Genomic DNA, 905,051 nt, shown 5'->3' with positions numbered 1-905,051 from the left:
AGACCTTCGTTGAGAAGCTGTCGGGCGTGAAGTCGATCGAAAAGGCCATCGAGCTTCAGACCGAATACGCGAAGACCTCGTACGAAACGTTCGTTGCTGAGTCGCAGAAGATCGGCGAACTCTACACCGATCTCGCCAAGCAGGCGTTCAAGCCTTTCGAAGGCATCGTCGCGAAGGTTTCGGCGACCACTCACTAATTTTACGGTTCTCTACCAAGAGAAAAAGCCCGGCTTTGCAGCCGGGCTTTTTTGTTGCCTTGATCTGTTTTGGTTACTTCGCGATGCGCAGTTTCGACAGCGCGGTACCGATCGAACTGAACGCCGTATTGATGCCGCTGGCGCTGGTCGTCGAGAAGTAGTTGCTGCTGCTGCTGGCGCAGTACGACATCACGCTCGAATTGGCAGAGCCGTCGGTGTTCACCTGGATCGTGTAGATCTGGATGCCGGCCGCTTTCGCGTTATCGCACAGGAGCCTCTGCCGCGCATCGATCGACGACTGACTCGAACTGAAGCGGTTCTGGGTGTTGTCACCGTCCGAGAGCAGAATGACGGCCTTCGTATACTTGAAGTTGGGATCTTCAGCAGGCGCGTTCAGCGGCGCCTGTTGGAGCAGCGAAATCCAGCCCCATGCCATGCCGATGGCCTGGTTGGTGTTGCCCTGCGGCTGCATCGCATCGACCTTGTTCTTCAGAGCGGTCCAGTCATAAGTCAGAGGAAGTATCTCGGTCGGGCAATTCGGATAATTCTCCGCCGGGAACTGGGTGGCGCGATCGGTCAGGTTGTTTGCGGTCGCGGTCGTATTATATGGCGCGGTGCTCAGCGTGTCATAATTCTGATCGCGATCGGAGACGCAGCCAGTCCAGTTGTTGGACTTCGTCGACGTCCAGTTGCCGCTGGCGTTGTTACAGTCGCTCTGCGTCATGAATCCGATGGTGCTTCCCCACCAGTTGGTGCACTGGCCAACGTCCCACCGCAGCCAATTCGCATTCTTGTTGCCCGTTCCGACGTTGACGTCTTTCGCGAACGGAATGATGGAAATGTAAACGTCGCCATCGGTCTTAGCGGCGGTCTTCAAGGTGTCGATCAGGCTCTTGGCGGATGTTTTCAGGGCATCCATCTTGCCCGAGCTCGCCATCGATCCGGTGTTGTCCAGCGCCAGCGCCACGCGCAGTTTGGTGGTGCCCCAAACCGTGGTCGAACTCGCGCCGAAGTCGAGCTTGGGAAGGCCGACCATCTTCATAAAATCGGTGTCCATCGACCCCGAGCCGGTGAGGACCACCTGCGAGCCCTGGGACGTGCTGTTGGTGTAGACCGCGTTCACGGTGACGTTCTGCGCTTCGGGATGGTTGAAAAGCGCGTTGAAGTAAGCCTGCGCCTTCTGGTTGATTTGAGAGGCGGTCAGGCCGGTCACGTCCTTTGAAATCATCAAGGCTGCTGTATCGAGCGCCGACTGCATGGCGGTACGGGCATTGTTGACGCGGGCATAGTCGACGGCTGCGCCGACGAAACCCAGGAGCGGGACGATCGCAATGGCGAACAGCACGGCAACATTGCCGCCTTCCGCACGGCGGAAGCGGGAGAGCGATCCGCGGACCCGATTGAAAATCGATGCATCGTTCATGGCGTCACCAGAAGAGTAAGGTTCTGGGATGCGGGATAGGCCGGAGGCGTGAAGAGGTAGTAAAATGCTGCGGTGAATAACGGGTACACCTGAGGACAAGGCGGCCGGCGGCGCCTGCGTCGCAGTTTCATGGTGAAGGCCGGGTTGCGCACCTGGTTCGAATTTTATCGATTCGCCGGCCGGGTAGGCCGCATCTGAGGCAAGGGAACGCTTGAAAATGGATGCAATGTTCATGGCGGTCACCAAAAATGGGTCCTGCCATGTCGTAGAAGCCGGCGATGAAGGGGCGGTAAAAGTTGACGCCAATCTACGTAAAATGCCCCATAAAGCGGCCTGTTCCGGCCTTTAATCCCGATACATCCTCAACATCGTCTCAATGCGATGCGGCGAAATTGACGTGAATTCCGGGCACTTGCATTAACCACAGGCGGTGGTTGCGCCGATGCGACGCCATCTGTCCGGCACGGTTTCAGCCGGTAACGGTATGCTTGCGGGAGGGCGCGCGGCGACCCATATTGTTAATGTGATCAAAGGGCGCTTTGCCTCGGGCAGGGTTGCCGTTCTGTGGGGATTTTGAACTTTCAGGCCATGTTGCACGTGTCTTCATACCCGGTACCAGTCCCGGCACCCGAGGTGCCCGGCGAACGAACCTCCTGCTTTGGCCTGCGCATGAGCAAGGACGAGAACGACGGCAGCGGGCGGGGCAGTGGTCCGGGCACGTCTGTCATCACCAAAGTGAAGCCGAAGACCAAGCGGCCGAACCTCTATCGCGTCCTGATCCTGAACGACGACTACACCCCGATGGAGTTCGTTGTTCATGTTCTAGAGAAGTTCTTCAACAAGGACGTTGAAGCCGCGACCACAATCATGTTGCATGTGCATCATCATGGCATCGGCGAATGTGGCGTTTTTACCTACGAGATCGCCGAAACCAAAGTGACGCAGGTGATGGACTTTGCCCGGAAACACCAACATCCTTTGCAATGCGTGATGGAAAAGAAGTAGCATTTGAGTCTCGTTCGTTTTGTGGGAACCGGATGAGATTTCGAGAGTACGTACAAACAGGTTGCAGGAACTGATCAAGCCCGGACCCGACGACAAACGATCAAACGAAATGGCGGGGGCCATTAAGGGACGCGAATGCCGACTTTTTCTCAGAGCCTTGAACAATCCCTGCACCGTGCGCTTGCCATAGCAAACGAGCGGCATCATCAGTATGCGACGCTCGAACATCTGCTGCTTTCGCTGATCGATGACTCGGATGCCGCCGCCGTGATGCGCGCATGCAGTGTTGACCTCGACAAGCTGCGCGGCAGTCTGGTCAACTATCTCGAAACCGAATTTGAAAACCTGGTCGCGGAAGGTTCCGACGACGCCAAGCCGACCGCCGGATTCCAGCGCGTTGTGCAGCGCGCGGTCATCCATGTGCAGTCCTCGGGCCGCGAGGAAGTCACCGGCGCCAACGTGCTGATCGCGATCTTCGCGGAGCGCGAAAGCCATGCCGCGTATTTCCTGCAAGAGCAGGACATGACGCGCTATGACGCGGTGAACTACATCAGCCACGGCATTGCCAAGCGTCCCGGTGTGTCCGAGGCGCGGCCGGTGCGCGGCGTCGATGAGGAAGCCGACACCAAGGGCAACGACGACTCCAAGAAGAAAGGCGAGGCGCTCGAGACCTATTGCGTCAACCTGAACAAGAAGGCGCGCGACGGCAAGATCGATCCGGTGATCGGCCGCCACGCCGAAATCAACCGCGCCATTCAGGTGCTGTGCCGCCGCCAGAAGAACAATCCGCTGTTCGTCGGCGAAGCGGGTGTCGGCAAGACCGCGATCGCGGAGGGCCTGGCCAAGCGCATTGTCGACAGCGAAGTGCCGGAAGTGCTGGCAGCGTCCACGGTCTTTTCGCTCGACATGGGCACGCTGCTTGCGGGCACGCGCTATCGCGGCGATTTCGAAGAGCGCCTCAAGCAGGTGATCAAGGAACTGGAAGCGCATCCCAATGCGATCCTGTTCATCGACGAAATCCACACCGTGATCGGCGCGGGCGCGACCTCTGGCGGCGCGATGGACGCGTCCAACCTGCTGAAGCCGGCGCTGGCTTCCGGCACGATCCGTTGCATGGGTTCGACCACATACAAGGAATATCGCCAGCACTTCGAGAAGGACCGCGCACTGGTGCGCCGGTTCCAGAAGATCGACGTCAACGAGCCGACGGTCGAAGACGCGATCGGCATCCTCAAGGGTCTCAAGCCTTACTTCGAGGACTACCACAAGCTAAAGTACACCAACGATGCCATCGAGGCGGCGGTGAACCTCTCGGCGCGTTACATCCATGACCGCAAGCTGCCGGACAAGGCGATCGACGTGATCGACGAGTCGGGTGCTGCGCAGATGCTGGTGCCGGAGAACAGGCGCAAGAAGACCATCGGCATCAAGGAAATCGAGGTGACCATCGCGACGATGGCGCGAATTCCGCCGAAGTCGGTGTCGAAGGATGACGCCGAGGTGCTCAAGCATCTCGAGACGACCCTGAAGCGCACGGTATTCGGTCAGGACAAGGCGATCGAGGCGTTGGCCGCGTCGATCAAGCTTGCCCGCGCGGGCCTGCGCGAGCCGGAGAAGCCGATCGGCTCGTACCTGTTCTCGGGTCCGACCGGCGTCGGCAAGACCGAAGTCGCCAAGCAACTGGCGGCGTCGCTCGGTGTCGAACTGATCCGCTTCGACATGTCGGAGTACATGGAGCGCCATACCGTGTCGCGTCTGATCGGCGCGCCTCCGGGCTATGTCGGCTTCGATCAGGGCGGCCTGCTGACCGATGGCGTGGACCAGCATCCGCACTGCGTGGTGCTGCTCGACGAAATCGAGAAGGCCCATCCGGATCTCTACAACGTGCTGTTGCAGATCATGGACCACGGCAAGCTGACCGACCACAACGGCAAGCAGGTCAACTTCCGCAACGTCATTCTCATCATGACGACGAATGCCGGTGCGGCCGATCTTGCCCGTCAGGCGTTCGGCTTCACGCGCAACAAGCGCGAAGGCGACGATCAGGAAGCGATCAACCGGCAGTTCGCGCCGGAATTCCGCAACCGTCTCGATGCCATCGTGTCGTTCGCGCATCTCAACACCGATGTCATCGGCATGGTGGTCGAGAAGTTCGTGCTTCAGCTCGAAGCGCAGCTTGCGGACCGCGACGTGACTATCGAACTGTCGGAGCCGGCCAAGGCCTGGCTGATCGAACACGGCTATGACGAGCAGATGGGCGCTCGGCCGATGGCGCGTATCATTCAGGAGCACGTCAAGAAGCCGCTGGCGGACGAGGTGCTGTTCGGCAAGCTGAAGGGCGGCGGACATGTCCGCGTCGTGCTGGTGAAGGACGAGCAGGACGTCGACAAGATCGGCTTCGAGTTTGTCGAAGGTCCGGTCACGCCGAAGCCCGAGAAGCTGCCAGGATCGCGCAAGCGTTCCGCGCCGCGCAAGCCAAAGGGCGGCGATGGTCCAAAGGGCCCGACCAAGCCCTTAATGAAGGTCTGATCAGGCTAAAGAGAACAACAAACCCGGCGGTCCAGCGATCGCCGGGTTTTTGCTACTTTGATCTGCTTTTCGACATTCTCGGCGGCGAGACTGTTGCGATGAAGTGGCGGCACCCGGGGAAGTGGCTTGCGGTTGGCGTGATCGTGACGCTAACGGCGACGCTTGCGCGTGCAGATGAACCCGACGATCCGCCTGCGCCTCCAGCACCTGCTGCTGCCACGGCGAAGGATGGCAACACGCGCGAGGCGATGTGCCTGATGATCGAATCCGCGGCGTCCGCGCACGGTCTGCCTCTGGAATTCTTTGCGCGCGTCATCTGGCAGGAAAGCCGGTTTCAGCCGGACGCAGTGGGACCGATGACACGGAGCGGCCAGCGCGCGCAGGGCGTGGCGCAGTTCATGCCTGGGACTGCCAGCGAGCGGCGGCTGCTCGATCCGTTCGATCCCGTGCAGGCGCTGCCGAAATCGGCCGAGTTCCTGCAAGAGCTGCGCGAACAGTTCGGCAATCTCGGGCTTGCAGCGGCCGCTTACAATGCGGGGCCGCGGCGGGTGCAGGAATGGCTTGCCGGCACCGGTTATATGCCGTCCGAAACCCGCAACTACGTTTATGCGATCACCGGTACGTCGGTCGACGACTGGGCGGCCGCGGGCAAGAGCGGCGCGATCAAGGACCGTACGCCACCCGCCGGCTGCCGCGAACTGATGGCGCTGTTGCAGCGTGCACCCAACCCCTTTGTCGCGGAGCTTGCCCAGCGCGTGAAACTCGGCGCGGCGATGCCATGGGGTGTGCAGCTTGCCGCCGGGTTCTCGCGTGACAAGGCGCTGGCGATGTATGCCCGCTCCATGACGCGATTGAGTGCGATCATCGGCGATCGCGATCCGAGCCTTCTCAGCTCGATCTTCCGCAGCCGCGGCACACGCCCGTTCTATCAGGTGCGGGTCGGGGCGGACACGCGGGCCGCCGCCAATGAGTTGTGCGATCGCATCAGACGGGCGGGGCAGGCGTGCATCGTGCTGAAGAACGCGGAGCAGCATGGTTAACCACCGCCAGCGCTGAACGCGGCCGAAAATTCCAGGAATCTCTTGTGACGGTTAACGTCGCGACCAGATCGCAAGCGTAAGAAACTCAATATTTGCAGGCATAATTTCAATTCATGCGCTGAACTTTATGCTCAACGAAATGCTAACGCGATGCTGACGATTTTCGCTTAAGTTTTGCGAAACCGTTTTCCAATCATCTGATCGGGGGCAGCGAAAGCGTTTCGCCGCAGTCTGTGAGGAGGCCGTCGTGCTGACGTTCGGGATTATCGGAATAGCATTTGCAACCTTGTGTGTTCTCGGTTCGCTGTCGTCATCCGCGCGCGAGCCTTCGATCTGATTTTGGATCTGATTTTGACGCCGCTGTTTGCGTTGAATGTTCTCGGCGCGCACCGATAGCGATGCGCGCCCCCGCAAGCTGTGCAATTGAGCGGTACGGCTCCGCGAAATTAGCGCCCCCGGTCCCTTGACGGCGGGGCGTTTCAACCGCGTGATGAATCCAACGATTCACCCGGTATTCCGCCCCTTGGCACTTCCCGCCCTCGATTCCCCGAAATGGCTAAGCACGCCCATCGCATTCGCGCTCGGGGTCAAATCCGCGCTGTCCTCGATTCTGGCGCTCGTGCTGTTCGGGACCTTCATCGGGGTCGGCGCATTCGCCCATGATACCGGCTTTACGCTGGGCTGGGCGCTGGCCAGCACAGTGCTGGTCTGGGCCGGACCTGCGCAAATCATCCTGATGTCCACATCCCATGGCGGGGCGACGCTGCTGGAGTCGGCGCTGGCGGTGACCATCAGCGCGATCCGCCTGCTGCCGATGGTGGTTTCGGTGCTGCCGATGTTGCGGACGCCGCAGACCAAGATGCGCCAGCTTGCGCTGCCGGCACACCTCGTGGCGGTGACGGTCTGGGTCGAGAGCTTTCGCCTGCTGCCGCATGTCCCGCGCGAGCGGCGGATCGCATTCCTGAACGGACTTGGCTTCGCGCTGGTGTTCCTGAGCAGTGTGGCCACGCTGATCGGCTACGGACTTGCCGCGAGCTTGCCGCCGCTGCTCGCCGCCGGAATCCTCGCGCTCACGCCGCTGACATTCCTGCTGTCCACGGCGCGCAACGCGCACAAGCTGGTGGACAAGCTGGCGCTGGCACTCGGGCTTGCGCTCTATCCGCTGGTGCAACTGCTGCAAACCGGCGTCGACATCATGATCTGCGGTCTGACCGCCGGCACGATTGCCTATGGCGTTCATCGGATCCGGAGGCGCGCATGAGGGGACTGTTCGGCGATGGACAGGCGATTGCGCTGCTGCTGTTCGCGGGCTTCCTCTCGAACGAGGTCTGGCGCGTGCTCGGTCTCGTGATCGGCGGCGGGATCGATGAGAGTTCCGAGTTCCTGGTCTGGGTGAGGGCAGTCGCCGCTGCAATTCTTGCAGGCGTCATCGCGCAGATTCTGATTTCACCACCCGGCGCGCTCGCGACCGTACCGGACGTGGTGCGCTATGGCGCTGTTGCCGTCGGCTTTGCGGTCTTCATTGTTACGCGCAGATCGGTGTTCGCCGGCGTAATCGCCGGTGAGGTCGTCGTGCTCGCGGGCAAGTGGTGGCTCGGCTGAACCGCTCTGCGGTTCAGCCGTTCAGCGCTGCGATCAGCCGCGTGGCGTGATCTTCCAGCACCTTGACGTCTTCCTTGCGGCTAGCCGGCGGCAACAGCGCGACGCCCTCAACCCGTGGCATGACATGGACGTGCAGGTGATAGACGACCTGGCCCGCTGCCGGCTCGCTGAACTGTTGCAAGGTGATCCCGGCAGCATTGAAGGCTTTCATGCCGGCGACCGCAATTTTCTTCGCCGTGCGGGCGACATGCGCGAAGCTATCGGGCGAGATGTCGAGAATGTTCCGGGCCGGAGCCTTTGGGATCACCAGCGTATGTCCGGGGCATCGCGGCATGATGTCCAGGAAGGCGAAGGTGTGTTCGTCTTCATAGACCTTGTGACAGGGAATTTCGCCGCGCAGGATTTTCGCGAAAATATTGTTGGTGTCGTAAGCGGTCATGGTTCATCCCGGAAAAGAGGCGCGTCACATTCGCCGCCCAGCGCCGCGCGGTCAAGCGGGGTTGCCTCAAGGATGGCATGTCAGGAATTCGCCGTGGGCTCCGGTATTCCAGTGGCAATCTCGTCGATCCTGTCGGCGAGATCGGCCAGATCGCGATGAAGACCGTCCAGCGTGTAGGCGAGGCCGAAAGTACGCCCGACCGCATTGAAATCCAGCGCGCGCATGACACCGGACTGCCGCAGGCCGCTGAACGTTTCCGTGAAAGCAAAATGCGCGGCGGACAGGTCTTCGCGTGAAACCACGGTGACGGCGTTGAGGGCGATCGCGCATCGCTGCGTCAATTCGGCTTCGGCGCGCAGCAGGTTTGCGGCTGCAGGCGCCAGCGTTGAGGCGATCGTGGCTGGAAGGGGTTCGCGGAGCACGTTGCCGATAGCGACGAGATCGTTGCGCACGCGCCAGAGCGTTCGCGGGATCGCGGAGGGAATGCGATGATCGGCAAGACGAGAGGCGCGCTCCCTGTCGGCATCTTTCAGCGCCTGCTCGACGGTGGTCAGCGCCTGCCTCAGGGCCGCGTGTTCGAGCGAGGGAGCCAGCGCCTCGCCGCGATCGAGCGCCTCCGCTTCCGCGAGCAGGAGCTTTCGCATGCGTGCCAGCACGGTGACCGAGCGGGCCACGACGACGGTATGGGAGCGAGCGGGAAATATCAGAACCATTGCCAGCACGCCGATCACGCCGCCCAATCCGATCTCGACAATGCGATCGAGAACGAACTGCTCGACCGGCGCGCCGGCCGGTTCGGTTAGCAGCATGATGGCGGCGGTGACCGGCGCCACCCGCAACTGAGGGCGGACCGCTGCGCCCCATACAGTGATGCACGTGACAAGGACGAGGGCGACGCCAATGCCGAGCGATGTGTTCGAATGAAATGCCGCTGCCAGTCCGCCGAAGACTGCTCCTGCCAGGGTGCCGATCATGCGCTCCGTGGCCGCGCCGAGCGTCCCGCCGATCGACCCTTGCATGACAATGATGACGGTGAACACCGCCCAGTACCCCTGCGGCAGGCCGAGAGTCTTGTAGGCCGCATAAGCCGCACCCACGGCAATGGTGACACGAACGGTCTGGCGCAGCTCGGAGGCGCGGCGCGTCAGGAATTCGCGGGTCCGGTCAGCGATTGAACTCAAGGCATTTCCCGCAGCGGTGTTGTGGTCGGCAAGTGAGGCTCAGGTTAAGCGGCTTGCGCGGCGGCCACAACGCCGGCGCTCAGTCGTCACCGTTGGCCTTGCGGAACGGACCGGCCTCGGTGAGTTCGCGCACGGCCTGCTGCACGTAGCTTCGCTCGTGCTTGAGATAGTCGCGGATCGCCCGGCGCAGCGCGGGATCGGCGATGTAGTGCGCGGAGTAGGTGGTCTGGGGCAGGTAGCCGCGGGCGATCTTGTGCTCACCCTGTGCGCCGGCCTCGACGCGCTTCAGGCCGCGCCGGATCGCGAAGTCGATGGCTTGATAATAGCAGACCTCGAAATGCAGAAAGGGATGGTGCTCGACCGCGCCCCAGTGGCGGCCGAACAGCGTGTCGGAGCCGATGAAGTTGATCGCACCGGCGATCCATTTGCCGTCGCGCTTTGCCATCACCAGAAGCACGTCTTTCGCCATGGTCTCGCCGATCATGGTGTAGAACGCGCGGGTGAGATAGGGCCGTCCCCACTTGCGCGAGCCGGTCTCCATGTAAAATTCGAAGAATGCGTCCCAGACGTCGGGCGTGATGCCGTCGCCGGTCAGGGCATGAATGGTGATGCCGTTGGCGAGCGCGCCGCGTCGCTCGCGGCGGATCGCCTTGCGGTGACGCGACGCCAGCGTGGCGAGGAAATCCTCGAACGTGCCGTAGCCTTCATTGCGCCAATGGAATTGCTGGTCGGTGCGTTGCAGGAAGCCATGTTCGGCGAGGAGCGTCCATTCGTCTTCGCGGGCGAAGGTGACATGCACCGATGAGGCGTGCGTGGCGCCGCACAGGGCGATCAGGCCGCTGGCCAGCGTCTCGCGGATACGCGCGGCATCCGGGCCGTTGCCCACGAGCAGGCGAGGGCCAGTTGCCGGGGTGAACGGAACGGTGGCCTGCAATTTCGGATAGTAGCTTCCGCCCGCGCGCGCATAGGCATCAGCCCAGCCGTGGTCGAACACGTATTCGCCTTGCGAGTGATTTTTCAGATAACCGGGCACGATGCCGACGGCTTGCCCATTCATCCTCGCCACCAGATGGCGCGCGGCCCAGCCGGTGCGCGCGATGGCAGAGCCTGACTCTTCCAAAGCAGCAAAAAAGGCGTGCGTCACAAACGGATTGTAGCTGCCATCTGCATTGGCACACGCATTCCACTCGTCGGCCGTGACCTGGCCGACTGAGGAGACCGCTTCAAGGGTGATCTCGCAGGGATCCGTCAAAGGGAAGGGGTACCGTGGCCGTGAGAAAACCGAAACCGTTCAGCATTATAGATCGGTTCTTGCGCGGATGACTTCAAGTATCTGGCATCGGATGGCTGGTATCGCGCTTTAGGCTTACTCCGGGATGAAACCCTCGAAAGTCATCTGATCGGCATATCGGGCGCTGCGTGCGCGCTGTTCCTGGGTCCGCACAGTCCATGTGATCAGCGCGCAGCCAAAGATGTTGCGTGCGATCCAGGGCGCAGGCGACGGCAAATCGTCGACCCGGTAGCTGACGAAATGCGGCTGCGTGCGGAACGCGTGGCGCAAGCCTGTCATCTCACGGGTTTTCTCAGGCGGCAGCCGCGTCCACTCGCCCTCGGTGTAGTGCCATTCGGCCACGATGCCGCGCGGCAGACCGGGCATCAGGTCGCGCAGCGCCATCACCTGATCGGGATCGAACGACATCGCGGCGACCGGTCCGCTGTACGACGTCAGCACTTCGGCCATTCGCCTCACCAGCGTCCGGCTGCCGTCGAAACGGCTTTTCACCTCGAGCACCAGCGGGACGCGTCCGGCGACGCGCGCGCAGAGATCGCCCAGCGTCATCATCCGTTCTGCGGTGTGTTTGAAGCCGACCTGCTTGAGCTGCGCCGCGGTCAGCGACAGCAGTTCGCCGGTGCCTTGGGTGAGCCGGCCCAGCGCGTAATCATGGTGGACCATCGCCTCATTGTCGGCGGTGGGTTGAAGATCAACCTCGATCGCAAAGTTGGCGGCGATCGCTGCGTCGATCGCCGACGGCATGTTCTCGACGATGCCGCGCGCGCGGTCATGCAGCCCGCGATGGGCGATTGGCCGTGCCGTGAGCCAGCCGGGCGCGCGCGCAGCCATCAGTTTGATTTCTTGAGCATGATCTTGTCCGAAAACCGGTTCCCACTTTTCGGGATCATGCTCAGGCGACCTCGAAGATGCCTTCGACTTCGACCGCGGCGTCCGAGGGCAGGGCGGCCACGCCGACCGTGGTGCGCGCATGGCGGCCCTTGTCGCCGAATATTGCCACCATCAGATCCGACGCGCCGTTGAGCACCTTCGGCCCTTCGAGGAAATCCGGTGTCGCGTTGACGAAACCGCTAAGGCGCACAACACGGGCAACCTTGTCGAGATCGCCGAGCGCCATCTTGACCTGCGCCAGCAGGTTGATCGCACAGCCGCGTGCGGCGGCGGCGCCTTGCTCGGTGGTCACGCCGGCGCCGAGTTTGCCTTTGGCGATCAGCTTGCCTTCCGGGGTGTTGCAGACCTGGCCCGATACGAACAGCAGATTCCCGGTGCGAACAAAGCCGACATAATTCGCGATGGGAGGGTTGGGCTGATGCAGCACGATACCCAACTCGTTCAACTTCTGCTCGACCGTTCCCGCCATGTCAGTCCCCGATGTTTTATCTGAGTATTTGCCCGGAGTGAGGTCCGGCGTTCATGCCGATGTGTCGGGCGCGCCATATTTCGCCCATCGTGCAGTCACATGCAAGCGCGCAAGGCTTGCGATTTTTGCCGGATATTCGGGGCAATTTTGCGTTTTTGCCCCGGTTGCGGCGCAATGCTGCGGCTATTATTCTTCGATTCTCATTACCTTAAGGAGACGCCATGCGTCGCGCGCGCCGGATTTCGGGTTGTGGATTGGTTGCCCTGTCTGCTGTGTTTCTGGCATCGGCTGCGGGCGGAGCACGAGCCGCCCCCAGCGTTGCGTTTCTCGCGCATCAGGCGGTCTACGACCTGAGCCTGAAAACATCGCGCGGCAATGCCAGTGTCAGCAACGCGCGCGGCCGCATCCTGTACAACTTCGCCGGCAGTGCCTGCGAAGGCTACACCACTGAATTCCGGCAGGTGTCGCAGCTCGATACCGGTGAGAACAAAACCACCGTGAGCGATCTGCGCTCGACGAGCTGGGAAGACGGCGAGGGCAAGAGCTACCGCTTCAAGATCGAGACCCGCATGAACGATGCCGATACGACATCGATCGACGGTATGGCGGAGCGCGACGGCAAGACAATCAAGGTCAAGCTGAAGAAGCCCAAGGCGAAGACGTTCACCATTGAGGGCGCGGTGTTTCCGACGGAGCAGGTCAGGCTGATCATCGAGGCCGCGCGCGAAGGCAAGTCGCTGCTCGAACTCGTGGTCTATGACGGATCGGACGACGGCGAGAAGGTTTACAACACGCTTACCGTCATCGGGCAGCCGATTCCCGGGACGAAGGCGCCGGTAAAGCCGGATGCCGCCAGCACCAACGAGAAGTTCAAATCCCAGACCCGGTGGCCGGTCACCGTGAGCTACTACGACCGTGCAACGAAATCGAATTCCGGTGAGCAGACGCCGGCCTATGCGATGTCGTTCGAGCTCTACGAAGACGGCGTGTCGCGGGCGCTCTCGCTCGATTACAACGATTTCGTCATTGCGGGCGCCATGGACAAGATCGACATCAAGGAAACCAAGCCCTGTAAATAGGGCGGGCCGTCATTCGGCTTTCGCCGGTCCATCATAGGCAATGCCGCGGATCAGGGCGGCGTTGCCGAATTTTTTTCGGACATTGTCCATCGCGCGCTCCGCATGAGCGGATCGCCGGTCCAGCAAATCCTGACCGTCGGCTTCCGCGCCCGGCTTCAGGGCGCTGACGCCGGCGCCGATCAGCCGGAATGCGGTGCCGTCGATCTCGCGGCTGAGCATTTCGCGCACCGTCGCGAAAATTCTGGTGGCAAGCTGTGTCGGCACCTGAAGCGATTGGGAGCGGGTGCGCTGCCGGAAGTCGGCGGTTTTCAGTTTCAGGGTGATGGTCGAGCCGGAGAGGTCGCCGCTCTTGAGGCGTGACGACACCTTTTCGCACAGCCGCCACAGGATCTTTTCCAGCGTCGCGAAGTCCCGCACGTCGGTTTCCAGCGTCGTCTCGTTGGAAATCGTCTTGGCGCCGCGATCCGCGACGACCTTGCGCTCATCTATGCCGCGCGCCAGCCGCCACAGCCGCCGTCCCTCAGGACCGAACTGCTTCATCAGATCGGTTTCGTCTGCGCGCTGCAAATCCTTGATGAGACGGAACCCGCGCTGAGAGAGTTTTTCCTGCGAGGCGGGACCGACGCCATAGATAAAGCCGACAGGCCGGTCGGCCAGCATCTCGCGCGCTTCCTCCTGATCCAGTGCAGCGAAGCCGCGCGGCTTGTCGAGATCGGATGCGATCTTGGCCAGAAACTTGTTCACCGACAGGCCGACCGACACGGTGATGCCGATGTCCCGCTCGACCTGAGTGGCAAACCGCGCAAGCACCTTGGCGGGAATCATGCCGTGCACGAGTTCCGTGCCGCTGAGATCGAGGAAGGCCTCATCGATGGAGAGCGGCTCGACCAGCGGCGTCAGCGCCGTCATCGCGTGGCGAACCTCGCGGCCGACGCGGACATACTTCGCCATGTCGGGACGCACGACAACCGCCGAGGGACAGAGATCAAGCGCCTTGAACATCGGCATCGCCGAGCGCACGCCATAAGTGCGCGCGATATAACAGGCGGCGGACACGACGCCGCGCTTGCCGCCGCCGATGATGACGGGTTTGTCGGCGATGTCCGGATTGTCGCGTTTCTCGACGGTTGCATAGAACGCATCACAATCGATATGCGCGAGGGTCAGCGTCCTGAGGGCACGATGCCGGACCATGCGGGGCGAGCCGCATTCAGCGCAGCGCATCGCCTTTGCCGCCGCGTCCGACAGGCAGTCGCGGCAGAAACCCGGCGAATCGGCTGGCGGACGGCCGCTCACTGAATCATTCCCAACGTGGTTCCAGCACCTCGCGCGCATTGGCGACGGCCTGCGGTGTCAGTTGCGAGGCGTCGGCGAAGGCCTTCACGGTCGCGTCATCGCGCACGATGAAATCGAGCACGCCCGCGAGGAACTTCGGGTCTGCGGCGGCCGTCCGGAGGGTTTGAGGGCCGATACCGCTCTCGGTCAGGAACAACCCTAGCCGTTCGGGATCGGACGCCAGGAAGGAGAGCGCCTGAATCGCAACGAATTCAGCGACTTCCTGAGGGTTTTTAGGGCCCTTTGTCATTGATCGTGTTTGCCTTTCCGTAACTTATCGTCTCTATTTTGAACCCATCATGCCCGAGTCATCACGGCGTGGCGAATTCAACGGTTTCAGCACGTACGGGCATTTTACGGGAATTGGAGGGCCAGGATGGCCAAAACCGTCCTGATCGTGGAAGACAACGAGCTCAATATGAAGCTCTTTCGCGATCTGCTTGAGGCCCATGGGTATCAGACAGTCGGCACGCGTAACGGGGTTGAAGCACTCGATCTCGCTCGCACATACCGGCCCGATCTCATCCTCATGGATATTCAGCTACCCGAAGTTTCCGGTCTCGACGTGACGCGCTGGATCAAGGCGGATGTCGACTTGCGTGCCATCCCCGTGGTCGCGGTAACGGCTTTTGCCATGAAAGGCGATGAAGAACGTATTCGCGAAGGCGGGTGCGAAGCGTATTTGTCCAAACCGATCTCGGTTGGGAAGTTTATTGAGACGGTTCGACGGTTTGTCGGCTAGGAAAGTTTGGAGAATTCGATGTCCGCGCGCGTTCTGGTCGTTGACGACGTTCTCGCCAACGTAAAGCTGCTCGAGGCGCGTCTGTCCGCGGAATATTTCGACGTGGTGACGGCGAATTGCGGGACACAGGCGCTTGAGATCTGCGAGCGCGCGGAATGCGACATCGTGCTGCTCGATGTCATGATGCCGGACATCGACGGTTTCGAGGTCTGCCGCCGCCTGAAATCGAATCCGAAGACCCATTTCATCCCGGTCATCATGGTGACCGCACTCGACAGTCCATCCGACCGCGTGCGCGGGCTCGATGCCGGCGCCGACGATTTCCTCACCAAGCCGGTGTCCGATGTCGTGATGATCGCCCGCGTGCGGTCACTGACCCGGCTGAAGATGATGACCGACGAACTGCGCATGCGCGCGATCACGTCGCTCGAGATTGGCGTCAATGCGCCGGAGCGCGACGCGGTTGCCGATACAGGTAAGGGCGGGCGCATTCTGCTGGTGGACGACCGGCCGTCGTCTTACGAGCGGCTGGCTCCGGTGCTGGCCACCGAGCACAGCGTCGACGTCGAACCGAATCCCGCCGAAGCGGTGTTTCATGCCGCCGATGGCAATTACGATCTGCTGATCGTGTCGCTCGGGCTTGAGAATTTCGATGGCCTGCGGCTTTGCAGCCAGGCGCGGTCGCTGGAGCGCACGCGCAGCGTACCGATCCTCGCCATTGCCGATGCCGACAACAACGCGCGGTTGCTGCGGGGGCTGGAGATCGGCGTCAACGATTACCTGCTGCGCCCGGTGGACAAGAACGAACTGTTGGCGCGGGCGCGCACCCAGATTCGCAAGCGCCGCTATACCGATCACCTGCGCGACAACGTGCAGAACTCGATCGAAATGGCGATCACCGATCCGCTGACCGGGCTGCATAACCGCCGCTATATGGAAAGCCATCTCGCCACATTGGCGGAGCAGGCGGCGATGCGGGCCAAGCCGTTGGCGCTGATGATGCTCGACATCGATTACTTCAAGTCGATCAACGACACTTACGGCCACGATGCCGGCGACGACGTGCTGCGCGAATTCGCGGTGCGTATCCGCAAGTCGATCCGCGGGATCGATCTGGCCTGCCGTTACGGCGGTGAGGAATTCGTGATCGTGATGCCGGAAACCGACCTGCATGTGGCAGGAATGGTTGCCGAGCGCCTTCGCCGCTCCATCGCTGGCGAGCCCTTTACGATCGAGAAGGGCGTCAAGCGCATCGAGGTGACCATTTCGATCGGCATCTCGACGCTCGAAACCAAGGGCGAGGCGATCAGCGCCGTCCTCAAACGCGCCGATCAGGCGCTGTACCGCGCCAAGCACGACGGCCGGAACCGCGTAGTGGCTGCGGCGGCTTAACTCGCTTTCGTTCTTTCTTCTTTCGGCTCGAAATATGCGCCGGATAAGGGGTCAACCCAGCACAGGTGATCGTGCACCTGCTTGACGCCCGCGACATTCTCGGCGGCTACGATGATGGCTTGCCGCGTGCGCTCGTCCGTGATGACGCCGCAGATGTCGACCACACCGTTGCGGACAAACACCTCCAGCCCGGATGGGCCCCAGTCATGACGCCCGATCTCTTTGAGAATGCGGGTGTGGATGTGTGAATCGTCCGCAGTGGGGTCGGGGACATCGCGAGCGAGGCCTGCGACAGCCCGGACGAAGTTCTGGCGGCTGATGATTCCAGTGAGCTTGTTGTTGCTGTTCATCACGGGAACGCGCTTGATGCGATACCTTTCCATGATGGCTACGACATCGGAGAGCGGAGTGTCTTCAGTCACGGTTTGCACGTCGCGCGTCATGATCTCATCAACGCGGCGTCCGGCGGTCTGGACATAGTCCGCGGCCTGACGTCCCGGACCAAGGATAAAATCAAGCCAGCGTGGCCGGCTGCGCTGCGTACCGATTTCACGCCGGCGCAACAGGTCGCGCTCGGTGACAATACCGACCAGTGCGCCCTTCAGGTCAACGACAGGAAGGCCGCTCAGATGGTTGTCGAGCATAAGCCGAGCGGCATCAGTGATCGAGTCACCCGGGGCAACCTTGATGACTTTACGGGTCATGATGTGATGGGCTTTCATGAAATCACCTTTGCACGCGGGAATGGGCGTTCACTCGTTAAGTGTTATCGCTTCTCCTTCAATCACCTTGATGCACATCAAATGGCGGAGGTTCTCCCGCTGCTTTGAGCCATATCAAGCCAGAAGGTTCCGGCTCCGGCTAAGTTGAGCCCCAAGGAGATTGCCATGGCCACCAGGGACTTCTTGCTTCCGCTTGTCAGCTATCCGAAGCCGACGACAAAGGCTGCAATCGAGACGGTGTTTCAACTGAGCGAAAGTCTTTTATCGGCAGGAGCCCGCAACGGGAATCATTCGACCATCTCGCAACGCGTTTCTGCGGTGGTGTACGAGATCGAAATCGAGACGGGCCTTTACTTCGAAGGCGCCCATATGGGGGAGTTTCTCGAACGGGAGGCAAGAAAGAGCGCAGCGAATGCACAGCAGCTCGTCCATAGTTTCGAGGAGGTCGCCGCGCATCACAATGTGATGCACCGCTGTCGCCTTGAGCGCAGGGCGCCCTATGACATGACACGGAATCTGGTGGAGTTGGCGCGGCTGCACCACGTGACTGTTCAGCCGCTCAGGAAGGATACCGAAGACCAGTTTGATCTCGCCGAGCAGCTCATCTTCGAATCAGGCCGTCCGGTTCTGATCTTTCCGGAAGAGCCGCTGCGGCCGCTGGCGACCGCTATCCAGACTGTTGCCGTGGCGTGGGATGGCAGCCGTCAGGCTGCACGAGCCGTCGGCGATGCGTTGCCGTTTCTCCGGCGCGCACGAACGGTGAGGGCATTCACTGCGACTGACGACAAGCCACTGTCGTCTGCTCAAGGGCAGCAATTCGTCGAGTACCTGGCAGGATTCGGAATTGAAGCGGTCCATGAGGACGTCAAGAAAACCGATCAGCATTCAATCGGCAGTTTCCTGGAAGCCTATGTCGCCTCCCGTGGTGTCGATCTTCTGGTGATGGGCGCTTACGGCCACTCGAGGTTGCGCGAGTTCATTCTGGGCGGAGCCACGCGCTCAATTCTGGCCAACCCGCCGTGCTGGGTCCTGCTGTCCCACTGACCGGTAGCGACCGACGGGAGGGGATAAAACGCAAAACGGGGCCGCGAGGCCCCGTTTTCGTACATAAGCAATTGAAATAATTACTTGATCTTGGCTTCGCGGAACTCGACGTGCTTCTTCGCGACCGGATCGTACTTTTTCTTCACGAGCTTGTCGGTCATCGTGCGCGAGTTCTTCTTGGCGACGTAGTAAAAGCCGGTGTCCGCGCTGGAAACGAGCTTGACCTTGATGGTGACCGCTTTGGCCATGTTTCAGAACCTCGAATGTCAGGAATCACGAGCAGACCCGACAGATCGAGCTGCATTTGGGGCGCAACCTAGCTTCGAACGCCCCAAAGTCAAGGTTTTAGGCCGTATTATTCCGAAAAGCGGATACCCCGGATTTCGCCCGCGAAGGCCCCCGGTTCGATGGGCCTGAGAGGCTATTCAGCCGCTTTCACAGCCCCGGCAGGCTCGAAAAACCGGTTTTTGGGCCGCGGCAAGCCGAGATTTTCGCGCAGCGTACGGCCCTCGTAGTCCTTTCGGAAGATGCCCCGCCGCTGAAGTTCCGGAACCACCTTGTCGACGAAGTCGTCCAGCCCCTGCGGCAGGAACGGGAACATGATGTTGAAACCGTCGGAGGCGTTGGTCACCAGCCATTCTTCCATCTGATCGGCAATGGTGGCGGGCGTCCCGACAAACGACAGGCCGCCATAGCCGCCGACGCGCTGCGCGAGCTGCCGAACTGTCACGTTGTTCGTGGCCGCATACTCGACCAGCCGGTCGCGGCCGCTCTTGCTGGCGTTGGTGTCCGGGATCGGCGGAAGAGGGCCCTCGGGATCGAATTTCGATGCATCGGTGCCGAGGATGACGGAAAGCCCCGCGATAGCGCTGTCATAGTGGACGAGGCTGTCGAGCAGGTCGCGCTTCTTTTGCGCTTCCTCGAGGGTGTCGCCAACGACAACGAATGCGCCCGGCAAAATCTTCAGGTGGTCGCGGTCGCGTCCCAACGTGTCCATGCGGCTCTTGATATCTTCGTAGAGCGCCTGGGCCTGGGCAAGCGTGCCGCCGCCGGTGAACACCGCTTCGGCGGTTTCTGCCGCAAGCTGCTTGCCGGGTTCGGACGCGCCGGCCTGAACGATCACCGGCCAGCCTTGCACCGGCCGGCCAATGTTGAGCGGACCCTTGACCGAGAGAAACTGGCCCTTGTGATTCAGCGTGTGCATTTTCGCGGGATCGAAATAGATGCCGCTCTCGGCATCGCGCACGAAGGCGTCATCGGCGAAGGAATCCCACAGGCCTGTGACGACATCGAAGAATTCACGCGCACGCCTGTAGCGTTCACCGTGTTCGACATGCTCTTCAAGACCGAAATTCAGAGCGGTTTCCGGGTTGCCGGTGGTGACGACGTTCCAGCCGGCGCGGCCGCCGCTGATATGATCGAGCGAGGCGAAGCGGCGCGCGACATGATAGGGCTCGTCGTAAGTGGTCGAGGCGGTCGCAACCAGCCCGATGCGCTCTGTCACGCCGGCCAGCGCCGCCAGCAATGTGAACGGCTCGAACGATGTGACGGTGTGGCTGCGCTTGAGCGCGTTGATCGGCATATTCATCACCGCGAGATGATCGGCCATGAAGAAGGCGTCGAATTTGCCGTGTTCAAGCTTTTGAATGAAACGCTTCAGATGCGAGAGATTGAAGTTGGCGTCGGGGAAACTGCCGGGATAGCGCCATGCGGCCGTATGAATGCTGACCGGGCGCATGAAAGCGCCGAGGCGCAACTGGCGTGGGCTCATCGGACTCTTCCCCTGACGATTTTGAGGCGGCACTTAAAAAGTGTCGCTTGGCGATACAAAAGGATCAGAGATTGTATGGGGTGGCGCGATGCGTCTCGCCACGGAAGATTATTGTTTTTTGAGTTAAGCGCGAGGGCGTTTCTTCTCGGTGGGCTGGGGTTACCCGCCCTTGAAGTCTTTCGGCGAGAAGCGGAGATCCAGCATGCGCCACTGGTCGTAGCGATCTGCCGGAAGCATGGCGTAGGGCTGACACCTGTCCAGTGCATCCATTGCGCTGCGCATCAGGGCCGGGCCTTTTTCAGATGCGCTGGCTTCGATCAGCAGCGGCTCCGCTGCGAGTCGTCCGTCGCGCTGAAATGCAACGCGCAAAATGATCGAGACGTTGTCGGCCGGGGATATCGATCGCGGCAGGACGGAGCATGATTTCAGATGCGCGCGCAGTGCCGCGGCGTCCTCGCTGGAGATGTTCGCCTTTGCCGTCGCCTTGGCATCGAAGTCGCCGGCTGCGCCGGCGTCCGGAAGAGTGAACATCATGCCGAACTTGCTGGTGATATCCGGGGCGGCGGTCGGCACTTCCTGCTGCTGCGCCGGAGGCGGCGTTTGAGGCTGCGCCTGTTGTTGAGACTGAGGCTGCTCCGCGGGTTTGGGCGGTTCGGCAGGCTGCTGCTGCTGCTGGAGCGCGGCCTGCCGCGAATCCTGTTTCGCATTTGAAGCGGGAGTGGGGGCCGTTTTGGAGGGCTGTTCCGGGGCGGGTTGCGAAGAGTCCCGTTCAGCCTGCTTTTCCGCAGCCTGCTCATTGGATTTTTCGTCAAACTTGGGAAAATCGTAATCGGGCTCTTTGGGAAGCGGCGGCGCCTCCTCGGGCGTGACGATATCGACGGTGATGGCCTCCGCAGTCGTCGGCTCGAACGGATGCACGCCCGCCAGCAAAAGCCAGGCTGTCAGGGCCGCAACATGTGCGGCGACCGATATGGCGGCGCCGGTACGCATACAACGGTGGTTCGCTTATCCCCCGGCGGGCGTTCCGCCGTCAGACGCCAACATATCAGCTCGCACGCGGGCATGAAACCACCACCCGTAGGTCAGGTTTCGCTCAGCACGTGAAGCAGAACGGGGCGTCCGCGAAGGCCAGACAATGTGAGCGGGGTGTCGGAGTTGAGCCACTCCGAGACCGACAGTTCCGGCGCAACGGCGGTTGTCATGATAGCCTCAGGCCTCCGCGCGCTGCGGAGAACCCGCGCGCGATCAAATGACGTCCCGCTGCATCTTTCCGCCGTAGAAGTGGAAGAACGGCACCTCGGCGGCATGGGAGAGCGGCCCCAGTGCAAGGCGCTTGTCCAGTTCGCGCAGCACCATCTTCGTCATCTGGTGAAGATCCGCGAGGGACAGTGATCCGAGTTCGACCCACACCAGTTCGACAAGTTCGGCATCGGCATGGACGACGCCTTCAACCCGGTGCGCGATCGACGATGCATCGGCGGTGAAAAATCGGGTGTCGAACCGCCGGACGCGGCCGGGCGGAGTGATCGCGCGGGCGATGAGGAACAGTCCTGACGGATCGGGCAGCAAGCCGGCCTCGGCGAACGGTTTCCATTCGCCGGTCAGTTTCGCCGCCGCGCCATTCATGCGCGCCACTTTACGTCCCAGACAAAGACCGGTTTCTTCACAGGCCTCGCGAATGGCGGCCACCGCCAGCGCGCGGGCGCGGGCAGGGGCGATCTTCGGACTGCCGCCGATGAGTTTCTTCTCAAGTCCCTTGGGGATTTCCGCGGCCACCGGAATCTTGTTGTCGGTGGCATCGACCCGGCCGCCGGGAAACACGAATTTTCCCGGCATGAAAATGACTTTGTCATGCCGCTTGCCGACGAGGACCTTGGGCACGCTTCCGCTGCGGTCGACGAGGATCAGTGTCGCGGCATCTTTCGGGCGGCGGTAAGGATGACTGTCGTCTTCCTTATCTTCCTTCTCGGGCTCGCTCATTTCACCACGGTTAGCTTGGCAATCGTACCTTCTTCGACGTCCGCGGGGCGGCTCTCATCGAAGCCGTGCATGCGGAACGCCCATTGCAATCCGACCACAGCGCCCTTCACGGGTTGCAGCAACACGAGCGACATGATGAGAGTGACCGGCAGATAGACCGAAAGCTGAAGGGCGATGGATGGTGCATAGTCGGTCTCGATCCACAGCGCGATCGGCACAATGATATGGCCGACGATCACGATGACGAGGTAAGCCGGAAGATCGTCGGCGCGGTGTCCGCTGAAATCCTGTCCGCACACCGAGCAGTTGTCGGCGACTTTCAGGAAGGCGCGGAAGACCTTGCCTTCGCCGCAGTTCGGGCAGCGGCAGCGCAGCCCGCGCGCCATCGCCTGCCAAACATCGCGCTTCGGCAGCGGCTGCGAGGCTGACGTCCACGTCTCGGCGGGCATAGTTCGGCTTTCCATGTTCAGCTCCTTTGAAAGGCGTGAGTGGTCCGATCTAGCATTCGTATCCACTAGCCTTCTTTCTTCGACTTGCGCGTTTTGCGGGAAGGTTTGCGCAATTTCTTTCCGTTCTTGCTGTTGCGCCCTGGCCGTGCCTTGCCGCCGGTATTGGGCGGTCTGGCGCGGTTGTCGCGCATACGGCCGCCACGGGGAGCGGTTCGTCCTTCGGACAACAGTTCGAACCGCAGCGCGCCAGCCACAGGCGCAGCTTCTACCAGACGAACCTGCACCACGTCACCCAATCGATGCATGGCACCGCTGCGCGATCCGATCAGGGCATGGCGGGTCTCGTCATAGTTGTAATACTCGCTTCCCAGGGTGCGCACGGGAATCAGGCCGTCCGCGCCGGTATCGGCCAGTTTGACGAACAGTCCTGCGCGGGTGACGCCCGAGATTCGCCCCTCGAATGTCGCGCCGATGCGGTCGGCGAGGAAATGCGCGATCAGCCGGTCGGCGGTTTCGCGTTCGGCCTTCATCGCCCGGCGCTCGGTGAGCGAAATGGCCGCAGCGACTTCGCTAAGCGTTTCAAACGTCTCGGTTTCGGGAAGGGCGCCTTCGCCGAGCCCGAGCGCGCGGATCAGCGCGCGATGCACGATCAGATCGGCGTATCGGCGTATCGGCGATGTGAAATGAGCGTAACGCCGCAGATTGAGGCCGAAGTGGCCGTAATTGTCCGCTGAGTACTCCGCTTGCGCCTGCGAGCGCAGGACCACCTCATTCACCAGCGGCTCCGCGTCGCGTCCCTTCACCTGCGCAAGAATGCGGTTGAAGACGGCGGGGCGCAGCGCGCCGGTGGCAGAGAACGGCATTTCCAGCGTCTTGAGAAACTCACGGAGGTTGTGGACCTTCTCGACCGTCGGTTCGTCGTGCACGCGGTAGATCAGCGGCAGCGTTTTCTTTTCAAGCGTTTCCGCAGCGGCGACGTTGGCGAGGATCATGAACTCCTCGATCAGCCGGTGCGCATCGAGCCGTTCCGGCGTTGCCACGCGGTCGACCGTGCCGTCGGCTTTCAGCAGAATCTTGCGCTCGGGAAGGTCGAGGTCGAGCGGATCGCGCTCGTCGCGGGCGCGCTTCACCAGCGCATAGGCCGTCCAGAGCGGCTTGAGGATCGGATCGAGCAGGGGACCGGTGGTGTCGTCGGGGCGACCGTCGATGGCAGCCTGCGCCTGCGCGTAGTTCAGTTTTGCCGCCGAGCGCATCAGCACGCGATGGAAAGTGTGCGAGCGCTTGCGGCCATCCTTGTCGATCACCATGCGGACGGCGAGCGCGCCGCGCGGCTCGCCTGGCTTCAACGAGCACAGATCATTGGAGATGCGCTCGGGGAGCATCGGCACGACGCGGTCCGGGAAGTAGACCGAGTTGCCGCGCTTGAGCGCCTCGCGGTCGAGCGGCGATTGCGGCCGCACATAGAACGCGACATCGGCGATGGCGACATTGACGATGTAGCCGCCCTTGTTGTTCGGATCGGCGTCCGGTTCGGCATGAACCGCGTCGTCGTGGTCCTTCGCGTCCGGCGGATCGATTGTAACAAGCGGAACATCGCGCCAGTCCTCACGGCCCGCGAGCGTCGCAGGTTTCGCGGCCTCGGATTCGCGGACGACGTCGGCAGGAAATTCCTGCGGGATGTCATGCGCGTGGATCGCAATCAGACTTACCGCTTTTTCGGTCTTGAGCGAGCCGAGGCGTTCCTTCACCCGGCCGGACGGCAGTCCGTAGCCGCGCGAGCGCATCAGTTCGACGCTGATCAGGTCGCCATCCTCCGCGCCGCCGGAATCCTTGGCGGCGATGGCGAGATCGCGTCCGGCCTGTTTCTTGTCGACCGGGATCATCCGGCCGTCGCCGTTCGGCATCTCGCGGTAAATTCCGAGGACGCGGTGCTGCGTTTTGTCGAGGAGCTTGATGACGCGGCCGCTGTAGGTCTCATGCTTGTTGCGCGGTTTTTCCACGCGCAGCAGCACGCGGTCGCCGACACCCGCGACGGTGCCAGGTTTCGGCTTTCGCGGAACATGGATCGTAATGGCCGGTGCCGGACCATCGACCTCGGCAAACCATTCGGCGGGGGCAGCGAGCAGCTCGCCGTCGCTGTCGCGGCCTGTGATATCGGCGACGAGGGTGGGTGGGAGTGATTTGGGTTCACGGACCTTTCGGCCCTCTGTCGCGATCGCGCCTTCCTCGGCGAGATCGCGCAATGCGCGCCGCAACTCGGCGCGCGATTCATTCTTCAATCCAAAATGCCTTGCTATGTCGCGCGTCCGGGCCTCGCCCGGATGCGCCTTGACGAACGCGACGATGCTCTCTCTGTCGGGAAAGGCAGTCGTCGCGTCGCTTTTCTTTTTCATTATCCGCGTGCTTTACCGGCGCTCTTCTTTTCAGCGACCTTCGTGACCTTAGCTGCGGCGACCTTCGATGCCTTCGCCTTGGCCGCCTCTGTCAGCGACACAGGCTCCGCTGCTTCCTTCTTCGGCGTAGCCTTTTTCGCTGCGGCTTTCTTGGTCGCGGGTTTCTTCGCAGGTGCCTCGGATTCGGCTGCGCCATTCGCGGCGGCGGCCTTTGCGGGCTTCTTCTTCGCGGCCTTCTTGGCGGCGCGCTTCGGCTTGCCGCCGGTCTTTGCCGCACGTTCCTCGATCAGCGCGATGGCTTCCTCGATGGTCAGCTTCTCCGGCTCGATGCTGTCGGGGATAGTCGCATTGATGCCGTCGATAGTGACGTAGGCGCCGTAGCGGCCCTTCTTGAGCATGATCTTGCCGCCGCGCGCGGGGTAGTCGCCGATCTCCTTGCCGGGATCAGCGCCAAACCGGCGGCTCGGACCCTTGGCGATCTTTTCGGCGATCAGCGTCACCGCACGGTTGAGGCCGACGGTATACACCTCGTCGCCAGCTTCGAGGCTTGCGTAGGTTTTGCCATGGCGCACGAACGGACCAAAGCGCCCGATGCCGGCTGTGATGATTTCGCCATCTTCCGGATGCGGTCCGATATCGCGCGGCAGCGAGAGCAGCTTCAGCGCAAGCTCGAGTTCGACATCGGCAGGCGACATGTTCTTCGGAATGCCCGCACGCTTCGGCTTCTCGTCCTCGCCATAGTCCTTGGGCTCGCCGAGCTGGATGTAGGGGCCAAAGCGCCCAGCCTTGACTGCAACTTCGAGGCCCGACACCGGATCCTTACCGAGCGGGCGATCGCTCGATCCGCTCGATGCGGCGAGGGGGCGCGTGTAACGACACTCGGGATAATTCGAGCAACCGACAAAGGCGCCGAACTTGCCGGCCTTGAGATTGAGTTTGCCGGTGCCGCAGCTCGGGCACTGGCGCGGGTCGCCGCCGTCGGCGCGCGGCTCGTAGATGTGTTCGCCGAGCATGGCGTCGAGCACGTCGAGCACTTCGGTGACTCGGACGTCCTTGATCTCGTTGACCGCGCCGATGAAGTCCTTCCAGAAATCCGTCAGCACCTGCTTCCAGGAAATCTCGTTGTTCGAGATCAGGTCGAGTTTTTCCTCGAGGTCGGCGGTGAAATCGAACTCGACGTAGCGCGCGAAATAGTTCTCGAGGAACGCCACCACGACGCGGCCCTTATCCTCGCCGTGCAGACGCTTCTTCTCGAGCTTCACATAGCCGCGATCCTTCAGCACCTGAATGATCGAGGCATAGGTGGAAGGACGGCCGATGCCGAGTTCTTCCATGCGCTTCACGAGCGAGGCTTCCGAGAAGCGCGGCGGCGGTTCGGTGAAGTGCTGGCTGACGTTGAGCCCCTCACGCTTGAGCGCTTCGCCCTCATTGATGACGGGCAGGCGCTTTGAGTCCTCGTCTTCCGGATCGTCGTCGCGGCCTTCCTGATACACAGCGAGGAAGCCGTCGAACTTGACGACCTGACCGGTGGCGCGCAATTCGAGCACGCGCGCACCGACCTTGCCGGTGATGTCCACCGTGGTGCGTTCCATCTCGGCGGATTCCATCTGGCTTGCGACGGTGCGCATCCAGATCAGCTCATAGAGCCGGGCCTGATCGTTATCGAGTCTGGATTTCAGCGATGAAGGACGGCGCGACAGATCGGTCGGGCGGATGGCTTCGTGGGCTTCCTGCGCGTTCTTCGCCTTTGAGGTGTACTGGCGCGGCGAGTCCGGCACATAGGCTTTGCCGTAGTCTTCACCGATCACCTTGCGTGCCTGCGTGATCGCTGAAGGGTCGATCTGCACGCCGTCGGTACGCATATAAGTAATGAGACCGGTGGTCTCGCCGCCGATATCGATACCTTCATAAAGGCGCTGCGCGATGCGCATGGTGTGCGCGGGCGCGAAGCCGAGCTTGCGGCTGGCTTCCTGCTGCAGGGTCGATGTCGTAAACGGGGACTGCGGATTGCGCCGTGCGGGCTTGGCCTCGACCGTTGTGACGTTGAAGTTCGCAGCTTCAAGCGCTTTCTTGAAATCTTCGGCTTCCGCGCCGCTGCCAATGTCGAGGCGCTGAATCTTCTTGCCGTCGGCGCCGACAAGGCGCGCCTCGAAGGATTCGCCACGCGGGGTCGCCAATGTCGCAAGCAGCGACCAGTACTCGCGCGGGACGAACTTCTCGATTTCGAGTTCGCGGTCGCAGACCAGCCGCAACGCGACGGACTGCACGCGGCCGGCGGAGCGTGCGCCGGGCAGCTTGCGCCAGAGAACGGGGGAGAGGGTAAAGCCGACGAGATAATCGAGCGCGCGGCGCGCCAGATACGCATCGACCAGTGCGCCGTCGATCTGGCGCGGATTCTTCATGGCCTCGGTGACGGCCTGTTTGGTGATTGCGTTGAAGACGACGCGCTCGATCTTCTGATCCTTGAGCGCGCGCTTCTGCTTCATGATCTCCAGGACGTGCCAGGAGATCGCTTCGCCCTCGCGATCAGGGTCGGTTGCGAGGATCAGCTTGTGGGCACCCTTGAGCGCCTTGGCGATATCGTTGAGACGGCCGGCGGCTTTGGGGTCGGTTTCCCAGATCATCTGGAAGTCGGCCTCCGGATCGACCGATCCATTCTTGGCCGGAAGGTCGCGGACGTGACCGTACGAGGCCAAAACCTCGTAGGAGGGGCCCAAATACTTGTTGATCGTCTTGGCCTTGGCAGGCGACTCGACAATGACGAGATTCATTTGATTCCAATAACTTAACGGGGGTACGCGGGCCGGAATCGCAAGATTCCATCAGGCTAGCTTGGCCGATACATGGGTAAAAGGGGGTCCGCTGTCAAATGGGGATCCGGTGATGGGGCCGGAACCGGAGCCGAATTTCGCGCATAAGTTGTAGTTTATGGGTACTTGTGATTGTGCATCTTATGCGTGTATTGTTATAGAATACTCTTAAATTGATCGATTCTCGCGTTGGAAGGGGTCGGTGCGGATGGCCGCTCGCGACAGTCGCAGCGATTTCGTGCAGGCCGATTCCGTCGCCAGAGATGGCGGTCCGGCCGAGGCGGCGAGCTTCATTTCAGGGGCGGTCGCGGAGTTGGTCCAGCTCTCGCGCCGGCACCGCCTCGATATGCTGGCGCACCTGCTCGACATGGCGCAACTCGAAGCGGATGACATTGTCCGCCGGCAACTGACCGGCGGTAAATTCTAGGTGGCCGCGGGAGCAATGACCTTGGTGTCCGCCTGATCGATCGGGCGGCCGTCATGGGCCAGGATCTGAAGCTTGCTGAGCGGCAATCCGTCCTGCTTGTCGACCATTGAGCTGCAACTTTCGCCCGGTTTAACGGCATATTCCTCACCCCACTGGCGCATTGCGACCAGCACCGGAAACAGCGCACGGGCCTTCGTCGTCGGCACATAGTCCTGATACGCGCTGCCGTCAGAAGCGGGCTTCACCTCAAGAATGCCCTGCGCCACGAGCGTCCTCAGCCGCACCGCCAGAATGTTCTTCGCCACACCGAGATTCTTCTGAAACTGGCTGAAGCGCCGTGCTCCCATCAGCGCGTCACGAACGATCAGCAGCGACCACCAGTCGCCGATGGCGTCGAGCGTCCGCGCGATAGGGCATACATCGCCCTCAAGACTCTTTCGTTTCACAGCTTGACCTCCGATCACGCAATTGTGGTTGCATTATAGAACCAGAAGCGCTAGTCAGCAAGAGTAGTTTTATTATGAAACCAGAAACCAAGCTGATCAAAACAGGAGCGTTCCATGAGGCTTAAGGGAAAAACGGCATTTATCACGGGCGGCAACAGCGGAATCGGTCTGGCGACCGCAAAGCTGTTCGTGGCCGAAGGGGCGCGTGTGGTGATCACCGGCCGCGATCAGGCCAGACTCGATGCTGCGGTGAAGGAACTCGGGCCAAACGGGTTCGGCGTTAAAGCCGATGCCACGGATGTTGCACAACTCGAAGGCGCGGTCGCGCAGGCGGTGAAGAAATTCGGCAAGCTGGACATCGTGTTTGCCAATGCGGGCATCGCGGGCAACACGCCGGTTGGCGGCACCACGCTCGCGGCGTTTGAGAATGTCATCAAGACCAATCTCACGGCCGTGTTCTTCACGGTGCAGGCGGCCGTGGCACACCTGAACGACAACGGCTCGATTATTCTCAACGGTTCGGTCATCTCGGTTCTCGGCAATCCGGGCTATTCGGCCTATGCCGCGACCAAGGCCGGCGTACGCGCGATGGCGCGCGTGATGGCGTCCGAACTTTCGCCCCGCGGCATCCGTGTCAACGTGGTTTCGCCAGGTGCCACGCGCACGCCGATCTGGGGGCCTGGCATCGCGACGCCTGAAGCCGAGAAGATGCTCGAAAAGCGTATCTCCGCCAGCACGCCGCTCGGACGGATGGGCGAGGTCGACCACATCTCGAAGACCGTTCTGTTCCTCGCGTCCGACGACGCCGCGCATGTACAGGGCCAGGAAATCTTCATCGACGGCGGTTCGACCGCATCGCCCGCCGGCGCGCCGATCTATCGCGGGTAATCATAAAAGCGAGACCATTCCGCCGCCGTGGCGTTCCAGCTTTCCTGCCAGCTCAAGCTCGAGCAGGATGGTTCGGACCACGGCGGGGGAAACATCGCTCATGCGGATAAGATCGTCGATACCGATGGGCGAGGGACCGAGCAGGTTGAGAATCCGCGCGCGGTCACTGGCGGCGGGCTCGTCATCCACCGGTCGGCCGTCTTCCGGCTCGCTCATCGGCAATTCGACCGGACGCCCCATGATCGGCTGAACCGCGTTGATCACGTCGGCAGCTTCCGTCACCAGCGTCGCGCCCTGTTTGATCAGATCGTTGGTTCCTGCCGCGCGCGGATCAAGCGGTGAGCCCGGCACGGCGAACACCTCGCGGCCCTGTTCATTGGCGAAGCGCGCGGTGATCAGCGAGCCCGAGCGATGCGCAGCCTCCACAATAATGACTCCAAGCGAGACACCCGAGATTAGCCGGTTGCGGCGGGGGAAATCGCGCGCGCGTGGCCCATGGCCGAGCGGCATTTCGGAAATCGCGCCGCTGCCTGACGCGATAATTGCCGCCAGCAAATCTTCGTGCTCCGCCGGATAGATCTTGTCATGTCCGCCGGCCAGCACCGCGACTGTGCCGGTATCGAGCGTGACGCGATGCGCGGCCTGATCGATGCCGCGTGCCAGACCGGAGGCGATCGCAAAGCCGGCATTGCCGAGATCTCGCGCGATGGTTTGCGCGAACTTCAGTCCCGCGCCGGACGCGTTGCGCGAGCCGACGATGCCGATCATCGGCTGGGTCTGGACATTCAAAACGCCGCGTACGCCGAGCAGGGGCGGGGAGTCGTCGATCAGGGCGAGGCGCGGCGGGTAGCCGTACTCCCCTGGAGCGAGCAAGGTCACGCCGATCCGACGGCTGTTTTCGATCTCGCGCTCGGCCTCAGCCTGCGTGCAGATGCGGCCCGCCTTGGCGGCGCCGCCGCGCTGGGCCAGATCGGGCAGGCGATCGAGCGCGGCGCGTGCACTGCCGAAATGATTGACGAGCGAGCGAAATGTGCGTGGTCCGACATTGTCGGAACGGATCAGCCGCAGCCAGTCGATGCGCTGCGCGTCGGTCAGTCTGGTCGTGGCTGAAGTCCTGATGTCCACGCGGCCCCCCCGTGGACCGGAGTGTCGCGCAACTTGGCTGGCCGGACAATCCCGACTTGCGTGTTCGAGCGGATCAACCGCGACAAACGGGCAATCTTTTGAGGATTGCGGCCAGATCGCATAAGCCTTACCGATGCTTTGTGAACGGTTGTCCTGGCTGCCTTTTATTTCGGTGAAGCCGAATTATTCGGTTGGAATGCTGAGAATTGCTTATGAGCGTATCCAATACTGCGCCCGAGTATTTTCCTGATCCCAATCACCCAACTCGCAAACTATCAGGCATCGGCCAGATTTCTGCCGGTTTCGTCAAGGTATGGATATGCGTGATCGGCAGTGTTCTGTTCTGCCTGGCGACAGCGACGTATCTTCTTTATGAATCAAACCAGAACACAAAGTTTCTGCATGGCATGGCCAGGGCCTTTCCAGAACGGCTTGGCGCAGACTGGACCGCGGGGACTGTCGACGGGCTTCCCGTCTTTTCAGGTCTTGTTTTTTTAGTCGCTCGTTTTGGTCACCCGATCCTGTTCTATGTCGTTGAGCTTGGATTGCTGACCTGCCTCTTTTGGTCGTGCTTCTCTCTGGCGCTCCGCCTCGCGGGACAAGCTGGTCAGTCCGCTTCCTTCCAGCTGTTGCTCACTGGAGCACTTGTTCTCCTCGCGCACGCCGGCGCGCCAGTTCTTTTTGGATATGGCGTCGCTGATCAGTATCTCATCGGAGGATATCTTCAGCCCTCGGAATTCGGCGTGCTTTTTCTTGCGTCATTCGCCCTTGCGTTTGCCGGATTTAGAAACTTTGCGCTTGTTGCAGCCGCTGTCCCTGCCGCGATCCACGGAGGGTATGCGATGCTTTCGCTCATCGTCGCCGGAAGCATGATGCTGTCAGATGGTGCGTCGCGACTCAACCTGAGTACGAAACTCGTGGCCATCGCGTTAATCATCGTCCCGCAGGTTGATCTGGCCTTACGGTTTGTGCCCACCGATTACGCGACCTTCCGGGAGGCTGCGGGCATTCTCGCGTTTGAGCGTATACCGCAGCATTCCGATCCTGCCCGCTGGTTGAGAGGCGAGGCTTACGCGAAGCTTGGTCTGGTGATCGTCGGCATATGGCTGGCACCGCGCGGTTTGCTCCGAAACACCCTTGCTGCACTTCTTGTCTGGGCAGTAGCTGGAACTCTCGTTGTTATCTCAACCGGCGCGGCTGGTCTCGCGCTTGTCGCGCCTTGGCGCGCGTCGATCATTCTTGTCCCTGTCTCGACGCTTGTAATATTGGCGCGGCTTGGAGAACTGTCGTTTGGATCGTCACCATTTCGGCGAGGTATGGCAGTGGCGGGTGCCGTGGTTATCCTGCTCGCGCTATTTGTTGCAGGAAAGGAAGCGGTGGCGAAGTTTAAAAGCTACCGTGATCAAGGAGTGCCTGAATACGTTGAGTTCCTGCAGCGCAACTATAGGCCGGGTGATGTCTATCTGACCGATCCTTTCAATCAAAAATTTCGGCTCGATGCGCTGAGCGCGCAATTCGTGTCGTGGAAAACCCACCCGTATCTTGATCGCGAGGTGCTGGAGTGGCGTCGGCGCGTCCTGCTGGCGCGCGAAGTCTTCGGTGATCAGGGCGGAAAAGAGCCGTTGAATTGTGCTGCGCTTGGAAGATTGGTGCGGTTGTATCCCGTCACGCACGTGCTGCTGGAAAACAGAGACATTCCGGCCGGTGAAACATGCCCGCCGCTTGAAATGGTGTTCTCCGCCGGGCAGGCCAAAATCTTCAGGCTTGATCGGATGTCGCTGTAGTGTGTCGGGGTTGAAAGGCTCCGTTATTTGCTGCCGATCTTGCCCTCGGTGCCGTTCATCAGCCGCTGGATGTTGGCGCGGTGCATGATCCAGAGCGCGGCGGTCATGAGTGCGAAAACGGCGGCGAGGGCTGTGTGCTGAGCCCAGAACAGCATCACCGGCACAACCACGCTTGCGACCAGCGCGGCCAGCGACGAGTAACGGAAGATCAGCGCGACCGCGATCCAGATTGCACAGAAAGCGAGTGCGGCGGGCCAGAACAATCCAAGCAGCACGCCGATATAGGTCGCGACGCCTTTGCCGCCCTTGAACTTCAGCCACACCGGAAAAAGATGCCCAATGAAGGCGCCGATGCCTGCGGCAATCGCGGCGTTAGGTCCGCCGAAATGTCCGGCGACAATGACGGCGATCGTGCCTTTCAGCATATCGCCGAGCAGCGTCGCGGCGGCGAGGCCCTTGTTGCCGGTGCGCAACACATTGGTCGCGCCGATATTGCCTGAGCCGATCGAGCGCAGGTCCTGCGTGCCGGCGAGTTTCGTCAGGATCAACCCGAATGGAATCGATCCGCACAAATAGCCGAACAGGAAGGCCAGCACGAAACTGAGCACGAAGGCCGTCAGAAAGCCGCTCATGATGCCTCACATATCGTAATCAAGCGCTGGTGCGGGCCGAACTTACACATGCTCATAGACGGTGCGTCCATCGACGATGGTGCGCGCGACGCGGCCGGTGAAACGCGCCTCATCGAACGGTGTGTTCTTGCATTGTGATTTCAGGTCGGCCGGATCGAGCACCCACGGCGTATCGAGATCGATCACGATCATGTCCGCAGGAGAACCGGGACGCAGCGAGCCGCCGGGCAGGCCAAGCAGTTCGGCAGGGCGGGTGGACATGGCGCGAATGAGCGTCTTGAGCTCGATGTCGCCGGAGTGAACCAGGCGCAATCCTGCGGATAGCATGGTCTCCAGACCGATAGCGCCGGCGGCCGCCTCGGCGAAGGGCAGGCGCTTGACCTCGACGTCCTGCGGATTGTGGTCCGACATGATGACGTCGATCAGCCCCGACGCGACGGCGGCGACGAGCGCGGTGCGATCCTGTTCGGTGCGCAGCGGCGGCGACACCTTGAGGAACGTGCGGTAAGGGCCAATGTCGTTTTCGTTCAGGGTCAGGTGATTGATCGAGGCCGATGCGCTGACGTTCAGGCCGGCCTCGCGTGCGCGCCTGAGAATATCGAGCGAGTCGGTGCAGGTCAGCGAAGCTGCGTGATATCGCCCGCCGGTCAGCGCGACGAGACGCATGTCGCGTTCGAGCACGACAGCCTCGGACGCATTCGGGATTCCGAACAGGCCGAGCCGTGACGCGAGCTCCCCTTCGTTCATGACGCCTTCCCCGACGAGGTCCGGGTCTTCGGTGTGCTGCACGATCAGCGCATCGAAATCGCGGGCGTAGGTCAGCGCGCGGCGCATCACCAGCGCATTCATCACACTCTTGTCGCCATCGGTGAAAGCAACCGCGCCGGCCGCCTTGAGCAGGCCGATTTCGGTCATTTCGCCGCCCTTCATGCCCTTGGTCAGTGCGGCCATGGGATGAATGTTGACGATCGCGGTATCGCGGGCGCGGCGGAGGATGAAATCCACGGTCGCGGAGTTGTCGATCACCGGATTGGTGTCGGGCTGGCAGACGATGGTGGTGATGCCGCCTGCGGCAGCCGCGAGGCTCGCCGAGGCAAAGGTCTCGCGATGGCCAGCGCCGGGCTCCCCGACGAAGGCGCGCATGTCGATCAGGCCCGGGGCGACCACCTTGCCCGCGCAATTAATAATGTCTGTGCCCTCGGGAACGCCCGCTGCGCCGATGCCGCGGCGCGCGTCACGGATGGTTCCGTCGGCAATCAGCACGTCACCGGGGCCGTCGAGATCCCGCGAGGGGTCGATCAGGCGGGCGTTGGCGAGCAGGATGGGGCGTCTGTCGGTTCTCATCTCGTGTCCCGGTTCTGGCGTTCGTATCCCTTTTCAGCGGCTGCTCTTACGAACGCCAGAACCAAAGGGACACGAGTATCTATAATTCTGGTGCGCCTTTGAATGCGAAGTTCCTGGAAGAGCTCGCCGCACTGGCGGCAGGAACTTCGCATTCGGCGCACCAGCTACGCGTTGGGCAGGTTGCGGGCCAGTGCTTCGAGCACTGCCATGCGCACCGCCACACCCATTTCGACCTGTTCGCGGATCAGCGACTGCGCGCCGTCCGCCACAATGGAGTCGATCTCGACTCCGCGGTTCATCGGCCCCGGATGCATCACCAGCGCGTCCGGCTTGGCATAGGCGAGCTTCTTCTGGTCGAGGCCGTAATAATGGAAGTATTCCTGACTCGAAGGAATGAACGAGCCGTTCATGCGCTCGCGCTGCAATCGCAGCATCATCACGATATCCGCGCCTTCGAGGCCTTCGCGCATGTCGCGGGCGACCTCGACACCCATGCGCTCGATGCCGGGCGGCAGCAGCGTGGAGGGCGCGACCACGCGGACGCGCGCGCCCACGGCGTTCAGCAGGATGATGTTGGAGCGCGCGACCCGCGAATGCAGCACGTCGCCGCAGATGGCGACCAGCAGACCTTCGAGCCGGCCCTTGTTGCGGCGGATGGTGAGCGCGTCGAGCAGCGCCTGGGTCGGATGTTCATGCGCGCCGTCGCCGGCGTTGATGACCGAACCGTCGACTTTCTGGGCAAGCAGTTCCACTGCGCCGGACGCATGATGGCGCACCACCAGAATGTCCGGATGCATGGCGTTGAGTGTCACCGCCGTGTCCATCAGCGTCTCGCCCTTGCGGATCGAGGACGACGACACCGACATGTTCATCACGTCCGCGCCGAGGCGTTTGCCCGCGATTTCGAACGAGGACTGGGTGCGGGTGGAGGCTTCGAAGAACAGATTGACCTGGGTTCGGCCGCGCAAATTGGTGCGCTTCTTGTCGACCTGCCGGTTCAGTTCAACGAACTCTTCGGAAAGGTCCAAAAGGCCGCTGATATCGGCCGCGGAAAGGCCCTCGATGCCCAGCAAATGCCGGTGTCCGAGGACGAAAGTCGATTTCGATGCAGTTGTCATTAAAGCAAGAGCTATAGGCAGAGTTGCCCGGGGGAGCAAGGCGGATTCGGCCTCTGGAGAGTTTTCCCCCGCTGATGTCCGGGCAGGGTAAATGGCTCGAAAGCATGCCGCGGAGCATTGCTTCTATCGTATTTTCGCCGTCATGGCCGGGCTCGACCCGGCGGCACAACAACGAATCGGGTCATGAGACTTACAACTGCGATCCTGCTGGGTGGCCTTGGGGTGTCTGCGGCGGCGGCGCAGCCGTTGCCTGCGGATTTTGTCTATCTGCGCGATGTCGATTCGACCATCGTGCAGGACATGCGCTACGCCACAGCGAACAATTTCGTCGGACGCGCGCTGAACGGCTACGAGGCCGGCGAGTGCATTGTCACCCGCAGCATCGGCGCCGCGCTGAAACGTGTGCAGCAGGATCTGAAGCCGCGCGGGCTGTCGCTCAAGGTGTACGACTGCTATCGCCCGCAGCGCGCGGTGGACGACATGTATGCGTGGGCGCAGGACGGCCAGGAGACACCGGCGCAGCGCCGCTACAATCCGAAGATGCGCAAAGACGATCTGTTTCGCTTAGGCTATATCGCCAGACATTCCGGCCATTCGACCGGCAAGGCGGTGGATCTCACGCTGGTGCAATTGCCCGTGTCAAAGGCCGCGCCGTTCGATCCGAGGGCCGACTATGCCGATTGCACCGGATCGCAAAACCGCCGCGCACCTGACAACAGCGTCGATATGGGCACTGGCTACGACTGCTCGGACGAGATCGCGCATACGGGCTCAAAGGCAATCACTGCGCAGCAGCGCAAGTGGCGCGGGACGCTGGTGAACGCGATGGCCAGGCATGGCTTCGTCAACTACAGGCTCGAATGGTGGCACTTTTCTTTGCTTGGACCTGGGAATACGGCTTTCGATTTCCCGGTCACGCGCCGGCCGTAAAGGTCGGCGCGTTTGAGCGTCGTTACTTGATCGACGCGTTGATGTTGGTGAACTTGGTATTGAGCTTCGTGCCCAGGCCGTTCACGGCAGCAATAATTGCCAATGCAATGCCGGCAGCGATCAGCCCATATTCTATGGCGGTGGCGCCGGATTCGTCTTTGATGAAACGCTGAATGGTTTTCATACCGGGCAGTGTCTCTCGGGAACCCTGAATTTGCGGTAAAAGCCTGTGCGGAAACGCGGTTCTATTGCGCGCGAATTGTCGCAGTCGATGGAACCCGAGCGGCAGAAATTGCCGACCGCGATCGGCGCGAAGTTCGACGCGATGCCATCACCGACGCGAAAGCACGAAGTTCAAGACGTTTGATGATCATCCCTTCGGGCTTGAATTTCCACTCCTCCAGCATAGCTTTGATGAAGACGCACGACCCGTGTGCCGAATGCAGAAAGGCCTCGCCATGAGCAGGGGCGCGATTGCAGTCACGACAGTTCTTCTGGCTATCCTGGCGGCCACGATATGGTGGGCGTGGCAAGGCTGGGTTGCACACTCCGATGTGCAGATGTCGATCCATGGCTACATCGCCATGGGACTGGGGATTTTCTTCTCGCTTGTGATCGGTTTCGGCCTGATGGCGCTGACGTTCTATTCAAGCCGTCGCGGTTATGACGATCTTCCGCAGGCGAAAGAGCCCTCCAGCAAAGAACCGGCTCCGCACAATATTCCGTAACAGGATGGCGTGAAACGCGCCGCGTTCCGGTGTAACCTGTTGTTCTCAACTGCGAGAACGACACATGACGCAATCGATCCTGTCCGCCAAGACCGAAGTTTTCAACCAGTCGCCGCCGTTCGAGGACGTCGATCTGTATTCGCTCGATCGCCCGCTCACGGAAGCGGTTGCGGCGAATGGCGGTGAGGGTGCAGCGGCGGAGCTTGCCGATTTCGGCAAGCACTGGGGCTCGGCGGCGATGGCGCAGCGTGGCCGCATCGCCAACGAAAACACACCGAAGCTGAAGACCTTCGATGCGCGCGGCTTCCGCCGAGACGAGGTCGAGTTTCATCCAGCCTATCATGAACTGATGGCGCACAGCGCCCACGCCGGCATTCACAACTCGACCTGGAACGCGAATGGCGAGACCGCGGGCGGAGCGTCCGAGGTTGTGCGCGGCGCAAAGTTCTTCATCGCCTCGCAGGTCGAGACCGGGCACCTATGCCCGATCACCATGACGCGCGCCGCTGTCGGCGCGCTGGCGGTCGATCCGGCGCTACGCGCAAAGGTGATGCCGGTGCTCGGCACCCGCAGCTACGATCCCTCATTCGCCCCGTGGTGGACCAAGCGCGGCATGACCATGGGTATGGGCATGACCGAGAAGCAGGGCGGCACAGATGTGCGCGCGAACATCACGCGGGCGGTGCGTGACGGCGACGCCTATCGCATCACCGGGCACAAGTGGTTCATGTCGGCGCCGATGTGCGATGCATTCCTCGTGCTGGCGCAGACGGAAGGCGGGCTGACCTGTTTCTTCATGCCGCGTTTTGCGCCGGACGGTTCGGTCAACGGCATTCACTTCCAGCGCCTGAAGGACAAGCTCGGCAACCGCTCCAATGCCTCGTCAGAGGTGGTGTTCGAGAACGCCTACGCGTTGCGCCTCGGTGAAGAGGGCCGTGGTGTGCCCACAATCATTCAAATGGTCTCGCTGACCCGGCAGGATTGTTCGCTGGCGTCTGCCGGGCTGATGCGCTCCGGTCTGGCGCATGCGCTGCATCACGCCCGCCATCGCAGCGTGTTCCAGAAACATCTCGCCGACCAGCCGCTGATGCGCAGCGTGCTCGCCGACATGGCGCTGCATGTGGAAGCTTCCACCGCGCTGGTGATGCGGCTGTGCCGGTCGTTCGACCGCGCGCCCACCGACAAGGCAGAAGCTGCCTACATGCGGCTGCTGACGCCGGTGGTGAAATACTGGACCTGCAAGAGCGCGCCGGGATTTCTCTACGAGGCAATGGAATGCCTCGGCGGCAACGGCTATGTCGAGGAGGGCATCCTGGCGCGGCATTATCGGGAGTCGCCGGTCAACGCTATCTGGGAAGGTTCGGGCAACGTGATGTGCCTCGATGTGTTGCGTGCGCTGTCACGTGAAGCGGACGCAGCGGCGGATGTGCTGCGCGGTCTTGTCGAGCAGACCAAGGGGCTACCCGGTGTGGTCGGGGCGGTCGGCTTCATCGCGAAGTCGTTTCGTCAGCCCGACGCGGAGCGCGTTGCGCGGCTTGCCGTGGAAACGCTTGCGCTGGTCGCGGCAACCGCTGCGCTCAATGAGGTCTCGCCGAAGCATGCCGAACTGTTCGCGGCGACGCGGCTCGATGCTAACCACGGCAATCTCTACGGTGCGGTCGATCTCGCCAGCGATGACATTCGCGGGCTGCTCGATCGCGCCTTGCCAGCATGATTGTTCCGCAATCACAGAATGGATCATTAATCACTGCTCGTCAGAATCGGTTCCGAGGCGATCAATAAACCGGAGATTTGACGATGACTGCTGCTGAAAGCCCTGCCGACGCCGCTCCCGTGTCGCCGCCAGGCAAAAGCCGCGAGCCTCGGGTCTGGAAATTCATCGGCACCAGCCTGTGGGGTGTGGCGCTGTTCGGTGCGATGTTCGCCGGGCAGGTCGCGGTGGTCGCTTATTTTCTCGTCACCAGCGGCGAACCGATGGACACCAGCGCCATGACGGCGTTGCTGACGAACGGGCGGATCATTTCGCTCTCGGTCATCATGGGATTGCCGGCCATATTAGCCATGCTGTGGCTTGCGACGCGACTGTCGCGGACGTCGTTCGCGGACTATCTGGCGTTGCGCTGGCCATCGTGGCGCATGCTCGCGACCGGTGTGGTGAGCATGGTGCTGCTGATGGTGGCGTGGGAGGTGATCAGCCGCGTAGCCGGCCGCGAGTCGTCACCCGGCTTCATGACGGATGTCCTGAAAACGGCGCGGGCTGACGGCGCGCTGTGGCTTCTGGTTTTCGCATTCTGTGTGGCGGCGCCGATTGTCGAAGAGTTCTTCGCCCGCGGGTTTCTTTATCGCGGCTGGTCGGAATCGTTTCTGCGCCCGGCAGGCGCAATCCTGCTGTCATCGGCCGTGTGGACGCTGATGCACCTGCAATACAACTGGTTCTTTCTGGCGCAGGTGTTTTCAATCGGATTGCTGCTCGGTTATCTGCGCTACCGAAGCAACTCGACATGGCTGACGGTGATCCTGCACGGACTCAACAATCTTGCCGCAACGATCCAGACCATCTGGCTGGCGAACAATTCCTGAGCGTCACGTCACCAGCGCAATCGCGATGGGCATCGTGATGACGGCGAGCGCCGTCTGCAAGGTCAGGATTTCCGCAACCAGCGGGGCATCGCCGCCCATTTGCCGCGCGAGCAGATAGGCGCTTGATGCGGTCGGCACCGAGGCGCAGCAGGCGACAATCGCGAGGTTCGTTCCCGACAGTCCGAAAGCCAGCCCGAGCGAGATTGCGAAAATCGGCATCAGGACAAGCTTCAGCGCACATGACAGCAGCGCCGGCGCGTCGGGCCGCAGCACGCCCTTGAGTTGCAGTCCCGCGCCGACAACGAGAAGGCCGATGGCGAGCGAGGAGCGGCCGAGCGCATCGATGAATTCATCGATCCATGTTGGAAGCTTGAGGCCAATCAGGTTGGCGGCCAGCCCGAGCGCGCAGGCCCAGATGAAGGGATTTTGCGCAATCGTGAGCAGAATGCGCCTCCATGACAGCCGCGTCGGCGCGGCGTAATGCGCCAGCACCCAGACCGACAGCACGTTCAGGATGGGAATCATCGCCACCATCGCCACGGAGGCGAGGGTGAGCCCGATATCGCCATAGAGATTTCCGGCGACGGCCAGTGCGACATAGGTCTGCCACCGGCAGGAGCACTGAAAGATCGAGGTGAACGATGGGCCGCTGACCCCAAGCCGCTTCATCAGGACCGGCCGCAATGCCAGACAGAGCGTTGCCATCAGCAGCACCGCGATCAGCAGCGCGCCCCCGACACCGAACAGCGGAACCTCGGAAAGTTTCGCGCGGCTCAGCGTCCGAAACAGCAGCGCGGGGAACAGGACGTAGTAGACGAGCTGCTCGGTGCCGACCCAGTGGGATTCTTCCTTCACGAGAACGCGGCGGAGAACGAAACCCATCACGATCAGCAGGAAGATCGGCACGATAGCCGTAACAATCGTTAGCATCGATCAAAGGTCTCCGGCCGCCTTGCGCAATGTCGCGAGCCGGTCCAGCGCGCCTTGCAGAATGAAGATTGCCGCGTGTTCGTCGATCACCTTGGCGCGCTTGGCGCGGCTCATGTCCATGTCGATCAGTTCGCGTTCGACGGCGACAGTGGACAGCCGTTCGTCCCACAGGCCGATGGCAAGATCCGTGAGCTTCGCGAAATTCCGGGCAAAGGCGCGTGTCGATTGCGCGCGCGGGCCCTCGCTGCCGTCCATGTTGATCGGCAGACCCAGGATGAATCCCACGACATTGCGCTCGGCGGACAGGCTGAGCAGCCGTTTGGCGTCCGCGGTGAAGGTCTTGCGCTGAATGGTCTCGATGCCGGTCGCCAGTTTGCGATCCGGGTCGGACACCGCAACGCCGATGGTTTTGGTGCCGAGGTCGAGCCCGATCAGGGCTCCTCGTGCAGGCCAGAGCGCGGCGGCCTCGATCAGCGGGTGAATGGATGCAGGCATTGCTTCGCTTATCACGCGAGGTGCTTGCGTTGCAAAGCCTCAGGCAGGCGTCCGGGTCAGCCGGCTTAGGCGTTCTGCTTAACGCGTCGCTTCGGGGCTGTGCCGACCGAGGCCATGAGCGTACGCAGCGCCAGCACGGGCGGCGAGACTTCATCTTTCCGCCAGATCAGCGGCGTGACGATATCGCTTTGGGCGCGGGGGATGGGGTTACGGCGCACGCGTGTCAGCGGCATGGCGTCGAGCACGGCCTCCGGCATCAGGGCAATCCCTGCGCCTGCCGCGACGCAGGCGACGATCGCGTGATACGAACTTAAGTCCAGCACTCGTGAGGTGGTCAGGCTGTCGCGCCTGAGCCAGCGCTGCAGGACGCGGCGATAGGCGCAGCCGTCGGGGAAGGCGATCAGGCTCTGTCCTTCGGCATCGCGCGCGTTTCTGATCGGCTCGTGGTCAAGACTTGAGATCACCATCAATCGCTCGCGAAACACCGGCAGATGGGAAAGCGTCCGCGACGACGGAGGTTCGGCGATGAACGCGGCATCAAGCCGCCGTTCGGTCACCGCATTGACCAGGGCATCGTTGGTGCCGGTTGTGAGTTCGAGGCGCACATCGGGATAGCGGCGGTGAAACTCGGCGAGCACAGCGGGGAGGCGGCTGGCGGTTGTGCTTTCCAGCGATCCCAGTTTCAGCAAGCCTTGCGGCGCGGTACCGGAGACAACATGGCGCGCCTCTTCGGAAAGATCGATCAGCCGCGCGGCATAACCCAGCAGCAATTCACCGCTCGGCGACAGGTGCAGGCGCTGCCGGTTGCGGTGGAACAGCGGGATGCCCACCGCGCTCTCTAGGTGTTTGATACGCGTGGTGATGTTGGAAGGAACGCGGTGCAGCTTCTGCGCCGCCTTGACGATCCCGCCTTCCTCGACAACCGTCTTGAAGATCTGCAAATCGGCGAAGTTCATCGTTCTGTTCTCCGGTGCGACCGTCGATATTTCCAAATCGAGAACAAGGTGTTCTCAATTATTCATTATTCAGGAATTGAAAATCAGCGTACTCTTCTGGGGAATAGATTCAAGCTGCGGCTCCTGGAACATCAGCCGCGTAATGTTGCCAATCAGGTCCGCCATGTCGTCTACCGCCGCACCCGCTGCTTTTTCCACGCCACCCACAGCCGTCACCGCTGTATGGACCGGGCTGATCGGCCTCGCCGTTGCGATGGGGATTGGCCGCTTCGCCTTCACACCTTTGCTGCCACTGATGCAGCAGGATGCTGGCTTGACCCTGGTGCAAGGAGGCTGGCTCGCGACCGCGAACTACGTGGGTTATCTGGTCGGAGCGGTGATCTGCATTTCCGCACCGCCCGCGCCGGCGCGCGCGATTCAATGGGGCCTGACGTCGATTGCAGTGTTTACGCTCGGCATGGCGGCGACGAACGATTTCTGGCTGTGGCTCGTGCTGCGTTTTCTTGCGGGCGCGGCGAGCGCCTTCGTTCTGGTCGGTGTATCCGCTTGGGCGATGCCCATTCTGGTGCATCTAGGCAAGGCGGCATGGTCGGGGCGGGTGTTCTCCGGCGTTGGCGTGGGGATCTGCTTCGCCGGTTTGATCAGCCTTGTCGCGGGCGTGACCGCGTGGGGATCGCGCGCGACGTGGATCGTTCTTGGCGCAACGTCTGCGGTTTTCGCATTCACGTTATGGCGCCGGCTTGCGAATGATGGCGCGCACGCTCCAGCGGCGGTCGGGGCGGGGCATACGCCGCTGTCCGCTCAGGCATGGCTCGCGGCGCTCTGTTATGGGGCTTTCGGTTTCGGCTACATCATTCCTGCGACCTTCCTGCCGGCGCTGGCACGCGAGGTGATCACGAATCCTGCCGTGTTCAGTTGGGTGTGGCCGGTGTTCGGGGCTGCGGCTGCGATATCGACCGCTCTTGCCGCACGCTTTTTTCCGGGACACTCGCCGCGGCGGCTTTGGGCCTACGGGCAATGGGTCTTGGCCATCGGCGTGATCGCGCCGGTGCTGGCGGTCAATCTCTACGTCCTGCTGTTTTCGGCGTTGTGCGTCGGCGGCACGTTCATGGTCATCACCATGGCCGGCGTTCAGGAGGCGCGGCGTCTGGGCGGCACGCAGGCACCGCGGCTGATCGCTGTCTACACCGCCGCGTTCGCCCTCGGGCAAATCATTGGACCTCTCACCGTGAATCTGTTCCACGGTGGTCTCACATGGCCCAGCCTGATCGCAGCGTTTGCGCTGGCGGCAAGCAGTTTTACACTTGGCCTGAGCGCACGTGCCTCGGGCGACGCAGGTTGAAATTCGCAGGAGAGATCGATGCACCAACATCCCGACCGCATGCCGCCCCTCAAGCTGGAGGACATGGACGCCGTTCAGAAGACGGCCGCGGAAGCTTTGATCGCGGGGCCGCGCAAGGCGGTCAAAGGTCCGTTCATTGCCCTGTTGCGCAGCCCGCTATTGATGGACCGGTTGCAGCGTGTGGGTGAGTACATCCGTTTCGACAGCAGCCTGTCACCGAGGATTTCCGAATTCACGATGTGCGTGGTGTCGCGCGCCTGCACCCAGCAGTTCGAATGGTTCACGCATGTCCCTCTGGCCATGAAGGAAGGCACCAGCGCGGAGACCATCGAGGCATTGCGCTGCGGGCGCAGGCCAAACAACATGCATGCCGACGAAGCCCTGGTTTATGACTTCACGCAGGAACTCATGGCCCATCACGGTGTCTGCGATGCCACGTATGCCGCCGCGGTGGAGCGATTCGGGGAACGGGGAGTGATCGATCTCACCGGCCTGATCGGCTATTTCATCACCGTTTCGCTGGTGCTGAATGTCGCGCACACACCGCCGGAAGTGAAGGATGGTGTGGCCGCCTTGCCGGCACTGCCTCTATAGGTCCGTGGCATCCGGCAAGCCGCTCGTTTTATTGGCGTATTTCGGCCCCTAAACCGGATTCCACTTTGCCGGAAAATGCTCTATACGGCAGCCTGAATTGGGCCGCCGTCCCTGGAGTCTCCGGAATATGTCAGTCGATGCCGCCACCGTCCGCCGGATTGCGCATCTTGCGCGCATCGCGGTGAAGGAAGACGAAGTTTCCCATCTGCAGGGGGAGCTCAACGCGATGTTGGCCTTCGTCGAGCAATTGTCCGAGGTGAACATCGACGGCGTCGACCCGATGACCTCTGTCACGCCGATGGAGATGAAGAAGCGCGCGGACGTCGTCAGCGACGGCGAGATACCGGACAAGGTCCTCGCCAATGCGCCCGCCACCGAAGATCACTTCTTCCTGGTGCCCAAAGTCGTCGAATAGAACCCGAGGCAAACGCCATGTGCCTGTTGTGCAGCGACGAGAAGGCTTATGCGGCCTACATGACCTATCTCGACGAGATGGAGCGGCAGGGAAAGAATGTCGATCCGGACAAGGCCATCGACGCGGTGATCGACATGCTCGAAGCCGAGGCGGCGCAATCCAAGAAAAACAAGTCTCCCTTTATTTGCGATCCGATTGAAGAATAAATGACCGACCTGACTTCACTGACGCTCGCCGACGCCCGCGAGGGGCTAACGCAGAAATCCTTCACGGCACTGGAACTGACCGACGCGCATCTCGCCGCGATGGAAAAGGCGCGTGTGCTTAACGCTTATGTGCTGGAGACACCGGAGCAGGCGCGCGAACAGGCGCGCGCGGCGGACGCGACGATCGCGAAAGGCGAGGCGGGCCCGCTCGCGGGCATTCCACTCGGGATCAAGGATCTGTTTGCCACTAATGGGGTGCGGGCCACGGCGTGCTCGAAGATTCTCGGCAATTTCATTCCCCAGTACGAATCCACCGTGACCTCTCAGCTCTGGCGCGACGGCGCGGTGATGCTGGGCAAGCTCAACTGCGATGAATTCGCGATGGGTTCGTCCAACGAGACCTCGGCGTTCGGACCGGTGGTCAATCCGTGGCGGCGCGAAGGCTCGGATGCCAGCCTCGTTCCTGGCGGTTCATCGGGCGGCTCTGCGTCGGCGGTGGCGGCCAATCTCTGTCTAGGCGCAACCGGCACTGACACCGGCGGCTCAATCCGCCAGCCGGCGGCGTTTACCGGCATCGTCGGCATCAAGCCGACCTATGGCCGCTGCTCGCGCTGGGGCATCGTGGCGTTCGCGTCGTCGCTCGATCAGGCCGGGCCGTTCGCGCGCACGGTGCGCGACACCGCGATCCTGATGCGCTCGATGGCGGGTCACGATCCGAAAGATACGACCTCGGTTGATCGGCCCGTGCCGGATTACGAAGCTGCCATCGGCAAGTCGGTGAAGGGCATGAGAATCGGGATTCCAAAGGAATACCGTCTCGACGGGATGTCCGGCGAAATCGACAAACTTTGGGCGCAGGGCGCCGACTGGCTGAAGGCCGCGGGCGCCGAGCTGGTCGAGGTCTCGCTGCCGCACACGAAGTATGCGCTGCCGGCTTACTACGTCGTCGCGCCCGCTGAAGCCTCATCCAATCTCGCGCGGTACGATGGCGTGCGCTACGGCGCGCGAGTCAACGGCAAGAACATTGTCGAGATGTACGAGAACACTCGCGCAGAAGGGTTCGGCGCGGAGGTTCGCCGCCGTGTCATGATCGGTACTTACGTGCTCTCGGCGGGGTATTATGACGCGTACTATCTGCGCGCGCAGAAGGTCCGCACCCTGATCAAGAAGGACTTCGAGGACGTGTTCGCAAAAGGCGTCCACGCTATCCTGACGCCGGCGACACCATCGGCGGCATTCGGTATCGGCGAGAAGGGCAAGGCCGATCCGATCGAGATGTATCTCAACGACATCTTCACGGTGACCGTGAACATGGCGGGTCTGCCCGGCATCGCAGTACCTGCGGGCACCGACGGGCAGGGGCTGCCGCTCGGCCTGCAACTGATCGGCCGGCCGTTCGATGAAGAGACGCTGTTCTCGCTCGGCGAGGTGATCGAGCAGTCGGCAGGCCACTTCACCGCCAGGAAATGGTGGGCGTGACGCTTTGCGGGTACGGCGGTATGCCGTGCCGCTGCCTTGAATTCACCGTTCTGGTGGCCAATGCCTGATCCGCGGCGGTATGTGTTCATTAACTGCCAGCGGCGATAACGGCCGGTGGGATCGGTGATTATGCGTTGGGTGCGTCCTCTCGCCAATGTTGCGTTCGTGTCCGGCTTGCTGCTGGGCTGCGCGTCGATTCAGAACGCGCCGGTCAATCTCCCGGGATCTGATAATCTCACTGACCGAGGCAATATCGGCTTCGGCGAGACGACGAGTTACGACGACACGGTCGTTGGACTGTCTTTTTCAGGTGGCGGAACCCGCGCCGCCGCGTTTTCCTTCGGCGTGTTGCAGGAGATGGAGCGCATTCCGGTCCGCGGCGCGCAGGGACCGATGATCGACCGGGTCGAGTTCGTCTCTGGCGTCTCGGGAGGCTCCGTTACGGCGGCTTATTACGGTTTGCGGAAGCGGGCTGCTCTTGCCGATTTTCGCGAACGGTTTCTCCTGCGCAACGCTGAGGAGGGACTTCAGACAAATCTCACTCTGGCGACTCTCTCCCGCGCGGTCGCTGGCGGCATCAACGACTCGACCGGATTTCCACGTTGGCTCGACGCCAATCTGTTTCAGGGGGCGACATTTCGCGATCTGGGCCTGACCAGCCGACCGCAGGTCTGGATCAATGCCTCCGATATTTATAACAGGACACCTTTCGTGTTCGGTGCGGTGGCATTCGGCGCCATGTGCAGCAACCTGTCCGAATATCCGCTCGCAAACGCCGTCGCCGCTTCGGCGGCGGTGCCCGTGGCGTTCGCGCCGGTCGTGGTCCAGACGTTCCCCGGAAAGTGCAACGAACGTCTGCCGCCGTGGATCGTGCGCGCGCGAGACAATGCCAACGCGCCTCCGATGTTGAACTCATTCGCAAAGGCGATCAGCCGCTACCACGATGGCTCGATGCCTTACATCAAGCTGCTCGATGGCGGCCTTGTCGATAACTACGGCCTGGCAGGCATGACCATCGCGCGGTTGTCGTCGGATACGCCGTATGGCCCGCTGAGCCCGCGACAGGCGGTGAAGCTGCGGCGCGCTCTGATTTTGGTGGTCGACGCCAAGACCGGCCTGTCGGGAAACTGGATCAATACCGTTGAGGGGCCGTCCGGGGCGGACCTCGTCAAGGCTGCCGCCGATACAGCTATCGATGCCAGCGTCGCCGGCAGCTTCACCGCATTCACCGCGACCATGACTGATTGGCAGGGCTCGCTGGTGAGGTGGCGCTGCGGATTGTCGGCCGCGGATCGCGCGAAGTACGGCGTAGGTGCGAACTGGAATTGCCGTGATCTCAAATTCTATGTCGGCCGGATCGGGTTCGATCAGCTCGATCAGGCGCGCGCGGCGGATCTTGAACGGGTCCCCACGCGCTTCCATCTGCCGCCCGAGCAGGTCGATAGTGTCATCGAGGCGGGGCGCGACGCGCTGCGGGCGAGCCCGGTTTTCCGCAGTTTCGCAGCGAACCTGTGATCTGATTCGGGGTTTTCTCGCCCGCGCCATCAAGGTAAAAGGCGGCCCATGAACGCACCCGTCAAATCGTCAAAACTCATCAAGGGCGCCACCGGTGACTGGGAAATGGTCATCGGTCTGGAAGTCCATGCCCAGGTGACCTCCAACTCGAAGTTGTTCTCCGGCGCTTCGACCGAATTCGGCGGCGCACCGAACGATCACGTCTCGCTGGTGGACGCGGCGATGCCCGGCATGCTGCCCGTCATCAATGAGGAGTGCGTTGCGCAGGCGGTGCGTACGGGGCTTGGCCTCAAGGCGCAGATCAACCTGAAATCGACCTTCGACCGGAAGAACTACTTCTACCCGGACTTGCCGCAGGGCTACCAGATCAGCCAGTACAAGTCGCCGATCGTCGGCGAGGGTGCGGTGGTCGTCGATCTTCCCGGCGGCGAGAGCGTGACGGTTGGCATCGAGCGGCTGCATCTGGAGCAGGACGCTGGTAAATTGCTGCACGACCAGCATCCGTCCATGTCCTTTGTCGATCTCAACCGTTCAGGCGTTGCCCTGATGGAGATCGTCTCAAAGCCCGACATCCGCTCGGCCGAGGAGGCGCAGGGTTACGTCGCCAAGCTGCGCTCGATCCTGCGCTATCTCGGCACCTGTGACGGCGACATGGAGAAGGGCAACCTGCGCGCGGACGTCAACGTCTCGGTGCGGCGTCCCGGCGAGGGCCTCGGCACCCGCTGCGAGATCAAGAACATGAACTCGATCCGCTTCATCGGGCAGGCGATCCATTACGAAGCCCGCCGCCAGATCGGAATTCTGGAGGACGGCGGCACCATCGACCAAGAGACCCGGCTGTACGATCCGAACAAGGGCGAGACCCGATCGATGCGCTCCAAGGAAGAGGCGCATGACTATCGCTACTTCCCGGACCCCGATCTGCTGCCGCTGGAGTTCACTGCGGACTACGTCGAGGCTTTGAAATCCAAGCTGCCCGAACTGCCGGATGAGAAGCGCGAGCGCTTCATCGCCGAAGTCGGCCTGACACCGTACGATGCCGGCGTTCTGGTCGCCGAGCGCGAGAGTGCGGACTTCTATGAGGCGGTGCTGGCGAGGCTTGCCGACAAGGCGCGCGACGGCAAGCTGGCTGCCAACTGGGTCATCAACGAATTGTTCGGCCGCCTCAACAAGGAAGGGCAGGATATCGCCTCGTCGCCGGTGTCGGCGGAGCAAATGGCCGCGATCATCGCTCTGATCGGAGAAGGAACCATCTCCGGAAAGATAGCGAAGGACCTGTTCGAGATCGTCTGGACCAAGGGCGGCGATCCGAAAGCGCTGGTCGACAGCCTCGGCATGAAGCAGGTGACCGATCTCGGCGCCATCGAGAAGGTGGTGGACGACATCATCGCCGCCAATCCCGACAAGGTGGAGCAGGCGCGCGCCAAACCTCAGCTCATGGGCTGGTTCGTCGGTCAGGTGATGAAGTCATCGGGCGGCAAGGCGAACCCGCAGGCAGTCAACGACCTGCTGAAGGCCAAGCTCGGCATCTGAACATCGTTAATGCGAGTGACATCGTGCGCGCGGCGTCGCTCCCGCGCGCCGTTCCGACGTCTCGTTTTCCGTTTTCGATGTCACGACGAACCCTCGCAACGGTGCCGCAAGACGACGTGAGCGCCTCTCGACGCGGAATCAATTTGCGAATCAGATTCGCAAAAAGGTCGGGAAAAGTTCTCCGGCGCGAGCGATGATCGCGCCAAAACCAAATTTTCCAGAAAATATTTTTGTTGCCAAAATTTACGACTCAGAGTCCGCGAAAGGCGTTTTTCGCGCGCTGCGAAGTTACATGCGGTTTTATTGACGTTATGATGCGTGCTGCTTTGTGATGAAAGAAGCCGCTGCGGCACAGGCATTTCTTTGATGCGCGATGTTTCTTCGCTCGATCGTTTCTTGCCCGCGATGGCGTGCCGTGCGGATGCGTCGCAACGCTTCCGTTTCGTGTTTGCAGCGCGCGCGACGCCTTGTGCGTAAACACTTCCTTAAGCGGGACACTGTTTTTTTGAACGCGTTGGTGTAATCCAGATGAAGTGCATTTCGATTCCCGAGTGCACACAGCGATTAAGCCATCTCACGAACTTAGGAGGGCAACATGGCCAAGAAAGCGAAGAAGGCGAAGAAGGCGAAGTCGGCAGTGAAGAAGACTGCCAAGAAGACCCGCAAGGTCGCCAAGAAGAAGAAGTAAGGCTACGCCTTATGGAATTGCCGGCACATGATGCCGGCACCGTCACAAGAGCCGCCAGACAATCCAGTTCGCGAAAGCGGATTTGAACCGGCGGCTCCGGTCGACGAAAGAGGGTGTCGGCGAGACATCAGGCGAGACGGCCCGGCCAACCGGTCAGGCAGAAGAGTTCAAGAGCTCTTCGTTCGTTGCGGGGGATGACCCCGCAGTTTCCCGGCAAGACTATGCCGGTGAGATCTCAGTCCTGGCGTGTTCACCGACGCCCTCGTTTTTTTTGACCCTGCGTATCTGCCGGTTCGGCGCACGCGGTCGCGGTCATCGAAGTTCTCCGAAACAAATTCTGATTTGAAGCTTCGGCCGGTGAATGTTCGCATTCGCAAGCGGCGGCCCTGACGCGGCGTCTTCGTGGCCAGAGCCCTGCGATCGCCGATTCACGATGGGTGAGGGAGCGCTCGCGGGAGGACAGCTCGTGCAATGGTTATCGCTTCGCCAAATACGAAGGTGAATCGATCTTCACGAATGCCGATAAACCCCTGCAAATAGCCCGTTTCTCGCAATTCGCCGTGCAGCGCCCCGCCGCATCGTTCACGTTCGATTCATCGCGATGCTTAAACTGCGATTCAAATTTTACGGATCATATGGTCCCAACAAGCCGGCAAACGGCGAACGCGTATTCCGCAGAATTGGCAAACCGGTTTTGCGGAATACGCGCCAACAAAAGCAACAGTCGCATCGAACAGAATACTGACAGGAGCCGCGCTCGCCGCGGCGAGGAATCGGGAGAGCCACATGTTTCAGGGAACGATTGATACCGGCAGCGCACTGCCGATCGAAGCCACGGCGAACGGCGACATCCTGTTCGACCTCGGCATGATCTATTCGACCGGCCGCAGCGGCCTCATCGACCTGGTCGCCGCGCACAAATGGTTCAATCTCGCCGCGCTCAAGGGCAGGGTGGATGCCATTTCCCTGCGCCAGGAAATCGCGGGCTTGATGTCGGATGTCGAGATCGCAACTGCCCAGCGTGAAGCTCGGGCATGGATCGCGACGCACTGAGGTGACTCGCTAAGAAGTCCCCCATTTATCGACATTTTCGCGCACGCGTTGCTGTGATTTGTCGCTACGCTCTTGCGATAAGTGATCTGTCACTCGCGCACAGACGTCGCCTTAGAGCCGCGGCTTCGAGGTGTTCCGAAAATTCCGTCGACCCGGCGCGATGTATCTCGCCATTGATGCGGGTTCGCCGGCGGCTCATCTGGTGACGTCGATGATTTGAATGTGGGTGGCGGAGACGGAGGGATTCGAACCCTCGATACCCTTTTCAAGGTATGCTCATTTAGCAAACGAGTGCCTTCAGCCGCTCGGCCACGTCTCCACAGGCTCGATATGCCTTACGCGGTCACGCGCCGCAAGTCGCTGAGGAATTTTCCCCGGTTTGGCCCCAATCAGATCCGTTCGGGCCGCTCCTTTCTCTCACTCTATAATGTCTTCGGTTTTCTCAACGCGGTTCCGAGCCGGCCGAAGGCCGCCAAATACGCTGTGGCAGCCTAAAATGTGAGGGAACACGGATCTCACGGCCGCCCATTTTGCTGGATTTCGCGGGCGACAGAGGCGGGCAGGGCTGACTGTTTTTGTGTCAGCGATTCGACGAGTTCACAGCCTCAAGGGGCGCTAGCGCCGTTTGCGCTGCCACATCCGCGTTCCAGCGGAACATTTTGGGGCAACCGCAAAAATACAACGTTTCCAGCCGCTTACAGATGTTCCATGGGGGATTTTGCGTGCTATTTGTGCAACACCTCCCTAAAAACGGCCGGAACAGCACCGTTTCAAGGCGGTCCTTTGTTGCGTGATTACGACTGTTGGGCAATGGTCATTGAAGCGACGGAGGGGGGCATCCCGAGGTCGTCCCGTTTGGGAGTTTCGCTTAAGTCGCTCGCGTTCAGCGGGAGTGTCCGAAAGCGCGAGGCGACCGGGCGGTTAGCGGGGATCAAGGGAACCTACCATGTGGTGTGACTTACACCACCGGCCTGGAACCTTCCCTAGAGAGCAAAACTTGGAGGTTTTATGAGCACCATTAAGAGCCTTATCCTCGGATCGGCTGCGGTTATCGCAGCATCCGCTGGAGCACAGGCAGCCGATCTTCCCGTCAAGGCGAAAGCCGTTCAGTACGTGAAGATCTGCTCCCTTTACGGCGCCGGTTTCTACTACATCCCCGGCACCGACACCTGCATCAAGCTGGGCGGCTACGTCCAGGCTGACGCCAACATCAACGCCGGCAACTACAACAAGCCAGCGTGGGATGAAACCGCAGGCACCGCTGGTGCTGGCGTGTTCGGTACGGGCAGCCGTAACTCGGACTACTTCACCACCCGTTCGCGCGTTCAGCTGAACATCGACACCCGCACCGCCACCGAATACGGCGTTGTTCGTACCTACTGGTCGAGCAACTTCGAGCATTCGACCGGCTTCGGCCCGTCGTCGGGCAACCTGACGATGGACTACGGCTTCATCCAGTTCGCCGGCTTCACCTTCGGTAAGGCCGCTTCGACCTTCCAGACCCCTTGGGCTTCGGTTGGTGCGAACAACAACACCTCGTTCCTCCTCGGCGGTTCGGACAACCTGACCGGCATCACCAAGGCTGCCTACACCTGGCAGTTCGGTAATGGCCTGTCGGCTGAAGTCTCGGTCGAAGACAACAAGGTCATCACCCGCGCTCCGGTGCTGAACGCAAGCGGCACTCTCGGTGCAGCTCAGGGTGCTGCTGCTATGGCCTATCTTGGCAACGGCACGCTCGCCGCGACCCAGAACGGCACCGGCGGTCAGCACGCTCCTGACTTCGTCGGTAACATCCGCCTCGACCAGGCGGCGTTCACCGCTCAGTTGTCGGGTGCTGTGCACAACGTCTCGGCTAACTACTACTCCACCGCAGGTGGCGCTCTCGGCAACGAGCAGCTCGGTCATCCGGGCGATGCCTGGGGCTGGGCCATCGCTGGCGGTCTGCAGTTGAAGCAGCTTCCGACGGGTCCTGGCGACAAGATCTCGTTGGACTTCACCTACTCGGACGGCGCTCCGAAGTACGTGATCGGCGGCGTTACCGCCAACACCTTCGACAAGTTCAGCGGCGACACCAACTTCGCTGGCAGCTACCAGTCGTTCGCAGCTGTTAACCTGTACGATGGTGTTTACGCCAACGGCGGCGGCATCGAGAAGACCAAGGTTTGGGGCTTCCGCGGTGGTTACGTGCACAACTGGACCCCGAACTGGGAAACCAGCGTGTTCGGCAGCTACACCAAGGTTGACTACAACACCAACGCCTCGGTTGCGATCTGCAACGCTCGCACGGCCGCAGCGGGTGCAGTCAATCAGATCAACGGTTACACCTGTAACCCTGACTTCGCGATCTGGCAGGTTGGCACTCGTACCGCCTGGACTCCTGTCCAGAACCTGACGTTCTCGGGCGAATTCATGTACACCATGATCGACCAGAGCAACACGGGATCGGTCAACGTGACCACCGCGAACACCATCGGCGGCTTCAAGCCAGCCGGCGTGTACGACTACAAGGACCAGGGCATCTACTCCGGCAGCCTCCGCGTTCGCCGCACCTGGTAATAGCAACCGCCTAACGGCGATTGTTACCTGAACTAAAAGAACCCCCGGCAGGAAACTGCCGGGGGTTTTTTGTCGTGCAATCTTCTTTCCCGAACGAGAGGCGATGACTGAGTGCTTGCCAGAACTACCTGTGTCATCCCCGCGAAAGCGGGGACCCATAACCACCCGACGCCGTGAAGGCGGCAGGATCGCTCCAGCATCTCCCACAACCAAGAACTCAGCGCGTATGGGTCCCGGCCTTCGCCGGGCCGGCGCGAGGGTTATGAAAGACTTCTGTTGTGAAGGCGCGGGCCGTTATGCCCCATCACATCGGGCGCAGAACGCGATGATGCGATCCATCGTTGGCTTATCCGCCAGCAGGGGGGCATGACCCTGGTCGGCCACCTTGACCAGATCGATGTCCGGCCGCCGGGTGATCATATCCTGCACCCCCTGAGGTGAAAGCAGGTCCGACAGTTCACCATGGATCAGCATCAGTGGAATGCCGGCGAGTTTGTCGAACAGCTCCCAAACCTGCGGCAACGGACTTGCCGGGTCGAGACCATCCAGCGTGCGCGCGATGTTGAGATCGTAGGTGCGCTCCAGTCCGCCGCCGGCTTTCTCCCGGAACGCGCGGCGCGCCCACGCCATCCAGTCGGCGTCGGTGAGCGAGGGAAACACGCCGCCGAACAGGTCTCTCATGCCGCGCGCGCCTTCATCCCAAGTCGTTACGGGAGGTGGAGAGGCGAGGTACCCCTTGATCTTCATCAGACCGCGGATATCGAGCTCCGGGCCGATATCGTTCAGAATCACGCCGGCCAGCAATTGGGGCTGTGCCGCCGCCAGCGCCATGGAGATCAGGCCGCCACGGGATGTGCCGAGCATGATCGTGCGCGATATCCCCAGCGAGGTCGCCATGGTCAGCACGTCACCCAGTTCGACAGGGACCGAGTACTTGGCGGGGTCCGGATCGTAGTCCGACAGGCCCCGTCCGCGCAGATCGATGGCCACCACCTTGCGTGGTGTCCCGGGATTGGTGGCCAGAGCGATCGCGATCTCATTGAAGTCGTCGGTGGTGCGTGTCAGGCCCGGCACGCAAAACACAGGCAATGCCGCGCTGTTATCGGGGCCGATGACCTTGGCATGGAGTTTCAGCCCGTCGGCTGACTGGCAAAAGACGTCGCGAAATTGTGCGGACATAATGTTCCTTACGAACAGGCGTGATGCAGCCAAGCCACCGGAGGCTGGCGGTCTATTGGGCCGAAAGTTTTCTTGAGATGGGTCACCGGGTCAAGCCCGGTGATGAATCCGGCAGAGAACTGCGGGCAATTACGCCTCAATCATTCCGGCCCCGCGCCGCGGCGCAGGTCCGCCTCGATCAGCAGCTTGCTGCCGCCGCCAAACCGTGCGCGGTAAACCTGCAGGTTCTCCATGATGCGCTGAACGTAATTGCGGGTTTCGGAGAACGGAATCTGCTCGACCCAATCCACTGCGTCCACCTTGGGATCGCGGGGATCGCCGTAACGCTCGATCCATTTGCGCACGCTGCCACGCCCGGCATTGTAGCCGGCGAAGGTCATGATGTAGGAGCCGCGATAATCTTCGATCAAGCCGCCGAGTTCGGCGGCGCCAAACGCCGCATTGTAGGCGGAATCGGTTTTCAGCCTGGCGAGATCGAATGTCGCGCCGTGCCGTTTGGCGACGTATTTGCCGGCTGCCGGCGTGACCTGCATCAGGCCATAAGCCTGCGCTGGTGACACCACAGAGGGATTGAACGCGCTTTCCTGCCGGGCGATGGCGTAAACGATCGCCTTCTCAACCTCAGGCCCGAAATCCTTGTAGGGCGGGATTCCGATCACCGGATAGGCGTAATGGTCAAACGGCATGCCGCGGTTCAACGCAGCCTTGCCGACGAGTAGCATGCCTCGCGCGTCGTTGTGACGCTGGGTCAGTTCGCAAAGCGCGAGCAGGCCGTCCATGTCGGCGCGCTCGCCCATATCGGCGAGGATGGGGATGGCGATCTCGCGCTCATCCAGGGCGTAAAGAAGCTCGACGGCACGAACGACCTCCAGCCGCTCTCCGCCACGCGAACGGCCGGGCACGCCGTTCAGAGCGATCTGCGGCAGCCCAAGCTTCGCGCGGGCGAGCTGGCCGTAATAGCTGGTCGATTGCGCCGCGGCTGATTCATAGGCGTTGCGCGCCTCCTGCGGGCGCCCGGCGGCTTCCGCCGCGCGGCCCTGCCAGTAACCGGCGCGGGCCAGCGCCGTCGGATTGACGCTGCCGACCCCGATGCGCGCAAAATGCTGGGCTGCGAGATTCGGATCGTTGAGGAACCTCAGTGCGATCCAGCCGGCGGTGAATTCCGATTCCGTTTTGTAAATATCGCGCGCGGGCAGCGATGCATCGCGTGCGACAGCATAGGCGAGGCGAGGCTCATTGGTGTCGAGCAGTTTGCGCGCCAGCAGACGCCGTTCGATCCACCACTCGTCTGCATTCACCAGCCGTGCCGGATCGCGGGGCGCTGCCTGCATGGCACGTGCGGCTTCCTGGAATTTGTCCTCGCGCCGCAGCCATTGTGCCTTGCTGAAAAGATACAGCGGGTCGTTGTGCAGGTCGCTTGGTACCGCATCGAGCAGGGCCTTCGCATTCGAGGCCTTTTTGTTGAGGGCGATACGCGCCTTTGCCAGCGCAATATGGCCGCTGCCGAGCCGTCTGGCGGAGCGCAACGCGGCTTCCGCGTTGTCGCCGCTATACAGCAGCATATCCATCCGGATCTTGATGTCGCCGGGAGTCAGCAGCGTGCCGAACCGCTCAAACGCGGTGTCTTCGGTGTCAGACGAGAATGGATCGCCGCGCCACGCTTCGCGCACCAGCCGTTCGGCACTTGCGCGATCGCCGCGGGCCAGCAGCGCGCGGGCGAGCATGAACCGGCCCTTGGCGGAGATCGGCTGTTCGCCATTGAAGAACGCCAGGACGGTGGAATCGTCGCGCTTGTCGTCCCACAAGGCTGCTTCGCCGCGGCGGCGCAGGAACGTCACGCTGGGCCAGCTCGGATTTTCCGCAATGAAGTCGCGATAACGTTCGACAGGCGCACCATTGTCGTCGCTGCGCAGGATCAGCCATTCGGAAAGCTTGCGCGCAACAGGATCGGAGAGCGAAGCCTGAAGCTGCGTGGCATCGGCCGGCTTCCGTTTACGTACGAGTTCAATGATCTGCTCGAGCGTATCCATGTCGGCCTTTGACGTGGACGATGTGCTCGACAGCGCCAGCGCCACCGACGGCTTTCGGGCCGGGGCAGGGCGCGCGGCCAGAGCTTTCGGCGCAGGCGCGGCCGGCGTGGCTGTTGCGGAAGCCGGGGCCTTTTGCTGATCCGGTTTTGCCGGTGCGGTCTGCGGCGCCTGGCGGGAGATCGGCCGGGGCTTCGGCAGCGGAACGGCGGACGCGGCATATGAAACCAGCGCAATCGCGCCAGCGCCGAGGAGTGCAGCACTCCAGCGCAACGGCCGGGCTGATCCCGCAGATGAAGGAGCAAATGGCATCACGGGCGGCCTATGCGGCGAATCATTCAAGACCTTCGCCTTCAGGTGTAGTTCATTGAATATGTGGACAAAACACCAAATGTGTTAGAACAGGCACAATGCCGCAACACCGCGGCAAAATAGCGGCTGATACGGGGCGTTCCTGGCTCCGGGGCGGTCCGTATTGTCCGGGACTTTCATCGCGTTCCCGGACTCGGTATCAATCATTAATCGCAGCGTGCGAAGCGTTCGGAGACAGAGCAATGGCAACCAAGACGAATTTCAGGGGGTCCCTTACCGCCTTGGTTACGCCGTTCAAAAACGGTGCATTGGACGAGGGCGGGCTGCGCGCGCTCGTGAACTGGCAGATCGAGCAGGGATCGCACGGTCTGGTTCCGGTTGGAACCACCGGTGAAAGCCCGACCCTGAGCCACGAAGAGCACAACAAGGTCACCGAGTGGTGCGTCGCGGAGGCGAAGGGGCGCGTTCCGGTTATCGCCGGCGCCGGCTCGAACTCGACGCGGGAAGCTGTGGCTCTGGCGAAGCACGCCGAGAAGGCGGGCGCCGATGCCGTGCTGGTGGTGACGCCCTACTACAACAAGCCGACGCAGGAGGGGATGTATCATCACTTCAAGGCGGTGAACGACGCGATCGGAATTCCGATTATCATCTACAACATTCCGCCGCGTTCGGTCGTCGATCTGTCGGTCGAGACCATGACAAGGCTGTTTGAACTGAAGAACATCGCCGGCGTGAAGGATGCCACCGCCAATCTCGCACGCGTGTCGCAGCAGCGCCACGCCATGGGGCCGGACTTCATCCAGCTCTCGGGTGAGGACATGACCGCGCTCGCCTATATGGCGGCGGGCGGGCACGGCTGCATTTCCGTCGTCGCCAACGTGGCGCCCAAACAGTGCGCCGACCTGATGGTCGCCGTGTTGAAGGGAGACTATGCGGCCGCGCTCAAGATCCAGGACCGGCTGACACCGCTGCACGACGCAATCTTCAAGGAGCCGGGTCTTGCGGGCGCCAAGCATGGCCTCAAGCTGCTGGGCCGCGTGCAGGAAGAGGTGCGCCTGCCGCTGGTGCCGGTGACGCCGCCGACCGGCAAGGTCATTCACGACGCGATGGTGTATGCCGGATTGCTCAACTGACGATCTTGGAAAGGGAATGAGCCGATGCTTGAGGAGTTCAAGAAATTTGCCCTGAAAGGCAATGTCGTCGATCTCGCGGTCGGCGTCATCATCGGCGCGGCGTTCGGAGCCATCGTTAACTCTCTGGTGGCGGACATCATCATGCCGATCATCGGCGCGGTGACCGGCGGGCTCGATTTCTCGAATTACTTCACTGGCCTGTCCAAGTCGGTCACGGCAACCAACCTGGCTGACGCCAAGAAACAGGGCGCGGTGCTGGCATGGGGCAGTTTCCTCACGTTGACGCTGAACTTCATTATCGTCGCATTCGTCCTGTTTCTGGTAATCCGTCTGATGAACCAGTTGAAGGCGAAGCAGGAAGCGGCGCCCGAACCTGCGGCCATGAGCAAGGACCAGCAGCTGCTCACCGAAATCCGCGATCTTCTGAAAGCGAAATAGATCACTATTTGTCACCAGCAGACATTCTGACGGGGCAAGCTCTCAGCGCCGTCAGCCGTACTGAAGGATTGCGTGTTCACGCGAGCCGTATTTTTCGCGTGTATGCGCACCGAGGCACCTGATGGCCGAGAAAAAAGAACCCACGATCAAGGTCATCGCCGAGAACCGCAAGGCGCGGTTCAATTACGCCATCGAGGACACCGTCGAGGCGGGCATCGTGCTGACCGGCACCGAGGTCAAGTCGACGCGTAACGGCAAGACCACGATTGCGGAGTCCTATGCGGATTCCAAGGACGGCGAAATCTGGCTCGTCAACGCCAACATCCCGGAATATCTGCAAGCCAACCGCTTCAACCATGAACCGAAGCGGGACCGCAAGCTGCTGCTGCACAAGAAGCAGATCAACAAGCTGATCGGTGCGATCGAGCGCGAGGGAATGACGCTCATTCCGCTGAAGATGTATTTCAACGAGCACGGCAAGGTGAAGCTTCAACTGGCTCTCGCGAAGGGCAAGAAGCTGCACGATAAACGCGACACCGAGAAGAAGCGTGACTGGGCGCGCGAGAAGGGCCGCTTGCTGAGAGCACGGGGTTAACGCCGAAAGGGCTAATGTTCTCGGATAGCTCAGCTTCCAGGATGCAAAGGATACTGCGATGAATCAGCCGAACTTGATGGATGTGGACTGGAGCAAGATCCCGGCGCCTGTCGACGACGGCGCGGCGAAGCACCTGATCGGCATGAAAATGCCGCCCATTGTGTTGCCGGCCACCGATGGATCATCGGTCAAGCTGGCATCGCTGCCGGGGCGGGTGGTGCTGTTCGCCTATCCGCGCACGGGAGAGCCCGGCAAGATCAGCCTCGTCGATGACTGGGACATGATCCCCGGCGCGCGCGGCTGCACGCCGCAGACGTGTGCCTTCCGCGATCTGTTCAAGGATCTGAAAGATGCGGGCGCCCAGCACGTGTTCGGGGTTTCCACGCAGGACAGTGCCTATCAGCGCGACATGGTCGAGCGGCTGCATGTGCCGTTTCAGGTTCTGTCGGATAGCGATCTTGAGTTGACCCGCGCGCTCAAGCTGCCGTCGATGGACGTCGCCGGACTGACGCTGATCAAGCGGCTTGCGATGATCGTCGACGACGCGACGATCACTCACGTGTTCTATCCGGTGTTTCCGCCGGACCGGAATGCGGGTGATGTGCTGGCCTGGCTGCAGGCCAATCCGCGCTAGCCCAGATAGTTCTGCACGCTGGCAAACACCGCCCTGAACATCTGGGGCGTGAGAACGCCTGTGTTCGTGTTGTAGCGGGAGCAGTGGTAGCTGTCGAACAGCCGAAGAGAGCCAGTCTGATGCTGCGCGCCGTGGGCGAAGGGCGCATCCGCTGCGCGAACGCCGAGCGTCTTCAACGTCGTATCATGTGCCACACGGCCCAGCATGACGACCGCACGCAGGCGCGGCATCTCGTCCAGCGTTGCATTGAAGAATGGGCGGCAGGTCTTGATTTCAGCAGGCAGGGGTTTGTTCTGCGGCGGCACGCAGCGCACCGCATTGGTGATGCGGCAATCCATGAGCGTCAGCCCATCGTCGGGGCGCGCCTCATATGAACCCTGCGCAAAACCGGTATCGAGCAGCGTCGCGTAAAGAAGGTCGCCAGCAAAATCCCCTGTAAAGGGCCGTCCCGTGCGGTTGGCACCCTGAAGACCGGGCGCGAGCCCTACGATCAGAAGCTGTGCGTCGATTGGTCCAAAAGAGTAAACGGGTGCGTTAAACCAATGCGGGTGCTGCGCGCGGTTGGCTTCACGATAGTCTTTCAGGCGGGGGCAGAGCGGGCAATCCGGGCCGGGTTCGTTCGACTGCCCTGAAACAGAAGAGGAAGGGCCGGCGCTGCTGCGCCGGCTCTCCTTGGTTTTCTGCTCAATCGTCGAATTCGTCATCGCCCCTTGGCGCCATTGAGCTGGTCGTCGCCCGCTGCAGGAATTGCGGCGTGTGCTGACGAGGTTCGCGCGGTTCGCGAGGAGCAGGGCGCTCGCTCGGGTCGCGGCCAAGCTTTGCTTGTAGCTGGACCAGATCAGTAAAGACATCCGCCTGGCGGCGCAATTCGTCTGCGATCATCGGGGGCTGGCTGGCGATTGTGGAAACGACCGTCACGCGAACGCCGCGGCGCTGCACGGCCTCGACCAGCGAGCGGAAATCGCCGTCGCCAGAGAACAGCACCATCTGGTCGATGTTTTCAGCGAGCTCCATGGCATCGACGGCAAGTTCGATGTCCATGTTGCCCTTGACCTTGCGGCGTCCGGAGGCGTCGATGAATTCCTTCGTTGCCTTGGTCACGACCGTATAGCCATTATAATCGAGCCAATCGATCAGCGGACGGATCGACGAGTATTCCTGATCCTCGATGATGGCCGTGTAGTAGAATGCCCGAACGAGAGTGCCACGACTCTGAAATTCAAGGAGCAGCCGCTTATAATCTATGTCGAAACCAAGGGTCTTCGCTGTTGCGTAAAGGTTTGCACCGTCAATAAACAGCGCGATCTTGTTCGTGGCAGAAGGCATCAGTTTTTACTCGCATCGTTGTTATCGCATGTATTCTTGGCGCGTATCCATCACCGCGCATTCCCATTCAATTCAGTTGTTATTCGCTAGAAGGTTTAGAGAGGATAAAGGACGCAAATATTCCGCGCGGCTGAAGCAGCGGCGCAGATCGCCGTACACCGTGATGAAGCAATGAAGCGATTTCTTGTCCATGGGACTATTTGACCCTCAGCTATGCTCTGGCGGGGCCCTTCCGGCAACGGCGATTTACGGACCAATCCGAAAAACATGCTTGCGAAAAGGCGCTGGTCGCTATACCTAGCGCGCATAGCGACATATTCTTAGATCCAGACCCGGAGCGGCAGCCGATGGCGCGCGTCACTGTTGAAGATTGTATCGATAAGGTCGACAACCGGTTCGACCTCGTATTGCTGGCCGCACACCGTGCGCGGATGATTTCCTCAGGGTCGCCCCTGACCATCGACCGGGATAATGACAAGAATCCAGTGGTTTCGCTACGTGAAATCGCTGATACGACCATTTCTCCCGAGGATTTGCGGGAAGAACTGGTCCATTCCCTGCAGAAATTCGTCGAAGTGGACGAGCCGGAACCCGATACTGTGCCGCTGATCGGCTCCGCCGGCGCCTCCGTTGACGCCGACGACACCGAAGTGGCCGTCGAGCGCATGACGGAAGAAGAGCTTTTGAAGGGTCTGGAAGGCCTTGCTCCGCCTGAGGAGCAGCCCGAGGAAGACGAATAAGGTCGTCCATCGGACCGGCTTTCCAGCGTTCTTCACTGTTTTTCCCAAAGGCCCGGGCAGATTGTCCGGGCCTTTGCATTTATTGATATTTTTAGTGTCTTCCTTGCGATTATCGGCGAGCGGGCGATATTGTGAATGGCGGTTCCTTTTCGAGGGCCGCCAATAAGGCAGGCAAGCAGAATGGCGATCTGGCGGCGAAATCAGCCCCAAATGCAAGCGGCGACCGAAGCGGCGGCGACGGCCCCGGCTGAGCCCCCGCCGCTGCCGGCCAAAAAGCCCGTCCGGACCAAAATGATGCGCCAGTACGACCTGGTGGACCGGGTCCGCGCCTATAATCCGAACACCGACGAAGACCTGCTCAACCGGGCCTATGTCTACGCCATGATGGCTCATGGCGAGCAGAAGCGCGCCTCGGGCGACCCGTACTTTTCGCATCCTCTTGAGGTCGCCGCGATCCTCACCAACCTGAAGCTGGACGACGCCACAATTGTCGCGGCGCTGCTTCACGACACCATCGAAGATACCGAATCGACCCGCGCCGAGATCGACCAGATGTTCGGCTCCGAAATCGGTGCGCTGGTGGATGGGCTGACCAAGCTGAAGCGGCTCGAACTGGTGTCGCGCGAAGCGAAGCAGGCCGAGAACCTGCGTAAGCTGCTGCTGGCGATCGCCGACGACGTGCGCGTGTTGCTCATCAAGCTCGCTGACCGCTTGCACAACATGCGCACGCTGGAATTCGTGCCGCCGGCGTCGCGGCACAGGATTGCGGAAGAGACCCTCGACATCTATGCGCCGCTCGCCGGCCGCATGGGTATGCAGGAAATGCGCGAGGAGCTGGAAGACCTCGCGTTCAAGGTGATCGATCCCGAGGCGCACGCCGTCGTGGTGCAGCGCCTGGATGCGCTTGAAGAGCGCGACCGCAATCTGATCGGCGAAATTGAAGCCCAGCTTTCCGCCAAGCTCGCCAAGAACGGCGTGAATGCGCACGTGAAGGGGCGGCGCAAGCAGCCGTTCTCGATCTGGATGAAGATGGAGCGCAAATCCGTCGGCTTCGAACAGTTGTCCGACATCTTCGGATTCCGCATCATCGTCAACAGCATCGCGGAAGTCTATCGCACCGTCGGCATCGTGCATACGACGTGGCCGGTGGTGCCCGGACGGTTCAAGGATTACATCTCGACGCCCAAGCAGAATGATTATCGTTCGATCCACACCACGGTGATCGGTCCCGGCAAACAGCGCGTCGAACTGCAAATCCGCACCGAGGAGATGAATCGGGTCAACGAGTACGGTATCGCGGCTCACGCCATCTACAAGGATGGCGTCGGCTCTCCCACCGAGCGGCTCAAGCTGGAGTCGAACGCGTTCGCGTGGCTGCGCCACACCGTCGAGGTTCTGTCGGAAAGCGCCAACCCGGAAGAATTCCTTGAACACACCAAGATGGAGCTATTCCACGATCAGGTGTTCTGCTTCACGCCGAAGGGAAAGCTGATCGCGCTGCCGCGTCATGCCAATGTGATCGACTTCGCCTACGCAGTGCACACCGATGTCGGCAACAGCGCCGTCGGCTGCAAGATCAACGGCAAGTTCGCGCCGCTGTCGTCGGAATTGCAGAACGGCGACGAAGTGGAAGTCCTCACGTCGCAGGCGCAGTCGGCGCCGCCGACGGCATGGGAATCTCTCGCGGTCACCGGCAAAGCCAAGGCCGCGATCCGCCGCGCCACCCGCACCGCCGTGCGCGATCAGTATGCGGGTCTCGGCCGGCGTATTGTCGAGCGCCTGTTTATGCGAGCCAAGATCGTCTACGCCGACGACAAGCTGAAGGGCGCGCTTCCGCGCCTTGCGCGGTCATCCATCGACGACGTGATGGCGGCGGTGGGACGCGGTGAGATGAAGGCGTCGGACGTCGCGCGCGCGATGTATCCTGACTACAAGGAAGAGGCGCGCCTCAGCGGCAAGAAAACCGCGGGCGCCAAGCCCAAACCGTCAGGCGACGCAAAGGCGTCGAATGCAATTCCGATCCGCGGCATCAATAGCGATCTGCCGGTGAAGTTCGCGCCGAACGGCGGCGCCGTGCCGGGCGACCGGATCGTCGGCATCGTGACGCCGGGTGAGGGCATTACGATCTATCCGATCCAGTCGCCCGCACTGAAGGATTTCGAGGAGGAGCCGGAACGATGGCTCGACGTCCGGTGGGACACCGACGAAGCAACGCCGCGGCGCTTTCCGGCGCGGCTGCACGTGCAGAACGTCAACGAGCCGGGCAGTCTTGCGCAAGTCGCGTCGGTGATTGCGGAACATGACGGCAACATCGACAACATCAGCATGAGCCGCCGCTCTCCTGATTTCACAGAGCTCACCATCGATCTTGAGGTCTATGACCTGAAGCATTTGAACGGTATTATCGCTCAGCTTCGCGCCAAGGCGGTCGTCGCCAGCGTCGACCGCATCAACGGCTAACCGCATCACTTCAGGTTTTCCATGCCCGCAATTCCGCCGCTTCGTCTCGGGGTCAATGTCGATCACGTCGCGACCCTGCGCAACGCGCGCGGCGGACGCACGCCGGATCCGGTACGCGCTGCGCTACTCGCGATCGAGGCGGGCGCGGACGGCATCACCGCGCATCTGCGCGAGGATCGCCGCCATATCCGCGATGACGACATGGCGCGGCTGAAGGCCGAAATCTCCAAGCCGCTGAACTTTGAAATGGCTGCAACGGCCGAGATGCTGCAAATCGCGCTCGCGACAAAGCCGCATGCGGCGTGCCTCGTGCCGGAACGGCGCACGGAAGTGACGACTGAGGGCGGGCTGGATGTGGTGGGCCAGCGCGATGCGCTTGGTCCTTTCATCGCGCGGCTGACCGACGCCGGTATTCGCGTGTCCCTGTTCATTGCTGCCGATCCGGCCCAGATCGAAATGGCCGCCAAACTGAAGTCGCCCGTAATCGAGATTCACGTCGGCGCGTGGTGCGACGCCGTGGCCGAGGGGCAAAAACAAAAAGCCGAAGCCGAATGGCAGCGCATCGTCACCGGGGCCAGGCTTGCGCAGTCTGCGGGGCTTGAAGTCCATGCCGGGCATGGCCTCGATTACGTCACGGCGGAAACCATTTCCGCGCTGCCGGAGATCGTCGAACTCAACATCGGGCATTTCATGATGGGGGAGGCGATGTTCGTCGGCCTGCCGCAAACCGTTCGCGATATGCGCGCGGCGATGGACCGCGGGAGAAAGTCGCTCCGGGGTCATGTGAGATCATGATCATCGGCATCGGGTCGGACATCATCGACATCACGCGCATCGAGAAGGTGATCGGACGTCACGGCGACCGGTTTATCGACCGAATTTTCACAGAGGCTGAGCGGGCCAAGGCGGAGCGGCGCTCCAAGATGCCCAAACTGATCTGGGCGACCTACGCCAAGCGGTTCGCTGCCAAGGAGGCCTGCTCGAAAGCGCTGGGCACCGGCATCCGGCGCGGGGTGTGGTGGCGGGACATGGGGGTGGTCAACCTGCCGGGCGGCCGTCCGACCATGAAACTGACCGGCGGAGCCCTGGCGCGGCTCGAATCCCTGCTTCCCCCGGGGCATGAGGCGCGGATTGACCTCACAATTACCGATGACTGGCCGCTCGCGCAGGCGTTTGTCATCATTTCGGCCGTCCCGGCCGCCAAGGTCTGAGCCTCCTGGGGGCACGGTTCCGAATTGCTCAAAAATCTAAAATTCATTGAACTGTCAGATGATTAGCAAGTTTTCATGAGCCCGTTGATTGCACCCCTTGCGACAACGGTCTAAAACCCGCGCGGGTGATTTGGGCGGCGTCTTCGCCTCTGATGGGCACAAAGGTCCAGTTCCGAGGCATGAAAAACCAGGATTCGAAAGAGCAGATGAGCGTGACAACACCGGCCAAATCCGAAGGCGGCGTCGGCGAGACCGTCCGCGTCGTCATTCACGCGCTCATTATTGCGCTGGTGATCCGGACCTTCCTGTTTCAGCCTTTCAATATTCCCTCGGGATCGATGAAGGCGACGCTGCTGGTCGGCGACTACCTGTTCGTCTCGAAGTACTCATACGGCTACAGCCACTATTCGATCCCGCTGTCGCCACGGCTCTTCTCCGGCCGCATTTTCGGCTCCGATCCCGCCCGCGGCGACATCGTCGTGTTCCGTCTGCCGAAGGACGACACCACCGACTACATCAAGCGCGTCATCGGATTGCCGGGCGACCGCATCCAGATGAAGGAAGGGCTTCTCTACATCAACGACAAGCCGGTGGAGCGTGAACGGCTTCCGGACTTTGTTGGCGAAGATCCGTGCGGCTCGGATGCCACGGCGCGCGTCAAGCAGTGGAAGGAAACGCTGCCGAACGGCGTTAGCTACAAGTCGCTCGATTGCGTTGATAACGGTTTCTACGACAACACCAACGTCTACACGGTGCCGCCCGGACACTTCTTCATGATGGGCGACAACCGTGACAACTCCACCGACAGCCGTGTCCTGTCAGCGGTGGGTTATGTGCCGGCGGAAAATCTGATCGGCCGGGCGCAGATGATCTTCTTCTCCATTGCCGAGGGCGAACAGGCCTGGCAGTTCTGGCGCTGGCCGGTTTCGGTGCGCTGGAATCGCATTTTCTCCATTGTGCGATGAGCGGCGACCCCGCAGTCGCCAAAACTCCCCCGAATACAGACGACGCCGCGAGCGCTGGCGCCGTGGAGATCAAGTCTGCGAAGAAAAAAGCACGCAGGCCGAGCGCAAAGGCCGCCGCCAAGATTATCGAAGAGCGGATCGGGCACACGTTCGCCGATCCCGCGCTGCTGGCGACCGCTTTCACCCATGTCTCGGCACTGAAGTCCGCTCGCCGCGGCGACAGCTATCAGCGGCTGGAGTTTCTCGGCGATCACGTTTTGGGCCTGATCGTTTCGGACATGCTCTATCGGGCGTTCCCGAAGGCGGACGAAGGCGAATTGTCGAAGCGTCTCGCCGATCTGGTGCGCCGCGAAGCCTGCGCCGATGTCGCCAAGTCGCTTGGGCTGGATGAAGCCATCAAGCTCGGATCGGTGGGCGCTGGCGCCGGGGCACGGTTGCGGAATTCGGTGCTGGGGGATATCTGCGAAGCTGTGATCGGCGCCGTGTTCCTCGACGGCGGCTATGCGGCGGCGGCGCAATTCGTCGAGCGCAACTGGACCGAGCGGATGCGCAAGCCCGTTCGCCCACTGCGTGATCCGAAAACGATTTTGCAGGAATGGGCGCAGGGCAAGGGATTGCCGACGCCGGTTTATCGTGAGGTCGAACGGACCGGCCCGCACCACGATCCGCAGTTTCGCGTCGCGGTGGAATTGCCGGGACTGACTCCGGCGGAAGGTATTGGCGGCAGCAAGCGTGCCGCGGAGAAGCTTGCGGCGACAGCGCTGCTGAAACGGGAAGGCGTAACGGGCGGCAATGATGCCTGACGAACTGCAAGAGAATTCACCCCGCGAGACGCGCTGCGGCTTCGTCGCGCTGATCGGCGCGCCGAATGTCGGCAAGTCGACGCTGGTCAATGCGCTGGTCGGATCGAAGGTCACGATTGTCTCGAAGAAGGTGCAGACCACGCGCGCGCTGATCCGCGGTATTGTGATCGAAGACAATGCGCAGATCATTCTTGTCGATACGCCGGGCATCTTCGCCCCCAAGCGCCGCCTCGATCGCGCGATGGTGTCCACCGCATGGAGCGGCGCGCATGACGCCGACCTGGTTTGCGCGCTGATCGATGCGCGTGCCGGCATTGATGACGAAGCTGACGCGATCCTGAGCAAGCTCGAATCCGTCAATCATCCGAAAGTTCTGGTGCTGAACAAGATCGATCTGGTGCCACGCGAAAAGCTGCTGGCGCTGGCCCAGAAGGCCAATGAGCGATTGAAATTCACGCAGACCTTCATGGTTTCGGCGCTATCAAGCGACGGCGTTGACGATCTGCGCCGCGCTCTGGCCAGAGACGTGCCCCCGGGCCCGTTCCACTATCCCGAAGACCAGATGTCGGACGCGCCGATGCGGCATCTCGCGGCGGAAATCACGCGCGAAAAGATCTACCGTCATCTGCATCAGGAACTGCCGTATCAATCGACTGTGGAGACGGATTCCTGGCAGGATCGTAAGGACGGATCGGTGCGGATCGAGCAGACGATTTTTGTTGAGCGCGATAGCCAGCGCAAGATCGTGCTCGGCAAGGGCGGCGCGACGATCAAGGCAATCGGCGCAGATTCCCGCAAGGAGATCGCGGAGATCGTTGGCCAGCCGGTACATCTGTTTCTGTTTGTGAAGGTGCGCGACGGCTGGGGCGATGACCCGGAGCGCTATCGCGAGATGGGGCTGGAGTTTCCCAAGGAATGATGACCGGACCCGACGTCAAGGTGCCGACCAACATCTTCTATTTCGAGGTGCTGCTGTATCTGTCGCTGCTGATCGACGTGCTGTCTGCTGCCTTTCTGGATCGCATGCCGGATGACGTCACCGAGTCTACGAAGCTGGCGGTCAATTTCATCGCAGTCATGATGACGCTCGGATTTGTCCAGCTCGTCTGGCTCACAGCGCACCGGCGCAAAAGCTGGGCGCGGATGATCCTGGTCGTGGCGCTGATGCTGTCTGTGGCGTCGATCGTCACGACGATGGGCGAAACCGGACTGCAATTCAGCACGTTCGTTGACATCGTTTCGACAGCGCTGACGGCGCTCGGTCTGTCGTTCTCATTCACCGGCGATGCCAAGGATTGGTTCCGGCAGCCGGAATAGGCGGCGCTTTCCGCAGCCATGCTGCTGCGGATGAGCCCAGAATCCTGTAAGCTTCAGCTATGGAATGGACTGACGAAGGCATCGTTCTGGGCGTGCGGCGGCATGGCGAATCCAGCGCCATCGTCGAACTGCTGACGCGCAGCCATGGCCGTCATCTGGGACTTGTACGCGGCGGGGCAGGTTCACGGATGAGCCCACTGCTTCAGCCAGGAAATACGGTGAGTGCGGTCTGGCGTGCGCGGCTCGACGAGCATCTCGGATACTACGCCGTCGAGGGCACGCGGTTGCGCGCGGCCACGATGTTCGGATCGCCGCATGCGGTCTACGGGGTGACGCATATGGCGTCGCTGGTGCGGCTGCTGCCCGAGCGGGACCCGCACGAAGATATCTACGAGATGCTGGAAGCCATCCTCAACGATTTCGACGATGCGGGCATGGCGGGCGTGCAACTGGTGAAGTTCGAGCTGGCGATGCTGACAGAGCTTGGCTTCGGCCTTGACCTGTCGTCCTGCGCCGCGAGCGGCACGGTGAACGATCTGATTTATGTCTCGCCGAAGTCGGGCGCGGCGGTCTCCCGGCAGGCGGGCGAGCCGTGGCGCGACAGGCTGTTGCGGTTGCCGCCGTTCCTGCGCGAGAGCGATGACGGGGCCAACGGCTGGTCCGGTCAGGACATCGAGGACGGCTTCCGGCTGACCGGGTTGTTCCTGCTGCGCAATGTGCTGGAGCCGCGGGGGCAGGGCCATTCGGACGCGCGGGACGGCTTCATTGCGGCGGTGATCCGGCCGCGCGTGAGGGCTGTTGCCGAATAAACGAAACGGGCCGGATTGCTCCGGCCCGTTTGCGCTTATCGACAGATCGAAAATCAATAATAGCGATAGTAACGCGCACGCGGGCGATAATATCCGCCGTAGCCATAACCGTAATAGGGGCGCGGCGCGTAATAGCGCGGGGCGGTCCGATAGCAGGTGCGCACCCAGGCATAGCCGTTCCACACCGGGTTGCAGACCACCGCGACGGTTTCAGCCTGCCCGGTAGCAACTCCGGCCAGACCGCCGGCAAGCGGCATGGCCTCGGCCCGGCTTCCGGCAAACAAACCGGCGCCGATGAGCGCCAACGCGGCCACAGCCGCCAAAACAAAACGACGCATTCCAGTTCCCTCCGGGGTCTGTTGCCGGCTCGCCTGTTCGGCTGACCGGCTGATCAGGATGGCCCGGGCCGACCCATACCCAGACCTATCCGCATGATGTAGCAGGGCAAATTATGGCGGAACAATTACGAACAGGTGATGTCCGCCTAATTCATTTGTTGTTCAATTTGCCCGGGGACGTTAACCCCTTGCCATGGGCAAAAGACTGATTCCACCGGAGCCAATGGATGTTCAGGAGGTCGCACTCCGCGAGGCGCTCGAAGAGCGCTATCTCGCCTATGCGCTCTCGACCATCATGCATCGTGCGCTGCCGGACGCACGCGACGGCCTGAAGCCGGTCCATCGCCGTATCCTCTACGGCATGCGCCTGCTACGGCTCGACCCCGGCACGCCGTTCAAGAAGTCCGCCAAGATCGTCGGCGATGTGATGGGCTCGTTCCATCCGCACGGCGACCAGTCGATCTACGACGCGCTGGTGCGCCTCGCGCAGGATTTCTCGTCGCGTTATCCGCTGGTCGACGGGCAGGGTAACTTCGGCAACATCGACGGCGATAATCCGGCCGCCTATCGCTACACCGAAGCGCGCATGACGGAAGTCGCGCGGCTGCTGCTCGAGGGCATTGATGAGGACGCGGTCGAATTCCGCCCCAACTACGACGGTCAGTCGAAAGAGCCGTTCGTGCTGCCGGGTGCATTCCCGAACCTGCTCGCCAACGGCGCTCAGGGCATCGCGGTCGGCATGGCGACCTCGATCCCGCCGCACAACGCAGCGGAACTCTGTGACGCTGCGCTGCATCTGATTGACAAGCCGAACACCAAATCGCGCGGCCTTCTGAAATATGTGAAGGGCCCGGATCTCCCGACCGGCGGCATCGTGGTCGATTCCCACGAAAGCATCGCCGAAGCCTATACGACCGGGCGCGGTTCGTTCCGCGTGCGCGCGAAGTGGGCCCAGGAAGAGGGCGCGCGCGGCACCTGGAACATCGTCGTTACCGAAATTCCGTGGCTGGTGCAGAAGTCGCGGCTGATCGAACGTATCGCCGAACTGCTGAACGAAAAGAAACTGCTGCTGGTCGGCGACATTCGCGACGAGTCGGCGGAAGACGTGCGCATCGTCATCGAGCCGAAGTCGCGTAACGTCGATCCTGAAGTGCTGATGGAAACGCTGTTCAAGCAGACCGAGCTTGAAAGCAAGATTCCGCTGAACCTCAACGTGCTGGTGAAGGGTCGCGTTCCCAAGGTGCTCGGCCTCGGCGAATGCCTGCGCGAATGGCTCGACCATCTGCGCGATGTGCTGATCCGGCGCTCCAATTATCGCAAGAACCAGATCGAACATCGCCTCGAGGTGCTGGGCGGCTACCTGATCGCCTACCTGAACCTCGACAAGGTGATCAAGATCATCCGCACCGAGGATGAGCCAAAGCCGGTGCTGATCAAGACCTTCAAGCTCACCGATCTTCAGGCCGACTCCATCCTCAACATGCGCCTGCGCAACTTGCGCAAGCTGGAGGAAATGGAAATTCGCGGCGAGGACAAGGACCTTCGCAACGAGTTGAAGGGCATCAAGGGCGTTCTGGCGTCCGAAGAAGAGCAGTGGAAGAAGGTCGCCGAAGGCGTCAAGAAGGTGCGCGACACCTTCGGCCCCAAAACCCCGCTCGGCAAGCGGCGCACGCAATTCGCCGACGCGCCGGAGCATGATCTCGCCGCCATCGAGGAAGCGCTGATCGAGCGCGAGCCGATCACCGTGGTTGTTTCCGAGAAGGGCTGGGTGCGCACGCTGAAAGGTCACGTCGAGGATCTTTCAAATCTCGCCTTCAAGACCGACGACCGTCTCGACTTTGCATTCTTTGCCGAGAGCACCTCGAAGCTGACGCTGTTCGCCAGCAACGGACGTTTCTACACGCTCGATGCGCAGAAGTTGCCGGGCGGGCGTGGTCACGGCGATCCGATCCGCATGACCATCGATATGGAGGGCGATGCCAATATCGTTTCCATGTTTGTCCAGAAGGGCGGCCGGAAATTCCTCGTGGCCAGCGGCGACGGGCAGGGCTTTGTCGTCAACGAAGACGATTGCGTGGCCAATACCCGCAAGGGCAAGCAGGTTCTCAATGTGACAGCGCCGAACGAGGCGGTGGCGCTTGCGACAGTGAGCGGCGATACCGTTGCGGTGATCGGCACCAACCACAAGATGGTGATTTTCCCACTTGAGCAGGTGCCTGAAATGGCGCGCGGGCGCGGCGTGCGGTTGCAGAAGTACAGCGGCGGCAAGCTGTCCGACGTCATGACCTTCACCGCCAAGGACGGCATGACCTGGAAGGACTCGGCGGGGCGCGACCAGAGTTCGACGTCGAAAGAACTCGCCGATTGGCGGGGTAATCGCGCCGATGCGGGCCGTCTGGCGCACGGGTTCCCGAAGTCGAACAAGTTCGGCAAGGTGATCGAATAAGATGAGAGCGCCGGAGCAACAGGCCGGCGCTCTCGCTAACCTCGCTTGCTCCCCTCCGTAGCAGAGCTACATTACCGGCCACGTCCAAGAAGCCGGTGAGCAAAATGGTCCGCTATAACGAAATCCGCGACGGCGAGGTCGCTGTGAATCCGCCGCCGCCGACTGACGCGGGGCTTGTGTTCATCGGCCAAATCCGGACGCCATGGACCGACAGGCTGATGACGCCGCGTCAGGGCAAACACGACGGTCCGATCTGCAAGATCGAGGTTTTCGATCCATGGGTGCCGGCGCTGAAGGGTCTCGACAGGTTTACACAGGTCGAAGTGATCTACTGGCTGCACGAGTCGCGCCGCGACCTCGTTCTGCAAAGTCCGGCGAGTGACACCAATACGCACGGCACATTTTCCTTGCGATCGCCGGTGCGTCCCAATCCGCTTGGGACGTCAGTGACGAAACTTGTCGGCATCGAAGGCAACACCGTTCTGGTGCGCGGGCTCGATTGTCTCGACGGCACGCCGCTTGTCGACCTCAAGCCGGACCGCTGCCAGTTCACGCCGATCGCTCCGCCGCAGCCGGGCGATTTCGAGACGACCTGAACCGGGCAACCTAAGGTCTCAGCCGGTGACGGCGATGGCCTCGATCTCGATCAACCATTCCGGAGCGGCGAGAGCCGGCACGCCGACGAGTGTGCTGGCAGGTGGCGGCATGTTCGCGAAAAACGGCGTTCGCGCCTTTGCGATGATTGCGCGGTGTTCGGGCCGGTAGTTGACTACATAGGTCGTGATTTTCGCCACATCCGAGAACGTCGCATTGGCCGCGGCCAAAGCCAGGCCGATGTTCTTCATCACCTGCGTTGTCTGCGCCGAAAGATCGCCGGCGCCGACAATCGCACCCTTCTCGTCCAGCGCGACTTGCCCGGAGATGTAAATCGTGCGCGTTCCCGACGCCGCGACGACATGGGAATAGGCCGGGTTCTGGAAAAGTCCTGTCGGGTGCGGGTGTTCGAGTTTTGCCATCGGTCGCTGCCTCCATTTTCTTGAACACCTTCTTACAGGAGGGGATTGATCCCCGGATGTCATTTCGCGCTGGGTCAAGATTTGCTGTTGCAAATCACTTGCAACTGGGGATGCCGCTGTGCATATTGGCGGTATGGATGCACGATCTCCGTCAATGCCGCCTGACCAGGCTGCCGCCCCGCCTGCGCCGGGAGGATGGCGTGCGGCCCGTGGCGAGCCCTCCCTGGCGGATATGTTCGGCTCTGTCCGGGTGGCCAAGGGCGGCTCGTTCTGGCGCAAGCTGGTGGCGTTCCTCGGGCCGGGTTATCTCGTCGCCGTCGGCTACATGGATCCCGGCAACTGGGCGACCTCGCTCGCGGGTGGTTCCAAATTCGGTTATGCGCTGCTCGCCGTCGCGCTGATCTCCAACATCATGGCCATCGTGCTTCAGGCGCTGTGCGCGCGGCTTGGCGTCGGCTCGGGCCGCGATCTCGCGCAGGCCTGCCGCGACGCTTACCCGAAGTGGGTATCCTGGCCGCTGTGGCTGCTGGCCGAAATCGCCATCAGTGCGACCGACCTTGCGGAGATCATCGGCACTGCGATTGGTCTCAATCTGCTGTTCGGGATTCCGCTCGAAATCGGTGTGCTGATCACGGCGGCCGACGTGTTCCTTATTCTTGCGTTGCAGGCGATTGGCTTTCGCTGGATCGAAGCCTTCGTGGTCGCATTGCTCGGCGTGATCGCGGCGTGCTTCGCCGTGCAGATCGCGATGGCCGATCCTGACTGGGGCCAGGTGATCCGCGGCTTCGCGCCGACCGTCGATATCGTGGCCAACCGCGACATGCTTTATCTCGCACTCGGCATTCTCGGCGCGACGGTGATGCCGCATAATCTTTATTTGCATTCCGGTCTGGTGCAGACGCGCGGCTATGGCGACTCTGTCCCGGAGAAGAAGGAAGCGATCACTCTTGCCACCATCGACTCCACCATCGCGCTGTGTCTTGCGCTGCTGATCAATGCGTCGATCCTCATTCTGGCTGCCGCGACCTTCCACAAGGCGGGCAAGACCGACGTCGCCGAACTCGATCAGGCCCATACGCTGCTGTCGCCGATGCTCGGATCGTCGATCGCGCCGACGCTGTTCGGCATCGCGCTGTTGTGCTGCGGGTTGAACTCGACCGTTACGGCCACGCTGTCCGGCCAGATCGTGATGGAAGGGTTCATCAACATCAAGATCGCGCCGTGGCTCCGGAGGCTGGTGACGCGCATGATCGCCATCGTGCCGGCGGCGATCGTGACCATCTGGTACGGCGAGAAGGGCACCGCACAGTTGCTCATTCTCAGTCAGGTGGTGCTGAGCCTGCAATTGCCTTTCGCCATCGTGCCGCTGGTGCTGTTCACGGCGAGCAAGGCCAAGATGGGGACGTTCGTCGCTCCGCGCTGGCTCTCGTTCATTGCTGCGATCATCGCGGCAGTGGTGATCGCGCTCAACGTGAAGCTGCTGATCGATTTCGTGACGGGCTGACGATCACCCCCGCTTCATTCCCGATTCAATTTTCAAACAGCCACCTTCATTCACGCACGCATCATCGTTCTCGCGCCTCGCGCGAGGTGAGCTGTCGTTTTGCCCCGTCATACTGGGGGGCATGGAGCGCCGTAAGGCGCATGGGATAGAGTTTCGCTTCCGGCATCGCGTGCGAAGCGATGATGTTGTCCGAAAGCGCGTCGCCTCACGGCGCTCCATTGGCGGCGATTTTGGGCGAGGGGAGCGTTCTTCCGGGACAGGACGGACGCTTTCACGCCCCGATCCGGCGGCTTTCGCCGCGTTCGTGCCTGTCCGCGTCCAGCCATTGAAGGCAGAGCCACGTAGTTGGCCCGGACACTGACCCCAGCCTCCCGGGCGACGTGTGTGCGAGACACGCGCGCAGGCGCCGCATCCTGCTCCGCTCTCAAGACGCCTCTAGAAAGCGCCCCTCGTGAACAGGACAAAGCGGACTATATTCCTATATTGGGAAGTTGTCAAGAGACGTTGTCCCGGGCGCGATGCAGCGCGAGAGCGTTGCTTCGCAGAACCGGGACCGCAACAAGAACCCGTCTTCGCAACGGCCCCGGCTCAGCGGCGCACCGTTTCACGCTGCGCCGCGTCCGGGGCACGGCTTTATGCATGATGATGCACGCATCTCGGGATAACGGGCCGAAATATTGAGAGGCGGGGATACAACAACCGTCATTCCGGGGCGCTCGCACACTTGCGAGCGAACCCGGAATCCATTGTTACACCAGATTTTCCGCATTTATGGATTCCGGGCCTGCGCCTTCAGCGCATCCCGGAATGACGCAAGGAAAGATCGCAGTTTTGCGTTGGATCGTAGTTCGGATGTAGCACAGCGAAACCCGGGACCGGGCGATGTTTGTCCTGCATTTCGCTGCGCGCAATCTCTCCGCTCGTCCCCGCTTTCGCGGGGATGATGGCGATCCGCAAACGTGATGGTTCTGAGTTTCCGCTGTCGCCGGGAGGCTAGTCCTGCGGCTCAGGCGCCATAGACCCGGTGGCTTCGACGCGGAGCCAGCCGCTGGGTGCCAAGCGTTGCTGCGGCAGGAAGCGGGCCTTGTAGTCCATCTTCCGCGAGCCTTCGATCCAGTAGCCGAGATAGACGTAAGGAAGACCGAGCCGCCGCGCGCGGGCGATGTGATCGAGGATCATGAACGTGCCCATCGAGCGGCTTTCCTCGCCGGGCTCGAAGAACGAATAGACCATCGACAATCCGTCGCTGAGGATATCGGTCAGCGCCACGGCAATCAGGTCGCCGCCTTTGCCGGTGATGCCGCTGTCGGCGGTTCGCCGGCGGTATTCGATAATGCGGGTTGAGACATGGCTGTCCTCGACCATCATGGCGTAGTCGAGCACGGTCATGTCCGCCATGCCGCCGTCGCGGTGGCGCGCGTCGAGATAGGCGCGGAACACTGAGTACTGTTCCGAGGTCGGCACCGCCGTGCGCAGTTCACTGACGATGTCGGCGTTGCGTGCCTGAATTTTGCGGAAATTGCGCGACGGACGGAATTCGTTGGCGATGACGCGCACCGAAACGCACGCGCGGCACTGGTCGCAGGCGGGGCGATAGGCGATGGACTGACTGCGGCGGAACCCGCCATGGGTGAGAAGATCGTTCAGCTCGCCGGCTTTGTCGCCGACAAGATGCGTAAACACTTTGCGTTCCTGCTTCCCCTCGAGGTAGGGGCAGGGCGAGGGCGCCGTCAGGTAAAATTGCGGCGTATTGCGCGAGTGTTGTGTCACGTGTGGCCGTATGTCTCCGGTCTGCGCGATTCCCCTCCACAGCATCGCGCCGGGGAGGCCCGGGGGTCAACAGATTTGAACGCGCCACGGCAGGTATGACGCGGCTTTCAGACCGCATTATGCACAACACGGGCAGACCACACGGATGTGATCTGCCCGCATTGGAAGCCGTCTAGACGCGGGTGGTCTGAACCGTTGAAGGCTGGACATTGCTGTTGATGAAGACCGTGCCGAGCACGACGTCGTGCAGCAGCCGGCGACGGCCGTTGAACAGACCCACCAGCAGCACCAGCGGACTGAGGAACGAGACCGACACCCAGTACAGAACCGCGTGAACCGCACCGAGGATGAAGTAAGGCCGCTCGCCGCTCCAGGTTCGCATCTCGATGTCCATCATGCGCATGCCCACGGTCGCGCCGTTCGGACCGCCCAGCGTCATGCCGTAATAGAGCAGCGCCCAGATCACCGAGAACGGCGAAATTAGCCAGAACAGGAACCAGCCCAGCCCCAGCGTGACGATACCAAACAGGGTGACGAAGAGGACCGCGAGGATGATCGGAATCGACAGGATCACGAGGTCGATCAGAAACGCGAAGGACCGCTTGGTCAGCACGCCGCGAAACAGTTCGGGCTGCAGCCAGGGGTCATAGGCGGCGCTGGCCGATGGATTGTTGCGCCAGGTCGCACCTGATGTCGTGCCGCCGGTGTTTCTCGTGTCAGACATGGAAACCCTCCTCAGCGGCCATTTGCCCGGGCCGCTCGCTGCGCACATGGCCCCGCCATATGGCGGGCGCAAGGCGGCTTAGGCTCACATGGAGAAAAAGTTATCCGGCGGGTTGCGGAACGGTATCAACGCCCGGCCTTCAGCTTTTCCGCCGCCTGCGGCGCGAAGTAGGTCAGGACGCCGTCGGCGCCGGCGCGCTTGAACGCAACCAGGCTTTCCATGATCGTCCGGTCGCGGTCGAGCCAGCCGTTGTTAATGGCGCCGGCAATCATCGCGTACTCGCCGGAGACCTGATAGGCGAAGGTCGGCATCGCGAAGGTGTCCTTCACGCGCCGCACGATGTCGAGATAGGGCAGGCCGGGCTTGACCATCACCATGTCGGCGCCTTCGGCAATGTCGAGTTCGACTTCGCGCAGCGCTTCATCCGAATTCGCCGAGTCCATCTGATAGGTGCGCTTGTCGCCGGTGAGTGTTTTCGCCGAGCCGATGGCGTCGCGGAACGGACCGTAGAATGCGGAAGCGTATTTCGCCGCATAGGCCATGATCTGCACGTCGCCGAACCCGCCGCGGTCAAGGCCGGCGCGAATTGCAGCCACGCGGCCATCCATCATGTCGCTCGGGGCGATGATGTCGCAGCCAGCTTCGGCCTGCACCAGCGCCTGCTGCACCAGAATGGCCACGGTCTCGTCGTTCAGGATCCGGCCGTCCTGTAACAAGCCGTCGTGACCATGACTGGTGAACGGATCGAGCGCCACGTCGCAGAGAATGCCGAGATCAGGGAACTCCCGCTTGATCGCGCGCACCGACTGACAGACCAGATTGTTGGCGTTCAGCGCTTCGGAGCCTGTCTCGTCGCGCAGCGACGGCTCGGTGTAGGGAAACAGCGCGATGCAGGGAATGTCGAGTTTCATGGCGCGCTCGGCGTCCCGAACGCACTGATCGACGCTGAGGCGATCGACGCCCGGCATCGAAGCGATCGGCGCGCGCAGGTTGCTGCCGTCCACCACGAACAGCGGCCAAATCAGGTCGTCGGTGGTGAGCACATTCTCGCGCACCAGCCGCCGTGCCCATTCGGACTTGCGGTTGCGGCGCATGCGTGTGGTCAGATCGAGGGAAGGGGCGGCGACCGTGTCCCGGTGCGGTGTATCCCGCAATTCGATCGGACGCCCGAATTTGATCGCCATCTTGATGCCACTCCCGCGCAGAAAAGATGTCCTACATGTAGCATCTGCCGGGCCGTCCGTCACCGCACGGGGACGTCATCGGCGGATTGATTTTACCGGCATAAAGCGCCAAACACACGGCATGAACAAAGACACCCGGCAATCGATGGCCGCGCGCATGGGCCGAGGCGCGAATGACGACGTGCCGCGCGATCAGGTCAACCTGGTCACTGCGATGACGTCGCCGGACGCCGAGACAGGCGAGAGCACATGGACCACACGGCTCGTGTTGTTCCTGCGCGTCATGGCCGTGCTGTCGATGATCAAGGGCCTTTATCACTGGGCGCAGATCACCGGCTTCATCGGCGGCGAGGAGAGCGCGTTCGAGGCGCAGACCACGCAGTGGCAGACCGCCACGGTTTATTTCGCGGTGATCGAACTGGTCGCGGCGGTGGGACTGTGGCTCGCGACGCCGTGGGGCGCCGTGGTGTGGCTCACGACCATTGTTTCGACTGCCGTGATCGAGCTGATGTTTCCCACGATCTATGGTGGCAACCTGTTCGCGGTTCTCGTTTCCCTGATTTTGCTCGCGGCCTACCTCGTCCTGGCGTGGTTTTCGGCCCGGGAACGGCCGCCGTAGTGCAACGCGGCAGGGCGACTTCGCCTTGATGCTTGACGGAATCTTTCAAATTCGAACGAACATGTTCTGGAATGCGACAGGCCCTGTGACGAAGCGTGAACATCGGGCTGTTTGGGTGAATCAAAACTAACAAAAAGCCCTTATTTTATCGATGTAACATACGATTCACCGTTTCAAATAAACCATCTCTTTATGCTGTTATTTAAGCTGATCTTCAAACGCCTCCCTTAGTTTGAACCTATCAGGCGAGACAAAAGTTTCGTCGAATAAGTCGTAAAAACGACAACAGGGGAAGTGTCATGATCAAAACAGCCGCTACGGCCATTGAGCCCGCACGCGACAACTCCGCTGCACCGGTGCAGCCGCTCTATCTCGAAGCCCTTACGCTTGTCGAGCGTCTGCATCGCCGTCTGCTCGACGTGATCAAGGACGAATTCGATCGCCGTGGCCGCGCCGACATCAATTCGGTGCAGGCTCTGCTGCTCTATAACATCGGCGACAAGGAATTGACCGCCGGCGAGTTGCGCACACGCGGCTATTACCTCGGCTCCAACGTCTCGTACAATCTCAAGAAGCTTGTCGAGATGGGCTTCCTCGATCATCAGCGTTCGCGCGTCGATCGCCGCTCGGTCCGCATCCGCCTGACCGCGCAGGGACAGGAAATCCGCCACATCGTCGACGCGCTGTATCAGAAGCACGTCAAGACGGTGGAGCAGGTGGGCGGCATCTCGAACGCCGAGTTCGCGACGCTGAACAAGTCGCTGCATCGCCTCGAGCGCTTCTGGACCGACCAGATCCTGTATCGGCTCTGAGCCCTTCAAAAATTCGGGCCAGCCGGCAGATTTAAAAAGACCGGCGGCCTATCGTTCTTCCTTGCAGTTTTACGCCGGTGCCCTCCGGCTGTTACCGAAGTGCGCACAAGACGCACGCGGAAGAATTCCGCACGAGTTTCCCCTGGTGTGGGATATGCGACTAGGCGCCTTCGGGCGCCTTTTCGCGTTCGGGTTTCAGAGAATCGACTCGTAAACGAGTCCTGAATCCTCTCCCGCGGAAGGCAAAAATATCGTCCGAGACTCTTGCGCGGACTCTTTCCATCATCCTCACATCATGAGGCCGATTCTCAAATTCGCCGGCGACCGCCTGCAGGTCGCGCTGATGCTCGTGCTGCTGGCCGCGTGCTCGCTGAACGTGATGTTCCTCTGCGCGCGCCTGTAGGCCGGTGCGCTTTCAAGAAGCCGGTTTGAGCCGTTGGCGCTCCCTGGGCAGGTAATCTTGCCCAACCCTGGCGATCGGGAACCCGGAATGTGGGCAAAAAGGGCGGTTGCGGAGGGCCCGACCGGGCTGAACCCGCCAAAACCGCCGTTTCGAAGCCTTCGGGACGGGCCGGTGGCATGCAGCCCACAGCGCCAGCGCAGAACAGGGCTGCCCGGCATAAATTGCGGCCCACGGGCTTGGAACTTGGCCGCCCCCGCCAGATATGGTATCTCGCGCCTGCCGCCCTTAGATGACACCGGAGCAGTTTCAGGGAAGCCCGAAACCGGGTTTCGTCCGAAAATGCTCCCAATCAGGCCGCCCGTAGCCGATCTTGAAAGCTGCGGCGGTGGAGACATTCCGCAATGAGCTCATCTGCCAAGACTGCTTCCGCTCCCGATTCGTTTTTCACGGCCTCGCTCGCGCAGGCCGATCCCGAGATCGCGAATGCGATCAAGGGTGAACTCGGTCGTCAGCAGCATGAGATCGAGCTGATCGCCTCGGAGAACATCGTCAGCCGCGCCGTTCTCGAAGCGCAGGGCTCGGTGATGACCAACAAGTATGCAGAAGGCTATCCGGGCGCTCGCTATTACGGCGGTTGCGAGTTCGTCGACGTTGCTGAAACGCTGGCCATCGAGCGCGCCAAGAAACTGTTCGGCGCGAACTTCGCCAACGTGCAGCCCAACTCCGGCAGCCAGATGAATCAGGCCGTGTTCCTGGCGCTGTTGCAGCCGGGCGATACCTTCATGGGCCTCGACCTCGCTGCGGGCGGACATCTCACCCACGGCGCGCCGGTCAACATGTCCGGCAAGTGGTTCAAGCCGATGCACTACACCGTGCGCCGCGAAGACCAGATCATCGACATGGACGCGGTGGCGAAGCAGGCGGAAGAGATCAAGCCGAAGCTGATCATTGCCGGTGGCTCGGCTTACTCGCGTGCCTGGGATTTCAAGCGCTTCCGCGAGATCGCCGACAGCGTCGGCGCGTATCTGCTGGTCGACATGGCGCACTTCGCGGGTCTCGTCGCGGGCGGCGTTCATGCCAATCCGGTGCCGTATGCGCATGTCACCACCACGACCACGCACAAGTCGCTGCGCGGACCGCGCGGCGGCCTGATCCTCAGCAATGATGAGGCGATTGCCAAGAAACTGAACTCGGCGATCTTCCCCGGTCTGCAGGGCGGCCCGCTGATGCATGTGATTGCGGCGAAGGCCGTCGCGTTCAAGGAAGCGTTGCAGCCGGACTTCAAGATCTACGCCAAGAACGTGGTCGAGAACGCCAAGGCGCTCGCAGAAACGCTGCGCTCCAACGGGTTCGAGATCGTCTCCGGCGGCACCGACAACCATCTGATGCTGGTCGATCTGCGGCCGAAGGGCCTCAAAGGCAACGTCTCCGAGAAGGCGCTGGTTCGCGCCGGTCTGACCTGCAACAAGAACGGCATTCCGTTCGATCCCGAAAAGCCGTTCGTCACCTCCGGCCTGCGTCTCGGCACCCCGGCGGCGACCACGCGCGGGTTCGGTGTTGCCGAATTCAAGCAGGTGGGTGCGCTGATTTCGGAAGTGCTCAACGCCGTTGCCCAGTCGGGCGAAGGTTCGGCGCCTCTGGTCGAGGCGGCGGTCAAGGAGAAGGTGAAGGAACTCACCAGCCGCTTCCCGATCTATCAGTAAGGGGTACGCGGAATGCGCTGCCCGAGCTGCAACAGTCTCGATACGCAGGTAAAGGATTCGCGGCCGACGGAAGATTCGGCCGTGATCCGGCGGCGGCGCGTCTGCATGGCGTGCAACTTCCGCTTCACCACCTTCGAGCGAGTGCAGCTTCGCGAACTCACCGTCATCAAGCGCAACAGCCGCCGGGTTCCGTTTGACCGCGACAAGCTGGTGCGCTCGCTCCAGATCAGCCTGCGCAAGCGTCCGGTCGATCCCGAGCGCGTTGAGAAGATGGTCTCGGCCATCGTGCGCGAGCTTGAAAGCGGCGGCGAGGCGGAGATTTCCTCGGAGGTCATCGGCGAGACCGTGATGGAGCATCTGCGCCAGCTCGACGACGTGGCCTATGTCCGCTTCGCCTCGGTCTACCGTAACTTCCGTGAGGCCAAGGACTTCGAGGCTGTGCTCGGCGAACTGTCCGGTGAGGATGAGCCGCCGCGTCCGGTGGCCGTGCGCAAGTGATTTTCCCGCAGCGCGCGTTGTTCTCTGGTGTCCCGGGCGCAATGCAGCGCGAAGCGGTGCGTTGCTGAACCGGGACCGCTGGAGAACGTGTAAGACCCTGTCGCGGTCCCGGCTCTGCGATGCACCGTTGCACGCTGCATCGCGTCCGGGACAAGGTGCCTTCATTCCGTGGCGGGCATACCTGAAAGCAGTGGATGCAATTCCGGCCAGACCCTGACGACCTTCGTTACATGCAGCTCGCGCTGGCGCTCGGCCGGCGCGGGCAGGGCCGCACCTGGCCGAATCCCGCTGTCGGCGCCGTCATCGTCAAGGACGGCGTCATTGTGGGGCGCGGCTGGACCCAGCCCGGTGGCCGGCCTCATGCCGAACCGGAGGCGCTGAAGCGCGCGGGCGATGCGGCGCGCGGCGCGACGCTCTATGTGACGCTGGAGCCTTGCTCGCATTTCGGCAAATCGCCGCCCTGCGCGGATGCGATCATTGCCGCGGGTATTGCGCGGGTCGTTTCCGCCATCGAAGATCCAAATCCTGAAGTCGGCGGGCAGGGTCATGCGCGGCTGCGGGCTGCGGGGATCGAGGTCGAAATCGGCCTGTGCCGGGAGGAAGCGGCGCGTGATCATGCCGGGCACTTCCTGCGCGTTGGTGCGAGGCGCCCGTTCGTCATTTTGAAGCTTGCTGTCTCCGCTGACGACAAGATCGCGGCCGCGGGCCATCGGCCCGTCGCGATCACCGGCGAAGCGGCGAAAGCCCGCGTGCATCTGCTGCGCGCGCAAAGCGACGCGATCCTCGTTGGCATCGGCACGGTGCTTGCTGACGATCCGCTGCTCACTGTGCGGTTGCCGGGGCTGGAAGCACAATCGCCGGTGCGCGTGGTGCTGGATCGCGCGCTACGCCTGCCGGGCGACAGCAAGCTCGTTCATTCGGCGCGGCAGACACCGCTGTGGGTCATGACGTCCGGTCTGTCGGAAGCGCCTGCTGCGATGAAGCTTGGCGCGGCCGGTGCGCAGGTCATCCGCGTGCCAGTGGCGAATGAATCAACGCCGGGCCTCGATCTCAGTGCCGTCTCGAACGCGCTGGCTGAGCGCGGAATTACAAGGCTGATGGTGGAGGGCGGCGCACGCGTGGCGTCGTCATTCCTGAGCGCGGGGCTAGTCGACGAGGTCTGGCTGCTGCGCGGGCAGGGCGCTATCGGCATGGATGGTATTCCGGCGCTCGATACGCAGCCGTTGTCGGTGGTCACCCAGTCGCCTCGCTGGCGCGCGCGTGCTACCGAGACCTTGGATAAAGACACGCTTACGGTTTACGAACGATCATGATCCGGAAAAGTGGAAACCGGTTTTCCGATCAGATCATGATCAATTGAAAAGAGATCTAGATGTTCACCGGCATCATCACGGACCTTGGCGAAATCACCAGCATCACGCCGACGGCGCAAGGGCAGTTGCACCGGCTGCGCATCGCGTGCCGCTACGACCAGACGACCATCGCAGACGGTGCGTCGATCGCCTGCAACGGCGTATGCCTCACGGTGGTGCAGTCGGGCGTCGATCAGGGCAAGACGTGGTTCGATGTCGATGCCGCTGCCGAGACGCTGCGGCTGACAACCGCGAAGGGCTGGGGCAAGGGAACGCGCCTCAACCTCGAGCGTGCGCTCAAGATCGGCGACGAACTCGGCGGGCACATCGTTGCCGGGCATGTCGACGGGATAGCCACGATCATCTCGCGCGAAGACCTGCCCGACATGGCCCGGTTCGAGTTGCGTGCGCCGCGCGATCTTGCAAAGTTCATTGCGGCGAAGGGATCGGTGGTGCTCGACGGCGCGTCGCTGACGGTCAATACTGCCGTTGACGATACGTTTTCCGTTCTCATCATCCCGCACACGTTGCAGGTCACGACGCTGAGCGACTGGCATGCGGGGTCGGAAGTCAATCTCGAAATCGATCTGATGGCGCGCTATGCCGCGCGATTGATCGAGATGAAATAGAATCTGCCTGAGCGCCAGATGGCGCAGGCAGGCGACGCACAGCGGCGGGATTGGCATGCGCAAGCAACTCACCGATCAGCAGGTCGAGGTCTTCCGGGAGCGGTTGCTGCGCGCCGCCGAAAAGCTGTTTGCCAAGCATGGCGTCGCCGGCGTCTCGATGCGCCAGATCGCCCAGGCATTGGGTTACAGCCAGACGGCCGCGTATCGTTACTTTGCCAACAAGGACGAAATCCTGCTTGCGATGCGTGCGGCTGCACTTGATCGCTTCTGCGGACATCTGGAAGCGGCGTTCGATCCGGCGCGCGATGCGCGCAAGAATGCCCGCGCGGTGGGGCAGGCCTTTCTCGACTTCGCGTTGAAACATCCCGACACTTATCGGCTGATTTTCTTCACCGAAAATCTCGAACAGGCGATTGCTCCGCAGTATTCCGCGATCATGACGCGCTTTCGCGCCACCATGACCACCTATGTGCAGGCGCTTCTCGACGCCGGATATATCGAAGGCGATGTCGAGACGCTGGCCGAAGCGTTCTTCTCCGCCGCGCATGGCATTGTCATGATGCACATGAGCGGTCTTCTGAAAACGGTCCGGGCGCGAGATGACCTGCACCGCGCATCCATGCGCCTCATCGCAAGGGGGGCGGGCATGTCCGATGTCCCGCAAGCGGCTGCGAAAAAGCCGATCAGGATCGCCGCAACCGGGCGCGCAACCCGCAAAACTTGACGGTGTTAAATTAATTAAATAGCGTGCCGCCCAAAAACGGACCGCGTTTCGCCGCGGCCGGATGAGAACAGTTCAAAAGGGGAAACACATGCCGCTTTTCAGCGAATATCCGGTTGCAACGCTCCAGGATGTCGTCCGGTTCGAAACCGAGAAAACGCTGGAGCAGCGTTATGACGCGCGCAGCGTCTACGATATTTTTACGAAGAGCGCGTCACGCCACCCTGATCGCACTGCGCTGACTATGCTGATGACCGGTGCGGATGACGAGATGGCGCGTGTTGTCACGTACAAGCAGATGCTCGATGGCGTAACCCGTGCGGCGAATTTCTTCGCAAGCCTCGGCGGACCGGGTGCGGGAGTTGCCTACATCCTGCCCAGCCTTGTCGAGACGCATTTCACGCTCTGGGGCGCGGAAGCGCAGGGCTATGCCGTGCCGATCAACTTCCTGCTCCAGGCGCAGAACATCGCCGATCTGGTCCGCGCGGCCGATGCAAAGATTCTCGTCGCGCTCGGCCCGCATCCGCAACTCGACATTTGGCAGAAGGCCATCGAGGTCAAGAAGCTGCTGCCCGACATCAAGCTGGTACAGGTCTCGCTGTCGGATGCGCCGTTACCTGAAGGCGTATTCGGCTTCGGACCCGGTCTGAAGGCGCAGGACGGCAATGCGCTGGTATTCGGACAGGCGCGGGGCGGCGATGACGTTGCGGCCTATTTTCACACCGGCGGCACCACAGGTTCGCCGAAGCTCGTCACCCATACCCATCGCATGCAGATCGCCGCGGGGTTCGGCGGAACGGTGTTGCAGGACTTGAGCGAGACCGATGTCATCACCAACGGTCTGCCGCTTTTTCATGTGGCCGCGACGATTTCGTGTGGGCTGTCGTTCTTCATCGCGGGTGCGAATGTCATCGTTCTTTCGCCGGCGGGAATGCGCAATCCGGTCATCATCAAGAATTTCTGGAAGATTATTGAGCGCTATCGCGCGACCGTGATCGGCGGCGTGCCGACGGCGCTGGCCGCGTTGCTCAATGTGCCGGTCGATGCCGACATTTCGTCGGCGCGCTACAGCATCTCTGGTGCGTCGCTGCTGCCGCGCGCAGTGGCCGTGCAGTATCAAAAGATGACCGGAACGAAGATTCACGAAATTCTCGGCATGACCGAGACCGGCGGACTTGTCTCGATCGATCCCGCGCCGGCGGAGCCGGTGCTGGGCTCTGTCGGCGTCCGGCTGCCGTATACGCAGGTCGTGGTGCGCAGGCTGTCGGCGGACGGTTCGCTGGGCGAGGCCTGCGCGCCGCACGAGGTCGGCGTGATGACCGTATCCGGCCCCAATGTTACACCGGGGTACAAGGATCAGAGCCAGAACGGCAGCGCGCTGCGTGACGGCTATCTCGACAGCGGCGATCTGGCCTATACCGACGAGGAGGGACGCCTGTTCATTGCGGGCCGCTCGAAGGATCTTATCATCCGAAGTGGCCACAACATCGATCCGGTTCTGATCGAGGACGCCCTGCAATCACACCCCGCAGTTGCATTGGCGGCGGCCGTGGGCCAGCCGGACAAGTATGCCGGTGAACTGCCGGTCTGTTATGTCGCGCTCAAGCCCGGCGCGCAGGCAACGCCCGATGAGTTGAAAGCGTTCGCCGAGCCGCTGATCGCGGAACGCCCGGCCTGGCCGAAGCAGGTGATCGTCATCGACGCCATTCCGATGACCAGCGTGGGCAAAATCTTCAAGCCGCAGTTGCGCACCGACGCCGTGCAGCGGCTGGTGGAGCAGGTGGTGGCGGATGCCGTTGGGTCCGACAGCGCGAGGATTGATGTCGCAGCCGGCGGCAAGCGGGGCATTGATGTCACCGTAACGCTGGCTGCGGCGCAATCTGGTCAGCAAGGCGTGGTCGAGAAGGCGCTGGAGGGCTATTTGTTCGACTACAAGGTCGCACAGGCCGTTTGAGCCGGGTTCAAAGCGGCATCCCTGCCTTGAAAGGGGCCCGTTGTGCTTGGCTTTGTAGCGCTCAGCGACTACAAACGCGCAAACACGGAACCCTTTGACTGGATGGAATGATGGCTGAACCGCGGCGCGCAGAGCTCAAGGACCAAACCGATATCAGCGGCGCGACCGTCGTCATCATCGAAGCCCGCTTTTACGACGATATTCAGGAAGCGCTGCTTCAGGGTGCGATCAAGGAACTGGAGGCCGCGGGCGTCGGCTATGACGTCATCAGCGTGCCGGGTGCTCTCGAAATTCCGGCCGCGATCGCCATTGCCATGGATGCATCGAAGAAGAACGGTCGGCAGTATGATGGCGCGATTGCACTCGGCTGTGTTGTGCGCGGCGACACCATTCATTTCGAGATCGTGTCGATGGAATCCTCGCGCGCGCTGATGGACCTTGCTGTGGCGCGCAGCCTGCCGCTCGGCAACGGCATCATTACCGTCAACACCACGGAGCAGGCGTGGGAACGCGCCCGCAGTGACAAGCTGAACAAGGGTGGCGACGCGGCCCGCGCGGCGCTCACCATGATGCGGATCAAGAAGCGCCTGGCGAAACCACTATGAGCGCCGCTAAGAAAGCCAGCGACAAAGGACCGGGCGACCGCAAGGCCAATCGCCGCGGGGCGGCACGGCTCGCCGCCGTGCAGGCGCTGTATCAGATGGACATCGCAGGCGCGGGTATCGGCGACATCTTTGCCGAGTTCGAGAGCCATTGGCTCGGGAACGAAGTGGAGGGTGACACCTACCTTCCCGCGGAAGCGGCTTTCTTCAAGGATGTCGTGTCTGGCGTGGTGCGCGACCAGGGCAAGCTTGATCCTCTGATCGACAAGGCGCTCGAAAGCGGCTGGCCGCTCAAGCGTATCGACGCGATCCTGCGCGCGACATTGCGGGCAGGCGCGTATGAGCTCGAACATCGCAAAGATATTCCGGCGCGCGTCGTGGTGTCGGAATATGTCGATGTCGCGCATGCCTTCGTCGACAAGGATGAAACCGGCATGGTGAATGCTGTGCTCGACCAGATCGCACGGCAGTTCCGCGCAAGCGAATTTACGCGGGCGGGTCACTAGTTATGACGGCGCCGGGTGCCGGAGCATCGGGCGAGGACGATTTGATCGCGCGCTATTTCCGCCCGCTCGCGACCGATCCGGGTGCTTTCAGTCTCGTTGATGATGCGGCTCTGCTGAATCACTCCGGCGATGATCTTGTCGTAACCACGGACGCTATCGTCGAAGGCGTTCATTTCCTTGCCGATGATCCACCCGACACCATCGCGCGCAAGGCGCTGCGGGTGAATCTGTCGGACTTGGCAGCCAAGGGCGCTTCGCCTGCGGGGTTTGTGCTGACGCTTGCGCTACGGGACGCGGCGGACAAATGGCTGGCACTGTTCGCCTGCGCACTCGGCGAGGACGCGGCGGACTTCGGATGTCCGGTGCTCGGTGGCGATACGGTCTCGACGCCGGGACCGCTGATGATTTCGATCACGGCGTTCGGCCGTGTGCCGCCGGGCAAGATGGTTCGCCGGACCGGTGCGAAGCCGGGCGACCGGATCGCGGTCACCGGCACCATCGGCGATGCGGCGCTGGGCTTGCGCGTTCTCAAGGGCAAGATCACGGGCGGGGGGCTCGATACGTCCACGCGCGACTTCCTCATTCGGCGTTATCGCGTGCCTCAGCCGCGCAATGCGCTTGGTCTTGCGATCCGCGAACATGCCAATGCTGCGATGGATGTATCGGACGGATTGGCCGGCGATCTCACAAAGCTCTGTGTCGCATCTGGCGTGTCAGCCGCGATCGGCCTCGCGGCTGTTCCGCTCTCCGCTCCCACACGCGCCTTGCTCGCTAAGGGGAGTGCGGACATCGAAGCCGCAGTGTCCGGCGGGGATGATTACGAGGTGCTGTGCACCGTTCCGGAGAATCGGTGGGACTCGTTCGTCGCCGCTGCACGCAAGGCCGATGTGCCGGTATCGGCCATCGGCAGGATCGAGGCGGGCGCGGCAGCGCCCCGGTTCCTCGATGCAGCAGGCCAGCCGGTCGTGCTGAAACGCCTGTCCTACAGCCATTTCTGATACTTTTCGCGCTGCACCAAAACTCCCTGTGCAGCGTTCGTTGAATCATCCAAAAACCAGCCCCCCGAACACCGGTGGCGTTGCGTCAAGGGTACGATTTTGGCATTGTCCGCGCCGAATTGAGGCAGCTTTTCGCCTTCGAAAACGCATGACTTCTTTTTTGCGCGCCCGGTCGCCCTGTTACGACCCGTGGAGCGTTTCTGGGGAAACAGCAGGGGACTGAGGCAACATCAATGACAGCATTATGGTTGATCGTGCTCGCGGGAGCGCTTTCTATCGTCTACGCCGCGTGGGCAACTTCGTCGGTGCTTGGGGCTGATGCGGGCAATGCCCGTATGCAGGAAATCGCAGCAGCGGTGCGCGAAGGCGCGCAGGCCTATCTCAAGCGCCAGTACATGACGATCGGTATCGTCGGCATCGTGATCTTCGCGCTGCTGGCCTACTTCCTCGGCATTCTCGTGGCGGTCGGCTTCCTGATCGGCGCGGTGCTCTCGGGCGCTGCCGGCTTCATCGGCATGAACGTCTCGGTGCGCGCCAACGTCCGCACCGCGCAGGCGGCGACCAAGTCGCTGGCCGGCGGTCTTGAACTCGCGTTCAAGGCGGGCGCGATCACGGGCCTTCTGGTCGCAGGTCTCGCGCTGCTCGGCGTGACGCTGTACTTCATGTACCTCACCAAGGGCGCAGGTTTTGCCCCCAACAGCCGCACTGTTGTCGACGCACTGGTGGCGCTCGGCTTTGGCGCTTCGCTGATCTCGATCTTTGCGCGTCTCGGCGGCGGCATCTTCACCAAGGGTGCGGACGTCGGCGGCGATCTCGTCGGCAAGGTCGAAGCCGGCATTCCGGAAGATGATCCGCGCAACCCGGCCACCATCGCCGACAACGTCGGTGACAACGTCGGGGACTGCGCCGGCATGGCGGCCGACTTGTTCGAGACCTATGCCGTGACCGCGGTCGCGACCATGGTGCTCGCGGCGATCTTCTTCGCCACGTCGCCGCTGCTCGTGAACATGATGACGCTGCCGCTCGCCATTGGCGGTATCTGCATTCTGACCTCGATCGCTGGCACCTTCTTCGTGAAGCTCGGCGCCAGCCAGTCGATCATGGGAGCGCTGTACAAGGGGCTGATCGCCACCGGCGTTCTGTCGTTGATCGGTGTGGCCATTGTCATTCACCAATTGATCGGCTTCGGTCCGCTTGCTGGCGTGAAGTACACCGGCCTCGCCCTGTTCGAGTGCGGCGTCGTTGGTCTGGTGGTGACCGGTCTCATCATCTGGATCACCGAATACTATACCGGCACCGATTTCCGCCCGGTGAAGTCGATCGCGCAGTCGTCGGTGACTGGTCACGGCACCAACGTGATCCAGGGTCTCGCCATCTCGATGGAATCGACGGCGGCTCCGGCCATCGTCATCATCGCGGGCATCCTCGTGACCTATAGCCTCGCAGGCCTGTTCGGCATCGCGATTGCAACCACGACGATGCTGGCGCTGGCCGGCATGATCGTCGCGCTCGACGCTTTCGGACCCGTCACCGACAATGCCGGTGGCATTGCCGAAATGGCTGGCCTTCCGAAAGAAGTGCGCAAGGCCACCGACGCGCTCGACGCAGTCGGCAACACCACCAAGGCCGTCACCAAGGGCTATGCCATCGGTTCGGCCGGTCTGGGTGCACTGGTGCTGTTCGCTGCTTACAATGAAGATCTCAAGTTCTTCATCGCCAACGCTGCGAAGTATCCGTACTTCCAGGGGGTCATTCCTGACTTCTCGCTGAACAACCCTTACGTCGTTGTCGGTCTGCTGTTCGGCGGCCTGCTGCCTTACCTGTTCGGCGCGATGGGCATGACGGCCGTGGGCCGTGCTGCCGGCGCGATCGTCGAAGAGGTTCGTCGCCAGTTCCGCGAAAAGCCGGGCATCATGAAGGGCACCGACAAGCCGGATTACGGCAAGGCCGTTGACCTTCTGACCAAGGCCGCGATCAAGGAAATGATCATTCCGTCGCTGCTGCCGGTGCTGTCGCCGATCTTCGTCTACTTCGTGATCTATGTGATCGCGGGCGGTGGCGCAGCCGGCAAGTCGGCTGCGTTCTCGGCAGTCGGCGCGATGCTGCTCGGCGTGATCGTGACCGGTCTGTTCGTCGCGATCTCGATGACCTCGGGTGGCGGCGCATGGGACAACGCCAAGAAGTACATCGAGGATGGCCACTTCGGCGGCAAGGGTTCGGATGCTCACAAGGCAGCCGTGACCGGCGACACCGTCGGCGATCCCTACAAGGATACGGCAGGTCCTGCCGTGAACCCGATGATCAAGATCACCAACATCGTGGCATTGTTGTTGCTCGCGATCCTGGCGCACTAATCGTCGCAATCTAGAACTGGAAAGCCCCGCGGCTTGCGCTGCGGGGTTTTTCTTTGCGCGGTTGCCGCAGACGATTGTTGCGATTTGATGACAGGTTGAATCTTTGTCCCCGCTGAAAATTTTCGGTAGGTCGGGAAACCAACACATCCTTGGGCGTTGTTACTCATTCCACCACGGGAGGCGAACGCATGGCAGCCGACGATGGAGATCCGTTCGAGCAGGGGAAGCTCGCACGATTCAACAATGAGCCGCACGACAATCCCTATCCGGAAAACACCGAACAGCACGAGCGCTGGGAGGCGGGCTACAGGTTTGTAGAGCAGGGTTTGATGTCAGTCTGACCCTTTGCGTCGAAACGAAAAACGGCCGCCTTTGAGGGGCGGCCGTTTTGCTTGAGGCGTTGTCCGACGTCAGTTGACGTCCATCTTGAGGCCTTCCTTGTTGATGATGCCCGCGAACTTCTTGATCTCGGCTTCGACGAAGGCGGTGTATTGTTCCGGCGTTCCGTAATCGGGCACGGCACCCATCGCCGCGATGTTTCTCTTGATATCGTCGCGTTCCAGCATCTTTTTGATCTCGGCATTGTAGGCGTCGACGATCGGGCGCGGCGTTCCGGCTTGCATAAACATTCCGAACCAGGACGAGACGTCGAAGTTGGCAAGTTCCGGCGCACTCTCGCGCATTGTCGGGACGTTGGGCGCCTTGAAACTGCGCTCCGGCGTCGTCACGGCCAGTGCGACGAGCTTGCCATCTTCGGTCTGCGGCAGTGACGGATAAAGATTGTCGAACAGGATCGCCACGTCGCCGCCGAGCGCGCCGGTCAAGGCGGGGCCCGCGCCGCGGAACGGGATGTGCGTCATCTTCACACCGGTCAACTGCATGAACCAGACGGCGGTGAGGTGCGGGCTTTGTCCGACGCCTGACGTGCCGTAGTTCAGCTTGTCCGGATTGGCCTTGAGGTAGGTGATCAGTTCCTTGATCGACTTGATGCCGCTGGAAGGATGCGCGGAGATGATGTTCGGAATGCGGATGGCATTGCTGACCGGCTGCAACTGATCCGCCTTGTAGGGCAGGGAGCGAAAGATGCTGTAGGCCACGGCATTGGGCCCGGGGTTGCCCACCAGAATGCTGTTGCCGTCCGGCTTTTGCTGGACGTAGTAGGCGGTGCCGATGGTGCCGCCGCCGCCGGATTTGTTCTCGACTACGGCAGTGACGCCCCATGACTGCTGCAGGTGCTGCGCAAGGTAGCGGCCGATCACGTCGGTGCTGCCGCCGGGGGCCGCGGGCACGATGATGCGAACCGTTTCATTCGGACGCCAGTCGGCAGACTTCGCCGGGCGCGGCCAGAGCGGACTTGTCGAAAGAGCCGCGGCGCCCGACAGGACGGCGCGGCGAGAGAGTGAACGTGTCATCGGTAGTCCTCCCAACTGCATCTCGTTTTCGAGATATTGTTGGAGGAAAGCGTATCGGTCGGGTTTGGGGGCGGCAAGCGCCGCGGCTACGCACGACGGACGAGAGTTTCGCGCAGCAAAATACCGGCGGTTTGCCCGCCGGTATGATTCAGGGATCAGCGCGGGCTGAGGAGCTTGAAGATCGGCGTGAGGTAGCTCATTTCCTGACCGCTGGTCGGCGTCGTGCGGCTGATGAAATCGAAAATCTTGCCGTCCTGAAGTCCGTAATTCGCGATACGCTGGACCGTCCGGTTCTTGTCGAAATAGATCGCGATTACGCGCTGGTCGACGACCTGCTGCTGCATAAAGGCGACTTTGCGCTCCGAGCGCTGCGAGATGTAGTAGAACACTTCGCCGCTCAGGGTCGCGACGGTGGACGGCGTGCCCATCACGATGAGGACCTGATCCTGACTGGCGCCGATCGGAATTTGCTCGAGTGCGCCCGGGGGCAGGATGTAGCCCTTTTGGAACTGCTCACCGGTGCAGGCCGCCAGCATGGTGCCGACAAGCAGGGCAGCAGCCGCCACCCGGAGACTGGCAGCGAATCCCCGCATCCCAGCGGACTGTCTGAAAGCAGTCATCTTCCTCTTGCCTCTTGCATCAGCTTGAGCGTTGACGTACCGGGCAGAGCCTCGGATTTCAACACACCGGGAGCCATCAGCGCGATCAGGAATCGCCGCTGGCTCCGACGTGGAACCCAAAAATGCTTTGGCCATTCAATCGCTTCAGGAACCCCACCGTCCCGCGCGGCACCATTGAAGCCATCTATGGCATGATCGTGGCGCAAGCGCGAGAACCGGTGTTTTACACGGACCTCGGTGTCCGGGACACGGTTAATGGCCGATTCGACATGCTGATCCTGCACCTCTGGCTGGTGCTGCGCCGGTTACAGCCGATCGAGGGTGGAAGCGTCCTGTCACAGGCGCTTTTCGACCATTTCTGCGCGGACATGGACGATAACCTGCGCGAAATGGGGGTGGGAGACCTGACCGTCCCGAAGCGCATGCAGGCGTTCGGCGAGGCGTTCTACGGACGCTCGACGGCTTATGATTTGGCCTTAGAAGCGGGCGAGGCGGAATTGGCGCAGGCGTTGTCCAAGAATGTCTTCAACGGAGAGGCCCTGGAGAGAGCGAAGGCGCTCGCGGGATATGTCCGCGATGTCAGCGCCCGTCTGGCGGTTCTGGACGATGCGGCCGTTCGCACGGGGGCCTGGACCTTTCCAAAGGTTGAAACTGATCAACTGCGAGCAACGCCATGAGCAAGGGTCATACGACTGGCAGCGACCTTCCCTGGAGCTTTCCGGTGATGGTTTCCCAGTTGCCTGAAGCGGGATTGCATCAGGCTCTGGAAGCCAGCGCGGCTCAGCGCGATCTGATCGCCAAGGCCGCCGGTGTGAATGCGGTGCTGCGCGCCACTGCGTCATTCGATGTTGTGGCTGAAACCGAAGGCCGGGTGAGCGTCACCGGAAAGGTCACGGCCCGGGTCGAACAGACGTGCGTGGTTTCGCTCGATCCCGTCGAGAATGATATCGACGAAGATATTGCGGTTGTTTTCGCACCACCCGCGCAGATCCCGGCGGGCGCCAAATCGGTTCAGAAGGACGAAGGGGATGACGCGGAGATTCCCGATCTGCCTGAACCCATCGTCCATGGCGCGATCGACCTTGGCCAATTGGCCACAGAATTTCTCGTTCTGGGAATAGATCCCTATCCGCGCAAGCCGGGGGTCTCGTTCGTTCCGCCCGAAACCCCTGAAGACCCTGATGAGCACCCCTTTGCAGCCCTCAAGGCGCTCAAGGCCACGCCGGGCGGCTCTCAGGGCAAAAAACCCACGGGAAAATGACGCGGCTGCGGGAAGCGCTTGACCGAACCTGCGGCCGGGGTCAAGCCGTTGTATCGCACCACAAAAACGCTATTGTCGCTGCCCGGCTGGGGCTGCGCTGTTTTTGGCGAAGACTTCCGCCTACCGCTGTCACAACGATGGCATCCAGCTCGCGGCCAGTTGCTTCGAGGCCGCAACGATCAGGTTTCCGGGACGCTTATGCCGCAAAAGGTTCGAATCGCGCTTGACGCCATGGGCGGCGATTTCGGTGCATCGGTGGTGGTCCCGGGGGCGGCACTCGCCTTGATGCGGCACACCGACGTCGAATTTCTGCTGTTCGGCAACAGCGCGTTGATTGACGAGCAGCTTGAGTCTCATCCAGCACTGAAAGCCGTCTCAAAGGTCTTTCATGCCGAGATCGCCATCAGCATGGATGAGAAGCCCAGTCAGGCCCTGCGCCGCGGCCGCAAGTCATCCTCGATGTGGCTGGCGATCGACGCCGTCAAAAAGGGCGAGGCCGACGTCGCGGTCTCAGCCGGCAACACCGGCGCGCTTATGGCGATGTCGCGGCTGAACCTGCACATGATGCCTGGCATCGACCGACCGGCCATCGCGGCCGTGTGGCCGACCGTGCGCGGCGAGTCGGTCGTGCTCGATGTCGGCGCCTCGATCGGCGGGGATGCCCGCCATCTCGCGTCGCTGGCGATCATGGGAAGCGCCATGGCACGCGTTCTGTTCGATCTCGAACGGCCGACCGTGGGTCTGCTCAACATCGGCGTCGAGGAAGTGAAGGGCGTCGAGGCCGTCCGGGGAGCTGCCGAACTGCTCCGGGCGATGAACCTGCCGCAGCTCGATTTCATCGGCTTCGTCGAAGGCGACGGCATCGGCAAGGGTGCTGCAGACGTCATCGTGACCGAAGGCTTCAGCGGCAACATCGCCCTCAAGACCGCCGAGGGAACGGCCAGGCAGATTGCGGAATATCTCCGCAGCGCCATGAGCCGGACCTGGCGTTCCAAGCTCGGCTATATTTTCGCGCGCGGTGCCTTCAATGCGCTGCGCGACAAGATGGACCCTCGCAAGGTCAATGGCGGGGTCTTCCTTGGACTGAATGGCGTGGTCATCAAGAGTCATGGCGGCACCGATGCCGAAGGCTTTGCGTCGGCAGTTGACGTTGGCTATGACATGGTTCGCTACGATCTCCTGCCCAAGATCAATCAAACACTCAACCGCGACGGCCATGCTCTTTCGATCGTGCCGAACGCGCAGGAGGCTGTCTCGTGACTGTGATGCGTTCGGTTGTGCTCGGCTACGGCTCTTATTTGCCGGAGCGCATTTTGACCAACGCCGAACTGGCGAAGATGGTCGACACCTCGGATGAGTGGATCATCCAGCGCACAGGCATCAAGCAGCGCCATATCGCGGCGGAGGGAGAGTTCACCTCGCATCTCGGTCTCAAGGCCGCACAGGCGGCGATCGCCAACGCCGGGATCGACACGCAGTCGATCGATCTGATCGTGCTGGCGACCTCGACACCCGACAACACATTCCCGGCGACTGCGGTTGCGATCCAGAACGGTCTGGGAATCAATCACGGCGCCGCGTTCGATCTGCAGGCGGTCTGCTCCGGCTTCATTTTCGCGCTGGCGACCGCCGACAATTTTCTGAAGACCGGTGCGTTCAAGCGGGCGCTGGTGATCGGGGCGGAAACCTTCTCGCGTATCCTGGACTGGAACGACCGTGGAACCTGCGTGCTTTTCGGTGACGGCGCCGGCGCGGTGGTCCTTGAGGCTCAATCGCAGGCCGGAACTTCTGCGGACCGCGGCATCCTGACCACACATCTGCGTTCTGACGGCCGTCACAAGGACAAGCTGTTTGTCGATGGCGGCCCCTCGAGCACCCAGACCGTCGGCCACCTGAGGATGGAAGGCCGTGAAGTGTTCAAGCACGCCGTCGGCATGATCACCGACGTCATCGTCGACGCATTTGATGCGACGGGGACGACGGCTGACGACATCGACTGGCTGGTTCCGCATCAGGCCAACAAGCGCATCATCGATGCATCTGCGAAGAAGCTTCATATTGCGCCGCAGAAAGTGGTGCTCACGGTCGACCGTCACGGAAACACCTCGGCAGCGTCGATCCCCCTCGCGCTCGCGGCTGCGGCCGACGACGGACGTATCAAGAAGAACGATCTTTTGATGCTGGAAGCGATGGGAGGCGGCTTCACCTGGGGATCGGCGCTATTGCGCTGGTGAGTCTTTTGCTAAAGTCTGTCGATAATTGAAAACAATTTCATGCTGTTGCATCGATGAGCAAGGTTGACCCTCGGTCGCTAAGCTCATAATTTCAGAACATAAATTTGTTCGCCGTGAGCGGGGCAGGCGATGACCGGAACCGGGAAGACAGTCACACGCGTTGATCTGTGCGAAGCCGTCTACCAAAAGGTAGGGCTGTCGCGCACGGAGTCGTCTGCGTTCGTTGAACTGGTGTTGAAAGAGATCACCGACTGCCTCGAGAAGGGCGAGACGGTGAAACTGTCGTCATTCGGTTCCTTCATGGTGCGCAAAAAGGGCCAGCGTATCGGCCGTAATCCAAAGACCGGAACAGAAGTGCCGATTTCTCCGCGGCGGGTTATGGTGTTCAAGCCGTCAGCGATTCTCAAGCAGCGTATCAACGGCAACGGCAGTGGCGGCGGTACCGCCGATAGCGCCGACGACTGACTGACTTAGGACAAAGACGAACCTAGGACGGCGGCTTTCAACGGGGAGCCAGCATTTTGGACAAAGCGCCGGATGCGTTTCGGACAATCAGCGAGGTCGCTGAGGACCTTGATGTGCCGCAGCACGTCCTGAGGTTCTGGGAAACGCGCTTCAACCAGATCAAGCCGATGAAGCGGAGCGGGGGCCGCCGCTACTATCGCCCCGATGATGTCAGCCTGTTGCGTGGCATCCGCCGGCTGCTTTACGGCGAGGGCTACACCATCCGCGGTGTGCAGCGCATTCTGCGCGAGCATGGCGTGAAATCGGTCCAGAGCCTCACCGACGGGTCAGCCGATCATGCTACCGCGCTGTTCGATGGACCCTCGTTCGGGCCGGAAAAGGGCGAACACGCCCCACACCTGGCAGCCGACGAAGTGGAGATCGACACCGAGGACGAACTCGCCGCCGCCGACGAACCTGATGCCCACCAAGATGAGTATCCCTCGACGCTGTCGCTGCGCGATCTCGGGCCGCCGCTGACGGAGATCTCAGCGCCGAAAGCTGTGGTGCAGAAGCCGGTGCAGCCGGCTCCGCTGAACGGCCTGTCCGGCGCCGAGGCCTATGCCCCGCCGAATATCCGGAAAAGCGCGAGGCCGATGGATCGCGGCAAGCTTCAGGCGGCGCTGGACGATCTGATCGGCGCGAGAGCGCTGATCGATCAGGTCCTGAAGGAAGGCTAAGCCGTTTTGGCCGCAGGGCGCTGGTCCTGCGGGGTTTGCCAGTCGACCTGAAGCTTGGAAATCAGGGCATTCCCCCCGGGGGAAGCCCCTTCTTGCACCATGGCGCGAACGGGGCTACAGGATCGGGGCCTCACGGCACGGTTCGGAGCGTAGCGCAGCCCGGTTAGCGCACTAGTCTGGGGGACTAGGGGTCGGAGGTTCGAATCCTCTCGCTCCGACCATTTTACCAAACGAAATCAATATCAAGTTTCGGTCTCTGGCTCCCGCCGCAGTGGCGGTTGCCATTTAGTTGCCAATTTTGTTCGTCGGCCGTTCCTGTTTATCGCGGAAGTCTTCAAGCTTCGCGATAGCGTTCGCAGCCAATACGCCGCGACGCGCGAGGTAGGTGTCGATAACGCGTTGGGCCTTATCCACCGTCCACGTCAAGGCCTCGGCTATCTCCGGCGCGGTTGCCCCGGCCTCCGCAAGCAAGGTCGCTGCGGTCCCACGGTTGTCATGGAAATTCAAGTCGCCCGCATTCACCAGGTCGGCGTCTTCCCGCCAATGCTGATTGAAATAGCGGCGGGTGTAAGCTCGGCCTGTAGGCGTCGGCATAACCAAGGCGCCTACGCGCTCGAGGCTATCGAGATGAGCCTTTAATTCGCGGGTGGCCGGTATCCAGAGCAACTTTCCTGTTTTGCTGGATCTGATTTGAACCTGGTGACCGTTGTATCTATTCCAAGGGAATTTCCGAATATCGCTCGCTCGCATGGCGGTATTCCGGACCATGATCATGGCCGTCTTCATTGCCAGCCGGGCAGCGGAGATGAATTCCTGTTGCAGTTCTGGAGACCAGACCTTGTCCGCGCGGTTGCTTCTGTAAAGGCGCTCAAACGACGGAAGAGGGTGGTATTTGATCTGCCTCTTCTCCTTCGCGAAACTAAGCACGCGGCAGAGCGCGGACATCAAGTTGTCGGCCGATCGATGAGAAGTCTTGCCGAGTTCCTGGTGCCAAGCCAGCGCATCGGCGGCGAACGCCTCGGCGTCATCAACGCTGTTGAAGGTATCCTGCGGAACGGTGCCCCATTTCTTTTCGATGCGCTTAAACTTCCACGGATATTGCGTGCGAGATTCCTCGCTCAATTGATTGAACGTTTCTGATGTATCGAAGAACCTAATGAGGTCCGCGAGCGTCCTTTGCCCGCTGCGGCGGACCTTCTTTTGCGCGGCGGCGTAGCTTTCCGCCAGATTGTCCGGGTCGAGGGGGAGCCCCGTCGCGCGATGATAAAGGAAGATTTTGATTGAGCCATCAGCCAGTTTTTTGGCCGTGCGCTTAATGCCGCGGAGTTTAAGCGGTTTCCGTTTGAGGCGCATTCTCAGCCTTCCAGCGCTGGTAGGGGGATAACTCGGACGAGTCTGTCACAAGTCCCGAGGCTCGGTCCAGCGCCCTGTCCAGGGCTTTTCTGTCCCATCGGTTTGTCCCTGGTATGGGATCGGGCACAATTCCTTTCTTTCGCCAAGCATCAAATGCCGCATGCGTTTTGCAGCCGCAGTACTCCGCAGCCTCATCTTTGGTCATGCAGCGATTTGGCCGAGTATCGTTCACGGTTTAGCCACCCTATGTGTTGATGCCGCAATATCAACGCGGATGGACGTCGGCTCGCATATGCAATCGAATTGTTTGAAGCGTGGCGCCCCACTTGCATCGAGTCCGACCCGAGATAATCTTTGAGGTGGCTCGGGGGACTTGCAATGAGTTGGGGATTTGAGATCGGTCGCGTCTATAACCGGCGCGTCGACATTCACGCAAAATTGGGAGGGCAACAACAGGGTGGGATCATCACGCCGGCGAAGCATTCCGTTGTGATAATCATCACTGGCGAGGAGGGGCTTCAGCACGGTTATAAAGACCGGCTTCGGGACGATGGTGTCTTTGAGTATTTTGGTGAGGGTCAGCTTGGGGGCATGACCCTGACGAAGGGCAACAAAGCGATCGCGGATCATTCTGCGAATGGGAAAAGCCTCTTGCTCTTCAAAAAGACAAAAACGGGCCTTCGGTACGAAGGTGAAATGGTTTGCGAGACTATTCAAATGAAACGCGCGCCCGATCGCACCGGCGCCGATCGCGATGTCTTGGTTTTTGAGCTTAGAACGTTGGAGTCTGTCTCCGAAATTGTCGAAGGGCAATCGGCTGGTTCGCCGATGGATATCCACGCGCTGTTTAAACGCGCTCTTGAGGCAGCCAGTACGGGCAAAAAGTCTTCCGCCGCGGGAAATAGGACCGTCTATCAGAGAAGTGCAGACGTTAGGAACTACGTGCTGGCTAGAGCAAATGGCTCTTGTGAAGGTTGCGAAAATGCGGCGCCGTTTAAGCGGAAGGATGGAACGCCTTATTTGGAGCCTCACCACATCCGGCGCGTGAGCGACGGTGGACCGGACCATCCCGAGCACGTCATCGCATTGTGCCCGACCTGTCATCGCAGGGTTCACGCCGGTCACGACGGTGAGAGCTACAACACAACGCTTCGGCAACGGATGGCCAAGATTCAGCCTCGCTCTTGATCGCAGGTCCACCGAATTTAGTGAGTGCGTCTGGCTCATGTCCGGACGTCACGCGAACAACTTTTGTCGAAACCGCGCGACTGGCTCACCGGGTTAGATTTGAGAGGACGGCCCTTGGGGACTTTCTTCCGGCGATCGGCAGGCTTCCGAGGCTTGATCTTCTTCGGTTTCCGCGGCGCCTTGGTTTGGGATGCCCGTTCTTCGCCCCCGGATTCGCGCCAGAGCGACAGGGCGATCGCGAACGGGTCGCGCCCGACGCGCTTCCAGAATTCGACTTCGCCCACGTTGTGCTGAGCTAGCAGCCCGGTCCGGTGGCAATACGCGCACAGCGGCAACGTCCACATGTCTGACGGCTTCTCGCCCTTGCCGGTGTATTCCTTGCCGCGCGCAGGGCAGGCCATCCGGATGTGGGCCGCCTCGGACGGCCCTGGTCGTTTGCACGCGCAGCACGGACGCGTCCGAACGAATGCGAGATGGGCGGCGTCGTGAAGCCGGGGCGCGCGCTGGCGTAGTTCGGTCATAGCGGATTGCCCCCGTATTCCGTCGGGTCGGCATCCATCGCGGCGTCGCTGACGATCGCCCATGTAACGAGAGAACCACCTACGGCGCCGAGAATGAACATGAGGAGGAGCAACGCCATCATCGCAAACCCTCCGCTGCGGCCGCGATCGTTTCGCGGGCGAGGTGCACGGCGGCGTCCATGTGTGACGTGATGACAGCGGCCCGATACTGTTCAGGCGTGTGGCATTTCAGGTAGCAGATGACGTCGCGCTCGCTGTCGAGATCGAGCGGGCCCGTTGCGCCCGCGACCAGGTGCGCAGCCATGTCGCGGATTGTCTGCTCGCGTTCCTTGGCGGCGACCAAATCAGCCGGGGAGAAGTGGAGCCCGTTCACGCGCGCTACATGCATGCTCATGCTCCGAAGCTTTCGTATGCGCCGCCAATGACGCCGGCGGGGATCGAAACGCGTTTGGCGCCGCGGAACGTGTTCCGGTTGATCTCGCCCGCCATGTGAAGAAGGGAAGCCCAGTCGGCTTTGAGTTCGTCGCTGTAATGTTCGGCGAGGGAAGGGCGGTACATCGCGCCCGCGAGTTCACACTTCTTGAACAGCCAGTCGCAGGCTTTCACGACGATCAGCTCGGGGCGCGGTCCAGCGAACTCTTCGACCGGACGGCGAGGAAGCCACTTCGCGTTTCCCCGGATGCCGTCGAACGAGACGAGAAGCGCTCTTGGCGTCTCGTAGTGTTTGTAGAGCGGGACGGCCCGCAGGCTGTTCAGGTATTGCTGCGCTGTTTGCCGAGCCATCCCGCCGCTCCCGTATGGATAGAACCAACGGAGGCAAGGTAGGTGATGCCTACCTACATGTCAATCGTAAAAGTAGGTATCGGCTACTTGTTGATAGCGCGGAGCTCATATGTTCTTGATTTGTTCCTAAGTTGGAGTCAGCCTAGGGCTGGCAACGTAAGAGTGCAGGGAGCGTATCAATGGCCTACAAAGAAATGTTCTTCATTCAAGTCTTTGGAATTTCTTCCAAAAACCGGTTGTCGCTGCTGGCGACGTACCACGCCAACAACGCCGAACACGCCGTCAGCCGTGCGGCAGCCTACGCCGATCGCGGCGCGCCCGGCGCCATCGCGTTCAGCCAAATGATCGACGACAGGGCCGAGGATGCGCTTGAGCCCGTCCTGCTCGCATCTTTCGGCCAGGTGCCGCCCGAGGCGAGGGCGGTAGCATGACGCGTTAAATCTAATCCTCGACGACTCCAAAAATGCGCGGAAAGGCCCCATATTAGGGGCCTTCATCGCATGTGGAGTATCGCGATGGCCTACCGTCACCCGAGAGACTTGGCCGATGCCATGGCCCCCCGCCGCAAAACCGCGGAGCCCGATGACGGGTTTGTACGGGAGAGCTTCACCCTGAACCGGGAAGAGGCGAGGCGGACGGCGAGGGCGTTCCTCGATCGGTGGCCGGCGGCGGCATACATGTCCGCCGTCGATAACTGGCGGCAACTCCCCGGCGACCGGATCGAGTTCACGATGAGGCGTTTGAGGTCGGCGGATTAGGGTAGTGTCTCAGTTTGAAAATAATCCGGCTTGACGCCCGGTCGCACTCCCACCGCAAAATGGGGTGCTTAGCGATAAGCAGGAGGAACACCGTGGTCGATTTCAACGCCGTGTCGCGTGCCGTCAGCGGCAAGCTTTACGAGTGCGAGCATAAAGCCCAAGACGACGCCCAGCGGTCCCGCTTGGGCGCAGAGGCCATTACCATCGCGGTTCTCGGCGTTCTCAAAGAGTTGCAAGAAATTCACGAAACCCTGAGGGGAAGCCACGATGCCCCGAGGCCCTAAAGGCGAGAAGCGCCCCGCTGACGTGATCGGAGCCGCCGTCATGATCGGTCGCGACCGGCGAGATTGAGGAGAAGCCACCCGCCAGCACCAAGAATGCCGCCGCCGTCGAACTCGGCAGCAAGGGCGGGAAGGCGCGGGCTGCGGGCCTGACGGCCAAGAAGCGGTCCGAAATCGCGAAAAAGGCCGCTTAAAAAAGATGGTCCAGCGACTTGTAGCCCACTTTACACGAGATGGCTTTTCCTGTAATCCACTTGCACAGGGGATTCGGACGATTAGGAGCCATTATGGACGACGAATACCAGCGACGACTTGAAGCCGCTTTCCCCACGGCTACGGACGGGGAAACCATCCGTGGTGTCACTGAGGGCATCCTTCTTGCCGATGACCTCGTTGAGAATACGCCGATCTTGAGGAACGCAGTTGGTCGCGACCTGCGCGGCCACATCCGCCGATCCGGCATCATCTTTCGTCTCCATGACCTGTGCGGTCGTGGTGACTTGCCGTTCGCCGCAGACATTCTGCCGATGCCGTATGGCAGTTGGCACTGGCTCGAAATTCGCTCGAATAACTTCAAAGCTCATATTTGCCGCAGCGACGGCGCTTATGATTTTCCGGAGGAGACGCAGAGCCGACAGGACGCGCGTCTTGTGAATCAGAGCGACCTCTTCGCCGAGAAGGTGGTTCCGATAAGCCGCATAATGGATGAAGTCCCCGCGCTTTACGCTTGGTTGACCTTCTCTGCCGAAAAGACGGGATCACTCAAACATCTTTGCTGGGCAATGCCGCCAGCCGATAGCGGGACGTGGTTGGGCCACATCAACATTTTGAATCGCGCAAAAGAAGCGATGGAATCCCCTGTCGCCGAAAAGCCTGCTGAACAGCCGACGAAAGTAATCAAGCTCCGTTTCCGGGAGCACATTGAAGAATCGCTCGCCCAGCAAGATAAGATCGAAAAAGAAACAAAGTAAGTTTGGGGATCGAATATGGGTGTGATCAACGGGGGCTCCAAGAAGCCCCTGCCAAAACCGATTCCGGAGAGAATTAGAGAGGCGCGGGAAGCGCGCGGACTTACGCCTGAACGGTTCGCTGAATTGTTGGACGTTAGTCGGCAGGCCGTGGCCCAATTCGAAACCGGCCAAGCGGCCCCTTCTGCCGACGTGATGGCAAAGATCATTGGTGAAACAGCGCAGCCGCCGCTGTTCTTTGTTACCCCGCGAGAGCGCGCCAGACAGGGTGCGCCATTTTGGCGGAGCCTCAAGCGCATGGAACAACATCATCGCCGCAAAATTACGAGGCGATTGGAATGGGCGCGTGACATTGCTGCTTACGTAGATCGCTTCGTTGAATTACCGGCTGTGAACCTGCCGAAAATAGAGTTCGACGTAAAATTCGCTACCGATGAAGAAATCGAGCTCGCGGCGGAGGCTGTGCGAGACCACTGGAAATTAGGTCGAGTAAGAATCCGAAATCTAGCCTCCGTTTTGGAGGAGAATGGAATAATTCTGGTTCACGAACCCGTCGAATGCGCGGATATGGATGCCGTTTCTTGCTGGCAAGGTGGGCGTCCTTTTGTGCTTTCATCTGCAGAAGTTAGCAGCGGCCCACGATCCACCTATAATTTGGCGCACGAGTTAGGACACATCGTCCTGCATGCGGGCGTTGAAGTTTCTTCGGAAAATCTGGCGCAAATTGAAAAGCAGGCTAACCGTTTCGCGGGGGCATTCCTCTTGCCGCGCGAGACGTTCAGTCAGGAGGTGCTTGGCACTTCGGTCAGTTATTTTAAATCCCTTAAGCAGCGGTGGGGCGTTGCCATAGCGGCGATGGCATATCGCTGCAAGGATCTGAAAATCTTCAATGAGAACCAGTTCTCATACTTGATGCGACAAATGAACGCTCAACGCATTCGAAAAGTGGAGCCGCTTGATGAGGCGTTCCCGGTAGAGAAGCCGTCCCTATTGGCAGAATCGATCAAAATGATTCTAGACAGGGGCGTGCAAACTCGGGAGGAACTGGAAGCCGCTTTGACCCTTAATCTCTCGGATATCGAGAGCCTTTGCGGGGTTGGAAAAGGCTTTCTGGACCTGCGGGTGGTGGCATTTACGCCTAGGCAAAGATAACTGAACTTTATGCTTGACGCTAAACCCCGGCTACGGCGGGGTTTTTCTATTAAGAGCGGGCGCCATCAAGCTCCGGGAACGGTTCGTACACCGCGGACGCGCATGTGATGTTGGCGGTCTCTTGATCCACAACGGTTATGACGCCGTCTCGGAAAACGAACTGAGCGGCGCGATGGCCGGTGTAAGCACCAAATTTGTTCTTTGCGTTCGCCTTAACGCAAATCGTCGAGGTCGTGCCCATTAGGGATGTGCCGGGAATCGGCTGGGAAATAAGCGGGTCGCGTATGCTATAGGGGTCCAGATAGACCGTTTTAGCGCGCTCTGCGACGACAGACTTGTAGTTGGCAGGCAATGCACTGGTTGACGATACCGACATCGACGATTCGCGCGAGGTGTTGCAGCCCGCGACAACTAGGGCGGCTATCAATATTAGAACCCTCATCGTCTCGCCCTTGTCTTTAGTGCTGCCGGCTGCTTTGCGGTCGTCGTGCGCTTCGGAGGAGGGAACCAGAACTGGTCACCGCGAACGCCAATCGTCTCGGCTAGCGCCACCACCTGCGAAAGGTTGAAATTGATCGGATAGGCCTCATGGGCCTCATACTCGTCTTCATCTAAGCCAGCGGCGCGGGCGGCGATGACGACCTTCACACCCATGAACTCCCGCCATTCCTTGACGTAGAACTTGAAGCCTCGGTTGCGGATGAATTTCGCAACTGGTGCGGCGGCCGCGCGTGAAGAGGCCTTCGCGTCGGTTGGCGGATCACCGCTACCGTCCATGAGCCAAGCGAGGGGAACGTCGAACAGCGTGGCTAGGTCCACGAACTTGGCTTGATCTGGTCTGCTAGAACCAACTTCCCACTGGGTAACAGACGGCCGAGCCATCTGAAAATGGTCTGCGACCTGCTGCTGCGTCAGGCGAGCCCGCTGTCGGGCCACCCTAAGTCGTTCTGATAACTCCATTTCCCAAAGGTAGGCTGATCCTACCAAGGCGTCACCTACCAAAGACTTGACAAGGTAGGTAGGCATCACCTACGTTGTCAAAATGCTGGATATCGTCACCAAAGCGGCCGAGAGCGTAGGCGGGATCGTAAAGCTGGCCGAGAAGATCGGCATCAAGCATCAGTCCTTCTATTCGTGGGATCGGGTGCCCGCTGAGCGGGTCATCGAATTTGAACAGATTACCGGTCGACCTCGGCACGAGATTCGCCCTGACATTTATCCGGCGCCTACCGCCCCCGAACCAGAGAGGGCGGCATGAGAGCGTCAGGGGCGATACAATCGATCCACTTCGAGGGCGGTGAAAATCCAGGCTCAGCTAAGAACTTTGATCGCCACCACGACCAAAAGAACAGCAGCAGCGAGGTATCCGTAAGCAATAAGCCGCCGATTGATCTGCATGGCTTATCGCAACACGACGAGAGTGGCCGCAACTGCAAGAAGTGCGACTCCGCAATAGGAGGCGCCGAGGAAGCAATTACAGACGCGATTAAGCTGGATCGAGGACATCGCGCACCGGTTTCGTTGAACAAGCGCAATGATGCTCCTGAATTAATTAAAAATTTCGGAATCGTCCGAGTTCCACCTCGACCCTCCAGCGCTCCTGCCGCGGCGCGCGCGGCCGCTGCATGTGCATCCCCAGGTGCAGCGGCCGTTTTTTCTTCAGCGCCGGGCATGGCGCTTACGCAAAACTCGGTCGACGAAATTCCCTCCTTTCTTTTTGCCCCGCCCGAGAAATCGGGGGAGGCGGCTGCCGCTAGCGCGCGGGTGTCGTCGTCTCCGCAATTACGCGCGCCAGTAGAACCGGCTGCTGTGAAGGTTGGCTGCGGCCAAGCCCCGGAAGCAAATTCTGACGGCCTCGACATTCCAGACTTTCTCCGCCGCGCCCGACCAGCGCATGGCGGGATAGAGCCTGAAGGGTCAGGCGGCGTCATTCCAATTGCGCGCGCGAACAATGTAGCAACCGGAGAACTTGAATGCTGAGCGACGCACAGCTTGCATTGAAGGCCGCAACGCGCCGCGCCGTGAAACTGGCGGGCGGTTCGGTTGCCGCTTCGAAAGACCTTCGCGTCGATCAAGGGCGCCTGTCGAATTACGGCAACCCCGAGGCCGCGCTGTATGCGCCGGTAGATGTTGCATTCGATCTCGACCGGCTTGCTGGCGATCACGTCATCTTGCGCGCGTGGGCCGATCTGTGCGGCTTCGACCTCACGGCCCGCAACACTGACAGCCAGGTATCGCATGATCTCACGGTCGCGGCCGGACAGGTTGCGCGAGAGTCCGGCGAACTGATTTCAGCAACCATCGAAGCTGCTGCTGACGGCAAGGTCACACCGACCGAGGCGCGTGCGATCGATGAGGCCGCTGCCGATCTTCAAGACAAGGTTATCGACATTCGAGAGGCTGCGCGCCGCTCGATGAAAACGGCCTGACGCCGCGCATCACTCGACCGGCGGCTCGCAGAAGGGAGCAGGGAAATGTCAGTTTGGACCGAGGCCATGGATGCCGAGCTTCGCCGCCTGTACGGTGCGGGAGTTCCATTCAGTCAATGCGCGCCGCAGATCAGCGCCCTCGGTGCCGTGACCGTTTCCCGAAACGCCGTGATCGGTCGGGCTCATAGGCTCGGCCTCCGCCGCGGCCCTGACTACAAGCAGCAGACGAGATCGCCTCGCGCGCGCCGCGCTCCGTCTCCGCCGAAACCGAGGCCGCCGGCACCAGCGCGCATTGAGCCCGAGATCTTCGCCGAACCGATCGCTCTTCGTTGCGTCGAAGTTGTTTCGCTCAAAATCGGAATTGAGGATCTGAATAACCAGGTCTGTCACTACCCGGAGGGCGACGGGCCGTTCACCTTCTGCGGCAACCCGTCGAAGGCTGGCAGCCCTTATTGCGGCCCGCATCACGTCATTTGCCACACCTCCGCCCCAGCGCGCACTCGTGCGGATAGCGCGCGGCGGGGAAGCCGGGTTTCGCCGATCACCGGCGTTTTTGGTTTCGAGGCCGCGTGATGTCAGATGTGGGAATTTTACCTCCGAAAAGCCGAGGCGCGACGGGCGCTTTAGGCGGGGGTGCGCGCAAGAAGAACCTTTCAGATCAGCACGTTCGGTCCGCCGACACGCGGTGGCGTGGGAAACTTCCTGTCCCTCAGCATACGCACCCTTGTGTGAAATCTCTTTTCGAAGAGGCCAATATTCAAAAGACGATGCTGTCCGAGATATCGGACCGCGCCGGTTTGCGTCGAGGGACCGTCAGCGCGTGGCGCTACCACGCCATGCCGCGGATCGACCTTCTTGACGCCGCTCTCAACGTTCTTGGTCTCGAACTCTGCGTTCGCAAACGGAAGGACTCGTGATGGTTGATCGAGTTTGGAACGACGAACTGGTCGACCGGCTCCGCCGTCTCGCCGCGAAGGGCCTCGCTTGTTCGGAGATCGGCGAGATCATGGGTATGCCGGGCAGGGCGATACGCCGCAAGTGTGTCAAGGAAGGCATCCCGAATGTTAAGTGCACGGCCGCTGAAGCCGAAGAACTTGCGCGCCTCAAGGAAGCCGCAGAGGAACGCCGCCGGCAGCGCAAGAGAGCCGCGCGCAGGGCAGCGAAACCGGCGCGGCCGGAATTCAAACCTCAGGGCATCAGCCCGACGTCGGCGCTTTATCGTCGCACATACTTCCCGCCGATTCCCGAAATGTCGAAGGCGCAGGCGCGCGCGATGCTCGCCGAGGCCATCCGCAACACAGCAGCGATGCCGGTGGAGTAGGGGCGCATGGACCTTTTCGACTTCGCAGCAACGCAACGCGATCGCGGAATGACCGAGGCGGCGTTTGCCGAAACCCTCGTCAATCGGGACTTTGGAGAAACGGCTTATGCCGCGATCTGCCATGTCGCGCGGCGTCAGTGCGAGGTCCACGTCGACGACGTTCTGCGGCTCTGCAAGGTCAAGCCGTCTCATCCTAACGCCTGGGGCGCCGTGTGGATGCGCGCGCTGCGCGACGGAACGCTCATCAAGCCGGAAGTGATGACCGTGCGGCCGTGCCTCTCTGATCCGACGAAGCACAAGCACAATTATCCGGTCTACGAGTCCGGCCTGTTCTACGGGAGGAAGTCGGCATAATGGGCGAGAACAGCAAAATCGAATGGACCGACCACACCTTTAACCCGTGGATTGGGTGCCAAAAGGTCTCAGCAGGTTGCGATCACTGCTACGCGGAAACGCAGAATAACTTCCGGAAATGGAACGGCGGGACGTGGGGGCCGCACGCGCCACGCAAGCGGACGTCGCCGGCCTACTGGAAGCAGCCCTTGCTGTGGGCGCTTCAGGCCCGCCAGAGCGGTGTCCGCCCTCGGGTCTTCTGTGCGTCTCTTGCGGACGTGTTTGACAATCAGGCCCCAGACGGCGCGCGCGATGACCTCTGGGAGCTAATTAGGTCGACACCCGAACTTGATTGGCTGTTGCTTACGAAGCGCCCGGAGAATGTCGCGAAGATGCTCCCTGCTGATTGGGGTGTCGGCTACACAAATGTCTGGCTGGGTGCGACTGTTGAAGATCAGGCCAACGCGAACCGTCGCGTTCCATTGCTGCTTTCGATCCCGGCGAAGGTTCGGTTCCTTTCGTGCGAGCCATTGCTCGGACACGTAGCGCTGCACGCGCTCAATCTTCACACCGATCGACCATCCGACGCATTGAGGGGCGTTCAATGCGTGCCGGACGATAGTTCCGATGGCTTTCACAGCGAACCCATGCCCAAAATCGATTGGGTGATCGTTGGGGGTGAGAGCGGCGGCGATGCGCGTCCGATGAGCATTGAATGGGCGCGGTCTCTTCGCGATTGGTGCGCATCCTCTGAAACGCCGTTCATGTTCAAGCAGTGGGGCGCGTTCGTCCCTGAAATCAACGGCCGTTACCGCAAGGTCAGCAAGAAGGTCGCTGGGCGCATTCTTGACGGCGTCGAACACAACGGCTTCCCGGTGTCGGCATGACCGCTGAAACCTTCCTCAATGGCAAGGTGACGATGCTGCTCGGTGATGTGCGGGCAATGCTCAAGACGTTGCCGGACGATCATTTCGATTGCGTGGTGACGTCTCCGCCATATTGGGGGCTGCGGGATTACGGTGTGGTCGGACAGATCGGGCTCGAGCCCACGCTCGGCGAACACCTGGCCGTCATGGTTGATGTTTTTGAGGAAGTGAAGCGCGTCCTAAAGCCGACGGGAACGCTCTGGCTGAATTACGGTGATTGTTATGCGACGTCGGCCAACGGCCGGTCTGCGGCGGATACTAAGGCTGCAGGCAACGACGACCGCACGTTCCGCGACAAGCCTTTCTCGACGATTGGGGGAGTTCTGAAGCCGAAAGACCTCTGCATGATTCCGAACCGCCTCGCCATCGCCCTGCAGGAGGCCGGCTGGTGGGTTCGTTCGGAAATCGTGTGGGGAAAGCCAAACCCGATGCCGGACAGTTCCGGCAAGTATCGACCGAGCGCCGCGCATGAGAAGGTTTTCATGTTGGCGAAGTCGGCTAAGTGCTTTTACGACGCTGAGGCCGTGGCTCTGCCGGTATCGGCCGCGACCAACGCTCGAGTCTCGCAGGCCGTCGAGAAACAAATCGGCAGCACCCGCGCCAACGGCGGGGCAAAAACTAACGGCAACATGAAGGCTGTTGTCCGCAAGCAGGACGGTCACGGCCGCCGCCACGACGGTTTTAATGAGCGGTACTTCGGCGGGAAGGTTGCTGAGGCTGGCAGTGGCATCAAGAATAATCATAGCTTCATCGAGGCGGTGTGTTTGCAGCAAGACACTCGATACTTGCGAAACTATGAGCCCGCCGTTCTCGAAAGCTGGCACATCGGCAGCAGCCCTTTCAGCGAGGCCCATTTCGCCACCTTTCCGCCTGAGCTCGCGGAACGCTGCATCAAGGCCGGGTGTCCGCAGGGCGGTTCGGTGCTGGATCCGTTCGGAGGCGCGGGCACGACGGGGCTTGTTGCAGCAACGCTCGGTCGTACAGCGACGCTGATCGAACTCAACCCGGAGTACGCCAGACTTGCCCGCGCACGCATCGAAGCCGCGTTCATGGGTAAGGACGAGGGCGCCCGTCACATGGTCAAGCAACTCGGCAAAACGCCAAAGGCGTTTGAACCAGGCTCTCTCTTTGCAGGAATAGAGGCGGCGGAATGAAAGCCCAAGCAATCGCATCTGCTGCCGCGGATCTGGTCGGAGGTGACCGCAAGACCGCCTATGGCGACGTGGTGTCCGGCCTCACGCGCATCGCGATCCTCTGGAACGCGCATCTGCACATGATCGGCAACGCGCCGCCCAAGCCGATCGGGCCTGCCGATGTCGCATGGATGATGTCTGAACTGAAACACGCCCGCGCGCACACCGGGCCGTTCCGGATCGACAATTATGTGGATGCCTGCGGCTGGGCTGCGATCGCCGGCGAGGCTGCAACGCCAGATCAGGAGGCGTCATGACCGAACAAACCCGATACCCGGTGCTGCAAGTACATGAGGACGAACTTCCAGCTTGGTACGATATCGGCTGGAGCTACGTCGAGGCTGCTGAAATTCCCGGCTTCGTCATCATCAAATGGGAAAGCGACCGGCCAGTGGTCGCGCCGTTCCGTAGCGACGCTTCGTTGGAGGCGGTGGCGTGATGTTAGTCCGACCATCGAATATACAGACGGTCAACAAGAAGCGCGTTTTTCAGGGCGTCGCGAGCATTATCTATAAGTGCTTCGGTCTCGTCTGCGTTAGATGCTGCGGCAATGGCGGCTTGCCAATGCGGGCGGGCCTGTGTTGCTGCGGGCAAACTACGTGCAAAGGCCAACGCCTCAAGAGGGCACGTTATTTTGACCCTGTCACCGCTCGTATGCGCAATGAATTTGCCAAATCCCATAACCCTAGATTGCCCCGAGGCCCGCTTGTTGTCGAGAGGAACCGAGCATGACCCCCGACCAACTCCAGCAATACAGGGAAGCCCTCGCCGCCGGGAATTCGATCCCGATCGACGGGCCGAACAATACGAATTCCAGCGCGGGTGGAATGCCTGCATCGAATTCGCCGAACAGAAGCTCAAGCAAGTCACAGGGGACACGCCATGACGCCACACACTGAAGCAGCAACATCGGCGTCGGCCGTTTCGGAGTCGTCCCACAGCTTCGCGAAGGGGCAGTTGAAGGCCATCATCGAGCGCATCGAGCGTCTCGAGGAAGAGAAGAAGACCATCAGCGACGACATCAAGGACATCTACGGCGAAGCGAAAGGCAACGGTTTCGACGTCAAGGCGCTGCGGACCATCATCCGCATGCGCAAGCAGGATGCCGACGAGCGTCAGGAACAAGAGACCATCCTGGAAACCTACATGCAGGCATTGGGGATGATCTAAATGGCGCGCATCCGCAGCATCCATCCAGGCATCTTCACCGACGAGGGCTTTGCGTCGCTTTCCATGGCTGCGCGCGTGCTGCTGCTCGGCATTTGGACTGAAGCGGATGACCACGGCGTCTTCGAATGGAAGCCCGTCACGCTCAAGATGCGCGTGATGCCTGTCGACAACGTCAGCATTCCGGAACTTCTCGCCGAGTGCGAGCGCGCCGACGTCCTGAAAAAGTTCTCATCTGGCAAGACTTACGGACTGGTTCGTAACTTCTGCCGCTTTCAGCGGCCCAAGAAGCCGAAATACACCCACCCCATGCCGCAGGAGTTGTTCCTGTACGCCGGTTTAGCCGTCGACGGTTCGTTACCGGTTCTCCACCAGTCCCGTACCGGTACGGAAAACCCTCCGCAGAGGGAGGAGGGAGGAGACTGTTTGGAGGATGAAAAGGGACTTGGAGGGGGAGCGAAGCCCGCGCCCGCGAAGGTTCAAAATTCTGGGGTAGGGAAAGAAAACACTCCGGGTAGCAGCATCTCGCTCGACTTCGTGCCTTCAGCCGAATGCCGAAAGGCCATCGCTGAGATGGGCTTTGCTGATGCTCAGTACAACAGCGAATTCAGTAAGTTCGTGGCCTACTACATGGCCCGGGGCTACGCGCGCGCCGACTGGAATGCAGCGCTAATCTCGTGGTTTCAGCGAACGTCCCCGGATACCAAGCCGGCAATTCCAGAACTAGCCATCGCGAACAAGGTTTTCGTCGTTCAGGGAACGCTCGAATGGACCTGCTGGCAGGAATATCTGCGCGAGCAGGGCAAGCGATCGAGCCCGTGCGTCGACAGCAAGCAGCCCGACGGCCGGTCGCAGCCCGGCTGGTACTTCGTCTCACAGTTTCCGCCTGGCTTCAACGATTTCGGGGAACGTATCCCCCCGGCTAATTCAGAGGAGAATGCGGCGTGAGCGACAGTTTTCAAGACCGGGTGAAGCCATGGATGTTGGCCTGTTTCGGGCCTGTGATTCCGTTCGATAAACGGGAACGAAATCATCGGTTCCTTGAAGAGGCGTTAGAATTGGTTCAGTCGCTCGACTGCACCCGAAGTGAGGCGCATCAGCTTGTTGACTACGTTTTTGGACGCGAGCGCGGCGACCCGCCTCAGGAATCCGGCGGCGTTTCGGTGACACATGCTGCGCTGTGCATCGCCAATGGATTGGACATGAGCGAATGCGCTGAAATCGAACTGCGCCGCATATGGACGAAGGTCGAGCAGATCAGGGCCAAGCAAGCCGCAAAGCCTGCACACTCACCGCTACCGCAGTAACCGCCGCGTAATCCGAAATCGAAACTAAAGAGGCAGAGACGTGGCAAGCGAACAGCAATCCGACTGGTACATCGTGCTCACCCAGCCGCAGCAGGAGATCACCACGGTATGGCGGCTGCACGAGCTCGGTCTCGAGCTTTACACGCCGATCATCCGGGAGCGCCGGCCGACGCAGAAACGGGACAAGAGCGGGCAGAAGATATGCGTTTTGCGGCCGAAGCCGATGTTTCCTGGCTATGGGTTTGTGCGTGTGACAGGTGCCAGCATCGCATCTGTCGAAGCCATCCGAGGCGTCAACAAGGTGTTTCGCGACCCGATCACCGGTGCGCCGTACACGCTGCCACACGCCGCCGTCATGGCGGTTTTTGCAAGGCAGCACGCCGAGCATCAGGAATTCATGCGGAAAAAAGGTGGCCGCGTCTCACACTTCAAGCCAGGCGACATGGTCCGCATCGACGAGGGGAGCGTCTACAGCGGCCTCATCGCGCAAATCGAGAAGGTGGACGCCAAAGGCCGCTACCAGATCCTACTTGGCATGATCCGGCACACGTTGCCGGCAGACATGGTTGTTGCGGCCTGATATCTTTTCGCGGCAGCAGCGGGGTGGAAGATGGTCACGAGCAAGACGAAGGTTGATTTAGTCGTAAAGCGCGGCCCTGAAAGTTGGAATTTTATCTACATTTTTCTGGGGTTCGCGCTGTCGATAGAAGGCACTGTCATCCAGATGGCATTACCAGCGTTTCCGGCGAACGTGATTGCTTTTGCGGTCGCAGGTGGGTTCACTTTTTGGCTATTTCTGTTTAACGGCCATTTCCAGAACAAGCTCATCGGCTGGAAGGTTGACTACGAGAATCGCGGCTGGCGGGCGTAGGCCTGTGAACAACCGCTAGATATTGTTGCAGGGTTGCCGCAAATCACTTACGGCTGAATCGTTCGGTCTCGTGGGGCATCATGAGATCAGAAACCGATGGGCACGGACGGGTTCAATTCCGCCAGTAACAGTCATCCCATCGAGGCCGGTTCGCCGGAGACAGACCAGCCGTTTGTGCTGGTTCTTTGCATTTTCCGAAAACATCTCAGGTGCTGCATGGGTGACATCCTGTCATTCCCCCGACCCGTGCCTAAGGATGGCGGCAAGGCCCGCATCAAAGCAAGGCGTGAACTGATCGGGCTGGCAAAGCAGGGCGGCCCGATCGTGCAGCCAGACAGTCTGGTGATGCTGCGGCCCGATCCTGAACTGCCGTGTGATTGTGCCTAAGCCTGAACATAGGCGTGCACGTAACAGGGAGCACGACGCCAAGCGCAGGCAAGAGAAGCCGTGGCGCTCGTTCTACAATACCCAGCAATGGAGGGCGCTACGGCTCGGGCAGTTGATGCGCGAGCCACTGTGCGCACGGTGTGCCACTCGGGGTGTAGTGCGAGCAGCAACAGTGGCTCACCACAAGGTAGCGCATAAAGGTGATCGTGATCTGTTCTTTGATGCAACCAACCTCGCATCATCATGCACTGACTGCCACGACATTGACGAGCAGCGCATCGAGCGCGGCGGTCGAGCAAGGCAAGCGGTCGGGCCTGATGGTTGGCCGATCGATTTGAAATGAAAATTTTGTTTCGACCTGACCCACGGGGGGCGGTCGGAAAGTCTGGGGCTTTTGACAGCCAGACCGGCGCCCAAGTTTTTCGTCAAATTCCGCAAGTTTTGAGGTGGGGGTCTTTTTGGGTAAGCGAGGGCCAAAGCCAAAGCTGGCAGCGCTCAGCAAGCTCGAGGGAAATCCCAGCAAGCGGGTGATCGAGGAGTCCGGAATTGAGGCTCTTGGAGAGCCCTTCATCCCCGAACACCTGTCCGATGATGCGCGCGGATGCATTGAGGTTATCAAGCAGTCGATGCCGGCTAGTGTCTATTCCGCGCTGGATAGCTTCATTCTTTCGGCGTTCGCGACGGCCTGGGCGCTTCACAAGCTGGCCGCTCACAAGATCAACGATCCCGATTTTGAACACGTTATCGCGGTCGGCGACGGTGGCGCGGAAATGCAAAGCCCATGGCTCGCAATCCTAAACAAGCAGGCGGCGCTGATGGCGACGCTGGGCGACCGTCTCGGGCTCGATCCAAAAAGCAGGGCCGCGCTCAAACTGCCCGGCGCCAAGCAAAAGAAAAGCAAATTCGCCGGACTGCTCGGGCAGACCGGATCATCGCCTTCATTGAAGAACTGACGGTACCGTCCGGCGAAGGTCAGGGCGGCAAGTTTAAGCTGCGGGAATGGCAGAAGCGTTTCATCCGCGACATTTACGAGCCTCACGGCAAGAACGGGCTTCGGACGGTACGCCGCGCGATCCTCTCGATCGCTCGCAAGAACGGCAAGACCGCGCTGATCGCCGCGCTGGTGCTCGTGCACCTGGTCGGGCCGGAGGCAGTTCAGAACGGGGAAATCTACTCGGCCGCGAATGACCGCGAGCAGGCCGCCCAGGTGTTCAAGGTTGCTGCGCAGATCGTGCGCGCTGACCCGGAACTTAGTGGTTTACTGAAGGTAGTCGACTCGACCAAGCATATCGCGTGCTTCGCGAACGGATCATTCTACAAGGCGATGTCGGCGGAGGCCGGTACCAAGCACGGGCTCAACCCGACATTCGTCATCTTCGACGAGTTGGCTCAAGCGAAGAACCGCGAGCTTTACGATGTCCTCGATACGTCGATGGGCGCGCGCGCCGAGCCCCTTTTCGTTGTCATCTCGACACAATCGAACGATCCTGAACATATTCTTTCGAAGCTTATTGATGATGGCATTAATGCTCGCGATCCGACGATCGTTTGCCACCTCTACGAAGTCCCGGAAGACACCAAAGACATCTTCGATCCACGTATCTGGAAGAAGGCCAACCCGGCCCTTGGGGATTTCCGCTCGCTCGCCGACCTGAAAGCTATCGCTGACAAGGCGCAGCGCATGCCGGCGGAGGAACCGAAGTTTCGGAACCTCTATCTCAACCAGCGTGTGGCGCCGATCGCCTCGCTGATCTCGCGGAAGGAATGGACGGCCTGCGCCGGTCCCGCAGAGTTCGAGGAAAAGGAAGAAGTCTACCTCGCGCTGGATATGTCCGCGATCGTCGACTTGACGGCGCTGGTGATGGGGAGCGCAGGGGATAAGACCAAGGTCAAGCCGTTCATCTGGAAGCCGGAGGAACTGCTTCGCGATCACAGCGACCGCGACTTCGGATCTGGAAATAACCGGTACGGCCAGTGGCACAAGGAAGGGCACCTTCTCGTATCGCCCGGCCGCTCGATCGACCCCGCGGTGGTCGCGCTCAAGATTGCCGAGTTGGTCGGCGCCTACAACGTATTGGGGTTGGCTTACGATCGCTGGCGCATTGCCGATCTGCTGCGCGAGTTTGACCGCATCGGTCTGGCGGCGTGGGAAGACAAGGGCGGCGAGAGCAAGGGGTCGGGCCTGCGGCTTATTCCTTGGGGTCAGGGCTTCAAGGATATGGCGCCGGCGATTGACGCGCTTGAGCTCGAGGTCATCGAACGGAATCTTGAGCATCCGTCCAATCCGGTTCTGACGTGGGCGATGGCAAATGCGGTGGCGACGATGGATCCCGCAGGCAATCGGAAGCTCGACAAGGACAAGGCGCGGTTTCGTATCGACCCTGCCGTTGCGCTGACGATGGTATGCGGGCTGAAATCGCGAGACCGGAAGGTCGTGACGAAGTCGTTCTGGGAAATCGCGGCAGGATAATCAAAGCATGAGCATCCAGTCGCGCCTGAGCGCAGCATGGCGCGGCCTGTCGGGGAAGGATGAGCGATCCGTCAATTCTTCGCTCGAGCTTTTCCGCGAGGTTTACGGTGCGCGGCTTTCCGCGGCTGGTGTACCGGTCAATTGGTGGACAGCTCTGCAGGTGACGACCGTCGCGGCCTGCGCGCGGGTCCGCGCCGAGGGGCTCTCGGTCCCGTTCCGTTTGTATCAGGAGACAGAAAGCGGCCGGAAAATTGCAAGCGACCATCCGCTGCACATGCTCATCAGCCGCCGGCCGAACGGTTGGCAGACGAGCCTGGAGTTTCTGGAGACGATAAGTTTCCATCTCGATCTGACCTTTAATGCGTTCGTTTTCATGAACAAGGTCGGACGTGCTCGCGAGATTCGGGAGCTTATTCCGATTGAGCCGGGCCGGGTTCGGGTGGAGCAACTTACCGACTACTCGCTGAAATACTGGGTGCGCGGCAAGGACGGGCGCGAGCAGGAATTTAGTTCTGATGCCATCTGGCATCTGCGGGGCCCTTCGTGGAATTCATGGGCTGGGCTCGATGCCATTGCCATGACGCGGAACGCAATTGGGCTTTCGTCCGCGATTGAGACCTCGCAGAGCGAGGCACAGAAGAACAGCCCGCAGACGTCGGGCGTTTTCGCCGTCAAGGAAAACCTTTCTCCGGAAAAGTTCACCTTTCTTGCGGCGTGGATGGACAAGCACCTGCCGGGCGGCGAACGCGCCGGCAAGCCGATGATCCTAGACATGGAGGCGAAGTTTGCGCGCCTCGCCATGTCCGCGGTGGATCAGCAACTGTTGGAGACCCGAAAGTTTCAGATCGAGGAAATCTGCCGCGGTATGCGGGTTTGGCCGATCATGGTCGGGCACGCGGGCGACCAGTCGCCCACCTTCGCGAGTGCGTCGGAGTTCTTCCAGGCACACAAAACTTACACGCTTGATCCAATGTATCGGCGCATCTCGCAGAGCGCCAACGTCAACTTGCTCAGCGAGGAAGAGCTTCGCCAGGGCTACTACACCAAGTTCATCGCGAACGCACTGATGAACGCGGCGCCGAAGGACAAGGCGGAGTACTACGCAAAGGCCCTTGGGTCCGGCGGCATCAAGGGCTGGCTCACTCAGAACGAAGTCCGCGACTTCGAAGATATGGACAAATCGGACGAGCCTGAAGCGGACAAGCTTCCGCAGCCGACCACCAAGCAGCCAACAGAACCGGCGAAGCCCGATAGCTCGGCTGCACCCACAAACAAGGATACATGACCGTGGATCGCTCTCGCTTCGACATGGAAGTGAAGTTCGCCTCCGACAAGGCGGGCGTGTTCTCCGGTTACGGAGCCATTTTCGGTAACGTCGACTCGTATGGAGACGTGATCGAGAAGGGTGCCTTCAAGACCACGCTTCGCGAGTGGGAAGACAAGGGCAAGCTCCCTCCGATGCTTTTGCAACACGGCGGCGGTATGTTCGGCGGCGGCGCTGACGACCTCCTCCCTATCGGCAAGTGGACCTCGATGGAGGAGAACTCCAAGGGCCTGAAAGTCGAGGGTGAGTTGTTTGCCCTGAACACCGAGCGCGGCCAGTACATTTACGAGGGCCTGAAGGCTGGCTCTCTGGACGGAATGTCGATCGGCTACAAGACGATCAAGTTCCGGAACGGCGCGAAGGCAGGCGAGCCGCGCCGCTATCTTGAACAGCTCAAGCTGATGGAACTGTCCATCGTCACGTTCCCGGCGAATGACAAGGCGCTGGTTGGCGCGGTCAAGTCGGCAGACATCAAAACGATTCGTCAATTCGAGGACTTCCTACGGGATGTAGGCGGTTACTCGCAGGCCCAGGCAAAGCGCATCGCGGCGTCTGGTTTTAAGTCTATCGATGCCACGCGGGACGCTGGCGATGGGCAGGAAGTGGGCGCGTCGTTTGACCGCCTGATCAGCACCCTCACCAACAGGAAAATATCATGAAGCACCACCGTTACTTTGCGGTCGGCCTGCTTTCGCTTTGCGCGATTGCCGCCGTTGCCGTCCTCGGGTTCGATATGAGCCCCATCTCGCACGGCCATGCCGCGCAGTATGTTGCTATCGCTTTCGGCGCCGGTATTGCCGACACTGAACTGAAGAATGCCTTCGACAAGATCGGCGAAGCGTTCGAAGCCTTCAAAGGCTCGCACGACGAGCAGTTGAAGGAGATCAAGACGAAGGGCGGCGCCAACGATCCGGTGCTCATCGAGCGTCTTGGCAAAATTGAAAAGTCGCTCGACACAGCCATAGAGGCGAAGACCGCGATCGAGAGCGCGGTTAAGGCCGAGAAGGCTGAGCGCGAAGCGCTTGAGCTTAAGCTCAATCGTTTGGACCTCAAGAACGACGACAATGGCAAACTCCAGCTCGAGCTGAAGGAGTTTAATCTCGTCCTGAACGGCGTCGCCATCGATCGCCGTCGCGCATTTACCCCTCTCGACGTGAAGGGGTACGAGGAATACAAGTCCGCCTTCGACAGCTTCGCTCGCGGTGGCCGCGAGATGCTGACTGCTGAGGAAGTGAAAACCCTCTCGGTCGGCTCGGATCCTGATGGTGGTGTGTGGGTAACCCCGGACACCACAGGCGGCATCGTCAAGAAGGTCTATGAGACCAGCCCCGTTCGCCAGTATGCGAGCGTCAGGACGATCTCGACCGACGCCCTTGAGGGCATCGAAGACCTAGGCGAGGCCGGCGTCGGCTACGCCGGAGAGCATTCCACATCGGGAGACACTACCACGCCGCAGGTTGGCGAGTGGAAAATCCCGGTGTTCAATCTCGATACCGAGCCGAAGGCAACCCAGAACCTTCTGGATGACGCCTCAGTCGATATCGAGGGTTGGCTCATGGACAAGGTCGGCAACAAGTTCGGCCGCTTCGAAAACTCGGAGTTCATCACCGGTGCTGCCAACAAGATCCGCGGCTTCGTGAACGGTTACTCTGTGGCGGCAGATAGCGGCTCCGGAGTTGCTTGGGGTTCGATCGGGTATCTTGCAACCGGCGTGTCCGCGGACTTCGCTGCGTCCGCCAAGGGTGACAAGCTGTACGACCTGATGGGGCTGCTCAAGAATGAGTACCTGATCAACGCCGCATGGTTCACACGCCGATCGGTCATCACGGCTATCCGCAAGTTCAAGGACGGGCAGAACAACTACCTCTGGCAGCCCTCGTTCATTGCCGGTCAGCCCGAAACGATCATGGGCTATCCGGTCGTCCGGATGGAAGACATGCCGGCGCTCGGCGCGGACAGTCTGTCGCTCGCGTTCGGTGACCTCAAACAGGCCTACCAGATCGTCGATCGCCAGGGCATCCGCGTGTTGCGCGATAACCTGACCTCGAAGCCCTATACGAAATTCTACACCACCAAGCGCACCGGTGGCGGCGTTGTGAACTTCGAGGCAATCAAGCTGATGAAGTTCGGCACTTCGTAATCTGACGCATTGACCGGCGGCTAAACCCGCCGGTCGCCTTCCTGCTTCCCCATCAATCCAATCGAAAGGAACGCTTCAATGCGTGACATCATGAATGGGCTGGACCTTAAGCGAGCGATTTCGCCGCAGGCTGCCCGCACCGACAATACCGCCGTTGTTTCCTCGACCGCGGACCTCAAGGGCTACGATGGCTGCATGCTGGCCATCAACATCGGCGCCAATACCGACGCCAATGCCACATTTGCAGTGCTGATCGAGGATTCGGACAACGACTCCACCTACGCAGCGGTTGCGGACGAGTACCTCAACGGTACGGAAGTCTTGGCCGGGTTCCAGTTCGACGACGACAACGAGCTGCGCAAGATCGGCTACACGGGCATCAAGCGCTATGTCCGCGCAACGATCACTCCGAGCGGCAACGACTCCGGCAATATCTTCCTGGCTGCCGAGTGGGTTCTTCGCCCGCTTCGTTCGCCTGCGGCCAATCCTCCGGCCTGATGAACTGACGGCGGGCTACGGCCCGCCGCCCCTCGCGCGGCAATGGTGTCCCGATGTACCGTCCTGTCCTTGTCACGGCGCCCGCCATCAAGCCCGTCACCCTCGCCGAGGTGAAGGCACATTGCCGGACTGTTGATTTCACGGACGATGACGTGGTCCTGACGGGCCTTCTGGCTGCCGCAACTTCATATTTGGATGGATGGACGGGGATACTCGGGCGCGCGCTCTGCGCGCAGACTTGGCGCCAGGACTTCGATTGCTTCGCTCCGTGCCTGCGGTTGCCGTTGTTCCCGGTTATCTCGGTTTCCAGCGTGGAATACGTCGACGCAAACGGGGCCGAGCAGACCGTGACGGCCGAAAATTACTCGGTGTTGAACGATGATCTGGGGGCCTATGTCAAGTTCGTCTACAATTATGCCTCACCGCCGTTGAAGCAATTTCTTCCTGCCGCGGTGCGGGTCGAGTATGTGGCCGGCTACGCGAACGCCGGTATCGATCCAAACTTCACCAGCACCGTTCCGGACTCCATCAAGCACGCAATCTTGTTGTTGGTGAGCCACTGGTATCAGAACCGCGATGCCGTAGTGATCGGCCAGCAACCCACCGAGCTCCCAATGGCTGTCGCGGCGCTGATTGCTCCGTACCGCCGCATGAAATTCTAACTTAGAGGACAGACCATGGCTGACCTCTCCATTACTGCCGCCAATGTGATCGCGGCCGCTACAGCAAAAACCTCCATCGGGAAAGCCGGTGAAACTGTCGCCGCTGGCAAGGCAGTTTATTTCGATCAGGCCAGCGGCACGTATAAGCTGGCAGATTCCAACGCTGTCGACACGACGTTGCGCAAGGCTGTCGGTATTGCGCTCAACGGTGCCTCCGCAGGTCAGCCGCTTGGCGTTCTCACAAGCGGCGACATCACGATCGGTGCAACTCTGGTCGCTGGATCGGCTTACTACCTCTCTGAAACGCCGGGAGGCATTCAGCCTGCGGCTGACCTCGCTTCCGGCGAATCCGTCTGCCTGCTGGGGCTGGCAAAGTCGACCACGGTTCTCGCTGTCGATATCCAGTATCCCGGCGTCACGCTCTGATGGTGTCGGCCGGCGAACTGCGCCACCGCATTGCCTTCGAGGTTCGACTTCCGAAGGATGACGGATACGGCAACGCTGAAGGCGAATTCACCGAACAGTTCGCTATGGCCGCCGCGGTGCAGGCCAAGTTCGGTGGGGAGAGTGTGACAGCGGCGCGGTTAACCGGCGAGCAGCCAGTTACGATCACAATCCGAAATTGTACGCAGGGGCGAAGGGTCACGACCGACTGGCGCGCGCGCGATGTGCGGACAGGCGAGATTTACAACATCCGATCGGGCGGGGTTGACCCCGACGATCGCGGGCAGTGGATCGAGTTCCTCTGCCAGTCAGGCGTCGCAACTTGAAGTACGTCAGAATGCTGCGGTCGTTTGACTATCGGCCAACAAAGCATCGGATGACGCACTTCGCCGCAGGGGTGACCTACCCGAGAGTCCTGGAAGCGGCCGCAGCCGCAATCGTCGCGGCCGGTGCCGGAGTGATCGTCGATGGCTCGAAACCTTTCAGTCGACCAATTCAAGGATCTGATGGAGAGGATTCCAAAGGCGGTGGCCGACGAACTTGATGCCGGGGTACGTGAGGCGGCCGAAAAATTGGCCGATACACAGCGCAGCGTCGTCCGTGTTGGGAAGACCGGGAAGCTCAAGGCTTCCATCCGTGTCGAGCACGGAAGGCGGCCTTTGCAATATCTGGTCAAGGCCGGCGGTAAGCTCACGACTAAAGAGGTCCGGGCAGGCAGCGGGAAGCCATACGACTATTCGCTCGGTACAGAGTTTGGGAACGAGCAGGTCGGCGCGCGGCCGTTCTTCTGGCCATCGTACCGGCTGACCAAGAAGAAGCTCAAAAGCTTGATCGCTCGTAAGGTAAAGCCGGCGATTGGCAAAGTGGTGAAGGTGACGTGAGCGGTTCCGATTCCAGTCTCGCCTTGCAGAAGGCGGTTATCGACGCGCTGAAGGCGGATGCCGCCGTGAAGGCGCTTGTTGTCGATCGCGTCTGGGATACGCCGCCAGCAAAGCCCACGATGCCTTACATCAGCCTTGGCCCAATGCAGCTGCTGGCCGACGTTGCCGACGGCTATGAAGGGTCCGAGGTCGCGCTCCAAGTCGACGGATGGGCTGAGGGACCGGCACAGAAGGCGATCCGCCAGCTGGGGGCCGCTATCCGTGCCGCGCTCAGCGGTGCCGATTTGTCGCTCATCGACGATCAGCGGCTCGTCAACCTGGAGCCTGAGCAAACCAACTATCTCGTCGAGCCCGACGGCATCACTCAACATGCGGCCGTGAGTTTTACGGCCCGCACCGAACCGACCGCGTAACCACCTTTCACATCGCAATCGGCCCCAACGGGCCTGCTAACGGAGGCCGAAATGGCGAAGCCGAAGACATTGTCGTGGACCAAGCTGAGCGTTTGGCCGGGCGACGGGGGCAGCCCTGAAGATTTCACGTCTGCCGTTTGCGGCATGACGACCAAGAGTTTCACGCTCTCGGCGGACACGTCCGATATCACCGTCCCGGACTGCGACGACCCGGACCAGCCCGCCTGGGTCGAGCGCGTGGTTCGCTCGCTTTCCGGCGGCTTCAGCGGTTCGGGCCTCATGGCAGAGGACATCTATGCGACGTGGCGCGACTGGATGCTTTCTGGATTGGCCAAGAACGTCCGGATCGTGGTCGACGGCACCACAATCGACGGCTACTTCGAGGGCAGCTTTCTTCTCACCAGCTTCGAGACCAACGGCAATCAGGGCGACGGAAAAATGCAGATTTCCGTCCAGCTTCAGTCTGACGGGCCCGTGGCCTGGGCGAACGGTGCGCCATAATGCCGAACGGGGACATTGATCTCGACTTCGGCGACGACACATACCGGTTCAACATCGCGAAGATTGGTCAAGTTCTTGAACTTGAACAGAAGTGCGACGCCGGCGTGTCGGAAATTCTGGACCGGGTGCGGGGCGGGAAGTGGCGCATCCAGGATATCCGGGAAACGATACGTCTCGGTCTGATCGGCGGGGGACAGACCCCGATCAATGCCATGCAGATTGTCAGGACATATGTCGACGAGCGGCCATGGGCCGAAAGCGTGCCGATCGCGATGACCGTACTTCTCGCTGCGATGATCGGAGTGCCGGGCGAAAAAGTGGGAAAACGTCGGGCGCGGCGGACCAAGAAAAAGGCGGAAGCCGCCTCGTCCGATCCGCGCTCTACGGGTCAGGAGCCGCAATCGGGTTCACGGCCCGACAGGTTGACGAAATCACCGTCTTTGAACTCGCCGCCGCCATCGACGGCTTCAACAAAGCAAACGGCGCCGACGATCACCCACCCGACGGCGGCCTGACCTCCGCTGAGGTCGATGACATGATCGCGCGCCATGCCGCGGTCGTAAGTAAGGCAATCCATTAATGCCCTCTACCGACGCTCAACTTGTCGTCTCGCTTGAAGCGAGGCTGAACAAGTTCGAAAAACAGCTCAAGGACGCTGGCGTGATCGCCGACCGTCAGGTCAAGGCGATTGAGGATCGCTTTGCGCGCTCGAACCCGGCCTTCAGCGGTTCGTTCCTTGGCAGCTTCCTTGGCAACCTCAGCACGAAGGCGCTCGACAAGGCGCTTGCTACGGTCGACGAGCTTCTCCACCGGTTCACGGACCTCGACAAGACCGCGCGCCTTGTTGGAGATTCGATGAACAATATCTTCGGCATCCAGGAGGCAGCCGGAAAGTTCGGTGCCTCGGTAGCCGATGTGAACCAGAGCGTCCGCGGCCTTGCCACGTTGCTCGACCAGATGCAGCGCGGCGAGGAAAATTCCCTCTCCAAGCTATTCGACGTTAATCCGCAGGCTTTGAAAGGAGTAAACCGGGACGCTCTCGACTTGCAGGGCGCTTTTCGCATTGTTGCCGATCTTGTTCAGAATGCTCGGACCGAGATTCAAAAGATCGATTTAGCCAAGGCCGCGGGCCAAGCGGAATCGATGGTACCGTTCCTAGAGAAGGGCGGCGCAGCGGTAGGGGAATTGCAGAAGAATGCGGCTGCGGCCGCACCGGATTTGCAAAAGCTCGCCGATTCCGCAAAGGCGTTCGATGAAGCATGGCAAAAGGCGGTAACGAACGTAAAGGCCTATCTGGCCGACAACTTCCGCGATGCAATCAAGCAGGATCTGCAGGATCTTTCAGCGCTTCTCGATCTCGCCGGACGTTTTCTCGATCTATTCAAGGGCGGGTTGATCGAAAAGCAGGCGGCAGGCGCCGCCGCCTCAATCCGGGAACTGAAGTCATCGGTTGATGCAATTGCAGCCAGGCCGGAGGCGCCGGCGCGCGTCACCGTCGATACGACGAACTTGGATCGGCAGGGCGGCACCGGTACGCGCGATCGCGCGCGCGCGCTATCAAACGTGCCGCTAACCGCCAAGGACGCTGGTTCGGATAGGTTCAATACTGTTGCTGACAATATCGAGAAGCGCGTCGCCAGCCTGAAGGCTGAAGCCGAGGCGATGAACCTCGGAACCGAGGCGCGAGAGCGGGCCCGCATCACGGCGGAGCTTGAAACCATTGCCAAGCAACAGAACGGGAAGGTTACCGACGAGCAGCGCCAGAGGATTGAGGAACTTGCCGCTGCGTATGGAAAAGCTGCCGAAAAAATCGAGCAGGCGCGCTCTCCGCTTGCAACATTCGCTCGTGAGTCCGCTGACCTGAATAAGCAACTCAACCAGTTCGCCGCAACTTCACTAGATAATCTAACCGGGTCGCTTGCCGATGTGATCAGCGGAACGCAGACGGCGGCGGAAGCCTTCAAGAACTTCGCAAACCAAGTAATCAACGATCTTTTGCGGATTGCCATTCGCGCGTCGATCACCGGGCCGCTCGCAGCGCTTCTGTTCGGTGGCGGCACCGGCGCGGGTTCGCTCCTTTCGTTGTTCGGCGGCGCGCGCGCGGAAGGCGGCCCGGTGTCCGCCGACACGCCATATCTCGTCGGCGAGCGAGGCCCTGAGCTTATTGTGCCGAAGGCTGCCGGAACGGTTGTCCCGAATTCTGTCCTGTCAAAGGCATCGGCTGGTGGGGTGAGCGTCGTAATCCAACAAACCAATTCCTACGCGGCGGGCATGCAGCCGGGCGATATCGCAATGGTCGATGCATTGGTCAAAAGGAACAATCCGGTGGTCATCGCCGCGACGGTTGAGGCCGTGCGCAAAGGCAACAAAAACGATTCACGGTTTCTCGGATGACGATCTGGGATTGGCCGAAGCAATGGCGTGCGTCGACGACCAGCCAGTTCTATCTGGCTCCGTCGAGCCTGTCGTCTCGTTCGCCGTACACCGGCCAGATGACACCTTACGGGCCGCAGGTTCAGGCGTGGACTGCGAAACTTACGTTCCCAACGATGCGGGCGGATTCCGACCGCATGTCATGGCGCGAGGTGCAGGCGTTCGTCTCGCGCCTCAAGGGCGTCAGCGGGATGCTGCGGATCGTCGACTATCACCGCATGAAAACGGCTTACGACCAGTACGCGGTCGACCCTGCAGAACAGAACTGGAGCGACGGCACGCCATTCTCCGATGGCCACGGGTGGGTGGACGGGTTTTTGCCGCCATTCATCGAAGCTGACGAGGCGGCGGAGGAGGGCGCGACCAGCCTGGTCGTGCGGGGGCTTCCGGACAGTTTGGACAAGCCGCTGCGGATGGGCGACCTGTTCGAAGTTCGCCCGAATGGAATCCCCGCGACCCACGGCCACCTCTATGAGTGCGTTGCGAATGTGAAAACCGACGCGAACGGCAAGACGCGGCTCTATTTTGAGCCACCTCTGCGCAAGGGCGTCGCGGCCGGCGATATGATCGTTATCCGCTACCCGACAGGCGTGTTTCGCTTGTCCTCCGATCAGGAGGGCATCGTCTCGCGTGGGGCGGTCAATCTCGGCGATATGGGTTTTGCGCTCTCAGAGGTATTGCCGTGGCAGTGACCGATGTCCGCTTTCGGCAGCATATCCGGAAGGGCGGAGAGGTTGCGCTTCTCTGTTACATCGACCATCCGGATGGTGAAGTTTACCTATGGTCTCGGGTTGGCACGCTGAAATGGAATGGGCAGGACTGGCGCGGCATCGGCGCGCTCGGCCGTGTCACCGGCATTTCCAAGACTACTACGCTTGAACTCAAGCAGGTCACCTTCGAGCTTGCTGGCGTACCGCTGGATGGCATCGGCAACCTTCTCCAGGGCGACGTCCGCAACCGTTCGATCAAGCTTTGGCTGGCGGGCGTTCATCGAAACAAGGTGGTCGGCGGGCCATATCTGATCGTCGACGACCTGATGGACTATCAGACGTTGAGCGTTTCGGATGACGGGTCAGCAACGCTGAAAATCACTGTGAACGTAGGCTTCTGGACGATCGAGCGCGCGATCAACGAGTCATACACGCATGAATCCCAGATCGCCGAATATCCCGGCGACTCCGGCCTCAGCCTCCTCACCAGCTTGGCGAACAAGCAAACGAATTGGCGTCTCACTCCATGAAGAAGCGCGAAGCGCTGGAAGCGGCGATCCGCGCGTCTGTTCCGACATGGGTGCGCGAGCAATTCCAGTGGGGCCGGGCAGACTGCCTGCTATCGCTGGCGGACATTATCTTGGCTGCGCGCGGCTATGACCCGGCCGCGCAATTTCGCGGTCGATACCAGACGCGCCGCGGCGCCTATCGCGTCACGCGGGAGTTCGGCGGGCCAGCGGGCGCGCTGGCGGCAATGGCATTCGAGTGCGGTTGGAATGAGATTGATCCGGCGCGCGCGAAAATCGGCGACGTCGGCACATATATGAACGGCCATGCCAGTGGCGGTGTGATCCGGGACTCGTTCGTCTGGATCGGCCGAACGGAAACGGGCTTCGCGGGCGTCCCGGCGACGCAGGTCGATCGGGCTTGGCGGGTGACATGACACACGGCCCAGTCGCAAACCGCAATTTCCTGCGCCCCTGGCTTCCGCCGACGCCGCATGAGAACCAAGAGGTCATCAGCACCATCATCGCTCTGGCCCAGTTCGCCGGCGGCTTTGGCAGCCTGACGCTCGGCGGAATAGGGCTTGGCACCATCGGTCTCGGGATCGCTGTGGGCGCATCGTTCGCCATTCAGGCGCTCAATGCGCCGAAGGCCGGGTCCGGTATCGGTGCAGCGACAGCGATCAATGCCCCGGAAGCGCGCGGCAACGTCCAACAGTCGGCGCCGGTCAGGAAGTGGATTTATGGCCGCGTGCGCACCGGCGGCGCGGTGTTCTTCCTCGATGATAGCAAGCCGCCGTATCTCTATCTTGGGCTTCTGCTTTCCGCCCGGCAAATCAGCGGCATTCGCGGCTTGCATATCAGCACGAACGACATTCAGCTTTCGTCGTTCGCGTTCGATACGGAAGTTTTTCCACTTCCTGTCGACGGGCAGATTTACCAGAAGTCGGGCGTCAACCGGTTGTCCATGGCGTTCGGTGCCGGAACGCCAAGCCAATTGATCGACCCGATACTCGATAACGATTTTCCCAATCTCGACAGCAGCTTCCGCCAGCGCGGCATCGCGCGCGCGGTGTTCAAGTTCAAGTTCGGTGACGATGCAGCCGACTTCGAGAAGATGTGGGGGCAGGGCGTCTCGGTCCCAAACCCGCTGATCGACATCGACGGCGCTCCAATTTACGACCCGCGCGACCCGACCCAGTTCTATCCTTCAGATTGGCGTGATGCCGCTGAGGTCGCTGCTGCCATGGCGACATGGAAGTATCGGGTCAACGGCAAAGAAGTCGGTCGGACATCATCGCTCGTCCAGGCGGACTGGCTGGGTCACCCGAGTGGCGTAAACTATCCGCCTGGGCGCATCCGCTGGGACGAGATCGCCAGAAGCGCGGACTTCGACGAAGAGCCGGTCGCGAACAAGGATGGCACCAGCAGGCCGCGCGGGACGATTGACGGCGTTGTGACCCTCGACCAAAGCCCGCGCACCGTCCTCGAGGCGATGTTGACCACCAATCAGGGTTTCGTCGTCCAGGATCGCGGTCGTGGCTGGGTGCAGCCGTCCATGCCGCGCACGCCGGTGCTGACCATCGACGACGACATGATGCAGGGTGGGTTCGACTTCCAGTGCAATCGGGCCAAGACCGATCTGGTCAACGAGGTGACGGCGAAGTTTCCGGCTGCGGATCGTGAATATCAGGACACCGACGGTCCGTCGCTCTCCCGTGACGACCTGATCGAGTCCGATGGCGAAGTTCTCTCTCGTAACATCCGACTCCCATACACCTCAGACCATCGCGCGGTGCAGCAGATCGAGAAGCAGTATCTCGAGACCGCGCGCCTTCCGCGCTCATGGAGCGGGCCGGTCAAGGTTCGTGCAATTGTCGACGACTTAAAGGCCGGAGCGTGCGTTCGTATCTGGTCGAATCTTTATCCCGATATGAACGGACTTTATGACGTCGTTCAAACCGGGTTCCTCGATGACTTCTCCGGCCTGCCGCTCTCGCTGAAGGAATGCGATCCAAACATCCCGATCGCGTGGGACCCCGCGACTGACGAGCAGGACTTCACGCTGCCGCCGCTGAACGTGAGCTGACGAATGGACAGTGATTTCAAAACGGCGCTCGATCAGGCGACGAAGGACTATGACCCGGACCTTCTGCGCCCGGCTCTTGTTCGGCGGACGATGTACACCTTTTCTTTGGCGGAGAACCCAGAGACGTTCGTCGCTCTGGTCAACGGTGCGATTCCGAACGCCATCGCTTGGAACAACACGATCTTCTGGCTGGACGAGGCCGATACTACGACGCCGCACGATGGCGTCACCGTTATCCGCACCTTCGACGATTATTGCTACAAGGTCGAAGACATCGACATGCGGACCCGTTCCGTGCTGTCGGCATCGACTACCGCGCCGCCTGCCTCGCCGGCGGACGGAGACGCTTATGTGGTGCCAGCCGGCGCGACCGGCGCCTGGTCGAGCCATCAGGATGACATTGCCATCCGCACGCCTCGCGGATGGGTCTTTGAAGTTCCGGTCTTGGGCCGTCAGGTTCAGGTCGAAGACACCAACGGTATGCTCCGCTACTCGGCCACGGGCTGGGTCTACGGTTACGGAACGCAGGCCTTCGACGATGACAGCATTCCATATTCAGCGTCACTCGGCTGGGGCGACCGCCTCATCGTCGAAAACCAAAACACAACTGTCCCACCAACTGCAACCAAGGGGCTTCGGTACGTTGTCGGCGCCGCAGCCACTGGCGCGTGGGCCGGGCAGGGCAAGAAAATCGCTATCTGCCAGGTCGCCGGGACGTGGACGTTTTATTCGGCTGAAGATGGTCTAGTCGTCTTTGATAAAGCGTTGCAGTCTGACTTCCGGTGGAGTTCTGCCACATCGACATGGATATCGGCTGCTGGATCTTGGGTTGCTCGACAGTCTGTAGCGACGGCCTCTGGTTCGACGACTGCTGCCACAGGATCTTCAGGATACAGCTATTCGAGCGGAACGGCCCCGACTACGTCGCAGAGACGTATGATCGATACGGCTACGATATCTCACACCGCGAAGAAGACGGGCGCCGTTCTTCGATTTGAATATTCTGCCGCGGCCGTCTTTGGCAAACCAGGCGCTACGTTCACCGCTGCCACCGGGCCGCTGACGATCGCGCTTTATCGCGACGCCGTGGGCAACGCCCTGGACTGGCGGCCGCTGGCGTTCGTGCGTGAGATCGTGGATTTGGGGTCGACGCCACCGAACGGTGGCGTCGCCGTCGTTTTCGAATTCGCAGCCCCGGACACCTCCGCGCACACCTATCGCATCGCAATTCACTCCGCCGGCGGGACGAACGATCCCATCGATTGCACGGCCCTAACCCGTCGCCTCTTTACCGTTCAGGAGGCGGCATAGTGGCCGACCGTGAAACGCTGCTGACATGGGCGGCAACCGCCCGCCGCGAGCGCGAAGCGTCCGGGGTTGATCTGAACGGTGTCAGGCTGGAGACAGATGAAAAATCCCGGTCGGTGCTGACCGCGGCCTACGTCCGGGCGCGGGAAAATCCGGACTACACAATAGCGAACTGGAAAGTCGCTGACGGAGTTTACGTCACGCTCGACGCCACGACGATCTTGGCTGCCGGTACGGCGGTCAGCAATCACATTCAATCCTGCTTCGACAAAAACCGGGCAATCGACGACATGATCCTTTCGGGCGAAATCACCACGCGCGAGCAGATCATCGCTGTGTTTGAGGAATTGGCATGACCGCAAACCCAGTTGATCTGGTCTATGTCGACGGCGTTCCTGTCGCCAAAGGTAACGTTCGTGGCGATGACAAGTCCGGACATCGGCGAAACATCGCGGACGTCAGCACGGTTCGAAGCACGAGCCTGTCTGGGCAATACGCGGGAATCTACATTCGCTCGCTTCAAGGCAATTTTGACCTTGATACCGGCGATACGACCACTCCGGACAATGGTGCGACTTGTATCATCGACCATGATGGTAATCGTTTCAAACTTGTCACGACTGGAGGGGCGACCGCAGTCGCTCTTAACGTTAGAGACTTCGGCGCCGTCGGTAACGGCTCCACTGATGACACGTCCGCCATCCAGGCGGCCGAGAATGCACGGTCTCTAATTGGTGGCGCGCTATTTTTCCCCGCGGGACACTATAAGACCTCGGGGATCACAATTGATCGTGAACTGGGCGGCGGTTGGTGCGGGTTCGGGGCGACGTTGGTTGCAGCTGCTAACTCGACCATCATCACCGACCTTTCTGGAGCGGTGTATAGCGATAGTTCCTACCAGATTTTCCGCTTTCAGTATCTCGCGTTTGACGGCGGTGGATTCTCCAGTGTCGTTGGCATCCGCGAGACGTCGCCCTATGGGACTGATATCGATCATTGCTTCTTCAGGCAGATGCAATACTCGGCGATTTTCTTCCGCGGCCGGGGGATCAACATCTCGAATATTCAGCAGTGGGGGGCTGGTACCTGGCTGTTCTCGGGGGTCGGCACATCGACGCCAGATAGAATCTTTGAAGTCAATATCTCAAATTTCAATCACCAGAGCGACGGTGGGGCCTCTTGGGCTGCGTCGCCTTACCTCTTCTATTGCTACCGAGCGATAGCGGTCAATCTTGATAATGTCCTCACCGCATCGCTTGATGGCTCCGCTGTCGGTGTCAGGCTGGAGGGTGCCTGCGAAGGCATCTTTATCGACAAAACCATAATCGTCTGGCCGACGACTGGAATTCAGGCGGTCATCGGAGCGGACGGGGTCTATCCTGCATATGTCTATATAACCAATACGGGGGTCGATCAGCCGACGGTTTCTGGAATCGATTTCTATGGCTTCGTTGCGCGGTTTACGAACGTGAATTGCACCTTTGGGGACGTGCGAACGAACACCGGCGCAGGATTTGTTGTCCGCTCAACCGCCTACGATGTAGATCTGCACGGCCTCCGCGTTTCAAATATGTACAACTCTGGCCTCGTAATCGAGGCCGGCGCCAAGGTCCGGGCTTCGGGCCTCGAACTCGCGAACAACGTCAACGGCGGCACCGGCTACAGCGTTGATATCGGCGCGAGCACGGCGATGAACGTCCAGTTCTACGGAAAGAACGCGCTCGGCACAGTCAATGCGACCGCTCAGGCGATTTCAAACGGCCGCAGTCCCGTCGAAGACGCCGTGTTTGGCGGGAGCACCAGCGGCTCAACCATTCTAAAGGCGTCCGCCGCAGCGGGATCAACAACGGTAACGCTTCCAGCCGCTACAGACACGCTCGTCGGCAAGGCTACAACAGACACGCTTACGAACAAATCTCTTACTAGCCCGGTTATCTCGGGCGGTACGATTGATAACGCATCGATCGGAGCTACAACTGCTGCATCGTTGCGCGCGACCACGATTAACGGAACCGACACCACCGACGCAACGTCGGCGTCCGCGGCCGCCATGAAGACTGCCGGCGGTCTCGCAGTCGCAAAGAAGCTTTACACGGGTGGGGGAATGTTCCCCGGGGCAGGCAGCTTTGCAGCTGGCATCGCGCAAATTTATTTGTCCATTGGAGGCGGTGGGACTGGCTTCACGATGACCGCCCCGACAAATGTGGGTGGCTCTACTGATTTTGGATTCTTTAGCGCGGTAGGATCTGAGCTTTTCGTAAATCCATCCAGCACCAACAATGTAAGATTTGGTGGCGGTGGGGGCAGCACGACCGTGGCATCAGTCTTCGCGACAATGAAGGGCACGGTCGCTCTCGCGAACGGCTTGAACTCGAACATCACAATGCCCGCGGCTTCCTATGTGCGCCTGACCGGGCCGACAGGCGCATTTAGCCTCGGGGGCTTCTCCGGCGGGATCGATGGGTACCGTCTCACGGTTTACAATACGACGGCGCAGACGATGACCATCGTTAATGAAGACGCCAGTTCGACCGCCGGCAATCGTATTAAGACACTAACCGGCGCGAACGTCGTTCTCCGCGCAAGTGCCACCTCGTCTGCAACATTTGTCTGTGACTCGACGGATAGCCGTTGGGTCCTTGTAGCGATCAACTGAGGGAAAATTTGTTATGCCGATCACTAAGCAGGCCGGACCGCGCGTCGTTCACATCAGCATTAACGCGGCTGGCGAAGTCACACACGCGTGGCAGGAGACGACGTACTCGATCATGGAAGATGGCGTTGAGATTACGTCACAGAGCAGCGGCGCGGAAAACGTAGAGCCGGAATCCCTCGCATCGGTCATCCCGAGTCAGGCGAATCTCCTTCGCCAGATAACCGATCTGAACGTCATCATTCAATCCAACGCAGAGAGTGCAGCAAAGGAAATCCAGGCGCTACGCGGCCAACTTTCTGAGGCTAGTCCTTTGGCGCAAGCCGAACCCTCAACCTCGGATTGATGTCCCTTTCTTCAGCAAGGAGAAATTCTTGCATGTTCTTAATTATATGCTCTGCACCAGCCTCGCTCACCAACAAGACCACCGGGCCTTGATCAGTCTCAAGTTCCAGCCATCCAATGTTCGGGTCCGTCGAAATCGGGAATAGGTGACACCTCAAGAAGCGGTTAGGTTCCAGATTGTTAATTTGAACAATGTCGCCGGACGAATCGGGCTTGCTCATGTGAGCCTCACTTGATGAAGCAGAAAACCTGCCGCAAGTCGGAAAAATATGCGTTCTCGGCGCCGACAGGAAGTACATCGGTTAAGAACGCGTCGAAAAGTTCAAGGGTTTCCGAGTCGGCGCCCCGAATTTCGAGTTCGTACTTCAGGTTGCCCTTGGTGTTACGGTTGTCCTTTTGAACGTGAAGGCGGGCGCCAATCGCGTCGGCGAGATTGAAGAGGTCGTAGGCGGAGTAGAGGTATTTATCGCCGGTCCCGAACTGCGACAGGAATTGCTTGTCGTCACGGTGCTTGCCGCTGCGTTGCTCGACGTATTCGAACAGCCAGCCAACCTGTTGGGCGAGCGTATCGGGCAAGGTTGTCGTTCGAGCGAACATCCGAATCATCGTGCAGAGGAACATGTAGCTCTCAAGGCACGGCTCGGTGAAGATGAGAACGCCCGGCTTGGCGAGTTTATCGAAGATGGCTTTCACCGCAGCCTTGTAGTCGAGGACGTGGTGCAAGACCGAATGGGATTGGATGACGCTGAAGGCCCCGTCCTTGATGAAGAGTGATCGCTGCGGGTCACACAACGCCGCATCAACGGAGGTGCGGTTAGCCCACTTTGGTAGGTTCTGCTTTAGAGACTTGACCAGCGTTGGGAAAACGTCCGTCGCGATATAGGCGGAAGGTTGGATTGTCTTCAGCGTCCCGTAAGCAAGCTGTCCGAGACCTGCGCCAAGCTCAAGAATGTTCGCTTTTTCCAGATCGATCCCAGCCATCTTCATCATAGGCAAGTGGAACTGCTGAAAAAACTGAATGTTGTGGTCGCGCTCGGCGTCGGAAATCTGGTTCTCGAAGTCTGGCTCACCCGCCACGTCGATTTCAGAAATAGCGTTGTGACCTTTGACAGAAGCTAAGCGAGTGCAAAGGTCAGTCAGAATCGTCGGTTCGCGTCGCTTCAGAAAATGGAGCATCTGCGTCAACCTATGTGGCCCCTAGGCATGCCAACCGCTCTGCGGAACAGCCTTCGCATCCTCGGTAGTCCACCAAGGGCCGCTCGGATCGGGGCGCCGGCACGCCAATAGGTCGATGATTTGATTGCAGCGAGTTCTTCCGACATCCCCGGTTCGATGGCTGTGTCGGACGTGCTTCCATGTGCAAGCGTCCGAAGCAGGTCGAATGAAGCTTCGTCGTATCCTGTGAATTTGCTGTGGGCGGAAAGCAGAGCCTCCTCCATCGCGGCAAGCGCTCGTTCACTGCTGAACTTTGTTCTTGCCGTCATCCGACCTTGCGTAATTAACGAGGTTTGGAAGTCAGGGCTGCTGACCAGTATACGGATCTTTTTTGCTAGGTCGTCGCTGTTCGACGTCTCGAAATGAATGCCAGAGACGTAGTGTTCAACGATCTCTGGAAGCCCGCCTGTCGCAGACACGATTACGGGAGTTCCGGCGGCCATTGCTTCCAGAGCAACCAGACCAAACGGCTCGATCTTCGATGGGACCACAACTGCCAGAGCCTTGGCGTAGCAGCTTGTTGGGTCTTCTATCCGGCCGTGAAGAGTAACTAGATTAGAGACCTTCAGTTTGCGGACGAGATCCTCGAGATAGGGCCTTAATGGTCCATCGCCATAGATATCCAAGCCAACGTCTAGGTCGTTTTGCTTCAACTTCGCAACTGCGCGGATAACGGTTTCGGTGTCTTTATGTGGTTCCAGGGTGGTGACAACGCAAAGGCGGTCCCCTCGCTTGGCCGATGAGGGTGCGGGAGTTGGTACCCAATTATGGATGGTCTGAATATTGTTGACCCCGAGACTTCGAAAGTAGCGCTCTGTCCATTGCGAGCAGCATGCAATAGAGGAGGCGTTGTCAAGAATTAGCCGATCCATCGTCGCCTTGAATTGATCAATGATCTTGACGTGAACCGTGTCGATAACGCCATGAACCCATAGGAAATAAGGTATTCCAGAAAGGTGCGCGCCGAGTGCAGATTCTATGTTCACGAGTGTATTAACGATGACGATGTCCGCGTTCGTCCGCCAATACAGCTCGGCATATTCCTCCGCGGTTTTTAGGACCTGTCGGGCATAGCTCTGCTGCGTGGCCGGTGTTTCATAGAGATACCAGCGGAGCGTGGGGGAGGCGCGCCAAGGGACCGATCTCGAATCGAGAGATTTGCGAAGCGATCCGGCATTGGCATTCGGAACCAGAACGGTCGGCGTAAACTTGCTGCTCTCAAGTAATTCCGACGCGAGATTCACCAGCATGTTCTCCGCACCCGAAATATAAGGCGAGTGAGAAGCGAGGGTTACGTTCAACATTATCTGTCTCCCGCCGACGTGGTCGCGAGCAATTTAGCGAATTCAGGGGCTACGACAGGAACCGAGTAATGCTCTGCGACATTCGCGCGGGCCGCTGCGTGCATTTGCTTCAGGCGCTGCTTATCCAGCAGGCCGCTAATAGCTGAAACCCAAGATGCTTCATCTTCGGAGTCGATAACAAAAGCTCCGTTGATGCCTTCGTTTATGAACCAGGTGTAAGGCTCAAGCTTCGAATAAACGCCGACCGCACCGGCCGCGGTGATTTCGAGATACTTGTTAGGGCATTTGGAGCGAGAAGTGCGGGAATCGTCCATGGGCGCCAAGAGAATGTCAGGCCCTGCGGCACGGATTAGTTCTGCGTATCGGCTGTAAGAAGTATGTGGCAGCCGGGTGACGCTGCATCCGTCAAGTTCCCTCTCGTGTTCGGGTCGCAGAATGCCGAACAGCAAAACGTCAACATCCGGGTTGCTACGTGCCACACGAGCGAGTGCACGAAACGGCGCGCTCGAATATCGCGGCGAGCCACTGTAACCGATAAGAAATCGGCTGGATTGTTTGCGGTCAGTCTTTTCGAAGGCGGAAAGGTCAACGCTATTCGGAAGCGTAACGATCTTGCGAGCGAATGGCGCGATATCTTCCTTCAACAGGTTGTTGTAGGTGAGGACATAGTCGGAGTTTCGCGCGCCGAACATGAAGTTGTCGTAGAACGGAGTGCCGGGGCTGAAGATTGCCTTGTAAGGATCGGGCCAGTCCTTCGCGACTGTTAGCCAGTTATCGTCGATCATGTAGATTGAAGGGACTTTAAGATCGTTGCACCAGTCGAGGATTTGCCGAACCTCGTCCACCTTGCATCTCGAAAGGATAACGACGTCGCTATCTTCGACGTCCGATCGCGTCACCAAATGGTCGAACATGTTTTTGTGAGTGGCGATCCCGCTTCCCTCAAGGTGGCGAAGATAGCTCAAGAAGCAAAGCCAGTTGTGGTGATGCTCCCAGAAGCTCCCGGTGATCGTGATCCGCAGCGGTTTTTGCACTTGCTGGTGGCTTCGCGGCATCTATCGTCGGAATGCGCCGCTTTAAGAAGATCCTCTCTTTTTCGGGAAGATCGGCCAGGAAGTTCGCCTCTCGCACTTCCAGGTGTGGCGCTCTGGCAACGTAGCGCCGCCGCAAATCCGCGCTCACCGGAAGCGCGCGGGGGAAATTAGTGGAGAGGTCTGACAGGTGCTCGTTCTCAACTGTACCAATGATACGAACCAGCGCCTTTTCCGTTACGCGAATTAGAAGGTCCCAGCCCGAATCTTGTTGGAGAATCGGAGTTTCATCGAAGCCTCCGATGTCGTGGAATGCGGTTGCGGGAATACACACGTTCGATAAGTCGAAAACCGGACAGCTCGTCAGCCATCCGTGGGCAAGTACCTCCGTCGGCTGATGAGGCAAACGAAACTTCTTGATGATGGTTTGGTCGGCAACGGCAATGAGATCATTGGACCGTTCAGCGGTTTTGCATGCGGTGGAGAGCGTGGAGATTTGTTGTCGGCTGCACGGCAGATCAGGGCTCAGAAACATCAGCCTCCGACCCTTCGCGAGCTTGGCTCCGGCGTTGTAAAGCTGCGAGGGTAGTGCGTCGTGGGAGAGGTAGATCGTCGAGACGCTGCTGAAGTGATGCGGCAAGGCCTGCACCGTCGGCAATGAGGACCACTTATCGCCGGCGAAGACAAAGATCATCTCTACATCGTGATCGTCGATGTCGCGGAGATGGCGCTCTACTTTGCCTAGGTAAAGTTGGTTGAATGAGAACCGCCCGAACAGGGCGACGATGACCGAAAGCGAAATCGTCGATTTATCAAGCATTTCCAATCTTACCGGTGCCACATCCTACACGGGTACATTCCCGTCGCGACTATAAGCACGGGTACCAGGTTCGCAAGACGAACTGGCCCGCTAAACCTCTCAAAACCACACCGGAACATAGCGCTAACTCGCCCGCCCTCACGGGCCGCGAACCTATGGAGAATCCGAAATGACGTGGCGCGTGGCCAAGAGCCTGCTGCATCTGCGTGAACAGGTGAACGCCCGTTGGCCCAGCCGGCGGAAGGATTCTGACGGATCGATCGGCAATGCCGAGCACGCCTCTCGGTCGTCGGACCATAATCCATGGGTTAAGGACGGCTCCATGGGTGTCGTGACGGCGATCGACATCACCCACGATCCTGCCTCGGGCTGCGATTCCTACGCGCTCGCAGAAACCCTCCGGACGAACCGCGACCCTCGGATCAAATACGTCATCTCAAATCGTCGCATCGCGTCCGGTTCGGACGGCCCAGCGGCGTGGACGTGGCGGAAGTACACCGGCGCAAACCCTCACGATCATCACTGCCATATCTCGGTGAAGTCTCAGAAGGTGCTGTACGACGCCGAGGGCGATTGGAAATTGGCTGGCATGGCCGCGCCGGTCGAGACCCCAGCCTATGTGCCACCACCCCCGACGCTTCGTTTTGGCGACAAGGGGCCGAATGTCCAGACCTTGCAGGGCAGACTGAACGCCAATGGCGCTGTCCTGAAGGTGGACGGAGATTTCGGCGCGGCCACGCGAGATGCCGTCAAGGTTTCGCAGAAAAGGGCAAAGCTTCACGTCGATGGCATCTGCGGCCCGATGACCTGGGCTGCATTGAAGTAAACCGCGCACGGGCGGCCTCCCGCGCAAATCCTCACATCATTGGAGACGTTACATGAAATGGGACACCGTTTGGCAGATCGCGCGCTACATCCTGATCGCGGTCGGCAGCTTCGCAACCGGAAAGGGTTGGGTCACCGCTGACCAAGTCACGGCGATCGTCGGCGCCATCGGCACGATCGGCGCTGTCGTCTGGGGCTTGTTCGTCAAGTCCGGCACGACCGCAGTTCCGGATTCCACCGCCGCGCGCGCTGACGTTCCGACCGTGAGCGGCGCGACCGGCGCAGTCTCGACCGGTCCCGGTCTGTGACCTACGCGCAGATTGCCCTGCTCGTTCTGCAGATCGCGAAGTGGTTCCTCGACCGCGCTCACGATCAAAAGCAGTTCGACGCAGGGCAGGAACACCAGATTGCTGAGCAGGCGAAAGCCGTGCTCGGCATGACGGCTGAGGGCAAGCGGCTACTGGAGAAAATCAATGCGATGTCTGATGGCGATGTTGACGATCTTGCTGACGCTGTCGGCCGCGCAGGCTGATGAAGTCCAGTTCTGCTTCCTGTTCTGTTCAGTGAAGCGCGCGGCTCCGGTCGACAGTTTTTGCCAGTCCTACCAGCGCGTCAATCAAAGCGCGGCGGATTCCGCCGAAATCAAAAAGCTGTCGCGCGGGCCGAAGGTACGCCTGAACGCGAATGATGTTCTCTACCTTTGCAAATGCAGGGGTTGGGACAATCCGATTTGCTCCAAGTAATGGGAATGCTGGAATGGATACTTCGACTTGGGCAATTCTGATCGCAGCGGGAGCGCTGGCATTGAACTTCATAGACAAGATTTTCGGTGGCGGTTGGAATCTGTCGAAGAACCTCGGCGCGGTCGAGGGCAGGGTGACGGCCGCCGTCGGCACGGCCGTTGCTGGCCTAGAAGAAAAGCATAAAGAGGCGACCCACGATTTTGGAGAAACCGTCTCGGCACTTAAAGAGCACGTTCGGCAAGTCGAGTTTCACATTCGGGACAACTACATCCGCAAGGACGATTTCATCGTTCATATGAAACAGCACGACGATCTGCTGCGACTGAATTTCGCCAACATCAATTCCCGTCTCGATCGGATCGAAAAACAACTCGACCACAAGACTGCGTAATCGGCCCGGCCGCCCGGGGCATTTCCGGATACTTCCGAACGACCGGGCCTTAGCCGCCCTATGAGCGAAGACGGCGGAGAACCAAGGCCGTCCCGCTGTTCCAAGTCCCATCATCCGAAAGGACTATCCATGATCCGTTACATCGTAACGGGCGCGCTGCTTGGCGTGCTCGCGTTTGTGCTTTCCGTCGCCTCGTCGGTCATCGCACCCGCAGAGGCGAGGGGCCTGCACCCCCGGTGCAATATCGATTTTCCATGCGCTGTGCCCACGAAACCCGTGGCCGGAATCCCGACCACGAAACGCGAAGACCGCATCGCCCGCGCTGACCGTTTCCGCAATGTCGAATTCGGCTCCCCGATGTATCCGCCGGAGACGCAGCGGTCGTTCCTGCGTGAGGGGACGGGCATCGGGCCGTCTCGCTTCATTCGAGGTCGCCTTGTCTGCGCCGTGAACGTCGGGCTTGCGCTGGCCGAGCGCGGCATCAAGGGCACCGGTTCGGCGCTTGCGAAGTCCTATCTATCTTGGGGGCGCGCTTCCGGGCCGCAGCCCGGCGCCGTTGCAGTGTTCAACCGCGGCCGGCGAGGCGGCCACGTCGCCATCGTCGACAGCGTCCGGCCGGACGGTACCGTGATCTATCTCAACCCTTCGTCTCGGCGTCAGGCCTGGCAGGTCGGGCCGTACAGCCGGAGGCCGATCGCGTTTCGGGTGGCATCGTGATCATCTTCTTTGGGCTGGTCGCCGCATTCGGCGCGTTTATGACGCTCGCGGATTTCGCCGCAAAATCGAACAGCGTCGCTCCAAGCATGTACCGGTCTGATGGCACCTATCCGCTAATCGCTGTCGTCGGGCTCATCGGCATGCTCTGCGCCAAGTTCGGCCCATGACCATCCTCTGGCTGATCGGTGGCTTGCTCGCCTTCGACTTGATCGGGGCGCTGGCTCTGCACCTCATATCCGAGGCGTTCTCGTGATCAACCGCCGCGGCTTCATCGTCGTGGCCGTCTTCGGCATCTGCGCGGTCACCGTGGGCGTGATGCTCGGCCAGCCATGTGCCTTGGACAATTATGCAGCCAGACGTGTGAAATCATTTTTCCACGTCTACTGCGACTGAACCCCAGCCCGGGACCGGTTCATCCCTGGCTGCGGTAGCGTCCCCCAAAGACGCGAACCTCCCTAAACTCAAGCCGCGTCATCCTTCGGGGTGGCGCGGCTTTTTGCTTTTGGGTTCGGTTCTGGGTCTTCGGGCGGTTGGAGAAAGGGACACCTTAAGAGCGCTCCCACGGCTGCCGACGCGATCGGATCGTCCCCGCATTCCGCGCAGACGAGCGAGGTTTTAAGTTCTGCCCCACATTTTGAGCAATGCGCTTTCTGACCCATGACCCCGGCCTCCGGGGTTATTGTGCCAATGCTGTTTTACGCCTTCAAGTTGGAACCTCTAGAAATCTTCTATCCGAAGATCAGCCAAGCGCCGATGCCAATGATAGGCAAGAGGGCGACCGCGCCGATCAATATCGGAGAAGGTTCATGTCCATTGGGTGGGAACTGTTTCATCTCAATCTCGCGGGCTGCGGTTCGTCGGGGCGAGTGAGAGACCTTCCGCTTTCACCTTGTCCCGGATCGCGTCCTCCGTCCGGCCCAGCTTCATCGCGATCAGTCGGGTGGGCGTGTTCTCGGTGATCAACGTCTTCAGCGTCTGAAGATCATCGGCGCTCCAGGGCTTGCCATCGTTCTCATTTGCCATTCGAGGTATCATTCCTCTCCTCAATTCGTTTGCGCTGCGCCTCGTAGTAAACTCGCTCTGCCTGCTTGGTTCCCGAACCGCGCGTCCCGATGTTCCGGGCGAGACGTTTGTGGGCCTGGATCAGATCATGATCGTCCAGGATCACCATCAGTTCGCTGAGGGCCCACTTTTCGTCACGCGGTCCCGGCTCGATGTAAGCCGCCAGCACGTCCTGCGCGCGCGCGATGGCCTGTAAAACTTTCTCTTCATCTGTCACGGCGTTCGCTTTCGCTTAATCCAGGGACGATCGGGCTTCATGCGGCCGAGACTTTTCGGTGGACCGTTCACAATGTGCGCGACGGCGACTTGGGCGACGAACTCGCAGACCTGCTTGTCGGCCGCGAGCATCAAGGCTTTCACGCCCGCCACGACGTGTGGCTTCGCTTGCTCGGCCTTGGACAGGGTCAGGACGTAGGCCCGGGCGTCGGACAAGGTCGCTATCGGCTTGCCCTTCGGCGGCGTGATCGGTCGTACGAGCCGCATGTCCCACGACATCAGACCAGCCTCAGCGCGAACTGGCGGGCGTGGCTTGTGTAGGAATCGACGAAGTTTTGTAGGTGAGCAGGGATCGGCTCCCCGATAATGTCGTGACGACGTTGGATCTCACGCGCGATGTCTTCGGAAACGTCAGCCGACCAGCGTTCCGCGGTGTTGAAGCTCACCACGCGCATCGGGTCGTTGAACTGGCCGCTGATGAGGTCCTGGATTGTGGTTTCAAGGTCCGCCTTCTCGACGTCCGTCTCGCGGTAGGCCCGTCCGATCCGGCCAAAATCGTCCTCGACGATATAGACCGTGACGTCGCCGGGATCGGGCACAAGGGATGGGGTCCATCCTGAACGCATAACGCAACCTCAACGCAACAGAACAACTTGATTCAAGTGCGCTGATCCGAAGAGGTTCCTTCGCCCTGAAGTAAGCCGGTGACAAGACCTGCGCGGAGAGTGTGTCTTTCGTCTGCTCTTTCTGACGCACGCCACGCCGCCGGCATAACGCGAGCACCACAGGCAGGTGCTCGCTAGGGAAGGAAGCCTTCGCGCTCCGCTTCCCGCACGCGCTCCCGAGTCTCGCGAACGGTTTGAATTTTGATGCCAAGGAGTCTGGCGTGGCAGCGAATGGCCATCGCAGTCTTGTTTAAAGCTCCGCACATCCGAGCAATGGAAGCGCCAGCCGCGGCCATCTCTCTGAGCCGAGCTTCCTGCGCATCTGTCCAGGTTCTGCGGGTAATTCTCGCCATTGGCTGATCTATGATTCTGAGCATCGCCGGCTTTCAATATTTACCCCGGCGCTCGGCGACGGTAAGCGCCGGGGTTATAGAAGGGGTACATCCGCCCTTTGCATCCGAAACGCCGCTCCTCCACTCCGGTTCCTACCCAATTCGAATCGACCGGTAGGGCATTTCCGGTTACGTTAGCTGAGCTGAAGGGGTTCCTTGGCTCTGAGGCTAAGTCGGCGAAGTGGCAGGTCTGGGATGCTTTAAAAAATCTTTAGAATTGCGAAACAATTAGGGGTCATTGATCTCCCTGAAGCGGGGTTTTGATGGCTTTCGTAGCCGGGGCCCCCCGCGGCTCGTCCTTGGCGTCGCCGACGGTGACGGGCAGATATCAGGCCCTGAGGAAACAAGAGGTGTCGTGATGCCCGAGCTCCACTTCGCCAGACGTTTCCTCGGAGTGTTCTGCGCACGTTGCGGGGAACCTAACGGAATATTTGCATGTGGCCCCTCGACGTTCGATGTGCCTGATATCGCCGCAGAAGGCACCTTCAGGCTAACCTGCTCGCACTGCCAAAATTCCGATGATTATGATGCGAAGAGCATTCGCTACCTTGAGGTAGCTCCCGCGCTGTGATGTTGCCTCGGCGTAAAAAAACCGCGTCGGAACCGGGGACGGAGCCGACGCGGAAGTCTCGTCCTACCGGACAATCGTAAAACCGCAGCTTACCTGATTGTTCCCCCTTCAGCCGTTGGCTGAGGTGGAGCGCTGTAAGTATTTTCCGAAAAGTTCCTAGTTCAGGCAAAAGATAGGACTCGCTTCTGACCGCCGGGAGGCGGATACTGTCTGCATCACAGCCCGACCCGTGGCTTTTATCTGTGATGAGAACGCCAATATGCGCTCCCGCCTTCCTCTCATGGAAAGGAGCGCGCCATGATCATTCGGCGTCGTTCGAGACAGTCATCCAAAGAGCGTTTTCTGGCGGAGGCTCAAATTCTGCGCGACGAGGCAAAACTTCTCCCCTACGGACCACTCCGCGACGCTGTCCTGAAAAAGGCGCGACACGCTGAAGCGATGGCCCACATGGAGGATTGGGTTAAGTCTCCTGGCCTCCGCCCCCTTAAAAAAGACGACACTCCAGGCCCGCGCTAGTGCGCATTAAAGTCCGGCAGCGGTCCCTCCCGCCCAAACCTTGGAAGTGGGAAATCTATGTCGGGAAGCGCCTCATAACGTCATCTCACGAGTGCTATGCCTCGCAACACGAAGCCCACGCTTACGGGAGGGCGGAGCTTGATCGGATCGTTCTAGATTTTGCAACACGTCCGAAAGGACCGCGATAAGGTGAGCCATGCGTCGGGGCAGGGTGCCAGCGGCGTCGTTGCTCGCGGGCTTTCCCCAGCCACTGCCCAATCGCTTCGCCCAGGCGGCTGAACTTCTCCTAAAAACGGAATTATGTCCTCCGAGAGGAGGGAGAATGCCGCGGTATTTTTTCAACATTTTCCATGATCGCACTCATATCGACTTCGTGGGCGAGGAGTTGCCGGACAAGCATGCGGCTTGAGCAGAAGCAACGCGTGCGGCCGGCGCGATCATCGAGGACATCGACGGCAAATTAAGGCCTGGCCATGACTGGCGCATGGAAGTGACGGACGAGTTCCAAAATCCGCTATGGGAAATTCCCGTCAAAGCTGAAAAGAAGTGAGAAGGCCGCTGGGGCGAGCTAAGACGACGTATGGGCGGCCCGGATGTGATCCATCACGCCCGATATCGTGATCCTCGCGCCGCAAAAACAATGCGACCAGCCATCCGGAGATTGCGTCGGCATCCGGCACCCGGCGTCCCACATCGCATATTTCCAAGCTGTATGGGCCTCCTGGAATCGGAAAGCGTCACGATCAGTCTCCGTGATCGTCGGCGCAACCCTGTCCCACGCTCTCTGGAATTCAGCCCGAGCCTCCTCGAACGTATCGGCGCTTCCTGTTTCGCGGCCCCAGCATCCCCATTGCCAGGTCATGGAGCCTTCGGTGGCGTTCACATGCCGCATGACCCCGACACGCACGTCACCGTCCCAGATGCTCCACTGCTCAAGGTGCTCAGTAGCGTCCCGTCGGCGGGTGAGGGTCATTCCGGGGCTCCCCGTGGGGACAAGATTAAGGCTTCCGCTTCAGATCCCGCTCAAGCTTCGCCCAGACCTCAGCGTCGGCCTTCCTGGTCTCGTCCATCGCAAGGTCGAACGCGGACGGCTTCACCGTCTCCAGCACGCGCGTGAAGTCATCCACGGCCTTGTCATCGGCATAGCGGGATTTGGTCCGCCGCCGGAAGAACGACAGGATGCTCATGGCTTCACCGGCCGCAGTTTCGAGCCGTGCTCAGCGACGAAGCCGAGGCGTTTACCGGTCACGATCTTGTCTAGGGGCGAGGGCATGGAGCCGATTTAAGCGCATGAACGGAAAGAGAACAAGGCCCCGAAGATTGGTTGCCATCAGAGATGAAAATCGTAATGAATTCAATCCGGGTATTTTGCACCGGTTGTCAAAATTCGCGAGCTATTTCAATCCATGCCCCTCATCTGGGGGACTAGGGGTCGGAGGTTCGAATCCTCTCGCTCCGACCATTCAGGCTCCTGACAAGCGGATGAGCTATTCTCTGCTCGATTCGCCGGGAGCTTCCATGAACGAGACCTTGATTTCCGCCTGCCAGATGTTCCTCATCCCGGCGACAATCCTGTTTGCGGCTGTCGGCGTGGCCAACAGCCCTGGCCTGAAGCTGCTTGTCTGCTTGCTCGGCGTCGCGACTGCGGGGCTCTGGATTTACCGCGTCTGGTACTGGGCGGGCTTGTCGCTGATGGACCGAAGGACGGCCCTGGGGCTGGCCGGCCTCTATGCGCTCGCTTGGGTGTTCACGTTCCTGGTTCAGCTCAAGAACATGTTCTCGCGCGGTTACAGCGGACGCTGATCTGGCTTCAGGCGGGACGCGGAAAAGCTTTCGCCGCGTTCACAGCGCGTTCCAGCAGATCGATGTCGACTGTCGAGACGATCGGACTGCTGGCGCCTTTGGCTGCTGCCTCCACGGTATGAGATTGGCAGAAGACCAGAAGGTAGTTGAGCTGAAAAAACGTCGTCAGATTGAGCGCCCAGCGCTCCGGTGCAAAGTTCCGCCGCGACCAGTAATTGATGTACGTCGTGGGCATCAGGTCGATCAATGTTGACCTGGGTCTGGAGAACGGAAGGTTTCCGAACGCGGAGCCGTGCGCAGCGACAACAATATCCGCACCGTGAAACAAGCTTACTTGCTCCTCAAATGCGAGATTCCCGGGCTCGATAATCGCAAAGCCCATTTTCATGAGTGCGCGAACAACCTCGTCTTCGTTGGAAATTGTCCGATCCGAGTAGGTGACCTGATTCCGTCGCGTCAGATAAATCATCTTCCTCGACGACGGGCGGACGGTTTCTGGAAGCCTGGTCAGCGATTGGCAAATTTCTCGAACCGGGCGGAAACAGTTCCGCGAGTCGATGGCTGTCGATAAGATTACCTCACGGCAGACCGCAACATCCTTTGTAATAAATTTCACATGCGATGCGATGTCGAATCCCGCCGCGCCGAGAATGCGTGGACCCCATGCCGGGAAGAATGACGGAATCAGAATTTTTGCGCGCCCTGACAGGATCACGTCCCGTAACAACAGGATGGGCGCGAGACAGTCGAAAATGAAATGACCATATGCCGGGCTGGCGCGGTGAAAGCAGTGGATGACCGGCTCATCGACCATTTGCCTCGACGACTGTGGTGAGAGCGCCCGTGTATTCGCGAGGCCAGGATCGATAGCTTCGGCTATCGACGCGGTTTCGTGCAAGACGCGGCCGGCCCTGTCGATGCAGACCCCTAGTTGATCGTCGATTGTTATGTCGCTTATTCGAGCGAACTTCACGTCCGCAGACGTGAAGTCCCTGTCGCCGAATATCGTCGATATCTCGGATGGGGAGGGGGCGCTGGTACGCTGGAAAATCTCGAAAGGAGTCGAGCGCTGAATCAGACGAGACGGAAACGAGCAGTGCCCAAGTTTCGATGTCCAGAAGACCTCATCCCGGGTCAGCGGCTGACCGGCCCACTCATCGGCCGCGATAGTTGAATAGTTCATCGAAACGGTTTCATGAGGGCGCGATAGACCGACCGCGCCACGGCAAATGTTGTTGGATATCCGCGCAAACTGCGGTGCGCCCACAACCTGAGATTTTCAATGCGGTCAGCACGCTTTTTTCGGTTCTTGAGGCGGGTGTTGCTTGTGAAGCCGTCGCTCAGTCTCGAGCGCCCGCGCTTTGATCGGTAAGTGGCGTCCAGGAAGCCGTTGCCGTACTTGATGTCTGCCTCGAGGTGGCAACCCTCGGCCCATTCGTTCCATGCATTGATAAAAATGAGACGATCGTTCGGGTCTCGTTCAGCGATCGTCTTTTCGCTGGCCTCGTTCAGCCAGCGTTCGTAGTTGTCGGGGTTCCCGTCCAGAACGATCAGCGGATTGGTCTTCCTTCGTGCGGTGTTATCCCACGATGGGAAGAGGCCGCGATAAACACGCCGCTTGCGATAGTCGTGGCTGAGATACTGGGTCGCAACGTCATTGAACTTCAGCGCGACGGCCTCCGTCGTGCTTCCGATACCGGGGAGATCGCTGGCGTAGTTCTTGACCAGACAGTTGTGCGGTGGAAACTCAACGCCGGCGTCGAAGCCGAAATGTTCAAAGCTGGTGTTGCCGTGGGTCAGAGCCGCAACCAGATGGATCTCGCCGATTCCGTTTCCCCGGCAGAATTCGCGCCAGCGCCGGACCGTCGCGGCGGGCTCGGGAATCTGCTGCGGCCGGTAAACCACCAGCAGGGGTTTTCCATCGACCCGCAGATAGCGCCGATCCCGGAAGAAGGGCAGCAGGCTTTCGATGAAGTCGATGTCGTTTTTGGGAGAATAGGTCTGTTCGATCAGGATCTCGCGCTCGGATGCGTCCCATGCCCGTGTCCAGTTTTCATTCGCCCAGCAAAGGCAGAACTCGATATCTGCTTTCTTGTCGGAGAGAAATTCATCGACAGGGCGTTCGAGCAGACGGCGGCCGCCGAACCAGTAGTAGTGGAAACAGAACGCATCTATGCCGTGGGCCTTGGCCTCCCGAATTTGCTGATGCTGAACGTGCCGGTCTCGTAGATCGTAAAATCCGTTGCTGGGCAGGTGAGGCTGATAGTGTCCGTCAAATAGAGGCCGGGCCTTGGTGGCATTGGTCCACTCGGTAAACCCCTTGCCCCACCACGCGTCGTTCTCAGGAATGGGATGGAATTGCGGAAGATAGAAAGCAATGTATTTCAGCTTGTTCGCCTGCCCGACCGTTTGCTCGGTCAAGTCGATGCCTTTCTGACCCGGGTTTCGATCAATCGGTTCGGCGCGCACGACGACTTGATACACATGTGCGTATTGGGTCGACTCGAATGCGTCACGTTTCGATTGCGATGTCTGTTCCCATCGCTCTGAAAATTCCGATTCTTCGGGCGGGACAACCACAAAAGCGGCTTCGGTAATCTTGAGCCGTGCCCGCGCAAACAAGTCCTGTATGTTCTTGATGCCGAAAAACCGGATATGGGTGCGGTCGAGAAGACCCCAGTCACGATACTCAAAGTCGTTATCGGCGAGGCATGCCATAACCGCCGCGTGGCCCACGTGAGGTATGGAAACGACGAGGCTGCCACTCGCGCTGAGAAGATCGCCGGCCAGCCTGAGCGTTGTCCATGGATCGTAAAGATGCTCGAGAACATCCGCGATGACGACAGCGTCAAATTTCTTCCCGTTGAGGGCGCTTGGCCAGTCAGGCTCATTCAGATCCGCATGAAACACTTCTTTGCAGAAAGTGCGAAGGAGTTCGACGCATTTCGGGTCGCGCTCGATGGCGGTAACCTCACATCCGTTGCTGCCAGCCATCACACGCGAGATTGAGCCCGGGCCTGCGCCGATTTCCAGTACCGTCTTGTTGTTGCCCACAAAACGCAACACGTTCGCCGGTGCGGTATTACTGCTTTTGTCGATCTCGTAAGAATAAATGTCCGCCGCCGATTTCATAAATCTCTTCTTTCAAACAGTTCCGCGTTGAAGCCGCGTCAGGGCGGTTTCAGCGCATTGCGCAAAATGAGACATGGCTGACTTCGGATGCCATGTGATTTGGTCAAAACAAAAAGATCGTTCAATTTGCTCGTAGTGTGATCGGAATACCGGAAGAACTCCACGAAAAAGATGCAGTATAAATGGGTCTAGCGGGCGAATTATACTTAATGTGAATTCGCTCAACTATAGATACACCCCACGCGATATATATGGATGGTATGATCTGCTAGCTTTTCCGCATAATCCATCTGACTAGCTTGTAATACTGCCGTTTCTTTTAAGAATATTTAGTTATGTCGATTGCGTCGAAACACGTTTGCATTCTGATGGGTATCAAGAACGGGGAGAGCTATCTCGGTGAGCAGCTCCAGTCCATTCAAGCGCAAACCCACCGGAATTGGTCTTTGGTCGCTTCCGATGACGGTTCGTCGGACCGATCCGTCGATGTCGTAAGACAATTCGTTAATAGCTGCGGGTCGCCGGTGGCTATTCGCTCGGGACCGAGGGCAGGGTTCTCGGCCAACTTCATGTCGCTCGCGCGAAGTAAGGATTGGCACGCTGATTATTTCGCGTTCAGCGACCAGGACGATATTTGGTATGCCGACAAACTGGATCGTGCCGTTCGCCGGCTCGAATCGATCTCTCAGGACATTCCTGCGATTTATTGCTCGCGCACGGAACTGGTGGATGGAGACGGGCGCCATATTGGGTTCTCGCCTTTGTTCAGAAAACCCCCTTCCTTCCAGCATGCCCTGGTGCAAAACATCGCGAGCGGAAACACCATGGTGTTTAACCGCAATGCCAAGCGCCTGTTCGAGATAACTCCTGATCTTGAAGTGAATTCGCATGACTGGTGGGGATATCAGCTCGTGAGCGGCGCGGGCGGCATCGTGTTTTATGATTCGGAGCCAACAATGAAATATCGCCAGCATGGCCGAAATGCTGTCGGACTGGAAACGACACTTTGGTCTCGGTGGGGGCGTGTCAGGGCGATATTCGCCGGGGGTCTCAGCGCGATGATGGATTTGAACGTTCAAGCGTTGCAGGCATCGAGAGCGCATCTCACGAATAAAAGTCAGATGGTTCTTGATGATTTTGCGGCCGCGCGAGACGCACAGTTCGCTACCCGTCTCTACAAGCTTTGGAAGTCTGGTGTGTACCGTCAAACGTTGCCGGCGACCTACACGCTTTGGCTCGCGGCGATTACGCGAAAACTCTAACTGGCGCGGTCAGTATTGATTTCTCTCACGGACGCGTTCTTTAGCGGGGCAGTGATGAGGCCTTCGATAACTGCCAACACTCTGTCTTTACCGGCCGTGTGAGAAAACTGGCTGGCGAATGCGGCGTGCCCGTTTGATGACAGCTTTTGCCACAGGACAGGATCGCTGCAAGCCGCCAGAATCTGGTCGGCCATATCGATAGGGGAATCGGCAATGAGAATGTTCTCATTGTGCACGAGTTGCATCCCTTCCGCAGCGATCTTGGTTGCAACAACAGGAACGCCATAACTCAGGCTTGTCACGATCTTTCCCTTGATTCCGCCGCCGAACCGGAGCGGAGCGATGCTCAGCCGGCAACCCGCAAATAGCGGCTGGAGATCCTTGACATAGCCGCGCACGTCGATGCTGTCGCTGGCCAGATCCGATATCTCGCTTGGGATTTTCGAGCCGACGATCACGAGGCGTTCTCTAAATCCTTTCGCGAGCAGGTACGGCCAGACCTCGCGCGCGAACCACAACACAGCGTCGGCATTCGGTGTATGACCAAAGCCGCCGATGAAAAGAATATCCCGTCGATCATCGAAGCCTGCGATCGAGGAAGCCGATTGCGGTTTCTTGCCGCGCAGTTTTGCCCATTGATTTCCGAACCATCCGATGCCGCTCACTGCGGACCCCACAGAAGGCGTTTCGCGGAGAATTGGAATCTGATGAACCGGAGCGCCGGGCGCGAGTGTTTTCAGCAGCTCCCTTTCGTAAGTGCTCACGACAATTGTCGCGTCTGCCCGCTGGATGAGATCAAGTTCGGTGACCCGCATCTCGCCGGCGGAACGTATCTGGGAGGGATCGTTGCTGAGCGCAGCTTCCCGCTCCATCCGCAAAAAATGCAGATCGACGGGATGGAAGAGGATTTTCGTGTTTGGCGCGGCGTTGCGGGCGAGATCGAACAAATGGACCGCAACGTGGGCGCGATAAAACAGGATGATATCGTGACGCGGGCCAAGGGTTTCGATGATGTCGTAGATCGAGGGCCATTTTGGTGATGATAACGCCTCAATGCCCAATTGCTGGAGCGCTCGGGTGTAGCGTCCGGCTTTCTGAAGGTCGAACGGCGCGAACGTGACCTCGTAACCGGATCGGGCAAGAATTTGGAGATACGAGAATGTACTCGCCGATCCGCTGTCCTGATCAGGCTTCGGCGTTGAATGATCGACGATCAGAATGCGCCCGCGCACTTTGCTAAAGCCGATTAATTTTGAACATCGGGATGGAGCTGTTCAGCATCTTCATTGCGCCGGGTTGGCTTTTTCCGATCACGGCGAGATCCCAGGTGTCATTTGAGCGAATGTGAGGCAAGGTGACCTCCGCCAGCCATGGCGCAAGCCGGAATTTTCCATTGTTTTCGATCAGGTCGGAATCGTAAACGGCCAGATCATAACCGTCACTCAGAAGTCGTTGCGCCAGATCTACCAAGGGGCTTTGTCTGATATCATCTGTATTCGGCTTGAAGCTCAAGCCGACAAGCAGGATGCGTGAGCGGGGCGGAGCGCGTCGCTTGATCTCTGAGATCAGGAAATCGGTGTGAGCCTGATTGCTCGGAACAATATGATCAATGACCGGAGCGCTTATCCCTGAACTTCGCATGCATTGGGTGAGTGCGAGAATATCCTTTGTCAGGCAAGGTCCTCCGAAAGCTCCGCCCGGCTGAAGGTATGCAGCCGAGAGGTTCAGCTTTGAGTCCATACAGAAGATCTGGAAAAGCTCTGACGGACTGATGCCGAAGCCAAGTGCAAGACGGCCTATTTCATTCGCGAAGCTGACCTTCAAGGCGTGGAAACCGTTATCAGCAAACTTGATGAGTTCAGCGGTTTCAAGAGAAGTCGTGACGATTGGCGCGTCGATGCACGCATAAAGCTCTTTGAGCTTTTCCGCGTTCCCTGGATTTTGCTCTCCAATGACAATTCTTGCAGGCGCAAAATAGTCGGCAAGGGCGCATCCCTCACGCATGAATTCGGGGTGATAGGCGACGCTGTAGTGTTGATCCAGCGCTTCGCCGGCCGCGGCGATAAGTGTTGGGATGACCGCCTTGCGCATTGAGCCGGGAATCATCGTGCTTCGGAAGACCAGCAAAATTGGCGGCAATTCCGGTGGCCTCAACCGGATGGATTCTCCCAAGGTTTGCGATGCTGCCCGAAGGTCCGAAAGATCGAGGCTGCCGTCAGGCAAGCCGCGAGTGCCGACACAGACGAAGGCGACATCAGCTTCTGCGATTTCATTCAAACCGGTTGCTATTGACAGGCGCCCCTGTGAGTGGCTCGCCGCTATGATCTCGCCAACCTGCGGCTCTCGAAATGGTATGAGCCCGCGCCCCAGGAGATCGCAGATCTCAGCATCGCTATCCATTCCAATAACAGTATGCCCGTCCCGCAGGAGACCAGCGGCGGTCACGATCCCGACATGCCCAAGACCACAAATAACAACACGCATTAGATGCCTTCGTACGAACTATTCGTTGGGAAGTTTCTTGAGTATCGCCGGCGTCTGCTGCCGGTTCAGAGAAATTATGTTTGTATTCTAGATGTTCAGTGGTTTGAGCGCTGCCCAAATAATCGCTTCCGGAATGGACTGGCGCCGCACAGATGCCGATGGATCGAAAGAGGCCCTTTTGAACACCGTCGACCATGAGGTGAGAAGCAGCGTTATCGTAACTTGCCTCGCGCTGCCACGGGAAGGATGCCCACGATTTCATCACCGCGAACCATCACGACTTCATCGGCCATGTTGACCACTACGCAGACGTGGTTGGGCACGATGCGCACCACATCTCCCACGGCTGGCCGGGTGTTGCTTTTTGTCAGGTCGAGAAAGCCATGCTCTTCTGCGAAGCGCGCGATCCGGGCTTCAGGATGCTCCAGGATCAGGCCGTAGCCGTCGAGGCCGCCGCTATCGGCGGTCAGGGTTTTTGAACCTGCGTCGAGAATGCCGCGACCCGGCGCAGCGCGGCTAACCACGGTGGAGTAGACGTGCAGGGCGCAGTCATCCCACGTTGCCACACCGGCGGCGACCTGCATGCGATCATTGTAGATATAGGTCCCCGGCCGGTGTTCGGTGGCGCCCTTGAGTTTTCCGACGTTCTTAAGGTTCGGTGATCCGCCGGTCGATACAATCGCGGGATCGAGGCCTAGCTCGCGCAGGCCGGCCAGGGCCTCGTCGTAGAAGCGCTGGGCCTCGCTCCAGCCTGTCTCGGTTGGATACATCAGAAGCCCTGCGAACGAGAGCCCCGGGGTGCTCACAATCTGGCCAGCGAGGGCGATGGCTTCGGCTGGTGTCTCGACACCAGCGCGCTTGCGGCCGGTATCGCACTCGATCACGACCGGCAGAGCGCGGCCGGCGGCCGCAGCGGCGACCTGTAGTCCGGTGATGACGACCGGATTGTCCGCGGCCACTGTGACGCTCGTTCTTGCCAGCAGGGCACCAAGGCGCGCCATCTTTTCATCGCCGATCAGGTTATAGCTGATGAGGATGTCGTTGATCCCGCCGTCGGCCATCACTTCTGCTTCCCCCAGCTTCTGGCAGGTGATGCCTTTCGCTCCGGCTTCGATCTGGAGCCGGGCAAGGAGAGGGCTTTTATGAGTTTTGATATGGGGCCTGTTGGCGACGCCTGCGTCGTCGCAGATCTTCTGAACGCGCGCGATGTTGCGCTCCACGCGGTCCATATCGACGACGAGAGCCGGTGTTCCGTATTCGCGGGCGATCTTTAAGGCGAGCGGGCTGGTCAAGATTGCTTCCTTCTCTTCAGCAAGCCACGGTATTGCGGAAAAGCTTAGCCCAGAAATTCAGGACGATGTAACGCCGGCTGTCAAAGTCGCCGCAGTTTTCGGACGATGCGGCGCATGACCAGTGGTACGCCGCCTTCATGATAAACAATGGACAAATTAAGTCTCGCCCGGTCCAGGCGCCGTCGCAGCCTTCGTAGCCGCGAAATTTGGCCGCCGAGTGGCCGGGCCGTGAGCGGGAGCTGTCCGGCAAGATTTATAAAAAACTCAGCCCAAACCGTCGACACATGCAAAATATCGTACCGCGCCTTGACGTCATCGAATGCATTTTGTGCGAGCGCGGCTCGCCTTGCCGGATGCGCCAGCAGATCTGTCACCGCCTCCAGCCAGGCCGATCGAGTGTTTTCTACCAGCAGACCTGTCACTGAATTCCGGACAACATCGCGGTACGGAGAAATGTCGGAGTAAATGCCGACGCATCCGCATGCACCGTATTCACGATACTTGTTGTCGGTTTTATTGCGGTTCGCTTCGTGATCTTTGAGCGGCGCAAGGCCAATCGCCCAATTTCGCGCGGCCTGAAATCGAATGTAGCTGTTGTAGTCCTGAGTATGCGGGAAAAACACAATCCGCTCACTCGGTTTGATGCCCTTGGGCAGAGTGCCGGCGAATTCGAAGATCGCTTGCGGAAAGGCCTTGAGAACTGGCTCGATCAGCGATGATACCAGTTCGAGATCGTCAACCCGCGAGGGGCTCCCGGCAAATCCTATCCTCACCCTTTCGTCTGATAGCGGCGTCACATTTTCGATCAGCGAAAAATCGAAGAAAGTCGGAAGAACGGAAATGCGCTTGTTGAACCGCGAAAGAAATTTTGAGAGTTCGCTGGAGTTCGTGATAACGGCATTCGCGTTGGATACGATAAACTCAAGCGACCGTCTGATGATGGGGTGTCGATAATACTGCGCGAGAGATGAATCTCCAAGTATTCGCCAAAAGTTGTCATCGATATAGAACAGGTAAGGACGATCTGCATCCACCAATGCCTGCGCCCAGGTGAAGGCGCGCGGATCGCCGCATCGGACAAACAGGGGAAGGGTATTCGAGTCGAAGTCGCTGCTCTGAAGCTTATCCAGAAATTGCACGGTGTAACTAATGCCGTGCGGTTTACAGGCCTTCAATACCTGTTCGATCAGATGCGTTGTGGCAATCTCGGCTTCGATGACAACCAGTATGCTAACGCTCGGCATGTCCAGCGCCGCTACGAAGCCGGTTGATTAATGCGGGAGTAGCTGTCGAGAACCTCGTCGGTGTCGCCATCCATGCGGATAGAACCAGATTCCAGCCAAATCGATCGTTTGCAGAATGACCGCAGCAGGTCAGGTGCATGACTCGCGAACACAAGGATCTTGCCTTGTTCCATGAACTCGAACATTCGCCGCTTGGCCTTGTCGGCAAATTTGATATCACCGGCGCCCATGACTTCGTCAATGAGAAGTATTTCAGGATTGACGCTGGTGGAAACAGCGAAAGCAAGGCGAACGAACATGCCGGTCGAATAGGTCCGGACCGGATAGTCCAGAAATTCCCCTAGCTCGGTAAATGCTGCGATCTCGGGGAGCTTCTCCTCGATTTCGGCAGGCGACATGCCAAGAAGCAATCCCCGAATGCGGATATTGTCGCGGCCCGACTGATTCATTTCGAAACCGGTCGCAAATTCGAACATCGGGCAGACATGCCCGCGGATCGTCGCGACACCCGATGTTGGAGGATAGATTTTCGCCATGACCTTAAGCAGGGTGCTCTTGCCCGCGCCATTCAGACCAATCAGGCCAACGCGCTCGCCGTGACCGATGCTGAGATCGAGATTTCGGAGGGCTTCGACACTATATCGGGCGTCTTTCGATTTCGCCCCAGTAATGTGGCCGACAAGCCACTCCTTGATGCCGCCACCATCGCGCTGGCCTTCAAAGCGGATACCGACGTTGTCGAGGTGAATACCAAGATCGGTCATAGCAGGAAAACCAGACGGTTATCGAGTTTGCGCGCAACGACAATAGCGACGGCCCAGGCTGCGGCGATGTAAAGCAGCGTGAAAACGTAGTTCTCGGGTGGAGCGAAGGTGCCCGTCAAAATGGGGTGGCGCACAATGTCGATCAGATAATAAAGCGGGTTGTATCTGTAGACGAAATCCAAATGCTTTTCCTGAAGCATCTTGATTGGAAACATGATCGGCGTAACGAAAAAGATCACCTGGAGGATTCCGGTGAGGGCATAAGGCCAGTCGCGAAATCGCGTTCCGAGATAAGCCGAGATGACGATATGCGCGAGCGCGGCGACGATCAACAATGTCAGGCCGGGGATGGCCATGAGCCAGCCCAGCGCACTGAAGCGCCCGAAGACAATCTGCATCGGAATGATCGCGCAGAAACCCACCAGCAGAATGATGCTGTAGGTCACCAGCGCGCGGAGCAGATAAATCTGTTTCGGGTAGGAGAATTGCTTGATGTAGCCTTCGGCGCCGACAAAGGCTCCCCCGGCTTCTGTAAATGACGAAAGCAGAAAACCCCAGATTACGAAGCCCGTAATCAGAAATGGCAGAAACTCGCTCATTGGCTGACCGAACATGACGCCGTAAACGAAACCGGCGGCGCCCACGAATATTCCGAGGTTAAGCAGAATCCACAACGGTCCGATGAATGAGCGCCGAAAGCGCGTTTTGATGTCCTGAACCCCCAGAAAGGTCCAGACGCGCCAGAGCTTGCACGAGGTTACAGCGTCGGCGAGCAGTTGCTGACCTGAGGTCATTTTGCGGCGCCTCGCTTCAAGCCCATGCGCACCAAGCCTTCCGAGCGGCTTTCTTCCCTGAAGCCGCATCGCTTGTAGATTCTGGCGGCCTTGTCATTCCGTTCCATGACTTCGAGAAAAAGGTAGGACAGATCCAGCATCGTCATGCCGAAGCGAACAAGTTGTTCGCAGCTCCGGGTAATATATCCGTGCCCCGCCTTTTCCGGCGCCACAAGAAAACGGCCTATTTCGGCCGATCCTGCGCCGCGGTCAATATCGTAGATGGCGCATTGGCCGACGGGCTGCCCGCCAACTTCGATTAGAAAGAAGAAGTCGTCGTTCTTGGCGAGGTAACGCTCGTACCAGCTCTTGTGGCTGCTGAATGACAGCTTTTCGGACGTCTTGAACCAGACGCGGGCTTCGTCCCGATTGCGCCAGTCCAGGATCGTTTTCAGATCGCGCTCTTCGACGAGACGCAACGTAACAACGCCATCCCCGAATGGTTCGACTGGCTGCTTCATCGCGCGTAATTGATGACCAGTTCAGAAATCAGATCCACGTCGGATTTTGTCATACGCAAATGCATGGGCAGTGAGATGATTTCCTGACTTGCCGCTGCTGCGTTCGGGCAGGTGCCCTGCGCGAAGGCGTACATTCGATAATCGGTGTTATCGCGGTAGTGAACGCCTGGGAAGATGGCATGCTCGTTGAGCGCGAGCATCACGGCATCACGGTCGCGCACGCGAATCTGCAGAAGATGCTGGGCCGATTCGCATCCGTTCGCCGTCTGCACGACGGTTACGTTGTTTCTATTCTTCAGATTTCCGTTGTACCAGACCGCAAGCTGGCGGCGGTAAGCATTATCTATGTCGAGATACTTCAACTGAACAAGCGCGATGGCCGCCATGATCGAGTTGCCGTGATACTTGTATCCGACCTCTTCGACATCATACATCCACTTGTATGCTCCCTGGGAGGCTGTGCGCGCATAGGTGTCTTTGTTGATGCCAAGCCATGTCAGCTTGCGGACGCGCTCGTCGTCCTCTGCTTCCTTGAAGCAGATCATTCCGGAATCGGCCGTGGGCAGATTCTTTACCGCCTGAAAGCTGAACACTGTCACGTCGGCATCCGCGCCGATGTGCTTGCCGTCGATCCGCGTTCCCGCCATGTGAGCCGCGTCGAGAATAAGCTTGATGCTGCGCGCGCGGCAGATTTCAAGAATTTTCTCGTATTGGCCGGAGTTTCCGCCGATGCCTACGAATATGAGCGCTTTCGTTTTCGGAGTGATGCGCTTGAGAACGCTTTCGGGATCCAGGCACAGGTAATCATCAACGTCCGCGAACACCGGCTTGAGGCCAGCATACAAAATGGCGTGGTTTGTCGAGACAAAGGTGAGCGGAGTCGTGATGACTTCGTCGTCGTCTTTCCAGCCGAATTTTGACTTGAAGAGTTCGAAGGCCAGGTGGAGACCGACAGTGTTGGAGCTCAGGAAATGAGCGTGCGCAAGTTGCGTATACTCTTTCCACGCAGCTTCAATTGCGACGGTCTTGAATCCGAGTCCAGTCCAGCCCTTTTCAAGGCACTCGCGTATCTCTGCGAGACATTCCTCAACACGGAAATTCGGAACGAAGAGTTGTACCGCCATAACGATCCTGCGATTTAGAGAAGCTCGAGCGCATTTAACGCCGCGCCCTGCCGGTCCTTGTCAGACAGGGTAGGGGCCGTTGATGTTCCAGAATGCGACTGAATAGCGGGCCATTCGATTGCGATGTCTGGATCGTCAAAACGGAGGCAGCGCTCATGTTCCGGATACCAGTAGTCGGTCACCTTATACTGAAAATCAGCGGTTTCAGAGAGAACGAGAAAACCATGCGCGAAGCCGCTCGGTATCCAAAGAGCCTTCCCGTTTTCCGCTGACAGAATTTCACCAATCCATTTGCCGAAGGTTGGAGAGTTTCGCCTTATATCGACCGCGACATCGAAGACTTCCCCTGACGTCACGCGGACAAATTTTCCCTGCGGGCGAACGACCTGATAGTGCATGCCGCGCAGGACGCCTTTGGCCGAGCGGGAGAAATTATCTTGCACGAACGTGGCGGATATGCCCGTCGCCTCGGAGAAAGCGCGTGCATTGAAGCTTTCGAAGAAGAGGCCGCGGTTGTCGCGGAAGATCTTCGGCTCGAATGCAATTACGTCCGGAATGGCAAGTGTGGAGGCGATCATCAAAAAGTTCCATGGTTCAGCAAGCTATACAAGTAGCGCCCGTAACCATTGTTCTTCATCGCGGCAGCAAGTTCTTCGAGCTCGGCGTCGCTGATCCACCCGTTGCGCCACGCGATCTCCTCAGGGCAGGAGACTTTCAGTCCCTGTCGTCTCTCCAGTGTTGCGATGAACTGACTCGCTTCGAGGAGTGTTTCGTGAGTTCCGGTGTCGAGCCATGCATGACCTCGTCCCAGAATCTCGACCGAGAGCTGTCCTTTTCCAAGATAGAGTTGATTGAGGTCCGTAATCTCAAGTTCTCCGCGGCGGGATGGTTTGAGTGTCTTTGCCAGCGAAACCACCTGGTTGTCGTAAAAATACAGGCCGGTTACAGCATAGTTCGATTTCGGTTGTGCCGGCTTCTCCTCCAGCCGCAAAGCCCTCCCGGACGAATCGAACTCGACGACCCCATAACGTTCGGGATCCTGCACATGATACGCAAACACCGTTGCACCCTTGGCGCGCTGTGAGGCGCCCGACAGAAGATGCGAGAAATCGTGGCCATAGAAAACGTTGTCGCCCAGCACGAGCGCGCTGGGTGCGTTTCCGATGAATTTTTCTCCAAGCAGGAAAGCCTGAGCAAGCCCGTCCGGTGACGGCTGCACGGCGTATTCGATACTCAAGCCCCATTTGCCTCCGGTGCCCAACAACTGCTCGAAGCGGGGAACGTCCTGCGGCGTCGAAATGATGAGGATGTCTCGTATATCCGCCAACATAAGCGTTGAAAGCGGATAGTAGATCATGGGTTTGTCGAAGACAGGCAAAAGTTGCTTGGAGATCGATAATGTGGCTGGATGCAGACGGGTTCCCGAGCCCCCGGCCAAAACGATGCCTTTACGTTTCATAGCAATCTCGATCTCGCAACTTCTTCAATGAAGCGTCTCGCGTGGACTTGCCAGTCTGGTAGATGGACGCGAAACCGGTCGCGTAGCAGCGAGGTTTCCAGCCTAGAGTTCTTTGGGCGAGTGGCCGCCGCGGCATAACTTGCGCTTGTTATCGGGAAAACGCGCTTCGGATTTGCCTGGATCGGGAGGCCCCGATTGTGAGCTAGCCCCAGAAGGAATTGTGCAAAATCATACCAGCTTGTCTCGCCGGAGGCCGTCAGATGATAGATGCCAGATAGTTCTTCGGACCGGGAGAGGCCGTTCAGCCGATCAAGCATTGCGGCGGTGGTGTCCGCAACGAGATGGGCGGTAGTCGGCGCTCCGAAGCTGTCAGCGACAACCTCGATCTGATCCCGTTCGATTGCTCGCCGCAGGATTGTCCGCGGGAAATTGGAACCGTGCGCGGAGTAGAGCCAGCTAGTGCGGATAATCAAATGTTTGCAGCCGACATCGCGAATTGCGCGTTCTCCGGCTGCTTTGCTTTGCCCGTAAACGTTGAGAGGGCAGGGCTGGTCATCTACTGCGTAGGGAGATGCTTTTTCACCGTCGAAAACATAGTCAGTTGAATAATGCACGAGCCATGCGCCAAGGTGAGATGCTTCCTCTGCGAGGATGCGCACGGCGATTTCGTTGATCTGGTGCGCCTTTGCCCTCTCGGTCTCAGCTTTGTCGACCGCGGTGTACGCGGCTGAGTTGACGATAACCGCCGGTTGATGGTGCCGGATCTGGAAACGAAGTTCGTCAGCGTTCTCAAAATTCGCGGTCTGCCTGTCACAGGCCACGAGCGGGCCAATGGTGCTGAGCGCACGCTGAAGTTCCCAGCCGAGCTGACTGTCTTTGCCAAGGAGCAGGATTTTTGGCGCGGTGGCTGTCATCTTGAGGAGTAGTTCCGGCCGAGCCAATCGCGATAGCTTCCGGCAACCACATTGTCGGTCCATGCCGTGTTGTCGAGATACCAACGCACCGTTTTGCGAAGTCCGGACTCGAAAGTCTCGCGGGGCTGCCAGCCGAGCGTCTGGCGAATCTTCTCGGCGTTGATGGCATAACGGCGATCGTGTCCCGGCCGGTCGGGCACGAACGTGACGTGCCGTCTGTATGAACCGTTTCGCGATGGCCTTTCCTTGTCAAGAGCATCGCAGATCGCATGCACTACATCGAGATTGCTTTTCTCGCTGTCGCCGCCGATCGCATATGTATGGCCGGGCTGCCCGTTACGGAGGACGGTGCGGATGGCGGAGCAATGGTCGCTCACATAGAGCCAATCGCGAATTTGCTGACCGTCTCCATAAACCGGCAAGGGCTTCTCCGCCAGCGCATGGTGAATCATCAGCGGAATAAGCTTCTCGGGAAACTGATAGGGGCCGTAATTGTTCGAACAGTTGGTGATGATGACAGGCAGGCCGTAAGTATGATGCCACGCGCGCACGAGGTGATCTGATGCTGCTTTTGACGCGGAATAGGGGCTGTTTGGTGAATAGGGGCTCGCCTCATGAAATGGGCCTGCTTCAGGCGTCAGCGATCCGTAAACTTCGTCGGTCGAGACATGAAGAAAGCGGAACGCTTCCTTCTCCCGGGGCGGCAATCCAGTCCAATACTCACGGGCTGTTTCGAGAAGGCGGAAGGTCCCGACAACGTTGGTCGTGATGAAGTCTTCCGGACCGAGTATTGAACGATCAACGTGAGACTCGGCGGCAAAGTTGACGATCGCGCGTGGTCTTACCCTGGACAAAAGCGACCGGACAAAATCCACGTCACCTATGTCGCCCTGGACAAACGAGTGTCGCTCGTCACCTTGCAGATCGGCTAAATTATGGAGATTTCCTGCATAGGTAAGCTTATCGAGCGTAACGATCGGGGCGTCCTCACTTGCGCGCCAATCGAGCACGAAATTCGCGCCGATAAAGCCGGCGCCACCCGTGACGAGAATGGGATGCGATCCGTCTGTCCGCAGGGCAGTAACGACAGTCATCCCAACAGGTTCCCGGAGATGCGCAGTAGAGCGTCTCAGCTACCGTAATTGCTCTTCAGCGCGGGGTTGGATTGAGGAGCGCTCGTGATCGGGTTCGACGCTGGGTTGTAGTCGGCGAGGCCAATCAGGTCAATAATCGGGAGTGCCTTCGGGGGCAATCCGAGTAGGCCGCTGACGGCTAAACTGACGGGTCAGGCGACGGTCTCTGCGAACCGGTTTGGTTTAGAGCGCTTCTGACAAGATGCAACAGAGGACCGTCACCCGAGACGATTTCCGCGCCATGCTCGCCGTCGGCGCGAACAAGAACCACCGTGTCATCCGGCCGATGGCCGACGTCGGACGCTCTCGCGATGGAGAATTCGCCGAGTGTTTGGCCCTGGTCCCTTGCAATTGCATATAAGCGGCTGCGGCTGCATGCCTCGTCAGCGACGAAGGTGACATGAACGTTGTCCCGCAGGGCGCTTGCGACCTCGACGATGCTGCACCATGCGGGATTACGGCTGACCAGGCCAGGACCTCGCAGGAACAGGTTTGGATACTCGTTGGACGCACTGTGTTGCGCAACCCAGTTTATGCTCTCGAAATGCGGAGGCGTTGCAGTGCCAAAGACTCGCTCCGCGATGAAGTTTCCCCACCTCTCGACAAATTTGCGATGATTGCGATGAATAATGGTTGCGCGGCGCGGGTTGCTCCAGATTGTTTTCGTAGTCGCGCTTTCCTCATGGATCACGGCAGTGCCGGCGCAGCAGTAAGTGAACAGTCCCATAGCGCGAAGGCGCAACATTAAATCAACATCTTCGAAGTATCCCGGATCGAATAACGGATCGAACCCACCCGCCGCCAGAAAGACGTCGCGGCGCATCAGCAGGCACGCGGCGGAGCAGTAGTCGACGATGTGCAGCCCTGCTTGGGATAGAATATTGGCGGGCAGGCGAGCCAGACCATGACGTATCGTCCAGCCATCAGGGCGAACGTATCCGCCGGCTTCCTGTAATCGGCCATTCGGATATCTCAGTTCCGCTCCCACAGCTCCCGCACGGTGGGCAGTCTTCAACGCGTGCAGGAGGGGGGCGATGTACCCGGGCGTCACCAAGACATCGTTGTTGAGAAGCAGAACAGCGTCGCCGCGTGCGGCCTCGGCGCCGATGTTGTTGGCTTCTCCAAAATAGAGATTTTGATTGAGTTCGATCAACCGGGCGTCATGAAGGCCACAGGCATCGCGAACAATCGATTTTTCATGAGGCCTGCTGCCGTTATCGACAACGATGATCTCATACGCGACGTTTGATGTGTGGGCCCGGATGCTCGCAAGGCATTCCTGCGTCATCCGCCCCATATTCCAGTTCAATACAATGATCGAAAGATCGGGAATCTTCTCCATCACAAATCTATATGTGATCTTCGCCGCGGGACCGGCGCCACCTCCATTTATCGGCAAGCTGCCGATATCGATACACAATTCGCCAGGTTGGCGATGACATCGAATCGTGCAGGAGCGCGGTGACCAGATTCATTCTTGCCTCCAGCTCTGCGTTGCGGTCTTTGAGGGCCGCAAGCTCGTCGCAATTATCCATTCGAATCGTTGCCTCCGGAGGAAATGCGAACCCGTCAACCAGTGCTAGACAACTTGATTTTTCAGGTCTAGGCCCAAAAATCAATATACTGGATGTTCTCAGCAGCGTGCGCTGCGTGGTAGTTTGAGAAGCGATAGGCAGCAATCGCACCGCAAGGTACCGGGTCGCATGAAAGTCAGAGATCTGGTCAGGGATACCGAGTGGATTCCCGGCTCGGACTATGTTGATGGGCATAAGCCTGCAATTTCGGTCCTGTTGCCGACATTCCGGCGCGGCGCCAGCGGTCTGTTTCGGAAAGCCGTGAAGTCCGTTCTTGGCCAGACACTGCACGATCTCGAGCTGATTATCGTCGACGACGCGAGCACTGACGGCACCGCCGATCAAATTGCGGAATTCATGCGCGAGGACGGCCGTGTGAGCTGCCTGCGTCATCCCAACAATATCGGCCTGCCTGCTGTTTCCGAATTTGAAGCTCTTATGAAAGCGCGCGCCGATTACATCGCGTTCGCATTCGATGATGATACATTCTACCCTGATGCCTTCGCGCAGTTGCTTCAGCATAGTTTGCAGAATCCGGACCGGGTATATTTTGGTTACGTGACCATGTTTGCAAGACACGATTATTCGTCGAATGTAGAATCTATACGGCTCGGGTGTCCGTTAGCTGATCACAATTTACAAGGCCGGAATCTGATCTCAAATTCCGCAGTCCTGCTCCCCCGTTCTGTAATTGATGCTGTTGGGTTTTATGATCCACACATCATTATGGCTCGACTTTGCGATTGGGATCTGTGGCGCAGAGTATCCGAGCGATACTTATTGCAATACGTCGATGTTAGTGTTGGGGAAGTGACGGGGCCCGCAACGGAGGACTCGCTTGGAAAAACGTATCCCTTAGTGATGAGCGCGACGGAGGAGTGGATGCGTGCCGGCGCCAGGAAGCTTACGTCTCAAGATTACTTCGATATTGACGTGTTTTCATCTCGACCGGAGATATCCACGCGTACGGCAGGCGTAATTGACGATCTCGTTATGGCTCACGTGGCCAACCGGCCATGGCTCAGAAAGCATTTTGAAGAAAGCAATGACTCGAAAACTATTGTTGTTCTTACGTCATCTTACGACGCGTCCACATCGCTATACTTTGACAATCTTCCATCGTCGGTTCGCGGACGAATTAGAATCGTGCTGTCAGAGAGGCATCTCGAACTTACAGAGCTGGCATCTGCTTCCTGCGTAATAGTTGTGCGGCATTTTGATATTCACGAGGAGTGGCTAGATGCAGCAAAGCGAATGAGGGTTCCTTTATACTATTTCCTTGATGACAATTTTGTTGAGTTGGCGTCGGTGGAATCTTATCAAAGTTCGGAGGATTTTTCTCTGAATGGGTTGCGGACAAAGCTGGAGCGGTTCGCGGGGGTGCTTCTAAGCAGCAAAGAACTGCTTGAGTATTTTGAGGCGAACCTTATTCACCCTAATCTGTCGTTTTTTCCCGTGAGTTATGCGCGGTCTCCGAAGAGTGCTCGCTTTACGATATCTAATTCGTTTGATCTAACAGTTGCGTCAATTGGCGGCAAACATCGACAACGAGGTCTACAGGAGTGCGTTCTGCCGGCGTTGCAGCGATTGGCGAGCGACGCATGCAGAATTCATTTCGTTATCGGCGGTTGCGATCCAGAAGATTCTGAATTGCTGAGCAAAATCGCAGCTAGCGAGAATCTGAAGTTGACGCTCATACCGTTCAACGTCGAATGGAACCGCGCGATATTGCAATTGGCCGAGCATCGCCCCGACGTCCTCATCCACGCACCCAGCAAAACCATCAACAATAAGTATAAAACTTTGAATGTTGCGCTATGCGCTTACATTCTTGATTGTGTGCTTATTGTCCCCGATGATCCGCCCTATGATCTCACGGAATTTGATGGCGCAGCTATTCGCGTCAAGCCTTCAAATGAATCGCGTGCTTGGTTGCAGGCGGTGCGAAACGTTCTTTCTACCCGAGAAACCTGGGACGGCTACAAGAAAACCAACGCAGCGTTCTGTCGAACCCAGTTTTCGGGCGAGCAGAATCTGATTGTTCTGAACGAGATCCTTCAATCGTCACCTGCGATTAGCTCGACCTTGGTGGAGACGAGACTCAAGGAGCTATATTTCTCCAAGTCTGTGACTGCCCGGAACAATCTAGCCGATCCAGAGCCGCTCCGGGCAAGCTTGCTGCAGCTTTCGCAGTTCCGCGCCCAAACGCGGCGCAATCACCGTTATCGGCCGCACCGGCGGCGCGAAGATATCTGGCCTCGGGTTTCGCCAGCGTTTGAAGATATCCGGCAGCATGTTCTCGGGAATAAAATACGCTCGAGCTCCAGCTATCTGGAACTATCCCACTCGCTTCACGATGTCGCGTATGCTGAGTACCCTGTTTACCTCAAGAAGGGACAGCTCAAGAGTATAACATGCGCCTTATCATCAGAGGGAATTCATAGTGGGCTCGTAGGTGTTGAATTGGTTGCGCCGAACGACACGATTGCAGTTCAATCATCGAGAGATCTCGCGCCGCTGAATCTGCATCTTCCTGTTACGTTCGACCTGAAGAATACCGTCGTTCAGGAGGGGAAATGGAAGTTTCGCTTCTTCGCCCGGTCGGAATGGCCGCTTTATGTTCTTGAGTTTGCGGAGTATTCCCGCTTCGGCTGGAGCCGGCGCGTGATCGCTCCATTCGTGAAGATAGAGTATGCCGGTCAGGCTGAAACAGGGGCGCGTTCCACGATGTAGGCGCGTCCGCCGGATCGGAGGCTTTCAGTCTCGATCTGTTTGATGCCCGATGGCGCGGCGGACAGAATGCACTGCCGTATGTAGGAGTCGGGATATTTCCTGTGCAGGAATTTCGCCCCCTCGATCTCCTCGTAGTCCTCTGTGATTTCATCGGTTTCACTCGGCCAAACCGTGAAAATGCAGATCTTCCCCGTTACGCGAAGCAATTCATGCAGCAGGCGCTGGACGTGGGGGACATGACCTGCCACCTCAAAGCATAGCACGCAGTCGATCTCGGCATCCCGGAAGACAAGGTTGAAACCGTCGCCGTAAAGAAATAGCGCTTCAGGAAAATTCTGACGCGCGGTCCGGAGCATCTGCAAGGAAACATCGACCCCCGTGTAGTCAATGGCACCGTTTGATGCAGCCCGAAGCCGCTCGTAAACCAATCCGGTCCCGCACCCGACGTCCAGAAACGTACCTTTCAGTCCGGGGACATGTCGAGATACCAGCTCGGTCAGTTGCTCACGATGTTGAATCTCACCGGGCTCCTCGTTCCAGATTGCCTGGACTCGTTCGGCGACCTTCGGAGCATCCCAGTTCTGCCAATCCCGGCTCATCGCTGATCTCACGATACGGTTCTACAAGCTTGCATATGCCGGTTGCATCCGGCTTCACAAGCGGTTGATTTTTACCCCAGCTCCGTGCCGATCAAAATTGATCCTTATTTGTGGCGGACTATTGGAACCCTCTCGCTTCTACGAGGTTAGCGATCCGGATTTCTGCGCCGCATTGCGCGGATTTGTCACTGTGTGAGGTACAATGTTTTTGTTTGAATCAATCAGCCGTCGGCTGGCCGTGGTTGCGGTCTTGGGATTGCCGTTTTTCTCTTCGGCGTCGATGGCCCAGTCGGCGCAGCCGTTCGCTGGCATGTCCGGTGTGTGGTCGGGGAAGGGCTCTATCTCCCTCGAAGGCGGGGCAAAGGAGAACATCCGGTGCCGGGCAACCTACGCGGTCAGAAACGATGGCAATGCTCTCCAGCAGACACTGCGTTGCGCAAGCGACAGCTACAAGATCGAGCTCACCAGCAATGTCGTCTCCGATGGCGGCAAGCTGACCGGGACCTGGAGTGAGGCCACCCGCAACGTCAGCGGCGATGTGCAGGGGACGACATCCGGGGGACGCTTTCAGGTCGTTGTGAGTGCCGGTGCGTTCTCTGCGGATCTCCTCTTGACCACGCGCGGCAACTCTCAGTCCGTCGTCATTCGCTCGACCGGAGGGGAATTCAAGGGCGCCAACATTACGCTGACGCGCACTTAAATCGATCATGAACGATTCGGGCCGAGAACAGCAGCTCACTGTTGAGGGGCTGCTGTTCTCGTTATCGTTCCCGCCGCAATCCCGACGGCAAGGACATAGAGCCAGCCCTGATAAAAATCGCTCAGATGCGAATTGAAGAGCGAGCTCAGGATGTTCTGCACAACGGCCACCAAGCCGATCCATGCGACGACGCCTTCGCCGCGAAACGTCAGCAGATGAACTCCCCACATTGCATAAAGCGCCAATACGCCAAGCAGTCCCCACTGAATCGCAAACAGCAGCGTTTGATTGTGAGGGTTGCCGCTCGTATTCGCGGGTGAGTCGGCCTGCTTTGGAATGTCGCGGGTCAACAGGGGTTTGGCGGATCCGGTCCCGTGGCCGATCACGGGGGCCGTCTTGAAGAGTTCGATCGACTTATTCCATAGCTCCAGCCGCTGCCCCACAGACGTTGTTCCTGCCTCCTTTTGAGCCGCGCGATATTCGCTGAATGCTGCGGAAACTTTGTGCTGCAGGTTCGAAGAAATTGTCCAGAGGCCGGCAATCGTAACAACGAGGGCCATGCATGCGATCCAGAAATGTCTGCGACCAAGGTAGCGGTAGGCAAAAAACACCGCGAGGACGGGACAATACACCAGCGCGGTCCGCGAGACGTTGACGAAAGCAAGATTCGCCAGCAACGCGGCAGCGATTATCGCAGCCGAAATTGCGAGTGCCCGCCGATGTCGCCGCAAGCCATCAACGGCCATAGCAGCGAGCGCAAACGCGCAAAACGCGAAGCCCTGGCTCTGGTCGATATAGTTTTTCACGGGGATGCCGGGCTGGTCGGACTTGTAGTGGATGGAAAGACCCGGCCAGTACAGAACAACCCAGGAGTACATCATTAAAATGACGCAGGAAGCGACAAACGCATAGAGGACGTAGCGGCCACGATCGGATTGACTGAAGTAATAGATCAGGATCGGAATTCCCAAGAGTTTCGCCATGGGCGTCAGCCCGCGAAACCTCTCAGCCCAGGAAATGCCGTCCGCCCAAAAAACGCCAAGCACGGCAATAAGGCACAGGGCCAATGCCGCCGAGCTCGCGGGGTGTTTCAATGACTGAACGAATGCACCAGGTCTTACGGTGCTGAGAAAGCCCAGCAGAAAGGCCAGCCCGCAGGACGATGCAAGGGATGTCGACCAGGGCAATCCGGCGGCTGCAATAATTGCGAAGTTTTCCGTGCCTTTTTGCCGTGCAGCCTGTGCGGCTGAACGATTGGGGCCGGTCCAAACGAAGAAGCCGAGCCAGACATCGGCCAATTCTCGCTTTATTGCAGCGTACATTAGCCCTCGGCGGCGCTGTTTTTAGATGCGGACAGCGGAAAATATGCGATATAGGTCAAGATGATAACCCCATCGAGCGGCTGCGGCCGCTTTCGAATCGGACTGTACCCGGAAGCTGGATGAGCGCAATCGACGGCTATATCGTGCGAACGACGTTGGTGGCGTTCCTGTTGATTCTCGTCTCGTTGACGGGGGTCATCTGGATCACGCAGGCGTTGCGCGGCATCGATTTAATGACGGGGCAGGGCCAGTCGATATTGGTCTTTCTCGGTGTCACGGGGTTGGCCATTCCGCTGCTGGCGATGATCATCGCGCCGATCGCTTTGCTGATCGCGGTGATGCACACACTCAACAGGCTCGCGACTGATTCCGAAATCATCGTGATGAACGCGGCCGGGCTCTCGCCAGGCAGGTTTCTCCGCCCGTTTATGTATGCGACCTGTGTGGTCAGTCTGCTCGTCGCCTTTCTCTCGATTTATTTTGCGCCGGAGTGCTTGCGCGCTCTGCGGCGATGGCAGACCGAAATCGGCGCTGACGTGCTCACCAACATTCTGCGTCCCGGTGAATTTCAGAAACTCGGCCCGCTGACAATCCGAATTCAGGGCCGGCAACCGGGAGGACTCCTCGTCGGGATATTTATCGACGATCAGCGCAATCCTGCAGAGCGCATCGATATTCTTGCGGATCGCGGCACGGTTCAGAAGAACGAGCGTGGCTCGTTCCTGATCCTTCAGGACGGAAACCTCCAGCGCTTCGAAACCGGCAAGAAGGATCCGGCGCTGGTTGCATTCAATAGCTATGCTTTCGATCTGTCGCAGTTCTCGAATGTCGTTCAGAGCGTCACCTACGGTCCGCGCGAGAGGTCGATCGGAGATCTGATGTCGCCGCCGCCTGACGATCCGATCTTTAAGCGCGTCCCCGGTGAATTCCGGGCCGAATTGCACGACCGTATTTTTGCGCCGATCTATCCCTTTGTCTTCATTTTGATGGCATTCGCCATCCTTGGTGCACCACGTACCACGCGTCAAAATCGTAACTTCGCTATCGCGGTTCTTATTGTTGGCATACTCGTCGTGCGTATCGCTGGGTTCGGTCTTTCGACGGCATCTACGTCCAAACCGTTCGCGATTCCCGCTCAATACCTGTTGCTGGCGATCGTAAGCGCAGGAAGTTTATGGATGATCATGCGGGGTGTGATTATCGATGCGCCGGCGAACCTGTTGCGACGTATTGATAATTTGTTCAGCCGTGGAGTGTCACTCAAGCCGCAGTAACATTACGGAAGCCAAATCCGGATGATTTAACCGCGGATGATGTTACAAGTGACGCTTTGGCGAAAATGAAGGTCTGCAAACTAGATGAAAAAAACTGCGCTTATTACAGGGATCACCGGCCAGGACGGCGCATACCTGGCGGAGCTACTGTTATCCAAAGGATATTCTGTCCACGGGATCAAACGGCGGACATCGCTTTTCAACACCGATCGCATTGACCATCTTTATCACGATCCGCATGACAAGGGTTATGACCTCACGCTTCATCACGGCGATCTGACGGATTCGTCGAGCCTCATCCGGATCGTGCAGGAAGTCCAGCCGGATGAGATCTACAATCTCGCCGCACAGAGCCATGTTGCGGTCTCGTTCGAGGAGCCTGAATACACGGCTAACTCGGATGCGCTCGGTCCGCTGCGAATTCTCGAAGCGATCCGCATTCTCGGACTCGAGAAGAAGACGCGATTTTATCAGGCCTCAACTTCCGAACTGTACGGACTCGTTCAGGAAGTACCTCAAAAGGAAACGACGCCCTTTTATCCCCGGTCGCCTTACGCGGTTGCGAAGTTGTACGCGTACTGGATTACCGTGAACTATCGGGAGGCATATGGCCTGTTTGCTTGCAACGGGATTCTCTTCAATCATGAATCGCCAATTCGCGGAGAAACCTTCGTCACGCGAAAAATCACGCGTGCATTGGCCCGCATCAAGCTCGGTCTTCAGGAGAAGGTTTATCTCGGCAACCTGAATGCCCGGCGCGATTGGGGGCACGCGCGTGATTATGTTGAGATGCAATGGCGGATGCTGCAACAGGATGTCGCTGAAGATTATGTCATTGCGACCGGGGAGCAGCATTCGGTTCGCGAATTTCTGGAAGTCGCCGCAAGGGAAGTCGACATCGCCATTCGCTGGGAAGGTGAGGGTGTTGACGAAAAAGGGTACGATGTTTCCACGGGACGATGTATCGTCGAAGTCGATCCGCGCTACTTCCGTCCCACAGAAGTAGAGACGCTTTTGGGCGACCCGACAAAGGCATACGAGAAGCTAGGCTGGTCACCGACGACATCGTTCGTTGAACTGGTCACGGAGATGATGAGAGAGGATATGCAGACTGCACAACGAGACGAACTCGTGAAGCAGCATGGTTTTAAGCATTTCAATTATAACGAATGATTTCAAGAATTTGAGCGCCGCTGAACTGCGGTGGACCGCGGTTCGTTGATAGTTTTATTAGCTGATTGCGGCGGCGCGGCTATAATTGATTGGAATCGAGGCTGGTATTGAAGCTTAAGGTTTTAATTACTGGGGCGTCTGGGCAGGACGGCTATTACCTCATCAACCTGCTACGCCAGCATGGGTGTGTTGTGCACGCTCAGTCGCGCCGCGAGATGCATTCAAATGCGCACCTGGATGGCGCGCAATGGCATGCTGGCGACCTCACGAACCGCGAATTTCTCGGCGGCTTGATCTCCAACATACTGCCGGACGAAATTTATAATCTCGCCGCTATTTCACGCCCTATACAGAGCTGGGATGCGCCCGGGGTGACAGCCGATCTCAATGCTCTGGTCCCGCAGGATATTTGCGAGCTCCTGCTCAAGCACAAGCCGGACTGCCGCCTGTTCCAGGCGTCGTCGTCGGAAATTTTTGGCGACGCCCCCGGTCATGCTCAGAACGAGCAAGCATTGTGCGTTCCAAAATCGCCTTACGGCGCCGCGAAGCTCTATGCCCATCGCATCATAGGTGCGTATCGGGCGAAATACGGCCTGCATGTTTCGTGCGGCATTCTTTTCAATCATGAAAGCCCAAGGCGTCCGCTTTCCTTTGTGTCACAAAAAATCGCTTTTGCTGCGGCCGCTGTATCGCTCGGATTGAACGAAACGTCAGAAGCCGATGAGCGGGGGCTGCCGATCCTGCAGCATGGAAAGATAGCCCTCGGCGATCTGAGCGTGCGGAGAGACTTCGGTTTTGCTGGTGACTATGTGGAAGCCATGCGGTTGATCGTTCGGCATTCCGTCGCGGATGATTATGTCATTGGCACGGGCGAAGATCATTCGATAGAAGATTTTTGCAATCAGGCCTTCAGGCTGGTCGGCCGGAAATGGACCGACCACGTCGTTTTCGATGCCGGGTTGATGCGAAAGATCGATAGCCGCTATACGCGCGCCGACGCGACGAAGATCCAGACCGTATTGAACTGGCGGCCAAAGGTCGACTTTAAATCACTCGTTTCGATGATGGTGAACGCGCAAATTGCTTTCATCAAGAATAGCATGTCGTTGAATCGGAATCCGGGCAGTGACTACTACAGCGCTGAATGCTGATGCGAATTCTTCACGCTTACAAAGTTTATTTGCCCAGTGTCTACGGCGGCATTCCGTCGGTCATAGCAATGCTGGCGGCGCTTCCGAAGGGCTTCGAGACCAGGATCCTTGTCGCCTGTGAGCGCGGCATTGGATGCAACTACGAATTCCAGGGCGTGAACGTCGAGGCGGTTTCGTCGGTCGGAATGATTATGTCGACGCCGCTGGCGCCGACTTATCCGTTCAAGTTCCTCGAACGGGTAAAATCCTCGGACATCGTCGTTCACCACGCGCCCTTTCCGCTGACGGATCTGGCGGTTCTTCTGATGCCGAAGGATTCAATCCTGATTGTGCATTGGCATGCGGAGGTCGTCGGCCGGCCATGGCTGATGAGGGTTTTAGCGCCATTCATCCGGAATTCGCTTAAACGAGCTGACAAGATTATTGTGTCAAATCGCGTCATCATCGAAAATTCTCCGTTTCTCAAGGAATTTGAGGCGAAATGCGCTGTCGTACCTTATGGGTGTGACGACGCCTATTGGGGCGAGCTGGATCAGGCAGAGCAACTCGCTGCTGACGGCATTCAAAAAAAACATCCGAGACTCGTGCTCGCTGTCGGCCGGCTTGTGAGTTACAAAGGCCACGAGATTTTTCTTCGCGCCATGCAGAACGTTGATGCTGACGCCGTCATTATCGGCGAGGGAGCGCTCAAGGCCGATCTTATCAGATTGGCTGAAGAGCTTGGTGTTGCTGGTCGTGTGAAGTTTCTGGGGGCGCTGCAGCCGCACGAGGTCAAACAGTACATCCACGCGGCCAAGGTGCTTGCATTTCCTTCTGTCACGGAAGCCGAAGCTTTTGGGCTCGTGCAACTGGAGGCGATGTCCGCAGGCAAGCCGATCGTCAATACGGCTCTTGCAACGGCTGTCCCGTATGTCGCGCGCGACGGCAAGGAGGGGCTTACCGTTCCACCAAGTGAGCCGGTTGCGTTGGCTGAGGCCCTATGTCGCTTGCTGGACCAACCTGACTTTGCTGCCAAATTGGGGCAGGCGGCGAAAGAACGCGTTCGAAGTGAATTCAGCCAGACCCTGTTCCTCTCGCGCATGCAGGAGGTCTATAAGGACGTCTATCAACGCCGCCGTTCAGCCCGGTGAGGAATGGCGGACTATACCGAGCGGGTGGGTGAGTGTTGACGGCACGGCCAGGGCAGAGGCGGGGTCCGGCGGAGATGGCATTGCAGGATGCCGTCGATGGCCTCTCTTTGTGGGCGCTTTGGGGAAAGCTCGGCTGGAACGATATTCTGCAGCGTTACCGGCGTTCGTTGCTTGGTCCGCTTTGGCTGACGGCAAGTATGGCCGTCATGGTGGTCTCACTCGGTCTGGTTTATTCAAAGATTTTCAAGGCTGAGCTGCGCGACTTTATGCCCTTTCTCTGTGTTGGGCTGCTGGTCTGGGGATACATCAGCGCGATTTTGTCGGAATCCGGCGCGCTTTTCACAGGTGCTGAATCCTACATCAAGCAAATTCGCCTGCCATACTCTGTCTACGTGCTGCGCTTCATGTGGAGTAAGGTCATTGTCTTCGCGCACAATTTTGTAATCTACTTCGGCATCCTTGTTTACTTCCAGATATGGCCGGGCATTGCCGCGCTTTATGCCATTCCCGGCTTTCTGCTGGTGACGGTGAACGGCGCACTGACGAGCATGTATCTCGGCATGATGTCCGCACGTTTCCGCGATATCCCGCAGATCGTCGCGAGCTTCATTCAAATTGTATTTTTCATTACGCCGATCATGTGGAAGCCTGAGTTGCTTGGCGGACATGAAGACCTGATCAGGTTCAATCCATTTTTTCATCTTGTTGAAATCGTGCGTGCGCCACTGCTGGGGCAATTACCATCCGCGGGAAATTATTTGGCGGTTGCCTTGATCACGACGCTGAATGCCATTTTTGCGATTTTGTTCTTTGTCCGGTTTCGCGCTCGCATTTCATATTGGGTATAGACGGATGGTGCAGTCACATAGCGTCGACGCAGAGCAATCGGTTCTTCGGCTTGATAATGTGAGCGTGTCGTTTCCAGTTTATCATGGCGGCTCCCGCTCCCTGAAGAAGGCGATCCTTTCGCGGAGCTCGGCCGGCCGTATTGCCCGCGATGCCAACGATCGCATCACGATCGACGCATTGCGCGATATTTCATTTTCGCTCGATCGGGGGGACCGGCTCGCTCTGATCGGAGCGAACGGCGCAGGAAAAACAACCCTCTTGAGGGTGATGGCGGGGATCTACGAGCCTGTTGCAGGGACCGTGCAGATCCGTGGCCGAATTTCACCGATGTTTGATATCGGCCTTGGCATCGACAGCGATTTGAGCGGCTACGACAACATTCGGATGCGCGGTTTGTTGCTCGGCCTTTCGTCAAGGGAAATCGAGCGTCTGTTACCCTTGATTCTGGATTTTACCGAGCTTGGCGATTACCTCGACATGCCGGTGCGGACTTATTCTTCCGGAATGACTCTGCGGTTGACGTTCGCGGTCGCGACCTGTTTTGAGCCGGAAGTCCTGCTGATGGATGAGTGGATTCTCGCTGGAGATGCTCATTTCATGACGAAGGCGCGGGCGCGCATTGATTCTTTCATTCAAAAGGCGAGCGTTTTGGTGCTGGCGTCCCACAATCTGGAAGTGTGCCGCCGCTGGTGCAACAAGGGGCTTTGGATGGATCGCGGAAGCCTTAAGGCTTTCGGGTCGGTGGAAGATGTCATCGCCGCGTATTTGGCCGCCAGGCAATAAGAGATCAAGCTCGCTAGCTCCTGACCAGTCTCGATTCCAACTCGTGGATCCGATCCTGAAGGCTTTTGAAAGATGCAGTTACGTAGGCATCAAGGACATTGGCAGGCGTCGACAAATCGAGTCTCAGGGCCGGTTCTTCTGCGCGATAGTAGTACCGGTTTAGACCGTCAAACAGCGCGAAGCAGTAGCCGGCGTCGAACAGCAATCCCTCCCAATTGAACCATGATGGTTCATTTGTAAGAGGCTTTATAGATTCGACGATTACCACGCGTGGACGGAAAGCACGCCATTCGGCGCTCTCAATAACGCCACGCTCGCCCCCCTCAACATCGATTTTGAGAAAATCAACGGTTGGCGCGGCGTATCGGCTTGTAATTTCCGAGAGCGGCATGACTTCGACTTCGATCTGCTTCGTATCGAAATCTGAAATGGCATTGAATGAAGCCAGTCTTTCAGTGGTATCGACGAGACCGGAAAGTCCCGAGTCCCCATGCTGCAGGAATTGAGCTCTTCCACCTGTGGGCCCAACTGCAACCTTCAGGTTGATGTCCGCAGGGCGCCTTTCCATCAAGCGTGCATGATATAGATCCGTTGGTTCGATATTTATCCCTCGCCAGCCGTTCAGATAGAAATGCTTCGTCACGGAATCGAAGTCCGGATCCCATGCGCCGACATCGATGTAGAATCCAGTCCGCTGCCTGGAAAACGCCCGGTTGAGGATCACATCCTCGGCATTCTGGGCGTAAGAGATCATCGGTTCGGGCATCGCGCATCCTCGCTGCCGGCGTGGTTGGAGAGGTGGCCTGCTGACGCAGCCCGGCGTGACTAAGGCGGGACTGGTCGCTAGGCCTCGTTGGACGTTATGAATGGCCCTATGCTATCATTTGGCATTGAATTTTCCAGAAATGTTTGAGTTCGTTCGATGACCCTTTGGATTGACGTGACGGATCTCTATCATTGGGGTCTGGGTCATTTGACTGGAATTCAGCGCACATCTGCCAGCGTATTATCGGAATTGATGGCGGTGCGGGGAGATGTTCAGCTCTTCGCGTACGATCCGGCCGCGAAAGTCCTTCGTAAAATAGACGCTCACGCGCTTCCAGCCGTTGTTCGTCGCTATATTGGCGCCCGAACCGAGGCTGGCAGGGTATCTGGCAATCTGGCGGAGCCTGCGGCCCCTGCAGCCATACCCTCGCTTAGCATGCGCGGAGGTCTTGCTCGGGTGAAGCAGTATCTGAAACCCAGGCTTTGGTTTCTGAGGCCGGCTGTGCGACGCCTGAGGTCAGGCATCCAGCGTCAGAAAGGCCGATGGGCCGGTCCCGAAGCAGTTGAGATTGTCAAAGACTTCCGGCGGAGCACCCGAAGACTTTTAGATCTGATTTGGAGAAATGTTCTCGGCAGGGAGCGATCAACGGCATCGATGGTGCCGGCTGCGCTAGGAGAGGTTCCCCCGAAAACGATCCTGTTTCAGCCGGGCGATGTTTGCCTCTCGCTGTCAGCTACATGGGGATTCCCGCACTATGGCGACGTCATAGCGGCGAATAGTCGTGCGAGCGGGGCAAAGTGTATCAACATGCTTTACGATCTGATCCCGACACTTTTCCCGCAGTGGGTGTTGCCGGGCCATTCTCAAATGATAACGCTTTGGGTTCGTCAGCAGATTCAGAATGCGGACGTGGTCCTCACCATATCGAAGTTTCAAAAGGAGGAAATTTCCAAATTCATCGCGGCCGATAAACTTCCCGTTCGGCCTGTTGAAGTCATTCATCTTGGAGATAATCCGAAGTTCGTAACACCAGCTACGGCGAGTGCCTCCTTGCCCCTGCCGCGCTACGTTCCAGAGCGGAAGTTCGTGATTTGCGTCGCGACCATAGATGTAAGAAAAAACCATAGTTTGCTGTATCAAGTCTGGCGTCGCCTGACTGAAGAGCTTGGACCGGATTGTCCTCAACTTGTGCTGGTCGGCACAATCCATCTGCATGTGTCCGACTTCTTGCATCAGATCCGTAACGATCGGCTAGTCAACAGACTCATCGTCCATCTACACGACGTCGCCGATGAAGAACTTGCGTGGTACTATCGGCATTGCGCCTTCACTATCTACCCTTCTATCTATGAGGGCTGGGGGCTTCCTATTTCGGAAAGCCTGTCTCTCGGACGATATTGCATTGCCGGCAACAGAACGTCGCTGCCGGAGGCGGGTGGAGATCTTGTCGACTACTTTGATCCCCTCGATTTTGCCGGCTGTTACAAGCTCGTTTACAGGGCCGTGACAGATCCGGACTACGTCAGGCAGTGCGAGGAACGGATACGGACGAACTACGTGCCTCATACATGGGCCATGACGGCGGCGCATATTTCTGAGATTGTGGATCGGATCGGTGGCTTGGATCGGCAGGCGGCCGTCGGATAGTGTCTCGCCATGTATCAGAGTTCGACGGGTTTGTTGCCACTAGACATTCGTCGTCTGAGTAGATGCTCAGTCATCAAGAAAGTTCTGTCGCGCAGATGCTTGTAGGATTCGAATCCAGTATTCTGAATCGCTCGATGACGGGCGTCGCGAACTACACATTCAACATCGTTCGTAGCGTACTTGAGCTCGAGCCGAACCTGCGTTTTGCGGGATTTCGAGATTTGGACTGGCGCAGATTTGACCTTGCTGAAGCGGAAAAAATAGCGTTCTCCGAACGCAAGCGCGATGATGCCGAGACATCAAGCGCAAGTTCACTGACCCGTGTGAGGAGGCGTCTGCTTGACGACGTCGCGGGATTGCCAGGTTCACGCAAAGCTGCCGCAGTTTATCGCGAAATACGCAAGGGCAGATTTGCCTGGTCGGTGCAAAAGCAATCCCTTGACTTGTTTCATGCGTTCAACTTTCGCCCGCTGACCGATCCGGGGGTGCCGATACTTCCCGTGATCTATGACCTCTCGACGTTTCGGCATCCGGAATTTCATCCGGCCGATCGTGTCAAATGGCTTGAACCGCTGCGGCAGACGATCGAACGCGCGCCCCTGGTGCAAACCATCTCGAACTTCAGCAGGCGGGAAATTGCTGAGCTGTTCGCCTATCCCCTCGCGCAGATACTCGTTGCGCCGCCGGCCGCGGCGCCGCTATTTGCACCGCTCGGTGAAGAGAGAACGCAGCCGGGGCTCGACTTGCTCGGTCTGACATACGGGGAGTTCTTCCTCGTCGTGGGGACTCATGAGCCGCGTAAAAACATTCGAACTGTGATCCAGGCCTATTCGCAATTGACGTCGCGCGAGCGGGCGCGATGCCCGCTCGTGCTGGCGGGTGGAAGAGGCTGGGGCAAACTCGATCTGCCCGAGCCGACAGAGGCAATGGTCAGGAATGGATCGGTTCGATTTGTTCATGACATGACCGATCCGCAACTGCGAAATCTCTACGAGGGTGCGCGGTTGCTGTTGGCGCCATCGCTCTATGAGGGGTTCGGAATGCCGGTTGTCGAGGGACTGGCATGTGGGACGCCCGTGGCGCATAGCGCGGATACGGCGATGGATGAAATTTCCGGAAGCATAGGTCAGCGAGTTGGAGCCCTCGATGTGGACGGCTGGACTGACTTGCTCAAGGCTTCGATCAACACGACCGATCATACAGATCCCACGGGCCGGGCCGCACGGATCGCTCGCGCACACGAGTTTGACTGGCGGCGGAGCGCCAGCTTGGTCATCGATGCCTATCGGCGTATTGTGAACTGATGCTACTCGATCAGCGCGAACAGCCCTGGGGTGGAATGAAGCGGTATGAAAACACGAACTGCTTTCCAGTCCATGTTCGTTTGAGCGGAATCGAGACTTTGCTCTCGGCCGAGTAGGCCTTTCCAGGCAGGAATCTTGCCATTCGCTCTTTGAACTCGGGATCGGTATCCATCACGACGGCGCCGCCCCGGCGGAGCTTGTCGTCATTGTACCAGGTCGCTCCGGCGATTTCCCGATAGGCGAGGCTGGTCACGTCGCGCCCGGCCTCGATCCCGACGCCGTAAGTGGCTTGCCGGCCGCCAATGAAGTAGGCGGGTCCGCAGCTATATTTACTATCCCAATCCCTGAGGATCAGCCGCGCTGCTTCTGCGGTGGGCTCCTGCATCGCGCTATGGCTTGCGAATGCCGTAAAGACTATGGCAACGCCGATGCCGGCGACGAGATAGAGTCCTGCTATGGAAGGCACCACTGTGTGCTCCACCCAGCTTTTGCAACATTCGCTCCAGTTCATAAAAGGTGCGACGGCGAGGAAGGCCAGCATGATGTAGGGCGCAGCAAATCGCGCCAGAAAGTTGAGTCCGGCGATCATCACCAGCACCATGAGGGCGATGTGTGCAGACGCAGCCGTAAGGAGCAGAAAGCGGGACACCGGTAGCGGGTCAGACGCCGGAACGCGGATTTTCAGGAAACCCTTCCAGAGGCTGATAGCAAAGATTACATAACCCGGAAGTGCGAAGGTCAGATAACCCGCCAGAAGCTCGGCGACGCCGGCCAGGCGTTGCGAGAGCGGATTCTGAAAGTCGAAATGGTCGAGGCCATATTCGAAAGCCGCGCTATGTCTCAGAACGGCTACGACGTGAGGAAGGATCAGCGCCATACCTGTGGCGATCGCGACGTAGAAACCGGGACGTTTCAGCACCTGACGGCAGGATGGCAAAAGAAGAATCGCGCTTGCCATTCCGAAGAACAGCACCACCGCATTGTACTTTGTCAGCAAGGCCACGGCCGACCAGAAGCCGAACGCGATCCAGTCACGCATGCGATCGGATTGGACCGCGCGAAGAAAATGAAAGATGACCGCAGGCCAGGATGTGAGCTGGAGGATATCGGCGTTGAGCGCAAAGGAGAGAGGCGCGAAGATCGTGTACGACGATGTACCGTACAGAAAGGTAAAGAGCAGGGCGTTGTCGCGAGTCGTGGCCAGCAGAAGCGTGCGATAGAAGTAAACCAATCCGATCGCGATCAGCAGTTGTCCGGTCAGGATAGTGACCGCGGCGGATGTTCCGAACAGGCTGTCGACGATCCCGCCGATCCAGACCATCATCGGGGGATGGAATGGGGTGACGATTGGAAACTCCCGGCCCCAGGCGATCAACTCACGGGTATCGTACATCGCGGTCGGAAAGACGACGACGGCGAGCAGCACCGGCAACAGAAGCGCAAGCCCAAGAACGGCAAGCGCAGGACCGCGCCTCAGGCCTGAACGATGCTCACTGGGCATGACGTTGATGTGCCTCGATGCCTTGTAGATTCGCGTGTCTTCGCAGAGATAAATATAGCAATCGAGGTCGCGTGTCGGGCCCCGCGAGCGCGGGGGCGGGCGCGGGAGTCCTGCGCGTATTGACCCTCACGGGGATCGTCCGATACGCCTAGGGATCGCGGCTGAACGCCGCCGCAGCAGGTGAGATGACGCCGCGATGGCCTCGTTTCTCGATACGTGGCTCGAGGGTGTGGAGGAAGGCTGGGGGATTCCGGCTCTCCTCGCGCTGTTTGTACTTTTATGGACGGCGTTTCTGGGCATTGCCTACCTGAACGCCGATCTGCATCCGGACGTGATCGAAGCCTGGGTCATCGGGCGGACGCTGGATTGGGGCGGCGCCAAGCATCCGCCCTTGATGGGCTGGGTGACCCACGCATGGACGGTGGTTTTTCCGGTTCGTGACTGGTCGTTTCACCTTCTGGCGATGACCAATTCGGCCGTGGCGCTCTGGATCATCGACCTTACGACCCGCCGCTTCGCGAAAGGCGACAAGCGCGCGGTTGTTCTGCTGCTGCTCATGCTGCTGCCGATCTATCAATTTCAGGCCCAGCGCTTCAACGCGAACTCGGTGTTGTTCGCGGTCTGGCCGCTTGCGATCTATTGCTTCCTGCGGTCGTTCGAGACCCGGCAGGTGAGGTGGGCCGTGGCCGCCGGGCTGGCCGGTGCTCTTGCGATCCTCGGAAAGTACTATTCTGCGTTCCTGGTCTTCGGGTTCGTCTTCGCCGCCATCTGTCATCCGGCACGCCGGGCCTATTTTACGTCGCTGGCCCCGTGGACCTCCGCGGGCGCGGGCCTGCTGCTGCTTGCCCCTCACGTCCACTGGATGTTCACTTCCGGGATCAGTCCTTTTGGCTACGCGCTGGCGACCCATGGCGGCCTCCCGGCAGGCCGCGCCTTCCTGTCCGGCCTGAGCTTTCTGTTGGGGCTCGCTGCCACCCTGGCCCTGCCGGGGCTGGTCTGGGCCGCCATGATCCGCACACGCGCGGGGAAGTATCTCCGGGAGTTCAAGCCGCTGGATTCAGGCCTGCTGTTACTGGTTTTGGTGGCAATCGGCGCGATCATTTCCCCGCCTGCGGTAAGCCTGGTCCTCGGAAGCTCGCTCAGCCCGGTCTGGGCCTCGCCGGGGCTGTTTGTATTCGTTCTCGTCGCGGTCTGTGCTGCGCGATTTCCCATCGATCGGGCCGAGACGCGGCGGCTGGCCTTGGGCGTCCTTGCGCTGACCGTGATCGCGGTTCTGCTGGCGCCTGCGCATGCCTATTACCGCAACCTGCACCCGTTCAGCGAGGGGCGAAACTACTACAGCCTCGCGGCGGCCGAGGTGATGAAGCGCTGGCGCGAGATCTCGTCCAGTCCGCTGAAGACCGTCAGCGGCGACAAACTGGCGATGGCGCTGGCCTTTTACTCTCCGGACCATCCAGCCTTCACAATTCCTTTCAACCAGCAGTATGTCTGGCAAACGCCGTCCGAGGCGGCGCTGCGGGAGGGCTGGGCGACGATATGCCTTCCTGACGAGGAAACCTGTCAGGTCTGGTTGAAGCATCAGGTCGCGCCGGCCGCGCCAGGGGCCATCAGCTTCGATTTCGTGGTTCAGCCGCAGTGGTGGGGCTCGGCGGGCGTCCCGGCGCGGATTACCGGCCTCATTGTTCCGCCCCGCACGGTCCGCTGAGATGCAAACCGTCGCCGCCCAACTCCGCTCGCTGATGACAAGGCGAGGAGCTGTCCCGCTTTTGATTATTTGCCTATGGGCGATTGCTGCATTTCCGAACCTGTCGGTGCGATCGTTCATTTGGGAGGAAGGGACGAATGCCGAGATCGCGCGGGACATCCTGTCGAACGGCAACCTGCTTCAGCCCGAGGTCTATGGAGTCCGTTGGAACGAGAAGCCGTCGCTGCTGCCATGGCTAATCGCCGGAGTTGCGAAAATCACAGGCGAAATCAACGAATTTTCCGCGCGGTTGCCTGCGATGATCGCGGTGGTGCTGACGGCGCTGCTGGTTCAGTCACTGACGCGTCGCTACGCGAGCCTGAACGCATCGCTGCTTGCGGCGGTGCTGCTCATGTTTTCTCCGATGCTGTTGCAGAAGCTCGCGATCGCCGAGCCGGATACTCTTGTGACTCTGTTTTCGTTCGCCGCATTCATCGTCTGGTGGAATGGCGTTGAGGCCGGTCGCGTCGGCTGGGAGCGCTGGATCGGATGCGGGTTGTTACTCGCGGTCCTTGCCATGGCGAAAGGACCGCAGCCGGTGGGTTATTTTGCGCTCGGTGTTTCGGCCTATCTCGTCCTAACGCGTCGATGGCGAGATGTTCCCGGGCTGTTGGTTTGTTTGCTGATCCCGGCCGCTGTGACGATTGCTTGGGCCGCAGCGGTGTACCGGCCCGGCGATGAAGCGACATGGATCAGCTACGCGCGGCTGCGTTCAGCCCCAAGTTTCTCCGACTATATCTTTCGAAATACGGACGTCTTCCTGAGACTCGTTGTGGAATCGATGCCGGCGATCCTGTTAGCGCCCTTGCTCTGGCGTGCAAGGGTCACTGAGTGGAGTATCCCGCCCGTGGCGCTTCCACTCGCGCTCTATGCCGGCCTTTGCACCATCGCGGTGGTGTTCTGGCCGGGCTCTAACAGCCGCTACGCCATGCCATGCGTGCCCGCGATTGCGGTGCTTGCCGGATTTGCGTGGGATGCAATTGCAGGCACAAAGCATGCGTGGCTGCGGCGTATCACTTTGGCGATCGCATGCGGTTTGACCTCTATTCAGATTGTCCTCGCGAATCTGGTCATGCCCCTGTTCGCCGACAGGTTTGGTGGTTCGAGGATCGCTGGTCAGAGTATCGAACGCGCGATCCGCGCCAATCCAGCTCCCGCGTTTTGCACGGACCTCGCGACGAACCAGCTCTTCTACATGAGCGCAGGGCCGATCCGCTGCGTCGACCCAGCGGACTTGGGTTCGATTGTTGCACCTGCGTGGCTGATCGTGCCTCGCGAACAAGTGCCGCTGTTGGTGCAATTGAATCCTGACCGCAGCACGCGCGTCGCTGTGGAAACCGACTCCGGCTCCCGGTTGTCAGCCGTAAGGCTCGACAAACGGTGAGGCGGCAGGCGCCCGCCGAGCCACTTTGATCTTAAAGTTCAAAAATTGAATTGTGTGGGCGGGTTGGCTTGCCAGCCCGTGCCCGGACGCCTCTAACCTGATCCAGCAATTCAAATTGCCGATATTCAGAGTAATTCTTATCGCGCACTTCTTTTCCGCACCGCACGCGACGGTGCTTGACTAGTTCTAAAAAAGAACTGTAACATCTTACTCAATAATAGCGACCGAAAACGGCAGCACTTGAAACGAGCCTGCCCCGGCCGAGCGGGGAAGCGCAGGCGTTTTTCACACGGGAGGAGAAACGATGATCAAGAGATTGAAACTCGCGTCAGCCTTGTTACTGGCATTGTCTGCGTCTGCTTCCGCCAGCGAAATGCCCGGTGTTACGGCGACCGAAATCAAGGTCGGTGGTGTGTTCCCATTTAGCGGGCCGGCATCGTCGATCGGTCTTGTCGGCAGGGGCGTGCTTGCTTACGTGCAGTCGATCAACGATCGCGGCGGCATCAACGGCCGGAAAATCAATTACATCGCTTATGATGACGCTTATAGCCCTCCGAAGGCGGTCGAACATGTCCGCAAGCTGGTTGAGAGCGATGAAGTCGCCTTCATGTTTGGCCAGCTTGGCACGCCTGGCAACACGGCAACGGCAAAGTATCTAACTGGCAAGAAAGTTCCCGCGCTCGGCATTGTGAGCGGCTCGAACAAGTTCACGAACGTGACGGATTTTCCGATCACCACGACGAGTCTTGTCAGCTTCGATACCGAAGGAAAAATCTACGCGAAGTATTTGAACAAAACCCTGCCGGGCAAGAAATACGCGATCCTCTATCAGAACGATGATCTTGGAAAGGACTACGTCAATGCCTTCAAGGCGTTGATGAAGGACGAGTTCGACAAGCGCGTTGTCACCGCTGCCTATGAGATCGCCGATCCGACCGTGGATTCGCAGATCGTCAATCTGAAGAGTTCAGGCGCGGAAGCCCTGCTTGTTGCGGGGACGCCCAAGTTTGCCGCGCAAGCCATCCGCAAGGCTTCGGAAATAGGATGGAAGCCGACCTTGCTGCTGAATTATCCGTCGAGTTCGGTCGGCGCCACGCTCAAGCCCGCGGGCCTCGACAAGTCGATCGGCGTGATCGCCGGAACGATGACCAAGGATCCGACGGATTCGAAGTGGGACAACGACAAGGGGATGAAGGACTATCGCGCGTTCGTCGACAAGTACATGCCCGGTGTCGATATCTCCGATACGAACTACATTTTCGGCTACACCCAGGGAATGATCCTCGAGCAGATCATCAAGCAGTGCGGAAACGATTTGTCTCGCGAGAACATCCTTAAACAAGCGAAAAGCCTGAAGGATGTTGCTCTTCCAACGGCATTGCCGGGTGTTCTGATCAACACCAGCGCCACAGTCAATCAGGACTTCACCCAGATGCGTTTGCAGCGCTGGACGGGCGAGAACTGGGACCAGTTCAGCGACGTGCTCGACGCGAAGTCAGAATAATCTGAGAGAGAAGGCGGAGGCCGGCACTCTTCGGGGGAGGTGCCGGCCTCTTCGCTGACATGCTGCGTGAAATTCAAGGAGAGTGGCCGTGAAGGGCTTAATGCAAAATCAGCCGTTGCTGTTATCGTCGCTGTTGCGGCATGCGGACCGCTTTCATGCCAACACGGAAATCGTGTCGCGGACGGTCGAGGGGCCCATTCACCGCTACACCTATCGCGATGCCGCGCGGCGCACGCGTCAGCTTGCCAGCGCATTGCAGCGCTGGGGCGTTCAATACAGCGACCGGGTCGCCACCATGGCCTGGAACAACTACCGCCATTTCGAGCTCGAGCACGGCGTGACCGGCATGGGCGCGGTGTGGCATGCGATCAATCCAAGACTGATCCCGGCGCAGATCATCTACATTGCCAATCACGCCGAAGATAAAGTGCTGTTCTTCGAGAGTTCGTTCCTGCCGCTGGTGGAAAAGCTCGCACCTGAGCTGAAGACCGTCAGGCTGTTTGTCCTGATGGTGGATCGGGCGTCGATGCCCGCAGCGACGACAATTCCAAACCTGCAATGCTACGAGGATTTCATCAAAACCGGCGACGAGAATTTTGTCTGGCCGGAGTTCGACGAGCTATCGGCATCGTCGCTGTTCTATACCTCGGGAACCACGGGTAACCCCAAGGGCGTGCTTTACTCCCATCGGTCTGATCTGTTGCATGTTATCACGGAATGCGGAGCACACAGCTTCGGCTTCACAACGCAAGACACCATTTTGCCGATGACGCCGATGTTTCACGCCAACGGTGCGTGGGGCTTCACCTATGCACCACCGATGGTGGGCGCCAAGCTGGTATTGCCGGGACCGAAGCTCGATGCCGCAAGCGTCGCTGAATTGATCGAGACCGAAGGCGTTACGCTGACCGCCGGTGTCCCGACGCTTTACACCAAACTTCTCCAGCATTTTACGGAGCGGGGGCGTGGCGCCGGAACATTGAAGCGGATCGCGGTTGCGGGGTCCGCTCCGGCACCCAGCATGATGGAGGGCTTTGAGCGTCTCGGCGTTTCGGTCAATCACATCTGGGGAATGACGGAAACAAGCCCAACCGGCACCACCCCGCAGCCGTCGCGGAAGGTCGCAAAATTGTCCGCGCAGGAGCAGCTTCACCGCAAAACCATGCAGGGCCGGCCGCTTTTCGGCGTCGATGTGAAAATCGCCGACGAAAACGGAAACGAGATGCCGCGAGACGGCAAATCGAGCGGCCGCCTGATGGTTCGCGGTCCCTGGGTTCTCAGCGGTTACTACCGCGAAGAAAAGCCGTTGCTGGAAGACGGATGGTTCAATACCGGCGACCTCGCCGTAATGGACGATGACAATTACATTCAGCTCACCGATCGTGCCAAGGACGTCATCAAATCCGGCGGCGAGTGGATCAGCTCGATCGATGTCGAAAATCTGGCGATCGGCTGTCCCGGCGTGGCCGAAGCGGCTGTTATCGGTATTCCTCATCCGCAATGGGAGGAGCGTCCCCTGCTCATCGTGGTGCCGGCTGCCTCCGAACCGGCGACCGCAAAGTCGATCATCGCATTTCTGGAAGGGAAGATCGCCAAGTGGTGGATGCCGGACGATGTCATTTTCGTCGATGCGCTGACCTACGGCGCGACAGGCAAGGTGCAGAAGATGGAACTGCGCCAGCGCTTCGCTGGCCACTACACCTCAAAAAGGAGTGCTTAACGGCAAAGGCGCCAGAAAATATCTGGCGCCTTTGTTTCTATGGGTGGACGTGACTGTCTGTCAGATGGCGAGGTTCAAGCCGCACGAGCCTTTGCGCGTGATGCTTTTGCCTTGGCTACCTTCGCCGGCTTCGGCGGAATGATCTTCGGTCGCGCGCCCGGTCCGGGGTGGACGTGAACTTCCTTCGCCAGCAACGGCTCGTGGCATTCCGAGCAGATCATGACGGGGTTGAACTGGTGGCCGCACTTCTGATGTTCGTGAAGCAGCGGGCGGCCGCGCTCGTCGACCATGTGGATATCGCCCCAATGAACGATCGCCATCATGATCGGGTAGAGGTCGAGACCCTTCTGGGTCAGAATGTATTCGTGCCGCTTGGGCGATTCCTGATAGGCGACGCGCCGCAGGACGCCGAGACGGACCAGCTTCTTGAGGCGCTCGGCGAGGAGATGCCGGGTGATCCCGAGGGCGGACTGGAAAGCCTCGAACCGGCGGGTCCGCAGGAAGCATTCCCGCAGAATCAGGAGGCTCCAGCGGTCGCCGATCACCCCGATGGTGCGGGCCATGGAACACGGCTCTTCTTCAAGTTCATCCCATCTCATAGTCGTCTCCGGTTCGTACGCAGTGCTGATCGTTTATACCCTGCATGCGCACCATTCTAAATAGGCACTGAGTTGGACAAAAGTCCTATTTTGGACTGGCCCGGGTGTAAAATATGCACGGGAGGCCTGATCGAAATTGACAGTTCAATTTTAGAACTCTATGAATGGGTCGACGCTCCGGGCAAGGGCGAATGCAGAGAAAAAGCCACGTCGGTCGACGTGTGACAGAGGAGGAGAAGCGCTGTGGCCAGTCCCTTGAAGGTCGAGTTTCAGTTCGATTTCGGTAGCCCCAATGCCTATCTGGCAGAATACGCGATTCCGGGCATCGAGAAGCGCACCGGCGTCAAATTTGAATACGTCCCGGTGCTTCTGGGGGGTATCTACAAGGCGACCAACAACATGTCGCCGTCAGACTCGCTTCGCGGCATCAGGAACAAGCCGGAATACCAGGCGCTGGAAACGCAGCGTTTCCTCAAAAAGTACGGCATCACGAAGTTCAAGCAGAATCCGTTTTTTCCGGTCAATACATTGACGCTGATGCGGGTCGGCACTGCGGCGCAGTTCGAAAACATGTTCGAACCCTATTTCCGCGCTGCCTATCATCACATGTGGGAAGAGCCGAAGAAAATGGACGATCCGGAAGTGTTCCGGAACGCATTTCTGTCTTCCGGTATCGATATCGACCGGCTCTATGCACGCGCGCAGCAGGACGACGTGAAGAAGAGGCTGATCGAGGTCACGACCGATGCAGTGAACCGCGGCGCGTTCGGCTCACCGACCTTCTTCGTCGGCAAGGAAATGTTCTTCGGCAAGGACCAGCTTCGGGATGTCGAAGAGTCCATAGTCGAGCAACTCGGCGGGGCGAAGGCCAAATCCGCCTGATCGCGGCTGAAGGTCTCAAATAACTGTTCAGATCCAGCGGTAAGGCCGGCAGGCTGTCGCGCCAACGAAATCAGGGAAGAAGCAGATGCCTGGTCCTTTGAGTGGAGTTCGCGTTCTGGATTTGACGGCGGTGGTGTCGGGTCCTTACGCGACGATGTTCCTGGCGGATCAGGGCGCGGACGTGCTGAAGATCGAGCCGATCGGCGGCGATGGCACGCGGCGCAGCCGCACCCTGATCGATGCGGCCGGAGAGTTCTCCGCGCTGTTTGTGTCGTGCAACCGCGGCAAGCGTTCGCTGTCGATCGATATGAAGAGCGACGCGGGACGCGAGGTGCTGGCCAAGCTGGCATCGCAGGCGGACGTGCTGGTGCAGAACTTCCGCCCCGGCACGATGGAACGCCTCGGCCTCGGGCAGAAGGAACTGCGCGAGAAGTACCCGCGCCTGATCTACGTTTCCATCAGCGGGGTCGGCGACAGCGGGCCTTATGTCAAGAAGCGGGTCTATGATCCGATTGTCCAGGCCTTGTCCGGCTTTGCCGACATCCAGTCGCAGCCGGTGACCAACCGGCCGCAGATGATCCGCACCATCGTCTGCGACAAGACCACGTCGGTGTTCACCGCGCAGGCGGTGTCGTCGGCGCTGTATGCACGCGAGAAGACCGGCAAGGGCGACCACATCCAGGTCGCGATGCTCGACACCATGATCTCGTATCTATGGCCGGAAGGCATGATGCAGTACACCGTGGTCGGCTCCGAGGCGGCCGCGGCTGACCCCAACGACCGGCCGGACCTCGTGTTCCAGACGCTCGATGGTTACATCACCGCCGGCACCATCTCCGATTCCGAATGGCAGGGCTTCTGCAAGGCCTCGGGCGATCCGGAGCTTGCGAAGGACGAGCGGTTCGCGACGCCGAGCGCACGCTTCATCAATGCCACGGCGCGCATCAACAAGATGCAGGAGTACATCAGCCAGCGCACCACGGCCGAATGGCTGGAGCGTCTGGATGCCGCCGATGTGCCGTGTGCGCCGATCCTGCGGCGCAATGAGATCATCGGCAACGATCAGGTGGTGGCGCGCGGTCTGATCGAGGAGTTCGACCAGCCGACGGTGGGCCGGGTGCGGCAGCCGAAGCCCGCAGCGATCTTCGAGGTCAACAAGGCTGAGATCGGCGGTCCGGCGCCGCGTGTCGGCGAGCACTCCCGCGCCGTGCTGCGGGAACTCGGCTACAGCGACAGCGCCATCGACACAATGATCGCCGGCAAGGCCGTCAGGGCCGTCGGCTGAACAAATAAGGCCGACGGGATGTCGGCCTTATGATTCATGTGAGATCAAGCTGGTCGTTTGACCGGTTCGCCGGGAGCGGGCGGAACATTCGCGGCGTTGCCGCGCTGGTAGCCCGGCCGTTGCTGGATGCGCGCGAGATAGGGATGGGCATTGTCGCAGATGCCGACGCCGTAAGCGATCGCCCATTCGAGGCAGGTCGTCAGCAGAATGTCTGCGCTGGTGAACTGCTCACCCATCAAGAACGTCCGTCCGTCGTCGAGCGCGACTTCGACATGACGCAACTGTTCGCGAAAGTACTCTCCGGCCTTGGCGACGACGTCGGGGGCGACCCCGTAAATCGGCCCCAGTGCATTCGCGCTGTGACGTCGCATCACATACAGGCTGGTGGAATCCAGCTCGGTGACGATGAAGAAGCACCATTCCAGCCATTTGGCATAGGCCTGCTTGTCGTCGGGAATTAACGCCTTGTCCGGACTGCCATAGGTTCTTGAAAGATAAGCGACGATGGCAGCGCTTTCGCCGATTGAGAAATCGCCGTCCTGGAGCAGGGGGATTTTCTGGCGCGGGTTGAGTTTTGTGTATTCCGCCGTCTTGGTTTCGCCGGTGCGGGGACCGATGGCGTAGGTCTCGTACTTCAGCCCCAGTTCTGCCAGCGCCCAGTGCGGCCGAACGGTTCGGCTGGTTCCGACGCCCCACAGGGTGAGGTTCGGAGCGATCACCATGTCACCATGTCTCCACAGAGGGGCGCAGATCGAGTTCGTGGGTCCAGCCGTCGCGCGTCTGATGATGCGTGAACCAGTACGCGTCGGCAATGGAATCCGTTTTGGTCAGGCTGTCAGCGGGAATATCGCTCGCTTCGATGCCCTTTGCCGCCTTCATGCGCAGATGGATCGCCTCGCTGTCCACTGCGGCGTCGATCAGCAGATGAACGACATGGATGTTCTTGGGCCCAAGTTCGCGCGCCATTGCCTGGGCCACGGCACGGAGGCCAAATTTGGCTGACGAGAAGGCAGCGAAACCTTTTCCGCCGCGCACGCTCGCCGTCGCGCCGGTGAACAGAATGGTGCCGCGGCCGCGGGGCAGCATGTATTTGGCGGCTTCGCGGCCGACAAGAAAGCCGCCGTAACACGCCAGTTCCCATGCCTTGAAGAACAGCTTTTCGGTTGTTTCCAGAAGCGGCTTGTTGACGTTGGAGCCGGCGTTGTAGAGGCAAACCTCAATCGGCCCGATTTCCTTTTCGATGCGCGCAAACATGGCCTGCACCTCGGCTTCCTGACGGGCGTCCACGCTGATGGCGTGGACTTCGCATCCTTCAGCCTTCAACTCGTCGACAAGTGCTTGAGATTTCGAGGCTTCGCGGCGCGCCACGCAGACCTTGTATCCGCCCTTGGCGAATCGCCGTGCGACCGCCGCGCCGATGGCGTCACCCGCGCCGACCAGCAAAACCACGCCGTTGCCCTGAGCCAAGTCGTCTCTCCCATATAGTTCTTATTTGGTACTTTCTTTCATAGCGGCCATGCCGGCTGTTGTAAATGATTATCATCGCAATCCGTCGCAACCTATGGCCTATGGGCAGTCGCTCGCCAAACCGTGGCCTTCTGGCGCTGCATCAATTCAGATTGACTAGTTCTAAAAAAGAACGCTAACGTGCATCCACGTCAAGACCGCCGCCGAAGCGGTCGAAGAATATTGCCGGAGGATAAATTGGCTAGCGCTCAACCCGAATTCGATGTTTCCGACATTCTGGATGGATTGCCAGAGCGGCTACACGACACGATGGCACGCGCCGTCGCGGAAACCCCGGATCATCCAGCGCTGATCGAGGATGGCCGAGCCTGGTCCTATCGGCAACTGGCCGGCAATGTTGACCAAACCGCTGCATCGCTGACCGCATTGGGCATTCGTCCGGGCGACCGGATGATGATCGTCAGCGAGAATAGCATCGCGCTGGTGGCGCTTCTGCTGGCTGCCAGCAAGATCAACGCTTGGGCCATTGTTGTGAATCCGCGGCTATCGCCACGCGAGTTGGATCAGATTCGCGATCATAGCGGCTCGCGCCGCATGTTCTTCACGGCTGATATCTCCGGCGAGGCTGCGAGCCATGCGCAGCGCGTGGGCGCGGAGATCGCGAAGGTCGGTCCGCTCGACAATATCGGCGTCAGTGCGTTGAACGAGGCGACGACGCCGGAGCCTGTGGAAACCAGTCCGGCCAAGCAAGTGGCTGTCCTGATCTATACGTCCGGGACCACGGGGACGCCAAAAGGCGTCATGCTGACTCACGAGAATCTGCTGTTTAGCGCCAGGACCACGGCGCTGCTCAGGCAAATGGACAATCGGGACAAGCTCTACGTCGTTCTTCCCATCTCTCATATCGTCGGTGTTTCGCTGACTTTGATGACGCTGATGACAGGCGGCACCGTCCGGCTGGTCAGCAAGTACGATCCCGCAGCGCTTGCAAAGGCCATTGCGGAAGAAGGGATCACCATCCTCAATGGTGTGCCGGCGACCTATCAGCGCCTACTTGAGTACAAAAGGCTTTCCGGTGTCCCGAAGCTGAACAAGGGTTCGCTGCGATATATTGGCGTTGCTGGCGCGCCGCTCGATCCAGATTTGAAGTCCCGTGTCGAGGCAGAGCTTGGTCTGCCTCTGCTGAACGGATACGGCATCACCGAATGCGCGCCCGGGATTTCCGGCGTTCGGATCGAAGCGCCGCGCCCTGACAGTGCGGTCGGCCAGATTGTGCCGGGCGTGGAAGGGCGCATCATCGATCGCGACGGCAAGCTGGCCGCGAACGGAGCGGTGGGTGAACTTCATGTTCGCGGCAAGAACGTGATGCTCGGATACTACCGCGCGCCTGATTTGACAGAGAAGGTCATCGATCGCGATGGATGGTTCAATACCGGCGATCTGGCGTACCTCGACGGCGACTGCATGTTCATCGTCGGGCGCACCAAGGAAATGATCATTCGTTCGGGATTCAATGTTTATCCAGCCGAGGTGGAAGCGGTGCTTAGTTCGCACGATGCTGTTGTGCAGTCCGCAGTGGTGGGCCGCGCTGCCGATGGCAACGAAGAAGTTGTTGCGTTCGTTCAACTGCTGAAGGGGTCGAACGTGACGCCTTCCGAACTGATGGCCTTCGCAAGCAAGCAACTGACATCCTACAAGCGTCCGTCGCAGATCATTGTGCTTGATGCGCTGCCGGCGACATCTACTGGAAAGATATTGAAACACAAGCTAGCCGAGTCCTTGCGGGGAACGTGACGTTCGACATTCGGCGCAGCTCGAAACTTAAATCTCACTCGGACTTTTAGGAGAATGATCTTGCAGAAGCGAAACGCGACCGTGGCCGTCGTTGGCGCCGGTGATTTCATCGGCGGCGAGATCGCCAAGAAATTCGCCGCCGAAGGTTTCACGGTCTTTGTGGGACGGCGTCAGGGCGAGAAGCTTGAGCCGCTGATGAAGGAAATCCGGGACGCCGGCGGCACGGTGTTTGGCCGCTCGCTCGATGCGCGCAAGGAGGAGGAAATGGTTTCGTTCATTTCCGACGCCGACAAGCATGCGCCGCTGGAAGTTTGCATCTTCAACATTGGTGCCAACGTCAATTTTCCAATCGTCGAGACCACCGAACGTGTCTTCCGCAAGGTTTGGGAAATGGCCTGCTATTCAGGCTTCCTGGCCGGACGTGAAGCCGCTCGTGTGATGTTGCCGCGTGGCAAGGGAGCCATCTTCTTTACCGGCGCGACCGCAAGCTTGCGCGGTGGGTCGGGTTTTGCGGCCTTCGCCAGCGCCAAGTTCGGCCTTCGAGCCGTCGCTCAGGCGATAGCGCGCGAATTGGGGCCCAAGAACATCCATGTCGCCCACCTCATCATCGATTCGAGTGTCGACACCGAATGGGTACGGCAGCTGATCGCCAATCGCGAAGGCAAGGAAGCGATCGAGAATCTCGATCCGAACCGCCTGATGCGTCCGGCTGCGGTCGCAGAGACCTATTGGCAGCTTTATCAGCAGCCGCGCGATGCCTGGACGTTCGAGACCGAAATCCGCCCGTTCGGCGAGAAGTGGTAACGGAGCTTTCCGATGGAGCTGAAGCTTTCAAGTGAAGACGCGGCGTTCCGGGATGAAGTAAGAGCTTTCATCGCGGAGAACTATCCGCAGGAAATGCGTGTGCCTAATCCGGAAACGGATCTGACCAAGGAGCAGTCGATGCTCTGGCACAAGATCCTGCATAAGAAGGGATGGATCGCCCCGCTGTGGCCGAAGGAATACGGCGGACCCGGCTGGTCGATCACGCAGCGCTTCATTTGGGAGCAGGAAACCTCGCGCGCCGGGACGCTGCCGCCGCTGGCGTTCAGCGTGACGATGGTGGGGCCGGTTATCTATACGTACGGCAACGACGCGCAAAAGAAGAAGTTTTTGCCGCGGATTCTGTCGGGCGAGGACTGGTGGTGCCAGGGCTACTCGGAGCCCGGTTCGGGATCGGATCTGGCGACTGTCCGCACCAGGGCCGTGCGTGACGGTGACCATTATATCGTCAACGGTCACAAGACCTGGACCACGCTTGCTCAGCATGCGGACTGGATCTTCTGTCTGGTGCGGACCGACCCGGCAGCCAAGCCGCAATCTGGCATTTCATTTCTGCTGATCGACATGAAATCGCCGGGCGTGACGGTGCGGCCGATCATCACTATCGACGGCTCGCATGAAATCAACGATGTGTTCCTCGAGAACGTTCGCGTTCCGGTCGAGAACCTCGTCGGCGAGGAAAACAAAGGCTGGACCTACGCCAAGTTTCTGCTCGGCAACGAGCGTACGAGCATGGCCGGCATCGGCCGTTCCACGCGTTACATCGAGCGCCTCAAGAAGATCGTGAAGGCAGAGATCGCCGAAGACGATCCGGTATCTGGCGAATTTGCCAAGGATATCGCGCGTGTGGAACTCGATCTGCTTGCCCTCGAAGCCACCGAATTGCGTGTCGTGGCGCAGATGTCGCGCGGTATTGATCCGGGACCAGCAGCTTCGCTGTTCAAGATCCGGGGAACTGAAATATTGCAGCGAATTACCGATCTGACGCATCGCGCCATCGGTAATTATGGTCTTGCGCTTCGGGAAATTCCAGCGAGTGAAAACATCTTCGTACCCGGACCGGACTACATGCACACGGTCTCCGAGAAATATCTGAATATGCGCAAGCTCAGCATTTTCGGTGGATCAAACGAAATTCAGCGCAACATCATCGCGAAAGCGGTGCTCGGTCTTTAATCGCGTCCCACGAGGCATCCGGTGGATATTCAGTTTACGGAAGAACAGGAACTCCTGCGCAGCAGCGTTCAGCGTCTGTTACGCGATCAGTACGATTTCGAGACGCGCCGCAAGATCGTTGCGACGGAAGAGGGCTGGAGCAGAAAGCACTGGAGTGCTTTCGCGGAGATGGGACTGCTCGCGGCCCCGTTCTCGGAAGCGTCCGGCGGACTCGGCGGCGGGCCGCTTTCCACTATGATCGTCATGCATGAATTCGGCCGTCATCTCGTGGTCGAGCCGTTCTTCGAGACGGTTGTTCTTGCCGGTGGTCTGATTGAAAGCGTCGGCACCGACGCGCAGCGTGAAGAATTGCTGCCCGCCATAATGGGAGGCGAAGCGATTTGGGCGCTGGCCTGGACGGAAAGCAAGTCGCGATACGATCTCAACAATGTCGCGACGACCGCGAAGCGGACTGGTGATGCTTATGTTCTGAACGGCGCAAAGGCCGCGGTGATCGGAGCGCCATGGGCCGACAAGTTGATTGTATCGGCGCGAACCTTGGGCGGGCCGCGTGATAATGCCGGTGTCAGCCTGTTCATTGTGGACCGTCAGTCGGCCGGGCTTCATCTGCAAAGCTTCAAGACGATCGACGGCCGGCGCGCCGCTGAAATCACGCTCAAGGATGTCACCGTTCCCGCCGGCAGCTTGCTCGGCGCCGAAGGCAAGGGTGTTGCTGCTCTCGAGGCGTGCCGGGATCGCGCCATCGCGGCCCTCTGTGCTGAAGCAACCGGGGCGATGGATGTCCTGAATAGTGCGACGCTGGAATACACCAAGACGCGCAAGCAGTTTGGCGTGGCGCTGGGCACGTTCCAGGTGCTGCAGCACCGGATGGTGGACATGTTCATTGCGCTCCAGGAGGCGACGTCGCTCTCGCAGCATTTGAGCCTGACCGTGGCTGAGGGCGATCAGCATGTGTCGAAACTTGCCTCGGGTGCGAAGTCCAAGATTGGTGAAGCTGCGCGCTTTGTCGGCGAGCAGGCGATTCAGCTTCATGGCGGCATGGGAATGAGCGACGAACTCAACATCGGTCATTATTTCAAACGCATTCTGTCGATCAACATTCAGTTCGGCGACCCGACGTACCACCTGCTGCGCTACGCCCGCGCAGCCTGACCACGGCATCCCGACGGCCCAGCATGGCAGCCCTGCTGAGCGGTCGCGACGCTTCTTATTGAATGATGATTGTCATATAACGCCGTATTCAAACCCGAGTCCGTCTGATTGATCGGACTCACGTTCCGGAGGTCATCGGATGGTAGATGCAGTTATCGTTTCCACAGCCCGTACCGGCATCGGCAAGGCCTATCGCGGTGCGCTCAACAACACCGAAGGCCCGACGATGGCGGGTCATGTCATGGCCGAGGCGGTGAAGCGCGCCGGGATCGAGCCGGGAGAGGTCGAGGATGTGGTGATGGGCTGCGCGATGCAGCAGGGCACCATGGTGATGAACGTCGCGCGCAAGGGTGCGATCCGAGCCGGACTCCCGATCACGGTTGCCGGCACGACTATCGATCGCCAGTGTGCATCCGGTTTGCAGGCAATTGCTGTCGCCGCTCGTTCGGTGATGCTCGATGGCGTGGAGGTCGCGATCGGCGGCGGTATTGAATCGATCAGCCTCGTGCAGAACGACCACATGAACAAGTTTCATGCCGTCGATCCTGAACTGATGGCAATGAAGTCCGAAATGTACATGTCGATGCTGGAGACCGCCGAAGTGGTCGCAGCGCGTTACAACATTCCGCGCGACAAGCAGGATGAGTACGGTCTGGAATCTCAGCGTCGCACCGGCGCAGCCATTCAGGGCGGGCGCTTCAACGACGAGATCGTTCCGATCACCACCAAGATGGCGGTTGTGGACAAGGAAACCAAGCAAGTTTCTTATAAGGAAGTGACGCTGACGAAGGACGAGGGCCCTCGTCCGGACTCGACCCTCGAAGGTATTGCCAGCATCAAGCCGGTCTTTGAAGGCAAGACCATCAGCGCCGGCAATGCCAGCCAGCTCTCCGATGGCGCGTCGGCCTCGGTGATCATGAGCGACAAGCTCGCCGCCAAGAAGGGCTTGAAGCCGCTCGGCATTTTCCGTGGCTTCGTCGCCGCGGGCGTCGAGCCGGATGAAATGGGTGTCGGCCCCGTGGTCGCTATCCCACGTCTGTTGAAGCGTCATGGCCTCAAGATCGATGACATCGACCTCTGGGAGCTGAATGAAGCCTATGCCGTCCAAGTCATCTATTGCCGCGACAAGCTGGGGATCGACCCGAACAAACTCAATGTCAACGGTGGCTCGATCGCCGTCGGCCATCCGTATGGCATGACCGGTGCGCGTCTGACCGGCCACATCCTGATTGAAGGCCGCCGCCGCAAGGCCAAGTACGGCGTTGTGACCATGTGCATCGGTGGCGGCATGGGCGCGGCGGGACTTTTCGAAATCCTGCACTGAACACACTACGGCGTTGGTCTCCCTGACTTGCGTCTTAAACTGGCCCGGCTTCCGAAAGGTCGCCGGGCCTCTTTTTTCGAGAGCTGTCCAACGACCAAATATTTTGCGTTCAACCCGAACAAAACTCCGCTTGATGCGTTGCAAGGTGTCGATCAATATTTGGCATCGATCCCGAACAATTGGGTGCGGACGTGTTGCGACGCAAGAGCATTGCTTTATCGCTGATCTCGCTCACCATGGTTTCCGGCGGACTCGTTTTGGGTCAAACCACGCAAGCGACGACGCCCAGCCCACAAACAACCCAAACCGACAAGCCGCAGGACGCAGCCACCCCGGCGACAGGCGCGATTCCCGCGCAATCGGAGCCCGTTACCGTCCCGCCGGCCCAGCCGGCGGAGGTAACGCCCGCTCCGGCACCGGCTCCGTTGTCGCCGGCAGAACAAAAAGCCGCCGACAACAAGGCCGCTCTCGATGCGCTGCTTGCCGAGGCGACTGCGCTGAAGACAAGCTATGAAAACTCCAGGCGCGGCAGGACCAGGGCGCCGGTATCGCTGTCCGCATTCCGCAGCATGGAGTTGCGTCTTCAGATGGCCGCCGCGGCAGACCCGGCAAATGCCTCGGCGCTGGATATGGCCAATGCCATGCGCATGATCCAATACGGAATTCTTCAGCCGTCAGTTCAGATCGCGGCCGTCGCCAACCGTGAACTTTATGCCCATGAGATGGGACAGCGGATGCGGGACGACGGAATGAAGGTCGAGGCATCAGGGCGCGGGAACAGCACGGTCCGGTTTGTGTCGCCGCAGATGACACGGCAGATGGCGATGCAACTGGTCGAGACGGCGAAAATTCCAGAGCAGGCGAGAGCCTTGCAGTTCAGGCGGGTGGTCTTCAGCAGTGGCCGCCGCTCCTGGACATATGACGTGGAACGAGGGCGGCTTCGCTAAATCGTTCTCAATCTGCAAGCAGAAAGAGGCCGGTCGATCGGACCGGCCTCTGATCGTTTTGGTGGTGGTCAGCTTATGCTTCGAGCACTGCGACAATTTCGAGCGTGCGCGGGTTCACGACCACGATCTCGCCATTGACGAGGAAGAACTCATATCCACGCCAATCGGGGTAAATCGTGACGACTTCCGCCGGAAGCGGGTGGAAGCTCACCGTTCGCGGAACACGCGTGCCGACGGAGATCGAGAAGTTCACGTTCGTCACAGGCTTGATGTTCTGTTTAGTGATGGAAGTGCGGATCGTCGTGCGCTGCTCGGTTGTAAGCTTTGCGCTGGCGCCAGCCTGACCGGTTGTTGCCCCGGTCTTCTGATCGCCCTTCATGCCATCCCTTTCGGCGGCATTCTTCTGATCGCCCTTCATTCCGTCCTTCTCGGCGGCGTTCTTCCGATCGGCCTTCATGCCGTCTTTCGACCTGTCCATATTCGTTTCGGACGCAGCCTTGCCGCTCTTCGTATCCGGGGCGGTTTCAGCGCCCTTCGACTTCATTCCATCCTTGGTGCTGTCCTGAGCACGCTGGGCATTCCCGCCCTCGCGAGGCATCTGGGCCTGGCCGCCCTTCATCTCACCGGATGGCGCGGCCTTGTCAGCAGGCGCGCCCGCAGATGGCGCTGTCTGCGACGCGGCAGGTGCGTTTGGAGCATTGCCCGGAGCCTGCGCCGAAACCAGTCCCGCACTGCCGATCAGGGCGGCCGTCGCGACCGTCATCAAAAGCTTGGTCTTCATATTATCCTCCTCGTTGTCTGCCCAATCCTCAACGAGAAGCCCTCGGCTCGGTTCCGTGTAAAGATGTTATGTTTCGTGAATGGTCATTCATCCGGAACATTGGTCCGGAACGCCTGCGGAATATTTTCAGTTTACGAAACGGTGTTGGACTGGGCGCGGTAGCCATAGGCATGGGCCGCCGCAAACATCGCCCACATCGCGCCCAGCATCATCCAGAAATGACGCCAGTGATCGACGTCGATGATGAAGGCTTCGCAGACCGTTCCAAAGAACGCGGAAAAAACCGCAAGATACATCCGCTGCCACGGCACGCGCACGAAAATCAGCTTGAATCCCATGATGACAGTGATGAACACCAGCGCCGGGAAGCAAACCCCGGCGATCCAGCCGCCCGACATGAAGGCATTCAGGAATGAGTTGTGGGTGTCTTCAGGAAAGAACTTTGTGAACTGAAGCGGGCCTATACCGAAAGGGAGTTCAAGGGCCATCTGGAAGCCGAGCGCGTGCCGTCCGAAGCGGCCGAAGCGGCCGCTGTCGTAGGTTTGGTTCAGGCTCGCCCGTTCCTTGAAGAGATCGCCGATGGAATCAATCGAGAGCAGCGCGATCAGGAGCAATGCCGAACAGATCGCCGCCGAGATCGCCACGGTTATGATGCGCGTGCGCTGCGCCTGTGACGGCGTCGTCACGTACATCAGTATCAACATTAAGGCCGAGCAGCCGACCAATTGACCCCAGGACGCGCGGGAGAACGCAAGCAACACAGCAAGGCTGACGATCCCCAGTGCAATTATGCTGCGGAAGGACTTCCCGAACGATTGGGTCACGACAGTCTGTAGCAGGAACAACGCGGGCAGGATCAGATAGGCGCCAAGCACGTTCGGGTCCTTGAACGTCCCGCGTGCGCGGCTGTACAGCGTGAAAGTGTCGTAGCCCACGAGATTGAAGTAGCCGGCGATGCCGGCAATGGACGCAATCAGCGCCCCGAAGATCAAACCACGCCGGAGAAATTCAAGCCGCGTGGCCGTATCTTCAGCCAGTACCATCGCGAAGAACAGGCACGTGATGGCCATGTACCATGAGGTCAGGATCCAGTTCAGGATCTCGGATTTGTCGATCAGGTAGATCGAGCAGATGGTGTAGCCGATATTCAGCAGGAAGAGCAGGATCAGCAGCGGGATAAACACCGGACGCATGCGCAGGCCGGTCGCGAAGAAGAAGACCACCGACGCCAGCGTCATCAGCTCATAGGGGCTCGGCTCGATAAAGACGATCGCGCCGCCTGCGCCGACGGCCCACATCAACGCCCGCTGGATCGCCGCGATGCCGGGCGGCGTCGCAGTCGCGGGAAGGGCGTAGTCTGCGGCTGCGAGTGAAGCCATGCGAACCGAAATCCTCTCCGCGCGTGCTGCGCGTCAGCTCAGTAGGCGTTCTCACCCTTGATCAGCGCGAACGGTGTTTTGAAGAGGATGTAGAGATCGAACAGGACCGACCAGTTCTCGATGTAGTACAGGTCGAATTCGACGCGCTTCTGAATTTTCTCGTCGGTATCGACTTCACCGCGCCAGCCGTTGATTTGCGCCCATCCCGTGATGCCGGGTTTGACGCGATGGCGCGCAAAGTATCCGTCGACGGCTTCGTCAAACAGGCGGCTTTGCAGCTTGCCCTGCACCGCATGGGGACGAGGGCCGACCAGCGAGAGATTGCCCTTGAAAACGACATTGAAGAGCTGCGGCAGTTCGTCGAGGCTGCTCTTGCGAATGAAACGGCCGACGCGGGTGACGCGCTTGTCACCCTTGGTCACAACTTTGGAGGCCAGCGGGTCGGCCTGATCGTGAAACAGCGAGCGGAACTTGAAGACGTCGATCCGCTCATTGTTGAAGCCATAGCGCTTTTGCAGGAACAGCACCGGGCCGGGGCTGTCGAGCTTGATGGCGAGGGCGACGATAGCCATCACGGGCGCAAGCAGGATGAGGATGATCGCGCCGACGATGCGGTCGAACGCCGACTTCAGCACCATGTCCCAGTCGGTGATCGGCTGCTCGAACACATCCAGTGTCGGAACCTTGCCGAGATACGAGTAGGAGCGGGGACGGAAGCGAAGCTTGTTGGTGTGTGCCGATAACCGGATATCGACCGGCAGCACCCACAGTTTTTTCAGCATATCGAGAATGCGCGTCTCCGCGGAGATCGGCAGCGCAAACAGCACCAGATCGATCCGGGTGCGGCGGGCAAATTCAACGATGTCGTCGATCTTTCCGAGCTTCGGCTGGCCGGCACAGGTGTCCAGTGCGCGGGAGTCGTTGCGGTCGTCGAACACGCCGAGAATCTGAATATCGGAGTCATCCTGCGCTTTGAGTGCCCGGATCAGGTTTTCGCCGTTCTGGTCGGAGCCAACGATGATCGTGCGGCGGTCAAGACGGCCTTCGCGCGCCCAGCGGCGGACCAGCGCGCGCAGAACAACTCGCTCAGCAAACAACGAGGCCAGTCCGACGAAGAAAAATGCCGAAAGCCAGACGCGGGAGATCGTATCGCCGAGCTTGGCGAAGAAGGATGCGCCGATAAACAGCAGAAAAACGAAAGCCCATGACGAGGCCATGCGCGTCATCTGGCGAAGCTGACCACGGAAGATTTGCACATCATAGATTTCAGCGGCCTGAAAACTGACGACCGCGCAAGCGGCCACACCGATAATCGCCGCGGCGTACTGCCAGGAGAAACCGCTCGTGCCCGGCAGCACATACGCAAGATAGAGCGCAAGCCCGACTGCGGTCAGAAGCAGGAAATCCACGATGCGGACAACGCCGCTGATAACGACTGTCGAGTAGGCCTTTCGGACTTTCTCATTTGCGACTGCAAGCGCGGCAGGAGTCAGACGCTTGCGGCGTTCCACCCGCGGAGCGCCGTCAACGGCGCCCATGGCGGCTGATCCCGCCGCAGCGGCATTCATTATCGTTCTGACGTCGATCGGTTCCACGGCCAAAATTTCCGTTGTTGTACCGTCATGTGGCGATAGGCCAAGGGGAACCAAAGTCCCCCAGCCTCATGCCTAGACAACAAATCGGAAGAATTAGTTATCGTCGATAAAGGTAGGTTAACGTTCGTTAAATGCGTCGCGATACCCGCTGATGACGCCGTCGACCATCGCCTTCTGGGAGAAGTGAACGAAGATGCGCTCGCGGAGATTCCGGGCGCGCTCGCGGGTTGCATCCATGTCGGCAAGTGCCATTTCGATCGCATCCGCCATGGCGCCGACGCTGTTTGCAACAAAAAGTCCGCTGGTGTGCGGGCCGAGGATTTCGGGAATGCCACCGACGCTGGCTGCGACCATCGGGATACCTGCAGCGGCGGCCTCGATAACAACGTAGGGCATCGAGTCGCCGCGTGAAGGGACGACGAGCAGCCTGCCTTTCGAAAAGCCAAACCGGGCCCTCACATGACCGATGAACCGCACAGCGTCGCCGAGGTTCAGGCGGCTGACGAGGGCCTTCAGGGCCTCGGTCTCTTCACCGTCGCCGGCGAGGGTCAGCGTGACCGGTTTGCCGTCGGCCCGCAGCCGCGCCACCGCCTGGATCAGCAGATCCGCGCCTTTGATCTCACGAAACTCGCCGACATAAACGACGTCGGTCGCGTCTTCGGCCGCGGGTACGGGATCGAACTCGGATGCGGTAACGCCGTTGAAAACGCAGCGAACCAGACCGGCAGGCTTGCCGACCACGCGCAAATAGGTATCGCGTGCGAACGCGCTCTCGAACAGAAACAGGTCGGTGCGATTCATCAGGGTGCGTTCCATCCGCGCATAAGCGCCGCCTTTCAGCGTGCCCGGTGGATAGTGCAGGGAACCGCCATGCGGGGTGTAGACCCGGATCGATTTCTTCGATTTGCCTTTCAGGCGAACGAAGGCGCCGGCCTTCGCGCCGTGTCCGTGCAGAACGTCAGGCTTCAGCGATCGCGCCAGACGCAAGAAATGCAGGGCCGTCAAGCTATCGACGGGATGGGGCTCCCGGCGAATGGCGAGGCGATAAACCCCGAGCTTGAGCTTCGGGGCGATCTCCTTGAGCGCCGTTTCCGCCCGCTCGCCGCCGGTCAGGCTGTCCGCAAGAATGCCGACCTCATGCCCGCGTTCGGCCTGTCCTACTGCAAGATCGAGAATATGACGGAAAATCCCGCCGACCGGCGCACGAACAGCGTGGAGAATTCGCAGCGGAGAAGTCGAAGTCTCGGGCATCGTCAGAACCAGCGTTCGGCGACTACGACGGTGTCCCCGGGTTTCAGAAGCGTACCAGGCGGCACGACAGCCTGAACGGTGCCAGCTTCGCCCATTCGGGTTAATTTGATGCTGCTTCGCTGCGCGCGAGGGGTGAAGCCGCCGGCAATAGCAACGGCGCTCTCCGCCGTCATGTTCGGCACATAGGGATATTGGCCAGGAGCGGTCACTTCGCCGAGGATGAAGAAGGGCCGGTAGGTTTCGACCTCCGCCGCAACATAGGGCTCGCGAAGATAGCCGTTCTTCAGCCGGGCCGTGACAGCCGCAGCCAATCCTGCTGGCGTCAAACCTCGCGCGCGCACCGCGCCGATCAGCGGCATGGTGATCGAGCCGCTCGCGTCCACCATGTAAGTGTTGGTGAGGCCTTCCTGGCCGTAGACGACAATGCGCAGCCGGTCGCCGGCATTCAGGCGATAAGGCTCATCGTGCGCGCTATCGCCGGGAGGGACGGGGGTTGTCGCGACGCTGACGGCGCGCACGGGCTGAACCGGACCGTAGGCGATCGCATCGAGGCTGCCGTTGTCTATGACCGCCACCGGTGCAGCCGTCCGCATGCAGCCCGACACCGCGAGCGCGAGGATGAGGCAGGTGAGACGCGCGCGGCTGCGCTGCATGGGAGAATCCAAATAAGTATCGATTCTGATTAAGAACTTTCATGGTTAATAAAATATGACCTCAGGTGGTTGGCTTGCCGCCAAACGGCGCGCGCACCCTCCGATTAACCCCGCAGCAACCTTAATGGACTGTAATCGGCGCGTAGGAGATCTGGATTCGCGCCAGTGCAGTAGCGTCCGGGTGGAGAGTATTCGATGCGTTTTTCGTTCTGGCGTGACTGGATGGACAAGTTGCCGTTCCGGGCAAAAGTTGATGCGGTTCCGATAGCCGCAGCCCATGCGCCGGCGGTGCCTGTCGCATCTCCAGAGCTTGGCGACGTCGATCTTCGTGCGATCTGGGACACGCTGGTTCGCAAGCGGATGTGGGTCATTGGGCCAACAGTGCTGGCGTTCGTGCTCTCACTCCTCGTCGTCAATATCATTACGCCGCGATATAAATCCGAAGCCCGCATCCTGATCGATGGCCGGGAGAACATCTTCTTGCGTCCGAACGGGGATCGCGCCGAGGAGCGTGGCAGTCTCGATGCGGAAGCGGTGACCAGTCAGGTCCAACTGCTGCTGTCACGCGAGCTTGCTCGCGACGTCATCAAGGCGAACAAACTCTCCGAGTTGCCAGAGTTTGACCCGGTTCTGCGTGGCGTATCGCCGCTGCGAACGCTGCTGGCCCTGTTCGGGATTGTCCGGGATCCCTTCAAGATGACCCCGGAGGAGCGCGTCCTCGAGGCTTATTATGAGCGGCTGACGGCCTACGCGGTCGACAAGTCGCGCGTCATGGTGATCGAATTCCAGTCGCAGAATCCGGAACTGGCGGCGCGTGTCACCAATTCGATCGCCGATGGCTATCTGGTGCTTCAACAGGCTGCGCGGCAAAATCAGGCGAAATCGGCCTCGCAATGGCTGCTCGTGGAGATCGAGAGCCTGCGCAAGAAGGTCGCGGATGCCGAGGCTAAGGTCGAGGAGTTTCGCTCGAAGTCAAATCTCTTCGTCGGCACCAACAATACCACGCTGTCCAATCAGCAGCTTGGCGAGTTGAACACGCAACTCAACAACGCGCGGGCACTGAAGTCCGATGCGGAATCGAAGTCGCGGCTGATCCGCGAAATGCTTCAGAGCGGCAAGCCGATCGAGGCGTCGGAAGTGCTGAATTCCGAGCTTGTTCGCCGCCTGTCCGAGCAACGCGTCACGCTTCGTGCGCAGCTTGCCGAGCAATCGTCAACGCTGCTCGGCGGGCATCCGCGCATCAAGGAGCTGAAGGCGCAGATACTGGATATCGATCGCCAGATCCGCGAGGAGGCGAGCAAGATATCCCGCTCGCTTGAAAACGACGCCCGTATCGCGAGCGCCCGAGCTGACGGGCTCAACGGCAGTCTCGATCAATTGAAGCGTCAGGCGTCCTCCACCAATGGCCAGGATGTCCAGTTACGTGCATTGGAGCGCGAGGCGAAGGCGCAGCGCGACCTGCTGGAATCTTATCTCGCCAAGTATCGCGAGGCGACCACCCGCGAGAATATCGATACTGCTCCCGCGGACGGCAGGATCATTTCCCGCGCGATCGTGTCGAACACGCCGGCGTTCCCGAAGAAACTCCCGACGGTGTTGATCGCCACCCTGGCGATGCTGATGCTGAGCGCCGGCTACATTACGACGGGTGAATTGCTGCGCATGACCGCGCCGCGTCCCGGAGTGACTGTGCGCGCTCCGGTTGCTGCTCCACGCGACACGCCTCCGCAAGTGCCTACCGGGATCGTGGAAATCGAACGGCTTGTAGCAATGCTGCGCGGGGGCGCGGCTCGCAAGATCACCGTTATTGGTGCCCATCAGGATGAAAGTGTCACGCTGGTCGCGCTGACGCTTGCCCGGCTTCTGTCGCGAAACTCCAAGGTTGTCCTTGTCGATCTCGCGATGGCGTCTCCGACACTGGCGGCGGTCTCGACGGACCCGGCATCGCCGGGGCTGACAGAACTGATGCAGGGCTCGGCGTCATTCAGCGACATCATCACCAAGGATCGCTTGTCGGCGGTTCATATCGTCGGGGCGGGGCGAGACGCTGCGCAGCGGCAGTTGCTGCAACTGCCGCGGATCAATCTGGCGATCGATGCTCTGTCGCGGGCCTATGACTACGTCGTGCTCGATGCGGGAACCGCGTCGGATCTGCCGGCAACCGTCATCGCCGCGCAGGCGCATGCGGTTATCATTCCCGATCCCGCGATCACCGCGGCTGCACGCGAGATGATGAAGACCCAGCTTCTTGAATCGGGCTTCGCCGGCGTGACCATTCTGACCACATCACTGAACCCAATGGATCTCGGCGCACCCGGTCAGCGGGTCGCGGCGGCCTGAACCGTTCGCAATATCTTGCTTAGCGAGAGATGGCGTTGCGCAGCAGTTGCGCCATGTGCATCAGCGCCGGGTTATGTTTGACCAGCCGCTTGGCATGAGTCAGCGACGACATGCCCAGCGCCGCGAATTTTCCCCGCGCGGTCAAGGGAATAAAGGCATCCAGCAGAGGCTCGTCTTCCTTGCAGAAGGTCAGCTTGTATTCGTCCGATCCCACGCCGAAATCCACCGAGCGATAGCCGCGATCGCCGAAGTGATCGATCATATAGCGCAGCAGGATCAGGCCCGGGCTGTAACGCGCGTTATCTGAAATCGTGTAGGTGTTGAACATGGTGGAGAAACGCTCGCCGTCAGCGACGCAGGAAAAGACCGAGATCAGTTCGCTGTCGCACTCGAGCGTGTGAAGCTCGATGGCGCGGTCGCCGTTTGGCAGCTTTGCCAGGCAGGCATCGCGGACAAAGGCCTTGGTCGCGTCGTCGGAAAAGATGTCCGGCAATTTCGAGAGCGCCATGCGCTGCGGTTTGATGATGAAAAATGCATCCAGGACGCGGTTGATATCGGCGTCGGTCGCCGCCACTGAATAGCGATAGCTGGGGAGAGACTGTAGCTTGCGCTCCTTGTTGCGCAGTCGCCGCCGCGTCGATGTGCTGATGCGGTCTTCCGGCTTGCAACCGGGAGTCATCGTCATCATGGGGCAGGCATTGGTTGAGGGCTGTCCAGCGAGCAGCGCCAGCGGATTGAGGATGTTTTGCCAGCGTTGCGGCTGTTGTGCGAAGGCGAGGACATCGACGCCATCGGGTTGGCCGCGGATCGCAGAGACCAGAGCATCGAGTTCCGCCCGTGTCACAGTCTCCGCGAAATCACGACGCCATAGCGCCATATTGAACGTCGGGTGCTTGCCGCCCATGAAGCGCGCGACCTTCGCGCCATTCTCGCGGCAGATCACTAGTGGCAGCAACAGCAGCGGCTGATTATGAGCGTTGCTGGCAATCACGATAAACGGTGATACGCCTTCATGCTTGCCGAGGGTCTGTTGCCACGCGTCCAGCAGTTCAAAGCGCTGATAAGGCGTTGAGAGGTAATCGGGCCCCTCGAAGGCCCGCCAGCGAGGCTCTGACTCTGACATGGTGCGAACGACATCGACGCGCGCGATGCGGTTTGAAGCCGGGTGCGCTGGCGTGTTTGTGTCGGAGCCGTGAAGTGCTGCAGCCATGGTCATCGGACGACCTGAATTCCTGGGCATTTTGAGATTTCGGCTTGAGCGACCTTATTCAAAGAAATGTCAACAAAGAGTAATGAGAATGGGCGCGGGGCAGGCGTCGTGTGATGGTTCGCAAGTCCGCGCTTCATCGCCGCGCGTTCCTTTGCGGATTTGCAAACCAAAGCCACACGAGAATCTATAAATTGCTAGTGTCCTTTTGAATCCGAAGTTGGCGCCGGAAGGTGCTGTAAGATAAAGCGAACTTCGGATTCAGGATATTAGCGCACGGAGGGGTGACTAAGTGCGGTTTCGGAAGAGCATGCTGGCGGATGTGGGGCTGGAGCTCGGCTATTTCAGCGGCATGGCGCGCGCTCTCGAACGGCGAACCGGCGGCTCGGGAGCCATTCTCAAGTTCGAACACGTCCGGCCGCGGCGTGACGATCCGTTCCAGCCGCTGCGATCGCATGACATCACCCCCGAATTCCTCGACAAGGCGATTTCCGCCCTGAAGCAGTGGGACTTTGATTTTCTCTCCATCGGCGAGGTTGCAGAACGCGCGCAACAGGCGGCCCTCGCGCGCCGGTTTGTCTGCCTGACGTTCGACGGCGGCCATCGCGATTTCATGACGTATGCGTACCCGGTGTTGTCGCGCCATCGTGTACCGTTCGCCCTGTACATTCCGACGGGCTTTGTCGACGGCATCGGCAAGGCGTGGTGGCTTGCGCTTGAACAGGTTATCGCGCGCCATGCTCGCATTGGCCTCGTGATGAACCGCACTGAAAGGCATTTCTTTGCAGCCAGTTTTGCGGACAAGTATCAGCTTTATGACGTCTTGCACGCGTGGATGATGACCTTATCGCCAGACGACCTTGCGATCGCGATCGGCGACCTGTGCGGCCGTTACGGCGTCGATATCAACGAGGTCTCGCGTCACATCGCAATGAACTGGCAAGACCTCGCCAAACTGGCGCGCGATCCGCAGGCGACGATTGGAAGCGCTACTGTCAATTATCCCAACCTGGCGCGCACAAAGGGCACGAGCGCTTCACGGGAAATGTCGATGGGACGAAGGGTGTTGGAAACCGCGCTAGGCGGCCCATGCCTGCATTTTGCCTACCCGTTTGGTGGGCAGGATTGTTTTGGCCCCCGGGAGATAATGCTGGCGCGGGAGGCGGGGTTTACCACTGCGGCGTCCGCCGGGCCCGGGGTCATCAGATCCGACGGCCGGTCGGACCTGATGGCGTTGCCACGGATCGCGTGGGACGGGCGGCGGAATTCGCTCCGCGCGCTACGCGTGATTTTGTCGGGTATCACCATACGAAAGGCGAAGGCACATTCGCCGGAACCGGCCACCAACTACGGCTGAGGATCCGGCCGCGACATCCATGCGATCAGCGGCATTGCGGGCAGGACCCAGCCGAGGCCGGCCACCACGTAGAAGATCGCCTGAGCAAGCTTCGATGCCGCAAGCCAAGGGGTTTGGGCAATCGCCATGCCGGCCAGCGACCACACAACCACGAGCCCCAAAAGGCCGAAGGTTCCGATCAGTTTTCGCGTGCGAATCGTCATGACATAATTGTGCTGGTGGCTGCAAACACGCGTCTTGCGTGAAAAAGTGCGGCGACTATAAGGACCGCGCGAATTCGTTCAAGGCTGCATTTCGGATCATGACCGTTCCCATCCCAATCGTTCGACAGGCAGGGACCGCTGGTATGCGCGGCGTCCGCGCGTGGCTCATTGTTGTGGCCGCCCTTGTTGTCTGCACGCTGATGGTCGGCGGCGCGACGCGGTTGACAGAATCTGGCCTCTCCATTGTCGAGTGGAAGCCGGTCACCGGCACCATTCCGCCGCTGACGGACGCCGAATGGAGCCGGCAGTTCGAAGCCTACAAGACCATTCCGCAGTATCGCGAAATGAATCGCGGTATGAGCCTGTCCGAATTCAAGACCATCTTCTGGTGGGAATGGGGACATCGTCTGCTGGGACGGCTGATCGGCGCGGTATTTCTGCTGCCGTTCCTCTGGTTCCTGTGGCGCGGTTTTCTGTCGCCCGGGCTTCAGCGCAGACTGTGGATCATCTTCGTGCTTGGCGGCCTGCAGGGCGCGGTCGGATGGTGGATGGTGAGTTCGGGCCTCACTGAACGGGTCTCCGTTTCGCAGTACAGGCTCGCCACTCACTTCATGCTGGCGCTTTTCATTTTCTCGGCAGTCGTCTGGCTGCTGCGGCGTCATATTCAAGGCGGCGTTCCATCGGTTGCCCCGCTGCGCGTGAAGATCGTGGGCAGAATTCTGCTGGTGCTGGTGTTTCTCCAACTCTATTTCGGTGCGCTGGTCGCGGGCCTTCGGGCCGGCCGGGTGTTCAACACCTGGCCGCTGATCGATGGCGCATTCATCCCGTCATCCGCGCGGCTGTTTTTCGAACAGCCTTGGTGGCGAAATTTCTTCGACAATACGCTGACCGTTCAGTTCAGCCATCGCATGATCGCTTATACGCTTCTGGTCGTTGCCGTCGCTCATGCGATCGACGCGGCGCGCTCCCGGACAAGTCCCGCTATCGTGTCCGGCGCACTCTGGATCGTGGCGGCGATGCTTGTTCAGGTGGCCATCGGCATCCTGACGCTGCTTAACCAGGTGCCGATCGATCTCGGTTTGGCTCATCAGGCTGTCGCGATCGTCATTCTCACGATGACGCTGTTTCACGTCGAGCGGCTGGGCCGAGCGCTGCCCGACCGAACGCCCGCCAAACTTCGTCTCGTGGTCGGCGAGGGTGGTTGAAATCGAACTATTCTAAAGTGGCGGAAATTCCGGAAGTCGCTGAGTCTCAGGGATTTCTTCAATTTCGGACCCGGGTCACGATTTGGTGCGGCCCATACCCGCTTTAACTTCGATTTGCACCGCGATAGAACGAAATCCTCAAAACGCGGATTTTGTTACAAGGCCCTCCATGTCCAACGCATTCGTCCAGGCAGCCGTCATTCTGTTGCGTGAGGGCCTCGAGGCCATGCTCGTAATCGCAGCACTTGCGGGGTATCTCCGCAAGGTCGGCGGCGGCCACCGCGTCACGGCGCTCTATGGAGGCGCGCTCGCCGCAGTCGGTTGCAGCATCGTTACGGCGTGGTTGTTCGCGGTCCTTAATTCCGGTCAGCATAACGATGTTTTCGAAGCAATCGTGATCCTCTTTGCCGCCGCGCTGATGCTCTACGTCAGCGGCTGGCTGATGGTGAAGCAGGACCCGCGCGGCTGGCAGGATTATCTTGCCCACAAAGCGGATAGTGCGCTTGCGCAGGAGACGGCTTGGGCAGTTGGCGCGCTTGCGTTTTTCGCGGTGTTCCGTGAAGGCGCCGAAACCGTGCTTTTCATCAATGCGCTCGCCGTCACTGAAGGCGGCTGGAGCCTCGGACTGTTCGCCGGTCTCGCCGCCGCGACGGCCGGTCTCGTCGTGTTGTTCTACTTCATCAATCTGATTGCGCGGAAAATCCCGCTGCGCCCCCTGTTCATCATTACGTCGGCATTCCTGTTCGCGATGGGCATCAAGTTTATCGGCGAAGCGATTCAGGAATTCCAGGAGCAGAGCCTGTTGCCTGTCACCGAATTGAAGAGCTTTGGCTGGCTCCAGTCACTCGGGCTGAATGCAACGCTTGAAGCTTTATCGGCTCAGCTTCTCGTCATTCTGTTCGCTCTTGCGACATTTTCAATCGTCCAGCGCAACGCACGCCTGAGCCGCGAGGACAAGGCCAAAGCGTCTGGAGCCGTGAAGACCTGAATTTCTGAAAGCACTTTTGCTCTCTGCATATTGAAAAACGCGGCGCCATGCCCGGCGCCGCGTTCTTGCATTTCAGAAGCCGCCTTAAGATTTAGGCCTTCAGCGCCTGATCGAGATCGGCGATCAGGTCTTCCTTGTCCTCGAGGCCGACCGAAAGCCGCACCACATCGACGCCTGCGCCGGCCTGCGCCTTTTGTGCATCGCTGAGCTGGCTGTGGGTGGTCGAAGCCGGGTGGATGATCAGCGACCGCGTATCGCCGACATTGGCCAGGTGGGAGAACAGTTTGACGTTCGACACCAGATTGATGCCTGCGTCATAGCCGCCCTTGAGACCGAAGGTAAACACCGCGCCTGCGCCTTTCGGCGAATATTTCCGGGCGAGGTTATGATAGCGGTCGCCGGGAAGGCCCGCATAGTTCACCCACGCCACCGCGGGATGCGCAGACAGCCATTCCGCGACAGCCTTGGCGTTATCGCAATGCCGCTGGACGCGCAGGCTCAGCGTTTCGATGCCGGTCAGAAGCAGGAACGCATTGAACGGAGACAATGCAGGGCCGAGATCGCGCAAGCCGATCACGCGCGCGGCGATTGCAAACGCGAAGTTACCGAAAGTCTCCTGCAGCTTGATGCCGTGATATTCCGGGCGCGGCTCGCTCAATACAGGGTAGCGGCCATCGCGCGACCAGTCGAACGTGCCCGCGTCCACGATGATGCCGCCAATGGAATTGCCATGGCCGCCGAGGAATTTCGTCGCCGAATGCAGGACGATGTCTGCGCCGTGATCGATCGGCTTGATGAGGTAGGGCGACGCGAGTGTGTTGTCGACGATCAGCGGCACGCCAGCCTTGCGTGCGATGGCGGCGATGGCTTCGATGTCAGTCACCGTGCCGCCGGGGTTGGCAATCGACTCGATGAAGATCGCCTTGGTCTTCGGCGTCAGCGCCTTCTCGAAGGTCGAGACATCGTCGGTGTCCGCCCAAACGACGTTCCAGCCGAAGGCCTTGAATGAATGATTGAACTGATTGATCGAGCCGCCGTAGAGGCGCCGCGCTGCGATGAATTCATCGCCGGGCTGCAACAGCGCGTGAAACGTCACCAGTTGTGCCGCATGTCCCGATGCAACAGCCAGCGCAGCCGTGCCGCCTTCCAGCGCGGCAACGCGCTCTTCGAGCACGGCATTCGTCGGATTGCCGATGCGGGTGTAGATGTTGCCGAACGCCTGCAAGCCGAACAGCGAGGCGGCGTGGTCGGCGTCGTTAAATACGAACGATGTGGTCTGATAGATCGGCGTCGCGCGTGCGCCCGTGGTGGGGTCCGGCTGCGCGCCTGCGTGAATGGAGAGCGTGGAGAAGCCCGGCAATCTTTCTGTCATAGGGTGTCCTTCTAAGCGCCGCGAACGGGCATGGAGAAGATTATGCTGCGGGCGGATGCGTCCGCCGTCAAGCCATCAGCATTGATCAGAGGTAACTGACAATGAACCTGACGCATTGTGCCACGGGACTGTAACGATATTCTGCGCCGCGCCGGATTTAGGGCAGGTCGTTCTTGTCCTTTGCGGCGCGATCTGCGGCCATGGTCGCTCCGCCACTGACACTGCTTCGGTTGAGTGACAGGCGCATGTTGCTGGTTGGAATCGGGGCGCGCTTCGAGCTGATGGTGCGCGAGTTGACGCCCACCCACTGGATTTCCGACGTCAGCCGGGCGTATTCGATCTTCGGACAGCGATTCATCACCACCTTGACGCCCGCGGCTTCAGCTCTCCTGGCGGCTGCGTCGTTGCGAACGCCGAGTTGCATCCAGATCACTTTCGGCAAGACCGGCAGCGCCAGCGCATCATCGACCACCGCCGCGGCGGCATCCGAATTGCGGAAGATATCGACCATATCGACGGGACGATCGATATCCTTCAGCGACGCGACGAAGGGCTTGCCGACGAGCGTCTTGCCGACCTGACCCGGATTGATCGGGATCATGTCATAGCCGCGCTCGACGAGATATTTGAAGGCGAAATAGCTCGGCCGCACATTGACCGGTGAGGCGCCGACCATGGCAATCGATTTCACGCCCGTGAGAATGGCGCGGATATAATTATCGTCGTAAGCGTCGTGGTTCACTTTAACTTCCATCTATTTTCGTCATTGCGAGGAGCGGAGCGACGAAGCAATCCATCTCTCGATCGCAAAGGTAGATTGCGCTCTTCGCTCGCAATGATGAGCAATATGGATCAGCGGTCTTCCCACTTGGGGTCGCGCTTTTCGATGAATGCGCCGATGCCTTCCTGCGCGTCGCGCGCCATCATATTTTCGGCCATTACCTGCGCTGCATATGTATACGCGTCCGCGAGGTTCATCTCGGCTTGCCGGTAAAACGCTTCCTTGCCCACTTTCAGTGTATAGGCGGATTTCACAGCGATCCTGTTCGCGAGATCGATTGCGGCATCGCGTTCCGTTCCAGCCGGGACCACGCTGTTCACCAGCCCAAGCTCATACGCACGCTGTGCGGAGACGTGCTCGCCGGTGAGCAGCATGTGCATGGCGTGTTTGTGCGGCACATTGCGGGACAGGGCGACCATCGGGGTCGAACAGAACAGGCCGATATCGATTCCGGGCGTGCCAAACGTGGCCTGCTCGGACGCGACCGCCAGATCGCAGGTGGCCACCAGTTGGCAACCCGCCGCTGTCGCAACGCCCTGTACAGCGGCGACGACAGGCTTGGGCAGACGAACGATGGCCTGCATCATGTCGCTGCATGATTTCATCATATGCGAAAAGTAGGCCTTGCCCTTGTCCGCGTCGCTGCGGCGGGCGGTGAGTTCCTTGAGATCGTGACCGGACGAATACGCAGGACCCTGCGCGGCAATGACGACCGCGCGGACGCTTTTGTCGTCGCGGATGGAATCGATCGCTTCGTGGAGAGCGGCGATCATCCCTTCCGACAACGCGTTGCGTGTTTTGGGTGAATCGAGCGTGAGCACGGCGATGCTGCCGATCTGTTCGCGCAGAAGGGGCGAGGGGGCCTGCAATGGAGCACGTGATGTTTGCGCGGTCATAGTCTTTAGGCTCAGATCCGAGGTTCGCTTTTGGGTTCCGTCAGGCTCGCTATCGTGCTCACCCTAAGATACAAAACCGTCACATACGAGAGCAGGGCAGGACATACGTTCCATGAGCAAGGCGAAAATGACGGTGGCAGAACTCGAGGCGTTTCTCCACAGGGAGTTTCCGCAGGCCTTCGCCAGCGGCGAAATCCTGATCGAGAGCGCCGATGGTGCAACGAGCCTGCTGCGGCAGCCCTACAGCGAGCGGATGCTGCGCCCCGGCGGCACGGTCTCCGGTCCGACGCTGATGGCGCTGGCTGACTTTGCAATGTACGTGGTGCTGCTGTCCGCCATCGGTCCCGTTGGCCTCGCCGTTACGACCAGCCTCAACATCAATTTCTTGCGGAAAGGTCAGCCCGGCCAGGATGTGCTGGCTGCCGCGAAGCTGATGAAGCTCGGAAAGCGCCTCGCCGTCGGAGAAGTGAGCCTGTTATCAGGGACTTCGCCAGATCCGATCGCTCATGTCACCTCGACCTACTCCATTCCGAATATTTAATGATTTTAGGGGTAATATAGCACCATATTTTTAGTTCATTGTTTTTACTGAGTTATTTCTGATAAAATGGCATTGACGGTTGAGGGCGGGTTATCTAGAACCGCGTCCAGTCCGGCGATTGCGCCGGACGTTCCATTTCACGGACAACTCACATGAAGACGTTTTCGGCAAAGCCAGCCGAGGTCAACAAGAAGTGGGTGCTGATCGACGCCAAGGGTCTGGTCGTCGGTCGCCTCGCGACTTTGGTTGCCATGCGCCTGCGCGGCAAGCACCTCCCGACTTACACCCCCCACGTCGATTGCGGTGACAACGTCATCATCATCAACGCGGCTCACGTCGTCCTCACCGGGCGCAAGCGTGACAACAAGGTTTACTACAACCACACCGGCTTCATCGGCGGCATCAAAGAGCGTACCGCGAAGTCGATCCTCGAAGGTCGCTTCCCTGAGCGCGTCGTCGAGAAGGCCATTGAGCGCATGATCCCGCGCGGTCCGCTCGGCCGTGTGCAGCTCGGCAACCTCCGCGTTTATGCCGGCGCAGAACATCCCCACGAAGCACAGCAGCCTGAGGTCGTGGATATCGCATCGATGAATCGCAAGAACATGAGGGCCGCATAATGTCCGATACCATGCAGTCCCTCGATCAGCTCTCGGCGCTGAAAACCGCAGCGCCAGAAGCTCCGAAGTACGAGAAGAAGGTCGACAAGCAGGGCCGCGCTTATGCGACCGGCAAGCGCAAGGACGCCGTTGCGCGCGTCTGGATCAAGCCAGGCAACGGCAAGATCGTCGTCAACACCCGTGAGGTCGAGGTTTACTTTGCTCGTCCGGTGCTGCGCATGATGATCCAGCAGCCGATCGTCGCCGCTGCCCGTCAGGGCCAGTACGACGTAGTCTGCACCGTCGCCGGTGGTGGTCTGTCGGGCCAGGCTGGCGCTGTGCGTCACGGCATTTCGAAGGCTCTCACTCACTTCGAGCCGGATCTGCGCACCGTCCTCAAGAAGGGCGGCTTCCTGACCCGCGACTCGCGTGTCGTTGAACGTAAGAAGTACGGCAAGGCGAAGGCCCGCCGGTCCTTCCAGTTCTCGAAGCGCTAATCGTTTCGTTCAAATTTTCCGCAATCCCCGGAATCTACAAGATTCAAAAGGCGCCTTCGGGCGCCTTTTTCTGTTCCAGATGCCGCCGAATTGCAGCGATTTTTCCCGAAAATTTTGTGACCGCCGCAAACGGAGTGCCAAGACACGGTTGCTAGCCTCAACGATGGCTGAGGGGCTATTCCAGCTCCATCTGTTGTTAAAAAGCGCTGCATAGAACATGCCGGCTGGCACACATTTGTCTTTGGACATTTCGACGCTGTATCTCGTCGCGACGCTGGCGGCTGCATTGCTCGGCGCGATGCTGCTGTTCTTCTGGCGTCAGGAAAAGATCGCGGCCCTTGGCTGGTGGGGCGCGGCCTATATCCTCGGTGCGGCATCGGTCGCGCTGTGGACGGTCGGCGGGAATGATCTGGGCTGGGAACTGTCGCTCGCTGTAAACGCAGTGGGCTTTGTCGCCTGTGGCCTCGTATGGGATGCGGCCCGAGCCTTTCATGGCCGCCCGGCTAACTGGATCGGCGTGATCGCGGGGCCTGCGCTCTGGGTCGCGGCAGTCGTGGTGCTCGATCCCATCGATCCCGAAACCCGGATGCTGCTCGGCGCCGGCGTTGTTGCAATCTATGCCGCGCTGACCGCCGGCGAGTTGTGGCGCGAGCGGCGCAAGAGCCTGCGCGCGCGCTGGCCCGCGATCTTCGTGCCGCTGCTGCACGGCGTTGTCCTGATGCTGCCGATTCTTCTTGGCGACCTGTACCGGTCCGCCGACACAAAGATCATGGCGCAGGTCTGGGTCGCGGCCTTTGCTGCCGAGGTTGTGATCTACGCGGTCGGTACGGTGTTCATCATCGTCATGCTGGTGTCGGAGCGGACGGTCAGCGCACACAAGACCGCAGCCTCCATTGATCCGCTGACAGGTCTCCTGAACCGGCGCGGCTTTGGTGAGGCAACATCGCGCATGATCGAGCGGGAAGCCAAAGCAGGCCGCCCTGTGACCGTGATGATTTTCGACATCGACCATTTCAAGTCGGTCAACGATCGCTTCGGCCATGCCGCGGGCGACGAAGTCCTCAAGGTCTTTTCCAATATCGTCGTTGCTTCGCTTCGCATGAGCGATCTCGTCGGCCGGGTCGGTGGTGAGGAGTTCGCCGCGCTCCTGCCGTGTTCGATCGATGAAGCGCTACTCGCCGCGGAGCGCGTGCGCGAAGCGTTTGAGGCGTCCGGTGTGGCCATCGATGACGCGCCGCTGGAAACCACGGTCAGCATCGGTGTCGCAGGTGGCCCGGCCAATACCGAGCTTGAAGTGTTGATGGCCTCCGCCGACACCGCGCTCTATCAGGCCAAGCGCACCGGGCGTAATCGCGTCGAGGCCGCGGTGGAGCAGCCGCTGTCGCTCGAGAACGCTCGCCGCAATCAGATCCGCAGCGGCGCGCCGCAGCCGGACAAACCGGAAATGATCGGCGCGCCGGCGGAAGCTCACGCCTGACGAAACTGCGACGCTAACCGTCTGTTTACCATGCGCGCCGTACCATACGGCATGACCATTGTACGCAGCCACGATTCACAAGCCGACATCAACGCACTCGAAGCGACAGTTGCCTCCGCGCGGGCCGGCTTTGCCTGCATATTTTCGACATCCGATGAATATGAGAATGCCCTGATCACCGCGCGCCGGGCCGAGGGGCGCTATCGATCGGTGTTCGACTGGCAGCCGGTGATTCTGGGAGGCTGCGCGCTGGCGCTGCTGGGAGCGCTCGTGACCTTCATGTGAGGCTGTTAGCGCAGCAGTATGGTTTCAACAGGGCGCTCACCGCGCCCTTTGTCTTTTCCGGTTGGCCGTTTTGCGCTATTGCCCCCTTATAACCAGAAAGGGCGGACAACCATGATTACCGAAATCGCACAGATCGAAGTCAAGCCGGGCAGCGAGAAGGACTTCGAGGCGGCGGTCGCCAAGGCGGAATCGATCTTCAAACGCTGCAAAGGCTGGAAGAGCTTCGAACTGCACCGGTCGATCGAAAAGCCGTCGCGCTATCGGCTGCATATCAAGTGGGAAACCCTCGAAAACCACACGGTCGACTTCCGCGAGTCTTCAAACTTTCAGGAGTGGCGCGCGCTGGTCGGCCCGCATTTCGCGTCGCCGCCGGAAGTCGAGCACACCAACACGGTGGCGAGCTTCTGATAATTTCGGATCGTCATTGCGAGCGAAGCGAAGCAATCCATACTTGAGCGACAAGAACTGGATTGCTTCGTCGCTTACGCTCCTCGCAATGACGAAGATAGCATTATTAGGCCATCTTGAATTCCGGTTCGCGCACCTCGTCGTCTTCGCGCAAATAGGTGATGATCACCTTCACGATCGCCATCAGCGGCAGCGCCAGCGCCAGTCCCCACAGCCCGAACACAACGCCGAGCAGGATCTGGAACGCGAACAGCGTTGCCGGCGGGATGTCGAGCGCCTGACGCTGGATGATGGGCGTCAGGATGTAGCTTTCCAGCGCGTGCACGCCGAGAAACAGCACGAAGGCGCTGGCGGCGGCGACCCATCCCGAGGCAAGACTCGCCAGCACGATGATCAGCCCGCCGATCAGTGCGCCGACCGTCGGGATGAACGCCAGCAGTCCGGCCTGAATGCCGAGGATGAAGGAGCTGTCGATTCCGATGATCGTGAGGCCAATCCATGTCACCAGGAACACGGCGGCCATGGTGATCATCTGCGCAATCAGCCAGCGCTCGAGCGTGTCGCTGATGCGGTCGACCACGGTGGTGACGCTGTGGCGATGCTTCTTTGGCGCCAGCGCCAGCAGGCCTTTGCGGTACACGCCCGGCTGTGCCGCGAACGACAATCCCAAAAAAAGCACGATGAAGAAGTTGCCCACGGCGCTGACGGTGCCGAGCAGCAGCTTGAGGGTCTGGCTGACGATGGCGCCGCCGCCGGAGGCGAGGGCGCCGGCGCTGGGCAGGCCTTTCGGCAGGCCGGGCGAGGGGGCCGGAGCTGTTGCCGCAGGCGTGTCGGTGGTGCTCGCCGGGGTTGCTGTCACGCTGCCGAGTTCGAGATAGCTGGTGTCGACGCCGTGCTGTTCAAGGAACGTCTTCACGGTGACGAGCTGCGACTTGAGGGTGTTGCTCAGGACGGTAGCCTGCCGTGCGATGGTCGCGCCGCCGAGAAAGACGACACCGGACAGGAAGCCCGCCAGCACCACACAGACCAGCGCGAGGCGCAGCGCATGGGGCCCACCCATGACCTTCTGCAGGAGATGCGTCATGGCGGTCAGGGCGACGCCGAGCAGGATGCCCGCGAACACCAGAAACAGCGTGGCCGCATAATACCAGGCGAACAGCAGGAAGGCCGTGAAGGCGACGACGCCGATACCCCCCACTGCGATCGACCACGCAAGGTCACTGCGGGTCTGCACTCGGGGCTCGATTGGGGCTGACACGTGCTTTCCTCTTCCGTTATTGCGGGTTCAGTCTTTCCTGAAAGGCCGGGCCGGATCAAGAGAAGATGGCGTGACAGCCAAGCGCCATCGTTCCCGCGCATCGCGCGAGATGAGCTTTTCGTTCCCCCTCAAAGCGCACGAGGCCTGCCTCGTTCGCGCCCTCAATATGAGGGGCATGGAGCGCCGCGAGGCGCACCTTGTCTTTGTTTCGCTTCCGGCATCGCGTGCGAGGCGATGATCTTCCGAAAGCGCATCGCCTCACGGCGCTCCATTCGCGGCGATTTGTGAGCCGGGGACCGTACTTCCGGGTGAGGACGGGGGAGAAACTCAACCCCTGATCCGGCAGGCTTTCGCCTGCCTTCATCCAGCACCGCGTCCAGCCGGCGAACGGCAGAGCCACGTAGTTGGCCCGGACGGTCAACCCCGGCCTTCCGGACGCAACGGGTGCGAACCGTGCGCGCAGACGCCGCATCCTGCTCCGCCTTGAAGACGCCTCTAGAAAGCGCCCCTCGTGAACAGGATAATAGGAATATAATCTTAACAACAGATTTGGTCAATGGACATCGCAGCTATGTTTAGGAACCAAAAATCGCACGCGGATGGAGCGGAACAGCCCAACCGCGAAAGCGGAGCGGAACGAGTGGTCCATTTAAGTTTTTTGTATATACGAAATACTTGCCGGCCGGTGACTGCGCATATATAGATATGTCATGCAAATCGTATGGGATGAACCAAAGCGCCGCGCAAACTTCGCTAAGCATGGCTTGGACTTTGGTGCGCTGACAGAAGATTTTTTCAGCAACGCTCTGACCCGCCCCGCTAAGTCTGGTCGGTTTCAGGCGATCGGCAAGGATCGCAACGGTATCATTTCCGTTGTTTTCGCCGTGCTCGGCGTGGAGGGGATTTCCGTTGTCTCCATGCGTTCCGCGTCGAAGGAAGAAAGGAAGGCCTACAATGACTTCACGAAAAAGTAGCCGAAAGGGCTTCACGAAGGCGGACCTTGAAACTGTGTCCGACAACCCTGAATGGACCGCTGCTGACATCGCGAAGGCAAAGCCGTTCTCAGAGGCTTTTCCAGAGTTGGCAAAGACGCTCAAGGGGCGCGGTCCGCAAAAGGAGCCGACCAAGGTTCCGGTTTCGATCCGCTTGAGTCCTGCTGTGGTCGACCACTTCAAAGCAACAGGCCCGGGTTGGCAGTCGCGCATTGATGCAGTTTTGCTGACGGCGGTTGAAACGAAGGCCGTTCGGAATCCTAAAAACAGCCGGTACGATGTTGTCAAAATCGGCGGTGGGAAAAACCGGCGGACGATCACAAGAAGCAAGAAGCGCGCGTAGCGTCTCGGATCTGGTTTTGCTCATCGACACCGTGCGCGGTGTCTGGACTCGAAAGAGATAACTGAAAAAAGCCGCCCCGAAAGGAGCGGCTTTTATATTTTGCGGGAAGCGATCGCGGTGAAGCGGCGGCTTACTGCGAGTAGTACATTTCGAATTCGACCGGATGCGGGGTCATCTCAAACCGCGCGACTTCGGTCATCTTCAGTTCGATGAAGCTGTCGATGAAGTCGTCGTCGAACACGCCGCCGGCCTTCAGGAACGCACGGTCCTTGTCGAGGTTCTCAAGCGCCTCGCGGAGCGAACCGCACACCGTCGGAATGGTCTTCAGTTCTTCCTTCGGCAGATCGTACAGGTCCTTGTCCATCGCCGGGCCCGGATCGATCTTGTTCTTGATGCCGTCGAGGCCGGCCATCAGCATCGCCGCGAAGGCGAGGTACGGGTTCGCCATCGGATCGGGGAAACGCACCTCGACGCGCTTCGCCTTCGGCGAGGTCGTGTAGGGGATGCGGCAGGAGGCCGAACGGTTGCGCGCCGAGTAGGCGAGCAGCACCGGCGCTTCATAGCCCGGGACCAGACGCTTGTAGGAGTTGGTCGACGGATTGGTGAAGGCGTTGATGGCCTTGGCGTGCTTGATGATGCCGCCGATGTAGTGAAGGCAGGTCTCGGAGAGGTCGGCGTATTTGTTGCCGGCGAAGGTCGGCTTGCCGTCCTTCCAGATCGACTGGTGCACGTGCATGCCCGAGCCGTTGTCGCCGTAAACCGGCTTCGGCATGAAGGTGGCGGTCTTGCCGTAGATATGCGCGACCTGATGGATGCAGTACTTGTAGATCTGCATCTGGTCGGCCATGTGGGTCAGCGTGTCGAACTTCATGCCGAGTTCGTGCTGGGCGGAAGCGACTTCGTGATGATGCTTCTCGACCTTGACGCCCATCTTGGCCATCGAGCCGAGCATTTCCGAGCGCATGTCCTGCACCGAGTCCTGCGGCGGGACGGGGAAGTAGCCGGCCTTGGTGCGGATGCGGTGGCCGAGGTTGCCGCCCTCGTACTCGGTGTCCGAGTTGATCGGCAGTTCGGAGGAGTCCAGCTTGAAGCCGGTGTTGTAAGGCGTGGTCTGGAAGCGCACGTCGTCGAACACGAAGAACTCGGCTTCCGGGCCGACGAACACGGTGTCGCCGACGCCGAGCGCCTTGACCTGGGCCTCCGCTTTCTTGGCGATGCCGCGCGGGTCGCGGTTGTAGGGCTCGCCGGTCGACGGCTCGAGAATGTCGCAGACGATGACCATGGTGGTCTCCGCGAAGAACGGATCGATCGTCGCCGTCGCCGGATCGGGCATCAGGGTCATGTCGGACTCGTTGATGGCCTTCCAGCCGGCGATCGAGGAGCCGTCGAACATCGTGCCTTCGGCGAAGATGTCCTCGTCGATCATCGAGACGTCGAAGGTTACGTGCTGCCACTTGCCGCGCGGATCGGTGAAACGCAGGTCGACGTATTTTACGTCGTTGTCCTTGATCGACTTGAGGACGTCTTTGGCGGTCTTCATGAATACCCCTTATGTCTGCTTTGGCTTTGGCGTTCGTCGTGGAATGGTCTGGATACGGCGGGAACCTCGGCCAGCAGGAGGCTGCCGGCGAGGTGAGGGCGGATGAGGCTGGTCAGCTTCAAATGGCGTCGAGGCCGGACTCTCCCGTTCTGATGCGGATGGCTTCCTCAACGTTGGATACGAATATCTTACCGTCGCCGATACGGCCAGTCTGCGCGGCGCGCCTGATGGCGTCTATGGCTTTCTCGACAAGATCGTCGCCGATCACAATCTCAATCTTCACCTTGGGCAGGAAGTCCACGATATATTCGGCGCCGCGGTAAAGTTCGGCATGACCCTTCTGGCGGCCGAAGCCCTTGGCCTCGGTGACGGTAATGCCCTGAATTCCAACTTCCTGAAGGGCCTCTTTCACCTCGTCGAGCTTGAAGGGCTTGATGATGGCCTCGATCTTTTTCACTGAACGTCTCCCCGGCACTTCTACTGGCCTGTCTGTACTTCCATATCGCGCGATGGACGCGCTCGTCACGTCGGTTCGTCGTCACATCGTGGCCGCGGGAAGGTGAACAACCCGGAAAACGATAGCTGGCCCGCCTGGCTTCTGCCGGTGAGCGAGACAATCCGAAAGCCTCCCCTTAAAAGCAGGGTCTGTGCCAATTTATTAAGACGTGGAATTGGGCAACAAGATCATTCTGTTAGTGGGTGCTGTGCCTGTTTGTGCGGCTAATGCCGCAAGAGTGGAAGGCTATGAATTAGGCAATTGCATAAAAATTAGACTGACACTTTCCACCTCTCTCCTATCAGAGTGCCTCTGGATGAGGCGAACCGAACAGGCGAACAGCAAATGGAGCTCCTGACAGTCGCCGAGATGGCAAGCGCCGACCAGGCCGCGATCGCGGCCGGCACCAGCGGATTTGCCCTGATGCGAAACGCCGGACAGGCGGTCGCGCTGGCGGCCGAGGCGATGGCGGAGCGGGGGCGGATTCTCGTCGTCGCGGGCCGTGGCAACAACGGCGGCGACGGGTTCATTGCGGCAGCCGAACTGGCGGCGCGCGGGCGGGACGTCTCGGTCATTCTGCTGTGCGACCGCGCCTCCCTGAAGGGCGACGCTGCGTTCGCCGCCGAAGAGTGGAACGGCGCTGTCCTGCCGTGCGATCCGCAGGCGATCGGCAAACCCAACCTCATTATCGATGCGCTGTTCGGCGCGGGTCTCAATCGTCCGGTGAAGGGCGACCCTCATGCGATGATCGCGGCGATGAACGCCAGCGGCGTTCCGATCCTGAGCGTCGATCTGCCGAGCGGCATCAATGGCGACACCGGCGAAGTGATGGGCATCGCGGTGGAGGCGTCCGCCACCGTCACGTTTTTCCGCCGCAAGCCGGGCCATCTGCTGCTGCCGGGGCGCGTCCACTGCGGCGAAGTCGATGTGGCCGACATCGGCATCGACGCGGACGTGCTCGACAGGATCGCACCAAAGACATTCGAGAACGTTCCGGACCTGTGGGCCGATGTGTTTCCGTTTCCGCAGGCCGACGGCCACAAATATGCGCGCGGCCACGCGGTGGTCGTCTCCGGCGATGTTGTCTCGACAGGCGCGGCGCGACTCGCTGCGCGGGCCGCGCTGCGCGCCGGTGCAGGGCTGGTCACGGTGGCGTCGCCGCGCGATGCGCTCGCGGTCAATGCCGCCGCGCTGACGGCGGTGATGGTTCGCGAGACCGAGACGCCGAAGCAGTTCGGTGAGCTGCTTGCCGATAAACGGCTCAAGGCCTGTGTGATCGGGCCGGGGGCGGGGATCGGCGAGCGCACGCGCGAGATCGTGCATGCGGCGCTGTCCGCGCATCGCGGCGTGGTGCTTGATGCCGATGCGCTGACGAGTTTCGCCGGTTCTCCCGAAACGCTGTTTGCCGCGATCAAAAAACAAAACGATCCACAGGTTATCCTCACCCCGCATGATGGCGAATTCGGACGCCTGTTCAGTGCCTTGCGATCTGATAATCCACATGGGTCGAAGCTTGAACATGCGCGGCTAGCCGCGGTTCAATCGGGCGCTGTGGTGCTGCTGAAAGGCGCTGACACGGTTGTCGCCGCGCCGGACGGGCGCGCGGCCATCACCGCGAATGCGCCGCCTTGGCTTGCGACGGCGGGATCGGGTGATGTGCTGGCCGGGATCATCGGCGGCTTGCTGGCGCAGGGCGTACCGGCTTTTGAAGCTGCCTGTATCGGCGTATGGATCCATGGCGAGGCGGGGCAGGAGTTCGGTCCGGGCCTTATCGCCGAGGATCTTCCGGAGATGCTGCCGGCGGTGCTGCGCAATCTCTACGACGAAATCGGCATCGCTTACTGATCAGAGCGTGATGCGAGTTCTTTTCACCTCTCCCCAAGGGAGAGGGGGTTCTATCTCGCTCGCGTCTGGGGCAAGCGTTTTCAAGTCGCCTGGATCAGATGGGTCACTCCACCGCATAACTGCGGACGAGTTTCGGTGCGGCCCAGTTGATTGCGGTCGCTTCCATCAGCCAGCGTCCCGGATATTCGGCCAGGAACGCAATGCGCTGGGTCTGGCCCTTGTCGAGCATCACTGTGTCGAGCCAGAACGGTTTCCAGCCGTCGTCGAGGCGGTCGAGCAGGCGGAAGTGATGACCGTGCAGGCGGAAGGCGATGGGAGTCGCGGTGGGATTGCTGATGGCCATCACGACGGTCCGTCCGCGCTTCACGGCATAGGCCGCTGGCGTCGCCGCCGAGAAACCAGCGGGTGTGACCCACTGCGCTTTCGGGTCGAGCGAGAGATCACTGCGCAGCGCGCCTTGAAGATTCAGCCTCGCGGGCAGATTGCCGGGTGGCAACGCGTCTGCCGGCGGCAACGGCGCGGCGCGGACCGGCGCGTCGTTCGACATCGTGATCTGCGCGATCGTGCGCGGGCCGGTGCCGTCATGCAGGATGATCTTTGAGATTGTTCCCGGTGCGCGGGTCGCATCGATGAACGCGTCGATGCGAGAACCGGGCGCAAGCACGAGTTGTCCGTCACGGGCTGCGAACGGTTCGGCGGGTGCGCCGTCGATCGCCATCACGCGCACATCGTGATTTTCGATTCGCAGGCCGATAGGCGAGCGTGCGCCGCCGTTGATGAAACGCAGCCGCAGCCGCTCGTTGACCCTGGCGGTGATATCGAGGCTCGGCTTTCCGTTGACGGTGTACGCGGGGGTGGTGCCGTCCGGGCTGGTTCCCGGAAGAATAGCGCTGCCGTCCGGCTTCACGCGCCATTCCTCGATCAGCAGGACGTCGTCGCGGTCCACTGGGACCGGCGGATTGTCCTCAACGATCAGCGCGCGGGCGGCCGTGGGCAGCCCTGACGTTTCGCCAAGCTGCGTGTTGACCAGACACGTTCCCGACTGACGCAGGGACACGGTGAACGTGGCCCGCCCGCCCGGCAGGACGGGGGCTTGTCCGGTCAGCGGGGATGCCGCCTGCGCGCCGTCGATTCCGAGCCAGTTCAGCACGATAGGAGCGGAGAGTTCATTTGAAAGCGTAACGGCGAGGTCGCCCTTCGGGAATCGCAGGGGGCCTGACGCGCCGGTCTCCAGCGCCCAGATCTGGCTTTTGGGCAGGCCTGCGCCCAGCATCGCCGCCGCAGGCCGGGCCCGCAGGGCCACGGCGGCCCCGGTCTGCGCCGATGCCTTTCCCTGAGCAAAAGCCGGCAGCCGCAGCGCGGAGGCAACGGCGGCTCCGCCCAGTCCGGCCAGCAAAACCCGTCTGGAAGGCGAAAAAACCTGATTTGTCATGGTCGTTTTCATGGCCCATGCGGACCATTTTCCGCACCCCGTGTCCAGCGCGCGCTTGGCCGCGGCGGCGGACCTGCCTGCGCGCCCTAAGGCCGCGTTGCGAAAGCCATTTTTTTGGCTCGCGCAGCGGGTACACCATGTTATAAGCCCGCCGCTCGCGGCTGTGCCGGGACAGACAACCACTGCGCGCTCGTGGCGGAATTGGTAGACGCGCTGGGTTTAGGTTCCAGTGTCGAAAGATGTGGGGGTTCGAGTCCCTCCGAGCGCACCAGGCGCGATTTTTCGTTTGCGCGAAATTCTGGAGGAGATGTTCCTCGCGGGAACGTGTCCGCCGCACCACCGATGCATCCGAACGGCCCAGCGGCCGAATGGTTTGTGTCCAACAGATTGACAACGACCCGGCGACGCCGGGTCAAGCCGGAAGAAGATTGACGCCATGCAGGTTACCGAGACCCTCGCCGAGGGATTGAAGCACGAGTTCAAGGTCAGCGTTCCCGCGTCGGATATCGATGCCAAGGTTGATGCCCGTCTTGTCGACATGAAGGACAAGGTCCGGCTGAACGGTTTCCGTCCCGGCAAGGTGCCTGTCGCTCACCTCAAGAAGGTCTACGGCCGCTCCGTCGCCGCCGAAACCGTCGAGCAGTTGATCCGTGACACCAACGCAGGGATCTTCACCGAGCGCGGTTTCCGTCTTGCGACCGAACCCAAGGTCACGATGCCGACCGAGGAAAAGGAAATCGAAGACATTCTCGCGGGCAAGTCCGACCTGAACTATTCGGTCGCGATCGAAGTGGTGCCGGCGATCGAACTGGCTGACTTCAAGACCTTCAATGTCGAGAAGCCGGTGGCGGAAGTAACCGACGCCGACATCGACGAAGCGCTGAAGCGTATCGCTGACCAGAGCCGCCCCTATGAGGCAAAGGCGGAAGGCGCGAAGGCCGAGAAGGGCGATCGCGTCACCGTTGCCTTCAAGGGTACCATCGACGGGGTGGCGTTCGACGGCGGCACCGGCGAGAACATCCAGGTCGTGATCGGCTCGAACACCTTCATTCCGGGCTTCGAAGACCAACTCATCGGCATCGCGTCGGGCGAAACCCGCAACGTGAAGGCCTCGTTCCCGAAGAACTATGCCGCGCCGAATCTCGCCGGCAAGGACGCGGAATTCGAGACCACCGCGAGCCTGATCGAAGCTCCGCAGGAGTCGAAGGTCGATGACGAGTTCGCCAAGAACCTCGGCATGGAATCGCTCGACAAGCTGAAGGAAGCCATGCGCGAGCGCCTCGTGCAGGAATTCTCCGGCGCCTCGCGCCAGCGCGTGAAGCGCATGCTGCTCGACAAGCTCGACGAGACCCACAAGTTCGGTCCGCCGCCGTCGCTGGTGGAGGAAGAATTCAACCTGATGTGGAACTCGATCAAGGCCGAGATGGAATCGACCGGCAAGACCTTTGCCGACGAAGACACCACCGAAGAGAAGGCGAAGGAAGAGTACCGGAAGATCGCGGACCGCCGCGTTCGCCTCGGCCTCGTCCTCTCCGAGATCGGCGAGAAGAACAAGATCACCGTGACCGACGATGAGGTTAGCCGTGCGCTGATCGACCGCGCGCGCCAGTCGCCGGGCCGCGAGAAGGAAGTCTGGGATTTCTATCGCAACAATCCGAACGCGCTGGCCCAGCTCCGCGCGCCGATCTACGAGGACAAGGTCGTCGATTTCATTCTTGAGCTTGCCAACGTGACCGAGAAAAAGGTCTCGCGCGACGATCTGCTCAAGGAAGAAGAAGACAAGACCGCGGCCTGAGCTCCGGCTCCAGCAACAGGACCGATCATCGCCGGTTATGGCCGGGGGTGATCGGGCCGCGAATGGATCACGGCATCCAGAACGACCGACAGAACCGTATCGGTTCCGTCGGTGATCTGGCTCCGGACCGTGACCACGGCATTTTTCTTTTCAGGCCGAAGCGCGATCGCCGCGATCTCGGCTTGCCCCGTGAGCGTCATGCCGGGGCGCACAGGTCTCTGAAACCTGGATTCGATGCGGGTGCCCGCGACGCCGGCGACCTGCCTCCACATCGCCTCGACAATCAGCCGCTGATAGATCGCCGTGGTGTGCAATCCGCTGGCGATGAGGCCGCCGAATGGGCCGTTTGCCGCGGCGACCGGATCGATGTGGATGAAGAGGGGATCGAAACGCTCCGCAAATTCGATGATTTCGGCTTGTTCGATCGGGTAGGTGCGAAACGGAAAACGTTGTCCGACCGTGAGATCTTCGGCGTAAAGCATGCGGGTCCGGTTCCTGGCTGCGCGGAGCGGCCGACGATAGCAGGCCGGTTGCGCTTGGCCATTACCTCCCGGATAGGCGGGAAACGGCGAAAACCATTAACGATACACGCCAGAATAGCGTGTCCGGTTGGAGCGCGTCGCTTTTCGCCTCCGGCCGAATCGGCTTCAACTGACCTTTTCCCGCTCTTGTGGCAGGGCTCTCCTGCTATATCTGTAGGGTCCGACCCTTCTGCATCACGAGGCGATTCGTCTGCCGGAACCCATCAAGCCCTCGGTCGTCCGGCTGTGCCTCAACTAACCTTCAGGTGATAAATGCGCGATCCCGTTGAAACCTACATGAACCTCGTGCCGATGGTGGTCGAGCAGACCAACCGTGGCGAGAGGGCGTACGACATTTTCTCGCGCCTCCTGAAAGAGCGCATCATTTTCGTGACCGGTCCGGTTGAGGACGGCATGTCGGTGCTGGTCGTCGCGCAGCTCCTGTTCCTCGAAGCCGAGAATCCGAAGAAGGAAATCTCGATGTACATCAACTCGCCGGGCGGCGTGGTGACATCGGGTCTGGCGATCTACGACACCATGCAGTTCATTCGCCCGCCGGTCTCCACGCTCTGCACGGGGCAGGCCGCGTCGATGGGCTCGCTGTTGCTCGCAGCAGGCCACAAGGACATGCGGTTCTCGCTGCCGAACTCGCGGATCATGGTCCATCAGCCCTCGGGCGGCTTCCAGGGCCAGGCCACCGACATTATGCTCCACGCTCAGGAAATCCTGAACCTGAAGAAGCGGCTGAACGAAATCTACGTCAAGCACACCGGCCAGCCCTACAAGGCGATCGAGGACGCGCTGGAACGCGACAAGTTCCTGACAGCCGAAATGGCGAAGGACTTCGGCCTGGTCGACAAGGTGATCGACAAGCGCGCCGAGGAAACGACGCCGAAGGCGCCGTAACTCAGGTTCCCGGCCTATCGTGACAGTCAATGCGGACGCCTTCGGGCGTCCGTTTTCGTTTGGAGGGCACTAGCCAATTGGATAGGTGGTTTTTGCGGTTTCATCCGCGGGCCGTACTTGACCGCAATCTGTTATTGGCCGCTAATTATCCCAATTGATCCGGGACTTTTGGCCCGTCTTATTTCGATCTGTATTTTTTGGACGGTCTCCAATTGCACTCCGGACACACCGCATTTTCGGTGGCTATGACAATGTCCGGGAGCAGGCCATGACGATTGTCGCCAAGGGCAGCCTAGCGCGCAGCGCTGCGGTGTTCGCTTTTCTTCTGCCGTTCGTTGTCAGCTCGGGAGCGGTCGCTTTCAACAAGGAAGCCGCCCTCGAGCAATGCCGCGCCTCCGTGGGCAGGCCGACCTATCAGGCGTGCAGACGGGGCGGGGGCGATCATGAGGGTTGCTTTGCCAAGGCGCGTGCTGTCGTGCAGCCGTGCGTCAAGGCGAAAATGCCGACCGCAGCGCTGTTCGACGCGGCCAAGGTGTCGGCACCGCAGAAAGAGGACCTTGCCGCGGGTGCCGCCGCGCTCGCGAAAGGCAATGCACCGCTGGTCGCTCCGCCGCGCACGGTTTCCGACATCACGGCCATTCTCGACCAGCAGAAACCTGATCCCGCCAAGATCGCGGAACTGACCGCGACCGCCGATGCTCCGGTGCCGGCTGGTCTGAAAGGGAGCGAACTCGCCGCGTTTCACTACAAGCGCGGACAGGCGCGGGTGCTGATCGGGCGCAGCAACGATGCGCTGGCCGATGCCGAGGTCGCGGTCAACAACAGCAAGAACGACGACTACAAGCTCGTGGCCAGCCGTCATGAGGATTTTCTGATCCGCCGCCTGCGCGAGAAGGGCGAGCACAAGCGCGCCATGGCGATGTACAACAAACAGGTCGCCACGTTCTCGGCGCCGGGAGGCAAGGGACGTCTGTTCGGGCTTCACAATGCGCTGGCGATTCTGGCGTTGCAGGCGGGGGATGTGAACCTCGCGGAGTCCTATGTCGCGCGAAACCGCAACCTGTTGAACGAGGCGCGCAAGTGGCCGGTGTTCCCGACCTACGGAATGGTGTGGCAAGCCACGCTGGAAGATGGCATCGGGCGCGTCGCCGAGGCACGCGGGCGCTACGCCGATGCCGAGGCCGCCTATCACAAGTCGGCGGTGTTCTATGCCAACGCGATCCCGACCATGTCGCAATGGGAAAGCAAGCCGCCGGAAGGCGAGATGGAGCGGTATGTCGATTGGGCGACGGCGTTCGAGGGGCGCACGAAGGTCAAGCAAGGGCGTGTCGGCGAAGGCGAAGCCGATGTCCGCCGCGCACTGCTGAGCCGCCTCAGCAAGTCCGGGAAATACCATGCCGATACCGCAGGCATCCTGGCGGTGTTCGTTTATGTGATTCAGGAGCAGGGCCGTTACGAAGAAGCCGAAAAGCTTCAGCGCGAAGTGGTCAACATCTACAAGGGCCTCGGCTACGGCGACGACACCAACCAGGTGGTCAATGCCAATGTTTTCCTCGCGCAGATATTGAACCTCGGGCGCAAATACGACGAGGCAGCGAAGCTCTACGATCAGGTCGATGCATGGACGGCGAAATGGGAGCCGTCACAGCGCGAACGCGTGGACGGCGGCCTCGCCCGCGTCTCCATCATGCTGGCGCAGGGCAATTACGACAACGCGCTCGAAATCGCGCAGCGCTCGTATGAGCGCGAGAAAGGGCGCTCCGGCGACAAGAGCTTCAATACGGCAGTCGCGCGCGGTTACTATGCGATGGCGCTGGCGCGCAAGGGCAGGACCAACGAGGCGCTGCAGGCGTTCAAGGAGTCGATTCCGGTCTTGCAGACGCCATCCGGCGGCAGCGACGACGATTCAGGATCGACCGCCGCCGCGCGCGAGGCGCGAATCCGGTTTGTGGTCGAGGCTTATCTGCGCACGCTGGCGCTCAATCCGGCGTCGGCCCCGCCGAACGTCGCCGAGGAAACCTTTGCCTTCGGAGACTTGATGCGCGGACAGGCGGTGCAGCGTGCGCTGCAGGCGTCATCTGCCCGTGCGTCCACGAGCAATCCCGAACTTGCCAAATTGATGCGTACTTCGCAGGACACCGAAAAGCGGATCGGGGCCGCGATCGCGACACTCAACAATCTGCTGACGCTGCCGCCTGCCGAGCGCGAGGAGAAGGCGGTCAAGACCACGCAGGCTGAAATTGCAGCGCTGCAGGCGTCGCGCACCCAGACCATGAGCGAGATCGCAAAGAAGTTTCCGGACTACGGCAATCTGGTGAACCCGCCACCGCCGAATGCCGGCGACCTGCAAAAGCAACTCACTGACGACGAAGCCCTGCTGTCATTTTACTTCGGTCGCTTTGACAGCTTCGCCTGGGTGGTGCGGAAGGGGTCGCCGGCTCAGTTTACCCGCATCAAGATGACGCTTGGCGATCTGAATGCGACCGTCACCAAGCTGCGCGAGGCGCTGGAGCCGAAGGCGGCAATGATCTCGGACATTCCCGCATTCGACGTGAAGCTGGCGGCGCAGCTTTACGACGATTTGCTGAGGCCGCTGGAAAGCGGGTGGAAGCCGGCGAAGAGCCTGATCGTGGTAACGAACGGCGCGCTCGGCCTGCTGCCGTTGTCATTGCTGCCGACCGCGGCGGCCGAGGTGAAGACCGACGACGATCCGCTGTTCAGCAGTTATCGGAACGTGCCCTGGCTGGCGCGGACTCATGCGGTCACGCTGGTGCCATCGGCAGCGGCACTGCAGACCTTGCGCAAGCTGCCGCCCGGCAAGAGTTCGCGGCAGGATCTGATCGCATTCGGCGATCCTTACTTCAGCCAGGAGCAGGCTGACGAGGCGGCCAAAACCGATAAACCCGTGCAGGTCGCCGATGCATCGACAGCGACGCGCGGCGTCCCGCTCAAGCGGCGCAACAGTCCGCAGCTTGAGGGCGTCGACAGCGCACAGCTGGGACAATTGCCGCGCCTGCCCGACACATCCGATGAGCTGACCTCCATCGCGCTGGCGCTGCAGGCCGATCCCGCCAAGGTCCTCAACCTCGGCAAGGATGCAAACGAGAAGAAAGTGAAATCGATGGACCTCTCCGGGTTCAAGATTGTCGCCTTCGCAACTCACGGACTGGTGCCCGGCGAACTGGACGGCTTGACACAACCGGCGCTGGCGCTGTCTGCGCCCGCTGTGTCAGATTCTGACGGTGACGGGCTGCTGACCATGGAAGAAATCCTGTCGCTGAAGCTCGATGCCGACTGGGTGGTGCTGTCGGCCTGTAATACTGCGGCGGGAGCAGGGGCGGGGGCGGAAGCGGCTTCGGGTCTTGGCCGTGCCTTCTTCTATGCGGGGACACGCGCGCTGCTGGTGACCAACTGGTCTGTGCATTCTCAATCCGCGCGCGAACTCGTCACGGATCTGTTCAGGCGGCAGGCCGCCGATCCGAAGCTGACGCGCGGCGAGGCGTTGCGGCAGGCGATGATGGCGCTTGCGGATGGCCCCGGTTATGTCGGCGCCGACGGCAAGACCGAATTCGCCTACGCGCATCCGCTGTTCTGGGCGCCGTACTCGATCATCGGAGACGGCGGCGGGCGCTGAGAGATGCGATAGCGGACTTTCGCGTCTATCTGATAGACGACGCCAGTTGTGCCGCGACCTTGCGATGCCCCTCGGCCGTCATGTGAATATGATCAGGCTGAAGCATGCTGGGCTGGCGCGTAATGCCATGGATGATTGGAAGCACGTTAATGACGCGAATTCCGCGTTCGGTCAGTAGCTTCTTCATTTCTCTTTTATTCGCCAGCGCGTCTTCCTGGCTGACGCCGCGTTTCGTGTCGTTCTGCGTGCCTTGCGCCATCAGGACGATCTTCGTCCCGGGTGGCAACGCGCTCAGTCCGGAGAGTGCCTGGCCAGTGGTTTGACCGTTAAGTGCAGCGTTTGTGATTTGGGTGCTTGAGCCCTTTGCTGCCAGCATGCTCTGTAACTGAGCGGGCCATGCTTCCGACGCGCTAACGCCTTTACCTTGACTGTTGCTTGCTCCGATCACGACCACTTGCGCTTGGGCAAAGCTCATCGTCAAAAAGGCTGAACTGGCGAACACCAAGGCGAACATCCACGTTTCCCTGAATCTCATTTTGCTTTCCCCTGGCGCTTGATGAACTTTGATACACCGGACAATTCAATATCGCGCAATCGCAATGCGTTACTGATAATTCATCGCCGTCCGGCAGGGATAGTCTTTACTCTTGCTCACGCGAGACAATAACGATTTTGTGAACAGATCATAATGGCTTGGTGCAACCGGCGTGGTCAGTCTTTAATGACGATACGTTCTTGTACGACAGTAGGTTCTTTCAAGCGGCCCCGGATTAATCATCTGCATGGCAAGACGAGCATTCATATTCGCGGCATTTATTACACTCGCGGTGGCGCTAGGGACTTTCTCGGGGAGAGCGGAACGGGCTCCGTTCGTGGCGCCTCCGCGCTCGATCACCGACATCACCGCTATTCTGGATGCTGAAAAACCCGATCCTCAACTCATCGCAAAATTGACGGGCGCGGCAGATGCAATGCCGCCGAAAGACACCGATCGCCTGACGCTTGCGAAATTCTACTACGAGCGCGGCAACGCGCGAAAGCAACTCGGTCGCATGCGAGAGGCGCTTGATGACGGACAAAAGGCCGTCGAAGCGGCGCGGGGCGTTGCTGACAGCAATCAGCTTGGCCGGATGATGCAGTTTCTCGCCATTCAATATAAACGGGTCGGTGAACCCACGCAGGCGCTTGTGACGTTTGAGCAAATGATCCGCGACGTCGATCGGCCGGGATCTTGGGGGTTTCTATTCAATATCTATCGGCAAATCGGCAGCATATTGCTGCCGATGGGCGGCATTGCAAAAGCGGATGAGTATCTGCGCCGCAGTCAGCTTTTGCTGGACGAGGCGCGTAGCAGTACGAAGCCGGAGGTGCGCCGCGCTTTGGCGGCGAGGGAAGCAACCTGGGACTCGGATATCGAAGGTTTGCGTGCCATGATTTTCGAGGCGCGCGGTCAATTCGACGAAGCCCGGCAGTCCTATGAGCGCGCAGAAGAGCGCAAACGTGCTTCGCTCAAGGATGTTCTTGCCGGCGCGAATCCACCTCCTGCAGACCAGATCGTACAAAGCGCGGATGTCTATTTGACATCGCAAGCCCGCATGAAGGTACGGCTCGGCCGGCTTGCTGAAGCTGAATCAGACGCGCGGAGAGCGCTTTTGTCGCGCCTCCAGTACGGCGGCAAGTACAATCCTGACACATCGCTCTACCTCACGACGCTGTCCAACATCCTGATCGAGGAAGGGCGTTTTGCCGATTCCGAAAAGCTTACGCGCACGGCCATTGAGATCAACCGCGTATTGGGGCTTCCCGAAAATGCTCCGGCAACTGCCCAGCTCCTTTCCCAGCTCGGCTCCATATTGAGTCTGGAGCGCCAGCCGAAAGATGCTGCCGAGATCTACGCCCGTCTTGATAAGGCAATCGCGGCCTGGGAGCCGGAGCAGCGCTCGCAGATCGAGCTGAACAGCTCCCGCATCGCGTCCCTGTTTGCATCCGGACAGACAGAAGCAGGACTCGCGGCGGCGAACGCGCTGCTAAAGCAGGAAATTCGCCGTGTCGGCGAAAAGCATTTCGACACCGCCGTGGCGCGCGGGACGCTCGCGCTGGGATTGGTGCAGTCCGGACGAGAGGCGGGCGCTCTTCGTGAATTCCGCGCGGCCGTGCCAATTCTGATTTCCGGATCGCGCGAGTCTGCGGATGATGAAGATCCGACAATTGCAGCCGCGCGCAACATCCGGCTTCAGACGATCATCGAGGCCTATATAGGTTTGTTGTCGCGAGTTCAGCGCGGCAGTCAGGACGCCGCGATCGAGACGTTCGTACTGGCGGATTCCATTCGCAGCCACGCGGTGCAGGCTGCGCTGGTGGCGTCCAGCACTCGCATGGTCGCGCAGGATGCATCGCTGGGCGAACTGGTCAGAGGTGAACAGGATCTTGCCAAGCAAATCAGCGCCCAGCTCGGTGTGCTGAATAGCTTGCTGTCTCTGCCATCGCGCGAGCGCGATGAAAAGAGTGTCGCGGCGATCAATGCCTCCATCGTGAAACTTCGTAGCGAGCGCGAGAAAGCCCGCGCCGATATCAACAAGCGATTCCCTTCTTATGCCGATCTCATCGATCCACCGTCGCCTTCGGTCGATCAGATCAAGGCGGTGTTGCGTCCTGGTGAGGCGATGCTGTCGTTCTATTTCGGTCAGGACAGCAGCTTCGTCTGGGCCGTGCCGAAGGAGGGGCCGGTTTCCTTTGCCGAAGTCAAGGCGACGTCCAGTGCGTTGGAGGGTAAGGTCCGCAAGCTGCGCGAGGCGCTAGAGCCCAAGGCGGCGATGATCTCCGATATTCCGACGTTCGATCTCGCGCTCGGATACGAACTTTATTCCATACTCCTGAAGCCGGTCGAGGGCGGCTGGAAGCCCGCGAAGAATCTCGTGGTGGTGACCAACGGTGCGCTCGGCCTGCTGCCGTTGTCATTGCTGCCGACAGCCGCTGCCGAAGTGAAGACGGACGACGATCCGCTGTTCGCCAGCTATCGCAATGTACCTTGGCTGGCGCGGACCCATGCGGTCACGCTTGTTCCGTCGGCAGCCGCGCTGCAGACCTTGCGCAAGCTGCCGCCGGGCAAGGCTTCACGGCAGGATCTGGTGGCGTTCGGCGATCCTTACTTCAGCCAGGAGCAGGCTGACGAGGCGGCCAAAACCGATAAACCCGTGCAGGTCGCCGATGCATCGACAGCGACGCGCGGCGTGCCGCTGAAGCGGCGCAACAGCCCGCAGCTTGAAGGTGTCGACAGCGCGCAACTCGGCCAGTTGCCGCGTCTGCCCGACACATCCGATGAGCTGACCTCCATCGCGCTGGCGCTGCAAGCCGATCCCGCCAAGGTCCTCAACCTCGGCAAGGACGCGAACGAGAAGAAGGTGAAGTCGATGGACCTCTCCGGGTTCAAGATTGTCGCCTTCGCCACCCACGGGCTGGTGCCCGGCGAACTGGACGGCCTGACGCAGCCGGCGCTGGCGCTGTCTGCGCCCGCTGTGTCAGATTCTGACGGTGACGGGCTGCTGACGATGGAGGAAATTCTTTCATTGAAACTGGATGCCGATTGGGTCGTGCTGTCCGCCTGCAACACGGCGGCCGGAGCAGGGGCGGGCGCAGAAGCGGCGTCCGGTCTTGGCCGGGCATTCTTCTATGCGGGAACCCGCGCGCTCCTGGTGACCAACTGGTCGGTGCATTCTCAGTCCGCGCGCGAACTCGTCACCGATCTGTTCAGGCGGCAGGCGGCCGATCCGAAGCTGACGCGCGGCGAGGCGTTGCGGCAGGCGATGATGGCGCTGGCTGACGGACCGGGTTACCTTGGCGCGGACGGCAAGACGGAGTTTGCCTATGCTCATCCGCTGTTCTGGGCGCCGTACTCGATCATCGGAGACGGCGGCGGACGTTAAGGAAGGACAGGCAAAGTGTCTTTCGAAGGAAGGCGCCGTGCTGTAGACTTGCGGCATTGCGGTTGAGGAGATTTAAGATGCGACGCTCGTTGTTGCAGGTTGCGGTCCTCGCTAGCGGTTTTGCCTGGGCGGCTGCGATGCCGGCGAGCGCCGGCACGGTCCTTATTTCCGCCGATGAGGCCAAGCTTCCTCCGCCCGCAGGCGCGGTCGCTGTTGCCACCCGCGGCATCACACGTGGACCCAAGATTGCCTATGTCGCGACTGCCGATCCGGCGAAATCGCCGATGCGCCTGCAGCTGAAGTTCGAGTCCTTCGGTGGCTCCAAGATCGATACCGATTCACTCAAGGTGACTTATATCAAGAATCCGGCGATTGATCTGACGCCGCGGCTGAAGCCATTCGTGAAGCCGGACGGGATCGACATGCCCGATGCTGAATTGCCGGCCGGCGATCACCTCATTCGCGTGGATGTGAAGGATTCGGAAGGCCGCACCGCGAGCACCAGCTTCACCCTCAAAGTCGCTCCCTGAGCCGCATGCCGGCGCATTGCCCTTTTTGCGCACAGCCCACCGCAGCCGAGGCGCTGGTGTGCAGCTCGTGTTCGCGTGACATCACGATTCCGGAATCGCTGATCGCTGAGCGCGACGACCTGCTGCGCAAGCGCGCGCTGGCCAGCGAAGAGCTTGTGCAGGCGAAGGCGGAGCTCGAGGCGCTCCGGCTCCGCCAGCGCCTCACACTGCGGCGGAACTGACATGTCCGGGCCCAAACCTCACGCAACGGCATTCTGATGGAATGCCCTTTCTGCGCCGAGAAGGTGAAAGACGAAGCGCTGGTCTGCAAGCACTGCTCGCGCGATCTGCGGGTGGTCCGTCCGGTGCTTCGCGAGATCGAAGGCATCGTGGCGGATATCGAGACGATCAGGCGCGAATTCGATAACGTCAGCGCGCGGCTCTACCGGCGGCGTCATCCTGTCAGATCGTTCGCGGTTCACAGCATCGGCTACATTCTGGTCCCGGCGATCCTGCTGGTCGCGGCGCATGTCATCGTGACCATCTTGCTGAATGTATCGCCGCTGTATCTGCGCATCGCCTCGGTGATCATTCCGTTGCCGTTCGGCTTTGCCATCTACGCGATCCAGAAGATCGGATATCGCGGTGCCGCGCTCGTCGGCATCCTCACGGCGCTGCTCAGCGTGTTCTGCATGCTGACCGTGACGGGCCTGAACGATCATGTTCCCATTCTGCCGAGGGGGTGGGTGGAATGGCGCGAGGTGCTCGAATACTCGGCGAGCATCGCGCTGGCGTTCCTCACCGGAAACATCCTGGGAATTCTGATACTTCAACTTCTGGCCAGCTCGCTCTCCCAGGTCGACCGGCCGAATATCGCGGCCTACCGTATCGCGCGTCTCCTGGGGCCGTATGTCGGGGAGGATCAGCTCCGGCGCCGGGCGCGGATTATTCAGGAATTGATGCGCACGGCAGGTCCGCTGCTTGGCATCTTGTCCACAGCGGCCGGGTCGATATATGCGGGCCTCAAAGGTATCCTGGGTACATAACTGCCCATTGGCGGCCGCCGGCGGAGTTCCATCGGGCAAAAGCCCGTGTCATTCCCGCAACGCTGCAATGAATTCGACAGGCCAAGCTCCTGAAAACGCGCAAAATTGCGCCAAGATCACGGAGTTGAGTAGTTGGGCGGTTAGCGAATTCTTGATAGTCGGGTGTCACCATGGTTGGCTAGGCACCGTAGGATCAGGATTCGATTGAGCCGTGATTCGTGCGGTAACTGAGGTGACGGGTCTTTTTTGGTACGGTTTTTGCTCCTATCTACACATCATCACGGTGTGTGCCGGGATGGGGCGAGCCCCTAAAACAAGATCGAGCGGCGGACGGAGATAGGAATGAGCAAGGTCGGTACGAGCGATTCAAAGAACACTCTCTATTGCTCGTTCTGCGGGAAGAGCCAGCATGAAGTCCGCAAACTCATTGCGGGCCCGACGGTATTCATCTGCGATGAATGCGTCGAACTGTGCATGGACATCATCCGCGAGGAGAACAAGTCGTCGCTGGTGAAGTCGCGCGACGGCATTCCGACGCCAAAGGAAATCTGCAAGGTTCTGGACGACTACGTGATCGGTCAGCAGCACGCCAAGAAGGTGCTCTCGGTCGCGGTTCACAACCACTACAAGCGTCTGAACCATCAGACCAAGCACAACGATGTTGAGCTGGCGAAGTCGAACATCCTGCTGATCGGCCCCACCGGCTCGGGCAAGACGCTGCTTGCGCAGACGCTCGCCCGCATCCTCGATGTGCCGTTCACGATGGCCGACGCCACGACCCTCACTGAGGCCGGTTACGTCGGTGAGGACGTCGAGAACATCATCCTGAAGCTGCTCCAGGCTGCCGATTACAATGTCGAGCGGGCGCAGCGCGGCATCGTCTACATCGACGAAATCGACAAGATTTCGCGTAAGTCCGACAACCCGTCGATCACCCGCGACGTGTCGGGTGAGGGCGTGCAGCAGGCTCTGCTGAAGATCATGGAAGGCACCGTGGCTTCCGTGCCGCCGCAGGGTGGCCGCAAGCATCCGCAGCAGGAGTTCCTGCAGGTGGACACGACCAACATCCTCTTCATTTGCGGTGGCGCTTTCTCGGGCCTTGAGAAGATCATCTCCTCGCGCGGCCGGACCACCTCGATCGGCTTCGCCGCTCAGGTTCTGGCGCCGGAAGACCGCCGCACCGGTGAAATCTTCCGCGAGGTCGAGCCGGAGGATCTGCTGAAGTACGGCCTGATCCCGGAATTCGTCGGACGTCTGCCGGTGGTGGCGACGCTCGAGGATCTGGATGAGGCTTCGCTCAAGAAGATCCTGACCGATCCGAAGAACGCGCTGGTGAAGCAGTACCAGCGGCTGTTCGAGATGGAGAACATCGAACTGACCTTCGCCGACGAGGCGCTTGGCGCGGTGGCCCGCAAGGCCATCGAGCGCAAGACCGGCGCGCGCGGGTTGCGGTCGATCCTCGAAAGCATTCTGCTCGAGACCATGTTCGATCTTCCGGGCCTCGAAGGTGTGGAAGAAGTCGTTATCTCGCGCGAAGTGGTCGAGGCGACGGCGCGTCCGCTGTACATTTACGCAGATCGTTCCGATCTCAAGGCGGAAAGCAGCGCAAGCGCCTAACGGGCCGACGGAACCATTCAGGTTTTCAACAGAAACCGGCTGCCGACCCCTCGGCAGCCGGTTTCTTGTCTTCTGCGACATTAGAACAATCCAAGAAAAACCCAAGACTGGCGGGGGTTTCCGCTCTCTTGACACCCCCATATGCGATAGCCACCTAATGATGTGCTGCCGCAACGTCAGTCGACCGAGTCGCAGCAAAAGCTACCCGGGCAGGGAGAGGCCGCACCACGGCCACTGGCTCAAAAGAGCTCTTTCTTTATCCGGCACACAAGGCACCTTGTGGCGGTCGCGTTCAGCGGACTGCGTGCAAGGGGGCGCAACAAAAGGAATATGGGCATGACAACTGCCTCAAAGCCTCGTCCAGTCATCGTTCACGGCGAAAGCCACTCTTATCCGGTGCTGCCGCTTCGCGACATCGTCGTCTTCCCGCACATGATCGTGCCGCTGTTCGTCGGCCGCGAGAAGTCGATCAAGGCGCTCGAAGAGGTGATGAAGAACGATGCGCTGATCTTCCTCGCGACGCAGAAGAACGCGTCCGATGATGATCCGGCTCCGGACTCCATTTACGAGATCGGCACGCTCGCCAGCGTGCTGCAGCTCCTGAAGCTTCCCGACGGTACCGTGAAGGTGCTGGTGGAAGGTCTTGAGCGCGGTAAGGCCGGCAAGTACGCCGACCGTACCGATTTCTATGAAGCCAGCGTCACCGCGCTTGCCGATCTCGATGCGAAGAGCGTCGAGGCGGAAGCCTTGTCGCGTTCGGTCGTCTCCGACTTCGAGAGCTATGTGAAGCTGAACAAGAAGATTTCCGCCGAAGTGGTGGGCGTCGTTCAGCAGATCACGGATTTCGCGAAGCTCGCGGACACCGTGGCGTCGCACCTCGCCGTCAAAATCTCCGACCGCCAGACCATCCTGGAAACGTTGTCCGTCTCCCAGCGCCTTGAGAAGGTGATGGGCCTGATGGAGAGCGAGATCTCGGTGCTGCAGGTCGAGAAGAAGATCCGCTCGCGCGTCAAGCGCCAGATGGAGAAGACCCAGCGCGAGTACTACCTCAACGAGCAGATGAAGGCGATCCAGAAGGAGCTCGGCGACGACGAAGGCCGCGACGAACTTGCTGATCTCGAAGAGAAGATCAACAAGACCAAGCTCTCGAAGGAAGCCCGCGAGAAGGCGGCGCATGAACTGAAGAAGCTGCGGCAGATGTCTCCGATGTCCGCCGAGGCGACGGTCGTGCGCAACTATCTCGACTGGCTGCTGTCGATTCCATGGGGCAAGAAGTCCAAGGTCAAGAAGGACCTCGTTGCCGCGCAGGAAGTGCTCGACTCGGATCACTACGGGCTTGAGAAGGTCAAGGACCGCATCGTCGAGTATCTCGCCGTGCAGTCCCGCGCCAACAAGCTGACCGGACCGATCCTGTGCCTCGTCGGCCCTCCGGGCGTCGGCAAGACCTCGCTTGGCAAGTCGATCGCGAAGGCGACCGGACGTGAGTTCGTGCGCGTGTCGCTGGGCGGCGTGCGGGATGAAGCGGAAATCCGCGGACACCGCCGCACCTACATCGGCTCGATGCCCGGCAAGATCATCCAGTCGATGCGCAAGGCGAAGACCTCGAACCCGCTGTTCCTGCTGGACGAGATCGACAAGATGGGCGCCGACTTCCGCGGCGATCCGTCGTCGGCTTTGCTTGAGGTCCTCGACCCCGAGCAGAACGGCACGTTCAACGATCACTACCTCGAGGTGGATTACGACCTCTCCAACGTGATGTTCATCACGACCGCGAATACGCTCAATATTCCCGGACCTCTGATGGACCGCATGGAGATCATCCGCATCGCCGGCTACACCGAGAACGAGAAGGTCGAGATCGCCCGCAAGCATCTCATCCCGAACGCGATCGCCAAGCACGGTCTGAACTCGAAGGAATGGTCGATCGACGACGAAGCGCTGTTGTTCCTGATCCGCCGCTACACCCGCGAAGCGGGCGTGCGTAACCTCGAGCGTGAGATTTCGACACTGGCCCGCAAGGGTGTGAAGGAACTCATGATCTCGAAGAAGAAGTCGGTGAAGGTGACCGCGGCCGTGGTCGAGGAGTTCCTCGGTGTGCCGAAGTATCGCTACGGCGAGATCGACAGCGAGGACCAGGTCGGTGTTGTGACTGGTCTGGCGTGGACCGAGGTGGGCGGCGAGCTGCTGACCATCGAAAGCGTCATGATGCCCGGCAAGGGCCGCATGACGGTGACGGGCAACCTGCGCGACGTGATGAAGGAGTCGATTTCGGCTGCTGCGTCCTACGTCCGCTCGCGAGCGATCAACTACGGCATCGAGCCGCCGCTGTTCGACCGCCGCGACATCCACGTGCACGTGCCGGAAGGTGCGACGCCGAAGGATGGTCCGTCTGCCGGTGTCGCGATGACGACGTCCATCGTCTCGGTGCTGACCGGCATTCCGATCCGGCACGATGTCGCCATGACCGGCGAGATCACGCTGCGGGGCCGGGTGCTGCCGATCGGCGGTCTGAAGGAGAAGCTGCTTGCGGCCGCGCGTGGCGGCATCAAGACGGTCTTCATTCCTGAGGACAACGCCAAGGACCTCACGGAGATTTCCGACGCCATCAAGGGCGGCATGGAAATCATCCCGGTCGCGCGGATGGACGAAGTGCTGGCCAAGGCGCTGGTGCGGGTTCCGACCCCGATCGTCTGGGAAGAGGACGTCAAGGCGCTGGCAACGCCTGAGGCCGATGAGACCACAGGCGGCCTGACCACTGCGCACTGAGCGATACGCGGAATTGATGATAAAACGGCGCCTTCGGGCGCCGTTTTTTATGTCCGATGCCCTCAAATGACGGCGATGCCGGGTTGCGCCGAAGGTGTCCGCCCGGCTAAAACACGCGGGCATCGTCGCTCGTTCGGCGAACATTGAGGGCGGCTAGCTCAGCTGGTTAGAGCATCTCGTTTACACCGAGAGGGTCGGCGGTTCGAATCCGTCGCCGCCTACCATATTTTGTTTTTCCAACACCCGTTCCCACGCAAGTTATTCGCGGCTTTCCCGAATGAAGCAGCCACTTTTTATAGCGGCAGGCCCAGCTATGGCGGCAAGCACGGCGGAGGAACGAAATGCCGGGCTGGACGGCCTTCGCGGTTATGCTGCGATCGTTGTCGTCGTCTTTCACTCGGTTCTTGGGCTGGACGCGACACAGATCGAGAGAATCCTGCGCGGCCACTGGTCGAATTTTGATCCCTACGAAGGATTAACAAAAATCTTTCTGAAGATTTTCGACGGCGAGGTAGCCGTCATGCTGTTCTTCGTCTTGAGCGGTGCGGTTCTGTTTCGGAGCCTGATGCGCGAGGAGGACGGGATCGGCGGTGTTGCCGTGAAGTTTTACGTTCGCCGCGTCTTCCGGATTTATCCGGCGCTGTTTGTCTGCCTTGTCGCCTGCTCGCTGGCTTTCGCGGCCGGCGGGCGCGGGATCACACTCGACGATTTTATCAGCAACGCGCTGCTTTATGATTTCAAGGTGAATGGCGCGACCTGGACGCTGAACGCCGAGATGATTGCGCCGTTGTTTCTGCTCCTGTCCTATCTGGGATATCGGGCAGGCAAAGAATGGGGACTGGCGTTTGTCGCTTTCGGCCTGATGTATCTGCTCGAATTACCTCAGCTTGACGGTTATCTCACGTATTTCAGGGGCTCCTGGTATTGTTTCGCGCTGGGGGCTCTCATTCCGACAAGAGCTGGCAGGGCGGTCGCGTCAGCGCTCCCGACATGGTCATGGATCGGCGCAATCGCCTGCGCGATCGTTCTTCGCTGGCCGCTGCGGGAGGCTTCGATCGCCGTGCTTGTTGCGCTGGTTTACTATCGCCGCACACCTGCGATCGAGGCGTTTCTGTCCGGCAGCATCTCGCAATTCCTCGGCAGGATCAGCTTCAGCTTCTACCTTTTCAACGTGCTGTTCCTGGAGTTGATTTGCGACCGGGTGCGTCAATATCCATGGGCGGCGGCGCATCCTCTGGAGGCGGGTATCGGTGTCGCTGCCGTCGTCATCGCGTGCACCATTCCCGTGGCCTGGATCTCTTGGACCTGTATCGAAATGCCCTTTAATCGCCTTGGACACCGTTTGACTGGCCGGTCGCGCATCACGTCCGCCGCTCAGCCGGCAGTGCCATGATGGATCGCGTCACGAAGCGGAGTCATGGCGCCGCCATCTTGACGGCCTAGACATTCTTTCAAGCGGACTATTCCTCGTTTCTTTCCACTGCGGAGTTTCAGATGAAGTACTTCCTTTGCCGCTTCGTTCCTCCGGGGCCGGACTTCCTCAAGACCATGACCCCCGAGCAAAAGGTGCTGATGAAATCGCACGGCGAGTTCTTGCAGGCCTTGCTGGAGCAGGGCGGCGTTCTCGCGCACGGGCCGGTGGCCGATCCGGCGGGCGGCTGGGGCATGTCGTTGTTCGAAATGGCCGACGACGAGAGTGCCGACGATGTCCGCGCCATCGTTGCGGAGGACCCGATGGTCAAGGCCAACATCGGCGCACGCTATGAGGTGCTGCCGATGCTTCAGTTGCGGATGCGGGGCTAGGGCACTTCGAATCAACGGATGTATGGTTCTGTCCCACCTCTCCCGTGGGGAGAGGTCGACGCGCGAAGTGCGGCGGGTGAGGGCGTAGAATCTCTCGATAGACCTAGAGCCCCTCACCCCAACCCTCTCCCCACTGGGGAGAGGGAGCACATCTGATGTCGAACTATGCTTGCGCTAGCGCCTCGTCAGCGTGAACTGCGATTGCGTCAGCCGGCACGGCTTGCCGTCCGCGCAATCGGCAAGCGCGATCAGCTTCGCGCTGCGGACGAGACGCTCCTTTGTGTCCTCGGAGCGGTGCGGCGTCAGCACGCTCATCGCGGTGCGCAGCGAATCCGCGATCTCGTCGTTCGCCTTGGCGTCGGTTCTGTCGGTGAGGACAGCGATATCGATGATGTCGTGGTTGCGTGCATCGATGTCGACAAAGACCAGGCCGATCGGCAGCGGTGCGAGCGCCACATTGTCAAACCTGCAGGTCCATGCGTTCTGACATTGCGACAGCAGGCGGCGGCCTTGCGGCTTCCACAGGCATTCCGGTTTCGCATTCGCGCGCACGAGGCAGACCGCGATGTCAGGTGCGGCGTTGAGATTGAGCTTTGAATTGCCAAGCCGCGGCACGCCGTCCCATGGGCTGCCGTTGGCCTTGGTAGCATCGGCCGTGACCGTCATGTCGAAGCGCGGCTCCTGCGCCTGTGCGCTGAGCGGCACAAGGAGAGCGAACGCGAGCAGCGCGGCGAGGCGGTTCACAATCCGGATCATGCCTTTTCCTCCCAAATCGCGGCGAGATGTACGATGGTCCGCACCGCCGCTTCCATGTCCTGAACGCTGACCCATTCGAGGCGTGAGTGGAAGGCATGTTCGCCGGCGAAGACGTTGGGACAGGGCAGTCCCATGAAGGACAGCCGCGAGCCATCGGTGCCGCCGCGAATGCTGCTGAGGACCGGCTGAAGCCCCGCGCGATCGATCGCTTCCAGTGCGTACTCGACCACTTGCGGATGGCGGTCGAGAACTTCCTTCATGTTGCGGTACTGTTCCTTGACCTCAAAGGTATAGGACGAGTGCGGGAAGTCCTTCATGACGCCGCGCACGATGTCCTCCAGCAGCGCCTCCTTTTCTTTCAGGCCCTGCACGGTGAAGTCACGCACGATCAGCGACAGCGCGGCGCTGTCGAGGCCGCCCTGAAGCCCGACCGGATGCAGGAAGCCTTCACGGCCCTCGGTGGTTTCCGGGGCAAGGTCCTTCGGCAGCCGGTCGACGATGCGGGAGGCGATCTTGAGCGCGTGCTCCATCTTCCCCTTGGCGAAGCCCGGATGGATGCTGACGCCCTGGATGGCGATGGTGACACCATCCGCCGAGAACGTCTCGTCCTCGAGGTGGCCCGCGCTTTCGCCGTCAATGGTGTAACCAAAGGCGGCGCCGAGCTTCTTCAGATCGACCTTGTCCGCTCCGCGGCCTATTTCCTCGTCCGGCGTGAAAAGAATTTTGATCGCGCCGTGTTTTATCTGTGGATTGGCGATCAGGACCTGAACCGCATCCATGATTTCGGCGACGCCGGCCTTGTTGTCGGCCCCGAGCAGCGTGGTGCCGTCGGTGGTGACGATGTCGCTGCCGATCTGGTCTTTGAGCGCCGGATTGTCCGCCGCGCGAATAACCTGCGACGGATCGGCGGGCAGAACGATGTCGCCGCCCTGGTAGTTGCGCACGATCTGCGGCTTCACATCCTTGCCGGTGCAGTCCGGCGAGGTATCCATGTGCGAGCAGAAGCAGATCACAGGTACGCTCTTGCCGGTGTTGGCGGGCAGCGTCGCATAGACGTAGCCATGCTCGTCCATGTGCGCGTCGGTGAGGCCGAGATCGCGCAACTCCTGCGCGAGCAGGCGGCCGAGGTCTTTCTGCTTCTCGGTGGACGGGCAGGTGGGTGACGACGCGTCCGATTGGGTGTCGATGCGCACGTAGCGCAGGAAGCGGTCGAGAACGGTGTGGGAGAAATTGATCGCCAAAATTTGCTCCGTCATCCTGAGGTGCGAGCCGCGTTTGCTGCGAGCCTCGAAGGATGCGCGGCATGGGCGCCGCGCCGTCGCCCTTCGAGGCCTTCGCTCCGCTACGGCACCTCAGGGTGACGGCGAGCGATACGCAATGCTGTTGTGTTTACTTAACCCACAGATGTAAAAGCGCCACCCAAAAGAAAACGCCATCCCGGCGGAGCCGGAATGGCGTCAGGGCCTTTAAAGTCTGGATGCCGGTCTTAGACGGCTTCCTTCAATTCCTTGGCAGCGCGGAAGGCAACCTTCTTGCTCGCCTTGATGTGGATCGCTTCGCCGGTTGCCGGGTTGCGGCCCATGCGGGCGGCGCGCTTGCGGACCTGGAGGATGCCGAGGCCGACGATGCGGATACGCTCGCCCTTCTTGAGGTGCTTGGTGATCTTGGTGACAAGGTCGCCGAGGATGGTTTCAGCGGTCTTCTTCGACAACTCGTGCTCTTCGGCGAGAGCGGCGGCAAGGTGCTTCAAAGTGACGGTCGCTGGGGTAGCTGCTTTCTTTGCCATATTTGGCCCTCCTCGTGGATACTAGGCTTCACAAAACTAACGGTACATCAGGGCTTATTTGATTCGGGAGCGTCCTGACTACGAGTTTTGCCCGTAAATAGCGCCTTATTTAAATCGGCGGTGGAAAAGAGCCTGACACACAAGGGGAAATGCAACAACACCCTCGCAAATGTGGCCTCGGAACGGGCGTGGCGTGTCGGCCCGATCCCGGACGGACGGCGTAGTCCGGCGTGACCGTGCGAAGTAGGAACTGATTGTTTTTATGAGATAATTTGGCGCGAGAGACGGGGCTCGAACCCGCGACCTCCGGCGTGACAGGCCGGCGCTCTAACCAACTGAGCTACTCCCGCAAGGCCGCATCAGCGGACCGCAGGGTCCCGGACTTAAAGGTGCCGCCCTGCCAAGTCAAGCACTGCAGACTTTTTACACGATCAGTCTGTGACCGCGCTGAGTACGGAGCGAAATTGCGCCGCAAACCTCGCGCCGTGCTTCTGTTCGAAGCTGTCGTGGGCGTTCCGCCAGAGCGGATAAGCCTTGTCGAGGAGGGAGCGGCCTTTTCGCGTGAGCAGGATGTCGCGGCTGCGACGGTCTTCCTTTGAAACCCTGACGTCGACGAGGCCATCGCGTTCGAGGGGGCGGAGGTTCTTTCCCATCGTGGTGCGATTCATCACCATCAGCTCGGCCAGTCGGTTCACCGACAGGCCGCCTTCCTTGTTCAGCGCCATCAGGAGCATGAACTGCGTCACCCGCACGCCTGAGGGCGCAAGCGCGGCGTCGTAGATCTGTGTCATGCGGCGCGCCGCCTTGCGCACGGCGAAGCAGTTGCACGTGTCCAGTTCCGGTTGCGCCATGACCTGTCCGCTTCCTGTTTCAAGAGTTCCGGCCGTCGCGGCCGGGGATCAAAAAATAGGTGAACATTCTCCTGTTTTTGTCAAGCCATTGCCAAAGATCGGCTTGGATAATAAGAGCATATGCTCCTAATATCTGGAGGAGATGAAAATGAGCGATTTGATGCTGGTGACGGGCGCGACGGGGTCGACAGGGAAGGCCGCCGTTCGCGAATTGAGACAAGCGGGCGCCAGGGTACGGGCGTTCGTTCACAGGGATGACGCGCGGGCCGATGCGTTGCGGGACCTCGGTGCAGAGGTGATGGTCGGCGATCTGCTGGACCTCGCTGCCGTGCGGGCCGCAACCAGGGGCGTGACGGCAGCTTATTTTGTCTATCCGATCCGGAGTGGACTGGTCGATGCGACGGCGTATTTCGCGCAGGCGGCTTCAGAAGCGGGTGTGAAGTTCATCGTGAACATGTCGCAGATTTCGGCGCGTTCGGATGCCAAGAGCAACGCGGCTCGCCAGCACTGGGTCTGTGAACGAATGCTGGATCGGTCCGGCATTCCGGTCGTGCATCTGCGCCCGACCTTCTTCGCCCAGTGGCTTCTGTATTTCGGCCGCGGCAGCAGGATAGCTTCGACGGGCCAGATCGTGCTGCCGTTCGGGGAGGGGCGTCACGCGCCGATCGCGGGAGAAGATCAGGGGCGGTTGATCGCTGCGATTTTGAGGGACCCGGCACCTCACGCCGGAAAGACCTATCCTCTCTACGGTTCCACCGAAATGAACCACCATGAGATCGCTGCACAGGTCAGCACGGTGCTCGGCAAGAAGATCAGCTACACCGCGCAGTCTATTCCGGACTTCAAGGCGCAGCTTGAAAGCCTGAATGCGCCGCAGCACCTGGTTCAACACCTGTGCGAGGTGGCGCAGGACTATCAGGACGGCATCTTCGCCGGCACCAACGATATCATCGAGCGTGTCACAGGCCGTCCGCCTCTGACGGTTCCTGAGTTCGTCGAACTCCATCGGGCGGAATTTTCCGCCTGACTTCGGCCGGTCCCGGACGGCGCGTGCCGCACGGGGCCGGACCGACCGCTCATACGGCCGCGCCACGGGCATCCCCACCCAGCACGATTGTCATTTCAGCCGGGACGTTATCTCCTGTATTGCTGCCCGGCGACGCAGGATCGACCGCGCTCAAAACCATGTGGGGAAACATTTAATGCCGACCACCAGCACCGGGACCAACAGGAAGTACAGACTGGCCGTAATTCCCGGCGACGGCATCGGCAAGGAAGTCGTCCCCGAGGGGCTGCGGGTGCTGGAAGCGGCAGCCAAGAAGTTCAACTTTGAACTGACCCTCGACAGCTTCGACTTTGCCTCCTGCGACTACTACCAGAAGCACGGCAAGATGATGCCGGACGACTGGAAGGCCCAGATCGGCAGCCACGATGCGATCTTCTTCGGCGCGGTCGGCATGCCGTCGATCCTGCCGGACCACATTTCGCTGTGGGGATCGCTGATCCAGTTTCGCCGGGAGTTCGACCAGTATGTGAACCTTCGGCCTGTTCGCCTGATGCCCGGCGTGAAGTCGCCGCTGGCCGGCAGAAAGCCCGGCGATATCGACTTTTTCGTCGTACGCGAGAACACCGAGGGCGAGTATTCGTCCATCGGCGGCCGCATGTTTCCGGGGACCGACCGCGAGGTGGTGATCCAGGAAAGCGTCATGTCACGCACAGGCGTCGACCGGATTCTGAGGTTCGCCTTTGAGCTTGCGCAAAGCCGCCCGAAAAAGCACCTGACGTCCGCGACGAAATCAAACGGCATCTCGATCACCATGCCGTACTGGGACGAGCGGGTGGAGGAGATGGCCAAGGCCTATCCGGGCGTGAAGTGGGACAAGTATCATATTGATATTCTGGCCGCGAACTTCGTCCTGCATCCCGACTGGTTCGATGTCGTGGTCGGCTCCAACCTGTTTGGGGACATCCTGTCGGACCTCGGTCCGGCCTGTACCGGCACCATCGGGATCGCCCCGTCCGGCAGTCTCAATCCGGAACGCAAGTTTCCCTCGCTGTTCGAGCCGGTTCACGGGTCAGCGCCGGATATCGCCGGGAAGGGGATTGCCAATCCGGTCGGGCAGATATGGTCGGCGGCAATGATGCTGGATCACCTCGGCGAGCCGGAAGCGGGCAAGGCGATTGTGACGGCGATCGAGACCGTTCTGGCAGACGAGAAGCTGCGGACGCGGGACCTCGGCGGACAGGCCGACACGGTTGCATGCGGCAAGGAAATCGCGCGCATCCTGTCATAAACGGCGCCCGGGATCAGGGACTACGCCGAAGGTCGCATATCCCGTTGTTCCCTGCGTCGTTTCCCCGTCTCGCTTTGCTGCCAATAAGCCCCGCGCATGGGTCAATCGATGGAGCTTATTGGTGGCGGGAGGTGCCGGCGCAGGCGGGTTTCCGATCGGCAATAACAGCGGATCAGGCCTCAAAACAGCTTGTCTTGCCCTCCCTGTTGCGCTGCGCTATCCCTTTCGAACCATTCCAATGTTTCGCGAATCTGCGGGACAAAATCGGGCAGCATGAGGTCGCCGATGGGCGGAATTCTGCAGAATTACCTGCCACTTGTGGTGTTTATCGGGGTCGCGACCGTGATCGGTCTTGCGCTTCTGATCGCACCGTTCATCGTCGCCTATCAGCAGCCGGATCCGGAAAAGCTTTCTGCCTATGAATGCGGCTTCAATGCATTCGACGATGCGCGCATGAAATTCGATGTGCGGTTCTATCTGGTTGCCATCCTTTTCATCATCTTCGATCTGGAAGTCGCCTTCCTGTTTCCGTGGGCGGTGGCGTTCGGAAAGCTCGGCCTCGCCGGGTTCTGGTCGATGATGGTGTTCCTCGCCGTGCTGACTGTCGGCTTTGCGTATGAGTGGAAGAAGGGAGCCCTGGAATGGGATTGAGCCCGAACCCGGCGCCTTCGATCATGCAGCCCGCTGTCTCTCAGGCCGCGACCGGGATTATCGATCCGCGCACCGGCCAGCCGGTCGGCGCGGACGACAAGTATTTCCTCGAGATCAACAGCGAACTGTCCGACAAGGGCTTCTTCGTTGCCGCGACCGACGACCTGATCACCTGGGCGCGGACCGGCTCGCTGATGTGGATGACCTTCGGCCTCGCATGCTGCGCGGTCGAGATGATGCAGGTGTCGATGCCGCGCTACGACGTCGAGCGCTTCGGCTTCGCGCCGCGCGCGTCGCCGCGCCAGTCCGACGTGATGATCGTCGCGGGCACGCTGACCAACAAGATGGCGCCTGCGCTCCGCAAGGTCTACGACCAGATGCCGGAGCCGCGTTACGTCATCTCGATGGGCTCGTGCGCCAACGGCGGCGGCTATTATCACTATTCCTATTCGGTGGTGCGCGGCTGCGATCGCATCGTGCCCGTCGACATTTATGTTCCGGGCTGTCCGCCGACGGCGGAGGCGCTGCTTTACGGCGTGCTGCTGTTGCAGAAGAAGATCCGGCGCACCGGAACGATTGAACGGTAATCGCACATGGATGATGCGAAACTAGACGCTCTTGGCCAGACGATCGTGGCCGCGCTTCCAGGCGCGGCGCTCGGGCATTCGGTTGCGTTCAACCAGCTCTCGATCTCGGTCGATCTTGCGAAGATCGTGGACATCGTTCGTGTGCTGAAGACCGATCCGCGCTTCCGCTTCGTCAACTTCACCGACGCGACAGCCGTGGACTATCCGGGCCGCGAGAACCGTTTCGATGTGATCTATCACCTCATGTCGCCGGTCCTGAACGCGCGCGTCCGCCTGCACGGCGAAGCCAACGAGACGACGCAGGTGCCGTCGATCATCTCGGTGTTTCCGGGCGCTGACTGGTTCGAGCGCGAGACTTACGATCTGTATGGTGTGATCTTCGTCGGCCATCCGGACATGCGCCGCCTGCTGACCGACTACGGCTTCGACGGCCATCCGCTGCGCAAGGATTTCCCGCTGACCGGCTTTGTCGAGGTCCGGTACGACGACGCGGAAAAGCGCGTGGTGTACGAGCCGGTGCGGCTCAATCAGGAATTCCGCAAGTTCGATTTCCTCTCGCCGTGGGAAGGCGCAGACTACACGCTGCCGGGTGATGAGAAGGCTGCTGCGCCCGCACCGGCGCCGGCACCAAAGGCAGGTGGCTGATGAGCGAGGTTCTCAACGCCGAACAGACCGGCATGCGCAACTTCACGATCAACTTCGGACCGCAGCATCCTGCGGCGCACGGCGTGCTACGCCTTGTGCTCGAGCTTGACGGCGAAGTGGTCGAGCGCGTCGATCCGCATATCGGCCTGCTTCATCGCGGCACCGAAAAGCTGATCGAACAGAAGACCTATCTGCAGGCGATCCCTTATTTCGACCGGCTCGATTACGTCGCGCCGATGAATCAGGAGCATGCGTTCTGTCTCGCGGCGGAAAAGCTGCTCGGCATCACCGTGCCGCGCCGCGGCCAGTTGATCCGCGTGCTTTATTGCGAAATCGGCCGCATCCTGTCGCATCTGCTGAATGTGACCACGCAGGCGATGGACGTCGGCGCGCTGACGCCGCCGCTCTGGGGCTTCGAAGAGCGCGAAAAGCTGATGGTGTTCTATGAGCGCGCCTCCGGCTCGCGCATGCACGCGGCGTTCTTCCGCGTCGGCGGTGTGCATCAGGATCTGCCGCCGAAGCTGATCGACGACATCGAGGCCTGGTGCGATCCGTTCCTCAAGGTCGTGGACGATCTCGAAACGCTTCTCACCGACAACCGCATCTTCAAGCAGCGCAACGTCGATATCGGCGTGGTGACGCTCGATCAGGCGTGGGAGTGGGGCTTCTCCGGCGTGATGGTGCGCGGCTCGGGCGCGGCGTGGGATCTGCGCAAGTCGCAGCCTTACGAATGCTACGCCGAGATGGACTTCGATATTCCGATCGGCAAGAACGGCGACTGCTACGACCGCTACTGCATCCGCATGGAAGAGATGCGCCAGTCGGTGCGCATCATGAAGCAGTGCATCGAGAAGCTGCGCGCGCCTGAAGGGCAGGGGCCGGTCGTTGTCGAGGACAACAAGATCGCTCCCCCGCGCCGTGGCGAGATGAAGCGCTCGATGGAGGCGCTGATCCATCACTTCAAGCTCTACACCGAAGGCGTTCACGTGCCCGCCGGCGAAGTCTATGCCGCGGTCGAAGCGCCGAAAGGCGAGTTCGGCGTGTTCCTGGTCGCCGACGGCACCAACAAGCCGTACAAGTGCAAGATCCGCGCGCCGGGCTTCGCTCACCTTCAGGCGATGGACTTCATCTGCAAGGGCCATCTGCTCGCCGACGTGTCGGCCATCCTCGGTTCGCTCGATATCGTGTTCGGTGAGGTGGATCGCTGATGACCCAGCCGCCGATCCAGTTCGACCGCACGACCGGTGACATGCGCGGGGCAACGCCCTGGGAGCGCACCATCGGCTTCGCGCTGCTCGCTGGATCCAAGGTCGGGGCGTACATCTCGCATCGCGGTTACAACAGCGCAGCCAATCTCCTGAAGACGCTGTTTCTGTCCGAGCGCGACATCAACGTCATGCTCAACCCGGACGCTGCATTCTCATTCCCTTACGGCGACGGTTACTGGAGCAAGCTCCTCAACCGCACGTTCAAGTACGAAGACGAACTTGAGTTGTTTCTGCTCGACTCCAAGGATGTGAATTACACGCTGATCGATTGCGGCGCGAACTACGGCTACTGGTCTGTGATGGTGTCCAGCCAGCGTTTCGGCTCGCGTCCGTCTATTGCGATGGAGCCGTCATCGCGGAATTTCCCGCGTCTCGCTCACAATGCGAAGATCAACGGCGGCCGGTTCGAAGCGATTAATGCCGCCATCGGCTCCGCGCGTGGCACGGCGCGCCTGTCGGGCAACCGCCACGAGGCGTTCAGCATCGCAGGCGGTGCGGATGCGGGCGGCGAAGAGGTGCAGGTGCTTGCACTCGATAACCTGATCGAGGACGGCAAGATCCCGGCACAGGGCAAGTACATCATCAAGCTGGACGTCGAAGGCGTCGAGATCGACGCCATGAAGGGCGGCAAACGGCTTCTGGAGACGGATACGGTCGTGGTCTGCGAGGAGCACGGCAACGATCCGACCCACAGCGTGTCGCGCTACATCCTCGAACAGACGCCGATGAAGGCAATCATCCACGATCCGGCAACGGATCGTTTCGAAGCGCTGACCCAGCTCTCCACGCTCGACCGCATCAAGGTCGCCTCGCACGTCGGCTACAACGTGTTCGCGACCTCGAGCGTGTTCTGGGAACAGCGTATCTACAGCATGAATTCAGGTAACGCGCGCCGCGCCATGACGCAGTGAAACTTAACGCAGTAAGACTTGACGCAATAGAATTGGCGCAATGAAAGATCGAAAGACTTAAACGATGGCCGTCCGCCGTTTGGCTCCGAAAGAGGTACAGCCCGCAAGCTTCGCGTTCAGCGCGGAGAATCTGGCGTGGGCGAAAGCCCAGATCGAGAAATACCCGCCGGGCCGTCAGCAGTCCGCGGTGATCCCGATCCTGTGGCGCGTGCAGGAACAGCACGACGGCTGGGTGTCGGAGGTTGCGATCCGTGCCGTCGCGGACCTGCTCGAGATGCCCTACATCCGCGTGCTGGAAATCGCGACGTTCTACACGATGTTCCAGCTCGAGCCGGTCGGCAAGAAGGCGCATGTGCAGGTTTGCGGCACGACGCCGTGCATGCTGCGCGGCGCGAAAGACCTGATCGAGGTCTGCAAGCATCGCATCCATCACGATCCGTTCCACGTATCGGCCGACGGCAACTTCTCGTGGGAAGAGGTCGAGTGCCTCGGCGCCTGCGTGAATGCGCCGATGGTGATGATCTGGAAGGACACCTATGAGGATCTGACGCCCGAGAGCCTGAACAGGGTGCTCGACGGCTTCGAGACCGGCAATCCGCCCAAGCCCGGCCCGCAGATCGATCGCCACTTCGCGGCACCGGTCACCGGTCTGACCTCGCTGAAGGGCCAAGCGGCGAGTTCTCCGAAGGGGGACAAGTCATGACGGGAACGACGCTTCGCTACATCGCGCTTCACGCGGTTGTCGCCGCTGTCTTCATCTTCTTTTTGAACTTCTACATTCTGAAGACCGAACTTCAGTCAGCCGTGTTCTGGGCCATTGGCTTCGGCGCGATGGCGGCCGGGCTCGCCTATCAGCAATCCAAGCGTTCAGGGTCTTAAGGTAGCGACTATGCTCGACGACAAGGACCGCATCTTCCGCAATCTCTATGGCCAGGACGACTGGGGCCTGGAGGGCGCGCGCCGCCGTGGCGCGTGGGACGGCACCAAGGCGATCATCGACCGGGGCCGCGACTGGATCGTCGCCGAAATGAAGGCGTCCGGCCTGCGCGGGCGCGGCGGGGCGGGCTTCCCGACCGGCATGAAATGGTCGTTCATGCCGAAGGACAACGCCGACGGGCGTCCGAGCTATCTTGTGGTCAACGCCGACGAGTCCGAGCCGGGCACCTGCAAGGATCGCGAGATCATGCGGCACGATCCGCATCTGCTGGTCGAAGGCTGCCTGATTGCCAGCGCCGCCATGGGCGCGCATGTCGCCTACATCTATGTGCGCGGCGAGTTCATCCGCGAGCGCGAGCATCTTCAGGCCGCGGTTGATCAGGCCTATGAGGCGAAGCTGATCGGCAAGGACAACGTTCACGGTTATCCGTTCGATCTCTACGTTCACCACGGCGCCGGCGCATATATCTGCGGCGAAGAGACCGCGTTGCTCGAAAGCCTCGAAGGCAAGAAGGGGCAGCCGCGCCTGAAGCCGCCGTTCCCGGCCAACGTCGGTCTTTATGGCTGCCCGACCACCGTCAACAATGTCGAGTCGATCGCGGTCGCGCCGGACATCCTGCGCCGGGGCGCGGCATGGTTCGCCGCCATCGGCCGTCCGAACAACGTCGGCACCAAGCTTTACGGCATCTCCGGTCACGTCAACACGCCGTGCGTCGTCGAAGACGCGATGAGCATTCCGTTCAGGGAACTGATCGAGAAGCATGGCGGCGGCATTCGCGGCGGCTGGGATAATCTGCTGGCGATCATTCCCGGCGGCGCATCGTGCCCGCTGATCCCGGCGGCGGATTGCCAGGATCTGATCATGGATTTCGACGGCACCCGCGCGGTGAAGTCGAGCTTCGGCACCGCCGGCGTCATCGTGATGGACAAGTCCACCGATGTGGTCGCGGCCATCGCGCGCATCTCCTATTTCTTCAAGCACGAGAGTTGCGGTCAGTGCACGCCGTGCCGTGAGGGCACCGGCTGGATGTGGCGCGTGCTGTCGCGCATGGTCGAAGGCCGCGCCCACAAGCGCGAGATCGACATGCTGCTGGAAGTCACCAAGCAGGTCGAAGGTCACACCATCTGCGCGCTCGGCGACGCGGCGGCCTGGCCGATCCAGGGTCTGATCCGCGCCTTCCGTCCGGAGATCGAGCGGCGCATCGACGATTTCACACGCAAGTCGACCATCGATGATGTCGGTGTTCTCGATCCCGTCAACATGGTCGCGGCGGAGTAAATGGCATGACCAAGATTCTCGTCGACGGAAAAGAGATTGACGTTCCTGCCGAGTACACGCTGCTTCAGGCGTGCGAGGCGGCTGGCGCCGAAATTCCGCGCTTCTGCTACCACGAGCGGCTGTCGATCGCCGGCAACTGCCGCATGTGCCTCGTTGAGGTCGCGGGCTCGCCGAAGCCTGTCGCGAGCTGCGCCTGGGCCGTGCGCGATTGCCGCCCGGGTCCGAACGGCGAACTGCCGGCGGTCAAGACCAAATCGCCGATGGTGAAGAAGGCACGCGAAGGCGTGATGGAATTCCTGCTGATCAACCATCCGCTCGACTGCCCGATCTGCGATCAGGGCGGCGAGTGCGATCTTCAGGATCAGGCGATGGGTTACGGCGTCGACACCAGCCGTTTCATGGAGAACAAGCGCGCGGTCGAGGACAAGTACATCGGCGCGCTGGTGAAGACTTCGATGAACCGCTGCATCCAGTGCACGCGCTGCGTCCGCTTCACCACCGAGGTTTGCGGCGTGCCGGAACTGGGCCTGACCGGCCGCGGCGAGGACGTCGAGATCACGACCTATCTGCAAAGTGCGCTGACGTCCGAGTTGCAGGGCAATCTCGTCGACATCTGCCCGGTCGGCGCGCTGACCTCGAAGCCATACGCATTTGCCGCGCGTCCATGGGAACTGGGCAAAACCCAGTCCATCGATGTGATGGATGCGGTCGGCTCCGCGATCCGCGTGGATACGCGCGGCCGCGAAGTGATGCGCATTCTGCCGCGCGTCAATGAGAACGTGAACGAAGAGTGGATTTCGGACAAGACGCGCCACATCGTCGACGGTCTGCGCACGCAGCGTCTGGATCGGCCGTACATCCGCGAAAACGGCAAGCTGCGCGCGGCCACATGGACCGAAGCTTTCGCGGCAATCGCCAAGGCGGTTGCCCGCTCGGACGGCCGGCGCACCGGCGCCATCGCCGGCGATCTCGCCGCGGTGGAGGAAATGTTCGCGCTCAAGGAATTGCTCACCTCGTTCGGGTCGGCGAATTTCGCCACTCAGGACGGCGCCGGGTTCGATCCGAAGGCGGGCCGCGCGTCGTACATCTTCAATCCGACCATCGCGGGCATCGAACAGGCCGACGCGCTGCTGATCGTCGGCTCCAATCCGCGCAAGGAAGCTGCCGTTCTCAACGCGCGCATCCGCAAGCGCTGGCGCACGGGGGCGCTCAAGATCGGTGTGATCGGCGACAAGGCCGATCTGACCTACGATTATGAGCATCTCGGCGCAGGTACCGATACGCTGGGCGATCTCGCCGCCGGCAAGCACTCGTTCGCCGACGTGCTGAAGGGCGCAAAGCACCCGATCGTGCTGGTTGGCGCGGGCGTTGCCGCCCGTCACGACGGCGCGGCGGTGCTGTCGCAGGCTGCCAAGCTCGCCGTGGATCTCGGCGCGCTCAAGGACGGCTGGAATGGATTTGCGGTGCTCCACAACGCCGCCTCGCGTGTCGGTGCGCTCGATATCGGCTTCACGCCGGGGGCGGGCGGCCTGAACGTCGCGCAGATGACAACGTTCGGCACGCTCGATGTGCTGTTCTCGCTGGGCGCGGACGATGTCAGCCCGGCCGACGGCACGTTCGTGGTTTACATCGGCACCCACGGCGACAAGGGCGCGCACCGCGCCGACGTGATCCTGCCGGGCGCCGCCTATACCGAGAAGGCCGGTCTCTACGTCAACACCGAAGGCCGTGTGCAGATGGCCAACCGCGCCGCGTTCCCGCCGGGAGATGCGCGCGAGGACTGGGCGATCATCCGCGCGCTGTCGGACGTTCTCGGCAAGAAGCTGCCGTTCGACTCGCTCGGGCAACTGCGCCAGGCGATCTTCAAGGCCGCGCCGCATCTGATACGGATCGACCAGATCGAAGGCAACGATGCGGCGGGCGTGAAAGCGCTCGCGGCGCGCGGCGGCTCGGTCGAGAAGGGCGCCTTCAAGAGCCCGGTCGAGGACTTCTACCTGACCAATCCCATCGCGCGGGCGTCCGCGGTGATGGCCGAATGTTCCAAGCTCGCCTCCGGGCAACTTCTGACGGCGGCGGAGTGAGCGTGATCCGATGACCGAATTCTTCGCAAGCGAGTTATGGACGGGCTATCTCTGGCCGATCATCATCATGGTCGCGCAGAGCGTGCTGCTGCTCGTGGTGCTGCTGATCGCCATCGCCTACATCCTGCTGGCCGACCGCAAGATCTGGGCGGCGGTGCAGATCCGGCGCGGTCCCAACGTGGTTGGGCCATGGGGCCTGCTGCAATCCTTCGCGGACTTGCTGAAGTTCGTGCTGAAAGAGCCGACCATTCCGGACGGCGCGAACAAGGGCGTGTTCCTTCTGGCGCCGCTGGTCTCGTGCGTGCTGGCGCTGGCAGCGTGGGCGGTGATCCCGGTCAACCTCAACTGGGTGATCGCGGACATCAATGTCGGCGTTCTCTACATCTTCGCGATCTCGTCGCTGTCGGTCTACGGCATCATCATGGCTGGGTGGTCGTCGAACTCGAAGTATCCGTTCCTCGCAGCGCTTCGCTCCGCCGCGCAGATGGTGTCCTACGAAGTCTCGATCGGCTTCGTCATCATCACCGTGCTGCTGTGCGTCGGTTCGCTCAACCTGACCGCTGTGGTCGCGGCGCAGGACACCAAACTCGGCATTCTCGGCTGGTACTGGCTGCCGCTGTTCCCGATGTTCGTGATTTTCTACGTCTCGACGCTGGCGGAAACCAATCGCCCGCCGTTCGATCTGGTGGAAGCGGAATCCGAACTGGTCGCCGGCTTCATGACCGAATACGGCTCGACGCCGTATCTGCTGTTCATGCTCGGCGAGTATGTCGCCATCACCACCATGTGCGCGCTGGCGACGATCCTGTTCCTCGGCGGCTGGCTGTCGCCGATCCCGTTCGCGCCGTTCACCTGGGTGCCCGGTGTGATCTGGTTCGTGCTGAAACTGTTCTTCATGTTCTTCCTGATCGCGATGGCGAAGGCGATCGTGCCGCGCTACCGCTACGACCAGCTCATGCGGCTGGGCTGGAAGGTGTTTCTGCCGTTGTCGCTGGCGATGGTCGTCATCGTCGCCGGTGTGCTGCAATTCGCGGGGCTTGCACCGAAATGAGGTTTTCGTCATGGGCATAGCAAGCACAGCCAATCAGCTTCTGCTGAAAGAGTTCGTCTCGGCGTTCATTCTCGCCATGCGATACTTCTTCAAACCGAAGCCCACGCTGAACTATCCCTTTGAGAAGGGACCGATCTCGCCGCGTTTCCGCGGTGAGCATGCGCTGCGCCGTTATCCGAACGGCGAGGAACGCTGCATCGCCTGCAAGCTGTGCGAAGCGATCTGTCCGGCGCAGGCCATCACCATCGAAGCCGGCCCGCGCCGCAACGACGGCACGCGCCGTACCGTGCGCTACGACATCGACATGGTGAAGTGCATCTATTGCGGGCTGTGCCAGGAAGCCTGCCCGGTCGACGCTATCGTCGAAGGTCCGAACTTCGAATTCGCGACGGAAACGCGCGAGGAGCTTTATTATGACAAGGCGAGACTGCTCGCCAACGGTGACCGCTGGGAGCGCGAGATTGCGAAAAGCATCGAACTCGACGCGCCGTACCGGTGAGGTGAAAGCATGATCGGTCCCGCGCTCTTCTTTTATCTCTTCGCCGGTGTCTGCGTGGCGTCCGCGATCATGGTCGTGACGTCCCGCAACCCTGTGCACTCCGTGCTGTTCCTCATCCTCGCGTTCGTGAACGCGGCGGGACTGTTCATGCTGCTCGGCGCGGAATTCCTCGCGATGATCCTCGTCGTGGTTTACGTCGGCGCCGTCGCGGTACTGTTCCTGTTTGTCATCATGATGCTGGACGTCGACTTCGCCGAGTTGCGCCAGGGCTTCATCGAGTATCTGCCGGTCGGTTTGCTGATCGGAGCGGTGTTCCTTGCCGAGCTGCTGCTGGTGGCTGGCGGCTGGATCATGAATCCTGCGATCTCGAAGGCGATCACGTCGCCGATCCCGGGCGGGGTCAGCAACACCGAAGCGCTCGGCCTCGTGCTGTATACGAAGTATCTGCCGTACTTCCAGTTGGCGGGTCTGGTGCTGCTGGTCGCCATGATCGGCGCTATCGTGCTGACGCTGCGGCACAAGCCGAGCGTCAAGCGGCAGGACATCAATGTGCAGAACGCGCGCACCAAGGCAGCGGCGATGGATGTGCGCAAGGTCGCGTCGGGGCAGGGCCTTCAGGACGCGGATTCAGGGGAGTGGGTGCGATGACGATCGGTCTCGGTCACTATCTCGCAGTCGCCGCCATCCTGTTCACGATCGGGATTCTCGGCATCTTCCTCAACCGGAAGAACGTCATCGTCATCCTGATGTCGATCGAACTCATTCTGCTCGCAGTGAACATCAACCTCGTGGCGTTCTCGGCGTTCCTCGGTGACATCGTGGGGCAGGTGTTCGCGCTATTGGTTCTGACGGTCGCCGCGGCTGAAGCGGCGATCGGACTTGCCGTGCTGGTGGTGTTCTTCCGAAACCGCGGTTCGATCGCGGTCGAGGACATCAATCTGATGAAGGGTTAACGCATGATCCCGAAAAGCATGCCCTTGGGCAACGACCCGGCGGGTGGACACCGGTTTTCGGACCAGATCGTGCGTCTTGAGAGAATCACGCCATGATTCAGGCCATCGTTTTCCTGCCGCTGATCGGCGCGCTCATTGCGGGCGCGGTGGCGCTGTTTGGCGCGCATGCGCGCAATCCGAGCGGCGACGAGATGGATCACACCCACGGTCATGACGACCATGGGCACGGGGTAACTCACGCTCATGCGGCGCATGACGATCATGCCCACGGCGATCACGGGCATGACGATCACGGTCCGGTCGAGCCGGCTGCTGCGGGCTCACGCACCGCCGAAATCGTCACCACCGCGCTGCTGCTGATTTCCGCCGCGCTGTCATGGATGGCGCTGGTCGATGTCGGCTTCCTGCATCACGACACGCGCGCTCAGCTTTTCACCTGGATCGGCTCGGGTGATCTCGTCGTCAACTGGGCGCTGCGCGTCGATACGCTGACCGCCGTGATGCTGGTGGTGGTCACCTCGGTGTCGTCGCTCGTGCACCTGTATTCGATCGGCTACATGAACGAGGACCCGAACCGTCCGCGGTTCATGGCCTATCTGTCGCTGTTCACCTTCATGATGCTCATGCTGGTAACCGCCGACAACCTCGTGCAGATGTTCTTCGGCTGGGAGGGCGTGGGCCTCGCGAGCTACCTGCTGATCGGTTTCTGGTTCCAGAAGCCGTCGGCCAATGCCGCCGCCATCAAGGCGTTCGTCGTCAACCGCGTCGGCGACTTCGGATTCCTGCTCGGCATCTTCGCGATCTTCATGATGGTCGGCTCGGTCGATTTCGACACGATCTTCGCCGCGGCTCCCGGCCTGACCGGCAAGACCATCCACTTCTTCGCCTGGAACATCGATGCGCTGACCCTGATCTGCCTGTTCCTGTTCATGGGCGCGATGGGCAAGTCCGCGCAGTTCCTGCTGCACACCTGGTTGCCGGACGCCATGGAAGGCCCGACGCCGGTGTCGGCGCTGATCCACGCCGCGACCATGGTCACCGCCGGCGTGTTCATGGTGGCGCGCCTGTCGCCGCTGTTCGAACTGGCTCCGAACGCGCAGGCCGCCGTGATGCTGATCGGCGCGACCACCGCGCTGTTCGCCGCCACCATCGGTCTCGTGCAGAACGACATCAAGCGCATCGTCGCTTATTCGACCTGTTCGCAGCTCGGCTACATGTTCGTGGCGATGGGAGCAGGGGCCTATTCGGTCGGCATGTTTCACCTGTTCACCCACGCCTTCTTCAAGGCGCTGCTGTTCCTGGGCTCCGGCTCGGTGATCGTCGCGATGCATCACGAGCAGGACATCCGCAACATGGGTGGCCTGAAGGACAAGATCCCGTTTACCTACATCACCATGGTGATCGGTACGCTCGCGCTGACCGGCTTCCCGCTGACGGCCGGCTATTTCTCGAAAGACGCGATCATCGAGTCCGCGTTCGTGGCAAACAATCCGTTCGCGCTCTACGGCTTCCTCTGCACCGTGCTCGCCGCGGGCCTGACCTCGTTCTATTCATGGCGCCTGATCTTCAAGACGTTCCATGGCGAGCCGCACGACCAGAAGCACTACGAGGCCGCGCACGAGAGCCCGTACACCATGCTGATTCCGCTCGCGGTGCTGTCGGTGGGCTCGATCCTCGCAGGCTTCCCGTTCAAGGAGCTGTTCGCGGGCCACGGCATTCACGAGTTCTTCCGCGAGTCGCTGAAGATGAACCCGAAGATCATCGACGAGATGCATCATATTCCGGCGGCGATTGCCTACCTGCCGACGGTGATGATGGTGGTCGGCTTCTTCTTTTCGTGGCTGTTCTACATCCGCAAGCCGTATCTGCCGGTCGAACTCGCGAACCAGCATCCGGGCCTGTACCGCTTCCTGCTCAACAAGTGGTATTTCGACGAGCTCTATGACTTCCTGTTCGTGCGGCCGGCCAAGTGGCTCGGGCGCTTCCTGTGGAAGAAGGGCGACGGCTTCATCATCGACGGGTTCGGTCCTGACGGCGTCTCGGCGCGCGTGCTCGATGTCACGCGCAACGTCGTGCGGCTCCAGACCGGCTATCTCTATCACTACGCATTCGCGATGCTGATCGGCGTGGCCGGTCTCATCACGTGGTTTATCTTCGGTCTCGGGGGCCAATGATGACAACCTGGCCCATCCTTTCCGTCGTCACGTTCCTGCCGGTCGTCGGCGCGATCCTGATTTATCTCAGCCGCGGTGATGACGAGGCCGCGCGCGGCAATGCGCGCTGGATCGCGCTGTGGACCACGATCATCACCTTCGCGGTGTCGGTCATTCTGGTGCTGCGGTTCGATCCGGCCCAGCCGGGCTTCCAGTTCGTCGAGAAGACGGCCTGGCTCGCCAACGGCATCGGCTACCACATGGGTGTGGACGGAATTTCGCTGCCGTTCGTAATCCTGACCACGGCACTGATGCCGTTCTGCATTCTCGCAAGCTGGAAGTCGGTCACGCTGCGCGTGCGCGAGTACATGATGGCGTTTCTTTTCCTTGAAACGCTGATGATCGGCACATTCTCGGCGCTCGATCTCGTGCTGTTCTACCTGTTCTTCGAAGGCGGCCTGATTCCGATGTTCCTGATCATCGGCGTCTGGGGCGGCCCGCGCCGCGTCTATGCCAGCTTCAAGTTCTTCCTCTACACGCTGCTCGGCTCGGTCTTGATGCTGCTCGCTATCATGGCGCTGTATCTGAACGCCGGGACAACCGATATCCCGACGCTCATGAACACGGCTGTGCCGCGCAATCTCCAGACATGGGCGTGGCTGGCGTTCTTCGCTTCGTTTGCGGTGAAAATGCCGATGTGGCCGGTTCATACCTGGCTGCCGGACGCGCACGTCGAGGCGCCGACCGCAGGCTCTGTCGTGCTGGCTGCGATCCTGCTGAAGATGGGCGGCTACGGCTTCCTGCGCTTCTCGCTGCCGATGTTCCCGCTGGCGTCGCATGATTTCGCGCCGCTGGTCTTCACGCTCTCAACGATTGCGATCGTCTACACGTCGCTGGTCGCCTTGATGCAGGAAGACATCAAGAAGCTGATCGCTTACTCGTCCGTCGCCCACATGGGCTTCGTGACCATGGGCATTTTCGCTGGCACCATGCAGGGCGTCGCCGGCGGCGTGTTCCAGATGGTGTCGCACGGCATCGTGTCCGGAGCGCTGTTCCTTTGCGTCGGCGTGGTCTACGACCGGCTGCATACCCGCGAGATCGCCGCCTATGGCGGCCTCGTGAACCGCATGCCGCTTTATGCCTTCATGTTCATGGTGTTCACCATGGCCAACGTCGGCTTGCCGGGCACCTCGGGATTCGTCGGCGAGTTCATGACCCTGATCGGCACCTTCAAGGTCAGCATTCCGACCGCGACGATTGCCACACTTGGCGTGATCCTGTCGGCGGCCTATGCGCTGTGGCTCTACCGCAAGGTGGTGTTCGGCGTGCTCGACAAGCCGTCGCTGGCGAGCATCAAGGATCTGACGCTGCGGGAAGGGATCATTCTCGCGCCGCTGGTCATTCTCACCATTCTCTTCGGCGTGTATCCGAAGCCGATCCTCGACATGTCGGCGGCGTCGGTGCAGCAACTCGTCACGAACTACAACACCGCCATCACCGCCGTGAAAGCGGCGGCGCTGGTTCAGTAACAACGGGGCAGGACCGGGTTTATGACTTTCGCAGGATATTCGCTGCTTCCCGTGCTGCCGGAACTGGTGCTGGCTGCTGGCGCCATGGCGCTCCTGATGCTCGGCGCGTTTCGCGGACAGCAGACGACGTCGCTGGTGACCGGCATCGCTGTGGTTTTGCTCGTTGTGACGGGCGGTCTCGAACTGTGGCTGCCGGCTGGCAAGCTGACCACCTTCGGCGGCAGCTTCATCGTCGATGACTATGCGCGGTTTCTGAAAATCCTGGCGTTGATCGGCTCCGGCGTCACGCTGATCCTGTCGCGCGCGTACCTCGCCGAGCAGGCGAAGATTTTCGAGTATGCGATCCTGGTGATGCTCTCCACCACCGGCATGATGGTGCTGATCTCGGCCGGCGACCTCATCATGCTCTATCTCGGCCTCGAACTGATGAGCCTTGCGCTCTACGTCGTGGCGGCGAGCCATCGTGACGACACCAGGTCGACCGAAGCCGGGCTGAAGTACTTCGTGCTCGGCGCGCTGTCGTCCGGCATGCTGCTTTACGGCGCGTCGCTGATTTACGGCTTCACCGGCACCGTGAGCTTCGCCGGCATCGCCGCTGAGGCGAAGAGCGCCAACGTCGGCCTGCTGTTCGGGCTGGTGTTCCTGCTGGCCGGTCTCTGCTTCAAGGTCTCCGCGGTGCCGTTCCACATGTGGACGCCCGACGTCTACCAAGGCGCACCGACACCGGTCACCGCGTTCTTCGCGTCCGCGCCGAAGGTCGCCGCACTCGCCGTGTTCACGCGCGTGGCGCTGACCGCATTCCCGGGCATCGTGCCCCAGTGGCAGCAGATCGTGGTGTTCGTCTCCATCGCCTCGATGGCTCTGGGATCGTTCGCGGCCATCGGCCAGAAGAACATCAAGCGCCTGATGGCGTATTCGTCCATCGGCCACATGGGCTTTGCGCTGGTCGGTCTCGCTGCCGGAACGCAGCAGGGCGCGCAGGGCGTGCTGGTCTATATCGCGATCTACGTCGCCATGACGCTCGGCACCTTCGCCATCATCCTGGCCATGAAGCGCAACGGCCGGGCTGTCGAGACCATCAGCGACTTCGCCGGACTGTCGCGCACCAATCCGCTGCTGGCGTTCTTCTTCGCGATGTTCCTGTTCTCGCTCGCAGGCATTCCGCCGCTCGCCGGATTCTTCGCGAAGTTCTATGTGTTCCTTGCCGCGATCAAGGCGGGGCTGTTTACCCTCGCGGTGATCGGCGTGGTGACCAGCGTGGTGGGCGCGTTCTACTACCTCACCATCGTCAAGGTCATGTACTTCGACGAGCCGAAGGAAGCGATGGAGCCGATGCGTGTCGAGCTTCGGGTGGTGCTGGCTGTCGCCGGCATCTTCAATCTGCTGTTTTTCGTCTATCCCGCACCGCTGGTGAATGCTGCCACGGTGGCCGCGAAGTCGCTGTTTTAATGGCGTTCGCGCTCGGTCCACGGGCCAGAGCCCAGAACTATCGCGTTGAGGCGTTCGACAGCATCGGTTCGACCAATGCCGAAGCCCTGGTGAGGGCGCGGGCCGGTGAACGCGGACCGCTCTGGCTGGTGACGGATCTGCAAACAGCAGGACGCGGCCGCCGCCAGCGTGAATGGATTTCCCCGCGCGGCAATCTTGCCGCCACCATTGTCGAGACGCTGGACGTTGCGCCTCCCGTCGCGGCGACGCTCGGGTTTGCCGCAGGTCTGTCGCTCGAAGCCGCCTTGCAGGCGGTGAGCGTGGAGCAGCGGATGCGATCCGGCGGATCGGCCAGCACCAGTTTCCTCCTGAAATGGCCGAACGATGTGCTGGCCGACGGCAAGAAGCTGTCGGGCATCCTGCTCGAGGCCGAAACCATCGGCGGTGATCTCGCCGTCGCCGTTGGTATGGGAACCAATGTGATCTCCGCGCCGGAAGGGACGCCGTATCCGGCGACCTCGCTGGCCGCGCTCGGCATCACGGCCGGTGCCGGTGACCTGTTCATGGCGCTGTCGGATGCGTGGGCGGAATTCCGCGGCATCTGGGACAACGGCAGAGGCTTCGGCGAAATCCGCAGCCGTTGGCTGGAGCGCGCCGCCGGGCTCGGCGAAACCGTTTCGATCCACTCGAACGGAGCGACTGTTGAAGGTATCTTCGAAACCATCGACGATACAGGCTGCCTGATCATTGCCGGCCATGACGGCAAGCGCACGCCCATCGCCGCCGGCGATGTCCATTTCGGTTCAGCCAAATCGTCCGGAGCAATTTAGATGTCGCGACCTGACGAACTCACATTCGCTCCGCTCGGAGGCATCGGCGAGATCGGCATGAACCTGTCGATCTACGGCCTCGGCAAGGGCCAGCAGCGAAGCTGGCTTGCCATCGACCTCGGCGTGTCGTTCGGCAATGAGGAGCATCTGCCGGGCATCGACGTGGTGATGCCGGACATTCGCTTCCTGGTGAAGGAGCGGAAGAACCTGGTCGGGCTGGTTCTAACCCACGCCCACGAGGATCATTTCGGCGCGATCATCGATCTGTGGCCGCAACTGAAATGCCCGATCTATGCGACCCAGTTTAGCGCGGCGCTTTTCGAGGCCAAATGCGCCAGCGAGCGCAATCCGCCGAAGATTCCTGTCACCGTGATTCCGTCGGGTGGCACTGTCCAGATCGGCCCATTCAGCGTCGAGTTCATTCCGGTGGCGCATTCGATTCCGGAGTCACACGCGCTGGCGATCCGCACGTCCGCCGGAACCGTGCTGCACACCGGCGACTGGAAGATCGATCCGACGCCGATCATTGGCAAACCGACCGACGAGAAGCGGCTGCGCGAGCTTGGTGATGAGGGCGTCATGGCGCTGGTCGGCGACTCGACCAACGCGGTGCGCGAAGGCCGCTCGCCGTCGGAGCGGGAAGTCGCGAAGAACATCACCGAACTGGTGAAGGCAGCGAAGGGGCGCGTCGCGGTGACGACGTTCGCGTCCAACGTGGCGCGGCTGCGGGCCGTCGCGGACGCGGCAAAGGCGGCCGACCGCGAGGTCGTCGTGGTCGGGCGCGCGATGGAGCGGGTGGTGCAGGTCGCACGCGAGACCGGCTATCTCGACGGCGTGCAGGCGTTTCGCAGCGCCGACTACTATGGAAACTTTCCGCCGGACAAGGTGCTTGCGCTGTGCACCGGCAGCCAGGGCGAGCCGCGCGCCGCGCTGGCCCGCATCGCCAACGACGATCATCCGCAGGTGACGCTGAACAAGGGCGATACCGTGATCTTTTCGTCGCGGACCATTCCCGGCAACGAGAAGGCCGTCGGTGCGATCATCAATGGTCTGATCATGCAGGGCGTCGAGGTCATCACCGACCGGACTCACATGGTGCACGTCTCCGGTCATCCGCGCCGCGACGAGTTGCGCGATATGATCTCGTGGGTTCGGCCGCAACTGCTGATCCCCGCGCATGGCGAGGCGCTGCATCTGTCCGAGCATGCCAAGCTCGCGCGCGAGTGCGGCGTACCGAAGGTGCTGATCTGCAAGAACGGCGATCTGGTGCGGCTCGGCCCCGGCGATCCCGCGATCATCGAGGAACTGCCACACGGGCGAATCTACAAGGACGGCAATATCCTCGAGCCCGACAAGGCCCGCGCTGTGGTCGAGCGGCGGCGGCTGGCGTTTGCGGGCTGCGCGTTCGTCGCCATCGCGGTTACCGATAAGGGCGATCTGGCCGACGATCCCGAGGTTGATCTCGTCGGCATTCCGGAAAAGAATAAGGCAGGCGAGGTCATCGCGGACGAGGTGTTCGATCTCGTTGTCTCCACGGTGGAAAACCTGCCGCGGGCGCGCAAGCGCGATCCCGATGCGATCGCCGAATCCGTGCGGCGCGCGGTGCGCGCCGAGATCAACGACCAGTGGGGCAAGAAGCCGCTTTGCGTCGTTCATGTGCTGATGGTTTGATTCCCGTCGATAGTCTGAAGGAGCGAAATATGCTGGGCCGGCTCAATCATGTGGCGATCGCGGTGAAGGACGCCGAGAAGGCCGCTCAGATCTATGGCAAGGCCTTCGGCGCGGAAATTTCCGGCGCGGTGCCGCTGCCCGAGCATGGCGTCATCACCGTGTTCGCGACGCTGCCGAACACCAAGATCGAATTCATCCAGCCGCTCGGCGAGGATTCGCCGATCGCGAAGTTCGTTGAGCGTAATCCGGATGGCGGTATTCACCACATCTGTTATGAGGTGCCTGAGATCATCGCCGCGCGCGATACGCTGATCGCGGAGGGCGCCCGCGTGCTGGGCGACGGCAATCCGAAGATCGGCGCGCACGGCAAGCCGGTGCTGTTCCTGCACCCGAAGGACTTCTCCGGCGCGCTCGTCGAAATCGAACAGTCTTGAGAATTTAGATGGTCTATTCGATCTCAACCGCGTTCGCGATCTACTTCGTGCTCTGGTGGGTGGTGCTGTTCGCAGTGCTGCCGTTCGGCGTGCGCAGCCAGATGGAGAACGGTGAAGAGATCGCCGGCACCGATCCCGGCGCACCCAGCGTGGCGCGGATGGGACGCAAGCTGCTGTGGACCACGGCGATCTCGGCAGTGATTTTCGCGATCGGGATGTGGGCCTTCAGGGCCGGTTACCTGAATATCGAGCGCCTGACGCAGCTCATGGGCATTCCGCTCTAGTATTGGCGGTTCGCGAAGCGAACGCCGCAACATCGGTCACGCGCACCGGCGATATATTTCATCCTGACTGCGCGGCGTTTGCGTTCGATATGATCGCGCGCGCAAATTCAAACATGCCGAAAGAAAAAAGAGCAGGGCCAAAGCCCTGCTCTAAAAATTGTGTCGACCCTGTTTTCCCCGAAAACGTTGGATTTATCCTTGATTAGACGGGGCGACGCTGCTTGTGCGCGTCAGGGGCTCCTCCCGAGACTTGGACCACCAGACGATGCGACGAATAGCCGTATCGCGCTGACGCGTTTTTGTAGCGGAAGGATTCTGAGTTGTCACGTTTTTCAGCACTAAATGTCTACTTTTGCGGCGGTGCACAATTTATCAAAAACAACCGGATAATGGCTGTTTTTGACGTATTTTGAAGCGCACAGATTTGCGCGCTCCAAAAATGGTGCGGAACTACCATCTCACTTTCATTCCTGCGTAGATCGCGCGTCCGGTGCCGGGCTCGAACAGCGGCATGGTTGCGTTTGCCTGATTGATGATGCTCGCGCTCGCGATGTATGCGGTGTTGGCGATGTTCCGCGCTTCGAGATACATCGAATACTTGCCGTCATCGACGCCAGCCTTGAGGCCCCAGATTGCGTAAGCCTGTGTGGTTAGCGTGTTCGCGCTATCGACGTAGTAGGCCTGCGGCACCCATTCGATATTCGGACCGATGTAGAACCCGTTGGCGTGCTTGTAGAGCACCTCCGCACGCAGGAAGTGACGTGGCGCGCCAGGGAGCTGGTTGTTGCGGAATACCGGATCGTTGTCGAAGCGGAAATCGTTGAAGGTGTACGCCATATTCAGCCAGATCTTGTCTGCGTCAGGCGTGAAGATGTTTCTGAACATGGCAATGCCAAGTCCGGCCTCGATACCCTGATGCACCGTGTGATCGGCGTTGGTGACGTTGCAGTTTCCAAAGTTGCTGTAGAAGCACAGCAGTTCGTTCTTGATGTTGGCGCGATAGCCGGTCAATTCCCACGTCAGATCAGGCCGCCTCCCGCGTGTTCCGATCTCGTAGGTCGTGGCGGTCTGCGGCTTGATGTCATAGAAGGGAATCGTCGGATAACCGGGGTTCTGGAAGCTCGGGGCGACACTTTCGCCGAAGCTCGGCACCTCGGCGCTGCGCGAAACATTGGCGAAGGCCTGCCAGGTCGGGTCGATATCCCAGAGTAGTCCGCCCTTCGGGCTAAAGAGGCTGAACCAACTGCGGCCGTTCTTGTCGCCATTGAGCGAGAAGTTCACCTGCTGGTCTCTCACTGCAAACAGATATTGAGCTCCCGCAATCGCCGCGACATTCGGCAGGAAATAGAACGAGTTCTCCGCAAAGCCGGAATAGTTCTCCGGCTTCTGCGTCAGGGACGACTGGAGCGCGCCTTTGTATCCGCCAGTGTTGACGTATTGCTGGGCATCGATGGTGCCGTTTAAAATGTTGACGCCAGCGACAAAACGGTTGCGGAAGCCGCCGATGATCCGGTCGTCGGTTGCCTTCACGAAGCCGCCGTAGTCCTTGTAGCTGTAATCGAGCCACTGGAAGATCGGATGCATCAAGTGGCGATCCACCGCGAAGGCTCCGAACTCAACCGTGGTGGCACCGAACCGGACCGTCGTCTTGTTAGCCAGACGCACGGTATCGATATTGCGCTGCCAATCGTTGGCCACGTTCACAGCCGCTGCGGTTTCCGGTGAGGTGAGTGCGGATGCTCTCGTCACCGAGCCCGGGATGCGCTGCCGCACATCGTTGGCATCAATGTAGAAGCGCGTCTCGAAATCCGGCGAGAACTGATAGCCGATATTGCCGCTCGCGCGCGTACTGTGGCCGTAGCTGTGATCGCGGAATCCTTCGGCGCTCTGGTTCGATGCGGTGAAGAACGCGTCCCACGGACCGTTGGCGCCGCCGACACTGCCCTGGAAGCGGCGATAGCCGAATGAACCCATGTCGATGCCGGCGCTGTTGACGCCAAAATCGCGACCGGTCGGCGTCACGAAGTTGATCGCGCCGCCCAGCGAGTTTGCACCGAACTGCAGTGCGTTCGCGCCCTTGTAGACCTCGACATACTTGTAGGCGGTCGGATCGATTTCCTGGAAATCGCCGTAGCCGTCGGACGTGTTGATCGGAATGCCGTCCATGTAGAGCTGGACGCCGCGCAGATGGAAATTGCGCGACAGGCCCGAGCCGCGAATGGAGAGACGGGTGTCGTCGCCCCATTTCGGCTGCGCGAACACGCCGGGCACGTAGCCGAGGATGTCCTTGATGGTGCTGGCGACAGAGTTGTTCTTGTACTCTTCCGCCGCAACGACGGCGACGCCGCCGGGTGTCTGCTGGATTCCCTGACGCGCCTGATCCGCAGTCTTCACGCCGAGCGGTGCGGGTGTAGCGGTGGGCGCGGTTGAGGTTGAGCTGGACTGGACGGGTGCCGGCGTTGCGACCCGGTTCCTAACCGGACGCGGCTGTCGTTCGGTTTGTACCACAACAGGCGGAAGTTCCTGAGGCGCGGTTTGAGCGTGCGCGAGCGGGATCGTGGAGACGGTCGCGGCGGACGCCAGCAGGATGCTGCGCGCCCGTATGGAAACGGAAAACATGGGTTGAGGTCCCACCAATGATGTTGACGATTGAACGGATGCGCGAAAGCGCGAGGTCGTCAGCTCAGGTGGGGAGGGCCGCGGGGCTGGTGATCGCTCTCCGCAAAGCGGACAGTGACATGGTCGTTGGGCGCGGGTTCGAACAGGACGCGCAGCGCAATGCGGATGGCCAGCGCCGGGGTCTGCGGCGGCTGGTCAGCCGTCGCCACGGCGCTCGACAGGCACAGCGGGCAGCGGACGATCGGCTTGGCGGAATCGCTGTTGCCGTCGGCGTCGGGAATCGCTGAACTGCCGTTGAGGCAGAGTTCGTGGAGGGCGTTGAACTTGAGCGGCGAGATCGACGCCAGCAGGGCGCTGGTCAGCATCACGTTGAAGACAAGCGCGTAGACCGCGACAAACGCAGCCCATCGTCCTATCGATCTGATCCGTGTTGCAGCCATTTGAAACCCCATCAGGCTGTTACCATGGGGGGCGGGAACCGCAAATCCCCCAAAAGCCACACCCATGCTTCCTCTTGTGTTTTGCCATTTGATCCGCTTTCACTGAAAAGGTTCCCAAGCTTTCCCTCCGATTCCCGGATCAATCCCGAAACTCCGAGTGTTCCCATGCGATTGTCGCGTTTTTTTCTGCCAATTCTCAAAGAAACGCCCAAGGAGGCGGAGATCGTGTCGCATCGCCTGATGCTGCGCGCGGGGATGATGCGGCAGGAGGCGGCGGGCATTTATGCGTGGCTGCCGCTCGGCTTCCGGGTGTTGAAGAAGATCGAGCAGATCGTGCGGGAGGAGCAGAACCGCGCCGGCGCCATCGAACTCCTGATGCCGACCTTGCAGCTTGCGGATCTGTGGCGCGAGAGCGGGCGCTATGACGCCTATGGGCCGGAGATGCTGCGCATCCAGGACCGCCACAAGCGCGAGTTGCTCTATGGTCCGACCAACGAGGAAATGATCACAGAAATCTTCCGGTCCTACGTGAAGTCCTACCGGAGCCTTCCGCTCAATCTCTATCACATCCAATGGAAATTCCGCGACGAGCAGCGTCCGCGTTTCGGCGTGATGCGCGGCCGCGAATTCCTGATGAAGGATGCATACTCGTTCGACATCGACGAAGCCGCGGCGCGGCTGTCCTACAACCGCATGTTCGTGGCTTACCTGCGCACCTTCGCGCGCATGGGCCTGAAGGCGATCCCGATGCGGGCCGAGACCGGACCGATCGGCGGCGATCTGTCCCACGAGTTCATCGTTCTGGCAGAAACCGGCGAGTCCGGTGTGTTCTGCAACAAGGACGTTCTCGATCTGCCGGTGCCCGGAGCCGATGTGGACTACAACGGCGACCTGACCCCGATCATCAAACAGTGGACAGACCTCTACGCCGCCACCGAGGATGTTCACGACGCGGCGCGCTATGAGAGTGAAGTGCCCGCCGACAAGCGGGTGCAGACCCGCGGCATTGAGGTCGGGCAGATTTTCTACTTCGGCACCAAGTATTCCGACACGATGAAGGCTCTGGTGTCCGGCCCGGACGGCGCGGAGAAGCCGATCCATGGCGGCTCCTACGGCGTCGGGGTCTCGCGTCTTGTCGGCGCGATCATCGAGGCCTGCCATGACGAGAACGGCATCAAGTGGCCGGAGGAAGTCGCGCCGTTCCGCGTCGCGGTCCTCAATCTCAAGCAGGACAGCCCGGAGACCGGGGCGGCCTGCGAGAAGTTTTATGCGGCGCTCAATGCCAAGGGCGTCGACGTACTTTACGACGACACCGACCAGCGGCCGGGCGGCAAGTTCGCCACTGCCGATCTGATCGGTATCCCCTGGCAGGTATTGATCGGCCCGAAGGGGCTCGCCGAGGGCAAGGTGGAAATCAAGCGCCGCAGCGATGGATCGCGCGAGTTCATGAGCCTGGATGAGGCGATCAACCGCTTCACCCAGTCCTGATCCATCCACTGAATAATCTTCGGTAAGGTCGCGATCGCTGCGGGCCGCGACTAGAATTAGCCCGATTCGTGTGAAAATCCGGACTATGGAACCAACATGAGCGAGCCAGTTCGGACCCCACCTTTCGCGCCATTCGAATGGATGCTGTCGACCCGCTATCTGCGGGCGCGCCGCAAAGAGGGCTTTATTTCAGTCATCGCCGGTTTTTCGTTTCTCGGCATCATGCTCGGGGTGGCGACGCTCATCATCGTGATGGCGGTGATGAACGGCTTCCGCAAGGAACTGCTCGACAAGATTCTCGGTTTGAACGGCCATATCGTTGTCCAGCCGCTTGAATCGCCGCTGACCGACTGGAAGGACGTGGCCGAGCGCATCAGCAAGGCCGACGGCATCCGCCTCGCGGCGCCGGTGGTCGACGGACAGGGCCTCGGCTCGTCGCCGTTCAATGCCGCGGGCGTCTTTATCCGGGGCATCCGTGCACAGGATCTCAACGCCGTCACGTCGATCGCCAAGAACATCAAGCAGGGCACGCTCGAAGGGTTCGACGAAGGTCAGGGCGTCGCCATTGGCCGCCGGCTGGCCGACCAGTTGTCGCTGCGCGCCGGGGACAGCATCACGCTCGTATCGCCGCGCGGCGCAGTCACGCCGATGGGGACGACGCCGCGCATCAAACCTTACAAGGTGGCGGCGGTGTTCGAGATCGGCATGTCGGAATACGACGCCTCGTTCGTGTTCATGCCGCTGACCGAGGCGCAGGCCTATTTCAACCGCGCCAACGACGTCACCGCCATCGAGGTCTTCACAACCAACCCCGACAGGATCGACGTCTTTCGCAAGGCGGTGACGGAGGCGGCGCAGCGGCCGATCTTCCTGGTCGACTGGCGGCAGCGAAATTCCACGTTCTTCAATGCGCTACAGGTCGAACGCAACGTGATGTTCCTGATCCTGACGCTGATCGTGCTGGTGGCGGCGCTGAATATCGTCTCAGGCCTCATCATGCTGGTGAAGGACAAAGGCCAGGACATTGCGATCCTGCGCACCATGGGCGCGTCGCAAGGGTCGGTGATGCGGGTGTTTCTGATTACCGGCGCTGCCATCGGCGTGGTGGGCACGCTTGTGGGCTTCCTGCTGGGCCTCGTGATCTGTCTCAACATCGAGACTATCCGGCAGTTCATCTCCTGGATGACCAACACCGAACTGTTCTCGCCCGAGCTTTACTTCCTCTCCAAGCTTCCGGCTGAAGTCGATGTCGGAGAGACCGCCGCGGTGGTGATCATGGCATTGACGCTGTCGTTCCTGGCGACGCTGTACCCGTCATGGCGGGCGGCGCGTCTCGATCCTATCGAAGCGCTCAGGTACGAATGAGCGCACAGATGGAGCAGGGGGAAAATGGCGTACCGGTCGTTTATCTGCACGACGTCCGCAGGCGCTACAAACAGGGCGAAGCCACGCTGACGATTCTCGACGGCGCCAGTCTGGCGCTGTGGGAAGGGCAGTCGGTCGCGCTGGTCGCGCCGTCGGGCACCGGCAAATCGACGCTGCTGCATATCGCCGGTCTGCTCGAGCAGGCCGACGAGGGCGAAGTCTACGTCGGGGGCACTGCGACCTCGGGGCTGTCCGACGTCGAGCGCACTCAAATCCGCCGCACCGATATCGGCTTCGTCTACCAGTCCCATCGCCTGCTGCCGGAATTCTCGGCGCTTGAGAACGTGATGTTGCCGCAGATGATCCGCGGCCTGCCGAAAAAGGAAACCGTCAAGCGGTCGAAGGAAATCCTGGCCTATCTCGGATTGGCGGAACGAGTGACCCACCGGCCAGCGGAGCTATCGGGCGGTGAGCAGCAGCGCGTGGCAATTGCGCGCGCGGTGGCTAACGCGCCCCGGGTCCTGCTCGCGGACGAGCCGACCGGAAATCTCGATCCGCATACCGCGGATCACGTTTTCAAAGCTTTGACCCAGTTGGTGCGGGCGACCCGCGTCGCGATGCTGATCGCGACGCACAACATGGACCTGGCTGCGCGGATGGACCGCCGCGTCTCGCTCCAGGACGGTCACGTCATCGAACTGGACTGACGCGGCGCTTTAGCCGGATCAGTAGGCCGAGCGCCGGGTGCGGCGGCGCGGCTGATCGTAGGGGTCTTCGCTGTAGGCGAAATACGGATTGGCGTAGCAGCTGTTGTACGTGCCTGAAGCCGTCGCCTGACACTGCTGATAGGTCGAATATCGGCAGTCACCGAGACCACCGGCCGTGTCCCGTCCCTGGAGGCAGAACGGATAATCCCGGGCTTGCGCCGGAGCGGACTGGATAGCGACGCCGGCGCCGAGTACGGCGAGGGCCAAAAGGGTGCTGCGCATGATGTTCTCCTGCCGGGTCGATCCCCGGGATTCCTGATGTGGTGAAGCCAGACCGTTTCCAACAGTTTTCGTCAACTCACGTTCCCGCGTAGCTGTTGATGGATTTGCGAAAGTCACGGGCCGTTTACGTTTCATTAGCATTGGCCAGAACATCGGCCCTGGCCGGATTTCCGGCGCTTGACTCTAAGAACAAAAAAGGAACAATGTTCTTATTACGTTCTCATAGAGTCGTATCGGATAGTCGATAGAGCGTCGATAGGGAGTTCGGTCATGTTGAAGACATTCGTTGAAGAAGCTGCTGCGCTGACTTCGGTTGTGCTTTTCGTCGGAATGATCGCGATCTGGGCGCAGGTCATTCCGCAGATGTAGTGACTCGCCCAGCCTCGGAACCGCCCGAGGCTGGGGAAAACGATGATGGACCCGGCCTCAACAGACGGGTCCCCGTCTTCTGCGTGGACACCCATAGTACAAGGCACCACCATCGACGCTTATGAGTCGTTCTTTTATCGCAGTTGGTTCATCGGTTCGATGAACGGCGCTTGCGAAGGTTGCCAGGGTCAGCATGTCCAAAACTGTTTCGCCGAAGTCGGCCGCGTCGGATCCCGGATTCGTTCATCTGCACGTGCATTCGGCCTATTCGCTGCTGCAAGGGTCGATGACCATCAGCAAACTGCTGGAACTCGCCAAGGCTGACCATCAGCCTGCACTGGCGCTGACCGACAATGACAACATGTTCGGCGCGCTGGAATTTTCCGACAAACTTGCCGGTTACGGCATCCAGCCGATTACCGGCTGCGCGATGACGACCGATTTCGGCGATCAGGATGCCAGCGCACGCAATGCGCTCCAGCCGGCGCGGCTTGTCCTGCTTGCCACCAGCGAGGACGGCTACCGCAGCCTGATGAAGCTCAACTCCCGTGCGTTCCTGGAAACGCCGGTCAATCAGCCGCCTCACATCAAGATCGAGTGGCTGGAAGGCGAGACCGCCGGGCTGATCGCGCTGACCGGCGGGCCGGAAGGGCCGATCGGGCAGGCCATCAACGCGGACCAGCCCGCATTGGCGCAGGCGCGCTGCGACATTCTCGCGAAACTGTTCGGCGACCGGCTTTATATCGAATTGCAGCGCCACGGACTCGAGAACGAGCGCCGCGTCGAGCCCGCGCTGATCGACATGGCCTATGCCATGGGTCTGCCGCTAGTCGCGACCAACCAGCCGTATTTCGCCACCGCCGACGACTACGAGGCGCACGACGCATTGCTCTGCATCGCGGGCGGGCGGCTGGTGTCGGAGACCGATCGCGATCAGTTGACGCCGGACCATCGCTTCAAGACACGCGCCGAAATGGCGGTGCTGTTCGCCGATCTGCCCGAAGCGCTGACGTCCACCGTCGAGATTGCGAAGCGCTGCTCCTACCGGCCCAAGACACGCAAGCCGATCCTGCCGCGCTTTACAGTGGGCGGCGACAATGCCGCCGACGGCGAAAATGCCGAGGCGGAGGAGCTGCGCCGTCAGGCCGAGGAAGGCCTCGCCTGGCGTCTGCAAAAGTACGGTCTTGCTCCGGGCACAACGGAAGAAGACTACGCAAAGCGTCTGGCGTTCGAGATCGACGTCATCACGCGCATGAAATATCCCGGCTACTTCCTGATCGTGTCGGACTTCATCAAGTGGGCGAAGTCGCATGGCATTCCGGTGGGACCGGGCCGCGGTTCGGGCGCAGGCTCGCTGGTTGCCTACGCGCTGACCATCACCGATCTCGATCCGATCCGATTTGGTCTGCTGTTCGAGCGCTTCCTCAACCCCGAACGCGTCTCGATGCCGGACTTCGACATCGACTTCTGTCAGGACCGCCGCGGCGAGGTGATCCGTTATGTGCAAGAGCGCTACGGCCGCGAGCAGGTCGGGCAGATCATCACCTTCGGCACCTTGCAGGCGCGCGGTGTGCTTCGTGACGTCGGCCGTGTGTTGCAGATGCCTTACGGGCAGGTGGACCGGCTGACCAAACTGGTGCCGCAGAATCCGGCCGCGCCCGTAACGCTGGCGGCGGCCATCGCCAGCGAACCCAAGTTGCAGGCATTCCGCGACGAAGACCCGGTGGTCGCGCGGGCGTTCGACATCGCGCAGCGCCTTGAAGGTCTCACGCGCCACGCCTCGACCCACGCCGCGGGCATCGTGATCGGCGACCGGCCTCTCTCCGAACTGGTGCCGATGTACCGCGATCCGAAATCGGACATGCCGGTCACCCAGTTCAACATGAAATGGGTTGAGCCCGCAGGACTGGTGAAGTTCGACTTCCTCGGCCTCAAGACGCTGACGGTGCTCGACGTCGCGGTGAAGCTGCTGAAGCAGCGCGGCGTTGACGTCGATCTCGCGCATTTGCCGTTCGACGACAAGCCCAGCTACGAGATGCTGGCACGCGGCGAAGTGGTCGGCGTGTTCCAGGTTGAAAGTCAGGGCATGCGGCGCGCGCTGGTCGACATGCGGCCGGACCGGCTGGAAGACCTGATCGCGCTGGTGGCGCTCTATCGCCCGGGTCCGATGGCGAACATCCCGACCTACTGCGCGCGCAAGCACGGCGACGAAGAGTCGGATTACATGCATCCGATGCTCGAACCGATCCTGAAGGAGACCTTCGGCGTCATCATCTATCAGGAACAGGTGATGCAGATCGCGCAGGTCATGGCCGGCTATTCGCTCGGCGACGCCGACCTGCTGCGCCGCGCGATGGGCAAGAAGATCCGCGCGGAAATGGACAAGCAGCGCGAAATCTTCGTCGCCGGCGCGACCAAGAACAACGTGCCGAAAGGGCAGGCGCAGACGATCTTCGAACTGCTCGCCAAGTTCGCGGACTACGGCTTCAACAAGAGCCACGCCGCCGCTTACGCGCTCGTGTCGTTCCAGACCGCCTACATGAAGGCGCATTATCCGGTGGAGTTCATCGCGGCGTCGATGACGCTGGACATGAACAATACCGACAAGCTGTCCGAATTCCGCGCCGAGGCGCAGCGGCTTGGCATCAAGGTCGAGCCGCCGTCGATCAACCGTTCCGGCACGACATTCGAGGTCAGCGACAACACGATCTATTACGCGCTGGCCGCGCTCAAGGGCGTCGGCCAGCAGGCGGTCGAGATGATCGTGGAAGCGCGGGGCGACCGGCCGTTTACCTCGCTTGCCGATTTCGCCGCCCGCGTCAGTCCGCGTGCGATCAACAAGCGCGTGGTCGAAAGCCTCGCGGCTGCCGGCGCATTCGACACCATCGATGCCAACCGCGCGCGTGTCTTCGCCGGTGCCGACGCCATCGTCGCCGCCTGCCAGCGCAGTCACGAAGCCGCCACCAGCGGACAGAACGACATGTTCGGCGGCATGGCCGATGCGCCGAGCATCGTTCTTCCGAATCTCGAACCGTGGCTCCCGGCGGATCGTCTGCGGCGCGAATACGACGCCATCGGCTTCTTCCTGTCGGGCCATCCGCTGGACGATTATTCGACCGCGCTGAAGCGTTTGCGCGTGCAGTCGTGGACCGAGTTCTCGCGTGCGGTGAAGACCGGCGCGACGGCGGGACGCGTTGCCGCGACGGTGGTGTCGCGGATGGAGCGGCGCACCAAGACCGGCAACAAGATGGGTATTATCGGGTTGTCCGATCCGACCGGACATTTCGAGGCCGTGCTGTTCTCCGAAGGCCTCGCGCAATACCGCGACGTGCTTGAGCCGGGTTCGGCAGTCCTGATGCAGATCGGCGCGGAACTACAGGGCGAGGACGTGCGCGCGCGTATTCTGCATGCCGAGCCGCTCGACGATGCCGCCGCCAAAACCCAGAAGGGCCTGCGCATCTTCGTGCGCGACGACAAGCCGCTGGAGTCGATCGCCAAGCGGCTCGAAGGTCATCAGGCCGCGACCGGTGGCAACAGGCTTCAGCCGCCAAGGCCGTCTTCGGGCCCGCCCGCAGGTGACGGCGAGGTCACGCTGATCATGATGCTCGATCTTCAGACCGAGGTCGAAATGAAGCTTCCTGGCCGTTTCAAGGTGTCGCCGCAGATCGCCGGCGCGCTCAAGGCGGTCTCCGGCGTGGTGGATGTGCAGACAATCTGACGGTTGCCCTTTTGGGCTGCCGCCTTATTCCGACTATCTTTCGTTCAACCACTGTTCATGCGGCGCGGGGTTGACTGCACCGTTGGACTGAACGGGAAGGGTGTCATGCGCGGAATCAGCAGGTTCTTCGGCGTCGCGGTGGTGCTGGCCTTCGCGGCCATGGCGTTACCCCTTCACGCGCAAACCCCGCCGCCCACCCAGGGCCAGCAAAGCCGCATCGCGCTCGTGATCGGCAACGGCAACTACCAGAAGGCGCCGCTGGCGACCGCCGCCAATGACGCCGGCCTGATCGCCCAGACATTGCAGGCGGCCGGCTTCGATGTGGTCGGCGCGCGGGATCTCGACGGCGAGACGTTGCGTCAGACCTTCGGCGACTTCATCAGGAAGGCGCAGGCAGCCGGACCGGATACGGTCGCTTTTGTCTATCTTGCAGGTTACGGTCTTCAGCTCGCGGGCGAAAATTACTTTGCGCCCGTCGATGCCAACATGGTGCGCGATACCGACGTTCCGGTCGAAGGCCTGCGCGTCGGCGATTACATCCGCCAGTTGTCGTCACTGCCGCTGAAGGGCACCGTTGTCGTGCTCGATGCGGCGTACAACCATCCGTTTGCGAAGGAAGGCCAGCCGCTCGCGGGTGGCCTTGCGCTCATTGAACCCGATCCCAAAAGTCTCATCGCGTTCAACGCCGCGCCGGGCACGGTAGCGCCGAACCCCACGGGCAACTACGGCCCTTATGCGCAGGCGCTCGCTGAGATGATGCGCACCGGCGGCATTTCGCTTCCCGAGGTTTTCAACCGCGTGCGGCTGCGCGTGAATGACGTCACCAAGGGCGCGCAGGTGCCGTGGGACGCGCAGAAGTTTGAAGGCGACTTCGTGTTCTTCGAGCGCGCGCCGGACGCTCCGCCGCTCCAGGCCAATCAGGACGCTGCCGCGCGCTCGAAACCGATTCGTGATTTCAGCGCACAGGAGGCCTACACGGCGGCGCTCGAGCGCGACACGATTGCCGACTACGAGGCGTTTCTCGCGGCCTATCCCGACGATCCGATGGCCAAGCGGGTGAGGGCGATCATCGCCGCACGCCGCGAGGCCATCACCTGGCGGCAGACCTATCGCGCGAACACGCAGCAGGCGTACTGGTCCTATCTGAAGCGTTATCCGAGGGGACCGCATGCGGCCGACGCGCGCCGCAGGCTTGCCAATATTGCCGCTGCGCTGGAGCCGCCGCCGGCCTTTGATGCCTATGCCTACGATGTGCCGCCGCCGCCGGAATACGAATACGAGTATGTCGACCGGCCATATCTGATGTTCGACGATCCGGTATTCGGATTCGCGCCGCCACCGCCGCCGCCGATCTTCTTCCTGCCGCCGCCGCCGGAAGATTTCGTCGTGCTCGATCCGCCGTACTATTACGACGATGCCTACTACCTGCCGCAGCCGGTGTTCGTGCCTATTCCGATCTTCATCCGGCCGCCGATTTATGTGCGTCCGCCGATCAACCGTTTCCTGTTCACGAATATTCACAACACAAACGTGATCAACACCATTATCAACCGGCGTCCGTCGCCCGGAGTGATCGGAACGGGAAGACCCGGCGGCCAGTTCGGGCCGGGCGGTCAGTTCAGGCCGGGACGGCCTGGTGGACCCGGCGGCGCGGCGACAACCCGTCCCGCATTTGCACCGGCGCTGCCGCCGTCGGCGACTCGGCGCGCAAACCTGATTCGACAGGGCAAGGTCGCGGCACCTCCGGGCGTTCTGCCGGGCGCCGGCCGTCCGGGTGGTTCGGGACAGGTCCAGCCGGGCCAAGTCCAACCGGGTGTTGTCAGGCCGGGTCTTCAGCCGGGCAACGTGCTGCCGGGACAGGGTCCGGGAGCAGGGCCGGGTGGTGGCCGACCGGGAGTACGGCCTTTGCCCAGCACCTTGCCGGCGCCGGGCGCGACAGGTCCGCAGCCTGGACAGGATGGCCGTCCGGGCCGTCCAGACGGGGGGCCCGGTGGTCGCCCCGGCCTTGCGCGGCCTTCGGTTCAGCCGGGAACTGCCGCTCCGTCAGGACCGGCGGGAACCCCGCAGGTTCGTCCCGAGCGGCCCCGTCCGCAATTCCAGCGGCCCGAGCCGCGGCCTCAGGTGGCTCCGCGACCGCAGATTCAACGGCCGCAGCCCCAGTTCCAGCGGCCCCCGCAGGCGGCTCCACGACCGCAGCCGCAGATAGCTCCGCGTCCACAGCCGCAGTTCCAGCGGCCGGCGGCTCCACCTCCGCGGCCTCAGATGGCGCCTCGGCCACAAATGGCTCCGCGCCCCGCAGCACCGCCGCCCCGGGCAGCTCCTCCGCCCAGACCGGCTCCTGCTGCGGTCAAGCGATGCCCGCCGAATGTTCCAAAGTGCTGAACAGGTGGCCGGTCGGACCATGCTCCGGCCGGCGTTTCTCAGGACCTTGGCGGCCAAGAAAAACGGCCATAAATCCTTGCTTCGACGCGATGCGGCAGTTATAAGCCGCGCATCTCACACGGAAGCATGGCTCTAAAAAGCCGTCCGGTGGCAACCGGGACGCAAGTCATTTTTGTTTGCGGCTCGTTGCTCACACGCTTCCGGAGGAACCAACCGGAGAATTGACTATGGCGTTACCTGAATTTTCTATGCGTCAGCTATTGGAAGCTGGCGTGCACTTTGGTCACCAGTCCCACCGATGGAATCCGAAGATGGCGGATTACATCTTCGGTGCCCGCAACAACATTCACATCATCGATCTCGCTCAGACCGTGCCGCTGCTTCATCGCGCGCTGCAGGCTGTCAGCGACACCGTCGCCAAGGGCGGCCGTATCCTGTTCGTCGGCACGAAGCGCCAGGCGCAGGACGGCGTGGCGGAAGCCGCCAAGCGTTCCGCGCAGTACTTCGTCAACTCCCGTTGGCTCGGCGGCACGCTGACCAACTGGAAGACCGTGTCCGGCTCGATCAAGCGTCTGCGTCAGCTCGACGAGATGCTCGCCTCGGGTGAAGGCGCGCAGTACACCAAGAAGGAGCGTCTGACGCTTCAGCGCGAGCGCGACAAGCTCGACCGCTCGCTCGGCGGCATCAAGGACATGGGCGGTCTGCCCGACCTGATCTTCGTGATCGACACCAACAAGGAAGACATCGCGATCCAGGAGGCCCAGCGCCTCAACATTCCGGTGGCCGCGATCGTCGACACCAACTGCGATCCGAAGGGCATCTCGTACGTGGTTCCCGGCAACGACGACGCCGGCCGTGCGATCTCTCTGTATTGCGACCTCGTCGCCCGTGCGGCGATCGACGGTATTTCGCGCGCGCAGGGCGGCGCGGGCATCGACATCGGCGCTCTGGCCAACCCAACGCCGGAAGCGGTTGAACCTGCCAAGTCGGAAGGCTTCCAGGGTCTTGCGGGTCCGCGCGGCGTTGCCGACGATCTCAAGAAGCTGAGCGGCGTGTCCGGCGCGATCGAGAAGAAGCTCAACGATCTCGGCGTCTTCCACTACTGGCAGATCGCAGAGCTCGACCACGATACCGCTCACAAGATCGGCGAAGAAGTCGGCTTACCGGCGCGTGCCGATGGCTGGGTCGCCCAGTCCAAGGCGCTGACCGCGGACGCGGAATAAGCCTTAAACCTATTCGCGGCCGGTTCATCCGGCCGCGACATTCCCCGACTAGAAAAATCCTGCGCGTCGAATCCGGCTAGCCAGCAATCGCTGCGCCGCGCGGCCCGCACAGGCAAAGGACATCCGGCAATGGCAACAATCACAGCGGCAATGGTCAAGGATCTGCGCGAGAAAACCGGCGCGGGCATGATGGATTGCAAACAGGCCCTGACCGAAACCAACGGCGACATCGACGCGGCGGTTGACTGGCTGCGCAAGAAGGGCCTCTCCAAGGCTGCGAAGAAGTCGGGCCGCGTTGCGGCTGAAGGCCTGATCGCAGCCGTGACCGACGGCACCAAGGGTGTTCTCGTCGAAGTCAATTCCGAGACCGACTTCGTTGCACGCAACGAGCAGTTCCAGGGCCTGGTCAAGATGATCGGCCAGGTTGCGCTCAAGGCCGGCGCCGACGTCGAGAAGATCAAGGCTGCTAAGGTTGGCGAGTACAACGTTGATCGCGCCATAGCGGACGCGATTGCGACCATCGGCGAGAACATGACGCTGCGCCGCGCGGCCGAACTTTCGGTCAGCGATGGCGTTGTCGGCAGCTACGTCCATGGCGCCGTGATCGATGGTCTCGGCAAGATGGGCGTGATCGTCGCGCTGGAATCCACCGGCAAGAAGGATGAGCTTGCAGCGCTGGCTCGCCAGATCGCGATGCATGTTGCCGCATCCAACCCTCAGGCGCTCGACGCCGCAGGTCTCGACCCTGTGGTGGTGAACCGCGAGAAGGACGTCATGGCGGACAAGTACCGCCAGCAGGGCAAGCCGGATGCGATGATCGCCAAGATCGTCGAATCGGGTCTCAAGACCTACTACAAGGAAGTGACCCTGCTGGAGCAGGCGTTTATCCACGACAGCGCTAAGACCGTGGCGCAGGCCGTGAAGGAAGCTGAGGGCAAGGTCGGCGCGCCTATCAAGGTTGCCGGGTTTGTGCGCTATGCTCTGGGCGAGGGAATCGAGAAGCAGGAATCCGATTTCGCCGCTGAAGTCGCTGCCGCTGCCGGTCAGGGGTAACGAGACGACGCGCGCCGATCGGGATTCTGGGCGCATTCGGCAAGACACCCTGTTTTGCTTTGGAATGCGCTCAATTCGAATGAGTGAGCGATCGTATGGCTGAACCTGCTTACCGGCGTGTCGTGGTCAAGGTTTCCGGCGAATATCTCGCCGGGGACCAATCCTTCGGTATTCACCAGCCCACTATCGACCGCATCGCCAGCGACCTGATCAGGGCGCGGGAACTTGGCGTCGAGATCGCCGTCGTCGTCGGCGGCGGCAACATCTTTCGCGGTGTCGAAGTTTCTTCCCGCGGCGTGTCCCGCACCACCGGCGACACGATGGGCATGCTCGCCACCGTGATGAACTGCCTGGCGCTCGAATCGGCACTTGAGCGCAAGGGCCAGTCGGCCCGCACGCTGTGCGCGTTCGTGATGCCGCAGATCAGCGAACTTTTCACCCGCGCGGCGGCCCACCGGTATCTTGCCGAGGGCCGCATCGTGCTGCTCGCAGGCGGGACCGGCAACCCGTACTTCACGACCGACACCACGGCGGTGCTGCGCGCATCCGAAATCGGCGCGCAGGCGGTCCTCAAGGCCACCAATGTCGATGGCGTGTACAGCGCCGATCCCAAGAAAGACCCATCCGCCAAGCGATTTGAACGGTTGAGCCATTCGCAGGCGGTGGAAGGCGGCTATAAGGTGATGGACGCGACGGCCTTCGCGCTTGCCCGCGAAACGTCCTTGCCTATCATTGTGTTCTCGATCGCCGAGGCAGGCTCGATCGGCGCCATCCTGAGCGGCAAGGGCAAGGGCACGATCGTTTCCGGCTAGGGCGGAGGCGGCGGCGCGGAACTGAAAGTCGCGCCAGAACAATAAGATACGCGATGCGGCCGATCATTTGAGCCGCATCAGACTGGAAGGAGTAGCATCGCATGGCGGCCGGGAATTTCGATATCAACGACCTCAAGCGCCGGATGGAAGGCGCGATCAGTTCGCTCAAGCACGAACTGGGCGGATTGCGCACCGGCCGTGCCGCGATCTCGATGGTTGAGCCGGTGCAGGTCGAGGCCTACGGCAGCCATATGCCGCTCAACCAGGTCGCTACCGTCAGTGTGCCGGAGCCGCGTCTGCTGTCGGTTCAGGTCTGGGACAAGTCGATGGTGAAGGCAGTCGAGACTGCGATCGTGAACTCCAACCTCGGCCTCAGCCCGGCGACCGAAGGCCAGGTTATCCGCTTGCGGATTCCCGAACTCAACGAAGAGCGCCGCAAGGAACTGGTGAAAGTCGCGCACAAATATTCCGAGGCTGCGCGCGTTGCGGTTCGTCACGTGCGCCGCGACGGTCTCGACATGCTGAAGAAGCTCGAGAAGGATCATCAGATTTCCGAGGACGATGAAAAGCGCCTTTCGAACGAGGTTCAGAAGGTGACTGATGCCGCCATCGCCGACGTCGATAAGGCGCTTGCGGCCAAGGAAAAAGAAATTCTCACCGTTTAAGAGATCGCGAATGTCGAACGGCGCCATGCCAAAGCCAGGAGAATCGGATCGTGCCGATGCGCCGCGGCACGTCGCGATCATCATGGACGGCAATGGACGCTGGGCGGCGGCGCGGGGATTGCCGCGGGCCGAGGGACACCGCCGCGGGGTCGACGCGCTGCGCAAGGTGGTGCGAGCCTCGCACGAACTCGGAATCTCCTATCTCACGATCTTCTCGTTCAGTTCCGAGAACTGGTCGCGGCCCGCGAGCGAGATCGGCGATCTGTTCGGCCTGCTGCGCCGCTTCATCCGCAACGATCTTGCGACGCTGCATGCCGATGGTGTGCGGGTTCGCGTCATTGGCGAACGCGACGGACTTGAGTCCGACATCTGCGCGCTGCTCAACGAAGCCGAGGAACTGACGCGGAACAACACGCGTCTCACGCTTGTCGTGGCCTTCAATTACGGATCGCGGCAGGAGATCGCCAACGCGGCGCAGCGGCTTGCGCGCGAAGTCGCCGAGGGCAAGCGCGATCCGGCGACGATCACCACCGATACGCTCGGCAGCTACCTCGATGCGCCGGACATTCCGGACCCCGATCTGATCATCCGCACCAGCGGCGAACAGCGTCTCTCGAATTTCCTGATGTGGCAGGCGGCCTACAGCGAGCTGGTGTTTGTCCCGATTCATTGGCCGGACTTCGATAAGGCTGCGCTCGAAAGCGCGATTGCCGAATACGCGACCCGCGAACGCCGCTTCGGCGGGCTGGTCGCCAAAACCGGATCGTGAGCCGCGTGGCCCCGGAGATTCCAGCGACACCCGATACCGCGAAAGGGTCGAGCAATCTCTACATGCGCGTCGTCGCGGCGCTGGTGCTTGCGCCGCTAACCATCGCTGTAGCGTGGATCGGCGGCTGGCCATGGGCCTGCATCGTGATCGCGGCTGCTGCGCTGCTGTATTTCGAGTGGCTGATGATCGTCGGCCTCTCCGGCAATCGTGTCGCTGCGGCAGCGGGAATAGCTGCGCTCGCTGTCGCCGGCGTTTGCCTGATGATGCGACGGACGGACCTCGCGTTCGGGATCGTGGCTGTCGGAATTGTGCTGGCCGCGGCACTCGTGCGCGAACGGCGCGGATGGGTTGCAAGCGGACTGGTCTATGCCGCCGCGGCTCTGATTGCCGCGATCATCGTCCGGCGCGATGCCGATATTGGGTTTGTCGCGCTGATGTTCGTTCTTCTCGTCGTGTGGGTGACCGATATCGGCGGTTACTTCGCAGGGCGCGGCATCGGCGGGCCAAAACTCTGGCCGCGCGTCAGCCCAAAGAAGACATGGGCCGGCGCGATTGGCGGCTTGGTCCTCAGCCTCGTGATCGCTGCGGGATTCGCGCTGCTCGGTTTCGGCAAGATGCTTCCGCTGCTCTTGCTCGGCACCGTTCTGTCGATTGTTTCGCAGTTCGGTGACCTGTTCGAATCCGCCGTCAAACGCCGCTTCGACGTCAAGGATTCGAGCCACATCATTCCCGGTCACGGCGGGTTGCTGGATCGGCTCGATGGTTTCGTTGCGGCGATTGTTTTCGCCGCCCTTATTGGCTTTATGCGCGGCGGCCTTGATGGCGTCGGCCGCGGTTTCATGGTTTGGTGATGTGATGAACGCTGTTCCGTTGCGTAACAACAAGGCCGCGGCATCCGCCGTGCGGACCATTACCGTGCTCGGCGCCACGGGTTCGATTGGCGACAGCACGATGGATCTGCTGCGCGCGTCTCCCGAGCGCTATCAGGTCGAGGCGCTGACCGCGAACGGCAATGTCGAAGGACTGGCGAAACTCGCGAAAGAATTCAATGCGCGGTTTGTCGCCGTCGCCGATGCCTCGAAGCTTGGTGAATTGCGCGAAGCTCTGGCCGGAACCAACATTGCGTACGGCGCGGGCGACAGCGCCATCATCGAAGCGGCGGAACGTCCTGCCGATTGGGTGATGGCTGCGGTCAGCGGCGCGGCGGGACTGAAGCCTGCGCTTGCGGCTGCCGATCGCGGCGCCACGATTGCGCTCGCCAACAAGGAGTGCCTCGTTTGCGCCGGCGATTTCTTCATGGATCGCGCCGCCAAAGCGGGCGCGTGCATCCTGCCGGCGGATTCCGAACACAACGCGCTGTTTCAGGCGCTAGCCTCCGGCAATCGCGAGGAACTGGTTCGCGTCATCATCACGGCGTCGGGCGGGCCGTTCCGCACCTGGAAGGCCGCCGACATCGCGCAGGCCACGCTTGCTCAAGCCCTGAAGCATCCGAACTGGAGCATGGGCCAGAAAATCACCATCGATTCCGCATCGATGATGAACAAGGGGCTGGAGGTCATCGAAGCCTCATACCTGTTCGCGCTATCACCGGACGAGATCGACGTGCTGGTGCATCCGCAGTCCATCGTCCACGGCATGGTCGAGTTTTCCGACCGTTCCGTCATGGCGCAGCTCGGAACGCCCGACATGCGCACGCCGATTGCGCATTGCCTCGGCTGGCCGGACCGCATCACAGGGCGCGCCGCGTCGCTGGATCTCGCCAAAATCGGCTCGCTGACCTTCGAGGCGCCGGACTACGACCGGTTCCCGGGATTGAAACTCGCCTATGATGCGCTGCGCACCGGTAACGGGGCGACCACCGTCTACAATGCCGCGAACGAAGTCGCCGTGGCCGCTTTCGTTGCGCAGAGAATCCGGTTTGGCGGCATCGCGCAGCTTGTCGAAGCCACTCTGAATAACTGGGTGAGGGCAGGGAATCTTGCGCCGTTGACGTCGGCCGATGACGCGATTTCTGTTGACCATGATGCGCGAAATAATGCTGCCGCCCTCTTGCCTCAAATTGCCTTAAAGGCATCCTAGATCGTTGGGACCGGGCCCGGCGGCCCGCTGGTGAGGGATTGAGTTGTGGATTTTTTCCTGAATGGTTTCAATACGTTGAGTCATGGCCTGATCGGCTACATCATCCCCTTCCTGTTCGTCCTGACCATCGTTGTCTTCTTCCATGAGCTCGGCCATTTCCTCGTCGCCCGCTGGGCCGGGGTGAAGGTCTTAACGTTCTCGCTCGGCTTCGGGCCGGAACTGTTCGGTTTCAACGACCGTCACGGCACGCGCTGGAAGGTGTCGGCGATTCCGCTCGGCGGGTACGTTAAGTTTTTCGGCGACGATTCCGAGGCCAGCACACCGTCCGCCGATGCACTCCAGACCATGACCGCTGAAGAGCGCAGCGTAAGTTTTCACCACAAGAAGGTTGGGCCGCGTGCTGCCATTGTGGCTGCGGGTCCGATTGCGAATTTCCTGCTCGCGATCGTTATTTTCGCGGCTCTCTTTACGTTCTTCGGCAAGCCGAGCCAGACCGCGCGCGTCGATTCCATTCAGGAAAACAGCGCCGCCGCTGCCGCCGGGTTCAAGCCGGGCGACATCGTGACCGCAATCAACGGCGACGCGATCGAGAGTTTCACCGACATGCAGCGGCTAGTGAGCACCAAGGCGGGCACGCCGCTGGTCTTCACCGTGAAACGCGGCGACGAGGTCGTGAAACTGACCGGAACGCCTCAGCTTCGCGAAATCAAGGATACCTTCGGCAACGTCCATCGGGTCGGAATCCTCGGAATCACCCGCGCAACGGGCCCAGGCGACACCGTCACCAAACCAGTGAATCCGGCGACCGCTGTTTGGCTGGGCGTCAAGGAGACCTGGTTCGTCGTTGACCGGACCGTTGCCTATATCGGCGGAATCTTCACCGGCCGGGAAAATGCGGATCAGGTCGGCGGACCGATTCGGATCGCCCAGATCTCCGGTCAGGTCGCCACCATCGGCCTCGCGGCACTGATTCACCTCGCCGCAGTCCTGTCGGTCTCGATCGGGCTTCTCAACCTGTTTCCGGTCCCGCTTCTCGATGGCGGGCACCTTTTGTTCTATGCAGTCGAAGCGGTGCGGGGGAAGCCGTTGTCGGAGCGGTCGCAGGAGCTGGGTTTCCGGGTCGGACTGGCGCTCGTGCTGATGTTGATGATCTTCGCGACCTACAACGACATTCTGCATCTGGCCGCGTCCTGATTGCGGCTTTTTTACAGGCGTGGCCGATCAGCAACGTCTTGTTGGGAAATTGGAATTGCGCTGCGAAAGGACATTTGCCCGTTAGGCAAAATTGGCTACAAGCAGTGCAATATTTGGGGAATCTCCCGGCCCGGAAACGGGCCGGCTTTGGAATGACAAGGGCGCCTGGCGCATGATGGTTGGATTGCGAGTGCTACGGGGCGGTTTGACCGCTGCCCTGATCATGTTTGCTTTGCCGGTCGCCGCTGTGGCGACGGCCTCGCTCGTATCGTCGCAGGCTGTTGCCCAGACCGCGGCTTCCATTGGCGTGGAAGGCAACCGCCGGATCGAGGCCGATACCATCCGTTCCTATTTCAAGCCGGGTCCGAGCGGGCGTCTCGACAGCGCACGCATCGACGACGGCCTGAAGGCCCTGATCGAGACCGGCCTGTTCCAGGACGTGAAGATCAACCAGGCCGGCGGCCGGCTGGTCGTTGTGGTCGTTGAAAACCCCGTCATTGGCCGGGTCGCCTTCGAAGGCAACAAGAAGGTCAAGGACGACCAGCTCTCGGCCGAAGTGCAGTCCAAAGCCCGCGGAACCCTGTCGCGGGCGATGGTTCAGTCCGACACCGCGCGTATTACCGAAATCTATCGCCGCAACGGCCGCTACGACGTCAAGGTCGAGCCCAAGATCATCGAGCAGCCGAACAACCGCGTCGATCTTGTCTTCGAAATCACAGAAGGCGCTAAGACGGGCGTTAAGTCGATCGAGTTCATCGGCAACCAGGCTTATTCGGGTTACCGCCTGCGGGACGTGATCAAGACCCGCGAAAGCAATTTCCTCAGCTTCCTCGGCGGCAACGACGTCTACGATCCGGACCGCATCGAGGCCGATCGCGACATCCTGCGCAGGTTCTACCTCAAGAACGGTTACGCCGACGTCCAGATCGTCGCTGCGCTGACGGAGTACGATCCCGAGCGCAAGGGCTTCCTCGTGACCTTCAAGATCGAGGAAGGCCAGCAGTACCGCGTCGGTTCTGTCGAATTCCAGTCCAGCATCGCCACGCTCGACGGCAACTCGTTCCGCAGCCTTTCTCGCGTCAACGTGGGCTCGATCTACAACGCCGAAGCCGTTGAAAAGTCGGTCGAGGAAATGTCGATCGAAGCATCGCGGCGCGGTTACGCTTTCGCGACGGTGAAGCCGCGTGGCGACCGCAATTTCGAGGCGCACACCGTTTCGATCGTGTTTGCGATCGAAGAGGGTCCGCGCGTCTACATCGAGCGAATCAACGTTCGCGGAAATACGCGAACCCGCGATTACGTTATCCGCCGCGAGTTCGATATCTCGGAAGGTGATGCGTACAACCGCGCGCTGGTCGATCGCGCCGAGCGACGCCTGAAGAACCTCGACTACTTCAAGACCGTCAAGGTCAACTCCGAGCCGGGTTCGTCGTCCGATCGCGTGGTTCTGAACGTCGACCTCGAAGAGAAGTCGACCGGCGACTTCTCGGTGTCCGGCGGCTATTCGACCGCGGACGGTTTCCTCGGCGAAGTCAGCATCTCGGAGCGCAACCTGCTGGGCCGCGGCCTTTATGCGAAGGCGTCCGTGCAGTACGGCCAGCGTACGCAGGGCTACACGCTGTCGTTCGTCGAGCCGTATCTGCTCGGCTACCGCGTCGCGCTCGGTCTCGACTTCTATCAGCGCAAGCAGCTCGCTTCGAACTACGTGTCGTATGACTCGAAGACGATCGGCTTCAGCCCGCGTCTAGGCTTCCAGCTGCGTGAAGACCTGAACCTGCAGCTGCGTTACTCGATTTCGCGGCAGGAAATCACGCTGCCGTACTACTTGCAGAATTGTAATAACTTTGGCGCGGGTGCACCGGGCAGCACTTACTTCCCGACTCCTGGCTATCTGAACGCAGGTGGCGAAGTAGGGCCATACCCTGGAGCCACTTATCCTGGTCCATTCAGCGGGGCGCTTGGTGGAAACAACTGTCTGGCCGATGGCGAAGCTTCGGTCGCTGTGAAGCAGGGACTTGCCAATGGGCCGGTCATTACGTCTGCTGTCGGCTATACGCTCGCCTACAACACGCTCGACAACAACAAGGATCCAACCAGCGGTATCCTCGCGACCCTCAACCAGGACTTCGCGGGCGTTGGCGGAGACGTGAGCTACCTGAAGACGACGGGCGACGTGAAGCTCTACACGCCGGTCGTGGCTGACATCGTCGGCGTGCTGCGCCTGCAGGGCGGTGTGCTCACCGATACCGGCAAGGGCATCCGCATGCTGGATCACTTCCAGATGGGACCGAACCTTGTCCGCGGCTTCGCGCCGGTGGGTATTGGTCCGCGCGACATCAGCAATTTCAATACGCTGGGCTACGGCGACGCGCTGGGTGGCACCAAGTACTGGGGCGCTTCGGCTGAGTTGCAGATGCCGTTCTGGTTCCTGCCCAAGGAAGTTGGTCTGAAGGGCGCGATCTATGCCGACGCCGGTTCGGTGTTTGGTTACGAGGGTGTGACGTCGCTTGTCGGGGGGTGTAACAACGCGTTGGCTATCGACAATGCTAGAAATCAGTGTCTGACCGTCGGTGCGGACAATGGCTTGATCCGAACGTCGGTGGGTGTGGGCTTGATCTGGCAGTCGCCTTTCGGACCGCTGCGCTTCGATTACGCGATCCCGCTGTCCAAGAGTCAGTACGACCGGACGCAGGAATTCCGGTTCGGTGGCGGTACGTCATTCTGAGCTCATAAAAGAGCTCGCACTTCAAATAGCGGGTTCCAGCCATCCGGTTGGAACCCGCTCGGTTATTTTGTTGCAGGCATTTTCCTTATGCGGTCCGGGATTCGAGTCGCGGGAAAGTGCATTTCCCTGACCGCGGCGGATGGAATGACGCAGAGGACATTCTTTAAACGTCCTTCACCGGTGACGCTGGCAGACCTTGCCGCGCTGACCGGAGCCCAGCTCGCCGATGAAGCGCGTGCCGACAGGCTCATTGCCGGTGCAGCGTCGCTCGATCGGGCCGGGCCCGCCCACCTGACATTTTGCGAAAACAAGAAGTACGCCGCCCAGCTCGAGCAGACCCACGCCGGCGCTTGCCTGGTGAACGAGAAACTTGCGGGCAGCGTTCCTCCCCATGTCGCGGTTCTGCGCGTCGCGGAGCCCTACAAGGCCTTTGTCGCGGCGATGCGTGCCCTGTATCCCGACACGTTGCGGCCGACCTCGTGGTTCGACAACGGCGGCGTCGCGGCCGCGGCCGTTGTGCATCCGTCGGCGTATCTTGAGGACGACGTCATCGTCGATCCGCTGGCCGTGATCGGACCGGACGTCGAAATCGGGGCCGGAACCGTGATCGGGTCGGGTGCGGTGATCGGGGCGGGTGTCCGGATCGGCCGGGATTGCAATATCGGCGCGAACGCCTCGGTTCTCTGTGCGCTGATCGGCAACGAGGTCATCATCCATCCGGGCTGCCGGATCGGCCAGGACGGGTTTGGCTACCTGATGGGTGCGAGGGGGCATGTGAAGGTGCCCCAGGCCGGACGGGTCATCATCCAGAACGGGGTCGAGATTGGCGCGGGCTGCACCATCGACCGCGGGGCGCTCAACGACACTGTCATCGGCGAGGGCAGCAAGATCGACAACCTTGTCCAGATCGGCCACAACGTCGTCATCGGCCGCAACTGTGTGGTGGTCAGCCAGAGCGGGATCGCCGGCAGTTCGACGCTGGGTGACGGGGTGGTCCTTGCCGCGCGCATTGGCGTGAGCGATCACGCCACCATCGGCGACGGGGCACAGATCGCGGCACGAAGCAGCGTCGTCGGCGAGGTGCCGGCCGGCGCGCGCTGGGGTGGCTCTCCGGCCAAGCCGATCAAGCAGTTCTTCCGCGAACTGTTCGAGGTGGAGCGTCTGGGCCGGGAAGGCATTGCGAAATTGAAATCGAAGCCGTCGGGCGACGGGGAACAGACATAATGGAAGAGCAGGCACCAATCACCATCGAGGCCGTGGACATCGGGCAGATCCTGAAGACTCTGCCCCATCGCTATCCCATGCTGCTGATCGACCGGGTGATCGATATCCGCAAGGACTTCAGCGGCATCGGCATCAAGAACGTGTCGGTCAACGAACCGGTATTTCAGGGGCATTTCCCGAACCGCCCGATTTTTCCTGGCGTACTGATGATCGAGGGCATGGCGCAGACGGCTGGCGTGATCGGCATGCTGTCGACGGAGACGAACCGGCCGACGGCGGTGTATTTCCTGACCATCGACAAGTGCAAGTTTCGCAAGCCGACGGGCCCCGGCGACATCATTCATTATCACATGAAGCTGGTCACGCGGCGGCGGGACATGTGGTGGTTTCACGGTGACGCCAAGGTCAACGGCGAGATCGTCGCGCAGGCCGATGTCGGTGCGATGCTGGCCGACTGACGTGCTCTGTCATCATGCGTAACAATTCATGACCACGAACGCGCCATCTTTGATCCGGGATGGCGGATCGGGTTCGTTATAAAAGTGTCGTATCGTCTGCGCGGTCCGGTTTTCGGCTGAGCGAAAGGTATGGTGACAAGAGGGGCTGATGAGCAAGATCGATCCAACGGCGCGAATTGAGGATGGAGCCGTTATCGGCGACGGTGTCTCGATCGGTCCTTACTGCATCGTGGGATCGAACGTGACGATCGGCCCGGACTGCAAGCTGCACGCTCATGTCAACATCGGCGGCCACACCACACTCGGCGCCGGCTGCGCGGTGTTTCCATTTGCGTCACTCGGAATGGCGCCGCAGGATCTCGGCTATCGCGACGAACCGACCACGCTCGACATCGGCGAGGGCTGCATCATCCGCGAAAGCGTGACTATGAATGTCGGCACCGTTAAAGGCGGCGGCAAGACGCGCGTCGGCAAGCGCGGTTTCTTCATGGCGTATTCCCATATCGGTCACGACTGCCTCGTCGGAGACAATGTGATCTTCGCCAACAGCGCGACGCTCGGCGGTCATTGCGAGATCGGCGATTTCGTTTATTTCGGCGGTCTGTCAGCGGCCCATCAGTTCGTCCGGATCGGGCATCAGGCCATGATCGGCGGTGTCTCCGGTCTGCGTCACGATGTCATTCCATATGGACTTGCGAGCGGCCAGTTCGCGCATCTCGAAGGCATGAATGTTGTCGGCATGCGCCGCCGTGGCTTTACGCATTCGCGCCTCAAAGTAGTACGCGACTTCTACCAGCAGCTGTTTCATGGCGGCGGTATCTTCGCCGAACGGCTTGAAGCGCTGCGGCCAATGGGAAGCGCCGATCCGGCGATCGCCGAGATACTGACCTTCATCGACAACGGCATCAAACGGCCGCTCTGCATGGCGCACAACAACCCCAACAAGCCCTCAGAGCGCGCTCACCTCGAACAGCGATGATGACAGCTCCCGCATTGTCCTCGACAGTCGGCATCGTTGCGGGAAGCGGAGTGCTGCCGTTTTCGGTCGCCGACCTGCTGCGGGCCCGGGGCGTCGCGCCGTTTCTGTTCGCGATCCGGGGCTTCTGCGATCCGGTGCGGGTCGCGCAATATCCTCATCACTGGGTCGCACTCGGACAGGTCAGCCGGTTGACGCGGCTGATGCGAACCGAAGGCTGCCGCGACATCGTTTTCATCGGCGGCCTGGTGCGACCGGCCTTGTCGGAAATCCGTCTCGACTGGGGCACGCTGCGCGCCATTCCCGCGATCGCGGCAGCACTGCGCGGCGGCGACGATCATCTGCTGACAGGCGTCAGCCGCATCTTCGAACGCCATGGAATTCGCGTCGTCGGCATCCAGGATGTCGCGCCCGAACTGCTGATGCCGGAGGGCAGCCTCACACGCCGCGTGCCCGATGCCGAGGCCGTCGCCGATATCGCCAAGGCGCGTGAACTGATGCAGGCGATCAGTCCTTTCGACGTCGGTCAGGGCGTTGTCGTGATCGACGGCCATGTGGTGGCTGTTGAAGATATCGAGGGCACTGACGGACTTCTGGCGCGGGTGACGCGGTTGCGGGCGGAGAAAAGAATTCGCGCCAAGCCCGGACGCGGCGTGCTGGTGAAAATGCCCAAGGCACAGCAGGATTTGCGCTTCGATCTTCCGACACTCGGTCCCAGGACCGTTGATGGCGTCATTGCCGCCGGGCTGGCCGGCATCGGGATTGTTGCCGGGCGTACACTGGTCGCCGAAGCAGATGTGATGACCGCGAAGGCGGATCAGGCCGGGCTGTTTGTCACGGGATTGCCGCTGTGAGCGCGGGCGAGAGCGATGCGCGCAAATCCCCGACGATATTTCTGATCGCGGCCGAGGAATCCGGCGACCGGCTCGGCGCAGGCCTGATCAAGGCCTTGCGTGCGCGGCTCGGGCCGGCGTTGAAAATTGTCGGGGTCGGCGGTCGTCACATGGCAGAGCAGGGCGTGCCGTCACTGTTTCCCACCGACGAGCTGTCGATCATCGGTCTGGCGGCGATTCCGAAACGATTGCCGATGATCCTGCGCAGGATTCGCGAGACGACCGACGCTGTTCTGATGGCGCGGCCTGACGTTCTGGTCATCATCGACAGCCCGGATTTCACGCATCGGGTGGCGCGGCGTGTCCGCGCGCGCGATCCGTCGATCCCGATTGTCGACTACGTCTCGCCCACGGTGTGGGTCTGGCGGCCGGGACGGGCGCGGAAAATGCGTGCATATGTCGACCGGCTGCTGGCCGTTCTGCCATTCGAGCCCGAGGTTCATCGCAGGTTGAGCGGCCCGCCGTGCACCTATGTCGGTCATCCGCTGCTGGATGAACTGGGTACATTGCGGCCGGATAAGCAGGAACTTGCGCGCCGGTCGGCCGCGCCGCCGCTGCTTCTGGTGCTGCCCGGAAGCCGCCGCAGCGAGATCAAACGCAACATGGCAATCTTCGGCGACACGCTGCGCCTGTTGCGTGCGCAAGGTGTTGCGTTCGAGCCGGTGCTGCCGACAGTGCCCGGATTGCTCGACAGCGTGCGTGCCGCCGCTGCGGACTGGCCGGTGCAGCCGCGCATTGTGGTCAGCGACGAGGACAAGAAGGCCGCTTTCAGGACGGCACGCGCGGCGCTCGCAAAATCCGGAACGGTGACGCTCGAACTGGCGCTCGCCGGCGTGCCGATGGTGACCGCCTATCGCGTTACCGAGATCGAGGCCTTCATCGCGCGGCGGGTGATTCAGACCTCGTCGATCATTCTGGCGAACCTCATTCTCGGCGAGAATGTGATCCCGGAATTCCTGCAACAGGATTTCACGGCGGAAAACCTCGCGCCTGCCTTGCGCGATATTCTTGAAGATACCCCGGCGCGGCAACGTCAGGTGGATGCGTTTGACCGGCTGGAAGAGATCATGTCCACGGGCGGTAAGCGGCCCAGCGAGCTTGCGGCGGACAACGTCATCGCGATGCTGCGCTAGGGGCGTCATGAGGCTCAACGAAAAAGGCCGGTGCGCTGCACCGGCCCTTTTGCTGAGAATGACGTAGCGCTTACTTGCGCTTGTCGATCCCGACATAATCGCGGGACGTCGCGCCGGAGTAGAGCTGGCGCGGACGGCCGATCTTCTGCTGCGGATCCTGGATCATCTCGCTCCACTGGCTGATCCAGCCAACGGTGCGGGCGACCGCGAACAGCACGGTGAACATCGAGGTCGGGAAGCCCATCGCCTTCAGGGTGATGCCCGAATAGAAGTCAACATTCGGATAGAGCTTGCGCTGGATGAAGTATTCGTCGCTCAGCGCGATCTTCTCCAGCTCCATCGCAACCTGAAGCAGCGGGTCGTTCTGGTGCCCGGTCTCCTTGAGCACCTTGTGACACATCTGCTGCATGATCTTCGCGCGCGGATCGTAGTTCTTGTAGACGCGATGACCGAAGCCCATCAGGCGGACATTGGAGTTCTTGTCCTTCACCTTGGCGATGAACTCAGGAATCTTGTCGACGGTGCCGATCTCGGCCAGCATTTGCAGAGCGGCTTCGTTCGCGCCGCCGTGAGCCGGGCCCCACAGGCAGGCGATGCCGGCGGCGATACAGGCGAACGGGTTGGCACCGGACGAGCCGGCGATGCGCACGGTCGAGGTCGATGCGTTCTGTTCGTGGTCGGCGTGGAGAATGAAGATCTTGTCCAGCGCTTCCGCCATCACCGGATTCACCTTGTACTCTTCACAAGGCACGCTGAAGCACATCTGCAGGAAGTTCGAGGCGTAATCGAGCGAGTTCTTCGGATAAACGAAGGGCTGGCCGACGTTGTACTTGTAAGCCATCGCCGCGAGCGTCGGAATCTTCGCGATCATGCGCATCGAGGCAATCATGCGCTGCGTCGGATCGGAGATGTCGGTGGAGTCATTGTAGAACGCGGCGAGGGCGCCGACCGAGGCGACCATCACGGCCATCGGGTGCGCGTCGCGGCGGAAGCCCTGGAAGAAGCGGGCCATCTGCTCGTGCACCATCGTGTGACGGGTCACGCGATTATCGAAATCTTCCTTCTGGGCCTTGGTCGGCAGTTCGCCGTACAGCAGCAGGTAGCAGGTTTCGAGGAAGTCGCCCTTTTCGGCGAGCTGTTCGATCGGATAGCCGCGGTACAGCAGGATGCCTTCGTCGCCATCGATGTAGGTGATCTTGGATTCACAGCTGCCCGTCGACGTGAAGCCCGGGTCATATGTGAACATCCCGGTCTGGGCGTAGAGCTTGCTGATGTCGATGACATCAGGTCCGACAGTGCCGGACAAAACCGGGAGATCGACGGTCTTCCCTTCAACCGTCAGCGTTGCTTTTTTGGTGTTGGTCTTTGCATCCATCGTGAAGTCCCCGGTGAGTGTTGCTCAGGGCGAGTGACGCTTAAGGCCATATAGGGGCCTAAGCGCTTTATTCCAGAAGAGTGGCTGGAATGGGTAGCTTATTGCTGTGTGCGCTGCAAGATAGGTGGGCTGCACCTAAAGTTTGGGCAGCTCTGCGTTGGTGTTTGTTATTCCAGGGCTATCCCGAGGCCTGATCCTGCAGGCGTTCGAGGCAGGTTTGCCGCCCCAGCACCGCCAGAACGTCGAAAATCCCGGGTGACGTTGTCCGCCCGGTCAAGGCGACACGTAACGGTTGCGCGATCGCCCCTAGCTTGAGGTTGTTCTGCTCGGCAAACTGGCGCATGGCCGTCTCGGCGGTCTCCGCAGTCCAGGGATCGACCTTTTTCAGCGCCGAACGAAGTTCCCCGATCAGCTTGCGGGTGTCAGGTGTGAGCACCGCCGCCGCCTTGGGCTCCATCTGGAGCGGGCGGTCGGCAAAGATAAAATTGGAGCTGTCGACCAGTTCGAGGAGCGTTTTGGCACGCTCCTTCAGGCCCGGCATCGCAGCCAGCAACTGGGCACGGGTCGTGTCATTCAGCTTGGCCTGGATGGCTGCGCCTTCGGGAATGAACTGGAGCACATCCTCGAAGCTCGCCAGCAGCGCCTTGTCGTCGGCGTTGCGGATGTAGTGGCCATTGAGATTTTCGAGCTTGGCGAAATCGAACCGCGCCGCGGATCGACCGATCGCCGGAAGATCGAATTCCCGGATCATCTCCTCGGTCGAGAAAATCTCCTGATCGCCGTGGCTCCATCCGAGCCGCACTAGATAGTTCCGCAGCGCCTCCGGCAGATACCCCTTGGCGCGGTAGGCATCGACACCAAGCGCGCCATGGCGTTTGGAGAGCTTCGAGCCGTCGGGACCGTGGATCAACGGAATGTGAGCCATCACCGGAACGGTCCAGCCGAGGGCATCGTAGATGTGCTTCTGACGAGCAGCGTTGATCAGATGGTCATCGCCGCGAATGACATGGGTGACGCCCATATCGTGATCGTCCACGACCACGGCGAGCATGTAGGTCGGATTGCCGTCCGAACGCAGCAGCACGAGATCGTCGAGATTTTCATTCTGCCAGACCACGCGGCCCTGGACCTGATCCTCGATCACGGTTTCGCCGGTCTGGGGCGCGCGAAGCCGGATGACAGGCTTGAGGCCGGCAGGCGCTTCCGACGGGTCGCGGTCCCGCCAGCGGCCGTCGTAACGGATGGCGCGGCCCTCGGCCTTGGCGGCCTCGCGCATCTGCGCCAGTTCCTCAGCCGTCGCGTAGCAGCGATAGGCCTTGCCGTCGGCGAGCAACTGCTCGGCGACTTCACGGTGCCGCGCGGCGCGGGTGAACTGATAGACCGTCTCGTCGTCCCACTCGATGCCGAGCCATTTCAGTCCATCGAGAATGGCCTCGATGGCCGCATCGGTGGAACGCTCGCGATCGGTATCCTCGATCCGCAGCAGCATCTTGCCGCCGCGCTTGCGCGCATAAAGCCAGTTGAACAGCGCGGTGCGTGCGCCGCCGATATGGAGGAAGCCGGTCGGGGACGGCGCGAAGCGGGTAACGACAGTTTCGGTCATTTCAGGCGGTTCGATCGATCTCGGAGAGGGGTATCGGCGGGCGTTTATCACAACAACGGCAGACTGTCTCAGCACGAATTGCCGGGGATTTAAAACGCGCCCAAAGCCCGGATGCGGGCTTCGCCAGCGAAAAAGCCCGGTCTGGCCAGCATCGGGCAGCACTTGGCGGGGCCTCCCGGATTTGGCACATAGGGCCCAACTGAAAGGGTACCAATGACCGACGAATCGCCTTCGACCGCAGGCCGCGACTTCATCCGCGATATTGTTGCCGAGGACCTGGCTTCGGGCCGTGCAAAGGGCGTGGTGACCCGCTTTCCGCCTGAGCCCAACGGGTATCTGCATCTTGGCCACGCCAAATCGATCTGCCTGAACTTCGGGATCGCCGAGGAGTTCGGTGGGCGCTGCCATCTTCGCTTCGACGACACCAATCCGACCAAGGAAGAACAGGAATACATCGACGCGATCGAGCGCGATGTGCGCTGGCTGGGCTTCGACTGGGGCGAGCATCTCCATTTTGCGTCCGACTATTTCGAACAGCTTTATGCCTGGGCGCAGCACCTGATCCGCGCCGGCAAGGCCTATGTCGACGATCAGACGCAGGAAGAGATTCGGCTGACCCGCGGCACCCTGACCGAGCCCGGACAGAACAGCCCTTTCCGCGACCGGTCGGTTGAGGAAAATCTCGACCTGTTCGGCCGGATGCGCGCGGGTGAATTTCCGAACGGCGCGCGCGTGCTGCGCGCCAAAATCGACATGACGTCGGGCAACATCAATCTGCGCGATCCGGTGCTCTATCGTATCCTGCACGCGCATCATCCGCGCACGGGCGACGCGTGGAAGATCTATCCGAGCTACGATTTTGCGCACGGCCAGTCGGATGCGATCGAGCACATCACGCATTCGATCTGCACGCTCGAGTTCGAAGATCACCGTCCGCTTTATGACTGGTGCCTTGAAAACCTGCCGGTCCCGTCGCGGCCGCATCAGTATGAATTCGCCCGGCTCAACGTGACCTACACGCTGCTGTCCAAGCGCGTGCTCACAGAACTGGTGCGCGGCGGCCATGTGTCCGGCTGGGACGATCCGCGCATGCCGACGCTTGCGGGCTTGCAGCGTCGCGGCATTCCGGCGGAAGCGCTGCGCGAATTCGTCAAGCGCATCGGCGTTGCCAAGGCGAACAGCACCGTCGACCTCGGCATGTTCGATTTCGTGGTGCGCGAGGTCCTGAACAAGACCGCGCCGCGCCGCATGGCCGTGCTCAATCCACTCAAGGTGGTGATCGAGAATTATCCGGAAGGGCAGAGCGAAACGCTCGAAGCCGTGAATCATCCCGACGATCCGTCGCAGGGCACGCGGCAGATTCCGTTCGGCCGCGAGCTTTACATCGAGCGCGACGACTTCATGGAAGACCCGCCGAAGAAATTCTTCCGCATGGCGCCGGGCCGCGAAGTGCGCCTGCGCTACGGCTATTTCATCACCTGCCGCGAGGTCATCAAGAATGCGGCGGGCGAGGTGGTCGAACTGCGGTGTACCTACGATCCTGCGACCAAGGGCGGCAACGCGCCTGACGGACGCAAGGTGAAGGCCACGATCCACTGGGTGAGCGCGGCGGATGCCGTGCCGGCGGAGGTGCGGCTCTACAACCTGCTGTTCACGACACCGCAGCCGGAGGCCGCGAACTTCGCCGCGCAGATCAATCCGCAGTCTCTGGAAACCGTGACCGGGATGCTGGAGCCCGCGCTGGCCAGCGACAATTTCGACGGAGCCTTTCAGTTCGAGCGCCAGGGTTATTTCGTTCGCGATAAGGATTCTGCGCCCGGCAAGCCGGTGTTCAACCGCACCGTCGGCCTGCGCGACAGCTACGCCAAGGCTGCGGGCTGATCGAAGCTCGCATTCCGCATCCGTTCCGCTGTTCATCACCGGATCGCTTCCGCTACCATTGCGGGAGCGATAACGAAGCGGCACGGCAGGTTGCAGATGGATCGTCTCGAAGCAATGAAGGTGTTTGTCACGGCGCTGGATGAGGGAAGCCTCGCCGGAGCAGGACGACGGCTCGGGCGGTCACCGGCAGCGGTCAGCCGGGCCATTGCCTTTCTTGAGCAGCATGTCGGCGCTGAACTGCTTCATCGCACCACGCGTACGATCAAGCTGAGCGAAGCCGGTGAGCGTTATGCCGTGGCGTGCCGGCGCGTTCTCGTCGAGCTTGAAGAGGCGGATCTGTCCGCGGCGGGTGAGCGTGCCGCTCCGCGAGGCGTGCTGACGATCACGGCGCCGCCGATCAGCGGCGAAGAAATCCTGCGCCCAATCATCACCGCCTATCTCGACGCGTTCCCGGGTGTCTCGGTGAATCTGCTGCTGCTCGACCGCCATGCCAACCTTGTGGAAGAAGGTATCGACATCGCGCTTCGTGTTGCCGAACTTCCGGACTCCGCAATGGTCGCGGTACGGGTGGGGGGAGACGTCAAGCGGGTGGTCGCCGCGTCGCCGCGTTATCTCGCCGCCCATCCTCGTATCGTCGAGCCCGCGGATCTGACCAAACACAGCATTGTCACCACAACACACATGGGGCAGGACACCTGGGTCTTTCCGCCAGCTCCAGGCAGTTCGATCGCGCGATCTGTCCACTTCAAACCCCGGTTTCTCGTGAACAGCGTACGGGCAGCGCTTGGCGCTGCGGTGGATGGCCATGGTGTGACGCGTCTCTACACCTATCACGTTGCCGAACGCGTCCAGGATGGATCGTTGAAGCTCCTGCTGCGCGATGCCGAACCCGCAGTCCTGCCGGTCAATCTCGTGATGCCGCAGGGGCGGCTGACGGTGCCAAAGGTGCGCACATTCGTTGATTTTGCAGCGCCCCGCCTGAAAGCCGAATTTGCCAGGCTGTCTGCGGAAGCCGGAACGATGAATTCCTGAACCCTCGCCATTCTTTCGGCCGGCGGAAGGATGTCTGCCGAACATCGGCAATTCTGCCGCCTCATGGGACGCCATAGAACGATGAGCAACGGCCCGCGGGCCCGCCAGCAGCAATATCGCCGTTGGGTACATCATCGAGGCAAACCATGAGCAACGCACAGAAGGTCGCAATTATCACCGGCGCATCGCAGGGTATCGGCGCCAGCCTGGTCAAGGCCTACCGGGATCGCAACTATCGGGTCGTCGCGACATCCCGCTCAATCAAGCAGGGCAGCGATCCCGACGTTGTGGCCGTCGCCGGCGATATCGGCGATCGCGCCACAGCCGAGCGCGTCGTCAAGGAAGCCATCACGCGCTTTGGACGGGTCGACACGCTGGTCAACAATGCCGGCATCTTCATCTCCAAGCCGTTCACCGAATACACGGCCGAGGACTTCAATTCGAAGATCGCGACCAATCTCGCCGGCTTCTTTCACATCACGCAGCAAGCCGCGGCAGAAATGCTGAAGCAGGGCTCTGGTCATATCGTCAGCATCACCACGAGCCTGACCGACAACGCGACCGCCATCGTGCCCACGGTGCTCGCCAACCTCACCAAGGGTGGCATCAATTCGGCCACCAAGGCGCTGGCGATCGAATATGCGACCAAGGGCATTCGTGTGAACGCCGTGTCGCCCGGCATCATCAAGTCTCCGATGCACGCCCCGGAGACCCACGAGTTTCTTGCCGCCCTTCATCCGGTGAAACGCATGGGCGAGATGCGCGATATCGTGGACGCGGTTCTCTACCTTGAATCCGCTGGCTTCGTGACCGGAGAAATCCTGCACGTCGACGGTGGCCAGAGCGCCGGTCACTAACGGAGGCTGTCATGCCGATTGTCACGATCCAGGTTACGCGCGAGGGATCCGGCCCCGGCCGGACCTCCGTCACGGCGGAAGAGAAGGCGCGTCTGATTGCCGGCGCCAGCCAGCTTCTGCTCGACGTCCTCCACAAGCCGCTTGAATCCACCTTCGTCGTTATCGAGGAGGTCGACACGGACAACTGGGGATGGGGCGGCCTGCCCGCGCTCGAATACCGCAAGCAGCGCGCCGCCAGCGGCAAATAACCGGGACGGAGGCCGCCATCACTTGGCGGCCTCTGTTCTCCGGCGGTTAAAATCGAACAGCGCATTCTGCATCCGTTCCGCTATCCAGCCTGATGGCTTCCGCTAGCATTGTCTCGGCGATGCCGGAGCAACGCGATGGCGGGCGGGGGCGGCGAAGACCGGGAGCGATCCCAAGAGAGATCCCAAGGCCGGGCGGGGCGCGCCATCGGCCGAGCTGTTTCTTGGCCGCCGCGCAGTGCCGTGCCTGCCGCCCCCGGCTTCACGGAAAGCGCATCGTCATTCCTTATCGGAAAAGCGCGAAGCTGGATCGCGGCGGAAGCCGGACCGGGCCGGTTGCTGCCATGGGTGCCGGTCGCGTTCGGCGCGGGCATTGCGATCTACTTCGCTGCTGACCGTGAACCCGTGGCGTCGGTTGCTGGCGCGACGGCTGTTGTGTTTTGTGCGGCGGCATTCCTCGCGCGGCGAAGCCGCATCTTTCCTTTGGCGGTGATGCTGGCCGCACTGGCGGCGGGTTTCGCCGCAGCCACGCTGAAGACTGCGCGCGTCGCCCATGGCGTGCTGGCGCGACCGATGTTTTCGGTGACAGTGAAGGGATTTGTCGAAACCCGTGACGAGCGCGAGCGCACCGATCGTTTCGTGCTGCGTGTGGAAGAGATGGAATCGGCGCGCGGTACGCAGAAACTGGAGCGTGTCCGGCTTTCGGTGAAGAAGGGGACAGCGCCCGCCGTCGGCAGCTTTGTCGAACTGAAGGCGCGATTGCTGCCACCGCTCTCGCCGCTGCGTCCGGGGAGTTACGACTTCGGCCGCGACATGTACTTTCAGGGCATCGGCGCGTCGGGCTTCGTCATGGGCGCGATCAAGACGGTTGATGCCCCACGCAGCGGCGGCGCATATCTGCGCTATGCCGCCACGATGCAGGGGATGCGCGACGCCATCGACGCGCGCATTCGCAGTGTCGTCTCCGGCGATAACCGCGCCATCGCCACGGCACTGCTCACCGGCCGGCGCGATGCGATTTCCGCACCGGTCAACGACGCGATGTTCATTTCAGGGCTCGGCCATGTGCTGTCGATCTCGGGCTATCACATGGCGGTGGTGGCGGGCGTGGTGTTCTTTGCCGTGCGCGCGCTGCTCGCGCTGTTTCCCGCGCTCACCGTGACATTTCCGATCAAGAAATGGTCCGCCGCCGCGGCGCTGATCGCCGCCGCTTTCTATCTGCTGCTGTCTGGGGCTGAGGTCGCCACGCAGCGTTCGTTCTTCATGACGGCGGTGGTGCTGATCGCGGTGATGGTCGACCGGCGCGCAATCACGTTCCGCACGCTGGCGGTGGCGGCGATGATCGTGCTCGCGATCGCGCCGGAAGCGCTGGTCCACCCAAGTTTTCAGATGTCGTTCGCGGCGACGCTTGGCCTCGTGGCGCTGATCCAGATCGGCATGCCGAACCTGTTTGCCTCGCCCGACAATTCGCAGGTGGCACGCGCGGCGCTCTGGGGTGGACGCGAAATCACCATGCTGGCGCTGGCGTCGCTGGTGGCCGGGTTCGCGACCATGCCCTACGCGGCGTTTCATTTTCATCGCGTGACGCATTACGGCGTGCTGGCCAATCTCGCGGCGATGCCGGTGGTCTCGATACTGGTGATGCCCGCAGGGCTGCTCGGGTTGCTTGCGATGCCGTTCGGTTTCGACGGCGTGTTCTGGCGGCTGATGGATGTCGGCATCGGATGGATGGTGGCGGTGTCGCAATGGGTGGCGGCGCTTCCCGGCGCGATCGGCCAGATCGCGTCATTCGGCGCCGGGCCGCTGGCGCTGATGAGCGCAGGCATTATCGCGCTCGGTTTGTTGCGGACGCCATTGCGATGGACGGGAGCAGGGCTCATTGCATTCGCAACGGTCTGGGCGCTGACCACGCCGCAGCCGGACATCCTTGTTGCGGGAGACGGCACCTCGGTCGCGGTGCGCGGGAAGGACGGCAGGCTGCGCCTGATGCGCACTGGAAAGGATGCTTTCCTGTCACGCGAATGGCTCGCAGCCGACGCCGACATGCGCAAGGCAACCGACGCGTCGCTGACCGACGGTGTCTCGTGCGACCCATCTGGATGCGTGGTGCAGGCTGCGGACGGCTCGACCGTAGCGCTGACGCTGAAGCCCGCCGCGTTCGCGGATGATTGCGCGCGGGCCGCGGTGATCGTGACACTGCGTCAGCCGCCCGCCGATTGTGCGGCCATGGTGCTGGATCAGGAAATGCTGCGCAGGCGCGGCACACTCGCCCTGCGCAAAACCGCAGACGGTTACGCGATCACGGCCAATAAGCCGCGCGGCGTCGACCGTCCGTGGTCACCGGCAAATGCCGATGATGACATCGAAACACCCGCTGCCCGGTCAAACCGTCCCGCACAGCCTGTCGATGCGACGCCGGCGGAGAGCGATCTCCAGCCGGACGATTGATCCAGCCGTCATTACGGACGGCCCAGCAAATTTAACGGGCAAGTTTCTGGATCCGGGTTCGCTCGCAAAAGCTCGCGCCCTGGAATGACAGGGAAACCGAAAGTCTCAGTACTTGCGGACGAGACCGATCAGTTTGCCCTGAATCCGCACGCGGTTGGGCGGCAGGATGCGGACTTCATAAGCCGCATTGGCCGGCTCCAGCGCGATGGACGCGCCGCGGCGGCGGAAGCGCTTCAGGGTGGCTTCTTCCTCGTCGATCAGCGCCACCACGATGTCGCCGGTGTCGGCGGTCTCGTTGCGCTGGATCAGCACGGTGTCGCCGTCGAGAATGCCGGCTTCCATCATGGAATCGCCGCGCACTTCGAGCGCGTAGTGTTCGCCGGAGCCGAGCATGTCGGGCGGCACGCTGATGGTGTGGCTGCGGGTCTGCAATGCCTCGATCGGCGTACCTGCTGCGATCCGACCCATGACCGGCACGACAACCGGGAAGCTGGCATCCTCATCAGGACCGACGGACGGAGCCGACCGGACCTTGCCGAGGTTGCCTTCGATGACGCTTGGCGTGAAGCCGCGGCGGGCGCCGCCGGGGCTGGCACTCGTTTCGGGAAGCTTGATGACCTCGATGGCGCGGGCCCGGTTGGCGAGCCTGCGGATGAAGCCGCGCTCCTCAAGGGCGGTAATGAGCCGGTGGATGCCGGACTTGGACCGCAGGTCCAGCGCGTCCTTCATTTCGTCGAAGGAGGGCGGAACACCAGCTTCCTTGAGCCGCTCGTTGATGAAGCGCAGAAGCTCGTATTGTTTGCGTGTCAGCATCTGAATTGGTCCCCGATCCCAAGGATCTCAAGAATTCCCGCGTTCTGATCCGAAGCCGCGCCTCTCTGGATCCCCACTGAGAACAAATGGAAAGGGACACTCAGGAGTAGCGAGTCACTCGAAACAAATCATGAACGAACACTATCTGTTCCATATGTGTTCCGCAACCCCTTAATTTCACGTCAACGACGGGGCCCGTGTGATCGGGATTGTCAGTCCGGCAGCCGCAGGATCGTGCAGGGCGAGCCGGCGGGGGCCGCGGGCGCGAATGGCGGACGGATGATCAGCGCATTCGCTTCGACCAGTTTTGCCACCAGCGAACTGTCTTGCGCGCCCACCGACGTAGCGACGGGCACACCGTCGCTGCCGGCTGTGACGCGCGCCCGCAGGTAGTCTTGCCGCTTGTCGTTGGCGGGCAGCTCGCGCCCAAGCCTGGCTTGCTCGAGTGGATGATCGATCGTGGTTCGCCCGGAGAGCGAACGGATCAGCGGTACCAGAAACAGGAAGGCGCAGACGTAGGACGACACGGGGTTCCCGGGCAGGCCGAGCACGCGCATTGCTCCGAGCCTTCCGTTCATCATCGGCTTGCCGGGCCGCAGCGCGATCTTCCAGAAGGCCATGTCGAAGCCTTCGGTTGTCAGCGCGGCCTGAACCAGATCGTGATCGCCGACCGATGCGCCGCCGGTGGTGACAAGAACGTCTGCTCCGAGATCGCGCGCGCGCCGGATGCCGCCGGAGGTCTCTTCGAGTGTGTCGCGCGCGATGCCGAGTTCGATCACGTCCGCGCCTTCGCTGCGCGCGAGTGCAGCCAGCGCGAAGACATTGCTGTAGACGATCTGACCGGGGCCGGGTGTCGTGCCGGGAGGCACCAGTTCGTCGCCGGTCGCGAGGATCGCCACCTTGGGACGGCGGTGCACCGGCAACCGCGGATGGTTCATGCCGGCCGCCAGCGCGAGGGCGCGGTCGTTGAGCAGAGAGCCGCGCGGCAGCAGCACGTCGCCCTCGTGGAAATCGATACCGGCGGGACGGATGTTTTTTCCTGCGGTAATAGCTTCGTTGACGACGACAAACTCACCGTCACGCGCGGCGTCTTCCTGAATGACCACCGCGTCCACGCCGCCGGGAACAACGCCGCCGGTAAAGATGCGCGCAGCCTGTCCGGCGCCGATGCTCTGATTAAAGGGCCGTCCGGCCGCGACTTCGCCGATCACCTTCAGCCGTGCGCCCGGCAGGGCATCTGCGGCGCGCACCGCGTATCCGTCCATCGCCGACAGCGCGACGGGAGGCTGGGTGCGGAGCGCTGCGACGTCGCGGGACAGCGTGCGATGAAACGCATCTTGGAGCGCAACCGTCTCTTCGGGCAACGCAGCGGCGTCCTTGAGAACGGCGGCATAGGCCTCGGCGACCGGCATCAGCGCCATGGTGCGATCCTCAATAGTCCGCCAGATAGTGGCCGGACTTGCCGCCCTTTTTCTCGACCAGACGGATGGCTTCGATCTGGATGCCGCGCTCCACGGCCTTCACCATGTCGTAGATGGTGAGGCAGGCCACCGACACGGCGGTCAGCGCTTCCATCTCGACGCCGGTCGGGCCTTTCACTTTCACCGTGGCACGCACGCGGCAACCCGGCAGCTTGGTGTCGGGCGTAATGTCGAGCGTGACCTTTGAGAGAGCCAGCGGATGACAGAGCGGAATGAGGTCGGAGGTCCGCTTCGCCGCCATGATGCCCGCGACGCGCGCGGTGCCCAGCACGTCGCCCTTGGCGGCGTTGCCCTTCACAATCAGATCAAGCGTCTTGCGGGTCATGATGACCCGGCCTTCGGCCACCGCGACACGCTCGGTATCCGGCTTGGCCGAGACGTCGACCATGCGTGCTTCACCCTTGGCGTCGATATGGGTGAGGGCGGCGCCTGCTTTCGTCTTTGATGTCTTTTTGGCCACGGTTCAGCGCGTCCCGGTGGCGCGTTGCGCATCGCTGCGGGCGAGCAGGGTGCGCGTTGCAGCCGTCACATCGGCCTGACGCATCAGGCTCTCGCCGACGAGAAAGGTGTTCATGCCCACGCGCGCAAGACGGGAGAGATCCTCCGGCGCGAAGATGCCGCTTTCGCCGACACTGATGCGATCCTTCGGAATCAGCGGAGCGAGTTCTTCACTGGTGGCAAGCGTCGTCTCGAAGGTGCGCAGGTTGCGATTGTTGACGCCAAGTAGCGGCGACTTCAGTTTCAATGCGCGGTCGAGTTCCTCGCGGTTATGGACTTCGAGCAGCACGTCCATGCCATGCGCGAATGCGGCATCCTCGATATCTTTCGCCGCAGCATCGTCAAGCGCGGCCATGATAATCAGGATGCAGTCCGCGCCATGTGCCCGCGCTTCCGCCACCTGATAGGTGTCGTACATGAAATCCTTGCGCAACACCGGCAGCGAGACGGCCGCACGTGCCGCAACCATGAAAGCGAGCGATCCCTGGAACGATGGCGTATCGGTCAGCACCGAGAGGCAAGCCGCGCCGCCCGCCTCGTAAGCCTTGGCGAGAGCAGGCGGATCGAAGTCGGCGCGAATGAGTCCCTTCGACGGCGAGGCCTTCTTGATCTCGGCGATCAGTGCGTAGTCGCCGTTGGCGTGCTTCGCGCGAATGGCTTTGGCAAAGCCGCGCGGCGCGGATGCGGCCTTGGCGCGCGCCTCGACCTCGGCGAGCGGAAGCGCGCGCTTGGCAGCGGCGATTTCCTCGCGCTTGTAGGTTTCGATTTTATCGAGGATGTCCGACAAGGGTATTGGCTCCTCAAGCATTGGAGACGGCGACAAGGCGCTTGAGCCTGTCCGCCGCCGCACCAGTGTCCAGCGCCTTGGTGCCGAGCGCAACGCCTTCCTTGAGGTCCCTGGCCTTGCCGGCGACCACGAGGGCAGCGGCGGCATTCAACAGCGCGACGTTGCGATAGGCGTTCTGTTTGCCTTCCAGAACATCGCGAAGCGCCCTGGCGTTGGCCTCGGCACCGCCGCCCTTCAGGTCCGCGCTGGTGGCGCGTGGCAGCCCGCCGTCGTCCGGCGTGACTTCAAATGTGCGGATGTTGCCCTTTTCGAGAGCCGCGACGAAGGTCGGGCCGGTGAGGGTGATCTCGTCGAGGCCGTCGGAGCCATGCACGACCCACACCGATTCCGCGCCGAGATTCTTCAGCACCTGCGCCAGCGGCTCGACCCAGTGCTTCGAAAACACACCGACCATCTGCCGCTTGACGCCCGCGGGATTGGACAGCGGTCCGAGCAGATTGAAGATGGTGCGGGTGGCGAGTTCGACGCGGGTAGGGCCGACGTTCTTCATCGCCGGGTGATGCGTTGGCGCGAACATGAATCCGATGCCTGCCTCGGCGATACAGCGGCTTACGCCTTCCGGCGCAATGTTGATGTTGACGCCGAGCGCCGCGAGCGCATCGGCAGCGCCGGACTTTGACGACAGCGCGCGGTTGCCGTGCTTGGCGACGGGGACGCCCGCGCCGGCAAGAATGAACGATGCGCAGGTCGAGACATTGACCGATCCCGAGCCATCGCCGCCGGTGCCGACGATATCGACCGCATCGGCGGGCGCTTTCACGGTCAGCATCTTGGAGCGCATCGCGGAGACCGCGCCGGTGATTTCGTCGACGGTCTCGCCGCGCACGCGCAGGCCCATCAGGAGGGCGCCCATCTGCGAGGGCGTCGCTTCGCCGGACATCATGCGGTCGAACGCCGATGCCGCTTCGTCACGCGACAGCGCTGCGCCGGTGGCGACTTTTCCGATAATGGCTTTCAGATCGTCCATGTGACTTCCGCTCAAATGAGCTTTTATTCCAACATCACTGAGCGGCTGTGGCTCCCGTCGCCACGGCAAACGCGTTCTGGTTGATCGTCACGCCAATCTCGGTTTCGAGCTTCGCGATATAGGCGGTGAGTTGCTCTTCCATTTCCGCGCGGCGGAGGCTTTCGGTCAGCTTCTTCACATCCTCGGACGCAAGATCGACCGGCGGCACGACGACGTCGGTCACCTTGAACACAATCCACTCGCTGCCGCCGCCGCCTTCGGTCTGGCCGACGCCGTCCTTTGGCGTGCGGAACGCAGCCGTCACCAGCCGCTCGGGAATATCCTTGGCGTCGGTGTCGCGCTTGAACAGCTTGGCGGTCTCGACCTTGAGTCCAGCAGCCGCGGCTTCGGCGTCGAAGGCTGCGCCCTTTTCCAGCTTTCCGACAATCTCGGTGGCCTTGGCGCGCAGGCGGGCCGAGATTTGCTCATCGCGCCAGCGCGCTTCGACCTGATCCTTCACCTCATCGAGCGAACGGTCGCGCGACGGCGTCACGCCGAGGACATCGAACCAAAGCTCGCCGCCGTTGTACTGCACCGGCTCGTTCTCCACGCCGATGTTGCTGGCGAATGCGGGCGAGACGAGATCGATGCCTTGCGGCAAACCGGCCACCAGCTTGCCGTCCGGGCCGCGGCCAGAGCGATCGATGGCTTCGATCGTGGTTGCCTTAAACCCGAGCTTCTGGGCAGCTTCGGCAATGTTCGATCCGCCGCCGCGCTCGTCCTCGATCTTGTTGTGCAGATCCTGCATCTGGGCCCGCGCACGCTCCAGCGCAATCTCGCGCTTGATCGTCGGTGCAACGGCCTCATAGGTCGGGTTGGTGCCGGGTTCTACCTTGGTGACTTTGAGCAGCGCCGTGATGAGGGTGCCCTTGACCGGCTCGCTCACGGTGTTCGGCGCGAGCGCGAATGCGGCGTCGGCGATGGCGGAGTCTCCGATCGAAGCCTTCGCCACGTTGCCGAGGTCGATATCGGCCGTGGTCAGCTTGCGCTCCTTGGCGATGTCCTCGAACGATGTTCCGGCCTTGATGCGATCGCTTGCCGCCTTGGCTTCATCGGCGTTCGGGAACGGGATCTGGAACACCTGACGCTTCTCGGGAGTCGCGTAGCGCTCGCGGCGCTGTTCGAAGACCTTCTTCGCGTCTTCGTCAGATACGGTGATCGACTTGGCGAGTTCGTCGGGCGTCAGAGCGAGCACCGCAATCTTGCGATATTCCGGCGCCCTGAACAGTTGCTTGCGCTCGTCGAAATACGCCGCCAGCGCTTCGGGTGAGGGCGGCGCGATGGTTCCCGCCTGAGCGGCTGCCAGTTTGACGTAGCTGGCCGAGCGCTGCTCGTTCTGGAAACGGACCAGGGCCTCGACCTGGGTCTTCGGCGGCTCGAGGCCCGCAAGGATCGTGCCGGTGAGCTGGCGGCGCATTGCGATGCGGCGCTGCTCGGCAATGAAGCGCTGTTCGGTGTAACCGGCCTGGCGGATCGTCTGCAGGAACCGGTCATGATCGAATTTGCCGTCGAGCCCCTTGAAGGTCGGGTCGCTCGAGATGGCGCGCACGATATCGGCATCCGACTGGCCGAGCCCCATGCGGCGCGCGGTCTCGTCCAGCGCGGCGTCGGAGATGACCTCCTGAAGCACCTGACGGTCGAGGCCGAACTGGCGTGCCTGCTCCATGGTCAGCGGCCGGCCGAACCGGCGCCCGATCTGCTGAACCTTGTCGGTGAACAAATTCCGGAACTGTTCGGTGGTGATTTCGGTGCTGCCGATCTTGGCGAGCGACGACTGTCCGAATCCCTTGAAGATGTCGGCGATGCCCCAGACACCGAAACTGATGATCAGCACGCCGAACAGGACGGACATCACCGTCTTGCCGAGCCAATTCGATGAGGCTTTGCGCATTCCTCGGAGCATGGGTCCAACTTGATGTTCGGGGGGTGGAGCGGCCGGCCGCAGAGGCATTACCGCGTTGTTTCGCCAACATATAAAGGGGTGCTGGTTCCCTAGCAACCATGGTGAAGGCGACGCTTCGGCGCGGTTAATGGCGCGGTTAGGGAAAAACCGGAACCGCCGTGTGGAAATAAGGCCTCGGAACTGGCATCTCCGATAACGCTCTGCTAGCGCAGATCGGCCGCACTGCCCGATAATCCCGATAAATATGATGCGAGATCAAATATGACCGACAAGCGCCGTCCGCTGATCGCGGGGAACTGGAAGATGAACGGCCTCAAGGCCTCGGCGAACGAACTCGCCGCCATCGGACAGGGTGCTGAAAAGGTGTCGCGCAAGGCCGATCTTCTGATCTGTCCTCCCGCGACATTGCTCTTCACGGCCGCGGCAGTGGTCACCGGATCGAAAGTCGCAATTGGTGCACAGGATTGTCATCCGGCGCCGTCCGGCGCGCATACCGGCGATATTTCGGCAGAGATGCTGGCGGATGCCGGCGCAACCGCCATTATCGTTGGCCACTCCGAACGCCGCACGGATCACCATGAGAGCGATGCGCTTGTTCGCGAGAAGGCAGAGGCGGCGTGGCGTGCGGGCGTTGTCGCCATCGTCTGTGTCGGCGAAACACAGGCCGAGCGTGACGCCGGACAGGCGCTCGATGTGGTCGGGCGTCAGTTGGCCGGATCGCTACCGGACGGGACTACCTCAGCCAATCTGGTGGTCGCCTATGAGCCTGTGTGGGCCATTGGAACCGGCCGGACCCCGACAGCGAAAGATGTCGAGGAAGTCCATGGGTTTATCCGGGGCAAGCTGAAGGACCGGTTCAAGGGCGAGGGCGATTCCGTCCGGATTCTCTACGGAGGCTCGGTAAAGCCGTCGAACGCCGCCGAATTGATGGCTGTCGCCAATGTCGACGGGGCGCTGGTCGGCGGAGCCAGCCTGAAAGCTGCTGATTTCCTTGCGATTGCTGCTGCGTGCCCCTAAATCCCATGGTCTCGAAGCGGTCCATCGGGGGTGACAATGCCCCCTGCAATCGTGTACAGACCGCGCAACTTCAACCCCCGCAAGCACCGACGCGACCGGCTCCCGGCGCTGGAGGCTTGTGACGGAAGGTAACGATGCAGACTGTCATTATCGTCATTCATCTTATGCTCGTGCTGGGCCTGATCGGCGTCGTACTGTTGCAGCGATCCGAAGGTGGCGGCCTTGGTGTCGGCGGCGGGGGCGGCGGCGGATTCATGTCGAGCCGCGGAACGACCAACCTGCTCACACGCACCACTGCCATCCTGGCGGCAGGCTTCTTCGTGACAAGCCTGGTTCTGTCGTGGCTCGCGAGCTACGACCGCAAACCTGCCTCGATCCTCAACACCAGCCCTGCGCCGATCTCGCAGCCTGGTGCTCCGGCTGCGCCTGCTGGCGGTCTGCTGGACTCTCTCAAGAAGCCTGAAGCGCCGTCCGCTCCGCAGGCCCCGCAGTCGAAGTAGTGCTGTTGCAACGACAAGACTTGCAGCCATGCGTAAGCTGCTTGCCTGCAAGTCTTAGAGTTGCCTTCCAAGTACCTGACTGAACTCACATATCGAAGTCACCCACAGCGTCGCGATTTATCGGCGTGCGCGTGGGTTTAGTTTTGCGAATCACACCGGCGGAGATAAAGGTAGAGTCCCATGACGCGGTATATTTTCATCACCGGCGGCGTGGTCTCCTCGCTCGGCAAGGGTCTGGCTTCAGCAGCGCTCGGCGCTGTTCTGCAGTCACGAGGCTACAAGGTCCGCCTTCGCAAGCTTGATCCCTATCTCAATCTCGATCCCGGAACGATGTCGCCGTATCAGCATGGCGAAGTGTTCGTGACCGATGACGGCGCCGAGACCGATCTCGATCTCGGTCACTACGAGCGCTTCACCGGCCGTCCTGCGACCAAGCAGGACAACATCACCACGGGGCGCATTTATCAGGACATCCTGAACAAGGAACGCCGCGGCGACTATCTCGGCGCGACCGTGCAGGTGATTCCGCATGTCACCAACGCCATCAAGGAATTCATCCTCGGCGGCAACGAAGGCTACGACTTCGTGCTGTGTGAAGTCGGCGGCACTGTGGGCGACATCGAAGGCCTGCCGTTCTTCGAGGCGATCCGTCAGGTCAAGAACGATCTGCCGCGCGGCGAGGTGATCTACATTCACCTGACGCTTTTGCCCTACATTCCAAGTGCGGGCGAACTGAAGACCAAGCCGACCCAGCACTCGGTCAAGGAACTGCGCTCCATCGGCATCCAGCCCGATATCCTGCTGTGCCGCACCGACCGCGAGATTCCGAAGGAAGAGCGCCGCAAGCTGGCGCTGTTCTGCAATGTCCGCGAATCCGCCGTCATCGAGGCGCGCGACGTCGACAACATCTACGCGGTGCCCGAGGCCTATCACGCCGCCGGCCTCGACGACGAAGTGCTCGCCGCATTCGGCATCGTCGATATCAAGCCGCCCAAGCTGGAAAGCTGGCACACCATCAACGAGCGTGTCCGCAATCCCGAAGGCCAGGTGACCATTGCCATCGTCGGCAAGTACACCGGCATGAAGGACGCCTACAAGTCGCTAATCGAGGCGTTGTCGCACGGGGGCATCGCCAACAAGGTGAAGGTCAATCTCGACTGGATCGAGTCCGAGGTTTTCGAGAACGAAGATCCCGCGCCGTTCCTCGAACACGTCAACGGCATTCTGGTGCCGGGCGGCTTCGGCCAGCGCGGTGCGGAAGGCAAGATCAAGGCGGCGCGGTTCGCGCGCGAGCGCGATGTGCCGTATTTCGGCATCTGCTTCGGCATGCAGATGGCGGTGATCGAGGCCGCACGCAATCTGGTCGGCATCGAGGATGCCAATTCGACAGAGTTCGGCGCGACGAAGGAGCCCCTGGTCGGCTTGATGACCGAATGGCTGCGCGGCAATGAACTCGAAAAGCGCTCGAAGGCTGGCGATCTCGGCGGCACCATGCGGCTCGGCGCTTATCCCGCCTCGCTCAAGAAGGGCAGCCGCGTCTCGGAAGTTTATGGCGGGGTGCTGGAAATTTCCGAGCGGCATCGTCACCGCTACGAGGTCAACACCGCCTACAAGGACCGCCTCGAACAGCACGGCCTGCACTTCTCGGGCATGTCGCCTGACGGCGTGCTGCCGGAAATCGTCGAGTACGAGGACCATCCGTGGTTCATCGGGGTGCAGTACCACCCCGAACTGAAGTCGCGTCCGTTCGAGCCGCATCCGCTGTTCGCCTCGTTCGTGCAGGCGGCGATGGTTCAGAGCCGGCTGGTTTAGTCCAGTCAGGCGCTCGGCGTGTCGCGTCAGGCCGCGTGGGAGCGGTTCTCCTGAGCCGTTTGAACAACGGCAAAACTGGCGAGATCGAAGCGGCATGATTCCGAAGATCAAACCTCCAGGGCTTGAAGGCGAACAAACCGCGCGGCCGTGGGGCAAGCCTGCGGGCGATGCGCCGCTGCCGCAGGAAAACCAGTCCGTCCCGCGCAGCCGAAGATCGCTGTGGTCTGTTCTGTTCGTGGTGCTGCTGATCGCAACCTACGGCGTGAGTGCGTATCAGGATCTGTCGTCGCCGGCGTCGTGGTCGTACTGGAAGGACTATTTCGGTTCGCCGAGCATGACGGCAACGGCTGTCACCATGGCAGATGGCCGCAAGGGACTCGCAATTCAGGGGCAGATCGGGCCTGCCGCCGCAGGCTGGTTTCGCGAACAGCTCGATGCGGCCAAGCTGAGCAGCGGCGATGTTGTGTTTCTGTCGTCGCCGGGGGGCTCACTCGATCAGGGTTTGATCATGGGTGCAGTGGTGCGGTCGCGCGGACTGACGACGGTGGTGGGGAGGGTCGATTCCAGCGGACGCCCGCAACCTGCGCGTTGCGCCAGCGCGTGCGTCTTCGTTTTCGCGGGAGGCAAGATCCGGGAGGCCATGCCGCGGTCGATGGTCGGCGTGCATCAGTTCAGCAGCACCGGAGCGAAAGGCGAAGAGTCCGCGGGAGATATCGTGTCGCGCACCCAGCGCACCACCGGCATCATTCTCGATTACATGACGGAGATGGGCGTTTCGCCTTCCATCATGCAGGCGATGACTGCGAGCAAGGACATCCGCTGGCTCACGGAGAAAGAGGCCTTTGATCTCAATCTGGTCACGGCTCGTTACGCCGGAAACTGATCGTGACAGCCGCAGGCTTGCCGTTGAAGGTCACGCCGTTCGCGCCGCCGGTGACCACGCTGGGCGTTCCGGGTGACTGGGCTCGGGCAAAACCCGAAGTTATCAAACCGGATGCGACGACGGCCAGTGTCAAACGACGCATAGTCTTTTGCATGACAATTCTCGCATTGGTCCCATCGGCCGGAAGCGCTTGATAACGGATCGCGCAGGCGACTATATGCCGGTTCTGGAGAGCCTGCATAATCACAGCCGGCGCGGTTCGATTCCGCTAGGGAGCGCCATCAATCAACAAGAGGGCCCATGAGCAAGATCTATGAAATGCGCGTTTATCGCTGTGTCCCGGGGCGGCTTCCGGATCTGGTGAAGCGCTTCGAGAATCACACGCTGAAGATCTGGGAAAAGCACGGCATCCGTCAGGCCGGCTTTTTCACAACGGTGGTCGGCCAGTCCAGTCAGGAACTGACGTACTTCCTTGCGTGGGATTCACTGGCGGAGCGCGAGCAGAAATGGGGCGCGTTTCAAACCGACCCGGTCTGGATATCCACGCGCGCCGAAACCGAGAAGAACGGTCAGATCGTCGAGAACATCACCAGCCAGTTCCTGGCGCCGACGGCCTTCTCCGCGGTGAAGTGAGGGCGCGTCTCGCGCACCGGTCATGCCTCGCGGTCTCGATCATATCGTCCATGCCGTCCGCGATCTCGATGCGGCGGCGGACTTCTATCGCCGTGCCGGCTTCACGGTCGGCGCGCGCAACAGGCATCCGTGGGGCACACATAATCATGTCGTGCAGTTTCCCGGCTTCTTCATCGAGGTTCTGACGGTCGCCGAACCCGAGAAGCTCGGAGACGACGGCCTGTCGCTGCATTTCGGCGCTCCGAACCGCGAGGCGATCGCGCGCGACGACGGCTTCTCGATGCTGGTGCTTGAAAGCACCGACAGCGAGGCCGATGTCGCGGACTTCGCGCGACATGGCATTGGTGCCTCGAAGTCACTGCCGTTTTCGCGCGAGGCAAAACGACCGGATGGAAGCTCCACGACTGTCGGTTTTTCGCTCGCCTTCGCGCGGGATGCACTGTCGCCCCACACGACGTTCTTCACCTGCAAGCAGCACAATCCGGCCGCGTTCTGGAATGCGGACTATCAGCAGCACGCCAATCGCGCGAGCGGTGTGCTCGGCGCGGTCCTCGTCGCCGACAATCCGACCGATCATCATATTTTCCTCGGTGCACTGACCGGGGTGCGCGATCTCCATTCGAGTTCGATCGGCGTCACCGCAAACACGCCGCGCGGCGATGTCGAGATCATCGAGGCGGTGTCGTTCCGCGACCAGTTTGGAACCTTGCCGAAACTGGACGGCGAGGGCGCTTCGATCAAAGGCCTGCGCCTTGCGGTGCCGGACATCGACGCTACCGAGCGGGTCCTCAAAAGTGGCGGGGTGGCCTCGCATCGCCATATCGGCCGGCTGGTGGTGCCGTCCGGGGCAGCTTTTGGCGCAACCCTGATATTCGAGGCCCCGTCGAAGATTTGACGGGCCGGACTTGATCGGGCACTCCCTCACCGGCATGGTCCAACCGATTTTCTGAAAAGGGACACCCTTTGAACGCCAAGATTTCCGCGGCCCCGGTGGTTTCCGCAGGCAACGTCAAATTCGGCAACGCATTGCCATTGGCGGTGATCGCCGGGCCATGCCAGTTGGAGAGCCGCGCGCATGGGCTGGAAGTCGCGTCCGCGCTGAAGGAGATCGCCGCTCGTCTCAAGATCGGGCTCGTCTACAAGACCTCGTTCGACAAGGCCAACCGCACCAGCGCGTCCGGCGCGCGCGGCATGGGGCTTGAGAAAGCGCTGCCGATCTTCGCGGAGATTCGCGAAACCCTCGGTCTGCCCGTGCTGACCGATGTGCATGAGATCGAGCAATGCGCGCAGGTCGCCGAAGTGGTCGACGTGTTGCAGATACCCGCGTTTCTCTGCCGGCAGACGGACCTGCTGCTGGCCGCGGCCGCAACCGGCAAGGTGGTCAACGTCAAGAAGGGCCAGTTTCTGGCGCCGTGGGACATGGCCAATGTTGTTGGCAAGATCACTGGCGGGGGCAATCCCAACGTCATGGTGACCGAACGCGGCGCATCGTTCGGCTACAACACGCTGGTGTCCGACATGCGGGCGCTGCCGATCCTCGCGCGTACCACCGGTGCGCCGGTGATCTTCGATGCGACCCATTCTGTACAGCAACCGGGCGGCAAGGGGACCTCATCCGGCGGCGAACGCGAATTCGTGCCTGTGCTGGCGCGAGCCGCCGTCGCGGTCGGTGTGGCGGGTGTTTTCATCGAGACGCATCCCGATCCGGACAACGCGCCGTCGGATGGTCCGAACATGGTCCCATTGAAGGATTTCGAGGCTCTGGTGAAGAACCTGATGGCCTTCGACGCGCTCGCCAAGAGCGAAACACGCTGATGCAACCTCGTCGCGCAGCATCCGAGGGACAATTGAATCCCTGATGCTGCCTATCCTCAACATCATCGCCGCCACGACGTTCGCCGCTGCCTTGTCATCGCGCGCGATGGAGCCGGTGCTGCCGCTGGTGGCCGATAGTTTCGGCGTGACGGTCGCGACCGCCGCAAGCCTGTCCGCCGTGGTCGCTTTCACATTTGCCATTGTGCAGCCCATTCTCGGCGCGGCCGCCGACATGTTCGGCAAGGCGCGGCTGATGATCGCGTGTCTGATCCTGCTGGGTGCGGCGAATATCGTCGGCGCGATGGCGACATCGTTCGAGATGCTGTTTCTGTCGCGCGTCCTGTGCGGCATGGCTGCCGGGGGCACATTTCCCATCGCGTTCGGACTGACCAGCGATCTCGTGCCGACGGCGCAAAGGCAGGTGGCGCTGGGCCGGGTGCTCGCCGGTGCGATGACCGGAAACCTGCTGGGCGCGACGGCCGCAGGCGTGATTGGCGATTTTCTGGGATGGCGCGGCGTTCTGGCCGTCCTCGGCGCGGTCATGGTGATTGCATCGGTGGCAGTCTTCATTGGCTTCCGCCGCGGCGGCGTCACCAGCCCGCGAAGCGGCGTGAGCTTGAAATCGCTCAAGGACGGCTATCGCACCATCCTGCAAAATCCAAATGCGCGCGTTGTTTTCATTGCCGTGTTTGTCGAGGGAATTTGCGTCCTCGGGCTGCTTCCGTTCGTCGCCGCGTTTCTGTTCGAACTCGGCGAGACGCGCGCCTCGATCCCCGGTGTGGTGATCGCCGCGTTCGCTGTCGGCGGTCTTCTCTACACCGCGAGCGTGTCCCGGATGCTGCCGCGTTTTGGCGTCAACGGGCTGATGGTCGGCGGCGCTATTGTGGTGGCACTTCAGTTTCTCGTCGTTGCTATTGGGCCGCGTTGGGAAATTCAGGCCATCTGTTTTCTTCTGATGGGCTGGGGCTTCTACTCGCTGCACGGGTCGTTGCAGGTGTTCTCGAGCGATCTAGCGCCCGAAGCGCGCGCCTCGGCGTTGTCGCTCCATGCGTTCTGCTTCTTCATGGGGCAGGCGGTCGGGCCGATCCTGTACGGCTTCGCACTGTCACACGCCGGCAAAATCCCCACGCTGATAATCAGCGCAGTCGCCATCCTTGTGCTCGGGATCGTTGCGGCGCGGCTGCTTCACCAGAAGCCGGCGGAAATGACGGATATCTAACCCCGCCCGCGATAGGGCGGGACGCCCTGATCCGGTACCCACACAGTCGCCGGCAGCTTGCCGGCCTGCCAGAACACATCGATCGGCATGCCGCCGCGCGGATAGAAATATCCGCCGATCCGCAGCCAGCGCGGCGCCAATAGTTTCGTCAGCCGCTTGCCGATGGACACGGTGCAGTCCTCGTGGAACGAGCCGACATTCCGGAAGCTGTTGAGATAGAGTTTCAGCGACTTCGACTCCACGAGCCATTTGTTCGGCACGTAATCGATGACGAGAATGGCGAAATCCGGCTGGCCGGTGACCGGGCAGATCGAGGTGAATTCCGGCATCGTGAAACGTGCGACATAATTCGTGTCGGTATGCGGATTCGGCACCCGGTCGAGCTTGGCCGTATCGGGCGAAGCCGGCGCTTCGACCTGCTGGCCGAGTTGCAGCGATGTTCCGGCGGCCTTGGCCGCGCGAGGCTTTCTGGACATAGGTATCTCCGTTTGCCGTCTGATAGCCGGTCCTGATCAAAACGTCACGGGATCAAAGGCTTCGGATGGTCTTTTCCGGCGCGGCGCGTTCCTGTAGAAGCTGCCCCAAACCTCAGAACCTGATCCTGAAAGGGCGCACATGACCGCAATCGTCGACATCATCGGCCGCGAAATTCTTGACAGCCGCGGCAACCCGACCGTCGAAGTCGATGTGGTGCTGGAAGACGGCTCGCTGGGCCGCGCCGCCGTCCCCTCGGGCGCTTCCACGGGCGCGCATGAGGCCGTCGAACTGCGCGACGGCGACAAGGGCCGTTATCTCGGCAAGGGCGTGCAGAAGGCCGTCGATGCGGTCAACGGCGAGATCTTCGATGCCATCGGCGGCATGGAGGCCGAGCAGCAGGTCCAGATCGACCAGACCATGATCGATCTGGATGGAACACCGAACAAGAGCCGGCTGGGCGCCAACGCCATCCTTGGCGTGTCGCTGGCTATCGCCAAGGCCGCCGCGGAATCGCTCGGCATGCCGCTGTATCGTTATGTCGGCGGCACCTCGGCGCGCACCCTTCCGGTGCCGATGATGAACATCGTCAACGGCGGCGTGCACGCGGACAATCCGATCGACTTCCAGGAAATCATGGTGATGCCGGTCGGCGCAAAGAACTTCGCGGAAGGACTGCGTTGCGGCGCCGAGATTTTCCACACGCTGAAATCTGAGCTGAAGAAGGCCGGCCACAACACCAACGTCGGCGACGAGGGCGGCTTCGCGCCGAACCTGCCGTCGGCGGACGCAGCGCTCGATTTCGTCATGAGTGCGATCGGCAAGGCCGGATACAAGGCCGGCGGCGACGTCATGCTGGCGCTGGATTGCGCCTCGACCGAATTCTTCAAGAACGGCTCGTACGTCTATGAAGGCGAGAAGAAGACCCGCTCGCGTTCGGAGCAGGCCAAGTATCTCGCGGACCTCGTGTCGCGTTATCCGATCGTCTCCATCGAGGACGGCATGGCCGAAGACGACATGGATGGCTGGAAGGAACTGACCGACCTGATCGGCAGCAAGTGCCAGCTTGTCGGTGACGACCTGTTCGTGACCAACGTCACGCGCCTTGCGGATGGCATCAAGAAGGGCCTCGGCAATTCCATTCTGGTGAAGGTCAACCAGATCGGCTCGCTCACCGAGACGCTCGCCGCCGTCGAGATGGCGCACAAGGCGGCCTACACCGCCGTGATGTCGCACCGCTCCGGTGAGACCGAAGACTCGACCATCGCCGATCTCGCCGTCGCCACCAACTGTGGTCAGATCAAGACCGGATCGCTGGCGCGCGCGGATCGCACCGCGAAGTACAACCAGTTGCTGCGCATCGAGCAGGAACTCGGCAACCAGGCGATCTATGCGGGCCGGTCGGCGCTCAAGGCGCTGGCGTAAACCACGGTTCGTCGGAAGTCTTGCCGACGCAACGCTGGGTTTCGTTTTCATATCGCGGTTGCGGCTTGCCTTGGCAGGCCGCACTCGCTTGAGTGGCGTCCGCTAACAAGTTGCGGGAGAACGACGCCATGAATGGTCCGCTTGCCGGAATCAAAGTCATCGAGATTGGGCAGGCGCTCGCGGGTCCGCTGGCCGGTGCAATCATGGCCGACATGGGCGCGGACGTCATCAAGATCGAGAAGCCCGACGGCGGCGACGATGCGCGCAGTTGGGGACCTCCCTTCATCGAAGAGGCATCGATCATGTTCCATGTCACCAACCGCAACAAGCGGTCGGTGACGCTCGACATGAAGAATGCGGACGACATCGAAAAGCTGAAGACGCTCGTGCGCGATGCGGACATCCTGATCCAGAATCTGCGCTCGGGCGTGGTCAACGAGCTCGGCATCGGTCCCGAGCACATGCGCGCCATCAATCCGCGGCTGATCTACTGCTCGATCTGGGCGTTCGGGCCGAAAGGACCGCTGTCGAAGGCACCGGGATTCGATCCGCTGCTTCAGGCGTTTGGCGGCGTGATGATGCAGACCGGCCGTCATGAAGATCCGCCAACGTTCTGCGCACCGGCGATCAACGACAAGGCGACCGCGCAGTGGTGCGTGATCGGCGCGCTGGGCGCGCTTCAGCAACGGCATGTCACCGGCAAAGGCTGCGTGATCGACACGTCTTTGCTCGACAGTGCGGCGTCGTGGGTGGATTCATCGCTGGCGACGTATCACATCACGCAGGAGCTGTCGCCGCGCACCGGCGCGGCGACACCGACCATCGTGCCGTATCAGGTGTTCGACACTGCCGATCGTCCGCTGGTGATCGCCGCCGGTTATGACCGGCTGTTTCACAAGCTCGCGGTTGTCCTCGGATTTCCGGAGTGGTGCACCGATCCAAGGTTCGCGCGGGGCAGGGACCGGTTTGTCCATCGCGAGGTTCTGATCGGACTGTTGAAGCCGGTGTTGCTGACAAGGAAGCGCTCCGATTGGCTTGCCGCTTTTGAGAAAGCTGGTGTGCCGTCCAGTCCGGTCAACACCATCGCCGAGTTGCAGCAGACCGAACAGTTCAAGGCGTCCGATCTGATGCGCACGTTGCCCGGCAGCGAGTTGCCGGTGGTGGGCCTGCCGATTTCATTCGACGGCCAGCGTCCGCATCCGCATTCCGGCGCGCCGCGGCTGGGTCAGCACAACGACGAGCTTTTGGGCTAGTCCCGCAGGACACGATTCCGCGATGCAAATTTAATGCACTTGCATCCTTTCGGAGGCGAGGCTAAGCCCGCTCTACCGAGTTTGTTTGCCTTGAAAGGATGTTCTCATGGCCCATACCGTTGCAGTGATTGTCGGCAGCCTCCGCAAGGAGTCGTTTTCGCTCAAGATCGCAAATGCGCTCGCCAGGCTCGCGCCGCCGTCGTTGAAGCTGGAAATCATCACGCTGCACGGTCTGTCGTTCTTCAACCAGGACCTTGAGCCGAACCCGCCGGCGGACTGGGTCGCGTTCCGTGAGAAAATCCAGGCATCCGACGCCGTGCTGTTCGTGACGCCCGAATACAACAGGTCGACCTCGGGCGTGTTGAAGAATGCGATCGATGTCGCTTCGCGCCCGTACGGAAAGAGTTCATTCCTTGGCAAGCCGACGGGCATCGTCGCCAATTCACCGGGCCCGCTTGGCGGCGTTGCCGCAGCCATGCACCTGAAATCCATTCTTCCGGGTATTACCGGACCCATTCTGCAGCAGCCCGAAATCTACCTGAACGGCGTGGGCGACGCCTTCGACGACAAGGGCAACCTGACCAAGGAAGCGCTGGAGAAGGTTCTGAAGGCGTATATCGATGCGTTCGCTGCATGGGTCGAACGTCTCAAGAAATGACTTTTCCGCGACGTGAAGGTTTCAAGACGGCCCGGTTGTTAGTGATAGGTTAACCGGGCTGTCGCATCGTGCGGATATGGTTTCACGCACGCGACTCAAAGCCATCATGACCGGCCTCGCGCTGTACGCGATCGCGGCGGCGCTGATCGCCTATTTCGGCGTCAATGCCTATACCGGCAAGTACGGTCTGAACGCGCGCCAGGAACTCGATCAAGAAATCGTGCTGCTGACCGCTGAGCTTGCCCGGCTCAAAGCCGAGCGTACTGCGGCGGAACAGCGCGTTTCGTTGCTTCGTTCGGACCGCGTCGATCCCGATATGCTCGACGAACGCGCACGTTACCAGCTCGACTATGTGCATCCGCGCGATCTCGTGCGGATGACCGGTCAGAACTAGTATCCTAAAGCCCAACGCGCCTGATTTCGCCGCGCGCTCCCTTGCGAACCGCCCACCAGGTTTCAAATTTCAAAAATCGTTCGCTTTCGAGTCTAAAATTGCTGTCGCTGCATTGCGTCATAGATGCGTGAAGCGTTTGCGCACGCGATCCTTTTCATTGCGATGTGAGTTGGGGTAGAGAGGTTGATACCCGCCTCTCTTATCCGGACAAGTTATGGCAACAGCGAAGAAAACGGCCACACCGGACGCCGGCAACGGCTCCCGCCCGCAGACCAATCTCACGTTCACGAAGGAGCAGGAGCTTCACGCGTTTCGCGAGATGATGCTGATCCGCCGTTTTGAAGAGAAGGCTGGTCAGCTCTACGGTATGGGTGCGATCGGCGGCTTCTGCCATTTGTACATCGGACAGGAAGCGGTCGTGGTGGGCATGCAGATGGCCCTCGAGCAGGGCGACCAGATCATCACCAGCTACCGCGATCACGGTCACATGCTGGCCTGCGGCATGGACCCCAAGGGCGTGATGGCCGAGCTGACGGGACGCGAGGCCGGCTACTCCAAGGGCAAGGGTGGCTCCATGCACATGTTCAGCAAGGAGAAGAACTTCTACGGCGGTCATGGCATCGTCGGCGCGCAGGTTCCGCTCGGCACCGGTCTGGCTTTCGCCAATCGCTATCGCGGCAACAAGAATGTCAGCATTGCCTATTTCGGCGATGGCGCGGCGAACCAGGGTCAGGTCTACGAAAGCTTCAACATGGCGGAGCTTTGGAAGCTTCCCGTGATCTTCGTTATCGAAAACAACCGTTACGCCATGGGCACATCGGTCTCCCGCTCATCGGCGCAGACCGATTTCTCCAAGCGCGGCGCGTCGTTCAACATTCCGGGCGAGCAGGTCGATGGCATGGACGTTCGTGCGGTGAAGGCCGCGGGCGACAAGGCCGTGCAGTGGTGCCGCGAGGGCAACGGGCCTTACATCCTTGAGATGCAGACTTACCGTTACCGCGGCCATTCGATGTCCGATCCGGCGAAGTACCGGACCCGCGAGGAAGTGGACAAGGTTCGCCACGACAGCGATCCGATCGAGCAGGTGAGGCAGCGTTTGCTTGAGCTCAAGGTGAGCGAGCAGGAATTGAAGTCGGTCGACGCGGAAGTGCGCGAGATCGTCAATGCGGCGGCGGATTTCGCGCAGCACGCGCCGGAGCCGGATGCCTCCGAGCTTTACACCGACATCTACCGATAAGTGCGGAGTCACCATGCCGATTCAAGTTCTGATGCCCGCTCTTTCGCCCACCATGGAGAAGGGTAACCTCTCCAAATGGCTGAAAAAAGAGGGTGAAGCCATCAAGTCCGGCGACGTCATCGCGGAAATCGAAACCGACAAAGCCACGATGGAAGTCGAGGCCACCGACGAGGGAACGCTTGGCAAGATCCTCGTCGCCGAAGGCACCAACGATGTTGCCGTCAATACCCCGATTGCGACCATCCTGAGCGACGGCGAAAGCGCCGCCGATCTGGGCAACGCTCCGGCCGTTGCAGCGGCGGCAAAAACCCCGGTTGAAGTTAAGCAGGAAGTTGAAGAGTCCCGCTCACCCGTCGGGGAAGGCAAGCCGCAAATCAGCGCGCCGCCTGCCGTCGCAGCCCCTGCGGCCCCAGTGGAGCCGGACCCCGAAGTGCCGCCCGGCACCGAGATGGTCAAGATGACGGTGCGCGAAGCGCTCCGCGATGCCATGGCCGAGGAAATGCGCCGCGACGAAGACGTCTTCGTGATGGGCGAAGAGGTCGCGGAATATCAGGGCGCCTACAAGATTACGCAGGGCCTGTTGCAGGAATTCGGCGCGCGCCGCGTGATCGATACACCGATCACCGAACACGGTTTCGCCGGCGTGGGTGTCGGCGCGGCGATGGCCGGACTGAAGCCCATTGTTGAGTTCATGACCTTCAACTTCGCGATGCAGGCGATCGACCAGATCATCAATTCCGCCGCGAAGACGCTCTACATGTCCGGCGGCCAGATGGGCTGCTCGATCGTGTTCCGCGGTCCGAACGGCGCAGCGGCACGCGTTGCTGCCCAGCACAGCCAGGATTACTCGGCGTGGTACTCGCAGATTCCGGGCCTCAAGGTTGTCTCGCCATACTCGGCGGCGGACGCGAAGGGCCTGCTCAAGGCCGCGATCCGCGATCCGAATCCGGTGATCTTCCTCGAGAACGAAATTCTGTACGGTCACACCGGCGACGTGCCGAAGCTCGACGACTATGTCGTTCCGATCGGCAAGGCGCGCATCGTGCGCGCGGGCAAGGATGTTACGCTGATCGCCTGGTCGAACGGCATGACCTATGCGCTGGGTGCCGCCGATGAACTCGCCAAGGAAGGCATCGACGCGGAGGTCATCGATCTGCGCACGTTGCGTCCGATGGACACCGAGACGATCATCGACTCGGTGAAGAAGACCTCGCGCGCAGTGGTGGTCGAGGAAGGCTGGCAGCAGTCCGGCGTCGGCGCGGAGATCGCGGCCCGCATCATGGAGCAGGCGTTCGATTATCTCGACGCGCCGGTCGCGCGCGTGTCGGGCAAGGACGTGCCGATGCCATACGCGGCCAATCTGGAAAAGCTTGCGCTGCCGACGGTGGCGGAAGTCGTCGCCGCCGCCAAATCCGTGATGTATCGCTGAGAGAGCGGGAACAAGATCATGCCGATCAACATTCTGATGCCCGCGCTGTCGCCCACCATGGAGAAGGGCAACCTTGCCAAGTGGCTCAAGAAGGAAGGCGACAAGGTCAAGTCCGGCGATGTGATCGCCGAGATCGAGACCGACAAGGCGACGATGGAAGTCGAAGCTGTCGATGAAGGCACCATCGCGAAGATCCTCGTGCCGGAAGGCACCCAGGACGTTCCGGTCAACAATGTTATCGCGGTTCTCGCCGGTGACGGCGAAGACGTGAAGGCCGCGGGAGCGGGAGCCGCATCGGCTGCGCCTGCTGCAAAATCCGAAGCGCCGAAATCCGAAGCGCCGAAAGCCGCTGCGCCTGCCGCAGCACCAGCACCGGCTGCTGCACCCGCGCCCGCAAAACCTGCCGCTGCAGCGGCCGCGTCTGCTGCTCCCGCACCAAGCAACGGCGCGCGTGTGTTCTCATCGCCACTGGCGCGGCGTCTTGCCAAGGAAGCCGGGATCGATCTGTCCCGCGTCACCGGTTCGGGGCCGCATGGCCGTGTGGTTGCGCGCGACATCGATCAGGCGAAATCCGGCAAGGGCCTCAAGCCTGCAGCCAGCGCAGGCGCTCCCGCCGCGGCCACCGGTGCCGTCAGTGCACCTGCGATGTCGGACCAGCAGATACTCGCGCTGTATGAGGAGGGCGGTTACGAGAGCATACCGCACGACTCGATGCGCCGGACCATCGCGCAGCGTCTCACCGCTGCGACCAATTCGATGCCGACGTTCTATCTCACGGTGGACTGCGATCTGGGCAAGCTCAACGCGGCGCGCGAAGAGATCAACGCCGCGGCGGGCAAGAATGCAGACGGCAAGCCGCTCTACAAGCTGTCGGTCAACGACTTCGTCATCAAGGCGATGGGAATAGCGCTGCAGAAAATCCCCGAGGCGAACGTGTCATGGACCGAAGCTGCGATGCTTCGCCACAAGCATTCGGACATCGGCGTCGCAGTGGCGCTGCCATTCGGCCTGATTACCCCGATCATTCGCCAGGCCGAAATCAAGACCCTGTCGGCGATTTCCAACGAGATGAAGGATCTCGCCGCGCGCGCAAAGGCGAAGAAGCTCAAGCCGAACGAATATCAGGGCGGCACATCTTCGGTGTCGAACCTCGGCATGTACGGCATCAAGGACTTCACGGCAGTGATCAATCCGCCGCAGTCGTCGATCCTTGCGGTCGGAACGGGCGAGGAGCGTGCGGTTGTGCGCAACGGTCAGATCGTCGCAGCGTCGATGATGAGCGTGACGCTGTCGTGCGATCACCGCGCCATCGACGGCGCGCTCGGCGCCGAGTTGATCACTGCGTTCAAGAAGCTGATCGAAAATCCGGTGATGATGGTGGTGTAATTTCTTTTCCCTCTCCCCTCGTGGGAGAGGGTGGCAGCCGGAGGCTGCCGGGTGAGGGGGCATGCGCCAACGCGTAACGCAGTCGAAGCGAATATTCGCAAAGACGCTTCGTGTTAATGCGACTGACGCTGAAATTGCATTGTGGCGATTGCTGCGAGCCCGCAGACTGGCGGATATGAAATTCAGACGGCAGGCGCCGATCGGCGAATGGATTGCAGATTTCGTGTCGTTCGACAGGCATCTTTTTGTCGAAGCCGATGGAAGCCAGCACGCCGATAGCGCGCGAGATGCGGCTCGCGATCACGATCTGGAGGCTCGGGGCTTTCGTGTATTGAGATTCTGGAACAACGAGATTCTTCAAAATCCAAGCGGCGTCGCTGAGGTCATTTTGGCTGCGGCGTCAAATTCCCCCTCACCCGGCGAGTTGCGCTCGCCACCCTCTCCCACAGGGGGAGAGGGAAGCAAGAAAAGCATTTAGCTATGGCTGATAATTCCTTCGACGTTGTCGTGATCGGATCGGGGCCGGGCGGTTACGTCACGGCTATTCGCGCGGCGCAGCTTGGTTTCAAGACCGCCATTGTCGAGAAGGCCTATCTGGGCGGCATCTGTAACAACTGGGGCTGCATCCCGACCAAGGCGCTGCTGCGCTCGGCGGAAATCTATCACTACATGAAGCACGCCAAGGACTACGGCCTGTCGGCGGACAACGTCTCGTTCGATCCAAAGGCGGTGATCGCGCGCTCGCGCGGCGTGGTGAAGCGCCTCAATGGCGGCGTCGAATTCCTGATGAAGAAGAACAAGATTTCGATCATTTGGGGCGAGGCGACGCTCGATGCGCCGGGCAAGTTCACGGTGAAGAAGTCGGCGGCCGAAGCGCCGAAGGGATCGCTGGGCGAGGGCAGCTACACCGCCAAACATATCATCGTCGCCACCGGCGCGCGCCCGCGCGTGCTGCCGGGCCTGGAGCCGGACAAGAAGCTGGTCTGGACCTATTTCGAGGCGATGAACCCGGACAAGATGCCGAAATCTTTGCTGGTGGTGGGCTCAGGCGCCATCGGCATCGAATTCGCATCGTTCTATCGCACCATGGGTGCGGACGTAACGGTGGTCGAAGTGCTGCCGCAGATATTGCCGGTGGAAGACGCCGAGATCGCAGGTTTCGCGCGCAAGCAGTTCGAGAAGCAGGGCATCAAGGTGATGTCCAACACCAAGGTCACCAAGCTCGACAAGAAGGCCGACAGCGTCGTCGCCACCATCGATGACGGCAAGAAGCCGGTGCAGATCGAGGTGGATCGCGTGATCTCGGCGGTCGGCGTGGTCGGCAACATCGAAGGCTTCGGGCTCGAGAAGCTCGGTGTGAAAACCGACCGCGGCTGCATCGTCATCGACGGATACGGCAAGACCAATGTGCCCGGCATCTATGCTATCGGCGATGTCGCCGGTCCGCCGATGCTCGCGCACAAGGCCGAGCACGAAGGCATCATCTGCGTCGAGGCCATCAAGGGCCTGCATCCGCATCCGATGGACAAGCTGCTGATCCCGGGCTGCACGTATTGCCATCCGCAGATCGCATCGGTCGGTCTCACAGAGGCGAAGGCGAAAGAGGCGGGCAAGGACATCCGCGTTGGCCGCTTCCCGTTCGTCGGCAACGGCAAGGCCATCGCGCAGGGCGAAGATCAGGGCATGGTCAAGGTGGTGTTCGACAAGAAGACCGGGCAGTTGCTCGGGGCCCACATGGTCGGGTCGGAAGTCACCGAACTGATCCAGGGCTTCGTGGTGGCCATGAACCTCGAGACCACCGAGGAAGAACTGTTCCACACCATCTTCCCGCATCCGACCATTTCGGAAACGATGAAGGAAGCGGTGCTCGACGCCTATGGCCGCGTGCTGAACATGTGAGCTACGCTCTGGGGGCTGAAAAGCGCCTTGTCATCTCCTACCGTTTGCACGCGTTGAGACGCGGGTTCCAGGTCGTTCTGCACGCCGAACCAGACGGCGACGTATGTCTCGCGGCTTGGTGTCAGTCAGTCGTTCTGACATCCGTCGCGAGCGCGGCGTTCAGGGCGGGGTGTTAAGTCGCCATTCAGGGACGAATCCGGCATAATCCGGATGCGCCTTCGCGCGAACTTCAGGAGAAGAGCATGAACGAAGCTCAGGCCTTTTTCAGCCAGCCGGGTGTCGGCTTCTTCACCATGCTTCTGATCGGCGCCATCGCCGGCTGGATCGCCGAGCGGGTGACGTCGTCCAACCACGGCATCTTTACCAACATCCTGGTCGGCATCGCCGGGTCGTTCGTCGGCGCCAAGCTTGCCGAAATCGCGGAAGTGCCAGTCTTCGGCTTCTGGCGGACGCTCGTTTCCGCAGCGATCGGCGCGGTGCTTCTGCTGTTTGCGTGGCGCATGATCCGCGGCCGCTAAGCGCGGGCATCTGCCGGAGAGTCCAAAAGGGACAGGCCGCTTCTGCCAATCGGCTGATGCCAGGTGGAAGATTGGTGTCGGGCCACGCGTTTCACGCGCGCCGTACGATGTCCGTCGGAGGATTGCGGCTACTGGGCCTTTACCTCGATGCGGTAGGTCTGATGGCAGGCGACGCAGTTGCGCATGATATCGGCAAGAGACTTGTTGATCGTCGCCGCCGGTGCATTGGCGCGGGCTTGATCGGCGAGCGCATCGAAGCCATTCCTCACCGACAGAAACATCAACTTCCAGGCCTCGCTTTCCTTGGCCGCCAACGAGGGCGGCCGCGCCAGCGTCAGGTTGGCCTTCCGGCCCCGCGCGGCGGCTTCGCGCGCGACCAGGCCCATATCACCGGTCCCGAGCCCGTCCTCGATTTCAGTGATCGAATTCAGAAGCAGCCGCATCTGATCAAGGATGAAGGCCTTTTCGGCCTCCGTCCTGAAAACCTGCTCACGCGCATCGACCATGTCATCCGCGCGGCCGGACCACACCGGCGCACCGAGGAAGAGGCATGGAATGGCGAATGCCAAAGCAACAGCGCGGCGCATCGTATCGTCTCCGGCTAGGGGCAAGCGGTCGGTTCTGGAGTTCTCTTGCGCTGCTTATTTGCGCTCGATCAAAAGACCGTGGCAATCCGCATCCGTCACATTTTCGGCTGCATGCGACGCAGTGATCGGACCGGTGTGGGCCTCGCCGGCCTTGACCTTGATCTCGCGCGTCGTGCCGTCGACGTTATGGACCTTCACCTTACAGTCATCGAGCGCGTAAGTGACAAAGGCAACCGGGTGGGAATGCTGCTTGTCGGTCACGCCCTTCTTCCAAGTCGCTGAAATCACTCGGAAGTTCTGATCTTCGAAAATGACCTTGTAGACAGTTGGGTCAGCCTCATAGGAGGGCGGGGCACTTTGTGCTGCCGCTGCGCCGATCGACAGAATGAACGCGCTCACGCCAGCCGATAGATATCGAACCATAGTCAAACTCCCCAGCAGAATGAATGTCCATAAATGCAAAAGCGTCCTGCGATGGCCGACAAGCTATTCGCAGATGTGTTCGCCCGGTCGGAAAACATTGCGCAGATCGGACGGCGCAGATAGCGTTTCGGCGGGGAATGATGCCTTGGGGCAGACCGTGGAAAGCGAGGAACTTGAGCGACTCGTCGGCGGCCGGTTGCGGCATAGCTTCGAGGAAATCTTGAACCATGCGCTCCTCCCGCAGGCCCGGCGAGCGTATCTGCAGAGCTTTCTCGAAGTCTACGAGGGCGATCCCTTTTTGATCCGCCTCCTTTTGCAGGCTGGACGTTTCCTCGTGTTTCACTGCGCCATGGTCCTGGAATCCTCGCATGACCTCGCGCGACGCGAGACCTGGTTCACGCTCGCGGCGTTGAAGCAGCAATTGGCGATGTTCGGCTATGTCAGTGCAAGACAGGTGGATCATCTGCTGGCGCGGCTGCAGGAGGTCGGCTTCATCGAACAGCGCCGTGCGCCCGGCGACGGACGCGTGCGCCTGCTCGCCACCACGGACAAGCTTCGCTCGCATCATGCCGATTGGCTGGCGGCGCATTATGTTCCGCTCGCGACGCTCTTTCCCGCGCATGATTATGCTCCGGTGCTAACGCGCGACCGCACTTTCCATGCGCTCCATTGTCGTGCCTGCCTGCCGTTTACGCCCGTAAGCGCGCGGATAATGATGACGCTGCCCGACACGATGCTGTTCTTCAGCCACGCCGCCGGGCCATTGATCCAGAATGCGGTGCTCAAGGCAGCGATGGATGCCGGCGATCCAGCCGCGGCGGTGCCGTATTTCGACGCGGCCGATCGCTTCGGCGTCTCGCGAACGCATGTCCGCAACCTGATGGAGACGGCGCAAGCGGCGGGGCTGGTGAAAATCGTCGGCCGCGGCGGCCGCGGCATCGAGATCCTGCCGCGTTTCTGGTCGAGCTACGACCGCGGGCTTGCCGTAGGCATGTATCTCCACGACGCCGTCAACTGCGTCGTCATGGCGGAGTGGACAAAGCAGAACGCCAGGGATGCGTCCCGCGAATTAATCGACGGCTGACCTCGGACTGCGCCGACTTGAATTCTGAAAATGTAAAGAACCAGCACCAACGGCTGGCCTGTCTCCATGACCCGGCTTCCAAGCGCGGTAAGCACCGGGACACCCCATCCGAAGTAAGTCCTGAGCGGCGGAGAAGTTCTAAGGCTTGTCAGGCGCTGGTCGTTGGAGTTGCCGCGCAGCAACGAATGTTGCGTGTCTACAACACTTCGTGAACATTTAACCGTGGCCCCAGCAAGCACTTGCGCGCGCCGCTATTTAGCCACACGCCTCCATGAGATCATTATTCCGTAGGCGAAACGCCACGGCATTCGCGATGGCATTGGAAGAACCTCCCATTTTTAGAGGTTTTTTGGCTCTCGGGACGGCTGCGGGACAAGGTTCACGATGGACGCGAAGAGCAACATCAAGTCGCGACTCCCAAGCCGTCATGTGACGGAGGGTCCCGCACGCGCTCCCCATCGCTCCTACCTCTATGCCATGGGCCTCACCACCGAGCAGATCCACCAGCCGTTCGTCGGCGTGGCGTCCTGCTGGAATGAGGCGGCCCCCTGCAATATTTCCCTGATGCGTCAGGCCCAGGCCGCCAAAAAGGGCGTCGCCTCGGCGGGCGGCACCCCGCGCGAATTCTGCACCATCACCGTCACCGACGGCATCGCCATGGGCCACGAGGGGATGCGCTCGTCGCTTCCGTCGCGCGAAACCATTGCGGATTCTGTCGAATTGACCGTCCGCGGCCATGCCTATGACGCCCTGATCGGCCTCGCCGGCTGCGACAAGTCCTTGCCCGGCATGATGATGGCGATGCTGCGGCTCAACGTACCGTCGATCTTCATCTACGGCGGCTCGATCCTGCCCGGCAACTTCCGGGGCCAGCAGGTCACCGTCCAGGACATGTTCGAGGCGGTCGGCAAGCACTCGGTCGGCGAAATGTCCGACGAGGATCTGGACGAAATCGAGCGGGTGGCGTGCCCGTCGGCGGGCGCCTGCGGCGCGCAGTTCACCGCCAACACCATGGCGACCGTCTCCGAGGCGATCGGCCTTGCCTTGCCTTACTCGGCCGGTGCGCCGGCTCCTTACGAAATCCGCGACAGCTTCTGCATGGCGGCGGGCGAAAAGATCATGGAATTGATCGCGCAGAATATCCGTCCGCGCGACATCGTCACCCGTAAGTCCTTGGAAAACGCGGCAGCCGTCGTGGCGGCATCGGGCGGCTCGACCAATGCTGCGCTGCATCTGCCTGCGATGGCACACGAATGCGGCATCGAGTTCGATCTTTTTGACGTTGCCGAAATCTTCAAAAAGACACCGTATATCGCGGATTTGAAGCCGGGTGGCCGTTATGTGGCCAAAGATATGTTCGAGGCTGGTGGAATACCGCTTCTGATGAAGACGCTCTTGGACAACGGTTACTTGCACGGCGACTGCATGACAGTCACCGGTCGTACGATCGCCGAAAACCTCAAGAGCGTGAAATGGAATCCTCACCAGGACGTGGTGTATCCAGCCGATAAGCCGATCACCGTGACCGGTGGCGTTGTCGGCATGAAGGGTAATCTCGCGCCCGACGGCGCGATCGTGAAAGTCGCTGGAATGTCGGTGTTGAAGTTCACAGGGCCCGCGCGTTGCTTCGATTGCGAAGAAGATGCGTTCGAGTCCGTGAACAACAAGACCTACAAGGAAGGCGACGTCATCGTGATCCGCTACGAGGGCCCCAAGGGTGGTCCCGGCATGCGCGAAATGCTCCAGACAACCGCGGCTCTGACCGGCCAGGGCATGGGCGGGAAGGTGGCTCTCATCACCGACGGGCGTTTCTCGGGAGCCACCCGCGGCTTCTGCGTCGGCCATGTCGGGCCTGAAGCGGCCGTCGGCGGCCCGATCGGCCTGATCCGCGACGGTGACATCATCGAGCTCGATGCGGTCAACGGCACGCTCAATGTCAAACTGACCGATGCCGAACTGGCCGAGCGCAGGAAGGCGTGGAAGCCGCGTGAAACCTCGGTCGGTTCCGGCGTGCTTTGGAAATATGCCCAGCAGGTGGGACCGGCGGTCAAGGGCGCAGTGACCCATCCCGGCGGGGCGGCTGAGAAAGTGTGTTATGCGGACATCTGAGCGCATCGGTATTGTTGCTGCCCTGACTGTCGCGTTTTTCGCGGCAGGTCCGGCCGTTGCCTTTGAGGGCACGTCGCCGGGCAATCAGGACGGCACGCTGCCGGTTGTTGCCGCTCCCACCGGCGTTGCCGTGATCAAGAAGCCGGTTCCACCGGCCGACATTCCCCAGCCTCCTGCGACGTTGTCGGCGCTGCAATACGCCGCCGAGGGCGGTCATCCGGTGGCGCAGTGGAAGCTCGGGCGCATGTACGCCAAGGGCGACGGCGTCGCGCAGGACGATCTGCGCGCCTACGACTATTTCAGCAAGATCGCGAACGCCCACGCCGAGGATAGCCCGTCGGCGCCGCAGGCGACGATCGTTGCCAACGCTTTCGTGGCGCTCGGCCGGTATTACGTCTCCGGAATTCCGAACACCCGCGTAAAGGCTGATCCGGAGCGGGCGCGGGAAATGTTCTCCTACGCCGCGTCGTATTTCGGCAACGCCGAGGCGCAGTACAATCTGGCGCGGATGTATCTCGATGGCGTCGGTATGCCGCGCGACACCAGATACGGCATTCGCTGGCTCGGGCTGGCGGCGCGCAAGGGCCAGCATCAGGCGCAGGCGCTGCTCGGCCAGATGCTGTTCAACGGCACCGGCTCTCAGCGTCAGGCGGCCCGCGGCCTGATGTGGCTGACCTTGGCGCAGGACAGTGCGGGGCCGGACGAGATCTGGATCAAGGACAGCTACAAGACCGCGCTCTCCAAGGCGTCCGAGGACGACCGGGCGATGGCGCTGCAGATGCTCGAGCGCTGGGTGCAGGGTCGCCGGGACTGATCTGTTCGCGTCGCGAACGTGTTTAGTTGAGATCCAGATCGATCCACACCGGAACGTGATCTGACGCCTTTTCCCATCCCCTGACGTAGCGATCGATGCCGGCATCGAGCAGCCGGTCGCTGGCTTGCGGCGACAGCAGCAGGTGATCGATCCGGATGCCGTTGTTCTTCGGCCATGCGCCGGCCTGATAATCCCAGAACGTGTACTGACCGGGCTGGTCCGAAACCGCACGGATCGCGTCGGTCAGGCCGAGGTTCAGCAGGGCGCGGAAGCGCTCGCGCGTCTTTGGCAGGAACAGGGCGTCGTTCGCCCAGGCGGCAGGATTGTAGACGTCGCCATTGGCGGGAATGACGTTGAAATCGCCCGCCAGCACCAGCGGCTGCTCGCCTTTCATGCGCTCCTTCGAGTACTGAAGAAGCCTATCCATCCATTTGATTTTGTATGGATATTTCTCGGTTTCCGGTGGGTTGCCGTTCGGCAGGTACAGGCACGCGATCCGCAGCGAGCCGTTTGCATGCGAGACCACGCCTTCAAGGAAACGGGCGTGCAGGTCGTCCGCGTCGCCGCCCAGACGCGGCGTGGTTTCGTCGAACCGGTACTTCGAGAGCAGCGCCACGCCGTTGAATGTCTTCTGGCCGTGGGTCACCACGTTGTAGCCGAGCGCCTCGATCGGCTCGCGCGGAAACGCCTCGTCCACGCACTTGATCTCCTGAAGGCAGACGATGTCCGGGGACCGTTCCTTGAGCCACGTCAGCAGGTGATCGAGCCGCTGACGGATAGAGTTAACGTTCCAGGTGGCGATCCGCATGTCCGATCCCGTTAGTTACGTGGGGCATTATTCCAAAGAATCCCCGGTATCCCGTACCACGGGCGGTGTGGCTGTGATAAGCCGAATACAAATTAACGCTGGAAAACCAGCACTATGGGGTTTGGAAACGGCGGCTGTCTGGCGTGCTCGCGCAGCCTGAATCCTGAACCTGAGAGACGGCATGAACGGAAATTTTTTCAAACGGCGTACTTTGCTCATTGCGGGCATTCTTATTGCGGCCGTCGCGCTCTATGCGACCCGGTCGATGTGGACGAGCGGCGCGACCACCGCGCAAGCTCCGCCGCGGCAAGCAGTCTCCGTCGAAGTCGCGAAGGCTGAAAAGAAGCCGGTGCCGCTCGATGTGGATTCCATCGGCGCAGTCACCCCGATTTCGAGCGTTGCGCTGAAATCCCGCGTCGAGACCACCATCGTCGGGGTTCATTTCGAGGACGGCGCCCGCGTCAAGGAAGGCGATTTGCTGTTCACGCTGGATTCGCGCCAGATCGATGCGCAGATCGCGCAGGCGGAAGGCAATCTTGCACGGTCGCAATCGCAGCTCGTCGCCGCCGAGCGCGACATGAGGCGTTTCAACGAACTGATCGGCAAGGGCGCGACCACGCAGGTCAATGTCGACAATGCGAAGACCGCGGCGGACACCGCGACCGCGACCATTCAGGCCGATCAGGCCATTCTGGATAATCTGAAGGTTCAGAAAAGCTACACCAAGATTACGGCCCCCATCAGCGGCCGGATCAGCGCGGCGACCGTCAAGGTCGGAAACTTCGTCCGGCCGGCGGATACGTCGCCCCTTGCGACCATCAACCAGATGGCGCCGGTTTACGTCACCTTCGCAATTCCCCAGCGCGTGCTGAGCGATCTGCGCGATGCCATGAAGGACGGCAAGTCGTCGGTCACGGCGACGATCCCCGGCAACGGCAAGTCGGAGACCGGCACCATCGCCATGGTGGAGAACACCGTCGATCCGACCACCGGCATGGTGACGGTGCGCGGCATGATGGGCAACGAGAGCGAACTGCTGTGGCCGGGTATTCTGGTCAACACCACGCTCACCGTGCGGACCGAAGAGGCGGTCATTGTGCCATCGGTCGGCGTCCAGCGCAGCCAGACAGGGAACTTCGTGTTCGTGGTCCGGGACGGCAAGGCGCAGGTTCAGCCCGTTACCATCAGCCGCACGTTCCAGGGTTTTTCCGTGGTCGACAGTGGTCTGGAAGGCGGAGAGGATATCGTTGTTGATGGTCAATTGCTGCTGTCCAACGGCACGCCCGTCGCGCCTCGCAGCCGCAAGGCCGGAGCTTAATAGATGAACCTGTCGGAACTCTGTATCCGCAGACCGGTGATGACGACGCTGATGACGGCGTCGATTATTGCATTCGGCGTGTTCGGGTTCCGGCTGCTGCCGGTCTCCGCGCTGCCCAAGGTTGATTTCCCGACCATTCAGGTCACGGCGACCTTGCCCGGCGCGAGCGCCGACACAATGGCGGCCTCGGTTGCAGGTCCGATCGAGCGCCAGCTCTCGACGGTTGCCGGCATTTCGTCGATGTCGTCGAGCTCCTCGCAGGGCACGACCTCGATCACCATCCAGTTCGACCTCAACCGCAACATCGATGGCGCAGCACTGGACGTGCAGACCGCGCTGACGATTGCGCAGCGCCGCCTGCCGGTCGAGATGCTCGTCCCGCCGAGCTTCCGCAAGGTGAACCCGGCCGACTTCCCCGTGCTGTTCGTGTCGCTGAGTTCGGAGACGCTGCCGCTGTCGACCGTCAATGAATACGGCGACATCACCATCGGCCAGACGCTCTCGCAGATTCCCGGCGTCGCGCAGGTTCTGATCTACGGTCCGCAGAAGTTTGCGATCCGCGTGCAGGCCGATCCTGAGGCGGCAGCCGCGCGCGGATTGTCGCTCGAGGACATCCGCGCGGCAGTTTCGCGCGCCAATTCCTCGACGCCGGTCGGCACCCTGAACGGTCCGAAGCAGGACATCGCCATCCAGGCGTCCGGGCAGCTCAACAAGGCTGCCGATTACCGGCAGGTGGTTGTGGCATGGCGTAACGGCTCGCCGGTCAAGCTCGACGAAGTCGCGCGGATCTACGACAGCGTCGAAAACGACAAGGCCGCAACCTGGTTCAACGGCACGCGCTCCATCGTGCTGGCGATCCAGAAGCAGCCAGACGCCAACACCGTGGCGGTGGTCGACGCGGTGCGGGCCAAGCTGCCGTCGCTGCGGGCTCAGGTTCCGCCGTCCATCACTATGGACGTGACCCTCGACCGCTCGGTCTCCATCCGCGAGTCCGTCACCGACGTCGAAGAGACGCTGCTGATCGCGGTGGGTCTTGTGATCGTCGTGATCTTCCTGTTCCTGCGCTCGGCCTCCGCGACCTTCATTCCGGCGCTTGCGGTTCCGATCTCGGTGCTGGGCACCTGCGCGGTGATGTACGCGCTCGACTATTCGATCAACAACATGACGCTGCTGGCGCTGACGCTGTCGGTGGGCTTCGTGGTGGACGACGCTATCGTCATGCTCGAAAACATCATGCGTCACATCGAGGAGGGCATGAAGCCCTACGAGGCGGCGCTGAAAGGCGCGCGCGAAATCGGCTTCACCATTCTGTCAATTACGTTCTCGCTGATCGCGGTCTTCATTCCCGTGCTGCTGATGGGCGGCATCGTTGGCCGCGTGTTCCGCGAGTTCGCGGTAACCATCTCTGTAGCCATCCTTGTGTCCGGCTTCGTGTCGCTGACCCTGACGCCCATGCTCTGCGCGCGCGTGCTCAAGGCGCACGATCCGCATCACCGGCCCAACTTCGTGCTGCGCTGGTTCGAGGCCATGTTCGAGGCCTGGCTGCGCGCCTATGAATGGACGCTCGACCGCGTGCTCGCCTACAAGTCGGTGATGCTGGTGGTGACGCTGGCTACGCTCGGCCTCACGATCTGGCTGTACATGATCGTGCCGAAAGGGTTCTTCCCGCAGGAGGACACCGGCTTCCTCAGCGGCACGACGGAGGCCGCGACCGACACGTCATTCGAGGCGATGAGCGCGCGGCAAAAACTTCTTGCCGATATTCTGCGGGCCGATCCCGCGGTTGAATTCGTCAACAGCACGGTCGGGTCCGGCGGGCCCAATCCGACGGCGAACTACGGCCGCTTGTTCATTGGCCTGAAGCCGAAGGAGGAGCGTCAGCCCGCGCCCGTGGTGATGGCGCGGCTCCGGCAGAAGGCGTTGCAGGTGCCGGGTCTTCAGGCGTTCTTCCAGGGCATCCAGAACCTGAACATCGGCGGACGTCCGTCGAAGAGCCAGTATCAGTACACGTTGCAGAGCGGCGATACGGACTCGCTCTACAACGCAGCTCCGGCGATGCGCGACCGCATCGCCAAGGTCGATGGATTGCAGGACGTCACCACCGATCTCTACATCAAGAATCCGCAGCTCACGGTCGAGATCGACCGCGAGAAAGCCGCGGTCTATGGCGTGACCGCCGACCAGATCCGCAACCAGCTTTTCAACGCTTACGGCGCGCGGCAGGTGGGCACGATCTACATGCCCTCGAACGACTACCAGATCATTCTGGAAGTGCAGCCGAAGTTTCGCGTCGATCCGACCGATCTGTCCAAGCTGTATGTGAAGACGACGAACAACCAGACCATTCCGCTCGATGCGGTGGCGAAGATGGTGCCGACGGTCGGGCCTTTGCAGATCAATCACCAAGGCCAGCAGCCGGCGGTGACGATCTCGTTCAACCTGCGGCCCGGCACCTCGCTTGGCTATGCGGTCGATCAGATCACGAAGATCGAGCAGGATTCGAACCTGCCGGCGACCATTGCGACCGGCTTCTCAGGCACGGCGCAGGTGTTCCAGGATTCGCTGCGCGGGCAGGGTGTTCTTATTCTCGCCGCCGTGTTCGCCGCCTTCGTCATTCTTGGAATCCTCTACGAGAGCTTCATCCATCCGATCACGATCATCTCGGGTCTGCCGTCCGCAGGTATCGGCGCGATCCTGACTCTGATGCTGTTCAAGATGGAGTTGTCGGTGATCGCCATGATCGGCATCGTCATGCTGGTCGGCATCGTCAAGAAGAACGCGATCATGATGGTCGACTTCGCCATCGAACGCCGCTCCGCGGGTCTGAGTGCCGAGCATGCCATTCGCGAGGCGGCGCTGATGCGGTTCCGTCCGATTATGATGACGACGTTCGCGGCGATCTTCGGCACGCTGCCGATCGCGCTCGGCGCGGGCGCGGGCGCCGAACTGCGTCAGCCACTCGGCGTGTCCGTGGTCGGCGGTCTTCTGGTGTCGCAATTGCTCACGCTCTACATCACACCGGTGATCTACATCTATCTTGACCGGATCGACCGCCGTCTCAAGCGGCGCCTCGACCCGACGCTGCAGGACACGCCGGATGTCGAGCCGCCGCGCGTCGCGGCGGCCGAGTAGAGTTTCGAATGTCGATCATATCCGCACGAACAGGCTGGCGTTTCCTCATCGCCGCCGCCGTGCTGCTTTCCGCTGTGCCTGCACGGGCCATTGAAGAGCCGATCGAGATTTTCGACGCGCACCTGCATTACAACTGGGAGCCGACGCCGTATTTTCAGGTCGATGAGGTGCTCGCGCTGTTCAGGAAGCACCGCGTCACCGGCATTCTCGCCACCAGCCGTCCCAACACCGGCACGCACGCGCTGATGGACGCGAAGGCGGATGGATTATGGGTCGTTCCGTTCATCAGGCCGTATCGCGTTCGTCCCGACATCCAGACCTGGTTCACCGACCCGACGATCTTCGATCTGGTGCAGGACGAGTACAAGCGCGGCTATTACCGCGGTATCGGAGAGTTTCATCTGTCGGGGAAGGCCGCAGATACCGAGTGGGTCAAGAAGGCCGTGGACTTCGCAGTCGCCAACGATCTCTACCTTCATGCCCACGCCGACGATGAAGCCGTCGAGATCCTGATGCGTCACAACGCGCGCGCAAAGATCATCTGGGCACACACCGGCTTCAGCCTCGCGCCGAGCCGGGTCGCGGCGATGCTGGCAACTTATCCGCAGTTGTGGGGCGAACTGTCTTACCGCAGCGGCATTACCGGCGCGGGCGGGGCGCTAACGCCGGAATGGCGCGCGATGTTCGAGAAATATCCGGACCGCTTCCTGCTGGGATCGGATACCTGGATCAGCGAGCGCTGGGCGAGCTACGGTTCGATCATGGCCGAGTATCGCGGCTGGCTGAAGCAGTTGCCGCCGGGGATCGCGAAACAGATCGCGCATGGCAACGCGAAGCGGCTGTTCGCGGAGAACGCGGGGAATAAGTAGCGGCGCTTTTTGGCGTCATTCTGAGGTGCGAGCCGTTTCCGGCGACACTCAAAGCATGAGAGTTTGCTTTACCTCTCCCATGGGGCGAGGTCGGCGCGTAGCGCCGGGTGAGGGGGTACGCTCTCTCGATAGATTCTACGCCCTCACCCCAACCCTCTCCCCACGGGAGAGGGAGTTGGACTGCGCTCGCGTCGGAGCAGGTGTCTAATTCAATGTAACTAAATCGAAAAACTCGTGCCGCAGCCGCAGGACGCGGTCGCGTTCGGATTGACCACGCGGAACGACGCGCCGATCAGATCATCGACAAAGTCGACTTCCGAGCCGGCCAGGAAAGGCACGGATGAGGGGTCCACCAGCACCACGGCACTGTCACGTTCGATCACTAGATCGTCGTCTGCCTTGGCACGCTCGACATCGAATTTGTACTGGAAGCCGGAGCAGCCGCCGCCTTCGACGCTGATGCGCAGCATCGCGCCGTCGCCTTCCGACTTGAGGATGGCGCCGATTCGCTTCGCTGCCCGTTCGGAAATGGTCACACCGGCGGCTGAGGCGAGTTCGGTGGCAGTCATAATAGGTCTCCGAAACCGGGGTATTTGAATGTCCCCGTATGGCATAGTTAAGTGCGCTGAACGCCAGAATCAAACACCGAAAGTAGAATAATTCGATGTCGGTCGGAATGGCAGCACCCCGCGTAGCCTATGGCTGCGACCCCAGCCAGAGCCGCGGCAGGCGCTTCAATGAGCCGCCGAGCCTGCGGCGCAGTGCGTTCCGCCGCGACTGTGACCGCGTCATTCATTCCAATGCCTTCCGCCGCCTGAAGCATAAAACACAGGTATTCGTGTTCCATGAAGGCGATCACTATCGCACCCGCCTGACCCATACGCTGGAGGTCGCCCAGATCGCCCGCGCGCTGGCGCGGCAACTCGGCCTCGACGAGGACCTCACCGAGACGCTGGCGCTGGCCCACGATCTCGGCCATCCGCCGTTCGGCCATGCCGGAGAGCGGGCGCTGGACGAATGCCTGAAGGATCATGGCGGGTTCGATCACAACGCGCAGAGCCTGCGCGTTGTCACGCTGCTGGAGCGGCGCTATCCGCAGTTCGACGGCCTCAATCTGACGTGGGAGTCGCTTGAGGGGATCGTCAAGCACAACGGCCCGTTGATCGACAGCAATGGCGAGCCTGTCGGCCGCTACCGCGAGCACGGCGTGCCGGTCGGCATCTTGGAATATGTCGCGTATCACGATCTCGAGTTGTGGAGCTACGCCTCGCTGGAAGCGCAGGTCGCTGCGGTGGCCGATGACATCGCCTATGACGCGCACGACATCGACGACGGATTGCGGGCAGGGCTGTTCACTGTTGACGATCTCGGCGCCATTCCGCTGATCGCCGACATCAACGCAGTCATCACCGCGCGCTATCCGGTTCTCGATGAAACCCGGCGCGGTGCCGAACTGGTGCGTGAACTGATCTCCTATCTGATCGAGGACGTGTTCTCGGAAACGCGCCGGCGGCTTGGTGCCGCGCGCCTAAGCAGCGCGGTCGATGTACGTAATCACAACGCAACGCTGGTCGGCTTCTCGGCCGAAGCCGAGAAAACGGAAGCGGCGATCAAGCGCTTTCTCAAGACGCGGATGTATCGCCACGAGCGGGTCATGAGCGTGATGCGGGACGCGGAGGCGGTGGTCCGCGATCTGTTCGCGCGCTATCAGGCCGAACCGGGCGATCTGCCCGCCGAATGGCTGCCCGACGAGGGCGAGCATGACGAGGCTGGCCGGGCCCGCCGGATCGGCGATTTCATTGCGGGAATGACCGACCGGTACGCCATTGTCGAGCATCAGCGGCTTTTTGACTCGACCCCGGATTTGCGTTAGGCGGCGGCATCCGGCCTTGGCAGCAAGCCCAAGGGCTTACTCCGTCATTGCGAGGAGCGCTTGCGACGAAGCAATCCATTCCTTTGGTCTCAAAGATGGATTGCTTCGCTCCGCTCGCAATGACGATCTGAACTGTCTATTTTGTACACGACACAGGACTTCCTAATGACTTCGCCCGCCCAGTCCCAGCATTTGTTCGCCGACGTGCTTTCGCGCGTGCATGCCGTGTGCGCGGCGCTCGGCGGCGAGGGTGTTCTTCCCGCAGGTCTCGATCTGTCGCGCGTTGTGGTCGAGCCGCCGCGCGACGCTACCCATGGCGACATGGCGACCAACGCGGCGATGGTTCTGGCCAAGGACGCGAAAGCAAAGCCGCGCGAGCTTGCCGACAAGATCGCGGACAAATTGCGCGCCGATCCGATTGTCGAGCGCGTTGACGTCGCCGGACCCGGTTTCATTAATCTGACCCTGAAGACATCCGCCTGGTTCGGCGCATTGCGGTCCGTCCTTGAGCAGGGCAATAGTTATGGCCGCAGCACCATCGGAGCGGCCGAGAAAGTCAACGTCGAGTACGTCTCCGCCAATCCGACCGGACCGATGCATGTCGGTCATTGCCGTGGGGCCGTGTTCGGTGACGCGCTTGCGAGCCTGTTGTCGTTCGCGGGCTACGACGTCACCAAGGAATACTACATCAACGACGCCGGCGCGCAGGTCGACGTGCTCGCGCGTTCCGCTTTCCTGCGTTATCGCGAAGCGCTTGGCGAAACCATCGGCGAGATTCCCGAAGGGCTTTATCCGGGTGACTATCTTGTGCCGGTCGGGAAGGCGCTTGCCAGCGAATACGGCGACAAGCTGACCAAGCAATCTGAGGCTGAGTGGCTGCCGGTGGTACGAGCGAAAGCCATTTTCATGATGATGGAGATGATCAAGGGTGATCTCGCCGCGCTCAACATCAGGCACGATGTATTTTTCTCGGAGCGCTCGCTCAACGAAAACGGCAATGACCGCGTCGGGGCGACGATTGCGGAGTTGCGCGCCAAGGGCGATGTGTATGAAGGCCGCCTTCCGCCGCCGAAAGGCGCGCCGGTTGAAGATTACGAGGATCGCGAGCAGACGCTGTTCCGCGCGACCGCGTTCGGCGACGACGTCGATCGTCCGCTGAAGAAATCGGACGGCTCGTACACTTACTTCGCGTCCGACATCGCCTATCACAAGACCAAGTTCGACCGCGGCTTCCTCAACATGGTCGACGTGTGGGGCGCGGATCATGGCGGCTACATCAAACGGGTGCAGGCGGCGATCAAGGCCGTCACCAATGACAAGGCGACGCTGGATGTGAAGATCGTCCAGCTTGTGAAACTGCTGCGCAACGGCGAGCCGGTGAAGATGTCGAAACGCTCCGGCGATTTCGTCACGCTGCGCGAAGTCGTGGACGAGGTCGGTTCCGACGCCGCGCGTTTCATGATGCTGTTCCGCAAGAACGATGCGGTGCTGGACTTCGACCTTGCCAAGGTGATCGAGCAGTCCAAGGACAACGCGGTGTTCTATGTGCAGTACGGACACGCGCGCGGGCATTCGATTTTCAAGAATGCACGCGAGACGGTTCCGTCGCTGCCCGAGGATGCAACGGAGCGTGTCGCGTTCCTGCGCGGCGCGAAGATCGAGCGGCTCAGCGACCCGGTCGAACTGAGCCTGATCCGGCAGATCGCGATTTATCCGCGGATCGTCGAGGCGGCGGCGGTCGCACATGAACCGCACCGAATCGCGTTTTACCTGTATGATCTCGCGAGTGAATTTCACGCGCTTTGGACCAAGGGGCGCGATATGCCTCATTTACGCTTCATTATCCAGAATGATGCAGAAGTAACAATCGCGCGACTTGCCCTGGTTCAGGGCGTTGTCTCGGTTCTGGCTTCCGGTCTCGCCGTGCTCGGCGTCCATGCTCCGGACGAGATGCGATAATTGGGGATTTGACCGCCACGGGGACGGGTGGCGGTGTGTGAGAAGCGGCGTTCGTTTGAATGACGGGCGAGGCGCTTTCCCGAAGGGGATGCAATATCGCAATGGCGAACCAGTATCGCGACAGACCGTTTCCGGCAGACGATGACTACGGCCGGGATCAATCCCGCATGGCCCAGCCGCAAGGCGAGAGCGATCCGCTGGCGGAACTGGCGCGACTGATCGGGCAGGCCGATCCATTCTCGAATTTTGGACGCGAGCAGCAGGCGCAGCCGGCCCGGCATGAGCCGCGCGATCAGTACGCCGCCCATGAGCCCGCCGCCGAGGAAGAAGACGTGCCCGCCGTTCGGCCGTCCTGGTTGCAGAATTTGGCTGCCGCGCGTCAGGCGCCGCAGGAGCCGGCTTATCGCGAGGACTCTTATCGTGAAGAGCCTTATCGCGAGCCAGAGCGTTACGATCCGCCTTATGCGGACGAACGGCATCATCAGAGCCAGGATCATATTTACGGCCAGCATGCCCCGCAGTTCGATCACAGCGGTTACGATCCCGTGCTGACCGGGCAGGGCCGAGGTCAGCAGGCTGCCAGCGACCGTTACGATGACGTGCTGTACGGGCGGCCCGATCATGATCCCGGCCGCGATGACTTTACCGCTCAGGGCGGACATTACGACGAGGGCGGTTACGACCGGCCGCCCTATGGCGAAGATTTCGAGCAGGAAGCCCCGAAGGCCCGGCGTGGCGGCATGATGACAGTTGTCGTCGTTCTGCTGCTCGCGGTTGTCGGCACCGGCGCGGCCTTCGCCTACAGAACGTTCGTCGGTTCTCCGCGCAGCGGCGAGCCACCGGTCATCCGGGCGGACGCAGGCCCGAACAAGATTATTCCTCCCGGCGCTGGCGATGGTTCAAGCAAGCAGATCACTGATCGCGTCGGCGACAAGTCACCCGAGCGCGTGGTGTCCCGCGAGGAACAACCCGTCGACGTCAATGCCAGGACCGGTCCGCGCGTGGTGTTTCCGCCCTTGACCCAGAATGCCAACCCGCCATCGGTCGCCAGCGCGTCCACTAGCGCCCGCCCGACCGGCGCGGGCGTCGGCAACGGCACATTGACCGGCGGCGAGGAGCCGCGAAAAATCCGCACCCTGAGCATCCGGCCGGATCAGCCGGATTCGGCGGCTGCCGCGCCGGCAGCGCCAGCGCGTGCGCAGCCTCCGGCACAGCGGACGTCGACGACGGCACCGGCGAGCACCGCTTCGACAGGGGCACCGTCCGCCAACGCACCCGTTTCACTCGCGCCGCAGGCACAGCCTCCGGCGGCTCCTGCCGATCGGCAGAAGGTTGCAGCAATCAGTCCTGCGGCTGTCACGGGCGGCGGCGCCTATGTGCAGGTATCGTCGCAGAAGTCGGAAGCCGATGCGAAGGCGTCGTTCAAATCGATTCAGGGCAAATATGCCTCGATCCTGGGCTCACGCACGGCGACGATCCACAAGGCCGAGATCGCCGGCAAGGGCACGTTCTACCGTGCCATGGTCGGGCCGTTCGGGACCAATGAGGAAGCCGCGGCGTTCTGCGGCAACCTGAAAACGGCCGGCGGGCAGTGCGTGGTGCAGCGCCGCTAGGCCTCGGCCCTTGTGATCGTCGAGGCGACTACGCCGGCAGCAGACCTGCCGCGCGGTAGCTTTCGATCAATGCATCATAGACAGAGATATCAGAACGGCTTCGCGCAACCAGTTGAGCTCCGGCTATCGCAGCGAAGATGGCGCGCGCTCGCTGTTCGCAGTCGGGGGCGCCAACCACGCCCGCAGCGGACAGAACTTTGCTCAGCCACGCCACGTTGACATCGGCGAAGGCTTGAACTTCGTTCCGCACTGCCTCCGGCAGGTCGTCATGCTCGGCAGCCATGAAGCTGCAGAGGCACATGCGGTTACCGTTCTCGAGCGCTTTGCGAAATGTGTCGGGATACTGCCGCAGGCAACTGAGAGGATCCGGTGACGCCGCCAGCAGTGCATCGAGAGCCGCCGCCGAGTCCTGCCAGTAACGCTTCGCGACCGCCGCAGCGAGATCAGCCTTGCTCGGGAAGTGATGGTAGATGCTCGCCGCCTTGATGCCGACCTCGTCCGCAAGCTCGCGGAAATTCAGGCCGCCATATCCATGCGCCTGTGCGGTCTGTTTGGCCGCTGCCAGAATGGCTTCCCTGGAATTTGAACTCATCTGACGCCCTTACCCTCAAAACATCTACCAAGTGGTAGATAGACGTTGACGGTGCGGATATAAATGGTAGTTTTAGCCTACCAAGTGATAGGTAGGTTCATGGTAAAGGAAGTCGCGATGAAGATTTACGATTGGCATACCGGCCCGTACCCGGCGCGCGTCCGTATCGCGTTGGCGGAAAGGAACCTGCAATCGCGGGTCCAGTTCGTGTCAGTCAATCTGTGGAAAGGCGAGCACAAGAAGCCCGAGTTTCTTGCCAAGAACTACTCAGGCACGCTGCCGGTGCTCGAACTCGAAGACGGAACTCTCATTGCCGAGTGCACGGCCATCACCGAATACCTCGACAACCTTGACGGCGCTCCGACGCTCACCGGCGGGACTGCTCGCGAAAAGGGTGTGATCCACATGATGAGCAAGCGAGCCGAGCTGGAATTGCTCGACGCCATCAGCGTTTATTTCCATCACGCCACGCCGGGGCTCGGCCCGGATGTCGAGATTTACCAGAACGCCGAATGGGGATTTCGTCAACGCGACAAGGCGGTGAGAGGGATGCACTATTTCGACGCCGTTCTGAAAAGGCAGCCGTTCGTCGCGGGCGAGGTCTTCTCCATGGCCGATATCACGGTGATCGGCGGTCTGATCTTTGCGGAGCTCGTCGAAGTGGAGATACCGGCAGAGTGCACGGCTCTCCAAGCCTGGTACGCGCGGATGCAGGAACGTTCCAGCGTCAGGAACCGGATCACCATGTCGGAGCCCGCGCTGGTGTCCGCGTGACACCGGCATCGCGAAAGCTGTTCGGAGCTTCGCCAAATCATTGGAACGATTGCGTTTGCGATTGTGGATGACGCCCACAATCACGTGTGATTTTACCCGGTTTCCTTGACCCTGGAGCCAAGCGCGGGCTAATCGCCGATCTATGGCCGTGCGCGCATTCATTACCGGCGTTTCCGGGACCGCTCTGACCGACGATGAGCGCGCGTTTTTGCGCGACCAGCGGCCGTGGGGCTTTATCCTTTTCAAGCGGAATATCGAAACCCCTGACCAAGTCATTCGGCTGGTTGAGGAAATGCGGTCCGCTGTGAACCAGCCCGATGCCCCCGTCCTGATCGACCAGGAAGGCGGGCGGGTTCAGCGGCTGCAGCCGCCGCAGTGGCCGGCCTATCCGCCCGGAGCGGTCTTCAGCGCGCTGTACGAGGTTGACCGGGCGACCGGGCTTGAGGCTGCGCGCCTGTCGTCCCGGCTGATTGCGGCCGATCTGGCCGATCTCGGGATCACCGTGGACTGCCTGCCGCTGGCTGACGTCCCGGTCCCCGGTGCGGACTCGGTGATCGGCGATCGGGCCTATGGCACGACCCCGGCGAAGGTGGCCGAGATCGCCCGGGCCGTGACCGATGGACTGGCGCAGGGCGGCGTCTTGCCCGTCCTCAAGCATATTCCCGGCCATGGAAGGGCCACAGCGGACAGCCACTTTCGGCTGCCGACGGTCGATACCCCCGCGGCGGAACTCGCCAAAACCGACTTTGCGGCGTTCAAACCGCTTGCCGATCTGCCCATGGCCATGACGGCACATGTTGTGTTTAGCGCCCTCGACCCCGCCCAACCGGCGACGACATCTGCGACAATCATCGAACAGGTGATTCGCGGGACGATCGGATTCCAGGGTCTGTTAATGAGTGATGACGTGTCCATGAATGCCTTGCAGGGAACGATTGCGGAGCGGACACGCGCCAGCCTCAAAGCCGGCTGCGATGTCGTCCTGCATTGCAATGGCAAGCTCGACGAAATGAGCCAGGTTGCGGGTGAAGCCCCTGAACTCGCCGGCGTGGCTCTGGCCCGTGCGGAGCGTGCCTTGGCGTCGCGCAGAACACCGCAGCCCTTCGATCGCGGAGCGGCGCGGGCCGAACTCGAGCGCCTGATCGGCGAGACAGGGAGTCTCACCTCATGAGCGCGGAAATCCTTTCCTTCGAGACAGGTTTGCCGGCGGAGCACGCCGAGGACGAACCGGCACTCGTTGTCGACGTCGAGGGATATGAAGGCCCGCTCGATCTGCTTCTCGCGCTTGCGCGTCAGCAAAAGGTCGACCTCGCCAAGATTTCCATTCTGGCGCTGGCGGATCAGTACCTCGTGTTCATCGAGGCTGCGCGCAAGCTGCGGCTCGAACTGGCGGCCGACTATCTGGTGATGGCGGCCTGGCTGGCCTATCTCAAGTCGCGCCTGCTGTTGCCGGAGCCTCCCGAAGCAGAAGGGCCGAGCGCCGAGGATCTTGCGACCGCGCTGGCCAACAGGCTGCGCCGGCTCGAGCAGATCCGCGAGGCGTCGAACCGGCTGATGACGCGGCCGCAACTGCGGCGCGATATTTTCCCGCGCGGCCAGCCGGAACAGATTGCGCAGGTCAAGCACTCCCGCTGGACCGCGACGCTGTACGACCTGCTGACCGCTTACGCGACCCAGCGTCAGTCGCGCGTGCTCGCGACCGTGCATCTGGCCAAGCGCACTGTGTGGTCGCTGTCGGAGGCGCGCGCTTCGCTGGAACGGCTGGTGGGCGCGGCGGAAACCGAGGACTGGGCGAGCCTCGATGAGCATCTGATGCGCTATGTCGTCGATCCGACGCAGCGCGCGACCGTGTTCGCGTCGAGCTTTGCTGCGGCGCTGGAACTGGTGCGCGAAGGCACGCTCGACCTGCATCAGAAAGAAGCTTTCGCACCTTTGTATTTTCGTAAGCACGTGGCGCATTTGCCGCCCGACGCTCAGGCAGCGCCGGAAGTGCCGGTAGAGTAAGTGGAAGAAGGAGACAGGGCCATGGCAAGTCCGGCGAGAACGACTGCCCACATCGCTCCGGTAGAGGATTCCGTGGAGGAGTCTGTTGTGGAGACCTCTGTTGTGGAGTCCGAGCAGGAATCGTCCAGCGAGGCGGCTGCGCGTCCCGAAGAACTCCGTCTTCTCGAAGCCTTGCTGTTCGCCTCGACTGAACCGCTCGAAGAATCTGCGCTCGCCAAACGCATGCCCGAAGGCGTCGATGTGAAAGTCGCACTCGCGCAGTTGCAGGCCGACTACGCGATGCGCGGCGTGAATCTCGTTCGCGTCGCCAACAAATGGACCTTCCGCACCGCGGGCGATCTTGCCTGGCTGATGACGCGTGAAAGCGTCGAGACGCGCCGCCTGTCGCGGGCCGCGATCGAGATGCTGGCGATTATCGCCTATCACCAGCCGGTGACACGCGCCGAGATCGAGGAAATCCGCGGCGTGGTCACCTCGAAGGGCACCCTCGACGTGCTGCTGGAAACCGGCTGGATCCGCCCGCGCGGCCGCCGCAAGACACCGGGCCGTCCGCTGACTTTCGGAACCACCGAGGCCTTCCTGTCGCAGTTCAGCCTGGAAGCGCTGGGCGATCTGCCCGGACTCGACGAGCTGAAAGGTGCAGGCCTTCTGGATACGCGGCTGCCTGGCGGGTTCGCTGTTCCATCGCCGTCGGACGATCCGGCGCTGCGCGAGGACGAAGATCCGCTGGAGCCCGGCGATCTCGAACTGGCGCTGGCGCCTGCCGTGGAGCCGGAAAAGAGCGGCGAAAGTTGATTTTTCGCGTGCGGCGCGGACAGCCGCGCCCGGGTCCGAGTGAACATTAACTCTCATGTCAATGCGCCGCTTTGCGCAATCCTGGCGCGGGGTTAATCCTTGTTTTTGACACCTCCGGGGCCTACTTTCCGGTCAGATTTGGCCGGAAATCCCGGCCCCGTGTTTTGGAGGATGGCAGTATGGGTTCGTTGAGTATCTGGCACTGGATCGTCGTGATCGCCGTTGTTCTGCTGCTGTTCGGCCGCGGCAAGATTTCGGACCTGATGGGCGACGTCGCGCAGGGCATCAAGGCCTTCAAGAAGGGCATGGCCGATGATGACAAGCCGGCCGAGAAGCCCGAGCCGGTCAAGACCATCGACAGCGCGCCTTCTGCATCCACATCGCAGCGGACCGACGTCGGCAGCAAGGCGGTCTGATTTCAGACCGCGCTTTCTTGATTGAGGTGCGGGGCAATTGAGCCCCCGCAAACGGAATCTTCCATGTTCGATATCGGGTGGAGTGAACTGGTCGTCATCGGCGTCGTGGCGCTGATCGCCATCGGCCCGAAAGAATTGCCCGGCGTGCTGCGCATGGTCGGGCAGTGGATGGGCAAGGCGCGCCGCATGGCCGCCGAATTCCAGGGCCAGTTCAACGAAGCGATGCGCGAAGCCGAGATGGCGGACATCAAGAAGACGTTCGATGACGCCTCATCCGCTGCCAAGGATCTGTCGCCGACCAATCTGCTGACGTCCCTCAACAAGGACGTCGAGGATGCCATGAAGATCGACCAGCCGGTGATGACGCCGACCACACCCGAGCCGCCGACTCCGGCGACGTTCGCCGAAGCCGAGGCACATGCGCCGGCGGTTGAGACCCCGAAGCCTGCCGTACCGGACGCCAAAGCGTCATGAGTCAAGAGGACATCGAAGCCACCAAGGCGCCGTTGATGGATCACCTGATCGAGCTGCGCTCGCGGCTGATCAAGGCGCTGCTCGCGTTCGCGCTGGCCTTCATCTTCTGCTTCTTCTTCGCCAAGCAGATCTACAACGTGCTGGTGTGGCCGTTCGTCTGGGTCGCGGGGCCGGAAAATTCCAAGTTCATCTACACCGCGCTGCTGGAATATTTCCTGACGCAGTTGAAGCTCGCGATGTTCGGCGCGGGATTCATTTCGTTTCCGGTGATCGCGGCGCAGATCTACATGTTCGTCGCGCCCGGTCTCTACAAGCACGAGCGCGGCGCGTTCCTGCCATATCTGATCGCGACGCCGATCTTCTTCGCGCTCGGCTCGCTGCTGGTTTATTTCCTCGTGCTGCCGATGCTGATCCGCTTTTCGCTCGGCATGCAGCAGGTGGGCGGCGCGGAAACCGCGCAGATCGCGCTGCTCCCCAAGGTCGGCGAATATCTCTCGCTGATGATGTCGCTGATCTTCGCGTTCGGCATCGCGTTCCAGTTGCCGGTGATCCTGACGCTGCTGGGGCGGATCGGAATCCTGACCTCGAAGCAGCTCAAGGAAAAGCGGCGCTATTTCATCGTGGTGGCATTCATCATCGCCGCAGTGCTGACCCCGCCGGATGTCATCAGCCAGATGTCGCTCGCGGTCCCGCTGCTGATCCTCTACGAGGGCTCGATCATTGCCGTTGCGATGGTAGAGAAAAAGGCCGCCAAACAGGCCACCGGCACGACCCCGCCCGCGGATGTGCCGCCGACACCGCCTGCCACGACGCCTGCGGAGTAGGACAGAGACAGCCAGGCTTCCCTCGTCATTGCGAGGAGCGAAGCGACGAAGCAATCCAGCTTTCTTAAGAGTGGGTTGCTTCGCTTTGCTCGGAATGACGGTCTTTCGGTCGTTTCGGTCTGGTACGCGGGATGACCGCCTGTGCCAGTTGTTCAGCTATCATTGCTGCAATGCCCTTCGATTCGCGGTTTCCGGGCTTGACCCGGCACTGCGTGGCTTGTTCTAACCCACCCAGATTTTGACGCAGATGGCCGGAAAAGCGGCTATGACCGGAAGCTGCCCATGCACGACATCAAGTGGATACGCGATAACCCCGAAGCGTTTGACGCAGCCCTGAAGCGGCGCGGGCTCGAGCCATTGTCGTCGTCGTTGATCGCGCTGGACGAGAAGCGCCGTACTGCGATCCTCGCGTCGGAGCAGGCGCAGGCGCGCCGTAATGCAGCATCCAAGGAGATTGGCGAGGCGAAGAAGGCCAAGGACAACGCGCGTGCCGACGCGCTGATGGCCGAGGTCGGCGAACTCAAGACCAGACTTCCCGAGCTTGAAGCGACGGTGAAGCAGGTCGAGGAGGAGTTGCGCAAGGAACTCGCGCAGATTCCCAACCTGCCGCTTGATGAAGTGCCGGACGGCGCCGACGAGCACGGCAATGTCGAGCATCATCACTACGGCGCGAAGCGCACTTACGCGTTCAAGCCGAAGGAGCATGTCGAGCTTGGCGAAGGTCTCAAGTTCATGGACTTCGAGACGGCGGCGAAGCTATCCGGCGCTCGTTTCGTCGTTTTAAAGAAAGGCCTCGCGCGGCTGGAGCGCGCCATCGGCCAGTTCATGCTCGATCTGCATACTGGCGAACACGGCTACACCGAGGTCAATCCGCCGCTCCTGGTGCGCGACGATGCGATGTTTGGCACCGCGCAGCTTCCAAAGTTTCGTGACGATCAGTTTGCGGCCGGTTCGCTTGACGCTGAAGGACAGGGCTATTGGCTCATCCCCACCGCCGAAGTGCCGCTGACCAATCTCGTTCGCGAATCCATCCTCGACGAAAAAGAACTGCCGATGCGCCTGACCGCATTGACGCCGTGTTTCCGCGCGGAAGCGGGCGCTGCGGGACGCGACACGCGCGGCATGATCCGCCAGCATCAGTTCACCAAGGTTGAGTTGGTCTCGATCACGACGCCGGAAGAGTCGAGGAACGAACACGAGCGCATGCTGTCGTGTGCCGAAGAGGTTCTGAAGAAACTCGATCTGCATTATCGCGTGATGACGCTGTGCACCGGCGACATGGGATTCGCGTCGCAGAAAACCTACGACATCGAAGTCTGGATGCCGGGGCAGGGCGAGGGCGGCATGTACCGGGAAATCTCCTCATGTTCGGTGTGCGGCGACTTCCAGGCGCGGCGTATGGATGCGCGCTCGCGGGGGCCGGACGGCAAGCCGCGCTTCGTGCACACGCTCAACGGCTCGGGCACGGCGGTCGGCCGCGCTCTGATCGCCGTGATGGAAACCTATCAGCAGGAGGACGGCTCGATTGCCGTGCCGGATGCGTTGCAGCCGTATATGCGCGGCCTCAAAGTGATCGCTAGGGAAGAAAAATAACATGCGAATTCTCTGCACCAACGACGACGGCATTCACGCGCCGGGACTGAAAGTCATCGAGGAAATCGCAAGGCAGATTTCCGATGACGTCTGGGTGGTTGCGCCCGAACTCGACCAGTCCGGCGTCTCGCATTCGCTGTCGCTGAACGATCCACTGCGCCTGCGCGAAGTCGGGCCGCGCCACTTCGCTGTGCGCGGCACGCCGACCGACTGCATCATCATGGGCGCGCGGCATATCCTCAAGGACAAGCAGCCGGACATCGTGCTGTCCGGCGTCAACAAGGGCCGCAACGTCGCCGAAGACGTTGTCTATTCGGGCACCATCGCCGGCGCACTCGAAGGCACCATCCTTGGTTTGCCCTCGTTCGCACTGTCTCAGGAATTCTCCATGGAGACGCGCACCAAGCCGCTGTGGGATACGGCGCTGAAGTTCGGCCCCGATGTGATCCGCAACGTGATGAAACTCGGCGTGCCGCGCAACACCGTCATCAACGTCAACTTTCCGTCCTGCATGCCCGACGAGGTCAAGGGCATCGCGGTCACGCGGCAGGGCAAGCGCAATCTGGGCTTTCTCAAGATCGACAGCCGCCAGGATGGGCGCGGCAATCCGTATTACTGGATCGGCTTCGAGCGCTCGGCGATGCTGGAAGTGCCGGCGGAGGGGACCGATCTCGCGGCCCTCGCTGCTAAACTCGTCTCGGTCACGCCGCTGCGGCTCGATCGCACCGATGAGGCGTTTTCGGAAAAGCTGAAAGGCGTTCTGAAGTAATTCTCTGCGTCGTCCCGGCGAAGGCCGGGACCCATCACCCCTCTATGCAGATAGAGCGAAGGAAGAAGCTGTCGGGCTTTTTCCTAATTGGTTTGGCTCAGGGATTATGGGTCCCCGCCTTGGCCGGGACGACCGAGGAGATTGCTCCTCGCTCCTCACGTTGAGGTTGTCGGGGCGACCGCGCTCTATGCCGCGATGCCCTTCAGCACGGTCTCGATGGTGCGCGCGAGCGTTTCGATCTGGAAGGGCTTTTGCAGTGTCGGGCGGTCGCGGAATTTTTCCGGCAGGCCCTGTGCGCCATAGCCGGTTGCGAACACGAACGGCTTGCCGCTCATCTGAACGGCTTCGGCAACAGGCGTAATCACCTTGCCGTTGACGTTCACGTCGAGAATAGCGATGTCAAAATCGGTGGCTTGAACGAGTCTGACGCCTTCGTCGATGTCGCCCGCTTCAGCGGCAATCGTATAGCCAAGCTCCTCCAACATGTCGGCAACCATCATGCGGATCATGACTTCGTCCTCGACGAGCAAAACCGACGTGCGCGATCCTGGTTTGAAATTGCCCGGCATTCGTTCCCCAAACGACAAATCTGGACTGCTTTGCTAGTGGAACCATATAACTATTGAGCGCACAAGTTCACAGCCAAGGGGGCAAAGTTCCACGGGGAGGAACTTGATCCGGCAGGCAAAAGAGCCGTTTTCATGCGGGCAACGGGAAAAACCGGCCCCGTCCGGTCGCCAGCACGACCCCGGTGCTGAGGTTTTCCAACCGGCCTTCGACATCCACATAGCGGCCGTGGTCGGCAACCAGCGACCCGCGCCCGACGATCGGCGTCTCGGTCGGCACCGGCTTCATGTAACGAATGGTCAATTCGCCGGTCACGCCCAGCCGCCCCGCGAACCGGAGAACCGTGGCTGCCAGCACCTCGTCGAGATAGGCGGCGACAATGCCGCCGTGAGCGGCCCCCGGAGGCCCTTCGTATTGTCGCGAAATGAGAATCGGCGAGGCAACGCCTTCGTCTGTCCTGAAAGTGCGGACATGCAGGCCCGTGGGATGCGATGGCCCGCAGCCGAAACATTGATGAAAGCTGTTGTCCGACCCGGCGGAGAGGATCTGCTCCTCCAATCCGGCAAAGGAGGCGTGAAATGGTTCGGGAAGGGGGAGCGTCATGAGGGTCTCGGCACGCTTGGGCTGTAGGCGGTTATTGCGCAAAACGTATCTGGATTGCTAACACGAAGGTGGTGCATGCCGCGACTCCTGTCAGAGCATGCGTCGTATACAGCCCGTTCCCGTTTTCAACGTTGATCACGCATGCCGTCGTCCCAGCCCACGCCGCACGACAAGATGATGTTTCAGTTGAACTTGCGGCAGCGCGGTATCAGCAATCAGGCCGTGCTGAAAGCGATGGAGGATGTCCCGCGCGAACTGTTCGTGACGGCGATGGACCGCGCCTACGCGTACCGCGACACCGCTCTCGGCATCGCCTGCGGGCAGACCATCAGCCAGCCGTTCGTCGTGGCCTACATGACCGAACAGCTCGATCTGAGGCCGGAAAACCGCGTCCTGGAGATAGGGACGGGCTCGGGCTATCAGGCCGCGATCCTCTCGAAGTTGTGCCGTGACGTGGTGTCGCTGGAGCGGTTTCGCACGCTGGCGGATCGCGCGAAGCTGGTCCTGACCGAACTCGGTTGCCGCAACGTCGATGTGAAGCTCGGCGACGGATTCGACCTGCCGGAAACGCTCGGCACGTTCGACCGGATCATCGTGACCGCGGCGATGGAGGAAATTCCCGACGCGCTGCTCGGGCGGCTGGAGCCGGGCGGCATTCTGATCGCTCCTGTTGGGCCAGTGGACGACCGGCAGGTGCTGATCCGCATGGTCCGGAACGGCGACAGCTTCGATCAGGAGGAGCTTGTCGCGGTGCGTTTCGTGCCGGCGCTGCCCGGCATTGCGCGCGAGTTATGAGCGGCGTTACGCGTTAGGAAGTAAGGCGGAATTCGAGCCTTAAAGAGTTATTTACTCGGACTGTGTTTACTCAAATTTGTGTTAGTTGCGTACGAGTGAGTAACCATGTCCCGCTTTGTCGAGTTGATCAACTCGCGTCACGCGCCGCATTTCGTGGTTCTGGCGCTCGTCTCTGTCGGATTTGGCGGATGTAGCGCCGATACCTCGACACGGTTCTCCGATACATCGTTCTCCAACCCGTTTGCGTCGCGCAGTGCGGACGCGACCGGCTCGGTCCCGAGCAATTATCGCGGCGCGCCGTATCAGGCTCACCCGCAGCAGGAATCCTATCAGCAGCAGCCCCGCGAGCTTCCGCAATACGCGCGCCCGCATTCTGCTCCGGTCATCTCCGCGCCGTTGTCTGCACCGGCCGCTGTCGGTACGTCAGGCGGTGGCAGGGGCATGGCGTCCTACGCGCCTCCGTCGTCTTCGCCGATCGAAACCACCGCATCGGTTGCGCCACGCTCCGTTGCCGCGACCTCAGGATGGAGCCGCGAAGGCGGCACCACGATCATCGTCGGCACCGCCGACACGCTCGATGTCATCTCGAAGCGCTACAATGTTCCGTCATCCGAAATCCTGAAAGCGAACGGCTACGGCGGACCTCGCGTCCTTCAGCCGGGGCAGCAGCTCGTCATTCCGCGCCGCATGGCGCAGGCCGCTCCGCCGGCGCTGTCGACCGCGCCGGGCACGAAGGTTGCTGCTGCGCTTCCCGCAAGCGTTCATGTCGTCAAGTCAGGCGACACGCTGATGAACCTCTCGCGCCGTCACAACATCGCACCCGCGCAGCTTGCCGCGGCCAACAACATTCCGGTTACGACCCAGCTCAAGATCGGCTCCAAGATCAACATTCCCGGCGGCAAGGCCGTCGCGGCAGCACCGGCGCCGCAGGTTGTCGCGGAAGCACCGAAACCTGCGGTTGCCGCGCCTGCGCCTGCTGCAAAGCCGGTGACTGTTGCATCCGCCGAGCCTCAGCAGAAGGCGCGCGTCGCCGCTGAAGCCCCTGCGGCCGACCTGCCTGAAGCGTCGCCTGTAAAGGCCGCTGATGCGACCAATGCCTTGCCGACATTCCGCTGGCCGGTGCGTGGACGCGTCATCGCCGCTTACGGCGCGAAGAACAACGGTAAACAGAACGACGGCATCAATGTCGCCGTTCCCGAAGGCACGCCGGTCAAGGCCGCGGAAGACGGCGTGGTTGCTTACTCGGGCAACGAACTCAAGGGTTATGGCAATCTGATCCTGGTGCGGCACTCCAACGGTTATGTCACCGCGTATGCCCACGCGAGTGAACTGATGGTGAAGCGCGGAGATACGATCAAGCGCGGCCAGATCATTGCCAAATCGGGTCAGACGGGAGAGGTGGGGTCGCCGCAGCTTCACTTCGAGATCCGCAAGGGATCTTCAGCCGTCGACCCGCTTCAATTCCTGAACGGCGCGTGATCGCCGCCGTCAGAATCCAAAACGAAACCCCGGCTGCGAGGCCGGGGTTTTTCTTTGCGGGGATGTTGCGAGACGCTATTTCGCCGCCAGCTTCACGCCCATCCGTCCGGCGATTTCCTGCGTGAACTGCCAGGCGACGCGGCCCGAGCGCGATCCGCGTGTGGTCGACCATTCCAGGGCTTCGCGCGTGAGCTGATCGTCAGCCATCCTGACGCCGAAGTGCTTGCAGTAGCCGCGGACCATCTCGAGATATTCGTCCTGGCTGCACTTGTGGAAGCCGAGCCACAGGCCGAAACGGTCCGATAGCGAGACCTTTTCCTCGACGGCCTCGCTCGGATTGATAGCGGTCGAGCGCTCGTTCTCGATCATGTCGCGCGCCAGCAGGTGGCGGCGGTTCGAGGTCGCATAGAGGATGACATTCTCGGGCCGGCCTTCGATGCCGCCCTCTAACACCGCCTTGAGCGACTTGTAGGACGCGTCGTTGCCGTCGAACGACAGGTCGTCGCAGAACACGATGAAATGGAAATCCGACTCGCGCAGCAGCGACATCAGAAGCGGCAGGCTCTCGATGTCCTCGCGGTGAATTTCGATCAGCTTCAGCCGGCCGTTCACTTCGGGCATGGCGTTCACGCTGGCATGTGCCGCCTTCACGAGCGACGACTTGCCCATGCCGCGCGCGCCCCAGAGCAGGGCGTTATTGGCAGGAAGGCCCTTGGCGAAGCGCTCGGTGTTCTCGATCAGGATGTCGCGCATCCGGTCGATTCCCCGCAGCAGGCCGAGATCGACGCGGTTCACTTTCGGAACCGGTACCAGTCGGCCGTTGGGCTGCCAGACGAACGCAGCGGCGCTTTTGAGGGAATCAGCGCTCGACGGCTTGGCCGCGGATGCGTTCAGGCTCGCGGCGATGCTCTCGAGCGCCCGCGCGATGCGTCCGGTCTCGGTTTCGGCTGCTGCGGCAGGGCGTTTTGTCGCGGTTTTGATCGCCTTGCCGGGACGTGCCTTCGCGGCGGCCCGAGAGGCCTTTTTACTGGGTTTTTTGGACATGATTCAGCCCCCTTGGGAGGCACCCTTAGCGAGGCGCGCCAATACCCGCAAGCGCCACAAATGCATGGCAAAATCGTCACCTCCGGTCCCGTTGCAATTGGGACGCTGGCCGCTATAGTCCGCGCAAATTCGGCCAAAACGGCCACAACACGACGCGTTTCGCCCGATGGCGGGCGCCTTCCCGAGGACTTTTCGTATGTTCATTACTCCTGCCTTTGCTCAGGCTGCCGGTGCCGCTGACACCAACAGCATGCTGATGTCGTTGCTGCCGTTCGCGCTGATCTTCGTCATCATGTACTTCCTGATCCTCAAGCCGCAGCAGAAGAAGCTGAAGGACCATCAGGAGCTGGTGAAGAACATCCGTCGCGGCGATACCGTCGTCACCAATGGCGGCCTTGTCGGCAAGGTGACCAAGGTGGTCGATGACGACCAGATCGAAGTCGAAATCGCCGACGGCGTGCGCATTCGTCAGATGCGTGGGATGATCTCGGGCGTTCGCACCAAAGGCGAGCCCGCCAAGGATTCCAAGGAAGAGACAGCCGCGAGCTGACGCGCTGATCGCCGCGGTTTCATCAATCTGACGGACTTACATCGATGTTGTATTTCACGCGGTGGAAGGCACTGGCGGTCATCCTGACCGCCTTGATCGTTTGCCTTTGCGCGGTTCCGAACTTCTTCCCCGAAGCGACCGTCAAGAGCTGGCCGAAGTGGGCCCAGCGTCATGTCGTACTCGGTCTCGACTTGCAGGGTGGTTCGCACATCCTGCTCGAAGTCGATTCCAACTCGGTCAAGAAGGACAAGCTCGATCAGGTTCGCGATGACGTGCGGCGCACGCTGCGCGACGCCAAGATCGGCTACACGGGCCTTGCGGTTCGCGGCGAAAGCGTCGAGGTCCGCGTCAAGGATACAGATCTGACCGCTGCGCTCGCCAAGCTGCGCGAACTCTCGCAGCCGCTCGGCGGATTGCTCGGCTCGAGCGGCCAGCGCAGCGTCGAAGTCAGCGATGCCGGCGGGGGATTGATCCGCCTGACCGTTCCTCCGGCCGCGATCACGGAACGCATCCGCCAGTCGGTCGAGCAGTCGATCCAGATCGTCGAACGCCGCATCAATGAACTGGGAACCGTCGAGCCGCTGATCCAGCGTCAGGGCGTCGACCGCATTCTGGTGCAGGTGCCTGGCCTGCAGGACCCGACCCGCCTCAAGGAACTGCTCGGCAAGACCGCGAAGCTCGACTTCCGCATGGTCGATACGACGGTGCCGGCGGATCAGGCGCAGCAGGGGCGGGTCCCTCCGGACTCTGAAGTCCTGATGAGCGCATCCTCGCCGAAGGTGCCTTATGTCATCAAGAAGCAGGTGCTGGTCTCGGGCGGCGACCTGACCGACGCGCAGCCCGGCTTCGACCAGCGCTCCGGCGAGCCGATCGTCAGCTTCCGCTTCAATACATCGGGTGCGCGCAAGTTCGCGCAGGCCACGCTTGAGAACGTCGGACAGCCGTTCGCCATCGTTCTCGACAACGAAGTGATTTCCGCGCCCGTCATCCGTGAGCCGATCACCGGCGGCTCCGGCCAGATTTCCGGCAGCTTCACGGTGCAGGGCGCCAACGATCTGGCGATCCTGCTGCGCGCGGGTGCACTGCCTGCGCCGCTGACCATCATTGAAGAGCGCACGGTCGGGCCGGGACTCGGACAGGACTCGATCGCCGCCGGCGAACTCGCGTCCTATGTCGGCTCGGTGCTGGTCATCGTATTCATGCTGCTGACCTACCGGCTGTTCGGCTTCTTCGCCAACGTCGCGGTCGCGATCAACGTCGCCATGATCTTCGGCATCCTGTCGCTGCTCAACGCCACGCTGACGCTGCCCGGCATCGCCGGCATCGTGCTGACGGTCGGCATTGCGGTCGACTCGAACGTGCTGATCTATGAGCGCATCCGCGAGGAATTGCGCGCCGGGCGAACCGCGATCTCCGCCATCGATGCGGGCTTCACGCGCGCGCTCGCGACCATTCTGGACTCCAACATCACAACGTTCATCGCGGCGGCAGTGCTGTTCTACATCGGCACCGGACCGGTGCGCGGCTTCGCCGTGACCCTCGGCATCGGCATTCTGACCACCGTGTTCACGGCTTTCACCGTGACCCGGCTGATTGTTGCGATGTGGGTGGCGTGGAAGCGGCCCAAGACCGTGCCGATTTGAGGATTGTATAAGCCGTGACTCATACCATCATCGTCGCACTCGCCATCTTCATTGTCGTTCTGACAGGCCTCAGCATCTATGGCGTGATCCCCGCGCTTCGCATCGTCCCGGACGATACGAAGTTCGACTTCATGCGCTTCCGCCGCATCAGCTTTCCGATTTCCGCGTTGCTGTCGCTGCTGGCCATCGGCCTGTATTTCGTCCACGGGCTGAATTTCGGCATCGACTTCAAGGGCGGTACGCTGCTTGAAATCCAGACCAAGTCCGGCCCCGCCGACATCGCGGCATTGCGCGCGCAGCTCACGACGCTGAATTTCGGCGACGTCCAGCTTCAGCAGTTTGGCGGTCCCTCCGACGTTCTGATCCGTATCGCCGAGCAGCCGGGCGGCGATCAGGCGCAGCAGGCTGCGGTGCAGAAGGTTCGTCAGCTCTTCGGTGACAGCGTCGAGTATCGCCGTGTCGAAGTCGTTGGTCCGCGCGTTTCGAGCGAACTGCTCGCCTACGGCACGGTCGGCCTGATGCTCGCGATCGCGGGCATCTTCATCTATCTCTGGTTCCGGTTCGAGTGGCAGTTCTCGCTGGGCGCGATGATCGCCAACGTCCACGACATCGTGCTGACGCTCGGCTTCATGTCGATCACCCAGATCGAATTCGACCTGACCAGCATCGCGGCGCTGCTTACCATTCTCGGCTATTCGCTGAACGACACGGTCGTCATCTATGACCGCATTCGCGAAATGCTGCGGCGGTACAAAAAAATGCCGATGCCGGAACTGCTCAACACGTCGATCAACTCGACGCTGTCGCGCTCGATCATTACCCACGTCACGGTCACGCTGGCATTGCTTGCGCTGCTGCTGTTCGGCGGCAAGGCGATCCACAGCTTCGCGGCGACGATGACGTTCGGCGTGGTTCTGGTCGGCACCTATACGTCGATCTTCATCGCAGCGCCGATCCTGATCTATCTCGGCGTCGGCGAAAACCGGGGCGGCGAGGACAAGCCGTCGAAGCCGTAATCGTCATTGCGAGGAGCCCTTGCGACGAAGCAATCCACTCTTGTTATGGTCAAGATGGATTGCTTCGCTTCGCTCGCAATGACGAAGGTAGGGCCACCTTATTGCAGGCGGTGGTGAGATGGATCACGAACTTCAGAAATCGAGTAATCACGCGCCCGAAGGACTGCACCTTCCGCGGTCAGCGCCGATCGAAGCCTACGGCAACGGCGGTTTTCGGTTCGCCGACATGTCGCATCGTGGCTCGCTGCTGTGCCTGCCGGATGCGATCTGGGCGTGGCCGGTCACGGACCCCAAGGACATCGACCGGTATTCGCTGGAACGCGTGTTCGAGCATGCCAATGACATCGATACGCTGCTGATCGGGACGGGAAGCGGTGTCTGGATCGCCCCCGCGCCGCTGCGCAATGCGCTGCGGCAGGTCCATATCGTACTGGACACCATGCAGACGGGGCCCGCGATCCGCACCTACAACGTCATGATGGGCGAACGGCGGCGCGTCGCGGCGGCGCTGATTGCCGTGCCATGAGCAACGCACCCAGCAATGACGCCGCAGCGTTTTGCGCCGATCTGGTGCGCGCGCGGGATTTCAGAACCTATGCCGCAAGCCTGTTCGTATCGCCGGAAGCGCGGCGGGCCTGGCTTGCGCTGGCGGCGTTCAATGCCGAAGTCGCTCATGTCCGCGATCACGTCAGCCAGCCATTGCCCGGTGAAATCCGGCTGCAATGGTGGCGCGATGTTCTGACTGGTGGGGGGGAGGGGTCTCGCGGGGAGGCTGAGGCCAATCCTGTCGCGGCGGAATTGTTGCGGGCGATTACGCACCACAATCTGCCGATCGAGGCCTTCGTGCGCCTGATCGACGCCCATGTGTTCGATGTCTATGACGATCCCATGCCTGACATGGCCGCGCTGGAGGCACATTGCCGGGATACATCGGCGGCGCTCTACGGCTTGCGTGCAAAGGTGCTGGGCCTGAATTCACCGGAGGCCGTACGCATCGCCGAACATGCCGGCATTGCGGAAGGATTGGTCGATGTCATGCTGGCGATGCCGCGCCACGCCGCGCGCCGTCAGCTTTATCTGCCAGGCGATCTGATGAACCTTCACGGCGTGATCGCCGAAGAGTTCTTTCTGCGGCAGGCCAGCCAGCCGCTCAAGGAGGCGCTGGCGCATCTGCGCCGCGAGGCCGCCTCCCAACTGCAGCAGGCGATAGCGATGCTTGCCAGCGCGCCGCTTTCCGCGCGTGCTGCATTTCTTCCGCTTGCGGTCATCGGAAAAAATCTGACGCGGCTTGAATCATCCGAGCCGTTCGCGCCGCCGTTGCTATCGCGGCTGGGCATCCTCTGGACGACCTGGCGCGCGGCCAGTGCGAAGCCGTTCAAGGCGTGAGAACCCGAGAACGGAATTACCTCACCGCGAAGTGGGCGTCTTATAGACTCTTTGAGGTTCCAGGCAGCCGATCTTGTTTGACGAACAACTCAACAAAACGCGTTGCAAAGGTTTTAAGAATTAGTTTCTGGTGATCTTCGCCGGCGCAGGACTTGCAGCTTTCGAACTGGTTCTTGTCGCGCCTGATATCTCTGCGCCGGGACTTTACCGCTTGACCGTTGATCAATTGCTCCGACGTAAATGACGATATATGGCCCATGAACAGGTCGCTTCGCACGTTCGTGCAGCAAGGCTGAAGACAGCCGTCCGAATTGAAATAAAGTCCCGCATACATGGACGAGCATCGGCCCGGTGCGATCACGCCGGGGTCGTTGCGAATGTCGATCTGCTTGTTCTTGAAATATACATTCTCGGTCGATCCGACCACGGTCTTTACGAAATCGACAAATCGCTGTTTCCGCAACTCCATTTCTGGATCGTTCGGTGTCACAAGGTACTGTGGATAAATCTTGCACTTGCCCTTCGCGAGGATCGCCAGGTTTTTACGAACTACATCGAAGCGGCCACCCCAACGATACTCGGCGTAGCTTTCGGTGTCCCACCCATCGAGCGAGCAGATGATGTTAAGAAGAGGGAATTCCGTCAGCATCTCAGCCAGCCGCGGGCTGTAATTTAGATTTGACGAAAACCAGATGCGCTTTCCCGCCGATGAAACATACTCGAGAATCTCGCGAAATTCTTTGTGAAGAAGCGGCTCCCCCCACATGTTGAGGCAGTAACTTTCAGTCATGTCTCGCGTGAGATCGACAATGCGCCGAACGTCTTCAAGCTTAATCTGCTTGTTTGCCCGCTCGATAATGTTCTCTGAGCGCCGCGCTGGACAAATCGGGCAGTCGAGATTGCACGTTGATGTCGTTTCGATCATCACCGTTTGATAGGTCACGGAGATCGAGCCATCGTTGCGGGAAATATCACGTAGAAGCTTCAAGCGCTTAACGGCCTGAGTAAACTGACTCATGCGGGATCTCCAATAGGCCCCACTAGCACGTTCGGCGCGCACACGCACGAAAAATAACAATCGTTTTGTAGCCGATCCCCCACGTTTTGGACGCGAATCTGTTGAGGTACGTACGTCCGGCTTTCTCAGCAATGCCTCGGGCAATTCCGACAACGCCATGAACACGCTCGGATCGCCAACTGCGTTGCCGCCAGGCTAGTCGTGTATCATCGGCAGATGGTTGCGTTAAGACTCTGCGCCAGGGCTCGCTCCGATTCTTGACTGGGCCAGCGGCAAGGCGCGGGTCACGTGGCTTGATGGTGGCCAGAGCACATGCAACCCGTGTGAGGCTCAGGCTCATCATGGCTTCGCCGGTCAGGATGGTCAGGTGGTGTCTGCCGTCACCGGCTTCGCCGCGCGATAGCATATCGAGGGTCGCGTTGTCGCGCCGAACCGTTCATCTAGCATGTTTAAAGGTCGTTCGAAGAATACGTGTCAAGAGAATTCCGGCGTCATCCGCGCGCTGAATCCTGATCCAGTTGCTCGCCGTCATTTCGTCGCCACTTCGCCCTTTTGCAGCGAAGTTCGTCACCGATTTGCCATTTGACCGGTGAGGCCAGGGATTCAGTGGGACATGAACAAAATTTACGCCGCGTCAGCTACATGGAGCATATCTGCGATCCAGCGATCAAGATCCGACAGCGCGCGCGCGCTGATCGCCTGCTTCTTCGCGATTGTCTTTTCATTACCGCGCAGCCGCGTGCCGTCCGGCTTCTTGGTCGGCGGCGACGCCAGCGGCGGAAACAGTCCGAAGTTGATGTTCATCGGCTGGAATGAGCGCGGCCCGGCGTCGATGGTTTCAATATGGCCGCCGGTGATGTGGCCGAGCAGTGCGCCGAGGGCGGTTGTTGGCGGGGGTGGCGCGATGCTGCTGCGCTTGATGTCCGCCGCTGCGAACAGCCCTGCGAGCAGACCGATACCTGCGGATTCGACGTAGCCTTCGCAGCCCGTCATCTGTCCCGCGAACCGCAGACGTGGCTGGGCGTGCAGTCTCAATTGCGGATCGAGGAGTTTCGGCGAGTTCAGGAACGTGTTGCGATGCAGGCCGCCGAGCCGCGCGAATTCCGCGTTCTCAAGGCCTGGAATGGCGCGGAGTACGTGGGTCTGCGCGCCGTGTTTCAGTTTGGTCTGGAAGCCGACAATATTGTAGAGCGTGCCGAGCTTGTTATCCTGTCGAAGCTGGACGATCGCATATGGCTTGACCGTGGGATCGCGCGGGTTGGTCAGTCCGACCGGCTTCATCGGCCCATGGCGAAGCGTTTCCCGGCCGCGCGCGGCCATCACTTCGATCGGCAGACAACCGTCGAAGTAAGGCGTGTTGTTTTCCCATTCCTTGAAGTCGGTTTTCTCGCCCGCTATGAGCGCGTCGACAAAAGCGTCATATTGCTCGCGTGTCATCGGACAGTTGAGATAGTCGGCGCCGGTGCCGCCGGGGCCCACCTTGTCGTAGCGCGACTGAAACCACGCGACGTCCATGTTGATGCTGTCGCGATGAACAATGGGCGCAATCGCATCGAAGAAGGCGAGAGCATCTTCGCCGGACAGTCCCCGGATCGCGTCGGCGAGCGCAGGGGATGTCAGCGGGCCGGTCGCGACGATCACGTTCTGCCATTCGGCGGGTGGCAATCCGGCGATTTCCTCGCGGCGAATTTCGATTTTCGGATGTGCGGTGAGCGCTGCGCTGACGGCTGCCGAAAAGCTGTCGCGGTCCACCGCAAGCGCGCCGCCTGCGGGCACCTGATTGGCGTCGGCGCTGCGCATGATGAGGGAGTTCAGCTTGCGCAGCTCCGCGTGCAGCAGGCCCACGGCGTTATTGGCCGCGTCATCGGAGCGGAACGAATTGGAACAGACGAGTTCGGCAAGGCTGTCGGTGCGATGGGCATCGGTCGTGCGGACCGGGCGCATCTCGTGCAGCACGACGTTGACGCCGGCATTGGCGATCTGCCACGCGGCTTCCGAGCCGGCCAGTCCGCCGCCGATCACGTGGACGGCGTCTTTTTCATGATTGGTGTGAGCTGTCATGGCTCACAACTAAAGCTCACAGGACCCCGACGCAACGCTTGATGCCGGGGCGGCCGTCTGTGTCGTGCGCCAGATACGACAACGCCCGCAAGATGCGGGCGTAATCCGTTCGTGATGCAGTTCGCGGCGTTTAGCCGTTGTAGGCGCCCGCTGCGACCCGCTGGATGTCGGACCGATCGAGTCCGATATCGGCCAGTTCCCGATCGCTCAACTGGGACAGCTCAGCGACATTGCGCTGATAGTCACGGAACGCCTGGATAGCGCGGATAAATGAGAGCAGCATAGTTAGTCTCCTTCGTAATCCCGATTCAGCTCTTGGAGTAGCATCATCGTTGAAACTGAATATAGGGGACGATTCTGCGCTGCAACACCGCAAATGTTGCGATGCAGCTAATCGTACAGCGCATATCTAGAGTAAGGAGTGATTAATCTTTCAGCTAAGATTGTTCAGACTTAATCGGCCTGTCTTCGTGCAGAAGCCGATTTTAGCTCTGTATTTCATTGAGTTGACGCAAAGGAGACATAAATTCTGGTCCGCCCGGCACGACGGTATTGGAATAAGTAGCTACGCTAAGCCATGTGTTGGATAAATGGCACCGAAAGCTTCGTACGGCTACTCACGTATAGTTCCGAGTATCTACTAATAGCGAACAATAATTCATTTTATCATGCCGATCCCGACCGATGTATCCCGGGACCCAAGGTGCGGTACGCCGAATTGTGGACGTCCAACCGACGGCGTGGCATAGCCGCTGGATGCGAGATCGCTATTCAGTTTGCCGGTTGCTCCTGACCCTTGCGCTGTCGCAGGCGATGGTGATTCAGGCTCTCCTGGTGGTCTGGAGCGGCGCGCAGGCCGCGGCCGGGGTAGCGGGCGGCGTCAGCGCCATTTGCTCTGGCAAGATAACTCCGGGCGGGACTGAGCCAGGCCAGCCGAGCGCGCCTCACGATTGCTTTAGCGCCTGCCTGGCGGGTCAGATCGTTGCACCACCCGATCGCATGGTGCTCCGGACGCACGCCACAGCCTATGTGCGAATGTCAGCTTCCCGGCAGTTGGCGCTGCCGGAAATTGAACGGCAACTGGCTTTTTCGGCAAGGGCTCCGCCGAAGCTGACTTGAGACCTTCGTTCAGAACTCTCTTTCAGCATCATTCGAGGACAACATGATTATCAACTTCCGCGGCCTTCAGCGGCTGCTGACCGGCGCTGGCCTGACGGCAGCCGCTGTCATCGCTTCGCAACAATCTGCATCCGCCCATGTGACGCTCGCGACCGGAGAGGCGCGCGCCAACACGTACTACAAGGCAGTGTTCCAGGTACCTCACGGCTGCGATGGCGCGGCCACGCAGACCGTCCGTGTCCAGATTCCGGAAGGTGTCATCGGCGTAAAGCCGATGCCGAAGGCCGGATGGACCCTCAGCATTACCCGTGGCGCCTACGCCAAGTCATACCAGAGCCATGGCAAGACCGTTGCCGAAGGTCCAAAGGAGATCGTCTGGTCGGGCGGATCGCTGGCGGACGACAACTACGACGAGTTCGTGTTCACCAGCTTCATCACGGATTTTCCATCGGGGCAGGCGATTGCATTCCCCACGGTCCAGCAATGCGCCAAGGGTGAGGTTCGCTGGGATCAGATCGCGTCAGAAGGGCAGAATCCACACAGCCTGAAATCACCGGCTCCCGTGCTGCGGATCGTTGCCGATACGGCGACAGTTGCGCAGGCGCAAATGGATCACAGTCAGATGGACCATGGGAAGATGGCAGCGCCCAAGTCAGGCAGTGACACCTTCAAGGCCGGTGATTTGGTCGTCGCCGCGCCATGGACTCGCGCGACGCCGGGCGGCGCCAAGATTGCCGGCGGCTATCTCAAGATCACCAACAACGGCAAGTCTGCCGACCGTCTTGTCAGCGCGATCTCGGCTGGTGCCGACCGCGTGGAGATTCACGAGATGTCGATGACCGACGGGGTGATGAAGATGCGGCCGCTGACTGACGGCTTGACCATCAAGCCCGGCGAGACCGTCGAACTTAAGCCCGGCGGCTTCCACATGATGTTCATGGACATTAAGCAGCCGCTGAAGCAGGGCGACAAGCTGAAGGCCACGCTGACGTTCGAAAAGGCGGGCAAGCTCGACGTCAGTTTCGACGTCAATGCGATGGGAGCAACCAGCGAGCCTGCTCATAAGCACTGACAACCAGGGTGTGGTGATGCGGCAGTAACTTTGCTGCCGCATCATCGGTCAGGGAGCGCGATCAAGCTGGTTCGCGAAATAGGCGATTGTCTTCGAGTAGACTTCGCTTTTGTTCCACTGCTGGATCACCGCAAAATTCTCGCTGCCCGGATCCCAGGGCTGACCGCGCTTCCAGCCGTGACTGGCAAGGAAGTTTGCGGTTGAGGCCAGCACATCGGGTGCGCTTCGCAGCAGATCGCGCCGTCCGTTGCCGTCGAAGTCGACGGCAAATTTGATGTAGGACGAGGGCATAAACTGCGTTTGCCCGATTTCGCCGGCCCAGGCACCGCGCATGTCTGTGGGTGACAGATCGCCCTGATCGACAATGCGCAGGGCATCCTTCAACTCCGCGCGAAACATTTCGGAGCGCCGGCAATCGTAAGCAAGCGTTGCGACGGAGCGAATGGTCGGAAATTTTCCGATATTGACGCCGTAATCTGTCTCGAGCCCCCAGATCGCGACAAGAACGGAGCCGGGAACGCCATAGCGCTGCTCGATGCGGGACAACACCGACCCGAACTGCTTCATCTTGTTGGCGCCCACGGCCAATCGCGGCGGCACCATCCGGCCGGAAAACTCCTCGAAGCTTTGGCGGAAGACATGCTGCGACCGATCGCGCGAGAGGACGGTGTTGTCGAGGGTGACGCCGTTCAACCCCTGGGAGATTGCCTGCTGGGAGATTCCTTCCGCCGCGGCTTCCTTTTTAAAGTTATCGAGCCAGCTCTCGAAACTGCCGGTGCCGCATGTCGCAGCGGATGCCCATGAAGCCGGCACAAGGACGATAAAGGCGGCGAAGGCCGCGCGTGGGAGAAAGCCAACGGTCATCTGAACGCCTGCTGCGAACATGAGCCTACCGCGAATCTCGCGCGCAACCGCGGCTAAAACGTGTCGCTTTCCGGGTCAGACCGGATTCATCGATTGAGCGAGGAGGCAAAAGCGTCGCCGTCCTTAAGGCCGAGTTCGTAGGCATCCCGGATGCCGTCCGGGTTTCGGATGTCGAATTGCCCGACGCCGATCTTTTGCGAGGGCTGCACGTAGATGCGTCCGTTCACCTGTGGGATTGTCTGGTAGACACGGGTGAGCAGCACCAGCGAGCGGCCTCCGGCGGCCTCAATCGGCGCCAGCGGCTCAACCGGAACGTTATCGACGAGCCCGCCATCGAAGGCCGGCCGCCCCGCGACATTGGTGACCGGCATGAATGGCGGAACGCCGCTGCTGGCCATTAGTGCCTCGCGAAGCTGTTGCGGGTCGTTCATGGAGCCTGCCGCGACGAACTCTGGCCTGAAACCAAGCGCGCGCCCGAACCGCGGGTGCACCGGATGAAAAAGCTGCTTCTCCAACTGATACACGCCGATACCAATGGCCGCGCCGATCGGTGGGGACAGCCCGCGCGGTAACCGCGAGACTGCGATCCGAAAGTCGGTCATGTTCTGAAGCCGACTGAAGGCTTTCGCGTCAATGGTCTGTTCTAGGAGTTCGCGGAACATCGGACCGACAGGGCAAAGTGGTTTGCCCGCGCGCCACGCGGCGAAATCGAAATTTTTCAGTTTCGGGTCGCAGGCACCTATCACGCGCGCGCGGGTAGCCGGTCCGGCTTCGAGCAACGAATAGGCTGCCGCAAATGCACCAGCGCTTGCCCCGACCACGAGTTTCGGTGACAGGCCAAGACGTGCAGCCGCAGCCTCATAGAAGCCGCCTTGCCAGTAACAGCGGTTGCCACCGCCTGCAAAAACCACTGCGTCGAACATGAACCGTCTTCTGATGCACGCCTTGAGGCGTGCATCCATGCCAAACCGCGGCGCGGCAGGCAACCATGCCTGACGGACTGAGCATGCAGTGCTGGTCAAAGTTCATCTGCGGAAACATCACGATCGCCTGCAATGTATAAGCGAGCAGATGGAGCAAGGTTCTGCAAGGGAACGAGACGGATTCTCGTTTTGCAAACAATCAGTGTCGTCACATCCGAGTCATTGTGGCGTCTTTTTGACAGCTTTAATTCAAATCGCCGCGGCGCAATGTTGAGCTGCTGCATTGGCAAGCCCTGACCAGCCGTCTACACTCTTGCGTGATACCGGTGCGGTGCTGCCGGAGCGGGGAAGCGCCAATCAGATCCACCAGTCAATCGACGGGCTATCGGGAGTTTTACATATGAGCATTTTTGGAAAGATCATGGGCGCGATTTTCGGCACAAAGGCCGAAGCTGCTGAGCCCGCCGGCGGTGCTGGATCGGCTGCAGGCGGTGGCGGCAGCGTCCCCATGGTGGATGTCGCGCCAATTCTCGACAAGGCCGTTGCTGCCAAGGGTGAAAAGCTCGAATGGCGCACGTCGATCGTGGATTTGATGAAGGCCCTCGACATCGATTCAAGCCTGTCCGCTCGCAAGGAGCTTGCGAAGGAACTGAAGTATGATGGCGACACCAACGACTCGGCCAAGATGAACATCTGGCTGCACAAGCAGGTCATGACCAAGCTTGCTGCGAACGGCGGCAAGCTGCCGGACGATCTCAAGCACTAATCCAGCGACCTTGTGCCGGATTTGGAAAGGCCCGCCATTGGCGGGCCTTTTTCGTTGCGCCGCACACTTGCGTTTGCGCACGAGGCCTCTGTTCAAATCGTCGTCGTCGGCATACAAAATACCAGCGCTTCCGAACCGTTGTTCGCTGCCGCGAGTTCACGAGCGGCAAGTGCGCCAAAGCCAACAAAGCAAACGGGAAACGACCATGACCAAACTCAACCGCAGACACATCCTGGCTGGCGGAGCGGCAGCCCTTGCCGGCACGGCAGCACTTAGCGAGACGGCAAGCGCCGAAATCGGCCTGAAGGCAGTTTTTCCCGTCGCACAGGCGACGATCCCTATTGTAGGTCTGAAAGAGGTTTTTCCCGTTCGCCGCATCTATTGCATCGGCCGCAACTACGCGGCGCATGCGCGCGAGATGGGATCCGATCCGACTCGTGAGCCGCCGTTCTTTTTTCAGAAGCCGACCGACGCGATCCAGAACGTCGCGATCGGAACGGTTGCAGACCATCCGTATCCGCCGCTGACCAAGAACTATCACTATGAAGTCGAACTGGTCGCCGCGCTGAAATCAGGCGGCTCCAATATTTCGCCGGAGAAGGCACTCGAGTGCGTTTACGGTTACGCGCTCGGTCTCGATATGACGCGCCGCGATCTTCAGCGCGCGATGGGTGACCAGAAGAAACCGTGGGAGATCGGCAAGAGCTTCGATAATTCCGCCGTGATTGGCCCGATTCACCCCGTGACCAAGACCGGCCATTTTGCCAAAGGCGCGATCTCGCTCGCCGTGAACGGAACGGTGAAGCAGAGCTCCGACCTCAGCAACATGATCTGGAGTGTGGCCGAACAAATCTCGAAGTTGTCCGAGGCCTGCGAGCTGAAGGCCGGCGACATCATCTATTCCGGCACGCCGGAGAATGTCGGACCGGTTGTGAAAGGTGACGTCATCCTTTGCAAACTGGAGGGCCTGCCGGATATGTCGATCAAGATCGTCTGACGCTGTTCGAGCGGCACGGTTCGCTGTCGAGCAAATAAAAAGCCCGCCGTCCGGCGGGCTTTTTTTTCGATCGACGAGTGGACTAAGCCACAACGTCCGCGAACTCTGGATGCTTCTCCAGATAGTCCACGACGAAACCGCATCCCGCCACAACCTTCAGGCCGTCGGCGCGGATTTGCTCCAGCGTGCCTTGCACCAGCTTTGAGGCGATGCCGCGGCCACGCAACGGGCGAGGCGTTTCGGTGTGGGTGATGATCACCTTTCCCGGCGCCAGCCGATAGTCAGCAAATGCGGTCGCGCCGTCTGCATCGAGTTCGTAGCGGTTGAGGGATTTGTTGTTGCGGACGATGCCTTGATCCATGGCGCCTGCGTTCTGCTGTTGACTGTGTGGTGCGAACTTACTTCAGGAGATCGGCGTATTCCTGATGCTTGCCGATGTACGCCTTCACGAAAGGGCATTGCGCGATGACTTTCAGCCCGGAGGCGCGCACCTGATCGAGCGTTTCCTTGATGAGTTTCGAACCGATGCCTCGGCCTCCGAGCGCCTCCGGTACTTCGGTGTGGACAAACGTGATTACGCCATCAGACAGTTCGTAATAGGTCGCCGCGATATGACCTTCGACGTCGAGTTCGTAGCGCTTCTTGGCAGGGTTGTTCCGTACATCGGTCATTGTCGGCGTCCGCTTCGGGGTGTCAGATTCGGCGAGTCTATCAACATTCCATGGGGCAAGGCGAGCCGTCCGCCGCACCGCACCTCATACGCCGGTGAAGCAACAAATTCCGTCCTTGGGACCTTGCAGGAACCCCGGGGTTTCATACGTTTAGAGATGGACATACTCCGATGCGGCCGAATGGTCGTCTTCAAGTCGGAATGTGACGACACCAGGCCCGCCGACGTATGCCTCTTTCAATGGAGGTCTTACATGTCTGGTTTTCGGTTTTTCGACACTCATCGCAAATGGGAAGATTGGTTCGGCATGCTGTTGGGCCTGCTGATCGTGCTGTCGCCCTGGCTTACGGGACAGCCAAATTACGGGTTTGGTACGCTGTCGGAGCCGGGATTCGCGATCCTGTGCACGGTTCTTGCGGGCGTTTTCGTATTTGGCCTTGCCCAGATGGAGTACATCGCGCTCCAGCGCTGGGAGGAGGCAGGTGAGATGGCGCTCGGTCTCTGGCTGATCGCGGCGCCGTACCTGCTGGGCTATTCGGGCAGCGGCATCCTCAGGTTCTGGCACACCGGCATCGGTGGCGTTGTATTCCTGCTGGCGGTTCTGAAGTTGTGGCAGGACTGGAATCTGACAGACCAGGAGCTTGCCAACCACGGGCAATGATGTCTTTCGCCTGACGCTTCTCGCTTTCGCGTCAGGATGATGTGGTCAACCCGCAGAACGAACGGCGCGCGGTGTGATCCGTGCGCCGTTTTTACTTAATCGGATCCCTGCGGGACCATGCTATGATCGCGCCCCAACGCGAAGGTGGCCTGACGATTGTAATCAGGCGAGCCATTTTCTTCGCTCATCGAAACGCATCATATTGGAAAACGTCATGGCGAATGAGAAGGGCCCGAACATCAAGAAGAAGCAGAAGTGCAAAAACTGCGAAGGCAAGGGCCTGCTTAAGAAAGGCGACAAGGTCGTTACCTGTCAGCGATGCAAGGGCACCGGGGTAAGGTAACGGCTCCTTCCGGGCAGCGAGAGACCGCTTTACTCCGCGGCCTCGCCGGTGTCGTGAATTTTTCCGGCGCGGCCCTTCTTCAGAACCGGCGCGAGGAATTTCCCGGTGTAACTGCGCGGCGCTTTGACGATGTCCTCCGGCGGTCCCCAAGCGACGATTTCTCCGCCGCCGTCACCACCTTCCGGGCCGAGATCGATCACCCAGTCCGCGGTCTTGATAACCTCGAGATTGTGCTCGATGACGACCACCGTATTGCCTTGAGCGACCAGCTCATGCAGCACTTCCAGCAGTTTCGCGACATCATGGAAATGCAAGCCTGTTGTGGGCTCGTCGAGAATGTAGAGCGTCCGCCCGGTTGCACGCTTGCTGAGTTCCTTGGCGAGCTTGACGCGTTGCGCTTCGCCGCCGGAGAGCGTGGTCGCTTGCTGGCCGACATGAATGTAGTCGAGCCCGACGCGATGGAGCGTCTTGAAGGTCTCGCGCACGCGCGGCACCGCCTTGAAGAACTCGGCGGCTTCTTCCACCGTCATGTCCAGCACGTCGGCGATCGACTTGCCCTTGAACAGCACCTCGAGGGTTTCGCGGTTGTAGCGCTTGCCCTTGCAGGTGTCGCAGGTGACGTAAACGTCGGGCAGGAAGTGCATCTCGATCTTGATGACCCCGTCGCCCTGACAGGCCTCGCAGCGCCCGCCCTTCACGTTGAACGAGAAGCGGCCCGGCTCATAACCGCGCGCCTTGGATTCCGGCAAACCGGCGAACCATTCTCGGATCGGCGTGAAGGCGCCGGTGTAGGTTGCGGGATTTGAGCGCGGCGTCCGCCCGATGGGCGACTGGTCGATGTCGATGATCTTGTCGATATGCTCGAGCCCCTCGATGCGATCATGCGGAGCGGGACCTTCCGAGGCATTGTTGAGCTTGCGCGCAATGGATTTGTACAGCGTATCGATCAGCAGCGTGGATTTGCCGCCGCCCGAGACGCCGGTGACGCAGGTGAAAAGCCCGAGCGGGATTTCCGCCGACACGTTCTTGAGGTTGTTGCCGCGCGCGTTGACGACCTTGATGGTCCGGCGGTGATTAGGCGGCCGGCGCTCGGGAATCGGCACGTACATTTCACCGGTGAGATACTTTCCGGTCATCGATTTCGGATTGCTCTTCACCTGTTGCGGTGTGCCCTGGGCGACGATGTTGCCGCCATGCATGCCGGCACCTGGGCCGACGTCCACCACATAGTCCGCGGTTTCGATGGCATCCTCGTCGTGCTCAACGACAATGACCGTGTTGCCGAGATCGCGCAGCCGCCGCAACGTGTCGAGCAAGCGTGCGTTATCGCGCTGGTGCAGCCCGATTGAAGGTTCGTCCAGCACGTAGAGCACGCCGGTCAGGCCGGAGCCGATCTGCGAGGCGAGGCGGATACGCTGGCTTTCGCCGCCCGACAAGGTCCCGGATGATCGCGACAGCGTGAGGTAGTTCAGGCCGACGTCCAGCAGGAACGACAGCCGCTCGCGAATTTCCTTGAGCACGCGCGTCGCGATCTCGTTCTGCTGCTTGTTCAACTGCTTGGGAACGTTCTCGAACCATTCCCCGGCGCGCAGAACCGAAAGCTCGGCGACTTCGCCAATATGCTTGCCGCCGATCTTGACGGAAAGCGCTTCCGGCTTCAGGCGATAACCGTGGCACGCTTCGCACGGAACGTCGCTGAAGTATTTGCCGAGTTCTTCCCGCGCCCACTCGCTTTCGGTTTCGCGGAAGCGTCGCTCGATATTGGTGACCACGCCCTCGAACGGCTTCTTGGTGTCGTAGGACCGAACGCCATCCTCATAGGAAAACTTGATTTCGTCATCGCCGGAGCCGAACAGAATTGCGTCCTTCGTCTTCTTCGGCAGATCCTTCCACTTGGTGTCGAGTGTGAACTTGTAGAACTTCCCCAGCGCTTGCAGGGTCTGCACGTAGTAAGGCGATGACGATTTTGCCCACGGCGCGATCGCGCCCTTGCGCAGGGTTAGTTCCTTGTCCGGGATCACCAGTTCGGCATCGATATGCTGTTCGACGCCGAGGCCGCCGCATTTCGGGCAGGCACCGTAAGGGTTGTTGAACGAAAACAGGCGCGGCTCGATTTCCGGGATCGTGAATCCGGAGACCGGACAGGCGAATTTCTCCGAGAACAGAATCCGCTCCGGTCCGCTCTTGTCGTGGATCTTTGCGGTCTTCTTTTCCGCTTTCTTCTCCGACGCAGGGTCGCTTGCGGGTGCATCGGCGAATTCGACGACGGCCAGGCCTTCGGCGAGTTTCAGAGCGGTCTCGAACGATTCGGCAAGCCGCTGCGCCATATCGGGACGCACGACGATACGATCGACCACGACGTCGATGTCGTGGGGGAATTTCTTATCCAGTGTCGGCGCGTCCGCCAGTTCGTAGAACTTGCCGTCGACCTTGATCCGCTGGAATCCCTTCTTGAGATACTCGGCAAATTCCTTGCGGTACTCGCCCTTACGGCCCTGAACGACCGGCGCCAGCAGGTAGAGGCGGGTGCCTTCGGGCAGCGCGAGCACGCGATCCACCATTTGCGACACGGTCTGGCTTTCGATGGGGAGCCCCGTCGCCGGTGAATAGGGAATGCCGACGCGCGCCCAGAGCAGGCGCATGTAGTCGTAGATCTCTGTGACCGTACCCACGGTTGATCGGGGATTCTTGGAGGTCGTTTTCTGTTCGATGGAAATGGCTGGCGACAGGCCGTCGATCTGATCGACGTCCGGCTTCTGCATCATTTCCAGAAACTGACGGGCGTAAGCCGATAGCGATTCGACGTAGCGGCGCTGGCCTTCCGCGTAGATGGTGTCGAAGGCGAGGGAGGATTTCCCGGAACCTGACAGGCCGGTGAAGACGACCAGTTTGTCGCGCGGAATGGCGAGGTCGATATTCTTGAGATTGTGCTCGCGCGCGCCGCGAATCGTAATGGCCCGCGAGTTCGATCCGGCTGACGGTTTGCGGTTTGCCTTGATCACTTCATCCATAAGGGAGTTCCGGTAGCGCGTGGTGCGCAGCTAGAGCGCTGTTCCGGAAAACGCGATGACCGTTCGCCGGCTCTCATTCTCGATCAGATTCTTGTCCGCAGAACATAGTGAGAACGCGGCTGAATTTCCAGCCCTGTTCGCGATCCATCAACTGCTTGGTGTCTCGTGGGACTTGAGAGATATAGGGTCGTGACCACCAAACAAAAAGGCCGGCTCAAGAGCCGGCCTTTCCGTGTTCCCGAGAGACTCAGGTGAAGCGAAGCTTAGTACTTCGCGACGACCGGGCCACCCCAGTTGAAGCGGTAGTTCACGCCAACCTTCACAGTGTGGAGGTCGTCCTTGTAGGACAGAGCGCCAGCGCCAGCGTTGGTCGAAATGTTGGTCGTGTCGAAGTTGTAGTACTGGTACTCAACCTTCGCCGACCAGGCCGGAGCGAACATGTATTCGAGACCGCCACCGACGGTGTAGCCGGTCGAGTTGCGATTGGTCACAGCCGGCAGGAAGCCAGCGGTCGCTGCGAGGCCGTTGTCGTCACGGAACGCGACACCGCCCTTGGCGTAGATCAGGCCCGGACCCCAGGTGTAGCCGAGGCGACCGGTGACCGAAGCGAGCCAGTCGGAACGGTCACGGATCGAGTTCACGCCCGTGGTGAAGGTGCGGTCGCTGTTCGAGAGGCCGGAGATCTGGCCTTCGATACCAACCAGCCAGTTCGGAGCGAACTGGTAGTCAGCGCCGACCTGGCCACCGCCGAGGAACGCTGCGTCGCGGTTCGAGCCGGTCAGGCCGACGATGTTGGTTGCGAACCCATCATCACCACCGAAAGCGGCGCCGATGTGCCCGCCGACGTAGAAGCCGGTCCAGTTGTAGATCGGAGCGGCATAAACCGGCGCCTTGGTGTAGGTGCGGGCCGGCAGATCAGCGGCGACCGCCGAAGCAGTACCGAGGGCAACGAGTGCCACGGTGCCGAGCAAGAACTTCTTCATTTCATCTTCTCCAGTTTTAAGTCCGCCCCGATTTTTCGAAGCAGTTATCCAAGGCGCGAACGCAGTGGGATTCTCGATCTCATGGCCGGGAATATACCGGCTTCCGCCGAAAAAGCCGTCTCCGAAATGCAACACTCGGATGGGAAGTGAATGCTCCTAACGTAAGGAATTGTTTGGGATATTCGGCCTGCCGGTTCCACGATTTGATCACGTTTTCGTCACATTCAGTGGAACACGCGCAGATAATGTTTTGTCCTACAAAGGGTTGCTTTTGCGGGAACACTTGCGCGGGAACAAAAAGAGTACGTATTATGTCTGTGCGACAATGCCGGTTGCGTGTGGATAACCGGCGCGGCGGCCTCATCCCGGGAGCCGGAAAGTATAGGGTCATTTGCAGGGCGGACGTCTCCCAGGGTGGGATTGTCGTTCCGCGTACATAAATCCTGACAGATTCGGCGCGCCGTATCGGTGCGCCAAAGTGGAGAACGGTAATGGCGGGAAGCGTCAATAAAGTCATTCTGGTTGGAAACCTCGGCGCCGACCCTGAAATCAAGCGCACGCAGGACGGCCGCCCGATCGCGAATCTGAGCATCGCGACCTCGGATACCTGGCGCGACAAGAATTCCGGCGAGCGGAAAGAAAAGACGGAATGGCATCGTGTCGTGATCTTCAGCGAAGGTCTTTGCAAGATTGCCGAGCAGTATCTGAAGAAGGGCTCCAAGGTTTACATCGAGGGCCAGCTCCAGACTCGCAAATGGCAGGACAAGGACGGCAAGGATCGCTATTCGACCGAAGTCGTTCTGCAGAACTTCAATTCGACGCTGACGATGCTCGACGGCAAGAGCAGTGGCGGCTCGTTTGGAGCGGATGAGGGCGGTGATTTCGGATCGCGCTCTGCACCTCCGCGCCGGGTGGCCGCCGGCGGTGGCCGCAACGACGACATGAACGACGACATTCCCTTCTAAGCCGGAATGCTGTCAGGCTTGCGGAGGCGGTGTTGAATTCACCGTCTCCGTGATTGCCGCGCTGATCTGACCTGGATCGCGCACGGACAACGCGCGGGACACGACCGCGTAATCAATCAATCGATCAACAGGAGAGCGAACAGTCTGCGCTTTTTGCGCGAATGACGGGTACGACATTGCCTTGGTCGCATGTTAATGATATTAACATGCATTCGGATGGTCGCAGCTTTGATCGCGTCTTAAGCCTGTACCGTGGGAATACGAATGAGCTTCGCGCCGCTGCTCAATGCACCGTCGATCATTCAACTGCATGCGTTCGCCGCGATGGGCGCGCTTGCACTAGGCCTCGTTCAGTTCTCGCTGCCAAAAGGCACTCTTCCTCACCGCACCATGGGCTGGACCTGGGTCGCGCTGATGGCGACTGTCGCGGTCAGTTCGTTCTGGATACATGGCCGCCAGATCAAGCTTGGCGAGCCATGGAGCCCCATTCATCTGTTGTCGATCTTCAGCCTCATCATGCTTCCGCTCGGCATTTGGTACGCGCACAGCCATCGTGTGAGAGGTCACCGGATCACGATGATCTCGATTTTCACAGGCGGTTTGGTCATCGCTGGCCTGTTCACTTTCGTCCCTGGCCGGATCATGCATGCGGTCGCTTTTGGACAGTGATTGGCGGTTCTGGAATCAGAGTTTTCCGCCTCCCGGAATCACTGGTTGAAATCGATTTTTCTCTCAACGTAAGCCATTGTAATAGCGGGTGAATTTGCGTCGATTTTGACGCTAAATGCGGTTGGCGTTGCGGTGTGAATTCGCCTATATAAAACGAGCATTTCGCACCCAGGATTCGCACGTTGTCCGACCAAGAAAATCCGCCGTCCGGCCCACCCGAGGCGGCTGATATCCGTCCCGTATCGATTACGGATGAGATGAAGCGCTCTTACCTCGATTACGCGATGAGCGTGATCGTGGCACGTGCACTGCCGGATGCGCGCGACGGTTTGAAGCCGGTTCATCGGCGCATTCTCTATGCGATGTATGAAAACGGCTTTGAGTGGAACAAACCGTACCGCAAATCGGCACGCACCGTCGGTGACGTGATCGGTAAATACCATCCGCACGGCGATCAGTCGGTCTACGACGCGATGGTGCGCATGGCGCAGGTTTTTTCCATGCGCGTGCCGCTGATCGACGGGCAGGGCAACTTCGGCTCGGTCGACGGCGATATGGCGGCTGCGATGCGTTACACCGAAGCGCGCCTGCAAAAGGTCGCGCATTCGCTGCTCGACGACATCGACAAGGACACGGTCGACTACCAGCCGAACTACGACAGCTCGGAGCGCGAGCCGAAGGTTCTGCCCGCGAAGTTTCCCAATCTTCTCGTCAACGGCGCCGGCGGCATCGCAGTCGGCATGGCGACCAACATTCCGCCGCACAATCTCGGCGAAGTGATCGACGCATGTATCGCGCTGATCAACGATCCGGCGCTCGGCATCGACGACATCATCAACATCATTCCCGGACCGGATTTTCCGACCGGCGGCATCATTCTCGGCCGTCAGGGCATTCGCGCGGCTTACCACCTCGGACGCGGTTCGATCGTGATGCGCGGCAAGGTCGAGATCGAAGACATCCGCAAGGACCGTCAGGCGATCGTGGTCTCGGAAATCCCGTATCAGGTGAACAAGGCGGGCATGGTGGAGCGCATCGCCGAACTGGTGCGCGAGAAGAAGATCGAAGGCATCGCGGATCTGCGCGACGAATCCGACCGCGACGGTTATCGCGTGGTCGTCGAGCTGAAGCGTGACGCGGTGCCGGAGGTGGTCCTGAACCAGCTCTATAAATTCACACCGCTACAGACCAATTTCGGGGCCAACATGGTGGCGCTCGATGGCGGCCGCCCGCAGGTGATGAACCTGAAGGATCTGTTGACCGTGTTCATCGCGTTCCGCGAGAGCGTGGTTTCACGGCGCACCAAATTTCTGCTTGGCAAGGCACGCGACCGAGCTCACATCCTGGTCGGCTTGGCCATCGCCGTTGCCAATATCGATGAAGTCATTCGTGTAATCCGGACGTCGCCTGATCCGAACACCGCACGCGAAACCCTGATGGCGCGCGACTGGCCCGCCAGGGACATGGCGACGATGATCACGCTGATCGACGATCCGCGCCATCGTATCGCCGAGGACGGAACCGCGCGCCTGTCGCTGGAGCAGGCGAAAGCGATCCTCGATTTGCGCCTGCAGCGCCTGACCGCGCTTGGCCGCGAGGAAATCTCCGAAGAGTTGAACAAGCTCGCCACGGAGATCGCGGATTATCTCGACATCCTGCGTTCGCGCGCCCGGATTCAATCCATCATCAAGGACGAACTCACGGCCGTGAAGGACGAGTTCGCCACGCCGCGCCGGACCCAGATCATCGATCAGGAAGGCGAGGTCGAAGACGAGGACCTGATCCAGCGCGAAGATATGGTCGTGACCGTCTCGCACGCGGGCTACGTCAAGCGCGTGCCGCTCTCGACCTATCGCGCACAGAAGCGCGGCGGCAAAGGCCGCTCGGGCATGCAGACGCGCGACGAGGATTTCGTCAGCCGGCTGTTCATCGCCTCGACCCATACGCCGGTGCTGTTCTTCTCGTCTCGCGGCCAGGTCTATAAGGAGAAGGTCTGGCGTCTGCCGATGGCCGCTCCGAATTCACGCGGCAAGGCGCTGATCAACATTCTGCCGCTGGAGCAGGGTGAGCGCATCACCACCATTATGCCGCTGCCGGAAGATGAATCGTCGTGGAGCAATCTCGACGTGATGTTCGCCACCACAGGCGGCAACGTCCGGCGCAACAAGCTCTCGGATTTCGTCGATGTTCGCCGCTCGGGAATCATCGCGATGAAGCTCGACGAGGGTGAGGCCATCGTCGACGTACAGATCGCCACTGAAAACGACGACGTGCTGCTGACCGCCGCCGGCGGGCAGTGCATCCGCTTCCCCGTAACAGATGTGCGCGTGTTCAGCGGCCGCACCTCGATGGGCGTGCGCGGCATCGCGCTTGGCGATGGCGACAAGCTGATCTCTCTCACGATCCTCCGCCATCTTGAGGCGTCATCAGACGAGCGCGCTGCGTACCTGAAAATGCGCCGTGCGGTTGCCGGTGAGGCGGCTGCCGAGGAGAGCGGCGATTCGGATGCCGAAGAGACATCGGCGACAGTGCAACTCAGTCAGGAGCGCTATGCGCAAATGTCCGCTGCCGAACAGTTCGTGCTGACCATCAGCGAGAACGGCTACGGCAAGCGCAGTTCGTCGTTCGAGTATCGCACCACGGGCCGCGGCGGAAAGGGCATCGTCGCAATGTCCGTCAACAATCGCAACGGCAAGCTTGTGGCGTCGTTCCCGGTCGAGGACAGCGATCAGATCATGCTGGTCACCGACAAGGGGCAGCTCATTCGCTGCCCTGTGGAAGGAATTCGCGTCGCAGGCCGCTCAACCCAGGGCGTCATCGTGTTCGATACGGCCGAAGACGAGCACGTGGTGTCGGTCGAGCACATCTCGGAAGACGAGTCGGAGAACGGCAACGGCGGTTAAGAGCGCCGCGCTAAATCTCGATTTCGGTTCCGAACTCGACGACCTGCTTGGTCGGCACGCCGAAGAAGGCGGCTGTCCGTTCCGCATTTCGTTGCAGGAAGGCGAACACCGTCTCGCGCCATACCCACATGCCCGCGATTTTCTCGCTGGGGATGATCGTCTCGCGGCCGATGTAATAGGTGATGTTGTTGAGGTCGATGCCCGGCAGCTTGCCCTGCGCGCAGGCAAGCTGGAGTCCTTCTAGGATGACCGGGTACTGCATGAAACCGAAGTGCAGGATCACCCGCGTGATGCCCTCGATAACCTCGATCACTTCAGCCCGGTCCTCGTCGGGAATGCGCGGCGCTTCCGCAATCAGGACGGTCACGAGAAGAACGCGTTGATGCAGCACATGGTTGTGTTTGACGAACTGTGTGAGTGCGAGAGGGACCCCGTTGGCTGCGGAGGCGAGAAATACTGCGGTCCCCGGAAGCCGCGCATGGCACCTGCTCACTGCGGTTTCGATCAGGTCTTCTTCCGGCTGACGTAGTGCACCTCGCGCGGCTTCGACGAGTTTCACTCCGCTGCGCCATGTCAGCATCAGGAATGCGATGACTGCTGCGATCAGCAGCGGAAACCAGCCGCCCTCGAACAGTTTGGCGAAATTTGCTGCGAAGAAAATACAATCGATCACGAAGAAGAACCCGTTGACCGCAATGACAACGACCGGCGGATAACCCCATTGGAGAGCGACGAGCGCAGCCAGCAGCGTTGTAATCGCCATCAGCAGCGATACGGCGATACCGTAGGCTCCAGCGAGTGCATCCGACGTGCCGAAGCCGATGACGGCGCCGAGAGTGGCTGCAGCCAGCAGCCAGTTGATCAGCGGGACGTAGATCTGGCCCTTCTCGTCACTCGCCGTGTGCTGGATATGCATGCGGGGGAGGAACCCCAGTTGAATGGCCTGCTGTGTGAGGGAAAAGACACCGGTAATGATTGCCTGAGATGCAATCACCGTGGCGAGGGTGGCAAAGGCAACAAGCGGATAGTGCGCCCAATCGGGGGCGAGCTGGTAGAACGGGTTTTCCAGAGCTCCGCGATCGGTGAGTAGCAATGCCGCCTGGCCGAAGTAGTTGAGAACCAGCGCCGGCAACGCAATGGTAAACCACGCGAGCCGGATCGGCGTGCGGCCGAAGTGACCCATATCCGCATACATGGCTTCGCCGCCTGTCACAGCGAGAAAAGCCGCACCCAGGATCGCAAACGAGATGTGGAAATTCTGGCTGAGGAGAAACGTCACCGCATGGGTAGGACTGAGGGCCCAGAGAACATCCGGATTTTTCGCGATGCCGTGAATGCCGAGCAGCGCGAGAACGAGGAACCAGATCAGCATACAGGGACCGAATATCCCGCCGATGAAACCCGTGCCCTTGCGTTGCATCAGGAAGACACCAATCAGGATGACGACTGTGATGGGCACCACGGCAGGCGCCAGCGAAGGTGCGTCTACCTTCAATCCTTCCACCGCGCTGAGAACCGAGATCGCGGGTGTGATGGCGCCGTCACCGTATAACAGCGCGGCACCGATCAGTCCGATGATCAGCAATTTCGCGCGCCATGTTCCGGGTTGCGCATTGCGGGCATGGAGAAGCGCCAGGAGCGAAACGATTCCGCCTTCGCCGCGGTTGTCAGCCCTCATGATTAACAAGGCGTACTTAAAGGAGATAATAAGGATCAGCGCCCAGAAGATCAGGGAAACCACGCCAAGAATGGCTTCGTTGGTAAGGGCGCCGCTGCCGTGATGGGTTGCCGCCTTGGCAGCTTCTTTCAAGGCATAGAGTGGACTGGTCCCGATATCGCCATAGACGACACCAAGCGCTCCTATCGTTGCCGTCATCGGAAGTGTGAGGGATCGGCCGGAAGCCTCAGTATGTATGGCAGTCACTTGCTACCCCCATCGCCCTGGGAAACGTCGCAGACAGCTTGCCGTAGTCTGCTACCGGTGGCGAGAAATTGCCATGGCCGCGGGATTGATTTTATTGATGGCGCGAGGTGACGCTCCGCCGGTCCTGCCGATGCGAACGGGGGTGCACTGGGATGGGCTTACTTGCGGTCTGTGGTCACGACCCGGACCGGCTGAATTCCGGTCTTCCAGTTGCTGCGGTGCAGACAGGCCGCATCCATGGTCGGCCAGTGCTGGGCCGAGCAGGGCACGCTAACCGTCCGGATGGGCAACCGGTCGGCTTTCGCAAGTGCGTGCGGCACGCTTGCCTCTACCGGAGGCGCAAAACTGAGCAAAATTGTCATCGCTGCTGCAACGAAAGCCGCGATCGTCACTGCCGAGAGTGCCTTGATCATGGTCCGTCCCCTGTGATGCCAGCCTTTGCGGGCCGCTTGGAGGGATGACTCTCAGCGGCACGTAAAGGTTCACGAGATCTTAAAATTTTTAGCCGCCCGACCCTCATACCTGAGTGGAACCGGGCCAGCTTGCGGCGCTCGCCGGGCCGGGTTAGGAGGGGACATGTCCCGTATTGCGCTTTACCCGGGGTCGTTTGACCCCGTCACCAATGGTCATTTGGATGTGGTTCGGCAGGCTTGCAGCCTGGTCGACCGGCTGGTCGTGGCGATCGGCATTCATCCCGGCAAGGCTCCCCTGTTTCCGGTCGAGGAACGGCAAGACATGATCCGTGAGGTGTTCGCTCCGATCGCGGCGAGTGCCAAATGCGAGATCGATTGTGTGACGTTCAGCGATTTGACCGTGACCGCCGCTCACCGGGCGGGCGCGACGATCCTGATCCGCGGCCTGCGTGACGGCACCGATCTCGACTACGAGATGCAGATTGCCGGCATGAATCAGACGCTTATGCCTGAAATTCGCACCGTGTTCCTGCCAGCCTCAGCTACCGTCCGCCCGATCACCGCCACACTGGTGCGTCAGATCGCTGGTATGGGTGGAGACGTTTCGCATTTCGTGCCCAAGGCGGTCGCCGCGCGCCTGAAGACAAAGTTTGCCGGCAAATAACTTCCTCGCTCCGGAGTTCTCATGATCCGCATATTTGCCGTTCTCGCGGCCATCGTTTTTGCAACGCCTGCCTTTTCCCAGGCGCTTCCGGCCGGGCTCGACAAGGCCAACGCGATTGTCATCGACACCACGAAGGGGCGCGTCATCGTTAAGCTGCGCACCGATCTGGCTCCGCAACATGCCGAGCGCATCAAGCAGCTCGCCCGCGACGGCTACTACAACAACGTGCCGTTCCACCGCGTCATCGAGGGCTTCATGGCGCAGACCGGCGACGGCCAGCGCTTCAATGGCACCGGTGGGTCGAAGTATCCGAACCTTCCGGCGGAATTCTCCAATGTGCCGTTCAAGCGCGGCATTGTGGGTATGGCGCGTTCCAGCGAACCAAATTCGGCGAACTCGCAGTTTTTCATCACCTATGCCGACGCATCGTTCCTGAACGGCAAGTACACCGTTGTCGGAGAAGTGGTGTCCGGCATGGACGTCGTGGACAAGATCAAGCGCGGCGAGCCGGTTCAGGACCCTGACAAGATGGTGAAGGTGCAGGTCGCTTCAGACATCAAGTAACCAACCTCAGGCGATCCGCGGCCGTCCCGGCCACAGCGGGTTTCCCAATCTGCAAAGGAAACATCATGGCAGACAAAGAAAACACATTGATCCTGGAAACGACGCAGGGACCGGTCACGATTGAGATGCGTCCAGACCTCGCGCCGGGTCATGTCGAGCATATCAAGAAGCTCGTCCGCGAAGGCTTCTACGATGGCATCGTCTTTCACCGGGTGATCGAGGGCTTCATGGCGCAAACCGGCTGTCCGCAGGGCACCGGCACCGGTGGATCGAAGTATCCGAACCTCAAGGCCGAATTCAATGCGGAGCCGCATGTGCGTGGCACGGCATCCATGGCACGCGCGGCCAATCCCGATTCGGCTAACTCGCAGTTTTTCATCTGCTTCGACGATGCACGTTTCCTCGACAAGCAGTACACAGTGTGGGGCAAGGTGACGTCAGGCATGGAAAACGTCGACAAGATCAAGCGCGGCGAGCCGGTGCAAAATCCTGACAAGATCGTCAAGGCTCACATCGCGGCTGACGCCGCCTGATTGACGCTATGGTCTGGCTTTGCGAATGGATGGCCGGGCATGTCCCGGCCATCGACATTTGAGCATCATGCGTACTGATCTTTTCGACTTCGAACTCCCGGAAGGCAATATCGCGCTGCGGCCTGTCAGCCCGCGCGATGCGGCGCGCATGCTCGTGGTGAAGCCGGGTCAGCCGCTGACGGATTCCACTGTTTCCGATTTGCCGTTGTTTCTTCAGCCCGGCGATCAACTCGTGGTCAACGACACCAAGGTCATCCCGGCGCAACTGACCGGCCGCCGCATCGGTCGTGAAACTGAGCCGAAGATCGAAGCGACGCTCATCAAGCGGCTCGACGGATCACGCTGGCAGGCACTGGTGAAACCGGCAAAGAAACTTACCGCGGGCGACGCTATCCGCTTCGGCAACGAGGGCCGTGTTTGTCTGCTCGGAAATCTCGACGCCGAAGTTGAGAGCAAGGGCGAGAACGGCGAGGTGACGCTGGCATTCTCGTTTCACGGGCCGATCCTGGATCAGGCCATTGCCGACGTCGGCGCGCCGCCGTTGCCGCCCTATATCGCCTCGCGCCGGACGCCAGACGAACGCGATGCAGCGGACTATCAGACCATGTTTGCCGTCAGCGAGGGCGCGGTTGCCGCGCCCACCGCTGGACTGCACTTTACACCGGCGCTTGAGGCGGCTTTGCGGGATCGCGGCATCGGACTGAATCGTGTGACACTGCATGTCGGGGCAGGAACGTTCCTTCCGGTTAAGGCAGACGACACGGCTGGCCACAAGATGCATTCCGAATGGGGCACGGTGTCCAGTGAGACCGCCACCGCACTTAACCAGGCCCGCGCCAGGGGTGGCCGTATCGTCGCCGTCGGGACGACATCGTTGCGGCTGCTGGAAAGCGCTGCTGCGGATGACGGCACTATCCAGCCGTTCTCCGATGACACCGCGATTTTCATCACGCCCGGCTATCGCTTCAAGGCCGTGGACATTCTGATGACCAACTTTCACCTGCCGCGGTCGACGCTATTCATGCTTGTTTCGGCCTTCAGCGGGCTGGAGACCATGCAGAAAGCCTATGCTCATGCCATAGAGACCGGCTATCGCTTCTATTCATATGGCGATGCGTCCCTGTTGTTTCGCAAATCAACCTGACCGATAAACTCGCTCATGAGCGTTCCCAATCATTTCAAGCTTCTCGGCCGCGATGGCGAGGCGCGGACCGGCGAACTCACCACCCCGCATGGGGTTGTGCGCACGCCTGCATTCATGCCTGTCGGCACGGCCGGTGCCATGAAGGGCATCCACTGGCGTGACATTCGCGAAACTGGGGCCGATATCGTCCTTGGCAACACCTATCATCTGATGCTGCGGCCGGGTGCGGAGCGCATCGCCGCGCTTGGCGGGTTGCAGGCATTCACCACATGGAATGGCCCGATGCTCACCGACTCCGGTGGCTTCCAGGTCATGTCGCTCGCCAAGATTCGCAAAGTTACCGAGCATGCCGTGACGTTCAGTTCGCACATCGACGGTACCAAGGTGGAGCTGTCGCCAGAGCGCGCGATCGAAGTGCAGCGGCTGCTGGGTTCCGACATTGCGATGCAACTCGATGAATGCGTCAGGCTTCCGGCAGAACGCACCGAAATCGAACGTGCGATGCAATTGTCGATCCGCTGGGCAGAGCGCAGCAAGCGGGCGTTCGAAACTGCACCTCCCGGCTACATGTTGTTCGGTATCGCGCAAGGCGGAGACGTTCCGGAATTGCGTCGTGAAAGCACCCTCGCACTGATCGACATCGGCTTCCATGGCTACGCCGTCGGCGGTCTCGCCGTGGGAGAGCCGCAGGAGGTCATGCTGGCGATGATCGAGGAGGTCGCGCCACTCCTGCCGCAGGAGCGTCCGCGCTACCTGATGGGCGTCGGGACACCGGACGATATGCTGGAGGCGGTCGCCCGTGGCATCGACATGTTCGACTGCGTAATGCCGACGCGGAACGGCCGTCACGGCCACGTCTTCACGCGCCATGGCGTTATCAACCTGCGAAACGCCCGCCACGCCGACGATCCCCGTCCGCTGGACGAGGAAAGCGGCTGGCGTTCGACGAGTGGTTATTCACGGGCTTACTTGCACCATCTCGTGAAGTCCGAGGAGGCGCTGGGCGCGATGCTGTTGTCCGAGATCAACGTCGCCTACTATCAAAGCCTGATGAACGGCGCCCGCGCCGCAATTGCTGCCGGGACGTTCGACGATTACCGCGCATCGGTTCGTGCAGGATGGGCGCGGGGCGATATCGCGCCGCGCTAAGCCAAGCAGGTCTGCGACTTAGTTGCAGACGATTTTCGTTGAGTGCGTTGAGTGCTTCGTGACGAAGCCGTACCCGCAATTGTCGCAAGTCCAGAGGTAGCTGATGACGTTATCAGCCAGGAACGCGGATGCTTCTGCGGCAACCATCGAGTCCGCGCAGATCGTGCAAATGGGCCGGTCTGTGCTCCGAGGGGGTAGGCGTGACGGTTTGGTCGACAGAAGTTCAGCAAGTGCTGGCATCGTGACCTCCCTTCCGGGTTCGAGCTCGCGCAGAATATACTCATGCAAGTTTGAAGTTGTCGCAACACAAATACGTTCTTTTTGCGAAATACCGTTTTTGCAACGCAATGCATGCCGGCAGACGATTGCTCTTGCACGCGCGGTCGCGACCGCCATTAATGGCGGAAGCCTTTCGTTTTGCGCAGCTTTCTCGCATGGTGCGCACGGATCGATTCAGGAGGACCGGGCATGGATACCAAGTCAAACCCAACTGCTTCACAGGCACGTCAGCCCGGGCGCGGACGAATCTACGACAGCATCGTTGATGCATTCGGCGATACGCCGATCGTTCGGCTTCACCGTCTGCCGGAACAGAACGGAGTAAAGGCGAAAATTCTCGCCAAACTTGAATATTTCAATCCCGCCGCGAGCGTGAAGGACCGTATTGGTGCGGCGATGATCATCGCGATGGAAAACGCCGGCGTCATCAATCCGGACACCGTACTGATCGAGCCGACATCCGGCAATACGGGCATCGCGCTTGCGTTCGTCGCCGCGTCGCGCGGCTACAGGCTGAAGCTCGTGATGCCGGAATCTATGTCGATCGAGCGGCGCAAAATGCTGGCGTTTCTGGGCGCCGAAATTGTCCTGACGCCGGCGGCACAAGGTATGAAAGGTGCGATTGCAACTGCGGAAGATCTGGTCCGCAACACGCCCAACTCGGTGATGCCGCAGCAATTCAAGAACCTGGCCAATCCCGAAGTTCACCGCCGCACCACGGCCGAAGAAATCTGGAACGACACCAACGGAGATATTGACGTATTCGTGGCCGGCGTTGGCACGGGCGGCACGATCACCGGCGTCGGGCAGGTTCTGAAGCCGCGCAAACCATCCCTGCGCATTGTTGCCGTCGAGCCCGTGGAAAGTCCGGTGCTGTCGGGCGGCCAGCATTCGCCGCACAAGATTCAGGGCATTGGCGCAGGCTTTGTGCCGGATATTCTCGATCGGTCCGTGATCGACGAGATCGTCAAGATCGATAGCGCGACAGCGATTGCGACTTCGCGCGCACTCGCACGTGTGGAAGGCATTCCGGGCGGCATCTCGTCGGGGGCAGCTATTGCGGCAGCGCTCGAACTCGGCAAGCGGCCGGAAAATGCCGGCAAGACTATTCTCGCGGTTATCCCGTCATTCTCGGAGCGCTATTTGTCCACGGCGTTGTTTGAAGGAATTTGAAATGGCATCTCCTCCGCGGCGGCCCCGCACGCTCAGTGACGCAAAAACCGAAGCCGAGGCGGCGTTCAAATCCGTCACTGCCAAGGTGCCGGAAGCCGTTCCAAAGAAAGCTGCCATCCCCGGTGTGAAGGAGCTTGTCTCGATCAGGATCGATCAGGACGTCCTTGAGCATTTCCAGGAGGGCGGTCCCGGCTGGCAGGACCGCATCAATGCCGCGTTGAGGAAGGCGGCAGGGATGTCCGACTGATCACGCCACGCGATTGACGCGCGCGGCTTCTTTCTGCGCATCGAAATCGCGTCGCCGCCGGGCAAGCTCTTCCGGCGACATCCGCTCGACATTGTTGTAGTCGAGCTTCCACGAAGCATCTGTCCTCCAGCGCAGCGGTGACTGAACCGTCGTCTGCGGACCTGGTGCGCTTTCAAGCACCTTCAGCGCCAGTTCCAGCGTAAATGCCTGAGACGGCACATCGTGCGGCTTGCCGGCGGAATTGCCGAGCGGAAAATCGCTGAACAGGAACCGCGGTACGGCTGCGTGCTCGACGATGTCCTTGGCGCAGCCCATCACCACGGTTGCAATTCCATTGGCCTCGAGGTGCCGAGCCACCAGCGCCGTGGTCTGGTGACACACGGGACAATTGGGGACCAGCACGACGGCATCGACGTCGTCGGCCTTGCACCGCGCCAGGATTTCCGGGGCGTCGGTCTCGATCGTCACCCGGTGGCTGCGATTGGTCGGCGCGCCGAAGAAGCGGGGGGCGATCGCGCCAATCCGGCCTTCGCGGGCAAGCCGATGCATCTGTGCCAGCGGAAACCATGAGTTCATGTCGGTCGCGGACGTGTGTGCGCGGTCGTAGGCGATGTGAGAGATCCGCAGGTCGTGCTGCTTCGCGCTGTCGCCATCGTAGACCTGATAGAATTTCGCGCTGCCGTTGTAGGCCGCGCCCGGTCCCTGATCGCCTTTCGTGGGGTCGAAGGGGGCCGCCGTGGTGACGATGGCCACCCGCGACTGTGCCAGCGGTTTTGTCAGCGGCTGAAAGGGGGCGGCGAGATTGTGCGCCCAGCGATAGGGCGTGTCGTACCCGATGGCGAGGTAGTAGTCGCGCGTCCGCTGCATGTACGGCACGGGCACATCGAACTCCTGGACGACGTCCTCGGGGGCCGCAGGCGAATCCGTCATGGCGCATGTCCTCGAAATGTGACGAAGTAGGCGTAGCAGATGCGACTCGCCTCAGCCATATTCAAGGGAACCATGCCGGTCATACCGGCAATGCGGGTAAGGAAACCAGCGATGGCCGGAAAGCAGAAAAAGGGCGATGCCGCCGATGCGGGCAAGGTGAAAAAACGCCCGGACCCCACCAAGAATGCGCCGTTCAAGGTCGATCCCGAAAGCGACGACTTCGCGACGCCGAGGATTGATCTCAGCGAGGACGAACTGAAAGAGCAGGAAGACCGCAGATCCTGACGGATACGGGCTGAAAGCGTAGGGCCCGGGTTACAGGCTGCTCAGATCCGTCGGGACGTTGCCAAAGGTCTTCAGCACCATGGCATCCTTGAAATCACCCGTCATCGGATCGCCCGAGCGGGTGAAGGCGACTGCGCCGATAATGCCGGAGGTGCGAGACAACGTTTCGGCGCGCCGAATCGCTGTGGATGGGCTCTGGAATTCCTCGGCGGTTCCCGTCACGACGGAGCCTTCATCGTCTTCACTGAACGGAAGGGCAACATAGTAGGAGATATCGGCCATCGGATTTTCCGGCTGTGATGGGTGGAGACTATGTTCTCTATTTGTTCTACTGTCAATAGCTGTCCTCGGGCTGGAATCTCGAACCCAAGGTCGGCGAATTCCACAGCCTGAACAAGGATGCTGGGGCGCACTTGACCCACATCCACCCGCCACCTACACACCGCGACACGTGAGCGCGTAGCTCAGGCGGTAGAGCACGTGACTTTTAATCATGGGGTCGAGGGTTCGAGTCCCTCCGCGCTCACCATGACATCCATGGCAAACCGCATCCCTGCGGTTACAATCCGCGAAGATTCGCATTGTTGCGGGTCGCGAACCTTTTGGGTCGCGGGCAGCGAAAAGGGGCAAACGAGAATGTATGTCGTCGCCGGTATCCTGGTTGCCCTTTCCGGGCTCTTCTACGCAGCCGATCAGGGTCAGATCGGTAGCCTCGGAAAAACCATGTGCAACTACGGGGAAACGTTTTGCCGGCATCCCGTCTACGTTTTGGTCGGGGCGGGAATAGCCGCGGCATGGGGCACATTCGTCAGCATCAAGTAAGCCGACGCCATCTGTTTCTGTTGCCCTCGGTCGCCCGCCTGAAGCCAACGAACCCCGTGCCAGCGATCACTTGATATCCGAGCGGACGTCCGATGTGACCGGCTGTTGAACCGTCATGTTCGTCGGCGTTGTTTCCCGGCGAAGACCGATCAGCTCGGCGGCGCGCACCGTTGACGAACTCCAGAATCCAAAGGCGTTGATCCGCGAGTTCTCAAGGATCGCGATCGCGACAGCCGACAGGAACGGCAGGCTCTGGAGCACAAGCACGCCGGCGAAGATGTTGATCTCGCGAACTTCCTTCTGGTTGAACGCAACCAGCACGATAGCGCCGATGATGAGGAGGATGCCGATCACGGCCTCCCAGAAGGCCTGGAATTCCACCGACATCCGCGACAGGCCGCCCTTCGAGGTGCGGGCGAAGGGGAGATGGTCGGTTATCAGGCCGTTGGCGACGGCGCGCGACACGGTCCATTGCACCGACATCGCCGCCACCATTGCACCGAGCATCTGGCCGACCTTTACGGGTACGCGCAGCCTGTAGAGCGTCAGGAAGTGGGCTAGCGACACGATGAACGCTGCAATGATGGGCAGGGTCAGGATCTTGTCGGGAATGGCGATGTCGGCGAACGAAACGATCGGTACCCAGATCAAATTGAGGATCGCAACGACCACGCCGAGACTTTCCGCGCCGAGCCAGTTCAGCCAGCCGAGTGCGAACTCGCGCTTCTGATCGGGTGAAAGCCGGCTCGCATTGGGAAGAAACCGGCGCCAGTGCTTTTTGACGATCTGGAAGCCGCCATAGGCCCAGCGGTGGCGTTGTTTCTTGAAGGCCTCGTAGGTGTCCGGCAGCAGGCCGTATCCATACCGCCTGTTGGTGTAGTGGGTGATCCAGCCGTGTTCGATCACGGCGAGGCCCAGATCGGTATCCTCGCAGATCGTATCGCCGGCCCAACCGCCCGCCATGTCCATCGCCGCGCGGCGGATCAGACACATCGTGCCATGGACGATGATGGCGTTGGCTTCATTCCGCTGCACCATGCCAATGTCGAAGAAACCGGCGTATTCGCCATTCATGATGTAGTGCATCAGCGAGCGGTCGCCGTCGCGATGGTCCTGCGGGGCCTGCACGAGGCCCACGCGCGGGTCGGCGAAAGCCGGAACGAGATCCTTGAGCCAATCCGGCGTGACCACATAGTCGGCGTCGATGATGCCGATGATTTCGGCGTCGGCGGCGGTGCGCGCCATCGCGATCTTCAGCGCGCCGGCCTTGAAGCCCTCGACCTTCTCGGCGTTGATAAAGATGAATCGTTCGCCGAGTGCGCGGCAATGGTCCTGGATCGGCTGCCAGAAGGCCGGGTCAGGCGTGTTGTTGATGATCACCACGCATTCGAAATTCGGGTAATCGAGGCGGGAGACCGCATCGAGCGTCAGCTTCAGCATCTCCGGCGGCTCGAAATACGCCGGGATGTGAATGGAGACCTTTGGCGCGTAGCCTTCAGATGGCGAGGGTACGGCTTCAGAGATAAGGCGCACTGGCTTGCGTCCGAACGCGATGGTCGCAATCTCCTCGATCCGGGCCATCGCGATCAGAACCAGCGGCACCAGCAGAATGAGACCCAGCGTCAGCGCAAAGGCCGACCCGAAGACGAAGTAGTGCGTGTTCCAGTAGGCGAACACGGTTGCGAACCACGCGCCGACGCCATTGGCCGCAGCGGCCAGCATGATGGATTGCATCACCGTCGGATGTGCTAGACGCAGAATCGGCAGTGACAGCAGCACGCCGATCAGCAGGGCAATGCCTGCTATTTTCCAGTAGTCCGGATCGACGATGGGACCGGTCCAGGCGAACTTCGGTTCGCGTGAAGCATTAAGAACGCCCCAGTAGGGTCCAACGCCGCCTTCGAAAAACTTCCACGGCTGGTCGATCGCTTCGACGATGTTGTAGTCCATGCCGATCGCATCGGCGCGGGTGACGAAGTTCCGCAGCACGGATGCCTGTTCAAATGGGCCAGGGTTGGCATTCTTGAGGTTGTAGCCGGCGCTCGGCCAGCCGAATTCGGCGATCACGATACGCTTGCCAGGGAAGGTATCCCGCAGCAGGCCATAGATATACATGGCCTGATCAACAGCCTGCCTGTCGGTGAAATTTTCCCAGTACGGCAGGATATGTGCGGCGATGAAATCGACGGACGACGCGAGCGACGGGCGGCCCTCTTGGGCTGCCAGTTCGAGATCGTCTCGCCAGATGTTCCAGATTTCACCAGTCGTAACTGGAACATTAGTCTGTCTCTTAACGCGCTGGATTAGCTCGATCAGGTCAGCGGCCTTTTGTTCGCCGCGGTAGATCGTTTCGTTGCCGACAACAATGCCGATGACGTTGCTGTTTCGTTTGGCGAGATCCAGGGCGGCTGCGATTTCGCGTTCGTTTCGCTCCGCGTTCTTGTCGATCCAGGCGCCGACCGTGACCTTGAGGCCGAATTCGGCGGCAATCGGGGGAACCAGCTCAACGCCGCCCGTCGACGAGTACAGGCGGATGGCCTTGGTCATCGTCGCGAGTTTCTTGAGGTCTGCGCGGATTTTTTCCTTGTTCGGAATGTTGTCGACGTCTGGGTGCCCAGCGCCTTCGAACGGGGCGTAGGACAAGCTAGGCAACATTCCGTTGAAATCGGGTGCCTTCTGCTCATCCCTCAGGAGGCCCCAGATGGCCGCGTGGACAGCAGTAACGCAGAGGAGGACAGCAACGATGGCGCGCATCAAGGAAAACCATACGGGGCCAAACGTGGCAGGATCGCGAACCTGTCCCCTCGGTTCGTCAGCGTTAATGGCAGCTTATCTATGCTGCGCGGCTTAACAACTCATACGGCGACATGGCCTTTTGAGGGCGTAGCCGAGACCGAATGAATACCCAATGAATGCGGGATCGGTTCGTTCCTGTTCCGCCAGCGCTTTGGCACTTACTTGGCAGGTGTTGCAGGTGTCGGCGCCGCCGGAGCGGGTACTGGCGGTGTCGCTGCCGCAGGGGCCGGTGGCGGCGGTGGCGCGGCTGCTGCTTGCGGCTGGGAAGCCGGATTGATCCAGCAGGCGTGCACGCGGCCGTTGAGGGTCTCGGCCACCTTGGGATCGATCGTGGCGCCGAACCGCACGACACAGCGGAAAGTCGCCTGGATATGCCCGCCGGGGCAGCCGAAGCGTTCGTACAGGTCAAGATGGCGGAAGGCCGTATCGAGATCGTCGCGCCACATCAGCCCGACCACCCGCCGTCCCAGCCAGACGCATTCGGGATTGCCGGCGGGGCCGTTGATTGCCTGGGCCGCCTCGACGAACTCGTCGGCCTTGCGCTTGCTTTCCTTGGCTGCGTCAGCGGGAGCCGCCTGTTTAGGGGCCGTGTCCTGAGCCCGGAGGTCGCCGCTTTGAGCGATTGCGGCTCCGATACCGACAAACAAAGCGAGGGCCGGAACGGCCACTCGCTGAAAAACCGCAACTCGAAACCCGGTACGAACCCGAAGCATGAAATCCCCGATTGATGGCGTGCCAGCCGGCCGCGCGCCGCGCCTGCACAGGTGCCCTGCTAATGCGGCAGAAGATTGCCTCTACCGCAACTGCCTGATTCACATGAAGGACATTTACGTTTTTGTCCAGCAAGGCGGAAGTTTGATGGCCTTGTGGTAAAGGCGTGCGACGAGAAGACCGGGGGTAGCCGCGCGCTGGGGTCTTGGCAGACCGGCGCGGACCGGTTATCGACGTGCCTCCTGGAGGACGGAACCCATTTCGCTTCGTACGCCCCTGGCCCTTCTGGTCATATCCCTGAGCGCTATTTCTGCAATTTGGTGGTGGTTGGCCACGCCAATCGTTTTGGCGCGCGCGCCGATCGACCCTGCTGCCAAGCTGGAATGCGTCTCCTATGCACCATTCCGGGATGGTCAGAATCCTTTGCAGCCGGGATTGGTGATCTCGCCGGAGCAGATGACGCAGGACCTCGCGCAACTGGCCAAGGTTACCGATTGCGTCCGCACCTATTCGGTCGGCAACGGCCTCGACAGGGTCCCGGAGCTCGCCGAAAAGGCCGGGCTCAAGGTGATGCTCGGGATCTGGATCGGCACCAACCGAATCGACAATCGCGCGCAGATGGAAACAGCCATCGCGCTCGCCAAGAAATATCCAGGCGTGATCAGCGCGGTCATTGTCGGTAACGAGGTGCTCCTGCGCGGCGAAATGACCGCTGCCGACCTGACAGCGAATATCCGCTACGTAAAATCGAAAGTCGGCGCGATCCAGGTCACCTATGCCGACGTCTGGGAGTTCTGGCTCAAGAATCGCGACGTCTATGACGCCGTCGATTTCGTCACGATTCACATCCTGCCGTACTGGGAGGACTTCCCGATTCGCGCGCGTCATGCGGCGAACCACGTGGACGTAATCCGCAAGCGGATGGCGGTCGCGTTTCCGAACAAGGAAATCCTGATCGGCGAAACTGGCTGGCCAAGCGCGGGCCGCATGCGCGAAGGCGCGCTGCCGTCGCGGGCCAATCAAGCCCGGGTGGTCTCTGAAATCCTCCAGCTTGCTCGCCAGGAAAAGTTCCGGGTCAACCTGATCGAGGCCTATGACCAGCCTTGGAAGCGGATGTGGGAGGGCACTGTCGGAGGTCACTGGGGTCTGTTCGACGCTACCGGCAGCCGAGATCTGAAATATCCAGCGGGCGAGCCGATCACCAACTTCCCGCGGGCAAAGATCTATGCCGGCGCAGGCATGATTTTCTCGGCGCTCGTGTTTGGCGTGGCGCTGCTGACGCTGCGCCGCCGGCCCTGGTCACCGCATTTGAGTTCGTGGGTCACGGTGGCGATCTGTGCCACTGCGGGCGGTGCGCTCCTAGGCGTGGCGTACGACAAGTTGATCGTCGAAAGCCTCGGTGTCGGCGGATGGACCGTCGGCATCCTGCTGTTCGGCGCCGCGGTGTTGTCGCCGCTGGTCGTCGCCAATACTGTGATGTACGGGCGCAGCCTTCCGACATTCATGGAGCTTGTCGGGCCGCGGGAATACCGCACCGGTTCACGCATGCAGACCATTCTCGGAATCGTGCTGCTGATCACGACGGTGCTCGCCACTCAGACCGCGCTCGGATTCGTGTTCGACCCGCGCTATCGCGATTTTCAGTTTGCGGCACTGACCATGGCCGTTGTGCCGTTTGTGCTGCTGACGGCGCTTAACAGGCCGGCAAAGGGCACGCGCCCGATTACCGAGTCTGTTTTTGCGGGCGCGCTGGCGCTCTCGGCGGTCTACATCGGGTTCAACGAAGGACCGGCGAACTGGCAGTCGCTATGGACCTGCGGATTGTATCTGCTTCTGGCGCTTACGCTGTCGCGGGCGCGGGTCGCGCAAATCCAAGAATAAGCAGCGCGATCGCGACGCCCGACAAACCGATATTGTAGAGCACGATGCCGAAACACGCGGCGATCAGCCCGGCGGTAAGGGTGACGATCGACGGCCGGATGAAGTGCAAGGTGGCGATCACCAGCGCGGCTATTCCGAACACATAGTTCTTGAACAGATAGGTCATCGTCAGTCGGGTCTTGCACAACATGGTCTGCAGACCGGCCTCGCATTCGAGCCGAACCTGCGCAAACTCGATGGCCATGTAACGCAGATAGAGTGCGTATCCGATGGTGAGAAATCCCACGATCAGGATCCATTGCACCTGGTAGGGGGTCAGTCTGAACGGCTCTTTTTTCATGCGCCGAATATGGTTCGGAACGGATTGCGACACAACCCGAATGGCACAAAAGTTGATCGGTTATTTGTTACCGAAGAAGGAGCTGAAGGCCGACGTCTTGGGCCGTTCTTCAACAACGGGCTCGCTGCGCTGCCTGCTTCGCCGCTTCGAACGATAACCTTGGCCTTCAGGCTTCTTTGCCTCCGGCTGCTTTTCGCTGAACATGCTGAGGCGTTGACCTTCGTACACCGTGGTCTCGCAGGCACGGTTGCTCTCGGTGAGCACGCCCGCACAGACTTTCGCAGCTTCCGCGGCATCTGACAGCGGTCCGGCAACAAGCCGCAGTTGCATTCCCAAACCGTCGTGGCGTTCTTTCACCACGATGATCGGTTGCAGCGATGCGAGCTGTTGCAGATTGCCCTTGATCACACCGCGCCAAAGAGCGCGCAGACCTTCGATCGAATTCGCGCCGCCGAGGTCTACGCCAAACTCCGTCTTCCGCACGATAGCTGCTGGTGGCGTTTCAACCGCCGCCGGGTTCTGCGGGGCGATAGCCGCCGTCACGGTCGGAGCGGGAGATTGATCGGCCGTGGACGTTTCGGCTTTCTGCTCAACCGGTTTGGCGGGCGGAGAGGTTGCTGCCGGGGCGGTGGCGACCGGCGCGATCTTGGGAAGCTGGGCGGCGGATTCGGCTTTCGCCTCCGTTGGTTTGACCGGCCCGATGGGATCAGCCTCGGTCGCCTGTGGGAGGGACGTCTGTGCGGGAGCTGAGGCCGCAGGTGATGCCGGTTGCGTTGCAGGTGGTAAGGAAGCCGCTGGCCGTGCCAGCGCGCCAGTCACCGAGTCCAGACCCTGTTCGAGCATCGTCAAGCGCGCATACAGGCGATCCCGATCGCCGTTGAGCGTATCGACCGCCGCTGCAAGTTCGCGCGCCTTGTTCTGGCTTTCCTTTGCGATCCACTGAACCTGCTGGGATTGCCGGGCGAGTTCGGCGGATGCCAATTGATCGCGGTTCATCGCTGCCGGTGACCGCGTCGCGAGGATCGCAACGATCAGCGCTCCGACCGTGCCGACGCCCCAGGACGCCAGACGCCACATCGAAGGTCCGCCGAATTCGTCCTCTTCCGCGAGAAAGCGATTGATCCAGCCGGCACCGTCATCGTCCGTCAGATCATCGCGGAATTGGTTGCGATCCTTGGCCATGGGACTGTCGGGCCCTCCCGCGGCCCTGCGAATCATTGTGTAAAGATTAACAGAAGCTAGGGTTTGTGCGCGCGGTGGGCGTGTCCAAAACACTTTTGTCCCTCGGCGCTCTCGGGTAAGACGACGCCGGCGCGACTTCGCGTGCGGTACAGGAAAAGCGCATGTCCGGCAGAACAACCCTTACGATCGTACTTGCAGCCGGCGAGGGCACGCGAATGCGTTCCAGCCTGCCGAAGGTGCTGCATCCGATCGCGGGACAGCCGCTGATCGCGCATGTGCTTGCGGCCGCGCGGGGCGGCAAGAACGATACGATTGCGGTCGTGGTCGGCCCTGACCACCAGGCGGTGGTCGATGAGATCAAGCGTTCACGCCCCGAGGCCAAAACCTTTGTGCAGCGGGAGCGGCTCGGTACCGCCCACGCGGTGCTCGCGGCGCGGGAAGCCATTGCATATGGAGCGGACGACATTCTGATCGCTTTCGGCGACACACCGCTGATCGATGCAGTGACATTCGAGCGCTTGCGGACCGCGTTGAAGGACGGCGCGGCGCTGGCGGTACTCGGCTTTCGTGCCGCCGATCCGACTGGTTATGGACGATTGCTGGTAGAGGGGGGACAACTGGTTGCGATCCGCGAGCAGGCCGATGCCAGCGAAGCCGAACGCGCCGTCACCCTTTGTAACGCAGGCGTTATGGCTTTTGCGGGCAGCACTGCACTGAAGATTCTGGATCGCATCGGCAATGGCAATAGCAAGGGCGAGTATTATCTGACCGATGCGGTGACGATCGTGCGGGAGCTCGGTCTGCGCGCCGCCGTGATCGAAACCGGTGAGGACGAAGTGCGCGGAATCAACACCAAGGCCCAGCTTGCCGAAGCGGAACAGGTGATGCAGCAGCGGCTGCGGCGGGCGGCACTGGATGCCGGCGTTACCCTCATCGCACCTGAGACGGTGTTCCTGTCGGCGGATACAACGTTCGGCAAGGATGTCATCATCGAACCGTTCGTTGTCATTGGCCCCGGCGTTGCGATCGACGACGGCGCGGTCATCCATTCGTTCTCGAACATCGTGGGCGCGCGCATCGGCAAGGGCGCATCTGTCGGTCCTTATGCGCGGCTGCGGCCAGGCACAGTGCTGGGCGAAGGTGTTCGCGTCGGCAACTTCGTCGAGACCAAGGCCGCGGATCTTGAGGCCGGGGTGAAGGTTAATCACCTGACCTATATCGGCGATACCCATATCGGCCAGAATGCTAACATCGGCGCGGGCACGATCACCTGCAACTACGACGGGTTCGACAAGCACCGCACCGAGATCGGCGCGGGGGCTTTTGTCGGCTCAAACTCGTCGCTGGTGGCGCCGGTGAAGATCGGCGCGGGCGCCTTTATCGGATCGGGTTCGGTCATCACCAAGGATGTGCCGGACGATTCGCTGGCCATCGAACGCAGCGATCAGACCGTTCGTGAAGGCTGGGCTAAGCGCTTCCGGGACATGAAAATGCTCAATCGGAAGCCGAAAAGCCCGAAGTAGGGCGATTCCGTTTACCGGACTGATTTCGTTAACGGTTTACCCTGTCTCAATCCGCAACAATTGTTGAGGCAGAACCGTGTTATTCCTCGGTACATAAGGCCGCATTGGGGCGGCTGGAGATCACAAACCGCATGTGCGGAATTGTCGGAATTCTTGGACGTGGGCCGGTTGCGGAGCAACTGGTCGATTCCCTCAAGCGGCTTGAATATCGCGGATACGACTCCGCGGGCGTCGCGACGCTGGAAGGCATCCAGCTCGATCGCCGCCGTGCGAAGGGCAAGCTGAAGAATCTGGAAGCGGTGCTGAAGACCTCGCCACTGGCGGGGCACATCGGCATCGGACATACGCGCTGGGCCACGCACGGCAAGCCGACCGAGAATAACGCGCATCCGCATGCAACCGACAACGTCGCCGTGGTTCACAACGGCATCATCGAGAATTTCCGCGACCTGCGCACGCAACTCGAAGCGCAGGGTGCGAAGTTTTCAAGCGAGACCGATACCGAGGTCGTCGCGCATCTGGTCAATTCGTATCTCGCCAAGGGTTTCTCTCCGGTGGATGCCGTGAAGGCGACGCTTCCGCAGTTGCACGGCGCATTCGCGCTGGCCTTCATCTTCAAGGGCGAAGAGAACCTGATGATCGGCGCGCGTAAGGGCTCGCCGCTCGCGGTTGGCTACGGCGACGGCGAGATGTACCTTGGCTCGGACGCCATCGCGCTCGGACCGTTCACCGACACCATCAGCTATCTCGATGACGGCGACTGGGTCGTTCTCTCCCGCGCCGATGCGACCGTGTATGACGACAAGAACGCCGTGGTCGAACGCGAGATCGTCAAGCACAACACTGCATCTGCGCTGGTGGACAAGGCGAACTACCGCCACTTCATGGCGAAGGAAATTCACGAGCAGCCCGAAGTCGTCGGCCACACGTTGGCGCACTATGTCGACATGGCCACCGAGAAGGTGTCGATGCCGGTCAAGCTGCCGTTCGATTTCAAGGACATTCAGCGGGTGTCGATCACGGCCTGCGGCACGGCAAGCTATGCGGGCTTCGTTGCCAAGTACTGGTTCGAGCGCCTCGCGCGGCTGCCGGTCGAACTCGATGTCGCTTCCGAGTTTCGTTACCGCGAAGCGCCGCTGCGCAAGGGCGATCTTGCGATCTTCATTTCGCAGTCCGGCGAAACCGCCGACACGCTGGCTGCGCTGCGTTACGCCAAGTCGCAAGGCCTTCACACCATCTCGATCGTCAACGTGCCGACATCGACCATCGCGCGCGAAAGCGAGACCGCGCTGCCGACGCTGGCCGGACCTGAAATCGGTGTCGCCTCCACCAAAGCCTTTACGTGTCAGCTTGCCGCGCTTGCGGCGCTGGTGATTGCTGCGGGCAAGGCTCGCGGCGAACTCTCCGAGACCGATGAAACCAAACTCGTCCACGCGCTGATTGAAGTGCCGCGCCTGATGACGCAGGCGCTCGCCCTCGAGCCGCAGATCGAAAAGCTCGCCCGCGACATCGCCAAGAGCCAGGACGTGCTCTATCTCGGCCGCGGCACCAACTACCCGCTGGCGCTGGAAGGCGCGCTCAAGCTCAAGGAAATCTCCTACATTCACGCCGAAGGCTACGCCGCCGGCGAACTCAAGCACGGCCCGATCGCCCTGATCGACGAGAAGATGCCCGTGGTCGTGATCGCGCCTTATGACCGGGTGTTCGAGAAGACGGTCTCGAACATGCAGGAAGTCGCGGCGCGGGGCGGCCGGATCATCCTGATGACCGACGCGCGGGGGGCCAGGGAGGCCACCGTCGATTCACTGGTGACCATCATCCTGCCTGACATGCCGGCTACGGTGACGCCGATGGTGTACGCCGTCCCGGTCCAGTTGCTGGCCTATCATACGGCCGTTGTGATGGGCACCGACGTCGACCAGCCGCGGAACCTCGCCAAATCTGTGACCGTAGAGTAAGACGCGGGCAGACAAACGGTCGCAGCGCGGGCGGTTTTGGCCCGGAAAAGTCTGATACAGTGGTGTCGCAATGATTTGCGATGGTGTTCCCGCGCGTGTTCCGCAAAGTGGACACCGGTTTTGCGATCAGAATACGCACAAGTGTTTCGCTTGAGGATGATTTGGCTCGCCAATGAATGAGACTAGCCCCAACATGATTCCGGGAGGCCTGCCGCCCGTACCGCCGGCCGGCGCGCCGCGCGGTGCGATGGCGCGGCTCCGCAACTATTTCCTCACCGGCCTGATCATTGCCGGTCCCATCGCGATAACGATCTATCTGGTCTGGTGGTTCGTCACCTGGGTCGATGGAATCGTTCGGCCGTTCGTGCCGGTCGCCTATCGTCCCGAGACCTATCTGCCGTTCGGTCTGCCGGGGTCGGGTCTGATCGTCGCCGTGTTCGCGCTGACGTTCCTCGGCTTCCTCGCGGCCAACCTGATCGGGCGAACGCTGGTCGAATTCGGCGAAGGGCTGCTCGGCCGTATGCCGGTCGTACGGGCAATCTATCGCGGCCTCAAGCAGGTGTTCGAGACGCTGTTCTCGGGCAACGGATCGAGCTTCCGCAAGGTCGGTCTGGTAGAGTTCCCATCGCCGGGCATGTGGTCGATCGTGCTGATCTCCCAGCCGCCGAGCACTGAGATCGCCACGAAGCTTCCGCAAAACGACGAGTTCATCTCGGTGTTTCTGCCGTGTGCGCCGAACCCGACCACCGGCTTCTTCTTCTACGTTCCGAAGTCCAAACTTATCGAAGTCGATATGAGCACCGACGCCGCAGCGACCTTGATCATGTCGGCGGGCGTGGTCCAGCCGGGCAGCGACGCCCAGAAGAAAGTCAACGCGCTGGCGGAGATGGCCAATGCCGCGCGCGTGGCAACGGCATCGCAAACACCGGACCCGGCGAAGGTCGACTAACCCGCGCCGATCAACGGCAATGCTTCGTCGCGTTCATAGAGGTACAGCAGGCATCGCAGCGCTTCACCGCGCTCGCCCTTGAGCTTCGGATTATCCTGCATGATCCGTACCGCCTCGTCGCGCGCCTGTGCGATCAATTGCGCGTGGACTTCGGGCCGCGCGATGCGATAGCCGGGCAGGCCGCTCTGGCGCGTGCCGAGCACTTCGCCTTCGCCGCGCAGGCGCAGATCTTCCTCGGCGATGCGAAAGCCGTCCGTGGTTTCGCGGATCACCTTGAGCCGGGCGCCGGACATTTCCGTCAGCGGTTCATGATAGAGCAGGATGCAGGTCGAGGCTTCCGAGCCGCGCCCGATGCGCCCGCGCAACTGATGCAGTTGCGCCAGCCCGAAGCGCTCGGCGTTCTCGATCACCATGATGGTTGCCTGCGGGACATCGACGCCGACTTCGACCACCGTTGTCGCCACCAGAAGCTGGATTTCACCGGCTGCGAACTGCGCCATGACGCGATCCTTCTCGGCGCCTTTCATCTGGCCGTGCACCAGCCCGGCGCGATCGCCGAACCGCTTTTGCAAACTCTCGAACCTTTGCGTTGCGTTGGTGAGGTGATCGTGGCCTTCCGCGTCGGATTCCTCGACCAGCGGACAGATCCAGTAGGCGCGTTTGCCCGACTCCAGGGCGCGGTCGAGGCCATCGACGACTTCGCGAATGCGGCTCTTGGCGACCGCGCGGGTGTCGATCGGCTGGCGGCCTGCGGGCTTCTCGCGGAGTTCCGAAATATCCATATCGCCGAAGTAGGTGAGCACCAGCGTGCGCGGGATCGGCGTGGCGCTCAGCACCAGCACGTCGACGGCATCGCCTTTCTCGGTCAGCGCCAGACGCTCGCGCACACCGAAACGATGCTGTTCATCGACCACGGCGAGCGCCAGATCCTTGAATATCACGTCGTCCTGGATCAGCGCATGGGTGCCGACCAGCAGATCGATCTCGCCGTCCGCAAGTCCGGCGATGATCTCGCGCCGTTCCTTGCCTTTCTCGCGCCCCGTGAGAATGGCGACGCGTAGTCCGGCCCGCTCCGCCAACGGAGCAATGGTCTTGATGTGTTGCCGCGCAAGGATTTCCGTCGGCGCCATCAGCGCCGCCTGCTTGCCGGTCTCTGCAACGGCAGCCGCGGCCAGCAGCGCCACGACGGTTTTGCCGGAGCCGACATCGCCTTGCAGCAAACGCAACATGCGGACCGGCTGGTTGAGATCGCTGGCAATGGCTTTCGCCGCTTCCTGCTGCGAACTGGTCAGCGCGTAGGGCAGGGCATCGATGATTTTGTGGCGCAGGTGTCCGTCGCCGGCATTGCGCACGCCTGCAGGACGGCGAAGCTGCGCACGAACCAGCGCCAGCGCGAGTTGTCCCGCGAGCAGTTCATCGAACGCGAGCCGCGACCAGTACGGATTCTGCGGCAGGATGTCGGTAAGTTCTACAGGCTCGTGAACACGGTGCAGCGCTTCTGCGATCGGCGGAAACTTGCAGCGGCGGAGCACTTCGGGACTGATCCACTCCGGCAGGTCGGGCAGTTTTTGCAGCGCCTGCGCCATGGCGCGGCGGATCGAGCCGATGGCGAGGCCTTCGGTCAGCGGATACACCGTGTCGATCTGCGGCAGTTTGGCGAGGCCTTCCTCGTCCACCACCCGGTCGGGATGCACGATCTGCAAGGTGCCGTCGAACATCTGCGCGGTGCCGGACACGAAACGCTTCTCGCCCTTCGGCAGCAGCTTCTCGATGTATTCAGGCTTTGCGCGGAAGTAGGTCAGCACCACGTCGCCGGTCTCGTCGCTGGCGTAGACCAGATGCGGCGCGCGCGAGCGGCCGGGCGGCGCGGGGCGGTGACGATCGATGGTAACTTCCAGCGTCACCACGGTTCCAGGAACAGCCTCGGCGATGGTCGGCCGCGTGCGGCGGTCGATCACATTGGTCGGCAGATGCAGCAGCAGATCCACCAGCCGCGGTGTCTCGCTGCGGTCAAGCAGATAGCGAAACAGCTTGTCCTGCTTCGGCCCCACGCCTGTAAGGCTCGTGACCGGCGCGAACAGGGGATTGAGCAGGGACGGGCGCATTAAAGAACCTAAAGCGGAATTTCAGTCCGAATCGCCGCCCCACGTCATTGCGAGCGAAGCGAAGCAATCCAGATTCCCTTGTATCATACATGAAGAACTGGATTGCTTCGTCGCAAGAGCTCCTCGCAATGACGGCCACAAGGGCTCGCCACCCCGCTATGACGTCCAAGCGCAACACGCACGCGCAGGAAATTACTGACAGCATCAATTCTGACAGCTATATCAGCCTCCCCGGCACCGTCCGGGCTTTTTGCGTTGGAGAAAGTGACGGACATGACGGGAACGACACGATCGAGCGATGGCCTCGATGATCGGCGCAAGCGGCTGCTGTTTCGCTGCTGGCATCGCGGCACGCGCGAGATGGATATGATCCTCGGCGGCTTCGCCGATGCCCGGATTGCCGATCTGAGCGACGGGGACATTGCCGATCTCGAACGTCTGATCGAACTGCCCGATCCCGATCTGTATGCGGCGTTCAGCGGCAGCCAGTCGCTGCCGGGGGACTATGCCAACGGCATCTTCGTGCGCATCAAGCAGTTCCTCGACGCAGGCCAGCGCTCATGAAATCACCGACGCGATCGCCCGCGCAACTGCTTCGCGCCGGCCACGCGCTGACGCTGTCGAACGTTGCCGAGGGCGCGGAAGGTCTGGTCGTCTCGGATATGGCGCGCGCGGTCGCGGCCAAGCCGAATCCGCCCGCGATCAGCCTTGCAGTGGTTTGCCGCGACGGCCCGCGCATGGCGCAACTGGCGCGCGCGCTGGAGTTTTTCGCGCCCGACCTGTCGGTGATGCAGTTTCCGGCATGGGATTGCCAGCCCTACGACCGCGTCTCGCCCCACGGCGGCATTCTGGCGCAGCGGCTGACCACGCTGGCCAAACTTTCACGCCTTCAGGGCAGCGAGAAGCCGCTGATCGTGCTGACCACGGTCAACGCCATCGTTCAGCGCGTGCCGGCGCGGGAGGTGGTCGCAGCACAGGCGCTATCGGTCGCGCCGGGGCATCGGGTCCCGATGGACAACATCGCAGGTTGGCTCGAGCACAATGGCTACAACCGCACGTCGACGGTGCGCGAGCCGGGTGAATACGCCGTGCGTGGCGGTATCCTCGATCTGTTTCCGGCTGGGCTCGACCAGCCGGTGCGGTTCGACTTCTTCGGCGACACGCTGGAATCGATCCGCACCTTTGACGCGGAATCCCAGCGCACGCTGCTCGACATGCGCGGACTGGATCTGGTGCCGGTTTCGGAATTCCAGTTGGTCACGGAAACCATCAAGCGTTTCCGCATGGGCTATGTCGCGCAGTTCGGCGCGCCGGACCGCGACGACATGCTTTATGAGGCGGTGAGCGAAGGCCGCAAGCATCCCGGCATGGAGCACTGGCTGCCGCTTTTTCAGGAGCGGATGGACACGCTGTTCGACTATCTCGGCGCGGCGCCCATCGTGATGGAGCCGCTGGCCGAGGATGCCGCGCGCGAACGCTTCACCCAGATCAATGACTATTACGAAGCGCGGCGCGAGGCGATGGACACGCCGGGTGGCGGCGCGATCTACAACCCGCTGCCGCCGGACCGGCTCTATCTCACTGAACCCGAATGGACTTCGCTGCTTGCTGATAGCGCGCTGGCGCGGCTGACACCGTTCGCGCTGCCCGAGGGTGAGGGCGTGATCGACGTCGGCGCGCGGCAGGGACGCGACTTCGCGCCGGAGCGCGGGGACAGCAAGGTCAACGTGTTCGAAGGCGTGGTGGCGCATATCAACGGCCTGCAGGCTGCGCGCAAGAAAGTCGTCGTCGCGCTGTGGTCGGAGGGCTCGCGCGACCGCATGGCGAGCATGCTCAAGGACCACAAGCTGCTCAACACCACCAGCGTCAACTCATGGCGCGCGGTGCAGGCGACGCCACGCAACGAGACCATGCTGGCGGTGATCGGCCTCGAATCCGGCTTCGAGACCGAGAACATCGCGCTCATCACCGAGCAGGACATTCTCGGCGACAGGCTGGTGCGTCCGCGCAAGGCGAGCCGCAAACTCGACAACTTCATTTCCGAAGTGACGTCGCTGGCGACCGACGACATCGTCGTTCACGTCGAGCACGGCATCGGACGGTTCGTCGGCTTGCAGACGCTGCAGGTGGGCGGTGCACCGCATGACTGCCTCGAACTCCACTACGCCAACGAGACCAAGCTGTTTCTCCCGGTCGAGAACATCGAACTGCTGTCGCGCTACGGCTCCGACCAGACAAATGTCGAACTGGACAAGCTCGGCGGCGGCGGATGGCAGGCGCGCAAGGCCAAGCTCAAGAACCGCATCCGCGAAATCGCGGGCGAACTCATCAAGATCGCGGCCGAGCGGCATGTCCACGAGGCGCCGAAATTCCCGGTGCATCAGGGCACCTACGACGAATTCTGTGCGCGGTTCCCCTACGAGGAAACCGAGGACCAGCTTGGCGCGATCAATTCCGCGCTGCATGACCTCGATCTCGGACGTCCGATGGACCGCCTGATTTGCGGCGATGTCGGCTTCGGCAAGACGGAAGTGGCGCTGCGTGCGGCGTTCGCCGTGGCGCTGGACGGCAAGCAGGTCGCCGTCGTGGTGCCGACCACGCTGCTGGCGCGGCAGCACACCAAGACCTTCACCGAGCGCTTCAAGGGGTTCCCCGTGAATGTAGCGCAGGCCTCGCGACTGGTTGCGCCAAAGCAGATGACGCAGGTCAAGAAGGACCTCGCCGAGGGCAAGATCGACATCATCGTCGGCACCCATGCGCTGCTCGGCAAGAGCATCAAGTTCAAGGACCTCGGCCTCCTGATCGTCGACGAGGAGCAGCATTTCGGCGTGTCGCACAAGGAACGGCTGAAGCAGCTCCGCGCCGAGGTTCACGTGCTGACGCTTTCCGCAACGCCGATCCCGCGCACGCTGCAACTGGCGCTGACCGGTGTCCGCGAATTGTCGATCATCGCGTCCCCGCCGGTTGATCGCCTTGCGGTGCGCACCTTCGTCGCGCCGCACGATCCGCTGATGATACGCGAGGCCTTGCTCCGTGAGCGGTATCGCGGCGGTCAGGCGTTCTATGTCGTCCCGCGCATCGAATACCTCGCCGAGGTGAAGGACTTCCTCGACAAGCATGTGCCGGAAATGAAGGTCGCGGTTGCGCATGGCCAGATGCCGCCCACCGTGATCGAGGACATCATGTCCGCGTTCTACGACGGCAAGTACGACGTGCTGCTCTCGACCACGATCGTCGAGTCCGGCCTCGACATTCCATCCGCGAATACGCTGATCGTGCATCGTGCCGACATGTTCGGCCTGGCCCAGCTCTATCAGTTGCGCGGACGCGTCGGCCGCTCGAAGCTGCGCGCCTACGCCTTGTTCACGCTACCCTCCACGCACAAGATCACCGCGCAGGCCGAACGCCGCCTCAAGGTGCTTCAGTCGCTGGACAACCTCGGCGCGGGCTTCCAGCTTGCGTCGCACGATCTCGACATTCGCGGCGCAGGCAATCTCCTCGGCGAAGAACAGTCGGGTCACATCAAGGAAGTCGGCTTCGAACTGTATCAATCGATGCTGGAGGAGGCGATCCTGTCGCTCAAGGCCGGCATCTCCGAGCCGGTGGCGGATCGCTGGTCGCCGCAGATCACGCTCGGTATGCCGGTGCTCATTCCTGAGGACTACGTTGCGGATCTGTCAATCCGGCTGTCGCTGTATCGCCGCCTTGCGGATCTGGACACAGACGACGCGATCGAGAATTTCGGCGCGGAACTGCGCGACCGCTTTGGTCCGCTGCCGGACGAGGTGCGCTGGCTGTTCAAGATTGCAGCGATCAAGGCCTATTGCCGCCGCGCCAATATCGAGAAGGTCGATGCCGGGCCGAAGGGCGCGGTCATTACGTTCCGCGACAACTCATTCGCGCATCCCGACCGGCTCATGTTCTTCATCAGCCGCCACGGCAAGGCCGCCAAGGTCCGCCCGGACATGAAGGTGGTGTTCTTCCAGGAATGGGAGACGGCGGAAGAGCGCGTCGAAGGCACGACCACGATCCTGCGCGATCTCGCCAATCTGGCCGAGGGCAAGAAGGCGGCCTAGGTGGCAAAAGACAGCGCGATTTGAACGACAGCGTCATACCGTCATTGCGAGCGAAGCGAAGCAATCCATCTTTGCATAACAAAGGAATGGATTGCTTCGTCGCTGCGCTCCTCGCAATGACGGGGCGGGCTGATCCTTACTTCGGATACTTGAACTCAGGCGCGGCCTTCAGCGCCTCCTTGGTGGTGTTCATCTTCGCAGTCCAGGTGTCCTTGTCCTTGTTGTAGCTCACACGCACGGACGAGGGCGACACGGCGACGTAATGCTCGCCGACGCCGAGGAACCCGCCGACGGACAGGATCATGGCCTGAATCTGCTCGCCCTTGCCGATGGCAAGATCGGTGATTTCGCCGACCTTTTCATCCTTCTGGTTGTAGACGTTCAGACCCTTGAGCTTCGAGCTGAACATCTCGTCCTTCGCGACGGTCGAGAATTTGGCTTCAGCGGGAGCAGTTCCGCTGGTCTGGGCGAGTGCCGGACCGGCGAGAACGGCCAGCGACGCGGCGACGAGTGCAATCTTCTTCATGGTATCCTCCAAAGGGAATAGAGGCTCACCAATGCAAAGCCGGTGCGATTGTTCCTGACGATATCGAAAGTAAAATTCTTTAGGACGCGACCCGGTGTGCCTCGGCCCGAAGCCTGCGGAGAATCGCGGCCGCCGTGTCACCGGGCATCAGCGTCGCCAGCGTCACCTGCGGATCGAGCCGCTGGTCGCGTTTGGTGCTGTACATGGTGTGCTTCAGAACGCTGGTCAGCCGCCGCGCGATGGCGTGTGCGTTGCGCAGGTCGGTTTCGGCGAAGACGACAACGATTGCGCCTTCTTCGTCCAGCGTCGCGAAATCCATCCGCCGCATCAGCCGGCTGAGTATCCGCGCGGCGTCGAGGCGCATGCGTTCGGAGATCGAACCGTGCGCGAAGGTGATGCGGGCGACGGACAATCCTGCGCCGCGCGTCTGGGTGTCGGTCACGGCAGTCTCGAAATCGCGGGTGAAGGCGTCTTCGTTGAGCAATCCGGTGCGCGGATCGAGCAGGCCGCCGACATCGATCGATTTCAGCGCGCGCCCGATGCGGGACTCGAACGCCTGTTGCCGGATCAGCGGAACGGCGTGGGCCGCGACCGTTTGCGGATCGCCGTGGGAGATTTCAAGATTGGGCAGGTCGTAGCCCGTGGTCAGCCCCGATCCGCTTCCGACCAGAACCGGAAGATTCCGGAACCGGGAATCTTCCGACAGCACAGTCAGAAAGGCGTCGAGCACGCGCAGCGTGAAACCGTCACCGATGATGATGCCGTCGAGCTCGCGTGCATTGAGATGCTTGGCGGCAGCCTCGATGCTGAGCGCGCCGACGACCCCCATCTGCTCACCGAGCGCGACCGACAGGGCGGGATACCCCGCGCCGCGTCCGATCAGCAGGACCGTTGCATCGTTGATCGGATCGCTCGTCGGCATACGGGTGGACGTGGAACGGTCGTTGGCCATGCGGCGCAGCAGCGTGACGTGCAGGGCGCGCACGCGCAACGCAGCGTTGAGACGGCTGACCAGCCGCTCGGCGTTGTGGCCGGTTTGCGTGAACGGGAGAACATTCTGCGGCAACACGTTGCCGGGATCGACGGCGATGACCGGTACGTAGGGATCAGCCTGCGCCGCCTGTTTTGCCAGATGCGCCAATGCGGCCTCGTGACCGCCGGTATCCGCGGCAAGCACGGCCGCCGGCCGCAGCCTTGCGACGGCGTCGGCTGCGTCAGCCCAGGAGACATCCACCAGCGGAAACGTCTTCACCTGCGCGATCGCGTCGGCGAGGGTCCGGCCTTCCCGATTTGAGACAGTGACGATCGGGCCTTGCTGTGACATAGCGTAGTGACTCACAGAAACCGTGGAACAGCGCCGCAAAACTGAGCGGACTCGCGAACCGTCACCCTAGGCCGCGGCTGTTAATGGCAGGTCAATACGACCGATGAAACGGCGGACTCAGGTTCCGCTGGACCGGTCGCGAAACGCATCGACCATGAGCGGATTAAGTCCAAGCTGGCCAAGCGCTTCGCGCGCGCGGCGGTTGTCGCCGGCGCGTCCGGCGAGGCGAAAGCCGTTGAGTTGATCAGGCAATGCGGTCAGCATCGCGCCAGCCGCGAGCCGCTTCGCCCATGACTCAAGATCCTGCGCGAGAAAGCGATAGCCGCCGACGCCGACGAGACCGACAGGCGGTGCGGTGATGCCGATAGCGCCTGTCGTGCGATCAAGATGCGCAGCGTATCCTGTATCGACGTAGTCGGGAGCGGCAGTCTCCACAAGAGACTCTCCCGGCGCTGGACGATAGGCTGCGACCGGCACCATCGTTCCGCGCAGCGCGAGCGTCGCCTTCGGCGTGACGATGATCTCGCCGATGGCTTTCGAACTTGCCGCACCAAGTGGTGCGCTGAACGATCCGGGCTTGATGGGCACCGGCGAACCATCGCTGAGACGGCGCGCGGCGAACAATCCGGCCTCGCCGAACAGGTAGACGTCTGTGAGCGTCGTGCCGGTGTCTTGCCAGTCCTCGCTCGCCATCACGCGGTCCGGCGTGCGCCACAGGCCGACGACATTCCTGATCGCAACCTGGGGCCGCGCGAGCGTGCCGCTCTCCGCCAGACGGATCGCAAGCAGGGCAGGCGCGATCAGGGTGTCATGATGCTCGTCGACGATCTGTTGTTCGAGAACCTGCAAATCAGCCGGGTGATGCAGCGCGAGCGATCCACCGCTCAGGAGCCAGGTCACCACGGACGAGACGCAACCGGCGAACGAGGCCGGCGCAATGGCGGACAACAGTCGCGCGCCCTGCGGTAGGCCCGCTTCGAGGAAAATCGCAAGACCGCCGGAAATCAACTGCAAATGGTTGCGCGGGATCGCGCGAAGTCCCTCCGCCGTGACGTCGAACGTAATGATCGCCGGTCTGCGCGCATCCGGCGCCGCGGGCGGCAGCCAGCCGTTCATGCCGCTCGTTGTGATTTCAAGCGGCGACATGCCTTCGGGCAGATCGTTGCCGAAGCCGAACACATGGCGGATCGAAAAGGCTTCAACGGCTGCGTTCAATGCCAGTTCGGCATGATCGACGATCTCGATACGGCTGACGCCGACAATGGCACGCGCACCGATCCGGTTCAGCGCCCCGGTCAGTTCCGATTGCCGCCAGAGCTGCGGCAGCAGCGCCGCCACCAGACCGGCACGAAGCGCCGCCAGTACCGTCAGCGCGAACTCTATGGTGTTCGGCATCTGCAAGGCGATGATCGAGCCCGGCGGCAACCCCGCCTCGACAAAACGTGCGGCGATGGCTGAGACCGCCTGATCAGCCTGCGCAAAGGTCAATTTCTGCGGCTGGGTGCCGGTGACGCGATGCTTGTTCGGCGGATCGATCAGCGCAATGGCATCGGGCTGACGCAGCACCGTGCGCCGGAACAGATCGTCGAGCGTCAGCGGCGCGCCGGATGAGGTCGCTGCTGAGGTCGGTGCGGTCTGCAAGGTCTCGCTCACTGCGTTACTGCATCAATCTTGGGCTTACGGCGCTTTCATGCCCGGTTTGGACCACCACGTCTCCGGCAGAAAGCCTGAGACCGCGGTCACCCTTGGCCGTTCTATCCGATTCCACCGTGCGAGCCATTGCTGCTGAACGTTATAAAGCGGGATAGCGTAGAAGCCCGAGATCAGCGCCCTGTCGAGGGCGCGGACGGCGGACACGAAGGCGGTTTGCTCGCGCTCCTCGAGCAGCGCGGCGATCATGGCGTCGACGGCTGGGGATTTCGCGCCCATGTAGTTGCGGGTGCCCTGATTGTCGGCAGCGGCGCTGCCCCAGTAGAAAGCCTGTTCGTTGCCCGGCGAGAGCGACTGGTCCCAGCGGTTCTGGATCATGTCGAAATCGAAAGCGAGCCGGCGCTGGTCGAACTGCACGCCGTCCACCGCGCGCACCGACACATCGATACCGGCGCGCTTAAGATCGCGGGAATAGGCCAGCGCGATGCGCTCCTGATCGCGGGTGGTGACCAGGATCTCGAATGTCAGCGGCTTGCGGCTGGCTTTCTGCCGCAGCACTGTTCCATCGAGCTGGTATCCGGCTTGCGCCAGCAATGTGAGTGCCGCGCGCAGCAATACCCGGTCGCGGCCGGACGCATCGGTGACCGGCAGGCGATAGCTGCCGTCCATGATGTCGGGGCGGATGCTGGCGGCGTAAGGCGCAAGCAGTGTCTTTTCGCGTGCGTCCGCCGGACGGGTATAGGCGGAGAGTTCGGACCCTGCGAAGAAGCCCGCAGAGCGCCCGTACAGGTCGAAGAAGTAGTTGCGGTTGATCCACTCAAAGTCGAACAGCAGTGTAAGCGCCTGCCGCACGCGGATGTCCGCGAACACGGGGCGGCGCGTGTTGAAGATCAGATACTCCGACGGCTGCGGTGTGCCGGGCTTGACCGTATCCCGCACCACTTCGCCGTTGCGGGCCGCGGCGAAATCGTAACCCTCGTGCCAGCGCAGCGGCTCGTTCTCGATCCGGAAATCGTAGAGGCCGCGCTTGAACGCTTCAAACGCGCCGTTGGCCTCGCGGTAATAGTCCAGACGGACCTCGTCGAAATTCCACACACCGCGGTTGATCGGCAGGTCGCGGCCCCAATAGTCCGGGTTGCGCGTCAACGTTACGCTCTGACCGGCGCGGACGCCGGTGACCCGGTAGGGCCCCGAGCCGATCAGACCGGTGAGGGACGTCTCCTCGAAGGTCGCGGTATCGATGGCATGCTTGGGGAAGACCGGCATCAGACCGAGGATCAGCGGCAATTCGCGGTCTTTCGCGCCGCCGAAATCGAACCGCACGGTGCGCTCATCCAGCGCTTCGGCCTTTTCGACCTTTGCGTAGTACAGCCGGTGATTGGGGCGGCCCTTGTCGCGCATCAATTGCCACGAGAACAGCACGTCAGCCGCCAGCACCGGCTTGCCGTCCGAGAACCGCGCCAGCGGATTGAGCCGGAACGTGACGTAGGTTCGGTCGTTGTCGGTCTCGACTGTCTGTGCGAGCAGGCCGTACAGCGTGAACGGCTCGTCGTGGCCGCGCGCCAACAGGCTTTCGGTCACGTAGCCGCGGACTTGCTGAACCGCGATCCCTTTCACGATAAATGGATTGAGGCTGTCGAACGCGCCGAGCAGGCCGAAGATGATCCGGCCGCCTTTAGGGGCGTCGGGATTGACGTACGGCATCTGCGCGAAGTTCGCAGGCAGGGCGGGGGTCCCGTGCATGGCGATACCGTGGAGCGGAACCGGCGCTTGGCGTTCCGGTTGAGCACTTGGCTGAGCCTGGACCTGCGTTGCCGTCAGTCCCGTCCAGACCAAGGCCACGCAGCGGAGTTTCCGCGCCCAGCTTTGACCGCTGCGGCGCACCGCGGATGGCACCCGGTTTGATTCGGCTGACTTCACGCGAAAATTTACCACGTCTGGCCACGATAATGCGGGTTGCAACCCGCAAATATCACTGTTGGCATTGATCTTTTCGTCCGCCGTTGTATTGAAGGCGGGCTATTCGAGGGAGGCTGCGGGCACTGTCACGTATCCGCCTCAATTGGCTCCGAGACAGCCGCCGAACAAACAGGCGTCCGGGCCCCGAGCGGGAGCGGGCGTTAAGGTTCAGAAAGGGTTTTCCACAATGAATTTCCGTATCTTGGCCGCGCAGGCCTCGCCGCGCGGCCGGGTGTTCGCCGCTTTGACCGCCGGCGCCTTTTTGGCTGCTGCTACCATTACCGGCACCCAGGCTCAGACACCCGCGCCAGCGCCCGGCGCTCCGGCTCCGAAGGCCGCTGCGCCCAAGGCTGCTCCGAAGGCTGCGCCGAAAGCCCCCGCTCCCGCTGCCCAGCAGCAGGCTCCCGCCGCCAACGGTGCTCCGCAGCAGCCTCCTGCCGACCAGCAGGTCCAGTTGATCTATCAGCCCTGGACCAAGTTCTGCATGAAGGGCCAGGACGCCAACGCCAAGCAGGTGTGTTTCACCGGCAAGGACGGCCGCATCGAGTCCGGCCAGCCTGTCGTCGCCGCCGTGATCATCGAGCCGGAAGGCGAGCCGAAGAAGCTGCTTCGCGTCACCCTGCCGCTCGGCATGCAGCTCGTGCACGGCACCCGCATCATCGTCGACGCCAATGCGCCGCTGCAGAGCCCGTACGTGATCTGCTTCGCCAACGGCTGTATGTCGGACTACGAAGTGACCCCGGATCTTCTCGGCCAGATGAAGAAGGGCCAGAACCTCGTCGTGCAGGCGATCAATGCCAACGGCGCGCCGCTGACGCTGGCGCTTCCGCTTGCCGAATTCCCCAAGGCTTACGACGGTCCGCCGACCGATCCGAAGGTCTTCGAAGAGACCCAGAAGAAGTTGCAGGAAGAGCTTCAGAAGCGCGCGGCGGAAGCCCGCCAGAAGCTGGAAAACGCGGCTCCGCCCGCCAATCCCGCCGCGAAGTAACGCGGTCTTTCGCAGACGAACAAAGGGCGCGCAGCAATGCGCGCCTTTTTTGTTGGCTACGGAACGGGCATAGTTCGCTGCGCGTTGCAGAATGAGCGATGCATTGAGCACCGCCACAGGAGAACTTCATGTCCGACTACAGTGCACTCTCGCTTTCCGAACTCGAAGACCGCATCGCCATCGTGCGGGACAATATCCGGCAACTGATCGAGCAGGCGGCAGCGGTGTCCGGCGGTCAGAACGAGGAGCGCAATGCCGATCGCATCGCGCAGCAGACCGAGGAGCTTGAAGCGCTGGTGAAGGAGAGGGATGGGCGGAAGCGGGGCTAGGCCGAAGCCAACCGTCAGTTCAGTGACGGATTGCGCGGACGATAGCTGCCAGACTTGTCCTTCACGAAGATCTCGGCGACCTGCGAATGCCGGATCGGCTCACCCGACTCGTCAGGCAGCAGGTTCTGTTCCGACACGTACGCGACGTACTCGGATTCCGAATTCTCGGCCAGCAAGTGGTAGAACGGCTGGTCCTTGTGGGGCCGCATCTCTTCCGGAATCGACAGCCACCACTCTTCCGTGTTGTTGAATTCCGGATCGATATCGTAAATCACGCCCCGGAACGAAAAAATCCGGTGGCGGACGATCTGGCCGATCTGAAACTTGGCGGTGCGTGCTTTAATCATCCTCCGTCGAATAGACCATGATTGTGGCCGATGCTAGGGGTTTACGCCTGAATCGGGCGGGTGAGGGTCTCCTCTGCGCCGCAGTCGGTTCTCTGGTGCCGCGCGGCATAATAAGCGTATCCCAATGATCGATATTCTGAATCTCGCCCTTCCGTATTTCGGGCTGATCTTCATCGGCTACGCCTGCGGGAAGTACAAACGCCTGCCGGAAGCCGGTCTGGAGTGGATGAATTTTTTCCTGCTCTACGTGTCGCTGCCGGCGCTGTTCTTTAGAACGCTTGCAAGGACCCCGTTCGAGCAACTGAACAATCCGCCGTTCGTGATCGCCACCACGCTGGCGACCGCGAGCGCTTTCTTCCTGTCGATGTTCGGCACGAAATTCATCGCAAAGCTGTCGACGCGCGAGTCTGCGATGGCGGGCCTCGGCGGCGGCTATGGCAACATCGGCTATATGGGCCCGGGACTGGCGCTCGCGACGCTGGGCGCAAAGGCCGCAGCACCCGTGGCGCTGATCTTCTGCTTCGACACCATTTTTCTGTTCACCACGGTGCCGCTCCTGATGGTGCTGACCGACGGCGAGCGCCGGCCCGTACTGCCGACCATCGCTCTCGTGGTCAAACAAATCCTGCTGCATCCGCTCATTATTGCATCCTATTTCGGCGTGCTGGTTGCGGCATTCCATGTCCCGGTGCCCGTGGCGCTGGATAACACGTTTCAGTTTCTGCAAAGCGCCGCGGCGCCCGTCGCGCTGTTCGCGCTTGGCGTAACCGTGGCGCTGCGGCCGTTCGAGCGGGTGCCATGGGAAGTGCCGGGTGTCATCGCGGTCAAGCTGATCCTGCACCCGCTGATCGTGCTCGGGCTTCTGCTGCTGCTCGGTCCGTTCCCGATGGAGTGGGCGGCGACCGCGCTGTTGCTGGCCTCATTGCCGCCGGCGCTCAACGTGTTCGTGATCGCGCGCCAGTACGACACCTGGATCGAACCGGCCTCGACGCTGGTCCTGATCGGCACGTTCGTGTCCGTGGTGACACTCACCAGCGTGATGTGGATGATCAAGAACGGCGTGATATTTCCGTGAACGTCACGCTCGAAAGATCGTGAAACCGAGTATCAGCAGGATCAGGAAGATCACGCCGAAGATGTAGAACAGCACGCGTGCGATGTCGGCCGACGCGGCTGAAATGCCGGTGAAACCGAAGACACCGGCGACGACGGAGATCAGGAAGAAGATCAAAGCCCATTTCAGAATTGACATGACGAGGTCCTTGAAGCGTTACGTTCCGACAACCGGCAACGAAACTTCAGGTTCCATGATTGCGGAACATCTTTGCGATCCGCCGATTGACTGCTGGGTTCAGACATCGGAGGTCGTAATGAGATTGATCGCAATCGTATTGGTGCTGGCGCAAATAGGCGGCGCGACCGTTGTTCTCGCGCAAGCATCAGGCGGCGCTGGCGGTAGTTCCGGCGGATCAACGGGTGCATCGTCCCCCGGCGCAGCAAGCGGCGGATCGCTCGGCACCAGCGCAGGTTCGCCCGGCACAAACTCGCTGGGCACCGCGGCGCCGTCAGGATCTGGCACGACAGGTTCGGCCGCGACGGGCACCGGCGATCCTCGGGTCGACAAGAAAGACAGGGACGTCGACAAGAAGGTGAAAAGCATCTGCAAGGGATGTTGAGGCCAGGTTGCGCAGGCGATTTCCGCCCCGGGCATACCGCCTATGTGCCACCTCCTGCGTCTTGCTTGACGGCTGCTGAACCGCAAGTAATGAAGTTCCTTCAATCATCACCAGGGAATTTCAGGCCAATGCAGTTCGATGACGTTATCCTCGGCAGGCGGAGCATTCGCGGCTACAAACCGGATCCTGTGCCGAGAAAACTGATTGAGGAAATCATCAATCTGGCGATGCGCGCTCCGTCGTCGATGAATACCCAGCCCTGGAATTTCTACGTCGTTACCGGCGAGCCGCTCAATCGAATCAGGGCCGGAAATACCGAGAGAATGCTGGCGGGCGTACCGCAGTCGCGCGAATTCCGGACAGGTCAAGCATTCTCAGGCGCGCACCGCGACCGGCAGGTTGGCGTCGCCAAGCAATTGTTCTCCGCAATGGGGATCGCACGCGATGACAAGGATATGCGCCAGGACTGGGTTCTGCGCGGATTCCGTCAGTTCGACGCGCCTGTCTGCATCATCGTGACTTACGATCGCGTGCTGGACGGCAGCGACGATACGCCATTCGATTGCGGCGCGGTGGCGACCGCCCTGGTCAATGCCGCCTGGTCTCGCGGACTAGGGGCTGTGATCAACAGCCAGGGCATCATGCAGTCACCGGTGGTCCGTGAGCATGCCGGAATCGCCGACGATCAAATCATCATGAAAAGCATCGCATTGGGGTGGCCGGATGAAACCTTCCCGGCAAATGCGGTGGTGTCCGAGCGAAAGTCAGTCGAAGAAGCCACGGTGTTCGTGGGCTTCGACAGCTAACCCCTGACGCTCCCGCCATGACGGCGATAGTCCGTCGCGAAGGGTACGGCTGAAGACATCGGCGCTCCGTAACCGCCGCGGCTGTGATATGCTGCGGCGGAACGCAGGAGCGCTCCAATGACGATTAATCATCCCAATGCCAAAAGCATCCGGACGACGATTGAAATCGACAAGGACGGTGTGGAGACGGTGCTGGTTGTCGAAACCGATCTCGAACTGAATGCTGCGGCTCCGGCTTTTGATGTTGCCAAGGTCGATGCGTTGATCGAAGCCGCGATGAAGAGTTTCGCCGCCAGTGGCGGAACGATCGATCGCGTTCATCTGGTGCCGGTCCGGTAAGGCCGATACCTCGCGGCAACTATCGTCCGCGCCACGACGGCGATAAGCCCTCGCGCATTGCGAGCCGGCGGAGCGGGCCGACCGAATTCAGCATATGCATGCCGGCGGCGCGAAGCGATTGCGCCGGCAGGAAATCGCTGAGCAGCGTGCGGTTCGCCATGTCCACCGCGAAGGTCCGGCTGAAGACATCGGCGCGCCGTGCGCGGGCGTAGCGTTGCAGCACCGCGTCATCGCCGGGATCGGTACCCGTCAGGAGTGCATCCCGCACAATCTCCGCCAGATCGGCAGCATCGCGCAGTCCCATATTGAGACCCTGTGCGCCGATCGGCGGCAGCACATGCGCGGCTTCGCCGACCAGCGCGATGCGTTTCGCTGCGAGATGATCGGGGTTCTCGATCGCCAGGGGAAACACATGACGGCCCGGCGCGACGGTGAGTTTTCCAAGGATCGAATGCGATTGCTTCTCCGCGGCGATCGCGAGCGCCTGGTCATCGAGGCTCTTCAGCCGCTCGGCCTCGTCCGGCTTCAGCACCCAGACGATACTGGATCTCTCACCGGGCAGGGGGACGAAAACGCACGGGCCGGACTCGGTATGAAATTCAGTCGAGCAGTTTCCGTGCGGGCGTGTGTGGGTCACGTTCAGGGTCAGCGCCGACTGGCCAAGGTCGCGGCGCTTGACGCCGATGCCCGCGGCCTCCCGGCAGAGCGAATGCCGGCCGTCTGCACCGGCCACCAGAGCCGCGGTGAGCGTCTGGCCTTGTTTCGTCGTGATCGCGATTGACGATACGCCCGTGGCGATGGTTTCTGCTTCGTCATCGATACGAACGAGGTTCGGCAATTCGGCCGCGCGCGCTTCCATCGCGACCATGAGCAAACGGTTCTCGATGTTGTAGCCGAACGCCTCCATGCCGATCTCATCCGACGAGAACTTCACCTCCGGCGAGCGGATCAGGCGTCGCGTGTCGTCAACCAGACGCATGGTGCGCAGCGCGGCCGCGTCATCGCAGCAGCGCCGCCAGACGTCCAGCGATTGCAGGAAATCCACCGAGCCGCCGAGCAGGGCGGTCGTTCGGTTGTCGGCATAGGGCGAGCGCCGCGCGATCAGGGCTGTGTCGACGCCGGCCTGGGCCAGCGCGATGGCTGCGGCCAGCCCGGCAGGTCCGCCGCCCACAACGGCGGTGTGATAGTTTTGCGATGCAGTTCGGTTTTCGGTCATCGGGTATCTATCGCCGGAATTTTCCGGCGTCACAATGGATTTCGGGTCGTCATCCTGAGGGGCATTTTAGGCAAATCCGGTTCGCGCTTTGTCACAAAGTAAGGAGGCAACAGCGGATATGCAAAATGCCGGGAATCCTGTTAGTCACGTGAGCACATGAGCGCGCCCAGCCCGCAGGACCAGCCCCCGTTTCCCGCCAGAATGCGCATGCGCGCGTTCGGGGTTCATATATTCACCGCGCTGGGCGGCGCGGTCGCGCTGATCGCCATGCTGGAGGCGGTGAGGGAACACTGGGCCGGGATGTTCGGCTGGCTGGGGCTGGCGCTGCTGATCGACGGTCTCGACGGGCCGCTGGCGCGGCGGCTCAATGTCGGCGACGTGCTGCCAAATTGGTCCGGTGACACGCTCGATCTGGTCGTGGATTTTCTGACCTACGTGTTCGTTCCGGCCTATGCGATCACCGCCAGCGGCTTGCTGATACCGCTGGCGACATATGTGCTTGGCGCGGCCATCGTCATTTCCGGTGCGCTGTATTTTTCCGACCGGCGGATGAAGACCGACGACAATCACTTCCGCGGTTTCCCGGCGCTGTGGAATGCAGCAGCGTTTTATCTGTTCCTGCTCAAGCCTCCGGCGGCAGTCGGCAGCATCGCGCTCGCCATTCTGGTCGCGCTGACCTTCGTGCCGTTCAATGTGATGCATCCGCTGCGGACCACCCGGTTCCGCGAGCTAAACATCGCGCTGCTGGTCATCTGGGCGGTACTGGCAGTGATCGCGATTGCCGCAAATTTCGAGGTGTCGTGGTGGGTCACAGCCGGGCTGTGCGCCATTGGCGCATACATTCTTCTGAGTGACGTGTTGATCAGACTGTTTGGTGGAAACCGCACATGATGGAATTATTGACGAGCCCCGAAGCCTGGGCCGCGCTGCTGACACTCACTGCGCTTGAAATCGTGCTCGGCATCGACAACGTGATCTTCCTGTCAGTGATCGTGTCGCGCATTCCGCCCGAACAGGCAGAGCGCGCCCGCAAGATCGGTCTCGCGCTGGCGCTGATCTTCCGGATCGCGCTGCTGAGCATCCTGGTCTGGCTGATCGGTCTTACCCAGCCGGTCATCACTGTTGGCAAGTTTTCACTGTCGTGGCGCGACATTATCCTCATCGTCGGCGGCCTGTTCCTGATCGCCAAGGCGACCCATGAAATTCATGCCGAGGTTGAAGCCAAGGAGGTCGAGGAAACCGCCAAGGCCACACCCAGCGCGTTTTTCTGGGTCATCATCCAGATCATCATTATCGATCTGGTGTTCTCGATCGATTCCATCATCACCGCGATCGGCATGGTGGACGATATCAAGATCATGGTCGCCGCCGTCATCATCGCCGTCGGCGTGATGTACGTCTCGTCCGGGCCTGTTGCCGCGTTCGTGAAGGAGCACCCGACGACAAAGATGCTGGCGCTTGCGTTCCTCGTGCTGATCGGCGTTGCACTGGTCGCGGACGGATTCCACTTCCACATTCCGCGCGCGTTCATCTATGTGGCAATCTGTTTCTCGGCGGCAGTCGAGTTCTTCAACATTCTCGCCAAGCGCAACCGCAAGAAGCGGACGAGCCTGCAAAAGGGCTGATCGGACGCGGCTTTGGTCCGCGTTGACAATTTGCTGCCGATGGACTTGGCTCCCGGTTGAGATTGCTTGAGAAAAGGCCGGGAGAAACCATGACCAAGGCTGTGCGCGTCCACCAGGTGGGCGGTCCGGAAGTGATGATCTACGAGGACGTCGAGGTGCCTCCGCCCGGTCCTGGCGAGGTCCGCATCCGCCAGCACGCCATCGGCCTGAACTTCATCGACACGTATTACCGTACCGGTCTCTATAAAGCGCCGGGCCTGCCGTTCGTTGTCGGCAACGAGGCCTCCGGCGAAGTGATTTCCGCAGGGCCGGGCGTGACCAATTTTCACCCCGGCGACCGCGTGGCGTACTACTTCAATCTCGGCGGCTACGCGACCGAGCGCAACATTCCCGCCGACAAGCTGGTGAAGCTGCCGGATCACATCTCGCACGAGCAGGCGGCGGTGCTGATGCTCAAGGGGCTGACGGTCTGGTACCTGCTGCACAAAACCTTTAAGGTCGAGCCCGGCCATCGCGTGCTGATCCACGCCGCAGCCGGCGGCATCGGTCTGCTCGCATGCCAGTGGGCCAAGGCGCTGGGCGCGAATGTCATCGGCACTGTCGGCACCGAGGAGAAGGCGAAGCTCGCGCTGTCCAATGGTTGCGACCACGTCATTCTCTATAAGCAGGAAGATTTTGCGGAGCGCGTGAAGCAGATCAGCCGCGGCGAATTGTGCGACGTGGTCTACGACGGCGTCGGCAAGGACACGTTTGCCGGATCGCTGAAGTCACTCAGGAAGCGCGGCCTGTTCGTGTCGTTCGGCAATGCCTCGGGGCCGGTTCCGCCGTTCTCCATTGCAGAGTTGAACAATCACGGATCGCTGTTTGCGACACGGCCGAAGCTCAACGATTATGTCGGGACGCGCAAGGAACTGATGGAGGGGGCGGATACGCTGTTTGCGGCCGTCATCAGCGGCACGCTGCATGTGCCGATCAATCATGCTTACGCACTGAAGGATGCGCAGAAGGCGCATCGCGATCTCGAGAGCCGCGTGACGACGGGATCGGGGATTTTGAAGCCGTAAATTATCGCGGTCATTCCGGGGCGCGCTCTTCGCGCGAACCCGGAATCCCGAAGAGTTCATCGGAAAATAACTGCTGGATTCCGGGTTCGCTCGCAAAAGCTCGCGCCCCGGAATGACAGAGAAATCAGAACCCCGCCACGGTCCCGTGCAGGTCGTATTGATCCGCGCGGTCGATCTTCGCGGTGACGATCTCGCCGACCTTCGGCGGGCGGCGGCTTGAGACGTAAACCGCGCCGTCGATCTGAGGCGCGTCGGCCTTCGAGCGTCCCTTCGACACGGTCGGTCCGACTTCATCGATGATGACCTGCTGGCGGGTGCCGACCTTGCGCTTGAGGCGCTGCGCGGAAATCCTCTGCTGCCGCGCCATCAGCGCATTCCAGCGCGCGGTCTTGATCTCTTCCGGAACCGGGTTCTCGATGGTGTTCGAGGTTGCGCCCGCGACCGGCTCGTACTTGAAGCAGCCGACGCGATCGATCTGCGCTTCATCAAGCCAGTCGAGCAGATACTGGAAATCGGAATCGGTCTCGCCGGGGAAGCCGACGATGAAGGTCGAGCGCAGCGTGAGATCCGGACATTCCTCACGCCACTTCTTGATGCGGCCGAGTGTCTTGTCCTGCGACGCCGGGCGGCGCATCTGCTTCAGCACTTCAGGTGAGGCGTGCTGGAAGGGGATGTCGAGATAGGGCAGTACCTTGCCCTCGGTCATCAGGCTGATGACTTCGTCGACATGCGGGTAGGGGTAGACGTATTGCAGCCGCACCCACGCGCCGAGTTCGCCAAGCTCACGCGACAGGTCGAAGAACTTCGCGCGGACCTCGCGGTCCTTCCACATGCTGGTCGCATACTTGATGTCGACACCGTAGGCCGAGGTGTCCTGCGACACCACCAGCAATTCCTTGACGCCGGCCGCGACGAGCTTCTCGGCTTCGAGCAGAACCTCCCTGGCGGGGCGTGAGACCAGATCGCCGCGCAGCTTAGGAATGATGCAGAAGGTGCAGCGGTTGTTGCAGCCTTCTGAAATTTTCAGATATGCGTAATGGCGCGGCGTCAGCTTGATGCCCTGCGGCGGCACCAGATCGATGTGCGGATTGTGCAGCGGCGGCAGCGCGCGGTGCACGGCGTCGAGCACGCTTTCATACTGCTGCGGCCCTGTGATCGATAGCACGTTCGGATAGGCTTTCTCGATCTGCTCGGGTTCGGCCCCCATGCAACCGGTGACGATCACCTTGCCGTTCTCGGCCATGGCCTCGCCGATGGCGCCCAGCGATTCCTGCTTTGCGCTGTCGAGGAAGCCACAGGTGTTGACGATGACCAGATCGGCGCCGTCATGCTTGCGCGCCAGTTCATAGCCCTCGGCGCGCAGCCGCGTGATGATGCGCTCGGAATCCACCAAAGCCTTGGGGCATCCAAGCGACACAAAACTGACTTTTGGGGCGACGCCCTGTTCCATACGACCACACCTGTTGGGAGAATGCAGGAGCTATCCCTGATCAGCCCCAATTACAAGGCTTTAAGCAGCGCTGGCGGTTATGCTAGGACTGATTTGCCGGAATGCGAGTACTGAATGGCTGCGGATTCGTCGTTCAAGATAGTCATCGTCGACGAAAGCCCGATCAGAGCGGCAATCCTCAAGGAGGGACTGCGCGACGCGGGTTTTACCAGCGTTGAGCACATTACGGAGATGCACAATCTCCTCGCGCGCATTTACCGTATCGATCCCGACGTCATCCTGATCGACCTTGAGAACCCCAGCCGCGACATTCTGGAGCAGATGTTCCAGGTCAGCCGCGCGGTAAGGCGGCCGATCGCCATGTTCGTGGATCAGAGCGATGCTGCCTCGATCCAGCAATCGGTCGAGGCCGGGGTCTCAGCCTACATCGTCGATGGCCTGAAGAAGGAACGGATCAAGCCGATCCTCGACCTGTGCATTTCGCGGTTCAACGCCTTCTCCAAACTGCAGGACGAACTGGACCGCACCAAGTCGGCGCTGGAAGACCGCAAGATCCTCGATCGCGCCAAGGGCCTGCTGATGAAGGCAAAGGGGCTGACAGAAGAAGAGGCCTATGTGCTGATCCGATCCACCGCGATGCGCGAGAAGAAGAAGATCGGCGAAATCGCCCAATCGGTCATTACTGCGGCGGAGTTGTTGAAATGACAGGTACACCGCTCAGGATCGGATTTATTCCGCTGGTGGACGCGGCCGCGCTGCTCGTCGCCGTAGACAAGGGCTTCACCGCCGCTGAAGGGCTGGATGTGACACTTGTGCGCGAGGTGTCGTGGTCGAACGTTCGCGACAAGCTCAATATCGGCCTGTTCGATGCCGCACATCTGCTGGCGCCGGTCGCCATCGCATCGACACTCGGCTTGTCGCAGGTCAAGGTGCCGATCATCGCGCCTTTTAATCTCGGGCTGAATGGCAACGCGATCACGGTCTCGCCCGCTCTGTACGCGGCAATCACAGGAGAGGCTGACGGCGATCCGGCCAATCCGATGGTGACGGCGAAGGCGCTGGCGCGGGTCGTGGCGGCGAGGCGCAAGAGCGGCAGCGAACCGCTGACCTTCGGCATGACGTTTCCGTTCTCGACCCACAACTATCAGCTCCGGTTCTGGATGGCCGCCGGCGGCGTCGATCCCGACGAGGACGTGCGGCTTGTGGTGCTGCCGCCGCCCTACATGGTGGACAGTCTCGCCAACGGCCATGTCGATGCCTTCTGCGTCGGTGCGCCGTGGAACTCGGTCGCGGTCGATCTCGGCGTCGGACACATTCTGCATTACGTCTCGGACATTCTCGAGCGCGCGGCTGAAAAGGTGCTCGCGGTGCGCGAGACGTGGGCGCTGAAGAATTCGGAAGTCCTTGCCCGGCTGACGCGCGCGCATGGCCACGCGGCAGACTTTATCGAGAACCCGGACAATCGGACCGAAGTGTCCCGCATCCTGGGGGCCCCGGAACGGATCGGGGTCGATCCGGAGGTGATCCGGCGAACCCTCGACGGCCGCCTGAAAATCTCTCCTGGCGGGACAATCCGCGAAAGCGGGCGCTATCTGCTGATCGGCCGGGAAGGTGCCGCGCGGCCCGATCCCGTGCAGGCGGCCTGGCTTTACGCCCAGATGGTTCGCTGGGGGCAGGCGGCTTATTCACAGGAGGCGCTGGAGACCGCCAGGAAGGTCTTCCGGCCCGATCTCTATGACGCCGCGCTCGGCGCACCGAAGACGCCCGTAGGGGCGATTCAGGACAGCGTGGGCGCCTTTGACGGCCCCTTGTTCAATCCTAATGACATCCCGGCGCATCTTGCTTCCGTGACCATCAAGCGGCGTCAGCTCTAACAGCGATTCCCGGTTCATTTTGACGTCCGCCTAATTCTTGTGCGCCGCGCAAGAAGTGTGCATTTGCCGTTTGGAGAGGCCGCGACTGCAGCCTGCTTCATATCAAGGCACCTCTCCAACTCCCTGAAAAATATGAACTTGCTGCGTCGCACGCGGCTGGCACGATCCTTGAATAGCTAGGGCAGGCCGAACGAAGGCCTGCCGGGTCCACCGATGGCCCAAACAGCAATGCCGCTGTCTCGAGAGCCTCAGAGGTAGGTCTCGAGCTGGCGGCTTTTTTGTTTTTGGGCAGCAGGAAACCTGTGCGTAGGGCGATTGAACGGCAGTCAAACAGCGACACGGTCGAAAGGACGACAGACACGATGACCAAGACCACCAAACAGGGACTGGCGGGCCGCAAGATGAGCCGCCGCGCGCTGCTCAAGGCCGGTGCGGGAACGGCGGCGCTGCTGGCTGCGGCGCGACTGAATTTTCCCGGCGGCGCATTCGCGCAGACCGCCGGACCGGAAGTGACCAAGGCGATATTCGGCTACATCGCGCTGATGGACGCGTCGCCGCTGGTGATCGCCAAGGAAAAAGGAATTTTCGCGAAGCACGGCGTGCCGGACGTTGAAGTCACCAAGCAGGCGTCCTGGGGCGCGACGCGCGACAACCTCGTCCTCGGCGGCGAGAAGAACGGCATCGATGGCGCACATATCCTGACGCCGATGCCGTATCTGATTTCGGCGGGCAAGGTGACGCAGAACAACGTGCCGACGCCGATGTACATCCTGTCGCGCCTCAATCTCGATGCGCAGGCGATCTCGGTCTCCAACGACTACAAGGATCTCAAGGTCACCGCGGACGCATCCGCGCTGAAGGAAGCCTTTGCCAAGAAGAAGGCCGAAGGCAAGGAAGTGAAGATCGCCATGACCTTCCCCGGCGGCACCCATGACCTGTGGATCCGCTACTGGCTCGCCGCCGGCGGCATCGATCCCGACAAGGACGTTTCGACCATCGTCGTTCCGCCGCCGCAGATGGTGGCGAACATGAAGGTCGGCAACATGGACGCGTTCTGCGTCGGCGAGCCGTGGGGCGAACAGCTCGTCAACCAGGGCATCGGTTACACCGCCTGCTCGACCGGTGAAATCTGGTCGAAGCACCCGGAAAAGGCGCTCGGCCTGCGCGCCGACTACGTGGACAAATATCCGAAGGCGACGCAGGCCATCCTGATGGCCGTGATGGAAGCGCAGCAGTGGTGCGACAAGCCCGCGAACCGCGCCGAAATGTCCGAGATCGTCGGCCGCCGCCAGTGGTTCAACGTTCCCGTCGCCGACATCATCGGCCGCGCCAACGGTGACATCAATTACGGCAACGGCAGGATTGAGAAGGGCACCAGGCAGTTCATGAAGTTCTGGCAGGACCACGCGTCCTACCCGTTCAAGAGTCATGACGCCTGGTTCGTTACCGAAGACATCCGCTGGGGCAAGTTCGAGCCGACGACGGACGTCAAGGCGTTGGTCGACAAGGTCAACCGCGAAGACCTTTGGAAGTCGGCAGCCAAGGCGCTCGGCGTCGCCGCGGCCGACATTCCGGCCAGCACGTCGCGCGGCAAGGAAACCTTCTTCGACGGCAAGATCTTCGATCCTGAAAATCCGTCGGCGTACCTCAAGAGTTTGTCGATCAAGCGTATCGATGCCTGAGACCCTGCGGGCCGCCCCACGCAGGGGCGGCCCCGCACCTAACACAACCGAGGCAATCTCATGAACATGCCGCTCGCCAAAACGACCAGCACTCTCCCGGCACCGGCGCCGTCGCCGGCTGCGACCGCAGCGGTCGTCGCGCTGCCGAAGTCATCACGCAGTTTTCTGACGGACAAGCTGTTTCCGAATTTACGTGCGCTGGCGGCCCGTGTGGTCCCGCCGTTCATCATGCTCGTCCTGATCTTCGGCGTCTGGCAGATCCTCTGCATGAAGCCGGGCGCGACGCTGCCGTCCCCGTCCCGCATCTGGGCCGATGCCAAGGACCTCATCCTCGATCCGTTCTTTGTCACCGGACCGCAGGACATCGGGCTCGGCCTGCGCGTCCTCACATCACTTCAGCGCGTCGCTGTCGGCTTCGGTCTTGCGAGCGTGGTTGGAGTGCTGGTCGGCGCAATCATCGGCCAATCAGTTTGGGCGATGCGCGGCCTCGATCCGATCTTCCAGGTGATGCGCACGGTTCCGCCGCTGGCGTGGTTGCCGATTTCGCTCGCGGCCTTCCGTGACAGCAATCCATCGGCGATCTTCGTGATCTTCATCACCTCGATCTGGCCGATCATCATCAACACCGCAGTCGGCATCCGCAACATTCCGCAGGACTACCGCAACGTCGCCGCTGTGGTCCGGCTGAATCCGCTCGAGTTCTTCTGGAAGATCATGATCCCGTCGGCGGCGCCTTACATCTTCACCGGTCTGCGCATCGGCATCGGCCTGTCATGGCTCGCGATCGTCGCGGCTGAAATGCTCACCGGCGGCGTCGGCATCGGCTTCTTCATCTGGGACGCGTGGAATTCATCACGGCTGTCCGACATCTTCGTGGCGCTTGCCTACATCGGCATCGTCGGATTTGTGCTCGATCGCATGGTTGCCTTCGTCGGCAACATCGCGACGCGCGGCGTTCAGGCAAGCTGAGGGAGAATGACAATGGCTTATCTCAAGCTCGATCATGTCGATAAGGTCTTCACCCGCGGTTCTACTCAAAGCGAGGTGTTGAAAGACATCAATCTTACTGTGGAGCAGGGCGATTACGTCTCGATTATCGGTCACTCCGGTTGCGGCAAGTCCACACTGCTCAACATCGTCGCCGGGCTGACCAATGCGACCCAGGGCGGCGTTCTGCTCGAAGGCCGCGAAGTGAATTCGCCGGGCCCGGATCGCGCCGTGGTGTTTCAGAACCACAGCCTGCTGCCCTGGCTGACGGTCTATGACAACGTGCGTCTTGGCGTCGACAAGGTGTTCGGATCGACCAAAACCCGCGCCGAGCGCGATGAATGGGTGCTGCACAACCTCAACCTCGTGCAGATGACCCACGCCAAGGACAAGCGCCCGTCCGAAATTTCCGGCGGCATGAAGCAGCGCGTCGGCATCGCCCGCGCGCTGGCGATGGAGCCGAAGGTGCTGCTGCTCGACGAGCCGTTCGGCGCACTCGACGCACTGACCCGCGCCCATCTCCAGGACTCGGTGATGGCGCTGCACCAGAAGCTCAACAACACGGTGATGATGATCACGCACGACGTCGATGAGGCTGTGCTGCTCTCCAATCGCATCGTGATGATGACCAATGGCCCCAGCGCACGGATCGGCGAAGTGCTGGAGGTGCCATTGCCGCACCCGCGCAAGCGGCTCGAACTGGCGTCCAACCCGATTTACCTCAAGTGCCGGCAGCGCGTGCTTGAGTTCCTCTACGAGCGTCATCGTTTCGTCGAGGCTGCTTGATCGAGGCATTGGTGAGGACGTGACGTGAGCGAACCTCTTGTCATCATCGGCAACGGAATGGCCGCCGCTCGCTTCGTCGAGGAGTTGGCGAAGCGCGCACTCGGCCGTTACGCCATCGCCGTGATCGGTGACGAGCCGCGGCTTGCCTACAACCGCGTGCTGTTGTCTTCGGTCCTGGCCGGTGAAACTACCTCACAGGACATCGAGCTGCGGTCGGCGTCGTGGTGGCGCGACCGCGGCGTAACGCTGACCTACGGCTGTGCCGCCAATTCGATCGACCTCAACGGCCGTACGATCCATCTCGCGAACGGCACTGCCGTTCCATTCTCGAAAGCCGTTATTGCGACAGGCTCGACAGCGATCCGGCTGAATGTACCCGGCGCGAACCTGCCGGGTGTCCACACGTTTCGCGACAGCCGCGATGTGGACCTGCTGCTGAAACTCGCCCGCGAGAAAAAACGTGTCGTTGTGGTCGGCGGGGGATTGCTGGGTCTCGAAGCCGCTTACGGCCTCGCCAAGGCGGGATCGAAGGTGACGCTGCTGCATCTGATGGACCGCCTGATGGAGCGGCAGCTCGATGCACCGGCAGCGTCGCTGTTGAAGCGGCTGGTCGAGAGCAAAGGCATTGAGGTTTTGCTGGGCGCCAATACCAAACAGATTCTCGGCGAAGACACGCCACAGGGTATCGAACTGTCGGATGGGCGGGTGATCGCCGCCGATGCCGTGGTCTTCGCCGCAGGTATCCGGCCGAATGTCGCGCTGGCGAAGGATGCCGGCGTGCCGGTCAATCGCGGCATCGTCGTTGATGATCAATTGCGGACGGGCAGCGCCGATGTGTTTGCGCTCGGCGAATGCGCCGAACATCGTGGCACGTGCTACGGGCTCGTCGAGCCCGCCTATGAGCAGGCCCGGGTGCTGGCGGATCATCTCGCAGGGCGTCCGGCGCTTTACGACGGCAGTGTCGTTTCCACCAATCTCAAGGTCTCGGGCGTCAGCGTGTTTTCGGCTGGCGATTTTCTCGGTGAAACCGACACCGACACGCTTGTGTTCAATGATGAACGGCGTGGCACTTACAAGAAGCTTGTGGTGGCCGACGGCCGCCTCAAGGGAGCGGTCCTGGTCGGCGATACGCAGGATGCGCTCTGGTACCTCGAACTGATCAGGACAACGGCGTCCATCGAAGCGATCCGCGGCGACATGATGTTCGGCCGCGCTCTCGCACAACCGAAGGCCGCATGAGACATGTCCAGCGATTTTTCTCCGGACCAGAAGCGATATCTCGAAGGATTCGTGTCGGGGCTTTCGGCCTCGCGTGTCGCACGCACCAACGCGCCGGCGAAGTCGGAGCCCATTGGACCTGATGCCATTCACCTGAAAGCGCAGGATCGAACGGTTGCTGCGGGCGGCAAGCTCAACGATCAGGAGAAGTTCAAGCGCGACGAGCATCCGTTCGATGCCTATCCGCGGCTGGTCAAGCAGGCGGAGAACAACGAAGCGCCGAAGCCGCCGGACAATTTCCGCTGGCGCTATTACGGCATTTTTTACGTGGCACCGACGCAGACGTCCTATATGTGCCGCCTGCGGATTCCGAACGGCATCCTCAAGCACTGGCAGTTCGCAGGCGTCGCTGACCTCGCGGAGAATTTCGGCGGTCCCTACGCCCACGTGACGACGCGTGCCAATCTTCAGCTTCGCGAGATCGAGCCGAAGAACGCCATCAACGTCATCGAGGGCCTTCAGGATCTCGGACTGTGTTCGCGCGGGTCCGGCGCGGACAACATCCGCAACGTCACCGGCACATCGACCGCGGGCATCGATCCGCAGGAAATTCTGGATACGCGGCGATATGCCCGCGAGTGGCACTTCCATATTCTCAACGACCGCTCGCTCTACGGGCTGCCGAGGAAGTTCAATGTCGCGTTCGATGGGGCAGGGCGCATCGCCACACTCGAGGAAACCAACGACATCGCCTTTCAGGCTGTCGATGTCCTTGAGGGGCACGGCGTCGAGCCGGGAATTTACTTTCGGCTGGCGCTGGGCGGCATCACCGGCCACAAGGACTTCGCGCGCGATACCGGCGTCATTCTCAAGCCTCAGGAAGCGACCGAAGTCGCCGACAGGATTATCCGTGTCTTCATCGAGAATGGCGACCGGACCAACCGCAACAAGGCGCGGCTCAAGTATGTGCTCGACTCCTGGGGCTTCGACAAGTTTCTCGCCGCCGTCGAGGAGAAGCTTGGCCGCAAGCTGGTGCGCGTGCCGGCTGAAGCCATTGCGCCACGTCCGGTCTATGACCGTTTTGCCCATATCGGCGTGCATCCGCAGAAGCAGGCCGGCCTGAACTGGATCGGCGTCGCGCTCAAGCTGGGCCGGTTGTCGCTTGAGCAGATCCGTGGACTTGCGAAGCTCGCGGCAGATTTCGGCGATGGAGATATCCGTCTCACGGTCTGGCAAAACCTGCTGATCTCCGGCGTGGCCGATGCCAACGTCGCGACCGTCACCGCCGCCATCGAGGCGCTGGGACTTTCAACGACAACTTCAGCGCTCCGCGCCGGCCTGATCGCATGCACAGGCGCAACCGGCTGCCGCTTCGCCGCGGCTCACACCAAGGAGAATGCCGATGAGATCGCTGCCTGGTGCGAGGAGCGTGTGCCGCTTGAGACACCGGTGAACATTCATCTCACCGGATGCCATCATTCCTGCGCCCAGCATTACATCGGCGACATCGGCCTCATCGGCGCGCGCGTTCCGATCAACGAGGATGGCGACACCGTCGATGGCTACCATCTGCTGGTCGGCGGCGGTTTCGGCACCGAAGCGACCATGGGGCGCGAACTGTTCCAGAACGTGAAGGCTGAGGATGCGCCGCGCATCGTCGAGCGCGTCCTGAAGGCCTATGTCAATCATCGCTCATCGGAGGATGAGACCTTCATCGCTTTCGCCAAGCGAACCGAGATCGATGCCCTCAAGCGCATGACCGAAATGGAGTCTGTGTGATGAACCAGAGAACTCCGCCCGGACAGATTGAGATCATCCCGGAAACCGCGCCGTTCTCGCAGGAGCAGCGCTCGTGGCTCAACGGCTTCTTCGCCGGCCTCGTCTCGCTCGACAATGCCGTGACGCCGTTGTCGCCAGAGCAGGGCGCTGCGGTGATGAAAGGCGCTGCCGGCGACGGGGATGACGGCGAAGCGCCGTGGCATGACCAGACCATGCCGATCGCGGAACGCATGAAACTGGCCGAAGGCCGCCCGATCCGCCGCAAGATGATGGCGGCGATGGCGCAGCAGGACTGCGGCCAGTGCGGCTACAACTGCCACGACTATTCCGAGGCGATTGCCAACAAGTCTGAGGCGCGGCTCAATCTCTGCGTTCCGGGCGGCAAGGAAACCGCACGGATGCTGAAGGCTCTTTATGAGGACCTTGAAAGAGCACCTGCTGCTGTCTCATCACCCGCCATCGCGCCGACCGCGCCTGTTGCTGCGGCTCCGGCAACAGAGCCCGGCCGCTCGCGCGACAATCCCGCGAAAGCCTTGTTCCTCTCGCGCCGTCAGGTCACCAAGCCCGGCTCGGAGAAGGAGACCTGGCATATCGAGTTCAATCTGGAGCAGGCTGGTCTCGATTACGTCGTCGGCGATTCATTCGGGGTGTTTGCCGCCAACGATCTCGGCCTTGTCGATCAGATCATCGCCATGCTCGGCGCGTCGCACACGACCGCAGTCAACGGAAAGACGCTGCGTGAAGTGCTGCTCAACGATGTTTCTCTGTCGCCCGCGCCGGACACGCTGTTTGAACTGATCTCGTTCGTCACTGGCGGCGCGCAGCGCGAGAAAGCACGGGCCTTGGCGTCCGGCGACGATCCGGATGGCGATGCCGCCAACCTAGACGTGCTGGCGGCGCTGCAGAAGTTCTCCGGCGTGCGCCCGCATCCGGAAGCTTTCATCGAGGCGCTTGAACCATTGCAGCCGCGCCTGTATTCGATTTCATCTTCGCACAACGCCACGCCGGGCAAGCTGTCGCTCACCGTCGATGCGGTGCGCTACGTGATCGGCAAGCGCAAGCGGCTCGGTCTTGCGTCGACTTTTCTCGCGGAACGGATCAAACCCGGCGAACAGCTCTCCGTCTATGTGCAGAAGGCGCACGGCTTTGGGCTGCCGCAGGATCCGAACACGCCGATCATCATGATCGGCCCGGGCACCGGCATCGCGCCGTTCCGAGCGTTTCTGCACGACCGCCAGGCCACCAAGGCGCCGGGCCGCAACTGGCTGTTCTTCGGTCATCAGCGCAGCGCGTATGACTTCTTCTATTCAGACGAACTGAACGCGATGAAGGCATCCGGTCTGCTGACGCGTTTGTCGCTGGCATGGTCACGCGACGGCACGGAGAAGTTCTACGTGCAGGACCGCATGCGCGAAGTCGGCCGCGAGTTGTGGAACTGGCTCGCCGACGGCGCGCACGTCTATGTCTGCGGCGATGCCAAGCGGATGGCGAAGGATGTCGAGCGTGCGCTCGTGGATATTACCGCCCAGTTCGGCGCGCGGTCGACGGATGAGGCGATCGCGTTCGTAGCCGATCTGAAGAAGAAGGGCCGCTACCAGCAGGACGTCTATTGATGCGGGAAGGGCGCAAATCGCCGGTTTCGCTGGAGGCTGTTCGTTCTCCGCAGGTGTCCCGGGGAGGATATTTCTCTCCCCCGGTGCGGACGGGAGCAACTTTATCGTCTTTTTCCGGGGCGCCTTGTAAGTCACTGACGAAGCACTTCAATATCCCATCACGTGATCGATTGGAGATCGGCGATGAGCGATATTGTGTCAGAAGCCCATGCCCGGGTGACTTCCGCCCAAGCGGAAGATCGCATTCACACGCTCGCCGTTTACGGCGCCTTCGCGCTGATCGCCGCCATCGTGTTCGGCACGCTCTCCTACCATCCGTTCTGATCTCTGATCCGTTCGTCGTGCGGGGGACCGCATGACGAACGTCGATCCATCCGTCGCTCCCACAAAGACCACCTGCCCCTATTGCGGCGTCGGCTGCGGCGTCATCGCGACGCCGGACGGCAAGGGCGGCGCGACCATCGCGGGCGATCCCGAGCATCCGGCCAATTTCGGGCGACTGTGCTCGAAGGGGTCGGCGCTCGGCGAGACGCTGGGTCTGGACGAACGATTGTTGCATCCCATGATCCGCTGCTCGAACGGCAAGTTCGAACAGGTCGCGTGGACCGATGCGCTCGATCACGTTGCCAACCGGCTTCAACACATTATTGCAAAGTATGGACCCAATTCAGTCGGCTTCTATCTTTCGGGGCAATTGCTCACCGAGGACTACTATGTCGCCAACAAGCTGATGAAGGGCTTCATCGGCACGGCGAATGTCGACACCAACTCGCGGCTCTGCATGTCGTCGTCGGTCGCGGGGCATCGCCGCGCTTTCGGCTCCGACACGGTGCCGGGCTGCTATGAGGATCTCGATCAGGCCGACCTGCTGGTGCTGGTCGGATCGAACGCGGCATGGTGTCATCCGGTCCTGTTCCAGCGGATGATAGCCAACAAGCAGAAGCGCGGCGCACGCATCGTCGTGATCGATCCGCGACAGACCGAGACATCGGGCGACGCCGATCTATTTCTCGGCCTTAAACCCGGAACCGATACGGCGCTGTTCAGCGGGCTGTTGACCTACCTCGCAGACAGCGGTGCGCTCGATCACTCCTATATCGATGAACATACCAGCGGCTTCGCCGAAGGTTTGGCGAAAGCGCGCAGCATTGCGGGCAGCGTTGCCGCGACGGCGCTCGCCACAGGTCTTGCGGAAACGGATGTTGCGACGTTCTTCCAGATGTTCGCGAAAACGCCGCGCGTGGTGACGCTCTATTCGCAGGGCGTCAACCAGTCTGCGCAGGGCACCGACAAGGTCAACGCGATCATCAACTGTCATCTCGCGACCGGTCGCATCGGCAAGCCGGGGGCTTCGCCGTTCTCTCTCACCGGTCAGCCGAATGCGATGGGCGGACGCGAGGTCGGCGGCCTGGCCAACCAGCTTGCGGCGCATATGAGCTTCACACCGCCGGACATCGACCGCGTTCGCCGGTTCTGGAAGGCGCCGCACATCGCCACCCATGAGGGCCTCAAGGCCGTTCAGATGTTCCAGGCGATCGGCCGCGGCGAGATCAAGGCCCTGTGGGTGATGGGCACCAATCCCGCCGTGTCTCTGCCGAACGCGGATGCCGTGCGCGCCGCAATGCGCAAGCTTGATCTGCTGGTGATCTCGGAAAATGTGCAGTCGAATGACAGCATCAATTCAGGCGCGCACGTGCTGCTGCCTGCGCACGCGTGGGGCGAGAAGTCCGGTACCGTGACCAATTCCGAGCGGCGCATCTCCCGGCAGCGTGCATTCCTGACGCCACCCGGTCAGGCGAAGCCGGATTGGTGGATTATGAGCGAAGTCGCCGAGCGCCTCGGCTACGGCGCGGCATTCGCCTATCATTCTGCCGCCGACATCTTCCGCGAGCATGCCGAACTGTCTGCGTTCGAGAACGGCGGCAGCCGGGATTTTGATATCGGCGCGATGGCGTCTGTCGCCGACGACGAATTCGATTCAATGCCGCCGTTCATGTGGCCGATGCCGAGCGGCGAACGCGAAGCGGCGCAGCGTTTCTTCGCCGAGGGCCGCTACTATACATCTGACCGCAAGGGCCATTTCGTTGCGCCTGACGTTCCGATGCTGCGCGGCGCAATTTCGGAGGCACGTCCGCTGCGGCTCAATACCGGGCGCATCCGCGATCAGTGGCACACCATGACACGCACCGGTCTCAGCCCGCGCCTCGGCCAGCATCTGCCTGAACCTTATGTGGAGATTCATCCGGCCGACGCCGCCCAAGCGGACGTTGTCGATGGCGGTTATGCGCGGCTTGCGACCGATCTCGGCCAGTGCATTCTCAAAGTTGTCGTCAGCGAGCGCCAGCAGCGCGGCATGCTGTTCGCGCCGATTCACTGGAGCCAGGAAAACTCGGCATCGGGGCGGGTAGGAGCGCTGGTCGCGCCATTCACCGATCCGTTCTCCGGGCAGCCGGAAAACAAGGCCACGCCTGTTGCCATTGAGGCGGTTACGTTCGCGCAGCGTGGTTTCGTTCTCTCGCGCAGGCCGATGTCGTTTCCGAAAGATGTGGGGTGGTCGCGCGTCGCTGTTACGGGCGGCTATGGCTATCTCATCGCCAGCAATCTGGACGTTGCGGCCTGGAGAACCTTCCTGTCGCCGCAAGGAGAAGCAGGACACATCGCAGAGTACGAAGACGCCGCCCACGGCGTGTATCGCGCAGCGCAGTTCTCCGGCGACAGGCTCGAAGCCTGCGTGTTCATCGGGCCGGCGAAGGACACACCCAGCTGGGACGCGGTGAAGACGGCGTTCGCAGCAGAGACGATCAGCGACGAGCAGCGCCGGCTGTTGCTGTCGGGGAAGTCCGCCGATGGCGTAGCGAACGACGGCCCCGTGGTCTGCGCGTGCTTCGGCGTCGGACGCAACGCGATCTGCGGCACGATTGCGGAAGGGTCGCGAACCGCTGCCGAGATCGGCGCGAAGCTCAAGGCCGGCACCAACTGCGGCTCCTGCATTCCGGAGTTGAAGCGGCTGATCGCGCAGACCGGCGTCGCGCAACCGATGGAAGCTAGCGCCGCGAGCTGAACGGCGCGACGGCTATCCCGCTGCTCTCAAGCCCCGCCCGCACCTTGCGCGCGATCTCGACCGCGCCGGGCGTGTCGCCGTGAATACAGACAGTGTCGATCTTCACCGGGATGACCTTCCCGGAAGCGGCAGTGATAGCGTTGTCCTGAACCATACGGACCACACGCTGCGCGATCTGGTCGCCGTCATGAAGCACCGACCCGGGTTTGCTGCGTGCCACCAGTTGCGCATCATCCTCGTAGGCTCGGTCGGCGAACACCTCATGGATCAGTTTCAACCCGGCGGCTTCACCGGCACGCACCAGCGCCGTGTTCGGCAGCACCACGAAATACAGATTGGGATCGACGGCTTTGATCGCGGCAGCGATGGCGCGAGCGGTCATGTCGTCGGCACATGCAACATTTGAAAGCGCGCCGTGCGCCTTGACGTGGGTCACCTTGTGACCGGCCAAAGACGCGACCGCCTGCAACGCTCCGATCTGGTAGGCGACCATGGTCTCGATCTCGGATGATTTCAGTCCGGGGACCGGCCGCCGTCCGAACCCGTGCAGATCGCGATAGCCGGGATGCGCACCGATGCTGACACCGCGCTCTTTCGCGAGCCTCGCGGTCTTCAGCATGATGTCGGAATCGCCCGCATGAAAGCCGCACGCGACGTTGACGCTGCTGGCGAGTCCGAGCATCGCGTCGTCGTTGCCCATGTCCCACGCACCGAAACCTTCGCCGAGATCACTGTTGAGATCGATGGTCATGGATGCGCCTCGTGAAGATTCAGGGGTCGTCGATGGCGTTTACCGCGACGCCCGCGACATTGGCCTTTTGCAATTCGACGAGATTGAGGCTCGAGCCGCCCGCGATGTGAATGCGGCCCGGCAGCGCCTGAATGAATTGGGCCAGCTTGCGCGCCTCGTTCTGGGCTTCTTCGACGGTGACTGCCTTGAAGCGGACTATCGCACCTGATTGCATCTGCGCGAACCGTCCCAGATCGGCGCTGATGACGGTCGCAATCTTCGGATAGCCGCCGGTCGTGCCATGATCCGCCATCAGCACGATAGGCTGGCCGTTGCCCGGCACCTGAATGCTGCCGTGGACCGCGCCGTCAGAAACAATGTTATGGCCGCCGGGGTGAACAACCTTCGGGCCTTCCAGCCGATAGCCCATCCGGTCGCTGGTCGCCGAGATGCGCCACTCGCTGGTAAGGAATACATCGCAGGCCGCGCCGAACTCGTCGTCCTGCGGTCCCATGACGACGCGGATCGGGGACTGCGGCTGATCGAAGGTGTCCAGCGCGCGCTCATGCGAAGTGACTTGTGCGGTTTCCACGTCGAGTACATCGCCGGCTTGCAGCGGCCGGGGGAAGGGACTGCCGAGATCGGCGCGCGCGTTGACCGACAGGCTTCCGAACACGGCTTCTCCCGCGATGCCGCCTTCGATGGCGAGATAACTGAACACGCCGCTGCGGGCCGCACCGAGCCTCAGCGTTTCGCCGTCCGCAATCAACGCCGTTTCATTCATCAGCAGCGGCGAGCCTGCAACATCCGCAACACGTGCGGCGCCCGACAGGGCAACGCGCACGGCCCCGTTGCGGGCCGTAAACGCGGTCGCGAATGGCCCGATTTCAATCGCGGCGGCGAGCGGAGAATTGCCCGCAAGGGTGTTAGCCATCGCCAGCGACGTGCGATCCATCGCACCACTGGTGGTGAGACCATAGCGTTGCGCGCCGAACCGGCCGGCATCCTGAATTGATGTCGCGGGCCCGCTTGTGACGACAACAAGCTTGCTCATGACGCGATCAACTCTGCGACAGCTTCGCCGCGTTCAGCGGCGCGATCAAGCGAAGCAAACTCGCTGGCCGCAATGGCATGGAAGGTGACGGCATCGCCGGGTTCCATCAGAAACACGGGATCGCGATGCGGATGGAAGGTGCGGACTGGCGTTCGCCCGAGCAGATGCCAGCCGCTCGGCGCGGCAAGACACTGCACGCACGCCTGCACACCACCTATCGAAATGGTGCCGGCCGGTGTTTCGGTTCGCGGGTTCTCGCGCCGCGGCGTGGCGATGGCGGGATCGAGGCCGCTCAGATAAGCGAAGCCGGGTGTGAAGCCAATCATCGCGACGCGATACTCGCTGCCGGTGTGCTTTGCGATGACATCAGCCGTCGAGATACTGTGCGCGCGCGCCACGTCGTCGAGGTCGATGCCGTATTCGCCGCCATAGACCACCGGCACGCGCCAGCGCCGGATGTTGGTTTGTGCTGGAACAGGCCGCTCCGCGAGCGCCAGCAGCTTTTGCGACAATGTCGCGAAGTCGATCAGCAAGGGATCGTAGTGAACCAGCAGCGAGCGATAGGTCGGAACGGTTTCCAGTATTCCCGCAATGGCTGCGCTCGCGACTTCGCGATCGAGCGCCAGGACCTGCCGGTTGACCGCCGGATCAATGCTGCGGCCGAATTCGACCGCCAGGGCAGTGTCTCCGGACGGGAGGATGCGGGGCGGGGTGGTCATCGGCAGGCCGGAGATCTCAGGATGGACCCTCCCTTTGTCCGACACTCCCGCTAAAATGGCAAATAAGTTGGTGTTATCGCAACGCATAAGCGGACATTACCGGTCACGCGATTGCCGCCTTGACGCGATCCCGCGCTTTCGCAAAAAGGCTGGCACACCACACCCGGAGTTTTCCCTTATGTCGCTCTCGCCCGAAGCCATCGCAACGTTCAAAAAGATCACGACCGCCACCATCACGACCATCCTTCTCAAGAAGGGGCTTCGCAACGTCTGGCTGCGCGGGTCACGCCCGTTGCGTCCGGGGCAGGAGCGTCTTGTCGGTCCGGCGTTCACCCTGCGCTTCGTTCCCGCACGGGAAGATCTTGCGACGCCGGAATCGTGGTCGAAGCCGATTTCGACGCGTACTGCTATCGAGGCGATGCCGGCAGGCTGTATTGCCGTGGTCGATGCGATGGGCATCACCGACGCAGGTATCTTCGGCGACATTCTGTGCGCGCGCATGGCAAAGCGCGGCGTCACCGCGCTGGTGACGGATGGCGTGGTGCGTGATCTCGAGGGCGTGCTCGGCACCGGACTTCCGGTGTGGTGCAACGGCGCGGCTGCCCCTCCGTCAGTCGCCGGGCTGACGTTCGTCAATTGGGGCGAGCCGATTGGCTGCGGCGGCGTTGCCGTGTTTCCCGATGACGTGATCGTAGCCGATCAGGACGGCGCGGTGCTGATCCCGCAGGCATTCCTTGAACTGATCCTGACTGAAGGTCCGGAGCAGGAGGCAATGGAGGGCTGGATCGTCAACGAGGTCAACAACGGCGCGGAACTGCCCGGCCTCTATCCGATGAATGCCGAGACCAAGGCACGTTACGCCGCATCCAAGACGAAGAAGTAAGCACCAACTCTGTCAGGCATGATCTGATCCGGAGACCGGTTTGCGCTTTATGCAAATGCGGCTCTTCGGATCAGGATCGTGCTTCTCTGGGCCGCCGCCAGCCGACCACCATTGCTTCAACGAGACTTCCGGATTCGCTGTTGCGCCATTCACCGTTGACCCGGCGGCATGCAAAGGGAAGCTGATAGGTCCCGCTCTTGTCCTCGCATAAAACCTGAACCGCCTCATCGGGGGACGGTTCGCCATTGCCGTCAAATTCTGCAAGTCTTTGGAGACGTGTTGCCATCGGCAAAAATCCTTCCGCGATAAAAATGTTCCGGCTGCAACGCGTGTTCAGCGGTTCCATCCGGACGCGACGGATAACAATCAAATTAAGACGCTCGCGCGTGTCCATTTTAAGACATTCGCAAATTCACATTTCACGTTTGAATCGGTTGCTTGCAATGATCGTTCGTCGACGCGGGTTCTCGCTCACCCGATTGTGAGAGGATGCGTCGGCAACAAGAACAATCATAGGGGGAAAGCATGCAGGACCTCGCCGGCAAGACGGCATTTGTGACGGGCGAAGGTGATGCTCGCCGACATCGAGAAAGACGCATGAGCGGCCGGTATCAAAAGCCTTCATAACGTCGGCCCGGATGTGCGCGGCATCGATTGCGACGTCACCGACGCTGCCAGCGGCGAGCGTGCTGAGGAGCGGTTTGCTGCCATCGGGGCGGTCATGGACAAGGCGACGGCCCATGGATGTGGGGTGATTTTCGCACGAAGCACCCGGGTTTCAGCAATCGGGACAAGCATTGATTCACTCCTTCGCGCCGAACATCGGCAGTGGAAAGGAGTGGACCCATGCGTCAGCTTATTCTCGCAATCACGGGCGCGGGCGGGATCTTCCTGCTCGCCGGCGCCACCCGGAACCACGGCTGGTCCCTGGCCGATGAAGTATGCCGCCAGGGAACGGTGCTGTGCGACAACCCCGGCTGGGTGCTCGTTACGATCGCGGCTTTGTTATTCGTCGCGACCATTCAAACCATCGCCAAGATCTGAGCGGTGGATACAGATCAGTTCGTCGGACCGTGAACCAATCCGGCCGAACCTTGTCAGATGTCGGTTACATCGCGAGGGTCTGACAGAACTCGTCGAACGCAGAACTGTCCATGCCCAACGTGGCCGCCGATGTTCCGGCGCCGGCGACGGCCTCACGCGGAGTGATCTCGGCAGGGCGGGCCTGTGTGATCTGCGCGGTGTTCGCGAACATCGGCTGTTCAAAGCGTTTCGCGCCTTCCGCATCGATCGCGAAGAGGGGGCGGTACTTGTCGAACCCGTTGTCCTCGAGCATCAGGAAGGTGCGGTTATCGAGCACCCGCCAATGACCCTCGAACCGGGCTGCGACCACGGCGTGGTCATCTCCGGTCGCGGTTTCGCGAATGATCAGGAGGCGAAGATCGGCTGGCGCAACGCCGGCGGCGCGCAGCGCAACGAGCTTGGCAATCGCATAATCTTCACAGTCGCCGGCGCCTGCCGCCAGCGTGGCCAGAGGTGACGACCAGTAATCTTCGACACCGTATTGCGCACGGTCGCTGACCGGCCGTATGGCAAGATTGAAAGCGCGGTTGATTTCGCCGAATCGGGCAAGGCCCTCGCGGGCGGAGGCCGTCTTCACGATTTCCAGGAAACGCTGGGCTGGTTGGGACGTGCAATGTCCGGGATCGCTGGCGCAGGCGGCGATGATCTCGGATTCGGCCGTAATGGCGCGCTCGACGGTCTGCCATTTGGCGCGAAGAGGGCCGTCGGCCAGCATCGAGGTCGCAAGCCCGAACGGCTCGGAAGCCGGACTTTGCGGGACCTCGGTTGCCCCGATGGCTGGATCGCCCGGCGAGTGAGCTGCCCCATGAGCCGCTCCGGCCAAGGCATTGATAGTGAATATAAATGACACTGCGCCTGCGCGCAGAACGCTGAAAGCCGACATCTGACGCCCCTTGTCCGGACATCGGCTCGCAACGTATGCAGGCTCGTGACCAGATCATCTGGCCACAAGGATTAGGCGCGTCCCCTTTTTGACCGCTTAAAGCGGGGGCTAATCAGCCATTTGGATTCAAATATGCGGAACTGGCGCTGACCGCATTGTCTAAAATTGTAGATAGGGCTAACGCGCAGGCGCTGATGTATAAAATGTTAAAATTTAAGTATTCGGTGAAACCAGGTGATGGATCATCAAGTCTAGTTGGATGAATAGACTGTACAGATTGGTTATTGATCGATTTCGAATGCGCCCTTTCGGCGGCTTTTAGGCTCAATTCGCTTCCGTTAATCGGTCGATCATTTTGCGGAGCAGCACGGATTATCGATTTTTTCCCATAGTCTTAGGAAGCAGTAGCGGAATAACCAAGTCATCACCGTCCAATTGTACTTAACGAGGGCATGTAAAACCACGCTGTGTGGTTCAATTCACTATGGGCCCACGGTCTTTGATGCTATGAATTGCGAATTCTGAATTTCTTAATAATAACTTTTGACGGGCGGGCAGGGGTTTGAATTTTTCCGGACCATTTGATGCCGGGCTGATGCACGACTCCCCAGTTTCACTGGGTGGGGAGCGTTTCTCTTTCGATTCAAAGCCGAGTTTCGTCCAACATCATGTGTCGGACAACCAAGTCGTCGTACCTGACGCGCATCTGCTGTTTTCCGGCGACTACATGCGGATCGGCAGCGACCTGATCATTTCGGGTAATGGCCAGAAATTTGTGATCGGCAATTACTTCAAGGGCGAAGCAAGGCCAGTCCTTACCACCAAGGACGGGGCAACCCTTTCCGGTCACATCGTGGATGCGCTGACCGGTCACGTCCACTACGCGCAGGCTACCGCGCCGGCACAGGCCGGAGAAGTGATCGGACACGTCCTGAAGATGTCCGGAAGCGCCTCCGTGATCCGGAACGGAGTGTCGGTTGAGCTGAATATCGGCGATCCCGTGCAAAAGGGCGACGTGGTCCAGACCGGATCGAACTCGTCGGTCGGCATGACGTTCATCGACGGCAGCGCGTTCGGCATGAGCGCGAATGCGCGCATGGTGCTCAACGAAATGATCTTCGATCCGAACGGATCGTCGAATTCATCACTGATCAGCCTGGTTCAGGGCACCATTACATTCGTTGCAGGACAGACCGCCAAGAACGGCAACATGCGCGTCGAGACGCCGGTTGCCACGATGGGTATTCGCGGCACTGCCGTACTGGTGGAAATCGGCGCGAACGACGGACCAACCAAGTTCTCGGTGCTGGTCGAGCCGGACGGGCATACCGGCTCATACAATCTCTACGACAAGACAACCGGCCAGTTGATCGGAACGGTATCGCAGGCCGGGCAGGTGACCTACGTGTCGGTCAGCGGCGTTGGCCAGCCTCCGACAGCGATCGAACAGCTCAAGACGCTTGCGGATCAGGAATCCGCGAAGACACTGATTCAGGAAGTCTTCAAGCTTTACTTCCCGAACTACAATCCGGACAACGCCAATCCGAAGTCGCAGAAAAACGGATTTGGCTCTCCCGGCGACAACTTAAATCCCTTCGCATTCTACAAGCCGCTACAGGACCTCGGGCCGCCCAAGGTCATTACAATCCCGGGTGTCGGCTACGATCCCGTTACCGGGCAGCCAAATCCTCCGAGGACTTTCTACAATACCAAGGCGCAGTTTTCGGCACTCCCTGTCTTCGCGGATCAGGCGTTCTCCCCGACGATCAAAATTTTCAGCTTCAAGGACGTCGTCAAGATCGACGATCCGGATATCGGCAATGCGCCGTTCTACGATATCGGCATTCCGTTCGTCGCCGGCAGCGCGATCATTACGAGCGCGGTCAGCACGATTCCATATCTCACCGAAGGCTTTCTGAAGCCGCTGATTCACATCAATCAGACGACGGGCGCGGTCTCCTTTGACCGCGAGCAGTTCAATTTCCTGGACGACGGCCAGACCGTTACCTTCAAGATCCAAGTGACCGCGACATCGGGGCCGGATACCGGTGTTGTCGAAATCCCGATCACGATTACGGGCGCCAACGACGCGCCGACGATCGTGGTGGGTGCAGCGACGATCGTTACCGGTGCAGTGAAGGAAGATGTGGCCGTTACTACATCAGGCCACATCGAGACGAACGGAACGATCACGTTCAAGGACGTCGATCTGACCGATGCACACACGGCGACCGTCGAATTGACATCGACGTCCTCAACTCTGCCAGGTTTTGTCAGCGGCGCCGGAAATGCCCCGACAACGACCAAGATCGGAACATTCACCATTGATCCGGTGTCGGAGAGCACCACCGACACCAACAATCAGGGCTCGGTTGGCTGGCACTTCTCGCTGGACGACAACGATCCCACGCTGCAATCGCTGGCCGAAGGTCAGACGATCACGCAGATCTATACGATCACGATCAAGGACGACAACGGCGTCCCGGTGACACAAACCGTCACCATCACGATCACCGGCACCAACGATGCGCCGGTGCTGACGGCCGATGCCGCGATTCATCAGGCCGACGAAGTTCCGGACACAACGGGCGCGCCGAATTCGGTTGTCGATATTGCGACCGGAACGCTGGCGTTCGCCGATGTGGATCTCTCCGACACCCATACGGCAAGCGCGGCGCTTCATCCGGGCGCCTCATCGGTGGTGTGGTCGGGCGGCGACTACAACGACATTCCGCAGGCAACCCGCGATGCCCTCAATGGAGCGGTGACAGCCTCGGTATCGGAGAGCAACACCGATACCAACAATCAGGGTTCGGTCGGCTGGGAATTCAAGCTGCCGGACCATCTGTTCGATTTTCTGGCGAAGGGGCAGACCCTGACGCTGATCTACGATGTCACGGTTACGGACAACAACGGCCTGTCGTCAACAAAGCAGATCACCGTTCAGATCGGCGCGGCGAACGACCAGCCCGTTATTTCCGTCATCGACAACGGCGCAGCGGTCAAGGAAGACGTCGACCCTGTCGGTGGTATTCTGAAAGACCACGGCTCGGTCACGTTCACCGACGCCGATCTGACGGATACGCATACAGCGCACGTCACCTACAACAACGATGCGGCGGGGAGTGCCGGGGTATCTCCTGCATTGGCCCTGGCGCTCGCAACCGCACTGACGGTTCCTTCGTCGGCCTTGGCTGCAGGCGATCACGACTTCAACTGGGATTTCGCGCTGGATACCAATCTGATCCAGTACCTCGCGGAAGGCGAGACCATAACGGCGACCTATACGATCACCGTCAAAGACAATAGCAACAACAGCAACGATACATCTGTTGCGAAGACCGTCACGGTTACGATCACCGGCACTAACGATCTTCCAACGATATCCATCACCAATCCTGCAACCGACACCGAGGGCAACACCGGCACACCAGACGTCGCCGTGGTCACGGTCGCAGATCACGTCTCGGTCTCGGACGTCGACGCGAGTGACGTGAAGACGCCGTACGCAGGCGGGCTGACCTTCGATGCCGTCAACTCCAGCGGTCCTGCACCGGCTGGCGGGTCTCTGAGCGACCTGTTCACGATTGATCCCGTCACCGGGAAGATCAGCTACGACAGGGCCGCGTTCGATTATCTCGCTGGCGGCGAGCATGTCACAGCGGTGTTCACCTTCAATGTGTCGTCCGGGCCGGACACAATTCAGAAGTCGATTACGGTCACAATCGACGGCGCAAATGACGCGCCGGTGATAGCCGTGACCGATCCGGCACACGACACCGAGGGCAACACGGGCACTCCGGACCTCGCCGTGGTCACGGTTGCGGATCATGTTTCGGTCTCGGACGTCGACGCGAGTGACGTGAAGACGCCGTACGCGGGGGCATTGTCGTTCGACGCCGCCAATTCAAACGGTCCAGCGCCTGCCGGTGGCTCGCTGGCAGACCTGTTCACTGTCAATCCCGTCACCGGCGAGATCAGCTACGACAAAGCCGCGTTCGACTATCTCGCAGGCGGCGAGCATGTCACAGCGGTGTTCACCTTCAATGTGTCTTCCGGGCCGGACACGATTCAGAAGGCGATCACGCTAACCATCGATGGCGCAAATGACGCGCCGGTGATAGCCGTGACCGATCCGGCACACGACACCGAGGGCAACACCGGCACATCGGATCTCGCCGTGGTCACGGTTGCGGATCATGTTTCGGTCTCGGACGTCGATGCGAGTGACGTGAAGGCACCGTACGCAGGCGCGCTGACCTTCGATGCTGTCAACTCCAGCGGTCCTGCACCGGCTGGCGGGTCTCTGAGCGACCTGTTCACGATTGATCCTGTCACCGGCAAGATCAGCTACGACAAAGCCGCGTTCGACTATCTCGCCGGCGGCGAGCATGTCACAGCGGTGTTCACCTTCAATGTGTCGTCCGGCCCGGATACGGTTCAGAAATCCATTACGGTGACGATTGATGGCGCCAACGACGCGCCGGTGATAGCGGTGACCGATCCGGCCGCCGACACCGAGGGCAACACCGGCACTCCAGACGTCGCCGTGGTCACGGTCGCGGACCACGTTTCGATTACGGATGTCGATGCAAGCGACGTGCATATTCGCTATGTGGCCGATACGCTGGCCTTCGACGCCGCCAATTCAAACGGTCCAGCGCCTGCCGGTGGCTCGCTGGCAGACCTGTTCACAGTCGATCCTGTCACCGGGAAGATCAGCTACGACAGGGCTGCGTTCGATTATCTCGCGGCTGGCGAGCATGTCACCGCAACATTCACATTCGATGCTTCATCGGGGCCGGATACGGTTCAGAAATCCATTACCGTCACGATCGACGGCGAAAACGATGCTCCCACTGTTGCCGCACCGCTGACCATCACCACGCAGGAAGGCAATGCGCCGGTCGTGCGGGACCTTCTTGCCGGTGCGTCCGACGTAGATAATAGCGATGCTCTTTCCGTCACCAACATCCGCTATTCTATCGATGGCGGACTGGAAACGGCCACAACTCCGCACGGCATTATTTTCCCTGACGCACACACGATCAACATCGACGCTGCGGCAATCCAGCATATCCCGGCCGGTGTGATCGAGACCATCGAGGTGCGCTACGATATCATGGACGGTCACGGCGGAACTGTTGCGCAGACCGAGACGATCACCATCACCGGTGTCAACGACCGGCCTGTCCTCGCTGCCGGCACCAATTTCTCGACGATCACCGAAGATCAGACGACGAACTCCGGCCAGCTGGTCAGTTCGTTCGCCACGGGCATTTCAGATCCCGACGACGGCGCGCTGAAGGGCGTCGCGATCACAGGCTATTCGAACCAGAACGGCCACTGGGAGTATTCGATCGACGGTGGATCGAGCTGGACGCAATTCGGGACATACTCCTCCGGCTCCGGTCTGCTTCTTGCGAGCGATGACAAGGTTCGTTTCGTTCCGAACGGAGAGAACGGCGGCACTGACACGCTGACCTATGTGGCTTGGGACCAGAGCTCCGGCTCGCATGGCCAGGCCGTTAACACCATGGTTCCGGGGCATACGGCTCCGTTCTCGGAAGACAGCCAGACCGCGTCGCTCACCGTAACGAGCATTAATGACGCCCCGGTCTTGAACGGGGACAACGTGTCGACCCTCGAACTGGGCGGCGGAGTCACAAAGGTGACGGGTATCGCCTTGTCCGATGTCGATGCAGGTGCTGATACGTTTACCGTGACAGCGACCGCCGATCACGGGACGGTCGCGACCGCAACCGGAAGCCAGCCGCTCGCAGGGGCGGGTGTCAGCGGGTCGTTCGCGGCCATCAGCAACATTTTCAACGACGGCGCTGTGTACACACCAGATAACGCCTCGCCGACGGACAAAGTGACGTTAACAGTTACAGACGGCCAGGGGGGAAGCGACACCCTCAACTTCGTTTTCAAACAGTACGCCCCCGGCGGCGTTACCCTGACGGGTACGACCGGAAAAGACATTATCTTTTCGAGCACCGGCGACGACACGATGACGGGCCTGGCCGGTAAGGACAACTTCGTGTTCGCACAGGTTTCCGGCCACGATACGATCATGGATTTCACGTCCGGAACCGACAAGATCGATTTCAGGGCTCTTTCAGGCATGGATGCGAATGCGCTGACGACCCTGCTGGCCAACGCCGATCACACCGGCGGCGATACGCTGCTTCACATCAACGGCACGACGGATACGTTGCTCTTGAAGGGCGTGGCAGCCCTGAATGCCAGCGATTTCATTCTCCATGCGTGATTTGAGAATGAGCCGGAAACATTAACTTCGATCATGTTTCCGGCTGCAATACATGCCCGTGTCGTGGCATGATAGGCCGGTCGCAGCGCCACATTTCATGAATTCCAGTTTGGCTCCTGACAGCAGCCACGGCCAGGTATAGATGCAGCCCGCGAAGACATCACATCAGGGGCATTCGCCCCGTTCCGAACTGGGGACGGCGCTTCGCGCCTGCCGCAGCGCGTTTGTCGGTGTCGGCGTCATGAGCTTGGTCATCAACATTTTGTATCTCACCGGCTCGTTCTTCATGCTGGAGATTTACGACCGCGTACTGCCGAGCCGCAGCATCCCGACGCTGGTCGGACTGATCGTGCTGGCAGGAGGTCTCTACCTCGTTCAGGGTATCCTCGATCTGATCCGCGGTCGCATTCTGATCCGCATCGGATCGGCGCTGGACGAGATGCTGAGCCGCCGGGTCTACGACATCGTGGTGCGGATGCCGCTCGTTATCGGCAACCGCAGCGAGGGACTTCAGCCGCTGCGCGATCTCGACAACGTCCGCTCCTTCCTGTCCGGAATGGGCCCGGGCGCGCTGTTCGATCTGCCATGGTTGCCGCTTTATCTCGCCATCTGCTTTGCCTTTCATCCGTTGATCGGCATCACCGCTCTGGCCGGCGCCATCATTCTGATCGCGCTGACCATCCTGACCGAATACCTGACCCACGAGCCCATGAAGCGCTCGACGGGGCTGGCGATGCGGCGACAGGATATTGCCCTCGCCAGCCGCCGGAATGCCGAGGTGCTCACCGCGATGGGCATGGCCGGACGCGTCGGCAAGCGATGGGATGAATCCAACCGCGACTATCTTGCGAGCAACCAGCGGGCGAGCGACGTCGCCGGCGGTCTTGGTGCCATCGCCAAGGTGATGCGCATGATGCTGCAATCGGCGGTGCTGGGCGTCGGAGCGTATCTCGTCATCAACCAGCAGGCGACGGCGGGCATCATCATTGCGGGGTCGATCCTGAGCGCCCGTGCACTGGCGCCTGTCGATCTTGCCATCGCGCATTGGAAGGGGTTCGTGGCGGCACGCCAAAGCTGGCACCGGCTCAACCGTCTGCTCGGCATGTTGCCCGAACAGGCAGCGCCGACCCTGCTGGAGGCGCCGACATCCAGGCTCGCGGTTGAAACGCTCACCATCAGCCCGCCCGGCGAGCAGAAGGTCGTCGCACAGGACGTTACCTTCGCGATCGAGGCCGGACAGGGCGTGGGAATTATCGGTCCCAGCGGGTCTGGTAAATCATCGCTGGTCCGCGCGCTGGTCGGCGTCTGGCAGCCCCTGCGCGGCAAGGTGCGGCTCGACGGTGCCGCGCTCGACCAATGGTCGCCCGAGATCCTTGGCCGCCATATCGGCTATCTGCCGCAGGACGTCGAACTTTTCGCCGGAACGATAGCCCAGAATATTTCCCGCTTCGAAGACAAGGCCTCGTCCGACGATATCATCGCGGCGGCGCGGGAAGCACGCGTCCACGATCTCATCATCAGCATGAAGGACGGCTACGATACCCAGATCGGCGATCAGGGCAACGTGCTGTCGGCCGGGCAGGCGCAACGGATCGCGCTGGCTCGCGCGCTTTATGGCAATCCGTTTCTCGTGGTGCTGGACGAGCCGAATTCCAACCTCGACAGCGAAGGCGATGTGGCGCTGAACAAGGCCATCCTCGGAGTCCGCGCGCGTGGCGGCGTCGTGGTTGTGGTCGCCCATCGTCCGATCGGAATTGAGAGCGTCGATCTTGTTCTGGTCATGAAGGACGGGCGGGTTCAGGCATTCGGGCCAAAAGACACCGTTCTCGGCCAGGTGCTGCAACGCCCGGCGACGCCACCACCCGCCATCAAGATCGTCTCCGACAAGGGAGGAGCTCAATCATGAAAGGGCCGACCCTTGCTGGAACCGAAAGCAAAGTCCGTGGCGTTCTGAACGCGCTGTTCTCGCCGCTGGACCGGCTCTCGATCTTCAAGAGCCTCGATAAACCCGGATCGCGCGGCTCGATCCGGTTTCATCTGATCGTCGGACTCGTTGTCGTCACGCTGCTGACCTGCGGTATCGGCGGTTGGGCCTCCACCGCGCAAATCTCCGGCGCGCTGATCGCGCCGGGGTCGATCGTGGTCGATTCCAACGTCAAGAAAGTTCAACACCCGACCGGCGGTGTCGTCGGCGAGGTGAGGGCGCGCGATGGTGACCGCGTCAAGGCCGGCGATGTCTTGGTGCGCCTCGACGACACTGTGACCAAGGCAAGCCTTGCGATTGTCACCAAGGGCCTCGACGGATTGCTGGCGCGCCGGGCGCGGTTGCTGGCGGAGCAGGATGGCGCAGAGCGCATTACATTTCCACCGGAACTGATGGAGTCGTTCGCCAATCCCGATGTCCGGGCGTTGATCGGAAACGAGATCAAGCTGTTTCAGGTCCGCTCATCAGGCCGCATTGGTCAGAAGGCCCAGCTCAAGGAGCGCATCGCACAGCTCAAGGAGGAAATCGGCGGGCTGGAAGCGCAGGAAAACGCCAAGTCTCGCGAGATCGAACTCATTCAGAAAGAGCTGGTGGGCGTCCGCGATCTGTTCGCCAAGAACCTTGTGCAGATTTCACGGTTGACGGTGCTTGAGCGTGACGCGGCGCGGCTTGATGGCGACCGTGCGCAGTTTATCGCCCAGAAAGCGCAGGCGAAGGGCAAGATCACTGAAATCGAATTGCAGATCATCCAGATCGACAAGGACCTTTCCAGCGAAGTCTCCAAGGAGATGCGCGAGATCAACGACAAGATCGGCGAGTTTGTCGAGCGCAAGGTCACCGCCGAAGACCAGCTCCGCCGCATCGACATTCGCGCGCCGCAGGACGGTATGGTGCTTCAGTCGACAGTCCACACCGTAGGCGGCGTCATCACCGCCGGCGACACCATCATGCTGATCGTCCCTGAGTCCGATAACCTGTCGGTCGAGGCCAAGGTGAACCCGCAGGACATCGATCAACTGAGGATCGGGCAAAAGACGCTGCTGCGGCTCTCGGCCTTCAACCAGCGCACCACACCGGAGTTGAACGGGACGGTCAGCCGGATCTCTCCCGACACCACCACGGACCAGCGCACCGGCCAGAGCTATTACACCATTCGCGTATCGATGCCGCCGGAAGAAGTGGCGAAGCTCGGGGATGTCAAATTGATCCCGGGCATGCCGGTCGAGGCCTTTGTGCAGACCGGCGAACGCACCATGATATCCTATCTCGCGAAGCCGCTGAGCGACCAGCTCATGCGCGCATTCCGCGAGAAGTGACGGTACCGGTTTTAGCGGCATGATGCGAGCGGCATTGAAATCGTCAGTCCGGTTGATTGCGCGTATCCGTTTGTACGCCAGGCAGTTCGGCTACGGCCGGCTGCTGGCCTTTCTGCTGCTGATAGCGTTTCTTGGCGTTCGGGTCGCCGATCCGATTCCGCTTGAAGAGCTGCGCGTCCGCGTCTTCGATGGATATCAAATCCTCAAGCCGCGGGAGACCACGCAACGTCCTGTCGTGATCATCGACATCGACGAAAAGAGCCTTGCAAAATACGGGCAATGGCCGTGGCCACGGACCCGTGTGGCCGATCTTGTTCAGCGGTTGACCGATCTCGGCGCGGCAGCCATTGCCTTCGATATCGTGTTCGCCGAAGCGGATCGGCTGTCGCCGGGACTGGCTGCGGATGCGTTTCGTGATCTGGACGAACAGAGCCGGATGAAATTGCGGGCGTTGCCCAGCAACGATCAGGTGCTTGCGGATGTCCTGCGCAAATCACCCGCCGTTCTCGGCGAATCCGGCCTGCCAAAGTTCGTGCCCCAGCCGGAACTGAACCTGCCTTTGACAGGGTTAGCGACGTTGGGCGAGGATCCGCGTCCGTTCCTTCTCCAATTTCCTGGACTGCTCCGGAACATCCCGGTTCTCGAAGAGGCGGCCCCCGGGCGCGGACTGTTCACCATCCGCACCGAGCGCGACGGCATCGTCCGCCGGGTCCCGATGATAATGTTGGCGCAGGGCGAATTGATGCCCTCGCTGACGTTCGAGATGCTGCGCATTGTCACCAAAGCCGACACCATTCTTGTCAAGTCGGACGAGGCGGGCGTGAAGAGCGTCGCGGTCCCCGGCTTTGAACTTCCCACCGATCGCAACGGCCAGCTCTGGGTGCATTTCGCCAAGCACGATCCGGCGCGTTATGTGTCCGCGGCCGATGTACTGGAGGGCAAGGCCGGTGCCGACCTGATCTCGCGCAAGCTCATCCTGATCGGCACCTCTGCCGTCGGACTGCTGGATGTGAAGACCACTCCACTCGATCCGGTCATGCCGGGTGTGGAGGTCCATGCCCAGGTGCTTGAAAGCGCGCTGACCCGGACGGTGCTGTCGCAGCCGAACTACGCAATCGGCGCCGAGCTGCTGGCCGCGATCCTGTTCGGACTGGCTATCATCTGGCTTGCGCCCATTCTCAGCGCCATCATGCTCGTCATCTTCGGTGGCGTGATCGTCGCCATCATGGTCGCGACGTCTTGGTATTTTTTCGTCGAACACCGATTGCTGTTCGACTTCACATTCCCGCTGATTGCAAGCACGTCGATTTATCTCGTGCTGGTGTTTAGCAGCTATTTCCGCGAGCAGGCCCAGCGCCGCCGCATCCGCTCGGCCTTCGGTCAGTACCTGTCGCCGGCGCTTGTCGAGCAACTGGCGCAGTCGCCGGAAAAGTTGGTGCTCGGCGGCGAGGAGCGGGACATGACCATCATGTTCAGCGACGTGCGCGGTTTCACCACTATCTCGGAGTCGTTCAAGAGCGACCCCCAGGGCCTGACGTCGCTGATGAACAGGTTTCTGACGCCGCTGACCAACGCAATCCTCGATCGCAAGGGCACCATCGACAAGTACATGGGTGATGCCATCATGGCGTTCTGGAATGCGCCGTTGAGCGATCAGCAGCATCAGATCAACGCCTGCAATGCGGCGCTCGACATGATCGATCGCATCGAAGTGCTGAATGTCGAACGCGAACGCGAAGCGAATGAAGCCGGCAAGCCGTTTATCCCGATGAAAGTCGGTATCGGCTTGAACACGGGCACCTGCGTCGTCGGAAACATGGGATCGAATTTGCGTTTCGATTATTCGGTGCTGGGTGACAGCGTGAACCTTGCCTCGCGGCTCGAGGGACAGTCGAAGTCCTACGGCGTGCCTATCATCGCGGGCTCCGCGACGGCGCTGGCGGCCAAGGACAAGTTCGCAATTCTCGAACTCGACTTCATCACCGTGAAGGGCAAGAAGGAGCCCGAGGTGATTTATGCGATCGTGGGGCGGGAGGAGGTCGCAAATTCCGGACAGTTTCAACGGCTTCGCAATCTCTCCATCGAGATGCTGGCGTGTTATCGCAGCCGCGACTGGGAGGGGGCGCTTGCTGCGATTGCGAAAGCGCGTATTGCCGACGAAGCAAAGACCTTCACCACGCTGTACGACCTCTATTTCGAGCGTATCAAGGCGTTCCAGGAAACCCCGCCACCGGATGACTGGAACGGCGTCTTCGCCCTGACAACCAAATGATGGGTGAGGCAAAACGCCGCCGCGCTACCCATCGCGGTCCGGCATGGCAAGCCATTTTTTTGGTGAACAGTACGCGGTATCGTGTTGGTGAAGATGACAGCGGCATGCAATTCTCCCGAAGGGTTCATTGAGTTTTTTTATGCCGACCACAATGTCCGTGCGTTTCTGGGGTGTTCGTGGGAGCATTCCGTGTCCAGGCCCCAATACCGTGCGGTATGGCGGCAATACGTCATGCGTCGAAGTTCGCTGCGGTGACCATCGTTTGGTCTTCGATGCAGGATCGGGACTGCGCATGCTCGGTCTCGAACTGGCGGAAGAAGCAGAGCCGACCGACATCGATTTGTTTTTGAGTCACTGCCATATCGATCATTTGATTGGCCTTCCATTCTTCGTGCCGGCCTTCATGACCGGAAACCGGTTGCGTCTCTGGGCTGGTAATCTGAAGGCCGCAGGCGGTGTGCAGGAAACCGTCCGGAAGCTGATGAGCTATCCATTGTTTCCAATCGAACTGGAAGCCGCCCATGGCAAGGTCGAATTCACCGACTTCGAACCGGGTGACATTCTGACACCGCGGCCGGGCATCAAAGTGATGACTGCGGCGCTCAATCATCCCGGCGGTGCAACTGGATACCGCGTCGAGTTTGGCGGTCGCGCCATGGCCTACATCACAGACACCGAACTCAGTGCCGATGAAATCGATCCGGGGCTGGTCGAACTCGCACGGGACGCGTCGATTGTCATCATCGACACGACATACACCGACGAGGAGTTGCCCGAGCATGTCGGCTGGGGGCACTCAAGCTGGCAGCAGGCCGTCCGCCTGGCCAATGAAGCGGGGGTTGGCAAGCTCTATCTGTTTCACCACGATCCCGAACACGACGATGACGAGATGGACCGTATTGCCGCTGCCGCCGCGAAGGCGCGGCCGGGGACCGTGGTAGCAAGGGAAGGGCTGTCAATTGAGATTTGAGCGGAGCGCATGTTTTGGCAGCGCGCTCAGCACGGATTTTGGCACAAGACTTGGGTCCGATTAACACATCGGCCGATCCGTGTCCCAAATCCGGCGTTCGCTTCGTTTTACAGCACGTTCGTTACGAACGTCGAATTTTAAGGGACACCGGAAGAATATATGATTTTGGTGTGGTTTTGGTTCGCAGGTCCGCTGTCGGGGCGCGCCGGATACCATGCGGACTTGCGAACCACCACGCCGGAACCGTTGTCGCATAAGGCGCGGCGCGGCATAATTGATACCAGATTTCCTTTAGCATCAGGTTGATTCCGATGGACATGTCAGGACTCGTTTCCGGCGCCGGCGGCTTTATCGCGTCCGCGTTTGTGGTGGCCGGATACACCATGCGGACGATGATCCCGCTTCGCATCTTCGGCATTCTCACCAACGTTCTGCTCATCGGATTTTCAGTGGTTCATCATCACTATCCGGTGATGGTGCTGCACATGATCCTGCTGCCGCTTAACGTCTACCGGCTGCGGGAAATGCTGCTGCTGGTCCGCGAAGTAAAGAAGTCGGTCAACAGCGATCTGTCCATGGCGTGGCTGAAGCCGTTCATGACCGAGCGCAAATGCAAGGCCGGCGAGATACTTTTCTACAAGTACGAGAAGGCCGAGGAGATGTTCTACATCGTCAGCGGACGTTTCCGGCTTGTGGAGTCGGGGATCGAACTGCCGAAGGGCGCCATCGTCGGCGAACTCGGCATGCTCTCGCCGTCCAACAAGCGGACTCAAACGCTGGAATGCCTTGAGGGCGGGATCATCCTTAGCGTGACCTATCAAAAGGTCGAGGAACTCTACGTGCAAAATCCCGCATTCGGCTTTTACTTCCTGAGGCTGGTCAGCGCGCGGCTATTCCAGAATCTCGGAAAGCTGGAGGCGCAGCTTGCCGAAACCGGCGCACAGGCGACGTCGTGAAGATTCGAGTCAAAGTTCCGCCGTCGCCGTTCCGTTTGCTGAAGGAACGATATTTCGGCGAAGAGACACGAAATCCGCGAGTCGCCCGCGCGGCGCTGGCGCGGCTGTTGCCCCAGTTGCCTGCGGACGTGGCTCCCATTGTCAGCGAAGCCGTCCATTCGCTGATCGATTATCAGGACCCGGATTATGCGCTGGCCTATCTTGAGCGGATCGAACGGTATGTCGGTCCAGCCGCGCACCATGTGCCTAACCTGGCGGAACTGGCGCAGTTGTTGTCAGATCGGATGCATTTCGAGGATCCGATCCGCATCGCAGAATTGAAACTGGCGGAAGCGGGCGGCGCGACTGCCGAACCCAACCCGCTGTCCGTCGACCGGGTTGAAAAATTCCGCTGGGATGAGGTCATCCCGATGCTTCCGCCGAAGGCGGCAGCGCCGGCTCTCGATCTGTTTCAGCGCCTGCGTCTTGCAAAGCTCGCACGCAGAAGTGTCACATTGCGGTTTAGTTCGAGAACCAGGTTCAAGCTTCAACGATTGAAATGGCTGGCCGCGGCACGGATCACACGCCCGTTTTCCGAGCGCTTCAAGCTGGAGCGCGTGTGGGTGGAGCGATGGCTGCACATGGTCGATCGCAGTCTGGTGAAGCAGCCGGAAGCGACCGTCGCGATTGTGAGAACCGCCAACCTCATTAAGGGACACGGCGATACCTATCAGAACGGGTTGGCCGAATGGAATGTCATCATCGACCGTCTGGTGAAACCGACATGCGACGGGGATCTCCCGCTCCCGAGGCTCGGCGACGCCATTCAGGAGGCGCGCGAAGCGGCCATCGGCGAACAAGGGCAAAGCCGCCTGTTGAATGTTGTTGAACAGTTAAGGGCGCAGGCACTGGCACATGGGTGAGCCCGGATCCGCCGATGGCCTACCGCCAAAAACTACATTAGAGTTACGCCGGACGTGCGGTGCCCGGCATGATTTTCGCCGCAGCACGCACGGATAATAGGGGTCAATCGATGAAGAAATTTCGTGGATTCTTTCTTGGAGTTATGCCGGCTCTGGCGCTGACTGTCTCCGCGGGTCTTTCCGGAGCGCGCGCGGCAGACGACATCAAGCTCAGCAGCAACCAGCGGATATCCTGCGGCCGCGGACTGAACGCCGGCAAGCTTCAAAACATTTCCTGCAAATCATTTGCTTACATTTTTAATACAAAGACATCCGAATTCTATCGCTGTCAGGTCAGCGTCGGCGTCACCCGCGACAACAAGGAAGTTCTCAAGGTCGATACCGACGGCGATTGTAAATTGAAGGCGCGTATCTTCCCCAGCGATTCCAGCTACCAGTTCGATGCGACTGAAACCGAACCACCCAATACGAATTCATTCTTTGGGTCCGGTGGGACCGCGATCTGGGTCAGCGACAGCACCAAGCTTAGCGCCAAGGGCTGCATTCTGCTAAGCGTCGGCGTCGGACCGGATGTCCTTAAATGTGTGGACATGACGTTCAACAAATAGGACGTCGAAAGTCTACCTCTTCAAAAAGATCGCCAGAACGATCAGGCCAATAACAACGGCAACGCCGATCGCCCAGGTCGAGAGCCGGATGTCACTCTTCAGCTCGCGCTTGGCTTCGTTCTCGGCGATTTTTTGATTACGCTTTCGATTATCCTGTTCCGGATCGCTCACGGCTTCTCCTGATCTTCGCTAGGCGCTGAGGCATGATCTGGTCCCCGAAAAGGCGACCTCATAAGCAGTGTAATCGGCATAACGAGGAATCCGCAAAGAACAAAACGAAGGTGACATCATTCGGTGACGGATACATGCTGCTCTTCCTTCGGCGACACCCATCCGGCTGATGGCATCGAACCGCAACACGCATACGTGATTTCGGGCCGATGCCAAGATGTCCAGAAACCGGCCTAAGATAGAGCCAATTCTCCGACCTGCGATCAGGCGAACCGCGTTGGCTTGAGCCGGGACCCGCGCTGGTGTCTCATGCGGCCAACACGAATCGAGGACAACATGCGTTACCTTTATCTGGCGCCACTGGCGCTCACCGGTTTCTTTTTTCTCGGTCAGGCTCCGGCCCATGCGACAGAATACCCCTATTGCATGACCTATGCGTCGGGCTGGAGCGGTGCAATCGAGCAATGCGATTACTCCACGATGGCCCAATGTCAGGCGAGCACTGGTGGCCTGAACGGGTCTTGCGCTCCGAACTGGCGCTTGGCGTTTCGCCGTGGCGCCGCCGCTTATCCCGTTGAGGTGGAGCCGGCCACCACGAGCAGCAAACGCAACCGTCGCTGAGGTTTACCTGGGCATCCAAGGACAATGGCGGAGAGGGGAAGGATTCGAACCTCCGACACGGTTGCCCGTGTACCACGCGGTGCCTTAAGCCACTCAGCCACCTCTCCGTTAGTAGAAACTGGCACCGGGGCACATCAGGTACGTCCCCTAAACTCGACGCCAATGATCTTGTCCTTCCGCCAGATCAAGCGGCAGTGCGTCACCTTTCGCACGTCACCCGTCAGCGCCAGGCTGAGGTTGTTTCCGATCGGCACGGTATCGATGAGCTTGATGCGCGCACCACCCGACGACAGATCCAGGATAGTGCAATTGCGTTTCGCAAATCCCCCGTCAAGCAGCATCCACGCGTCGTGCCGCGTGGTGTGGCGGGGCTTGCGGGATTCTTTTCTGAAAACAGCCATTGGCTTCGCTCCGTGATCGAAGCGTATTCCTACCGGGCGAAAGTTTCGGAAAATTTGAATCAAAGCACGAATGCCGGGGAGCGCCTTTAATCCTTGATTAACCAGAGCCAATTGAGAGAGAAGCCCGGAAAGCAACGGCTTGCCTGACGTCAGCGGCGGGCGGTCCGGCTTGGAACCGCCTCCGTATCCGGTGCGTTGGGTTGCAGGAGGAGCCCTCCGGTGACCGGCAGTCATATTGGTGGAACGACCAAGGCTGAGCGACACGAGCGGTCGCGCGTGGTCCGCGGCGCGATCATTTTCATGACCATTGGTGTCGGCCTGGTGGCTCTGGTTTTTATTGCGTTGCAATCGTTCGGAATCAAGCAAGAACAGCCCGAAGCTTCGCTTGCATGTGCAACAAAACTCTACAGCCCTTATGATCCCAAGAACCTCGAGCAATGCATGGCCGTCTGTCAGGCCTGTAGTGCAGGGGTGAAGACGACATGCTCCACGTCATGCACCCTCAAGGGCGCGCGGTAAGGGCTGCCGGCCGCTCGGGCATCACGTTATGGCATGGGGCGCAAGACCTGCCGCTCCGGCCTATGGCCGCGACGAACCGGTCCGGAGCTTAGCCACTTGCGCGGATTCTTTTCTCGTTTTCTTATGAGCGGAATTGCCCGCAACAATCTGAATGCGTGAAGGCCGGGCAGGGTGAGGGACGGAATGAAACGATACATCATCTTCGCAGCCATAGGACCGTTGGTGGCAGGCTTTTTCCTTCTCGTTCTCGGAACACCGGAAGGTTACTGGGACGGAGCCGATGTTGTGAAGAAACTGTTCAAGGTCCTGCTGATGACAATCCCCTACAACTACCTGTTCGGGATCATCCCGGCGCTGATGATCGGCGCTGTTGACGACATTCTCTTCCATGTCAGGAGAATTGGTACGGTCCCTCGGATGTTCCTCACCGGTCTCGTCGCATTTTGCGCAACGGCAGTTCTTTACGGCACGCTAGGGAGCGAGACGGGGCTCAAGCACTATCTGCTCTACGGACTTGTCGGATTTGTCCCGGCGACGATCTCGTCCTGGCTGGCGCACAGGTTCGACAAGCAACCCGGCGTGCCACTGCCAGCGTGAGACCGTCGCCTTTGCTGGCGGCGGCACGAGAACGGTTTTGCTCAGCGGTTTTCCCAGCCATGCACCATACGACATCACGCATCTGGGCTCCGAGGGGCTGCAACTCACGTACAACGACACCACGATCGATCTGCTGAACGCAGACTGCCGATGCAACGCTGGTGTATGCGAATGTGTTCGGGTGGCCCCATCGATATCAAGCTTCACGGTGTCCATTCGCTGACGGCCGGCGACTTTATCGTTGCTTGATGAACCAGAGTTAGGCGCGGCCCGGGACGGGTTGCCCGACAAGGCGCCAACATCCAATGGTCAATCAAGGAGCGCCCTTTCAGGGCAATCACCTCTTTCGCTGCCTCTTCCGCTTTGCTAAGTGCTGGTGTTCAGAGCGCAGGAAGGGTGGCCGAGTGGTTTAAGGCACCGGTCTTGAAAACCGGCGTGCCTGCAAGGGCACCGTGGGTTCGAATCCCACCCCTTCCGCCATCATTCCGCGTAAGCGATATCTCACACGGTCCGCGCCGGGCATTGTTGCGGTGTCTGCCAGACCTTGCACCCGTCAAAACCAAAACCCGGCGCAAGGCCGGGTTTAAGTTTTCAACGCGGGAGGAGAGGAGGCTTACGCTATCAGTACTTGGCGACGACCGGGCCGCCCCAATTGAAGTGTGTCACGCACCGGCAACAGGGGCGGCAAAAGCGTGGCTGCCGAACGCCGCCCTCAAGCGGTCAGGTTCGGCCATGCGGCGACCACAGGTTGTCTGGACGTCCCACAAAATCAATCTCCGGTTTACCACCTCGCGCTTCAGGGCGTTTTCGGCATGGAAGCAATGAGTTAAGGTAAGCGGCGTATGAGTGCCATCATCCGGCCTCGCGGTGCCCGGTAGGCAAGCGGCCGCGAAAAATGCTATTTGGGGTTCTATGGGGATTTGGGTCACGGAATCGGGCGGGGCGGCCGCGCGTATCGCGGCAGCGGGAGCCTTGTGCCTGCTGGTCGCTAATTGCGCCTCGTCGAACAAGCTCTCCAGCCGTGTCGACCCCAAGTACGGCGTCTCCAGCAGTCCTCGCGTGGTCGATTTCGGCGAAGCTGTCCCACGGGGCGGCGGCACTTATCGCGTCGGCAAGCCTTATGTCGTCGCCGGCCGGACCTACGTTCCCGAAGAAAACCCGAACTATCGCGCCGAAGGAATGGCTTCCTGGTACGGCGATGCCTTCCACGGCCGCCTGACCGCCAATGGCGAGGTGTTCGACATGACGTCGCTCACCGCCGCCCATCCGACCATGCCGCTGCCGAGCTACGCGCGCGTCACCAATCTGGCCAACGGCAAATCGGTCGTCGTCCGCGTCAACGATCGCGGGCCGTATCATGGCAACCGGCTCATCGACGTCTCCAACACCGCCGCCAAGCTGCTCGAATTCCGCGAAAACGGCGTTGGCCGGGTCCGGGTCGAGTATGTCGGCCGCGCGCCGCTGGAAGGATCGGACGACCGCCAGTTGATGGCGACGCTGCGGACCGGCGAACCTGCGCCCGCACCATCGACCGTGCGCGTCGCCTCGGCCCGCGCCTTCATCCCGGACATGACGCCTTCACCCTCCCGCGGGGTGACCCGGGGTGACGTTCCGCTGCCCACCGGGCGGCCCTATACACTCGGCAATACACAGGAAGACCTGGCTGCGGCAGGGGCATCCGAGGTCTCGGCGTCGCGCGCCGCGCGGCCTGGCGGACGCCGCTTCCAACGCAGTGCTCCGGCTGAGGTCGAGGAGGCTGCCGAGGAAGCTCCCGCGACGACAAGGCCGGTTGCGGCCTATGCGCCAGCATCTCGCGACAACAGCCTCTACCTGATGTCCGGCCGCGGGCTCTACTGAGCCCAACGCGCCCGGCGATCAGCCCCGCACACCCTTCAGGAATTCGACCAGAGCCGCGTTCACCTCGTCGGGGCGCTCCTGCTGAATCCAGTGGCCTGCACCTTCGATGATCAGCTTGCGCTTCAGGTTTGGCAGCACGCGGTCCATTTCGGTCACGCGCTTTCCGCCGAGAATGCCGGTGACGACGGAATCGTTGGCACCGGCGATGAAGATCGACGGCTGATGGATTTTCGCGCCCTGCCAAGGGGCCGTCAGTTCCCAGTTCCGATCGATGTTACGATACCAGTTCAGGCCGCCGCGAAACCCCGTCCGACGGTACGTTTCGACGACATGCGCGTGGTCCTGCTCGCTGACCCATGCGGGCAGGGGGCGCGGGATTGTCGTGTCGCCCAGAAAGCCGTGCCCGTCCTTCAGGAATAGCGAGGCATCGACGCCGAAGGTTACCGCGCGCATGGTGTAATCGACATCGCGCTCGAACTCGGCTTCGGCGACGCCCGGCTTCTGGAAATACTGCCAGTAAAAGTTGGTGACGCCGCTTTTGGCCAGCGCATCCAGCGGCCGCTCGCGCCCCCTGAATGGCGGCGCAACGCTCAGCCCGCCGACGGCCGTGAAGATATCCGGCCTGAACAGGGCGGCGTGCCACGCGACAGGCGCGCCCCAATCGTGGCCAATAATGATCGCTTTGGTTTCGCCCAGCGCCGCCACCAGCGCGACCATGTCGCCGACCATATCGAAGATCGAGTAGGCATCGATACTTTCGGGAGCGGATGTCCGCCCGAAACCACGCATGTCGGGTGCGACGACATGGAAACCGGCAGCCGCGATGGCCGGCAGCTGATGCCTCCATGAATGGGAGAGTTCGGGCCATCCATGACACAGCAGTACCAGCGGGCCGGAACCCTGTTCGGTCACAAAAAACTCAATGCCGTTGGCTGAGATCGTTCGCGAGGACGACATCGATTTTCTGCCTCTTTTCAAAATATTGAAGGCCGAGAGCACACCGAAGCGGCTAGCTGTCCGTTGTTTGGTATCAGCCCAACTGTTACAAGGCGATCCTCAGGAAACTCAACATGGCAGCCATTCTCAGAACATCCCGGAGTAGCGGGCGTCCGTATGGGCGGTTCTGGCCGCTTGCCGCGGTCCTCGTGATGGCTGGTCTGGCGCTTGGTGGCGGGGTCCATGCAGCCAACAACAGCGTGCAGGGTGCCAAAAAGGACGAGGGCTACGAGATCGATGCCCCGACCGCGATCCTGATCGAGGCAAAGTCCGGCAGTATTCTTTTCGAGAAGAACTCCGACGAACTCCGCGCACCGTCCAGCATGATGAAGCTGATGACCGCTGAGGTTGTTTTCAACGCGCTGAAGAAGGGCGACATCAAGCTGACCGACGAGTACCGGATCAGCGAATACGCCTGGCGAAAGGGTGGGGCGCCGTCCGGCGGCTCGACCATGTTCGCCGCGATCAACAGCAAGGTCAGCGTCGACGATCTTTTGCACGGCGCGCTGATCCAGAGCGGCAACGACTCCTGCATCGCGCTGGCGGAAGGCATCGCGGGCAGCGAACGCGACTTCGTTGCGCTGATGACCAAACGCGCGCGTGAACTCGGCCTGACAAAATCGACGTTCGGAAATTCCAACGGTCTGCCGGACCCGGTCAACAAGATGACCGTGCGCGAACTGGGCATGCTCGCGCGGCACATCATCCTGACCTATCCCGATAACTACAAGCTGTTCGGCGAGCGCGAATTCACCTGGAACAAAATCCGCCAGCAGAACCGTAATCCGCTGCTGACCATGCTCGAAGGCGCGGACGGACTGAAGACCGGCTACACCAAGGAGGGCGGCTACGGCATGGTAGGCTCTGCCGTACAAAATGGCATGCGGCTGATCGTGGTGGTCAACGGACTTGAAGATGCCGATGATCGTGCCGCCGAGGCGAAGAAGCTGCTCGAATGGGGTTTCCGCAATTTCGAGGCACGGACGCTGTTCGACAAGGATCAGACTATCGGTTACGCCAAGGTGTTCGGCGGTGATTCACGCTCCGTCAAACTGGCGAGCCCGGAGCCGATCAAGGTGATGGTGCAACGGAACGGCACCGACAAACTGATCGCCCGCATTGTCTATACGGGGCCGGTGCGCGCGCCGATCCAGCCGGGTCAGCGGATAGGCACGCTCAAGGTCTGGCGCGGCAGCAACATCGCACTGGAATCTCCGCTGGTCGCAGCGGAAACGATCGAGACAGGCTCGACCACCCGCCGCGCCATCGACGGCGCCAGCGAGCTCGTCATCGGGCTGTTCCGCGCCGGCGCGGAGAAGCTTTGACATGACCGACGCTGTCAAACCGCGACAGCCGCCGCGCGGCCGCTTCATCACCTTTGAAGGCGGCGAGGGTTCCGGCAAGTCGACGCAGATCCAATTGCTGGCGGATCGTCTCAACGCGGCCAAGCTGCGGACGATCACAACCCGCGAACCGGGCGGCTCGGCCGGTGCGGAAATCGTGCGGCATCTGCTGCTCTCGGGAATGGCCAAGGCATTCGGTCCCGAGACGGAGTCGCTGCTGTTCGCCGCCGCGCGCGACGATCATGTCAGTCAGGTGATCGAACCGGCGCTCGTGCAGGGGCTCTGGGTGCTGTGCGATCGCTTCACGGATTCCACCCGCGTCTATCAGGGCGAACTGGGCAAGGTCGATCCGACACTGATCCGGGCGATGGAGCGTGTGACTATCGGCAATCTCAAGCCAGATCTCACGGTGATCCTCGACGTTCCGGTTTCAGTCGGAATGGAGCGCGCGCTCAAGCGGCGAGGGACTGCGGTTCCTGACCGTTTCGAAGGTGAGGGCGTGAGCTTTCACGAGAAGCTGCGCGAAGCTTATCGCAAGATCGCCGAGAGCGATCCGCAGCGCTGCGCGCTGGTTGATGCCGATGCCGATGCCAGGACGGTTGCGGAACGTGTCTGGAAGGCGCTGCGCGATCACCTGTTCTCTGTGGCCTCCGTCCGCGAGACCACCAAGGCATGAGCGCTCGCACGGCCGAACCTGAGACATCTATCCGCGCTCCGCGTGAAACGACGGCCCTTTTCGGTCATCGGGATGCCGAGCGGACATTGCTGACGGCCTATCGCAGTGGTCGCATTCCGCATGCATGGCTGATCGGCGGCGCGCAGGGCATCGGCAAGGCGACACTGGCCTATCGCATGGCGCGGTTCGTGCTTGCGCATTCCGACCCCTCCGCACGATCTGTACAGGATGCCGATAGTCTGTACGTCGATCAGGATGATCCCGTCGCGCGCCAGGTCGCAAACGGCAGCCACGGCGGATTGCTGACGCTGGAGCGCACCGCCAACGAAAAGGGCACGATGCGGACCGTCATTACGGTGGACGAGTCGCGCGAAACCATCGGCTTTTTCGGTTCGACCGCAGCTTCTGTCGGTGGCTGGCGTGTCTGTGTGGTCGACACCGTCGATGAACTCAACGCCAACGCCTCCAACGCGCTGCTCAAAATTCTCGAAGAGCCGCCGGCGCGGTCACTGTTTCTGCTCATCAGTCACGCTCCTGCGCGTGTGCTCGCCACCATTCAGTCCCGTTGCCGGAAACTCCCACTGCGGCCTCTGGCGACGGAGGATGTGATCCAGGCAGCCGCGGAAGCAGCCGGATTGAACCGCAGCGATCATGCGCTGGGGGAGGCGGCAGACGCGGCGGAGGGGAGCGTGGCCCGCGCACTCACCTTGCTTGGCGGGCAATCGCTCGGGCTCCACCAGCGTACGCTCGAACTGCTGAATCGCTTGCCGCAGCTCGATCAGCGGGCGCTCCACGCCCTTGGTGACGCGCTGCCGCTCAACGACCGTGTCGGACTGAAGGCTTTCGTTGACACCATTGACCGCTGGCTGACGGGGCACCTCCATGCGCCGGACGCGGGCTCAAACCTGCCGCGCCTTGCACGGCTTGCCGAGGTATGGGAAAAGATCAACAGTGCCGCACGCGACACGGAAAGCTTCAATCTGGAGCGAAAACCTCTGGTTTTCTCGGTATTTGGCATGCTGGCCGAGGCCACGCGTTAACCGCCCGTCGGTCGGATTTCCGCGCAAGTAATGGCACAATCGACGTTTACGGAAAGGGCCTTCGCAGACCTTGCGATTGCAGAAGTCACATATGTCCCGTCAGACCTTCTACATCACAACCGCCATCGCTTATCCGAACGGCGTCCCGCATATCGGCCACGCTTATGAGGCGATTTCGACGGACGCGCTCGCGCGCTTCCAGCGTCTCGACGGCAAGGACGTGTTCTTTCTGACCGGCACCGACGAGCACGGCCAGAAGATGATCCAGACGGCGCAGAAGGAAAACATGACGCCGATGGACCTAGCGACGCGCAACGCGGCGCAGTTCAAGGAGATGGATCAGCGCCTGAACATTTCGTTCGATCGCTTCATCCGCACCTCCGAAAAGCAGCACCACGAGTCGACGCAGGAAATCTGGAAGCGGATGGCCGCGAACGGCGACATCTATCTCGACAGCTATGCCGGCTGGTATTCGGTGCGCGACGAAGCTTATTACTCCGAAGACGAGACCGTCGTCGGCGAGGACAAGGTGCGGCGGGGGCCGCAGGGCACGCCGGTCGAATGGGTCGAGGAGAAGAGCTACTTTTTCAAGCTCTCAGCCTATCAGGACAAGCTGCTGGCGCTTTACGAGAACAAGCCGGATTTCATCGGGCCTGACTCGCGCAAGAATGAAGTGATCAGCTTTGTCAAAAGCGGGCTGAAGGATCTCTCGATCTCGCGCACCACGTTCGACTGGGGCGTGAAAGTGCCAGGCGACGAAGAGCACGTGATGTACGTGTGGGTCGATGCGCTGACCAACTACATCACCGGCGTCGGTTTCCCGGACGAGGGCGACAAGAACTGGCGCTACTGGCCCGCGGATGTTCATATTATCGGCAAGGATATCATCCGTTTTCATGCCGTGTACTGGCCGGCGTTCCTGATGTCGGCGGGTATTCCAGTGCAGAAGCGCGTCTTCGCGCACGGCTTCCTGTTCAACCGCGGCGAAAAAATGTCGAAGTCGGTCGGCAATGTCGTCGATCCGTTCAATCTGGCGGATCAATACGGCGTCGATCAACTGCGCTATTTCTTCCTGCGCGAGGTGCCGTTCGGCCAGGACGGCAACTACAACCACGAGGCCATTGTCGCGCGCACCAATGCAGACCTCGCCAACGACCTCGGCAATCTCGCGCAGCGTTCGCTGTCGATGATCGGCAAGCAGTACGGGGGCTTGCTGCCGGAGCCGGGCGCATTCAGCGACAACGACAAGGCCATTCTCGCGATGGCTGACGGCATGCTCGAGCAGGCCCGCACGGCCATGGCCACGCAGCAGATCCATCACGCGCTGAATGCGATCTGGGCTGTGGTGGCCGAAGCCAACCGCTATTTCGCGGGAGAGGCGCCGTGGGCGCTCGCCAAGACCGATCCGGCACGTCAGAAGACCGTGCTGTATGTCACCGCCGAAGTCGTCCGGCAGATCGCGATTCTTGCGCAGCCGGCGATGCCCGATGCGTGCGCGAAGCTGCTCGACATCCTTGGCGTCTCGCCGGACGCGCGCGACTTCGCAGCCCTCGCCACCCGGATCAAGGGCGGAACCCAATTGCCAGCGCCAGCGCCCGTCTTTCCGCGTTACATCGATCCCCCGGAAGCCGGAGCGGCCAAAGCCTGATGCTTGTCGACAGCCACTGCCATCTCGATTTTCCCGACTTCGCCGAAGACCTCGACGCCATTGTCGCGCGCGCCGAGGCCGCCGGTGTTGGCCGGATCGTCACCATCTCCACGCGGGTGCGCAAGATCAACGGATTGCTGGAGATCGCCGCACGATTCCCGAATGTCTACTGCTCTGTGGGCACCCATCCTCACAATGCGGATGAGGAAGACGGTATCACCGCAAACGAGCTGATCACGCTCACGAAGCATCCGAAGGTCGTGGCGCTGGGAGAGGCGGGGCTGGACAATTTCTACAAGGACGGGTCGCCGGAAGCACAGGAGCGGGGCTTCCGTGCTCATATCGCAGCAGCCCGTGCGACCGGATTGCCGCTTGTAATCCACACCCGCGAAGCGGATGAAGCCTGCGGCCGCATTCTTGAAGACGAAATCGCGAAGGGACCATTCAAGGCTGTGCTGCATTGCTACACAGGCGGGCGCGAGCTTGCGATGAAGGCCATTGGACTTGGTCTCTCGATTTCCTTCACCGGTATCCTGACGTTCAAGAATTCGCAGGCCATCCGGGACATCGCCGCTGAACTCCCTGCGGACCGGATCATGGTGGAAACCGACGCGCCGTATCTCGCGCCGGGCAAATTCCGAGGCAAACGAAACGAGCCGTCTTTCGTGGTCGAGACCGCAAGAGTGCTGGCAGAAACGCGCGGCGTTACGCTCGACGAAATCGCGCGGCAAACCACGGAGAACTTCTTCCGGCTGTTCAACAAGGTCCCGCGCCCGGACGCAAAAGCTGCATGACGTTGATCCTGACAATCCTCGGCTCCGGATCGTCCGCCGGCGTGCCGCGCCCCGCGCTTGGCTGGGGCGCGTGCGATCCGAACAATCCGAAAAACCGCCGCCGGCGCTGTTCGCTGCTGGCCGAGAAGGGCGGCGCCAACGGTCTGACGCGCGTCCTGATCGATACCTCGCCGGACCTGCGCGAGCAGTTGATCGACGCCAACGTGGATCACCTTGAGGCGACCTTTCTGACGCACGAGCACGCCGACCAGACCCATGGCATCGACGATCTGCGTTCCGTGGTGCTGCATCAGCGCAAGCGGATTCCGGTCTATCTGAACAAGTCTACGGGCAAGGATATCCTGCTGCGTTTCTCGTATTGCTTCGAGCAAGCGCCAGGCAGCGACTATCCTGCGATCCTGGAAAAGCGATCAATCGAAGCGGGTGAAACCAAGAGCATTGAGGGGAAGGGCGGCTCCCTCGCCCTGACCGCTTTCCTGGTTCAGCACGGCAATATTCCGGCGCTGGGCTATCGCATCGGCAACGCCGCCTACACGCCGGATCTTCATGACATTCCACCTGAGAGTTTCCATGCGCTGGAGAACCTCGATCTGTGGATCATCGATGCGCTGCGCTATGCGCCGCATCCGAGCCACTTCAGTCTCGACGATGCACTGTCGTGGATTGCCAAGTTCAAGCCGCGACGTGCGGTTTTGACCAACCTGCACTCGGACCTCGACTACGATGTGCTGCAAGCCAAATTGCCGCCGGGCGTCGAGGCGGGCTACGACGGCATGCGGCTGGCGATCGAGGCCTGAGAGGTTCAGGCGGAAATCGCCTTCGCAGAATTGGCCTGATCGCGCAGCGCGAATTTCTGGATCTTGCCGGTCGACGTCTTCGGGATCGCGCCGAACACGACGGACTTCGGCGATTTAAATCCCGGCAGCACGCTTTTGCAGTAGCTCAGGATTTCCGCTTCGGTCGCGGTCGCGCCGTCCTTCAGTTCGACGAAGGCGCAGGGCACCTCGCCCCATTTCGGGTCCGGCTTGGCAACCACGGCTGCGAACAGCACCGCCGGATGCTTGTACAGAACGTCTTCGACCTCGACCGACGAGATGTTTTCGCCGCCCGAGATGATGATGTCCTTGGAGCGATCCTTGATGATGACATAGCCGTCCTTGTCGAGCACGCCGAGATCGCCGGTGTGAAACCAGCCCCCCTCGAAGGCTTCCCTGGTGGCCTTCTCGTTCTTCAGATAGCCCTTCATGACGATGTTGCCGCGGAACATGACCTCGCCGATGGTTTCACCATCGCGCGGCACCTCACGCATCGTCTCCGGATCAAGCACCGTCACGGCTTCCTGAAGCGGATAGGGCACGCCCTGCCGGCGCTTGAGCTGGGCGCGCTGATCTGCCGGCAGTTCGTCCCAGCCGGGGCTGTTCGGCGCAAACGGATGCGGGGCCATAGACCTCGGTGAGGCCGTAGACGTGGGTCAGCTTGATGCCGATGCCCTCCGCGCCCTCGAGCACCGCCACCGGCGGCGCCGCGCCCGCGATCAGTCCCACGACTGGCTTCGCAGACTTGCCCTTGGGAGCATCAGGTGCATTGATCAGCGTGTTGTAGACGATCGGCGCGCCGCACATGTGAGTCACGCCGTGGACCTTGATCAACTCGAAAATCTTGGCCGGGTCGACCTTGCGCAGGCAGACATTGACACCGGCCGACGCTGCGATGGTCCACGGGAAGCACCAGCCGTTGCAGTGAAACATCGGGAGCGTCCAGAGATAGATCGGATGCGTGCCGAGATTGCCCGCCAGAATATTGCTGACGGCGTTGAGATAGGCGCCTCGGTAATGCGTGACGACGCCCTTGGGATTGCCCGTGGTGCCGGACGTATAGCCGAGCGCAATGGCGTCCCATTCGTCGTCCGGCGTCAGCCACGCGAACTCCGGGTCACCGGACGCGACTGCAGTCTCATATTCGAGTTCGCCAATGCGCTTGCCACCGGCAAACGCAGCGTCGTCGACATCAATCACCAGCGGCCTCGGGCCTTTCATCAGGCTCAGTGCATCCGAGATCACGCCGCCGAACTCAGGGTCGACCAAAATGATCCTGGCGCCGCCGTGATCGAGCTGGAATGCGATTGATGCCGCATCGAGCCGAATATTGAGCGCGTTGAGAACGCCGCCGGCCATCGGCACGGCAAAATGCGCCTCGTTCATCGCCGGGATATTCGGCAGCATAGCTGCCACGGTATCGCCACGCTGAATGCCGCGCTTGGCAAGAAACGACGCAAACCGCTTGCAGCGCTCATAGGTCTGCGCCCAAGAGAACCTGCGGCCTTCGTAAACGGCGCTGGTGTGGTCCGGATAGACGCTGGCGCTGCGAGCCAGAAAGCTCAGCGGCGAGAGCGGCACGTAGTTGGCAGCGTTCTTGTCCAGACCGGTGCTGTATTGGCCCTGATTGCTGCTCATATCCTGACTCCATGATTTGTCCGACGCAGTGGACGCCAACGGTGTCCGGTCAGGCATTTATCTCGTTCTACAATGACCATCCTTGCGGTCAATCATCGGGCCGGTCTGCAAACGCGGCCATCGATACAACCTTGCCTGCATGCCCAGCGTAGAGATGCCTGCGCGCCAATTACACGAAGCAAGCAGCGTTCAGTTGCAGAGGTATTTTCAGATATAACCCAATATATATCGATCATTTTATCTGCTATTGAATAGATCATATTGAAATCGCTGAGGTATATTATATTCCATAATATACCTTATGCGAATCTCTGGTATGGCCCAGCCAGGCTCCGATGGCGATCCGGCGGTCATCCACCCGGCAGTTCAAGACCCGTCTGCGCCCTAGATGCCGCCCTTCGTCGTCTTGCCTTGCGTGATGAGACGAGCGCTTCGCTGGCCGCTGATATAAATCCACAGCCAGTTCATCGCGACGGCCAGGCGATTGCGTAGCCCGATCAAAAAGAAAATGTGCGCGACGCCCCACATCCACCAAGCCAACCGGCCTTTGAGCTTGATCCAACCGAAGTCGACAATGGCGGCGCGCTTGCCGATCGTGGCGAGATTGCCCGCGTTCTTGTATGCGAACCGCTCGCCTGGATTACGGCCCCTCAGGCGCTCCATGATCCTCCGGGCAACATATTGCCCTTCCTGCTTGGCTGCAGGCGCTACGCCAGGCACCAGCTTTCCATCCGCCGATTCAACATGCGCGGCATCGCCGATGACAAAGATGTCCGGATGACCCGGCGCCGTCAGGTCGGGCTCCACAAGAACGCGCCCTGCGCGATCGGCTGGTACATGCAGCCACTCGGCCGCCGGCGAGGCCGCGACCCCCGCGGCCCAGATGATGGTTTTTGCCGGAAGGAAGTCGCCGCCCAGTTCGACCCCGCCTTCTCCGCACTTTGAAACAGCATGTCCCAATTTGACCTCGACACCGAGACGCGTCAGCGCCCGTTGCGCGTAATCCGATAGATCCTCGCTAAAGCTCGAAAGGATGCGAGGTCCGGCTTCGATAAGGACGACCCGCGCGCTTCGTGTATCAAAATTGCGAAATTCATCGCGCAACGTATCCCGCGCAAGCTCGGCGATCGTGCCGGCCAGTTCCACGCCGGTAGGCCCCGCTCCTATAATCACAAATGTGAGGAATTTGGCGCGCTCCGCCGGATCGGTCTCCCATTCCGCCTGCTCAAACGCGGCGAGAATCCGCCGCCTGATCTTGGTGGCATCCTCAAGCGTTTTCAGCCCGGGTGCATATGGCTCCCATTCGTCGTGACCGAAGTAAGCGTGGCGGGCTCCCGTCGCCAGGATCAGGGTATCGAAAGCGATCGGCTCCTCGCCGTCCAACAGAACCTGCTTCGCCTGGGTGTTCACGCCGACGACACTTCCGAGCAGCGTCGTGACGTTCTTCTGTCTGCGGACGAGATGGCGGACGGGCCAGGCGATTTCCGAGGTCGCGAGTGTCGCGGTGGCGACCTGATAGAGCAGCGGTTGAAACAGGTGATGGTTGCGCTGATCGACAATCGTGATGCGCACGGGAGCGTCGGCAAGACCGCGCGCGGCTTCGAGACCGCCGAAACCGGCTCCGACGATCACAACATGAGGCACGGAAGCTTCAACGGTCTTATCGTCGGCCACGCATCGACATCCTCATCCACGCAATCATTTTCTTGGAGTCACAAGCGCAACTGCCGCCTCGGCGGTCAATTGCCGGAACGTGAAGGTTTCCTGCAGATACAGTTCAACGACAGAACTGGAATGGCTCAGGTAGCCGATCGAGAAATCCTGACCGATATCCAGTTCGAAATCGCCGCCCCGCGTGGTGAGTACAAACCCGCCTTCAATCGCCGGCGCCCAGATAATTCCGCCGTCCACCACACGCTCGATATGGTGGAACACTGGATATCCATCGTCGCTGCCACCGCTTGCTGCCGTGTAGGCGTTCCCGCCGAGAACAAGGGCATAGGGACCTTCACATCCAGCACGCCGTAACTCACTCACCGCCTGCGCCACAGCATCCGGGTAGCCCTTCACACTGGCCGGAAGCGTCACGGCGGCGTTGCTACTGCCTTCCCGGATACCCTGGATCGCGGCCGCGGCATATCCTTCGAAAACCGCACGATCTTCGGCGAAGGCAATCTTCCGCGCCGCGTCCTTGACAGGCGACCAGTCAGAATCGGTTGCGCCGCGCTCCACGTCGTCAATCGCCTGACGCGTGAGTTCGAACGGAACGCGCAGTTCGACGAGGGCCTTCACGTCGCGCTGCGCGGCCTGGATCCCGTCGCCCGGCCCTGAAATCTGCTTGAGGTGCCCTGTCCCCACAGCCGAGAAATCGACGCCCTTCGGGCCGACAACGTCCACAACACGGCGCGCTGCCAGGTGACGCTTGAGTGTGCGAGAGGCTTCCTGCTCGATCTGTTCCCACGCTCCCGCCGAGATGGGCGCGAGGTGCCGATGGAGATTATTCATGTCCTGCCTCTTTCTTCAGGGATCCAATCCCGAGTGAGCCATCGCTGCTACGCGCGTTCGGCTGAGGCGCCACAGGCGCCCGCGCCTTCTTCGCGTCGGTGTCGGCAACCGGTTGTGCCTCTGGGTTGACATCATCCAGGAACGTCACCGTCGGCACGAAGAACAGGCATCCGGTCAATGTGTGGCTGAAATCGAGCAGATGGTCGTAGGTACCCGGCGGATTGCCGATGAACATGTTCTCCAGCATCTTCTCGATTCGATACGGTGACCGCGCGTAACCGATGAAATACGTGCCGAATTCACCCTTGCCCACCTCGCCGAACGGCATGTTGTCGCGCAGGATCTGAAGCTGCTCGCCGTTCTCTTCAATCGACGTCAGAACGTTGTGCGCGTACGGTTTCTTCACGGAGTCAGGCTGTTCGATGTCGGACAGTTTGTGCCGGCCGATAATGTTCTCCTGCTCCTCGACAGGCACTTTATTCCATCGCGCGACGTCGTGCAGATACTTCTGCACGATCACATAGCTGCCGCCAGCAAAGGCCGAATCTTCATCCCCGACAAGGGTGGCCGCTTCGGCAGCCTGCCCCACCGGATTTTCTGTACCGTCCACAAAGCCAATGAGATCGCGGTCATCGAAAAACTTGAAGCCGTGCACCTCGTCGACGGTCGAGACGGCACCGTTGAGCCGCGACATGATATGCGTCGCCAGCTCAAAACACAGATCCATGGTCGCAGCACGGATGTGAAACAGGATGTCCCCGGGCGTCGAAACGGCGGTATGCACACCACGAATTTCGCGAAACGGATGGAGGTCCTTCGGCCGCGGCGGTCCGAACAGGCGGTCCCAGGCCTCTGAGCCAAATCCCATTACGCAGGTCAGTTGGCCATCGAGATCGCGAAACCCCACGCCCCGCAGCAGGCTCGAAAGATCCGCGCATAAGCCGCGAACCGTTTCCTCGGACGTCGTTCCAGGATTGATTGTCACAACCAGAAATATCGCCGCCCGCGTAAGCTTGGCAGCGACGGACTGGGACACGGGGTGTGGCAGGCTTGAGACCATGCTCGATCCGTTTAATACCTTTGGTTCAATCGCGATCCGGCCCGCAGCAGGGCAAGCCCTACGGCACATCGGTGATGTTCTTGAGTTGCTATGTTGAGGTCAGTCCATGTTTCGAAACGCATGGCCGTCCGCGGCGACACCTTGCACCACGCCCGGAGGCAACAGATCCTGCGCAGCAGTGCCATCGAAGACCCAATCCGATTTATCGGCGAGGTCGGGGAGACCCGCACCCTTGCGTACGTAGAGGCCGATGGCTGGCTTTTTCGCGTTGATGTAGAGATCGTATTCTTGCATCACGGCCCTCCTGCTGCACTGGCGTCCAAGCTTGGTGTTCAATAAGTCCAAAACCCGTATGAGAACCCAACCATACAACCTCGCGCGCAGCACTCCCATGGGAATGTTCGCGGCTTGTTTAGCCCTCTCCGCTACTGGCAGTTCAGCCGGTCAGTTTTTGACGGTCTGAACCGCACATCACAGCTTGACGGGCCGGCCTGACGGTTCTTCTTCCAACGTCACGGCAATATCAGCGTTCGCCGAGAGGCGAACCTTGTTGCCTTCAACGCCAGCCACGAAGCCGGTTTCGATGTAGTGATGGTGTCCGGCGTGGGCTCCGAAGCTGTCGCTCTTTTTGAGCTTGATGCGATCACCTTCGATGCGATCCACTGTGCCGACATGAACGCCGTCGGCCCCGATGACCTCCATGTTTTCCTTGATCTGATTCTTCATCGCAACTGCCTCCTTCTTTGAGTTCGTGCGTGTTGAAAACGGTCATTCGCCAAGAAACACAGGCACCAGATCCTCCTCAACAACGATCCGCGCGGCCTGGGGTGTCTGGTCGCTCCCGACAAGGTCGAGATGAGTTGCGGCTTCAAACAACAGCGCGCGTACCTCGTCTGATGAAAGAACATTTTTAGAGACAAGCTTGCGCACCAGCGCTTGCAGGATAAGGGAGTCGATTTCACCGTGTCCAAGAGCCGTGAATCTTCCGACCATTTCGATCTCCAAGGTTAGCCTGCGGCTCCGATCTCGGCGTTTGGTGCGGTAGTGCGCCTAAAGCGAACGCTCCTGAATATCCTTTTGCAATTGCGCGAGCGCGTGGCGCAGCCCATGGATCTGGTCCATGAGATGAAGGATGACGTCGATCCCCTCATCATTAGCACCCAGATCGCTCTTTAGATCATGAATGAGACGGGCCCGTGCAACATCGATGTCAGAGAACTGAATTCCGACGGAGGTTTCCTCTGGAATCAGCCATCGCTGCTCGAGCCAGAGGTCCAGTGTCTGCACCTGAAGACCCGAATAAGTCAGAAATTCCTGCTTGTTCATGATCAAGATGTCCTGTCCGCGCGCGGATTGAATTCTTTGCCCTTCTCCCAATTCGAGACGAAGGCTTCGAGTTCCGGATCTGGAGATTTAGGCAAAACCACCTTCAATTTGACGAACTGATCGCCCTGCCCGCCGCCGCGGCGGGGCGCGCCCTTCCCCCTGAGGCGCAGGGTGGTGCCGGTGTTCGATCCCTTTGGCACCGCCAACTGCACATCTCCCGTCGGCGTCGGAACGCGGATCTTCCCTCCCAATACGGCTTCGGTAAGAGAGACCGGCAACTCGATAGATATATCGTCGCCGTCGCGGGTGAAGCGGCGATCGGGCAGGACCTCCACCTCGATCAGGGCATCTCCAGGGCCGCCCTTACCGGCGCCGGGCGCTCCCTTGCCCTTGAGACGGATAACCTGACCGTCCACCAGACCGGGTGGAATTTTCACGTCAAGCGAACTACCGTCAGGCAGTGTCAGACGTTTGTCCGCGCCCTTGATCGACTCCACAAAATCGATCGGCACGGTGTAGTGCAGATCCGGTCCACGCCGGTTCGCACGTGCTCTCTGACCGCGGCGCAGGAGTTCTGCAAACGCATCGTCCGTATCCATGTAGTCGGCGAAGCCCGAGCTGTTCGCATAATGATGCCCTTCGTCCGAGGTGGCAAAATCCCGGTAATAGTGATGCTGCGGCCGCTCTGCACCGGTCGCGTCGATCTCACCATTGTCGAAACGCTTCCGCTTCTCGGCGTCGCTCAGCAAGTCGTAGGCGCCGGCGACTTCCTTGAATTTCTCTTCAGCCGACCTGTCGCCGGGATTCAAGTCCGGGTGCAATTTCTTTGCCAGCTTCCGATACGCCTTCTGGATGTCGGCGGCAGAGGCAGTCGGGGCAACGTCAAGAATCTCGTATGGATTTCTCACGACTTACTCCGGACGCACAATGTTTGTCTAAAATCACGAGTACGGCACGTAAGATTGGCAAATGCTACAACAACCCCGCCTCACATACCAACCCGCCAACGGCGCGATGCCGCATCTGCTAAGAATGCCGCTTTTAAAGGCGCTGGCCCGCTTCTTCGTTCAGCTTGAGGGCTCAATAACGATCCCTTCAGCGCCGCGCAGACTGAGTAGACCGTCAATCACCTCAGCCTGCCGATCCATAAACGTCGACAACAAGACATGCCCACGGACCTCCAGCGAAACGGTCGCCATGCCAAGGTTCAGCGCAACGAGTGACCGCTGGTCCTGATGCTCACGCGCATAAACCAGGAGATCATCAGCAACGCTCACGAGCCTGTAACCACCGAGTGCAAGCTCTGGGCGGGCACGGCGCAGTGAGACCAGCGCCTGGTACAGGCTGAGCATGGACGCTGTGTCCTGACGCTCGGTGGCGACGTTCACCAAGGCGATATCCTTGCTGAGTGGCAGCCATGGCTCGCGAACGCTGAATCCTGCATATGCTGTTTCATCCCATTGCATCGGCGTGCGGCAGCCGTCGCGGCCAACGCCCATGCCCGGGACATTCTTCTCCCACGGGTCCCTCACCCGATCCGGCGCGATCGCAACCTGCGGCATCCCGATCTCGTCGCCGTAATACAGCGTTGGCGTTCCCCGGAGCGTCAGCAGTAGCATGGCCGCGACGCGCGCCTGATCGGTACCTAGACGGCTGGCGATGCGCTGGCGGTCATGATTGCCGAGCACCCAGTTCGGCCATGCGCCGGCCGGCAACGCGGCTTCATAGTCGTCGACAAGCTTTGCGATGGCACGCGCATTCCACGGCGTCGAGATCAGGGCGAAGTTGAACGGCAGGTGAGCGCCAGCGAGATTGCGGCCATAATAGGCTACGAGCTTAGCTGGCGGTAGATAGATTTCACCGATCAGTACACGATCGTCGAATTCGTCGATCACCTGCCGCAACTCGGCGACGACGTCGTGGACTTCAGGCCTGTCGGTCGAATAAAGCGGGATTAGTTGCTCATAAGGCTGCTGTCCCGGCACGAAATCGGGATTCGGCGGGTTGTCCCGCAGCACATCGTCCTTGATCAGATGCCACATCACATCGACACGAAATCCATCGACACCGCGCCGCAGCCAGAAGCGCATCACGTCATGCATGGCACCGCGCACTTCGGGATTGCGCCAGTTCAGATCGGGCTGGCTGCGCAGGAACGCGTGATAGTAATACTGCCCGGTGTGGGCATCGAATTCCCAGGTGCTGCCGCCGAATTCGGAAAGCCAGTTGTTCGGAGGACCGCCCTCTCCCTTTGGATCGCGCCAGATATACCAGTCGCGTTTCGCACTATCTCGCGAACCGCGGCTTTCGATGAACCATGGATGCTGATCGGACGTATGGTTGGGGACAAGGTCGAGGACGATCTTCAGTCCAAAATCGTGAGCAGCCGCCACCAGCGCATCGAAATCGGCCAGCGTGCCGAACAGCGGATCGATACCCGTGTAGTCGGAGATGTCGTAGCCAAAATCTTCCATCGGCGATGGAAAAATCGGCGACAGCCACAGCGCATCGACGCCAAGTTCACGCAGGTAAGGCAGCCGCTCGATGACGCCGCGAAGGTCCCCTACGCCATCGCCATCGGAGTCCTGAAAGGAGCGCGGATATATCTGATAGAGAATACCCGATTTCCACCAGGGAACATTCTCACGCATGGCACACGCCAACCCTGTGACAGTAAAGACAATCGAGAACCTGCACATAGGCGGAAGAAAAAGTCGCTGGCAACACCCGCTTGAACCCGCCTCGTCCAAAGCAGATAATTCAGTTGATGAATCGCGTTGCGCGGCCGCGTGACATAAAACTCTCACATTGCAGCGCGGACTTGAGCATGAGTTTCCGGGTGTCACAGCGCCAACAATCTCGTAGACCGACGCGGTTCAACCCGGACACTCGCCGCTGGACGGTCATGGTGATCGTGCTGATCGGATCGCTCGGTGTCTATGCCGTCGAACGCTGGATGCGGAAGCCGGACGCGCCGGTCTCGGGAAATGCGTTTGTGGCCGATGGCGACACACTGACAATCTCCGGCACGCGAATTCGCCTTATCGACATCGATGCGCCCGAACTTGACCAGACCTGCACTGATGCACAAGGTCGCGACTGGCCTTGCGGACGGCAGGCTTCCGCGCAACTCCGAAGCCGTGTCCGCGGACACGATCTCACATGCCAGCCGAAATCGATCGATAAGTACGGGCGTACGCTGGCGACCTGCACCCTTCCCGATGGCACCGACGTCAATGGCTGGATGGTCCAGCAAGGCTGGGCCGTAACATCAGGATTTGCGAACGGTTACGGCGCCCAACAGGATGATGCGAAATCCGCGAGGCGCGGATTGTGGGCCGGGACATTTACACCGCCGCGCGAATGGCGGCACCAGCATCCGCGCACGGATGATCACCGCAAGGATTAGCTGCGTCCCTGCGTCTCAGCTCGCTTTCGCAAGGCACGGCTGCTCCCGCAGGTGCCGCTCGGTCGATGCCGGATATTTCCGCAACATCGCCGCTGGCCTGATCGGGCGCGGCACAAAATTGCCCGCGCAGTTGGGGCATGCGCCTTTAAAAACGGTATCTGCGCAAGTTGCGCAGAACGTGCACTCGAAGGTGCAGATCACAGCCTCGCGGCTCTCGGGCGGCAAATCCTTGTCGCAGCATTCGCAATTCGGCTTGAGCTTTATCATCGCGCTTCTCCCGTGTGCGGCTTGCCGAGCCTATGCGGCTGGCCAGGGCGGTGCAAGGCTGTCCAGCAGCGTCCAATGCTTGCGTCCGGGCGGCTTTTGATCTTTCCTGCGTCCAGAACGACTGAGGAAATTGCAATGTCAAAACCGCAAAGCATCCAGGAATCACGTGCGGCTGAATCGGAGGTGCTTTATGCGGTCGATGGTAACATCGCCACCATCACACTCAATCGTCCTGAGCGGTTGAACACGATCTCGCGGCCGATGCTGGCGCAACTCGGTCAACTGCTTCTGCAAGCGGACGCGGATCCTGCGGTACGCGTCGTCATTCTCACCGCAACTGGACGCGCTTTCTGCGCGGGTCTCGATGTGTCCAGTGCGTCCAGCGGCACCGGCATCGGCTCGCAGAACGACGCCGATGGCGCGCGGACGACGCTTGATCTCAAGACCGCTCCTCCGACGATACTCTTCAACATGGAGAAACCGACGATCTGTGCGCTCAACGGCGCAGCAGCCGGCTACGGCATGGACACGGCGCTCGGCTGCGACATTCGCATTATGGCCGAGAGTGCGAAGTTTGCTGCCGCATTCGTCAAGCGCGGTATCGTGCCTGAGTCAGGCGGTACCTGGTTTCTGCCGCGCATGTTGGGTTGGGCCAAGGCAGCCGAAATCATCTTCACCGGCCGCACGCTTTCGGCAAAGGAAAGCCTCGAGATGGGTCTGACCAATCATGTGGTCCCCGATGCCGAGCTGATGCCGCGCGCCCGGGCCCTTGCCTCTGAGATCGCCGCCAATGCGCCGTTGGCTGTCCAGTCGGCCAAACGCATGATGCGCGTCGGCCTTTCCGAGAATTTCAACGATCATGTCCACCACGTTTTCCTGCAACTGCTGCCGTTGATGCGCACGCAGGATTTTCGTGAAGGCCTGGCATCGTTCCTCGAAAAGCGGCCGGCGGACTTTAAGGGACGCTAATCTACGCAGCGCCCAACCGCTCGTCTCTGTTGCGCAGCCAGCGGATCGCCGGCAGCGTCAGGAGCACCATGATCGCTTTGCCTACGATCTGGCCTGCCAGAAACTCAAGGCTGCCAAACGCGAGCCACAGGAACAGCAGCGAGTCCGCCACCAGTCCCACAAGGCTGCTCGCTGCCACGGCGAGCACAAGCCCGCGTTTTTGCAACGGCGTGTAGACAGCGAAATCGGCCAGTTCCGACAGCAGGAACGCAACCGCCGACGCAACGACCAGCGGCGCAGGGGCCAGTGCTGCTGAGAACACCGTCCCCGCCCCGATCGCAGCCAATCCGTAGGTAACGCCAAGCCGCCGCTGCACGAGGTCGCGCAGCACAAGCGCAAGCCCGGCCATCAGCACGCCACTCGGCGCCATCAGACCCGGCGCAACTGGTATCAGGCATGGGCCGTCCGGTGGACAAACGGTGCCGATGTGCTGGATCAGCCAGTTCGCGACCGGAATGCAGGCGATATAGGCGGCCAGAAATACAAAGCCTTCCGTGCGAAGCCGGTGCGCGAGGGTCATTGCTTTTCGGTCTTCGCTTTCGCGCTGTAAGCCGCCCAACCTTTAGCGCGCAGGCTGCATGCCGGGCACTCGCCGCAGCCGTAACCCCAGTCGTGCCGCGCGCCGCGCTCACCGAGGTAACAGGTGTGGGAGTGTTCAACGATCAGATCGACCAGCCCCTTGCCGCCGAGTTCTTCCGCCAGCGCCCATGTGTCACCCTTGTCGCGCCACATCAGCGGCGTGTGTAACTCGAACGGACGTGCCATCCCGAGGTTAAGCGCGATATTGAGCGCCTTGATCGTGTCATCGCGGCAATCGGGATAACCGGAGAAATCCGTCTCGCACATACCGCCGACGATGTGCGTAATGCCCCGCCGATAGGCCAGCGCAGCGGCAAAGGTGAGGAACACCAGATTGCGGCCGGGCACGAAGGTGTTGGGCAAACCACCCTCGCCCATCTCGATGGCCGTGTCGCGCGTCAGCGCGGTCTCGGAAATATCGCCCAGGGTCGGGATGTCCAGCGTGTGGCTTTCGCCGAGTCTCGCCGCCCATTCCGGGTGTAGAGCCTTCATGCCGCCGATCAATGTCGCCCGGCTTTCCAGTTCGACGGCATGCCGCTGGCCATATGAGAAGCCGATGGTCTCCACGCGTTCAAAACGAGCCAAAGCCCACGCGAGGCAGGTGGCGGAATCCTGCCCGCCGGAGAAAAGCACAAGAGCTGCGTTGTTTTGGCTTAATTCCTTCATGGCATTGCACTTAGCATCCGAACACCGCGCCGCCAATTGTCTCGGGACCATCGTTACGGCATAGAGGGCAGAACCTGTTCAGCCCACGGTGCGCCATGCCTGCTTCCCATGACATCTCCAAACTGCTTGAGATAATGGCTGCTTTGCGCACGCCGAAAACCGGATGCCCATGGGATCTGGAGCAGACGTTTGCGACCATTGCGCCCTATACCATTGAGGAAGCCTATGAGGTCGCCGAGGCGATCGCGCGGGACGATCTCGACGATCTGAAGGAAGAACTCGGTGACTTACTCCTTCAGGTCGTGTTCCATTCACGGATGGCCGAGGAGAAAGGCGCCTTCGCGTTTGGCGACGTCGTCAACGCCATCACCACAAAGATGATCCGGCGTCATCCGCATGTGTTCGGCGACAGGGCCGGCCGGATGACACCCGATGAAGTAAAAGGCCTGTGGCACAGCATCAAGGCGGAAGAGAAAGCCGAGCGAGCGGCGTTGCGCGGGGAGGTTCCTGATGCAAATCCCGGTCTCTTGGAAAGCGTCAAGAAGAGCCAGCCGGCGCTGGCGCGCGCGATGGACTTGCAGCGGACTGCTTCGACCGTCGGCTTCGACTGGAACGACCCGCGGGCGGTGCTCGCCAAAATCCGCGAGGAGGCCGACGAAATCGAGGCGGCGCTGGACAGCGGCGATCAATCGCACATCGCCGAAGAAACCGGCGATCTTCTGTTTGCCGTCGTCAATCTGGCGCGCCATGCCAAGGCCGATCCCGAGATGGCGTTACGTGCAACCAACGCGAAGTTCGAGCGGCGGTTCGCCTATATCGAACGCACTCTCGCCGCGCGCGGTTCATCGCTGGAAGCAGCGACGCTGGCCGAGATGGACGCGCTATGGAACGAAGCGAAGACTGCGACATAGTTTTCGCGGCAAGCGCAATCAATGTGTGCTTGGGACAGCGCCGAACTTGGCAATCGTGATGTCGCGCTTGGTCTCATCCACGCGCACGGTCATGGCAAACCGACCATTCTCCATATGTTTGTCCAGCACTTCCGCATTCCGGTGCAGCCAACTGATGCCGGCGCCGTCCGACGCATCGATAGAGAGATCCAGCGTCACGCGGGTCGCGGCCAGACGGTCTTCGATCGCCGCAAGCAGGGCATCAATGCCCTCTCCGGTCACAGCCGACACCGGAAAGCACGGCCGTTCTGGCGAGCGCCGCGCGGCGATATTCATGAGATTGGCACGACCCTCTTCGTCGAAGCGGTCGATCTTGTTCCAGACTTCCAGAATGCGTTGACCGCTATCCGGATCAATGCCGAGCTGACGCAATACGCCCTCAACGTCATGCTGCTGGGCGTCGGCATCCTCGTGCGAGATATCGCGCACATGCAGAATGACGTCAGCCTCGATGACTTCCTCGAGCGTGGCGCGGAACGCCGCCACCAGCATGGTCGGCAAGTCCGAGATGAACCCGACGGTATCCGACAGCATGGCCTTGCCGCCGTGCGGTAGCGTCAGCGCGCGCAAGGTCGGGTCGAGCGTTGCGAACAGCATGTCGGCGGCTTGCACGTCCGCGCGGGTTAACCTGTTAAACAGCGTGGATTTACCCGCATTGGTGTAACCGACCAGCGCGACAACACGGTAAGGCACGCGTTGACGCCCTGCCCGGTGCAACCGCCGCGTTGCCTGCACCTTCTTGAGTTCAGACTCGATCTTGGAGATACGATCGCCGATCAAGCGACGGTCGGCCTCGATCTGGGTTTCGCCGGGGCCGCCCATGAATCCGAAGCCGCCGCGCTGGCGTTCAAGATGGGTCCATGACCGAACGAGACGACTGCGCTGATAATTCAGATGCGCTAGCTCAACCTGCAACGTACCTTCGCGGGTTTTGGCGCGGCGGCCGAAGATTTCCAGAATGAGACCGGTGCGGTCGAGCACCTTGGCATTCCATTCCTTTTCGAGATTGCGCTGCTGAACCGGCGAAAGCGCGCAATCCATCACCACCAGATCGACTTGATTGGCCTTGATCAGGCCGATCATCTCCTCGACTTTGCCTTTGCCGAGATAGGTCGCTGGCCGGATTTCGCTCAACGGCGCCAGGACCGCCTCCGCGACAGTGAGATCGATGGCACGCGCCAAACCCGCAGCTTCTTCAAGCCGCGCTTCAGGATTGCGTACTCCATGAGCTACCGTCGTCGCGTCGGGATCGCCCCGCCGCACGCGCTTGTAAGGACCGATGACCAGCACCCGTCCTGTGTCGCCCCGCGCCGACTTTGGCCGGTCGGCGCCCCCGTCGAAGTTGCGGGGTTCCAAATTAATTCAATCTCAAGCTGGCGCGTCCTCGCCGCCTTCGAACAGCTGGATGGGAGCGCCCGGCATGATCGTCGAGATCGCATGCTTGTAGACAAGCTGCGAATGACCATCGCGCCGAAGCAGCAGACAGAAATTGTCGAACCAGGTGACAATGCCCTGCAGCTTCACTCCATTGACCAGAAAGATCGTCAGTGGCGTTTTGGTTTTGCGAACGTGATTGAGGAAAGTATCCTGTAGGTTTTGTGCGCGGTCTGCCGCCATTTTCTTATCCCGCATTATTGTTTTTGGGCCCGACCTGCCCTCTGCGTGGCGTGGTCCGGCTGCCGGCGTCCCTGAGATCCCCCTCCGGGTGCTGCAACGCGATTAAAAGGCACGCCCGGTTGTTAGGCAAGGCCGCGGTACCCGGCTAAGCCGCCAAAGGGCGGAAAAACTTACGAAAATGCTGAAAATCGGTGGAATTCTTCCCGCAATCGCATGGAAATGGAGCCGGGTTTACCATCTCCGATGCTGCGACCGTCGATCTTGACCACAGGCATGACGATCTGGCTGGACGCAGTGACAAACGCCTCGGCCGCTTCATAAGCCTCGGCCGGGGTAAAAGGACGCTCCTCGAACTTGATCTGGAGCGCTGCCATCACCTCGGTCAGCACCGCTCGCGTGATGCCGGCAAGGATGCCGCTCTCGGCCGATCGAGTTACGACGCTGCCGTCCCGGGTCACGATCCAGGCGTTGCTCGATGACCCTTCGGTGACGTGGCCGTTGCTATCGACGTACCACGCCTCGTACGCGTCGTTCTCGCGCGCCTGCTGCTTCGCCAGCACGTTAGGCAGCAGCGATACGGATTTGATATCCACCCGCGGCCAGCGATTTTCGGGAACAGTGATGACCCCGATTCCCTTCGCCGCCGTTTCCTGATTTTTCTGAAAGTTGAGAGCGCGCGCTGTGACCACAACGGCTGGTTTGACGGGCTTGACCGGAAATGCGTGATCGCGCCGGGCTACGCCGCGTGTCACCTGCAGGTACACGATACCGTAGCTCACGCGATTGCGCCGCACGGTTTCGTGGATCACGACTTCCAGTGCGGCAAGCGGCATCGGCATATCGATGCGCAATTCGCGCAGCGAGCGCTGCAGCCGCGTCAGGTGGCGCGGCATATCCACCACCTTGCCGCCCCTGATTTCGCAGACCTCGTAGACGCCATCTGAAAACTGATAGCCGCGGTCTTCGATGTTCACACTGGCATCCCGCATGTCGCGGTACTGGCCGTTCACATAGGCAATGCGGGACATGCGGTCGTGTCTCGATTCCGAAGTTCGTAAGACTTTGCTGCGCTCCCTGATACGAACTTCGGAATCAAAGAGACGCGAGCAACCAATATTCTAGTACGGCTTTGGTTCACAAGTTCGCAAACACGTCTTGCTGCGAACATATTGCGGCCTTGTGAACCGCCGCACTAACCTACACCCAGCGCTTTGAGCTTCCGATGTAGCGCAGAACGTTCCATGCCCACGAACTCTGCCGTGCGCGAAATGTTGCCCGAGAAGCGGCTGATCTGCGCAATCAAGTAGTCGCGCTCGAACACCTCGCGGGCCTCGCGCAGAGGCAGGCCCATGATGTGCTCGCCGTTGTTACCTGTGGGCATGGCCGGGATCATCGAGCCGACATCCTGCGGCAGCATGTCGGCGGTGATCGCAGCATCAGGGTCACCACCCGCCAGGATCATTACGCGCTCGACGTTGTTCCGTAATTGCCGGACGTTGCCCGGCCAGACATGCGATTGCAGAACAGCCATCGCATCCTCCCCGATCCGCCGTTTCGGCAGACCGGTCGCGGACGAAATCTGGTCCATGAAGTACTCGACAAGGTCGGGAATATCCTCACGGCGCTCCGAGAGCGGCGGTACTCGGATCGGAACGACCGACAGGCGATGGTAAAGATCTTCGCGGAATTTTCCCTCGGCGATCTCTGCTTCGAGGTTGCGCGCCGTCGACGACACGATACGAACGTCAACGCTGACCTTGGTGGTGCCGCCTGCCCGCTGGAACGTTTGATCGACCAGCACGCGCAAAATCCTGTTCTGGGTTTCGCGCGGCATATCGGCGATCTCGTCGATGAACAACGTGCCGCCGTGAGCCTCCTCGAGCGCACCGGGCTTGCGGCCGGTTTCACCGTCGGACAATTCAACCCCGAACAATTCGACTTCCATCCGCTCCGGCGTGATCGCGGCAGCATTGATGACAACGAAAGGCCCATCCGCGCGGCTGGACATCGCGTGCAACGTACGCGCAGCAAGCTCCTTGCCGCCCCCCGACGGGCCGACGATCATGATGCGGCTGTTGGCCTTGGCCGCGCGTTCAATGGTCTGACGTAACTGGTTCATGCAGGGAGAGCGGCCGATCAGCGTTCCCGACGATGGCGCGTGCTGCTTGAGTTCGCGGACTTCGCGCTTGAGGCGTGACGTTTCCAGCGCGCGGTTGGCGACCAAAATCAACCGATCAGCCTTGAAGGGCTTTTCGATGAAATCGTATGCGCCGCGCTTGATCGCCGCGACCGCCGTTTCGATGTTGCCGTGCCCCGAAATCATCACCACCGGAACTTCAGGATGGTTCAGCTTGATCTGCTCGAGCAATTGCAGACCATCCAGCTTGCTGCCTTGAAGCCAGATGTCGAGGAAAATCAGGTTCGGCCGGCGGCTCGAAATTTCCGCCAGAGCAGTATCGCTGTCACGCGCGGTGCGCGTCTTGAAACCCTCGTCGTCGAGAATGCCCGCGACGAGATCCCGAATATCTGCTTCGTCATCGACGATCAAAATGTCATTCGCCATGAATCACGCCCGCTCTATCAATCGCCGGTTACGGCTTCTGTTTTTGTTTCATGTGGTTCTCCGGCACCGGGGTCTTTCGCCTGGCCGGAGATAGAAAATCTCATTCGCACCCACGCGCCCCGCGCACCAGGGCGAAGCGCAGATGCGTCGTTTAGTTCGATACGTCCGCCGTGATCTTCGAGAACACGGCCCACAATCGCGAGACCGAGACCGGTGCCTTTCTCGCGAGTGGTGACATATGGCTCAAGCAGCCGCGCGCGGCTTTCTTTAGGCAGCCCGATTCCGTTGTCGAGAATATCAATCACGATATCGTCGTTTTCGCGCGCCGCGATGACATCGATGTGTCCACGCTGGATCTCTCCAGGAGGAACCGCAGCAATGGCTTCGGTCGCGTTCTTGATAATATTGGTCAGCCCTTGCGAAATCAGCCGCCGGTCGAACTTCGCATGCATCGGCTCCTGCTTGATATCGACGTCGATATCGATATCGGGATAACCGACACGCATCAGGAAGACCGTCTGACGGACAGTGTCCGCAACATCCTCGCCCTCAATGACGGGCTTTGGCATACGCGCGAACTTCGAGAACTCATCCACCATTCTGCGAATATCATCGACCTGACGGATGATGGTGTCGGTGCACTGATCGAAAATAGGCCGGTCTTCCGTGATGACCTTGCCGAACTTGCGGCGAATGCGTTCGGCGGACAGTTGAATCGGGGTCAGTGGATTTTTGATCTCGTGCGCGATGCGGCGGGCGACGTCCGCCCACGCCGAGGTCCGCTGCGCCGTCACCAGCTCGGTAATGTCGTCAAGCGTGATGATATAGCTTTCGTTCGACTGCCCGGTTTGTTCGGAACTGACGCGCACGGAAAGGTTTCGCTCGACACTGTCGCGGCTGATTTCGATCTGCCCCTGCAACAGCCGTTGTGCACTGCTGCGCGCCGTCGACATCAGTTCGTCAAGTTCCGGCACGATCTCGGACAATGGCTTACCCATCACCTCCGATTCCGAGTGTCCGATCAGTTTTTCCGCCGAACGGTTGAGAACGGCGATCTTGCCAGCGCCATCGACGCCGATGATGCCCGCGCTCGCCGATGAAAGAACCGCTTCGATAAACCGTCGGCGACTGTCGATAAGACCACTGGCATTCACGAGGTCATCACGCTGGGTGCGCAACTCCTGCGTCATCTTGTTGAAGGTTTCGCCAAGGTTGGCGAGGTCGCCCTCGGATTTGATGACCGGGACCTGAACATGGAGATCGCCGGTAGAGACGAGATTGGCCGCGCTCATCAGCCGGCGGATCGGCGCAACCAGCCAGTTGGCGAAATTCAGGCCGATCAGTACTGATGACATCAGAACCGTCAGCGCGATCACGGTGAACATCAGCGCGAAGGCGACCTGAATTCCGAGACGCCGCGATTCGAGCTCGGCGTATTCCTTCACACTCGCTTGGGTCTGCTGCAACTGCGCAACGACGCGCGGATCGAGAATGCGTGCCACGTAAAGAAAGCTGTCCTGAAACGCGCGCAGGCGAATGACCGCGGCGACGTAGTTCTGTTCGATAAAGACGGCGATCTGAGGCTCATCCTCGGTGACGTTCTTCAGAAAATCCGCGGCGGGGGTCTGGAAATCCTGCCGGATACCGGTCGCTGCCGTTTCAAGGATGTTGCGATCCTTGTCGATGATCATGGCGCCGGGCAGATTGCGGGAGGTCGCGCTCGACGTCAGTACGCTGCGGAAAGTCTGACGATCCTGATCGTAAAGGGGCCGCGCGCGTGCGATATCGTTCGACATGCCGATGATATCGCCGCGAATGAGCTGCGCGTGCTCGTAGACGTAGGCGTTGGCGACGATCAGCGAGTTCTCGATCACCGCACGGGTGCGCACCGAGAACAGCCGGTCGAGGCCGCGGTCGATGGTGACATTGGCCACGATCGAAACCAGCACTGCAGGCAAAACTGCGATCACCGAAAACAGACTGACGATCTGGACATGCAGGCGCGCAGCGGCGCGGCCACGGCGGCGAGCCTGAACGACCTGCCAGACCTCGCGGGCGATGATCGCCAGCAGCAGCAGGATCGTGGCGCCATTAATCAGGAGGAAGGTGACGACGATTTCGTGGGTCGGTGCGATCGGGGTCAGTCCGGTCAGCACCACGAAGGTCAGGAATGCCGAGAGGAGCGCCAGGCCGACGGCGAACGGAGCCAATAGCCGGTGCCATGGCCGGCTGTGAGGCTCGGCGACGGATGGGTCGAGGGTTTGGGCCGACGCCTCTGCTGCTGTCATGCGGGGATCGTGTCAGGCCAATTTTGCCGGTACGAGGCGGGGTGCCCCGACCAGTGATGCAATCATATCACAATGTTGCTGAATTGCGACATTTCCTAGGCGCAGGTCCGTGACGAATTGCGCCTTCAATTGCTTCTAAGCTGGACGGTACGCTTCCGCCTGTCCCTCCGTCACCGGAATGCCACTCGGTGGCAAACCGGGATCGGAACGGACGCGCTGTCAAAACGGGCCCGGCGAAGCCACAAACGGGTCCTAGCCGCCGCTGCGGTAGACCTGAATATCGAGGTCCCGAATCTTCTTGCGGAGGGTATTCCGGTTCAATCCAAGGAGGTCCGCCGCCCTGATCTGGTTTCCCCGATTCGCCGCCAGCGCGGCCGTGAGCAACGGGACTTCGATTTCCTTCAGGATCCGATGGTAGAGCCCCGGCGGCGGCAGCCCGTTCGGGAAGCCGGCGAAGTGCGACGCAAGGTACATCTCCACCGCGCCTCCGAGGTTGTCCACGCTCTGCGGCATGCTGCCGCCTGACACCACGGCAGGGGGGGCCAGTTCGCCCTCGATCACCGAGCCCGTAATGACATCCTGCGGATAGAGCGCGGCAAGGCGGCGTGCGAGGTTTTCAAGCTCGCGCACGTTGCCCGGCCAGCGATGCTGCTTCAGCCGCTCCAGCGCCTGCGCATCGAGCTTCTTGGGCGGCAAGCCATCCTTTTCCGCCAGCGCAAAGAAGTGCCGGATCAGATCGGGCAGATCCTCAATCCGCTCGCGCAGCGGCGGCAGCCGCAGCGGAACGACGTTGAGGCGGAAGAACAGATCTTCGCGGAACAGGCCCTGCTGAATGAGAATGCGCAGGTCCTTGTTGCTGGCGGCGACGATCCGCACATCGGTCTTGATCGGCGTGCGCCCGCCAACCGTCGTGTATTCGCCCTGCTGCAGCACACGCAGCAAGCGGGTCTGTGCTTCCATCGGCATATCGCCGATTTCGTCGAGGAACAGCGTCCCGCCTTCGGCCTGCTCGAACCGGCCGGTCGCGCGGGCATTCGCCCCGGTGAATGCGCCGCGCTCGTGTCCGAACAATTCGGACTCGATCAGATCGCGCGGAATGGCGGCCATGTTCACGGCAACGAACGGGCCGTTGCGGCGCTTGCCGTAATCATGCAGCGCGCGTGCGACCAGTTCCTTGCCGGTGCCGGACTCACCGGAGATCATCACCGTCAAATCGGTCTGCATCAGACGCGCGAGGACACGGTAGATTTCCTGCATCGCCGGCGAGCGTCCGACAAGCGGAATCGAATCGAACTCGCCCTCGTCCTTCACAGCCGCCGGGCGCTCCTTCGGCTCCGACAGCGCGCGGCCAACGATCGCAATCAGTTCCTTGAGATCGAACGGCTTCGGCAGATATTCGTAGGCGCCGCGCTCCGAGGCCCTGATTGCTGTCATGAAAGTGTTCTGCGCACTCATGACAATGACCGGGAGGTTCGGGCGCATCTTCTTGATCCGCGGCAGCAGATCGAACGCATTCTCATCGGGCATCACGACGTCGGTGATGACCAGATCGCCCTCACCCTGGCTCACCCAACGCCAAAGCGTGGCGGCATTGCCTGTCAGCCGCACCTCATATCCGGCGCGGGACAGCGCCTGATTGAGAACGGTACGGATGGCGGTGTCGTCGTCAGCGACAAGTATGCTACCTGCGGGCATTGTTATTTATTCCTCATCTGCGGTCTGTGAGGCATGCGAGAGCGTTCCCGGGCGCCCGTCGCTATTGCTGTGGTTGGGATTGTTGTTTTTGGTTGGATTGAACATCGGCAGCAGCACGCGAAAAACCGTTTTTCGCGGCTGGGATTCACATTCGATAATGCCGCCATGATCGTTGACGATCTTGGCGACGAGCGCGAGGCCGAGACCGCTGCCGGTCGGCTTGGTGGTCACGAACGGATCGAACAGATTTGGCAACAGATCGTCCGGCACGCCGGGTCCATTATCTTTCACGCAAAATTCCAGCGGCAACGACACACGTGACTTCTTGCCAGGCACCGAGAGACGCACACCCGGCCGGAATGCCGTGGTCAACTGAATTTCACCATCGGTCCCGAGATCAGCGACGGCCTCGGCCGCATTCTTCACGAGATTCAGGAATACCTGAATCAGTTGATCCTGATTGGCCAGCACAGGCGGCAATGACGGATCATACTCCTCGACGAACTTGATATTGCGCGCGAAGCCGGACTGGGCGAGCCGCTTCACATGATCGAATACCGAATGGATGTTCACCGGACCGCGCGCCACGGGGCGCTCATCGCCGAACACCTCCATGCGATCGACAAGCGTCACAATGCGATCCGCCTCGTCACAGATCAGGCGTGTCAGCGTACGGTCTTCCGGCGAAGCTGCCTGTTCGAGCAATTGCGCGGCACCGCGAATGCCCGACAGCGGGTTTTTGATTTCATGCGCCAGCATCGCGGCCAGCGCGATCACCGAGCGGGCGGCGCTGCGATGAGTCAACTGCCGGTCCATCTTGTCGGCGATGGTGCGTTCCTGAAGCATCACCACGATATGGCCGGGGTGCTCGCTGAGCGGTGCGACATGGAGATCGACCTGACGATCGCCGCCGATGCGAGGCGTGCCAAGATCGACTTTGTATTCGTTTACAGCCGAGCCGGTACGGCGCACCTGATCGATCAGCGCGAGCAGCGGGCTGCCGAATGGCACCAGTTCGCGCAACATCTGACGCTGCAAATGCGGGATCGACGTTTCAAAGAACGATTCCGCTGCAATATTCGCATCCAGTATCTTGCCGTCCGGCGCGACAAGCATCACCGGATTCGGGAGCGCGTTCAGAATCGCATCGCTGTTAGCGAGTTGCGGAACGCGTCGTTCAGCGGCGTTGCTCATGCAGCAGCGCTCCAGGAAAACTCGCCAAAGGCATCCTGAAGGGAGCGGCGAACGTGAGCTGGATCGGTAGCTGTCAGGATGGTCTGGCGCCAACGCTTGAGCACGTCCGCGGATGCGGCGCTGCCCTTCGCAGCAACATCGAGTGCCCAGCCCAGATGCTTACGCGCATGACGCGAACCGATGCGCGATCCGTAATGATCAACGACTTGATCGTAGAGTTTGCAGACGTGATCCAGTTGCTCGCGGAGGTGCGGTACCGATTCTGCTGCGCCGCCATCGAGACGGCGTGCGATCTGTCCCGGCAACCATGGCTGACCCTGCGCTCCCCGCCCGATCATCACGGCGTCTGCGCCGGACGCTTCGAGCGCGATCGCAGCCTGCTCAAACGAGGTGATGTCGCCATTGACGACCACAGGCACTGTGACCGCGTCCTTGACCGGCCGCACGGCGGTCCAGTCGGCGCTTCCCTTGTAGAACTGACAGCGGGTGCGCCCGTGCACGGTAATCATCTTGACGCCCGCCGCTTCGGCGCGGCGCGCCAGCTCCGGAGCATTGAGCGACTTGTCATCCCAGCCCAGCCGCATCTTCAACGTCACCGGGACGCTGACAGCGGATACCGTGGCGTCGATGAGACGAAGCGCGTGATCAAGATCGCGCATCAGCGCTGAGCCGGACTGGCCGCCCGTGACATGCCGCGCGGGACAGCCCATGTTGATATCGATGATGTCTGCACCGGCGGCTTCCGCGATCTTCGCGCCTTCGGTCATCCAGTGGGTTTCACAGCCGGCGAGCTGAACGACGTGCGGGCCGATACCGGCCGCCTCGCAACGAAGAACCGACATTGGGCGGCCTCGCGCGAGATCGTCGCTGGCAGTCATTTCCGAGACGACAAGACCGGCCCCAAGCTCGGCAGCGATGCGCCGGAAGGGAGCATCGGTGATGCCGGACATCGGTGCGAGAAGGACGCGATTTGCGACCTCGATATCGCCAATGGTCAGTGTTGGCTGACGTACCGGACCCATACCGATCACTGTTCTTTTCGTTTTTTGCCGAACCCCGCCTCGTTGCGGAGATCACACAGCTTAATTTCTAAGCATACTGAAAGCATGCCTACACTTTAGCCAATTCCGGCAGGCTTGCAAGTGCGGCGCAACAATTCTTCCAAATTCTTCACAGGGTTGCGGAATCATGCTGTTCCCCGCCCGAATATGGTAAGTGCAGCACCCAAAGCTGCCAACAACGGGCTCAGCCACCCTGCTCTGACGGTCGTCAAATATTCATGCCAAACCAAAAACGGACTGCCGCCATTATCGTCGCTGCCGGCCGCGGACTTCGCGCCGGGACCGGAGGCCCCAAGCAATACCGATCAATCGGCGGCAAAACCGTCCTTTCGAGGGCGATGGAGCCATTTTGTACCCATCCGGACGTTTTTGCCGTTCAGCCGGTCCGCAATCCGGATGACGCCGATATTTTCGATCAGGCGGTTAGCCATCTCAAATATCAGACGCCGGTGAATGGCGGCGCGACGCGGCAAGCGTCCGTTCGTGCCGGACTCGAGGCGCTCGCAAGCGAGGCGCCGGATATCGTTCTCATTCACGACGCCGCGCGCGCCTTCGTCACCGACAAGGTGATCTCGCGCGCGATCGATGCGGCGCTGATCACGGGTGCAGCGATTCCCGTCGTCCCGGTGACCGATACCATCAAGGTCGTCGATGCAACCGGCGCCATCCAGGCGACACCGGATCGTGCGAATTTGCGAATCGCGCAAACACCGCAGGCGTTTCGATTCGACACCATTCTCGATGCCCATCGGCGCGCCGCGCGCGAGGGGCGCGACGATTTCACCGACGACGCGGCGATCGCTGAATGGGCGGGATTGACCGTCGCAACATTTGAAGGTGATGCTGCCAACATGAAGCTGACCACACCGGAAGACTTCGCACGCGAGGAAGCGCGCCTTGGCGCCATGCTGGGCGATATCCGCACCGGCACTGGCTACGACGTCCATGCGCTCACCGACGGCGACCATCTGATGCTGTGCGGCGTTCCCGTGCCGTTCAATCGCGGCTTTCTCGCCCATTCCGACGGCGACGTCGGACTGCATGCGATTGTCGACGCGATCCTCGGCGCACTGGCCGACGGCGACATCGGTTCGCACTTCCCGCCAAGCGATCCGAAATGGAAGGGTGCGGCCTCAGACCAGTTCCTTAAACATGCGGTCGGCCTCGTGCATCAGCGCGGCGGAAGGATCGCACATCTCGAAGTGACGATGATTTGCGAAGCGCCAAAGATCGGCCCGCTGCGCGATGCGATGCGTGCGAAGATCGCCGAGATCACCGGGCTTCCACAGTCACGCGTGGCCGTGAAGGCAACGACAAGCGAGCGGCTCGGTTTCACCGGCCGCCAGGAGGGCATCGCCGCAACGGCGGCCGCAACGATCCGCCTTCCGTGGGATGAAAGCGGGAGCAACTGACATGAGCGGCAGCACCATCCGCGCCCTCTCCCGCTCGCTGCTGGATCTGTGCCGGATGCGCAAGCTGACCATTGCGACCGCAGAGTCCTGCACAGGCGGTCTCGTCGCTGCGGCACTCACCGAAATTCCCGGCTCTTCCGACGTCGTCGATCGCGGTTTCATCACCTATTCCAACGAAGCCAAGCACGCGATGCTCGGCGTCGAGACCTCGACGCTGGAAACATTCGGCGCCGTCAGCAAGGAAACCGCGACCGCCATGGCATTTGGCGCACTTGAACATGCCGATGTCGATCTGGCGGTTTCGATCACAGGCATCGCGGGCCCCGGCGGCGCAACGCCTGGAAAACCCGTCGGGCTGGTGTATCTGGCGGTCGCGGCACGCGATGGCCGTATTGCCCACAAGGAATGCCGCTTCGGCGCGGTCGGCCGCAGCAATGTCCGCGAGCAGTCAGTGGTCGAAGCGCTGAAAATGCTGACTGAGATGGCCCGCGGACCACAGCCTCCGATCAAGAAGCGGCCACGCGCGGCGGCCCATAGACCGCATCCGCGCGTTTCTCGAACGCCGCGGCGAAGCGCTGGAAAGCGGCGTCGAACATCGCGCCCATCAGCACCGCGAGCATCCGACTCTTGAATTCATAGGCGATAAAGAAGCCGACATCGCAGGCATTTTCGGACTTCGCCTCGAAGGTCCAGCGGTTCTCAAGCTTGCTGAACGGACCCTGCAAGTACTCGACAAGGATTTTCAGGTTCGGCTTGTCCAGCGTCACGCGGCTGGTGAAGGTCTCACGGACCACCTGAAACGACACCGTCATATCGGCCACAATGACTTCGGTTCCGTCCGGCTTTTGCGTGCGCTGGCGGACCTTCAGCGCCTGACACATCGGCACGAATTCGGGATAGCGTTCGACGTCCGCGACGAGATCGAACATCTTCTCCGCGCTATGGCGAACGCGGCGCTTGTTGGAAAACTGCGGCATCGAAAACCAACGGTGGCGGTCTAAGGTTGTTGACGGTTGTGTACCGTCATTGCGAGGAGCGTAAGCGACGAAGCAATCCATATCTTTTGTGGTAAAGGATGGATGGCTTCGCTCGCAATGACGATTGAATCTTAGCGGTTGGCCGCGTCGCGCGCCGCCTGCAGTTTGGCGAAATCCTCGCCGGCGTGATGTGACGAACGCGTCAGCGGACTCGCCGACACCATCAGGAAGCCCTTGGTGTAGGCGACCTTCTCATAGCCGCCGAATTCATCCGGCGTCACGTAACGCATCACCGCATGATGCTTGAGGCTCGGTTGCAGATATTGCCCGATGGTGAGGAAATCGACATCCGCCGAGCGCAGGTCGTCCATCACCTGCAGCACTTCGTGCCTCTCCTCGCCAAGACCGACCATAATGCCGGACTTGGTGAAGATGGTCGGGTCCATTTCCTTGACCCGCTGCAACAGCCGGATCGAATGGAAGTAACGCGCGCCGGGACGCACGGTCAGATAGCGCGACGGCACGGTTTCCAGATTGTGGTTGAACACGTCGGGCTTGGCGGCGACCACCTGCTCCAGCGCGCCCTCTTTGCGGAGAAAGTCCGGCGTCAGGATTTCGATGGTCGTGGTCGGACAGCTCGCGCGAATGGCGCGGATGGTTTTCGCAAAGTGATCTGCGCCGCCGTCGGCGAGATCGTCGCGGTCCACCGAGGTGATAACGACATGGTTCAGGCCGAGTTTCGATACGGCCAGCGCCACATGCTCCGGCTCTGACGCGTCGAGCGCGCCGGGCATTCCCGTCTTGACGTTGCAGAAGGCACAGGCGCGGGTGCAGGTGTCACCCATGATCATGAAGGTGGCGTGCTTCTTGTCCCAGCACTCGCCGATGTTCGGGCAGCCCGCCTCCTCGCACACCGTGACGAGGCCGTTTTCCTTGACGATGTTGCGGGTGTTGGCATAGCCGCGCGAATTCGGCGCGCGCACGCGAATCCAGTCGGGCTTGGCCGGCGACTTGGCGTCGGGCCGGTTGACCTTCTCCGGATGACGTGGGCGCACCTGATTTGGCGACACCGTATCGATCAAAGTGACCATGAAAAGCCCGCGATTTCCTTAGACTTACCTAAGCCCGCCAATGTCTTGGCGCAAGCCGCCCGCATCGTGCTACCTTGGAATGACTATCACGTTTCCAACCGGTCCTGCATGGCCCTGCGCGCCTATCCCCTGCCCATAAATGGCTGACCTACAGTCCCAAGCCCCTGTCGGACGGCTGCTGACGCGTAAATTCTTCGCGCGCAGCGTCCATGACGTGGCATCCGACCTGATCGGCGCAACGCTGCTGGTGGACGGCGTCGGCGGAATTATTGTCGAGGTCGAGGCCTATCACCACACCGAGCCTGCGGCGCACTCCTTCAATGGGCCGACGCCGCGCAACATGGTGATGTTCGGCCCTCCGGGTTTTCTCTACGTCTACCGCTCCTACGGCATCCACTGGTGCATGAATTTCGTCTGCGAGAAGGAAGGCTCCGCCAGCGCGGTGCTGGTCCGCGCGATCGAGCCGACCCATGGCATCCCGGCGATGCGGCGGCGGCGCGGATTGCACGACGAACGAATGCTGTCTTCGGGCCCCGGCAAACTCTGTGAGGCGATGGCGGTGACCGGCAAGCACAACGGCCTCGCCCTCGATACGCCCCCGATTGCGATTTACGCACGCACGCGCAAGCCGGAGATCGTCAGCGGCATCCGCATCGGCATCACCAAGGCGGTGGAACTGCCGTGGCGCTATGGCCTGAAGGGCTCGAAATTCATGAGCCAGCCGTTTCCGGCATAAGGCGAAATGGTGACGAACTTCGCCGCAAATGGCGGAATGGTGACGTAGCGGCGGCGCTTGGAGATTTTGGCTATTTGCCTCGCGGCAACATCGCGATCGGACAGCTCGTGCACTTGTTATGCGTCGCCTGCATAACCAAAAAAGCGCGACAGCCTCACCAAAGAGCATCCATCAAAACGCAGGCAGCCGAGCCATGCGCTCCTGGCTGGACTCAAATCCACCAGCAGCCGTTCAGGCCCGGCGTGTCGAGAAGTCTGTTCTCAGCGTGAAGAAAATGAGCGGCAACATCCACACCGCGATCGGGACAAACGCAAACGCAGCATTGCCGGTGATATCCCACACGACGCCGCCGAGAACCGAGATCGTCATCGCAAGGCCATAGCCCATCGTGAAGATCCCCGCCGACATTCGCGGCACATCGTCCGGTGCAACCAGCAGTGCGGGCAATGCGAGCACGAGAGTGAGTGTGATGGCGCAGGCAAAGCCGATCATCGCCGCCGATCCGATCAGACTCCACGCGTGTCCGGACACCAGAATGCCGGCGATACCTGCAATCCCGAGCGCAGCCGCAGAGAGCAAGGGCCATTTCCTGCGCTCCCATCGGCTCGCCATGACCAGCAGAAGAAATGACGCGGGCAACTGGCCGACATTCAGCGCTGTGAGCGCCGGGCCGATCAGGTCGGTGCGATCCGTGTGCAGCAGGTAACCGGGAAGAAAAGCATTGGTGCAGAAGTAGAGCTGGTTGGGCGCGCTCATGATGAGGCCCAGCTTCCAGAGCAACGGATCGCGCCAGTCCGGCATCCAGAGACGATGGCGCGAGACTGGCGCATCCTTTCCGCCCGGCTGAAACAGGAAAATGATGAGCGCAATCGCGACCAGCGGAATCGACCAGAGCACCAGACTCGCGCGCCAGCTTCCGGCGAGAAGCGGTACGATGAAAGCCGCGAGCATGACCGGGAAGATTTCGCCGCACAGAAGGCCATTGGTATAGACCGCCGTTGCGAAGCCGATCCGGTCCGGCACCCACTGACGCACGATCGGCGGAAGTGACGGCTGCATCACCGCGATCCCCGCCGCCATGATGATCGTCGTGATGTAGAGCAACCATGGATCGGATGCGAAACCGCGCAGCGCCGAACCCGCTGCCGCGATCAGAAGTCCGATGATCAGCGCAGGCACGGCGCCGACGCGCGCGATCAGCAGCGAGCCCGGCACGGCGACCACCGCGAACAGGAAAACCGGAATCGCATTCAGGATTCCGACTTCCGTGCCGGACAGCTTCAGATCCAGAATGATGAGCGCCAGCACCGGCGGCACGGCAAGGATCGTCAGCCGCAGGCCGTTTCCCGCGAGCCAGAGGAGAAGCAGCGCGTTGAACGAGGATGACCGCTGCAAGGTCATTCCGCGCCCTTGAGCCGCTCCAGCGCTTCGAGGATTTTCGTCTTGCGGCTTTCCGCTTCCTCGCGCTTCTCGCGCTGTTCGTCGATGACTTCTTCCGGCGCGTTGGCGACGAACTTCTCGTTGCCGAGCTTGGCGTCGACGCGCTGGATGTCAGCGTTGGCTTTCGCAAGTTCCTTGTCGAGACGAACCTTCTCGGCGCCAAGATCGATCACGCCCTTCAGCGGAATCGCAGCCACCTCGCCGCGCACCAGCAACTGCACGGAGCCGTCCGGCGCACGATCCGCAAACGAAATATCGCCGAGCCGCGCAAGGCGCTTCATCACATCGCTCCAGCGCTCCGCACGCGCCTTGATGTCGGCGGATGCGCCGACCAGCACCAGCGGGAACAGCGTTGCCGGCGGAATATTCATTTCCGCGCGCATCGAGCGGATCGCCGAGATCAATTCGATCAGCCAGCCGATTTCGGCTTCGGCGGCGGGATCGCTGAAGGGTGCAGCTTCCGGTGCAGGCATGACCACGACCGGCATCGCCAGCGGATCGGCGGAGATCGCAGGTTCAATGATCGTTTCCGCCGACGCCTTGAGCGGCCATTCGGCGAGCGCCAACAGCCCATCACGCTGCGCCGTCACGCCCCAAAGCTCCTCGGTGAGGAACGGCATGAACGGATGCAGCAGCTTGAGGATTTCGTCGCGCGCCCAGGCGATGCTGGCCTGTGTCTCGGCTTTCGCCGGCGAGTCCGCGCCCATCAGCACGGGCTTGGCGAGTTCAAGATACCAGTCGCAGTAAATGTTCCAGACGAAGCGGTACATGATGCCCGCCGCGTCGTTGAACCGATAGGCCTGAATGGCTTCGGTGACTTCGCGCGTGGCGCGCGCGGTCTCGTGCGCGATCCAGCGGTTGAGCGTTTCCTTCGTCTTCGCCGGATCGAAGCCGTCAGCCAGCGCGCAGCCGTTCATCTCGGCAAAGCGCGACGCGTTCCAGAGCTTGGTCGCGAAGTTGCGATAGCCTTCGACGCGCTGGGTCGAGAGCTTGATGTCGCGGCCCTGCGCCGCCATCGCCGCCAGCGTGAAACGCAGCGCGTCGGCGCCGTAATCGTCGATCAGATGCAGCGGATCGATGACGTTGCCTTTCGACTTCGACATCTTGGCGCCCTTCTCGTCGCGGACGAGGGCGTGGATGTAGACGGTCGGGAATGGCACGTCCTTCATGAAGTGCATGCCCATCATCATCATCCGGGCGACCCAGAAGAAAATGATGTCGAAACCCGTGACGAGAACGTTGGTCGGGTAGTAGCGCTTCACATCGACGTCGGTGTCGGGCCAGCCGAGCGTCGAGAATGGCCACAACGCCGATGAGAACCAGGTGTCCAGCACATCTTCGTCGCGCGTGATGAAGCCCTCACGCTTGGCCGGATCGAGCGCCATGTCATGGCCCTGCTCCGCGGTGATGACCTCCTGCTCGACGTAATAGCCAAGCGCCTTGCCGACCGCTTCGTCCTCGGTCTCGGCGACGAACACCTTGCCGTCCGGGCCGTACCACGCGGGAATCTGATGACCCCACCAGAGCTGGCGCGAGATGCACCACGGCTGGATGTTCTCCATCCACTCGAAGTAGGTCTTCTCCCAGTTCTTCGGCACGAACGCGGTCTCGCCGCTGCGCACCGCTGCAATCGCAGGCGCTGCCAGCGTCTTGGCGTCGACGTACCACTGGTCGGTGAGATACGGCTCGATGACAACGCCGGAGCGGTCGCCGTGCGGCACCATGTGGGTGTTCGGTTCGATCTTCTCCAGGAAGCCCGCCTCTTCCAGCTTCGCGACAATCAGCTTGCGCGCGGCGAAGCGATCCTTGCCGTCGAGTTCTTCGGCAAAGATCAGCGCGGCTTCGGGAAGACCGCGCAGGTAATCCTCGTTGCCCGAGAGCGACATGCGCGCTTCCTGATCGAGCACGCTGATCGACGGAAGGTTGTGACGGCGGCCGACCTCGAAGTCGTTGAAGTCGTGCGCCGGGGTGATCTTCACCGCGCCCGATCCCTTCTCGGGATCGGAGTAATCGTCGGCGACGATCGGAATGAGACGGCCGACCAGTGGCAGCACGGCGTGCTTGCCGACCAGATGCCTGTAGCGCTCGTCATCGGGATTCACGGCGACAGCCGTGTCGCCAAGCATGGTTTCAGGCCGCGTGGTCGCGACCACGATGAACGTGGACGCGTCCTCGGGATTGAACTCCTTGCCTTCCAGCGGATAGCGCAGATGCCAGAGGCTGCCCTTGACCTCTATCTGCTGCACTTCGAGATCGGAGATCGCGGTCAGCAGCTTCGGGTCCCAGTTGACCAGACGCTTGTCCTTGTAGATCAGGCCCTGCGCGTAGAGTTCGACGAACACCTTGGCGACCGCGCGTGACAGGCCCTCGTCCATGGTGAAGCGTTCGCGCGACCAGTCGCACGATGCACCGAGGCGCTTGAGTTGGTTAACGATGGTGCCGCCGGATTCCGCCTTCCACTGCCACACGCGCTCGAGGAATTTCGCACGGCCCATGTCGCGGCGGCCCGGCTCCTGCCGCTCCATCAGTTGGCGTTCCACCACCATCTGCGTGGCGATGCCCGCGTGGTCCGTTCCCGGCTGCCACAGCACGTCGCGGCCGCGCATCCGCTCGAACCGGCACAGGATGTCCTGCAGCGTGTTGTTGAGCGCGTGGCCCATATGCAGCGAGCCGGTGACGTTCGGCGGCGGAATGACGATCGTGAACGGCTCGGCGTCGCGCCGCTCCGGCCGCCCGGCCTTGAACGCGCCGGCGTCTTCCCACGCCTTCGCGATGCGGTTTTCGATTTCGGCGGGCTGGTAGTTTTTCTCGATCATCACACTGCAATCAAAAAGGTTGTAACGCACGCGAAGGCGACAGCCCGGAGCGACATTATCGTAACGGCGGGACCGTCATCCTGAGGTGCGAGTTCTTGCGAGCCTCGAAGGATGACGGCGCATACCAATGCCGCCCTTCGAGGCCTCCGCTTCGCTGCGGCACCTCAGGGTGACGGCGCGCCACGAGCCGATGCTAGCCATCGCGCCCTAGAAAGCCCCCGGCGCGGCTCAAGTCAACCACTCGGAATATGGAGGATTTAGGCCTGAATCGCCGAAATCACCGGCCGCGGGAGACCCGCTCGATCTCGGCCTTGACGATCCGCTCCACCAGATTGGGCAGATTGTCGTCCAGCCAGGATTTCAGCATCGGACGGAGCATCTCCTTAACGAGATCCTCGAGGGTCCGGGCATTGTTGCTGAGAACGGTATTCGCCAGCGCGTTGAACGCGGACTCGACCGCCGAGACCGTCGATCCCGACAGAATCTGCTGCGTCGGCATCTCACGCTGCGGCTGCGCCCGTTCGGTGAATGAAGGCGCTTCCATGACAGGCGAGCGTTGTTGGGGTGCTTGAACCATCGGCGACTCGGTGAACTCCAGATCGTCCTCGGGCTCGATCTTGTTGAATGAAGGTGGCGGTTCGGGCACGGCCATCTGTTCGGTCAATTCGAACACATCGGCGTCCTCTTCGGGCTCCGGCTCGGCGGCTTTCGCCGGGGCAGCGGGCGCATCGAAGCTTGCCATCATCGCATCGATTTCGGCCTGGCTGTTCTTTGCCACCGGCGCCGGTGCGGGCGCAGGAGCAGCCGCGGGCTTGGGCGCGATCCTGGATGGCGGAATGCCGGTCATCACGGGACGCGCCGGCGCGGGCCGCGACATCTCCGCTTTGGGAACCTCCGTTTTCTGAGGCGCAGCAGGCGCGGCTGCGGGAGCAGCGGCAGCCGGAGCAGCTCCCGCTGCCGGCTTGGCCTCGTCATCGGAGATGATGCGCCTGATCGACGCGAGAATCTCCTCCATTGAGGGCTCCTGCGCCTTTGCCGGTTGCGACATCTCGGACTCCACCCCATCGGCTGCAAGGTTCACCCGAGGGACCTGCAATAGCCGCACACCAACGTCACGAATCGCTTTGCGATCCTTCAGAACGGTATGTCATGGCAACAATTGATTGCAAGCAACGGGCGACGAACTCGGCCGGTTGATCACAGCGCTGATGAGAGACGGTTAACCGGCGTCGCGGCGAAACTGAGTCAGGCATCCGCGCCCGTCCCGTACATGGGATCGCGACGCGAATGCCGATTCAAGCTAGCGCAAGTTAGCGGCCGTCAGGTGTCCGGACGCCGAACCAGCTATCGCGAACCTGATGATAGTGGACGCCTGCATCGTAGACGTTGGTGGCGAGTTTCAGAACGGTCGGCGACAAACGTCCGATAGAGTTCAGCACGCTGTAGGACGCGACGACGCGATCGTGCTGCGCCGTGACGAGCGCGACACGCGCGTTGACCAGCGCCTGCTGCGCGTTGAGGACGTCGAGTGTCGTGCGCTGCCCGACCCTCGCCTCTTCGCGAACGCCGTTCAGGGCGATTTCAGATGCCGTCACCTGCGCCTGCGCTGACTGCACCTGCGCCTTGCCGGCAACGAGCTGGCCCCATGCCTGCGCCACGGTGGCACGGGTCTGGTCGCGAACCTGTTCGAGGTTGAGGCGCTGCTGCGCCAGCGTTTCTTTCGACTGGCGGATCAGTGAGTATTCGGCGCCGCCCTGATAGACCGGCACGGTCAACTGGGCGACGGCGGATGCACCGAACGCCTTATAGGTCGACATCGTGCTCTCGTAGGACTGCTGCACGCTGCCTTGAAGAGTGACGACCGGGAACAGCGCACCTTCGCTGACCTTCACCTGAAGGAAGCTCACGTCGATGCCGTACATCGCGGCGGTGACGTTCGGATTTTCGAGAAGGCTGAGATCGACCGCACCCGCCAGCGTGGGCGGCAGGAAACGATCGACGGGCGATCCAGCCGCAAGGTTGGAAGGCTCGTTGCCGATGATGCGGCGGAAGTTCGCGCGCGTCGTCGTCAGATTCGATTCTGCCGTCAGAAGCTGCGTGCGGCCTGCGGCGAGCTGGGCTTCGGACTGCGCGACGTCGGTGCGTGTGACTTCGCCGACATTGAAGCGATCGCGAGTCTGTTTGAGCGTCTGTTCGAGCACACGGACGTTGCTCTTCTGCACCTCGACGATCGCCGAATCGCGAAGGTAATCCATGTAGACGGTCGCCGCCGAGAACAGCACGGTCTGTTCGAGCACGCGCAAGCCTTCGCGCGCAGCCGAGACCTGACTTTCAGCGGCGCGGGTGCGGTTGCCGGTCTGGCCGCCGTTATACAGCGTCTGGCTGAGGGTCGCACCGACCGAGCGCGGCGCATTCACGCCGCGAAGCCCGATTTCGCTGAGCCGGCCGCCGATCTGCGTGTTGGTCTGCGTTTCGGTGTACTGCGTTCCCGCGCTGGCGGTCACCGCGACACGCGGGCGATAACCCGACAGGGCCTGCGGCACGCTTTCGTCCGTCGCCCGGACCGATGCGCGCTGCGCGTTCAATTGTGGATTGTTCTGATAGGCACGAACCAGCGCGGCCTCGATCGTGTCAGCCATGACCGGGACCGTCATGACCGGGCACAGTAGAAGCGTCGCCAGGGCGACACCCGCACTGAGTTTCTTCCGATATTTAGCTTGCATCACTTCTATCCCCAAACCGGCTCTACACTCGCCATCAGGGCGCGCGAAAACCGGGTAGCTGAGTCGCCTGTGCCCGTACCGCGTCAGTCTATGCATCGGTTCATCTTGGTGAAACCCCGGCGCAGGCACTCACTGCCGAAACAGTGAGGATGGGACATTGCTGCCACACTGTCTCAGTCCTAGGAAAACAACCCTAGAAGACGCGCGCCGAAAGCTAGAATGTGAAGGCTGGACGACGTTCCAGGCCGGTCAAAACCGGCGCGGTTGCGTCAAAAAGGACCCGGCTGCCGAAATCGGCCGGAGACCGGGCGATCAATGTGGCACGCGGGGGCTGGCTGGTCGCGAACACGCCCACCAGCCGCCCACCCATCTTCAACTGCTCGTACAGCTTGTGAGGTTCCACTTCCGTGGCGCCGTCCAAGACGATGACATCGTAGGGCGCGTGGGCCCTGTCGCCCTCGGCCGGCTCTGCCGTGCTGACGGTCACATTGGCGAGGCCCAGATCGGCAAGATTTCTCGCCGCTGCATTGGCGAGCGCCGGATCGGGCTCGGTGGCAAAGACCTGTGCCGCGAGGTGCGCCACGACCGCCGCCGAATAGCCGGTGGCGCAGCCGACCACCAGGACGCGGTCGGTTTCGGAGATCGTCGCCGCCTGGAGCATTTTAGCGAGAACTGCCGGCTTGATGAGGCAGCGCTTCGGCTGACCGTCCGCCGCGACATCAATATCGAGATCCAGATAGGCGGTCAGGCGCTTGCTCTGCGGCACGAAATTCTCTCGCGGCACGGCAAGCATCGCATCGATGATCCGCAGATCGGTCACATCGCTCGGCCGCACCTGACAGTCGACCATATACTGCCGAGAGGTCGTGAAATCAGACATGGGATAGCCTCAAGACAGGAACATCGAATGGATCATCGGCCAGCGGGTGTGGCCAGCGCGGCACATATTTGCTGCAAGGCCGCATGCGATGCAAGCCTGCAGGTCCGGTTCAAGTCTTGTTATGATATGCGATCGCCGTGGTAACGGCACCTGAACGGCTGAAGCGGGGCACATGACAGGCAGCGCAACGAGACACCCTCTCCGCACCCGGCTTTGCGGCCTCCCGCTGGCTGTATTGTTAATCGGCGCAGGTATCGCGCCGGCGGCGGCACAGACCCCGGCGCCCGCAGCGGTTGCGGCCTCCGATCAGCCCGCGCCGAAGCGCAAGAAAGTGGTCGAGCGCGCCGCCGCCATCATGAAGGCGCTGAGCGATTATTCGGCCAGGCGCACACAGAAACTTCCCGCCCTGGCCGATTACTACGCTGCCAAAGCCGATCTCGGAAAAATCGATGATTCCGCACCGGAGGCTCCGCGCGCGAAGAAACTCCTGGCGGCGATGCAGAAGAATGAGCGTGAATACGTCCGCAAACATGGCGCGACCAACATCAGCGCCCGGCTCGATTCGCTCGCCGAGAACGTCGAGGGCCGCAAGCAGTTCGCGGTCACGACCAGCAAGCAGATGTTGCGCAGAGGACTTGCGATGGACATCGGCACGTCCGGCGATCACGAGACGGTGCTGAACTACAAGTATTTCAAGATGGATCGGCCGACGGTCCTTAACCTTGCCCGGTCCGGGAATATCTTCAACAAGGCACGCGATCTCGGATTTCGCTCGGTGGTTTTCACCAATGGACGCTTGACCTGGACCTACGACGTGGCGGCGAACACATTCAAATGAAGCGCGACCAGACACCATCTGCGGGCAAACCCGCGCCGGGCTCCGAACAGGGAGACCTCTCTGCGAGCAGACTGTCGACGATGCGGCGGCAGATGGACGAGTTCGACGATCTGCCGTCCGAAGTCCGCGCGGCCCTGATGTCGGCGAACGAACCGAGCGACCAGATGATCGACGTTCTGTGCACGATGAACCGGAGCGGCTTTCCCGTCGCGGACCTCATGAAGGTGATCGCGGCCAGCAACGCCAAGAGCGGATCGTAGAGAGCGAATCTTGGAGAGCGGATCGTAAAGGACCGCTACTATCGCCGAATTCACCATCAGAAGCGGATTTGGGTGCCAAATGGCTGCAATGGACCCGTTCCACCACGGGACGATTGCATAAGCGCCTGCGCCCTTGTAACTAGTCCGGCCTGTGAGGCCACGTGGCGGAGTGGTTACGCAACGGTCTGCAAAACCGTGTACACCAGTTCAATTCTGGTCGTGGCCTCCAATATTTCAACGACTTACCAGACAATTCTCTTTCTGATTGTTACCCCTCAGGCATGACGCCGGGGCGGTGACTTATTCATCGGAATCTTCCGCCAGGGCATCTCCCGCGAAGGATTACGGTCGAACGATCCCCGCCGAAGTCGTGCGGAGGAACGACGCCGCATCGAAGATGATGCCTGCGAAGCCCGGCCCGGGATTTCCATTGGGCGGCACCCAAACTTGCCTCGGCATTGTGCTTAACGCGTCACAGACGCCGCCAGCCCGAACCGCTATCGTCGGTATTATTTTATTCAGATTTTTATCAAGGATATTGCAAATGAAGACGCTGGCTTTCGCTATCGGCCTTTCAATTTTGAGCACCGGCGCTTCATTAGCAGCCGATTTGCCCGTGAAAGCCGTGAAGGCAGACCCCGTCCCCGTATACACTTGGAGCGGCATCTATGGCGGCGTCAACGCCGGCTACGAGTGGACCCAACTCGATTGGGCCTACTACAACCTGCCGGGACAAACGCTCGCCCGTAAACCTGAAGGCGGCCAGGTTGGCGCCCACGTCGGCGCTCAGTATCAGTGGAGGCAGTTCGTCTTTGGCGTCGAGGCGCAGTGGCAAACGCAGCCGATGACAGGTGTCGGTCCGGATGCTCCCGTTTTTGCACCGGCCTTCGATGCTTACATGTCACTTTCTCAGCTGTTCATGGTCGGCCCCCGCGTGGGCTGGGTTTTCAGCCCCCAGTGGCTGGCTTACGGTACCGGCGGCTATGCACGAGGTACTGTTAGCACCGCCTTCTATGCGAGAGGTTTTCCCAACATCCCTGCATTGATCGAGAAGCGTCCTGACGGCTGGTTTGCCGGCGGCGGGATCGACTATCTGATCACAAACTGGCTCTACGCAGGCGTCGAATATCGTCACATTGAATTCGACACCGACCTGTACAAGACGACCAACATTCCGGCCGTCGGTTCGGCGCGCTACGTTTCGGCCAAGGCGGATCTTGTTCAGTTCCGGCTTGGCTTCAAGTTCTCGGGGCTTGAACCCGGAAAGTACTGATAGAAAAGCCATAAGGCTCCAACCGCCGAGATTTTTCGGCGATTGGCGCTTTGCGAGACTTTATGCTTTGCAAGACTCGGGGCCTTTGTTATATGCGGCCCCATTGCTGCTTCAGCAGTATTCCTCGGTAGCTCAGCGGTAGAGCATTCGACTGTTAATCGAATGGTCGCTGGTTCGAATCCAGCCCGGGGAGCCAATCAAATCAATCACTTATCAGCCTGCCTCCGTCCCGCAACTTGCGCGGGATCGCCTGCGTATATAGCTCAGTCCTGTGACGGGCTGCGGGGCGCTCCCGGAATGGAACAGGCAGGTTGAACGTGAGCGCAGAAGCAAGGGCCGAACTCGACCGTCATTTCGACTGGATCGCAGCACGGCTTCCCGAAAAAGGCGCCCGCTTCGTCCGCTGGCTGCGCGAACCGGGCTCGGGATGGGTCCGCATTCCGCTCGCCCTGCTGCTGGTCGTCGGCGGCATCTTCAGCTTCCTTCCCATTCTGGGTCTCTGGATGCTGCCGCTTGGCCTGTTGCTGATCGCCCAGGATGTGCCGTTCCTTCAACTGCCGCTCGCCAACGCGCTCGGCTGGATCGAGCGGAAATGGATGGGCCGGAAAGCCTGAGCGCCGCGCGTCGTGGAAAGCCGCGAATGAGCACACCCCTCGACATTATCGTTCCGGTTCTGATGGGCGCAGCGCTGCTGTGGTGGATCGGCCGCGGCATGGGCGGACGGTCGATGCTGATCGCGACCGCAGTGACCTTGGCAGTGATCGTGGGCGTGCTGCTGATCCAGAACGCGGGATGGCGCTGAGCCGCCCGCGTGCGATATGACAAAAATGTCGCAACTGCCCGGCCATGTAATCCGTACGGGTTCCCGGTGCTTGCCCCTGAAACCTTCGTTGGTAACAATCCTCAAATGTTACCGCTGGGGGCCGAGTCGATGGGAATCTCTGGTAAGGCCGGACAATCCGGAAAAACCGCATCCGTCATCGGAGCGTTTTTCCTCGGCGCCGCGGCCAGCCTCGCAACGGTGGCGGGCGCATCGGCAGCCGACCTGCCGGTCAAGGCCAAGCCCGTCCAGTATGTGAAGATCTGCTCGCTCTATGGCGCGGGCTATTACTACATCCCCGGCACCGACACCTGCATCAAGCTCAGTGGCTACATGCGGGCCGACTGGAGCATCAACGGCGGCAACTACAACAGGCCCGGCTGGGATCAGACGAACGCCGAAGGCACCAAGTCGCGCGACCGCGACTACTTCGTGACCCGTACGCGCACCGAATTTCAGATCGATACCCGCACCCAGACCGAATACGGCGTGGTGCGCACCTACATGAATCCGCGCTTCCAGTTCGATTCCGGCGCGCTGCCGGAAACCGGCGTGCTGACGCTGGACTACGGCTTCATTCAGTTCGCCGGCTTCACCTTTGGCAAGGCCGTGTCGATTTTCCAGACACCGTGGGGCGCGACCGGCGCCAACACGCTGACGTCGTTCATGCTCGGCGGCTACGACAACGTTAATGGCATCACGCAGGTGGCCTACACCTGGCAGTTCGGCAACGGCGTGTCGGCCTCGGTCGCGGTCGAAGACAACCGCGTCATCAATCGCGCGCAACTGCTCAATGCCAGCCTGACGCAGCCGGCGACCAGCGCATTCAACGGCGCCTTCACCAATTCCTACGGCGGGAATGTCACGCCTGATTTCGTCGGCAACATCCGGGTCGACCAGACCGCTTTCACCGCGCAGCTCTCGGGCGGCGTGCATAACATCCGCGCCAACTACTATGCCGGCCCCGGAGGGATCACGCCGGTCGAACCGAACGGACATCCAAGCGATGCATGGGGCTTTGCCGTGCTCGGCGGCCTGCAACTGAAGAACCTGCCGACTGGCCCCGGCGACAAGTTTTCGATCGATGCATCCTATGTGAATGGGGCCTCCAAGTATCTGATCGGCGGCGTGACCGGAACCGCCTTCGATGCGTTTGGCGGCGGCACGCCCAACTTCGCGGGCAGCTATCAGACCATGGCGGTGCTCTCGTTGACGGACGGCGTCTACACCACCGGCAGCAAGATCGAGAAGACTTCGGGGTGGGGAGTCCGGGCCGCTTTCGTGCACAACTGGTCGCCAACATGGGAGACCGGAATCGTCGGCACCTATTCCCGCATCGAATACAATACGAACGGCGCGGCGGCATTCTGTGCCGCCTTCACGGCCCTGTCGCCGAAGCTGAACGGTTATTCCTGTAATCCCAACTTCAGCATCTGGCAGGTCGGCCAGCGCACGGCATGGACTCCGGTCAAAAACCTGACCTTCTCGGCCGAGGTGCTCTACTCCTACCTCGATCAGTCGCATACCGGCTCGCAGGCCTTGACCAATCCCGGCCAATTGACCGGCACCTTCAAGCCGACGGGTGTCTATGACTTCAAGGATCAGGGTGTCTGGTCCGGTCTGCTCGGCGTCCGCCGCACGTTCTGACCGGTGGCCGCATTTAAAAAACGCCGCCGCTTACGGCGGCGTTTTTTATGACTGCAGCGATTTCTTGCCGCGACGGTTTTCCGGGCGCCGGAAGTCACGCTTCTTCGGCTTCGGTGCGAGCTCCGGCATGGTCGCTTGCACCGCGCGATACTGCGTCAGCATCCGCTGGAACGTCGCATTGAGTTCGGTTTCGATCTCGGCGCGTCCTTCCAGCCTGCTAAGAACCATTCCCGCGGCCTCGATGGTCGACAGGCCGTCGCGCCGCGGCTCCTTGCGCAGCTTGCCATAGAGCGACGGTTGCGCCGGCCCGAGAATGATGCGCCGGCATTTCAGCATCCAGGCATTGCGCCACCACAGCGCCTTGGCCTGACTCCATGTGCCGTCGAGCAGCACCACGCCCTCGATGTCTTTCAGAATCTGGCGCTGATGGTCCTCGATCTCGCCCTTGCGGTCGATCGCAACGACATCCCGATCGGTTGCAAGGTCTGCGACCTTCGCCGACCCGAGATAGAGGATGGCCCAGTCCTGCGGATCGACGGAGCGGCCCAACGCCTTCGACAGGCTCGGCCAGGACAATCCGATCTTGTGGGTCACCTTCTCGAAATGTTGCGCGGTCAGCCGCGCGGTGCCAAGCGCCCTGTCCTGCTCCTGCGGATGCTGCAGGATCAGCAGTTCGATCCGGTTGCGGATCGGAGTGACGCTGTCGCAGATGCACAGCGGCAACGGTTTGCCGCAGCGGGTGCACTCTTCGATCTCTTCGGACGCATCGGCGCCCGGCTTGGCTTTGGCGGCTTTTGACATGGGTCCGGCTATACGCTGCGCACCCCGTCACGGCAACCTGTCAGCATCGTCCGAGGACAATTCCGTCAGGCCGCCTTGCCCGGCTTCGGGGGCCGGCGGTGCCGAAGCCATCCGCCCAGCAAACGCCGCTTGTCACCTCGCGGGATCAGTTCGATGTCGCTGACGAGCTTCGCGCCTCCCTTGCGGCGCTCCAGCGTGATCTTGCGGCTGTGAAACTCCTCCAGTTCCGTGCGATGGGCGACGCTGATGATGGTCGCGTCTTTCAATTCCTCGTGCAGCAACTTCATGAGATTGTCCTGCCCGGTGTCGTCGAGCGCGGAGGTCGCTTCGTCGAGAACGATGATATCAGGCCGGTGCAGAAGCAGTCGCGCGAAGGCCAGCCGCTGCTTTTCGCCGCCCGACAGGGTCTGATCCCACGGCGCGTCCTCTTCGACCTTCTCCTTCAGGTGCGCGAGCCCGACCTTCTCAAGCGTCTCCGCCATCTGCTCGACCGTCCAGTCCTCGGCGGCGCCGGGATAGGCGATCGCGCGCCGCAACGTGCCGGTCGGGACATACGGCTTCTGCGGCAGCATGAAAATCCGGCGATCGCGATGGAAGTCGACGCTGCCGCTGCCCCACGGCCACAGACCGGCAATGGCGCGCACCAATGTGCTCTTTCCGCTGCCGGATTCGCCGGCAACAAGGACACGTTCGCCGGGCTCGATAACCACCTCAGACTCGCCGACCACGGCGGTGCCGTCGTTCAGCGTGACGGATAGTTCGTTCAGGCGCACCATGGCGTCGCCTTCGGTCTCTCCACGCTCGATGCGGTTGATCCCCTCGCCGGTTTCGGCGCGCTCCAGACCATCGAGCGACATCATCAGGGACGCAATGCGCCGCGCACCGGCGTTCCATTCCGCAAGGCGCGGATAATTGTCCACCAGCCAGCCGAACGCCGCCTGCACGATCGTGAAAGCCGATGCCGCCTGCATGACCTGTCCCAGCGACATGCTTCCTTCCAGAAACTTCGGAGCGCAGAGCAGGATCGGAATGACCGGCGCGATCAGGCTCGAGCCCTGCGACACAACGGTGGTGCGCATGTGCTGCCCGCACAACCGCGCCCATTGCCGCAGGACGTTCCCGAACGACTTGTCGATTCCCGAACGCTCCTCCTCCTCGCCGCCGAGCAGCGCGATGCTTTCGCCGTTCTCGCGCACGCGGGTCAGCGCATAGCGGTATTCGGCCTCCGCCTGATTCTTGCTCTCGGAAACCGACACGAAGTTCCGGCCGATGATCATCATCGAGCCGCTGGCGATCGCCGCATACACGACGGCGGCGATGACGAGGAAGCCCGGAATGGTGACGGTGCTGCCCCCGACGGACAATGTCAGCGCGCCGCCGATGGTCCACAGCACGACGATGAAGGTGGCCGCCGAGAGAAATGCCTGCGTCACGCCTGCGGCGAAATCCACCGGTGCGTCGGTGGCAACCCGTAGATCCTCCGCGATCCGGTATTCCGGGTTCTTGTGATCGCCGTCGACCAGATTGAGCTGATAGTAGCGGCCGTTGGCCAGCCACCGCGACACCACGGAGTTGGTCAGCCACGCGCGCCAGCGCCGCTGGATGCTCATGCGGGCAAAGACCTGCACGACACCGATGACAACGCTGCCGATCGCAAGCGGAAAGAATATTCCCGTCAGATAGAAAACCTTGGCGGCATCCTTCTTCTCGATGGCGTCGAAGATCGACCTGTTCCAGACGTTGATGCCGTACTGAAACGTGATTTGCAGAACGATCAGCGCGAGCAGGCCGAAGCTCAACGTCCACGCCAGGCGGCCTCCGCCGCGGCCCCAAAAGCCGCGCGCGCTGATCCAGAACCGGGTCAGCAGATAGTCGCGTTTGAGCTGTTCGAGTTCCTCAGGAGAGAGCCCGGGTTCGGGCTCAACCATTTCGGGCGGGGGCGCTTCAACCGGCTCTCCGGTTTCAGCGAGAACTTCTTGAATCGGCGGTCTATTCATACCGGCCCAACGCCAGTGGAACCACAAAGTTCCCGCCCAAAGTGCGCTGCCGCAAATCGGCTATTCGGCAGGTGTGGCCTGCGGCAGCGGCCTCCGTGTGTCCCGTCCGCGCAGCCGGTCGATCAACAGGTAAATCACCGGCGTCGTGTAGAGCGTCAGGATCTGGGAGACGATCAGCCCGCCGATGATGGTGATGCCGAGCGGCCTGCGCAGCTCCGTCCCCGGCCCGGTCGCGATCACCAGCGGCACCGCGGCAAGAAGCGCCGCCATCGTGGTCATGATGATCGGCCGGAAACGCGCCAGGCTGGCCTCGAAGATCGCATCCTCCGACGACAGGCCGCGCTGCCGTTCGCCCTCAAGGGCGAAGTCGACAATCATGATGCCGTTCTTCTTCACGATGCCGATCAGCAGGATGATTCCGATAAACGCGATCACCGTCAGCGGCGTGTTGGTGACCTGCAGAGCCAGCAGCGCGCCAAGTCCGGCCGGCGGCAAAGTCGAGATGATCGTCAGCGGATGGGCAAGGCTCTCGTAAAGGACGCCGAGCACAATGTAGACCGCGATCAGCGCGCCGAGAATGAGCAGCGGCTGGCGGTTCGCGGTTTTCTGACTGTCGGCGGCGTTGCCGGCGAATTCGCCGCGAATGCCTTCAGGCATGTGCAACTCCTCGACCGCACGCTGGATGTTATCGGTCGCGGTCTGCAGCGGAACGCCGTCGGGTACGTTGAAGGAGATCGTGTTCGAGGGGAACGACGCCTGATGATAGACCGACAGCGGCGACAGGCCGCGCTCCATCCGCACCACTGCCGACAGCGGCACCTGCGCATCGCCTGCGCCCGCAACGTATATCTTTTCGAGCGCCGTCGGATCGCCCTGCAACCGCGGATCGACCTCCAGAATGATCTTGTACTGGTTCCGCTGGGTGTAGATGGTCGATATCTGCCGCTGTGAGAACGCATTGTTCAGGGCGTTGTCGATGTCCTGAACCTGCACGCCGAGGCTGGCGGCGGTCTTGCGGTCGATGGACAGGTTCAGCGCGAGGCCAGCAGCGTCGCGGTCGCTGGAAACATCCGTGATGCCTTCCACGCTCTCGAATTTCTTCGCTACGATCGGCGCCCACTTCGACAGCAAATCCAGATCTGAACTGATCAGCGTGTACTGGTAGTTGGAGTCGCTCTGGCGTCCGCCCGCGCGCAAATCCTGTGCGGCAAACATGAACAGCCGGATGCCGGGCACCGTGCCGAGATTGCGCCGGAGCCGATCGATCACCTGCGTGGTGGTCAGGCCGCCGCGCTGGTCGAGGTCCTTCAGACTGATGAACATGGTGCCGCGGTTGGCCCCGCCTCCGCCCGGCCCGCCGCTGCCGCCGAGGCTCGAACCGACACCCGCGACGGCGGGATCAGCCATCACGATGTCCGCAATCCGCTGCTGGAGACCGAGCATGGCCTGGAACGAGACGTCAGGCGATGCCCGCGTCGCGCCGATCACGAGGCCGCTGTCGTCGGTCGGAAAATAGCCTTTCGGCGTCTTGATGTAGAGCGTGACCGTCAATGCGATGGTCGCGACAAACACCAGCATGGTCAAAATCGGAAAGCGCAGCACGACATGCAGCGTCCGCTCATAGAACCGCACGATGCGCGACAGGCTGCCTTCGACCAGCCGGTCGAACCAGGTGGCGTCCGGCGAAACGGTGGTCTTGATGTAGTGAGCGCAGATCATCGGCGTCACGGTCAGCGACACCACCATCGACACCAGAATGGCAAAGGTCAGGGTCAGCGAGAATTCGCGGAACAGCCGCCCGATAATGCCTTCCATGAAGATCAGCGGCGTAAACGCCGCCACCAGCGAAATGCTGATCGACAGCACCGTAAAGCCGATCTGCTTCGCGCCAAGCAGCGCCGCCTGATACGGCTTCATGCCCTCTTCGAGATTGCGGTACATGTTCTCGATCATGACGATGGCATCGTCGACCACGAAGCCGACCGAGACCGCGAGCGCCATCAGCGACAGGTTGTTGATCGAAAACCCCGCGACCCACATCAGGGCGCAGGTCCCCGCCAGCGCCAGCGGCACGGAAATGCCCGCCGCAATGGTTGGCGTCATCCGGCGCACGAACACGAACACCACGAGCATGACCAGCACGGCAGTCGCGCCCAGCGTCCATTCCATGTCCTCGACGTTGGCGCGGATGGTGCCGGTGCGATCCGAGAGAATGGAAATCTCCACACCGCCCGGAATCCATTGCTTCAACTCGGGCAGCAACGCCTTGACCCGGTCGACGGTGTCGATGACGTTGGCGTCCTGCTGCTTGGTGATCAGGATCAGAACGGCAGGCTGCTTGTTGAACCACGCGATGGAGCGGCTATTGCGCGTCGCATCGAGCACGGTGGCAATGTCGGACAATTTCACGAAATTGCCGTTGGCCGCCTTGATCACGATATCGCGGAACTGGGCCGCCGTGCGCATCTGCGGATTGGCCGCGAGCGTCTCGCCGAGAACCGGACCGTTGAAGGCTCCGACCGGTCCAATCGCGTTGGCGTTGACGATGGCGTTGCGGACATCGTCGCTGGCGATACCTGCGGTTGCCAGCGCTCCTGGATTGAGCTGGACGCGGATGGCCGGCTGATCCGCACCGCTCACGGTCGCCTCGCCCACGCCGGGCACCTGTGAAATGCGCTGGGCGATCACGGTATCTGCGACGTCATAGATCGCGCTCGGCAGCATGGTCTTCGATGTCAGCGCGACGATCAGCACCGGAGCCGCGGCGGGATTGGCCTTGCGGAAATTAGGCAGCGTCGGCAGGTCGGTCGGCAAATCCGCAAGCGAGGCATTGATCGCAGCCTGCACGTCGCGCGCCGCGCGGTCGATGTTGCGGCCGATGGCGAACTGCAGCGAGATGCTGGTGGTGCCGAGCGAACTGGTCGACGTGATCTGGTCGATGCCGGCGATTTCACCGAGCCGCCGTTCCAGCGGCGCGGCGACGGTCGACGACATGATGGTCGGATCGGCGCCGGGGCGCGAGGCGCTGACGCGGATCGACGGGAAATCGACCGAAGGAATGCTCGCGACGGGAAGGAAGTTGTAGGCAACCGCTCCGACCAGAAACAGGCCGATCGCCAGCAGCGTGGTGCCGACGGGCCTGCGGATGAATGGTTCGGACAGCGACGCCATGTTATTGAACGCCCTCCGTGGCTCCCGCGATCGGAGGCGACGGCTTGCCGGAATCATCCGGCGGCACCGCGGCTTCGATCCGGCGATTGATCCGGTCGAGCGCAAGGTAGATGACCGGCGTCGTATAGAGAGTCAGGATTTGCGAGACGATCAATCCGCCGATGATCGACACGCCGAGCGGAAAACGCAGTTCAGATCCGGTGCCGCTTTCGAGCGCCAGCGGCAACGCGCCGAACAGCGCCGCCAGCGTCGTCATCATGATCGGGCGGAAACGCAGCAGACACGCTTTGACGATGGCGTCGTAGGCCGACAGGCCCTGATGCCGCTCCGCTTCCAGCGCAAAGTCGATCATCATGATCGCGTTCTTCTTCACGATCCCCATCAGCAGGATGATGCCGATCAGGCCGATCACCGACAGGTCCTGCCCGCAGAGGATCAGCGCCAGGATCGCGCCGACGCCGGCGGATGGAAGTGTCGAGAGGATGGTGATCGGATGGATGTAGCTCTCGTACAGCACTCCCAACACGATGTAGATCGTCACCAGCGCCGCGAGGATCAGCCAGGGCTGGCCCGACAGCGACTTGGAGAACTCGGCGGCGTCGCCCGAATAGAGGCCGGCGATGTTTCCCGGCATGCCGATGTTCTTCTCGATCTCCGCAACCCGTTCGACCGCGTTGCCGAGCGCTTCGCCCGGCGCGAGATTGAACGACAGCGAGACCGACGGGAACTGCGATTGATGCGAGATTGACAGCGGCGCGGTCGTTCGCACGATGGTGGCCACCGCGTCGATCGGCACCTGCGCGGTGGGTGCGCCTGACGCACCGGCAGCGCCCGGAACATAAAGCTTCGACAGCACCGACGGATCGCGCTGATATTCCGGCAGCGCCTCAAGCACGACGCGGTACTGGTTGGCCTGACCGAAGATCGTTGAGATCTGGCGCTGGGCGAAAGCGTCGTTCAGCGTATCGTTGACCGCCTGCACCGAGACGCCAAGCTGGCCAGCGCGCTGGCGATCGACATTGACCAGGGCGCGCAGACCGCCCTCCTGCCCGTCGGACGAGACGTCGCGGAACATCGGATCGCGCCGCATCTGCTGAACGAGCTTGTTCGCCCATTCGATAACGGACGGCGCGTCGGTGGCGGTCAGCGTGTACTGATACTGCGAACGGCTCGACCGCGTGCTGATCTGAACGTCCTGCACCGCCTGGAAGTAGACCGTCATGCCGGGAACGGCGGCGACGCGCTGCTTCAGCCGGTCGACAACCACGGCGATGTCGGTCTTGCGCTCGCCACGCGGCTTCAGCGTCAAAACGAGACGCCCGACATTCGTGGTAGGGTTCACCGAGCCCGCGCCGATCACCGAGACGACGCCGACGATGTCGGGATCGGCCTTGATGGCATCGGCGATCTGGCTCTGCCGCAACTGCATGTCCGAGAAGGACACCTCGGTGCCGGCTTCGGTCACCGCGGTGATCGAGGCCGTATCCTGCAACGGCAGGAAACCCTTCGGCGCGACGACATAGAGCGCGAGTGTCGCAACAATGGTCAGTAGCGTGACCACCAGCGTCGCGCGCTGATGCCGCAGCACCCAGAGCAGCGTGCGCTCATAGAACGCCACCATCCTGTCGATCCAGCCGCTGATCGTGGCAAGGCCGGGAACCTTGAGTTCTTCGTCATGCCGTTTCAGCAGCCGCGAGCACATCATCGGCGTCAGGGTCAGGGACACTACGGCGGATGTCACGACCGCAATCGTCAGCGTCAGCGCGAACTCCCGGAACATGCGCCCGACGAGGCCCGACATGAACAGCAGCGGGATGAACACCGCGATCAGCGACACCGTCAGCGAGATCACCGTGAACCCGATTTCACTGGCGCCGCGCAGCGCGGCGTCCATCACGCCCTCACCGTCCTCCATGTGCCGGACGATGTTCTCGATCATCACGATGGCGTCGTCGACCACGAAACCGGTGCCGATGGTCAGCGCCATCAGCGACAGGTTGTCGAGACTGAAGCCGGCGAAGTACATCACCCCGAAACTGGTAATCAGCGACAGCGGCAGCGCGACGCCCGCAATCAGCGTGGCCCGCAATGAGCGCAGGAAGATCAAGACCACCAGCGTCACCAGCACGACGCTGAGCACCAGTGTGAACTGCACGTCGCGAACGGACGCCTTGATGGTGACGGTGCGGTCGCTGACCACGGTCAGGTCCACGCCCGCAGGAACCGCCTTCTGGAGCTTCGGGATCTCTTCGCGGATTTGCCGCACCACCTCGATGACGTTGGCGCCGGGCTGGCGCTGGATCTCGATGACCACCGCGGGCTTGCCCTGATACCACGCGCCGGTCTTCTCGTTCTCCAGTCCATCGACGATCCGGGCAACATCTCCGATGGTAACGGGCGAGCCGTTGCGATAGGCGATGATGATCGGCTTGTAGGCGTCGGCGGTGGCGATCTGGTCGTTGGCCGAGATGGTGTAGGCCTGCTGTGCGCCATCGAGCGATCCCTTGGGACCGGAGACGTTTGCGCCTGCGATCGCGGTGCGAAGGTCTTCCATCGAGATGCCATAGGCGGCAAGCCTGGCAAGATCGGCCTGCACGCGAACGGCGGGTTTCAGTCCGCCGAGAATGGATACGCGGCCGACGCCGGAAATCTGCGCCAGCCGCTGCGCCATCATGGTGTCGGCGAGATCGCTCATCGCCCGCAGCGGCGACGTCTCCGACGTCATCGCCAGGGTCAGCACCGGAGCATCGGCCGGGTTCACCTTCGCATAGGTCGGAGGATACGGCAGGTTCTTCGGCAGCACGCCCGCCGCGGCATTGATCGCGGCCTGCACGTCCTGCGTCGCGCCGTCGATGTCGCGGTTGAGATCGAACTGAAGCGAAATCTGGCTGACGCCGAACGAACTTGTCGAGGTCATGGAGACCAGCGACGGAATTTGCCCGAGCTGCCGCTCAAGCGGCGCTGTGATCAGCGAGGCGGCGACATCGGGACTGGCGCCCGGCAACTGGGTCGTGACCTGCACCGTCGGAAAGTCGACTTGCGGCAAAGCCGACACCGGCAGCGCCCAGTATCCGAGCGCACCGCCGATCAGCAGCGCCACGCCCAGCAGCGAGGTCGCGATCGGACGATGGATGAATGGCTCAGAGACGCTCATCGATGCGTGCTCACCGGGTTGGACTCTAGAACATCATCAAGTCGTGGATTTTCCATCGTCATTGCGAGCGAAGCGAAGCAATCCATCTTTTGGATATGGGAAGCTGGATTGCTTCGTCGCTTTGCTCCTCGCAATGACGGTGAGAAATCCTGTTTCGATCGCAGGCTCACTGCGGCGCTTTCGTGTCGCCGCCTGTTTGTGGTTGTCCGCCTTGCGGTGCAGTTCCCTGCTCCCTCGCGCCGCGCCGTTCGCCCTTCTCGCCGCGCTGGCCCTGTCCCTTTTCGCCGCCGCCCGGTCGCTGCTGTTTGCGCGGCGCAAGGTCCGGCGTCGGAGCCTGATAGTCCTTGCTGATGGTCACCTTCGCGCCTTCGGACAGATTGGCGAAGCCCGTGGTCACAACCTGATCGTCGACCGTGATGCCCGACGCGATGACGGCGAGGGTTTCGTTCTGCAATGTCACCGTGACGGGGCGCGCGGCGACGGTATTGTCCTGACCGATCACGTAGACGAACGTGCCCGCCGGCCCGCGCTGAACCGCCGCTGTCGGAACCACGATGGCCTTGTCGAGGGTGTTCACCTTGAGGCGCACATTGACGAACTGTCCCGGCCACAACTGAAAATTCGCGTTGGGAAATTCCGCCTTCACCTTCACCGTGCCGGTGGTCTGATCGACCTGATTGTCGACGCCCGTCACCCTTCCGGTATCGGCCACCGTCTTGCCGTCGTTGCCGAACACATCGACCGCGAGCGGCCCCTTTGCCAGCGCCGTGTTGACACGGAAGATCTGTTGCTGCGGCAGACTGAACTGAACGGAGATGGGCTGGAGTTGCGTGATGACCACAACGCCCGTCGCGTCCGAGGTCTGGACGATGTTGCCCTGATCGACCTGACGCAGTCCGGCGCGGCCAGACAACGGCGCGATGATCTTGGTGTAGCCGAGCGTGGCCTGCGCGTTGTCGATCGCCGCCTGATCGGATTTCACCAGCGCCTCTAGCTGCGCAACCAGCGCCTTCTGCGTGTCGGCCTGCTGCGCGGAACCTGCCTTGGATGCTGCCAACTGCTGATAGCGGACCAGATCCATGCGCGCGTTGGCGAGGGTGGCTTCGTCCTGCGCCTTCTTGGCGACAGCCTGATCGTACTGCGCCTGATAGATCACCGGATCGATCTCTGCCAGCACGTCACCTTTCTTGACGTCCTGGCCTTCCTTGAAATTGACCGACAGCAGCTTGCCGTTGACCTGCGCGCGCACCGTTACGTTGTTCAGCGCGCGGACGGTGCCGACGCCGTCCAGATAGACCGGAACGTCTTCGATGCGCGGCGTCGTGGCCAGCACGGGAATGGCCAAATCGGTCCGCGAGCGGGTCGCGGTCTCGGTCTTCTTGAAATAGGTCCAGCCGAGATAGCCAAGACCGCCGATGATGAGGAGCCACACGGCAATCGAGACGGTTCTCCGCCGCGCGCCGGACGCTACCCGCGCGACTCCTTCGCCAGCCGCTTTGGCCTTTTCATTCAGATCGGGCTTAAAGAGCATTCGCCGGCCCTTCCGTCCTTGGCGACCAACCACCGCCCAATGCCTGATAGAGAGATACGACCGCCAGCAGCCGGGCGAGTTGGAACTGCGCCAGCGAATCTTCAGCCTGAAATAGCGTCAATTGCGTGTTTAGCACAGTTACGATGTCGGCCGTGCCGGCGCGAAGCTGCCGCTCGGACAACTCGAACGCCCGCCGGGAGGCCGACACCACGATGCGCTGGAGCCGCAGCCGCTCGTTGGCCTGTTTGAGGGTCGAGAGCGCCGTGTCCACATCGGCAAAGGCCGAGACAACGGTCTTGCGATAGGTTTGCAACAACTCGTCCTGCCGTGCCTGCTGCAGGTCGAAGTTGGCCTGAATCCGTCCGGCGTCGAAGATCGGCTGCGTCAGTCCGGCCGCCATATTGAAGAACGCCGACTGCGGGGTGAACAACATCGCCAGTTGCGCGCTCTGGTAGCCGCCCTGCCCGGTGAGCTGAATGCTCGGGAAGAACTGTGCCCGCGCGCTGCCGACATTCGCGGTCGCCGACGCGAGCTGGTTTTCCTGACGCCGGATGTCGGGCCGCTGCGTCAGCAGGTCGGAGGGAATACCCGGGGTGACGCGCGGAATGGCGATGCTGCCGAGCGATCCGCCGGTCAGTCTTACCCGCTCCGGCGGGCGCGCGACCAGCGTTGCGAGAATGTTGGCATTCTGATCCAGCGCCTGCCGCAACGGCGGCACCGCCGCCTTCTGGTTCGCAAGCAGACTTTCCTGTTGCGCAAGATCGAGATCGGAGCCCGTCCCCGAATCGACGCGCGCCTTGATGGCGTCGTAGATGCGCTGCGCGCTGGCGATGTTGCGGGTCGCGATGTTGATGCGCTCCTGCGCCGCGACCACGTTGAAATAGGCGTTGGCGACGCTCGCCAATGTCGTCAGCGCAACCACATCGCGATCGAAGCGATTGGCGTTGGCGGTTTCTTCCGCGGCCAGCAGCGCGTCGCGGTTCTTGCCCCAGAAATCGATCTCGTAGCTCGCGCTGAGGGAGGCAACATGATTCGTCACCTCGCCACGGCCGCCGATCGAGCTGCCGGACGTCACCACGCCGGTATTGCTCGACGAGCGCGACCGCGAGCCAGAGAAAGTGCCGGTGACACTCGGCAGCAGCGCAGCGCCTGCGGTCTGGGCCTGCGCGTCCGCCTGCCGGATGCGGGCAACCGCGGCGGCGATATCCAGATTGACGGTCTGGGCCTCCTCCATGAGGACGGTCAGTTCCCTTGAGCGGAAGCCACGCCACCAGTCCAGCGCCGGCGGTTTGCTCTCCGCGTCACCTGACGCCGCCTTGTAGGCGCCGGGCACGTCCAGAGCGGGGTCCGGCAGATCGGACGTGAGGATGCAGCCGCCCGACATGGCCGCCATGGCCAGCGCCGCGCAGAGCGCGAACGACGGCCGCGGAAATGCTCCACGTCTCGACTTGCAAGGCAGCTCAAACACCGGCGCTAACACTCTCCGAAATGGGCCAGAATCTCATTCTACAGGGCCGTTCTGGCCACGGACAGGCATGTCCTGCCGCCGTCCTCAAGACAAGCGCGACCTGTGCCTCCCGGGTGTCAGGTCCGGAATTCGATTTATCCCCATAAACAAAGGGTTTCCTGCGTTCATCGATCTGAACGGCGGCAAGCCTTACAAAGATTTCATCCGGAGCCGGCGTCAGAGGCTGCAGGCCGGACGTGGCCTTCACACCATGATACCCGGCCTTGCGTCTTTGGCTAAAGGGCGCAAGAATTGTGGCAAGACCAACAGCGAAGGACAGTTCGGCGGAAAGCGGCCGGCGCGCGAGCAGAAGAGTTGGACACAGAGCCACGTCATACTGATGGAATTGCGCGATGTCTGACCCGATCATCCTGACCCCCGACAATGTCGAGGCGGTTTTGCCGGATGTTCCCCGACTGGTCCGGTTTGCATTCAAGTTCGCTTCGAGGCTCCGGCGCGGCACCCTCGACGTCACCCTGCCGAATGGCCGGACGGTGCGCTGCGGCGGTCTCGAGCCCGGCCCCGCCGCGCAAATGACGATCTACAGCTACGGATTTGCATGGCGGCTGGCGCGAGGCGGCGACATCGGCATTGCCGAGGCCTATCTGCGCCGCGAGTGGGACACGCCCAACCTGACGCAGTTCCTTTACATCTTTTGCGTCAATCACGATCTGATCCAGACCATGCTCGGCGGCAAGCCCTTCGCGCGGTTCGTGCAGTCGCTGCGCCACTGGTTCAACCGCAACACCAGGCGGCAGGCACGCCGCAACATCTACGCGCACTACGACATCGGCAATTCGTTCTACTCGGCGTGGCTCGACCCGAGCATGACCTATTCGTCGGCGCTGTTCGAGGACGGTACCAACGACCTCACCGCCGCGCAGCACAACAAGTACCGGCGTCTCGCCGAGGCGATCAACCTTCAGCCCGGACAGAAAGTGCTGGAGATCGGCTGCGGCTGGGGCGGCTTTGCGGAGTACGTCGCCAAGAACTACGACGTCCGGGTTGTCGGGCTGACCATCAGCACCGAGCAGCGCGATTTCGCGCTGAAGCGGATGCAGGCCGCAGGCCTCAGCGAGAAGGTCGAGATCAGGTTTCAGGACTACCGCGACGAGCGCGGACAATATGACCGGATCGCCTCCATCGAAATGATCGAGGCCGTCGGCGAGGAGTTCTGGCCGCAGTATTTCAGCCAGCTTCGGGACCGCCTTGCCCCCGGCGGCCTCGCCGGAATTCAGGCGATTACCATTCAGGACAAGTTCTTCAACGCCTACCGGCGCGAGGTCGATTTCATCCAGCGCTACGTGTTTCCCGGCGGCATGCTGCCGTCGCCGCAGGTGCTGAAATCGCTGGGCGAGAAGTTCGGCGTCCCCGTCATCCGTGAGCGCATTTTTGGAGAAGATTATGCCAAGACGCTTGCGACATGGAGAGACAACTTCCGCGCCGCATGGCCGAACCTGATGCCGCTCGGATTCGACGAGCGCTTCCGGCGGCTGTGGGAATACTACCTTGCCTACTGCGAAGCCGGATTCCTGTCCGGCAATATCGATGTGCGTCAGGTCGTATTCGCCAAATCAGGTTAATTGACCGGTTCAACTTCCTCAAAAAGCGGGCAGATCACGCCTGCGCGCGCTGCCCTTGTCGGAACGGCGGGCCGCCTCTAGGTTGATCCCTCAAACAGCAGCCCTTCCCTTTGCTCCTGATACATCCGGTCCCAGGTCCTTCCATATCATGCACATTCGCAAAGACGTCATCGACGCCATCGGCAACACCCCGCTCATCAAGCTGAAGCGCGCATCCGAAGAGACCGGATGCACCATTCTCGGCAAGGCCGAGTTCATGAATCCCGGGCAGTCGGTTAAGGACCGCGCCGGCAAACAGATGATCCTTGAGGCGGAAAAGCGCGGCGACCTGCGGCCCGGCGGTCTGGTCGTCGAGAGTACCGCGGGCAACACCGGAATCGGCCTCGCGCTCGTCGCGGCGGCGCGGGGCTATCGCACCATCATCGTGATTCCGGAAACGCAAAGCCAGGAAAAGAAAGACGTGCTGCGTCTGCTCGGCGCGGAACTGGTCGAAGTGCCGGCGCTGCCCTTCAGCAACCCGAACAACTATCAGCATGTCGGCCGGCGTCTTGCAGACGAGTTGCGCAAGACCGAAAAGAACGGCGTCATCTTCGCCGACCAGTGGAACAACCTCGACAACCGCAAGGCGCATTACGTCTCGACCGGTCCCGAAATCTGGGACCAGACCGACGGCAAGGTCGACGGCTTCATCTGCTCGATCGGCAGCGGCGGCACGCTCGCGGGCACGGCGACGTTCCTGCGCGAGAAGAAGAAAGACATCAAGATCGGCGTCGCCGATCCGCGCGGCGCGGCGATGTACAACTACTTCGATCATGGCGAGGTCAAATCGACCGAGGGCGGATCGATCACCGAAGGCATCGGCCTTGGCCGCGTCACCCCGATCATCGAGGACATCAAGGTCGACAAGGCCTATCTCATCGAGGACTCGGAAGCCGTGCCGATCGTGTTCGACCTGCTTGAGAAGGAAGGCATCTGCGTCGGCGGATCGTCGGGCGTGAATATCGCGGGCGCCATCCGTCTGGCGAAGGATCTCGGGCCCGGCCACACCATCGTGACCATCCTGTGCGACTACGGCACGCGCTATCAGTCGAAGCTGTTCAACCCCGAGTTCCTGCGCTCGAAGAACCTGCCGGTGCCCGCATGGCTGGAGCGCAAGAGCAAGATCAAGCCGCCGTTCGTGTGAGAGGCAGGCAACTTACTCAACGTCATTCCGGGGCGCGAGCATTTGGGAGCGAACCCGGAATCCAGATGTTACTTCCGATGAACTCTTCTGGATTCCGGATCAGCCCGCTGAAGGACACTCACCTCAATATCTGACTCAAAAACAGCTTGGTCCGCGCGTGCTGCGGGTTCGAGAAGAACTTCTCCGGCGTATTCGCTTCGACGATCTGCCCTGCGTCCATGAACACCACGCGGTCGGCGACTTCGCGGGCAAAGCCCATCTCGTGGGTCACCACCAGCATGGTCATGCCCTCTTTCGCCAGATCGACCATGGTGTCGAGCACTTCCTTGACCATCTCTGGATCGAGCGCGGAGGTGGGCTCGTCGAACAGCATCACTTTCGGATTCATGGTGAGCGCGCGCGCAATCGCCACGCGCTGCTGCTGGCCGCCTGAAATCTGGCCGGGATACTTGTTCGCCTTGTCGGGAATCCGCACACGCTCGAGATATTTCATCGCCGCGGCTTCGGCGTCTTTCTTAGGGATGTTGCGCACCCATATCGGCGCCAGCGTGCAGTTCTCCAGCACGGTCAGATGCGGAAACAAATTGAAGCTCTGGAACACCATGCCAACCTCGCGGCGCACCGCATCGATGTGGCGCAGGTTCGGCCCGAGCTCGATATTGTCGACAACGATGCGGCCTTCCTGAAATTCCTCCAGCGCATTGATGCAGCGGATCAGCGTCGATTTGCCGGAGCCGGACGGCCCGCAGACCACGATGCGCTCCCCGCGGCCAACCGCCATGTCGATGTCGCGCAGCACATGGAAGTCGCCGAACCACTTGTTGAGGCCCGAGATGTTGACGATTGCGTCTGCGGTCATGGTTTCATCTCAGACATTCTTGTGAACATTCAGGCGCCGTTCCACGAACAGCGAATAGCGCGACATTCCAAAGCAGAACACGAAGTAGATCATTCCGGTGAAGGCAAAGCCGGTGAACAGCGTCGTCGGCGTCGCCCAGTTCGGATCGGCGAACGACGCCCGCAACTGCCCGAGCAGATCGAAGATCGCCACGATCAGCACCAGCGTGGTGTCCTTGAACAGTGCAATGAAGCTGTTCACCAGCGCCGGAATGACATTCCGCAGCGCCTGCGGCATCACGATCAGACCGGTGGTCTTCCAGTAGGACAGGCCGAGCGCACTGGCGGCTTCCGCCTGTCCGCGCGGCACGGCCTGCAAGCCGCCGCGAATGACCTCGGCATTGTAGGCACCGGCGAACAGCGCGATGCCGATCAGCACGCGCACCAGACCATCGACTGTGAAGTTCCCCGGCAGAAACAGCGGCAGCATGTAGGTTGCGAAGAACAGCACCGTAATCAGCGGCACACCGCGCCAGAATTCGATGAAGGCAATCGAAAACACCCGGATCAGCGGAATGGTCGAGCGTCGCCCGAGCGCCAGGATCATTCCGACCGGCATCGACGCGACAATGCCGGTGACCGAGACGACCAGCGTCACCAGCAGCCCGCCCCATGAACGGGTATCGACGATGGGCAGGCCCCCCTTGTCGAGGCCCATCACCACGATCACGGCGGCAATTCCGGCGAAGATTGCAATGCTCTTGAACAGCGCCCGCCAGCCGTTGCGGAATCCGCCGGTCAGGAAAAACATCAGCAACGAAACGATGATCGCGGTCGCGGCAAGATCGGTCCACAGCGGAGACTGGAAACGCTCAATGTAGTCACGCAGCCACTCAACCGGCCAGATCAGGATGGCCAGTCCGTCGCCGATCCATCCGACCAGCCTGCCGACAAACGACAGCCCCTGTCCCAAGGGTCCCACGATTGCCGTGGAGGCCAATCGTGTGCCTGCGTCCTGGAAGCTGGAAGCCAGTCCGGACCCGAGATCGGCCAGCCAGTGAATGGCAAAGCCCTTCAGTCCGCCGCCGCGCAGCAGGAAGAAGCCGATGACGGGATAGGCGGCGAAGAACAGCCCGGAGTTGAGCGCCTTCGCGGGCGCGCGCGGGATCAGCAGCGGCAGGAGCAGAAGTGCGCCGAGCGCGAAGGTCAGATTGACCCGCCAGCGCTGGTCCTCCGGATAGAAGCCGTAGATGAACTGATCGAATTTCGCCTGCACGAACGGCCAGCACGCACCGACCACCCGCCCGGCATTCGCCTCAAGACAGGCATTGCGATCACTGCCCTGCCACACGGCATCGACGAACAGGAATTTCACGGCGGGAACGAGGATCAGCCACAGCAGCGCAGCGCCGATCAGCGTGATCATGATGTTGAGCGGCGAATTGAACAGCCGCTCGCGCGCAAAGCCGATGACACCCGTGGTCCTGACCGGAGCGCGGCGCGGTTCGGCAATCTGCTGCCGGACGAATGACGCGGTCTGCTCCGTCATGTGGCAAGGCTCCGGTTCAGACGCCAGCCGTAGAAACTCATGATCGCGCTCGTGACCAGCGAGATCAGCAGATAAACGCCCATGGTGAGCGCGATGATCTCGACCGCCTGTCCGGTCTGGCTCAGCGTCGTTCCGGCGAACACCGAGAATAGATCGGGATAGCCGATGGCGACCGCGAGCGACGAGTTCTTGGTGAGGTTGAGATACTGATTGGTCAGCGGCGGCAGGATCACCCGCATGGCCTGCGGAATCACCACCAGCCGCAGCGTCTCGCCGCGCGACAACCCCAGGGATGCGCCCGCTTCCATCTGGCCCTTCGGCACGGACTGGATACCGGCACGCACGATCTCGGCGATGAACGCTGCGGTGTAGGTCGAGAGCGCGATGGTGAGCGCGGCAAACTCCGGCAGCACCTTGGCGCCGCCGGCGAAGTTGAAACCTTTCAACTGCGGCATGTCGAATGCGAACGGCGCGCCGAAAATCAGGATGGCCAGCGCGGGAAGACCGACCAGCATCGCCAGCACGAACGGCCAGATCGTCACCTTCACACCGGCGGCAAACAATTGCCTGCGGGCATGGAAGTGCATCAGCAGCGACGCCGCGACAGCGATCACGATGGCGGCCCCGAACACGCCGAATCCCTGCTGCGGTACTGGATCGGGAACGATCAATCCGCGGTTGCTCAGGAAGACGGTCCCGAACAGCGAGATGCTCTGGCGCGGGCTTGGCAGTGTCGCCAGCACGGCGAGATACCAGAACAGGATCTGGAACAGCAGCGGCAGATTGCGGATCAGCTCGACATAGCCGCCGGAAATCCGCGCCAGTAGCCAGTTCGGCGACAGCCGCCCCAGCGCCACGAGCACGCCGATGATGGTCGCGATGATGATACCGACGATAGAAACCAACAGGGTATTCAGCAGGCCGACGAAAAACACCCGCGCATAGGTGTCGGTCTCCGAATATGGAATCAGCGCCTGGCTGACAGCGAAGCCCGCAGTGTTCGACAGGAAGCCGAAGCCGGACGCGATCCGCTGGGCCTGAAGGTTGGCCCGCGCGTTCTCGACAATCTCATATCCAATCCAGACAACGGCCGCGACGAACAGGATCTGAACGATCACACCGCCCCACCCCGCCTGCCCGCCAAGTACGCGGCGAAGCCGTGCAACCAGTTGCAGCGGAGGCTTGCGGGGCTCGGTTGCCATTGCCGTATCCGGCAATGCCGTCAACGGATCGGCGGCGCGTATTGAAGACCGCCCTGATTCCAGAGCTTGTTCAGTCCACGGGCGATGCCGAGCTTGGAGCCTGCGCCGACGTTGCGATCAAACGATTCGCCGTAGTTGCCGGTTGCCTTGATGATGCGTGTGACCCAGTCCTTGGTAAGACCGAGCTGTTCGCCGAGATTGCCGTCGGTGCCGAAAATCCGCTTGAGTTCGGGCTTGCTGGACTTCGCCATCTCGTCGACGTTCTTCTGGGTGATCGCATATTCCTCGGCATTGATCATCGCGAACAGCGTCCAGCGCACGATGTCGAACCACTGGTCGTCGCCGTGACGGACCACTGGGCCGAGCGGCTCCTTCGAGATCACTTCCGGCAGAACCGCATGATCGTTCGGTGCGGCGAGCTTGAGGCGCTCGGCGTAAAGCTGCGAAACGTCCGAGGTGAACACGTCGCAGCGGCCTGACTCGTAGGCCTTGACCGTCTCATCCGCGGTGCCGAACGCGATCAGCTCGTACTTCATGTTGTTACCCTTGAAGTAGTCCGAGACGTTCTGCTCGTTGGTGGTGCCGGTCTGCACGCAGATCGACGCGCTGTTCAGCTCCAGCGCCGAATTGACCTTGAGCGACTTGCGGATCATGAAGCCCTGGCCGTCGTAGTAGGAAATGCCGGTGTAGTTCAGGCCGAGCGAGGTATCGCGCGACAGCGTCCAGGTCGAGTTGCGCGACAGTACATCGATCTCGCCGGACTGCAGCGCCGTGAAGCGGTCCTTCGCGGACAGCGGCACGAACTTCACCTTGGTCGGATCGTTGAAGATCGCTGCTGCAAGGGCGCGGCAGACGTCGACGTCGAGACCGGCCCAGTTGCCCTTGTCGTCGGGGGCCGAGAATCCGGGCAGACCCTGGCTGACGCCACAGGACAGGCTTCCGCGATCCTTGATGCTCTGAAGCGTGCCCCGGTCCTTCGGTTTGTCCTGCGACTGTGCCTGGGCTGCCTGAATGGCGAATGCTGCGAGAATAAGAGCGAGCGATACCCGTTTCATAGAACGACCTTTCCCGGCAATTCCGCGTCGGCGACGAACAACGTCGCACGGAGCGAAATGATCCTGCTGAAGCAACACAAATCCCAGCTAAATATCTGGTCTGCATAACAGAACGCCGAACGCGACGGGTCAAGGGGTTGACGTCCGCCATTGCGGTCAGCTTACTGACCCATAAGGCAGCACATTGCCTTTTGTCGAGCAGTCCCCTCCGCGGCTGCGGCAAGATGTCTTGCACAAGTGATCGTCACATGACTTCCCCAAAAGACAGCCGTTTCTCGAAACCGCTTGATCCGCAGACCGAACTGGTCACGTCCGGACGCGACACCGTTGCGCAAAAGGGCTTCATCAACCCGCCGATCGTGCGCGGTTCGACAGTGCTTTATCCGACCGCCGAAGACCTCCATGCCCACCGCGGCGAGTTTCAGTACGGGCGGCACGGCACGCCGACCACCAAGGCGCTCCAGCAGGCGCTGATGGCGCTGGAAGGACCGAACTGTGCCGGCGTGGGACTGGCACCGTCCGGCGTGGCTGCGATTTCCACAGCGCTGCTGGCGATTCTCAAGGCCGGCGATCACTTACTCGTCATCGACAGTGTGTATCGCCCGACACGAAACTTTTGCGACAGCGTGCTCAAGCGGTATGGCGTCGAGACCACCTATTTCGATCCACTGATCGGAGCAGGCGTCGAGAAGCTGTTCAAGCCGAACACCAGGGCCGTCCTCGTCGAAGCACCGGGATCGCAGTCATTCGAGATGCCGGATATTCCGGCCATCGCGGCCGTCGCGCATGCCAGGGGCGCGCTGGTTGTGGACGACAACACCTGGGCGACGCCGCTGTTTCATCGCTCGCTCGATCAGGGCGTCGACATCAGCATTCAGGCCGGAACAAAATATATCGGCGGCCACTCGGACATCATGTTCGGGACGATCTCGGCGAACGCAAAGACGTGGCCTTTGATCACCGAAGCGATTCGGCTGCTCGGCGTCTGCGCCGGTCCCGACGATGTCTTTCTCGCGCTGCGCGGACTCCGGACGCTGTCCGTGCGCCTCGCCCATCACCAGCAGGCGGGTCTTGAGATGGCGCGCTGGTTCGCATCGCGTCCGGAAGTTTTGCGGGTCATTCATCCGGCGCTGGAGACCGATCCGGGACACGCGATCTGGAAGCGCGACTTCACCGGCGCCACGGGCCTGTTCAGCATCGTGCTGAAACCGGCGTCGAAGCAAGCGGTCGATGCGTTCCTCGACACGGTCACGCTGTTCGGCATGGGCTATTCGTGGGGCGGCTTCGAGAGCCTCGTGATTCCGTTCGACTGCTCAACCTATCGCACGGCTACAGAATGGAAACCGGGCGGGCCGACGCTGCGTTTCCACATCGGGCTGGAAAATCTCGATGACCTGAAGGCCGATCTTGAGCGAGGGTTCGCGGCGCTGAAGGCGGCGGCGTAATCTCACTTTTCGTCATTGCGAGCGAAGCGAAGCAATCCAGTCATAACATCAGATGGATTGCTTCGTCGCTTGCGCTCCTCGCAATGACGGGTGCTGACTTTTCAGCTCTTCTCGACCTTCGATCCCGACCCGCGGTTCTTCAGGATCAGCATGATGTTGCGGATATAGATGATCGTCGCCAGACCCTGCCCCAGAATAATCACCGGCTCGCGCTTGGCGATGCCGTAGATCAGGGTCATGAACCCGCCGCCCATCGAAAAGAACCAGAATGCCATCGGCACAACGCTCTGGCCGGCGCGCTCGCTCGAAATCCACTGCACGAGGAACCGCGCCGTGAACAGCAACTGCGCGATCAGGCCGAACGCGAGCCAGAAATCGAACTTCGCGACGAACACATCGTAGAGATAATTGCCAAGATCCTGACCGAACTGAATCAGCATCAGGTCACCTCCGTTGCGACCGGCGTGGATTTCTTGCGGCGGATCAGCCACCACACGCCCGCAAGATCCATGATCCCGATCCAGAGCCGGTCGAAGAACCCGTAGTTCGACACGCCGGAATGCCGAGGACGGTCGATCACATCGACATAGACGATGTCGTAACCCTCCCGCCGCACCAGCGCCGGAAGAAAACGATGCAGACCATCGAAATATGGCAAAGCAAGGAACACATCGCGGCGCAGCGCCTTCAATCCGCAGCCGGTGTCGCGGGTGCCGTCATGCAGGATCGCGTTGCGCACGCCGTTGGCCGCGCGCGACTGAAACCGCTTGAAGCCGGTGTCCTTGCGGCCGACGCGCTGTCCCGCCGCGAGGCCGACCTTGTCGCCGCCCTTCTCGATCGCCTCGATCAGGGCCGGAAGAAACGCCGGATTGTTCTGCCCGTCGCCATCGAGCGTCGCGACGATCTTTCCCCGCGCCGCGCGAACGCCGGTCCGCACCGCGGCCGACTGGCCGCTGGAAGCGGCGTGCCGGATCTGGCGCACATTACCGCGCGCCTTCATCTCGGCGGCGAGCCGCTCGCCGGTTGCATCCGTCGATCCGTCGTTGACGTAGATGATCTCGTAGGCCCAGCGGCCATCGAGCGCCGCCGCGATCTCGGCGATCAGCGGCGCGACGTTGTCCTGTTCGTTGCGGACGGGAACCACAATCGATACGTCGGGGGCCGGCAGGCCGGGGATGCTGGATTGATCGTTCATATCTCGATGGGTCCGAAAACCCGAAAACGCGGTCAAAACCGTACCGGGCGACCGCTTCTTATGGTGCGAACGCCCCGCGGGCAACCCTTTTCAGGGCGGACCAGGACGGTCCTGCGAGGGTTTCAATGGCCCCGCCGCTCACGATTTTGAACCCGAGGCGGCGGGCCACGAACCAGTACTGGACGATCATCGCGCCGATGATGCCGGTCAGCGCCCCCGCGACCACGTCGCTCGGGTGATGGGCCAGCAGAACCACCCGGCTGACGCAGATCAGCACCGCATAGACGAACATGAAAAGCGTCATCCGCCGCCACACGGCGGAGACCGCGAAGGCCAGCGCAAACGCCGTGGTCGCGTGACCGGACGGCAGGCTCTCGAAGGCCGGATTGCCCGCAAAATGCTGGTAGAAAAACGCGTTGGCATCGCCGCCGACAAAGGGTCGGCTCCGGCCGATGATGTATTTCAGAAGTTCGCCGCACAGAACCGCGAACAGCACCGCGAAGAACAGATACTGAATGCGCACGCCAAACGCGATCAGCATCGATCGCAAGACGTCGCTGAGCAACGGCTGGACCAGCAGAATGACGAAGAGCAGTCCCGCCAGCGTCCACAGCACATAAGTCGACTTGCCGAAATCGGTGAGGATCCGCAGCCACCACAGGCTGGCAGTGCCCCGCGCGGGCATCTGCTTGATGGCCGCGACATCGACTGCGAACATCAGAATGCCGATGGCGATCGCCGTCAGTGCGGCGACCCCGATCCATCTCCGCGCCAGAGCGCGGCGCGCCTCGGCACGCCGCGAGTGCGACGGCGCACGCACCAGCCGCGCCACCGACTGCCACGCAACCTGCCCGACCAGCGTCACATAATTTGCCGGTCGCGCGCCGGGTCCAGTCGCCATTTACTCCGTACCTTCGGAGCGGAAGATGGCGACCGAAATCGCGCGGCCTTGCGAGAAATTATAACCATCGATGCGCGTGCCGGCGTTGTAGCGCAGCCCGATTGCTTCTGCGCGCTGCGCGAACGCGCGCTCCTCGCGCCATTCCACCAGCGCAAACCGGCAGCTTCCCTGCAACAGGAAGTCCGCCGCGCCCGAGCCGTTGGTCAGGACGGTCGACGTACCCACCATGAAGACGAGGCTTGGCTCCTGGAAACCTGCGGCCGCGGCTGCCGGTCCGACGCATTCGACGCTGCGCAGCGCACGCGCGATCTGGACGCTCGGGAACAACGGCGCAAGCGACGGCACCACGACGCCGTAAATACACGCCGCCATGAACCACGATGCGCCGATCGCATTCAGCAGAGAACGCTCGGCGTGAGTGTCGTCATACATCCACCAGGCGAAGAGTCCGAAGATCAGCGCACCGGCCGCGAACGGCCAGGCCAGAAACTCCGGCTGCCGCAGCAGCGCGATCGCTCCGATGATGGATGCGACGGTGATGATCAGCGGCAACACGAACCACCATGCCGACCCGCGCACAATCCATGCGGAACGCGACAGCACTTTTCGCTCGAGCGCGCCAACGATCAGGATGGCGATGGCCGGATAAAGCGGCAGCACATAGTGCGGCAGCTTGGTGATGACGAGTTCGAAGACGATCCAGGCCGGCAACAGCCACGCCAGCAGGAACTGCGCACCGGGTTCGCGGCGCGCGCGCCAGATCGCCGGGGTCGCCATGCCGGCCATTGCAGCGCCGGGCCAGAACGTCACCCAGAACAGGACAAAATAGAGTCCCGGCGGCGCGCCATGCGACTCCTGCGGACTGGCGACCTTGCTCAGCATGTCGGCGCCGAGCGAATTTGCGAAGAAGGTATCGCCGGCCTTGAGGAAGATCGCGATGAACCACGGCAGCACCAGCACCAGCGTCCACATCAATCCCCAGACCGGACGCAGACGCCACAGCCACGCCGACGAACGATCGAGAACCGCGAGGGTCACGACGGTCGTCGCAACGAACATCAGGATCAGCGGGCCCTTCAGCAGAATGCCGCCCGCAATGGCGGTCCAGAACACAAACGCAAGTGTCCACGACGGATGTGGATTGTCGTCGCCGCGCTGCCACGACAGATAGGCTCGCGCCATCGCGCCCATCACGGCCGTGGTGGTCAGCAGCAGCATCGCATCGGTCTTGGCGAGGCGCGCTTCGACACCGAGCAGAATCGAGCTGCACATGATCAGACCGGCGATCAGCGCGCCGCGCCGGGTCACGAAGGCCAGCGCCGTCCAGTACGTGAGCAGCACGGCGCCGATCGCGCCGATCATGGAGGGAATGCGGTAAAGCCAGATGCGAACCTGCGCGCGCGGCAGTCCCAGCTTGGATGCGGTCTCCACGACGGCGGCCTGCAGCCAATAGATGCCGACGGGCTTCTTGTAGCGCACCTCGTCCTGGAAACGGATGTCGACGAAATCGCCGCTCTCGACCATCTGCTTCGTCGCCTGCGCGAAGCGGGCTTCGTCACGGTCGACCGGCGGAATGTTGAAGAAGCCGGGCAGGAAAAACAGCAGGCCGACCAGCACAAGCAGGGTGACGGCGCGGGCATGGCTCCCGACCGCGACGTCAACGACGCGCGCGAGTCCGCTGCCCGGGTTTTTCTGTTCCACGGGCTCGCGCGGCGCGCCAAATCGGGGTCTTGGGTAGCTCTCAGCCATCGGTTCCGCATACGCTGAAACCGATAGCCGGACAACAGGTTGAGCCGGTTCTACTGAATTCTCACGACGACTGTGTCCGCCGCGCCAGTGGCATCCATCACCGTCAGCCGGACGAAGCCCGGCCCCGGCGGATCGACCAGTTTCTGGCGCCGGCTGTCGATATTTCCGACCGCGACGCCGTTAACCATCATGGTCATGGGCAGCACCCCGCCCGCAACCTTGACCGGCATGGCCGACTGGCCCGTCTCGCCGCCGCCATAGGCGTCGATCCGCGAGCCGTTCAGGGGGAACTGAATGCGCAGTGCCTGTTCGCTGCCGGTCCGGACGAAGTCGCCAGACGGACGGAAACGCCGGAGCGGCAGCGGCAGCTTGGCGTTGCTCGCCATCAGCGTTCCTTTCGGGGCTTTCGGCAGCGCCATGGGCAACTTCCCGGTGCGTGCAAAGGCATCGAACAGGATCGGCGCCGCCGCCGTCCGGCCGGTCAGGCCCGGAACCGGGGCACCGTCAGGACGGCCGACCCAAATGCCGATGGTCATCCGGCCGTCGAAACCGACCGACCAGGCGTCGCGATAGCCGTAGCTGGTGCCCGTTTTAAACGCGAGCCGGTTATGCGGCGCATTGTCCGGCGGCGGCGTGCCCATCAGCACATTGCCGACCAGCCATGCGGCCGATGGATCGAGCAGACGCCGCGTCTCGGGCTCGGCTGCGTCGTCCGGCCGCACGATTTCCCGCAGCGCTGTCGTCTCGCCAAGCCGGGGGAAACCCGAATAGAGCCGGACGAGATCATTCAGTGTGACGCCGACGCCGCCGAGACCCATGGCGAGACCGGGCGTTTCATCCTTGGGCAGGATCAGGTTCGCGCCCGCCTGCTTGATCCGCGCGGTGAGCCGGTTGGAGCCGATGCGGTCGAGCAGCGCGATGGCCGGCACGTTCAGCGACATCTGCAAGGCTTTACGCACAGTGACGGTGCCCTGAAACGTCATGTCGAAGTTTTCCGGCGCGTAAGAGCCGTACCGAATGGGCCGGTCCTCGATCAGGCTTTCGGGATGCACGAAGCCGTCCTCGAATGCGAGGCCGTAGATGAAGGGCTTGAGCGTCGAGCCGGGCGAGCGCACCGCGCGGGTCATGTCCACCTGCCCTGCGCGCCGCGTGTCGAAGTAATCGGACGATCCGACATGCGCCAGCACATCGCCGCTTTCGTTGTCGACCGCGAGAATGCCGACCGAGACGTCAGGCCCGAGTGCAATCGCGCGATCCCGTGCCAGCGACTCCAGCGCTTTCTGGATCGTTGAATCCAGCGTGAGCTGAATCACCGGCGTATCTTTCATGATCGCGAGCGACTGATCGGTCGCATGCGGCGCGAGCAGCGGCATCGGTTTGCGCAGGCGCGGCACGATCTCGCGTTTGGCGTGCGCCGCATCGTCGGCGGAGACGCGGCCGTCTTCCACCATGCGCGCGAGCACGCGATCCCGCGCGGCCTGCGCCACCTCGGGATGACGATCGAGCCGCCGCGTTTCCGGCGATTGCGGCAGCGCCACCAGCAGCGCGGATTCCGCCAGCGACAATCGCTTCGGCTCCTTGCCGAAGTACGCAAACGACGCCGCGCGGACGCCCTCGAGGTTTCCACCGAACGGCGCGAGCGTCAGGTAGAGATCGAGAATCTCGTCCTTGCTCAGTGTGCGCTCAAGCTCCACCGCGCGCACCATCTGGCGCAGCTTGGCCGAAACCGAGCGCTCCTGCCGCGGCTCCATCAGCCGCGCCACCTGCATGGTGATGGTCGAACCACCGGAGACGATGTGTCCGCGCGTGACGAGCTGGATCGCGGCGCGTCCCATCGCCAGCGGATCGACACCGATGTGCGAGCGGAAGCGCTTGTCCTCGTAGCACAGCAGCAGATTGAGATAGCCGGGATCGACGTCCTTTGCATGAGCAGGCAGCCGCCAGCGGCCGTCCGCCATGGCGAAGGCGCGCAGCAGCTTGCCGTTGCGGTCGAGGATGGTGGTCGACACCTTCTTTGCGTCGGTGAATGGCAGCGGCGGGAGTGAGGCGATCCAGATTGCGGCGGTGACCAGGAAAGCAAACACAGCCATGGTCGATAGTGCGAAGCTGCGAAGTATGTCTCTCCGCGGTGCCGACCTTGCAGCGAGCGAAATCGGCCCCCTCTCCCCGGTGGGGAGAGGGTTGGGGTGAGGGGCTCTCGATCCATCGATAGATTCTACGCCCTCACCCGGATCGCTTCGCGATCCGACCTCTCCCCACGGGAGAGGTGAAGCAAGAGCATGCATCCGCTGCGCCGGGACGACCGCAGAAGTTTCGCCGGTGACCTGAGAAGTATGGTCGGCCTTCTCGCTCATTTTGCCTTCGTTACCTCGACCGTACCCGTGCCCGTACGCCCGTAGCGCGAGGGATTGTACATGTCCTCGACATAGGCCTGCGGCAGCACGTACTTGCCGGGCGAGACCGCGCGCACGATGTAGGCGACGGTGAACACGGCTTCGTCCTTGGCTTCGCGCTCGATGGCCGCGCTGAAGCGGTCATCGCGGAACTCGGTGTTCTCCGGCTCCTCGCCGTCCTCGATCCAGTCGAGCGTTCCCGAGTCGCCGGACGACACCAGCTTCGGATTGTCGATCTCCAGGCCTGCCGGGAGATAATCGACCACCATGATGCGGCCGAACTCCGGCTTGGCTTCGGTGACCTTCAGCACGACGGCGAAGCGGTCGTTCTGCTTCGCTTTCGACACATCGGCGGGCTTGCCGTCGAGCGTGAAGAAGTTGCGCTCGATCTTGAAGCCGTTCGACGCCGCAGGCTCCGGCGTGACCGGTGCGCCGGTGACCGACACCACCGCCTGCACCGGCGTGTCGCCGGTGTTGGTGATGGTGATCGGCTTCGCCGCGACGTCCGCGCTGCGGTAGTTGCGGTAAACCGCGTTTTTCGCTGTCTCGCCGTTGACCGTTACCGCAAGACCATTCGCCTCCTTCGCCAGCGCCCGCGAGGCCAGAACCAGCCACGCGTTTTCCTGCGTCGAGGTGTAGGGCGTCAGACCGCGTGCGGCCTCGACGCGCTCGACCGCAAGACTGATCGTGGCCTTCGGCGCGTTGCCTTCGCTGGACAGCGAGACCAACGCCGCTGCATCGCGCAGTGATGAGCCGTAGTCGCTGCGGCCGAATTCAAGCGCAGGCTTCGGCGCGAGGCTGTTCACCGCCGCCGCATAGACGCGCTCAGCGCGGCCACGATCACCGACCAGCGCCAGCGCCGCCGCCAACTGTGCCTTGGCAATGGGCGTGGCGATGTTGTTCAGCTTGGTGTCGGCGAGATAGCGCAGGTCGCCGATCGGCGCGGTGCCGTTCTTCGCCAGCACGTAGAGGCCATAGGCGAGATCGCGGCCGCCGTCCTTCTCCGGCTCCTCGGCATTGACCACCGAGTTGCGGATGCGGTCCAGCGCCGTCTTGAACAGCACGTCCGGTACGGCAAAGCCCTTCTCGCGCGCCCGTGTCAGGAAGTCGGTGACATAGGCGTCGAGCCAGGCATCGTCGCCGCCCGCCGACCACAGGCCGAACGAGCCATTGGAGCCTTGCCGCGCGAGCAATCGATCGATCGCATCCTTGATGCGCTGATCGACGCCGGTATCCAGCGCAAGATGGTTCTCCGCCGCAAGATCGTTGACATAGAGCAGCGGCATCGCGCGGCTGGTGATCTGCTCGGAGCAGCCGAACGGATAACGGTCCAGCGCTTTCAGGATCGTGGCGGCATCGAGCGCGGTAGACAGGCCGACCGACAGTTGCACCCCGCCGGTGCCCTGCACGAGATCGGAGAACATGTCCGACGTCAGTGTCAGGCTCTCGCCCTTCGCCAGCGTGCGGACCGAGCGGCGCGCGAGGATCTGCGTCGCCGGTTTGACGTTGAGGTCATAGTGCCGCGCGAGCGTCAGCCCGTTCGGCCCCTTGATGTCGACATCAAGCGCGGCGGCCCCTGCTCCGCCTGTCGCGTCGATGGCGAGCGCAACGGTGCTGCGCTGCTTGGGAGCCAGCCGCATCGTGGTCGCCGGATTGCCGGTGAGTTTCACCGGGCCCGACGGCTTGACGGTGATGATGTAATCGCCCGTAGCGCCTTCCACGTTGTCGAGATCGAGGTTCATGGTGCCGCGATCGCCGCTGAGCAGGAAGCGCGGCAACGTCGCCGTCAGCACCACAGGATCGCGCACCGTGACATCGGTGTTGGCGCGGCCCACTTTCGTGGCGGTCCAGGCCACGGCCATGACGCGCGCGGTGCCGGCAAACTCCGGAATGTCGAACGACACTGTCGCGGTGCCGTCTGCGCCAACTGTCACGATGCCGGAATAAAGCGCGAGCGGCTTCTGTGTCGGAGGGCTGCCCTGCAACTCCGCAGCAGCGCCGTCGCCGCCGGTGCGAATCTGGCCGCGCGTGCCTTGCATACCGTCGATCAGTTGTCCGTAGAGGTCGCGGATTTCGGACGTCATCCGGCGCTGGCCAAGATAATAGTCATCCGGCGCAGGCGGCTTGTAGTTGGTGAGATTCAGAATGCCGACGTCGACGGCAGCCACCACGATCTTGGCGTCCTCGCCGCGGCTCAGACCTTCGATCTTCACCGGCAGCTTGAGCGCCGTGCCCGGACGCACCAGCGCGGGCGGCGTCAGCGAGACCTTGAGCGTGCGCTCGGCCTTGTCGATGCCGAACCACTTCAGGCCAATGGCCCGCCCCGGCATGCGCTGGGCAGCGGCATCGAGCGGACGGCGCAGCGTGGCGACCACATAGGCACCCGTGCCCCAGTCCTTGCCGACTGCAATGTTGATCTTGTTCTGACCTTCCTTGATGTCAGCGGACTGGGTGGTCAGCAGGCGGTCGCCCAGCACATTGATGGTGAGCTTGCCCGCCGTGCGCGCATTCACGGACACGACCATGGTGTCACCGGACCTGTATTCCGGCTTGTCGATGGACGTTTCCAGCAAGTCCGGCGTATCGGCGCTGCCGTCGGAATACCAGCCGACATCGAACTGGACCGAGGTGATCGGGCCATCGTTGTCGCCGGTCTTCACGTCGAGGCGATAGCGCCCGGGCTGGGGCGCGACCTGGATACGCGCCGGCTTGTCCGCCGTCAGGGCGATGGCGCCGTCCGCCACGCGCTTGGTGGATTTCACCGGCTCGTAATCCCAGGACGAGCCCTGCCGGTACCATTGATAACGCGATTCAAGCTTAAGCAGTTCGTAGCGCAGGTCGCTGCGGGCAAGCGCCTTGCCATCGGGCGCAGCGAAGACAACATCGAAGTTGGCAGGATCGCCTTCGGCGACATTCTTGTCAGCGAACAGCGGCTTCACGCCGATCATCGCGTCATTGGGCGCGACCGGAATCGTCAGCTTGCGCTCGACGGCACGGCCGCCGGTCTCCACCATGCGGACGAAAATCTGCGCTTCCTGCGGACGCGTCGAGGACGGCGGTTTCAGCAGGCTGACCTTGAAGGTCGCCTTGCCGTTGGCATCTGCCTCCGGCAGGTTTTCCAGCGGCGTGCGCTCGTTGCTCGCCGTCTCCTCGTCGGCGACGCCGAACTTGTAGCCGGCATAGCCCGGACGGTCCGTCGCGGTCGTCACCAGCATGTCGCCCTCAAGCGCCAGACCCGAGGCGGGTGCGCCGTAGAGGAAGCGGCCATCGACCTCAAGTTCTGCTGGAAGTTCAGCCGCGATGTGCTTCGCCTTGGAAGTTAGAGTGAATTCGATCCGGTCAGCGACATAATCCTCGACCATGAAGGTGGTTTCGCCCACCGACGGCGCCTTCGGATCGGTGAAGGCGCGGACCCGCCAGGTGCCGGTCGGGACCGCCGAATTGAGCGGCAGCGTCAGGCTTCGCCCGCCCGCGCCCTGATCGGGCACAACCGTGCGGCGGAATTCGACGCCGTCGGGCCGCTCGACCACCAGCGTCATCGGCGTGCCGGTGACGCCGTTGCCCTTGCCGTCGCGCAGCAGCGCGGTGACGTAGACGGTCTCGCCGGAGCGATAGACGCCGCGCTCGGTGTAGACGAACGCATCGGGACCCGCCGGCACTGTGCGGCCCGAAACACCGCGATCGGTCAGATCGAACGCATTCGATTTCAGACTGAGGAAGGCGTAGTCGCCCTTGTCGCCGGAGACCGACAACAACGCGGGAGAAAGGCCGCCCTCGCCCCGTGCCAGCCCCGCCTCGAACAGGACGTGACCCGCGCTGTCGGTCTTGCGTGTCGCGAGCACTTCGTTGCTGCGCGACACCAGACGAACCTCGGCATTCGCCGTCGGCTCCGTTGAGGCGAGCGAGTTGACGAACACATGGACGCCGTCATTGCCCGAGTACGCGGTCAGGCCCAGATCCGAGACGATGAACCACTGCGTCGCCAGCGAACTTGAATCGTCGTCGCCGCCGGAGCCTGGCCCCTTGGCGGCGGCCGTCATCACATAGACGCCCGGCTGCATCTCGCCGACAGCCTGATCGACCGGGAACGCGGTGACCACGTCGGCGTTGAGTGTGGTGGCGGTCGCGACCTCTCCGGTCCAGACCTTGACGCCCTTCTCGTTGCCGAGGTCGGACAGTTCATAGCTCGACAGGCTGCGCTGGAAGTCGCTGCCCAGCACCGAGTTGATCAGGTTGCGGTCGCCGATACGGAAAATGTTCACCGACACCGACGGTGTGTTGACACTGACCAGAGGAATGCCCTTCTGGCCGGTACGCGGCAGCACATAGGCGCGGCCAGTGAAGCGCACGAACGGCTTGCGGTCGCGCACATAGATATTGAACTCCGCCGATTTCGGCAGCGTCTCTTTCACGGTCGACGGCAGGCCGGCACGCAGGTTGATGGTGTAGCGCTCGCCGTGCTTGAGGCCCTCGACGCAGAGTTGCTTCTCTTCCGAGGTCAGCGCCGGGCTGTCGGAGCCCGCGAGCGCGACGAACGGATTGAAGTCGGCCCGCTTGGCGAGGTCTTCCGAGAACTGGAAGCAGGCGCGGGGCGAGGCCGAGTCCGAATCCACGCTGTAATCCAGCAGCCGGAAGCCCTTTTCATCGCGCAGTTTTTCATACTGGCCGCGAACGTCGGCGACTTCCTTCTGGTCGAGCGACAGGCGCAGCGCATCGAGCGCCGGACGCCAGAGCTTGCGCTCCGCCAGCGCGCTGCCGAGCACCGCCAGCGCATCGGCTTCCTCGGCTGCATTCGCGGCACGCTGATAGGCGATGTAGGCCGCCGTTGACGCACGCTCGTGGAAGAAGGTCCGCTCGCGGTTATCCGACGGGCGGATCTGGAACACGGTCTTCGCCAGCCTCAGCCAGTTGCCGCTGTCCTCCGGGGCCACGGCGGCCGTCTGTCCCAGCAGAACCAGCGCGCCGCGCAGATCACTGCGCTTGAAGGCGGCATCGGTATCCGACTTCAGCGTCGCGACGGTCTTGTTGATGATCCCGGCCTCGGTCTTGATCTGGGCCTCGAGCCGGATCGCCGAGTCCGCCAGGTCATCCCGCTTGAACGCCTTGTCGGCAGCATGGGCTGAAACCAGACCAAGCGCGAGCGTGGCGCAAACCGACATGGCGCGAACCAGACCAATCATGATGAAAACTCCTTGCGAGCGACGCTGAGCGAGGTCGCTTGAAATATAGACAATGCGCGAATCGTGACAGACTCATGGTCTTACCGATATCGGGCCAAAAGATTCCGCGCGACCGCCGCACATGTGCGGCACAAGGCAGCGCTCCCAGCCATTGACCCGGCTAAAACACGACTGTAGGTCGGGAGACCCCAAAGGCAATGCAGGCCCTCGGGTATGCCCCACCGGTTTGTCGGCTGAGCCCTCGGACAGGTTCAGAAATTTCACGGCCGGGTGGCGGTTTTTTCACGATCGCGGTGGTATGAAGGCCCCAACGGTCCCATAGCTCAACTGGATAGAGTAACGGATTTCTACTCCGTGGGTTGCAGGTTCGAATCCTGCTGGGATCGCCAACTCGTGCCAGATCCATCCCGAGAATATCGAGCTCAGCTCAGCGCCGCCGCCCGATTGCAATGCCGAGCACGAAGGCCGCGAGCAGCGACCCAAGCGGGGCTTCGCGCGCAATATTGCTCAGGATGCTGAGTGGCATGCCGGGCTTCTTGGCGCTCTCCACAAGATCACTGAGAGATTTTACTGCGGCCGACAGCTTGCCGATGCCGAAGCGATCCTCGTCTTCGACGGGGTCCAGCCCTTCGTAGATGAATGGCTGCGGGGGAATTTGGTCTGTCATGGCCGGGCTCCTGGATGCGCCGTTGTTTAAGAGATCAATGGGGAATCCGTTCCCGGCGATCGCGGGAAGTGCCGTGCAGGCGCAGACTGTTGAACCAGCGGTTGTGGTCTGCCGGAAGCATCCAAGACTAAAGGATGACGGGGATTCGGAGCGAAACGCCCTATGTATGCTGCAACGCATCATAAGGAATTTGCCCGATGACGGACGCCGCGAAAATCCCGCCAAGTGCAAAGCCGCAGCCTCCCCAGCCACAACCCGTACCCGCTTCGCGCGAGGATGGCCTGGAAAGTCCGCGAAGCGTTCATTGCTAAAAACCCGCCGGGATGAACCGGCGGGCCTTTATGCATTCAGGCAGTCGTCGTTCAGACCGCGTCTTTTGCAGCCTTGACCGGGCGGGCCCGGACGATCTTGCGTGCCGGCTTGGCCTTGAAGGTCATCGGCTCGCCGGTGAAGGGGTTGGTGCCCTTGCGCGCCTTGGTGGCCGGCTTCTTGATCACAACGAACTTCGCGAAACCGGGCAGCAGGAACACGCCCGACTTCTTCAGTTCCTTGTAGCCAATGCTGGCGAGGGTCTCGAGGACGCCCTTGACGTCCTTCTTTGCGATTTCGTTCTCCGTAGCGATCTTCTCGATCAGCTGCGACTTCGTCAGTTGCGTTGCCATGTTGGCTCCCAGTGATTCGTGCCTGCAGACTTTACGTGGTTTGCGGTCTGCAAAGCTGGAATTAGCGCGATACCAAGCCAAAAATGCACTGAATTCGCATGAAGTCCCCAGTTTTTCAGCTCCGGGGGCTGTGATTCAGGGCTTTAGTGTATGCACAGATCGGAAAATCAGCGCCAACCCCGGCGCCTTGCCGCCAACTTTCCAGTCGGTTAAATGGCGCCTCGCTCGGCGGCGGCGACCACGATTTCTCCCACCGCATAACAATAAAGAAGAAGGACCGGCGGCCATCCTGGCCGCACAGTTCGCGCGAATGCGATGAATCCGGCGATATCGACATATCTGGATGCGCTGCGCGTTATCGCTGCGGGCACCGTGCTGTTCGGCCACGCGCTGGGCTGGCGCACCCTGCCCCATGACGCGGTGATCCTGTTCTTCGTGCTGTCGGGCTATCTGATCTCATACACAGCCGCCGAGCGAGACCTGACCGGCAGCCAATACGCGATCAACAGAATTGCGCGAATAGCCACAGTCGCCGTTCCGGCCATTATTCTCGGCATCCTCGTGGACATCTATGTGCGTCCGCTCTGGCCGCGCGGCTGGCCGGACTTCGCGCCTCTCGACCAGATGGCGAAGACAATCGCTATCTGCGTGACGATGACAAGTTACGTCTGGGATAACAGCTATCCGTGCTTTTCAAATGCCCCTTACTGGTCGCTCACCTATGAGGTCTGGTACTACGCGCTGTTTGGCGTTGTCTTCTATCCGAAATCCCGCAGGACAAAACTTCTGGCCGGTGGCATCGCGCTCATGCTCATGGGTCCCAAAATCGCGGCACTGTTGCCATGCTGGCTGGCAGGTGTCGCGACATTCCACATTCAAAGATCGTGGCGGCCGTCACGTTCATTCGGTCTTCTGCTCGCCGGTACGACGCTGGCAATCTTCCTCCTGATGCAGAACTTTCCGCTCTACGAATTCACCGCCTTGCAGATCGTTGGACCATTGAGCATCGCAACCGGCTATCCATTCTATTCGTCGAATGCCTTTCCTCTTGATTGGCTGACAGCCGGGCTTTTCGCTGCGAACATGCTGGGCATGATCGGAATGCTAGGCGCGACTTCGCATTTGCCAGGAACATCCGTCGCTAGAATTTTTGCCGGAGCAACTTTCAGCATCTACCTCTTCAGTGCGCCGCTGACCAAGCTTGTCTTGGCGCTGTTGCCCGCCTGGGCCTATCAACTGCCCGGCCGGCACGGTCTTCCACTCGCAGTCTCGCTTGTTGTTCTGGGACTCGCGATGACGCTCTCGCTCATCACGGAAAAACAAAAGGACAGGACGCGCGCATTTCTGAACTGGCTTGTGAGCCGATCTCGCGATCGGCTGGCCTCGCGGCGAACAACCGCAGCATCTCAGCGCGCCCTGATGTAAAACACGCAACTCCGAGCTGCGATCGCGCGGCTGGATTTGCTTTCCTCGCTCATTATCATGCAACCACGATTGGCGTGCCATTGGCGCCGTTCACCCACCGCAGGAAATGCCGAATGCTGAGCTTCTCACGCTCGAACGACCAGCAGGTTCTTGATCGCTTCCAGCGCGCGCTGGATACCATCGAACAAAACGTCGTCATGGAAGGTCCGTTCGAGCGACTGGATCCCTACATCGTCGAGCACGATCAATTCGGCCATCGGTTCCGGTTGATCATATTTCATCGTGAATCGAAGGCCTGGTACGACAGCAACACTCCGGAATGGTCGTTCAAGCAAATTCGCGATCACAACTGGCTCAGGCGTGGAGATACGGTCTTTGATCTGGGCTGCAATATCGGATGCAACTCGGTCTGGTACGCAAAGGAAGTCGGACAGGAAGGACGCATCCACTCATTCGATCCCTTCCCGTGGAACACCGCCGCGACGGCCGCGAACGCCGAGTTGAACGGCCTCGGAAACATTCAGGTTCATATGGTTGGCATTGCCGACCGGGAGAGCACCCTATCGATCGCGTCCACCGACGCTCGCATCCTTCATGGCGCCGACGGAAACAAGTTCGAGGTGCCCATAAGACCGATAACCTCTTTCTCTGGATTGAATCCGTCCTTCATGAAGATTGACATCGAAGGGGCCGAACACGAGGTTTCGCTGACTGACTTCAAGCCATTCAAATCCTTACGGTCGATCTATCTCGAACTTCACGAACCTTTCATTCGTGAACGCGGAATTGATCCGAGGGCCTGTCTTGAAAACTTCATGCGGCAGGGGTTTGAAATCCGGCTGAATGAACCGGATGGAGAAATTTATGATCCGAAGCAGAGGGATCAAAACATCGCGCATCTGTATTTATCGCGAACCGGCGCGGAACAGCCGGTCGCGCCGAGGCGAGAGCTTGTTGTGAAAAACAAGGCATCGAAAAAGGTCGCTCTTCTATCCACATGGAACGAGCGCTGCGGGATAGCGCACTACAGCAGCTTCCTGAAGCTGGCTCTCGATCCCTATCTCGACATCACGGTCGTCCCTCTTCCGCGTGAAACGCTGCGCGATGAAAAGGATCGAAAGAAGGGTGACGAATACATCGCCACTATCGCGCCTGCCCTTCGCGATTTCGACGTCGTCTGCGTGCAGCTTGAACCGAGTCTTTTCGGCCTGACGCCCGCTGAAATCCGGCGCCGGCTTCAAACCGTACTGAAAAATTCAAAAGAGCTGATCGTTACGTTTCACTCGATCCCCCCACACGAGTATCGGGGGCTTTTCAAGGAGACGGCGCGAAATCTTTCGGTGCGCGCGCTCGTAAGGCTTGCCCGTCACGCGCTTTCCGTCTTCACGTGGCGGGGCATGCTTGACGATATCGCCGGGCACACCCGAAAACACAAGGTGAGCGCAATCGCGCACAGCAAGGCGGACGCGCAAATTCTCAAGCGAATTCTTCCGGGCGTCGAGGTCCGGGATAACCCGCTGTCATACATGTCCGAGAGCTACATCGAGTCCATGGATGAAAAGGTTCACACCTCAAACCTGCCGTCCGTCCTTCCAAATCTCCCCTCGAACGTCCGCTTCGTCGGCGTGTTCGGCTTCATCGGTCCGCAGAAAGGTTTCGATACCGCGATCCTTGCTCTGAAGCATCTGCCGGAAAACTACCATCTCTTGATGTTTTCCGGCGTTCACGAGGCAACTCTCCGGGTCGGCGACGGCGTCCAGCCGTATCTCGCCCAACTGATCAGACTGGTCGAGAAGCACAAGCTGACGAAACGGGTCCATTTCATCGGCACTGTCAGCGACGACGATCTTCTCCTCGCCATGAAGATATGCGACGCGGCCGTCATGCCTTATCTGAACACGGGCCAGTCCGCGTCCGGTCCGGCCAATCAGGCCGTGGAGTTGAGCAGGGTCTGTTATTTCACGCGATCGCTGCAGTTTCTTGAAATGGAAAAGTATCTTCCGAACACGTTTCAATACTTCGACATCGGGAATTACATCGAACTCGCGCAAAAGATATTGCTGGGACCGAAAGGCAGGGACCGCATGGTTGGGCGTCTGCGTATTGTGGATTTTCCCAGGCTCGATCGAAAGCACGACATCAACGACACCGTTCAAAACTATCTCGATGCAGCCGGTGTGAAAGCCGGCCATCGGGGTGAGATTGTTCAGCTCCCCGCCTCGGTTGAATCAGCGCGCAATGCCTGATATGTCCTCGGACATCCGGCATTGACCGGTTGATGCGATTGCATCTCTCAGCCGCGCCTGATCAGGCGCAAGCTGCGTCTCCTGTCGTCTCAAATCTCGTATTAATCTCGCTCCATCACCACCTGGAGGTGCGTGACATGAGCAAACCCGCAAAGACCTCGGCAGATCTCCTTGCCCTCCTCAACGAAGAAATGAACCACTACGCCGATTGTCCCGAGGGCATCAGCGTCTCTGTGATCCCGGCTGGTGCTTCCTGGCAGTTTCGGACAACCGCTGACGACGCCACTCAGTCCTCCGTGGGTTACGGCGAGTGCGTCGCACGCATCGTCCAGATTGGCGACCATCTCGGCAAGCAGTTCGATTTGAAGAACTGATCGGCAGCCTGCCGCGTCGGCGTCGTTGAGGAAGACGTCAGCCATGATGCCGCACGCGCTTGTGCGGGGCCGGCCAGCCGCCATTGGCAAGGATCGCAGTGAAGCTTGAGAGCGGCCATGTTTCTCTGCCCGACCGGAACGTAACAGCCGGCTGTCGGTTAAGACTGGAAGGTAGCGGAGGGTCACCCTCATGGCTGTCGTTAGCGGCGACTATGTCGACTTCGTTGTGCGTTACGAGGGAAATACCGAGAGGTGCCGGATAACTGAGGCTGCCCTCCTGGACCGCGAGCGTGTGATCGACGAGCACCTCAACCACGGGCAACTCATTGCAATTTTTGTGAAGCACCGGGCCGAGATCGAATATCTCGCTATCGCGAAGATGCAGCGTGAAGAGCATTCCGACCACGGCTTTGTTCTCACCACCGAGGACCTGAATCCCTGAACACCGTCGCGATTCCAGGCGTCGAGTGGCGGTCGTCACCACTCCAGCGGGAGGGTCATCGCTGTTCGTAACCCGCCACAGAGAGCAAAAAAGCCCGGCACGAGGCCGGGCTTAAGTTTGGAAACTGGAGAAAGGATGGAGATTAAGTGTCTTCCGTCGTCTTTGTACCTTGTAGAACAGTTCTCGGCCAAGATCAGTTCTTGGCGACCACCGGGGCACCAAATTTGTAACTGATGCGAGCTCTGACGTCGTTGGTGCGATAGTCGGCGCTGCCGAATGCGATTCCATGCCCGGCCGGGAACGCTCCTGCCGGAACGATGACATCTGCACGGCCGAGATCGGTGTAGCGATATTCGACGCCCAGGATCCAGTTCGGCGTCATCATGTATTCGACGCCTGCACCGACGGTCCAGCCGACCCGGGTGTCCGAACTGGTACGCGTGTCCGCACCGACGCCATTACGCACGATACTCAGGGCGGTGTCAGTCTGGCCAAACGCGACGCCGCCGACCGCGTAAAGCAGCCACGCATTCGAGGTCCAACCCAAGCGTCCACGGATCGCGCCTTGCGTCCGCAAACGGGCGCCGCCATCGATGTGGTCCGTTGGAGTTGCGGTCTGGATAATCAGCGCCCCCGTATCGTGGTCGGCATAGCTGATGTCGCCTTCAATGCCGAGCAGCCAATTTGGCGAGAACTGCCAGTTGTAGCCGATCTGGCCGCCGCCGATGACGCTCGTGTGGCGAAGGCCGCGCGATCCAACGAGAGCCAGGGGCGGATAGCTGGCGTCGTAGCCAGAATCCAGCCACTGCCCGCCGACGTTGCCGCCGATGTAGAAACCGGTCCAGTTGTAGACCGGCACCGGGGGAACCTTGACGTAGGGCTTGGCAGCGATGTCAGCGGCAGAGGCGTTACTCGCCGAAAGGGCTGTGGCAGCCGCGGCCGCAATCAGGAAATTACGCATCCCAAAACTCCGAAATAACTGTGTGGTTCAAAATGCTGGCGAACCGCGCCGTGCCAAATACCATCATGACTGGCGGCAAGAGTCTGTCACCCGAGGGCCACAGCAACGGTCTTTCCGCACCCTGATACCTCTTTGGACAACCTTGCTGTCCTATCGAACTGGCGCGTCAAATTCCAACCATCCGCAAAAAATCTGGTACAAGCCGCCCAGCGACACATCCCAACAGAAAGACATCGACCGTATGGGTTTCAAGGAACCAAGCTTCGCGGACCGGGCCGCGGCCGCGCAGAACGCCAGAAAGAACATCCTCGAGAAATTCAAGGCCAAGCCGGGGCCCAATGATCCTGAGGTCCAGAAGAAGGCCGCCGAACGGCAGGCACAGGCTGCCGCGCGCGCGGAAGCGCAGAAGCTGCGCGAGGCTGCCCGCGTTGAAAAGCTGGCCCGCGACGCCGAACTCGCCGCGCAAGCCGCTGCGGAGGCATTGCGTCTCCAGGCGGAAAAGGAAGCTGCCGAGGCAGAGCTCAAGGCGAAGCAAAAGGCCGCGCGCGATGCGCGCTACGCCGCACGCAAGGCAAAGAAGTAAGACGTACGAAATCTTGAACACGACAGGCCCGCCGGGGATGGCGAGCCTGCCGAAAAGCAAAAAGACGGGATGAAGATTTACTTCTTCATCTCGTCTTTTTTCATGCCGTCCTTGGCCATGCCGTCCTTCTTCATGCCATCCTTCGACATGTCATCTTTCTTCATGCCGTCCTTCGACATCGCATCTTCCTTCTTCATGCCATCCTTGGACATCTTGTCCTGAGCGAAGGCGGCGGGCGCGAACGCCAGGCCGAGCGAAAGAATTGCAGCGGTGGCGCCGAGGGTGAAACGTGTGGTGCGTGCCATTGAAGTTCGTCCTCTCATTCCGTTTCTGGTGCGACAAAGGTCGCTTCAGGGTCTTCGGTGAGAAGCCGGCTTCGTTACCCCCGCGCGGAAGATAATTTTCAGACCGGTGGTTTTCCCGGAACTTTCCAACCGTCATGACGGCACGCGCCGAAAGTATAGACTCCTTCGCAACGTAGTGCGGTGCAGCAACGGTAGCATTGCGCGGACGACTGGGTCAGAATGACGCACGACCTCTAATCAGCGCAAAGCGCTGACCGAAAAGCAAAAAGACGCCAGGGAGAGACTCCATGCTTACGCGACGCCACCTTCTCGCGACCACGCTTGCCGCACCCGCCATTCTCCGCTTCGGCCCTGCGCAGGCCGCAACCACCCTCAAGATCTCGCATCAGTTTCCCGGAGGCACCATCGACAAGGGCGACTTCCGCGACCGGCTGACCCGTGTCTTCGCCGCCGAGATATCCAAACGCAGCGGCGGCGAAATCGTCGCCGAGGTCTATCCCGGCTCGTCGCTCATCAAGACCAACGCCCAGTTCTCGGCGATGCGCAAAGGCGCGCTCGACATGAGCCTCTACCCGCTGCCCTATGCCGGCGGCGAATTGCCTGAGACCAACATCGGTCTGATGCCCGGTCTGGTGTCGAGTTACGATCAGGGCCTCGGGTGGAAAAACAAACCGGTGGGCAAGGCGCTGACCGACTTCCTCGCCGACAAGGGCATCATGCTCATCACCTGGGTGTGGCAGGCCGGCGGCGTCGCCAGCCGGACGCGGCCGCTCGTTGAACCCGAAGATGCCAAGGGCCTGAAGGTGCGCGGCGGATCGCGCGAGATGGACATGGTGCTTCAGACCGCCGGCGCGGCTGTGCTGTCGGTACCGTCGAACGAAATCTATGCGGCGATGCAGACCGGTGCATGCGACGCCGGCATCACGTCATCGACCAGCCTGATCTCGTTCCGGCTTGAGGAAGTCGCCAAGCATCTGACATCAGGCGCGGGCCAGTCGTACTGGTTCATGCTCGAACCGTTGATGATGTCGAAGGCGATCTTCGACAAGCTGCCGAAGAACCAGCAGGACATCATCCTGACCGTCGGAGCGGAAATGGAAGCCTTCGGCCGCAAGGGCGCGCAGGACGACGATGTCGAAGTGGCGAAGGTCTACGAGAAAGCCGGAGCCAAGGTCACCACAATGGACGCTGCGATCGTCGGCAAATGGCGCGACATCGCCCGCGATACCGCGTGGAAGGACTATTCGGGCAAGACCGCGACCTCTGCCAGCCTGATGAAGCTCGCGGCCGACGCATGATGCACGGTTCGGTGGAAGACCAGCGGGAGCTGGTCGCCCCGGCTTCGAGCAATCCGCTCGTTGCCGGGGTCGAACGCGCTCTTGCTGTCTGCAATCGCGTCATCGTCGTGCTGGCGTCCGCTGCGCTCATTCTGGCGTGCCTGATCCTGAGCTACAGCGTCCTGACGCGCAGCATCTTCCACAGCGCGACCTACTGGCAGGATGAAGCCGCGGTCTTTCTGCTGGTCGGCGCGACGTTCATGACCGCCGCTTTCGTGCAAAGCCAGCGTGGCCATATCGGCATCGAAGCCTTTGTCGGCATCCTGTCGCCGACCGCGAACCGGATACGCCTCATCCTGGTCGATGTCGCCAGCCTGGCGTTCTGCGCCTTCTTCTCGTGGAAATCATGGACGCTGGCCCATGAAGCATGGGTAGACGGTCAGGTCTCCAACTCGATGTGGAGCCCGCCGCTCGCCATCCCGTACGTCCTGATGGCGGCAGGCATGACGCTGTTGTGCGTCCAGATCCTGCTCCAGATCATTACCTCTCTCGGCAAGGCTCCGCGTTCATGACCGTTCTTGGAATTGGCATCAGCTACGGCATCGCCACCATCGCCGCGATGTTCTCCGGCATGCCGATCGCATTCGCGCTCGGCGCCGTGGCGGTCGTGTTCATGGCGATCTACATGCCGTCCGCGTCCCTCGATACGGTGACGCAGAACGTCTACGAGGAGATGGCGTCGATCACCCTGCTCTCGATTCCGCTGTTCATCCTCAAGGGCGCAGCGATCGGCAAGTCGCGCGCGGGACAGGACCTCTATTCCGCGCTGCATGCGTGGCTGCACAAGGTGCCCGGCGGTCTCGGCGTCGCCAATGTCTTCGCATGCGCGCTGTTCGCCGCGATGGCGGGATCGTCACCCGCAACGTGCTCGGCGATCGGTTCGGCCGGCATTCCGGAGATGCAAAAGCGCGGCTATTCCGGCGGCTTCGCCGCCGGGATCATCGCAGCAGGCGGCACGCTCGGCATTCTGCTGCCGCCGTCGATCACCATGATCCTGTTCGCAGTCGCCGCGGAAAAGTCGCTCGGACGTCTGTTCCTCGCCGGCATCGGACCGGGATTGCTGCTGGTCTCGCTGTTTGGCTTCTACGCCGTGTACCGCTTCCGCAAGGAATATGCCGCCGCCAAGGAGGCGTATGAAGCGACCGGCGCGACATCGCCGATTCTTGCCCATGACGATTTCACCATGGCGGAACGCTTCAATGCGCTGCCGCGCGTCTTGCCGTTCATCATCCTCCTGACCGGCGTGATGATCGCGCTCTATGGCGGCTACGCCACCCCGTCTGAGACCGCAGGTCTCGGCGGCCTGCTGGCGCTCCTGCTGATCGCCCTGATCTACAGCGTCTGGAAACCGGCTGACCTCTCGCCGATCCTGACCTCGACGATTCGCGAGTCCACCATGCTGATGATGATTATCGGCATGTCGCTGCTCTACTCGTATGTCATGAGCTATCTGACGATTTCGCAATCGGCGGCCAACGCCATTGTGGCGATGCAACTGCCGAAGTGGGAATTGCTCGCAGCCATCCTCGGCATGGTGATCGTGCTCGGCTTCTTCCTGCCGCCGGTGTCGATCATCCTGATGACCGCGCCGATCATTCTGCCGCCGCTGCGCGCCGCCGGATTCGACATCATCTGGTTCGGCGTGGTCATGACCATCGTCATGGAGATGGGGCTGATTCATCCCCCGGTGGGGCTGAACATCTTCGTCATCCGCAACGTCGCGCCGGACATTCCGCTGAGCGAAGTGATCTGGGGCACGCTGCCGTTCGTGCTGCTGATGTTCTTCGCCGTGTTGTTGCTGTGCGTCTTCCCCGGCATCTCGACCTGGCTGCCGGATCTGGTGATGGGGCCGGAATCGGTCCGCTAGGCGCGCGCGCGGCTGCTTGCTGTCGCGCGCTTTGAAGGCTGAGAGATCTTCCGGTTCACGGCACCCGCCATCGCTCGGGCAGACTTGGCTTTGGCTGGTCCGGCTTTGGCCGGCTTGGCTTTGACGGCCTTGACCGGAGTGGCCGGCTTTTTCGCAAACCGCGCCAGAACCGCGCGGACGTCGGCCTGCATCTGCGCGATGGCATCTGCATCGCCAGCCAGATGCTTGAGCAGGCATTGCTGGAACAGTCCGTCGAAAACGGCGTAAAGCACCGCCGGCGTCATCTGCTGCGGCTCACCGGTCAGTTCTGAAAACCGGCTCATGATCCGCCAGATCATGTTCTCGAGGCTCTTGTCGATTTCCAGAACATCGGCCCGGAATTCTTCCTCGAACAGCGACTGCGAGCGCAAATCGTACCAGAGCCGGTGCATCTGCGCGTCATTGCGGACGGTCTCGCTCAGCGCGGCTAGAAATCCCTCGAGCAGCTCGTCGTAGGTTGCCGCGCCCGCGACAACCTCGTCATAACGCGTGACGCATACCGCCTTGTAATGGCGGACGCAGCACATCATCAGGTCGACCTTGTCCTTGAAGTAATAGTGCAGCACGCCATGCGAGAAGATCGAGTTCTGCGCGATCTCGCGCAAACTGGTCTTTGCATATCCCAGTTCGGACAGCGTCTGCAGTGCAGCCTGCGCCAGTTCCGCGCGTCGTTCGGCAAACTTGTCGACGCGCTGCCCGTTGATGCGGTCAGCTTTTTCGATCGTGGCCGGAGCCATTGTTTCTCAGCCTTTCAAATCCCCGCCTCAGGGATAACACCGGATCGCATGAGATCAAGGTCTGTTGTTCATCCGTCAAAAATCTTCGCGAGCCCGGAACTGCGGACAGCGCAGCACAAGAAAGATGCACTGGACACCTGACCAGCATTTTCTTGACGACTGTATAAATTTTCTTGACAACTGTCAAAGACGAGCCTCTGATCGCATTGTTCCCCACCAAGAGGGACGCGAGGAAACATCAGGGAGGATAAAATGCGGCTTGCAGGAATCTGCAAACGGTCCGTCGGTCCTGTCGCCAGCCCGGCCTTGGGCGCCCTCCCGCTCCCGAAAACATTGCCAGATCTCACCGCGACAACGCGGAACGCCTGACCACGACGGCAGCAACCGCTGCCGTCACGACAGCGCCTTTCTCACTTCAGAACGACTGAACGGCAGCGACCCCGCTGACGGATGGCGGCGGCTTGCCTGCTCAACAAACAACCCGGAGGAACCCACATGAGCGTATTCAATCTCACCGGACGCAAGGCGCTGGTGACTGGCGGCGCACGCGGTCTCGGCGCCGGCATGGCAGAAGCCCTGACCAAAGCCGGAGCCTCGGTCGTGATCGGCGATGTGCTGACAGACCTCGGCCAGCAAACCGCAAAGGCACTCGCCACTGGCGGCGCCAAGGCGGACTTCGTCCCGCTCGATGTCACTGACGATGCAAGCTGGGCCGCCGCCGTCGCCGCAACGATCTCCAAGCTCGGCGGCTTCGACATCCTCGTGAACAACGCAGGCATCGAAATCACCTCGCTGCTGGTGGATGCCAAGGCCGAAGATTTGCAGCGCATGTGCAGCGTCAACATCGTCGGCACCGCGCTGGGCATGAAGCACGCATTCCGCGCCATGCGCCCGGGTGGCGCGGCAGGCAAAGGCGGCGCGATCGTCAACATCGCATCGGTCGCCGCCACCATCGCGTTCCCCGGCATTGCCGGTTACTCCGCGACCAAATCCGGTGTCGACCGCATGACCCGCGTCGCAGCGATGGAGTCCGGCAAGCTCGGCTACGGCGTGCGGGTGAACTGCATCTATCCCGGCCTCGTGCCGACCGACATGGGCATGCAACTCGCAGGCGACGTCGTCGCGGCGGGACTTTATCCCAGCGGAGAAGCCGCCATCGGCGACGTCGTCGGTCAGACGCCGCTCGGCCGTCTCGGCGAAATTCCCGACATGGCGGATGCAACCGTCTTCCTGTGCTCCGACGCCGCACGCTTCATCACCGGCGCGGGACTGCCGGTCGACGGCGGAATGGGCATGTGACGGCACGCGCTGTTGAACTTCACAAAGGGCAAATCGAGGAAACATCCATCATGACAACGAAAAGACCTGTCGTCGTATATGGCGTCTCCGGCTACACCGGGCGCCTGGTGTGTGAGTATTTGCGGGAATACAACATTCCCTTTATCGCCGCCGGGCGTGACAAGGCGAGAGTTCAGGCTGTCGTCGAGAAGATTCCGGGAATCGAGACCGCGGATTATGAGGTCGTCGAGGTCGCACACACTGTCGAAGCGCTGACCAGCCTCTTTAAGGGCGCCAAATTCGTCAGCAATATCGTGGGGCCTTTTATCAAATACGCTCCTGAGGTCGTCGAAGCCTGCCTGGCCGCCGGCTGCCATTACAGCGATACGACGGGCGAACAGGACTGGGTCATGCTGGCGCAGGACCGCTGGGGCGCGAAGTTCGCCGAGAAAGGCCTGCTGCTGGCGCCGAATATCGCTCAGATGTACACGACGGGCGAGATCGCGGCGAACATCTGTCTCGAAACGCCCGGTCTCGACAGCCTCGACATTCAGGTGTTCTGGAAGGGTTTTCCAACCTACGCCTCGACGCAGACCATTTTCACCATCCTCAAGGCGCAGTGGTACTACCTCGAGCAGAACAAGTATGTCGAATGGGACGTCACTGCCCGCGCCGACGTGGTGGTGCCAGGCCAGCACGAAACGGCGATCGCAGTTCCTTGGGGAGGCACCGCGCATCCGGTCTGGTTCAAGAACGATCCGCGCGTTTCCAACTGCCGTGTGCTCGGCGGCGTTCTTGCCCGCCCGGTGATGGAAGGCGTGGTGCAAACCACGCAAATGGTGAAGGAAAAGATCAAGCCCTTGCCGCCCGCGGAGCAGGAGAAGGCGCTGGCCGAAATCGCAGGGAGCCTGCAAGCCAGCATGCCGCCGCGCGAAAATCCACGCATCAACACCTCGATCGATTCCGTTTATGCGTCCGGCCCGCTAGGCCGCGCGCATTGCGTGATCCACGGAAACTGCAACTACAAGCAAACTGGCATGTTGCAGGCCTATGCCGCGTTCTCGTTGCTGCAGATGCCGCCGAAGAGGGTTGGATTTGCTTCAGGCTGCCAGGCCTTCGGTCATCGCGAACTGCTTGGCCAGTTGCGCAGCTTCGGTCTGGTGATGAACCCGATCCTGACCGTTCATCAATAAAAGCGATCACGCCGGGGCGGCTTTGCCGCCTCGGTTCCTAACCGCGCGCCTTGGCGTTGAGCGCGGATGCAACGCGGCTGACCGGCGACTTGCCGAGGACCTTGGCGATGTCGTTGGTGGCGGCAACGAGTTGCTTCATATCGACGCCGGTCGCAACGCCCATGCCCTCCAGCATATAGACGACGTCCTCGGTGGCGACATTGCCGGTCGCTCCGGGCGCATAGGGACAGCCGCCGAGACCGCCGGCGGCGGAATCGATCACGCGAGCGCCCTCCTCCAGACCTGCGTAGAGATTGGCGAGCGCCTGTCCGTACGTGTCATGGAAATGCATGCCGAGATTCCGCATCGGCACCTCGGCAGCGACAGCGCGCAGCAACTGCCGCGCCTTTGACGGCGTGCCGACGCCGATGGTGTCGCCAAGCGAGACCTCGTAGCAGCCGAGATCCCAGAGCTTCTTCGTCACGTCGACAACTGCGGATGGCTTCACCTCACCGTCATAGGGACAGCCGAGCACGCAGGAGACATAGCCGCGCACCCTGATGCCATCGGCCCTGGCGCGCTCGATCACCGGGACAAAGCGCTGGATCGATTCCGCAACGGTGCAGTTGATGTTGGCCTTCGAAAATCCTTCCGATGCGGAAGCGAACACGGCGATCACTTTCGCGCCCGCGGCCTTCGCAGCCTCGTAACCCTTCTCATTGGGAACGAGGACATGGAATTCGTAACCGGGATGATGGTCGACCGCGCGCAGCACCTGATCCGAATTGACCATCTGCGGGATGGCCTTGGGCGAGACGAAGCTGCCGACCTCGATGGTGTGAAGGCCCGCCTTGACGAGATTTTCAATGAATGCGATCCGCGCCTCGGCCGAGACCGGCGTCTTTTCGTTTTGCAGCCCGTCGCGCGGGCCGACTTCGACAATACGGACCTGATCGCTCATGAACCCGTCTATGCCTTCGGTTCGATCTCGGCGAGTTCGACGCCTTCGGCGACGATGTCACCGACCTTGCACTTAAGCGCCTTGACGGTGCCCGCGAACGGCGCGCGTAGGGTCTGCTCCATCTTCATCACTTCCAGCGTCAGGATCGCGGCGCCCTTCTCGACCTCGGCGCCTTCTTCGACCAGCAGCGCCACGACCGTACCGGGCAGCGGCGCCACGACACGGTCAGCACCTGACTGCTCCTCATCCTCAGTGCCGAACGGATCGACCCAGTGAACTTCAAAGCGTCCGTTGCGGGTGCGGACATAGACCTCGTGGCCGTCGAGCAGGCCAGTCACATGATGCTTCACGCCGTCGAGCACAAGATCGATACCGCCGCGCGGCGATGCAGAGCTTGCGAACGCGAGGACCCGTCCGTCGATGGCCAGCGTCGAGGGGCCCTGACCATAACGCATCGACACCTTGCGCTCGGTGCCATCCGCTTGCCGGAACAGAAACCGGCGGCGGCGCGCGGCAACCGCGGCCCAGCCCCCACCCGCGCGCCATGGCGAGTTCACGTCAGCGCCCGCCGCCGCACGCTCGCTTTGCAGAATTGACCCCACAGCAGCGGCCAATTCAAGATCGGTCAGTTGCCCTTCAGCAGGCGTCAGCTTCGCCAGTTCGCGCTCGATGAAGCCGGTGTCGATGGTGTTGGCGCGGACATCCGGATGCGTGATCAGCGCCGAGAGGAACGGAATATTGGTGACGATGCCACGGACGTCGGTTTCCTGCAGGCCGCGGTTGAGCCGCGAGATTGCGAGATCGCGCGTCGGCGCCCAGGCGATGACCTTGGCCAGCATCGCGTCGTAATTCGGGGACACGGTCTTGCCCTCGGCGTAACCCGCATCGATGCGCAGGCCATCCACTTCTTCCGGCGTGTGCCAGGTGCGGATGCGGCCCACCGACGGCATGAAGTTCTTGTTCGGATTCTCGGCGTAGACGCGCGCTTCGATGGCGTGGCCATTGAGCGTGACCTGATCCTGCGCCAATGGCAGCTTCTCGCCAAACGCCACGCGCAATTGCAGTTCGACCAGATCGACGCCGGTGATCAGTTCGGTCACCGGATGCTCGACCTGAAGGCGCGTATTCATTTCAATGAAGAACGTCTCTTTTCCATCGGAGACGAACTCGATGGTGCCCGCGCCGACATAGTTCACCGCGCCCGCAGCCTTGCGCGCGGCGGCGCAGACAGCATCGCGCTGCGCAGCATTGAGTGTCGGCGACGGGGCTTCCTCGATCACCTTCTGGTGGCGGCGCTGCAAGGTGCATTCGCGCTCGAACAGAGAGATCAGGTTGCCATGGCTGTCGCCGATGATCTGCACTTCGATATGGCGCGGGTTCTGGACGAACTTCTCGATCAGCATGCGGTCGTCACCGAAGGCCGCCAGCGCTTCGCGTTTGGCGCTGACGATGGCCGCCGCCAGTTCATCCGCGCTGCGGACGATGCGCATGCCGCGCCCGCCGCCGCCGGCGGACGCCTTGGCAAGCACGGGATAGCCGATCTTGCTGGCCGCATCCGCCAGCGTCTTCTCGTCCTGGGCCTCGCCGTGATAGCCGGGCACCAGCGGCACGCCCGCCTTTTCCATCAGCGCCTTGGAGCCTGACTTCGAGCCCATGGCTTCCATCATCTCGGCGGTCGGGCCGACGAACACGATGCCTTCAGCCGCACAGCGGCGCGCGAAGTCGGCGTTCTCCGACAGGAAACCGTAACCCGGATGGACCGCTTCGGCGCCGGTCTTCTTCGCCGCCTCGATGATGCGATCGACATTGAGGTAGCTATCGCGCGCGCGTGCGGGCCCGAGCAGCACGGCATCATCCGCCATCGCGACATGCACAGCGTCAGCATCTGCTTCGGAATAGACCGCGACGGTGCGCAGGCCCATGGCGCGCGCCGTCCTGATGACGCGGCAGGCGATCTCGCCACGATTGGCGATCAGCAATGTGTTGAACCGGCGATACAGCGCTGCAGACTTGGTGGCGGCTTTGGCGTTCATCGGATCAGGTCCACGACGGTTTGCGCTTTTCAAGAAATGCGGAAAGGCCTTCGCGGGCCTCAGGTTTGGCGCGCACATCGGCGATCAGTTGCGCGGTCTCGGTCATGAGGGCTTCGTCGATGCGCCGCCCGGCGATATCGCCAGCGAGCTTCTTGGCGATGGACCGCGCGCCCGGCGCCGCCGACTTCAACTGCTTGAGCAACTTGCCGATGCGTTCGTCCAGAACTTCGGGCGCGACGACCTCGTGCAGCAGGCCGATCCGCATCGCCTCGTTCGCATCGAACACTTCTGCGGTCTGGAAATAGCGCCGCGCCGTCCGTTCGCCGATGGCGCGCAGCACGTAAGGGCTGATCATGCCCGGCACGATGCCGAGACGAACTTCCGACAGGCAGAACGTCGCCTCAGAAGAGCCGATAGCGATGTCACAGGCCGAGACAACACCGACACCGCCGCCATAGATCGGACCATGCACCCGGCCGATGGTGGTCTGGGGCATCCGGTCGAGCGCGGACAGCATCCGCACCAGCGGCATGGCGTCCGCGATGTTTTCCTCTCGCGTATAGGTGCCCGCTTCGCGCATCGCGCTGATGTCGGCTCCGGCACACAGGCTCTTGCCCTCGCCTGCGAGCACCATCGTCGCAATCGAGCGATCGGAAGCGATGCTCTCGAAGGCGGAGCGCAGCGCTTCGATCAGCGCGCGATTCAGGGCGTTGTTCAGTTCAGGACGGTTCAGCGTGACGCGCGCCACGTCCTGATCGCGCTCGATGCGGACAAGATCGGTCATCGTTTTGCGCCCCGCATCACATTCTGAACACGCCGAACTTCGGCGGCTCGATCGGAGCGTTAGCGGCGGCGGACAGTCCGAGCCCAAGCACAAGCCGCGTATCGGCAGGATCGATCACGCCGTCGTCCCATAGCCGCGCGGTGGCGTAATACGGATGGCCCTGCGTCTCGTACTGTTCGCGGATCGGGGTACGGAAGGCATCTTCTTCCTTCGCCGACCAGGTGCCCCCCTTGGCCTCGATGTTATCGCGGCGGAGCTGGCTCAGCACCATCGACGCCTGCTCGCCGCCCATCACCGAGATGCGCGCGTTCGGCCACATCCAGAGGAAGCGTGGGCTATAGGCGCGGCCGCACATGCCGTAGTTGCCGGCGCCGTAAGATCCACCGATCACCACGGTGAACTTCGGCACCGAGGCGGTTGCGACGGCAGTTACAAGCTTGGCGCCGTCGCGGGCGATGCCGCCCGCCTCGTATTTCTTGCCGACCATGAAGCCGGTGATGTTCTGCAGGAACAGCAGCGGAATGCCGCGCTGGCAGCAGAGCTCGATGAAGTGTGCGCCCTTCAGCGAACTCTCGCTGAACAGGATGCCGTTGTTGGCGATGATGCCGACCGGATAGCCCCAGATGTGAGCGAAGCCGCACACCAGCGTGGTGCCGTACAGCTTCTTGAATTCCTCGAACTCCGAACCATCAACGATGCGCGCGATGATCTCGCGCACGTCGAACGGCTTGCGGGCATCGGCGGGAACGACACCGTAAATATCCTCGCGGTCGAACAGCGGGTCGCGCGGCGCGCGCAATCCTGTCGCCGACGATGTCGCCGGATTGAGATTGCCGACGATGCGGCGTGCGATGCCGATGGCATGGCTGTCGTTCTGCGCGTAGTGATCGGTGACCCCGGAATGGCGGCTGTGAACGTCAGCGCCGCCGAGTTCTTCCGCCGTGACCACCTCACCCGTCGCGGCTTTCACCAGCGGCGGGCCGCCGAGGAAGATCGTGCCCTGATTGCGCACGATGATGCTCTCGTCCGACATCGCAGGCACATATGCGCCGCCGGCGGTGCACGATCCCATCACGATGGCGATCTGCGGGATGCCCTGCGCGGACATGTTGGCCTGATTGTAGAAGATGCGGCCGAAGTGCTTCTCGTCGGGGAATATCTCGTCCTGCTGCGGCAGGAACGCGCCGCCGGAATCGACCATGTAGATGCAAGGCAGATTGTTCTGCCGCGCGATGTCCTGCGCGCGCAGATGCTTCTTCACGGTCATCGGATAATAAGTGCCGCCGCTGATGGTCGCGTCGTTGGCGACGATCACGCATTCACGGCCCGAGACTCGGCCAATGCCCGTCACGATGCTGGCCGAATGCACACCGCCGCCGTAGAGGCCGTAGGCGGCCATCGGCGAGAATTCGAGGAACGCCGTGCCTGGATCGATCAGGAGGTCGACGCGGTCACGCGCCAGCATCTTGCCCCGCGCGGTATGCTTGGCGCGCGAAGCCTCCCCGCCACCGCCCGCAACTTGTGAAAGCTTATCCCGGAGGTCCGCAACCAGGGTCCGCATGACGTCCGCATTGCGGGTGAAATCGGCCGATTTGGGATCGAGTCCGGAACGAAGTGCCATTGTTTCCCGCCGCGTAACGTTTTGATCTTGCTTGCTTCCGTCCTTTCCGGACGGCTTCGACCCGCAAGGTGTCACTGCTTGGCGGCTGAATGCAACCACAACTTTCGCGACGATATTGAAGAGACTTGCCGTGGGTCAGAGGCCCTCAATAGGGCAAAGCGGCATCAGGAAATGTCATGTCCCCGACATTTGCCGGGGCAATTTCATGAGGCCGGACCGGCTGAACACCAAAGCCGGGCCTGCGGGCGAACGCCCGCTGAGCGCAAACATCGGAGAGAGGCTTAGTGTGTCCAGGGCTCGACGCGGCGGAACGCGAAATTGTCCGCGTAGGCCTTCACGCGAGGCTGCAATTCCTTCGGCTCCAGCACCTGATAGGGGATGCCTTCCCGCTCGCAATAGGCGACGGCCTCTTCCTTGGTGTGGAAATGAAGCGTCACCTGCTGCTTCATGTCCCCGGAGCTGGTCCAGCCCATCAGCGGCTCGACCACACGCGGCTGCTCGGGTTCATAGTCCAGTTGCCATGCCTTGGTCTTGGCAAACCCGGACTGCATCGCATTTTTAGCAGGTTTGAAGATTCTTGCTGTCATGGAGCTAACGGGTCCCTGCGCCTGATCACTAGTGGCATCGGATGGGTAAAAAGCATGAGATTCGGATGCCGGCCAACATCAAGATCCTGAGCATGACTGCCCAGAACAAGACTTTTTACGGCGAGTTCTGGTATAGTAGGTCCGAAACGCGGTGACAATGTCGGACCGCTTGGGTCCGGGTAGGCGTTCCGCTGGCGTTATTTGGTTCGATCGCATCACGAAACGGTACTCATGGAAATTCAGGCAACACTCCCAGAGAAGGGCCGCGACCTCCGGCTCGATTTCTTCCGCGGCATCGCCAACTGGTGGATCTTTCTCGACCACATTCCGAACAACGTCATCAACTGGGCGACCCCGCGCAATTACGGGTTCAGCGACGCCGCCGACCTGTTCGTCTTCATATCGGGCTACACGGCGTCGTTCGTGTACGCGAAGATGATGCTCGATCGCGGCTTTATCGTCGGCTCGACCCGGCTGTGGAAGCGCGTCTGGCAACTCTATGTCGCGCACGTCATTCTGTTCGTGATCTATATCGCGGCGATCGGCTGGGTCGCATTGCGTTATGCCGATCCGGACATCCTCAATGAGTTCAACGTCGCCGGCCTCATCGCAAATCCCATCCAGACGCTGACGCAAGGGCTTCTGCTGCGCTTCAAGCCGGTCAATCTCGACGTGTTGCCGCTTTACATTGTCCTGATGGGCTTCTTCCCGCCGGTGCTGTGGCTGATGCTGCGCAAGCCCGACATGGTGATGATCGCTTCGCTGGTGTTGTATTTCGCCGCACGTCAGTTCGGCTGGAATTTCTCGGCCTATCCGGTCGGCTCCTGGTACTTCAATCCGTATACCTGGCAGCTGCTGTTCGTCTTCGGCGCCTGGTTCGCACTGGGCGGGGCCAACGAATCCCGCTCGGTGATCAAGTCTCAATGGCTGCTGATCGCCGGGACCCTCTATCTGATCTTTGCGATGATCATGACGATGGCCGGGCGATTCGAATCCTTTGGCGCGCTGTTTCCGAAGTGGCTCTATGACGCCTTCAATCCGAACGACAAGACGTTCCTGGCGCCGTATCGCGTCATCCATTTCGTGGTCATCGCGTTCTTCATCACGCGCTTTATTCCGAAAAACTGGGGGCCGCTTGAGTCGAAATGGGCCGAGCCGGTAATCAAGTGCGGCCAGCAATCGCTGCAGGTGTTCTGCGTCGGTATCTTCCTCTCCTTCGTTGGGCACTTCGTGCTGATGCTGAGCTGGGGCACGGTCTGGGCGCAACTCGGCGTCAGCGTCATCGGGGTCGCGATCCTGACCGCCGTCGCCTACTACGGAAGCTGGTCGAAGAAGCAGGACAAGCCATCGGCGCGGTCGGCACCCGCGAAAGCACCTGCGGCCCAGACTTCGGCAGCTCCGGGGGCCTGATTTGACCATACGGCGGACAAATTGGCCGCGGGCGGTTTAACCGCCCGCGATATGCCGTTCTGCCTTGCTGGAGCCATGCGAAGCGTGTATCGACTGCCCTCTCGGGGTATAGCGTAGCCTGGTAGCGCGGCGGTTTTGGGTACCGCAGGTCGGAGGTTCGAATCCTCCTGCCCCGACCAACCCACTGATTTTGCTCGAATTTTAGGAACCGGACGCCACCCGACGGTCCGCGCGCCGATGCCAGCTTTGGCTCAGCGGGTTCCGAACAGCGGATGAGCCACGCGGTCGCCGGCCTGGATTCCGTATTTCCGGGCCGTTCCGCCTATCACCTCAAGCACGCCCTTTGCCAGACCGCCCGACGAAATGATCTTCTCGGACTGAGGTTCGGTGTTTTCCGCGATCCGCAGAATGCGGCCATCGCTGCGGATAAAGATCATGTCGAGCGGAATGAAGGTGTTCTTCATCCACATCGAAACCTGCTGCTCGGGTGAGAAATCGAACAACATGCCCCGCCCCTCCGCCAGTTCCTTGCGGTACATCAGGCCGGTTGCGCGCTCCTGCTCGGTCTTTGCCATCTCGACCGAGAACACATGAACACCCGACTTGGTGACGATCTCAAGCGGCTGCACTTCGGCGGCGGTGGCGCTGAGCGACGCGGTCAGCATCACGACGAAGGCAACGGCAACCCTTTGCAAAAACCCTCTCAGGTTTTGCGACCGGATGATGGATGGAAAAGATTTCAACAGAGAACCCGAATTCATCTCAAGCAACGCCCTGACGTTCGATAGCGCCACCCTAGCCCGTCAATCATGGCAAAGGCCAGATGCAGGATCTGGCCTTCGTTTATGATCACGCGGATGTGGTTGACGTCAGGTCAGTGCGACGACAGTCCGGGTGCACCGGTCTCAGGCTGAATCTCGGCCGCCATCATACCCTTGGAGCCGGGCCCGAAGCGGACCAGCACATATTGGCCGGGACGCAGTTCGGTCATGCCGTAACGGCGCAGGGTTTCCATATGCACGAAGATGTCAGGCGTGCCTTCGCCGCAGGTCAGGAAGCCGAACCCGCGAAGCCGGTTGAACCATTTGACCTGCGCCCGCTCCAGCCCGCTGGTCGGAGTCACGCTGACGTGAGTCCGCGCCGGAAGCATCTGCGCCGGATGGATCGCCGTCGACTCGTCCATCGAGACGATGCGGAAGGCCTGATAGCCCTTCTGGCGCTGGACGCACTCAACGACCAGACGCGCACCTTCATAGGCGGTCTGGTAGCCGTCGCGCCGCAGGATCGTGACGTGCAGCAACACGTCCGGCCAGCCGTTGTCAGGGACGATGAAGCCGTAGCCCTTGGAGGCGTCGAACCATTTGATAACGCCGGAAATCTCGACGAGGTTGACAGCCGCACCGTCTGCGGCCGCGAAGGAGTCGGCGGCCAAATTCCGCTCGGCAGTGGCAGCCAGCTCACTCGGAGCAAACCTGTCGGATCCCCCAACCGGTTGACCACCTGCCTTCTTGGACTCAAATCCGTCCGAACCCATGACCCCCGGACCCCAACAAATCTTCAGTCAGTCAACGACATGACCAAGTACGTTATGCAAGGAAGCTCGCGCTATTTCATCGTGACGAATCAAAATGAACCAAGGCGAATCCTTGATTTAACGATAACACTCCGCAACGGGGCTGAAAGACAAAAAACAAATCAGCGGTGACCTATGAACAGCCTTGAAGGGCAGCGAATCATTGATGGGGTCAATTGCCGACGAACGGCCCAAGGGTCTCGCCGATATCGTGACGGATCACCAGATCGGCAACGTCATCCTGATCCGTCGGCTCGTTGTTGATGATCACGAGTTTGGCCCCGCAATTGCGGGCCATCAGCGGAAAACCCGCGGCAGGCCACACCACCAGCGACGATCCGATTGCAAGGAACAGGTCGCAGTGCTGCGCCAGTTCCGTCGCGCGGCGCATTTCATCTTCCGGCATCGACTGGCCGAACGAAATCGTCGCCGTTTTCACGGGTTCACCGCACGTCGTGCATGAGGGCGCAATGCCTTCTTCGTCGAAACGTTCCTTGACCCAGGGAATCTCGAAACGCTGTCCACATCCGATGCAGCGCGCGTAGGTGGTGTTGCCATGCAGCTCGACGACATGCTCGGCGGAAAATCCCGACACCTGATGCAGGTTGTCGATGTTCTGCGTAACGATCGCCGGAACCTTTCCGGCCTTGTACAGCGACGCCAGCGCCCGGTGACCGCGGCTGGGCTTGGCCGCAGCGAAGCTCGGCTCCATCGCGAAGCGGCGGCGCCAGGCCTCGTCCCTCGCCTCCTGGCTGGCGACGAACTCGCCGAACGGGATCGGACGATTGCGAGTCCACAGGCCGCCGGGCGAACGGAAATCGGGAATGCCGCTTTCGGTGGAAATGCCTGCGCCGGTGAACGGTACAATCGTGCGTGCCTCGGCGATCATATCGCCAAGCATGTCAATTCCACTGCGAAGATCGGATGCAATCATCGTGTCAGTATAACCCAACAAAAATGGGGGCGCGAAGCCCCCATTCTCTTCCGAGCTACCGCTAAAATCAGGCTGCCTTGTCCGCCTTGGGCGCCTGTGGTTTCGGCGCTTCCTGAGGCTTGGACGCTTCCTGGGGCTTCAGAGCTTCCTTGATCTCCCTCATATCCTTCTTGGGAGCGCTGACCTTGGCTGTCTTCCCCAGGGCAGCGAGCTTTTCCATTTCCGCGGCGAGTTCGCGCTGACGTGCGGCGATCTTGTCGGCAAGCTTCTCGCTGGCCTGATCGCGCAGGTTCGCCAGATCGTCGATCGACATCGAATCCAAATCTACCTTTTGCATGGTATTTCCCCGTTTGACTGGGTCACGGAGGTACCAAGAAGGCCTGTGCCTCGCCAGACGACGCGGTTTCTTATCCACTGTCATACGGCAGCGGATGGCGACGAGGCGTCAGGACTCAACAGCCGGTAAGTTTTGGGGAAGGTTCTTCAAGGCGATTGCGGAGAAATGTCAGACCGCACACCGTCAGACGTTGCGGGTCGGTTTCGCCGGCGGAAGAAAGTGTTTCGATATAGGTATCGACGCTTTCGCGGGCTTCCTTCAGTTCGTTCTCGTCCAGGTTACGCATCATACCGAACGTATGGATAATCCGATCGATCACTTCTTCCAAGAACGCCTCCTTCATTCCCATCAATTCTGTGAGATAACGGCGACGGAGCAAAAAGGTTCCCTTAACAACATCTGCCCTCGGGGCCGATTTGCTGCTATCTGATCGTCGGAATTTCAACGGCACTCCGGCGATGCTCGAACAGGGATAAGAAACATGCGTTATCTGCACACCATGCTGCGCGTCCGCAACCTCGATATTGCTCTCAAGTTCTACAGCGACACGCTCGGGCTTAAGGAAGTCCGCCGGACGGAAAGCGAGAAAGGCCGATTTACGCTGGTGTTTCTCTGCGCGGACGAAGACGAGAGTCTGCTCAAACAGGTCAAGGGGCGCGGCGCGCCGCTGGTCGAACTCACCTACAACTGGGATGAAGAGACCTATGGCGAGGATCGCTACTTCGGCCACCTCGCCTACGAGGTCGACGATATTTATGCCACCTGCGACCGGCTGATGAGGCTCGGCATCACCATCAACCGTCCGCCGCGCGATGGCCAGATGGCCTTCATCCGCTCACCCGATCTTCATTCCATCGAGCTTTTGCAGAAGGGCGACGCCCTCGCGCCGAAGGAGCCGTGGAGTTCGATGCCGAATACCGGGCATTGGTAGGCACCGGTTTATTTTCGGAACAAGAACATCGCAATCACGTTCTCCATGACATCGATTATGCATGGAGGAAAAAATGGGACGCGGACTCTTGTTGTGGCTGCTGGGCGTGCCGATCCCAGTGATCATTCTGCTCTGGCTTTTCTTCGGCCGCTAAAACTCGTTCGACTTCGAAAGCCCCTGCAACGCAGGGCTTTCACGTCAACAATGCGCATGCAGTTCAGGGTTTACTGCAGTCGGCCGTCGCTTCGATGAGCTTGACGAGCTTGTTGCCAGCCGCCTTCAAAATGCACATTTCGATCTGCTTGCCGGCAGGCACCGGCTTGGCGCAGATGATCTGCGGGTTGTCGTCGTAAACGGCCGTCGAAAATTTGCAGTTCGCCTGACATGACGCCGTGTAGTTGAACGGATTTGTCAGAGAGATGCTGGCCGACTGTTCGCCCGGCAGAATCGTGCAGACGATCGGCACCGGCTCGGCATGCAGCGCCGAAGGCAGGCCTCCCGCCAGAGCTGTAACTAAAATCAGGATACGTCTGCGCAGCATGAATCGACCGTGGTTGCTTCCGGCAGTACGGTAGCAAGACCGGATGCCCGAGACGAGCATTTCATGGCAACGGCCTCATCCGGTGGTCATTCAGCCTCATCTTGAGTTGCAAGAATCCGCGATCTCTGTTCGAAATCGCTGACCGGGTGAGTACCGTCAGGGCGGACATCTTGCAAAACGTGGTCAACGCATTCCTGCTGGTCTATGCCGCGCTGTTTCCGATCGTCAATCCGGTTGGCAGTGCGCCCCTGTTCCTGCGCATGACGCGCGGGCGCACCACAGCCGAACGCAGCGTCCTTGCGCTAAACGTGGCGCGCAACAGCTTCTTTCTCCTGCTCGGATCGCTGTTCATCGGCTCGCATGCTCTCGAATTCTTCGGGATCACCCTTCCCGTGGTCCGCGTGGCCGGCGGTCTGGTGGTGGCAGCCTTCGGATGGCAGATGTTGCATGCCCCGGAAGATCCCGGCCCGGATCGTGCGAAGGTCGACACCGGCCCCGCGATCGATGCGTTCTACCCGCTGACCATGCCGCTCACGGTCGGCCCCGGATCGATGTCGGTTGCTGTCACGTTAGGCAGCCAACGACCGACACCGACCGTAGATTTCGCGCAGCTCGCGATCCTCGGCGGCGCTGCGGTGGCGGGGCTCGCCGCCATCGCCCTCACCATCTTCGTTTGCTACCGCTTTGCCGATCGCATCATCATGTTTCTGGGTACGCGCGGCACGAATGTCGTCATGCGGCTTTCGGCATTCATTCTCCTCTGCATCGGCATTCAGATCATCTGGAATGGGTGTAGCGCGCTGCTCGGCAAGTCGATTTGAGCCGCATTTCAGATGACCATCCGCACGCTCTTCACGCATTTGTGCATCGCAACAAGATCGGAATTCCGGCTCCGAGCGCCAATTTTGCGAGAGATTTCAATTAAGCATGAGTTCCCTCCCTCCAAACGGCGCATTGAATATGACGGTTATTTTCGCTAGGTCTTGATCGATGCAGGCCCTCGGATGGCCGCTACGCCAGGGTCTCTGATTGATGCCTCGCCTTATTCACGGTCGTAAAACCGCTTCGACAACCGCGGCGATGGTCACTGCGTTTGCGCTTGGCCTGTCTGCTCTCGCGCTGTCCCCCGTCGCATCTCATGCTGAACAGGCAACAACCGGCGCCAGCACTGTTGTCTCCGACGATTTGAACAGCGTCTTCAAGGCCCAACCCTGCGTGCAATCCAAATCGCTCGCCCAGCTCGACGCACCGATCGCTCGTTTGTCGAAGAAGCTGGATGCCCATGAGCCTGTGACCATTGTCGCCGTCGGCTCGTCATCCACCGGCGGTGCGGGTGCAAGTTCTCCGGCCTATTCCTATCCCAGCCGCCTCGAGCGCGAACTACGCCAGAGGTTTCCCGAGACACCGATCACCGTCATCAATCAGGGCGTCAACGGCGAGGACGCCGCCTCAATGATGGAGCGGATGGATGCGGTTCTCGCACCCAAGCCGGACCTGGTGATCTGGCAGCTCGGCACCAACACCGTGCTTCGCGACGGCAACATTCCCGCAACCGCGGACCTGATGCAGGCCGGAATTTCGCGCATCAGAAAAACCGGCGCGGATGTGCTGCTGATCGACCCGCAATTCGCACCACGCGTCAACGCCAAGCCCGGCGCGAGCGAGATGGTCGGACTTATCGCTTATGTTGCCAAGCAGGCGCATGTTCCATTGTTCCGGCGTTTCGTGGCGATGCGCCACTGGCATGAAGATCAGGCTATCGCATTCGACCGGTTCATTTCCGCAGACGGCCTGCACATGAACGACTGGGGCTATTCCTGCCTCGCCCGGCTCCTTGCCGACAACATCACGGCCACCGTTGCACGATCGCGCTCCGTCGCCGGCGTCAGGCCGTTTCTGTAACGGCTCCATCAGCTCATAATTTTTCGAATGTGATAGTATCCGGTTTCCGGATGACGCATATCGCATGCAGCAACTGAACCTTTCAGGGTTCAGCCTGTATGAGAACCGCATGACGCATTCGCACGATACCGCGCACGACCATGCTGATCATCGGCATGAGGGGCATGACCATGGACATGGTCATGGTGGCGGGCACGTTCATGCGCCTGCGAATTTCGGCCCGGCCTTTGCGATCGGAATTACGCTCAACACGATCTTCATTGTCGTCGAAGCGGTCTACGGCTACGCCAGCAACTCGACGGCGCTGATCGCCGACGCCGGGCACAACCTGTCCGATGTGCTCGGGCTGATCGTCGCATGGATCGCGGTCATTCTGTCGAAGCGGCCGCCGTCTGTGCGTTACACCTACGGCCTGCGCGGCTCGTCGATCCTCGCGGCACTGTTCAACGCAGTCTTCCTGCTGATCGCCGTCGGCGCGATCGGCTGGCAGGCCGTGCTGCGGTTGTTCAATCCGGAACCCGTGGCCGAGATGACCGTGATGATCGTCGCGGCCATCGGCATCGCCATCAACGGTTTCACCGCGCTGCTGTTCGCATCCGGCCGCAAGAGCGATCTCAATATCCGGGGCGCCTATCTGCATATGGCCGCGGACGCCGCGGTATCGGCCGGCGTCGTCATCGCCGCGCTGATCATCATGTTCACGGGCTGGGTGTGGCTGGATGCAGTCGTGAGCCTTTTGATCGTTGGGGTCATCGTCTGGGGCACATGGGGACTTCTCCGCGACAGCACAGCAATGTCGCTCGGCGCTGTACCGTCAGGCATCGATCCGGTTGCGGTTCGTCAATACCTCGAACAGCGTCCGGGCGTGACCGAGGTTTGCGACCTGCACATCTGGCCGATGAGCACGACCGAGTCCGCACTGACCTGTCATCTGGTGATGCCCTCGGGGCATCCGGGGGATGCCTTTCTGGTTCAGGCCACGCGTCACCTGAAAGAGACCTTCGGGATCCAGCACACCACGATCCAGATTGTGACCAGCGCGGTCACGGCCTGCACGCTCGCGCCGGAAGGCGCCATTTAACCAGCCTTGAAAAGGCCCGACAGAGAATCTACTGATACGACATGAGAAGCGATGCTGGCATCAATGCAAGGCCCGGCGCTGGACGCAGCGGACAGCGACGCCGTCTGTCGCTTGTCCTCGCGCTCATGATCGGCCTGCTGGCATCGCTGATTCATTGCGGAAGCTGCGAGCCGGCCATTGCCGGCTCGAACACCACGGTCGTCGCAATGGACTTCGACGGGACAAGCCCGCCTGACACGCCCGATCATAAGATACCCTTTCATTGCGGGCATTGTCTCAGCCACGTCACCGGACAACCGACATTTGTCGTGCAGCTTCCGGCCGACGTGAGCCATCACGTGCCACCTCTCGGCCGCGAGCAAACGCTGGCGTCGCTGGCCGGCCTGCCCCTGTTCAAACCACCCCGCGCCTGAGCATCAACGCGGCCGCCAAGGCCCGTTCGGCATGACCGCAGCCTCATAGCTGCGGGAGCGCCTGTTCACACCATTTCGCAGACATGGCGATGGCACGACTCCGATCGTGCGCGGGAACATAACGATGACCAGACTCAAATTGCTTGTTGCGGCAAGCGCGACATGCGCGATCGCGGCGCTTTGCTTCGTAGCAGCCTATGCACACGAAAAACCGCCTGTTCAGGAACAGCCTGCTCAACATGACGAACCCGGCATAAGGCTCAGTGAGAAACAGGTCGCTGCCGGAAACTTCGCGGTCCAGGAAGCGCGTGGTGGACTCCTGAGCAAACGCATGGTCGTTCCGGGAGCAATCGTGCCGAGCGGCGACCGCATCGCCAAGGTCTCCGTCCGCTTGCTCGGCACCGTCGCAGAGGTACGCAAGCGGCTCGGCGACACGGTGCGTGAGGGTGACGTTCTCGCGATCATCGAAAGCCGGGAGGTGGCCGACGCCAAGAGCCAGTACCTCGCCGCGCGGGTCGCCTTCGACCTTCAGGACACCTTGTTCACGCGGTCGAAAAGCCTGTTCGAGTCCAAGGTCAGCAGTGAAAACGACTTCCTGCGCGCGAAAACCGCATTCGAGGATATCCGCATCAAGTTCGACGTTGCGCGTCAGAAGCTGTTCGCGCTGGGTCTGACCAGCGACCAGATCGCGGTGCTGCCCCAGCAACCTGTCGAGAGCCTCAGATTACAGGAATTGCGCGCACCGATGAACGGCCGGATCGCTGAACGCCGCATCGATCTCGGATCTCTGGTCGGCCGCGAAGGTCAGGAAAGCGAACTGTTCGTGATTGTGGATTCAAGCGTCGTGTGGGCCGAGCTCTCGCTCGCGGCCGCCGATCTTGCCGTGGTCAGCGAGGGCCAGAAAATCACCATCAGCGCCGGTTCGCAGGGCGAGCCCTTGCTCGCGACCATCATGTTCGTGAGCCCTCTGCTGGACAAGGACACACGTCTGGCGCGCGTCGTCGCATCGGTCGACAATCCCGCGCACATCCTGCGGCCGGGCATGTTTGTGACCGCCGAAATCCCGTTCCAGCAGGTGAAGGCTGACGTGGTGGTGCCGAAAACCGCCGTGCAGAGCATTGAGGGCCAGAGCGCCGTGTTTGTCCGCACGCCAACCGGTTTTGAGCCCCGCAAGATCGTCACAGGCCGCGAGGACAGCCGCTCGTTCGAAGTGACATCCGGCCTCTCCGCCGGCGATCCCATCGCAACCGCCAACACCTTCGTCCTGAAGGCCGATCTCGGCCGCGGCGAAGCATCTCACGCGCATTAGGCCACCGAACATGATCAGTCGCATTCTCGACCTGTCCATCCGGCACCGCTGGATCGTCGTCCTGTTCAGCATCGGCTTTGTCGCGTTGGGCGCCTGGTCGCTGCTGCATTTGCCGGTCGACGCCGTGCCCGACATCACCAACAAGCAGGTGCAGATCAACACGACCGCGCCGGCGCTGTCCCCGGTGGAAATCGAAAAGCAGGTCACATTCAGGATCGAGACCGCGCTGGCGGGCATCGCGGGACTGGAAAGCACCCGGTCGTTGTCTCGCAACGGCTTCTCGCAGGTGACGGCCATCTTCCGCGAGAAGACGGATATCTATTTCGCACGGCAGCAGATCAACGAGCGGCTGATCGAACTCCGCGCCAGCCTGCCGCCCGGCGCCGACCCGAAAATGGGCCCGATCTCGACCGGCCTCGGCGAAATCTACATGTGGACGGTTTCCCTCGCGCCGAAAGCCAACGGCAGCAGCGGCAAGCCGGGCTGGCAGAGCGACGGCACATTTCTGACAGCGGAAGGCGAGCATCTCAAAACCGATATCGAACGCGGCGCCTATCTGCGCACGGTGCAGGACTGGATCATCCGGCCGCAGGTCAGGAGCGTCCCGGGTGTCGCCGGTGTCGATGCCATCGGTGGATACATCAAGCAGTATCAGGTGAAGCCCGATCCCGCGAAACTGATCTCGCTCGGGCTGTCGTTCGGCGATGTCGTTCGCGCCATCGAGGCCAACAACATCAGCCGGGGTGCCAGCACCATCGATCGTAACGGGGAGGGAATTGCTGTCCGCGCCGGTGGCCGTCTGGAGAGCCTCGCCGACATTGGCGATGTGACGATCATCACGCGCGGCGGAGTGCCGGTGCGGATTCGCGACGTCGCTAACGTGGCAATCGGAGGGGAGATCCGGACCGGCAGCGCCAGCCGCGACGGGCGCGAAGCCGTGATCGGAACGGCGCTGATGCTGATGGGCAGCAACAGCCGGACCGTCGCCGCCGCAGTCGACGCAAAAATGCAGGACATCCGCCGCAGTCTTCCGGCCGGGGTCACAGTGGAAACCGTCCTCAACCGCACCCAACTGGTCGATGCGACCGTCACCACCGTCGCCAAGAATCTCGGCGAAGGCGCCCTGCTTGTGATCGCCGTCCTGTTTCTGCTGCTCGGCAACTTTCGCGCGGCGCTGATCACGGCGCTGGTCATTCCGCTCGCCATGCTGATGACGGCCACAGGAATGCTGCAAGGCCATATCAGCGCCAACCTGATGAGCCTCGGCGCCCTCGATTTCGGCCTGATCGTCGACGGCGCAGTCATCATCACCGAAAATACGCTGCGGCGTCTGGCGGAAAAGCAAACCGAAACTGGCCTGAAACTGACGCTGTCCGAGCGCCTCGCGACGGTCAAAGCCGCCGCTGAAGAGATGATCGCGCCGACCGTCTACGGCCAGGCGATCATCATCCTGGTCTATGTCCCGCTGCTCACCTTCAGCGGCGTTGAAGGCAAAATGTTCGAGCCGATGGCCTTGACGGTCATCCTTGCGCTGGTTTCGGCCTTCGTGCTCTCCATCACGTTCGTTCCGGCACTGATCGCAATCGCAGTCACCGGCAGGGTGAAGGAATCCGACAACCTCGCCGTGCGCCGCCTCAAGTCCTGCTACGCGCCGCTCCTGAAACGTACCATCAACCGGCCCCTCGCCGCCATCGCCACCGGCGTGGTCCTGTTTCTCGGCGCCCTGTTGCTGTTCTTCCGTCTCGGTCAGGAATTCATCCCGACGCTGGATGAAAAGAATCTCGCGATGCATGCGCTGCGTATTCCCAGCACCAGCCTCACGCAATCGCAGGCGATGCAGTTTGACGTCGAAAAAGCCATCAGCGGCTTCCCGCAGGTGGCCTACGTCTTCTCCAAAACCGGAACGGCCGAGATCGCCTCCGATCCGATGCCACCCAACGCGTCCGATACTTTCATCATCTTCAAGCCGAAGGACCAGTGGCCCGATCCCGCATTGAGCAAGGCCGCGCTGCTGGACCAGATCGAAGAAGCCGTCCGCGTACTGCCCGGCAATAACTACGAATTCACCCAGCCGATCCAGATGCGGTTCAACGAGCTGCTGGCGGGTGTGCGCGGCGATCTGGCGATCAAGGTTTTTGGCGACGAGTTTGAGCCGCTGCTGCGCAGCGCGGGCCAGATCGCAGGTATCCTGCAGAAAACCAAAGGGGCGACGGACATCAAGGTCGAGCAGGCCAGCGGCCTGTCGGTGCTGGATATCACCGTGAACAAGGCGGAGATCGCCCGGCGCGGCCTCAGCCTTACCGCCGTTCAGGACGTGATCGGCACAGCCATCGGCGGACGAAGCGCCGGAGCGGTGTTTGAAGGCGACCGGAGCTTCGACATCGTGGTCCGCCTGCCGGAAGACATCCGCGGCGATCTCGATGCACTGAAGAACCTGCCGGTGTCGCTGCCGCCGGCCGGCCTGACCCCGTTGACCGTCCCACTCGGCCAACTGGCGACGTTCAAGATCAGCGATGGTCCGAACCAGATCAGCCGCGAGAATGGCAAGCGGCGTGTCGTCATCACCGCCAATGTGCGGGACCGCGATATTGCCGCGGTCGTGAACGACGCCCGGGCACAAATCGAGATTCAGGTGGCGTTGCCGCCCGGCTACTGGCTGTCCTGGGGCGGCCAGTTCGAAAATCTTGCAGCAGCACGCCAGCGGCTCTCGTTCGTTGTGCCGGGGTGCTTCGTCCTGATCTTCCTGCTGCTGATGGGGGCGCTCGGAACAGCGCGGGACGCTCTCATCGTCTTCAGCGCCGTTCCCCTCGCCCTGACAGGCGGTGTTGTTGCGCTGTGGCTGCGGGGGATTCCGTTCTCGGTCTCTGCGGCGGTCGGTTTCATTGCCCTGTCGGGCGTTGCCGTCCTCAACGGGCTGGTGATGCTTAGTCACATCAAGCAACTGATGGCCAGGGGGCAGGAGAAGGCGGAAGCCATCTTCGAGGGCGCCCTCACCCGCTTGCGACCCGTCGCCATGACGGCGCTGGTGGCGTCGCTCGGCTTTGTGCCGATGGCGCTGGCAACCGGAACCGGCGCGGAGGTGCAACGGCCGATTGCAACGGTCGTGATCGGTGGGCTGATCAGCGCAACGCTGCTGACGCTGTTCGTTCTGCCGGCACTTTATGTGCTGTTTGGACGCAAGCCGGAGAGCGTTGCATCAGAGACAACATCGATGCCAGCTCAAACCGTCGAACCGTTGCGCGGTTAACTGGATCAGGCGGCACCGAGATACGCGGCTTTCACCTTCGGGTCCGACAGCAGCGTCGCGCCGTCGCCCTCCAATGCTACCTTGCCGGTCTCCAGCACGTAGCCGCGGTCGGCGATCTCGAGCGCGGCGCTGGCATTCTGCTCGACAAGCAGGACAGTCACGCCTTCTTTTCGGAGTGACACGATCGCCGCAAGGATCTGATCGACAAGCGTCGGCGATAGCCCGAGCGAAGGTTCGTCCAGCAGCAGCAGCTTCGGCTTGCCCATCAAGGCACGGCCAATCGCCAGCATCTGCTGCTGACCGCCGGACAATCCCCCGGCAAGCTGGCGGCGCTTCTCGGCAAGTATCGGAAACATTCCGAACACACGGTCGCGGTCGCTTTCGATGTCCTTGTCCCGGCGCATGTAAGCACCCAGGCGAAGATTGTCCTCGACGCTCAGCGGTCCGAAAATCTGGCGGCCTTCGGGCGACTGCGTCATGCCGCGCTGAACCCGCCGATGCGGCTTGAGGCGATCGATGCGCTCGCCCAGAAAGCGGATTTCGCCGGCCGTAATCGGCTGAACGCCCGATAGCGCCCTGAGCAGCGTCGTCTTTCCCGCGCCGTTGGAGCCGATCAGGGCGACCACCTCGCCTGCCCGCACGGCAAGGTTGACGCCGTGCAGCACCTCGATCCGGCCATAGGCGCTGCGGAGGTTGGCAACTTCAAGCACGGGCCGCCTCCTTCGCTCCATGTTTGCCGAGGTAGGCTTCAAGGACCGCCGGATTGTCACGCACCTCCTGCGGCTTGCCTTCGGCGATTGGCTTGCCGCGATTCAAAACAAGAATGTGGTTCGAAATCTTCATCACCAGCTTCATGTCGTGTTCGACAAGAACGACCGCGATGCCCTTGGCGGCGACCCGCCGGATCAGTTCGTCGATCTCCTCGGTCTCGACGGGATTGCAGCCGGCCGCAGGCTCATCGAGCAACAACACGCGCGGTTCGGAGGCCAGCGCGCGCGCGATTTCGAGGCGCTTGCACGCGCCGTAGGACAACGATCCCGCCGCAACATCTGCGCTGGCGCGGAGTCCAACCTCGTCGAGCAAGGCGAGCGCGGCATCGCGCGTCTCGGCGTTTTGCCGCGTCACCGATGGCAGGCGGAACAGGTCCGCAAGCAGATTGCAGCGCTCCCGGAGATGACGGCCGACCATGACGTTCTCCGCAGCCGTCATGCGCTGGAATATCTGGAGGTTCTGGAAGGTGCGCGACATGCCGCGCGTGGCGAGCTTGTCGGGCGTCAGTCCTGTGACATCCTCGCCCGACAGTTCGACATGCCCCTGATCGCGCTCATAGACCCCGGAGACGATGTTGAACAGCGTGGTCTTGCCCGCTCCGTTCGGCCCGATAATTGAAAGAATCTGTCCGGGGCTGACGGAGAAGCTGACACCGTCGATGGCTTTGACGCCGCCGAACGAGATTCCGATATCCCTGGCTGCGAGGATCGTCATGCCTTCGTCCTCTTCGCCAGCAGACGCGACAGCGTCGGGACAATGCCGTCGCGCATGAAGATCATCGACACAATGATGATGAAGCCGAGCAGCAGGTGTTCGTATTCCTGAAACACGGTGAGCACCTGAGGCAGCGTGATGAGCACCGCAGCACCGACAATGCTGCCGACGACCGAGCCGAGCCCGCCAAGCACCACCATGGTCACCATCTCCACAGAATGGAGAAATCCGGCCTGATCGGGATTGATGAAACCATTCATGAGCGCAAGGGCGGAGCCCGCAATCGACGCATAGGCGGCTGCGATCACGAACGCCTGCAACTTGAAGCGAGCAACGTTGATACCAGCCACGCGTGCCGCGACCTCGCTGTCATGCAGCGCGCGGAAAGCACGCCCTGTCGGCGTATCGTTCAGGTTGAGAGCGATCCACGTTCCCAAAATGAGAAGCCCGCCCGTGACCCAATACCAGGTGTCCGATCCGCTGACGCGCCAGCCGAACAGCACCAGCTTGGCAACCGGCATGCCATCCGGCCCGCCGGTCCAGCGGCTCTCCGTGGTGATGACGAGCGCCACGAGCACGCCGAGACCAAGCGTTGCAATGGCGAGGTAATGCCCCTTCAGTTTCAGGATCGGGCGGCCGACGAGATAGGCCAGCACCGAAGAAATAACACAGCCAAGCAGAACCGCCGCCCATGGCGGGATTCCGAAATGCGCGGGACCGATAGCAACGGCATAAGCGCCAATCCCGAAAAATCCGGCGTGGCCGAGGCTGACCTGCCCGGCCGATCCCATCAGGACGTTCAGGCCGATGGCCGCAAGCGCCGACACCCACACCAGCGACGCCACACGGAAATAGTAGCTCGACGGAAAAATCAGCGGCAGCACCGCGACGACGACCGCGAGTGCGATCAGGATCAGATAGCGATAACCGATCTTCTGCAGCACCGCTCAGACCCTTTCCACGGTCCGCCGGCCGAACAGGCCTTGCGGCATGGCGAACAGCACAAGCAGAATGACGATGAAGGCGAACGCGTCCTTGTAGGTCGAACTGATATAGCCGACGCCGAAGGCTTCCAGCAGGCCGAGCAACAGCCCGCCCGCGACCGCGCCGAGCGGATTGCCCATGCCCCCTAGCATCGCCGCCGCAAATCCCTTGAGCGCGAGCATCGTGCCGACATCGTAGCTTGTGAGCGTGATCGGCGTGATGAGAATGCCGGCGACCGCTCCGATGGCCGCTGATCCGCCGAAAGCCAGCGCCATCACGGTCGCGGTGTTGATGCCGACAAGCCGCGCCGCCAGACGGTTCGCGGCAGTCGCAAGCACGGCCTTGCCGAGGACCGTCCGTTCCAGAAAAACGTAAAGCAGGATGACGATCACGGCGGTGCCGCCGAGCACCCAGAAGCTCTGTGGCTGAACGGTCGCGCCCAGCACGTTGACCGGCGTGTCGCCGGAGATACTAGGCAGCTTGTGAAACTGTTTGTCGAACAGGATTTGCGCCGCGCCCCGAAGCAGGATCGACGCGCCGATGGTGATGATGATCAGCGTGACCGGCGAGGCATCGCGCGCCGGCTCGATAGCGAGCCAATAGAGCAGAAGGCCGACGACGATGGAAACGACCACTGCAAGCAGCGCGGAAAGCGGAAGGGGAACCCCGGCGGCAGTAGCAAACACCGTCACCATCCCGCCCAGCATGACGAACTCGCCCTGGGCAAAATTGACGACGTCGGAGGCGTTGTAGACCAGCGTGAAGCCGAGAGCGACCAGAGCGTAGACCGCGCCCACGGTCAGTCCGGAAATAAGAAACTGGACAAACTCCGGCATACCGGCTCCACGAGCAATGATGGCAGCCGATGGCTGCCGTTCCCGGCGAAAACGAATAAATTCAGACAGAGAATAAGCTCCCGGATGGATCGGACCGAACCGTCCGGGAGCGTCTGTATCGGCTTGCTTATGCGCCGGGCTTGATCAGGGTCCAGTCGCCGCCCTTGATTTCCAGCATACGGAACGCCGAGAGATCGAGGCCGAGATGATCCGTCGGCGTCATGTTGACGATGCCGCCGGTGCCGACGAAGCCCTTGGTCTTTTCGATTTCGTCCCGAACCTTCTTCGGATCGGTCGAGTTGGCGCGCTTCATGGCTTCGACCAGAATCATCAGGCCGTCATAGGCATGGCCGCCGAAGGTCGAGACCGGGCTCTTCGCGGTGTCCTCATAGGTTTTCTTGTAATCGACCACGACCTTCTTCTGCGGGTCGCTGTCAGGCAGCTTGTCACCGACCAGCAAGGCCGCCGCCGGCAAGCGGATGCCTTCAGCCGAAGCGCCTGCGAGTTCGATGAAGCTCTTCGAGGCCACACCATGGCTCTGATAAAGCGGCGTCGCGGTCATGCCGAGCTGTGCGTAGTTTCGGGTCACGATCGCAGGTCCCTGCCCGAAGCCGGGATTGACGATGGCCTGAACGCCGGGGGTGTTCTTGATCTTGGTGAGCTGGCCGGTCATGTCGCTGTCACGCGGACCGTAGCTTTCCTCGGTGATGATCTTGATGTCGTAGTTCGGTGCCACCTTGGTGCACTGCGCCTTCATCGACGCTCCGAAGCCGTCGGTTCCCGAGATCATCGCGATGTTGGTGAGCTTGCGCTGCTTCAGGTTCTCGAAAATCTTCTCGCACGCCATTTTGTCGGTATGCGGCGTCTTGAAGACGTACTTGCGGACGGGCTCGATGATTTCGACCGCGCCGCCGAAGGAAATGAACGGAACCTGGGCTTCCTCGAACACGGGAATCATCGCCATGGTCGTGCCGGTGGTCGAACCACCCGCCATCGCGACGACCTTGTCGTCCTCGATCAGACGTGTGGCAAAGGTGCGCGCCTTGTTGGCATCGCCGCCGTCGTCATAAATGATCAGCTCGACCTTCTTGCCGTTGATGCCGCCTGCCGCGTTGATCTTCTCGACATACATCCGCAGTGTCTTGTCCTCGGGTTCTCCGAGAAACGACGCCGGGCCTGTCACAGAGAGGACGGAACCGATCTTTACGGTCTGCTGCGCATGCGCGGCACTACCGAACGTCAGACCGGCAACGCCGGCCGCCAACAGAAATCCCAATGCTGATGCTGGTTTCACAGTTTCCCTCCCTGGTGATGGGCGCTCGATTTTTTGAGAGCTTGCCCGGCATGTTTCCAACCACAGAGCGCCAATAGTTTCAAGTGCAACTATTGTCACTTCTAGCCATCAATATAATTGACCGAACGGTTGGTCAATAGTAATCTGCCTTCCAATGGCTGACCAAGAAGCCAATGGGAGGACTGTGTGGACAAAGATCTGGTCTTGACCGAGATCCGCGACGGATACCGCGTCATCACGCTTAACAGGCCCGGCAGCCTCAACTCGTTCAATCAAAGTGTACACACCGCGCTGAACGCGGCGTTGAATGATGCGGAGGCTGATACGAAATGTCGCGCGTTGATCCTCACCGGCGCCGGACGCGGATTTTGCGCGGGACAGGATTTGTCCGAGGTTGATTTCATACCGGGACAAAAGCCGGACCTCACCGTTACGCTTGATAAGAACTACAATCCCCTCATCCGCAGATTGCGCAAGCTGCCGCTGCCGATCGTCTGCGCGGTCAACGGTGTCGCCGCGGGCGGCGGAGCCAACATCGCCTTCGCCTGCGACATCGTTCTGGCGGCGCGTTCCGCGAAATTCATTCAGGCGTTCTCGAAGATCGCGCTGGTGCCGGATTGCGGCGGCACATGGTTCCTGCCGCGCCTTGCAGGCAATGCACGCGCGCGGGCGCTGGCGATGCTGGCCGAACCCGTGTCGGCCGAACAGGCCGAAGCCTGGGGCATGATCTGGAAGGCCGTCGACGATGCCAACCTGATGACCGAGGCGCACCGCCTCGCCGCCCATCTCGCCAAGCAACCGACGGGCGCCCTCGCCCTGACCAAACAGGCGCTCGATGCATCCGAAACCAACACCCTCGCGCAGCAACTCGATCTCGAGCGCGATCTTCAGGGGCAAGCCGGACGCGGATCGGATTTCGCGGAGGGCGTGAGCGCGTTTCTGGAGAAGCGCGCGCCTAACTTCACGGGGAGCCTGTAATGGACGCAAGCGTTCCCGGCGACAACAATGCCCAGGCGGTGGCTGAAGCCTGCGCAAAGGCGATGTGGCTCGACGATCATGCGAGCAAGGGCCTTGGCATGAGCCTGCAGCGGGTCGCTCCCGGCGAGGCCGTTCTCACCATGACGGTCCGCAAGGACATGACAAACGGCCACGGCATCTGCCACGGCGGCTTCATTTTCACGCTTGCGGATTCGACCTTTGCTTTCGCCTGCAACACCTACGACCAGCGCACCGTCGCGCAGCAATGCGCGGTGACGTTTCTTCAGCCGGTGCGCGAGGGTGAGACACTGACGGCGCACGCGGTTGAACGCAATCGCGCCGGACGTGGCGGCATCTATGACGTGACGGTCCGCGACAGCAGCAACACGGTCGTCGCGGAGTTTCGCGGACATTCGCGAACGATTTCGGGCCGCCTGCTTGAAGCCGACAGCCATCAACAAGACAACAAGTAGAATGGGAGGGAATGTTGATTCAGATTCCGTTGCGTAAGCTCGATCGGCTGACACCCGAACCCACCGCGCTCGATCCCCATGAGATCGCGTCCCGTGACGAGATTCGCGCCCTCCAGCGCGAGCGTCTCGCATGGTCGCTGCGGCACGCCTACGAGAATGTGCCGCATTACCGCGCCAAGTTCGACGCCGCGGGCGTGCGGCCGGAATCGTTCAAAAACCTTGAGGATCTCGCGAAATTCCCGTTCACGATCAAGACAGACCTGAGGGACAACTATCCCTTCGGCATGTTCGCGGTTCCTGAATCCCAGGTCGCGCGCATCCACGCCTCGTCCGGCACGACCGGCAAGCCGACAGTCGTCGGATACACCAAGCGCGACATCGAGACGTGGAGCGACGTTGTCGCCCGCTCGATCCGCGCCGCAGGCGGCCGCGCCGGGATGAAGGTCCATATTGCCTACGGCTACGGCCTGTTCACTGGTGGTCTTGGCGCGCATTACGGAGCAGAGCGTCTCGGCTGCACCGTCATTCCGGTTTCCGGCGGCATGACCGAACGTCAGGTTCAGCTCATCACCGATTTCAAGCCCGAAGTCATCATGGTGACGCCATCCTATATGCTGGCGATCCTCGATGAATTCAGGAAACAGGGCCTCGACCCGCGCAAATCGTCGCTGCGCATCGGCATCTTCGGCGCCGAGCCCTGGACCAACGCGATGCGCGAAGAGATCGAGGAAGCGTTCGATCTTCACGCCGTCGACATTTACGGCCTGTCCGAGGTGATGGGCCCCGGAGTCGCCAGCGAATGCGTCGAGACGAAAGACGGCCTGCACATCTGGGAAGATCACTTCTATCCCGAGGTCATCAATCCCGCGACCGGCGAAGTGCTGCCGGACGGCGAGAAAGGCGAACTGGTCTTCACATCGCTGACCAAGGAAGCCATGCCAGTGATCCGCTACCGGACTCGCGACCTGACGCGGCTGTTGCCGGGCACGGCGCGATCACTGCGGCGCATGGAGAAGGTCACCGGCCGCTCCGACGACATGATGATTGTTCGCGGCGTCAACGTGTTCCCGACCCAGATCGAGGAAAAGCTGCTCGCGATTCACGATTTGTCACTGCACTACCAGCTTGTCCTCACCCGTGACGGCCGCATGGACAACATGGAAATCCAGGTCGAGGCACGGCCGGATGCAAGTTTCCCGGCGCGCGAAGCAGCCACGAAGCAACTGGCGCTGTCAGTCAAGGACACCATCGGCATCACCGCGCTTGTCACCGTGCTCGATCCCGGAAGCATCGAGCGCTCGGTCGGCAAAGCCAAACGCGTCATCGACAAACGGCCAAAGGAATAAGACGTCTCATGGCACGCAGCCGCGCCAACGATTACGACGACAAACGACAGGCGATCCTCAACCGCTCCGCGGAGCTTTTCTCGGCGCACGGTTACGACCGCGCGTCGATGAACAAGATTGCGGAAGCCTGCGGCGTCTCCAAAGCCAACCTCTATCACTACTACAAAGATAAAGAAGGCCTTCTGTTCGACGTGATCCGCTTCCATCTCGAGGAACTGCTGGAAGTCGTCGAGGCTGCCGATAATCCCGCGGCTGCGCCGGAAACGAGGCTGCGCGGCCTGATTGCCGCGCTGCTCGAAGCCTACCGAGATGCCGATTCCCAGCACAACGTCCAGATCAGCAGCATGCGGTTTCTGCCGGCCGAGCGTCAGGCCGAACTGAAAGGCATGGAGCGCGACCTGGTCCGGATCTTTTCGGCGGCGGTTGCCGGCGCAGCGCCTCACCTCAAGGGCACGAAGATGCTCACCCCCGTCACGATGTCGCTGTTCGGCATGGTGAACTGGCATTACCTCTGGTTCAAAAGCACGGGATCCGTCAGCCGCGATGAATATGCAGAGATTGTCACCCGCCTGATCGCCGACGGAGCGCGGAGCCTGCTCAAGTCTCCCCCCAAGACATCGAAGCGCACTGCTGCCGCGGAATAAACGTCCATCGGTGCCCGAAGCACCCAACCTCGAAGTGATCGCATGAAACTCGAAAGCTACATCAACGGACAGTGGGCCGCACCGGGCCGCGATTTCATCGAAGTGCGCAGCGCCGTGAGCGGCGATGTCGTTGCCGAGGCAACCAGCGGCGGACTGGATATGCGCGGCATTCTCGGCCATGCACGCAACACCGGCGGCCAAAATCTCCGGCGTCTGACATTCCATCAGCGCGCCGACATGCTGAAGAAACTCGCGCAGTATCTGACCGAGCGCAAGGATCAGCTTTACAAGCTCTCGTTTCAGACTGGAGCCACCCGCACCGATAACTTGATCGATGTCGATGGCGGCATCGGAACGCTGTTCGTCTATGCCGGCAAGGGCCGCCGTGAACTTCCGAACTCGACTTTCCTGCTGGATGGCGCCGTGGAGCCGATGGGCAAGGCCGGCACGTTCGCCGGGCAACATATCATCACGTCGCTGCACGGCGTTGCGGTTCATATCAACGCGTTCAACTTCCCATGCTGGGGCATGCTCGAAAAGCTGGCGCCTGCGCTGCTTGCGGGCGTCCCCGTCGTGTCGAAACCGGCGACGGTGACGTCCTACGTGGCGCACGCACTGGCGCGCATGATCGTGGAATCCGGAATTCTGCCTGAAGGCGCGTTTCAGTTCATCGTCGGCTCGACCGGCGACCTGTTCGATCACTTGACCTGTCAGGACGTGGTTTCGTTCACCGGTTCGGCCGACACGTCGGAAAAGCTGCAACGGCATCCGGTCATCGCAAAGGAAGCCGTGCGCTTTGTTGCCGAGCGAGATTCGCTTAATGCCGCGATCCTTGCGCCGGAGTCCGGCCCCGGAACGCCGGAGTTCGATCTCTTCATCAAGGAAGTCGCCAAGGAAATGACGGTCAAGGCCGGACAGAAGTGCACGGCGATCCGCCGTTTGCTCGCGCCGTCGGCGTATCTCGAGCCTGTGATCGCTGCCTTGCGCGAACGGCTGGACAAGGTCGTGATCGGCAACCCGGAACTCGAGACGGTGCGCATGGGACCGGTGGTCGGTCTCGATCAACGCCGCGATGTGCTCGCCAACGTGAAGGCCCTCCGCACCGAAGCGGAACTCGTCGCCGGCGATCCCGACAATTTCGACGTTCAGGGAGCCGATGTCACCCGCGGTGCATTCCTGCCCCCGCTGCTGCTGCATTGTGCCGATCCTATTCGCGCAACAAAGGTTCATTCGGTCGAAGCGTTCGGCCCGGTCAGCACCGTGATGGGCTACGGCGATCTCGATGAAGCCGTGGCACTGACCAATCGCGGCGGCGGAAGCCTGGTTGCTTCGGTTTACACGCACGATCCGAAGGTAGCGTCCGATCTCGTGTTCGGCGTCAGCAGTTTCCATGGACGGCTTGTGATCATCGATCGGGACTGCGCCAAGGAGCAGACCGGTCACGGCTCACCGATGCCACAGATGGTGCACGGCGGTCCCGGCCGCGCCGGCGGCGGCGAGGAACTGGGCGGCGTGCGCAGTGTCCACCATTACATGCAGCGCACAGCGGTTCAGGGATCGCCTCGCATGTTGACCGGCGTAACCGGTAGCTGGACCAAGAACGCACCGGTCATCGAGAAGGACCGGCATCCATTCCGGTTTCATTTCGAGGACCTTGATGTCGGACAAACCTTCTACTCTAAGGAACGTACGATCACGCTGGAGGATATCGAACACTTCGCGCATTTCACCGGCGACACTTTCTATGCGCACATGGACGAGGAAGCGACCAAGGGTCACCCGTTCTTCCCGGGCCGCGTCGCGCATGGCTATCTGCTGCTGTCGTTCGCCGCGGGTCTGTTCGTCGATCCGGATCCGGGTCCGGTGCTGGCCAACTACGGCCTCGATTCACTGCGCTTCATCAAGCCTATCCAGCCGGGTGAGACGATCAAGGTGCGTCTCACCGCGAAAGAAAAATCGCCTCGCAACAAGCAGTATGGAGAAGTGCGCTGGGACGTTGAAATTCTGACCGACAAAGACGAGTCGGCCGCAACCTACGAATTGCTGACGATGAACGCCGTTCGTCCTCAGGCTTGAACAAGAACAACGAAAGGGAGAAACGATGATCCTCGTGACAGTGATGTATCCGGCCGGTGAAGCATTCGACACGGACTATTATCTGAAGACGCACATGCCGCTGGTGAAAGACCGCTGGGGGCCGCTCGGGCTCAAGAGCGCGCAGGCCATCAAGGGCGTGGCGAAGCCCGACGGCAGCGCGCCCGATTTCCAGATGACCGCGCTGCTGACCTTCGGATCGATGGAGGATTTCAAGGCCGCCGGTAAAGCTCACGGCAAGGAAATCTTCGCTGATATTCCGAATTTCACCAAGGCGCAGGCCGTGGTGCAGATCAACGACGTCGTTTTCTAGACCTCAGGCCGGTCACTTGTCCTCGACAGGTCAACCGCACACTGACTCACAAAGCGCACCTCGCCCGGTTTCGAGCGAGGACGCCGCGACTGCGCGCGACTTCTCACTGAAAGACCTTCCTGAGTCTTTCTATGATGACCCCTACCCGACCTATCGCGCGCTGCAATCCGCCGATCCAATCCATCAGATGCCCGACGGTTCGCTGTTCCTGACCCGGCACCGCGATCTGGAAGCCATCTACAAGGATACGACGCGCTTCAGCTCCGACAAGAAGGTGGAGTTCGCGCCGAAATACGGCGACGGTTCGCTGCTGTTTCAGCATCACACCACGAGCCTCGTGTTCAATGATCCGCCGCTGCATACCCGCGTTCGCCGCCTGATCGCCGGTGCTCTCAATCCGCGCGCCATCACGGAGATGGAGCCGGGGCTCATTTCCCTCGTCGACCGGCTGCTGGACAACATGCAGGCGCAAGGCAAGGCGGATCTCATTGAAGACTTCGCCTCCGCCATCCCGGTCGAGGTGATCGGCAACCTGCTGGCTATTCCTCACGAAGACCGCGCACCGCTGCGCGGCTGGTCGCTGGCGATCCTCGGCGCACTGGAGCCGTTCCTGACCGAAGACCTGCAGGCACGCGGCGAGCGTGCCGTTGGCGAATTTCTGGCCTATCTCCGCGACCTCGTGACCGACCGCCGCGCTCACCCCGGTAACGCCGAGCACGATGTGCTGACGCGCCTGATTCTGGGCGAGACCAGCGGCGAGAAGCTCAGCGAGATCGAGCTGCTGCAGAACTGCATTTTCATCCTGAACGCGGGCCATGAGACGACCACCAATCTGATCGGCAATGGCCTCGAACTTTTGCTGCGTTTTCCGGACCAGCGGCAACGGCTGATCAATGATCCCGCGCTGATCAAGCCGGCGGTCGAGGAATTCCTGCGCTTTGAGAGTTCAAACCAGCTCGGTAACCGCCGCGTCGTTCAAAACACGGAGATCGATGGCGTCTCAATCCCGGAAGGCGCGCTGATCACACTCTGCATCGGCGCCGCAAACCGGGACCCTGACGTGTTCGCAGAGCCGGAACGCCTCGATATCGGGCGTGCGCCCAACCGTCACCTGGCCTTTGCCTCGGGCGCACATGCCTGTGTCGGGCTCAGCCTTGCCCGCCTCGAAGGCCGCATTGCGATTGGCCGTTTCCTCACCCGCTTCCCGAATTTCGCAGCCGCTGGCTCGGCTCATCGCGCAAGGCGAGTACGCTTTCGCGGCTTCACGACACTTCCCGTAACACTCGCGTAGACATTCAGATCAGGAAATTTGCATGACGACGACGTTCGACAAGACCGCCGCCTCCGCGCTGCTCAAATCCGCACCAGCGCCATGGGTGCAGGATCTCGACCTGTCTGTCGAAAGCCTCACCGCTGACGGAGCTGTTCTGAGAATGCGTTTCTCGGACAAGCTGTGCCGCGACAACGGCGTGGTTTGCGGGCAAGCGCTGATGAGTTTTGCGGATACCGCAATGATCATCGCTGTCGCGTCGGCCGCCGGCGGGTATTTTCCGATGACGACAGTGGATCAGACCATGCATTTCATGCGTCCCGCCATGCGCGCGGATGTTCTGGCGGAAGCGCGCGTCGTACGGCTCGGCAAGACCATGGCCTATGGCAGCGTCTCACTGCGAACGGACGGCGACGAACGGCCCGTCGCAATGGCGCAAACCGCCTACGCCCTGCTCCGCGATGCCAAATAACTATAAGAAGTAGCTACATCTGGTCGTAATCGACCACGACCCGTGACGAGACCGGATGGGCCTGACAGGTCAGTACGAACCCCGCCTCGATCTCCCAGGGCTCGAGCGAGTAGTTCACGTCCATCTTCGTCTCGCCTTCGACGATCTTCGCGCGGCATGTCGAGCACATGCCGCCCTTGCAGGCGTAGGGCAGATCCATGCCGGCGCGCAGCGCGGCGTCGAGGATGACCTCACCCTCAGCAATCGGCACGTCCTTGCGCTTGCCGTCCACAATCAGCGATGCGACGGCTTTCGGCGGCGCTTCCGGGGCGACCTGGACCTTGGGACGCGGCTTACCGCCGAACTCCGAAACGAAGCGCTCGACATGGACGTGATCCTTGGGAATGCCGAGATCGATGCAGGTCGCCTCAATCTCTTCACTCATCGCGAGCGGCCCGCAGACGAACACATGATCGACCGCCGCCGCCGGCACCATTGATCGCAACAACACACTGACCTTCTCACGGTCGAGACGACCGTACAGAATGGGCAGGTCCTGCTCTTCCTGGGACAGCACGTGGAACACCGACAGGCGGCCCATGAAGCGGTCCTTGAGCTCTTCCAGCGCCTCGCGGAACAGAATGCCGTTGGTGGTGCGATTGCCGTAGAACAGGAAAAAGCGGCTATTGGGTTCTCGCGCGAGAATGCCGCGCACGATGGACATGATCGGCGTGATGCCCGAGCCGGCCGCAAAGCCGACATGAATGCGCGCCTGATCGGGCGCATGGGCCACGCCGAAACGGCCCGTGGGCGTCATCACATCGAGTTCGTCACCGGACTTCAGTTCTTCCAGCGCCCAGCTTGAAAACGCACCGCCGTCGACCTTCTTGACCGCGATGCGCAGTTCGTGATCGTCGGGGCTGGAGCAGATCGAATACGAGCGCCGCACCTCCTCGCCATCCATGATGGTGCGAAGTGTGAGATACTGACCAGGCGCGAAGGCATAGTCGCCAGCCAGTTCGCCCGGAATGGCGAACGTCATGGAGACTGCGTCCGCAGTCTCGCGCTTCAGGTGCGCGACAGCCAGACGATGAAATTTCGGAACGTGCGACATCGCAGCCTCGCCTAGTGGCACTTGAAATAATCAAACGGCTCGCGGCACACCTTGCAGCGCCAAAGCGCCTTGCACGACGTCGAGCCAAATTCGGACAGAACTTCCGTGTTCACCGATCCGCATTGCGGGCACGCCACCTGCTGTTCGCCGAACAGCGCGCGGCGTCCTCCGCCCGCCTGCGGCGGCGCGATCCCATATTCTTTCAGCTTCTGGCGGCCCTGCTCGCTCATCCAGTCCGTGGTCCAGGCCGGCGACAACACTGTGCGCACCTTGGGATTGCGGATGCCTTCCCGTTCCAGCGCCAGTTCGATTTCCAGCGCGATCATGTTCATCGCCGGGCAACCGGAATAGGTCGGCGTGATCGCAACTTCAACCGCGCCGTCAATCACGGTGACGTCGCGCAGCACGCCGAGATCGGCGATGGTCAGTACCGGGATTTCCGGGTCGACCACCTGCGCCGCCGCATTCCATGCGGTCTGGCGGAGGTCCTGTGTGCTGATGCCGGCGGTTACCATGTCGCGTTCGGGAAAGTTCGCTGCATTGATTGCAGTTCGCTGAGCAGATGCCCGAGATGTTCGGTGTGATTGCCGATGCGGCCGCCCTTCTGCATCCAGTCGCTTGACGGACGCTTGAGCGTCGCAATGCCGAGAACATTGGAAACGGTGTCCGCCCAAATACCTCGCAGGGTTTCGGGATCGATCGCAATGCCGGAGGAAATCAGCTCCGCGTCGCTCTGGTCGGCATGAAACAGTTCGCCAGTGAAGGCCCAGAGATCGTCAATGGCGGTCTGTGCGCGGCGATGGCTCTCGTCGGTGCCGTCGCCGAGGCGGATCATCCATTCCGAAGTGTGACGCAAGTGATACGCGCTTTCCTTCTCGGACTTCGCGGCAATCGCGGCCAGCGTCGCATCTTTCGAGTTCATCATCGCGCGCCAATACGGATCGGCGAAAGCCGAATAGAAGAATTGCCGTGTGATGGTGCGCGCGAAATCACCGTTCGGTTGCTCCACGAGCAGCAGATTGCGGTACTGGCGCACATCGCGCAGATAGGCGAGCTTGTCCTCATCGTTACCTGCGTCTTCGACTTTTGCGGCGTAGGTGTATAGTTCGCGCGCCTGACCGATCAGGTCGAGACCCATATTGGCCAGCGCCATGTCCTCTTCCATCATCGGGGCGTGACCGCACCATTCCGACACGCGATGGCCGAGGATCAGCGCATCATCGGCGCGGCGCAGCGCGTAGAGCACCAGCGGACTTTCGGCGACTTTGATGGAAAGCATTGCCATTTTGAATACTCGCGATGTCATTCCGGGATGCGCCTCTTGGCGCAGGCCCGGAATCCATATGCCAGCGTGGTTATGGATTCCGGGTTCGCTCGTTTCACTCGCGCCCCGGAATGACGAGTGAGCGCAAATCACATATGCCCGACTTCGTCGGGCACGTCGTAGAAGGTCGGATGGCGATAAATCTTCGACATCGCCGGCTCGAACATCATGCCCTTCTCGGACGGGTCGGACGCGATGATCGCATTCGACGGCACGATCCAGATCGACAGCCCCTCGCCGCGGCGTGTGTAAATGTCGCGCGCGGCCTGAAGCGCCAGCGTCGCATCCGCTGCATGCAGCGAGCCGACGTGCTTGTGCGCGAGGCCGTTACGGCTGCGGATGAAAACTTCCCAAAGCTGGGTGTTCTGAGTGGTCATGACAACCTCCAGCCGATTACGCCGCAACCGCAGTGCGGCGCGTCTGTTGCTTCTCCGCATAGGCGGCCGCAGCCTCACGCACCCACGCGCCCTCCTCGTGCGCCTTGCGGCGCGCGGCCATGCGGTCGCGGTTGCACGGGCCGTTTCCCGAGAGCACCTGCCTGAATTCGTCCCAATCGATTGCGCCGTATTCCCAGTGCTTCGTCTCCTCGTTCCACTTGAGGTCCGCATCGGGAATCGTGAGGCCGAGATAATGGGCCTGCGGCACGGTCGCATCGACGAACTTCTGGCGCAGATCGTCGTTCGAGAACCGCTTGATCTTCCAGGCCGTCGACTGGTCGCTGTGCTGGCTAAGTTGATCCGGCGGACCGAACATCATCAGGCACGGCCACCACCAGCGATTCAGCGCGTCCTGCGCCATGGCCTTCTGCTCTTCGGTGCCGCGCGACAGCGTCAGCATGATTTCGTAGCCCTGGCGCTGATGGAACGACTCCTCCTTGCAGACGCGGATCATCGCGCGCGCATAGGGACCGTATGAACAGCGGCACAACGGAATCTGGTTCATGATGGCTGCGCCATCGACCAGCCAGCCGATCGCGCCAATGTCGGCCCAGGTCGGCGTCGGATAATTGAAAATCGATGAGTACTTCGCCTTGCCGCTCAGCATCGCATCGACAAGTTCCTCGCGCGAGGAGCCTAGCGTTTCAGCGGCGGCATAGAGATAGAGCCCGTGACCGCACTCGTCCTGCACCTTGGCCAGCAGCGCGGCCTTGCGGCGCAGCGTCGGCGCACGGGTGATCCAGTTGCCTTCCGGCAGCATGCCGACAATTTCCGAATGAGCGTGCTGGGAAATCTGGCGCGTCAGCGTCTTGCGATACGCGGCGGGCATCCAGTCGTTCGGCTCGATGCGATCGTCAGCATCGATGCGGGCCTGGAAATGCGCGGCGCGTTCAGCGTCCTCGACGTGAACGACTTCGGCTTCCGATGCGTTGAGCGCTTGCGTGTACATCGCCGTTTCCTCCCGGGAGACAGGTCAAACATATAACAGAAAATATAAGACGCAAGCTATTTCTGTAACATATTGCCCTGCACATCCGAGAACCGGCGGCCAAGTTCCGGCCCCGGCGGACGCAAGGAACCCGTCACGCTCTCGCCGTGCTCGTCCAGCCAGGATTCAGATGGCGGCAGAAGAGCTTGATAAAGCCGCGCACAAAGCTCGCACGCCTCAAGGGCCGGCCATGCCGGCGGCAACAGGCCTGCCGGAAGCAACGGATCGCGCAGGATCACCCGCCGGTAGTGATGGATGAGAAGGATCCGCGCGAGGATGGCGTCCGCGGGAGAGACCTTGTCAGCACCGCCGATCCAGCCTTCGAGCGGTGCGAAGGTCTTCACGAACTCACGATACGATTCCGCGGTCCGTTCCAGCGACCAGCTCGCGGCCGCGAGTTGCCGCCCCATCGCGTCGTCAGCCGATACCTCCAGCCGGATCGCACCTTCGGCAATCGACGGCACCGGCACATCCGATGGCGCGACCCACACGCCCGGCATCGGGCTTCCAAAACCGGCCTCGGTCAATGCCGCCCGCGACGCCTCGCGATCGGCGCCGTTGCCAATCAGCAGAAGCTCGAAGCGCCCTGCCCAATTCGACGGATGCGGATTGTAGACGTGCTCGACAGCCGCTTCGAAACGCTCGCGGCCACTCTTTGCGAGTTTGTAGAAACTCTTGCGGCCTGCCTTGTCCCGATCCAGCCAGCCGTCAGCAGCAAGCCGGGACACCGCGGTGCGGACCACGCCACCGTCGGTCCCCAGCATGTCCAGAAACTGAAGCAGCGTTCCAAGCCACACCGATCCGCCCCGGGGCAGGATGGCGTCGCCATAGAACGTGATGATGAGAGAGCCGGTGCGCGAAGGCTCGCGCTTGAACCGGCTGACAATACGGGAAAGCGAAGGGTGACTCATGGAGGCGCAGCATAGTGCATTCCGTCCAGCGGGCGAGCCCCCGATCCGAAGACCATGAATGACATGCATCTCCCGCCAAGCCACCTCGTACGAGGAGCGGCTTACAATTCATCGTCGATAAAATAGATGAGGCGCCTCATCCAGAATCTTAGGATCAAACAGACAGGAATGCGGGGAAACCCGGGCACGCTTCACCGCAGGCAGCGGTGCTGCGCACCCTTGTGTGGCCCTCCGGGACGCTCAGACGTGGAAATGCCAAACCAGCAGAACGACGCCCAAAAACGCAGCGCAGCTCAGCGCCCAGCTAGCAACATAGGCAGCGTCCTCAAGACCCGGGCTGCCGATGTGGTCTGCCGGACTTGTATGGATTTGTTGCCAATGGTCAGCCATCGCAGCCTCCAATGAAGCTTCCCTGCAAGGGACAATGGCGGGCATCGCAAAAGGGTTCCGCGCAATCGCAGAATTCATATGGCAATTGATGGCTGGGCAGATGGCGCTCCCTAGCGGAATCGAACCGCTCTCTCCACCGTGAAAGGGTGGCGTCCTAACCGATAGACGAAGGGAGCATTAGTCGCGCAAAACCAACAGGTTAGAAGTGCTGGGGCGAGCGCCGGGCCGCAAACCTCAAGGCAAGCTGGCCGACGCGGGGGAACGTATAATGGCGTTTCGCGGCTGCGGCAAGCCGCGAGATACCCCGCTTGAGCGGTGTGCGCAACTTCATGCACACTCGGCCAAAAGCCTGCTGGGACCTCCGGCAAGGCCGCCGGAGCCAGACACATGACCCGCAAGCTGATCGATATTTCCGTCCCCCTCCAGAATGACGTACCGGCGGACCCTCCAGGCGGCCATCCGACCATCCAGTACATCGACCACCAGCAGGGGTTGCCGCGCATGCTGTCCTTCTTCGACGGCCTCAAGAAGGAAGACCTCCCCGACGGTCAGGGCTGGGCGGTCGAACAGGTCAACCTCTCGACGCACAACGGCACCCATCTCGACGCGCCCTATCACTTCCATCCGACGATGAACCGCGGCGAGCGCTCATGGACCATCGACGAGGTGCCGCTGGAGTGGTGTTTCCAGCCAGGCGTCAAACTCGACTTCCGGCACCTGCCCGACGGCTATGTCGCGACCGCAGCCGATGTCGAAAATGAGCTGAAGCGCATCGGACATACCCTGAAGCCGCTCGAGATCGTCGTGGTCAACACCAGCGCCGGTGTGAAGTACGGACAGCAGGATTACGTCACGTCAGGTTGCGGGATGGGTTATGAGGCGACGATGTACCTGCTCGAGCGCGGTGTGCGCCTCACCGGCATAGACGGCTGGAGCTGGGACGCCCCGTTCGTCTATACCGCAAAGAAATATGCCGAGACGAAGGATGCGAGCCTGATCTGGGAAGGCCACAAGGCCGGCCGTCACATCGGCTATTGCCACATCGAGAAACTTCACAATTTGGAACAATTGCCCTCAACGGGATTCACTGTGTCTTGCTTCCCGGTGAAGATCGAGCGCGCGTCCGCCGGATGGACCCGCGCTGTCGCCATTCTGGATTGATTGGAACGAAAAGCTCTTAACAACCAGCCCGCCGCAGGACTAGTCTTAGGCGAGCCGGCTGTGCCGGATCAGGAAACGGAGATCATCGATGACGATGCCTCAGGATGTCGCCCGGCTCCAAACGCAGATGAGAGAAGCAGTCAAGGCAAACTGGAAAGCCTTCCTGATCGAAGGCATCGTTCTGGTGATTTTGGGAATGGCGGCGATTGCGATCCCGCTTCTTGCCAGCATCGCGGTTACGATCTTCCTTGGCTGGCTGTTCCTGATCAGCGGCGCAGTAGGCCTCTACCTGACGTTCACCACGCGCGACATGCCCGGCTTCTGGTGGTCACTGCTCTCGGCGATCCTCGCACTTGCCGCGGGCATTATCCTGATCGTTCAGCCGGTCGCCGGGACGCTGACGCTGACGCTCGTGGTCAGCGCCTACTTCATCGCCGAAGGCATCACCACCATTATGTACGCCCTCGCCCACCGGAAGGAATTGTCCGGGCGCTGGGGATGGCTGCTGATGTCGGGTATCGTCGATCTGGTGGTCGCCGCGCTGATCATTGCCGGGCTTCCCGGTTCAGCCGCATGGGCGATCGGATTGCTGGTCGGCATCAATCTCGTCTTCGGCGGCACATCCCTGATCGGAATGGCGCTCGCGGCGAAAAATATGTGATGCCCAGAGGCTGCTGAATTTAGCAGCCTCTGCAAATGCTCTTGATCTTGCGATCGAGCGCTTTGTCCTCAGCGGACTCGGTATAGTTCTTTTCCTGATTGGAAGGCACATCGCTCGCACGCGGCTGACGATGTCCGACGGGTGCCGGGGGAATGCTGCCCGAGTTCGTTGTCGCGGAGGGACCGGTCGTCGTCCCGCTTTTGCTCTGAGCCAATGCGCCTGACGCCGCCAACAGCAACGCCATGATGGCGATCGGGATGGATTTCCTCATATCACACCTCCACCAGTAACGATTCCTCAGCGTGGGTGTAGTCTACCGGGAATGAGAGGGATTTTCTATCGTTGCGCAGTTACGTCTGCCCTGCGCCGCACAATCCTGCGTCCTGCGGATATCCGCCATTGATCCGAGCAGCCAGATACCTGCGGTGACCAGCACGACAAAAAAGCCGAGCATCACAGCGTTTTCAACGCCGCGATGGCCGTCATTTTCGGGAGGTTCGGGCTGGGTCATCTATTCCGCGGGCGGATAAAGGTGCACGTCGCCGCAGTAATCCACGACGCGATACCGCCGGTCGTGCCCGTCTTCACCCGTCTGTGACAGATATTGTGGTCCTATCGGCGCCTTGCCATGACCGCCGGGAATATCGAGCACATAATCGGGCTGGCACAAGCCTGACACATGCCCCCGCAGCGACAGCATCAGCTTTTGCCCTTCCTCAAGCGTGGTGCGGAGGTGAGCCGTACCCGGCGCAAGATCGCCGTGATGCAGGTAATATGGCTTGATGCGGCATTCGACAAAGCTGCGCATCAGCGCCTCCAGCGTCGCTGCATTGTCGTTCACACCGCGCAGCAGCACTGACTGGCTCACCATCGGGATGCCGGCGTCGATCATTCGCGCACAGGCAGTGCGTGCATCCCCCGTCAGTTCACGCGGATGATTGGCGTGCAGCGCGACCCATGTCGTCGCGCCCATCACCTTCAGCGCATCGACGGTCTCGTCAGTGACCCGGGCGGGATCGGCGACCGGCACGCGGGTGTGAATCCGAATGATCCTGACATGATCGATGGCGGCGAGGTCGGTCATGACTTCCTTGAGCCGCCGCGCCGACAGCATCAGCGGGTCGCCGCCGGTCAGGATCACTTCCCATATTTCGGGATGGGTGCGGATATAATTCAGCGCCTTTGAATAAACATCGTCGGAAAGAGCGGTCTCCTTCCCCGGTCCCACCATTTCGCGGCGGAAGCAGAACCGGCAATACACCGCGCAGACATGCACCAGCTTGAACAGCACGCGATCGGGATAGCGATGCACGATGCCGCTGACCGGCGAATGCGTATGGTCCCCGATCGGATCGGCGTTCTCGCTCGGAAGCGTGACCAGTTCGTCGGCGGATGGAACGTATTGGCGCGCGATAGGATCGTTCGGGTCCGACGCATCAATCAGCGCCGCGACATCCGGCGTGACCGCCACGGCGTAACGCGCGGCGACCTGCTCAAGGTCAGGCAGACTATCTTGCGAAGCAAGACCCCGCGCGATCAGCTCAGCCGGCGTCCGAAGTGTTCCGGCACGACCGGTCATGCCTCGCCTCCCATCGGCGTCCACACCACCTGATCGATCCGGGTCGCCCCGCTCGCCAACATCACCAGGCGATCGAAGCCAAGCGCCACGCCGCAGGCCTCTGGCATCTGCGCCATCGCGGCGAGAAACTCCTCATCGAGGGGATAGCGTTCGCCGTAGCGGCGCTCCTTCTCGTCCATCGACGCGGTGAAGCGCGCGCGCTGCTCCTGCGCATCGATCAGTTCGCCGAAGCCGTTCGCAAGCTCAACACCGCAGGCATAAACTTCGAAACGTTCCGCAACGCGCGGATCGGACGGCTTGGCGCGCGCCAGCGCGGACTCCGGTGCAGGGTACTCGTAGAGAATTGTCAAACGGCCCTGCCCCAGGTTTGGTTCGACATGCTCGACCAGGACCTTGCTGAAGATGTCAGACCAGGTGTCGTCATAGGTGACGCGGACACGGCTCGCGGCCGCTGCCGCCAGCGCCTCACGATCGGCTCGTCCATCCGGAATCGTTGCAAGCAGATCGATAGAGGCAAAACGGGTAAACGCATCGGCGACGGTGAGCAGATCAGGTTCGGCAAACGGATCGGCGGCTTTTCCCCTGAAGGAGAACGTCCCGATCCCGGTGGTCTGAGCGGCATGCGCAATGGCGACCACCGTATCGGCCATGACCGCTTCATAGCCTTCATTGGCGCGGTACCATTCCAGCATCGTGAATTCCGTCAGATGCAGCGGCCCGCGCTCGCGATCCCGGAACACCCGGGCGAATTCCACGATCTGTTTCTCTCCCGCTGCAAGCAGTTTCTTGCAGGCGAATTCAGGTGAAGTCCGCAGGAAGTAAGTCGACTTCTCGCCGGATGCCGAGGTCAGATCGGCTACCGGGGCATGGAGATGGGTCTCGTTCCCGGGCGATTTCTGGAGGATTCCGGTTTCGACCTCGACGAATCCCTCGTCCTCGAACCAGTCCCGCAAGGCACGGGAAATCGCGGTCCGCGCCTGTAAAAACGGCTTACGGTCGATATGGCGGCCGGGTGTCCACCAGGGCGAGGATTCCTGGTCTATACTCATGGGCGAAAAGCCCGATTCCGCAGCAAAATGCTGGCTTTACCGGTCCAGATGAGTATGTTGCAGCCCGAAACTGCCTTGCCGGACCCCGAAGCGCCGTATCGGCGCCGCCACCGGCCCTGAACATTAGGAAACCTATCTGTGAAAGTCATCGCCAGTTCGATCCGCAAGGGCAACATCATTGAGCAGGACGGCAAGCTATATGTCGTTCTGAGCGCGGAGAACATCCATCCCGGCAAGGGAACCCCGGTCAGCCAGATCGAAATGCGCCGAATCAGCGACGGCACCAAGGTCTCCGAGCGCTACAAGACCACCGATCAGGTCGAGCGCGCGTTCGTCGAAGACCGCGACTTCAATTATCTCTACGAAGACGGCGACGGCTTCCATTTCATGAACAACGAAAACTACGATCAGCTCCTGGTGTCGAAGGACGTCGTTGGCACGCAGGCGCCGTATCTGCAGGAAAACATGACCGTGAAGCTCTCGATCTTCGAGGGCAACGCTGTCGCGATCGTGCTGCCGCAGCGCGTCACCCTTGAGGTCGTCGAGACCGAGCCAGTGACCAAGGGGCAGACCGCCTCCTCGTCTTACAAGCCCGCGATCCTTTCCAATGGCGTCCGCACCGGCGTTCCTCCGCACATCGGCACGGGAACGCGCATCGTCGTCCTGACGGAAGACGGTTCTTACGTCGAGCGCGCCAAGGACTAAGGGCAGATCTCGCGAGGATGTATTGAGGGGAGCGGAGGCAGTAACAGGCAGACGAAACGCATCGGCGAAGCTCTGGTGCTTTTCTCTGTTCGTTGCCTCGCTGCTCCTCCTCGTTCAGCCTGCGCGCGCGGCCGAATTCAAAACACCGGCGATTTCGGTCGTCACCCCGGACTGGCCCGCGACCGTCAGTCAGCTCAGGGCCGAGATCGATTCACAGCCTTTGGCTGTCGACAATTTCAACTTCCCGTCACGAAATCAGCCATCCCAATTCAACGCGCAGCGCATCACGGCGATCTCGCAGATCAATGCGGTGACGTCGCCGATTTTCTCCGGGATTGAACTCAGCCCCGTCCCGGTACTGTTGCCGTTCGATAGCGCGCTTTATCTTGCTGATCGCCAGAGCGGCGCCATCAACCTCCTTATCCCGCGGTATCAAGCCGGGTTCAGAGCGGCGAGCATGTTCGAGGCCGGATCGGCCGGCTACGACGCTGTCTTCCTGCTGGACCGCGGCGCGGGCGACAATATGCCGTCACGGACGTATCTGGAGCCCGTCGAGGTTCAGATCACGGCATCGCTGCTGATCTACGACATCAAGGATCCGCTCGCTGGGAAAGGCGAGCCGGTCAAGGCGCTGGCCACGCAATATCCGAACCTCCGCCGCGTGATCCGCGAAGGCTATGTGCGCTACGCGTTCACGCGCTTCAGCGTCCCCTATGTGGTTTCGATCCAGTGTCACGACGGCGTTGCACGCGGCAGACGCCTCTCCTGCCGCGAAGCCTCGCCGGTCGCCGAACGGTTCCTCAAGGCCTTGCGGGTGGCGGGCGGCACGCCCCGCGATCCGCGCTCGAACATCGCCTCATATGCGTCGGAGCGTCCGATCGAATACTCGGCGGATTTCACCTATAGGCCGCCGGGCGAGATCATCGCCAACAGCGGCTATCGCGGGCAAGGCGGGCACGAGGACCTTACTGTTTATTCTCAGATCCGCTTTCCAATCGAGAAGGCCCCGGCATTCGCCAACTCCCAGTCCTTCATGAACTGGGGAGACTGCAACCTCACAGGGCGGGTCTCATTCGCGCCGACCAAGGGCGACCAGTACCGCTGCAAGCGCAATGACAAGCCGCTGGTGTTCGATGAATCCGCCAAGGAAAATTACAGCTATCCCTGGCAGGATAACTTTTGCGAGACGCGCGATTTCGAAGTCGGACAGTGCGCCAACGGGATGGGCCACCAGGGACAGGATATCCGCCCGTCGTCCTGCCACCTGCGCAACGATGGCGCGGATCGGTGCATCCCCGACCTGTTCGCGACAGTTGCAGTTCGCGACGGTGTGTTGATGAGGTCGCCCAGGCAGCAGGCTGCGTTCCTGCTGGTGAACTCGCGCAATGAACATATCCGTTTTCGTTACATGCACATGAACCCGGCCCGCCTCGATGCCGATGGCGTCCTTCACGGACGGCGCGTCACCGAAGGCGAAAAGATCGGCGTGGTCTCGAACTACCAGGATCGCCCCGGCGGAACGACAAACCATCTGCATTTCGACGTGCAGGTGTTCACGCGCGATGGCTGGCTTTGGGTCAACCCCTACGTCACGCTGATTTCCTCCTACGAGCGCCTGATCGGCGGCCGTGGCCGCGAATACATCCAGCCGCCACCAGAAGCGCCTGCGATGGCGCACGCCCTGCCGCCTGCGGATCTCCCCGCGCACGTCATAAAGGAAGGCGAAGGCCGTTAGGTACGAAGGCATGGTCCCGAAAAGTGGGAACCGGTTTTCGGACAAGATCATGCCCAGACAGAATCCGCGGCACAATGGCCTTTGGCCCAGCTACCAAAGCCGCGCTAGACTGGCTGCATGACGCAAAAAGATTCTCGGAACACGCCCGCCCTCACACGACGAACCTTGCTCGGTTCCGCGCTCGGCGCAGGTGCACTGATGGCGAGTTCCACTCGCGCACTCGCCGCTACGCCCCCCGGATTCGATCAATGGCGCGAAGGATTCCGCGCTCGCGCGCTGGCACGCGGCATTTCCGAGGGCACGTATATCCGCTGTCTCGCCCGGATCGAGCCGGACATGAGCGTGTTCGAAAAGATGCGCAAGCAGCCGGAGTTCAACGAACAGCTCTGGCAATACATCAACCGCCGTGTTTCGGACTGGCGTCTGTCTGCCGGAAAGGTCGCGCTTCAGAAGAACAGCGCGCTGTTTGCCCGGATCGAAAAGGACTTTGGCGTCGAACGTGGCACGCTGCTGGCGCTGTGGGGCGTCGAGACGGCGTACGGCGATCCGCTGGTGCAGCAGAACCATATGCGGCCGGTATTTCCTTCGCTCGCCGCGCTGGCGTGGAACGAGCCTCGTCGCAAGGCCTATTGGGAAACGGAACTGATCAACGCGCTGCGCATCGTCGACAAGCACTGGAGCACGCCGGAGGAAATGCGCGGCTCATGGGCCGGCGCAATGGGTCATACCCAGTGGATGCCGGAAGTCTGGCTCAATGTCGGCTTCGACTATGACGGCGATGGCCGCGTTTCACCGTTCGGCAAGCCGGACGATGCCCTCGGCTCCAGTGCGCGCTATCTCGTCAACCGCGGCAAGTATCGTCGCGGCGAGCACTGGGGCTATGAGGTCAAGGGCGCGACCGGCGGCAGCGGCAAAAAGAGTTACGCGCAATGGGCGGCGGCTGGCGTGACCCGGGCCGACGGCCAGCCGTTCCCGCGTCCCAACGATTCCGCGCAATTGTGGATACCGGTGCAAGGCGGTCCGGCTTTCCTGCTGGGCCCGAACTTCTATGCGGTGAAGAGCTACAACCCGTCGATGAACTACGCACTCGCCATCGTGCATCTCGGCGACCGCATTCTCGGGGCGGGACCGTTCATCCAGCCCTTCCCCGGATCGGAGCGCGCGCTGACACTCGCCGAGGTGCAGGAAGTGCAGACACGTCTCACCAACGCAGGCTTCGATACCGGCGGCACCGATGGCCGCGTCGGCAACGACACCATGAAGGCGGTGAAGGATTTCCAGACCAAGGTGGGACTGTTGCCCGCGGACGGCTATGCCGGATTGAAGGTGCTGGCGCGGCTGCGGCAGGGATCGTGAGTCCTACCGGATCACCGCAGGCCCCGGATCAGGCACAGCCACATCCGTCACACGCATCTGCACGCGCTCGGAGCCCTGCCAGCGGTCGACGGTGAGCGATCCTGCCACATGAAGCATCTGACCGCGATTTTCGATCAGCGCATTGCCGAGCTTCTGGCCGATGGAGCGAAACGCAATCCCGTTGACGAACGCGCCGTCGCCCGACTTGAAACGCAGGCGCAGATGCGACTGCCCCACCTCATCTGCGAAAACCAGTTGATGTGACGGCAATGCGATCAGCGGCTCCGGATTGCCTGCGCCGAAAGGACCGGCACGATTCATGGTCGCAACAAAGTCCGTTGTCACAGCACGCGCACTGACCGCACCATCGATGAACAATTCGTTGGCATGCCGTGCGTCTGCGACCGTCGCTGCAAGCTTGGATTCCACGAAGGCACGAAATTCCGCCAGCCGCTCTTTCTTCAGCGTTACGCCCGCCGCCATGGCGTGGCCGCCGCCTTTCAGAAGAATTCCCTCGTGCACCGCTTCGCGCACCACCTTGCCGAGATCGACGCCCGGAATGGAGCGGCCCGATCCGGTGCCGATCCCGCCCGGCTCCAGCGCGATGGCGAATGCGGGACGTGAAAACTTCTCTTTCAGCCGCGACGCCACAAGACCGACCACGCCCGGATGCCAGCCCTCGGACGCAGTTACGATCACCGAACCTTTGTCGTCGAGACCAAGCGACGCCAGCGCCTCGGCCTCGGCCTGCGCCTCGGCCATCTGCTCGATGACGCGGCGTTCGGTGTTGAGGCGATCGAGTTCGGCGGCAATCCGCGCGGCTTCCGAAATATCGCCTTCCAGAAGCAGCCTCACGCCGAGGTCCGCCTGCCCGATGCGGCCGCCGGCATTGATGCGCGGCCCGAGCATGAAACCAAGGTGCCACGCCTCCGGTGGGCCGCTCAGCCGCGCCACATCCATCAGCGCGGTGTGACCGACATGATCCCGGCGGCGCAGGGCGATCAGCCCCTTGGCGACGAAGGCGCGGTTGAGGCCGGTCAGTGCTGCCACATCGGCAACGGTTCCGAGCGCCACATGATGAAGCGCGTCAAGCAGATTTGGTTCGGGCCGAACGTCGCTCCAGAAATTGCGTGCGCGCAATTCACGGTTCACCGCAACCAGTGTGACGAACACGAGACCGACAGCGGCGAGATGTCCGAGGCCCGACAGGTCGTCCGGGCGGTTCGGATTGACCAGCGCATCGACGACGGGAAGTTCGTCGCCGCACTGGTGATGATCGATGACCACCACGTCCATGCCGAGACGCTTGGCTTCCGCCAGCGGTTCGATGCTGGTGGTGCCGCAATCGACCGTAACCAGAAGTGTCGCGCCCCTGTTGGCGAGGCCGCGCACGGCTTCGACATTCGGGCCATAGCCCTCGAAGATGCGATCGGGAATGTGGATCAGCGGATCGAGCCCGCAATGGCGCAGATGCCAGGTCAGCAGCGCAGCGGAGGTCGCGCCGTCCACGTCGTAGTCGCCGAAGATCGCGACCTTCTCGCCGCGCGCCGCAGCGTCGGCGATGCGCTTGGCCGCAGCTTCCATCTCCGTCACAGTCAAGGGATCGGGCAGCAGCTTGCGGATGGTCGGATCGAGAAAATCATCGACGGCATCGATGTCGATGCCGCGGCCCGCGATGATCCGCGCCAGCATTTCGGGCACCTGATAGCGCTGCGCGATGGCGAGCGCCCTTGCCGCCCCGCGCGGATCGAGCCGGTCGCGCCACACGCGGCCGGTCGCAGACTGGTTCACGCCGAGGAAGGCGGGGATGGTCTCAACTGGCAATGCGGATGCAGGGAGCGTCATGATGCCTTCCGCAGGTAAGCACGAAGCGTCAGCGTTCAATGATTCGTCGCTGTCATCCTTCGAGGCTCGCAAGTGCTCGCACCTCAGGATGACGTCTCATGTTGTTGCCGTCACCCAGAGGAACCGTCGCAAAGCAATAGGCGTTCGAAAGAACGCCGTTCTTCAAACAGCTATGGGCCTCGAAGGGCGAAGCATTTTCTAGCAGCCGAGCTTGTCCGCCAGATCGTTGAAGTCCTTCACGACGTAGTCCCAGCTTCCCTCCGGCCTGAAGTCGCGGCTCTGATGGGGGCCGTATTCTGTCGGACGCGGAACGAATGCGGTCTTCAGGCCGAATGACTGCGCCGCCTCGAGATCGTTGTTGTGCGCGGCCACGAGCATCACCTCACCTGGCGTCAGGCCAAGAATCTTCGCCGCGCCCAGATAGGCTTCGCGGTCGGGCTTGTAGTGGCCGAACACCTCGGCGCTCAGCACGAGGTCCCACGGCAATCCCGCGTGCTTCGCCATGTTGGTCAGCAGCGCGACATTGCCGTTGGACAACGGACTTATGATGAATTTCCTTTTTAGCCGCGTCAGGCCGCCGACGCTGTCCGGCCATGGATTGAGGCTGTGCCAGCCGCGTGTGAGGTAGTCGAAGTCGGCTGACGTCAGTCCTGTGATGCCGAGCTTCGCCGCCAGCGGCTCGATCGACTGCCGCTGCAGGTCATCGAGGATCACGAAGCCGCGTTCGGGATGCTTGCGGACCTCGTCCATCGACGGCATGTACGCGGCGCGCCAGCCGTCGACCAGCGCAGTCCAGTCGCCCTTGAGACCCTTCGCTTGGCCCCATGCGGTGAAATTATCGATCAGACTGGTCCGCCAGTCGACCACGGTGCCAAAGACATCGAACAGCAGCGCCTTGATCTCGGACATCGGACCTCTCAGAAAATCTTGCGGTATTGCATGAAGCCCGACCGGTCAGCGACTTCATCGTAGAGGATTTGTGCGCGCGCATTCTCGAACTGGGTCAGCCAGTGCACCCTGCTCGCGCCTGCGGCTTTGGCCTTATCGTAGACGGCCTCAATCAGCTTGCGGCCCACGCCGTGGCCACGCGCGCCCTCGTTCACGAAAAGGTCCTGGAGATAGCAGTAGTTGCCGACCGTCCAGCATGAGCGATGGTACAGGAAATGGACAATGCCGGTCAGCTTGCCATCGACAAACGCGCCGAGCACATACATGGGCTCGGCGTCATCGTGAAACCTCTGCCATGTCACAGCCGTTGTCTCGGCCGGAACAGAGGCATTGTAGAACTTGAGATAGCCTTCCCACAACGGCTCCCACGCCTCGCGCTCATCCACGCGAAGCGGCCGGATGACAACGCGCTCGGTCATGGGATTTCCCTGCTTAGTCGAGGTGGAATTTCTCGAACTGGCGATGCTCGCCCTTGATGATGCGAACCGTGCCGGTCACCGAGCGCATCACGACGGTTTCGGTCTCGATCACGTTCTTGCGGAACTTGACGCCAGAGAGCAGCGAACCATCGGTGACGCCGGTTGCCGCGAACAGGCAGTCGCCGCGTGCCATGTCCTCGATGCCATAGACCATGTTGAGGTCCTTGATGCCCATCTTCATCGCGCGTTCGCGTTTCTCGTCGGTGTCGAGAATGAGACGGCACTGCATCTGGCCGCCGATGCAGCGGAGCGCCGCAGCAGCCAGCACGCCTTCCGGCGCGCCACCGGTGCCCATGTAGATATCGACGCCCGTGTTCTCCGGATCGGCGGTGTGGATCACGCCGGCGACGTCGCCGTCGGTGATCAGGCGAACCGCAGCGCCGGTCGAGCGGATCGCATTGATGATGTCGGCGTGACGCGGACGATCCAGCACCAGCGCAGTGATCGCCGATGGATGCACATCCTTGGCGCGGGCAAGACGGCGGATGTTTTCGGCCGGCGGTGCGTCGAGATCGACGACATGTTTCGGATAGCCCGGACCAACCGCGATTTTCTGCATGTAGACGTCCGGCGCGTTCAGCAGCGTGCCGCCTTCCGCCATCGCCATGGTCGCAATGGCGCCCGGCATGTTCTTGGCACACAGCGTGGTGCCTTCGAGCGGATCGACCGCGATATCGACTTCGGGACCTGCATCGGAGCCGACCTTCTCGCCGATGAACAGCATCGGGGCTTCGTCACGCTCGCCTTCGCCGATAACGACAGTACCCTGGATTGGAATCTTGTTGAGCTCGCGGCGCATCGCGTCCACCGCGGCCTGGTCGGCGGCCTTTTCGTTGCCGTGGCCCCGGAGACGAGCAGCAGACACCGCGGCACGCTCAGTCACGCGCACGATTTCGAGTGTGAGAATGCGTTCCAGCAGAAGCTGCGGCGGAACGGAAATCGTAACGGACATAGGCTAACTCCCAAGACAACAGACGTGGCGATGGACCCGGCGGACCGGACCCTATCAGTTCTTTTCGATGCGGATGACCTGCGGACGGCCGGTTATCACCCGATCTTGCTGGACGGCATGCAACGCCTGGCGCACTGCATCCTCGGTGGTTGCGTAAGTGATGAGAATGACCGGCACCGGCGATGGTTTGCCGCGCGTATTTACCGGCTCGACTGCGCCGTCTGGATGACGCTGCACGATCGATTCAATGGAAATTTTCTGCTCGGCAAGGCGTGTCGCGATGGTCGCGGCGGTTCCGGCGAGATCGCGCGCCATCAGGCGAATGTAATAGCCGCCCTCGTGACGCTTCATCGGCGCCTTGGTCGTCGTTTTCAGCTTTTCGATGGGCCGTCCGAAAGGTGCCGCGCGAATGCCGCGCGCTACGTCCGCAATATCGGCCAGCACGGCAGATGCAGTCGCAGCGCCACCGGCGCCCGGCCCCACCAGCGTGATCGGCGGAATGCCCTCGCCGTCGATGGTCACAGCATTCGTGACGTCCATGACCTGCGCAATCGACGACGACTTCGGCACCATGGTGGGATGCACGCGCTGCTCAATGCCGGATTCAGTGCGCACCGCAACGCCGAGCAATTTTACCCGGTATGCGAGTTCTTCAGCCGCGCGCAGATCTTCCGGCGCAATGGATGAAATTCCCTCGACGTAGACCGCGCTCTGATTGACCTTGGTGCCGAATGCGAGGCTGGCGAGAATGGCAAGCTTCTGTGCGGTATCATGGCCATCGACGTCGAACGACGGATTGGCTTCGGCATATCCGAGCCGCTGCGCATCCTTGAGGCACTCCGCGAACGACAATCCCTCGCGTTCCATCCGCGTCAGGATGTAGTTGCACGTGCCGTTGAGAATGCCGTAGACGCGATTGATGCCGGTGCCGGCAAGGCCTTCGCGCAGCGTCTTGATGACGGGAATTGCCGCACCGACTGCAGCTTCATAGTTCAACGCGCCGCCGTGTTTTTCGGCAAGCGCAGCCAGGCGCGAACCATGCCTGGCGATCAGCGCCTTGTTCGCCGTGACGACGGATTTTCCGTTCCGCAGTGCGGCTTCGATCGCGGAGAGAGCCGGCTCGCCGGAGCCCCCCATCAGTTCGACGAAGCAGTCGATTTTCGGGTCGTTGGCCAGCGCCAGTGGGTTCTTGGCCCACTCGATCCCGCGCAGATCGACACCGCGCTTCTTGGCCTTAGAACGAGCGGATACCGCGACAACCCGGACGCCACGGCCACACCGCGCCGACAAGGCCCTGCCCTGACTTTCGATCAGGCGGACTACCTCGGCACCCACGGTGCCGAGGCCCGCAATACCCACCTTGAGGGGTGCGACCATTTTGCTGAAAACCTGCCGGAAAAACTTGAGTTAACTAGGCATGATCTGGTCCGAAAACCGGGGGCCACTTTTCGGGATCGTGCCTACCGCCGATTGGCGAGCGGAACCACGTTGTGCAACGATTCAACGCCGGTTTCAAGGAAGCGCCGGATATTGCGGGCTGCCTGGCGAATACGCTGCTCGTTTTCCACCATCGCGATGCGGACATAGCCCTCGCCGTGCTCGCCGAAGGCAACGCCCGGCGATACGACGACGCCGGATTTTTCCACCATCAGGGTCGCGAACTGCATGCTGCCGACCTCCCGGAATTTCTCCGGCAACGGCGCCCAGGCGAACATCGACGCCGCCGGCGGCGGAATATCCCAGCCCGCACGGCCGAAGGTTTCCACCAGCACGTCGCGGCGCTTGCGGTAGGTGTCGCGCATTTCCTTGATGCAATCCTGCGGACCGTTCAACGCTGCGGTCGCCGCGACCTGGACCGGTGTGAACGCACCGTAGTCGAGATACGATTTCACGCGCGTCAAAGCTGCGATGATCCGCTCATTGCCGACGGCAAAACCCATACGCCAGCCGGCCATTGAGAACGTCTTCGACATCGAGGTGAACTCGACGGTGACATCGATCGCGCCCGGCACCTGCAAAACGGATGGCGGCGGCACGCCGTCGAAATACAGTTCCGCATAGGCCAGATCGGACAGAATGAAGATCTCGTGCTTCTTCGCGAACGCGACGAGGTCCTTGTAGAAATCAAGCGACGCGACATACGCCGTCGGGTTCGACGGATAACACGCGATCATCGCGATCGGCTTGGGGATCGAGTGAATGATCGCCTTCTCGAGTGCGCTGAACAGTTCAGGGGTCGGTTCGGCGGGAACAGAGCGAACCACACCGCCCGCCATTAGGAAGCCGAAAGCATGGATCGGATAACTCGGGTTCGGCACCAGCACCACGTCACCGGGTGACGTGATCGCCTGCGCGACGTTGGCGAAGCCTTCCTTGGAACCGAGCGTCGCAACGACCTGGGTTTCCGGATTAAGTTTCACGCCGAAACGGCGCTCGTAATAGGCAGCCTGCGCGCGGCGCAGGCCCGTAATGCCCTTCGACGCCGAATACCGGTCCGTCCGCGGCTTACCGAGGGTTTCCTTGAGCTTTTCGATCACATGCGGAGGGGTCGGGAGGTCCGGATTTCCCATGCCAAGGTCGATGATATCGGCCCCGGCGTTCCGCGCGGCCGCCTTGGCCCGGTTGACTTGCTCGAATACGTAAGGCGGCAGACGGCGGATACGGTAAAACTCTTCCATGGGTCGGGCTCCGGGAGCCGGTAAAACCGGCGAATAACGACGAGATTAGTAACGTGTTTTGTACCGAAGTGGAATTCGGCACGGCGGTTAGAAGACACGGAATTTCAGCATATTACGCGGATTCGAACGCAATGCGGGGTGACCCGCACCAGAATTTGCATTTTTGCGATTGAATCGTGGTCTTTTTAGCACCAACCGGCGGTTGCGGCGAGGCGCAATTCCTGGACGCAAACCTCGGATTTAGGGCCCTAGTTGCTGCGGCGCTGAGCAGCCTTGGCGCCGGCCGTCTGCCTGTCGCGGGCTGCGAGCAAATCCTTCTCCAGTTTGTCCTGCTGGGCCTGATCCAGCACCGCCTCTTGCCGGGGCGCTGGAACATCATGCACGGGCAGGTACTCAGCCGGGGTCGCAGGCCGTGCCGGGGTGTTGGCCGGTAATCCCACCAGAGGCGCGTCGGCGATCGTGGATGCACAACCGCCCAGCACAATGCCGAGCAACAGCAGACCGGCCAAAGCCGGCCACCGCCGAACCGGATGCGTGTGGCGTCCCACAGAAATTGTCACGTCCCCTTGATTTAAAGCGGCACGATTCCTGCTCTGTGAAATGCAGGCGATCTGAACTCAACATCGGCGGAAAGCGTTAACTCCCGACCAACAGCCGCAGCGAAGCAGATCGCGTTCATGAGGCCCTAATATGACCGAAGTATTAATCATGTCGCAGCGCAGCACATGCAAATCAGCGGGCGCATCCGAACTATGCCATGATGATGATGCGAACTCACAGCGTTCGCGGTTTGAAACAAGAGTTTAGAAGCAAGCGATGAGTGACACTCTGCTAAGCACCAAGTCTGGAGACTCCGGCGCCGCGAAAAGCTTCGATCCGGAAGCCTTCTCCGCAAATCTTGCGCGTGCTCTTGAATCAAGCGGCCGCGCCCTCTCCGCCTATCTGAAGCCTCGCGAAAACGGCGAAGCCAAGGATCGTCCGCCGGGCGAGCTGAATGAGCTGGTGAAGACGTTCACGTCCGTGGCGGAGTACTGGCTCTCCGACAAGGACCGCGCTGCTAGCGTTCAGGCGAAGATGGGCAAGGCTTACCTGGATCTGTTGACCAGCGCCGCACGCCGCCTCTCAGGGGAGACGACGACACGCGCTGCCGATCCCTCGCCGCGTGACAAGCGCTTCCAGGACCCCGAGTGGAAATCGAACCAGTTTTTCGATTTCGTGATGCAGGCCTATCTGCTGACCACGCAGTGCGCCAACGATCTGGTCAAGAACGCCGATGGTCTGGATCCGCATACCCGCAAGAAAGCCGAGTTCTACGTCCAGCAGGTCACGAACGCAATTTCACCATCGAACTTCGTGCTGACCAATCCGGAAGTATTGCGCCAGACACTTGCGAGCAACGCGGACAATCTCGTTCGCGGCATGACGATGCTCGCGGAGGATATCGAAGCCGGAAACGGAACGCTCAAAATCCGCCAGTCGGCGGCCAATCTGGAGATCGGCAAGGACCTCGCGCTGACGCCCGGCAAGGTGATCTACCAGAATGAGGTGATGCAGCTCATTCAATACACGCCGACGACCGAAACCGTTCTCCGCACGCCACTGCTCATCGTGCCGCCCTGGATCAACAAGTTCTACATTCTCGACCTGAATCGCGAGAAGTCGTTCGTCCAGTGGTGCGTCAATCAGGGCATCACGGTATTCCTGATCTCATGGGTCAACCCCGACAAGAAGCTCGGCGGCAAGACCTTCGAGGACTACATGCGCGAAGGCCCGCTGACGGCGATGGACGTCATCGAGAAGGCCACCGGCGAAATGCGTGTCCACACCATGGGCTATTGCGTCGGCGGCACGCTGCTCGCAACGACGCTGGCATGGCTTGCGGAAAAGCGTCAGGTGCGCGTGACTTCGGCGACCTTCCTGGCCGCGCAGGTCGATTTCACCCATGCTGGCGATCTGCTGGTGTTCGTCGACGAGAGCCAGATTTCAAGTCTCGAACGCGACATGAACAGGGCTGGGGTGCTCGAAGGCAGCAAGATGGCGATGGCCTTCAACATGCTTCGTTCGAACGATCTGATCTGGTCGTACGTGGTCAGCAATTATCTTAAGGGCAAGGAGCCTGCGGCGTTCGACCTGCTGCACTGGAATTCGGATGCCACCCGCATGCCGGCGGCGAACCACTCCTTCTATCTTCGCAACTGCTATCTGGAGAACCGCCTGTCCACCGGCTCCATGACCATCGACAATACTCAGCTCGATCTCTCCAAGGTGAAGGTGCCGGTCTACAATCTCGCCACCAAAGAAGATCACATCGCACCGGCCGAATCCGTGCTCTACGGTTCACAATTCTTCGGCGGTCCGGTCAAATACGTGCTCGCCGGCTCCGGTCATATCGCGGGCGTGGTCAACCCGCCGGAACTGGGCAAGTATCAGTACTGGACCAATGACCGCATTGGCGACATCACCCTCGCCGACTGGCTCAAGGATGCACAGGAGCACAAGGGATCGTGGTGGCCGGACTGGCGCTCGTGGCTTGAGACGATCGATGCCGAGCAGGTCCCCGCCCGCATTCCCGGCAGCGGACCTCTGGAAGCCATTGAAGACGCTCCGGGAAGCTATGTTCGGGTCCGCGCCTGAGCATAACGCCTGCCGCGACGTTGGCCTTGCATCGCCAATCGTCTATGACTTCACACGTTATTTGCTTCGTCGACTCGCCCCGTACCATGACGGGACGGTGAAAGCATTTCCACCCGCCTCCGGGCAGGCCTTGCAAGATTGGAAGGACAAACGTCGATGACACGTGAACTGTTCTGGCTGACGCTGACCGTTATTTTCACCGGCCTGCTCTGGGTGCCCTACGTTCTCAACCGTTGCCAGGTGCGTGGCCTGGGCGGCGCAATGGCAAATCCGTCGCGCAACGACAAGCCGCTCGCCGAATGGGCGAACCGTCTGCTCTTTGCACATGACAATGCCGTCGAGAACCTCGTGGTGTTCGCCCCGCTGGTCCTGATCCTCAATGCCATCGATTATTCGAGCAAATGGACCGTGCTTGCGTGCGCCGTCTACTTCTGGTCGCGCGTCGCCCATCTCATCGTTTATACGCTCGGCGTGCCTGTTTTGCGCACGCTGGCATTCCTGATCGGCTTTGCAGCCCAGGCCATGCTGGCGCTCGCGATCTTCAAGATCCTCTGATCCGAATCCGACGAGACAAACAAAAGGGACGGCTCATCGCCGTCCCTTTTTATTGCCCGCTGCGCCTCGCTTACGGAAACATCGGCGGTTGATCGATCCCCATCGTCTCTGGAAGGCCGAGCACCAGATTCATGTTCTGCACGGCCTGCCCCGACGCACCCTTGGTGAGATTGTCGAGGGTCGAGACAATGATCGCCCGTCCCGCGATGCGATCCGCGGCCACGCCAATGAACGTCATGTTCGAGCCGCGCACATGCCGCGAATGCGGGGTCTTGCCGAACGGCAGGACGTGAACGAACGGCTCCTTCTCGAACTGGTTCACCAGAATCTCGTGAAGGTCCTGCGCGATCTTGCCCCGCCGGCCCCGCACGTAGATGGTCGAGAAGATTCCCCGGTTCATCGGAAGGAGATGCGGCGTGAACGATACGACGACCTCCTTGCCCGCGGCCTTTGAAAACTCCTGATCGAGCTCAGCCATGTGCCGATGCTGGCCGACGCCGTAGGCGTTGAAGCCTTCGGAGACCTCCGAGAACAGCATCTCTTCCTTCGCCGAACGCCCCGCACCGGTCATTCCGGATTTCGCATCAATGACGATTTCGTCCGGTTCGATCGCCTTGGCTTTCAGCAGCGGGATCAGCGGCAACTGCGCGCAGGTCGTGTAGCAACCGGGATTGGCGACCAGCCGCGCCTTCTTGATATCCCGCCGATAGATTTCCACCAGCCCGTAGACGGCTTCTTTCTGAAGTTCGAGCGCATGATGGTCGTGCCCGTACCACTTGGCATAGGCCGCCGGATCTTCCAGCCGAAAGTCCGCCGACAGATCGACGATCTTGATGTCCGGCGCCTTTGCGAAGACGTCCTTCAGTACCTTCTGCGTGGTGGCGTGCGGCAACGCGCAGAATACCAGATCGAGCCCGGCGTTGGCCCAATCGACCTCATCGATTGTCACCAGCCGCGGCAGATCATATGGTGCGAACTGCGGAAACACGTCGCCCATCATCTGCCCGGCGCGCCGGTCGGCCGTCAGCACGGCAATCTCCACGCGGGGATGGCGTAGCAGCAGCCGGACAAGTTCGGCCCCGGTGTAGCCGGAGGCGCCAAGGATGCCGATTTTCTTCTTCGTGCTCATGGCGCGATCCCTTCGTGCGCAGTGCTCAACATTCCATTGTCTTCAACGGCGGCAAAGGCCTGCGGGCGCATGGCGTGCATCGCAGCCGACAGGATGCCCGCGCCCGCGGATGTCTGTAAGGCCAAAGCGCGGGTGACCGCAACATGGTCCGCATCCGATTTATGCTGGTTCAGCTTGAAGCTGCCCTCGACACCCTCAACGGTCATGACCAGCCCCACGATGGCCTTCATCATCGCTTCGAGCCGGCCGGACGACATCTTGTCCACCGTCCAGGGCTTTTTCGGCGCAAGATCGCTTTCGAACCTGGCGCTGGCCTGATTCAGGTGATCCGGCAGTTGTTGCCCTGTCATGATCCGGACCGCGCCTGTCATGTGAACCGACCGATAGAGCCACGTCGGCACCTGGTCGGGAGAGACGTACCAATCGGGCGATACATAGGTATCCGCATCGCTTACGGCGAACAGCCATGGCGTCATGCCATCGGCGCGGCCTATCAGCGGATTATGGCGCGCAAGATGAAAACAAAGCTGCGGCGTGCCGTCGCTTCCATACTCCATGTGGAACGGCACCGGCGACGCGATGGGTTTTTCCCCGTCATGGGCGCAGGCCAGCCCGAATCCGCGCGCGGCAGCGAACGCGAGGCAAGTGGCGCGGTCAACTCGGAAGGCGGGCGGAACGTACATTGCAAACTCCTGCTTCTGCGAGGAGCCGCCTGAGATCAAACCGCGTGTTTGGGAAACAAGGTGTGCCGCGGGTTATCTCCGGCGGCACGTGGGGTGATTTAAACGCAATCAACCGCCCATACCGCGAGAATGCGGCGGCGGCGGGCAGCGATGGTGGTAGCGTTCAAAATCATGGGCGCGGATATAAGTCCGCGCCCATTTTCCGTCAAGCGATCATCCGCGGATCAGATAGTCGGATTCCAGGGAGCTGGCACCCAGCGATAGCCGGTGCCGTCCTTCTCGATGTTGGCAAGGCCCGGGAATGGGTAATGGAAGCCCTGCACGCGCATTCTGTCAGCCGCGAGCATGTCATAGACCTTGCGCCGGGTGATTTCGGCCTGCGGACCATCCTGATCGAAGAACGCCTGCCAGCCGGGATTGCGAGCGAACAGGTCGGGATTGTTGGTGACGTCCGACTGGATGAACACCTTGTCCGCGCCTGAAGACAGCACGTACGATGTGTGACCGGGCGTGTGGCCGATGGTCTCGACTGCGAGCAGGCCGGGCGCGACATCCTTGCCCCACTCGTAAGGCGTGACCTTCTTCTTCAAACCAGCCTCGAAAACGCGGCGGTTGTTCTTGAACAGGCCTTCCATGCGGCCTGCAGGCGCGCGGCTCATCTCGCCGTCGTCCATCCAGTATTTCCATTCAACGGACGGCACGAGCACCTCGGCATTCGCAAACGCCGGCTGACCGTCGGCGGTGAGCAATCCATTCACATGATCGCTGTGGAAATGCGAAATCACCACCATATCGACTGCCTTGGAATCGATCCCCGCGGCGGCAAGATTGCTGGCGAACTGTCCCATGGTGCCCTTGCTGCTTGCGAATGCGCCGGGCCCGTTGCCAGTATCGATCACGATAAGCTTTCCGCCGGTGTTGATCACGAGCGGCCCGAAATAGATCGTTACGAAATCGCGCGGCCGAAATGCTTTTTCGAGCGAGGCATTCACTTCCTCTTTCTTCGCATTCGTTACAAAATTGTCAGCAAGCGGAAATGTGGTGGCCCCGTCGGAGACGACGGTCACTTCCGCGTCACCAACCTTGTAGCGATAGAAGCCGGCGTTTTGCTTGCCCGCAGCGGGTGCTGCGGCTTTCGCGGGATGAGCGGATAACAGTGGGGCCGCAGTGAGAGCGGCAGCGCCAGCCAGTGCATGACGTCGTGTCAAATCCATCGTGTTTCTCCCGGTTTGTGAAATTCAATGCCGCGGTTCTTCGCGGTCGTTCGCATGCTGCCCTGTTGCAAATCATTCGCAGCTTGTCCACGCACGACAACCGGCGTGTCAATTTAACACCACCTCACGACAGCTATTCCCGATCACAAAATAGTTTGAGCGCGCGTCGTCACATGAGCAGTTTGACGCCCATGATGCCGGGCGCCATCAGAACGCCGGACCACACGAACGCCGAGGTAAAATTCGCGAACTGGAAATGCCAGTATTCCATTTCGACGACGCCTGCGACCAGTGGAACGGTTGCGCGCAACGGTCCCGAAAAGCGGCCGATGAAAATACCGAGGACCCCCCACTTCTTCATGAAGCGTTCGGCGCGAGGCAACATGTCGGGGAAGCTGGACATTGGCCACATGTGGGCGATGCGATCGTGGAATCTGACTCCGATCCAGTACGACAACCAGTCGCCGCATGCTGCGCCCAGTCCGCCTGCTATCCAGATCGGCCAGAAATTGATTCCGCTGACACCGATCAGCGCCCCGATGGAAACCAGTGCGCCCCACGCCGGAATGATGAGCGAGAGAAAGGCCAGCGACTCCGCAAAGGCGAGCCCGAAGACAACGGGCATCGCCCACATCTGATGATCGCGGACGAATTCCGCGAGTCCGCGGGTCATTTCCTCAAACGTCATGCAATGTCCCAATCCGGCTTGTCGAATCCGCCGGTTCCCCTGATCCGGAATAGCACGGCCAGCAGCCGCCATGTTTGGGAACCGCCTGCGTCACATTTGCCGCCGTAACCATGGCATAGTAACAGCCAGCGATTCGTCCCCCGATCACGATATATCAAGATTTAAGAAGCATGGCTAAATCACTGAATAAAAAAGAAAAAACGGACTCGGACCTGTTTGCCGCTTCAGGCAAGAAGCCGGGCGCGCCTGCGAAGGCTGCTGCCAAGCCGTCAGGTGCAGAGGCCGGGTATACCGCGCGCGACATTGAGGTGCTGGAAGGCCTGGAGCCTGTTCGCCGCCGTCCCGGCATGTACATCGGCGGCACCGACGAGAAGGCTCTGCATCACCTGTTCGCGGAAGTCATCGACAACTCGATGGACGAAGCACTCGCCGGTCACGCAACTTTCATCGAGGTGCATCTCGGCGCCGACGGCTATCTCACGGTCGTCGATAACGGACGCGGCATTCCGGTTGATCCGCACCCGAAATTTCCGAAGAAGTCCGCCCTCGAAATCATCATGTGCACGCTGCACGCCGGCGGAAAATTCGACTCCAAGGTCTATGAGACGTCTGGCGGCCTGCACGGCGTCGGCGTGTCGGTGGTGAACGCCCTCTCCTCGCAACTCGTGGTCGAGGTCGCGCGCAACCAGAAGCTCTACAGGATGACGTTCGAGCGCGGAAAGCCGAAAGGCAAGCTCGAAGAACTGGGCAAGATCAACAACCGTCGCGGCACGAGCATCCGCTTCAAGCCAGATACCGATATCTTTGGCACCAAGGCAGTCTTCAAGCCTCAGCGCCTGTTCAAGATGGCGCGCTCGAAGGCGTATCTGTTCGGCGGCGTCGAAATCCGCTGGCGCTGTGACAAGGAATTGCTCAAGGGCGTCGATGATGTTCCTGAGGAAGACACCTTCCATTTCCCTGGCGGCCTGAAGGACTATCTCGCGGCAGCGATCCACGCGGACACGCTGGTGCACCCTGATATTTTCTCCGGCAAGTCCGGACGCAACGGCGCTCACGGCGCCTGCGAATGGGCCGTCGCCTGGACTGCCGATGCTGACGGATTTCTGTCGTCCTACACCAACACGGTTCCGACGCCCGACGGCGGCACGCATGAAGCGGGTTTTCGCAGCGCGCTGCTGCGCGGCCTCAAGGACTATGGCGAACGTATCGGTCAGGGGAAGAAGTCCTCATCCATCACATCCGAAGACGTGATGGTCGGCGCTGCCGCGATGCTGTCGGTGTTTGTCCGCGAGCCCGAATTTCAGGGCCAGACCAAGGACCGGCTGGCGACCGCCGAGGCCCAGAAGATCGTCGAACAGGCCATCAAGGACCCGTTCGATCACTGGCTGACGGGCAATCCGTTGCAGGCCAACAAGTTGCTGGAATTCGTGGTGGAGCGTGCCGACGAGCGGCTGCGCCGACGCGCCGAGAAGGAAACCTCGCGCAAGACCGCGGTGAAGAAGCTGCGGCTGCCCGGCAAGCTGGCGGATTGCACCAACAGCGCCACTGAGGGCTCCGAACTCTTCATCGTGGAAGGCGACTCCGCAGGCGGCAGCGCCAAGCAGGCGCGCGATCGCAAAACACAGGCGATCCTGCCGCTCCGCGGCAAGATCCTCAACGTCGCATCCGCGACCAAGGACAAGCTGACCTCGAACGCGCAGCTTGCGGATCTCATCCAGGCGATCGGAGCCGGGATCGGCGCGCAGTACCGCGAAGAGGATTTGCGCTACTCGCGCATCATCATCATGACCGACGCGGACGTGGACGGCGCGCACATCGCCTCGCTGCTCATCACGTTCTTCTACCGGCAGATGCCGCGCCTGATCGACGAAGGTCATCTCTATCTCGCCGTGCCGCCGCTCTATCGCCTCACCCACGGATCCAAGACGGTGTACGCACGCGACGAAGCGCATCGCGATGAACTCCTGAAGAAGGAATTCCACGCCAACGCCAAGGTCGACATCGGACGCTTCAAAGGCCTCGGCGAAATGATGCCGGCGCAGTTGAAGGAAACCACGATGGACCCAACCAAGCGTACCATGTTGCGTGTCGTGCTGCTGCCGGATGATCGCGAAGGCACAGCCGATTCCGTCGAACGCCTGATGGGCACCAAGGCCGAAGCCCGCTTCGCCTTCATTTCCGACAAGGCCGAGTTCGCCAGCGAGGACATGCTGGACGTATAGCCCGCTCGTGAAACCAATCCCGGCAGGAGGCGTAGTGTCTATATGAAAACACTTCTGCTCACTGTTGGCACACTCGCGCTTTTGGTCGGACTGCTCTGGATCGGTCAGGGCACTGGTTATGTGAACTGGCCGCAGTCCAGCTTCATGATCAGCCAGATGCAATGGGCCTACTACGGCGCTGCACTGGGCATCGCTGGATTGCTGATGATTGTCATCGCGCAACGCCGCTAGGCGGCGGCATCTCGATATGATCTGATCCCGCGAGCGGCGAAGACCGCAGCGGAGACAGCATGCAAAAATCCTCATTCGATCTCACCGGCAAAGTCGCCATCGTGACCGGCGGCAATGGCGGCATTGGCCTTGGCATGGCACGGGGTCTGGCCGGAGCAGGCGCCAGCGTCGTTATTGCCGGACGCAACCAGGCAAAATCCGAAAGCGCAGCCCGCGAGATCGAGGCGCTTGGCGCAAAGGCGCTGGCAGTCGCTGTCGACGTGACTGACAAGAACGCGGTTGCTGGCATGGTCGAGGCCACGATGAAGGCGTTCGGCCGGCTCGATATCCTCATCAACAATGCCGGGATCAATATCCGCAACCCTGCACACACGTTGAGTCTCGACGACTGGCACGCAGTCATCGACACCAATCTCACCAGCGCCTTTCTCTGCGCCCAGGCCGCCTACCCAGCGATGAAGAAGGCCGGCGGCGGGAAGGTCATCAATATCGGCTCGATGATGTCCATCTTCGGTGCGGGTTTCGCGCCGGCCTATGCCGCGAGCAAGGGCGGTATCGTGCAGTTCACCAAAGCAATCGCGTCGTCTTGGGCGGTCGACAATATCCAGGCCAATGCGATCCTTCCGGGTTGGATCGATACCGACCTGACCCGCAAGGCGCGTGAACAATTGCCGGCACTGAACGAGAATGTGCTGAATCGGACGCCCGCGAAGCGCTGGGGCACCATCGACGATCTCGCAGGCGCTGCCGTGTTTCTCGCGTCGCCCGCCTCCGATTTCGTCACCGGCACCGCGATCCCGGTCGACGGCGGATATTCCGCGCAGGGCTGATAGGGCTGCTGGACCGAATGCACATGCTCCGGGCGTTCCAGCGAGTATGTCATAGTCGCCTGCTACAAGAAGGCGGTTCATATGGCCCGATTCTGAACGCCAGAAACCCTTCAACTTATTGTCGTATTAAGCTTTTTCAGCCGTTTAACCCTTAAATTCATTGACTTTCGCGGGATCGAGCCTATGTTCCGCTGCAACGCGGTCAGAATCGAGACGCGATTTCCTGGCCAGCCGCTGTCGGCGAATATGTCCTCCCCGTGCCCTTAAAGCGTGCCGTTCCGGGGTGAGCGCGACAGAAATTTCCAGAGTCCGAACGGCGATTTCGACTCGAGGCTCAATGTCCTTTTCCAATCTCGGCCTTTCCGACAAGGTTCTCGCTGCTGTTGCGGCCACCGGTTATACGACCCCTACCCCCATCCAGGAAAAAGCGATCCCCCACGTTCTCGCCCGGCGCGACGTGCTCGGCATCGCCCAGACCGGCACCGGCAAGACTGCCGCTTTTGTGCTCCCGATGCTGACGCTGCTCGAAAAAGGCCGCGCCCGGGCTCGCATGCCGCGCACCCTCATCCTTGAACCGACCCGCGAACTCGCGGCGCAGGTGAAGGAAAATTTCGACAAGTACGGCGCCGGCCAGAAACTGAATGTCGCGCTGCTGATCGGCGGCGTCTCGTTCGGCGATCAGGACACCAAGCTGATGCGCGGCGTCGACGTGCTGATCGCCACACCCGGCCGCCTGCTGGATCACACCGAGCGCGGTGGCCTGCTTCTCACCGGCGTCGAGCTGCTGGTGATCGACGAAGCCGACCGCATGCTGGACATGGGCTTCATTCCCGACATCGAACGTATCTGCAAGCTGGTCCCGTTCACCCGGCAGACCCTGTTCTTCACGGCGACCATGCCGCCGGAAATCCGGCGCATCACCGAGACTTTCCTTCACAATCCTGAGAAGGTCGAAGTCTCCAAACCCGCCTCCACCGCGATCACCGTGACTCAATCGCAGGTCGGCGTGGGCCGCGAACCGCACGAAAAGCGCGAAATGCTGCGGCAGTTGCTGCGCGACGCCAAGGACCTCAAGAACGCGATCATCTTCTGTAACCGCAAGCGCGACGTCGCGGTGGTTTACAAATCCCTCCAGAAGCATGGCTTCAGCGTCGGCGCCCTGCACGGCGACATGGATCAGTCGGCTCGCACAGCCTCGCTCGACCAGTTCCGCAAGGGCGAACTTCCCTTGCTGGTGGCCTCCGATGTCGCCGCCCGCGGTCTTGATATTCCCGAAGTCAGCCACGTCATCAATTTCGACGTTCCCCATCATCCGGACGACTACGTTCACCGCATCGGCCGCACCGGCCGCGCCGGACGCCTCGGGACCGCGATTTCGATCGTCAGCCCGTCGGACCAGAAGTCCGTCACCGCGATCGAGAAATTGATCGGTCAGCCAATCGCTCGCGCCGAAGTAACCCCGGTTGCAAGCACCGAAGCCTCGCCATCGCCTGCCGGCGAACAGCAGGCCGAGCGTGCGCCGGAAGAGCGCAAGCCGCGCCGCGACTCGCAGCGGACCCGTGGCGGCCGCAACAAATCCCGCAAGCCTGAGGGCGCCGAACGGAAGCCCTATGCCACCGCCGCCGAAAAGCCGGCGGCGCAAGTCCCGTCGATCGGACGCGCGATGCCCGCAGCATCAGCCCGCGAACAGCATGCCGAACCGGCAGACCACTCGCATCTGCCCGCATTTCTCCTGCGGCCGGTCCGCGCTCGCGGTTAACCCCCAACCAATTGACCCGTCTGCGGACTGGGACCGTTTACGGGTCATTCATTCTCGTCCCTTAACTTGCATCCGATACTTTTAGCCATTTCGTTAAAGGGCATGCAGAAGCTTGCCTTGAAGGGCACGGAACGTGATTGGCCTGCTGGAAGAATATGAACGCACCATGGCGTTCGCCGAAGTTGCTTTGGGCCAGATTCGATCCCTGCGCCAGAACGCCGTGCCTCGCAATTACGAAATCTGGTACATCTACGCGACCGGCTACAATTCCGCTCTCAACAAGATCATCAACGAGACACTCGCGCGCAACGGCAAGCTGACCGAAGCCGATCTCGAGCAGATCTACGAAACCTATCTTTCCCAGCATCGGACCTCGGAGCGCATCGACACGGTCGGAGCGCGGGTGATCAACGAAATCGACGACGTGATGAATCTCATCACCGACGCGCTGGGAATGACCTCGACATTCGGACGCAGCCTCGAAGGCGCCACCCAGAAATTGTCCGGCGCCAAGGATCGCGAGCAGGTCAAGGCCGTGGTCGAGGCGCTGGTGGCATCGACCCGGGAGATGCAGGAAACCAACAAGGCCCTGGAAGCGCGCCTTGCCACATCCAAGCAGCAGATCAGCAGTCTCCAGCACAGCCTCGAAGCCATACGCACCGAGAGCCTGACGGATCCACTTACCTCGCTCGGCAATCGCAAGTTCTTCGATCGCGCCCTCGAAGGCGCCGTGGCGCATGCGTCCGAGAGCGGAGAGCCGTTATCCCTGCTGATGCTGGATATCGATCATTTCAAATCGTTCAACGACAACTACGGCCATCTCACCGGCGACCAGGTGCTGCGCCTTGTCGCGATGTCGCTGAAGCAGACGATCAAGGGGCAAGACATCACTGCGCGGTATGGCGGCGAGGAGTTTGCCGTGGTGCTGCCGAACACCGCCTTGCGGCAGGCCCTGACGGTTGCCGACAACATCCGCCGCGCGGTGATGTCGAAGCAGCTCAAGAAGAAGTCGACAGGCGAGATCCTAGGCCGCGTCACCATCTCGGTCGGCGTGTCGATGCTTCAGCCCGGCGACGATCGCGAACGGCTGATCGAGCGTGCGGACGCCTGTCTGTATGCAGCGAAACGCAACGGCCGCAACCGCGTCATCTGCGAAGCCGATCCGGAATTCTCTCCGGCCGACCGCATTCAGGTCGCCTAGCGCTTTTTTACGAGCAACCTTTTCGGGCTCGTTTTTCGGCCCGCCGTTTTCAGGGCGGCCTTCTTGGCCGCGGGCGGTTTTGCTTTCTTGGCTGTTCCCGACTTGCGAGGCGCAGCCTTCGCCGGCGCGCTCCGCTGGCCTGAGCGTTTCTTCACGCCGGCCTTTTTGGCGGCAGCACGCTTCGCGGCTCCGACAGCCTCGCGGGCCCAGACCGCCAGTTCCTCCGGATCGTCGTAAAGCCGCTCCGGCAGATGCCGGTAGGATTTCACAATGACTGTCTTGTTCCGGGTCTCATACTGGAATGGCTTTGCACCTTCGGCCTCGTAACGCGCTTCCGTCTGCTCATCGACCCTGAAGATGATTCCGGCGCGCAGCGCCATGGCGAAGTTCACATCGTCAGCGACGATGCCGTAACCGCTGAACATCCTGCGCAGGACGACGGGCCCGAACTCAGAGAAAAGATCGATGAGATAGTCGCGGTCCATCGCGTCTTCCGCAAAAGCTTGCCCCCGGGCTCGACCCAAGGGTGGTATCGGTTTTGCGACCAGAATACGCGAAAACTAAAAAGCCGGGCCGAATGAATTAGCCGACTTTGGCCGGGGTCAACTGGACCGACTCGCCGCAGCCGCAGGCGCTGACCTGATTGGGATTGTTGAAGATGAACTGCGCCTGCATCTTGTCGGCCTTGTAGTCCATCTCCGTGCCGAGCAAAAACAGCACGGCCTTCGGATCGACAAGAACCTTCACGCCCTTGTCTTCCACGACCTCGTCGGTCGGACGGACCTCGTGGGCATATTCGACAGTGTAGGACTGGCCGGCGCAGCCGCCGTTCTTGATGCCGACACGAAGGCCGACGATCTCGGAGTCCGCACGCGCAGACAGTTCCTTGACGCGTGACGCAGCCGCTTCCGTCAGACGCATCACCTGCGGACGGGGGCGCACAGCGGGCTTGGAGGGCGCGGGAGTATTTGGCGTCATACCGGTCATTTGTTCATTCCTCGTGGCGGTTCAAGGCCGCCCTGAAATGCAGATAGATACTGAAGCTAACTGAGTCGTCTCAACTCACCACATGTTGAGGACGAGGCGCGCCTCGTCGGACATCCGGTCAGGGGTCCAGGTCGGCTCCCAAACCACGTTGACGCTAACGGGGCCCACACCAGCAACGCTGGCAACCGCGTTCTCAACCATGGTCGGCAGTTCGCCGGCGGCGGGACAGTTCGGCGTCGTCAGCGTCATCTGCACATCGACGGAGCGGTCGTCCTTGATGTCGACCTTGTAGATCAGGCCGAGTTCGTAGATGTCCGCCGGGATTTCCGGATCGAAAACCGTCTTCAGCGCGGCCACGATATCCGTCCCGAGACGCTCGGTTTCCTCGGCAGGAAGCGCCGACTGGGTATCGAATTTCAAACTGGCCGGCTCAGCGGCCTGGATGGTGTCGTTCATGCGAATAGCTCCCGCGCCTTGATCAGCGCCTGTGCCAGCTGGTCGACTTCAGCCCGCGTATTATACATGCCGAATGAGGCACGGCACGTCGCCGTCACGTTGAATCGCTCCAGAAGTGGCATGACGCAATGGGTGCCTGCCCGCACCGCAATGCCGCCCCGGTCTATGACCGTCGCCACATCATGTGGGTGCGCGCCCTTCATTTCGAAAGAGATGACAGGTCCCTTCCCCTTTGCCGTGCCGATAATACGCACCGAATTGATCTCGCGCAGCCGGTCGGTGGCATAGGCCAGCAAGTCATGCTCATGCCTGGCGATACGGTCCTTGCCGATCGAATTCACGTAGTCTATGGCCGCGCCCAGCCCGATGGACTCGACGATGGCCGGGGTGCCCGCCTCGAACTTGTGCGGCGGATCGCCATAGGTCACCCAGTCCTTGGCGACCTCGCGGATCATCTCGCCGCCGCCATTGTAGGGGCGCATCGCGATCAGATGATCGTATTTCGCGTACAGCACGCCGATCCCGGTCGGACCGTAGAGCTTGTGGCCAGTGAAGACGTAGAAATCGCAGTCGATGTCTTGCACATCGATGTTCAGATGAACCGCGCCCTGACTGCCGTCCACCAGCACCGGAATGCCGCGGGCATGCGCGAGCTTCACGACGTCTTTGACCGGAACAACAGTACCGAGCGCATTCGACATCTGCGTGATCGCGACCAGCTTGGTCTTCGGCGTCAGCAGCTTCTCGAACTCATCGATCAGGAAGTTGCCCTCGTCATCGACCGGCGCCCACTTGATGACCGCCCCATACCGCTCGCGCAGGAAATGCCACGGTACGATGTTGGAGTGATGCTCCATGATCGAGAGCACGATTTCGTCGCCGGCCTTGATGTTCGGCTCGCCCCAGGACGACGCCACGAGATTGATCGCTTCGGTGGCATTGCGTGTGAAGATGATCTCTTCATTGCGCTTTGCGTTCAGGAATTGCGCAACCTTGGTGCGGCCGCCCTCATAGGCGTCGGTCGCGGCGTTGGCGAGATAGTGCAGACCGCGATGAACGTTGGCGTACTCGGACCTGTACGCCTCGGTCATGCGATCGAGAACCGCCGTCGGCTTCTGCGCCGACGCGGCGTTGTCGAGATAAACCAGCGGCTTGCCGTAAACCTTCAGCGCAAGCGCCGGGAAATCCTGGCGGACACGCTCGACATCATATGAGCCGTTGGCAACTGCCGGATGCATGATCAGCCTCGAGTCGCCAGCCATCGCTCGGCAGCGGCGACTGCAAAGTCGCGAAGGTTATCGTCGGCAATGGACTCGATGGCCTCCCCGACAAACGCAGCGATCAGAAGCGCCTGCGCTTCCTTCTCGGGCAAGCCGCGCGCGCGGAGATAGAACAGCAGGCTTTCATCAAGTGCACCGGTCGTGGCGCCGTGACCGCAGGTCACGTCATCCGCGAAGATTTCGAGCTCAGGCTTGTTGTCCGCTTCGGCCTCATCCGACAGGAGCAAGGCGCGCGTCATCATCTTGCCGTCGGTCTTCTGCGCACCGGGACGCACGATGATGCGGCCCTGGAACACCGAATGGGCGCGATCGTCGAGCACCGAGCGGAACACCTCGCGGCCGGAACAGTGCGGCACCGCGTGATCGACCACCAGCGTGGTGTCACCATGCCGGCGCGCGCCGAGCAGATTGACCCCATTGGTGGTCAGTTCGCTGCCTTCGCCGGCGAACGTGATGAAGCCCTGATAGCGGCTGATATTGCCGCCGTTGGTCAGGTTGAACGTATTGAGTTTGGCTTTGGCGCCGATCGTGAAAATACCGGTCGAGATGTTGGCGGCATCGAGCGCATCCTCCATCAGACGAACGTGCTGAAGTTCAGCCTCATCGCCGATCCAGATCACGACGGAATCGTGCGTCTGATACGACTTCGCGCCTTCCGCTGCGACGAAGCTCTCGACGAAAGTGACGCGAGCGCCATTCCCGACCTTGAGAAGCGAGCGCGTGACAAGCGACGTGCCCGAGTCGGTGGCCACATGAACGATATGAATCGGTTTTGCGAGCGCAGCGCCCTCGGCGACATCGATCAGGACACCATCCGTCGCGAGCGCAGCATTCAGCGAAATCATCGCATCCGACGCCACGCTGGTTTGCAGCAGATCGGCACGGACCTTGTTGCTGCCGTCTTCCAGAACTTCACGCAGTGTCCGCAGGTGGACACCCGCTTCCAGCGCCGTCACGTCCGACAACTGCGGCGCGAACACGCCATCCACCAGCACAAGCTTCTGGGTGCTGTCGATGCCGAGCGACTTCACCGCCTTGGCCGCACGCGCGAGATCAGCCTGATCCGGCGCCGGTGCCAGCGGCGCGATCTCGCGCAGCAGTGCGCGCAGATCGGTGTACTTCCATTCCTCGATGCGCCGGTGCGGCAGGCCGAGACGCGCAAAGTCGTCGAAGGCGTTTTGCCGAACCTCGGCAACCGGCCCCGATCCGGGCAACCGGCCCCGCGCCGCGGCGAACAGCTCGCCGAGCGCATGGTCCGTCGTGGGCTTAACCAATGCAACGTTCATGATTGGACCCGCTTACGCTGCCTTGTCTTCGAACTGGGCGTAACCGGACTTCTCCAGTTCCAGCGCCAGTTCCTTGCCGCCACTCTTGACCACGCGGCCCTTCGACATGACGTGGACGAAATCCGGCACGATGTAGTTCAGCAGACGCTGATAGTGGGTGATGACGACCATCGCGCGGTCCTTTGAGCGCAGCGCGTTGACGCCGTCAGCGGCGACACGCAGTGCGTCGATATCGAGACCCGAATCCATCTCGTCGAGGATGCACAGGCTCGGCTGGAAGAGCGCCATCTGAAGCACCTCGTTGCGCTTCTTCTCACCGCCGGAGAAGCCGACGTTGACGCCGCGCTTGAGCATATCGATCGGAATGTTGAGCGACTTGGCGATCTCGCGAACCTTTTTGAGAAATTCAGGCGCCATCAGCTCGGTCTCGCCGCGCGCCTTGCGCTGCGCATTGAGCGCCGTATGCAGGAAATTCATTGTGGTGACGCCGGGAATTTCCACCGGATACTGGAACGCGAGGAACACGCCCTTGGCGGCGCGCTCGTCGGGATCCATCTCAAGCAGGTCTTCGCCCTTGAACAGGATTTCGCCAGCGGTCACGTCATAGCCCGGCTTGCCGGCGATGACATGGCTGAGCGTCGACTTGCCGGAGCCGTTCGGCCCCATGATGGCGTGAACTTCGCCTGCATTCACGGTGAGGTCGAGACCATGAAGGATCTCGTTATCTTCCACCTGAACCTTGAGGCCTTTGACTTCGAGTAACGCGGTCATCCAACACTTCCTTCCAGCGAGATCGAGATCAGCTTCTGCGCCTCGACCGCAAATTCCATCGGCAATTGCTGCAACACGTCCTTGACGAAGCCGTTGACGACCAGCGCCACCGCTTCTTCCTGGCTCAGTCCGCGCTGCACGCAATAGAACAGCATGTCTTCGGAAATCTTCGACGTCGTCGCCTCGTGCTCGAACAGCGCCGACGAGTTCTTCGCTTCGATATACGGCACGGTGTGCGCGCCGCACTTGTCGCCGATCAGCAGCGAATCGCACGCGGTGAAGTTGCGCGCGCCCGTCGCCTTGCGATGTGCGGTGACGAGGCCGCGATAGGTGTTCTGCGACACGCCGGCGGCGATGCCCTTCGAGATGATGCGGCTGGTCGTGTTCTTGCCCAGATGGATCATCTTGGTGCCGGAATCGACCTGCTGGTAGCCGTTCGAAATCGCGATCGAATAGAACTCGCCGCGCGAGTTGTCGCCGCGCAGGATGCAACTCGGATACTTCCAGGTGATCGCGGAGCCGGTTTCGACCTGCGTCCACGAAATCTTGGAGTTCTTGCCGCGGCAATCGCCACGCTTGGTGACGAAGTTGTAGATGCCGCCCTTGCCTTCCGAGTTGCCCGGATACCAGTTCTGCACCGTCGAGTACTTGATCTCGGCGTCGTCATGGGTGACGAGTTCGACCACGGCGGCGTGCAACTGGTTCTCGTCGCGCTGTGGCGCGGTGCAGCCTTCGAGATAGGAAACGTAAGCGCCCTTGTCGGCGATGATCAGCGTGCGCTCGAACTGGCCGGTGTTGCGCTCGTTGATGCGGAAGTAGGTCGACAGCTCCATCGGGCATTTAACGCCCGGCGGCACGTAAACGAACGAGCCGTCGGAGAACACCGCCGAATTCAGCGTCGCGAAATAGTTATCTGAGGTCGGCACCACAGTGCCGAGATATTTCTTCACCAGATCGGGATGCTCGCGGATCGCTTCCGAGATCGGCATGAAGATCACGCCGGCGGCCTTCAGCTCGGCCTGGAAGGTCGTCGCAACAGAGACCGAGTCGAACACGGCATCGACCGCCACACGGCGCTCGCCTTCAGGGCGCACAACGCCGGCCAGCATCTCCTGCTCGCGCAGCGGAATACCGAGCTTTTCGTAGGTCTTCAGAATTTCCGGATCGACCTCGTCGAGCGAGGCCAGCGCCTTCTTCTTCGGCGCGGAATAGTAATAGAGATCCTGGTAGTCGATCTTTGGATAATCGACGCGCGCCCAGGTCGGTTCTTCCATCGTCAGCCAGCGTCGGAACGCCTCCAGACGCCACTCAAGCATCCACTCAGGTTCGTTCTTCTTGGCGGAGATGAATCTGACGGTGTCTTCGGAAAGCCCTTTTGGAGCCTTCTCGGATTCAATGATGGTCTCGAATCCATAACGATATTGATCGACGTCGATCTGGCGAACCCGATCGACCGTCTCTTGTACGGCCGGCATTTCAATCCTCCGCTCGCGGTTTCAAGGACCGCGGTGGACCGTTTAAGTTGTAGAGGGCTTGAGTACACGCATTGCGCGAACGTTAGAACCGTTCAAGCCCGATTGCATGAGCCTTACCTAATACACCTGAGAGCTTTCTCCAAGCCTCCAGACAGCGATCTATGTCCGCTTCCGTGCTGTCCCACCCCAGACTGAGACGAATGGCTCCCAGCAGAAGCGCCGGATCAGCCTTCATCGCCTGAAGGACATGGGATGGCTGAACCTTGCCGGAGGAACAGGCCGACCCCGATGACACCGCGATGCCCTCCAGATCGAATCCGATCACTGCTGTTTCAGCCTTCAGCCCGAGGGCCGAGACCAGCGTGGTGTTGGGAAGCCGTGGCGCGGTATCTGAAAAGATCACTGTGTCCCGATGGTCCCTGAGGCCGCTTTCAAGGCGCGCCTGAAGGGCTTTCATGCGCGCGGCGTCAACGTCCATGGAACCGGCGGCGGCTCTGACGGCGGCTCCAAAGCCGGCTATTCCGGCGACATTCTCGGTTCCGGCCCGGCGGCCCTGCTCCTGTCCCCCGCCGCGCACCTGCGCGTGCAGCCCCTCCAGCCCATCCGCCGCGACAGCCGCCCCGACGCCCTTGGGACCGCCGATCTTGTGCGCAGAAACCGTGAGAACATCCGCGCCGAGGGCATTGATATTGATTGGTATTTTCAGGAATGCCTGGACCGCATCGACATGCAGGATGCCCCCGGCTTCATGAACCAGCGCAGCCACCTCGGGAACCGGCTGGATCGCCCCGGTCTCGTTGTTCGCCAGCATGACCGAAACCAGAGCGGGAGGACCACTCGCCAGCGCCGCCGCGAGCCTCTCCAAATCGATCACGCCCGAAGGCAACACCGGCGCAATCTCGATGGCGTCCTGGGCGAATCGTCCCCCCGCGAGCACCGACGGATGCTCGATGGCCGAGACAATCAGCCGCTGCGCCGGCCCTCGGCCGCCTCGGCGCAGTCCAGGCGTTAGCGCCAGCGCGTTTGCCTCCGTACCGCCGGATGTAAAGACGACACTCCGCGGATCCGCGCCGACGGCGACAGCGACAGTTCCACGCGCGTCCTCGATAAGCTTCCGGGCCGCACGGCCCTCGCTGTGCACCGACGACGGATTGCCGCTGACGTCGAACGCAGCCGCCATCGCCGCACGGGCTTCCGGCCGCAGCGGCGTCGTTGCATTCCAGTCGAGATAGACGCGATCACGCATAACGTCTGACGATCCAGTCCGGTCCGAAGGGCGCTTTACCGTACAATCGCATGAAAATAATCAGCAATCCGGACCTCCTAGATAGTTCCTGCAGGCTCAATATGCTTGCTTTTTGCCCCTTGCCCCATGCTAGAACGCGGCAGCCGTTCATCGCGCGTACCGCGCGCCGTGACAACATTCGAGAGACATATCGTTTGCTTAAGGCCAGCCGGCCTGCACAACGACGCTTCAAAGGAACTTTGATGCCTGAGGTCATTTTCACCGGCCCTGCCGGCCGTCTTGAAGGCCGCTACCACCCGGCGAAGCAGAAAAACGCGCCGATTGCGATGGTGCTGCATCCGCATCCGCAGTTCCAGGGCAACATGAACCACCCGATCGTGTATCAGGTTTATTACGCGTTCGTGGCGCGCGGCTTTTCGGTGCTGCGTTTCAACTTCCGCGGCGTCGGCCGCAGCCAGGGCCAATTCGATCACGGAACCGGCGAGCTGTCGGACGCGGCATCCGCCCTCGACTGGGCGCAGACCATTAATCCCGAAGCGCGCGCCTGCTGGGTTGCCGGATTCTCGTTCGGCGCATGGATCGGCATGCAGCTTCTGATGCGCCGTCCTGAAGTGGAAGGCTTCATCTCGATCGCGCCGGAGCCCAACCGTTACGACTTCTCGTTCCTCGCGCCCTGCCCCTCGTCCGGCCTGATCGTTCATGGCGACAAGGACATCGTAGCGCCTGCGAAGGACGTCACGACACTGGTCGAGAAGCTGAAGACGCAAAAGGGAATCGTGATCGATCAGCAGGTCATTCCCGGCGCCAACCACTTCTTCGTCGACAAGATGGAGCCGCTGATGGAGTCGGTAACGTCCTATCTCGACATGCGGCTCGCCAACGTCCGCTGACAACAACCACTTTCCAAAAACAGAAATGGCGCGGATGAGGGATCATTCCGCGCCATTCTTGTGACTGGACCTGCGCCTTTAGGCAGCAGCACGCTGGTCCAGTTGGGAAAGATACGACTTGTGCTTCTTCATGAAGGCACGCAGCAACGCGGAGTAGTCCGGGCTCACGGCATCGCGCACTGATGGCCGCTCACGCAGGCTCCTGCGCCAGCGCGCGATCTTCGGCTTGTCGGCGAGTATGCCAAAGTCACCGATCTCATCGATCGTATCGAAGTAGCGGAACACCGGCGCAAACACCGCATCGACCAGCGAGAAGGATTCGCCGTCAAACCACGGAGCTGCGACAAGCCTTGCCTCAAGGCGAGCGAACTTTTCGGTCGCCTGCTTCACCTTGACGTTGAAGGCAACTTCATCGGTGACCGTTTCCAGCCCCCAGATGTCGCCCAGCACCGCCGAGCCGAACTCCATCCACGCGCGATGTTCGGCGCGGGTCAGCGGATCCTGAGGATGCAGCGGCTTGGGCTGGGTTTCCTCGAGATATTCGAGAATGACTGCGGATTCGAAGACAACCTTGTCGCCGACCTGAAGCACCGGCACCTTACCAAGCGGCGAAATCTTCAGAAACCACTCGGGCTTGTTGTCGAGATCGATATCGATCCGCTCGAACGGCACGCCTTTTTCGGTCAGAGAAATCACCGCGCGCTGAACATAGGGGCAGAGCTTGTGGCTGATGAGCTTGAGTTTCTCGGTCATGTCATTTTCCTCCACTCATGCGAGCATGGTGGCGGTCTGTCACTTTCAACATTCGATGTGGTCTGACGCATGTAGCGCCAAACGCCATCACGAATGATTTGAACTGCTAAAATGAGCTCGGCGACCAGCATCGCGATTCCCTTCCATGCACATGCATCAAATTAGATGCAGGCGCATGAAATTGTCAAGATCCATGCAAGTGCATTAAATCACGGTTTCGCGAGAACACCACCCGTGTGGGGCGCGGCCACTCCGGTCGTTCCCGGAAATGTCAGCGGCAACCCTTTGAGACTGCGAACGGCCATGTATGCGAAGGCCTGCGCTTCGATGGCGTCCCCGGACCATCCGAGGTCGCTTCCACGCGTCACGGTGGCAGGCGCCAGGCGCTCGCCCAGAATCCGCATCAGGGTCGGATTGCTGGCACCGCCGCCCACAACGATCCAGTTTTCGGGAATCTGAGGGAGCCTCGGCGCGATCATCGCGATCGAGGCGGCTGTGAAAGCCGTCAGCGTCGCGGCGCCGTCCTCCGTGCTCATGCTGTCCACGGTCAACTTGGCAAAGTCGTTTCGGTCAAGCGACTTCGGTGGCGGCGCGGTGAAGAATGGACGGCGCAACGCCTTCGCGATCCACTCACCATCAGCGCGGCCCTTCGCCGCTGCTTGCCCGTCGCGATCCACCGCCTTACCGGTTCTGCGCAGCATGAAGTCATCAAGCAGCGCATTGCCGGGACCCGTGTCGCAGGCAATCAGTGTCTCACCGTCGATATAGGTGATGTTGGCAACGCCGCCGATGTTCACGACCGCTGTCGGTCCTGAACGAGCCAGCATTCGCACCAGCGCGCTGTGATACACGGGCACCAATGGCGCCCCCTGTCCGCCTGCGGCAACGTCAGCAGCGCGAAGATCGAACACCACCGGCACGCCGAGTGACGCGGCCAGCGCACGACCGTCACCGATCTGCATCGTCAGCTTTTGCTCCGGGCGATGCAGGACCGTCTGTCCATGAAAGCCGACGACATCGACTGCGTCGCGAGACAAGTTGTTCGTCTGGAAAAATTTCTCGACGGCATCGGCGTGCGCACGCGTCACCAATCTCTCGGCGTCTGCCAATATGCCCGGCCGCGCGTCGCGCTGGGTAACGGATGCCGCATCGGCAAGCGCCCGCCTCAGGAGTTCCCGTTCATTGTCGGCGTAGGCGCGATAACCCGTCGGGCCGAATGCACCGATATGCTCACCGTCCGTTTCAATCAGCGCAACATCGACCCCGTCAAGGGACGTCCCGCTCATCAGCCCGATCGCCTTCAGCAAGGGCATCTCCCTCGGGCAGAAATGCCCTCATTTGCGCGCATTCCGATCCCAACCGCTTGGTTGAATCCGACGCCGGACCTGATACACCACAGGCCCAAATAAACGCTAAATATCTGAATCGTTAAAGAGTGCCGCCATGAGCGCCTACAAGTCCGATTTCCTCAACGTCCTTCAGAGCCGGGGCTTCATCCATCAGATCTCGGATGCGGCCGGGCTCGATGCACTTGCAGCCAAGGGCGATGTGACGGCCTACATCGGATACGACTGCACGGCATCGTCCCTGCACGTCGGGCACCTGCTTTCGATCATGATGCTGCATTGGCTTCAGCAAACCGGCAACAAGCCCATCGTCCTGATGGGCGGTGGCACCACCCGCGTGGGCGATCCCTCCGGCCGCGACGAGACGCGCAAGCTTCTGACCTACGAGCAGATCGATGCCAACAAGGAGAGCATCAAGGGAACCTTCACCAAGCTGATCAAGTTCGGCGCGGGCAAAACCGATGCCGCGATGGCCGACAACGCAGAGTGGCTGACGGCGCTCAACTACATCGAGATGCTTCGTGACGTTGGTCGGCACTTCTCGATCAATCGCATGCTGACCATGGACTCGGTCAAGATGCGGCTCGAGCGCGAGCAGGAGCTGTCGTTTATCGAATTCAACTACATGATCCTGCAATCCTACGATTTCGTCGAACTGTCGCGGCGCTACGGCTGCAACCTGCAGATGGGCGGCTCCGACCAGTGGGGCAACATCGTCAACGGCATCGACCTCGGCCGCCGCATGGGCACGCACCAGCTCTACGCGCTGACCTGTCCGCTGCTGACGACATCCTCTGGCGCCAAGATGGGCAAGACCGCCGCTGGTGCCGTGTGGCTCAATGGCGATCTGCTCAGCGACTACGACTACTGGCAGTTCTGGCGTAACACCGAGGACGGCGACGTCGAGCGCTTCCTGAAGCTGTTCACTCTCCTGCCGATGGACGAAATTGCAAAGCTCGCCGCGCTGAAGGGCCAGGAGATCAACGAGGCGAAGAAAGTGCTCGCGACCGAAGCGACGGCGCTTATCCGCGGCCGCGAAGCAGCGGATGCGGCCTCGGAGACCGCGCGCAAGACGTTCGAGGAAGGCGCCATTGCCAGCGATCTGCCGACACTCGAGATTTCCCGCTCCGAACTGGACGCCAGCGCGCCCGTGCTCGGGTTGTTCGTCAAGTCAGGTCTTGTGGCCTCCAATGGCGAAGCGCGGCGTCAGATCAAAGGCGGCGGCCTGCGCGTCAATGACGTTGCGATTGCCGATGAGAAGATGGTCCTGACACCAAAAGACCTGACGCCGGAAGGCGTCATCAAGCTGTCGATGGGCCGCAAGAAGCACGTCCTGCTCAAGCCGGTATAAAATACGGCGGCAGGCTAGCTCTGGCGCAGCATCGTCATCATGGTCGCCGACATGGTAGCGATCAGTTTCTCACGGCCGTCCTCGCTGGCATAGGCATGGCCTTCCGAGACGACAAGCCTACGGCCCGGCTTCACGACTCTGCCGACGAAACGGAACGTCTGCCCCTTGGCCGGCGCCAATAAATTGATCTTGAACTCGACGGTAAGAATGTCCGCCGTTGCCGGCATCAGCGTGTAAGACGCCAGCCCGCACGCAGTATCGAGCCCGGCCGACACCACGCCGCCGTGCAGGAAACCGTTCTGCTGCGAGAACTTCGCATCATACGGCATCCGCAGCTCAAGCGTTCCCGGCCCGACCTGCGCCAGCGTTATTCCAAGCGTACCCAATGCCGGTTGGCCGGCGAATGTCTTTCGGACGCGCGCCTCGAAATCCGGATCCTGAACCTGAAATGCTGTCACTGCTGGGGCGTGGGGAAGTCGGTGGGGACGCTTTGCCGGCCGGTGTTGAAGTCGAAGATCTTGCGGAACACGCCGGGCGCCATCGCCGAAATCGGATTGACCCTGAGAACCGGCGCACCGGGGGTTCCGACGACTTCGTAGGTGATGCCGATCAAGCCTTCGTTGCTGCCACCGCCCAGGAACAGTCCGACAATTGGAATTTGCCCGAACATATTGTTCAGACCATAGAGCGGAACGAAAGTGCCGCTCATCTTCACCTGATTGACGGGATAATCGATCACCCCTTCGATGGTCGCGCCTATCGTCGGGCCGCGAAGAACCCCGTCCTTGACCCGCAACTGACCGCTCTGGCGGGTGAATTCCGCGCGCATGCCGGAGAACCCGACGCCCTGTGAATTCGCTCCCGGTGCGTTCGCCACCGCGCGGTCAAGCGCGGCTTCGCCTTTGATCGTGAAGTCGCGGACGTTCAACAGTCCTTCCTGCGGCGACGTGTCGGACGTCGGCGGATCGACCGCGATCCACATCTTGCCGCCGTTCATTTTCGCGTAGGTATCGGTGAAACGGAAAAACGCACCTGCGTCGCCCGTCTCGAGATACATCACGTCACGCCCCTGGCCTTGTCCCTGGCCTCGCCCGCGCAGATCGCCGATCACCGGCGTATCGCGTCCCAGCTTGCCACTGAGCGAGAACGATCGGATCGCTCCGGCACGGCGCGTGAGTTTCAGGTCTATGCTGCGAACCGCCTCGCCATAAAAGCCGGCAAGCGCGCCGAGCTTGGCGTCGATATCGATGTCGAAATTCTTGGATTTTTCCTTGGTATTCGGATCCCTGCCCGACATCGCGCTCTTGATGAAGCCGCGGCCGTCGAACACCTCACCCCGCATCGTGACCTTGAGCATTCCGTCCGGCTGCCGCTCGGCCTTCAGGTTGGCCTTGTCGCCTTCAGATGGCGCAAACGTCGGAAACGATGCATTGACGAGATCATTCTTGTCGTCGATTTCCAGCGAGCCCTTGATGGACGTGCCGTTGCCGTCGATGACGATATCCTCGAAGCGTGTGCCTTGAGGCTTTTGAATGACGTTAAACGTCATCTTGGTCGCTTTGCCCGCGACCTTGGTCCAGCCCGGCAACAGGTTATCGATACGCGCCGCGGTCAGATCGGCTTCGACGCCGAAGCGATTGTCACGATTGTCGCCTTCGCCGCCGGCAATCTTGCCGGTCAGTTTGATGGGAATGGCGCCGCTCAGGCTTTGTCCAAGATCCACACCAAGGCGCGCCCGGGCCGCATCGTCGAGGGTCGCCGACACGCGCACGTCGGCGTCGCCATCGCTCGTCTTGCGGTAGTCAAGGGCCGCGGGCTGTCCGCCAATCTTGACGTCGCCCCTGACCCGATAACCCTGATTGTCCGCGACCACCTTGAGCGAATTCGCTTCGAGTTTCTGATTCATCGCGAGCTTGTCGACGGCCAGCGCGCCAAGGTCGAGACTGATCGAATAGGTGGTGTCGGCTTTCGTCAGCGCATTCTTCAAAGGCATCGCAAGCGTGACGATCGCGGACACCGTGCCCTTGCTCGAATTGGGATCGATCACCGTATCGCCGGCTTCGCGCAGCCGTTCCGATTGCAGGACTTCGGCGGCCGCAGGAACCGGGCCATCGATCCGGAAGCGCACTTTGGTGGGCGCGGGCTTCGGTGCGAGATCGGGCACTTCAAAGGTCAGATCGGAGATGCCAAGTCGTCGGCCGGCCGGGGTATCGACCGCTCCCTGCCCCACGTTGATGTTGACGGTCCGTCCGCTCACACGCCCCTTCATGTCGGCATCACGAACCAGAGGCATGTCATCGACGGGCCGCACGGTCAGGCCATTCGCCAGAAAATTCACAGACAAGCCATCGTCTGGAATCGGCGGGCCGCCGCGCACAAGCGTGTGAACCGGCGCATTGACGGCAATGTCGAGCCGCTGGACCGTGCCGCGATCCACCCGCTCCGTGATCCATTCGCGCACTTCAGGCACGATCAGCACAGGCCAGATGCGCTTTAACACGGCGATCGGCATCGGCGTCGCGGCCATTCCAAGCCGCAAACGTGCCTCGCCTGAATAATCGATGCTTCCCGAACCCGCGATACCGATCTCGCCGTTGCTGATATCGCATTGGGTCAAAAGCACGCGCCGGTTTTCCGTATCAAACCGCACACGGACCGCGATGCGGTTGAAGATCGAGGGCGCCTCTCCGTCATTGCCGGCAAGCAGAATGGTTCCGCCGCTCAAACCGAGCTGCCAGTTCGGTATGCTGTCATTAGGCGGTTCGAGATGCGCCAGCAAAGTGATGCGATTGGCGCCTGCGTTAACATGAAACGGCGCCACCATGACCCGGCGTCCGGCATCCCATTCGACACGCGCATCGGCGTGGTCGATCACCATCGGATAGTCCGGCACATTGAGGTCGACGATTGTGCCTTTGCCGGCGACGATCTCTCCCCGGAAATAGGTTGGAAGACCGTCGCGGCCGATCTCGCCCTTGAACTCGCCGCTGAGCGGCATGTCCGCAGCGTAGGTAAAATCCTTCAAACGCGCTGCGAGCAGCAGGTTGTTGGTCGGGACCTTGTACGCGCTGATATCGATCGAGCGCACGCCATTCGACGGCGCACCCACGGCCACTTTCAGTTCCCAGCCGTTCTTGCCTTCCTCGCCGACGCTAAAAGCGGCGCCGCCACCCAGCGGACGCCGCAGGCTGAGGCTGATGTTGTTGAAGTTGATGACACCGCCATTGCGCTGGTCCTCAACCGTCAGCACGCCGTTGCGCAATCCAATTTCATTGAGGCTCTGACCGTCGAGCCCTTTGGCGCTGAGACCATCGAGCCATTCCAGTGCGGCGAGCAGTCCGCTCGTTCCGTTCGAAGCTGCGGCCGACGTGGCCGGAACTGGCGGCGTCGGCGATGCCTGAAACGGCAGCGGCGGAGGGCCTGAAACAGTCTGTGGCTCCGGCTTGACGGGAACCTTGCCGGTCGCGAGCGGGCTGTTGCTTTGACCGGTCGAAACAATCACCCGTCCGTCGGGCGTAATCCGGACGGCGAGTTCGGCGCCGACAAGCCGAAGCGTCTCGGCACGCAGACGCCCCATGATCAGCGCCGTGCCTGATAGTCTTACTTCCGCCTTCGGCGCGCTTGCGACAATGTTGCTCGCCTTGTCCCGCACAACGATGTCACGCAACCGGACCGCAATCCTGATCCGGCCGGCGCGCTCGATCTGCGTGCCACCGACTTGAACGGTGTGATCGTGCCCGAGGTTCTCCTCGATCGCCGAGGCCAGCCACGGCGTCACGACATCGAGATTGACCGGTCCCGCGCCAAGCCGGAGCCACAACGCGCCAAAACATCCGGCGAAGATTATGCCGAGCGACATCAGGACGATGACGGTCCGCCCGATCCATGGACTGCCGGCGATTCGGCGGCGGCGCCCGCGAAACCAGTCCGTGACCCGATGAATTCCGATGCTTGGCCGATTGAGCAGCTTGATCGCCCGGTCACACGCCGCATCGTCATGGTGATTCCAGCCGGAATCATCCCAATGCCGGTGCTCGTCTGCAGCCTTCGCGAAGGCTTTCTGGGGCTCTGATCTCGGCATTGCCTCTCGGTATTGATCGTCAGCCTGGTCGAGCCGCCGGGCGTCAAAGCGTCAAATTTGGAGACTCGCTCCGTCGGAGTGTCGCCAGACTAAAAGCCCGGTCTTAGTTTTCTGTATCGCCCGTTATTCGACCGTCCGCGTGGGAAAGTCGTAAATTCAGTCTGTTGGCTATTCACCATACCTCGGGGACGTCAGATTTGCCCAGCCGAAGAAGGCAGCTTTAATGGTCCGGTTGCGAGTCTTTCGAATCCCAAAATACCCCGCTGAAAGCGACGAAAGGAAGGCGTATGTCCAAGAAAACGCGTAAGAAATCGACCAAATCGACATCAAAGGCCAAGGGCGCAAAAGCCAAGCCCGCCAAGCGGGCCGCCGCTAAAAAGCCGAGCGGTACCGTTACCCGTAAAGTTGCGAAGAAAGCCAAAGCTAAAACCGGGGCCACGAAAAGCACCGCGACAAAAAACGCGACAAAGAAGAAGAGCGCCGCAACCACCTCAAGGCGCTCCGGTACGAAGGCTGTACCTGCCAGGAAACCCGCAGCACTTACCCCAGTTCGCAAGGCCGAACCCCTTACCGAAGGGCAATCCGCACCGGCATTTGCGCTACCGCGTGATGGCGGACAGTCGGTCTCGCTTGCGGATTACGCCGGCCGTAATCTGGTGATCTTCTTCTATCCACGCGCCGACACGCCGGGATGCACCCTTGAGGCCGTCGCCTTCAGCCGGCTCGCTGACGCCTTTGCGGAAGCACGGACTGCCGTTCTCGGCGTTTCGGCTGACCCGATCGCTGCCCAGGAGAAGTTTCGCGACAAGCACGGGCTGACGGTTCCGCTTGTTTCCGATGAAGAGCTTGGAATGTTGACGGCCTATGGCGTCTGGGGCGAAAAATCGATGTATGGCAAGACCTTCATGGGAATCTCTCGGACAACGGTTTTGATCGACCCCGAAGGCAAGATCGTCAGAATCTGGCGCAACGTGAAGGTCGATGGACATGCCGACGAGGTGCTCGCCGCGGCCCGAAGTACCTGAGAATTCCATTCCGTTTTCCGAAAATTAACCATGAAAGGTTCAAATCGGCGCCTGTAATTGAGCCGTCCGGGCGCTTTCGGGCGGTGCGGGAGTACCGATGCCAAACCGTTCCGCCCACTACCCCGAACATCCGCAACATCACCACGCGCATGACCATGCGAGAGCGCCCCAGCGGCGCCCTCCGCATGGTCATCATCGTCCCGACCGCAATGGCTACACCATTGTCCATCACGGCAAGGCGGTACGGTTCGGACCGGTGGTGTTCTGGATCGTGGCGGGATCTATCGTCATCATGGGCGCGTGGTCGGCGGCGACGGCCACCTATTTTGCCTTCCGAGACGACGTGCTGACCCGTCTCATCGCGCGTCAGGCGGAGATGCAGTACGCCTACGAGGACCGCATCGCCGAGCTGCGCGCGCGTGTCGATCGCACCACCAGCCGTCAATTGCTGGATCAGGAGCAGTACGACCAGAAGCTCAACCAGATCATGCGGCGGCAGGCGCTGCTCGAATCACGTGCGGCTGCCCTCAATGCCATGCCGGATACCGCCCCTACCGGCTCGATCAAGCCGACGGCACGCGGACCGCAGTCGACCGACGCCGGCGCGGCTACAGGCGTGCCGAAACCATCACCGATCAACGACACCGTGATCTTCGTGACACCGCCCGACCGCGAAGCGCGGCTTGAATCCCGCACGCCTCCGGCCGCTCGCCCGCGCACGGAATTCGCAAAGGCCAGTGGTGTCGACACCGTCCTGACCAACCTGCAAAGCGCGCTCGACAAGGTCGAAGGCCGCCAGACCGCCGCACTCAATTCGGTCGAAGAGAGTTATGAGTCGCGGATGCGCAGGATGCGCAGTGTGATTACGGACCTCGGTCTTGATATGGCGCAGCTCGAAGCCGCGACGCCCAAGGGCGGCGTGGGCGGGCCGTTCATACCGGTCACCAGGCCATCGTCCGATGCCAGCACGTTCGACCGCCAGTTGTACCGGATCAATCTAAGCCGTGCACAGGTCGACAAACTCACACGCACCCTGTCGCTTGTGCCGTACCGCAAGCCGGTCGTCGGCAATGTCGAATTCTCCTCCGGTTTCGGCGTGCGCAGCGATCCCTTCCTTGGCCGCCCCGCGATGCACAGTGGGCTGGATTTTCGCGCCTCTACCGGCGATCCGGTTCGCGCAACTGCCCACGGCAAGGTCATCAATGCCGGATGGAGCGGCGGCTATGGCCGCTTGGTGGAGATCGATCACGGCAACGGCCTGTCGACGCGCTACGGGCATCTGTCGGCCATCAACGTCAAGATTGGCCAGCAAGTCACCATCGGTCAGGTGATTGGCGAAGTCGGCTCGACAGGCCGCTCGACCGGCCCTCACCTGCACTATGAAACGCGGATCGATGGCGATGCCGTGGACCCGCAGAAGTTCCTCCGCGCCGGCGTTCGCCTCAGCCAGGGTTAAGTTCCAACTCCTGAGCGACTGAACAGCCGAAACACCCTTCCGTCCATGACCAGCAGCGCGCTTCCAATGACGAGCGCGCCGATGATCTCGCGGCCTTCGATCCTCTCGTCCAGTATGAAGTATCCGAGCAGGATCGCGCTGACCGGAACGAGCAGCGTCACCAACATCACGTTGCTTGCACCGGATCGAATGACGATCTGGAAGAAAATGATGAAGGCCAGCGCGGTCGAGAGCGACGCGAGGCCGAGAACCGCCAGCCACGTCACGTGTCCCGGCACTTGCAGTTGCCAGGGACGATCGAAGACCGCGGCCAGAACGAGCATCATCACGCTCGCCGAGATCAACTGAAACGCTGCGGTCCCAATCGGCGGCGAGCCGGCCAGCTTGCGTGTCGCCCATAGAGCGGAAAATCCGAAGCAGATCGTTGCGCCGAGGCAGAGCGCGATACCAATGCTTTGCCGCGAGCCGAGATCAAAATCATAACCCTTCAGGATGACGACGCCGCACAGACCCAGCAGCACTCCGGCAACACGCCGCAGAATAAGTTTCTCTTCTCCGAAAGCCGCCGCCACCAGAACGGTAAAAACCGGCGTCGTGGCATTCACGACGGAGGCCGTCCCGCCCGGGATGTAGGTTTGCCCCATCACGATGAGCGAAAAGGGCATCACATTGTTGATCAGCGCCATGATGGCGTAAGGGCGCCATCCCGCGATACCGACCGGAAACGGGATGCGGTTGATCCAGAGCATCGGCAGCAGGATCAGCGCCGCAATCGACAGACGCAGGAAGACCAGCGTCAGCGGCGGCAATTCTTTCAGCGCCACACCGGTGAAGAAGAACGTGCCGCCCCAGAGAACCGACAGGAAGACCAGCCGCGACCAGTCGCGCTCATCCATACGCAGTTCAGTTTCGGGAAGTCTCTCTTGGACGACAGCCATGGCCCAGAGGGATACGCGGTGGCACTGCACAGAACCACCCGCTTCCCGACAACCCGGTTCTGCGTCTGGCGCGTTTTCAAGCGAAGTGGGCGCCGGTTCGCGTTAAGAAAACGCGATAGCAAGACTCTAATCCACGTCCTCAATGGCGCCGGGCGTGGTGCCGAACGCCTTCTGTGCCAGCGTCGCTGCCATGAATTCATCGAGATCGCCATCGAGCACGCCGGACGTGTCGGAGGTCTGCACCCCGGTGCGCAGGTCCTTCACCATCTGATACGGCTGCAACACGTATGACCGGATCTGATGACCCCAGCCGATATCGGTCTTGGCGGCCTGATCGGCGGCGGCTTTTTCCTCGCGCTTCTTCAGTTCGATTTCGTAAAGCCGCGCGCGCAGCATGTCCCAGGCCTGCGCCCTGTTCTTGTGCTGTGAACGGCCGGCCTGACAGACAACCGCAACGCCGGTCGGAATATGTGTCAGACGCACAGCCGATTCCGTCTTGTTGACATGCTGGCCGCCTGCACCGCCTGAACGCATCGTATCGGTGCGCACATCGGATTCCTTGATGTCGATCTTGATGCTGTCATCGACCACCGGGAAAATCGCAACACTCGAGAATGACGTATGCCGCCGGGCGTTGGAATCGAACGGCGATATCCGCACAAGCCGGTGCACGCCCGCCTCGGTCTTTAACCAGCCATAGGCATTGTGACCACTGATCTGGATTGTCGCGGATTTGATACCGGCTTCTTCGCCTTCGGTCTCTTCGAGGTATTCGACCTTGAACCCATGCTTCTCAGCCCAGCGCGTGTACATACGCAGCAGCATCGAGGCCCAGTCCTGGCTCTCGGTGCCGCCGGCACCGGCGTGGACTTCGAGGTATGTATTGAATCTGTCGGCCTCACCCGACAACAGAGCTTCCAGCTCCTGCTTCGCGACGTCTTTTTTCAGAGCTTTGAGCGCGCTCTCAGCTTCAAGAACGACGCTCTCGTCCTTCTCGGACTCGCCAAGCTCGATCATTCCAGTCTGGTCCTCAAGCTCGCGCTCGATCTTGCCGATGCCGGTAAGCTGATTCTCGAGCGAAGTCCGCTCCTGCATCAGCTTCTGGGCTTTCTGCGGGTCGTTCCAGAGATTGGGATCTTCGGCGAGAGCGTTCAGTTCGGCGAGGCGTGCCGTGGCAGCATCGACGTCAAAGATGCCTCCTCAGCAGCCCGACTGACTGCTTGATCTCTTCAACAAGGCGTTCGATTTCGGGGCGCATGACAATTCCGGCTTGCAGCAACGCTGCGATTCAAATGACGTGAGGGATGTAGCGGCTGACGGCTGTCAGCGCAACGTCGCGCGTTGCGCTAGTACAGGCCGCCGGTACCCGGCCGGAAAATGGCGCGGTCCGCATCCGGCGAAACGCCGGGTGAGCGCCCGTCAGCGTCAGCCACGCCGATAACCGAGTAGTTGTCGGGTGGTGCAGTTCCGGGCTTGAAGGCTTCGAGGATTGTCCGGCCGCTGTCACCCGGCCCTGCCCGCATGCCGCTCTTGGCATCGACACGGATCAGCTTGATGCCGGCAGGAACCTTGAAGGGCACCGCAGGCTTGTCAGCCAGCGCGAGCTTCATGAAGTCCTTCACCACCGGCGCAGCGAGGTGGCCGCCGGTGCCGCCTCGGCCGAGATTTCGCGGCTTGTCGTAGCCGATGTAGACCCCGACCACGAGATCGGGCGAGAAGCCGATGAACCAGGCGTCCTTCTCGTCGTTGGTCGTGCCGGTCTTGCCGGCGATCGGTTTGCCAACTTCACGCAAGACGGTCGCGGTGCCGCTCTGCACGACACCTTCCATCATCGACGTGATCTGGTAGGCGGTCATGGAATCCAGCACCTGTTCGCGGCGGTCAACCAGCGAAGGTTCTGGCTGGTTCTTCCAGACATCGCCGGCATCGCAGCCGCGGCATTCGCGCTGATCGTGCTTGAAGATGGTGTGACCATAGCGGTCCTGAATACGATCGATCAGCGTCGGCTTCACCCGCTTGCCGCCATTGGCGAACATCGAATAGGCGGTCACCATGCGCATCACGGTCGTCTCACCCGCGCCGAGCGCGTAGGAAAGATAGTTCGGCAACTCGTCGTAGATACCGAAGCGCTTGGCGTACTCGCCGATCAACGGCATACCGACGTCCTGCGCGAGGCGCACCGTCACCGTGTTCAGCGACCTGATGAGCGCGTTCCGCAGCGTGGTCGGTCCGTAATACTTTCCGGTCGAATAGTTTTCCGGACGCCACACGCCTGCGCCCTGCCCCTGATCGATTTCAATCGGTGCGTCCACCACAACCGTCGACGGCGTGTAGCCATTATCCATCGCAGTCGAATAGACGATCGGCTTGAAGGACGAACCCGGCTGACGATAGGCCTGCGTTGCGCGATTGAACTGGCTCTGGTCAAACGAGAAGCCGCCGACCATGGCCACGACGCGCCCGGTCCACGGATCCATAGCAACCATCGCCCCGGAAACTTCCGGGATCTGACGCAGCCGGTACTGTCCCTCGACCTTGTTGCCATCCTTGTCCAGCAGCGGATCGACATAGACCGCGTCGCCCGGTGCAAGCACCTGTGTCACCGCGGTCGGCGTTTTGAAACGCGTCGGACCGGCGGCCGCCTTCGCCCACCTCACACCTTCCAGCGAGATCAGTCCTGTTTCGCGAGTCTTGGAGATCGCGCCGCCAAGCTCGCGGCCGGGCTGAAAGCCGATCCGCGCCGACTGGTCGCTGGTCTCAAGCACCACGGCCATCCGCCAAGGCGAAATGTCGGAGAGCGATTTGACCTCTGCGAGCTTCACGCCCCAGTCGCCGCCAAGATCGATCTTGTGCGGCGCGCCGCGCCAGCCCTGGGCTTCGTCAAACTTGACCAGCCCGGCCACCATCGCCTTGCGCGCCATCATCTGAAGCTTGGGATCGAGCGAGGTGCGCACCGAAAGGCCGCCTTCATAAAGCTTCTTCTCGCCGTAACGCTCGAAGATGTCGCGGCGGACTTCTTCGGCGAAGTATTCACCCGCGAAAATATGCGCCGCATTGGAGCGCGACGTCACCACAAGGGGTTCCTTGCGAGCTGCAACAGCATCGGCCTGCTTGATCCAGCCGTTTTCGGCCAACCGGTCGATCACGTAATTGCGGCGCTCGATGGCGCGATCGCGGTTACGTACAGGATGCAGGCTCGAGGGCGCCTTCGGCAACGCTGCCAGATAGGCGGCTTCCGCAATGGTGAGTTCGTTGACCGACTTGTCGAAATAGACAAGCGATGCAGCAGCAATGCCGTAGGCGCTGAGGCCGAGATAGATTTCGTTCAGATACAACTCGAGGATTTTGTCCTTGGTGTAGGTGCGCTCGATGCGCATCGCCAGCAAGGCTTCCTTGATCTTGCGGTTGAACGAGACTTCGTTGGTCAGAAGGAAGTTCTTCGCGACCTGCTGTGTGATGGTGGACGCGCCCTGCGGGCGGCGGTTGGAACCGTAATTCTGTGCGTAGAGAACCGCCGCGCGCGCCATGCCGGTGAAGTCGATGCCGCCGTGCTCATAGAAATTCTTGTCCTCTGCCGCGAGGAACGCATTGATCACGGGTTTCGGAATCGCCTGGATCGGCAGATAAAGCCGGCGCTCCTTGGAATACTCGCCGAGCAGCGAACCGTCTGCGGCGTGAACGCGAGTCATCACCGCCGGCTCGTAATCCTGTAACTGGGAATAGTCCGGCAAATCCTTCGAGAAGTGCCAGATCGCTCCGGCAACCGCGGCGACGCCGACAAGGAACACGATCGTTCCGGCCGCGAACAGGAAGCCCATGAACCGCAACAGCAAGCGCATCGTCAGTATCCGTCCTTAGCGTCTGGGCGCGATCACGGCGCACTTCAGGGATTCCGAACCGAACTATACCATTCGCTATCCGCGCGTGGATCGATTCTGGTCTCTTCCCGGCCCAAATTTCTATAGAGCCGCTGCTGTGGCCAAACTAGGGCCTCGGCGACCAATTGCCCTGCAAATTCAACCCCAAGGGGCTTAATTCGAAGGGCCAGTGGAAACCACGCGTTTTCCGAGGAAGGCATCCACCGCCTGGGCGACGGAACCGACGGTGCGCGAGCGCCAGCTTTCAGAGACCAGATGCTGAAGATCGTCCTTGTTGGAAACATAGCCGAGTTCGACCAGCACGGACGGAACGTCGTGGGCCTTCAGGACCTTGAACCCCGCAGACTTCAGCGGATGCTTGTGCATGCGCGCGACACCCTTCATCTCATTGACGAGAGTGCGGGCAAAACGGTTTGAAAACGTTCGGGTCTCGCGCTGGGTCAGCTCGATCAGGATGTCGGCCACCTCCGCCGGTTCCTCGGTCAGATTGATGCCGGCAATGGCATCGGCCTTGTTCTCGGCCTCGGCGAGTTTCTCAGCTTCGGCGTCGGAGGCACGTTCCGACAGCGTATAGACGGTCGCGCCCTGGGCATCGCCCTCCCGCTTGGGCAAGGCATCGGCGTGAATGGAAACAAATAACGCAGCCGTATTGGAGCGGGCGATCCTCACCCGCTCTCCGAGCGGGACGAAGGTGTCGTCGTCGCGCGTCATGACAACGCGGAACTTGCCACTTTTCTCGATCCGATCCCGCAGCGCCTTGGCGAAATCCAGCACCAGCATCTTTTCGCTTTCGCCGGTGGCCGCCTGCGTGCCGTTGTCGACGCCGCCATGACCGGGGTCGATAACGATGACCGGACGGGAATCTGTCGTCTTCACTGTCCGGGTTGTGCCCGTGGTTTCAACTGCGGCGCCGCTGGCGTCGGCAACGATTGCCGGACGTAACTGCACTTTGTCCTCGCCCGGAGACGACGCCTTGAACGCCGATCCTTCAACAGCGGCCAGTTCGACCACGAGGCGCGCCGGCTGCCCGTTCGCCGGGTCGATGACGTAGGTCTTCTCAATCTTGGCCGGACCGGTCAGGTCGAAAACCACTCGCGATCCGCCGGGCATGACGAGGCCGTAGCGAAAGGCGCGAATCAAACCGCGCCCTTCCTTCCCCACGCCGGGGGGAAGATTGAAGGTGACTTGCGGGATATCGACCACGACGCGATACGGATCTGCGAGCACAAACGCCCGGGCATCGATCTTGCGGTCGAGGTCGAGAATGAAACGGGTCTGCTTACCATCGCCCGCCACGCGCACGTCGGAGGCGACTGGAAAGGCTACCGCAACCACCGGCTGCGGCGGCTGAGATTCGACCGCGAGAGCCCGGGGAATCGGCAGGCACAGAAATGCTGCGGCGCACACCTGCGCGACAACCCAAAATGCGCGATAATTCATGTGGCTCGTCAATGAATCCGCAGCCTCCGGACACCTCATACCGCAATAGAACCGCGCAGTTAACGGCCCCTTACCACGCCTGCGACGATTAGCCGAGTGTGTTGCAGCGCTGTGACGCTTCCCTTGCCAGAAACGGCCATTCGACGTATGTAGGAGGGGCTGACGGTTTAAACTTGCGGTTGTGTCGCGTTCAGCTTCCCGGTGCAGCGCCAGTTCCTCACATTCAATAAGAGGTTCCAGCGTACCTTCCGACCCTCCACAGCCAGCGCAGCACGCGGCTGATACGGAGCGGCGGTTACCAGCCCGAGCGGCCACCTTCATGACCGGCGACCGTTGCCGCAAGGCAGCGGACCATCGAGAGCCAGCGCGCGCGTCTTGCGCCGCGTTAGCACTGCCAGCAGCGAATCCGCTGGCAACGTCGGCGGCAGGATACGGCGGCACTTTGCCGCCACATTGAATTAGACGGGCCGACGCTTGATGCGCCAGACTCTATTGCCGAACGGGATTGGTCAGAAAATCCCATCGACGCCAGCATCGATACGACGCGAATCTTTTCCGCGTCGCGTTTCGCTGACGTTGCGATCGGCACGGTGCCTCGGGCGGCGTTTTGGCCTTCCCCTCACCCCCGAATCAGGTGGACCGTCACGTGACCCGGCTACGCGCAATGCGCTGGCCGCCGAACGCACCGTTCGCCGTCAAGAGCTCAAAAATGCCCAACAAAATGTTGATCGATGCCACCCATCCGGAAGAGACCCGGGTGGTTGTGGTCCGCGGCAATCGCGTCGAGGAATTTGATTTCGAGTCTGCCCAGCGCAAGCAACTGCGCGGCAACATCTATCTCGCCAAAGTCACGCGCGTCGAGCCGTCGCTGCAAGCCGCCTTCATCGAATACGGCGGCAATCGCCATGGCTTTCTGGCCTTCAGCGAAATCCATCCCGATTACTATCAGATCCCGGTTGCCGATCGACAGGCCTTGATCGAGGCCGACGAGCGCGCGCACCGCGAGGCCGAGGAAGAATCGGAAAACCGCTCCAACCGCCGCCGGTCCCGCCATCGAAGTTCGCGACGCCGTAACAGTGGCGAGCGCGTGCAGAGCGAAGTTATCGAAGGCGCAAGCCCGGAGGCGGAAGCCGCGCAGTTGACGGACGCTGCCCAGGTCGGCGACCACGCGCCAGATTACGGCCATGACGATGCCCATCACGACCATGACCACCCGCATGATGACGCACATCATGGCGAACATGATCACCAGCACGGTGAAGCTCATGACGTTGCTGCCCTCCCCGCCGGCGACGATCACCGTCAGGAACATCATGCCGATGACGCCGCGCCAGTCGCAGCATCCGAAGAAGCATCAGCGCCGGTAGCTGCGCACGATGACCATGCACATGACGATCATTTCCATGACCACGGGCATGATGATCATGAGCACCTCGATCATCAGCATGAATCGCATCCGCACGACGAGGCTCACGATGCGCCCATCGTTCCTCACGGCGACCATCAAGACGAACACCACGCCGACGATGCGGATGGCGACGACGACGAGGACGGTGACGACGCCGAAGAGGAAGTCGTCGAGTCGGTTGGCGGTGACGACGTGCTGGAAGAAGTGCCGGAGCGCGCCTTCCGTCCGCGCCGCCAGTACAAGATTCAGGAAGTCATCAAGCGCCGCCAGGTGATGCTGGTTCAGGTCGTCAAGGAAGAGCGCGGCAACAAGGGCGCTGCGCTGACAACCTACCTCTCGCTCGCCGGCCGTTATGCCGTGCTGATGCCGAACACCGCACGCGGCGGCGGTATCAGCCGCAAGATCACCTCGGCGCAGGATCGTTCGCGCCTGAAGGACGTGGTGCAGGATCTCGATGTGCCGGAAGGCATGGGGATCATCCTGCGTACCGCCGGTGCCTCGCGCACCAAGCCGGAGATCAAGCGCGACTTCGAATACCTGATCCGGATGTGGGAAACCGTCCGCGACACCACTCTGAAATCGCAGGCCCCTACTCTCGTTTACGAGGAAGGCTCGCTGATCAAGCGTTCGCTGCGCGACCTCTACAACAAGGAAATCGACGAAGTCCTCGTTGCCGGTGAAGCCGGTTTCAACGAAGCCCGCGATTTCATGAAGATGCTGATGCCGAGCAACGTTCGCGCGGTGAAGCAGTACCGCGACGGCCAGCCGCTGTTCTCGCGCATGGGCGTGGAGAGCCAGCTGGACGCGATGTTCTCGCCCACGGTAACGCTGAGGTCCGGCGGTTACATCGTCATCAACCAGACCGAAGCGCTGGTCTCGATCGACGTCAACTCGGGGCGTTCGACCCGCGAGCACCACATCGAGGATACAGCGCTCAAGACCAATCTCGAAGCCGCCGAGGAAGTCGCGCGCCAGTTGCGGCTGCGCGATCTTGCGGGTCTCATTGTGATCGACTTCATCGACATGGATGAGAAGCGCAACAACCGTGCGGTCGAGCGCAAACTCAGCGACTGCCTGCGGCAGGATCGCGCCCGCATCCAGGTGGGACGCATCTCGCATTTCGGCCTGCTCGAGATGTCGCGCCAGCGTATCCGCGCCAGCGTGCTCGAAAGCTCCACCGAGCCGTGCCCGCATTGCGGCGGCTCCGGTCACGTCCGCTCGGTCTCGTCCGTCGCGCTGCAACTGCTGCGCGGCCTCGAAGAAACCCTGATGAAGGGACCGACGCACAATCTGACGGTGCGCACGCGCACCGACGTTGCGCTCTATGTGCTCAACCACAAGCGCGGTCACCTGCGCGATCTCGAAAGCAGCTTCAAGGTCACGCTGGCGGTCATCGCCGATGCGACGATCAGCGGGCAGCAGTCCTACGTGATCGACCGCGGCGAAGCCGTTCATACCCTCGAAGCCGCCAAGGCCATCCTTGCAGCGCAGCTTGCGGCATCCCCGGCTCCGGTCGAGGACACCTACGACTACGAGGATGACGAAACGTTCGAAGCCGAAATGGAATTCGAAGGCGACGACGAGGACAATGCCGAGACGCAATCCGCCGACGCAGTTCCTGTCTCGGAAGGCGAAGAAGGCCCGCGCCGCAAGCGCCGGCGCCGCAGGCGTGGCCGTGGCGGAGAAGCGCGTGAGGGAGTACAGGCAGCCGATCGGGGCGACGCACCCGCCATCGCGTTACAAGACGACACCGCCAGCGATGACGGCGATGAAGGTGACGACGAGCAGGACGATCAGAATGGCGAACCGCGCGCCGAGCAGAACGCGAATGGCGAACGCCGTCCGCGCCGCCGTGGGCGCCGCGGCGGCCGTCGCCGGCGTGGTGGCAACGACCTGAGCGGAGCAGAAGGCGGTCAACCCGGCGAGGGAATCGTTTCGACGATTGCCGACGATTTGGGAACGCCGCCCGAGTCCGAATCCGCCGAAGCGGTCGCCGATCTGGCAGCGCCGGCAGAGCCGGTCCGCGAGGAACTTCCCGCTCCGGCTCCGCAGCCGGAACCAGTGACGCACCACATCTCAACCCCGGAAGAGACCGAAGCTCCGCGCAAGCGCTCGACTGTTCGCGAGAAGGTCAGCTTCTTCTTCGGTGAGGCGCCGAAACAGGAGTCTCAGCCCACTCCGGTTCAGACACAAACTCCAACTGAACCAGAGTCTTCTCCACAGCCGCAGACCGAGACCGCCCAGCCGCGCCGTGCGGGCTGGTGGTCGCGCCGCGGCGAGTAACATCCGAGTACTGGTCACTAATAAACCGCCCGCTTCACAGCGGGCGGTTTGCGTTTGGACCCTCGAAATCTGCAATCAGCCTTTGGTGAGCCAGCGCGTGATGCGCGCCACCGCTTCGGTGATTTCCTGCGTCGAGCGCGAGTAGGAAAAACGCACGAAAGACTTTCCGTGGAATGGGTCGAAGTCCACACCGGGCGTCGCCGCGACATGCGCCTGCTGCAACATGGTCTTGGCGAACTCGAAGCTGTCGGCGTTGAACTTGGAGACATCCGCATAAAGATAGAACGCGCCATCCACAGGCAGGAATTCCGTCAGCCCGACTTTCGGCAGCCCTTCGATCAGGATGCGCCGATTCTCCTCATAGCCGTGCTTGATGACATCCATTTCGGCACATCCGTCGAATGCGGCTTCTGCCGCGATCTGCGACAGGGTCGGCACGGAAATCGACAGGTTCTGCTGCAACGTCTCGACCGAGCGCACCAGCGCCTCCGGAACGACGATCCAGCCCACGCGCCAGCCGGTCATGCAGAAGTACTTCGAAAACGAATTGATGATGATCGCCTCGGACGAAAGCTCGGCGGCCGTCACCGCCGGAAACGCGTAGTCGAGCCCGTGATAGATCTCATCCGAGATGAAGCGAATACCCGCGCTATCCGCTGCGGCGATCAGATCAGCCATCGCCTCGCGCGTCATCATGGTGCCGGTCGGATTCGCAGGACTGGCGACCAGTACGCCCTTGAGCGGCGTCTTCCGATGAGCCTCAAGCAGCATCTCGCCTGTCAGTGCATGCCGTGTGGCGCTGGTGGTTTCGATCATGACGGGCTCACATCCGAGCGCCCGCAGAATATGACGATACGGCGGATAACCCGGGGACGTGATTGCAACACGGTCGCCGGGCTCAAACGCTGACAGGAACGCGAGAACGAAAGCGCCCGAGGAGCCTGTGGTAATGACAATGCGCGCAGGATTGACATCCTGTCCGTAGGTTTCTCGGTAATGGCGCGAAATCCGCTGACGCAGCGATGGAATGCCGATCGCAGCCGTATAATCGATCTTGCCTATATCGAGCGCGGCGCGCGCGGCGGCGATGGCCGTCTGCGGCGCGGGAGCAGCAGGCTGCCCCACCTCCATGTGAATCACGTGACCGCCCTGGGCCTCGATCCTGGCGGCAGCCGCCATCACATCCATCACCATGAACGGCGGAACATTGCCGCGGGTGGAGGGCGTCAAAAGGCCTTTTGCCTTGTCTGTGAGCGTCACGTCCAGTGTCCTGAATCCGAAGTTCGCCTCGTTTTGCATCAATCTCCATAGCGAACTTCGGATTCAAAAGGACACTGGAAAATTACAATTCTAGTGTGGTTTTGGTTCGCAAGTCCGCAAATGTGCGCGCTGTGGAAGTAATGCGGACTTGCGAACCGCCACACTAGCATGAAATCTGCTATTCCCTGGAACCGCGGCATGCAAGGAAAGCATGCGGCAATGTGCCGTTGTACCGCCGCATTCGGCGTCTTGTTAGACCGTGATTTTAGCACCCTACAGGCCTCCGCTCCATTGCCAAGCTCGCTGACCAAGCCATGACAGATGCCCTCTTGACCCCGCCATCCGAAGCCTCCCGCGTTCGCGCAGGGCTGCCCGGAAAGTCATTCGCACGGCGTGCGACGGCGATCGTCACTGCTGCGGCGCTGCTCGTCGGCTCGTGGCCGGCGCATGCACAGCAGGGCGGCCCACCCCTCCTGCGCGATGCCGAAACCGAGCAACTTCTACGCGACTATACGCGGCCGATCCTGCGGGTCGCCGGTCTCGAGAAGCAGAACATTCAGGTCGTCATCATCAACGATCCGACGTTCAACGCCTTCGTCGCGGACGGACGCCGCATTTTCGTGAACTACGGGGCATTGCGAGAATCTGAAACACCCAACCAGATCATCGGCGTGCTCGCCCACGAAACGGGACACCTTGCCGGCGGGCATCTCTCAAAGCTGCGCGAACAGGTTTCCCGCGCCCAGACCCAGATGATCATCGCCATGCTGCTGGGCCTGGGCGCGGCCGTTGCAGGGGCGCGTGCAGGAGCCGGAAGTGCAGGCGCCGCTGCGGTTGCGGCACCTCAAGCCGCGATCATGCGCACCATGCTCTCCTACCAGAGGCAGCAGGAAGAAAACGCGGACAAGGCCGGCGTGAAATTCCTCAACGCCACCGGCCAGTCGTCCAAGGGAATGTACGAGACGTTCAAGCGGTTCTCCGAACAGGGGCTGTACTCGTCCCGCGGCGCCGATCCGTACAATCAGTCGCATCCGATGCCGGCTGAACGCGTCAGGGCGCTTGAGGAACTGGCGAAATCGAGCCCCTACTGGGACAAGAAGGACGACGCTGCCTTGCAGCTTCGTCACGACATGATGCGGGCAAAAGTGTCCGGGTTCATGGAGCGCTCGGACACGGTGTACCGCCGGTATCCGCCTTCGAACGACAGCCTGCCCGCCCGCTACGCCCGCGCCATCGCAACCTATCGTCACGGCGATCTGCGCAGCGCCCTCTCCCAGATTGATGCCCTGATCAAGGTCCAGCCCAATAACCCTTATTTTTACGAATTGAAGGGTCAGGCGCTGCTTGAAGGAGCCAAGCCCAACGAGGCCATCGCTCCGCTTCGCAGAGCTGTTCAACTGTCCAACAATGCGCCACTCATCGAGATGTTACTTGGCCAGTCCTTGGTGGCATCGGACAATAGGGCCTACGCTGAGGAGGCCATCAAGATTCTGCGCACGGCACTCTCCCGGGAACCGGAAGCGGCGCTCGGATACACGCAGCTTGCGATGGCATACGGCCGCAAGGGGGACTATGCGGAAGCCGATCTCGCCTCGGCCCAGGCAGCCTATCTGCGCGGAGACCAGAAAACGGCGCGGGACCTTGCCTCTCGCGCGAAGACAAGATTTGCGATCGGCACACCAGGTTGGGTCAAGGCCGACGACATCGTTAATACGAAGCCGATAAAGAATTAAACCCGGCGTAGCATCGCTGCACACAGCCCGAAGGAATATCCATGCTCTCGCTCCGCTCTCTTGCCCCCCTCGCCTTTGCACTTGTGCTGGGTCTGCCCGCCGTGTCGCATGCCCAGTCGTTCAACGACACGCAGAAGAGCGAGATTCAGAAGATCATCAAGGATTACCTCATCGCCAATCCCGAACTGCTCGAGGAAATGTCCGCAGAGCTGCAGAAGCGGCAAGCGGCCGCAGAATCGGAAAAGCACCGCGCCGCTGTCCAGAAAAATGCAGAGGTGATCTTCAACTCGCCGCGCGGTGTCGTTGTCGGTAACCGGGACGGCGACGTGAATTTCGTCGAGTTCTTCGATTACAACTGCGGCTATTGTAAACACGCGATGGCCGACATGCTCACCCTGATGAAGTCGGACTCGAAGCTGCGGGTCGTACTGAAGGAATTCCCAGTTCTTGGACCGAGCTCGGTGGAAGCGGCTCAGGTCGCTGTCGCGGTCCGCATGCAGGACCCGAGCGGGAAGAAGTATCTCGACTTCCATCAGAAGCTGCTGAACGGGCGCGGACAGGCAGACAAGGCCCGCGCCATGGCGGCGGCGAAGGAAGCTGGTCTTGATATGGCCAAGCTCGAGAAGGACATGGCCAGCCCCGAGGTTAACGCCACCCTCAACGAGAACTTCAAGCTCGCCGAGGAAATGGGCCTGAACGGCACGCCCAGCTATGTGATCGGAAAGGACGTCGTGGTTGGCGCGGTCGGCGCGGCCGGGCTCGCCAAGAAGATATCCGAAGCCCGCTGCGGAAAGGCGACCTGCTAGGCCTGGCACCGGCCGAGCAGTTCTCCTGGAAGATCCGTTAAGATTGGTTAACCAACGATTCCAAGGCCTTTTACGGGGCTTTTCAGGTAATTTCTGAATGATTTGGCGGGGGATGGCGAAGCCGATCAGGCTTCCCTCCCGGCTCCATGTTGCCTATAAACCGCCCGAAGCTGCGCGCACCCGCATTATTCCGCCGACATTGCTGGATTTGATTTTCGGATGGCAAAGACGATTTACGTGCTCAACGGGCCGAACCTCAATCTGCTCGGCACCCGCGAGCCGGAGACCTATGGCCATCACACGCTCGCTGATGTGGAGAAACTCTGCCACGACAGCGCTGCCGGCTATGGCCTGACGGCCGACTGCCGCCAGTCGAACCGCGAAGGCGAGCTGATCGATTTCATTCACGAAGCCGGCGCGAAGAAAGCGGCCGGCATCATCATCAACGCCGGCGGATACTCGCACACATCGATCGCGCTCCATGACGCGCTGGTTGCTGTCAAACTTCCAACGGTCGAAGTCCACGTCTCCAACATCTACGCGCGCGAGAGCTTTCGTCACCATTCCTTCGTCGCATCGGCTGCCGTGGCAACGCTGTGCGGCTTCGGAATCGATGGCTATCGCCTCGCAATCAGCGGCCTTGCCGCGAAGATCGGCGCCAAGGCGAAAGCCTGATACGCCTGCCTGTCATTTACTAAGAAAGCTTCGGATTACACATGGCCTCCTCGCCGAAAGAACCATCTGCTCCCAAGGAAAAACCGGCCGACGAGCGCGAACTCATTCGCGAACTGGCAATTCTGCTCGATGAAACCAATCTCACGGAAATCGAGATCGAGCGTGCCGGATTGCGTCTGCGGGTCGCGCGCAATATCAGCATCGCGGCACCCGTCTCCTATCAGCCTGCCGCTGTGGCTGCTGCCCCCACGTCCGCGCCTGTGCCGGCTGCGGCTGCGGCCGCACCCGCCGATATTTCAAAGCACCCCGGCGCAGTGCCGTCGCCGATGGTCGGCACGGCCTATCGTGCCTCAGAGCCCGGCGCGAAGCCGTTTATCGATGTCGGCAGCAAGGTGAAGGTCGGCGACACGCTGATCATCATCGAAGCGATGAAGACGATGAACCAGATCCCATCGACGCGCGCAGGCACCGTTACGCAAATCCTCGTCGAAGACGGCCAGCCGGTCGAGTTCGGCGAGCCGCTCGTCATTATTGAATAGAAACGCGCCGTCGTCCTGAGGTGCGAGGGCAAGGCCCGAGCCTCGAAGGATGCGGCGCCGTCACCCTTCGAGGCTCGCAAGTGCTCGCGCCTCAGGATGACGGGAGAAGGCAGGCACGATGTTCGACAAGATCCTGATTGCCAATCGCGGCGAGATTGCATTGCGCGTGTTGCGCGCATGCAAGGAACTCGGCATCGCGACCGTTGCGGTTCACTCCACCGCCGATGCGAACGCCATGCATGTCCGCCTTGCGGATGAAAGCGTCTGCATCGGACCGCCGCCCGCGAAGGACAGCTATCTGAACATACCGGCGTTGCTTGCCGCGTGTGAGATCACCGGCGCTGACGCGGTCCATCCCGGCTACGGTTTCCTCTCGGAGAATGCGCGGTTCGCCGAAATTCTCGCCGACCACAATCTGCATTTCATCGGGCCGAAGGCGGAGCACATCCGTCTGATGGGCGACAAGATCGAAGCCAAGAAGACCGCCAAGCGCCTCGGCATTCCTGTGGTGCCCGGCTCCGACGGCGGCATTGGCCCCGGCGACGACGCCATGGCCATCGCCAAGCAGATCGGCTTTCCGGTCCTGGTGAAGGCGGCAGCGGGCGGCGGCGGCCGCGGCATGAAGGTTGCGCCGACTGAAGCTGATCTCCTGCTGGCCCTCTCCACTGCCAGCAACGAAGCCAAGGCGGCGTTCGGCGACGGCTCGGTCTATCTTGAAAAGTATCTCGGCAAGCCTCGCCACATCGAAATCCAGATCCTCGGCGACGGCCGCGGCGGTGCGATCCATCTCGGCGAGCGTGACTGTTCGCTACAACGCCGCCACCAGAAGGTGTGGGAGGAAGGTCCCTCGCCGATTCTGAATGCAGCCGCGCGCGCGAAAATTGGCGAGACCTGTGCCAAGGCGATGCGCGAGATGCAGTATCTCGGCGTCGGCACCATCGAATTCCTCTACGAGGATGGCGAGTTCTATTTTATCGAAATGAACACGCGTATTCAGGTCGAACATCCCGTGACCGAGATGATCACCGGAATCGATCTGGTCATCGAACAAATCCGCGTCGCCGCTGGCGGCGATTTGCCCTGCGCGCAGGAAGATATCGTCATCAACGGTCACGCGATCGAGTGCCGCGTCAACGCCGAGAACCCGGTGTCCTTCCGGCCCTCGCCCGGCAAGATCCTGCAGTACCATCCGCCCGGCGGGCTGGGGGTGCGGATCGATTCAGCCGTGTATCAGGGCTATGTCATTCCGCCCTACTACGACTCGCTGGTCGGCAAGCTTATCGTTCACGGCAAGACCCGCGGCGAGTGCCTGATGCGCTTGCGACGCGCTCTGGACGAGATGGTGGTGGACGGCGTCGAAACCACCCTGCCGCTGTTCCGCGGACTGGTGCGTGAGCCCAGCATTATCGACGGCGACTACCATATCCACTGGCTCGAGCATTACCTGGCCGCCGGCGACACCAAGTCATCCTGAGCTACCATTTCCCCGACGGGCTGGTTCCAGAAATGGAACTAAATTCGTATTTGCGCGTTATCGCGCACGTAAGCTATGGGTAGGCTTCAGGGGTAGCAATTTGAATTTTCAGCGATTTATTTATTCCGGCAACATCGCAGGGCGGACGTGACACGGGATAAGGCCCGCCGGCGTACGCTCTGGCAGATTGCCTTGCTATCAGCGGGCTTTCTGGTGCTGGTCGCGATCAGCGTCATTTCCATCGTTCTGGTGAACAAGGCGCGCGACGACAGCCGCTGGGTGGTTCACACCGTCGAAGTCGAAAATCAGATATCGACCGTCCTGCTGGATATCAGGCGCGCAGAAAGCGCTGCCCGAGGTTACCTCCTCACGTCGCAACCCAAATTTCTGGCGGAGCACGAGACTGCAATCCAACGCATCTTGCCGGGCGTCGACACGCTCATAAGACAGATCAGCGACAGCCCGGTTCAGATCGAGAACAGCAAGCAATTCCGCGAATTCATCGAATTGCGTCTCGCGGAATTCACCAAAGCTGTCGACTTCGTGAAAAGGAACGACATTCCCGGCGGCGTGGCAATGTTGCGCGACGGTAGTGGCACCGCCGTTCAGCGCATCACTGAGATCGCCACAGCCATGCGCGCGGAGGAAGACCGTCTTTTCCAGGCAAGAACCGCCGCAGCCGACCGCAGCCAGACTCTCGCAGCGGTTGTCACAACAGCCGGTTCGGGCCTGGTGCTCCTTTTGGCTGGCGCTTCACTGTTTCTGGTGCGGCGATCAACGCGTGCGCGCGACGAAGCCGAACGGCAACTGCGCGACAACAATCTCAACCTCGAAGCGACTGTTGAAACACGCACCGCTGATCTTCGCGAAGCGAATGAAGAAATCCAGCGCTTTGCCTACATCGTAAGCCACGACCTGCGCTCGCCGCTTGTGAATATTATGGGTTTCACAAGCGAGCTCGAAGAGTTGCGCAACGACATCTTCACCCGCATCGCGAAGTACAGCCGCGCCGCCGCAGCAGCGCCCGCAATTCCCGAAGCTATCAATGACCTGGATCCGGGCGTCTCCCCGGAGCTTCAGGCGGAAGACAAGCAACTATCGCAGGACTTTTCGGAAGCACTTGGCTTCATCAAGTCGTCGATCGGCAAGATGGATCGTCTGATCTCCGCTATACTCAATCTGACACGCGAAGGTCGGCGCGATTTTCGCCCTGTAGAAATCGACACCAGAGAACTGATCGAGACAATCATCTCGTCCGTGGCGCATCAAGCGTCTGAGGCCAATGCGCAAATCCGCGTCGAGCCGCTGCCGAATATTGTCAGCGATCGCCTCGCATTGGAACAAATCTTCTCCAACCTCGTTGATAATGCTCTCAAATACCTCAAGCCGGGCGTGCCGGGCGACATCCTGATCAAGGGCCGCCCCAAGCTCGGTTTTGTGATATTCGAAATCACTGACAACGGACGTGGTATCGATCCGAAAGATCACCAAAGGATATTCGACCTGTTCCGCCGGGCTGGTCTTCAGGATCGTCCGGGACAGGGCATCGGTCTCGCCCACGTCCGTGCGTTGGTACGCCGCATGGGTGGCACCATCAACGTCTCCTCAGAACTTCACAAGGGCAGTACTTTCACGGTTACATTGCCTGCGCAGTGGAATTTCGGAACTCAAGGAAAAGAAGAATGAGTTTGCCAGTTAAGATCATCATGATCGAAGATGACGAGGGCCATGCCCGCCTGATTGAGCGCAATATCCGGCGCTCCGGTGTCAACAATGAGATCTTGCCGTTCACCAACGGTACAGATGCGGTGAAGTACCTGTTCGGCAAGGACGGCTCAGGCGTCGATCATAGGGATCAGGCGCTTCTGATCCTGCTCGACTTGAATCTGCCCGACATGACCGGGATCGAGATCCTCAAGCGGATCAAAGAAAACAGTCACGTCAAATGCGCGCCGGTTGTCGTGCTGACAACCACGGACGACGAGCACGAAATCAAACGCTGCTACGAGCTGGGCTGCAACGTCTACATTACCAAGCCCGTGAATTACGAAAGCTTTGCCAACGCGATCCGCCAACTGGGATTGTTTTTTTCAGTCATCAAGGTTCCACCTGTCAAAACATGAAACCTGCAACGCCTCTCCTTTTGTACATTGACGACGACGCCGATCTTGCGCGGCTGGTCGAGCGCGGGCTGAAGCGGCAGGGTTTTGCCGTCGAGCACGCGGCTGACGGCGCGAGTGGCCTTGCGCGTATCAAGCAAGGCGGGGTCGATGTGGTGGCGCTTGATCAGCATATGCCCGGTCTCGACGGTCTGGAGACGCTTGCCGAAATCCAGAAGATCCCCGATGCGCCGCCGGTCATTTTCGTGACCGCGTCGCAGGACAGCAAGATCGCAGTCACTGCCTTGAAGGCGGGCTCTGCCGACTATCTGGTCAAGGATACGCAGGGAGAGTTTCTCGCCCTGCTCGACGTCGCTGCAAAGGGCGCCATCGAACAGGCGCTGGTGCGCAAGGCCCGCGACGATGCAGAAGCAGAAGTTCACGCCTCGCGTGACCGTTACGCTGCGCTCGCCGCGGAGCGCGAGGTCCTGCTGCGCGAAGTGAACCACCGCGTCGGCAACAGCTTGCAGATCATCGCTTCACTGCTGCATCTTCAAGCGAATTCAAGCTCAGACGACGACGTCAAGGCCGCATTGACCAATGCCATGGGCCGCGTCGCCGCGGTCGCGCAGGTTCATCGCCGCCTCTATACATCGCAGGACCTGAAGACGGTCATGCTGAACCAGTACCTCGAGGCCTTGCTGGAGGATTTGCGCCGCTCTACCGAAGGCAACCGGATGTCGCGGCTGACGCTGAAAGCCGAGCCCGTCGAGATCGACCCTGATCGCGCCGTCGCGATCGGCATCATCGTCAACGAACTGGTCATGAACGCCGTCAAATATGCCTATCCAGACGGTGCTGGCCCCATTCACGTCGAACTGCGGTCATGCAACGGAGGCCTCGAACTGTCGATTTCCGACGACGGCGTCGGCTTGCAGGTCAAGCAGGATCCCCGCTCCACCGGCATGGGCCAGCGTATCGTGAGCGCCATGGCGCAAAAACTCGAAACCAAGGCAGAACGTGATCCATCCCACGCTGGAACACGTATCGTGTTGCGGCTGAAGGGCGCCGCACAGCCGCAAATCAGGCAGTTTGCCAGCACGGCTTGACGGTCGCCGAAGGCCGCACAATCTGTTATGATTGCGCATGAGTTCGCGCGACGCCGCATCGTCCGAAATTACGCCGAGTGTTTTGCTGCGCGCGTATGCCTGCGGCATCTTCCCGATGTCCGAGAGCGCCGACGACCCCACGATTTTCTGGGTCGAACCTGAGAAACGCGGCATCATTCCGCTCGACGGTTTTCGCGTCACGTCGCGTCTCGCGCGCACGGTTCGATCCGACGCCTTCCGCGTCACCGTCAACACGGCTTTCAAGCAGACCATCGCCGGATGCGCCGCGCCTCAGCCGGGCCGTGATGATACCTGGATCAATGGCCGCATCCGCGACCTCTATACTTCGCTGCACGAGATCGGGCATTGCCACAGCGTCGAAGCTTGGCAAGGCGATCGGCTGGTGGGAGGGCTCTACGGCGTTAGCCTCGGCCGCGCATTCTTCGGAGAGAGCATGTTCCATACCGAGCGCGATGCCTCGAAGGTGGCGCTGGTCCACCTCGTCGCGCGTCTGATCGCGGGCGGCTTTGTGTTGCTCGATACGCAATTCGTGACGGATCATCTGCGCACCTTCGGCGCGGTGGAGGTGCCGCGGCGCAGATACCGCACCATGCTCGATGATGCGGTCACGGGACAGGCCGACTTCTTCGCGCTTCCTGCAAGCCGGCCGGTCACTGGCGCCGAAGCGCTGGCGTGCCTGACCCAAGCCTGAGCAATTACTGCCGGAATGGCGGGAATGGATTTGGCGGCGGCAGTGGCCGCTGCACGGCGGGCTGCTTGGGCGCCGGTGGCCGCTTGGGCTGCTGCTGAGGCGGCGGAGCTGGCGCGGCTTTCGGCGCTTCCTGCTGAGCCACCGTTGCGGACGGACCTTTGCAGTCGGTCAGCCAGATATCGTAAATCGGGTGCTCGACGCCGTGCAGACCCGGGCTGGCTGCGAACATCCAGCCGGAGAAAATCCGCTTCACTTCGCCCTGCAAGGTGATTTCATCGACCTCGACAAAGGCGTCGGTGTTGGCCGCTTCTGTCGATGGCCGCGTGTAACAAGCTTGCGGCTTGACGCGCAGAGCACCGAACTGAACGGTCTCACCGATGTCGGCATCGAACTTGATGATACGGCCGGTGATCTTGTCGAGGCCTGCGAAAACCGCCTGCTTGTTTATGATCTTCTGCGCTGGCGGCTCGGTCACGACCTCATCGCCTGGCTGCAACGTCGCGGCCGTCGGCGGCGCGCTGCGCGGTTGCTTCTGCCCCGGCGGCAGTCCCGGCAAAGGATTAGCTGCGGCGTTGTTGGGCGTGCCCTGTCCGGGCACAGCGGGCTGGTTTGGAGCGGCTGCCGTGCCCGGAGGTGGTGGCAGCGGCTGGGTCTGAACATTGCCGGGCGGCGGCACGCCTTGTCCCGGCAGCGGACGATTGGGTGTCGGCAGCAGACGGCCCTGCGGAGGAAGATCAGGCACCTCCTCCTCTTCAGGCTCCTGAACGGGCTCACCGCGCTGCTGCACGTTGGCGGGCGGACGCGGTCTGTCGGAAAAGATGTTGCCGATCTGCGCATGGACCGGCGTCGCCGGCAGCAGCAGCAAGGCGGCGCTCAACGCCGCGAAGGAAAGAGTGGTGATGGTTCGGAACATCTTGCGCAGCTTCACAGGAGCACGGTGTCGCAAGGTGCGAAGCGATTTGCGGAAAACATCGTGCTCCACACCTGTCGGAATGATCACATTCGAGATCATAAACTGATCCGGCCCCAATATCCGATTCAACCGAATCGTGTCCGCGCCATTCTACAGAAAATGGGCCGCGCGCAGATTATCGGTTAACACGCCGAATACGGCGGGGAAAGGGCGGGCAATTCACGCAGCCTGGCAACCTGGGCGGTTTGCCTGCCGTTACTGTCCCGGGGTCCAGGATTGATAATCGCCGGTTGCCTTCGGCCGGCGACCGGCAGCGAGCGTCGAACCCGACGGACGGTAGGCGGCTGGCGTACCGGTCATGTTGGGGCGGTGCGGCTTTTCCCACTCGCGCGGTTTGTAATCGATCTCGGTCGGCGGCGTGTCCACGGTGTGGTGCAGCCATCCGTGCCACGCAGGTGGCACGCGTGTCGCTTCAGCATAGCCGTTGTAGATCACCCACCGGCGCTCAAATCCGAGTGTCGGATCGATCTTGCCGCCGCGCGTGCGGTAGTAGGTGTTGCCACCCTCGTCCTGCCCCACGACCTCGCCAAATCGCCGCGTCCAGAGCTGCGTGCCGAATGTCGAGCCGTTCCACCACGTGAAAAAGCGTAAGAAAAACAGCTTCATGGCGAGAATCCGAAGTGGGCGCGCAAGGCCGCGCGATGGCTGTTTGATGCCATCCGGTGTGCCAATTGTCCAGTGCTAACAGCAACTTGATGCATTGCGTGAACCTCCGGCGGAATTCAGCGTTGACACCCCTCACCGACCATCCCCGCTGGAATTCTGACGATGCTCGACGTCATCAAATACAGTTATGCCGAGATTCTGAACACGCTCTGGCTCCTGCCGGACTGGCTGACGGCGTCGGTGCTCGTCATTGGCGGAGTTCTCGTCGCGCTGATCGCCAACGCAGTGATCGTTCATGCGATCAGAAACACGCTCGGCGTACGTCATCCCAAGACCCGGTCGTTGCTCACCCGCAGCAAGGGACCGCTTCGGCTGGCGTTGATCGTCCTGGCGCTCTCGCTTGTGGTCAGAGTCGCTCCCATCGGCGATCGCGCCGCGACAGTATTCGGCAATATCCTCAATGTCGCTTTCATCGCGTTGCTGGGATGGACCGCTCTTATCGCGGCTCAAATCGGATCGCAGATCTATCTGCGGCGCTTCAGCCTCGATTCCGAGGATAACCTGCTCGCGCGCAAGCACGTCACGCAAGTCGGCATCCTGAAGAGGGCAGCCGACACCATGATCGTCATCATGACGGTCGCGGCCGCGATGATGAGTTTCGAGCAGGTCAGGCAATACGGCGTCAGTCTGTTCGCCTCGGCGGGCGTCGCCGGTCTCGCAATCGGCATTGCTGCGCGTCCCCTGCTCGCGAACCTGATTGCGGGCGTCCAGATCGCGGTGGCGCAGCCGATCCGGCTTGACGACGTTGTCTTCCTCGAAGGCGAGTACGGCACCATCGAAGAAATCACCACCACCTATGTCGTTATCAAACTTTGGGACTGGCGGCGGATGGTGTTGCCGCTGAGTTACTTCATCGAAAAGCCATTCCAGAACTGGACTCGCGAAACCTCCGCGCTGATCGGCTCTGTGTTCCTGTATGTCGATTACACCGTGCCGGTGGAAAAGCTCCGCGAAAAACTGATGGAGGTGGCGCGCGCCTCTCCCCTTTGGGATGGCCGAGTCGTAGTGCTTCAGGTCAGCGACGCCACCAAGGATCACACGGTCGAGCTGCGTGCATTGCTGAGCGCGCGAAGCGCCCCTGCGGCGTGGGATCTGCGCTGTGAGGTGCGCGAGAAACTGATCGCCTACTTGCAAGAAGAGTATCCCGGCGCATTGCCGCGCCAGCGCCAGGAGTTCGTGTCACGCAACGAACCAGATCAAGCGCCGCTATCGCCTCACACGATGGTATCGCATCACCGCGCGGGCTGACCGGCAACACCGTTTAGTCGCAATCCATTCATGCTGCATTGGGTTAGCTCGTGCGAACGTGAACTCAAACTTTGGAAAGCACGGAACATCTCGCGTTTGCTTCCGTTCTCTCGTGGAGTTCACCCGGAGTTCGAACACATGATCAATCTCAAGGTAATCGGCGCTGCCGCACTTCTGGCAGTGGCACCTGTCCTCATAGCGACGAGTGTGGATGCGCGGCCGGGAGGACACGGCGGCGGCGGAGGATTCTCGCGCGGCGGAGGTGGCGGTGGCGCTGCGTTCCGCGGCGGAGGCGGAGGTGGTGGTTTCCGCGGCGGCTTCGCAGCGCGCCCAAGTTTTGGTGGCGCAGGCGTGGCGCGACCCAGTTTCAGCGGTGGTCCTGCTGTCGGCAATAGCGGCGTTCGTTTCTCGGGTCCGCCTTCAACCGTATTCGGAAATCGTGCGATCTCCGGTCGTCCCGTCGCCCAACTCGGCGGCGGCGGACAGTGGAACGGAAACCGGTATTGGAACGGACGCAGGCACTGGCGCGGTCCGGGGTACGGCTTCGGCGCAGGCTTGGCGCTCGGCGCGTTGGGCTCGTCGTATTACTACAATGACCCGTACTACTATGGTGACTCCTACGCTTACGCGCCGGACGCCTATGTCGACGACGGACAGTATGCTGCCGCTCCTGCGGCTGAGGGCGACGCTGCTTACTGCGCCCAGCGCTACAGGTCCTACGACCCGGCGTCAGGCACCTACCTGAACTACGACGGCAACCGCTACCCCTGCCCGTAAGCGGTCGCGAAACCTGACGTCCGGCCTCTGGGGCGATGTTCCGTAAATGGAACCGCCCCAGAAGCGCCTGAATCCATACCAACATTGCTCCCTTCTGCATGGAGCCGCGCATTCCGCGCGGCCCCCGATGCAGAGTGATCGATGCGGGCTTTGGAGTGAGGAAGATGATCACCTTTAGGAATGGATGCGCGATCGCAGCCGTTGCGCTGGCGCTTCCGATGGCTGCGATGTCATCCGGCCATGCTGCCCCGCTGGCGCCGAGCCAGCCTCTTGCGGCTGCTCATGCGGGCGCCGACAATTCGCTGGTTACTCAGGTTCAGTGGCGGCGGCGCGGATACTATCGCGGCGGCGGTGCTGGCCTCGGCATCGGACTTGCCGCCGGCGCACTTATCGGCGGCGCAATCGCGGCTGGCGCAAATCCATATTACGGTCCGGGATATGGCTACGGTTACGGCTATGGTGGACCCGCATATTATCCCGCGCCCGCGCCGGTGGTGGTCGCGCCAGGCTACGGCGGCGGCGACGCTGAAGCCTACTGCATGCAGCGCTACCGGTCCTACGATCCCGCATCAGGCACGTACCTGAACTATGACGGCAACCGCTACCCCTGCCCGTAACTTTGAACAGCATCTGATTTCGAAAACGGCGATGCATTGCATCGCCGTTGTTGTTTGTATCGATGCTGAGTGAACCGGAGTAACAGCGCGCCTAGAACGAAACTTTCACACCGCCACGGCCGGTGATGGTCTGGCTTTGGTCGGACATCGCGGTGAACTCGGCGGCGCCAAATACCGAAACGCCGGTAGCGTTACGCCAGTCGAAGCCGGCCCCCGCATAGAAGCCGACAATGCTGCCCTTGCCCGGCGTTGCGAACGCGAGGCTCTGCCCAAGCAAGATGGTGCTGACGTTGCTGTCGCCGACGCGCTGCAAGGCGATCAGACCTGCAGTGCCGCTCACCTGAAGTTGCTCGGTCGGCGTCGTGTTCGTGGTGTGCGTCAGCTTCAACTCGCCGCGCTCCTCGAAATTGTGCGAGGTGCGCGAAGCCACCGTTAAATTCGTGCTCGACCCGCTTTCCTGATAACCGCCGAAACCGGCAGCGAGATAGCGCACACGCGCAGACGGTGTCAGTGTCAGGTTATAGCCGAGGGATTGCTTGAGGCCGTAGGCGATTTCCGGACTGATGAACCAGCCATTGTATTTGCCCGCGGCGCATTCAAGTCCGCCGGGCACCAGATTATTCGCGATCGTGCGCTTCACATCGTTGCTGCTGTAACCACTAAGCAACGAGAAATCCAGGAACACGCGGCCCATCGCATAGCGGCCGTAGAGACCACCGAAAAAGATGTCGCTTTTGGTGTCGCCGGAATTCAGATCAATTTTGGAGTCGATCGCTCCGCCGCCGATGAACCCGCCAAGACGCAGGCCGGGCTGCACCGTCTTGTCGAGGCCGAGCACGCCGCCATAGAAGTTGCTGACCGAGCGCAACGTCGGCGCGTCCGCCTGCTGGATGCGCTGGCCGCCAAAACCCTGCGCCCAGACGCTGGTGCCGTCGGCCGCGGTGAAGCTCGGATTGCTGAGCAGCAGGCGGTCGTTGCTGGCATAAGCCAGCGCCGGAATACCCGAGAAGGCGTCGTTGGCCATATCGCGCGCGACATTGCCGGACGGAGCGAAGCCGATAGCCGCCGATCCACTGCCACCGATCGGCGCTGGATTGGTCAGGCGGCTTGTGACCAGCGAGGTGATGGTGCGCGTAACATCAACCACGTTGCGATCTGCGTTGGCAAAGGACGTCGGGTCGAGAATTGCGACGGTGTTTCCGTTGATGACATAAGGCGCGCCGCCTGTGACGTTCACAACCGCGCCGGTGTCGGTGAGGCCACCGGTCGTGCATCCGCAACCGCTGCCACCAAATGTCAGCACGGACGAGATGTCATGGCCGCTGAGAATGTTGACCCTGGTGCCGACGGCGAATGGATCGGACGTATCGCCATTCAGAATGATTTCTCCGACAATGCGGGAGCCTGGCATAATGTTGAGCGTCGTCCGCGTCGATGAATCGAACTGCGTGAGGTCGATGGCGACGCCGGTGGACGAACTCGCATCGATCAATCCGGCGTTGGTGAATGTTGCCGTTCCTCCGTTACCAGCGAAAACATCCACTTTACCGAAAATCTTGCCGCTGTTGTACGCCGCCGCACTGCCATCGATAGTCGCAACGGCGACATTGCCTTTAATCGTGCCGGTATTTGTCAAGAATGCGTTGCCGATGTCATTGGCGGCGGAAACAACATTGCCGTTGACCATACCCGCATTGATCGTGGTGGCGTCTCCCGTCCCACCGCTCAGCCCGGTGAACGTTGCAATTCCACCGTTCACAAAGCCTGTATTGATCGTCGTTGCATTGCCCCCATCAATCGCAAAGGTCTGGATACCGTTGAAATTCAGTACACTTCCTGAATTGACGGTAACGGCATTTCCGCCATCTGAGGTCTGCGTGACGACGAATTGTACGGTCCCGGAATTGATCGATGTGGCCGTGCCCGCACCAAATCCAGCGCCGCCGTTGCTGGTTTGCGTATTGAGGATTCCGGCAATCGTTCCGGAATTGTTGGTCGTTGCGTTGCCGCCGCCATCAGCGGTCGTCGCGATGCTGCCTCCAACATTCCGGAGTTGTTGGTCGTCGCCGAGCCACTCACGAGCGCCGAGTTGATGCTGGTCGATGTAAAAATCGAGCCTGACACGGTCCCTGAATTGTTTGTCAGTGCTTTGCCGCCGTCCTGCGCAGATGTCGTGATATCCTGAGCCACCGTTCCGGAGTTGGTCGACGTGGCATTGCCCGCGCCGGTCAACGTGCTGATGGATGTCCCGATGATCCCCGAATTGTTCGATGTCGCGTTGCCAAGGCCGCTGGCCGAGGTGTCGAGCATGCCGGCGTTGATGCCGGAGTTCGTCGCGGTGACATTGCCATCGACGCTGGTCGTGGTGATGCCGTTGCTCGGACCCGAACTCGTTGTCGTCAGATTGAACGTGCCGAGTTGATCCTGAAGGAACGGAACCGCTGTCGCGCCGGTGTTTGTACAGGAGACGTCACTCGCGCCGAGCGTCCCGACGCAGGCAAACTGCGCATGTGCGTCCGTCGATGACAGGGTTGCTGCGGCGATGATCACGATTCCAATCACTGGGAATTGCATCGCGCGCGCCGTCCGCACGCGCGTCTCCAACGCCCTGTCCGCAACAATCGACGCCACGCCCCACCCCATTACCCGGCGGCATGGTCAGCCGCCGATAGCCTACCTGGAACCTATCAGGCCGGGGTTCCACTCACTGTTACATTTGGGATACAGCGCTGAGTTATGAAGTAATAACAGGCACTTTCTGCGCGCATTGAGACACCACCGTCTCAGGATCGTGACGCCAGAACGACACCTGCAATGGTGAATCCGAGCGCCGCAATCTGGGCCACGCCGAGCGGCTCGCCGAGTGCCGCTGCAGATGCCAGCACGCCGATCACCGGCACAAGCAATGTCCCGATCGCAGCGACAGATGCCGGAAGCCGCTGGAGCGCGGCAAACCAGCAGGCGTAGGCGACGCAGAACTGGACCACGATCGAATAGCCGAACAAGGTCCAGCCGAGTGACGACAGCGCCATGAAGTGCGGCTGTTCAAGCAAGAGGCCCGCCAGCCCCACCGGCAGGCAGCCGATCAGGATCTGCCAGACCGCCGAGGTCAGCGGCGGCAATCCCAGCGGCCAGCGTTTGCCGAACACCGTGCCCAGCGCGAACAGGAACGCGCCGGACAACGCCAGTGCAATGCCCGGCAGTTTGGCGTAGCTCGCGGCGATGCCCCCGCCGCCCATCAGCGCGACGAGTCCGGCGATGGCCATCGCCATGGCGACCACCCGCAGCAGCGAAATCCGCTCGCCGAGAATCGGCCACGCCAGCGCCGAGGCCCAGACAGGCATTGTATAAGCCATCACCGCGGCTTCGCTCGCCGGCAGATACACCAGCGCCATGCCCATCAGCGCCATCCATGCCGTCACGTTGAGAAATGACAGCAGCACAAGCCGAGGCCATGTTTCGCGCGGGACGCGCAGCGGCTGGCGAAACGCCAATGCCAGCACCGCAAGCAGCGCGGCGCCGATGATGCCGGACAGACCGCGCACCGACAGCGGCGGCAATTCCATCAACAGATGTTTGGTGACGGGCCAGTTCAATCCCCAGCCAACGGATGTTGCTACCAGCAACAGGTAGCCGACCGTTCGCGTTCGCCGCTGCGCTGCTGCTCGCTCGTCCGGCGACATTTCGCTCAAGGCTTCGGGCGGCGTGCGGCTATCCACAAGTTTGGTCCTTCGACTCGAATTCCACACCATGTGGATGACGGGGAGAAAGACCACGCGCGCGGCATGTGATCCACCCGAAATCCCCAAAATACGCGCATACCAAGGACGCGATTTTGGAGGCTCGCGACAAACCTTGGAGGAACTCACAAGACGGTGAGATTTCGGCTTCCGAATCCACAAGGACTCACCGATACTTCCCGCAATGCGAACCGTTCCGGCGATGCATCATCCCGCTGGAAATCCGCATTTTCCACCATATTTAGTATTTGATTCAGGTTTCGACACTAATCCTTGACGTGCCGGATGGAGTCGGCCTAGCTTTGGGACTGTTCGGCGCGGGGGTTTTCAGTCCCGCTGAGCATCTCCCGAAAAGGGTCGAGAAGGCAGCTCCGTCAGACCGGTCGAGGTCGCGGGACGTGGGTTTGTCTGCTCTTTTTTCGGAGCCGGAGAGCCATCCGGGCGTAATGGCGAAACCGCGGCAAACCGCGGCGCAAAAGGCGAGTTTGGGGCGTTCGGGCAAGGCCGGTTTTGGGGACCGGTCCTCGCCCACCAGAGTTAACAGGCCGCGGCTTCGGACCCGGACGGGACGACGTGAACGGCAAAACACTGCGAACGAACCGGTTCGCAAATTGAAATCTCCGGCTTACCGTCAAGGGACGGGAGCGCCGGCAAAAAGGACGGGGCACTACAATGCGCATCGAACGCCGCTACACCAAAGCCGATCAGTCACCCTACGCCGCGATTGATTTCAGGCTGACGACAAGCGAGATCCGCAACCCCGACGGCTCGGTGGTGTTCCGCCTTGAGAACGTCGAGGTGCCGGAGTTCTGGTCGCAGGTCGCTTCCGACGTTCTGGCGCAGAAGTATTTCCGTAAAGCGGGCGTCGCCTCGCGCCTGAAGAAGGTCGAGGAAGAAACCGTCCCGTCGTGGCTGTGGCGTTCGGTGCCGGATACCGAAGCGCTCGCCCTCCTCCCCGAATCCGAGCGCATCGGCGGCGAGCATTCCGCCAAGCAGGTGTTCGACCGTCTCGCCGGCTGCTGGACCTACTGGGGCTGGAAGGGCTCGTACTTCTCGTCGGAAGAAGATGCCAAGGCATTCTACGACGAACTGCGCTTCATGCTCGCCAAGCAGATGGTCGCGCCGAACTCGCCGCAGTGGTTCAACACCGGACTTCACTGGGCCTACGGCGTCGATGGTCCCGGCCAGGGCCACTACTATGTGGACTGGAAGACCGGCAAGCTGACCAAATCCAAATCGTCCTACGAGCATCCGCAGCCGCACGCCTGCTTCATCCAGGGCGTGGACGACGATCTCGTCAACGAAGGCGGCATCATGGACCTGTGGGTCCGTGAAGCACGCCTGTTCAAGTACGGCTCCGGCACCGGCTCCAACTTCTCGCGCCTGCGCGGCGAAGGCGAAAAGCTCTCCGGCGGCGGCCGCTCAAGCGGCCTGATGTCCTTCCTCAAGATCGGCGACCGCGCGGCGGGCGCGATCAAATCCGGCGGCACCACCCGCCGCGCGGCCAAGATGGTCGTGGTCGACGCCGACCATCCGGATATCGAGACCTACATCGACTGGAAGGTGAAGGAAGAGCAGAAGGTCGCCGCGCTCGTCACCGGCTCCAAGATCAACCAGAAGCATCTCAAAGCCATCATGAAGGCCTGCGTGAACTGCGAAGGTTCAGGCGACGACTGCTTCGATCCCGAGAAGAACCCGGCGCTGCGCCGTGAGATCAAGTTCGCGCGCCGCGCCATGGTGCAGGACAATCTGATCAAGCGCGTGATGCAGTTCGCCAAGCAGGGCTACACCGACATCTCGTTCGACACCTATGACACCGACTGGGATAGCGAAGCGTATCTCACCGTCGCCGGCCAGAACTCGAACAACTCGGTTTCGCTGAAGGACGACTTCCTGCGCGCGGTGGAAACCGACGGCGACTGGAATCTGATCGGCCGCACCAACAAGAAGGTGACGAAGACGCTGAAGGCCCGCGACCTGTGGGAAAAGATCGGCTACGCCGCCTGGGCCTCGGCCGATCCCGGCCTGCACTACAACACCACCATGAACGACTGGCACACCTGCAAGGCCAGCGGCGACATCCGCGCGTCCAATCCGTGCTCGGAATACATGTTCCTCGACGACACGGCGTGCAACCTCGCCTCCGCCAACCTGCTGACGTTCTACGACACGCAGACCCGCCGCTTCGACATCGAAGCCTATGAGCATCTGTGCCGTCTGTGGACCGTCGTGCTCGAAATCTCCGTCATGATGGCGCAGTTCCCGTCCAAGGCGATCGCCGAACTCTCCTACGAGTTCCGCACCCTCGGCCTCGGCTATGCCAACATCGGCGGCCTGCTGATGACCATGGGTCTGTCGTACGACTCCAAGGAAGGCCGCGCGCTGTGCGGCGCGCTGACCGCCGTCATGACCGGCACCAGCTACGCGACCTCCGCCGAGATGGCGAAGGAGCTTGGCCCCTTCCCCGGCTACAAGAAGAACGCCCAGCACATGCTGCGCGTGATCCGCAACCATCGCCGCGCGGCCCATGGCCACTCCAACGGCTATGAAGCGCTCGCCGTGAATCCGGTGCCGCTCGATCACGCGAGCTGCCCGCAGGGCGACATCGTCACCCGCGCGAAGTTCGTCTGGGATCAGGCGCTCGAACTCGGCGAACAGCACGGCTACCGCAACGCGCAGACCACCGTGGTCGCGCCGACCGGCACCATCGGCCTTGTGATGGATTGCGACACCACCGGCATCGAGCCGGACTTCGCACTGGTGAAATTCAAGAAGCTCGCCGGCGGCGGCTACTGGAAGATCATCAACCGCGCCGTGCCGGAAGCGCTGCGCGCGCTCGGCTATCCCGAGAACGAAATCGCCGAGATCGAAGCCTATGCTGTCGGCCACGGCTCGCTCTCCAACGCCCCGGGCATCAACGCCTCGACCCTGCGTGCCAAGGGCTTCACCGATGAAGCGATCAAGAAGGCCGAGGCTGCATTGCCGACCGCCTTCGACATCAAGTTCGCCTTCAACAAGTGGACCTTCGGCGAGGACTTCCTGCGCGACACGCTCAAGCTCGATCCGGAGGCCATCGCGGCCCCCGGCTTCGACCTGCTCACCGCGCTCGGCTTCACCAAGCGCGAGATCGAAGCCGCCAACATCCACATCTGCGGCGCGATGACCGTGGAAGGCGCGCCGCATCTGAAGTCCGAGCACTACCCGGTGTTCGATTGCGCCAATCCCTGCGGCAAGATCGGCAAGCGTTATCTCTCGGTGGAAAGCCACATCCGCATGATGGCGGCGTCGCAGCCCTTCATCTCAGGTGCGATTTCCAAGACCATCAACATGCCGAACGACGCCACGGTGGAGGATTGCAAATCCGCCTACCTGCTGTCGTGGAAGCTCGCGCTCAAGGCCAACGCGCTCTATCGCGACGGCTCGAAGCTGTCGCAGCCGCTGAATTCGCAGCTCATCAGCGATGATGACGAAGAGGACGATGCGATCGAGGCGTTCTACGACAAGCCGATGGCGGCGCGCACCACCCAGGTCTCGGAGAAGGTCGTCGAGAAGCTGGTCGAGCGCATCGTCGTGATGCGCGAGCGCGAGAAGATGCCGGATCGCCGCAAGGGCTACACCCAGAAGGCCGTGGTCGGCGGACACAAGGTGTATCTGCGCACCGGCGAATACGATGACGGGCGCCTCGGCGAAATCTTCATCGACATGCACAAGGAAGGCGCGGCGCTGCGCTCCTTCATCAACAACTTCGCCATCGCGGTGTCGCTGGGCCTCCAGTACGGCGTGCCGCTGGAAGAGTATGTCGACGCCTTCACCTTCACCCGCTTCGAGCCTGCGGGCCCGGTGCAGGGCAACGACTCGATCAAGTTCGCGACCTCGATCCTCGACTACGTGTTCCGCGAACTTGCGGTGTCGTACCAGTCGCGCTTCGATCTCGCCCATGTCGACCCGTCAGAGACCAACTTCGACGCGCTGGGCAAGGGCGTCGAGGAAGGCCGCAATCCCGACGCGTCGAACTCCTCGAAGTACCTGTCGAAGGGCCTCACCCGCTCGCGCACCGACAAGCTCGTGGTCATGCAGGGCGGCGCGGCCGACGCGCAGGCGTCAGGCAACGTCACGTCGATTGCGTCCGCCGGCGCGACCGCACGGCATCACGACGGGCAGGACAATGTCGAAGGCGCGGTGGCCCTCAAGGTCGCCGAGCCCGAGCGCGAACTCTCGCCGACCGAAAAGCTGGAGCAGCAGAACTGGAGCAAATCAGGTTCAGCCGCTCAGGCCGCACCAAGCAAGGCCGAGCGTCGCGCGGAAGCAAAAGCCCGCGGCTACGAAGGCGACATGTGCACCGAGTGCAGCAACTTCACGCTGGTGCGGAACGGCACTTGTATGAAGTGCGATACCTGCGGCAGCACGACGGGGTGTAGTTGAAGTACGTTCTTTGAAAACTTTATAATTCAAAAGGCGGCCTCTGAGGCCGCCTTTTTAATGTGAAAGGTTAGCTATGGACATCGAGATCAACGAAAAAAAACTATTGCACCTCGGTAAGTTCAATATTCTTCTGGGGAAAAATGGTACTGGAAAAAGCACCTTACTCCGATCGTTTGAACAGGCCAAAGGCCAACTTCCAAATGTTGGAATAGCCCGCTACATCACGCCAGAACGTGGCGGCCAGCTGATCTACGAAGGCGGGGTAGACACGGCGGTAGCAAACAATCCCAACTGGGGCGATGATGCTCGGCGTAAAAATCGATTTGAGAGCTTTCGGCAGCTAAGCGTAACTGAATTTCGACGTCTCGAAACGTTAGTTCTTAGAAAGATAGAAAAGGACCATGCGATTCGAGGCGATTTTAATTTTTCATTCGACGATACGTTAAACTCGATCAATGGACTTCTTGACAACATCAAAATCGCCCGAGGAAGCACCACGGGCTTCGAGATATTTTCCAAAGATGGAGTAGAGAAGCGATCTGCAGACAACTTAAGCAGTGGCGAATCTGAACTAGTGAGCTTGGGGATTGAAATTCTTTCCTTTGCATACAGCACAGAATTGGTCGGTGAGAAAACCAGCTACCTGTTCCTTGATGAACCGGATGTTCACTTGCACCCCGACTTGCAGGCGCGATTGGTAGATTTATTGATATCAACTCTTAAAGACAAAAAAGTCGTAGTAATAGTTGCTACTCATAGCACTGCAATTCTTGGAGCACTAAGCCAAACCAGTAGTGCCCACGTCGGATTCATCAATTCCAAGGAGCAGCCCGAAGTAGTTTTTGACTCAATAAACGATTCACTTCGAAAGATATTGCCTATCTTTGGTGCCCATCCACTTTCTAATATTTTCAACCAAAATCCTATTATGTTGGTGGAAGGAGAAGACGATGAGCGAATTTGGCAACAAGCCGTTCGCAGTTCGCAAGGCAAGATAGCAATCTGGCCATGCTCCGCAGGGGACATTCAAAGTCTCGACGAATATGAGCAGAAGGTTGAAGCAGTTTCTGCGGCTATTTATGAAAATGCGAAAGCCTTTTCGCTTCGAGATCGTGATGATGCTCCTTATGAAATCGATGACAAACCTATCGTTAAGCGAATGCGGTTGTTTTGCCGTGCGGCAGAAAATCTCATTCTTTCGGATGATGTTCTAAGCCATCTCAATATGGATTGGCCGAGGCTAATGGCTGCTATCGAAGACTGGCTTTCCAAGTATCCAGAACATCCGCAGTATGTACAAATGATGGCGTTTAAGGAAGGCGGCTACAACCGGAGAGATAGCAATCTGAAGCCGCTCCGCAATATTTTCATGATGCTCGCAGGATCGCAGAAGGCTTGGGAAATAGCGGTCGGACAAGCCATTGCGTCTTTGAAAGAAAAGCGAAATTTCAATGGAGACCAAAGCTTGACGTCGTATCTCGGACCTAAAATCGTTGATGCACTCTCTTTGAGCCCACAATTGGGAGCAAAATCCCTCGCTCGTATTATGGGAGGAAAATCGTAAATTTGATCCACATTCTGAACAGCATCGTAGCCCGGATGAAGCGGAGCAAAATTCGGGATTCATCGCAGGTTACCGCGTCTTACCCGCATGTGGCTTCGCTCCATACAGGCTACCAACCAAACAGATTTCCAATACCCACAGTCGTCATCACCGGGCTTGTCCCGGTGATCCACGTCTTTCTTTGCGGAAACGTCTAAAGACGTGGATGGCCGGGTCAAGCCCGGCCATGACGAGTTGAGAGATTCCCGTGGCTCGGCGCTCGTCATTGCGAGCCAACGGGTCCGGCTTCGCCGGCCCGATGATAAACTCCACGAAGCAATCCATCGGGAATCCTCAGCTAGCAAAAGCTGGATTGCTTCGTCGCTGTCGCTCCTCGCAATGACGCGCTTAGCCTCCTTGCCTTACGCGCCATCCTGTCAATGACGCTTTTTCACGACCTTGCCCCACACACCCACGATCCCCATCTACGGCGGACCCGCACACGCACGAGTCCCCCGCCTCCATGAAGAAAATCGGCTTTCTCTCCTTCGGCCACTGGTCGCCGTCGCCGCATTCGCAGACACGCTCGGCCGCTGACACGCTGCTGCAATCCATTGATCTTGCGGTCGCCGCCGAAGAGCTTGGCGCGGACGGCGCGTATTTCCGCGTGCATCATTTCGCGCGCCAGCTCGCCTCGCCCTTCCCCCTGCTCGCCGCCGTCGGCGCGAAGACCAGCACCATCGAGATCGGCACCGCCGTCATCGACATGCGCTACGAGAACCCGCTCTACATGGTCGAGGACGCGAGCGCCGCCGATCTCATCGCGGGCGGACGCCTGCAACTCGGCATCAGCCGGGGTTCGCCCGAGCAGGTCATCGATGGCTGGCGCTATTTCGGCTATCAGCCCGCAGACGGCGAAACCGACGCCGACATGGGCCGCCGCCACGGCGAGGTGTTCTACGACATGCTGAAGGGCAAGGGTTTCGCGCAACCCAATCCGCGCCCGATGTTTCCCAATCCGCCTGGCCTCCTGCGGATCGAGCCGCATTCGGAAGGCCTGCGCGACCGCATCTGGTGGGGCGCGGCCTCGAACGCGACCGCGCAGTGGGCGGGCAGGCTCGGCATGAACCTTCAAAGCTCGACATTGAAGAAGAACGAGACCAACGAGCCGTTCCACGTGCAGCAGGCCAGGCAGATCCGTCTCTATCGCGAGGCGTACAGGGAAGCGGGCCACACCCGCACGCCGCGCGTCTCTGTCAGCCGCAGCATCTTCGCGCTGATGAACGATCGCGACCGCGACTATTTCGGAAACGGTAGCGATGCCGGCGACCAGATCGGCTTCATCGAGGCCGACATGCAGGCGATCTTCGGTCGCGGCTATACCGCGGAGCCGGACAAGCTGATCGAGCAATTGAAGACGGACGAGGCCATCGCCGAGGCCGATACGCTGCTGCTGACGGTGCCGAACCAGCTCGGTGTCGATTACAATGCCCATGTCATTGAATCGATCCTCAAGCATGTCGCGCCCGCGCTCGGCTGGCGCTGAGCGGCACGCGCATTCAGGAGGGGCGGTGTCATCGCGCGCCTGGCCCGATTCCGCCAAGGCCCGCTTCCAAAGCGTCCCTCCGGAACCATTCAATGGACATCCGGAGAAAGATACTCCGCTTCGCGCGATGTAACTGCGCTATGCTCCTTCCGGGCACCGGCATCTCATGCCTGAAAGGACCACCCCCATGTCACTCACCTTCCTTCGCGCCCAGGGTCACGATTACCAGACCGGCACGTTCCTGTTCGTCATGGCCGACGGCGAAACCGAGATTCAGTGCGGCGTCTCGGACTCCGCGATGGACGATGCGGAGAAGGCGCGCAACGTCCGCGAAAGCCAGCGCGGCGATCAGTTCGCGCGCCTGCAGAACCGCATCACCACATGCGCCGCGCAGAAACACAGCGACGGCCATCTGGAAGCGGGTCCCACCCGCATCCTCGTGCGCTCCATCGACCTCACGCCGCGCAGGTAACGGCGGCTTCCGCTGACCGGTTCATTGACCGGAAACCATCCGGCGCTAGACTTTACGGATGAAGCGGACCCTGCATTACGGCGCGATCGCCTTCATCATCGCCACGTCCCTGCTGTGGGGCTGGCAGCAGATCTCGTTCACGCGCAACGCCTCGCCGCGCGCCAAAGCCGCATGCCACGGCGTCGGATCGTCGTTCTGGGAAATGCAGAACGCCTATTATCGCTGCCTCGACCGCGTCGAGGCCGGCGGCAAGCCGTAACGTCCTATCTCCGGTTTGCGCCAGATCAATTCGAGGAAGCGCGCAGCGGTCTAGCCTTCAATCCTGCAATGCTCGCAGTGATCCGGAGGACGCCATGTCCACAGCCCTTCAAGCAGCCCTGTCGTGCGCAGCCATCTTCATTCTGGCGTTCGCCACGATCTGGGCGTTCTGGTTCGTCGAACGGTGGCGGGGCGACTCCGCACCGAACATCGATAAACTCACCGGCGATATCGTGAAGCGCGGCAGATCGCGCGCCTGACACGGATGAGGCGAAGCGGATTCCGGGGTCGCGCTGTCCCCCACGCAGATTCCGTAGTGTGCTTCGCTTCATGCCGTATCGTGCGGCCCCGCAGCAATTCCCGCACCGCACATAAACATCTGCGGATGCGTCAGCCCTGCTGCTGGAACGCTTCGGCCCCGGGGGTATTGTTGTTTCCTGAGGCGAGCGGAGAACGCGCCATGCGGCTTCATCTCGATGACGAGAAACACGAAACGCAGGTGTGTCTGGCGTTGGTGATCGCGATCTTGATCTTCACTGGGTCCGCGATCCTGTACATGGGTGCACACACGCAAGTGGCAACACAGACCGTCGCGCGTATACCGCTCGCCTCGCCGCTCTGACCGACCGCCACGTCCCGTCGCGGCAGATGCCGGGTTCCGCTCGTCCCCGCGAAGGCGGGGACCCAGTTTTTAGATACTCCGGACGACATCACGATGAGAGATCAGACCACAAATCACGCCATCCCGGATTGCCCGCTTCGATCAATCTCAGCTTCCAGCCGCGATTCCATTTCTTTAATTGCCGCTCTCGTATAAACGCTGATTCACGGCTCTCATGTACCTCGTACCAGACCAGCATCTTCACCACATAGCGGGACGTGAAGCCCGGCGCCGCGTTCGTCCGATGCTGCCAGAGACGGCGCAGAAAATCGTCAGTCATGCCGACATAGAGCGTGCCGTTGCGCTGGCTCGCCAGCATATAAACGAAAAAGCTCATGCATTGTCGCCTCTGGATCCCCGCATTCGCGGGGATGAGCGGAGCGGGGAATTGCTCGCACTTTTTTACAACCTGTCGCATCACCCGCTTGATCTTCCCGCTTTTCCGCCCGCCTTTCCATGCCGCGCCTTGCTGTGTAGCATTCGCGGATAACAAAAGCCGCGGCTGGCTCACCGGCCAGACATCGCGGATATGGAAAGGAAACGCTGAATGAAGTCCCTCGTCCGCGCGCTGGGTGCGCTGGTTGTCATTTCCGCCTCCGCCAGCAGCGCATCGGCCCAAACTCAGGGCTGGCCGAACCGGCCGATCCGCATGGTCGTGCCTTATACGCCCGGCGGCTACACCGACATGATGGCGCGCCTTGTCTCGGAGAAGGTTGCCGCCTCGCTCGGACAGAGCATCGTGATCGAGAACAAGCCCGGCGCCAACGCCGCCATCGGCACCGATACCGTCGCCAAGGCCGCGCCCGACGGCTACACCTTCGGCACCGTGATCGCGGCGCATTCGGTCAATCCGTCGCTCAAGGCCAACCTGCCCTACAACACGGAAAAGGATTTCACCTACGTCTCGCTGATGAGCGTCGCGCCGCTGATCATTGTCGCGACGCCCTCGCTGCCCGCGAAGAACATGCAGGAATTCATCGCGCTGGCGAAGGCGAAGCCGGGCCAGCTCAATTTCGCCTCCAGCGGCATCGGCTCCGCGGCGCACCTGACCATGGAGATGCTCAAGAGCCGCGAGGGCATCAATCTCCAGCACGTGCCTTACAAAGGCACCGCAGGCGCGCTGCAGGATCTGGTCGGCGGCCAGATCAACGTGATGTTCGACATCATCGGTCCCCTGATGGAGCAGGTGCGCGCAGGCAACGCCAAGGCGCTCGGCGTCGCCGCGAAGGAGCGCGTGCCGGCGGCCGGCGATACGCCGACGCTGATCGAGCAAGGCGTGAAGGATTTCGCCTCCGGCACCTGGGCCGGCATCATAGCGCCGGCGGGCGTGCCGAAGGAGATCGTCGACCGCATGTCGCTTGAGGCGAAGAAGGCCCTCGCCGATCCCGAGTTGAAGAAGAAGCTCGAGCAGCAGGGCATCGTCGCCATGGGCACCACGCCGGAGGAGTTCAAGGCGTTTGTCGGCGAAGAGATCGCGCGCTGGAAGCAGGTCATCACCGCCGCCGACATCAAGGCGGAATAACGATAAGGCAAACAACGGAAAAAGGCGGCCGATGCTCGGTCGGCCGCCCTTTACACGTTCTATATCTTAGCTTCGTTTAATCTCTTGCCGTACGGCGTACGCATCTGTTGCGGCACCAACGCAAACAAGCGAGACTTACTGCGTTTCCAGCTTAAGCGTGCGAGCCATCGCGCTGAACTTCTCCTGCTCCTTGCGGAAGAACGCCTGTGCCTCGTCGATGGTCATCTGCGGCATCTGCCGCGATCCCTGAATATTCACCCTCTCCATATATTCAGGGCTCGCAATCCAAACATTGACCGCCTCATTCATGCGTTTGACAATCGGCTCCGGCGTGCCGGGCGGCGCAAACAGCGCCGACGAGATCGTGTACTCGAAATTCTTCAGGTTCCCTCCGCTCTCGCTCACGGTCGGCACATCCGGCAATTGCGGGCTGCGCTTGTCGCCTGCGACCGCGATGGCCTTCACCTTGCCTCCCTTGATCAGTTCGAGGACAGGACCGCCCAGCGGCGCAAACGTGAGATCTAGATGCTGGCCGGTAATGTCCGCCATGACCGGCGCGACGCCTTTATAAGGAACTTCCAGGAAGGCTGCTTTTGTCCGGCCCTGAAAATCGGCGGTCACAATATGCGCGGTCGATCCCCTGCCCCAATGACCGATCGTCAGTTCCTTGTTCCCTGGCTTGGTTGCATAGGCGATTAATTCATCGAGCGTTTTGAACGAATGGGCCGAACTGGACACCAGAATGAAATCCGACGTCCCGACCAGGCCCAGCAGTTTGAAACTCTCGGGTTTATATTTCGCAGATACGATCGTAAATGGCGCGGTCACGAGATCTGAAACCGTTGTTCCGAGCAAGGTATACCCGTCTGCATTCGCGCTGAGTGCCGCCGCAGCGGCAATTGAACCGGCAGCTCCCGCGACGTTTTCCACCACCATGGTCTGACCGAGATTGCGTTCCAGAATCTGGTTCGCCGCGCGGATCGCAGCGTCAGCGGGCCCACCCGCCGGAAATGCGGTTTTAATCGTCACAGGCCGCGACGGGAAGTTCTGCGCCATGGCCGCAAAGCTCAGGCAGACGGCAAACACTGCGAGCAGCAGACCGTTCGCAGAACGTTTAAAGGATTTAAGGTACATGTCAGCTATCCCTTGTTCGTGTCCTCGGGGTTCATGTTCTTAGAATCTTGCCTTCAACTTCGTACTTGAGAAAAAAACATCATCGCGCGGCGCATGACATCCAGCGCGGAAGCTGATCAGGAGCCGTGGAATGCCGGATTGCTGCTTCCAGGCGGCCGTTCCATCTCGAACATGCGGTCCTGCGTCACTTCGACATAGTCGCCGCCGCGCCCTGCGCGCAGGATCGGGTTCGCAAGCGCCGTCTGATAAACGCCGTCCTTGATGAGCGCCTTGTCGATGTAGACCGCGACCACTTCGCCGAGCACGAGCCACCCTTCGACCGCTTCGCCCTTCCAGTTCTTGAATTTGACGATCTCGGTCACCTTGCATTCCATCGCGGCACGGCTTTCCAGCACGCGCGGCACCTTGACGTGACGGCTGGGCGCCGTGGTCAATCCGGCGACATCAAACTCGCTGACGCCATGCGGGACCGGCGCAGACGTCTTGTTCATTTGATCGCCCAGTTCTTTCGTCACCAGATTCCAGACGAACTCGCCGGTGTCCGAGACGTTTTTGACGCTGTCCTTCCAGGAGATCGATGCAAAGCCGAGGATCGGCGGATCGTAGTTGAAGGCATTGAAGAAGCTGTAGGGAGCCAGATTGAGTTGTCCCTCACTGCTCAGGGACGAGATCCAGCCGATCGGCCGAGGCGCGATGATCGCATTGAACGGATTGTGCCGCAGCCCGTGCCCTTGCGAGGGCTCGTAATAATGCATGTGATCGCTATCCACGATTGCCCCCGGATCATTCATTGAATGATAGCGGACCGCAGGCGGCCGCATGGGACATCGCAACCAGCATGGCTGGGCGAGCGTTCATATCGTTTCCTCCGTAGCCTTATGATCCCATTCACAAGAGCCGTAAGCCGGCTCCGAGACAGGTTTCTTATAGTTTGAACGCTACAGTTCTTTTTTGGAACGTGTCAAGCTCTCCCCGCACGTCGCATCGAGCGCATGACGGGATGACGTGCCTTTCTTCGCGGAAGCCGGCTGGAAAGCTGTCCCTTACACACTGTGCCGCGGCCAGGCGATCTCGCCGCGCGTGGTTGCAATGCCCATCTCGAAGCTGTCCGCGATGCGGCGGGCGCGAACGATGAAGGCCTCGGCCACATCGCTCTCGAAGATTTCGCGCGCGGTGGTCTCGAACAGCGCAAGCCAGCGGTCGAAGTGTTCACCCCGGATCGGCAGCATCAGGTGCGGACGCATCGGGCGGCCCTCATAGCGGCCGGTCTTGAGCAGCATCGACGACCAGAAATCGCTGATCTGCGCAATGTGATGGTCCCAGTCCTTCACCTGCGCATTGAAGATCGGACCGAGCAGGTCATCGGTACGGGCGCGGCCGTAGAACGTCGCGACAAGCTGCGCAATCTTCTCTTCGGTCAGGTCGGGATGGAAAGTCTGAATGGCGGGAGCTGTCTGGTCGGTCATGCGGCTGATCTAGGCCGCCGAACCAACGCAGGCAACCGGCGCAACGCATACCCCTGCTATTTGCAGAGCCCGCGCTATTTGCAGACCTTGTCCCGGCGCTTGTCCTGGAGCCGCCGCTCGCAATAGATCGTGCAGTTCTTCCCGCTCACCTTGGTGCAATAGGCAACGCACTTGTCGTAATTGCAGCCCCATGCATCGGCGGCGCGGGCCGTGTCCGGCACGCCGGTGAAGAACGTCACGACAATGGATAAAGCCAGCAACCTGATAAGCACCATATCGGCCTCCTGCGCCAAGCCTGTGAGCCGTATGGAGATTACATCAGATCGCCCGTCTGCGAACTATCCAAACAGACAGGGCAACGAGATCCCGTCCGCGCCGCCGCCCGCTGGAGCCGGTAACCGAAAAGACTCGCCTATCGGAAAAAGCTTCATTCAAAAGAAGCTCGCACATGTCGGCGCAGCAAAGATTTCGCTACGGCAACCTGAGAAAAATGTGCCGGGACAAAATCTTCCTGCAGGCTGTTTCAAACAGCGCGAGCGCACTTCCCGTTTGATCCGGGTCAAGGCGCCGTCTAGTTTCCCGTGCTGAAATCGGTATCACCGCGACAGGAGACACGCATGTCCGCATCCGAAATCGCAAGCCGTCATTTCGCGGCGGCGCTGGCCGAGGCGAAAGCCGCGAACCTCGACAGCGACGGCCTGTGCCGCGCGCTGCTCGGTCTCGTGGTCGGCAAATATCTCGAAACGCGGAGCGTGTCGGACGTGCAGTCGGAACTGCACTTCCTTGCTGACAACTGCGACCCCGATGCGGACTTCGCCTTCATGCGGCCCTAAGGTGGGTCGAGGCGCGTGATCGCGTCGCCGAGGCGAACGTCGCCGCCCTCAATGATGCGCGCCGTGATGCCGCCGTGCCCGCGCGTCGCATTATAGCCCCCGGTACCGAGCGCCTCCTCCATCCAGCTACATGGCGCGCAGTCACCCGATCCTTCGAGGACAGCGTGGCCGATACGAAAACGCATGCCCTTCAGCGCCGCGACGTTGATACCGCGCGTCACGAAATTCCGGCGCAGCAGGTCTGGCGCGACAGCATCGCGGCCAAGGAACGCCGCGATGGCGGCGATGTCCTCCGCAGCAATCAGCGTTACCTGCCGAGCGCCGTTGCTGCTGGTTTTGTAACGGTCACCTTCGATGCCGCGCTGGGCGACAAGCCTGGCCGATGCGGGTGTGACTATGCCCGCGCGGCGCGCGGGACGCAGGCCAATCCACACCAACTCGCCCGGCCGGACCGGCGCTGCCGTTAACCGGCCGAGCAGTGAGTCAGACGAAAAGGCCAAGACCTGCTCACGCCTTTGCGTAGCTGTAGAATCCCTGGCCGGTCTTGCGGCCGAGATGACCGGCGTCGACCATTTCCTTCAAGAGCGGCGCGGGCCGGTACTTCGGATCGTTGAAGCCGGTGTAGAACACCTCCATCACCGACAGCATGGTGTCGAGGCCGATCATGTCGGCCAGCGCCAGCGGGCCGATTGGATGATTGCAGCCGAGCTTCATGCCGGCGTCGATCTCTTCCGCCGATGCGATGCCTTCCTGCAATGCGAACACCGCCTCGTTGATCATCGGGCACAGGATGCGGTTAACCGCGAAGCCCGGGCTGTTCTTGGCGGTGACCGCCACCTTGCCGACGCGCTGGGCGAACGCGAGCGCCTTGGCGTGAGTGTCGTCGGAGGTCTGCAAGCCACGGATCAGCTCGAGAAGTTGCATCACCGGCACCGGATTGAAAAAGTGCATGCCGATGAAGCGATCCGGACGATCGGTCGCCGCCGCAAGACGGGTGACCGAGATCGACGAGGTGTTGGTGGCGACCAGCGCGCGCGGTTGCAGGTTGGCGCAGAGATCCTTGAGGATCTTGATTTTCAATTCCTCGTTCTCGGTGGCGGCTTCGATCACGAGGTCGCAGGAGGACAGTTTCGATTTGTCGGTGGTCGCGTTGATCCGCCCCAGCACGGCGTCGCGGTCGGCCGCGGTCATCTTCTCTTTCTTGACCAGCCGATCGAGGCTGCCGCTGATGGTGGCAACGCCGCGCGAAACGGCTGCGTCGGAAATGTCCACCATCACCACCTGGAGCCCCGCAGCCGCGCTGATCTGCGCGATGCCGTTCCCCATGGTGCCGGCGCCGATAATGCCAACCGTTTCAATCATGTCTCTTGTCCTTTCATTGCTTCAATCCGGCAACAAGCCTTCCCGCCGCATGGCATCGCCATACGGCCCGGTCGTGCCTTATCCATGGCTCGGCTATCTACTCCGCCCTGCCCGGCTGCGCTACTGCTAACATCCCGCAAGAACGCCAGAGCTTCCTGCGCTTATGCCGGCAATGGCGCCCCTGCCTGCTCCGCCACCATGTAGTCGGCGTACCACTGCGGCCAGTTATCGTCGTGTTTGCCGCCGGTCTGCTTCTCGTGCTCGCCGTGCGCGATCGCCGCACGCGTCAATGCTGCCGCAAGTTCGGTCGATGACTTGAAGACCGTGTCCCCCGCCTCGACCCGTCCGGGCAATCGCGTGGTGATCTCCTGGAAAAGCCAGCCATTGCCGTCGGGATCGTTGAACGAGGCGTACGAGCCGTAGCTGCCACGATTGGGCGCCGGGCCGCTGACCCGGTGGCTCCCGGACAGGAATGGCTCGTCCGTCCCGGAATGCCTGTCGCCGACGCCGTGAAAGATCTCGCCGACCTTGACACCGCGGCCGAGCAGGTCGTTGCGGGCGACCTCGATATCGGACACGATCAGGTACAGCCCCTGCGCGGAGCCGGGAGCCGCCGCAGTCACGTTTTTTCCGAAGATAACCGAGCACTCCGAGCCGGGCGGCGTGAACTGGATCACGCGCCATTCGTCGCCGGCGGCGAAGTCGGCGTCCAGCCTCCATCCCAATCCGCCATAAAAGCTTTTGGCGCGATCGACGTCCGACACGGGGATGACAACAACCTCCAGCTTCATGTCACTGCGCGCTTGGGTGTTGCTCATGTCTGGCCTCCTTGGTTCTTTAATCAATTGAGACGGGCGATAAAAACCTGGGAAAGAGATCACGATATGGAACCCAGCCTACATGGACGGTGGCCGCCCATGAACCCATTTCTGCGGCTCCAATCAGACTGGCATCACCCGGATGGCGGATACCTCATGCCGTCCTGAAATCGATTTGCGGGGAACCAAACTGTCGACGTTCCGGTTGAACCTTATCATCCGGACGGTAAGCTGCTGGGGACAGCGGAGTTCACGACAATGGACGATCAGGAAGTTGTCATTGCGGCTGTTCAGAAGGCGCGCCGCATTCTCGGCCGTGACATCGGGTCCAGTTCGCAGGACCGCGAGGCAACGATCAGCAGCCTGCGATCCGTGCTCGATGACGATCAGGTCGTACGTGCGCTGGAGCGGATCGGCCAGCGAAGCCGCCCTACGCCGGAGAAAATTGTTGAAAGTCCTTGGAGTTAAGTCATTCAGACCGAACGCACAGGGGAGACCACGATGGAGTCAGCTCAAGCCTTCAAACATCTGCGTACGCTGATCAAGGCTGCATCCGAAACCGACGACACGACCCTGATCCACACGCAGCTGACCATGATGACTGTCATCATCGACAAGGCTGCCCCGAGACAAAAGCCTTACGTGCCATTGTGGCTGAGCGGACCGGACCCCAGGGAGCAACGGTCCAGTGACGGTGCTGCGGTGGGCGAGCGATAGACGGATCGCTTTCAGCTCCGCTCGTCCCCGCGAAAGCGGGGACCCACAATTTATCTATCACTCACCCGCAGTACAGCGGCCCCTACCCGGCACGCCGCGGCTTCATGGTCTGCTCCTGCCAGATATAGAGCGCGCGTTTGGCGGAGGAGAACGAAATCTCCTCGTAGGTCTTGCGGAGCTGCTCGATCTCGGCCGCAGGCAGCGACAGCAGGCGGCTGAGGATCACCGCCTTCGCCGTCTCCCATGAGAGATCGGCGGCGCGGCACGCCGTCATCAATCCGTCGTGGCGATGAATCCTCATCAATGGCTGGATCAGTGGGATCGGCGCGCCTGTCATCGCGGCGAGCGCCGCGATAATCGTCTCATACTGCCGGTCCTTGGCGAACTCGAGCAATTTGTCTTCCGTCAACTGACGGTTCTCCACCAGCCGCTCGACAAGCGCCAGCGCGGAACGAAGATCGCGCGGACGTTCCGCCTGGCGTTTCGATTCCCGTGCGATGGTCTCGACGCGGCTTTGAATTTCACCTCGCAGCGAGGTCGGCGCCCTGGCCATGAGCCGCGCGTGCACGGCGCCTGCGCAATTGTCCAGCAGTTCATGCAGCAGCCGGACCGGCAGATCGGCGCGCAGCCCGGTTTTCTCCGCCAGCAGCGGATCGCCCTTGGAGGCTGCAACAAGCCGCAACAATCCCGCGCGCGAGATCGCCGCGCCCTCGTTGCCCGCCACACGGCGCAGCACATCCCTGTCACCGAGATCGATCAGGGCCTGTGTCAACGCGGTGTCGATTTTTGCGCGGCCGGAGATGGCTAGCAGATGTCCCTGCCCGCGCGATGTCGCGATCTCAAGGAGGTCATCGCCGGACAGCACGGGCGACTGCGTCAGCACCGGACTCGCGACGGTGACGTTGAGATCGCTCGCCAGCTTGCGCACAACAGAGACCGGCGCGAACGGCACGGGCGCGAGTTTCCGGCTGAGCTCCACAAGCACGTCGACGTCGCAATCGCCGATAAAACCAAGAAGCAGACTGTCGAAAATTTCGATCTGCGCCAGACCGAGGCGGCTTCCCTGATCGAGGAAGAGATCCGTCACCTTCCGCAGCGTGGTGACCCGGCGATCGGCCGATCTGTTGCCGATGGCGGCCTGCAGTTCCTGAATGAGATGATTGTGCACAGCAAATCCTGAGCTAAAGCAGACGGGAAAATGACTTTCAAAAAACAGCCGATCATACGACCTGATCGTTTCGAGGTCGTTAAATGATACCGTTTGCCGTAAAAGGCCGGGATGAGTAACGCTCTCCATTCTTCCTGTGATGTCGCCAGCGCCCAGGCGCAGGCATGCATCGATCATGCGGATCGTCCGAACCTCGTCATTGCAACAACGATTTTGGCGTCGAGCCTCGCCTTCATCGACGGCTCGGTGGTCAATGTCGGACTGCCCGCGATCGGGGCTGACTTCCGCGCCGACTCGAGCCAGTTGCAGTGGGTGGTCAACGCTTATCTCCTGCCGCTCAGCGCACTGTTGCTGCTCGGCGGCGCGGCGGGAGACCGTTATGGCCGCAGGCGGCTCTTGATCGCAGGCGTCGCGCTGTTCGCCATTGCGTCGCTGGCCTGTGCGCTGGCGCCGACGCTGGGCTGGCTGCTCGCCGCGCGCTTTATCCAGGGCGCGAGTGCGGCGATGCTGATGCCGAACAGCCTCGCGATCCTCGGACAAACATTTTCCGGCGAAGCCAAAGGCCGCGCCATCGGCATCTGGGCCGCGACGGGGGCGGCCGCGGGGGCGGTCGGTCCCGTGCTCGGCGGATGGCTGATCGATATCGGGAGCTGGCGGTTCGCGTTTCTCATCAATTTGCCGCTGGCGTTCGCCGCCATCTGGCTTGCCACTGTTTCCGTGCCCGCCGACCGCCAGGAGGAATCGGACCCGCTCGACAGCGCCGGCGCGCTGCTCGCCACCCTCGGGCTCGGACTCACCACCTGGGGGCTGACCGAAGGCTCGGCGCATGGCTGGTCGCTATTCGCCGTGGCGCTGATGGCGGCGGGCTGGGTATTCCTGATCGCGTTCGTGTGGGCGGAACATCGCCGCGGCGACAGGGCGATGATGCCGCTGGTGCTGTTCGGCTCGCCGAGCTTCGTCGGCCTTACGCTGCTGACGTTCCTGCTCTACGGCGCGCTCGGCGGTCTGTTCGTGCTGGTGCCGTTCGTGCTCATCACGGCCGGCGGCTATTCCGCAACGCAGGCCGGTGCGGCACTGCTGCCGTTGCCTCTGGTGATTGCCGTGGCCTCCCCGCTCGCGGGCGCATTCGCAGCCAAAACCGGTCCGCGATGGCCTTTGATCATCGGGCCTTTTGTCGTCGCGCTAGGCTTCCTGCTCGCGATGCGGATCGGCGCAGCGCAGAGCTACTGGCGCGATGTGCTGCCGGCGATTATTGTCATCGCGTTCGGCATGGCAGGCGCCGTTGCCCCGTTGACGACTGCGGTCCTGATGTCGGTGGACGAGCATCATGTCGGCGCCGCGTCCGGGCTCAACAGCGCGGTGGCACGCACCGGCGGCCTTGTGACAACAGCGCTGATCGGCGGAGTACTGGCTACGATGGGATCCTCGCTCCCCACCGCGTTCGGGATCGCGAGCGTTTGCGCCGCGATGCTTTGTATCGGCGCATCACTCTCGGCGTTTCTGCTGATCGCACGCGACGCCAAGCCTTAAACTGGGACTTGTTCTGTCAGCACGGCTCGCGGAAGCTCGGCTTCACTCCGAAAACGACCGAACGACATCGCCGGTCCACTGAAATTTTAGTTTGTATATTCCCAGAAATCGTCCGGAATAGAGCCTCCCATAGCGGTTCGCATGGCATCCCGGAAAAGTTTCGCTGCGGGCATCGGACGAAAAGCTATGGTGCGATCAACGATGAGTCCTTCGTCGTTTTCTTCGATAAGATCGAAACTTTCCAGCTCGTGACCCTGAATTTTTCCCTTCCATCTCAGTAAGGTTCTTCGGTCGTCCAGCTTCCACTCACCTGTGTAGGCACCTTCTCGTAGCGTGGTCGAGGCCGCGAAGATCTTTGCAAGGACCTCACGACCCTCAATGGTCCGTATCAACACCGGGCTGTGAAAAACAACATTCGCGGCGAGAATTTTTTCGTAGTCAGCCACGGTGGCGTCGCCTGACTCACGAAGTTTTCGAATGATATGCATGGTGGATGACTCCTTCGATGAGTAAGATCCCGCCTCCGCGTCCTAATACGGCGGCGCTTTCTTCGCGCGCTGGGTCTTGGCGGCCTCGACCCACCACATCAGGTCATCGGCGAAACGCGGGAAGGATTTTTTGAGCGCCTCGCCGCCCGGCCCTGTCGGCTCAGCCGTCTCAGACAGCGATTGCCCGATCGGCCCGACCGCGATGGTCGAAGAGATCACCACCATGCCCATCTCCGACAGCGTGCCGTGCCACGCCAGCGCGGCTCGCGCGCCGGAGAACCGTCCGGCCGAATAGCTGGCAATAGCCGCGGGCCGCCAGAACCATTCCTCCAGAAAATGATCGGTGAGATTCTTCAGGCCCGGCTGAAGTCCCCAGTTGTATTCGCCGGTGACGAACACGAAGCCGTCGGCGGCGATGATCTTCTGTCCAAGCTCCTCCAGTGCCGCAGGCACTTCACCCTTCGGATATTCCTTGCGCATCCGGTCCAGCATCGGCAGGCCGACGGCCTTTGCATCGATCAGTTCGACGTCCGCGCCGCGCTCACGCAGGCCTTTGACGATGAAATTCGCAAGGCGAATGCCCATCCGGTCAGAACGGTAAGACCCGTAGAGAACGAGAATACGGTCGGTCATGGGTCACGGGCTCCTGTGGCGTCACGATCACCGTAAACCGGATGATCCCTGGCGCAACCGGAAGTTTTTCTAGCGCAAGAAAACCACGATGGCGATGACAGCAAAGGCCGCAATAATTCCCAGATGCGCAAGACTGCGCGCGGCGGTTTCCCTCGCTGATTTCATGTCGCCTCCCCAGGCTTGTTGAACCCATGAGTCATCGATGGCCGGTCAAGGCCTTGTTGATTCAGATTTTTACGCAAACACCCCATGTCGCGCCGACGAGTCCCCACCCTGCGGCGCAGTTGAAGCGTGGCGAGATATTGAGGCCAGAGTTTGTCACAGGGGCGGTCTTGTCATCGCGGACGCGACGCCGCAGATGGTTCGACCGGCGTCGAAATGATTTGGCTGCTCTTCGTCGTATGCTGTTCAGATCGAATTTTGACTGGAGCTTCGCTCATGCCTCGTGAGATCATTCGCGTCGAACCGCTCTCCACATATCTGGAGCGATGGAAAGCGCCGACTTCCGCCGTAACGCGGCACGGCGACATGATTTACTTCTCCGGCTTTCCGCCATTCGATCCGGCTACGGGCGACGTCGTCGATGCACCGATCGAGCGCCAGACGGAACTCGTGCTGGATCAACTGAAGCTGTGTGTCGAGACGGCAGGATCATCGCTGGACAACGTTCTCAAGTGCAACGTCTATTGCACGTCGGTCGAGAAGTTCGCGGCGGTCAACGCAATCTACGCCAGATACTTTCCGGACAATCCGCCTGCCCGTATTTTCGTCTGCGTGCCCGCATGGCCAGGACATTTCGACATCGAGATCGATTGCATCGCGGCGGTCAAATAGTCCTCCTCATCACTGCGCGGTGCATCGGGTCGGCCCGCGCTTGCCGTGACGCAGGATGGTGCCGGACTTGTTCATCGTCAGCGTGACGCCGCGTCCGGTGTAGCGCGAACCCGTCAGCGTGAAGCGCTTCCTGAGCGCGACAGCTTTGCCGTCGAGTTGCAGATGGACCTGTTTCGGATCGTACTTGAGGAAAGCCGCCGTGAAACTCGCACCGTCGGCGCACGTGAAGCTCTGGAAGGTTTGCGCCGCCACGGGCGATGACTCCGCATCGACCAGAACGGCGACCGCCGCCGCGAGACATACGACAAGAAATTTCATGGTTCGCCTCTCCTGACCAACGACATCAGGCCGCCGGTGTCTGATCCGCTTTGGCCTTGTTCGCCTGAGCCTCGGCCAACCCGGCCTTGATCCGCGCCCGAATGGCCAGACCGGCGAAGATACACGCGCCGACCCAACTGACGAACTGCAACGAATCGAATCCCGTCAGCAGCAACCCACCGATGCACAGTCCCAGCGACGGCACCTCAGGCGGGCGGCGCGGCCTCCTGCGCGCTGCGTCCGGCACTCTAGCAGACCCACCTTTCCTGTGCATATCGCAACAGTTCCCGGGAGTTACCCCCTGCATGGCGGTAAACTGAGGCCGTCGCCGGTGCTTGCGATTTCGCAAGGGCTTTCAGACGCCTATATCCGCCGTCCTTCGGTCAGGAAGGAGAGTCCAGATGCTCGAAAACGTGCCGCTCCGGGATGCCAAGCCGGCCGTGATCGTGTGCCCGGAATGCCGGCGTCACCTCATGGAGGTGATGGACGTACGCTGGGCGATGACCAAGCTGGAATTCACCTACGCCTGCACCGGCTGCGGGCACCAGACCCTTCGGGCGATCTCCGGCGATACGCCGGTGTTCGTCTCGCGGGCATCGACGCATCTGCGCAGCCTCGAGATTTTTAACTTCAATCCGGATGCGGGAAAGACGCAGCGTCCGCGCGCAACCGAGACCGCGATCAGCGCGCACGTCGTTCGCGAGCAAAGAGCGGGCGAGCGCTAACGCGCGTCTGCAGATCGTCAGAAGCACAGATTGGTGACAACCTTGCCGGACTTGTCCTTGAGCACGTAGGGACATTGCGCACGCTTTAGCGCCGCCTTGGCGTCCTCGTTGCCGAGCGCTGCGGATTTCTCGTAGTAGGTTTTCGCTGCGCTCGAATCCTGCGGACCGCCGCGGCCTTCCTTCGCGAATGCACCCATCCGCTCCAGCGCGCCGGGATGATCCTGCGCCGCAGCCTTCTCGAACAGGTTGCGCGCCCCCGCGTCGTCCTTCGGGCCCCCGACGCCATCCTGCAACATCAGTCCCAGTTGAAACTGCGCCTCCGCGTTGGTCTCCGCCGCCTTCGCCAGCAGGCTGCGCGAGCGGGCCGCATCGGCAGGCGCGGCACCGCCCTTGCCCGACAACGCCGCGAGATTGCTGACGCCGCGTGGATTGCCGCCCTGCGCGGCACGCTCGAACAGCTTGGCTGCCGCGGCTTCATCTTTCGCGATGCCCGCGCCTGTCGCATAGGCGACGCCGAGCTCGACCATCGCCGACGTGCTGCCCTTGTCGGCGGCCTTGCGCCACGCGCCGATCGCCTCACCGCTCTGGTTGTTTGCCGCATAGGCGCGGCCGAGCTGATACATCGCGCGCCGCGTGCCGGAGGCCTGCTTGCAGAATTTGATCGCGGTCGCGACATCGGCCGCCGCGACGCTGGCAACGCCCTTCACATCGGCGGGCTTGTCAGGATCGGCAGGGTCGGCGGCGAGCCTGTCGCACAGCACCAGATCGGCGGACTGCGCATGCGCCGGCGTATGATTGCCGGCGGCGATAAGCGCGGCTGCGGCGATGCTGAAAATATGTGCAATTGAAACTGCGGTCTGCTTCATCGGGAACCCGGGTCGCTTCATGGCCCGTTATACCCCGACAACGGCCCGCACCGCTATGCCTTCAGCCATTCCAGCAGCGGCGCGTTGATCTCGCGCGGATAGGTATGGGCGAGATCGTCGATCTCGCGATAGGTCACGTCCGCGCCCGCCGCGCTCAGCGCACGCTGCGCCTGCCGCGCCACCTCGACCGGAAACATCCAGTCCAGCGCGCCGTGGACCAGATAGATCGGCAGCCCCTGCATCCGCTGCGCGTCGGCCATCGAAATCAGCATCGGATGGAATGTCGCGGAGACCGGCGCGAGATGCGTGAACGGCGAGCCGCTGTCGAGCGCGCTGACATAGCAGAACGTGCCGCCGTCGCTCATGCCTGTCAGCAGCCGCCGGTCGGGATCGACATTCCATTGCGCGCTGACCTGCTCCACGATGCGCGCGAGGTTCGGCGTATCGTTGTCGTCGCCCATCAGCGCCCACGTGCTGCCCAGCGAATTGCCTGCCGATGTCGGCGCGACAAGGATCGCACCGAAGCTGCGCGCGTCGCGCAGCCAGCTCCACAGGAAGCCGCGGCCGTGACCGCTGCCGCCGTGCAGAGCGACGACGAGCGGCCACGCGCGATCCGGCGTGTAGGTTTCCGGCACGTAGAGCGAGAAGCCGCCGCGCGTGCGCGGTTCATTGTCGAAGTGCATCACGCCGGTCACGCCCTCACGCGGCGGCTGCATGCTGCGCGCAAGGACGTCGGCGTCGGAGCGCAGGGATGAATCGAGAAAGAAGCCGTTCACCGCCGGGATCATCGAGGCCAGCGGATAAAGCGCCTCCTGCGCACGCGGCAGATGGCGCAGGGCCTTGAACACCGAGCGGATGTCGCCGCCGTCCAGCGCCGCACGCAATTCTGCGAACGCCGACAGGGCTTCATCGCTTGCGGCGACAAGCCGCTTGCCGACGTCGTCCGATGTATCGGACGGCTTGAAGTCCGAATAGGCCGCGCGCAACGCCGCGTCCGGCGTGCCGGCCGCCTCCATCACTTCACCGAAGGTCTGGGGATCGAGGTGACGCGCAATAACGCCGAGCGTCTCGAGGCAAGCGAACAATGGCGGCAGGATCGTTGCGGGATCGGATGTCATCGCCGCACGCTACCGTCCGGAGCGGCGCGCAGGCAAGGCGAGGCTCCGGACTGGCAGCCATGATTTACGATTTCAGCAAGCTGACCGGATGAAAAGCGGCCCCGCCTATTCTTCCTTCTCCGTCGTGAAGAACAGCGGATAGCCCTTGGCCTTGCCGAGTTCTGTCGCCTCCTTGGCCTTGGTCTCGGCCACATCGCGCGTGTAGACCGCGATGACGCAGGCGCCCTTCTGATGCGCGGTGAGCATCACGCGGCTTGCCGTCTCCGCGCCCATGCGGAAAACCGCTTTCAGCACGCTGACGACGAATTCGCGCGGCGTGTAGTCGTCATTGAGCAGGATCACCTTGTAGAGCGGCGGCCGCTCCAGCTTGACCTTGGTCTTGGTGGTGGTTTTCGGTTTGACGGTTGTCGGGCTCATCAGGCATCTCTCGGACTGGTCTGTCTCGGACACGTTCGCGGGTTGGTATGGTTCGTTCCGCACCCCATATTCGGCAGGCTGGGATCATCGAGGGGCCGCATGCCGCAGGTCGCATCAAGCGTGATTTCGCGCATCGATTATAACGCGCCGGCGCGCGAGCTTCACGTCACTTTCACGAGCGGACGGTCCTACAGCTATTTCGGCGTTCCCGGCGAGGTCTATTTCCAGTTCTGCCGGGCTGCTTCGAAGGGCGATTTCTTCAACACCCTGATCCGCGACCGCTACGAATTCGCCGAACGCCGCGGCGGTTGACCACCGCTTGAGCCGACCTGACAGTCCAGAATCGATACTGAGGCCGGTATTGACCCACATTCGCGGCGCTTATGTCGCACAAATCTCCTTTAGCAATGGATTTTTTCCACTTGCACCCCCTTTTCGCGGAAGCTAATTTCAAGTTCTAAAATCGAACTAATAATCCGCATCGATGGACGGGCGGCTCACGGGAGAGAAAGAACCACTATGTCGAGGATATTATTCGCCGCGCTTGCCGCATCGCTCACGCTGACCACGGCTGCTGTCGCGGCGGACGCCCCTGGCGTCACCGCCACCGAGATCAAGGTCGGAGCGACCTTCCCCTTCAGTGGCCCGGCATCGGCGCTGGGCAACGCCGGTAAGGGGCTGATCGCCTATGTCAACCAGATCAACGACCGCGGCGGCATCAACGGCCGCAAGATCAATCTCATCACCTATGACGACGCCTACAGCCCGCCGAAGGCGGTCGAACACACCCGCAAGCTGATCGAAAGCGACGAGGTCGCTTTCATGTTCGGCCAGCTCGGTACTCCGTCGAACTCGGCAACCAACAAGTATCTGACCGGCAAGAAAATACCCTCCGCCTTCATTACAACGGGCGCGACCAAGTTTACGGACAGCAAAGAGTATCCGCTGACCACCACGTCGCTGCCGAGCTACGACACCGAAGGCAAGGTCTATGCGAAATACTTCCGCGCGGAGCTGCCGAACGCGAAGGTCGGAATCCTCTATCAGAACGACGACTTCGGTAAGGACTTCCTCAACGCGATGAAGGTGTCCTACAAGGACGAGGCCGCAACCAAGCTCGTTGCGATCCCCTATGAAGTCGCCGACCCGACAGTGGATTCACAGGTCGTGAACCTCAAGGCGAGCGCACCCGACGCATTCCTGTTTGCGGGAACGCCAAAATTCGCGGCGCAGGCTCTCCGCAAGATGAACGAGATGGGCTGGAAACCGCTCACCGTCGTCAACTTCGTTGGGGCCTCGATCGGCGCAACCTTCGTGCCTGTTGGTCTCGACAAGGTGGTGGGTGTGGTAACTGCGGGCTTCCAGAAAGAGCCGACAGATCCGAAGTGGAAGGATGACCAGGGTGTGAAGGACTTCATCGCCTTCGCGCAGAAGTATCTCCCCGGAGCCGACCTCGCTGACCAGAACTATATGTTTGGCTACCAGCAGGGTATGATCCTCGAGCAATTGATCAAGCAAAGCGGCAACGATCTGTCGCGCGAAAACATCCTGAAGCAGAGCAAGAGCATCAAGGATCTGACGCTGCCGACCGCGCTGCCGGGAATCAAGGTCAACACAAGCGAGACGGTCAATCAGGCCTACACACAGCTTCAGTTGCAGAAGTGGAACGGCAAGAGCTGGGACCAGTTCGGCAGCGTCCTGAAAGCCGACTGACGCAACTAACGCCATCAGACATCTGACACATCATCAGGGCGTCGCGATCATCTCGCGGCGCCCTCTGCTTTTGGCCTTGAGACGCCGACCCGGCGGCAAGGCCGCGGGAACATAGCCGCCGCTGCCGCGTTGTATTTGCGACCCCGCCGCGCAGGCATTCGCCGCCGGCAAAATCCCCCATCTGATGACGGAACCATGGATTCGGCCCCATGACTGTGACCTATCATTCGGATCCCTCGACGCCATCGTTCAAGATCAAGCCTGTATCCTTCGTCTTTGCGGATGATGGATCGGTTCCGAACAACCGGCTGCCGTTCCTGCTCTACAAGAGCGCGATCGCACTCGAAAACGGTAATCCGGAACAGGCCATCGAGGACACGTTCCACGCCAATGGCTGGGGCCAGACCTGGCGCAACGGTATTTTCGACTATCTCCACTATCATGCGACGGTCCATGAAGTGCTGGGCGTCGCGCGCGGCCGGGCGCTGGTTCGCTTCGGCGGCGACCATGGCGAAGATTTCGAGATCAGAAAGGGCGATGTCGCGATCCTGCCCGCAGGCACCGGTCACCAGCGGCTGTCGGCGAGTGACGACTTCGTCGTGGTAGGTGCTTACCCGCCCGGCCCGCAGATGCAGATCTCGCGTCCCACCCTGGAAAACTATCGCCTTGCAGTCCAGAGCATTCCGGAAGTCGCGCTGCCGGACACCGATCCGGTCTACGGATCGCGCGGCCCGCTGGTCGAGCTTTGGAAAAAACGCAGTTAGCCAGAGGATCAGGGGATCGCGACGGCGCGCGAGGCCTGTTCGCGTCCCATCGGGACGCAAGCCTTCTTGCGCCGGAGCGCACCGAGGGAACCTGTGACCTTCATCACCTTGCCAACACCGCAACTCCCGTTGTCGACATAGACGACGGACCACGGCGAGAGGAAATAAGGTTCTTTTTTCAGGAAGTTGGGTGACAATTCCTGCGCCAGGCACGGCGCGGAGACGGTGCAAAGAAGTGCGAGAGCAACAACGGTACGCATGACACTCATCTCTGGGAAGGCAGACATCACAATGCGCTTTTTCGGTGAAGGTTCCAAGACGCGAACAGCAGCACGATGATTATTTTCTCGGCATGGTCTTCCGGCAGGCATCACGCGGCCGGACCGGAACGGTGTGCCGCACGATGTGTTGAGCCTCCAGTAGCAACGGAGGTTCTAATGCGACGTAAATTGCTTCTGACAACGATCATCGCCGCCTCGCTTGCGGCCTCGACGATTGCGGCGTCGGCCCAGGTTGCTCCGCCCTCCTCGCCGGGCGGCTCCGCTGCGGGTTCGCCTGGCGTCTCACCGGCAACTCCACCACCTGCAGCAACGGCTCCGTCACCGGGGACCACCGGCAGCAACACCGGGGTCAACCAGCCTGGCGTGCCGAACACATCGACGCCCGGGAAAATCGGGACCGGCGCCTCCCCGAGCGGCCTCCCCGGCGACAGCACGTCCAATCCCGGCTACCCGGGTAAGGTGGGCCGGTAGCCCGCTCCACCGGAGCAATCCGGCGCGCTTAACCCGTGCCGGATTTTTACCTCTTGGCTTCCTGCTTCAAGGGGGCCAGCAGCCAGAGCGTCAGGAACGTGAACAGTGAAATGACCACGGCGACGTCGTAGGCGCCGAGCCCTACCGCCGCGCCGGTGGCGCCCGTGGCCCAGAGGCTGGCGGCTGTCGCCGTGCCCCGCACCGTATTCTCGGTCTTGAGGATCGCGCCGCCGCCGATGAAGCCCATGCCGGTCATCAGGCCCTCGATGATCCGTGCCGTGCCTTCGGGGTGACCTGCGAGAATGTGCTCGGTAGCCTGCACGATGCCGCAGGTCGCCAGCGCAACCAGCGGGAAGGTCCGCAGGCCGGCACTCCGCTCTTCCTTTTCCCTATTCCAGCCGATCGGCAGCGCCAGCACGTAAGCTATGGTCAGCGCGACCAGATGAGGGCCGAGCCTGAAACTGCCCGCTGCTTCCAGAAGTGATTGCATGAGATTCTCCACGGTTCACCGTAGAGGTTTTCCGGACAGGTGAACCGCGACAAAAAGCTCACGCAATCCAGAGCGGTCCCTGGAACCAGGCTCATCCAAAGGAAGGCGAGCTACTCGGTCTTGGTGGTGGCGTTGGAACTGGTCCGCGGCGTGCCGTCCTTACCTTGGCCGGCGATGCGGACCTGATCGCCGTCCGCAATACCGTCGAGCGGTGTGATGATGATCCGATCATCGGGCGACAGTCCGCTGGCGATCTCGATCTCGCGGCCGAGGTCGCGTGCGATGGTCACGGTCTTGAACAGCACCTTGTCGCCGGCGGTCACCGTGGCCACGCGCAATCCGCTGTTGTTGAAGACCAGTGCGCTCGCCGGAATGCTCAGCGGCTGCGCATCGCTGGACAGCGCCAGCTTGACGTTGGCGAAGGCGCCGGGACGCAATTCGCCCTTCGGGTTCTCGATCGCAAGCTGCATGCGGGTCGTGCCGGACGAAACATCCACCGACTGCGACGACGCCTCGATGGTCGCCGGGAAGGTGCGGCCCGCATATTCCGGCACCGTGACGACCGCTTTCGCGCCCATCCTGATGCCGGGCAGATAGTTCTGCGGCACGTTCACATAGAGACGCAGCTTCTTGACGTCGGACACCACGAACATCGCGGCACCCGAACCGGTGCCGCCGTTAATCAGCGCACCGACGTCGGTGTTGCGTTCGGTAACCACGCCATCGAACGGCGCGGTGACATTCTTGTAGCTCGCCAGCGCCTCGAGCCGCTGCACGTTCGCGCTCATCGCGTTGACCTGCGCTTCCTTGCTGGCGAGATCGGCCGAACGCTCATCGATTTCCTGCTGCGAGACGAAGTTCGACGCCAGCAGCGTCTTGCGGCGCGCGAGCGTGGCAGCGGACAGCTTGGCCGCCGCCTGCGAATTCGCGAGGTCCGCGCGAGCCTGCAAAAGTTGCTGGTCGAGGTCTGGCGCTTCGATTTCGGCAAGCTTCTGTCCGGCCGCGACCTGAGCACCGATATCGGCGCTCCAGCTCTTGAGATAGCCGCTGACGCGAGCGTAGATCGGCGCACGCGAATAGGCCTCCAGACGTCCCGGCAGATCGAGCGTCGCGTTGAGCGGCTTGGTGCCCGGCAGCGCGACCGCGACCGAGGGGATCGCCTGCGCGTCGGTCCATTCCTTGAGATTGGCGTCGCCCTTCGAACGGGTGATGATCCCGCTGACAACAACGGCTGCAAGCACGCCGATGGCGACGGTGCCATAGAGCCTCAGCTTGCGGGGCGAGACTGACGAGGTCTTGTCAGGTTGCATGAACCATCTCCGGCGCCGTCGCGGATGTCGCGGGCTGTTGCTTCTTCTTGTGAACCATACTGAACACCACCGGTACGAACAGCAATGTGGCGGTCGTTGCGAAAATCAGGCCGCCGATCACGGCGCGGCCGAGCGGCGCATTCTGCTCGCCGCCCTCGCCCATTCCCAGAGCCATCGGGGTCATGCCGATGATCATGGCAAGCGCCGTCATCAGCACGGGGCGGAACCGGACGAAACCGGCGTCGAGCGCGGCCGCGACCGGATCGCCGAGCTGGTCAAAGCGCTCGCGGGCGAAGGCGATCACCAGCACCGAGTTCGCCGTCGCCACGCCCATGCACATGATCGCGCCGGTCAGCGCCGGAACCGACAGCGTGGTGTGGGTCGCGAACAGCATCCACACGATGCCCGCAAGCGCCGCGGGCAGCGCCGAGACGATCACGAACGGATCGGACCACGACTGGAAGTTGACCACGATCAGAAGGTAGATCAGCACGATCGCGCCGAGCAGGCCGAACAGCAGGCCGGCGAAGGCGCTGTTCATCGTCTCCACCTGCCCCAGCAGGACCACGCGGCTGCCGCGCGGAAGATCCTTGGCGGTTTCCGCGATCACCTTGTTGATGTCCGCGGCAACCGCGCCGAGGTCACGGCCCTGCGGCGTGGCGAAGATCTGCACCATGGTCTGGATGTCATACTGCGAGACCACCGCGCTCGAGGAGGAGCGCTTGATGTCGGCGATGCCGCCCAGCATCGGCGCCGTGGCAATTCCGGCGGAGGAAATTGGCAGCGCCTCCAGCTTGTTCAGCGAGTCGATCTGGTACTGCGGCGTCTGCATCACGATCGAATAGGACACGCCGTTGTTCGGATCGAGAAAGAACGTCGGCGCAACCTGCGAACTGCCGGCGAGATTCACCACCATGCTGTTGGTCACGTCGCGCGCGGTGAGGCCGACATACTGCGCGCGGGTCCGGTCCACATTGACGTCGAAGCTCGGATTGTTCGGCGACTGCTGGATGCGCGCATCGGCGACACCCGGAATCAGCTTGATCCGCCGCAGGAGATCATTGGCGTATCTGAAATTCTCAACCGTATTCGCGCCGCGCACCTGAATGTCGATCGGCGCCGGAGAGCCGAAGTTCAGGATCTGGCTGACGATGTCGGCGGGAAGGAACGCGAACGAGACGCCGGGGAATTCGCGCGGCAGCTTTTCGCGCAGCTCGCGTACATATTCCTCGGTCGGCTTGTGGTCTTCTTTCAGCTTGATCTGGATGTCGCCGTCCTGCGGGCCGATCACACCGGTGTTGTTGTAGGTCAGGTTGATGCCCGAGATCGGCATGCCGATGTTGTCGGCCATGGTCTCGATCTTGTCGGACGGAATGACCTGCCGGATCACCTTCTGGATATCGGCAAGCTTGTTGGCTGTTTCTTCGACCCGCGTCCCGATCTGGGTGCGGACGTGGATCAGGATCTGCCCGGTATCGACCGACGGGAAGAAGTTGCGGCCGAGGAACGGCACCAGCAGGAACGAGACCCCGACGAAGCCGAGGAAGCCGATAACGAACACCTTGCGATGGCCGAGCGCCATTTGCAGCAGGCCGTGATAGACGTCCCTCACCCGTTCGAAACGCTTTTCGAATGCGCGCTGGAACAGCACCAGCGGATTGCGGCTTTCCGGCGGAGGCAGCGGATTGCCGTTCTCGTCATGCGGGTGCGGATGCAGCAGATACTTCGCCATCGTCGGCACCAGCGTGCGCGACAGGATGAATGACCAGGTCATCGCGAACATCACCGAGAGCGCCATCGGCACGAACAGGAAGCGCGACACGCCTGTGAGGAAGAACATCGGCACGAACACGATACAGATACAGAGAAGCGTGACGAAGGCAGGCGTCGCGATCTGGCGCGCGCCCTCGAGAATGGCCGGCTCGACCTCCATCCCGTGTTCGAGATGGTAGTTGATGTTCTCGATGGTCACGGTGGCGTCGTCGACCAGAATACCGACCGCGAGCGCGAGGCCGCCAAGCGTCATGATGTTGAGCGTCTCGCCGACCGCCGACAGACAGATGATCGCCCCGAACACCGAGAGCGGGATCGAGATCGCGATGATGAGGGTCGAGCGCCAGCTTCCGAGGAACAGCAGGATCATGATGCTGGTCAGCGCCGCCGCCAGCACGCCTTCAAACGCGACGCCGGCGATGGCGCCGCGCACGAAGATCGACTGGTCGCCGAGCAGATTCACGCGCAACTGCTCCGGTAACTGGTCCTTGGTGTTGATGATCTTCTGCTTGATGCCGGAGATGATATCCAGCGTCGACGTCGCGCCCGCCTTCAGCACCATCATCAGCACCGATCGCGTGCCGTCGACATGAACGATGTTGGTCTGCGGCGGGTTGCCGTCGCGCACCTGAGCCACGTCGCGGATATAGACCGTCGCGCCGTTGACGACCTTGATCGGCAGGTTGCCGAGCTCCTCGATCTTGCGCGGCGCGTTGTTGAGCTGGATGTTGTATTCGAAGTTGCCGATCTTCTGGGTGCCGACCGGCGTAATCAGGTTCTGCGCGGCGAGCGCATTGGCGACATCCTGTCCGGACAGGCCAAGCGCCTGCATCGCGGTCGGATTGATGTCGAGCTGGATCTGGCGCTGCTTGCCGCCGAACGGCCACGGGATCGCCGCGCCGGGCACGGTGACCAGCGGCGTGCGCAACTGGTTGGTGGCGATGTCGAACATGTTCTGTTCGGTCAACCCCTCGCCGCCGAGCGCAAGCTGGATGATCGGCACCGTCGAGGCGCTGTAGTTCAGGATCAGCGGCGGCGTCGAACCGGCGGGCAATTGCCTCAGCATGGTCTGCGCGATCGCGGTGACCTGCGCATTCGCCGTGCGGATGTCGACGTTCGGCTGGAAGAAGATCTTGATGACGCCGTAGGTGTTGTACGAGTTCGCCGTGATGTGCTCGATGTCGTTGACCGTCGTGGTCAGCGCGCGCTGGAACGGCGTCACGATGCGGCCGGACATCTGGTCAGGCGGCAGGCCGGTGTACTGCCACACCACACCAATCACCGGGATGCGGATTTCGGGGAAAATGTCAGTCGGCGTGCGCAGGGCCGCCAGCGGCCCGACGATCAGCAGCAGGACCGCGAGCACGACGAAAGTATAGGGTCGGCTCAGGGCAATCCGGACAAGCGCATTCATCTTATGTTTTCTCGGTCGGCAGGCGCGACGTTGCCCCTGCGGGAAAGACCTGTTGTCTTCACGCTTTCAGTCAGGGCTGATCTACCTGAATCTGCCGCGATTGCGCAACGCCGCGAAACTCACAGTCGCTTGTTCGGAAGGTTCCGGCGGCCGTTTTCGCGGGTTTTGGATGAATATTTCGCTGGGCGGGGCCAATTTATCACAAGATCATCTGGGTCTGGGTGACGATGGCGACCAACCGCCCCTCCTCGGTTTCAATCCGGGTCTGCCAGACATGGGTGCGGCGCCCGAGATGGATCGGGGTGGCGGTCGCCCTGACGGTCGAACCCGCTTTGGCAGCCCCCGTGAAGTTGGTCTTGCTCTCGATGGTCGTGGTGCCCTTGGCGTCGGGTGGCAGGTTGATGATGGTGGCGGCGGCCCCGACGGAGTCCGCGAAGGCCATCACCGCGCCGCCATGGATCGAATGCCCCAGCGTACAGAGGTCCTCGCGCGCCACCATGGTCGCGACCACCTTGTCCTTGGCGGCCTCGACGAATGTCACGCCCATCAGGGCGGCGAACGGCATGGGCCGCGACTGGATCATCTCAAGCAGGGTCACGCTGCCGCTCCTGTTGTTAATGTAAAAAGTGAAGCCGCTTCCGGGCCGGAGAGCGACTTAAAGTAACGAATGAACATCGTCTCCGGCCCCGGATCACGCGGCCTCCACGCCGCACCAGCCGGCCACGAACAGCGCAATCGCCCGCGTGGTCTTGCGCAGCGATTCGATTTCGACCCGTTCGTTGAAGCCGTGCATCGCCTCGGCATTGGCGCCGAAGCACAGGCTCGGGATACCGGCGTTGAGACCATAGAAGCGCGTATCGGTCAGCGCCGTGAAAGCCAGCTCCTTCATCGGTCCGCCATAGACCGTCTCACAGACCGAACGCAGCACGGCTTCGGGTTCATCCGCGCCTGTCAGTTCATAGCCTTCGGACAGGAAGCCGGACCACTCCACCACCGGCGGGTTCTTGGCCAGAAACGGATGCCGCGATGCGGCGGCTTCGACACAGGCGACGATCTCGGCCTGATGGTCCGCGATCGACCAGCCGGGCAGCACCGCGATCCGACAATCGACGTCGCACCATGCCGGCACCGAGGACGCCCAGTCGCCGCCCTTGATGATGCCGGGATTGAGCGTGATCGGATGCTTCACGACCTTGAAATGCCTGTCGCTGGCGGCGCGCCTGTTCCAGTCCTCTTCCAGCGCTTCAAGCGCCTGAAGCAGATGGTACGCCGCCTTGATGGCGTTCGCGCCGATGCCCGCCTCGTAGACGTGCGCCGGCTTGCCGCGCACCTTGAGGCGAAACCAGATCACCCCGACCTGCGAGCGCACCAGCCTGCCGCCCGTCGGCTCGGGAATGAAACAGCAGTCCGCGCGATAGCCACGCTGCACGGTGGAGAGCGCACCAACGCCGGTGCTCTCCTCCTCGATCACGGACTGAAAATGGATCCGCGCCGTTGGTTTGAGACCTGCCGCGCGCAACGCATCGAGTGCGTAGAGCGCGGCGATGGTGCCGGACTTCATATCGCCCGCGCCGCGGCCATAGAGCCAGCCGTCCCTGACGGTCGGCGAGAAAGGCGGCGTGTCCCACATGTCGAGCGGCCCGGCGGGCACCACATCGCAGTGACCCTGCAGGATCAGCGAACGGCCCGCCTCACGCGCGGGACGATAGGTGCCGACCACGCTGCGCGCGCGGGAGAAATCGTGCTCGATCGGACCGAAGCCGCGCAGGTCCTTCAGGTCGTCGACGTTGATACGCCAGTCATCGACCTCAAAGCCGCGTTCGCGCAACAGGTCATGCATCATGTCCTGACACGGACCTTCCGCACCGCGCGTCGAAGGAATGGCCGAGAACTGTTTCGTCGTCTCGATCTGCCGGTCGAAGGCCTCGTCCACCGCATCGAGAATGCGGCGCTGGATCTCATGCGAGGTTGTCTTGGCATCCATCGTTTCGTCCCTTCGTGCCCGCGTCTGCCGCGCGGATTATGGCACGAGTGTAACCAACTTTAGGGGACGGCTGGAAGGGACGCGATGACCTTTGAGGTAAGCATCCCAGAGGCTCCGGCTGCCGGTTGAACCTCGCCCGGCGAAACAACGACCAATGATTTCTCCGTAGCTGCCGCTACAGATGGGGGACGAGCGGGGCGACCCGCTCCAGCCATCCTGCTCAAGACAAGCGTGACACAATGCTCCTGATGTCCGACCGATTTAAGTATGCCGCCCTCGCCTTGCTGCTGCTGGCGATACTGCTCGCATGCTACAAGGGACGACACGCGATCTCTGCAAACGGCCGGTCGCTTGCCTGGACTCAAGTTCCTCTGATCGCGTTCGTGACGATTTCCATCGGCCCGAGCGCAGTCGCCATACTTCTCTATCTCGGCTACAAATCCGGTATGTTGCAGGCCGGACAAGCCGGATACCGATTTTCATCATTCATTTTTCAGTTCCCCATTGATTTCGCGGTCATGAACTGGGGGTTTGTTGCGTTGTATGTGACTTGCCGGCTGGCGCCGAACTTTCGGTCGGCCCGGTCCGCGATGTGGCTTTCCGCAGCCGTGATGTCCTTACTCAACGTGCCGCTGTTCTTCCTGGCTCCCGATATGGTGTCCAACGTCTTCGATGCGGGCCAGGGCATCGGCATCGTTCAGGCGGTGCTCAGCATGCCGCTCTGGTTCGGTTCATATCCCAGCTTTCTTAATCCCGACTCTGCGCTTGGTCTTCTGGTCTTCGCGCCGCTCGCACCCATACCGCTCGCGGGTTTGGTCTGCTGGATTGCCGTCCAACTCATCGGAGGGCCAGCCAGTTCTCCAAAAGCAACCAGTGCGCGGCCGTAACGCACCGCTCCAAAAGTCTGCGGCCAGTCATTCTGCAAAGAGTCCGCACGTCCTCAATCATTCGGCCGCCACGCCTGTTGCGGCGGCCGAAGGATGACCTGCAAGGATCAATACCCGACCGTGAACCGCTGCCTCGAATGCGCGGGCTTCTCGACTTCATCCGCGAGCGCGATTGCATAGTCCGCGAACGAGATGCTGCTGCCCTTCTCCGTGGTCAGAAGCTGATCCTTGCCAAGGCGGAATGTGCCGGTACGAGGACCGTCGAAAAATAGTGCTGACGGCGAGAGAAACGTCCAGTCGAGGTCTTTCTCCTGCCGCAGCAGATTGAGAAATTCGCCGCCCTTGGTGGCCTCGTCCTTGTAAGCCGCCGGAAACTCCGGAGTCGTCACCAGCGCGACGCCGGGCGCGACCTCGAGGCTGCCGGCACCGCCGACCACAAGATAGCGCTTCGCGCCCGAGGCCTTCGCCGCGTCGATCAGCTTCTGCGGGTCGCTTGCCGTGAAGTGCACGGCGCTGATGACCACGTCGTGCCCTTTAAGCAGCGCGGCGAGCCCATCCCTGTCGAAGACGTTGCCCTTCTTCGGCGTGACGTTCGCCTGCGCCTGAACCTTCTCGGGATTGCGGACGATGGCCGTGACCTCATGGCCGCGGCTGGTGAGTTCCTTGAGAATGGGCGTGCCGGCCTGGCCGGTCGCGCCGATCAAAGCGATTTTCATGATTTGCGTCCCTTGTGCGATCTGGTATCCAATGGATACCAACTAACGAATGGACATCAGATGCCCGCTCGCGACGCCGCTGTGAAGAAGGCACCTTTCCGAGACATGGTCCCCTTCGAGAAACCACCCGCCAAACCTGCGCGTGGAAACAAGGCTCCGCGCGGAAACTGGCCGGCGAATCCCTACGCGCAGGATTGCCCGACCCGGCTGGTGCTCGACCGTATCGCCGACAAGTGGACCGTATTGTTGCTGATCCTGCTGTCGCGCAGGCCGTGGCGCTTCAACGAACTGCGCCGCGAGATCGGTGGCCTCACGCAGAAGATGGCGTCGCAGACTCTGAAGGGAATGGAACGTGACGGTCTCGTGAAGCGCAAGGTGACGCCGACCGTTCCGGTGACAGTGGAGTATTCGATCACGCCGCTGGGGCGCACATTGAGCGATACCGTTGACGGCTTGCGCATCTGGGCGGAGCAGCACATGGGCGATGTCGCAAAAGCCCAGTCACAATATGACCGAACCAAGGCACAAACTGTGTAGATTCGGTCACACACGCCGAGTTTGTGCGGATGTTCTTTGTGCGTTCGCAAGAGTTGATGAGGTGTTTAGAGCTTGCGCGATAGGATGGCGCATCATCGGCGACAATCGATGACTTAATCGCCGGCGATGAAAATGAGCTCCCAAAATACAAGGAGAGCAATCATGCCAGCCTATGCACAGCATCACCGCAACCAGCAGATATTTCATGCGGCCATGACCGTGTGTCCAAGCTGCCAGAGCCTCCCCATGGAAATCAGGGAGGTGCACCCTCACTGGGACCTGGCGAGAGTCGACTTCATCTATGAATGCCCGGCGTGCTGCACTGAAGTCCGGGACACTGTCGCGAAGCACTAAACGCCGCTGTAAGTCCGCGGGGGCATCCGCGCCTACCAGAATCACGGCCGCCCGACTACGATGAGGCATGACCTTCGTCTACCTCATCATCGCGATCATTCTTGAGGTGATCGGAACCTCCGCGCTGCAGGCGTCGGAGCAATTCACCAAGCCGAAGCCGCTGATCCTGACAGCGATCGGCTACGCGGCCTCGTTCTATTTCCTGTCGCTGGTCCTGCGGACCATGCCGGTCGGGATCGCCTATGCGATCTGGTCCGGCCTTGGCATCGTGCTCATCACACTCGTTGGTCTTGTCTGGTTCGGCCAGAAGCTGGACATGCCTGCCGTGATCGGCCTCGCGCTGATCATCGCCGGCGTCGGCACCATCAATCTGTTTTCATCGACCGTTTCGCATTGACACATTGGAGAGACCACATGGACAATCGCAATATCCTCTACGCCGTCGTCGGAGCTCTCGTCATTGCGGTCGCCGTGCTCGGCTACAAGGTCTATCAGGACAACAAGAAGCCGCAGGGCCTGCAGATCAACGTCGGCCCCGACGGGCTGAAGATTCAGAACAAGTGAGACGCGAATGACCGCGACATCCTTCCCGCGCGCGCTGTTGCTTGCAGCGATTGCCTCGGTGGCGCTGATCGCCGCCGCGCGCGCTGACATTGTCGGACGTGAAACCGACATCACCGAACTCCGGCTCGGTCAGAAGATCTATGTCGACGACGGCTCGTGCCCCGCAGGGCAGATCAAGGAAGTCAGCGGCATGCGACTGACCGCAGCGGGCGTCGAGCGCTCCAGGAAATGCGTCGATCGCAAGGGCAAGAGGTAGATTTCCTGTTCGTCATTGCGAGCCAACGGATCGGCGCAAAGCGCCGTCCGATGATAAACTCCGCGAAGCAATCCATTCTTCTGTCCAAGATATGGATTGCTTCGTCGCTAACGCTCCTCGCAATGACGGCCTGTGATCTTCTACAAAATCCACCTAAATCGTCCTGCCGCCATCCACCGGCAGCACCACGCCGGTAATAAATCCGGCATCGTCCGACGCGAGATAGACGCACGCCTTGGCAATATCGTCAGGCTGCGACATGCGGCCGAGCGGAATCGTCGCAATGAACTTCGCGCGATTCTCCGGGGTGTCCGGCACGCCCATGAAAGTTTCGAGCAGCGCGGTTTCGCCCATCACCGGCGCGACGCAGTTGACGCGAATCTTGTCCGGCGCAAGCTCCACCGCCATCGCGCTCGACAGCAGGTTCACCGCGCCCTTCGAGCCGTTATACCAGGTCAGGCCCGGACGCGGGCGGATGCCGCCAGTCGAGCCGATATTGATGATGCATCCGCCGCCCTGCTTGCGCATCAGCGGCACCGCCGCGCCCGTCATGTGAAAGATCGATTTGACGTTGACGGCGAATACGCGGTCGAATTCGTCTTCCGTCACATCCATGATCGGCTTGTTGCGGAACGACCAGCCCGCGTTGTTCACCACGATGTCGAGCCGTCCGAATGTCTCGACAGCGGTCGCGACGGCCCTGTCGATGTCGTCCCGCTTCGACACATCGCCTGCCAACGAGACAGCTCCGCCGGTATTCGCGGCAACGCGCGCCGCGCCCTCACCGTTCAGATCGACGATGACGACCTTCGCGCCTTCATCGACAAAATGACGCGCAATGGCCGCGCCAAAACCCGATGCGCCACCTGTGACCAGTGCAACCTTGTCTTTAAGACGCATGGTGTCCGCCCTTTTGATTTTCGTTGTCGCTGCATCGAGCGTCGATCAACCGAAAGGCAAAGGCAAGCTGCGTCGCAAAACGCGTCTACCCCGAAATGAAGTCACCGCATTTCTGGATGGTGTCGTTGCTGCCCCACGGCATGATCGGCACGGAGGACGTCGAGTTCTTCGGCGAACCGTCGATCAGCTTGTCGGAATAAACCATGTAGACCAGTACGTTCCGCTTGGGGTCGCAGCCGCGCACGATCTGCATCTTCTTGAAGAACAGCGAGCGGCGCTGGCGGAACATGTCCTCGCCCTGCGGCGCCTTGGACTTGAAGCGGATCGGCCCGATCTGGCGGCAGGCCAGCGAGATGTCGGACACCTGCTCGGCGAGGCCCAGCCAGCCCTTGTAGCCGCCCTTCTCAGGCACGGTGAAATGGCAGGCCACGCCGTCAACCACCGGGTCATCGACGCCGTACGTTGCAAGTTTGTCATCCGGGCTCAGTAGCTTGAATACGGTCGAGCGCCGGAAGATCAGATCCGGCTCGTCGGCCGCGGCCAGTGGCGTTATGGCCAGCCACGCAAAGGCGGCGGCCAACAGCGCGGCGGCTGTCAGTCGGGTCGGTCGGAAGGGCATCGGGAGGCTCCAAGGAAAGGGTCTTCAGAACGGCTGAACGGCTGTCCCGCCGGACCCCTCATGTGGGGTGGGTCGGGCTTCGTTGGAAGGCACGGAATTGTGACCGGGGACAACCCGCCGTTAAGCGCTTTTGAAGGCTCAAAGGCTAGCTTTTCGGCACCGTGAATCACGCAGAATGCGGTATCGAGGCCGGGCGGCGATGAACATTCAGCCAGTTGGCGACACTAATACTGGAATCAATTGAGGAATTTCGCGTGTACGGGAATAGGCTACCAGCTTCAGGCGACCAGCGGAAAACGCTCGGCATAACCTCCCCTTTTCCTGGCAATGACATCAGTTCCAGGCCAGTCCGGTCCATAAGGCTGCGAACCGCATGGCTCGCCACCGCGCTCACCGCCGGATTTGCGCTGCCTGCCGATGCCCAGGTCTACTGGCCGATGGACCCCGGCGCCACTTACTACCCGGAACCGCAGCATCACCTGGAGCCGCGCCGTCCGCGCGTTGCCCGCGCCAAACCGAAATTTCCCGATGCCCCGAAGGACACCGCAAAGCCGGTCGGCCCGATCGTGGTTGCGATCTCGATCGATCGGCAGACCTTGAAGCTCTACGACCAGAACGGCCTGTTCGCGGAATCGCCGGTCTCGACCGGCATGCGCGGCCATTCGACTCCGATGGGCGTTTTCAGCGTCATCCAGAAGAACAAGTATCACCGCTCGAACATCTACAGCGGCGCGCCGATGCCTTACATGCAGCGCATCACGTGGTCAGGCGTGGCGATGCATGCAGGCGTTCTGCCCGGCTATCCGGCCTCGCACGGCTGCATCCGCATGCCGATGAATTTCGCGATGCGGATGTGGGGCTGGACCCGCATGGGCGCACGCGTAATCATTACGCCCGGTGAAGTCTCACCGGCTGATTTTTCCCATCCGCTGCTGATCGCTCGCAAGCAGGGCACAAAACCCGTCGCTGCAGCGGCGGTGCCGGAGAGGCACGCCGAGACGACGCCGAAATCAGACCGGTCGTCCATTGTCGACGCGGCGTCCCACGACAAGCCGCAATTGCGGCTGACATCGATTTCCGAAGACGCGCCCGTTCGCACGGCTGACGCCAGCGGCGCACTCCCGCAAAAGAGCGACGCCGACAGCGTCGTTGCGCAGGCATGGGATGCCAGCCGCGGCGGCGGTTCCTGGGATGCAGGCCGTGGCGGCGTTACGCCGGAGCCCGAAGCGGCCAAGGACGGGCCTAAGGAGAATGCCAATCCTCCGTCGCCGAACGCACCGAAAGACGGCGCAGCGGCCAAGGACGATGCCGCGAAAACCGACGGCAACGCCGGTGCTTCCGACGACAAGGCAGCCGGCGACAAGTCTCCCGATGCAACGCCTGCCGACAAAAAATCCGAGGCCCCGAAGACCGACAAGGATCAGACTCGCATGACTGATACCGGCGCGGCACCGGCGCCGGTTGCGGTCGCGTCCGAAGGCTCTGCCGAGTTCATCGGGCCGGTCAAGCCGCGCACCGGGCATGTCGCCGTCTTCGTCAGCGCCAAGGAAAACAAGATTTACGTGCGGCAGAATTTCGAACCGTGGTTCGAAACGCCGGTGACGATCGCCGCATCGAACCGCCCGCTCGGCACGCACGTCTTCACGGTTCGCGCCGACAAGGACGACGCCGAGGCGCTGCGCTGGTCGGTGGTCTCGCTGCCATCCCCCGCACGTGTCGCGGAAGAGGCTCCGCGGCGCAGGCGCGGTGAGCCGGTTGCGGCCATCGCAGCCCCCGCTCCGCCGTCATCGCCAACCGAGGCGCTCGACCGCCTGTCCATCCCCGAAGAGACCATGACCCGGATCGCCTCCGCGCTGGCGCCTGGCGGATCGATCACCGTGTCGGATCGCGGCCTTGGCGACGAGACAGGACGGGGCACGGATTTCATCGTCCAGTTGCGGTAGCTGGCGATCCCGATCTGGCCGGTTGGCTTTCGGCCGGGCGTTAAGCTAGAACGCGCCGATCATGACAGCCTCACCCGATAGTCAGACCTCCGCCTCGCCATCCCCCAATGATCCGCGCAGCGACGCGCTCGCACGGCTGACACCATTCGGCTGGAACGGCGGACTGGCGTTCATCCTGGCGCTCCTCGCTGCATCATTTTTCCTCGCCGGCTATTTCGTCATCTACTGGCGCAACGCCGACATGGATTTGGTCGTCATCTACAACGCCCTTGTGATGAACGACGGCGGAGCGCAGGCGTATAATGATCATCCTGCCTATCTCACGATTGTGTCACTGAAACTTTGGTTCCAGTTACTTCATCATATCGGGCTGTTGACCGCCTGGAAGTTGTCGTCGCTGCCCCCGGCGTCGGACGTCCCCGCCTTCGATACTGCGATGACCGAAGCTGTTCGCGCCGGCCGTGTTTTAGCGGGACTGATATCTGCGCTCTTCGTGGCGGTCTTTGCGGTATTCATGCGACTGATCGTGCGTGACTGGCGAATCGCATTACTCGCAACGTTCGCATTTGCATTTTCCGGCGGCGTCGCGGTTCACATGCGCATTCTGCGTACCGAGATGATCGCTGCGTGTTTCGTCATCTTCGCGTTTATGATTATGATCGTTGTCGCTCAACGCGCGAGCGCGTGGCGACCGCTTGCACTAATGGCAGCTGCGGTACTTTGTGTCCTCGGCATGGAAAACAAAGTGCAGGTCATCCTGCTAATCGCCGCGCTTCCCGTGATCGCACTCCCGTTCGGCACAGACACCGGCGCGAGCGTTGGCTTTTGGGACAACGGCTGCCGGGCATGGCTGACAACCGTGCTCGCTGCAATCGTCGCAGCCGCCTCGTTCAGCGCCGCGCTGCCATTAATCCGCGCCGGTTTCGATCCAAATGCGATCGCGACAGCGAAGCTCCACCCACTGATCGCTGGCACCTTCGGAGTCTATCAGATCACACTTGCCGCGTGGGTTGGCATCGGCATGGCGGCGTTCGTCGTCATCTGGCGCGTGCGTCTCACGGAAGCGCTGACAGCAATGTGCGCAGTAATTGCCGGCGCAGCGATCGGATTGCTGACTCTCAATCTGGAATACAATGTCCAGAACGCCGTCGCGGTGATCAATCCGATCGAGAAGATGCTGGTCTTCATCGATCTGGCCAGCGCACAAGACATCGCGAGGGACGGAAATATTATCGGCGTCGGACTATTGCTCAAGGGAATCATTGGCGTTCTTCAGCGCTACACCTTCATCCTCTTAACGTCGCCGCGTCCGGCGGTGTTTCTGACTTGGCTTGTCATTCCCGGTATAATCTACGCATGGCGGCGCAGCGAGAAACAGGTTGCGTTGCAGGCGGCACTACTACTACTGGCCGCTATCGGTATCGACGCACTCGGCATACGGCGCGGGTTGAAGGCGGAATATTTTATCCTGACAGATCCCCTCATCATCATCGCGGGCGCAATTCTGCTCGACCAGATGAACGACCTAAGATTCCGAAAATGGTCCTTTCCGGTCGGAGCATCGCTCCTTGTACTGCACGTTGGAGTAAGTCATGCTGAGCCGGTGAAGCTTATGCTGACACGCGGAAGCCTTGAAAGCATCTGCCAGGCAAGGCTTTACTATATGCCATTGATGCCGCTGCCCCCTTGCAACGCGCTAGGCAAGTCCACATGACAGCATCTGCCGAAAATCCTCCCGATCCCGCACATCAAATACCACACCGTGACGCACTCGCACGGCTGACACCATTTTGCTGGAACGGCGGACTGGTCTTCATCCTGATGCTCCTCGCCGCATCGTTTTTCCTCGCCGGCTATTTCGTCATCTACTGGCGCAACGCCGACATGGATTTCATGATCGTCTACAACGCGCTGGTTATGAACGACGGCAAGCCGCAGGCGTTCTTCGATCATCCGTCATACTTCACCATCCTGTCGGTGAAGTGGTGGTTTCAGGCGATGCACTCGCTGGGATTGCTCGACGCATGGAAACTGTCGTCGATCCCATCGGCCCTGAACGTCCCCGCCTTCGATGCCGCGATGACGCAAGCCGTTCGCGCCGGCCGCATCGTGGCATGGCTGACCGCAACCATCTTCGTCATCGGCTTCGCGGCACTCGCCCGCTGCATCTTCCGCGACTGGCGGATCGCACTGCTCGCGACGTTCGCGTTCGCATTCTCCGGCGGCATTGCGGTTCACATGCGGATTCTTCGCAGCGAACTGATCGCGGCGTGCCTTTTCACACTGGCATTGATGCTGCTGATCGCCGTCAGCCGCCGCGCCGGCAACTGGCGCCCGCTCGCGCTCGCCGGTGCCGCCGCGCTGTGCGTGCTAGGGATGGAGAACAAGGTCCAGATCATCCTGCTGATCGCAGCGCTGCCCGTCATCATGCTTCCCTTTGGCAGCGCGGACAGCGCCAGCGCGCCGTTCTGGCGCGGTTCGTCGGCATGGCTCGCAGTTCTGCTCTCGGCCATTGCCGCTGGCGTGATGCTCGCCCTTGCATGGCCGCTGATCGCTGCGGGGCTGGAGCCTGAATCGATCGACATCGCCCAGCTTCACGCTCTGATCGCCGGCAGGTTCGGCATCTATCAGATCGCCCTCCTCGGCTGGATCGTCGCCGGCATGATCGCATTCGCTGCGATATGGCGCGTCAGCGCTGCCGAGACGCTGGCGTCAGTATTCGCGGTGACCGCCGGTGCATCGCTCGGACTGCTCGCGCTCTATCTGGAGTACGACCCGCAGAACGCCGTTGCGGTGATCAATCCGATCGAGAAGATGCTGGTGTTCGCGGATGCACCGGCCACATCGGCCACCGAAGGCGGAAAGATCTGGGCTGCGATCGCCCTGCTGTTCGACGGCGTCAAATCCGTGCTCCAGCGCTACACGTTCGTGCTGTTCACGTCGCCGCGTCCCACTGTGTTTCTGATCTGGCTAATCGTTCCAGGCATCGTATTAGCGTGGCGCAAGGGTGAACGGCAGGTCGCAGCTCAGGCCACGCTGTTTGTGTTGCTTGCCAGCGGCTTAGACGCCTTGGGTATACGACGGGGGTTGAAGCCGGAATACTTCATCCTGACCGATCCGCTCATCATCCTCGCCGGCGCATTGCTGCTGGAGAAATTGAGCGATCTGCGGTTCAGCAAATGGGCCTATCCGATCGGCGTGGCGCTGATTGTCGCTCACGTCGCCGTCAGCCAGGCCGAGCCGGTCAAACACGTCCTGAAGCGCAGCGGTCCCGAATACATCTGCGAATGGAACGAGTATTACGAACCGCTGCTGCCGATGCCATGGTGCGACAAGCCGCCCAAGCGCCCATAAGGATCGTCACGGGTTGTTGAAACTGCTGGCGGCGGCAATCCGTTATCTTGAGTGAATGACCCTCAGGGAGCGCATCATGATCGACCGCCGACGTGTGATAACAGCCATCGCGGCGGGCGCGGCGCTCCCGCTCACGGCGCGATCAGTGTTCGCAGAGGCGGCCATGAGCCGCATGACCGCCTACGGCTTTTCCTTCCAGGGCCTGAAGGGCGGCGACATCCGCCTTGCCGACTTCGCCGGCAAACCGGTGCTGGTGGTGAACACCGCCTCGCTCTGCGGTTACACGCCGCAATATGCCGGCTTGCAGGAATTGTGGACGCAGTTTCGCGAGCGCGGCCTGATGATCATCGGCGTGCCGTCCAACGACTTCGGCGCGCAGGAGCCGGGCGGCGCCAGCGACATCGCGCACACCGCCGAGCAAACCTATCATGTCAGCTTCCCGATCACGGTCAAAACGAGCGTGAAAGGGCCGAACGCCCATCCCTTCTACAAATGGGCGGCGGCCGAGCGGCCTGCGGATCTTCCGGGCTGGAATTTCCACAAATACCTCGTTGGTCGGGACGGCCATATCGCCGAGGCATTTTCCTCGCGCGTCGAGCCCACCGATACGCGCGTCGTCACCGCCGTGGCCCGCGCGCTGGTGTCCTGAGTCCGAAGCGCAAGAGCCCACCGGCGCCTGACGGAACCCGCGCCCGCCTCGATTAACCCTGCCTACGCTCCTGTTGAAAATCGGTTGGCGCGTGTGCCGATGCAGGATTAGGCTGATGACCGGGGACTACGGCGGCGTCCGGCGGACCGGACGCGGGCATTTTGCGTTCAGGGGTACTAACATGCGTATCAAGGCAACATTTTTCGCCGCCAGCGCCATCTCGGTCTGCGCATTCACCAGTGCCTGGTCGCAGGCCCTTATCCCGCAGCGCACCACCCCACCTCCTGCTCCGGCGGCCGTTCCGGCTCCCGCACCCGCCCCTGCGGCAACGGCCGCACCGGCCCCGGCACCTGCTCCGGCTGCCGCAAAAGCCAACTGTGCCAACCCGAATGCGATCGGCGTCTCGCGCGTGGTGCAGATCGACACCACCGGCGGACCCGGCTTCGGCTTCGAGCATTTCAAGCAGCTCGACTTTTTGCGCGATAAGGAAGTGGTGCTGACGTTCGATGACGGACCATGGCCGGTCAACACGCCGTTGGTCCTCAAGACGCTCGCCGACGAATGCACCAAGGCGATCTTCTTTCCGATCGGCAAGCACGCGACCTACTATCCCGAAATTCTCAAGCACGTCGCGGCCGAGGGCCACACCATCGGTGCGCACACCTGGTCGCATGCCAATCTCAACAACAAGAAGCTGACCGAGGCGCAGCAGAAGGAAGAGATCGAGAAAGGCTTCAGCGCCGTCAAATGGGCACTCGGCGCCGCACCGTCGCCGCTGTTCCGTTTCCCCGCGCTCCAGCACCCGCCCGCGATGGTGACGTATCTCGGCGAGCGCAACATCTCGATCTGGTCATGCGATCTCGACTCGTTCGACTTCAAGGCCAGCACGGCGCAGAAGATCGTCGACACCGTCATGACGAAGCTCGACAAGTTCGGCAAAGGCATCGTGCTGATGCACGATTTCCAGAAGCACACCGCAGAAGCCCTGCCTGAATTGATGAAGCGGCTGAAGGCCGGCGGCTACAAGGTGGTTCAGGTCAAGGCCAAGGCCCCGATGCAGACCATCGCGCAATACGACGAGGAAGTCGTCAAGGGACTGAAGCTGCCGACGGTAAGTTCGCGCCCGCTTAACAGCGTGGTGCAGACCATTTCCGAGTAACGGAAAACGCCCACTTGCGGTTGTCCGGGAAATGGCTAAACCGCACGCATGCGCATTGAAGGCTATGTGATCGTTTCCGCCGACGGCATGCTCGCCGATGTGCACGGCGTCATGCCTGCTTCGCTGAAGTTCGACGCCGATCAGAAGTTCTTTGACACTGCGCTGGACGCGGCCGACCTGATCGTTCACGGCAAATACTCTTTCGAGGACCAGCCGCATTCGCCGCAGCGTACGCGCATCATCCTGACGCGCAGCGTCGCCGCCCTCGCCCCCGATCCGTCAAATCCCAAAGCAACCTTGTGGAATCCCGCAGGGGCGTCCTTCGAGGACGCCTGCCGTCATGCCGGCGTCACCAGCGGAACAGCGGCGATCATCGGCGGTCCAGGTGTGTTCGAGATGTTCATGGATCGCTACGACACATTCTGGCTGTCGCAGGCGCACCGTTTGAAAATTCCGGGCGGCACCGGCGGCTTCCCCGGCGTGCCGGCGCGCTCACCGCAGGATATTCTCGCCGCGCATGGTCTCAAGCCGGCAGAGACCCGCGTTCTCGATGCCGCGCGAGGCGTCGATGTGACGGCGTGGCGACGAAGCTAGACGCCGGTGTAGCGGCCGCTGTCTTCCATGGCCACCGGACGCGGATAGCCCGCGATCACCAGGAGGCCGCCGATCAGCGACAGGTTCTTCAGCGCGTGGATCATGTTGTTGATGCGATCCGCGCCGGTCATGTCCCAGAAATTGTGGAAATAGAACGTCGTCACCGCGACGAACAGCACCAGCAGCCACGCAAAGGTCCGCGTGCCGAAGTTCAGTGCGATGAACAGTCCGCCGACAACTTCCAGCGCGCCCGCCAGGATCGCCAGCATCTGCGCGGTCGGCATCCCTGTGATGCCCTCAAGCTGAGCCGTGTACTGTGTCAGCATCGCCGGAAGGACGACCTTCTCGGTGATCGCCTGGGTCGTCGAGGCGATATCGAACAGCTTGGAGGCGCCGGAAAACACAAACAGGACGACGAACAGAACGCGTCCGACAGTAACGATGGCTGGCATTTGGCGGCCCCGCAAAAATCCCTGAACAGACTATACAGGAGTTCCCGTCAGCCGAACAGCGTTGGCTGCTGCCGCCCCGCCCGCTCCTGCGCCTCGACCGCCGCGACCGCCGTCATGTTGAGAATCCCGCGCGCCGTCACCGACGGCGTCAGGATATGCGCCGGACGCGTCGGTCCGATCAGGATCGGCCCGACCGGAAGTGCGTCGGCGAGGATCTTGATCATCTGGTAGGCGATGTTGGCCGCATCGAGGTTCGGCATGATCAGGATGTTGGCCGACCCTTCGAGCCGCGAATGCGGCAGCACGAGCTTGCGAGACAGCTCGGTCAGCGCGGAATCGCCGTGCATTTCGCCGTCGGCCTCAATCTCCGGATGATCGTTCACAAGGATCTCGGTGGCGCGCCGCATTTTCTGTGCAGACGCGGAATCGTAGCTTCCGAAATCCGAATGCGACAGGAACGCGACCTTGGGCTTGATCCCGAAGCGTTGCACATGCACAGCGGCAAGCGCCGCCATTTCCGCCAGTTCTTCCGCCGTCGGATTGGGGCGGATCTGGGTATCGGCGATGAAATACGAGCCCTTGCTGGTGATGACCAGCGCCAGTGCCGAATAGTCCGCGAGGCCCGGCGTCACGCCGATGATTTCGCGAATGCGCCGCAGATGGCTCATGTACCGGCCATCGACGCCGCACAGCATGGCGTCGGCCTCGCCCCGCGCGACAGCCAACGCCGCGATCACGGTGGCATTGGTGCGTACCAGCGTCCGCGCCGCTTCCGGCGTGATGCCGTGCCGTCCGGCCAGATCGATGTAGCTCTGGACATAGGAACGGTAGCGCGGATCGTCCTCGGGATTGATCAGGTCGAAATCGCTGCCGGGATTGATCGAGAGGCCAAACCGCTTGATGCGCGCGGCGACCACGGACGGACGGCCGACCAGGATCGGACGCGCCAGCTTTTCCTCGAGCACCACCTGCACCGCGCGCAGCACGCGCTCGTCCTCGCCCTCGGCGTAGATCACGCGCACCGGCTGCGTCTTGGCCTTCGCAAACACCGGCTTCATGACCAGACCCGAGCGGAATGCGAAACGGTCGAGCTGGCTGGTATAGGCGTCAAAGTCGGTAATGGGCCGCGTCGCCACGCCGGACTCCATGGCGGCCTTCGCCACCGCCGGCGCGACGCGCAGGATCAGCCGGGGATCGAACGGCGACGGGATCAGCGAGCCGGGACCGAAGCCCTGCGTCTCACCGCCGTCGAAACGCACCACCACATCGGACGGCGGATCGCGCGCGAGCTGCGCCAGTGCATCCACCGCAGCGACCTTCATCGCCTCGTTGATCGCCGTGGCGCCGACATCGAGTGCGCCGCGGAAGATGAAGGGGAAGCAAAGGACGTTGTTGACCTGGTTCGGGAAGTCCGAGCGGCCGGTGCAGATCATCGCATCGGGCCGCGCCTTGCGCGCCTCATCCGGCATGATCTCGGGATTCGGATTGGCGAGCGCCATCACCAGAGGCTGGTCGGCCATGGCCTTGACCATCTCGGGCTTGAGTACGCCGCCGGCTGACACGCCGAGGAAAATGTCCGCGCCGCCGATCACATCGCCCAGCGTACGCTTGTCGGTCTTCTGCGCGTAGACGGCCTTCCATTTGTCCATCAGCGTATTGCGGCCTTCATAGACAAGACCGTCGATATCGCAGACCCAGATGTTCTTGCGCTGCGCGCCAAGCGACACCAGCAGATTGAGACAGGCGATCGCGGCGGCGCCCGCGCCGGACGCCACGATCTTGCAGTCTTCCAGCTTCTTGCCGTTGATCAGCAGCGCATTGCGGACCGCCGCGCAGACGATGATGGCCGTGCCGTGCTGGTCGTCGTGGAAGACCGGAATCTTCATACGCGCCTTGAGCTGCTCCTCGATCTCGAAGCACTCCGGCCCCTTGATGTCTTCGAGGTTGATGCCGCCGAAGGTCGGCTCCAGCGCGGCCACCGTCTCCACCACGCGCGCGATGGTGTCGGCGGCGATCTCGATGTCGAACACATCGATGCCGGCAAACTTCTTGAACAGGACGGCCTTGCCTTCCATCACCGGCTTGGATGCCAGCGGACCGATGTTGCCGAGGCCGAGCACGGCGGTGCCGTTGCTGACGACGGCGACAAGATTGGAGCGGGTTGTCAGTGTCGCCGCCTCATGGGGATCGGCGGCAATGGCTTCGCACGCCGCAGCCACGCCCGGCGAATAGGCCAGCGCGAGGTCGCGCTGGTTGGCCAGCGGCTTGGTCGCCTGAATCTCGAGTTTGCCGGGCTTCGGAAGTCGATGATACGCCAACGCCGCGAGGCGAAGTTCTTCAGACAACGTCGACGCCATACCCGCTCCCGATATTCTCTTTGCCCCGGCTTGCGCCGGTGCTGTTTAGTCCCGTCGTGCGACGGTTATGCGATTCAGTACTCGTGTCCCGAATCCGAAGTTTGCATCATTTATCAGCGCGTCTCATAGCGAACTTCGGATTCAAAGGGACACTAGAAATTATAATTCCAGTGCGGTTTCGGTTCGCAAGTCCAGCATGACGCAGAATGATGCGGACTTGCGAACCGCCGCACTAGGGCAGATTGAGCCTGATATGCAGTTCGCGCAACTGCTTGAGCGAGACCTCCGATGGCGCGCCCATGAGCAGATCTTCGGCACGCTGGTTCATCGGGAACAGCGAGATTTCGCGCAGGTTGTTCGTACCGCAAAGCAACATGACAATGCGATCGACACCGGCGGCCATGCCGCCATGCGGCGGTGCGCCATACTGGAACGCGCGATACATGCCGCCGAAACGCTCGATGACCGTTTCCTCGCCATAGCCCGCGATCTCGAACGCCTTCACCATCGCCTGCGGGCGATGGTTGCGGATGCCGCCCGACGCAATCTCGTAACCGTTGCAGGCGATGTCGTACTGGAATGCCTTGATCGTGAGCGGGTCCTGCGTCTCCAGCGCTTCGAGGCCACCCTGCGGCATCGAGAACGGGTTGTGCGAGAAGTCGACCTTCTTGTCTTCCTCGTTGTACTCGTACATCGGGAAGTCGACGATCCATGCGAGCTCGAACCGGTCCTTGTCGATCAGGTTCAGCTCTTCGCCGAGCTTCGTGCGTGCGAGGCCTGCGAACTTCCAGAACTTCTGCGGATCGCCGGCAACGAAGAATGCGGCGTCGCCTTCCTTGAGGCCGAGCTGCTCGCGGATCGCGGCGGTGCGCTCGGGTCCGATGTTGTTGGCGAGCGGGCCTGCGCCCTCGCCGCCTTCGCGCCACATGATGTAGCCGAGGCCGGGCTGTCCTTCGCCCTGCGCCCACGAATTCATCCGGTCGCAGAAGGCACGCGAACCGCCGCCCGGCCCGGGGATCGCCCAGACCTGATTGGTCGCGTCTTCGAGCATGCGTGCGAACACCTTGAAGCCCGAACCGCGGAAGTGTTCGGACACATCCTGCATCACCAGAGGATTGCGCAGGTCCGGCTTGTCGGTGCCGTACTTGCGCAGGCTTTCAGCGAACGGAATGCGCGGCCACTTCTTGGTGACCGGCTTGCCGTTGGCGAACTCCTCGAACACGCCAGTGATCACCGGCTCCATCGCCGCAAACACGTCTTCCTGCGTGACGAAGCTCATCTCCAAATCGAGCTGATAGAACTCGCCGGGCAGACGGTCGGCGCGCGGGTCTTCGTCGCGGAAGCACGGCGCGATCTGGAAGTAGCGGTCGAAGCCCGACATCATCAGCAGTTGCTTGTACTGCTGCGGCGCCTGCGGCAGTGCGTAGAACTTGCCGGGATGAATCCGCGACGGCACCAGGAAGTCGCGCGCGCCTTCCGGCGACGACGCAGTGAGGATCGGCGTCTGGAATTCGAAGAAGCCGGCCTTCTTCATCCGCGCACGCATCGAGTCGACGATGGCGCCGCGGGTCATGATGTTCTGGTGCAGCTTCTCGCGGCGAAGGTCGAGGAAGCGGTACTTCAGCCGGATTTCTTCCGGGTATTCCTGATCGCCGAACACAGGCATCGGCAGTTCGCCTGCCTCGCCCAGCACTTCGATATCGGCGATAAACACTTCGACCGTGCCAGTCGGCAGATCAGGATTGTCGGTGCCTTCGGGACGGCGGCGAACCTTGCCGTCGATCTTCACCACCCACTCGGCGCGCAGCTTTTCGGCCAGAGAGAATGCCTTCGAATCCGGATCGATCACGCATTGCGTCATTCCGTAATGGTCGCGCAGGTCGATGAACAGCAGTCCACCATGATCGCGGATGCGGTGACACCAGCCGGACAGCCGGACCTCCTGGCCAATGTCGGAATCGCGGAGGGCGCCGCAGGTGTGGGAACGATAACGGTGCATGGAAATCCTGGAAAACGGCGTCAGAGGGCAGAATCAAGGGATACGGGCGCTGGTGCGCGCGCGCAGGGTTTACCCGAGCGCAGGGAACGCGGCAACCGGATGGTGCCGGTTACCCTCCCATATGGCGGGAAAAAGCTTAATAAAAACAATGCCCCCGCCAGCGGTCTTGAAGGCCGGGCATGAAGTCTTGCTAGGCCTCGCGCTTGTCCTGCTGGATCACGATGGTCGGGACGCCAAAGGTCCCGGTCCGCACCGTGAAAACCTGCGTGCCCGGCTTGCGGCCCTCGCGCAGTTCGGACACCTCGAGGCCCGCCTGCTCAAGCCGGGTCCGCGTTGCCGCAACGTCGGCGACACGCCATGAGACGCCGTAAATCTTGTCGGGGCCGTCGCTCCGGCCGTCCTTGAGGCGATGGATGACCTCGAACACCAGACCGTCGGTTCTGAAAAACAGAAAGCGCGTTCCTAGCGCCTCGATGGTCCGGTCGAGTTTCATATCAAGCCCGAGCCGAGCGCCGTAGAGCGCCGCGGTCCGCTCGGGATCCGGCGTCGCGATCACGAGATGATCGAGCGCATCGACCGGAGCTGGCGCGATCTCGGGCGAGCGCGCGAGGCTTTCGCCCCGCTGAAGAAAGAACAGCCGGATCCCATGGGTGGACTCCGCCGACGCGCGGGTGCGCTTCCATGTCAGCGTACGGCCCGAGGCTAGGTTCGTGCTCGCGCCATCGCTGATAGCTTCAGGCGCAAGGCCAAGACGCGTCAGGCGATGGTGCGCCTTCTCGATGTCGCCCACTTCAAAGGCCAGACTGGCGAGCCCCTCGCCCTGCCTCTCGAGCACGGCACGGACGCGACCGGCAGCCTCGCCCTCGCCCGCAGGCGCCATCAGCTCAAGCGAGGTGTTGTTGAGCACAAAGATCGCCGTGGCTGCGCCGTCGCTTTGCGCGCGCCACACCGGCGCGCGGCCGAGCAGCGTCTGATAACCGGCAACGCCGGCTTCGATGTCGCGAACCAGAACGACGGCGTGATCAAGTCCAGTAATCATGATGGTGACAAAGCTCGCATGGGAAGCCGCACCTAATCATGTCATCGCGGGCAATGCAGCCCCCTTGCCGCCGTGCATGCCACCTCTGAATTTCACATTGCGGAATGTTGCTAGCGATCCTGACGGCAGCGCCACTCACGCCGGCCTTTCTTTTTGATGCGCTCGTCTGGCCGGCAGGTTTCGGAGAGATCGATATCGTGAAACGTCCGGGTCTTCACGTCGAGGTTGATCGTTGCGTTGAGATTGACGTGAGGCCGGATCGGGATGTGGGTCCCGGCGTTGACATTGAGGTTGTTCGCCAAGGCCGCGGGAACCAGCGATACCGTCATGAGACCTGCGGCTGCAGCCTTGATGAGAAATCTCCCGGCCATGGCGAATCTCCCTGAAAATAGTGCATTGCGGCAATGATCATTGGTCGCGCGGCGCATGTGGCGGGTTCAGATCGGGGCGGAGATGTCCCCGCCATGCCCTACAGCGTGCCCTGACAGCCGATTTTCGCATGGAAAAATCCGCTCAAGGCGTTCATAACCCCCGCATGGAAATCATTACCACCACCGACGAACTCACCGCCGTCTGCAATCGCCTCGCCAAACACCGCGTCATCACAGTCGATACCGAGTTTTTGCGCGAAACCACCTATTATCCTCTGCTCTGTGTCGTTCAGTTGGCCAGCGCGGACGAAGCCGCCGTGGTCGATGCGCTCGCCGAGGGAATTGACCTCAAGCCATTCTTTGACCTGATGGCCAACGAGAATGTGCTGAAGGTGTTCCACGCTGCGCGGCAGGACATCGAAATCATCTTTCACCGCGCCGGCATCATTCCGCATCCGGTGTTCGATACCCAGGTCGCCGCCATGGTTCTCGGCTATGGCGACAGCATCGCCTACGACCAGCTTGTCGAGCGCATCACCGGACATCGTCCCGATAAAACCCATCGCTTCACCGACTGGTCGAACCGTCCGCTGACGCAGGACCAGATCACCTATGCGGTCGCCGACGTCACGCATCTGCGCGATGTGTTCGCGGCGCTCGACGCCGACCTTAAGAAACGCGGCCGCAGCGAGTGGGTCAGCGAGGAGATGGAAATTCTCACCTCGCCGAAAACTTATGACTTCCATCCGGAGCGCGCATGGGAGCGGCTCAAGACGCGCGTCCGCAAACCGAAAGAACTCGCGGTGCTGATGGAAGTCGCGGCATGGCGCGAGCAGGAAGCACAGAGCCGCGACGTGCCGCGCTCGCGTGTGCTGAAGGACGACGCCATCGGCGACATCGCCACCCATGCGCCCACCACACTCGAGCGGCTGGCAGGTCTGCGGTCGCTGCCAAAGGGCTTCGACAAATCAAAATGGGGCCAGGACATTCTCGCCGCGGTGAAGCGCGGAATTTCGCGCGACCTGACCAAGTTGCCGAAGCTCGACAAGCCGCGCGGCAATGCCAATGGCGGCGCGACCGTCGAATTGCTGAAAGTGCTATTGCGCATGACCTCGGAACAGCACGCGGTCGCCAGCAAGGTGATCGCGACCGTGGACGACCTCGAACAGATCGCGGCCGACGACAACGCCGATGTCGGCGCGCTGCACGGCTGGCGCCGTGAGCTGTTCGGCGAAGCTGCGCTGGCCTTGAAGAAAGGCCGCCTCGCGCTGGCCATCGACAAGGGCCGCGTGGTGCGGGTCGATCGCGAATAACATTTCGCCTCAGGCAACCCACACCGGCCACACGCCCCTGTGATGATACAGGGGCGTTTTCGTATTTGCCTGCCGGTCCGCCGGTGTCACAATCACCCCCTTACATTGTCAATAATGTCGTCTGTTTTGCCGTCCTTCCATGGACGATCTTGTCCTCCGTCAACACCAGCACGGAGTGAGACCCATGAAGCGCTACGTTATCGAACGTGAATTGCCCGGCGTCGCCAACCTGAGCCCCGCACAGCTCAAGGAAACCGCCGCGACCTCCAACGACGCGCTCGCCAAGCTGGCGGGAAAGGCACAATGGCTCCAGTCATTCGTCGTGGATGACAAGACATTCTGCATCTACCTCGCCGAAAACGAAGCCGCCGTTCAAGCGCACGCACGATTGAGCGGCATTCCAGCAACCAAGGTGTCAGAGGTGCGCGGCGTCATTGACCCGACGACGGCATCCTGAAAGGCGCGGCGCCGCCGCCCGAAGTTTGTCGGCGGCGTCGGTACCCATCACGGAGTTTCGTCATGACAGGAGAATTGATTGTCCTGATCGCACTGTGTCGCACGATAGCGACCTATATCAGCGCGCTCATGGGAAAATAACACGCACAGTCAGCAAGCAGGTTTCGCCATTTGGTTCAGGCGTCCCAAGGACACAGGTGGAAAGCATGGCCAGGCAAGCAAATTCAGTGGTGCCGTCCAAGAGCAGTGTCACCGAGCATGCGAAGCGCGTGCTCGATGTCACGGTTGTCCTTCTGGAGGACGGCTACGCTTCAACGGCAATCGGCCCGATCGAGGTGTTTCATTCGGCGGGCCTGCTGTGGGAATGGCTGCACGGCACGCCGCCTGACAATCCGCCGTTCCGGGTCCGGATCGCGTCGCTCGACGGCAACAGCGTGACCAGCCTTTGCTCGCTGGGATTGACCCCGAACTGTTCGATCCATGAGATTGAACACACCGACATCATCATTCTTCCCGCGTCAGGTTGGGACGTGATGGACCGGATCGCGAAGAACAGCGCTCTCCTGCCCTGGCTGCGCGACCGGTACGCGAAAGGCGCCTACATCGCGGGTGTCTGCACCGGCGTTGCCTTCCTTGCCGAATGCGGATTGCTCGACGGCCGCGAGGCGACCACGCACTGGGGCGTAGCGGACATCATGCGCCAGCGCTATCCCAAAGTGATCTGGCGGCCGGACCGCTTCGTGACCGAAGACGGACGGCTGTTCTGCAGCGGCGGGGTTTATGCATCGCTGGATATCAGCCTTTATCTGGTGGAGAAATTCTGCGGTCACGAGATTGCCCTGCGCTGCGCGAAGGCGTTGCTGCTCAGCATGCCGCGCAGCCGCCAATCCGGATACTCGGTGGTGCCGCTGTCCCATCCCCATTCCGATGACAAGATCAGGGACGCGGAAGAATATCTGCAGGCTCATCTGGAGAAACCGATATCGATTGATCTGCTCGCCGACCGCGCCGGAATGGGTCAGCGCAACTTCATCCGGCGCTTCAAGGCGGCGACCGGGCGCGTGCCCGGCGAATATGTGCAGATGCTGCGTGTGGCGGCGGCCAAGGAAATGCTGGAGCAAGGCGCGTCCTCCATTCAGGCCGTCTCGATCAAGATCGGCTATGAGGACGTCGCCTTCTTCAGGAGCCTGTTCAAGCGGCATACCGGCCTGACGCCTGCGAACTATCGCGCCCGCTTTGCCAACATGACATTCGATCGCGGCGAACTCGTCTCCGGATAACGCTTCAGCACGTTTTTCGACAAAGCGCTTCAGCGCGTCTTTCTAAACGTCAGATTGATGCGTTGAGAACCAAGCAGCGGATGCTCGCCCTCCGCCAGCGGCATCACGCCGTGATAGGCCAGCCGCGCCGGCCCGCCCCATGCGACGACATCGCCATGGATCAGCCGGTAGCGCGCGGTCTTGTCGGAGCGGTTCAGGCCGCCGAACAGGAATGTCGCGGGTAATCCGAGCGACACCGAGACGATCGGCGCATTGAAATCCAGTTCGTCCTTGTCCTGATGGAGCGATAACTTGGCGCCGGGCTCATAGCGATTGATGAGACAGGCGTCGGGGCGAAAATCGGCGAAGCCTGCTTTGGCGGCGGCGCGTGCCGCCAGATCCGCAAACACAGCCGGCATCTGCGGCCATGGATGACCGCCGACAGGATCGATGGGATCATAGCGATAGCCAGTGCGATCGCTGACCCAGCCGACCCTTCCGCAGTTGGTCATGGCCACCGACATCCGGTGGCCGCCGGGCGTGACCAGATAACGGAACGGCGCACGTGCGATGATCGCATTCACCGCGTCGAATAAAGACACTTCAAGCGACCTCGCAAACCCGGCAAGCAGCATCGCGCCGGGCGCGAGTTGCACATCGCGCTGGTCCACAATGTCGCCGTCGAACAGATCACGCATCTCTGGGCCTGGAGTAAACGACGCGATTCACGCGTCCCTCACCGACCTCATCCGATTCAAGGCGATGCTTCCACCCGATTCCCGGAAATTGCTGTCCATAAAAACAAACCGGGCGGAAGCTTGCGCTTCCACCCGGCGTCATTTGAACCCGAGGAACCTTAGGCCGCAGCCTTCTTCGAGGTCGGAACTTCCGAGATCGTCTTCAGGATCTGCGAAGCGATCTGGTAGGGGTCGCCCTGCGAGTTCGGGCGGCGGTCTTCCAGATAGCCCTTGTAGTCATTGTTGATGAAGGAGTGCGGGACGCGGATCGACGCGCCGCGGTCCGCCACGCCGTAGGAGAACTTGTTCCAAGGCGCGGTCTCGTGCTTGCCGGTCAGACGCTTGTCGTTGTCCGGGCCGTAGACGGCGATGTGATCCATCAGGTTCTTGTCGAACTGCTTCATCAAAGCTTCGAAGTAGTCCTTGCCGCCGACCGTGCGCATGTACTCGGTCGAGAAGTTGGCGTGCATGCCCGAGCCGTTCCAGTCGGTATCGCCGAGCGGCTTGCAGTGGAACTCGATGTCGATGCCATACTTCTCGGTGAGACGCAGAAGCAGGTAACGCGCGATCCACATTTCATCAGCGGCCTTCTTGGAGCCCTTGCCGAAAATCTGGAATTCCCACTGGCCCTTCGCCACTTCGGCATTGATGCCTTCGTGGTTGATGCCGGCGGCGAGACACAGGTTGAGGTGCTCTTCGACGATCTCGCGGGCGACCGAGCCGACGTTGCTGTAGCCGACGCCCGTGTAGTACGGACCCTGCGGTGCCGGATAACCAGCCTCAGGGAAGCCGAGCGGACGCCCGTCCTTGTAGAAGAAGTATTCCTGCTCGAAGCCGAACCATGCGCCGGCATCATCGAGAATGGTCGCGCGCTTGTTCGACGAGTGCGGGGTCTTGCCATCGGGCATCATGACTTCGCACATCACGAGCGCACCGTTGATGCGGGCTGCGTCCGGATAGACAGCGACAGGCTTCAGAACGCAATCCGAGCTGTGGCCTTCGGCCTGCTGGGTCGAGCTTCCGTCGAAGCCCCAGAGCGGGAGCTGTTCGAGGGTCGGAAACGCATCGAATTCCTTGATCTGGGTTTTTCCGCGAAGGTTCGGGGTCGGCGTATAGCCATCGAGCCAGATGTACTCGAGCTTGTACTTTGTCATTTCGGTCTCTCTTGAGTGAAAGATTGCGGCGCTAAATTCCCGGCCGGTTTAGCCGCCGAGGGGACCCGGCCGCAAACGGCTGACGCCTTAACAAGCATTTAACGTGCCAACCAGCCCCCTCATGGACCGTGATCCTGAGCCGATCGACCGGTCCTCCTGGCCAGTCATTTTGCCCTCCGCAGCCAGGTGATTCGCAGACTTGCTCGTCCGAGTGCGTGTTTTTACGCCACTTTTTTCGCCTGCCTCGTTTGGTGGCGGCGGTATTCAAGACGCTTAGCCGCGGAAACCCTTCAAGTGCGAGAGCGTTAAGATTTCAGGCGCATGCTGAGTGAAGGCGCAGAATCGAAGATGCGCAAATTGTATGCATTTGCCTGCTTTTTATAGGGCAAACCGCGCAAAAGACGTGCGTTCCTCTTACATTAGTTCTCCACGCGATAACCGCGCAACAAGAGGAGACTGGAATGACACCTAATTCGACCCAGCCGACGGCCAAGATCTACCAATTCCCTGTTGGTGGCCGTGCGGCGCTCAGCAGCCGTAGCGAGCCTGCCAAGCCGACACTGGACTACGCCGTCTCCGGCAGCGGCTGGTACCACGAAGCCGCTATTGAAGACGCCAAACGGGGCAGCGAACACTGATGCCCCGCGCCGCCATGACGCCCGGGTGGCCTGACCGCCCGGTGACCAGCGACGTCAAATAAAGGGTCGAAGCATAGCGCTTCGGCCCTTTTCCTTCGGGCGTATGCCCCGCCCGTTACGCACCGAAGATCGACCAGCCCATCCGTTTGCTGAGAGTTTCAAGCGCATCACGGCCCAGCCGGGAGTTGCCGTTGGCATCGAGACCCGGTGACCAGACCGCGATGGAGGCCTTGCCCGGCGCAATGGCCAGGATGCCGCCGCCGACGCCGCTCTTGCCGGGCAAACCCACCCGATAGGCAAACTCCCCCGAGCCATCGTAATGCCCGCATGTCAGCATCACGGCGTTGATGCGCCGCGCCCGCTCCGGCGGCACGACCAGAAATCCAGTCGACGGATTGCGACCCGAGTGCGCGAGAAACCGCCCCGCCATCGCAAGCTGGCGGCACGACATGGCGATTGCGCATTGATGGAAATAGACGCCGAGCGTCAGTTCAACAGGATTTTCGATAACCCCGAACGACTTCATGTAATTGCCGAGCGCGATGTTGCGAAAACCGGTGCGCTGCTCGGATGCCGCGACAGACTCGTCGATCTTGATCGAGGAGTCGCCTGAGAGGAACTGCATGAATCTCAGGATTTCGCCCAGCGTTTCGCGGGGCTGATGCCCGGACAGAATGGCATCGGTCACGGCGATCGCGCCGGCATTGATAAAGGGATTGCGCGGGATACCGCGTTCGCGCTCAAGCTGAACGATCGAGTTGAACGGGCTGCCCGACGGCTCGCGCCCCACCCGCTGCCACAGCTTGTCGCCGATCATGCCCAATGCGAGTGTGAAGGTGAACACCTTGGAAATGCTTTGAATCGAAAACGACGTGTCGGCGTCCCCGCCCGCCGCGATATGTCCGCTGGAATCGACCACGACGAGACCGAACGAGTTGACATCAACGCCAGCCAGTTCGGGAATATAGGTCGCGACGTCTCCGCGATCCTTTCTTTCGATCATCTCGTCGGCGATTTCCTTGACGACGCGATCCAGGGTAGCATTGCTCATTGCGGCTTCGGCTTCTGATTGCGGACACACGGTCTTATCGAACGTGGTCATATGCGACAACCGTGCCAACGCGACAGGCGCGCCAAAAGCGACAAACGCCGCTCAAATCGCCGTGGACTGCCTGTTATTTTGCGTCGTGGAAAATGATGCCGACGGTATGCCGGTGACCGGAACGGAGCTGGCTGACGCCATGGCGCAAATTAACGCGATAGGTCCCGCGCGTGCCCTGGACCGGCCGGTGATGAACCGCGAACACCACGGCATCGCCTTGCTTCAGCGGCACCACCGCTGCGCGTGACTGCATGCGCGGACGCTGCTCCGTGAGCACGAACTCGCCGCCGGTGAAATCGCGCTCCGGTTCCGACAGCAGGACTGCGACCTGCAACGGAAACACATGCTCGCCGTACAGGTCCTGATGCAGGCAATTGTAGTCGCCCGCGTTGTACTGGAGTAGCAAAGGCGTCGGCCGGGTCTGCCCGGCCTTGTGGCAGCGCGTGATGAAATCGGCGTGCTCCGCGGGATAACGAACGTCGATGCCCATCGACTCGTTCCAGCGATTGGCGATCGGCGCCAGTTGCGGATACAGCGCCGTCCGCAATGCCGAGATGATATCCGGCAGCGGATAGGAAAAATACTTGTACTCGCCGCGCCCGAAGCCGTGACGTGCCATGATGATGTGGCTGCGGAAGATGCCATCCTCGCCATAGAGACCGGCGAGCGAACCGCATTCATCGGGTGACAGCAGCCGCGGCAGAACCGCCCAGCCATTGCCATCGAGATGCGTTGCGATGTCGGGCCAGTCCATCGCCCCGACACGCGTCGGCGCCTGCGACGCCCGCGTTTTGACTTTTGCTGATGCGACCATGTCCGGGCTCCTGTCTGATGCCCCGAACTAATTCAATGGCGACGGGCCTTCCACCCGATTTCCGGCGGGATGGAACTACGGCTTCACGATCGTGGCAGTGCGCCCGATCAGACGGGCGAGCTGCTTGAAGCGATTGACGACACGGTCGGCGGCAAGATCTGCGGCCCGTTTGTCGAACGCCAGGATAAGCTTGCGGCCCTGATTGCGGAAATGCGTGTGCGGCAGCACGCCGCGCTGCGCCGCGGATATCATGAAGGCAACGCGGAAGGCGGCACCGATCAGGCGCGCGCGATCGACCATCGCGGGCGGAATGAGCGCACGCACGGCTTGCGGCGCCTCGTTCTCCGCGTTCAATCCGGCGTAGCGATAATAGGCCGCGAGCGCGAGAAACACCCTGCCCTCGTGAGTCACCGCGCCGAAATTCCCGTTGATGATGAAATCGAGCGACTGCTCGCCGCGATGATCCGGATGGGCCCGCCAGGCTGCGTCGGACAGCCAGCACGCCGCATGACGCAGCCGCTTCTCGTCCTCGCTTTCGCGCAGGCCCGCGACCCTGAACAGCTTGTCGGTCCACACGATCAGATCGTCGGCGTGGCGCGGCGAACGCGCGCGCAGTTCGTTCATGGTCTGCGCCGTGGCGATCAGCCCGTCTTTCTGCTGCTCCTTTTCAGGCAGCATCTCATAGAGCAATCCTTCGCGAACGCCGTAGGTCGAGAACACGATATTCTTCGGCTTCGCGACGCGGATGATGTATTCGAGCACGAGCGCCGCGTAGGTCAGCAGCGGGCGGCGGGCATCGGCAACAGTCTCGATGTCGGCGAGTGTATTGCTTGCGGCCAGACGGCGAAGCCGCCGTACAAAGTCCAGCGCGTCGGCCGCTGGAATGGTGTAGCCGTGCATCACGTGCAGCGGATAGCCGCTCTGGATGATATGGATGCGTGCCAGCGCGCGCCATGTGCCGCCGACCGCATAGAACGTCCGGCCCGCGCCCGCCTTGAGCTGCGGCAATCCGGTCAGCCCGGCGGCGACGATACGCTCCGCCTTCTTCAGCGATTTCTGCGACGCATCCTGCAACGCGAGGCCACCGAGCGGCAGTGTCGTGCCCGAGCGAATGCGCTGGCCGCGCACATCGATGAGTTCGAGCGAGCCGCCGCCGAGATCGCCGACGATGCCGTCCGGCTTGTAGACGCCCGACGCGACGCCGAGCGCAGACAGCTTCGCTTCGCGCGCGCCCGACAGGATATTGATGGGACAGCCGCAGATGCGCTCGGCCTTGGCGATGAAGTCCGGCCCGTTGGTCGCGTCGCGGCAAGCTGCGGTGGCGATCGCATGGACCTCGCCGACCTTCATGATCTTGCAAAGCGCCTTGAACCGCTTGAGCGCCGCCAGCGCCTTTTCGACGGCGTCTGCCGCGAGCAGTCCGGTCGACTGCACTTCGCGGCCGAGACCGCAAAGTGTTTTCTCGTTGAAGATCGGTGCGAGATTGCGCGTCTTGTCCTCGTAGACAACAAGACGGACCGAGTTCGATCCGATGTCGATGACGGCGACGCTTTTCGATGGTTTGCGCGCAGGACGAGGCCGCTCGCGAACGAGTGCCGGGCTCACGGATTCGTTCTTCGAACCACTAACGCTCCGAACGGCGCGTAAGACGGCGTGGCGAAGATTCTTTAAGCGACTTTCCACGGCCTGACAGACTCGGATTCGTCATGAAGTAATCGTGCACGTTGAAAGGTTCCTCGCCTTTCGCGGCCTTCATACGCGTTGACGACCCGTCCGGCAACAACTGCCAGCTCTGTTCATTATCCTTCAGGTTCGCGACCATGATTTGTTCGAGAACCTGCTGATGCACCGTAGGATTTTGCAGCGGGCACAACACCTCGACCCGGCGGTCGAGATTGCGCGGCATCATATCTGCCGACGAGATATACACAGCAGCCTTCGCACTCGGCAGGCCATGGCCCATGCCGAAGCAGTAGATTCGCCCGTGTTCAAGGAACCGGCCGATGATCGACTTGACCCGGATGTTCTCCGAAAGTCCGGGAACACCGGGACGCAGACAGCAGATTCCGCGGATCACCAGATCGATCGAAACGCCGGCCTGCGAGGCGTCATAGAGCGCGTCGATGATGTCGGGATCGACCAGCGAGTTCATCTTCAGCCAGATCGCCGCCGGCTTGCCGTGCCGCGCGAAGTTCGCTTCGCCGTGAATGTGTTCGAGCATCCGCTTGCGCAGTGTCAGCGGCGACACGCCCATCTTCTCGATGTCGCGCGGTTCCGCGTAGCCGGTGATATAGTTGAAGACACGCGCAGCATCGCGCGCGATCACCGGATCGGATGTGAAATACGACAGGTCGGTATAGATGCGCGCAGTGACCGGATGATAGTTGCCGGTCCCGGCGTGAACATAAGTCGTCAGCCCCGCGCCTTCCCGGCGCACCACCAGCGACAGCTTGGCGTGAGTCTTGAGTTCGAGGAATCCATAGACCACCTGAACGCCAGCGCGTTCGAGATCGCGCGCCCAGCGGATGTTGGCTTCTTCATCGAAGCGCGCTTTCAGTTCGACCAGCGCGGTCACCGACTTGCCGGCTTCGGCGGCTTCGGCAAGCGTGCGCACGATCGGTGAATCGCGCGAGGTGCGATAGAGCGTCTGCTTGATCGCAACCACATCCGGATCACGCGCGGCCTGCTGCAGGAACTGCACGACGACGTCGAACGATTCATAAGGGTGATGGACGATGAGATCCTTTTGACGGATCGCCGCGAAGATATCGCCGCCGTGGTCGCGGACGCGCTCGGGATGACGCGGCACATAGGGCGTGAATTCGAGATCGGGACGATCGAGCCGTGTCAGTTGCGACAACTCGTTCATGGCCAGCACACCGTCAACCAGCAGCACGTCATCATCAGGAGTGGACAACGCGCGCTGCACGAAGGCGCGCAAGTCGTCGGGCATATGAGCTTCGATTTCGAGGCGGATCACCGATCCGCGGCGGCGGCGCTTCAGCGCCGACTCGAACAGGCGAACAAGATCTTCGGCTTCTTCTTCGATTTCCAGTTCGGAGTCGCGGATGATGCGGAACGCTCCCTCACCCTTGACCACGTAGCCCGGGAACAACCGGCCGATGAACAGTGCCGTGGCCTGTTCAAGCGTGATGAGACGGACCGAGCCGTCCTTGCCCACAGGCAGCCGGATGAAGCGGTCGATCTTGCCCGGCATGCGGATCAGCGCGTTCATCGCCTTGCCGTCGGACACCCGCGCCAGATGCAGCGCGATGGTGAAGCCGAGGCTCGGAATGAACGGGAACGGATGCGCCGGGTCGATCGCAAGCGGCGTCAGCAGCGGGAAAATGTTGTGAAGGAAGTGATCTTCGATCCAGGAGCTTTCCGCCTTGGTGACGTCCTTGCCGTCGACCAGAACGATGCCGACCTCGGCAAGAGCGGCGCGCAGATCGCGCCAGATCGCCTGCTGGTCGCTCGCGAGCTTCGAGACGGTCTCATTGATCTTGGCGAGTTGCTCGGTGGGCGTCGAGCCATCCGGGCTGCGCTCGGTAATGCCTTCGCGGACCTGCGCCTTGAGGCCCGCGACGCGGACCATGAAGAACTCGTCAAGGTTATTGGCAGAAATCGACAGGAACCGGACCCGCTCCAGCAGCGGGTGGTTCGGATTGACCGCTTCCTCGAGCACACGGCGGTTGAAATGAAGCCACGAGAGTTCGCGGTTGATGAAGCGTTCCGGGCCCGATCCGATCGCCGACGCGAGCGCTAGCTCTTCATTTTCTTCTTTTTTTACAGCAGTTTGCGCGGCATCCATGAAGCGAGACCCTATTTCACGTCATTTGGCCCCAAACTTAGGCCTGTTCCACGGAGACAATGTGCCAGTGTCATGACAGTTCGATGACATGATGGGCCAGGAAGTCTTAAGGACCAAGCCCTGCGCGGTCAGGCCGCAGGATCTTTCAGCAGTTCCGCGGCGAGGGCGCGGGTCACCGGCCGGCGCAGCCGCAGCGCCTCCTCGTCCAGCAATTCGACCGTCCGCCGCGCCGCAGCGAACGACCGCTCGATGCGGGTCGAGAGGTAACTCACGAGCCCCTCGTCTACGGTCATCTGGCGGTCTGCACAGAACTTGACGATCAGCGCGCGGAACAACTGGTCGTCCGGCGGGGTCAGCGCGACCACCGGTACCGCACGCAGCCGCGAGCGCAGATCCCGCAATTCCACCGGAAACACCGAAGGCAGCGCCCGCCCGGTCATCAGGACATAGGCTTCGTCCTCGCGGGCGAGATTCAAGAGATGGAATAGCGCGCGCTCGTCGAAGGCCGCGGGATCGAGATCGTCGACCACAAGCGCCCCGGTCGCGAGTTCGCCGGGGACATTGGCCGCGGTCAGCGTATGGGCCGCAACCGACCGTGCGCCGGCTTCGGCGGCCCAGATCGATGCAAGATGGCTTTTGCCGCTACCCTCCGGCCCCACCAGCATCATCACGCGATTGGGCCAGTCAGGCCATGCGTCGATCAGCGCAAGCGCCTGTGCGTTGGCAGAACCCTCAAGGAAATTGTCGCGCGTCAGGCTTTCGGCATGCGGCAGCGCAAAGGCCAACTGACGAGGGCGGACGCGAGCTACCACGCAAGACTCCTGGCCGAACCGTACGCAACATGCGGCTTGTGAAATCGTATCACGGGATTGGCGCAGTCGCGCTCATGTGCCGTGCCCACTCCACGAGATAGAAGGACACCGAAAGCAGCGTCAAGACCGTCACGAAACCCGCCAGAATGACCTCATAGGGCGATGCATTGAACTGGAAGCCGAGCGAGGCCAGCACCAGCGCCGCGAACGCCACCTGAGCCACGGTGTTCAGCTTGGAGACCATCAACGGCTTCATCGGAACCGGATTGTCGAGCAGCCACGAGATGATCACCGCGCCCACGATCATGAAGTCGCGCGACACCACGAGAATGACCAGCCAGCGCGGAATGTCGCCCGAGATTCCGAGCGTGACGTAGATCGAGACCAGCAGCGCCTTGTCGGCCACGGGATCGAGCAACGCGCCAATCTCGGTGGTCATATTAAATCGCTTGGCGAGGAATCCATCGATGGCATCGCTGACCCCCGCCACCACGAAGATCACGAAGGCGATGGTCATCTGGTTCGACGCGATGGCCCAGACGATGACCGGCACCAGCAGGATGCGGCCCAGGGTAATGATGTTTGGCAGATTCACGCGACTTTTTCCCGGCTGCTCCTGTTTTAACGGGCCCCGGACGGCTTGCATAGGATACGGCGATGCGGCGGACCGCCCGGGGGCCCTTCTCCCAGCTATGCACAGCCTGCCCGGCGGCCATTGCGCCAGCGCAAAATCCGACGTAACCACCGGCTAACTCGGAAGGCGCTGTAGAAAGAGGCGAATTTCGGATTCGGGGCACTCGTATGACCGACCAAAAAACCGGCCTGACCTATTCATCCGCTGGCGTGGATATTGACGCCGGAAACCGGCTCGTGGACCTCATCAAGCCGCTGGTCCGCGCCACCGCGCGGGCGGGCGCCGATGCCGAAATCGGCGGATTCGGCGGGCTGTTCGACCTCAAGGCCGCCGGCTTCAAGGACCCCATTCTGGTCGCCGCCACTGACGGCGTCGGCACCAAGGTCAAGATCGCCATCGAAACCGGCATCCACGGCGGTATCGGCATCGACCTCGTGGCGATGTCGGTCAACGACCTCGTGGTTCAGGGCGCCGAGCCGCTGTTCTTTCTGGACTACTTTGCCTGCGGCAAGCTCGATCCAGAGGCCACCGCCTCGATTGTCGCGGGTGTCGCCGAGGGCTGCCGCGAATCCGGCTGCGCCCTGATCGGCGGCGAGACAGCCGAAATGCCCGGCCTCTACAAGGACGGCGACTATGACCTCGCAGGTTTCGCAGTCGGCGCGGCCGAGCGCGGCACGCTGCTGCCGCATAAGGACATCGGGCCCGGCGACGCGGTGATCGGCCTCGCCTCCTCCGGCGTTCACTCCAACGGTTTCTCGCTGGTGCGCAAGGTGGTCGAGACATCCGGAGTGACGTTCGACGCGCCGGCCCCCTTCGCACCCGTCATGACCCTTGGCGGCGCCCTGCTTGTCCCGACCAAGCTTTATGTGAAGTCGTGCCTTGCGGCGATCCGCCAGACCGGCGCGGTCAAGGGTCTCGCGCACATCACCGGCGGCGGCTTCACCGACAACATTCCGCGCGTGCTGCCGAAACATCTCGGCGTCCGTATCAATCTGGCCGCGGTTCCCGTCCTGCCGGTGTTCAAGTGGCTGGCCGCCGAGGGCAACATCGCCGAACTCGAATTGTTGCGCACCTTCAACTGCGGCATCGGCATGATCGCCATCGTCAAGCGTGAACAACTGGTCGAGGTGATGGACGTGTTCGCGCAGAACGGCGAGCGCGTGGTCGATCTCGGCGAAGTCGTCGAAGCCTCCAGCGACGAGCGCGTGATCTACGACGGCCACCTGAACCTGGCGGATTGAGATGGCACGACGCCGCGTCGCCATTCTGATTTCGGGACGCGGCTCGAACATGACCGCGCTGATCGAGGCCGCAAAGGCCAAGGACTATCCCGCCGAAATCGTTCTGGTGATGTCCAACATCGCGGGCGCCGGCGGCCTCGCGAAGGCCGGTGACGCCGGGATCGAAACCGCGACCGTCGAAAGCAAGCCGTTCGGCAAGGACCGCGAAGCGTTCGAGCGCAAGCTCAACGAGACGCTCATTGCCCACAACATCGATCTCGTGTGCCTCGCTGGATTCCTGCGCCTGCTCACGCCGTGGTTCGTCAGGCAATGGGAAGGCCGGATGCTGAACATCCATCCGGCGCTGCTGCCGTCCTACAAAGGCCTCCACACGCACGAGCGCGCACTGGCCGACGGCGTCAAGATTCACGGCGCGACGGTGCATTTCGTGGTGCCGGAAATGGATTCCGGGCCAATCATCATGCAAGGCGCGGTCGCCGTCCGCGATGACGATACGCCGGACACGCTGGCTGCGCGTGTCCTTGGTGTCGAGCATTGTATCTATCCAAACTCGCTGCGGCTTGTGGCCAGCGGGCGTACCCGCCTCGAAAACGGCGTGTGCAAATCCGACGCGAGCGGCAGTCCCGACGACGCGCTGATCTCGCCCGAGGTTATCTAGCGGCCGACTTCGCTGCCGGCGTGACGCGCCACACCGCGTTGCCGACATCATCGGCCACCAGCAACGCGCCCTGCTTGTCGATCGTGACGCCGACAGGCCTGCCCCGTGCTTCACCCCTGTCGCTCAAAAAGCCGGTGAGAATGTCCTGCGGCTTGCCCGACGGCATGCCGTCCTTGAACGGCACGAAGATCACCTTGTAGCCGCTGCGCGGATTTCTGTTCCACGATCCATGCTGGCCGACGAATGCGCCGTTCTTGAACGACTCCGGAAACAGATCGCCCTGGTAGAAGGTCAGTCCCAGCGACGCGGTGTGCGGACCGAGGGCATAATCCGGCACAATCGCCTTGGCCACGAGGTCCGGGCGCTGCGGATTGACGCGCACATCGACATGCTGGCCGAAATAGCTGTAGGGCCAGCCGTAAAATCCACCATCCTTCACCGACGTCATGTAATCCGGAACGAGATCGCTGCCGATTTCGTCACGCTCGTTGACGACGACCCACAATGCGCCGCTCTGCGGCTGCCATGCCGGCCCGTTCGGATTGCGCAGCCCCGACGCGAACACGCGCGACGCTCCGGTTGCGATATCGATCTTGAGCACGGCTGCGCGGTTTTTTTCGGCCTCGATGCCGTTCTCGCCGACGTTGCTGTTGGAGCCAACGGTGGCATAGAGCTTGGTGCCATCAAGGCTCGCCACCAGATCCTTGGTCCAGTGATGATTGATGCGACCGCCGGGCAGATCGGCCACCTTCACACCCGGGGTCGTGATCTTCATGTCGCCTTCGCGGTAGGGAAACTTCAGGATCGCATCAGTGTCGGCGACATAGAAATCATTTCCGACCAGTGCCATCCCAAATGGCGAGTTCAGTTTCTCGAGAAAGACGGACCGCTGCTCGGCCTTGCCGTCACCATCAGCGTCACGCAGCAGCGTAATGCGGTTCGCGCTCGGCACGCCTGCGCCCGCACGTCCCATCACCATTTTCGTCACCCATCCCTTGATTCCGGCGCCATCGTCGGGCTTCGGCGGGGCATTGGTTTCCGCGACCAGCACATCGCCGTTCGGCAGCACAAACAGCGTGCGCGGATGGTCCAATCCGGACGCCAGCGCGGCGACCGAGAAGCCGTCGGCGGCTTTCGGCTTCTCACCTGCCGGCCAGCCCGTGGCGGTGGCGATGTTGATCGTGGGAATCCAGGAGCTCTTGGGCTCGGGAAGCGTCGGCTGCGGGCCGTAGCCCTGCTCGATGGGAACGTCGGCCTTCTCGTTGCAGGCGGCGAGGGTCAAGGCGAGCGCGATCAAAAGGATGGTGCGGCTGTTGCTGTACATGGATGGTCCTCAATGTTCCCCAGCAACGCACAGATCCGCCAACCGTTCATGACACAAATTAGCGATCACGGAGAATTCACGCTCTGCGCTGAACTTATAGGCACAAACAAAAACCCCCGGCTGGTGGCCGGGGGAGCACCGCATTCCTTCGTCTCGCGACGTCAGGAAACTTTCAGATTTTCCGCCGATGACTTGCCGCGATTTTCCACGAGATCGTACTCGACTGTCTGATTTTCATTGAGGGTCGAAAGCCCCGCGCGCTCGACCGCCGAGATGTGCACGAACACGTCCTTGTCACCGACCGCCGGTTTGATGAAACCGTAGCCTTTGGTCGGGTTGAACCACTTCACCGTACCTTTTGCCAACGTCCGTCTCCTCGTCCAGATATAAAAAAGGCGCGGTCACGCTCATCGCGTGCCACGCCGCTAGCGGGCTTCAAATGTCTTGCAGAAGAATGTCGTGTCTTCCAAGTCCACAGCCGAACGGCCCAAATCCGATTGCGGCAACAATCCCAACATGAAAATTTCGCCTTAGCAAGACTGCAAAGCACGACAAATGCCTGTGGCATCAGCACCACAACGGGTCCGAATGCCCAGCGGCGGGCATGGCAGCAAGTTGACGCAGGCGACGGATTCAGGGCAAATCGCACAACGCATTTGCAACAAATCCTTTTGAGTTCCCGTTTTTATGAAAATGACAGCGTCGCGACCGAGCATATGCCGGATGAAGGTGCTGTACGCGGCTGCGTCCGGCCTGACCGTGCTGTGTGCCGCATCGAGCGCCAGCGCACAGTTCGCGCCTATCCCAAACGTCACCGACAACGCCTCCCAGCTTTCGGTGGGCGCCTCGCAACTCGACATCGGCAGCAGCTTTCTTCAGCGTCTGGGCCGCGAAGCGACCACCGGATATGCCGCGCGGGACAATTCGGGTGGCGGCGGCGCATCGCAAAGCACGGCCGAGCCTCTGTACCGGACATGGGCTGAAACCTACGTCATCCGCGCGCGCACGGCAGCGCAAGGCACCTTCGTCGGCGACAAGCGCGGGACGCTCGGATTTGTCGGCGGTATCGGCGCCACCATCGCGCCCGGCCTGAATGTCGGCTTCTCGGTCGATCAGAGCCACACCTGGATCGACGTGCCGCTTGCGCTGCAAACCGCGACACTCGACATGACGCAACTCGGCATCAACGCGTCTTACAGCAACGGCCCATGGACCGTTGCGATGGCGGCGGTCCATGGCTTTGCCCGGATCAGTTCGATCCGCGCGACGCCGCTCGGCAGCGCGTTTGCCAACTATCGCGGCAGCATCGACGGCGTGCTCGGCGAACTCAACTACACCTATTCCGTCGGCCAGAGCCGCATCGTGCCGAAAGTCGCGCTCGAATACGTCACAGCCCGCACCGACCGTTTCTCCGAATCCGGCGGATTTCTTCCAGTGACGGTTGCCGATGGACATGGCGAACGCGCCCGTGTGCTCGCAGGCGCCGAGTTCGGGCACTACTGGATCGTCGGCCAGCGGGCGATCGACATCTCGGTCTACGGCAAGTTCGTCGACAATTTCGCGCAGAACATCGGCACCGTGCAGGTCAGCCTCGGCAGCAACGCCATCGGCGTGCAGGGCATTCGCGAAAGCCGCAACGGCGCCGACGCCGGTGCTGCGGCATCATGGATTCTCAGCAACACGGCGCGGCTCTACGCCAATTACGATGGCCGCTTCCGCAGCGGCTACGAGTCGCACCAGGGAACAGTCGGCGTCGAGCTGAAGTGGTAGGCGGCTGAAAGTTGCAGCTTAGCGATAGTCGACGCGGAGATATCCCAACAGCGTCGTCCCGGCGAAGGCCGGGACCCATAACCACCGTCCCATCGTTTGCAACGAGGCGGCTGGATACAACTTTGTAAAATGTCCTGACAGGGGTGATGGGTCCCGGCCTTCGCCGGGACGACCTCACGTTACTGATTACGCCGCCGCTGGAGCTTCGTGCTGCTCGCGAAGCGCCCGCTTTCGCCAGATCGAGCCGACCACCAGCACCACGATCACGCCGAGCACGGCGAGCGAAAGCTCCCCGATCTCGCCATTGAACTTGAGGTGCTTGGCAAAGCCGAACATCGCCGAGGTCGTATCGACGTCAAGCGCGATATGACCGTCGAGCACGCGGTGCAGCCAGGGAGCAACGGCGGGGTCGGTGGCGATCACCTCGCCCGCGATCCAGCCGAGCAATGCTGCACCGAGCCAGACCAGAGCCGGCAGGCGATCGAGCAGCGCCATGATCAGCGCCGCACCGGCAACGATCATCGGGATGCTGATGGCGAGGCCGAGGATCAGCAGGATCGCGCTGCCATTGGCGGCGGCAGCAACTGCAATCACGTTGTCGAGGCTCATGATGATATCCGCGACAGCGACGATGCGCACCGCGGCCCACAGATGGGCTGCGGCCTGCACGCCGTCCTCGTCTTCCTTTTCAGGCACGAGGAGCTTTGCCGCAATCACCAGCAGCGCGAGGCCGCCGATCAGCTTCAGGAACGGCATCGTCATGAGTGTCACGACGATGAAGGTGAAGATGATGCGCAGGAACACTGCGACACCTGCACCCAGGATCATGCCCCAGACGCGCTGCTTGGGCTGCAATCCACGGCACGCCAGCGCGATGACCAGCGCGTTGTCGCCGGACAGCAGCACGTTGATCCAGATGATTTTGGTCAGGGCGACCCAGAACTGAGGTTGCTGAATCTCATTCTCGAACTGAGTGATGAGGCCGCCGATTGTGGCGGGATCGAAAATCTGAGCAATCCAGTTCACGTTAAAGGCCCCCCGACCATTTTGTTACCGGCCGTTAAATCAGCCGACGATTTCATTCCCCGAAAAGAACTGCGCGATCTCGATCGCGGCGGTCTCCGCAGCGTCAGAGCCGTGCACCGAGTTTTCGCCGATCGACTTGGCGTGCGCCTTGCGGATGGTCCCTTCGGCAGCCTTCGACGGATCGGTCGCGCCCATCACGTCGCGGTACTTCAGGATGGCGCCCTCGCCTTCGAGAACCTGCACAACGACCGGACCGGAAATCATGAAGTCGACCAGTTCGCCGAAGAACGGACGCGCCTTGTGCACGGCGTAGAAAGTTTCGGCCTGCGCGCGGGTCATCAGAATGCGCTTCTGTGCGACGATCCGGAGTCCGGCCTTCTCGATGATGGCGTTGACGGCGCCGGTCAGATTACGCGCGGTCGCGTCAGGCTTGATAATCGAAAAGGTGCGCTCAATCGCCATGGTACTGTCCTCGAAGCATGTCTGTTGGAAGGTTTGCCGCGCTTATAACGGCGCGGTGATGCAACGGCAAGCTGGTATACCAGAAGCCTCGCCCGGAATGGACGGCATCCCGCTCCCGATACCTTCATGGCAAGCGCCTGCCAAGGGCCTCCCGGAAGTTACTGCGATTTCATTGAGATGAATGCTGCCTGACAAGGCCGTGCCGGTTCAGTTCAGGATCGCACAGCTAGTGTGTTCAGCGTAGGCCGGCATCGGTTGCCCACGAACATTCAGCAAGGCGTCCGGCTGCGCCTCAAATCGAATTCGAGGAGATCATCATGATGCGTAAACTCATTCTCGCATGCGCAGCAGTTGCGGCTCTTGGCGCGGCTGCATTCACTCCGTCCACTGCTTCCGCCCATGGATGGCATGGCGGATACGGCTGGCACGGCGGCGGTTTCCACCGCGGCTGGGGCGGTCCGCGTTTCATCGGCGGCCCCGTTTACTTCGGTGGCGGCTATGGCGGCTGCTACGTACGCCGTCTGGTTCCGACGCCGTGGGGCTATCGCTACCGGCTGGTGAACCGCTGCTACTGATCCAGACCTGCACAACTGCTTCCCCGAGACTTGACCGGCCGCCGCAAGCGGCCGGTCTTTTTTGTCGCACCCTCGCCGTGGATCGAACCGCCCTCACGGACGCCTCGACAGACATGCAGGGACACATCAAGGCGCCCTGCGCTAAACCGAAGGAGACTTGTCATGTTGCGCAAACTCGTTCTTGGACTGGCTGCTGTCGCTGCTCTGTCCACCACTGCCATGCTTCCCACCGCGGCTTCTGCCAAGGGCTGGAAAGGCGGCTGGCATCATCATCACCATCACGGCCACTGGGGCGGCGGCTACGGCCTCTACGTCGGCGGTTATGGCGCGGGTTACGGCGGCTGCTACGTGAAGCGCCTGGTCGATACGCCGTACGGTCTTCGCTATCGGATCGTGAACGTTTGCTTCTAAGCGGATCGCATCCGCTCCTTCCAGACACAGACCCCCGGCAGCGACCCTGTTCGGGGGTTTCTTCACAAGTTCCATGGTTCCCGCTGTTTAAATTTTTACCGAATCAAAACCATCCGAGCAAAACCCGTGAACGAACGGCGCAGCAACGCATTGGTCTCGTGATATTGTATAGAACTTGAAGCGAATTGGAGTTTGGCTATGCCGACCCGTTTGAACGCTCCTGATGTCCCTCTCGATCACATCCACAGCGAGGCCGTCTGGCAGGGCATTGGAGAAAGACTGCGCGATTCACTCAACCGCGAAAAAACCGACATACCGCAGCGTCTGGGCTCGCTGATTGCCCGGCTGCCGGAACTCGATGGCGAAACGGCTCCATCGCTGGTACCTGACATGGAAACGCACTAGGCGTTGTCCTTGCTAACGGGGATCGCGTACGCCGAAAGCGCCGCGGTCCATCACAAATTGCCCTGACAAAGCTGTTGCGTTCGGCGGCCTGTTCCGTAAAAGCCCGCCATGCTCTCCATTAATGACATTTCCGTCCGGATCGCCGGACGTTTGCTGATCGACCAGAGCACGGTGCAGATCGTACCCGGCGCGCGTGTCGGCTTTGTCGGCCGCAACGGCGTCGGCAAATCGACGCTGTTTCACGCCATTCGGGGTGAGTTACCTACGGAAACCGGCTCGATTTCGATTCCGCCGCGCTGGCGGGTCGGCAGCCTCGCGCAGGAAGCGCCCGACGGTCCTGAAAGCCTGATCGATGTGGTCCTGAAGGCCGATCTGGAGCGCGCGGCTTTGCTGCATGAAGCGGAAACCGCGCACGACCCGCATCGCATCGCCGATATCCAGACACGGCTTGTCGATATCGACGCTCATTCCGCGCCCGCCCGCGCGGCCGCCATTCTGTCGGGCCTCGGCTTCTCCACCGCCGATCAGGCCCGGTCCTGCTCGGAATTCTCTGGCGGCTGGCGCATGCGTGTGGCGCTGGCGGCCACGCTGTTCGCGGCGCCTGATCTGCTGCTGCTGGACGAGCCGACCAACTATCTCGACCTTGAAGGCACACTCTGGCTTGAGGATCATCTTGCGAACTATCCGCGCACAGTGATCGTCATCAGCCACGATCGCGATCTGCTCGATACGTCGGTGGATCAGATCCTTCATCTCGATCGCGGCAAGCTCACGCTCTACAAGGGCACCTACTCGTCATTCGAGGAACAGTGCGCCACCCGCGAGATGCTCGACGCCAAGCACGCCAAGAAGCAGATGGACGAGCGCAAGCGATTGCAGGCGTTTGTCGACCGCTTCAAGGCCAAGGCCTCGAAAGCCAAGCAGGCGCAATCGCGTGTGAAAATGCTGGAGCGGATGAAGCCAGTCACGGCTCTCGTGACGCAGGACGTTCGCGAGATCACGTTTCCGACGCCTGACAAGATTCTCTCGCCGCCGATTATTGCTGTGGACGGCGTTTCGGTGGGATACGATCCGGCGAAGCCTGTGCTCAACAACGTTACGCTGCGCATCGACAACGACGATCGCATCGCCCTGCTCGGCTCCAACGGCAACGGCAAATCGACGCTGGTGAAACTGCTCGCCGGCAAGCTGCCGCCGTTTTCCGGCAAGGTCGTGCGTGCCGACAAGCTCTCGGTCGGTTACTTCGCACAGCACCAGACCGACGAACTCGATCTCGAGGGCTCGGCTTACGATCATCTGCGGCGGCTGATGCCGAACGATACGGAAACGAAAGTGCGCGCGCGGACGGGCGCCATCGGGTTTTCCGGCAAGGCTGGCGACACCAAGGTGAGCTCGCTGTCCGGCGGCGAGAAAGCGCGGCTGCTGCTCGGGCTTGCGACATTCTACGGTCCGAACATGATCATCCTCGATGAGCCGACCAACCATCTGGATATCGACAGCCGCGCCGCGCTGGCCGAAGCGATCAATGATTTTCCCGGCGCGATCATCATGGTCTCGCACGACCGCTACCTGATCGAGGCGTGCGCCGATCAGCTATGGGTGGTGGCGGACCGCGCCGTCACGCCGTACGACGGCGATCTCGACGACTATCGCCGGTCGGTGCTGACATCGCGGGGCACGCGTGCGTCGAGCCGCGATCGCGCGGGCAATGAGCGCGGCAACGGCAAACCGGTGCGTGCAAAATCCGAGAAGCGCGTACCGCTCAAGCAGAAGATTTCAAACGCGGAAAGCGAGATTGCGCGGATCACCGGCATCATTGAGAAGATCGACGCCGCCCTCGCCCTGCCCGACCTGTTCAAGCGCGATCCGAAACAGGCCGCGCAACTCACCAAGGCCCGCGCAAGTGCAGCAGACGCGTTGCAGCGCGCCGAAGACGAATGGCTTGAGGCAAGTTCTTACGACGAAGCCGCGAACTGAAGGTTTAGGCGCGCTTCTTCTTTGCAGCGCGCGCGGGCTTTTCCGGCGGCGGCACGTCGACACGCTCGATCGACGTTAACCGGCCCGACGTGAAGGTATAGGCGCCGGGGCGCGGTCCGGTTTTCCAGGTAATGAGCGCAACGCGGTCGCCGCGCGCATTGTTCGACAGGTTGACGCTCTCTGGCGCGACAGGGATCGCGCGCGCGACGTCACATTCGGTATGACCCAGCGCGACCGGGGCCACGGAAACCTGGCCTTCGGTGGATGCATTGGCATCGGCGGGCGCACCCTGCGCCGGCATGCCGGGACACTGACCATCCGATGAAATCAGGTCGTTCGCGGACACTTCCTTTGTCGGGCTCAGGGGCGGCGTTTCAATCGCGCTGTTACCGGCTTTGAAGATCTTGCCTGGACGCGCGAACCATTCCTGGTCCTTGAGCGAAAAGTCCGATAGCCCGCCGAGCCCGCTGCAACCGGCAACCATCGGAGCCACAATCACGAGGGCCGCCATCTGCCGGACATGGATGTTTTTACGCAGGACGCTCAAATTCGATCTCACATCAACTTCAGCGCTTTGATACGCGTTCGGGAACCGGGATATGTCTAAAGCAAATGCCTAAACAATCATTTGCGCGTCTTTTGGCGGCAAGAATGGAACCCCTTGCCCATAACTGCGCTTACGTCGCCTTCCACCACCCCTTTGCGGCACCATGGTGGCTAAGCGCCCGTCAGGTCAACGAAAAAAGACTCTAACATTAACAGCGGTCCGGCGAGGCGAGCCGCCAGCGGATCGTCTTATCCATCTCTCGGGATCGCGCATTTACGCGCGTTTCTGCCATCTGCCGCGCTCGTCGGTCTGCCAGTATGTCAAATCGAGCCCGCGCGATTTACCGTCCGTCCAGGCCGCGCGGGCAACACCGAGCGCCTCCTCGTCGTCACCGTTGAAGACAAAAACGATGCGATCGTATGTTGCGCAATCCTTGGGCAGACCCGCGGTATCCACAATAAATCGGACATTGGCATTGTTGGGATTGCCGTCGTCCATGGTCAGAACAATCGGCTGGTTCATGGCATCGCTGTCGCGCCAGGTGCCATGCGGTAAAAACGAATCCTCGCGATATGTCCACAGATGGGCGTCGAGCGCTTCGGCGCGCTCTTCCGATCCGATCTGAACCGCGACACGCCATCCCCGCTCGACGGATTTCTCAAGCAACGGCGGCAACACTTTCTCAAGTGTCGTGTCTTGCAAATGATAGAACAGGACTTCCGTCATCGCGCGGCGTGCCGATTGTCAGTTGGGGCGATGCACAGTGCACCGCCCCTGTTGTTACGCGTTATCGCTTCGTCTCGTAGTTGTCCGCGACAAGCCGGTTTAGCAGGCGCACGCCATAGCCCGATCCCCAGCTGCGGTTCAGGTCGGACGCGGGAACACCCATCGCCGTACCGGCAATGTCGAGATGAGCCCACGGCGTGTCATCTACGAAGCGCTGGAGAAACTGCGCCGCGGTGATCGAACCGCCGTTGCGGCTGCCGGTATTTTTCATATCGGCGAACTGCGAATCGATCTGCTTGTCGTATTCGGGGCCGAGCGGCATGCGCCAGACCCGCTCGCCGGTCTCCTGTCCCGCCGCGGTCAGGCGTTCCGCGAGCTTGTCGTCGTTCGAGAACATGCCGGCGTATTCTACGCCGAGCGCGACCATGATCGCTCCGGTCAGAGTCGCCAGATCGATCATGAACTTCGGCTTGTGCTTTTGCGCGACGTACCAGAGCACGTCGGCCAGCACGAGGCGGCCCTCGGCATCCGTGTTGATGATCTCGATGGTCTGTCCCGACATCGATGTCACGATATCGCCGGGACGCTGCGCATTGCCGTCCGGCATGTTTTCCACAAGACCGATCGCGCCGACGACATTAACCTTCGCCTTGCGGGCAGCCAGCGCGTGCATCAGGCCAACGACGCAAGCCGCGCCGCCCATATCGCCCTTCATGTCTTCCATGCTGCCGGCCGGCTTGATGGAAATGCCGCCGGTATCGAAGCACACGCCCTTGCCGACAAAGGCGATCGGCTGCTCGCCGGGCTTGCCGCCGTTCCAGCGCATGATGACGGTGCGGCCGTCATGTTCGGAGCCCTGCGAAACGCCGAGCAGCGCGCCCATGCCCAGCTTCGTCATCGCCTTGACGTCGAGAACATCGACCTTGACGCCGAGCTTGCGCAACTGGGTTGCGCGCCGCGCGAATTCCGCCGGGAAAAGCACGTTCGGCGGCTCATTGACGAGTTCGCGCGCGATCAGCACGCCGTCCACGACATGATTTTCGGGCGTGAAGGCTTTGCGCGCAGCAGCCACGTCAGCGACCGCAATCGAGAACTGCGTCCGCAGCGGTGCGTTGTCGCCGTCCTTCTTCTTGGTCTTGTAACGGACGAATCGATAGGCACGCAGCCGGATGCCGGATGCGATCAGAGCCGCCTGCGATCCCTTCATCGCGCCCGACGGAAGCTCCGCGAGAACGGTCACAGCTTCGGTGCCGGCGCTGATCTTGGCGGCGACCTTGCCGCCAAGCTTGATGAAATCGCTGTCCTTGAGCGACGCCAGTTTACCCGCACCGACAACGATCAGACGCCCGACCTTGAGACCTTCCGGCGCCAGAATATCGAGCGTGGCCCCGCTCTTTCCCTTGAACTGATTCATTGTTGCTGCGCGCTTGACGGCATTCGCAGCAGTTCCCAGCGCCTTGATCGTGGCCGGGCCGAATTTCAATGTGTCGTCGCAAAACACCACCAGAACGCCGCGGGGGGCAGCGGAAAACGGTACGAAGCCGACCTTTACGGCGTCGGTCATAGGCAAATCCTCCAGATCATCGCGGCTTGCGCAGCTAGTGTCTCGTATCCAACGTTCGCTTCACACCTCAGCGCCTCCCGAGCGAACGTCGGATACGAAAGGACACTCGTAAGCTTATGATTCCAGTGATCCTTCGGTTCTGACATTCGTAAAAGCGCCTGCTAAAGCTACGATACGAATGTCAGACCGGATCACCAGGGACCAGAATCCCGCAGGATTCTCTGCGGCGCACTATGACGCGTTCCTGCGCGCGCTGCCAAGCGCGCCAAGCATGGCTGCCGCCTCGCCGCAAGAGTTACCCCAAAGCAACGATGAGGTTTTATTAACCGTACTTGAGGCGCGGCCTCAGGTCGGCCATTTTGTTGACCAATCAAAGGGATGCTATGAAATAAGAATGTGCCGGAAAACGCGATTCCGCCCTGGGGGAACCTTGCGAAAGGTTTGGGCGCATTTCGCGGAAACTGGCTGGAGTTGGGGATACTGCTGCCCGATGGGGTCAATCGACACCACTGTTTACCGGACGACCACATCGTCGTCCGCCTGGCTTTTCGCGACCGTCCGGCCTGCCCGGCGGCAGGCGTGGGCATAAGGCGGTTACGCGCATGGTGACGACAATCCTCGCACGCTATTTCGCCGGACGTTTCGTGATCGCATCGATCATGACCTTCGCCGCGATCTTCGTGCTGATCATTACAGTTGATTATATTGAGTTGATGCGCCGCGCCGGCGGCCTGCCACATGTGTCGGGTCTGTTCGTTGCGCAGACCGCTTTGTTTCGCGTGCCGTTGTCGCTCGAAAAACTGATGCCGTTCTGCATCCTGATCGGCGCGATGGTCTCTTTCCTCGCCTTGTCGCGCCGGCTCGAACTTGTGGTCGCGCGAGCCTCCGGCATTTCAGCCTGGCAGTTCACCACGCCTGCACTGCTCAGCGCGCTGATACTCGGGATGCTGGCGACCGTCGTCTACAATCCGTTGTCGGCCGAGATGCTCGAACGCGCCAAGGGTATGGAGCGGAAGATCTTCACCGACGGCGCGCCAACGGTTCAGGATGGCGCCGGCTTCTGGCTCAACCAGTCGACCAGCGAGGGACAGAGCGTCATCAACGCCGCCCGAAGTCAGGGGCAAGGTGCGGTCCTGACCGGCATCTCGGTGTTCCGCTACGACACGTCCGGCATTTTCAGGGAGAGACTTGAGGCGCAGGAAGCCATTCTTGAGCCTGGCCGCTGGGTGTTCAAGCAGGTGCGCCGCTACACCCTCGACAGCCCAGTGATCGAACAGGACACCTTCTCGATCGCGACCACCCTCACCCTGGCCCAGGTCCGGAACAGCTTCTCCACCCCCGAAACTGTGTCATTTTGGCAACTCCCGGACTACATCAAGTCATCCGAAAACTCCGGACAGGCCACAGCCGGTTACCGCCTGCAGTACCACAAGCTCATCGCGCGCCCGTTTTTATTGGCTGCAATGGTGATGCTCGCGGCCGCTGTAAGCCTGCGGTTCTTCCGCTTCGGCGGGGTGCAAAAGATGGTTTTAAGTGGCGTTGCAGCAGGGTTTCTGCTCTATGTCCTGTCGAAAGTAACTGAAGATTTAAGCAAGGCCGAGTTGATGCATCCGCTCGCTGCCGCGTGGTTGCCCGTTTGCGTGGGCGGCCTCTCGGGATTTTTGGCTTTGCTGTACCAGGAGGACGGGTAGTGGCCGTTGTCGCCGCCCTCCAAGGACGGACGCCTACGTTCAGGCGGCGCATTCGCTTGCGCCGTCAAAGCCTGCTCATGTCCGTGGTTCTGGGACTTGGCCTGACGGCCGGGCTCGCGGGCATGGTGGCAACACCGGCCGCCGCCCAGACGTACCGCTACAATCAGCTCCCCCCGAAACCGCCCAAGCAGGCGCGCCCGGCGAACAACGACGGGCAGATGCTGGTGCAGGCGACCGAGGTCAATTACGACTACAACAACTCGCGCGTCGCAGCGGTTGGAAGCGTTCAGATTTATTACAACGGGTCGACGCTTGAAGCCGACAAGGTCATCTACGACCAGAAGACCAAGCGCCTGCATGCCGAAGGCAACGTCAGGCTGACGGACGTCGACGGCAAGATCACCTACGCCAACATGCTCGATCTGTCGGACGACTATCGGGACGGCTTTGTCGATTCGCTGCGTCTTGAGACCGCCGATCAGACCCGGATGGCGGCGACGCGCGCCGACCGCACCGACGGCGACATCACGATTTTCCAGAATGGCGTCTACACCGCCTGCGCGGCCTGTAAGGACAATCCGAAGAAGCCGCCGCTTTGGCAGGTCAAGGGCGCGCGCATAATCCACAATCAGACCGAGAAGATGCTGTACTTCGAGGACGCGCGCCTCGAGTTTTTCGGTCAGCCGATCGCTTATCTGCCGTTCTTCTCGACGCCCGACCCGACGGTCAAGCGCAAGAGCGGCTTCCTGATTCCAAGCTATTCATCGAGCTCGCGTTACGGCGTGGGCATCGAGGTGCCGTACTATTTCGCGCTGGCGCCCGACTACGACCTGACCGTGTCGCCGCGTTACACCACCAAGCAGGGCCTGCTGATGCAGGGTGAATTCCGTCAGCGCCTGATCAATGGCGCCTACGAAATCCGCGCCTATGGCATCCGTCAGGACGACAAGGGTCAGTTCCTAACCGAGCCGGGTTACCGCGACTTCCGCGGCGGCATCGATACCAAGGGCCAGTTCGCGCTCAACGACAAATGGGTCTGGGGCTGGGACGCGGTCGCGGTCTCCGACAAGTCGTTCTTCTTCGACTACGGCCTCGGCCCGTACAAAAACGCGCTCAACGCATTCCTGCTGACCCCCGATACCGGTCTGTCCCAGATTTATCTCACCGGCGTCGGCAACCGCAGCTATTTCGACGCGCGTATCATGCACTTCCTCGGCTATTCCGCAGCCGACAATCAGAGCCAGATTCCGATCGTTCACCCGGTGATCGATTATTCGAACGTGCTCAACCGCAACATTCTGGGCGGCGAGTTCAGCTACAAGGCCAACTTCACCAGCCTGAGCCGCCAGACCGCGGCGTTCGATCCAATCAACCCGACCGCACTCCTCAGTGGCTGGTGCCTGCCCACATCGGCAGACCCGACGAGGAAGATACCTTCGAACTGCTTGCTGCGCGGCATCCCCGGTGACTACACCCGGCTGACGGCCGAAGTGGAATGGCGCCGCTCGTTCACCGACTCCATCGGCCAGATCTTCACGCCTTTCGCGTCGCTGCGCGGTGACGTGATCAGCGCCAACATCGACAACCAGCCCGGCGTCTCCAACTACCTGCCGGTCGGCTCGACGCAGACCGCGCGCCTGATGCCGACGGTCGGACTCGAGTATCGCTACCCGTTCATCAATGTGCAGCCGTGGGGCACCACGACGATCGAACCGATCGGCCAGTTGATCATCCGCCCGAATGAGCCGAGCGCCGGCCGTCTTCCGAACGAAGACGCACAGAGCTTTACATTCGACGACAGCAACCTGTTCCGTGTCGACAAGTTCTCGGGCTATGACCGCGTCGAAGGCGGCGGCCGTGCGAATGTCGGCGTTCAGGCGACCACGCAGTTCGACCGCGGCGGCTCCATCAATGTCCTGTTCGGACAATCGTACCAGCTGTTCGGGCTGAACTCGTTCGCCGTGCAGGATCTGACCAACACCGGCATCGGTAGCGGTCTGGAAACCGCCCGGTCCGACTATGTCGGCCGCATCGCGTACCAGCCGAACAAGATCTACAGCCTGATCGCCCGCACCCGGCTCGACGAGGCGACGGGGGCCGTGCGGCGTTTCGAACTTGAAGGCCGCGCAAATTTCGACCGCTTCCAGGTGAGCCTGCTCTACGGCAACTACGACAAGCAGCCTGAACTCGGATTCCTCAACCGCCGCGAAGGCATCGTGGGCACTGGCTCGATCAAGATAGCGAACAACTGGATGCTGTCTGGCGGGTTGCGTTACGACATCGCGAACCAGACGGTAAATCAGTACATCGTGGGCGCAGGCTACGTGGACGACTGCTTCATCATCGCAGCCAACTACATCACCGATTACGCCTACACGTCGACGAGCTATACAACTCCCGTCACCGACCACCGCATCATGCTTCAGATCGGCCTGCGCACCATCGGCACGAGTTCGTTCAACGCTTCGCAGTAGTATTCCGGTAGCGGAATTTTGAAACCCGCGCGATTGCAGATTCAAGGCGCGTCCGGCAAGGCTACAGGAACCGCCGAAAATTCATCAAGCGCGTGCATTGACGCCGCAAACGCGAGGTAGGTTTTGCTACGCTGGAACCTCCAGCCTTCGCCAGAAATAGGTTTGAAGACGGGTTTGAATATGATCGCGACTTTTATTCTTCGCACAGCAAGGGCTGTTTCGCTCGCAGCCGCCGTTCTCCTCACGTCGGGCTTCGGCTCCGCCGTCATGGCGCAATCCGTCGCAGCGATGGTGAATGGCGAGGCCATTACCAATTTCGACATCGATCAGCGCATCAAGCTCACGCAGTTGACGACGCGCAAGACAATCTCCCGGCAGGAAGCCCTCGACGAGCTGATCAACGACAAGCTCAAGATCAAGGAAGGCAAGCGGTACGGCCTCGACATGTCATCGTCGGATATCGACGGTGCCTACGGCAACATGGCTTCGCGCATGCGCCTGAATCCCGAGCAGCTTAACAAGACGCTCGAAGGTCACGGCATCCGCCCCGAGACTCTCAAGAGCCGCATCAAGGCGGACATGACCTGGGGCAATCTGGTGCGCGGCCGGTTCCAGTCGAATCTGCTTGTCCCCGAAAAAGATCTCGCCGGGTTCGATAGCGGCAAATCGGATGGTGAAAGCTTCGAGTATCTCGTTCGCCCGATCGTCCTGATCGTGCCGCGAGGCTCGCCGTCGAGCACCATCGAAGCGCGACGCAAGGAAGCGGAACTGCTTCGCAACAGAATTTCCTCCTGCGATGAAGCGCAGGAACTGTTCCGCTCGATGCGAGACGCGGCGATCCGCGATCAGCTTACCAAGACCTCAGCGGACCTGCCGCCGAACCTGCGAGAGCTGCTCGACAAGATGCCTGTCGGCAAACTGACGCCTCCGGAGGTGACCAAGCAGGGCATTGAAATGGTGGCGCTGTGCAGCCGCAAGCCGACCAAGGCCGACACACCCGCCAAGCGCGAAGCGCGCGAGAAAATCTACAACCAGAAATACGAAGCCAAGTCCAAGTCGTATCTCCAGGAGATCCGCAAGGGCGCCATGATCGAAATGCGCAACTGATGAGCGCGACGCCTCGGCCATGACCAAAGCACTCGCGCTGACGATCGGCGAACCCGCAGGCATCGGTCCTGACATCGCGATCGCTGCATGGCTGAAGCGGCGTGAACTCGATCTTCCCGCGTTCTATTTGATCGGCGACAGCGCATTCATCGCGGCCCGCGCCGGAATATTGGGCGTCGATATCTCCACCGCCGACACGAGCGCCGAAGACGCCGCAGGCGTTTTCGCAGACGCGCTTCCCGTGGTGACAACCCGCGTAGCGGCGACGGCAAAGCCCGGACAGCCCGACGGCAGCAGCGCACCGGCGGCCATTGCGTCGATCCGGCACGCCGTCGCCGACGTCATTGCCGGACGCGCCAGTGCGGTCGTCACCAATCCGATCGCCAAGAGCGTGCTGTATCGTGCGGGCTTTTCACATCCCGGCCACACCGAATTCCTGGCGCAGCTCTCCGCCGCGGTGAGCGGTTCGGTGCCCCATCCGGTGATGATGTTGTGGTCGCCTGAGCTTGCTGTCGTTCCGGTGACGATCCATCTGCCGCTGCGCGACGCCATCACGCAGCTGACCAGCGATCTCATCGTCAGAACCGCACGAATCGTCGCGGCGGATTTGCAGACACGGCTTGGCATTGCCCGGCCCCGCCTCGCGATCTCGGGCCTTAATCCCCACGCCGGCGAAGATGGCTCGCTCGGTCACGAGGACCAGTCGATCATCGCGCCTGCGATTGAGACGCTGCGGCGGGACGGCATCGACGTACGCGGCCCGCTGCCAGCCGACACCATGTTTCATGCCGCTGCACGGAAAACCTACGACTGCGCGATCTGCATGTATCACGACCAGGCACTGATCCCGATCAAGACCATTGCCTTCGATGACGGCGTGAATGTCACGCTGGGACTGCCGTTCATCCGCACCTCGCCGGATCACGGCACGGCGTTCGACATCGCGGGCACCGGGCGCGCGAATCCCTCGAGCCTGATTGCGGCGCTGCGCCTCGCGGCGCGCATGGCCTCGGCATCGAAGGCATGAGCGCCATCGACGATCTACCTCCGCTCAGCGACGTCATCCGCCGCTTCGAGCTATCCGCACGCAAGTCGCTCGGCCAGAATTTCCTGCTCGATCTCAATCTGACATCGCGGATTGCGCGCGCGGCCGCGCCGCTGGAGGACGCGACCATTGTCGAAATCGGTCCAGGCCCCGGCGGCCTGACGCGCGCCCTGCTCGCGCAGAATGTCAAACGCGTCATCGCCGTGGAACGCGACGAGCGCGCCATTCCTGCACTGGAAGAGATTGCGCAGCGCTATCCCGGCCGCCTGACCATCGTAAATGCGGATGCGACGACATTCGATCCGCGGCCGCATCTCAATGGCGAGCGCGCAAAGATCGTCGCCAATCTGCCTTACAATATCGCGACCGCGTTGCTGGTCGACTGGCTCAGCGCCGAGCCATGGCCGCCGTGGTACGACATGATGGTGCTGATGTTTCAGCGCGAGGTCGCCGAGCGCATTGTCGCCTGTGAAAATGACGAGGCCTATGGCCGCCTCGGCGTGCTCGCCAACTGGCGGGCGGAAACCAAGATCCTGTTCGATATCTCGCCCAGCGCCTTCGTGCCGCCGCCTAAGGTGACGTCATCCGTGGTGCGGCTGATTCCGCGCGCCGCACCTCTGCCCTGCGATCGCCGCATGCTGGAGCGCGTAGCCGCGGCCGCCTTCGGCCAGCGCCGGAAAATGCTGCGGCAGAGCCTCAAATCGCTGAATGCCGATCCTGCACTGCTGGCGGCCGCCGCAGGCGTCGATCCAACGCGGCGCGCCGAGACCATCCCGGTGTCCGGCTTTGTTGCCATGGCACGCGAATTGGCGGATATAACAGCCGCAAAATCAAAAACAGTGTAACGGAGAAAGCCCAATGGCTCAGATGCGCCGCCAGTCTCTCGTGAAGTTCGATGCTCCGCTCTGCGAAACCATCGTGGAGACCCCGAAGCCGCAGGGCCGGGAAGTTCTGGTGCGGATCGAGCGCTGCGGCCTGTGCCATTCGGACCTGCACATTCAGGACGGCTATGCTGATCTTGGCAATGGCAAGAAGCTCGACACCACCCGCGGCATGACCCTGCCCTTCACGCTCGGCCACGAGATCGCGGGCGTCGTCGATGAAGTCGGCCCTGATGGAGACAAGTCGCTCATCGGTAAAAAGATGGCCGTGTTCCCGTGGATCGGCTGCGGCCAGTGCCGCGACTGCCTCAACGGCGACGAGAACCTTTGCGCGCGTAACCGCTTTCTTGGCGTGTCGATCGACGGTGGCTTTGCCAGCCACGTTCTCGTGCCCGACCAGAAGTATCTCATCGACTACGGCCAGGTGCCGGTCGATACGGCGGCGACATTGATGTGCTCGGGCATCACCGCTTACGGCGCACTGAAGCGTCTGGTCGATCGGCCTCGCCAGCGCAATCTGCTGCTGATCGGTCTTGGCGGCGTCGGCATGATGGGCGTCTCGCTCGCGCAGGCGATGTTCAAGCAGCCCATCACAGTCGCCGATCTCAGCGCATCGGCCCGCGACGCGGCGGTCAAGAACGGCGCCTCCACCGCTTACGATCCGACAGAAGCCGATATCGCAAAGCGCATCATCAAGGAAACCGACGGCGGCTTCGACGGGATCGTCGATTTCGCCGGTAATGAGAAGTCGATGGCGTTTGCGACCTCCGTCGTGGCGCGTGGCGGCAAGATCGTGGTGTCGGGCCTGATGGGCGGCAACTTCAATCTTCCGATGGTGCAATGGATCTACAAGCGCATGACCGTCGAAGGCTTCATGACCGGCACGCTTGCCGAGGCCGAGGAACTGATGGCGCTGGCACGCGCCGGCAAGGTCAAGCCGACACCGATGAAGGAAGAGCCGATGGGCGACGTGCAGAAGTGGATCGATCAGTTGCGCGCCGGCAAAGTCGTCGGCCGCATTATGCTGACGAACTGAACTCTTCTTTAGCGGCCCAGCCGGGTCGCGAGCCAGATCACATGACGCGCGCCACCACGCTTGCCGTTGGCGCGCGTTTTGATTTCATCCACATCGAAGCCCGCTTTCGCCAGCCGCTGCGTGAAACGCGGATCTGGGCCGGACGACCACACAGCAAACACGCCGCCGGGCCGCAGCGCCGCATGTGCAGCCGCAAGACCGCTCTTGTTATAGAGCGCGTCGTTAGCTTCGCGGCTCAACCCCTCGGGACCATTGTCGACGTCGAGCAGAATGGCGTCGAACGCCGATCGCTCGGCGCGGATCAGCGCTCCGACGTCCTTCTCGCGAATGGACACACGCGGATCGGTCAGGCTGTCGCCGAAAACCTCCGCCATCGGTCCGCGCGCCCAGGTCACCACCTCCGGCACCAGTTCGGCGACGACAATGCGCGCATCCGTATCGAGGGCGGACAATGCCGCGCGCAATGTGAAGCCCATGCCGAGGCCGCCGATCAGCAGCCGCGGCGTCCTGCATCCCTGCAATCTCTCGCAGGTCAGCGTGGCGAGCGCCTGTTCGGACCCGCTGAGACGGCTGTTCATCAACTCGTTCTGGCCGAGCTTGATGGAAAATTCATTGCCACGCCGCATCAGGCGGAGCTCGCCGCCGCCGGGGATTTGCGCGGTATCCAGCAAGGTCCAGGGGATCAACGATTATGTCCTCGACTGTTCGGCGCGACGGCGCGCGGCACGCTCTCGTTAGCCATGCAGGTTCCCAAATGCCAGCCAGAATTGAGCAAATGGCCCTCTGCGCGTGCGCCCGAATGTTGCCCCAGCCTGTCCGGATTTGCGGCCTATTCCGACCCAACTTGTCGCAGAAAACCCAATGCGAGAATGGGTTCGTGTTGCGTAAGGGGGACAGAATGTCAAACCGCACCGCTGCAATTGCTTGTGCCGTCATCACCGGCTGCGTTTCAATCCTTGGCACATCGGTGTCAGCAACCGCGGCGCCCGCTGCAGAGACCGCCGCCGAAAACGAATGTCTCTCCGCGCCGAAGGGCGCGACACCAGCAGGCGCGCACTGGTATTACCGGATCGAGAAAGGCACCAAGCGCAAGTGCTGGTACCTCGCCGATGAAGTTGGGAAAACGAAGAAGGCGGCAACACCGGCACCAGCATCGTCAGACACCGCCGAAGAGGACACGCCGCCTCCGAAACGGATCACACCTGCTCCGAAACAGGAAACTGCGAAGAAGCCGATTCAGAAATCAGTCGCGAACGCGCGCGCCGAGTTGACCGCCGAGGATCCGTCACTTGCGGAAACGACGTGGCCGCAGATGCCTTCGCCTGCCTCCGCTGATGTCCGCGCCGATAATCAGGTGTCTGCAATCCAGCCGGCTCCTGAAGCCGCGGCCAAACAAAGCTGGAATGTCGCGACGCGCTGGCCAGAACCGAACGCCTCTGCCTCCGCAAGCGATCAGTCCGGGGCTATAACACCGGCGCCCGCGCAGCCTGCTCCAGTTCTGACTGCCGAACGTCTCGTCACGGCGGCTGCGCCGACACCGGCCGCGCGCCCGGCAGCGGTGGCGACCGCGACACCAGTGCAGCCGCAACAGGTTACGCCGCCCGCAGACACCGAAGGCCTCTCGCTCAGGGTCTTGCTGAGCATCCTCGTCTGCGTGCTGGCGCTCGCCGCCATCGTCGGCCCATTGCTGTTCAAGTACTTCCGGCCAAGGCCGCACGTCGATGAGCGCACCCATGGTCAGCGCCGTCAGATCTGGGATCTGAACGAATCCGATCGCACCCTTCTGCAAGACAACCCGGCGCCGACACTGGCGCCGCACTACGCGCACACCCTGCCCGAGCCGCGCATGCTGGACGTTACCACCGATGAAATCGAGGAGTTGCTCGCGCGGGTCTCAAGGCGCTCGGCGGCATAGGATCAATGCTTAAAGCGGCGGGCGAAGCCCGCCGCTTACTTTTCGAGCTGCTTCTGGAGGTCGCGCACGAAAGCTGACAGTCCGGTCTGGCGCTCGCGCTTCAGCCGTTCGGCCTTCAGGATGGTCAGGACCTGGGAATACGCCTCGTCCAGTTCGGAGTTGGTGACCACATAGTCGTATTCCGCCCAGTGGCTCAGTTCGTGACTGGCGCGGCTCATGCGCCCCGCAATCACCTCATCGGAATCCTGAGCGCGGGTATGCAGCCGCTTTTCCAGATCGGCGGCGGACGGCGGCAGGATAAACACGCTCACCACGTCAGCGCGGGCTTTCTCACGCAGTTGCTGCGTACCCTGCCAGTCGATATCGAACAGCACATCCTGCCCTGAAGACAGCGCGTCCTCGACCGCCTTGCGCGGTGTGCCGTAGGAATTGTCGAACACCGTTGCGTGCTCGAGGAGTTCGCTCGCTGTCACCATGGCGTCGAACTTCGGCTTGTCGATAAAATAGTAATGCTCGCCATCGACCTCGCCGGGACGCCTGGCGCGCGTGGTCACCGACACCGACATGCGCAGATCCGGCATCTTGTCGATCAGCATGCGCGCCAGCGTGGATTTCCCCGCGCCCGACGGCGACGACAGCACGAACATCAGTCCGCGCCGCTCAACGCCCCTCAAGGTCCCCCCCGCCGCCATGGCCGCTACTCCAGATTCTGAACCTGCTCGCGAAACTGCTCGACCACACCCTTCATCTCAAGGCCCGTGTTGGTCAGTTCGATGTCGTTCGACTTCGAGCAGGTGGTGTTGACCTCGCGGTTGAACTCCTGCGCCAGGAAATCGAGCCGGCGTCCCACCGCGCCGCCCTTGCCCAGCAGTTCGCGGGTCTGCGCGATGTGCGAGACGATGCGGTCGAGTTCTTCGCGGATGTCCGCCTTCGCCGCGATCAGGATCGCTTCCTGATTGAGCCTGTCGGCATCGAAACGATCGGACGTCTCAAGCAAGGCCGCGACCTGTTCGGCAAGCCGTGCCCGGATCGCTTCCGGCTTGCGTCCGGGTGCAGCTTCCGCACGTTTCGTGAGGCTTTCCATCTCGTCCATGCGTTGCGCAAGGATCTGGCCAAGCGCAACCCCTTCGCGCTTGCGCATGTCGATCAGGCTTTGCAGCGCCTGCTCGAACGACGCGGAGACGGCAGCACGCGCGGCCTGCATTTCGGCCTCATCGCTCTCAGGCTCGGCAACCTCGATGACGCCCTTGATCCCGAGCAGTCCATCGACGCTCGGCGCCACCGCATCGGTGCGTGCGGAAATCTCGCTCGCGACTTTCAGGATCGACGCAAGAACGTCCTCGTTGATACGCACGATGGATGCCGCACCGGTGCGCTTGACCGTAAGGTTCGCATAAACAGTCCCGCGCGAGAGAAGCTCGGTGGCGCGCTTGCGGGCCGCGGCCTCGATGTCGTCCCACCCGGCCGGCAACCGCAGCCGGAAGTCAAAGCCCTTGGCGTTGACCGATTTCAATTCCCATTCGAACGCATAGGGTCCGCTGGTGCCGTGGCTTCGCGCAAAGCCGGTCATGCTCGACAGCGCCATCGCGAAAGTGTCTCCGTTACTGGTGATCCAACGAGTCAACTGGCGAACCGCCAGAGCGGCCCGCGTCAGCTTGTCCCTGAAATCGGCAAGGCACGCAAGAGAGAGGCCGCGTTACTGCGTCTTCTCTTCTTCAGGCTCCGGCTCGGCGGGCGCCGCAGCCGGGGTGCGTTTTGCCGTACGCTTGCGCGCCGCAGCGGGGGCTGCTCCATCCGCCGGAGGTTCTACGGCCATGATGCTCGCGGGCGCGGACGCCCTTGGCGCAGCCGCCTTGGGCGCGGCCTTCGGCGCAGCGTTCGCGGGTGGCTTGGCAGGAGCCGCGGCGGGAGGCGCGCCTGTTGCGGGCACCGGAACAGCAGAAACCGGCGGCTGGTCGTCGGCATCGACGGTGTCGTTCTGCTGCTGGCGCTCCATCGCGCGCAGCTTCGCAACGCCCTTCTGATGCTGGTCGTAGGTCTCGGTAAAGGAATGACCGCCGGTGCCGTCGGCGACGAAGAACAGGTCGCGGGTGCGCGCCGGATTGGCGGTGGCTTCCAGCGAGGCGCGTCCGGGATTGGCGATCGGTCCCGGCGGCAGGCCCTCAATGACGTAAGTGTTGTAGGGCGACGGCTGCGTGATCTCGCTGCGCTTGATCGGGCGGCCAAGGGTGCCTTTGCCGCCAACGAGCCCGTAAATGATGGTCGGGTCGGACTGCAACTTGATGCGCTGGCGCAGGCGGTTGGTGAAAACGGCGGCGACGCGGCTGCGCTCGTCTGCGCGTCCGGTTTCCTTCTCGACGATCGACGCCAGCGTCACGAGTTGTTCCGGCGAACGGACCGGAATGTCGGGGTTGCGACGCGCCCAGACCTCGGCGAGAACTTTCTTCTGCGCCTGCTGCATGCGGTGGATCACCTGATCGCGCGGCGTGCCGCGCGGAAAATAATAGGTGTCCGGGAGCAGCGTGCCTTCGCGCGGCTGCTCTTTCAGCGAGCCGGAGAAAATATCGTTGTCCTGAAGCCGGGCAACGATCTGCTCTGAGGTCAGGCCTTCGGGAATCGTAATCGCATGCTGCACCACCTTGCCTTCGACGATGGTGTTGATGACGTCGCGCAGGCTGGCGTTCTTCTGGAACAGATACTCGCCGGACTTCAGACCGGAGCGCGCATTCATCGCCAGCACGCTGCCGATAAAGGTCCAACGGTCGGCGGTGATCACGCCGGCGCGCTGAAGAATGTCGCCGATGTCGGTCATGCCGGCACGCGGCGGGATGTTGACGACCTTGTCTTCCGTGAGAGGACCCTTGGCCTCGATTGTCTTCTTGCCGTAGAAGAAAACGCCCCCCGCGATCAGCATTGCGATGATCAGGAATGTGAAGATGGCATTGCCGACGACAACCAGAGTACTGCGGGCACGCTGCGAATGCTTCGGCGGCTGCGGCACCTGCTCGGGCTCAAGCGCCGCACGCGGGCTACGTGGCGCGATGGGGGGTCTCTGACTCATTGAGCAACCTAAAATCTTGCCGGCGTGTAGCGCGTCGATTCAGCGTTATACGCGCGCCCGTGAGAGAAATTATGTCCGAATGAGGCAAAACCTTGAAGACAGTTTTGCCCGTTCCGTCAGTCTATTAACTCTTGAAACGCTCTAATTCGCCAGGCGCCGGACGACCAGCGATGCATTGGTGCCGCCGAACCCGAACGAATTCGACAGGGCCACATTAATCTCGCGGGGCCTTGCCTTATTCGGGACCAGGTCGATCGCCGTCTCGACGGAGGGGTTGTCGAGATTGATCGTCGGCGGCGCGACATTATCCCGAATCGCCAGAATGCAGAAGATTGCCTCGATCGCGCCGGCCGCACCCAGCAGATGGCCGGTCGAAGACTTGGTCGATGACATCGACACCTTCGACGCCGCATTGCCGAGCAGCCGCTGCGCTGCGCCAAGTTCGATCTCGTCGCCGAGCGGCGTCGAGGTTCCGTGGGCGTTGATATAGTCGATGTCGGATGCCGTGATTCCGGCGCGCTTCATCGCCGCGCTCATGCAGCGGTACGCCCCGTCGCCGTCTTCGGCCGGAGCGGTAATGTGATAAGCATCGCCGCTCAGGCCGTAGCCGACGACTTCGGCATAGATCTTCGCGCCGCGCTTCTTCGCGTGCTCGTATTCCTCGAGCACCACGACGCCGGCGCCCTCGCCCATCACGAAGCCGTCGCGGTCCTTGTCGTAGGGCCGCGATGCGATGGTCGGGTTATCGTTGTATTTGGTGGCCATCGCGCGGAGCGCGCAGAAGCCGCCCATGGCGAGGCGATTGACGGCGGATTCCGCGCCACCCGCCACCATCACGTCCGCATCGCCGAAGGCGATCAGGCGGCTGGCATCGCCGATGGCGTGCGCGCCGGTGGAACAGGCGGTGACCACCGCATGGTTCGGACCCTTGAGGCCATGCTTGATCGACACATAGCCCGACGCGAGGTTGATGAGACGGCCGGGAATGAAGAACGGCGACAGCTTTCGCGGGCCGCGCTCCTTCAGGATCACGGCGGCTTCGCCGATGCCTTCGATGCCGCCGATACCCGAGCCGATCATGGTGCCGGTGGCGCAGCGCTCTTCTTCGGTCGTGGGGTGCCAGTTGGCGTCGTCGAGCGCCTGGCTCGCAGCCGCCATGGCGAAAATGATGAAATCGTCGACCTTGCGCTGTTCCTTCGGCTCCATCCAGTCGTCGGGATTGAATGTGCCGTTACTGCCGTCGCCACGCGGAACCATGCATGCGATCTGGCAGGTCAGATCGGAGACCTCGAATTTCTCGATGCGGGCGGCGCCGCTTTCGCCGTTGAGGATGCGTTTCCAGGTCGGCTCGACACCATTGGCGAGCGGCGAAACCATGCCCAGACCCGTGACGACAACCCTCCGCATAGTCTTCCTTTCCGGCTCAACCGGCTGAGGCCAATCGGCGCCACTATGACAGCAAGACGGCGGGTCGTTCGATCACAACCCGCCGCGTGTCATCGTGGCTGCGCGCTGGCGTCAGCTCTTGGCGTTCTTCTCGAGAAATTTCGTGGCGTCGCCCACGGTGAGAATGGTTTCAGCAGCGTCATCCGGAATTTCGCAGCCGAATTCTTCTTCGAACGCCATCACGAGTTCGACCGTATCGAGGCTGTCGGCGCCGAGATCGTCGATGAAGCTTGCAGCATCGACAACCTTTTCGGGTTCGACACCAAGGTGCTCGACCACGATCTTCTTAACCCGCTCGCCAATCTCACTCATCGTTTAACCTCGTGCTTGTTCCATTAAACTCGACCGCAAAACGATACGAGCCCCTCGCGGTGCGAAAAAATGCAAATTCGTGCCGTCCGTACCACGCATCCCTGTCCCTTCGCCACATGGACGAAGTCACCGAAAACGGCGGCTGGCGCCGGAACGGCAATATACGGGGTTTGGCGATCCTGCAATGGCGTTTTCCCCAACCGATTGCCGTTCGGTTACCATACTTCCCCGGACTTGACCACACGGCCCCGGACACCGTCCATCACCCATTCCGCTTGACAAAACCCCTGCGGAACAGCGCCTAAATCATGGCCATTCCGCCGTTGACATGGATGGTCTGCCCCGTCACGTAGGCCGCCTCGTTGGAGGCAAGGTAAACGGCGGCGGCGGCGATGTCCTCCGGCGTCCCCAGACGCCCGGCCGGCACCTTGGCCAGCACCGCTTCGCGCTGCTTTTCGTTCAGCACGTCCGTCATCGGGGTTGCGATGAACCCGGGTGCGATGCAATTGGCGGTCACGTTGCGGCGCGCATACTCCGCGCCTACGGACTTCATCATTCCGATCAATCCGGCTTTCGAGGCGGCATAGTTGCCCTGCCCCGCATTGCCGGTGACGCCGACGACCGACGTGATCGCGATGATTCGTCCGAACCGCTTGCGCATCATCAGCTTCGTCGCCGCGCGCGCCAGACGGAACGTGGCGGTCAGGTTGACCCGGATCACGTCGTCGAAATCTTCGTCGCGCAACTGCACGAACAGGTTGTCGCGGGTGATGCCGGCATTGGCGACCAGGATGTCGAGCTGACCCATCGCCTTTTCCGCAGCCGGGACCAGCGCTTCGACTTCGGCCATGTCGGACAGATTGCACGGCAGCACATGCACGCGGTCCTTCAGTTCACCCGCCAGCGCGTCGAGCGCCTCACGCCGGGTGCCCGAAATCGCAACGGTTGCGCCTTGCGAATGCAGCGCCTTTGCAATCGCGCCACCAATGCCGCCGGTCGCCCCGGTGACGAGCGCGGTCCTGCCAGTCAAATCGAACATGTCGCCCCCTTGGGAACAGTCCCGGGGAAAGCCCGGGTCAAAATTCGTGCCCCGTTTGCCGCAAGAAAACGCCGTTCGTCAATGACCCGGGCCTCATCAATTGTCACAAAACGGCCCCGGTTAGGCCCCGGGGTGCCGGGGTCGATCACTTTTTCCTCGCCTTTTGACGATCACGGCGGCCAAGCCGGCGGCGCCTTCGCCTCAACCGGCTTTGAGAGTATCCTGCCTGCCACTGCCCAGAGACGAAGCAGCGGAGAGAGATATCGATGCGCTATCGTACCGCCATCGACCAGCAACTGTTCGCCTTCGACGACCTGAAACAGGTGATGGCGTTCGCCTCGCCTGCACGCTCCGGCGATTATCTTGCGGGTATCGGCGCGGCCACCGCGCAGGAGCGGATGGCAGCGCGCCATGTCCTGGCGGAGGTGCCGCTCAAGCAATTTCTCACCGAAGCCCTGATCCCTTACGAAGACGACAACATCACGCGCCTGATCATCGACAGCCATGACGCGATAGCGTTCGCACCAGTCTCGCACATGACCGTCGGCGATTTCCGCAACTGGCTTTTATCCGAGCAGGCGACGACCGAGGCGCTTGCGGCGCTCGCGCGCGGGCTCACGCCGGAAATGGCCGCGGCGGTGTCCAAGATCATGCGCAACCAGGATTTGATTGCGGTGGCGCGCAAGTGCCGCGTCGTCACGCGCTTCCGCGACACCATCGGGCTGGAAGGGCATCTGTCGGTGCGCCTGCAACCCAACCATCCGACCGACGACTTGCGCGGGATCGCGGCGTCTACGCTCGACGGATTGCTGATGGGTTCAGGTGACGCCGTGATCGGCGTCAATCCGGTGTCCGACAGCATGCCGGTGCTTGGCGGCCTGCTGCACATGCTGGACGAGGTGATCCAGCGTTTCGAGATCCCGACCCAGAGCTGCGTGCTGACCCATGTCACCAACACGATCCGGCTTGCGGAGAGCGGCGCGCCGGTCGATCTCGTATTCCAATCGATCGGCGGCACCGAAAAGACCAACCTCTCGTTCGGCGTCACGCCGGAAATTCTCGACGAAGCTTACGAGGCGGCGCTGTCTTTGAAACGCGGCACCGCCGGCGACAACGTGATGTATTTCGAGACCGGCCAGGGCAGTGCGTTGTCAGCCGATGCGAATTTCGGCGTCGATCAGCAGACCTGCGAGGCGCGCGCCTACGCGCTGGCGCGGCGCTACAAACCGCTGCTGGTCAATACCGTGGTCGGATTCATCGGTCCTGAATATCTTTACGACGGCAAACAGATCATCCGCGCCGGGCTTGAGGATCATTTCTGCGGCAAATTGCTCGGCCTGCCGCTCGGTTGCGACATTTGCTACACCAATCACGCCGAAGCCGATCAGGACGACATGGACACCTTGCTCGTGCTGCTCGGCAGCGCGGGCATCAGCTTTATCATGGGCGTCCCCGGCGCGGACGACGTGATGCTGAACTACCAGAGCACGTCGTTCCACGATGCCCTGTTTCTGCGCGAAACCATGAATCTGAAGCGCGCCCCTGAATTCGAAGCGTGGCTGCAACGCATGCAGATCACCGACGCCGCCGGCCGATTGCGCCCGCCCTCACCCAATGCGCTGCTCGGCGGCATGGGCAATCTCAAGTCGCTGGTCGCATGACGGACAAGAACGTGACCGAGTCGCCATGGGCCGAATGGCGCAGCGTGACGCCGGCGCGGCTGGCGCTCGGGCGCGCCGGCGCGGGCATGCCGACCGACGAGGTGCTGCGCTTCGGCTGGGCACATGCGATGGCGCGCGATGCGATCCATGCCGCTCTCGATGTTCCAAAACTTGAAGCGGCGTTGCACGATCAGGGCTGGACGGTCGCCCATACCCATAGCCGTGCGCCGGATCGCACCACCTATCTGCGGCGGCCTGATCTGGGCCGCGTGATCGATCCCGACGAGATTGCAAAACTGCGCACGGTGCCTCTCGTGCGCAGCGACGTCTGCATCGTGATCGGTGACGGATTGTCGTCGCTCGCGATCGACCGCCATGCCGCGCCGCTGCTCGCAGCACTGAAGCCGCTTCTCGCGAACGAACTAAAACAGGCGCCGGTGATTGTAGCCACGCAGGCGCGGGTCGCGCTGGCCGACGAGATCGCGGAACTGTTGCAGGCGAAGCTGTCGATCATGCTGATCGGCGAACGGCCGGGCCTGAGTTCGCCCGACAGCCTCGGCATCTACATCACCCACGCGCCATTTCGTGGCCGTAACGATGCCGGACGCAACTGCATTTCCAATGTGCGTCCTGAGGGGATGAGCTACGCCGCCGCCGCATTCAAGCTGGCGTGGCTGGTGCGCGAGGCATTGAACCGCGGCCTGACCGGCGTTGACCTGAAGGACGAGAGCGATCTGGCGCTGGTCACGGGCGGCAACACCGCCCGCCTGCCCGGTCCGCTCGCATGACGGATTTTCAGAACAGACACTGAATCAAAAAGCCGCGCTCTCAAATCTGAGCGCGGCTTTACGATTGCATAGCCGCTTACGCAGCCGTTGCCTTGGTATTCACGCCCTTGCGAAGCGCGACGGTATTGAGCTTGGTGTTCGCCGCCTTTTCCTCATTCAGATTTGTCGTGAGGAAGCGCACGATCTCCTCATGTCCAAGCGACTCCGCCCATGCGATGAGCGTGCCGTAACGGGCGATCTCGTAGTGCTCGACGGCCTGGCAGTTCGCGACGATGGCGGCATCCAGTACTGCCTTGTCCTCAATCTCGCCTGCGGTTTCGTCGGCTTCCTTGATGATGCCGTCGATCGCCGGGCACGTGGTCCCTTTCGGGTCCTGACCGAGCTTCGCAAACACCTTCTTCAAACGCTCGATCTGGTTGTTGGTTTCTTCGAGATGGCTTTTCAACCCGGCTTTGAGATCGCCGTTGGTGGCCTTGTCGATCATCTTCGGCAGCGCCTTCGTGATCTGTTGTTCAGCGTAGAAGATATCCTGCAGGCCGTGAAGCAGGAGATCGTCAAACGTCTTAATGTCTTTCGTGAAAATGCCCATGGCACACTCCTTTGTTGTCAGCCGTGAACGCAGCAATGATCGGATCGTTCCCGGCGAACTATGCGCGCGCAGTTGCGACAAGTTGGACGAATGAGGCGCTTACTCAAACCTCTCTTCGAGATCATTCGTGTCCCCAAGTATTTCCGGAACTCTCTCTGCTCTCTGTGATTGATGTGCACCTCGATCAGAGGGATTGCCGGGAGCGCCTATCATGGAAAAGACGATTGATCTGAGAACATCGGTTACCGAACTGCCTACGTCTGGCGTGTCGTGGGCGGCGATTGCGGCGGGAGCCCTCGCCGCTTTGGCATTGACCCTCGTGCTTTTGTGGTTCGGGACCGGGATGGGATTCAGCGTAGTATCGCCGTGGAGCGACTCGGGTGTCTCTGCCACGACGTTCAAGATCGGAACCGGGCTTTATCTTGTCGTCGTGGCGATGATCTCGTCCGCGATAGGCGGCCATATCGCCGGTCGCCTGCGAACGCCGTGGTACGGCATTCACAGCAACGAGACCTACTTCCGCGACACCGCGCAGGGCTTTCTCGCGTGGGCATTGGCATCCGTCGTGGGCGCCCTGTTGCTGGCTTCAGCAGCGACTACCATCATCGGCAGCACAGCGGGCGGCCTCTCGCAGGGCGCGGGCACCGCAGCCGGGCAATCCTCAGGCCCGATGAGCGGTTATGTTGACCAGCTTCTCCGCCCCGACCCGGCAGCAGCAACCGTTCCGGCTGGCGACGCCAATGACATCCGCGACGAGTTGACCCGGCTGCTGACGTCCAGCTTCGGCACAGAACGCGACTTGAAGCCCGCCGATCGCACCTATGTGGCTCAGGTGGTCGCCCGCCGCACAGCGCTCAGCCAGGCCGACGCCGAGAAGCGCGTCAACGACGTCGTGACACAGGCGAAGTCCGATCTCGACAAGGCACGCAAGGCCGCGGCGCAGTTGGCGTTCTGGATGGCTGCGTCTCTGCTGGTCGGTGCCTTCGCGGCAAGCATCGCTGCGGCTGAAGCCGGGGCATTTCGCGATCGCAACTGGGGCACCGCCCCATTCACGAGGGAGTAAAGCTCATGCCAATTCTGCTCTGGCTACTTGGAATTCCACTGCCGCTGATTTTGCTGATCATCCTGCTTCGCTGAAGCTGATCTCGGCGCATAAAAAAGCCGCCAGTGTCAGGAGACACTGGCGGCCATGCCCCAGCCCAAAGGGGGCACCGCTCAAAAACTGGAGTAAATGAGCGGCCCGACTGACGTAGCAACAATCGGGCCAACAAGGAACGCCGCCATGAGGCCCGCGCGGGCCAAGTCCGGCGGTAAGCTTAACGCGCTGCTGCGATCGCGGCTTTTGCACCCTCGATGTCGCCCGGTCCGCCGACCGACACACCGACCGCGCCATCGGCAATACGCTTGACCAGACCGGACAGCACCTTGCCCGCGCCGATTTCGAGGAAGTGCGTCACGCCCTGCGATGCCATCCACGCCACGCTCTCGCGCCAGCGCACGGTGCCGGTCACCTGCTCGACCAGCCGCTTGCGGATTTCGTCCGGGTCGGTGATCGCCGACGCCAGAACGTTGGACACCACCGGCACCTTCGGCTTGTTGATGGTCACGCCTGCGAGCGCCTGCGCCATCGCGTCCGCTGCGGGCTGCATCAGGCGGCAATGGAACGGCGCCGACACCGGCAACAGCATCGCGCGCTTGGCGCCCTTGGTCTTGGCGATCTCAAGCGCACGCTCGACGGCGGCCTTGTCGCCGGAAACGACCACCTGTCCACCGCCGTTATCGTTGGCGGCCTGACAGACCTGTCCCTGCGCCGCCTCTTCGGCAACCGCGACCGCGGCTTCGTAATCGAGCCCGAGCAGCGCTGCCATTGCGCCGACACCCACCGGCACGGCCTTCTGCATGGCGAGCCCGCGCGTCCGCAGCAGCTTCGCGGTGTCGCTGATCGAGAAAGTGCCAGCCGCGGCCAGTGCGGAATATTCGCCGAGCGAGTGACCGGCGACGAACGCCGCATCGCGCGCGATGTCGATCCCGGCTTCGGTCTCCAGCACGCGCAGCGTCGCCAGTGACACGGCCATCAACGCTGGCTGCGCGTTCTCGGTGAGTTGCAGCGTTTCCGCCGGCCCCTCCCAGATAATCGCCGTCAGCTTTTCGCCGAGCGCCGCATCGACCTCGTCGAACACAGCCTTGGCTGCCGGAAATGCGTCGGCGAGCGCCTTGCCCATGCCGACCGCCTGCGATCCCTGACCGGGAAAGGTGAATGCTGCTGTCATGAAAGTCCCCAAAGTGAGCAGGCCGTAAGACACCGCCGGGGCCTCAGGTGTCAAGCTGTGGTGCGGTGAACCCTATGAAACCCAGATCCGGTCGGCCACCGGACGGCTCGCCCAGCGGCCCCGCAGGCCAATGACCGAGATGGACGGGAACCCAGCGCCAGAGATGCGCGTTTCATTCCTGGGGTGCCCAGTGGAGGGCGCACCATGGAAAATGATCCTCGCAAGCCACAGACACTAGCTCTGGCGCCGGTCTTGATCTTCGCGCTGGTTCTCGCCGCCGTATTCGGGGCGGCGCTGATCACCACATTCGACCGCAGCCCGATGGTCGTGACCGCCGTAGATACCGCACCGCCAGGCACAAGCGGCCTGGCAAAATCCCGTCCCACCACGGAGCGCCGATGATCGCGAATAACAATTTGGACGACACGGTTGGCGGCAAACGCGCCTACCACAAGTTCCTCTGGGGCGCCGCCATAGGCGCCGTTATCATTGGAGGCGCTTTGGGTTATTCCAGCCAGCGGATGGACGTCGGCAATGTCTTTCCGATTGTTGGCGCCCCCTCCTTCCCGATTTCCCCTCAGGCGGAAGCGCCAAGGCTGGCGGACACAAAATAGGGCGACAGCGGCCTGGGCGGCTGAAAGTGTCGCCAAACGGGCCTGTGAGGGGCTTTTCGGGCCTCCAGAAGGCCTGTTTTGCCTTGCAACGGGCCCCAGAATCCTTATAACCGCGCCATCCGTGGATCCCGGCCGGGAGCTGAACGGACGGTCTCACCAGTCTGACATTCCAGTTTGATTGATGCGGCAGGGCCAGTCGGTCCGTCGTCCCGTGCTTCCGCCTTCTGAGCATATCGAGTCCTTTCCGAAGGTCTCGAAGGGCTTGCCGCCAGGAACCGCGCTAACACTGGAAAGGACTCCCATGCCTCTTTACGAGCATGTTTTTCTCGCGCGTCAGGATGCGAGCGCCCAGCAGGTCGAAGAATTCACCACGCAGATTACCGGCGTGATCGAAGGTCTCGGCGGCAAGGTCACCAAGACCGAGAACTGGGGCGTGCGCTCCCTCACCTATCGCATGAACAAGAACCGCAAGGCTCACTTCATGCTGCTCAACATCGACGGCCCCGCAGCAGTGGTCTCCGAGATCGAGCGTCAGGAACGCATCAACGAAGACATCATCCGTTATCTCACCGTCCGCGTCGACGAGCTGGAGGAAGGTCCCTCCGCAATGATGCGCAAGGCCGAGCGTGACCGCGACGAGCGCGGTGGCGGCGGCTTCCGCGGCGATCGTGAAGGCGGCGGATTCCGTGGCGGCGACCGCGAAGGCGGTGGCTTCCGTGGTGACCGCGGTCCGCGCCGCTCGCGTGACGATGACGCAACCGCGTCGGTAGAGGAGTAAGAACCATGGCTGAAGCAGGTGCACGCCGTCCGTTCTTCCGCCGCCGCAAGACGTGCCCGTTCACGGGCCCGAACGCGCCGAAGATCGACTACAAGGATTCGAAGCTGCTGATGCGTTACGTGTCCGAGCGCGGCAAGATCGTGCCGAGCCGCATCACGGCTGTGTCGGCAAAGAAGCAGCGTGAACTCGCCCGCGCCATCAAGCGCTCGCGGTTCCTCGGTCTTCTGCCTTACGTGATCCGCTAAACGATAAAGCGAGCGCGCGGCATTCGCGCGCTCGCTTGCTTCTCGACGTTTATTTCTCATAACACGCTGGTGTCATGCCGGACGTGGATGGTTGGGGTTCAAAAAACCTCTAACTGCTCGAAAGGAGCAGGACAGCTGATGATGACAGGACTGCTCATCGCACTGGCGGCCGGCCTCGCGTCGGCGACAATGTTCGCGTCCATCATTTCGGGCGCGCTGATTTCGCTTGTCCTGTTTTATCTCGCGCCGCTGCCGCTGATGGTCGCGGCGCTCGGCTGGGGATCGGCCACCGCACTGATCGGCGGTGCCATTGCCGCACTCGGCCTCGGCGCCATCTTCGGCATTCCTTACATGGCGGCGTTCGCACTCACGATCGCGCTGCCTGCGTGGTGGCTCGGACATCTGGCGCTGCTGGCCCGTCCGGTCTCGAACGATCCGCAACTGGCGAATCTTGCGCCCGCGCTCGACTGGTATCCGACCGGACGCATCCTGGTCTGGGCCGCGGTCTTCGCGACCGTCACCACGGCAAGCGCATTCCTGACACTGGGCAGCGACGCGGAGACGATCAATGCAGCTTTGCGCGGCTTCGTGACGCGCGTGATGCGCAACCGCGCCAGCATCCCGCAGGGCGAGACCGATCGCGCCGTGGATGCACTGGTTTCGCTCGGCCCGAGCATCGCAACCATCATCGCGATGATGACGCTGACGCTCAATCTGTGGCTGTCGGCGAAAATCACCACTACATCCGGCCGGCTGAAGCGGCCGTGGCCTGATCTGCGCACCACCACGATGCCGAGGATGGTGCTGGCGGCGCTGCTGGCAGCCATCCTGCTCTGCTTTGTCGGCGGGCTGCTGGCGATGCTGGCGCAGATCACGACCGCCGCACTGCTGATGGCCTATGCCGCCACCGGCTTTGCGGTACTCCACACCGTGACTCAGACTTTCTCGGGCCGCTCGTTCGTGATCGGAGCTGCCTACGCGGGCACGCTGCTCATCGGCTGGCCGCTCCTTGGAATGATCGGCCTCGGTCTCGCCGATGCAATTTTTGGAATTCGACAAGCCTACTGGACGCGGCACGGGCCACCGCCCATGCCGACAACCTGACACTCAACCTGAACCCGACATCATCAACTCAGACACCGAACGGAGAAATAAAATGGAAGTCATTCTGCTGGAACGCGTGGCCAAGCTCGGCCAGATGGGCGACGTGGTCAAAGTGAAGGACGGGTTCGCCCGCAACTTCCTGCTCAAGCGTAACAAGGCGCTGCGCGCGACCAAGGAAAACCGCGAGAAGTACGACGGCATGAAGGCCGACCTCGAGGCCAAGAACATCAAGGCCAAGGGCGAAGCCACCGAGGTCGCCAAGAAGATCGACGGCCGCAACGTCGTCATCATCCGTCAGGCGTCGGAAACCGGCCAGCTCTACGGTTCGGTGTCGGTGCGCGACATCATGGCTGCGCTCGAAGCCGACGGTGTCTCGCTCAACCGTCAGCAGGTGCTGCTCGACGCGCCGATCAAGATCATCGGCCAGCACAAGATCACCATCGCCGTGCATCCTGAAGTCGAAGTGCATGTGTCGACGACGGTGGCCCGCTCCGAAGCGGAAGCCGAGCGCATCAACCGCGGCGAAGACGTCAACAGCCGTCAGGAAGACCGCGATGCGGCCGCAGAAGCTATCGCCGCTGCCGGCGAGTTCTTCGATCCGGAAGCGCAGCACGACGACACGGCCGAGCCGGCTGCTCCAGCCGAAGAGAAGTAAAACTTCGGCGCAAGCCAATCGCTGCAATAAGGAAAGCCCGGCCCTCATCGAGGCCGGGCTTTCTGTTTAGCTGACAACCTTCGGCGCGAAGGCCTGGTCGATCATCGCAATCGATGCCAGCGCGGTGGCGGTGTGTTTCTCGGCGCCGTCGATGACACAGAACACGTCGGCCGCGACGACCGACACTTGCCGTCCCGGCTTCACAACCCGCGCGCGGCAGATCAATCGATCCCCCGACGCCGGTGCGAGCAGGTTCAGCTTGTACTCCGCGGTCAGCGCCGCCAGCCCCTTCACTGTCGCAGCCGCAATCGTGGTCGCGTTGTCGATCAGGAAGGCGGTGACACCGCCGTGGAAGAATCCGTTCTGCTGCAACAGCTCCGGCCGGCGATCCACCGACAGGACGCATGTGCCGCGCGTGAGATCGGTCACCTCCGCGCCGACATGAGTCATGAATCCCTGCCGCATGACGTTGTTGCGGATGTGCGCGGCGATCGGTGTGAACTCCGTATCTGTCTGAAGCATTATCGGCCTCCCTTCGCAGTCAGCGCACGAACGGCGCATGCGATCAGCGCATCGGCATAATGGCGCGGATCGGTGGGATCGCGGCCCGACAGCCACGCGCGGCACACGAACTGAGCGGGTCCGATAATCTGGCTCAGAAACAGCGATGCCTTCATCGGCAACAGGTCACCACTTGCCACGAGTGGCGCGCGCCATGCCTCGACGCCTTCCGCAACCGTCGCGTTGCGCGCCTTGCGCGCGTCGCGCACGTCCTGCGCCCACTCGCTGCGCGAGATCTCGAACAGAAAATTGGCTTCGCGGCGGTTGTTGACGACCCAGTCCAGATGCGTGCGGATCAGACGTGCGATGCCTTCCTCCGCGCCAGGCGGCGGATCGATCACGTCGAGCATGGCGATGTGATAGCGCCGCAGCAGTTCGAGAAACAGCGTGCCCGCGAGTTCGCGCTTTGAATTGAAGAAGTGGAAGAAGCTGCCGTTGGATGCGCCGGCGCGTTCACGGATCGCGGCCACGGTCGCGCCCTCGAAACCATCCTGATCGAACACCGCCAAAGCCGCGGTCAGCAGATCGTCGCGCGCACCGGCCATCGTGGCCATCCTTGTCGACTGGAGTATCGCTCTAGAGCACGACTCCAGTCAAGACGGCAGTCATCGCGCGGTAACCCGCTGCGCGGCCAGATAGCGGATTAGCGGGAGATTGGCGGCACCGGGTTTCCCGCCGGAACCGGCGGCGGACCAGCCGAAACCACGGGTTTCGGTGTCGGTGCAGGCCCGATGTCGATAGTCAGCGGACCCGACGGCGCATCCTGTTTCGGAGGAGCCACGGCCACTTCGGCAGGCTTTTCAGCCTCCTTCGGCGCAGGCGTGACCGCGGGTACCGGATCGGCACGCGTTCCGTCCACCTTGGCGGTCTCGGTCTTGTCAGAGTCCTTGGGCGGCTCGGCCTTGTCTGCCTCGGGTTTGACGTCCGGTTTGGCCGCCTCTGCGGGCTGCTCGCCATGGCGAGCTTCGTTCTTTGGCGGCAAGCCGTCCTTGCCCGCTTTCGCAGCCTCTCGGGCCGCCTGTCGCGCGGCCCGCCGTTCCGCAGCGGCCTTCTGCTTTGCCGTCAGCGTTTGAGGATCGGGCTGACCACTCTGCAACCCGTCGGCATCCGGCCGGGAGGCTTCGCGGGTCGGCTTGCGGCCCTTGGCGGCCTGTTCCGGACCCGGCTCCTGGGCCGGTTTCGGACCGGTTTTCGCCTCCTGACCCTGCTTGGTCAGGTTGCCGCCAGGCGCTGCATTGGCGGCGCCGTTGGAGAGAACATAGGCGCTCATGGCCGCGGCCATGTCGGTGCTGGTGGTGTAGTGCTGGCGCAGGAAACCTGGCAGCGATCCGGGCGAGACGGTTTTCAGCAATCCGCGCGAACTCTTGTGGCAGAGCGAGCAGGTGCTGGAGAAAATCTGGGAGGGAGGCTTCCCGGCTTCGAGATTCTGCGCGTCCGCCGGGATTGCCCCGAAACAGCCCAATACGAAAGCCACCGCCGCCAAAATGAGCGCTCGGCTCAACATCCAAGGTCTCCAGATCAATAGCCAGTCAAAGGACGGATGGCGGTTCACCCCTGCCCTCAGCCTCGGGTCACCTTTAGCGGATTATAACGCGAATGGAAGCACCGAGATTTCGCATCAGGGTAACGTTGTTGATATTGCTGAACCTCGTTCCGGCCGGGCTAGATTCCGCTGCCGGGGGTGAAACAGAAGACGTCCGCGCTATACGCACGCTCCGGTCTGGGCGCGCAGAGGTGGCTGCGCCCATCGGGATTGTCCCGCTTCTGCTCGACTTTCTCCGGAGGAACGCGGAGCCACCTTCCGTCTTCACGGCGCCTGGCAAACCAGACGCCGTCTTCGCTGCGAGCTTCGGTCGGGTAGCAGTCGTGTTGACTGCAGCAGGATAGATGAGGGTTATCCGGCCTCATCCATGTCGAATAAAACTTCTCGTGGATTTGTTCGTCCTGCGGCGGGTGCTGATGTTGCGCAGATGCGCTGACGGCGCCGAACAAAAGTCCGGCAGTCATCAAGCCAACGATGCCGCGCCAAGTGATCACAAGCACCACTCCGGCCACGATCCCGGCACGACCCGGGACTCGGGAGACAGTCTATCACCGCAGCAGCCGGAGAAGAACGCAGATCCCAACCACGAGTGGCTCGCAGCCATCGTCAAGAAGGAATCCAGTCTTGAGAGGCACCGGCTGAACGAATTCTGTGCAGCGCCAAGCGAGGAAGAAGTCGCCGGTACTGGATATTTCGCAACTGCGTGAGCCGGTCACAGCCCGCCAAAGCCGCTCCCTTTCGGCATGCCGCCCTCCGCTCACCGGACAAAAACGCAAAGCAGCCTTCCGCGGCCGCCACCTACGGCAAATTGCGATTGAAACCGGAACAAAAATTGCCAACATTTATGGGATGTGAGACCACTTTGGATCGTTGGACATGCGTTCGATGGATCGATTGCTGCGGTTTTTCCTGGGCCAGTTCATCCGGCGTGGCTCAGTGACGTTTACGATGACAAGCGGGGCAACCTTCACCTGCGGCGATGGCGCCGGGAAGCCGGTCGCGGTGAGGTTTCTGACGAAGGAAGCCGAACGTCACCTGTTGCTCGACCCCGAACTTGCGCTGGGCGAAATCTACACCGACGGCGACTTCGTGGTCGAAACCGGGTCGATAACGGATCTGCTGGAAATCGTACTTGGTCAGCCGGATTTGGTGCCGCGCTGGTCCAGGTCCCGTTGGTGGCTTCGCTACCTGATCCGGCACTGGCAACAGTTCAATCCGCCCGCCCGCTCGAAACGCAACGTCGCCAGCCACTACGATCTCGACGGCCGGCTGTACCGGCTCTTCCTCGACGACATGCAATACAGTTGCGCCTACTTCGAGACGCCGGATTCAACGCTCGACGACGCACAGCTTGCCAAGAAGCGCCACCTCGCCGCCAAGCTGCTGGTCAAGCCTGGCCACCGCCTGCTCGACATCGGCTCCGGCTGGGGCGGACTCGGTCTTTATCTCGCGGAAATGACAGGAGCGCACGTCACCGGCGTCACCCTGTCCGAAGAGCAACTCGGCGTGTCCAACGCGCGCGCCAGTGAACTCAACCTGACCGACCGCGCGCAATTCCGCTTGCAGGATTATCGCGAGACGCCCGGCCCGTTCGACCGCATCGTGTCGGTCGGCATGTTCGAGCATGTCGGCGTCGACTACTACGAGACCTATTTCAAGCGTTGCGCGGAACTGCTCACCGACGACGGCGTGATGGTGCTGCATTCCATCGGCCGCCCGGAAGGGCCCGGCATTACCAACCCGTGGGTCGCAAAGTATATTTTCCCCGGCGGGTACATTCCCGCGCTGTCGGAAGTCCTGCCGGCGATCGAGCGGGCAGGATTATTGGTCGCCGACATCGAAATCCTGCGGCTGCATTATGCCGAAACGCTGAAAGCCTGGCGCGAGCGTTTCCTCGCCCGGCGCGAGGAAGCTGCGAAGCTTTACGACGAACGCTTTGTCCGGATGTGGGAATTCTATCTGGGTGCGTCCGAAATGTCGTTCCGCAAGCAGAATAGCATGGTGTTCCAGATTCAGCTCACCAGGAAGCAGGACGCGGTTCCGATCACGCGCGATTACATCGCCCGCGAGGAGGAGCGGCTGCGCGGTGTGGAGGCTAAGAAACGACCGGTATTGCGGCTGGCGGGAGAATAAACCGGCTGGCGCAGGCGCATAGGCCGGTCAAGCCTCACGCTGATGACAATCCAAGTTTCATTCGAAACAAGTTGTGTGAATCGTGCATAAGACCATATGGCGCTTTCACCCGGCCCTGCCGCGGTGCTTGATACGCGCCCCGTATTCGCCGAATTGGAAGCATACTCTCCCGCTATGGCCATTAGTGATTCGAACATTATCAAGCTCGCGCCGGAAGCCGGCACGCCGGCTTACCGGGTTGCGCCTCACAATATCGAGGCCGAACAGGGACTTCTCGGCGCCATCCTGGTCAACAACGACGCCTTTTACCGTGTCTCGGACTTCCTTGAGCCGAAGCACTTCTTCGAGCCGATTCATCAACTGTTTTTTGAGACCGCAGGCAGCCTGATCCGCGCCGGCAAGATCGCGACCCCGGTCACGCTGAAGACCTTCGTTCCAGCGGACACCGATCTCGGTGGCATGACGGTCGCGCAATACCTCGCCCGCCTCGCCGCCGAGGCGACGACCATCATCAACGCGCAGGATTACGGGCGCACCGTCTATGATCTGTCGATCCGGCGCGATCTCATTCGCGTCGGCGAGGACATGGTCAATGTCGCGTTCGATGCGCCGGTTGACTTCGCACCGCGCGCGCAGATCGAGGATGCGGAAAAGAAGCTCTACGAACTCGCCGAGTCCGGACGCTACGACGGCGGCTTCCAGAAATTCTCGCGGGCGCTGACGACCGCCGTGGACATGGCCGCCGCCGCCTACAGCCGCGACGGCAACCTGTCGGGCCTCGCCTCCGGCCTGCGCGACATGGACACCAAGATGGGCGGTCTTCAGCCGTCCGACCTGATCATCCTCGCCGGACGCCCCGCGATGGGCAAGACGGCGCTCGCGACCAACATCGCCTTCAACATCGCGCGCAACTGGCGCGGCGAAGTGCAGGCCGACGGTCAGATGAAATCGGTCGACGGTGGCATTGTCGGCTTCTTCTCGCTGGAAATGTCGGCGGAACAGCTCGCCACCCGTATTCTGTCCGAGCGTACCGGTATTTCATCAAGTTCGATCCGCCGTGGCGGCATCAGCGAGCGGGATTTCGAAAAGATTCGCGACCACTCCATCGAAATGCAGAACCTGCCATTCTATGTCGATGACAGCGGCGGCATCTCGATCTCGCAGCTCACCGCGCGGGCGCGGCGGCTGAAGCGGCAAAAAGGTCTCGATCTTCTGATCATCGACTACATCCAGCTCCTGTCCGGATCGGGAAAACGCTCCGACAACCGCGTGCAGGAAATCACCGAGATCACCACCGGCCTCAAGGCGCTGGCCAAGGAATTGAACGTCCCCATCATTGCGCTGTCGCAGTTGTCACGTCAGGTCGAAAACCGCGACGACAAACGCCCGCAGCTCGCGGACCTGCGTGAATCGGGATCGATCGAGCAGGACGCCGACGTGGTGCTGTTCGTGTATCGCGAGGAATACTATCTCCAGAGCAAGGAGCCGCGCCCCGGTACGCCCGAGCATGAAAAATGGATGCTCGACATGTCGCTGGTCCACGGCAAGGCCGAAGTCATCATCGGCAAACAGCGTCACGGCCCCACCGGCACCATCAACCTGCACTTCGACGCCAACGTCACGCGGTTCGGCGACCTTGCGCATGACGGCCAGGTGCCCGAACGATTTGGCTGATCGGACATACTTTCGCTCGCAAAGAGTATGCTAGGGTGCGGTTCAACTGTTGAATCACACTGCGAACCTCTGCCCGAGCCAATGCCTCCTGCTTCCGATCTCAAGACCGCCACATCTGGCACTGCTGCGAATACTGCGGACATGCGCATGCCTGCCGGCGCGACCGGCGTTCTGACCATCGACCTCGACGCCATCGTCGCCAACTGGCGCAAACTCGAAAGCCATGCGGTGCCTGCGGACTGCGCCGCCGTCGTGAAAGCCGACGCCTATGGCTGCGGCATCACACAGGTGACCCGTGCGCTGGCGCGCGCAGGATGCCGGACCTTCTTTGTCGCCACACTGGACGAGGCGCGCGCGGCGCGTGAAGTCACACCCACCTCTGCTATCTACGTGCTCGATGGATTTTTCCCGGGCTCAGGCGATCAGTTTGCGAAGATCGATTGCCGGCCGGTGATCGGCGACGCCACCGAACTCGCCGAGTGGGACGCGTTTCGCAAGACCAGCGGCTGGGAAGGTCAGGCAGCGATCCACATCGACACCGGCATGAACCGCCTCGGCTTCCGCGTCATGGAAGCGCAGGCGCTGCTGCCACGGATCAAGAACGGCAATCACGGCATCTCGCTGGTGATGAGCCACCTCACCAGCGCCGAGATGCTGCACGATCCGGCCAACGGACGACAGGTCGCGACATTTCGCGAAATCGCCTCGCAGTTCTCCGGCGTCCCCGCCTCGCTGGCCAATTCGTCCGGGATTTTTTTGGGACCCCAATTCCATTTCGATCTGGTACGTCCGGGCGCGGCACTCTACGGCGTCAATCCAACGCCGGAAGCCGATACGCCGATGCTGCCGGTGGTCGATCTCAAGGTACGCGTGGCGCAGGTCCGCAACATCGAGAAAGGCGAGCACGTCGGATATGGCGGCACCTGGACGGCGCGGCAGCCGACGCGGCTGGCGATCGTCACGGCAGGTTATGCCGACGGATATTTCCGTGCCGCAGGCAGCATCGATAACATGCGCAGCGCCGAAGTGATGGTCGCGGGTAAGCGTTGCCCGGTTGCCGGACGCATCTCGATGGACCTGATGGCCATCGATATCACCGCCGTGCCGCCCGGTGCGACCCGCCGCGGCGCGCTGGTATCGCTTCTCAACAATGAGATCACGGTGGATGAGCTTGCGCACCACTTCGGCACCATCGGCTACGAGGTGCTGACCAGCCTCGGCCGGCGCTACACCCGCGTCTACAAAGGTGGCGAGTAACGGCATGATCCCGAAAGGGGGCATGCCCAAATAAAAAGAAGGACAATCGCATGCCCGACGTCACCGAATTCAAACCCGGAAACTACAGGTTCATCGTTTCGCCAGGCGGGCCGTTCTCAAGCGGTGTCGCGGCGATGCCGGGATACGCGCTGCACCGGGTGCGCTTCGCGCGTCCGATCCCGATGGCTGACGGCTTCGCCTTCATCAAGGCGCATCTCGAACGCGAAGGCCGCCCCATCACTGCGCTGGCCGCCTGCGAACTGCGCTCGCCTGCCGCCATGACCGGCGAGCAGTTTCAGGCTTTCAACGCAGAGTATTTGAAGACCCTGCATCAGTGGGGGTGCAAGGCCGGCGACATCAATCCGCTGGCGCGCAGCAATCTTGCGCCGATCACGGAAGTGCCGAGCGAGGCGATGTTCTTCGCCTTCACCTACACCGTACCCGAAGCCGGATCCTCGGGCGATTTCCTGATTTCGGGCAAGCCCGAAATCCGCGATGGCGTGACCACCGACCGCATCGTCGGCGGCCGTGACGTGTCATTGAAGGGACTGGAAATCAAGGCACGCTTCGTCATGAACGCGATGCGTGAGCGCGTCGATGCGCTCGGCTGCAAGTGGGATGCGGTGACAGCCGCGCAGATCTACACGGTGCACGACGTTCGCCCGCTGCTCGATACGGTATTCGCCGAATACAGGGTGAGCCAGATCGGCCTCGCCTGGTATCCGGCGTGGCCACCCGTGATCGGCATGGAGTTCGAGGTGGACGTTCGCAACGTGCGCACCGAACTGGTGATCGACGCACGGTAAGAAAAAGCTGTCACCCTGAGGTGTGAGCCGCTTTTGCGGCGAACCTCGAAGGGCGACGGCGGGAACCGGTGCAACCGTCATCCGTCGAGGCTCGCAATAACTCGCACCTCAGGATGACGATGTCGCGCCCTACTTCGCGCTCCGCTTCTTTAGCACCATGTTGCCGATCAGCAGGAATTTCTGCGCGCGTTTTCCGTTGTCGACTTCGGTCGTGTAGATGTTGCCCTTGGAATCCAGCGCCAGATTGTGAATCCAGTGGAAGTCGCCGGCCATGCGGCCGTTGCGGCCGAAGCGCCCGACGATCTCCCCGCTTTCACGCACCAGCGTACGAACCTCGTTGTTGGCGCCATCCGCATTGATCAGAAAGGTCTGCCTGGGATCGTTCCAGATTTCGAGATCCCACACCGAGCCGTTCGCCAGCGTCTGCTTCTCGATAAACATCTCCTTTACGAAGCTGCCGTCCTTCCTGAACACCTGAATGCGGTTGTTCTGTCTGTCGCAGACATAGACAAGCCCGTCCTTCGCGATGCGCACGCAGTGCACCGGGTTGGCGAATTGCTGCGACGGCGGCGCGTCGGGATTGTACCCGCCCATCCGCTCATCCGTCGGCGGCTTGCCGTAGGCGCCCCACATCCGCTTGAACGCGCCGGTCTCGCTATCGAACACGATGACGCGGTGATTGTAGTAGCCGTCCGCGACATAGACCTCGTTCGCTGCGGTATCGACCGTCATATTGGCCGGACGTCCAAGGCGCGTGGTGTCCTTGCTGTCGGTCTGCGGACCGGACTTGCCGATCTGCATCACGAACTTGCCCTCCCGGGTGAATTTCAGGATCTGCCCGTCGGTCTCGCCATTTCCCGCGAGCCAGACAAAACCTTTGGCATCGATGAAGATGCCATGCTCGTTGGCCGGCCAGTCGTACCCCTCGCCCTTGCCGCCCCACGCCTTGACCAGATTTCCCTGCTGGTCGAACTCCATCACCGGCGGCGCGGGCATGCAGCACTTTGTGCGCGGCGGGTTGAAGCTTGCCGCCTTCTCGTCGTCGGTCAGCGTCCGCGGCCGCTGCACCACCCAGACATGATCCTGCGCATCGACGGCGACACCGGCGGCCTGCCCCATGATCCAGTTGTTGGGCAGCGGCTTCGGCCACTGTGCATCGACCTGAAATTTCGGTGCGTCGGCGGCATGAGCGGCGCTCGCGAGGACGAGGCCGGCAATGGCGGCGATCCATTTCATGACGTTTACTCCCCAGTGCCGGGTCGTGCCGGATCGGTCACGCGCGGTCATTGTTCTGATGGCGGCAGCATATGCCGGTGAAACGGTAACCGGCTATCAGCGCGGCGCGGACATGGGTTGACTTTTTAACGCTTTATGTGAACAAAAGAGGAACGCAAGATTCCCGTTGCTCCGACGCTGGCAGGCCCCTCCATGGCGAAAAACGCCCTCTCCTTCGTCTGTCAGAATTGCGGAGCCGCCTACAATAAATGGCAGGGCAAATGTGAATCCTGCGGTGAGTGGAATACGCTGTCTGAAGAAGACACGACCGGCGCCACGTCCATGCCCGCAAATTTGCGCCCCAAGCGCAAGGGCCGGCCGTTCGCGCTGGAAACCCTCACCGGTTCGAGTCCCGAAGCGCCCCGCCTGTCGTCCGGAATGGGTGAACTCGATCGCGTCACCGGCGGCGGCTTCGTCCGCGGCTCGGTGCTGCTGGTCGGCGGCGATCCCGGCATCGGAAAATCGACACTGCTGACCCAGGCCACCAGCCTGATGGCGCGCGCGGGACATCGCGTGGTCTACATCTCGGGTGAAGAGGCCGTCGCGCAGGTCCGTCTTCGCGCCGCGCGTCTCGGTCTCGCCGACGCCGCGGTGCAGCTGGCCGCGCAGACCTCCGTCGAAGACATCATCGCCACGCTGTCGGAAGGAACCCCGCCTCGCCTCGTGGTGATCGATTCGATCCAGACCATGTGGACCGACACCGTCGAATCCGCGCCCGGAACGGTGACGCAGGTCCGCGCATCGGCACAGGCACTGATCCGCTTCGCAAAGAAATCCGGCGCGGCCCTTATTCTGGTCGGTCACGTCACCAAGGACGGCCAGATCGCCGGCCCCCGTGTGGTCGAGCACATGGTCGATGCGGTGATGAGCTTCGAGGGCGAAGGCTCGCAGCAGTTCCGCATCCTGCGCGCGGTGAAGAACCGCTTCGGTCCTACCGACGAAATCGGTGTGTTCGAGATGACCGGTCTGGGCCTGCGCGAAGTCTCCAATCCATCCGAACTGTTCCTGTCCGAGCGCGATCTCGGCAGCCCCGGCACAGCCGTGTTCGCCGGTCTTGAAGGCACGCGCCCGGTGCTGGTCGAACTGCAGGCGCTGGTTGTGCCGACAACGCTCGGAACGCCGCGACGCGCGGTGGTGGGTTGGGAATCCAGCCGCCTTTCGATGGTGCTCGCGGTGCTGGAGGCGCATTGCGGGGTCAAGCTCTCCGGCTACGACGTCTACTTCAATGTCGCCGGCGGCCTGCGGATCAACGAGCCTGCGGCAGACATGGCGGCAGCAGCGGCGCTGGTGTCGTCGCTCGCCAACGCGCCGTTGCCGGTCGATGCGGTCTATTTCGGCGAAATCTCGCTGTCGGGTGCGGTTCGGCCGGTGGCCCAGACCTCGGCCCGGCTGAAGGAGGCCGCCAAGCTCGGCTTCGGCCGCGCCGTGCTGCCTGAAAATGCGCGCGGCGATACCGGCGGCGACGCCGGAATGTCGCTCAATACGGTGGGATCGCTGACCTCGCTGGTTGCGGACATTGCCGCGCGGGGCAGCAAAGCCACAGCCCGAGGGAAAACCGCAGCTTCAGGCTGAATCAAGCCTGTTGAGAACCAAAGGCGGCGTGACGCTGGCGTGACCGGCCGCTATATAGCCCGCGACGTTGCAACGGCTGCCGATTGCGCCCGCTACGGATCGTTAACCGCAACAGGCGATCCATAAGAGCGATGCAGTTTTGCCGTTGATGTCTGGGTTTTTGCGGGTTCCCGGCCCTTGCGGGACGTGCGATATGGCCGTCAGCTATCCGGACCTGAGACAACCCGATTCGGGGTTTTGAAACTGAAAGCGGATCTGACCAGCCGATGCCGATAACGCTTCTCGACATTATCGTTCTTGCCGTGATGCTGTTATCGGGCCTTCTGGCGATGATCCGCGGTTTCATGCGCGAGATTCTGTCGATCGCGGCCTGGGGCGCCGCAGCCCTGACCACGCTCTACGCCTATCAGAAGCTGCTGCCGACCGCGAAAACGTACTTCAACAACGAAACCGTCGCGGCGGTAGCCGTCGTAGCCGGCGTGTTCATCCTGACACTGATCGTGGTGTCGATCATCACGGTCCGCATCTCGGACATGATCCTCGATTCGCGGATCGGCGCGCTCGACCGCACCCTGGGCTTCCTGTTTGGCCTCGCTCGCGGCTTGTTGATCATGGTGGTGGCATTTTTGTTCTTCGCCTGGCTGGTGCCGGACAAACAACAGCCAGATTGGGTCCGTAACGCCAAGTCGCGGGTGATGTTGCAGGGAACAGGCGATTGGCTGATGGGCCTCTTGCCGGATGACCCCGAGAACACCATCTTGAAGAGGTTCAAGAAAAAGGGCGACGAGGAGCAGCAGACTGATGCAGCTCCCGAACCGCGCACAACGGCAACGGTGGGGAACGACGGCGGGTACGGGAAAACAGCCCGTGACGGCATGAAGCAGTTGATCGAAGGCAAAGCCGCAGGACGCTAGATTCAGTTCTAGTCCTGCCTCAGACAAGGGCGCGGTGGACCATATGAAAACCCCTTCCGGCGATCACTCCACTCCTCCCTCCAAATCCGACTACGACCTGGATGACGATCTGGACAAGGATCTGAACGGAGACACACTCCGCGAGGAGTGTGGCGTGTTCGGCATCTTCGGGCATCCCGAAGCCGCCGCCATCACTGCCCTCGGCCTTCACGCCCTTCAGCATCGCGGCCAGGAAGCCGCCGGCATCGTCACCTACGACGGCCACCGTTTTCATTCCGAACGCCGCCTCGGCCTCGTCGGCGACACCTTCTCCCGCGCCGAAGTGATCGAACGCCTTCCCGGCAATATGGCCGTCGGCCATGTCCGTTACTCTACCACCGGCGGCACCATTCTTCGCAACGTGCAGCCGCTGTTCGCCGAACTCAATGCAGGCGGCTTTGCCGTCGGCCACAACGGCAATCTCACCAACGGCCTGACGCTGCGGCGCGAACTCGTCCGCCATGGCGCGATGATGCAATCGACCACCGACACCGAGGTGATCCTGCATCTGGTCGCGCAATCGAAGCGCGGCCGTTTCATCGAGCGCTATATCGAAGCTCTTCGCGCCATCGAGGGCGCTTATGCGCTGGTGTCGCTGACCAACAAGAAGCTGATCGGCGCGCGGGATCCGCTCGGCATCCGCCCGCTGGTGCTCGGCGAACTCGACAACTGTCCGATCCTCGCCTCCGAGACCTGCGCGCTCGACATCATCGGCGCGAAATATGTCCGCGACATCGAGCCCGGCGAAGTCATCGTGTTCGACGAGAAGGGCACGGAGATCCACAAGCCGTTCCCGCCGCAGCCGCCCCGCCCCTGCATCTTCGAATACATCTATTTCTCGCGGCCCGACTCCATCGTCGGCGGCCGCTCGGTCTACGAAGTCCGCAAGGCCTTCGGCGCGCAGCTTGCGCGGGAAAGCCATGTCGACGTCGACGTGATCGTGCCGGTGCCGGATTCCGGCGTCCCCGCGGCCGTGGGCTATAGCCAGCATTCGGGGGTGCCGTTCGAGCTTGGCATCATCCGCAACCACTATGTCGGCCGCACCTTCATTCAGCCGACGCAGAGCGTGCGTGAGCTTGGCGTGCGCATGAAGCACGCGCCCAACCGCGCCGCCATCGAAGGCAAGCGCATCATCCTGATCGACGATTCGCTGGTGCGCGGCACCACCTCCAAGAAGATCGTGCGCATGATGCGCGACGCCGGCGCGAAGGAAGTTCATTTCCGCCTCGCCTCGCCGCCGATCGTCAATCCGGACTACTACGGCATCGATCTGCCGGACCGTGGCGGACTTCTGGCGGCGACACATACGCTCGAGGAAATGCGGCAGATCATCGGCGCGGACTCGCTGGCGTTCCTGTCGATCGACGGCATGTACCGCGCCATGGGCGAGCCGGCGCGCGATCCGGCCAATCCGAAGTTCGCGGATCACTGCTTCACCGGCGCGTACCCGACGCACCTTACCGACCAGACACAGGTCGAACAGCCGCAGCATCAGCTCTCGCTGCTGGCGGAGGCGAGCTGATCATAGGCTATACGGCGGATGCGTCGGTTCAGGGGGTCTGCGTCCGCGCGAGCCACACCGTCAGCCCTCCGCAATCCTGATCCTCAATGACATGCTGCACGGTTGAAAAGCCGTGCGCGGCAAGTAGCGCCTCATATTCCGCCGGATCGAGACTGGCGTGATAGAGCGGCTCGCCCTGATACGTGCCGATCGCCTCGCCTGCCCGCGGCCCGCTGGTGAACATCAGCGCTGCGCCGGGATCAGCGTGATCCTTAAAAATCCTGAACATCGCGCGCTGATCCTCCGGCGTCAGATGGAAGAAGCTGTTCCAGGCCACAACGCCGCCGAAGCGTCTCGACAGAGAAACCTCGCGCATGTCGCCCGCGATCCACGTCTCACCTGGAAAGCGCGAGCGGCACAGGCCGATCAGCGTCGGCGATGAATCGACACCCGTCACGCGATGCCCGGACTCGATCAAATAGCGCGCGACCGGCTCACCCGATCCGCAACCCAGATCGAGCACGTCCGCACCGTCGGGCATGACATTTCTGAAACGCTCGAACCATACACGCTCGACCAGCCGCTTGCCGCGATCCCGGTCGAACGCTGCGGCATGACGCTCGTACAGCGCGCCGATCTGTTGCGACGACGGGTGCCAGCCGGGCGCCTGAAGTGTCCGCGACATGAAGCGGGCGTCGTCGCCATAGCTGCGCAGCTTGGACACCAGCAGCGGGTCGTGCACCGCTTTAAATCCCTGCCGTTGCCAGAAGCCTGCGGAGCCGTTGACCGCGATCAGCGACATGCTGGAGTGGCCGCTGGCAGCGGCATGGTCCGCGAGCGACGCAACAATCCTTGCTCCGGCACCGGTGCCCTGCGCCTCCGGCGCCAGCGCGAGATCGTGGATGTAGAATGTGGAGGGCTGGAACGGCAGCGCCCCAAGCAATGCATTCAGCGGCGGTGGTTCCAGATGCCGCCAAGGATGACTGACGATATAGGCGACGAGGCCGCACTCGCCCTCCAGCACGCGGCAACCTTCAGGATAGAGTCGCAGCCGTTCGGCAAAGACTGCGTCATCCTCCGGATAGTCCGGATGAATGCGGGCGGCCAGCTTGTTGACCAGGGGCAGATCGGCGATCGACATGGCCCGCCACCGGTGTCCGGCGGCGGCTGGGGAGTTCGGGGTCATGCCGGACCTGTAGCACGGTTCGGAACGGCCTTCCTCCCTGACATCTCCCCGCCCTGCGGGGAGAAGCCGGATCGCCATAACGATCGGATGAGGGGCAAGTCCGGCATGGGTTTATTCATGCGCGGCATTATGCAATAGCAGGCCCCTCACCCGGCGTGCCGCCGACGCGGCATGCCACCCTCTCCCCGCAAGCGGGGCGCGGGAAAAATCGGGCTTTCCCTATGACCAAACCTCTCGCCTCCCGCTTCGCTCTTGTCACCGGCGCATCGCGCGGCATCGGCTACGCCACGGCGCGCGCACTGGCGCGGGCCGGCGCCCATGTCATCGCGGTTGCGCGCACCCAAGGCGGTCTCGAAGAACTCGACGACGCCATTCGCGCCGATGGCGGCAACGCCACGCTGGTCCCGCTCGACATGACCGATCTCGATGGCATCGCCCGGCTCGGCGCGGCGCTCAATGAGCGCCACGGCAAGCTCGACATTCTGATCGGCAACGCGGGTGTCGCGGGAACGTCCTCGCCGCTCGGTCACACCGATCCAAAATTCTGGGACAGCATGTTCGCGGTCAACACCACCGCGAATTTCCAGTTGATCCGCTGCATGGAGCCGCTGCTGCAAAAATCCGATGCAGGCCGCGCGGTGTTCATCACCTCCGGCATTGCCCACAAGGCCACTGCCTATATGGGCCCCTACGCGGCGTCGAAGGCCGCCCTCGACGCCCTCGTGCGCGTCTGGGCGAACGAGACCGCGACCACGCCGATCCGCGTCAATCTGTTCAGCCCCGGTCCGATCCGCACCCGCATGCGCGCCACCGTGATGCCTGGCGAAGACCCGATGACTCTCGACACGCCTGAACAGGCGGCGGAGTTCATCGTGCCGATGTGCGCGCCCTCGTGGCTTGAGACCGGAAAATTCTTCGACTATCCGTCGAAGACGCTGAAGAGTTTCCGCACGCCGGTGGAGTAACGTCCGCCACAAGGCCGCGCGGTTGACACTCCTCACGTCCCCCTGTTCAATTTGCGCAAGCCCGCACAAAGAGGCTGGCGCATATTTGAGGGGAAACGGAATGGCATTGAAAATTGCAGCCGCGATTGCTGCTCTCGCGCTCATGGGGACATCTGCATTTGCAGGCGATCCGAGCGGAACATGGCTGCGCGACAGCGGCGCGTCAAAGGTCAAGATCGGCCCATGCGGCGGCGGCGCGTATTGCGGATCGCTCGTCTGGCTCAAGCCGGGCGTCGAGACGCCTGCCAAGGTTGGCCAGCGGATCTTCTACGACATGAAGCCGGACGGCACCGATGCGTGGAAGGGCTCGGCGTTCAATCCGGAAGACGGCAAGACCTATTCCGGCAAGATGTCGCTCTCGGGCGGCACGCTGACGACGGCAGGCTGCGCCATGGGCGGGATGATCTGCAAGTCCTCGACCTGGACGCGGGCGAACTAAACGCGAGTGAGAAGCGCTCCATCTTCCACATCACGGAGGATCGCATGGACGCAACCGACAAACTGTTCTCGGGATCAATTCCCGAGATTTACGACAGATTGTTTGTTCCTCTCATTTTCCAGCCTTACGCAGACGACCTCGCCGGGCGGATCGCAAGAACCGATCCGGCGAGTGTGCTGGAAACCGCTGCCGGAACGGGTGTCCTGACGCGAGCGATGGTGTCGCGGCTTCCCGCCACGACCCGAATCGTCGCGACCGACCTCAATCAGCCGATGCTAGATCATGCCCTGGCAAAGCAGCCTCAGGCTGATCGGATGACAGGTCAGGTTACCTGGCGGCAGGCCGACGCGCTCGCCCTGCCGTTCGGTAATCAGGAATTTGACGTCGTTGCCTGCCAGTTCGGCGCGATGTTCTTTCCTGACAAGATCAAGGGCTTCAGCGAGGCCCGCCGCGTCCTGAAGCCGGGCGGCCATTTCTTCTTCAATGTATGGGACCGGATCGGCAACAACGAATTCGCCGATATCGTGACTGCGTCATTGGCGACGCTGTTTCCGCAAGACCCGCCCATGTTCATGGCCCGCACTCCGCACGGCTACCATGATGTTGCGCGAATACGCGATGAACTGACCGCCGCGGGTTTCTCGGTCATTTCCGCTGAAACCGTCGACCACAGAAGCAAGGCCGCATCACCTCGCGACGTTGCCGTTGCCTATTGTCAGGGAACGCCCCTCCAAAACGAGATCGCGGCGCGCGATGCATCGCTGCTTGAAAAGGCGACGGAGGTCGCCGCCGATGCCCTTGCCCGCCGGTTTGGAGAAGGGCCGGTGGACGGCCTGATCCGGGCGCATGTCATTACCGCCAAGAATTAACAAGCATCACCTAACGTGTCGTCGGCTCAGCGGACGAACGACATCATGCGCCGGATCATGTAGTCGACATTGCCATAGTGATGGTGACGGCGGCTGTGTGCGCGGCGCGGCGTATCCTCGTCGTTGCGGGCGATAGCGTTCTCATTCACAGCGCTCATCTGCTTCGGGCCGATGGCGTCGAAGCTCGCCTTCTGCTCGTCGTTGAGCGATCCGTAGAAGCTGTCCAGAGGAGTACGGACGGTCTTCACCGCTTGCAGCATGGTGTCGAGCCGCTTGCCGACAGCCGCGAGCCGCGCCGGCGGCGTGTTCGCATTCTCTGACTGGCAGGACGACTTCAACATGTCCGATGCCTTGGCCGCGGCGCTCTGAAGAGCTTCCAGCCCTTTACGCTGATCGTCGCTCGGCTTCACCGCCTGGTCGATCATCGACCCCGGCCAATCGGTCACACCGGGCTGCGACACGTCACAGCTCGGTTGCGCCGCATTCGCGCTCTGTAACGCTCGCGCAGGCCGTTGCCGCTGCGCGAGGGCGTTGAACTTCGCTTTCTGCTCGTCGTTCAGAAGTCCGTAAAACTTCTCAAGCGGCGGCTGCACGGTTTTCACCGCGGTGATCATCGCCTCGATGCGCTGCTGCATGACCGCGAGACGTCGCGGAGCCGTCAGCGCAATGTCTGTCGGGCACGCAGCCTTGATGTCCTGCCCTGCCTTCAGCGAGGCGTTGGCAAGATCGTCGAGCGCCGCGCGCTGGGCTGCGTCGGGCTGAAGCGCCTTCTGGATCGCGTCGATCGGCAGCCCGGCGATGTCGCGGCTGTCCTCGCCGCACATTTGCGTCAGACTCACGCGATCGTTCGGATCGGCCGACGCAAACGACTCCCGGCCTCTCCCGCTCCGGGCAGCATAGCCCGGCAGATAACCGGAATAGCCGATCAGATCGTCGTAGCCGTAAGGCGCGAAGATGCCCGCATAAATGTCGGGATATCCATAGTCCCAGAATGCTGCGTCGTAGTCGTAGCCCCACAGCGAGTAACCGTAGATGTCGTAGAAGGCGAACGGCCAGAACACCGGTCCGACCCATCCGAATCCGCCGTGGCGATGACGCCACCAGCCGTTGTGGTTATGCCAGCCTGCCGTCGCGAGGCGCGTTGTCACGAGCGCGCGGGTCGCCGGGTTGCGCAGAGCGTTCGCATTGCGCAGGGCCCGGTTGACCGGACGGGCGTGGAATGCATTCCGCACCGCGTTTGCATTGCGTGTGTTACGAACGTTCAGCGCTCTTGTGCTCGAGGTCCCCATTGCGTTGCGAGCAACGGAGCCGCGAGACGAGTTGAACCGCGCGCTGCGATTGAATTGCCGATTATGAATGGCGTAGGACCGTCCGCCCCGGTAACTCGGCCTTGAGAATGAGCGGGAGACATGCGGCCGGCCGTAGAAAGCGTGCCCTCCACCCATCCGGAATCCGCTCCCGCGAAACGCGGCGCCACCACCGCGAAAACCTCCGCCATGGAACCCGCCGCCTCGAAAACCGCCTCCACCGCCATGGAAGCCGCCGCCTCCTCCGCCGTGCCCTCCGCCTCTTGCCGAGGCGGCGTCATAAGCCGCGATAAAGAACAGCGCGCCGAAAACCAGCGCAAGGAGCGAAATGAACTTAGGCCTGCCGATCGACATGGCACCCTCCGCTACAACGGACCGCAGGAGCCGCACGCGCGGGTCCCACCAGGGCAAAGCCTGAATCAATTCATTGAGTGACAAATTGTTCCGGTTGCCCGGGCGTCAAGACTTCCGCTTGGCTTTATGTGCGAACGGGTTGTCCTTCTCGCGCAGCGTGATGCGGATCGGCGTGCCGGGCAGATCGAAGGCGCCGCGCATGCTGTTCACCAAGTAGCGCAGATAGGATTCCGGGATCGCGTCCGCGCGCGAACAGAACACCACGAAGCTCGGCGGGCGCGCCTTGGCCTGCGTAATGTAATTGAGCTTGAGCCGCCTGCCCGACACCGCTGGCGGCGGATTGTTCTGAACCGCCTGCTCGAACCAGCGATTGAGCGATGCGGTCGAGATGCGCCGGTTCCAGACACCATAGGCGTCCTCGATGGCGCTCATCAGCCGGTCGATGCCCTCGCCCATCATGCCGGACACCGCGACCACCGGCATGCCCTTCACCTGCGGCAGAAGGTGATCGGCATCTTCCCGCAGCCTGGCGATCTGGCTCGGCGCGCGCTCCATCAGGTCCCATTTGTTGACCGCGATCACGATGGCGCGGCCTTCACGCTCGATCAGATCGGCGAGCCGCAGATCCTGCTCCTCGAACTTGTTCTGCGCGTCCATCATCAGCACGACGACTTCCGCGAAACGCACCGCGCGCAGCGCGTCCGAGACGGAGAGCTTTTCCAGCTTGTCCTCGATACGCGAGCGCCGCCGCAGGCCTGCGGTGTCGAACACGCGAAACTCGCGGCCCTTCCACATCACGTCGACAGCGATGGAATCGCGCGTCGTTCCGGCTTCGGGGCTGGTCAGCAGCCGTTCCTCGCCGAGCAGACGGTTGATCAGCGTGGATTTGCCGGCGTTGGGGCGGCCGAGCACTGCGACACGGATCGGGCGCGTCGACAGATTTTCATCCTCGCCATCGACATTCTCGAACGACTCCGGATCGTGCTCTTCATCGTCTCTCTCGACCGGCTCAGGCATCAGCACGCGCAGCGCGTCGTAGAGGTCGCTGAGACCTTCGCCGTGTTCAGCGGAAATCGGAATCGGATCGCCGAGCCCGAGCGCGTAGGATTCCATCGCGCCCGCCTCGCCGTGCTTGCCCTCGCTCTTGTTGGCAACCAGCACCACCGGCTTGTTGGCGCGGCGCGCGAAGTCCGCGAAGGCGCGGTCGGTCGGGGTCAGTCCCGCGCGCGCGTCGATCACGAACATCAGCGCGTCGGCGGCGGCGATTGCCGCCTCGGTCTGCTCCTGCATGCGCGCGGTCAGCGAGCCCTTCGGGCCTTCATCGAGGCCGGCGGTATCGATCAGCGTGAATTCGAGATCGCCGAGGCGTCCGTCGCCCTCGCGGCGGTCGCGCGTCACGCCCGGCTGGTCGTCGACAAGCGCAAGCTTCTGTCCAACCAGCCGGTTGAACAGGGTCGACTTGCCGACATTGGGGCGGCCGATAATGGCGATGGCAAAAGACATGGGTGATCCGTTCGCCCTTTACGGACCTCGTGTCAATAAAGGGGCGCGTTGAAAGCCTAAATCAGCGCGCAAAGCCCCCGCTTGGCAGCGGCGCGGGGAAAGAGGCCGGGGCTTGCTGCTGGGGCGCGGCCTGCGGCGGCGGTGCGGCCTGCTGTTGCCGTTGCGGCGCAGGCGCGGCGGGCTCAGCATCCGGCTCCGGCGCCGTGATGCGGGTCCGCTTGGGCTTCTTCATCTTCGGTGCGGGCGCGCTGGCATCGTCGACCGGCGTCGGGAACGGCTCGGCCTCGCGGGCTGCGGACTTGCTCGATTTGGCCTTCGGCTCCGGCGCAGGCGGCGGTGTCTCGGCAACCGGCGGCGCATCCTGGCGGGCAGCGCCCTTGTACATGTCCCGAGGCACGCCCTGCTCGACGCCCGGCACACCCTCAGGGAAAACCGGCCGGCGCTCGCCGGGCAGCTTCTTCTTGGTGTCGAACATATCCATCAGATCGGTCGGGTCGAAATTGCCGCTGGAACAGCCGGCAAGGGCAAGCGACATCGCAGCAAGGACAGTGGCGGCAATCAGGCGTTGCGAGCGGTGCATCGATGTCTCGTTCAGCTTTTCGCGGCGGGCGGCAGCAAGGCCTGCAAAGCCTCTGCACGGCTGCGCATACTGGCTGGCGTGCGCGCATCGTTGCCGATCATGTCGAGCCATTGACGGGCAGCAACGGCATCGTTGGTGCGATAGGCGGAAAGGGCCAGCAACTCGCGGGCGGTGTGCCGATAGGTCCGGCCCTCGCCGGTCGCGGGTTCAAGGCGCTGGCGCATGGCCGCATAGGGTTCGGTTTCCATCATCAGCCCGGCAGCGCGAATGCGCGCAAGATCCTGTTCCGAGGCGGAGACGCTCGGGTCGGCCGCGATGGCGTCGTAAAGCTTGGCAGCGGCCTGCGGGTTGGCGGCTGCGGCGTCCGCGGCGGCGCGCAGCCGCGCCAGCACGCGATAACCCTTGGAGCCGTCGGACGCGATCTTGGCGAAGGCGGCCTCGGCCTCGCTCTTCTTGCCCTGCTCGGACAGCGCAATCGCAGCTTCGAAAGCGGCCCCGGCCTCGGCGGCCTTCTTGGCCTCGAGATACTGGTAGCCGCGCCAGCCGCCAACACCGGCGACAATCAGAATCGCTGCCGCAATGACGAAGATCGAGTACCGCTCCCAGAGCTTCTTGATCTGCTCCCGGCGCAAGTCCTCGTCTATTTCATTAAATATTTCAGACACTTAATTGTCCCGCCCGACATGGTATGAAAGAGATATGATCCCGCCATCGGCCACGCAGCCCGCGCGGCTCCCCCGATGTGATGGCGGCGATACAGTACCGGTATGGCGACCGCAAGGCAAAGTGAGCCGGATCAAAGCGTTAACCTGTCTCAAAGCCCAGGACCGCCGGTATCGTTGCTTTACCCCGACCGGCTGCTACAACCCGCCGCAGCAGGAGAAACCATGACCCACAGCTTTTCGATCAACGACGACGTCCATCATCAGAGTCAGGGGCCCCAGGGCCGCGCCGAGAAAATCCGGTCGAACGTCTACACGATCATTGGCTGCATGCCGATCGAGGCAGATGGCCGCGTGCGATACCGCATCCGGAGCAAGACCGAAAACATCGAGCGGATCGTGACCGAAGAGCAGCTCAGCCGTTCGCAGTGAGCGCCTCCACGCGACGGCGCTATGCCGTCGCGCTTTCCACCGGATCAGCTTCGCTGCGCCCTCGCCTTAGATCGGACGGCGTGCAGCCGTAGCGCCGGCGGAAGACACGGTTGAAATAGGAAATATCGTTGAAGCCGCATTTCAGCGCGATGGCGCTGATGGACTGCGCGCGGTTGTCGGGATCGAGCAGCATCCGCGAAACATATTCGAGTCGGGTTTCGAGAACGAAGGCCGTGAACCTCGTTCTTTCGCCAGCGAACAGCTTCCTGACATAGCTCGACGAAATGCCCTGATGCGCAGCAATGTCCGCCAGACACAGCGCGGGATTATCAATCTCTGAAACGATAAACGCCTTGATCGCGCCCAATCGCGAACTGCGCATCGCAAAAGAATAGCCATCCATGAAATCCATCCACCCTTGGGGCGAATGCCCGCCCAAGGGTGTGTCGCTGGATAGACACAGCCGGTTCAAATCGGAGTGCGGGTAGCGTTTAGTCCAAGGATGTGCCGCGCAGTCCAAGACTCGCGTTCTCTGCGCTCCTAGCTTCGCGCCACGATGATTTGCGCCGTCGAACCGGGTCTGTTCGCTGACAATGAACGCAGCCCCGGACGGCTGGGCAGATGAATTCATTCAGATCATACGGAGAAATTTATGAGAAAGCTTTTTGCGGCCGCAGCGTTGATTGCAGTGACGTCGGCATCGGCATCAGCGGCCGATCTCGGACCGCGTTACACCAAGGCGCCAGTCATGGCGCCGGTGTGGAGCTGGACCGGCTTCTATATCGGCGGTCATGTCGGCGGCGGCTGGAGCGATGGCGACGCGACCGCGACTGTCTCGGGATTCGGTCCCTTTGACACCGCCAGACTGGGCGGCAACGGCAGTGGCGTCGTTGGCGGCGGCCAGATCGGCTACAACTGGCAATTCGCGCCGAACTGGGTGCTCGGCATCGAAGGCGACATTTCCGGAACGGGAATTCGCAAGTCGAGCGCAGCACCCATCACGCTCGGCGGAGGGCCGATAGGCGCAGCGTTTACGCACGAGGCTGATCGCAACATTGACTGGATGGCAAGCGTACGCGGCCGGTTCGGCTATGCCGCGGATCGCTGGCTTGTGTATGTAACAGGCGGCGCGGCCTGGGCTGATATCAACTACCGCACCAACCTCACCGGGTTCGGACTTTTCAATTCCGGCAACTTCAACACGACCAAATCGGGCTGGACTGTCGGCGGCGGCGCTGAATATGCATTTGCCAACAACTGGACCGCGCGGCTCGAATATCTCTATTACGATTTCGGCTCGGAGGCGGTGTCGAACGTGTCGGTTGTGGCCCCACCTCTCGCGTACAACACCACTTTCAGCACAAAGGTGAATGTCGTCCGCGCAGGCGTGAACTACAAGTTCTGAGTCCTTGGTGGCGCGGCCTCACGGTTGCGCCATCAATTCTCTTCTCCAGTTTCGAAACTCAGGCCCGGTGCACTGCGCCGGGCTTTTTCATTTCGTTCGCGATGCACGCGCTATCGCGCGCGAATTGCACGAAAACGCATTTCAAAATAAGGCACTTACGCCAGTACCACTGACCTAACCTCTTCAAATTGCTGTCGGAACGTGACTTGCAGGTGACAGTCATCGGCTGCTTTTTGTGATGGTATTTTCTCAAGGGCATTTCCGGCTCGACTGCCAAACTCAGACATTTTTTTGGGGAGTGCATCATGCGGAAATTTCTTGCGACGGCGGCCGTCATGGCCTGCACAATCAGCAGTACATCGTTCTTCACAATAGGCAGCGCATATGCCGCGGACATGGCTCCGCGGTACAAGGCTCCGCCTCCAATCATTGCTCCTGTCTGGAGCTGGACCGGCTTCTATGCCGGTCTTCATGCTGGCGGCGGCTGGAGTGACTCATCCATCACTCAGAGAAACGACCTCTTCCCGGGATTTGATACGGCCTCATTCGGCAACGGCAACCAGGCCGGTGTCGTGGGCGGTGGTCAGGTTGGATATAACTGGCAGTTCGCGCCCAACTGGCTGCTCGGCATCGAAGGCGATATTTCGGGCACCGGGATCCGCAATAACAATACCCGTCCAATCACCACGGGCGGCGCTCCGATCGGACCCTTCGGCTTCAACCATGTTGCGGATCAGAACGTCAACTGGCTAGCCAGCATCCGTGGCCGGCTCGGCTGGGTGTGGGATCGCTGGCTGATCTACGGCACCGGCGGCGGCGCCTTTGGCGGCGTGGACTATCGCACTGACTACACCGGCTTCGCAGTGAACAACCCTCTCACAACAAGCAGGACCCTGTCTGGATGGGTTGCAGGTGGCGGCGTGGAATACGCGGTTGCCAACAACTGGACGGTGAGAGCTGAATATCTCTACTACGATCTCGGAAACGAGACGGTTATCAACCCGACGTCGACTCCAGGTTCCAATCTCGTGACCACATACGAGAACAGATTCCATGTCGTTCGCGCAGCCGTGAACTACAAGTTCTGAACGGTGAGTGGCGCGGCCTGGGCCGCGCCACCGATCTGTTTTCTCCAGTTCAAAAACTCAAGCCCGGCGCAATCCGCCGGGCTTCTTGTCGAACAACTATTTCGCGTGTGTCAGGCCTTCGGCTTGATGCCGTAGACGTGCTCCGGCCCCGGAAACGCGCGTGAACGCACGTCCTTTGCGTAATCCTGAATCGCGGCCTCAATGCCGGGTCCAAGATTACCGTAACGCTTGACGAACTTCGGCACCCACGGCGACAGGCCGAGCATGTCTTCAAGCACCAGCACCTGACCGTCGCACGCATTGCTCGCGCCGATGCCGATGGTCGGAATCGAAACGATCTCGGTGATGCGGCGTGCGAGCGGCTCGGCCACGGCTTCCACGACCATCGAGAATGCACCGGCCTGCGCCACCGCGCGCGCGTCATCCTGAAACGGACCGCTGCCGTTTTCGCCTGCCGCAATCTTGATCGCCTCGTCCTTGCCTTGCGACTTGAAGCTGCCAAGCGTGTTGATCGACTGCGGCGTGAGGCCGATATGGCCCATCACCGGGATGCCGCGCGTGGTGAGAAACTCGATGGTCTCGGCCATGCGCACACCGCCTTCCATCTTCACGGCGCCGCAATGGGTTTCCTTCAGAACACGCGCCGCGGAATGAAACGCCTGTTCCTTCGAGGCCTCATACGATCCGAACGGCATGTCCACCACGACGAGAGCCTCTTTCGAGCCGCGCATCACCGCACGGCCTTGAAGGATCATCATGTCGAGCGTGACTGGCACCGTCGTCTCGAATCCGTGCATCACGTTGCCGAGCGAGTCGCCGACAAGAATGACGTCGCAATAGCGGTCGACCAGCGCCGCAGTATGCGCGTGATACGACGTCAGCATCACGATCGGATCGCCGCCCTTGCGCTTGAGAATATCGGGCGCGGTCTTGCGCTTCACCGCTGTCTGCACGGACATGTCTTAAGCTCCAATCACGGGGACGCCGATTACGAGAGGATGGAATGCGAAGGCGAGCGCGGCATAGACCACGACACCAACCGCGACCGCGATCAGATCGTTGGCCACGCCGCCGACAGGAATCGGTGGTGCGCCGGAATCTTCGCGGCGCTTGAGCGAAATGCGGTCATAGACTGCCCATGCCAGAATCGAGCCGAACAGGATGATCGACCCGAGATCGCCATTAGCAAGAAGATGAAGCAGCGCCCACAGCTTCACGCCGGCCAGCATCGGATGCTTCACCGTGGTGTAGATGCGGCCGCGGATGTAGGACGCGACAACGAGAACGACTGCGGGCAGCATCAGCGCCAGCACGAGATGGCGCAGCGCGACCGGTGGATACCAGACGTTGATCCAGCCCGTGGCGCGATAAATGCTGAAGCCCCACACGATCAGCGCGAGCCCTGCGAACGACACCAGTACGTAGAGAATCTTGTAACCGCTCTCGCCGAGCCGCGCGATCATCCTGGCGCGCGGACCACGCATCGTGGTCAGTGTATGGACACCGAGGAACAGCAACAATCCGGCGATCAGGATCAACAAGCCCATTTGGCGCCCCACCCTCTCGATCTGCCCGCAGCGGTTTTCAGCTCCGCCTTACGGCACATTCCACCCCGCGGAAGACCCTGTTAATGTCCGTCCGCACTGTGCCCCGGTATCACTTTTGGGGTGCGGCGCGCAATGCTGCTTCGGCATCGCAACCCTGCTCCAAACTCTTCCCGGCCCTATGAAATCCCTTGCAATCGCCGCACTCGCGCTGGCTCTCGCGGCGCCCCCCTTGACTGCCCATGCGGCAGAGCCGGCCTGGCCGCCGAAAATCGTGAAAATCATCGTGCCCTATGCGCCTGGCTCGACGCCCGATCTGGTTGGGCGGATTGTCGCCGACGACCTTCAGGCACGCCATCCGGGCGCAAGTTTCATTGTCGAGAACAAGCCGGGCGCCGGCGGCAATATCGGCACAGACGCCGTCGCCAAGGCTGAGCCCGACGGCGCGACACTCGGCATCAGTCTCGGCGGACCGCTCGCCATCAACACGCTGCTGTTCTCGAAGCTGCCTTACGACCCCGCCAAGGACATCGCGCCGGTGACGATGCTCACCTCGCTGCCGAGTGTGCTCGTTGTGCCCACCAGCCTGAACGTCAATTCGGTGGCCGAATTTCTGGCGATGCTCAAACGCAAGGGAACGCCGCTCGCCTTCGGCTCGATCGGCGCGGGATCGCTGTCCCATCTGACCATGGAAGCGATCGCACAGCGTGCAGGCGCCACCATGGTGCATATCCCCTATGGCGGATCGCCGCAGGCAGTCACCGCCGTGATCCGCGGCGACGTGCAGGCCGCATGCCTGCCCGCCATCGCGGTGACGCCGCAACTCGCGGCCGGTCAGGTCAAAATCCTCGCGGTCGCGACCGCGCAGCGCTCGCGCTTTCTGCCCGACGTCCCGACACTCAAGGAAAGCGGCATCGACGTCGAATCCGATGCGTGGAATGCGCTGATCGCGCCTGCCGGCACTCCGCCCGCCTTCGTCGCGCAGATCAATGACGAGGTGAATGATATCCTGACCAAACCGAGCGTGCGCGAGCGGCTGGAAACGCAGTTGATGGAGCCGGTTCCATCCACACCGGGCGCCTTGCGCGCGCGGATGGACGCCGAGATCAGGCTGTGGTCCGATGTCATCAAGCGCGGCGACATCAGGATCAACTAGGAATAATCTGCTCTTCGCGAAATTCCAGTACTTGCAAAATCCATCCAATCTACTGCCGCGTCATACGCGGGCTTGACCCGCGTATCCATCTCTTCGAAAAATGGATCTTGAAGATGGATTGCCGGGTCAAGCCCGGCAATGACAACCTGAAGGCGAACGACGTCGCAGGCAAAACAAGAAAATCCGGAAAGGAAGAAACGCCATGAACGCCCCCGCCACCGTCGCCTTCGAGCGCAGCCACGACATCGTCATCAATGCGCCCGCGAAGGCGGTGTTCGACTACGTGACCAATCCGCAGTCATGGCCGGAATGGCTGGCAGCCTCGCACCACATCGACAGCGAGAACCGTCCGCTGGACACCGGCGAACTGTTTCACGAGAAATGGCACATCCGCTCGGGCGAAGTGTCGCTGAACTGGATCGTGCGCGCCTGTGTCAGCCCGAAGCTGTGGATCGTGCAGGCCGAGACCGATTTCATCGGCCCCATCGTGGTTCAGTACACCTGCGAGGATGTCGCGGGCGGCACCAAGTTCACCCGCACCCTGCGCAACCCCGCGCGCAAAAAGCCGCCGACCGACGAGCAGATCGCCAACATGGATGCGGAAGCGGCTGTGGGCCTCGCAAATATCAAGGCGAATGTGGAGAAGCGAGCGCGCTGACCGATCAGCGCGTGACGGACGCAGTAAAATATTGACCCACACCAGATCGCTGGCCGGCAGATTCAAGGTTGCGGCGGGCTGTCCGGCTTGAGCGTGCGGTTGTCGACGAAACGTATCATGATTGGCCGCCCCGCAATGGCGCTGCCGAGCCCTTTGGTCAGTGATAACGGCGCACAGTTTCCGAGCGACGCATTGATCGCGCCGAGATAGATGTCGCGGGTTTGCACGGAAGCGCCGGGCGTGAAATAGGTCACCCGCGGCGGCGCGATCAGGCCGCCGTCGCGCCTGAACGAGAATTTCACCGACATCTGCATCCCCGGCTGCGCCTCTTTTTCTGGCGGCGGCATCCAGCATGAGCGAAGCGCTGCGAACAGATCGCCGATAGTATCGAGATCGTGATCAGGCTTGACGTACTTCGGCGCGTCCTTGTCGTCCGGCTTGCTCAACACAGTGACTTGCAGGTTCTGCCCATAGGGATAATCGATCTCCGGAATGCATGGGCCGTTATTGAACGTGCTGCAGAAATAGGGTGTGCATGGTCCCTCGCCGAGCACGCTGCATGGCGAATGTGAAAACGGCGTCGGGTTCATCTCGCGCAGTGACTGGGCGAAAGACGGCGTGGCGGTGGCCACGGCCCCGAGAACGAAAAGAATGCAAAATGGTATGCGCCGCAGCATGGAACGGCCTGTCTGTCCCGGCAACGGAACCAGACGTATGCTGTCTTCGTATGGAATCAACCGCAGTTGAAACGCAAGTCACGGCTGTTTGAAAATTGAGTCCGTCACGAAGAGGCGCTTAGGCCTTCTTCTTCACATCCTTGATACTCGAGAACACAATGCCCTCGGCGCGTTCGCGGGTGTAGCCAAGATAGAATTCGTTCTTGGCCAGGAACACCGGATCGCCGTCGACGTCGTCGGCGACGCCGGAGTTATTTGCAGTAATGAAGGTCTCGAGCTTCTTTTTGTCCTCGGACGAAATCCAGCGCGCGAGCTGGAATTCGCTGATCTCGAAATCCACCGGCAGCGAATATTCCGCGTCGAGGCGCGCTTTCAGCACGTCGAGCTGCAACATGCCGACCACGCCGACCAGCGCGGGGGCGCCATCGCGCGGACGGAACACCTGCACGACGCCCTCCTCCGACATCTGCTGCAAGGCTTCCTTCAGCTTTTTGGCTTTCATCGCATCGGTCAGCCGCACGCGGCGCAGGATTTCCGGCGCGAACGACGGCACGCCGACAAATGTAATGTCCTCGCCCTCGGTCAGCGTATCGCCGATCCGCAGCGTACCATGGTTGGGAATGCCGACCACGTCGCCGGCGAACGCCTCGTCCGCGATGGCGCGATCCTGCGCGAAGAAGAACTGCGGCGACGACAGGCTCATGTTCTTGCCGGTGCGCACCAGCTTGGCCTTCATGCCGCGCGTCAGCTTGCCCGAGCACAGCCGCGCGAACGCGATGCGGTCACGATGGTTCGGGTCCATGTTCGCCTGAATTTTGAAAACGAAGGCCGACATGCGGGCCTCTTCCGCTTCGACCTTGCGCTTGTCGGCCTCCTGCGCACGCGGCGACGGCGCGAACTTGCCGAGACCTTCCAGGAGATCGCCCACTCCAAAATTCCGGAGCGCACTGCCGAAATAGACCGGCGTCATATGGCCCTCGCGGAACGATTGCAGGTCGAACGGCTTCGAGGCTTCCTTCACCAGTTCGAGTTCGTCGGCGATTTCGCCGGCATCGAGATTGGCGTTGCGGCCGGCCAAGTCGGAAATCTCGATCTTCTCGGCAGCGCCGGTCTTGGCGCCGCCGCCCTCGAGCAGACGGATGCCGCCGGTCGAGATGTCATAGGTGCCGATGAAATCGCGGCCGCGGCCGACCGGCCAGGTCATCGGCGTCGTATCGAGCGCCAGCGTCTTCTCGATCTCGTCGAGAAGATCGAACGTGTCGCGGCTCTCGCGATCCATTTTGTTGACGAATGTGATGATCGGAATGTCGCGGAGCCGGCAAACCTCGATCAGCTTCAGCGTGCGCGCCTCGATGCCCTTCGCCGCGTCGATCACCATGACGGCGGAATCGACCGCGGTCAGCGTGCGGTAGGTATCTTCCGAGAAGTCCTCGTGGCCCGGCGTATCGAGCAGATTGAAAACATGGCCCTGGAATTCGAAGGTCATCACCGACGTCACGACGGAAATGCCACGGTCGCGCTCGATCTTCATCCAGTCCGAGCGGGTGTTGCGCCGCTCGCCTTTGGCCTTGACCTGTCCCGCGAGATTGATAGCGCCGCCGAACAGCAGCAGCTTTTCGGTCAGCGTGGTCTTGCCGGCGTCAGGATGCGAAATGATCGCGAATGTGCGCCGGCGCGCCACTTCTTCGGCAAGCGGCGTCAGCGAGGCAGACTCGGCGGCAATGGCGGTGTCGGACATGATGCGAGCGTGTGGCAAAGAAACGCGGCAGGATCAAGGGTATTTGAAGTAGATGCACTTGCATCTTCTTTGCCGCTAAGCCATGTTCGGGCCGCGAGGACGACCTCGATTCACTCACATATCCGCAGGGACGGCCCTGTTATGGAGGTATTTCACCATGGCATGGACCATGTTGTTCGTTGCGGGTTTGCTGGAGATCGGCTGGGCCATCGGCCTGAAATACACCGACGGTTTCACGCGGCTGATGCCGTCGGTGCTCACCATTGTCAGCATGATTGCCAGCGTGCTCCTGCTCGGCCTGTCGCTGAAGACACTGCCCGTCGGAACCGCCTATGCGGTCTGGACCGGCATCGGCTCGGTCGGAACCGCCATCCTCGGCATCTGGCTGCTGGGTGATCCCGCAACCACGATGCGCATCGCCTGCATCGGGCTGATCGTCGCCGGAATCGTCGGCCTCAAGGTCGTGGCCTGAGCGGATGATAAGCCGTCGCCCTTCGAGGCGCGCAAGGGCGCGCACCTCAGGGTGGCGGCTTATCTATTAGAATTGGGAAACGTCATCCTGAGGTGCGAGCAGCGCGTAGCGCGCGAGCCTCGAACGATGACTTCACCAGTCCTACTTCCATCCCACCAGTGTCGTCGCGTAGTACGTCATCGCGGATACCAATGCCGCCGCCGGGATCGTGAAGATCCAGGCCCAGACGATCGAACTCGCCACATTCCAGCGCACCGCCGACACACGCCGCGCCGCGCCAACGCCGACAATCGCGCCAGTGATGGTGTGGGTGGTAGAAACCGGGACGCCCAGGAACGTCGCGGCGAACAAGGTCGCCGCCCCGCCCGTCTCGGCGCAGAACCCCTGCATCGGCGTCAGCTTGGTGATGCGCAGGCCCATGGTCCGCACGATGCGCCAGCCGCCCATGAGCGTGCCGAGCGCCATCGCCGCCTGACACGCGATGACCACCCAGAACGGCACGCTGAATTCCCCGCCGAGATAGCCCTGCGAGTACAGCAGCACCGCAATGATGCCCATGGTCTTCTGCGCGTCGTTGCCGCCATGGCCGAGGGAATACAGCGAGGCCGACGCGAACTGCAAGATACGGAACGCGCGATCGACCGCGAAAGGCGTCGAACGCACCGCGGCCCATGACACAATCGCCGTCAGCAACAGGGCGAGCAAAAATCCGACCAGCGGCGAGAGCACAATCGCAAGCAGCGTTTTTGACAAACCGCTCCAGACCATGACCGAAGTCCCTGCCTTGGCCAAGCCCGCACCGAGCAGTCCGCCGATCAGCGCATGCGAACTGCTGGACGGCATGCCGAGGCCCCACGTCACCAGATTCCACACGATGGCGCCGATCAGCGCGGCAAAGATCACATGCGCGTCGATCACCTCGGGATGGATGATTCCGGTGCCGATGGTCTGCGCCACATGCAGGCCGAACACCGCGAACGCGATGAAGTTGAAGAATGCCGCCCACGCCACGGCGTATTGCGGCCGCAGCACGCGGGTCGAAACAATCGTGGCGATGGAGTTGGCGGCGTCGTGCAGACCGTTGAGAAAATCGAACAGCAGCGCGACGGCGATCAATCCGACCAGGATGGGGAAAGCAAGCGATGCATCCACGACGAGGTCCTGACCTTAAACTTGTTCGATCACGATGCTGTTGATCTCGTTCGCGACGTCGTCGAAGCGGTCGGCGACCTTTTCCAGATGCTTGTAGATTTCAGCACCGACCACGAAGTCCATCGTGTTGCCGTCGCGGTGCTGGAGGAACAGTTCCTTGAGGCCGATGTCGTTCAGATCGTCGACCCGGCCTTCAAGCCGCGTGATTTCCTCGGTCAAAGCGGTCAGCGTGGTGACGTTCGCTCCCATCGCCTGCATCAGCGGCACGGCCTTGCCGACGAGATTCGCGCACTGCACGAGGATGGCGCCGATCTCGCGCATCGGAGGCTCAAAGGTGCGGACCTCGAACAGCATCACCGCCTTGGCGGTCTGCTGCATCTGGTCGATGGCATCGTCCATCGCCGTGATCAGGTTCTTGATGTCACCGCGATCGAACGGGGTGATGAAGGTGCGGCGGACGGCGGTCAGGACTTCCCGCGTGATCTGGTCGGCGTCGTTCTCGAACTGGTTGACGCGCTGGCAGTAGACCGGGGTCTCCTCCCCGCCGCGCATCATTCCCTCCAGCGCCTCGGCGCCTTGCACGACGGCCTGGGAGTGCCGGGCAAACAGGTCGAAGAATCTCTCCTCCCGAGGGAGCAGCTTACGAAACCAGCCCAGCATTGATCTTTCTCCGGCACGACAGAACTTGTCACATATCTGTCATAAACCGTTTCGCAGACCAACAGGCGTCTGCCCGGCGTCTAAACGCCGGTCATCCACTGATTTATCGAAGCAAAAGCCCCGCGAAATCGGACGTTTAGAGCGATCGCTTGAAATAATGGGCGATTTCGCCGACGACGCCGCGGCGGAAGGTCAGCACGCAGATCACGAAGATCGCGCCCTGAATCACGGTGACCCACTGCCCGAACCCGGCCAGATACTGCTGCATGGCGATGATGACGAACGCCCCCACCACCGGCCCGAACACCGTGCCGAGGCCGCCGACCAGGGTCATCAGCACGACTTCGCCGGACATGGTCCAGTGCACGTCGGTCAGCGACGCGTTCTGCGCCACGAACACCTTCACCGCGCCGGCCAAACCCGCCAGCGTACCGGACAGGATGAACGCCAGCAGCTTGTACTGGTCGGTCTTGTAGCCCAGCGAGATCGCGCGCTGTTCGTTCTCGCGAATCGACTTGAGCACCTCGCCGAACGGCGAGTTGATGGCCCGGTAGATCACGAGGAAGCCGAGCAGGAAAATCGCCAGCACCACATAATAAAGCGTGGTCGGCTTGGACAGATCGAACACGCCGAACATCATGCCCTGCGGAATGCCCTGGATGCCGTCTTCGCCGTGGGTGAACGGGGTCTGCAGATAGATGAAGAACAGGAGTTGCGACAGCGCCAGCGTAATCATCGCAAAATAGATGCCCTGCCGGCGGATCGCGATCAGTCCTGTCACGACGCTGAGCGCCGCCGATGCCACCACACCGAGGATAATCCCGATCTCGGGCGAGACGCCCCACACCTTCAGCGCATGCGCGGTCACATAACCGGCTGTGCCGAGGAACATCGCGTGACCGAACGACAACAGCCCGCCGTAGCCGATCAGCAGGTTGAAGGCGCAGGCGAACAGCGCAAAGCACAGCGCCTGCATCACAAAATACGGATACAGCCCCGTCAGCGGCACAACGGCCAGCAGCAACGTCATGATGACGAATGCGATCATTTCGTCGCTGGTGCGGCCCTTCACGGGAACGGCGTTGTCTGTAATCGTTGTCATGTTAATTCGCCCGCCCCGTCAGTCCAGTCGGCTTCACGAGAAGCACCAGCACCATCAGCACGAAGACCACGGTGTTGGACGCCTCGGGATAGAAATACTTGGTCAGGCCTTCGATCACGCCGAGCGCGAAGCCGGTGATGATCGAGCCCATGATCGACCCCATGCCGCCGATCACCACCACGGCGAACACGACGATGATGAGATCCGCGCCCATCAGCGGACGCACCTGATTGATCGGAGCCGACAGCACGCCGGCGAGCGCGGCGAGACCGACGCCGAGACCATAGGTCAGCGTGATCATGCGTGGCACGTTGATGCCGAAGGCGCGCACCAGCGTCGGATTCTCCGTCGCGGCGCGCAGATAGGCGCCAAGCCGGGTGCGCTCGATCAGATACCAGGTCGCAATACACACAACGAGCGAGAAGATGACGACCCAGCCGCGATAGATCGGCAGGTACATGAAGCCGAGATTGACACCGCCCTTGAGCAGGTCGGGAATGGCGTAAGGCAGTCCGGACGATCCGAAATAGTTCTGGAACACGCCCTGGATGATCAGCGCCAGGCCGAAGGTCAGCAGCAACCCGTACAGATGGTCGAGGCCTGTCAGCCATTGCAGCATCGTGCGCTCGAGCAGGATGCCGAACCCACCCACGATCACCGGCGCCAGGATCAGCGCCCACCAGTAACCGATCCCGAAAAGATTGAGGAGGAAGTACGCGACGAACGCACCCATCATGTACAGCGCGCCATGCGCGAAATTGATGATGTTGAGCATCCCGAAGATCACGGCCAGCCCAAGACTCAGCAGCGCGTAAAACGAGCCGTTGATCAGTCCAACCAGAAGCTGGGCGTAGAGAGCTTGCATCGTATCGGTTCTTTCGCGGTCAGATAGACAGTCTTGCGAGAGGATGCCCGGCGGCGCGTGGCCGCCAGGCGATCGCGATTACTTCTTCAGCAACGGGCAAGTGCTTTCCGAAAGCGGACGGAACGCCTGATCCGCCGGCGTGGTGCCAACCAGCTTGTAGTAGTCCCATGGGCCCTTCGATTCCGCCGGGGTCTTCACTTCGAAGAGATAGGCCGGATGGATCTTACGGCCGTTCGGCTGGATCGAGCCCTTGCCGAACAGCGGATCGTCGGTCGGCAGTTCCTTCATCTTGGCGACGACCTTGGCGCCGTCATGCGGATTGTTGCCGAGGGCTTCGAGCGCCTTGAAGTAATGGATCAGGGACGCATAGACGCCGGCATGCACCATGGACGGCATGCTCTTGTTCTTCGTACGTTCCGAGAACCGCTTGGAGAATGCGCGGGTGCTGTCGTTCATGTCCCAGTAGAAGGTCTCGGTGAAGTTCAGGCCCTGCGCCACCGGAAGTCCGAGCGAGTGGACGTCGGGTATGAACATCAGAAGGCCGGCCAGCTTCTGGCCACCCTTCACGATTCCGAATTCCGCAGCCTGCTTGATGGCGTTGGTGGTGTCGCCGCCCGCATTCGCCAGCCCGATGATCTTGGCCTTCGATGCCTGTGCCTGCAGCAGGAACGAGGAGAAGTCCGACGAGTTCAGCGGATGCTTGACGCTGCCGAGGATTTTGCCGCCAGCCTTGGTCACGGCGGCGGTGGTGTCACGCTCGAGCGCCGCGCCAAACGCGTAGTCGGCGGTGAGGAAGAACCAGGTATCGCCCCCGGCCTTTGCCAGCGCGGTGCCGGTGCTGTTGGCCAGCATGTAGGTGTCGTAAGCCCAGTGAACGGTGTTCGGTGTGCACTGAGCGTTGGTCAGATCCGAGGTACCTGCACCGGAGTCGAGCAGGATCGAATTCTTTTCCTTCACGACGTTGTTGACGGCGAGCGCAACGCCCGAGTTCAGAACGTCGACGATCACGTCGACCTTCTCAACGTCGATCCACTGCCGGGCGGTGGTCGAACCGACGTCCGGCTTGTTCTGGTGATCGGCAGCGATGACGTCGATCTTCCAGCCCTTCGCAGCCAGACCCGAGTCTTCGACAGCCATCTGTGCGGCCAGCGTCGAGCCTACGCCGCCGAGGTCGGAATAGAGGCCCGACATGTCGGTCAGGTTGCCGATCTTGACCGTCTTGTCCTGCGCAAGAGCGCCGCTTGCGGCACCGAGCATCAGTGCCGTGCTCAGCATGAGTGCCTTGACTGATGTTTTCACGTGTCCTCCAAGATTGTTCGTCATTTTTGAGTTGTACTTTTTCGATCGAACGAACCGCAGTGCTATTTCTTCACAAGCGGGCAGTCACTTTCCGACAGAGGCCGGAACGCCTCTTCGGCAGGGATTGTCGTCACGAGCTTATAGTAGTCCCATGGCCCCTTTGACTCTTCGGGCTTCTTGACCTCGAAAAGGTAGGCTGGATGAATCTTGCGGCCGTCAGCGCGGACCACCCCCTTGCCGAACAGCGGATCGTCCGTCGGCAATTCCTTCATCTTGGCGACAGCCTTCATTCCATCGTGCGGATTGCCGCCGAGCGCCTCCAGCGCCTTCAGATAATGCAGGGTAGAAGCATAGTCGCCTGCCTGCACCATTGAAGGCATCGCACCGTTCTTCATGCGCGCGGCGAAGCGCTTGCTGAAGTTGCGCGTACCGTCGTTGGTGTCCCAGTAGAAGCTTTCGGTCAGCTGCAGACCGTTTGCGACCTTCAGACCGAGCGAATGCACGTCGGTGATGAACAGCAGCAGCGATGCCAGCTTCTGGCCACCCTGCACGATGCCGAATTCCGCCGCCTGCTTGACGGCGTTTGTCGTGTCGCCGCCGGCGTTGGCGAGGCCGATGATCTTGGCCTTCGACGATTGCGCCTGAAGCAGGAACGACGAGAAGTCCGACGAATTCAACGGATGCTTGACGCCGCCCAGTACCTTGCCGCCGTTCTTTTCAACGACCGCGCGGGTGTCGCCTTCCAGCGCGACACCGAACGCGTAGTCCGCCGTGATGAAGAACCAGGTATCGCCGCCAGCCTTGGTCACCGCCTTGCCGGTGCCGTTGGCGACTTCGTAAGTATCGTATGCCCAGTGAACGGTGTTCGGCGTGCACGACTTACCGGTCAGCGCGGACGTCGCGGCGCCTGAATTCAGGTGGACGCGATTTTTCTCGACGGCGATCGGATTGAGCGCGAGCGCGGTGCTGGACGCGACTACGTCGACATAAGCGTCAACGTTCTCTACGTCCGCCCACTGCCGTGCAATGGCTGCGGTCACATCCGGCTTGAGCTGGTGATCGGCACTGATGACATCGATTTTCCAGCCCTTCTCACGCAGCCCGGAATCCTCGACGGCCATCTGAGTGGCGAGGACGGCACCCGCACCGGAAATATCGGAATAAAGACCGCTCATGTCGGTCAGAACTCCGATCTTGACGTTCTTATCGAGCTTTTCTTGCGCTCCTGCCATTCCAGCGCCCGAGAGAACAAGCGCCGAACTCAACATCAGTGCGGTCAAACGTGATTTCATTATTATCTTCCTCCCGCCTTTCGGCGATTTAGACACCCAGATAGGTGTGCAGCTTGTCCATGTTGGCCTGGAGTTCGGAGTTGGCGAACGCGTCGATGATCTTGCCGTGCTCGACGATGTAGTAGCGATCGGCAACCGTCGAGGCGAAACGGAAATTCTGTTCGACCAGAAGGATGGTGAACCCTTCCGCCTTCAGGCGTTTGATCATGTGCCCGATCTGCTGGATGATGACCGGAGCGAGGCCTTCGGTCGGCTCGTCCAGCATCAGGAACCGTGCGCCCGTGCGCAGGATGCGCGCGATCGCCAGCATCTGCTGCTCGCCGCCGGACAGTTTCGTGCCCTGGCTGCCGAGACGTTCCTTGAGATTGGGGAACAGTTCGAAAATCTGATCGAGCGTCATACCGCCGCTGCGGATGGTCGGCGGCAGCATCAGGTTTTCCTTGACGTCCAGGCTCGCGAAAATGCCGCGCTCCTCGGGACAGAACGCGACGCCAAGACGCGCGATCTTTTCGGACGGCAGCTTGATCAGTTCGGCGCCTTCGAACGCCACCGAGCCGGTGCGCTTGCCGATGATGCCCATGATCGACTTGAGCGTCGACGTCTTGCCTGCGCCGTTGCGGCCGAGCAGTGTCACCACCTCGCCCGAACGAACGTCGAAATTCATCCCGTGCAGGATGTGGGACTCGCCGTACCACGCTTCGAGATTCTTGACGGTGAGAACCGGGGAGCCCGCGGCGTTATTCATGGCCGGCTCCAAGATAGGCTTCCTTGACCTGCGGATGCTTGGTGAGTGTCGCGTAGTCGCCCTCCGCCAGCACCTTGCCGCGCGTCAGTACGGTGATCGTATCGGACAGGTGGGCGACGACATTCAGATTATGTTCGACCATCAGGATCGTATACTTCTGCGAGATGCGCTTGATCAGCGCGGCGACCTTGTCGATGTCTTCATGGCCCATGCCGGCCATCGGCTCATCGAGCAGCATCATTTCCGGATCGAGCGCCAGCGTGGTTGCGATCTCCAGCGCCCGCTTGCGGCCATACGGCATTTCCACCGCCGGCGTATTGGCGAATTCGCTCAGGCCGACATCGTCGAGCAGTTCCCGCGCACGGCCATTGAAGCGATCAAGCACCGACTTCGAGCGCCAGAAGTCGAACGACTGACCATGCTGACGCTGCAAGGCGACCCGGACGTTCTCGAGGGCCGTGAGGTGCGGAAACACCGCCGAAATCTGGAAGGAACGGACAAGGCCCAGGCGCGCCACATCGGCGGGCGCCATCGCGGTGATGTCCTGCCCTTTATAGCGAATCTGGCCGCGCGTCGGTTTCAGGAACTTGGTCAGCAGATTGAAGCATGTCGTCTTCCCGGCCCCGTTCGGGCCGATCAGCGCATGAATGCTGCCGCGGCGAACCTTCAGATTGACGTCGCTCACGGCCACAAAGCCCGCGAACTCCTTGGTCAACCCGCTGGTTTCAAGGATGAACTCATCAGACAAGCAATTTCCCCCTGTCAGCCTTCACGCAGGCTTTCCGCGTGTGACCGTTTTGGTTGCAGCGCTCCTCGGCCGTTTCGCCGTCCCCGCACCGCACTCGGCCGGGAATATGCAGCGAATTGTAAGCGATGCGCAAGCTGCAATGCTGCCCAGCGAATACTGCGTAATCTCCAAAAAGTATAGCATCTACCATCGTCTAGGGCTTGAAGTTCACCTTCCGGGGTGCCCTTAAACCCATCGTTAAGCCTAATATTCGCCCAACCCCCCTCTTCACCAAATATTTCGACCGCACGCCGATGATTGCTGGCAAGGACTTTCCCTAAATTCCATCGGGGGCCTTCGGCCATGGATTTCGAAAGTGCAGGTCCGGCTATCGTAAAGTCGATCAAGCAGCGCGAGCTGCTGAATTTCTGGCTGCGGCTTTACGCAAGGCACGAGCGCCTGCCGGCATTCGCTGACTACCGCCCCGAACGTCTCGCCGATGAGAGCGAGGATCTGGTCTATATCGTCGTCGAAGGTTCCGGCGGCGACACTCTCCGTTTTTTCATTGAAAGCGACGGCGACCGGATGTCGATCGCATTCGGGACCGCGGGCAAGGGCCGCGACCTTGAGGAATATATGGGCGTCAAGCTCGCGCCGGTCGTGATGCCGATCTATCGGGAATGCGTCGGGCGGCAGCTTCCGATGTTCACGATTTCGCAGATCAACGATCTTTACGGCCGCAAGGTCGACTACGAGCGGCTGCTGATGCCGTTCTCGGACGGCGACGGCGTCAACAGGATCATCGCCTCAATGAAGACGATCTCCGACGACGGCGGATTCGAGATCAGAAACCTGATGCGCGCAAACGACGTGCCGCCGAGTTACAAATTGCGCTCGGTGATCGACCAGGACTTGTTCCACAAGCTCCCCGGCCGGATCGCGCCCGGCGACACCATCGAGTTCGTCTAGCGCGATCCTTACGAGGCATCCGCGATCATGCGCGGATGTGTTCCATCTCTTCGCCAAGTTCGATGGGATGCGCCATCGCTTCGTGCAGCTTGTCCTTGTCGAGTTCGCCTTCCCAGCGGCTGATGACCACCGTCGCGACACCGTTGCCGATCAGGTTGGTCAGCGCGCGGCACTCGCTCATGAACTTGTCGATGCCGACCAGGATCGCCAGCGATGCGATCGGAATATCCGGCACGATCGCAAGCGTGGCCGCCAGCGTAATGAAACCTGCGCCCGTGACGCCCGATGCGCCTTTCGAGGTGACGATCGCGACACCGAGAATGCCGAGCTCCTGCCAGATCGTCAGGTGCGTGTTGGTCGCCTGCGCGAGGAACAGCGTCGCCAGCGTCATGTAGATATTGGTGCCGTCGAGATTGAAGCTGTATCCGGTCGGGATCACGAGACCGACCACACCGCGCGACGCGCCGAGCCGCTCCATTTTCTTGATCATGTTCGGCAGCACAGTCTCCGATGAACTTGTGCCGAGCACGATCAGAAGCTCATCCTTGATGTAAGCAATGAAACGCAGGATGGAGAATCCCGAAAACCGCGCGATGCCGCCAAGCACAAACAGGACGAAAAGAACGCTGGTGAGATAGAAGGTACCGATCAGCGCCACCAGATTCCACAACGCGCCGAGCCCATAGGCGCCCACGGTGAAGGCCATCGCACCGAACGCGCCGATCGGCGCCGCGCGGACGATGATGCGGATGACGCCAAAGAAGACTTTCGCAGCCATATCGATGGCATTGGCGATGGGCTCGCCTGCAGGCCCCATAAAGGCAATCGCGAAGCCCGACAGAATCGAAACCAGCAAAACCTGCAGCAGGTCGCCGTTTGCCAGAGCGCCGATGAAGCTGTTCGGAATGATCGCCATCAGGTGCGCGACGATGCCGTCTTCGCTTGCCTTGTGGACGTACGTGGCGACCGCTTTCGGATCGAGCGTCGCCGGATCGATGTTGAAGCCGCTGCCCGGCTGGATGATTTCGCCAACGAGCAGTCCGACGGCCAATGCAATCGTCGAGACGACCTCGAAATACAGCAGCGCCTTGAGGCCCACGCGGCCGACGCGCTTGAGGTCACCCATCGAGGAGATGCCGTGCACCACCGTGCAGAAAATCACGGGCGCGATCATCATCTTGATCAGCGAAATAAAGCCGTCGCCGAGCGGCTTCAGCGCCTTTCCGGTGCCCGGATAAAAATGTCCCACCAGAACACCGAGTGCGATGGCGATCAGCACCTGGACATAGAGAATGGAATACCAGGGCGATTTTGTTGAGGCCGGTACTGATGGCGCGGCGGTGACTGTCATCGGAGAGATCCTGAGGGAGGGAAGCAAACGGTAAAATGGCACGTCCGGCGAACGTGCGCCAGAACGACGCACCCCTCAAGGAAAATTCGCGGATCAACGATATTTTATGGGCTATTCGCGCCAAGCATGGGTCAAAGCCTTGACCACATCGGTGCCGGCTGCGCGCGGGCCTACTCGACCGCCGCCGCGTAGCTCTCCGGCTTGAAGCCGACCAGCAGCTTGCCGCCAACATCAAGAACAGGACGCTTGATCATGGACGGCTGGGCGAGCATCAGCGCCATCGCTTTCTTCTCGGTCAGATTGGTCTTCTCGGCGTCTGGAAGTTTACGGAACGTGGTGCCGGCCCGGTTCAATAAGGTTTCCCAGCCGACGGCCTTGCTCCAGCGTGCAAGGCGGTCCTTGTCGATGCCTGCCGTCTTGTAATCATGAAAGGTGTAGTCGACGCCGTGCTCGTCCAGCCACGCGCGGGCTTTCTTCATCGTGTCGCAGTTCTTGATGCCGTAGATGGTGATGGGCAAGCTCAATCCCTCGCATTTCTGAAACAGGATTTAGCGCTGTAGCGGCCAGCGCGCGAGATGATTGTGCACTCCCTGGCCGATAAGGCTGTGCACGAAAACGAAATCAGTCACGGTCCAGCCGAGCGATTCAATCGGGTGCTCGTCCACCAGCCGCCTGTCGTAAAGCAGTGTCATGTGCGGCGTGAAATGCTGTCTGACCCGCCGACCTAGTCCGGCCCTTGTCATCGCTTCGCCAACGGCGCGGTGAAACATCGTCATCGCGGCAATGTCCCTGCCCGCACGCAACACAAAGGGCCGCGTCTTTCTTTTGCTGGTGAAACTCCCGATGCGATCGAAACTGATCTCGAACGGCGGCAGTGAAACCCCTGGTGCCGCCATGCAAACCGCCTCGACGAGATTCTGAGGCAATCCGTTGTACGCGCCGAGATAATGCAGCGTGACATGAAGCCTGCACGGTGAAAGCGGCTCGCCCTGCAGTCCATGGCTGTGGCGAAGCCGCTGAATCAGATCGCCGATGCGGTCGGCCATCGCAGCCGGAGGCACAACGGCCAGGAACAGGCCGTCCGTTGGCTCAGGCAGCGTGGGTAGTTTTGGTTCAAACCCTTGAAAAACAAACTGTTCGGGCATGATCTGAACCTCTTTACGCAAAAGAACAAAAAATGAACATTCTTGCAGGCAATCCAAAGATGCAAGCGGAATTTCCCCGCTTGACGACCGGGTCGTCCAATCATATTTAAGTATCTACTTAAATACAGATTGAACCATGCCAGCAAACGCCCTCGACATGACCTTCAAGGCGCTCGCCGATCCGACGCGGCGCGCGATCCTTGCTCGCCTCGCGCTGGGCGAAACCTCCGTGCAGGAACTGGCAAAGCCGTTCGCCATGAGCCTCCCCGCCGTCTCCCAGCATCTGAAGGTTCTGGAAACCGCCGGCCTCGTCACACGCGGACGGGCGGCGCAATGGCGGCCATGCCGCCTTGAGCCAAAGGCGCTGAAGGAAGCGACCGAATGGCTCGATCAATACCGGCAGTTCTGGGAGCAGAGCTTCGGCAAGCTCGATCTGTATTTGAAAGACATCCAGGCAAAGGAAACAGATACATGACGGCAACGACTCTCAAGGTCAGGGCGAGCTCACCGGCAGATCAGCCCACCATCACCATGGAACGCGAATTCGATGCTCCGCCGGACGTGCTGTTCCGCGCTTTCACCGAGGCCGAAGCGTTGAAAACATGGTACGGCCCCAACGGCTTCACCATCACGGTGCTCGCGATGGATTTTCGCGTCGGCGGCCTCTTCCGGTTCACGATGCACGGTCCGGACGGCACGGATTATCCGAACCGCATCGAGTATCGCGACATCAAGCCGGGAGAGCGCCTCGACTATCGCCACGGTTCGGACATCGACAACGATCCGAACGCATTCGAAGTCACGACCACCTTCAAGGCCCTTGGCCCAAAGCGTACGCTGCTGACCAGGACGTCAGTCTTCCCGTCCATCGAGGCGCGCAACGCCGTCATGAAGTTCGGTGCGGTCGAACTCGGCATGCAGACGCTGGAGAAGCTGGCTGCGTATGTGAAGAAATAATCTGACATACACGGCAGAACGCCGCCGCCTTATGACAGGCAGCGGCGCTCGAAGAACTTCTCAGATGCGAATTACTTCTCGACCTGAGACACATCGCGAACGGCGCCGCGCGAAGCGTTGGTCGTCAGCGCCGCATAAGCGCGCAGCGCAGGCGACACCACACGGTTGCGGTCGACCGGCTTCCAGGCAGCATTGCCCTTGGCTTCCATCGCTGCACGCCGCGCCGCCAGCACGGCATCGTCGAGTTCGACGCTGATAATGCGATTCGGAATATCGATCAGGATCGGATCGCCGGTCTCGACCAGTCCGATCAATCCGCCTTCCGCCGCTTCCGGCGAGACGTGGCCGATCGACAGACCGGAGCTTCCGCCCGAGAACCGGCCATCAGTCACCAGCGCGCAAACCTTACCGAGGCCCTTCGACTTCAGGTAGCTGGTCGGATAGAGCATTTCCTGCATGCCGGGGCCGCCCTTCGGTCCCTCATAGCGCACCACAACGACTTCACCCGGCTTCACCCTGTTGCCGAGGATGCCGGACACCGCATCGTCCTGGCTTTCGAAGACATGCGCCGTGCCGCGGAAGGTGAGGATCGATTCATCGACGCCTGCGGTTTTCACGATGCAGCCTTCCGGCGCGATGTTGCCGAACAGCACCGCAAGCCCGCCGTCCTTCGAGAACGGATGTTCGGCCGAACGGATCACGCCCTTCTCGCGATCGGTATCGAGTTCGTCCCAGCGCGCGGACTGGCTGAAAGCCACCTGCGTCGGCACGCCGCCGGGCGCGGCGCGGAAGAAGTTGCGGACGGACTCGCTGTTGGTGCGGCCGATGTCCCAGCGGTTGAGCGCGTCGGCCATGGTCGGCGCGTGGACGGTCGGCAGGCTGGTATCGATCAGGTTGGCGCGTTCGAGTTCGCCGAGAATGGCCATCACGCCGCCGGCGCGATGCACGTCTTCCATGTGAACGTCGTTCTTTGCAGGCGCGACCTTGCAGAGGCACGGCACGCGACGCGACAGCCGGTCGATGTCGGCGATGGTGAAATCCACCTCGCCTTCCTGTGCCGCAGCCAGAAGGTGCAGCACGGTGTTGGTCGAACCGCCCATCGCGATGTCGAGGCTCATGGCATTCTCGAACGCGGCGAAGTTGGCGATGTTACGCGGCAGCGCGCTCGCGTCATCCTGCTCGTACCAGCGGCGCGCGAGATCGACGATCACATGGCCCGCCTCCCGGAACAGCCGCTCGCGGTCGGCATGCGTCGCCAGCACCGAACCGTTGCCCGGCAGCGAGAGACCCAGGGCCTCGGTCAGACAGTTCATCGAGTTCGCCGTGAACATGCCCGAGCATGAGCCGCAGGTCGGACACGCCGAACGCTCGACCGCGGCAACTTCCGCGTCGGTGTAGCTGTCATCAGCGGCGACGATCATCGCATCGATCAGATCGACCGAGCGCTTGGTGCCTTTCACGACAACCTTGCCCGCTTCCATCGGACCGCCCGAAACAAAGACGGTCGGGATGTTGAGCCGCATCGCGGCCATCAGCATGCCGGGGGTGATCTTGTCGCAATTTGAAATGCACACCAGCGCGTCGGCGCAGTGCGCATTGACCATGTATTCGACCGCGTCCGCGATCAGCTCGCGGCTCGGCAGCGAATAGAGCATGCCGCTGTGACCCATCGCGATGCCGTCATCGACGGCGATGGTGTTGAATTCCTTCGCGACGCCGCCGGCGGACTCGATTTCACCGGCGACGAGTTGCCCGAGATCCTTCAGATGCACATGGCCCGGCACGAACTGGGTGAAGCTGTTGGCAATCGCAATGATCGGCTTGCCGAAGTCCGAGTCCTTCATGCCTGTCGCGCGCCAGAGGCCGCGTGCGCCGGCCATGTTGCGGCCGTGGGTGGAGGTTCTGGAGCGGTATGCCGGCATGATTGTTTCCTCTTTTATTGGAACGGTTCCAATAAAGGGGTTATTTGCTGCTGTAAAATATATTATTAGGAGGCTATTAGGTCGCTCAGAGTATTAGATGGATATCCGCCAGCTCAGGCATTTCGTGACCGTCGCCGACACCCTGCACTTCGGCCGGGCCGCCGAACGCCTCGGCATGACCCAGCCGCCGCTCAGCCAGTCCATCATGTTGCTCGAGCGCGAACTCGGCGCGCCGCTTTTCGTGCGCACCAAACGCAGCGTGGCGCTGACACCGTTCGGCGCCGAGTGGCTGCCTCGTGTCCGGGCTGCGCTGGACGGCGTGAATGCCCTGCCGGAGATCGCGCAGCAGTTGCGCGACGGCTCAGCCGGGCGCCTCGCGCTCTCGTTTGTCAGCACGGCGGATTACAGCATTCTGCCGCTGCTGGTGCGCGGTTACGCGTCGCTCTACCCGAATGTCGAGATCACGCTGACCGAGGCGACGAGTAACGTGCAGATCGCGAACCTGCTCGAAGGCCACGGCCATGTCGGCCTGGTGATCCCGCCGCCGAACGCGGCGTTGCCCAGACAGCTCTCCTATCTGCCGCTCGTCACCGAACCGCTTGTCGCGGCGGTGCCGGAAAGCTGGCTCGCCGACGGCACGCTCTCGCTATCAGCAGAGCGGCTCGCGCCGGAGTCTGTCGTGAGCGCACCGCTCATCATCTTTCCACGCCAGAGCGCGCCCGCCTTCCATGATCTCGTCACCGAGTACTACACGGCCCACGGCGGACAGGCCCGGATAGCCCAGGAAGCGATCCAGATGCAGACCATCATCAGTCTCGTCTCGGCGGGCATGGGCATCGCGCTGGTGCCCGCCTCGCTGCGCAATCTGGCGCGCACCGGCGTTCGCTATGTCGATCTGGCGGGCGATGCGCCGATCCTCGAAACCGGCATCACATGGCGCACCGGAGACACCACGCCGACCATCGAACGGTTCATCAGCATCGCGCGGGAAATGGCGGGCGGCGGGTAATCTTCCACGCGAAATCACGCCGGTCAGCAACTTGGGATTGACGTCCGCCTCTTAATGCAATCTTCTTTCTGACGGCGACACCAGCAAGTCGCCGCAAGTTCGAGGTCTTTGCGTTGCGGGGGTTGCGCATGGGGCAGTTCGGATTTCAGCGCGCGCGGGCGGCGCTCGCGGCACTTGCATTGTGGGCCGCGACAAGCCCAGGCGCAGCAAACACCGAATATCCGCATCGACGAAGCGTTGCAGAACATCACCTCGCTGGTCCGCGCAGGCCGTGTAGGTTACGCAACGTTCTGGGACGGCAATAAATACATTCAATGTAGACGCATTTCGGATCGCAGCCTTCGCTGCGAAGCGGCGGGAACGTCGATGCAGCCTTCCCTGAAAAGCGTGCTGACCGGTGATCGTTTGACCCGGCTTGCAGCACTCGGCTGGACACTCGATCCTAGCTTTGGAAACTACGTGCAGATATTTCCCGCGGACATGCCGACGGACCGCGCAGCGGATCACGTTGTGCGGGCGCTGGTCGAAGCTTATGCCGCGAACGTCAATGACCTGGATGTGGCAACCAGTTGGGTTGCGGACACACCCTGCCCGCCCCGCAACGGCCCCTCGCAAAATCTCGCGGGGAGCGTGAACGACGCGCCGTCCATGCGCGCAACCGCGGTGCGGACATGCTTCTACACGCCACCGGCAACGACGCCGCAAACGGCCAGTTCAGCGGCAGAACTGGTCGCTATCTACGGCACGAGCACAACCGCCGAGATTCAACGGCTGCGGATCAACGCCACGCGGCGTGTCTATATCGTGTTCGATGCAGGCATAGGCTACATCCAGTGCGCTCCGGAGGTCCCGCCTGTCGCGATCTACTGCGAAGCCCAGTCGGCGGAAAGCTGGGCGGCGCTGACAACTGTTCTCACGCCCGAGCGCATCGCGCGATTACACAACGCTGGATATGCCGATCCCGGCCGTGCTCCGAACTACTCTAAGAGCTATGCCCTCGACAAATACAAGGATGCCGCCATCGCCAGCGAGATATTGACCATCCTGCACGAAGCGTACGGCTACACGGGCGCGACCAAGCTCAAAACGACGACGGAGTAGAACGCGCGAACCTTTTCGGGATCAACGATGACTGGCGCCATGGGCTCGTCCGCTCTCCGCCGCTTATCGGCCCCTCACTCCCACTCGATCGTCCCCGGCGGCTTGCTCGTGACGTCGTAGACCACGCGGTTGACGCCCTTCACCTCGTTGATGATGCGCGTTGCGGTCTCGCCCAAAAACTTCATGTCGAACGGATAGAAGTCCGCCGTCATGCCGTCGGTGGATGTCACCGCGCGCAGGCCGACAACGTATTCATAGGTGCGGCCGTCGCCCATCACGCCCACCGTCTTCACCGGCAACAGCACCGCGAACGCCTGCCAGATGGTGTCGTAGAGACCCGCCTTGCGGATCTGGTCGATATACACCGCATCGGCTTCGCGCAGGATATCGAGCTTCTCGCGGGTGATCTCGCCGGGGCAGCGGATCGCAAGCCCCGGACCCGGAAACGGATGGCGTCCCACGAACACGTCCGGCAGACCGAGTTCGCGGCCCAGCGCGCGCACCTCGTCCTTGAAGAGTTCGCGCAAGGGCTCGACCAGCTTCATCTTCATGCGCGCGGGCAGGCCGCCGACATTGTGATGCGACTTGATCGTCACCGACGGGCCGCCGGTGAACGAGACGCTTTCGATCACGTCGGGATAGAGCGTGCCCTGGGCGAGGAAATCCGCGCCCCCGATCTTCTTGGCTTCTTCATCGAACACATCGATGAACAGACGCCCGATGGTCTTGCGCTTCACTTCCGGATCGGTGACGCCCTCAAGCTCGCCGAGGAACGTCTTCGACGCGTCCACGTGAACCAGCGGAATGTTGTAGTGATGCCGGAACAGATCGACGACGGTCTTGGCCTCGTCCTTGCGCAGCATGCCGTGATCGACGAACACGCAGGTGAGCTGATCGCCGATGGCTTCGTGAATCAAAATCGCCGCCACGGATGAATCGACGCCGCCCGACAGGCCGCAGATCACCCTGCCCTTGCCGACCTGCGCGCGGATTTTTTCAATCGCTTCCTCGCGGAAGGCGCGCATGGTCCAGTCGCCCTTGAGGCCGGCCACCTTGCGCACGAAATTCCTGATCAGCTTCGCGCCATCCGGCGTATGCACCACTTCGGGATGAAACTGCATCGCGTAGAACTTGCGCTTGTCGTCGGCGATCACGGAGATCGGAGAGCCCGGCGCTTTCGCCACCCCGCGAAAACCGTCGGGCAGCTTGGTGACGCGGTCACCGTGGCTCATCCAGACGTAGTGCTTTTCGCCGACCTTCCAGACATCCTCGAACAGCGCACAGTCGTCCGTGACCTCGATCAGCGCGCGGCCGAACTCGCGGTGATGGCCGGCCTCGACGGTGCCGCCGAGCTGCTGCGCCATGGTCTGCTCGCCGTAGCAGATGCCGAGCACAGGCACGCCCGCGGTCAGGATCGACATCGGCGCGGACGGTGCATCCTGATCGAGCACCGAGGCCGGGCCGCCGGAAAGGATCACGGCTTTAGGCTTCATCTCCCGGAAAGCCGCTTCGGCCTTCTGGAACGGCACGATTTCTGAATAAACGCCGTCCTCACGGACACGGCGCGCGATGAGCTGGGTCACCTGCGAGCCGAAATCGACAATCAGAATCTTTTCGTGAGCGGCCGCCACGTCGGGCGTCGCTGGAGCGGTCTGGCTGTGTGCTGTCATGGGCAGGAAATACGCGACGGAGGGCGGAGTCGCAACCCGGCAAAGCATGCACGCCGACGCAATCCACCCATCAAAGAGCTCCCGGTTGACATGCCTTAAATTAGGTCAGTATTACTGACCTAATTATATATCGGGAGGGGAACATGCAAGATCTGGAAAAGACTCTCGACCAGCGGACCGCCTTCGCAGACACGTGGATCGCCGCCTGGAATACCCGCGATCTTGAGCAGGTTCTCGCGCTTTATGCCGACGACAGCGAAATGGTCTCGGACAAGATCATCAAGCTGGGTTTCGATCCGAACGGACGGCTGCGCGGCAAGGACGCCCTTCGCGCCTATTGGGGCCGCGCCCTGCCCCTGCGCCCGAAGCTCCATTTCACGCTGATCAACGCCTTCGTCAGTCCGGACAGCCTTGTCGTGTTCTACCGCGATGAACTCGGACACGAGATCTGCGAATATCTGCGCTTAAATGCCGACGGCAAGATCGTTCAGGGATCGGCCAACCATCTTCACGGCTGATACATTTTAGGTCCGGCGCGTCATCACCGACACAAAGAACCCGTCCGTTCCGGTCCGGCGCGGGGTCATCAGCAACCCCTCATCCGACTGGATCGTTGCGGCGGCGAAATCGTCCGCCTTGTCCCAAAGCACCGACATCACCTGCGCAGCTGGCACCACTGAATAATCCGGATGGCGCGCGGTGAAAGCTTTCACCTGCGCGTTGTTCTCCTGCGGCAGAACCGAACAGGTGATGTAGGCGATCCGCCCGCCCGGCTTCGCCAGCGAGGCCGCGCGATTCAGCACTTCGATCTGATCCTTGATGCGAACCTCCAGTGCGCCGGGGCGCATCCGCCACTTCGCATCGGGATTGCGCCGCCAGGTTCCGGTGCCGGTGCACGGCGCGTCGATCACCACGAGATCCGCCGACGCCTTGATGTCGGACAGCGTATCGTCGGGGCCCTTCGGCGTGCGTACATCGGCGTTGTGAACGCCTGCGCGCGACAGCCGCTCGTGGATCGGCGCAAGCTGCCGCTTGTCGTGATCCGTAGCAATCAGCCGGCCCTTGCCCTGCATCATGGCGGCCAGCGCCAGCGTTTTCCCGCCCGCACCGGCGCACATGTCGATCACCTGCTCGCCGGGCTTCGCGCCGGTCAGGAACGCCGCAAGTTGCGAGCCTTCGTCCTGCACCTCGACCCCGCCCTTGATGAAATCTTCTTCCGAATGGATGCCCGGATTGCGCGCATCGGCGCCGAGATCGATCCGCAATCCCCATGGCGACCACGGCGTGGCCCGCGCGCCGAGATGCTTCATCGAGCCCAGCACCTTCTCAGGCTTGGCCTTCAGGGTGTTGACGCGCAAATCGAGTGGCGCCCGACTGGCCATCGCGGTGGCTTCCTCCACACGCGTATCACCGAACACGGCGGCGAATTGAGCATCGAGCCATTCGGGGTAATCGCCCGCGACATGCGCCGGCGCATCCTTCAGCGTCCGCGATGTGAATGCGGCGCGTTCGGTGTCCGTGAGAGGCTCGGGCGCGAAACGCCCGCCATCGCACAGCGCCGCAACGGCATCGGCGCTGAGCCCGCGTTCAAGCTTGAGCATGCCGAGCAGCCGCGCACGCGGCGTGTCGGCATCCATCAGCCACGCCGACGACGCGCGGCGGCGAAGCACGTCGAACACCAGTCCTGCAATCGCGGCGCGGTCGCCCGAACCTGCGAAACGATGCGCGGTGCCCCACTCCTTCAGCGCGTTCGGCGCGGGAATGCGCTGCGCGTCGATCGCTTCAAGAATCTCAATGGCTGCGGACAGCCGCGCGGCAGGCGTCATCGTGGTCTTTCAGGCATGCAAGATCAGAGAACAGACGCCTGACCTAGCCGCGTCTCAGATGAGAAACAAGACGCGAATGGCGAAATACAGCCACATGGCCAGCAGGACCAGCGCCCCTGAGATGAAAAACAGCGATCCGCGCGCATTCGCGGTGGTGACCAGAAATCCGGCCTGAAACACCTGCAGCACCACAAACACCCAGGCCAGCAAGACCATGATCAGGTCGGCATGCCGGGTCTCGATCGCCAGCACGACCACCACATAAAACAGCGTGTGGAGATGATAACCGAACCAGTCGCCATCCACGGCAGGCCTTGTCCCATCGCGCCCGCGCCAGAACAGGACAAGCAACGTCAGTCCGACCAGAACGAATGTCGGCAGCAGAATCATCTGAATCATCATTTGAAATACCCCAAAATTCAACGCAGCCCGCGCCTGAGCAGCCTCTGCCCGCCCGGAAAATCATTCCCGGCGGACTGTGAACCTGTCCACAGACAACGACGACCAATGCTCAGAAGTTCCATTTTCAGGGTCAGACCGGGTGCTGAGATGACCAACGCAACAAAGGGCATGACAACTCTCCGCGGCGTCGCCGTGCGCAGCCTCGGCGTCGTTCTCATGATGGGCGCGCTGGCAGCCGGCGCTTTCAGCCTGCGCACCGCCGCGCTCACGCATCTCGGAATCATCGCCAAGGCACCCGCTGTGGAATTTGAAATCCGGCTGCCGCCCGCTCTGGCGGGGGCCGACCTGAAGCGCGATGCGCAGGTGCAGCTCCTGACCGATCTCAATCAGACACTGGCGCAGCTCGATGGCGATCTGCGCGCGACCGCAGACGGACGCGCCGTGCTGCGCGGCCACGTTCCGCTGAAGTTCCGGACCTCGGAGCGCATGGTCATTCTCAGCCTGCCCGGTCAGGCGCAGCGCGCATTCAAGCTGCGGCTGCCGCCGAACCCCAGCCCGTCCGATGAATTCGGACCGTGGCACATGGTCGATCGCGTCGTTTCCGGCGCGCACACTGAAGCGGCACGAGGACGACCGGACGACACTTTCGCTATCCGTTACCGCGTGCTGTGAAGCACCGGTCGCCAGAATTTTTATAACCGAAGCATTTTCAAGATCGCTATTTTCAACCCGGACGCACTTCATCACCTAAAAATTTTCCATTTTCTCCGCACGTTTTAAACGCACCACACTAATCATCAGGCCATCTCACTGACATGCGCCGCGTGTAAGTTGCTCCGCAAAGGAGCCTCGCCATGTCCAGCGTAAAGCCCAGCTTCCGTCTGACCCAGATCACCGACACACATCTCGGCGCCCGCTTTCCCGAGTTCATCGAAAATTTCCACCGGGTGAGCCAGCACATCGACGACAACAGGCCTGACATCGTCATCAACAGCGGCGACGTTGCGTTCGACGGTCCGGATCATCCGGACGATCTCGATTTCGCAAAAGCCCTGCACGACGCGCTGCCCGTCGACTGCCGGTATCTTCCCGGCAATCACGACATCGGCGACAATCCGACCCTGGTCGGCGTGCAACCCACACAGCACGCCTCCGAAGAAAACCGCCAGAACTTCATTGCGACATTCGGCGAAGATCGCTGGCAGTTCGATGCCGCGGGCTGGTGTTTCATCGGACTGAACTCGCTGGTGATGAACACCTCACTCCCCTGCGAGGCCGAGCAGCGCGAATGGCTCGCCGAGCAATTGTCCGCAGCGCGGGGCAAGCCGGTGGCGCTGTTCATTCACAAGCCGCTCTACAAGGACTCGCCAGACGATGCAGAGCTTGCGGCCACATCATTCCGCTACGTCCCGATGCCAGCGCGAAGCGATCTGGTCGACATGCTTGGCGGCGCGAATCTGCGGCTGGTGGCCTGCGGCCATGTCCATCAGCGCCGGGACGTCACGTTCGGCAACGTGCGCCACATCTGGGCGCCATCGACCTCCTTCGTGATCAAGTCCAACGCGAAGCAGGAACTGATCGGCATCAAGGAAACCGGGCTGGTCGAATACGCTTTTCAGCCGGACGGTTTCGAGGTCCGCCACATTCGCGCGGCGGGGCAGATCAATCTCGATCTGTTTTCGGTGCTGGAGCCCTCGACAGTGGTGTGACCTTGAATGTCGGAACTGAAATACCGCATTCGATGCACATGCGATGCAATTCCCTCTCCCGTGGGGAGAGGGTTGGGGTGAGGGCGTAGAATCTATCGAGAGACCGTACGCCCTCACCCGATGCACTTCGCGCATCGACCTCTCCCCACGGGAGAGGTGAAGCCGCGTTAAACCTTGTCGGGCCCGACGCGCACAAGCTGCTTGCCGAAATTCGCACCCTTGAGCAGGCCGATGAACGCTTCCGGCGCGCTCTCGATACCCTCGGTGACGAACTCCTTGTGCTTGAGCTTGCCTTCCTTGAGCCACTGCGACATGTCGCGGATGAAATCCGGGAACATCGCCGCGAAGTCGCTGACGATGAAACCGCGGAATGTCAGGCGCTTCACCAAGATGGCGCGCATGATCGAATTCGCCCAGGGCGGCGTCGGCGTGTCCTTGCCGAAGATGGTGTTGTAGTCGGCGATCAGTCCGCACACCGGGATTCGCGCGAACGGATTCAACTGCGGAAACACCGTATCGAACACCTTGCCGCCGACGTTCTCGAAGTAAACGTCGATGCCCTTCGGACAGGCGTCCTTCAGCTTGGCCTTCAGGTCCGGATCGCGATGGTCGAGGCAGTCGTCGAAGCCGAGTTCGTTCTTGACGTAGTCGCACTTGTCCTTGCCGCCCGCGATGCCGACCGCGCGCGCGCCCTTGATCTTCGCGATCTGGCCGACCGCCGAACCAACAGCGCCCGACGCAGCCGCAACCACCACCGTCTCGCCCGCCTTCGGCTTGCCGATTTCAAGCAGGCCGGTGTAGGCGGTCATACCCGGCATACCGAGCACACCCACCGCCGTCGAGATCGGCGCGATTTTCGGGTCGACCTTGCGCAGTCCCTTGCCGTCCGACAGGCCGTACTGCTGCCAGCCCGAATGCGCGAGCACGATGTCGCCCTTGGCGAAACCGGGGTTGTTCGACGCAACGACCTCGGCGACCGTGCCGCCTTCCATCACGCCGTCGATCGGCACCGGCGCCGAGTAAGACGGTCCATCGCTCATGCGGCCGCGCATGTACGGATCCAAAGACAGCCAGATCGTGCGCAGCAGGATCTGCCCCTCGCCCGGCGTCGGCACCGGATATTCCTCAAGCCGAAAATTGCCCGGCTTCGGTTCGCCCTCAGGACGGGATGCAAGGACGATACGCTTGGCTGACTGGGACATGGTGTTTCCTCGGTTTCTATGAACGTGAGTGTTATTTAGCCGAGAGAACCACGCATGGCCATGTCGCCACGCGCGGGCGGAGCGGCATGGCATCCATGCCGCTCATTTCCGTTTAAAACAGAATAAAAATGGTCAGTGACGCGAGCGCCGTCAGGCCGTCAGCTTCGCCAGCGCCTTGTCGAACGCCTCCGCGGCGCTCGGCAAGTCCTTGAAGGACAGGCCGCTGTCCGCGGGCTGCTTCTGCTTGTCCGTGGCCGTCGGGCGAATTTCGGCGACCGGCTTGCCGCCGTCGAGAAATGCCTGCGGCGCGATCACATGGAATTCGTGATCTTCCGCCGGTGCGTCCTTGAGGAGAAACACCCCGAGATAGGCCGTGCTCTCGCCGCGGCGATAGGAGATATAGCGCTCGATCGCGACCGAGCCGTCGCGCTGCATGCCGCCGAGCTTGGCGTAGCCTTTCGAGTCCAGCAGCCGGTGCGCCTTGAAGCCTTTCACGCCTTCCGACTTCGCTTTCGCGGTCTCCTCGGATAGGTCGTATTTGGCCGCCATCTGCTTGCCGAATTCGGCAAGCTGTTCCGACACCGAGTGCTCGAACTCCTTTAGCTCCGAGCGCGGCTTCGATGCCTTGCGCGGCTTGGCGGCGTTGCGCTTCTCAAGCTCCGCCTTGCACTTATCGGCGACATCCGCGACCGACCTGCGCTCAGCGTTAACCAGCAGGTTCTTCAGATCCTGATCGGAGAGCGCGGTAATCCTGTCGTCTGTCCAGTCAACCATAGTGTTCTTCTTTTCTGAAATGTTGGACGCATTGCGGCCGAACCCGGCCGGTTCAATAAGCGAGGGATGTGCTTGAACGAGCGCGGCCATATTGCGCGAAGCAACACGGATGCCGCGCCAGTGTACGCGTTTTGACAGGCCGTTGAGGCCGAAATTGGACGGGCTTTTTAGCTGCCGCCCGGATAGTTCGGGCTTTCGCGGGTGATGGTGACGTCGTGGACGTGGCTTTCGCGCAGGCCCGCGCCGGTGATGCGGACGAATTCCGCCTTGGCGTGGAAGTCCTCGATATCCTTCGCACCGACATAACCCATCGCGGCGCGCAGGCCGCCGGCGAGCTGATGGAGCACGTTGGCAACCGGTCCCTTGTAAGGCACCTGCCCTTCGATACCTTCCGGCACAAGCTTGAGCGTGTCCTTGATATCCTGCTGGAAGTAGCGATCGGCGGAGCCGCGTGCCATCGCACCGACAGAGCCCATGCCGCGATAGGCCTTGTAGGAACGGCCCTGCCACAGGAACACTTCGCCCGGCGTCTCGTCGGTACCGGCCAGCAGCGAGCCGACCATCGCAACGTCCGCGCCGGCGGCAAGCGCCTTGGCGAGATCGCCGGAATACTTGATGCCGCCGTCGGCGATCACCGGAATGTTCGCCTTCTTCGCAGCTTCCACCGCATCCATGATCGCGGTGAGCTGCGGCACTCCGACGCCGGCGACAATACGCGTGGTGCAGATCGAACCCGGCCCGATGCCGACCTTGATCGCATCCGCGCCGGAATCGATCAGCGCCTGCGTTCCCTCGGTGGTTGCGACGTTGCCTGCGACAACCTGCACGGCGTTCGACAGCCGCTTGATGCGGTTGACTGCCTCCAGCACCCGCATGGAATGACCATGCGCGGTGTCGACAACGATAACGTCCACACCCGCCTCGATCAGCTTTTCGGTGCGCTCGAAGCCGCCATCGCCAACGGTGGTTGCGGCAGCAACCCGGAGCCGGCCCTGCGCATCCTTCGACGCGAGCGGATAAGCCACCGCCTTTTCCATGTCCTTGACCGTGATGAGACCGACGCAGCGATACTGGTCATCGACCACCAGCAGCTTTTCGATACGGTTCTGATGCAGCATCTTCTTGGCTTCAGTCTGGCTGACGCCTTCCCTGACCGTGATGAGGTTCTGATGCGTCATCAGTTCCGAAACCTTCTGCTCCGGATCGGTTGCAAAGCGCACGTCGCGGTTGGTCAGAATGCCGACCAGCTTGCCCGGCTGGCCGTTGCCGCCGCCGGTCACAACAGGAACACCGGAAATGCCGTGATCCTTCATCAGCGTCAGCGCATCGACCAGCTTGGCATCAGGTCCGATGGTGAGCGGATTCACCACCATGCCGGATTCGTATTTCTTGACCTGACGGACCTGCGCGGCCTGGCCATCCGGATCGAAGTTGCGGTGAAGCACGCCGATACCGCCCGATTGCGCCATCGCGATCGCCATTGCAGCTTCGGTGACGGTGTCCATCGCCGAGGCGATGATCGGAATATTGAGCGGAATGGCGCGGGTCAGGTGGGTCCGGACATCGGCGTCGGACGGCATGATGTCAGACAAACCGGGTTTCAGCAGCACATCGTCGAATGTGAATGCTTCGCGAATACCCTGACCCGATTGCGTGATTGCCATTGCCAACTCCGTTCGGCAGCCCGTGGCTGCGGTAAAAACCTCTGGATGTGCAAAATCGAGCGGTCCGCTAACGCGTCGCTCGAATCGAAGCCCATCAGTGGGGTTGGCGGTGGTCGATAGCACGCCCCCATGACGTTTCAAAGCATTTCGCTCGAAAATCAGAGGTTTTTACGCATGGGACATCTGCAATAGCCCCTCTGGCAACAGGCTTTCCCGGAACGGGTCACCTCACGGCGAGTTTATTGACCCCGCCCCTCAAGACTGGCCTAACAGGGGTCATTCTCTTTTCGCCCGTCTTTTCTTGAAATCCTTCCACACAGCAGAGCCGATGCAGAAGGAACGCCTGATACCGCTGATCGTGGCCTGCGCGCTGTTCATGGAAAACATGGACTCGACGGTGATCGCGACCTCGCTGCCGGCCATCGCCGCCGACATCGGCACCAGCCCGCTGACATTGAAACTCGCGATCACATCCTACCTGCTCTCGCTCGCCGTTTTCATTCCCGCAAGCGGCTGGACTGCCGATCGCTTCGGCGCGCGCGCCGTGTTCAGCATCGCCATCGGCGTATTCATGGTCGGCTCGATCGGCTGCGCCCTGTCGACGTCGGTCACCGATTTCGTCATCGCGCGCATCATCCAGGGCATCGGCGGGGCGATGATGACGCCGGTCGGGCGGCTGGTGCTGCTGCGCTCCATCGACAAGAGTGCGCTGGTCAACGCGATGGCGTGGGTCACGGTGCCCGCGCTGATCGGCCCCGTGATCGGACCGCCGCTCGGCGGTTTCATCACCACGTATTTCTCGTGGCACTGGATCTTCCTGATCAACATTCCGATCGGGTTGCTCGGCATCTGGATGGCGCTGAAGTACATCGATCCGATCAAGAGCGAGAATCCCGAACGCTTTGACGTGGTCGGGCTGGTTCTCGCGGGATTGGGGGTTGCCGGTCTGGCCTTCGGGCTGTCGGTCGCCGGTCTCGGCCTGCTGCCATGGCAAATCGTCGTCGGATTGATCGTGGGCGGCGCGATAAGCATGGGTCTCTATCTGTATCACGCCAAGCGAACCGCATCGCCGGTGCTGGACTTCACCCTGATCAAGCACCCGACCCTGCGCGCCAGTCTCACCGGCGGCTTCATGTATCGCCTTGGCATCGGCGCACTGCCGTTCCTGCTGCCGCTGCTGATGCAGGTCGGTTTCGGTCTGTCGCCGTTCAAGTCGGGTCTGGTGACATTCGCCTCCGCGGTCGGCGCGCTCGGCATGAAGACTCTTGCCGCGCGGATCATCCGCACCTTCGGCTTCCGCAACATCATGGTCATCAACGCGGTGGTGAGTTCGTTCTTTCTGGCCGCCTGCGCCCTGTTCACGCCATCGACGCCGCTGCTGCTGATCATGATCATTCTGGTGGTCGGGGGCTTTTTCCGCTCGCTGCAATTCACCGCGATCAACACCATGGCCTACGCAGAAGTCACCCCCGGCGAAATGAGCCGCGCGACGACGCTTGTCAGCGTCAACCAGCAGCTTGCGATTTCCGCGGGCGTCGCGGTGGGCGCGTTCGCCGTCGAGGCGACAATGGCGGCGAACCACTCCGTGGAACTCCGTGCGGGCGATTTCTGGCCGGCGTTCCTGATCGTCGCCGTGCTGTCGGCGCTGTCGGCGTATTCGTTCTGGAAATTGCCCGAGGATGCGGGCCACGAAATTTCGGGCCATCGGGCGCCAGTGGAGGAGACCCCGCAAGCTGCGGAAGCCGCCGCGGCGGAGCAAACCCACGACGCTCGCGACCAGAAGCTGGGTTAATCGCTAAGACGATTCGTTCTGCGCATTGTCGCCGCGAAATCCCAGCGCCAGCACATAGCGTTCGGATGAATCCTGCCGGCTGGCGGCAGGCTTCACATGCTTCACAGTCTTGAAATCGCGTTTGAGCTGCGCCACCAAGTCTGCCTCCGCGCCGCTCTGAAACACCTTCGCCAGAAAAGTCCCGCCGGGATTGAGGATTTCGCAGGCGAACGCCGCAGCGTTCTCGACCAGCCCGATGATACGCAACTGATCGGTCTTGCGGTGACCGGTGGTGTTGGCGGCCATGTCAGACATCACGACATCCGCGCCGCCGCCGATCATTGCGCGGAGCTTCTCGGGCGCGTGGTCGTCGAGGAAATCCATTTGCGCGAACGCCACACCCGGAAGCTCCGGCATCTCCAGAAGATCGATGGCGATAACCTTGCCCCTGCCCTCCATCGCGCCGACGCGTTTCGCAGCGATCTGGCTCCATCCGCCGGGCGCTGCGCCGAGATCGACCACCACCTGCCCTTGCTTGAGGAAGCGCTGCTTGTCGTCGATCTCGCGCAACTTGTACGCGGCGCGCGAGCGGAAGCCGTCGCGCTTGGCCTGCACGACATACGGATCGTTGAGCTGACGTTCCAGCCAGAGTTTCGACGACAGCTTGCGCTTGCCGCCGCTCTTCACTGTGACATGCAGCCGTCCGGTGGTGTCTTTCGCCATGAGACTTGGTTTCCAGCGGCATGATCCTCGAAAAGTAGGAACGGGTTTTCGGAAAGGATCATGCCGAACAAAAAGCAGATGCGCTCACGCACCCCTTACGACGTTTCAGCCGCGCCGTCACGACATCTGAACGGATTTAGCAGGCGAGGATCGCGCCGTCGGCCCGCATCATTTCCACCAGCATGCCTTCGCGCAGGCCGCGGTCGGCGACGCGCAGGCGCGGCAGCGGGAACGCCTTGCGGATGGCGTCGAGAATGGCACAACCCGCAAGCACGAGATCGGCCCGTTCGGTGCCGATGCACGCATTGCGCGCGCGGTCCTGATAGGTCATGTCGAGCAGCCGCGCGATCGCGTTGTCCATGTCGGCATCGTTCATCCACAAACCGTCGACCTTGCGCCGGTCGTAGTGGGAAAGACCGAGATGGATGCCTGCAACCGTCGTCACGGTGCCGGACGTGCCGAGCAGGTGCATGCCGGACAGATTGTGGCCATGGCTGGCTGCGAACGGCGCAAGATGGTGCGCGACTTCATCGACCATCGCGCCATAGGATTCGCGGCTGACATGGGTGCCGCCGAAGCGCTCCGCGAGCGTGACCACGCCGAGCGGCAATGAAATCCACGGTCCCTTCAAGGGAGGCGCATGCGGCTCGCCCGCCGGGCGCTCGATCCGCACCACTTCGGTCGAGCCGCCGCCGATGTCGAACAGGATTGCGCCCTTCGCACGGGGGTCGAGCAGCGGCGAACAGCCGATCACCGCCAGCGTCGATTCCGTCTCGCGGTCGATAACTTCAAGCTTGATGCCGGTCTCGCGCTCGATCAGGTCGAGGAATGCGTCGGCGTTGTCGGCGGCGCGGCAGGCTTCGGTCGCGATGGTGCGCAGCCGCTTCGCGCCCCTGGCGCGGATCTTGTCGCCGCAGACGCTCAGCGCACCGACCGCGCGGGAAATGGCGGCATCGCTGATCCGGCCCGTCGTCGAGATGCCCTCCCCCAAACGGATGATACGCGAGAACGAATCGATCACGCGGAAGCCGTCGTTCGAGACTCGCGCAATCAGCAGACGGCAATTGTTGGTGCCGAGATCAAGGGCGGCATAGGCCGCGGGGCCGCCATGAACGCGGAGATGTCCGCGGCCATGCGCCTCCTCCGGAACCGGTACTGGCGGGCTGACGGACGGTTCGCGACCGTCGTGCAACCGCACGTCTTCGTTCATAGCTAGTGTCCCGTATCCGACGTTCGATTCACCCCGCAGCACCTCCCGAACGAACGTCGGATACGAAAGGACACTAGCAAGTTATAATTCCAGTGATCCTATGGTTCTGACATTCGTAAAGTGCCGGGTGAGACGGGATACGAATGTCAGAACCGGATCACTGGTCCATCTCTGCGGCGTGAGCGTCACGCCACGGCAATCCTGTTCAAATAAAGTTTAACAGCGTACGTGCCCGGCGCAACCGCAGCATACCCGATCACGCATTGTGGCTGGGATTCAGGCGTCTTAAGTTTAACGCGCAGCCCCCACCCCACGGACGGAGTGCGATTTTCGTCGCCGGACCGTGATTTTCAGCGGATTTTTCATGCTCGATCACCCCTCCCGCGTCTCTTCCGACAACGATATCGCACTGCAAAAATTCGGCGTGGGACAGCCCGTCCGGCGCAAGGAGGACGATACGCTGGTGCGGGGCAAGGGAACCTACACCGACGACATCAGCCTGCCGGGCCAGGCCTATGCCTGGATCGTCCGCAGCACCCACGCCCACGGCATCATCAAGGGCATCGATGTGGAGGCCGCCCGCGCCATGCCCGGCGTGCTCGGCGTGTGGACCGGCAAGGACCTCGCCGCGGCCGGCTACAATCCCTTCACCGTCGGCCTGCCGATGAAGAACCGTGACGGCTCACCGCTGCTGCAAACCAACCGGCTGCCGCTGATGACCGACAAGGTGCGCTTTGTCGGCGATCCGGTTGCGTTCGTCGTCGCGGAAACGCTGGCGCAGGCGCGCGACGCCGGAGAAGCGGTCGTGGTCGATATCGAGCCGCTGCCGTCCGTCACCAGCGCGGAAGACGCAGCAAAGCCCGGCGCGCCGCTGCTCTACGACCACATCCCCGGCAACGTCGTGCTCGATTATCACGCCGGCGACGACGCGGCGCTCGATGCCGCATTCGCACGCGCGTCTCACGTCACCCGCCTCAATATCGTCAACACGCGCCTCGCCGTGGTTGCGATGGAGCCGCGCGCGGCGCTCGCCAGCTACGACAAAAAGAGCCAGCGCTTCACCATCGAAATCCCGACGCAGGGCGTTGCCGGCAACCGCACATCGCTGGCGAAAACCCTGAATGTGCCAAACGACAAGGTTCATCTGCGCACGCATCATGTCGGCGGATCGTTCGGCATGAAGAACGCGAACTATCCCGAATACATTTGCATCCTGCATGCCGCCCGTGAGCTCGGCCGCGCGGTGAAATGGACGGACGAGCGCTCGACCAGCTTTCTCTCCGACAGTCACGGCCGCGCGCAGGACGTGCATTGCGAACTCGCCCTGGCTGCTGACGGCGCATTCCTCGGCGTGCGCGTGCGCGGCTTCGGCAATCTCGGCGCCTACATCACCGGCGTCGCGCCGCTTCCGCTGTCGCTCAACATCGCCAAGAACATCAACAGCGTCTATCGCATGCCGCTGATCGGCGTCGACATCAAGTGCGTGCTGACCAACACCACGCTGATGGGCGCCTATCGCGGCGCGGGCCGCCCGGAAGCCAATTACTTCATGGAGCGGCTGATCGACCGCGCCGCGGACGAAATGGGCATCGATCGCCTTGCGATGCGCAAGCGCAACTTTATCAAGCCCGCACAGATTCCCTACGCGGCCGCGAACGGCCTGACCTACGACAGCGGCGACTTCCCCGGTGTCTTCAGCAAGGCCGTCGAACAGGCTGATGTCGCAGGCTTCGCCAAACGCAGGAAGGAAAGCCGCAAGCGCGGCAAGCTGCGCGGCATCGCTGTCGGCTCCTATCTCGAGATCACCGCGCCGCCGAGCGCGGAGCTCGGCAAGATCGTGTTTGAAGCCGACGGAACGGTCAGGCTCATCACCGGCACCCTCGACTACGGCCAGGGCCATGCCACGCCATTCGCGCAGGTGCTTGCCGCGCAGCTTGGCGTGCCGTTCGACGCCATCAAGCTGACGCAGGGCGACAGCGACATCGTTCACACCGGCAACGGCACCGGTGGCTCGCGCTCGATCACCGCCAGCGGTGCCGCGATCGTCGCCTCTTCGAGGCTGGTCATCGAGAAAGGCAAGCAGGCGGCGGCCCATGTGCTGGAGGCTTCCGAAGGCGACATGGAATTCGCCAACGGGCGCTTCACGATTGCCGGCACCGACCGCGGCATAGGCATCATGGAACTGGCGGCAAAGCTGCGGAATTCGAAAATGCCGGAGGGCGTGCCCTCCTCGCTCGACGTCGACCACACCGTGCAGGGCGTGCCCTCGACATTCCCCAACGGCTGCCACGTCGCCGAGGTCGAAGTCGATCCCGACACCGGCAACGTGCAGATCGTCCGATACAGCGGCGTCAACGACTTCGGCACCGTGGTCAATCCGATGATTGTCGCGGGTCAGATTCATGGCGGCGTCGCGCAGGGCATCGGTCAGGCGTTGATGGAGTGCGTCACCTATGACGACAACGGCCAGCCGGTGACCGGCTCGTTCATGGACTACGCCCTGCCACGCGCCGGCGATATTCCGTCAATGACATTGGGCAGCCACCCATCGCCCGCGACCTCGAACCCGCTTGGCACCAAGGGCTGCGGCGAAGCGGGCTGCGCCGGAAGCCTTGCGACCATCGTCAACGCCGTGCTCGACGCATTGTCAGATGAAGGCGTGACCAGCATCGACATGCCGCTGACATCGGAAAAGGTCTGGCGCGCGATTCAGGATGGGCGGAAAGCGAAGAAGTCAGCGTGAGACGGCGTTCCACTACCGTACTCAAATATTCAGTCGTCATTCCGGGATGCGCCGCTTGGCGCACGCCCGGAATCCATGATGATGCGGGAATCCGGTGAGTTAACATGGATTCCGGGTTCGTGTTCTGAAGCACGCTTAAGTTCGTCACGTCCTGTTCGTGAGGGGCGCTTCTCGAGGGCGCTTTGAAGCGGAGCAGGATGCGGCGCCTGCGCGCGTGTTTCGCACACACGCGTCCGGGAGGCTGGGGTCACCGTCCGGGCCAACTATGTGGCTCTGCCGTTTGCCGGCTGGACGCGGAGCGGACGAAGGCGGCGAAAGCCGTCCGGATCAGGGGTCGAGTAACCTCCCCCGTCCGCACCCGGAAGTACGGTCCCCTCGCCCAAAATCGCCGCAATGGAGCGCCGCAAGGCGATGCGCTTCCGGAAGACCATCGCCTCGCAAGCGGTGCCGGAAGCGAAACGAACACAAGGTGCGCCTTGCGGCGCTCCATGCCCCTCGCTTTACAGGGGCAAAGCCAAATCTCACCTCGCGGTTCAGCGCGAGAGCGATTGCGCACGCCTTTCGTTGGCGCGAATGGGGCAAGCCCCACACGCGCATGCTGTTTGAAAATTGAATCTGGAAGAGCCGAAGCGACGCACGCTGTCGCATCATACTCAGTCGTCGTCCCCGCGCAGGCGGGGACCCATAACCACCACAGGCTGTGGTGACAGCGAGAAGGTTGCTCCAGCATCTCCCTCAAGTCGATGACTTAAGGAGTATGGGTCCCCGCCTGCGCGGGGACGACGTGGAGAGAGACTACGCGATGCCTCATGATCCGCGAACCCACGCAAGAATGAACGAACCTACGCCGCCATGGTCTCGCGCGGCTGATAGATCGCGATATGCTGGCAATGCGCGATGGGCTTTGAGCCGTTGGCGACGATCACGCCATCAAGCTCGACGAACTTGTGGCCCTTGCGATCGTAGTTGCCGGTGACTTTCGCGCGCACCGTGAGTTCGTCCTCAACCGCCGCCGTCGCCAGATAACGGATCGTGCTGCCGACATGAATCCACGGACCCAGGATGGCATTCTCCATCAGCGCCCAGTTCATGGTCCGCAGCAGCATGCCGGTGTGAACGATCTTCTCGTTGCCATAAAGCGGATCGGTCTCACGCACGTCGCGCAGATAGTCGGCTGAACCCTGCACGCCCAGCGTGAACGGCGGAATGGAAAGCCACTTGCCGGTCGCGTAGGACGTCTCGCTGGCGGGAGCCGTCTTGCCGACAACCGCAGCGCTCTGGAAATCGCCGAGCGAAATTTTCGGTGTATCGGATGGCATCGACGCGGTCCCGGTGGCGCACAACTCGCCGCGGCTCTCGATCTTGATGGCAAGACCGCCGTCGATCTCTTCCGCCGTCACAATCGCCGTCTCGCCGTCGTAGACCGGCTTGAAGAACCGGCCGTCCATCAGACCCCGTTCCAAAAACGCGCGGCCCCATTTCGCCACCGGCATGTGGGTCATGTAGGCGAACACATCGACGCCGGGCACCAGTCCGCCCTGGAATCCAAAGCGGCGCGCGACCTGATCGTCGTGCATCTTGTTTTCGGAGTTTTTGGCCAGATTGTAGGCGTTGACGCTGTAGGGCTTGAGCGCGGTCATCAGTTTCCTCGGTTTCGCTGCGTTTCTTGGCCAAATCGTACGCAAAGCTCGCCCGAAGACAAGCTGTTCCAATGCATGCCTTGCAGTCGACATCCCCGGCCTTCCACTCGCCATTTTCACGCCGTTGGGTTACCAGCAGCGCAAACCTGAACGGAACAGCCTTGACCCACACGACCCGCATCTATGTCGACGCCGACGCCTGCCCGGTAAAGGACGAGATTTACCGCGTGGCAGAGCGGCACGGGCTGCCCGTCAGCGTGGTTGCAGGTAATTTCATCCGCGTGCCGAACCATCCGCTGATCGAGCGGGTTGCGGCAGGTTCGGGGATGGATGCCGCCGACGACTGGATTGCGGAACGCGCGCAAAAAGGCGATATCGTCATCACGTCGGACATCCCGCTGGCGGCGCGCTGTGTCAAGGCCGGGGCCGACGTGATCGCCCCGAACGGCAAGCCGTTCTCCGAAGAATCCATCGGCATGACACTGGCGGTGCGCAACCTGATGACCGACCTGCGCTCCAGCGGCGAAGTCACCGGCGGCCCGCGTTCGTTCTCGCCGCGCGACCGCTCGGCGTTCCTGTCGGCCCTCGACCAGACCATCCGCCGCATCCAGCGCGCGCAACAGAAGTAAGAGCACCGCGACGATATGGCGCCTCCCCTCATCCAGTTGAAAGACATCGCGCTGACCTTCGGCGGAACGCCGCTTCTGTCCGGCGTCGAGCTTGCCGTCTCGGCCGGCGAGCGCGTCTGCCTGATCGGCCGCAACGGTTCGGGCAAATCGACGCTGCTGAAGATCGTCGCGGGTCTTGTGGAAGCCGATCGCGGCAGCCGGTTCGTGCAGCCCGGCGCGACCATCCGCTATCTGCCGCAGGAGCCGGACTTCGACGGCTTCAAAACCACGCTGGCCTATGTCGAAGCGGGGATGAATCCCGGCGACGACCACTATCAGGCGCAGTATCTGCTTGAGCAACTGGGCCTGACCGGCACGGAAGATCCGGCCAATCTCTCCGGCGGCGAAGCGCGCCGCGCGGCGCTGGCGCGCGTGCTGGCGCCCTCGCCCGACATCCTGCTGCTCGATGAACCGACCAACCACCTCGACCTCACCACCATCGAGTGGTTAGAGGGCGAACTCGCCAGCCGCCGCAGCGCGCTGGTGATCATCAGCCATGATCGGCGCTTCCTCTCAAATCTTTCGCGCGCCACCGTCTGGCTTGACCGGGGCCAGACCCGCCGCATCGAGAAGGGATTCAGCGCATTCGAGGAATGGCGCGACGAAGTGCTGGCGGAAGAAGAGCGCGACCAGCACAAGCTTGATCGCAAGATTGTCATGGAAGAACACTGGCTGCGTTATGGCGTCTCAGGACGCCGAAAGCGCAACGTCAAGCGCCTTGGCAACCTGTTCGAACTCCGGCAGCAGCGCCGCGACTATCGCGGCACCGCCGGCAAGGCGAACCTCGCCGCTGCGGAAGCCGAAACGTCCGGCAAGCTGGTCATCGAAGCCAGACACATCGGCAAGTCCTACGGCGAGCGCAAGATCGTCGACGATTTCTCCACCCGCGTCACGCGCGGCGATCGTATCGGCATCATCGGCCCCAACGGCGCCGGCAAGACCACGCTGATCGGGCTTCTGACCGGCGGCGATGCGCCGGACACCGGCACCATCCGTCTCGGCGCCAACATTGAGATGGCGACGCTGGATCAGCATCGCGAAAGCCTCGATCCGAAAACCACGCTGGCTGATGCGCTGACCGGCGGGCGCGGTGACAGCATCATGGTCAATGGCACGCCCAAACACGTCATCGGCTATATGAAAGACTTCCTTTTCGCCAGCGAGCAGGCGCGCACCCCGCTTGAAGTCCTGTCAGGCGGTGAGCGCGGGCGGCTGATGCTGGCGCGCGCGCTGGCAAAGCCTTCGAATCTGCTGGTGCTGGACGAACCCACCAACGATCTCGATCTCGAGACGCTCGACGTGCTGGAGGAAATGCTCAGCGACTATCAGGGCACCGTCATTCTCGTCAGCCATGACCGCGATTTCCTCGATCGCGTGGTGACATCCGTGATTGCGCCCGAAGGCAACGGCAAATGGGTCGAGTATGCCGGCGGCTATTCCGACATGTTGGCGCAGCGCGGCGCGGACTTGCAGGAAAAGAACATCAAGGCGGTGGCCGCCGAAACGTCAAAATCCGCAAAAAGCGCCGCCAACGCACCGGCGACGTCATCGAAGCGCCGCCTCAGCTTCAATGACAAGCACGCGCTGGAAACATTGCCGAAGACGATGGCCAAGCTGCAGGCCGAGATCGCAAAGCAACAGAAGCTGCTGGACGACCCCGAGCTCTATGCGAAAGATCGCAAGGCATTCGATGCCGCGTCCGCCGCAATCGCCAAAGCGCATGGCGAACTGGACGCCGCCGAGGAAAAGTGGCTGGAGCTTGAAATGTTGCGCGAGGAAATCGAAAGCGGCGTTTAGCGCTTCAGATAGTTCAGCGCACCCCGTCCGGCAGCAGCGCCTGTCGCGAAACACGCCTGCAACAGATAGCCGCCGGTCGGCGCTTCCCAGTCCAGCATTTCGCCGGCGACAAAGACGCCGGGCATTTTTCGCAGCATGAACTGCGCATCGATCTCGTTCAAGGCAATTCCGCCTGCGGTTGAAATCGCGCGATCAAGCGGTGCGACGCCGGTGAGCTTGACGGGAACAGCATCGATGAAGGCGGCAAGTGCTTCGGAATCCATCGCCGACAGGTTCAGTCCGCCCGCAATCGCAGCCTCCTGCAAAAACCCAATGGCGACCGGCGCAAGACCTGTGACCTTTCGCAGATAAGTCGACATCGACTGCTTCTGCCGCGGCGCGCTGACGCGTGCGATCAGATCGTGTTTCGCGAGATCGGGCCGCAATGCGACGTGGAGCACGACCTCGCCATGCGCAAGCACCGCATCGCGCAACGGCGCCGACAGCGCATAGATCGCGCCGCCTTCAATGCCGTGGCGTGTAATCGTCGCTTCGCCGCGCACAGTCTCTCCGCCGAAGGACAATGCAACGCCTTTCAGGGGCTGCCCCTCAAAGCGGTCGCGAAACAAATCCGACCATCGAACGCGGAAGCCGCAATTGGCAGACCGCAGCGGCGCGATCTCAATGCCCTTCGCCTTGAACGAATCGATCCAGCCACCATCTGCGCCTAACTTGGGCCAGCTTGCGCCGCCGAGCGCAATCACCGTCGCGTCGGGCTCAAGTGACGTCCGACCTGCCGGGGTCTCGAACTGCAGCCAGCCATTCGCGCTCCATCCCGTCCAGCGATGGCGAAGCGCCAACTGCACGCCGGACTGATCGAGACGCCGCAGCCACGCGCGCAGTAACGGCGATGCTTTCATCGCTTGCGGAAACACCCGCCCGCTCGATCCCACAAATGTCGGCTGGCCGAGAGTATCGCTCCATGCGCGGAGCGCCTCGGGCGGAAACGCTTCGATCGCCGCGCGCAGATGCGGTTCGGCTTCGCGATAGCGCCCGAGAAACGCGTCGAGCGGTTCGCTGTGGGTGAGATTGAGGCCGCCGCGTCCGGCCAGCAGGAACTTGCGGCCGACCGACGGCATGCGATCATAGACGGTGACGTGCGCGCCGCCTGCGCTCAAAACTTCAGCCGCCATCAGCCCCGCAGGACCGGCACCGATGACGGCGATATTCAAGACGCTTACCCGCCCATCGACGGCAGCTTGATACCCGCTGCCTTCGCGGCCTGCTCCACATATTTGAAGGTTTGGAAGAACGCGCCGCCAAGATCACGCGCGGTGGACATGTCGCCGATCTTCGCGAAGTTCGCGGCGATGGCATCCGGCGTCCACTGATCCTGCGGAAGGTTGAGGCCTTCGGTCTCGACCACCTTGATGACTGCGAAAGAACCTGCGCCAGCGCCCATGATGGTGCGGGTGGGTGCGTCTTCGCTCAGCAGATAAAGCACCGCAGGCGTAATCGATTCCGGCTTCATCAGAGCAAGGATTTCCGGCCCGATCAGGCCTTCGGTCATACGCGTTGCTGCTGTCGGAGAGATGGTGTTGACCTTGATGTTGGTCTTGCGGCCTTCCTCCGCCAGCACATTCATCAGGCCGACCATGCCGGCCTTGGCGGCGGCGTAGTTCGCCTGACCGAAATTGCCGAACAGGCCTGACGACGAGGTGGTGAGAACGATGCGGCCATAGTTGCGCTCGCGCATCCCGTCCCACACTGCCTTGCAGCAATTGTAGGTGCCGGTCAGATGCACGGCGATCACCTTGGCGAAATCCTCCGGCTCCATCTTGCCGAACGATTTGTCGCGCAGGATGCCCGCGTTGGCGACCATGAGATCGACGCCGCCCCACTTCATCGCAGCGCGTGCGACCATCTCCTTGACCTGCTCGAAGTTCGAGACGTCTGCGCCGTCCGCCATCGCCTCGCCGCCAGCCTTGCGGATTTCCTCGACGACCGCTTCAGCCGGGCTGACCGAACCGCCACTGCCGTCGCGGGCCGCACCCATGTCATTGACCACGACCTTCGCGCCAAGCTTGGCTAATCCCAGCGCGTGCGCGCGTCCGAGGCCTGCACCTGCGCCGGTGACTACCGCAACGCGTCCGTCGAATCTGATTGCCATGATCGTCCCTTAAAGTTTGGCGAAAGAAATGCGTTATGCGAAAAAGTGCATTCCGAGCCAGTCCGCGACCAGCGCAGGCTTGGGCTCACCCTCGATTTCAAGCGTCGTGTTGGTGCGGGCCAGCAGTTCTTTCGGCGACTTCATGGTCGCCTCCGCCAGCACGAACCGCGCGCGCACACGCTTGCCGGCGCGGACGGGCGTGAGAAACCGTATCTTGTCGAAACCGTAATTGATCGACATCGCCGCGCCATTCAGCGTCGGCATGGTTGCATAGGCGAGCTTCGGCAGCACCGACAGAGAGAGAAATCCGTGCGCGATGGTCCCGCCAAACGGCGTCTCACGCTTTGCGCGTTCCGGGTCGATATGGATGAACTGGAAATCCTCCGTCGCATCGGCGAATGCGTCGATCTGTTTCTGATCGATGGTATGCCACTCCGAAACACCGAGCTCCGTGCCCACGAGCTTCAGGTAGTCTTCAAGATTCATCGCTGCGCCCACGAACCATCTCCCGGCTGAAATTCGAATTGCGTTCGCACATTCCACAGATCAGCCGTCGGGCCAAGCGAAATTTGCTGACCAGCACGGTTGCATGAGCGGCATTCGCTCTCGCTGAGGGCGACCATGGATGCCGTTTCAAACAAGTTATGAGATGGAGCCGGGACGGAAAGCCGCCCGGGCGTTATCGGGCCGCGCTCTGACCGCTCTGCAGTTCCGGAAAATCCTCCTCCCGGAATTCCTGGCCGCGCAAAGCATCCTTGCGGTCGTTGTCATGCTCGAGGCGGCGCAGTTGCACGCGACGAATCTTGCCTGAGATCGTTTTCGGCAACTCCGTCACCAGTTCGATACGGCGGATGCGTTTGAATGGCGCCAGCCGCGAATGAACATACTGGAAGATCGACAGCGCGGTGTCGCGGGACATCGCAGTACCGGACACCACAGAGACGTAAGCCTTCGGAAGCGCAAGACGGATCGGATCCGGCGTTGGCACCACCGCGGCCTCGGCAACCAGATCATGCTCCAGCAGCACGCTTTCTAGTTCGAACGGGCTGATGCGGTAATCGGAGGACTTGAACACATCGTCGGAGCGGCCGACGAAGGTCAGGTATCCGTCGTCGTCGAGAAACACCACATCGCCGGTCTGATAGACCTCGCCGTCTGCGCCTTTCGGTTTGCCGTCCTCGCCCTGATAGCCGAGCATCAGCCCCGCCGGACGATTGGGGCCGAGCACAAGGCAGACCTCGCCTTCCTTCGCCGGATTGCCGTCAGCGTCCACGACACGCACCGTATATCCCGGCATCGGCCGGCCCATCGATCCGATCTTCACCGGTTGCCCCGGCGAGTTGCCCGCAAGCGCGGTAGTCTCGGTCTGGCCGTAACCGTCTCGGATCGTGAGGCCCCACGCCGCCTTGACCTGATCGATGACTTCTGGATTGAGCGGCTCGCCAGCGCCGCAAACTTCGCGCACCGACACCTTGTAGTCCGCCAGCCGCTCCTGAATGAACAGCCGCCACACCGTCGGCGGCGCACACAACGTGGTCACACCGCAGCGGGCAACCGTTGCGAGCAACCCTTTCGCATCGAAGCGCGGTTGATTGACGATAAAGATGGTCGCGCCGGCATTCCACGGCGAGAAGAAACAGCTCCACGCATGCTTGGCCCAGCCCGGCGATGAAATGTTGAGGTGGATGTCGCCCGGCTGAAGGCCGAGCCAATACATCGTGGATAGCGATCCCACCGGATAGCTGCTGTGGCTATGAAGCACGAGCTTCGGCTTGGCCGTGGTGCCCGAGGTGAAATAGAGCAGCATCGGATCGTTCGCGCCCGTCGCCCCCTCTGGCGTGAACGTCTCCGTATAGTTCGCCGCGTCTTCGAACTTGCGCCAGCCCTTGTGGTCGGCTGTCGCCGCGACAACAATCTTGGTGAAATCCGCGCCGCCAAGCCCTTCGAATTTCGCCACTTGATCCTGCGTGGCAATAACGGCCTTTGCCTTGCCGCGATCAAGCCGATCACGCAGTTCATCCGCTGTCAGCAATGTGGTCGCGGGGATGACGATGACACCCAGCTTTATCGCAGCCAGCATGGTCTCCCACAGCGGGACCACGTTGCCGAGCAACAGCAGCAGGTGGTCGCCGCGCTTCAGGCCGAGATCTCGCAGAAAGTTCGCGGTCTGATTTGAGCGGCGCGACAGTTCCGCGAACGACAGTTTCGTCTCGGTGCTGCTCGCCGCATCGACGATCCAGAGTGCCGTGCGGTCCCGGCTTTCGGGACTGGACGCAAGCCCGGCATCGAACCAGTCGAGCGCCCAGTTGAACTGCTTCTCATCCGGCCAGCGGAAATCCGCAACGGCCTTGTCGTAATCGGTGCGATGTTTGAGCAGGAAAGCGCGCGCGTCCTGGAATGTCGTCATCAAGGAATCCTATTTTGCCAGTCCACGCACATGCTTGATGATGCCGGAAAAGTCCACGCCGCCATGGCCGGCCTTCTCGAACGCATCATAAATACTTTCGGCATGCGCGCCGAGCGGCGTCGCAGCTCCCGCGGCCTTCGCAGCCTCCTGCGACAAACGCAGGTCCTTCAGCATCAGCGCCGCGGCAAAGCCCGGCTTGTAATCGTTGTTTGCGGGCGAAGCCGGAACCGGCCCCGGCACGGGGCAATAGGACGTCAGCGACCAGCACTGGCCCGACGACGTGGAGGCCACATCGAACAACGCCTGATGCGACAGGCCGAGCTTCTCGCCGAGCGCAAACGCCTCTGAAACGCCAATCATCGAAATGCCGAGGATCATGTTGTTGCAGATCTTGGCCGCCTGCCCTGCACCGGCCTCGCCGCAATGGACAACCTTCTTGCCCATGTTCTCAAGCACAGGCTTTGCGGCCGCGAAAGCAGCAGCGGTCCCGCCGCACATGAACGTCAGTGTCGCGCCCTTTGCACCTCCGGTGCCGCCGGACACCGGCGCGTCGATCGATGGCAGGTTGTGTTCTGTTGCATGAGCGTGCGCCAGCCGCGCGCTTTCCACATCGATGGTCGAGCAGTCGATCATCAGTGTGTTCTTGCCGACTGATGGAATGATCTCTTTCCAAACGCCCAGCACATGCTTGCCAGCGGGCAGCATGGTGATGACGATCTGCGCGTCCTTGACGGCCTCACCGGCGCTGGCGGCGATGCCGACGCCGTCCGCTTTCGCAGCATCCCTGGATGCCTGCGCGAGATCGAAGCCCTGCACCTTGTGCCCGGCCTTGACGAGGTTGGCCGCCATGGGTCCGCCCATGTTGCCGAGACCGATGAACGCAATGTTTGCCATTTCCTGCCCTCGTTATTGCTTCTTTGGAACCAGTCAGTCCGGAAAGACCAGCGTATACTTGCCATTCGGCGTAAAATACTTCCCGACGATCTCCGGCGTCACATCCTCGATCCGCGAAGGCGACCACTTCGGATTGCGATCCTTGTCAATGATCGCGGCGCGGACGCCCTCCACGAATTCCGCGCTGGTGAAGACCGCCAGCGCAGAATTGTACTCACGGATCAGACACTCCTTGAGCGATTTGGAATTTCGCGCGCGGCGAAGCAGTTCCAGCGTCACCTTGAGCGCTGTCGGCGATTTCTCCGAAAGCGCCTTGAGCGCCGCGAGCGCGAATTCTGAGCCGTCGCCTTTCAACGCGGTTACGATCTCTTCGACTGTGTCGTGAGCGAACGCGCGATCGATCAGGTCGCGGTGCTTCGCGATGGGAGCCTGACCATCCTGAATGCCAAAACGCGCCAGAATTCCGCGCACATCGTTATCTCTTGCCTGCAATGGAGCATTGGTCAGCGCATCCCGAAGCGCAGGCCACTCTTTCGTGGCAATCAGCACATCCGCGGCGCCTGCATACACCGCATCGGCACCACTCATCGTCTGACCCGTCAGCGCGAAATAGGTTCCGATCTCGCCAGGGGCGCGTGACAGCAGCCAGGTTCCGCCGACATCCGGGAAGAAGCCGAGACCGACCTCCGGCATCGCCATTTTGGTCTTTTCAGTCACGATCCGATGCGCGCTGTGCGCCGAGAGACCGACGCCGCCGCCCATGACGAGACCATCCATGTAGGCGACATAGGGCTTCGGAAAATCGGGAATGCGCGCATTCAGGATGTATTCCTCGCGCCAGAACACCGGGCCGAGATCGCCGCCCGCTTTCGCACTTTCATAAAGGCCCCGAATGTCGCCGCCTGCGCAAAGGCCGCGCTCGCCTGCACCTTCGAGCAATACCAGAGATACACCGGGGTCTGTCTCGAACGTATCAAGCGCGGTGACAATCTCGCGCGTCATCTCAAGCGTCAGGGCATTGATCGTCTTGGGACGATTGAGCCGGATAATTCCTGCCGCGCCCTCGCGGCAAATGATCACGTCCTTCTCGGGCGTTTCCGTCATCGCCGCGTGCGCGCTCATCGCGCGCCCTCGACCAGCTTGCGGGCGACAATCACGCGCATGATTTCATTGGTTCCTTCGAGAATTTGGTGCACACGCAGATCCCTGACGATCTTCTCGATTCCGTATTCCGCCAGATAGCCATAACCGCCGTGCAATTGCAGCGCCTGATTGGCAATCTCGAAACCGGCATCGGTGCCGAAGCGCTTGGCCATGGCACAGAGCATGGTCGCATCGGGGTCCTTGCGATCGAGCGCCGCCGCGGCCCGCCACAGGAACGTCCGCGCGGCTTCCAGTTCGGTCGCCATATCGGCAAGCCGAAACTGCAAGGCCTGGAATTCATCGAGGCGCTGGCCGAAGGCCCTGCGCTCCTTCGTGTAGGCGAGCGACTTGTCGAGCGCCGATTGCGCGCCGCCGAGCGAACACGCCGCAATGTTGAGACGTCCGCCATCAAGACCAGCCATTGCGACCTTGAAGCCGATACCCTCCTCACCAAGGCGATTTGCAACCGGCACGCGGGCGTTCTCGAAAATCACCGCACGGGTCGGCTGCGCGTTCCAGCCCATCTTGCGCTCGTTCGCGCCGAACGAGACGCCCGGCGTGTCGCGATCGATCACCAGTGTGGAGACGCCACGTGCGCCTTCACCGCCGGTGCGAACCATCGCGACGTAGATATCGCTGGTTCCAGCGCCGGAAATGAACTGCTTCTGTCCGTTGAGAACGTAGTGATCGCCGTCCCGCACTGCGCGGGTCGAAAGCGCGGCGGCATCCGAGCCTGCGCCCGGCTCGGTCAGAGCGTAGCTCGCGATCAGTTCCATGGTGCACAGACGCGGCAGCCATTTCTGACGCTGCGTGTCCGAGCCATAGGCATCGATCATCCACGATGCCATGTTATGGATCGAAATGAATGACGACACCGTCGGGCATCCGGTCGCGAGCGCCTCGAAGATCAGCGCGGCGTCGAACCGCGTCAGCGCCGAGCCGCCCACATCGTCACGGATATAGATGCCGCCCATGCCGAGCGCTGCCGCTTCGCGCATCACATCGACGGGAAAAAACTTTTCCTCGTCCCACTTTTGCGCGAAGGGAGCGATTTTCTCGGCGGCAAACTCGCGCGCCATGTCGCGAACCGCGATTTGATCCTCGGTCAGGGCGAATTGCATGGCGCGCTCGCTTGCTGGATTTAGTTCATCGTTGGGATGGTGAACTCAGCGCCGTCCTTGACGCCGGATGGCCAGCGCGAGGTGACGGTCTTGGTCTTGGTGTAGAAGCGGATCGAGTCCGGTCCGTGCTGGTTGAGATCGCCGAACCCGGACTTCTTCCAGCCGCCGAACGTGTAGTAGGCAATCGGCACCGGGATCGGCACGTTGATGCCCACCATGCCGACATTGACCTTGGCCGCGAAGTCGCGCGCCGCGTCGCCGTCGCGGGTGAAGATCGCAACGCCGTTGCCGTAGTCGTGATCCGACGGCAGCGCCAGCGCCTCGCTGTAGTCGTGGGCGCGCACCACCGACAGAACGGGGCCGAAGATCTCTTCCTTGTAGATCCGCATATCCTTCGTGACGTTGTCGAACAGACAGCCGCCCATGTAGAAGCCCTTCTCGTAGCCCTGCATCTTGAAGCCGCGGCCGTCGACAGCAAGCTTGGCGCCTTCCTGGATGCCGATCTCGACGTAATCCTTGACGCGATCCAGCGCAGCTTTGGTCACCAGCGGGCCGAAGTCGGCGCTTGGATCGGTCGAAGGACCGATCTTCAGGCTCTCGACACGCGGGATCAGCTTCTCCATCAGCCGGTCCGCAGTGGTCTTGCCCACAGGCACCGCCACCGAGATCGCCATGCAGCGTTCGCCCGCCGAACCGTATCCTGCGCCGATCAGCGCATCGACGGTCTGGTCCATGTCGGCATCCGGCATGATGATGGCGTGGTTCTTTGCGCCGCCGAAGCACTGCGCCCGCTTGTTGGTCTGCGCGGCACGCTCATAGATATACTGCGCGATCGGCGAGGAGCCGACGAAGCCGACGGCCTTGATGTCCGGATCGTCGAGGATCGCGTCAACCGCTTCCTTGTCGCCGTTGACCACGTTGAGAATGCCGGCGGGCAGTCCCGCCTCCATCATCAGGGCCGCCAGCGCCATCGGCACCCCCGGATCGCGCTCCGAGGGTTTCAGGATGAAGGCGTTGCCGCAGGCGATCGCCGGGGCGAACTTCCACATCGGGATCATCGCCGGGAAGTTGAACGGGGTGATGCCGGCCACCACACCGAGCGCCTGGCGCATCGAATAGATGTCGATGCCGGGGCCGGCGCCTTCGGTGTACTCGCCCTTCATCAGGTGCGGAATGCCGCAGGCGAACTCCACCACTTCCAGCCCGCGCTGGATGTCGCCCTTGGCGTCGGGCACCGTCTTGCCGTGCTCGCGCGCCAGAAGTTCCGCCAGCTTGTCGTAGTCGCGCTGCACCAGTTCGAGGAACTTCATCATCACCCGCGCGCGGCGCTGCGGGTTGGTGTTGGCCCACGCTTCCTGCGCGGCCTTCGCATTCTCGACCGCAGAGCGCACCTCCGCCTTGGTCGCCAGCGCAACCTGCGCCTGCACCTCGCCCGTCATTGGCTCGAACACGTCCCCAAAACGCCCCGACGTGCCCTTTACCTCTTTGCCGCCAATAAAATGACCGATCGTGCGCATGCGTATCCTCCAAAAGCGTGTGTTTGGAGGCTTTTAGCATCGCGAATACCGAGTTAGGAACCGGGTTCTGCGCACAGCACGGTGGCGCGCAATGCAAAGAGACCGGGTAGCTCAGTTCTCGGTTTTCGCCGCTTTGGGCTTCTTCGCGCCCGGTTTCGCTGCATTCTCGGATCGCAGGGCCGCCTGGCGACCAGCGCTGAGGATTTCGTCGGAGAACTCACTCGTCCCCGCGGCACGCGCCAGAATCATCGCCCCCATCATGGTCGAGATGACGCCGATGGCTTCGCGGCGGGCTGTCTTCGGCGGCAGTTCCGGCAATTGCTCGACCACCATCGAAATCATGTCTTCGACTTTGCTGGCAAAAGCCTTGCGCGTCTTGGGATTGGCACGGGATACCTCCGTGCCGAGCGACGGCAACGCGCAACCGTTGCCAACGTCGTCGCGATGCTCGGCTGTAAGATAGCCATTCACGATCGCAGCGAGACGGCTGCCGTCGGTCTCCCGCTCCGCGCGCTTGCGCCAACGTCCGGTGGTCTGCTGCATCGCATATGCAAAAGCTTCACTGATCAGGGCGTCGCGAGACGGAAAGTGAGCGTAGAACCCGCCGTGAGTGAGACCGGATTCCTTCATCAGCTCCGCAACACCGAGGCTCGCGGCCCCGCGCTCGCGCAGCCTCACGGACGCGTTCTTCACAATCCGGGCGTGGGTCTCTGCCTTGTGATCTTTCGAATAGCGCATCGTCGCCTCATCAAATGTCCCGGATCATATAATAACACATTCCTGAGCCAGAAGCGCTCATTTCGCACTGTAAAATAGCTGCCATGCGCGGATTTGACGGCAGGAAGGAGATCGCGCACCATTCGCATCTACTCGCTGCACTGCGCAAATGTCAGGCTCCCTAAAAATGCAAACAATCAATGACCACTGCACCGTCGCACGCGGCGACAACGGCATCGCACAATTGACAATCTGCAATGCGGGTCCGCTGAACATCATGAACTCGGCCGTCATTCGCAGCGTTCGCGAGGGACTCGAGCTTCTCGCCACAGACACCAGCATCCGCGTGCTGGTGGTGCGAGGCTCCGGCGAGAAAAGCATGATCGGCGGAGCGGACATCAAGGAGATGGCCACGCTCGATCAGGCCTCGGCTGAAAAGTTCATCACCGGCCTGCGGGACCTGTGCGAGGCGGTTCGGCAATTTCCCGCACCGGTCATCGCGCGTTTGCGTGGATTTTGCCTCGGCGGCGGACTCGAATTTGCCGCAGCGTGCGATCTGCGCATCGCATCGCAGGACGCAAAGTTCGCCATGCCCGAGGTCAAGGTCGGCATCCCCTCCGTCATCCATGCGGCGTTGCTGCCGCGATTGATCGGCTGGGGACGCGCGCGCTGGCTGATCCTGACTGCGGCGACCATCGATGCGCCGACGGCACTCAACTGGGGCCTGGTCGATCAGGTCGTGGCCGAGACCGATCTCGACGCAGCGATCGCAGCAACAGCCTCAGCGATTGCGGAATGCGGACCGGAAGCCATGCGAAGCCAGAAGGCTTTGCTGAAACAGTGGGAGGAACTCCCCCTCACCGAATCCGTCAATCTAAGTGTCGGTGTCTTCGGAAAGTCGTTCCTGACCGGCGAACCCCAGCGCCACATGCAGGCCTTTCTCGACAGACGAAAATAATTCATCCGTCGCACGAAAATATCTCATGCCTGTGGCATGCCACGGCATGTTTTAAACGTCGGGCTGCTTGTCCGCATATGATTCATGCTTTTATTGTCATCACGCGGATTGCTATTTCCGCATCTTTTCATATGATGCATGTCATCTAACACGGCGCTGCTCCGTGCGCGAACCAGGAGAGTTGCATGTCTACGTCCGATCCCGTTGTCATCGTATCCGCTGTCCGCACTCCCCTTGGCCGCTTTCAGGGCGACCTGTCTTCGTTCAGCGCGCACAATCTTGGCTCGCACGCCATCGGCGCGGCGCTCGAGCGCGCGAAACTTTCACCCGAGCGAATCGACGAAGTTTTCATGGGCTGCGTTCTGCCCGCCGGACAAGGGCAGGCCCCTGCCCGCCAGGCAGCACGCGGCGCAAAGCTGCCTGATGCCACCGGAGCCACCACCGTCAACAAGGTGTGCGGTTCGGGCATGAAGGCCACCATGCTCGCCCACGACATCATCAGCGCAGGCTCGGCAGACATCGTCATCTCCGGCGGCATGGAGAGCATGACCAATGCACCGTATCTGCTTCAGAAGGCGCGTGGCGGTTATCGCGTCGGCCACGACCGCATCATCGACCACATGATGATGGATGGTCTTGAGGACGCCTATGAGACCGGCCGCTCGATGGGGGATTTCGGCGAAGCCGCCGCGGAAGCCTATCAGTTCAGCCGCAAGGATCAGGACGAATATGCGATGGAGACGCTGACCCGCGCACGCAATGCCGTCGAGAGCGGAGCGTTCAAGAAGGAGATCGCGCCTATCTCCGTGAAAGAGAAAGCCGGCGTTCGCGTCGTCGAGAACGACGAACATCCGTTGAAGGTCGATCCGGCGAAAATTCCGAATCTGAAACCGGCATTCCGCCCCAACGGCACCATTACGCCAGCGGCCTCCTCGGCCAATGCCGACGGCGCAGCAGCGCTGGTTCTGACGCGCCGCTCGATCGCCGAGAAGGAAGGCCTGCCGATCCTTGCCGAGATCAAGGGCCATTCGACTCACAGCCAGGCACCCGACTGGTTCACCACCGCTCCTATTCCGGCGATCCGCAAGCTCCTCGAAAAGATCGGCTGGACCGCAAGCGACGTCGATCTCTACGAGATCAATGAAGCCTTCGCCGTGGTGCCGATGGCGGCCGCACGCGATCTGGGAATTCCGCGCGACAAGCTCAACGTCAATGGCGGCGCATGCGCGCTCGGTCACCCCATCGGCGCAACCGGTGCACGGCTGATCGTGACCCTGCTGCACGCGATGGAAAAGAACAACGTCAAGCGCGGCATCGCTTCGCTGTGCATTGGCGGCGGCGAAGCGACCGCCATCGCAGTCGAGCGCAAGCTCAACTGATCGCGCGCCGCGCAAACTTGTAGTGCATCGGCGGGATTTTCCGCCGATGCCATGTGCCGCACACCCGACAAGCGGGCTGCGTTGTTCGTGTGCAAGCAACCTGTGGTGAGATCGTGAAACGAAACAGCGCGATACGACGCATCGTCGTCACTGGAATGGGTGCGGTGTCCCCGCTTGGCGCCGGCGTAGAGGCCAACTGGTCGCGGCTGATTGCCGGGCAATCCGGCATCCGCGCACTGTCCGATAATGTTGCGGCTGACCTGCCGGTGAAAGCCTGCGGCATCGTTCCCGATATCGTCGAAGATCCGGAATTCGGATTCGATCCTGATCGCGCAATTCCGAAGAAAGATCAGAAGAAGATGGACCGCTTCATCCAGTTCGCCATGATGGCGGCGGACGAAGCGATCGCACAGGCCGGATGGAAGCCGGAAGATGCGCGGTCCCGCGAGCGCACCGCGACCATTATTGGCTCAGGGGTCGGCGGATTTCCCGCCATTGTCGATGCGGTCCGCACCGCCGACGAACGCGGCGTGCGCCGCCTTTCGCCGTTCACCGTGCCGTCATTCCTGGTGAATCTCGCGGCGGGACAGGTTTCTATCAAGCATGGCTTCAAGGGAGCACTTGGTGCACCCGTGACTGCATGCGCGGCCGGCGTTCAAGCCATCGGCGATGCCGCCCGCCTTCTTCTTGCGGGTGAAGCGGATGTCGCAATCGCCGGCGGCGCTGAAGCCTGTATCGATCGCGTCAGCCTCGGCGGCTTCGCCGCCGCACGCGCGCTCTCGACCAATTTCAACGACGATCCGCAGCGCGCATCGCGCCCCTTCGACCGCGACCGCGACGGCTTCGTGATGGGCGAAGGCGCGGGTATCCTAGTCATCGAAACACTCGACCACGCGCTGAGCCGCGGGGCAACGCCGATCGCCGAACTCGTCGGCTACGGCACCACGTCCGACGCCTATCACATGACCGCCGGACCGGAAGACGGTGACGGCGCGCGGCGTTCGATCGAGATTGCGCTTCGGCAGGCGGGGATTTCGCCGATCGAGGTTCAGCATCTCAACGCGCATGCGACCTCGACACCTGTGGGCGACAACGGCGAGCTCGCGGCGATCAAAGCCGTATTCGGGACCGAAGGCCGGGTCGCGGTCTCCTCCACGAAATCTGCAACGGGTCACCTGCTCGGTGCAGCCGGCGGCCTCGAAGCGATCTTCTCGGTGCTGGCGCTGCGCGATCAGATCGCTCCCGCGACCCTCAATCTGGATCATCCGGATGCGGCAGCCGAAGGTGTCGACCTCGTTCGTGGCGCCGCACGGCCGATGGCCATGGAGCACGTACTGTCGAATGGATTCGGCTTCGGCGGCGTCAACGCCAGCGTTCTGTTCCGCGCCTGGTAAGGCGCGGCCAGACGCGGAAAGCTAAACTGGCTTGCGTGTCAGCCGCTTGTTCTTCGCGGTGAGATAGTCTCGCGTTACCGGCGTCGCACCACGTCCGGGCTTATACATCAGTTCGTCCGAAGAAACCGTGCGTCCTGATGTGGAGCGCAAGACCAGCGGTGCAACCGCCGATCCGCTGACGCGGTCGAACGCGACGGCCGGTTCGTTGCCGCGCCCCGACACCCAGCGGTCGCCCCATTGCATGATGGCCATCAGCGCGACCTGAAATTCCTTCGCCTTCACTGTCGGAACGTATTCAAAGCGCGTTCCGCGCTTGCCGACATCCATCTGGGTTAGCATTCCCTCTTCCACGAGGTGCCGGAGCCGATCCGTGAGCGTATTCCTTGCAATGCCGAGACCGCTCGTAAATCCTTCGAATGTGCGGACGCCCGCCAGCGCATCCCGCAGGATCAAAAGCGACCACGCGTCGCCGAGCACGGCGAGCGAACGGGCGATCGAGCAGTTCAACCGGCTGAAAGAAGGCTCTCGCATACCAGTCATTTCCTTCATTTAGTTGTTAATCGAGACTAGTTGCAATATCGGACTATTTATAACATTTCGCAACGGGCCGCCAAGCGGCGATCATGGGAGGTCATCATGCACAACGTTCAGATCAACGCTTTCGGCAAGCCATGGGAAGTTGTCGAGACCGTCAGCCTCCCCGATCCCGGAGCACCGGGTGCCGGCGAGATCGTCGTCGACATGGAATTTTCCCCGATCAATCCATCCGATCTCGTGCTGATGCGTGGGATGTATGGCGTGAAACCGAACTTGCCGGCACCGGTTGGCGCCGAAGGCGTCGCCCGCGTCGCCAAGATCGGCTCCGGCGTGACCGGAATCAAGGAAGGCGATCGTGTTCTGTTTCCGCGGGGCGCGTCGACCTGGCTCACACGCGCCAAGGTCAAGGCCGACGGTCTCTTTGCATTGCCGGCGAACGCAGACCCGCAGCAGCTTTCGATGCTGATGGTCAACCCGCCGACGGCGTATCTCATGCTGACCGAGTATGTCGCCCTCAAGAAAGGTGACTGGGTGATCCAGAGCGCGGGAAATTCGGCCGTCGGACGCGCCGTCATCGCCATCACAAAGAAGATGGGCATTCATACCGTCAGCGTCGTACGCCGCCCGGAACTGATTGAAGAACTCAAGAAGCTTGGCGCCGATGTCGTGCTGGTCGAGGGGCCGGATCTGGCCAAGCGTGTCAGGGAAGCGACCGACAAGGCCAAGATCATGCTCGCGCTCGACAGCGTCGGCGGACCTGGCCTGATGCCGCTGAACGATTGCCTCGCCAATGGCGGCACGCTTGTCGCCTACGGCGTGATGAGCGGCGGACCCGGCCCTTTCTTCACGGCTCCGAATATTTTCCGCGACCTTACGCTCAAGGGATTCTGGCTGCTGAACTGGTTTAACAAAAACTCGCCGGAACGCGCTCTGGAGGTTCAGAAGCAGGTGGCGAGCTGGATCGCGGACGGAACAATCTACACGCCGGTGGAGGCAACCTATCCGCTCACTGAGTCCAAGGCCGCGATTTCCCACGCTGCCAAAGGCGCGGGCAAAATCCTGTTCAAGGGCGGCTGAAAAATCGCTTCAAAACCGGAAGCGAACGTTCATCGGCGCTTCGATGATGCATGGGTGGGCTTCCCTGTTCAGGGCGGCCAGACTGGCCTAGAACAATCCGCATCATCGGAGCGCCCCATGACCCAACCTGCTATCGACCACCGCAATGCCGATCAGATCGCGTACTGGAATGGTCCAGGTGGCCGGCACTGGACCGACCGGCAGCAGCTCCAGGACGTTGTGCTTGCGCCGGTCTCCAAAATCCTGATCGACCGTGCGACCGTCAAGGCTGGCGAAGCCATCATCGACGTCGGTTGCGGCTGCGGTGCCACCTCCTTTGATCTCCTGAAGCAGGTAGGGGCCACCGGCCGAGTGACCGGTATCGACATTTCCGAGCCGATGCTGGGGCGGGCCCGAAAGCTTGCGCCGGCGAATGCGCCGGTCGAGTTCGTGCTGGCGGACGCCACCGTGTATCCTTTTGCGCCGGAAAGCGCGGACATGCTGTTCTCCCGCTTCGGCGTGATGTTCTTTGCACAGCCCACGGACTCCTTTGCAAACCTGCGCAAAGCTTTGCGGCCGGGCGGTCGCCTCGCCTTCGCCTGCTGGCGGACACCGCGCGACAATCCATGGATGATGCTCGGCCTGCAGGAGGCTTACAAATTCGTGCCGAAACTTCCCGAGGTGAAGCCGGACGATCCGGGCCCGTTCTCGTTCGCGAGCGAGGAACGGGTCCGCGGCATCCTTGGCGACGCAGGTTTCTCGGATATCAAAATGGAGCGAGCCGATCTGTCGCTCGACATCGCGACAGGCCGCGGCCTCGAAGCGGCCATCGAGACTGTCCTTGCGATCGGTCCCGCCAGTCGCGCGCTCGACAACCAGCCGCCGGACAGAATCGAAGCGGCCACGCAGGCGATTCGCACAATGCTTGCTGCGCACCAGAAGGGCGACACGGTCCCTCTCGGCGGCTCGATCTGGATCGTTACCGCGGCGAACAGCCGCTAGTCCCTGGCAATCCGAATTCCCTGCCAGCATGGGCCGCGTGTTGCTGCGGGAACATAACATTGTTCTCGGCGCTTATTCGTATCCGGCAATCCATTGCGGAGACAACGATGGCGCGGAAATACTCGAAAGGTGCAGCAAAGAAAGTCGCGCGTGCGATGCACAAGCGAAAGAAGGGTACGCTAAAGAGCGGCGGATCCGGCAAAACGGTCAAGAGCCGGAAGCAAGCCATCGCGATCGGCCTTTCTGAAGCCCGCAAGGAAGGAAAGAAGGTGCCGGCAAAGAAGTCTGCGTCAAAAGCCCGGAAAACAAAGAAGGCAAAAAAGACGAAGCGGTCGACGTCATAACGCGCAGGTCAAATCCACCAGCATCGCGGGCATTAAGTTTGTCGCGTAATGCCGATGGCAAATGTGGTTTTCCACTGGCCCCAGCCTGCCCGCTCGACAAGGACAAGGCGGACTTTTAGTCTGCGCGCCGAACCCGGGGACAGGCTGAACGATGCTACCGAAGATCTGTCGTGCGCTGGCGCTTGCAGTTGCCTTGTTGGTGCAACCAGGCGCGGCGACGGCACAGGCCGACACCAGCGTTGAGATCACCTTCTGGAACTCGGTGAAAGACTCAAAAAATCCCGCTGAAATCTCAGCCTACCTTGATAAATATCCGAATGGCACATTCGCAGCCCTTGCCAGGATACGGCTGGACGCCCTGAGACAGAAAGCCAACCAGCCTCCCGGCGAACAATGGGCCGCCATCGGGTTTGCCGCGCGCGGCGCCTGGGGCGCCGTGTGGCAGAAGGCAACGCGGGATGAAGCCGAGGCGCGCGCGCTGACCCTGTGCGTCAACAACGGCGGGCGCGGTTGCAAGGTCTCATCCACGACCAAATGCGGCGCGATGTCGTTCTACACCACACGTATCCGACGGACCCGTTACTGGGGCGCCTTCACAGCCGAAGGCCCTACGCTCGGTCAAGCCATCGATGCTGCGGCAGCGCGCTGCCGCAAGGAAGGCCGCAGCCCGTCGGATTGCAACATCCGGGTTTCGTTCTGCGCGGATGGAAGCCACAAGAGCTGATTGCCCGGGGCCTCAGCGGCGCTTAGGCCGCCGGAATCACATCGACCGCCACGGCCAGCTTCTGCTTGCGCGATCCGACAATAATTCCATCGACAGGCGAGACATCGGTGTAGTCGCGGCCCACCGCGAGAACGACATGATCGTTGCCGATCACCAGATCGTTGGTAGGGTCGAACCCCACCCATCCGATCTCCTCGCCACACCACACCGACACCCAGGCATGCGTCGCGTCCGCGCCCTGTAGCCGCGGACGCCCCGGCGGAGGCGTGGTCCGCAGATAACCGCTGACATAAGCCGCGGGCAGCCCGAGGCCGCGCAGCCCCGCGATCATGATATGTGCGAAATCCTGACAGACCCCTCGCCGCTTCTTGAAGACCTCTAACAGCGGCGTCGATATCTCAGTTGCTTTCGAGTCATAGACAAAGTCACGGTTGATCCGTCGCATTAGTTCAACCGACGAGACGAACGCCTCACCGCCGGCCGGAAAACATTCCGCAGCGTAGGCGGTAATTGTCGGCTGGATCGGCACAAGCGGGCTGGCGAACAAATATCCGACAGGAGAGACCGCTGCGAGGCCGTTCGACGTGAAGGCGGCTTCGCGCACCTGTTCCCAACCGGGAGAGGCCATGTCGCGCGGCAGAGCGGTGCGTGTGACGTCCACGCGCGATCGCGCATCAATACGCAGAACGCGGTGCGCGGTCTCGATCACGATACTTTCAGTACGGATGCCGAAGAAGTCCGTCCTCACCGCACGATCGAGCGGTGTCGGCTTGATCTCGACGTGATGGGAGATCAAATGCTGGCCATCGCCGTTTTTTGGCTCGAGCCTCAGTGAGCAGCGCGCAAAGCTGACCGGGCTCTCATAGGAATACGTGGTGACATGACGAATGTCGTAAATCACGCAAACCCCGTGAGCTTCTCGGGGCGCAACGCGAGACTTCCGTGCGGAAAGTAGTGCGATCCGATCGCATCAGCCAGATTCAGCAGGTCCTGCTCAAGCGAGAACAGGGTCTTTGCATCGAATGACTCTGCCTCCCCCGCGATCATCGCAGCCTGGAGGCTGACAGCACAACGATGCGGCGGATCGATCAGGCCGCCTTCGCGCATGCTCGGCAGGCTCGCGATGTGCTCGTTGAGCGCCGCGATCTGGAACGCCACCGAACGCGGATTGAAGGAATCCAGCACAACCAGGTCGCGCACCGGCGCCAGTACGGGCCCCACCATATAGCGCGAACGATAGGTGATCTGGCAATCGACCAGCGTCAACAGCAGGTCGAGGTCCTCGGCAGTTGCCTTGTCGTCGGCGAACTGACGCGCAAAACGCGCAGTGTTGATGGCCCGCTCGACGCGGCGGCCCATCTCGAGAAAGCGCCAGCCCGCGGCGCGGTTCATGTTCTCTTGCGCAAGACCTGCGAACGTCGCCAGTGATTGCAGGGTCCACTCCGCGGCCTCAAGCAACGCTTCATCGTCTTCGGCCTTTTCCGACAAGCGTTCGACCATGCCGGTGATGACATGCCACGCATCGGGCGAAAGGCGCTCGCGCAATGTAGTGGCGGTGCGTTGCGCGGAACGAACCAGCGACAGCGCAGAGCCGAACTTGTCCTTGGCCTGAAGCGCTTGCGCCGCTGTGGTCGCGAGTTTGGTGCGCGTCGATGGCGAGGTTGCGCCCCACGCGACGAGCAACCGCTGAATGCGTTCGATCACCGGTTGCATCGGCGATGGGCCCTTGCCGGGTTCACGCAATGCGCCGCCGAGCGCACGAACCAGCCGCAGCGTAGCCTCGGCCCGCTCCAGATAACGGCCAAGCCAGAACAGATTGTCTGCCGCGCGGCTTGGCACCCATCCGGCAATGCGCCTGATACGAACGGCATCGCTCGGCGGCAACAACGTGGACGTCGCGACTTCCTTCTCCGATACAACCCAGACGTCGGCGGCGCGTGCGCCCTCGCCCATTGACACCGCGCGCGCATCAGGCTTGTCGGCGATGCGGCAGAACCCGCCCGGCAGGATGGTCCAGCCTTTCGGCGTGGCGGCGGCGAAAACCCGGAGAACGAACGGGCGTGGAGAGATATGCCCGTTGTCCCAAACCGGCGTCGTGGAGAGGCGCACCATCTCCTGCCCGACATAGTCGATGCCGCGTTTGCCGATAGCATCGACCAACTGCGCGCGCTCATCTTTGGAAAGGGAACTGCCGACAATCGGACCACGGCCCGGGAAACCGGGCACAGACGGTCCGTAAGCACCGTCGATCGCCATGTCATCGAGGCGCGAAAGCACCTCGTCACGGGCGGATTTCTGCCCGCACCACCACGTGGCGATGTGCGGCATCTTCAGGTCTTCGCCGAAGAAGCGCTGGCTCAGGCTCGGCAGGAAACCGAGCAGCGTCCGCGCTTCCATCACGCCGGAGCCGGGCATGTTGGCGACAGCCACGCCGCCCTTTCTGATGACATCGATCAGGCCCGGAACGCCGAGCATGGAACGCGCATCGAGCTCGAGGGGATCGAGAAAATTCGAGTCGACCCGCCGCAGCAGCACGTCAAGGCGCTTCAGGCCGGCAACGGTGCGGACGTGCAGCCGATCCTCGCTCACCGCCAGATCATCACCTTCCACCAGCAGAAAGCCAAGATAACGCGCCAATGTGGCGTGTTCGGAATAGGTTTCGCTGGAATTGCCCGGCGTGAGCAGCCCGATGCGCGGTTCGTCGCGATCGGCAATGGCCCGCAGGCTGTCGCGGAACGCCTCAAAGAACGGCGCGACGCGCTCGACATTCATCGACGTGTAGAGGTTCGTCAGTGCGCGCGACAGCACCAGCCGGTTTTCGAGTGCATAACCCGCACCGGACGGCGCCTGCGTGCGGTCGTTCAGCACCCACCAGCGCCCGTCGGGTCCACGGCCGATGTCGGCCGCGTAGAGATTGAGATAATGTCCGCCGGGCGGCGTCACGCCGCAAACCGAGCGCAGATATTCCGCGCTGCCGGCGACGGCGGCCGCCGGCAAAGCACCCTCCGCAATCAACCGGCCTTCGCCATACAAATCGCGCAAGATCTGTTCCAAAAGCTCCGCGCGCTGGGCGACGCCTTCCGAAATCTGCTTCCATTCGGCTTCGTCGATCAGCAGCGGCAGATGGCTGAGCGGCCAGGAACGATCCGCAGCGTCACCCGGTGCGCGATATGTGACGCCGGCGTCGCGCATATGCTGATCCGCGGACGCAAAGCGGCGTTCGATCTCGCCCGGCGTGAGCGTGGAGAACGCGTCGAAGAACCGGGTCCATACCTCGCGCGGCTGGCCCTCTGAGTCGAGGAATTCGTCCGGAATTCCGGGCAACGGCGTATAGCCGCGGGTGCAATCCAGAAGATCGCGCTGCGCTGCTCGCGGTGCCTTTTCTCCGCTGTCCGTGTCCGCCATCCGACTCGCTTTCTGCTCTTCGCGACAACTTCGCCGATTATGGCGGCGGCCTCAATGCGGGAGCGGCGTCCGGAGGTCCAGAGTCAGGGGAAATTCGAGGGTCCGTTCCTCGGAAGGCACAGTTATCGGGCCCGGCGTGTGCCCGTGGTCCTGAAAGCGGGCAAGCCGCCTCGCTTCGGCCTCGTAGCTATTGACCGGCTTGGTGTCGTAGCTCCGCCCCCCTGGATGGGCGACATGGTAGACACAGCCGCCCAGCGAGCGGCCATTCCATGTGTCCAGAATGTCGAAAGTCAGCGGGGCGTGAACCGGGATCGTCGGGTGAAGACCCGACGATGGCTGCCATGCCTTGAAGCGTACGCCGGCGACGGCCTCGCCCGCGCGTTCGGTATTCGTCATCGGCAACCGGCGGCCATTGCAGGTGATCACGTGCCGGCCCTCGATAAAGCCGTTGACCTTGACCTGCAATCGCTCGACTGATGAGTCGACATAACGCACCGTACCGCCTGCGGAGCTTTCCTCGCCGAGCACATGCCATGGCTCAAGGGCCTGACGAAGCTCAAGCGTCACACCGCCGTGCTGGACGCTCCCGAACACCGGGAACCGAAACTCGAGTTGCGCCTCGAACCATTCCGGCTCGAAATCGTAACCAGCCTGCTTCAAATCCGAGAGCACGCCCCTGAAATCCTCCCAGAGGAAATACGGCAGCATGAAGCGATCATGCAGTGTCGTCCCCCAGCGCACGAAGCGGCCATCCTGCGGTTCGCGCCAGAATTTCGCGATCAACGCGCGGATCACAAGCTGCTGCGCAAGGCTCATGCGCGCGTCAGGCGGCATCTCCAGCGCGCGGAATTCGACGAGACCGAGACGCCCTGTGGGGCTGTCGGGTGAATAAAGTTTGTCGATGCAGATTTCGGCACGATGGGTGTTGCCGGTAATGTCGACCAGCAAATGCCGGAAGGTGCGATCGACCAGCCACAGCGGCACTTTCTCGCCTTTTTGCGGAATGTTAAAGAGCGCGATTTCCAGCTCATAGAGCGCGTCGTGCCGAGCTTCATCGATACGCGGGGCCTGACTGGTCGGTCCGATGAACATCCCGGAAAACAGATAGGACAGCGACGGATGACGCTGCCAATAGAGCACCACGCTCTTGAGCAGATCGGGCCGCCGCAGGAACGGCGAGTCCGCAGGCGTGCCGCCCCCCACAACAACGTGGTTGCCGCCGCCGGTGCCGGTGTGACGGCCGTCGATCAGGAAACGGTTCGCGCCGAGGCGAACATGCGCCGCCTCCTGATAAAGGCTGATGGTCGTATCGACGATTTCGCGCCAGTTCTTCGCCGGATGAATATTGATCTCGATCACACCGGGATCTGGGGTGACCTTGATGACCTCTACGCGCGGATCGTAAGGCGGAGCGTAACCTTCGACATGAACCTGAAGCTTCATGTCCTCTGCGGTTGCCTCCACCACCGCGATCAGTTCGAGATAGTCCTCGAGCTTCTCCACCGGCGGCATGAATGCGCAGAGAATGCCGTCGCGAATCTCAATTGACAGCGCCGTGCGGACACCGCCCTTTCCGCCAGCCTGCTGCTCCTGAATGAACTGGCGCGGTCCGCCATCTGCCAATGCTCCCCCATCGAATACGGGTGGCTGAGCGACCGGCTCGGACGAAGCAGCCGTAGCATCGAACACCGGCAGCGGTTCGCGCTCTTCCGTCGGGTCCTGCTCAACGATATAGGGATAATCCTCCGGCGGAATCCATTGTAGTGAATTCATCGGCAGCCGCAGACCCAGTGGCGAATCGCCGGGCATCAGGAACAGATTTCCGCGCCGGAGATTCCATTTCTCGCTCCGCCAGCGGCTGGCGGCCTTCGCATTCCAGCGTTGTACCGGCAGCACGAAGCCACGCGGCACGTTCAGCCCCTGCTGAAACACCTGCGCCATGCGCGAGCGTTCTTCCGGATCGGCGAGCTTCGAATCGCTTGGATCGACATTGCCGGGAAGGCTGTTCTCCTTCAGCAACCAGTGCGCCTGATCCTCATAAGCCGGCAAAACATAATCGGCATCGACACCGAGTTTCTCCGCAACACCTGCGGCGAATTTTTCCGCCTGCTCGATCTTCGCAGAGCGTGGCCCTTCCATCGGCGCGATCAGATCGGGATTCCGCCAGATCGGCACGCCGTCCTTGCGCCAGTAGAGCCCGAAAGCCCAACGTGGCAGGCTTTCACCCGGATACCACTTACCCTGCCCGTAATGCAGCAGGCCACCTGGTGCAAAGCGCGTGCGCAAGCGGCGGATGAGATTATCGGCAATGCCGCGCTTGGTCGGGCCGACTGCGGCTGTATTCCACTCGGCGGACTCCAGATCGTCGATCGAGACGAATGTCGGCTCACCGCCCATTGTCAGCCGGACGTCATCGGCCGCGAGATCGGCATCCACCTTTTCGCCCAGCGCATCGAGACGCCGCCATGAATCGTCGGAGAATGGCTTGGTGATGCGCGGCGCCTCGTTGACGCGTGTCACCTTCATCTCGAAACCGAAATCGACATTGGCAGAACTGACATTGCCGCTGATCGGTGCTGCGGTCCGGTAGTGCGGAGACGCCGCGACTGGGATATGTCCCTCGCCTGTCAGCATGCCCGACGTCACATCGAAACCGATCCACCCGGCGCCGGGCAGATAAACCTCCGCCCACGCATGAAGATCGGTGAAATCAGCCTCGACTTCTCGGGGCCCCTGCAACGGGTCGATGTCAGGGCGTAACTGAATGAGATAGCCGGAGACGAAGCGCGCCGCCAATCCAAGATTGCGTAGCGCCTGAATCAGAAGCCAGGCGGAGTCGCGGCACGAGCCCGCGCCGCTCCGCAACGTCTCTTCAGGCGTCTGAATTCCCGGCTCCATGCGGATGACGTAATTGATCCTGTCGCGCAGCTTCGCGTTGAGTTCGACAAGGAAGTTCACAGTGTTGGTCGGTCCGCGCGGAATGCTCGCAAGATATTCCGCGAGCAACGGCGTGACTGGCTCGGTCCTCAGATAGGGCGCAAGCTCGTCGGCAAGGTCAGCCGGATATTGAAATGGAAACGTTTCCGCGTACGGCTCGACAAAAAAGTCGAACGGATTGACCACCGCCATATCGGCGATGAAGTCCACCTCGATCTTGAATTCAAGCGTCGGCTCGGGAAACACGAAGCGCGCGAGCCAGTTCCCTTGCGGATCCTGCTGCCAGTTGACGAAATGCTTCTCGGGCAAAACCTTCAGCGAATAGCTGGAAACCCGTGTGCGCGAATGTGGCGCCGGCCGCAATCGGATGACCTGCGGCCCCAGGCTGACGGGCTGATCGTACCTATAATGTGTGACGTGATGCAGGGCGACGGCGATGGACACTGCGCAACAACCTCAATGGCTTGTTTTTTGAGCAGAACACCTGGCTGAGCCTCTATCAAGCGCTAACAACGAGCAGGAACTGCCTAACGCATTGGCGAATCGGGGTTTCGTGCCGAAATGCCGAGCGATTTGATGCGCGACGCCAGCGTTGTGGGCTTGATCGCAAGCAGTTCCGCCGCGCCATCCTTGCCAAATACCTTGCCGCCGGACGCCTTCAGCGCAGCCAGGATATTGTTGCGTTCGTGTTCCCGCATTTCGTCGTCGGTCATGATGGCTGGCGGCGCTCCATTTCTGGGACGCCGCGACGCTGCGGGGAGCTCGGCCCCCGCTTGCTGAATCGGCAGGTCAATCCGTAGCCGTCCGTTCTGGGCCAGAATGGCCGCGCGCTCGATCACATTCTGCAATTCGCGGACATTGCCGGGCCAGTCGTATTGCATCAGGCGGCGAACATCGCCTTCCGACAACCGCAGGTCGGATTTCAGCGATTTGCCCTCGCTGCTCAGGAAGTGCTTTGCAAGCAATGGAATGTCTTCACGGCGGTCGCGCAGCGGCACGGTTTCGACCGGAAATACATTGAGCCGGAAATAGAGATCCTCGCGAAAACGCCCCTGCTTCACCTCCTGTTTCAGTTCGCGGTTGGTCGCGGCGATAACACGGACATTGACGGCGCGCGTGCGTTCCTCGCCGACGCGCTCGAAATGCCCTTCCTGCAACACGCGCAGCAGCTTGCCCTGAAGCTCCAGCGGAATTTCTCCGACTTCATCGAGAAACAGCGTCCCGCCATCAGCCAGTTCAAACCGTCCGACGCGATCGCGCAACGCCCCGGTGAACGCTCCGCGGACATGGCCGAAAAATTCACTCTCGAACAGTTCACGCGGAATGGCTGCACAGTTGACCCGGATCAGCGGGCGGTCGCTGCGCTGGCTCGCCTCGTGGATAGCGCGCGCGATCAGTTCCTTGCCGGTCCCGGATTCGCCGGTGATCATTACGGTCGCGTCGGTCGGCGCAACGAGGCTGACCTGCCGCAGCGTCTTCTGCACTGCCGCGGTACGCCCGATAATACCGCGGGGATTCGTCTCGGTGCGGATTTCCTCCTGCAAATAGGCGTTTTCCTGCTCGAGACGCTCGCGCAATTGATCGACTTCCGCGAGCGCGGCGCGAAGCTTTTCGTCCGCCTCGCGGCGCTGGCTGACATCGCGGAACACGATCACCGCACCGACCACCACGCCACGATCGCGGATCGGTGTGGATGTGTACTCGACCCAAACCGGCGTGCCGTCCTTGCGCCAGAACACCTCGTCATTGACCTGATGCACCGCGCCGTCGCGGAACGCGGCGTAGATCGGACAGTCCTCGTGCGGATAATGCCGCCCATCGTGATGGGTATGATGCACGGTGGAATGAATATCGGTGCCGACCAGTTCCTCAGCCGACCAGCCGAGCAGGCGCTCGGCGACCGGATTGACGAACGTGGTCTTACCTTCGGCATTGACGCCGTAGATGCCCTCGCCCGCCGCACGCAGGATCAACTGGTTCTCGCGCTCGATGTCGCGGAAGACGCGCTCGACGCGCTGCCAGGCAGCAATACCGCCGCGCATGTGATCTTCCGCCGTGACATCGACCAGCCGGCGGCGGCGCTGTTCAAGATCGCTCATCGCCAACAGCACCAGCGGCGTGCCCTCCTGCGGGATCAGCGACCCGGTATATTCCAGCCGCAGTTCGTTTCCCGCAGCGTGACGCGGCGTCAGCGACGTGGTCCAGAACGAGCCCCTGTCGAACACGGCCTGCGTGAAAACGATCAGCGCGGGCAACTGCCCGGCATGCAAGGCGCTGATCTTCATCTGGCGCAGCAGAGCACGGTCGTATCCGAGCAGCGTGCACACGGCAGGGTTGGCATCGACGATGCGATCCCCGTGGGGGTCCAGCAACATCATCGGCTCAGCCGCAAAATCGAACGCCGCGCCCCACAGATCAAGGCTCTTTTCCGGTCCCGACGACAGGGAAACGTCCATGATCCCTCGCTACGAAATATCGTAATTAAACTACGAGTAATCGTGTATCACGAAATCTCGTAACCGACAATGTTACCGCTGCGGCGCAGTGACATTGATAAATCGCGCAAAACGGCGGTGGCACGAGGTTTGCGTAACGGATTGAAACGCCCATGCAGGAGGTTTCATGTCCACCTTCGATAATCCGTTCGATCCGAACCGCCGCCTCTCCTCTTTCGGCTGCGCTTGCGGCCGACACACGAGCGAAGCCGAGCACGAAGCCGCGCTCCAGCTCCAGGCCGAGACCCCACACAGCGAGGACCGGCGCTACGAAGGCGTTGTCGCCTCCGCCGTCATGCGCGCGATGTTTCCGCAGGATGCCGCACGCCGCGCATTCCTGAAATCGGTCGGCGCGGCGACCGCCGTCGCCGCCGTCTCGCAATTCTTCCCTCTGAAGACCGCGACCGAAGTGTTTGCGCAAGGCGCACCGCTCGAGAAGAAGGACCTCAAGGTCGGGTTCATTCCGATCACATGTGCGACGCCGATTATCATGGCGAAGCCGATGGGCTTCTACGAGAAGCAGGGCCTCAATGTCGAAGTGATCAAGACCGCTGGCTGGGCGGTGATCCGCGACAAAACCATCAACAAGGAATACGACGCGGCGCACATGCTCTCGCCGATGCCGATCGCGATTTCAATGGGTGCGGGCTCCAACCCGATTCCCTATACGATGCCCGCCGTCGAGAACATCAACGGTCAGGCCATCACCCTCGCGATCAAGCACAAGGACAAGCGCAACCCGAAGGACTGGAAGGGTTTCAAGTTCGCGGTGCCGTTCGACTACTCGATGCACAATTACCTGCTGCGCTACTACCTGGCGGAGCACGGTATCGATCCCGATACCGACGTTCAGATCCGCGCCGTGCCGCCGCCGGAAATGGTCGCCAATCTTCGCGCCGACAACATCGACGGCTTCCTCGGCCCCGATCCAATGAACCAGCGCGCGGTCTATGACGGCGTCGGCTTCATCCACATCCTTACGAAAGATATCTGGGAGGGCCATCCCTGCTGCGCGTTCGCGGCTTCCAAGGAATTCGTCACCACGATGCCGAATACCTATGCGGCGCTGCTGAAATCGATCATCGATGCAACGGCGTTCGCCCACAAGGCGGAAAACCGCAAGCAGATCGCGGAGGCGATCTCGCCAGCGAACTATCTCAACCAGCCGCCAATCGTCCTCGAGCAAATTCTCACGGGCACCTTTGCTGATGGACTCGGCAACATCGTGACACAGCCGAACCGCGTCGATTTCGATCCGTTCCCTTGGCAGTCGTTCGCGGTCTGGATCATGACCCAGATGAAGCGCTGGGGACAGATCAAGGGTGACGTCGACTACGCCGGTATCGCGAGCCAGGTCTATCTCGCCACCGATACGGCGAAGCTCATGAAGGAAGTTGGTCTGACGCCCCCGACAACTATCACGAAATCGTTCAGTGTGATGGGCAAGCCCTTCGATCCGGCAAAGCCCGAGGATTACCTCAAGAGCTTCAAGATCAGCAAGGCGAGCTAAGCATGACCTCATCGCTGAAACTTCGCGCGGCCGTGCTGTCGATTGCGATCTTCCTCGCCTTCATCGGCGCGTGGCATCTTGCCACGCGCGGTAGCGGATCGGTGGCCACGATGAGTCCGGAATACGCAAAGCTGATGGGTGTGACAGCGACCCAGGGCAAATCGGCAATGCCGGGCCCGCTCGATGTCGGCGCCAAACTCTGGCAGCACATCAAGAGCCCGTTCTACGACAACGGTCCGAACGACAAGGGCCTCGGCATCCAGCTCGGTTATTCGATCGCGCGCGTCCTGCTTGGCTACTTCCTCGCCGTGATTGTGGCAATCCCGCTCGGATTTTTGATCGGCATGTCGCCGCTGATCAGCAAGGCACTCGATCCTTTTATTCAGGTTCTGAAACCTATCTCTCCCCTCGCCTGGATGCCGCTGGCGCTCTACACCATCAAGGATTCCAATACGTCCGCGATCTTCGTGATCTTCATCTGCGCGATCTGGCCGATGCTGATCAACACCGCATTCGGCGTCTCCGCCGTGCGCAAGGAATGGATCAACGTCGCCCGCACGCTTGAGGTCGGATCGATGCGCCGTGCCTTCACGGTGATCCTTCCGGCAGCCGCGCCGACCATCCTGACCGGCATGCGCATTTCCATCGGCATCGCATGGCTCGTCATCGTCGCCGCGGAAATGCTGGTCGGCGGAACGGGCATTGGCTATTTCGTCTGGAACGAATGGAACAATCTCTCGATCACCAACGTCATCATCGCCATTCTGGTCATCGGCCTGGTTGGAATGATGTTCGACCAGATCCTTGCGCGATTTACGCGCATGGTCACGTTCCCGGAGTGATGTGATGATCGAGAAATTCATCTCTATCGAAGGCATCGCCAAGCACTATCCGGCACCGGATGGCGGGAAGACGACCATCTTCGAGGACCTCTGGCTGTCGATGCCCCGCGGAGAGTTCGGTTGCGTGATCGGCCATTCCGGCTGTGGCAAGACGACCGTTCTCAACATTCTCGCGGGGCTGGACGAACCCTCCGAAGGCACCGTGATCGTCGATGGTCAGGCTATCGAGGGCACCAGCCTCGATCGAGCCGTGATCTTCCAGAGCCACGCCTTGCTGCCGTGGCGCACGGTGATGGGCAATGTCGCCTACGCGGTTTCGTCGAAATGGCGCAAGTGGGACAAGGCGCGCGTTCGTGCCCACGCTCAGAAGTTTATCGACATTGTCGGTCTCACCGGGTCCGAGCACAAAAGGCCCTCAGAGTTGTCGGGCGGCATGAAGCAGCGCGTCGGTATCGCGCGCGCGCTGTCGATCACGCCGAAAATCATGCTGATGGATGAGCCCTTCTCCGCACTCGACGCGCTGACGCGCGGAACGTTGCAGGACGAGGTTCGCCGCATCTGCCTGGAGACCGGCCAGACCGCCTTCATGATCACACATGACGTGGACGAAGCGATCTATCTCGCCGACAAGATCTTCCTGATGACCAACGGCCCCGGTGCGGTGCTAGCGGAGGTTCTGGAAAATCCGCTGCCCAAGGATCGCGGCCGCATCGATCTTCACCGTCATCCGCAATACTACGCCCTGCGCAATCACATCATCGATTTCCTCGTGACGCGCAGCAAAACCTTCGTGGACACCAACAAGGCCCACGATCCTCGCAACGTGCCCGTCGTCCGCCCCGGATTCACTGAGCCCGCGATCGTCACGAGCAACACACCTCTCGATAAGCCCGCAGCCGGCCAGACCAGTGCCGCCTGACAGCCCTTCAAAACTGGAGAATTGACATGAAGCGATCCGACCTCACCGAAAAGCTGCTCGACATCAAGCGAGAGAACGGCTGGACCTGGAAGCACATCTGCGAACAGATCGGCGGCCATTCCGACGCGCTGATTGTCGGCGCCATTCTCGGACAGATGAAACTCACCAAGCCACAGGCGGAGAATGCCGCCAAGCTGTTCGGCCTGTCGAAGGCCGAGACCGCGATGATCAACGAAATTCCCATGCGCGGCGACGGCACCCAGATGCCGCCGACCGATCCTCTGATTTATCGTTTCTATGAAATGGTGATGGTGAATGGACCGGCCTGGAAAGCACTGATCGAGGAGGAATTCGGCGACGGCATCATGTCGGCCATCGATTTCGATTTCGCCATGGAACGCGTGGCGAACCCGAAGGGTGACCGCGTCAAGTTCGTGATGACCGGCAAGTTCCTGCCGTTCAAGTATTACGGCGCAACCGGCAACAATCTCGAATACGGCTACAAGGAAGCCTGAATCAAGGCATCAGGCGGATGGCGTCGTTGAAGAAATCCGGGCCGCCAAAGTTACCGGACTTCAGCGCCGTCACCGCATCGCCCTTGCTCCAGCCCACGCAGCGGAGCACCGGGACGCCTACGGCAATCTCGGGACCGACCAGAAACGCCGGGATGCCGAGGCGGTCGACCACAGCGCCCGAGGTTTCACCGCCCGCGATCACAAGCCGCCGTACGCCGGCAGCTACCAGACCTTCGCTGATCGCCGCCATCGCCTGCTCGATGGCGTGACCGGCAGCGTCACGGCCATGCCTCGCCTGTAGCGCAGAAACCTGATCGGGCGTCGAACTGCTCGCTATCAGGACCGGCCCCTTGCCAAGATGATCGCGCGACCAATCAAGCGCGCGCCGGACCTCGGATGATCCTGCCACAATCTTTTCAGGATCGAGCCGCAGCACGGGCATCGATTTCTCCGCATGCGCGATCTGCGCCAGCGTGGCCTGCGAGCAGCTTCCGGCAAGACAAGCGACGGGGCCACCGATCCCCTTTTGATCGGCACTCGCTGAGGCCGCCCTCACCCTGCCCGACGCGACAAGGCCGCGGGCAAGCCCAAGGCCCATTCCCGACGCACCCACCGACAAACGATGATCGAGCGCAACCTGACCAATGATCTCAAGTTCGGGATCGAACACGGCATCGATGATCGCAGCACCAATGCCCCGTTTGGCAAAATCGATCAGCTTTGCGCGGATCGCTTCGGCGCCCTTTGCGACGGTGGCGAGATCAACCAAACCGACCTTGGATTTACTCTGCCGCGCCAGCACCCGCTCCAGATTGGAGTCATGCATGGGATTGAGCGGGTGATCCTTCAGGGGGCTTTCATTCAGCGGTACGCTACCCACGAACAGGTTGCCTTGGTAAACTGTGCGCCCCGTTCCGGGAAACGCGGGCGTCACCAATACGATGGCATCGCCGGAATCAGCGCGCAGCGCGTCCATCACTGGACCGATGTTACCCGCATCGGTGGAATCGAACGTCGAACATATCTTGAAGAGGACATGCGAGGCGCCGCGCGCCCGCAGCCACTTGTCCGCTTCGCGAGAGCGCGCGACCGCCTGAGACGCCTCGATGGAGCGGCTCTTCAGCGACACCACCACGGCATCGACATCGGGCAGCGCCAGCGCGTCATCGGGAACGCCGATGGTCTGCACCGTCCGTAGCCCGCAGCGTGTCAGCATGTTGGCAAGATCGGACGCGCCGGTGTAATCGTCCGCGATGCAGCCCAGAGCCAGTGTCACGCGCGCGCTCCGGTCCTGGACTTCGCAGCATAAGGCGCGAACCAGCCGAGGCCTTCGGCCGTTTTTCCTTTCGGCCGGTACTCGCAGCCGACAAAGCCGCCATATCCCAAACGGTCGAGTTCATCGAACAGGAAGGGATAGTTAAGTTCCTCGGCTGACGGCTCGTTGCGCGAAGGAACGCTCGCAATCTGGATGTGGCCGATCATCGGCATCATCTGCCGCAACGCCATGGTGACGTCACCATGGACGATCTGCCGATGATAGATATCGAACTGCAATTTCAGATTAGGCATTCTCAGATCGTTGATCACGCTCGCAGCGAAGTCGAAATCGTTCAGGAAATATCCCGGCACGTCACGCGGATTGATCGGCTCCAGCATGAGATCGATGTTTTCCTTGGCGAGCGCCTCGGCAGTCCAGGCCACGGAGCGGCGAAACGCATCGACTGCTTTCGGATCGCGGCGATCGGCAATTCCCGCCATCAGATGAAGCCGTTTGACGCCGGTCGCAGCGGCATAAGGCAACGCCTGCTGGACGCTGTTCTGCACGTCGGCAAAGCGATCCGGCAAGGCCGCAAAGCCGCGCTCGCCCTTGCTCCAGTCGCCCGGAAACAAATTGAACAGTGCCTGCGTCAGGTTATTGCCGTGAAGTCGTTGACCGACTTCGTCGGGCGAATGCTCGTAAGGAAAGAGAAACTCCACCGCTGAAAAGCCCGCCTTCGCCGCCGCGTCAAAGCGGTCGAGAAACGGCACTTCGTTGAACATCATGCTTAGATTTGCCGCAAAACGAGGCATTCGATGATTCCGTTTCTTGTAGTTACAACTCTGCTTTACCCACCTGGCAGTTTTGTTCCAGTCACACGCGCATACATCCGAGCCACCGAGGCGTCATCGTCGCGGCCCATCCCCGCGGCCGACGTCATCAGGAACATCTGCAATGCCGCCGCCGAGACCGGCACCGGGAATTTCGCGGTTCGCGCCATGTCCTGAATGATGCCAAGATCCTTGACGAAAATATCGACGGCGCTGCGCGGCGTGTAGTCGCCGTCCAGCACATGCGGCATACGGTTCTCGAACATCCATGAATTTCCAGCCGACGCCGTGATGACTTCGTAAACCTTGGCGATGTCGAGACCCTGCTTCGCCGCAAAGGCCATCGCCTCGCTGGCCGCTGCGATATGCACGCCTGCCAGAAGCTGGTTGATCATTTTGAACGCCGCGCCCTGCCCTGGTGCATCGCCGAGTTCGTAGAGCTTTGCGGACATCGCATCGAGCGCAGTCCTTGCCTTGGCGAATGCGGCTTTGCTGCCGGAAGCGAGGATCGTCAGTTCACCCTGCGCGGCGCGTTGCGCACCGCCGCTGATCGGCGCATCGAGATAATGCCGTCCGGTTGCCTCAAGCTGTTTCGCCAGCCGCCGCGCGACATCCGGGTCCATCGTCGCGGACGATATAAAAACCGACCCTTTGGGCAAGGTCTCCGCCACACCTTGCGGGCCGAACAGGATCGCCTCGGTCTGCGCGGCGTTCACGACGACACTGACGACCGCATCTGCCTCTCGCCCGGCCTCCGCTGGCGACGCTACGCCCCGGCCCCCCTCCGCCGCAAGACGCGCGACCGCTTCCGGCGCGACGTCGCAACCCGCGACATCGAAGCCTGCGCGCTTGAGCGACAGCGCCATGCCAAAGCCCATCGAGCCGAGACCGATGACTCCAACACGTCCCATTTTTTCGGACATATCTCTCCCTGTTTTTGCCTGTTCGTACATTCGGCGTCGAACGGTTACAGGCTTGGTAGCACGGCCCGCGGCCCCTCCAAAATGGCGTTTGAGCCGTCCCGAAAACCGTGAGAAAAGGCGATCCAAGGGGCTCCACAATGACCGAAACACGACTTCGCGATCAGATCTGCCAGTTCGGCCGCTCGCTGTTTGAGCGGGGTTTGACCCCCGGATCGTCTGGGAACATCAGCGTCCGCCTCGACGACGGCGGTTGGCTGGTGACGCCGACCAACGCATCACTCGGATTTCTGGATCCTGCTCGAATCTCGCGGCTCAATGGATCGGGGCGCCTGCTGTCGGGCGATGCGCCCACCAAGGAAATCCCGTTGCATGCGGCGCTGTACGAGACGCGGCACAACGCACGGGCCATTGTGCATCTGCATTGCGCCCACTGCGTTGCCGTATCCATGCTACCCGACATTGATCCGAAGGCAGCGTTGCCGCCCCTGACGCCCTATTATGTGATGCGCTGCGGTGCAACAGCATTGCTGCCTTACTACCGTCCCGGTGATGCTGCGGTTGCAGATGCGATCCGAGGACTAGCCGGCAAGTATTCGTGTGTGATGCTATCCAATCACGGGCCGGTGGTCGCGGGCGACACGCTGGAAGCAGCCGTGTTTGCCATGGAAGAGCTTGAAGAGACCGCAAAGCTCTATCTGATGCTGCGCGGCATGAACCCTCGCACACTCACGCCGGAGCAGGTCGCCGATCTGGTTTCGACATTCCATTCCCCCGCGACGGCAACCGGCGAGAAACAAAGCCCCGGGTAGGCCCCGCGACAATACGGCACGGAAAAGACGTGCATCGTTACTGAAGCGTCACGGCCATGTAACGGCACTGACACATAGAACTCCGACAAGCAGCGCATGTCTTGAAGGAGGATTCCATGCGCATTGCTGCTACATTGTCGTTGCTTGCACTGACCGCTCTGCCCGGTTTTGCATCGGCTCAAACGTCCGGTCAGGCCTTCCCTGCAACACTCGCCGGCCACGCCGTGATGCCGGCCGAGTCGTTTATCGAAGCCCCCGCGGATGCCCCCGCGGATCTGAAAGTTTCCGGCAAGTTCACCACCGGCGTCCGCGTTGATGCAGTTGGCACCATTGAGGGCAAATCCTTCGATCGCCCAACCGGTGTCAAATTGCCGTTCAAGGGCCAGCCCCTGCAGGGCCACTCCGGGATCAAGAAAGCCGCCGATGGCACCTTCTGGGTGCTGAGCGACAACGGCTTCGGCAGCAAAGCGAATTCGCCGGACTCGATGCTCTTCCTGAACAACTATCGTATCGACTGGGGCAAGGGGACCGTTGAGCGCGTCTCCACCGTCTTCCTGCGGGACCCGGACAAGAAGGTGCCCTTCCGCATCGCAAACGAGGGTACCGAAACGCGCTACCTGACTGGTTCGGACTTCGACACCGAAAGCTTCCAGCCGATCGGCGACAAGATCTGGATCGGTGACGAATTCGGCCCTTACCTGATCCGCGCCGACCGTTCCGGCAAGATCGAAGCTGTGTTCGAGACCGAAATCGACGGCAAACCCGCTCGCTCGCCGGATCATTATGCGATCACCTCGCCGGCGACGCCCACCACGCCAGTTGCATTCAACATCCGCCGCTCGAAAGGTTATGAGGGCATGGCCGCTTCGCCGGATGGCAAATTCCTTTATCCGCTGCTCGAAGGCCCGGCCTGGGACGCTGAGAAGAAGGATTGGGAAAAGACTGCTGACGGCAAGGAATATCTGCGCATTCTTGAGTTCGATGTCGGCGCGGGCAAGTGGACCGGCCGTCACTGGAAGTACGTTCTCGAGAGCAACGGCCTCGCGATCGGCGACTTCAACATGATCGATGCGACCACCGCGATGGTGATCGAGCGTGACAACGGCGAAGGCACCGCCGACAAGGCTTGCGAAGGCCCGAAGAAGCCTGACTGCTTCCACGATATCGCCAAGTTCAAGCGCGTCTACAAGATCGAAATGACCGACGCCAATGCCAGCGGTCCGGTCCGCAAAATCGGCTATATCGACCTGATGAAAATTGCGGATCCGGACAAGAAGGCGCGCCAGCCGCTGAACGAAGGCGTCCTCACCTTCCCGTTCTGGACCATCGAGAACGTCGATGTCGTGGATCAGACGCACATCATCGTCGGCAACGACAACAATTTGCCTTTCTCCACCAGCCGTGAACCCAACAAAGCTGACGACAATGAGTTCGTGCTGCTGAATGTCGCGGAATTTCTGAAGGCCCGCTAATTTCAATTACACCTAAGCAACATGAATGGCCGCCCGATAGGGCGGCCTTTTTGTTTCTGCCGTCTACGACCTCAGGAACGCGCGCGTCACGCGTTGCTGAAATCGCAAATCACAATCACGCGATGTAATTTTTCATGTTGCGCCGCCAGAATGATTTACGCGCGGCTCGTCTTGCGTCACCGCAAACCTGCGATACGCTCTCGCCCCGTAAAACGTCAAAAAGCCAAACTCCCCGGGAGGATAAATTATGTTTTACGCTTTCAAACATCATGCTCTGAATTCGGTTGCCGCCGCAGCGTTTCTTTGCGCTTCGGCAATTTCGGCGTCGGCTCAATCGCAAAACAACAATCTCGACAAGCTCGGCAACTTTCAGAAAACAGGCGTTACCGAAATACCAACTGTGCCGCAGACAGGCCGAAAGGTCGATGCGATCAAGGCCAATCTCGCCAAGATCAAATTACCACCAGGATTCAAGATCAGCCTCTACGCACTGGTGCCGGACGCACGGCATATTGCCGTCGGACCGCAAGGCGTCGTGACATTCGTCGGGACGCGCAAGAGCAAGGTCTATGCGGTGACCGACCGCGGCAAGGCTGGCTTTGCGGAAGAGGTGAAGGAGTTCGCACCTTCGGTGAATTTCACCATTCCGAACGGCGTCTGCTTCTCCAAGGATGGCTTCCTCTTCGTTGTCGAACAGAATCGCGTTCTCAATTTCCCTGCAGCAGAATTCTTCTATGAAAGCCCCGACATCGCCGTGGCCGTCGTCGTCCCGCAAGGCGAGCTGATCCCGAAGGAAGACGAAAGCTTCAATCACACCGCGCGGGTCTGCCGCATCGGCCCGGACAACAAGATCTACATCTCGCTCGGGCAGCCGTTCAACGTGCCGGCGAAGAACAAACTCGATGGCTTCGCGAAGAATGGCATTGGCGGGATCATCAGAATGGATCAGGACGGCAAGAACCGCGAGGTTTATGCCGGAGGTATCCGCAACTCCGTCGGCATGGACTTCAATCCGAAGAACAATCAGCTCTGGTTCACGGATAATCAGGTCGACGGGATGGGCGATAACATTCCTCCGGGGGAGCTGAATCGCATTACGCAGCCCGGACAGAATTTCGGCTTCCCCTATTTCGGCGGCGGCAAGGTTCGCACCGTCGAGTACAAGGCCGATACGCCGCCCGCCAACGTGGTCTATCCTGAAGTGGAGATGGACGCCCATGCCGCTGACCTCGGCATGGTGTTCTACAATGGCAAATCGTTCCCCGCGAAATATCGCGGTGGCATCTTCTCGGCCCAGCATGGATCGTGGAATCGGACCGATCCAATTGGAGCGCGCGTGATGTTCACATCGCTCAAGCCTGACGGCAGCGCCGACAAGACCGAGGTCTTCGCCTCCGGCTGGTTGACGCCGGATGGCGAATACACCGGTCGCCCGGTAGACGTCGCAACGCTTCGCGACGGCTCACTTCTGGTGTCGGACGATCTCGCCGGCGCGCTGTATCGTATTACCTACGAAGAGAAGTAAGGCACACGTCGCCTGCCGTGAACCGGCCCTCCGGTTCACGGCAGAGCCGATCCAACAACAAGAAAAGCAGTTCATGCGATCAAAACCAAACAAACACACCGCACCATATCTGGCCTTCCTGCTTGTTCTGCTGACGCTGAACGGGGTGGCCAGCACAGCGCAGGCCGCGGGTGACGCCAAGGCTGGACGAAAGAAGGCCCAAATGTGCTCGGCCTGTCACGGCATCGATGGTATCGCGAAGATTCCGATTGCGCCCAACATTGCGGGTTCGCCCGCGATGTACCTGGAGAAGCAGCTCAAGGCCTTCCGCTCCGAGGAGCGCAAGGAAGAGAATATGAATGTCGTGGCAAAGCCGCTGTCAGACGCCGACATCGCCGACCTCGCGGCCTGGTATTCCGGGATAGCCGTTGAGGTCACTTTGCCAAATTGAGAGACGCGCAACGCGCACCATCACGCGGGTGAGCGAGACGAACTGTTATCCGTTAGGCGCGTGACAGCTCTTCGATGGCTGCAACGACGGCATGCCTGACACCGGGGTCGTAAAGCGAATGCCCCGCAGTCTCGACCGTTCTCAGCTTTGCACCGGGCCATGCCTTGAGCAGCGCGTGGGCTGTTGATGGCGGGCACAGGAGGTCGTAGCGGCCTTGCACGACAATTCCCGGAATGCCCTGCAGGCGTCCGGCATTTTCCAAAAGTTGTCCAGGTTTCATGAAGCAGTTGTTCTGAAAGTAGTGCGCTTCCATAAACGGCGACGACGGAAGACCGCGGGCATCATTCGCCACCGCAGCAAAGTCCAGCCGTGTTTTCGAAGGCTTGTGTTCCGACAGAATACGCTCGGTGTCGTGCCACGCGCGGGACGCCGGTCCATGGATGGCTGGATCGGGATCGAGAATGCGCCTCCAATAGGCGTCGAGCGGCTGGTCGCGCTCGTCCGGCGGCAGCAGGCTGAGAAAATCATCGTTCAGGTCAGGGTAGAAGCGCCGCAAGCCGCCGATGAATGTCCATTCCAGCTCATCGCGGGTGCCCAGAAAAGTCGCGCGCAGCACGATGCCGCTGACGCGCGACGGATGCGCCTGCGCATATGCGAGAGCCAATGTTGCGCCCCACGACCCGCCGACAACCAGCCACCGCTCAAAGCCCAGCGTCGCGCGGATGATTTCCATGTCGGCAATCAAATGCGGCAGCGTGTTATCTTTGCGCGATCCCTTCGGGCGGCTCCTGCCTGCCCCGCGCTGGTCGAACAGCACCGCCTGAAAGCGAAGCGGATGGAACAACCGGCGATGGTCGGGCTGGCAACCGCTACCGGGGCCGCCGTGCAGATAGACCACGGGGATGCCGTCGGTGCGGCCAACTGTCTCCACATAAAGCTCGTGGCCCTCGCCCACCGCAAGATGCTGCACGGTCAGCGGCGTAAACCTGTCAGCCTTTTTGGACGAGGCGGTGTCAGCGGCGTCAGGCCCCATGTGGATCTGCCTCGAATGTGCCGCCTGCAAAGTTCCGGTAGATGAACCGGCGGTTGTCTCCGGCCGCCTCCGTCATAGCTGTCTTGAATATCCGCTCGTGAGCCGGCGACAACGCACAGGCCGGATCGGTGTTGCCGGCATTGCCGGTCAGCGCAAATGCCTGACAGCGGCAACCGCCATAATCGATCTCCTTGTACTCGCAGCTCTGACAAGGCTCCGGCATCCAGCCGGTGCCGCGATAGCGATTGAATGCTTCCGAATTCTGCCAGATCCAGGCGATAGAGTGATCACGCACTGATTCAAACGCGAGGCCGGTGATCGTTTCCGCGGCATGACATGGCAATATCTTGCCCGACGGCGAGATATTGAAGAACTGCCGCCCCCAGCCCCCCATGCATTTCTTTGGACGCAGTGCGTAGTAATCCGGGACGACGTAGTCGATGGCGAGGATACCCTTGAGCCGCACCTCGGCTTCCTCGACGATGCGGGAGGTTTCCTCGATCTGTTGCATCGTCGGCATCAATGCCGCGCGGTTCTTCAGCGCCCAGCCGTAATACTGCACGTTGGCGACTTCCAGCCGATCGGCATCGAGATCGACGGCCATCTGGATAATGTCGGCAAGCTGAAACAGATTTTGGCGATGCATCACAGCGTTGACCGTCAACGGCAGGCCAAGTTCGCGCGTCCAACCCGCAACCTCGATCTTCTTCGCGTGCGCGTCCCTCAATCCTGCGACGCGGTCGGCGGTGCCCCGCTCGCTGCCCTGGAAACTGATCTGCACGTGGCACAGCCCGGCATCGGCCAAAGCAGCCAGCTTGTCCTTCGTCAACAAGACAGCGGAAGTGATGAGGTTCGTATACAGGCCAACATCGGTCGCATGCTGAACGAGTTCGACCAGATCCTTCCGCGCCGTGGGCTCACCGCCGGAAAAATGAATCTGAAGCACGCCGATTGCCACGAGTTCACTCAGCACGCGCTTCCACTCCTCGGTGGACAGTTCCGCGCTCCCGCGCTCCAACTCCACCGGATTTGAGCAATAGGGACACTGCAGAGGACAGCGGTGTGTCAACTCCGCCAGAACAGCCAGGGGGATGCCGAACGTTTCTGCCTGCGATTTACGCTGTTCCAGCACCGCCAATCCATCCGCCGGATCGGCGTGAACAGGGGAAGCATCGGCGAGCGTCGGGCTCATGATTTTCTATCCTGTGCCTCCGCAAGAAACCCCTTCTCGGCGAGGTCCCGCAGCATGGCTATGACGTCCGCGCCGATCATACCACGATCGGCGGCATACTTGGCAGCGAGCACATCGATGATCTGATCGACAGTTCGAACACCGTCGCAGAGTTGCAGGATTTCCACCGCAATCTCGTCCGGCGCGAGCACCCGCTCCGGCACCAGAATGACCCAGACTCGCCGGGCTTCGTCGAACTTGAGCTTGGCGTGCCGGGCCAGCACGGGCCGGCTCCCTTCACTTATGTCGATCCGGCGGCTCCGCAATGCCATCAGGCCTGCTCCGGCACAAAAGCGCCCGGAGGCACGTGGCCATCGACGTACGCGTGATAGAGCGCATCAAGCTGGACCCACAGCACGTTGGTCTTGAAGATCAGCGCATTGCAAACCGCTTCCCGTTCCTGCGGCGTCGCCGCATGGCGCTTGACGAAATCGAGAGCGAAGTTCGCGTCTCGCGGCGCCTGTTCCATCCGCCGCTTGAAATAACTCATGATGTTCGGATTAATGAAATCGTAATGCGCGAGCATTCCCGAAATTCGCTCCTCATGCAGGTTCGGCGCGAACAACTCGGTCAGCGAGGATGCGATCGCCTCCAGCGGAGTCTTGTCGCGGACGAAATGAACGTAGGCATCGACTGCGAAGCGCGTCGCCGGGAGAATACCCTCCGCGGATTCCACATAGGCACTGTCCAGCCCGAGTCCCTCGGTCAACTTCAGCCAGCGCTCGATGCCACCTTCGGTGCCAACATCGCCGTCGTGATCTTCGATGCGGTGCCGCCACTCAAGCCGGATGTTGCGATCGCGGAAACGCGAGATCACCACCGCGTCCTTGATGGGAATGGAACTTTGATAATAGTAGCGATTAAGCGCCCAGGCCTGCACCTGCCCCTTGTTCAGCTTGCCGCCATGCAGCAGCCGGTGAAACGGATGCAGGTTGTGATACCGGGTGGCCCCGATCTGCCGCAGCGCGGCTTCAAGATCATCCGCCGATGCGAGCGGCGTGCCTGCCTTCAATGCGAACACACTCGTTGCGATCAAATGGTGATCTCCATTCCGTCCGAGGGAATCTGCCATCCTGAACTCTCGGCGGCTTTTCGCTCTGCGGAGTCCGGAAACAGAACTGGATTCGAATTGTTGATATGCAGAAATATCTTGCGCGCGATGCCGAGGTCCGCAAGCGCCGCAATGGCGCCGTCCTCACCCGACATCGCCATATGCCCCATGCGCTGGCCGGTTTTCGCCCCCAGCCCTGCGGCGATCAATTCATCGTCGCGCCAGAGTGTACCGTCGAAAAAGATTAAAGGAGCGCCCTGAAGCCGCTGCCTGAGGTCGGGAGTAAGCCCTGCGCAGGCCGCGAGAAAATAAAGATACTGTCCACTTCTTTTGTCGATGATCCGCAACCCGAGCGTATCGCCGGGCTCGTCGCTCTCAGGTTGTGGCGCGCTTTCAAGATACCAGGCGCGCTTACCGGGAACGGCAAACGGCAGGATTTCGAGCCCCGACGGTGACCCGTCCGGAAGCACGGGTTCGAACGCCGTATCAAACTCAATCGGCTGGCGCCGCACCCGCTTCTCGTCGAGCACGTTGAAAATACTGTTCGACTTGAGAACGGAAAGCACGCGCTGATGGGCATAGATCGTGAATGGCCAGCCCTCACGGAGCGACAAAAGCCCGGCAACAGCATCGACCTCGCCGTTGGTCAGGATAACGCCGGCAATCGGGCTATGGCGGAGATGGCCCGTCTTGGGATGAAGCTGTGGCGTCGCGATCACCTGCTGGCGCAGGTCAGGCGAGGCGTTTATCAGAAACCAGTGCTCGCCGTCGGCGCTTACTGCAATGGACGCCTGGGTCGCCTGCAGTTCAGGCTGCGAGCCGCGGGCCGCGCGGCAAACCTCGCAATTACAATTCCATTGAGGAACACCGCCGCCCGCCGCAGCCCCAAGAACGACGACGCGCATAAATAAGCTCCGCGCTCGATCAATGCGACCGAACTTCATCGTGACGATATCTCACATCACGGAACTCGGTGTCACAGACGCAATAAAAACCGGCGTCGCGCAGGAATGCTCCCGATGGGAAGAATTCCTGACGCAAACCGGACAGCTCAGCTACTGAACTTGTAACGCTACGCGGCTTACTTCCGCGCCGCGCAGGCGTACATGTTGATTTCCATACCAACTGGCACTTCGACGATCTTCGGAGTCTTCCAGGCCATTTTATTGGTCTCCTTCCCATTCCAGACGGGACTTTGCGCCACCGCCACTCTGAAGCTAACACGGACTTTCGGGGTGGTGTCATCCATTTTTCGGAGCCTCCGGCACAAGTTTGTGACCGCACCCCCGATAGTGTGCGACGCACCAATTTCCGTTCCGACCCGCACGACGCCGGATAATTTTCCAAACAATGGGCTTTACTTGGATACCTGTCAGCTTGAACCTAGCGCCAACAACGACGCCATGACCGGCGCGATTCTTTACGCAAGCACAGGTCGTCGCACCTTCCGGCCCGAGCAACGGAGCTCTCCTGCATTGACCTGTACGGAGGAAACCCAAGTTGAGCCTGCCCCGCACACGCATCAAAATGTCCGATGCAGATATCGTCAGCCGATTTGAACGCCTGGGTTACAAACTCGCGGTCGACCAGATCGCATTCACTACGGAGAGCGTTGAAGATTTTTATAATGCCCGCGAAACGCTGTGGACCGGCGTAGGCACTGTCAAAATTTATGAAGAAGGCGGGATGTTGTTGGTCGAGAAAGCGCAGCCGCGCGCCGGCCAGCCCACCCGCGACATCGCGGTTATCAGCCTCGGACACGCACGCGCCGTAATGGGCGTGCTTAAACCGGACAAATCCGCAGAGTTGCCGCGTTATGCCGGCACCATGGCATAGCGGATAATTCCATGGCTTGTTGATAGCGCGTGCCGCCGGTTCAGATTTGAGTGGCGGTCCTCTTCGGTATCCGATCCGCGAATTCCGAGTCGGCGTTATATCGCTCCCTGCAGGTCCCGACGGAGGCTGGGTCAACGGTCAAGTGCTGCGCGCGAATAGCGGCGGCGTCTGACCGCCGATGACTCTTAGTGGCGCCTTATCACTTGCAAAAGCTCGGCCGCGTGGTCCTCCGCCCGGCCGATGTTCTCGATGACGACATCGGGTACTGCGGCAATAACGGCCCTGCGAAGCCTCTCATCCAGTTGACCATCGCTGGAGCGCGCCCTTGCAGCAAGACGTTGCGCAAGGACTTCCGGCGGAGCCGTCACCGAGACCACCGTGACGTTGGCATATGATCTGCGCGCAAACTCGACAATGGTGCGAGACGCGTTCACGACGACGGCATGTCCGGCCCGGATATCATCGACGATCGAGCGCGGCACACCATAGCGCAAGCCATGCGCCTCCCACTGAAAGGCAAAGTCGCCGTGCGCAAGCATCTGTCCGAATTGCATCGGGCTGACGGCCTCGTTGTCTTCGAACGACGAGGCCTCTCGGGTGACAACCCGCTGCGGGAAGACGACCTTGATGTCGCCGGCACAGCCTGCCTTTGCAAGCCCAATCAGCGTATCCTTGCCCGCTCCGCTTGGGCCAACAACCAGAACCAACCGGCCCGGCCCGATCAAATCCGTGCTTGGCGCGGACAGTGTCGCAATATCGGTCATGCTACACGATGTCCTTCACGCCAAACGCTGCGCACCACCGGCAGATCTTGTGCAAGATGCACGCGGATCAGATCCGCGCGTTTACCGGCAACGATTTCACCCCGGTCAGAGAGGCCAACAGCTTCCGCGGCGGTTTTAGTGACGGTTCGCACCGCTGCAGCTAGATCAATCGCCGGCACATGCTGGGGCAACTGCATCGCCGCCATGAGAAGACTCGACGGGATATAGTCAGACGACATGATGTCGAGCAACCCCTCGCGGGCAAGATCGACAGCGGCAATATTGCCGGAGTGCGAACCGCCACGCACGACATTCGGTGCGCCCATCAGAACGGCGATGCCTGCCTGGTGAAGCCCCCATGCCGCTTCCATCGTGGTCGGGAATTCGGCGACTGAGACGCGGTCGCGGATTGCATCGGCGACATTCTCCTCGGTGGTGTCGTCATGACTGGCAAGCGGGATATTGTAGCTGTGCGCAAGCGCCACGATCGCGCGCATGTTGGTTTCACCATAAGTCTTTTGGTAGGCAAAACGGCGCTCGAACATTACATCAAGTTCTGCGTCCGTCAGACCGCCGCTCTTGCCGCGATAATAATCACGCAGCTTGCCTTCGTCGCGAAACTGGCGCTGGCCCGGCGTGTGATCCATCAGCGACATCAACCGTATATCCGGCCGGCCGATCAGTTCCTCCGCTTCCTCGACGACGCTCGGCATCGGAATTTCACAACGCAGATGCAGGAAATGCTCTGCGCGCAGCAACTTTGCATCGCGCGCCGAAGAAATAGCTTCCGCCAGGATGCTTGCCTGACCATCGACATCCTCCGCACCTTCCTCACGCCAGACGCGCAAGGAATCCAGAACCGTGGTGATGCCGCTGGTGGCGAGTTGCCCGTCATAAGACACCACTGCCGCCACCGGGTCCCAGAACACCTTGGGCCGCGGCACATAGTGAGCTTCCAAGTGATCGGTATGCAGTTCGATCAGCCCCGGCATCAGAAGATCGCCTCCCATATCCTCGCCGCGCTCGGGTGCGTCACCCTCGCCAATCTCGGCGATCGCGCCTTGAGCGACTGCAACCCAGCCCCGTTCGATGACGCGGTCCCTCAGGACCACGCGTGCGTTGCTAAAGATGCTTTCGTTCCGTTCGGAGACCATTCTTTTCCTCTTATGCCGCCGCCGCGAATGACATGACGTCTATGACACGATCGGCAATCAGATGACGAACCTCGTCGTCGTGAACGATGGCCACCATCGCCACGCCGCGCGTTTTCTTCTCAGCAACCAGATCCACGACAATCTTTCGGTTGACGCCATCGAGTGAGGCGGTCGGCTCATCGAGCAGCAGGATCGGCATGTCGGATATGAAGCCACGCGCAATGTTAACGCGCTGCTGTTCGCCCCCGGAAAAAGTCGATGGCGGCAATGTCCAAAGCCGCTCCGGGATGTTGAGACGGCTCAACAACGTGCCGGCCTGCGAACGAGCATCGTCTCGCACGATGCCGTTCGCGATAAGTGGCTCCGCGACAACATCAAGCGTGGCAACACGGGGTACGGCACGCAGGAACTGGCTGACATAACCGATGGTTCGTCTGCGGACCCGCAAAATATCGCGAGGCTGCGCTGTGGAAATATCGATCATCGCTTCGTTGTGGCGCACCAAGATATGCCCTTCATCGCAGCGATAGTTGCCGAAAATCATTTTCAGTATGGACGACTTGCCCGCGCCTGACGGTCCGGACAGGACCACGCATTCTCCCGCATTGACCCGCATCGAGACACCCGACACGATCGGCAGCCGGACGCCGTTCTGCAGATGCATCGTAAACGTCTTGCTCGCATTCGAGATTTCGATCATCGGAGACATGGGCCACTCATGCAGGCAGGATCGAGGAAACAAGGAGCTGCGTGTAAGGCTCGTGCGGATCGTCAAGCACCTGATCCGTCAGGCCTGTCTCGATCACCTCGCCGCCCTTCATCACCATGACTCGATGCGACAACAGCCGGGCCACCGCGAGATCATGCGTTACAATCACGACTGCAAGCCCGAGTTCGTTGACCAGTCCGCGCACAAGATCGAGCAGTCGCGCCTGAACGGAAACATCGAGCCCTCCAGTCGGCTCATCCATGAAGACAAGACGCGGTTCGGTAACGAGGTTGCGGGCAATCTGAAGCCGCTGCCGCATGCCGCCGGAATAGGTCTTCGGCGCATCATCGATCCGATCGGTCGAAATCTCGACACGCTGCAACCATGACGACGATGTTTCACGAATTTTACCGTAATGCCCCCAGCCGACCGCCATCAGCCGCTCGCCGACATTCGCGCCCGCCGATACCGCCATGCGCAGACCCATCGCTGGATCCTGATGCACGTAGCCCCAGTCGGTGCGGAACAGAAACCGCCGCTCCGCCTCACCCAGGGTTGCAAGGTCGCGCGTAACGCCATCTCGCATACGGTAAGCTACACGGCCTTTGCTCGGGTGAAGCTGCGTTGACAACATTTGTAGCAGCGTCGATTTACCCGAGCCGGACTCTCCGACGATCGCGAGCACCTCGCCTGGATAAAGCTGAAACGAGACGTCCTTGCAGGCGAGGTGCCGGCCGTACGACTTGCTCAAGCCTTCGCAGATAAGGAGCGGCTGATCGTCGTCACGCATCATGTCACCTGATGGTCGGCGCCGAAGCCGGCGCCCTGATAGCCGCCCGCGCGGCGCGTTTCGCAATAGTCCGTATCGGAACACACGAACATCCGGCCGCCCCGATCGTCGACCACCACTTCATCGAGATAGGACGTCTTCGATCCGCACAATGCGCAAGGCGCGTCGAAGCGGTAGGTTTCGAACGGATGATCCTCGAAATCGAGCGATGTGACCTTGGTATGCGGCGGAATCGCATAGATGCGCTTCTCACGTCCGGCACCAAACAGTTGCAAAGCCTCACAGTCATCCATTTTTGGATTGTCGAACTTCGGCGTCGGGGACGGATCCATCACGTATCGCTCGTTGACCTTCACCGGATAGGCATAGGTCGTTGCGATGTGGCCGTGGCGCGCGATATCCTCGTACAGCTTGACGTGCATCAAGCCGTACTGCCCAAGCGCGTGCATGCGCCGCGTTTCGGTCTCACGCGGTTCAAGAAACCGCAGCGGCTCCGGGATTGGCACCTGATAGACCAGCACTTGGTTATCGTTCAACGCGGTTTCCGGGATGCGATGGCGGGTTTGAATCACGGTCGCATCCGATGTGACCGTGGTGGTTTTCACGTTCGCTGTCTTCTCGAAGAATTTGCGAATCGAGATCGCATTCGTGGTGTCGTCGGAACCCTGGTCGATCACCTTCAGGGTATCTTCGCGGCCGAGGATCGCCGCCGTCACCTGCACGCCGCCGGTGCCCCAGCCGTACGGCATCGGCATTTCGCGGCTGGCGAACGGCACCTGATAGCCTGGAATGGCGATTGCTTTGAGGATCGCGCGGCGGATCATCCGCTTGGTCTGCTCATCGAGGTACGCGAAGTTATAGACGGGCGCATTCATTCGGCGGCCTCCGCCAGCGAAACGTCGCTGTCCTTGGCAGCCTCGAATTCCTTGCGCAGTTTCCGCAGCAGGCCGAGTTCGGACTGGAAGTCCACGTAGTGAGGAAGTTTCAGGTGCTCGACGAAGCCTGTCGCTTGCACATTATCGGAATGTGACATCACGAATTCCTCGTCCTGCGCAGGCGAGCGCACTTCTTCACCCAACTCGCGTGAACGCAACGAACGATCGACCAGCGCCATCGACATGGTCTTGCGTTCGCTCTGCCCGAAGGCCAGGCCATAGCCACGCGTGAAGCACGGCGGCTGCTCCGCCGAGCCCTTGAACTGGTTGACCATCTGGCACTCCGTCAGCGCGATGGACCCGAGCGGCACCGCGAAGCCGGCATCTTCCGCAACAAACTCGACCTCGACCTCGCCAAAGCGAATCTCACCTGCGAATGGATGCGTCCGGCCAAAGCCACGCTGGGTCGAATAGCCCAGCGCCAGCAGAAAACCTTCATCGCCCCGCGCAAGATTTTGCAGCCGCAGATCGCGATCCGCCGGAAAGCTCAGCGGCTCCCGCGTGAGATCGCCGACTGGCTGATCGGCGTCTGCTTCCGGAGACGGCTCGATCAGGCCATCTGCACCGAGAATATCGGTCACGCGCGGCATCGGAACGTCGTCAATGACACCCTGTGCCGGCTCCGGGATCGCCACACCTTCCGTAAGCGAGGGATCAAGTAATCGATGGGTGTAATCGAATGTCGGCCCCAGAATCTGCCCGCCGGGCACATCCTTGAATGTCGACGAGATGCGGCGGCGCACCTGCATATTTGCAGTGTCGAGCGGTTCGGTCGCGCCCAAACGTGGGAGTGTCGCCCGGAATGCGCGTAGCAGGAAGATCGCCTCTATCATGTCGCCCCGCGCCTGTTTGATTGCCAGCGCGGCAAGTTCGCGATCGTAAAGCGAACCTTCGGTCATGACACGATCCACGGCCAGCGAGAGCTGCCCGGAAATCTGTGACAGTGAAAGATCGGGAACTTGCGGATCGCCACGACGCTCATGCGCGAGCAGCCGGTGTGCATTCTCTATGGCGCGCTCGCCGCCTTTGACAGCAACGTACATGGATCAGGCCCCTCTCGCAGTGATGAGCGTACTGCGCGGCAACGCCACCAGCTCAGCCCCGCACACCAACAGCAGGTCAACACCACGGGGAAACAGCGCGTGGTTGGCCTGCATGCGCTCGGCAAAATCGGAAGGCAGCCCGCCCGCGCGCAATGTCGAGGTGCCGCGAATACCGGGACCGCTCAAGGTCTGAGCCCGTCCTTCCGTCAGCGTGCCAACCTGAATCACCAGCGTCGTCGATCGATCCGGATATTCCGGCGTCCCAGGCGCAAAACCCTCGAAGTCCGGCAACGCCGCGCCATCATGTATCAGGGCGAAGGCGGCGCGGGATGCATCGCTTGTCAACGGGGCGCCTGTCTGAAACCGCAGCCATGTATCAATCGCGGGTTCGGCTGAAAAGCGGTCGTCAATCCAGATTGGCGTATCGTGGTCGAACAGGGCCAGCGAAACGGCGGCAGTGGCGGTCATCATAGGCGACGGTGCATGAACTCCCTCTGCGACGGTTTGGACCGAGCCGGGGCGCGCCAGCGCGTTCATCACGCTGCGGAACACGGATTGCGATGACTTTACTGGATCGACAAAGCCACCACTGGAGTCAAGGCTGGTATGGAGTGTCATCAGCCCTCGCCCCTGACCAGCGTGTAGAAATCGACGCGGGTCGCCGCAGTCTCCGCCGCTTGCCGCAATCGCGCGTCTTCAAGCTCGCGACGCAACGGAGCAATGACCTTTTGTTCGATATCAGCCTTGAAACCGCTGTTCTGGATCAGCGCATCGCACAAGGCGATCAGCCTCGCCTTCTCACCATCCCGCCCCAGCACATAGCCGAAGCCAAGTTCACCGGAGGCTAGCCGCACCGCTGCGCGTGAAACGCTGGCCTCACCGAGATTGAAAGGCGCGCCGTCACCGCCGATCCGGCCCCGAACCATGACAAGCCCGTTCTCGGGTTGCCGGGCTGTTTCGTGAGACGGAACATCGAGCGCTTCGAGGCAGGCGGAAATCCGCTCCGTCGAGGTATGCGCAAGCACAGACATTGCTTTACGGCGACAGGTTTCCGGTGTGGCGTGCGGTTGGGTCATGTCCAGCTTGCCGATTCCAAGTTGTCTATGTTAGTAGACAACTTCGTAACGCAGCGCCATGACAAATTGGTGACGTCGCCATGATTTTCACAGCGTCTGGAATTGGCCGCCCAAACATGTCGTTGCATCCATGAGTTTGTCAGGAGAGCCAGCGACCGGTGTCGCACTCTGGCGCCGTGTCGCGGATTCCATCGAGCAGGCCATCGCCGACGGAACCTATGCCCGCGATACACGCCTTCCCGGTGAACTGGAAATTGCGGAAATCCACCGTGTCAACCGTCACACGGTGCGGCGCGCGCTGGCGGCGCTGGCCGAGCGCGGGCTCGTCCGCGCGGAGCGTGGCAGCGGCACCTATGTCGAGGCTCCGCGCATAGCCTACCCGCTGCGCTCGCGAACCCGTTTTTCCGAGATCGTTGGCGCCGGGGGTCTTGAGGCCAGCGGTCAATTGCTGAGTGCGTCAGTCGAACCCGCGACACGCGAGCTTGCCAAACGGCTGGGGCTCAGGACGGATGCGCCGCTGCTCCGGATCGATGCGTTGCGCATGGCGAACCGTGTTCCAGTCTGTCTTGGAACCACCTGGCTCGACGCAAGCCGCTTTACCGATGGCGGGCGGGTCTATGAGAAGACCCGGTCAATGACCAAGCTGCTCGCGCATTTTGGCGTGCGTGATTATCGCCGCGAATGGACCAATGTCTCCGCTTCTATCGCCGATGCCGCTGATGCGACGCGGCTTGATCTCGCCCTTGGCCGCCCTGTTCTGGTCGCCGACAGCCTGGATGCGGAGCCGAATGGGACGCCCCTGCTCACCACCCGCGCTCGCTTCGCGGCGGAGCGCGTCCAGTTCGTCATCGAGAACAAGTAAGGCTTAAAAGTTAGTGCGGCGCTTCACCGGCGCGACCGATGATCGCTAAGCGCAGGCGGCTTGAGATCAAATCGATCACAGCGACCGCAGCCAGAATCATCAGGATCAGGGTCGAGACTTTCTGCCATTCCAGCACACGGATTTGTTCGGCCAGTTGCAATCCGATGCCCCCGGCGCCGACAATACCGATGATGGTGGCCGAGCGCGTGTTGGATTCAATGAAGTAGAGAATTTGCCCGGCCAGCACGGGAAGCACCTGCGGCATCAAACCGAAGCGAATTTCCTGTAGTTTGCTGCCGCCCGCCGCGCGGATACCCTCGACCTGCTTGCGGTCGGCTCCTTCGATAGCTTCGGAGAAAAGCTTGCCGAACGCACCGAAATCCGAGGTCGCAATCGCCAGCACGCCGGCAAACGGTCCAAGTCCCACGACATTGATCCACACCAGCGCCCAGATCAGCATATCGACGCCCCTGATCGAATCCAGAAAGCGGCGCACCGGAAAGCGCAGGAAAACTGACGGAATGATGTTCCGTGCCGCCAGCAGGCTGACCGGCAGCGCCAGCAGCGCCGCCAGCAACGTGCCGAGAAACGCGATCGACAGCGTTTCCCCCATCGCGACAAGATAGGTGGGGAACGACGTGCCGGGGTCCGGTGGGATCATCAGCGTGATGAACCAGCCGAGTTGTCTAAAGCCGGTCACCAGGCGATCGATCGAGAATTCAAGATACCAGCAGCCGAAGATAAACAGCGCGATCGCGGCCAACCCGACAGCGAGCGCCTTAATACGTGACCTATGCGATCCCCGGAAAAGGTCCGGATACTGAATTGCAAGCTCCTTTGGATCCCGTGTTGCCGGCGTCATATGCGCTGCTCCGATCCGAACAGCCGCCCGCGCAGCCAGCCGGTACAGATATCGATGACAAACACGGTGACGATGATCATCAGCAGAATAGCGCTGACATCGGAGTAGAAGAACTTGCGCACCGCCACGACCAGTTCCTGGCCGATGCCGCCTGCCCCGACAAAACCCATCACCGACGCTTCTCGCACATTGATCTCGAACCGCAGCAATGTGTAGCTCGCGAAACCCGGCATCACTTGGGGAAGCACGGCAAAGCGGACGGCGGACATCCAGCTTGCGCCGGTAGAGCGGACGCCTTCGAGCGGCTTCATGTCGATATTTTCGGCCTGCTCCGAATAGAGCTTGCCCAGCGCGCCTATCGAGTGAATCGCGATTGCCAGTACGCCGGCCATCGGCCCTAGACCAAAAGCAATCACAAAGATCAGCGCAAACACGATGCTGGGAACTGTGCGGCAGAATTCCAGAGACCTGCGCACAACAAACCGCAACGCGGGATGCGGCGACAGATTGGCGGCAGCGAAGAAGTTGAGGCCAAATGCACCTAATGCGCCCATCGTGGTGCCGACATAGCTCAGCAGCAGCGTTTCCGCGAGCAGCTTGAGCCATTTTTGCCAGCCCCAAAACCATTCGGCGGGATCGGTCCAGACGCGCTTGCCCGTGTCAAGATTCAGGATGCGGTCGAAGTAACCAACAAAATTTCCGATCTTCTCGACGAAAGTCTTCGGCGCGACCTCAGCGCCAAAGCCCGCGACGATCAGCAACACGATGAATACGACGAGCCCTGCCGCAAAGCGCAGTCGTTTGCGAGAGATAGCCGCGTTGTAGGCGGCTTCGAGCGCCGCGATCTGCTGGGGCGGATAGCTGGAAAGGCTGATTGTCAAAATGAAACTGTTCTATGCAGGAAAGAGGAAGGGCCGAACAGGCACATCTGTCCGGCCCTCCGTCAGTCAGGATGCCTTCTTCTTGCGAAGACTGTCGACGAACTTGATCAGTTCAATCATGCCGTCCCAATCCTTGGTGGTGGCCGGGGCGAAGTCTTTCTTCTGTCCGTCGGACAGCCTGTCGAATGCTGCCTTGTCCTTGGCAGGAGCCTCAAAGAAAGCCTTCTCGATGCTCGCCTTCAGATCGGCCGGCATTTCGGTCAAAACCGCGTATGGGCCGTTTAAAATCGGCGCCGATTTGTGAACGATGCGGAAGTCTTCCTTCTTCATCGCCGAACCGTCGGCATTCTTCAGCATGCCCTTGGTCAGCATCTGAGCAAGGGTCGAGTCGTTATCGGCGGTCCACTGATTGGCGGCGACGTCAACCGTCCCCTGCGAGAGTGCCAGGAGCGCGTTTTCGTGGCTGCCGGTGAAAACCACCTTGCCGAAATACGATTCCGCGTCGGTGATCTGCATCTTGTTCAGTTCGAAACGCGGAACATTGTTGCCGGAGGTCGAATTCGGATCGACCAGACCGAGGTTCTTGCCCTTCAGATCGTCGATGCTCTTGTAAGGGCTCTTCGCCAGCACGAAGAACATCGAATAGTAGCCGGTGGTGCCGTCGATGTTTCGGTCATGTGCGAACGCGTCGGTATGCACACCTGTGAGACGCGCGCGGGCGAACGACGCCGAGCCGTAGCTGGCAACATGGATGGTTCCGGTGCGCTGTCCTTCGATCACCGCAGCGTAGTCATTGGCGATGCGGAGGTTCACCTTCACGCCAAGTTCCTTGCTCAGGTAGGAAATGAAGGGCGCCCAGCGCTCGGTAACGCCGGACGCGTTCTCAGCAGGAACAACTGCGAAAGTAAGTTCGGGATACTTGGTCTTCCAGTCCTGGGCGGACGCAGCGGTGGCGCTGAAGGCGAACGCAGCAGCACCCACAATGACGATACGGCGATTGATCATGGTGTCCTCTGTATGGTCGGTTATCGCAAGGTTCAGGTCGAATTCGATGACTCAAAGCATGCCGCAATCCGAAGACTGCTTCACGACATCGGCACGCTTATGCAACCGCGGCAGTTCCGAAAGCCGGCGCGAGAGTTCCGGGCGCAAAGCCCGGAGTCTCGTCCATCACTTCGCCAGCCTCAAGATCGTAGAGCTCGCGCGCGATCGTGTCGGTGAGTGCAGCAGGGACTCCGTCGAACACGATACGCCCGGCGGACATGCCGATCAGGCGGTCGCAGTATGTCCGCGCCAGATCGAGCGAGTGAAGGTTGCAGATCACCATGATGCCGAAATGCTTGTTGATACGCAGCAGCGCATCCATCACGATCCGGGTGTTACGCGGATCGAGCGACGCAATCGGCTCGTCCGCCAAAATAATGTCAGGCTGCTGGACCAGCGCCCGGGCAATCGCCACGCGCTGCTGCTGGCCGCCGGAAAGCTGGTCGGCGCGCTGCGCAGCCATCGGCATCATGTCGAATTGCTCGAGAGCGGAAATCGCAATGGCCTTGTCGTCCTGCGGCCAGAGCTGAATCAGCGATCGCCACTGGGGCACGCCCGCAAGACGCCCCATCAGGACATTGGTCAGGACATCGAGCCGCCCGACCAGATTGAATTGCTGGAAGATCATTGCCGAGCGCGCACGCCAGCGGCGCAGATCACGGCCCTGCAAGGCGGTCACGTCCACGCCTTCGAACATAATTCGTCCACCGGTCGGCTTCTCCAGCCGGTTGATCATTCGCAGCAGCGTCGATTTTCCTGCGCCCGAACGGCCAATCACGCCGACGAAGCATCCCGGCTGAACCGAGAACGAGGCATTGTCGACGGCCGTCTTCGCGCCAAACCGGCACGTTAATCCGTCTACCTCAAGCATGTGCCAACTCCGTCTCAGTAAGTTCATTCCTCGCTAGCGTGGGTTTCCTACAGTTGTGTGACACATCCGCCTGCGGCGGTTGCACTCCCCCGAAATCGCGTATGCTGTGACGAAAAGCCCTTGTCATCCAAACTTCACGATGCCGTCATGAAACGTCATGAAGAGATGTTGACCTCACGTCCAATGCACCGGCATTCACCGGGAAAAATCCGTATCGAGAATAGACATTCATGGCCGGCCAGCTGTCCGCACAACCGCTTATCGATCCGACCGCGAACCTGCGTGACAGCAGCGCCGGCGCTTATTGCGAAATTGGCGCGCGCACCGTCCTGCACGAGGTCACGCTCGGCGATTATTCCTACGTCGTGAATGACAGTCAGATCGCCTACGCCACCATCGGGAAGTTCTGCTCGATCGCTGCGATGACGCGAATCAATCCCGGCAATCATCCGATGCATCGCGCGTCGCAAGCGCACTTCTCTTATCGCGCGAGCGCCTACTTTCCCGGCGAGGCAGATGAATCCGAGTTCTTCGCCTGGCGGCGCAGTCACCATGTGACATTCGGTCATGACGTCTGGATTGGACACGGCGCCATTGTGCTTCCGGGCCGCAACATCGGCACCGGTGCCGTGGTCGCAGCCGGTGCTGTCGTCACGAAGGACGTGCCGGCCTATACGATTGTCGGGGGAAATCCCGCTAGGCCGATCCGGCGGCGGTTTCCGGAGCGCATCGCAGATGAGCTGATGACGCTGGCATGGTGGGATTGGGACCACGAGCGCCTACGCACCGCATTACCTGATTTCAGGAATCTGCCGGTCGAAGCCTTCGTCGAGAAATACCGCCATAACGCATCCCCGGATCTGGTTTTGAAAGCAGTTGGCACATGACGGACATCTTGATTGAAGGCGGCGAAGCGCTGGTTGGAAACGATCTTGTCGATGCATCCATTCACGTTGTGGGCGGAAGGATCGCTGAGATAACGTCCCGCAGTGGCGCAGCTTCCCTGCGCTTCAATAGTAATGGCCTCATTGCTCTTCCCGGCATTGTCGACATGCATGGTGACGCGTTCGAGCGCCAGATGATGCCGCGTCCCGGCGTCGACTTCCCGATCGATGTCGCACTTGTCGACAGCGACCGCCAGGCGATTGCCAACGGCATCACCACTGTCTTCCATGCCACCACATGGTCCTGGGAACCCGGCCTGCGCGGAACCGAAAACGCGCACCGGCTACTCGATGCCATCGAAGGCATGCGGCCCCGGCTCGCCGCAGATACCCGCTTTCATCTGCGGCAGGAGACGTTCAATCTCGATGCCGAACCAACCATTGCCGAGTGGATGGCCGCTGGACGTGTCGATCTCCTCGCCTTCAACGATCACATGCATATGACAGCCGCGTCGATGAATAACCCGAAGAAGCGCGCTCGTATGGTGGAACGATCAGGTCTCACTGAAAGTCAATTCGACACACTGGTCGAGCGGGTCATGGCCCGAACCAGCGACGTGCCGGATTCGATTGCACGGCTTGCCTCCATTGGCCGCGACCACGGCATCCCGTTGCTGTCTCATGACGATGAATCGCCGGATCAGCGCGCTGGTTTCCGGACGATGGGAATCGACATCGCCGAGTTCCCGATCAATGAGGAAACCGCGCGCGCAGCGATCGAGGCCGGCGACTTCACCGTGTTCGGAGCGCCGAACGTCGTCCGCGGGGGCAGCCATACCGGCTGGACCAGCGCGGCCGATATGGTGAGCAAAGGCCTGTGTTCGATTCTGGCTTCTGACTATTACTACCCTGCACCACTGCTCGCGGCGTTCCTGTTGGCCGCAGACAACATCCTGCCTCTGCCACAAGCCTGGGCGCTGATCTCCAATGCTCCCGCGGCGGCCACAGGCTTGCGTGATCGCGGCCAGATCGCGACCGGAAAGCGAGCCGACATCATTCTTGTCGATGCGCAGGAGCCGCTCAGGCCTCGCGTCGTCGCGGCGATTGCCGGTGGCCATATGGTTCATTTGACCGAACCACAGCGGCTTTTGTCGGCAGCACCCGCCTTACGCAGGGTTGAACCGGCCTGAGCGAGCGGCTACTCAGGACCGCATGCCGCAACACCCCCGTTACGCCATCTACTTTGTGCCATCGGCGCAGAATGCGCTTTATCGCTTCGGCGCGGACCTGCTTGGGTACGATGCGTACTCGGGCAAGCCGCTGCCCTTTGCCGATGGCATCGAAACGGAAATCGAAGGCTGGAGGAAGCTCACCGTCGATCCGCGCAAATACGGCTTTCACGCCACGTTGAAAGCTCCAATAAACCTTCGATCCGGCAAGACTGAAGATGAGCTTGCCCAAGCCATTCAAGAATTTGCCCACGCGCCGCGCGCGATCCCCCGGATTGTACCCGTCGTTCGCGCTATCGGGAGTTTCATCGCGGTCGTGCCGCGCGATCCTTGTCCCGATCTCCAACAGCTTGCCGCCGAATGTGTCACTGCGTTTGACGATTTCCGTGCACCGCTGACACCCGAGGACCGAGAACGGCGTAACATATCCGCGCTGACGGACGGACAGGTCATGCATCTGGATCGCTGGGGCTATCCGTACGTGTTCGAAGACTTCCGTTTTCACATGACGCTGACGGGCTCTCTGCCGTCCGAGCAGCGCACGGTCGTGCTGAATATCCTTCAGAAGCGCTTTGCGGCGCTGAACTTGGAGTCGGTATCGGTCGACCGGCTGGCGTTGTTGCGTCAGAGCGATGCGACGTCGAACTTTACGATTTTGTCGGATTGGCCGCTTGTGGCCGCCTGATCGTGATTACGTTTGCAGCACCGTTGCGACCAGACGCGTCTGATAAGGATTCATTGTCCGAAGAGCGTTCAGAACCTTGCCATATTGAGTTCTGTCTGCATCGACCACGACCAGGATGATTCCAACCACGGAAAGCAGGGACGCGAAGTCCTGACCGTCGATCGCTCCGCCGTCTATAAGGGTGGTGCCGTTGTAGGCAAGTGCGCAGCCATTCTGCGTCGAGAGTGCAGTTTGAGGTGAAGGTTCAGACTTGCTGCGCGCGCCGGCCGGAAGAACGCGAAGGTCGCCGACCTCGACTTCTAGCTCATCCAAGGTAACCGGGCTTCGCATCGCGTCGAAGAAGCCCGGCCTGCCTTCGAGGCCAAGCTGCTTCGAAATTTGTTTCGTCTCCGTCGCATCCACAGTTAAGGCACGCATGCCGCGCTGGGCGAACTGTTTGGCCAGCGCGAGTGTGAATGCGCAACTTGCAGCCGGACCATTGGCTCCGACGATCAGAATCGCACCGGGCGACTTCTCCAGAGCCTGAGTAAGGATACCTGGCAGATCGCCAAGCCCATCGACATGAAGGGCTTTCGCCTTCGGATCAGCGCGGCTCGCGGCCAAGACCGCATTACGCGAAACGGTCGCCAGATTGAATATCTCGCTGCGCTCGGGCAGATCCCTGTCGTCACGCCTGACGCCGTCAAACTGATTGAGGAAAGCCGCCGCAAAAATTCCCGCAAGCAATCCGATGACGAGGCCGCCTGCCACCACCAGAGTTCGTGGCACGACATACTGCGCGGGTTGAATGGCCGCCGGGGAAATGACGCGGGAATTTGTCCGATCCAGCATCCCTTCTTCGCGAACTTCCTTGGCACGCCGCTGCAGCGTTTCATAGACGACCCGCTGTGCCGCGACGTCGTTCTCCAGATCCTTCAATTTCTGAACAGGCGGCTGTCCCAACGCTGAAACCTGCCGCGCAGCGATAATCTGCCGGTTGAGCTCGCCTTCGACCGATTTGGTCCGTTGATATTCCGTTTCGAGACTGCGCTGGATTCTCGCAAGCTCGGCGTCGATCAGCTCGCGAATCTGCTTGACCTGCGCACGGGCCGTAATAACGGCCGGATGCAACGGACCAAGCGATACGGCGCTATCGGTTTCGGCTTTCTTGGCCTCCGCGTAACGCGCACGCAAATCGAACATGGTCTGCGATTGCAGCGCTTCCGCGATGGTATCGATCGGTGGGTTGTTCGTATTGCGTTTTCGAAGAATGTCCATCCGCGCCAGCAGTTCGGCGCCGCGTATTCTCTGGGCGGAAAGCTGGTTGGTCAGATCTGTCAGCTCGCGCTCGCTCAGAAGGTTCCCTTCTCCGCCAACGAGGTTGTTCTGAATGCGATAGGTTTCGACCTGCTTCTCCGCGTTCGTCAGGTTCTGGCGCAACGTGCTCAAGCGGGATTCGAGCGCTTTCGCCGTCCGGCTTGCGGCCTCGGTTTGCATTTGCACTTGCACTTCGAGATAGGCCTGAGCAATTGCGTCGGCTATCTGTTTCGATTTTTCGGGAGAGGATGACGTCCAAACCGAAACGTCGAGGACAAATGTACGGTCGGGCCTGCGAACATCGATCCGCTTCCGCAATGTGCGAAGCACGGCTCGGGTGCGCGCGTCCCCGTCGGAGGATGACCCAGCCGAATCCCCACCGTCACTCGCGGCGAATTCGGGATCGCTGGTCAGATTGAGCTTGATAACAACCTTCTCAAGCACTTCCGTCGAGGTGATGACCTGGACCTGGCTCTCGACCACCGCGAACGTCGCGTCGGCAGACGCCGCGGCGGGGCTGAGATCGTTCGGCAAAATCTGGAGCCCACGTGGATCGATCAAGATCTTGATCTGCGAAACATATCGCGGGGTCATGAAGAGAGCGATCATCAGCGCCAATAGCGCACATGTCGCGGTGATTGCTGCGATGAGTTTTTTGCGGCGCCCAAAGGCGGTCGCGAGGCCACGAAAATCGATGACCGCGGCCGGCGCCTCGCGCATGTCGATTGTCATTGCCATGCGCGAGCACCTGCTGAGCGCACCGAGAATGACGGACTTGACCGCATACGCATGGGACTGCCTGAACGCAACAAGGTCACCCGAGCCAACACCCCGAGCTTGCGCGGATTTTGGCCCGGTTATGGTTAATATTGCTTGAAGAACGGGCCTTACGAAGGGCTGATAACCGCCGTCGCCCTCGAAATCGTCAGGCTGAAGTACCGTAAAGATCGATGGCTTCGATCGTCCTTGTCCGGTTCAGACTGTGCGGCCCCCGCTGCACTGCTCCATCCCGCAGCCGCACGGTGCTGTGCACGCTCTGGCGGACAACCTCCAGGTCCAGCGTGTCGATGCGGCAAAACGCCAGGCCCGTACCATAGCCTTCCGAGCAATCCTGCGCCGGCCGCCACAACGAGCCGTCGTAATGAAAGAAGTCGCCGGCGGGACGTGCGCAGCGATGGTCAACGAGGATCGGATTGCCGGCGTGGGGCTGCCATGGCCCGGCGAGATCGGGCGCCCAGAACACACTGAGCGTATCCCAGTTTGAACCGCGCCAGGTTCGCGTTGCCGCGAACATCCACCACAGCCCATCATGTTGGCAAACTGTCGCGTCCGAGGCTTCGACGTTTTCAAGCAGTATCGCTTCATGAACCCAGCGGTCTGGGAACCGTTCCGCGCGATAAAGATCGACGGTCCTCGACTGCAGGGATTCCGGTATCATCCATATTGCACCGGAATGCGTGAAAACGTGCGGATACGACAGATGAAACTGCGTCTCGAGAACGGGTCTCGGCCGCTCGAAACCGTCGGCTCCCAACAACGATGTCGAGATCAAACCCTTTCCTGATGCGTGGTCGTACTCCTCGACAAAGAGATGCGTCTGCCCGTCCGCCACGAACAGAAATGGGTCGGCATAATAGCGCCCGCCGTCATCATCCAGCCGACGGTAAGCGCTTGCGCCCGGCAGAGACGTCCTGGATTCCGTTTCGTTTATTTGCCGCCACGCGACAAACCATCGCGGCGCGCGATGACAGAGCCGCGCAATGCGCGCATTCAATTTTTCGGCAAGCGACGTTGCACCAAACGACAACACCGGAGCTGAGTGAGTTGCTTTTGACCTCGCCTGTTTCGGCGACGGCTGCGCATCGCTCGTCAGCGGTACGGTCATAGCCTTCACACACAACTGCAACAGCGCCGAGAAGATCGTATCTAGCGCCCGCGTCGCCACCGTCCTGTCTTCAACGGCGGGCAGCCCCGAGATGACGACCCGCCCCTCTCGGTCCACAATCGTCAATGCAGGGCTGTGCGCGTCCAGCACAGCCAGCAAAGCCGCGTCATCCGAAGCTGTTCCGTCGTAGAGAACTGCGATATCCGGCAAAGCACTAGTCGCAGTTTGCCCGGCCAAATCCACGACCAGACCGCCGCTCATCGCGTCGCGCCTTTCCAGATATGGCTCGAAGGCCTTCTCATTGAGAAGGTCGCAGGCATTTCCGGCTTGAAGACGAAAGGCAAACTTCTCCAACATCAGAAGGAGTGTGAATGCGCGCGGCGGCGGTGGGCCATCGACCAGCCGCACCACTGGATTGATATCGGGATGACGTGCAAGACGCATGACCAGTTCGTGTTGCCACCGCCACAACCGCGCACGGTTGAGGCATATTGTTATCGTGCGCATGCCTGCTGTCTCGGTCATGAGGGACAGCCGGGCTTTAGGAGGCCGAGCGCGTCAAGCGTTGTGCGATCCAGCCTGCTTTCATCGGCGCGATCAACGATTGCCATTCCACCGGATCCGTTGAGCTCCCAGATCGACCAACGAAATTTCCGGCGCTCAGCCGCGCACCGCACATCCAGTAACCACGTCGCCCGCGCCTGATCGCCAGCCTTACTATTGCGGGTCGCGCCAAACTCGCCGAGCAGAATACGGTGGGCGTCAATGTTGTTGCGCGTAGCCCATGCCGCTACGCTATCGAAAGCGGCGTCGATGACCTTCGCGTCCCAGCGCTCGCTAAAGTAGGTAGCGATTGCGGCCCTTGCCGCGATCGACTGCCTGGCTTTATCGGCAGCGGAGAAAGCCGGATCTGCGGCAATCCGGTCCTCCACCGTGCGGATGGCTGCACTCTCCTCACCCTTGATCGCCGGATAAGGCAGCGCCTGCATGTCACGCCAGAACCGCTCGCGCGGCTCCGATGACTCGACACCCTGGTGCGTGAATAGGTGCGGCTCGTAATAGTGAAACGAGTAGAGAACATTCTCGTCGCGAAACGGAGCGGGATCGAGAAGCGCCAGCCCTCTCCAACTGCCTCCCTGAGCGCCGGTGACCACCAGGGTCAAGCGCGGAGCTTCCTGTCGCGCAGCCCGGTACAATGCCTCCATCATCGTCTGCCAGCGACCCGCCGTCGCCTTATCGTAACCTGCGGGCGGCTCGTTGACGGGCTCCAGCGCCACGTTCGGGTCATTCATGTTTGCAAGCAGTCGCGCGGTGCGTGAAACCACCGCCGCATAGGCCGTAAACAGCGGCCTTTCTGCACCGACGAAGATCGCTTCAGGGCGATACTGAGCAACCTGAGAATTGGAGTGAAAATTGACGATCACGCTCAAACGTTGCACACGGAATCGCTGG

The 905,051-nt window shown here is 61.2% G+C and carries 879 protein-coding genes, 13 tRNA genes and 3 pseudogenes (2 of these 895 only partly in view); 502 read left to right on the top strand and 393 right to left on the bottom strand.

Going from position 1 to position 905,051, the window contains the following annotated elements:
* On the top strand, positions 1-197 hold the 3' portion of the coding sequence (locus AC1RM7_RS05250; RefSeq protein WP_006020947.1) for a phasin family protein. Its footprint begins 142 nt before the window's first position; only the last 197 of its 339 coding nucleotides appear in the window; its start codon lies off the left edge, out of view; it ends in the stop codon at positions 195-197.
* A gap of 73 nt (positions 198-270) precedes the next feature.
* Here AC1RM7_RS05250 and AC1RM7_RS05245 read toward each other — a convergent pair whose 3' ends face one another.
* Positions 271-1,620, bottom strand: coding sequence for a pilus assembly protein (locus AC1RM7_RS05245; RefSeq protein WP_006020946.1), 1,350 nt, complete (start codon positions 1,618-1,620; stop codon positions 271-273).
* Positions 1,621-2,289: 669 nt separating this feature from the next.
* Here AC1RM7_RS05245 and clpS (AC1RM7_RS05240) point away from each other — a divergent pair.
* From clpS (AC1RM7_RS05240) to AC1RM7_RS05220, 5 genes are all read left to right on the top strand, one after another.
* Complete coding sequence (gene clpS / locus AC1RM7_RS05240) at positions 2,290-2,625, top strand: ATP-dependent Clp protease adapter ClpS (RefSeq protein WP_024575101.1); 336 nt, start codon at positions 2,290-2,292, stop codon at positions 2,623-2,625.
* A gap of 135 nt (positions 2,626-2,760) precedes the next feature.
* A complete protein-coding gene (gene clpA, locus AC1RM7_RS05235; protein WP_006020944.1) occupies positions 2,761-5,154 on the top strand; it encodes an ATP-dependent Clp protease ATP-binding subunit ClpA in 2,394 nt (797 codons plus the stop codon).
* Between the two features lie 98 nt (positions 5,155-5,252).
* The gene (locus AC1RM7_RS05230) at positions 5,253-6,194 is read left to right on the top strand and encodes a lytic transglycosylase domain-containing protein (protein WP_024921492.1); all 942 of its coding nucleotides are present in this window, start codon (positions 5,253-5,255) and stop codon (positions 6,192-6,194) included.
* A 523-nt stretch (positions 6,195-6,717) separates the two neighbouring features.
* Positions 6,718-7,455: an AzlC family ABC transporter permease gene (locus AC1RM7_RS05225; RefSeq protein WP_024921491.1), complete on the top strand. Its 738-nt coding sequence runs from the start codon at positions 6,718-6,720 to the stop codon at positions 7,453-7,455.
* Entirely contained in the window at positions 7,452-7,796 is a 345-nt protein-coding gene (locus AC1RM7_RS05220) for an AzlD domain-containing protein (protein WP_024921490.1), read from the top strand. The genes AC1RM7_RS05225 and AC1RM7_RS05220 overlap by 4 nt, the downstream gene beginning before the upstream one ends.
* A 13-nt stretch (positions 7,797-7,809) precedes the next feature.
* Here AC1RM7_RS05220 and AC1RM7_RS05215 read toward each other — a convergent pair whose 3' ends face one another.
* The 5 genes from AC1RM7_RS05215 to AC1RM7_RS05195 all read right to left on the bottom strand — a co-directional run bounded on the left by AC1RM7_RS05215 (position 7,810) and on the right by AC1RM7_RS05195 (position 12,067).
* A complete protein-coding gene (locus tag AC1RM7_RS05215) occupies positions 7,810-8,235 on the bottom strand; it encodes an HIT family protein (protein ID WP_024921489.1) in 426 nt (141 codons plus the stop codon).
* 80 nt (positions 8,236-8,315) lie between these two features.
* Positions 8,316-9,416, bottom strand: coding sequence for an FUSC family protein (locus AC1RM7_RS05210; protein WP_024921488.1), 1,101 nt, complete (start codon positions 9,414-9,416; stop codon positions 8,316-8,318).
* Positions 9,417-9,495: 79 nt separating this feature from the next.
* Positions 9,496-10,668 (bottom strand): GNAT family N-acetyltransferase, encoded by a 1,173-nt coding sequence (locus AC1RM7_RS05205; RefSeq protein ID WP_024921487.1) that lies wholly within the window; start codon positions 10,666-10,668, stop codon positions 9,496-9,498.
* A gap of 114 nt (positions 10,669-10,782) precedes the next feature.
* A complete protein-coding gene (locus AC1RM7_RS05200) occupies positions 10,783-11,538 on the bottom strand; it encodes a glycerophosphodiester phosphodiesterase (protein ID WP_024921486.1) in 756 nt (251 codons plus the stop codon).
* 61 nt (positions 11,539-11,599) lie between these two features.
* Positions 11,600-12,067, bottom strand: a complete 468-nt coding sequence (locus tag AC1RM7_RS05195) for a RidA family protein (protein WP_006020936.1) — start codon at positions 12,065-12,067, stop codon at positions 11,600-11,602.
* A gap of 221 nt (positions 12,068-12,288) precedes the next feature.
* Here AC1RM7_RS05195 and AC1RM7_RS05190 point away from each other — a divergent pair, with 221 nt between their 5' ends.
* Positions 12,289-13,146: a cell envelope integrity EipB family protein gene (locus AC1RM7_RS05190; protein WP_024921485.1), complete on the top strand. Its 858-nt coding sequence runs from the start codon at positions 12,289-12,291 to the stop codon at positions 13,144-13,146.
* A 9-nt stretch (positions 13,147-13,155) separates the two neighbouring features.
* On the opposite strand, the gene AC1RM7_RS05185 is transcribed toward AC1RM7_RS05190, so the two are convergent.
* Positions 13,156-14,442, bottom strand: a complete 1,287-nt coding sequence (locus AC1RM7_RS05185) for a DNA polymerase IV (protein WP_034460968.1) — start codon at positions 14,440-14,442, stop codon at positions 13,156-13,158.
* Positions 14,443-14,446: 4 nt separating this feature from the next.
* The gene (locus tag AC1RM7_RS05180) at positions 14,447-14,731 is read right to left on the bottom strand and encodes a DUF3572 domain-containing protein (protein WP_006020933.1); all 285 of its coding nucleotides are present in this window, start codon (positions 14,729-14,731) and stop codon (positions 14,447-14,449) included.
* 126 nt (positions 14,732-14,857) lie between these two features.
* Between AC1RM7_RS05180 and AC1RM7_RS05175 the strand changes: the two genes are divergently transcribed.
* The gene (locus AC1RM7_RS05175; protein WP_006020932.1) at positions 14,858-15,223 is read left to right on the top strand and encodes a response regulator; all 366 of its coding nucleotides are present in this window, start codon (positions 14,858-14,860) and stop codon (positions 15,221-15,223) included.
* Between the two features lie 18 nt (positions 15,224-15,241).
* Positions 15,242-16,615, top strand: a complete 1,374-nt coding sequence (locus AC1RM7_RS05170) for a PleD family two-component system response regulator (RefSeq protein WP_006020931.1) — start codon at positions 15,242-15,244, stop codon at positions 16,613-16,615.
* On the opposite strand, the gene AC1RM7_RS05165 is transcribed toward AC1RM7_RS05170, so the two are convergent.
* Positions 16,612-17,337, bottom strand: a complete 726-nt coding sequence (locus AC1RM7_RS05165) for a CBS domain-containing protein (RefSeq protein WP_024921483.1) — start codon at positions 17,335-17,337, stop codon at positions 16,612-16,614. The genes AC1RM7_RS05170 and AC1RM7_RS05165 overlap by 4 nt on opposite strands.
* 237 nt (positions 17,338-17,574) lie before the next feature.
* Here AC1RM7_RS05165 and AC1RM7_RS05160 point away from each other — a divergent pair, with 237 nt between their 5' ends.
* Positions 17,575-18,381: a universal stress protein gene (locus AC1RM7_RS05160; protein ID WP_492943884.1), complete on the top strand. Its 807-nt coding sequence runs from the start codon at positions 17,575-17,577 to the stop codon at positions 18,379-18,381.
* A gap of 80 nt (positions 18,382-18,461) precedes the next feature.
* On the opposite strand, the gene rpmG is transcribed toward AC1RM7_RS05160, so the two are convergent.
* The 7 genes from rpmG to topA all read right to left on the bottom strand — a co-directional run bounded on the left by rpmG (position 18,462) and on the right by topA (position 27,745).
* Positions 18,462-18,629, bottom strand: a complete 168-nt coding sequence (gene rpmG, locus AC1RM7_RS05155; RefSeq protein ID WP_002712167.1) for a 50S ribosomal protein L33 — start codon at positions 18,627-18,629, stop codon at positions 18,462-18,464.
* Positions 18,630-18,802: 173 nt separating this feature from the next.
* A complete protein-coding gene (locus AC1RM7_RS05150) occupies positions 18,803-20,152 on the bottom strand; it encodes an LLM class flavin-dependent oxidoreductase (protein WP_024921481.1) in 1,350 nt (449 codons plus the stop codon).
* 159 nt (positions 20,153-20,311) lie between these two features.
* Positions 20,312-21,082 carry a UCP034077 family protein gene (locus tag AC1RM7_RS05145; RefSeq protein WP_492838735.1) on the bottom strand — a complete coding sequence of 257 codons (771 nt, stop codon included), beginning with the start codon at positions 21,080-21,082 and terminating at the stop codon, positions 20,312-20,314.
* Positions 21,083-21,397: 315 nt separating this feature from the next.
* Entirely contained in the window at positions 21,398-22,132 is a 735-nt protein-coding gene (locus AC1RM7_RS05140) for an NUDIX hydrolase (RefSeq protein WP_006020925.1), read from the bottom strand.
* Complete coding sequence (locus AC1RM7_RS05135; RefSeq protein ID WP_024921479.1) at positions 22,129-22,596, bottom strand: DUF983 domain-containing protein; 468 nt, start codon at positions 22,594-22,596, stop codon at positions 22,129-22,131. Before AC1RM7_RS05135 ends, AC1RM7_RS05140 begins: the two co-directional genes overlap by 4 nt.
* 50 nt (positions 22,597-22,646) lie before the next feature.
* On the bottom strand, positions 22,647-24,974 hold the full coding sequence (gene rnr, locus AC1RM7_RS05130) for a ribonuclease R (RefSeq protein ID WP_024921478.1): 2,328 nt from the start codon (positions 24,972-24,974) through the stop codon (positions 22,647-22,649).
* Complete coding sequence (topA, locus tag AC1RM7_RS05125) at positions 24,974-27,745, bottom strand: type I DNA topoisomerase (protein WP_024921477.1); 2,772 nt, start codon at positions 27,743-27,745, stop codon at positions 24,974-24,976. The genes rnr and topA overlap by 1 nt, the downstream gene beginning before the upstream one ends.
* A 247-nt stretch (positions 27,746-27,992) precedes the next feature.
* Between topA and AC1RM7_RS05120 the strand changes: the two genes are divergently transcribed.
* A complete protein-coding gene (locus tag AC1RM7_RS05120; protein WP_024921476.1) occupies positions 27,993-28,211 on the top strand; it encodes a hypothetical protein in 219 nt (72 codons plus the stop codon).
* On the opposite strand, the gene AC1RM7_RS05115 is transcribed toward AC1RM7_RS05120, so the two are convergent.
* Positions 28,208-28,657, bottom strand: a complete 450-nt coding sequence (locus AC1RM7_RS05115) for a winged helix-turn-helix transcriptional regulator (RefSeq protein WP_492838731.1) — start codon at positions 28,655-28,657, stop codon at positions 28,208-28,210. The two genes, AC1RM7_RS05120 and AC1RM7_RS05115, sit on opposite strands and share 4 nt — an antisense overlap.
* A 114-nt stretch (positions 28,658-28,771) precedes the next feature.
* Here AC1RM7_RS05115 and AC1RM7_RS05110 point away from each other — a divergent pair, with 114 nt between their 5' ends.
* Complete coding sequence (locus AC1RM7_RS05110; protein WP_006020919.1) at positions 28,772-29,545, top strand: SDR family NAD(P)-dependent oxidoreductase; 774 nt, start codon at positions 28,772-28,774, stop codon at positions 29,543-29,545.
* Here the strand turns inward: AC1RM7_RS05110 and dprA are convergent, their stop codons facing one another.
* The gene (gene dprA / locus AC1RM7_RS05105) at positions 29,546-30,670 is read right to left on the bottom strand and encodes a DNA-processing protein DprA (protein ID WP_024921474.1); all 1,125 of its coding nucleotides are present in this window, start codon (positions 30,668-30,670) and stop codon (positions 29,546-29,548) included. It lies immediately after the preceding gene.
* Positions 30,671-30,882: 212 nt separating this feature from the next.
* Between dprA and AC1RM7_RS05100 the strand changes: the two genes are divergently transcribed.
* Positions 30,883-32,454, top strand: coding sequence for a DUF6798 domain-containing protein (locus tag AC1RM7_RS05100; protein ID WP_024921473.1), 1,572 nt, complete (start codon positions 30,883-30,885; stop codon positions 32,452-32,454).
* 23 nt (positions 32,455-32,477) lie between these two features.
* Here the strand turns inward: AC1RM7_RS05100 and plsY are convergent, their stop codons facing one another.
* The 3 genes from plsY to AC1RM7_RS05085 all read right to left on the bottom strand — a co-directional run bounded on the left by plsY (position 32,478) and on the right by AC1RM7_RS05085 (position 35,548).
* Entirely contained in the window at positions 32,478-33,086 is a 609-nt protein-coding gene (plsY, locus tag AC1RM7_RS05095; RefSeq protein WP_034460963.1) for a glycerol-3-phosphate 1-O-acyltransferase PlsY, read from the bottom strand.
* Positions 33,087-33,128: 42 nt separating this feature from the next.
* Complete coding sequence (locus AC1RM7_RS05090; RefSeq protein ID WP_024921471.1) at positions 33,129-34,430, bottom strand: dihydroorotase; 1,302 nt, start codon at positions 34,428-34,430, stop codon at positions 33,129-33,131.
* Positions 34,431-34,594: 164 nt separating this feature from the next.
* Complete coding sequence (locus AC1RM7_RS05085) at positions 34,595-35,548, bottom strand: aspartate carbamoyltransferase catalytic subunit (protein ID WP_024921470.1); 954 nt, start codon at positions 35,546-35,548, stop codon at positions 34,595-34,597.
* Positions 35,549-35,731: 183 nt separating this feature from the next.
* Here AC1RM7_RS05085 and AC1RM7_RS05080 point away from each other — a divergent pair, with 183 nt between their 5' ends.
* Positions 35,732-36,478: a M15 family metallopeptidase gene (locus AC1RM7_RS05080; protein WP_024921469.1), complete on the top strand. Its 747-nt coding sequence runs from the start codon at positions 35,732-35,734 to the stop codon at positions 36,476-36,478.
* Between the two features lie 22 nt (positions 36,479-36,500).
* On the opposite strand, the gene AC1RM7_RS05075 is transcribed toward AC1RM7_RS05080, so the two are convergent.
* Positions 36,501-36,662, bottom strand: a complete 162-nt coding sequence (locus AC1RM7_RS05075) for a Flp family type IVb pilin (protein ID WP_006020912.1) — start codon at positions 36,660-36,662, stop codon at positions 36,501-36,503.
* 274 nt (positions 36,663-36,936) lie between these two features.
* Between AC1RM7_RS05075 and AC1RM7_RS05070 the strand changes: the two genes are divergently transcribed.
* From AC1RM7_RS05070 to AC1RM7_RS05060, 3 genes are all read left to right on the top strand, one after another.
* Positions 36,937-37,206, top strand: coding sequence for a hypothetical protein (locus AC1RM7_RS05070; protein WP_006020911.1), 270 nt, complete (start codon positions 36,937-36,939; stop codon positions 37,204-37,206).
* 64 nt (positions 37,207-37,270) lie between these two features.
* Entirely contained in the window at positions 37,271-38,920 is a 1,650-nt protein-coding gene (locus AC1RM7_RS05065; RefSeq protein ID WP_024921467.1) for an acyl-CoA dehydrogenase family protein, read from the top strand.
* Positions 38,921-39,003: 83 nt separating this feature from the next.
* The gene (locus AC1RM7_RS05060) at positions 39,004-39,786 is read left to right on the top strand and encodes a CPBP family intramembrane glutamic endopeptidase (RefSeq protein ID WP_024921466.1); all 783 of its coding nucleotides are present in this window, start codon (positions 39,004-39,006) and stop codon (positions 39,784-39,786) included.
* 3 nt (positions 39,787-39,789) lie between these two features.
* Here AC1RM7_RS05060 and AC1RM7_RS05055 read toward each other — a convergent pair whose 3' ends face one another.
* From AC1RM7_RS05055 to AC1RM7_RS05045, 3 genes are all read right to left on the bottom strand, one after another.
* Positions 39,790-40,716 (bottom strand): AEC family transporter, encoded by a 927-nt coding sequence (locus AC1RM7_RS05055; protein ID WP_024921465.1) that lies wholly within the window; start codon positions 40,714-40,716, stop codon positions 39,790-39,792.
* A gap of 3 nt (positions 40,717-40,719) precedes the next feature.
* Positions 40,720-41,211, bottom strand: a complete 492-nt coding sequence (ruvX, locus tag AC1RM7_RS05050; RefSeq protein ID WP_006020907.1) for a Holliday junction resolvase RuvX — start codon at positions 41,209-41,211, stop codon at positions 40,720-40,722.
* Positions 41,212-41,276: 65 nt separating this feature from the next.
* The gene (locus tag AC1RM7_RS05045) at positions 41,277-42,167 is read right to left on the bottom strand and encodes a LysR family transcriptional regulator (RefSeq protein ID WP_024921464.1); all 891 of its coding nucleotides are present in this window, start codon (positions 42,165-42,167) and stop codon (positions 41,277-41,279) included.
* Between the two features lie 163 nt (positions 42,168-42,330).
* Here AC1RM7_RS05045 and AC1RM7_RS05040 point away from each other — a divergent pair, with 163 nt between their 5' ends.
* The 8 genes from AC1RM7_RS05040 (at position 42,331) to AC1RM7_RS05005 (ending at position 50,992) form a co-directional block, all read left to right on the top strand.
* Positions 42,331-43,509, top strand: a complete 1,179-nt coding sequence (locus AC1RM7_RS05040) for a YbfB/YjiJ family MFS transporter (protein WP_024921463.1) — start codon at positions 42,331-42,333, stop codon at positions 43,507-43,509.
* Positions 43,510-43,527: 18 nt separating this feature from the next.
* Positions 43,528-44,103 carry a carboxymuconolactone decarboxylase family protein gene (locus AC1RM7_RS05035; RefSeq protein ID WP_006020904.1) on the top strand — a complete coding sequence of 192 codons (576 nt, stop codon included), beginning with the start codon at positions 43,528-43,530 and terminating at the stop codon, positions 44,101-44,103.
* Positions 44,104-44,230: 127 nt separating this feature from the next.
* Positions 44,231-44,518, top strand: a complete 288-nt coding sequence (gene gatC / locus AC1RM7_RS05030) for an Asp-tRNA(Asn)/Glu-tRNA(Gln) amidotransferase subunit GatC (protein ID WP_024921462.1) — start codon at positions 44,231-44,233, stop codon at positions 44,516-44,518.
* A 17-nt stretch (positions 44,519-44,535) separates the two neighbouring features.
* Complete coding sequence (locus tag AC1RM7_RS05025) at positions 44,536-44,724, top strand: hypothetical protein (protein ID WP_006020902.1); 189 nt, start codon at positions 44,536-44,538, stop codon at positions 44,722-44,724.
* Positions 44,725-46,203, top strand: a complete 1,479-nt coding sequence (gene gatA, locus AC1RM7_RS05020; RefSeq protein ID WP_024927797.1) for an Asp-tRNA(Asn)/Glu-tRNA(Gln) amidotransferase subunit GatA — start codon at positions 44,725-44,727, stop codon at positions 46,201-46,203.
* A 129-nt stretch (positions 46,204-46,332) separates the two neighbouring features.
* Positions 46,333-47,718 (top strand): patatin-like phospholipase family protein, encoded by a 1,386-nt coding sequence (locus tag AC1RM7_RS05015; protein ID WP_024922016.1) that lies wholly within the window; start codon positions 46,333-46,335, stop codon positions 47,716-47,718.
* 48 nt (positions 47,719-47,766) lie between these two features.
* The gene (gene gatB, locus AC1RM7_RS05010) at positions 47,767-49,251 is read left to right on the top strand and encodes an Asp-tRNA(Asn)/Glu-tRNA(Gln) amidotransferase subunit GatB (protein ID WP_006020899.1); all 1,485 of its coding nucleotides are present in this window, start codon (positions 47,767-47,769) and stop codon (positions 49,249-49,251) included.
* Between the two features lie 1,474 nt (positions 49,252-50,725).
* On the top strand, positions 50,726-50,992 hold the full coding sequence (locus AC1RM7_RS05005; protein WP_024922015.1) for an SEL1-like repeat protein: 267 nt from the start codon (positions 50,726-50,728) through the stop codon (positions 50,990-50,992).
* Positions 50,993-51,219: 227 nt separating this feature from the next.
* On the opposite strand, the gene AC1RM7_RS05000 is transcribed toward AC1RM7_RS05005, so the two are convergent.
* Positions 51,220-51,311, bottom strand: a tRNA-Ser gene (locus AC1RM7_RS05000).
* 689 nt (positions 51,312-52,000) lie between these two features.
* Here AC1RM7_RS05000 and AC1RM7_RS04995 point away from each other — a divergent pair.
* Entirely contained in the window at positions 52,001-53,548 is a 1,548-nt protein-coding gene (locus AC1RM7_RS04995; RefSeq protein ID WP_024918859.1) for a porin, read from the top strand.
* 294 nt (positions 53,549-53,842) lie between these two features.
* On the opposite strand, the gene AC1RM7_RS04990 is transcribed toward AC1RM7_RS04995, so the two are convergent.
* Positions 53,843-54,727, bottom strand: coding sequence for an alpha/beta fold hydrolase (locus AC1RM7_RS04990; protein ID WP_024918858.1), 885 nt, complete (start codon positions 54,725-54,727; stop codon positions 53,843-53,845).
* 140 nt (positions 54,728-54,867) lie between these two features.
* The gene (locus tag AC1RM7_RS04985) at positions 54,868-57,066 is read right to left on the bottom strand and encodes a transglycosylase SLT domain-containing protein (protein WP_024918857.1); all 2,199 of its coding nucleotides are present in this window, start codon (positions 57,064-57,066) and stop codon (positions 54,868-54,870) included.
* A 242-nt stretch (positions 57,067-57,308) separates the two neighbouring features.
* Between AC1RM7_RS04985 and dapA the strand changes: the two genes are divergently transcribed.
* The 4 genes from dapA (at position 57,309) to AC1RM7_RS04965 (ending at position 59,866) form a co-directional block, all read left to right on the top strand.
* Positions 57,309-58,199: a 4-hydroxy-tetrahydrodipicolinate synthase gene (dapA, locus tag AC1RM7_RS04980; RefSeq protein ID WP_492838726.1), complete on the top strand. Its 891-nt coding sequence runs from the start codon at positions 57,309-57,311 to the stop codon at positions 58,197-58,199.
* 24 nt (positions 58,200-58,223) lie between these two features.
* Positions 58,224-58,637, top strand: a complete 414-nt coding sequence (gene mscL / locus AC1RM7_RS04975; RefSeq protein ID WP_006020891.1) for a large conductance mechanosensitive channel protein MscL — start codon at positions 58,224-58,226, stop codon at positions 58,635-58,637.
* A gap of 121 nt (positions 58,638-58,758) precedes the next feature.
* The gene (gene smpB / locus AC1RM7_RS04970) at positions 58,759-59,232 is read left to right on the top strand and encodes an SsrA-binding protein SmpB (RefSeq protein ID WP_024575150.1); all 474 of its coding nucleotides are present in this window, start codon (positions 58,759-58,761) and stop codon (positions 59,230-59,232) included.
* A 58-nt stretch (positions 59,233-59,290) separates the two neighbouring features.
* Positions 59,291-59,866 carry a peroxiredoxin gene (locus AC1RM7_RS04965; RefSeq protein ID WP_024918856.1) on the top strand — a complete coding sequence of 192 codons (576 nt, stop codon included), beginning with the start codon at positions 59,291-59,293 and terminating at the stop codon, positions 59,864-59,866.
* Here the strand turns inward: AC1RM7_RS04965 and AC1RM7_RS04960 are convergent.
* The gene (locus AC1RM7_RS04960) at positions 59,863-60,570 is read right to left on the bottom strand and encodes a uracil-DNA glycosylase (protein WP_006020888.1); all 708 of its coding nucleotides are present in this window, start codon (positions 60,568-60,570) and stop codon (positions 59,863-59,865) included. The genes AC1RM7_RS04965 and AC1RM7_RS04960 overlap by 4 nt on opposite strands.
* Entirely contained in the window at positions 60,551-61,192 is a 642-nt protein-coding gene (locus AC1RM7_RS04955; protein ID WP_006020887.1) for a LabA-like NYN domain-containing protein, read from the bottom strand. The genes AC1RM7_RS04960 and AC1RM7_RS04955 overlap by 20 nt, the downstream gene beginning before the upstream one ends.
* A gap of 347 nt (positions 61,193-61,539) precedes the next feature.
* On the opposite strand from AC1RM7_RS04955, the gene rpoZ reads away from it, so the two are divergent.
* From rpoZ to recO, 9 genes are all read left to right on the top strand, one after another.
* The gene (gene rpoZ, locus AC1RM7_RS04950; protein ID WP_006020886.1) at positions 61,540-61,932 is read left to right on the top strand and encodes a DNA-directed RNA polymerase subunit omega; all 393 of its coding nucleotides are present in this window, start codon (positions 61,540-61,542) and stop codon (positions 61,930-61,932) included.
* Positions 61,933-62,142: 210 nt separating this feature from the next.
* Positions 62,143-64,392 (top strand): RelA/SpoT family protein, encoded by a 2,250-nt coding sequence (locus AC1RM7_RS04945; RefSeq protein WP_034461129.1) that lies wholly within the window; start codon positions 62,143-62,145, stop codon positions 64,390-64,392.
* 21 nt (positions 64,393-64,413) lie between these two features.
* Positions 64,414-65,187, top strand: a complete 774-nt coding sequence (locus AC1RM7_RS04940) for a pyridoxine 5'-phosphate synthase (protein WP_024918854.1) — start codon at positions 64,414-64,416, stop codon at positions 65,185-65,187.
* Complete coding sequence (acpS, locus tag AC1RM7_RS04935) at positions 65,184-65,603, top strand: holo-ACP synthase (RefSeq protein WP_024918853.1); 420 nt, start codon at positions 65,184-65,186, stop codon at positions 65,601-65,603. Before AC1RM7_RS04940 ends, acpS begins: the two co-directional genes overlap by 4 nt.
* Before the next feature lie 206 nt (positions 65,604-65,809).
* Positions 65,810-66,568: a signal peptidase I gene (lepB, locus tag AC1RM7_RS04930; RefSeq protein ID WP_024918852.1), complete on the top strand. Its 759-nt coding sequence runs from the start codon at positions 65,810-65,812 to the stop codon at positions 66,566-66,568.
* Positions 66,565-67,371, top strand: coding sequence for a ribonuclease III (gene rnc, locus AC1RM7_RS04925; protein ID WP_024918851.1), 807 nt, complete (start codon positions 66,565-66,567; stop codon positions 67,369-67,371). Before lepB ends, rnc begins: the two co-directional genes overlap by 4 nt.
* A complete protein-coding gene (era, locus tag AC1RM7_RS04920) occupies positions 67,364-68,290 on the top strand; it encodes a GTPase Era (RefSeq protein ID WP_024918850.1) in 927 nt (308 codons plus the stop codon). Before rnc ends, era begins: the two co-directional genes overlap by 8 nt.
* Positions 68,290-68,688 carry a hypothetical protein gene (locus AC1RM7_RS04915; RefSeq protein ID WP_034461153.1) on the top strand — a complete coding sequence of 133 codons (399 nt, stop codon included), beginning with the start codon at positions 68,290-68,292 and terminating at the stop codon, positions 68,686-68,688. The genes era and AC1RM7_RS04915 overlap by 1 nt, the downstream gene beginning before the upstream one ends.
* A gap of 59 nt (positions 68,689-68,747) precedes the next feature.
* Positions 68,748-69,497: a DNA repair protein RecO gene (gene recO / locus AC1RM7_RS04910; RefSeq protein ID WP_024918849.1), complete on the top strand. Its 750-nt coding sequence runs from the start codon at positions 68,748-68,750 to the stop codon at positions 69,495-69,497.
* Positions 69,498-69,550: 53 nt separating this feature from the next.
* Here the strand turns inward: recO and AC1RM7_RS04905 are convergent, their stop codons facing one another.
* Complete coding sequence (locus AC1RM7_RS04905; RefSeq protein WP_006020877.1) at positions 69,551-69,835, bottom strand: hypothetical protein; 285 nt, start codon at positions 69,833-69,835, stop codon at positions 69,551-69,553.
* Between the two features lie 193 nt (positions 69,836-70,028).
* Between AC1RM7_RS04905 and parC the strand changes: the two genes are divergently transcribed.
* A complete protein-coding gene (gene parC / locus AC1RM7_RS04900; RefSeq protein ID WP_492838724.1) occupies positions 70,029-72,281 on the top strand; it encodes a DNA topoisomerase IV subunit A in 2,253 nt (750 codons plus the stop codon).
* A gap of 104 nt (positions 72,282-72,385) precedes the next feature.
* On the top strand, positions 72,386-72,877 hold the full coding sequence (gene tsaA, locus AC1RM7_RS04895) for a tRNA (N6-threonylcarbamoyladenosine(37)-N6)-methyltransferase TrmO (RefSeq protein WP_024918847.1): 492 nt from the start codon (positions 72,386-72,388) through the stop codon (positions 72,875-72,877).
* 18 nt (positions 72,878-72,895) lie between these two features.
* On the opposite strand, the gene AC1RM7_RS04890 is transcribed toward tsaA, so the two are convergent.
* Complete coding sequence (locus AC1RM7_RS04890; RefSeq protein ID WP_006020874.1) at positions 72,896-73,297, bottom strand: RidA family protein; 402 nt, start codon at positions 73,295-73,297, stop codon at positions 72,896-72,898.
* Positions 73,298-73,430: 133 nt separating this feature from the next.
* Here AC1RM7_RS04890 and AC1RM7_RS04885 point away from each other — a divergent pair, with 133 nt between their 5' ends.
* Positions 73,431-74,801: an Nramp family divalent metal transporter gene (locus AC1RM7_RS04885; protein ID WP_024918846.1), complete on the top strand. Its 1,371-nt coding sequence runs from the start codon at positions 73,431-73,433 to the stop codon at positions 74,799-74,801.
* Between the two features lie 993 nt (positions 74,802-75,794).
* Here the strand turns inward: AC1RM7_RS04885 and AC1RM7_RS04880 are convergent.
* The 3 genes from AC1RM7_RS04880 to hemB all read right to left on the bottom strand — a co-directional run bounded on the left by AC1RM7_RS04880 (position 75,795) and on the right by hemB (position 78,479).
* Entirely contained in the window at positions 75,795-76,571 is a 777-nt protein-coding gene (locus tag AC1RM7_RS04880) for an arginyltransferase (protein WP_024918845.1), read from the bottom strand.
* A gap of 172 nt (positions 76,572-76,743) precedes the next feature.
* Complete coding sequence (locus AC1RM7_RS04875; protein ID WP_006020871.1) at positions 76,744-77,295, bottom strand: RDD family protein; 552 nt, start codon at positions 77,293-77,295, stop codon at positions 76,744-76,746.
* Positions 77,296-77,420: 125 nt separating this feature from the next.
* Positions 77,421-78,479, bottom strand: a complete 1,059-nt coding sequence (gene hemB, locus AC1RM7_RS04870) for a porphobilinogen synthase (protein ID WP_024918844.1) — start codon at positions 78,477-78,479, stop codon at positions 77,421-77,423.
* 121 nt (positions 78,480-78,600) lie between these two features.
* Here hemB and AC1RM7_RS04865 point away from each other — a divergent pair, with 121 nt between their 5' ends.
* The 13 genes from AC1RM7_RS04865 (at position 78,601) to AC1RM7_RS04805 (ending at position 91,971) form a co-directional block, all read left to right on the top strand.
* Entirely contained in the window at positions 78,601-79,098 is a 498-nt protein-coding gene (locus AC1RM7_RS04865; protein ID WP_006020869.1) for a DUF6163 family protein, read from the top strand.
* Between the two features lie 299 nt (positions 79,099-79,397).
* Complete coding sequence (ldtR, locus tag AC1RM7_RS04860) at positions 79,398-79,910, top strand: transcriptional regulator LdtR (protein WP_006020868.1); 513 nt, start codon at positions 79,398-79,400, stop codon at positions 79,908-79,910.
* 804 nt (positions 79,911-80,714) lie between these two features.
* A complete protein-coding gene (gene glyA, locus AC1RM7_RS04855; RefSeq protein WP_024918843.1) occupies positions 80,715-82,016 on the top strand; it encodes a serine hydroxymethyltransferase in 1,302 nt (433 codons plus the stop codon).
* Between the two features lie 12 nt (positions 82,017-82,028).
* Entirely contained in the window at positions 82,029-82,514 is a 486-nt protein-coding gene (nrdR, locus tag AC1RM7_RS04850) for a transcriptional regulator NrdR (RefSeq protein ID WP_006020865.1), read from the top strand.
* 194 nt (positions 82,515-82,708) lie between these two features.
* On the top strand, positions 82,709-83,827 hold the full coding sequence (gene ribD / locus AC1RM7_RS04845) for a bifunctional diaminohydroxyphosphoribosylaminopyrimidine deaminase/5-amino-6-(5-phosphoribosylamino)uracil reductase RibD (RefSeq protein ID WP_051472464.1): 1,119 nt from the start codon (positions 82,709-82,711) through the stop codon (positions 83,825-83,827).
* A gap of 59 nt (positions 83,828-83,886) precedes the next feature.
* Positions 83,887-84,495 (top strand): riboflavin synthase, encoded by a 609-nt coding sequence (locus AC1RM7_RS04840; protein ID WP_024918841.1) that lies wholly within the window; start codon positions 83,887-83,889, stop codon positions 84,493-84,495.
* 55 nt (positions 84,496-84,550) lie between these two features.
* A complete protein-coding gene (locus tag AC1RM7_RS04835; protein ID WP_024918840.1) occupies positions 84,551-85,219 on the top strand; it encodes a TetR/AcrR family transcriptional regulator in 669 nt (222 codons plus the stop codon).
* A gap of 88 nt (positions 85,220-85,307) precedes the next feature.
* Entirely contained in the window at positions 85,308-87,170 is a 1,863-nt protein-coding gene (locus AC1RM7_RS04830; protein WP_024918839.1) for an acyl-CoA synthetase, read from the top strand.
* Between the two features lie 110 nt (positions 87,171-87,280).
* Positions 87,281-87,775 (top strand): 6,7-dimethyl-8-ribityllumazine synthase, encoded by a 495-nt coding sequence (gene ribH, locus AC1RM7_RS04825; protein ID WP_006020860.1) that lies wholly within the window; start codon positions 87,281-87,283, stop codon positions 87,773-87,775.
* Entirely contained in the window at positions 87,772-88,278 is a 507-nt protein-coding gene (gene nusB / locus AC1RM7_RS04820) for a transcription antitermination factor NusB (protein ID WP_024918838.1), read from the top strand. The genes ribH and nusB overlap by 4 nt, the downstream gene beginning before the upstream one ends.
* Positions 88,279-88,280: 2 nt before the next feature.
* Positions 88,281-89,276 carry a thiamine-phosphate kinase gene (thiL, locus tag AC1RM7_RS04815; RefSeq protein ID WP_024918837.1) on the top strand — a complete coding sequence of 332 codons (996 nt, stop codon included), beginning with the start codon at positions 88,281-88,283 and terminating at the stop codon, positions 89,274-89,276.
* A 233-nt stretch (positions 89,277-89,509) separates the two neighbouring features.
* Positions 89,510-91,630 (top strand): sodium-translocating pyrophosphatase, encoded by a 2,121-nt coding sequence (locus AC1RM7_RS04810; protein WP_024918836.1) that lies wholly within the window; start codon positions 89,510-89,512, stop codon positions 91,628-91,630.
* 188 nt (positions 91,631-91,818) lie between these two features.
* Positions 91,819-91,971 (top strand): hypothetical protein, encoded by a 153-nt coding sequence (locus AC1RM7_RS04805; RefSeq protein ID WP_006020856.1) that lies wholly within the window; start codon positions 91,819-91,821, stop codon positions 91,969-91,971.
* Between the two features lie 69 nt (positions 91,972-92,040).
* On the opposite strand, the gene AC1RM7_RS04800 is transcribed toward AC1RM7_RS04805, so the two are convergent.
* Both AC1RM7_RS04800 and AC1RM7_RS04795 read right to left on the bottom strand, forming a co-directional pair.
* Positions 92,041-93,042: a Bug family tripartite tricarboxylate transporter substrate binding protein gene (locus AC1RM7_RS04800; protein WP_024918835.1), complete on the bottom strand. Its 1,002-nt coding sequence runs from the start codon at positions 93,040-93,042 to the stop codon at positions 92,041-92,043.
* A gap of 155 nt (positions 93,043-93,197) precedes the next feature.
* The gene (locus AC1RM7_RS04795; protein WP_024918834.1) at positions 93,198-93,662 is read right to left on the bottom strand and encodes an outer membrane protein assembly factor BamE; all 465 of its coding nucleotides are present in this window, start codon (positions 93,660-93,662) and stop codon (positions 93,198-93,200) included.
* Positions 93,663-93,784: 122 nt separating this feature from the next.
* Between AC1RM7_RS04795 and AC1RM7_RS04790 the strand changes: the two genes are divergently transcribed.
* The 7 genes from AC1RM7_RS04790 to AC1RM7_RS04760 all read left to right on the top strand — a co-directional run bounded on the left by AC1RM7_RS04790 (position 93,785) and on the right by AC1RM7_RS04760 (position 98,562).
* Positions 93,785-94,339: a ubiquinol-cytochrome C chaperone family protein gene (locus tag AC1RM7_RS04790; protein WP_024918833.1), complete on the top strand. Its 555-nt coding sequence runs from the start codon at positions 93,785-93,787 to the stop codon at positions 94,337-94,339.
* Positions 94,336-94,923 (top strand): YceD family protein, encoded by a 588-nt coding sequence (locus AC1RM7_RS04785; protein WP_024918832.1) that lies wholly within the window; start codon positions 94,336-94,338, stop codon positions 94,921-94,923. Before AC1RM7_RS04790 ends, AC1RM7_RS04785 begins: the two co-directional genes overlap by 4 nt.
* 198 nt (positions 94,924-95,121) lie before the next feature.
* Entirely contained in the window at positions 95,122-96,183 is a 1,062-nt protein-coding gene (gene plsX, locus AC1RM7_RS04780; protein ID WP_024918831.1) for a phosphate acyltransferase PlsX, read from the top strand.
* The gene (locus AC1RM7_RS04775) at positions 96,180-97,157 is read left to right on the top strand and encodes a beta-ketoacyl-ACP synthase III (protein ID WP_006020850.1); all 978 of its coding nucleotides are present in this window, start codon (positions 96,180-96,182) and stop codon (positions 97,155-97,157) included. Before plsX ends, AC1RM7_RS04775 begins: the two co-directional genes overlap by 4 nt.
* Before the next feature lie 129 nt (positions 97,158-97,286).
* On the top strand, positions 97,287-97,622 hold the full coding sequence (locus tag AC1RM7_RS04770; RefSeq protein ID WP_006020849.1) for an integration host factor subunit alpha: 336 nt from the start codon (positions 97,287-97,289) through the stop codon (positions 97,620-97,622).
* Positions 97,623-97,678: 56 nt separating this feature from the next.
* On the top strand, positions 97,679-98,341 hold the full coding sequence (locus tag AC1RM7_RS04765) for a MerR family transcriptional regulator (protein ID WP_006020848.1): 663 nt from the start codon (positions 97,679-97,681) through the stop codon (positions 98,339-98,341).
* A 143-nt stretch (positions 98,342-98,484) separates the two neighbouring features.
* Positions 98,485-98,562: transfer RNA gene (locus AC1RM7_RS04760), tRNA-Pro, on the top strand.
* Between the two features lie 64 nt (positions 98,563-98,626).
* On the opposite strand, the gene AC1RM7_RS04755 is transcribed toward AC1RM7_RS04760, so the two are convergent.
* Positions 98,627-99,694 carry a tyrosine-type recombinase/integrase gene (locus AC1RM7_RS04755; protein WP_492838723.1) on the bottom strand — a complete coding sequence of 356 codons (1,068 nt, stop codon included), beginning with the start codon at positions 99,692-99,694 and terminating at the stop codon, positions 98,627-98,629.
* 378 nt (positions 99,695-100,072) lie between these two features.
* On the opposite strand from AC1RM7_RS04755, the gene AC1RM7_RS04750 reads away from it, so the two are divergent.
* Positions 100,073-100,882, top strand: a complete 810-nt coding sequence (locus AC1RM7_RS04750; RefSeq protein ID WP_492838721.1) for an HNH endonuclease — start codon at positions 100,073-100,075, stop codon at positions 100,880-100,882.
* Positions 100,883-100,917: 35 nt separating this feature from the next.
* Here the strand turns inward: AC1RM7_RS04750 and AC1RM7_RS04745 are convergent, their stop codons facing one another.
* From AC1RM7_RS04745 to AC1RM7_RS04730, 4 genes are read right to left on the bottom strand one after another with little or no spacing between them, the layout of a single operon-like run.
* Positions 100,918-101,403, bottom strand: coding sequence for a DUF968 domain-containing protein (locus tag AC1RM7_RS04745; protein WP_492838720.1), 486 nt, complete (start codon positions 101,401-101,403; stop codon positions 100,918-100,920).
* Positions 101,400-101,522, bottom strand: coding sequence for a hypothetical protein (locus AC1RM7_RS04740; RefSeq protein ID WP_492943883.1), 123 nt, complete (start codon positions 101,520-101,522; stop codon positions 101,400-101,402). The genes AC1RM7_RS04745 and AC1RM7_RS04740 overlap by 4 nt, the downstream gene beginning before the upstream one ends.
* The gene (locus tag AC1RM7_RS04735; RefSeq protein WP_492838718.1) at positions 101,522-101,791 is read right to left on the bottom strand and encodes a hypothetical protein; all 270 of its coding nucleotides are present in this window, start codon (positions 101,789-101,791) and stop codon (positions 101,522-101,524) included. The genes AC1RM7_RS04740 and AC1RM7_RS04735 overlap by 1 nt, the downstream gene beginning before the upstream one ends.
* Before the next feature lie 2 nt (positions 101,792-101,793).
* The gene (locus AC1RM7_RS04730; RefSeq protein ID WP_492838717.1) at positions 101,794-102,186 is read right to left on the bottom strand and encodes a hypothetical protein; all 393 of its coding nucleotides are present in this window, start codon (positions 102,184-102,186) and stop codon (positions 101,794-101,796) included.
* Positions 102,187-102,365: 179 nt separating this feature from the next.
* On the opposite strand from AC1RM7_RS04730, the gene AC1RM7_RS04725 reads away from it, so the two are divergent.
* The 5 genes from AC1RM7_RS04725 (at position 102,366) to AC1RM7_RS04705 (ending at position 105,345) form a co-directional block, all read left to right on the top strand.
* Positions 102,366-102,617 carry a hypothetical protein gene (locus tag AC1RM7_RS04725; RefSeq protein ID WP_492838715.1) on the top strand — a complete coding sequence of 84 codons (252 nt, stop codon included), beginning with the start codon at positions 102,366-102,368 and terminating at the stop codon, positions 102,615-102,617.
* A gap of 84 nt (positions 102,618-102,701) precedes the next feature.
* Positions 102,702-102,944: a hypothetical protein gene (locus AC1RM7_RS04720; RefSeq protein ID WP_492838713.1), complete on the top strand. Its 243-nt coding sequence runs from the start codon at positions 102,702-102,704 to the stop codon at positions 102,942-102,944.
* Positions 102,945-103,036: 92 nt separating this feature from the next.
* Positions 103,037-103,228, top strand: a complete 192-nt coding sequence (locus AC1RM7_RS04715) for a hypothetical protein (protein ID WP_492838711.1) — start codon at positions 103,037-103,039, stop codon at positions 103,226-103,228.
* A gap of 284 nt (positions 103,229-103,512) precedes the next feature.
* Positions 103,513-104,196 (top strand): hypothetical protein, encoded by a 684-nt coding sequence (locus AC1RM7_RS04710; protein ID WP_492838710.1) that lies wholly within the window; start codon positions 103,513-103,515, stop codon positions 104,194-104,196.
* A gap of 15 nt (positions 104,197-104,211) precedes the next feature.
* The gene (locus tag AC1RM7_RS04705; protein ID WP_492838708.1) at positions 104,212-105,345 is read left to right on the top strand and encodes a helix-turn-helix domain-containing protein; all 1,134 of its coding nucleotides are present in this window, start codon (positions 104,212-104,214) and stop codon (positions 105,343-105,345) included.
* A 49-nt stretch (positions 105,346-105,394) separates the two neighbouring features.
* Here AC1RM7_RS04705 and AC1RM7_RS04700 read toward each other — a convergent pair whose 3' ends face one another.
* Together AC1RM7_RS04700 and AC1RM7_RS04695 are read right to left on the bottom strand one after the other, a co-directional pair.
* Complete coding sequence (locus AC1RM7_RS04700) at positions 105,395-105,721, bottom strand: hypothetical protein (protein ID WP_492838706.1); 327 nt, start codon at positions 105,719-105,721, stop codon at positions 105,395-105,397.
* Between the two features lie 62 nt (positions 105,722-105,783).
* The gene (locus tag AC1RM7_RS04695; RefSeq protein ID WP_492838785.1) at positions 105,784-106,305 is read right to left on the bottom strand and encodes a helix-turn-helix domain-containing protein; all 522 of its coding nucleotides are present in this window, start codon (positions 106,303-106,305) and stop codon (positions 105,784-105,786) included.
* An 82-nt stretch (positions 106,306-106,387) separates the two neighbouring features.
* On the opposite strand from AC1RM7_RS04695, the gene AC1RM7_RS04690 reads away from it, so the two are divergent.
* The 30 genes from AC1RM7_RS04690 to AC1RM7_RS04545 all read left to right on the top strand — a co-directional run bounded on the left by AC1RM7_RS04690 (position 106,388) and on the right by AC1RM7_RS04545 (position 125,127).
* The gene (locus AC1RM7_RS04690; protein ID WP_492838704.1) at positions 106,388-106,603 is read left to right on the top strand and encodes a transcriptional regulator; all 216 of its coding nucleotides are present in this window, start codon (positions 106,388-106,390) and stop codon (positions 106,601-106,603) included.
* Positions 106,600-107,325: a hypothetical protein gene (locus AC1RM7_RS04685; RefSeq protein WP_492838702.1), complete on the top strand. Its 726-nt coding sequence runs from the start codon at positions 106,600-106,602 to the stop codon at positions 107,323-107,325. Before AC1RM7_RS04690 ends, AC1RM7_RS04685 begins: the two co-directional genes overlap by 4 nt.
* Positions 107,319-107,774, top strand: coding sequence for a phage regulatory CII family protein (locus AC1RM7_RS04680; protein ID WP_492838700.1), 456 nt, complete (start codon positions 107,319-107,321; stop codon positions 107,772-107,774). Before AC1RM7_RS04685 ends, AC1RM7_RS04680 begins: the two co-directional genes overlap by 7 nt.
* 45 nt (positions 107,775-107,819) lie before the next feature.
* Complete coding sequence (locus AC1RM7_RS04675; protein ID WP_492838698.1) at positions 107,820-108,347, top strand: GcrA family cell cycle regulator; 528 nt, start codon at positions 107,820-107,822, stop codon at positions 108,345-108,347.
* 343 nt (positions 108,348-108,690) lie between these two features.
* A complete protein-coding gene (locus tag AC1RM7_RS04670) occupies positions 108,691-109,095 on the top strand; it encodes a hypothetical protein (RefSeq protein WP_492838696.1) in 405 nt (134 codons plus the stop codon).
* A gap of 6 nt (positions 109,096-109,101) precedes the next feature.
* Positions 109,102-109,449, top strand: coding sequence for a hypothetical protein (locus AC1RM7_RS04665; protein WP_492838694.1), 348 nt, complete (start codon positions 109,102-109,104; stop codon positions 109,447-109,449).
* A complete protein-coding gene (locus AC1RM7_RS04660) occupies positions 109,449-110,315 on the top strand; it encodes a DUF5131 family protein (RefSeq protein WP_492838692.1) in 867 nt (288 codons plus the stop codon). Before AC1RM7_RS04665 ends, AC1RM7_RS04660 begins: the two co-directional genes overlap by 1 nt.
* Positions 110,312-111,508, top strand: a complete 1,197-nt coding sequence (locus tag AC1RM7_RS04655; protein ID WP_492838690.1) for a DNA-methyltransferase — start codon at positions 110,312-110,314, stop codon at positions 111,506-111,508. Before AC1RM7_RS04660 ends, AC1RM7_RS04655 begins: the two co-directional genes overlap by 4 nt.
* Positions 111,505-111,804, top strand: coding sequence for a DUF6378 domain-containing protein (locus tag AC1RM7_RS04650; RefSeq protein ID WP_492838688.1), 300 nt, complete (start codon positions 111,505-111,507; stop codon positions 111,802-111,804). Before AC1RM7_RS04655 ends, AC1RM7_RS04650 begins: the two co-directional genes overlap by 4 nt.
* Positions 111,801-111,986: a hypothetical protein gene (locus tag AC1RM7_RS04645; RefSeq protein ID WP_492838686.1), complete on the top strand. Its 186-nt coding sequence runs from the start codon at positions 111,801-111,803 to the stop codon at positions 111,984-111,986. Before AC1RM7_RS04650 ends, AC1RM7_RS04645 begins: the two co-directional genes overlap by 4 nt.
* Before the next feature lie 443 nt (positions 111,987-112,429).
* Positions 112,430-112,717, top strand: a complete 288-nt coding sequence (locus tag AC1RM7_RS04640) for a DUF2312 domain-containing protein (RefSeq protein ID WP_492838684.1) — start codon at positions 112,430-112,432, stop codon at positions 112,715-112,717.
* Positions 112,718-113,662: a DnaT-like ssDNA-binding domain-containing protein gene (locus AC1RM7_RS04635; protein ID WP_492838682.1), complete on the top strand. Its 945-nt coding sequence runs from the start codon at positions 112,718-112,720 to the stop codon at positions 113,660-113,662.
* Positions 113,659-114,021, top strand: coding sequence for a hypothetical protein (locus AC1RM7_RS04630; protein ID WP_492838680.1), 363 nt, complete (start codon positions 113,659-113,661; stop codon positions 114,019-114,021). The genes AC1RM7_RS04635 and AC1RM7_RS04630 overlap by 4 nt, the downstream gene beginning before the upstream one ends.
* A gap of 40 nt (positions 114,022-114,061) precedes the next feature.
* Entirely contained in the window at positions 114,062-114,601 is a 540-nt protein-coding gene (nusG, locus tag AC1RM7_RS04625; protein ID WP_492838678.1) for a transcription termination/antitermination protein NusG, read from the top strand.
* Between the two features lie 30 nt (positions 114,602-114,631).
* Positions 114,632-114,892, top strand: a complete 261-nt coding sequence (locus tag AC1RM7_RS04620; protein ID WP_492838676.1) for a hypothetical protein — start codon at positions 114,632-114,634, stop codon at positions 114,890-114,892.
* A gap of 216 nt (positions 114,893-115,108) precedes the next feature.
* A complete protein-coding gene (locus tag AC1RM7_RS04615) occupies positions 115,109-115,279 on the top strand; it encodes a hypothetical protein (RefSeq protein WP_492838674.1) in 171 nt (56 codons plus the stop codon).
* A 115-nt stretch (positions 115,280-115,394) separates the two neighbouring features.
* On the top strand, positions 115,395-115,622 hold the full coding sequence (locus AC1RM7_RS04610) for an HNH endonuclease (protein WP_492838672.1): 228 nt from the start codon (positions 115,395-115,397) through the stop codon (positions 115,620-115,622).
* A 115-nt stretch (positions 115,623-115,737) separates the two neighbouring features.
* Complete coding sequence (locus AC1RM7_RS04605) at positions 115,738-116,232, top strand: P27 family phage terminase small subunit (RefSeq protein ID WP_492838670.1); 495 nt, start codon at positions 115,738-115,740, stop codon at positions 116,230-116,232.
* The gene (locus AC1RM7_RS04600) at positions 116,181-117,749 is read left to right on the top strand and encodes a terminase large subunit (protein ID WP_492838784.1); all 1,569 of its coding nucleotides are present in this window, start codon (positions 116,181-116,183) and stop codon (positions 117,747-117,749) included. The genes AC1RM7_RS04605 and AC1RM7_RS04600 overlap by 52 nt, the downstream gene beginning before the upstream one ends.
* 7 nt (positions 117,750-117,756) lie before the next feature.
* Positions 117,757-119,034 (top strand): phage portal protein, encoded by a 1,278-nt coding sequence (locus tag AC1RM7_RS04595; protein WP_492838668.1) that lies wholly within the window; start codon positions 117,757-117,759, stop codon positions 119,032-119,034.
* 2 nt (positions 119,035-119,036) lie between these two features.
* On the top strand, positions 119,037-119,732 hold the full coding sequence (locus tag AC1RM7_RS04590) for an HK97 family phage prohead protease (RefSeq protein ID WP_492943882.1): 696 nt from the start codon (positions 119,037-119,039) through the stop codon (positions 119,730-119,732).
* Positions 119,729-121,213: a phage major capsid protein gene (locus AC1RM7_RS04585; RefSeq protein WP_492838664.1), complete on the top strand. Its 1,485-nt coding sequence runs from the start codon at positions 119,729-119,731 to the stop codon at positions 121,211-121,213. Before AC1RM7_RS04590 ends, AC1RM7_RS04585 begins: the two co-directional genes overlap by 4 nt.
* Positions 121,214-121,291: 78 nt before the next feature.
* Positions 121,292-121,711 carry a hypothetical protein gene (locus tag AC1RM7_RS04580; protein WP_492838662.1) on the top strand — a complete coding sequence of 140 codons (420 nt, stop codon included), beginning with the start codon at positions 121,292-121,294 and terminating at the stop codon, positions 121,709-121,711.
* A 53-nt stretch (positions 121,712-121,764) separates the two neighbouring features.
* Positions 121,765-122,373: a head-tail connector protein gene (locus tag AC1RM7_RS04575; protein ID WP_492838660.1), complete on the top strand. Its 609-nt coding sequence runs from the start codon at positions 121,765-121,767 to the stop codon at positions 122,371-122,373.
* A gap of 15 nt (positions 122,374-122,388) precedes the next feature.
* Complete coding sequence (locus AC1RM7_RS04570) at positions 122,389-122,799, top strand: hypothetical protein (protein WP_492838658.1); 411 nt, start codon at positions 122,389-122,391, stop codon at positions 122,797-122,799.
* The gene (locus AC1RM7_RS04565) at positions 122,799-123,143 is read left to right on the top strand and encodes a phage head closure protein (RefSeq protein WP_492838656.1); all 345 of its coding nucleotides are present in this window, start codon (positions 122,799-122,801) and stop codon (positions 123,141-123,143) included. Before AC1RM7_RS04570 ends, AC1RM7_RS04565 begins: the two co-directional genes overlap by 1 nt.
* 141 nt (positions 123,144-123,284) lie before the next feature.
* Positions 123,285-123,698, top strand: coding sequence for an HK97 gp10 family phage protein (locus AC1RM7_RS04560; protein ID WP_492838654.1), 414 nt, complete (start codon positions 123,285-123,287; stop codon positions 123,696-123,698).
* Complete coding sequence (locus AC1RM7_RS04555; RefSeq protein WP_492838652.1) at positions 123,695-124,111, top strand: DUF3168 domain-containing protein; 417 nt, start codon at positions 123,695-123,697, stop codon at positions 124,109-124,111. The genes AC1RM7_RS04560 and AC1RM7_RS04555 overlap by 4 nt, the downstream gene beginning before the upstream one ends.
* A 51-nt stretch (positions 124,112-124,162) precedes the next feature.
* The gene (locus tag AC1RM7_RS04550; RefSeq protein WP_492838650.1) at positions 124,163-124,612 is read left to right on the top strand and encodes a phage tail tube protein; all 450 of its coding nucleotides are present in this window, start codon (positions 124,163-124,165) and stop codon (positions 124,610-124,612) included.
* The gene (locus tag AC1RM7_RS04545; protein ID WP_492838648.1) at positions 124,612-125,127 is read left to right on the top strand and encodes a gene transfer agent family protein; all 516 of its coding nucleotides are present in this window, start codon (positions 124,612-124,614) and stop codon (positions 125,125-125,127) included. Before AC1RM7_RS04550 ends, AC1RM7_RS04545 begins: the two co-directional genes overlap by 1 nt.
* Positions 125,128-125,188: 61 nt before the next feature.
* On the opposite strand, the gene AC1RM7_RS04540 is transcribed toward AC1RM7_RS04545, so the two are convergent.
* A complete protein-coding gene (locus AC1RM7_RS04540) occupies positions 125,189-125,422 on the bottom strand; it encodes a hypothetical protein (RefSeq protein WP_492838646.1) in 234 nt (77 codons plus the stop codon).
* 147 nt (positions 125,423-125,569) lie between these two features.
* Between AC1RM7_RS04540 and AC1RM7_RS04535 the strand changes: the two genes are divergently transcribed.
* Genes AC1RM7_RS04535 through AC1RM7_RS04495 form a run of 9 tightly spaced genes read left to right on the top strand, consistent with a single transcriptional unit; the run spans position 125,570 to position 134,654 of the window.
* On the top strand, positions 125,570-127,006 hold the full coding sequence (locus tag AC1RM7_RS04535) for a phage tail tape measure C-terminal domain-containing protein (RefSeq protein WP_492838644.1): 1,437 nt from the start codon (positions 125,570-125,572) through the stop codon (positions 127,004-127,006).
* Entirely contained in the window at positions 127,003-127,737 is a 735-nt protein-coding gene (locus tag AC1RM7_RS04530) for a hypothetical protein (protein WP_492838642.1), read from the top strand. The genes AC1RM7_RS04535 and AC1RM7_RS04530 overlap by 4 nt, the downstream gene beginning before the upstream one ends.
* Positions 127,728-128,285: a hypothetical protein gene (locus AC1RM7_RS04525; protein WP_492838640.1), complete on the top strand. Its 558-nt coding sequence runs from the start codon at positions 127,728-127,730 to the stop codon at positions 128,283-128,285. The genes AC1RM7_RS04530 and AC1RM7_RS04525 overlap by 10 nt, the downstream gene beginning before the upstream one ends.
* Positions 128,282-128,698 (top strand): DUF6950 family protein, encoded by a 417-nt coding sequence (locus AC1RM7_RS04520; RefSeq protein WP_492838638.1) that lies wholly within the window; start codon positions 128,282-128,284, stop codon positions 128,696-128,698. Before AC1RM7_RS04525 ends, AC1RM7_RS04520 begins: the two co-directional genes overlap by 4 nt.
* Positions 128,695-130,347: a hypothetical protein gene (locus tag AC1RM7_RS04515; RefSeq protein WP_492838636.1), complete on the top strand. Its 1,653-nt coding sequence runs from the start codon at positions 128,695-128,697 to the stop codon at positions 130,345-130,347. The genes AC1RM7_RS04520 and AC1RM7_RS04515 overlap by 4 nt, the downstream gene beginning before the upstream one ends.
* A gap of 3 nt (positions 130,348-130,350) precedes the next feature.
* Positions 130,351-131,658, top strand: coding sequence for a DUF2793 domain-containing protein (locus AC1RM7_RS04510; RefSeq protein WP_492838634.1), 1,308 nt, complete (start codon positions 130,351-130,353; stop codon positions 131,656-131,658).
* Positions 131,658-132,011: a DUF4376 domain-containing protein gene (locus AC1RM7_RS04505; protein ID WP_492838632.1), complete on the top strand. Its 354-nt coding sequence runs from the start codon at positions 131,658-131,660 to the stop codon at positions 132,009-132,011. The genes AC1RM7_RS04510 and AC1RM7_RS04505 overlap by 1 nt, the downstream gene beginning before the upstream one ends.
* Positions 132,008-134,311, top strand: coding sequence for a glycosyl hydrolase family 28-related protein (locus AC1RM7_RS04500; protein ID WP_492838630.1), 2,304 nt, complete (start codon positions 132,008-132,010; stop codon positions 134,309-134,311). The genes AC1RM7_RS04505 and AC1RM7_RS04500 overlap by 4 nt, the downstream gene beginning before the upstream one ends.
* 13 nt (positions 134,312-134,324) lie before the next feature.
* Positions 134,325-134,654: a hypothetical protein gene (locus tag AC1RM7_RS04495; RefSeq protein ID WP_492838628.1), complete on the top strand. Its 330-nt coding sequence runs from the start codon at positions 134,325-134,327 to the stop codon at positions 134,652-134,654.
* Positions 134,655-134,881: 227 nt separating this feature from the next.
* Here AC1RM7_RS04495 and AC1RM7_RS04490 read toward each other — a convergent pair whose 3' ends face one another.
* From AC1RM7_RS04490 to AC1RM7_RS04475, 4 genes are read right to left on the bottom strand one after another with little or no spacing between them, the layout of a single operon-like run.
* Positions 134,882-135,829 carry a methyltransferase domain-containing protein gene (locus AC1RM7_RS04490; RefSeq protein ID WP_492838626.1) on the bottom strand — a complete coding sequence of 316 codons (948 nt, stop codon included), beginning with the start codon at positions 135,827-135,829 and terminating at the stop codon, positions 134,882-134,884.
* A 5-nt stretch (positions 135,830-135,834) separates the two neighbouring features.
* A complete protein-coding gene (locus AC1RM7_RS04485) occupies positions 135,835-137,172 on the bottom strand; it encodes a glycosyltransferase family 4 protein (protein ID WP_492838624.1) in 1,338 nt (445 codons plus the stop codon).
* The gene (locus tag AC1RM7_RS04480) at positions 137,172-138,137 is read right to left on the bottom strand and encodes a glycosyltransferase family protein (RefSeq protein ID WP_492838622.1); all 966 of its coding nucleotides are present in this window, start codon (positions 138,135-138,137) and stop codon (positions 137,172-137,174) included. Before AC1RM7_RS04480 ends, AC1RM7_RS04485 begins: the two co-directional genes overlap by 1 nt.
* Entirely contained in the window at positions 138,115-139,023 is a 909-nt protein-coding gene (locus tag AC1RM7_RS04475) for a glycosyltransferase family protein (protein WP_492838620.1), read from the bottom strand. The genes AC1RM7_RS04480 and AC1RM7_RS04475 overlap by 23 nt, the downstream gene beginning before the upstream one ends.
* Positions 139,024-139,192: 169 nt before the next feature.
* Here AC1RM7_RS04475 and AC1RM7_RS04470 point away from each other — a divergent pair, with 169 nt between their 5' ends.
* The 8 genes from AC1RM7_RS04470 (at position 139,193) to AC1RM7_RS04435 (ending at position 142,092) form a co-directional block, all read left to right on the top strand.
* Complete coding sequence (locus AC1RM7_RS04470) at positions 139,193-139,849, top strand: peptidoglycan-binding domain-containing protein (protein WP_492838618.1); 657 nt, start codon at positions 139,193-139,195, stop codon at positions 139,847-139,849.
* Between the two features lie 52 nt (positions 139,850-139,901).
* Positions 139,902-140,156 carry a Pam3-gp28 family putative phage holin gene (locus AC1RM7_RS04465; protein WP_492838616.1) on the top strand — a complete coding sequence of 85 codons (255 nt, stop codon included), beginning with the start codon at positions 139,902-139,904 and terminating at the stop codon, positions 140,154-140,156.
* Positions 140,153-140,380, top strand: coding sequence for a hypothetical protein (locus AC1RM7_RS04460; protein ID WP_492838614.1), 228 nt, complete (start codon positions 140,153-140,155; stop codon positions 140,378-140,380). Before AC1RM7_RS04465 ends, AC1RM7_RS04460 begins: the two co-directional genes overlap by 4 nt.
* A complete protein-coding gene (locus AC1RM7_RS04455; RefSeq protein ID WP_492943881.1) occupies positions 140,340-140,591 on the top strand; it encodes a hypothetical protein in 252 nt (83 codons plus the stop codon). The genes AC1RM7_RS04460 and AC1RM7_RS04455 overlap by 41 nt, the downstream gene beginning before the upstream one ends.
* A gap of 13 nt (positions 140,592-140,604) precedes the next feature.
* The gene (locus AC1RM7_RS04450; RefSeq protein WP_492943880.1) at positions 140,605-140,982 is read left to right on the top strand and encodes a hypothetical protein; all 378 of its coding nucleotides are present in this window, start codon (positions 140,605-140,607) and stop codon (positions 140,980-140,982) included.
* A gap of 129 nt (positions 140,983-141,111) precedes the next feature.
* Positions 141,112-141,699, top strand: coding sequence for a CHAP domain-containing protein (locus AC1RM7_RS04445; RefSeq protein WP_492838610.1), 588 nt, complete (start codon positions 141,112-141,114; stop codon positions 141,697-141,699).
* Positions 141,696-141,866, top strand: coding sequence for a hypothetical protein (locus tag AC1RM7_RS04440; RefSeq protein WP_492838608.1), 171 nt, complete (start codon positions 141,696-141,698; stop codon positions 141,864-141,866). The genes AC1RM7_RS04445 and AC1RM7_RS04440 overlap by 4 nt, the downstream gene beginning before the upstream one ends.
* Before the next feature lie 82 nt (positions 141,867-141,948).
* Complete coding sequence (locus tag AC1RM7_RS04435) at positions 141,949-142,092, top strand: hypothetical protein (protein WP_492838607.1); 144 nt, start codon at positions 141,949-141,951, stop codon at positions 142,090-142,092.
* Positions 142,093-142,533: 441 nt separating this feature from the next.
* Here the strand turns inward: AC1RM7_RS04435 and AC1RM7_RS04430 are convergent, their stop codons facing one another.
* Genes AC1RM7_RS04430 through AC1RM7_RS04415 form a run of 4 tightly spaced genes read right to left on the bottom strand, consistent with a single transcriptional unit; the run spans position 142,534 to position 143,576 of the window.
* On the bottom strand, positions 142,534-142,722 hold the full coding sequence (locus AC1RM7_RS04430; RefSeq protein WP_492838605.1) for a hypothetical protein: 189 nt from the start codon (positions 142,720-142,722) through the stop codon (positions 142,534-142,536).
* Positions 142,712-142,978 carry a hypothetical protein gene (locus AC1RM7_RS04425; protein WP_492838603.1) on the bottom strand — a complete coding sequence of 89 codons (267 nt, stop codon included), beginning with the start codon at positions 142,976-142,978 and terminating at the stop codon, positions 142,712-142,714. The genes AC1RM7_RS04430 and AC1RM7_RS04425 overlap by 11 nt, the downstream gene beginning before the upstream one ends.
* Positions 142,975-143,244, bottom strand: a complete 270-nt coding sequence (locus AC1RM7_RS04420; protein WP_492943879.1) for a hypothetical protein — start codon at positions 143,242-143,244, stop codon at positions 142,975-142,977. The genes AC1RM7_RS04425 and AC1RM7_RS04420 overlap by 4 nt, the downstream gene beginning before the upstream one ends.
* A gap of 11 nt (positions 143,245-143,255) precedes the next feature.
* Positions 143,256-143,576, bottom strand: coding sequence for a hypothetical protein (locus AC1RM7_RS04415; RefSeq protein WP_492838599.1), 321 nt, complete (start codon positions 143,574-143,576; stop codon positions 143,256-143,258).
* 1,966 nt (positions 143,577-145,542) lie between these two features.
* Here AC1RM7_RS04415 and AC1RM7_RS04410 point away from each other — a divergent pair.
* Positions 145,543-145,671, top strand: a pseudogene (locus tag AC1RM7_RS04410) (DUF6894 family protein); the annotation flags it as partial.
* An 18-nt stretch (positions 145,672-145,689) separates the two neighbouring features.
* Here the strand turns inward: AC1RM7_RS04410 and AC1RM7_RS04405 are convergent.
* Both AC1RM7_RS04405 and AC1RM7_RS04400 read right to left on the bottom strand, forming a co-directional pair.
* Positions 145,690-146,094, bottom strand: a complete 405-nt coding sequence (locus tag AC1RM7_RS04405) for a hypothetical protein (protein WP_492838597.1) — start codon at positions 146,092-146,094, stop codon at positions 145,690-145,692.
* Positions 146,095-146,119: 25 nt separating this feature from the next.
* The gene (locus tag AC1RM7_RS04400; RefSeq protein WP_492838595.1) at positions 146,120-146,308 is read right to left on the bottom strand and encodes a hypothetical protein; all 189 of its coding nucleotides are present in this window, start codon (positions 146,306-146,308) and stop codon (positions 146,120-146,122) included.
* Between the two features lie 331 nt (positions 146,309-146,639).
* Between AC1RM7_RS04400 and AC1RM7_RS04395 the strand changes: the two genes are divergently transcribed.
* A complete protein-coding gene (locus AC1RM7_RS04395; RefSeq protein ID WP_492838593.1) occupies positions 146,640-146,924 on the top strand; it encodes a hypothetical protein in 285 nt (94 codons plus the stop codon).
* A gap of 7 nt (positions 146,925-146,931) precedes the next feature.
* Here AC1RM7_RS04395 and AC1RM7_RS04390 read toward each other — a convergent pair whose 3' ends face one another.
* Positions 146,932-148,107 (bottom strand): glycosyltransferase family 61 protein, encoded by a 1,176-nt coding sequence (locus AC1RM7_RS04390; RefSeq protein WP_492838591.1) that lies wholly within the window; start codon positions 148,105-148,107, stop codon positions 146,932-146,934.
* The gene (locus AC1RM7_RS04385) at positions 148,104-150,056 is read right to left on the bottom strand and encodes a glycoside hydrolase family 99-like domain-containing protein (RefSeq protein WP_492838589.1); all 1,953 of its coding nucleotides are present in this window, start codon (positions 150,054-150,056) and stop codon (positions 148,104-148,106) included. The genes AC1RM7_RS04390 and AC1RM7_RS04385 overlap by 4 nt, the downstream gene beginning before the upstream one ends.
* Before the next feature lie 368 nt (positions 150,057-150,424).
* Here AC1RM7_RS04385 and AC1RM7_RS04380 point away from each other — a divergent pair, with 368 nt between their 5' ends.
* On the top strand, positions 150,425-151,318 hold the full coding sequence (locus AC1RM7_RS04380) for a glycosyltransferase family 2 protein (RefSeq protein WP_492943878.1): 894 nt from the start codon (positions 150,425-150,427) through the stop codon (positions 151,316-151,318).
* Here the strand turns inward: AC1RM7_RS04380 and AC1RM7_RS04375 are convergent.
* From AC1RM7_RS04375 to AC1RM7_RS04315, 13 genes are all read right to left on the bottom strand, one after another.
* A complete protein-coding gene (locus AC1RM7_RS04375) occupies positions 151,315-152,550 on the bottom strand; it encodes a glycosyltransferase family 4 protein (RefSeq protein WP_492943877.1) in 1,236 nt (411 codons plus the stop codon). The two genes, AC1RM7_RS04380 and AC1RM7_RS04375, sit on opposite strands and share 4 nt — an antisense overlap.
* 4 nt (positions 152,551-152,554) lie before the next feature.
* A complete protein-coding gene (locus tag AC1RM7_RS04370; protein ID WP_492838583.1) occupies positions 152,555-153,802 on the bottom strand; it encodes a nucleotide sugar dehydrogenase in 1,248 nt (415 codons plus the stop codon).
* Positions 153,803-154,014: 212 nt separating this feature from the next.
* Positions 154,015-155,094, bottom strand: a complete 1,080-nt coding sequence (locus tag AC1RM7_RS04365) for a D-TA family PLP-dependent enzyme (protein WP_492838581.1) — start codon at positions 155,092-155,094, stop codon at positions 154,015-154,017.
* Positions 155,095-155,174: 80 nt separating this feature from the next.
* The gene (locus AC1RM7_RS04360; protein WP_492838579.1) at positions 155,175-156,338 is read right to left on the bottom strand and encodes a glycosyltransferase family protein; all 1,164 of its coding nucleotides are present in this window, start codon (positions 156,336-156,338) and stop codon (positions 155,175-155,177) included.
* A gap of 11 nt (positions 156,339-156,349) precedes the next feature.
* The gene (locus AC1RM7_RS04355) at positions 156,350-157,102 is read right to left on the bottom strand and encodes an ABC transporter ATP-binding protein (protein ID WP_492838577.1); all 753 of its coding nucleotides are present in this window, start codon (positions 157,100-157,102) and stop codon (positions 156,350-156,352) included.
* Complete coding sequence (locus tag AC1RM7_RS04350; RefSeq protein ID WP_024918821.1) at positions 157,099-157,896, bottom strand: ABC transporter permease; 798 nt, start codon at positions 157,894-157,896, stop codon at positions 157,099-157,101. The genes AC1RM7_RS04355 and AC1RM7_RS04350 overlap by 4 nt, the downstream gene beginning before the upstream one ends.
* Complete coding sequence (locus tag AC1RM7_RS04345; RefSeq protein WP_024918820.1) at positions 157,893-158,396, bottom strand: GNAT family N-acetyltransferase; 504 nt, start codon at positions 158,394-158,396, stop codon at positions 157,893-157,895. The genes AC1RM7_RS04350 and AC1RM7_RS04345 overlap by 4 nt, the downstream gene beginning before the upstream one ends.
* Complete coding sequence (locus AC1RM7_RS04340) at positions 158,393-159,520, bottom strand: DegT/DnrJ/EryC1/StrS family aminotransferase (RefSeq protein ID WP_024918819.1); 1,128 nt, start codon at positions 159,518-159,520, stop codon at positions 158,393-158,395. The genes AC1RM7_RS04345 and AC1RM7_RS04340 overlap by 4 nt, the downstream gene beginning before the upstream one ends.
* Positions 159,521-159,534: 14 nt before the next feature.
* A complete protein-coding gene (gene rfbC / locus AC1RM7_RS04335) occupies positions 159,535-160,098 on the bottom strand; it encodes a dTDP-4-dehydrorhamnose 3,5-epimerase (RefSeq protein ID WP_024918818.1) in 564 nt (187 codons plus the stop codon).
* Positions 160,098-160,979: a glucose-1-phosphate thymidylyltransferase RfbA gene (gene rfbA / locus AC1RM7_RS04330; protein ID WP_024918817.1), complete on the bottom strand. Its 882-nt coding sequence runs from the start codon at positions 160,977-160,979 to the stop codon at positions 160,098-160,100. Before rfbA ends, rfbC begins: the two co-directional genes overlap by 1 nt.
* Complete coding sequence (gene rfbD, locus AC1RM7_RS04325; protein ID WP_024918816.1) at positions 160,976-161,893, bottom strand: dTDP-4-dehydrorhamnose reductase; 918 nt, start codon at positions 161,891-161,893, stop codon at positions 160,976-160,978. The genes rfbA and rfbD overlap by 4 nt, the downstream gene beginning before the upstream one ends.
* Positions 161,890-162,987 carry a dTDP-glucose 4,6-dehydratase gene (gene rfbB / locus AC1RM7_RS04320; RefSeq protein ID WP_051472461.1) on the bottom strand — a complete coding sequence of 366 codons (1,098 nt, stop codon included), beginning with the start codon at positions 162,985-162,987 and terminating at the stop codon, positions 161,890-161,892. Before rfbB ends, rfbD begins: the two co-directional genes overlap by 4 nt.
* Positions 162,988-163,165: 178 nt before the next feature.
* A complete protein-coding gene (locus AC1RM7_RS04315) occupies positions 163,166-164,368 on the bottom strand; it encodes a glycosyltransferase family 2 protein (protein WP_024918814.1) in 1,203 nt (400 codons plus the stop codon).
* 361 nt (positions 164,369-164,729) lie between these two features.
* On the opposite strand from AC1RM7_RS04315, the gene AC1RM7_RS04310 reads away from it, so the two are divergent.
* The gene (locus tag AC1RM7_RS04310; RefSeq protein ID WP_024918812.1) at positions 164,730-167,333 is read left to right on the top strand and encodes a glycosyltransferase family 2 protein; all 2,604 of its coding nucleotides are present in this window, start codon (positions 164,730-164,732) and stop codon (positions 167,331-167,333) included.
* Here the strand turns inward: AC1RM7_RS04310 and AC1RM7_RS04305 are convergent.
* Positions 167,300-167,932: a class I SAM-dependent methyltransferase gene (locus AC1RM7_RS04305; RefSeq protein WP_024918811.1), complete on the bottom strand. Its 633-nt coding sequence runs from the start codon at positions 167,930-167,932 to the stop codon at positions 167,300-167,302. The two genes, AC1RM7_RS04310 and AC1RM7_RS04305, sit on opposite strands and share 34 nt — an antisense overlap.
* A gap of 202 nt (positions 167,933-168,134) precedes the next feature.
* Here AC1RM7_RS04305 and AC1RM7_RS04300 point away from each other — a divergent pair, with 202 nt between their 5' ends.
* Positions 168,135-168,632, top strand: a complete 498-nt coding sequence (locus AC1RM7_RS04300; protein WP_024918810.1) for a hypothetical protein — start codon at positions 168,135-168,137, stop codon at positions 168,630-168,632.
* A gap of 35 nt (positions 168,633-168,667) precedes the next feature.
* Here AC1RM7_RS04300 and AC1RM7_RS04295 read toward each other — a convergent pair whose 3' ends face one another.
* Positions 168,668-169,930: an O-antigen ligase family protein gene (locus AC1RM7_RS04295; protein ID WP_244434536.1), complete on the bottom strand. Its 1,263-nt coding sequence runs from the start codon at positions 169,928-169,930 to the stop codon at positions 168,668-168,670.
* A 143-nt stretch (positions 169,931-170,073) separates the two neighbouring features.
* Here AC1RM7_RS04295 and lptF point away from each other — a divergent pair, with 143 nt between their 5' ends.
* The 6 genes from lptF to AC1RM7_RS04265 all read left to right on the top strand — a co-directional run bounded on the left by lptF (position 170,074) and on the right by AC1RM7_RS04265 (position 176,314).
* Complete coding sequence (gene lptF / locus AC1RM7_RS04290) at positions 170,074-171,228, top strand: LPS export ABC transporter permease LptF (RefSeq protein WP_006020840.1); 1,155 nt, start codon at positions 170,074-170,076, stop codon at positions 171,226-171,228.
* A gap of 84 nt (positions 171,229-171,312) precedes the next feature.
* Positions 171,313-172,401: a GDP-mannose 4,6-dehydratase gene (gmd, locus tag AC1RM7_RS04285; protein ID WP_006020839.1), complete on the top strand. Its 1,089-nt coding sequence runs from the start codon at positions 171,313-171,315 to the stop codon at positions 172,399-172,401.
* 107 nt (positions 172,402-172,508) lie between these two features.
* Positions 172,509-173,552 carry a GDP-mannose 4,6-dehydratase gene (locus AC1RM7_RS04280; protein WP_492838570.1) on the top strand — a complete coding sequence of 348 codons (1,044 nt, stop codon included), beginning with the start codon at positions 172,509-172,511 and terminating at the stop codon, positions 173,550-173,552.
* On the top strand, positions 173,546-174,682 hold the full coding sequence (locus AC1RM7_RS04275) for a glycosyltransferase (RefSeq protein ID WP_492943876.1): 1,137 nt from the start codon (positions 173,546-173,548) through the stop codon (positions 174,680-174,682). The genes AC1RM7_RS04280 and AC1RM7_RS04275 overlap by 7 nt, the downstream gene beginning before the upstream one ends.
* 74 nt (positions 174,683-174,756) lie before the next feature.
* Positions 174,757-175,530, top strand: a complete 774-nt coding sequence (locus AC1RM7_RS04270; protein WP_492838566.1) for an ABC transporter permease — start codon at positions 174,757-174,759, stop codon at positions 175,528-175,530.
* Between the two features lie 4 nt (positions 175,531-175,534).
* Positions 175,535-176,314 (top strand): ABC transporter ATP-binding protein, encoded by a 780-nt coding sequence (locus AC1RM7_RS04265; protein WP_492838564.1) that lies wholly within the window; start codon positions 175,535-175,537, stop codon positions 176,312-176,314.
* Positions 176,315-176,327: 13 nt separating this feature from the next.
* Here AC1RM7_RS04265 and AC1RM7_RS04260 read toward each other — a convergent pair whose 3' ends face one another.
* A complete protein-coding gene (locus AC1RM7_RS04260; RefSeq protein WP_492838562.1) occupies positions 176,328-177,080 on the bottom strand; it encodes an FkbM family methyltransferase in 753 nt (250 codons plus the stop codon).
* Between the two features lie 156 nt (positions 177,081-177,236).
* Here AC1RM7_RS04260 and AC1RM7_RS04255 point away from each other — a divergent pair, with 156 nt between their 5' ends.
* On the top strand, positions 177,237-178,727 hold the full coding sequence (locus AC1RM7_RS04255) for a glycosyltransferase family 4 protein (protein WP_024920755.1): 1,491 nt from the start codon (positions 177,237-177,239) through the stop codon (positions 178,725-178,727).
* A 134-nt stretch (positions 178,728-178,861) separates the two neighbouring features.
* Positions 178,862-180,031, top strand: a complete 1,170-nt coding sequence (locus AC1RM7_RS04250; protein ID WP_024920756.1) for a glycosyltransferase family 4 protein — start codon at positions 178,862-178,864, stop codon at positions 180,029-180,031.
* A gap of 10 nt (positions 180,032-180,041) precedes the next feature.
* On the opposite strand, the gene AC1RM7_RS04245 is transcribed toward AC1RM7_RS04250, so the two are convergent.
* Positions 180,042-181,532 (bottom strand): glycosyltransferase family 39 protein, encoded by a 1,491-nt coding sequence (locus AC1RM7_RS04245; protein ID WP_492838559.1) that lies wholly within the window; start codon positions 181,530-181,532, stop codon positions 180,042-180,044.
* A 196-nt stretch (positions 181,533-181,728) separates the two neighbouring features.
* Between AC1RM7_RS04245 and AC1RM7_RS04240 the strand changes: the two genes are divergently transcribed.
* The 4 genes from AC1RM7_RS04240 (at position 181,729) to AC1RM7_RS04225 (ending at position 187,884) form a co-directional block, all read left to right on the top strand.
* Positions 181,729-183,237 (top strand): glycosyltransferase family 39 protein, encoded by a 1,509-nt coding sequence (locus tag AC1RM7_RS04240; protein ID WP_024921774.1) that lies wholly within the window; start codon positions 181,729-181,731, stop codon positions 183,235-183,237.
* Position 183,238: 1 nt separating this feature from the next.
* A complete protein-coding gene (locus AC1RM7_RS04235; RefSeq protein WP_034460194.1) occupies positions 183,239-184,660 on the top strand; it encodes an ArnT family glycosyltransferase in 1,422 nt (473 codons plus the stop codon).
* Between the two features lie 304 nt (positions 184,661-184,964).
* Positions 184,965-186,164 (top strand): ABC transporter substrate-binding protein, encoded by a 1,200-nt coding sequence (locus tag AC1RM7_RS04230; protein WP_024921776.1) that lies wholly within the window; start codon positions 184,965-184,967, stop codon positions 186,162-186,164.
* Between the two features lie 100 nt (positions 186,165-186,264).
* Complete coding sequence (locus AC1RM7_RS04225; RefSeq protein WP_034460191.1) at positions 186,265-187,884, top strand: long-chain-fatty-acid--CoA ligase; 1,620 nt, start codon at positions 186,265-186,267, stop codon at positions 187,882-187,884.
* Positions 187,885-187,958: 74 nt separating this feature from the next.
* Here the strand turns inward: AC1RM7_RS04225 and AC1RM7_RS04220 are convergent, their stop codons facing one another.
* The gene (locus tag AC1RM7_RS04220; RefSeq protein ID WP_024921778.1) at positions 187,959-188,483 is read right to left on the bottom strand and encodes a winged helix-turn-helix transcriptional regulator; all 525 of its coding nucleotides are present in this window, start codon (positions 188,481-188,483) and stop codon (positions 187,959-187,961) included.
* 243 nt (positions 188,484-188,726) lie between these two features.
* On the opposite strand from AC1RM7_RS04220, the gene AC1RM7_RS04215 reads away from it, so the two are divergent.
* Entirely contained in the window at positions 188,727-189,365 is a 639-nt protein-coding gene (locus AC1RM7_RS04215) for a 2-hydroxychromene-2-carboxylate isomerase (RefSeq protein ID WP_006020825.1), read from the top strand.
* Positions 189,366-189,450: 85 nt separating this feature from the next.
* Positions 189,451-190,650, top strand: a complete 1,200-nt coding sequence (locus AC1RM7_RS04210) for a CaiB/BaiF CoA transferase family protein (RefSeq protein ID WP_006020824.1) — start codon at positions 189,451-189,453, stop codon at positions 190,648-190,650.
* A 44-nt stretch (positions 190,651-190,694) separates the two neighbouring features.
* Here the strand turns inward: AC1RM7_RS04210 and AC1RM7_RS04205 are convergent, their stop codons facing one another.
* Positions 190,695-191,372, bottom strand: coding sequence for a glutathione S-transferase family protein (locus AC1RM7_RS04205; RefSeq protein ID WP_192824449.1), 678 nt, complete (start codon positions 191,370-191,372; stop codon positions 190,695-190,697).
* Between the two features lies 1 nt (position 191,373).
* A complete protein-coding gene (locus tag AC1RM7_RS04200) occupies positions 191,374-192,117 on the bottom strand; it encodes an SDR family NAD(P)-dependent oxidoreductase (RefSeq protein ID WP_006020822.1) in 744 nt (247 codons plus the stop codon).
* Positions 192,118-192,354: 237 nt separating this feature from the next.
* On the opposite strand from AC1RM7_RS04200, the gene AC1RM7_RS04195 reads away from it, so the two are divergent.
* The 6 genes from AC1RM7_RS04195 (at position 192,355) to AC1RM7_RS04170 (ending at position 199,332) form a co-directional block, all read left to right on the top strand.
* On the top strand, positions 192,355-193,911 hold the full coding sequence (locus AC1RM7_RS04195) for a class I adenylate-forming enzyme family protein (RefSeq protein ID WP_024921780.1): 1,557 nt from the start codon (positions 192,355-192,357) through the stop codon (positions 193,909-193,911).
* A 60-nt stretch (positions 193,912-193,971) separates the two neighbouring features.
* Positions 193,972-194,715 carry an SDR family NAD(P)-dependent oxidoreductase gene (locus tag AC1RM7_RS04190; RefSeq protein WP_006020820.1) on the top strand — a complete coding sequence of 248 codons (744 nt, stop codon included), beginning with the start codon at positions 193,972-193,974 and terminating at the stop codon, positions 194,713-194,715.
* A gap of 12 nt (positions 194,716-194,727) precedes the next feature.
* Positions 194,728-195,909: an acyl-CoA dehydrogenase family protein gene (locus AC1RM7_RS04185; protein ID WP_006020819.1), complete on the top strand. Its 1,182-nt coding sequence runs from the start codon at positions 194,728-194,730 to the stop codon at positions 195,907-195,909.
* Between the two features lie 21 nt (positions 195,910-195,930).
* Positions 195,931-197,061, top strand: a complete 1,131-nt coding sequence (locus tag AC1RM7_RS04180) for an acyl-CoA dehydrogenase family protein (protein ID WP_024921782.1) — start codon at positions 195,931-195,933, stop codon at positions 197,059-197,061.
* 139 nt (positions 197,062-197,200) lie between these two features.
* Positions 197,201-198,385, top strand: coding sequence for an acetyl-CoA C-acyltransferase (locus tag AC1RM7_RS04175; protein ID WP_006020817.1), 1,185 nt, complete (start codon positions 197,201-197,203; stop codon positions 198,383-198,385).
* A gap of 191 nt (positions 198,386-198,576) precedes the next feature.
* Entirely contained in the window at positions 198,577-199,332 is a 756-nt protein-coding gene (locus AC1RM7_RS04170) for a hypothetical protein (protein WP_244434445.1), read from the top strand.
* Between the two features lie 73 nt (positions 199,333-199,405).
* Here the strand turns inward: AC1RM7_RS04170 and AC1RM7_RS04165 are convergent, their stop codons facing one another.
* The 5 genes from AC1RM7_RS04165 to AC1RM7_RS04145 all read right to left on the bottom strand — a co-directional run bounded on the left by AC1RM7_RS04165 (position 199,406) and on the right by AC1RM7_RS04145 (position 204,991).
* Positions 199,406-200,113, bottom strand: coding sequence for a DUF1236 domain-containing protein (locus tag AC1RM7_RS04165; RefSeq protein WP_006020814.1), 708 nt, complete (start codon positions 200,111-200,113; stop codon positions 199,406-199,408).
* A gap of 131 nt (positions 200,114-200,244) precedes the next feature.
* A complete protein-coding gene (locus AC1RM7_RS04160; protein ID WP_024921784.1) occupies positions 200,245-201,492 on the bottom strand; it encodes an O-antigen ligase family protein in 1,248 nt (415 codons plus the stop codon).
* Positions 201,493-201,530: 38 nt separating this feature from the next.
* Entirely contained in the window at positions 201,531-203,087 is a 1,557-nt protein-coding gene (locus AC1RM7_RS04155; RefSeq protein WP_024921785.1) for an undecaprenyl-phosphate glucose phosphotransferase, read from the bottom strand.
* 117 nt (positions 203,088-203,204) lie between these two features.
* A complete protein-coding gene (locus AC1RM7_RS04150; RefSeq protein ID WP_024921786.1) occupies positions 203,205-204,338 on the bottom strand; it encodes a glycosyltransferase family 4 protein in 1,134 nt (377 codons plus the stop codon).
* Positions 204,339-204,340: 2 nt separating this feature from the next.
* Complete coding sequence (locus AC1RM7_RS04145) at positions 204,341-204,991, bottom strand: polysaccharide biosynthesis/export family protein (protein ID WP_024921787.1); 651 nt, start codon at positions 204,989-204,991, stop codon at positions 204,341-204,343.
* 195 nt (positions 204,992-205,186) lie between these two features.
* Between AC1RM7_RS04145 and AC1RM7_RS04140 the strand changes: the two genes are divergently transcribed.
* Entirely contained in the window at positions 205,187-207,331 is a 2,145-nt protein-coding gene (locus AC1RM7_RS04140; RefSeq protein ID WP_024921788.1) for a GumC family protein, read from the top strand.
* A gap of 19 nt (positions 207,332-207,350) precedes the next feature.
* On the opposite strand, the gene AC1RM7_RS04135 is transcribed toward AC1RM7_RS04140, so the two are convergent.
* Entirely contained in the window at positions 207,351-208,547 is a 1,197-nt protein-coding gene (locus tag AC1RM7_RS04135; RefSeq protein ID WP_024921789.1) for a GNAT family N-acetyltransferase, read from the bottom strand.
* Positions 208,548-208,848: 301 nt separating this feature from the next.
* On the opposite strand from AC1RM7_RS04135, the gene AC1RM7_RS04130 reads away from it, so the two are divergent.
* Positions 208,849-209,895: a polysaccharide deacetylase family protein gene (locus tag AC1RM7_RS04130; protein WP_034460187.1), complete on the top strand. Its 1,047-nt coding sequence runs from the start codon at positions 208,849-208,851 to the stop codon at positions 209,893-209,895.
* On the opposite strand, the gene AC1RM7_RS04125 is transcribed toward AC1RM7_RS04130, so the two are convergent.
* A complete protein-coding gene (locus AC1RM7_RS04125) occupies positions 209,886-210,098 on the bottom strand; it encodes a DUF2842 domain-containing protein (RefSeq protein WP_006020805.1) in 213 nt (70 codons plus the stop codon). The two genes, AC1RM7_RS04130 and AC1RM7_RS04125, sit on opposite strands and share 10 nt — an antisense overlap.
* Positions 210,099-210,241: 143 nt before the next feature.
* On the opposite strand from AC1RM7_RS04125, the gene AC1RM7_RS04120 reads away from it, so the two are divergent.
* Together AC1RM7_RS04120 and AC1RM7_RS04115 are read left to right on the top strand one after the other, a co-directional pair.
* Positions 210,242-211,303 (top strand): COX15/CtaA family protein, encoded by a 1,062-nt coding sequence (locus AC1RM7_RS04120; protein ID WP_034460274.1) that lies wholly within the window; start codon positions 210,242-210,244, stop codon positions 211,301-211,303.
* Between the two features lie 169 nt (positions 211,304-211,472).
* Positions 211,473-212,291 carry an FTR1 family iron permease gene (locus AC1RM7_RS04115; RefSeq protein ID WP_024921792.1) on the top strand — a complete coding sequence of 273 codons (819 nt, stop codon included), beginning with the start codon at positions 211,473-211,475 and terminating at the stop codon, positions 212,289-212,291.
* 91 nt (positions 212,292-212,382) lie between these two features.
* On the opposite strand, the gene AC1RM7_RS04110 is transcribed toward AC1RM7_RS04115, so the two are convergent.
* The 3 genes from AC1RM7_RS04110 to AC1RM7_RS04100 form a co-directional block, all read right to left on the bottom strand.
* The gene (locus tag AC1RM7_RS04110; RefSeq protein WP_006020802.1) at positions 212,383-213,663 is read right to left on the bottom strand and encodes an O-acetylhomoserine aminocarboxypropyltransferase; all 1,281 of its coding nucleotides are present in this window, start codon (positions 213,661-213,663) and stop codon (positions 212,383-212,385) included.
* A gap of 157 nt (positions 213,664-213,820) precedes the next feature.
* Positions 213,821-214,405 carry a CoA-binding protein gene (locus AC1RM7_RS04105; protein WP_024921793.1) on the bottom strand — a complete coding sequence of 195 codons (585 nt, stop codon included), beginning with the start codon at positions 214,403-214,405 and terminating at the stop codon, positions 213,821-213,823.
* A 110-nt stretch (positions 214,406-214,515) separates the two neighbouring features.
* On the bottom strand, positions 214,516-215,340 hold the full coding sequence (locus AC1RM7_RS04100; protein ID WP_024921794.1) for an enoyl-CoA hydratase: 825 nt from the start codon (positions 215,338-215,340) through the stop codon (positions 214,516-214,518).
* 112 nt (positions 215,341-215,452) lie between these two features.
* Here AC1RM7_RS04100 and AC1RM7_RS04095 point away from each other — a divergent pair, with 112 nt between their 5' ends.
* The 6 genes from AC1RM7_RS04095 to AC1RM7_RS04070 all read left to right on the top strand — a co-directional run bounded on the left by AC1RM7_RS04095 (position 215,453) and on the right by AC1RM7_RS04070 (position 219,144).
* A complete protein-coding gene (locus AC1RM7_RS04095) occupies positions 215,453-215,881 on the top strand; it encodes a PaaI family thioesterase (protein ID WP_006020799.1) in 429 nt (142 codons plus the stop codon).
* 152 nt (positions 215,882-216,033) lie between these two features.
* Positions 216,034-216,498 carry a 50S ribosomal protein L13 gene (gene rplM / locus AC1RM7_RS04090; protein WP_006020798.1) on the top strand — a complete coding sequence of 155 codons (465 nt, stop codon included), beginning with the start codon at positions 216,034-216,036 and terminating at the stop codon, positions 216,496-216,498.
* The gene (rpsI, locus tag AC1RM7_RS04085) at positions 216,498-216,974 is read left to right on the top strand and encodes a 30S ribosomal protein S9 (protein WP_006020797.1); all 477 of its coding nucleotides are present in this window, start codon (positions 216,498-216,500) and stop codon (positions 216,972-216,974) included. The genes rplM and rpsI overlap by 1 nt, the downstream gene beginning before the upstream one ends.
* 217 nt (positions 216,975-217,191) lie before the next feature.
* Positions 217,192-218,451 (top strand): GGDEF domain-containing protein, encoded by a 1,260-nt coding sequence (locus tag AC1RM7_RS04080; RefSeq protein ID WP_024921795.1) that lies wholly within the window; start codon positions 217,192-217,194, stop codon positions 218,449-218,451.
* 30 nt (positions 218,452-218,481) lie between these two features.
* Entirely contained in the window at positions 218,482-218,736 is a 255-nt protein-coding gene (locus tag AC1RM7_RS04075; protein ID WP_244434444.1) for a hypothetical protein, read from the top strand.
* A gap of 111 nt (positions 218,737-218,847) precedes the next feature.
* Positions 218,848-219,144, top strand: coding sequence for an antibiotic biosynthesis monooxygenase family protein (locus AC1RM7_RS04070; RefSeq protein ID WP_006020794.1), 297 nt, complete (start codon positions 218,848-218,850; stop codon positions 219,142-219,144).
* Positions 219,145-219,250: 106 nt separating this feature from the next.
* Here AC1RM7_RS04070 and AC1RM7_RS04065 read toward each other — a convergent pair whose 3' ends face one another.
* Complete coding sequence (locus AC1RM7_RS04065; RefSeq protein WP_024921797.1) at positions 219,251-220,402, bottom strand: AI-2E family transporter; 1,152 nt, start codon at positions 220,400-220,402, stop codon at positions 219,251-219,253.
* Between the two features lie 710 nt (positions 220,403-221,112).
* Here AC1RM7_RS04065 and AC1RM7_RS04060 point away from each other — a divergent pair.
* Positions 221,113-221,376, top strand: a complete 264-nt coding sequence (locus AC1RM7_RS04060) for a BrnT family toxin (protein ID WP_024921798.1) — start codon at positions 221,113-221,115, stop codon at positions 221,374-221,376.
* Positions 221,357-221,737, top strand: coding sequence for a BrnA antitoxin family protein (locus AC1RM7_RS04055; RefSeq protein WP_024921799.1), 381 nt, complete (start codon positions 221,357-221,359; stop codon positions 221,735-221,737). Before AC1RM7_RS04060 ends, AC1RM7_RS04055 begins: the two co-directional genes overlap by 20 nt.
* 130 nt (positions 221,738-221,867) lie before the next feature.
* Here the strand turns inward: AC1RM7_RS04055 and glnA are convergent, their stop codons facing one another.
* Both glnA and AC1RM7_RS04045 read right to left on the bottom strand, forming a co-directional pair.
* Positions 221,868-223,277, bottom strand: coding sequence for a type I glutamate--ammonia ligase (gene glnA / locus AC1RM7_RS04050; RefSeq protein ID WP_006020792.1), 1,410 nt, complete (start codon positions 223,275-223,277; stop codon positions 221,868-221,870).
* 118 nt (positions 223,278-223,395) lie between these two features.
* Positions 223,396-223,734: a P-II family nitrogen regulator gene (locus AC1RM7_RS04045; protein WP_006020791.1), complete on the bottom strand. Its 339-nt coding sequence runs from the start codon at positions 223,732-223,734 to the stop codon at positions 223,396-223,398.
* 384 nt (positions 223,735-224,118) lie between these two features.
* Here AC1RM7_RS04045 and AC1RM7_RS04040 point away from each other — a divergent pair, with 384 nt between their 5' ends.
* Complete coding sequence (locus AC1RM7_RS04040; RefSeq protein ID WP_024921800.1) at positions 224,119-225,618, top strand: bifunctional ADP-dependent NAD(P)H-hydrate dehydratase/NAD(P)H-hydrate epimerase; 1,500 nt, start codon at positions 224,119-224,121, stop codon at positions 225,616-225,618.
* Between the two features lie 103 nt (positions 225,619-225,721).
* On the opposite strand, the gene AC1RM7_RS04035 is transcribed toward AC1RM7_RS04040, so the two are convergent.
* Positions 225,722-227,050 (bottom strand): multicopper oxidase family protein, encoded by a 1,329-nt coding sequence (locus AC1RM7_RS04035; RefSeq protein WP_024921801.1) that lies wholly within the window; start codon positions 227,048-227,050, stop codon positions 225,722-225,724.
* A gap of 186 nt (positions 227,051-227,236) precedes the next feature.
* Between AC1RM7_RS04035 and AC1RM7_RS04030 the strand changes: the two genes are divergently transcribed.
* Together AC1RM7_RS04030 and tig are read left to right on the top strand one after the other, a co-directional pair.
* Positions 227,237-227,321: transfer RNA gene (locus AC1RM7_RS04030), tRNA-Leu, on the top strand.
* Positions 227,322-227,486: 165 nt separating this feature from the next.
* Positions 227,487-228,845: a trigger factor gene (gene tig / locus AC1RM7_RS04025; RefSeq protein WP_024921802.1), complete on the top strand. Its 1,359-nt coding sequence runs from the start codon at positions 227,487-227,489 to the stop codon at positions 228,843-228,845.
* A gap of 35 nt (positions 228,846-228,880) precedes the next feature.
* Here tig and AC1RM7_RS04020 read toward each other — a convergent pair whose 3' ends face one another.
* Entirely contained in the window at positions 228,881-229,327 is a 447-nt protein-coding gene (locus AC1RM7_RS04020) for a MaoC/PaaZ C-terminal domain-containing protein (protein WP_024921803.1), read from the bottom strand.
* Positions 229,328-229,639: 312 nt separating this feature from the next.
* On the opposite strand from AC1RM7_RS04020, the gene AC1RM7_RS04015 reads away from it, so the two are divergent.
* Together AC1RM7_RS04015 and AC1RM7_RS04010 are read left to right on the top strand one after the other, a co-directional pair.
* Positions 229,640-230,272, top strand: a complete 633-nt coding sequence (locus AC1RM7_RS04015) for an ATP-dependent Clp protease proteolytic subunit (protein ID WP_006020786.1) — start codon at positions 229,640-229,642, stop codon at positions 230,270-230,272.
* A gap of 268 nt (positions 230,273-230,540) precedes the next feature.
* Positions 230,541-233,906 carry a CHAT domain-containing protein gene (locus tag AC1RM7_RS04010; protein WP_492838543.1) on the top strand — a complete coding sequence of 1,122 codons (3,366 nt, stop codon included), beginning with the start codon at positions 230,541-230,543 and terminating at the stop codon, positions 233,904-233,906.
* Between the two features lie 25 nt (positions 233,907-233,931).
* On the opposite strand, the gene AC1RM7_RS04005 is transcribed toward AC1RM7_RS04010, so the two are convergent.
* A complete protein-coding gene (locus AC1RM7_RS04005; RefSeq protein WP_024921805.1) occupies positions 233,932-234,420 on the bottom strand; it encodes a GDSL-type esterase/lipase family protein in 489 nt (162 codons plus the stop codon).
* Between the two features lie 268 nt (positions 234,421-234,688).
* Between AC1RM7_RS04005 and AC1RM7_RS04000 the strand changes: the two genes are divergently transcribed.
* The 9 genes from AC1RM7_RS04000 to AC1RM7_RS03960 all read left to right on the top strand — a co-directional run bounded on the left by AC1RM7_RS04000 (position 234,689) and on the right by AC1RM7_RS03960 (position 245,570).
* Positions 234,689-237,829 (top strand): CHAT domain-containing tetratricopeptide repeat protein, encoded by a 3,141-nt coding sequence (locus AC1RM7_RS04000; protein WP_034460183.1) that lies wholly within the window; start codon positions 234,689-234,691, stop codon positions 237,827-237,829.
* A gap of 77 nt (positions 237,830-237,906) precedes the next feature.
* Positions 237,907-238,359, top strand: coding sequence for a hypothetical protein (locus AC1RM7_RS03995; protein ID WP_024921807.1), 453 nt, complete (start codon positions 237,907-237,909; stop codon positions 238,357-238,359).
* A 56-nt stretch (positions 238,360-238,415) separates the two neighbouring features.
* Positions 238,416-238,580, top strand: coding sequence for a hypothetical protein (locus AC1RM7_RS03990; protein ID WP_245258739.1), 165 nt, complete (start codon positions 238,416-238,418; stop codon positions 238,578-238,580).
* 36 nt (positions 238,581-238,616) lie between these two features.
* Entirely contained in the window at positions 238,617-239,384 is a 768-nt protein-coding gene (locus AC1RM7_RS03985; RefSeq protein WP_024921809.1) for a hypothetical protein, read from the top strand.
* Positions 239,385-239,726: 342 nt separating this feature from the next.
* Positions 239,727-241,001 carry an ATP-dependent Clp protease ATP-binding subunit ClpX gene (clpX, locus tag AC1RM7_RS03980; protein WP_006020779.1) on the top strand — a complete coding sequence of 425 codons (1,275 nt, stop codon included), beginning with the start codon at positions 239,727-239,729 and terminating at the stop codon, positions 240,999-241,001.
* A 336-nt stretch (positions 241,002-241,337) separates the two neighbouring features.
* Positions 241,338-243,767, top strand: a complete 2,430-nt coding sequence (gene lon, locus AC1RM7_RS03975; RefSeq protein WP_006020778.1) for an endopeptidase La — start codon at positions 241,338-241,340, stop codon at positions 243,765-243,767.
* 147 nt (positions 243,768-243,914) lie between these two features.
* A tRNA-Val gene (locus AC1RM7_RS03970) sits at positions 243,915-243,991 on the top strand.
* 89 nt (positions 243,992-244,080) lie between these two features.
* Positions 244,081-245,160, top strand: coding sequence for an acyltransferase family protein (locus AC1RM7_RS03965; RefSeq protein WP_024921810.1), 1,080 nt, complete (start codon positions 244,081-244,083; stop codon positions 245,158-245,160).
* Between the two features lie 101 nt (positions 245,161-245,261).
* Positions 245,262-245,570 (top strand): YciI family protein, encoded by a 309-nt coding sequence (locus tag AC1RM7_RS03960; protein WP_006020776.1) that lies wholly within the window; start codon positions 245,262-245,264, stop codon positions 245,568-245,570.
* A 174-nt stretch (positions 245,571-245,744) separates the two neighbouring features.
* Here the strand turns inward: AC1RM7_RS03960 and AC1RM7_RS03955 are convergent, their stop codons facing one another.
* The 5 genes from AC1RM7_RS03955 to AC1RM7_RS03935 form a co-directional block, all read right to left on the bottom strand.
* Positions 245,745-246,326 (bottom strand): hypothetical protein, encoded by a 582-nt coding sequence (locus AC1RM7_RS03955; protein WP_024921811.1) that lies wholly within the window; start codon positions 246,324-246,326, stop codon positions 245,745-245,747.
* Complete coding sequence (pepT, locus tag AC1RM7_RS03950) at positions 246,323-247,582, bottom strand: peptidase T (protein WP_192824448.1); 1,260 nt, start codon at positions 247,580-247,582, stop codon at positions 246,323-246,325. The genes AC1RM7_RS03955 and pepT overlap by 4 nt, the downstream gene beginning before the upstream one ends.
* A 230-nt stretch (positions 247,583-247,812) precedes the next feature.
* Positions 247,813-248,112, bottom strand: a complete 300-nt coding sequence (locus AC1RM7_RS03945) for an HU family DNA-binding protein (protein ID WP_006020773.1) — start codon at positions 248,110-248,112, stop codon at positions 247,813-247,815.
* A gap of 273 nt (positions 248,113-248,385) precedes the next feature.
* Positions 248,386-248,462, bottom strand: a tRNA-Asp gene (locus tag AC1RM7_RS03940).
* 81 nt (positions 248,463-248,543) lie between these two features.
* Positions 248,544-248,963 (bottom strand): MarR family winged helix-turn-helix transcriptional regulator, encoded by a 420-nt coding sequence (locus AC1RM7_RS03935; protein WP_024921813.1) that lies wholly within the window; start codon positions 248,961-248,963, stop codon positions 248,544-248,546.
* 148 nt (positions 248,964-249,111) lie between these two features.
* Between AC1RM7_RS03935 and AC1RM7_RS03930 the strand changes: the two genes are divergently transcribed.
* From AC1RM7_RS03930 to AC1RM7_RS03825, 22 genes are all read left to right on the top strand, one after another.
* A complete protein-coding gene (locus AC1RM7_RS03930) occupies positions 249,112-249,990 on the top strand; it encodes an NmrA family NAD(P)-binding protein (RefSeq protein ID WP_024921814.1) in 879 nt (292 codons plus the stop codon).
* A 175-nt stretch (positions 249,991-250,165) separates the two neighbouring features.
* Entirely contained in the window at positions 250,166-251,257 is a 1,092-nt protein-coding gene (locus tag AC1RM7_RS03925; protein WP_024921815.1) for a tartrate dehydrogenase, read from the top strand.
* Positions 251,258-251,542: 285 nt separating this feature from the next.
* Positions 251,543-251,908, top strand: a complete 366-nt coding sequence (locus AC1RM7_RS03920; RefSeq protein ID WP_024575287.1) for an NADH-quinone oxidoreductase subunit A — start codon at positions 251,543-251,545, stop codon at positions 251,906-251,908.
* Positions 251,899-252,495: a NuoB/complex I 20 kDa subunit family protein gene (locus tag AC1RM7_RS03915; RefSeq protein WP_024921816.1), complete on the top strand. Its 597-nt coding sequence runs from the start codon at positions 251,899-251,901 to the stop codon at positions 252,493-252,495. Before AC1RM7_RS03920 ends, AC1RM7_RS03915 begins: the two co-directional genes overlap by 10 nt.
* 6 nt (positions 252,496-252,501) lie before the next feature.
* Entirely contained in the window at positions 252,502-253,140 is a 639-nt protein-coding gene (locus AC1RM7_RS03910) for an NADH-quinone oxidoreductase subunit C (RefSeq protein ID WP_006020767.1), read from the top strand.
* A complete protein-coding gene (locus AC1RM7_RS03905) occupies positions 253,140-254,348 on the top strand; it encodes an NADH-quinone oxidoreductase subunit D (protein WP_006020766.1) in 1,209 nt (402 codons plus the stop codon). The genes AC1RM7_RS03910 and AC1RM7_RS03905 overlap by 1 nt, the downstream gene beginning before the upstream one ends.
* Positions 254,348-255,319 carry an FkbM family methyltransferase gene (locus AC1RM7_RS03900; protein ID WP_024921817.1) on the top strand — a complete coding sequence of 324 codons (972 nt, stop codon included), beginning with the start codon at positions 254,348-254,350 and terminating at the stop codon, positions 255,317-255,319. Before AC1RM7_RS03905 ends, AC1RM7_RS03900 begins: the two co-directional genes overlap by 1 nt.
* Positions 255,320-255,383: 64 nt before the next feature.
* Positions 255,384-256,022, top strand: a complete 639-nt coding sequence (gene nuoE, locus AC1RM7_RS03895) for an NADH-quinone oxidoreductase subunit NuoE (RefSeq protein WP_024921818.1) — start codon at positions 255,384-255,386, stop codon at positions 256,020-256,022.
* Positions 256,019-256,198: a hypothetical protein gene (locus AC1RM7_RS03890; protein ID WP_006020763.1), complete on the top strand. Its 180-nt coding sequence runs from the start codon at positions 256,019-256,021 to the stop codon at positions 256,196-256,198. Before nuoE ends, AC1RM7_RS03890 begins: the two co-directional genes overlap by 4 nt.
* A gap of 10 nt (positions 256,199-256,208) precedes the next feature.
* Positions 256,209-257,534 carry an NADH-quinone oxidoreductase subunit NuoF gene (gene nuoF / locus AC1RM7_RS03885; RefSeq protein WP_024921819.1) on the top strand — a complete coding sequence of 442 codons (1,326 nt, stop codon included), beginning with the start codon at positions 256,209-256,211 and terminating at the stop codon, positions 257,532-257,534.
* A 5-nt stretch (positions 257,535-257,539) separates the two neighbouring features.
* Positions 257,540-259,615 carry an NADH-quinone oxidoreductase subunit NuoG gene (gene nuoG / locus AC1RM7_RS03880; protein WP_024921820.1) on the top strand — a complete coding sequence of 692 codons (2,076 nt, stop codon included), beginning with the start codon at positions 257,540-257,542 and terminating at the stop codon, positions 259,613-259,615.
* A gap of 10 nt (positions 259,616-259,625) precedes the next feature.
* On the top strand, positions 259,626-260,666 hold the full coding sequence (gene nuoH, locus AC1RM7_RS03875; RefSeq protein WP_006020760.1) for an NADH-quinone oxidoreductase subunit NuoH: 1,041 nt from the start codon (positions 259,626-259,628) through the stop codon (positions 260,664-260,666).
* Between the two features lie 10 nt (positions 260,667-260,676).
* Positions 260,677-261,165, top strand: coding sequence for an NADH-quinone oxidoreductase subunit NuoI (gene nuoI / locus AC1RM7_RS03870; RefSeq protein WP_006020759.1), 489 nt, complete (start codon positions 260,677-260,679; stop codon positions 261,163-261,165).
* A gap of 9 nt (positions 261,166-261,174) precedes the next feature.
* Positions 261,175-261,813 carry an NADH-quinone oxidoreductase subunit J gene (locus AC1RM7_RS03865; protein ID WP_006020758.1) on the top strand — a complete coding sequence of 213 codons (639 nt, stop codon included), beginning with the start codon at positions 261,175-261,177 and terminating at the stop codon, positions 261,811-261,813.
* Positions 261,810-262,118: an NADH-quinone oxidoreductase subunit NuoK gene (gene nuoK / locus AC1RM7_RS03860; RefSeq protein ID WP_006020757.1), complete on the top strand. Its 309-nt coding sequence runs from the start codon at positions 261,810-261,812 to the stop codon at positions 262,116-262,118. Before AC1RM7_RS03865 ends, nuoK begins: the two co-directional genes overlap by 4 nt.
* Before the next feature lie 92 nt (positions 262,119-262,210).
* Positions 262,211-264,292, top strand: coding sequence for an NADH-quinone oxidoreductase subunit L (nuoL, locus tag AC1RM7_RS03855; protein WP_024921821.1), 2,082 nt, complete (start codon positions 262,211-262,213; stop codon positions 264,290-264,292).
* The gene (locus tag AC1RM7_RS03850; RefSeq protein WP_024921822.1) at positions 264,292-265,800 is read left to right on the top strand and encodes an NADH-quinone oxidoreductase subunit M; all 1,509 of its coding nucleotides are present in this window, start codon (positions 264,292-264,294) and stop codon (positions 265,798-265,800) included. Before nuoL ends, AC1RM7_RS03850 begins: the two co-directional genes overlap by 1 nt.
* A gap of 21 nt (positions 265,801-265,821) precedes the next feature.
* A complete protein-coding gene (gene nuoN, locus AC1RM7_RS03845) occupies positions 265,822-267,249 on the top strand; it encodes an NADH-quinone oxidoreductase subunit NuoN (RefSeq protein ID WP_006020754.1) in 1,428 nt (475 codons plus the stop codon).
* The gene (locus AC1RM7_RS03840; RefSeq protein ID WP_024921823.1) at positions 267,249-268,058 is read left to right on the top strand and encodes a biotin--[acetyl-CoA-carboxylase] ligase; all 810 of its coding nucleotides are present in this window, start codon (positions 267,249-267,251) and stop codon (positions 268,056-268,058) included. The genes nuoN and AC1RM7_RS03840 overlap by 1 nt, the downstream gene beginning before the upstream one ends.
* Positions 268,059-269,729 carry a ribonuclease J gene (locus AC1RM7_RS03835; RefSeq protein ID WP_006020752.1) on the top strand — a complete coding sequence of 557 codons (1,671 nt, stop codon included), beginning with the start codon at positions 268,059-268,061 and terminating at the stop codon, positions 269,727-269,729.
* Between the two features lie 29 nt (positions 269,730-269,758).
* On the top strand, positions 269,759-270,163 hold the full coding sequence (gene mce, locus AC1RM7_RS03830; RefSeq protein WP_006020751.1) for a methylmalonyl-CoA epimerase: 405 nt from the start codon (positions 269,759-269,761) through the stop codon (positions 270,161-270,163).
* An 8-nt stretch (positions 270,164-270,171) separates the two neighbouring features.
* Entirely contained in the window at positions 270,172-270,447 is a 276-nt protein-coding gene (locus tag AC1RM7_RS03825) for a DUF1467 family protein (RefSeq protein WP_006020750.1), read from the top strand.
* Positions 270,448-270,897: 450 nt separating this feature from the next.
* On the opposite strand, the gene AC1RM7_RS03820 is transcribed toward AC1RM7_RS03825, so the two are convergent.
* On the bottom strand, positions 270,898-273,066 hold the full coding sequence (locus AC1RM7_RS03820) for a TonB-dependent receptor family protein (RefSeq protein ID WP_024921824.1): 2,169 nt from the start codon (positions 273,064-273,066) through the stop codon (positions 270,898-270,900).
* Between the two features lie 59 nt (positions 273,067-273,125).
* Complete coding sequence (locus tag AC1RM7_RS03815; protein WP_024921825.1) at positions 273,126-273,506, bottom strand: hypothetical protein; 381 nt, start codon at positions 273,504-273,506, stop codon at positions 273,126-273,128.
* Positions 273,507-273,671: 165 nt separating this feature from the next.
* On the opposite strand from AC1RM7_RS03815, the gene proS reads away from it, so the two are divergent.
* The 3 genes from proS (at position 273,672) to AC1RM7_RS03800 (ending at position 277,066) form a co-directional block, all read left to right on the top strand.
* Positions 273,672-274,994: a proline--tRNA ligase gene (gene proS, locus AC1RM7_RS03810; protein ID WP_006020747.1), complete on the top strand. Its 1,323-nt coding sequence runs from the start codon at positions 273,672-273,674 to the stop codon at positions 274,992-274,994.
* Positions 274,995-275,090: 96 nt separating this feature from the next.
* The gene (locus AC1RM7_RS03805) at positions 275,091-276,359 is read left to right on the top strand and encodes a lipoprotein-releasing ABC transporter permease subunit (RefSeq protein ID WP_006020746.1); all 1,269 of its coding nucleotides are present in this window, start codon (positions 275,091-275,093) and stop codon (positions 276,357-276,359) included.
* 8 nt (positions 276,360-276,367) lie between these two features.
* On the top strand, positions 276,368-277,066 hold the full coding sequence (locus AC1RM7_RS03800) for an ABC transporter ATP-binding protein (protein WP_024921826.1): 699 nt from the start codon (positions 276,368-276,370) through the stop codon (positions 277,064-277,066).
* An 18-nt stretch (positions 277,067-277,084) separates the two neighbouring features.
* Here the strand turns inward: AC1RM7_RS03800 and AC1RM7_RS03795 are convergent, their stop codons facing one another.
* A complete protein-coding gene (locus AC1RM7_RS03795; protein WP_006020744.1) occupies positions 277,085-277,348 on the bottom strand; it encodes a DUF3551 domain-containing protein in 264 nt (87 codons plus the stop codon).
* Positions 277,349-277,910: 562 nt separating this feature from the next.
* Between AC1RM7_RS03795 and dnaE the strand changes: the two genes are divergently transcribed.
* The 16 genes from dnaE to lpxB all read left to right on the top strand — a co-directional run bounded on the left by dnaE (position 277,911) and on the right by lpxB (position 299,021).
* A complete protein-coding gene (gene dnaE, locus AC1RM7_RS03790; protein ID WP_024921827.1) occupies positions 277,911-281,435 on the top strand; it encodes a DNA polymerase III subunit alpha in 3,525 nt (1,174 codons plus the stop codon).
* A 105-nt stretch (positions 281,436-281,540) separates the two neighbouring features.
* Positions 281,541-283,817: a caspase family protein gene (locus tag AC1RM7_RS03785; RefSeq protein ID WP_024921828.1), complete on the top strand. Its 2,277-nt coding sequence runs from the start codon at positions 281,541-281,543 to the stop codon at positions 283,815-283,817.
* 227 nt (positions 283,818-284,044) lie between these two features.
* A complete protein-coding gene (locus AC1RM7_RS03780) occupies positions 284,045-285,040 on the top strand; it encodes a 30S ribosomal protein S2 (RefSeq protein ID WP_006020740.1) in 996 nt (331 codons plus the stop codon).
* A 129-nt stretch (positions 285,041-285,169) separates the two neighbouring features.
* Complete coding sequence (gene tsf / locus AC1RM7_RS03775; protein ID WP_006020739.1) at positions 285,170-286,093, top strand: translation elongation factor Ts; 924 nt, start codon at positions 285,170-285,172, stop codon at positions 286,091-286,093.
* A gap of 95 nt (positions 286,094-286,188) precedes the next feature.
* On the top strand, positions 286,189-286,905 hold the full coding sequence (gene pyrH / locus AC1RM7_RS03770) for a UMP kinase (RefSeq protein WP_006020738.1): 717 nt from the start codon (positions 286,189-286,191) through the stop codon (positions 286,903-286,905).
* Between the two features lie 101 nt (positions 286,906-287,006).
* Positions 287,007-287,570, top strand: coding sequence for a ribosome recycling factor (frr, locus tag AC1RM7_RS03765; protein WP_024921829.1), 564 nt, complete (start codon positions 287,007-287,009; stop codon positions 287,568-287,570).
* A gap of 10 nt (positions 287,571-287,580) precedes the next feature.
* Positions 287,581-288,339, top strand: coding sequence for an isoprenyl transferase (locus tag AC1RM7_RS03760; RefSeq protein WP_006020736.1), 759 nt, complete (start codon positions 287,581-287,583; stop codon positions 288,337-288,339).
* A gap of 62 nt (positions 288,340-288,401) precedes the next feature.
* Positions 288,402-289,190, top strand: coding sequence for a phosphatidate cytidylyltransferase (locus tag AC1RM7_RS03755; RefSeq protein ID WP_051472552.1), 789 nt, complete (start codon positions 288,402-288,404; stop codon positions 289,188-289,190).
* A gap of 4 nt (positions 289,191-289,194) precedes the next feature.
* A complete protein-coding gene (gene dxr, locus AC1RM7_RS03750; RefSeq protein WP_024921831.1) occupies positions 289,195-290,418 on the top strand; it encodes a 1-deoxy-D-xylulose-5-phosphate reductoisomerase in 1,224 nt (407 codons plus the stop codon).
* 45 nt (positions 290,419-290,463) lie between these two features.
* Positions 290,464-291,612: an RIP metalloprotease RseP gene (gene rseP / locus AC1RM7_RS03745; RefSeq protein ID WP_024921832.1), complete on the top strand. Its 1,149-nt coding sequence runs from the start codon at positions 290,464-290,466 to the stop codon at positions 291,610-291,612.
* A gap of 172 nt (positions 291,613-291,784) precedes the next feature.
* The gene (bamA, locus tag AC1RM7_RS03740) at positions 291,785-294,337 is read left to right on the top strand and encodes an outer membrane protein assembly factor BamA (RefSeq protein ID WP_024921833.1); all 2,553 of its coding nucleotides are present in this window, start codon (positions 291,785-291,787) and stop codon (positions 294,335-294,337) included.
* Positions 294,338-294,481: 144 nt separating this feature from the next.
* Complete coding sequence (gene lpxD / locus AC1RM7_RS03735; protein WP_024921834.1) at positions 294,482-295,561, top strand: UDP-3-O-(3-hydroxymyristoyl)glucosamine N-acyltransferase; 1,080 nt, start codon at positions 294,482-294,484, stop codon at positions 295,559-295,561.
* A complete protein-coding gene (gene fabZ / locus AC1RM7_RS03730; protein ID WP_024921835.1) occupies positions 295,561-296,019 on the top strand; it encodes a 3-hydroxyacyl-ACP dehydratase FabZ in 459 nt (152 codons plus the stop codon). The genes lpxD and fabZ overlap by 1 nt, the downstream gene beginning before the upstream one ends.
* A 148-nt stretch (positions 296,020-296,167) precedes the next feature.
* Positions 296,168-296,998, top strand: a complete 831-nt coding sequence (lpxA, locus tag AC1RM7_RS03725) for an acyl-ACP--UDP-N-acetylglucosamine O-acyltransferase (protein WP_006020729.1) — start codon at positions 296,168-296,170, stop codon at positions 296,996-296,998.
* Positions 296,995-297,849, top strand: a complete 855-nt coding sequence (locus tag AC1RM7_RS03720; protein WP_034460179.1) for an LpxI family protein — start codon at positions 296,995-296,997, stop codon at positions 297,847-297,849. Before lpxA ends, AC1RM7_RS03720 begins: the two co-directional genes overlap by 4 nt.
* Positions 297,846-299,021, top strand: a complete 1,176-nt coding sequence (lpxB, locus tag AC1RM7_RS03715) for a lipid-A-disaccharide synthase (protein ID WP_024921837.1) — start codon at positions 297,846-297,848, stop codon at positions 299,019-299,021. The genes AC1RM7_RS03720 and lpxB overlap by 4 nt, the downstream gene beginning before the upstream one ends.
* A 70-nt stretch (positions 299,022-299,091) precedes the next feature.
* Here the strand turns inward: lpxB and gltA are convergent, their stop codons facing one another.
* Entirely contained in the window at positions 299,092-300,396 is a 1,305-nt protein-coding gene (gene gltA, locus AC1RM7_RS03710; protein WP_006020726.1) for a citrate synthase, read from the bottom strand.
* Positions 300,397-300,574: 178 nt separating this feature from the next.
* Positions 300,575-301,999 (bottom strand): glutamate--tRNA ligase, encoded by a 1,425-nt coding sequence (gene gltX, locus AC1RM7_RS03705; RefSeq protein ID WP_024921838.1) that lies wholly within the window; start codon positions 301,997-301,999, stop codon positions 300,575-300,577.
* Between the two features lie 213 nt (positions 302,000-302,212).
* On the opposite strand from gltX, the gene AC1RM7_RS03700 reads away from it, so the two are divergent.
* The 5 genes from AC1RM7_RS03700 to AC1RM7_RS03680 all read left to right on the top strand — a co-directional run bounded on the left by AC1RM7_RS03700 (position 302,213) and on the right by AC1RM7_RS03680 (position 308,462).
* Entirely contained in the window at positions 302,213-303,880 is a 1,668-nt protein-coding gene (locus AC1RM7_RS03700) for a glutamine--tRNA ligase/YqeY domain fusion protein (RefSeq protein ID WP_006020724.1), read from the top strand.
* A 96-nt stretch (positions 303,881-303,976) separates the two neighbouring features.
* Positions 303,977-304,912, top strand: coding sequence for a LysR family transcriptional regulator (locus AC1RM7_RS03695; RefSeq protein WP_006020723.1), 936 nt, complete (start codon positions 303,977-303,979; stop codon positions 304,910-304,912).
* A 146-nt stretch (positions 304,913-305,058) separates the two neighbouring features.
* Entirely contained in the window at positions 305,059-305,769 is a 711-nt protein-coding gene (locus AC1RM7_RS03690; RefSeq protein WP_024921839.1) for an SDR family NAD(P)-dependent oxidoreductase, read from the top strand.
* A gap of 11 nt (positions 305,770-305,780) precedes the next feature.
* The gene (locus AC1RM7_RS03685; RefSeq protein ID WP_006020721.1) at positions 305,781-306,017 is read left to right on the top strand and encodes a tautomerase family protein; all 237 of its coding nucleotides are present in this window, start codon (positions 305,781-305,783) and stop codon (positions 306,015-306,017) included.
* 135 nt (positions 306,018-306,152) lie between these two features.
* A complete protein-coding gene (locus tag AC1RM7_RS03680) occupies positions 306,153-308,462 on the top strand; it encodes a ComEC/Rec2 family competence protein (protein ID WP_492838520.1) in 2,310 nt (769 codons plus the stop codon).
* A gap of 105 nt (positions 308,463-308,567) precedes the next feature.
* On the opposite strand, the gene lexA is transcribed toward AC1RM7_RS03680, so the two are convergent.
* The 6 genes from lexA to AC1RM7_RS03650 all read right to left on the bottom strand — a co-directional run bounded on the left by lexA (position 308,568) and on the right by AC1RM7_RS03650 (position 314,998).
* Positions 308,568-309,275: a transcriptional repressor LexA gene (gene lexA / locus AC1RM7_RS03675; RefSeq protein WP_492838518.1), complete on the bottom strand. Its 708-nt coding sequence runs from the start codon at positions 309,273-309,275 to the stop codon at positions 308,568-308,570.
* A 212-nt stretch (positions 309,276-309,487) separates the two neighbouring features.
* On the bottom strand, positions 309,488-310,696 hold the full coding sequence (locus AC1RM7_RS03670; protein WP_492838516.1) for a molybdopterin molybdotransferase MoeA: 1,209 nt from the start codon (positions 310,694-310,696) through the stop codon (positions 309,488-309,490).
* A 10-nt stretch (positions 310,697-310,706) separates the two neighbouring features.
* A complete protein-coding gene (moaC, locus tag AC1RM7_RS03665) occupies positions 310,707-311,216 on the bottom strand; it encodes a cyclic pyranopterin monophosphate synthase MoaC (protein ID WP_492838514.1) in 510 nt (169 codons plus the stop codon).
* 3 nt (positions 311,217-311,219) lie between these two features.
* On the bottom strand, positions 311,220-312,041 hold the full coding sequence (gene trpC, locus AC1RM7_RS03660; RefSeq protein WP_006020716.1) for an indole-3-glycerol phosphate synthase TrpC: 822 nt from the start codon (positions 312,039-312,041) through the stop codon (positions 311,220-311,222).
* A gap of 13 nt (positions 312,042-312,054) precedes the next feature.
* Positions 312,055-313,068: an anthranilate phosphoribosyltransferase gene (gene trpD, locus AC1RM7_RS03655; protein WP_024921843.1), complete on the bottom strand. Its 1,014-nt coding sequence runs from the start codon at positions 313,066-313,068 to the stop codon at positions 312,055-312,057.
* 34 nt (positions 313,069-313,102) lie between these two features.
* On the bottom strand, positions 313,103-314,998 hold the full coding sequence (locus tag AC1RM7_RS03650; protein ID WP_024921844.1) for a peptidylprolyl isomerase: 1,896 nt from the start codon (positions 314,996-314,998) through the stop codon (positions 313,103-313,105).
* 273 nt (positions 314,999-315,271) lie between these two features.
* Between AC1RM7_RS03650 and tpiA the strand changes: the two genes are divergently transcribed.
* The 4 genes from tpiA (at position 315,272) to AC1RM7_RS03630 (ending at position 319,222) form a co-directional block, all read left to right on the top strand.
* Positions 315,272-316,027: a triose-phosphate isomerase gene (gene tpiA, locus AC1RM7_RS03645; protein WP_024921845.1), complete on the top strand. Its 756-nt coding sequence runs from the start codon at positions 315,272-315,274 to the stop codon at positions 316,025-316,027.
* A 134-nt stretch (positions 316,028-316,161) separates the two neighbouring features.
* Positions 316,162-316,527, top strand: a complete 366-nt coding sequence (gene secG, locus AC1RM7_RS03640; protein ID WP_006020712.1) for a preprotein translocase subunit SecG — start codon at positions 316,162-316,164, stop codon at positions 316,525-316,527.
* 180 nt (positions 316,528-316,707) lie between these two features.
* Entirely contained in the window at positions 316,708-318,339 is a 1,632-nt protein-coding gene (gene pyrG, locus AC1RM7_RS03635) for a CTP synthase (protein WP_024921846.1), read from the top strand.
* 94 nt (positions 318,340-318,433) lie between these two features.
* On the top strand, positions 318,434-319,222 hold the full coding sequence (locus AC1RM7_RS03630; RefSeq protein WP_024921847.1) for a COG3904 family protein: 789 nt from the start codon (positions 318,434-318,436) through the stop codon (positions 319,220-319,222).
* Here the strand turns inward: AC1RM7_RS03630 and AC1RM7_RS03625 are convergent.
* Entirely contained in the window at positions 319,197-319,376 is a 180-nt protein-coding gene (locus tag AC1RM7_RS03625; RefSeq protein WP_152544227.1) for a hypothetical protein, read from the bottom strand. The two genes, AC1RM7_RS03630 and AC1RM7_RS03625, sit on opposite strands and share 26 nt — an antisense overlap.
* A gap of 146 nt (positions 319,377-319,522) precedes the next feature.
* On the opposite strand from AC1RM7_RS03625, the gene AC1RM7_RS03620 reads away from it, so the two are divergent.
* The 4 genes from AC1RM7_RS03620 to AC1RM7_RS03605 all read left to right on the top strand — a co-directional run bounded on the left by AC1RM7_RS03620 (position 319,523) and on the right by AC1RM7_RS03605 (position 322,889).
* Complete coding sequence (locus tag AC1RM7_RS03620) at positions 319,523-319,855, top strand: NIPSNAP family protein (protein ID WP_006020709.1); 333 nt, start codon at positions 319,523-319,525, stop codon at positions 319,853-319,855.
* Between the two features lie 22 nt (positions 319,856-319,877).
* Positions 319,878-320,750: a VOC family protein gene (locus AC1RM7_RS03615; protein ID WP_024921849.1), complete on the top strand. Its 873-nt coding sequence runs from the start codon at positions 319,878-319,880 to the stop codon at positions 320,748-320,750.
* 68 nt (positions 320,751-320,818) lie between these two features.
* Complete coding sequence (gene kdsA / locus AC1RM7_RS03610; protein ID WP_006020707.1) at positions 320,819-321,670, top strand: 3-deoxy-8-phosphooctulonate synthase; 852 nt, start codon at positions 320,819-320,821, stop codon at positions 321,668-321,670.
* 43 nt (positions 321,671-321,713) lie between these two features.
* Complete coding sequence (locus AC1RM7_RS03605) at positions 321,714-322,889, top strand: MFS transporter (RefSeq protein ID WP_024921850.1); 1,176 nt, start codon at positions 321,714-321,716, stop codon at positions 322,887-322,889.
* Here the strand turns inward: AC1RM7_RS03605 and queF are convergent.
* On the bottom strand, positions 322,886-323,365 hold the full coding sequence (queF, locus tag AC1RM7_RS03600; protein WP_024921851.1) for a preQ(1) synthase: 480 nt from the start codon (positions 323,363-323,365) through the stop codon (positions 322,886-322,888). The two genes, AC1RM7_RS03605 and queF, sit on opposite strands and share 4 nt — an antisense overlap.
* Positions 323,366-323,504: 139 nt before the next feature.
* On the opposite strand from queF, the gene eno reads away from it, so the two are divergent.
* From eno to AC1RM7_RS03550, 10 genes are all read left to right on the top strand, one after another.
* Positions 323,505-324,788 (top strand): phosphopyruvate hydratase, encoded by a 1,284-nt coding sequence (eno, locus tag AC1RM7_RS03595; RefSeq protein WP_024921852.1) that lies wholly within the window; start codon positions 323,505-323,507, stop codon positions 324,786-324,788.
* 128 nt (positions 324,789-324,916) lie between these two features.
* Entirely contained in the window at positions 324,917-326,041 is a 1,125-nt protein-coding gene (locus AC1RM7_RS03590) for a CaiB/BaiF CoA transferase family protein (protein ID WP_024921853.1), read from the top strand.
* Between the two features lie 106 nt (positions 326,042-326,147).
* Positions 326,148-326,699, top strand: coding sequence for an NADPH-dependent FMN reductase (locus AC1RM7_RS03585; RefSeq protein WP_024921854.1), 552 nt, complete (start codon positions 326,148-326,150; stop codon positions 326,697-326,699).
* 76 nt (positions 326,700-326,775) lie between these two features.
* On the top strand, positions 326,776-327,093 hold the full coding sequence (locus AC1RM7_RS03580; RefSeq protein ID WP_024921855.1) for an FtsB family cell division protein: 318 nt from the start codon (positions 326,776-326,778) through the stop codon (positions 327,091-327,093).
* Positions 327,094-327,307: 214 nt separating this feature from the next.
* The gene (gene pdhA, locus AC1RM7_RS03575) at positions 327,308-328,330 is read left to right on the top strand and encodes a pyruvate dehydrogenase (acetyl-transferring) E1 component subunit alpha (protein WP_024921856.1); all 1,023 of its coding nucleotides are present in this window, start codon (positions 327,308-327,310) and stop codon (positions 328,328-328,330) included.
* 13 nt (positions 328,331-328,343) lie between these two features.
* Positions 328,344-329,759, top strand: coding sequence for a pyruvate dehydrogenase complex E1 component subunit beta (locus tag AC1RM7_RS03570; protein ID WP_024921857.1), 1,416 nt, complete (start codon positions 328,344-328,346; stop codon positions 329,757-329,759).
* A gap of 18 nt (positions 329,760-329,777) precedes the next feature.
* On the top strand, positions 329,778-331,145 hold the full coding sequence (locus tag AC1RM7_RS03565; RefSeq protein WP_024921858.1) for a pyruvate dehydrogenase complex dihydrolipoamide acetyltransferase: 1,368 nt from the start codon (positions 329,778-329,780) through the stop codon (positions 331,143-331,145).
* 61 nt (positions 331,146-331,206) lie between these two features.
* Positions 331,207-331,623, top strand: coding sequence for an endonuclease domain-containing protein (locus tag AC1RM7_RS03560; RefSeq protein ID WP_034460175.1), 417 nt, complete (start codon positions 331,207-331,209; stop codon positions 331,621-331,623).
* A 2-nt stretch (positions 331,624-331,625) separates the two neighbouring features.
* Positions 331,626-333,044, top strand: coding sequence for a dihydrolipoyl dehydrogenase (gene lpdA, locus AC1RM7_RS03555; RefSeq protein ID WP_024919354.1), 1,419 nt, complete (start codon positions 331,626-331,628; stop codon positions 333,042-333,044).
* A gap of 242 nt (positions 333,045-333,286) precedes the next feature.
* On the top strand, positions 333,287-333,562 hold the full coding sequence (locus AC1RM7_RS03550; protein WP_024919353.1) for a GlsB/YeaQ/YmgE family stress response membrane protein: 276 nt from the start codon (positions 333,287-333,289) through the stop codon (positions 333,560-333,562).
* A 128-nt stretch (positions 333,563-333,690) separates the two neighbouring features.
* On the opposite strand, the gene AC1RM7_RS03545 is transcribed toward AC1RM7_RS03550, so the two are convergent.
* Both AC1RM7_RS03545 and AC1RM7_RS03540 read right to left on the bottom strand, forming a co-directional pair.
* Positions 333,691-334,149 (bottom strand): hypothetical protein, encoded by a 459-nt coding sequence (locus AC1RM7_RS03545; RefSeq protein ID WP_024919352.1) that lies wholly within the window; start codon positions 334,147-334,149, stop codon positions 333,691-333,693.
* A gap of 54 nt (positions 334,150-334,203) precedes the next feature.
* Positions 334,204-334,548 carry a hypothetical protein gene (locus AC1RM7_RS03540; RefSeq protein ID WP_492943875.1) on the bottom strand — a complete coding sequence of 115 codons (345 nt, stop codon included), beginning with the start codon at positions 334,546-334,548 and terminating at the stop codon, positions 334,204-334,206.
* Here AC1RM7_RS03540 and AC1RM7_RS03535 point away from each other — a divergent pair.
* From AC1RM7_RS03535 to AC1RM7_RS03525, 3 genes are all read left to right on the top strand, one after another.
* Positions 334,535-335,656, top strand: coding sequence for a helix-turn-helix domain-containing protein (locus tag AC1RM7_RS03535; protein WP_244434441.1), 1,122 nt, complete (start codon positions 334,535-334,537; stop codon positions 335,654-335,656). The genes AC1RM7_RS03540 and AC1RM7_RS03535 overlap by 14 nt on opposite strands.
* A gap of 384 nt (positions 335,657-336,040) precedes the next feature.
* Positions 336,041-337,765, top strand: coding sequence for a dihydroxy-acid dehydratase (gene ilvD / locus AC1RM7_RS03530; protein ID WP_006020689.1), 1,725 nt, complete (start codon positions 336,041-336,043; stop codon positions 337,763-337,765).
* Positions 337,752-338,579 carry a tetratricopeptide repeat protein gene (locus AC1RM7_RS03525; protein WP_006020688.1) on the top strand — a complete coding sequence of 276 codons (828 nt, stop codon included), beginning with the start codon at positions 337,752-337,754 and terminating at the stop codon, positions 338,577-338,579. Before ilvD (AC1RM7_RS03530) ends, AC1RM7_RS03525 begins: the two co-directional genes overlap by 14 nt.
* 22 nt (positions 338,580-338,601) lie before the next feature.
* On the opposite strand, the gene xth is transcribed toward AC1RM7_RS03525, so the two are convergent.
* Entirely contained in the window at positions 338,602-339,387 is a 786-nt protein-coding gene (gene xth / locus AC1RM7_RS03520) for an exodeoxyribonuclease III (protein WP_024919349.1), read from the bottom strand.
* A gap of 181 nt (positions 339,388-339,568) precedes the next feature.
* On the opposite strand from xth, the gene AC1RM7_RS03515 reads away from it, so the two are divergent.
* Genes AC1RM7_RS03515 through AC1RM7_RS03505 form a run of 3 tightly spaced genes read left to right on the top strand, consistent with a single transcriptional unit; the run spans position 339,569 to position 344,706 of the window.
* A complete protein-coding gene (locus AC1RM7_RS03515; protein WP_006020686.1) occupies positions 339,569-340,705 on the top strand; it encodes an efflux RND transporter periplasmic adaptor subunit in 1,137 nt (378 codons plus the stop codon).
* Positions 340,706-340,708: 3 nt separating this feature from the next.
* On the top strand, positions 340,709-343,837 hold the full coding sequence (locus AC1RM7_RS03510) for an efflux RND transporter permease subunit (protein WP_024919348.1): 3,129 nt from the start codon (positions 340,709-340,711) through the stop codon (positions 343,835-343,837).
* Between the two features lie 8 nt (positions 343,838-343,845).
* Entirely contained in the window at positions 343,846-344,706 is an 861-nt protein-coding gene (locus AC1RM7_RS03505) for an amidohydrolase family protein (RefSeq protein ID WP_024919347.1), read from the top strand.
* A 218-nt stretch (positions 344,707-344,924) separates the two neighbouring features.
* On the opposite strand, the gene erpA is transcribed toward AC1RM7_RS03505, so the two are convergent.
* Complete coding sequence (gene erpA, locus AC1RM7_RS03500) at positions 344,925-345,275, bottom strand: iron-sulfur cluster insertion protein ErpA (protein ID WP_006020683.1); 351 nt, start codon at positions 345,273-345,275, stop codon at positions 344,925-344,927.
* Between the two features lie 95 nt (positions 345,276-345,370).
* Here erpA and AC1RM7_RS03495 point away from each other — a divergent pair, with 95 nt between their 5' ends.
* The 3 genes from AC1RM7_RS03495 to AC1RM7_RS03485 all read left to right on the top strand — a co-directional run bounded on the left by AC1RM7_RS03495 (position 345,371) and on the right by AC1RM7_RS03485 (position 350,151).
* Positions 345,371-346,579 carry a deoxyguanosinetriphosphate triphosphohydrolase gene (locus AC1RM7_RS03495; RefSeq protein WP_024919346.1) on the top strand — a complete coding sequence of 403 codons (1,209 nt, stop codon included), beginning with the start codon at positions 345,371-345,373 and terminating at the stop codon, positions 346,577-346,579.
* 165 nt (positions 346,580-346,744) lie between these two features.
* Positions 346,745-348,538 (top strand): arginine--tRNA ligase, encoded by a 1,794-nt coding sequence (gene argS / locus AC1RM7_RS03490; RefSeq protein ID WP_024919345.1) that lies wholly within the window; start codon positions 346,745-346,747, stop codon positions 348,536-348,538.
* A gap of 101 nt (positions 348,539-348,639) precedes the next feature.
* Positions 348,640-350,151: an SPOR domain-containing protein gene (locus AC1RM7_RS03485; RefSeq protein WP_024919344.1), complete on the top strand. Its 1,512-nt coding sequence runs from the start codon at positions 348,640-348,642 to the stop codon at positions 350,149-350,151.
* Between the two features lie 28 nt (positions 350,152-350,179).
* Here AC1RM7_RS03485 and AC1RM7_RS03480 read toward each other — a convergent pair whose 3' ends face one another.
* Positions 350,180-350,743 carry a TetR/AcrR family transcriptional regulator gene (locus AC1RM7_RS03480; RefSeq protein ID WP_024919343.1) on the bottom strand — a complete coding sequence of 188 codons (564 nt, stop codon included), beginning with the start codon at positions 350,741-350,743 and terminating at the stop codon, positions 350,180-350,182.
* A gap of 117 nt (positions 350,744-350,860) precedes the next feature.
* Between AC1RM7_RS03480 and AC1RM7_RS03475 the strand changes: the two genes are divergently transcribed.
* The 9 genes from AC1RM7_RS03475 (at position 350,861) to surE (ending at position 358,392) form a co-directional block, all read left to right on the top strand.
* Entirely contained in the window at positions 350,861-351,517 is a 657-nt protein-coding gene (locus AC1RM7_RS03475; protein WP_024919342.1) for a glutathione S-transferase, read from the top strand.
* A 142-nt stretch (positions 351,518-351,659) separates the two neighbouring features.
* Entirely contained in the window at positions 351,660-352,688 is a 1,029-nt protein-coding gene (gene nagZ / locus AC1RM7_RS03470) for a beta-N-acetylhexosaminidase (RefSeq protein ID WP_024919341.1), read from the top strand.
* Positions 352,685-353,521: a segregation and condensation protein A gene (locus AC1RM7_RS03465; RefSeq protein ID WP_006020676.1), complete on the top strand. Its 837-nt coding sequence runs from the start codon at positions 352,685-352,687 to the stop codon at positions 353,519-353,521. The genes nagZ and AC1RM7_RS03465 overlap by 4 nt, the downstream gene beginning before the upstream one ends.
* A gap of 21 nt (positions 353,522-353,542) precedes the next feature.
* Positions 353,543-354,316: an SMC-Scp complex subunit ScpB gene (scpB, locus tag AC1RM7_RS03460; protein ID WP_024919340.1), complete on the top strand. Its 774-nt coding sequence runs from the start codon at positions 353,543-353,545 to the stop codon at positions 354,314-354,316.
* A 179-nt stretch (positions 354,317-354,495) separates the two neighbouring features.
* Positions 354,496-354,732: a twin-arginine translocase TatA/TatE family subunit gene (locus AC1RM7_RS03455; RefSeq protein WP_024575378.1), complete on the top strand. Its 237-nt coding sequence runs from the start codon at positions 354,496-354,498 to the stop codon at positions 354,730-354,732.
* 63 nt (positions 354,733-354,795) lie between these two features.
* A complete protein-coding gene (tatB, locus tag AC1RM7_RS03450) occupies positions 354,796-355,206 on the top strand; it encodes a Sec-independent protein translocase protein TatB (RefSeq protein WP_006020673.1) in 411 nt (136 codons plus the stop codon).
* Positions 355,203-356,030 carry a twin-arginine translocase subunit TatC gene (gene tatC / locus AC1RM7_RS03445; RefSeq protein ID WP_006020672.1) on the top strand — a complete coding sequence of 276 codons (828 nt, stop codon included), beginning with the start codon at positions 355,203-355,205 and terminating at the stop codon, positions 356,028-356,030. Before tatB ends, tatC begins: the two co-directional genes overlap by 4 nt.
* A 282-nt stretch (positions 356,031-356,312) precedes the next feature.
* Positions 356,313-357,623 carry a serine--tRNA ligase gene (gene serS, locus AC1RM7_RS03440; protein WP_024919339.1) on the top strand — a complete coding sequence of 437 codons (1,311 nt, stop codon included), beginning with the start codon at positions 356,313-356,315 and terminating at the stop codon, positions 357,621-357,623.
* 1 nt (position 357,624) lies between these two features.
* Positions 357,625-358,392, top strand: coding sequence for a 5'/3'-nucleotidase SurE (gene surE, locus AC1RM7_RS03435; RefSeq protein ID WP_006020670.1), 768 nt, complete (start codon positions 357,625-357,627; stop codon positions 358,390-358,392).
* 185 nt (positions 358,393-358,577) lie between these two features.
* Here the strand turns inward: surE and AC1RM7_RS03430 are convergent, their stop codons facing one another.
* The gene (locus tag AC1RM7_RS03430) at positions 358,578-358,961 is read right to left on the bottom strand and encodes a response regulator (protein WP_024919338.1); all 384 of its coding nucleotides are present in this window, start codon (positions 358,959-358,961) and stop codon (positions 358,578-358,580) included.
* Between the two features lie 130 nt (positions 358,962-359,091).
* On the bottom strand, positions 359,092-359,562 hold the full coding sequence (locus AC1RM7_RS03425) for a PaaI family thioesterase (RefSeq protein ID WP_492838497.1): 471 nt from the start codon (positions 359,560-359,562) through the stop codon (positions 359,092-359,094).
* Positions 359,563-359,703: 141 nt separating this feature from the next.
* Between AC1RM7_RS03425 and AC1RM7_RS03420 the strand changes: the two genes are divergently transcribed.
* Together AC1RM7_RS03420 and AC1RM7_RS03415 are read left to right on the top strand one after the other, a co-directional pair.
* Positions 359,704-360,357, top strand: a complete 654-nt coding sequence (locus AC1RM7_RS03420) for a protein-L-isoaspartate(D-aspartate) O-methyltransferase (RefSeq protein ID WP_024919336.1) — start codon at positions 359,704-359,706, stop codon at positions 360,355-360,357.
* 105 nt (positions 360,358-360,462) lie between these two features.
* Positions 360,463-361,836 (top strand): peptidoglycan DD-metalloendopeptidase family protein, encoded by a 1,374-nt coding sequence (locus tag AC1RM7_RS03415; protein WP_024919335.1) that lies wholly within the window; start codon positions 360,463-360,465, stop codon positions 361,834-361,836.
* Positions 361,837-361,911: 75 nt separating this feature from the next.
* Here AC1RM7_RS03415 and AC1RM7_RS03410 read toward each other — a convergent pair whose 3' ends face one another.
* Complete coding sequence (locus AC1RM7_RS03410) at positions 361,912-362,880, bottom strand: ATP-binding protein (protein WP_024919334.1); 969 nt, start codon at positions 362,878-362,880, stop codon at positions 361,912-361,914.
* A 196-nt stretch (positions 362,881-363,076) separates the two neighbouring features.
* On the opposite strand from AC1RM7_RS03410, the gene yajC reads away from it, so the two are divergent.
* From yajC to AC1RM7_RS03385, 5 genes are all read left to right on the top strand, one after another.
* Positions 363,077-363,430: a preprotein translocase subunit YajC gene (gene yajC / locus AC1RM7_RS03405; protein WP_006020664.1), complete on the top strand. Its 354-nt coding sequence runs from the start codon at positions 363,077-363,079 to the stop codon at positions 363,428-363,430.
* A 44-nt stretch (positions 363,431-363,474) separates the two neighbouring features.
* Positions 363,475-365,073, top strand: coding sequence for a protein translocase subunit SecD (gene secD / locus AC1RM7_RS03400; RefSeq protein WP_006020663.1), 1,599 nt, complete (start codon positions 363,475-363,477; stop codon positions 365,071-365,073).
* A gap of 14 nt (positions 365,074-365,087) precedes the next feature.
* Positions 365,088-366,089 (top strand): protein translocase subunit SecF, encoded by a 1,002-nt coding sequence (secF, locus tag AC1RM7_RS03395; protein ID WP_006020662.1) that lies wholly within the window; start codon positions 365,088-365,090, stop codon positions 366,087-366,089.
* 118 nt (positions 366,090-366,207) lie between these two features.
* Complete coding sequence (locus AC1RM7_RS03390) at positions 366,208-366,615, top strand: Mth938-like domain-containing protein (protein WP_024919333.1); 408 nt, start codon at positions 366,208-366,210, stop codon at positions 366,613-366,615.
* A complete protein-coding gene (locus tag AC1RM7_RS03385; RefSeq protein WP_024919332.1) occupies positions 366,612-367,475 on the top strand; it encodes a phytoene/squalene synthase family protein in 864 nt (287 codons plus the stop codon). The genes AC1RM7_RS03390 and AC1RM7_RS03385 overlap by 4 nt, the downstream gene beginning before the upstream one ends.
* 40 nt (positions 367,476-367,515) lie before the next feature.
* Here AC1RM7_RS03385 and AC1RM7_RS03380 read toward each other — a convergent pair whose 3' ends face one another.
* The 3 genes from AC1RM7_RS03380 to AC1RM7_RS03370 form a co-directional block, all read right to left on the bottom strand.
* A complete protein-coding gene (locus AC1RM7_RS03380; protein ID WP_160166470.1) occupies positions 367,516-368,493 on the bottom strand; it encodes a radical SAM/SPASM domain-containing protein in 978 nt (325 codons plus the stop codon).
* Between the two features lie 624 nt (positions 368,494-369,117).
* On the bottom strand, positions 369,118-370,554 hold the full coding sequence (trmFO, locus tag AC1RM7_RS03375; RefSeq protein ID WP_024919330.1) for a methylenetetrahydrofolate--tRNA-(uracil(54)-C(5))-methyltransferase (FADH(2)-oxidizing) TrmFO: 1,437 nt from the start codon (positions 370,552-370,554) through the stop codon (positions 369,118-369,120).
* A 130-nt stretch (positions 370,555-370,684) separates the two neighbouring features.
* Positions 370,685-370,837 (bottom strand): DUF1127 domain-containing protein, encoded by a 153-nt coding sequence (locus tag AC1RM7_RS03370; protein ID WP_002711692.1) that lies wholly within the window; start codon positions 370,835-370,837, stop codon positions 370,685-370,687.
* Positions 370,838-371,716: 879 nt separating this feature from the next.
* Between AC1RM7_RS03370 and AC1RM7_RS03365 the strand changes: the two genes are divergently transcribed.
* Positions 371,717-372,745 (top strand): DUF1775 domain-containing protein, encoded by a 1,029-nt coding sequence (locus tag AC1RM7_RS03365; protein ID WP_024919328.1) that lies wholly within the window; start codon positions 371,717-371,719, stop codon positions 372,743-372,745.
* 48 nt (positions 372,746-372,793) lie between these two features.
* On the opposite strand, the gene AC1RM7_RS03360 is transcribed toward AC1RM7_RS03365, so the two are convergent.
* The 3 genes from AC1RM7_RS03360 to AC1RM7_RS03350 form a co-directional block, all read right to left on the bottom strand.
* Positions 372,794-373,609 (bottom strand): lytic murein transglycosylase, encoded by an 816-nt coding sequence (locus AC1RM7_RS03360; RefSeq protein ID WP_024919327.1) that lies wholly within the window; start codon positions 373,607-373,609, stop codon positions 372,794-372,796.
* Positions 373,610-373,695: 86 nt separating this feature from the next.
* Positions 373,696-374,532, bottom strand: a complete 837-nt coding sequence (locus AC1RM7_RS03355; RefSeq protein WP_024919326.1) for a patatin-like phospholipase family protein — start codon at positions 374,530-374,532, stop codon at positions 373,696-373,698.
* A 95-nt stretch (positions 374,533-374,627) separates the two neighbouring features.
* Positions 374,628-374,816: a hypothetical protein gene (locus AC1RM7_RS03350; RefSeq protein WP_492943874.1), complete on the bottom strand. Its 189-nt coding sequence runs from the start codon at positions 374,814-374,816 to the stop codon at positions 374,628-374,630.
* Positions 374,817-374,932: 116 nt separating this feature from the next.
* On the opposite strand from AC1RM7_RS03350, the gene AC1RM7_RS03345 reads away from it, so the two are divergent.
* Together AC1RM7_RS03345 and AC1RM7_RS03340 are read left to right on the top strand one after the other, a co-directional pair.
* Positions 374,933-375,298 carry a DUF3597 domain-containing protein gene (locus tag AC1RM7_RS03345; protein WP_006020654.1) on the top strand — a complete coding sequence of 122 codons (366 nt, stop codon included), beginning with the start codon at positions 374,933-374,935 and terminating at the stop codon, positions 375,296-375,298.
* Positions 375,299-375,503: 205 nt separating this feature from the next.
* A complete protein-coding gene (locus tag AC1RM7_RS03340) occupies positions 375,504-376,295 on the top strand; it encodes a fumarylacetoacetate hydrolase family protein (protein ID WP_024919325.1) in 792 nt (263 codons plus the stop codon).
* A gap of 82 nt (positions 376,296-376,377) precedes the next feature.
* Here AC1RM7_RS03340 and AC1RM7_RS03335 read toward each other — a convergent pair whose 3' ends face one another.
* Both AC1RM7_RS03335 and AC1RM7_RS03330 read right to left on the bottom strand, forming a co-directional pair.
* The gene (locus AC1RM7_RS03335; protein WP_006020652.1) at positions 376,378-376,656 is read right to left on the bottom strand and encodes a GNAT family N-acetyltransferase; all 279 of its coding nucleotides are present in this window, start codon (positions 376,654-376,656) and stop codon (positions 376,378-376,380) included.
* A gap of 37 nt (positions 376,657-376,693) precedes the next feature.
* Positions 376,694-376,966, bottom strand: a complete 273-nt coding sequence (locus AC1RM7_RS03330) for a GNAT family N-acetyltransferase (protein WP_006020651.1) — start codon at positions 376,964-376,966, stop codon at positions 376,694-376,696.
* Between the two features lie 252 nt (positions 376,967-377,218).
* On the opposite strand from AC1RM7_RS03330, the gene AC1RM7_RS03325 reads away from it, so the two are divergent.
* Positions 377,219-377,626, top strand: coding sequence for an SPW repeat protein (locus AC1RM7_RS03325; protein ID WP_024919323.1), 408 nt, complete (start codon positions 377,219-377,221; stop codon positions 377,624-377,626).
* A 214-nt stretch (positions 377,627-377,840) separates the two neighbouring features.
* On the top strand, positions 377,841-377,969 hold the full coding sequence (locus AC1RM7_RS03320) for a hypothetical protein (protein WP_006020649.1): 129 nt from the start codon (positions 377,841-377,843) through the stop codon (positions 377,967-377,969).
* Positions 377,970-377,998: 29 nt separating this feature from the next.
* On the opposite strand, the gene uvrA is transcribed toward AC1RM7_RS03320, so the two are convergent.
* Positions 377,999-380,980: an excinuclease ABC subunit UvrA gene (uvrA, locus tag AC1RM7_RS03315; protein ID WP_024919322.1), complete on the bottom strand. Its 2,982-nt coding sequence runs from the start codon at positions 380,978-380,980 to the stop codon at positions 377,999-378,001.
* A 263-nt stretch (positions 380,981-381,243) separates the two neighbouring features.
* Entirely contained in the window at positions 381,244-381,963 is a 720-nt protein-coding gene (locus tag AC1RM7_RS03310; protein ID WP_006020647.1) for an outer membrane protein, read from the bottom strand.
* 491 nt (positions 381,964-382,454) lie between these two features.
* On the opposite strand from AC1RM7_RS03310, the gene AC1RM7_RS03305 reads away from it, so the two are divergent.
* The 3 genes from AC1RM7_RS03305 to gyrA all read left to right on the top strand — a co-directional run bounded on the left by AC1RM7_RS03305 (position 382,455) and on the right by gyrA (position 386,500).
* Positions 382,455-382,928, top strand: a complete 474-nt coding sequence (locus AC1RM7_RS03305) for a single-stranded DNA-binding protein (RefSeq protein WP_492838490.1) — start codon at positions 382,455-382,457, stop codon at positions 382,926-382,928.
* A gap of 264 nt (positions 382,929-383,192) precedes the next feature.
* On the top strand, positions 383,193-383,597 hold the full coding sequence (locus tag AC1RM7_RS03300) for a DUF2306 domain-containing protein (protein ID WP_024919321.1): 405 nt from the start codon (positions 383,193-383,195) through the stop codon (positions 383,595-383,597).
* Between the two features lie 182 nt (positions 383,598-383,779).
* Complete coding sequence (gyrA, locus tag AC1RM7_RS03295) at positions 383,780-386,500, top strand: DNA gyrase subunit A (RefSeq protein WP_024919320.1); 2,721 nt, start codon at positions 383,780-383,782, stop codon at positions 386,498-386,500.
* A gap of 10 nt (positions 386,501-386,510) precedes the next feature.
* Here the strand turns inward: gyrA and AC1RM7_RS03290 are convergent, their stop codons facing one another.
* Both AC1RM7_RS03290 and AC1RM7_RS03285 read right to left on the bottom strand, forming a co-directional pair.
* Positions 386,511-388,376 carry a potassium transporter Kup gene (locus AC1RM7_RS03290; RefSeq protein ID WP_152544115.1) on the bottom strand — a complete coding sequence of 622 codons (1,866 nt, stop codon included), beginning with the start codon at positions 388,374-388,376 and terminating at the stop codon, positions 386,511-386,513.
* 206 nt (positions 388,377-388,582) lie between these two features.
* Positions 388,583-388,837 carry a hypothetical protein gene (locus AC1RM7_RS03285; RefSeq protein ID WP_024919318.1) on the bottom strand — a complete coding sequence of 85 codons (255 nt, stop codon included), beginning with the start codon at positions 388,835-388,837 and terminating at the stop codon, positions 388,583-388,585.
* Between the two features lie 163 nt (positions 388,838-389,000).
* Between AC1RM7_RS03285 and coaD the strand changes: the two genes are divergently transcribed.
* The 5 genes from coaD to tgt all read left to right on the top strand — a co-directional run bounded on the left by coaD (position 389,001) and on the right by tgt (position 392,891).
* Positions 389,001-389,501, top strand: a complete 501-nt coding sequence (coaD, locus tag AC1RM7_RS03280) for a pantetheine-phosphate adenylyltransferase (RefSeq protein WP_006020641.1) — start codon at positions 389,001-389,003, stop codon at positions 389,499-389,501.
* A gap of 21 nt (positions 389,502-389,522) precedes the next feature.
* Positions 389,523-390,065 carry a peptidylprolyl isomerase gene (locus tag AC1RM7_RS03275; RefSeq protein ID WP_006020640.1) on the top strand — a complete coding sequence of 181 codons (543 nt, stop codon included), beginning with the start codon at positions 389,523-389,525 and terminating at the stop codon, positions 390,063-390,065.
* Positions 390,066-390,130: 65 nt separating this feature from the next.
* The gene (locus tag AC1RM7_RS03270) at positions 390,131-390,598 is read left to right on the top strand and encodes a peptidylprolyl isomerase (protein ID WP_006020639.1); all 468 of its coding nucleotides are present in this window, start codon (positions 390,131-390,133) and stop codon (positions 390,596-390,598) included.
* A gap of 67 nt (positions 390,599-390,665) precedes the next feature.
* Positions 390,666-391,742 carry a tRNA preQ1(34) S-adenosylmethionine ribosyltransferase-isomerase QueA gene (gene queA / locus AC1RM7_RS03265; protein ID WP_024919317.1) on the top strand — a complete coding sequence of 359 codons (1,077 nt, stop codon included), beginning with the start codon at positions 390,666-390,668 and terminating at the stop codon, positions 391,740-391,742.
* Between the two features lie 15 nt (positions 391,743-391,757).
* Complete coding sequence (tgt, locus tag AC1RM7_RS03260) at positions 391,758-392,891, top strand: tRNA guanosine(34) transglycosylase Tgt (RefSeq protein ID WP_024919316.1); 1,134 nt, start codon at positions 391,758-391,760, stop codon at positions 392,889-392,891.
* Positions 392,892-392,909: 18 nt separating this feature from the next.
* Here the strand turns inward: tgt and AC1RM7_RS03255 are convergent, their stop codons facing one another.
* Entirely contained in the window at positions 392,910-393,131 is a 222-nt protein-coding gene (locus AC1RM7_RS03255; protein ID WP_081758632.1) for a hypothetical protein, read from the bottom strand.
* A gap of 228 nt (positions 393,132-393,359) precedes the next feature.
* On the opposite strand from AC1RM7_RS03255, the gene cysK reads away from it, so the two are divergent.
* Positions 393,360-394,343, top strand: coding sequence for a cysteine synthase A (cysK, locus tag AC1RM7_RS03250; RefSeq protein ID WP_024919315.1), 984 nt, complete (start codon positions 393,360-393,362; stop codon positions 394,341-394,343).
* A gap of 1 nt (position 394,344) precedes the next feature.
* On the top strand, positions 394,345-394,590 hold the full coding sequence (locus tag AC1RM7_RS03245; RefSeq protein WP_024919314.1) for a BrnA antitoxin family protein: 246 nt from the start codon (positions 394,345-394,347) through the stop codon (positions 394,588-394,590).
* Here the strand turns inward: AC1RM7_RS03245 and AC1RM7_RS03240 are convergent, their stop codons facing one another.
* Entirely contained in the window at positions 394,591-395,520 is a 930-nt protein-coding gene (locus tag AC1RM7_RS03240; RefSeq protein ID WP_024919313.1) for a glycine/sarcosine/betaine reductase selenoprotein B family protein, read from the bottom strand.
* 111 nt (positions 395,521-395,631) lie between these two features.
* Here AC1RM7_RS03240 and AC1RM7_RS03235 point away from each other — a divergent pair, with 111 nt between their 5' ends.
* Positions 395,632-395,805 (top strand): hypothetical protein, encoded by a 174-nt coding sequence (locus AC1RM7_RS03235; protein WP_162832191.1) that lies wholly within the window; start codon positions 395,632-395,634, stop codon positions 395,803-395,805.
* A gap of 30 nt (positions 395,806-395,835) precedes the next feature.
* Here AC1RM7_RS03235 and AC1RM7_RS03230 read toward each other — a convergent pair whose 3' ends face one another.
* Positions 395,836-396,087: a hypothetical protein gene (locus AC1RM7_RS03230; protein ID WP_024919312.1), complete on the bottom strand. Its 252-nt coding sequence runs from the start codon at positions 396,085-396,087 to the stop codon at positions 395,836-395,838.
* A 171-nt stretch (positions 396,088-396,258) separates the two neighbouring features.
* Here AC1RM7_RS03230 and AC1RM7_RS03225 point away from each other — a divergent pair.
* Both AC1RM7_RS03225 and AC1RM7_RS03220 read left to right on the top strand, forming a co-directional pair.
* Positions 396,259-396,334 (top strand) — tRNA-Lys (locus AC1RM7_RS03225).
* An 8-nt stretch (positions 396,335-396,342) separates the two neighbouring features.
* Positions 396,343-396,627, top strand: a complete 285-nt coding sequence (locus AC1RM7_RS03220; RefSeq protein ID WP_083875172.1) for a hypothetical protein — start codon at positions 396,343-396,345, stop codon at positions 396,625-396,627.
* 66 nt (positions 396,628-396,693) lie between these two features.
* Here AC1RM7_RS03220 and AC1RM7_RS03215 read toward each other — a convergent pair whose 3' ends face one another.
* Together AC1RM7_RS03215 and AC1RM7_RS03210 are read right to left on the bottom strand one after the other, a co-directional pair.
* Positions 396,694-399,381 carry a glycosyltransferase gene (locus tag AC1RM7_RS03215; RefSeq protein ID WP_024919310.1) on the bottom strand — a complete coding sequence of 896 codons (2,688 nt, stop codon included), beginning with the start codon at positions 399,379-399,381 and terminating at the stop codon, positions 396,694-396,696.
* 200 nt (positions 399,382-399,581) lie between these two features.
* Positions 399,582-400,136: a hypothetical protein gene (locus tag AC1RM7_RS03210; protein WP_024919309.1), complete on the bottom strand. Its 555-nt coding sequence runs from the start codon at positions 400,134-400,136 to the stop codon at positions 399,582-399,584.
* 325 nt (positions 400,137-400,461) lie between these two features.
* On the opposite strand from AC1RM7_RS03210, the gene AC1RM7_RS03205 reads away from it, so the two are divergent.
* A complete protein-coding gene (locus AC1RM7_RS03205) occupies positions 400,462-402,015 on the top strand; it encodes a glycoside hydrolase family 17 protein (protein WP_492838483.1) in 1,554 nt (517 codons plus the stop codon).
* Here the strand turns inward: AC1RM7_RS03205 and AC1RM7_RS03200 are convergent.
* Positions 401,975-402,355 (bottom strand): hypothetical protein, encoded by a 381-nt coding sequence (locus AC1RM7_RS03200; protein WP_006020626.1) that lies wholly within the window; start codon positions 402,353-402,355, stop codon positions 401,975-401,977. The genes AC1RM7_RS03205 and AC1RM7_RS03200 overlap by 41 nt on opposite strands.
* Positions 402,356-402,415: 60 nt before the next feature.
* The gene (locus tag AC1RM7_RS03195; RefSeq protein WP_024919307.1) at positions 402,416-403,537 is read right to left on the bottom strand and encodes a hypothetical protein; all 1,122 of its coding nucleotides are present in this window, start codon (positions 403,535-403,537) and stop codon (positions 402,416-402,418) included.
* A gap of 161 nt (positions 403,538-403,698) precedes the next feature.
* On the opposite strand from AC1RM7_RS03195, the gene glmU reads away from it, so the two are divergent.
* From glmU to AC1RM7_RS03180, 3 genes are all read left to right on the top strand, one after another.
* The gene (glmU, locus tag AC1RM7_RS03190) at positions 403,699-405,060 is read left to right on the top strand and encodes a bifunctional UDP-N-acetylglucosamine diphosphorylase/glucosamine-1-phosphate N-acetyltransferase GlmU (RefSeq protein WP_024919306.1); all 1,362 of its coding nucleotides are present in this window, start codon (positions 403,699-403,701) and stop codon (positions 405,058-405,060) included.
* Between the two features lie 131 nt (positions 405,061-405,191).
* On the top strand, positions 405,192-407,018 hold the full coding sequence (gene glmS, locus AC1RM7_RS03185) for a glutamine--fructose-6-phosphate transaminase (isomerizing) (RefSeq protein ID WP_024919305.1): 1,827 nt from the start codon (positions 405,192-405,194) through the stop codon (positions 407,016-407,018).
* A gap of 193 nt (positions 407,019-407,211) precedes the next feature.
* Positions 407,212-407,967: a DUF502 domain-containing protein gene (locus AC1RM7_RS03180; protein ID WP_444826142.1), complete on the top strand. Its 756-nt coding sequence runs from the start codon at positions 407,212-407,214 to the stop codon at positions 407,965-407,967.
* Here AC1RM7_RS03180 and recG read toward each other — a convergent pair.
* Complete coding sequence (recG, locus tag AC1RM7_RS03175; RefSeq protein ID WP_024919303.1) at positions 407,964-410,072, bottom strand: ATP-dependent DNA helicase RecG; 2,109 nt, start codon at positions 410,070-410,072, stop codon at positions 407,964-407,966. The genes AC1RM7_RS03180 and recG overlap by 4 nt on opposite strands.
* A 273-nt stretch (positions 410,073-410,345) precedes the next feature.
* Here recG and AC1RM7_RS03170 point away from each other — a divergent pair, with 273 nt between their 5' ends.
* Together AC1RM7_RS03170 and mfd are read left to right on the top strand one after the other, a co-directional pair.
* Positions 410,346-410,636, top strand: coding sequence for an FAD assembly factor SdhE (locus tag AC1RM7_RS03170; protein ID WP_024919302.1), 291 nt, complete (start codon positions 410,346-410,348; stop codon positions 410,634-410,636).
* The gene (gene mfd, locus AC1RM7_RS03165; RefSeq protein WP_024919301.1) at positions 410,633-414,148 is read left to right on the top strand and encodes a transcription-repair coupling factor; all 3,516 of its coding nucleotides are present in this window, start codon (positions 410,633-410,635) and stop codon (positions 414,146-414,148) included. Before AC1RM7_RS03170 ends, mfd begins: the two co-directional genes overlap by 4 nt.
* A gap of 136 nt (positions 414,149-414,284) precedes the next feature.
* Here the strand turns inward: mfd and AC1RM7_RS03160 are convergent, their stop codons facing one another.
* The 4 genes from AC1RM7_RS03160 to AC1RM7_RS03145 form a co-directional block, all read right to left on the bottom strand.
* A complete protein-coding gene (locus tag AC1RM7_RS03160; protein ID WP_006020618.1) occupies positions 414,285-414,674 on the bottom strand; it encodes a PRC-barrel domain-containing protein in 390 nt (129 codons plus the stop codon).
* A 79-nt stretch (positions 414,675-414,753) separates the two neighbouring features.
* Positions 414,754-415,998, bottom strand: coding sequence for a hypothetical protein (locus AC1RM7_RS03155; protein ID WP_024919300.1), 1,245 nt, complete (start codon positions 415,996-415,998; stop codon positions 414,754-414,756).
* A gap of 117 nt (positions 415,999-416,115) precedes the next feature.
* A complete protein-coding gene (locus AC1RM7_RS03150; protein ID WP_024919299.1) occupies positions 416,116-417,639 on the bottom strand; it encodes a class I adenylate-forming enzyme family protein in 1,524 nt (507 codons plus the stop codon).
* 36 nt (positions 417,640-417,675) lie between these two features.
* Positions 417,676-419,391, bottom strand: coding sequence for an extracellular solute-binding protein (locus tag AC1RM7_RS03145; protein ID WP_024919298.1), 1,716 nt, complete (start codon positions 419,389-419,391; stop codon positions 417,676-417,678).
* Between the two features lie 403 nt (positions 419,392-419,794).
* Here AC1RM7_RS03145 and AC1RM7_RS03140 point away from each other — a divergent pair, with 403 nt between their 5' ends.
* Together AC1RM7_RS03140 and AC1RM7_RS03135 are read left to right on the top strand one after the other, a co-directional pair.
* Positions 419,795-420,595, top strand: coding sequence for an invasion associated locus B family protein (locus AC1RM7_RS03140; protein WP_006020614.1), 801 nt, complete (start codon positions 419,795-419,797; stop codon positions 420,593-420,595).
* A 128-nt stretch (positions 420,596-420,723) separates the two neighbouring features.
* Complete coding sequence (locus AC1RM7_RS03135) at positions 420,724-420,924, top strand: hypothetical protein (RefSeq protein WP_006020613.1); 201 nt, start codon at positions 420,724-420,726, stop codon at positions 420,922-420,924.
* A gap of 14 nt (positions 420,925-420,938) precedes the next feature.
* On the opposite strand, the gene hspQ is transcribed toward AC1RM7_RS03135, so the two are convergent.
* On the bottom strand, positions 420,939-421,271 hold the full coding sequence (gene hspQ, locus AC1RM7_RS03130; protein ID WP_006020612.1) for a heat shock protein HspQ: 333 nt from the start codon (positions 421,269-421,271) through the stop codon (positions 420,939-420,941).
* A gap of 124 nt (positions 421,272-421,395) precedes the next feature.
* Here hspQ and AC1RM7_RS03125 point away from each other — a divergent pair, with 124 nt between their 5' ends.
* The gene (locus AC1RM7_RS03125) at positions 421,396-422,346 is read left to right on the top strand and encodes an AEC family transporter (RefSeq protein ID WP_024919297.1); all 951 of its coding nucleotides are present in this window, start codon (positions 421,396-421,398) and stop codon (positions 422,344-422,346) included.
* A 3-nt stretch (positions 422,347-422,349) separates the two neighbouring features.
* On the opposite strand, the gene AC1RM7_RS03120 is transcribed toward AC1RM7_RS03125, so the two are convergent.
* Entirely contained in the window at positions 422,350-422,523 is a 174-nt protein-coding gene (locus AC1RM7_RS03120) for a DUF1328 domain-containing protein (protein WP_006020610.1), read from the bottom strand.
* Between the two features lie 118 nt (positions 422,524-422,641).
* On the opposite strand from AC1RM7_RS03120, the gene AC1RM7_RS03115 reads away from it, so the two are divergent.
* The 3 genes from AC1RM7_RS03115 (at position 422,642) to AC1RM7_RS03105 (ending at position 424,092) form a co-directional block, all read left to right on the top strand.
* Positions 422,642-422,947, top strand: a complete 306-nt coding sequence (locus AC1RM7_RS03115; RefSeq protein WP_024919296.1) for a hypothetical protein — start codon at positions 422,642-422,644, stop codon at positions 422,945-422,947.
* Between the two features lie 128 nt (positions 422,948-423,075).
* The gene (locus AC1RM7_RS03110) at positions 423,076-423,753 is read left to right on the top strand and encodes a nitroreductase (RefSeq protein ID WP_006020608.1); all 678 of its coding nucleotides are present in this window, start codon (positions 423,076-423,078) and stop codon (positions 423,751-423,753) included.
* Between the two features lie 117 nt (positions 423,754-423,870).
* Entirely contained in the window at positions 423,871-424,092 is a 222-nt protein-coding gene (locus tag AC1RM7_RS03105; RefSeq protein WP_006020607.1) for a hypothetical protein, read from the top strand.
* A 19-nt stretch (positions 424,093-424,111) separates the two neighbouring features.
* Here the strand turns inward: AC1RM7_RS03105 and AC1RM7_RS03100 are convergent, their stop codons facing one another.
* Positions 424,112-425,308: a UbiH/UbiF family hydroxylase gene (locus AC1RM7_RS03100; RefSeq protein WP_024919295.1), complete on the bottom strand. Its 1,197-nt coding sequence runs from the start codon at positions 425,306-425,308 to the stop codon at positions 424,112-424,114.
* A gap of 156 nt (positions 425,309-425,464) precedes the next feature.
* On the opposite strand from AC1RM7_RS03100, the gene pcsA reads away from it, so the two are divergent.
* The 3 genes from pcsA (at position 425,465) to AC1RM7_RS03085 (ending at position 427,997) form a co-directional block, all read left to right on the top strand.
* On the top strand, positions 425,465-426,199 hold the full coding sequence (pcsA, locus tag AC1RM7_RS03095) for a phosphatidylcholine synthase (protein ID WP_024919294.1): 735 nt from the start codon (positions 425,465-425,467) through the stop codon (positions 426,197-426,199).
* Positions 426,196-426,933, top strand: coding sequence for a TerC family protein (locus AC1RM7_RS03090; protein WP_024919293.1), 738 nt, complete (start codon positions 426,196-426,198; stop codon positions 426,931-426,933). The genes pcsA and AC1RM7_RS03090 overlap by 4 nt, the downstream gene beginning before the upstream one ends.
* 89 nt (positions 426,934-427,022) lie before the next feature.
* On the top strand, positions 427,023-427,997 hold the full coding sequence (locus AC1RM7_RS03085; RefSeq protein WP_006020603.1) for a quinone oxidoreductase family protein: 975 nt from the start codon (positions 427,023-427,025) through the stop codon (positions 427,995-427,997).
* A gap of 124 nt (positions 427,998-428,121) precedes the next feature.
* Here the strand turns inward: AC1RM7_RS03085 and rimO are convergent, their stop codons facing one another.
* Entirely contained in the window at positions 428,122-429,447 is a 1,326-nt protein-coding gene (gene rimO / locus AC1RM7_RS03080) for a 30S ribosomal protein S12 methylthiotransferase RimO (protein WP_024919292.1), read from the bottom strand.
* A 114-nt stretch (positions 429,448-429,561) separates the two neighbouring features.
* Here rimO and AC1RM7_RS03075 point away from each other — a divergent pair, with 114 nt between their 5' ends.
* From AC1RM7_RS03075 to AC1RM7_RS03030, 10 genes are all read left to right on the top strand, one after another.
* Complete coding sequence (locus AC1RM7_RS03075; RefSeq protein ID WP_024919291.1) at positions 429,562-430,152, top strand: ANTAR domain-containing response regulator; 591 nt, start codon at positions 429,562-429,564, stop codon at positions 430,150-430,152.
* Positions 430,149-431,321, top strand: a complete 1,173-nt coding sequence (locus tag AC1RM7_RS03070; protein WP_024919290.1) for a CmpA/NrtA family ABC transporter substrate-binding protein — start codon at positions 430,149-430,151, stop codon at positions 431,319-431,321. Before AC1RM7_RS03075 ends, AC1RM7_RS03070 begins: the two co-directional genes overlap by 4 nt.
* 362 nt (positions 431,322-431,683) lie before the next feature.
* Positions 431,684-433,003: a CmpA/NrtA family ABC transporter substrate-binding protein gene (locus AC1RM7_RS03065; RefSeq protein WP_024919289.1), complete on the top strand. Its 1,320-nt coding sequence runs from the start codon at positions 431,684-431,686 to the stop codon at positions 433,001-433,003.
* A gap of 60 nt (positions 433,004-433,063) precedes the next feature.
* Entirely contained in the window at positions 433,064-433,972 is a 909-nt protein-coding gene (gene ntrB / locus AC1RM7_RS03060) for a nitrate ABC transporter permease (RefSeq protein WP_024919288.1), read from the top strand.
* A 12-nt stretch (positions 433,973-433,984) separates the two neighbouring features.
* Positions 433,985-434,776, top strand: coding sequence for an ABC transporter ATP-binding protein (locus AC1RM7_RS03055; RefSeq protein ID WP_006020597.1), 792 nt, complete (start codon positions 433,985-433,987; stop codon positions 434,774-434,776).
* A 24-nt stretch (positions 434,777-434,800) separates the two neighbouring features.
* A complete protein-coding gene (locus tag AC1RM7_RS03050; RefSeq protein WP_051472477.1) occupies positions 434,801-436,015 on the top strand; it encodes an NAD(P)/FAD-dependent oxidoreductase in 1,215 nt (404 codons plus the stop codon).
* A 3-nt stretch (positions 436,016-436,018) separates the two neighbouring features.
* Complete coding sequence (locus AC1RM7_RS03045) at positions 436,019-437,773, top strand: NirA family protein (protein WP_024919287.1); 1,755 nt, start codon at positions 436,019-436,021, stop codon at positions 437,771-437,773.
* On the top strand, positions 437,773-439,386 hold the full coding sequence (locus AC1RM7_RS03040) for a sulfite reductase subunit alpha (RefSeq protein ID WP_024919286.1): 1,614 nt from the start codon (positions 437,773-437,775) through the stop codon (positions 439,384-439,386). Before AC1RM7_RS03045 ends, AC1RM7_RS03040 begins: the two co-directional genes overlap by 1 nt.
* 183 nt (positions 439,387-439,569) lie before the next feature.
* Entirely contained in the window at positions 439,570-439,710 is a 141-nt protein-coding gene (locus tag AC1RM7_RS03035) for a hypothetical protein (RefSeq protein WP_006020593.1), read from the top strand.
* A gap of 31 nt (positions 439,711-439,741) precedes the next feature.
* A complete protein-coding gene (locus tag AC1RM7_RS03030; RefSeq protein ID WP_024919285.1) occupies positions 439,742-442,447 on the top strand; it encodes a nitrate reductase in 2,706 nt (901 codons plus the stop codon).
* Here AC1RM7_RS03030 and AC1RM7_RS03025 read toward each other — a convergent pair.
* The 3 genes from AC1RM7_RS03025 to pxpB are packed head-to-tail and all read right to left on the bottom strand — an operon-like array spanning position 442,431 to position 444,950.
* Positions 442,431-443,198 carry a LamB/YcsF family protein gene (locus AC1RM7_RS03025; protein WP_024919284.1) on the bottom strand — a complete coding sequence of 256 codons (768 nt, stop codon included), beginning with the start codon at positions 443,196-443,198 and terminating at the stop codon, positions 442,431-442,433. The two genes, AC1RM7_RS03030 and AC1RM7_RS03025, sit on opposite strands and share 17 nt — an antisense overlap.
* Positions 443,199-443,217: 19 nt before the next feature.
* Positions 443,218-444,231 (bottom strand): 5-oxoprolinase subunit C family protein, encoded by a 1,014-nt coding sequence (locus AC1RM7_RS03020; protein WP_024919283.1) that lies wholly within the window; start codon positions 444,229-444,231, stop codon positions 443,218-443,220.
* The gene (gene pxpB, locus AC1RM7_RS03015) at positions 444,228-444,950 is read right to left on the bottom strand and encodes a 5-oxoprolinase subunit PxpB (protein ID WP_024919282.1); all 723 of its coding nucleotides are present in this window, start codon (positions 444,948-444,950) and stop codon (positions 444,228-444,230) included. Before pxpB ends, AC1RM7_RS03020 begins: the two co-directional genes overlap by 4 nt.
* 178 nt (positions 444,951-445,128) lie before the next feature.
* Here pxpB and AC1RM7_RS03010 point away from each other — a divergent pair, with 178 nt between their 5' ends.
* The gene (locus AC1RM7_RS03010; protein ID WP_492838470.1) at positions 445,129-445,833 is read left to right on the top strand and encodes a ribonuclease activity regulator RraA; all 705 of its coding nucleotides are present in this window, start codon (positions 445,129-445,131) and stop codon (positions 445,831-445,833) included.
* A 70-nt stretch (positions 445,834-445,903) separates the two neighbouring features.
* Here the strand turns inward: AC1RM7_RS03010 and AC1RM7_RS03005 are convergent, their stop codons facing one another.
* Together AC1RM7_RS03005 and AC1RM7_RS03000 are read right to left on the bottom strand one after the other, a co-directional pair.
* Positions 445,904-446,119: a hypothetical protein gene (locus AC1RM7_RS03005; RefSeq protein WP_024578158.1), complete on the bottom strand. Its 216-nt coding sequence runs from the start codon at positions 446,117-446,119 to the stop codon at positions 445,904-445,906.
* A 126-nt stretch (positions 446,120-446,245) separates the two neighbouring features.
* On the bottom strand, positions 446,246-446,575 hold the full coding sequence (locus AC1RM7_RS03000; RefSeq protein WP_492943873.1) for a hypothetical protein: 330 nt from the start codon (positions 446,573-446,575) through the stop codon (positions 446,246-446,248).
* A 104-nt stretch (positions 446,576-446,679) separates the two neighbouring features.
* On the opposite strand from AC1RM7_RS03000, the gene AC1RM7_RS02995 reads away from it, so the two are divergent.
* Positions 446,680-446,877: a hypothetical protein gene (locus AC1RM7_RS02995; RefSeq protein WP_006020587.1), complete on the top strand. Its 198-nt coding sequence runs from the start codon at positions 446,680-446,682 to the stop codon at positions 446,875-446,877.
* Between the two features lie 64 nt (positions 446,878-446,941).
* Here the strand turns inward: AC1RM7_RS02995 and AC1RM7_RS02990 are convergent, their stop codons facing one another.
* Positions 446,942-447,799, bottom strand: a complete 858-nt coding sequence (locus AC1RM7_RS02990) for a transglutaminase-like cysteine peptidase (protein ID WP_492838468.1) — start codon at positions 447,797-447,799, stop codon at positions 446,942-446,944.
* A gap of 670 nt (positions 447,800-448,469) precedes the next feature.
* Between AC1RM7_RS02990 and AC1RM7_RS02985 the strand changes: the two genes are divergently transcribed.
* From AC1RM7_RS02985 to AC1RM7_RS02950, 8 genes are all read left to right on the top strand, one after another.
* The gene (locus tag AC1RM7_RS02985; RefSeq protein WP_492838466.1) at positions 448,470-454,073 is read left to right on the top strand and encodes a VCBS domain-containing protein; all 5,604 of its coding nucleotides are present in this window, start codon (positions 448,470-448,472) and stop codon (positions 454,071-454,073) included.
* Between the two features lie 142 nt (positions 454,074-454,215).
* Positions 454,216-455,979 carry a type I secretion system permease/ATPase gene (locus AC1RM7_RS02980; protein ID WP_024919278.1) on the top strand — a complete coding sequence of 588 codons (1,764 nt, stop codon included), beginning with the start codon at positions 454,216-454,218 and terminating at the stop codon, positions 455,977-455,979.
* Positions 455,976-457,373, top strand: coding sequence for an HlyD family type I secretion periplasmic adaptor subunit (locus AC1RM7_RS02975; RefSeq protein ID WP_024919277.1), 1,398 nt, complete (start codon positions 455,976-455,978; stop codon positions 457,371-457,373). Before AC1RM7_RS02980 ends, AC1RM7_RS02975 begins: the two co-directional genes overlap by 4 nt.
* Before the next feature lie 19 nt (positions 457,374-457,392).
* Complete coding sequence (locus tag AC1RM7_RS02970; protein ID WP_024919276.1) at positions 457,393-459,645, top strand: CHASE2 domain-containing protein; 2,253 nt, start codon at positions 457,393-457,395, stop codon at positions 459,643-459,645.
* Between the two features lie 139 nt (positions 459,646-459,784).
* On the top strand, positions 459,785-460,615 hold the full coding sequence (locus AC1RM7_RS02965; protein ID WP_006020580.1) for an MBL fold metallo-hydrolase: 831 nt from the start codon (positions 459,785-459,787) through the stop codon (positions 460,613-460,615).
* 311 nt (positions 460,616-460,926) lie between these two features.
* A complete protein-coding gene (locus AC1RM7_RS02960; RefSeq protein WP_006020579.1) occupies positions 460,927-461,571 on the top strand; it encodes a Crp/Fnr family transcriptional regulator in 645 nt (214 codons plus the stop codon).
* The gene (locus AC1RM7_RS02955; RefSeq protein WP_024919275.1) at positions 461,568-462,473 is read left to right on the top strand and encodes a DUF6537 domain-containing protein; all 906 of its coding nucleotides are present in this window, start codon (positions 461,568-461,570) and stop codon (positions 462,471-462,473) included. Before AC1RM7_RS02960 ends, AC1RM7_RS02955 begins: the two co-directional genes overlap by 4 nt.
* Positions 462,474-462,583: 110 nt before the next feature.
* Positions 462,584-463,081 carry a hypothetical protein gene (locus AC1RM7_RS02950; protein WP_024919274.1) on the top strand — a complete coding sequence of 166 codons (498 nt, stop codon included), beginning with the start codon at positions 462,584-462,586 and terminating at the stop codon, positions 463,079-463,081.
* A gap of 12 nt (positions 463,082-463,093) precedes the next feature.
* Here AC1RM7_RS02950 and AC1RM7_RS02945 read toward each other — a convergent pair whose 3' ends face one another.
* Entirely contained in the window at positions 463,094-463,252 is a 159-nt protein-coding gene (locus AC1RM7_RS02945) for a hypothetical protein (RefSeq protein ID WP_006020576.1), read from the bottom strand.
* A gap of 336 nt (positions 463,253-463,588) precedes the next feature.
* Between AC1RM7_RS02945 and AC1RM7_RS02940 the strand changes: the two genes are divergently transcribed.
* Positions 463,589-463,873, top strand: a complete 285-nt coding sequence (locus tag AC1RM7_RS02940; protein ID WP_024919273.1) for a DUF3551 domain-containing protein — start codon at positions 463,589-463,591, stop codon at positions 463,871-463,873.
* 25 nt (positions 463,874-463,898) lie between these two features.
* On the opposite strand, the gene AC1RM7_RS02935 is transcribed toward AC1RM7_RS02940, so the two are convergent.
* Both AC1RM7_RS02935 and AC1RM7_RS02930 read right to left on the bottom strand, forming a co-directional pair.
* A tRNA-OTHER gene (locus AC1RM7_RS02935) sits at positions 463,899-463,980 on the bottom strand.
* 27 nt (positions 463,981-464,007) lie between these two features.
* Positions 464,008-464,640 carry a PilZ domain-containing protein gene (locus AC1RM7_RS02930; RefSeq protein WP_244434438.1) on the bottom strand — a complete coding sequence of 211 codons (633 nt, stop codon included), beginning with the start codon at positions 464,638-464,640 and terminating at the stop codon, positions 464,008-464,010.
* 336 nt (positions 464,641-464,976) lie between these two features.
* Here AC1RM7_RS02930 and AC1RM7_RS02925 point away from each other — a divergent pair, with 336 nt between their 5' ends.
* The 3 genes from AC1RM7_RS02925 to AC1RM7_RS02915 all read left to right on the top strand — a co-directional run bounded on the left by AC1RM7_RS02925 (position 464,977) and on the right by AC1RM7_RS02915 (position 467,247).
* Positions 464,977-465,390: a DUF5413 family protein gene (locus AC1RM7_RS02925; RefSeq protein WP_024919270.1), complete on the top strand. Its 414-nt coding sequence runs from the start codon at positions 464,977-464,979 to the stop codon at positions 465,388-465,390.
* Positions 465,391-465,780: 390 nt separating this feature from the next.
* A tRNA-Ser gene (locus AC1RM7_RS02920) sits at positions 465,781-465,870 on the top strand.
* A gap of 432 nt (positions 465,871-466,302) precedes the next feature.
* Positions 466,303-467,247: a septal ring lytic transglycosylase RlpA family protein gene (locus tag AC1RM7_RS02915; protein ID WP_024919269.1), complete on the top strand. Its 945-nt coding sequence runs from the start codon at positions 466,303-466,305 to the stop codon at positions 467,245-467,247.
* Positions 467,248-467,265: 18 nt separating this feature from the next.
* Here the strand turns inward: AC1RM7_RS02915 and AC1RM7_RS02910 are convergent, their stop codons facing one another.
* The gene (locus AC1RM7_RS02910; protein WP_024919268.1) at positions 467,266-468,204 is read right to left on the bottom strand and encodes an alpha/beta fold hydrolase; all 939 of its coding nucleotides are present in this window, start codon (positions 468,202-468,204) and stop codon (positions 467,266-467,268) included.
* Positions 468,205-468,317: 113 nt separating this feature from the next.
* Between AC1RM7_RS02910 and AC1RM7_RS02905 the strand changes: the two genes are divergently transcribed.
* The 6 genes from AC1RM7_RS02905 to AC1RM7_RS02880 all read left to right on the top strand — a co-directional run bounded on the left by AC1RM7_RS02905 (position 468,318) and on the right by AC1RM7_RS02880 (position 474,541).
* Positions 468,318-469,568: a D-alanyl-D-alanine carboxypeptidase family protein gene (locus tag AC1RM7_RS02905; RefSeq protein ID WP_006020569.1), complete on the top strand. Its 1,251-nt coding sequence runs from the start codon at positions 468,318-468,320 to the stop codon at positions 469,566-469,568.
* 1 nt (position 469,569) lies between these two features.
* Entirely contained in the window at positions 469,570-470,262 is a 693-nt protein-coding gene (gene tmk / locus AC1RM7_RS02900) for a dTMP kinase (protein WP_024919267.1), read from the top strand.
* Positions 470,259-471,302: a DNA polymerase III subunit delta' gene (locus AC1RM7_RS02895; protein ID WP_024919266.1), complete on the top strand. Its 1,044-nt coding sequence runs from the start codon at positions 470,259-470,261 to the stop codon at positions 471,300-471,302. The genes tmk and AC1RM7_RS02895 overlap by 4 nt, the downstream gene beginning before the upstream one ends.
* A gap of 91 nt (positions 471,303-471,393) precedes the next feature.
* Positions 471,394-472,950: a methionine--tRNA ligase gene (metG, locus tag AC1RM7_RS02890; protein ID WP_024919265.1), complete on the top strand. Its 1,557-nt coding sequence runs from the start codon at positions 471,394-471,396 to the stop codon at positions 472,948-472,950.
* Positions 472,950-473,744 carry a TatD family hydrolase gene (locus tag AC1RM7_RS02885; RefSeq protein ID WP_024919264.1) on the top strand — a complete coding sequence of 265 codons (795 nt, stop codon included), beginning with the start codon at positions 472,950-472,952 and terminating at the stop codon, positions 473,742-473,744. The genes metG and AC1RM7_RS02885 overlap by 1 nt, the downstream gene beginning before the upstream one ends.
* Positions 473,741-474,541, top strand: coding sequence for an MBL fold metallo-hydrolase (locus tag AC1RM7_RS02880; protein WP_024919263.1), 801 nt, complete (start codon positions 473,741-473,743; stop codon positions 474,539-474,541). Before AC1RM7_RS02885 ends, AC1RM7_RS02880 begins: the two co-directional genes overlap by 4 nt.
* Positions 474,542-474,546: 5 nt before the next feature.
* On the opposite strand, the pseudogene AC1RM7_RS02875 reads toward AC1RM7_RS02880, so the two are convergent.
* From AC1RM7_RS02875 to AC1RM7_RS02830, 10 genes and pseudogenes are all read right to left on the bottom strand, one after another.
* Positions 474,547-476,197, bottom strand: a pseudogene (locus tag AC1RM7_RS02875) (acyl-CoA synthetase).
* A 384-nt stretch (positions 476,198-476,581) separates the two neighbouring features.
* Positions 476,582-477,871 carry an NAD(P)/FAD-dependent oxidoreductase gene (locus tag AC1RM7_RS02870; protein WP_024919261.1) on the bottom strand — a complete coding sequence of 430 codons (1,290 nt, stop codon included), beginning with the start codon at positions 477,869-477,871 and terminating at the stop codon, positions 476,582-476,584.
* Between the two features lie 24 nt (positions 477,872-477,895).
* Positions 477,896-478,702, bottom strand: a complete 807-nt coding sequence (locus tag AC1RM7_RS02865; RefSeq protein ID WP_024919260.1) for a family 1 encapsulin nanocompartment shell protein — start codon at positions 478,700-478,702, stop codon at positions 477,896-477,898.
* Positions 478,695-479,762 carry a Dyp-type peroxidase gene (locus AC1RM7_RS02860; RefSeq protein WP_024919259.1) on the bottom strand — a complete coding sequence of 356 codons (1,068 nt, stop codon included), beginning with the start codon at positions 479,760-479,762 and terminating at the stop codon, positions 478,695-478,697. The genes AC1RM7_RS02865 and AC1RM7_RS02860 overlap by 8 nt, the downstream gene beginning before the upstream one ends.
* A 99-nt stretch (positions 479,763-479,861) precedes the next feature.
* Positions 479,862-480,056: a hypothetical protein gene (locus tag AC1RM7_RS02855; protein ID WP_006020559.1), complete on the bottom strand. Its 195-nt coding sequence runs from the start codon at positions 480,054-480,056 to the stop codon at positions 479,862-479,864.
* 177 nt (positions 480,057-480,233) lie between these two features.
* Entirely contained in the window at positions 480,234-480,488 is a 255-nt protein-coding gene (locus AC1RM7_RS02850) for a DUF2171 domain-containing protein (protein WP_024919258.1), read from the bottom strand.
* 42 nt (positions 480,489-480,530) lie between these two features.
* Complete coding sequence (locus AC1RM7_RS02845; RefSeq protein ID WP_024919257.1) at positions 480,531-480,755, bottom strand: hypothetical protein; 225 nt, start codon at positions 480,753-480,755, stop codon at positions 480,531-480,533.
* 57 nt (positions 480,756-480,812) lie between these two features.
* Positions 480,813-481,088: a chaperone modulator CbpM gene (locus AC1RM7_RS02840; RefSeq protein ID WP_024919256.1), complete on the bottom strand. Its 276-nt coding sequence runs from the start codon at positions 481,086-481,088 to the stop codon at positions 480,813-480,815.
* Between the two features lie 2 nt (positions 481,089-481,090).
* Positions 481,091-481,996 carry a DnaJ C-terminal domain-containing protein gene (locus AC1RM7_RS02835; RefSeq protein ID WP_024919255.1) on the bottom strand — a complete coding sequence of 302 codons (906 nt, stop codon included), beginning with the start codon at positions 481,994-481,996 and terminating at the stop codon, positions 481,091-481,093.
* A gap of 159 nt (positions 481,997-482,155) precedes the next feature.
* On the bottom strand, positions 482,156-483,739 hold the full coding sequence (locus tag AC1RM7_RS02830) for an alpha-amylase family glycosyl hydrolase (protein WP_024919254.1): 1,584 nt from the start codon (positions 483,737-483,739) through the stop codon (positions 482,156-482,158).
* A gap of 254 nt (positions 483,740-483,993) precedes the next feature.
* On the opposite strand from AC1RM7_RS02830, the gene AC1RM7_RS02825 reads away from it, so the two are divergent.
* Positions 483,994-484,497: a thermonuclease family protein gene (locus tag AC1RM7_RS02825; protein ID WP_051472476.1), complete on the top strand. Its 504-nt coding sequence runs from the start codon at positions 483,994-483,996 to the stop codon at positions 484,495-484,497.
* Between the two features lie 15 nt (positions 484,498-484,512).
* On the opposite strand, the gene AC1RM7_RS02820 is transcribed toward AC1RM7_RS02825, so the two are convergent.
* Entirely contained in the window at positions 484,513-484,764 is a 252-nt protein-coding gene (locus AC1RM7_RS02820) for a DUF1272 domain-containing protein (protein ID WP_081758601.1), read from the bottom strand.
* A gap of 135 nt (positions 484,765-484,899) precedes the next feature.
* Here AC1RM7_RS02820 and AC1RM7_RS02815 point away from each other — a divergent pair, with 135 nt between their 5' ends.
* Complete coding sequence (locus tag AC1RM7_RS02815; protein ID WP_024919252.1) at positions 484,900-485,733, top strand: enoyl-CoA hydratase/isomerase family protein; 834 nt, start codon at positions 484,900-484,902, stop codon at positions 485,731-485,733.
* A 1-nt stretch (position 485,734) separates the two neighbouring features.
* On the opposite strand, the gene AC1RM7_RS02810 is transcribed toward AC1RM7_RS02815, so the two are convergent.
* Positions 485,735-486,292: a VUT family protein gene (locus tag AC1RM7_RS02810; RefSeq protein ID WP_024919251.1), complete on the bottom strand. Its 558-nt coding sequence runs from the start codon at positions 486,290-486,292 to the stop codon at positions 485,735-485,737.
* Entirely contained in the window at positions 486,289-487,017 is a 729-nt protein-coding gene (gene queC, locus AC1RM7_RS02805; RefSeq protein ID WP_024919250.1) for a 7-cyano-7-deazaguanine synthase QueC, read from the bottom strand. Before queC ends, AC1RM7_RS02810 begins: the two co-directional genes overlap by 4 nt.
* A 95-nt stretch (positions 487,018-487,112) precedes the next feature.
* Here queC and mazG point away from each other — a divergent pair, with 95 nt between their 5' ends.
* Complete coding sequence (gene mazG / locus AC1RM7_RS02800) at positions 487,113-487,928, top strand: nucleoside triphosphate pyrophosphohydrolase (RefSeq protein WP_024919249.1); 816 nt, start codon at positions 487,113-487,115, stop codon at positions 487,926-487,928.
* A gap of 18 nt (positions 487,929-487,946) precedes the next feature.
* Here mazG and hflX read toward each other — a convergent pair whose 3' ends face one another.
* The 8 genes from hflX to dusB all read right to left on the bottom strand — a co-directional run bounded on the left by hflX (position 487,947) and on the right by dusB (position 498,346).
* On the bottom strand, positions 487,947-489,323 hold the full coding sequence (hflX, locus tag AC1RM7_RS02795; protein WP_024919248.1) for a GTPase HflX: 1,377 nt from the start codon (positions 489,321-489,323) through the stop codon (positions 487,947-487,949).
* Positions 489,324-489,335: 12 nt separating this feature from the next.
* Positions 489,336-489,584: an RNA chaperone Hfq gene (gene hfq / locus AC1RM7_RS02790; protein ID WP_006020546.1), complete on the bottom strand. Its 249-nt coding sequence runs from the start codon at positions 489,582-489,584 to the stop codon at positions 489,336-489,338.
* Between the two features lie 170 nt (positions 489,585-489,754).
* Positions 489,755-490,612, bottom strand: a complete 858-nt coding sequence (locus tag AC1RM7_RS02785; RefSeq protein ID WP_024919247.1) for a D-amino-acid transaminase — start codon at positions 490,610-490,612, stop codon at positions 489,755-489,757.
* Positions 490,613-490,776: 164 nt separating this feature from the next.
* Entirely contained in the window at positions 490,777-492,147 is a 1,371-nt protein-coding gene (gene ntrX, locus AC1RM7_RS02780) for a nitrogen assimilation response regulator NtrX (RefSeq protein WP_006020544.1), read from the bottom strand.
* 17 nt (positions 492,148-492,164) lie between these two features.
* The gene (locus AC1RM7_RS02775) at positions 492,165-494,435 is read right to left on the bottom strand and encodes a sensor histidine kinase NtrY-like (protein ID WP_024919246.1); all 2,271 of its coding nucleotides are present in this window, start codon (positions 494,433-494,435) and stop codon (positions 492,165-492,167) included.
* A 252-nt stretch (positions 494,436-494,687) separates the two neighbouring features.
* Positions 494,688-496,130, bottom strand: a complete 1,443-nt coding sequence (gene ntrC / locus AC1RM7_RS02770; RefSeq protein WP_006020542.1) for a nitrogen regulation protein NR(I) — start codon at positions 496,128-496,130, stop codon at positions 494,688-494,690.
* A gap of 6 nt (positions 496,131-496,136) precedes the next feature.
* On the bottom strand, positions 496,137-497,324 hold the full coding sequence (locus tag AC1RM7_RS02765) for a two-component system sensor histidine kinase NtrB (protein WP_024919245.1): 1,188 nt from the start codon (positions 497,322-497,324) through the stop codon (positions 496,137-496,139).
* A complete protein-coding gene (dusB, locus tag AC1RM7_RS02760; protein WP_051472475.1) occupies positions 497,321-498,346 on the bottom strand; it encodes a tRNA dihydrouridine synthase DusB in 1,026 nt (341 codons plus the stop codon). Before dusB ends, AC1RM7_RS02765 begins: the two co-directional genes overlap by 4 nt.
* A 257-nt stretch (positions 498,347-498,603) precedes the next feature.
* On the opposite strand from dusB, the gene AC1RM7_RS02755 reads away from it, so the two are divergent.
* Together AC1RM7_RS02755 and AC1RM7_RS02750 are read left to right on the top strand one after the other, a co-directional pair.
* Positions 498,604-499,797: a bifunctional 2-C-methyl-D-erythritol 4-phosphate cytidylyltransferase/2-C-methyl-D-erythritol 2,4-cyclodiphosphate synthase gene (locus AC1RM7_RS02755; RefSeq protein WP_024919243.1), complete on the top strand. Its 1,194-nt coding sequence runs from the start codon at positions 498,604-498,606 to the stop codon at positions 499,795-499,797.
* Positions 499,778-500,269: pseudogene (locus AC1RM7_RS02750) on the top strand (CinA family protein); the annotation flags it as partial. The gene AC1RM7_RS02755 and the pseudogene AC1RM7_RS02750, both read left to right, overlap by 20 nt.
* 34 nt (positions 500,270-500,303) lie before the next feature.
* Here AC1RM7_RS02750 and AC1RM7_RS02745 read toward each other — a convergent pair.
* Together AC1RM7_RS02745 and lipA are read right to left on the bottom strand one after the other, a co-directional pair.
* Positions 500,304-500,774: a type II toxin-antitoxin system RatA family toxin gene (locus AC1RM7_RS02745; RefSeq protein ID WP_024919242.1), complete on the bottom strand. Its 471-nt coding sequence runs from the start codon at positions 500,772-500,774 to the stop codon at positions 500,304-500,306.
* A gap of 131 nt (positions 500,775-500,905) precedes the next feature.
* Positions 500,906-501,865 carry a lipoyl synthase gene (lipA, locus tag AC1RM7_RS02740; RefSeq protein WP_006020536.1) on the bottom strand — a complete coding sequence of 320 codons (960 nt, stop codon included), beginning with the start codon at positions 501,863-501,865 and terminating at the stop codon, positions 500,906-500,908.
* A gap of 139 nt (positions 501,866-502,004) precedes the next feature.
* Between lipA and AC1RM7_RS02735 the strand changes: the two genes are divergently transcribed.
* Positions 502,005-502,601 (top strand): DNA-3-methyladenine glycosylase, encoded by a 597-nt coding sequence (locus AC1RM7_RS02735; RefSeq protein ID WP_024919241.1) that lies wholly within the window; start codon positions 502,005-502,007, stop codon positions 502,599-502,601.
* A gap of 231 nt (positions 502,602-502,832) precedes the next feature.
* Here AC1RM7_RS02735 and AC1RM7_RS02730 read toward each other — a convergent pair whose 3' ends face one another.
* From AC1RM7_RS02730 to AC1RM7_RS02710, 5 genes are all read right to left on the bottom strand, one after another.
* A complete protein-coding gene (locus AC1RM7_RS02730) occupies positions 502,833-504,002 on the bottom strand; it encodes an MFS transporter (protein ID WP_024919240.1) in 1,170 nt (389 codons plus the stop codon).
* Positions 503,999-506,857 (bottom strand): valine--tRNA ligase, encoded by a 2,859-nt coding sequence (locus tag AC1RM7_RS02725; RefSeq protein ID WP_024919239.1) that lies wholly within the window; start codon positions 506,855-506,857, stop codon positions 503,999-504,001. Before AC1RM7_RS02725 ends, AC1RM7_RS02730 begins: the two co-directional genes overlap by 4 nt.
* Positions 506,858-507,134: 277 nt before the next feature.
* Positions 507,135-507,905, bottom strand: a complete 771-nt coding sequence (locus tag AC1RM7_RS02720) for a PopZ family protein (protein ID WP_024919238.1) — start codon at positions 507,903-507,905, stop codon at positions 507,135-507,137.
* A gap of 262 nt (positions 507,906-508,167) precedes the next feature.
* Positions 508,168-509,580: a TolC family outer membrane protein gene (locus AC1RM7_RS02715; RefSeq protein ID WP_006020531.1), complete on the bottom strand. Its 1,413-nt coding sequence runs from the start codon at positions 509,578-509,580 to the stop codon at positions 508,168-508,170.
* Between the two features lie 214 nt (positions 509,581-509,794).
* On the bottom strand, positions 509,795-510,460 hold the full coding sequence (locus AC1RM7_RS02710; RefSeq protein ID WP_024919237.1) for a protein-L-isoaspartate O-methyltransferase family protein: 666 nt from the start codon (positions 510,458-510,460) through the stop codon (positions 509,795-509,797).
* Between the two features lie 172 nt (positions 510,461-510,632).
* Here AC1RM7_RS02710 and AC1RM7_RS02705 point away from each other — a divergent pair, with 172 nt between their 5' ends.
* The 8 genes from AC1RM7_RS02705 to AC1RM7_RS02670 all read left to right on the top strand — a co-directional run bounded on the left by AC1RM7_RS02705 (position 510,633) and on the right by AC1RM7_RS02670 (position 515,298).
* The gene (locus AC1RM7_RS02705; protein ID WP_024919236.1) at positions 510,633-511,298 is read left to right on the top strand and encodes a hypothetical protein; all 666 of its coding nucleotides are present in this window, start codon (positions 510,633-510,635) and stop codon (positions 511,296-511,298) included.
* The gene (locus AC1RM7_RS02700; protein ID WP_006020528.1) at positions 511,295-511,558 is read left to right on the top strand and encodes a hypothetical protein; all 264 of its coding nucleotides are present in this window, start codon (positions 511,295-511,297) and stop codon (positions 511,556-511,558) included. Before AC1RM7_RS02705 ends, AC1RM7_RS02700 begins: the two co-directional genes overlap by 4 nt.
* Positions 511,559-511,713: 155 nt before the next feature.
* Positions 511,714-511,787 (top strand) — tRNA-Cys (locus tag AC1RM7_RS02695).
* A gap of 315 nt (positions 511,788-512,102) precedes the next feature.
* The gene (locus AC1RM7_RS02690; protein WP_024919235.1) at positions 512,103-512,831 is read left to right on the top strand and encodes an outer membrane protein; all 729 of its coding nucleotides are present in this window, start codon (positions 512,103-512,105) and stop codon (positions 512,829-512,831) included.
* Positions 512,832-512,952: 121 nt separating this feature from the next.
* Positions 512,953-513,027 (top strand) — tRNA-Asn (locus AC1RM7_RS02685).
* Positions 513,028-513,148: 121 nt separating this feature from the next.
* Complete coding sequence (locus tag AC1RM7_RS02680) at positions 513,149-513,445, top strand: hypothetical protein (protein WP_024919234.1); 297 nt, start codon at positions 513,149-513,151, stop codon at positions 513,443-513,445.
* Positions 513,446-513,471: 26 nt separating this feature from the next.
* Complete coding sequence (locus AC1RM7_RS02675) at positions 513,472-513,633, top strand: hypothetical protein (protein ID WP_162832190.1); 162 nt, start codon at positions 513,472-513,474, stop codon at positions 513,631-513,633.
* Between the two features lie 129 nt (positions 513,634-513,762).
* Positions 513,763-515,298 carry a porin gene (locus AC1RM7_RS02670; RefSeq protein WP_024919233.1) on the top strand — a complete coding sequence of 512 codons (1,536 nt, stop codon included), beginning with the start codon at positions 513,763-513,765 and terminating at the stop codon, positions 515,296-515,298.
* Between the two features lie 45 nt (positions 515,299-515,343).
* On the opposite strand, the gene AC1RM7_RS02665 is transcribed toward AC1RM7_RS02670, so the two are convergent.
* The 6 genes from AC1RM7_RS02665 to AC1RM7_RS02640 form a co-directional block, all read right to left on the bottom strand.
* Positions 515,344-516,099: a tRNA-uridine aminocarboxypropyltransferase gene (locus tag AC1RM7_RS02665; protein WP_024919232.1), complete on the bottom strand. Its 756-nt coding sequence runs from the start codon at positions 516,097-516,099 to the stop codon at positions 515,344-515,346.
* 65 nt (positions 516,100-516,164) lie between these two features.
* Complete coding sequence (locus AC1RM7_RS02660; protein WP_024919231.1) at positions 516,165-518,096, bottom strand: ABC transporter ATP-binding protein/permease; 1,932 nt, start codon at positions 518,094-518,096, stop codon at positions 516,165-516,167.
* Between the two features lie 60 nt (positions 518,097-518,156).
* Positions 518,157-521,267 carry an efflux RND transporter permease subunit gene (locus AC1RM7_RS02655; protein ID WP_024919230.1) on the bottom strand — a complete coding sequence of 1,037 codons (3,111 nt, stop codon included), beginning with the start codon at positions 521,265-521,267 and terminating at the stop codon, positions 518,157-518,159.
* Position 521,268: 1 nt separating this feature from the next.
* The gene (locus AC1RM7_RS02650; RefSeq protein WP_024919229.1) at positions 521,269-524,421 is read right to left on the bottom strand and encodes an efflux RND transporter permease subunit; all 3,153 of its coding nucleotides are present in this window, start codon (positions 524,419-524,421) and stop codon (positions 521,269-521,271) included.
* A gap of 166 nt (positions 524,422-524,587) precedes the next feature.
* Positions 524,588-525,952, bottom strand: coding sequence for an efflux RND transporter periplasmic adaptor subunit (locus tag AC1RM7_RS02645; RefSeq protein ID WP_024919228.1), 1,365 nt, complete (start codon positions 525,950-525,952; stop codon positions 524,588-524,590).
* Positions 525,942-527,345 carry an efflux transporter outer membrane subunit gene (locus tag AC1RM7_RS02640; protein ID WP_152544110.1) on the bottom strand — a complete coding sequence of 468 codons (1,404 nt, stop codon included), beginning with the start codon at positions 527,343-527,345 and terminating at the stop codon, positions 525,942-525,944. Before AC1RM7_RS02640 ends, AC1RM7_RS02645 begins: the two co-directional genes overlap by 11 nt.
* Here AC1RM7_RS02640 and AC1RM7_RS02635 point away from each other — a divergent pair.
* From AC1RM7_RS02635 to AC1RM7_RS02625, 3 genes are all read left to right on the top strand, one after another.
* Complete coding sequence (locus tag AC1RM7_RS02635) at positions 527,335-527,820, top strand: hypothetical protein (RefSeq protein ID WP_492943872.1); 486 nt, start codon at positions 527,335-527,337, stop codon at positions 527,818-527,820. The genes AC1RM7_RS02640 and AC1RM7_RS02635 overlap by 11 nt on opposite strands.
* The gene (locus AC1RM7_RS02630; protein ID WP_024919226.1) at positions 527,813-529,042 is read left to right on the top strand and encodes an SAM-dependent methyltransferase; all 1,230 of its coding nucleotides are present in this window, start codon (positions 527,813-527,815) and stop codon (positions 529,040-529,042) included. Before AC1RM7_RS02635 ends, AC1RM7_RS02630 begins: the two co-directional genes overlap by 8 nt.
* A gap of 148 nt (positions 529,043-529,190) precedes the next feature.
* Positions 529,191-530,225 (top strand): cysteine synthase A, encoded by a 1,035-nt coding sequence (locus AC1RM7_RS02625; RefSeq protein ID WP_492838444.1) that lies wholly within the window; start codon positions 529,191-529,193, stop codon positions 530,223-530,225.
* 118 nt (positions 530,226-530,343) lie between these two features.
* On the opposite strand, the gene AC1RM7_RS02620 is transcribed toward AC1RM7_RS02625, so the two are convergent.
* From AC1RM7_RS02620 to AC1RM7_RS02605, 4 genes are read right to left on the bottom strand one after another with little or no spacing between them, the layout of a single operon-like run.
* Positions 530,344-531,084, bottom strand: a complete 741-nt coding sequence (locus tag AC1RM7_RS02620) for an amino acid ABC transporter ATP-binding protein (RefSeq protein ID WP_006020509.1) — start codon at positions 531,082-531,084, stop codon at positions 530,344-530,346.
* 9 nt (positions 531,085-531,093) lie between these two features.
* A complete protein-coding gene (locus AC1RM7_RS02615) occupies positions 531,094-532,611 on the bottom strand; it encodes an amino acid ABC transporter permease (protein WP_024919224.1) in 1,518 nt (505 codons plus the stop codon).
* Positions 532,608-533,813: an amino acid ABC transporter permease gene (locus AC1RM7_RS02610; RefSeq protein ID WP_024919223.1), complete on the bottom strand. Its 1,206-nt coding sequence runs from the start codon at positions 533,811-533,813 to the stop codon at positions 532,608-532,610. Before AC1RM7_RS02610 ends, AC1RM7_RS02615 begins: the two co-directional genes overlap by 4 nt.
* A 20-nt stretch (positions 533,814-533,833) precedes the next feature.
* Complete coding sequence (locus tag AC1RM7_RS02605) at positions 533,834-534,868, bottom strand: amino acid ABC transporter substrate-binding protein (RefSeq protein ID WP_006020506.1); 1,035 nt, start codon at positions 534,866-534,868, stop codon at positions 533,834-533,836.
* Positions 534,869-535,116: 248 nt separating this feature from the next.
* Here AC1RM7_RS02605 and metC point away from each other — a divergent pair, with 248 nt between their 5' ends.
* On the top strand, positions 535,117-536,313 hold the full coding sequence (gene metC / locus AC1RM7_RS02600; RefSeq protein ID WP_024919222.1) for a cystathionine beta-lyase: 1,197 nt from the start codon (positions 535,117-535,119) through the stop codon (positions 536,311-536,313).
* Between the two features lie 101 nt (positions 536,314-536,414).
* Here the strand turns inward: metC and AC1RM7_RS02595 are convergent, their stop codons facing one another.
* The 6 genes from AC1RM7_RS02595 to AC1RM7_RS02570 all read right to left on the bottom strand — a co-directional run bounded on the left by AC1RM7_RS02595 (position 536,415) and on the right by AC1RM7_RS02570 (position 547,731).
* Positions 536,415-536,753, bottom strand: a complete 339-nt coding sequence (locus tag AC1RM7_RS02595) for a lipid-A-disaccharide synthase N-terminal domain-containing protein (protein WP_024919221.1) — start codon at positions 536,751-536,753, stop codon at positions 536,415-536,417.
* Positions 536,753-537,508, bottom strand: coding sequence for a glycosyltransferase family 2 protein (locus AC1RM7_RS02590; protein ID WP_006020503.1), 756 nt, complete (start codon positions 537,506-537,508; stop codon positions 536,753-536,755). Before AC1RM7_RS02590 ends, AC1RM7_RS02595 begins: the two co-directional genes overlap by 1 nt.
* A 58-nt stretch (positions 537,509-537,566) precedes the next feature.
* The gene (locus AC1RM7_RS02585) at positions 537,567-538,409 is read right to left on the bottom strand and encodes a phosphatase PAP2 family protein (RefSeq protein ID WP_024919220.1); all 843 of its coding nucleotides are present in this window, start codon (positions 538,407-538,409) and stop codon (positions 537,567-537,569) included.
* On the bottom strand, positions 538,410-540,158 hold the full coding sequence (locus tag AC1RM7_RS02580) for an ArnT family glycosyltransferase (RefSeq protein WP_006020501.1): 1,749 nt from the start codon (positions 540,156-540,158) through the stop codon (positions 538,410-538,412).
* Between the two features lie 50 nt (positions 540,159-540,208).
* A complete protein-coding gene (pbpC, locus tag AC1RM7_RS02575) occupies positions 540,209-542,248 on the bottom strand; it encodes a penicillin-binding protein 1C (protein ID WP_024919219.1) in 2,040 nt (679 codons plus the stop codon).
* A 260-nt stretch (positions 542,249-542,508) separates the two neighbouring features.
* Positions 542,509-547,731, bottom strand: a complete 5,223-nt coding sequence (locus tag AC1RM7_RS02570) for an alpha-2-macroglobulin family protein (protein WP_024919218.1) — start codon at positions 547,729-547,731, stop codon at positions 542,509-542,511.
* 312 nt (positions 547,732-548,043) lie between these two features.
* On the opposite strand from AC1RM7_RS02570, the gene AC1RM7_RS02565 reads away from it, so the two are divergent.
* A tRNA-Arg gene (locus AC1RM7_RS02565) sits at positions 548,044-548,120 on the top strand.
* A gap of 38 nt (positions 548,121-548,158) precedes the next feature.
* Here the strand turns inward: AC1RM7_RS02565 and AC1RM7_RS02560 are convergent.
* Together AC1RM7_RS02560 and AC1RM7_RS02555 are read right to left on the bottom strand one after the other, a co-directional pair.
* A complete protein-coding gene (locus AC1RM7_RS02560; RefSeq protein ID WP_006020498.1) occupies positions 548,159-548,398 on the bottom strand; it encodes a hypothetical protein in 240 nt (79 codons plus the stop codon).
* A 362-nt stretch (positions 548,399-548,760) separates the two neighbouring features.
* A complete protein-coding gene (locus tag AC1RM7_RS02555; protein WP_006020497.1) occupies positions 548,761-549,060 on the bottom strand; it encodes an HU family DNA-binding protein in 300 nt (99 codons plus the stop codon).
* A 315-nt stretch (positions 549,061-549,375) separates the two neighbouring features.
* Here AC1RM7_RS02555 and AC1RM7_RS02550 point away from each other — a divergent pair, with 315 nt between their 5' ends.
* The 4 genes from AC1RM7_RS02550 to AC1RM7_RS02535 all read left to right on the top strand — a co-directional run bounded on the left by AC1RM7_RS02550 (position 549,376) and on the right by AC1RM7_RS02535 (position 553,547).
* Positions 549,376-550,485, top strand: a complete 1,110-nt coding sequence (locus AC1RM7_RS02550; RefSeq protein WP_492838438.1) for an acyltransferase family protein — start codon at positions 549,376-549,378, stop codon at positions 550,483-550,485.
* A 113-nt stretch (positions 550,486-550,598) separates the two neighbouring features.
* Positions 550,599-552,731, top strand: coding sequence for an FkbM family methyltransferase (locus tag AC1RM7_RS02545; RefSeq protein WP_024919216.1), 2,133 nt, complete (start codon positions 550,599-550,601; stop codon positions 552,729-552,731).
* A 137-nt stretch (positions 552,732-552,868) separates the two neighbouring features.
* Positions 552,869-553,105 (top strand): hypothetical protein, encoded by a 237-nt coding sequence (locus AC1RM7_RS02540; RefSeq protein ID WP_006020493.1) that lies wholly within the window; start codon positions 552,869-552,871, stop codon positions 553,103-553,105.
* Between the two features lie 190 nt (positions 553,106-553,295).
* A complete protein-coding gene (locus tag AC1RM7_RS02535; protein WP_006020492.1) occupies positions 553,296-553,547 on the top strand; it encodes a DUF1488 family protein in 252 nt (83 codons plus the stop codon).
* A 193-nt stretch (positions 553,548-553,740) separates the two neighbouring features.
* On the opposite strand, the gene AC1RM7_RS02530 is transcribed toward AC1RM7_RS02535, so the two are convergent.
* On the bottom strand, positions 553,741-554,508 hold the full coding sequence (locus AC1RM7_RS02530; protein WP_024919215.1) for an outer membrane protein: 768 nt from the start codon (positions 554,506-554,508) through the stop codon (positions 553,741-553,743).
* Between the two features lie 241 nt (positions 554,509-554,749).
* On the opposite strand from AC1RM7_RS02530, the gene AC1RM7_RS02525 reads away from it, so the two are divergent.
* Positions 554,750-555,091, top strand: coding sequence for a DUF6481 family protein (locus AC1RM7_RS02525; protein WP_024919214.1), 342 nt, complete (start codon positions 554,750-554,752; stop codon positions 555,089-555,091).
* A 77-nt stretch (positions 555,092-555,168) separates the two neighbouring features.
* On the opposite strand, the gene AC1RM7_RS02520 is transcribed toward AC1RM7_RS02525, so the two are convergent.
* The gene (locus AC1RM7_RS02520) at positions 555,169-555,396 is read right to left on the bottom strand and encodes a pentapeptide MXKDX repeat protein (RefSeq protein WP_006020488.1); all 228 of its coding nucleotides are present in this window, start codon (positions 555,394-555,396) and stop codon (positions 555,169-555,171) included.
* A gap of 287 nt (positions 555,397-555,683) precedes the next feature.
* Here AC1RM7_RS02520 and dctP point away from each other — a divergent pair, with 287 nt between their 5' ends.
* Genes dctP through AC1RM7_RS02505 form a run of 3 tightly spaced genes read left to right on the top strand, consistent with a single transcriptional unit; the run spans position 555,684 to position 558,600 of the window.
* A complete protein-coding gene (dctP, locus tag AC1RM7_RS02515; RefSeq protein WP_024919213.1) occupies positions 555,684-556,694 on the top strand; it encodes a TRAP transporter substrate-binding protein DctP in 1,011 nt (336 codons plus the stop codon).
* Positions 556,691-557,245, top strand: a complete 555-nt coding sequence (locus AC1RM7_RS02510; protein ID WP_024919212.1) for a TRAP transporter small permease — start codon at positions 556,691-556,693, stop codon at positions 557,243-557,245. The genes dctP and AC1RM7_RS02510 overlap by 4 nt, the downstream gene beginning before the upstream one ends.
* The gene (locus tag AC1RM7_RS02505) at positions 557,242-558,600 is read left to right on the top strand and encodes a TRAP transporter large permease (protein ID WP_024919211.1); all 1,359 of its coding nucleotides are present in this window, start codon (positions 557,242-557,244) and stop codon (positions 558,598-558,600) included. Before AC1RM7_RS02510 ends, AC1RM7_RS02505 begins: the two co-directional genes overlap by 4 nt.
* On the opposite strand, the gene AC1RM7_RS02500 is transcribed toward AC1RM7_RS02505, so the two are convergent.
* Positions 558,597-559,376, bottom strand: a complete 780-nt coding sequence (locus AC1RM7_RS02500) for a TetR/AcrR family transcriptional regulator (protein WP_006020483.1) — start codon at positions 559,374-559,376, stop codon at positions 558,597-558,599. The genes AC1RM7_RS02505 and AC1RM7_RS02500 overlap by 4 nt on opposite strands.
* Before the next feature lie 495 nt (positions 559,377-559,871).
* On the opposite strand from AC1RM7_RS02500, the gene AC1RM7_RS02495 reads away from it, so the two are divergent.
* Together AC1RM7_RS02495 and AC1RM7_RS02490 are read left to right on the top strand one after the other, a co-directional pair.
* Positions 559,872-560,675 (top strand): SDR family NAD(P)-dependent oxidoreductase, encoded by an 804-nt coding sequence (locus AC1RM7_RS02495; protein WP_006020482.1) that lies wholly within the window; start codon positions 559,872-559,874, stop codon positions 560,673-560,675.
* Positions 560,676-560,725: 50 nt separating this feature from the next.
* Positions 560,726-561,847, top strand: a complete 1,122-nt coding sequence (locus tag AC1RM7_RS02490; RefSeq protein WP_024919210.1) for a DUF5938 domain-containing protein — start codon at positions 560,726-560,728, stop codon at positions 561,845-561,847.
* Between the two features lie 37 nt (positions 561,848-561,884).
* Here AC1RM7_RS02490 and AC1RM7_RS02485 read toward each other — a convergent pair whose 3' ends face one another.
* The 5 genes from AC1RM7_RS02485 to AC1RM7_RS02465 all read right to left on the bottom strand — a co-directional run bounded on the left by AC1RM7_RS02485 (position 561,885) and on the right by AC1RM7_RS02465 (position 567,812).
* A complete protein-coding gene (locus AC1RM7_RS02485) occupies positions 561,885-562,787 on the bottom strand; it encodes a hydroxymethylglutaryl-CoA lyase (protein ID WP_024919209.1) in 903 nt (300 codons plus the stop codon).
* A gap of 8 nt (positions 562,788-562,795) precedes the next feature.
* Positions 562,796-564,820: an acetyl/propionyl/methylcrotonyl-CoA carboxylase subunit alpha gene (locus AC1RM7_RS02480; protein WP_024919208.1), complete on the bottom strand. Its 2,025-nt coding sequence runs from the start codon at positions 564,818-564,820 to the stop codon at positions 562,796-562,798.
* A 4-nt stretch (positions 564,821-564,824) separates the two neighbouring features.
* Positions 564,825-565,604, bottom strand: coding sequence for an enoyl-CoA hydratase/isomerase family protein (locus AC1RM7_RS02475; RefSeq protein ID WP_024919207.1), 780 nt, complete (start codon positions 565,602-565,604; stop codon positions 564,825-564,827).
* 16 nt (positions 565,605-565,620) lie between these two features.
* A complete protein-coding gene (locus AC1RM7_RS02470) occupies positions 565,621-567,225 on the bottom strand; it encodes a carboxyl transferase domain-containing protein (RefSeq protein ID WP_024919206.1) in 1,605 nt (534 codons plus the stop codon).
* A 281-nt stretch (positions 567,226-567,506) separates the two neighbouring features.
* Positions 567,507-567,812: an ETC complex I subunit gene (locus tag AC1RM7_RS02465; protein WP_006020476.1), complete on the bottom strand. Its 306-nt coding sequence runs from the start codon at positions 567,810-567,812 to the stop codon at positions 567,507-567,509.
* A 231-nt stretch (positions 567,813-568,043) separates the two neighbouring features.
* Here AC1RM7_RS02465 and AC1RM7_RS02460 point away from each other — a divergent pair, with 231 nt between their 5' ends.
* Together AC1RM7_RS02460 and AC1RM7_RS02455 are read left to right on the top strand one after the other, a co-directional pair.
* Positions 568,044-569,222 carry an OpgC domain-containing protein gene (locus tag AC1RM7_RS02460; protein ID WP_006020474.1) on the top strand — a complete coding sequence of 393 codons (1,179 nt, stop codon included), beginning with the start codon at positions 568,044-568,046 and terminating at the stop codon, positions 569,220-569,222.
* 102 nt (positions 569,223-569,324) lie between these two features.
* Positions 569,325-569,401 (top strand) — tRNA-Pro (locus tag AC1RM7_RS02455).
* Between the two features lie 72 nt (positions 569,402-569,473).
* Here AC1RM7_RS02455 and AC1RM7_RS02450 read toward each other — a convergent pair.
* The 5 genes from AC1RM7_RS02450 to AC1RM7_RS02430 form a co-directional block, all read right to left on the bottom strand.
* Entirely contained in the window at positions 569,474-569,887 is a 414-nt protein-coding gene (locus AC1RM7_RS02450; protein WP_024919205.1) for a DUF192 domain-containing protein, read from the bottom strand.
* A 209-nt stretch (positions 569,888-570,096) separates the two neighbouring features.
* A complete protein-coding gene (locus AC1RM7_RS02445; protein ID WP_006020472.1) occupies positions 570,097-570,756 on the bottom strand; it encodes a cold-shock protein in 660 nt (219 codons plus the stop codon).
* A 211-nt stretch (positions 570,757-570,967) separates the two neighbouring features.
* Positions 570,968-571,729: an SIR2 family NAD-dependent protein deacylase gene (locus tag AC1RM7_RS02440; RefSeq protein WP_024919204.1), complete on the bottom strand. Its 762-nt coding sequence runs from the start codon at positions 571,727-571,729 to the stop codon at positions 570,968-570,970.
* A gap of 67 nt (positions 571,730-571,796) precedes the next feature.
* Complete coding sequence (locus tag AC1RM7_RS02435) at positions 571,797-572,066, bottom strand: hypothetical protein (protein WP_024919203.1); 270 nt, start codon at positions 572,064-572,066, stop codon at positions 571,797-571,799.
* Positions 572,067-572,181: 115 nt separating this feature from the next.
* On the bottom strand, positions 572,182-572,394 hold the full coding sequence (locus AC1RM7_RS02430) for a hypothetical protein (protein ID WP_492838429.1): 213 nt from the start codon (positions 572,392-572,394) through the stop codon (positions 572,182-572,184).
* A gap of 153 nt (positions 572,395-572,547) precedes the next feature.
* On the opposite strand from AC1RM7_RS02430, the gene AC1RM7_RS02425 reads away from it, so the two are divergent.
* On the top strand, positions 572,548-572,997 hold the full coding sequence (locus tag AC1RM7_RS02425; RefSeq protein ID WP_024919202.1) for a VOC family protein: 450 nt from the start codon (positions 572,548-572,550) through the stop codon (positions 572,995-572,997).
* Between the two features lie 217 nt (positions 572,998-573,214).
* Here AC1RM7_RS02425 and AC1RM7_RS02420 read toward each other — a convergent pair whose 3' ends face one another.
* On the bottom strand, positions 573,215-573,598 hold the full coding sequence (locus AC1RM7_RS02420) for a hypothetical protein (protein ID WP_244434437.1): 384 nt from the start codon (positions 573,596-573,598) through the stop codon (positions 573,215-573,217).
* A 119-nt stretch (positions 573,599-573,717) separates the two neighbouring features.
* On the opposite strand from AC1RM7_RS02420, the gene AC1RM7_RS02415 reads away from it, so the two are divergent.
* The 6 genes from AC1RM7_RS02415 (at position 573,718) to AC1RM7_RS02390 (ending at position 581,490) form a co-directional block, all read left to right on the top strand.
* A complete protein-coding gene (locus AC1RM7_RS02415; RefSeq protein WP_444826141.1) occupies positions 573,718-574,359 on the top strand; it encodes a MarC family protein in 642 nt (213 codons plus the stop codon).
* A gap of 259 nt (positions 574,360-574,618) precedes the next feature.
* Positions 574,619-575,440 carry an SGNH/GDSL hydrolase family protein gene (locus tag AC1RM7_RS02410; protein ID WP_034460143.1) on the top strand — a complete coding sequence of 274 codons (822 nt, stop codon included), beginning with the start codon at positions 574,619-574,621 and terminating at the stop codon, positions 575,438-575,440.
* Between the two features lie 109 nt (positions 575,441-575,549).
* Positions 575,550-576,521, top strand: a complete 972-nt coding sequence (locus tag AC1RM7_RS02405) for a cation diffusion facilitator family transporter (protein ID WP_024919198.1) — start codon at positions 575,550-575,552, stop codon at positions 576,519-576,521.
* A 41-nt stretch (positions 576,522-576,562) separates the two neighbouring features.
* Positions 576,563-576,934, top strand: coding sequence for a hypothetical protein (locus AC1RM7_RS02400; RefSeq protein ID WP_024919197.1), 372 nt, complete (start codon positions 576,563-576,565; stop codon positions 576,932-576,934).
* A 124-nt stretch (positions 576,935-577,058) separates the two neighbouring features.
* Positions 577,059-578,243, top strand: a complete 1,185-nt coding sequence (locus AC1RM7_RS02395; protein ID WP_024919196.1) for an efflux RND transporter periplasmic adaptor subunit — start codon at positions 577,059-577,061, stop codon at positions 578,241-578,243.
* Positions 578,244-578,253: 10 nt separating this feature from the next.
* A complete protein-coding gene (locus tag AC1RM7_RS02390) occupies positions 578,254-581,490 on the top strand; it encodes an efflux RND transporter permease subunit (protein WP_024919195.1) in 3,237 nt (1,078 codons plus the stop codon).
* A gap of 5 nt (positions 581,491-581,495) precedes the next feature.
* Here AC1RM7_RS02390 and AC1RM7_RS02385 read toward each other — a convergent pair whose 3' ends face one another.
* From AC1RM7_RS02385 to AC1RM7_RS02365, 5 genes are all read right to left on the bottom strand, one after another.
* Positions 581,496-582,200: an ABC transporter ATP-binding protein gene (locus AC1RM7_RS02385; RefSeq protein WP_024919194.1), complete on the bottom strand. Its 705-nt coding sequence runs from the start codon at positions 582,198-582,200 to the stop codon at positions 581,496-581,498.
* Positions 582,193-582,975 (bottom strand): ABC transporter ATP-binding protein, encoded by a 783-nt coding sequence (locus AC1RM7_RS02380; protein ID WP_006020459.1) that lies wholly within the window; start codon positions 582,973-582,975, stop codon positions 582,193-582,195. Before AC1RM7_RS02380 ends, AC1RM7_RS02385 begins: the two co-directional genes overlap by 8 nt.
* Positions 582,972-583,919, bottom strand: a complete 948-nt coding sequence (locus AC1RM7_RS02375; protein WP_024919193.1) for a branched-chain amino acid ABC transporter permease — start codon at positions 583,917-583,919, stop codon at positions 582,972-582,974. The genes AC1RM7_RS02380 and AC1RM7_RS02375 overlap by 4 nt, the downstream gene beginning before the upstream one ends.
* A 3-nt stretch (positions 583,920-583,922) precedes the next feature.
* Positions 583,923-584,795, bottom strand: a complete 873-nt coding sequence (locus AC1RM7_RS02370; RefSeq protein ID WP_492838424.1) for a branched-chain amino acid ABC transporter permease — start codon at positions 584,793-584,795, stop codon at positions 583,923-583,925.
* 127 nt (positions 584,796-584,922) lie between these two features.
* Positions 584,923-586,089, bottom strand: coding sequence for an ABC transporter substrate-binding protein (locus AC1RM7_RS02365; RefSeq protein ID WP_006020456.1), 1,167 nt, complete (start codon positions 586,087-586,089; stop codon positions 584,923-584,925).
* A gap of 186 nt (positions 586,090-586,275) precedes the next feature.
* Here AC1RM7_RS02365 and paaG point away from each other — a divergent pair, with 186 nt between their 5' ends.
* Genes paaG through AC1RM7_RS02325 form a run of 8 tightly spaced genes read left to right on the top strand, consistent with a single transcriptional unit; the run spans position 586,276 to position 593,679 of the window.
* Positions 586,276-587,067, top strand: coding sequence for a 2-(1,2-epoxy-1,2-dihydrophenyl)acetyl-CoA isomerase PaaG (gene paaG / locus AC1RM7_RS02360; RefSeq protein ID WP_024919191.1), 792 nt, complete (start codon positions 586,276-586,278; stop codon positions 587,065-587,067).
* Positions 587,067-587,540: a hydroxyphenylacetyl-CoA thioesterase PaaI gene (gene paaI / locus AC1RM7_RS02355; protein ID WP_006020454.1), complete on the top strand. Its 474-nt coding sequence runs from the start codon at positions 587,067-587,069 to the stop codon at positions 587,538-587,540. The genes paaG and paaI overlap by 1 nt, the downstream gene beginning before the upstream one ends.
* Before the next feature lie 11 nt (positions 587,541-587,551).
* Positions 587,552-588,886 carry a phenylacetate--CoA ligase PaaK gene (gene paaK, locus AC1RM7_RS02350; protein ID WP_204367749.1) on the top strand — a complete coding sequence of 445 codons (1,335 nt, stop codon included), beginning with the start codon at positions 587,552-587,554 and terminating at the stop codon, positions 588,884-588,886.
* Between the two features lie 8 nt (positions 588,887-588,894).
* On the top strand, positions 588,895-589,530 hold the full coding sequence (locus AC1RM7_RS02345; RefSeq protein WP_024919189.1) for a TetR/AcrR family transcriptional regulator: 636 nt from the start codon (positions 588,895-588,897) through the stop codon (positions 589,528-589,530).
* A gap of 42 nt (positions 589,531-589,572) precedes the next feature.
* Positions 589,573-591,606, top strand: a complete 2,034-nt coding sequence (paaZ, locus tag AC1RM7_RS02340; RefSeq protein WP_024919188.1) for a phenylacetic acid degradation bifunctional protein PaaZ — start codon at positions 589,573-589,575, stop codon at positions 591,604-591,606.
* 25 nt (positions 591,607-591,631) lie between these two features.
* Complete coding sequence (locus AC1RM7_RS02335) at positions 591,632-591,937, top strand: EthD family reductase (RefSeq protein ID WP_024919187.1); 306 nt, start codon at positions 591,632-591,634, stop codon at positions 591,935-591,937.
* 16 nt (positions 591,938-591,953) lie between these two features.
* Positions 591,954-593,228: a cytochrome P450 gene (locus AC1RM7_RS02330; RefSeq protein ID WP_024919186.1), complete on the top strand. Its 1,275-nt coding sequence runs from the start codon at positions 591,954-591,956 to the stop codon at positions 593,226-593,228.
* A gap of 22 nt (positions 593,229-593,250) precedes the next feature.
* On the top strand, positions 593,251-593,679 hold the full coding sequence (locus AC1RM7_RS02325) for a PaaI family thioesterase (protein ID WP_024919185.1): 429 nt from the start codon (positions 593,251-593,253) through the stop codon (positions 593,677-593,679).
* Between the two features lie 13 nt (positions 593,680-593,692).
* Here AC1RM7_RS02325 and paaE read toward each other — a convergent pair whose 3' ends face one another.
* From paaE to AC1RM7_RS02285, 8 genes are all read right to left on the bottom strand, one after another.
* Complete coding sequence (gene paaE, locus AC1RM7_RS02320; protein ID WP_024919184.1) at positions 593,693-594,772, bottom strand: 1,2-phenylacetyl-CoA epoxidase subunit PaaE; 1,080 nt, start codon at positions 594,770-594,772, stop codon at positions 593,693-593,695.
* 11 nt (positions 594,773-594,783) lie between these two features.
* Positions 594,784-595,287: a 1,2-phenylacetyl-CoA epoxidase subunit PaaD gene (gene paaD, locus AC1RM7_RS02315; protein WP_024919183.1), complete on the bottom strand. Its 504-nt coding sequence runs from the start codon at positions 595,285-595,287 to the stop codon at positions 594,784-594,786.
* Entirely contained in the window at positions 595,281-596,057 is a 777-nt protein-coding gene (gene paaC, locus AC1RM7_RS02310) for a 1,2-phenylacetyl-CoA epoxidase subunit PaaC (RefSeq protein ID WP_024919182.1), read from the bottom strand. The genes paaD and paaC overlap by 7 nt, the downstream gene beginning before the upstream one ends.
* A 128-nt stretch (positions 596,058-596,185) precedes the next feature.
* On the bottom strand, positions 596,186-596,473 hold the full coding sequence (gene paaB, locus AC1RM7_RS02305) for a 1,2-phenylacetyl-CoA epoxidase subunit PaaB (protein ID WP_006020444.1): 288 nt from the start codon (positions 596,471-596,473) through the stop codon (positions 596,186-596,188).
* 16 nt (positions 596,474-596,489) lie between these two features.
* Complete coding sequence (paaA, locus tag AC1RM7_RS02300) at positions 596,490-597,482, bottom strand: 1,2-phenylacetyl-CoA epoxidase subunit PaaA (protein WP_024919181.1); 993 nt, start codon at positions 597,480-597,482, stop codon at positions 596,490-596,492.
* 56 nt (positions 597,483-597,538) lie between these two features.
* Positions 597,539-598,432 carry a phenylacetic acid degradation operon negative regulatory protein PaaX gene (gene paaX / locus AC1RM7_RS02295; RefSeq protein WP_024919180.1) on the bottom strand — a complete coding sequence of 298 codons (894 nt, stop codon included), beginning with the start codon at positions 598,430-598,432 and terminating at the stop codon, positions 597,539-597,541.
* Between the two features lie 240 nt (positions 598,433-598,672).
* Complete coding sequence (locus AC1RM7_RS02290; RefSeq protein WP_492943871.1) at positions 598,673-598,822, bottom strand: hypothetical protein; 150 nt, start codon at positions 598,820-598,822, stop codon at positions 598,673-598,675.
* A gap of 101 nt (positions 598,823-598,923) precedes the next feature.
* Positions 598,924-598,998 (bottom strand) — tRNA-Glu (locus AC1RM7_RS02285).
* A gap of 211 nt (positions 598,999-599,209) precedes the next feature.
* Here AC1RM7_RS02285 and AC1RM7_RS02280 point away from each other — a divergent pair.
* Entirely contained in the window at positions 599,210-599,983 is a 774-nt protein-coding gene (locus tag AC1RM7_RS02280) for a cyclase family protein (RefSeq protein ID WP_024577836.1), read from the top strand.
* 88 nt (positions 599,984-600,071) lie between these two features.
* Entirely contained in the window at positions 600,072-600,644 is a 573-nt protein-coding gene (locus AC1RM7_RS02275; RefSeq protein WP_006020440.1) for an HdeD family acid-resistance protein, read from the top strand.
* A gap of 19 nt (positions 600,645-600,663) precedes the next feature.
* On the opposite strand, the gene AC1RM7_RS02270 is transcribed toward AC1RM7_RS02275, so the two are convergent.
* The 4 genes from AC1RM7_RS02270 to epmA are packed head-to-tail and all read right to left on the bottom strand — an operon-like array spanning position 600,664 to position 603,272.
* On the bottom strand, positions 600,664-600,915 hold the full coding sequence (locus tag AC1RM7_RS02270; RefSeq protein WP_024919179.1) for a hypothetical protein: 252 nt from the start codon (positions 600,913-600,915) through the stop codon (positions 600,664-600,666).
* Positions 600,916-600,957: 42 nt separating this feature from the next.
* Complete coding sequence (locus AC1RM7_RS02265) at positions 600,958-601,155, bottom strand: hypothetical protein (RefSeq protein WP_024919178.1); 198 nt, start codon at positions 601,153-601,155, stop codon at positions 600,958-600,960.
* On the bottom strand, positions 601,156-602,223 hold the full coding sequence (locus AC1RM7_RS02260; protein ID WP_024919177.1) for a lysine-2,3-aminomutase-like protein: 1,068 nt from the start codon (positions 602,221-602,223) through the stop codon (positions 601,156-601,158). It abuts the gene before it with no gap.
* Positions 602,220-603,272 (bottom strand): EF-P lysine aminoacylase EpmA, encoded by a 1,053-nt coding sequence (gene epmA, locus AC1RM7_RS02255; RefSeq protein ID WP_024919176.1) that lies wholly within the window; start codon positions 603,270-603,272, stop codon positions 602,220-602,222. Before epmA ends, AC1RM7_RS02260 begins: the two co-directional genes overlap by 4 nt.
* 138 nt (positions 603,273-603,410) lie before the next feature.
* On the opposite strand from epmA, the gene efp reads away from it, so the two are divergent.
* The 3 genes from efp (at position 603,411) to AC1RM7_RS02240 (ending at position 607,068) form a co-directional block, all read left to right on the top strand.
* A complete protein-coding gene (efp, locus tag AC1RM7_RS02250; protein ID WP_006020435.1) occupies positions 603,411-603,977 on the top strand; it encodes an elongation factor P in 567 nt (188 codons plus the stop codon).
* 22 nt (positions 603,978-603,999) lie between these two features.
* Positions 604,000-605,712: a peptidoglycan DD-metalloendopeptidase family protein gene (locus AC1RM7_RS02245; protein WP_024919175.1), complete on the top strand. Its 1,713-nt coding sequence runs from the start codon at positions 604,000-604,002 to the stop codon at positions 605,710-605,712.
* 117 nt (positions 605,713-605,829) lie between these two features.
* Positions 605,830-607,068 (top strand): lytic murein transglycosylase, encoded by a 1,239-nt coding sequence (locus AC1RM7_RS02240; RefSeq protein ID WP_024919174.1) that lies wholly within the window; start codon positions 605,830-605,832, stop codon positions 607,066-607,068.
* Between the two features lie 3 nt (positions 607,069-607,071).
* On the opposite strand, the gene recJ is transcribed toward AC1RM7_RS02240, so the two are convergent.
* The 7 genes from recJ to AC1RM7_RS02205 form a co-directional block, all read right to left on the bottom strand.
* Entirely contained in the window at positions 607,072-608,913 is a 1,842-nt protein-coding gene (gene recJ, locus AC1RM7_RS02235) for a single-stranded-DNA-specific exonuclease RecJ (protein ID WP_024919173.1), read from the bottom strand.
* A gap of 198 nt (positions 608,914-609,111) precedes the next feature.
* Positions 609,112-609,822, bottom strand: a complete 711-nt coding sequence (locus AC1RM7_RS02230; RefSeq protein WP_024919172.1) for a haloacid dehalogenase type II — start codon at positions 609,820-609,822, stop codon at positions 609,112-609,114.
* An 8-nt stretch (positions 609,823-609,830) separates the two neighbouring features.
* Positions 609,831-610,280 carry a GNAT family N-acetyltransferase gene (locus AC1RM7_RS02225; RefSeq protein WP_111835327.1) on the bottom strand — a complete coding sequence of 150 codons (450 nt, stop codon included), beginning with the start codon at positions 610,278-610,280 and terminating at the stop codon, positions 609,831-609,833.
* Between the two features lie 13 nt (positions 610,281-610,293).
* On the bottom strand, positions 610,294-611,292 hold the full coding sequence (gene glpX, locus AC1RM7_RS02220) for a class II fructose-bisphosphatase (RefSeq protein WP_006020429.1): 999 nt from the start codon (positions 611,290-611,292) through the stop codon (positions 610,294-610,296).
* A 54-nt stretch (positions 611,293-611,346) separates the two neighbouring features.
* A complete protein-coding gene (locus tag AC1RM7_RS02215) occupies positions 611,347-612,669 on the bottom strand; it encodes a homoserine dehydrogenase (protein WP_492838413.1) in 1,323 nt (440 codons plus the stop codon).
* Between the two features lie 83 nt (positions 612,670-612,752).
* Positions 612,753-613,970, bottom strand: a complete 1,218-nt coding sequence (locus AC1RM7_RS02210; protein ID WP_024919170.1) for an LL-diaminopimelate aminotransferase — start codon at positions 613,968-613,970, stop codon at positions 612,753-612,755.
* A gap of 248 nt (positions 613,971-614,218) precedes the next feature.
* Positions 614,219-614,530 (bottom strand): hypothetical protein, encoded by a 312-nt coding sequence (locus tag AC1RM7_RS02205; RefSeq protein WP_444826140.1) that lies wholly within the window; start codon positions 614,528-614,530, stop codon positions 614,219-614,221.
* Between the two features lie 256 nt (positions 614,531-614,786).
* Here AC1RM7_RS02205 and AC1RM7_RS02200 point away from each other — a divergent pair, with 256 nt between their 5' ends.
* Positions 614,787-616,604 carry a PHA/PHB synthase family protein gene (locus AC1RM7_RS02200; protein ID WP_024919168.1) on the top strand — a complete coding sequence of 606 codons (1,818 nt, stop codon included), beginning with the start codon at positions 614,787-614,789 and terminating at the stop codon, positions 616,602-616,604.
* Positions 616,605-616,760: 156 nt separating this feature from the next.
* Positions 616,761-617,159 carry an MAPEG family protein gene (locus AC1RM7_RS02195; protein ID WP_006020424.1) on the top strand — a complete coding sequence of 133 codons (399 nt, stop codon included), beginning with the start codon at positions 616,761-616,763 and terminating at the stop codon, positions 617,157-617,159.
* A gap of 70 nt (positions 617,160-617,229) precedes the next feature.
* On the opposite strand, the gene argC is transcribed toward AC1RM7_RS02195, so the two are convergent.
* The 4 genes from argC to AC1RM7_RS02175 all read right to left on the bottom strand — a co-directional run bounded on the left by argC (position 617,230) and on the right by AC1RM7_RS02175 (position 620,873).
* On the bottom strand, positions 617,230-618,288 hold the full coding sequence (argC, locus tag AC1RM7_RS02190) for an N-acetyl-gamma-glutamyl-phosphate reductase (protein WP_006020423.1): 1,059 nt from the start codon (positions 618,286-618,288) through the stop codon (positions 617,230-617,232).
* A complete protein-coding gene (locus AC1RM7_RS02185) occupies positions 618,285-618,971 on the bottom strand; it encodes an FMN-binding negative transcriptional regulator (RefSeq protein ID WP_024919167.1) in 687 nt (228 codons plus the stop codon). The genes argC and AC1RM7_RS02185 overlap by 4 nt, the downstream gene beginning before the upstream one ends.
* A 224-nt stretch (positions 618,972-619,195) precedes the next feature.
* Positions 619,196-620,185, bottom strand: a complete 990-nt coding sequence (locus tag AC1RM7_RS02180; protein ID WP_024919166.1) for an MBL fold metallo-hydrolase — start codon at positions 620,183-620,185, stop codon at positions 619,196-619,198.
* Between the two features lie 169 nt (positions 620,186-620,354).
* Positions 620,355-620,873 carry a DedA family protein gene (locus tag AC1RM7_RS02175; RefSeq protein ID WP_006020420.1) on the bottom strand — a complete coding sequence of 173 codons (519 nt, stop codon included), beginning with the start codon at positions 620,871-620,873 and terminating at the stop codon, positions 620,355-620,357.
* A gap of 170 nt (positions 620,874-621,043) precedes the next feature.
* Here AC1RM7_RS02175 and parE point away from each other — a divergent pair, with 170 nt between their 5' ends.
* The 5 genes from parE (at position 621,044) to AC1RM7_RS02150 (ending at position 627,116) form a co-directional block, all read left to right on the top strand.
* A complete protein-coding gene (gene parE, locus AC1RM7_RS02170) occupies positions 621,044-623,095 on the top strand; it encodes a DNA topoisomerase IV subunit B (RefSeq protein ID WP_006020419.1) in 2,052 nt (683 codons plus the stop codon).
* Positions 623,096-623,137: 42 nt separating this feature from the next.
* Complete coding sequence (locus AC1RM7_RS02165; protein WP_024919165.1) at positions 623,138-623,326, top strand: hypothetical protein; 189 nt, start codon at positions 623,138-623,140, stop codon at positions 623,324-623,326.
* A 59-nt stretch (positions 623,327-623,385) separates the two neighbouring features.
* Entirely contained in the window at positions 623,386-624,156 is a 771-nt protein-coding gene (locus AC1RM7_RS02160) for an SDR family NAD(P)-dependent oxidoreductase (protein ID WP_024919164.1), read from the top strand.
* 337 nt (positions 624,157-624,493) lie between these two features.
* Positions 624,494-625,915: a DEAD/DEAH box helicase gene (locus AC1RM7_RS02155; RefSeq protein WP_492838408.1), complete on the top strand. Its 1,422-nt coding sequence runs from the start codon at positions 624,494-624,496 to the stop codon at positions 625,913-625,915.
* A gap of 133 nt (positions 625,916-626,048) precedes the next feature.
* Positions 626,049-627,116 (top strand): GGDEF domain-containing protein, encoded by a 1,068-nt coding sequence (locus AC1RM7_RS02150; protein WP_006020415.1) that lies wholly within the window; start codon positions 626,049-626,051, stop codon positions 627,114-627,116.
* Here the strand turns inward: AC1RM7_RS02150 and AC1RM7_RS02145 are convergent.
* The 8 genes from AC1RM7_RS02145 to AC1RM7_RS02110 form a co-directional block, all read right to left on the bottom strand.
* Entirely contained in the window at positions 627,113-627,601 is a 489-nt protein-coding gene (locus AC1RM7_RS02145; protein WP_024919162.1) for a TfoX/Sxy family protein, read from the bottom strand. The two genes, AC1RM7_RS02150 and AC1RM7_RS02145, sit on opposite strands and share 4 nt — an antisense overlap.
* Positions 627,602-627,698: 97 nt before the next feature.
* Positions 627,699-628,103 carry a HesB/IscA family protein gene (locus tag AC1RM7_RS02140; RefSeq protein ID WP_006020413.1) on the bottom strand — a complete coding sequence of 135 codons (405 nt, stop codon included), beginning with the start codon at positions 628,101-628,103 and terminating at the stop codon, positions 627,699-627,701.
* Between the two features lie 75 nt (positions 628,104-628,178).
* Complete coding sequence (locus AC1RM7_RS02135) at positions 628,179-628,559, bottom strand: SUF system Fe-S cluster assembly protein (protein WP_006020412.1); 381 nt, start codon at positions 628,557-628,559, stop codon at positions 628,179-628,181.
* Positions 628,556-629,797 (bottom strand): cysteine desulfurase, encoded by a 1,242-nt coding sequence (locus AC1RM7_RS02130; protein WP_024919161.1) that lies wholly within the window; start codon positions 629,795-629,797, stop codon positions 628,556-628,558. Before AC1RM7_RS02130 ends, AC1RM7_RS02135 begins: the two co-directional genes overlap by 4 nt.
* Before the next feature lie 2 nt (positions 629,798-629,799).
* Positions 629,800-631,125, bottom strand: a complete 1,326-nt coding sequence (sufD, locus tag AC1RM7_RS02125) for a Fe-S cluster assembly protein SufD (protein ID WP_024919160.1) — start codon at positions 631,123-631,125, stop codon at positions 629,800-629,802.
* A 12-nt stretch (positions 631,126-631,137) separates the two neighbouring features.
* A complete protein-coding gene (gene sufC / locus AC1RM7_RS02120; RefSeq protein WP_006020409.1) occupies positions 631,138-631,896 on the bottom strand; it encodes a Fe-S cluster assembly ATPase SufC in 759 nt (252 codons plus the stop codon).
* Entirely contained in the window at positions 631,893-633,371 is a 1,479-nt protein-coding gene (gene sufB, locus AC1RM7_RS02115) for a Fe-S cluster assembly protein SufB (RefSeq protein WP_006020408.1), read from the bottom strand. The genes sufC and sufB overlap by 4 nt, the downstream gene beginning before the upstream one ends.
* Positions 633,372-633,453: 82 nt before the next feature.
* The gene (locus AC1RM7_RS02110) at positions 633,454-634,617 is read right to left on the bottom strand and encodes a cysteine desulfurase family protein (protein WP_024919159.1); all 1,164 of its coding nucleotides are present in this window, start codon (positions 634,615-634,617) and stop codon (positions 633,454-633,456) included.
* Between the two features lie 242 nt (positions 634,618-634,859).
* On the opposite strand from AC1RM7_RS02110, the gene AC1RM7_RS02105 reads away from it, so the two are divergent.
* On the top strand, positions 634,860-635,507 hold the full coding sequence (locus AC1RM7_RS02105; protein ID WP_006020406.1) for an alpha/beta hydrolase: 648 nt from the start codon (positions 634,860-634,862) through the stop codon (positions 635,505-635,507).
* 78 nt (positions 635,508-635,585) lie between these two features.
* Here AC1RM7_RS02105 and AC1RM7_RS02100 read toward each other — a convergent pair whose 3' ends face one another.
* Both AC1RM7_RS02100 and AC1RM7_RS02095 read right to left on the bottom strand, forming a co-directional pair.
* Positions 635,586-636,260 carry a glutathione S-transferase family protein gene (locus tag AC1RM7_RS02100; RefSeq protein ID WP_024919158.1) on the bottom strand — a complete coding sequence of 225 codons (675 nt, stop codon included), beginning with the start codon at positions 636,258-636,260 and terminating at the stop codon, positions 635,586-635,588.
* A gap of 209 nt (positions 636,261-636,469) precedes the next feature.
* Positions 636,470-637,567 carry an anhydro-N-acetylmuramic acid kinase gene (locus tag AC1RM7_RS02095; protein ID WP_024919157.1) on the bottom strand — a complete coding sequence of 366 codons (1,098 nt, stop codon included), beginning with the start codon at positions 637,565-637,567 and terminating at the stop codon, positions 636,470-636,472.
* A gap of 136 nt (positions 637,568-637,703) precedes the next feature.
* Between AC1RM7_RS02095 and tyrS the strand changes: the two genes are divergently transcribed.
* Positions 637,704-638,957 (top strand): tyrosine--tRNA ligase, encoded by a 1,254-nt coding sequence (gene tyrS / locus AC1RM7_RS02090; RefSeq protein ID WP_024919156.1) that lies wholly within the window; start codon positions 637,704-637,706, stop codon positions 638,955-638,957.
* A 14-nt stretch (positions 638,958-638,971) separates the two neighbouring features.
* Here the strand turns inward: tyrS and AC1RM7_RS02085 are convergent, their stop codons facing one another.
* On the bottom strand, positions 638,972-639,415 hold the full coding sequence (locus tag AC1RM7_RS02085) for a PaaI family thioesterase (RefSeq protein WP_024919155.1): 444 nt from the start codon (positions 639,413-639,415) through the stop codon (positions 638,972-638,974).
* Complete coding sequence (locus tag AC1RM7_RS02080) at positions 639,412-643,038, bottom strand: YhdP family protein (RefSeq protein WP_024919154.1); 3,627 nt, start codon at positions 643,036-643,038, stop codon at positions 639,412-639,414. Before AC1RM7_RS02080 ends, AC1RM7_RS02085 begins: the two co-directional genes overlap by 4 nt.
* 287 nt (positions 643,039-643,325) lie before the next feature.
* Between AC1RM7_RS02080 and AC1RM7_RS02075 the strand changes: the two genes are divergently transcribed.
* Both AC1RM7_RS02075 and AC1RM7_RS02070 read left to right on the top strand, forming a co-directional pair.
* Entirely contained in the window at positions 643,326-644,063 is a 738-nt protein-coding gene (locus AC1RM7_RS02075) for a peroxiredoxin (protein ID WP_024919153.1), read from the top strand.
* Between the two features lie 97 nt (positions 644,064-644,160).
* Positions 644,161-645,519, top strand: a complete 1,359-nt coding sequence (locus tag AC1RM7_RS02070) for a peptidoglycan DD-metalloendopeptidase family protein (RefSeq protein WP_492838401.1) — start codon at positions 644,161-644,163, stop codon at positions 645,517-645,519.
* Here the strand turns inward: AC1RM7_RS02070 and AC1RM7_RS02065 are convergent.
* The 4 genes from AC1RM7_RS02065 to AC1RM7_RS02050 form a co-directional block, all read right to left on the bottom strand.
* Complete coding sequence (locus tag AC1RM7_RS02065; protein ID WP_006020398.1) at positions 645,516-646,457, bottom strand: DMT family transporter; 942 nt, start codon at positions 646,455-646,457, stop codon at positions 645,516-645,518. The genes AC1RM7_RS02070 and AC1RM7_RS02065 overlap by 4 nt on opposite strands.
* A 126-nt stretch (positions 646,458-646,583) precedes the next feature.
* A protein-coding gene (gene prfB / locus AC1RM7_RS02060) for a peptide chain release factor 2 (RefSeq protein ID WP_152544108.1) occupies positions 646,584-647,715 on the bottom strand; the annotation gives its coding sequence in 2 pieces (ribosomal slippage) (positions 646,584-647,645 and positions 647,647-647,715; 1,131 coding nt in all).
* 88 nt (positions 647,716-647,803) lie between these two features.
* Positions 647,804-650,296 carry a penicillin-binding protein 1A gene (locus AC1RM7_RS02055; protein WP_006020396.1) on the bottom strand — a complete coding sequence of 831 codons (2,493 nt, stop codon included), beginning with the start codon at positions 650,294-650,296 and terminating at the stop codon, positions 647,804-647,806.
* 192 nt (positions 650,297-650,488) lie between these two features.
* The gene (locus tag AC1RM7_RS02050) at positions 650,489-651,775 is read right to left on the bottom strand and encodes an N-acetylmuramoyl-L-alanine amidase (protein WP_024919151.1); all 1,287 of its coding nucleotides are present in this window, start codon (positions 651,773-651,775) and stop codon (positions 650,489-650,491) included.
* Between the two features lie 709 nt (positions 651,776-652,484).
* On the opposite strand from AC1RM7_RS02050, the gene AC1RM7_RS02045 reads away from it, so the two are divergent.
* Positions 652,485-655,466 (top strand): Rne/Rng family ribonuclease, encoded by a 2,982-nt coding sequence (locus AC1RM7_RS02045; protein ID WP_024919150.1) that lies wholly within the window; start codon positions 652,485-652,487, stop codon positions 655,464-655,466.
* A gap of 75 nt (positions 655,467-655,541) precedes the next feature.
* Here AC1RM7_RS02045 and AC1RM7_RS02040 read toward each other — a convergent pair whose 3' ends face one another.
* Complete coding sequence (locus AC1RM7_RS02040; RefSeq protein ID WP_244434447.1) at positions 655,542-656,660, bottom strand: pyridoxal phosphate-dependent aminotransferase; 1,119 nt, start codon at positions 656,658-656,660, stop codon at positions 655,542-655,544.
* Between the two features lie 380 nt (positions 656,661-657,040).
* Here AC1RM7_RS02040 and AC1RM7_RS02035 point away from each other — a divergent pair, with 380 nt between their 5' ends.
* The 9 genes from AC1RM7_RS02035 to aat all read left to right on the top strand — a co-directional run bounded on the left by AC1RM7_RS02035 (position 657,041) and on the right by aat (position 665,873).
* A complete protein-coding gene (locus tag AC1RM7_RS02035) occupies positions 657,041-658,459 on the top strand; it encodes a M48 family metalloprotease (RefSeq protein WP_024919148.1) in 1,419 nt (472 codons plus the stop codon).
* A 41-nt stretch (positions 658,460-658,500) separates the two neighbouring features.
* Entirely contained in the window at positions 658,501-659,265 is a 765-nt protein-coding gene (locus AC1RM7_RS02030) for a DsbA family protein (protein ID WP_006020391.1), read from the top strand.
* 219 nt (positions 659,266-659,484) lie between these two features.
* Positions 659,485-659,940: a type II 3-dehydroquinate dehydratase gene (aroQ, locus tag AC1RM7_RS02025; RefSeq protein ID WP_006020390.1), complete on the top strand. Its 456-nt coding sequence runs from the start codon at positions 659,485-659,487 to the stop codon at positions 659,938-659,940.
* A gap of 41 nt (positions 659,941-659,981) precedes the next feature.
* Positions 659,982-660,479, top strand: coding sequence for an acetyl-CoA carboxylase biotin carboxyl carrier protein (gene accB / locus AC1RM7_RS02020; protein WP_024919147.1), 498 nt, complete (start codon positions 659,982-659,984; stop codon positions 660,477-660,479).
* Between the two features lie 118 nt (positions 660,480-660,597).
* Positions 660,598-661,953, top strand: a complete 1,356-nt coding sequence (gene accC, locus AC1RM7_RS02015; protein ID WP_006020388.1) for an acetyl-CoA carboxylase biotin carboxylase subunit — start codon at positions 660,598-660,600, stop codon at positions 661,951-661,953.
* Between the two features lie 147 nt (positions 661,954-662,100).
* On the top strand, positions 662,101-663,639 hold the full coding sequence (locus tag AC1RM7_RS02010; protein ID WP_006020387.1) for a sensor histidine kinase: 1,539 nt from the start codon (positions 662,101-662,103) through the stop codon (positions 663,637-663,639).
* A complete protein-coding gene (locus tag AC1RM7_RS02005; RefSeq protein WP_006020386.1) occupies positions 663,636-664,076 on the top strand; it encodes a response regulator in 441 nt (146 codons plus the stop codon). Before AC1RM7_RS02010 ends, AC1RM7_RS02005 begins: the two co-directional genes overlap by 4 nt.
* On the top strand, positions 664,073-665,161 hold the full coding sequence (locus tag AC1RM7_RS02000) for a sensor histidine kinase (protein ID WP_024919145.1): 1,089 nt from the start codon (positions 664,073-664,075) through the stop codon (positions 665,159-665,161). The genes AC1RM7_RS02005 and AC1RM7_RS02000 overlap by 4 nt, the downstream gene beginning before the upstream one ends.
* Positions 665,162-665,198: 37 nt before the next feature.
* Entirely contained in the window at positions 665,199-665,873 is a 675-nt protein-coding gene (gene aat, locus AC1RM7_RS01995; RefSeq protein ID WP_024919144.1) for a leucyl/phenylalanyl-tRNA--protein transferase, read from the top strand.
* A gap of 4 nt (positions 665,874-665,877) precedes the next feature.
* On the opposite strand, the gene AC1RM7_RS01990 is transcribed toward aat, so the two are convergent.
* Both AC1RM7_RS01990 and AC1RM7_RS01985 read right to left on the bottom strand, forming a co-directional pair.
* Positions 665,878-666,786 carry a DUF2155 domain-containing protein gene (locus AC1RM7_RS01990; RefSeq protein ID WP_024919143.1) on the bottom strand — a complete coding sequence of 303 codons (909 nt, stop codon included), beginning with the start codon at positions 666,784-666,786 and terminating at the stop codon, positions 665,878-665,880.
* Between the two features lie 255 nt (positions 666,787-667,041).
* Positions 667,042-667,452: an NADH:ubiquinone oxidoreductase subunit NDUFA12 gene (locus tag AC1RM7_RS01985; RefSeq protein WP_006020382.1), complete on the bottom strand. Its 411-nt coding sequence runs from the start codon at positions 667,450-667,452 to the stop codon at positions 667,042-667,044.
* Between the two features lie 162 nt (positions 667,453-667,614).
* On the opposite strand from AC1RM7_RS01985, the gene AC1RM7_RS01980 reads away from it, so the two are divergent.
* The 3 genes from AC1RM7_RS01980 (at position 667,615) to AC1RM7_RS01970 (ending at position 670,154) form a co-directional block, all read left to right on the top strand.
* On the top strand, positions 667,615-668,760 hold the full coding sequence (locus AC1RM7_RS01980) for a mechanosensitive ion channel family protein (protein WP_024919142.1): 1,146 nt from the start codon (positions 667,615-667,617) through the stop codon (positions 668,758-668,760).
* 138 nt (positions 668,761-668,898) lie between these two features.
* On the top strand, positions 668,899-669,537 hold the full coding sequence (locus AC1RM7_RS01975) for a BA14K family protein (RefSeq protein WP_024919141.1): 639 nt from the start codon (positions 668,899-668,901) through the stop codon (positions 669,535-669,537).
* 164 nt (positions 669,538-669,701) lie between these two features.
* A complete protein-coding gene (locus AC1RM7_RS01970) occupies positions 669,702-670,154 on the top strand; it encodes a BA14K family protein (RefSeq protein WP_024919140.1) in 453 nt (150 codons plus the stop codon).
* A gap of 91 nt (positions 670,155-670,245) precedes the next feature.
* Here the strand turns inward: AC1RM7_RS01970 and AC1RM7_RS01965 are convergent, their stop codons facing one another.
* On the bottom strand, positions 670,246-671,913 hold the full coding sequence (locus tag AC1RM7_RS01965) for an autotransporter family protein (protein WP_492838393.1): 1,668 nt from the start codon (positions 671,911-671,913) through the stop codon (positions 670,246-670,248).
* A gap of 129 nt (positions 671,914-672,042) precedes the next feature.
* Here AC1RM7_RS01965 and AC1RM7_RS01960 point away from each other — a divergent pair, with 129 nt between their 5' ends.
* A complete protein-coding gene (locus tag AC1RM7_RS01960) occupies positions 672,043-672,339 on the top strand; it encodes a hypothetical protein (RefSeq protein WP_492838391.1) in 297 nt (98 codons plus the stop codon).
* A gap of 24 nt (positions 672,340-672,363) precedes the next feature.
* Positions 672,364-672,576: a hypothetical protein gene (locus AC1RM7_RS01955; RefSeq protein ID WP_492838389.1), complete on the top strand. Its 213-nt coding sequence runs from the start codon at positions 672,364-672,366 to the stop codon at positions 672,574-672,576.
* Positions 672,577-672,937: 361 nt separating this feature from the next.
* Here the strand turns inward: AC1RM7_RS01955 and AC1RM7_RS01950 are convergent, their stop codons facing one another.
* Complete coding sequence (locus tag AC1RM7_RS01950; protein WP_492838778.1) at positions 672,938-673,837, bottom strand: DMT family transporter; 900 nt, start codon at positions 673,835-673,837, stop codon at positions 672,938-672,940.
* 729 nt (positions 673,838-674,566) lie between these two features.
* Here AC1RM7_RS01950 and AC1RM7_RS01945 point away from each other — a divergent pair.
* The 7 genes from AC1RM7_RS01945 (at position 674,567) to AC1RM7_RS01915 (ending at position 682,757) form a co-directional block, all read left to right on the top strand.
* Positions 674,567-678,316: a vitamin B12-dependent ribonucleotide reductase gene (locus tag AC1RM7_RS01945; protein WP_024919137.1), complete on the top strand. Its 3,750-nt coding sequence runs from the start codon at positions 674,567-674,569 to the stop codon at positions 678,314-678,316.
* Positions 678,317-678,389: 73 nt separating this feature from the next.
* On the top strand, positions 678,390-679,880 hold the full coding sequence (locus AC1RM7_RS01940) for an AAA family ATPase (protein ID WP_024919136.1): 1,491 nt from the start codon (positions 678,390-678,392) through the stop codon (positions 679,878-679,880).
* Positions 679,881-680,382: 502 nt separating this feature from the next.
* Complete coding sequence (locus AC1RM7_RS01935; RefSeq protein ID WP_024919135.1) at positions 680,383-681,405, top strand: LLM class flavin-dependent oxidoreductase; 1,023 nt, start codon at positions 680,383-680,385, stop codon at positions 681,403-681,405.
* Between the two features lie 187 nt (positions 681,406-681,592).
* Positions 681,593-681,877 (top strand): DUF1488 family protein, encoded by a 285-nt coding sequence (locus AC1RM7_RS01930; RefSeq protein ID WP_024919134.1) that lies wholly within the window; start codon positions 681,593-681,595, stop codon positions 681,875-681,877.
* Between the two features lie 58 nt (positions 681,878-681,935).
* On the top strand, positions 681,936-682,136 hold the full coding sequence (locus AC1RM7_RS01925; protein WP_024919133.1) for a hypothetical protein: 201 nt from the start codon (positions 681,936-681,938) through the stop codon (positions 682,134-682,136).
* A gap of 94 nt (positions 682,137-682,230) precedes the next feature.
* A complete protein-coding gene (locus tag AC1RM7_RS01920; protein ID WP_006020370.1) occupies positions 682,231-682,395 on the top strand; it encodes a hypothetical protein in 165 nt (54 codons plus the stop codon).
* 200 nt (positions 682,396-682,595) lie between these two features.
* A complete protein-coding gene (locus AC1RM7_RS01915; protein WP_162832189.1) occupies positions 682,596-682,757 on the top strand; it encodes a hypothetical protein in 162 nt (53 codons plus the stop codon).
* An 88-nt stretch (positions 682,758-682,845) separates the two neighbouring features.
* Here the strand turns inward: AC1RM7_RS01915 and AC1RM7_RS01910 are convergent, their stop codons facing one another.
* Positions 682,846-683,133: a GIY-YIG nuclease family protein gene (locus AC1RM7_RS01910; protein ID WP_024919132.1), complete on the bottom strand. Its 288-nt coding sequence runs from the start codon at positions 683,131-683,133 to the stop codon at positions 682,846-682,848.
* A gap of 210 nt (positions 683,134-683,343) precedes the next feature.
* On the opposite strand from AC1RM7_RS01910, the gene AC1RM7_RS01905 reads away from it, so the two are divergent.
* Positions 683,344-684,318, top strand: coding sequence for a tripartite tricarboxylate transporter substrate binding protein (locus AC1RM7_RS01905; protein WP_024919131.1), 975 nt, complete (start codon positions 683,344-683,346; stop codon positions 684,316-684,318).
* Positions 684,319-684,453: 135 nt separating this feature from the next.
* Here the strand turns inward: AC1RM7_RS01905 and AC1RM7_RS01900 are convergent, their stop codons facing one another.
* The 4 genes from AC1RM7_RS01900 to AC1RM7_RS01885 all read right to left on the bottom strand — a co-directional run bounded on the left by AC1RM7_RS01900 (position 684,454) and on the right by AC1RM7_RS01885 (position 687,193).
* Positions 684,454-685,452, bottom strand: a complete 999-nt coding sequence (locus AC1RM7_RS01900; RefSeq protein WP_024919130.1) for a Bug family tripartite tricarboxylate transporter substrate binding protein — start codon at positions 685,450-685,452, stop codon at positions 684,454-684,456.
* Positions 685,453-685,568: 116 nt separating this feature from the next.
* Entirely contained in the window at positions 685,569-686,243 is a 675-nt protein-coding gene (locus AC1RM7_RS01895) for a flavin reductase family protein (RefSeq protein ID WP_051472479.1), read from the bottom strand.
* A gap of 252 nt (positions 686,244-686,495) precedes the next feature.
* Positions 686,496-686,918 (bottom strand): group III truncated hemoglobin, encoded by a 423-nt coding sequence (locus AC1RM7_RS01890; protein WP_024919129.1) that lies wholly within the window; start codon positions 686,916-686,918, stop codon positions 686,496-686,498.
* A gap of 74 nt (positions 686,919-686,992) precedes the next feature.
* The gene (locus AC1RM7_RS01885; RefSeq protein WP_024919128.1) at positions 686,993-687,193 is read right to left on the bottom strand and encodes a hypothetical protein; all 201 of its coding nucleotides are present in this window, start codon (positions 687,191-687,193) and stop codon (positions 686,993-686,995) included.
* A 342-nt stretch (positions 687,194-687,535) separates the two neighbouring features.
* Between AC1RM7_RS01885 and AC1RM7_RS01880 the strand changes: the two genes are divergently transcribed.
* Entirely contained in the window at positions 687,536-687,751 is a 216-nt protein-coding gene (locus AC1RM7_RS01880) for a hypothetical protein (RefSeq protein ID WP_006020362.1), read from the top strand.
* Here AC1RM7_RS01880 and AC1RM7_RS01875 read toward each other — a convergent pair.
* The 3 genes from AC1RM7_RS01875 to AC1RM7_RS01865 form a co-directional block, all read right to left on the bottom strand.
* The gene (locus tag AC1RM7_RS01875; protein WP_024919127.1) at positions 687,748-688,251 is read right to left on the bottom strand and encodes an MOSC domain-containing protein; all 504 of its coding nucleotides are present in this window, start codon (positions 688,249-688,251) and stop codon (positions 687,748-687,750) included. The genes AC1RM7_RS01880 and AC1RM7_RS01875 overlap by 4 nt on opposite strands.
* 7 nt (positions 688,252-688,258) lie before the next feature.
* Positions 688,259-689,113, bottom strand: coding sequence for a 3-hydroxybutyryl-CoA dehydrogenase (locus tag AC1RM7_RS01870; RefSeq protein WP_024919126.1), 855 nt, complete (start codon positions 689,111-689,113; stop codon positions 688,259-688,261).
* Between the two features lie 161 nt (positions 689,114-689,274).
* Complete coding sequence (locus AC1RM7_RS01865) at positions 689,275-689,931, bottom strand: VOC family protein (protein ID WP_006020359.1); 657 nt, start codon at positions 689,929-689,931, stop codon at positions 689,275-689,277.
* A 258-nt stretch (positions 689,932-690,189) separates the two neighbouring features.
* Between AC1RM7_RS01865 and AC1RM7_RS01860 the strand changes: the two genes are divergently transcribed.
* Both AC1RM7_RS01860 and AC1RM7_RS01855 read left to right on the top strand, forming a co-directional pair.
* Positions 690,190-690,399 carry a hypothetical protein gene (locus AC1RM7_RS01860; RefSeq protein WP_006020358.1) on the top strand — a complete coding sequence of 70 codons (210 nt, stop codon included), beginning with the start codon at positions 690,190-690,192 and terminating at the stop codon, positions 690,397-690,399.
* Positions 690,400-690,432: 33 nt separating this feature from the next.
* Entirely contained in the window at positions 690,433-690,648 is a 216-nt protein-coding gene (locus AC1RM7_RS01855) for a hypothetical protein (RefSeq protein ID WP_006020357.1), read from the top strand.
* A gap of 82 nt (positions 690,649-690,730) precedes the next feature.
* Here AC1RM7_RS01855 and AC1RM7_RS01850 read toward each other — a convergent pair whose 3' ends face one another.
* Positions 690,731-691,816, bottom strand: a complete 1,086-nt coding sequence (locus AC1RM7_RS01850) for a DUF2336 domain-containing protein (RefSeq protein WP_024919125.1) — start codon at positions 691,814-691,816, stop codon at positions 690,731-690,733.
* A 111-nt stretch (positions 691,817-691,927) separates the two neighbouring features.
* On the opposite strand from AC1RM7_RS01850, the gene AC1RM7_RS01845 reads away from it, so the two are divergent.
* Positions 691,928-693,346 carry an MFS transporter gene (locus AC1RM7_RS01845; protein WP_024919124.1) on the top strand — a complete coding sequence of 473 codons (1,419 nt, stop codon included), beginning with the start codon at positions 691,928-691,930 and terminating at the stop codon, positions 693,344-693,346.
* Between the two features lie 86 nt (positions 693,347-693,432).
* Here the strand turns inward: AC1RM7_RS01845 and AC1RM7_RS01840 are convergent, their stop codons facing one another.
* Together AC1RM7_RS01840 and AC1RM7_RS01835 are read right to left on the bottom strand one after the other, a co-directional pair.
* Positions 693,433-693,834, bottom strand: coding sequence for a hypothetical protein (locus AC1RM7_RS01840; RefSeq protein WP_024919123.1), 402 nt, complete (start codon positions 693,832-693,834; stop codon positions 693,433-693,435).
* A gap of 42 nt (positions 693,835-693,876) precedes the next feature.
* Entirely contained in the window at positions 693,877-694,467 is a 591-nt protein-coding gene (locus AC1RM7_RS01835) for an NADPH-dependent FMN reductase (protein ID WP_024919122.1), read from the bottom strand.
* A gap of 438 nt (positions 694,468-694,905) precedes the next feature.
* Between AC1RM7_RS01835 and AC1RM7_RS01830 the strand changes: the two genes are divergently transcribed.
* A complete protein-coding gene (locus AC1RM7_RS01830; RefSeq protein WP_024919121.1) occupies positions 694,906-695,301 on the top strand; it encodes a RidA family protein in 396 nt (131 codons plus the stop codon).
* 9 nt (positions 695,302-695,310) lie between these two features.
* Here the strand turns inward: AC1RM7_RS01830 and AC1RM7_RS01825 are convergent, their stop codons facing one another.
* Complete coding sequence (locus AC1RM7_RS01825; protein WP_024919120.1) at positions 695,311-695,619, bottom strand: MliC family protein; 309 nt, start codon at positions 695,617-695,619, stop codon at positions 695,311-695,313.
* A gap of 25 nt (positions 695,620-695,644) precedes the next feature.
* Positions 695,645-695,866, bottom strand: coding sequence for a hypothetical protein (locus AC1RM7_RS01820; RefSeq protein WP_152544107.1), 222 nt, complete (start codon positions 695,864-695,866; stop codon positions 695,645-695,647).
* 154 nt (positions 695,867-696,020) lie between these two features.
* On the opposite strand from AC1RM7_RS01820, the gene AC1RM7_RS01815 reads away from it, so the two are divergent.
* The gene (locus tag AC1RM7_RS01815; protein ID WP_024919119.1) at positions 696,021-696,344 is read left to right on the top strand and encodes a hypothetical protein; all 324 of its coding nucleotides are present in this window, start codon (positions 696,021-696,023) and stop codon (positions 696,342-696,344) included.
* A gap of 17 nt (positions 696,345-696,361) precedes the next feature.
* On the opposite strand, the gene AC1RM7_RS01810 is transcribed toward AC1RM7_RS01815, so the two are convergent.
* The 3 genes from AC1RM7_RS01810 to clpS (AC1RM7_RS01800) form a co-directional block, all read right to left on the bottom strand.
* Positions 696,362-697,210 carry a tetratricopeptide repeat protein gene (locus tag AC1RM7_RS01810; protein ID WP_244434435.1) on the bottom strand — a complete coding sequence of 283 codons (849 nt, stop codon included), beginning with the start codon at positions 697,208-697,210 and terminating at the stop codon, positions 696,362-696,364.
* A 53-nt stretch (positions 697,211-697,263) separates the two neighbouring features.
* Positions 697,264-698,328 carry a carboxylesterase family protein gene (locus tag AC1RM7_RS01805; RefSeq protein WP_024919117.1) on the bottom strand — a complete coding sequence of 355 codons (1,065 nt, stop codon included), beginning with the start codon at positions 698,326-698,328 and terminating at the stop codon, positions 697,264-697,266.
* A gap of 105 nt (positions 698,329-698,433) precedes the next feature.
* Complete coding sequence (gene clpS / locus AC1RM7_RS01800) at positions 698,434-698,745, bottom strand: ATP-dependent Clp protease adapter ClpS (protein WP_006020345.1); 312 nt, start codon at positions 698,743-698,745, stop codon at positions 698,434-698,436.
* A gap of 99 nt (positions 698,746-698,844) precedes the next feature.
* Between clpS (AC1RM7_RS01800) and AC1RM7_RS01795 the strand changes: the two genes are divergently transcribed.
* From AC1RM7_RS01795 to AC1RM7_RS01785, 3 genes are all read left to right on the top strand, one after another.
* Positions 698,845-699,057, top strand: a complete 213-nt coding sequence (locus tag AC1RM7_RS01795) for a KTSC domain-containing protein (RefSeq protein ID WP_024919116.1) — start codon at positions 698,845-698,847, stop codon at positions 699,055-699,057.
* 207 nt (positions 699,058-699,264) lie between these two features.
* Positions 699,265-700,458, top strand: a complete 1,194-nt coding sequence (locus tag AC1RM7_RS01790) for an ABC transporter substrate-binding protein (protein WP_024919115.1) — start codon at positions 699,265-699,267, stop codon at positions 700,456-700,458.
* A gap of 209 nt (positions 700,459-700,667) precedes the next feature.
* Complete coding sequence (locus tag AC1RM7_RS01785) at positions 700,668-701,222, top strand: cupin domain-containing protein (RefSeq protein WP_024919114.1); 555 nt, start codon at positions 700,668-700,670, stop codon at positions 701,220-701,222.
* Between the two features lie 8 nt (positions 701,223-701,230).
* Here the strand turns inward: AC1RM7_RS01785 and AC1RM7_RS01780 are convergent, their stop codons facing one another.
* Entirely contained in the window at positions 701,231-701,482 is a 252-nt protein-coding gene (locus AC1RM7_RS01780) for a DUF6719 family protein (protein WP_024919113.1), read from the bottom strand.
* Positions 701,483-701,659: 177 nt separating this feature from the next.
* On the opposite strand from AC1RM7_RS01780, the gene AC1RM7_RS01775 reads away from it, so the two are divergent.
* Positions 701,660-701,974, top strand: coding sequence for a hypothetical protein (locus AC1RM7_RS01775; RefSeq protein WP_081758591.1), 315 nt, complete (start codon positions 701,660-701,662; stop codon positions 701,972-701,974).
* Between the two features lie 46 nt (positions 701,975-702,020).
* Here AC1RM7_RS01775 and AC1RM7_RS01770 read toward each other — a convergent pair whose 3' ends face one another.
* The 5 genes from AC1RM7_RS01770 to AC1RM7_RS01750 all read right to left on the bottom strand — a co-directional run bounded on the left by AC1RM7_RS01770 (position 702,021) and on the right by AC1RM7_RS01750 (position 708,945).
* Complete coding sequence (locus AC1RM7_RS01770) at positions 702,021-702,464, bottom strand: MgtC/SapB family protein (RefSeq protein WP_006020339.1); 444 nt, start codon at positions 702,462-702,464, stop codon at positions 702,021-702,023.
* 110 nt (positions 702,465-702,574) lie between these two features.
* Positions 702,575-703,774: an efflux RND transporter periplasmic adaptor subunit gene (locus AC1RM7_RS01765; protein WP_024919112.1), complete on the bottom strand. Its 1,200-nt coding sequence runs from the start codon at positions 703,772-703,774 to the stop codon at positions 702,575-702,577.
* Entirely contained in the window at positions 703,764-706,961 is a 3,198-nt protein-coding gene (locus tag AC1RM7_RS01760) for an efflux RND transporter permease subunit (protein WP_024919111.1), read from the bottom strand. Before AC1RM7_RS01760 ends, AC1RM7_RS01765 begins: the two co-directional genes overlap by 11 nt.
* A 199-nt stretch (positions 706,962-707,160) precedes the next feature.
* Positions 707,161-707,559 carry a PaaI family thioesterase gene (locus tag AC1RM7_RS01755; protein WP_024919110.1) on the bottom strand — a complete coding sequence of 133 codons (399 nt, stop codon included), beginning with the start codon at positions 707,557-707,559 and terminating at the stop codon, positions 707,161-707,163.
* Positions 707,560-707,652: 93 nt separating this feature from the next.
* Complete coding sequence (locus AC1RM7_RS01750; protein ID WP_024919109.1) at positions 707,653-708,945, bottom strand: ArgE/DapE family deacylase; 1,293 nt, start codon at positions 708,943-708,945, stop codon at positions 707,653-707,655.
* A gap of 239 nt (positions 708,946-709,184) precedes the next feature.
* Between AC1RM7_RS01750 and AC1RM7_RS01745 the strand changes: the two genes are divergently transcribed.
* A complete protein-coding gene (locus AC1RM7_RS01745; RefSeq protein WP_024919108.1) occupies positions 709,185-709,832 on the top strand; it encodes a hypothetical protein in 648 nt (215 codons plus the stop codon).
* A gap of 107 nt (positions 709,833-709,939) precedes the next feature.
* On the opposite strand, the gene AC1RM7_RS01740 is transcribed toward AC1RM7_RS01745, so the two are convergent.
* The gene (locus tag AC1RM7_RS01740; protein ID WP_492838374.1) at positions 709,940-710,548 is read right to left on the bottom strand and encodes an NAD(P)-dependent oxidoreductase; all 609 of its coding nucleotides are present in this window, start codon (positions 710,546-710,548) and stop codon (positions 709,940-709,942) included.
* A gap of 207 nt (positions 710,549-710,755) precedes the next feature.
* On the opposite strand from AC1RM7_RS01740, the gene AC1RM7_RS01735 reads away from it, so the two are divergent.
* The 4 genes from AC1RM7_RS01735 to AC1RM7_RS01720 all read left to right on the top strand — a co-directional run bounded on the left by AC1RM7_RS01735 (position 710,756) and on the right by AC1RM7_RS01720 (position 712,259).
* Positions 710,756-711,085 carry a winged helix-turn-helix transcriptional regulator gene (locus AC1RM7_RS01735; RefSeq protein ID WP_244434446.1) on the top strand — a complete coding sequence of 110 codons (330 nt, stop codon included), beginning with the start codon at positions 710,756-710,758 and terminating at the stop codon, positions 711,083-711,085.
* Between the two features lie 421 nt (positions 711,086-711,506).
* Entirely contained in the window at positions 711,507-711,836 is a 330-nt protein-coding gene (locus AC1RM7_RS01730; RefSeq protein ID WP_006020330.1) for a DMT family transporter, read from the top strand.
* Between the two features lie 17 nt (positions 711,837-711,853).
* The gene (locus AC1RM7_RS01725) at positions 711,854-712,003 is read left to right on the top strand and encodes a hypothetical protein (RefSeq protein ID WP_006020329.1); all 150 of its coding nucleotides are present in this window, start codon (positions 711,854-711,856) and stop codon (positions 712,001-712,003) included.
* A gap of 7 nt (positions 712,004-712,010) precedes the next feature.
* Entirely contained in the window at positions 712,011-712,259 is a 249-nt protein-coding gene (locus AC1RM7_RS01720) for a DUF6719 family protein (protein ID WP_024919105.1), read from the top strand.
* Between the two features lie 153 nt (positions 712,260-712,412).
* Here AC1RM7_RS01720 and AC1RM7_RS01715 read toward each other — a convergent pair whose 3' ends face one another.
* Together AC1RM7_RS01715 and AC1RM7_RS01710 are read right to left on the bottom strand one after the other, a co-directional pair.
* On the bottom strand, positions 712,413-713,159 hold the full coding sequence (locus AC1RM7_RS01715) for an SDR family oxidoreductase (protein ID WP_024919104.1): 747 nt from the start codon (positions 713,157-713,159) through the stop codon (positions 712,413-712,415).
* Positions 713,160-713,244: 85 nt separating this feature from the next.
* Entirely contained in the window at positions 713,245-713,778 is a 534-nt protein-coding gene (locus AC1RM7_RS01710) for a CreA family protein (RefSeq protein ID WP_006020326.1), read from the bottom strand.
* Positions 713,779-714,215: 437 nt separating this feature from the next.
* Here AC1RM7_RS01710 and AC1RM7_RS01705 point away from each other — a divergent pair, with 437 nt between their 5' ends.
* The 6 genes from AC1RM7_RS01705 to AC1RM7_RS01680 all read left to right on the top strand — a co-directional run bounded on the left by AC1RM7_RS01705 (position 714,216) and on the right by AC1RM7_RS01680 (position 721,477).
* Positions 714,216-715,721, top strand: coding sequence for a L,D-transpeptidase (locus tag AC1RM7_RS01705; protein ID WP_244439017.1), 1,506 nt, complete (start codon positions 714,216-714,218; stop codon positions 715,719-715,721).
* Positions 715,722-715,962: 241 nt separating this feature from the next.
* Complete coding sequence (locus tag AC1RM7_RS01700) at positions 715,963-717,435, top strand: hypothetical protein (RefSeq protein WP_244434434.1); 1,473 nt, start codon at positions 715,963-715,965, stop codon at positions 717,433-717,435.
* Positions 717,432-719,075 carry a hypothetical protein gene (locus AC1RM7_RS01695; protein ID WP_024919101.1) on the top strand — a complete coding sequence of 548 codons (1,644 nt, stop codon included), beginning with the start codon at positions 717,432-717,434 and terminating at the stop codon, positions 719,073-719,075. Before AC1RM7_RS01700 ends, AC1RM7_RS01695 begins: the two co-directional genes overlap by 4 nt.
* A gap of 76 nt (positions 719,076-719,151) precedes the next feature.
* Complete coding sequence (locus AC1RM7_RS01690) at positions 719,152-719,724, top strand: glutathione peroxidase (protein ID WP_024919100.1); 573 nt, start codon at positions 719,152-719,154, stop codon at positions 719,722-719,724.
* Positions 719,725-719,905: 181 nt separating this feature from the next.
* On the top strand, positions 719,906-720,883 hold the full coding sequence (locus tag AC1RM7_RS01685; RefSeq protein ID WP_024919099.1) for a polysaccharide deacetylase family protein: 978 nt from the start codon (positions 719,906-719,908) through the stop codon (positions 720,881-720,883).
* Positions 720,884-720,931: 48 nt separating this feature from the next.
* The gene (locus AC1RM7_RS01680; protein ID WP_024919098.1) at positions 720,932-721,477 is read left to right on the top strand and encodes a dihydrofolate reductase family protein; all 546 of its coding nucleotides are present in this window, start codon (positions 720,932-720,934) and stop codon (positions 721,475-721,477) included.
* On the opposite strand, the gene AC1RM7_RS01675 is transcribed toward AC1RM7_RS01680, so the two are convergent.
* The 5 genes from AC1RM7_RS01675 to AC1RM7_RS01655 form a co-directional block, all read right to left on the bottom strand.
* Positions 721,474-721,929: a DoxX family protein gene (locus AC1RM7_RS01675; protein WP_024577464.1), complete on the bottom strand. Its 456-nt coding sequence runs from the start codon at positions 721,927-721,929 to the stop codon at positions 721,474-721,476. The genes AC1RM7_RS01680 and AC1RM7_RS01675 overlap by 4 nt on opposite strands.
* Positions 721,930-721,976: 47 nt before the next feature.
* A complete protein-coding gene (locus tag AC1RM7_RS01670) occupies positions 721,977-724,286 on the bottom strand; it encodes an NADP-dependent malic enzyme (protein WP_006020319.1) in 2,310 nt (769 codons plus the stop codon).
* A 232-nt stretch (positions 724,287-724,518) separates the two neighbouring features.
* Complete coding sequence (gene aspS / locus AC1RM7_RS01665; protein WP_006020318.1) at positions 724,519-726,285, bottom strand: aspartate--tRNA ligase; 1,767 nt, start codon at positions 726,283-726,285, stop codon at positions 724,519-724,521.
* A gap of 190 nt (positions 726,286-726,475) precedes the next feature.
* On the bottom strand, positions 726,476-727,324 hold the full coding sequence (locus AC1RM7_RS01660; RefSeq protein ID WP_024919096.1) for a VOC family protein: 849 nt from the start codon (positions 727,322-727,324) through the stop codon (positions 726,476-726,478).
* Between the two features lie 110 nt (positions 727,325-727,434).
* Complete coding sequence (locus AC1RM7_RS01655; RefSeq protein ID WP_024919095.1) at positions 727,435-727,695, bottom strand: hypothetical protein; 261 nt, start codon at positions 727,693-727,695, stop codon at positions 727,435-727,437.
* A 164-nt stretch (positions 727,696-727,859) separates the two neighbouring features.
* Here AC1RM7_RS01655 and rnd point away from each other — a divergent pair, with 164 nt between their 5' ends.
* The 3 genes from rnd to AC1RM7_RS01640 all read left to right on the top strand — a co-directional run bounded on the left by rnd (position 727,860) and on the right by AC1RM7_RS01640 (position 730,744).
* Positions 727,860-729,008: a ribonuclease D gene (gene rnd / locus AC1RM7_RS01650; protein ID WP_024922075.1), complete on the top strand. Its 1,149-nt coding sequence runs from the start codon at positions 727,860-727,862 to the stop codon at positions 729,006-729,008.
* 184 nt (positions 729,009-729,192) lie between these two features.
* Positions 729,193-729,465: a DUF4242 domain-containing protein gene (locus AC1RM7_RS01645; protein ID WP_006020314.1), complete on the top strand. Its 273-nt coding sequence runs from the start codon at positions 729,193-729,195 to the stop codon at positions 729,463-729,465.
* 205 nt (positions 729,466-729,670) lie between these two features.
* Entirely contained in the window at positions 729,671-730,744 is a 1,074-nt protein-coding gene (locus AC1RM7_RS01640) for a GlxA family transcriptional regulator (protein WP_051472556.1), read from the top strand.
* Between the two features lie 29 nt (positions 730,745-730,773).
* Here AC1RM7_RS01640 and alkB read toward each other — a convergent pair whose 3' ends face one another.
* Positions 730,774-731,421 carry a DNA oxidative demethylase AlkB gene (alkB, locus tag AC1RM7_RS01635; RefSeq protein ID WP_024922073.1) on the bottom strand — a complete coding sequence of 216 codons (648 nt, stop codon included), beginning with the start codon at positions 731,419-731,421 and terminating at the stop codon, positions 730,774-730,776.
* 158 nt (positions 731,422-731,579) lie between these two features.
* Entirely contained in the window at positions 731,580-732,614 is a 1,035-nt protein-coding gene (locus AC1RM7_RS01630; RefSeq protein WP_006020311.1) for a glutamine synthetase beta-grasp domain-containing protein, read from the bottom strand.
* Positions 732,615-733,075: 461 nt separating this feature from the next.
* Between AC1RM7_RS01630 and AC1RM7_RS01625 the strand changes: the two genes are divergently transcribed.
* Positions 733,076-733,252, top strand: a complete 177-nt coding sequence (locus tag AC1RM7_RS01625; protein ID WP_081758758.1) for a DUF2735 domain-containing protein — start codon at positions 733,076-733,078, stop codon at positions 733,250-733,252.
* Positions 733,253-733,367: 115 nt separating this feature from the next.
* Here AC1RM7_RS01625 and AC1RM7_RS01620 read toward each other — a convergent pair whose 3' ends face one another.
* The 6 genes from AC1RM7_RS01620 to AC1RM7_RS01595 form a co-directional block, all read right to left on the bottom strand.
* Positions 733,368-734,303 carry a glutaminase gene (locus tag AC1RM7_RS01620; protein ID WP_024922072.1) on the bottom strand — a complete coding sequence of 312 codons (936 nt, stop codon included), beginning with the start codon at positions 734,301-734,303 and terminating at the stop codon, positions 733,368-733,370.
* 124 nt (positions 734,304-734,427) lie between these two features.
* Entirely contained in the window at positions 734,428-735,168 is a 741-nt protein-coding gene (locus AC1RM7_RS01615) for a 2OG-Fe(II) oxygenase (RefSeq protein WP_024922071.1), read from the bottom strand.
* Positions 735,169-735,243: 75 nt separating this feature from the next.
* The gene (ppx, locus tag AC1RM7_RS01610; RefSeq protein WP_024922070.1) at positions 735,244-736,773 is read right to left on the bottom strand and encodes an exopolyphosphatase; all 1,530 of its coding nucleotides are present in this window, start codon (positions 736,771-736,773) and stop codon (positions 735,244-735,246) included.
* A gap of 19 nt (positions 736,774-736,792) precedes the next feature.
* Positions 736,793-738,979, bottom strand: coding sequence for an RNA degradosome polyphosphate kinase (locus AC1RM7_RS01605; RefSeq protein ID WP_024922069.1), 2,187 nt, complete (start codon positions 738,977-738,979; stop codon positions 736,793-736,795).
* Positions 738,980-739,107: 128 nt separating this feature from the next.
* Entirely contained in the window at positions 739,108-739,791 is a 684-nt protein-coding gene (locus tag AC1RM7_RS01600) for a P-loop NTPase family protein (protein WP_006020305.1), read from the bottom strand.
* 49 nt (positions 739,792-739,840) lie between these two features.
* Entirely contained in the window at positions 739,841-740,386 is a 546-nt protein-coding gene (locus tag AC1RM7_RS01595; protein ID WP_006020304.1) for a CDP-alcohol phosphatidyltransferase family protein, read from the bottom strand.
* A 206-nt stretch (positions 740,387-740,592) separates the two neighbouring features.
* Between AC1RM7_RS01595 and purM the strand changes: the two genes are divergently transcribed.
* Entirely contained in the window at positions 740,593-741,666 is a 1,074-nt protein-coding gene (gene purM / locus AC1RM7_RS01590; protein ID WP_024922068.1) for a phosphoribosylformylglycinamidine cyclo-ligase, read from the top strand.
* Position 741,667: 1 nt separating this feature from the next.
* Positions 741,668-742,324, top strand: a complete 657-nt coding sequence (gene purN, locus AC1RM7_RS01585; protein ID WP_024922067.1) for a phosphoribosylglycinamide formyltransferase — start codon at positions 741,668-741,670, stop codon at positions 742,322-742,324.
* Here purN and AC1RM7_RS01580 read toward each other — a convergent pair.
* Both AC1RM7_RS01580 and AC1RM7_RS01575 read right to left on the bottom strand, forming a co-directional pair.
* Complete coding sequence (locus AC1RM7_RS01580; RefSeq protein ID WP_024922066.1) at positions 742,317-743,648, bottom strand: PQQ-dependent sugar dehydrogenase; 1,332 nt, start codon at positions 743,646-743,648, stop codon at positions 742,317-742,319. The genes purN and AC1RM7_RS01580 overlap by 8 nt on opposite strands.
* A 161-nt stretch (positions 743,649-743,809) precedes the next feature.
* On the bottom strand, positions 743,810-744,013 hold the full coding sequence (locus AC1RM7_RS01575) for a cold-shock protein (protein ID WP_006020300.1): 204 nt from the start codon (positions 744,011-744,013) through the stop codon (positions 743,810-743,812).
* Between the two features lie 358 nt (positions 744,014-744,371).
* Between AC1RM7_RS01575 and AC1RM7_RS01570 the strand changes: the two genes are divergently transcribed.
* Positions 744,372-745,418: an autotransporter outer membrane beta-barrel domain-containing protein gene (locus AC1RM7_RS01570; RefSeq protein ID WP_244434516.1), complete on the top strand. Its 1,047-nt coding sequence runs from the start codon at positions 744,372-744,374 to the stop codon at positions 745,416-745,418.
* A gap of 186 nt (positions 745,419-745,604) precedes the next feature.
* Here AC1RM7_RS01570 and AC1RM7_RS01565 read toward each other — a convergent pair whose 3' ends face one another.
* Both AC1RM7_RS01565 and ndk read right to left on the bottom strand, forming a co-directional pair.
* On the bottom strand, positions 745,605-746,444 hold the full coding sequence (locus AC1RM7_RS01565; protein WP_006020298.1) for a TerC family protein: 840 nt from the start codon (positions 746,442-746,444) through the stop codon (positions 745,605-745,607).
* Between the two features lie 39 nt (positions 746,445-746,483).
* Positions 746,484-746,906, bottom strand: a complete 423-nt coding sequence (gene ndk, locus AC1RM7_RS01560) for a nucleoside-diphosphate kinase (RefSeq protein ID WP_006020297.1) — start codon at positions 746,904-746,906, stop codon at positions 746,484-746,486.
* Positions 746,907-747,223: 317 nt separating this feature from the next.
* Here ndk and AC1RM7_RS01555 point away from each other — a divergent pair, with 317 nt between their 5' ends.
* From AC1RM7_RS01555 to AC1RM7_RS01540, 4 genes are all read left to right on the top strand, one after another.
* Positions 747,224-747,481, top strand: coding sequence for a hypothetical protein (locus tag AC1RM7_RS01555; protein ID WP_006020296.1), 258 nt, complete (start codon positions 747,224-747,226; stop codon positions 747,479-747,481).
* 162 nt (positions 747,482-747,643) lie between these two features.
* Positions 747,644-747,892, top strand: a complete 249-nt coding sequence (locus tag AC1RM7_RS01550) for a hypothetical protein (protein WP_024922064.1) — start codon at positions 747,644-747,646, stop codon at positions 747,890-747,892.
* 198 nt (positions 747,893-748,090) lie between these two features.
* Complete coding sequence (locus AC1RM7_RS01545) at positions 748,091-748,297, top strand: hypothetical protein (RefSeq protein ID WP_006020294.1); 207 nt, start codon at positions 748,091-748,093, stop codon at positions 748,295-748,297.
* A gap of 108 nt (positions 748,298-748,405) precedes the next feature.
* On the top strand, positions 748,406-750,274 hold the full coding sequence (locus AC1RM7_RS01540; protein WP_492838361.1) for an ABC-F family ATP-binding cassette domain-containing protein: 1,869 nt from the start codon (positions 748,406-748,408) through the stop codon (positions 750,272-750,274).
* 4 nt (positions 750,275-750,278) lie between these two features.
* Here AC1RM7_RS01540 and AC1RM7_RS01535 read toward each other — a convergent pair whose 3' ends face one another.
* From AC1RM7_RS01535 to AC1RM7_RS01525, 3 genes are all read right to left on the bottom strand, one after another.
* Positions 750,279-750,785, bottom strand: a complete 507-nt coding sequence (locus tag AC1RM7_RS01535) for a hypothetical protein (protein ID WP_492838775.1) — start codon at positions 750,783-750,785, stop codon at positions 750,279-750,281.
* Positions 750,786-751,094: 309 nt separating this feature from the next.
* Entirely contained in the window at positions 751,095-751,547 is a 453-nt protein-coding gene (locus AC1RM7_RS01530; protein WP_492838359.1) for a DNA polymerase III subunit chi, read from the bottom strand.
* Between the two features lie 61 nt (positions 751,548-751,608).
* Positions 751,609-753,111: a leucyl aminopeptidase gene (locus AC1RM7_RS01525; protein WP_024920018.1), complete on the bottom strand. Its 1,503-nt coding sequence runs from the start codon at positions 753,109-753,111 to the stop codon at positions 751,609-751,611.
* Between the two features lie 602 nt (positions 753,112-753,713).
* Here AC1RM7_RS01525 and lptG point away from each other — a divergent pair.
* From lptG to AC1RM7_RS01495, 6 genes are all read left to right on the top strand, one after another.
* The gene (gene lptG / locus AC1RM7_RS01520; RefSeq protein ID WP_492838357.1) at positions 753,714-754,802 is read left to right on the top strand and encodes an LPS export ABC transporter permease LptG; all 1,089 of its coding nucleotides are present in this window, start codon (positions 753,714-753,716) and stop codon (positions 754,800-754,802) included.
* Complete coding sequence (locus AC1RM7_RS01515) at positions 754,802-757,276, top strand: LPS-assembly protein LptD (protein WP_006020288.1); 2,475 nt, start codon at positions 754,802-754,804, stop codon at positions 757,274-757,276. The genes lptG and AC1RM7_RS01515 overlap by 1 nt, the downstream gene beginning before the upstream one ends.
* Positions 757,277-757,456: 180 nt before the next feature.
* Positions 757,457-758,383 carry a peptidylprolyl isomerase gene (locus tag AC1RM7_RS01510; protein WP_024920020.1) on the top strand — a complete coding sequence of 309 codons (927 nt, stop codon included), beginning with the start codon at positions 757,457-757,459 and terminating at the stop codon, positions 758,381-758,383.
* A gap of 19 nt (positions 758,384-758,402) precedes the next feature.
* Positions 758,403-759,410: a 4-hydroxythreonine-4-phosphate dehydrogenase PdxA gene (gene pdxA, locus AC1RM7_RS01505; protein WP_006020286.1), complete on the top strand. Its 1,008-nt coding sequence runs from the start codon at positions 758,403-758,405 to the stop codon at positions 759,408-759,410.
* Complete coding sequence (gene rsmA, locus AC1RM7_RS01500) at positions 759,407-760,273, top strand: 16S rRNA (adenine(1518)-N(6)/adenine(1519)-N(6))-dimethyltransferase RsmA (RefSeq protein WP_006020285.1); 867 nt, start codon at positions 759,407-759,409, stop codon at positions 760,271-760,273. Before pdxA ends, rsmA begins: the two co-directional genes overlap by 4 nt.
* Before the next feature lie 13 nt (positions 760,274-760,286).
* Positions 760,287-761,345 carry an alcohol dehydrogenase gene (locus AC1RM7_RS01495; protein WP_006020284.1) on the top strand — a complete coding sequence of 353 codons (1,059 nt, stop codon included), beginning with the start codon at positions 760,287-760,289 and terminating at the stop codon, positions 761,343-761,345.
* Positions 761,346-761,353: 8 nt separating this feature from the next.
* Here AC1RM7_RS01495 and AC1RM7_RS01490 read toward each other — a convergent pair whose 3' ends face one another.
* Positions 761,354-762,031, bottom strand: coding sequence for a spermidine synthase (locus AC1RM7_RS01490; protein ID WP_024920024.1), 678 nt, complete (start codon positions 762,029-762,031; stop codon positions 761,354-761,356).
* 212 nt (positions 762,032-762,243) lie between these two features.
* Between AC1RM7_RS01490 and AC1RM7_RS01485 the strand changes: the two genes are divergently transcribed.
* Positions 762,244-763,260, top strand: a complete 1,017-nt coding sequence (locus AC1RM7_RS01485) for a hypothetical protein (protein WP_024920025.1) — start codon at positions 762,244-762,246, stop codon at positions 763,258-763,260.
* Between the two features lie 35 nt (positions 763,261-763,295).
* Here AC1RM7_RS01485 and gmk read toward each other — a convergent pair whose 3' ends face one another.
* From gmk to fabG, 6 genes are all read right to left on the bottom strand, one after another.
* Entirely contained in the window at positions 763,296-763,952 is a 657-nt protein-coding gene (gene gmk / locus AC1RM7_RS01480; protein WP_024920026.1) for a guanylate kinase, read from the bottom strand.
* Between the two features lie 5 nt (positions 763,953-763,957).
* Positions 763,958-764,845 carry a YicC/YloC family endoribonuclease gene (locus tag AC1RM7_RS01475; RefSeq protein WP_006020280.1) on the bottom strand — a complete coding sequence of 296 codons (888 nt, stop codon included), beginning with the start codon at positions 764,843-764,845 and terminating at the stop codon, positions 763,958-763,960.
* Positions 764,846-764,956: 111 nt separating this feature from the next.
* Positions 764,957-766,321: an endolytic transglycosylase MltG gene (mltG, locus tag AC1RM7_RS01470; RefSeq protein WP_024920027.1), complete on the bottom strand. Its 1,365-nt coding sequence runs from the start codon at positions 766,319-766,321 to the stop codon at positions 764,957-764,959.
* A gap of 141 nt (positions 766,322-766,462) precedes the next feature.
* Complete coding sequence (gene fabF / locus AC1RM7_RS01465; RefSeq protein WP_024920028.1) at positions 766,463-767,728, bottom strand: beta-ketoacyl-ACP synthase II; 1,266 nt, start codon at positions 767,726-767,728, stop codon at positions 766,463-766,465.
* Positions 767,729-767,839: 111 nt separating this feature from the next.
* The gene (locus AC1RM7_RS01460) at positions 767,840-768,079 is read right to left on the bottom strand and encodes an acyl carrier protein (protein ID WP_006020277.1); all 240 of its coding nucleotides are present in this window, start codon (positions 768,077-768,079) and stop codon (positions 767,840-767,842) included.
* 301 nt (positions 768,080-768,380) lie between these two features.
* Complete coding sequence (fabG, locus tag AC1RM7_RS01455) at positions 768,381-769,118, bottom strand: 3-oxoacyl-[acyl-carrier-protein] reductase (RefSeq protein WP_024920029.1); 738 nt, start codon at positions 769,116-769,118, stop codon at positions 768,381-768,383.
* A 266-nt stretch (positions 769,119-769,384) separates the two neighbouring features.
* Between fabG and AC1RM7_RS01450 the strand changes: the two genes are divergently transcribed.
* Positions 769,385-770,779: an ethanolamine ammonia-lyase subunit EutB gene (locus AC1RM7_RS01450; RefSeq protein ID WP_024920030.1), complete on the top strand. Its 1,395-nt coding sequence runs from the start codon at positions 769,385-769,387 to the stop codon at positions 770,777-770,779.
* On the top strand, positions 770,776-771,567 hold the full coding sequence (gene eutC, locus AC1RM7_RS01445) for an ethanolamine ammonia-lyase subunit EutC (protein ID WP_024920031.1): 792 nt from the start codon (positions 770,776-770,778) through the stop codon (positions 771,565-771,567). Before AC1RM7_RS01450 ends, eutC begins: the two co-directional genes overlap by 4 nt.
* Before the next feature lie 76 nt (positions 771,568-771,643).
* Here eutC and AC1RM7_RS01440 read toward each other — a convergent pair whose 3' ends face one another.
* Complete coding sequence (locus AC1RM7_RS01440; RefSeq protein WP_024577509.1) at positions 771,644-772,156, bottom strand: YciE/YciF ferroxidase family protein; 513 nt, start codon at positions 772,154-772,156, stop codon at positions 771,644-771,646.
* 211 nt (positions 772,157-772,367) lie between these two features.
* Between AC1RM7_RS01440 and AC1RM7_RS01435 the strand changes: the two genes are divergently transcribed.
* Entirely contained in the window at positions 772,368-773,219 is an 852-nt protein-coding gene (locus AC1RM7_RS01435; RefSeq protein ID WP_024920032.1) for a hypothetical protein, read from the top strand.
* Positions 773,220-773,472: 253 nt separating this feature from the next.
* Here the strand turns inward: AC1RM7_RS01435 and fabD are convergent, their stop codons facing one another.
* Entirely contained in the window at positions 773,473-774,426 is a 954-nt protein-coding gene (gene fabD, locus AC1RM7_RS01430; RefSeq protein ID WP_024920033.1) for an ACP S-malonyltransferase, read from the bottom strand.
* A 204-nt stretch (positions 774,427-774,630) separates the two neighbouring features.
* Between fabD and AC1RM7_RS01425 the strand changes: the two genes are divergently transcribed.
* The 6 genes from AC1RM7_RS01425 (at position 774,631) to rplI (ending at position 777,822) form a co-directional block, all read left to right on the top strand.
* Positions 774,631-774,828, top strand: coding sequence for a hypothetical protein (locus tag AC1RM7_RS01425; RefSeq protein ID WP_024920034.1), 198 nt, complete (start codon positions 774,631-774,633; stop codon positions 774,826-774,828).
* Positions 774,825-775,040, top strand: a complete 216-nt coding sequence (locus tag AC1RM7_RS01420) for a hypothetical protein (protein ID WP_024920035.1) — start codon at positions 774,825-774,827, stop codon at positions 775,038-775,040. Before AC1RM7_RS01425 ends, AC1RM7_RS01420 begins: the two co-directional genes overlap by 4 nt.
* A gap of 301 nt (positions 775,041-775,341) precedes the next feature.
* Positions 775,342-775,818: a 30S ribosomal protein S6 gene (gene rpsF / locus AC1RM7_RS01415; RefSeq protein WP_006020268.1), complete on the top strand. Its 477-nt coding sequence runs from the start codon at positions 775,342-775,344 to the stop codon at positions 775,816-775,818.
* Between the two features lie 5 nt (positions 775,819-775,823).
* The gene (gene rpsR, locus AC1RM7_RS01410) at positions 775,824-776,063 is read left to right on the top strand and encodes a 30S ribosomal protein S18 (RefSeq protein ID WP_002711478.1); all 240 of its coding nucleotides are present in this window, start codon (positions 775,824-775,826) and stop codon (positions 776,061-776,063) included.
* Between the two features lie 138 nt (positions 776,064-776,201).
* Positions 776,202-777,167 (top strand): DUF2232 domain-containing protein, encoded by a 966-nt coding sequence (locus tag AC1RM7_RS01405; RefSeq protein WP_024920036.1) that lies wholly within the window; start codon positions 776,202-776,204, stop codon positions 777,165-777,167.
* A 52-nt stretch (positions 777,168-777,219) separates the two neighbouring features.
* The gene (gene rplI, locus AC1RM7_RS01400; RefSeq protein WP_024920037.1) at positions 777,220-777,822 is read left to right on the top strand and encodes a 50S ribosomal protein L9; all 603 of its coding nucleotides are present in this window, start codon (positions 777,220-777,222) and stop codon (positions 777,820-777,822) included.
* A 66-nt stretch (positions 777,823-777,888) separates the two neighbouring features.
* Here rplI and AC1RM7_RS01395 read toward each other — a convergent pair whose 3' ends face one another.
* The 3 genes from AC1RM7_RS01395 to AC1RM7_RS01385 all read right to left on the bottom strand — a co-directional run bounded on the left by AC1RM7_RS01395 (position 777,889) and on the right by AC1RM7_RS01385 (position 779,887).
* The gene (locus tag AC1RM7_RS01395; RefSeq protein ID WP_024920038.1) at positions 777,889-778,344 is read right to left on the bottom strand and encodes a PaaI family thioesterase; all 456 of its coding nucleotides are present in this window, start codon (positions 778,342-778,344) and stop codon (positions 777,889-777,891) included.
* Positions 778,344-778,928: a TetR/AcrR family transcriptional regulator gene (locus tag AC1RM7_RS01390; RefSeq protein ID WP_024920039.1), complete on the bottom strand. Its 585-nt coding sequence runs from the start codon at positions 778,926-778,928 to the stop codon at positions 778,344-778,346. The genes AC1RM7_RS01395 and AC1RM7_RS01390 overlap by 1 nt, the downstream gene beginning before the upstream one ends.
* Before the next feature lie 98 nt (positions 778,929-779,026).
* A complete protein-coding gene (locus AC1RM7_RS01385; RefSeq protein WP_024920040.1) occupies positions 779,027-779,887 on the bottom strand; it encodes a hypothetical protein in 861 nt (286 codons plus the stop codon).
* 425 nt (positions 779,888-780,312) lie between these two features.
* On the opposite strand from AC1RM7_RS01385, the gene AC1RM7_RS01380 reads away from it, so the two are divergent.
* The 5 genes from AC1RM7_RS01380 (at position 780,313) to cnbZ (ending at position 785,796) form a co-directional block, all read left to right on the top strand.
* Entirely contained in the window at positions 780,313-780,633 is a 321-nt protein-coding gene (locus AC1RM7_RS01380) for a hypothetical protein (RefSeq protein ID WP_024920042.1), read from the top strand.
* Between the two features lie 169 nt (positions 780,634-780,802).
* Positions 780,803-782,059 (top strand): cyclopropane fatty acid synthase, encoded by a 1,257-nt coding sequence (locus AC1RM7_RS01375; RefSeq protein WP_492838347.1) that lies wholly within the window; start codon positions 780,803-780,805, stop codon positions 782,057-782,059.
* 174 nt (positions 782,060-782,233) lie between these two features.
* Positions 782,234-783,733: a replicative DNA helicase gene (locus tag AC1RM7_RS01370; protein WP_024920044.1), complete on the top strand. Its 1,500-nt coding sequence runs from the start codon at positions 782,234-782,236 to the stop codon at positions 783,731-783,733.
* A gap of 81 nt (positions 783,734-783,814) precedes the next feature.
* Positions 783,815-784,990, top strand: a complete 1,176-nt coding sequence (gene alr, locus AC1RM7_RS01365; protein WP_024920045.1) for an alanine racemase — start codon at positions 783,815-783,817, stop codon at positions 784,988-784,990.
* 50 nt (positions 784,991-785,040) lie between these two features.
* A complete protein-coding gene (gene cnbZ / locus AC1RM7_RS01360; RefSeq protein ID WP_024920046.1) occupies positions 785,041-785,796 on the top strand; it encodes a 2-amino-5-chloromuconate deaminase CnbZ in 756 nt (251 codons plus the stop codon).
* A gap of 129 nt (positions 785,797-785,925) precedes the next feature.
* Here the strand turns inward: cnbZ and AC1RM7_RS01355 are convergent, their stop codons facing one another.
* Positions 785,926-787,032 (bottom strand): NHL repeat-containing protein, encoded by a 1,107-nt coding sequence (locus AC1RM7_RS01355; RefSeq protein ID WP_024920047.1) that lies wholly within the window; start codon positions 787,030-787,032, stop codon positions 785,926-785,928.
* Between AC1RM7_RS01355 and AC1RM7_RS01350 the strand changes: the two genes are divergently transcribed.
* From AC1RM7_RS01350 to purF, 4 genes are all read left to right on the top strand, one after another.
* Positions 787,031-787,153: a hypothetical protein gene (locus AC1RM7_RS01350; protein WP_275451140.1), complete on the top strand. Its 123-nt coding sequence runs from the start codon at positions 787,031-787,033 to the stop codon at positions 787,151-787,153. The two genes, AC1RM7_RS01355 and AC1RM7_RS01350, sit on opposite strands and share 2 nt — an antisense overlap.
* Before the next feature lie 71 nt (positions 787,154-787,224).
* Entirely contained in the window at positions 787,225-788,643 is a 1,419-nt protein-coding gene (radA, locus tag AC1RM7_RS01345; protein WP_024920048.1) for a DNA repair protein RadA, read from the top strand.
* 266 nt (positions 788,644-788,909) lie between these two features.
* Positions 788,910-789,557, top strand: coding sequence for a CvpA family protein (locus AC1RM7_RS01340; protein WP_006020256.1), 648 nt, complete (start codon positions 788,910-788,912; stop codon positions 789,555-789,557).
* A 43-nt stretch (positions 789,558-789,600) separates the two neighbouring features.
* Positions 789,601-791,118 (top strand): amidophosphoribosyltransferase, encoded by a 1,518-nt coding sequence (purF, locus tag AC1RM7_RS01335; protein WP_006020255.1) that lies wholly within the window; start codon positions 789,601-789,603, stop codon positions 791,116-791,118.
* A gap of 28 nt (positions 791,119-791,146) precedes the next feature.
* Here the strand turns inward: purF and AC1RM7_RS01330 are convergent, their stop codons facing one another.
* Positions 791,147-792,283, bottom strand: coding sequence for a GNAT family N-acetyltransferase (locus tag AC1RM7_RS01330; protein ID WP_492943870.1), 1,137 nt, complete (start codon positions 792,281-792,283; stop codon positions 791,147-791,149).
* A gap of 221 nt (positions 792,284-792,504) precedes the next feature.
* On the opposite strand from AC1RM7_RS01330, the gene AC1RM7_RS01325 reads away from it, so the two are divergent.
* The 3 genes from AC1RM7_RS01325 (at position 792,505) to AC1RM7_RS01315 (ending at position 794,595) form a co-directional block, all read left to right on the top strand.
* On the top strand, positions 792,505-793,248 hold the full coding sequence (locus AC1RM7_RS01325) for an SDR family NAD(P)-dependent oxidoreductase (protein ID WP_024920050.1): 744 nt from the start codon (positions 792,505-792,507) through the stop codon (positions 793,246-793,248).
* Between the two features lie 100 nt (positions 793,249-793,348).
* Positions 793,349-793,726, top strand: a complete 378-nt coding sequence (locus AC1RM7_RS01320) for a DUF2147 domain-containing protein (protein ID WP_024920051.1) — start codon at positions 793,349-793,351, stop codon at positions 793,724-793,726.
* Between the two features lie 44 nt (positions 793,727-793,770).
* On the top strand, positions 793,771-794,595 hold the full coding sequence (locus tag AC1RM7_RS01315) for a class I SAM-dependent methyltransferase (protein WP_024920052.1): 825 nt from the start codon (positions 793,771-793,773) through the stop codon (positions 794,593-794,595).
* Positions 794,596-794,621: 26 nt separating this feature from the next.
* On the opposite strand, the gene AC1RM7_RS01310 is transcribed toward AC1RM7_RS01315, so the two are convergent.
* Positions 794,622-795,827, bottom strand: a complete 1,206-nt coding sequence (locus AC1RM7_RS01310) for a Spy/CpxP family protein refolding chaperone (protein ID WP_492838341.1) — start codon at positions 795,825-795,827, stop codon at positions 794,622-794,624.
* Positions 795,828-796,004: 177 nt separating this feature from the next.
* Here AC1RM7_RS01310 and AC1RM7_RS01305 point away from each other — a divergent pair, with 177 nt between their 5' ends.
* A complete protein-coding gene (locus tag AC1RM7_RS01305) occupies positions 796,005-796,337 on the top strand; it encodes a hypothetical protein (protein WP_244434495.1) in 333 nt (110 codons plus the stop codon).
* Positions 796,338-796,361: 24 nt separating this feature from the next.
* Here the strand turns inward: AC1RM7_RS01305 and der are convergent, their stop codons facing one another.
* The 3 genes from der to AC1RM7_RS01290 all read right to left on the bottom strand — a co-directional run bounded on the left by der (position 796,362) and on the right by AC1RM7_RS01290 (position 799,004).
* Positions 796,362-797,759: a ribosome biogenesis GTPase Der gene (gene der, locus AC1RM7_RS01300; RefSeq protein WP_024920054.1), complete on the bottom strand. Its 1,398-nt coding sequence runs from the start codon at positions 797,757-797,759 to the stop codon at positions 796,362-796,364.
* Positions 797,760-797,820: 61 nt separating this feature from the next.
* Positions 797,821-798,339, bottom strand: a complete 519-nt coding sequence (locus tag AC1RM7_RS01295; protein ID WP_024920055.1) for a hypothetical protein — start codon at positions 798,337-798,339, stop codon at positions 797,821-797,823.
* Positions 798,340-798,350: 11 nt separating this feature from the next.
* The gene (locus tag AC1RM7_RS01290; RefSeq protein ID WP_024920056.1) at positions 798,351-799,004 is read right to left on the bottom strand and encodes a tetratricopeptide repeat protein; all 654 of its coding nucleotides are present in this window, start codon (positions 799,002-799,004) and stop codon (positions 798,351-798,353) included.
* A gap of 222 nt (positions 799,005-799,226) precedes the next feature.
* Here AC1RM7_RS01290 and AC1RM7_RS01285 point away from each other — a divergent pair, with 222 nt between their 5' ends.
* The gene (locus tag AC1RM7_RS01285) at positions 799,227-799,433 is read left to right on the top strand and encodes a hypothetical protein (protein WP_006020246.1); all 207 of its coding nucleotides are present in this window, start codon (positions 799,227-799,229) and stop codon (positions 799,431-799,433) included.
* 19 nt (positions 799,434-799,452) lie between these two features.
* On the opposite strand, the gene AC1RM7_RS01280 is transcribed toward AC1RM7_RS01285, so the two are convergent.
* Positions 799,453-800,064: a helix-turn-helix transcriptional regulator gene (locus AC1RM7_RS01280; protein ID WP_244434496.1), complete on the bottom strand. Its 612-nt coding sequence runs from the start codon at positions 800,062-800,064 to the stop codon at positions 799,453-799,455.
* Positions 800,065-800,085: 21 nt separating this feature from the next.
* Here AC1RM7_RS01280 and AC1RM7_RS01275 point away from each other — a divergent pair, with 21 nt between their 5' ends.
* Positions 800,086-800,838 (top strand): outer membrane protein, encoded by a 753-nt coding sequence (locus AC1RM7_RS01275; RefSeq protein ID WP_024920058.1) that lies wholly within the window; start codon positions 800,086-800,088, stop codon positions 800,836-800,838.
* Between the two features lie 305 nt (positions 800,839-801,143).
* Positions 801,144-801,926, top strand: a complete 783-nt coding sequence (locus AC1RM7_RS01270; RefSeq protein WP_024920060.1) for an outer membrane protein — start codon at positions 801,144-801,146, stop codon at positions 801,924-801,926.
* 110 nt (positions 801,927-802,036) lie between these two features.
* Here AC1RM7_RS01270 and panB read toward each other — a convergent pair whose 3' ends face one another.
* Both panB and AC1RM7_RS01260 read right to left on the bottom strand, forming a co-directional pair.
* Complete coding sequence (gene panB, locus AC1RM7_RS01265; protein WP_006020242.1) at positions 802,037-802,885, bottom strand: 3-methyl-2-oxobutanoate hydroxymethyltransferase; 849 nt, start codon at positions 802,883-802,885, stop codon at positions 802,037-802,039.
* A gap of 3 nt (positions 802,886-802,888) precedes the next feature.
* Positions 802,889-803,473 (bottom strand): NnrU family protein, encoded by a 585-nt coding sequence (locus AC1RM7_RS01260; RefSeq protein WP_024920061.1) that lies wholly within the window; start codon positions 803,471-803,473, stop codon positions 802,889-802,891.
* A gap of 178 nt (positions 803,474-803,651) precedes the next feature.
* Here AC1RM7_RS01260 and AC1RM7_RS01255 point away from each other — a divergent pair, with 178 nt between their 5' ends.
* Both AC1RM7_RS01255 and AC1RM7_RS01250 read left to right on the top strand, forming a co-directional pair.
* Positions 803,652-804,626, top strand: a complete 975-nt coding sequence (locus AC1RM7_RS01255; protein WP_024920062.1) for a Bug family tripartite tricarboxylate transporter substrate binding protein — start codon at positions 803,652-803,654, stop codon at positions 804,624-804,626.
* Positions 804,627-804,828: 202 nt separating this feature from the next.
* Positions 804,829-805,284, top strand: coding sequence for an SRPBCC family protein (locus AC1RM7_RS01250; protein WP_006020238.1), 456 nt, complete (start codon positions 804,829-804,831; stop codon positions 805,282-805,284).
* A gap of 62 nt (positions 805,285-805,346) precedes the next feature.
* Here AC1RM7_RS01250 and AC1RM7_RS01245 read toward each other — a convergent pair whose 3' ends face one another.
* Positions 805,347-805,961, bottom strand: a complete 615-nt coding sequence (locus AC1RM7_RS01245) for a UCP034077 family protein (protein ID WP_024920063.1) — start codon at positions 805,959-805,961, stop codon at positions 805,347-805,349.
* A gap of 118 nt (positions 805,962-806,079) precedes the next feature.
* A complete protein-coding gene (locus AC1RM7_RS01240) occupies positions 806,080-807,699 on the bottom strand; it encodes a peptide chain release factor 3 (protein WP_024920064.1) in 1,620 nt (539 codons plus the stop codon).
* Positions 807,700-807,856: 157 nt separating this feature from the next.
* On the opposite strand from AC1RM7_RS01240, the gene sugE reads away from it, so the two are divergent.
* Positions 807,857-808,171, top strand: coding sequence for a quaternary ammonium compound efflux SMR transporter SugE (gene sugE / locus AC1RM7_RS01235; protein WP_006020235.1), 315 nt, complete (start codon positions 807,857-807,859; stop codon positions 808,169-808,171).
* A gap of 141 nt (positions 808,172-808,312) precedes the next feature.
* On the opposite strand, the gene AC1RM7_RS01230 is transcribed toward sugE, so the two are convergent.
* The 8 genes from AC1RM7_RS01230 to AC1RM7_RS01195 form a co-directional block, all read right to left on the bottom strand.
* Positions 808,313-809,323 (bottom strand): inorganic phosphate transporter, encoded by a 1,011-nt coding sequence (locus AC1RM7_RS01230; protein ID WP_006020234.1) that lies wholly within the window; start codon positions 809,321-809,323, stop codon positions 808,313-808,315.
* 15 nt (positions 809,324-809,338) lie between these two features.
* Complete coding sequence (locus tag AC1RM7_RS01225) at positions 809,339-809,983, bottom strand: DUF47 domain-containing protein (RefSeq protein WP_006020233.1); 645 nt, start codon at positions 809,981-809,983, stop codon at positions 809,339-809,341.
* 136 nt (positions 809,984-810,119) lie between these two features.
* Positions 810,120-811,085 carry a branched-chain amino acid ABC transporter permease gene (locus AC1RM7_RS01220; protein WP_024920065.1) on the bottom strand — a complete coding sequence of 322 codons (966 nt, stop codon included), beginning with the start codon at positions 811,083-811,085 and terminating at the stop codon, positions 810,120-810,122.
* A 1-nt stretch (position 811,086) separates the two neighbouring features.
* Positions 811,087-811,950 (bottom strand): branched-chain amino acid ABC transporter permease, encoded by an 864-nt coding sequence (locus AC1RM7_RS01215; RefSeq protein WP_006020231.1) that lies wholly within the window; start codon positions 811,948-811,950, stop codon positions 811,087-811,089.
* Between the two features lie 78 nt (positions 811,951-812,028).
* Positions 812,029-813,225, bottom strand: a complete 1,197-nt coding sequence (locus tag AC1RM7_RS01210) for an ABC transporter substrate-binding protein (RefSeq protein WP_444826201.1) — start codon at positions 813,223-813,225, stop codon at positions 812,029-812,031.
* Positions 813,226-813,311: 86 nt separating this feature from the next.
* Complete coding sequence (locus tag AC1RM7_RS01205; RefSeq protein ID WP_024920067.1) at positions 813,312-814,541, bottom strand: ABC transporter substrate-binding protein; 1,230 nt, start codon at positions 814,539-814,541, stop codon at positions 813,312-813,314.
* A gap of 28 nt (positions 814,542-814,569) precedes the next feature.
* Positions 814,570-815,286: an ABC transporter ATP-binding protein gene (locus AC1RM7_RS01200; protein WP_006020228.1), complete on the bottom strand. Its 717-nt coding sequence runs from the start codon at positions 815,284-815,286 to the stop codon at positions 814,570-814,572.
* Positions 815,279-816,034, bottom strand: a complete 756-nt coding sequence (locus AC1RM7_RS01195) for an ABC transporter ATP-binding protein (protein WP_006020227.1) — start codon at positions 816,032-816,034, stop codon at positions 815,279-815,281. The genes AC1RM7_RS01200 and AC1RM7_RS01195 overlap by 8 nt, the downstream gene beginning before the upstream one ends.
* A gap of 342 nt (positions 816,035-816,376) precedes the next feature.
* On the opposite strand from AC1RM7_RS01195, the gene AC1RM7_RS01190 reads away from it, so the two are divergent.
* Positions 816,377-816,982: a PAS domain-containing protein gene (locus AC1RM7_RS01190; RefSeq protein ID WP_024920068.1), complete on the top strand. Its 606-nt coding sequence runs from the start codon at positions 816,377-816,379 to the stop codon at positions 816,980-816,982.
* A gap of 25 nt (positions 816,983-817,007) precedes the next feature.
* Here the strand turns inward: AC1RM7_RS01190 and AC1RM7_RS01185 are convergent, their stop codons facing one another.
* From AC1RM7_RS01185 to AC1RM7_RS01175, 3 genes are all read right to left on the bottom strand, one after another.
* Positions 817,008-818,333, bottom strand: a complete 1,326-nt coding sequence (locus tag AC1RM7_RS01185) for a dicarboxylate/amino acid:cation symporter (RefSeq protein WP_006020225.1) — start codon at positions 818,331-818,333, stop codon at positions 817,008-817,010.
* A 170-nt stretch (positions 818,334-818,503) separates the two neighbouring features.
* Positions 818,504-818,851, bottom strand: coding sequence for an ArsC family reductase (locus tag AC1RM7_RS01180; RefSeq protein ID WP_006020224.1), 348 nt, complete (start codon positions 818,849-818,851; stop codon positions 818,504-818,506).
* 30 nt (positions 818,852-818,881) lie between these two features.
* Positions 818,882-819,478, bottom strand: coding sequence for a 2'-5' RNA ligase family protein (locus tag AC1RM7_RS01175; RefSeq protein WP_006020223.1), 597 nt, complete (start codon positions 819,476-819,478; stop codon positions 818,882-818,884).
* A 136-nt stretch (positions 819,479-819,614) separates the two neighbouring features.
* Here AC1RM7_RS01175 and AC1RM7_RS01170 point away from each other — a divergent pair, with 136 nt between their 5' ends.
* Both AC1RM7_RS01170 and AC1RM7_RS01165 read left to right on the top strand, forming a co-directional pair.
* A complete protein-coding gene (locus AC1RM7_RS01170; protein ID WP_006020222.1) occupies positions 819,615-819,953 on the top strand; it encodes an ArsR/SmtB family transcription factor in 339 nt (112 codons plus the stop codon).
* Positions 819,950-820,435 (top strand): SRPBCC family protein, encoded by a 486-nt coding sequence (locus AC1RM7_RS01165; protein WP_006020221.1) that lies wholly within the window; start codon positions 819,950-819,952, stop codon positions 820,433-820,435. Before AC1RM7_RS01170 ends, AC1RM7_RS01165 begins: the two co-directional genes overlap by 4 nt.
* Positions 820,436-820,506: 71 nt before the next feature.
* On the opposite strand, the gene ilvD (AC1RM7_RS01160) is transcribed toward AC1RM7_RS01165, so the two are convergent.
* Positions 820,507-822,357, bottom strand: coding sequence for a dihydroxy-acid dehydratase (gene ilvD / locus AC1RM7_RS01160; protein WP_006020220.1), 1,851 nt, complete (start codon positions 822,355-822,357; stop codon positions 820,507-820,509).
* A 97-nt stretch (positions 822,358-822,454) separates the two neighbouring features.
* On the opposite strand from ilvD (AC1RM7_RS01160), the gene AC1RM7_RS01155 reads away from it, so the two are divergent.
* On the top strand, positions 822,455-823,366 hold the full coding sequence (locus tag AC1RM7_RS01155; protein WP_024920069.1) for a LysR family transcriptional regulator: 912 nt from the start codon (positions 822,455-822,457) through the stop codon (positions 823,364-823,366).
* A 366-nt stretch (positions 823,367-823,732) separates the two neighbouring features.
* Positions 823,733-824,467, top strand: coding sequence for a hypothetical protein (locus AC1RM7_RS01150; RefSeq protein ID WP_244434497.1), 735 nt, complete (start codon positions 823,733-823,735; stop codon positions 824,465-824,467).
* A 74-nt stretch (positions 824,468-824,541) separates the two neighbouring features.
* Here the strand turns inward: AC1RM7_RS01150 and guaA are convergent, their stop codons facing one another.
* On the bottom strand, positions 824,542-826,137 hold the full coding sequence (gene guaA, locus AC1RM7_RS01145) for a glutamine-hydrolyzing GMP synthase (RefSeq protein ID WP_024921339.1): 1,596 nt from the start codon (positions 826,135-826,137) through the stop codon (positions 824,542-824,544).
* 143 nt (positions 826,138-826,280) lie between these two features.
* Here guaA and AC1RM7_RS01140 point away from each other — a divergent pair, with 143 nt between their 5' ends.
* A complete protein-coding gene (locus AC1RM7_RS01140; RefSeq protein WP_024921338.1) occupies positions 826,281-826,655 on the top strand; it encodes a nuclear transport factor 2 family protein in 375 nt (124 codons plus the stop codon).
* Between the two features lie 6 nt (positions 826,656-826,661).
* On the opposite strand, the gene AC1RM7_RS01135 is transcribed toward AC1RM7_RS01140, so the two are convergent.
* Positions 826,662-827,963: an RsmB/NOP family class I SAM-dependent RNA methyltransferase gene (locus AC1RM7_RS01135; protein WP_024921337.1), complete on the bottom strand. Its 1,302-nt coding sequence runs from the start codon at positions 827,961-827,963 to the stop codon at positions 826,662-826,664.
* Between the two features lie 54 nt (positions 827,964-828,017).
* Positions 828,018-828,365 (bottom strand): hypothetical protein, encoded by a 348-nt coding sequence (locus AC1RM7_RS01130; RefSeq protein WP_006020214.1) that lies wholly within the window; start codon positions 828,363-828,365, stop codon positions 828,018-828,020.
* A 147-nt stretch (positions 828,366-828,512) separates the two neighbouring features.
* Here AC1RM7_RS01130 and AC1RM7_RS01125 point away from each other — a divergent pair, with 147 nt between their 5' ends.
* Together AC1RM7_RS01125 and AC1RM7_RS01120 are read left to right on the top strand one after the other, a co-directional pair.
* Positions 828,513-829,037, top strand: a complete 525-nt coding sequence (locus AC1RM7_RS01125) for a hypothetical protein (RefSeq protein WP_024921336.1) — start codon at positions 828,513-828,515, stop codon at positions 829,035-829,037.
* Between the two features lie 182 nt (positions 829,038-829,219).
* Entirely contained in the window at positions 829,220-830,074 is an 855-nt protein-coding gene (locus tag AC1RM7_RS01120; protein ID WP_024921335.1) for a metallophosphoesterase family protein, read from the top strand.
* Between the two features lie 167 nt (positions 830,075-830,241).
* On the opposite strand, the gene curA is transcribed toward AC1RM7_RS01120, so the two are convergent.
* From curA to guaB, 3 genes are all read right to left on the bottom strand, one after another.
* Complete coding sequence (gene curA / locus AC1RM7_RS01115; protein WP_006020211.1) at positions 830,242-831,276, bottom strand: NADPH-dependent curcumin/dihydrocurcumin reductase; 1,035 nt, start codon at positions 831,274-831,276, stop codon at positions 830,242-830,244.
* A gap of 150 nt (positions 831,277-831,426) precedes the next feature.
* On the bottom strand, positions 831,427-832,050 hold the full coding sequence (locus AC1RM7_RS01110; protein ID WP_024921334.1) for a hypothetical protein: 624 nt from the start codon (positions 832,048-832,050) through the stop codon (positions 831,427-831,429).
* A 167-nt stretch (positions 832,051-832,217) separates the two neighbouring features.
* Complete coding sequence (guaB, locus tag AC1RM7_RS01105) at positions 832,218-833,714, bottom strand: IMP dehydrogenase (protein WP_006020209.1); 1,497 nt, start codon at positions 833,712-833,714, stop codon at positions 832,218-832,220.
* Between the two features lie 328 nt (positions 833,715-834,042).
* Between guaB and AC1RM7_RS01100 the strand changes: the two genes are divergently transcribed.
* Complete coding sequence (locus AC1RM7_RS01100; protein ID WP_024921333.1) at positions 834,043-835,506, top strand: DHA2 family efflux MFS transporter permease subunit; 1,464 nt, start codon at positions 834,043-834,045, stop codon at positions 835,504-835,506.
* Positions 835,507-835,509: 3 nt separating this feature from the next.
* On the opposite strand, the gene AC1RM7_RS01095 is transcribed toward AC1RM7_RS01100, so the two are convergent.
* Positions 835,510-836,208: an RlmE family RNA methyltransferase gene (locus AC1RM7_RS01095; RefSeq protein WP_024921332.1), complete on the bottom strand. Its 699-nt coding sequence runs from the start codon at positions 836,206-836,208 to the stop codon at positions 835,510-835,512.
* Positions 836,209-836,344: 136 nt separating this feature from the next.
* Positions 836,345-837,418, bottom strand: a complete 1,074-nt coding sequence (locus AC1RM7_RS01090) for a Ppx/GppA phosphatase family protein (RefSeq protein WP_024921331.1) — start codon at positions 837,416-837,418, stop codon at positions 836,345-836,347.
* Between the two features lie 364 nt (positions 837,419-837,782).
* On the opposite strand from AC1RM7_RS01090, the gene AC1RM7_RS01085 reads away from it, so the two are divergent.
* The gene (locus tag AC1RM7_RS01085; RefSeq protein WP_024921330.1) at positions 837,783-840,161 is read left to right on the top strand and encodes a xanthine dehydrogenase family protein molybdopterin-binding subunit; all 2,379 of its coding nucleotides are present in this window, start codon (positions 837,783-837,785) and stop codon (positions 840,159-840,161) included.
* An 842-nt stretch (positions 840,162-841,003) separates the two neighbouring features.
* Here the strand turns inward: AC1RM7_RS01085 and AC1RM7_RS01080 are convergent.
* A complete protein-coding gene (locus AC1RM7_RS01080) occupies positions 841,004-841,801 on the bottom strand; it encodes a hotdog fold domain-containing protein (protein WP_024921329.1) in 798 nt (265 codons plus the stop codon).
* Positions 841,802-841,962: 161 nt separating this feature from the next.
* On the opposite strand from AC1RM7_RS01080, the gene AC1RM7_RS01075 reads away from it, so the two are divergent.
* On the top strand, positions 841,963-842,430 hold the full coding sequence (locus AC1RM7_RS01075) for a YaiI/YqxD family protein (RefSeq protein WP_024921328.1): 468 nt from the start codon (positions 841,963-841,965) through the stop codon (positions 842,428-842,430).
* A gap of 15 nt (positions 842,431-842,445) precedes the next feature.
* Entirely contained in the window at positions 842,446-844,266 is a 1,821-nt protein-coding gene (locus tag AC1RM7_RS01070) for an ABC-F family ATP-binding cassette domain-containing protein (protein ID WP_006020201.1), read from the top strand.
* Here AC1RM7_RS01070 and AC1RM7_RS01065 read toward each other — a convergent pair.
* The 9 genes from AC1RM7_RS01065 to AC1RM7_RS01025 all read right to left on the bottom strand — a co-directional run bounded on the left by AC1RM7_RS01065 (position 844,263) and on the right by AC1RM7_RS01025 (position 854,235).
* Positions 844,263-845,477, bottom strand: coding sequence for a BaiN/RdsA family NAD(P)/FAD-dependent oxidoreductase (locus AC1RM7_RS01065; protein ID WP_024921327.1), 1,215 nt, complete (start codon positions 845,475-845,477; stop codon positions 844,263-844,265). The genes AC1RM7_RS01070 and AC1RM7_RS01065 overlap by 4 nt on opposite strands.
* Before the next feature lie 5 nt (positions 845,478-845,482).
* The gene (locus AC1RM7_RS01060; RefSeq protein WP_024921326.1) at positions 845,483-846,415 is read right to left on the bottom strand and encodes an SDR family NAD(P)-dependent oxidoreductase; all 933 of its coding nucleotides are present in this window, start codon (positions 846,413-846,415) and stop codon (positions 845,483-845,485) included.
* A gap of 33 nt (positions 846,416-846,448) precedes the next feature.
* Positions 846,449-846,913: a MaoC family dehydratase gene (locus AC1RM7_RS01055; protein ID WP_006020198.1), complete on the bottom strand. Its 465-nt coding sequence runs from the start codon at positions 846,911-846,913 to the stop codon at positions 846,449-846,451.
* A gap of 181 nt (positions 846,914-847,094) precedes the next feature.
* The gene (locus tag AC1RM7_RS01050) at positions 847,095-848,822 is read right to left on the bottom strand and encodes an AMP-binding protein (protein ID WP_024921325.1); all 1,728 of its coding nucleotides are present in this window, start codon (positions 848,820-848,822) and stop codon (positions 847,095-847,097) included.
* 9 nt (positions 848,823-848,831) lie between these two features.
* Positions 848,832-849,716: a 3-hydroxyisobutyrate dehydrogenase gene (mmsB, locus tag AC1RM7_RS01045; RefSeq protein ID WP_024921324.1), complete on the bottom strand. Its 885-nt coding sequence runs from the start codon at positions 849,714-849,716 to the stop codon at positions 848,832-848,834.
* A gap of 33 nt (positions 849,717-849,749) precedes the next feature.
* Positions 849,750-850,838 (bottom strand): enoyl-CoA hydratase/isomerase family protein, encoded by a 1,089-nt coding sequence (locus AC1RM7_RS01040; protein ID WP_024921323.1) that lies wholly within the window; start codon positions 850,836-850,838, stop codon positions 849,750-849,752.
* Positions 850,835-851,980, bottom strand: coding sequence for an isobutyryl-CoA dehydrogenase (locus AC1RM7_RS01035; protein WP_024921322.1), 1,146 nt, complete (start codon positions 851,978-851,980; stop codon positions 850,835-850,837). The genes AC1RM7_RS01040 and AC1RM7_RS01035 overlap by 4 nt, the downstream gene beginning before the upstream one ends.
* A gap of 20 nt (positions 851,981-852,000) precedes the next feature.
* Positions 852,001-853,497 carry a CoA-acylating methylmalonate-semialdehyde dehydrogenase gene (locus AC1RM7_RS01030; protein WP_024921321.1) on the bottom strand — a complete coding sequence of 499 codons (1,497 nt, stop codon included), beginning with the start codon at positions 853,495-853,497 and terminating at the stop codon, positions 852,001-852,003.
* 111 nt (positions 853,498-853,608) lie between these two features.
* Positions 853,609-854,235: a TetR/AcrR family transcriptional regulator gene (locus AC1RM7_RS01025; protein ID WP_006020192.1), complete on the bottom strand. Its 627-nt coding sequence runs from the start codon at positions 854,233-854,235 to the stop codon at positions 853,609-853,611.
* 166 nt (positions 854,236-854,401) lie between these two features.
* Here AC1RM7_RS01025 and AC1RM7_RS01020 point away from each other — a divergent pair, with 166 nt between their 5' ends.
* The 3 genes from AC1RM7_RS01020 (at position 854,402) to fabF (AC1RM7_RS01010) (ending at position 857,945) form a co-directional block, all read left to right on the top strand.
* Positions 854,402-855,172 carry an enoyl-CoA hydratase gene (locus AC1RM7_RS01020; RefSeq protein ID WP_024921320.1) on the top strand — a complete coding sequence of 257 codons (771 nt, stop codon included), beginning with the start codon at positions 854,402-854,404 and terminating at the stop codon, positions 855,170-855,172.
* Positions 855,173-855,357: 185 nt separating this feature from the next.
* Positions 855,358-856,551, top strand: a complete 1,194-nt coding sequence (locus AC1RM7_RS01015; protein ID WP_006020190.1) for an acetyl-CoA C-acyltransferase — start codon at positions 855,358-855,360, stop codon at positions 856,549-856,551.
* A 131-nt stretch (positions 856,552-856,682) separates the two neighbouring features.
* Complete coding sequence (gene fabF / locus AC1RM7_RS01010) at positions 856,683-857,945, top strand: beta-ketoacyl-ACP synthase II (protein ID WP_024921319.1); 1,263 nt, start codon at positions 856,683-856,685, stop codon at positions 857,943-857,945.
* 21 nt (positions 857,946-857,966) lie between these two features.
* Here fabF (AC1RM7_RS01010) and AC1RM7_RS01005 read toward each other — a convergent pair whose 3' ends face one another.
* Positions 857,967-858,476 carry a winged helix-turn-helix transcriptional regulator gene (locus AC1RM7_RS01005; RefSeq protein ID WP_024921318.1) on the bottom strand — a complete coding sequence of 170 codons (510 nt, stop codon included), beginning with the start codon at positions 858,474-858,476 and terminating at the stop codon, positions 857,967-857,969.
* Between the two features lie 105 nt (positions 858,477-858,581).
* Here AC1RM7_RS01005 and AC1RM7_RS01000 point away from each other — a divergent pair, with 105 nt between their 5' ends.
* The 4 genes from AC1RM7_RS01000 (at position 858,582) to AC1RM7_RS00985 (ending at position 861,608) form a co-directional block, all read left to right on the top strand.
* Positions 858,582-859,559, top strand: a complete 978-nt coding sequence (locus AC1RM7_RS01000; protein WP_024921317.1) for a zinc-dependent alcohol dehydrogenase family protein — start codon at positions 858,582-858,584, stop codon at positions 859,557-859,559.
* 117 nt (positions 859,560-859,676) lie between these two features.
* Positions 859,677-860,540 (top strand): class I SAM-dependent methyltransferase, encoded by an 864-nt coding sequence (locus AC1RM7_RS00995; RefSeq protein ID WP_006020186.1) that lies wholly within the window; start codon positions 859,677-859,679, stop codon positions 860,538-860,540.
* 107 nt (positions 860,541-860,647) lie between these two features.
* A complete protein-coding gene (locus AC1RM7_RS00990) occupies positions 860,648-860,884 on the top strand; it encodes a DUF6496 domain-containing protein (protein ID WP_006020185.1) in 237 nt (78 codons plus the stop codon).
* Between the two features lie 151 nt (positions 860,885-861,035).
* Entirely contained in the window at positions 861,036-861,608 is a 573-nt protein-coding gene (locus tag AC1RM7_RS00985) for a DUF4189 domain-containing protein (RefSeq protein ID WP_006020184.1), read from the top strand.
* 22 nt (positions 861,609-861,630) lie between these two features.
* Here the strand turns inward: AC1RM7_RS00985 and AC1RM7_RS00980 are convergent, their stop codons facing one another.
* The 4 genes from AC1RM7_RS00980 to AC1RM7_RS00965 all read right to left on the bottom strand — a co-directional run bounded on the left by AC1RM7_RS00980 (position 861,631) and on the right by AC1RM7_RS00965 (position 870,406).
* Positions 861,631-862,509 carry a transglutaminase family protein gene (locus tag AC1RM7_RS00980; RefSeq protein ID WP_006020183.1) on the bottom strand — a complete coding sequence of 293 codons (879 nt, stop codon included), beginning with the start codon at positions 862,507-862,509 and terminating at the stop codon, positions 861,631-861,633.
* Positions 862,506-865,013, bottom strand: coding sequence for a circularly permuted type 2 ATP-grasp protein (locus AC1RM7_RS00975; protein WP_024921316.1), 2,508 nt, complete (start codon positions 865,011-865,013; stop codon positions 862,506-862,508). Before AC1RM7_RS00975 ends, AC1RM7_RS00980 begins: the two co-directional genes overlap by 4 nt.
* A gap of 51 nt (positions 865,014-865,064) precedes the next feature.
* A complete protein-coding gene (locus tag AC1RM7_RS00970) occupies positions 865,065-868,394 on the bottom strand; it encodes a transglutaminase family protein (RefSeq protein ID WP_024921315.1) in 3,330 nt (1,109 codons plus the stop codon).
* Between the two features lie 83 nt (positions 868,395-868,477).
* Positions 868,478-870,406: a sigma 54-interacting transcriptional regulator gene (locus AC1RM7_RS00965; protein ID WP_024921314.1), complete on the bottom strand. Its 1,929-nt coding sequence runs from the start codon at positions 870,404-870,406 to the stop codon at positions 868,478-868,480.
* Positions 870,407-870,572: 166 nt separating this feature from the next.
* On the opposite strand from AC1RM7_RS00965, the gene AC1RM7_RS00960 reads away from it, so the two are divergent.
* From AC1RM7_RS00960 to cynS, 4 genes are read left to right on the top strand one after another with little or no spacing between them, the layout of a single operon-like run.
* Entirely contained in the window at positions 870,573-871,955 is a 1,383-nt protein-coding gene (locus AC1RM7_RS00960) for a CmpA/NrtA family ABC transporter substrate-binding protein (RefSeq protein WP_024921313.1), read from the top strand.
* A 2-nt stretch (positions 871,956-871,957) separates the two neighbouring features.
* Complete coding sequence (ntrB, locus tag AC1RM7_RS00955; RefSeq protein WP_006020178.1) at positions 871,958-872,797, top strand: nitrate ABC transporter permease; 840 nt, start codon at positions 871,958-871,960, stop codon at positions 872,795-872,797.
* A 4-nt stretch (positions 872,798-872,801) separates the two neighbouring features.
* A complete protein-coding gene (locus AC1RM7_RS00950) occupies positions 872,802-873,716 on the top strand; it encodes an ABC transporter ATP-binding protein (protein WP_024921312.1) in 915 nt (304 codons plus the stop codon).
* A gap of 26 nt (positions 873,717-873,742) precedes the next feature.
* Positions 873,743-874,231 (top strand): cyanase, encoded by a 489-nt coding sequence (gene cynS / locus AC1RM7_RS00945; protein ID WP_006020176.1) that lies wholly within the window; start codon positions 873,743-873,745, stop codon positions 874,229-874,231.
* Between the two features lies 1 nt (position 874,232).
* Here cynS and otnK read toward each other — a convergent pair whose 3' ends face one another.
* The 3 genes from otnK to ltnD are packed head-to-tail and all read right to left on the bottom strand — an operon-like array spanning position 874,233 to position 877,272.
* Positions 874,233-875,507 carry a 3-oxo-tetronate kinase gene (gene otnK, locus AC1RM7_RS00940; protein ID WP_024921311.1) on the bottom strand — a complete coding sequence of 425 codons (1,275 nt, stop codon included), beginning with the start codon at positions 875,505-875,507 and terminating at the stop codon, positions 874,233-874,235.
* Complete coding sequence (gene otnI / locus AC1RM7_RS00935; protein ID WP_024921310.1) at positions 875,504-876,301, bottom strand: 2-oxo-tetronate isomerase; 798 nt, start codon at positions 876,299-876,301, stop codon at positions 875,504-875,506. The genes otnK and otnI overlap by 4 nt, the downstream gene beginning before the upstream one ends.
* 35 nt (positions 876,302-876,336) lie before the next feature.
* Positions 876,337-877,272, bottom strand: a complete 936-nt coding sequence (gene ltnD, locus AC1RM7_RS00930) for an L-threonate dehydrogenase (RefSeq protein ID WP_152544195.1) — start codon at positions 877,270-877,272, stop codon at positions 876,337-876,339.
* 107 nt (positions 877,273-877,379) lie between these two features.
* On the opposite strand from ltnD, the gene otnC reads away from it, so the two are divergent.
* From otnC to AC1RM7_RS00910, 4 genes are all read left to right on the top strand, one after another.
* Positions 877,380-878,051: a 3-oxo-tetronate 4-phosphate decarboxylase gene (otnC, locus tag AC1RM7_RS00925; RefSeq protein ID WP_024921308.1), complete on the top strand. Its 672-nt coding sequence runs from the start codon at positions 877,380-877,382 to the stop codon at positions 878,049-878,051.
* Between the two features lie 116 nt (positions 878,052-878,167).
* On the top strand, positions 878,168-879,523 hold the full coding sequence (locus AC1RM7_RS00920) for an esterase-like activity of phytase family protein (RefSeq protein WP_024921307.1): 1,356 nt from the start codon (positions 878,168-878,170) through the stop codon (positions 879,521-879,523).
* A 247-nt stretch (positions 879,524-879,770) separates the two neighbouring features.
* A complete protein-coding gene (locus AC1RM7_RS00915) occupies positions 879,771-881,048 on the top strand; it encodes a PQQ-dependent sugar dehydrogenase (protein ID WP_006020170.1) in 1,278 nt (425 codons plus the stop codon).
* A 73-nt stretch (positions 881,049-881,121) separates the two neighbouring features.
* Entirely contained in the window at positions 881,122-881,478 is a 357-nt protein-coding gene (locus AC1RM7_RS00910) for a c-type cytochrome (RefSeq protein ID WP_024921306.1), read from the top strand.
* Between the two features lie 52 nt (positions 881,479-881,530).
* Here the strand turns inward: AC1RM7_RS00910 and pip are convergent, their stop codons facing one another.
* The 6 genes from pip to pqqA all read right to left on the bottom strand — a co-directional run bounded on the left by pip (position 881,531) and on the right by pqqA (position 885,955).
* On the bottom strand, positions 881,531-882,511 hold the full coding sequence (gene pip, locus AC1RM7_RS00905) for a prolyl aminopeptidase (RefSeq protein WP_024921305.1): 981 nt from the start codon (positions 882,509-882,511) through the stop codon (positions 881,531-881,533).
* A complete protein-coding gene (gene pqqE / locus AC1RM7_RS00900) occupies positions 882,501-883,703 on the bottom strand; it encodes a pyrroloquinoline quinone biosynthesis protein PqqE (protein WP_024921304.1) in 1,203 nt (400 codons plus the stop codon). Before pqqE ends, pip begins: the two co-directional genes overlap by 11 nt.
* Positions 883,700-884,014, bottom strand: coding sequence for a pyrroloquinoline quinone biosynthesis peptide chaperone PqqD (pqqD, locus tag AC1RM7_RS00895; RefSeq protein WP_006020164.1), 315 nt, complete (start codon positions 884,012-884,014; stop codon positions 883,700-883,702). Before pqqD ends, pqqE begins: the two co-directional genes overlap by 4 nt.
* On the bottom strand, positions 884,014-884,778 hold the full coding sequence (gene pqqC / locus AC1RM7_RS00890; protein WP_024921302.1) for a pyrroloquinoline-quinone synthase PqqC: 765 nt from the start codon (positions 884,776-884,778) through the stop codon (positions 884,014-884,016). The genes pqqD and pqqC overlap by 1 nt, the downstream gene beginning before the upstream one ends.
* Complete coding sequence (pqqB, locus tag AC1RM7_RS00885; RefSeq protein WP_024921301.1) at positions 884,775-885,698, bottom strand: pyrroloquinoline quinone biosynthesis protein PqqB; 924 nt, start codon at positions 885,696-885,698, stop codon at positions 884,775-884,777. The genes pqqC and pqqB overlap by 4 nt, the downstream gene beginning before the upstream one ends.
* Before the next feature lie 176 nt (positions 885,699-885,874).
* The gene (gene pqqA / locus AC1RM7_RS00880; protein ID WP_009031067.1) at positions 885,875-885,955 is read right to left on the bottom strand and encodes a pyrroloquinoline quinone precursor peptide PqqA; all 81 of its coding nucleotides are present in this window, start codon (positions 885,953-885,955) and stop codon (positions 885,875-885,877) included.
* 338 nt (positions 885,956-886,293) lie between these two features.
* Between pqqA and AC1RM7_RS00875 the strand changes: the two genes are divergently transcribed.
* Positions 886,294-886,629: a hypothetical protein gene (locus tag AC1RM7_RS00875; protein ID WP_006020160.1), complete on the top strand. Its 336-nt coding sequence runs from the start codon at positions 886,294-886,296 to the stop codon at positions 886,627-886,629.
* Between the two features lie 185 nt (positions 886,630-886,814).
* On the opposite strand, the gene phnN is transcribed toward AC1RM7_RS00875, so the two are convergent.
* The 8 genes from phnN to phnG are packed head-to-tail and all read right to left on the bottom strand — an operon-like array spanning position 886,815 to position 893,100.
* Positions 886,815-887,393: a phosphonate metabolism protein/1,5-bisphosphokinase (PRPP-forming) PhnN gene (gene phnN, locus AC1RM7_RS00870; RefSeq protein ID WP_024921299.1), complete on the bottom strand. Its 579-nt coding sequence runs from the start codon at positions 887,391-887,393 to the stop codon at positions 886,815-886,817.
* Positions 887,390-888,547: an alpha-D-ribose 1-methylphosphonate 5-triphosphate diphosphatase gene (locus tag AC1RM7_RS00865; protein WP_024921298.1), complete on the bottom strand. Its 1,158-nt coding sequence runs from the start codon at positions 888,545-888,547 to the stop codon at positions 887,390-887,392. Before AC1RM7_RS00865 ends, phnN begins: the two co-directional genes overlap by 4 nt.
* A 10-nt stretch (positions 888,548-888,557) precedes the next feature.
* A complete protein-coding gene (gene phnL / locus AC1RM7_RS00860; RefSeq protein WP_024921297.1) occupies positions 888,558-889,256 on the bottom strand; it encodes a phosphonate C-P lyase system protein PhnL in 699 nt (232 codons plus the stop codon).
* Positions 889,257-889,263: 7 nt separating this feature from the next.
* Positions 889,264-890,046 carry a phosphonate C-P lyase system protein PhnK gene (gene phnK / locus AC1RM7_RS00855; RefSeq protein ID WP_492838773.1) on the bottom strand — a complete coding sequence of 261 codons (783 nt, stop codon included), beginning with the start codon at positions 890,044-890,046 and terminating at the stop codon, positions 889,264-889,266.
* Positions 890,046-890,921 (bottom strand): alpha-D-ribose 1-methylphosphonate 5-phosphate C-P-lyase PhnJ, encoded by an 876-nt coding sequence (locus AC1RM7_RS00850; protein ID WP_024921295.1) that lies wholly within the window; start codon positions 890,919-890,921, stop codon positions 890,046-890,048. The genes phnK and AC1RM7_RS00850 overlap by 1 nt, the downstream gene beginning before the upstream one ends.
* Positions 890,918-892,024, bottom strand: a complete 1,107-nt coding sequence (locus AC1RM7_RS00845; protein WP_024921294.1) for a carbon-phosphorus lyase complex subunit — start codon at positions 892,022-892,024, stop codon at positions 890,918-890,920. The genes AC1RM7_RS00850 and AC1RM7_RS00845 overlap by 4 nt, the downstream gene beginning before the upstream one ends.
* A 3-nt stretch (positions 892,025-892,027) precedes the next feature.
* On the bottom strand, positions 892,028-892,642 hold the full coding sequence (gene phnH, locus AC1RM7_RS00840; protein WP_024921293.1) for a phosphonate C-P lyase system protein PhnH: 615 nt from the start codon (positions 892,640-892,642) through the stop codon (positions 892,028-892,030).
* The gene (gene phnG / locus AC1RM7_RS00835) at positions 892,642-893,100 is read right to left on the bottom strand and encodes a phosphonate C-P lyase system protein PhnG (protein WP_024921292.1); all 459 of its coding nucleotides are present in this window, start codon (positions 893,098-893,100) and stop codon (positions 892,642-892,644) included. Before phnG ends, phnH begins: the two co-directional genes overlap by 1 nt.
* A gap of 130 nt (positions 893,101-893,230) precedes the next feature.
* On the opposite strand from phnG, the gene phnF reads away from it, so the two are divergent.
* Entirely contained in the window at positions 893,231-893,962 is a 732-nt protein-coding gene (gene phnF / locus AC1RM7_RS00830) for a phosphonate metabolism transcriptional regulator PhnF (RefSeq protein ID WP_024921291.1), read from the top strand.
* A 10-nt stretch (positions 893,963-893,972) separates the two neighbouring features.
* Here phnF and phnE (AC1RM7_RS00825) read toward each other — a convergent pair whose 3' ends face one another.
* From phnE (AC1RM7_RS00825) to phnC, 4 genes are all read right to left on the bottom strand, one after another.
* Positions 893,973-894,824, bottom strand: a complete 852-nt coding sequence (gene phnE / locus AC1RM7_RS00825; RefSeq protein WP_024921290.1) for a phosphonate ABC transporter, permease protein PhnE — start codon at positions 894,822-894,824, stop codon at positions 893,973-893,975.
* On the bottom strand, positions 894,821-895,705 hold the full coding sequence (gene phnE, locus AC1RM7_RS00820; RefSeq protein WP_024921289.1) for a phosphonate ABC transporter, permease protein PhnE: 885 nt from the start codon (positions 895,703-895,705) through the stop codon (positions 894,821-894,823). The genes phnE (AC1RM7_RS00825) and phnE (AC1RM7_RS00820) overlap by 4 nt, the downstream gene beginning before the upstream one ends.
* A gap of 66 nt (positions 895,706-895,771) precedes the next feature.
* Positions 895,772-896,710, bottom strand: coding sequence for a phosphonate ABC transporter substrate-binding protein (gene phnD / locus AC1RM7_RS00815; RefSeq protein ID WP_024921288.1), 939 nt, complete (start codon positions 896,708-896,710; stop codon positions 895,772-895,774).
* A 97-nt stretch (positions 896,711-896,807) separates the two neighbouring features.
* Complete coding sequence (phnC, locus tag AC1RM7_RS00810) at positions 896,808-897,620, bottom strand: phosphonate ABC transporter ATP-binding protein (RefSeq protein WP_024921287.1); 813 nt, start codon at positions 897,618-897,620, stop codon at positions 896,808-896,810.
* Between the two features lie 230 nt (positions 897,621-897,850).
* Here phnC and AC1RM7_RS00805 point away from each other — a divergent pair, with 230 nt between their 5' ends.
* From AC1RM7_RS00805 to AC1RM7_RS00795, 3 genes are read left to right on the top strand one after another with little or no spacing between them, the layout of a single operon-like run.
* Positions 897,851-898,507: an LbetaH domain-containing protein gene (locus tag AC1RM7_RS00805; RefSeq protein WP_024921286.1), complete on the top strand. Its 657-nt coding sequence runs from the start codon at positions 897,851-897,853 to the stop codon at positions 898,505-898,507.
* Positions 898,504-899,694 carry an alpha-D-ribose 1-methylphosphonate 5-triphosphate diphosphatase gene (locus AC1RM7_RS00800; protein ID WP_024921285.1) on the top strand — a complete coding sequence of 397 codons (1,191 nt, stop codon included), beginning with the start codon at positions 898,504-898,506 and terminating at the stop codon, positions 899,692-899,694. Before AC1RM7_RS00805 ends, AC1RM7_RS00800 begins: the two co-directional genes overlap by 4 nt.
* A 22-nt stretch (positions 899,695-899,716) precedes the next feature.
* Positions 899,717-900,418, top strand: coding sequence for a DUF1045 domain-containing protein (locus AC1RM7_RS00795; protein ID WP_492838772.1), 702 nt, complete (start codon positions 899,717-899,719; stop codon positions 900,416-900,418).
* Positions 900,419-900,424: 6 nt separating this feature from the next.
* On the opposite strand, the gene AC1RM7_RS00790 is transcribed toward AC1RM7_RS00795, so the two are convergent.
* From AC1RM7_RS00790 to AC1RM7_RS00780, 3 genes are all read right to left on the bottom strand, one after another.
* On the bottom strand, positions 900,425-902,452 hold the full coding sequence (locus AC1RM7_RS00790) for a GumC family protein (protein WP_492838307.1): 2,028 nt from the start codon (positions 902,450-902,452) through the stop codon (positions 900,425-900,427).
* A 187-nt stretch (positions 902,453-902,639) separates the two neighbouring features.
* Positions 902,640-904,124 (bottom strand): glucosamine inositolphosphorylceramide transferase family protein, encoded by a 1,485-nt coding sequence (locus AC1RM7_RS00785; RefSeq protein ID WP_152544194.1) that lies wholly within the window; start codon positions 904,122-904,124, stop codon positions 902,640-902,642.
* On the bottom strand, positions 904,121-905,051 hold the 3' portion of the coding sequence (locus tag AC1RM7_RS00780; RefSeq protein WP_492838304.1) for a glycoside hydrolase family 5 protein. The gene runs 281 nt beyond the window's last position; only the last 931 of its 1,212 coding nucleotides appear in the window; its start codon lies off the right edge, out of view; its stop codon occupies positions 904,121-904,123. Before AC1RM7_RS00780 ends, AC1RM7_RS00785 begins: the two co-directional genes overlap by 4 nt.

The sequence above is a fragment of the Afipia sp. GW822-FHT03D08 genome (assembly GCF_058801645.1).
The sequence above is the reverse complement of the archived record's forward strand: the minus strand, read 5'-3'. Positions and strand labels throughout refer to the sequence as shown.

Bases quoted from the DNA above. Each gene is read 5' to 3' on its own strand.
- AC1RM7_RS05245 (WP_006020946.1), bottom strand. From the start codon at position 1,620: ATGAACGATGCATCGATTTTCAATCGGGTCCGCGGATCGCTCTCCCGC.
- clpS (WP_024575101.1), top strand. From the start codon at position 2,290: ATGAGCAAGGACGAGAACGACGGCAGCGGGCGGGGCAGTGGTCCGGGC.
- clpA (WP_006020944.1), top strand. From the start codon at position 2,761: ATGCCGACTTTTTCTCAGAGCCTTGAACAATCCCTGCACCGTGCGCTT.
- AC1RM7_RS05230 (WP_024921492.1), top strand. From the start codon at position 5,253: ATGAAGTGGCGGCACCCGGGGAAGTGGCTTGCGGTTGGCGTGATCGTG.
- AC1RM7_RS05220 (WP_024921490.1), top strand. From the start codon at position 7,452: ATGAGGGGACTGTTCGGCGATGGACAGGCGATTGCGCTGCTGCTGTTC.
- AC1RM7_RS05215 (WP_024921489.1), bottom strand. From the start codon at position 8,235: ATGACCGCTTACGACACCAACAATATTTTCGCGAAAATCCTGCGCGGC.
- AC1RM7_RS05200 (WP_024921486.1), bottom strand. From the start codon at position 11,538: ATGGCTGCGCGCGCGCCCGGCTGGCTCACGGCACGGCCAATCGCCCAT.
- AC1RM7_RS05195 (WP_006020936.1), bottom strand. From the start codon at position 12,067: ATGGCGGGAACGGTCGAGCAGAAGTTGAACGAGTTGGGTATCGTGCTG.
- AC1RM7_RS05190 (WP_024921485.1), top strand. From the start codon at position 12,289: ATGCGTCGCGCGCGCCGGATTTCGGGTTGTGGATTGGTTGCCCTGTCT.
- AC1RM7_RS05180 (WP_006020933.1), bottom strand. From the start codon at position 14,731: ATGACAAAGGGCCCTAAAAACCCTCAGGAAGTCGCTGAATTCGTTGCG.
- AC1RM7_RS05175 (WP_006020932.1), top strand. From the start codon at position 14,858: ATGGCCAAAACCGTCCTGATCGTGGAAGACAACGAGCTCAATATGAAG.
- AC1RM7_RS05170 (WP_006020931.1), top strand. From the start codon at position 15,242: ATGTCCGCGCGCGTTCTGGTCGTTGACGACGTTCTCGCCAACGTAAAG.
- AC1RM7_RS05165 (WP_024921483.1), bottom strand. From the start codon at position 17,337: ATGAAAGCCCATCACATCATGACCCGTAAAGTCATCAAGGTTGCCCCG.
- rpmG (WP_002712167.1), bottom strand. From the start codon at position 18,629: ATGGCCAAAGCGGTCACCATCAAGGTCAAGCTCGTTTCCAGCGCGGAC.
- AC1RM7_RS05150 (WP_024921481.1), bottom strand. From the start codon at position 20,152: ATGAGCCCACGCCAGTTGCGCCTCGGCGCTTTCATGCGCCCGGTCAGC.
- AC1RM7_RS05140 (WP_006020925.1), bottom strand. From the start codon at position 22,132: ATGAGCGAGCCCGAGAAGGAAGATAAGGAAGACGACAGTCATCCTTAC.
- AC1RM7_RS05135 (WP_024921479.1), bottom strand. From the start codon at position 22,596: ATGGAAAGCCGAACTATGCCCGCCGAGACGTGGACGTCAGCCTCGCAG.
- rnr (WP_024921478.1), bottom strand. From the start codon at position 24,974: ATGAAAAAGAAAAGCGACGCGACGACTGCCTTTCCCGACAGAGAGAGC.
- topA (WP_024921477.1), bottom strand. From the start codon at position 27,745: ATGAATCTCGTCATTGTCGAGTCGCCTGCCAAGGCCAAGACGATCAAC.
- AC1RM7_RS05120 (WP_024921476.1), top strand. From the start codon at position 27,993: ATGGCCGCTCGCGACAGTCGCAGCGATTTCGTGCAGGCCGATTCCGTC.
- AC1RM7_RS05110 (WP_006020919.1), top strand. From the start codon at position 28,772: ATGAGGCTTAAGGGAAAAACGGCATTTATCACGGGCGGCAACAGCGGA.
- AC1RM7_RS05100 (WP_024921473.1), top strand. From the start codon at position 30,883: ATGAGCGTATCCAATACTGCGCCCGAGTATTTTCCTGATCCCAATCAC.
- plsY (WP_034460963.1), bottom strand. From the start codon at position 33,086: ATGAGCGGCTTTCTGACGGCCTTCGTGCTCAGTTTCGTGCTGGCCTTC.
- AC1RM7_RS05090 (WP_024921471.1), bottom strand. From the start codon at position 34,430: ATGAGAACCGACAGACGCCCCATCCTGCTCGCCAACGCCCGCCTGATC.
- AC1RM7_RS05085 (WP_024921470.1), bottom strand. From the start codon at position 35,548: ATGACAACTGCATCGAAATCGACTTTCGTCCTCGGACACCGGCATTTG.
- AC1RM7_RS05080 (WP_024921469.1), top strand. From the start codon at position 35,732: ATGAGACTTACAACTGCGATCCTGCTGGGTGGCCTTGGGGTGTCTGCG.
- AC1RM7_RS05075 (WP_006020912.1), bottom strand. From the start codon at position 36,662: ATGAAAACCATTCAGCGTTTCATCAAAGACGAATCCGGCGCCACCGCC.
- AC1RM7_RS05070 (WP_006020911.1), top strand. From the start codon at position 36,937: ATGAGCAGGGGCGCGATTGCAGTCACGACAGTTCTTCTGGCTATCCTG.
- AC1RM7_RS05065 (WP_024921467.1), top strand. From the start codon at position 37,271: ATGACGCAATCGATCCTGTCCGCCAAGACCGAAGTTTTCAACCAGTCG.
- AC1RM7_RS05060 (WP_024921466.1), top strand. From the start codon at position 39,004: ATGACTGCTGCTGAAAGCCCTGCCGACGCCGCTCCCGTGTCGCCGCCA.
- AC1RM7_RS05055 (WP_024921465.1), bottom strand. From the start codon at position 40,716: ATGCTAACGATTGTTACGGCTATCGTGCCGATCTTCCTGCTGATCGTG.
- ruvX (WP_006020907.1), bottom strand. From the start codon at position 41,211: ATGCCTGCATCCATTCACCCGCTGATCGAGGCCGCCGCGCTCTGGCCT.
- AC1RM7_RS05045 (WP_024921464.1), bottom strand. From the start codon at position 42,167: ATGAACTTCGCCGATTTGCAGATCTTCAAGACGGTTGTCGAGGAAGGC.
- AC1RM7_RS05040 (WP_024921463.1), top strand. From the start codon at position 42,331: ATGTCGTCTACCGCCGCACCCGCTGCTTTTTCCACGCCACCCACAGCC.
- AC1RM7_RS05035 (WP_006020904.1), top strand. From the start codon at position 43,528: ATGCACCAACATCCCGACCGCATGCCGCCCCTCAAGCTGGAGGACATG.
- gatC (WP_024921462.1), top strand. From the start codon at position 44,231: ATGTCAGTCGATGCCGCCACCGTCCGCCGGATTGCGCATCTTGCGCGC.
- AC1RM7_RS05025 (WP_006020902.1), top strand. From the start codon at position 44,536: ATGTGCCTGTTGTGCAGCGACGAGAAGGCTTATGCGGCCTACATGACC.
- gatA (WP_024927797.1), top strand. From the start codon at position 44,725: ATGACCGACCTGACTTCACTGACGCTCGCCGACGCCCGCGAGGGGCTA.
- AC1RM7_RS05015 (WP_024922016.1), top strand. From the start codon at position 46,333: ATGCGTTGGGTGCGTCCTCTCGCCAATGTTGCGTTCGTGTCCGGCTTG.
- gatB (WP_006020899.1), top strand. From the start codon at position 47,767: ATGAACGCACCCGTCAAATCGTCAAAACTCATCAAGGGCGCCACCGGT.
- AC1RM7_RS05005 (WP_024922015.1), top strand. From the start codon at position 50,726: ATGTTTCAGGGAACGATTGATACCGGCAGCGCACTGCCGATCGAAGCC.
- AC1RM7_RS04995 (WP_024918859.1), top strand. From the start codon at position 52,001: ATGAGCACCATTAAGAGCCTTATCCTCGGATCGGCTGCGGTTATCGCA.
- AC1RM7_RS04990 (WP_024918858.1), bottom strand. From the start codon at position 54,727: ATGTCCGCACAATTTCGCGACGTCTTTTGCCAGTCAGCCGACGGGCTG.
- AC1RM7_RS04985 (WP_024918857.1), bottom strand. From the start codon at position 57,066: ATGCCATTTGCTCCTTCATCTGCGGGATCAGCCCGGCCGTTGCGCTGG.
- dapA (WP_492838726.1), top strand. From the start codon at position 57,309: ATGGCAACCAAGACGAATTTCAGGGGGTCCCTTACCGCCTTGGTTACG.
- mscL (WP_006020891.1), top strand. From the start codon at position 58,224: ATGCTTGAGGAGTTCAAGAAATTTGCCCTGAAAGGCAATGTCGTCGAT.
- smpB (WP_024575150.1), top strand. From the start codon at position 58,759: ATGGCCGAGAAAAAAGAACCCACGATCAAGGTCATCGCCGAGAACCGC.
- AC1RM7_RS04965 (WP_024918856.1), top strand. From the start codon at position 59,291: ATGAATCAGCCGAACTTGATGGATGTGGACTGGAGCAAGATCCCGGCG.
- AC1RM7_RS04960 (WP_006020888.1), bottom strand. From the start codon at position 60,570: ATGACGAATTCGACGATTGAGCAGAAAACCAAGGAGAGCCGGCGCAGC.
- AC1RM7_RS04955 (WP_006020887.1), bottom strand. From the start codon at position 61,192: ATGCCTTCTGCCACGAACAAGATCGCGCTGTTTATTGACGGTGCAAAC.
- rpoZ (WP_006020886.1), top strand. From the start codon at position 61,540: ATGGCGCGCGTCACTGTTGAAGATTGTATCGATAAGGTCGACAACCGG.
- AC1RM7_RS04945 (WP_034461129.1), top strand. From the start codon at position 62,143: ATGCAAGCGGCGACCGAAGCGGCGGCGACGGCCCCGGCTGAGCCCCCG.
- AC1RM7_RS04940 (WP_024918854.1), top strand. From the start codon at position 64,414: ATGCCCGCAATTCCGCCGCTTCGTCTCGGGGTCAATGTCGATCACGTC.
- acpS (WP_024918853.1), top strand. From the start codon at position 65,184: ATGATCATCGGCATCGGGTCGGACATCATCGACATCACGCGCATCGAG.
- lepB (WP_024918852.1), top strand. From the start codon at position 65,810: ATGAGCGTGACAACACCGGCCAAATCCGAAGGCGGCGTCGGCGAGACC.
- rnc (WP_024918851.1), top strand. From the start codon at position 66,565: ATGAGCGGCGACCCCGCAGTCGCCAAAACTCCCCCGAATACAGACGAC.
- era (WP_024918850.1), top strand. From the start codon at position 67,364: ATGCCTGACGAACTGCAAGAGAATTCACCCCGCGAGACGCGCTGCGGC.
- AC1RM7_RS04915 (WP_034461153.1), top strand. From the start codon at position 68,290: ATGACCGGACCCGACGTCAAGGTGCCGACCAACATCTTCTATTTCGAG.
- recO (WP_024918849.1), top strand. From the start codon at position 68,748: ATGGAATGGACTGACGAAGGCATCGTTCTGGGCGTGCGGCGGCATGGC.
- AC1RM7_RS04905 (WP_006020877.1), bottom strand. From the start codon at position 69,835: ATGCGTCGTTTTGTTTTGGCGGCTGTGGCCGCGTTGGCGCTCATCGGC.
- parC (WP_492838724.1), top strand. From the start codon at position 70,029: ATGGGCAAAAGACTGATTCCACCGGAGCCAATGGATGTTCAGGAGGTC.
- tsaA (WP_024918847.1), top strand. From the start codon at position 72,386: ATGGTCCGCTATAACGAAATCCGCGACGGCGAGGTCGCTGTGAATCCG.
- AC1RM7_RS04890 (WP_006020874.1), bottom strand. From the start codon at position 73,297: ATGGCAAAACTCGAACACCCGCACCCGACAGGACTTTTCCAGAACCCG.
- AC1RM7_RS04885 (WP_024918846.1), top strand. From the start codon at position 73,431: ATGGATGCACGATCTCCGTCAATGCCGCCTGACCAGGCTGCCGCCCCG.
- AC1RM7_RS04875 (WP_006020871.1), bottom strand. From the start codon at position 77,295: ATGTCTGACACGAGAAACACCGGCGGCACGACATCAGGTGCGACCTGG.
- hemB (WP_024918844.1), bottom strand. From the start codon at position 78,479: ATGGCGATCAAATTCGGGCGTCCGATCGAATTGCGGGATACACCGCAC.
- AC1RM7_RS04865 (WP_006020869.1), top strand. From the start codon at position 78,601: ATGAACAAAGACACCCGGCAATCGATGGCCGCGCGCATGGGCCGAGGC.
- ldtR (WP_006020868.1), top strand. From the start codon at position 79,398: ATGATCAAAACAGCCGCTACGGCCATTGAGCCCGCACGCGACAACTCC.
- glyA (WP_024918843.1), top strand. From the start codon at position 80,715: ATGAGCTCATCTGCCAAGACTGCTTCCGCTCCCGATTCGTTTTTCACG.
- nrdR (WP_006020865.1), top strand. From the start codon at position 82,029: ATGCGCTGCCCGAGCTGCAACAGTCTCGATACGCAGGTAAAGGATTCG.
- ribD (WP_051472464.1), top strand. From the start codon at position 82,709: ATGCAATTCCGGCCAGACCCTGACGACCTTCGTTACATGCAGCTCGCG.
- AC1RM7_RS04840 (WP_024918841.1), top strand. From the start codon at position 83,887: ATGTTCACCGGCATCATCACGGACCTTGGCGAAATCACCAGCATCACG.
- AC1RM7_RS04835 (WP_024918840.1), top strand. From the start codon at position 84,551: ATGCGCAAGCAACTCACCGATCAGCAGGTCGAGGTCTTCCGGGAGCGG.
- AC1RM7_RS04830 (WP_024918839.1), top strand. From the start codon at position 85,308: ATGCCGCTTTTCAGCGAATATCCGGTTGCAACGCTCCAGGATGTCGTC.
- ribH (WP_006020860.1), top strand. From the start codon at position 87,281: ATGGCTGAACCGCGGCGCGCAGAGCTCAAGGACCAAACCGATATCAGC.
- nusB (WP_024918838.1), top strand. From the start codon at position 87,772: ATGAGCGCCGCTAAGAAAGCCAGCGACAAAGGACCGGGCGACCGCAAG.
- thiL (WP_024918837.1), top strand. From the start codon at position 88,281: ATGACGGCGCCGGGTGCCGGAGCATCGGGCGAGGACGATTTGATCGCG.
- AC1RM7_RS04810 (WP_024918836.1), top strand. From the start codon at position 89,510: ATGACAGCATTATGGTTGATCGTGCTCGCGGGAGCGCTTTCTATCGTC.
- AC1RM7_RS04805 (WP_006020856.1), top strand. From the start codon at position 91,819: ATGGCAGCCGACGATGGAGATCCGTTCGAGCAGGGGAAGCTCGCACGA.
- AC1RM7_RS04800 (WP_024918835.1), bottom strand. From the start codon at position 93,042: ATGACACGTTCACTCTCTCGCCGCGCCGTCCTGTCGGGCGCCGCGGCT.
- AC1RM7_RS04795 (WP_024918834.1), bottom strand. From the start codon at position 93,662: ATGACTGCTTTCAGACAGTCCGCTGGGATGCGGGGATTCGCTGCCAGT.
- AC1RM7_RS04790 (WP_024918833.1), top strand. From the start codon at position 93,785: ATGCTTTGGCCATTCAATCGCTTCAGGAACCCCACCGTCCCGCGCGGC.
- AC1RM7_RS04785 (WP_024918832.1), top strand. From the start codon at position 94,336: ATGAGCAAGGGTCATACGACTGGCAGCGACCTTCCCTGGAGCTTTCCG.
- plsX (WP_024918831.1), top strand. From the start codon at position 95,122: ATGCCGCAAAAGGTTCGAATCGCGCTTGACGCCATGGGCGGCGATTTC.
- AC1RM7_RS04770 (WP_006020849.1), top strand. From the start codon at position 97,287: ATGACCGGAACCGGGAAGACAGTCACACGCGTTGATCTGTGCGAAGCC.
- AC1RM7_RS04755 (WP_492838723.1), bottom strand. From the start codon at position 99,694: ATGCGCCTCAAACGGAAACCGCTTAAACTCCGCGGCATTAAGCGCACG.
- AC1RM7_RS04750 (WP_492838721.1), top strand. From the start codon at position 100,073: ATGAGTTGGGGATTTGAGATCGGTCGCGTCTATAACCGGCGCGTCGAC.
- AC1RM7_RS04745 (WP_492838720.1), bottom strand. From the start codon at position 101,403: ATGACCGAACTACGCCAGCGCGCGCCCCGGCTTCACGACGCCGCCCAT.
- AC1RM7_RS04740 (WP_492943883.1), bottom strand. From the start codon at position 101,522: ATGGCGTTGCTCCTCCTCATGTTCATTCTCGGCGCCGTAGGTGGTTCT.
- AC1RM7_RS04735 (WP_492838718.1), bottom strand. From the start codon at position 101,791: ATGCATGTAGCGCGCGTGAACGGGCTCCACTTCTCCCCGGCTGATTTG.
- AC1RM7_RS04730 (WP_492838717.1), bottom strand. From the start codon at position 102,186: ATGGCTCGGCAAACAGCGCAGCAATACCTGAACAGCCTGCGGGCCGTC.
- AC1RM7_RS04725 (WP_492838715.1), top strand. From the start codon at position 102,366: ATGGCCTACAAAGAAATGTTCTTCATTCAAGTCTTTGGAATTTCTTCC.
- AC1RM7_RS04720 (WP_492838713.1), top strand. From the start codon at position 102,702: ATGGCCTACCGTCACCCGAGAGACTTGGCCGATGCCATGGCCCCCCGC.
- AC1RM7_RS04710 (WP_492838710.1), top strand. From the start codon at position 103,513: ATGGACGACGAATACCAGCGACGACTTGAAGCCGCTTTCCCCACGGCT.
- AC1RM7_RS04705 (WP_492838708.1), top strand. From the start codon at position 104,212: ATGGGTGTGATCAACGGGGGCTCCAAGAAGCCCCTGCCAAAACCGATT.
- AC1RM7_RS04700 (WP_492838706.1), bottom strand. From the start codon at position 105,721: ATGTCGGTATCGTCAACCAGTGCATTGCCTGCCAACTACAAGTCTGTC.
- AC1RM7_RS04695 (WP_492838785.1), bottom strand. From the start codon at position 106,305: ATGGAGTTATCAGAACGACTTAGGGTGGCCCGACAGCGGGCTCGCCTG.
- AC1RM7_RS04690 (WP_492838704.1), top strand. From the start codon at position 106,388: ATGCTGGATATCGTCACCAAAGCGGCCGAGAGCGTAGGCGGGATCGTA.
- AC1RM7_RS04685 (WP_492838702.1), top strand. From the start codon at position 106,600: ATGAGAGCGTCAGGGGCGATACAATCGATCCACTTCGAGGGCGGTGAA.
- AC1RM7_RS04680 (WP_492838700.1), top strand. From the start codon at position 107,319: ATGCTGAGCGACGCACAGCTTGCATTGAAGGCCGCAACGCGCCGCGCC.
- AC1RM7_RS04675 (WP_492838698.1), top strand. From the start codon at position 107,820: ATGTCAGTTTGGACCGAGGCCATGGATGCCGAGCTTCGCCGCCTGTAC.
- AC1RM7_RS04670 (WP_492838696.1), top strand. From the start codon at position 108,691: ATGGTTGATCGAGTTTGGAACGACGAACTGGTCGACCGGCTCCGCCGT.
- AC1RM7_RS04665 (WP_492838694.1), top strand. From the start codon at position 109,102: ATGGACCTTTTCGACTTCGCAGCAACGCAACGCGATCGCGGAATGACC.
- AC1RM7_RS04660 (WP_492838692.1), top strand. From the start codon at position 109,449: ATGGGCGAGAACAGCAAAATCGAATGGACCGACCACACCTTTAACCCG.
- AC1RM7_RS04655 (WP_492838690.1), top strand. From the start codon at position 110,312: ATGACCGCTGAAACCTTCCTCAATGGCAAGGTGACGATGCTGCTCGGT.
- AC1RM7_RS04650 (WP_492838688.1), top strand. From the start codon at position 111,505: ATGAAAGCCCAAGCAATCGCATCTGCTGCCGCGGATCTGGTCGGAGGT.
- AC1RM7_RS04645 (WP_492838686.1), top strand. From the start codon at position 111,801: ATGACCGAACAAACCCGATACCCGGTGCTGCAAGTACATGAGGACGAA.
- AC1RM7_RS04640 (WP_492838684.1), top strand. From the start codon at position 112,430: ATGACGCCACACACTGAAGCAGCAACATCGGCGTCGGCCGTTTCGGAG.
- AC1RM7_RS04635 (WP_492838682.1), top strand. From the start codon at position 112,718: ATGGCGCGCATCCGCAGCATCCATCCAGGCATCTTCACCGACGAGGGC.
- AC1RM7_RS04620 (WP_492838676.1), top strand. From the start codon at position 114,632: ATGGTCACGAGCAAGACGAAGGTTGATTTAGTCGTAAAGCGCGGCCCT.
- AC1RM7_RS04615 (WP_492838674.1), top strand. From the start codon at position 115,109: ATGGGTGACATCCTGTCATTCCCCCGACCCGTGCCTAAGGATGGCGGC.
- AC1RM7_RS04610 (WP_492838672.1), top strand. From the start codon at position 115,395: ATGCGCGAGCCACTGTGCGCACGGTGTGCCACTCGGGGTGTAGTGCGA.
- AC1RM7_RS04595 (WP_492838668.1), top strand. From the start codon at position 117,757: ATGAGCATCCAGTCGCGCCTGAGCGCAGCATGGCGCGGCCTGTCGGGG.
- AC1RM7_RS04585 (WP_492838664.1), top strand. From the start codon at position 119,729: ATGAAGCACCACCGTTACTTTGCGGTCGGCCTGCTTTCGCTTTGCGCG.
- AC1RM7_RS04580 (WP_492838662.1), top strand. From the start codon at position 121,292: ATGCGTGACATCATGAATGGGCTGGACCTTAAGCGAGCGATTTCGCCG.
- AC1RM7_RS04575 (WP_492838660.1), top strand. From the start codon at position 121,765: ATGTACCGTCCTGTCCTTGTCACGGCGCCCGCCATCAAGCCCGTCACC.
- AC1RM7_RS04570 (WP_492838658.1), top strand. From the start codon at position 122,389: ATGGCTGACCTCTCCATTACTGCCGCCAATGTGATCGCGGCCGCTACA.
- AC1RM7_RS04565 (WP_492838656.1), top strand. From the start codon at position 122,799: ATGGTGTCGGCCGGCGAACTGCGCCACCGCATTGCCTTCGAGGTTCGA.
- AC1RM7_RS04560 (WP_492838654.1), top strand. From the start codon at position 123,285: ATGGCTCGAAACCTTTCAGTCGACCAATTCAAGGATCTGATGGAGAGG.
- AC1RM7_RS04550 (WP_492838650.1), top strand. From the start codon at position 124,163: ATGGCGAAGCCGAAGACATTGTCGTGGACCAAGCTGAGCGTTTGGCCG.
- AC1RM7_RS04545 (WP_492838648.1), top strand. From the start codon at position 124,612: ATGCCGAACGGGGACATTGATCTCGACTTCGGCGACGACACATACCGG.
- AC1RM7_RS04535 (WP_492838644.1), top strand. From the start codon at position 125,570: ATGCAGCGCGGCGAGGAAAATTCCCTCTCCAAGCTATTCGACGTTAAT.
- AC1RM7_RS04530 (WP_492838642.1), top strand. From the start codon at position 127,003: ATGACGATCTGGGATTGGCCGAAGCAATGGCGTGCGTCGACGACCAGC.
- AC1RM7_RS04520 (WP_492838638.1), top strand. From the start codon at position 128,282: ATGAAGAAGCGCGAAGCGCTGGAAGCGGCGATCCGCGCGTCTGTTCCG.
- AC1RM7_RS04515 (WP_492838636.1), top strand. From the start codon at position 128,695: ATGACACACGGCCCAGTCGCAAACCGCAATTTCCTGCGCCCCTGGCTT.
- AC1RM7_RS04510 (WP_492838634.1), top strand. From the start codon at position 130,351: ATGGACAGTGATTTCAAAACGGCGCTCGATCAGGCGACGAAGGACTAT.
- AC1RM7_RS04500 (WP_492838630.1), top strand. From the start codon at position 132,008: ATGACCGCAAACCCAGTTGATCTGGTCTATGTCGACGGCGTTCCTGTC.
- AC1RM7_RS04495 (WP_492838628.1), top strand. From the start codon at position 134,325: ATGCCGATCACTAAGCAGGCCGGACCGCGCGTCGTTCACATCAGCATT.
- AC1RM7_RS04490 (WP_492838626.1), bottom strand. From the start codon at position 135,829: ATGCTCCATTTTCTGAAGCGACGCGAACCGACGATTCTGACTGACCTT.
- AC1RM7_RS04485 (WP_492838624.1), bottom strand. From the start codon at position 137,172: ATGTTGAACGTAACCCTCGCTTCTCACTCGCCTTATATTTCGGGTGCG.
- AC1RM7_RS04475 (WP_492838620.1), bottom strand. From the start codon at position 139,023: ATGCTTGATAAATCGACGATTTCGCTTTCGGTCATCGTCGCCCTGTTC.
- AC1RM7_RS04470 (WP_492838618.1), top strand. From the start codon at position 139,193: ATGACGTGGCGCGTGGCCAAGAGCCTGCTGCATCTGCGTGAACAGGTG.
- AC1RM7_RS04465 (WP_492838616.1), top strand. From the start codon at position 139,902: ATGAAATGGGACACCGTTTGGCAGATCGCGCGCTACATCCTGATCGCG.
- AC1RM7_RS04455 (WP_492943881.1), top strand. From the start codon at position 140,340: ATGTTGACGATCTTGCTGACGCTGTCGGCCGCGCAGGCTGATGAAGTC.
- AC1RM7_RS04450 (WP_492943880.1), top strand. From the start codon at position 140,605: ATGGATACTTCGACTTGGGCAATTCTGATCGCAGCGGGAGCGCTGGCA.
- AC1RM7_RS04445 (WP_492838610.1), top strand. From the start codon at position 141,112: ATGATCCGTTACATCGTAACGGGCGCGCTGCTTGGCGTGCTCGCGTTT.
- AC1RM7_RS04430 (WP_492838605.1), bottom strand. From the start codon at position 142,722: ATGGCAAATGAGAACGATGGCAAGCCCTGGAGCGCCGATGATCTTCAG.
- AC1RM7_RS04420 (WP_492943879.1), bottom strand. From the start codon at position 143,244: ATGCGGCTCGTACGACCGATCACGCCGCCGAAGGGCAAGCCGATAGCG.
- AC1RM7_RS04405 (WP_492838597.1), bottom strand. From the start codon at position 146,094: ATGACCCTCACCCGCCGACGGGACGCTACTGAGCACCTTGAGCAGTGG.
- AC1RM7_RS04400 (WP_492838595.1), bottom strand. From the start codon at position 146,308: ATGAGCATCCTGTCGTTCTTCCGGCGGCGGACCAAATCCCGCTATGCC.
- AC1RM7_RS04395 (WP_492838593.1), top strand. From the start codon at position 146,640: ATGAACGAGACCTTGATTTCCGCCTGCCAGATGTTCCTCATCCCGGCG.
- AC1RM7_RS04390 (WP_492838591.1), bottom strand. From the start codon at position 148,107: ATGAACTATTCAACTATCGCGGCCGATGAGTGGGCCGGTCAGCCGCTG.
- AC1RM7_RS04385 (WP_492838589.1), bottom strand. From the start codon at position 150,056: ATGAAATCGGCGGCGGACATTTATTCTTACGAGATCGACAAAAGCAGT.
- AC1RM7_RS04380 (WP_492943878.1), top strand. From the start codon at position 150,425: ATGGGTATCAAGAACGGGGAGAGCTATCTCGGTGAGCAGCTCCAGTCC.
- AC1RM7_RS04370 (WP_492838583.1), bottom strand. From the start codon at position 153,802: ATGCGTGTTGTTATTTGTGGTCTTGGGCATGTCGGGATCGTGACCGCC.
- AC1RM7_RS04360 (WP_492838579.1), bottom strand. From the start codon at position 156,338: ATGCCGAGCGTTAGCATACTGGTTGTCATCGAAGCCGAGATTGCCACA.
- AC1RM7_RS04355 (WP_492838577.1), bottom strand. From the start codon at position 157,102: ATGACCGATCTTGGTATTCACCTCGACAACGTCGGTATCCGCTTTGAA.
- AC1RM7_RS04350 (WP_024918821.1), bottom strand. From the start codon at position 157,896: ATGACCTCAGGTCAGCAACTGCTCGCCGACGCTGTAACCTCGTGCAAG.
- AC1RM7_RS04345 (WP_024918820.1), bottom strand. From the start codon at position 158,396: ATGAAGCAGCCAGTCGAACCATTCGGGGATGGCGTTGTTACGTTGCGT.
- AC1RM7_RS04340 (WP_024918819.1), bottom strand. From the start codon at position 159,520: ATGGCGGTACAACTCTTCGTTCCGAATTTCCGTGTTGAGGAATGTCTC.
- rfbC (WP_024918818.1), bottom strand. From the start codon at position 160,098: ATGATCGCCTCCACACTTGCCATTCCGGACGTAATTGCATTCGAGCCG.
- rfbA (WP_024918817.1), bottom strand. From the start codon at position 160,979: ATGAAACGTAAAGGCATCGTTTTGGCCGGGGGCTCGGGAACCCGTCTG.
- rfbD (WP_024918816.1), bottom strand. From the start codon at position 161,893: ATGACAGCCACCGCGCCAAAAATCCTGCTCCTTGGCAAAGACAGTCAG.
- rfbB (WP_051472461.1), bottom strand. From the start codon at position 162,987: ATGACTGTCGTTACTGCCCTGCGGACAGACGGATCGCATCCCATTCTC.
- AC1RM7_RS04315 (WP_024918814.1), bottom strand. From the start codon at position 164,368: ATGGAGAAGATTCCCGATCTTTCGATCATTGTATTGAACTGGAATATG.
- AC1RM7_RS04310 (WP_024918812.1), top strand. From the start codon at position 164,730: ATGAAAGTCAGAGATCTGGTCAGGGATACCGAGTGGATTCCCGGCTCG.
- AC1RM7_RS04305 (WP_024918811.1), bottom strand. From the start codon at position 167,932: ATGAGCCGGGATTGGCAGAACTGGGATGCTCCGAAGGTCGCCGAACGA.
- AC1RM7_RS04300 (WP_024918810.1), top strand. From the start codon at position 168,135: ATGTTTTTGTTTGAATCAATCAGCCGTCGGCTGGCCGTGGTTGCGGTC.
- lptF (WP_006020840.1), top strand. From the start codon at position 170,074: ATGAGCGCAATCGACGGCTATATCGTGCGAACGACGTTGGTGGCGTTC.
- gmd (WP_006020839.1), top strand. From the start codon at position 171,313: ATGAAAAAAACTGCGCTTATTACAGGGATCACCGGCCAGGACGGCGCA.
- AC1RM7_RS04275 (WP_492943876.1), top strand. From the start codon at position 173,546: ATGCTGATGCGAATTCTTCACGCTTACAAAGTTTATTTGCCCAGTGTC.
- AC1RM7_RS04270 (WP_492838566.1), top strand. From the start codon at position 174,757: ATGGCATTGCAGGATGCCGTCGATGGCCTCTCTTTGTGGGCGCTTTGG.
- AC1RM7_RS04265 (WP_492838564.1), top strand. From the start codon at position 175,535: ATGGTGCAGTCACATAGCGTCGACGCAGAGCAATCGGTTCTTCGGCTT.
- AC1RM7_RS04260 (WP_492838562.1), bottom strand. From the start codon at position 177,080: ATGCCCGAACCGATGATCTCTTACGCCCAGAATGCCGAGGATGTGATC.
- AC1RM7_RS04255 (WP_024920755.1), top strand. From the start codon at position 177,237: ATGACCCTTTGGATTGACGTGACGGATCTCTATCATTGGGGTCTGGGT.
- AC1RM7_RS04250 (WP_024920756.1), top strand. From the start codon at position 178,862: ATGACGGGCGTCGCGAACTACACATTCAACATCGTTCGTAGCGTACTT.
- AC1RM7_RS04245 (WP_492838559.1), bottom strand. From the start codon at position 181,532: ATGCCCAGTGAGCATCGTTCAGGCCTGAGGCGCGGTCCTGCGCTTGCC.
- AC1RM7_RS04240 (WP_024921774.1), top strand. From the start codon at position 181,729: ATGGCCTCGTTTCTCGATACGTGGCTCGAGGGTGTGGAGGAAGGCTGG.
- AC1RM7_RS04235 (WP_034460194.1), top strand. From the start codon at position 183,239: ATGCAAACCGTCGCCGCCCAACTCCGCTCGCTGATGACAAGGCGAGGA.
- AC1RM7_RS04230 (WP_024921776.1), top strand. From the start codon at position 184,965: ATGATCAAGAGATTGAAACTCGCGTCAGCCTTGTTACTGGCATTGTCT.
- AC1RM7_RS04225 (WP_034460191.1), top strand. From the start codon at position 186,265: ATGCAAAATCAGCCGTTGCTGTTATCGTCGCTGTTGCGGCATGCGGAC.
- AC1RM7_RS04220 (WP_024921778.1), bottom strand. From the start codon at position 188,483: ATGAGATGGGATGAACTTGAAGAAGAGCCGTGTTCCATGGCCCGCACC.
- AC1RM7_RS04210 (WP_006020824.1), top strand. From the start codon at position 189,451: ATGCCTGGTCCTTTGAGTGGAGTTCGCGTTCTGGATTTGACGGCGGTG.
- AC1RM7_RS04205 (WP_192824449.1), bottom strand. From the start codon at position 191,372: ATGGTGATCGCTCCGAACCTCACCCTGTGGGGCGTCGGAACCAGCCGA.
- AC1RM7_RS04185 (WP_006020819.1), top strand. From the start codon at position 194,728: ATGGAGCTGAAGCTTTCAAGTGAAGACGCGGCGTTCCGGGATGAAGTA.
- AC1RM7_RS04175 (WP_006020817.1), top strand. From the start codon at position 197,201: ATGGTAGATGCAGTTATCGTTTCCACAGCCCGTACCGGCATCGGCAAG.
- AC1RM7_RS04165 (WP_006020814.1), bottom strand. From the start codon at position 200,113: ATGAAGACCAAGCTTTTGATGACGGTCGCGACGGCCGCCCTGATCGGC.
- AC1RM7_RS04160 (WP_024921784.1), bottom strand. From the start codon at position 201,492: ATGGCTTCACTCGCAGCCGCAGACTACGCCCTTCCCGCGACTGCGACG.
- AC1RM7_RS04150 (WP_024921786.1), bottom strand. From the start codon at position 204,338: ATGCCCGAGACTTCGACTTCTCCGCTGCGAATTCTCCACGCTGTTCGT.
- AC1RM7_RS04145 (WP_024921787.1), bottom strand. From the start codon at position 204,991: ATGCAGCGCAGCCGCGCGCGTCTCACCTGCCTCATCCTCGCGCTCGCG.
- AC1RM7_RS04140 (WP_024921788.1), top strand. From the start codon at position 205,187: ATGCGTTTTTCGTTCTGGCGTGACTGGATGGACAAGTTGCCGTTCCGG.
- AC1RM7_RS04135 (WP_024921789.1), bottom strand. From the start codon at position 208,547: ATGACCATGGCTGCAGCACTTCACGGCTCCGACACAAACACGCCAGCG.
- AC1RM7_RS04130 (WP_034460187.1), top strand. From the start codon at position 208,849: ATGCTGGCGGATGTGGGGCTGGAGCTCGGCTATTTCAGCGGCATGGCG.
- AC1RM7_RS04125 (WP_006020805.1), bottom strand. From the start codon at position 210,098: ATGACGATTCGCACGCGAAAACTGATCGGAACCTTCGGCCTTTTGGGG.
- AC1RM7_RS04120 (WP_034460274.1), top strand. From the start codon at position 210,242: ATGCGCGGCGTCCGCGCGTGGCTCATTGTTGTGGCCGCCCTTGTTGTC.
- AC1RM7_RS04115 (WP_024921792.1), top strand. From the start codon at position 211,473: ATGTCCAACGCATTCGTCCAGGCAGCCGTCATTCTGTTGCGTGAGGGC.
- AC1RM7_RS04110 (WP_006020802.1), bottom strand. From the start codon at position 213,663: ATGACAGAAAGATTGCCGGGCTTCTCCACGCTCTCCATTCACGCAGGC.
- AC1RM7_RS04100 (WP_024921794.1), bottom strand. From the start codon at position 215,340: ATGACCGCGCAAACATCACGTGCTCCATTGCAGGCCCCCTCGCCCCTT.
- AC1RM7_RS04095 (WP_006020799.1), top strand. From the start codon at position 215,453: ATGAGCAAGGCGAAAATGACGGTGGCAGAACTCGAGGCGTTTCTCCAC.
- rplM (WP_006020798.1), top strand. From the start codon at position 216,034: ATGAAGACGTTTTCGGCAAAGCCAGCCGAGGTCAACAAGAAGTGGGTG.
- rpsI (WP_006020797.1), top strand. From the start codon at position 216,498: ATGTCCGATACCATGCAGTCCCTCGATCAGCTCTCGGCGCTGAAAACC.
- AC1RM7_RS04080 (WP_024921795.1), top strand. From the start codon at position 217,192: ATGCCGGCTGGCACACATTTGTCTTTGGACATTTCGACGCTGTATCTC.
- AC1RM7_RS04075 (WP_244434444.1), top strand. From the start codon at position 218,482: ATGCGCGCCGTACCATACGGCATGACCATTGTACGCAGCCACGATTCA.
- AC1RM7_RS04070 (WP_006020794.1), top strand. From the start codon at position 218,848: ATGATTACCGAAATCGCACAGATCGAAGTCAAGCCGGGCAGCGAGAAG.
- AC1RM7_RS04060 (WP_024921798.1), top strand. From the start codon at position 221,113: ATGCAAATCGTATGGGATGAACCAAAGCGCCGCGCAAACTTCGCTAAG.
- AC1RM7_RS04055 (WP_024921799.1), top strand. From the start codon at position 221,357: ATGACTTCACGAAAAAGTAGCCGAAAGGGCTTCACGAAGGCGGACCTT.
- glnA (WP_006020792.1), bottom strand. From the start codon at position 223,277: ATGAAGACCGCCAAAGACGTCCTCAAGTCGATCAAGGACAACGACGTA.
- AC1RM7_RS04040 (WP_024921800.1), top strand. From the start codon at position 224,119: ATGGAGCTCCTGACAGTCGCCGAGATGGCAAGCGCCGACCAGGCCGCG.
- AC1RM7_RS04035 (WP_024921801.1), bottom strand. From the start codon at position 227,050: ATGACAAATCAGGTTTTTTCGCCTTCCAGACGGGTTTTGCTGGCCGGA.
- tig (WP_024921802.1), top strand. From the start codon at position 227,487: ATGCAGGTTACCGAGACCCTCGCCGAGGGATTGAAGCACGAGTTCAAG.
- AC1RM7_RS04020 (WP_024921803.1), bottom strand. From the start codon at position 229,327: ATGCTTTACGCCGAAGATCTCACGGTCGGACAACGTTTTCCGTTTCGC.
- AC1RM7_RS04015 (WP_006020786.1), top strand. From the start codon at position 229,640: ATGCGCGATCCCGTTGAAACCTACATGAACCTCGTGCCGATGGTGGTC.
- AC1RM7_RS04010 (WP_492838543.1), top strand. From the start codon at position 230,541: ATGACGATTGTCGCCAAGGGCAGCCTAGCGCGCAGCGCTGCGGTGTTC.
- AC1RM7_RS04005 (WP_024921805.1), bottom strand. From the start codon at position 234,420: ATGTTCGCCTTGGTGTTCGCCAGTTCAGCCTTTTTGACGATGAGCTTT.
- AC1RM7_RS04000 (WP_034460183.1), top strand. From the start codon at position 234,689: ATGGCAAGACGAGCATTCATATTCGCGGCATTTATTACACTCGCGGTG.
- AC1RM7_RS03995 (WP_024921807.1), top strand. From the start codon at position 237,907: ATGCGACGCTCGTTGTTGCAGGTTGCGGTCCTCGCTAGCGGTTTTGCC.
- AC1RM7_RS03985 (WP_024921809.1), top strand. From the start codon at position 238,617: ATGGAATGCCCTTTCTGCGCCGAGAAGGTGAAAGACGAAGCGCTGGTC.
- clpX (WP_006020779.1), top strand. From the start codon at position 239,727: ATGAGCAAGGTCGGTACGAGCGATTCAAAGAACACTCTCTATTGCTCG.
- lon (WP_006020778.1), top strand. From the start codon at position 241,338: ATGACAACTGCCTCAAAGCCTCGTCCAGTCATCGTTCACGGCGAAAGC.
- AC1RM7_RS03965 (WP_024921810.1), top strand. From the start codon at position 244,081: ATGGCGGCAAGCACGGCGGAGGAACGAAATGCCGGGCTGGACGGCCTT.
- AC1RM7_RS03960 (WP_006020776.1), top strand. From the start codon at position 245,262: ATGAAGTACTTCCTTTGCCGCTTCGTTCCTCCGGGGCCGGACTTCCTC.
- AC1RM7_RS03955 (WP_024921811.1), bottom strand. From the start codon at position 246,326: ATGATCCGGATTGTGAACCGCCTCGCCGCGCTGCTCGCGTTCGCTCTC.
- pepT (WP_192824448.1), bottom strand. From the start codon at position 247,582: ATGACGGAGCAAATTTTGGCGATCAATTTCTCCCACACCGTTCTCGAC.
- AC1RM7_RS03945 (WP_006020773.1), bottom strand. From the start codon at position 248,112: ATGGCAAAGAAAGCAGCTACCCCAGCGACCGTCACTTTGAAGCACCTT.
- AC1RM7_RS03935 (WP_024921813.1), bottom strand. From the start codon at position 248,963: ATGGCGCAACCGGAACTGGACACGTGCAACTGCTTCGCCGTGCGCAAG.
- AC1RM7_RS03930 (WP_024921814.1), top strand. From the start codon at position 249,112: ATGAGCGATTTGATGCTGGTGACGGGCGCGACGGGGTCGACAGGGAAG.
- AC1RM7_RS03925 (WP_024921815.1), top strand. From the start codon at position 250,166: ATGCCGACCACCAGCACCGGGACCAACAGGAAGTACAGACTGGCCGTA.
- AC1RM7_RS03920 (WP_024575287.1), top strand. From the start codon at position 251,543: ATGGGCGGAATTCTGCAGAATTACCTGCCACTTGTGGTGTTTATCGGG.
- AC1RM7_RS03915 (WP_024921816.1), top strand. From the start codon at position 251,899: ATGGGATTGAGCCCGAACCCGGCGCCTTCGATCATGCAGCCCGCTGTC.
- AC1RM7_RS03910 (WP_006020767.1), top strand. From the start codon at position 252,502: ATGGATGATGCGAAACTAGACGCTCTTGGCCAGACGATCGTGGCCGCG.
- AC1RM7_RS03905 (WP_006020766.1), top strand. From the start codon at position 253,140: ATGAGCGAGGTTCTCAACGCCGAACAGACCGGCATGCGCAACTTCACG.
- AC1RM7_RS03900 (WP_024921817.1), top strand. From the start codon at position 254,348: ATGACCCAGCCGCCGATCCAGTTCGACCGCACGACCGGTGACATGCGC.
- nuoE (WP_024921818.1), top strand. From the start codon at position 255,384: ATGGCCGTCCGCCGTTTGGCTCCGAAAGAGGTACAGCCCGCAAGCTTC.
- AC1RM7_RS03890 (WP_006020763.1), top strand. From the start codon at position 256,019: ATGACGGGAACGACGCTTCGCTACATCGCGCTTCACGCGGTTGTCGCC.
- nuoF (WP_024921819.1), top strand. From the start codon at position 256,209: ATGCTCGACGACAAGGACCGCATCTTCCGCAATCTCTATGGCCAGGAC.
- nuoG (WP_024921820.1), top strand. From the start codon at position 257,540: ATGACCAAGATTCTCGTCGACGGAAAAGAGATTGACGTTCCTGCCGAG.
- nuoH (WP_006020760.1), top strand. From the start codon at position 259,626: ATGACCGAATTCTTCGCAAGCGAGTTATGGACGGGCTATCTCTGGCCG.
- nuoI (WP_006020759.1), top strand. From the start codon at position 260,677: ATGGGCATAGCAAGCACAGCCAATCAGCTTCTGCTGAAAGAGTTCGTC.
- AC1RM7_RS03865 (WP_006020758.1), top strand. From the start codon at position 261,175: ATGATCGGTCCCGCGCTCTTCTTTTATCTCTTCGCCGGTGTCTGCGTG.
- nuoK (WP_006020757.1), top strand. From the start codon at position 261,810: ATGACGATCGGTCTCGGTCACTATCTCGCAGTCGCCGCCATCCTGTTC.
- nuoL (WP_024921821.1), top strand. From the start codon at position 262,211: ATGATTCAGGCCATCGTTTTCCTGCCGCTGATCGGCGCGCTCATTGCG.
- AC1RM7_RS03850 (WP_024921822.1), top strand. From the start codon at position 264,292: ATGACAACCTGGCCCATCCTTTCCGTCGTCACGTTCCTGCCGGTCGTC.
- nuoN (WP_006020754.1), top strand. From the start codon at position 265,822: ATGACTTTCGCAGGATATTCGCTGCTTCCCGTGCTGCCGGAACTGGTG.
- AC1RM7_RS03840 (WP_024921823.1), top strand. From the start codon at position 267,249: ATGGCGTTCGCGCTCGGTCCACGGGCCAGAGCCCAGAACTATCGCGTT.
- AC1RM7_RS03835 (WP_006020752.1), top strand. From the start codon at position 268,059: ATGTCGCGACCTGACGAACTCACATTCGCTCCGCTCGGAGGCATCGGC.
- mce (WP_006020751.1), top strand. From the start codon at position 269,759: ATGCTGGGCCGGCTCAATCATGTGGCGATCGCGGTGAAGGACGCCGAG.
- AC1RM7_RS03825 (WP_006020750.1), top strand. From the start codon at position 270,172: ATGGTCTATTCGATCTCAACCGCGTTCGCGATCTACTTCGTGCTCTGG.
- AC1RM7_RS03820 (WP_024921824.1), bottom strand. From the start codon at position 273,066: ATGTTTTCCGTTTCCATACGGGCGCGCAGCATCCTGCTGGCGTCCGCC.
- AC1RM7_RS03815 (WP_024921825.1), bottom strand. From the start codon at position 273,506: ATGGCTGCAACACGGATCAGATCGATAGGACGATGGGCTGCGTTTGTC.
- proS (WP_006020747.1), top strand. From the start codon at position 273,672: ATGCGATTGTCGCGTTTTTTTCTGCCAATTCTCAAAGAAACGCCCAAG.
- AC1RM7_RS03805 (WP_006020746.1), top strand. From the start codon at position 275,091: ATGAGCGAGCCAGTTCGGACCCCACCTTTCGCGCCATTCGAATGGATG.
- AC1RM7_RS03800 (WP_024921826.1), top strand. From the start codon at position 276,368: ATGGAGCAGGGGGAAAATGGCGTACCGGTCGTTTATCTGCACGACGTC.
- AC1RM7_RS03795 (WP_006020744.1), bottom strand. From the start codon at position 277,348: ATGCGCAGCACCCTTTTGGCCCTCGCCGTACTCGGCGCCGGCGTCGCT.
- dnaE (WP_024921827.1), top strand. From the start codon at position 277,911: ATGTCCAAAACTGTTTCGCCGAAGTCGGCCGCGTCGGATCCCGGATTC.
- AC1RM7_RS03785 (WP_024921828.1), top strand. From the start codon at position 281,541: ATGCGCGGAATCAGCAGGTTCTTCGGCGTCGCGGTGGTGCTGGCCTTC.
- AC1RM7_RS03780 (WP_006020740.1), top strand. From the start codon at position 284,045: ATGGCGTTACCTGAATTTTCTATGCGTCAGCTATTGGAAGCTGGCGTG.
- tsf (WP_006020739.1), top strand. From the start codon at position 285,170: ATGGCAACAATCACAGCGGCAATGGTCAAGGATCTGCGCGAGAAAACC.
- pyrH (WP_006020738.1), top strand. From the start codon at position 286,189: ATGGCTGAACCTGCTTACCGGCGTGTCGTGGTCAAGGTTTCCGGCGAA.
- frr (WP_024921829.1), top strand. From the start codon at position 287,007: ATGGCGGCCGGGAATTTCGATATCAACGACCTCAAGCGCCGGATGGAA.
- AC1RM7_RS03760 (WP_006020736.1), top strand. From the start codon at position 287,581: ATGTCGAACGGCGCCATGCCAAAGCCAGGAGAATCGGATCGTGCCGAT.
- AC1RM7_RS03755 (WP_051472552.1), top strand. From the start codon at position 288,402: ATGCGCGTCGTCGCGGCGCTGGTGCTTGCGCCGCTAACCATCGCTGTA.
- dxr (WP_024921831.1), top strand. From the start codon at position 289,195: ATGAACGCTGTTCCGTTGCGTAACAACAAGGCCGCGGCATCCGCCGTG.
- bamA (WP_024921833.1), top strand. From the start codon at position 291,785: ATGATGGTTGGATTGCGAGTGCTACGGGGCGGTTTGACCGCTGCCCTG.
- lpxD (WP_024921834.1), top strand. From the start codon at position 294,482: ATGACGCAGAGGACATTCTTTAAACGTCCTTCACCGGTGACGCTGGCA.
- fabZ (WP_024921835.1), top strand. From the start codon at position 295,561: ATGGAAGAGCAGGCACCAATCACCATCGAGGCCGTGGACATCGGGCAG.
- lpxA (WP_006020729.1), top strand. From the start codon at position 296,168: ATGAGCAAGATCGATCCAACGGCGCGAATTGAGGATGGAGCCGTTATC.
- AC1RM7_RS03720 (WP_034460179.1), top strand. From the start codon at position 296,995: ATGATGACAGCTCCCGCATTGTCCTCGACAGTCGGCATCGTTGCGGGA.
- gltA (WP_006020726.1), bottom strand. From the start codon at position 300,396: ATGGATGCAAAGACCAACACCAAAAAAGCAACGCTGACGGTTGAAGGG.
- gltX (WP_024921838.1), bottom strand. From the start codon at position 301,999: ATGACCGAAACTGTCGTTACCCGCTTCGCGCCGTCCCCGACCGGCTTC.
- AC1RM7_RS03700 (WP_006020724.1), top strand. From the start codon at position 302,213: ATGACCGACGAATCGCCTTCGACCGCAGGCCGCGACTTCATCCGCGAT.
- AC1RM7_RS03695 (WP_006020723.1), top strand. From the start codon at position 303,977: ATGGATCGTCTCGAAGCAATGAAGGTGTTTGTCACGGCGCTGGATGAG.
- AC1RM7_RS03690 (WP_024921839.1), top strand. From the start codon at position 305,059: ATGAGCAACGCACAGAAGGTCGCAATTATCACCGGCGCATCGCAGGGT.
- AC1RM7_RS03685 (WP_006020721.1), top strand. From the start codon at position 305,781: ATGCCGATTGTCACGATCCAGGTTACGCGCGAGGGATCCGGCCCCGGC.
- AC1RM7_RS03680 (WP_492838520.1), top strand. From the start codon at position 306,153: ATGGCGGGCGGGGGCGGCGAAGACCGGGAGCGATCCCAAGAGAGATCC.
- lexA (WP_492838518.1), bottom strand. From the start codon at position 309,275: ATGCTGACACGCAAACAATACGAGCTTCTGCGCTTCATCAACGAGCGG.
- AC1RM7_RS03670 (WP_492838516.1), bottom strand. From the start codon at position 310,696: ATGGCGCTGATGCCGGTCGCCGAGGCCTATGCCGCCGTTCTCAAGGAC.
- trpD (WP_024921843.1), bottom strand. From the start codon at position 313,068: ATGGACGATCTGAAAGCCATTATCGGAAAAGTCGCCACCGGCGCAGCG.
- AC1RM7_RS03650 (WP_024921844.1), bottom strand. From the start codon at position 314,998: ATGCGCAAAGCCTCATCGAATTGGCTCGGCAAGACGGTGATGTCCGTC.
- tpiA (WP_024921845.1), top strand. From the start codon at position 315,272: ATGACCGACAAGCGCCGTCCGCTGATCGCGGGGAACTGGAAGATGAAC.
- secG (WP_006020712.1), top strand. From the start codon at position 316,162: ATGCAGACTGTCATTATCGTCATTCATCTTATGCTCGTGCTGGGCCTG.
- pyrG (WP_024921846.1), top strand. From the start codon at position 316,708: ATGACGCGGTATATTTTCATCACCGGCGGCGTGGTCTCCTCGCTCGGC.
- AC1RM7_RS03630 (WP_024921847.1), top strand. From the start codon at position 318,434: ATGATTCCGAAGATCAAACCTCCAGGGCTTGAAGGCGAACAAACCGCG.
- AC1RM7_RS03625 (WP_152544227.1), bottom strand. From the start codon at position 319,376: ATGCAAAAGACTATGCGTCGTTTGACACTGGCCGTCGTCGCATCCGGT.
- AC1RM7_RS03620 (WP_006020709.1), top strand. From the start codon at position 319,523: ATGAGCAAGATCTATGAAATGCGCGTTTATCGCTGTGTCCCGGGGCGG.
- AC1RM7_RS03615 (WP_024921849.1), top strand. From the start codon at position 319,878: ATGCCTCGCGGTCTCGATCATATCGTCCATGCCGTCCGCGATCTCGAT.
- AC1RM7_RS03605 (WP_024921850.1), top strand. From the start codon at position 321,714: ATGCTGCCTATCCTCAACATCATCGCCGCCACGACGTTCGCCGCTGCC.
- queF (WP_024921851.1), bottom strand. From the start codon at position 323,365: ATGTCCAGAAAGCCTCGCGCGGCCAAGGCCGCCGGAACATCGCTGCAA.
- eno (WP_024921852.1), top strand. From the start codon at position 323,505: ATGACCGCAATCGTCGACATCATCGGCCGCGAAATTCTTGACAGCCGC.
- AC1RM7_RS03590 (WP_024921853.1), top strand. From the start codon at position 324,917: ATGAATGGTCCGCTTGCCGGAATCAAAGTCATCGAGATTGGGCAGGCG.
- AC1RM7_RS03585 (WP_024921854.1), top strand. From the start codon at position 326,148: ATGGCCCATACCGTTGCAGTGATTGTCGGCAGCCTCCGCAAGGAGTCG.
- AC1RM7_RS03580 (WP_024921855.1), top strand. From the start codon at position 326,776: ATGGTTTCACGCACGCGACTCAAAGCCATCATGACCGGCCTCGCGCTG.
- pdhA (WP_024921856.1), top strand. From the start codon at position 327,308: ATGGCAACAGCGAAGAAAACGGCCACACCGGACGCCGGCAACGGCTCC.
- AC1RM7_RS03570 (WP_024921857.1), top strand. From the start codon at position 328,344: ATGCCGATTCAAGTTCTGATGCCCGCTCTTTCGCCCACCATGGAGAAG.
- AC1RM7_RS03565 (WP_024921858.1), top strand. From the start codon at position 329,778: ATGCCGATCAACATTCTGATGCCCGCGCTGTCGCCCACCATGGAGAAG.
- AC1RM7_RS03560 (WP_034460175.1), top strand. From the start codon at position 331,207: ATGCGCCAACGCGTAACGCAGTCGAAGCGAATATTCGCAAAGACGCTT.
- lpdA (WP_024919354.1), top strand. From the start codon at position 331,626: ATGGCTGATAATTCCTTCGACGTTGTCGTGATCGGATCGGGGCCGGGC.
- AC1RM7_RS03550 (WP_024919353.1), top strand. From the start codon at position 333,287: ATGAACGAAGCTCAGGCCTTTTTCAGCCAGCCGGGTGTCGGCTTCTTC.
- AC1RM7_RS03545 (WP_024919352.1), bottom strand. From the start codon at position 334,149: ATGCGCCGCGCTGTTGCTTTGGCATTCGCCATTCCATGCCTCTTCCTC.
- AC1RM7_RS03535 (WP_244434441.1), top strand. From the start codon at position 334,535: ATGAACGCGCTCACGCCAGCCGATAGATATCGAACCATAGTCAAACTC.
- ilvD (WP_006020689.1), top strand. From the start codon at position 336,041: ATGGACGCGAAGAGCAACATCAAGTCGCGACTCCCAAGCCGTCATGTG.
- AC1RM7_RS03525 (WP_006020688.1), top strand. From the start codon at position 337,752: ATGCGGACATCTGAGCGCATCGGTATTGTTGCTGCCCTGACTGTCGCG.
- xth (WP_024919349.1), bottom strand. From the start codon at position 339,387: ATGCGGATCGCCACCTGGAACGTTAACTCTATCCGTCAGCGGCTCGAT.
- AC1RM7_RS03515 (WP_006020686.1), top strand. From the start codon at position 339,569: ATGAACGGAAATTTTTTCAAACGGCGTACTTTGCTCATTGCGGGCATT.
- AC1RM7_RS03510 (WP_024919348.1), top strand. From the start codon at position 340,709: ATGAACCTGTCGGAACTCTGTATCCGCAGACCGGTGATGACGACGCTG.
- AC1RM7_RS03505 (WP_024919347.1), top strand. From the start codon at position 343,846: ATGTCGATCATATCCGCACGAACAGGCTGGCGTTTCCTCATCGCCGCC.
- erpA (WP_006020683.1), bottom strand. From the start codon at position 345,275: ATGACTGCCACCGAACTCGCCTCAGCCGCCGGTGTGACCATTTCCGAA.
- AC1RM7_RS03495 (WP_024919346.1), top strand. From the start codon at position 345,371: ATGTCGGTCGGAATGGCAGCACCCCGCGTAGCCTATGGCTGCGACCCC.
- argS (WP_024919345.1), top strand. From the start codon at position 346,745: ATGACTTCGCCCGCCCAGTCCCAGCATTTGTTCGCCGACGTGCTTTCG.
- AC1RM7_RS03485 (WP_024919344.1), top strand. From the start codon at position 348,640: ATGGCGAACCAGTATCGCGACAGACCGTTTCCGGCAGACGATGACTAC.
- AC1RM7_RS03480 (WP_024919343.1), bottom strand. From the start codon at position 350,743: ATGAGTTCAAATTCCAGGGAAGCCATTCTGGCAGCGGCCAAACAGACC.
- AC1RM7_RS03475 (WP_024919342.1), top strand. From the start codon at position 350,861: ATGAAGATTTACGATTGGCATACCGGCCCGTACCCGGCGCGCGTCCGT.
- nagZ (WP_024919341.1), top strand. From the start codon at position 351,660: ATGGCCGTGCGCGCATTCATTACCGGCGTTTCCGGGACCGCTCTGACC.
- AC1RM7_RS03465 (WP_006020676.1), top strand. From the start codon at position 352,685: ATGAGCGCGGAAATCCTTTCCTTCGAGACAGGTTTGCCGGCGGAGCAC.
- scpB (WP_024919340.1), top strand. From the start codon at position 353,543: ATGGCAAGTCCGGCGAGAACGACTGCCCACATCGCTCCGGTAGAGGAT.
- AC1RM7_RS03455 (WP_024575378.1), top strand. From the start codon at position 354,496: ATGGGTTCGTTGAGTATCTGGCACTGGATCGTCGTGATCGCCGTTGTT.
- tatB (WP_006020673.1), top strand. From the start codon at position 354,796: ATGTTCGATATCGGGTGGAGTGAACTGGTCGTCATCGGCGTCGTGGCG.
- tatC (WP_006020672.1), top strand. From the start codon at position 355,203: ATGAGTCAAGAGGACATCGAAGCCACCAAGGCGCCGTTGATGGATCAC.
- serS (WP_024919339.1), top strand. From the start codon at position 356,313: ATGCACGACATCAAGTGGATACGCGATAACCCCGAAGCGTTTGACGCA.
- surE (WP_006020670.1), top strand. From the start codon at position 357,625: ATGCGAATTCTCTGCACCAACGACGACGGCATTCACGCGCCGGGACTG.
- AC1RM7_RS03430 (WP_024919338.1), bottom strand. From the start codon at position 358,961: ATGCCGGGCAATTTCAAACCAGGATCGCGCACGTCGGTTTTGCTCGTC.
- AC1RM7_RS03425 (WP_492838497.1), bottom strand. From the start codon at position 359,562: ATGACGCTCCCCCTTCCCGAACCATTTCACGCCTCCTTTGCCGGATTG.
- AC1RM7_RS03420 (WP_024919336.1), top strand. From the start codon at position 359,704: ATGCCGTCGTCCCAGCCCACGCCGCACGACAAGATGATGTTTCAGTTG.
- AC1RM7_RS03415 (WP_024919335.1), top strand. From the start codon at position 360,463: ATGTCCCGCTTTGTCGAGTTGATCAACTCGCGTCACGCGCCGCATTTC.
- AC1RM7_RS03410 (WP_024919334.1), bottom strand. From the start codon at position 362,880: ATGTCCAAAAAACCCAGTAAAAAGGCCTCTCGGGCCGCCGCGAAGGCA.
- yajC (WP_006020664.1), top strand. From the start codon at position 363,077: ATGTTCATTACTCCTGCCTTTGCTCAGGCTGCCGGTGCCGCTGACACC.
- secD (WP_006020663.1), top strand. From the start codon at position 363,475: ATGTTGTATTTCACGCGGTGGAAGGCACTGGCGGTCATCCTGACCGCC.
- AC1RM7_RS03390 (WP_024919333.1), top strand. From the start codon at position 366,208: ATGGATCACGAACTTCAGAAATCGAGTAATCACGCGCCCGAAGGACTG.
- AC1RM7_RS03385 (WP_024919332.1), top strand. From the start codon at position 366,612: ATGAGCAACGCACCCAGCAATGACGCCGCAGCGTTTTGCGCCGATCTG.
- AC1RM7_RS03380 (WP_160166470.1), bottom strand. From the start codon at position 368,493: ATGAGTCAGTTTACTCAGGCCGTTAAGCGCTTGAAGCTTCTACGTGAT.
- trmFO (WP_024919330.1), bottom strand. From the start codon at position 370,554: ATGACAGCTCACACCAATCATGAAAAAGACGCCGTCCACGTGATCGGC.
- AC1RM7_RS03370 (WP_002711692.1), bottom strand. From the start codon at position 370,837: ATGCTGCTCTCATTTATCCGCGCTATCCAGGCGTTCCGTGACTATCAG.
- AC1RM7_RS03365 (WP_024919328.1), top strand. From the start codon at position 371,717: ATGATTATCAACTTCCGCGGCCTTCAGCGGCTGCTGACCGGCGCTGGC.
- AC1RM7_RS03360 (WP_024919327.1), bottom strand. From the start codon at position 373,609: ATGACCGTTGGCTTTCTCCCACGCGCGGCCTTCGCCGCCTTTATCGTC.
- AC1RM7_RS03355 (WP_024919326.1), bottom strand. From the start codon at position 374,532: ATGTTCGACGCAGTGGTTTTTGCAGGCGGTGGCAACCGCTGTTACTGG.
- AC1RM7_RS03350 (WP_492943874.1), bottom strand. From the start codon at position 374,816: ATGCAGCAGCTCAACATTGCGCCGCGGCGATTTGAATTAAAGCTGTCA.
- AC1RM7_RS03345 (WP_006020654.1), top strand. From the start codon at position 374,933: ATGAGCATTTTTGGAAAGATCATGGGCGCGATTTTCGGCACAAAGGCC.
- AC1RM7_RS03340 (WP_024919325.1), top strand. From the start codon at position 375,504: ATGACCAAACTCAACCGCAGACACATCCTGGCTGGCGGAGCGGCAGCC.
- AC1RM7_RS03335 (WP_006020652.1), bottom strand. From the start codon at position 376,656: ATGGATCAAGGCATCGTCCGCAACAACAAATCCCTCAACCGCTACGAA.
- AC1RM7_RS03330 (WP_006020651.1), bottom strand. From the start codon at position 376,966: ATGACCGATGTACGGAACAACCCTGCCAAGAAGCGCTACGAACTCGAC.
- AC1RM7_RS03325 (WP_024919323.1), top strand. From the start codon at position 377,219: ATGTCTGGTTTTCGGTTTTTCGACACTCATCGCAAATGGGAAGATTGG.
- AC1RM7_RS03320 (WP_006020649.1), top strand. From the start codon at position 377,841: ATGGCGAATGAGAAGGGCCCGAACATCAAGAAGAAGCAGAAGTGCAAA.
- uvrA (WP_024919322.1), bottom strand. From the start codon at position 380,980: ATGGATGAAGTGATCAAGGCAAACCGCAAACCGTCAGCCGGATCGAAC.
- AC1RM7_RS03310 (WP_006020647.1), bottom strand. From the start codon at position 381,963: ATGAAGAAGTTCTTGCTCGGCACCGTGGCACTCGTTGCCCTCGGTACT.
- AC1RM7_RS03305 (WP_492838490.1), top strand. From the start codon at position 382,455: ATGGCGGGAAGCGTCAATAAAGTCATTCTGGTTGGAAACCTCGGCGCC.
- AC1RM7_RS03300 (WP_024919321.1), top strand. From the start codon at position 383,193: ATGAGCTTCGCGCCGCTGCTCAATGCACCGTCGATCATTCAACTGCAT.
- AC1RM7_RS03290 (WP_152544115.1), bottom strand. From the start codon at position 388,376: ATGACGGCAACGATAGGAGCGCTTGGTGTCGTCTATGGCGATATCGGG.
- AC1RM7_RS03285 (WP_024919318.1), bottom strand. From the start codon at position 388,837: ATGATCAAGGCACTCTCGGCAGTGACGATCGCGGCTTTCGTTGCAGCA.
- coaD (WP_006020641.1), top strand. From the start codon at position 389,001: ATGTCCCGTATTGCGCTTTACCCGGGGTCGTTTGACCCCGTCACCAAT.
- AC1RM7_RS03275 (WP_006020640.1), top strand. From the start codon at position 389,523: ATGATCCGCATATTTGCCGTTCTCGCGGCCATCGTTTTTGCAACGCCT.
- AC1RM7_RS03270 (WP_006020639.1), top strand. From the start codon at position 390,131: ATGGCAGACAAAGAAAACACATTGATCCTGGAAACGACGCAGGGACCG.
- queA (WP_024919317.1), top strand. From the start codon at position 390,666: ATGCGTACTGATCTTTTCGACTTCGAACTCCCGGAAGGCAATATCGCG.
- tgt (WP_024919316.1), top strand. From the start codon at position 391,758: ATGAGCGTTCCCAATCATTTCAAGCTTCTCGGCCGCGATGGCGAGGCG.
- AC1RM7_RS03255 (WP_081758632.1), bottom strand. From the start codon at position 393,131: ATGCCAGCACTTGCTGAACTTCTGTCGACCAAACCGTCACGCCTACCC.
- cysK (WP_024919315.1), top strand. From the start codon at position 393,360: ATGGATACCAAGTCAAACCCAACTGCTTCACAGGCACGTCAGCCCGGG.
- AC1RM7_RS03245 (WP_024919314.1), top strand. From the start codon at position 394,345: ATGGCATCTCCTCCGCGGCGGCCCCGCACGCTCAGTGACGCAAAAACC.
- AC1RM7_RS03240 (WP_024919313.1), bottom strand. From the start codon at position 395,520: ATGACGGATTCGCCTGCGGCCCCCGAGGACGTCGTCCAGGAGTTCGAT.
- AC1RM7_RS03235 (WP_162832191.1), top strand. From the start codon at position 395,632: ATGGCCGGAAAGCAGAAAAAGGGCGATGCCGCCGATGCGGGCAAGGTG.
- AC1RM7_RS03230 (WP_024919312.1), bottom strand. From the start codon at position 396,087: ATGGCCGATATCTCCTACTATGTTGCCCTTCCGTTCAGTGAAGACGAT.
- AC1RM7_RS03220 (WP_083875172.1), top strand. From the start codon at position 396,343: ATGGCAAACCGCATCCCTGCGGTTACAATCCGCGAAGATTCGCATTGT.
- AC1RM7_RS03215 (WP_024919310.1), bottom strand. From the start codon at position 399,381: ATGCGCGCCATCGTTGCTGTCCTCCTCTGCGTTACTGCTGTCCACGCG.
- AC1RM7_RS03210 (WP_024919309.1), bottom strand. From the start codon at position 400,136: ATGCTTCGGGTTCGTACCGGGTTTCGAGTTGCGGTTTTTCAGCGAGTG.
- AC1RM7_RS03200 (WP_006020626.1), bottom strand. From the start codon at position 402,355: ATGAAAAAAGAGCCGTTCAGACTGACCCCCTACCAGGTGCAATGGATC.
- AC1RM7_RS03195 (WP_024919307.1), bottom strand. From the start codon at position 403,537: ATGGCCAAGGATCGCAACCAATTCCGCGATGATCTGACGGACGATGAC.
- glmU (WP_024919306.1), top strand. From the start codon at position 403,699: ATGTCCGGCAGAACAACCCTTACGATCGTACTTGCAGCCGGCGAGGGC.
- glmS (WP_024919305.1), top strand. From the start codon at position 405,192: ATGTGCGGAATTGTCGGAATTCTTGGACGTGGGCCGGTTGCGGAGCAA.
- AC1RM7_RS03180 (WP_444826142.1), top strand. From the start codon at position 407,212: ATGATTCCGGGAGGCCTGCCGCCCGTACCGCCGGCCGGCGCGCCGCGC.
- recG (WP_024919303.1), bottom strand. From the start codon at position 410,072: ATGCGCCCGTCCCTGCTCAATCCCCTGTTCGCGCCGGTCACGAGCCTT.
- AC1RM7_RS03170 (WP_024919302.1), top strand. From the start codon at position 410,346: ATGACGGGAACGACACGATCGAGCGATGGCCTCGATGATCGGCGCAAG.
- mfd (WP_024919301.1), top strand. From the start codon at position 410,633: ATGAAATCACCGACGCGATCGCCCGCGCAACTGCTTCGCGCCGGCCAC.
- AC1RM7_RS03160 (WP_006020618.1), bottom strand. From the start codon at position 414,674: ATGAAGAAGATTGCACTCGTCGCCGCGTCGCTGGCCGTTCTCGCCGGT.
- AC1RM7_RS03155 (WP_024919300.1), bottom strand. From the start codon at position 415,998: ATGTCACAGCAAGGCCCGATCGTCACTGTCTCAAATCGGGAAGGCCGG.
- AC1RM7_RS03145 (WP_024919298.1), bottom strand. From the start codon at position 419,391: ATGCACGGGACCCCCGCCCTGCCTGCGAACTTCGCGCAGATGCCGTAC.
- AC1RM7_RS03140 (WP_006020614.1), top strand. From the start codon at position 419,795: ATGAATTTCCGTATCTTGGCCGCGCAGGCCTCGCCGCGCGGCCGGGTG.
- AC1RM7_RS03135 (WP_006020613.1), top strand. From the start codon at position 420,724: ATGTCCGACTACAGTGCACTCTCGCTTTCCGAACTCGAAGACCGCATC.
- hspQ (WP_006020612.1), bottom strand. From the start codon at position 421,271: ATGATTAAAGCACGCACCGCCAAGTTTCAGATCGGCCAGATCGTCCGC.
- AC1RM7_RS03125 (WP_024919297.1), top strand. From the start codon at position 421,396: ATGATCGATATTCTGAATCTCGCCCTTCCGTATTTCGGGCTGATCTTC.
- AC1RM7_RS03120 (WP_006020610.1), bottom strand. From the start codon at position 422,523: ATGTCAATTCTGAAATGGGCTTTGATCTTCTTCCTGATCTCCGTCGTC.
- AC1RM7_RS03115 (WP_024919296.1), top strand. From the start codon at position 422,642: ATGAGATTGATCGCAATCGTATTGGTGCTGGCGCAAATAGGCGGCGCG.
- AC1RM7_RS03110 (WP_006020608.1), top strand. From the start codon at position 423,076: ATGCAGTTCGATGACGTTATCCTCGGCAGGCGGAGCATTCGCGGCTAC.
- AC1RM7_RS03105 (WP_006020607.1), top strand. From the start codon at position 423,871: ATGACGATTAATCATCCCAATGCCAAAAGCATCCGGACGACGATTGAA.
- AC1RM7_RS03100 (WP_024919295.1), bottom strand. From the start codon at position 425,308: ATGACCGAAAACCGAACTGCATCGCAAAACTATCACACCGCCGTTGTG.
- pcsA (WP_024919294.1), top strand. From the start codon at position 425,465: ATGAGCGCGCCCAGCCCGCAGGACCAGCCCCCGTTTCCCGCCAGAATG.
- AC1RM7_RS03090 (WP_024919293.1), top strand. From the start codon at position 426,196: ATGATGGAATTATTGACGAGCCCCGAAGCCTGGGCCGCGCTGCTGACA.
- AC1RM7_RS03085 (WP_006020603.1), top strand. From the start codon at position 427,023: ATGACCAAGGCTGTGCGCGTCCACCAGGTGGGCGGTCCGGAAGTGATG.
- rimO (WP_024919292.1), bottom strand. From the start codon at position 429,447: ATGGAACAGGGCGTCGCCCCAAAAGTCAGTTTTGTGTCGCTTGGATGC.
- AC1RM7_RS03075 (WP_024919291.1), top strand. From the start codon at position 429,562: ATGGCTGCGGATTCGTCGTTCAAGATAGTCATCGTCGACGAAAGCCCG.
- AC1RM7_RS03070 (WP_024919290.1), top strand. From the start codon at position 430,149: ATGACAGGTACACCGCTCAGGATCGGATTTATTCCGCTGGTGGACGCG.
- AC1RM7_RS03065 (WP_024919289.1), top strand. From the start codon at position 431,684: ATGACCAAGACCACCAAACAGGGACTGGCGGGCCGCAAGATGAGCCGC.
- ntrB (WP_024919288.1), top strand. From the start codon at position 433,064: ATGAACATGCCGCTCGCCAAAACGACCAGCACTCTCCCGGCACCGGCG.
- AC1RM7_RS03055 (WP_006020597.1), top strand. From the start codon at position 433,985: ATGGCTTATCTCAAGCTCGATCATGTCGATAAGGTCTTCACCCGCGGT.
- AC1RM7_RS03045 (WP_024919287.1), top strand. From the start codon at position 436,019: ATGTCCAGCGATTTTTCTCCGGACCAGAAGCGATATCTCGAAGGATTC.
- AC1RM7_RS03040 (WP_024919286.1), top strand. From the start codon at position 437,773: ATGAACCAGAGAACTCCGCCCGGACAGATTGAGATCATCCCGGAAACC.
- AC1RM7_RS03035 (WP_006020593.1), top strand. From the start codon at position 439,570: ATGAGCGATATTGTGTCAGAAGCCCATGCCCGGGTGACTTCCGCCCAA.
- AC1RM7_RS03030 (WP_024919285.1), top strand. From the start codon at position 439,742: ATGACGAACGTCGATCCATCCGTCGCTCCCACAAAGACCACCTGCCCC.
- AC1RM7_RS03025 (WP_024919284.1), bottom strand. From the start codon at position 443,198: ATGACCATCGATCTCAACAGTGATCTCGGCGAAGGTTTCGGTGCGTGG.
- AC1RM7_RS03020 (WP_024919283.1), bottom strand. From the start codon at position 444,231: ATGAGCAAGCTTGTTGTCGTCACAAGCGGGCCCGCGACATCAATTCAG.
- pxpB (WP_024919282.1), bottom strand. From the start codon at position 444,950: ATGACCACCCCGCCCCGCATCCTCCCGTCCGGAGACACTGCCCTGGCG.
- AC1RM7_RS03010 (WP_492838470.1), top strand. From the start codon at position 445,129: ATGTCGCTCTCGCCCGAAGCCATCGCAACGTTCAAAAAGATCACGACC.
- AC1RM7_RS03005 (WP_024578158.1), bottom strand. From the start codon at position 446,119: ATGGCAACACGTCTCCAAAGACTTGCAGAATTTGACGGCAATGGCGAA.
- AC1RM7_RS03000 (WP_492943873.1), bottom strand. From the start codon at position 446,575: ATGGGCCGTCGCCTTGTCCATGACCGCCCCGATGGCAGCAAACCGCTC.
- AC1RM7_RS02995 (WP_006020587.1), top strand. From the start codon at position 446,680: ATGCGTCAGCTTATTCTCGCAATCACGGGCGCGGGCGGGATCTTCCTG.
- AC1RM7_RS02990 (WP_492838468.1), bottom strand. From the start codon at position 447,799: ATGTCGGCTTTCAGCGTTCTGCGCGCAGGCGCAGTGTCATTTATATTC.
- AC1RM7_RS02980 (WP_024919278.1), top strand. From the start codon at position 454,216: ATGCAGCCCGCGAAGACATCACATCAGGGGCATTCGCCCCGTTCCGAA.
- AC1RM7_RS02975 (WP_024919277.1), top strand. From the start codon at position 455,976: ATGAAAGGGCCGACCCTTGCTGGAACCGAAAGCAAAGTCCGTGGCGTT.
- AC1RM7_RS02970 (WP_024919276.1), top strand. From the start codon at position 457,393: ATGATGCGAGCGGCATTGAAATCGTCAGTCCGGTTGATTGCGCGTATC.
- AC1RM7_RS02965 (WP_006020580.1), top strand. From the start codon at position 459,785: ATGCCGACCACAATGTCCGTGCGTTTCTGGGGTGTTCGTGGGAGCATT.
- AC1RM7_RS02960 (WP_006020579.1), top strand. From the start codon at position 460,927: ATGGACATGTCAGGACTCGTTTCCGGCGCCGGCGGCTTTATCGCGTCC.
- AC1RM7_RS02950 (WP_024919274.1), top strand. From the start codon at position 462,584: ATGAAGAAATTTCGTGGATTCTTTCTTGGAGTTATGCCGGCTCTGGCG.
- AC1RM7_RS02940 (WP_024919273.1), top strand. From the start codon at position 463,589: ATGCGTTACCTTTATCTGGCGCCACTGGCGCTCACCGGTTTCTTTTTT.
- AC1RM7_RS02925 (WP_024919270.1), top strand. From the start codon at position 464,977: ATGAAACGATACATCATCTTCGCAGCCATAGGACCGTTGGTGGCAGGC.
- AC1RM7_RS02915 (WP_024919269.1), top strand. From the start codon at position 466,303: ATGGGGATTTGGGTCACGGAATCGGGCGGGGCGGCCGCGCGTATCGCG.
- AC1RM7_RS02910 (WP_024919268.1), bottom strand. From the start codon at position 468,204: ATGTCGTCCTCGCGAACGATCTCAGCCAACGGCATTGAGTTTTTTGTG.
- AC1RM7_RS02905 (WP_006020569.1), top strand. From the start codon at position 468,318: ATGGCAGCCATTCTCAGAACATCCCGGAGTAGCGGGCGTCCGTATGGG.
- tmk (WP_024919267.1), top strand. From the start codon at position 469,570: ATGACCGACGCTGTCAAACCGCGACAGCCGCCGCGCGGCCGCTTCATC.
- AC1RM7_RS02895 (WP_024919266.1), top strand. From the start codon at position 470,259: ATGAGCGCTCGCACGGCCGAACCTGAGACATCTATCCGCGCTCCGCGT.
- metG (WP_024919265.1), top strand. From the start codon at position 471,394: ATGTCCCGTCAGACCTTCTACATCACAACCGCCATCGCTTATCCGAAC.
- AC1RM7_RS02885 (WP_024919264.1), top strand. From the start codon at position 472,950: ATGCTTGTCGACAGCCACTGCCATCTCGATTTTCCCGACTTCGCCGAA.
- AC1RM7_RS02880 (WP_024919263.1), top strand. From the start codon at position 473,741: ATGACGTTGATCCTGACAATCCTCGGCTCCGGATCGTCCGCCGGCGTG.
- AC1RM7_RS02865 (WP_024919260.1), bottom strand. From the start codon at position 478,702: ATGAATAATCTCCATCGGCACCTCGCGCCCATCTCGGCGGGAGCGTGG.
- AC1RM7_RS02860 (WP_024919259.1), bottom strand. From the start codon at position 479,762: ATGGTCTCAAGCCTGCCACACCCCGTGTCCCAGTCCGTCGCTGCCAAG.
- AC1RM7_RS02855 (WP_006020559.1), bottom strand. From the start codon at position 480,056: ATGCAAGAATACGATCTCTACATCAACGCGAAAAAGCCAGCCATCGGC.
- AC1RM7_RS02850 (WP_024919258.1), bottom strand. From the start codon at position 480,488: ATGAAGAATCAGATCAAGGAAAACATGGAGGTCATCGGGGCCGACGGC.
- AC1RM7_RS02845 (WP_024919257.1), bottom strand. From the start codon at position 480,755: ATGGTCGGAAGATTCACGGCTCTTGGACACGGTGAAATCGACTCCCTT.
- AC1RM7_RS02840 (WP_024919256.1), bottom strand. From the start codon at position 481,088: ATGAACAAGCAGGAATTTCTGACTTATTCGGGTCTTCAGGTGCAGACA.
- AC1RM7_RS02830 (WP_024919254.1), bottom strand. From the start codon at position 483,739: ATGCGTGAGAATGTTCCCTGGTGGAAATCGGGTATTCTCTATCAGATA.
- AC1RM7_RS02825 (WP_051472476.1), top strand. From the start codon at position 483,994: ATGGTGATCGTGCTGATCGGATCGCTCGGTGTCTATGCCGTCGAACGC.
- AC1RM7_RS02820 (WP_081758601.1), bottom strand. From the start codon at position 484,764: ATGATAAAGCTCAAGCCGAATTGCGAATGCTGCGACAAGGATTTGCCG.
- AC1RM7_RS02815 (WP_024919252.1), top strand. From the start codon at position 484,900: ATGTCAAAACCGCAAAGCATCCAGGAATCACGTGCGGCTGAATCGGAG.
- AC1RM7_RS02810 (WP_024919251.1), bottom strand. From the start codon at position 486,292: ATGACCCTCGCGCACCGGCTTCGCACGGAAGGCTTTGTATTTCTGGCC.
- queC (WP_024919250.1), bottom strand. From the start codon at position 487,017: ATGAAGGAATTAAGCCAAAACAACGCAGCTCTTGTGCTTTTCTCCGGC.
- mazG (WP_024919249.1), top strand. From the start codon at position 487,113: ATGCCTGCTTCCCATGACATCTCCAAACTGCTTGAGATAATGGCTGCT.
- hfq (WP_006020546.1), bottom strand. From the start codon at position 489,584: ATGGCGGCAGACCGCGCACAAAACCTACAGGATACTTTCCTCAATCAC.
- AC1RM7_RS02785 (WP_024919247.1), bottom strand. From the start codon at position 490,612: ATGTCCCGCATTGCCTATGTGAACGGCCAGTACCGCGACATGCGGGAT.
- ntrX (WP_006020544.1), bottom strand. From the start codon at position 492,147: ATGGCGAATGACATTTTGATCGTCGATGACGAAGCAGATATTCGGGAT.
- AC1RM7_RS02775 (WP_024919246.1), bottom strand. From the start codon at position 494,435: ATGACAGCAGCAGAGGCGTCGGCCCAAACCCTCGACCCATCCGTCGCC.
- ntrC (WP_006020542.1), bottom strand. From the start codon at position 496,130: ATGCCCGCAGGTAGCATACTTGTCGCTGACGACGACACCGCCATCCGT.
- AC1RM7_RS02765 (WP_024919245.1), bottom strand. From the start codon at position 497,324: ATGAGCAACGCCGCTGAACGACGCGTTCCGCAACTCGCTAACAGCGAT.
- dusB (WP_051472475.1), bottom strand. From the start codon at position 498,346: ATGGGTCCGGTACGTCAGCCAACACTGACCATTGGCGATATCGAGGTC.
- AC1RM7_RS02755 (WP_024919243.1), top strand. From the start codon at position 498,604: ATGCCAAACCAAAAACGGACTGCCGCCATTATCGTCGCTGCCGGCCGC.
- AC1RM7_RS02745 (WP_024919242.1), bottom strand. From the start codon at position 500,774: ATGCCGCAGTTTTCCAACAAGCGCCGCGTTCGCCATAGCGCGGAGAAG.
- lipA (WP_006020536.1), bottom strand. From the start codon at position 501,865: ATGGTCACTTTGATCGATACGGTGTCGCCAAATCAGGTGCGCCCACGT.
- AC1RM7_RS02735 (WP_024919241.1), top strand. From the start codon at position 502,005: ATGGCTGACCTACAGTCCCAAGCCCCTGTCGGACGGCTGCTGACGCGT.
- AC1RM7_RS02730 (WP_024919240.1), bottom strand. From the start codon at position 504,002: ATGACCTTGCAGCGGTCATCCTCGTTCAACGCGCTGCTTCTCCTCTGG.
- AC1RM7_RS02725 (WP_024919239.1), bottom strand. From the start codon at position 506,857: ATGATCGAGAAAAACTACCAGCCCGCCGAAATCGAAAACCGCATCGCG.
- AC1RM7_RS02720 (WP_024919238.1), bottom strand. From the start codon at position 507,905: ATGTCGCAACCGGCAAAGGCGCAGGAGCCCTCAATGGAGGAGATTCTC.
- AC1RM7_RS02715 (WP_006020531.1), bottom strand. From the start codon at position 509,580: ATGCAAGCTAAATATCGGAAGAAACTCAGTGCGGGTGTCGCCCTGGCG.
- AC1RM7_RS02710 (WP_024919237.1), bottom strand. From the start codon at position 510,460: ATGTCTGATTTCACGACCTCTCGGCAGTATATGGTCGACTGTCAGGTG.
- AC1RM7_RS02705 (WP_024919236.1), top strand. From the start codon at position 510,633: ATGACAGGCAGCGCAACGAGACACCCTCTCCGCACCCGGCTTTGCGGC.
- AC1RM7_RS02700 (WP_006020528.1), top strand. From the start codon at position 511,295: ATGAAGCGCGACCAGACACCATCTGCGGGCAAACCCGCGCCGGGCTCC.
- AC1RM7_RS02690 (WP_024919235.1), top strand. From the start codon at position 512,103: ATGAAGACGCTGGCTTTCGCTATCGGCCTTTCAATTTTGAGCACCGGC.
- AC1RM7_RS02675 (WP_162832190.1), top strand. From the start codon at position 513,472: ATGAGCACACCCCTCGACATTATCGTTCCGGTTCTGATGGGCGCAGCG.
- AC1RM7_RS02670 (WP_024919233.1), top strand. From the start codon at position 513,763: ATGGGAATCTCTGGTAAGGCCGGACAATCCGGAAAAACCGCATCCGTC.
- AC1RM7_RS02665 (WP_024919232.1), bottom strand. From the start codon at position 516,099: ATGTCAAAAGCCGCCAAAGCCAAGCCGGGCGCCGATGCGTCCGAAGAG.
- AC1RM7_RS02660 (WP_024919231.1), bottom strand. From the start codon at position 518,096: ATGAATAGACCGCCGATTCAAGAAGTTCTCGCTGAAACCGGAGAGCCG.
- AC1RM7_RS02655 (WP_024919230.1), bottom strand. From the start codon at position 521,267: ATGGCGTCGCTGTCCGAACCATTCATCCGCAGGCCCGTCGGCACCACG.
- AC1RM7_RS02650 (WP_024919229.1), bottom strand. From the start codon at position 524,421: ATGAGCGTCTCTGAGCCATTCATCCATCGTCCGATCGCGACCTCGCTG.
- AC1RM7_RS02645 (WP_024919228.1), bottom strand. From the start codon at position 525,952: ATGCTCTTTAAGCCCGATCTGAATGAAAAGGCCAAAGCGGCTGGCGAA.
- AC1RM7_RS02635 (WP_492943872.1), top strand. From the start codon at position 527,335: ATGGCCGCCATGGCCAGCGCCGCGCAGAGCGCGAACGACGGCCGCGGA.
- AC1RM7_RS02640 (WP_152544110.1), bottom strand. From the start codon at position 527,345: ATGGCGGCCATGTCGGGCGGCTGCATCCTCACGTCCGATCTGCCGGAC.
- AC1RM7_RS02630 (WP_024919226.1), top strand. From the start codon at position 527,813: ATGTCTGACCCGATCATCCTGACCCCCGACAATGTCGAGGCGGTTTTG.
- AC1RM7_RS02625 (WP_492838444.1), top strand. From the start codon at position 529,191: ATGCACATTCGCAAAGACGTCATCGACGCCATCGGCAACACCCCGCTC.
- AC1RM7_RS02620 (WP_006020509.1), bottom strand. From the start codon at position 531,084: ATGACCGCAGACGCAATCGTCAACATCTCGGGCCTCAACAAGTGGTTC.
- AC1RM7_RS02615 (WP_024919224.1), bottom strand. From the start codon at position 532,611: ATGACGGAGCAGACCGCGTCATTCGTCCGGCAGCAGATTGCCGAACCG.
- AC1RM7_RS02610 (WP_024919223.1), bottom strand. From the start codon at position 533,813: ATGGCAACCGAGCCCCGCAAGCCTCCGCTGCAACTGGTTGCACGGCTT.
- AC1RM7_RS02605 (WP_006020506.1), bottom strand. From the start codon at position 534,868: ATGAAACGGGTATCGCTCGCTCTTATTCTCGCAGCATTCGCCATTCAG.
- metC (WP_024919222.1), top strand. From the start codon at position 535,117: ATGACTTCCCCAAAAGACAGCCGTTTCTCGAAACCGCTTGATCCGCAG.
- AC1RM7_RS02595 (WP_024919221.1), bottom strand. From the start codon at position 536,753: ATGCTGATTCAGTTCGGTCAGGATCTTGGCAATTATCTCTACGATGTG.
- AC1RM7_RS02590 (WP_006020503.1), bottom strand. From the start codon at position 537,508: ATGAACGATCAATCCAGCATCCCCGGCCTGCCGGCCCCCGACGTATCG.
- AC1RM7_RS02585 (WP_024919220.1), bottom strand. From the start codon at position 538,409: ATGGCGACTGGACCCGGCGCGCGACCGGCAAATTATGTGACGCTGGTC.
- AC1RM7_RS02580 (WP_006020501.1), bottom strand. From the start codon at position 540,158: ATGGCTGAGAGCTACCCAAGACCCCGATTTGGCGCGCCGCGCGAGCCC.
- pbpC (WP_024919219.1), bottom strand. From the start codon at position 542,248: ATGGCTGTGTTTGCTTTCCTGGTCACCGCCGCAATCTGGATCGCCTCA.
- AC1RM7_RS02570 (WP_024919218.1), bottom strand. From the start codon at position 547,731: ATGATTGGTCTGGTTCGCGCCATGTCGGTTTGCGCCACGCTCGCGCTT.
- AC1RM7_RS02560 (WP_006020498.1), bottom strand. From the start codon at position 548,398: ATGACAGACCAAATTCCCCCGCAGCCATTCATCTACGAAGGGCTGGAC.
- AC1RM7_RS02555 (WP_006020497.1), bottom strand. From the start codon at position 549,060: ATGGCAACGCAACTGACGAAGTCGCAGCTGATCGAGAAGATCGCTACG.
- AC1RM7_RS02550 (WP_492838438.1), top strand. From the start codon at position 549,376: ATGAATCCGGCGATATCGACATATCTGGATGCGCTGCGCGTTATCGCT.
- AC1RM7_RS02545 (WP_024919216.1), top strand. From the start codon at position 550,599: ATGCTGAGCTTCTCACGCTCGAACGACCAGCAGGTTCTTGATCGCTTC.
- AC1RM7_RS02540 (WP_006020493.1), top strand. From the start codon at position 552,869: ATGAGCAAACCCGCAAAGACCTCGGCAGATCTCCTTGCCCTCCTCAAC.
- AC1RM7_RS02535 (WP_006020492.1), top strand. From the start codon at position 553,296: ATGGCTGTCGTTAGCGGCGACTATGTCGACTTCGTTGTGCGTTACGAG.
- AC1RM7_RS02530 (WP_024919215.1), bottom strand. From the start codon at position 554,508: ATGCGTAATTTCCTGATTGCGGCCGCGGCTGCCACAGCCCTTTCGGCG.
- AC1RM7_RS02525 (WP_024919214.1), top strand. From the start codon at position 554,750: ATGGGTTTCAAGGAACCAAGCTTCGCGGACCGGGCCGCGGCCGCGCAG.
- AC1RM7_RS02520 (WP_006020488.1), bottom strand. From the start codon at position 555,396: ATGGCACGCACCACACGTTTCACCCTCGGCGCCACCGCTGCAATTCTT.
- dctP (WP_024919213.1), top strand. From the start codon at position 555,684: ATGCTTACGCGACGCCACCTTCTCGCGACCACGCTTGCCGCACCCGCC.
- AC1RM7_RS02510 (WP_024919212.1), top strand. From the start codon at position 556,691: ATGATGCACGGTTCGGTGGAAGACCAGCGGGAGCTGGTCGCCCCGGCT.
- AC1RM7_RS02505 (WP_024919211.1), top strand. From the start codon at position 557,242: ATGACCGTTCTTGGAATTGGCATCAGCTACGGCATCGCCACCATCGCC.
- AC1RM7_RS02500 (WP_006020483.1), bottom strand. From the start codon at position 559,376: ATGGCTCCGGCCACGATCGAAAAAGCTGACCGCATCAACGGGCAGCGC.
- AC1RM7_RS02495 (WP_006020482.1), top strand. From the start codon at position 559,872: ATGAGCGTATTCAATCTCACCGGACGCAAGGCGCTGGTGACTGGCGGC.
- AC1RM7_RS02490 (WP_024919210.1), top strand. From the start codon at position 560,726: ATGACAACGAAAAGACCTGTCGTCGTATATGGCGTCTCCGGCTACACC.
- AC1RM7_RS02485 (WP_024919209.1), bottom strand. From the start codon at position 562,787: ATGAGCGATCAGGTCCGTATTGTCGAAGTCGGCCCGCGCGACGGGCTG.
- AC1RM7_RS02480 (WP_024919208.1), bottom strand. From the start codon at position 564,820: ATGAACGCCAAAGCCGCCACCAAGTCTGCAGCGCTGTATCGCCGGTTC.
- AC1RM7_RS02475 (WP_024919207.1), bottom strand. From the start codon at position 565,604: ATGACCGATCTTGTCCGCATCGAGCGCGATCAGGACGTGGCGCGCGTC.
- AC1RM7_RS02470 (WP_024919206.1), bottom strand. From the start codon at position 567,225: ATGGCACTTCGTTCCGGACTCGATCCCAAATCGGCCGATTTCACCCGC.
- AC1RM7_RS02465 (WP_006020476.1), bottom strand. From the start codon at position 567,812: ATGACAGCAAGAATCTTCAAACCTGCTAAAAATGCGATGCAGTCCGGG.
- AC1RM7_RS02460 (WP_006020474.1), top strand. From the start codon at position 568,044: ATGGAAATTCAGGCAACACTCCCAGAGAAGGGCCGCGACCTCCGGCTC.
- AC1RM7_RS02450 (WP_024919205.1), bottom strand. From the start codon at position 569,887: ATGCTGACCGCGTCGCTCAGCGCCACCGCCGCCGAAGTGCAGCCGCTT.
- AC1RM7_RS02445 (WP_006020472.1), bottom strand. From the start codon at position 570,756: ATGGGTTCGGACGGATTTGAGTCCAAGAAGGCAGGTGGTCAACCGGTT.
- AC1RM7_RS02440 (WP_024919204.1), bottom strand. From the start codon at position 571,729: ATGATTGCATCCGATCTTCGCAGTGGAATTGACATGCTTGGCGATATG.
- AC1RM7_RS02435 (WP_024919203.1), bottom strand. From the start codon at position 572,066: ATGCAAAAGGTAGATTTGGATTCGATGTCGATCGACGATCTGGCGAAC.
- AC1RM7_RS02425 (WP_024919202.1), top strand. From the start codon at position 572,548: ATGCGTTATCTGCACACCATGCTGCGCGTCCGCAACCTCGATATTGCT.
- AC1RM7_RS02420 (WP_244434437.1), bottom strand. From the start codon at position 573,598: ATGCTCGTCTCGGGCATCCGGTCTTGCTACCGTACTGCCGGAAGCAAC.
- AC1RM7_RS02410 (WP_034460143.1), top strand. From the start codon at position 574,619: ATGGTCACTGCGTTTGCGCTTGGCCTGTCTGCTCTCGCGCTGTCCCCC.
- AC1RM7_RS02405 (WP_024919198.1), top strand. From the start codon at position 575,550: ATGACGCATTCGCACGATACCGCGCACGACCATGCTGATCATCGGCAT.
- AC1RM7_RS02400 (WP_024919197.1), top strand. From the start codon at position 576,563: ATGAGAAGCGATGCTGGCATCAATGCAAGGCCCGGCGCTGGACGCAGC.
- AC1RM7_RS02395 (WP_024919196.1), top strand. From the start codon at position 577,059: ATGACCAGACTCAAATTGCTTGTTGCGGCAAGCGCGACATGCGCGATC.
- AC1RM7_RS02390 (WP_024919195.1), top strand. From the start codon at position 578,254: ATGATCAGTCGCATTCTCGACCTGTCCATCCGGCACCGCTGGATCGTC.
- AC1RM7_RS02380 (WP_006020459.1), bottom strand. From the start codon at position 582,975: ATGACGATCCTCGCAGCCAGGGATATCGGAATCTCGTTCGGCGGCGTC.
- AC1RM7_RS02370 (WP_492838424.1), bottom strand. From the start codon at position 584,795: ATGCCGGAGTTTGTCCAGTTTCTTATTTCCGGACTGACCGTGGGCGCG.
- paaI (WP_006020454.1), top strand. From the start codon at position 587,067: ATGGACGCAAGCGTTCCCGGCGACAACAATGCCCAGGCGGTGGCTGAA.
- paaK (WP_204367749.1), top strand. From the start codon at position 587,552: ATGTTGATTCAGATTCCGTTGCGTAAGCTCGATCGGCTGACACCCGAA.
- AC1RM7_RS02345 (WP_024919189.1), top strand. From the start codon at position 588,895: ATGGCACGCAGCCGCGCCAACGATTACGACGACAAACGACAGGCGATC.
- paaZ (WP_024919188.1), top strand. From the start codon at position 589,573: ATGAAACTCGAAAGCTACATCAACGGACAGTGGGCCGCACCGGGCCGC.
- AC1RM7_RS02335 (WP_024919187.1), top strand. From the start codon at position 591,632: ATGATCCTCGTGACAGTGATGTATCCGGCCGGTGAAGCATTCGACACG.
- AC1RM7_RS02325 (WP_024919185.1), top strand. From the start codon at position 593,251: ATGACGACGACGTTCGACAAGACCGCCGCCTCCGCGCTGCTCAAATCC.
- paaE (WP_024919184.1), bottom strand. From the start codon at position 594,772: ATGTCGCACGTTCCGAAATTTCATCGTCTGGCTGTCGCGCACCTGAAG.
- paaD (WP_024919183.1), bottom strand. From the start codon at position 595,287: ATGGTAACCGCCGGCATCAGCACACAGGACCTCCGCCAGACCGCATGG.
- paaC (WP_024919182.1), bottom strand. From the start codon at position 596,057: ATGGCAATGCTTTCCATCAAAGTCGCCGAAAGTCCGCTGGTGCTCTAC.
- paaB (WP_006020444.1), bottom strand. From the start codon at position 596,473: ATGACCACTCAGAACACCCAGCTTTGGGAAGTTTTCATCCGCAGCCGT.
- paaA (WP_024919181.1), bottom strand. From the start codon at position 597,482: ATGTACACGCAAGCGCTCAACGCATCGGAAGCCGAAGTCGTTCACGTC.
- paaX (WP_024919180.1), bottom strand. From the start codon at position 598,432: ATGAGTCACCCTTCGCTTTCCCGTATTGTCAGCCGGTTCAAGCGCGAG.
- AC1RM7_RS02290 (WP_492943871.1), bottom strand. From the start codon at position 598,822: ATGGCTGACCATTGGCAACAAATCCATACAAGTCCGGCAGACCACATC.
- AC1RM7_RS02280 (WP_024577836.1), top strand. From the start codon at position 599,210: ATGACCCGCAAGCTGATCGATATTTCCGTCCCCCTCCAGAATGACGTA.
- AC1RM7_RS02275 (WP_006020440.1), top strand. From the start codon at position 600,072: ATGACGATGCCTCAGGATGTCGCCCGGCTCCAAACGCAGATGAGAGAA.
- AC1RM7_RS02270 (WP_024919179.1), bottom strand. From the start codon at position 600,915: ATGAGGAAATCCATCCCGATCGCCATCATGGCGTTGCTGTTGGCGGCG.
- AC1RM7_RS02265 (WP_024919178.1), bottom strand. From the start codon at position 601,155: ATGACCCAGCCCGAACCTCCCGAAAATGACGGCCATCGCGGCGTTGAA.
- AC1RM7_RS02260 (WP_024919177.1), bottom strand. From the start codon at position 602,223: ATGACCGGTCGTGCCGGAACACTTCGGACGCCGGCTGAGCTGATCGCG.
- epmA (WP_024919176.1), bottom strand. From the start codon at position 603,272: ATGAGTATAGACCAGGAATCCTCGCCCTGGTGGACACCCGGCCGCCAT.
- AC1RM7_RS02240 (WP_024919174.1), top strand. From the start codon at position 605,830: ATGACGCAAAAAGATTCTCGGAACACGCCCGCCCTCACACGACGAACC.
- recJ (WP_024919173.1), bottom strand. From the start codon at position 608,913: ATGACGCTCCCTGCATCCGCATTGCCAGTTGAGACCATCCCCGCCTTC.
- AC1RM7_RS02230 (WP_024919172.1), bottom strand. From the start codon at position 609,822: ATGTCCGAGATCAAGGCGCTGCTGTTCGATGTCTTTGGCACCGTGGTC.
- AC1RM7_RS02225 (WP_111835327.1), bottom strand. From the start codon at position 610,280: ATGACCGAGCGCGTTGTCATCCGGCCGCTTCGCGTGGATGAGCGCGAG.
- glpX (WP_006020429.1), bottom strand. From the start codon at position 611,292: ATGTCCGTTACGATTTCCGTTCCGCCGCAGCTTCTGCTGGAACGCATT.
- AC1RM7_RS02215 (WP_492838413.1), bottom strand. From the start codon at position 612,669: ATGGTCGCACCCCTCAAGGTGGGTATTGCGGGCCTCGGCACCGTGGGT.
- AC1RM7_RS02210 (WP_024919170.1), bottom strand. From the start codon at position 613,970: ATGGAAGAGTTTTACCGTATCCGCCGTCTGCCGCCTTACGTATTCGAG.
- AC1RM7_RS02200 (WP_024919168.1), top strand. From the start codon at position 614,787: ATGAGTGACACTCTGCTAAGCACCAAGTCTGGAGACTCCGGCGCCGCG.
- AC1RM7_RS02195 (WP_006020424.1), top strand. From the start codon at position 616,761: ATGACACGTGAACTGTTCTGGCTGACGCTGACCGTTATTTTCACCGGC.
- argC (WP_006020423.1), bottom strand. From the start codon at position 618,288: ATGAGCACGAAGAAGAAAATCGGCATCCTTGGCGCCTCCGGCTACACC.
- AC1RM7_RS02185 (WP_024919167.1), bottom strand. From the start codon at position 618,971: ATGTACGTTCCGCCCGCCTTCCGAGTTGACCGCGCCACTTGCCTCGCG.
- AC1RM7_RS02180 (WP_024919166.1), bottom strand. From the start codon at position 620,185: ATGGATTTGACACGACGTCATGCACTGGCTGGCGCTGCCGCTCTCACT.
- AC1RM7_RS02175 (WP_006020420.1), bottom strand. From the start codon at position 620,873: ATGACGTTTGAGGAAATGACCCGCGGACTCGCGGAATTCGTCCGCGAT.
- parE (WP_006020419.1), top strand. From the start codon at position 621,044: ATGGCTAAATCACTGAATAAAAAAGAAAAAACGGACTCGGACCTGTTT.
- AC1RM7_RS02165 (WP_024919165.1), top strand. From the start codon at position 623,138: ATGAAAACACTTCTGCTCACTGTTGGCACACTCGCGCTTTTGGTCGGA.
- AC1RM7_RS02160 (WP_024919164.1), top strand. From the start codon at position 623,386: ATGCAAAAATCCTCATTCGATCTCACCGGCAAAGTCGCCATCGTGACC.
- AC1RM7_RS02155 (WP_492838408.1), top strand. From the start codon at position 624,494: ATGTCCTTTTCCAATCTCGGCCTTTCCGACAAGGTTCTCGCTGCTGTT.
- AC1RM7_RS02145 (WP_024919162.1), bottom strand. From the start codon at position 627,601: ATGGACCGCGACTATCTCATCGATCTTTTCTCTGAGTTCGGGCCCGTC.
- AC1RM7_RS02140 (WP_006020413.1), bottom strand. From the start codon at position 628,103: ATGACCGGTATGACGCCAAATACTCCCGCGCCCTCCAAGCCCGCTGTG.
- AC1RM7_RS02135 (WP_006020412.1), bottom strand. From the start codon at position 628,559: ATGAACGACACCATCCAGGCCGCTGAGCCGGCCAGTTTGAAATTCGAT.
- AC1RM7_RS02130 (WP_024919161.1), bottom strand. From the start codon at position 629,797: ATGCATCCGGCAGTTGCCAACGGCTCATATGATGTCGAGCGTGTCCGC.
- sufD (WP_024919160.1), bottom strand. From the start codon at position 631,125: ATGAACGTTGCATTGGTTAAGCCCACGACGGACCATGCGCTCGGCGAG.
- sufC (WP_006020409.1), bottom strand. From the start codon at position 631,896: ATGACCGCGTTACTCGAAGTCAAAGGCCTCAAGGTTCAGGTGGAAGAT.
- sufB (WP_006020408.1), bottom strand. From the start codon at position 633,371: ATGCCGGCCGTACAAGAGACGGTCGATCGGGTTCGCCAGATCGACGTC.
- AC1RM7_RS02110 (WP_024919159.1), bottom strand. From the start codon at position 634,617: ATGCGTGATCGCGTCTATCTCGACTGGAATGCAACGACGCCGCTGCGG.
- AC1RM7_RS02105 (WP_006020406.1), top strand. From the start codon at position 634,860: ATGCCTGAGGTCATTTTCACCGGCCCTGCCGGCCGTCTTGAAGGCCGC.
- AC1RM7_RS02100 (WP_024919158.1), bottom strand. From the start codon at position 636,260: ATGACCGAGAAACTCAAGCTCATCAGCCACAAGCTCTGCCCCTATGTT.
- tyrS (WP_024919156.1), top strand. From the start codon at position 637,704: ATGAGCGCCTACAAGTCCGATTTCCTCAACGTCCTTCAGAGCCGGGGC.
- AC1RM7_RS02080 (WP_024919154.1), bottom strand. From the start codon at position 643,038: ATGCCGAGATCAGAGCCCCAGAAAGCCTTCGCGAAGGCTGCAGACGAG.
- AC1RM7_RS02075 (WP_024919153.1), top strand. From the start codon at position 643,326: ATGTCCAAGAAAACGCGTAAGAAATCGACCAAATCGACATCAAAGGCC.
- AC1RM7_RS02070 (WP_492838401.1), top strand. From the start codon at position 644,161: ATGCCAAACCGTTCCGCCCACTACCCCGAACATCCGCAACATCACCAC.
- AC1RM7_RS02065 (WP_006020398.1), bottom strand. From the start codon at position 646,457: ATGGCTGTCGTCCAAGAGAGACTTCCCGAAACTGAACTGCGTATGGAT.
- AC1RM7_RS02055 (WP_006020396.1), bottom strand. From the start codon at position 650,296: ATGCGCTTGCTGTTGCGGTTCATGGGCTTCCTGTTCGCGGCCGGAACG.
- AC1RM7_RS02050 (WP_024919151.1), bottom strand. From the start codon at position 651,775: ATGAATTATCGCGCATTTTGGGTTGTCGCGCAGGTGTGCGCCGCAGCA.
- AC1RM7_RS02045 (WP_024919150.1), top strand. From the start codon at position 652,485: ATGCCCAACAAAATGTTGATCGATGCCACCCATCCGGAAGAGACCCGG.
- AC1RM7_RS02040 (WP_244434447.1), bottom strand. From the start codon at position 656,660: ATGGTGATGGATGTGATGGCGGCTGCCGCCAGGATCGAGGCCCAGGGC.
- AC1RM7_RS02035 (WP_024919148.1), top strand. From the start codon at position 657,041: ATGACAGATGCCCTCTTGACCCCGCCATCCGAAGCCTCCCGCGTTCGC.
- AC1RM7_RS02030 (WP_006020391.1), top strand. From the start codon at position 658,501: ATGCTCTCGCTCCGCTCTCTTGCCCCCCTCGCCTTTGCACTTGTGCTG.
- aroQ (WP_006020390.1), top strand. From the start codon at position 659,485: ATGGCAAAGACGATTTACGTGCTCAACGGGCCGAACCTCAATCTGCTC.
- accB (WP_024919147.1), top strand. From the start codon at position 659,982: ATGGCCTCCTCGCCGAAAGAACCATCTGCTCCCAAGGAAAAACCGGCC.
- accC (WP_006020388.1), top strand. From the start codon at position 660,598: ATGTTCGACAAGATCCTGATTGCCAATCGCGGCGAGATTGCATTGCGC.
- AC1RM7_RS02005 (WP_006020386.1), top strand. From the start codon at position 663,636: ATGAGTTTGCCAGTTAAGATCATCATGATCGAAGATGACGAGGGCCAT.
- AC1RM7_RS02000 (WP_024919145.1), top strand. From the start codon at position 664,073: ATGAAACCTGCAACGCCTCTCCTTTTGTACATTGACGACGACGCCGAT.
- aat (WP_024919144.1), top strand. From the start codon at position 665,199: ATGAGTTCGCGCGACGCCGCATCGTCCGAAATTACGCCGAGTGTTTTG.
- AC1RM7_RS01990 (WP_024919143.1), bottom strand. From the start codon at position 666,786: ATGTTCCGAACCATCACCACTCTTTCCTTCGCGGCGTTGAGCGCCGCC.
- AC1RM7_RS01985 (WP_006020382.1), bottom strand. From the start codon at position 667,452: ATGAAGCTGTTTTTCTTACGCTTTTTCACGTGGTGGAACGGCTCGACA.
- AC1RM7_RS01980 (WP_024919142.1), top strand. From the start codon at position 667,615: ATGCTCGACGTCATCAAATACAGTTATGCCGAGATTCTGAACACGCTC.
- AC1RM7_RS01975 (WP_024919141.1), top strand. From the start codon at position 668,899: ATGATCAATCTCAAGGTAATCGGCGCTGCCGCACTTCTGGCAGTGGCA.
- AC1RM7_RS01970 (WP_024919140.1), top strand. From the start codon at position 669,702: ATGATCACCTTTAGGAATGGATGCGCGATCGCAGCCGTTGCGCTGGCG.
- AC1RM7_RS01950 (WP_492838778.1), bottom strand. From the start codon at position 673,837: ATGTCGCCGGACGAGCGAGCAGCAGCGCAGCGGCGAACGCGAACGGTC.
- AC1RM7_RS01945 (WP_024919137.1), top strand. From the start codon at position 674,567: ATGCGCATCGAACGCCGCTACACCAAAGCCGATCAGTCACCCTACGCC.
- AC1RM7_RS01940 (WP_024919136.1), top strand. From the start codon at position 678,390: ATGGACATCGAGATCAACGAAAAAAAACTATTGCACCTCGGTAAGTTC.
- AC1RM7_RS01935 (WP_024919135.1), top strand. From the start codon at position 680,383: ATGAAGAAAATCGGCTTTCTCTCCTTCGGCCACTGGTCGCCGTCGCCG.
- AC1RM7_RS01930 (WP_024919134.1), top strand. From the start codon at position 681,593: ATGTCACTCACCTTCCTTCGCGCCCAGGGTCACGATTACCAGACCGGC.
- AC1RM7_RS01925 (WP_024919133.1), top strand. From the start codon at position 681,936: ATGAAGCGGACCCTGCATTACGGCGCGATCGCCTTCATCATCGCCACG.
- AC1RM7_RS01920 (WP_006020370.1), top strand. From the start codon at position 682,231: ATGTCCACAGCCCTTCAAGCAGCCCTGTCGTGCGCAGCCATCTTCATT.
- AC1RM7_RS01915 (WP_162832189.1), top strand. From the start codon at position 682,596: ATGCGGCTTCATCTCGATGACGAGAAACACGAAACGCAGGTGTGTCTG.
- AC1RM7_RS01910 (WP_024919132.1), bottom strand. From the start codon at position 683,133: ATGAGCTTTTTCGTTTATATGCTGGCGAGCCAGCGCAACGGCACGCTC.
- AC1RM7_RS01905 (WP_024919131.1), top strand. From the start codon at position 683,344: ATGAAGTCCCTCGTCCGCGCGCTGGGTGCGCTGGTTGTCATTTCCGCC.
- AC1RM7_RS01900 (WP_024919130.1), bottom strand. From the start codon at position 685,452: ATGTACCTTAAATCCTTTAAACGTTCTGCGAACGGTCTGCTGCTCGCA.
- AC1RM7_RS01895 (WP_051472479.1), bottom strand. From the start codon at position 686,243: ATGAATGATCCGGGGGCAATCGTGGATAGCGATCACATGCATTATTAC.
- AC1RM7_RS01890 (WP_024919129.1), bottom strand. From the start codon at position 686,918: ATGACCGACCAGACAGCTCCCGCCATTCAGACTTTCCATCCCGACCTG.
- AC1RM7_RS01885 (WP_024919128.1), bottom strand. From the start codon at position 687,193: ATGGTGCTTATCAGGTTGCTGGCTTTATCCATTGTCGTGACGTTCTTC.
- AC1RM7_RS01880 (WP_006020362.1), top strand. From the start codon at position 687,536: ATGTCCGCATCCGAAATCGCAAGCCGTCATTTCGCGGCGGCGCTGGCC.
- AC1RM7_RS01870 (WP_024919126.1), bottom strand. From the start codon at position 689,113: ATGATTGAAACGGTTGGCATTATCGGCGCCGGCACCATGGGGAACGGC.
- AC1RM7_RS01865 (WP_006020359.1), bottom strand. From the start codon at position 689,931: ATGAGCAACACCCAAGCGCGCAGTGACATGAAGCTGGAGGTTGTTGTC.
- AC1RM7_RS01860 (WP_006020358.1), top strand. From the start codon at position 690,190: ATGGACGATCAGGAAGTTGTCATTGCGGCTGTTCAGAAGGCGCGCCGC.
- AC1RM7_RS01855 (WP_006020357.1), top strand. From the start codon at position 690,433: ATGGAGTCAGCTCAAGCCTTCAAACATCTGCGTACGCTGATCAAGGCT.
- AC1RM7_RS01845 (WP_024919124.1), top strand. From the start codon at position 691,928: ATGAGTAACGCTCTCCATTCTTCCTGTGATGTCGCCAGCGCCCAGGCG.
- AC1RM7_RS01840 (WP_024919123.1), bottom strand. From the start codon at position 693,834: ATGCATATCATTCGAAAACTTCGTGAGTCAGGCGACGCCACCGTGGCT.
- AC1RM7_RS01835 (WP_024919122.1), bottom strand. From the start codon at position 694,467: ATGACCGACCGTATTCTCGTTCTCTACGGGTCTTACCGTTCTGACCGG.
- AC1RM7_RS01830 (WP_024919121.1), top strand. From the start codon at position 694,906: ATGCCTCGTGAGATCATTCGCGTCGAACCGCTCTCCACATATCTGGAG.
- AC1RM7_RS01825 (WP_024919120.1), bottom strand. From the start codon at position 695,619: ATGAAATTTCTTGTCGTATGTCTCGCGGCGGCGGTCGCCGTTCTGGTC.
- AC1RM7_RS01815 (WP_024919119.1), top strand. From the start codon at position 696,021: ATGCTCGAAAACGTGCCGCTCCGGGATGCCAAGCCGGCCGTGATCGTG.
- AC1RM7_RS01810 (WP_244434435.1), bottom strand. From the start codon at position 697,210: ATGAAGCAGACCGCAGTTTCAATTGCACATATTTTCAGCATCGCCGCA.
- AC1RM7_RS01805 (WP_024919117.1), bottom strand. From the start codon at position 698,328: ATGACATCCGATCCCGCAACGATCCTGCCGCCATTGTTCGCTTGCCTC.
- clpS (WP_006020345.1), bottom strand. From the start codon at position 698,745: ATGAGCCCGACAACCGTCAAACCGAAAACCACCACCAAGACCAAGGTC.
- AC1RM7_RS01795 (WP_024919116.1), top strand. From the start codon at position 698,845: ATGCCGCAGGTCGCATCAAGCGTGATTTCGCGCATCGATTATAACGCG.
- AC1RM7_RS01790 (WP_024919115.1), top strand. From the start codon at position 699,265: ATGTCGAGGATATTATTCGCCGCGCTTGCCGCATCGCTCACGCTGACC.
- AC1RM7_RS01785 (WP_024919114.1), top strand. From the start codon at position 700,668: ATGACTGTGACCTATCATTCGGATCCCTCGACGCCATCGTTCAAGATC.
- AC1RM7_RS01780 (WP_024919113.1), bottom strand. From the start codon at position 701,482: ATGCGTACCGTTGTTGCTCTCGCACTTCTTTGCACCGTCTCCGCGCCG.
- AC1RM7_RS01775 (WP_081758591.1), top strand. From the start codon at position 701,660: ATGCGACGTAAATTGCTTCTGACAACGATCATCGCCGCCTCGCTTGCG.
- AC1RM7_RS01770 (WP_006020339.1), bottom strand. From the start codon at position 702,464: ATGCAATCACTTCTGGAAGCAGCGGGCAGTTTCAGGCTCGGCCCTCAT.
- AC1RM7_RS01765 (WP_024919112.1), bottom strand. From the start codon at position 703,774: ATGCAACCTGACAAGACCTCGTCAGTCTCGCCCCGCAAGCTGAGGCTC.
- AC1RM7_RS01760 (WP_024919111.1), bottom strand. From the start codon at position 706,961: ATGAATGCGCTTGTCCGGATTGCCCTGAGCCGACCCTATACTTTCGTC.
- AC1RM7_RS01750 (WP_024919109.1), bottom strand. From the start codon at position 708,945: ATGGATGCCAAGACAACCTCGCATGAGATCCAGCGCCGCATTCTCGAT.
- AC1RM7_RS01745 (WP_024919108.1), top strand. From the start codon at position 709,185: ATGCTCCTGATGTCCGACCGATTTAAGTATGCCGCCCTCGCCTTGCTG.
- AC1RM7_RS01740 (WP_492838374.1), bottom strand. From the start codon at position 710,548: ATGAAAATCGCTTTGATCGGCGCGACCGGCCAGGCCGGCACGCCCATT.
- AC1RM7_RS01730 (WP_006020330.1), top strand. From the start codon at position 711,507: ATGACCTTCGTCTACCTCATCATCGCGATCATTCTTGAGGTGATCGGA.
- AC1RM7_RS01725 (WP_006020329.1), top strand. From the start codon at position 711,854: ATGGACAATCGCAATATCCTCTACGCCGTCGTCGGAGCTCTCGTCATT.
- AC1RM7_RS01720 (WP_024919105.1), top strand. From the start codon at position 712,011: ATGACCGCGACATCCTTCCCGCGCGCGCTGTTGCTTGCAGCGATTGCC.
- AC1RM7_RS01715 (WP_024919104.1), bottom strand. From the start codon at position 713,159: ATGCGTCTTAAAGACAAGGTTGCACTGGTCACAGGTGGCGCATCGGGT.
- AC1RM7_RS01710 (WP_006020326.1), bottom strand. From the start codon at position 713,778: ATGCCCTTCCGACCGACCCGACTGACAGCCGCCGCGCTGTTGGCCGCC.
- AC1RM7_RS01705 (WP_244439017.1), top strand. From the start codon at position 714,216: ATGGACCCCGGCGCCACTTACTACCCGGAACCGCAGCATCACCTGGAG.
- AC1RM7_RS01700 (WP_244434434.1), top strand. From the start codon at position 715,963: ATGGATTTGGTCGTCATCTACAACGCCCTTGTGATGAACGACGGCGGA.
- AC1RM7_RS01695 (WP_024919101.1), top strand. From the start codon at position 717,432: ATGACAGCATCTGCCGAAAATCCTCCCGATCCCGCACATCAAATACCA.
- AC1RM7_RS01690 (WP_024919100.1), top strand. From the start codon at position 719,152: ATGATCGACCGCCGACGTGTGATAACAGCCATCGCGGCGGGCGCGGCG.
- AC1RM7_RS01685 (WP_024919099.1), top strand. From the start codon at position 719,906: ATGCGTATCAAGGCAACATTTTTCGCCGCCAGCGCCATCTCGGTCTGC.
- AC1RM7_RS01680 (WP_024919098.1), top strand. From the start codon at position 720,932: ATGCGCATTGAAGGCTATGTGATCGTTTCCGCCGACGGCATGCTCGCC.
- AC1RM7_RS01675 (WP_024577464.1), bottom strand. From the start codon at position 721,929: ATGCCAGCCATCGTTACTGTCGGACGCGTTCTGTTCGTCGTCCTGTTT.
- AC1RM7_RS01670 (WP_006020319.1), bottom strand. From the start codon at position 724,286: ATGGCGTCGACGTTGTCTGAAGAACTTCGCCTCGCGGCGTTGGCGTAT.
- aspS (WP_006020318.1), bottom strand. From the start codon at position 726,285: ATGCACCGTTATCGTTCCCACACCTGCGGCGCCCTCCGCGATTCCGAC.
- AC1RM7_RS01660 (WP_024919096.1), bottom strand. From the start codon at position 727,324: ATGATTACTGGACTTGATCACGCCGTCGTTCTGGTTCGCGACATCGAA.
- AC1RM7_RS01655 (WP_024919095.1), bottom strand. From the start codon at position 727,695: ATGGCCGGGAGATTTCTCATCAAGGCTGCAGCCGCAGGTCTCATGACG.
- rnd (WP_024922075.1), top strand. From the start codon at position 727,860: ATGGAAATCATTACCACCACCGACGAACTCACCGCCGTCTGCAATCGC.
- AC1RM7_RS01645 (WP_006020314.1), top strand. From the start codon at position 729,193: ATGAAGCGCTACGTTATCGAACGTGAATTGCCCGGCGTCGCCAACCTG.
- AC1RM7_RS01640 (WP_051472556.1), top strand. From the start codon at position 729,671: ATGGCCAGGCAAGCAAATTCAGTGGTGCCGTCCAAGAGCAGTGTCACC.
- alkB (WP_024922073.1), bottom strand. From the start codon at position 731,421: ATGCGTGATCTGTTCGACGGCGACATTGTGGACCAGCGCGATGTGCAA.
- AC1RM7_RS01630 (WP_006020311.1), bottom strand. From the start codon at position 732,614: ATGACAAAGTACAAGCTCGAGTACATCTGGCTCGATGGCTATACGCCG.
- AC1RM7_RS01625 (WP_081758758.1), top strand. From the start codon at position 733,076: ATGACACCTAATTCGACCCAGCCGACGGCCAAGATCTACCAATTCCCT.
- AC1RM7_RS01620 (WP_024922072.1), bottom strand. From the start codon at position 734,303: ATGAGCAATGCTACCCTGGATCGCGTCGTCAAGGAAATCGCCGACGAG.
- AC1RM7_RS01615 (WP_024922071.1), bottom strand. From the start codon at position 735,168: ATGGTCGCATCAGCAAAAGTCAAAACGCGGGCGTCGCAGGCGCCGACG.
- AC1RM7_RS01605 (WP_024922069.1), bottom strand. From the start codon at position 738,979: ATGGATGCCGCGCAAACTGCTGTAAAAAAAGAAGAAAATGAAGAGCTA.
- purM (WP_024922068.1), top strand. From the start codon at position 740,593: ATGACCGACCAAAAAACCGGCCTGACCTATTCATCCGCTGGCGTGGAT.
- purN (WP_024922067.1), top strand. From the start codon at position 741,668: ATGGCACGACGCCGCGTCGCCATTCTGATTTCGGGACGCGGCTCGAAC.
- AC1RM7_RS01580 (WP_024922066.1), bottom strand. From the start codon at position 743,648: ATGTACAGCAACAGCCGCACCATCCTTTTGATCGCGCTCGCCTTGACC.
- AC1RM7_RS01570 (WP_244434516.1), top strand. From the start codon at position 744,372: ATGAAGGTGCTGTACGCGGCTGCGTCCGGCCTGACCGTGCTGTGTGCC.
- ndk (WP_006020297.1), bottom strand. From the start codon at position 746,906: ATGGCGATTGAGCGCACCTTTTCGATTATCAAGCCTGACGCGACCGCG.
- AC1RM7_RS01555 (WP_006020296.1), top strand. From the start codon at position 747,224: ATGATGCGTAAACTCATTCTCGCATGCGCAGCAGTTGCGGCTCTTGGC.
- AC1RM7_RS01550 (WP_024922064.1), top strand. From the start codon at position 747,644: ATGTTGCGCAAACTCGTTCTTGGACTGGCTGCTGTCGCTGCTCTGTCC.
- AC1RM7_RS01545 (WP_006020294.1), top strand. From the start codon at position 748,091: ATGCCGACCCGTTTGAACGCTCCTGATGTCCCTCTCGATCACATCCAC.
- AC1RM7_RS01540 (WP_492838361.1), top strand. From the start codon at position 748,406: ATGCTCTCCATTAATGACATTTCCGTCCGGATCGCCGGACGTTTGCTG.
- AC1RM7_RS01535 (WP_492838775.1), bottom strand. From the start codon at position 750,785: ATGGCGGCCCTCGTGATTGTGGCTCCGATGGTTGCCGGTTGCAGCGGG.
- AC1RM7_RS01530 (WP_492838359.1), bottom strand. From the start codon at position 751,547: ATGACGGAAGTCCTGTTCTATCATTTGCAAGACACGACACTTGAGAAA.
- AC1RM7_RS01525 (WP_024920018.1), bottom strand. From the start codon at position 753,111: ATGACCGACGCCGTAAAGGTCGGCTTCGTACCGTTTTCCGCTGCCCCC.
- lptG (WP_492838357.1), top strand. From the start codon at position 753,714: ATGGTGACGACAATCCTCGCACGCTATTTCGCCGGACGTTTCGTGATC.
- AC1RM7_RS01510 (WP_024920020.1), top strand. From the start codon at position 757,457: ATGATCGCGACTTTTATTCTTCGCACAGCAAGGGCTGTTTCGCTCGCA.
- pdxA (WP_006020286.1), top strand. From the start codon at position 758,403: ATGACCAAAGCACTCGCGCTGACGATCGGCGAACCCGCAGGCATCGGT.
- rsmA (WP_006020285.1), top strand. From the start codon at position 759,407: ATGAGCGCCATCGACGATCTACCTCCGCTCAGCGACGTCATCCGCCGC.
- AC1RM7_RS01495 (WP_006020284.1), top strand. From the start codon at position 760,287: ATGGCTCAGATGCGCCGCCAGTCTCTCGTGAAGTTCGATGCTCCGCTC.
- AC1RM7_RS01485 (WP_024920025.1), top strand. From the start codon at position 762,244: ATGTCAAACCGCACCGCTGCAATTGCTTGTGCCGTCATCACCGGCTGC.
- gmk (WP_024920026.1), bottom strand. From the start codon at position 763,952: ATGGCGGCGGGGGGGACCTTGAGGGGCGTTGAGCGGCGCGGACTGATG.
- AC1RM7_RS01475 (WP_006020280.1), bottom strand. From the start codon at position 764,845: ATGGCGCTGTCGAGCATGACCGGCTTTGCGCGAAGCCACGGCACCAGC.
- mltG (WP_024920027.1), bottom strand. From the start codon at position 766,321: ATGAGTCAGAGACCCCCCATCGCGCCACGTAGCCCGCGTGCGGCGCTT.
- fabF (WP_024920028.1), bottom strand. From the start codon at position 767,728: ATGCGGAGGGTTGTCGTCACGGGTCTGGGCATGGTTTCGCCGCTCGCC.
- AC1RM7_RS01460 (WP_006020277.1), bottom strand. From the start codon at position 768,079: ATGAGTGAGATTGGCGAGCGGGTTAAGAAGATCGTGGTCGAGCACCTT.
- fabG (WP_024920029.1), bottom strand. From the start codon at position 769,118: ATGTTCGATTTGACTGGCAGGACCGCGCTCGTCACCGGGGCGACCGGC.
- AC1RM7_RS01450 (WP_024920030.1), top strand. From the start codon at position 769,385: ATGCGCTATCGTACCGCCATCGACCAGCAACTGTTCGCCTTCGACGAC.
- eutC (WP_024920031.1), top strand. From the start codon at position 770,776: ATGACGGACAAGAACGTGACCGAGTCGCCATGGGCCGAATGGCGCAGC.
- AC1RM7_RS01440 (WP_024577509.1), bottom strand. From the start codon at position 772,156: ATGGGCATTTTCACGAAAGACATTAAGACGTTTGACGATCTCCTGCTT.
- AC1RM7_RS01435 (WP_024920032.1), top strand. From the start codon at position 772,368: ATGGAAAAGACGATTGATCTGAGAACATCGGTTACCGAACTGCCTACG.
- fabD (WP_024920033.1), bottom strand. From the start codon at position 774,426: ATGACAGCAGCATTCACCTTTCCCGGTCAGGGATCGCAGGCGGTCGGC.
- AC1RM7_RS01425 (WP_024920034.1), top strand. From the start codon at position 774,631: ATGGAAAATGATCCTCGCAAGCCACAGACACTAGCTCTGGCGCCGGTC.
- AC1RM7_RS01420 (WP_024920035.1), top strand. From the start codon at position 774,825: ATGATCGCGAATAACAATTTGGACGACACGGTTGGCGGCAAACGCGCC.
- rpsF (WP_006020268.1), top strand. From the start codon at position 775,342: ATGCCTCTTTACGAGCATGTTTTTCTCGCGCGTCAGGATGCGAGCGCC.
- rpsR (WP_002711478.1), top strand. From the start codon at position 775,824: ATGGCTGAAGCAGGTGCACGCCGTCCGTTCTTCCGCCGCCGCAAGACG.
- AC1RM7_RS01405 (WP_024920036.1), top strand. From the start codon at position 776,202: ATGATGACAGGACTGCTCATCGCACTGGCGGCCGGCCTCGCGTCGGCG.
- rplI (WP_024920037.1), top strand. From the start codon at position 777,220: ATGGAAGTCATTCTGCTGGAACGCGTGGCCAAGCTCGGCCAGATGGGC.
- AC1RM7_RS01395 (WP_024920038.1), bottom strand. From the start codon at position 778,344: ATGCTTCAGACAGATACGGAGTTCACACCGATCGCCGCGCACATCCGC.
- AC1RM7_RS01390 (WP_024920039.1), bottom strand. From the start codon at position 778,928: ATGGCCGGTGCGCGCGACGATCTGCTGACCGCGGCTTTGGCGGTGTTC.
- AC1RM7_RS01385 (WP_024920040.1), bottom strand. From the start codon at position 779,887: ATGTTGAGCCGAGCGCTCATTTTGGCGGCGGTGGCTTTCGTATTGGGC.
- AC1RM7_RS01375 (WP_492838347.1), top strand. From the start codon at position 780,803: ATGCGTTCGATGGATCGATTGCTGCGGTTTTTCCTGGGCCAGTTCATC.
- AC1RM7_RS01370 (WP_024920044.1), top strand. From the start codon at position 782,234: ATGGCCATTAGTGATTCGAACATTATCAAGCTCGCGCCGGAAGCCGGC.
- alr (WP_024920045.1), top strand. From the start codon at position 783,815: ATGCCTCCTGCTTCCGATCTCAAGACCGCCACATCTGGCACTGCTGCG.
- cnbZ (WP_024920046.1), top strand. From the start codon at position 785,041: ATGCCCGACGTCACCGAATTCAAACCCGGAAACTACAGGTTCATCGTT.
- AC1RM7_RS01350 (WP_275451140.1), top strand. From the start codon at position 787,031: ATGACGTTTACTCCCCAGTGCCGGGTCGTGCCGGATCGGTCACGCGCG.
- AC1RM7_RS01355 (WP_024920047.1), bottom strand. From the start codon at position 787,032: ATGAAATGGATCGCCGCCATTGCCGGCCTCGTCCTCGCGAGCGCCGCT.
- radA (WP_024920048.1), top strand. From the start codon at position 787,225: ATGGCGAAAAACGCCCTCTCCTTCGTCTGTCAGAATTGCGGAGCCGCC.
- AC1RM7_RS01340 (WP_006020256.1), top strand. From the start codon at position 788,910: ATGCCGATAACGCTTCTCGACATTATCGTTCTTGCCGTGATGCTGTTA.
- purF (WP_006020255.1), top strand. From the start codon at position 789,601: ATGAAAACCCCTTCCGGCGATCACTCCACTCCTCCCTCCAAATCCGAC.
- AC1RM7_RS01330 (WP_492943870.1), bottom strand. From the start codon at position 792,283: ATGACCCCGAACTCCCCAGCCGCCGCCGGACACCGGTGGCGGGCCATG.
- AC1RM7_RS01325 (WP_024920050.1), top strand. From the start codon at position 792,505: ATGACCAAACCTCTCGCCTCCCGCTTCGCTCTTGTCACCGGCGCATCG.
- AC1RM7_RS01320 (WP_024920051.1), top strand. From the start codon at position 793,349: ATGGCATTGAAAATTGCAGCCGCGATTGCTGCTCTCGCGCTCATGGGG.
- AC1RM7_RS01315 (WP_024920052.1), top strand. From the start codon at position 793,771: ATGGACGCAACCGACAAACTGTTCTCGGGATCAATTCCCGAGATTTAC.
- AC1RM7_RS01305 (WP_244434495.1), top strand. From the start codon at position 796,005: ATGCGGCCGGCCGTAGAAAGCGTGCCCTCCACCCATCCGGAATCCGCT.
- der (WP_024920054.1), bottom strand. From the start codon at position 797,759: ATGTCTTTTGCCATCGCCATTATCGGCCGCCCCAATGTCGGCAAGTCG.
- AC1RM7_RS01295 (WP_024920055.1), bottom strand. From the start codon at position 798,339: ATGCACCGCTCGCAACGCCTGATTGCCGCCACTGTCCTTGCTGCGATG.
- AC1RM7_RS01285 (WP_006020246.1), top strand. From the start codon at position 799,227: ATGACCCACAGCTTTTCGATCAACGACGACGTCCATCATCAGAGTCAG.
- AC1RM7_RS01280 (WP_244434496.1), bottom strand. From the start codon at position 800,064: ATGAATTCATCTGCCCAGCCGTCCGGGGCTGCGTTCATTGTCAGCGAA.
- AC1RM7_RS01275 (WP_024920058.1), top strand. From the start codon at position 800,086: ATGAGAAAGCTTTTTGCGGCCGCAGCGTTGATTGCAGTGACGTCGGCA.
- AC1RM7_RS01270 (WP_024920060.1), top strand. From the start codon at position 801,144: ATGCGGAAATTTCTTGCGACGGCGGCCGTCATGGCCTGCACAATCAGC.
- panB (WP_006020242.1), bottom strand. From the start codon at position 802,885: ATGTCCGTGCAGACAGCGGTGAAGCGCAAGACCGCGCCCGATATTCTC.
- AC1RM7_RS01260 (WP_024920061.1), bottom strand. From the start codon at position 803,473: ATGGGCTTGTTGATCCTGATCGCCGGATTGTTGCTGTTCCTCGGTGTC.
- AC1RM7_RS01255 (WP_024920062.1), top strand. From the start codon at position 803,652: ATGAAATCCCTTGCAATCGCCGCACTCGCGCTGGCTCTCGCGGCGCCC.
- AC1RM7_RS01250 (WP_006020238.1), top strand. From the start codon at position 804,829: ATGAACGCCCCCGCCACCGTCGCCTTCGAGCGCAGCCACGACATCGTC.
- AC1RM7_RS01245 (WP_024920063.1), bottom strand. From the start codon at position 805,961: ATGCTGCGGCGCATACCATTTTGCATTCTTTTCGTTCTCGGGGCCGTG.
- AC1RM7_RS01240 (WP_024920064.1), bottom strand. From the start codon at position 807,699: ATGTCCGACACCGCCATTGCCGCCGAGTCTGCCTCGCTGACGCCGCTT.
- sugE (WP_006020235.1), top strand. From the start codon at position 807,857: ATGGCATGGACCATGTTGTTCGTTGCGGGTTTGCTGGAGATCGGCTGG.
- AC1RM7_RS01225 (WP_006020233.1), bottom strand. From the start codon at position 809,983: ATGCTGGGCTGGTTTCGTAAGCTGCTCCCTCGGGAGGAGAGATTCTTC.
- AC1RM7_RS01220 (WP_024920065.1), bottom strand. From the start codon at position 811,085: ATGACAACGATTACAGACAACGCCGTTCCCGTGAAGGGCCGCACCAGC.
- AC1RM7_RS01215 (WP_006020231.1), bottom strand. From the start codon at position 811,950: ATGCAAGCTCTCTACGCCCAGCTTCTGGTTGGACTGATCAACGGCTCG.
- AC1RM7_RS01210 (WP_444826201.1), bottom strand. From the start codon at position 813,225: ATGCTGAGCACGGCACTGATGCTCGGTGCCGCAAGCGGCGCTCTTGCG.
- AC1RM7_RS01205 (WP_024920067.1), bottom strand. From the start codon at position 814,541: ATGAAATCACGTTTGACCGCACTGATGTTGAGTTCGGCGCTTGTTCTC.
- AC1RM7_RS01200 (WP_006020228.1), bottom strand. From the start codon at position 815,286: ATGAATAACGCCGCGGGCTCCCCGGTTCTCACCGTCAAGAATCTCGAA.
- AC1RM7_RS01190 (WP_024920068.1), top strand. From the start codon at position 816,377: ATGGATTTCGAAAGTGCAGGTCCGGCTATCGTAAAGTCGATCAAGCAG.
- AC1RM7_RS01185 (WP_006020225.1), bottom strand. From the start codon at position 818,333: ATGACAGTCACCGCCGCGCCATCAGTACCGGCCTCAACAAAATCGCCC.
- AC1RM7_RS01175 (WP_006020223.1), bottom strand. From the start codon at position 819,478: ATGCCCGAACAGTTTGTTTTTCAAGGGTTTGAACCAAAACTACCCACG.
- AC1RM7_RS01170 (WP_006020222.1), top strand. From the start codon at position 819,615: ATGCCAGCAAACGCCCTCGACATGACCTTCAAGGCGCTCGCCGATCCG.
- AC1RM7_RS01165 (WP_006020221.1), top strand. From the start codon at position 819,950: ATGACGGCAACGACTCTCAAGGTCAGGGCGAGCTCACCGGCAGATCAG.
- ilvD (WP_006020220.1), bottom strand. From the start codon at position 822,357: ATGCCGGCATACCGCTCCAGAACCTCCACCCACGGCCGCAACATGGCC.
- AC1RM7_RS01155 (WP_024920069.1), top strand. From the start codon at position 822,455: ATGGATATCCGCCAGCTCAGGCATTTCGTGACCGTCGCCGACACCCTG.
- AC1RM7_RS01150 (WP_244434497.1), top strand. From the start codon at position 823,733: ATGCAGCCTTCCCTGAAAAGCGTGCTGACCGGTGATCGTTTGACCCGG.
- guaA (WP_024921339.1), bottom strand. From the start codon at position 826,137: ATGACAGCACACAGCCAGACCGCTCCAGCGACGCCCGACGTGGCGGCC.
- AC1RM7_RS01140 (WP_024921338.1), top strand. From the start codon at position 826,281: ATGCAAGATCTGGAAAAGACTCTCGACCAGCGGACCGCCTTCGCAGAC.
- AC1RM7_RS01135 (WP_024921337.1), bottom strand. From the start codon at position 827,963: ATGACGCCTGCCGCGCGGCTGTCCGCAGCCATTGAGATTCTTGAAGCG.
- AC1RM7_RS01130 (WP_006020214.1), bottom strand. From the start codon at position 828,365: ATGATGATTCAGATGATTCTGCTGCCGACATTCGTTCTGGTCGGACTG.
- AC1RM7_RS01125 (WP_024921336.1), top strand. From the start codon at position 828,513: ATGACCAACGCAACAAAGGGCATGACAACTCTCCGCGGCGTCGCCGTG.
- AC1RM7_RS01120 (WP_024921335.1), top strand. From the start codon at position 829,220: ATGTCCAGCGTAAAGCCCAGCTTCCGTCTGACCCAGATCACCGACACA.
- curA (WP_006020211.1), bottom strand. From the start codon at position 831,276: ATGTCCCAGTCAGCCAAGCGTATCGTCCTTGCATCCCGTCCTGAGGGC.
- AC1RM7_RS01110 (WP_024921334.1), bottom strand. From the start codon at position 832,050: ATGGTTGACTGGACAGACGACAGGATTACCGCGCTCTCCGATCAGGAT.
- guaB (WP_006020209.1), bottom strand. From the start codon at position 833,714: ATGGCAATCACGCAATCGGGTCAGGGTATTCGCGAAGCATTCACATTC.
- AC1RM7_RS01100 (WP_024921333.1), top strand. From the start codon at position 834,043: ATGCAGAAGGAACGCCTGATACCGCTGATCGTGGCCTGCGCGCTGTTC.
- AC1RM7_RS01095 (WP_024921332.1), bottom strand. From the start codon at position 836,208: ATGGCGAAAGACACCACCGGACGGCTGCATGTCACAGTGAAGAGCGGC.
- AC1RM7_RS01090 (WP_024921331.1), bottom strand. From the start codon at position 837,418: ATGAACGAAGACGTGCGGTTGCACGACGGTCGCGAACCGTCCGTCAGC.
- AC1RM7_RS01085 (WP_024921330.1), top strand. From the start codon at position 837,783: ATGCTCGATCACCCCTCCCGCGTCTCTTCCGACAACGATATCGCACTG.
- AC1RM7_RS01080 (WP_024921329.1), bottom strand. From the start codon at position 841,801: ATGACCGCGCTCAAGCCCTACAGCGTCAACGCCTACAATCTGGCCAAA.
- AC1RM7_RS01070 (WP_006020201.1), top strand. From the start codon at position 842,446: ATGGCGCCTCCCCTCATCCAGTTGAAAGACATCGCGCTGACCTTCGGC.
- AC1RM7_RS01060 (WP_024921326.1), bottom strand. From the start codon at position 846,415: ATGGCAATCAGATTCGACGGACGCGTTGCGGTAGTCACCGGCGCAGGT.
- AC1RM7_RS01050 (WP_024921325.1), bottom strand. From the start codon at position 848,822: ATGACGACATTCCAGGACGCGCGCGCTTTCCTGCTCAAACATCGCACC.
- mmsB (WP_024921324.1), bottom strand. From the start codon at position 849,716: ATGGCAAACATTGCGTTCATCGGTCTCGGCAACATGGGCGGACCCATG.
- AC1RM7_RS01040 (WP_024921323.1), bottom strand. From the start codon at position 850,838: ATGAGCGCGCACGCGGCGATGACGGAAACGCCCGAGAAGGACGTGATC.
- AC1RM7_RS01035 (WP_024921322.1), bottom strand. From the start codon at position 851,980: ATGCAATTCGCCCTGACCGAGGATCAAATCGCGGTTCGCGACATGGCG.
- AC1RM7_RS01030 (WP_024921321.1), bottom strand. From the start codon at position 853,497: ATGCGCACGATCGGTCATTTTATTGGCGGCAAAGAGGTAAAGGGCACG.
- AC1RM7_RS01025 (WP_006020192.1), bottom strand. From the start codon at position 854,235: ATGCGCTATTCGAAAGATCACAAGGCAGAGACCCACGCCCGGATTGTG.
- AC1RM7_RS01020 (WP_024921320.1), top strand. From the start codon at position 854,402: ATGCAAACAATCAATGACCACTGCACCGTCGCACGCGGCGACAACGGC.
- AC1RM7_RS01015 (WP_006020190.1), top strand. From the start codon at position 855,358: ATGTCTACGTCCGATCCCGTTGTCATCGTATCCGCTGTCCGCACTCCC.
- AC1RM7_RS01005 (WP_024921318.1), bottom strand. From the start codon at position 858,476: ATGCGAGAGCCTTCTTTCAGCCGGTTGAACTGCTCGATCGCCCGTTCG.
- AC1RM7_RS01000 (WP_024921317.1), top strand. From the start codon at position 858,582: ATGCACAACGTTCAGATCAACGCTTTCGGCAAGCCATGGGAAGTTGTC.
- AC1RM7_RS00995 (WP_006020186.1), top strand. From the start codon at position 859,677: ATGACCCAACCTGCTATCGACCACCGCAATGCCGATCAGATCGCGTAC.
- AC1RM7_RS00990 (WP_006020185.1), top strand. From the start codon at position 860,648: ATGGCGCGGAAATACTCGAAAGGTGCAGCAAAGAAAGTCGCGCGTGCG.
- AC1RM7_RS00985 (WP_006020184.1), top strand. From the start codon at position 861,036: ATGCTACCGAAGATCTGTCGTGCGCTGGCGCTTGCAGTTGCCTTGTTG.
- AC1RM7_RS00975 (WP_024921316.1), bottom strand. From the start codon at position 865,013: ATGGCGGACACGGACAGCGGAGAAAAGGCACCGCGAGCAGCGCAGCGC.
- AC1RM7_RS00965 (WP_024921314.1), bottom strand. From the start codon at position 870,406: ATGGACGTTTCCCTGTCGTCGGGACCGGAAAAGAGCCTTGATCTGTGG.
- AC1RM7_RS00960 (WP_024921313.1), top strand. From the start codon at position 870,573: ATGTCCACCTTCGATAATCCGTTCGATCCGAACCGCCGCCTCTCCTCT.
- ntrB (WP_006020178.1), top strand. From the start codon at position 871,958: ATGACCTCATCGCTGAAACTTCGCGCGGCCGTGCTGTCGATTGCGATC.
- AC1RM7_RS00950 (WP_024921312.1), top strand. From the start codon at position 872,802: ATGATCGAGAAATTCATCTCTATCGAAGGCATCGCCAAGCACTATCCG.
- cynS (WP_006020176.1), top strand. From the start codon at position 873,743: ATGAAGCGATCCGACCTCACCGAAAAGCTGCTCGACATCAAGCGAGAG.
- otnI (WP_024921310.1), bottom strand. From the start codon at position 876,301: ATGCCTCGTTTTGCGGCAAATCTAAGCATGATGTTCAACGAAGTGCCG.
- ltnD (WP_152544195.1), bottom strand. From the start codon at position 877,272: ATGTACGAACAGGCAAAAACAGGGAGAGATATGTCCGAAAAAATGGGA.
- otnC (WP_024921308.1), top strand. From the start codon at position 877,380: ATGACCGAAACACGACTTCGCGATCAGATCTGCCAGTTCGGCCGCTCG.
- AC1RM7_RS00920 (WP_024921307.1), top strand. From the start codon at position 878,168: ATGCGCATTGCTGCTACATTGTCGTTGCTTGCACTGACCGCTCTGCCC.
- AC1RM7_RS00915 (WP_006020170.1), top strand. From the start codon at position 879,771: ATGTTTTACGCTTTCAAACATCATGCTCTGAATTCGGTTGCCGCCGCA.
- AC1RM7_RS00910 (WP_024921306.1), top strand. From the start codon at position 881,122: ATGCGATCAAAACCAAACAAACACACCGCACCATATCTGGCCTTCCTG.
- pip (WP_024921305.1), bottom strand. From the start codon at position 882,511: ATGGGGCCTGACGCCGCTGACACCGCCTCGTCCAAAAAGGCTGACAGG.
- pqqE (WP_024921304.1), bottom strand. From the start codon at position 883,703: ATGAGCCCGACGCTCGCCGATGCTTCCCCTGTTCACGCCGATCCGGCG.
- pqqD (WP_006020164.1), bottom strand. From the start codon at position 884,014: ATGGCATTGCGGAGCCGCCGGATCGACATAAGTGAAGGGAGCCGGCCC.
- pqqB (WP_024921301.1), bottom strand. From the start codon at position 885,698: ATGCGCGTCGTCGTTCTTGGGGCTGCGGCGGGCGGCGGTGTTCCTCAA.
- pqqA (WP_009031067.1), bottom strand. From the start codon at position 885,955: ATGGCCTGGAAGACTCCGAAGATCGTCGAAGTGCCAGTTGGTATGGAA.
- phnN (WP_024921299.1), bottom strand. From the start codon at position 887,393: ATGACCGATATTGCGACACTGTCCGCGCCAAGCACGGATTTGATCGGG.
- AC1RM7_RS00865 (WP_024921298.1), bottom strand. From the start codon at position 888,547: ATGGTCTCCGAACGGAACGAAAGCATCTTTAGCAACGCACGCGTGGTC.
- phnL (WP_024921297.1), bottom strand. From the start codon at position 889,256: ATGTCTCCGATGATCGAAATCTCGAATGCGAGCAAGACGTTTACGATG.
- phnK (WP_492838773.1), bottom strand. From the start codon at position 890,046: ATGCGTGACGACGATCAGCCGCTCCTTATCTGCGAAGGCTTGAGCAAG.
- AC1RM7_RS00850 (WP_024921295.1), bottom strand. From the start codon at position 890,921: ATGAATGCGCCCGTCTATAACTTCGCGTACCTCGATGAGCAGACCAAG.
- AC1RM7_RS00845 (WP_024921294.1), bottom strand. From the start codon at position 892,024: ATGTACGTTGCTGTCAAAGGCGGCGAGCGCGCCATAGAGAATGCACAC.
- phnH (WP_024921293.1), bottom strand. From the start codon at position 892,642: ATGACACTCCATACCAGCCTTGACTCCAGTGGTGGCTTTGTCGATCCA.
- phnG (WP_024921292.1), bottom strand. From the start codon at position 893,100: ATGACCCAACCGCACGCCACACCGGAAACCTGTCGCCGTAAAGCAATG.
- phnF (WP_024921291.1), top strand. From the start codon at position 893,231: ATGAGTTTGTCAGGAGAGCCAGCGACCGGTGTCGCACTCTGGCGCCGT.
- phnE (WP_024921290.1), bottom strand. From the start codon at position 894,824: ATGACGCCGGCAACACGGGATCCAAAGGAGCTTGCAATTCAGTATCCG.
- phnD (WP_024921288.1), bottom strand. From the start codon at position 896,710: ATGATCAATCGCCGTATCGTCATTGTGGGTGCTGCTGCGTTCGCCTTC.
- phnC (WP_024921287.1), bottom strand. From the start codon at position 897,620: ATGCTTGAGGTAGACGGATTAACGTGCCGGTTTGGCGCGAAGACGGCC.
- AC1RM7_RS00805 (WP_024921286.1), top strand. From the start codon at position 897,851: ATGGCCGGCCAGCTGTCCGCACAACCGCTTATCGATCCGACCGCGAAC.
- AC1RM7_RS00800 (WP_024921285.1), top strand. From the start codon at position 898,504: ATGACGGACATCTTGATTGAAGGCGGCGAAGCGCTGGTTGGAAACGAT.
- AC1RM7_RS00795 (WP_492838772.1), top strand. From the start codon at position 899,717: ATGCCGCAACACCCCCGTTACGCCATCTACTTTGTGCCATCGGCGCAG.
- AC1RM7_RS00790 (WP_492838307.1), bottom strand. From the start codon at position 902,452: ATGGCAATGACAATCGACATGCGCGAGGCGCCGGCCGCGGTCATCGAT.
- AC1RM7_RS00785 (WP_152544194.1), bottom strand. From the start codon at position 904,124: ATGACCGAGACAGCAGGCATGCGCACGATAACAATATGCCTCAACCGT.